The organism is Haloactinospora alba (assembly GCF_006717075.1).
GTDB lineage: Bacteria > Actinomycetota > Actinomycetes > Streptosporangiales > Streptosporangiaceae > Haloactinospora > Haloactinospora alba.
The window spans coordinates 340,684-1,263,429 of the sequence record NZ_VFQC01000001.1; the positions used below are offsets into that span (position 1 = coordinate 340,684).

Annotated in this window: 830 protein-coding genes, 7 tRNA genes, 3 rRNA genes, 6 pseudogenes, 2 CRISPR repeat arrays and 4 riboswitches (2 of these 852 cut by a window edge); of the genes and pseudogenes, 544 read left to right on the top strand and 302 right to left on the bottom strand. The window is 68.5% G+C overall.

Translation table 11 applies throughout. The annotated features are described in order from the left end of the window. The 3 genes in view from FHX37_RS01590 to FHX37_RS01600 are tightly spaced (at most 11 nt apart) and all read right to left on the bottom strand, a layout consistent with a single transcriptional unit that may run on beyond the window. Positions 1–1,017, bottom strand: partial view of a DUF4350 domain-containing protein gene (locus FHX37_RS01590; protein ID WP_246062004.1) — the 5' portion only. Its footprint begins 186 nt before the window's first position; only the first 1,017 of its 1,203 coding nucleotides appear in the window; it begins with the start codon at positions 1,015–1,017; the stop codon falls past the left edge of the window. Then, positions 1,014–1,649 (bottom strand): DUF4129 domain-containing protein, encoded by a 636-nt coding sequence (locus FHX37_RS01595; RefSeq protein WP_211351719.1) that lies wholly within the window; start codon positions 1,647–1,649, stop codon positions 1,014–1,016. Before FHX37_RS01595 ends, FHX37_RS01590 begins: the two co-directional genes overlap by 4 nt. Before the next feature lie 11 nt (positions 1,650–1,660). Beyond that, positions 1,661–2,872: a glycerophosphoryl diester phosphodiesterase membrane domain-containing protein gene (locus FHX37_RS01600; RefSeq protein ID WP_170181476.1), complete on the bottom strand. Its 1,212-nt coding sequence runs from the start codon at positions 2,870–2,872 to the stop codon at positions 1,661–1,663. A gap of 469 nt (positions 2,873–3,341) precedes the next feature. Here FHX37_RS01600 and mtrA point away from each other — a divergent pair, with 469 nt between their 5' ends. From mtrA to FHX37_RS01630, 6 genes are all read left to right on the top strand, one after another. Then, on the top strand, positions 3,342–4,019 hold the full coding sequence (gene mtrA, locus FHX37_RS01605) for an MtrAB system response regulator MtrA (protein WP_141921698.1): 678 nt from the start codon (positions 3,342–3,344) through the stop codon (positions 4,017–4,019). An 18-nt stretch (positions 4,020–4,037) separates the two neighbouring features. Further along, on the top strand, positions 4,038–5,786 hold the full coding sequence (gene mtrB, locus FHX37_RS01610; protein WP_246062011.1) for an MtrAB system histidine kinase MtrB: 1,749 nt from the start codon (positions 4,038–4,040) through the stop codon (positions 5,784–5,786). Further along, positions 5,783–7,624: an LpqB family beta-propeller domain-containing protein gene (locus FHX37_RS01615; protein WP_141921699.1), complete on the top strand. Its 1,842-nt coding sequence runs from the start codon at positions 5,783–5,785 to the stop codon at positions 7,622–7,624. The genes mtrB and FHX37_RS01615 overlap by 4 nt, the downstream gene beginning before the upstream one ends. Before the next feature lie 72 nt (positions 7,625–7,696). Then, a complete protein-coding gene (locus tag FHX37_RS01620; RefSeq protein ID WP_246062013.1) occupies positions 7,697–8,356 on the top strand; it encodes a ComF family protein in 660 nt (219 codons plus the stop codon). A 730-nt stretch (positions 8,357–9,086) separates the two neighbouring features. Beyond that, positions 9,087–9,770, top strand: a complete 684-nt coding sequence (gene hpf, locus FHX37_RS01625) for a ribosome hibernation-promoting factor, HPF/YfiA family (RefSeq protein ID WP_141921701.1) — start codon at positions 9,087–9,089, stop codon at positions 9,768–9,770. 244 nt (positions 9,771–10,014) lie between these two features. Continuing rightward, a complete protein-coding gene (locus tag FHX37_RS01630; protein WP_141921702.1) occupies positions 10,015–10,344 on the top strand; it encodes a YciI family protein in 330 nt (109 codons plus the stop codon). Between the two features lie 121 nt (positions 10,345–10,465). On the opposite strand, the gene FHX37_RS01635 is transcribed toward FHX37_RS01630, so the two are convergent. Then, positions 10,466–10,816 carry a hypothetical protein gene (locus tag FHX37_RS01635; RefSeq protein ID WP_141921703.1) on the bottom strand — a complete coding sequence of 117 codons (351 nt, stop codon included), beginning with the start codon at positions 10,814–10,816 and terminating at the stop codon, positions 10,466–10,468. 215 nt (positions 10,817–11,031) lie between these two features. On the opposite strand from FHX37_RS01635, the gene secA reads away from it, so the two are divergent. Beyond that, complete coding sequence (secA, locus tag FHX37_RS01640) at positions 11,032–13,908, top strand: preprotein translocase subunit SecA (protein ID WP_141921704.1); 2,877 nt, start codon at positions 11,032–11,034, stop codon at positions 13,906–13,908. 108 nt (positions 13,909–14,016) lie between these two features. Here the strand turns inward: secA and FHX37_RS01645 are convergent, their stop codons facing one another. From FHX37_RS01645 to FHX37_RS01655, 3 genes are all read right to left on the bottom strand, one after another. Continuing rightward, the gene (locus tag FHX37_RS01645) at positions 14,017–14,652 is read right to left on the bottom strand and encodes a hypothetical protein (RefSeq protein ID WP_141921705.1); all 636 of its coding nucleotides are present in this window, start codon (positions 14,650–14,652) and stop codon (positions 14,017–14,019) included. Positions 14,653–14,867: 215 nt separating this feature from the next. After that, positions 14,868–16,319, bottom strand: a complete 1,452-nt coding sequence (locus tag FHX37_RS01650) for a PTS transporter subunit EIIC (RefSeq protein WP_246062015.1) — start codon at positions 16,317–16,319, stop codon at positions 14,868–14,870. A gap of 61 nt (positions 16,320–16,380) precedes the next feature. After that, entirely contained in the window at positions 16,381–17,121 is a 741-nt protein-coding gene (locus FHX37_RS01655) for a GntR family transcriptional regulator (protein WP_141921706.1), read from the bottom strand. Positions 17,122–17,304: 183 nt separating this feature from the next. Here FHX37_RS01655 and FHX37_RS01660 point away from each other — a divergent pair, with 183 nt between their 5' ends. The 8 genes and pseudogenes from FHX37_RS01660 (at position 17,305) to FHX37_RS01695 (ending at position 24,059) form a co-directional block, all read left to right on the top strand. Next, a complete protein-coding gene (locus FHX37_RS01660; protein ID WP_141921707.1) occupies positions 17,305–18,348 on the top strand; it encodes an SIS domain-containing protein in 1,044 nt (347 codons plus the stop codon). Positions 18,349–18,420: 72 nt separating this feature from the next. Then, a pseudogene (locus FHX37_RS01665) lies at positions 18,421–18,675 on the top strand (glucose PTS transporter subunit EIIB); the annotation flags it as partial. Between the two features lie 60 nt (positions 18,676–18,735). Next, positions 18,736–19,182 carry a PTS sugar transporter subunit IIA gene (locus tag FHX37_RS01670; RefSeq protein ID WP_141921709.1) on the top strand — a complete coding sequence of 149 codons (447 nt, stop codon included), beginning with the start codon at positions 18,736–18,738 and terminating at the stop codon, positions 19,180–19,182. Further along, positions 19,179–19,856, top strand: coding sequence for an HAD family hydrolase (locus tag FHX37_RS01675; protein WP_141921710.1), 678 nt, complete (start codon positions 19,179–19,181; stop codon positions 19,854–19,856). Before FHX37_RS01670 ends, FHX37_RS01675 begins: the two co-directional genes overlap by 4 nt. A gap of 15 nt (positions 19,857–19,871) precedes the next feature. Further along, positions 19,872–20,129 (top strand): HPr family phosphocarrier protein, encoded by a 258-nt coding sequence (locus FHX37_RS01680; protein ID WP_141921711.1) that lies wholly within the window; start codon positions 19,872–19,874, stop codon positions 20,127–20,129. Between the two features lie 11 nt (positions 20,130–20,140). Next, positions 20,141–21,823 carry a phosphoenolpyruvate--protein phosphotransferase gene (gene ptsP / locus FHX37_RS01685; RefSeq protein ID WP_170181477.1) on the top strand — a complete coding sequence of 561 codons (1,683 nt, stop codon included), beginning with the start codon at positions 20,141–20,143 and terminating at the stop codon, positions 21,821–21,823. 114 nt (positions 21,824–21,937) lie between these two features. Next, entirely contained in the window at positions 21,938–23,596 is a 1,659-nt protein-coding gene (locus FHX37_RS01690; protein WP_141921713.1) for a glycoside hydrolase family 3 protein, read from the top strand. 160 nt (positions 23,597–23,756) lie between these two features. Continuing rightward, a complete protein-coding gene (locus FHX37_RS01695) occupies positions 23,757–24,059 on the top strand; it encodes an antibiotic biosynthesis monooxygenase family protein (RefSeq protein WP_141921714.1) in 303 nt (100 codons plus the stop codon). Between the two features lie 60 nt (positions 24,060–24,119). On the opposite strand, the gene FHX37_RS01700 is transcribed toward FHX37_RS01695, so the two are convergent. Together FHX37_RS01700 and FHX37_RS01705 are read right to left on the bottom strand one after the other, a co-directional pair. After that, on the bottom strand, positions 24,120–24,629 hold the full coding sequence (locus FHX37_RS01700; protein ID WP_141921715.1) for a nucleoside deaminase: 510 nt from the start codon (positions 24,627–24,629) through the stop codon (positions 24,120–24,122). Then, on the bottom strand, positions 24,629–25,765 hold the full coding sequence (locus FHX37_RS01705) for an Mrp/NBP35 family ATP-binding protein (protein WP_141921716.1): 1,137 nt from the start codon (positions 25,763–25,765) through the stop codon (positions 24,629–24,631). Before FHX37_RS01705 ends, FHX37_RS01700 begins: the two co-directional genes overlap by 1 nt. Positions 25,766–25,897: 132 nt before the next feature. Between FHX37_RS01705 and FHX37_RS23395 the strand changes: the two genes are divergently transcribed. The 6 genes from FHX37_RS23395 (at position 25,898) to FHX37_RS01730 (ending at position 30,910) form a co-directional block, all read left to right on the top strand. Then, a complete protein-coding gene (locus FHX37_RS23395; protein ID WP_246062017.1) occupies positions 25,898–26,305 on the top strand; it encodes a sigma-70 family RNA polymerase sigma factor in 408 nt (135 codons plus the stop codon). Positions 26,306–26,323: 18 nt separating this feature from the next. Beyond that, complete coding sequence (locus FHX37_RS23400; RefSeq protein WP_246062019.1) at positions 26,324–26,815, top strand: sigma-70 family RNA polymerase sigma factor family protein; 492 nt, start codon at positions 26,324–26,326, stop codon at positions 26,813–26,815. Positions 26,816–27,014: 199 nt separating this feature from the next. Further along, a complete protein-coding gene (locus FHX37_RS01715; RefSeq protein ID WP_246062025.1) occupies positions 27,015–28,037 on the top strand; it encodes a CPBP family intramembrane glutamic endopeptidase in 1,023 nt (340 codons plus the stop codon). Positions 28,038–28,302: 265 nt separating this feature from the next. Beyond that, entirely contained in the window at positions 28,303–28,962 is a 660-nt protein-coding gene (locus FHX37_RS01720; RefSeq protein ID WP_141921717.1) for a DUF6758 family protein, read from the top strand. 28 nt (positions 28,963–28,990) lie between these two features. Beyond that, the gene (locus FHX37_RS01725) at positions 28,991–29,881 is read left to right on the top strand and encodes a PHP domain-containing protein (RefSeq protein ID WP_141921718.1); all 891 of its coding nucleotides are present in this window, start codon (positions 28,991–28,993) and stop codon (positions 29,879–29,881) included. Between the two features lie 150 nt (positions 29,882–30,031). After that, the gene (locus FHX37_RS01730; protein ID WP_141921719.1) at positions 30,032–30,910 is read left to right on the top strand and encodes an MBL fold metallo-hydrolase; all 879 of its coding nucleotides are present in this window, start codon (positions 30,032–30,034) and stop codon (positions 30,908–30,910) included. Between the two features lie 51 nt (positions 30,911–30,961). On the opposite strand, the gene FHX37_RS01735 is transcribed toward FHX37_RS01730, so the two are convergent. Continuing rightward, positions 30,962–31,846, bottom strand: coding sequence for an alpha/beta fold hydrolase (locus FHX37_RS01735; protein WP_141921720.1), 885 nt, complete (start codon positions 31,844–31,846; stop codon positions 30,962–30,964). A 98-nt stretch (positions 31,847–31,944) separates the two neighbouring features. Continuing rightward, entirely contained in the window at positions 31,945–33,423 is a 1,479-nt protein-coding gene (locus FHX37_RS01740) for a DEAD/DEAH box helicase (RefSeq protein WP_141921721.1), read from the bottom strand. A gap of 707 nt (positions 33,424–34,130) precedes the next feature. Here FHX37_RS01740 and FHX37_RS01745 point away from each other — a divergent pair. From FHX37_RS01745 to FHX37_RS01755, 3 genes are all read left to right on the top strand, one after another. Continuing rightward, positions 34,131–34,856: a ferritin-like fold-containing protein gene (locus tag FHX37_RS01745; protein ID WP_141921722.1), complete on the top strand. Its 726-nt coding sequence runs from the start codon at positions 34,131–34,133 to the stop codon at positions 34,854–34,856. 197 nt (positions 34,857–35,053) lie between these two features. After that, positions 35,054–35,365, top strand: coding sequence for a DUF6401 family natural product biosynthesis protein (locus FHX37_RS01750; RefSeq protein ID WP_141921723.1), 312 nt, complete (start codon positions 35,054–35,056; stop codon positions 35,363–35,365). 273 nt (positions 35,366–35,638) lie between these two features. Next, complete coding sequence (locus FHX37_RS01755; protein ID WP_246062027.1) at positions 35,639–35,848, top strand: hypothetical protein; 210 nt, start codon at positions 35,639–35,641, stop codon at positions 35,846–35,848. An 81-nt stretch (positions 35,849–35,929) separates the two neighbouring features. Here FHX37_RS01755 and FHX37_RS01760 read toward each other — a convergent pair whose 3' ends face one another. The 3 genes from FHX37_RS01760 to FHX37_RS01770 form a co-directional block, all read right to left on the bottom strand. After that, the gene (locus FHX37_RS01760; RefSeq protein WP_141921725.1) at positions 35,930–36,745 is read right to left on the bottom strand and encodes a mechanosensitive ion channel family protein; all 816 of its coding nucleotides are present in this window, start codon (positions 36,743–36,745) and stop codon (positions 35,930–35,932) included. A gap of 213 nt (positions 36,746–36,958) precedes the next feature. Then, a complete protein-coding gene (locus tag FHX37_RS01765; protein ID WP_141921726.1) occupies positions 36,959–37,543 on the bottom strand; it encodes a TetR/AcrR family transcriptional regulator in 585 nt (194 codons plus the stop codon). A gap of 291 nt (positions 37,544–37,834) precedes the next feature. Next, positions 37,835–38,071 carry a hypothetical protein gene (locus FHX37_RS01770; RefSeq protein ID WP_141921727.1) on the bottom strand — a complete coding sequence of 79 codons (237 nt, stop codon included), beginning with the start codon at positions 38,069–38,071 and terminating at the stop codon, positions 37,835–37,837. A 281-nt stretch (positions 38,072–38,352) separates the two neighbouring features. On the opposite strand from FHX37_RS01770, the gene moeZ reads away from it, so the two are divergent. The 5 genes from moeZ to FHX37_RS01795 all read left to right on the top strand — a co-directional run bounded on the left by moeZ (position 38,353) and on the right by FHX37_RS01795 (position 47,246). Continuing rightward, the gene (gene moeZ, locus FHX37_RS01775) at positions 38,353–39,531 is read left to right on the top strand and encodes an adenylyltransferase/sulfurtransferase MoeZ (RefSeq protein WP_141921728.1); all 1,179 of its coding nucleotides are present in this window, start codon (positions 38,353–38,355) and stop codon (positions 39,529–39,531) included. 118 nt (positions 39,532–39,649) lie between these two features. Then, positions 39,650–40,000 (top strand): SPW repeat domain-containing protein, encoded by a 351-nt coding sequence (locus tag FHX37_RS01780; protein ID WP_141921729.1) that lies wholly within the window; start codon positions 39,650–39,652, stop codon positions 39,998–40,000. Positions 40,001–40,043: 43 nt separating this feature from the next. After that, complete coding sequence (locus tag FHX37_RS01785; protein WP_141921730.1) at positions 40,044–40,391, top strand: MGMT family protein; 348 nt, start codon at positions 40,044–40,046, stop codon at positions 40,389–40,391. Between the two features lie 177 nt (positions 40,392–40,568). Further along, the gene (locus FHX37_RS01790) at positions 40,569–43,712 is read left to right on the top strand and encodes an ATP-dependent helicase (RefSeq protein WP_141921731.1); all 3,144 of its coding nucleotides are present in this window, start codon (positions 40,569–40,571) and stop codon (positions 43,710–43,712) included. A 99-nt stretch (positions 43,713–43,811) separates the two neighbouring features. Continuing rightward, positions 43,812–47,246 carry an ATP-dependent helicase gene (locus FHX37_RS01795; protein ID WP_141921732.1) on the top strand — a complete coding sequence of 1,145 codons (3,435 nt, stop codon included), beginning with the start codon at positions 43,812–43,814 and terminating at the stop codon, positions 47,244–47,246. 16 nt (positions 47,247–47,262) lie between these two features. Here FHX37_RS01795 and FHX37_RS01800 read toward each other — a convergent pair whose 3' ends face one another. Next, positions 47,263–47,946, bottom strand: a complete 684-nt coding sequence (locus FHX37_RS01800; protein ID WP_141921733.1) for a hypothetical protein — start codon at positions 47,944–47,946, stop codon at positions 47,263–47,265. A 407-nt stretch (positions 47,947–48,353) separates the two neighbouring features. Between FHX37_RS01800 and FHX37_RS01805 the strand changes: the two genes are divergently transcribed. Then, entirely contained in the window at positions 48,354–49,736 is a 1,383-nt protein-coding gene (locus FHX37_RS01805) for a dipeptidase (protein WP_141921734.1), read from the top strand. Positions 49,737–49,802: 66 nt separating this feature from the next. Further along, positions 49,803–50,777 (top strand): NAD(+) diphosphatase, encoded by a 975-nt coding sequence (nudC, locus tag FHX37_RS01810; RefSeq protein WP_246062033.1) that lies wholly within the window; start codon positions 49,803–49,805, stop codon positions 50,775–50,777. Between the two features lie 4 nt (positions 50,778–50,781). Here the strand turns inward: nudC and FHX37_RS01815 are convergent, their stop codons facing one another. The 3 genes from FHX37_RS01815 to FHX37_RS01825 all read right to left on the bottom strand — a co-directional run bounded on the left by FHX37_RS01815 (position 50,782) and on the right by FHX37_RS01825 (position 52,763). Beyond that, complete coding sequence (locus tag FHX37_RS01815; RefSeq protein ID WP_141921735.1) at positions 50,782–51,279, bottom strand: ANTAR domain-containing protein; 498 nt, start codon at positions 51,277–51,279, stop codon at positions 50,782–50,784. A 40-nt stretch (positions 51,280–51,319) separates the two neighbouring features. Next, positions 51,320–51,577 carry a mycoredoxin gene (locus FHX37_RS01820; protein ID WP_141921736.1) on the bottom strand — a complete coding sequence of 86 codons (258 nt, stop codon included), beginning with the start codon at positions 51,575–51,577 and terminating at the stop codon, positions 51,320–51,322. Positions 51,578–51,950: 373 nt separating this feature from the next. Next, the gene (locus FHX37_RS01825) at positions 51,951–52,763 is read right to left on the bottom strand and encodes a class I SAM-dependent methyltransferase (RefSeq protein WP_141921737.1); all 813 of its coding nucleotides are present in this window, start codon (positions 52,761–52,763) and stop codon (positions 51,951–51,953) included. Between the two features lie 503 nt (positions 52,764–53,266). Between FHX37_RS01825 and FHX37_RS01830 the strand changes: the two genes are divergently transcribed. The 6 genes from FHX37_RS01830 (at position 53,267) to FHX37_RS01850 (ending at position 58,284) form a co-directional block, all read left to right on the top strand. After that, positions 53,267–55,372 (top strand): ATP-dependent DNA helicase UvrD2, encoded by a 2,106-nt coding sequence (locus tag FHX37_RS01830; protein ID WP_141921738.1) that lies wholly within the window; start codon positions 53,267–53,269, stop codon positions 55,370–55,372. Continuing rightward, positions 55,365–56,261 (top strand): acyl-CoA thioesterase II, encoded by an 897-nt coding sequence (tesB, locus tag FHX37_RS01835; RefSeq protein WP_141921739.1) that lies wholly within the window; start codon positions 55,365–55,367, stop codon positions 56,259–56,261. Before FHX37_RS01830 ends, tesB begins: the two co-directional genes overlap by 8 nt. A gap of 194 nt (positions 56,262–56,455) precedes the next feature. Further along, entirely contained in the window at positions 56,456–56,737 is a 282-nt protein-coding gene (locus tag FHX37_RS01840; protein WP_141921740.1) for a hypothetical protein, read from the top strand. Between the two features lie 198 nt (positions 56,738–56,935). Then, entirely contained in the window at positions 56,936–57,220 is a 285-nt protein-coding gene (locus FHX37_RS01845) for a WhiB family transcriptional regulator (RefSeq protein WP_141921741.1), read from the top strand. An 81-nt stretch (positions 57,221–57,301) separates the two neighbouring features. Further along, entirely contained in the window at positions 57,302–57,466 is a 165-nt protein-coding gene (locus FHX37_RS22685; protein ID WP_170181478.1) for a hypothetical protein, read from the top strand. A gap of 224 nt (positions 57,467–57,690) precedes the next feature. Continuing rightward, entirely contained in the window at positions 57,691–58,284 is a 594-nt protein-coding gene (locus FHX37_RS01850; protein ID WP_141921742.1) for a M48 metallopeptidase family protein, read from the top strand. Positions 58,285–59,081: 797 nt separating this feature from the next. Here the strand turns inward: FHX37_RS01850 and FHX37_RS01855 are convergent. Both FHX37_RS01855 and FHX37_RS01860 read right to left on the bottom strand, forming a co-directional pair. Next, positions 59,082–59,636: an NUDIX hydrolase gene (locus FHX37_RS01855; protein WP_141921743.1), complete on the bottom strand. Its 555-nt coding sequence runs from the start codon at positions 59,634–59,636 to the stop codon at positions 59,082–59,084. Beyond that, positions 59,633–61,051, bottom strand: coding sequence for a zinc-dependent metalloprotease (locus FHX37_RS01860; protein WP_141921744.1), 1,419 nt, complete (start codon positions 61,049–61,051; stop codon positions 59,633–59,635). The genes FHX37_RS01855 and FHX37_RS01860 overlap by 4 nt, the downstream gene beginning before the upstream one ends. Before the next feature lie 119 nt (positions 61,052–61,170). On the opposite strand from FHX37_RS01860, the gene FHX37_RS01865 reads away from it, so the two are divergent. The 3 genes from FHX37_RS01865 to FHX37_RS01875 all read left to right on the top strand — a co-directional run bounded on the left by FHX37_RS01865 (position 61,171) and on the right by FHX37_RS01875 (position 63,916). Next, positions 61,171–62,232: an NAD-dependent epimerase/dehydratase family protein gene (locus tag FHX37_RS01865; RefSeq protein WP_141924954.1), complete on the top strand. Its 1,062-nt coding sequence runs from the start codon at positions 61,171–61,173 to the stop codon at positions 62,230–62,232. Positions 62,233–62,320: 88 nt separating this feature from the next. Next, the gene (locus FHX37_RS01870; protein WP_141921745.1) at positions 62,321–62,758 is read left to right on the top strand and encodes a molybdenum cofactor biosynthesis protein MoaE; all 438 of its coding nucleotides are present in this window, start codon (positions 62,321–62,323) and stop codon (positions 62,756–62,758) included. Positions 62,759–62,863: 105 nt separating this feature from the next. Further along, entirely contained in the window at positions 62,864–63,916 is a 1,053-nt protein-coding gene (locus FHX37_RS01875) for a YlbL family protein (RefSeq protein WP_141921746.1), read from the top strand. A gap of 8 nt (positions 63,917–63,924) precedes the next feature. Here FHX37_RS01875 and FHX37_RS01880 read toward each other — a convergent pair whose 3' ends face one another. Beyond that, a complete protein-coding gene (locus FHX37_RS01880) occupies positions 63,925–64,455 on the bottom strand; it encodes a PPA1309 family protein (protein WP_141921747.1) in 531 nt (176 codons plus the stop codon). A gap of 298 nt (positions 64,456–64,753) precedes the next feature. Between FHX37_RS01880 and FHX37_RS01885 the strand changes: the two genes are divergently transcribed. From FHX37_RS01885 to FHX37_RS01895, 3 genes are all read left to right on the top strand, one after another. Beyond that, on the top strand, positions 64,754–67,774 hold the full coding sequence (locus FHX37_RS01885) for a UPF0182 family membrane protein (protein ID WP_141921748.1): 3,021 nt from the start codon (positions 64,754–64,756) through the stop codon (positions 67,772–67,774). A 92-nt stretch (positions 67,775–67,866) separates the two neighbouring features. Then, positions 67,867–67,940 (top strand) — tRNA-Met (locus FHX37_RS01890). Positions 67,941–68,143: 203 nt separating this feature from the next. Further along, a tRNA-Met gene (locus FHX37_RS01895) sits at positions 68,144–68,217 on the top strand. A gap of 52 nt (positions 68,218–68,269) precedes the next feature. Here the strand turns inward: FHX37_RS01895 and hisN are convergent. After that, positions 68,270–69,076 carry a histidinol-phosphatase gene (gene hisN, locus FHX37_RS01900; RefSeq protein WP_141921749.1) on the bottom strand — a complete coding sequence of 269 codons (807 nt, stop codon included), beginning with the start codon at positions 69,074–69,076 and terminating at the stop codon, positions 68,270–68,272. Between the two features lie 90 nt (positions 69,077–69,166). Here hisN and FHX37_RS01905 point away from each other — a divergent pair, with 90 nt between their 5' ends. Next, the gene (locus tag FHX37_RS01905) at positions 69,167–69,760 is read left to right on the top strand and encodes a TetR/AcrR family transcriptional regulator (protein ID WP_141921750.1); all 594 of its coding nucleotides are present in this window, start codon (positions 69,167–69,169) and stop codon (positions 69,758–69,760) included. A gap of 36 nt (positions 69,761–69,796) precedes the next feature. On the opposite strand, the gene rsgA is transcribed toward FHX37_RS01905, so the two are convergent. Further along, positions 69,797–70,786 (bottom strand): ribosome small subunit-dependent GTPase A, encoded by a 990-nt coding sequence (gene rsgA / locus FHX37_RS01910; RefSeq protein WP_141921751.1) that lies wholly within the window; start codon positions 70,784–70,786, stop codon positions 69,797–69,799. Then, a complete protein-coding gene (gene aroA / locus FHX37_RS01915) occupies positions 70,783–72,057 on the bottom strand; it encodes a 3-phosphoshikimate 1-carboxyvinyltransferase (RefSeq protein ID WP_141921752.1) in 1,275 nt (424 codons plus the stop codon). The genes rsgA and aroA overlap by 4 nt, the downstream gene beginning before the upstream one ends. A gap of 83 nt (positions 72,058–72,140) precedes the next feature. Between aroA and FHX37_RS01920 the strand changes: the two genes are divergently transcribed. Next, positions 72,141–72,635, top strand: coding sequence for an OsmC family protein (locus FHX37_RS01920; RefSeq protein ID WP_246062035.1), 495 nt, complete (start codon positions 72,141–72,143; stop codon positions 72,633–72,635). Between the two features lie 29 nt (positions 72,636–72,664). Here the strand turns inward: FHX37_RS01920 and FHX37_RS01925 are convergent, their stop codons facing one another. From FHX37_RS01925 to FHX37_RS01935, 3 genes are all read right to left on the bottom strand, one after another. Beyond that, positions 72,665–73,096 carry a hypothetical protein gene (locus FHX37_RS01925; protein WP_170181479.1) on the bottom strand — a complete coding sequence of 144 codons (432 nt, stop codon included), beginning with the start codon at positions 73,094–73,096 and terminating at the stop codon, positions 72,665–72,667. Beyond that, on the bottom strand, positions 73,089–74,072 hold the full coding sequence (locus FHX37_RS23115) for a DUF2207 domain-containing protein (protein ID WP_141921754.1): 984 nt from the start codon (positions 74,070–74,072) through the stop codon (positions 73,089–73,091). Before FHX37_RS23115 ends, FHX37_RS01925 begins: the two co-directional genes overlap by 8 nt. An 83-nt stretch (positions 74,073–74,155) precedes the next feature. Further along, complete coding sequence (locus FHX37_RS01935; RefSeq protein ID WP_141921755.1) at positions 74,156–74,866, bottom strand: MBL fold metallo-hydrolase; 711 nt, start codon at positions 74,864–74,866, stop codon at positions 74,156–74,158. Positions 74,867–74,987: 121 nt separating this feature from the next. Here FHX37_RS01935 and FHX37_RS01940 point away from each other — a divergent pair, with 121 nt between their 5' ends. Further along, positions 74,988–75,836 (top strand): SOS response-associated peptidase, encoded by an 849-nt coding sequence (locus FHX37_RS01940; RefSeq protein WP_141921756.1) that lies wholly within the window; start codon positions 74,988–74,990, stop codon positions 75,834–75,836. Between the two features lie 229 nt (positions 75,837–76,065). Further along, a complete protein-coding gene (thiC, locus tag FHX37_RS01945) occupies positions 76,066–77,730 on the top strand; it encodes a phosphomethylpyrimidine synthase ThiC (RefSeq protein WP_141921757.1) in 1,665 nt (554 codons plus the stop codon). 49 nt (positions 77,731–77,779) lie between these two features. On the opposite strand, the gene FHX37_RS01950 is transcribed toward thiC, so the two are convergent. After that, positions 77,780–78,646 (bottom strand): methyltransferase domain-containing protein, encoded by an 867-nt coding sequence (locus FHX37_RS01950; RefSeq protein WP_246062036.1) that lies wholly within the window; start codon positions 78,644–78,646, stop codon positions 77,780–77,782. Between the two features lie 377 nt (positions 78,647–79,023). Here FHX37_RS01950 and FHX37_RS01955 point away from each other — a divergent pair, with 377 nt between their 5' ends. The 7 genes from FHX37_RS01955 (at position 79,024) to FHX37_RS01985 (ending at position 85,040) form a co-directional block, all read left to right on the top strand. Continuing rightward, on the top strand, positions 79,024–79,668 hold the full coding sequence (locus FHX37_RS01955) for a sigma-70 family RNA polymerase sigma factor (protein WP_141921758.1): 645 nt from the start codon (positions 79,024–79,026) through the stop codon (positions 79,666–79,668). Further along, a complete protein-coding gene (rsrA, locus tag FHX37_RS01960; RefSeq protein WP_141921759.1) occupies positions 79,665–79,949 on the top strand; it encodes a mycothiol system anti-sigma-R factor in 285 nt (94 codons plus the stop codon). Before FHX37_RS01955 ends, rsrA begins: the two co-directional genes overlap by 4 nt. 761 nt (positions 79,950–80,710) lie before the next feature. Continuing rightward, positions 80,711–82,060 (top strand): HD-GYP domain-containing protein, encoded by a 1,350-nt coding sequence (locus FHX37_RS01965; RefSeq protein WP_141924957.1) that lies wholly within the window; start codon positions 80,711–80,713, stop codon positions 82,058–82,060. Continuing rightward, a complete protein-coding gene (locus FHX37_RS01970) occupies positions 82,032–83,339 on the top strand; it encodes an HD-GYP domain-containing protein (RefSeq protein WP_141921760.1) in 1,308 nt (435 codons plus the stop codon). The genes FHX37_RS01965 and FHX37_RS01970 overlap by 29 nt, the downstream gene beginning before the upstream one ends. An 81-nt stretch (positions 83,340–83,420) precedes the next feature. Beyond that, complete coding sequence (locus FHX37_RS01975; RefSeq protein WP_141921761.1) at positions 83,421–83,633, top strand: biotin/lipoyl-binding carrier protein; 213 nt, start codon at positions 83,421–83,423, stop codon at positions 83,631–83,633. A gap of 20 nt (positions 83,634–83,653) precedes the next feature. Next, positions 83,654–84,034: a thioesterase family protein gene (locus FHX37_RS01980; RefSeq protein WP_141921762.1), complete on the top strand. Its 381-nt coding sequence runs from the start codon at positions 83,654–83,656 to the stop codon at positions 84,032–84,034. Positions 84,035–84,218: 184 nt separating this feature from the next. Next, complete coding sequence (locus tag FHX37_RS01985) at positions 84,219–85,040, top strand: alpha/beta fold hydrolase (RefSeq protein ID WP_141921763.1); 822 nt, start codon at positions 84,219–84,221, stop codon at positions 85,038–85,040. A 122-nt stretch (positions 85,041–85,162) separates the two neighbouring features. Here the strand turns inward: FHX37_RS01985 and FHX37_RS01990 are convergent, their stop codons facing one another. Both FHX37_RS01990 and FHX37_RS01995 read right to left on the bottom strand, forming a co-directional pair. Next, a complete protein-coding gene (locus tag FHX37_RS01990) occupies positions 85,163–86,812 on the bottom strand; it encodes an acetolactate synthase (RefSeq protein ID WP_141921764.1) in 1,650 nt (549 codons plus the stop codon). A gap of 113 nt (positions 86,813–86,925) precedes the next feature. Then, entirely contained in the window at positions 86,926–87,669 is a 744-nt protein-coding gene (locus tag FHX37_RS01995; protein ID WP_141921765.1) for a GntR family transcriptional regulator, read from the bottom strand. A gap of 167 nt (positions 87,670–87,836) precedes the next feature. Between FHX37_RS01995 and FHX37_RS02000 the strand changes: the two genes are divergently transcribed. Further along, complete coding sequence (locus tag FHX37_RS02000; RefSeq protein WP_141921766.1) at positions 87,837–89,387, top strand: sensor histidine kinase; 1,551 nt, start codon at positions 87,837–87,839, stop codon at positions 89,385–89,387. A gap of 198 nt (positions 89,388–89,585) precedes the next feature. Here FHX37_RS02000 and FHX37_RS02005 read toward each other — a convergent pair whose 3' ends face one another. Continuing rightward, on the bottom strand, positions 89,586–89,843 hold the full coding sequence (locus FHX37_RS02005) for a WhiB family transcriptional regulator (RefSeq protein ID WP_141921767.1): 258 nt from the start codon (positions 89,841–89,843) through the stop codon (positions 89,586–89,588). Between the two features lie 459 nt (positions 89,844–90,302). Here FHX37_RS02005 and FHX37_RS02010 point away from each other — a divergent pair, with 459 nt between their 5' ends. Then, entirely contained in the window at positions 90,303–90,710 is a 408-nt protein-coding gene (locus FHX37_RS02010) for a hypothetical protein (protein ID WP_141921768.1), read from the top strand. Positions 90,711–90,747: 37 nt separating this feature from the next. On the opposite strand, the gene FHX37_RS02015 is transcribed toward FHX37_RS02010, so the two are convergent. Next, entirely contained in the window at positions 90,748–91,506 is a 759-nt protein-coding gene (locus FHX37_RS02015) for an RNA polymerase sigma factor SigF (protein WP_211351874.1), read from the bottom strand. A gap of 41 nt (positions 91,507–91,547) precedes the next feature. Then, the gene (locus FHX37_RS02020; RefSeq protein ID WP_141921769.1) at positions 91,548–91,973 is read right to left on the bottom strand and encodes an ATP-binding protein; all 426 of its coding nucleotides are present in this window, start codon (positions 91,971–91,973) and stop codon (positions 91,548–91,550) included. A gap of 738 nt (positions 91,974–92,711) precedes the next feature. Here FHX37_RS02020 and FHX37_RS02025 point away from each other — a divergent pair. Continuing rightward, the gene (locus tag FHX37_RS02025; RefSeq protein WP_141921770.1) at positions 92,712–92,945 is read left to right on the top strand and encodes a hypothetical protein; all 234 of its coding nucleotides are present in this window, start codon (positions 92,712–92,714) and stop codon (positions 92,943–92,945) included. 64 nt (positions 92,946–93,009) lie between these two features. Here FHX37_RS02025 and FHX37_RS02030 read toward each other — a convergent pair whose 3' ends face one another. Genes FHX37_RS02030 through FHX37_RS02045 form a run of 4 tightly spaced genes read right to left on the bottom strand, consistent with a single transcriptional unit; the run spans position 93,010 to position 96,307 of the window. Continuing rightward, the gene (locus FHX37_RS02030; protein WP_141921771.1) at positions 93,010–93,516 is read right to left on the bottom strand and encodes a GNAT family N-acetyltransferase; all 507 of its coding nucleotides are present in this window, start codon (positions 93,514–93,516) and stop codon (positions 93,010–93,012) included. 50 nt (positions 93,517–93,566) lie between these two features. Then, positions 93,567–94,319 carry an amino acid ABC transporter ATP-binding protein gene (locus tag FHX37_RS02035; protein WP_141924959.1) on the bottom strand — a complete coding sequence of 251 codons (753 nt, stop codon included), beginning with the start codon at positions 94,317–94,319 and terminating at the stop codon, positions 93,567–93,569. 59 nt (positions 94,320–94,378) lie between these two features. Beyond that, complete coding sequence (locus FHX37_RS02040; RefSeq protein WP_141921772.1) at positions 94,379–95,338, bottom strand: amino acid ABC transporter permease; 960 nt, start codon at positions 95,336–95,338, stop codon at positions 94,379–94,381. A 12-nt stretch (positions 95,339–95,350) separates the two neighbouring features. Further along, a complete protein-coding gene (locus FHX37_RS02045; protein ID WP_141924960.1) occupies positions 95,351–96,307 on the bottom strand; it encodes an ABC transporter substrate-binding protein in 957 nt (318 codons plus the stop codon). A 330-nt stretch (positions 96,308–96,637) separates the two neighbouring features. Between FHX37_RS02045 and FHX37_RS02050 the strand changes: the two genes are divergently transcribed. Continuing rightward, positions 96,638–97,858, top strand: coding sequence for an NAD(P)-dependent malic enzyme (locus FHX37_RS02050; protein WP_141921773.1), 1,221 nt, complete (start codon positions 96,638–96,640; stop codon positions 97,856–97,858). 106 nt (positions 97,859–97,964) lie between these two features. Continuing rightward, the gene (locus FHX37_RS02055; RefSeq protein WP_141921774.1) at positions 97,965–98,933 is read left to right on the top strand and encodes a zinc-binding dehydrogenase; all 969 of its coding nucleotides are present in this window, start codon (positions 97,965–97,967) and stop codon (positions 98,931–98,933) included. Between the two features lie 75 nt (positions 98,934–99,008). Here FHX37_RS02055 and FHX37_RS02060 read toward each other — a convergent pair whose 3' ends face one another. The 4 genes from FHX37_RS02060 to FHX37_RS02075 all read right to left on the bottom strand — a co-directional run bounded on the left by FHX37_RS02060 (position 99,009) and on the right by FHX37_RS02075 (position 104,944). Continuing rightward, the gene (locus tag FHX37_RS02060; protein WP_141921775.1) at positions 99,009–99,977 is read right to left on the bottom strand and encodes a PadR family transcriptional regulator; all 969 of its coding nucleotides are present in this window, start codon (positions 99,975–99,977) and stop codon (positions 99,009–99,011) included. Positions 99,978–100,038: 61 nt separating this feature from the next. Next, complete coding sequence (locus FHX37_RS02065) at positions 100,039–100,893, bottom strand: DUF4097 family beta strand repeat-containing protein (RefSeq protein ID WP_141921776.1); 855 nt, start codon at positions 100,891–100,893, stop codon at positions 100,039–100,041. A 184-nt stretch (positions 100,894–101,077) separates the two neighbouring features. After that, a complete protein-coding gene (locus FHX37_RS02070; RefSeq protein WP_141921777.1) occupies positions 101,078–101,260 on the bottom strand; it encodes a DUF6104 family protein in 183 nt (60 codons plus the stop codon). A 3-nt stretch (positions 101,261–101,263) separates the two neighbouring features. Next, on the bottom strand, positions 101,264–104,944 hold the full coding sequence (locus FHX37_RS02075; protein WP_141921778.1) for a multifunctional oxoglutarate decarboxylase/oxoglutarate dehydrogenase thiamine pyrophosphate-binding subunit/dihydrolipoyllysine-residue succinyltransferase subunit: 3,681 nt from the start codon (positions 104,942–104,944) through the stop codon (positions 101,264–101,266). A gap of 584 nt (positions 104,945–105,528) precedes the next feature. Between FHX37_RS02075 and FHX37_RS02080 the strand changes: the two genes are divergently transcribed. The 10 genes from FHX37_RS02080 to FHX37_RS02125 all read left to right on the top strand — a co-directional run bounded on the left by FHX37_RS02080 (position 105,529) and on the right by FHX37_RS02125 (position 116,563). Next, positions 105,529–105,918 (top strand): BlaI/MecI/CopY family transcriptional regulator, encoded by a 390-nt coding sequence (locus FHX37_RS02080; protein WP_170181480.1) that lies wholly within the window; start codon positions 105,529–105,531, stop codon positions 105,916–105,918. Between the two features lie 70 nt (positions 105,919–105,988). Then, the gene (locus tag FHX37_RS02085; RefSeq protein WP_281288264.1) at positions 105,989–107,164 is read left to right on the top strand and encodes a pyridoxal phosphate-dependent aminotransferase; all 1,176 of its coding nucleotides are present in this window, start codon (positions 105,989–105,991) and stop codon (positions 107,162–107,164) included. A gap of 40 nt (positions 107,165–107,204) precedes the next feature. Continuing rightward, on the top strand, positions 107,205–107,831 hold the full coding sequence (locus FHX37_RS02090; protein WP_141921780.1) for a class I SAM-dependent methyltransferase: 627 nt from the start codon (positions 107,205–107,207) through the stop codon (positions 107,829–107,831). 121 nt (positions 107,832–107,952) lie between these two features. Next, the gene (locus FHX37_RS02095; RefSeq protein WP_141921781.1) at positions 107,953–109,284 is read left to right on the top strand and encodes a M16 family metallopeptidase; all 1,332 of its coding nucleotides are present in this window, start codon (positions 107,953–107,955) and stop codon (positions 109,282–109,284) included. Positions 109,285–109,339: 55 nt separating this feature from the next. Beyond that, positions 109,340–110,686 carry a M16 family metallopeptidase gene (locus FHX37_RS02100; protein ID WP_141924962.1) on the top strand — a complete coding sequence of 449 codons (1,347 nt, stop codon included), beginning with the start codon at positions 109,340–109,342 and terminating at the stop codon, positions 110,684–110,686. A gap of 226 nt (positions 110,687–110,912) precedes the next feature. Continuing rightward, positions 110,913–112,262 (top strand): serine/threonine-protein kinase, encoded by a 1,350-nt coding sequence (locus tag FHX37_RS02105; RefSeq protein ID WP_211351721.1) that lies wholly within the window; start codon positions 110,913–110,915, stop codon positions 112,260–112,262. Between the two features lie 569 nt (positions 112,263–112,831). Continuing rightward, a complete protein-coding gene (locus FHX37_RS02110) occupies positions 112,832–113,779 on the top strand; it encodes a siderophore ABC transporter substrate-binding protein (RefSeq protein WP_141921782.1) in 948 nt (315 codons plus the stop codon). A gap of 3 nt (positions 113,780–113,782) precedes the next feature. Beyond that, complete coding sequence (locus tag FHX37_RS02115) at positions 113,783–114,814, top strand: ABC transporter permease (RefSeq protein ID WP_141921783.1); 1,032 nt, start codon at positions 113,783–113,785, stop codon at positions 114,812–114,814. Beyond that, entirely contained in the window at positions 114,801–115,811 is a 1,011-nt protein-coding gene (locus FHX37_RS02120; protein ID WP_141921784.1) for an iron chelate uptake ABC transporter family permease subunit, read from the top strand. Before FHX37_RS02115 ends, FHX37_RS02120 begins: the two co-directional genes overlap by 14 nt. Further along, positions 115,808–116,563, top strand: a complete 756-nt coding sequence (locus tag FHX37_RS02125) for an iron ABC transporter ATP-binding protein (protein ID WP_141921785.1) — start codon at positions 115,808–115,810, stop codon at positions 116,561–116,563. Before FHX37_RS02120 ends, FHX37_RS02125 begins: the two co-directional genes overlap by 4 nt. Before the next feature lie 361 nt (positions 116,564–116,924). Here the strand turns inward: FHX37_RS02125 and FHX37_RS02130 are convergent, their stop codons facing one another. The 4 genes from FHX37_RS02130 to FHX37_RS02145 all read right to left on the bottom strand — a co-directional run bounded on the left by FHX37_RS02130 (position 116,925) and on the right by FHX37_RS02145 (position 121,148). Continuing rightward, complete coding sequence (locus FHX37_RS02130) at positions 116,925–117,458, bottom strand: pyridoxamine 5'-phosphate oxidase family protein (protein ID WP_141921786.1); 534 nt, start codon at positions 117,456–117,458, stop codon at positions 116,925–116,927. Between the two features lie 35 nt (positions 117,459–117,493). Further along, positions 117,494–117,847, bottom strand: coding sequence for a hypothetical protein (locus tag FHX37_RS02135; RefSeq protein ID WP_141921787.1), 354 nt, complete (start codon positions 117,845–117,847; stop codon positions 117,494–117,496). A 33-nt stretch (positions 117,848–117,880) separates the two neighbouring features. Next, on the bottom strand, positions 117,881–119,830 hold the full coding sequence (locus FHX37_RS02140) for a methyltransferase domain-containing protein (RefSeq protein WP_141921788.1): 1,950 nt from the start codon (positions 119,828–119,830) through the stop codon (positions 117,881–117,883). Positions 119,831–120,482: 652 nt separating this feature from the next. Continuing rightward, positions 120,483–121,148: a formylglycine-generating enzyme family protein gene (locus FHX37_RS02145; protein ID WP_141921789.1), complete on the bottom strand. Its 666-nt coding sequence runs from the start codon at positions 121,146–121,148 to the stop codon at positions 120,483–120,485. 929 nt (positions 121,149–122,077) lie between these two features. Between FHX37_RS02145 and cas7g the strand changes: the two genes are divergently transcribed. From cas7g to cas3g, 3 genes are read left to right on the top strand one after another with little or no spacing between them, the layout of a single operon-like run. Next, positions 122,078–123,229 (top strand): type I-G CRISPR-associated RAMP protein Csb1/Cas7g, encoded by a 1,152-nt coding sequence (gene cas7g / locus FHX37_RS02150; RefSeq protein ID WP_141921790.1) that lies wholly within the window; start codon positions 122,078–122,080, stop codon positions 123,227–123,229. 4 nt (positions 123,230–123,233) lie between these two features. After that, positions 123,234–124,658: a type I-G CRISPR-associated protein Csb2 gene (gene csb2, locus FHX37_RS02155; RefSeq protein ID WP_141921791.1), complete on the top strand. Its 1,425-nt coding sequence runs from the start codon at positions 123,234–123,236 to the stop codon at positions 124,656–124,658. Beyond that, the gene (gene cas3g, locus FHX37_RS02160) at positions 124,655–128,695 is read left to right on the top strand and encodes a type I-G CRISPR-associated helicase/endonuclease Cas3g (RefSeq protein ID WP_141921792.1); all 4,041 of its coding nucleotides are present in this window, start codon (positions 124,655–124,657) and stop codon (positions 128,693–128,695) included. Before csb2 ends, cas3g begins: the two co-directional genes overlap by 4 nt. Before the next feature lie 180 nt (positions 128,696–128,875). After that, positions 128,876–130,001: a CRISPR direct-repeat array (repeat unit 37 nt; unit sequence GTATCCACGGCCTCTCGAAGGCCGTCACCGTTGAAGG). A 126-nt stretch (positions 130,002–130,127) separates the two neighbouring features. On the opposite strand, the gene FHX37_RS02165 is transcribed toward cas3g, so the two are convergent. Both FHX37_RS02165 and bcp read right to left on the bottom strand, forming a co-directional pair. Continuing rightward, a tRNA-Leu gene (locus tag FHX37_RS02165) sits at positions 130,128–130,201 on the bottom strand. A gap of 113 nt (positions 130,202–130,314) precedes the next feature. Beyond that, positions 130,315–130,797: a thioredoxin-dependent thiol peroxidase gene (gene bcp / locus FHX37_RS02170; RefSeq protein ID WP_141921793.1), complete on the bottom strand. Its 483-nt coding sequence runs from the start codon at positions 130,795–130,797 to the stop codon at positions 130,315–130,317. A gap of 375 nt (positions 130,798–131,172) precedes the next feature. Here bcp and FHX37_RS02175 point away from each other — a divergent pair, with 375 nt between their 5' ends. Both FHX37_RS02175 and FHX37_RS02180 read left to right on the top strand, forming a co-directional pair. Further along, positions 131,173–132,234: a CDP-alcohol phosphatidyltransferase family protein gene (locus FHX37_RS02175; protein WP_141921794.1), complete on the top strand. Its 1,062-nt coding sequence runs from the start codon at positions 131,173–131,175 to the stop codon at positions 132,232–132,234. Positions 132,235–132,423: 189 nt separating this feature from the next. Next, positions 132,424–132,825, top strand: coding sequence for a DUF3618 domain-containing protein (locus tag FHX37_RS02180; protein ID WP_141921795.1), 402 nt, complete (start codon positions 132,424–132,426; stop codon positions 132,823–132,825). A 25-nt stretch (positions 132,826–132,850) separates the two neighbouring features. Here FHX37_RS02180 and FHX37_RS02185 read toward each other — a convergent pair whose 3' ends face one another. From FHX37_RS02185 to FHX37_RS02220, 8 genes are all read right to left on the bottom strand, one after another. After that, positions 132,851–134,062, bottom strand: coding sequence for an alanine racemase (locus FHX37_RS02185; protein ID WP_141921796.1), 1,212 nt, complete (start codon positions 134,060–134,062; stop codon positions 132,851–132,853). An 85-nt stretch (positions 134,063–134,147) separates the two neighbouring features. After that, positions 134,148–134,582, bottom strand: coding sequence for a PIN domain-containing protein (locus tag FHX37_RS02190; protein ID WP_141921797.1), 435 nt, complete (start codon positions 134,580–134,582; stop codon positions 134,148–134,150). Continuing rightward, positions 134,579–134,812 (bottom strand): ribbon-helix-helix domain-containing protein, encoded by a 234-nt coding sequence (locus FHX37_RS02195; RefSeq protein ID WP_246062038.1) that lies wholly within the window; start codon positions 134,810–134,812, stop codon positions 134,579–134,581. The genes FHX37_RS02190 and FHX37_RS02195 overlap by 4 nt, the downstream gene beginning before the upstream one ends. Before the next feature lie 247 nt (positions 134,813–135,059). Beyond that, complete coding sequence (locus FHX37_RS02200) at positions 135,060–136,469, bottom strand: L-serine ammonia-lyase (protein WP_141921799.1); 1,410 nt, start codon at positions 136,467–136,469, stop codon at positions 135,060–135,062. Between the two features lie 128 nt (positions 136,470–136,597). Next, positions 136,598–137,869, bottom strand: a complete 1,272-nt coding sequence (gene glyA / locus FHX37_RS02205; protein ID WP_141921800.1) for a serine hydroxymethyltransferase — start codon at positions 137,867–137,869, stop codon at positions 136,598–136,600. A gap of 4 nt (positions 137,870–137,873) precedes the next feature. Continuing rightward, positions 137,874–138,254 (bottom strand): glycine cleavage system protein GcvH, encoded by a 381-nt coding sequence (gene gcvH / locus FHX37_RS02210; RefSeq protein ID WP_141921801.1) that lies wholly within the window; start codon positions 138,252–138,254, stop codon positions 137,874–137,876. A gap of 190 nt (positions 138,255–138,444) precedes the next feature. Continuing rightward, positions 138,445–139,572, bottom strand: coding sequence for a glycine cleavage system aminomethyltransferase GcvT (gene gcvT / locus FHX37_RS02215; protein ID WP_141921802.1), 1,128 nt, complete (start codon positions 139,570–139,572; stop codon positions 138,445–138,447). 143 nt (positions 139,573–139,715) lie between these two features. Beyond that, a riboswitch (glycine riboswitch) is annotated at positions 139,716–139,815 on the bottom strand. 562 nt (positions 139,816–140,377) lie between these two features. Next, a complete protein-coding gene (locus FHX37_RS02220; RefSeq protein ID WP_141921803.1) occupies positions 140,378–141,433 on the bottom strand; it encodes a 3-deoxy-7-phosphoheptulonate synthase in 1,056 nt (351 codons plus the stop codon). A gap of 179 nt (positions 141,434–141,612) precedes the next feature. Between FHX37_RS02220 and FHX37_RS02225 the strand changes: the two genes are divergently transcribed. Beyond that, a complete protein-coding gene (locus FHX37_RS02225; RefSeq protein ID WP_141921804.1) occupies positions 141,613–142,584 on the top strand; it encodes a tyrosine-type recombinase/integrase in 972 nt (323 codons plus the stop codon). Between the two features lie 73 nt (positions 142,585–142,657). Here the strand turns inward: FHX37_RS02225 and FHX37_RS02230 are convergent, their stop codons facing one another. Together FHX37_RS02230 and FHX37_RS02235 are read right to left on the bottom strand one after the other, a co-directional pair. Next, a complete protein-coding gene (locus FHX37_RS02230; RefSeq protein WP_141921805.1) occupies positions 142,658–143,440 on the bottom strand; it encodes a hypothetical protein in 783 nt (260 codons plus the stop codon). Positions 143,441–143,519: 79 nt separating this feature from the next. After that, positions 143,520–143,978, bottom strand: coding sequence for a helix-turn-helix domain-containing protein (locus FHX37_RS02235; RefSeq protein WP_170181481.1), 459 nt, complete (start codon positions 143,976–143,978; stop codon positions 143,520–143,522). A gap of 141 nt (positions 143,979–144,119) precedes the next feature. Here FHX37_RS02235 and FHX37_RS02240 point away from each other — a divergent pair, with 141 nt between their 5' ends. The 58 genes from FHX37_RS02240 (at position 144,120) to FHX37_RS02515 (ending at position 184,133) form a co-directional block, all read left to right on the top strand. Further along, positions 144,120–144,344 carry a helix-turn-helix domain-containing protein gene (locus FHX37_RS02240; RefSeq protein ID WP_141921807.1) on the top strand — a complete coding sequence of 75 codons (225 nt, stop codon included), beginning with the start codon at positions 144,120–144,122 and terminating at the stop codon, positions 144,342–144,344. A 4-nt stretch (positions 144,345–144,348) separates the two neighbouring features. Then, positions 144,349–145,110 (top strand): phage antirepressor N-terminal domain-containing protein, encoded by a 762-nt coding sequence (locus tag FHX37_RS02245; protein WP_141921808.1) that lies wholly within the window; start codon positions 144,349–144,351, stop codon positions 145,108–145,110. After that, positions 145,110–145,367, top strand: coding sequence for a hypothetical protein (locus FHX37_RS02250; RefSeq protein ID WP_141921809.1), 258 nt, complete (start codon positions 145,110–145,112; stop codon positions 145,365–145,367). Before FHX37_RS02245 ends, FHX37_RS02250 begins: the two co-directional genes overlap by 1 nt. 72 nt (positions 145,368–145,439) lie before the next feature. Beyond that, positions 145,440–145,808, top strand: coding sequence for a hypothetical protein (locus FHX37_RS02255; RefSeq protein ID WP_141921810.1), 369 nt, complete (start codon positions 145,440–145,442; stop codon positions 145,806–145,808). Beyond that, positions 145,805–145,996 carry a hypothetical protein gene (locus tag FHX37_RS02260; protein WP_141921811.1) on the top strand — a complete coding sequence of 64 codons (192 nt, stop codon included), beginning with the start codon at positions 145,805–145,807 and terminating at the stop codon, positions 145,994–145,996. The genes FHX37_RS02255 and FHX37_RS02260 overlap by 4 nt, the downstream gene beginning before the upstream one ends. Continuing rightward, complete coding sequence (locus FHX37_RS02265; protein ID WP_141921812.1) at positions 145,993–146,193, top strand: hypothetical protein; 201 nt, start codon at positions 145,993–145,995, stop codon at positions 146,191–146,193. Before FHX37_RS02260 ends, FHX37_RS02265 begins: the two co-directional genes overlap by 4 nt. Then, a complete protein-coding gene (locus tag FHX37_RS02270; RefSeq protein ID WP_141921813.1) occupies positions 146,190–146,807 on the top strand; it encodes a helix-turn-helix domain-containing protein in 618 nt (205 codons plus the stop codon). The genes FHX37_RS02265 and FHX37_RS02270 overlap by 4 nt, the downstream gene beginning before the upstream one ends. 8 nt (positions 146,808–146,815) lie before the next feature. Further along, complete coding sequence (locus tag FHX37_RS02275) at positions 146,816–147,007, top strand: BldC family transcriptional regulator (RefSeq protein ID WP_141921814.1); 192 nt, start codon at positions 146,816–146,818, stop codon at positions 147,005–147,007. Continuing rightward, positions 147,007–147,447 carry a hypothetical protein gene (locus FHX37_RS02280; protein WP_170181482.1) on the top strand — a complete coding sequence of 147 codons (441 nt, stop codon included), beginning with the start codon at positions 147,007–147,009 and terminating at the stop codon, positions 147,445–147,447. The genes FHX37_RS02275 and FHX37_RS02280 overlap by 1 nt, the downstream gene beginning before the upstream one ends. Positions 147,448–147,635: 188 nt before the next feature. After that, positions 147,636–148,538: a YqaJ viral recombinase family nuclease gene (locus FHX37_RS02285; protein WP_170181483.1), complete on the top strand. Its 903-nt coding sequence runs from the start codon at positions 147,636–147,638 to the stop codon at positions 148,536–148,538. Further along, complete coding sequence (gene bet, locus FHX37_RS02290; RefSeq protein ID WP_141921817.1) at positions 148,535–149,494, top strand: phage recombination protein Bet; 960 nt, start codon at positions 148,535–148,537, stop codon at positions 149,492–149,494. The genes FHX37_RS02285 and bet overlap by 4 nt, the downstream gene beginning before the upstream one ends. After that, complete coding sequence (locus tag FHX37_RS02295; protein WP_141921818.1) at positions 149,491–149,670, top strand: hypothetical protein; 180 nt, start codon at positions 149,491–149,493, stop codon at positions 149,668–149,670. Before bet ends, FHX37_RS02295 begins: the two co-directional genes overlap by 4 nt. A 56-nt stretch (positions 149,671–149,726) precedes the next feature. Then, positions 149,727–150,518 (top strand): hypothetical protein, encoded by a 792-nt coding sequence (locus FHX37_RS23120; RefSeq protein WP_211351722.1) that lies wholly within the window; start codon positions 149,727–149,729, stop codon positions 150,516–150,518. Then, positions 150,515–151,135 carry a hypothetical protein gene (locus FHX37_RS02305; RefSeq protein WP_141921819.1) on the top strand — a complete coding sequence of 207 codons (621 nt, stop codon included), beginning with the start codon at positions 150,515–150,517 and terminating at the stop codon, positions 151,133–151,135. Before FHX37_RS23120 ends, FHX37_RS02305 begins: the two co-directional genes overlap by 4 nt. Before the next feature lie 82 nt (positions 151,136–151,217). After that, entirely contained in the window at positions 151,218–152,186 is a 969-nt protein-coding gene (locus FHX37_RS02310; RefSeq protein ID WP_141921820.1) for a hypothetical protein, read from the top strand. Between the two features lie 2 nt (positions 152,187–152,188). After that, complete coding sequence (locus FHX37_RS02315; protein WP_141921821.1) at positions 152,189–152,647, top strand: hypothetical protein; 459 nt, start codon at positions 152,189–152,191, stop codon at positions 152,645–152,647. A gap of 145 nt (positions 152,648–152,792) precedes the next feature. Next, positions 152,793–153,119, top strand: a complete 327-nt coding sequence (locus FHX37_RS02320) for a hypothetical protein (RefSeq protein WP_141921822.1) — start codon at positions 152,793–152,795, stop codon at positions 153,117–153,119. Continuing rightward, positions 153,116–153,499, top strand: a complete 384-nt coding sequence (locus FHX37_RS02325) for a hypothetical protein (RefSeq protein WP_141921823.1) — start codon at positions 153,116–153,118, stop codon at positions 153,497–153,499. Before FHX37_RS02320 ends, FHX37_RS02325 begins: the two co-directional genes overlap by 4 nt. Next, complete coding sequence (locus tag FHX37_RS02330; protein ID WP_141921824.1) at positions 153,496–153,882, top strand: HNH endonuclease; 387 nt, start codon at positions 153,496–153,498, stop codon at positions 153,880–153,882. The genes FHX37_RS02325 and FHX37_RS02330 overlap by 4 nt, the downstream gene beginning before the upstream one ends. Then, complete coding sequence (locus FHX37_RS02335; protein WP_141921825.1) at positions 153,879–154,598, top strand: hypothetical protein; 720 nt, start codon at positions 153,879–153,881, stop codon at positions 154,596–154,598. The genes FHX37_RS02330 and FHX37_RS02335 overlap by 4 nt, the downstream gene beginning before the upstream one ends. Before the next feature lie 3 nt (positions 154,599–154,601). Beyond that, entirely contained in the window at positions 154,602–154,838 is a 237-nt protein-coding gene (locus FHX37_RS02340) for a hypothetical protein (RefSeq protein WP_141921826.1), read from the top strand. Beyond that, complete coding sequence (locus FHX37_RS02345; protein WP_141921827.1) at positions 154,835–155,110, top strand: hypothetical protein; 276 nt, start codon at positions 154,835–154,837, stop codon at positions 155,108–155,110. Before FHX37_RS02340 ends, FHX37_RS02345 begins: the two co-directional genes overlap by 4 nt. Then, positions 155,107–155,853, top strand: coding sequence for a DUF7341 domain-containing protein (locus FHX37_RS02350; protein ID WP_141921828.1), 747 nt, complete (start codon positions 155,107–155,109; stop codon positions 155,851–155,853). Before FHX37_RS02345 ends, FHX37_RS02350 begins: the two co-directional genes overlap by 4 nt. Before the next feature lie 31 nt (positions 155,854–155,884). After that, complete coding sequence (locus FHX37_RS22695; protein WP_170181484.1) at positions 155,885–156,034, top strand: hypothetical protein; 150 nt, start codon at positions 155,885–155,887, stop codon at positions 156,032–156,034. Continuing rightward, positions 156,031–156,411, top strand: a complete 381-nt coding sequence (locus FHX37_RS02355) for a hypothetical protein (protein WP_141921829.1) — start codon at positions 156,031–156,033, stop codon at positions 156,409–156,411. The genes FHX37_RS22695 and FHX37_RS02355 overlap by 4 nt, the downstream gene beginning before the upstream one ends. Further along, positions 156,408–156,629, top strand: coding sequence for a hypothetical protein (locus FHX37_RS02360; RefSeq protein WP_141921830.1), 222 nt, complete (start codon positions 156,408–156,410; stop codon positions 156,627–156,629). The genes FHX37_RS02355 and FHX37_RS02360 overlap by 4 nt, the downstream gene beginning before the upstream one ends. Before the next feature lie 13 nt (positions 156,630–156,642). Next, a complete protein-coding gene (locus tag FHX37_RS02365) occupies positions 156,643–156,879 on the top strand; it encodes a hypothetical protein (protein ID WP_141921831.1) in 237 nt (78 codons plus the stop codon). After that, positions 156,872–157,219, top strand: a complete 348-nt coding sequence (locus FHX37_RS02370) for a hypothetical protein (protein WP_141921832.1) — start codon at positions 156,872–156,874, stop codon at positions 157,217–157,219. The genes FHX37_RS02365 and FHX37_RS02370 overlap by 8 nt, the downstream gene beginning before the upstream one ends. Next, positions 157,216–157,791, top strand: a complete 576-nt coding sequence (locus tag FHX37_RS02375; protein WP_141921833.1) for a DUF6221 family protein — start codon at positions 157,216–157,218, stop codon at positions 157,789–157,791. The genes FHX37_RS02370 and FHX37_RS02375 overlap by 4 nt, the downstream gene beginning before the upstream one ends. Beyond that, positions 157,788–158,147 carry a hypothetical protein gene (locus tag FHX37_RS02380; protein ID WP_141921834.1) on the top strand — a complete coding sequence of 120 codons (360 nt, stop codon included), beginning with the start codon at positions 157,788–157,790 and terminating at the stop codon, positions 158,145–158,147. The genes FHX37_RS02375 and FHX37_RS02380 overlap by 4 nt, the downstream gene beginning before the upstream one ends. A gap of 147 nt (positions 158,148–158,294) precedes the next feature. Then, positions 158,295–158,364, top strand: a tRNA-OTHER gene (locus FHX37_RS02385). A gap of 103 nt (positions 158,365–158,467) precedes the next feature. Next, positions 158,468–160,045, top strand: a complete 1,578-nt coding sequence (locus FHX37_RS02390; protein WP_141921835.1) for a TROVE domain-containing protein — start codon at positions 158,468–158,470, stop codon at positions 160,043–160,045. 594 nt (positions 160,046–160,639) lie between these two features. Further along, positions 160,640–160,942 carry an HNH endonuclease gene (locus FHX37_RS02395; RefSeq protein WP_141921836.1) on the top strand — a complete coding sequence of 101 codons (303 nt, stop codon included), beginning with the start codon at positions 160,640–160,642 and terminating at the stop codon, positions 160,940–160,942. A gap of 261 nt (positions 160,943–161,203) precedes the next feature. Continuing rightward, the gene (locus FHX37_RS23805; protein ID WP_141924964.1) at positions 161,204–161,809 is read left to right on the top strand and encodes an HNH endonuclease; all 606 of its coding nucleotides are present in this window, start codon (positions 161,204–161,206) and stop codon (positions 161,807–161,809) included. Between the two features lie 8 nt (positions 161,810–161,817). Continuing rightward, complete coding sequence (locus FHX37_RS02405; protein ID WP_141921837.1) at positions 161,818–162,114, top strand: hypothetical protein; 297 nt, start codon at positions 161,818–161,820, stop codon at positions 162,112–162,114. Further along, the gene (locus tag FHX37_RS02410) at positions 162,095–163,558 is read left to right on the top strand and encodes a hypothetical protein (protein ID WP_141921838.1); all 1,464 of its coding nucleotides are present in this window, start codon (positions 162,095–162,097) and stop codon (positions 163,556–163,558) included. The genes FHX37_RS02405 and FHX37_RS02410 overlap by 20 nt, the downstream gene beginning before the upstream one ends. Continuing rightward, positions 163,558–164,979: a phage portal protein gene (locus FHX37_RS02415; protein WP_141921839.1), complete on the top strand. Its 1,422-nt coding sequence runs from the start codon at positions 163,558–163,560 to the stop codon at positions 164,977–164,979. Before FHX37_RS02410 ends, FHX37_RS02415 begins: the two co-directional genes overlap by 1 nt. After that, on the top strand, positions 164,976–165,944 hold the full coding sequence (locus FHX37_RS02420; RefSeq protein ID WP_141921840.1) for an HK97 family phage prohead protease: 969 nt from the start codon (positions 164,976–164,978) through the stop codon (positions 165,942–165,944). The genes FHX37_RS02415 and FHX37_RS02420 overlap by 4 nt, the downstream gene beginning before the upstream one ends. A gap of 59 nt (positions 165,945–166,003) precedes the next feature. Beyond that, positions 166,004–167,461, top strand: a complete 1,458-nt coding sequence (locus tag FHX37_RS02425) for a phage major capsid protein (protein WP_141921841.1) — start codon at positions 166,004–166,006, stop codon at positions 167,459–167,461. After that, a complete protein-coding gene (locus tag FHX37_RS02430) occupies positions 167,439–168,074 on the top strand; it encodes a hypothetical protein (protein WP_141921842.1) in 636 nt (211 codons plus the stop codon). The genes FHX37_RS02425 and FHX37_RS02430 overlap by 23 nt, the downstream gene beginning before the upstream one ends. Beyond that, complete coding sequence (locus FHX37_RS02435; protein WP_141921843.1) at positions 168,071–169,132, top strand: Lsr2 family DNA-binding protein; 1,062 nt, start codon at positions 168,071–168,073, stop codon at positions 169,130–169,132. Before FHX37_RS02430 ends, FHX37_RS02435 begins: the two co-directional genes overlap by 4 nt. A 3-nt stretch (positions 169,133–169,135) precedes the next feature. Then, positions 169,136–169,696, top strand: coding sequence for a head-tail connector protein (locus tag FHX37_RS02440; protein ID WP_141921844.1), 561 nt, complete (start codon positions 169,136–169,138; stop codon positions 169,694–169,696). Positions 169,697–169,712: 16 nt separating this feature from the next. After that, positions 169,713–170,165, top strand: a complete 453-nt coding sequence (locus tag FHX37_RS02445) for a hypothetical protein (protein ID WP_141921845.1) — start codon at positions 169,713–169,715, stop codon at positions 170,163–170,165. A gap of 18 nt (positions 170,166–170,183) precedes the next feature. Next, positions 170,184–170,504: a hypothetical protein gene (locus FHX37_RS02450; RefSeq protein WP_141921846.1), complete on the top strand. Its 321-nt coding sequence runs from the start codon at positions 170,184–170,186 to the stop codon at positions 170,502–170,504. Next, on the top strand, positions 170,504–170,851 hold the full coding sequence (locus tag FHX37_RS02455; protein ID WP_141921847.1) for a hypothetical protein: 348 nt from the start codon (positions 170,504–170,506) through the stop codon (positions 170,849–170,851). Before FHX37_RS02450 ends, FHX37_RS02455 begins: the two co-directional genes overlap by 1 nt. After that, on the top strand, positions 170,844–171,260 hold the full coding sequence (locus tag FHX37_RS02460; protein ID WP_141921848.1) for a hypothetical protein: 417 nt from the start codon (positions 170,844–170,846) through the stop codon (positions 171,258–171,260). The genes FHX37_RS02455 and FHX37_RS02460 overlap by 8 nt, the downstream gene beginning before the upstream one ends. After that, complete coding sequence (locus FHX37_RS02465; protein WP_141921849.1) at positions 171,260–171,790, top strand: hypothetical protein; 531 nt, start codon at positions 171,260–171,262, stop codon at positions 171,788–171,790. Before FHX37_RS02460 ends, FHX37_RS02465 begins: the two co-directional genes overlap by 1 nt. Further along, a complete protein-coding gene (locus FHX37_RS22700; protein ID WP_170181485.1) occupies positions 171,787–171,951 on the top strand; it encodes a hypothetical protein in 165 nt (54 codons plus the stop codon). The genes FHX37_RS02465 and FHX37_RS22700 overlap by 4 nt, the downstream gene beginning before the upstream one ends. 99 nt (positions 171,952–172,050) lie before the next feature. After that, complete coding sequence (locus tag FHX37_RS02470; protein ID WP_141921850.1) at positions 172,051–172,410, top strand: hypothetical protein; 360 nt, start codon at positions 172,051–172,053, stop codon at positions 172,408–172,410. A gap of 32 nt (positions 172,411–172,442) precedes the next feature. After that, positions 172,443–172,787 carry a hypothetical protein gene (locus FHX37_RS02475; protein WP_141921851.1) on the top strand — a complete coding sequence of 115 codons (345 nt, stop codon included), beginning with the start codon at positions 172,443–172,445 and terminating at the stop codon, positions 172,785–172,787. 18 nt (positions 172,788–172,805) lie between these two features. After that, positions 172,806–176,390 carry a phage tail tape measure protein gene (locus FHX37_RS02480; RefSeq protein ID WP_141921852.1) on the top strand — a complete coding sequence of 1,195 codons (3,585 nt, stop codon included), beginning with the start codon at positions 172,806–172,808 and terminating at the stop codon, positions 176,388–176,390. Then, the gene (locus FHX37_RS02485) at positions 176,387–178,390 is read left to right on the top strand and encodes a hypothetical protein (RefSeq protein ID WP_170181486.1); all 2,004 of its coding nucleotides are present in this window, start codon (positions 176,387–176,389) and stop codon (positions 178,388–178,390) included. Before FHX37_RS02480 ends, FHX37_RS02485 begins: the two co-directional genes overlap by 4 nt. After that, positions 178,387–181,680, top strand: a complete 3,294-nt coding sequence (locus FHX37_RS02490) for an alkaline phosphatase D family protein (protein WP_141921854.1) — start codon at positions 178,387–178,389, stop codon at positions 181,678–181,680. Before FHX37_RS02485 ends, FHX37_RS02490 begins: the two co-directional genes overlap by 4 nt. A gap of 19 nt (positions 181,681–181,699) precedes the next feature. Then, the gene (locus FHX37_RS02495; protein ID WP_141921855.1) at positions 181,700–182,239 is read left to right on the top strand and encodes a hypothetical protein; all 540 of its coding nucleotides are present in this window, start codon (positions 181,700–181,702) and stop codon (positions 182,237–182,239) included. Between the two features lie 282 nt (positions 182,240–182,521). Beyond that, positions 182,522–182,755 (top strand): hypothetical protein, encoded by a 234-nt coding sequence (locus FHX37_RS02500; RefSeq protein ID WP_141921856.1) that lies wholly within the window; start codon positions 182,522–182,524, stop codon positions 182,753–182,755. A gap of 8 nt (positions 182,756–182,763) precedes the next feature. Further along, positions 182,764–182,955 (top strand): hypothetical protein, encoded by a 192-nt coding sequence (locus FHX37_RS02505; protein WP_141921857.1) that lies wholly within the window; start codon positions 182,764–182,766, stop codon positions 182,953–182,955. A 71-nt stretch (positions 182,956–183,026) separates the two neighbouring features. Then, positions 183,027–183,314, top strand: coding sequence for a hypothetical protein (locus FHX37_RS02510; RefSeq protein ID WP_141921858.1), 288 nt, complete (start codon positions 183,027–183,029; stop codon positions 183,312–183,314). A gap of 3 nt (positions 183,315–183,317) precedes the next feature. Next, positions 183,318–184,133: a peptidoglycan recognition protein family protein gene (locus tag FHX37_RS02515; protein ID WP_141921859.1), complete on the top strand. Its 816-nt coding sequence runs from the start codon at positions 183,318–183,320 to the stop codon at positions 184,131–184,133. A 59-nt stretch (positions 184,134–184,192) separates the two neighbouring features. On the opposite strand, the gene FHX37_RS02520 is transcribed toward FHX37_RS02515, so the two are convergent. The 5 genes from FHX37_RS02520 to FHX37_RS23410 form a co-directional block, all read right to left on the bottom strand. Beyond that, complete coding sequence (locus FHX37_RS02520; RefSeq protein WP_141921860.1) at positions 184,193–184,375, bottom strand: hypothetical protein; 183 nt, start codon at positions 184,373–184,375, stop codon at positions 184,193–184,195. 182 nt (positions 184,376–184,557) lie between these two features. Continuing rightward, entirely contained in the window at positions 184,558–184,959 is a 402-nt protein-coding gene (locus tag FHX37_RS02525) for a hypothetical protein (RefSeq protein ID WP_141921861.1), read from the bottom strand. Beyond that, positions 184,947–185,159, bottom strand: coding sequence for a hypothetical protein (locus FHX37_RS02530; RefSeq protein WP_141921862.1), 213 nt, complete (start codon positions 185,157–185,159; stop codon positions 184,947–184,949). Before FHX37_RS02530 ends, FHX37_RS02525 begins: the two co-directional genes overlap by 13 nt. Further along, complete coding sequence (locus tag FHX37_RS23405) at positions 185,156–185,374, bottom strand: MerR family transcriptional regulator (protein WP_246062039.1); 219 nt, start codon at positions 185,372–185,374, stop codon at positions 185,156–185,158. Before FHX37_RS23405 ends, FHX37_RS02530 begins: the two co-directional genes overlap by 4 nt. Continuing rightward, positions 185,371–185,829 (bottom strand): hypothetical protein, encoded by a 459-nt coding sequence (locus tag FHX37_RS23410; protein WP_246062040.1) that lies wholly within the window; start codon positions 185,827–185,829, stop codon positions 185,371–185,373. The genes FHX37_RS23405 and FHX37_RS23410 overlap by 4 nt, the downstream gene beginning before the upstream one ends. Before the next feature lie 218 nt (positions 185,830–186,047). On the opposite strand from FHX37_RS23410, the gene FHX37_RS02540 reads away from it, so the two are divergent. From FHX37_RS02540 to FHX37_RS02550, 3 genes are all read left to right on the top strand, one after another. Then, positions 186,048–186,875, top strand: coding sequence for a helix-turn-helix domain-containing protein (locus FHX37_RS02540; protein ID WP_141921864.1), 828 nt, complete (start codon positions 186,048–186,050; stop codon positions 186,873–186,875). A gap of 16 nt (positions 186,876–186,891) precedes the next feature. Next, a complete protein-coding gene (locus FHX37_RS02545; RefSeq protein ID WP_141921865.1) occupies positions 186,892–187,095 on the top strand; it encodes a DUF397 domain-containing protein in 204 nt (67 codons plus the stop codon). 112 nt (positions 187,096–187,207) lie between these two features. Next, a complete protein-coding gene (locus tag FHX37_RS02550; RefSeq protein ID WP_141921866.1) occupies positions 187,208–187,315 on the top strand; it encodes a DUF397 domain-containing protein in 108 nt (35 codons plus the stop codon). A 92-nt stretch (positions 187,316–187,407) separates the two neighbouring features. On the opposite strand, the gene FHX37_RS02555 is transcribed toward FHX37_RS02550, so the two are convergent. Together FHX37_RS02555 and FHX37_RS02560 are read right to left on the bottom strand one after the other, a co-directional pair. Beyond that, a complete protein-coding gene (locus FHX37_RS02555) occupies positions 187,408–188,223 on the bottom strand; it encodes a DUF732 domain-containing protein (RefSeq protein ID WP_141921867.1) in 816 nt (271 codons plus the stop codon). Positions 188,224–188,549: 326 nt separating this feature from the next. Next, positions 188,550–190,265 carry an AMP-binding protein gene (locus FHX37_RS02560; RefSeq protein WP_141921868.1) on the bottom strand — a complete coding sequence of 572 codons (1,716 nt, stop codon included), beginning with the start codon at positions 190,263–190,265 and terminating at the stop codon, positions 188,550–188,552. Positions 190,266–190,530: 265 nt separating this feature from the next. On the opposite strand from FHX37_RS02560, the gene pip reads away from it, so the two are divergent. Then, a complete protein-coding gene (pip, locus tag FHX37_RS02565; RefSeq protein ID WP_141921869.1) occupies positions 190,531–191,499 on the top strand; it encodes a prolyl aminopeptidase in 969 nt (322 codons plus the stop codon). A gap of 87 nt (positions 191,500–191,586) precedes the next feature. Further along, positions 191,587–191,778, top strand: coding sequence for a ferredoxin (locus tag FHX37_RS02570; protein ID WP_141921870.1), 192 nt, complete (start codon positions 191,587–191,589; stop codon positions 191,776–191,778). A gap of 75 nt (positions 191,779–191,853) precedes the next feature. On the opposite strand, the gene FHX37_RS02575 is transcribed toward FHX37_RS02570, so the two are convergent. Both FHX37_RS02575 and FHX37_RS02580 read right to left on the bottom strand, forming a co-directional pair. Then, on the bottom strand, positions 191,854–193,065 hold the full coding sequence (locus FHX37_RS02575; protein WP_141921871.1) for an NAD(P)/FAD-dependent oxidoreductase: 1,212 nt from the start codon (positions 193,063–193,065) through the stop codon (positions 191,854–191,856). A 96-nt stretch (positions 193,066–193,161) separates the two neighbouring features. Next, a complete protein-coding gene (locus tag FHX37_RS02580; protein WP_141921872.1) occupies positions 193,162–194,139 on the bottom strand; it encodes an asparaginase in 978 nt (325 codons plus the stop codon). A 158-nt stretch (positions 194,140–194,297) separates the two neighbouring features. Between FHX37_RS02580 and FHX37_RS02585 the strand changes: the two genes are divergently transcribed. From FHX37_RS02585 to FHX37_RS02615, 7 genes are all read left to right on the top strand, one after another. Then, positions 194,298–195,242 carry a 3'-5' exonuclease gene (locus tag FHX37_RS02585; RefSeq protein WP_141921873.1) on the top strand — a complete coding sequence of 315 codons (945 nt, stop codon included), beginning with the start codon at positions 194,298–194,300 and terminating at the stop codon, positions 195,240–195,242. A 566-nt stretch (positions 195,243–195,808) separates the two neighbouring features. Continuing rightward, entirely contained in the window at positions 195,809–196,981 is a 1,173-nt protein-coding gene (locus tag FHX37_RS02590; protein WP_141924965.1) for a PP2C family protein-serine/threonine phosphatase, read from the top strand. Positions 196,982–196,995: 14 nt separating this feature from the next. Beyond that, complete coding sequence (locus tag FHX37_RS02595) at positions 196,996–198,693, top strand: sensor histidine kinase (protein WP_211351877.1); 1,698 nt, start codon at positions 196,996–196,998, stop codon at positions 198,691–198,693. Positions 198,694–198,766: 73 nt separating this feature from the next. After that, a complete protein-coding gene (locus FHX37_RS02600; protein WP_246062344.1) occupies positions 198,767–199,144 on the top strand; it encodes a response regulator in 378 nt (125 codons plus the stop codon). Between the two features lie 22 nt (positions 199,145–199,166). Continuing rightward, entirely contained in the window at positions 199,167–199,694 is a 528-nt protein-coding gene (locus FHX37_RS02605; protein WP_141921874.1) for a low molecular weight protein-tyrosine-phosphatase, read from the top strand. Between the two features lie 34 nt (positions 199,695–199,728). Then, entirely contained in the window at positions 199,729–200,598 is an 870-nt protein-coding gene (locus tag FHX37_RS02610; RefSeq protein ID WP_141921875.1) for a fructosamine kinase family protein, read from the top strand. A gap of 115 nt (positions 200,599–200,713) precedes the next feature. Continuing rightward, positions 200,714–201,622, top strand: a complete 909-nt coding sequence (locus FHX37_RS02615) for an IS5 family transposase (RefSeq protein WP_141921537.1) — start codon at positions 200,714–200,716, stop codon at positions 201,620–201,622. 33 nt (positions 201,623–201,655) lie between these two features. On the opposite strand, the gene FHX37_RS02620 is transcribed toward FHX37_RS02615, so the two are convergent. Further along, positions 201,656–202,258, bottom strand: coding sequence for a hypothetical protein (locus FHX37_RS02620; RefSeq protein ID WP_246062041.1), 603 nt, complete (start codon positions 202,256–202,258; stop codon positions 201,656–201,658). Continuing rightward, positions 202,255–202,569, bottom strand: a complete 315-nt coding sequence (locus FHX37_RS02625) for an SHOCT domain-containing protein (RefSeq protein ID WP_211351724.1) — start codon at positions 202,567–202,569, stop codon at positions 202,255–202,257. The genes FHX37_RS02620 and FHX37_RS02625 overlap by 4 nt, the downstream gene beginning before the upstream one ends. 132 nt (positions 202,570–202,701) lie before the next feature. On the opposite strand from FHX37_RS02625, the gene FHX37_RS02630 reads away from it, so the two are divergent. Further along, a complete protein-coding gene (locus FHX37_RS02630; protein ID WP_246062042.1) occupies positions 202,702–203,952 on the top strand; it encodes a sensor histidine kinase in 1,251 nt (416 codons plus the stop codon). Beyond that, a complete protein-coding gene (locus FHX37_RS02635; RefSeq protein ID WP_141921876.1) occupies positions 203,949–204,602 on the top strand; it encodes a response regulator in 654 nt (217 codons plus the stop codon). Before FHX37_RS02630 ends, FHX37_RS02635 begins: the two co-directional genes overlap by 4 nt. Before the next feature lie 16 nt (positions 204,603–204,618). Here FHX37_RS02635 and FHX37_RS02640 read toward each other — a convergent pair whose 3' ends face one another. From FHX37_RS02640 to FHX37_RS02650, 3 genes are all read right to left on the bottom strand, one after another. Continuing rightward, on the bottom strand, positions 204,619–205,542 hold the full coding sequence (locus FHX37_RS02640) for a carbohydrate ABC transporter permease (RefSeq protein ID WP_141921877.1): 924 nt from the start codon (positions 205,540–205,542) through the stop codon (positions 204,619–204,621). Beyond that, complete coding sequence (locus tag FHX37_RS02645) at positions 205,539–206,519, bottom strand: carbohydrate ABC transporter permease (protein WP_141921878.1); 981 nt, start codon at positions 206,517–206,519, stop codon at positions 205,539–205,541. The genes FHX37_RS02640 and FHX37_RS02645 overlap by 4 nt, the downstream gene beginning before the upstream one ends. 304 nt (positions 206,520–206,823) lie before the next feature. Beyond that, positions 206,824–208,176, bottom strand: a complete 1,353-nt coding sequence (locus FHX37_RS02650) for an ABC transporter substrate-binding protein (RefSeq protein WP_141921879.1) — start codon at positions 208,174–208,176, stop codon at positions 206,824–206,826. 280 nt (positions 208,177–208,456) lie between these two features. Here FHX37_RS02650 and lon point away from each other — a divergent pair, with 280 nt between their 5' ends. Beyond that, complete coding sequence (gene lon, locus FHX37_RS02655) at positions 208,457–210,886, top strand: endopeptidase La (protein ID WP_141921880.1); 2,430 nt, start codon at positions 208,457–208,459, stop codon at positions 210,884–210,886. A gap of 95 nt (positions 210,887–210,981) precedes the next feature. Further along, positions 210,982–212,052 carry a Gfo/Idh/MocA family oxidoreductase gene (locus FHX37_RS02660; RefSeq protein ID WP_211351725.1) on the top strand — a complete coding sequence of 357 codons (1,071 nt, stop codon included), beginning with the start codon at positions 210,982–210,984 and terminating at the stop codon, positions 212,050–212,052. Here FHX37_RS02660 and FHX37_RS02665 read toward each other — a convergent pair. Beyond that, a complete protein-coding gene (locus FHX37_RS02665) occupies positions 212,042–212,659 on the bottom strand; it encodes a TetR family transcriptional regulator (RefSeq protein ID WP_141921881.1) in 618 nt (205 codons plus the stop codon). The two genes, FHX37_RS02660 and FHX37_RS02665, sit on opposite strands and share 11 nt — an antisense overlap. A gap of 53 nt (positions 212,660–212,712) precedes the next feature. Between FHX37_RS02665 and FHX37_RS02670 the strand changes: the two genes are divergently transcribed. From FHX37_RS02670 to FHX37_RS02690, 5 genes are all read left to right on the top strand, one after another. Beyond that, positions 212,713–213,957 (top strand): MFS transporter, encoded by a 1,245-nt coding sequence (locus FHX37_RS02670; RefSeq protein ID WP_141921882.1) that lies wholly within the window; start codon positions 212,713–212,715, stop codon positions 213,955–213,957. Positions 213,958–214,020: 63 nt separating this feature from the next. Beyond that, positions 214,021–215,229 (top strand): oxygenase MpaB family protein, encoded by a 1,209-nt coding sequence (locus FHX37_RS02675; RefSeq protein WP_141921883.1) that lies wholly within the window; start codon positions 214,021–214,023, stop codon positions 215,227–215,229. A gap of 81 nt (positions 215,230–215,310) precedes the next feature. After that, on the top strand, positions 215,311–216,462 hold the full coding sequence (locus tag FHX37_RS02680; protein WP_141924972.1) for an MFS transporter: 1,152 nt from the start codon (positions 215,311–215,313) through the stop codon (positions 216,460–216,462). A gap of 274 nt (positions 216,463–216,736) precedes the next feature. Beyond that, entirely contained in the window at positions 216,737–218,086 is a 1,350-nt protein-coding gene (locus FHX37_RS02685) for a four-carbon acid sugar kinase family protein (RefSeq protein WP_141921884.1), read from the top strand. 118 nt (positions 218,087–218,204) lie between these two features. After that, on the top strand, positions 218,205–219,329 hold the full coding sequence (locus tag FHX37_RS02690; RefSeq protein ID WP_141921885.1) for an adenosine deaminase: 1,125 nt from the start codon (positions 218,205–218,207) through the stop codon (positions 219,327–219,329). A gap of 28 nt (positions 219,330–219,357) precedes the next feature. Here FHX37_RS02690 and FHX37_RS02695 read toward each other — a convergent pair whose 3' ends face one another. Then, entirely contained in the window at positions 219,358–220,407 is a 1,050-nt protein-coding gene (locus FHX37_RS02695; protein WP_141921886.1) for an NAD-binding protein, read from the bottom strand. A 364-nt stretch (positions 220,408–220,771) separates the two neighbouring features. On the opposite strand from FHX37_RS02695, the gene FHX37_RS02700 reads away from it, so the two are divergent. Next, positions 220,772–222,199: a serine/threonine-protein kinase gene (locus FHX37_RS02700; protein WP_141921887.1), complete on the top strand. Its 1,428-nt coding sequence runs from the start codon at positions 220,772–220,774 to the stop codon at positions 222,197–222,199. Positions 222,200–222,278: 79 nt separating this feature from the next. Here the strand turns inward: FHX37_RS02700 and FHX37_RS02705 are convergent, their stop codons facing one another. The 5 genes from FHX37_RS02705 to FHX37_RS02725 all read right to left on the bottom strand — a co-directional run bounded on the left by FHX37_RS02705 (position 222,279) and on the right by FHX37_RS02725 (position 226,777). Beyond that, complete coding sequence (locus FHX37_RS02705; RefSeq protein ID WP_211351878.1) at positions 222,279–222,812, bottom strand: sugar O-acetyltransferase; 534 nt, start codon at positions 222,810–222,812, stop codon at positions 222,279–222,281. Between the two features lie 250 nt (positions 222,813–223,062). Continuing rightward, on the bottom strand, positions 223,063–223,383 hold the full coding sequence (locus FHX37_RS02710) for a DUF4873 domain-containing protein (protein ID WP_141921889.1): 321 nt from the start codon (positions 223,381–223,383) through the stop codon (positions 223,063–223,065). Further along, positions 223,380–224,894: a flavin-containing monooxygenase gene (locus FHX37_RS02715; RefSeq protein ID WP_141921890.1), complete on the bottom strand. Its 1,515-nt coding sequence runs from the start codon at positions 224,892–224,894 to the stop codon at positions 223,380–223,382. The genes FHX37_RS02710 and FHX37_RS02715 overlap by 4 nt, the downstream gene beginning before the upstream one ends. A gap of 75 nt (positions 224,895–224,969) precedes the next feature. Beyond that, on the bottom strand, positions 224,970–225,893 hold the full coding sequence (locus tag FHX37_RS02720) for an AurF N-oxygenase family protein (protein WP_141921891.1): 924 nt from the start codon (positions 225,891–225,893) through the stop codon (positions 224,970–224,972). Positions 225,894–225,940: 47 nt separating this feature from the next. Further along, positions 225,941–226,777, bottom strand: coding sequence for an SDR family NAD(P)-dependent oxidoreductase (locus FHX37_RS02725; protein WP_141921892.1), 837 nt, complete (start codon positions 226,775–226,777; stop codon positions 225,941–225,943). A 161-nt stretch (positions 226,778–226,938) separates the two neighbouring features. Between FHX37_RS02725 and FHX37_RS02730 the strand changes: the two genes are divergently transcribed. Beyond that, positions 226,939–227,700, top strand: coding sequence for a MerR family transcriptional regulator (locus FHX37_RS02730; protein ID WP_141921893.1), 762 nt, complete (start codon positions 226,939–226,941; stop codon positions 227,698–227,700). Positions 227,701–227,745: 45 nt separating this feature from the next. Here the strand turns inward: FHX37_RS02730 and FHX37_RS02735 are convergent, their stop codons facing one another. Next, positions 227,746–229,602: a GMC oxidoreductase gene (locus FHX37_RS02735; protein ID WP_141921894.1), complete on the bottom strand. Its 1,857-nt coding sequence runs from the start codon at positions 229,600–229,602 to the stop codon at positions 227,746–227,748. A 233-nt stretch (positions 229,603–229,835) separates the two neighbouring features. Here FHX37_RS02735 and FHX37_RS02740 point away from each other — a divergent pair, with 233 nt between their 5' ends. After that, the gene (locus FHX37_RS02740; RefSeq protein ID WP_141921895.1) at positions 229,836–230,453 is read left to right on the top strand and encodes a DUF6230 family protein; all 618 of its coding nucleotides are present in this window, start codon (positions 229,836–229,838) and stop codon (positions 230,451–230,453) included. A 3-nt stretch (positions 230,454–230,456) separates the two neighbouring features. Then, positions 230,457–231,938, top strand: a complete 1,482-nt coding sequence (locus FHX37_RS02745) for a DUF6114 domain-containing protein (protein WP_141921896.1) — start codon at positions 230,457–230,459, stop codon at positions 231,936–231,938. Positions 231,939–232,196: 258 nt separating this feature from the next. On the opposite strand, the gene FHX37_RS02750 is transcribed toward FHX37_RS02745, so the two are convergent. The 6 genes from FHX37_RS02750 to FHX37_RS02775 form a co-directional block, all read right to left on the bottom strand. Beyond that, entirely contained in the window at positions 232,197–232,685 is a 489-nt protein-coding gene (locus FHX37_RS02750; protein WP_211351726.1) for a hypothetical protein, read from the bottom strand. 139 nt (positions 232,686–232,824) lie between these two features. Continuing rightward, positions 232,825–234,693, bottom strand: coding sequence for a thiol reductant ABC exporter subunit CydC (gene cydC / locus FHX37_RS02755; protein WP_394344465.1), 1,869 nt, complete (start codon positions 234,691–234,693; stop codon positions 232,825–232,827). Next, positions 234,690–236,513 (bottom strand): thiol reductant ABC exporter subunit CydD, encoded by a 1,824-nt coding sequence (gene cydD, locus FHX37_RS02760; protein ID WP_141921897.1) that lies wholly within the window; start codon positions 236,511–236,513, stop codon positions 234,690–234,692. The genes cydC and cydD overlap by 4 nt, the downstream gene beginning before the upstream one ends. Next, positions 236,510–237,562 (bottom strand): cytochrome d ubiquinol oxidase subunit II, encoded by a 1,053-nt coding sequence (gene cydB / locus FHX37_RS02765; protein ID WP_141921898.1) that lies wholly within the window; start codon positions 237,560–237,562, stop codon positions 236,510–236,512. The genes cydD and cydB overlap by 4 nt, the downstream gene beginning before the upstream one ends. An 8-nt stretch (positions 237,563–237,570) precedes the next feature. Next, positions 237,571–239,022, bottom strand: coding sequence for a cytochrome ubiquinol oxidase subunit I (locus tag FHX37_RS02770; RefSeq protein WP_141921899.1), 1,452 nt, complete (start codon positions 239,020–239,022; stop codon positions 237,571–237,573). Between the two features lie 294 nt (positions 239,023–239,316). Further along, the gene (locus FHX37_RS02775) at positions 239,317–239,976 is read right to left on the bottom strand and encodes a DUF305 domain-containing protein (RefSeq protein WP_141921900.1); all 660 of its coding nucleotides are present in this window, start codon (positions 239,974–239,976) and stop codon (positions 239,317–239,319) included. A 99-nt stretch (positions 239,977–240,075) separates the two neighbouring features. Between FHX37_RS02775 and FHX37_RS02780 the strand changes: the two genes are divergently transcribed. Next, positions 240,076–240,735, top strand: coding sequence for a DUF3105 domain-containing protein (locus FHX37_RS02780; protein WP_141921901.1), 660 nt, complete (start codon positions 240,076–240,078; stop codon positions 240,733–240,735). Between the two features lie 14 nt (positions 240,736–240,749). On the opposite strand, the gene FHX37_RS02785 is transcribed toward FHX37_RS02780, so the two are convergent. Then, positions 240,750–241,211, bottom strand: coding sequence for a DUF3515 domain-containing protein (locus FHX37_RS02785; RefSeq protein WP_141921902.1), 462 nt, complete (start codon positions 241,209–241,211; stop codon positions 240,750–240,752). A 21-nt stretch (positions 241,212–241,232) separates the two neighbouring features. Further along, positions 241,233–241,466, bottom strand: a complete 234-nt coding sequence (locus FHX37_RS02790) for an Lrp/AsnC family transcriptional regulator (RefSeq protein WP_141921903.1) — start codon at positions 241,464–241,466, stop codon at positions 241,233–241,235. 177 nt (positions 241,467–241,643) lie between these two features. Here FHX37_RS02790 and FHX37_RS02795 point away from each other — a divergent pair, with 177 nt between their 5' ends. Next, positions 241,644–242,603 carry a thiamine-phosphate kinase gene (locus FHX37_RS02795; RefSeq protein ID WP_141921904.1) on the top strand — a complete coding sequence of 320 codons (960 nt, stop codon included), beginning with the start codon at positions 241,644–241,646 and terminating at the stop codon, positions 242,601–242,603. Positions 242,604–242,753: 150 nt separating this feature from the next. After that, positions 242,754–243,383 carry a cellulose binding domain-containing protein gene (locus tag FHX37_RS02800; RefSeq protein WP_141921905.1) on the top strand — a complete coding sequence of 210 codons (630 nt, stop codon included), beginning with the start codon at positions 242,754–242,756 and terminating at the stop codon, positions 243,381–243,383. An 87-nt stretch (positions 243,384–243,470) separates the two neighbouring features. On the opposite strand, the gene rpmB is transcribed toward FHX37_RS02800, so the two are convergent. Then, entirely contained in the window at positions 243,471–243,656 is a 186-nt protein-coding gene (gene rpmB / locus FHX37_RS02805) for a 50S ribosomal protein L28 (protein ID WP_141921906.1), read from the bottom strand. 540 nt (positions 243,657–244,196) lie between these two features. Between rpmB and recG the strand changes: the two genes are divergently transcribed. From recG to smc, 10 genes are all read left to right on the top strand, one after another. Then, positions 244,197–246,431: an ATP-dependent DNA helicase RecG gene (gene recG / locus FHX37_RS02810; protein ID WP_141921907.1), complete on the top strand. Its 2,235-nt coding sequence runs from the start codon at positions 244,197–244,199 to the stop codon at positions 246,429–246,431. Positions 246,432–246,591: 160 nt separating this feature from the next. Further along, complete coding sequence (gene rsmD, locus FHX37_RS02815; RefSeq protein ID WP_141921908.1) at positions 246,592–247,173, top strand: 16S rRNA (guanine(966)-N(2))-methyltransferase RsmD; 582 nt, start codon at positions 246,592–246,594, stop codon at positions 247,171–247,173. A gap of 67 nt (positions 247,174–247,240) precedes the next feature. After that, positions 247,241–247,726 carry a pantetheine-phosphate adenylyltransferase gene (coaD, locus tag FHX37_RS02820; RefSeq protein WP_141921909.1) on the top strand — a complete coding sequence of 162 codons (486 nt, stop codon included), beginning with the start codon at positions 247,241–247,243 and terminating at the stop codon, positions 247,724–247,726. A 184-nt stretch (positions 247,727–247,910) separates the two neighbouring features. Further along, positions 247,911–248,504, top strand: a complete 594-nt coding sequence (locus FHX37_RS02825; RefSeq protein ID WP_141921910.1) for a YceD family protein — start codon at positions 247,911–247,913, stop codon at positions 248,502–248,504. A gap of 368 nt (positions 248,505–248,872) precedes the next feature. After that, a complete protein-coding gene (gene rpmF, locus FHX37_RS02830) occupies positions 248,873–249,049 on the top strand; it encodes a 50S ribosomal protein L32 (RefSeq protein WP_141921911.1) in 177 nt (58 codons plus the stop codon). A gap of 251 nt (positions 249,050–249,300) precedes the next feature. Beyond that, positions 249,301–250,026 (top strand): ribonuclease III, encoded by a 726-nt coding sequence (gene rnc, locus FHX37_RS02835; RefSeq protein ID WP_141921912.1) that lies wholly within the window; start codon positions 249,301–249,303, stop codon positions 250,024–250,026. Between the two features lie 7 nt (positions 250,027–250,033). Continuing rightward, entirely contained in the window at positions 250,034–250,906 is an 873-nt protein-coding gene (gene mutM, locus FHX37_RS02840) for a bifunctional DNA-formamidopyrimidine glycosylase/DNA-(apurinic or apyrimidinic site) lyase (RefSeq protein WP_141921913.1), read from the top strand. A 31-nt stretch (positions 250,907–250,937) separates the two neighbouring features. Further along, complete coding sequence (locus FHX37_RS02845; RefSeq protein WP_170181619.1) at positions 250,938–251,198, top strand: acylphosphatase; 261 nt, start codon at positions 250,938–250,940, stop codon at positions 251,196–251,198. 303 nt (positions 251,199–251,501) lie between these two features. Further along, positions 251,502–251,693 carry a hypothetical protein gene (locus FHX37_RS02850; protein ID WP_141921915.1) on the top strand — a complete coding sequence of 64 codons (192 nt, stop codon included), beginning with the start codon at positions 251,502–251,504 and terminating at the stop codon, positions 251,691–251,693. A 309-nt stretch (positions 251,694–252,002) separates the two neighbouring features. After that, positions 252,003–255,650: a chromosome segregation protein SMC gene (gene smc, locus FHX37_RS02855; RefSeq protein ID WP_141921916.1), complete on the top strand. Its 3,648-nt coding sequence runs from the start codon at positions 252,003–252,005 to the stop codon at positions 255,648–255,650. A gap of 127 nt (positions 255,651–255,777) precedes the next feature. On the opposite strand, the gene FHX37_RS02860 is transcribed toward smc, so the two are convergent. Beyond that, on the bottom strand, positions 255,778–255,966 hold the full coding sequence (locus tag FHX37_RS02860) for a hypothetical protein (protein WP_141921917.1): 189 nt from the start codon (positions 255,964–255,966) through the stop codon (positions 255,778–255,780). Positions 255,967–256,022: 56 nt separating this feature from the next. Next, the gene (locus FHX37_RS02865; RefSeq protein WP_141921918.1) at positions 256,023–256,592 is read right to left on the bottom strand and encodes a hypothetical protein; all 570 of its coding nucleotides are present in this window, start codon (positions 256,590–256,592) and stop codon (positions 256,023–256,025) included. Between the two features lie 192 nt (positions 256,593–256,784). Between FHX37_RS02865 and FHX37_RS02870 the strand changes: the two genes are divergently transcribed. The 6 genes from FHX37_RS02870 to ftsY all read left to right on the top strand — a co-directional run bounded on the left by FHX37_RS02870 (position 256,785) and on the right by ftsY (position 261,836). After that, entirely contained in the window at positions 256,785–257,606 is an 822-nt protein-coding gene (locus tag FHX37_RS02870) for a helix-turn-helix domain-containing protein (protein WP_246062043.1), read from the top strand. A 31-nt stretch (positions 257,607–257,637) separates the two neighbouring features. Further along, positions 257,638–257,808, top strand: coding sequence for a DUF397 domain-containing protein (locus FHX37_RS02875; protein ID WP_342777589.1), 171 nt, complete (start codon positions 257,638–257,640; stop codon positions 257,806–257,808). Positions 257,809–257,891: 83 nt separating this feature from the next. Further along, entirely contained in the window at positions 257,892–258,083 is a 192-nt protein-coding gene (locus FHX37_RS02880; RefSeq protein ID WP_141921921.1) for a DUF397 domain-containing protein, read from the top strand. Between the two features lie 515 nt (positions 258,084–258,598). Then, positions 258,599–259,546, top strand: a complete 948-nt coding sequence (locus FHX37_RS02885) for an ABC transporter substrate-binding protein (protein WP_141921922.1) — start codon at positions 258,599–258,601, stop codon at positions 259,544–259,546. A 3-nt stretch (positions 259,547–259,549) separates the two neighbouring features. After that, positions 259,550–260,578, top strand: coding sequence for a FecCD family ABC transporter permease (locus tag FHX37_RS02890; RefSeq protein ID WP_141921923.1), 1,029 nt, complete (start codon positions 259,550–259,552; stop codon positions 260,576–260,578). Positions 260,579–260,639: 61 nt separating this feature from the next. Then, the gene (ftsY, locus tag FHX37_RS02895) at positions 260,640–261,836 is read left to right on the top strand and encodes a signal recognition particle-docking protein FtsY (protein WP_141921924.1); all 1,197 of its coding nucleotides are present in this window, start codon (positions 260,640–260,642) and stop codon (positions 261,834–261,836) included. 34 nt (positions 261,837–261,870) lie between these two features. On the opposite strand, the gene FHX37_RS02900 is transcribed toward ftsY, so the two are convergent. Both FHX37_RS02900 and FHX37_RS02905 read right to left on the bottom strand, forming a co-directional pair. After that, positions 261,871–262,668, bottom strand: a complete 798-nt coding sequence (locus FHX37_RS02900; protein WP_141921925.1) for an ABC transporter permease subunit — start codon at positions 262,666–262,668, stop codon at positions 261,871–261,873. Next, positions 262,658–263,584 (bottom strand): ABC transporter ATP-binding protein, encoded by a 927-nt coding sequence (locus FHX37_RS02905; RefSeq protein WP_141921926.1) that lies wholly within the window; start codon positions 263,582–263,584, stop codon positions 262,658–262,660. The genes FHX37_RS02900 and FHX37_RS02905 overlap by 11 nt, the downstream gene beginning before the upstream one ends. Before the next feature lie 370 nt (positions 263,585–263,954). Here FHX37_RS02905 and FHX37_RS02910 point away from each other — a divergent pair, with 370 nt between their 5' ends. From FHX37_RS02910 to FHX37_RS24035, 15 genes and pseudogenes are all read left to right on the top strand, one after another. Next, positions 263,955–265,280: an ammonium transporter gene (locus FHX37_RS02910; RefSeq protein ID WP_141921927.1), complete on the top strand. Its 1,326-nt coding sequence runs from the start codon at positions 263,955–263,957 to the stop codon at positions 265,278–265,280. A gap of 506 nt (positions 265,281–265,786) precedes the next feature. Further along, entirely contained in the window at positions 265,787–266,992 is a 1,206-nt protein-coding gene (locus FHX37_RS02915) for a hypothetical protein (RefSeq protein ID WP_141921928.1), read from the top strand. An 86-nt stretch (positions 266,993–267,078) separates the two neighbouring features. After that, complete coding sequence (ffh, locus tag FHX37_RS02920) at positions 267,079–268,674, top strand: signal recognition particle protein (protein WP_141921929.1); 1,596 nt, start codon at positions 267,079–267,081, stop codon at positions 268,672–268,674. 290 nt (positions 268,675–268,964) lie between these two features. Then, entirely contained in the window at positions 268,965–269,435 is a 471-nt protein-coding gene (gene rpsP / locus FHX37_RS02925) for a 30S ribosomal protein S16 (protein WP_141921930.1), read from the top strand. A 1-nt stretch (position 269,436) separates the two neighbouring features. Then, positions 269,437–269,678 (top strand): annotated as a pseudogene (locus FHX37_RS02930) (RNA-binding protein). Between the two features lie 139 nt (positions 269,679–269,817). After that, positions 269,818–270,330, top strand: a complete 513-nt coding sequence (gene rimM / locus FHX37_RS02935; protein WP_141921931.1) for a ribosome maturation factor RimM — start codon at positions 269,818–269,820, stop codon at positions 270,328–270,330. 91 nt (positions 270,331–270,421) lie between these two features. Further along, positions 270,422–271,222: a tRNA (guanosine(37)-N1)-methyltransferase TrmD gene (gene trmD, locus FHX37_RS02940; RefSeq protein WP_141921932.1), complete on the top strand. Its 801-nt coding sequence runs from the start codon at positions 270,422–270,424 to the stop codon at positions 271,220–271,222. A 163-nt stretch (positions 271,223–271,385) separates the two neighbouring features. Further along, a complete protein-coding gene (gene rplS / locus FHX37_RS02945; protein WP_141921933.1) occupies positions 271,386–271,730 on the top strand; it encodes a 50S ribosomal protein L19 in 345 nt (114 codons plus the stop codon). Positions 271,731–271,803: 73 nt separating this feature from the next. Continuing rightward, positions 271,804–272,721, top strand: coding sequence for a signal peptidase I (gene lepB / locus FHX37_RS02950; protein WP_141921934.1), 918 nt, complete (start codon positions 271,804–271,806; stop codon positions 272,719–272,721). Between the two features lie 288 nt (positions 272,722–273,009). Beyond that, positions 273,010–273,342 (top strand): DUF2469 domain-containing protein, encoded by a 333-nt coding sequence (locus FHX37_RS02955; protein WP_141921935.1) that lies wholly within the window; start codon positions 273,010–273,012, stop codon positions 273,340–273,342. Positions 273,343–273,561: 219 nt separating this feature from the next. Beyond that, the gene (locus tag FHX37_RS02960) at positions 273,562–273,942 is read left to right on the top strand and encodes a YraN family protein (RefSeq protein WP_141921936.1); all 381 of its coding nucleotides are present in this window, start codon (positions 273,562–273,564) and stop codon (positions 273,940–273,942) included. Beyond that, complete coding sequence (locus FHX37_RS02965; RefSeq protein ID WP_141921937.1) at positions 273,943–275,469, top strand: YifB family Mg chelatase-like AAA ATPase; 1,527 nt, start codon at positions 273,943–273,945, stop codon at positions 275,467–275,469. It abuts the gene before it with no gap. Beyond that, complete coding sequence (locus tag FHX37_RS02970; RefSeq protein ID WP_342777590.1) at positions 275,466–276,368, top strand: DNA-processing protein DprA; 903 nt, start codon at positions 275,466–275,468, stop codon at positions 276,366–276,368. The genes FHX37_RS02965 and FHX37_RS02970 overlap by 4 nt, the downstream gene beginning before the upstream one ends. A gap of 204 nt (positions 276,369–276,572) precedes the next feature. Continuing rightward, positions 276,573–276,854: an antitoxin of toxin-antitoxin stability system gene (locus FHX37_RS02975; RefSeq protein WP_141921938.1), complete on the top strand. Its 282-nt coding sequence runs from the start codon at positions 276,573–276,575 to the stop codon at positions 276,852–276,854. 6 nt (positions 276,855–276,860) lie between these two features. Then, entirely contained in the window at positions 276,861–277,136 is a 276-nt protein-coding gene (locus tag FHX37_RS24035; RefSeq protein WP_141921939.1) for a type II toxin-antitoxin system RelE family toxin, read from the top strand. A 24-nt stretch (positions 277,137–277,160) separates the two neighbouring features. Here the strand turns inward: FHX37_RS24035 and FHX37_RS02985 are convergent, their stop codons facing one another. Continuing rightward, positions 277,161–277,874 carry a hypothetical protein gene (locus FHX37_RS02985; protein WP_141921940.1) on the bottom strand — a complete coding sequence of 238 codons (714 nt, stop codon included), beginning with the start codon at positions 277,872–277,874 and terminating at the stop codon, positions 277,161–277,163. Between the two features lie 154 nt (positions 277,875–278,028). On the opposite strand from FHX37_RS02985, the gene FHX37_RS02990 reads away from it, so the two are divergent. After that, positions 278,029–278,265: a hypothetical protein gene (locus tag FHX37_RS02990; RefSeq protein WP_141921941.1), complete on the top strand. Its 237-nt coding sequence runs from the start codon at positions 278,029–278,031 to the stop codon at positions 278,263–278,265. Here the strand turns inward: FHX37_RS02990 and FHX37_RS02995 are convergent. Then, a complete protein-coding gene (locus FHX37_RS02995; RefSeq protein WP_141921942.1) occupies positions 278,262–278,501 on the bottom strand; it encodes a GntR family transcriptional regulator in 240 nt (79 codons plus the stop codon). The genes FHX37_RS02990 and FHX37_RS02995 overlap by 4 nt on opposite strands. Before the next feature lie 138 nt (positions 278,502–278,639). Here FHX37_RS02995 and FHX37_RS22705 point away from each other — a divergent pair, with 138 nt between their 5' ends. After that, complete coding sequence (locus tag FHX37_RS22705) at positions 278,640–278,786, top strand: hypothetical protein (RefSeq protein WP_170181487.1); 147 nt, start codon at positions 278,640–278,642, stop codon at positions 278,784–278,786. Further along, positions 278,783–279,046, top strand: coding sequence for a hypothetical protein (locus FHX37_RS03000; RefSeq protein WP_141921943.1), 264 nt, complete (start codon positions 278,783–278,785; stop codon positions 279,044–279,046). Before FHX37_RS22705 ends, FHX37_RS03000 begins: the two co-directional genes overlap by 4 nt. 91 nt (positions 279,047–279,137) lie before the next feature. Here FHX37_RS03000 and FHX37_RS03005 read toward each other — a convergent pair whose 3' ends face one another. Next, positions 279,138–279,359: a hypothetical protein gene (locus FHX37_RS03005; RefSeq protein ID WP_141921944.1), complete on the bottom strand. Its 222-nt coding sequence runs from the start codon at positions 279,357–279,359 to the stop codon at positions 279,138–279,140. Between the two features lie 185 nt (positions 279,360–279,544). Beyond that, positions 279,545–279,910: a hypothetical protein gene (locus FHX37_RS03010; RefSeq protein WP_211351729.1), complete on the bottom strand. Its 366-nt coding sequence runs from the start codon at positions 279,908–279,910 to the stop codon at positions 279,545–279,547. 400 nt (positions 279,911–280,310) lie between these two features. On the opposite strand from FHX37_RS03010, the gene FHX37_RS03015 reads away from it, so the two are divergent. The 3 genes from FHX37_RS03015 to FHX37_RS03025 all read left to right on the top strand — a co-directional run bounded on the left by FHX37_RS03015 (position 280,311) and on the right by FHX37_RS03025 (position 281,887). Further along, a complete protein-coding gene (locus FHX37_RS03015) occupies positions 280,311–280,502 on the top strand; it encodes a helix-turn-helix domain-containing protein (RefSeq protein ID WP_123201213.1) in 192 nt (63 codons plus the stop codon). A gap of 441 nt (positions 280,503–280,943) precedes the next feature. Next, positions 280,944–281,399, top strand: a complete 456-nt coding sequence (locus tag FHX37_RS03020; protein WP_123201212.1) for a Panacea domain-containing protein — start codon at positions 280,944–280,946, stop codon at positions 281,397–281,399. Continuing rightward, positions 281,396–281,887, top strand: coding sequence for a hypothetical protein (locus FHX37_RS03025; protein ID WP_141921945.1), 492 nt, complete (start codon positions 281,396–281,398; stop codon positions 281,885–281,887). The genes FHX37_RS03020 and FHX37_RS03025 overlap by 4 nt, the downstream gene beginning before the upstream one ends. 55 nt (positions 281,888–281,942) lie before the next feature. On the opposite strand, the gene FHX37_RS03030 is transcribed toward FHX37_RS03025, so the two are convergent. After that, positions 281,943–282,221 carry a hypothetical protein gene (locus tag FHX37_RS03030; RefSeq protein WP_123201211.1) on the bottom strand — a complete coding sequence of 93 codons (279 nt, stop codon included), beginning with the start codon at positions 282,219–282,221 and terminating at the stop codon, positions 281,943–281,945. 113 nt (positions 282,222–282,334) lie between these two features. Here FHX37_RS03030 and FHX37_RS22710 point away from each other — a divergent pair, with 113 nt between their 5' ends. Beyond that, positions 282,335–282,505, top strand: coding sequence for a hypothetical protein (locus tag FHX37_RS22710; RefSeq protein ID WP_170181488.1), 171 nt, complete (start codon positions 282,335–282,337; stop codon positions 282,503–282,505). 147 nt (positions 282,506–282,652) lie between these two features. On the opposite strand, the gene FHX37_RS03035 is transcribed toward FHX37_RS22710, so the two are convergent. The 6 genes from FHX37_RS03035 to FHX37_RS03055 all read right to left on the bottom strand — a co-directional run bounded on the left by FHX37_RS03035 (position 282,653) and on the right by FHX37_RS03055 (position 287,018). Beyond that, the gene (locus FHX37_RS03035) at positions 282,653–283,117 is read right to left on the bottom strand and encodes a hypothetical protein (protein ID WP_123201210.1); all 465 of its coding nucleotides are present in this window, start codon (positions 283,115–283,117) and stop codon (positions 282,653–282,655) included. Next, positions 283,098–283,427 (bottom strand): hypothetical protein, encoded by a 330-nt coding sequence (locus tag FHX37_RS03040; RefSeq protein WP_141921946.1) that lies wholly within the window; start codon positions 283,425–283,427, stop codon positions 283,098–283,100. The genes FHX37_RS03035 and FHX37_RS03040 overlap by 20 nt, the downstream gene beginning before the upstream one ends. 181 nt (positions 283,428–283,608) lie before the next feature. Next, positions 283,609–283,899: a helix-turn-helix domain-containing protein gene (locus FHX37_RS03045; RefSeq protein ID WP_123201208.1), complete on the bottom strand. Its 291-nt coding sequence runs from the start codon at positions 283,897–283,899 to the stop codon at positions 283,609–283,611. A 500-nt stretch (positions 283,900–284,399) separates the two neighbouring features. Then, on the bottom strand, positions 284,400–286,532 hold the full coding sequence (locus FHX37_RS03050) for an AAA family ATPase (protein WP_170181489.1): 2,133 nt from the start codon (positions 286,530–286,532) through the stop codon (positions 284,400–284,402). Between the two features lie 115 nt (positions 286,533–286,647). Further along, positions 286,648–286,800, bottom strand: coding sequence for a hypothetical protein (locus FHX37_RS22715; RefSeq protein WP_170181490.1), 153 nt, complete (start codon positions 286,798–286,800; stop codon positions 286,648–286,650). Then, entirely contained in the window at positions 286,797–287,018 is a 222-nt protein-coding gene (locus FHX37_RS03055) for a helix-turn-helix domain-containing protein (RefSeq protein WP_141921947.1), read from the bottom strand. The genes FHX37_RS22715 and FHX37_RS03055 overlap by 4 nt, the downstream gene beginning before the upstream one ends. A gap of 393 nt (positions 287,019–287,411) precedes the next feature. On the opposite strand from FHX37_RS03055, the gene FHX37_RS03060 reads away from it, so the two are divergent. The 8 genes from FHX37_RS03060 to FHX37_RS03095 all read left to right on the top strand — a co-directional run bounded on the left by FHX37_RS03060 (position 287,412) and on the right by FHX37_RS03095 (position 292,872). After that, positions 287,412–288,008, top strand: coding sequence for a hypothetical protein (locus FHX37_RS03060; protein ID WP_141921948.1), 597 nt, complete (start codon positions 287,412–287,414; stop codon positions 288,006–288,008). Between the two features lie 285 nt (positions 288,009–288,293). Next, entirely contained in the window at positions 288,294–288,494 is a 201-nt protein-coding gene (locus FHX37_RS03065) for a helix-turn-helix domain-containing protein (protein ID WP_170181491.1), read from the top strand. Continuing rightward, positions 288,487–288,984 (top strand): NUMOD4 motif-containing HNH endonuclease, encoded by a 498-nt coding sequence (locus tag FHX37_RS23810; RefSeq protein ID WP_141921950.1) that lies wholly within the window; start codon positions 288,487–288,489, stop codon positions 288,982–288,984. Before FHX37_RS03065 ends, FHX37_RS23810 begins: the two co-directional genes overlap by 8 nt. A 294-nt stretch (positions 288,985–289,278) precedes the next feature. Beyond that, complete coding sequence (locus tag FHX37_RS03075) at positions 289,279–289,575, top strand: hypothetical protein (protein ID WP_141921951.1); 297 nt, start codon at positions 289,279–289,281, stop codon at positions 289,573–289,575. Positions 289,576–289,646: 71 nt separating this feature from the next. After that, positions 289,647–290,384, top strand: coding sequence for a hypothetical protein (locus tag FHX37_RS03080; protein WP_141921952.1), 738 nt, complete (start codon positions 289,647–289,649; stop codon positions 290,382–290,384). Between the two features lie 157 nt (positions 290,385–290,541). After that, on the top strand, positions 290,542–290,904 hold the full coding sequence (locus FHX37_RS03085) for a WYL domain-containing protein (protein WP_141921953.1): 363 nt from the start codon (positions 290,542–290,544) through the stop codon (positions 290,902–290,904). 26 nt (positions 290,905–290,930) lie between these two features. Beyond that, a complete protein-coding gene (locus tag FHX37_RS03090) occupies positions 290,931–291,365 on the top strand; it encodes a hypothetical protein (RefSeq protein ID WP_141921954.1) in 435 nt (144 codons plus the stop codon). Between the two features lie 73 nt (positions 291,366–291,438). Continuing rightward, the gene (locus FHX37_RS03095; RefSeq protein WP_141921955.1) at positions 291,439–292,872 is read left to right on the top strand and encodes a recombinase family protein; all 1,434 of its coding nucleotides are present in this window, start codon (positions 291,439–291,441) and stop codon (positions 292,870–292,872) included. 2 nt (positions 292,873–292,874) lie between these two features. Here the strand turns inward: FHX37_RS03095 and FHX37_RS03100 are convergent, their stop codons facing one another. Together FHX37_RS03100 and FHX37_RS03105 are read right to left on the bottom strand one after the other, a co-directional pair. After that, positions 292,875–293,765 carry an IS3 family transposase gene (locus tag FHX37_RS03100; protein WP_141921956.1) on the bottom strand — a complete coding sequence of 297 codons (891 nt, stop codon included), beginning with the start codon at positions 293,763–293,765 and terminating at the stop codon, positions 292,875–292,877. Between the two features lie 5 nt (positions 293,766–293,770). Then, a complete protein-coding gene (locus tag FHX37_RS03105; protein ID WP_141921957.1) occupies positions 293,771–294,058 on the bottom strand; it encodes a transposase in 288 nt (95 codons plus the stop codon). Between the two features lie 32 nt (positions 294,059–294,090). Between FHX37_RS03105 and FHX37_RS03110 the strand changes: the two genes are divergently transcribed. From FHX37_RS03110 to FHX37_RS03125, 4 genes are all read left to right on the top strand, one after another. Further along, on the top strand, positions 294,091–294,645 hold the full coding sequence (locus FHX37_RS03110; RefSeq protein ID WP_170181492.1) for a transposase: 555 nt from the start codon (positions 294,091–294,093) through the stop codon (positions 294,643–294,645). A gap of 67 nt (positions 294,646–294,712) precedes the next feature. Then, positions 294,713–295,039: a hypothetical protein gene (locus FHX37_RS03115; protein WP_170181493.1), complete on the top strand. Its 327-nt coding sequence runs from the start codon at positions 294,713–294,715 to the stop codon at positions 295,037–295,039. Continuing rightward, a complete protein-coding gene (locus tag FHX37_RS03120) occupies positions 295,036–295,410 on the top strand; it encodes a RidA family protein (RefSeq protein ID WP_141921960.1) in 375 nt (124 codons plus the stop codon). The genes FHX37_RS03115 and FHX37_RS03120 overlap by 4 nt, the downstream gene beginning before the upstream one ends. After that, positions 295,398–296,315: a tyrosine recombinase XerC gene (locus FHX37_RS03125; RefSeq protein WP_141921961.1), complete on the top strand. Its 918-nt coding sequence runs from the start codon at positions 295,398–295,400 to the stop codon at positions 296,313–296,315. The genes FHX37_RS03120 and FHX37_RS03125 overlap by 13 nt, the downstream gene beginning before the upstream one ends. A gap of 175 nt (positions 296,316–296,490) precedes the next feature. On the opposite strand, the pseudogene FHX37_RS03130 reads toward FHX37_RS03125, so the two are convergent. Then, a pseudogene (locus FHX37_RS03130) lies at positions 296,491–296,874 on the bottom strand (peptidoglycan DD-metalloendopeptidase family protein); the annotation flags it as partial. A 340-nt stretch (positions 296,875–297,214) separates the two neighbouring features. Here FHX37_RS03130 and rpsB point away from each other — a divergent pair. The 5 genes from rpsB (at position 297,215) to FHX37_RS03155 (ending at position 301,391) form a co-directional block, all read left to right on the top strand. After that, the gene (gene rpsB, locus FHX37_RS03135; protein ID WP_141921963.1) at positions 297,215–298,078 is read left to right on the top strand and encodes a 30S ribosomal protein S2; all 864 of its coding nucleotides are present in this window, start codon (positions 297,215–297,217) and stop codon (positions 298,076–298,078) included. A gap of 87 nt (positions 298,079–298,165) precedes the next feature. Continuing rightward, on the top strand, positions 298,166–299,002 hold the full coding sequence (gene tsf, locus FHX37_RS03140) for a translation elongation factor Ts (protein WP_141921965.1): 837 nt from the start codon (positions 298,166–298,168) through the stop codon (positions 299,000–299,002). 172 nt (positions 299,003–299,174) lie between these two features. After that, on the top strand, positions 299,175–299,900 hold the full coding sequence (gene pyrH, locus FHX37_RS03145) for a UMP kinase (protein WP_141924976.1): 726 nt from the start codon (positions 299,175–299,177) through the stop codon (positions 299,898–299,900). A gap of 52 nt (positions 299,901–299,952) precedes the next feature. Next, entirely contained in the window at positions 299,953–300,510 is a 558-nt protein-coding gene (gene frr, locus FHX37_RS03150; RefSeq protein ID WP_141921967.1) for a ribosome recycling factor, read from the top strand. A gap of 23 nt (positions 300,511–300,533) precedes the next feature. Next, entirely contained in the window at positions 300,534–301,391 is an 858-nt protein-coding gene (locus FHX37_RS03155) for a phosphatidate cytidylyltransferase (RefSeq protein ID WP_211351880.1), read from the top strand. A 12-nt stretch (positions 301,392–301,403) separates the two neighbouring features. Here FHX37_RS03155 and FHX37_RS03160 read toward each other — a convergent pair whose 3' ends face one another. Beyond that, positions 301,404–302,615, bottom strand: a complete 1,212-nt coding sequence (locus tag FHX37_RS03160) for an MFS transporter (RefSeq protein WP_141924977.1) — start codon at positions 302,613–302,615, stop codon at positions 301,404–301,406. 663 nt (positions 302,616–303,278) lie between these two features. Between FHX37_RS03160 and FHX37_RS03165 the strand changes: the two genes are divergently transcribed. The 5 genes from FHX37_RS03165 (at position 303,279) to FHX37_RS22720 (ending at position 310,442) form a co-directional block, all read left to right on the top strand. Then, on the top strand, positions 303,279–303,650 hold the full coding sequence (locus tag FHX37_RS03165; protein ID WP_141921969.1) for a hypothetical protein: 372 nt from the start codon (positions 303,279–303,281) through the stop codon (positions 303,648–303,650). Between the two features lie 215 nt (positions 303,651–303,865). Then, on the top strand, positions 303,866–306,442 hold the full coding sequence (locus FHX37_RS03170; protein WP_141921970.1) for a TPR repeat region-containing protein: 2,577 nt from the start codon (positions 303,866–303,868) through the stop codon (positions 306,440–306,442). Then, positions 306,399–307,679 carry a hypothetical protein gene (locus tag FHX37_RS03175; RefSeq protein WP_141921972.1) on the top strand — a complete coding sequence of 427 codons (1,281 nt, stop codon included), beginning with the start codon at positions 306,399–306,401 and terminating at the stop codon, positions 307,677–307,679. The genes FHX37_RS03170 and FHX37_RS03175 overlap by 44 nt, the downstream gene beginning before the upstream one ends. A 771-nt stretch (positions 307,680–308,450) precedes the next feature. Further along, entirely contained in the window at positions 308,451–309,680 is a 1,230-nt protein-coding gene (locus tag FHX37_RS03180) for an outer membrane protein assembly factor BamB family protein (protein ID WP_141921973.1), read from the top strand. Positions 309,681–310,238: 558 nt separating this feature from the next. After that, a complete protein-coding gene (locus tag FHX37_RS22720; protein ID WP_170181494.1) occupies positions 310,239–310,442 on the top strand; it encodes a hypothetical protein in 204 nt (67 codons plus the stop codon). Positions 310,443–310,493: 51 nt separating this feature from the next. Here FHX37_RS22720 and FHX37_RS03185 read toward each other — a convergent pair whose 3' ends face one another. The 5 genes from FHX37_RS03185 to eccD all read right to left on the bottom strand — a co-directional run bounded on the left by FHX37_RS03185 (position 310,494) and on the right by eccD (position 315,104). Next, positions 310,494–312,410, bottom strand: coding sequence for a serine/threonine protein kinase (locus FHX37_RS03185; protein ID WP_170181495.1), 1,917 nt, complete (start codon positions 312,408–312,410; stop codon positions 310,494–310,496). A 105-nt stretch (positions 312,411–312,515) separates the two neighbouring features. Next, positions 312,516–312,809, bottom strand: coding sequence for a hypothetical protein (locus FHX37_RS03190; protein WP_141924978.1), 294 nt, complete (start codon positions 312,807–312,809; stop codon positions 312,516–312,518). Between the two features lie 69 nt (positions 312,810–312,878). Continuing rightward, positions 312,879–313,181 carry a WXG100 family type VII secretion target gene (locus FHX37_RS03195; protein WP_246062045.1) on the bottom strand — a complete coding sequence of 101 codons (303 nt, stop codon included), beginning with the start codon at positions 313,179–313,181 and terminating at the stop codon, positions 312,879–312,881. 51 nt (positions 313,182–313,232) lie between these two features. After that, on the bottom strand, positions 313,233–313,571 hold the full coding sequence (locus FHX37_RS03200) for a hypothetical protein (RefSeq protein ID WP_141921975.1): 339 nt from the start codon (positions 313,569–313,571) through the stop codon (positions 313,233–313,235). Between the two features lie 195 nt (positions 313,572–313,766). Continuing rightward, positions 313,767–315,104: a type VII secretion integral membrane protein EccD gene (gene eccD, locus FHX37_RS03205; RefSeq protein ID WP_141921977.1), complete on the bottom strand. Its 1,338-nt coding sequence runs from the start codon at positions 315,102–315,104 to the stop codon at positions 313,767–313,769. 285 nt (positions 315,105–315,389) lie between these two features. On the opposite strand from eccD, the gene eccCa reads away from it, so the two are divergent. Further along, entirely contained in the window at positions 315,390–319,292 is a 3,903-nt protein-coding gene (gene eccCa, locus FHX37_RS03215) for a type VII secretion protein EccCa (protein ID WP_246062349.1), read from the top strand. Between the two features lie 62 nt (positions 319,293–319,354). Further along, complete coding sequence (locus FHX37_RS03220; protein ID WP_141921978.1) at positions 319,355–320,446, top strand: hypothetical protein; 1,092 nt, start codon at positions 319,355–319,357, stop codon at positions 320,444–320,446. A 93-nt stretch (positions 320,447–320,539) separates the two neighbouring features. Here the strand turns inward: FHX37_RS03220 and FHX37_RS03225 are convergent, their stop codons facing one another. Together FHX37_RS03225 and FHX37_RS03230 are read right to left on the bottom strand one after the other, a co-directional pair. Beyond that, positions 320,540–320,815 (bottom strand): hypothetical protein, encoded by a 276-nt coding sequence (locus FHX37_RS03225; protein ID WP_141921980.1) that lies wholly within the window; start codon positions 320,813–320,815, stop codon positions 320,540–320,542. A 97-nt stretch (positions 320,816–320,912) separates the two neighbouring features. Beyond that, positions 320,913–321,995 carry a suppressor of fused domain protein gene (locus FHX37_RS03230; RefSeq protein WP_141921981.1) on the bottom strand — a complete coding sequence of 361 codons (1,083 nt, stop codon included), beginning with the start codon at positions 321,993–321,995 and terminating at the stop codon, positions 320,913–320,915. Between the two features lie 192 nt (positions 321,996–322,187). On the opposite strand from FHX37_RS03230, the gene rlmN reads away from it, so the two are divergent. Next, a complete protein-coding gene (rlmN, locus tag FHX37_RS03235) occupies positions 322,188–323,288 on the top strand; it encodes a 23S rRNA (adenine(2503)-C(2))-methyltransferase RlmN (protein ID WP_141921983.1) in 1,101 nt (366 codons plus the stop codon). A 115-nt stretch (positions 323,289–323,403) separates the two neighbouring features. Here the strand turns inward: rlmN and FHX37_RS03240 are convergent, their stop codons facing one another. Together FHX37_RS03240 and FHX37_RS03245 are read right to left on the bottom strand one after the other, a co-directional pair. After that, the gene (locus FHX37_RS03240; RefSeq protein WP_141921984.1) at positions 323,404–323,901 is read right to left on the bottom strand and encodes an Lrp/AsnC family transcriptional regulator; all 498 of its coding nucleotides are present in this window, start codon (positions 323,899–323,901) and stop codon (positions 323,404–323,406) included. Between the two features lie 111 nt (positions 323,902–324,012). Further along, the gene (locus tag FHX37_RS03245) at positions 324,013–325,623 is read right to left on the bottom strand and encodes a PucR family transcriptional regulator (RefSeq protein ID WP_141921985.1); all 1,611 of its coding nucleotides are present in this window, start codon (positions 325,621–325,623) and stop codon (positions 324,013–324,015) included. Between the two features lie 208 nt (positions 325,624–325,831). Here FHX37_RS03245 and FHX37_RS03250 point away from each other — a divergent pair, with 208 nt between their 5' ends. Together FHX37_RS03250 and FHX37_RS03255 are read left to right on the top strand one after the other, a co-directional pair. Next, positions 325,832–327,121 carry an aspartate aminotransferase family protein gene (locus tag FHX37_RS03250; protein WP_141921987.1) on the top strand — a complete coding sequence of 430 codons (1,290 nt, stop codon included), beginning with the start codon at positions 325,832–325,834 and terminating at the stop codon, positions 327,119–327,121. Positions 327,122–327,207: 86 nt separating this feature from the next. Continuing rightward, positions 327,208–328,701 (top strand): CoA-acylating methylmalonate-semialdehyde dehydrogenase, encoded by a 1,494-nt coding sequence (locus FHX37_RS03255; RefSeq protein WP_141921988.1) that lies wholly within the window; start codon positions 327,208–327,210, stop codon positions 328,699–328,701. Positions 328,702–329,534: 833 nt separating this feature from the next. On the opposite strand, the gene FHX37_RS03265 is transcribed toward FHX37_RS03255, so the two are convergent. Continuing rightward, positions 329,535–330,335, bottom strand: coding sequence for a carbon-nitrogen hydrolase family protein (locus FHX37_RS03265; RefSeq protein ID WP_141921989.1), 801 nt, complete (start codon positions 330,333–330,335; stop codon positions 329,535–329,537). A 98-nt stretch (positions 330,336–330,433) separates the two neighbouring features. Then, positions 330,434–331,774 carry a 4-aminobutyrate--2-oxoglutarate transaminase gene (gene gabT / locus FHX37_RS03270; RefSeq protein WP_141921991.1) on the bottom strand — a complete coding sequence of 447 codons (1,341 nt, stop codon included), beginning with the start codon at positions 331,772–331,774 and terminating at the stop codon, positions 330,434–330,436. 121 nt (positions 331,775–331,895) lie between these two features. Between gabT and FHX37_RS03275 the strand changes: the two genes are divergently transcribed. After that, positions 331,896–333,368: a PucR family transcriptional regulator gene (locus FHX37_RS03275; RefSeq protein WP_141921992.1), complete on the top strand. Its 1,473-nt coding sequence runs from the start codon at positions 331,896–331,898 to the stop codon at positions 333,366–333,368. Between the two features lie 10 nt (positions 333,369–333,378). Here the strand turns inward: FHX37_RS03275 and FHX37_RS03280 are convergent, their stop codons facing one another. Beyond that, positions 333,379–333,951 (bottom strand): LURP-one-related/scramblase family protein, encoded by a 573-nt coding sequence (locus tag FHX37_RS03280; RefSeq protein WP_246062046.1) that lies wholly within the window; start codon positions 333,949–333,951, stop codon positions 333,379–333,381. A gap of 176 nt (positions 333,952–334,127) precedes the next feature. Next, complete coding sequence (gene nucS, locus FHX37_RS03285) at positions 334,128–334,805, bottom strand: endonuclease NucS (RefSeq protein ID WP_141921993.1); 678 nt, start codon at positions 334,803–334,805, stop codon at positions 334,128–334,130. 247 nt (positions 334,806–335,052) lie between these two features. On the opposite strand from nucS, the gene FHX37_RS03290 reads away from it, so the two are divergent. Continuing rightward, the gene (locus FHX37_RS03290; RefSeq protein ID WP_141921994.1) at positions 335,053–335,439 is read left to right on the top strand and encodes an SCO5389 family protein; all 387 of its coding nucleotides are present in this window, start codon (positions 335,053–335,055) and stop codon (positions 335,437–335,439) included. Here the strand turns inward: FHX37_RS03290 and FHX37_RS03295 are convergent. Beyond that, a complete protein-coding gene (locus FHX37_RS03295; RefSeq protein WP_141921995.1) occupies positions 335,408–336,496 on the bottom strand; it encodes an LLM class flavin-dependent oxidoreductase in 1,089 nt (362 codons plus the stop codon). The two genes, FHX37_RS03290 and FHX37_RS03295, sit on opposite strands and share 32 nt — an antisense overlap. Before the next feature lie 304 nt (positions 336,497–336,800). Between FHX37_RS03295 and FHX37_RS03300 the strand changes: the two genes are divergently transcribed. From FHX37_RS03300 to FHX37_RS03320, 5 genes are all read left to right on the top strand, one after another. Further along, entirely contained in the window at positions 336,801–338,000 is a 1,200-nt protein-coding gene (locus tag FHX37_RS03300) for a 3-hydroxyacyl-CoA dehydrogenase (protein ID WP_141921997.1), read from the top strand. Positions 338,001–338,094: 94 nt separating this feature from the next. Further along, on the top strand, positions 338,095–338,403 hold the full coding sequence (locus tag FHX37_RS23130; protein ID WP_211351730.1) for an ATP/GTP-binding protein: 309 nt from the start codon (positions 338,095–338,097) through the stop codon (positions 338,401–338,403). 40 nt (positions 338,404–338,443) lie between these two features. Then, on the top strand, positions 338,444–339,175 hold the full coding sequence (locus tag FHX37_RS03310; RefSeq protein WP_141921998.1) for an alpha/beta hydrolase: 732 nt from the start codon (positions 338,444–338,446) through the stop codon (positions 339,173–339,175). 296 nt (positions 339,176–339,471) lie between these two features. After that, positions 339,472–339,849: a DUF485 domain-containing protein gene (locus FHX37_RS03315; protein ID WP_141924984.1), complete on the top strand. Its 378-nt coding sequence runs from the start codon at positions 339,472–339,474 to the stop codon at positions 339,847–339,849. Beyond that, a complete protein-coding gene (locus FHX37_RS03320; RefSeq protein ID WP_141922000.1) occupies positions 339,846–341,534 on the top strand; it encodes a solute symporter family protein in 1,689 nt (562 codons plus the stop codon). The genes FHX37_RS03315 and FHX37_RS03320 overlap by 4 nt, the downstream gene beginning before the upstream one ends. Positions 341,535–341,622: 88 nt before the next feature. Here the strand turns inward: FHX37_RS03320 and FHX37_RS03325 are convergent, their stop codons facing one another. Further along, a complete protein-coding gene (locus tag FHX37_RS03325) occupies positions 341,623–342,984 on the bottom strand; it encodes a DivIVA domain-containing protein (protein ID WP_141922002.1) in 1,362 nt (453 codons plus the stop codon). Positions 342,985–343,416: 432 nt separating this feature from the next. After that, positions 343,417–343,869, bottom strand: coding sequence for a methylmalonyl-CoA epimerase (mce, locus tag FHX37_RS03330; RefSeq protein WP_141922005.1), 453 nt, complete (start codon positions 343,867–343,869; stop codon positions 343,417–343,419). 80 nt (positions 343,870–343,949) lie between these two features. Here mce and FHX37_RS03335 point away from each other — a divergent pair, with 80 nt between their 5' ends. Further along, positions 343,950–345,134 carry an acetyl-CoA C-acetyltransferase gene (locus tag FHX37_RS03335; protein ID WP_141922007.1) on the top strand — a complete coding sequence of 395 codons (1,185 nt, stop codon included), beginning with the start codon at positions 343,950–343,952 and terminating at the stop codon, positions 345,132–345,134. A gap of 32 nt (positions 345,135–345,166) precedes the next feature. On the opposite strand, the gene meaB is transcribed toward FHX37_RS03335, so the two are convergent. Continuing rightward, on the bottom strand, positions 345,167–346,114 hold the full coding sequence (gene meaB / locus FHX37_RS03340; RefSeq protein WP_141922009.1) for a methylmalonyl Co-A mutase-associated GTPase MeaB: 948 nt from the start codon (positions 346,112–346,114) through the stop codon (positions 345,167–345,169). A gap of 266 nt (positions 346,115–346,380) precedes the next feature. After that, positions 346,381–348,318: a glycoside hydrolase family 18 chitinase gene (locus FHX37_RS03345; RefSeq protein ID WP_246062048.1), complete on the bottom strand. Its 1,938-nt coding sequence runs from the start codon at positions 348,316–348,318 to the stop codon at positions 346,381–346,383. Positions 348,319–348,706: 388 nt separating this feature from the next. Here FHX37_RS03345 and FHX37_RS03350 point away from each other — a divergent pair, with 388 nt between their 5' ends. From FHX37_RS03350 to FHX37_RS03405, 13 genes are all read left to right on the top strand, one after another. Then, the gene (locus tag FHX37_RS03350) at positions 348,707–349,240 is read left to right on the top strand and encodes a MarR family transcriptional regulator (protein ID WP_211351731.1); all 534 of its coding nucleotides are present in this window, start codon (positions 348,707–348,709) and stop codon (positions 349,238–349,240) included. Positions 349,241–349,337: 97 nt separating this feature from the next. Then, positions 349,338–351,035 carry an acyl-CoA mutase large subunit family protein gene (locus FHX37_RS03355; protein ID WP_141922013.1) on the top strand — a complete coding sequence of 566 codons (1,698 nt, stop codon included), beginning with the start codon at positions 349,338–349,340 and terminating at the stop codon, positions 351,033–351,035. Between the two features lie 93 nt (positions 351,036–351,128). Continuing rightward, a complete protein-coding gene (locus tag FHX37_RS03360) occupies positions 351,129–352,079 on the top strand; it encodes a tetratricopeptide repeat protein (RefSeq protein WP_141922015.1) in 951 nt (316 codons plus the stop codon). Between the two features lie 137 nt (positions 352,080–352,216). Then, positions 352,217–352,903 (top strand): cytidylate kinase-like family protein, encoded by a 687-nt coding sequence (locus FHX37_RS03365; protein WP_141922017.1) that lies wholly within the window; start codon positions 352,217–352,219, stop codon positions 352,901–352,903. A gap of 348 nt (positions 352,904–353,251) precedes the next feature. Next, positions 353,252–354,652, top strand: coding sequence for an NAD-dependent malic enzyme (locus FHX37_RS03370; RefSeq protein ID WP_141922019.1), 1,401 nt, complete (start codon positions 353,252–353,254; stop codon positions 354,650–354,652). A gap of 62 nt (positions 354,653–354,714) precedes the next feature. Further along, positions 354,715–355,299, top strand: coding sequence for a YqgE/AlgH family protein (locus tag FHX37_RS03375; protein ID WP_141922021.1), 585 nt, complete (start codon positions 354,715–354,717; stop codon positions 355,297–355,299). Positions 355,300–355,352: 53 nt separating this feature from the next. Next, entirely contained in the window at positions 355,353–355,595 is a 243-nt protein-coding gene (locus FHX37_RS03380; RefSeq protein ID WP_141922023.1) for a DUF3039 domain-containing protein, read from the top strand. A gap of 240 nt (positions 355,596–355,835) precedes the next feature. Further along, on the top strand, positions 355,836–356,624 hold the full coding sequence (locus FHX37_RS03385; protein WP_141922025.1) for a class E sortase: 789 nt from the start codon (positions 355,836–355,838) through the stop codon (positions 356,622–356,624). Positions 356,625–356,631: 7 nt separating this feature from the next. Next, positions 356,632–356,799, top strand: coding sequence for a hypothetical protein (locus tag FHX37_RS22725; RefSeq protein ID WP_170181496.1), 168 nt, complete (start codon positions 356,632–356,634; stop codon positions 356,797–356,799). Between the two features lie 594 nt (positions 356,800–357,393). After that, positions 357,394–359,106 carry a DEAD/DEAH box helicase gene (locus FHX37_RS03390; RefSeq protein ID WP_141922028.1) on the top strand — a complete coding sequence of 571 codons (1,713 nt, stop codon included), beginning with the start codon at positions 357,394–357,396 and terminating at the stop codon, positions 359,104–359,106. Between the two features lie 83 nt (positions 359,107–359,189). Continuing rightward, positions 359,190–360,134 (top strand): zinc metalloprotease, encoded by a 945-nt coding sequence (locus tag FHX37_RS03395; RefSeq protein WP_141922030.1) that lies wholly within the window; start codon positions 359,190–359,192, stop codon positions 360,132–360,134. 156 nt (positions 360,135–360,290) lie between these two features. After that, a complete protein-coding gene (locus FHX37_RS03400; RefSeq protein ID WP_141922032.1) occupies positions 360,291–361,301 on the top strand; it encodes a tryptophan--tRNA ligase in 1,011 nt (336 codons plus the stop codon). A 117-nt stretch (positions 361,302–361,418) separates the two neighbouring features. Further along, on the top strand, positions 361,419–362,183 hold the full coding sequence (locus FHX37_RS03405) for an FkbM family methyltransferase (protein ID WP_141922034.1): 765 nt from the start codon (positions 361,419–361,421) through the stop codon (positions 362,181–362,183). A gap of 27 nt (positions 362,184–362,210) precedes the next feature. Here the strand turns inward: FHX37_RS03405 and FHX37_RS03410 are convergent, their stop codons facing one another. Together FHX37_RS03410 and FHX37_RS03415 are read right to left on the bottom strand one after the other, a co-directional pair. Further along, a complete protein-coding gene (locus FHX37_RS03410; RefSeq protein WP_141922036.1) occupies positions 362,211–362,786 on the bottom strand; it encodes an isochorismatase family protein in 576 nt (191 codons plus the stop codon). A gap of 19 nt (positions 362,787–362,805) precedes the next feature. Further along, positions 362,806–364,122 carry a nicotinate phosphoribosyltransferase gene (locus FHX37_RS03415; protein WP_141922038.1) on the bottom strand — a complete coding sequence of 439 codons (1,317 nt, stop codon included), beginning with the start codon at positions 364,120–364,122 and terminating at the stop codon, positions 362,806–362,808. A gap of 610 nt (positions 364,123–364,732) precedes the next feature. On the opposite strand from FHX37_RS03415, the gene clpS reads away from it, so the two are divergent. From clpS to FHX37_RS03450, 7 genes are all read left to right on the top strand, one after another. Next, entirely contained in the window at positions 364,733–365,023 is a 291-nt protein-coding gene (gene clpS, locus FHX37_RS03420; protein WP_141922040.1) for an ATP-dependent Clp protease adapter ClpS, read from the top strand. 217 nt (positions 365,024–365,240) lie between these two features. Further along, positions 365,241–365,786, top strand: coding sequence for a DUF2017 domain-containing protein (locus FHX37_RS03425; RefSeq protein WP_141922042.1), 546 nt, complete (start codon positions 365,241–365,243; stop codon positions 365,784–365,786). A 66-nt stretch (positions 365,787–365,852) separates the two neighbouring features. Next, positions 365,853–366,275, top strand: coding sequence for a Mov34/MPN/PAD-1 family protein (locus FHX37_RS03430; protein ID WP_141922045.1), 423 nt, complete (start codon positions 365,853–365,855; stop codon positions 366,273–366,275). Between the two features lie 156 nt (positions 366,276–366,431). Next, positions 366,432–366,710 carry a MoaD/ThiS family protein gene (locus FHX37_RS03435; protein ID WP_141922047.1) on the top strand — a complete coding sequence of 93 codons (279 nt, stop codon included), beginning with the start codon at positions 366,432–366,434 and terminating at the stop codon, positions 366,708–366,710. 6 nt (positions 366,711–366,716) lie between these two features. Further along, positions 366,717–367,664 (top strand): PLP-dependent cysteine synthase family protein, encoded by a 948-nt coding sequence (locus tag FHX37_RS03440; RefSeq protein WP_141922049.1) that lies wholly within the window; start codon positions 366,717–366,719, stop codon positions 367,662–367,664. A 127-nt stretch (positions 367,665–367,791) separates the two neighbouring features. After that, positions 367,792–368,598, top strand: coding sequence for a thioesterase family protein (locus tag FHX37_RS03445; protein ID WP_246062049.1), 807 nt, complete (start codon positions 367,792–367,794; stop codon positions 368,596–368,598). A gap of 194 nt (positions 368,599–368,792) precedes the next feature. Further along, positions 368,793–369,557 (top strand): MBL fold metallo-hydrolase, encoded by a 765-nt coding sequence (locus tag FHX37_RS03450; RefSeq protein ID WP_141922053.1) that lies wholly within the window; start codon positions 368,793–368,795, stop codon positions 369,555–369,557. A 27-nt stretch (positions 369,558–369,584) separates the two neighbouring features. On the opposite strand, the gene FHX37_RS03455 is transcribed toward FHX37_RS03450, so the two are convergent. Beyond that, the gene (locus FHX37_RS03455) at positions 369,585–370,265 is read right to left on the bottom strand and encodes a hypothetical protein (protein WP_141922055.1); all 681 of its coding nucleotides are present in this window, start codon (positions 370,263–370,265) and stop codon (positions 369,585–369,587) included. Between the two features lie 271 nt (positions 370,266–370,536). Here FHX37_RS03455 and rph point away from each other — a divergent pair, with 271 nt between their 5' ends. Together rph and rdgB are read left to right on the top strand one after the other, a co-directional pair. After that, complete coding sequence (gene rph, locus FHX37_RS03460; protein ID WP_141922058.1) at positions 370,537–371,256, top strand: ribonuclease PH; 720 nt, start codon at positions 370,537–370,539, stop codon at positions 371,254–371,256. Positions 371,257–371,358: 102 nt separating this feature from the next. Further along, on the top strand, positions 371,359–371,982 hold the full coding sequence (rdgB, locus tag FHX37_RS03465; protein WP_141922060.1) for an RdgB/HAM1 family non-canonical purine NTP pyrophosphatase: 624 nt from the start codon (positions 371,359–371,361) through the stop codon (positions 371,980–371,982). Between the two features lie 67 nt (positions 371,983–372,049). Here rdgB and FHX37_RS03470 read toward each other — a convergent pair whose 3' ends face one another. Next, positions 372,050–373,297 (bottom strand): Nramp family divalent metal transporter, encoded by a 1,248-nt coding sequence (locus FHX37_RS03470; protein ID WP_141922062.1) that lies wholly within the window; start codon positions 373,295–373,297, stop codon positions 372,050–372,052. 626 nt (positions 373,298–373,923) lie between these two features. Here FHX37_RS03470 and FHX37_RS03475 point away from each other — a divergent pair. From FHX37_RS03475 to FHX37_RS03490, 4 genes are all read left to right on the top strand, one after another. Continuing rightward, a 16S ribosomal RNA gene (locus FHX37_RS03475) occupies positions 373,924–375,469 on the top strand. Between the two features lie 481 nt (positions 375,470–375,950). After that, positions 375,951–379,031: ribosomal RNA gene (locus FHX37_RS03480) — 23S ribosomal RNA — on the top strand. A gap of 114 nt (positions 379,032–379,145) precedes the next feature. Then, positions 379,146–379,264: ribosomal RNA gene (rrf, locus tag FHX37_RS03485) — 5S ribosomal RNA — on the top strand. The 16S, 23S and 5S rRNA genes sit together here, the layout of an rRNA operon. Before the next feature lie 614 nt (positions 379,265–379,878). Then, entirely contained in the window at positions 379,879–382,989 is a 3,111-nt protein-coding gene (locus FHX37_RS03490) for a transglycosylase domain-containing protein (protein WP_246062050.1), read from the top strand. 51 nt (positions 382,990–383,040) lie between these two features. Here the strand turns inward: FHX37_RS03490 and FHX37_RS03495 are convergent, their stop codons facing one another. The 5 genes from FHX37_RS03495 to nadA form a co-directional block, all read right to left on the bottom strand. Then, positions 383,041–384,120: a glycoside hydrolase family 15 protein gene (locus FHX37_RS03495; RefSeq protein WP_141922066.1), complete on the bottom strand. Its 1,080-nt coding sequence runs from the start codon at positions 384,118–384,120 to the stop codon at positions 383,041–383,043. Then, positions 384,117–384,854, bottom strand: a complete 738-nt coding sequence (locus FHX37_RS03500; RefSeq protein ID WP_141924986.1) for a class I SAM-dependent methyltransferase — start codon at positions 384,852–384,854, stop codon at positions 384,117–384,119. Before FHX37_RS03500 ends, FHX37_RS03495 begins: the two co-directional genes overlap by 4 nt. After that, positions 384,851–386,146, bottom strand: a complete 1,296-nt coding sequence (locus tag FHX37_RS03505) for a glycosyltransferase family 4 protein (protein WP_141922068.1) — start codon at positions 386,144–386,146, stop codon at positions 384,851–384,853. The genes FHX37_RS03500 and FHX37_RS03505 overlap by 4 nt, the downstream gene beginning before the upstream one ends. A gap of 479 nt (positions 386,147–386,625) precedes the next feature. Further along, entirely contained in the window at positions 386,626–387,621 is a 996-nt protein-coding gene (locus tag FHX37_RS03510) for an MBL fold metallo-hydrolase (RefSeq protein ID WP_141922069.1), read from the bottom strand. A gap of 232 nt (positions 387,622–387,853) precedes the next feature. Beyond that, positions 387,854–388,846 carry a quinolinate synthase NadA gene (nadA, locus tag FHX37_RS03515; RefSeq protein WP_141922070.1) on the bottom strand — a complete coding sequence of 331 codons (993 nt, stop codon included), beginning with the start codon at positions 388,844–388,846 and terminating at the stop codon, positions 387,854–387,856. Between the two features lie 391 nt (positions 388,847–389,237). Here nadA and FHX37_RS03520 point away from each other — a divergent pair, with 391 nt between their 5' ends. From FHX37_RS03520 to FHX37_RS03545, 6 genes are all read left to right on the top strand, one after another. Continuing rightward, entirely contained in the window at positions 389,238–389,906 is a 669-nt protein-coding gene (locus tag FHX37_RS03520) for an NUDIX hydrolase (protein WP_246062350.1), read from the top strand. A 242-nt stretch (positions 389,907–390,148) separates the two neighbouring features. Next, positions 390,149–390,790 carry an HAD family hydrolase gene (locus FHX37_RS03525; protein ID WP_246062051.1) on the top strand — a complete coding sequence of 214 codons (642 nt, stop codon included), beginning with the start codon at positions 390,149–390,151 and terminating at the stop codon, positions 390,788–390,790. Between the two features lie 127 nt (positions 390,791–390,917). Next, entirely contained in the window at positions 390,918–392,069 is a 1,152-nt protein-coding gene (locus FHX37_RS03530; RefSeq protein ID WP_141922074.1) for an ABC transporter ATP-binding protein, read from the top strand. Continuing rightward, positions 392,062–392,820: an ABC transporter permease gene (locus FHX37_RS03535; protein ID WP_141922076.1), complete on the top strand. Its 759-nt coding sequence runs from the start codon at positions 392,062–392,064 to the stop codon at positions 392,818–392,820. Before FHX37_RS03530 ends, FHX37_RS03535 begins: the two co-directional genes overlap by 8 nt. After that, positions 392,817–393,524 carry an ABC transporter permease gene (locus FHX37_RS03540; protein WP_141922078.1) on the top strand — a complete coding sequence of 236 codons (708 nt, stop codon included), beginning with the start codon at positions 392,817–392,819 and terminating at the stop codon, positions 393,522–393,524. Before FHX37_RS03535 ends, FHX37_RS03540 begins: the two co-directional genes overlap by 4 nt. A 71-nt stretch (positions 393,525–393,595) precedes the next feature. Further along, entirely contained in the window at positions 393,596–394,495 is a 900-nt protein-coding gene (locus FHX37_RS03545) for an ABC transporter substrate-binding protein (RefSeq protein ID WP_141922080.1), read from the top strand. Between the two features lie 216 nt (positions 394,496–394,711). Here the strand turns inward: FHX37_RS03545 and FHX37_RS03550 are convergent, their stop codons facing one another. Then, positions 394,712–395,206 carry a flavin reductase family protein gene (locus FHX37_RS03550; protein ID WP_141922082.1) on the bottom strand — a complete coding sequence of 165 codons (495 nt, stop codon included), beginning with the start codon at positions 395,204–395,206 and terminating at the stop codon, positions 394,712–394,714. A gap of 232 nt (positions 395,207–395,438) precedes the next feature. Next, the gene (gene sppA, locus FHX37_RS03555; RefSeq protein ID WP_141922084.1) at positions 395,439–397,160 is read right to left on the bottom strand and encodes a signal peptide peptidase SppA; all 1,722 of its coding nucleotides are present in this window, start codon (positions 397,158–397,160) and stop codon (positions 395,439–395,441) included. Between the two features lie 103 nt (positions 397,161–397,263). On the opposite strand from sppA, the gene FHX37_RS03560 reads away from it, so the two are divergent. Next, positions 397,264–398,055 (top strand): hypothetical protein, encoded by a 792-nt coding sequence (locus FHX37_RS03560; RefSeq protein WP_211351733.1) that lies wholly within the window; start codon positions 397,264–397,266, stop codon positions 398,053–398,055. 128 nt (positions 398,056–398,183) lie between these two features. Here the strand turns inward: FHX37_RS03560 and glgB are convergent, their stop codons facing one another. The 4 genes from glgB to FHX37_RS03580 form a co-directional block, all read right to left on the bottom strand. Beyond that, positions 398,184–400,358 carry a 1,4-alpha-glucan branching protein GlgB gene (gene glgB, locus FHX37_RS03565; protein ID WP_141922085.1) on the bottom strand — a complete coding sequence of 725 codons (2,175 nt, stop codon included), beginning with the start codon at positions 400,356–400,358 and terminating at the stop codon, positions 398,184–398,186. Between the two features lie 289 nt (positions 400,359–400,647). After that, positions 400,648–402,021: a maltokinase N-terminal cap-like domain-containing protein gene (locus FHX37_RS03570; RefSeq protein ID WP_141922086.1), complete on the bottom strand. Its 1,374-nt coding sequence runs from the start codon at positions 402,019–402,021 to the stop codon at positions 400,648–400,650. Next, positions 402,018–403,805, bottom strand: a complete 1,788-nt coding sequence (gene treS / locus FHX37_RS03575; protein WP_246062351.1) for a maltose alpha-D-glucosyltransferase — start codon at positions 403,803–403,805, stop codon at positions 402,018–402,020. Before treS ends, FHX37_RS03570 begins: the two co-directional genes overlap by 4 nt. A 128-nt stretch (positions 403,806–403,933) precedes the next feature. Further along, complete coding sequence (locus tag FHX37_RS03580) at positions 403,934–405,916, bottom strand: alpha-1,4-glucan--maltose-1-phosphate maltosyltransferase (RefSeq protein ID WP_141922088.1); 1,983 nt, start codon at positions 405,914–405,916, stop codon at positions 403,934–403,936. Between the two features lie 465 nt (positions 405,917–406,381). Here FHX37_RS03580 and glgP point away from each other — a divergent pair, with 465 nt between their 5' ends. From glgP to FHX37_RS03600, 4 genes are all read left to right on the top strand, one after another. Continuing rightward, positions 406,382–408,982: an alpha-glucan family phosphorylase gene (glgP, locus tag FHX37_RS03585; protein ID WP_141922090.1), complete on the top strand. Its 2,601-nt coding sequence runs from the start codon at positions 406,382–406,384 to the stop codon at positions 408,980–408,982. A gap of 213 nt (positions 408,983–409,195) precedes the next feature. After that, a riboswitch (TPP riboswitch) is annotated at positions 409,196–409,303 on the top strand. Positions 409,304–409,423: 120 nt separating this feature from the next. Further along, positions 409,424–410,029, top strand: a complete 606-nt coding sequence (locus tag FHX37_RS03590) for an ECF transporter S component (protein ID WP_246062052.1) — start codon at positions 409,424–409,426, stop codon at positions 410,027–410,029. After that, complete coding sequence (locus FHX37_RS03595) at positions 410,029–411,570, top strand: ABC transporter ATP-binding protein (RefSeq protein ID WP_141922092.1); 1,542 nt, start codon at positions 410,029–410,031, stop codon at positions 411,568–411,570. Before FHX37_RS03590 ends, FHX37_RS03595 begins: the two co-directional genes overlap by 1 nt. 50 nt (positions 411,571–411,620) lie before the next feature. Next, entirely contained in the window at positions 411,621–412,355 is a 735-nt protein-coding gene (locus FHX37_RS03600; protein ID WP_246062053.1) for an energy-coupling factor transporter transmembrane component T family protein, read from the top strand. An 18-nt stretch (positions 412,356–412,373) separates the two neighbouring features. Here FHX37_RS03600 and FHX37_RS03605 read toward each other — a convergent pair whose 3' ends face one another. Then, the gene (locus FHX37_RS03605) at positions 412,374–412,745 is read right to left on the bottom strand and encodes a DMT family transporter (protein ID WP_141922094.1); all 372 of its coding nucleotides are present in this window, start codon (positions 412,743–412,745) and stop codon (positions 412,374–412,376) included. A 196-nt stretch (positions 412,746–412,941) separates the two neighbouring features. Between FHX37_RS03605 and FHX37_RS03610 the strand changes: the two genes are divergently transcribed. The 8 genes from FHX37_RS03610 to FHX37_RS03645 all read left to right on the top strand — a co-directional run bounded on the left by FHX37_RS03610 (position 412,942) and on the right by FHX37_RS03645 (position 421,293). Further along, positions 412,942–413,271, top strand: coding sequence for a DMT family transporter (locus FHX37_RS03610; RefSeq protein ID WP_141922097.1), 330 nt, complete (start codon positions 412,942–412,944; stop codon positions 413,269–413,271). Continuing rightward, entirely contained in the window at positions 413,261–413,983 is a 723-nt protein-coding gene (locus FHX37_RS03615; protein ID WP_342777591.1) for a TetR/AcrR family transcriptional regulator, read from the top strand. Before FHX37_RS03610 ends, FHX37_RS03615 begins: the two co-directional genes overlap by 11 nt. Positions 413,984–414,105: 122 nt before the next feature. Continuing rightward, on the top strand, positions 414,106–414,894 hold the full coding sequence (locus FHX37_RS03620; RefSeq protein ID WP_141922101.1) for an enoyl-CoA hydratase/isomerase family protein: 789 nt from the start codon (positions 414,106–414,108) through the stop codon (positions 414,892–414,894). Between the two features lie 10 nt (positions 414,895–414,904). Beyond that, positions 414,905–415,450 (top strand): YbaK/EbsC family protein, encoded by a 546-nt coding sequence (locus FHX37_RS03625; RefSeq protein ID WP_141922103.1) that lies wholly within the window; start codon positions 414,905–414,907, stop codon positions 415,448–415,450. 369 nt (positions 415,451–415,819) lie between these two features. After that, positions 415,820–417,874: a protein kinase domain-containing protein gene (locus FHX37_RS03630; RefSeq protein ID WP_141922105.1), complete on the top strand. Its 2,055-nt coding sequence runs from the start codon at positions 415,820–415,822 to the stop codon at positions 417,872–417,874. A gap of 403 nt (positions 417,875–418,277) precedes the next feature. Then, on the top strand, positions 418,278–419,057 hold the full coding sequence (locus tag FHX37_RS03635; RefSeq protein ID WP_211351735.1) for an electron transfer flavoprotein subunit beta/FixA family protein: 780 nt from the start codon (positions 418,278–418,280) through the stop codon (positions 419,055–419,057). 31 nt (positions 419,058–419,088) lie between these two features. Beyond that, positions 419,089–420,033 carry an electron transfer flavoprotein subunit alpha/FixB family protein gene (locus tag FHX37_RS03640; protein WP_141922107.1) on the top strand — a complete coding sequence of 315 codons (945 nt, stop codon included), beginning with the start codon at positions 419,089–419,091 and terminating at the stop codon, positions 420,031–420,033. 96 nt (positions 420,034–420,129) lie between these two features. After that, positions 420,130–421,293, top strand: coding sequence for a cysteine desulfurase family protein (locus FHX37_RS03645; RefSeq protein ID WP_141922109.1), 1,164 nt, complete (start codon positions 420,130–420,132; stop codon positions 421,291–421,293). Between the two features lie 50 nt (positions 421,294–421,343). Here FHX37_RS03645 and FHX37_RS03650 read toward each other — a convergent pair whose 3' ends face one another. After that, positions 421,344–422,522 carry a DUF695 domain-containing protein gene (locus tag FHX37_RS03650; protein ID WP_141922111.1) on the bottom strand — a complete coding sequence of 393 codons (1,179 nt, stop codon included), beginning with the start codon at positions 422,520–422,522 and terminating at the stop codon, positions 421,344–421,346. 383 nt (positions 422,523–422,905) lie between these two features. Between FHX37_RS03650 and mnmA the strand changes: the two genes are divergently transcribed. The 7 genes from mnmA to gatA all read left to right on the top strand — a co-directional run bounded on the left by mnmA (position 422,906) and on the right by gatA (position 432,912). Further along, positions 422,906–424,003 (top strand): tRNA 2-thiouridine(34) synthase MnmA, encoded by a 1,098-nt coding sequence (gene mnmA / locus FHX37_RS03655; protein WP_211351736.1) that lies wholly within the window; start codon positions 422,906–422,908, stop codon positions 424,001–424,003. 107 nt (positions 424,004–424,110) lie between these two features. Further along, positions 424,111–424,662, top strand: coding sequence for a DedA family protein (locus tag FHX37_RS23815; protein ID WP_141922113.1), 552 nt, complete (start codon positions 424,111–424,113; stop codon positions 424,660–424,662). Beyond that, positions 424,655–425,674, top strand: coding sequence for a methionine synthase (locus FHX37_RS03665; protein ID WP_141922115.1), 1,020 nt, complete (start codon positions 424,655–424,657; stop codon positions 425,672–425,674). Before FHX37_RS23815 ends, FHX37_RS03665 begins: the two co-directional genes overlap by 8 nt. 24 nt (positions 425,675–425,698) lie before the next feature. Beyond that, complete coding sequence (ligA, locus tag FHX37_RS03670) at positions 425,699–427,873, top strand: NAD-dependent DNA ligase LigA (protein WP_141922117.1); 2,175 nt, start codon at positions 425,699–425,701, stop codon at positions 427,871–427,873. A gap of 988 nt (positions 427,874–428,861) precedes the next feature. Then, positions 428,862–430,922: a putative bifunctional diguanylate cyclase/phosphodiesterase gene (locus FHX37_RS03675; protein WP_141922120.1), complete on the top strand. Its 2,061-nt coding sequence runs from the start codon at positions 428,862–428,864 to the stop codon at positions 430,920–430,922. A 191-nt stretch (positions 430,923–431,113) separates the two neighbouring features. Then, positions 431,114–431,413 (top strand): Asp-tRNA(Asn)/Glu-tRNA(Gln) amidotransferase subunit GatC, encoded by a 300-nt coding sequence (gene gatC / locus FHX37_RS03680; protein WP_141922123.1) that lies wholly within the window; start codon positions 431,114–431,116, stop codon positions 431,411–431,413. A 20-nt stretch (positions 431,414–431,433) separates the two neighbouring features. Continuing rightward, entirely contained in the window at positions 431,434–432,912 is a 1,479-nt protein-coding gene (gene gatA, locus FHX37_RS03685; protein ID WP_141924993.1) for an Asp-tRNA(Asn)/Glu-tRNA(Gln) amidotransferase subunit GatA, read from the top strand. Positions 432,913–433,018: 106 nt separating this feature from the next. Here gatA and FHX37_RS03690 read toward each other — a convergent pair whose 3' ends face one another. Continuing rightward, complete coding sequence (locus tag FHX37_RS03690; protein ID WP_342777592.1) at positions 433,019–434,161, bottom strand: thioester domain-containing protein; 1,143 nt, start codon at positions 434,159–434,161, stop codon at positions 433,019–433,021. Positions 434,162–434,865: 704 nt separating this feature from the next. Between FHX37_RS03690 and gatB the strand changes: the two genes are divergently transcribed. From gatB to FHX37_RS03730, 8 genes are all read left to right on the top strand, one after another. After that, positions 434,866–436,416, top strand: a complete 1,551-nt coding sequence (gene gatB, locus FHX37_RS03695; protein ID WP_141922127.1) for an Asp-tRNA(Asn)/Glu-tRNA(Gln) amidotransferase subunit GatB — start codon at positions 434,866–434,868, stop codon at positions 436,414–436,416. A 405-nt stretch (positions 436,417–436,821) separates the two neighbouring features. Next, positions 436,822–439,533 carry a putative bifunctional diguanylate cyclase/phosphodiesterase gene (locus tag FHX37_RS03700; protein ID WP_141922129.1) on the top strand — a complete coding sequence of 904 codons (2,712 nt, stop codon included), beginning with the start codon at positions 436,822–436,824 and terminating at the stop codon, positions 439,531–439,533. A 335-nt stretch (positions 439,534–439,868) separates the two neighbouring features. Further along, positions 439,869–441,629, top strand: coding sequence for an acetolactate synthase large subunit (locus FHX37_RS03705; RefSeq protein ID WP_141922131.1), 1,761 nt, complete (start codon positions 439,869–439,871; stop codon positions 441,627–441,629). A 13-nt stretch (positions 441,630–441,642) separates the two neighbouring features. Beyond that, on the top strand, positions 441,643–442,167 hold the full coding sequence (gene ilvN, locus FHX37_RS03710; RefSeq protein WP_141922132.1) for an acetolactate synthase small subunit: 525 nt from the start codon (positions 441,643–441,645) through the stop codon (positions 442,165–442,167). Positions 442,168–442,279: 112 nt separating this feature from the next. Continuing rightward, entirely contained in the window at positions 442,280–443,275 is a 996-nt protein-coding gene (gene ilvC / locus FHX37_RS03715) for a ketol-acid reductoisomerase (protein WP_211351737.1), read from the top strand. A gap of 286 nt (positions 443,276–443,561) precedes the next feature. After that, positions 443,562–445,148, top strand: a complete 1,587-nt coding sequence (serA, locus tag FHX37_RS03720) for a phosphoglycerate dehydrogenase (RefSeq protein WP_141922134.1) — start codon at positions 443,562–443,564, stop codon at positions 445,146–445,148. 435 nt (positions 445,149–445,583) lie between these two features. Then, the gene (locus FHX37_RS03725) at positions 445,584–446,648 is read left to right on the top strand and encodes a 3-isopropylmalate dehydrogenase (RefSeq protein WP_141922136.1); all 1,065 of its coding nucleotides are present in this window, start codon (positions 445,584–445,586) and stop codon (positions 446,646–446,648) included. 232 nt (positions 446,649–446,880) lie between these two features. Continuing rightward, positions 446,881–447,999: a branched-chain amino acid aminotransferase gene (locus FHX37_RS03730; RefSeq protein WP_141922137.1), complete on the top strand. Its 1,119-nt coding sequence runs from the start codon at positions 446,881–446,883 to the stop codon at positions 447,997–447,999. Between the two features lie 155 nt (positions 448,000–448,154). Here FHX37_RS03730 and FHX37_RS03735 read toward each other — a convergent pair whose 3' ends face one another. The 4 genes from FHX37_RS03735 to FHX37_RS03750 all read right to left on the bottom strand — a co-directional run bounded on the left by FHX37_RS03735 (position 448,155) and on the right by FHX37_RS03750 (position 451,388). Then, positions 448,155–449,108: a trypsin-like serine peptidase gene (locus tag FHX37_RS03735; protein ID WP_141922138.1), complete on the bottom strand. Its 954-nt coding sequence runs from the start codon at positions 449,106–449,108 to the stop codon at positions 448,155–448,157. A 37-nt stretch (positions 449,109–449,145) separates the two neighbouring features. Next, the gene (locus FHX37_RS23135) at positions 449,146–449,352 is read right to left on the bottom strand and encodes a hypothetical protein (RefSeq protein WP_141922140.1); all 207 of its coding nucleotides are present in this window, start codon (positions 449,350–449,352) and stop codon (positions 449,146–449,148) included. After that, positions 449,349–449,624 (bottom strand): DUF4184 family protein, encoded by a 276-nt coding sequence (locus FHX37_RS23140; RefSeq protein ID WP_141922142.1) that lies wholly within the window; start codon positions 449,622–449,624, stop codon positions 449,349–449,351. The genes FHX37_RS23135 and FHX37_RS23140 overlap by 4 nt, the downstream gene beginning before the upstream one ends. 159 nt (positions 449,625–449,783) lie before the next feature. Then, on the bottom strand, positions 449,784–451,388 hold the full coding sequence (locus FHX37_RS03750; RefSeq protein ID WP_141922144.1) for a CocE/NonD family hydrolase: 1,605 nt from the start codon (positions 451,386–451,388) through the stop codon (positions 449,784–449,786). Between the two features lie 258 nt (positions 451,389–451,646). Here FHX37_RS03750 and dxr point away from each other — a divergent pair, with 258 nt between their 5' ends. The 6 genes from dxr to FHX37_RS03780 all read left to right on the top strand — a co-directional run bounded on the left by dxr (position 451,647) and on the right by FHX37_RS03780 (position 460,387). Next, on the top strand, positions 451,647–452,840 hold the full coding sequence (gene dxr, locus FHX37_RS03755) for a 1-deoxy-D-xylulose-5-phosphate reductoisomerase (protein ID WP_211351881.1): 1,194 nt from the start codon (positions 451,647–451,649) through the stop codon (positions 452,838–452,840). A 10-nt stretch (positions 452,841–452,850) separates the two neighbouring features. Then, positions 452,851–454,203, top strand: coding sequence for a M50 family metallopeptidase (locus FHX37_RS03760; RefSeq protein WP_141922148.1), 1,353 nt, complete (start codon positions 452,851–452,853; stop codon positions 454,201–454,203). Positions 454,204–454,377: 174 nt separating this feature from the next. Further along, positions 454,378–455,535 carry a flavodoxin-dependent (E)-4-hydroxy-3-methylbut-2-enyl-diphosphate synthase gene (ispG, locus tag FHX37_RS03765; RefSeq protein ID WP_141922150.1) on the top strand — a complete coding sequence of 386 codons (1,158 nt, stop codon included), beginning with the start codon at positions 454,378–454,380 and terminating at the stop codon, positions 455,533–455,535. A 531-nt stretch (positions 455,536–456,066) separates the two neighbouring features. Continuing rightward, on the top strand, positions 456,067–457,578 hold the full coding sequence (locus tag FHX37_RS03770; protein WP_141922151.1) for an amino acid permease: 1,512 nt from the start codon (positions 456,067–456,069) through the stop codon (positions 457,576–457,578). 197 nt (positions 457,579–457,775) lie between these two features. Continuing rightward, positions 457,776–458,651: a carbon-nitrogen hydrolase family protein gene (locus FHX37_RS03775; RefSeq protein ID WP_141922153.1), complete on the top strand. Its 876-nt coding sequence runs from the start codon at positions 457,776–457,778 to the stop codon at positions 458,649–458,651. Beyond that, positions 458,648–460,387 (top strand): flavin monoamine oxidase family protein, encoded by a 1,740-nt coding sequence (locus tag FHX37_RS03780; RefSeq protein ID WP_141922155.1) that lies wholly within the window; start codon positions 458,648–458,650, stop codon positions 460,385–460,387. Before FHX37_RS03775 ends, FHX37_RS03780 begins: the two co-directional genes overlap by 4 nt. A 109-nt stretch (positions 460,388–460,496) precedes the next feature. Here FHX37_RS03780 and FHX37_RS03785 read toward each other — a convergent pair whose 3' ends face one another. The 4 genes from FHX37_RS03785 to FHX37_RS03800 all read right to left on the bottom strand — a co-directional run bounded on the left by FHX37_RS03785 (position 460,497) and on the right by FHX37_RS03800 (position 464,400). Further along, on the bottom strand, positions 460,497–461,615 hold the full coding sequence (locus FHX37_RS03785; protein ID WP_141922156.1) for an acyl-CoA dehydrogenase family protein: 1,119 nt from the start codon (positions 461,613–461,615) through the stop codon (positions 460,497–460,499). Continuing rightward, positions 461,612–462,817 carry an acyl-CoA dehydrogenase family protein gene (locus FHX37_RS03790; RefSeq protein ID WP_141922157.1) on the bottom strand — a complete coding sequence of 402 codons (1,206 nt, stop codon included), beginning with the start codon at positions 462,815–462,817 and terminating at the stop codon, positions 461,612–461,614. The genes FHX37_RS03785 and FHX37_RS03790 overlap by 4 nt, the downstream gene beginning before the upstream one ends. A gap of 40 nt (positions 462,818–462,857) precedes the next feature. Further along, positions 462,858–463,616: a 3-oxoacyl-ACP reductase FabG gene (fabG, locus tag FHX37_RS03795; RefSeq protein ID WP_141922158.1), complete on the bottom strand. Its 759-nt coding sequence runs from the start codon at positions 463,614–463,616 to the stop codon at positions 462,858–462,860. A gap of 487 nt (positions 463,617–464,103) precedes the next feature. Then, positions 464,104–464,400 carry a WhiB family transcriptional regulator gene (locus FHX37_RS03800; RefSeq protein WP_141922159.1) on the bottom strand — a complete coding sequence of 99 codons (297 nt, stop codon included), beginning with the start codon at positions 464,398–464,400 and terminating at the stop codon, positions 464,104–464,106. 871 nt (positions 464,401–465,271) lie between these two features. Between FHX37_RS03800 and FHX37_RS24040 the strand changes: the two genes are divergently transcribed. Beyond that, positions 465,272–465,910 (top strand): ATP-binding protein, encoded by a 639-nt coding sequence (locus tag FHX37_RS24040; protein ID WP_394344509.1) that lies wholly within the window; start codon positions 465,272–465,274, stop codon positions 465,908–465,910. Positions 465,911–466,517: 607 nt separating this feature from the next. Continuing rightward, positions 466,518–467,336, top strand: a complete 819-nt coding sequence (locus FHX37_RS03805; protein ID WP_141924995.1) for a helix-turn-helix domain-containing protein — start codon at positions 466,518–466,520, stop codon at positions 467,334–467,336. Positions 467,337–467,412: 76 nt separating this feature from the next. Here FHX37_RS03805 and FHX37_RS03810 read toward each other — a convergent pair whose 3' ends face one another. The 6 genes from FHX37_RS03810 to FHX37_RS03835 form a co-directional block, all read right to left on the bottom strand. After that, the gene (locus FHX37_RS03810; protein WP_141922160.1) at positions 467,413–467,646 is read right to left on the bottom strand and encodes a DUF397 domain-containing protein; all 234 of its coding nucleotides are present in this window, start codon (positions 467,644–467,646) and stop codon (positions 467,413–467,415) included. A gap of 636 nt (positions 467,647–468,282) precedes the next feature. After that, positions 468,283–469,233 carry a metal ABC transporter substrate-binding protein gene (locus FHX37_RS03815; protein ID WP_141922161.1) on the bottom strand — a complete coding sequence of 317 codons (951 nt, stop codon included), beginning with the start codon at positions 469,231–469,233 and terminating at the stop codon, positions 468,283–468,285. A gap of 122 nt (positions 469,234–469,355) precedes the next feature. Beyond that, positions 469,356–470,024, bottom strand: a complete 669-nt coding sequence (locus FHX37_RS03820) for a potassium channel family protein (protein WP_141922163.1) — start codon at positions 470,022–470,024, stop codon at positions 469,356–469,358. 212 nt (positions 470,025–470,236) lie between these two features. Next, the gene (locus FHX37_RS03825; RefSeq protein WP_141922165.1) at positions 470,237–471,652 is read right to left on the bottom strand and encodes a TrkH family potassium uptake protein; all 1,416 of its coding nucleotides are present in this window, start codon (positions 471,650–471,652) and stop codon (positions 470,237–470,239) included. Positions 471,653–471,799: 147 nt separating this feature from the next. Then, a complete protein-coding gene (gene nhaA / locus FHX37_RS03830) occupies positions 471,800–473,062 on the bottom strand; it encodes a Na+/H+ antiporter NhaA (RefSeq protein WP_141922167.1) in 1,263 nt (420 codons plus the stop codon). A gap of 212 nt (positions 473,063–473,274) precedes the next feature. After that, a complete protein-coding gene (locus FHX37_RS03835) occupies positions 473,275–474,192 on the bottom strand; it encodes a cation diffusion facilitator family transporter (protein WP_141922169.1) in 918 nt (305 codons plus the stop codon). Between the two features lie 122 nt (positions 474,193–474,314). Here FHX37_RS03835 and cmtR point away from each other — a divergent pair, with 122 nt between their 5' ends. The 3 genes from cmtR to FHX37_RS03850 all read left to right on the top strand — a co-directional run bounded on the left by cmtR (position 474,315) and on the right by FHX37_RS03850 (position 478,833). Continuing rightward, the gene (gene cmtR / locus FHX37_RS03840) at positions 474,315–474,662 is read left to right on the top strand and encodes a Cd(II)/Pb(II)-sensing metalloregulatory transcriptional regulator CmtR (RefSeq protein ID WP_281288274.1); all 348 of its coding nucleotides are present in this window, start codon (positions 474,315–474,317) and stop codon (positions 474,660–474,662) included. A gap of 462 nt (positions 474,663–475,124) precedes the next feature. Next, on the top strand, positions 475,125–478,367 hold the full coding sequence (locus tag FHX37_RS03845; RefSeq protein ID WP_141922171.1) for an efflux RND transporter permease subunit: 3,243 nt from the start codon (positions 475,125–475,127) through the stop codon (positions 478,365–478,367). 271 nt (positions 478,368–478,638) lie between these two features. Continuing rightward, positions 478,639–478,833 (top strand): hypothetical protein, encoded by a 195-nt coding sequence (locus FHX37_RS03850; protein WP_141922173.1) that lies wholly within the window; start codon positions 478,639–478,641, stop codon positions 478,831–478,833. Positions 478,834–479,121: 288 nt separating this feature from the next. On the opposite strand, the gene FHX37_RS03855 is transcribed toward FHX37_RS03850, so the two are convergent. Next, entirely contained in the window at positions 479,122–479,685 is a 564-nt protein-coding gene (locus tag FHX37_RS03855) for an ATP-binding protein (protein ID WP_141922175.1), read from the bottom strand. A gap of 635 nt (positions 479,686–480,320) precedes the next feature. Between FHX37_RS03855 and FHX37_RS03860 the strand changes: the two genes are divergently transcribed. The 12 genes from FHX37_RS03860 (at position 480,321) to FHX37_RS03915 (ending at position 499,052) form a co-directional block, all read left to right on the top strand. After that, positions 480,321–482,360, top strand: coding sequence for a PhoX family protein (locus FHX37_RS03860; RefSeq protein WP_141922177.1), 2,040 nt, complete (start codon positions 480,321–480,323; stop codon positions 482,358–482,360). A gap of 110 nt (positions 482,361–482,470) precedes the next feature. After that, positions 482,471–483,547, top strand: coding sequence for an L-glyceraldehyde 3-phosphate reductase (gene mgrA, locus FHX37_RS03865; RefSeq protein WP_141922180.1), 1,077 nt, complete (start codon positions 482,471–482,473; stop codon positions 483,545–483,547). Between the two features lie 404 nt (positions 483,548–483,951). Further along, on the top strand, positions 483,952–484,935 hold the full coding sequence (locus FHX37_RS03870) for an ABC transporter permease (protein ID WP_141922181.1): 984 nt from the start codon (positions 483,952–483,954) through the stop codon (positions 484,933–484,935). A 104-nt stretch (positions 484,936–485,039) separates the two neighbouring features. After that, a complete protein-coding gene (locus FHX37_RS03875) occupies positions 485,040–485,942 on the top strand; it encodes an ABC transporter permease (protein WP_141922182.1) in 903 nt (300 codons plus the stop codon). Between the two features lie 18 nt (positions 485,943–485,960). Beyond that, the gene (locus FHX37_RS03880) at positions 485,961–488,093 is read left to right on the top strand and encodes a dipeptide ABC transporter ATP-binding protein (RefSeq protein ID WP_141922183.1); all 2,133 of its coding nucleotides are present in this window, start codon (positions 485,961–485,963) and stop codon (positions 488,091–488,093) included. Positions 488,094–488,156: 63 nt separating this feature from the next. Further along, positions 488,157–489,875 (top strand): ABC transporter family substrate-binding protein, encoded by a 1,719-nt coding sequence (locus tag FHX37_RS03885; protein ID WP_141922185.1) that lies wholly within the window; start codon positions 488,157–488,159, stop codon positions 489,873–489,875. Between the two features lie 201 nt (positions 489,876–490,076). Beyond that, on the top strand, positions 490,077–491,159 hold the full coding sequence (locus tag FHX37_RS03890; RefSeq protein WP_141922187.1) for a hypothetical protein: 1,083 nt from the start codon (positions 490,077–490,079) through the stop codon (positions 491,157–491,159). 110 nt (positions 491,160–491,269) lie between these two features. After that, complete coding sequence (locus FHX37_RS23145) at positions 491,270–493,039, top strand: serine/threonine-protein kinase (protein WP_246062054.1); 1,770 nt, start codon at positions 491,270–491,272, stop codon at positions 493,037–493,039. 36 nt (positions 493,040–493,075) lie between these two features. Next, positions 493,076–494,680 (top strand): serine/threonine-protein kinase, encoded by a 1,605-nt coding sequence (locus FHX37_RS03900; protein ID WP_141922188.1) that lies wholly within the window; start codon positions 493,076–493,078, stop codon positions 494,678–494,680. Between the two features lie 81 nt (positions 494,681–494,761). Next, positions 494,762–496,576, top strand: a complete 1,815-nt coding sequence (locus FHX37_RS03905; protein ID WP_141922190.1) for an OmpA family protein — start codon at positions 494,762–494,764, stop codon at positions 496,574–496,576. A gap of 434 nt (positions 496,577–497,010) precedes the next feature. Then, positions 497,011–498,585, top strand: coding sequence for a hypothetical protein (locus FHX37_RS03910; RefSeq protein WP_170181497.1), 1,575 nt, complete (start codon positions 497,011–497,013; stop codon positions 498,583–498,585). Between the two features lie 50 nt (positions 498,586–498,635). Continuing rightward, entirely contained in the window at positions 498,636–499,052 is a 417-nt protein-coding gene (locus tag FHX37_RS03915) for a hypothetical protein (protein WP_141922194.1), read from the top strand. 19 nt (positions 499,053–499,071) lie between these two features. On the opposite strand, the gene FHX37_RS03920 is transcribed toward FHX37_RS03915, so the two are convergent. Further along, positions 499,072–499,626, bottom strand: coding sequence for a hypothetical protein (locus FHX37_RS03920; RefSeq protein ID WP_141922195.1), 555 nt, complete (start codon positions 499,624–499,626; stop codon positions 499,072–499,074). A gap of 802 nt (positions 499,627–500,428) precedes the next feature. On the opposite strand from FHX37_RS03920, the gene FHX37_RS03925 reads away from it, so the two are divergent. The 4 genes from FHX37_RS03925 to FHX37_RS03940 are packed head-to-tail and all read left to right on the top strand — an operon-like array spanning position 500,429 to position 503,679. Then, positions 500,429–501,820 (top strand): hypothetical protein, encoded by a 1,392-nt coding sequence (locus FHX37_RS03925; protein WP_141922198.1) that lies wholly within the window; start codon positions 500,429–500,431, stop codon positions 501,818–501,820. Next, positions 501,813–502,466 (top strand): hypothetical protein, encoded by a 654-nt coding sequence (locus tag FHX37_RS03930; protein WP_141922200.1) that lies wholly within the window; start codon positions 501,813–501,815, stop codon positions 502,464–502,466. The genes FHX37_RS03925 and FHX37_RS03930 overlap by 8 nt, the downstream gene beginning before the upstream one ends. 56 nt (positions 502,467–502,522) lie before the next feature. Beyond that, positions 502,523–502,930 (top strand): hypothetical protein, encoded by a 408-nt coding sequence (locus FHX37_RS03935; protein ID WP_141922202.1) that lies wholly within the window; start codon positions 502,523–502,525, stop codon positions 502,928–502,930. Next, on the top strand, positions 502,927–503,679 hold the full coding sequence (locus FHX37_RS03940; protein WP_141922203.1) for a hypothetical protein: 753 nt from the start codon (positions 502,927–502,929) through the stop codon (positions 503,677–503,679). Before FHX37_RS03935 ends, FHX37_RS03940 begins: the two co-directional genes overlap by 4 nt. Positions 503,680–503,834: 155 nt before the next feature. Here FHX37_RS03940 and FHX37_RS03945 read toward each other — a convergent pair whose 3' ends face one another. Together FHX37_RS03945 and FHX37_RS03950 are read right to left on the bottom strand one after the other, a co-directional pair. After that, positions 503,835–504,131, bottom strand: coding sequence for a hypothetical protein (locus FHX37_RS03945; RefSeq protein WP_141922204.1), 297 nt, complete (start codon positions 504,129–504,131; stop codon positions 503,835–503,837). Then, a complete protein-coding gene (locus tag FHX37_RS03950) occupies positions 504,128–504,415 on the bottom strand; it encodes a hypothetical protein (RefSeq protein ID WP_141922205.1) in 288 nt (95 codons plus the stop codon). Before FHX37_RS03950 ends, FHX37_RS03945 begins: the two co-directional genes overlap by 4 nt. Positions 504,416–504,654: 239 nt before the next feature. Between FHX37_RS03950 and FHX37_RS03955 the strand changes: the two genes are divergently transcribed. The 4 genes from FHX37_RS03955 (at position 504,655) to FHX37_RS03970 (ending at position 508,710) form a co-directional block, all read left to right on the top strand. Next, entirely contained in the window at positions 504,655–504,891 is a 237-nt protein-coding gene (locus tag FHX37_RS03955) for a GntR family transcriptional regulator (RefSeq protein ID WP_141922206.1), read from the top strand. Between the two features lie 835 nt (positions 504,892–505,726). Continuing rightward, on the top strand, positions 505,727–506,098 hold the full coding sequence (locus FHX37_RS03960) for a hypothetical protein (RefSeq protein WP_141922207.1): 372 nt from the start codon (positions 505,727–505,729) through the stop codon (positions 506,096–506,098). 79 nt (positions 506,099–506,177) lie between these two features. Further along, positions 506,178–508,223 (top strand): polymorphic toxin-type HINT domain-containing protein, encoded by a 2,046-nt coding sequence (locus tag FHX37_RS03965; protein WP_141922208.1) that lies wholly within the window; start codon positions 506,178–506,180, stop codon positions 508,221–508,223. A gap of 4 nt (positions 508,224–508,227) precedes the next feature. Next, complete coding sequence (locus FHX37_RS03970) at positions 508,228–508,710, top strand: hypothetical protein (RefSeq protein WP_141922209.1); 483 nt, start codon at positions 508,228–508,230, stop codon at positions 508,708–508,710. A gap of 403 nt (positions 508,711–509,113) precedes the next feature. Here the strand turns inward: FHX37_RS03970 and FHX37_RS23430 are convergent, their stop codons facing one another. From FHX37_RS23430 to FHX37_RS04075, 21 genes are all read right to left on the bottom strand, one after another. Next, positions 509,114–510,706, bottom strand: coding sequence for an OmpA family protein (locus FHX37_RS23430; RefSeq protein WP_246062055.1), 1,593 nt, complete (start codon positions 510,704–510,706; stop codon positions 509,114–509,116). 395 nt (positions 510,707–511,101) lie between these two features. Further along, positions 511,102–511,713, bottom strand: a complete 612-nt coding sequence (locus FHX37_RS03980) for an aggregation-promoting factor C-terminal-like domain-containing protein (RefSeq protein WP_141922210.1) — start codon at positions 511,711–511,713, stop codon at positions 511,102–511,104. Between the two features lie 36 nt (positions 511,714–511,749). After that, complete coding sequence (locus FHX37_RS03985; protein WP_246062056.1) at positions 511,750–513,210, bottom strand: OmpA family protein; 1,461 nt, start codon at positions 513,208–513,210, stop codon at positions 511,750–511,752. Positions 513,211–513,310: 100 nt separating this feature from the next. Next, complete coding sequence (locus FHX37_RS03990) at positions 513,311–513,877, bottom strand: hypothetical protein (RefSeq protein ID WP_141922211.1); 567 nt, start codon at positions 513,875–513,877, stop codon at positions 513,311–513,313. Then, positions 513,874–514,932, bottom strand: coding sequence for an OmpA family protein (locus FHX37_RS03995; protein ID WP_246062057.1), 1,059 nt, complete (start codon positions 514,930–514,932; stop codon positions 513,874–513,876). The genes FHX37_RS03990 and FHX37_RS03995 overlap by 4 nt, the downstream gene beginning before the upstream one ends. 31 nt (positions 514,933–514,963) lie before the next feature. Then, positions 514,964–516,058 (bottom strand): pilus assembly protein TadG-related protein, encoded by a 1,095-nt coding sequence (locus FHX37_RS04000; protein WP_141922212.1) that lies wholly within the window; start codon positions 516,056–516,058, stop codon positions 514,964–514,966. A 42-nt stretch (positions 516,059–516,100) separates the two neighbouring features. Then, a complete protein-coding gene (locus tag FHX37_RS04005) occupies positions 516,101–516,334 on the bottom strand; it encodes a hypothetical protein (RefSeq protein WP_141922213.1) in 234 nt (77 codons plus the stop codon). A 206-nt stretch (positions 516,335–516,540) separates the two neighbouring features. Continuing rightward, positions 516,541–517,197, bottom strand: coding sequence for a response regulator (locus FHX37_RS04010; protein ID WP_141922214.1), 657 nt, complete (start codon positions 517,195–517,197; stop codon positions 516,541–516,543). Beyond that, positions 517,194–518,072: a sensor histidine kinase gene (locus FHX37_RS04015; protein ID WP_246062058.1), complete on the bottom strand. Its 879-nt coding sequence runs from the start codon at positions 518,070–518,072 to the stop codon at positions 517,194–517,196. Before FHX37_RS04015 ends, FHX37_RS04010 begins: the two co-directional genes overlap by 4 nt. A 424-nt stretch (positions 518,073–518,496) precedes the next feature. After that, positions 518,497–519,414: a type II secretion system F family protein gene (locus tag FHX37_RS04020; protein WP_141922216.1), complete on the bottom strand. Its 918-nt coding sequence runs from the start codon at positions 519,412–519,414 to the stop codon at positions 518,497–518,499. Positions 519,415–519,438: 24 nt separating this feature from the next. Beyond that, positions 519,439–520,368 carry a type II secretion system F family protein gene (locus FHX37_RS04025; RefSeq protein WP_246062059.1) on the bottom strand — a complete coding sequence of 310 codons (930 nt, stop codon included), beginning with the start codon at positions 520,366–520,368 and terminating at the stop codon, positions 519,439–519,441. A gap of 51 nt (positions 520,369–520,419) precedes the next feature. Then, positions 520,420–521,754: a CpaF family protein gene (locus FHX37_RS04030; RefSeq protein WP_141922217.1), complete on the bottom strand. Its 1,335-nt coding sequence runs from the start codon at positions 521,752–521,754 to the stop codon at positions 520,420–520,422. Positions 521,755–521,820: 66 nt separating this feature from the next. Continuing rightward, the gene (locus FHX37_RS04035; RefSeq protein ID WP_141922218.1) at positions 521,821–522,204 is read right to left on the bottom strand and encodes a TadE/TadG family type IV pilus assembly protein; all 384 of its coding nucleotides are present in this window, start codon (positions 522,202–522,204) and stop codon (positions 521,821–521,823) included. Positions 522,205–522,242: 38 nt separating this feature from the next. Then, on the bottom strand, positions 522,243–523,883 hold the full coding sequence (locus FHX37_RS04040) for an AAA family ATPase (RefSeq protein ID WP_211351739.1): 1,641 nt from the start codon (positions 523,881–523,883) through the stop codon (positions 522,243–522,245). A gap of 35 nt (positions 523,884–523,918) precedes the next feature. Further along, positions 523,919–524,653 (bottom strand): Flp pilus assembly protein CpaB, encoded by a 735-nt coding sequence (gene cpaB, locus FHX37_RS04045; RefSeq protein ID WP_141922220.1) that lies wholly within the window; start codon positions 524,651–524,653, stop codon positions 523,919–523,921. A 48-nt stretch (positions 524,654–524,701) separates the two neighbouring features. After that, on the bottom strand, positions 524,702–526,171 hold the full coding sequence (locus FHX37_RS04050) for a hypothetical protein (RefSeq protein ID WP_141922221.1): 1,470 nt from the start codon (positions 526,169–526,171) through the stop codon (positions 524,702–524,704). Between the two features lie 588 nt (positions 526,172–526,759). Continuing rightward, positions 526,760–526,835, bottom strand: a tRNA-His gene (locus FHX37_RS04055). A gap of 74 nt (positions 526,836–526,909) precedes the next feature. Continuing rightward, on the bottom strand, positions 526,910–527,536 hold the full coding sequence (gene orn, locus FHX37_RS04060; protein WP_141922222.1) for an oligoribonuclease: 627 nt from the start codon (positions 527,534–527,536) through the stop codon (positions 526,910–526,912). Positions 527,537–527,637: 101 nt separating this feature from the next. Then, the gene (locus FHX37_RS22735; RefSeq protein ID WP_170181498.1) at positions 527,638–529,401 is read right to left on the bottom strand and encodes a DUF2510 domain-containing protein; all 1,764 of its coding nucleotides are present in this window, start codon (positions 529,399–529,401) and stop codon (positions 527,638–527,640) included. An 87-nt stretch (positions 529,402–529,488) separates the two neighbouring features. Further along, positions 529,489–530,142, bottom strand: a complete 654-nt coding sequence (locus FHX37_RS04070; protein WP_211351740.1) for a hypothetical protein — start codon at positions 530,140–530,142, stop codon at positions 529,489–529,491. A 376-nt stretch (positions 530,143–530,518) separates the two neighbouring features. Continuing rightward, the gene (locus FHX37_RS04075) at positions 530,519–532,291 is read right to left on the bottom strand and encodes a substrate-binding and VWA domain-containing protein (RefSeq protein ID WP_141922223.1); all 1,773 of its coding nucleotides are present in this window, start codon (positions 532,289–532,291) and stop codon (positions 530,519–530,521) included. A 497-nt stretch (positions 532,292–532,788) separates the two neighbouring features. Here FHX37_RS04075 and FHX37_RS04080 point away from each other — a divergent pair, with 497 nt between their 5' ends. The 3 genes from FHX37_RS04080 (at position 532,789) to FHX37_RS04090 (ending at position 535,915) form a co-directional block, all read left to right on the top strand. After that, a complete protein-coding gene (locus FHX37_RS04080) occupies positions 532,789–533,322 on the top strand; it encodes a hypothetical protein (protein WP_141922224.1) in 534 nt (177 codons plus the stop codon). 129 nt (positions 533,323–533,451) lie between these two features. Beyond that, complete coding sequence (locus FHX37_RS04085; protein WP_141922225.1) at positions 533,452–534,351, top strand: 2-hydroxyacid dehydrogenase; 900 nt, start codon at positions 533,452–533,454, stop codon at positions 534,349–534,351. 376 nt (positions 534,352–534,727) lie between these two features. After that, the gene (locus FHX37_RS04090; protein WP_211351883.1) at positions 534,728–535,915 is read left to right on the top strand and encodes a C40 family peptidase; all 1,188 of its coding nucleotides are present in this window, start codon (positions 534,728–534,730) and stop codon (positions 535,913–535,915) included. Positions 535,916–536,409: 494 nt separating this feature from the next. Here the strand turns inward: FHX37_RS04090 and FHX37_RS04095 are convergent, their stop codons facing one another. Further along, the gene (locus FHX37_RS04095) at positions 536,410–537,135 is read right to left on the bottom strand and encodes an IclR family transcriptional regulator (RefSeq protein WP_211351741.1); all 726 of its coding nucleotides are present in this window, start codon (positions 537,133–537,135) and stop codon (positions 536,410–536,412) included. 446 nt (positions 537,136–537,581) lie between these two features. On the opposite strand from FHX37_RS04095, the gene FHX37_RS04100 reads away from it, so the two are divergent. The 6 genes from FHX37_RS04100 (at position 537,582) to FHX37_RS04125 (ending at position 545,149) form a co-directional block, all read left to right on the top strand. Further along, positions 537,582–538,541 carry an MBL fold metallo-hydrolase gene (locus tag FHX37_RS04100; protein WP_141922226.1) on the top strand — a complete coding sequence of 320 codons (960 nt, stop codon included), beginning with the start codon at positions 537,582–537,584 and terminating at the stop codon, positions 538,539–538,541. Positions 538,542–538,813: 272 nt separating this feature from the next. Beyond that, positions 538,814–540,478: an FAD-dependent monooxygenase gene (locus tag FHX37_RS04105; protein ID WP_246062061.1), complete on the top strand. Its 1,665-nt coding sequence runs from the start codon at positions 538,814–538,816 to the stop codon at positions 540,476–540,478. A gap of 103 nt (positions 540,479–540,581) precedes the next feature. Further along, positions 540,582–541,751 carry a homogentisate 1,2-dioxygenase gene (locus tag FHX37_RS04110; RefSeq protein ID WP_141922228.1) on the top strand — a complete coding sequence of 390 codons (1,170 nt, stop codon included), beginning with the start codon at positions 540,582–540,584 and terminating at the stop codon, positions 541,749–541,751. Continuing rightward, positions 541,751–542,596 carry a hypothetical protein gene (locus FHX37_RS04115; RefSeq protein WP_246062062.1) on the top strand — a complete coding sequence of 282 codons (846 nt, stop codon included), beginning with the start codon at positions 541,751–541,753 and terminating at the stop codon, positions 542,594–542,596. Before FHX37_RS04110 ends, FHX37_RS04115 begins: the two co-directional genes overlap by 1 nt. Positions 542,597–542,690: 94 nt before the next feature. Further along, positions 542,691–543,887 (top strand): fumarylacetoacetase, encoded by a 1,197-nt coding sequence (fahA, locus tag FHX37_RS04120; RefSeq protein WP_141922229.1) that lies wholly within the window; start codon positions 542,691–542,693, stop codon positions 543,885–543,887. 368 nt (positions 543,888–544,255) lie between these two features. Then, a complete protein-coding gene (locus FHX37_RS04125) occupies positions 544,256–545,149 on the top strand; it encodes a glycerophosphodiester phosphodiesterase (protein ID WP_141922230.1) in 894 nt (297 codons plus the stop codon). A gap of 20 nt (positions 545,150–545,169) precedes the next feature. Here the strand turns inward: FHX37_RS04125 and FHX37_RS04130 are convergent, their stop codons facing one another. Together FHX37_RS04130 and FHX37_RS04135 are read right to left on the bottom strand one after the other, a co-directional pair. Next, positions 545,170–546,762 carry a beta-N-acetylhexosaminidase gene (locus FHX37_RS04130; RefSeq protein WP_141922231.1) on the bottom strand — a complete coding sequence of 531 codons (1,593 nt, stop codon included), beginning with the start codon at positions 546,760–546,762 and terminating at the stop codon, positions 545,170–545,172. A 152-nt stretch (positions 546,763–546,914) separates the two neighbouring features. Then, positions 546,915–548,768 (bottom strand): asparagine synthase-related protein, encoded by a 1,854-nt coding sequence (locus FHX37_RS04135; protein ID WP_141922232.1) that lies wholly within the window; start codon positions 548,766–548,768, stop codon positions 546,915–546,917. A 339-nt stretch (positions 548,769–549,107) separates the two neighbouring features. Between FHX37_RS04135 and FHX37_RS04140 the strand changes: the two genes are divergently transcribed. Further along, entirely contained in the window at positions 549,108–549,434 is a 327-nt protein-coding gene (locus FHX37_RS04140; protein ID WP_141922233.1) for a hypothetical protein, read from the top strand. Positions 549,435–549,457: 23 nt separating this feature from the next. On the opposite strand, the gene FHX37_RS04145 is transcribed toward FHX37_RS04140, so the two are convergent. Beyond that, positions 549,458–550,405: a LysR family transcriptional regulator gene (locus tag FHX37_RS04145; protein ID WP_141922234.1), complete on the bottom strand. Its 948-nt coding sequence runs from the start codon at positions 550,403–550,405 to the stop codon at positions 549,458–549,460. Between the two features lie 129 nt (positions 550,406–550,534). Here FHX37_RS04145 and FHX37_RS04150 point away from each other — a divergent pair, with 129 nt between their 5' ends. The 3 genes from FHX37_RS04150 (at position 550,535) to FHX37_RS04160 (ending at position 554,114) form a co-directional block, all read left to right on the top strand. Next, entirely contained in the window at positions 550,535–551,833 is a 1,299-nt protein-coding gene (locus tag FHX37_RS04150; RefSeq protein ID WP_141925003.1) for a pyridoxal phosphate-dependent aminotransferase, read from the top strand. Between the two features lie 234 nt (positions 551,834–552,067). Beyond that, positions 552,068–552,316, top strand: a complete 249-nt coding sequence (locus FHX37_RS04155) for a DUF6457 domain-containing protein (RefSeq protein ID WP_141922235.1) — start codon at positions 552,068–552,070, stop codon at positions 552,314–552,316. Positions 552,317–552,695: 379 nt separating this feature from the next. Continuing rightward, positions 552,696–554,114, top strand: a complete 1,419-nt coding sequence (locus tag FHX37_RS04160) for an alanine/glycine:cation symporter family protein (RefSeq protein WP_141922236.1) — start codon at positions 552,696–552,698, stop codon at positions 554,112–554,114. 73 nt (positions 554,115–554,187) lie between these two features. On the opposite strand, the gene thiD is transcribed toward FHX37_RS04160, so the two are convergent. The 3 genes from thiD to FHX37_RS04175 form a co-directional block, all read right to left on the bottom strand. Beyond that, positions 554,188–555,057, bottom strand: coding sequence for a bifunctional hydroxymethylpyrimidine kinase/phosphomethylpyrimidine kinase (thiD, locus tag FHX37_RS04165; protein ID WP_141922237.1), 870 nt, complete (start codon positions 555,055–555,057; stop codon positions 554,188–554,190). Beyond that, positions 555,046–555,141, bottom strand: a riboswitch (TPP riboswitch). (Overlaps the previous gene by 12 nt.) A 48-nt stretch (positions 555,142–555,189) precedes the next feature. Next, positions 555,190–556,134, bottom strand: a complete 945-nt coding sequence (locus FHX37_RS04170) for a DUF368 domain-containing protein (RefSeq protein ID WP_141922238.1) — start codon at positions 556,132–556,134, stop codon at positions 555,190–555,192. A gap of 208 nt (positions 556,135–556,342) precedes the next feature. Further along, a complete protein-coding gene (locus FHX37_RS04175) occupies positions 556,343–557,977 on the bottom strand; it encodes an AMP-binding protein (RefSeq protein ID WP_141922239.1) in 1,635 nt (544 codons plus the stop codon). Positions 557,978–558,185: 208 nt separating this feature from the next. On the opposite strand from FHX37_RS04175, the gene FHX37_RS04180 reads away from it, so the two are divergent. Continuing rightward, positions 558,186–559,262, top strand: coding sequence for an NAD-dependent epimerase/dehydratase family protein (locus tag FHX37_RS04180; protein WP_141922240.1), 1,077 nt, complete (start codon positions 558,186–558,188; stop codon positions 559,260–559,262). Here the strand turns inward: FHX37_RS04180 and FHX37_RS04185 are convergent. Continuing rightward, positions 559,237–560,355 carry a sensor histidine kinase gene (locus FHX37_RS04185; protein ID WP_141922241.1) on the bottom strand — a complete coding sequence of 373 codons (1,119 nt, stop codon included), beginning with the start codon at positions 560,353–560,355 and terminating at the stop codon, positions 559,237–559,239. The genes FHX37_RS04180 and FHX37_RS04185 overlap by 26 nt on opposite strands. A gap of 3 nt (positions 560,356–560,358) precedes the next feature. Beyond that, complete coding sequence (locus FHX37_RS04190; RefSeq protein WP_141922242.1) at positions 560,359–561,069, bottom strand: response regulator transcription factor; 711 nt, start codon at positions 561,067–561,069, stop codon at positions 560,359–560,361. Between the two features lie 124 nt (positions 561,070–561,193). Here FHX37_RS04190 and FHX37_RS04195 point away from each other — a divergent pair, with 124 nt between their 5' ends. From FHX37_RS04195 to rocD, 5 genes are all read left to right on the top strand, one after another. Further along, positions 561,194–561,985, top strand: coding sequence for a glycosyltransferase family 2 protein (locus tag FHX37_RS04195; protein ID WP_141922243.1), 792 nt, complete (start codon positions 561,194–561,196; stop codon positions 561,983–561,985). Next, the gene (locus tag FHX37_RS04200) at positions 561,982–562,632 is read left to right on the top strand and encodes a TIGR04282 family arsenosugar biosynthesis glycosyltransferase (RefSeq protein WP_141922244.1); all 651 of its coding nucleotides are present in this window, start codon (positions 561,982–561,984) and stop codon (positions 562,630–562,632) included. Before FHX37_RS04195 ends, FHX37_RS04200 begins: the two co-directional genes overlap by 4 nt. After that, positions 562,629–563,303 carry a methyltransferase domain-containing protein gene (locus FHX37_RS04205; protein WP_141922245.1) on the top strand — a complete coding sequence of 225 codons (675 nt, stop codon included), beginning with the start codon at positions 562,629–562,631 and terminating at the stop codon, positions 563,301–563,303. The genes FHX37_RS04200 and FHX37_RS04205 overlap by 4 nt, the downstream gene beginning before the upstream one ends. Positions 563,304–563,417: 114 nt before the next feature. Continuing rightward, entirely contained in the window at positions 563,418–564,842 is a 1,425-nt protein-coding gene (locus tag FHX37_RS04210; protein ID WP_141922246.1) for a hypothetical protein, read from the top strand. Between the two features lie 219 nt (positions 564,843–565,061). Then, positions 565,062–566,330 (top strand): ornithine--oxo-acid transaminase, encoded by a 1,269-nt coding sequence (gene rocD, locus FHX37_RS04215; protein ID WP_141922247.1) that lies wholly within the window; start codon positions 565,062–565,064, stop codon positions 566,328–566,330. Positions 566,331–566,442: 112 nt separating this feature from the next. Here the strand turns inward: rocD and FHX37_RS04220 are convergent, their stop codons facing one another. Together FHX37_RS04220 and FHX37_RS04225 are read right to left on the bottom strand one after the other, a co-directional pair. Continuing rightward, positions 566,443–567,504, bottom strand: coding sequence for an SGNH/GDSL hydrolase family protein (locus FHX37_RS04220; RefSeq protein WP_246062063.1), 1,062 nt, complete (start codon positions 567,502–567,504; stop codon positions 566,443–566,445). A 171-nt stretch (positions 567,505–567,675) separates the two neighbouring features. Continuing rightward, positions 567,676–568,839: an 8-amino-7-oxononanoate synthase gene (locus FHX37_RS04225; protein WP_141922249.1), complete on the bottom strand. Its 1,164-nt coding sequence runs from the start codon at positions 568,837–568,839 to the stop codon at positions 567,676–567,678. A gap of 181 nt (positions 568,840–569,020) precedes the next feature. On the opposite strand from FHX37_RS04225, the gene FHX37_RS04230 reads away from it, so the two are divergent. From FHX37_RS04230 to FHX37_RS04245, 4 genes are all read left to right on the top strand, one after another. Next, complete coding sequence (locus FHX37_RS04230; RefSeq protein WP_141922250.1) at positions 569,021–570,322, top strand: adenosylmethionine--8-amino-7-oxononanoate transaminase; 1,302 nt, start codon at positions 569,021–569,023, stop codon at positions 570,320–570,322. Further along, positions 570,319–571,005, top strand: a complete 687-nt coding sequence (bioD, locus tag FHX37_RS04235) for a dethiobiotin synthase (protein WP_141922251.1) — start codon at positions 570,319–570,321, stop codon at positions 571,003–571,005. The genes FHX37_RS04230 and bioD overlap by 4 nt, the downstream gene beginning before the upstream one ends. A 245-nt stretch (positions 571,006–571,250) precedes the next feature. Further along, positions 571,251–573,224, top strand: coding sequence for an acetoacetate--CoA ligase (locus tag FHX37_RS04240; RefSeq protein WP_141922252.1), 1,974 nt, complete (start codon positions 571,251–571,253; stop codon positions 573,222–573,224). Positions 573,225–573,285: 61 nt separating this feature from the next. Next, on the top strand, positions 573,286–574,509 hold the full coding sequence (locus tag FHX37_RS04245) for a heparan-alpha-glucosaminide N-acetyltransferase domain-containing protein (RefSeq protein WP_246062064.1): 1,224 nt from the start codon (positions 573,286–573,288) through the stop codon (positions 574,507–574,509). 101 nt (positions 574,510–574,610) lie between these two features. Here the strand turns inward: FHX37_RS04245 and FHX37_RS04250 are convergent, their stop codons facing one another. Further along, entirely contained in the window at positions 574,611–575,300 is a 690-nt protein-coding gene (locus FHX37_RS04250) for a TetR/AcrR family transcriptional regulator (RefSeq protein ID WP_170181500.1), read from the bottom strand. Between the two features lie 144 nt (positions 575,301–575,444). Between FHX37_RS04250 and FHX37_RS04255 the strand changes: the two genes are divergently transcribed. The 4 genes from FHX37_RS04255 to FHX37_RS04270 all read left to right on the top strand — a co-directional run bounded on the left by FHX37_RS04255 (position 575,445) and on the right by FHX37_RS04270 (position 580,325). Then, the gene (locus FHX37_RS04255) at positions 575,445–576,053 is read left to right on the top strand and encodes a GNAT family N-acetyltransferase (protein WP_141922254.1); all 609 of its coding nucleotides are present in this window, start codon (positions 575,445–575,447) and stop codon (positions 576,051–576,053) included. A gap of 163 nt (positions 576,054–576,216) precedes the next feature. Then, positions 576,217–578,340, top strand: coding sequence for a catalase (locus FHX37_RS04260; protein ID WP_141922255.1), 2,124 nt, complete (start codon positions 576,217–576,219; stop codon positions 578,338–578,340). Between the two features lie 106 nt (positions 578,341–578,446). Beyond that, on the top strand, positions 578,447–579,307 hold the full coding sequence (locus FHX37_RS04265) for an RpnC/YadD family protein (RefSeq protein WP_141922256.1): 861 nt from the start codon (positions 578,447–578,449) through the stop codon (positions 579,305–579,307). Positions 579,308–579,635: 328 nt separating this feature from the next. Further along, on the top strand, positions 579,636–580,325 hold the full coding sequence (locus tag FHX37_RS04270; RefSeq protein ID WP_141922257.1) for an HAD family hydrolase: 690 nt from the start codon (positions 579,636–579,638) through the stop codon (positions 580,323–580,325). A 26-nt stretch (positions 580,326–580,351) separates the two neighbouring features. On the opposite strand, the gene FHX37_RS04275 is transcribed toward FHX37_RS04270, so the two are convergent. After that, the gene (locus tag FHX37_RS04275; RefSeq protein WP_141922258.1) at positions 580,352–581,044 is read right to left on the bottom strand and encodes a hypothetical protein; all 693 of its coding nucleotides are present in this window, start codon (positions 581,042–581,044) and stop codon (positions 580,352–580,354) included. 180 nt (positions 581,045–581,224) lie between these two features. Here FHX37_RS04275 and deoC point away from each other — a divergent pair, with 180 nt between their 5' ends. The 6 genes from deoC (at position 581,225) to FHX37_RS04305 (ending at position 587,684) form a co-directional block, all read left to right on the top strand. Continuing rightward, positions 581,225–582,175, top strand: a complete 951-nt coding sequence (gene deoC, locus FHX37_RS04280; protein WP_141922259.1) for a deoxyribose-phosphate aldolase — start codon at positions 581,225–581,227, stop codon at positions 582,173–582,175. An 11-nt stretch (positions 582,176–582,186) separates the two neighbouring features. Continuing rightward, complete coding sequence (locus tag FHX37_RS04285; RefSeq protein WP_141922260.1) at positions 582,187–583,626, top strand: aldehyde dehydrogenase family protein; 1,440 nt, start codon at positions 582,187–582,189, stop codon at positions 583,624–583,626. Continuing rightward, the gene (locus FHX37_RS04290; RefSeq protein ID WP_141922261.1) at positions 583,619–584,521 is read left to right on the top strand and encodes an aldehyde dehydrogenase family protein; all 903 of its coding nucleotides are present in this window, start codon (positions 583,619–583,621) and stop codon (positions 584,519–584,521) included. The genes FHX37_RS04285 and FHX37_RS04290 overlap by 8 nt, the downstream gene beginning before the upstream one ends. Before the next feature lie 38 nt (positions 584,522–584,559). Further along, the gene (locus FHX37_RS04295; protein WP_141922262.1) at positions 584,560–585,108 is read left to right on the top strand and encodes a GNAT family N-acetyltransferase; all 549 of its coding nucleotides are present in this window, start codon (positions 584,560–584,562) and stop codon (positions 585,106–585,108) included. A gap of 76 nt (positions 585,109–585,184) precedes the next feature. Continuing rightward, positions 585,185–585,982, top strand: coding sequence for a purine-nucleoside phosphorylase (locus tag FHX37_RS04300; RefSeq protein WP_141922263.1), 798 nt, complete (start codon positions 585,185–585,187; stop codon positions 585,980–585,982). A gap of 49 nt (positions 585,983–586,031) precedes the next feature. Next, complete coding sequence (locus FHX37_RS04305; protein WP_141922264.1) at positions 586,032–587,684, top strand: phospho-sugar mutase; 1,653 nt, start codon at positions 586,032–586,034, stop codon at positions 587,682–587,684. Between the two features lie 11 nt (positions 587,685–587,695). Here FHX37_RS04305 and FHX37_RS04310 read toward each other — a convergent pair whose 3' ends face one another. Beyond that, positions 587,696–588,190 (bottom strand): Lrp/AsnC family transcriptional regulator, encoded by a 495-nt coding sequence (locus FHX37_RS04310; RefSeq protein ID WP_141922265.1) that lies wholly within the window; start codon positions 588,188–588,190, stop codon positions 587,696–587,698. 300 nt (positions 588,191–588,490) lie between these two features. Between FHX37_RS04310 and FHX37_RS04315 the strand changes: the two genes are divergently transcribed. The 10 genes from FHX37_RS04315 (at position 588,491) to FHX37_RS04360 (ending at position 598,958) form a co-directional block, all read left to right on the top strand. Beyond that, entirely contained in the window at positions 588,491–589,528 is a 1,038-nt protein-coding gene (locus FHX37_RS04315; protein ID WP_141922266.1) for a thiamine pyrophosphate-dependent dehydrogenase E1 component subunit alpha, read from the top strand. After that, positions 589,525–590,553, top strand: a complete 1,029-nt coding sequence (locus FHX37_RS04320; RefSeq protein ID WP_141922267.1) for an alpha-ketoacid dehydrogenase subunit beta — start codon at positions 589,525–589,527, stop codon at positions 590,551–590,553. Before FHX37_RS04315 ends, FHX37_RS04320 begins: the two co-directional genes overlap by 4 nt. Then, a complete protein-coding gene (locus FHX37_RS04325) occupies positions 590,550–590,870 on the top strand; it encodes a biotin/lipoyl-containing protein (protein ID WP_141922268.1) in 321 nt (106 codons plus the stop codon). The genes FHX37_RS04320 and FHX37_RS04325 overlap by 4 nt, the downstream gene beginning before the upstream one ends. Positions 590,871–590,899: 29 nt before the next feature. Further along, positions 590,900–591,664 (top strand): alpha/beta fold hydrolase, encoded by a 765-nt coding sequence (locus tag FHX37_RS04330; protein ID WP_141922269.1) that lies wholly within the window; start codon positions 590,900–590,902, stop codon positions 591,662–591,664. Positions 591,665–591,853: 189 nt separating this feature from the next. Continuing rightward, positions 591,854–592,912, top strand: coding sequence for a BMP family lipoprotein (locus FHX37_RS04335; RefSeq protein ID WP_141922270.1), 1,059 nt, complete (start codon positions 591,854–591,856; stop codon positions 592,910–592,912). A 108-nt stretch (positions 592,913–593,020) separates the two neighbouring features. Next, positions 593,021–594,583 carry an ABC transporter ATP-binding protein gene (locus FHX37_RS04340; RefSeq protein ID WP_141922271.1) on the top strand — a complete coding sequence of 521 codons (1,563 nt, stop codon included), beginning with the start codon at positions 593,021–593,023 and terminating at the stop codon, positions 594,581–594,583. Then, positions 594,580–596,010, top strand: a complete 1,431-nt coding sequence (locus FHX37_RS04345) for an ABC transporter permease (RefSeq protein WP_141922272.1) — start codon at positions 594,580–594,582, stop codon at positions 596,008–596,010. The genes FHX37_RS04340 and FHX37_RS04345 overlap by 4 nt, the downstream gene beginning before the upstream one ends. After that, on the top strand, positions 596,007–597,260 hold the full coding sequence (locus FHX37_RS04350) for an ABC transporter permease (protein ID WP_141922273.1): 1,254 nt from the start codon (positions 596,007–596,009) through the stop codon (positions 597,258–597,260). Before FHX37_RS04345 ends, FHX37_RS04350 begins: the two co-directional genes overlap by 4 nt. Next, positions 597,257–597,655, top strand: a complete 399-nt coding sequence (locus FHX37_RS04355) for a cytidine deaminase (RefSeq protein ID WP_141922274.1) — start codon at positions 597,257–597,259, stop codon at positions 597,653–597,655. The genes FHX37_RS04350 and FHX37_RS04355 overlap by 4 nt, the downstream gene beginning before the upstream one ends. Positions 597,656–597,665: 10 nt before the next feature. After that, on the top strand, positions 597,666–598,958 hold the full coding sequence (locus tag FHX37_RS04360; protein WP_141922275.1) for a thymidine phosphorylase: 1,293 nt from the start codon (positions 597,666–597,668) through the stop codon (positions 598,956–598,958). 10 nt (positions 598,959–598,968) lie between these two features. On the opposite strand, the gene FHX37_RS04365 is transcribed toward FHX37_RS04360, so the two are convergent. Then, on the bottom strand, positions 598,969–599,484 hold the full coding sequence (locus FHX37_RS04365) for a hypothetical protein (protein WP_141922276.1): 516 nt from the start codon (positions 599,482–599,484) through the stop codon (positions 598,969–598,971). 82 nt (positions 599,485–599,566) lie between these two features. Next, on the bottom strand, positions 599,567–601,519 hold the full coding sequence (locus FHX37_RS04370; protein WP_141922277.1) for an acyl-CoA dehydrogenase family protein: 1,953 nt from the start codon (positions 601,517–601,519) through the stop codon (positions 599,567–599,569). Positions 601,520–601,607: 88 nt separating this feature from the next. Between FHX37_RS04370 and FHX37_RS04375 the strand changes: the two genes are divergently transcribed. The 6 genes from FHX37_RS04375 (at position 601,608) to dapB (ending at position 607,488) form a co-directional block, all read left to right on the top strand. After that, positions 601,608–602,153, top strand: coding sequence for a GNAT family protein (locus tag FHX37_RS04375; RefSeq protein ID WP_141922278.1), 546 nt, complete (start codon positions 601,608–601,610; stop codon positions 602,151–602,153). 134 nt (positions 602,154–602,287) lie between these two features. Next, complete coding sequence (gene egtA / locus FHX37_RS04380; protein WP_141922279.1) at positions 602,288–603,493, top strand: ergothioneine biosynthesis glutamate--cysteine ligase EgtA; 1,206 nt, start codon at positions 602,288–602,290, stop codon at positions 603,491–603,493. Positions 603,494–603,531: 38 nt separating this feature from the next. Then, on the top strand, positions 603,532–604,836 hold the full coding sequence (gene egtB, locus FHX37_RS04385; RefSeq protein WP_141925005.1) for an ergothioneine biosynthesis protein EgtB: 1,305 nt from the start codon (positions 603,532–603,534) through the stop codon (positions 604,834–604,836). 82 nt (positions 604,837–604,918) lie between these two features. Continuing rightward, complete coding sequence (egtC, locus tag FHX37_RS04390; protein ID WP_141922280.1) at positions 604,919–605,683, top strand: ergothioneine biosynthesis protein EgtC; 765 nt, start codon at positions 604,919–604,921, stop codon at positions 605,681–605,683. After that, positions 605,683–606,645, top strand: a complete 963-nt coding sequence (egtD, locus tag FHX37_RS04395; protein WP_141922281.1) for an L-histidine N(alpha)-methyltransferase — start codon at positions 605,683–605,685, stop codon at positions 606,643–606,645. The genes egtC and egtD overlap by 1 nt, the downstream gene beginning before the upstream one ends. 99 nt (positions 606,646–606,744) lie before the next feature. Further along, positions 606,745–607,488 (top strand): 4-hydroxy-tetrahydrodipicolinate reductase, encoded by a 744-nt coding sequence (gene dapB / locus FHX37_RS04400; protein ID WP_211351742.1) that lies wholly within the window; start codon positions 606,745–606,747, stop codon positions 607,486–607,488. Between the two features lie 113 nt (positions 607,489–607,601). Here the strand turns inward: dapB and FHX37_RS04405 are convergent, their stop codons facing one another. The 7 genes from FHX37_RS04405 to FHX37_RS04435 form a co-directional block, all read right to left on the bottom strand. After that, entirely contained in the window at positions 607,602–608,351 is a 750-nt protein-coding gene (locus FHX37_RS04405) for an MIP/aquaporin family protein (RefSeq protein WP_141922283.1), read from the bottom strand. A 56-nt stretch (positions 608,352–608,407) separates the two neighbouring features. Further along, positions 608,408–609,904, bottom strand: a complete 1,497-nt coding sequence (gene glpK, locus FHX37_RS04410) for a glycerol kinase GlpK (protein WP_141922284.1) — start codon at positions 609,902–609,904, stop codon at positions 608,408–608,410. A 414-nt stretch (positions 609,905–610,318) separates the two neighbouring features. After that, the gene (locus FHX37_RS04415) at positions 610,319–611,089 is read right to left on the bottom strand and encodes an IclR family transcriptional regulator (protein ID WP_141922285.1); all 771 of its coding nucleotides are present in this window, start codon (positions 611,087–611,089) and stop codon (positions 610,319–610,321) included. A gap of 311 nt (positions 611,090–611,400) precedes the next feature. Further along, the gene (locus FHX37_RS04420; protein WP_141922286.1) at positions 611,401–612,021 is read right to left on the bottom strand and encodes an OmpA family protein; all 621 of its coding nucleotides are present in this window, start codon (positions 612,019–612,021) and stop codon (positions 611,401–611,403) included. After that, a complete protein-coding gene (locus tag FHX37_RS04425; protein ID WP_141922287.1) occupies positions 612,005–612,574 on the bottom strand; it encodes a hypothetical protein in 570 nt (189 codons plus the stop codon). Before FHX37_RS04425 ends, FHX37_RS04420 begins: the two co-directional genes overlap by 17 nt. A gap of 122 nt (positions 612,575–612,696) precedes the next feature. Further along, positions 612,697–613,569 (bottom strand): 1,4-dihydroxy-2-naphthoate polyprenyltransferase, encoded by an 873-nt coding sequence (locus FHX37_RS04430; protein ID WP_141922288.1) that lies wholly within the window; start codon positions 613,567–613,569, stop codon positions 612,697–612,699. Between the two features lie 340 nt (positions 613,570–613,909). After that, the gene (locus FHX37_RS04435; RefSeq protein ID WP_394344466.1) at positions 613,910–614,500 is read right to left on the bottom strand and encodes a GNAT family N-acetyltransferase; all 591 of its coding nucleotides are present in this window, start codon (positions 614,498–614,500) and stop codon (positions 613,910–613,912) included. A gap of 160 nt (positions 614,501–614,660) precedes the next feature. Here FHX37_RS04435 and FHX37_RS04440 point away from each other — a divergent pair, with 160 nt between their 5' ends. From FHX37_RS04440 to FHX37_RS04480, 9 genes are all read left to right on the top strand, one after another. Then, complete coding sequence (locus FHX37_RS04440) at positions 614,661–615,041, top strand: phage holin family protein (RefSeq protein WP_246062065.1); 381 nt, start codon at positions 614,661–614,663, stop codon at positions 615,039–615,041. Between the two features lie 339 nt (positions 615,042–615,380). Next, complete coding sequence (gene dapA, locus FHX37_RS04445) at positions 615,381–616,358, top strand: 4-hydroxy-tetrahydrodipicolinate synthase (RefSeq protein ID WP_141922291.1); 978 nt, start codon at positions 615,381–615,383, stop codon at positions 616,356–616,358. A 547-nt stretch (positions 616,359–616,905) separates the two neighbouring features. Then, entirely contained in the window at positions 616,906–618,591 is a 1,686-nt protein-coding gene (locus FHX37_RS04450; protein ID WP_141922292.1) for a ribonuclease J, read from the top strand. A 63-nt stretch (positions 618,592–618,654) separates the two neighbouring features. Then, the gene (locus FHX37_RS04455) at positions 618,655–621,177 is read left to right on the top strand and encodes a DNA translocase FtsK (protein WP_394344467.1); all 2,523 of its coding nucleotides are present in this window, start codon (positions 618,655–618,657) and stop codon (positions 621,175–621,177) included. Between the two features lie 220 nt (positions 621,178–621,397). Further along, entirely contained in the window at positions 621,398–622,525 is a 1,128-nt protein-coding gene (locus tag FHX37_RS04460) for a RodZ domain-containing protein (RefSeq protein ID WP_141922293.1), read from the top strand. Positions 622,526–623,016: 491 nt separating this feature from the next. Further along, positions 623,017–623,613: a CDP-diacylglycerol--glycerol-3-phosphate 3-phosphatidyltransferase gene (gene pgsA / locus FHX37_RS04465; protein ID WP_141922294.1), complete on the top strand. Its 597-nt coding sequence runs from the start codon at positions 623,017–623,019 to the stop codon at positions 623,611–623,613. Continuing rightward, positions 623,610–624,095, top strand: coding sequence for a CinA family protein (locus FHX37_RS04470; protein WP_141922295.1), 486 nt, complete (start codon positions 623,610–623,612; stop codon positions 624,093–624,095). Before pgsA (FHX37_RS04465) ends, FHX37_RS04470 begins: the two co-directional genes overlap by 4 nt. Positions 624,096–624,263: 168 nt before the next feature. Then, complete coding sequence (locus FHX37_RS04475) at positions 624,264–624,623, top strand: helix-turn-helix domain-containing protein (protein ID WP_141922296.1); 360 nt, start codon at positions 624,264–624,266, stop codon at positions 624,621–624,623. A 188-nt stretch (positions 624,624–624,811) separates the two neighbouring features. Then, positions 624,812–625,279: a Dps family protein gene (locus FHX37_RS04480; RefSeq protein ID WP_141922297.1), complete on the top strand. Its 468-nt coding sequence runs from the start codon at positions 624,812–624,814 to the stop codon at positions 625,277–625,279. A gap of 159 nt (positions 625,280–625,438) precedes the next feature. Here the strand turns inward: FHX37_RS04480 and FHX37_RS04485 are convergent, their stop codons facing one another. From FHX37_RS04485 to FHX37_RS04505, 5 genes are all read right to left on the bottom strand, one after another. Next, a complete protein-coding gene (locus FHX37_RS04485; RefSeq protein WP_141922298.1) occupies positions 625,439–625,891 on the bottom strand; it encodes an RrF2 family transcriptional regulator in 453 nt (150 codons plus the stop codon). 120 nt (positions 625,892–626,011) lie between these two features. Continuing rightward, positions 626,012–627,451 carry a glycoside hydrolase family 3 protein gene (locus FHX37_RS04490; protein ID WP_141922299.1) on the bottom strand — a complete coding sequence of 480 codons (1,440 nt, stop codon included), beginning with the start codon at positions 627,449–627,451 and terminating at the stop codon, positions 626,012–626,014. A 110-nt stretch (positions 627,452–627,561) separates the two neighbouring features. Continuing rightward, complete coding sequence (locus FHX37_RS04495) at positions 627,562–628,488, bottom strand: carbohydrate ABC transporter permease (protein WP_141922300.1); 927 nt, start codon at positions 628,486–628,488, stop codon at positions 627,562–627,564. Then, a complete protein-coding gene (locus FHX37_RS04500) occupies positions 628,485–629,492 on the bottom strand; it encodes a carbohydrate ABC transporter permease (RefSeq protein WP_141922301.1) in 1,008 nt (335 codons plus the stop codon). The genes FHX37_RS04495 and FHX37_RS04500 overlap by 4 nt, the downstream gene beginning before the upstream one ends. An 84-nt stretch (positions 629,493–629,576) precedes the next feature. Then, positions 629,577–630,845 (bottom strand): extracellular solute-binding protein, encoded by a 1,269-nt coding sequence (locus tag FHX37_RS04505; RefSeq protein WP_141922302.1) that lies wholly within the window; start codon positions 630,843–630,845, stop codon positions 629,577–629,579. Between the two features lie 263 nt (positions 630,846–631,108). Between FHX37_RS04505 and FHX37_RS04510 the strand changes: the two genes are divergently transcribed. Then, entirely contained in the window at positions 631,109–632,323 is a 1,215-nt protein-coding gene (locus tag FHX37_RS04510; protein WP_141922303.1) for an ROK family transcriptional regulator, read from the top strand. Between the two features lie 55 nt (positions 632,324–632,378). Here FHX37_RS04510 and FHX37_RS04515 read toward each other — a convergent pair whose 3' ends face one another. Together FHX37_RS04515 and FHX37_RS04520 are read right to left on the bottom strand one after the other, a co-directional pair. Beyond that, entirely contained in the window at positions 632,379–633,386 is a 1,008-nt protein-coding gene (locus tag FHX37_RS04515; protein ID WP_394344468.1) for an oxidoreductase, read from the bottom strand. Positions 633,387–633,411: 25 nt separating this feature from the next. Continuing rightward, entirely contained in the window at positions 633,412–634,023 is a 612-nt protein-coding gene (locus FHX37_RS04520; RefSeq protein ID WP_141922304.1) for a GNAT family N-acetyltransferase, read from the bottom strand. A 140-nt stretch (positions 634,024–634,163) separates the two neighbouring features. Here FHX37_RS04520 and FHX37_RS04525 point away from each other — a divergent pair, with 140 nt between their 5' ends. The 4 genes from FHX37_RS04525 to FHX37_RS04540 all read left to right on the top strand — a co-directional run bounded on the left by FHX37_RS04525 (position 634,164) and on the right by FHX37_RS04540 (position 639,568). After that, on the top strand, positions 634,164–637,043 hold the full coding sequence (locus FHX37_RS04525) for a serine/threonine-protein kinase (RefSeq protein ID WP_141922305.1): 2,880 nt from the start codon (positions 634,164–634,166) through the stop codon (positions 637,041–637,043). Between the two features lie 323 nt (positions 637,044–637,366). Then, positions 637,367–637,561 (top strand): DUF3046 domain-containing protein, encoded by a 195-nt coding sequence (locus FHX37_RS04530; protein ID WP_141922306.1) that lies wholly within the window; start codon positions 637,367–637,369, stop codon positions 637,559–637,561. 248 nt (positions 637,562–637,809) lie between these two features. Beyond that, entirely contained in the window at positions 637,810–639,006 is a 1,197-nt protein-coding gene (gene recA / locus FHX37_RS04535; RefSeq protein WP_141925008.1) for a recombinase RecA, read from the top strand. Beyond that, entirely contained in the window at positions 638,999–639,568 is a 570-nt protein-coding gene (locus tag FHX37_RS04540) for a regulatory protein RecX (protein WP_141922307.1), read from the top strand. The genes recA and FHX37_RS04540 overlap by 8 nt, the downstream gene beginning before the upstream one ends. Before the next feature lie 2 nt (positions 639,569–639,570). Here the strand turns inward: FHX37_RS04540 and FHX37_RS04545 are convergent, their stop codons facing one another. Further along, on the bottom strand, positions 639,571–641,613 hold the full coding sequence (locus FHX37_RS04545; protein WP_141922308.1) for a S9 family peptidase: 2,043 nt from the start codon (positions 641,611–641,613) through the stop codon (positions 639,571–639,573). A 308-nt stretch (positions 641,614–641,921) separates the two neighbouring features. On the opposite strand from FHX37_RS04545, the gene FHX37_RS04550 reads away from it, so the two are divergent. The 6 genes from FHX37_RS04550 to speB all read left to right on the top strand — a co-directional run bounded on the left by FHX37_RS04550 (position 641,922) and on the right by speB (position 649,217). Continuing rightward, complete coding sequence (locus tag FHX37_RS04550; RefSeq protein ID WP_211351743.1) at positions 641,922–642,905, top strand: TAXI family TRAP transporter solute-binding subunit; 984 nt, start codon at positions 641,922–641,924, stop codon at positions 642,903–642,905. A 38-nt stretch (positions 642,906–642,943) separates the two neighbouring features. Then, complete coding sequence (locus FHX37_RS04555) at positions 642,944–643,447, top strand: DUF1850 domain-containing protein (RefSeq protein WP_246062067.1); 504 nt, start codon at positions 642,944–642,946, stop codon at positions 643,445–643,447. A 45-nt stretch (positions 643,448–643,492) separates the two neighbouring features. After that, positions 643,493–645,721 carry a TRAP transporter permease gene (locus FHX37_RS04560; protein ID WP_141922309.1) on the top strand — a complete coding sequence of 743 codons (2,229 nt, stop codon included), beginning with the start codon at positions 643,493–643,495 and terminating at the stop codon, positions 645,719–645,721. A gap of 67 nt (positions 645,722–645,788) precedes the next feature. Continuing rightward, on the top strand, positions 645,789–647,282 hold the full coding sequence (gene miaB / locus FHX37_RS04565) for a tRNA (N6-isopentenyl adenosine(37)-C2)-methylthiotransferase MiaB (protein WP_141922310.1): 1,494 nt from the start codon (positions 645,789–645,791) through the stop codon (positions 647,280–647,282). A gap of 139 nt (positions 647,283–647,421) precedes the next feature. After that, complete coding sequence (locus FHX37_RS04570) at positions 647,422–648,102, top strand: class III extradiol dioxygenase subunit B-like domain-containing protein (protein WP_141922311.1); 681 nt, start codon at positions 647,422–647,424, stop codon at positions 648,100–648,102. 113 nt (positions 648,103–648,215) lie between these two features. After that, entirely contained in the window at positions 648,216–649,217 is a 1,002-nt protein-coding gene (gene speB, locus FHX37_RS04575) for an agmatinase (protein ID WP_141922312.1), read from the top strand. Positions 649,218–649,260: 43 nt separating this feature from the next. On the opposite strand, the gene miaA is transcribed toward speB, so the two are convergent. Then, positions 649,261–650,175 (bottom strand): tRNA (adenosine(37)-N6)-dimethylallyltransferase MiaA, encoded by a 915-nt coding sequence (gene miaA, locus FHX37_RS04580; RefSeq protein ID WP_246062068.1) that lies wholly within the window; start codon positions 650,173–650,175, stop codon positions 649,261–649,263. A gap of 39 nt (positions 650,176–650,214) precedes the next feature. Here miaA and dapF point away from each other — a divergent pair, with 39 nt between their 5' ends. Beyond that, complete coding sequence (dapF, locus tag FHX37_RS04585) at positions 650,215–651,027, top strand: diaminopimelate epimerase (RefSeq protein WP_141922313.1); 813 nt, start codon at positions 650,215–650,217, stop codon at positions 651,025–651,027. 177 nt (positions 651,028–651,204) lie between these two features. Here dapF and FHX37_RS04590 read toward each other — a convergent pair whose 3' ends face one another. The 4 genes from FHX37_RS04590 to aceB form a co-directional block, all read right to left on the bottom strand. Then, positions 651,205–652,542, bottom strand: a complete 1,338-nt coding sequence (locus FHX37_RS04590; RefSeq protein ID WP_141922314.1) for a (Fe-S)-binding protein — start codon at positions 652,540–652,542, stop codon at positions 651,205–651,207. Positions 652,543–652,573: 31 nt separating this feature from the next. Then, entirely contained in the window at positions 652,574–653,824 is a 1,251-nt protein-coding gene (locus FHX37_RS04595; protein WP_141922315.1) for an FAD-binding oxidoreductase, read from the bottom strand. A gap of 24 nt (positions 653,825–653,848) precedes the next feature. Next, a complete protein-coding gene (locus FHX37_RS04600; protein ID WP_141922316.1) occupies positions 653,849–655,312 on the bottom strand; it encodes an FAD-linked oxidase C-terminal domain-containing protein in 1,464 nt (487 codons plus the stop codon). Positions 655,313–655,431: 119 nt separating this feature from the next. After that, positions 655,432–657,042 (bottom strand): malate synthase A, encoded by a 1,611-nt coding sequence (gene aceB, locus FHX37_RS04605; RefSeq protein WP_141922317.1) that lies wholly within the window; start codon positions 657,040–657,042, stop codon positions 655,432–655,434. A 300-nt stretch (positions 657,043–657,342) separates the two neighbouring features. Between aceB and hflX the strand changes: the two genes are divergently transcribed. The 5 genes and pseudogenes from hflX to holA all read left to right on the top strand — a co-directional run bounded on the left by hflX (position 657,343) and on the right by holA (position 664,773). Then, positions 657,343–658,752, top strand: coding sequence for a GTPase HflX (gene hflX / locus FHX37_RS04610; RefSeq protein WP_246062069.1), 1,410 nt, complete (start codon positions 657,343–657,345; stop codon positions 658,750–658,752). A gap of 241 nt (positions 658,753–658,993) precedes the next feature. Further along, positions 658,994–660,202, top strand: a complete 1,209-nt coding sequence (locus FHX37_RS04615) for an amidohydrolase family protein (RefSeq protein ID WP_141922319.1) — start codon at positions 658,994–658,996, stop codon at positions 660,200–660,202. Between the two features lie 119 nt (positions 660,203–660,321). Beyond that, positions 660,322–661,389: a ComEA family DNA-binding protein gene (locus tag FHX37_RS23435; protein WP_141922320.1), complete on the top strand. Its 1,068-nt coding sequence runs from the start codon at positions 660,322–660,324 to the stop codon at positions 661,387–661,389. A gap of 32 nt (positions 661,390–661,421) precedes the next feature. Then, the gene (locus FHX37_RS04625) at positions 661,422–663,737 is read left to right on the top strand and encodes a ComEC/Rec2 family competence protein (protein WP_246062070.1); all 2,316 of its coding nucleotides are present in this window, start codon (positions 661,422–661,424) and stop codon (positions 663,735–663,737) included. Between the two features lie 56 nt (positions 663,738–663,793). Then, a pseudogene (gene holA / locus FHX37_RS04630) lies at positions 663,794–664,773 on the top strand (DNA polymerase III subunit delta). A gap of 17 nt (positions 664,774–664,790) precedes the next feature. Here the strand turns inward: holA and FHX37_RS04635 are convergent. From FHX37_RS04635 to FHX37_RS04645, 3 genes are all read right to left on the bottom strand, one after another. Further along, positions 664,791–665,783, bottom strand: a complete 993-nt coding sequence (locus FHX37_RS04635; protein WP_246062071.1) for a phosphotransferase — start codon at positions 665,781–665,783, stop codon at positions 664,791–664,793. Between the two features lie 200 nt (positions 665,784–665,983). Then, positions 665,984–666,256 carry a 30S ribosomal protein S20 gene (gene rpsT, locus FHX37_RS04640; RefSeq protein ID WP_141922324.1) on the bottom strand — a complete coding sequence of 91 codons (273 nt, stop codon included), beginning with the start codon at positions 666,254–666,256 and terminating at the stop codon, positions 665,984–665,986. Positions 666,257–666,474: 218 nt separating this feature from the next. Continuing rightward, entirely contained in the window at positions 666,475–667,470 is a 996-nt protein-coding gene (locus FHX37_RS04645) for a hypothetical protein (RefSeq protein WP_141922325.1), read from the bottom strand. A 175-nt stretch (positions 667,471–667,645) separates the two neighbouring features. On the opposite strand from FHX37_RS04645, the gene lepA reads away from it, so the two are divergent. After that, the gene (lepA, locus tag FHX37_RS04650) at positions 667,646–669,493 is read left to right on the top strand and encodes a translation elongation factor 4 (protein ID WP_141922326.1); all 1,848 of its coding nucleotides are present in this window, start codon (positions 667,646–667,648) and stop codon (positions 669,491–669,493) included. 57 nt (positions 669,494–669,550) lie between these two features. On the opposite strand, the gene FHX37_RS04655 is transcribed toward lepA, so the two are convergent. Further along, the gene (locus FHX37_RS04655; protein ID WP_141922327.1) at positions 669,551–671,173 is read right to left on the bottom strand and encodes a glycoside hydrolase family 13 protein; all 1,623 of its coding nucleotides are present in this window, start codon (positions 671,171–671,173) and stop codon (positions 669,551–669,553) included. Positions 671,174–671,274: 101 nt separating this feature from the next. On the opposite strand from FHX37_RS04655, the gene FHX37_RS04660 reads away from it, so the two are divergent. The 3 genes from FHX37_RS04660 to hemW all read left to right on the top strand — a co-directional run bounded on the left by FHX37_RS04660 (position 671,275) and on the right by hemW (position 674,433). After that, complete coding sequence (locus tag FHX37_RS04660; protein WP_211351744.1) at positions 671,275–672,294, top strand: LacI family DNA-binding transcriptional regulator; 1,020 nt, start codon at positions 671,275–671,277, stop codon at positions 672,292–672,294. A 216-nt stretch (positions 672,295–672,510) separates the two neighbouring features. Further along, entirely contained in the window at positions 672,511–673,164 is a 654-nt protein-coding gene (locus tag FHX37_RS04665) for an MOSC domain-containing protein (protein ID WP_141922328.1), read from the top strand. Positions 673,165–673,200: 36 nt separating this feature from the next. After that, a complete protein-coding gene (hemW, locus tag FHX37_RS04670) occupies positions 673,201–674,433 on the top strand; it encodes a radical SAM family heme chaperone HemW (protein ID WP_141922329.1) in 1,233 nt (410 codons plus the stop codon). A 14-nt stretch (positions 674,434–674,447) separates the two neighbouring features. Here the strand turns inward: hemW and FHX37_RS04675 are convergent, their stop codons facing one another. The 3 genes from FHX37_RS04675 to FHX37_RS04685 all read right to left on the bottom strand — a co-directional run bounded on the left by FHX37_RS04675 (position 674,448) and on the right by FHX37_RS04685 (position 677,129). After that, positions 674,448–675,074, bottom strand: coding sequence for a DUF4870 domain-containing protein (locus FHX37_RS04675; RefSeq protein ID WP_141922330.1), 627 nt, complete (start codon positions 675,072–675,074; stop codon positions 674,448–674,450). Between the two features lie 109 nt (positions 675,075–675,183). After that, positions 675,184–675,843, bottom strand: coding sequence for a DUF4870 domain-containing protein (locus FHX37_RS23440; RefSeq protein ID WP_246062073.1), 660 nt, complete (start codon positions 675,841–675,843; stop codon positions 675,184–675,186). Positions 675,844–676,286: 443 nt separating this feature from the next. Continuing rightward, a complete protein-coding gene (locus FHX37_RS04685; protein ID WP_141922331.1) occupies positions 676,287–677,129 on the bottom strand; it encodes a DUF3097 domain-containing protein in 843 nt (280 codons plus the stop codon). Positions 677,130–677,464: 335 nt separating this feature from the next. Between FHX37_RS04685 and hrcA the strand changes: the two genes are divergently transcribed. The 3 genes from hrcA to FHX37_RS04700 are packed head-to-tail and all read left to right on the top strand — an operon-like array spanning position 677,465 to position 680,411. Then, complete coding sequence (gene hrcA, locus FHX37_RS04690) at positions 677,465–678,478, top strand: heat-inducible transcriptional repressor HrcA (protein WP_141922332.1); 1,014 nt, start codon at positions 677,465–677,467, stop codon at positions 678,476–678,478. Beyond that, complete coding sequence (dnaJ, locus tag FHX37_RS04695) at positions 678,479–679,630, top strand: molecular chaperone DnaJ (RefSeq protein ID WP_141922333.1); 1,152 nt, start codon at positions 678,479–678,481, stop codon at positions 679,628–679,630. 37 nt (positions 679,631–679,667) lie between these two features. Beyond that, positions 679,668–680,411 (top strand): 16S rRNA (uracil(1498)-N(3))-methyltransferase, encoded by a 744-nt coding sequence (locus tag FHX37_RS04700; protein WP_141922334.1) that lies wholly within the window; start codon positions 679,668–679,670, stop codon positions 680,409–680,411. 98 nt (positions 680,412–680,509) lie between these two features. On the opposite strand, the gene FHX37_RS04705 is transcribed toward FHX37_RS04700, so the two are convergent. The 3 genes from FHX37_RS04705 to FHX37_RS04715 form a co-directional block, all read right to left on the bottom strand. Then, positions 680,510–681,208, bottom strand: coding sequence for a hypothetical protein (locus tag FHX37_RS04705; RefSeq protein ID WP_141922335.1), 699 nt, complete (start codon positions 681,206–681,208; stop codon positions 680,510–680,512). A gap of 28 nt (positions 681,209–681,236) precedes the next feature. After that, positions 681,237–681,431: a hypothetical protein gene (locus tag FHX37_RS04710; RefSeq protein WP_141922336.1), complete on the bottom strand. Its 195-nt coding sequence runs from the start codon at positions 681,429–681,431 to the stop codon at positions 681,237–681,239. Between the two features lie 439 nt (positions 681,432–681,870). Beyond that, on the bottom strand, positions 681,871–682,401 hold the full coding sequence (locus FHX37_RS04715) for a SigE family RNA polymerase sigma factor (RefSeq protein WP_141925014.1): 531 nt from the start codon (positions 682,399–682,401) through the stop codon (positions 681,871–681,873). A 477-nt stretch (positions 682,402–682,878) separates the two neighbouring features. On the opposite strand from FHX37_RS04715, the gene FHX37_RS04720 reads away from it, so the two are divergent. From FHX37_RS04720 to era, 6 genes are all read left to right on the top strand, one after another. After that, positions 682,879–683,235, top strand: coding sequence for a histidine triad nucleotide-binding protein (locus tag FHX37_RS04720; protein WP_141922337.1), 357 nt, complete (start codon positions 682,879–682,881; stop codon positions 683,233–683,235). A 145-nt stretch (positions 683,236–683,380) separates the two neighbouring features. Beyond that, a complete protein-coding gene (locus FHX37_RS04725) occupies positions 683,381–684,355 on the top strand; it encodes a PhoH family protein (RefSeq protein WP_141922338.1) in 975 nt (324 codons plus the stop codon). 110 nt (positions 684,356–684,465) lie between these two features. Continuing rightward, on the top strand, positions 684,466–684,954 hold the full coding sequence (ybeY, locus tag FHX37_RS04730; protein ID WP_141922339.1) for an rRNA maturation RNase YbeY: 489 nt from the start codon (positions 684,466–684,468) through the stop codon (positions 684,952–684,954). Further along, entirely contained in the window at positions 684,951–686,315 is a 1,365-nt protein-coding gene (locus FHX37_RS04735) for a hemolysin family protein (protein WP_141922340.1), read from the top strand. The genes ybeY and FHX37_RS04735 overlap by 4 nt, the downstream gene beginning before the upstream one ends. A 43-nt stretch (positions 686,316–686,358) precedes the next feature. Further along, positions 686,359–686,703: a cytidine/deoxycytidylate deaminase family protein gene (locus tag FHX37_RS04740; RefSeq protein WP_141922341.1), complete on the top strand. Its 345-nt coding sequence runs from the start codon at positions 686,359–686,361 to the stop codon at positions 686,701–686,703. 296 nt (positions 686,704–686,999) lie between these two features. Further along, complete coding sequence (gene era, locus FHX37_RS04745) at positions 687,000–687,968, top strand: GTPase Era (RefSeq protein WP_141922342.1); 969 nt, start codon at positions 687,000–687,002, stop codon at positions 687,966–687,968. A gap of 107 nt (positions 687,969–688,075) precedes the next feature. On the opposite strand, the gene FHX37_RS04750 is transcribed toward era, so the two are convergent. After that, positions 688,076–688,810, bottom strand: a complete 735-nt coding sequence (locus FHX37_RS04750; protein WP_141925015.1) for an IclR family transcriptional regulator — start codon at positions 688,808–688,810, stop codon at positions 688,076–688,078. A gap of 339 nt (positions 688,811–689,149) precedes the next feature. Here FHX37_RS04750 and FHX37_RS04755 point away from each other — a divergent pair, with 339 nt between their 5' ends. Together FHX37_RS04755 and allB are read left to right on the top strand one after the other, a co-directional pair. Next, complete coding sequence (locus tag FHX37_RS04755) at positions 689,150–690,448, top strand: DUF6986 family protein (protein ID WP_394344469.1); 1,299 nt, start codon at positions 689,150–689,152, stop codon at positions 690,446–690,448. Positions 690,449–690,888: 440 nt separating this feature from the next. Then, positions 690,889–692,241: an allantoinase AllB gene (gene allB / locus FHX37_RS04760; RefSeq protein ID WP_141922343.1), complete on the top strand. Its 1,353-nt coding sequence runs from the start codon at positions 690,889–690,891 to the stop codon at positions 692,239–692,241. A gap of 119 nt (positions 692,242–692,360) precedes the next feature. Here allB and FHX37_RS04765 read toward each other — a convergent pair whose 3' ends face one another. From FHX37_RS04765 to uraD, 4 genes are all read right to left on the bottom strand, one after another. Next, entirely contained in the window at positions 692,361–693,908 is a 1,548-nt protein-coding gene (locus FHX37_RS04765) for a nucleobase:cation symporter-2 family protein (RefSeq protein ID WP_170181501.1), read from the bottom strand. A gap of 741 nt (positions 693,909–694,649) precedes the next feature. Next, positions 694,650–695,546 (bottom strand): factor-independent urate hydroxylase, encoded by an 897-nt coding sequence (gene pucL / locus FHX37_RS04770; RefSeq protein ID WP_141922344.1) that lies wholly within the window; start codon positions 695,544–695,546, stop codon positions 694,650–694,652. Between the two features lie 141 nt (positions 695,547–695,687). Next, positions 695,688–696,050, bottom strand: coding sequence for a hydroxyisourate hydrolase (gene uraH, locus FHX37_RS04775; protein WP_141922345.1), 363 nt, complete (start codon positions 696,048–696,050; stop codon positions 695,688–695,690). After that, positions 696,047–696,580: a 2-oxo-4-hydroxy-4-carboxy-5-ureidoimidazoline decarboxylase gene (gene uraD, locus FHX37_RS04780; RefSeq protein WP_141922346.1), complete on the bottom strand. Its 534-nt coding sequence runs from the start codon at positions 696,578–696,580 to the stop codon at positions 696,047–696,049. Before uraD ends, uraH begins: the two co-directional genes overlap by 4 nt. Before the next feature lie 370 nt (positions 696,581–696,950). Here uraD and FHX37_RS04785 point away from each other — a divergent pair, with 370 nt between their 5' ends. The 7 genes from FHX37_RS04785 (at position 696,951) to FHX37_RS04815 (ending at position 705,680) form a co-directional block, all read left to right on the top strand. Further along, a complete protein-coding gene (locus FHX37_RS04785) occupies positions 696,951–697,751 on the top strand; it encodes a hydroxypyruvate isomerase family protein (RefSeq protein ID WP_141922347.1) in 801 nt (266 codons plus the stop codon). Positions 697,752–697,813: 62 nt separating this feature from the next. Beyond that, positions 697,814–698,704 carry a 2-hydroxy-3-oxopropionate reductase gene (locus FHX37_RS04790; protein WP_141922348.1) on the top strand — a complete coding sequence of 297 codons (891 nt, stop codon included), beginning with the start codon at positions 697,814–697,816 and terminating at the stop codon, positions 698,702–698,704. 209 nt (positions 698,705–698,913) lie between these two features. Further along, a complete protein-coding gene (gene gcl, locus FHX37_RS04795; protein ID WP_141922349.1) occupies positions 698,914–700,644 on the top strand; it encodes a glyoxylate carboligase in 1,731 nt (576 codons plus the stop codon). A gap of 624 nt (positions 700,645–701,268) precedes the next feature. After that, entirely contained in the window at positions 701,269–702,987 is a 1,719-nt protein-coding gene (leuA, locus tag FHX37_RS04800) for a 2-isopropylmalate synthase (RefSeq protein WP_141922350.1), read from the top strand. A 192-nt stretch (positions 702,988–703,179) separates the two neighbouring features. Further along, a complete protein-coding gene (gene recO / locus FHX37_RS04805) occupies positions 703,180–703,911 on the top strand; it encodes a DNA repair protein RecO (protein WP_141922351.1) in 732 nt (243 codons plus the stop codon). Further along, positions 703,908–704,747, top strand: a complete 840-nt coding sequence (locus FHX37_RS04810) for an isoprenyl transferase (protein ID WP_141922352.1) — start codon at positions 703,908–703,910, stop codon at positions 704,745–704,747. Before recO ends, FHX37_RS04810 begins: the two co-directional genes overlap by 4 nt. 135 nt (positions 704,748–704,882) lie before the next feature. Continuing rightward, positions 704,883–705,680, top strand: a complete 798-nt coding sequence (locus FHX37_RS04815; protein WP_141922353.1) for an SGNH/GDSL hydrolase family protein — start codon at positions 704,883–704,885, stop codon at positions 705,678–705,680. 9 nt (positions 705,681–705,689) lie between these two features. Here the strand turns inward: FHX37_RS04815 and FHX37_RS04820 are convergent, their stop codons facing one another. Genes FHX37_RS04820 through FHX37_RS04835 form a run of 4 tightly spaced genes read right to left on the bottom strand, consistent with a single transcriptional unit; the run spans position 705,690 to position 708,258 of the window. Continuing rightward, positions 705,690–706,073 carry a Fur family transcriptional regulator gene (locus FHX37_RS04820; RefSeq protein ID WP_141922354.1) on the bottom strand — a complete coding sequence of 128 codons (384 nt, stop codon included), beginning with the start codon at positions 706,071–706,073 and terminating at the stop codon, positions 705,690–705,692. Continuing rightward, positions 706,070–706,987: a metal ABC transporter permease gene (locus tag FHX37_RS04825; RefSeq protein WP_141922355.1), complete on the bottom strand. Its 918-nt coding sequence runs from the start codon at positions 706,985–706,987 to the stop codon at positions 706,070–706,072. The genes FHX37_RS04820 and FHX37_RS04825 overlap by 4 nt, the downstream gene beginning before the upstream one ends. Then, positions 706,980–707,852 (bottom strand): metal ABC transporter ATP-binding protein, encoded by an 873-nt coding sequence (locus FHX37_RS04830; protein ID WP_394344470.1) that lies wholly within the window; start codon positions 707,850–707,852, stop codon positions 706,980–706,982. The genes FHX37_RS04825 and FHX37_RS04830 overlap by 8 nt, the downstream gene beginning before the upstream one ends. Positions 707,853–707,883: 31 nt before the next feature. After that, positions 707,884–708,258, bottom strand: coding sequence for a DUF6703 family protein (locus FHX37_RS04835; protein ID WP_141922356.1), 375 nt, complete (start codon positions 708,256–708,258; stop codon positions 707,884–707,886). A gap of 223 nt (positions 708,259–708,481) precedes the next feature. Between FHX37_RS04835 and FHX37_RS04840 the strand changes: the two genes are divergently transcribed. Together FHX37_RS04840 and FHX37_RS04845 are read left to right on the top strand one after the other, a co-directional pair. After that, positions 708,482–712,186 (top strand): bifunctional glycosyltransferase/CDP-glycerol:glycerophosphate glycerophosphotransferase, encoded by a 3,705-nt coding sequence (locus FHX37_RS04840; RefSeq protein WP_141922357.1) that lies wholly within the window; start codon positions 708,482–708,484, stop codon positions 712,184–712,186. A gap of 354 nt (positions 712,187–712,540) precedes the next feature. Further along, complete coding sequence (locus FHX37_RS04845; protein WP_211351890.1) at positions 712,541–713,932, top strand: glycine--tRNA ligase; 1,392 nt, start codon at positions 712,541–712,543, stop codon at positions 713,930–713,932. Positions 713,933–714,329: 397 nt separating this feature from the next. Here the strand turns inward: FHX37_RS04845 and trhA are convergent, their stop codons facing one another. Beyond that, entirely contained in the window at positions 714,330–715,043 is a 714-nt protein-coding gene (trhA, locus tag FHX37_RS04850) for a PAQR family membrane homeostasis protein TrhA (protein WP_141922358.1), read from the bottom strand. A 362-nt stretch (positions 715,044–715,405) separates the two neighbouring features. Between trhA and ppdK the strand changes: the two genes are divergently transcribed. The 3 genes from ppdK to FHX37_RS04865 all read left to right on the top strand — a co-directional run bounded on the left by ppdK (position 715,406) and on the right by FHX37_RS04865 (position 720,562). After that, positions 715,406–718,081: a pyruvate, phosphate dikinase gene (ppdK, locus tag FHX37_RS04855; protein WP_141922359.1), complete on the top strand. Its 2,676-nt coding sequence runs from the start codon at positions 715,406–715,408 to the stop codon at positions 718,079–718,081. A 268-nt stretch (positions 718,082–718,349) separates the two neighbouring features. After that, positions 718,350–719,204, top strand: a complete 855-nt coding sequence (locus tag FHX37_RS23445) for a YdcF family protein (protein ID WP_342777593.1) — start codon at positions 718,350–718,352, stop codon at positions 719,202–719,204. Positions 719,205–719,305: 101 nt separating this feature from the next. Next, on the top strand, positions 719,306–720,562 hold the full coding sequence (locus tag FHX37_RS04865) for a deoxyguanosinetriphosphate triphosphohydrolase (protein ID WP_141925021.1): 1,257 nt from the start codon (positions 719,306–719,308) through the stop codon (positions 720,560–720,562). A gap of 136 nt (positions 720,563–720,698) precedes the next feature. On the opposite strand, the gene FHX37_RS04870 is transcribed toward FHX37_RS04865, so the two are convergent. After that, positions 720,699–721,247, bottom strand: a complete 549-nt coding sequence (locus FHX37_RS04870) for a response regulator transcription factor (RefSeq protein ID WP_170181502.1) — start codon at positions 721,245–721,247, stop codon at positions 720,699–720,701. Positions 721,248–721,704: 457 nt separating this feature from the next. On the opposite strand from FHX37_RS04870, the gene dnaG reads away from it, so the two are divergent. The 3 genes from dnaG (at position 721,705) to FHX37_RS04885 (ending at position 728,188) form a co-directional block, all read left to right on the top strand. Beyond that, positions 721,705–723,576: a DNA primase gene (dnaG, locus tag FHX37_RS04875; protein ID WP_141922361.1), complete on the top strand. Its 1,872-nt coding sequence runs from the start codon at positions 721,705–721,707 to the stop codon at positions 723,574–723,576. Between the two features lie 75 nt (positions 723,577–723,651). After that, positions 723,652–725,103: a glycoside hydrolase family 18 protein gene (locus FHX37_RS04880; RefSeq protein ID WP_141925022.1), complete on the top strand. Its 1,452-nt coding sequence runs from the start codon at positions 723,652–723,654 to the stop codon at positions 725,101–725,103. Between the two features lie 205 nt (positions 725,104–725,308). Next, positions 725,309–728,188: an FAD-binding and (Fe-S)-binding domain-containing protein gene (locus FHX37_RS04885; protein WP_141922362.1), complete on the top strand. Its 2,880-nt coding sequence runs from the start codon at positions 725,309–725,311 to the stop codon at positions 728,186–728,188. A 27-nt stretch (positions 728,189–728,215) separates the two neighbouring features. On the opposite strand, the gene FHX37_RS04890 is transcribed toward FHX37_RS04885, so the two are convergent. Next, positions 728,216–728,704, bottom strand: coding sequence for a hypothetical protein (locus tag FHX37_RS04890; protein ID WP_141922363.1), 489 nt, complete (start codon positions 728,702–728,704; stop codon positions 728,216–728,218). A 6-nt stretch (positions 728,705–728,710) separates the two neighbouring features. Further along, the gene (locus tag FHX37_RS04895) at positions 728,711–729,028 is read right to left on the bottom strand and encodes a hypothetical protein (RefSeq protein ID WP_141922364.1); all 318 of its coding nucleotides are present in this window, start codon (positions 729,026–729,028) and stop codon (positions 728,711–728,713) included. Positions 729,029–729,222: 194 nt separating this feature from the next. Here FHX37_RS04895 and FHX37_RS04900 point away from each other — a divergent pair. Both FHX37_RS04900 and FHX37_RS04905 read left to right on the top strand, forming a co-directional pair. Beyond that, positions 729,223–729,294, top strand: a tRNA-Asn gene (locus FHX37_RS04900). 190 nt (positions 729,295–729,484) lie between these two features. Beyond that, positions 729,485–730,420 (top strand): hypothetical protein, encoded by a 936-nt coding sequence (locus FHX37_RS04905; protein ID WP_141922365.1) that lies wholly within the window; start codon positions 729,485–729,487, stop codon positions 730,418–730,420. A 262-nt stretch (positions 730,421–730,682) separates the two neighbouring features. Here the strand turns inward: FHX37_RS04905 and FHX37_RS04910 are convergent, their stop codons facing one another. The 3 genes from FHX37_RS04910 to FHX37_RS04920 form a co-directional block, all read right to left on the bottom strand. Further along, complete coding sequence (locus FHX37_RS04910; RefSeq protein ID WP_141922366.1) at positions 730,683–731,051, bottom strand: ATP-binding protein; 369 nt, start codon at positions 731,049–731,051, stop codon at positions 730,683–730,685. 86 nt (positions 731,052–731,137) lie between these two features. After that, positions 731,138–731,455 carry a hypothetical protein gene (locus tag FHX37_RS04915; RefSeq protein WP_141922367.1) on the bottom strand — a complete coding sequence of 106 codons (318 nt, stop codon included), beginning with the start codon at positions 731,453–731,455 and terminating at the stop codon, positions 731,138–731,140. Beyond that, the gene (locus tag FHX37_RS04920; protein WP_141922368.1) at positions 731,452–731,775 is read right to left on the bottom strand and encodes a recombinase family protein; all 324 of its coding nucleotides are present in this window, start codon (positions 731,773–731,775) and stop codon (positions 731,452–731,454) included. The genes FHX37_RS04915 and FHX37_RS04920 overlap by 4 nt, the downstream gene beginning before the upstream one ends. 225 nt (positions 731,776–732,000) lie before the next feature. Between FHX37_RS04920 and FHX37_RS04925 the strand changes: the two genes are divergently transcribed. The 3 genes from FHX37_RS04925 to FHX37_RS04935 are packed head-to-tail and all read left to right on the top strand — an operon-like array spanning position 732,001 to position 738,397. Next, positions 732,001–733,167, top strand: coding sequence for a helix-turn-helix transcriptional regulator (locus tag FHX37_RS04925; RefSeq protein ID WP_141922369.1), 1,167 nt, complete (start codon positions 732,001–732,003; stop codon positions 733,165–733,167). Positions 733,168–733,188: 21 nt separating this feature from the next. Continuing rightward, positions 733,189–733,905, top strand: a complete 717-nt coding sequence (locus FHX37_RS04930) for a 5-formyltetrahydrofolate cyclo-ligase (RefSeq protein ID WP_141922370.1) — start codon at positions 733,189–733,191, stop codon at positions 733,903–733,905. Between the two features lie 34 nt (positions 733,906–733,939). Continuing rightward, positions 733,940–738,397 carry an ATP-binding protein gene (locus FHX37_RS04935; RefSeq protein ID WP_141922371.1) on the top strand — a complete coding sequence of 1,486 codons (4,458 nt, stop codon included), beginning with the start codon at positions 733,940–733,942 and terminating at the stop codon, positions 738,395–738,397. A 20-nt stretch (positions 738,398–738,417) separates the two neighbouring features. Here FHX37_RS04935 and FHX37_RS04940 read toward each other — a convergent pair whose 3' ends face one another. From FHX37_RS04940 to FHX37_RS04955, 4 genes are all read right to left on the bottom strand, one after another. Then, on the bottom strand, positions 738,418–738,852 hold the full coding sequence (locus FHX37_RS04940) for a helix-turn-helix domain-containing protein (RefSeq protein ID WP_211351745.1): 435 nt from the start codon (positions 738,850–738,852) through the stop codon (positions 738,418–738,420). Between the two features lie 481 nt (positions 738,853–739,333). Next, positions 739,334–740,191, bottom strand: a complete 858-nt coding sequence (locus FHX37_RS04945) for an ABC transporter ATP-binding protein (RefSeq protein WP_141922372.1) — start codon at positions 740,189–740,191, stop codon at positions 739,334–739,336. Between the two features lie 59 nt (positions 740,192–740,250). Next, positions 740,251–741,351 carry a FecCD family ABC transporter permease gene (locus FHX37_RS04950; RefSeq protein WP_141922373.1) on the bottom strand — a complete coding sequence of 367 codons (1,101 nt, stop codon included), beginning with the start codon at positions 741,349–741,351 and terminating at the stop codon, positions 740,251–740,253. Continuing rightward, positions 741,348–742,406, bottom strand: a complete 1,059-nt coding sequence (locus FHX37_RS04955; RefSeq protein ID WP_246062082.1) for a FecCD family ABC transporter permease — start codon at positions 742,404–742,406, stop codon at positions 741,348–741,350. The genes FHX37_RS04950 and FHX37_RS04955 overlap by 4 nt, the downstream gene beginning before the upstream one ends. A gap of 129 nt (positions 742,407–742,535) precedes the next feature. Here FHX37_RS04955 and FHX37_RS04960 point away from each other — a divergent pair, with 129 nt between their 5' ends. Next, positions 742,536–743,540 (top strand): ABC transporter substrate-binding protein, encoded by a 1,005-nt coding sequence (locus tag FHX37_RS04960; protein WP_141922374.1) that lies wholly within the window; start codon positions 742,536–742,538, stop codon positions 743,538–743,540. A 50-nt stretch (positions 743,541–743,590) separates the two neighbouring features. On the opposite strand, the gene FHX37_RS04965 is transcribed toward FHX37_RS04960, so the two are convergent. The 16 genes and pseudogenes from FHX37_RS04965 to FHX37_RS05040 all read right to left on the bottom strand — a co-directional run bounded on the left by FHX37_RS04965 (position 743,591) and on the right by FHX37_RS05040 (position 758,301). Continuing rightward, positions 743,591–744,397: an SAM-dependent methyltransferase gene (locus FHX37_RS04965; RefSeq protein WP_246062084.1), complete on the bottom strand. Its 807-nt coding sequence runs from the start codon at positions 744,395–744,397 to the stop codon at positions 743,591–743,593. A 644-nt stretch (positions 744,398–745,041) separates the two neighbouring features. Next, positions 745,042–745,575 (bottom strand): hypothetical protein, encoded by a 534-nt coding sequence (locus FHX37_RS04970; RefSeq protein ID WP_141922376.1) that lies wholly within the window; start codon positions 745,573–745,575, stop codon positions 745,042–745,044. Between the two features lie 312 nt (positions 745,576–745,887). Continuing rightward, complete coding sequence (locus tag FHX37_RS04975) at positions 745,888–746,346, bottom strand: thioesterase family protein (RefSeq protein ID WP_141922377.1); 459 nt, start codon at positions 746,344–746,346, stop codon at positions 745,888–745,890. Then, positions 746,343–747,332 (bottom strand): 3-hydroxyacyl-CoA dehydrogenase NAD-binding domain-containing protein, encoded by a 990-nt coding sequence (locus tag FHX37_RS04980; protein ID WP_141922378.1) that lies wholly within the window; start codon positions 747,330–747,332, stop codon positions 746,343–746,345. The genes FHX37_RS04975 and FHX37_RS04980 overlap by 4 nt, the downstream gene beginning before the upstream one ends. 68 nt (positions 747,333–747,400) lie before the next feature. Further along, positions 747,401–748,297 (bottom strand): BKACE family enzyme, encoded by an 897-nt coding sequence (locus FHX37_RS04985; protein WP_141922379.1) that lies wholly within the window; start codon positions 748,295–748,297, stop codon positions 747,401–747,403. Positions 748,298–748,374: 77 nt separating this feature from the next. Beyond that, positions 748,375–749,244: a TetR/AcrR family transcriptional regulator gene (locus FHX37_RS04990; protein WP_141922380.1), complete on the bottom strand. Its 870-nt coding sequence runs from the start codon at positions 749,242–749,244 to the stop codon at positions 748,375–748,377. A 146-nt stretch (positions 749,245–749,390) separates the two neighbouring features. Beyond that, positions 749,391–750,566 carry a 4-hydroxybenzoate 3-monooxygenase gene (locus tag FHX37_RS04995; RefSeq protein WP_141922381.1) on the bottom strand — a complete coding sequence of 392 codons (1,176 nt, stop codon included), beginning with the start codon at positions 750,564–750,566 and terminating at the stop codon, positions 749,391–749,393. A gap of 92 nt (positions 750,567–750,658) precedes the next feature. Continuing rightward, positions 750,659–751,015 (bottom strand): annotated as a pseudogene (locus FHX37_RS05000) (carboxymuconolactone decarboxylase family protein); the annotation flags it as partial. A 45-nt stretch (positions 751,016–751,060) separates the two neighbouring features. After that, positions 751,061–751,855 carry a 3-oxoadipate enol-lactonase gene (gene pcaD / locus FHX37_RS05005; protein WP_141922382.1) on the bottom strand — a complete coding sequence of 265 codons (795 nt, stop codon included), beginning with the start codon at positions 751,853–751,855 and terminating at the stop codon, positions 751,061–751,063. Then, entirely contained in the window at positions 751,852–753,231 is a 1,380-nt protein-coding gene (pcaB, locus tag FHX37_RS05010) for a 3-carboxy-cis,cis-muconate cycloisomerase (RefSeq protein ID WP_211351746.1), read from the bottom strand. The genes pcaD and pcaB overlap by 4 nt, the downstream gene beginning before the upstream one ends. 18 nt (positions 753,232–753,249) lie before the next feature. After that, positions 753,250–753,804: a protocatechuate 3,4-dioxygenase subunit alpha gene (gene pcaG / locus FHX37_RS05015; protein ID WP_141922383.1), complete on the bottom strand. Its 555-nt coding sequence runs from the start codon at positions 753,802–753,804 to the stop codon at positions 753,250–753,252. Beyond that, positions 753,805–754,551 carry a protocatechuate 3,4-dioxygenase subunit beta gene (pcaH, locus tag FHX37_RS05020; RefSeq protein WP_141922384.1) on the bottom strand — a complete coding sequence of 249 codons (747 nt, stop codon included), beginning with the start codon at positions 754,549–754,551 and terminating at the stop codon, positions 753,805–753,807. Positions 754,552–754,561: 10 nt separating this feature from the next. Next, on the bottom strand, positions 754,562–755,737 hold the full coding sequence (locus FHX37_RS05025; protein ID WP_141922385.1) for a thiolase family protein: 1,176 nt from the start codon (positions 755,735–755,737) through the stop codon (positions 754,562–754,564). Between the two features lie 31 nt (positions 755,738–755,768). After that, on the bottom strand, positions 755,769–756,485 hold the full coding sequence (locus tag FHX37_RS05030; protein ID WP_141925026.1) for a CoA-transferase subunit beta: 717 nt from the start codon (positions 756,483–756,485) through the stop codon (positions 755,769–755,771). A gap of 53 nt (positions 756,486–756,538) precedes the next feature. Continuing rightward, positions 756,539–757,366, bottom strand: a complete 828-nt coding sequence (locus FHX37_RS05035; protein WP_141922386.1) for a CoA transferase subunit A — start codon at positions 757,364–757,366, stop codon at positions 756,539–756,541. Positions 757,367–757,473: 107 nt separating this feature from the next. Further along, positions 757,474–758,301 (bottom strand): IclR family transcriptional regulator domain-containing protein, encoded by an 828-nt coding sequence (locus tag FHX37_RS05040; protein WP_141922387.1) that lies wholly within the window; start codon positions 758,299–758,301, stop codon positions 757,474–757,476. A 339-nt stretch (positions 758,302–758,640) separates the two neighbouring features. Between FHX37_RS05040 and FHX37_RS05045 the strand changes: the two genes are divergently transcribed. The 8 genes from FHX37_RS05045 to FHX37_RS05080 all read left to right on the top strand — a co-directional run bounded on the left by FHX37_RS05045 (position 758,641) and on the right by FHX37_RS05080 (position 766,863). Beyond that, complete coding sequence (locus FHX37_RS05045) at positions 758,641–760,098, top strand: aldehyde dehydrogenase family protein (protein WP_246062086.1); 1,458 nt, start codon at positions 758,641–758,643, stop codon at positions 760,096–760,098. A 395-nt stretch (positions 760,099–760,493) separates the two neighbouring features. Further along, the gene (locus FHX37_RS05050; RefSeq protein ID WP_141922389.1) at positions 760,494–761,441 is read left to right on the top strand and encodes an ABC transporter substrate-binding protein; all 948 of its coding nucleotides are present in this window, start codon (positions 760,494–760,496) and stop codon (positions 761,439–761,441) included. Positions 761,442–761,446: 5 nt separating this feature from the next. Beyond that, entirely contained in the window at positions 761,447–762,307 is an 861-nt protein-coding gene (locus tag FHX37_RS05055) for an ABC transporter permease (RefSeq protein WP_141922390.1), read from the top strand. A 104-nt stretch (positions 762,308–762,411) separates the two neighbouring features. Then, positions 762,412–763,158, top strand: a complete 747-nt coding sequence (locus tag FHX37_RS05060; protein ID WP_246062359.1) for an ABC transporter permease — start codon at positions 762,412–762,414, stop codon at positions 763,156–763,158. Positions 763,159–763,216: 58 nt separating this feature from the next. Then, complete coding sequence (locus FHX37_RS05065) at positions 763,217–764,005, top strand: ABC transporter ATP-binding protein (RefSeq protein ID WP_141922391.1); 789 nt, start codon at positions 763,217–763,219, stop codon at positions 764,003–764,005. 8 nt (positions 764,006–764,013) lie between these two features. After that, the gene (locus FHX37_RS05070) at positions 764,014–765,642 is read left to right on the top strand and encodes a thiamine pyrophosphate-dependent enzyme (RefSeq protein WP_141922392.1); all 1,629 of its coding nucleotides are present in this window, start codon (positions 764,014–764,016) and stop codon (positions 765,640–765,642) included. 76 nt (positions 765,643–765,718) lie between these two features. Next, positions 765,719–766,402, top strand: coding sequence for a RibD family protein (locus tag FHX37_RS05075; RefSeq protein ID WP_141922393.1), 684 nt, complete (start codon positions 765,719–765,721; stop codon positions 766,400–766,402). Beyond that, positions 766,399–766,863: a cytidine/deoxycytidylate deaminase family protein gene (locus FHX37_RS05080; protein WP_141922394.1), complete on the top strand. Its 465-nt coding sequence runs from the start codon at positions 766,399–766,401 to the stop codon at positions 766,861–766,863. The genes FHX37_RS05075 and FHX37_RS05080 overlap by 4 nt, the downstream gene beginning before the upstream one ends. Before the next feature lie 239 nt (positions 766,864–767,102). Here FHX37_RS05080 and FHX37_RS05085 read toward each other — a convergent pair whose 3' ends face one another. Together FHX37_RS05085 and FHX37_RS05090 are read right to left on the bottom strand one after the other, a co-directional pair. Beyond that, on the bottom strand, positions 767,103–769,616 hold the full coding sequence (locus FHX37_RS05085) for a DEAD/DEAH box helicase (RefSeq protein WP_394344472.1): 2,514 nt from the start codon (positions 769,614–769,616) through the stop codon (positions 767,103–767,105). A gap of 19 nt (positions 769,617–769,635) precedes the next feature. Next, positions 769,636–770,967 carry a carboxypeptidase regulatory-like domain-containing protein gene (locus FHX37_RS05090; protein WP_141922396.1) on the bottom strand — a complete coding sequence of 444 codons (1,332 nt, stop codon included), beginning with the start codon at positions 770,965–770,967 and terminating at the stop codon, positions 769,636–769,638. Positions 770,968–771,148: 181 nt separating this feature from the next. On the opposite strand from FHX37_RS05090, the gene FHX37_RS05095 reads away from it, so the two are divergent. Continuing rightward, positions 771,149–771,760: a TetR/AcrR family transcriptional regulator gene (locus FHX37_RS05095; RefSeq protein ID WP_141922397.1), complete on the top strand. Its 612-nt coding sequence runs from the start codon at positions 771,149–771,151 to the stop codon at positions 771,758–771,760. A 100-nt stretch (positions 771,761–771,860) separates the two neighbouring features. Here FHX37_RS05095 and FHX37_RS05100 read toward each other — a convergent pair whose 3' ends face one another. Then, positions 771,861–772,850: a malate dehydrogenase gene (locus FHX37_RS05100; RefSeq protein ID WP_141925028.1), complete on the bottom strand. Its 990-nt coding sequence runs from the start codon at positions 772,848–772,850 to the stop codon at positions 771,861–771,863. Between the two features lie 847 nt (positions 772,851–773,697). Here FHX37_RS05100 and FHX37_RS05105 point away from each other — a divergent pair. Then, positions 773,698–774,573 carry a methyltransferase domain-containing protein gene (locus tag FHX37_RS05105; RefSeq protein WP_141922398.1) on the top strand — a complete coding sequence of 292 codons (876 nt, stop codon included), beginning with the start codon at positions 773,698–773,700 and terminating at the stop codon, positions 774,571–774,573. Positions 774,574–774,653: 80 nt separating this feature from the next. Here FHX37_RS05105 and FHX37_RS05110 read toward each other — a convergent pair whose 3' ends face one another. Together FHX37_RS05110 and FHX37_RS24045 are read right to left on the bottom strand one after the other, a co-directional pair. Next, positions 774,654–774,833, bottom strand: a complete 180-nt coding sequence (locus FHX37_RS05110) for a DUF397 domain-containing protein (protein ID WP_394344473.1) — start codon at positions 774,831–774,833, stop codon at positions 774,654–774,656. Continuing rightward, entirely contained in the window at positions 774,830–775,705 is an 876-nt protein-coding gene (locus FHX37_RS24045; protein ID WP_394344510.1) for a helix-turn-helix domain-containing protein, read from the bottom strand. Before FHX37_RS24045 ends, FHX37_RS05110 begins: the two co-directional genes overlap by 4 nt. On the opposite strand from FHX37_RS24045, the gene FHX37_RS23450 reads away from it, so the two are divergent. The 17 genes from FHX37_RS23450 (at position 775,655) to FHX37_RS05200 (ending at position 789,662) form a co-directional block, all read left to right on the top strand. After that, positions 775,655–775,957 carry a hypothetical protein gene (locus tag FHX37_RS23450; RefSeq protein WP_246062087.1) on the top strand — a complete coding sequence of 101 codons (303 nt, stop codon included), beginning with the start codon at positions 775,655–775,657 and terminating at the stop codon, positions 775,955–775,957. The two genes, FHX37_RS24045 and FHX37_RS23450, sit on opposite strands and share 51 nt — an antisense overlap. 393 nt (positions 775,958–776,350) lie before the next feature. Continuing rightward, complete coding sequence (locus tag FHX37_RS05120; RefSeq protein WP_246062090.1) at positions 776,351–777,220, top strand: radical SAM/SPASM domain-containing protein; 870 nt, start codon at positions 776,351–776,353, stop codon at positions 777,218–777,220. Positions 777,221–777,229: 9 nt separating this feature from the next. Further along, complete coding sequence (locus FHX37_RS05125; protein ID WP_141922401.1) at positions 777,230–778,039, top strand: hypothetical protein; 810 nt, start codon at positions 777,230–777,232, stop codon at positions 778,037–778,039. Between the two features lie 102 nt (positions 778,040–778,141). After that, the gene (locus FHX37_RS23820; protein WP_141922402.1) at positions 778,142–779,356 is read left to right on the top strand and encodes a helix-turn-helix domain-containing protein; all 1,215 of its coding nucleotides are present in this window, start codon (positions 778,142–778,144) and stop codon (positions 779,354–779,356) included. 386 nt (positions 779,357–779,742) lie between these two features. Next, positions 779,743–779,991 carry a hypothetical protein gene (locus tag FHX37_RS05140; protein WP_141922403.1) on the top strand — a complete coding sequence of 83 codons (249 nt, stop codon included), beginning with the start codon at positions 779,743–779,745 and terminating at the stop codon, positions 779,989–779,991. Next, a complete protein-coding gene (locus tag FHX37_RS05145; RefSeq protein WP_141922404.1) occupies positions 779,988–780,299 on the top strand; it encodes a hypothetical protein in 312 nt (103 codons plus the stop codon). The genes FHX37_RS05140 and FHX37_RS05145 overlap by 4 nt, the downstream gene beginning before the upstream one ends. Next, positions 780,292–780,471 carry a hypothetical protein gene (locus FHX37_RS05150; RefSeq protein ID WP_141922405.1) on the top strand — a complete coding sequence of 60 codons (180 nt, stop codon included), beginning with the start codon at positions 780,292–780,294 and terminating at the stop codon, positions 780,469–780,471. Before FHX37_RS05145 ends, FHX37_RS05150 begins: the two co-directional genes overlap by 8 nt. Continuing rightward, complete coding sequence (locus FHX37_RS05155; protein ID WP_141922406.1) at positions 780,459–780,686, top strand: helix-turn-helix domain-containing protein; 228 nt, start codon at positions 780,459–780,461, stop codon at positions 780,684–780,686. Before FHX37_RS05150 ends, FHX37_RS05155 begins: the two co-directional genes overlap by 13 nt. A gap of 508 nt (positions 780,687–781,194) precedes the next feature. Continuing rightward, the gene (locus FHX37_RS05160; RefSeq protein WP_170181504.1) at positions 781,195–783,252 is read left to right on the top strand and encodes a tetratricopeptide repeat protein; all 2,058 of its coding nucleotides are present in this window, start codon (positions 781,195–781,197) and stop codon (positions 783,250–783,252) included. Positions 783,253–783,284: 32 nt separating this feature from the next. After that, positions 783,285–784,295 (top strand): thymidylate synthase, encoded by a 1,011-nt coding sequence (locus FHX37_RS05165; protein WP_141922408.1) that lies wholly within the window; start codon positions 783,285–783,287, stop codon positions 784,293–784,295. 32 nt (positions 784,296–784,327) lie between these two features. Next, positions 784,328–784,870, top strand: a complete 543-nt coding sequence (locus FHX37_RS05170) for a nucleoside-diphosphate kinase (protein ID WP_246062094.1) — start codon at positions 784,328–784,330, stop codon at positions 784,868–784,870. Beyond that, positions 784,810–785,859 (top strand): radical SAM family protein, encoded by a 1,050-nt coding sequence (locus tag FHX37_RS05175; RefSeq protein ID WP_246062095.1) that lies wholly within the window; start codon positions 784,810–784,812, stop codon positions 785,857–785,859. The genes FHX37_RS05170 and FHX37_RS05175 overlap by 61 nt, the downstream gene beginning before the upstream one ends. A 239-nt stretch (positions 785,860–786,098) precedes the next feature. Further along, the gene (locus FHX37_RS05180) at positions 786,099–786,737 is read left to right on the top strand and encodes a 3'-5' exonuclease (protein ID WP_141922409.1); all 639 of its coding nucleotides are present in this window, start codon (positions 786,099–786,101) and stop codon (positions 786,735–786,737) included. A gap of 85 nt (positions 786,738–786,822) precedes the next feature. Then, positions 786,823–787,131 (top strand): hypothetical protein, encoded by a 309-nt coding sequence (locus tag FHX37_RS05185; RefSeq protein WP_141922410.1) that lies wholly within the window; start codon positions 786,823–786,825, stop codon positions 787,129–787,131. Then, positions 787,128–787,529, top strand: coding sequence for a hypothetical protein (locus tag FHX37_RS05190; protein WP_141922411.1), 402 nt, complete (start codon positions 787,128–787,130; stop codon positions 787,527–787,529). The genes FHX37_RS05185 and FHX37_RS05190 overlap by 4 nt, the downstream gene beginning before the upstream one ends. Before the next feature lie 563 nt (positions 787,530–788,092). Further along, a CRISPR array of direct repeats spans positions 788,093–788,856; the repeat unit is 29 nt; unit sequence ATGCTCCCCGCGCACGCGGGGATGGACCC. Between the two features lie 102 nt (positions 788,857–788,958). Further along, positions 788,959–789,243, top strand: coding sequence for a hypothetical protein (locus FHX37_RS05195; RefSeq protein WP_141922412.1), 285 nt, complete (start codon positions 788,959–788,961; stop codon positions 789,241–789,243). A 345-nt stretch (positions 789,244–789,588) separates the two neighbouring features. After that, positions 789,589–789,662 (top strand) — tRNA-Ile (locus FHX37_RS05200). A gap of 193 nt (positions 789,663–789,855) precedes the next feature. Here FHX37_RS05200 and FHX37_RS05205 read toward each other — a convergent pair. Both FHX37_RS05205 and FHX37_RS05210 read right to left on the bottom strand, forming a co-directional pair. Continuing rightward, complete coding sequence (locus FHX37_RS05205) at positions 789,856–790,539, bottom strand: response regulator (RefSeq protein WP_141922413.1); 684 nt, start codon at positions 790,537–790,539, stop codon at positions 789,856–789,858. After that, positions 790,536–792,347, bottom strand: coding sequence for an ATP-binding protein (locus tag FHX37_RS05210; RefSeq protein WP_141922414.1), 1,812 nt, complete (start codon positions 792,345–792,347; stop codon positions 790,536–790,538). The genes FHX37_RS05205 and FHX37_RS05210 overlap by 4 nt, the downstream gene beginning before the upstream one ends. A gap of 245 nt (positions 792,348–792,592) precedes the next feature. Here FHX37_RS05210 and FHX37_RS05215 point away from each other — a divergent pair, with 245 nt between their 5' ends. The 5 genes from FHX37_RS05215 to FHX37_RS05235 all read left to right on the top strand — a co-directional run bounded on the left by FHX37_RS05215 (position 792,593) and on the right by FHX37_RS05235 (position 799,590). Then, complete coding sequence (locus tag FHX37_RS05215) at positions 792,593–793,906, top strand: CitMHS family transporter (protein WP_141922415.1); 1,314 nt, start codon at positions 792,593–792,595, stop codon at positions 793,904–793,906. Positions 793,907–794,650: 744 nt separating this feature from the next. Continuing rightward, complete coding sequence (locus tag FHX37_RS05220) at positions 794,651–796,651, top strand: cation:proton antiporter domain-containing protein (protein ID WP_141922416.1); 2,001 nt, start codon at positions 794,651–794,653, stop codon at positions 796,649–796,651. Between the two features lie 126 nt (positions 796,652–796,777). Then, positions 796,778–797,875 carry an LLM class flavin-dependent oxidoreductase gene (locus tag FHX37_RS05225; RefSeq protein WP_141922417.1) on the top strand — a complete coding sequence of 366 codons (1,098 nt, stop codon included), beginning with the start codon at positions 796,778–796,780 and terminating at the stop codon, positions 797,873–797,875. Further along, a complete protein-coding gene (locus FHX37_RS05230) occupies positions 797,872–798,471 on the top strand; it encodes an FMN reductase (RefSeq protein WP_141922418.1) in 600 nt (199 codons plus the stop codon). Before FHX37_RS05225 ends, FHX37_RS05230 begins: the two co-directional genes overlap by 4 nt. 117 nt (positions 798,472–798,588) lie before the next feature. Next, positions 798,589–799,590 (top strand): pirin family protein, encoded by a 1,002-nt coding sequence (locus FHX37_RS05235; RefSeq protein ID WP_141922419.1) that lies wholly within the window; start codon positions 798,589–798,591, stop codon positions 799,588–799,590. A gap of 195 nt (positions 799,591–799,785) precedes the next feature. Here FHX37_RS05235 and FHX37_RS05240 read toward each other — a convergent pair whose 3' ends face one another. Then, positions 799,786–800,865 carry an HAD family hydrolase gene (locus tag FHX37_RS05240; protein ID WP_141922420.1) on the bottom strand — a complete coding sequence of 360 codons (1,080 nt, stop codon included), beginning with the start codon at positions 800,863–800,865 and terminating at the stop codon, positions 799,786–799,788. Positions 800,866–801,079: 214 nt separating this feature from the next. On the opposite strand from FHX37_RS05240, the gene FHX37_RS05245 reads away from it, so the two are divergent. From FHX37_RS05245 to cas2e, 10 genes are all read left to right on the top strand, one after another. Next, positions 801,080–802,045 (top strand): TIGR03557 family F420-dependent LLM class oxidoreductase, encoded by a 966-nt coding sequence (locus tag FHX37_RS05245; protein ID WP_141922421.1) that lies wholly within the window; start codon positions 801,080–801,082, stop codon positions 802,043–802,045. A gap of 930 nt (positions 802,046–802,975) precedes the next feature. Further along, entirely contained in the window at positions 802,976–804,058 is a 1,083-nt protein-coding gene (locus FHX37_RS23960) for a CRISPR-associated endonuclease Cas3'' (RefSeq protein ID WP_342777594.1), read from the top strand. Continuing rightward, entirely contained in the window at positions 804,025–805,908 is a 1,884-nt protein-coding gene (cas3, locus tag FHX37_RS23965) for a CRISPR-associated helicase Cas3' (RefSeq protein WP_342777595.1), read from the top strand. Before FHX37_RS23960 ends, cas3 begins: the two co-directional genes overlap by 34 nt. Then, positions 805,898–807,553 carry a type I-E CRISPR-associated protein Cse1/CasA gene (casA, locus tag FHX37_RS05255; RefSeq protein WP_141922422.1) on the top strand — a complete coding sequence of 552 codons (1,656 nt, stop codon included), beginning with the start codon at positions 805,898–805,900 and terminating at the stop codon, positions 807,551–807,553. The genes cas3 and casA overlap by 11 nt, the downstream gene beginning before the upstream one ends. Further along, positions 807,550–808,221: a type I-E CRISPR-associated protein Cse2/CasB gene (gene casB / locus FHX37_RS05260; RefSeq protein WP_141922423.1), complete on the top strand. Its 672-nt coding sequence runs from the start codon at positions 807,550–807,552 to the stop codon at positions 808,219–808,221. The genes casA and casB overlap by 4 nt, the downstream gene beginning before the upstream one ends. Then, positions 808,218–809,405, top strand: coding sequence for a type I-E CRISPR-associated protein Cas7/Cse4/CasC (gene cas7e, locus FHX37_RS05265; protein WP_141922424.1), 1,188 nt, complete (start codon positions 808,218–808,220; stop codon positions 809,403–809,405). Before casB ends, cas7e begins: the two co-directional genes overlap by 4 nt. After that, positions 809,402–810,106, top strand: coding sequence for a type I-E CRISPR-associated protein Cas5/CasD (gene cas5e / locus FHX37_RS05270; RefSeq protein ID WP_141922425.1), 705 nt, complete (start codon positions 809,402–809,404; stop codon positions 810,104–810,106). The genes cas7e and cas5e overlap by 4 nt, the downstream gene beginning before the upstream one ends. Next, positions 810,106–810,819 (top strand): type I-E CRISPR-associated protein Cas6/Cse3/CasE, encoded by a 714-nt coding sequence (cas6e, locus tag FHX37_RS05275; protein WP_141922426.1) that lies wholly within the window; start codon positions 810,106–810,108, stop codon positions 810,817–810,819. Before cas5e ends, cas6e begins: the two co-directional genes overlap by 1 nt. Further along, positions 810,816–811,787, top strand: a complete 972-nt coding sequence (gene cas1e, locus FHX37_RS05280; protein WP_141922427.1) for a type I-E CRISPR-associated endonuclease Cas1e — start codon at positions 810,816–810,818, stop codon at positions 811,785–811,787. Before cas6e ends, cas1e begins: the two co-directional genes overlap by 4 nt. After that, positions 811,784–812,125, top strand: a complete 342-nt coding sequence (gene cas2e, locus FHX37_RS05285) for a type I-E CRISPR-associated endoribonuclease Cas2e (protein ID WP_141925032.1) — start codon at positions 811,784–811,786, stop codon at positions 812,123–812,125. The genes cas1e and cas2e overlap by 4 nt, the downstream gene beginning before the upstream one ends. A 377-nt stretch (positions 812,126–812,502) precedes the next feature. On the opposite strand, the gene FHX37_RS05290 is transcribed toward cas2e, so the two are convergent. Both FHX37_RS05290 and FHX37_RS05295 read right to left on the bottom strand, forming a co-directional pair. Then, complete coding sequence (locus FHX37_RS05290) at positions 812,503–814,125, bottom strand: amidohydrolase (protein ID WP_394344474.1); 1,623 nt, start codon at positions 814,123–814,125, stop codon at positions 812,503–812,505. A gap of 48 nt (positions 814,126–814,173) precedes the next feature. After that, a complete protein-coding gene (locus FHX37_RS05295) occupies positions 814,174–815,499 on the bottom strand; it encodes an MFS transporter (protein WP_141922428.1) in 1,326 nt (441 codons plus the stop codon). A gap of 207 nt (positions 815,500–815,706) precedes the next feature. Between FHX37_RS05295 and FHX37_RS05300 the strand changes: the two genes are divergently transcribed. Continuing rightward, entirely contained in the window at positions 815,707–817,263 is a 1,557-nt protein-coding gene (locus FHX37_RS05300) for a PucR family transcriptional regulator (RefSeq protein ID WP_141922429.1), read from the top strand. 53 nt (positions 817,264–817,316) lie between these two features. Here FHX37_RS05300 and FHX37_RS05305 read toward each other — a convergent pair whose 3' ends face one another. Continuing rightward, on the bottom strand, positions 817,317–818,681 hold the full coding sequence (locus FHX37_RS05305; RefSeq protein WP_342777596.1) for an NAD(P)/FAD-dependent oxidoreductase: 1,365 nt from the start codon (positions 818,679–818,681) through the stop codon (positions 817,317–817,319). Positions 818,682–818,785: 104 nt separating this feature from the next. Here FHX37_RS05305 and FHX37_RS05310 point away from each other — a divergent pair, with 104 nt between their 5' ends. The 4 genes from FHX37_RS05310 (at position 818,786) to FHX37_RS05325 (ending at position 822,280) form a co-directional block, all read left to right on the top strand. Beyond that, positions 818,786–820,042, top strand: a complete 1,257-nt coding sequence (locus FHX37_RS05310) for a Gfo/Idh/MocA family protein (protein ID WP_141922431.1) — start codon at positions 818,786–818,788, stop codon at positions 820,040–820,042. 91 nt (positions 820,043–820,133) lie between these two features. Then, positions 820,134–820,991 carry a siderophore-interacting protein gene (locus FHX37_RS05315; RefSeq protein ID WP_141922432.1) on the top strand — a complete coding sequence of 286 codons (858 nt, stop codon included), beginning with the start codon at positions 820,134–820,136 and terminating at the stop codon, positions 820,989–820,991. A gap of 109 nt (positions 820,992–821,100) precedes the next feature. After that, positions 821,101–822,060 carry a chymotrypsin family serine protease gene (locus FHX37_RS05320; protein ID WP_141922433.1) on the top strand — a complete coding sequence of 320 codons (960 nt, stop codon included), beginning with the start codon at positions 821,101–821,103 and terminating at the stop codon, positions 822,058–822,060. Next, positions 822,035–822,280, top strand: coding sequence for a hypothetical protein (locus FHX37_RS05325; RefSeq protein WP_141922434.1), 246 nt, complete (start codon positions 822,035–822,037; stop codon positions 822,278–822,280). The genes FHX37_RS05320 and FHX37_RS05325 overlap by 26 nt, the downstream gene beginning before the upstream one ends. Before the next feature lie 75 nt (positions 822,281–822,355). Here FHX37_RS05325 and FHX37_RS05330 read toward each other — a convergent pair whose 3' ends face one another. Together FHX37_RS05330 and FHX37_RS05335 are read right to left on the bottom strand one after the other, a co-directional pair. Further along, on the bottom strand, positions 822,356–823,264 hold the full coding sequence (locus tag FHX37_RS05330; RefSeq protein WP_141922435.1) for a helix-turn-helix domain-containing protein: 909 nt from the start codon (positions 823,262–823,264) through the stop codon (positions 822,356–822,358). A gap of 232 nt (positions 823,265–823,496) precedes the next feature. Beyond that, positions 823,497–823,733, bottom strand: a complete 237-nt coding sequence (locus tag FHX37_RS05335) for a DUF397 domain-containing protein (RefSeq protein WP_141922436.1) — start codon at positions 823,731–823,733, stop codon at positions 823,497–823,499. A 599-nt stretch (positions 823,734–824,332) separates the two neighbouring features. On the opposite strand from FHX37_RS05335, the gene FHX37_RS05340 reads away from it, so the two are divergent. Further along, a complete protein-coding gene (locus FHX37_RS05340) occupies positions 824,333–824,752 on the top strand; it encodes an ATP-binding protein (RefSeq protein ID WP_246062097.1) in 420 nt (139 codons plus the stop codon). Between the two features lie 218 nt (positions 824,753–824,970). Here the strand turns inward: FHX37_RS05340 and FHX37_RS05345 are convergent, their stop codons facing one another. Continuing rightward, positions 824,971–825,717 (bottom strand): glycerophosphodiester phosphodiesterase, encoded by a 747-nt coding sequence (locus tag FHX37_RS05345; protein ID WP_141922438.1) that lies wholly within the window; start codon positions 825,715–825,717, stop codon positions 824,971–824,973. Positions 825,718–825,951: 234 nt separating this feature from the next. On the opposite strand from FHX37_RS05345, the gene FHX37_RS05350 reads away from it, so the two are divergent. The 3 genes from FHX37_RS05350 to FHX37_RS05360 all read left to right on the top strand — a co-directional run bounded on the left by FHX37_RS05350 (position 825,952) and on the right by FHX37_RS05360 (position 827,592). Next, entirely contained in the window at positions 825,952–826,389 is a 438-nt protein-coding gene (locus FHX37_RS05350; protein WP_170181506.1) for an RNA-guided endonuclease InsQ/TnpB family protein, read from the top strand. Then, positions 826,383–826,526 (top strand): hypothetical protein, encoded by a 144-nt coding sequence (locus FHX37_RS05355; protein ID WP_170181507.1) that lies wholly within the window; start codon positions 826,383–826,385, stop codon positions 826,524–826,526. Before FHX37_RS05350 ends, FHX37_RS05355 begins: the two co-directional genes overlap by 7 nt. A gap of 295 nt (positions 826,527–826,821) precedes the next feature. Continuing rightward, entirely contained in the window at positions 826,822–827,592 is a 771-nt protein-coding gene (locus tag FHX37_RS05360; RefSeq protein WP_141922441.1) for a DeoR/GlpR family DNA-binding transcription regulator, read from the top strand. A 51-nt stretch (positions 827,593–827,643) separates the two neighbouring features. On the opposite strand, the gene FHX37_RS05365 is transcribed toward FHX37_RS05360, so the two are convergent. Then, a complete protein-coding gene (locus FHX37_RS05365; RefSeq protein ID WP_141922442.1) occupies positions 827,644–828,054 on the bottom strand; it encodes a VOC family protein in 411 nt (136 codons plus the stop codon). Positions 828,055–828,832: 778 nt separating this feature from the next. On the opposite strand from FHX37_RS05365, the gene FHX37_RS05370 reads away from it, so the two are divergent. From FHX37_RS05370 to FHX37_RS05385, 4 genes are all read left to right on the top strand, one after another. Continuing rightward, complete coding sequence (locus FHX37_RS05370; RefSeq protein ID WP_141922443.1) at positions 828,833–829,510, top strand: PhzF family phenazine biosynthesis protein; 678 nt, start codon at positions 828,833–828,835, stop codon at positions 829,508–829,510. A gap of 233 nt (positions 829,511–829,743) precedes the next feature. Beyond that, positions 829,744–830,349 carry a PadR family transcriptional regulator gene (locus tag FHX37_RS05375; RefSeq protein WP_141922444.1) on the top strand — a complete coding sequence of 202 codons (606 nt, stop codon included), beginning with the start codon at positions 829,744–829,746 and terminating at the stop codon, positions 830,347–830,349. A 249-nt stretch (positions 830,350–830,598) separates the two neighbouring features. Next, entirely contained in the window at positions 830,599–831,564 is a 966-nt protein-coding gene (locus tag FHX37_RS05380) for an ATP-binding cassette domain-containing protein (protein WP_141922445.1), read from the top strand. Positions 831,565–831,595: 31 nt separating this feature from the next. Further along, positions 831,596–832,351: an ABC transporter permease gene (locus FHX37_RS05385; RefSeq protein ID WP_141922446.1), complete on the top strand. Its 756-nt coding sequence runs from the start codon at positions 831,596–831,598 to the stop codon at positions 832,349–832,351. A 19-nt stretch (positions 832,352–832,370) separates the two neighbouring features. On the opposite strand, the gene FHX37_RS05390 is transcribed toward FHX37_RS05385, so the two are convergent. After that, positions 832,371–833,711, bottom strand: coding sequence for an MFS transporter (locus tag FHX37_RS05390; protein ID WP_141922447.1), 1,341 nt, complete (start codon positions 833,709–833,711; stop codon positions 832,371–832,373). A gap of 56 nt (positions 833,712–833,767) precedes the next feature. Beyond that, the gene (locus FHX37_RS05395) at positions 833,768–834,208 is read right to left on the bottom strand and encodes an Lrp/AsnC family transcriptional regulator (RefSeq protein ID WP_141922448.1); all 441 of its coding nucleotides are present in this window, start codon (positions 834,206–834,208) and stop codon (positions 833,768–833,770) included. A gap of 182 nt (positions 834,209–834,390) precedes the next feature. On the opposite strand from FHX37_RS05395, the gene FHX37_RS05400 reads away from it, so the two are divergent. The 3 genes from FHX37_RS05400 to FHX37_RS05410 all read left to right on the top strand — a co-directional run bounded on the left by FHX37_RS05400 (position 834,391) and on the right by FHX37_RS05410 (position 838,026). Next, positions 834,391–835,266 (top strand): tryptophan 2,3-dioxygenase, encoded by an 876-nt coding sequence (locus FHX37_RS05400; RefSeq protein ID WP_141922449.1) that lies wholly within the window; start codon positions 834,391–834,393, stop codon positions 835,264–835,266. Between the two features lie 34 nt (positions 835,267–835,300). Beyond that, positions 835,301–836,539: a kynureninase gene (gene kynU / locus FHX37_RS05405; RefSeq protein WP_141922450.1), complete on the top strand. Its 1,239-nt coding sequence runs from the start codon at positions 835,301–835,303 to the stop codon at positions 836,537–836,539. Between the two features lie 485 nt (positions 836,540–837,024). Continuing rightward, positions 837,025–838,026 carry a hypothetical protein gene (locus FHX37_RS05410; protein WP_141922451.1) on the top strand — a complete coding sequence of 334 codons (1,002 nt, stop codon included), beginning with the start codon at positions 837,025–837,027 and terminating at the stop codon, positions 838,024–838,026. 50 nt (positions 838,027–838,076) lie between these two features. Here FHX37_RS05410 and FHX37_RS05415 read toward each other — a convergent pair whose 3' ends face one another. The 3 genes from FHX37_RS05415 to FHX37_RS05425 are packed head-to-tail and all read right to left on the bottom strand — an operon-like array spanning position 838,077 to position 841,588. Further along, positions 838,077–839,435 (bottom strand): dihydrolipoamide acetyltransferase family protein, encoded by a 1,359-nt coding sequence (locus FHX37_RS05415; RefSeq protein ID WP_141922452.1) that lies wholly within the window; start codon positions 839,433–839,435, stop codon positions 838,077–838,079. Then, on the bottom strand, positions 839,432–840,490 hold the full coding sequence (locus FHX37_RS05420) for an alpha-ketoacid dehydrogenase subunit beta (protein ID WP_141922453.1): 1,059 nt from the start codon (positions 840,488–840,490) through the stop codon (positions 839,432–839,434). The genes FHX37_RS05415 and FHX37_RS05420 overlap by 4 nt, the downstream gene beginning before the upstream one ends. Next, a complete protein-coding gene (locus tag FHX37_RS05425; RefSeq protein ID WP_141922454.1) occupies positions 840,491–841,588 on the bottom strand; it encodes a thiamine pyrophosphate-dependent dehydrogenase E1 component subunit alpha in 1,098 nt (365 codons plus the stop codon). 133 nt (positions 841,589–841,721) lie between these two features. Here FHX37_RS05425 and FHX37_RS05430 point away from each other — a divergent pair, with 133 nt between their 5' ends. After that, positions 841,722–842,171 carry an Lrp/AsnC family transcriptional regulator gene (locus FHX37_RS05430; RefSeq protein WP_141922455.1) on the top strand — a complete coding sequence of 150 codons (450 nt, stop codon included), beginning with the start codon at positions 841,722–841,724 and terminating at the stop codon, positions 842,169–842,171. A gap of 40 nt (positions 842,172–842,211) precedes the next feature. Here the strand turns inward: FHX37_RS05430 and FHX37_RS05435 are convergent, their stop codons facing one another. The 5 genes from FHX37_RS05435 to FHX37_RS05455 all read right to left on the bottom strand — a co-directional run bounded on the left by FHX37_RS05435 (position 842,212) and on the right by FHX37_RS05455 (position 849,465). Continuing rightward, positions 842,212–844,371 (bottom strand): alpha-N-acetylglucosaminidase, encoded by a 2,160-nt coding sequence (locus FHX37_RS05435; RefSeq protein ID WP_141922456.1) that lies wholly within the window; start codon positions 844,369–844,371, stop codon positions 842,212–842,214. Between the two features lie 7 nt (positions 844,372–844,378). Beyond that, positions 844,379–845,287 carry a carbohydrate ABC transporter permease gene (locus FHX37_RS05440; RefSeq protein WP_141922457.1) on the bottom strand — a complete coding sequence of 303 codons (909 nt, stop codon included), beginning with the start codon at positions 845,285–845,287 and terminating at the stop codon, positions 844,379–844,381. Beyond that, entirely contained in the window at positions 845,284–846,252 is a 969-nt protein-coding gene (locus tag FHX37_RS05445; RefSeq protein ID WP_211351747.1) for a carbohydrate ABC transporter permease, read from the bottom strand. Before FHX37_RS05445 ends, FHX37_RS05440 begins: the two co-directional genes overlap by 4 nt. Before the next feature lie 67 nt (positions 846,253–846,319). Beyond that, on the bottom strand, positions 846,320–847,702 hold the full coding sequence (locus FHX37_RS05450; RefSeq protein ID WP_141922459.1) for an ABC transporter substrate-binding protein: 1,383 nt from the start codon (positions 847,700–847,702) through the stop codon (positions 846,320–846,322). A gap of 158 nt (positions 847,703–847,860) precedes the next feature. After that, the gene (locus FHX37_RS05455) at positions 847,861–849,465 is read right to left on the bottom strand and encodes a serine/threonine protein kinase (protein WP_170181508.1); all 1,605 of its coding nucleotides are present in this window, start codon (positions 849,463–849,465) and stop codon (positions 847,861–847,863) included. A 390-nt stretch (positions 849,466–849,855) separates the two neighbouring features. On the opposite strand from FHX37_RS05455, the gene FHX37_RS05460 reads away from it, so the two are divergent. The 3 genes from FHX37_RS05460 to FHX37_RS05470 all read left to right on the top strand — a co-directional run bounded on the left by FHX37_RS05460 (position 849,856) and on the right by FHX37_RS05470 (position 853,777). Beyond that, positions 849,856–851,589 (top strand): ABC-ATPase domain-containing protein, encoded by a 1,734-nt coding sequence (locus FHX37_RS05460; RefSeq protein WP_141922461.1) that lies wholly within the window; start codon positions 849,856–849,858, stop codon positions 851,587–851,589. 146 nt (positions 851,590–851,735) lie between these two features. Next, entirely contained in the window at positions 851,736–852,656 is a 921-nt protein-coding gene (locus FHX37_RS05465) for a proteasome assembly chaperone family protein (protein WP_141922462.1), read from the top strand. Positions 852,657–852,658: 2 nt separating this feature from the next. Further along, complete coding sequence (locus tag FHX37_RS05470; protein ID WP_141922463.1) at positions 852,659–853,777, top strand: quinone-dependent dihydroorotate dehydrogenase; 1,119 nt, start codon at positions 852,659–852,661, stop codon at positions 853,775–853,777. Positions 853,778–854,096: 319 nt separating this feature from the next. Here the strand turns inward: FHX37_RS05470 and FHX37_RS05475 are convergent, their stop codons facing one another. Together FHX37_RS05475 and FHX37_RS05480 are read right to left on the bottom strand one after the other, a co-directional pair. Continuing rightward, positions 854,097–854,705, bottom strand: a complete 609-nt coding sequence (locus FHX37_RS05475; RefSeq protein WP_141922464.1) for a DUF6461 domain-containing protein — start codon at positions 854,703–854,705, stop codon at positions 854,097–854,099. Between the two features lie 301 nt (positions 854,706–855,006). Then, the gene (locus tag FHX37_RS05480; protein ID WP_246062098.1) at positions 855,007–856,485 is read right to left on the bottom strand and encodes a polysaccharide deacetylase family protein; all 1,479 of its coding nucleotides are present in this window, start codon (positions 856,483–856,485) and stop codon (positions 855,007–855,009) included. Positions 856,486–856,872: 387 nt separating this feature from the next. Beyond that, positions 856,873–857,095, top strand: a riboswitch (cobalamin riboswitch). A gap of 169 nt (positions 857,096–857,264) precedes the next feature. On the opposite strand from FHX37_RS05480, the gene metE reads away from it, so the two are divergent. After that, entirely contained in the window at positions 857,265–859,553 is a 2,289-nt protein-coding gene (metE, locus tag FHX37_RS05485; RefSeq protein ID WP_141922465.1) for a 5-methyltetrahydropteroyltriglutamate--homocysteine S-methyltransferase, read from the top strand. A 302-nt stretch (positions 859,554–859,855) separates the two neighbouring features. On the opposite strand, the gene FHX37_RS23155 is transcribed toward metE, so the two are convergent. From FHX37_RS23155 to FHX37_RS05500, 3 genes are all read right to left on the bottom strand, one after another. Beyond that, positions 859,856–860,362, bottom strand: coding sequence for a carbohydrate kinase family protein (locus FHX37_RS23155; RefSeq protein ID WP_211351748.1), 507 nt, complete (start codon positions 860,360–860,362; stop codon positions 859,856–859,858). A 229-nt stretch (positions 860,363–860,591) separates the two neighbouring features. Beyond that, positions 860,592–861,689 (bottom strand): hypothetical protein, encoded by a 1,098-nt coding sequence (locus FHX37_RS05495; RefSeq protein WP_246062099.1) that lies wholly within the window; start codon positions 861,687–861,689, stop codon positions 860,592–860,594. Positions 861,690–862,161: 472 nt separating this feature from the next. After that, positions 862,162–863,190, bottom strand: coding sequence for a coiled-coil domain-containing protein (locus tag FHX37_RS05500; RefSeq protein ID WP_394344475.1), 1,029 nt, complete (start codon positions 863,188–863,190; stop codon positions 862,162–862,164). A 602-nt stretch (positions 863,191–863,792) separates the two neighbouring features. On the opposite strand from FHX37_RS05500, the gene FHX37_RS05505 reads away from it, so the two are divergent. The 8 genes from FHX37_RS05505 (at position 863,793) to FHX37_RS05545 (ending at position 873,264) form a co-directional block, all read left to right on the top strand. Next, positions 863,793–864,755 (top strand): methionine ABC transporter ATP-binding protein, encoded by a 963-nt coding sequence (locus FHX37_RS05505; RefSeq protein WP_141922466.1) that lies wholly within the window; start codon positions 863,793–863,795, stop codon positions 864,753–864,755. Positions 864,756–864,757: 2 nt separating this feature from the next. Continuing rightward, entirely contained in the window at positions 864,758–865,438 is a 681-nt protein-coding gene (locus FHX37_RS05510) for a methionine ABC transporter permease (protein WP_141922467.1), read from the top strand. 97 nt (positions 865,439–865,535) lie between these two features. Further along, positions 865,536–866,381, top strand: a complete 846-nt coding sequence (locus FHX37_RS05515) for a MetQ/NlpA family ABC transporter substrate-binding protein (RefSeq protein ID WP_141922468.1) — start codon at positions 865,536–865,538, stop codon at positions 866,379–866,381. Between the two features lie 737 nt (positions 866,382–867,118). After that, positions 867,119–867,769, top strand: coding sequence for an FAA hydrolase family protein (locus FHX37_RS05525; RefSeq protein WP_246062100.1), 651 nt, complete (start codon positions 867,119–867,121; stop codon positions 867,767–867,769). A 649-nt stretch (positions 867,770–868,418) separates the two neighbouring features. Next, positions 868,419–871,484: a sensor histidine kinase gene (locus FHX37_RS05530; RefSeq protein ID WP_141922471.1), complete on the top strand. Its 3,066-nt coding sequence runs from the start codon at positions 868,419–868,421 to the stop codon at positions 871,482–871,484. A gap of 223 nt (positions 871,485–871,707) precedes the next feature. Then, positions 871,708–872,097: a roadblock/LC7 domain-containing protein gene (locus tag FHX37_RS05535; RefSeq protein ID WP_141922472.1), complete on the top strand. Its 390-nt coding sequence runs from the start codon at positions 871,708–871,710 to the stop codon at positions 872,095–872,097. A gap of 32 nt (positions 872,098–872,129) precedes the next feature. Beyond that, positions 872,130–872,639, top strand: coding sequence for a DUF742 domain-containing protein (locus FHX37_RS05540; RefSeq protein WP_394344476.1), 510 nt, complete (start codon positions 872,130–872,132; stop codon positions 872,637–872,639). Positions 872,640–872,673: 34 nt separating this feature from the next. Then, on the top strand, positions 872,674–873,264 hold the full coding sequence (locus FHX37_RS05545) for a GTP-binding protein (protein WP_141925038.1): 591 nt from the start codon (positions 872,674–872,676) through the stop codon (positions 873,262–873,264). A 42-nt stretch (positions 873,265–873,306) separates the two neighbouring features. Here FHX37_RS05545 and FHX37_RS05550 read toward each other — a convergent pair whose 3' ends face one another. Beyond that, positions 873,307–873,972, bottom strand: coding sequence for a cyclase family protein (locus tag FHX37_RS05550; RefSeq protein WP_246062102.1), 666 nt, complete (start codon positions 873,970–873,972; stop codon positions 873,307–873,309). Between the two features lie 414 nt (positions 873,973–874,386). Between FHX37_RS05550 and FHX37_RS05555 the strand changes: the two genes are divergently transcribed. The 5 genes from FHX37_RS05555 (at position 874,387) to FHX37_RS05575 (ending at position 880,056) form a co-directional block, all read left to right on the top strand. Next, positions 874,387–876,099, top strand: coding sequence for a DUF885 domain-containing protein (locus tag FHX37_RS05555; protein ID WP_246062103.1), 1,713 nt, complete (start codon positions 874,387–874,389; stop codon positions 876,097–876,099). A gap of 264 nt (positions 876,100–876,363) precedes the next feature. Further along, positions 876,364–876,915, top strand: coding sequence for an HIT family protein (locus FHX37_RS05560; RefSeq protein WP_141922474.1), 552 nt, complete (start codon positions 876,364–876,366; stop codon positions 876,913–876,915). 333 nt (positions 876,916–877,248) lie between these two features. Then, positions 877,249–877,881, top strand: coding sequence for a phosphatidylinositol phosphate synthase (gene pgsA, locus FHX37_RS05565; RefSeq protein ID WP_141922475.1), 633 nt, complete (start codon positions 877,249–877,251; stop codon positions 877,879–877,881). Positions 877,882–877,892: 11 nt separating this feature from the next. Then, on the top strand, positions 877,893–878,903 hold the full coding sequence (locus tag FHX37_RS05570; protein WP_141922476.1) for a phosphatidylinositol mannoside acyltransferase: 1,011 nt from the start codon (positions 877,893–877,895) through the stop codon (positions 878,901–878,903). A 4-nt stretch (positions 878,904–878,907) separates the two neighbouring features. Continuing rightward, a complete protein-coding gene (locus tag FHX37_RS05575) occupies positions 878,908–880,056 on the top strand; it encodes a glycosyltransferase family 4 protein (RefSeq protein WP_141922477.1) in 1,149 nt (382 codons plus the stop codon). Between the two features lie 113 nt (positions 880,057–880,169). Here FHX37_RS05575 and FHX37_RS23465 read toward each other — a convergent pair whose 3' ends face one another. Next, a complete protein-coding gene (locus tag FHX37_RS23465) occupies positions 880,170–880,313 on the bottom strand; it encodes a hypothetical protein (protein ID WP_246062105.1) in 144 nt (47 codons plus the stop codon). Between the two features lie 178 nt (positions 880,314–880,491). On the opposite strand from FHX37_RS23465, the gene FHX37_RS05585 reads away from it, so the two are divergent. The 12 genes from FHX37_RS05585 to FHX37_RS05640 all read left to right on the top strand — a co-directional run bounded on the left by FHX37_RS05585 (position 880,492) and on the right by FHX37_RS05640 (position 891,073). Further along, on the top strand, positions 880,492–881,064 hold the full coding sequence (locus tag FHX37_RS05585) for a hypothetical protein (RefSeq protein ID WP_141922479.1): 573 nt from the start codon (positions 880,492–880,494) through the stop codon (positions 881,062–881,064). Positions 881,065–881,253: 189 nt separating this feature from the next. Further along, positions 881,254–882,171 (top strand): pyridoxal 5'-phosphate synthase lyase subunit PdxS, encoded by a 918-nt coding sequence (pdxS, locus tag FHX37_RS05590; protein WP_141925040.1) that lies wholly within the window; start codon positions 881,254–881,256, stop codon positions 882,169–882,171. Between the two features lie 112 nt (positions 882,172–882,283). Beyond that, positions 882,284–882,898, top strand: coding sequence for a pyridoxal 5'-phosphate synthase glutaminase subunit PdxT (pdxT, locus tag FHX37_RS05595; RefSeq protein WP_141922480.1), 615 nt, complete (start codon positions 882,284–882,286; stop codon positions 882,896–882,898). Then, positions 882,895–883,644 carry a YebC/PmpR family DNA-binding transcriptional regulator gene (locus FHX37_RS05600; RefSeq protein WP_141922481.1) on the top strand — a complete coding sequence of 250 codons (750 nt, stop codon included), beginning with the start codon at positions 882,895–882,897 and terminating at the stop codon, positions 883,642–883,644. The genes pdxT and FHX37_RS05600 overlap by 4 nt, the downstream gene beginning before the upstream one ends. Before the next feature lie 148 nt (positions 883,645–883,792). Further along, a complete protein-coding gene (locus tag FHX37_RS05605) occupies positions 883,793–884,239 on the top strand; it encodes a DUF4282 domain-containing protein (protein ID WP_141922482.1) in 447 nt (148 codons plus the stop codon). A gap of 136 nt (positions 884,240–884,375) precedes the next feature. Next, the gene (gene ruvC / locus FHX37_RS05610) at positions 884,376–884,924 is read left to right on the top strand and encodes a crossover junction endodeoxyribonuclease RuvC (protein ID WP_141922483.1); all 549 of its coding nucleotides are present in this window, start codon (positions 884,376–884,378) and stop codon (positions 884,922–884,924) included. Positions 884,925–884,973: 49 nt separating this feature from the next. Continuing rightward, positions 884,974–885,585, top strand: a complete 612-nt coding sequence (gene ruvA, locus FHX37_RS05615; protein WP_141922484.1) for a Holliday junction branch migration protein RuvA — start codon at positions 884,974–884,976, stop codon at positions 885,583–885,585. A gap of 34 nt (positions 885,586–885,619) precedes the next feature. Beyond that, positions 885,620–886,675 carry a Holliday junction branch migration DNA helicase RuvB gene (gene ruvB, locus FHX37_RS05620; RefSeq protein WP_141925041.1) on the top strand — a complete coding sequence of 352 codons (1,056 nt, stop codon included), beginning with the start codon at positions 885,620–885,622 and terminating at the stop codon, positions 886,673–886,675. Positions 886,676–886,881: 206 nt separating this feature from the next. Then, on the top strand, positions 886,882–887,262 hold the full coding sequence (gene yajC, locus FHX37_RS05625; protein WP_141922485.1) for a preprotein translocase subunit YajC: 381 nt from the start codon (positions 886,882–886,884) through the stop codon (positions 887,260–887,262). Positions 887,263–887,556: 294 nt separating this feature from the next. Then, entirely contained in the window at positions 887,557–888,093 is a 537-nt protein-coding gene (locus tag FHX37_RS05630; protein WP_141922486.1) for an adenine phosphoribosyltransferase, read from the top strand. 408 nt (positions 888,094–888,501) lie between these two features. Then, on the top strand, positions 888,502–890,679 hold the full coding sequence (locus FHX37_RS05635; protein ID WP_141925042.1) for a RelA/SpoT family protein: 2,178 nt from the start codon (positions 888,502–888,504) through the stop codon (positions 890,677–890,679). A 55-nt stretch (positions 890,680–890,734) separates the two neighbouring features. Further along, positions 890,735–891,073, top strand: coding sequence for a cupin domain-containing protein (locus tag FHX37_RS05640; protein WP_141922487.1), 339 nt, complete (start codon positions 890,735–890,737; stop codon positions 891,071–891,073). Positions 891,074–891,146: 73 nt separating this feature from the next. Here FHX37_RS05640 and FHX37_RS05645 read toward each other — a convergent pair whose 3' ends face one another. Further along, positions 891,147–892,379: a DUF349 domain-containing protein gene (locus tag FHX37_RS05645; RefSeq protein WP_141922488.1), complete on the bottom strand. Its 1,233-nt coding sequence runs from the start codon at positions 892,377–892,379 to the stop codon at positions 891,147–891,149. A 625-nt stretch (positions 892,380–893,004) separates the two neighbouring features. Here FHX37_RS05645 and FHX37_RS05650 point away from each other — a divergent pair. The 4 genes from FHX37_RS05650 (at position 893,005) to cmoA (ending at position 898,343) form a co-directional block, all read left to right on the top strand. Next, positions 893,005–893,688, top strand: a complete 684-nt coding sequence (locus FHX37_RS05650; RefSeq protein WP_141922489.1) for an MBL fold metallo-hydrolase — start codon at positions 893,005–893,007, stop codon at positions 893,686–893,688. A 350-nt stretch (positions 893,689–894,038) separates the two neighbouring features. Further along, positions 894,039–895,814 carry an aspartate--tRNA ligase gene (gene aspS, locus FHX37_RS05655; RefSeq protein ID WP_141922490.1) on the top strand — a complete coding sequence of 592 codons (1,776 nt, stop codon included), beginning with the start codon at positions 894,039–894,041 and terminating at the stop codon, positions 895,812–895,814. Positions 895,815–895,942: 128 nt separating this feature from the next. Further along, a complete protein-coding gene (locus FHX37_RS05660; protein WP_170181509.1) occupies positions 895,943–897,613 on the top strand; it encodes a ThiF family adenylyltransferase in 1,671 nt (556 codons plus the stop codon). A gap of 1 nt (position 897,614) precedes the next feature. After that, on the top strand, positions 897,615–898,343 hold the full coding sequence (gene cmoA, locus FHX37_RS05665; protein WP_141922492.1) for a carboxy-S-adenosyl-L-methionine synthase CmoA: 729 nt from the start codon (positions 897,615–897,617) through the stop codon (positions 898,341–898,343). A 13-nt stretch (positions 898,344–898,356) separates the two neighbouring features. On the opposite strand, the gene FHX37_RS05670 is transcribed toward cmoA, so the two are convergent. The 3 genes from FHX37_RS05670 to FHX37_RS05680 form a co-directional block, all read right to left on the bottom strand. Further along, entirely contained in the window at positions 898,357–898,536 is a 180-nt protein-coding gene (locus FHX37_RS05670; RefSeq protein ID WP_141922493.1) for a DUF397 domain-containing protein, read from the bottom strand. Further along, a complete protein-coding gene (locus tag FHX37_RS05675; protein ID WP_141922494.1) occupies positions 898,533–899,438 on the bottom strand; it encodes a helix-turn-helix domain-containing protein in 906 nt (301 codons plus the stop codon). Before FHX37_RS05675 ends, FHX37_RS05670 begins: the two co-directional genes overlap by 4 nt. 120 nt (positions 899,439–899,558) lie before the next feature. After that, entirely contained in the window at positions 899,559–899,819 is a 261-nt protein-coding gene (locus tag FHX37_RS05680) for a hypothetical protein (RefSeq protein ID WP_141922495.1), read from the bottom strand. A 446-nt stretch (positions 899,820–900,265) separates the two neighbouring features. Here FHX37_RS05680 and FHX37_RS05685 point away from each other — a divergent pair, with 446 nt between their 5' ends. Beyond that, positions 900,266–902,335: a SpoIIE family protein phosphatase gene (locus FHX37_RS05685; protein WP_141922496.1), complete on the top strand. Its 2,070-nt coding sequence runs from the start codon at positions 900,266–900,268 to the stop codon at positions 902,333–902,335. 117 nt (positions 902,336–902,452) lie between these two features. After that, entirely contained in the window at positions 902,453–903,775 is a 1,323-nt protein-coding gene (locus tag FHX37_RS05690; protein ID WP_141922497.1) for a replication-associated recombination protein A, read from the top strand. Between the two features lie 98 nt (positions 903,776–903,873). Here FHX37_RS05690 and FHX37_RS05695 read toward each other — a convergent pair. Then, a pseudogene (locus tag FHX37_RS05695) lies at positions 903,874–904,089 on the bottom strand (zinc ribbon domain-containing protein); the annotation flags it as partial. Between the two features lie 25 nt (positions 904,090–904,114). Next, positions 904,115–905,698 carry a serine/threonine-protein kinase gene (locus tag FHX37_RS05700; protein WP_141922499.1) on the bottom strand — a complete coding sequence of 528 codons (1,584 nt, stop codon included), beginning with the start codon at positions 905,696–905,698 and terminating at the stop codon, positions 904,115–904,117. A gap of 648 nt (positions 905,699–906,346) precedes the next feature. Between FHX37_RS05700 and FHX37_RS05710 the strand changes: the two genes are divergently transcribed. The 14 genes from FHX37_RS05710 to FHX37_RS05775 all read left to right on the top strand — a co-directional run. Beyond that, positions 906,347–906,736: a DUF948 domain-containing protein gene (locus FHX37_RS05710; RefSeq protein ID WP_141922501.1), complete on the top strand. Its 390-nt coding sequence runs from the start codon at positions 906,347–906,349 to the stop codon at positions 906,734–906,736. Then, a complete protein-coding gene (locus FHX37_RS05715) occupies positions 906,736–907,059 on the top strand; it encodes a hypothetical protein (RefSeq protein ID WP_141922502.1) in 324 nt (107 codons plus the stop codon). Before FHX37_RS05710 ends, FHX37_RS05715 begins: the two co-directional genes overlap by 1 nt. After that, positions 907,059–909,722 (top strand): alanine--tRNA ligase, encoded by a 2,664-nt coding sequence (gene alaS, locus FHX37_RS05720; RefSeq protein WP_141922503.1) that lies wholly within the window; start codon positions 907,059–907,061, stop codon positions 909,720–909,722. The genes FHX37_RS05715 and alaS overlap by 1 nt, the downstream gene beginning before the upstream one ends. Before the next feature lie 90 nt (positions 909,723–909,812). Beyond that, positions 909,813–910,292, top strand: coding sequence for a Holliday junction resolvase RuvX (ruvX, locus tag FHX37_RS05725; RefSeq protein WP_141922504.1), 480 nt, complete (start codon positions 909,813–909,815; stop codon positions 910,290–910,292). Beyond that, positions 910,289–912,145, top strand: a complete 1,857-nt coding sequence (mltG, locus tag FHX37_RS05730) for an endolytic transglycosylase MltG (RefSeq protein ID WP_141922505.1) — start codon at positions 910,289–910,291, stop codon at positions 912,143–912,145. Before ruvX ends, mltG begins: the two co-directional genes overlap by 4 nt. Then, the gene (locus FHX37_RS05735) at positions 912,145–912,984 is read left to right on the top strand and encodes a shikimate dehydrogenase (RefSeq protein ID WP_141922506.1); all 840 of its coding nucleotides are present in this window, start codon (positions 912,145–912,147) and stop codon (positions 912,982–912,984) included. Before mltG ends, FHX37_RS05735 begins: the two co-directional genes overlap by 1 nt. A gap of 426 nt (positions 912,985–913,410) precedes the next feature. Beyond that, positions 913,411–913,965 carry a translation initiation factor IF-3 gene (gene infC, locus FHX37_RS05740; RefSeq protein ID WP_342777627.1) on the top strand — a complete coding sequence of 185 codons (555 nt, stop codon included), beginning with the start codon at positions 913,411–913,413 and terminating at the stop codon, positions 913,963–913,965. A gap of 199 nt (positions 913,966–914,164) precedes the next feature. Next, on the top strand, positions 914,165–914,365 hold the full coding sequence (gene rpmI / locus FHX37_RS05745) for a 50S ribosomal protein L35 (RefSeq protein ID WP_141922508.1): 201 nt from the start codon (positions 914,165–914,167) through the stop codon (positions 914,363–914,365). A gap of 158 nt (positions 914,366–914,523) precedes the next feature. After that, complete coding sequence (rplT, locus tag FHX37_RS05750) at positions 914,524–914,904, top strand: 50S ribosomal protein L20 (RefSeq protein ID WP_141922509.1); 381 nt, start codon at positions 914,524–914,526, stop codon at positions 914,902–914,904. 24 nt (positions 914,905–914,928) lie between these two features. Continuing rightward, on the top strand, positions 914,929–915,753 hold the full coding sequence (locus FHX37_RS05755; RefSeq protein WP_141925043.1) for a TrmH family RNA methyltransferase: 825 nt from the start codon (positions 914,929–914,931) through the stop codon (positions 915,751–915,753). A 197-nt stretch (positions 915,754–915,950) separates the two neighbouring features. Continuing rightward, positions 915,951–917,030, top strand: coding sequence for a sensor histidine kinase (locus FHX37_RS05760; RefSeq protein ID WP_246062110.1), 1,080 nt, complete (start codon positions 915,951–915,953; stop codon positions 917,028–917,030). 113 nt (positions 917,031–917,143) lie between these two features. Beyond that, a complete protein-coding gene (pheS, locus tag FHX37_RS05765; RefSeq protein WP_141922511.1) occupies positions 917,144–918,262 on the top strand; it encodes a phenylalanine--tRNA ligase subunit alpha in 1,119 nt (372 codons plus the stop codon). After that, positions 918,262–920,763 carry a phenylalanine--tRNA ligase subunit beta gene (pheT, locus tag FHX37_RS05770; protein ID WP_141922512.1) on the top strand — a complete coding sequence of 834 codons (2,502 nt, stop codon included), beginning with the start codon at positions 918,262–918,264 and terminating at the stop codon, positions 920,761–920,763. Before pheS ends, pheT begins: the two co-directional genes overlap by 1 nt. A 948-nt stretch (positions 920,764–921,711) precedes the next feature. Then, positions 921,712–922,746, top strand: partial view of an aminotransferase family protein gene (locus FHX37_RS05775; RefSeq protein ID WP_141925044.1) — the 5' portion only. 198 nt of this gene lie beyond the right edge of the window; the window shows 1,035 of its 1,233 coding nt (coding positions 1–1,035); the start codon lies at positions 921,712–921,714; the stop codon falls past the right edge of the window.

Below are 922,746 nucleotides of genomic sequence, written 5' to 3' on the forward strand. Positions count from 1 at the left end.
CCCGAGAGTGGGGAGCACCCGCTCGAGGAAGCCCGTGCGCAGCGCGGCCGCGGCGCGGTCCCGGGCGTGCCGGGAGGCGTACAGTCGGGCCCGCCCCTCCGTGGTCTCCGCGGCCCGCACCACCACGGGGAGCCGTTCGGAGACGAGCGGTCCCAGCCGCCGCCCGCGCCACAGCGCCAGCGCCAGCAGGGTCACGGCGAGCGGAATGAGCGCCATCCGCAGCGACACCGGCAGCATCTGCCACAGCCCCGCGTCCTCCCCGTCCTCGGGAACGTCCGGCAGCAGCCACACGGTGTCCCGGTCACCGATGAGGTTCAGCGCCAGCGCGGCGTTCCCGCCGCGCGCGAGCCGCTCGTTGGTCAGCGGGGCGGGGTTCCCGAGCAGGGTGGTGGTTCCGCCGTTCTCCCGGTCCACACGCAGCAGTCCGTACCCGTCGTCCGCGTCCTCCCCGGGATCGGGGTAGCACCCCGTGGCACCGGTCGTGTCCTCCGCCGGGGTGTACAGGGTTCCGCCGGTGTCCGCACGCCCGGCGGCCTCGGCGGCCGGCGCCTCGCACCCGGGGTCCAGGGACGTCACGTCGGTGACGCCCGCGCGCTCCACCTCCGGGGCGAGTTCCTCCAGCGCCGTTGTCGCCGGCCGGGGCAGCAGCAGGTCCCCGGAGGCCTCGGAGAGCCGTTCCAGGTGCCGGTCGGGGAGTCGCTGCGATCCCGCGACCACCAGTACCGAGTCCGCGTGGGCGGCCTCGCGGGCGTCACCGACGCTACGGGCGACGGTGACGTCGTTCCCGCGCTGCTGCAGGACCTGTACCAGTGCGCGGGAGCCCTGCGCGTTGGGTCCCTCGGGTTCGAGTGGTCCCGTGGGGTACTCCTGCCCGCCCAGGGACAGGACCACGGAGAGCAGCGTGAGTACGCCGAGGAACGCCACGGGGCCACGCGCGCGGCGCCACAACTCGCCGGGAGACCGCGAGGTCGCCGTGGGTGTTTCCGAACCGGGGGAGGGGGCGGGGCTCGTCGTCACTGGCGCTGCCCCGCTTCCTGTAGCGGACGTGTCTCCGGCAACGCTTCGTCCAGCTCCCGCAACGCCTGGTACTCCTCAGCTTCGGCCGGGCGCCGGCCGTAGACCGTGTCGTTGAACATCCGTGCCGCCCGCTCGAACGCGGCCCTGTGTTCCGGGAGCATAGCCGAGGCTTCCGTGGCGAGTTCCGTCGCGGTCCGCCCGGGCCGGGGGGCGAGGACGGCCCGCTCCTCCAGGGAGCGGCTGATGGCCCGCAACCGCTCCCGGATGGCGGCTGTGTGGTCACCCGCCGCGGCGTGGCGTTCGGCCGCCGCGCGGTGGTCGTCCGGGCTGCCCGCGGCCCTGCCGGTGACCACGGCCGCCCGCCGCGCCCGGCGCGCGGGGCGCGCGTAGCCCACCGCCGCCCCGGCCAGGGCGACGAGGAGGAACAACAGCGGGCCGAGAACCCACCAGCCGCCCGGGACAGCCGTACTGGCCTCCGCGAGCACCCGGTTGAGCCACTCCGACACCCGGGTGTACACCAGCTCGATCAGGCCGGGTTCGGCCTGGTCGTAGACGCGCTTGGAGAGTTCCTCCCGGGCGATCTCCCGGCCCTCGTCCCCACTGAGCGCGCCGGTCAGGACGGTGGTGGCCACGGTGTTCCCGGTCACTGGCCGCCCCCGAAGGAATGCCCCGGCTGCGCCGGTTCGGGCAGGTAGATCTCCGGGCCGACGTGGTGACCCGACTGCGCGGCGGTCTGCAGCTTGAGGTCCAATCCCTCCCGGCGGATGCGCAGATCCACGTAGAGCAGCGCGGTAACGCCGATGGTGAACGGGACCACCAGGGTGCTGGCGAGGACCGTCCCCAGGAAGGTCAGGGCTCCGGTGGCGATGGACCGCAGGGTGGCGTCGGGGATGCCGAACTCCGCGACGGCGTTCCCGATGGAGAAGGGCACGGAGAGAACGGAGGAGGCCACCCCGGCGATCAGTGTCGCCAGCAGCAGGATGCCGAAGACCCGCCACCAGCTTCCCACGGTCAGGCGCCACGACCGGACCAGCGAACCAGCCGGCCCCAGGTTCTCCAGGACGGTGACCGGCATCGCCAGCGAGGTCCGCACGTAGATCCACACGTTGAGGGCGATCCAGGCGAGCATGCCGAAGCCCATCGCCGGTACGGCCACCCAGGGGCTCGCCGCATCCGTGATGATCAGCGCGGACGGAGCGGCGATCACCCCGACGAGCAGGAGCGCCGATGCCAGACCCAGCAGGGCGTACAACCCGGCGACACCCAGGACACCCCCCAGCCGGGGGCGCACCGTTTCCCAGGCCTGGCCCATGGTGAGTTTCCGGCCGATCACGGACAACCCCACGACCGCGGCCAGCAACCCGGTGAGGAGGGCCTGGCCGAGCCACTGCAGCACGGGGCCGGCGGCCACGGCGACGATGGTCAGGGCGGAGAACGGGAAGACCGGCAGGCTCTCGTCCCGCTGCTGCTCGAGCTGTTCGGTCCACGAGGAGAGGTCGTTCATCATGGAGCCGTTGGCGACCGCCGAGGGGACGCTGATGACGGCCATGATGATCGCGGTCAACCCCAGCGCGGTCTTCGGGTTGTGCCGGATGTAGCTGAACGCTCCGTTGAGGATGTCGCCGAGGTTGAGCCGGCGCAGTGCCACCACCCCGGGCCGTGGCGGCGGGGGAGAGCCGTGGGGTCCTCCGTACGGGGATGAGGGGCCGTAGGGCCCGGAGGGTGGTTGGGGGGGTGGTGCTCCCCCCGGGGCCGCCCACGGGGAGCCGCCGGATCCGTCAGCCGGCGGAACCGGGCCGCCTCCCGCTCCCTCACCGGGGGGATGCTCCCATCCCTGGCCGTTCTCGTGCGTCATGAGTCCTCCTGAGCGGGTTCCGGTTACCGGCCAGTGGGCACCACCCACGCTATGCCACACAGCCGTTGCCGTCGTCGCTCGGAGGCCGGGCCTGTGGTTCGCTGTTCGGCGGTACGCGCGCTACCCTCTACTCTTTTTGTATGCTTTTGATTGTCTAACGACGGGCTCGTGTGCGTTGAACTGTGTCTTCCGCTCTGGACGGGAAGATGAATAAGCGGCAGGGTTATGGGAACTCGGCCGGGACCGGCGAACGGGCGGGTTGTGGGGCGAGAGAACGCTGGTGTGGCCGCTGAACAGGAGTAACCACGTACTGAGCCCGGCCAGAAGATGGCAAGGTGAGGTGGGAGAGTGGCTCCCACCAGGGGACCCAGGCAGAAGAGACCGCAGTTTTGCCGCTTGAGTGTCCAGAAAGGAGAAGGCGCCGGACTCATTGTCCCGCAGGGTGCGGGGCCAGGCGCCGGAAGCATTGATGAAGGGACGCGTACTGGTCGTCGACGACGACCTCTCTCTCGCCGAGATGTTGGGCATTGTCCTCCGCGGCGAAGGCTTCGAACCCACGTTCGTGCACGACGGGGACAAGGCAATGGAAGCGTTCCGCGAGACCAAGCCTGACCTTGTGCTGCTGGACCTCATGCTGCCCGGGGCGGACGGAATCGACGTGTGCCGGCAGATCCGTGCCGAGTCCGGGGTTCCGGTCGTGATGCTCACGGCGAAGAGCGACACGGTGGACGTGGTGCTCGGGCTGGAGTCGGGAGCCGACGACTACATCGTCAAACCGTTCAAGCCCAAGGAGCTGGTGGCCCGGGTCCGGGTGCGGCTGCGCAGGACCGAGGAGCCGGCCCCCGAGGTGCTGCAGATCGGCGATGTCACCATCGACGTGGCCGGACACGCGGTCACCCGCGACGGTGAGCTGATCAGCCTCACCCCGCTGGAGTTCGACCTGCTGGTGGCGCTGGCACGCAAGCCACGGCAGGTGTTCACGCGGGAGGTGCTGCTGGAGCAGGTGTGGGGCTACCGGCACGCGGCCGACACCCGGCTGGTCAACGTGCACGTCCAGCGGCTGCGCGCGAAGATCGAGAAGGACCCCGAACATCCGGAGATCGTGGTCACCGTGCGCGGCGTCGGGTACAAGGCCGGCACCTCCTGATCGGTTCTGGGGACGTCTGTGGCCAATAGCGACGGCGACGCGCGCGCCGTGCCCCCGAACAGGGACGCGCCCTCCTACCAGGACGGTGATGTCGAACACCGTTCCCGGTGGCAGCGGTTCGGCGGGTTGCTGTTGCGTGGTTACACCACAGCGCAACGTGGTGCGCGGTCCGTGGTGCACAGGGTGCGCCGGCGGTGGCGGCGCTCGTTGCAGCTGCGGGTCGTCAGCAGTACGTTCGCCATATCGACGCTCGTCACCGCGGTACTGGGGTTCTTCCTCATCCAGCAGGTACTGACCGGACTGCTGGAGGCCAAGGAGGACGCCGCGCTCAACGACCACAAGGCGGGCCTCAACACGGCCCTCAGCCGGATGCAGGCCAGCGGCCAGTCGGCGGAGAACCAGCAGGAACTCAGCGGTATCGTCCAGAGCCTCGCGACGCGGCGCGGGGCGGAGGTGATGATCCTGCCGCGGTTCGGCGGCGCGAACGGGTTCATCAGCGGCGACGTCGAGCAGGAGAGCGTCCCGGCGCAGCTGCGCGAGAAGGTGCGCGAGAGCAACCGCACCGGGGACCAGTACTCCCGTTACACCGAGATCATCCGCGGCGAGGAGCGCGAACCGGCGCTCGCGGTCGGGGCGACGCTGTCGCACTCCTACGAGCTGTACTACCTCTTCCCCCTCGAGCACGAGCAACAGATGCTCGACCTCGTGCAGAACACCGTGGTCCTGGTGGGAACCCTGCTGACCCTGCTGCTGGCCGTCATCTCCTACCTGGTCACCCGGCAGGTGGTCAGCCCGGTGCGTTCGGCCGCGGGCTCCGCCGAGAAACTCGCCTCCGGTGAACTGTCCGAACGGATGACGGTCCAGGGGGAGGACGACCTGGCGCGATTAGCCATCTCGTTCAACGACATGGCGGGCAACCTGCAGGAGAAGATCCGCGAGCTGGAGGAGCTGTCCAACGTGCAGCGCCAGTTCGTCTCCGACGTTTCGCACGAGCTCCGCACGCCGCTGTCCACGATCCGGATGGCCGCCGACCTCCTGTACGAGGACCGGGAGGAGCTCGACCCGACGATGGGGCGTTCGGTGGAGCTGCTGCAGAGCCAACTGGAACGTTTCGACGAACTGCTGGGTGACCTGCTGGAGATCAGTCGCCACGACGCCGGGGCGGCCACCCTGTCCACCGAGCCGGTGGACATCCGGGACAGCGTGATGCGCGCCGTGGGCGACTCGGAGCAGATCGCGGAACGGCACGGCATCAAGGTGGTGCAGCGCCTGCCGGCCGAACCCTGCACCGCGGAGTTCGACTCCCGGCGCATCAACCGCATCCTGCGCAACCTGATCGTGAACGCCATCGAACACAGCGAGGGCAAGGACGTCATCGTCACGGCGGCGGGCGACCGGGACGCGGTGGCGGTAGCCGTGCGCGACTTCGGAGTGGGACTCAACGAGGGCGAGGAGCACCTGGTGTTCGACCGTTTCTGGCGCGCCGACCCGGCACGGGACCGCACCACGGGCGGAACCGGGCTGGGCCTGTCCATCGCCAAGGAGGACGCCCAGCTCCACGGTGGCTGGCTGCAGGCGTGGGGCATGCCGGGCAAGGGTTCGCAGTTCCGGTTGTCCCTGCCGCGCGCCTCGGGGGCGGAGCTCCGCGGCTCCCCGCTGCCGCTGGCGCCGCTGGACAGGGGGCTCGGCCGCGGCCGGACCGGGACGACCTCCACCGCCACGGACACGGATTCTTCCCGACCCGCCGGAACGGGGGACAACTCGTGAGTGACCGCCTGGCGGCCGCACCGCTGCGGGCGCTGCTCGCCGCCGTCGCCGTGCTGGGACTGGTATCGGCCTGTGCCAGTGTCCCCACGAACAGTCCGGTCGTGAGCGGCTCGGGCGGTGACGAGGGCGGCGACCCGTACCGGGACTACGTGCGGATGCTGCCCGCGGGGCCGCAGCCCGGCGCGGACACCGAGGGGCTGATCAAGGGCTTCCTCCGGGACATGGCCAGTTTCGAGGACGACCACGAGGCCGCCAAGGAGTACCTGACGCCCAAGACCCGCGCGGAGTGGTCGTCCGACGGCCCCGTCCTGGTCTACGAGGACATGGAGTCGACGTCGCTGGACGCGGAGACGGCGGACGACGGGAACTCCGCGACGGTGCGCCTGCAGGCCCCCCAGGTGGCGACGATCCACCGCAACGGGCAGTACGCGCCCGCGGGTGAGGAGAGCGCGATAGACGTCACCTTCGAGCTCGTCCAGAACGGCGACGGGGAGTGGCGCATCCGGAACCTGCCCGAGAAACTCTTCCTCGACCGTCAGGACGTCGGCCGCGCCTACCGCACCCTCAACCTCTACTACTTCAACCGCTCCCGGGAGAGGCTCGTCCCCGACCCCGTGCTGCTTCCCGCCAGCAGCAAGCGCCTCCCCACACGCCTGGTCGAGATGCTGGTCGCCGGGCCCACTGACTGGTTGGCGCCCGCCGTACGGTCCACGTTCCCCAACGACGCCGAGAGCGATGTGTCGTTCGACTCCGAGTCGGGCACGGTCACACTCGAGCTCGACGGCGGGGTGGACTCCCAGGACCACTTCGAGATGGGAGCGCAGCTCGAGCGGACACTGGGCCAGCTGTCCCAGGTCCAGAACTTCCAACTGCGGGTGGACGGCCAGGAGGTCGAGTACCCCGACGAGGCCAACAGGGACCTGCAGTCCGACGGGGCGTACTGGGAGTCGGTCAGACCGTCGGGGGGTCTCGACGACGCGAGTGCCTACTTCCTCCGGGACGGGCAGCTGTGGTCCCTGTCCGCGGAGGGACAGTACGGCTCCTTCGAGGAGACCCGGCTCCAGGGCGCCCCGGGCGCCGGTGAGGTCGGACTGGACCAGCACGCGGTGTCCCTCGACGAGGGGAGCGTGGCCGGTATCACCGAGGAGGGCGACGAGGTCGTCCTCAGCGGGACCTCGGAGAACAGCCACTACCGCACCGTGCTCTCCGGGGGAGAGTACGACGCTCTGTCGTGGGACGGTTACGGGAACCTGTGGGTCGCCGAACACGCCCCCGCCGACACCGGGGACGAGGACGGTGACGGCGGGGACGACGAGGAGGGCTCCGGCGGGAAGACCGGCACCCGGTTGTGGCTCCTGCGGGAGGGCACCGAGGCGACCGAGGTGGCGACCCCCGACCTGGGGGATAGGCGCATCACCCAGTTCCGCGTCTCCCGGGACGGTGTGCGACTCGCCGCCGTCACCCGGGAGAAGGACGGCCCGGGACGGCTGGAGGTCGCCCGCGTCGTCTACGGCGAGCAGGGGGTGTCCGTGGCGGCCCCCCTCCCCATGGCGCGGGAACTCTCGGAGGTCACCGACCTCGCCTGGCACGACGCGGACCGGATGGCCGTCCTGGGCAAGAAGGAGGACGGTGCGGTCCAGGGGCTGCTGGTGTCCCTGGACGGAAGCACGGGCGCCACGAGCGCGGGTGCGCCCTCCGGCACCAACATGACCAGCGTCGCCGCGGCTCCCAGCCGGCCCCTGCTGGCGGGAACCGAGGACAGCGAGATCCGGATGACGCATGACCGTGTCGGCTGGCAGCGCGTCACGGACGGGGACGACCCCGTCTACCCCGGCTGAGCCGGACCGCTTCGGTCCACAGGGTCCGGGAACGGGCTGGCGCCACCCCGGATGCGCGGGGAGACTGCCCGTGTGCGGTTCGGGGTGGTGGCGGCGCTGGCGGACCTGGTGCTGGGAGAACCCTGCGCCGGATGCGCCGGACCGGGCGGGCCGCTGTGCCCGGGGTGCGCGGAGGCGTTGGAACGCCGGCCGTGGCCGTGCCGCCCCCGCCCGGGGTGCCCACCCGCCTGGGCCGCCGGCCCGTACGCCGGTCGGGAGCGGTCCCTGCTGTTGGCGTTCAAGGAGCACCGTCGCCGCGGCCTGGCCGCACCACTGGGGCGCCGGCTCGCCGCTGCCGTTTCCGCGGGGGGTGGTGTCCGGGATGCCGTTGTGGTACCGGTACCCGCGCGTTCCGGTGCTGCCCGACGGCGGGGATACGACCCGGCCCTGCTCCTCGCCGAGGCGGCGTGTGCCGACCTGCGCTGCCGGACCGGAACCGTTCGGGTGGTGCGGGCGCTGCGCTACCGCCGCCGTCCCGTCGACCAGGCGGGACTGGGGCGCGAACGGCGCAGGGCCAACCTGGCCGGCGCGTTCACGCTGCGGCCGGAGGCTGTTCCGTCGCTGCGCCACCGCAGTGTGGTCGTCGTCGACGACGTGCTCACCACCGGTGCGACGCTGTCCGAGGCCACGCGTGTGTTGCGCCGGATCGAGGCGGCGGAGGTCCGCGCGGCGGTACTGACCGAACGCCGCTGAACCGCGCCGCACGGGCCCCGCCCCCGGCTGGCGAAGTTTTTACCCGCGGGCGGAACGCGCGCCATCCCCCCGCTGCCGGATGTCGGCGGCCTCTCCGGCAGCGGCGAACACGGAGAATATGCGGCCGGGGACCTGACATTCCGGCGCTGTGCGGTTAGCGTTAAGTGGTATGGCACCCGTCCGGGTCCGTGGTTGCGCTGGGTACGGCGCCTCATGGCAGGCTGCGCGTGCCCGGCAAGCCGAGGCCAGCCGCAGGCAAAACGGCCCACGTAAGGCGACTTTTCGTCGACCGATCACGGTGCGGCTTAGAGGTAAGTCCTGCCCCGTGGAGGGATCGGATATCCCTCCTCAGATCCGGGAGAAGGGCAGTAGTCGCGCTCAAGCGCGGCGGGACCCTCAGCAGGCGAATGTGGGGACGAAGACCAGGTCGGCCGGACGGGTGGCATTCCTCCCCACCCCGGCGCGGCGAACACCGCCGATCACTCTCCCCGTGGCCCACGGTCCGCTTTCGCGGTGCCTCATGGCACCCACTGCGGTCGTGCCGGGACGTTCCCTCCGTACGAGCAGGGTGAGTCCCGGCAGTCTCCTGGGTATACGCATCGTCAAACACGGTCACCCCGAGTGGTGACGGAGAGGGGGTATCGGGAAACGTTGCGCGTCCCGCACAGCGGGGGCTGTCAACCAGAGCCGGGCCGCCGTTCCGCGGCGGCTACGCGATAAAGGGGGTCTTGTGGACATCATCGTCAAGGGTCGACGCGCGAACGTCAGCAACAAGTTCCGGCAGCACGCCGAGACCAAGCTGAACAAGCTCTCCAAGTGGGAGAAGAAGGGCATGAGCGTCGATGTGGAGGTGTCCAAAGAACGCAACCCGAAACTCGCCGACCAGCGGGAACGGGTTGAGCTGACCATCCACACCACTGGTCCCGTCATCCGCAGCGAAGCATCCGCGACCGATCGCTACACCGCGCTCGACCTGGCAATGGGCCGTGTCGAATCCCGGCTACGCAAGGCGGTCGACCGGCGGAAAGTGCAGAAAGGCAACCGTGCCCCCGTTTCGGTTGCGACAGCCACGGCAGGCCTCACCAACGAGTCCGGTGGCGGACTCGGACCTGTCGCCGAACCGTCGCAGTCGCATGTTCCCTCACCCGCACCGGCGCACGACGAGTTCGACAGTGCGTCCGTGGACAGCCAGTTCTCCGACGAGTTCGTGGAGATCGAGACCCAGGGTGAAGCCCCGGTGATCGTCCGGGAGAAGTTCCACCACGCCAAACCGATGACCATCGACCAGGCGCTGACGGAGATGGAACTCGTCGGACACGACTTCTACCTGTTCCACGACGAGGACCGGGACGCTCCGAGTGTCGTCTACCGCCGGAAGGGGTTCAACTACGGCGTGATGCGCCTCATGGACTAGGCGCGCCGTACGGACCGCGCACGCCCTCTCGGGAGTGGTGACAGGCGACACGCCTGGGCGAGGCGCCGACAGAGGGGGTCTTCCGGCCCCGGTGCGGAGCGTCCGATCCGCACCGGCGCTCGGGGGACCCCCACGCGCCGCCGCGACGCGCCCGCTGCCCCCGGCCGGCCGCACGGTTCCGGGGCGCGGCCGCCCGTCGCCTCCTGAGGCCCCGCGACATTCGGACAGGAGAGGGAGGCCGCGGATGGCGACGTTCATAGCGATCGGATACGGCGATCGCGTCGGCTACGACAGCACGGACGGGGCGGTCCGGGACGCGGCCCACGCCCACGACGAGCGACTGCGGGAGGCAGGCGTCGTGATGGGCACCGCTGGTGAGCCGGTGCAGGTGCGCAACCACGACGCTGCGGGGGCGCGAACGGACCAGGGACCGTTCATGCGCTCCGATCTCCCGGTCGCGGGATTCGCGATGATCGAGGCAGCCGACATCGAGGAGGCCACGCGACTGGTCTCGGGGACACCGTGCGCGGTGGCGCAGGGTGTGGTTGAGGTCTGGCCGCTGGCCAGGCCCTGACCGGTCCCGGCTCCCGATCCCCTTCCGCACGGGGCTCGGCGGGAGCCGCTGGGGGCGTTGGGAACGCGCGGTGGGAAGAGCCCCGCTTGGGCCGTGGTAGCGCGGCGCGCCGAGAGCGGGGTCACCCGTGGTCGGAGGAGGAGACCTCCTGGTCGTACTGCTTGATGCGGTGCAACGGGGTGCTGTGCGGTTCCTCCGACTCGTGGCGCGGATCGTCCAGGACGACGTCGGTGAAGATGTCGGTGATCACACACAGTACGGCGCCGACGAGCATGAGCCCTCCGCCGACGGCCAGCAGCCACCAGGCGGGTCCCGTCGCCAGCGACACACCCCCTACGGTGAACCCCACGAACAGGAACGCGACCGCCACCCACGAACCGAAGCGGCCACGGTGGCTGTTGGTGGGCGCCCACGCTCCGCCCTCGGCCTGGTACCCCCGGATGAAATAACGGGCTCGAGTTCTGTCGTTCATTGCGGTGTCCCCGTATCCTTCGTTCCCCAGCACGCCTCACCTCGGAGATAACCGCGGGGTGACCTGGTTAAACCGGACAATACGCCCGGGCGCGTGCCAGCGGAGAACGCGTACCGGAGCGCCACGATGACAGGCTCACTTACGATGGAAGGCTGGGGGGCGGAAACGTCCGGCTCTACGGACGCGGGCCACGATCTGCGAGGAGCGCATAGGAAGTGCCAGCCATACTCGACAAGGTCCTCCGCGCAGGCGAAGGCAAGATCCTGCGTACACTGAAGAAATACAAGGACCAAATCAACTCGATCGAGGACGACTTCGTCGAACTCAGTGACTCCGAACTGCGCGAGCTCACCGACGAGTACCGGGAGCGTCACCAGGACGGGGAGTCCCTCGACGACCTGCTGCCCGAAGCATTCGCGACGGTGCGTGAGGCGGCCAAACGAACCCTGGGGCAACGGCATTTCGACGTTCAGCTCATGGGCGGTGCCGCGCTCCACCTCGGAAACATCGCCGAGATGAAGACCGGTGAGGGGAAGACACTCACCTCCGCGCTGGCGGTCTACCTCAACGCGCTCGCCGGCAAGGGCGTGCACGTCGTGACCGTCAACGACTACCTGGCTCGGCGCGACGCGGAGAACATGGGCCGCATCTACCAGTTCCTCGGGCTCGAGGTCGGTGTCATCAGCCCGGAGACGAAGACGGCGGACCGGCGCGCCGCCTACGCGGCCGACGTCATCTACGGGACGAACAACGAGTTCGGCTTCGACTACCTGCGCGACAACATGGCGCTGTCGCTCCAGGACCGGGTCCAGCGCGGCCACGCCTTCGCGATCATCGACGAGGTCGACTCCATCCTCATCGACGAGGCGCGGACCCCCCTCATCATCAGCGGTCCGGCCGAACAGAACTCCCGCTGGTACACGGAGTTCGCGAAGATCGCCCCGCGGCTGCGGCGCGACACGGACTACGAGGTCGACGAGAAGAAGCGCACCGTCGGTATCACCGAGGAGGGCGTCGCCAAGGTCGAGGACTGGCTCGGTATCGAGAACCTGTACGAGTCGGTCAACACCCCGCTGATCAGCTTCCTCAACAACTCCCTCAAGGCGAAGGAACTGTACAGGCGGGACAAGGAGTACATCGTCAACGACGGTGAGGTGCTCATCGTCGACGAGTTCACCGGGCGTGTGCTGCGCGGCCGCCGGTACAACGAGGGGATGCACCAGGCCATCGAGGCCAAGGAGAAGGTGCGGATCAAGGACGAGAACCAGACACTCGCCAAGGTCACCCTGCAGAACTACTTCCGGCTGTACGACAAGCTCTCCGGTATGACCGGTACCGCCGTGACCGAGGCGGCGGAGTTCAACCAGACGTACAGCATCGGCACGGTCGCCATCCCCACCAACGAGCCGATGATCCGCGACGACCAGAAGGACGTCGTCTACAAGAACGAGGACGTCAAGTTCGAGGCGGTCGTGGAGGACATCGCCGAGTGCCACGAGCGGGGGCAGCCCGTACTGGTCGGGACGACCAGCGTCGAGAAGTCCGAGCTGCTGTCCAAGATGCTCAAGCGCCAGGGTGTTCCGCACGAGGTGCTGAACGCGAAGAACCACGCGCGGGAGGCGTCGATCATCGCCAGGGCCGGCCGGCTCGGTTCGGTCACGGTCGCCACCAACATGGCCGGTCGCGGTACCGACATCATGCTCGGCGGCAGCCCCGAGTTCATGGCCGACGAGGAGCTGCACGAGCGCGGGCTGCAGCCGCTGGAGTCCCCCGAGGAGTACGAGGCCGCGTGGCCGGAGGCGCTGGAGCGGGCGAAGAAGGAGGTGGAGAACGAACACGAGCAGGTTGTCGAGGCCGGCGGTCTCTACGTGCTCGGAACCGAACGCCACGAGTCCCGCCGCATCGACAATCAGCTCCGTGGGCGTTCCGGCCGCCAGGGCGACCCGGGGCAGTCGCGGTTCTACCTCTCGCTGCAGGACGACCTGATGCGGTTGTTCAACAGCTCCAAGGTGGAGCTCATCATGGAGCGGCTGAACATCCCCGACGAGCAGCCGATCGAGTCCAAGGTCGTCACCAAGGCGATCCAGTCGGCGCAGAACCAGGTCGAGCAGCAGAACTTCGAGATCCGCAAGAACGTTCTGAAGTACGACGAGGTCCTGAACCGCCAGCGCGAGGTGATCTACGACGAGCGCCGCAAGGTGCTGGAGGGCGACGACCTGCGTGAACAGGTCCAGGGGATGATGGACGACGTCCTGGACGGTTACGTGCGCGCCGCGACGGCCGAGGGCGACGCGGGCGACTGGGACCTGGACCGGCTCTGGAAGGCGTTCGGCCAGGTCTACCCGATCAGTTTCACCGTCGACGAGCTCATCGACGAGAACGGCGGCGAGCTGAGCACGCTGACTCCCGACATCATCTCGCAACGGGTCGTGGAGGACGCCCGGGAGGCCTACGAGCGCCGGGAGGAGGAACTCGGCTCCGAGGCGATGCGGGAGGTGGAGCGCCGCGTCGTCCTGCAGGTCATGGACCGCAAGTGGCGCGAGCACCTCTACGAGATGGACTACCTCCAGGAGGGCATCGGCCTGCGCGCCATGGCGCAGCGCAACCCGCTGATCGAGTACCAGCGGGAGGGCTTCGACATGTTCCAGGAGATGCTGGCGGCCATCAAGGAGGAGTCGGTCGGCTACGTCTTCAACGTCGAGGTGCAGGTCAAGGGGGAGAAGCAGGAGAGTTCGGCGCAGTCGGTCACCCCGGCCAAGGCGGCGGCCGCCGCCGCGGCCAACGGCGGCGCCGTGGCCACCGCCCCCGACCAGGAGGAGGACAGCTCCGCGGAGGAGGGAACCCCCTCCGCGGAGACCGGGGAGGAGGGATCGGAGCCCTCCGCCGAGGGGCAGGACGTCGTCGTCTCCGGCTTCGGCGAGGGCCGACCGGACCGGCTGCAGTACTCCGCCCCGGGTGAGGACGGTACGGTGCAGCAGCGCACCGAGGACGCCGAGGACCCCTACGCCAACGCCTCCCGCAACGAGCCGTGCCCGTGCGGCTCCGGCAAGAAGTTCAAGAAGTGCCACGGCGACCCGAAGGTCCGCGCCTGAGACCCGCCAGCGGCCGGCCCCGCCCGCGGGGCCGGCCGCGCTCGGTGCGGGAAGGGCGACGGCGCGGTTCCGCGGACCGGAACCCGCCGTGTTACCGCTGGTGTCCGCTCACCGGCCGGTGGGCGTCCCACCGTGCTCCGTTCCGCCGACCGTCGCGAGCACACGGTCCGCGAGTTCCGTGACGGGCCTGGCATGGCCCGTGTCGATACGGTCCAGCCCCAGCCGGTCCAGACTGTCGACCACGTGCCGCTGGTACCGCGCCGCGCGTGCCAGGAAGGCGTCGACCAGACGCTGTCGTTCGCTGGTGGCGTCCTCGTAGCGGCTCTCCGCGTGGATACGGGAACGCAGCACGGTGTCGTCGGCGGTGAGCCACACGGCGGCCGTGCGCGGTACCGCGAGTTCGGCGACGCGGGCGGGCAGGACCGCCGAGCCCTCCAGGACCAGGCCGGTGCCAGTGCCGTTCCCGCGGGCGCGGGCGGCGACCAGCTCCGCGACCGTGGGCCACAGGCGTTCGTAGTGGTCGAGTACGGAGGCGACCAGTTCGTCGACCGAGAGCCTTGCGTAGTGGTCGGCGACGTGGGCCGGGACCTCCCGCCCCGGCGTGCTCCAGGGCCGCCCCGGGTGCCGCGCCAGCCCGTCCGTCGACCGGTGGGTGAAACCGAGCCTGTCCGCCATGGTCCGGGCGAGGGTCGACTTCCCGGTGTGTGACGTCCCTCCGAGCAGTATCACCCGTGTCTCCCGCATCCCGGTGAGCCTAACCGCCGCGCGGCCTTCCCGGGAGGGAGCACCCGCGCGGGAAAGCCCGGCTCTGCGGTGGTCACGGGCACGTGCCGGCCACCGGGCCGGGGAACTTCTGTTGCCCGCCGATCCCGTGGCCACCAGGAATTCACAACCGGGCCGCTGTGGTCACCCTGCGGTCACCACAGCGGCCCGTTCATCCCGGGGCGGCGCTACCGCGCTCAGCCGGAGGAGCCCGAGGACGGCGGCTCTGAGGAGTCACCGTCCGAGGGTCGCTCCCCCGAGGAGCCGGAGCCCGTCGAACCGGAGGAGCTCTCCGTGCTGGAGGAGCTCCCGCTCGCGTTGTTCTGGTCCGGGTTGGTCGCCACCGAGGGTTTCTCCTCGACCGGCTCCCGTCCCGGCGTGGGCAGGTTCAGCGCCTTGATCAGGAAGTAGAACACCACGAAGTAGAGCGCGAAGTACACCACTCCCATCAGCAGTACCCAGCCCAGTCCGGTGGTGTTGGACTTGGTCGCGTTCAGCAGCATGTCGATGCCGCCGGCGGAGAACCCGAAGCCCAGGTGGGCGTCCAACGCGTTCAGCACGGCCATCGAGATCCCGGTCAGGATCACGTGCACCACGAACAGCACGGGGGCGATGAAGATGAACGAGTACTCGATGGGCTCGGTGATGCCGGTGACGACGGCGGTGAGGGCGGCGGAGATCATGATGCCGCCGGTGGCCGCGCGCTGGCTGGGGTGGGCCACCCGCCACATCGCCAGCGCCGCCGCGGGCAGGCCGAACATCAGCACCGGGAAGTAACCGGAGAGGAAGCCGCCCGCCGTCGGGTCGCCGGCCAGGTAACGGTTGATCTCGCCGTGGACGACGTTGCCGGTCTCCGGGTCGGAGTAGCTGCCGAACACGAACCACACCACCGAGTTGACGATGTGGTGCAGCCCGAACGGCAGTAGCAGGCGGTTGACCACGCCGTAGACGCCGGCGCCGACCGCGCCGGAGCCCACGATCCACTCACCGAGGTCGGTGATCCAGCCGCCGACGGTGGGCCAGATCAGACCGAAGGCCACCGCGACGAGGATCGAGGCCACGGCCGTGACGATGGGGACGAACCGGCGGCCGCCGAAGAAGCCCAGCCATGTGGGGAGTTTGATCTTGTGGTACCGCTGCCACAGCAGCGCGGCGACGATACCGATGACGATACCGCCGATGACGTCCGTGGGGTTCTTGGCGCCGAGGCTTAACCCTCCCACGTCCTCGTCGGCTATGGTGACGGAGGCACCGACCTCGCCCCCGCGTTCGCTGAACAGGAGCTTGGTTACCTGGTCGAAGATCAGGTAACCCACGACGGCGGCGAGCGCGGTCGACCCGTCGGCGCGTTTGGCGAAGCCGATGGCGACCCCCACCGCGAACAGCAGGGGAAGGTTGTCCAGGATCGCCGTGCCCGCGCCGCCGATCACGTCGGCGACGGGTTGCATCCAGCCCATGCCGGCCCAGGAGGCCATCCCCTCCCCGCCGAGGAGGTCGGGCTGGCCCAGGCGCATGAGCAGGGCGGCTGCTGGCAGGACGGCGATGGGCATCATCAGGCTGCGCCCGATGCGCTGTAGTACCCCGAGGATCGCCGATGACTTTTTCGGTGCGGCGGGGAGGCCGCCGTCTGCGGTTGATGCGGAACTCACCGCTGGTCCTCCCGTGTGTCGTAGACGGATGCGGATGCTGCACGGTTGTGCCGACGACGGGCTATACCTGGCCGGCCCGCCGGGGATCGAGCTGGGAGTGGAGCTGGTAGCGGTCCGCCCGGTAGGTGGACAGTGCCAGTTCGACGCACTTCCCGTTGCTGAAACTGAGTCGCTGCATGGACAGCACCGGGCTGCCGTGGGACAGCCCGAGTAGCTTGGCGTCCGTGGGGTCGCAGATTCCGGCCTCGATGGTCTGCTCGCCGGCGTCCAGCAGCAGGCCGAACTCCTCTTCCAGGATCTGGTAGAGGGAACGGCGGGACAGGGAGTACTGGTCGAGGTCGGGGACGACGGAGACCGGAATGTTCGACCGTTCGATGGCCATGGGCTCGTTGTCCGCGGTGCGGAGCCGCTCGATGTGGTGCACCAGGGACCCTGGTTCGATGCCCATCACCTGGGCGGTGTGGCTGCTGACCGGACCCACCCGGCGGGACAGGTCGCGCGCCCCGGGTTCGTAGCCCCGGGCGCGCATGTCCTCGGTGAAGGACGCCAGGGCCAGGGACATCTCGATCTTCGGCCGGGCGACGAAGGTGCCCTTGCCGGGTACGCGGTACAGCTTTCCCTCGGACACCAGCAGATCGAGAGTCTGCCGCACGGTCATGCGGGACAGCCCGTACCGATCACCGAGCTCCCGTTCGGACGGTATGGGTTCGTCGACGGGAAGCCGTGCTTCGGTGATCCAGTCGAGCAGGAGTTCCCGAAGCTGGGAGTACTTCGGTACGGGGCTTGCCGAGTCTATCGCCATGTGGTGGTGCCTGTTCGTCCATGCGACATTCTGATATGACTGGTATAGGCCGGACTAGACCACAATAGGCTAAAGTGTGTCAATATTTGCACCGGGCACACGGATTAACACGCCGGTATCTCGGCGCTTGCGCTGCTCAGGTCGAACTCTGGGTGGTACCGGGACCGATGGGAAGAAGTTCTGATGGCAACCACAACGAGCGTCATGCGTTCGGAAATCGCGGACCAGTCGGAAGCGCTGCGCGCCACCGTGGACGCGCTGCTCCCGCTGACTCCGGAAATCGCGCGCCTGGCACGAGAGACCCGACAGGTCCTCTTCATCGCCCGCGGCTCCTCCGACAACGCCGCCGTGTACGGGAGCTACCTGCTGCAGGCCCACGCCGGGAGGCTGGCGACACTGGCGTCGCCCTCCATAGCGACCACCTACGGGGCCAAGGTCGACCTTTCCGGTGTACTCGCGGTCGCCATATCCCAGTCCGGCCGCACCGAGGAGATCGTCGACACCATGCGCTGGGCGGCCGACTGCGGCGCGCGTACCGTCGGCGTCACCAACAAGGCCGGATCCCCCCTGACAGAGGCCGCTGACGTGGCGCTGGTCACACAGGCCGGAACCGAGGTGGCGGTACCCGCCACCAAGACCTACACCACCCAGCTGGCCGCGCTGGCCGTGCTCGCCCTCGGGCTGGGGGCGGAACTGGAGCCGGACGAGCTGCGCAGGGTCCCCGAGGCCATCGACGGGGTACTGGCCCAGCCCACCGACCAGCTCGACACGATCGTGGAACGCCTCGTCGGAGTGCACGGCGCGGTGGTATCGGGCCGGGGGATGGCCTTCTCCACCGCCCTGGAGGGGGCGCTGAAGCTCAAGGAGGCCTGCTACCTGCACGCGATGGGCCTGTCCTACGCTGACCTGCTGCACGGTCCGATAGCGGTGGTGGACCGGGATACGCCGGCGCTGATCGTGGCCGCCGAGTCCAGCCCGACCCTGTCCGGAACCGTGGAGCTGGCCCGGCGCGTTACCTCCGCGGGGGCGCCGGCCTACGGGATCGGGGGCGGCGACGCCCTGGCGCAGGCGTGCGACGTGTCCGTGCCCGGACCCGACCTGCCGGAGTGGCTGGCACCGATCGGTCTGATCCTGCCGGCGCAACTCATCACCGAACAGCTCGCGCGGCGGCTCGGCTACAACCCGGACACCCCCCGTGGCCTGGGCAAGGTAACCCAGACATCCTAGGCGTCCCGCGCGCGGGCGCTTAGGCTCTGCTGTGATCCCGAAGGTTTCCACCCGCGGGCGGAAGCGCCCCGTTCGACTCTGGAGGTAGTAATGGCCGACAAAGCCGCCGCCATCGTGTCCGGTCTGGGAGGCGCGGACAACATCGAGGACATCGAGGCCTGCATCACCCGGCTGCGCACCGAGGTCAGCGACGCCGGCAAGGTCGACGAGCCCGCGCTGAAAGCCGCCGGCGCCCACGGGGTGCTCGTCTCCGGCAACGTCGTCCAGGTCGTGGTGGGCCCGGAGGCCGACCAGCTGACCGACGACATCAACGACCTGATCGACTGACACACGTCACCGGGCGCGGGCCGGAGGCGGCCCGCGCCCCCTGCCCGAGGAGGTTTACCCGTGCTGAAAGTGCTCTCGCCCGTCCCGGGCAGGGCCGTAGGACTGTCCGAGGTCCCCGACCCCGTCTTCGCGCAGGGCATGGTGGGGCCGGGGACAGCGGTCCAACCGACGAACGAGCCCCACGAGGCACTCGCGCCCATCACCGGAACGATCGTCAAGCTGCACCCGCACGCCTTCGCCGTGGCCGACGACGAGGGGCGGGGAGTGCTCGCGCACCTCGGCATCGACACGGTCAAGCTGGAGGGCCAGGGGTTCGAGAAACTCGCCACCGAAGGGGAGCGGATCGAGGCGGGGACGCCGCTGGTGCGCTGGAACCCCGCCGACGTGGCGGCGCGCGAACTGTCCCCCATCGTTCCCGTCGTGGCGCTCGACGTGGCCAGCGACGTCATCTCCCGGGCCGTGACCGGGGAAGTAGCGGCCGGCGACGTACTGTTCCAGTGGGCGTGAGATTGCTCGACGACAACCGCCCACGCGCCGCACTGTTCGACCTGGACGGCACCCTGATCAACAGCGAGCCCCGCTCGCTGGCGGTATGGTCCCGACTGCTGGGAAGCTACGGCGTCGACTGTGACGAGACACGACTGCGCCGCCTCATCGGGCGCCGGGGCGCGGACGTGTTCCGCGACGACCCCGACGTCTTCCCTTCGGGGGTTCCCTGGGAAACGCTGGTGGCCGACCTGGAGCGGATACACCGCCAACCGGACCTGCCGCCGGTGCTGCACCTGCCGGAGTCGGTGGACTTCGTCCGGAAGCTGCACGCCGAAGGCGTCCCGCTCGGCCTGGTCACCTCGGCCGGCCGGGACTGGGCACGACTGGCCCTGACCGAGCTGGGAATCGACGAGCTGTTCGCGACGCTGGTCACGGCGGCCGACGTCACGACCGGCAAACCCGACCCGCAGGGCTATGAGGCCGGGGCGCGCGCCCTAGGGTACGCGCCGGAACACGTCGTGGTGTTCGAGGACGCCCCCGCCGGAGTGGCCGCCGGCAAACGCGCCGGCATGCGCGTCGTGGGGATCACGACGACACACGAGCCCGAGACGTTGAGCAGCGCGGACCTCATCGTCGACCAACTGACCGAGGTGGACTGGCCTCGGATCGCTCCGCGAAGCCGACAGACGTAAGGAAGAGGTGGACCAGTGGCGGAACGCTGGGTCAAAGTCGCGTCCGAGGTCGGGCTGCACGCCCGTCCCGCCGCCCAGTTCGTTGAGGCGGCGTCCACGGCCGCGGGCGACGTCACCCTGGCCAAGGGTGACTCCTCGCCCGTATCGGCCAAGAGCATCCTGGCCGTTATGGGGTTGGACGTGCGCAACGGGGACGAGATCGTGATCAGCTCCGACGGCGAGGACGCCGAGACGGTGCTGGACAGGCTGGTCGAGATCGCCAGCACGGCCTGATGGGGGAGACTATGGCTGATGTACTCACCGGGGTAGGGGTCAGCCCCGGAGTCGGCTACGGGCCGGTGCTGCGGTTGGCTCGGTCGGTTCCCCAACCGGACGCCGACGCGCGGCACTCCGGCGACGACACGGCGGAGATCCAACGCGCGGTCCAGGCCATGCAGGACACGGCCGACGACCTCTCCGCGCGCGGGGAGCGCGCCGGCGGTGAGGCGCGGCAGGTGCTGGACGCCCAGGCCCTGATGGCACGCGACCCGGCCCTCTCCGACGACGTGCGGCGGCGCGTCGGCGAGGGCGCAGCCGCGGAACGCGCCGTGTCCGAGGCGATGGCGGTGTACCGGGAGATGCTGGCGGGAGCCGGGGAGTACATGGCTGCCCGGGTCGCCGACCTCGACGACGTGCGCGACCGGGTCCTCGCCCGCCTCATGGGGGTGCCCGTGCCCGGCATCCCCGAGTCGGACACCCCCTTCGTCCTCGTCGCGAACGACCTCGCGCCGGCCGACACCGCGACCCTCGACCCCGAACTGGTCACGGGAATCGTGACCCGGGAGGGTGGCCCCACCAGCCACACCGCGATCCTCGCCCGGTCGCTGGGGCTGCCGGCCGTCGTGGCATGCCCCGGGGTAGAGAGCATCCCCGAGGGCACGCAGCTCCTGGTCGACGGCGCGAACGGTGAGGTCACGAGCGACCCGACCGCTTCCGACGTCGAGACGCTCCGGGCGGCGGCGTCGGCCCGCGCCGCCGCGGTCGCGGAGAGCTCCGGCCCCGGCCGTACCAGGGACGGCCATCCCGTCCCGCTGCTCGCCAACATCGGTGGACCGGCTGACCTCGGCGCCGCCGTGGCCAACGGGGCGGAGGGCGTAGGCCTGTACCGCACGGAGTTCCTGTTCCTGGACCGGGAGCACGCACCGGGCCACCAGGAGCAGGTGGACGCCTACCGGGAGGTGCTGGAGGCGTTCCCCGGCGGCAAGGTCGTCGTGCGCACCCTGGACGCCGGCTCGGACAAGCCGCTGGCGTTCCTGCCCCCGATGGGGGAGGAACCCAACCCGGCCCTGGGGGAACGGGGCATGCGCATGGGGCGCCGTGTCCCGGAGGTCACCGACGCCCAGCTGCGGGCGCTCGCCGAGGCGCAGCAGGGAACGCAGGCGCGGTTGCAGGTCATGGCGCCGATGGTGACCGACGCCGCCGACGCGGAGTGGTTCGCCGACACGGCTGGCCGGGCCGGCATCCACGACGCGGGCGTCATGGTGGAGGTTCCCGCGGCGGCACTGCGCGCCCACCACCTCGCCGAGACCGCCGCGTTCTTCAGCATCGGCACCAACGACCTCACCCAGTACACCTGCGCCGCCGACCGCGAGATCGGTGCGCTCGGCCGGTTCCAGGACCCCTGGCAGACCGCGGTGCTGGACCTGATCGCGGCGACCGCGACGGCGGCGGGGAAAGCCGACCGGTCGTGCGGCGTGTGCGGTGAGGCCGCCGCGGACCCGGTGCTGTCCTGCGTCCTGGTCGGACTGGGAGTGACGAGCCTGTCCATGGGAGCGACAGCGTTGCCGCTGGTACGCGCCGCGCTGGCTCAGGCTACCCTGGAGCAGTGCCGCCGGGCGGGAGCCGCAGCGCTGGCGGAACGCGGTCCGGGGGAGGCCAAACGGGCGGCACGGGAACACCTTCCCGGCCTGGCGGACCTCGGGTTCTGACGGGGTGGCCGCCGGACGAGGGCGGCCATTCCCACCCGCCGGTTCCCGGTCCAACGGGGGTGAACCCCCGCCGCCGGGCGGGAGAACGGTCCCGTCCCACGCGAAGGAGTGCCCATGGCCGCGCGACGCCGGCTCGCCCTGCTGAGTACTGTCCTCCTGCTCGTACCGGTCGGCTGCGCCGACGAGGACGGCCAGGGTCGACAGGAGGGCGGCGGCGACGGCGGAACCTCCTCCCCGGAACGCACCGCCGAACGGGTCATGGCGGACATGGACCGGGACGAGAAGATCGGCCAGCTGTTCGTCCCCACCGTCTCGGGAACGACCCCGGAGGAGAACAGCGACCTGATATCGGAGTACCACCCCGGCGGGCTGATCTACTTCCCCGAGAACCTCACCGACACCGGGCAGATCGCGGAACTGTCCAACGGGCTGCAGGAGCTCGCCGAGGACAGCGGCGCCGGGGTTCCCCTGCTCCTGGGGGTCGACCAGGAACAGGGGACGGTGGCGCGACTGCCGGTCGGAACCCGGTTCCCGGACGCCATGGCGGTGGGAGCCACCCGCTCCACCGACCACGCCGCCGCCCTGGCGGGCACCACGGCGGACGAACTCGCCGCGCTCGGCATCACCATGGACTACGCTCCGGTCGCCGACGTCAACGTGGACCCGGACAACCCCGTCATCGGCATCCGGTCGTTCGGTTCCGACCCGGAACTGGTGGGGCGCATGGCGGCGGCGCAGGCCCGCGCGTTCCAGGAGGGCGGGGTTGCCCCGGTGGTCAAGCACTTCCCCGGACACGGGGACACCGACGTCGACAGTCACACCGGCCTCCCCACCGTGGACGTGTCCCGCGAGACCTGGGAGGAGCGTGACCTCCCGCCGTTCCGACAGGCGGTCGACGCCGGCGCGGACGCCGTCATGACCGCCCACGTGCTCACCCCCGGGCTGGACGGCTCCGGCGAGCCCGCGACACTGTCCCCCGAGCTGGTCAGCGGGGTGCTGCGCGACGAGCTCGGCTACGACGGTGTGGTCACCACGGACGCGCTCAACATGGACGGGGTCCGCCAGACCCACGGGGACGGGGAGATCGCGGTGCGCGCCCTGGAGGCCGGCGCCGACCAGCTGCTGATGCCGCCGGACCTGGAGACCGCCGCCACGGCGGTGCGCGACGCCGTCGAGGAGGGGCGGATCAGCCAGAAGCGGCTGGACACCTCGGTACGCCGCGTTCTCACCCTGAAGGCCGAGCGCGGACTCTACGACGCCGAGCCGGTCGATCCTGAGGCTGCGGAGGAGACGCTCGGCAGCGAGGAGCACCGGGCCGCGGCGCGCGACCTCGCCGAGGACGCCGTCACCCTGCTACGCAACGAGGACGGCACCCTCCCGCTGGAGGAGGGGGACACAGTGCACGTGACCGGACGCGGGGCCGAGGAGATCGGCGCGCGGTTGGCCGAGGCCGGGATCGAACGCGCGGACACCGCGGCCGACGCGGACACCGTCGTGGTGGGAACCGCGGACGCCCGCGACGACACCCAGCAGCGCCGGCGTGTCACCGCAGCGGTGGAGTCGGGAACGCCGGTCGTGGTGGTGGCGCAGGCAACCCCCTACAGTCTCGCCGAGTTCGACGGGGTCGAGGGCTACCTCGCCACCTACTCGGACGTCGGGGTGTCCCGCACGGCCGCGGCACGCGCCCTCACCGGGGAGGTGAACCCCTCCGGGAAGCTCCCCGTCGGCGTTCCCGGTGCCGACGCGGGATACGGGGACGGCCAGGGGCTGTGACGCCTCCGGGAACGCCTCCCAGGAGCGAACCGGGGCGGAGACGGGTCTGATCCCGAGCCTGCGGGTGGGCGAGCGCTGTTTCGTTCCGGGATAGGCTCGGCTGTCGGCGCCCGGTTGTTCCGGGCCCGCCAGACGTCCGTGACCACGCCAGGAGTTCCGCATGATCATCGAGCACGCCGAGATGCTGGTCTCAGCCGGACGGGAGGAGGAGTTCGAGGCGGCTTTCGCGCGGGGGCGGCGGATCCTCGCCCAGGCCCCGGGCTACCGCTGGTCCCGGCTCACCCGGCAGGTGGAGAACCCGGAGTCCTATCTGCTGCTGGTCGGATGGGACACCCTGGAGGACCACACCGAGGGTTTCCGCAACTCCGAGCTGTTCTCCCAGTGGCGTGCCACGGTCGGAGAGTTCTTCGTCTCCCCACCCACCGTTACCCACTACACCGGCCAGCTCGACCCGGTGGACTGAACGGGCCGCCCTGCGCCACCCGCGCAGGGCGGCCGGGGATACGCGGTTCTCCCCGGTTCCTCACCCGGACGCGCCGGACGGGGGAACCCCGATGTCCTCGTCCCACACCTCGGGTTCGGCGGCGACGAACTCCGCCATGAGCCGGCGGCACCGCTCGTCACCCAGCACCACCACCTCGACCCCGTTGGCGGCGAGCCACTCCCGGCCGCCGGAGAACGTGCCCGCCTCGCCGACCACCACACGCGGGATCCCGAACTGCCGCACCAGACCGCTGCAGTACCAGCACGGGGACAACGTCGTCACCATGGTCGTGGTGGCGTAGGAGCGCCGGCGCCCCGCCCGGGAGAAGGCGGCCGTCTCCGCGTGCACCGCCGGGTCGCCGTCCTGCACCCGGCGGTTGCGTCCCCGCCCCAGCACCCGGCCGTGTTCGCCGACCAGTGCCGCACCGATCGGGACACCGCCCTCGGCCCGGCCCGCGCGGGCCTCCTCCAGGGCGACCTCGAGCCACGACCGGTACTCCGCAGGGACGTCCTGCGAACCAGCGGGAGGCGGGCCGGATGCGGCCCCCATCAGCCGGTCGGGGTCAGGCCGAGCTGCACCCCGGACAGGCCGCGCGGTTTCCCGACCAGGCTTTCGGAGACGCCGCGCAGGGTCGTGCTCGCCTCGGCGTCGGGGTCGCTGAGGACCAGGGGTTTGCCCTCGTCGCCGCCCTCGCGCATGCGCACGTCCAGCGGAACCTGGCCCAGTACCGGAACCTGGGCGCCCAGCGAGCGGGTCAGCGCGTCAGCGACCGTCTGGCCGCCGCCCTGGCCGAAGAGGTAGGTGGGTTCGTCGCTGCCGGGCGCGAGGTAGTAGGACATGTTCTCGACGACGCCGGCCACCCGCTGGTGGGTCTGCAGGGCGATGGCGCCGGCGCGCTCCGCGACCTCGGCCGCGGCCTGCTGCGGCGTGGTCACCAGCAGGAGCTCCGCGTTGGGGACGAGCTGCGCCGCGGAGATGGCGATGTCACCGGTCCCGGGCGGAAGGTCCATGAGCAGGACGTCCAGGTCCCCCCAGAAGACGTCGGCCAGGAACTGCTGCAGCGCGCGGTGCAGCATCGGGCCGCGCCACACGACGGGCTGGTTGCCCTTGGTGAACATGCCCACGGAGATGACCTTGATGTCGTGCGCCGTCGGGGGCATGATCATGTCCTCGACCTTGGTCGGGGTGTCCGAGGCGCCCAGCATGCGGGGCACGGAGTGGCCGTAGATGTCGGCGTCGACCACACCGACCTTGTGGCCCTGTTCCGCCATGGACGCGGCGAGGTTCACCGTGACGGAGGACTTGCCGACACCGCCCTTGCCGGAGGCGACCGCGAACACGCGGGTGAGCGAGTTCGGCTTGGCGAAGGGGATCTCCTTCTCCCCCTGGTCGCCGCGGAGCTTCTGCTGCAGCGCCTTGCGCTGCTCGTCGCTCATCACGTCCAGTTCGACCCGGACATCGGTGACACCGTCCACCTTGGACACGGCTGAACTGACGTCCTGCTCGATACGCCCCTTCATCGGGCATCCGGACACGGTGAGGTAGATGCCGACGTTGACGATGCCGCCCTCCGCGATGTCGACACTCTTGACCATGTCGAGATCGGTGATGGGGCGGTGGATTTCGGGGTCCTGGACGGTTGCCAGGGCCGCGTTCACCTGCTCGGTGGTGGGTGTGGAGGACATGTACTCCATGGTATTAAAGGGTGCGCGCGCCAATACACGCCGCGTAGCGGGTGTGTCCGCCTCAGGACGCCATCCACCGGGTCCCGAGGCGGAGCAGTCCCGCCACACGTCCGTTCCCCAGGGAGGAACCGGGTGAGTGTCGAACCGCAGCGCGACGGGACCCGGGTGTTCGAGACCCACCGGCGCCTGCTGTTCAGCGTCTCCTACAACATGCTGGGGACCGTGGAGGACGCCGAGGACTGCGTGCAGGAGGCGTGGATCCGGTGGGCGCGCCAGGACCGCTCCGGTGTCACCCATCCGAAGAGCTACCTGGTGAGAATCGTCACCAACGTCGCGCTGAACACGCTGCGCGCCCAGCGCAACCGCCGCGAGTCCTACGTCGGGCCGTGGCTGCCCGAACCCCTGGTCACCGCCCCGGACGCCGCCGAGCGCGTGGAGCGCGACGAGACGGTCTCCTACGCCGTGCTCGTGCTGCTGGAGAACCTCGCCCCCGTCGAGCGAGCCGTCTTCGTCCTGCGTGAGGTACTCGACCTGCCCTAAGACGAGGTCGCCCGCACGGTGGACCGTACCGAGGCGGGAGCGCGCCAGCTGGCCCACCGGGCCCGGCAGCGGCTCGCCCGCGCCGACGGGCAGCGCGGCGGTGTCAGCGGGGCCGACCCCGCCACCCACGCCCGTCTCACCGAGGCGTTCGCCGCCGCCTACGCGCGCGGGGACGTGGAGACGTTGCGGAGGATCCTGGCGGAGGACGCGGTGACCGTCAACGACGGCGGCGGCAGGGCGTCTGCGGCCCGCAACCCGGTCTACGGCGCGGACCGGAGCGCACGGTTCCTCGCCGGGATCGCGACGCGTTTCCCCGTGGCCCGACTCGAGCGCACCGAGTTCAACGGGGCCCCGGGTGTGCTCGCCATCGGAACGGACGGCGGGGTGCGGTCCGCCGCCGTCGCGCACGTCTCCGGCGGGCGCGTCCGGCGGCTCTACATGGTCCGCACCCCGGACAAGCTCTCCACTCTCCGGGCGCGGGGCGCGGCGGCGGACCCGGGACGGCGCTGAACGGTATCCTCGGCCGCAGAGCATCCGCTGCTCTTTAGGCGGTCGATACACGACCGGATAGTAACCTCGGCGGACTATGGGAAACATGTCGCCACCGTCTGGCTCGCCCTGGCCTTCCGATCCCTGGAGAAGCCGGGAGCCGCAACAGTTTCCTCCTCCGGAGGCCCAGGCGTGGGCCTGGCCGCCGGAGACGGACACGGTGGGTGACTTTTCCGGAACGGTGGCGTGGCCGTCCGAGCGGCGCCCGCCTCCCGCCTCCCGCTCCCGGCTGGCCGCGCCACCGCCGGGAACCCCCTACCACCGCCTGGCGCGCACCCGGCGGTTCCGCTGGTGGGTGCCGCCGCTGGCGGTGGTCTGCCTTCTCGCCCTGGTGCTCCTCACCCAGCTCGTCCTGGGCATCGCCGGCGGGATCATCGCGATATTCAACGGGCACATACCCACGGAGGAGTCCCTCCTCGGCTCGCCGCTGGCCAACCTCGCCTACATGCTGTTCACGTTGGCCACCGTCATACCGCTGGTGCTGTTCACCGTCCGGTTCGTGCAGTGGCGCCCCGTCGGAACCCTGTTCTCCGTGGACGGCAGGGTGCGCTGGCGGTGGTTCGCGGTGTGCGCCCTCGCCGCACTGCCGGCGGTCGGAACCTACCTGGGGCTGCTGTACGCCGCGCACGCCGCCACGGCGCAGAGCTCGCAGTTCCTCGGGACGTTCGTGGGCAGCGGCGCCTTCCTTCCCGCCCTCGCGACGATCGTCGTGCTCGTGCCGTTCCAGGCGTCAGCGGAGGAGATCGGGCTGCGCGGCTTCCTGATGCAGGCGCTCGGGTCCTACGGTGCCCCGCCGGGGGAGCGGTACGGCCACGGGACGTGGGCACGGTTCCTCCGCACACCGGTACTCGGGATAGCCGTCAGCGGAACCGTGTTCACCCTCCTGCACGACTACGTCGGCTGGGGGCTGGTCAGCGTCGGGATCCTCGGCCTCGCCCTGGCGTGGCTCACCTGGTACACGGGGGGCCTGGAGGCCGCGATCGGGCTGCACGTGCTGCACAACCTCGCCGCCTTCACCCTCAGCGCCTACGAGGGAACCCTGGACACGGTGGCCACCGGTGGCGGGTCGTTGCTGGACGCCGTCGGTACGGCCGCGGAGGTGGTGCTCTACGGCGCGGTCGTCGTGTGGCTGGCGCGGCGCGCCGGAATCAGACGTACCGTCCCCGCGGCCGAGGAGGAATGAGGCACCGCCCCGGAAACCCCGCGCTGCGGGAGCGGCACGCATCGAACCGGCCCGGGGCCTGTTCTGCGGACGTTCGTCCTGCTACGCGGCGGCCCGATACCGCCCGGCCGCGTTCTCGCCGGTCGACAGAGGGCCCGCGCTCTGCCTCCCTGACCGGCCGTGCCAGGCGCCGCTCGCCATGAACAGCGCCCATCAGACAGGCCCTCAGGGGCGGCGGAAAATCTCGGTTTCCGCGCAGGTCATACGGGTACCCCTCCCACCAACCATGAAATCCGCACCGTCATGTCCCCGCTGTGGGCGCACCGTGCAGGCGCCCAACCTGTGGTCGAGCGCGTGGCAGTGCCACGTGCACGGGAACGTCGCGCCCCTGCAACGGGCGCGTCCGCCGGACGAGACCTCGCTGGCGCTGGTACTCGACCGGGCCCAGGTCCCGGTGTGGATCCCGTGGCCGCTTCCGGCCGGATGGGTCGTCACCGGATTCGCCGACGCCGGCGACGAGCGGAGCGGGGCACTGGCCGTCACCGTGGCACTGTCCGGACCCGCCCCCACCGGCGGGGTCGGCGAGCTGACGCTGGTGGCCGAGGATCCCGGCATCGGCCTGGGTGCGCGCATGGCGGGTCTCGTGGGGCCCGACCCGGGGGTGGGCTTCGACTCCGGGGGAGTGGACAGCAAACTCCGGTTCGACGGGCACGACATCGCGTTGTGGCGCGTCGGCACGGACAAGGACCGTGCCGTCTACGCCGGGGAGGCGCTGGCGAGCTGGCTGTGGCTGGTGTTCTCCCCCGCTGACGCCGGCATGCTGATGGGGGAGGTCTCCGCGCTGCGCGACCTGCGGGACCGCCAGAACGGCGGTGTCGCACTGGACCCGCCGTTCGGCGCCCCCTCCCCGTTCCTCACCTCCGTGCTGGAACCGCCGCCTTCCTGAGCCGCACGGGAGCTGCCAGACTCGGCCGATGGCTCTCATCGATCTGCACGCGCACAGCAACGTCTCGGACGGGACCGAACCTCCCGCGGCCGTCGTCGGCCGGGCTGCCGCCGCCGGCCTGGACGTGCTCGCCCTCACCGACCACGACACCGTGGCCGGATGGGAGGAGGCCGTCTCCCACCTTCCCCCCGGCCTCACCCTCGTCCCCGGGATGGAACTGTCGTGCGCCTCCCGCGACGCGAGCGTCCACCTGCTGGCCTACCTGTTCGACCCCGAACACCCCGAACTCGCCGCCGAACTGCGGCATGTCCGCGCCGACCGGGTCATCCGGGCCGAGACCATGGTCCGGCGCCTGCGCGAGGAGGGTGTCGACGTGGCATGGCGGCGGGTGCGTGACATCGCGGCCGCCGACGGGCAGCGGGACCGGCCCCCGGAAGAGGAGGGGAACGCGGTGGGGAGGCCGCACGTCGCCCGCGCCATCGTCGAGGCCGGGGCGGCCAGCGACGTCCAGGACGCGTTCGACCGGTGGATCGGGGCCGGGTGTGTGGCCCACGTCGACCGCTACACACTGGACCCGGTGCGCGCGGTCACTCTCGTACGGGCGGCTGGCGGGGTGTGCTCCCTCGCCCATCCGGCACGGGCAGAGAACAGCGACACCGGAGCCGTTCCCGAACCCCTGGTGGAACGCATGGCACACGCCGGACTCGGCGGGATCGAGGCCGACCACCCCTCCCACGACGACGCGGAGACCACCCACTGGCGCGGTGTCGCGCGCCGGCTCGGGTTGGCGATAACGGGCTCCAGCGACGACCATGGTGAGCTGACCGGGCACCGGCTCGGTTCCCGCGTGACAGATCCCGCGGAGTTCGCCCAGCTGACCGGGCCGGCCACCGGAACGCGGCCGGTCACCGGCGGATGAGCGCCCCGCTCGCCTCCCGGCGGTGGGGACGGCGGGCTCGTTAACCGGGGACTTAACACAGCGGTGGCAGCATCGGCAGGGACCGCGTGCCCGAACGACGGTTACGGGCACGCACACGCAGAGTTCGGACGCGAAGCGAAGGGTCGGCACGTGTTCTGGAAACGGAAAGACAAGAGGAAGAGCGACGGTGAGGCCGGAGGCTCGGCGGCCGCGACGGCCGACCCACCGCAGGGGCACACACCGGGCGACTCGGACGACACCCCGGAGGCGGAGGCCGGCGCGGACGACGCCACCGGGGAAACCTCCAAAACCGGCACCGGTGAGGACGCCGACGCGGCCGGCGACACCGACGCGGCGCAGGACCCCCAGGACGCGGAAGCGGGCACGGGCCGGGCCGACAGCGACGGCATCCAGCGGGTCACCACCGACGGAGTGCTCCGCCTGGACAACGTGGAGCACGACACCTCCAGCCACACGTGGATCGTGGAGGCGGACGACGACGGTGTCCTGGTGATCGACCCGGCACACGACTCCCAGGCCATCCTGGACGCGGTGGGAGACCGGGAGATCTACCTCGTGGCATGCACGAACGGGTACAACACCCATATCTCCGCCGCCGTGGAGGTCGCCGAGCGCGACGACGCCCCGATCGCCCTGCACCGCCGGGAGCTGCGGGCGTGGCGCCGCACGCACGGCGCCGAGTACCGGCCCGACCACGAGATCGAGGGCGGGGGGTCGTTCACCGTCGGGGACCTGGAGGTGGACATCCTGCCCGTTCCCGGTACCTCGGCCGGGAGCGTCGCCTACTACGTCCCGGAGCGCGGTGCCGTTTTCAGTGGTGACACCCTCCGGGCCGGGGAGCCGGGAACCGTGGGAGGGGGGTACCTGGACTACACCGGCCAGCTCTCCTCGATCGGCGAGGTCCTGCTGACCCTGCCGCCCGACACCCGGGTGCTGCCGGACAACGGTCCGGAGACGACGGTGGAGGCCGAGACGCGGAACTTCGACGCGTGGGTGTCGCCGGGGTGAGCGTTCCCGCGGTCGCCGCTGCGGCGTCCCGGGGCTCGTGCTCCCGGCGGGTCAGACCTCCCGCTCCGGCGCCTCCGCCCGGTTCCAGAACTCGTTCAGCGCGCCGGCGGTGGTCTCCGGAGCCTCGACGTTGGGGGAGTGGGCCGCGCCGGGGATGACGACGCGGTCGGCACTGAGGCGCTGGGCCATGGTGGCCTGCACCTCCGGGGGCCAGGTCGTGTCGTTCTCGCCGTAGAGCACCAGCTTCGGAATCTCCACAGCGGCCAGTTCGGCGGTGCGGTCCGGGGCGGAGAGGATCTCCGTGCCCATGCCCGCCAGTCCCGCCGGGTCGTTGGCCAGCATCCGGGTGCGCAGGAAGCGGTACACCTCGTCGGGAACACCGCTCTCCCGAGTGGGGCCGTCGAGGTTGCGCTCCCAGAGCTCCGCGAGACGCTCCCGGGTGGGATCCGTGCCCAGCGCGGTCACGAGGTTGCGCGCGTCGGCCGCGCGCTCCCCGTCCACCCGGGCGGGACCGGAGCTCATGGCGGCGTAGGACAGCAGCTTCGCCTGCCCCCCGAGTACGGTCTCCCGCGCGACGAGGCCGCCGAAGGAGTGCCCCAGCAGGTGGAGGGGGCCGTGCTCGAGGGCCTCGGTCAGCGCGGTCACCGCCTCGCCCAGTCCCCGCAGGGTGTAGCCGTCGGCGTGGCCGAACCCGGGCGACTCGTACTGCCCGGGCATGTCGATGGCGACCACTGTGCGGCCGGCGTGGGCCAGCGTCTGCAACACCGCGATGAAGTCCTCCTTGCTGCCGGTGTAGCCCGGCACGAGGAGGGCGGGTTGCAGTTCGCAGCTGCCCACCGTTGGCACCGCCCACAGCGCGGCGACGGTGCCGAGTTCCGTGGGAATGTCCCTACGCCGCACACCGGGCGGCAGTTCCAGAAACCGTGGTGTACTCACGCCGCCTCACGATAGACGATCCGTATCCCTCACCAGGTCGACGCTACCGGGGCGGCGTGCCTCGGCTCAGTGCCGCGGGAGGCCGCGGTGCGGCGGCGTCAGTCCTGGCGCTTGTTGCGCACGTCGACCCCGTTGCGGGTACGGCGCCTCCGCCGGCGCCGGGACGGGGCGGCCTCGGAGTCCCCACTGGTGGACTGGCGCTCCGTTCCCGAGGAGCCGCTCGGTGCGGACTCGGAGCCGGCCGTCTTCTTCCGGGAGGAACGCCGCCGGTTGCGGGAACGTCCCTGGCCGCGCCCGGAGTGCTCCTCCCGGCCGGTTCGGGTCCCGCCTTCGCTCCGCTGGCCTCCGGTCTCCCCGATGTCCTCCACCTCTTCGGCCTCCAGACCGGCCCGGGCGCGCTGCTCCTTGGCGAGCTTGCCCTTGGTTCCGGCCGGGATACCGAGCGCCTCGAAGAAGTGAGCCGAGGTCGAGTAGGTCTCCGGCGGTTCGGAGAGCGGAAGGTCGAGCGCGGTGTTGATCAGCTTCCACCGGGCGATCTCCTCCCAGTCGACGAACGTCACCGCGGTGCCGGAACGCCCCGCCCGGCCGGTGCGGCCGGTGCGGTGGGTGTAGGTTTTCTCGTCCTCGGGGCACTCGTAGTTGATCACGTGGGTGACGTCGTCCACGTCCAGCCCTCGGGCGGCCACGTCGGTGGCGATCAGCACGTCGATCTTGCCGTTGCGGAACGCGCGCAGGGCGCGTTCCCGCTGCCCCTGCCCCAGGTCCCCGTGGACGGCGGCGGCGGCGAAACCGCGCCGTTTCATCTCGGCGGCGACCCTGTCACAGGTGCGTTTGGTCTGGCAGAACACCATGCTCAGCCCCCGGCCCTCAGCCTGCAGGAGGCGAGCGAGCATCTCCTGCCTGTCCATCGGGTGGGTGCGGAAGGCGTGGTGCTCGACGTGGTCGGTGGCGATCTGCTCGTTGCCGTCGTCCTCCCCGGCACGCACGTGGGTGGGCCGGTTGAGGTAGTTGCGGGACAGGGAGACGATCTCGCTCGGCATGGTCGCCGAGAAGAGCATCCCCTGGCGCCGTTCGGGAAGCTTGGTCAGGATGCGCTCGATGTCGGGAAGGAAACCCAGGTCGAGCATCTTGTCGGCCTCGTCCAGGACGATGGCGCTGACGCCGGAGAGGTCGAGGTGGTTCTGCTTCTCGAGGTCGAGCAGGCGTCCGGGGGTGCCCACGACGATGTCGGCACCGCTGTGCAGCCCCTCGATCTGGGGTTCGTAGGACCGTCCGCCGTACACCGTGAGGAGCCGGCTCCCGGTACGCTTCCCCGCCGTCTCGAGGTCGGCCGCCACCTGGATGGCGAGCTCCCGGGCGGGAACGACGACCAGGGCCCGGGGGCGCTTCGGCTCACCCGGTGCGCTCTGCACCCACTGCAGCAGCGGGATGCCGAACGCGAAGGTCTTGCCCGTACCAGTGCGCGCCTGCCCGATGATGTCGGACCCCTTCAACGCGATCGGTAGGGCCAGCGACTGGATGGGGAAGGGTTCGGCGATCCCCTCGGCCTCGAGCGTGTCCGCGATCTCGGAACTCACGCCGAGGTCGCGGAACGTTTCTGTCGTCTCGTTGGTCGTGTCTGTGCCTGTCAGGGTTCATGCCTCCATCTGCGGGCCACAATGGCTCGCGTCGTTTTTCCGGATGCCGCGGAGCAGGACCCCGCTCGGCCGTCTCTCCGGCCGGGAGCGGGCTGCGTCCGGGCGCGGCTCGACGGTCCGGGATGTTACTCCCGGCCCACGGCGCAGCCCCGGGCGCGCATCACGGAGTTGCTCCCACCCGTGTAACGCGCGCACCCGCACCCGCACCCGGCATTCGGTCCCCGCCGGTTACGGGACTCTACGGCGAGCAGGGCGGTCCGCTCGGTTGTCGTCATGCGCGGCGGCGACCACGGGATTCCCGTACCGGAACCGGACCGCGCACCACCACGGTGCAGCAGTCCTGGCCGGCCGTGCCAGGCGAACCGCGCTGCTGCGCGCCGTTCGCCACACCCTCCGACGAGACCGTCGGGAGACGGGAACGTGCTCACGGGCCCTCCGCAGTCCGCGTGTCTGGCATGTACCAGCCGCCGCACGCGATGGCCGGCTCGTGCCGACCACTGGGAGCGAGTGTATCTCCAAGCCTTGCCGCTGGGTATGGCACCTGTGGATACAGGACCGCAGTCTTTCGCTCCCCAACGCTTCAACATGGCACCACACGTTGTCATTCCTGGCTAATCGGACGGCGGGCGCGCGGTACTCTTTCTCCCATGACGAACGGCTCTGTTCCCACCGCTGGATCCGGCCCGGGCGAGCACGCCGAGCGGGGGGTGGTCGACCTGCTCGGGCTGCTGGCCTACGCCGAACTCGTCGCTTTCTTCCGTACGGCCGAGCACGCGGAACTCGCGCCGACGCTCGAGGCGAAGGGAAAGCTCGCGGGGCTGGCAGCGGGTGAGTACGCCAACCACGAGCGGCTGTACACCGGCCTCGTGCAGCGCGGCGCCGACCCGGAGGAGGCCATGCGGCCGTTCGTGGCGCCGCTGGACGCCTGGCACGCGCGCACCGAGCCGCAGGACTGGCTGGAGAGCCTGGTGAAGATCTACGTCGGTCTCGGTATCGCCGGTGACTTCTACCGCAAAGTGGCCGAACTCACGGACGAGGGCACCCGTGAGCTGGCGACGAGCGCGGTGGCCGACACCCAGCGGGCCGAATTCATCGCCCCCCAGGTCCGTGCCGCGGTGGAAGCCGACCCCGCATTGGGCGGGCGGCTCTCACTGTGGGCGCGGCGCCTCGTGGGGGAGGCGTTGAGTCAGGCTCAGAGTGTGGCGGCCAGCCGGATGGACCTGGCGGTACTGCTCGCGGGAGGCGCGCAGGAGGACACCGAACAGCACGGGGACGGTTCCGGCTCCGGCGACCTCGCCACGGTGAGCAGGATGTTCGCTACACTCACGGACGCGCACAACACGCGGCTGGCGGCCATGGGACTGGGCAGCTGACACCGCCCTCGCCCCGCGGTGCGGGGTGAGGCGCTTCCTGGCAGCACCGGGCCCGCCGCTGCTGTGGTGCGGTTTTCCCGCAAGGTGACGTGCCGGACGCGGGGTGTGTTCTCTCCCACATTCGCCCTGTTCCGTTGCGGTGTCCGTATATAGTTTCTCGTGTCCCGCTGTTTTCCGTTCCTTTGAGGTATCCGTCCATGCGCCGTGAGTACTCCGGCGGGGGGTCGTTGTCCCGGCTCTCCCAGGAATTCGGTACATTCGGTCCGCTGAGTGCTCAGCCGGAACCGTGGCTCACAGCCGAGCTGGACCAGCACGCCGCCGCCGTACGCGACTCCATCACGTCCGGGGGAGGGCTGCTGGGCCGCCGCAGCCTCGCGGAGTACCTGCACGGTTTCATCGACGGGTGCCGCGAACGCGGATGGCATACCGGCAACGACGGCTACGACTGGGAGACGCTGCGGTTGTTGGCGATCTGCCGCCTGGCCCGCGATCGTGGGTTCGTCCACTGAACCGGTAGCGCCCCGCCCTCCCGGCCCGTCCGGGCGGTTGCGGGGGCGCGCTTCGTCCACGGTCGGCTACACGGTGTGATAATCCGGTGTCGGGGATGGTATATCGGGAGGCGCGGTTACACACCGCGGCCCTGCGAGCCAGTACCGTCGGACGGTGCGTCAGGCCGGTGCACTGAGTGGTATCCGCTCCGCGACCGACAATGCGGCCGCAAGCGCGCCGCGAGAAAGGAAAAACGTATGGGACGCGGCCGGCACGGGGCCGCGCGTCCGCCGATGAGTGTGCTTATCCGGCAGGACCGCGCCGATTTCGGGATCCTCCTGGGGATCGTCGTGCTCGCCGTGGCGGTCATGGCGCTGACCGGTTGGGCGCACGTGGCCTTCTGGCTGGCCCTCGTCCTCGTGGGCGCGGGGGCGACGTTGATAGTACGTCGGATCATGCGGCTCGCCCGCAGTGAGAGCCAACAGGACGATGACCTGCTGTGACCGGCGTTTTCCGGTGCGGGCGCGCCACACGAGCGGGGCGGGCCTGAGGCCCGCCCCGCAGTGGTCAGAGTACGCTCGTCCTCACTGTTCGGACGCGCGGTTCTGCTCCCCGCCCGACGACGGTTCTCCCATCGGGGAGGTGGAGGCCGAGCGCGCCGCCTGCTGCGGCGGCTGTTCCGCGGTGGGCTGCTGCATCGCGTCCGACCGGCCCGCCTCGTAGCCGCCGGTCTCCCGCAGCCGTCCCGTCTCCTGTTCCGCCATGTCGAGCCAGCTCGCCCAACGCTGCTGCATCGGGCGGACGAGCCCGCCGCCGACACCGACGACGAGAATGCCGCCGACCGTGGCGAGTACGGCGATCAGTACCGGCTGTGTCACCGTGGTTGCCACGCCGATCTGGTTCAGCGCGGCGATGGCCCCCAGCGCCACGATGGCGACCCCGGCGACGTTCGCCAGGAACCGCCCGTAGCTGAGCCCGCTGAGTGCGCCCGAGATCAGGTCGCGTGCGGCTCTGGCGATCATTCCGGCTACCACCACGATGACCAGCGCCACGATCGCGTGCGGGATCCAGGCGATGACGCTGTCGAGCAGCTGGGTAACCGGGTTGTTCGGGCCGAAGGTACTGAAGGCGAGCTGCAGGACGACGAGCAGCCCCGCATAGTAGACGATCTTCCCGCAGAGCTCACTGGCCGTGTACCGGCTGCGCTCGAAGTACTCCCCCACGCCGCTGCGGTTCAAACCGCGATCAAGCCCGACGCGGGAGAGTCCCTTACCCACCATCTTTCCTATGAACTTGGCGATGAGCCAGCCGATGACCAGTATCACCAGGAAAGCTGCGAGTTTGGGAACAAAGGACGCGACAGCACTCCACGCGTCGGTCAGTCCCTGCCCGATATCCATGTCGTTTCACCCCCGATGGCGCCCCGCCGGTACTCGGGATCCGGCCCCCGCTGTACGCCCGGCGAAACCGCGACGGATCGCTTCTCTACCGCGATTACCCGTTATTCGACCAGCCGAATCATCGGAAAGTGGTGAGTTGATTACGTAAAGTGCTTATTGGGGAGAGTATTACCCCCGTTTGGGGAAGGGGCGGGGGTGCGGCCCGAACCGCCGTCAGCTGCGGGCCAGGTCCCAGCCGCTGATCCCCCGCCACGCCAGACGCGCGATGAGCTGTTCGGCCGCCTCCTTGGGGATCGAACCGTAGCTGCTCAGCCAGTAGCGCGCGCTCGTCTCCGCCATGCCGACCATGCCCATGCTCAGCAGGTGCGCCTCGTCGTCGGAGACGCTGGTGTCCTGACGGATGACCTCGCCGATGAGCTCCGCGCAGCGCTGCAGGGTCTGCTCGGTCTTCTCCCGGACGGCGGGAAGGTTGCGCAGGTCGGACTCGAAAACGATCCGGAAAGCCTCGCCCTCACCCGCGACGAAGTCGAAGTAGGCCTGGAAACTGGCGGTGACGCGCTGCCGGTTGTCCTCAGTGCTCTCCAGAGCCTCGCGTTGTTTCTCCACCAGCGTCTCGGAGTGCTCCTCGAGCAGCGCGAGGTACAGTTCCAGCTTCCCCGGGAAATGCTGGTAGAGCACGGGTTTGCTGACACCCGCCCGGTCGGCGATCTCGTCCATCGCCGCCGCGTGGTACCCCTGGGCAACGAAGACCTCCTGCGCCGCGGACAGCAACTGGCGCCGGCGTGCGGAGCGGGGCATTCTGGTTCCGCGTGGACGGGCGTCTGACGAAGCTGTCACACCCACACCCTTTCGAACTCACGGTGGTGCGAACACCACACTCGACGTTGCGTGCTGGACAACGCGCCCCGGCCGTGTGCCGGTGCTGGTGATCCAGCGCATACCCCACCATCCTACGCGGAGGTAGGTTATGTCCCATCGGGACCAAGGGTTGTTCGATGGACGCCTCTCCTACTGCACGTCGCCCCGGCACCGCGCCGGCGGCGTTCTCGTCAGTCGACCGGACTCCGGGGCGAAACCGCGCCGGAGCGGCTAACGGTACTCGTCCTCGTCGATCTCCACCTCCTGGAGCTGTTCCATCGCGTCGGCCTCGGAGACCTCGCGGCTGGCGTCGAGCAGCGCGCCGCGTTTCCAGTCGGGCGTCTCGACGAGATCGGCCTCCTGCTCGGCGTGGTCAGCCTCGGGCGACTCCAACGGCTGCTCCTCGGCGGCGTCGGTGTCACGGTCGGTGTCGGCCTGCGGTTCGTCCCACTGCGGTTCGGATGTCACACGTCCCCCTGCATATGTCGCGGACACTCCTCACGGTACTGCCTCGTATCCACTACCCAGCGTTGGCGTTCCCGCCGGGGCGGCGGAGCCCGCACCCGCCCCGCGGGGACGGGCGGAACCCCGGGTGCCGCCCGTAGCGCAGGGAAAAGCGGTTCCTAGGATGGGAATTCCGACCCCCATCCGGCTGGTTGGGTACGAGTGAAAGCTCGTCGCGCCCCGCTGCGGTTCCCTCCCGGAGAGCACCGGGACGCGACGCCAACGAGGACTGCAGAGGAGCTGCTGTGTCGCTGCCGCCGCTGGTCGAGCCAGCCGACGAGCTGACTGTCGACGAAGTGCGCCGCTACTCGCGTCACCTGATCATCCCCGATGTGGGCATGGACGGACAGAAGCGCCTGAAGAACTCGAAGGTGCTGGTCGTGGGCGCCGGCGGACTCGGCTCGCCGGCGCTGCTGTACCTCGCCGCCGCGGGCGTGGGCACGCTGGGGATCATCGACTTCGACGCTGTGGACGAGTCCAACCTGCAGCGTCAGGTCATCCACGGGCAGAGCGACGTGGACCGGTCCAAGGCGGAGTCCGCCCGTGACTCCATCCGCGAGGTCAACCCCAACGTCGAGGTGGTCCTGCACGAGGAGAACCTCGACTCGGAGAACGCGTTCCGGATCCTGGAACCCTACGACCTCATCATCGACGGTACGGACAACTTCCCCACCCGGTACCTCGTGAACGACGCCGCCGTCCTGCTCGGTAAGCCCTACGTGTGGGGGTCGATCTACCGCTTCGACGGACAGGCGTCCGTGTTCTGGGCCGAACACGGCCCGTGCTACCGCTGCCTGTACCCCGAGCCCCCGCCGCCCGGCATGGTGCCCTCCTGCGCCGAGGGCGGCGTACTGGGCGTGCTGTGCGCGTCGATCGGTTCCATCCAGGTGAACGAGGCCATCAAGGTACTCGCGGGCTTCGGCGACCCGCTGGTCGGCCGGCTGATGATCTACGACGCCCTGGAGATGAACTACCGCACGGTCAAGGTGCGCAAGGACCCCGAGTGCCCGCTGTGCGGAAAGAACCCCACGGTCACCGAGTTGATCGACTACGAGGCGTTCTGCGGCCAGGTGTCCGACGACGCGCAGCAGGCCGCCGCCGACTCCACCATCACCGCTCCGGAGCTCAAGCAGATGATGGACAACGGCGAGGACTTCTACCTCGTCGACGTCCGGGAGAAGCACGAGTACGACATCGTCAACATCCCGGGCTCCGTCCTCATCCCCAAGGGCGAGTTCCTCAGCGGTGAGGCGTTCGGCAAGCTCCCGCAGGACAGGAAGCTGGTACTGCACTGCAAGTCCGGCGGCCGTTCCGCGGAGGCGCTGGCGGCCGCGAAGGAGGCGGGCTTCACCGACGCCCAGCACGTGGGCGGCGGCGTCCTGGCCTGGGCGAACCAGGTGGACACCAGCCTCCCCACCTACTGAGGACCGTCCTCCGGCCGGGAACGCACGCCGCGACCGGGCGCCTGGCCGGAGTAGGTATCCCCGCCGAGCTGGGTAGTACTCCCGACGAGAGGCGAGCCGCGCGTCTGGGAGGTGTGCTATGCGGGGGCACTGGCAGGACTGGGTGGCCGTCGCTGCGGGGACCGCCGCGGTGGTCAGCTGGTCGTGGCACGGCATGGTCGGGCCCGCGATGGCGGCCCTGTTCGTACTCGGCGTCCTCACCGTGTTCAGCGGGTTCCTCTCGGTCACCCACTCCGGGGTGTTCGCCACGGAAGCCGCCATGGTGGGGCTGGGGGTGCTGATGTTCCTCATCCCGTGGCTGCTGGACTTCACGGCCAACCCGGCCGCCGCCTGGACCTCCTGGGTCCTCGGTGCCGCCATCGCCCTCGCGGGCGTGGCGAGGGCCGTGGCCGCGGGCATCCCGACTCCCCACCGCGCGGTTCCGCACTGACCGGGAGTCGGTCGCGCGGGGCGGAGGCCGTTATGCTCGTGCCGTGTCCGAGTCCTCCCCTGGCCGACGGTACGGAGCGCCGCGCGGCGGCGCGCACCTCACCGACTACGCGGAACGGGTGCTGGACGCCGTCGAGCGCATCCCGAGCGGACGGGTCCTGTCCTACGGCGACGTGGCCGAGTACGTGGCCGAGGGCGGGCCGCGTCAGGTCGGCGCGGTGATGTCCGCGTGGGGCGGCGGTGTGTGCTGGTGGCGGGTCATCCGCGCCGACGGCAGCCCTCCGCCCGGCCACGAGACCCGCGCCCTGCGGCACTACGCCGAGGAGGAAACCCCGATGCGCCCCCGCTCGCCCCGGGTGGACATGTCCCGGGCGCGCTGGGACGGGAGTTAGGTGTACTGCCGGGGGCGGGACCCTTTGGCGCCGGTGCGGCGCGCGACGTGAGGCGTGTCCACCGGCGGGGCCGGGAATCTCACGCCGCGGCCACACCCCCGACGTGGCCGCGGCGGTTTTTCCACCGCCGGCGCGCACGGCGGGCAGCGACCCCTCCGTGTCTGATGGACTGGGGACGTGAACGCGACCCCCTATCGCCTGGTGCGGCGTGTCGCCCCGAGAACGCCGCCCGTAGAACTCGACGAGAACCAGCAGCGCGTCGTCTCCCACAAGGGAGGGCCGCTGCTCGTACTGGCAGGTCCCGGTACGGGCAAGACCGCCACGATCGTGGAGGCGGTCGTCGACCGCATCGAGAACCGCGGCGTCGACCCGTCCCGGCTACTCGTGCTCACGTTCAGCCGCAAGGCGGCCCAGGAGCTGCGGGAACGCATCACCGCCCGGTTGCGCCGGACCACCCGTGAGCCGCTGGCGCTCACCTTCCACAGCTACGCCTACGCCCTGATCCGCCGGGAGTTCCAGCGGGGCGGCGATCTCCCGCCCCGGCTGCTGTCCGGGCCGGAGCAGCTCATGGAGATGCGGGAGCTGCTGGCGGGAGAGGCCGCGGACGGTGCGCCGATGTGGCCGCCGCGGCTGCGCCCTGCCCTGCAGACCCGCGGTTTCGCCGAGGAGTTGCGCGACTTCCTGATGCGCGCCCAGGAGCGCGGGATCGGGGCACCCGACCTGGACCGGCTGGGCCGCGACCACCAGCGGGACGACTGGGTGGCCGCCGGCGACTTCCTCGACCGCTACACCGGCCGGTTCGACATCGCGCCCGTTCCGACCTTCAACTACGCCGAGCTGGTGCGGGTGGCGGCCAACCTGCTCAACGACCCGGAGGTGCAGGCGCGCGAACGCGCCGCGCACGAAGTGGTGTTCGTCGACGAGTACCAGGACACCGACCCCGCGCAGGAGGAACTGCTGCACGGGCTCGCGGGGGACGGGCGGGACCTGGTGGTCGTCGGCGACCCCGACCAGTCGATCTACGGGTTCCGGGGTGCCGACGTGCGCGGCATCCTGGAGTTCCCCTGGCGGTTCCGGACACTGGACCGGGACCCCGCGCCCGTGGTCGCGCTGCGCACCTGCCGACGCAGTGGTTCCGCGCTGCTCGCGGCCTCCCGCGGGGTGGCCCAGCGGTTGCCGGCGGCGCCGGCGCCCGGTGCCGGACCGGTCAACTCCCACCGGGACCTCGAACCGGCCCAAGACGGCTCCGCGGCGGGCGACGTACGCGTGCTGCTGGCGGAGAACACCACCCAGGAGGCCGCCACCATCGCCGACACGCTGCGCCGTGCCCACCTGGTGGAGGGCGTGGCCTGGTCACGGATGGCGGTCCTGGTCCGTTCGGCCAAACGCCAGATCCCGGTGCTGCGCCGCGCCCTCTCCGGGGCCGGGGTTCCGGTCGCGGTCGGTGGGGACGAGCTTCCCCTGGCCGCCGAACCGTTGGTCCGCCCCCTGCTGCTGCTCGTCCGGTGCGCGCTGCGGCCGGAGACCCTGGACGAGGACGCCGCGCGGGAACTGCTCACCAGCCAGTTCGGAGACGCCGACACGGTGGGGCTGCGTCGGCTCGGTCGGGCGCTGCGCCGACTGGAGCTCGACGCGGGCGGCCAACGCAGCTCGGCGGTGCTGCTGGCCGAGGCGTTGCGCGACCGGCGGGAGCTGACGATGATCGACCCCGACGTGGCCGCCCCCGCGCAGCGGATCGCCGAGTACCTGCGTGTCGTGCGCGAGCGCGCGGACGACGGCGCCTCGGCCGAGGAGGTCCTGTGGGAGGTGTGGCAGGCGAGCGGGCTGGCCGACCGGTTGCTGCGCGCCAGCCAGGCCGGGGGGCGGCGCGGGGCCGCCGCGGACCGGGACCTGGACGCCGCGGTCGCGCTGTTCGAGAGCGCCGCGCGTTACTGCGACCGGCTCCCGCCGGGAGCTCCGCTGGGTTTCCTGGACGACCTGCAGGCGCAGGAGATCCCCGGCGACAGCCTCGCCGAGCGGGCACCCGAGGGGGAGGCGGTCCGGATTCTGACGGCGCACCGTGCCAAAGGCATGGAGTGGGACCTGACCGTGGTCGCCGGAGTCCAGGAGGGCGACTGGCCCGACCTGCGGCTGCGCGGCTCGTTGCTGGGTGTCGAGCAGCTGGTCGACACGGTGGCCGGGAACAGTGACGAATCCGGCGCCGCGGTGGCGTCCAAGCTCCTGGACGAGGAGCGGCGCCTGTTCTACGTCGCTGTCACCCGGGCGCGGAGAACCCTCGTCGTGACGGCGGTCGGCGGCGCGGACAGCGAGGAACGGCCCTCCCGGTTCCTCGCGGAGCTCGGCGGCACCCAACCGGAACGTGTCAGCACGGGGCGCCGCTGGCTGTCCCTGCCCGCGCTCGTCGCGGACCTGCGTTCCGTGGTGACCGACGGCAACCGTCCCGAACCGCTGCGCCGCGCGGCCGCCGCCCACCTGGCCCGGCTCGCCGACGAGGGGGTGCGCGGTGCGGACCCGGACGAGTGGCACGCCCTCACCACCTTCTCCGACGAGGGGCCCCTCGTGGAGGAGGACGGCACCATCCGGGTGTCCCCCTCCCAGGTGGAACGGTTCTCCACCTGTCAGCTCCGTTGGCTGCTGGAGAACGCCGCCGGTGCCTCCTCGGCCGAGGTCTCCTCGGCGGTGGGGAGCATCGTGCACGCGGTCGCGGTGCTCGTGGCGCACGGTGCGGACATGGACGACATCCGGCGGCGGCTCGACGGGATCTGGCCGCAGCTCGACTTCGGCGGCGTGTGGTTCGCCGGCAAGGAACGGGAACGGGTCGACACCATGGTGGACAAGCTCCTCACCTGGCACGAGGCGGACGAACGGGAACTCCTCGCCACGGAGGAGGGGTTCAGGGTCGACGTCGGCGGTGTCGAGATCACGGGGCGGGTGGACCGGCTGGAGCGGGACGCCCAAGGGCGTGCCGTCATCGTCGACATCAAGACCGGCGGCCAGCACCCGAAGAAGGAGGAACTGGCCCGCCACCCCCAGCTGGGGGTGTACCAACTCGCCGTGCTCGAGTCGGCGTTCTCCCAGCTCGGCCTGTCGCAGCCGGGTGGGGCCTCGCTCGTCCAGCTCGGTGGCGACCTCGTGAAACCCAAGGAGCAGCGCCAGGACGCGCTCGCCGACGACCCCGACCCGGAGTGGTCCCGGAGGCTGGTCACCCACGTCGCCGCGGGCATGTCCGGTGCCAGGTTCCAGGCGGTCCGCAACGCCTACTGCGACTCCTGCGCCGTCCGGTCGAGCTGTCCGGCACACGACGAGGGGAGACGTCCGTAACGGGCCCCTCGGTCGCAGGAGCCACGGGCACCCACACCACCAGGAAGGAGGACGGCGCTTCCTCCCCGCCCAGAGCGGGGTAACCGCGCCAACCATTCGATGACGACGGTCCGGGACGCCGAACCGGGCGAGAGGCCCGGTCACGGAGCTCTCAGTCCGGCTGACCTCGCGCTGCTGCTGGGGCAGCCGGAACCTACGGCCGAACAGGCGGCGGTGGTGTCCGCCCCGCTCGGACCGGCCGTCGTGGTCGCGGGAGCGGGATCGGGCAAGAGCGAGACCATGGCGAGCAGGGTTGTCTGGCTCGTCGCCAACGGGTACGTGCGCCCCGAACACATCCTCGGCCTCACGTTCACCCGCAAGGCCGCCACGGAGCTGGCGGAACGCGTCCGCAACCGGTTGGACCAGCTGCGGGAAACGCAGCAGGTCCCCGCCGGCCTCCTGGACGGCGACCCGGACGTCTCCACCTACAACTCCTACGCCGCCCGGCTCGTCAGCGACCACGCCCTGCGCGAGGCCATCGAACCCGCCACGCGGCTCCTCAGCCCGGGCCAGGCGTGGCAGCTCGCCGAACACGTCGTACGCGGCTACGACGGCCCGATGGACGCGATCACCGTCAAACCCGACACCGTGGTCAGCCGGGTGCTGGATCTCGCGGGGGAGCTCTCCGACCATCTGCGCGAGCCGGACGACGTCCGCGACGTCGGCCACTGGATCGCGGAACGCGTCGAGGCGCTGTCCGTCGACACCCTGACGAAGAAGGAGCAGGAGAAGACCCGCCGGCTGGAGGCGACCCAGCGCAAACGCGAACAGCTGCTGCCGCTCGTGGAGCGCTACAACACCGCCAAAACCAGACGTGAGGTGATGGACTACGGCGACCAGGTGGCGTTGGCGGCCCGGATCGCCACCCGGCACCCCGGGGTCGGTGAGCTCGAACGCAGCCGCTACAGGGTGGTGCTGCTGGACGAGTACCAGGACACCAGCCACGCGCAGCTGCTGCTGCTGCGCGCCCTCTTCGGCGGGGGACACCCGGTGACGGCGGTGGGCGACCCCTGCCAGTCCATCTACGGATGGCGCGGCGCCAGCGCGGGCAACCTCGCCGGGTTCGGCACCGACTTCCCCCAGGCCTCCGGTGATGCCGCGCCGGTACTGCGCCTGGCCACCAGCTTCCGCAACGGCGAACGGATCCTGCACGCCGCCAAACGCGTCTCCGAACCGCTGCGCGGGGCCGCGCCACCCGACTCCGGAACCGCCGCCGGGGCGGAAACCGGCACCAGCGCGGCCGACGTGCCGGTGCTGCAACCCGGGCCGGACCGGCACCAGCGCGGCACGGTGGCCTGCGCGCTGTTCCACACCGAAACCGAGGAGGCGGAGTGGCTCGCGGACACCATCGAGACCGCCCTGGAGCAGCCCGCCCGCCTCGCGCCGGACGGGGCGCCGTGGCCCGGTGGAGGGGAAACGCCCCTGTCCCCCAAGGACGTGGCGGTCCTGTGCCGCAAACGCTCCCAGTTCCCCCTGGTGCGCGAAGCGTTGGAGAAGCGCGGCGTACCCGTTGAGGTCGTGGGGTTGGGCGGCCTGCTCACGGTGCCCGAGGTGCGCGACATCGTGGCGACCCTGCGCGTCCTGCACGACGCGACCGCCGGAAACGAACTCGCCCGGCTGCTGACCGGGCCGCGGTGGCGCATCGGCCCCCGCGACCTCGTCGCGCTCGGCGGCCGGGCGACCGAACTGGCCAGGGAGAGCCGCCGCGACCTCACCGCCGAGGGAGCCACCGGAGAGGAGGACGAGGCCGAGGACCTGCTGCAGCGCACCGTACTCGACCTCACCGCGGAGAGCGGGAGCCTCGTGGACGCGCTGGACGACCCGGGGCCGGCCGAACGGTACTCCGCACTCGGCTACGAGCGGCTCACCGCACTGGCCGCCGAACTCCGCGGGCTGCGCAGGATGGTCAACCAGCCCCTGCCGGACCTCATCACCGAGGTGGAACGCACCCTCAGCCTGGACATCGAGGTGGGGGCCCGCACCGGCCGGGACCCGATGGCGGCCCGCTCCGACCTGGACGCGTTCGTCGACGCCGCGGTGCGTTTCGTCGGAAACAGCGACGACCCCACCCTGGCCACGTTCCTGTCCTACCTGCGCTCCGCCGAGGAGGCGGAGCAGGGACTGGCGCCGGGCGAGCGGGTCGGGGAGAGCGACACCGTCAAACTCATGACGATCCACGGGGCCAAGGGACTGCAGTGGCCGGTCGTCGCGGTTCCGGGCATGGCGGGCGGGCCTTACCCGGTGTTTCCCACCACCCCCCGCGACCTCGGCGGCTGGGTGACCCGGGAGAGCAAGCTCCCGTTCTCGCTGCGGGGCGACTCCGGCGGTCTGCCGAGTCTCGACGACGTCGACCGGGACAGCCTCGAACGGTTCCTCGCGGCCGACAGGCAGCGCCATCTGGCGGAGGAACGGCGGCTGGCCTACGTAGCCGTCACCCGCGCCTCGTTCGCCCTGTTGTGCAGCGGCCACTGGTGGGGCCACGCGGCGGCGAGCAAACGCGGCCCCTCCACCTTCCTGACCGAGGTGCGGGAGGCGTGCGACACCGGTGCCGGGTGGGTCGCCCGGTGGGCCGACCCTCCCGAGGAGGGGGAGCACAACCCGCAGATCACCGAGTCCGAGCCGGTGGCGTGGCCCCAGCACGTCGACGAGTACGAGGAGTCGGCGGCCGAACGCCACCGCCGGACGGTCGAGGGGGCCCAACTCGTCGCCCAGGCGCGGGCGCGGGATGAGGACGGGATTCCCGAGGGGCGGAGATGGCTCGACTCCCTGGAACGCGCCGAGACACCGCCCGCCATGCGGCGCCGGCTGGAGGGGTGGAACCGCGACACGGAGTTGCTGCTAGCCCACCAGAACGCCGAGGCGGACGCCACCGGCAGCATCCCGGTGGAGCTTCCCGCCCACCTTTCGGTGTCCTCCCTGGTGGCGCTGGCGCGTGACCCCGACGGCCTGGCCCGCCGCATCCGCCGCCCCCTACCGCGCCCGCCCGCGCCGCACACCCGTCGCGGCACCGCCTTCCACACGTGGCTCGAGCAGCGGTACGGCCAGCAGAGCCTGCTGGACCCGGCCGAACTGCCCGGTGCCGCCGACGAGTCGGCGGCCGAGGACCCGGACCTGGACGAGCTGCAACGGCGGTTCGAGGAGAGCGAGTGGGCGGGGCTCACCCCGTTGGACGTGGAGGTGCCGTTCGAGACCATCATCGGCGACCGGTTGGTGCGCGGGCGGATGGACGCCGTCTTCCACGACAGCGGGAGCGGACGTTACGACGTGGTGGACTGGAAGACCGGTCGGGCCCCGGCGAACGAGCGGGAGCGCTCGGCCGTGGCGGTGCAGCTGGCCGCCTACCGGAGTGCCTGGGCGGAACTGGCCGGGGTGCCGTTGGAGGACGTCCGCGCCGCCTTCCACTACGTCCGCTCCGGCGAGACGGTCCGCCCCGCCGACCTGCTCGACGCGGACGGACTCGCGGCCCTCCTCGACACGCTGCCGCAGCCGGAATGAACGGTTCCTCACCCGGTTACCGGCCGGCTCCGTCGCCTGCCCGGCCGCCCACGCCGCGCCCCAGCGCCAGGGCGGCGACCGCCGCGGCGGAGACCCAGGCGGTCTGGGCGAGGGGAGTCCCGACGACGGGGGAGGCGGCCAGAACGTTGCCCACGACGGTGACCACCCCTACCGCCCCGGTGACGCGCCTCGGGTGGGTGGCCGCGACCTCGTACAACACGACGGGCAGGACCACCAGAGCTCCGGCCGGCCACGGCCACAGCGCGTCCGGCGGCGTTCCCACCGTGGCCACGGCGAACAGTGCGAGCAGTACCCCGGCGGTGACGATCCGCCAGGCCAGCAGCGGTGTGACCGGCAGCAGCGCCAGCGGTAGCCCCGTGACGAGCCCCAGCGCGGCGGCGAGGTCGGCCGGTAGGATGTGGAACCGGTCGAGCTGGACAGCGGACAGGGCCGCCACTCCGCTGCTCAGTCCGAACAGCGCGATCCAGGCGAGGACGGCCCCCGCGCGGTGCCACCGCCCCGCGGGCCACTGCGGTCCGCCGAACACCCGGGGAACCCCGCCGGGCCTGTCGGGCGGGGCACGCCACAGCGCCTCCAGGAGTCCTATCGACAGCGAGGCCGCGACGCCGCGCCAACCGGCCCGCCCGTCCCTCCGGCCCGGGGTTCCCCCCGTGCCCTGGCTCGGCTCGTCAGTGGCCATAACCCGCCAATGCTCCGTCGACGCTGCACGGCTAGCCTAGGACGCGCGGGCCCGTTGTGGTCGATCTCCCCGGCGCCACGCCGTGTCCGTCCGCGTGGCGCGGCCCGCGGGCCGCGCCGGGGAACGGCGGCCACCGCACACGGTCCCGCCGCGGCGGCGTCGTCCCTCGAGGGGTGTCCGAGCGCAGTACCGTGGCTGTGGCGGCTGCCGCTCCACACGACACGCGACCGAGGCTGCCACCGGCACGGCACACCCCTCTCCCGTGCGGCACACGTCCCGGTCACGGGTACGGGCGCGACCAGTCGCGGACGGACGGCAGAGCCGGCTGCGCCCCCTCGGGACACAGCCGGCGCGGCCGACCCCGGGGTCGGCCGCAGGTAGCGGCACACACGGAAGGACCGGCCAGAATGGAAGCGCGCACCTACATCGCCGAACACCGGGACGAGTTCCTCTCCGCCCTCAAGGAGTGGCTGGCGATCCCGTCCGTGTCGGCCGACCCCGACCGGGAGGGGGACGTGCGCCGGTCGGCGGAGTGGCTCGCCCGGCACCTGTCGGAGACCGGATTCCCCACGGTGGAGACGTGGGAGACCGCCGGGAAGCCGGCGGTCTTCGCCGAGTGGCCCGCCCGGGACCCGAAGGCCCCGGTTGTGCTCGTCTACGGCCATCACGACGTGCAGCCGGTCGAACCCCGCGACGCCTGGAACACCGACCCGTTCGTCCCCGAGGAGCAGGGGCAGCGCCTGGTGGGACGCGGCTCCTCGGACGACAAGGGGCAGGTGCTGTTCCACACGCTCGGGCTGCGCGCCGGGCTCGCTTCCGCTGGTGACACCGCCCCGCCGGTGACCGTCAAGCTCATCGTCGAGGGCGAGGAGGAATCGGGCTCGCCCAACTTCGCCGCGCTGCTGGAACAGAACCGGCAGCGGTTGGGCTGTGACGTGGTGGTCGTCTCGGACACCACCATGTGGTCGGCGGACACCCCGTCGATGTGCGTCGGTATGCGTGGAATGACCGACTGCCGCATCGACGTTTACGGCCCCGAGACCGACCTGCACAGCGGATCGTTCGGCGGGGCGGTGCCCAACCCGGCGAGCGCAATGGCCGACCTGCTCTCCGGCATGCACGACAGCGACGGCCGCGTCGCCGTCCCCGGCTTCTACGACGACGTCGTCGAGATCGATCCGGCCGAACGCGACATGATCGCCCGGCTCCCCTTCGACGAGTCGCGGTGGTTGCGCACCGCGAGCAGCGCCGCACCGGCGGGTGAGGCCGGATACAGCACCCTGGAACGGCTCTGGGTGCGCCCCACGGCGGAGATCAACGGCATGTGGGGCGGACACACGGGTGCCGGCCGGAAAACGATCGTGCCCAGCTCCGCGCACGCCAACGTCAGCTTCCGGCTGGTGCCGAACCAGGAACCGGCACGCGTCCAGGACCGGGTGCGCGAGTACATCCGGGCGAACCTGCCGGCCGGCCTGCGTTCCGACGTGGAGTTCAACGGCCCGGGGGTGCGCCCGTGCGCCTCGGACACCTCCTCGGCTGCCGTGCGGGCCGCGCGGTCGGCGATGAGCCGCGCGTTCGGAACCGAGGTGCTCTACACCCGGGAGGGCGGCAGCGGCCCGGAGGCCGACATCGCCGACATCCTCGGCGCCCCGCTGGTGTTCGTCGCTGTCGGGTTGGACGAGGACGGCATCCACGCCCCCAACGAGAAGGTGGAGATCCCACTGCTGCTCCGTGGTGCGGAAAGCGCCGCCTACCTGTACTGGGAACTCGCCGCGGCACTGCCGGAATGACCCCTGTGCCCCCGCCCTGTTCCAGGAGCGGCCCGAAACGACCACCAACAGGACCCGGAAGGAAAAATGCCCTTATCACACGTGACACCGGCACTGTCGCGCGGCGCCGTCGACATGGCGGGGTACCGTCGTACCGACCAGGAGTGGCTGACGAAGGCGTGGGCGGACCAGAACAGCCGCGTCCTGGTGCTGGAGAGCGGCGACGCCCGTTCCTACGGGTGGGACGCGTTGCGCGCCCGCCAGTCCCGGACCCTGGTCACCACCGGCTCCGACGGTCGCCCCCGCCTGGTGTTCCGTTCACCGGAGGAAGCTCCGGAGGGTGAGCGCTACCTGCTCGGTGTGGACGCGGACGAACGCGCCTACTTCGCGGTGCGCGCCGACGCCGGGAGGTCGCTGGAGGAGCCGCAGGGGACCCGCGCGTCCTCGCTGCGGGACGTGGGGGCGCTACTGGACGACCGGGACGCCGGGCTGCTGACCCATGCGGTCGCCCTGGCCAACTGGCACGCCACCCACCGGTTCTGCCCGGGGTGCGGAAACCCGACCCGGATGACGTCGGCGGGTCACGTGCGGTTCTGCGACACGGAGGGTCTCGAACACTTCCCCCGCATGGATCCGGCGGTGATCATGCTGGTCCACCGGGAAGTGGACGGGGTGGAACAGTGCCTGCTGGGACACAACCCCAAGTGGCCCGGCAGCAGGTACTCGGTCCTGGCCGGTTTCGTGGAGCCGGGTGAGTCCCTCGAGCAGGCCGTGGAGCGGGAGGTCGCCGAGGAGGTCGGCGTAGCCGTGGGGGAACAGGAGTACGTGGCCTCGCAGCCGTGGCCGTTCCCGCGCAGCCTCATGCTGGGCTATCTGGCTCGGGCGGTGGGAGACGCCGAACGTACCGACGGTGAGGAGATCACCGACGTGCGCTGGCTGACCCGTGCTCAGTTGTACCGGGAGGCAGCGGACGGAACGGTCGTGCTGCCCGGGTCCGCCTCGATCGCCCGCAAGCTGATCGAGTACTGGTACGGGGGTGAGCTTCCCGGCGAGTGGGCGTGACCCCTCAGGTCTCGGCCTCCACCGCGGCACCGTTGCCAGCCAACTCCGCCGGAAGCGGGGTGAGCGGGTTCGTGCTGCTGGTGACCACGTCGCGGGCCACATCGGCCACCTTGCGGCCCCGGGAGCGCGCGGCGGAACGCAGCAGGTCGAAAGCCTCGCGCGGTGGGAGCTGGTGCCGCTCCGCCAGGGTGCCGATGGCCTGTTCCACCACCACCCGGCTGTGCAGCGCGTGTTCCAGCTGCGCCACGGTGAGTCGGAGGCGCTCGGTCTCCTCCAGCTCCTCCTCCGCCCGGCCGGGTGCCTTGGTGGCGGTGGTGCGCTGCGGCTGCTCCTCCGCCGCGAGGAGGTCGGCGAGGACCATGGCGTTCATCAGGTCGGGCAGTTCCTCGTCGCCGCCGACCCGCCACCCCGTCGGAGTCCGTTCGATGATGCCGATGGCGGATGTGTCCCTACCGCTGATGGTGCTGTGCGGTGTCACGTTCTCCCCCAATTCCTTGCCCATTGCATGGAAGCCGGCCGCCGCGCGCGGCGGCCGGCCACGGTTACTGCGCTTCGAGCGTCTTCTTCACTTGGGCCAGCGACGGGTTCGTCAGGGCGGTCCCGTCGGCGAACACCACGGTCGGAACGGTCTGGTTCCCGCCGTTGACCCGCATCACGTACTCCGCCGCCTGCGGTTCCTGTTCGATATCGATCTCCTCGACCGTGATGTCCTCGCGGCCGAGCTGGCTCTTCAGTCGTTTGCAGAACCCGCACCAGGGGGTGGTGTACATCGTGATGTGGCTGGTGGCCGGGGTAGCCATCGTGACGTCTCCTTTTCGCCGTACGGGTGTCAACACCGCCCCGTAGTAACGCTGGAAACCAGGTGCAGCTTCCCGGGCCGTGACTGCTGTGCTCGTCACGTTCACGGAGGTTGGAGAGTGGGACGCCTCTCCGGACGCGACAGTTCCTGGTTCCCCGCGCAGGTTGGCACGCGTGCGGCACCTGGTGCGCGGGTATCGGTCGGATTTTCCACCGGACCGGGCCGACCACTGGCCACGGTAGCGGCGGAACGCGGTGGACAACGGCCGTGTGTCCGGATCGGTGCGGTGGTTGGCCGGATCCGGCCAACCGGCACTACGCGACGGTGCGCCCGCTGCCGTGGCCGGTGATCACGCCGACGGGCCGGACACCGCTTCAACCGCGGGTCGCGCGACCCCGCGTATTGAGCATACCGGGTGAGACGGCGGTGAAGTCGGGGTCGTCGAGTTGCGCGAGAGCCCGTTCCACCGTGGCGGCGTCGACACGTCCACTGGTGATGAGGCGGTCCCGCAGCTGTTGCCACGTCAGTTTCCAGAACCGGGAGACCGGGGGCCGGTGGTCGGCCGAGGGAAGGTACGCCTCGGAACCGATGTCGACGAAGCCTCTGGACCGCAGCAGGGAGGGAGTGGAAGACACCCAGCTGATGTCCGTACCGATGTTGGCGTGCAACACTTCCCACATGGCGTTCATGGTTTTTCCGTACGCCGTGTGGGAGAGCTCCTCCGTGGTCAGGTCGATCGAGTCGCCGAGGAGGAGCCAACCACCGGGGGAGACCAGTTCCCCCAGGGTGTCCAGCACCCTGAGTCGGTCGCGGAGGTGCATCAGAACGAAGCGGGCGTGTACCAGGTCGAACCGTTCCATGCCGTGCAGGGCCGTGTCGTCGGACACGTCCGTCTCGACCGCTTCCAGGTTGGAACAGCTGTCCGCGAGGGGAACGAGCATGCTCGCGTCACGGTCGGCGGCGACGATCTCCCCGCGTGGGAACTCCGTGGCGAGCCATGCGGCGATGCTGCCCGGTCCGGCCCCCACGTCCAGACAGCGCGGGTCTTCTCCGAGTCCCAGGGTCCGGATCTGACCGCGGCTGAAACGGTTATAGGTAGCGGCGATGGCTCTGAGCCTGTCCGCCTCGTCACTGTGCGACTGGGTGAAGATCCAGCTTCCGTAGCGTTCGGGTATCTCGCCGTCCATACGGCAACTCCCTCGGCCCGGGCCGCCAACGGAACCGTCCCAACGGCGCGGAACGGGTTCGTTCGGCACGGCGCCATGCGCGCGGCCTCAGTGGCACTTCGTGGGTGGGACGGTACCTGTTCGCTTCGTCCCAGGCCAGAGGCCTCGCGGCCCTTCTTGCGTTACTTCCGGGGCTTGGTGCGTTGCTCCTCCAACGCGGGGTGACACCCTTCCCGCCCGTCCCGGCGGTAACAACGCTGTAACGGGTGAGATCCCGCGCACCGGGCCCCTCCCGCACCGGAACGGGAACGGGCTCGTGACCGCGGGCGCGGTCCGCCGTCGCGGCGCCGCGGGTCCGCGGACCATGTGCTCCACGCCCGTGCCGCTTGGGCTCGGTCCCCGGGTGGTAGTTGAGATACTGGTACGGGTGCGGCCGGAGACGGAGGGCCATGAGCGGGCGGACAGCCCCGCGGGCCGCCGCGGCCGCACCGGAACACGTAGCGGCAGGCAGGGAGAGAGGGCTGATGGATCCAGACCGGGTGCTGGAAGGGCTCGATCCCGAGCAGCTCGAGGCGGCGCGTTCCCTGCGCGGTCCGGTGTGCATCCTCGCCGGCGCGGGGACAGGGAAGACCCGCGCGATCACCCACCGGATCGCGCACGCCGTCGCCAGCGGGGTGGCGGCGGAGCAGCAGATCCTCGCGGTGACGTTCACGACACGCGCGGCGGGGGAGATGCGCGGCCGGCTGCGGTCACTGGGCGCTCCGCGCGTGCAGGCGCGCACGTTCCACTCGGCGGCACGCCGCCAGCTCTGGTACTTCTGGCCCCAGGTCATCGGCGGCCCCACCCCGACCCTGCTCGACAGCAAGGTCCAACCCGTCTCCCGGGCCGCGGCCTCCTGCGGCCTGCAGCTCGACCGTACGGGTCTGCGGGACGTCGCCGGGGAGATCGAGTGGGCCAAGGTCACCCAGGTGCGTCCCACCGACTACGAGAAGGCGGCGGTGAAGGCGGGACGGGAGACACCGCTGGCCATCCACGAGGTCGCCCGCGTCTACGAGGCCTACGAGGAGCTGTGCCGCGAGAACAACCTGCTGGACTTCGAGTCGATGCTGGAGCTGACGGCGGCGATGCTGAACGAGAACTCCGCCGTGGCCGAGCGGGTGCGGGACCAGTACCGCTACTTCGTCGTGGACGAGTTCCAGGACGTCAACCCGCTGCAGAAACTGGTGCTGGACGCCTGGCTGGGGGACCGGGACGACCTCTGCGTCGTCGGTGACCCGGACCAGACCATCTACTCGTTCACGGGAGCCACCCCCTCCTACCTCACCGGCTTCAGCGCCGCCTACCCGCACGCCACGGTGGTGCGGCTGGTGCGCGACTACCGTTCCACCCCCCAGGTGGTACGGGTGGCCAACAGCACCCTGCGTTCGGCCTCCAACGGAGCCGACAGCCGCAGGGAGCTGGTGGCCCAGCGCCCGGACGGTCCGGAGCCCACCTACACCGAGTACGACGACGACCCGGCCGAGGCCACGTCTGTGGCCAGGAAGATCTCCGCGCTGATCGACGCGGGGACCCCCGCACGCGAGATCGCCGTCCTGTTCCGCGCGAACTCGCAGACGGCCACCTACGAGCAGGCGCTGTCCGACGCCGGCATCGCCTACACCGTGCGCGGCGCGACCCGGTTCTTCGACCGCCCCGAGATCAAGCAGGCCATCCACACGCTGCGGGGGGCCCGGCACGGCGCGGCGGACGAACCCCTCGTGAGCACGGTGCGCCACATCCTCACCCCGCTCGGCCTCACCGAGCGCCCCCCGGAAGGGCGCCAGGCGCGGGAACGCTGGGAGTCGCTGGCGGCGCTGGCGCAGCTCGCCGAGGACATGGCGGGCGGGGAATCCGGAGGAGACAGCGGACGGGTCACCATGGAGGACTTCGTCGCGGAGCTGGACGCGCGGGTGGCAACGGAGCACGCTCCGGAACTCGAGGGGGTCACGCTGGCGTCGCTGCACTCCGCCAAGGGTATGGAGTGGGACGCCGTCTTCCTGGCCGGTCTCACCGAGGGGATGCTCCCCATCGTCTACGCCGAGTCCGCGGAGCAGATCGAGGAGGAGCGGCGGCTGTTCTACGTCGGGGTGACCCGGGCGCGGGAGTTCCTGTCCCTCTCCTGGGCGCTTTCCCGCTCGCCCGGTGGGCGGAGGAACCGCAAACCCTCGCGTTTCCTCGACGGGTTGCGGCCCGCATCGCCGTCCCTGGCCCAGGAACGGCAGCGCCGCGGCCAGGGGAAACAGGCCAGGACCGTCTCCTGCCGGATATGCGGGGCCGCGGTGACAGAGGCGGCCGAGCGCAAGGTGGGGCGGTGCCGGGACTGCCCGGCCGATTACGATGAGGAGCTGTTGGAGCGGCTCAAGCAATGGCGCAGCGGTGTCGCCCGGGAACAGAAGGTTCCGGCGTACGTCATCTTCACCGACGCCACTCTGCAGGCGGTGGCCGAACAGGTTCCCGCCAGCTCGTCGGGGCTGGCGCAGATACCGGGTGTCGGTGCCGCGAAGCTGGAACGGTACGGTGCGGCGGTGCTGGACCTGTGTGCGGGGAGCGCGCCAGCGCGCCCGGAGGACGAGGGGGATCCGGATGAGTGACAACCAGGCGGGGAGCAGGGCGGAGGGCGACCGCTCGGGCCAGACGGTGACGGAGCTGCTGCACACGCTCGACCTGGAACAGATCGAGGTGAACATCTTCCGCGGCAGCAGCCCCGACGGGGGGCCGCAACGGGTGTTCGGCGGCCAGGTGGCCGGCCAGGCGCTGGTGGCCGCCGGCCGCACGGTCCCCTCGGACCGGCACGTGCACTCGCTGCACGCCTACTTCATCCGTCCCGGCGATCCCGCGGTTCCGATCGTCTACGAGGTGGACCGGGTGCGGGACGGCCGTTCGTTCACCACCCGGCGGGTCTCGGCGATCCAGCACGGCAAGACGATCTTCACCCTGTCGGCGTCGTTCCATCACACGGAGTCCGGACTGGAGCACCGTGTCGCGATGCCGGAGGTGCCCGCGCCGGAGGAGCTGCCGTCTATCCGGGAGCGGTTGCTCGACTTCCTGGGGAGGGTGCCCAGGTTCGCCAGCTGGCACCCGATCGAGATGCGGCCGGTGGGCCCGCTGTCCTACGAGGTCGAGCGCGACCCCGGCCTGAGTACGACCCGCAACCTGGTGTGGCTGCGGGTCGACGGGGAGCTTCCCGACGACCCGATGCTGCACGTGTGCCTGATGACCTACGCGTCCGACATGACACTGCTGGACACGGTTCTGCTGCGGCACGGCCGTTCGTTCTCCGGGATCTCCATGGCGAGCCTGGACCACGCGATATGGTTCCATCGACCGTTCCGGGTGGACGAGTGGCTGCTGTACGCCCAGGAGACACCGACGGCGAGCGGAGCCCGCGGGATGGCTCGCGGTGACGTGTACACGCGCTCCGGCGAACTGGTGTGCTCCGTGGTCCAGGAGGGGTTGCTGCGGGTCGACGAGGCGACGTAAATCACACTCGCCTGTTCCCGTTCCGCTCTCCCGGCAGCGGTCGCGGAGATGGCCGGATCCGGCCGAATTCCCAGGTAAAAAAATGGTTGCCGTGTGTTCGCGGGGCGGTCTAGTGTGAACAACGTCAACGGCCGCACTGGCTGCGGGACGGGATGTCCCGCGGTGCTGAGAAACGTAGGGAGGTGTCCCGTCCGATGAAGCTCCAGTTGAGCTGGGTCGCCCAGTCGTTCGGCAACGGACTCGTCCGGAGTATGCGGGACACCCTGCGTGGTGGCGCTGTTCCCATGCGTGCACGCCTGGTCGGCGGAGAACTGCCGATGCTGATCAAGGCGCCGCTGTCGGCGAACTATGAGGTCACCTGTGCCCGCATGGAACTCCGTGCGGACAACAGCGATCCAGCCGAAGCCAAACCAGCAGCACAAACCCCGCGCCTGCACGGCGCAGCGGGGGAGTGTCCACGGAACATCCCGGCCTGAACCAACGGCCGGAGGGTTCTCCCGTGGCCGCGACCCCGTATCGGGGCCGCGGCCTTTTTGATTTTCGCTGGCGCCCGTTCCGCTAGGGACGGGAAACGCCGGGAGCCTCATCGCGGGCCACGGCCCCGACACACCGGGACGTGTCGGTGGCCGTTGTCGCCGACCGCGCTGAGAGCGAACGAAGCAGGGAGGACAGTGATGCTTGCCTCGGTCCTGGAAAGCCCGTGGTTAGGGGAGGTCGAGGTCCCCTGCCGCTGGGAGCCGGACCTTTTCTTCGCCGAGGCCCCCGCGGACGTGGAGGCTGCCAAGGCGATCTGCCGTGACTGCCCCGTACGGGAGCAGTGTCTCGCTGACGCGTTGGAGCGGAGCGAACCGTGGGGTGTCTGGGGAGGTGAGCTCCTCGTTTCCGGAGAGATCGTGGCGCAGAAGAGGTCGCGCGGTCGTCCCCGGAAGTATCCACGGCCGGCCGAACAGGCTGCGTAGGCCCTGTCCGCCGGACAGGGCCCGATCCGGGGCCGCCGACCGGCGGCCGCGCTTCTGACCACGGAAAGGAAACAGTGCCGAATGCTGTTGCACGAACTTCTGCGGACCCAGCCCGCCACGACGGAGGAGGAAGAGCGCCAACACCAGTACCACCGGCTGCGTGCCCGGTGGCACCGTGCCCAGGAGCGGGAACTGCGCCGCGAGTGGGGAGCGGCCAGGGAGATGCGGGCGTTGCGATTGTGTTGACCGGGACGTGGACAGTGGGGCGGGACACGGGTCCGCTCCACTTGCGCCGGTCGCCGGTCGTGGCCGGATCCGGCCACGGCGGGTCGGCCGGACGGTACGTCCGGCTGCGCAGGAGGTTCGAGCGACACCGTGCCGCAGGCCAATGAACCGAACATAATGAATATCAGTCAGAAAATAGGACAATTGCCCTATGTTGCTCATCGCGACTGAGCTACTGTGAAGTCGTGTCGTCGAACACGAACGTCGAGGTGCGTCGCAGCTCCCGACGGCGGCGCACTGTTTCCGCCTATCGGGACGGGGACCGGACGGTTGTCCTCGTGCCGGCCGCACTGTCCAGCGCGGAGGAGCAGCGCTGGGTGGAGCGCATGCTGTCGCGGCTCGCCGCGCGCGAGGAACGCCGCAGCCCCGACAGCGCCACGCTGCTCAACCGCGCCCTGGACCTGGCGGAGCGCTACCTCGACGGGCTGGTCCGGCCGGAGAGCGTGCGCTGGGTGGACAACCAGCGCAACCGGTGGGGCTCCTGCACCCCGGAGGACGGTTCCATCCGCCTGTCCCGGCGGCTCGCCGGCATGCCGGAGTGGGTCGTGGACTACGTCCTGTTGCACGAGCTCGTGCACCTCATCATCCCCCACCACGGGGAGGAGTTCTGGGACCTGGTGCGCCGGTACCCGAAGGCCGACCGGGCCCGCGGCTACCTGGAAGGGGTGAGCGCGGCGGCGCGGCTGGGGAACGCCGCCACCGACACGGAACAGACCACCGTCGACGACGACCGCGACACGGTCGGAAAGCGCGAACTCCCCGCCGAGGACGAGGGGTAGGGGCTGTTTGGTGGAACGCCTCCGTGATCCGCTGTTTGATCGGGTGAGAAGTACCGGTGGGCTCCCGGCGCGATCCTCCTGACTCCGTCGGTGCTGTCCCCGGCACGCGACGTCGTCAACCAGAGCCCTGGTCCTTCCCCTCGACGGGGGGGGGGGGGAGTTGCCGACAAGCGCCTTGCCGGCGTCATGGGCGAGGTCGCAGGCGTCTCCCGGCCCCGTGAACAACGACACCTCCACGAAAGCGACGTGACGGTCCGAGACGGCGATCTCGATGTCGCAGCCCGAGGAATCGAAGGGCAGCTGGACGGCCGGGTGCCCCTCGACCTCGGTCCTGCTGGAGAGCTCACCGTTGGAGTCGATAACGACCCACTGCACTGCGGGACTGTCGGCGTCAGGGCCGTCGTTCTCGTCGGCGACGTCCATGACGAACACCTGGGCGTTCTCGTCGTTCTCCCCCGTCCACAACAGCCCTCGCCCGCATCGTCTGTGTCCACATTGCTGGGGCCGCGACTGACAGGCGTCCCGGGCTCGGGTAAACGGGAAAAACGCGGACCGGCCCGGGTGCGGCTGGCCGGATGCGACTGGGCCGGAAATTCTGGGATCCGGGTTCCGAGGACGCCAGTGACGTGGCCGCGGCGTAACCGTCCGTGGCGGGATGCGTTTTCAGGGCCTCCGGGAGTCACCGCCTGCCGTCGAACCGTACGCGCCGCTTATGCGGCTCGGTTCGGTGCCGAGCACGACGGGACCCGGGGACGGAACCCGTCCTGGTAGCGCGGCAGCGGCCGTCGGACGGGGGGTCAGGGGGCGGGCTGGGTGTGGAGCGCCCGTGCCGCGGCGCGCACGAGCGTGTGGCACGCCTCGTCGGACGGTTCCGGAAGGGAGCTCACCGGGAACCAGCCCAGGTCGGTCGACTCCCGTTCGTTCCGGGAGAGCTCCGTGTTCTCCGGAGCGACCGCCGCGTACTGCACGTCCAGGTGCCACGTGCCCCCGCAGCACGGGACCCAGTGCCGGTCGAGCCGCACCGGCCCCGGGAGCGGCCGCAACCCCGTGATGCCCGACTCCTCTCCGGCCTCCCGCAACGCGGTCGCGGCCAGCGAGGTGTCCTCCGGCTCGCAGTGGCCGCCGGTCTGTAACCACTTCCCGATCGTGCGGTGCAGGGTCAGCACCGCGTGCTCCCCGTGGGGGGAGAGGATGGCGGCGCTCGCGGTGAGGTGGCCGGACGTACAGGTGCGCCACACCCCGTCGGGGAAGCGCTCCAGGTGGGCCACGTACTCCCGGCGCAGCTCCTCCTGGGACGCGTCGGGCGCGGCCCAGGAGGCGAGAGCGTCCTGGGCGGCGAGGCGCAGTGTCACGTACCGCCCTCGCCTTCGCCCGTGTCCCGGTCCGATGAGTCGTCACTGTCGGACGGGCCGCCCGACTGCGGGGGCTCCCCGGTGAACTGGGAGATGTCGATCTGCGCCGCTTCGGCGTCCATCTGCCCGTGCACGAACGCACTCGGGTCGTCCAGGTCGGAACCGGAGGGCATCAGGTCGGGGTGCTCCCACACCGCGTCGCGTCCCTCGATACCGCGTGCCTCCTGCAGCGCCGTCCACAACGCGGCGGCGTCGCGCAGGCGGCGCGGGCGCAGTTCCAACCCCACGAGCGTGGCGAACGTGTGCTCGGCGGGGCCGCCCGCGGCGCGGTGGCGGCGGGTCGTCTCCGCCAGGGATGCGGCGTGCGGCAGGCGCTGGTCGACGGCCGAGCTGACCACCACCGACACCCACCCCTCGATCAGGGCGAGCGTGGTCTCCAGGCGCGCCAGCGACGCCTTCTGCTGCGGTGTGTCCTTCGGCTGGAACAGCCCCTGCCCCTCGATGCCGGACAGGGCCTCCTGCAGCGCCTCCGGGTTGGAGATGTCGATCTGGCCGAGCTTCTCCTCCAGGCCGCTCATGTCGAAGGACATGCCACGGGCGTACTCCTCGACCAGGGTGAACAGGTGGGAGCGCAGCCAGGGCGTGTGTCCGAACAGCCGGTGCAGCGCCGCCTCGCGCGCCGCGAGGTACAGCCGCACCTCGTCCGCGGGGATCTCCAACCCCTCGCCGAACTTCTCCACACCGGCCGGCAGGAGGGCCGCCCGCCCCTCGCCCGCGAGCGGGAGGCCGACATCGGTCGTGCCCACGACCTCGCGTGCCAGCTCACCGATCGCCTGGCCGGCCTGCTGGCTGACCATCATGCCGCCCATCTGCTGCACCATGCCCATGATCGGGCCGGCCATGGACTGCATCTCCTCCGGCATGTTCTGGCTCATGGACTCGACGATGCGCGACGTCATCGGGTCGCACAGTCGCGACCAGGTGGACATGGTCCGCTCGATCCACTCCGAGCGGCTCCACGCCTCCATACTGTTCACGCCGGAGGGCAGGCTCGTCGTCTCGTTCAGCCACAGGTCGGCGAGGCGCAGCGCCTCCTGGACCTGGGCGTAGTCGGTGGCGCCGACACTGGAGTCCCCCTGTTGGGAGACCGAGTGGCGGGCGACGTTCGTCGCCACTTCCCAGTTCACTCCGCCGGACGAGCCGCTCGCCGAACCCGAGGAGGGCGACTGGGCGGACATCATGTCGGCGAACTGGCGGAGCATGTGCGCCATCTGTTGCGGGTCGCCGAACGGGAAGCCACCCGGCATGTTCGGGTCACCCCCGCCTGGGCCGCCGGCGCCGGAATCACCCGAGCGCCGACCTGACTCGTCGTCGGGGTCGTTCGGCATACTGAAACCAAAAGGTGGGTCACTCACGTTTCGACCTCAGGCAGGATTAGGTGTGTCTCCACTGTCACGTTAGCTGGGAGCCGCCCGGAGTGAGTACCGAAACCAGTCAGGTTCGCCCACAGCACAGCGCTGACAAGAGCGCTTCGGTGGTCGCGGTGACAGGAGCCGCCTCCGGAGTGGGGCATATACTCCTACAACGTCTGCTCGCCGCCCAGGATTCCGGGCTGATCGGCACGATCGTGGCCATCGACGACCACTGCGGCCCCACCGAGGGTGTGACCTGGCGCGTCGCCGACATCCGCGATCCCGCTCTGGCACCCCGGCTCTCCGACGTGGACGTCCTGGTGCACGCGGCGGACGACCGTTCGTTGGACGCCCCGGCCCGGGAGCGGCGCACCCGCAACGTCCGGGCGGCGCAGACGCTTCTCACCGCGGCCGCAGCGGAACGCGTCTCCCGTGTGATCCTCATCACAAGCACCATGGTATACGGGGCGACCCCCGAGAACCCAGTGCCGTTACCGGAGGACGCGCCGATGGCTCCCGACACGGACGCCGGCGTCATCGGCGACTTCATCGAGATCGAGGACCTGGCCAGTTTCGCGCGCCGTGCCCACCCCGCGCTCTCGGTGACGGTGCTGCGCCCCGCGCCGCTTGTCGGTCCCGAGATCGACACGCTGCTGGCCCGCCACTTCTCCGCCCCTCGGTTGCTCACCGTGAAGGGCTGGGAGCAGGCGTGGCAGTTCTGCCACATCGACGACCTGGCCAGCGCGGTGGAGTTCGTCATCGTCCACGACGTGCACGGCAAGACCGGAACGGTCGCCGTCGGGTGCGAGGGGGCGCTGCGCCAGTCCGACGCCGAGGAGATCGCGGAGCTGCGCAGGTTCGAGCTGCCCGCCAACCTCGCCCTGGGAGCAACGCAGCGGTTGCACCGGGTGGGGCTCGCCCCCGCACCGGCCAGCGAACTGAAGTTCCTGGTGTACCCGTGCGTGGTGGACTGCGTGACCCTGCGCGACGCCGGGTGGCAGCCGGAGTACGACAACGCCGAAGCGCTCGGCGCCCTCCTGGAAGCCCGCGGCAAACAGAGCCGCGGCCGGAACGTGGGCCGCAAGGAGGTCACGATCACCGCCGCCAGCGCGGCGGGAGCGGCCGCGGCGGCGATCGGCACGGCCGCGGCCGTCCGCCGGCTCCGCAAACGCCGCCGGAGCTGAACGACCACCGGCTCCCACCCGGCGCGGCCGCCGCGTACCGGCACGGCCGCCTCCGCGCGGTGGGCACGGCGTTGGTAACGTCAGCTGTGTGGAAACCATCACCCTGGTCGGGCTGCGCGAGAGCCCGCTCTCTGTCGACGAGGTACTGTCCTCCGTAGGCGACCCGGAAGCCGGAGGCACAGCGTTCTTCCTCGGAACGGTCCGGGACCACGACCACGGCCGCGGCGTGCGGAACCTGACCTACGAGGCCCACCCGCGCGCCGAACGTGACATGCGTGGCGTCCTGGAACGCGTCGTGGCCGACTTCGCCGACACCGGTCGGCCGGTGCGGAAGGTGGCGGCGCTCCACCGGGTCGGCCCCCTGGCGATCGGCGACACCGCGGTGGTCGTCGCGGCCGCCGCCGCCCACCGCGAGGAGGCGTTCTCCGCGTGCCGCCGGCTCATCGACGACATCAAGGACGAGGTCCCCATCTGGAAGCACCAGGAGTTCGCCGACGGGGAGACCGAATGGGTCGGTGCCTGCTGACCGCCGGACCCGCCCCGCCCCGCCGGCCCGCCGGCACTGCCGGAACCCGCCGGGAACCCGGGCACCGCAGCGTTCCCGTCCGCGACTCCGTTTAGGGTTTGTGCCATGTTCCGTCGCGCTATGACCCTGATCGTCGCGCTCGCGCTGCTCGCGGGCCTCGCGGTCGGCGGCTACTTCCTGCCCGTGCCCTACATCGTCGCCTCTCCCGGACTGGCGGTGAACACCATCGGCGAGACCGAGGGCGAGGAGCCGGTGATCCAGGTGGACGGGAGGAAGACCTACACCCACGAGGGCGGGTTGAACATGGTCACCGTCCAGTACACCGGCGGCCCCCAGGGCCGGATGGACCTGTTCAACCTCGTGCGGGCCTGGCTGTCCCCCAACGAGTCCGTCCTCCCCGAGGAGGCGGTGTTCCCGCCGGAACGCAGCGTCGAGGAGGTCAGCGAGGAGCAGAGCCTGGAGATGGAGGACTCCCAGACCGCCGCCACGGCCGCCGCCCTCACCGAACTCGGTATCGACTACGAGAACGAGACCGTCATCGCCGACGTGGACGAGGACGCGCCGGCCGCGGGCAAGCTGGAACAGGGCGACACGGTCACCGAGGTCGACGGCGAACCCGCGGGCAGCAACGACGAGGTCGCCGAGGAGGTCGCCGACCGCGACCCCGGGGACGACGTCGAGATCACCGTGGAACGGGACGGCGACACCGAACGGTTCGAGATGCCCACCACCGAGTCCGACGACGGCACCGCCGTCGTCGGCGTCATGGTCGCCAACAACCCGGACTTCCCGTTCGAGGTGGACATCAGTGTCGGCGAGATCGGCGGTCCGAGCGCGGGAATGATGTTCGCGCTGGGGATCATGGACCGGCTCAGCCCCGAGGGGCTCACCGACGGGCAGGCCGTCGCCGGAACCGGAACGATCACCCCCCAGGGCACGGTCGGCGGTGTCAGCGGCGTCGCGCAGAAGATGGTCAGCGCGCAACGCAAGGGGGCGGACTACTTCCTCGTCCCCCAGGAGAGCTGCGACCAGACGTTCGACTCGGCGGCCAGCGACGACCTCAGTGTCGTCCGGGTCAGTGAGCTGTCCGAGGCGGTCAGCGCGCTGGAGACCATCCGTACCGGAGACGGGGAGCTGCCCCGCTGCGAGGCGGACTGACCACCTCCTCAGCCCTCCTCGTCGTCCTCCAGGGTGAGCGACAGCGCCGACGTCAGAGCGGGGACGAGGTCCGAGCCGTTGAGCACCTGGTCCTCGCTGTCGTGGCTGCGCATGCGCAGCGCGGAGTAGGTGCTGCCGTCACGCAGGCTCGCCGCCACCATCCGGATCTCCTCCGCGTCCGGCCGTTCCTGCGCCCACTGGCCCAGGTCCGCGTCCCGCGGCGGGTCGAGGGTCTCGTCGGACCCCTTCACCACCAGCCGCTCCATCACGAGGGCGCAACCGGAGACCTCCGCGGGCCAGGCGATCCGGCCGAGTGCCTCCTCCAGGTTCAGGTCCGACGGCAGCGGCTCCTGCTCCACCGGGGTGAGCTCGGTCGGCTCGACCGGCCCGTCCAGCCCGAGCATCTCGGCGAGAGCGGGTTCGCGTTCCACCAGGTCGGCCGTCGGAACCAGGGCGTAGACCCGCATGGGCTGGTCCCACCCCTGCTCGGCGGCGTGGCGTTCCAGGTCCAGTACAGCTTGGCGAATGTTGAATGACACCCCTCCATGGTGACCGATGCGCCGCGTAGCGGCGTGCGGCGACGACATCCCCACGCGGCCACAGCGCCGGCGACAGCGGGTGCCAAACCGAGCACGCGGGCAGTACGATCGCGGGTGATGCGGGGACGACGCCGAGTCGATGCCGCATTGTCACTGTTTCGGCGCGGAGTTTCGGGAACCTGCCGCAGGCCCAATAAGTTGCCGATGCAAGGACACGCACCTGTCCCGTACCAGTACCCGCAACCACTAACGAGGGGGAGGCGTGAGCTTCCGGTCGCCTGGCGCACCGAGTGCGCGTATGCCTCGACGATCTCGGCTACTCGCGCCGGTCGCGGCGGTCGTGGTCGTCATCATCGCGGGGCTGCTGCTCGCCGCGAACTACTGGACCGACTACAAGTGGTTCAGCTCCATCGGGTACAGCACCGTCTTCCTGACGGAGCTGCGGACCCGAGCACTGCTGTTCTTCGGAGCCGCAGCCCTGATGATGGCCGCGGTCGGCGCCAGTATGTACATCGCGTTCCGCACCCGCCCGGTATCGCGTCCCACGAGCCTGGAACAGCAGGGTCTGGAGCGGTACCGGATGTCGATCGACCCCCGCCGGAAGCTGATCTTCTGGCTGGTCGCCGCCGGACTCGGTGTTCTCACTGGCCTTTCCGCGACCGGCGAATGGAGCACCTACCTCCAGTACGCCAACGGTGCCGAGTTCGGCACCGAGGACCCGCTCTTCAACATCGACATCTCGTTCTTCGCGTTCACCTATCCCTTCCTGCGGGTCATCCTCGGGTACCTCTTCGCCGCGGTGGTCTTCTCCTTCCTCGCGGCACTGGTGGTGCACTACCTGTACGGCGGGGTCCGGCTGCAGACCCAGGGGCAGCGCGCCACCTCCGCGGCCCGGGTGCACCTGTCCGTGCTGCTGGGCGTGTTCGTGCTGCTGAAAGCCGGTGCCTACTGGCTCGACCGCTACGGTCTGGTCTTCTCCGACCGCGGGTACATCTTCGGCGGTGCCTACACCGACGTCACCGCGGTGCTGTACGCGAAGATCATCCTGGCGATCATCGCGCTCGTCTGCGCGCTGCTGTTCTTCGCCAACATCTACTTCAAGAACATCATGGTGCCCATCGTCAGCCTGGGGCTGCTGGTCCTCTCAGCGATCCTGGTCGGCGGGGTCTACCCGGCGGTGGTCCAGCAGTTCACCGTGAGCCCGAACGAGCAGCGGCTGGAACGCCCCTACATCGCCGACAACATCGAGTACACCCGCCAGGCCTACGGCATCGACGACACCGAGGTCGAGTCCTACGACGCGGAGACGGAGCTGAGCGCACAGCAGCTCTCCGAGGAGGCCGAGACCATCCCCAGCGTCCGGCTCGTCGACCCCTCCGTGGTCTCGGAGACGTTCCAGCAGATGCAGCAGGTCCGGGGCTTCTACCAGTTCCCCGACGTCCTGGACGTGGACCGCTACGAGAACGAGGAGGGGGAGAAGGTCGACACGATCGTCTCCGCCCGCGAGCTCGAGGGTCCCCCCGAGGACCAGGACAACTGGCTGACCCGGCACATGGTCTACACGCACGGGTTCGGTGTCGTCGCCGCCGCCGGCAACGAGGTGGACAGCGAGGGCCGGCCGGCGTTCACCGAGTACAACATTCCGCCCACCGGTGAGCTCTCCGACGTGGCCGGCGAGTACGAGCCGCGTATCTACTACGGCCAGGAGGGCGCCGAGTACGTCATCGTCGACGCCGAACCGGAGTACGACTACCCGCTCGGCGGCCAGTCGGAGGACGTGCCCACCACGGACCAGGAGGGCAACCAGGAGGGCGACCCCACCGCGGACGAGGCGCAGGCACCGGCCGACGGTCAGGACGGTGGCCAGGACGGCCAGGACGGCGGTCAGGACGGCCAGGGCAACGACGGTGGCCAGGACGGCGGCGAGGACAGCCAGGGCGGTCCCGGCGACCAGAAGACCAACAACTACGACGGGGACGGCGGGGTCGAACTCTCCAGCTTCTTCGACCGCATCCTGTACGCGATGAAGTACCAGGAAGCCGACATCCTGCTGAACGACGCGATCAACGAGGACTCGCAGATCCTCTACGACCGCGACCCGGCCCAGCGGGTGGAGAAGACCGCCCCGTTCCTCACGGTCGACAGCGAGCCCTACCCGGCGGTGGTGGACGGCGACGTGAAGTGGATCGTCGACGCCTACACGACCACGAACGGCTACCCCTACTCGACCCGCACCGACCTGGCCAACGCGACCGAGGACACGTTCACCCAGGGCACCAACCGGGGTAACGCGCTTCCCGGCAACGAGGCCAACTACATCCGCAACTCGGTGAAGGCCACCGTGGACGCCTACGACGGCTCGGTGACGCTGTACAACTGGGACGAGCAGGACCCGGTGCTGCAGACGTGGTCGGACGCCTTCCCCGGCATCATGACGAAGAAGGACGAGATCAGCGACGAGCTGAAATCGCACCTGCGTTACCCGGACGACCTGGTCAAGGTGCAACGGGAGATGCTGAAGGAGTACCACATCACCGACCCGGACGCCTTCTACGGCGGTCAGGACTTCTGGGAGATCCCGGCGGACCCGACCAACGACGGAAACGATCCGGAGCCGCCGTACCGGCAGACGATCCGCCTGCCGGGGGAGCAGGAGGCGTCGTTCTCGATGACCTCCACGTTCGTCCCGCGCGACCGTAAGAACCTGGCCGCGTTCATGTCGGTGAACAGCGACCCGAACTCCGATGACTACGGCAAACTGAGCATCCTGAACCTGCCGCAGGACTCGGTGACCCTCGGTCCGGGCCAGGTGCAGGACCAGTTCGACGCGGACAGCGAGATCCGGGACGTCCTGTTGCCGCTGCAGCAGAACGAGCAGTCCCAGATGATCAAGGGCAACCTGCTCACCCTGCCGTTCGCCGGCGGGCTGCTGTACGTGGAGCCGCTCTACGTACAGGCGGAGGGTGCCGAGTCCGCCTACCCGCTGTTGCAGCAGGTGATGGTCGGCTTCGGTGAGGAGGTCGCTATCGGCGGCAACCTCCAGGAGGCCCTGAACAACCTCTTCGCCGGTGATGACGGCGAGGGGCCGCTCGATGAAGGGCAGCAGGACGGGGGCGACGCCGACACCGGTGACGGTGGCGGCGGGTCCGGTTCCAGCGACGAGCTGTCCAAGGCCCTCCAGGACGCCGCGGACGCCTACGAGAAGGGGCAGAAGGCGCTGCAGGACGGCGACTTCAGCACCTACGACGAGGCCAACCAGGAGCTGAAGGACGCGCTGGACCGGGCCGAGGAAGCCCGCGACGAGAACGACGAGGAGTAGGAACCCGACCCCGCCCGGCCCGGTTCCCGGGCGGGGCGGGGTTGTTCGATTTGGTGTTGTGGCGGTGGACCGCTAGAGTTGGAGACAGCCGCCGCGGGGTGGAGCAGTTCGGTAGCTCGTTGGGCTCATAACCCAAAGGTCGCAGGTTCGAATCCTGCCCCCGCAACTGGGAGGGCCCCGGTGATTCGTCGCCGGGGCCCTTTTTCGTGTCCGGGCCGTCAGGTCAGCCGCAACGGTGCCGGGCCGAACCGGGCAACGCCACCGGCCCCGGTGCCACCGCTCCCACGGGGGCGGCGGACGCGGCCGCACGGGGCGGGGTTGTTCGATTTGGTGTTGTGGCGGTGGACCGCTAGAGTTGGAGACAGCCGCCGCGGGGTGGAGCAGTTCGGTAGCTCGTTGGGCTCATAACCCAAAGGTCGCAGGTTCGAATCCTGCCCCCGCAACTGGGAGGGCCCCGGTGATTCGTCGCCGGGGCCCTTTTTCGTGTCCGGGCCGTCAGGTCAGCCGCAACGGCGTCGGTCCGCCGTTCAGCCAGGTGAGTGTCTGCTCGTGCAGCAGGCCGTTGGTGCACACCAGGCCACCCCCGTCCGAGAAGTCCCGGCCCCACAGGTCGGTGGCACGGCCCCCGGCCTCCTCCAGCAGGATGGGGAACGGTGCCGCGTCCCACAGCGATAGCTCCGGTTCGGCCGCGATGTCCACCGCGCCCTCCGCGACCATCACGTGCGACCAGAAGTCGCCGTAGGCCCGCGCGCGCCATACCGACCGGGTGAGGTTCACGAACGACTCCAGCCGCCCCTGCTCCTCCCACTCGGAGAGCTCGGAGAACGACAGGGACGCGTCCACAAGCTGGGAGACCCCCGAGACGTAGCACTGGGTCGCCTTGGTGAGGCTCCGGCCCGTCCAGGTGCCGCCGTCGCGGCTCGCCCACCAGCGGCGGGACAGGGCCGGAGCCGACACCAGCCCCACCACCGGCCGGTCGCCCTCCACCAGCGCGATCAGGGTGGCCCACACCGGGACCCCGCGCACGTAGTTCTTGGTGCCGTCGATCGGGTCGAGCACCCACGTTCGCGAGCTGCTGCCCGTCCGGCCGTACTCCTCGCCGACGACGGAGTCACGCGGCCGGGCGCGGGAGAGCACACTGCGCAGCGTCTCCTCCACGGTCCGGTCCGCTTCGGTCACCGGGGTCAGGTCTGGTTTGGTGTCGACCGCCAGGTCGAGGGAGCGGAAACGTTTGAGGGAGATGTCATCGGCCGCGTCAGCGAGGACGTGGGCGAGACGCAGATCATCGTCGAAGGAGGCCATGGCGCGTAACGCTATCCTTTCGGAGCCCGGAACCAGGGGCGGCACCCTGTGGCAGCGGAGCCGTCGACAACCGCGTGTCAGTATGGACGCATGAACCCCACCCGCGCGAACACTCCCAACGCTGCGGCGGAGTCCTCCGGGGTCCGCGAGCGGCTCCTCGACGCCGCCTACACCGAGGTGGTGGCCGGCAGGTGGCCACGCATGCGCATGGCCGACATCGCCGCGGAGGCGGGTGTGTCCCGCCAGACCCTGTACAACGCGTTCGGCACGAAAGAGGGGCTGTTGCAGGCGGTCGTCGTACGTGAGGCCGACGCCTTCCTCGACGGGGTCATGGAACTGCTCACCAACCACGCCGGCGACCCGGTGCAGGCGGTCAGCCAGGCCACCCACTGGACCCTGGCGTCCTCCCGCGAGAACCCGCTGCTGCGCGCCATCATCACGGGGGACGAGAAGCTGCTCCCGGTCCTCACCACGCGGGCGGAACCGCTGCACGTGGCGCTGGGGGAGCGGATAGCGGCCTTCCTGCGCCGGAACTGGCCCGAACTGGGCGAGCGAGCCGACGCGGTGGCCGAGGTGTCACTGCGGTTGACCCTGTCCTACGTCCTTCTGCCCACCGAGGCCGGGCAGGCCGCCGAGCGGGTCCGGTTCGCGGTGCACAGCATGTTCACCGCCGAGGCGGGGTAACCGCCCCGTCGTCCGTGGATGTCAGCCCCCGGGGGCTCAGCCGCCGTCCTCCCCGGTGCGGCTGCCGAGCAGGCGCCGCAGCGAGGACACCCGGTCAGTGGCGAGGCGCCCCGCGGTGACACCGGCGTCCAGCTCGCAGCCGGGCGCCCCGGCGGTGTGCGGGCAACCGTCCGGGCAGATGAGGGCGGCCTCCTCCAGTTCGGGGAAGCCGGCGAGGACGTCGTCCGCGCTGACGTGGGCCAGACCGAAACTGCGCACCCCCGGCGTGTCGATGAGCCACCCGTCGCCGAACGGGAACGCCACCGCCGAGGAGGACGTGTGCCGGCCCTGGCCGGTCACCGGGTTGACGTGCCCCACCGTCCGCCGAGCGTGCGGGACGAGCTGGTTCACCAGCGTGGACTTGCCGACGCCGGAGGAGCCCACCATCACGCTCGTCCTCTCCCGCAGGCGGCTCCGCAGCCCGTCCAGGTCGCCGTCGGCGTGCGTCACCACCGTGTCGAGGTCCAGCCCGGCGTAGGTGCGCAGCAGCTCGTCGGGTGACGCCAGGTCGGATTTCGTCAGGCACAGCAGCACGGACAGCCCGGCGTCGTAGGCCGCGACGAGGCACCGGTCGACGAAACGCGGCTGGGGCGCCGGGTCGGACAGCGAGCACACGATCACGAGCTGGTCGGCGTTGGCGACGATCACGCGCTCCACCGGGTCGGTGTCGTCAGCGGTGCGCCGCAGTACCGAGCCGCGTTCCTGTACCCGCACCACCCGGCCCAGCGTGTCGGGCTGCCCGGAGAGGTCACCCACCAGCGACACCCGGTCGCCGACGACGATGCTGCCCCGGCCGAGTTCGCGCGCTTTCACGGCCACGACCTCGCGGCCCTCCACCAGGCAGGTGTAGCGTCCGCGGTCCACAGCGGTGACGAACCCCTGCTTGGCGTTCTCGTGCTTGGGGCGTACCCGGGTCCGGGGGCGCGAGCCGCCCCGCGCCCGTACCCGGACGTCGTTCTCGTCCAGCTGGCGTCCGCGTCGCGTCACCCTGTCACCTCGTCCCACAGCTCGGGGAATTCCGGAAACGTCTTGGCTGTCGTGGCAATGTTGTCCACCCGGATGCCGGGGACGGCGAGCCCGAGCAACGCGCCCGAGGTCGCCATCCGGTGGTCGTCGTAACTGTGGAACACTCCGCCGTGCAGCGGCCGGGGCCGGATAAGCAGCCCGTCGGAGAGTTCCTCGGCGTGCCCGCCCAGGTTCGTGATCTCGTGTACCAGCGCCGCGAGACGGTCCGTCTCGTGCTGGCGCAGGTGGGCGATACCGGTGAGCCGGGACGGGGTGTCCGCCAACGCTGCGGTCGCCGCGATGGTGGGAGCGAGCTCCCCGACATCGTGCAGGTTGGCGGTGATACCCCGAACCTGCCCGGTGCCGCGTAGTGTCAATCCCTCACCGGACAGGCGGACGTCCGCCCCCATCCGGGTGAACAGCTCCCGCAGGGCGTCCCCCGGTTGGCTCGTGTGCCGCGGCCAGTCCCGGACCGTCATCCGGCCGCCGGTCACCAGCGCCGCCGCGAGGAACGGGGCGGCGTTGGACAGGTCCGGTTCCACGTCGACACCGGTGACGTCGCCGCCGCCGGGGGCGACGCGCCACACGTTCGGACCCGCCGACTCCACCCGGGCGCCGGCGTCGCGCAGCATCCGCACGGTCATGTCCAGGTGCGGCCGGGAGGGAACCGTGTCCCCCGTGTGGCGGACCTCCACCCCGTGAGTGAACCGCGGCCCGCTGAGCAGCAGCGCGGAGATGAACTGCGACGAGCCGGACGCGTCCACCGCCACGGAACCGCCGGGCAGCGCGCCGCCGCCGTGGACCACCAGCGGGAGCGCGCCGCGACCGCCGTCGTCGATGTCGGCACCCAGGGCGCGCAGGGCGGTGAGCAGCTCGCCGACGGGCCGTTCCCGCGCCCGCGCGTCGCCGTCCAGCCGGACGTCGCCGGTCGCCAGTGCCGCCACGGGCGGAAGGAACCGCATCACCGTTCCCGCATTTCCGACGTCGACGACGGCGGGGCCGTGCGGCGCGGCGGGCGTGACCACCCAGTCCGCGCCGCTCTCGGTGATCCCGATACCGAGGCTGCGCAGCGCGCCCGCCATCAGGTCCGTGTCGCGGCTGCGCAGCGGGCGCCGCACGGTGCTGGGATTGGAGGACAGCGCCGCGAGTACGAGGGCGCGGTTCGTCATCGACTTCGACCCGGGCAGGCTGACGGTCGCCTCCACGGGGCCGGACGCGACCGGCGCGGGCCACGTCGGGGCGGTATCGGACATGGTTCCAGGCTAGCGACCGTCGGGGCGGTTCCGGCCAGGTCCGTGTCGGGGCCGCGTGCGAGTCTGGGCGGGACAGAACCGCTGTGACGATTGGGGAAACGGTGGCGGACAAGTCACACAACTACGAGGTGCGCGTGACCTGGACCGGGAACACGGGGTCGGGGACACTGAGCTATCGGGGATTCGACCGCTCGCACGACATCACCTACGAGGGCAGACCGACGTTGCGCGGCTCGGCGGACGTGGCTTTCCGGGGCGACGCCGACCGGTGGAACCCGGAGGGATTCCTGCTGTCCGCCCTCAGCGAGTGCCACATGCTGTCGTACCTGGCGCTGTGCCCGGCCGCCGGGGTGGACGTCGCGGCCTACACGGACACGGCCAGCGGCACCATGGTCACCCACGCCGACGGCGGGGGCGAGTTCACCGGGGTCGTGCTGCGGCCGGTGGTGACGGTCGCCGAGGAGGGCATGGCGGCCACCGCGCAGGAGCTGCACGCCAAAGCCGGTGAGAAGTGCTTCATCGCCCGCTCGGTCAACTTCCCGGTGCGCCACGAACCCACGGTCCACGTGGCCGGGTAGGGCGGCTCCGCGGCACCGGAGATTCGGAGTCAGTCCCCTCCGCCACCGTCACCGTCGCCCGACCCGCCTCCCGGGCCGCTGGGGGGACCGTTGGTGGTGGAGCCGTCCCCGCCGGTGCGGCGGCGGGAGCTGCCGGGATGGCGGTCGGCGTGCCGGCCGTCCCCCCGGACCGAGAGCACGGTGAGGACGAGCACGGCGCTGATCCCCGTCAGGAGCAGGACGAGGCCCGTATCGCCGGAGTCGAACCGGCCGGGCCCGGGGGCGCGACCTTCCGGGGAGGTCTCCGCCGTTCGTTGCTCCCACCCCTCGGGAGAGGGCGGTGGGTCCGAAGCGGCGGCGACGGCGGGCGAGCCCAGGACGGCCACCAGGACGAGGGTCCCGGTGGCGGCGAGAACGCGGAACGGTAGCGGCATGGCGGTTCCAGGGGGCGGGGCCGGTTCGGGGGCGTCGTCGTCAACCACCGCCCCCGCCACCTCCACCACCTCCTCCGGCGCCACCTCCGCCGCCTCCGCTTCCTCCGCCTCCGGTGCCGCCGCCACCTCCGGCGGCACCACCGATGCCTCCCCCGAACCGGCCCCGGGAGCCGCCGCTGCGGCTGTTGACCCCGAGCACCAGGATGAGTATGAAGGCCGCGGGCACGGCGGACACCACGAACAACGGAAACACGATCTCGGGGAGGATCCCGGGATTGCCGGAGGAGCCGTGGGAACTGTCCGTCGCCGCAGCCGGACTCGGCACGGCCACGGACGGGGGAAGGTCCACGTCCACGCTGAACGCCTCGCCCGGCGGAATACGACCGGCGTCGAACGAGGCGGTGGAACCCGATACCCGGGAACCGGAGCAGGATTCCCGGGAACCGGGTGCGCCCGCGTAGCACGTGGCCGAGGCGATGTCGCCGGGCGCGTCGATCCTGGCGCGCGCCGACTCGATCGGGATCTCCCAACCGGACCCCACGATGTCCTGGAACAGCCGGGGCCGTCCCGCCGCGCCCTCGACGACCAGTGACGTGTACTCGTAACGCACCACGAACGTCCTCGTTCCGGTGAGGGGCTCCCCGCCGTCGCCGAACGTGATCCGCCTGTCGGCCGCGTAGTCGTCCACGCTGACCTCGTCCAGCCCGTCCGCGTCGGTGACCTCGACGTTCTCCAGACCGAGGGAGCGGCGCTCCCCGCCGTCGATGCTGCCGCTGTGCGGGATGGTGCGCGTGGCCTCGCCGTCGTTGTCGGGACCGAAGACGTAGGTGAGGGACTCCCGGACGTGGGTCTCACCGTCCCTGTCCACTTCCACCCGGGCGTCGAACCGGGAGATGACGGTGCCGTCACTGTCGGCAGCGGCCGACGGCGCGCCGAGTGCCGTCGCCGCCAACGCCGCCAGAACGGCCGGGACGGCTGTCCGGAGCCGTCGCGCTGTCGGGGGATGCGGGATGGAGGGAGACATGACGGGGAGTGTGCCCGCCCCGCACCGGGCCAACCCGTCCGGGGCGCTTCCGCAACGTGGCCGGAACCGGCCACAGGGGACGGTCAGCCGTCCACCCCCTCTGCCTCCGCCAGGGCCGTGGCGAGCGCCGCCGCGCCGCCGCCCACCGCCGGCTTGCCGTGGCCGAAGCACACGGTGTCCGCGTCGAGCTCGCTGAGGCGGCGCAGCGACCGGACGGCGCGGTCCCGGTCGACGTTGAACACGCCGAGTATGGTCCTCCCCTCGTACTCGGCCACGGCGTCGCCGGTGAAGAGCACACGCGGACCGGGGAGGTGGAGGGCGACGCTGCCGTCGGTGTGTCCCGGGACGGAGACCACCCGCGCCCCGCCGGCGACGTCGAGGACGTCGCCGTCCTCCAGCTCGCGGTCCACCCGAGACGGTGGGGCGGGCGGGAGGGGAGGAGTGTGCACGGCGTCCCAGATCGGGCGTTCCCAGTCGGCGAGTACCGGCGGCGGCAGCTCCTCCGCACCGCGGACCGCGGGAGCGTCGCACCGGTGCGCGCAGACCGGTGCGCCGGTCCACTCCGCGAGTTCGGCCGCGGAACCGGTGTGGTCCTCGTGGGCGTGGGTGAGCACGATACGGCGCACGTCCCGGGGACGGGCTCCCAGATCCCGGACGGCGTCGGCGATGGCGGGGGCGGAACCGGCGGTACCGGTGTCGATGACGGTGACGCCCTCGGAGTCGTGCCAGAGGTAGGCCTGGCCGACGTCGAAGGCGAGCATGCGCAGGTGGTCGCGGACGTGAACGTTCTCCATACCGGGAACGGTAGGCGCGGGGGCCGGCACAGAGGAGCGCGGTACGCGCGTGGTGAATCCGCTCCGGGCGTAACGGTCCGGTGGCTCCCGCGTTGTCACCGGTCGCGGCTAGGCTGTTGCCATGTGCGGACGGTACGCGCAGACGCGCAGTCGGAACCAGCTCCAGCTCGCTTTCGGGTTGCCCGAGACCGTCGAACCGGACGACCGGGACCCCAGTGCCTGGCCGCCGTGGGAGGAACCGCAGCCCGACTACAACATCGCGCCCGGCAGGACCGTTCCCGCGGTACTCGGCCCGCCGCCCGGCGGCACCGGGGAGGGAGGGGCGGGACCGCGGAGCCTGGCCTCCCTGCGGTGGGGACTCGTGCCCTCGTGGGCCAAGGACCGCAACCTCGGCTACAAGATGATCAACGCCCGGAGCGAGACCGTCGCGGAGAAGCCCGCCTACCGTACGGCGTTCGCCCGGCGGCGTTGCCTGCTGCCGGCCGACGCCTACTACGAGTGGCAGCTGGTGCCCTCCGCCCGCTCCGCGGAACCCGGGACCTCACCGAGCACCGACCCCGAGCACAAGCCCCGCAAGGCCCGTTCCGGGAAACGCCCCTACGCCATCGGGTACGCGGACGACTCCCCGCTGGCCCTGGCGGGGCTGTTCGAACGCTGGCGCGACCCGGAGAGGCCGGAGGACGACCCCCACGCGTGGCTGTGGAGTTGCACCGTGGTCACCACCGAGGCCGCGCCGGAGCTGGCCCACATCCACGACCGGATGCCGGTGGTGGTGCCGCCTGACCGGTGGAGCACCTGGCTGGACCCCGCGGCACAGCGCGACAGCCTGTTGGGGGTACTGGAATCGACTCCGGTGGGCGAGCTGCGTACCCGCCAGGTGTCCACCTCCGTGAACAGTGTCCGCAACAACGGTCCCGAGCTGCTGCAGCCCCTCGGCTCCGGCGACGGGGGCGACGGAACGCTGTTTTGAACGGGGTGTGGGGGTGGCCTGGGACCGCCCCGCCCGGTTAAGGTAGCCGCGGTCCTGACGATCCGCCCCACGGGCGGAGCGCACCGCCGCCGGGCGGTGCGCGGACACGACACACAACCAAGCGGGAGCTCGCGCCATGGCGGGCTGAGAGGGCGGCTGTCCCCACGGAGGGACGGGTGCCGCCGACCGCGGAACCTGTTCGGGTAATTCCGACGTAGGGAGGCGTGCCTTGACGGCGCTTGATGACCGTAGTGTCCAATCCACCGTGACCACCGGCCCCATCACGGGCTCGGAGAAGGTGTACCACGACGTCCACGACCCGGATTCCGGGCGGACGCTGCGGGTTCCGCAGCGGCGGGTTGGGCTGAGTAACGGCAGCCACCTTGACCTGTACGACACTTCCGGCCCCTACACCGACACCACGGCGAGTATCGACGTCCACACGGGCATTCCCGCCACACGGGAGGACTGGATCGCCGGACGCGGTCCCGTCGACGGGGCCTCCACCCAGCTGGCCTACGCGAAAGCGGGCGTGACGACGCCGGAGATGCGCTTCATCGCCGCCCGCGAGGGCATGGACCCCGAGTTCGTCCGCTCCGAGGTCGCCATCGGCCGGGCCGTCATCCCGGCCAACCGGTGCCACCCGGAGTCGGAGCCGATGGTGATCGGCAAGAACTTCCTGGTGAAAGTGAACGCCAACATCGGCAACTCCGCCGTGACCTCCTCGGTCCCCGAGGAGATGGAGAAGATGGTGTGGGCCACCCGCTGGGGTGCCGACACCCTCATGGACCTGTCCACCGGAAAACGCATCCACGAGACGCGGGAACGGATCATCCGTAACTCGCCGGTCCCCGTGGGGACCGTGCCGATCTACCAGGCCGTGGAGAAGGTGGACGGGGACCCCGCCAAACTGACCTGGGAGATCTACCGGGACACGGTGATCGAGCAGGCGGAGCAGGGCGTGGACTACATGACCGTCCACGCGGGGGTGCTCCTGCGTTACGTCCCGCTCACGACCGAGCGGGTGACCGGGATCGTCTCGCGCGGCGGGTCGATCATGGCGGCGTGGTGCCTGGCCCACCACGAGGAGAGTTTCCTCTACACCCACTTCGAGGAACTGTGCGAGATCTTCCGGGACTATGACATCACGTTCTCCCTGGGGGACGGGTTGCGCCCGGGGTCCGTCGCCGACGCCAACGACGAGGCGCAGTTCGCCGAGCTGCGCACCCTGGGGGAGCTGACCCACATCGCGCGCTCCCACGGGGTGCAGGTGATGATCGAGGGTCCGGGACACGTCCCGCTGCACAAGATCGCGGAGAACGTGCGCCTGGAGGAGGAGCTCTGCGGGGAGGCCCCGTTCTACACCCTGGGGCCGCTCGCGACCGACATCGCTCCCGGCTACGACCACATCACCTCGGCGATCGGGGCGGCGCAGGTGGCGTGGTCGGGTACGGCGATGCTGTGCTACGTGACACCGAAGGAGCACCTGGGCCTTCCCAACCGGGACGACGTCAAGACCGGGGTCATCACCTACAAGCTCGCGGCCCACTCGGCCGACCTCGCCAAGGGGCACCCGCGGGCCCAGGAGTGGGACGACACGCTGTCCCGCTCGCGTTTCGAGTTCCGGTGGCAGGACCAGTTCCACCTGGCGCTGGACCCCGATACGGCTCAGGCCTACCACGACGAGACACTGCCCGCCGAGGGCGCGAAGACCGCGCACTTCTGCTCCATGTGCGGGCCGAAGTTCTGCTCGATGAAGATCAGCCAGGACGTGCGCAAGTACGCCCACGACAACGGGTTGTCCACCGTGGCGGCCATCGACCAGGGGATGCGGGAGAAGTCCGCTGAGTTCGCCGAGCAGGGCAACCGGGTCTACCTGCCCGTGGCGGAGTAGCCGCCGGTGTTCTGGTCCCGGCCGCGTTCCCGGACGCGGCCGGGACGGGTCACGGCCGCGCCGGCTTGCGGGCGCTGGCGAGCAGGTGCACGCCGACGTAGTCGTCGGACTCGGTGGCTTTCAGCTCCATCTCGACCAGGTCGCCCAACGCGCGCGGGTCGTCGGCGAGCAGGGTGTCCACTGTGGAGGCGGAGAGGACCGTTCGGGGTTTGACCCATTCCGGTTCCAGCCCGGCGCCGGTCAGCAGCTCGGTGAGCTGCTCCGCGGTGAAGCACCGGGTGATGGAGCCGTCCGGCCACGGGACGAGGAGGACGTCCGCGTCGGGCGCGTGGCTGAGCTGGGGCCAGTAGTCCTGTTCGGCCAGGAGCGCCATGCCCAGCACGACGGAGTCCACGCACAGCAGTGTCCGGCCGCCGGGTCGCAGTACCCGCGCGATCTCGCTGAGCGAGGCTTCGGTCGCCAGGTGCTGGGACAGCACCCTGTTGTCGGAGACGACCCCGTCGAAGGTGTCGTCGGCGAGGGCGGAGAGGAACGTGGTGTCGCCCACGACGGAGCGGACCTCTCCGGTGCTCTCCTGGCGGGGGGCGGGGGCGTGGCCGTTGACGAGCGGGAGTGAGCGGCGCGGGGCCATGTCCGCGGAGGGAAGCAGGGTGACCACGTTGTGTCCGGCCGCCGCTGCGCGTGGTGCGCCGCGGAACTCCGGGCTGGAGAGGTCCAACAGGCGACTGGGCCGGTGCGGGAGCCACTGGGAGAGCTGCGCACCGGCGACGGCCCAGTAGAAGCGCCAGTACCCGGACAGCGATTCCATCGTGGCGAAGTGCGCCGCGGGGGAGCGTGCGGGGCGCTGGTCCACGGGAGTCTCGGTGGGCGTCCAGGGCTCGGACTCGTGGCCCGCCCAACTGGCGGACGGTTGCACGTACGCTCCTTTCTCCACGTCTCACACGCGGTACTACCCGTATGCGACAGCAGAACATCCCTTCAGCGGCGAAAAGTCAATGCTCTCGCGGGTGGGAGCGAGGTTCAAGGGCGGTTGTGGAATCAGGCGGGGACCCCGGTTGTTAACACCGGCATCAGTGGCCTGCCCGCGCCCGGACCGGACGCGCGCAGGGGAACGAGCACGCCGCGCGCCGCGGAAAGAGGGGTAGAGACGCATCGATGCCTGCCACCGGTTGCTTGCTTGAGGAACGCCCGGACGCCTCCCCGCCGGGTGTCAGTGTGCAGTCCGCCCGTGCGGGGTCGTATCGTGAGGCTACGGTGGCCCCACGGGAGACCAGCACAAGGAGGCAGGCGGGCTTGGACCAGGGTCAGGAGACACTCGACGAACAGGGAGCCCGGTTCGAACGGGACGTCCTCCCGTACTTGGACCAGCTCTACTCGGCGGCGTTGCGGATGACCCGCAACCCGTCCGACGCCGAGGATCTCGTCCAGGAAACGTTCGCGAAGGCGTTCGGCTCGTTCCACCAGTACAAGCAGGGAACGAACCTCAAGGCGTGGTTGTACCGGATTCTCACCAACACGTTCATCAACTCCTACCGCAAGAAGCAGCGGCAGCCCAAACAGGCGGGCACGGAGGATGTCGAGGACTGGCAGCTCGCGCAGGCGGCCTCCCACTCGTCGTCGGGGTTGAAGTCGGCCGAGGCCGAGGCGCTGGAGCACCTGCCGGACACCGACGTGAAGCGTGCGTTGCAGGACCTCCCGACGGAGTTCCGGATGGCGGTATACCTCGCGGATGTCGAGGGATTCGCCTACAAGGAGGTCGCCGAGATCATGGAGACCCCGATCGGGACGGTGATGTCGCGGCTGCACCGCGGTAGACGTCAGCTCCGTTCGTTGCTGGAGGAGTACGCGGTGGACCGCGGGATCCTTCCGCAGGACGGTGACACGTCTGTGGCACTGGGAGCGTCGAACGATGGGGCGACTCGGAGGGACCAGCAATGAGCTGCGGAGAACCGCACCACACACCGTGTAGCGAGGTTTTGGCCAAGGTCTACAGCTATATCGACGGCGAACTCGAAGAGGAGAACTGCGAGGACATTCGGCAGCACCTCGACGAGTGCGCTCCGTGCCTGGAGGAGTACGGCCTCGAGGAGGCGGTGAAGAACCTGGTGGCGAAGCACTGCGGCTGTGATCCGGTTCCGGAGGGGTTGCGCAGCAAGGTACTGCACCGGTTGGAGGCGGCCCGGGCGGACCGGCAGATCCGGGAGGCGCACGCCGAGTAGGGGGCGGTGCCGGACCCGAGCAGGTCGTACAGAATGGACATAAGGTAACAATAGCGGCGGTCAATGGTTATTGGCCGTCGCTTGGTTTTTGTCACGAAGTGTTCCGTTTTTCTCGTTTATGGGGGAGAGTGCCCGGGTTTTTGGACGTGGGCACTGCGGTCCGGTCCCGGGGTGTGCGACACGCCCGGCGGTGCGTGCTTATCGGTTTCTGATATCCGGTGGGGAAAGTGTGCCCCTGGTTTTGTTGACGCAATAGTAACAATTACTTAGAGTAATTGTCGGTATGTGTCCTGGGGAAAACGGTGTTCGTGTGTGCCGCGTTGCTTGGGGATTTCGTCGTCGGATGCCGTTCCGGTGCGGATACAAAGAGTCGTTGCCGCTGCTACGAGAGAAAATAGTATTTTCTGTCTCCGGTGGGGGATTAACCTTTTTTCCTCGCGTTTGGCGTACGGATTGGGTCGAAGAAAACAGGTGGCTCCAGTTAGCCGTTAAACTAGGTGCCATATCCACCGTATGGGGTAATTCGCGTGTCGTGCCCGGGGGTGTTTAGTGGGCACGGCACCATCACTCGGGAGGGGGTGGAAAACCGTGAGTTTTCTTGTTGTGAATCTGCTCCACCTGGCCATGGCCCTGTCATGGCTCATCTCAGCCGTTGAGGGGTGGTCCTGGTGGTAGGAGCCGAACGGATGAAACCATGACCGTTCATCAGTGAACAGGGCGGGAGGTGCCGGAAATTGTGTGCGCTTCCGTACACGGCGCGGATGTACATCGGCCTCGTCGTACTGGCGGTCGTGACCGCCATCGCCGTCGGGCCCTACACCGGCATCGACCCGGTAACCCTGGCACTGCTCGCGGTGCTCTTCGTCGTCGCGGAGTCGATCAGCACCATGGTGGACAGCGGCAAAGCGGGGATCTCGCCGAGCTCCTCGGCCTCCCTTGCCGCTGTCGTCCTGGTCGGCCCCGTCGGCGCCGCCGTGGCCGGACTCGCCTCGTGCCTGGTGATCCGGCGGCAGAGCGTGGTGAAGCGCCTGTTCAACGGCGCGCAGTTCGCTCTTGCCGGATACGCCGCCGGACACGCGTTCCTTCTGGCGGGGGGCGAGACCGGCGTGCCCGTCCGGGCGGACTTCCCGTGGGTCGTGCTGCCGTTCGCGGCGGCCACGCTGGTGCACACGCTCGCCAACACCGTCCTCGTCGGCGGTCTCATGCTGATCCTGGGTGTGCTCCGCGTCGAGTCCCCCCGCCGCGTCCGCTGGCGACCGTTCGCGAGGCTGGAGCTGTCCTCCCTCGGCTACGGGGCACTCGGCCTGTGCATCGCCACCATCTGGGGAGCCGTCGGCCCGTTCGCGGTCCTGCTGGTCCTGCTCCCGCTGTTCATCGCCCGCTGGACCTTCAACCAGTACATCGCCGAACAGCGCGCGCACGACGCCACGCTCGCGACCCTGTGCCAGGCGGTGGAGACCAAGGACTACTACACCCGCGGCCACTGTGTGCGGGTGTCCGAGGCCGCCAGCATGATCGGACGCGAACTGGGGCTTCCGGCGGAACGCGCCCACACGCTCCGCTACGCGGGCATGCTGCACGACGTCGGCAAGCTCGGGGTGCCGACCAAAGTGCTGCAGAAGCCCGGGAAGCTCACGGAGGAGGAGTTCGCGGCGATCCAGCTGCACCCCATGCGCGGCTACGAGATCGTCCGGGAGATCGGTTTCCTGGACGAGGCTCTCGACGGGATCATGCACCACCACGAGCGGATGGACGGGCGCGGCTACCCGGCGGGCCTGTCCGGGACCGGTATCCCCGAGTTCGCCCGGATCATCGCGGTCGCCGACGCGTTCGACTGCATGACCTCCACCCGCTCCTACCGCAACGCGCGTTCCATCGGCGAGGCCGTCGCCGAGCTCCGGAACTGTTCCGGCACCCAGTTCGATCCCGCTATGGTGAACGCGCTCATCACCGCGGTGGACCGTGACGGTTGGGACCCCCCGGTCGCGGTGGACCCTCCCGACGAGGACATCGCGGAAGTAGCCCAGCAGGACCACGATGATCCCAGCGCCCCGCTGCGGATCACGGGAGGGACCGTAAGCGATGAACGTTCAGGGGACGGCCGCTCCTGAGGCGCGCCGACGCAGGAACACCCTGGGCCGTGTTTCCCCGACGCGGTTGCTGCTGCTGTCGGTGGCTGCGGGAAGCGCGGTGCTCTCCCTGCTGTGGACCCTGCTGACCGGCTTCGTGGAACCGCGGGCCGCGCTGTCGTTCGGCGCGCTCATCGCGGCGGGGGAGCTCGCGCGGATCACCCTGCCGGGGCGCCGCGAGGTGGCTCCCATCGCCTCGGCGGGGGCCCTCGGCTACACCTTCCTGCTGAGTGTCGGCGGTGCGGCCGTCTCCCTACCCGCCTGGCAGGTGATAGCCGTCGTCGCGCTCGGGCTGGCGGTGGGGGAGCTGCCCCACATGTCCGTGGGGCGCATGCCGCTGTGGAACGACCTCGCGCGGCGCCTGCTGCTCGTGCTCATGGTCGCGCTCCCGTTCCGGCTGCTGCTGCACCAGCTGCCCCACGTCGCCGGCAACTGGTGGGTCGTGCTGTGCGTCATGGTCGGTCTGGTGCTGGCGGCGTGGCTGGTCGACTCGGTCGTCGCGGCCACGATCCGGGCGGAGGAGTGGCGGACCCGTCTGGGCGTGGCGCTGGCGGACGAGCTGCGGGCGCAGTTCGCAGTGGGGACGGCGATCGGCGCCATCGGCATCCTGATCGCGTTGGCGAGCGCCGTGGCCGGCCTGTACAGCCTGTTGCTGTTCACCGCCCCGCTTCTGGTGACCCAGGTGGCCTTCCGCAGGTACGCCGACATCCGCCGCACCTACGTGCAGACGGTGCGGTCCCTGTCGCGGGTGACCGAGGTCGGCGGATACGTGGAGACCGGTCACTCGCGGCGGGTGAGCCGGTTGGCGTGGGCCATCGGATGCGAGCTGGCGATGCGGGAGTCGCGGCTTCTGGAGCTCGAGTACGCGGCGCTGATGCACGACATCGGTCAGCTGTCCCTCCGGGAGCCGATATCCAGCGGGGCGACCGTGCTCATCTCCCGGCGGGAGCAGCGCCGCATCGCGGAGCTGGGGGCGGCGATCATCCGGGAGACGGGGGTGCTGGACGGCGTCGCCGAGATCGTCCGGCGCCAGTGCGAACCCTGCGAGGGGGAGGAGGGCGAGAGCGAGGGCCCGCCCCCGTTGGGCAGCCGGATCATCAAGGTGGCCAACGCCTACGACGACCTCGTCGGTGACACGGCCGACCACGACCGGGTCGCCACGGCGGTGCAGCTGTTGCGGGACGACAGCGGGCGCGAGTACGACGCCGATGTGGTCGAGGCGGCGGTTCGGGTGTTGGAACGCTCGGGCGCGGTGCGGTGACCTGGAGATTACCCGTGGGTACTGCCGTATGCTCGGTACTCGAGTGGAAAAGTACGCACCAGGTAAGAAAAGGGGCGCGAGATGGCGGAGATCCGCGCGGAGATGGTCGCCAACGTGTTCCAGGTGACGGCGGCGCCGGGCGAGAGGGTCGACGCCGACGCGACCCTGCTCATTCTGGAGTCCATGAAGATGGAGATCCCGGTACGTACCGAGGAACCGGGCAGCATCGTCAGTATCGACGTGGCCGAGGGTGACGTGGTCCAGGAAGGCGACCTGCTGGCGGTGCTCGAGTAGCGTTCGGCTACGTTGGCCCCATGGCGATCACTGAGGGACTGCGGGCAACGACCGGAATCCGGGTCCACGAGCAGGACACGGCCGAAGCCATGGGCAGCGGGGACGTGCCGGTGCTGGCGACTCCCCGGGTGCTGGCCCTGGCCGAGGCGGCGACGGTCGCCGCCGTCGCCGAGCACCTGGACGAGGAGCGCACCACCGTCGGTACGGACGTGTCCCTCACCCACTCCGCCGCCACGCCGGTCGGCGCCCGCGTGCAGGCCGAGGCGACGCTGCGGAGCGTCGACGGCAAACACCTGTTGTTCGACGTGACCGTGACCCACAACGAGCGCACGGTCGCACAGGGCACGGTGGCGCGGGCGGTGGTGAACCGGCGGCGCTTCCTCGCCGCCGCGACGGAGTGACACCTCGCCGCGCTCCGAACCGGTCGGGCCGCGGGACCGCGGCCGACTGCGGTCCGGTCGGGAACGCCGGGACGCGCGGCCGCTGGGCCACCACCGCACACCCCGTTCCGCCGGGGACGGGCCCCCACCGCAGGCGGTGCGTGGCACCCGCACGTACGAGAACAGCCCGAACGAATTGGTGACCATGGAGATTCGAGCCAACGAGCTGACCTTCGAGGTCGCGGTGTCCGGCCCGGACGACGCCCCCGCGGTGCTGCTGCTGCACGGTTTCCCGCAGTCCCACCGCTGCTGGGACGGAGTCGTCGAGCGGCTCAACGCCGAGGGCTACCGCACCATCGCCCCCGACCAGCGCGGCTACTCCCCGGGCGCGCGCCCGAGCGCGGTCGACGACTACACGGTCTCCAACCTGGTCGGCGACGCCCTCGGCATCCTCGACGCCCTCCACGTGCCGAAGGCCCACGTCGTGGGCCATGACTGGGGCGCGATCGTCGCCTGGAACCTCGCGGTGCGGCATCCCGAACGGGCGCGCAGCCTGACCGCCCTGTCCGTGCCGCACCCGGCCGCCTACGCGTGGGCCCGCGCCAACGATGCCGACCAGCAGCGGCGCTCCGCCTACATCGACCTGTTCCGGCAGGAGGGCAAAGCAGAGGACGTGCTCCTGGCCGACAACGCCGACAGGCTGCGCGGTGTCATGGTGCCGCCGCTGACCGAGCAGCAGGCCGAACCGCACCTCGACCTGCTGCGGGAACGGGAGGCGATGACAGCGGCGCTCAACTGGTACCGGGCGATGGACTCCGGCTACGGCGACCTCGGCCCGTCGACGGTACCGACCACCTACGTGTGGAGCACCGAGGACCTGGCCCTGGGCGCTGCCGGGGCGCAGCGGTGCGAACAGCACGTCACCGGGCCGTACAGGTTCGTGCGGCTCGAGGGCGTCACGCACTGGATCCCCGAACAGGAGCCGGAGACCGTCGCCCGGGAGGTCCTCGGGCGCGCCGCCGGCTGAGACGGCGCCGGCCGGTCCCGGTCCCGCACCGGAACGGCGCAGGGTCCCGGGACCCGCGGCATCCCGGGACCCGGGGACGCGCGGCACGCCGGCGGGCGCGGTCGTGTCCCCGGGGAGCAGTGTCAGACCCCCATGGTCTTGCGGGGGTAGACGTCATCCGGGTCGGTGGCGATGTTGACCAGGTAGGGGACGCCGGAGTCGAACGCCCGGCGCAGTGCGGGAGCGATCTCCGCCGGGCGGGTGACGAGCTCGCCCCCGCCCCCGAGGGTCCGGACGATCTCGTCGTAACGGGTGTGCGGCGCGAGGTCGGCGGCGACGTCGTAGCCGTACAGCATCCGCATGGGGGCCTTCTCCAGTCCCCAGATGCCGTTGTTGCCGCAGACCATGACGACCGGCAGGTTGTGCCGTACCAGTGTGTCCACGTCCATCAGGGAGAAGCCCGCGGCGCCGTCCCCCAGCAGCGTCACCACCTGCGCCGAGGGCCGTGACAGCCGGGCGGCCATGGCGTAGCCCATGCCGGTGCCCAGGCAGCCGAACGGTCCCGGGTCGAGCCAGTTCCCGGGCCGCCGCGGCTCGATGTACTTGCCCGCGTACGAGACGAAGTCGCCGCCGTCGCCGATCACCACCGCGTCGTCGTCCAGCAGGCGGTTGAGTTCCCCGTGGACGCGCGCGGGGTGGATCGGGTCGGCGTCGCTGGCGAGCAGCGCGGCGTCGTCGGCCGTGGCGGCGGTGACGGCCGCACGGAGGTCCGCGCGCCACGCCTCCACGTCCCGTGCGGGTTTGGCCGTGTCACCCAGGCCGCGCAGCACGGCGGACAGGTCGCCGGAGACCGACCCGGCCAGGGTCAGGTGGGTGGCGAGCTGCCCCGGGGAGTCGGCGATGTGGACGACCTTCGCCGGATCGGCGCCGTCGGCGCCTCCGAACAGCCCGTGCCCCAGCCGGAAGTCCAACGGTGTGCCCACGACGATCACCAGGTCGGCCTGGCCGAAGGCGCGGCCGCGCGCGCGTGTGGCGAGCAGGGGGTGCCCGGGGGGCAGCACGCCGCGTCCCTGGCCGTTGGTGATGACGGGGATGCCCAGTTCCTCGGCGGTTTCCCGCGCGGTTGTCTCGGCGCCGTCCATCCACACGTCCGAACCGTAGACCAGCAGGGGGCGCCGAGCCTGCCCGATCAGGTGGGCGATGTGGGAGACGGCCCCGGGGTCGGGGGAGCGGTCGCTCTCGCGGCCGTGGGCCGCGTGGGGATCGGCCTCGGCCTGCTCGTACAGGCGGTCCATGGGCAGGTCGAGGAACACGGGGCCGCGGTGGGCGCTGTTGGCCAGCGCGCACGCCTCGTCCACGGCCGGGCCGATCTCCCCGGTGCGGTGCACGGTCCGGGCCTGTTTGGTGACGGGCGCGAGGATCGGGGGCTGGTCGAGTTCCTGCAGCAGTCCCTGGCCCCACCGGTCGTCGGGGGCCCTGCCACCGAGGAGCAGCAGGGGGGAGCCACTGAAGTTGGCGGTGGCGACCGCGCTGACCGCGTTGGTGACTCCCGGTCCCGCCGTGACGGTGGCCATGCCGGCGCTGCGGGTGAGTTTCCCGATCCCCTCGGCCCCGAACACGGCGGTCTGCTCGTGGCGCACGTCCACCAGCCGAACGGAGGACTCGGCCGCCACGGCGCCGTCGTACAGGGGGAAGATGTGCCCGCCGCTGAGGGTGAACATCGTGTCGACGCCGTGGCGGCGGGCGGCCGCCACGGCGTGTGTCCCGCCGTGTCCGGAGGTTGGAGTGCTCATGGACGTGTGCCCCTTCCTCGGGTAGTGGTGCCCACTAAGTTACCACCCGGTTAAATAAAATGGTGAGGACTGTCACGCAAGCACAAAAGTTCCCACCGGCGGGGCGGTCCGGTTCACTCCTCGCGGGGCGGCCGCAGGTGGGTGACGAACTTGTACCGGTCCCCCCGGTACAGCGAACGCACCCACTCCACCGGGTGCCCGTCCCCGTCGAAGCTGTGCTGGCAGTGCAGCACGAGCGGCAGTCCGACGTCGATCCCCAGCAGCCGCGCCTCGTTCGGGGTGGCCAACACGGTCTCGATCGTCGCTTCGGCCTCGGCGAGACGCACGTCGTAGGCGCTGCTCAGCGCCTCGTACAGGGAGGCGTAACGGTCGAGCTGGCGGCGCAGCCCCGGGAACCGGCGCGCGGCGAGGTGCGCGGTCTCCACCGCCATCGGCTCGCCGTTGGCGAGCCGGAGCCGTTCGATCCGCAGCACACGCCCGCCCGACCGGATCGCCAGCAGCTCGGCGAGGTGCTCGTCGGCGTTGATGTAGCTGACGTCGAGGATGCGTGTCGCCGGGTGCAGGCCGTGCGACTTCATCTCCTGGGTGTAGCTCGTCAGCTGCAGGAGCTGGGCCACCTTGGGTTTGGCGACGAACGTGCCCTTGCCCTGGATGCGCAGCAGCCGACCCTCGATCACCATCTCGGTCAGTGCCTGGCGGACCGTGGTCCGGGAGGTGGAGAACTGGATGGCGAGAGAGCGTTCCGGCGGTACCGGATTCCCCGCGGGCATGGACTCGACCAGCTCCACGAGTAGCTTCTTGACCTGGTAGTACTTCGGGATCTTCGGCCCGCTGTCGGTTGTTCGCTGCGCCGTCACGTCGGTATCCTCCACCGCTTCCCACCCTGTTCGGTGCCGTGCCGCGGAACCATCGGGCATCTGTCCGGCTGTACCCTGGTGGTTCCGCCAGGATCGACCACATTGGTTTGGACCACTGGTTGAGTGTGCTCTTAAAAGTATGCCTGCACGCGTGGGATGATCTGTGAGTGCCTCACCTCAGTGATCTCATCCGACGGTATACGGCTCTGAAGACAGCCGATCTGGAGTGGTTCCACTCCCTGGTGTCCGACTGGCAGCTGCTCGCTGACCTCTCGTTCGCCGACCTGGTGCTGTGGGTCCGGCTGCGGGACGGCAACGGGTGGGTCGCCGTGTCCCAGATGCGTCCCACGACCGGGCCGACGGCCTTCCAGGACGACCTCGTGGAACGGGTCCTGCGCGACGACGTCGCACCGCCCGACCCGGGGGCGGGCCGCACCTCCCTGGTGGGGAAGCGCGCGCTGATCGAACGCGCCTGGGACGAGGGACGGATCTGCCGGGAGGGCGACCCGGACTGGTCCGGCGGGGTCCCGGTGCGCGAGGAGACGATCCCGGTACGCCGGGAGGGCAAGCTGATCGCGGTGATCCAGCGCAGCACCAACCTCAGCTCGGCGCGCACCCCGAGCCGGCTGGAACTGACCTACCTGCAGAGCGCCAGTGACCTGGCGCAGATGATCGCCGAGGGGGAGTTCCCGTTCAGCGACCAGGGGCCGCTGATGGTGCGCTCCCCGCGCGTGGGCGACGGCCTGCTCCGGCTCGACCAGGCGGGCGAGGTGGTCTACGCGAGTCCCAACGCGCTGTCCGCCTACCGCCGTCTGGGCCTGACCGCGGACCTCGTCGGTACCCGGCTGGCGCAGACCACGCTGGAGCTCGCCGCCGCGGGGGAGGCCCACGACGAGTCGCTGACCTGGACGGCGGGAGGGCGCGTTCCCCAGGAAGCGGAGGTGGAGGCCCGCGGCTCCACGGTGCAGCTGCGCTCCATCCCGCTGGTGATCGGCGGTGCGCGCATCGGTGCCCTGGTCATGGTGCGTGACGTCACCGAGCTGCGCCGCCGCGAACGCGAGCTGATGACGAAGAACGCCACCATCCGGGAGATCCATCACCGGGTGAAGAACAACCTGCAGACGGTCGCGGCGCTGCTGCGGCTGCAGTCGCGGCGGCTGGAGATCCCCGAGGGGCGCAGCGCCCTGGACGAGGCGGTGCGCCGGGTCGGGTCGATAGCCATCGTGCACGAGATGCTGTCCCGCACCCCGGACGAGATCGTGGATTTCGACGACATCGCCGACCGGGTGATCGAGATGGCGGCGGAGGTCTCCTCCACCGGGACACAGGTGTCACCGCGCCGTGAGGGCCACTTCGGACTGCTGCCCGCGCTCGTGGCGACACCGCTGTCCATGGTGTTGGCCGAGCTGGTGCAGAACGCGGTCGAGCACGGGCTGGGCTACGGCCCGGGAAGTATCGAGGTGGGTGCGCAGCGGGTGGAGGCGCCGGCAGAGAACCAGCCGGCGTCCCAGCGGCTGCTGGTCGAGGTGACCGACGACGGCGGGGGGTTGCCGCGCGACTTCGACATCGACGACACGACGAGCCTGGGGCTGCAGATCGTGCGGACCCTCATCGCGGGGGAACTGAACGGGCACCTCGAGGTCAGACCGCGTGAGAGCGGCGGTACGAAGGTCGTGATCGAGCTTCCGTTGGAGAACGACGCGCAGTCGCCCACCTGAGAAGGGGAGCGGGGACCCGGTCGCGAGGGCCGGGGCTAGGCTCTGTTTGGTGGACGCTTGTCCCGCTGCGCGGCGCGGCCAGCACCGCTGGCGGCGTTCCCGTCAGTCGGCGGAGGATCCGCTCCGCCTCCTCCCTCGGACTTGCCAACGCGGCGCTGGCCGCGCCGCGCGCGACAAACAGCGTCCACCAAACAGAACCTAGTGCGCGCCGCGCACCATGGGGCGCGTCCTCCGGCGGCGTTTCAGGGAGCGCCGTTCGTCCTCGCTCATGCCGCCCCAGATCCCGCTGTCCTGGCCGCTGTCCAGCGCCCACTGCAGGCAGGCGCTACTGACAGGGCACTGCTGACATACCTTCTTGGCCTCCTCGATCTGGATCAGGGCCGGCCCGGAATCTCCGATGGGGAAAAACAGTTCGGGGTCTTCGTCACGGCAGGCGGCGTGGTAGCGCCAGTCCATGCGTGTCAACTCCTCACAGTGCTGCAATCTGGGATGCGCCACGCACACGCGACGGTGTGGCGTCAGCGCGGGGCACACTCCGTCGTCAGCCCCGGCAGGTATGCGCACCCACTCAACGGGCGAGTTGTGGTGTGCTCCGTGCCCGGCGCGGCCGAGGGCGTCCGCGGCGCACTCGCTGGCCCCAGAAGCATCCGTTTTACTCGCCCGTAACGTACGGCGTCACTTTGAGACTGACAGTCGTAATCGGCCCATGCAAGAGTACGCATCCCTTATCCTGGATAATCGGATGTCGTATGCGTCACATCCGCTTTCACCTGCGAAATCAGAATCATTCCGCCTGAGTATTCGTAATTTCATCGGTACCGGCGAGGGGTTGAACCGTTGCTCGGGTGTGAGGTATCCGCGCCAGTGGCGCTGCGGGGCGGATCGAAGCGTGCGCTTCCCGACGTAGGCTGGAAGGTGTATCCACGTCCAGTTACCGTCACCCTCGCCGCCGCTGTGCAGACACTCGCCGGTGCGGCGGCTGCGGCAGGGGGGCTCTTCACCCTGTACGAGACACTCCTCGGAAACGTCGCGGACACGTCCGTCGCGTTGCCGCTGGTGCTCCTGGCGCTCGTCGCCGCCGCGGTGATCGGTTACGCGGCCTGGGGGCTGTTCCGGCTCCGTGACTGGGCACGCACCCCAGTGCTGCTGACCCAGATCTTCGCTGTGATCATCGCCTACTACATGGGAACGAGCGGTCAGTACGCCGCGGCCGCGGTGTTCGCCCTCGTGGCGGCGGCCGGCATCGCCTCGGTGCTGGCCCCGCCCACGACAGCGGCCCTGTTCCATTCCCCGCGCGGGGAGAACAACGGGAAGGAGGAATAACCCCGGCACGGGTCGTGTGCCGGGGAGTTATCCGGTGTCAGTCCTCCGTGGTGAGCGCCTGGCGCAACTGGGCGAGGGTGCGTGCCAGCAACCGCGAGACGTGCATCTGCGAGATGCCGAGTTCCTGGGCGATCTGTGACTGGGTCATGTTGCCGAAGAAACGCAGCAGCAGGATGCGCTTCTCCCGAGGCGGCAGTCCTTCGAGGAGGGGTTTCAGCGACTCGCGGTACTCCACGCCCTCCAACGAGTCGTCCACGATCCCCAGTGAGTCGGCGACGGCGGGAGCGTCGTCGTCACCGCTGTCCGGTGCGTCCAGCGACACGGTGGAGTAGGCGTTCGCCGACTCCAGACCCTCCAGGACGTCTTCCTCGGTCATTCCCAGATGGTCGGCGAGCTCGTGCACGGTGGGTGCACGCCCCTCGCGTTGGGACAGGTCACTCACGGCCTTGGTCAGGGACAGTTTCAGTTCCTGCAGCCGCCGCGGCACCCGCACCGCCCAGCCCTTGTCGCGGAAGTGCCGCTTGATCTCCCCCACGATGGTGGGGGTGGCGTAGGTGGAGAACTCCACCCCGCGATCCAGGTCGAACCGGTCGATCGACTTGATCAGGCCGATCGTGGCGACCTGGGTCAGGTCGTCGAGCCATTCCCCACGGTTCCGGAAGCGACGCGCGAGGTACTCCACCAGCGGCAGGTGCAGCTCCACGAGCTCGTCGCGGATGCGCTGCCGTTCGGGAGACTCCTCGGGTAGCTCGCCCAGGCGTTCGAACAGTTCCCGTGCGCGGGCCCGGTCGGGCACCGCTTGCTCCGTTTTCGCCGTCAGAGCGGGCCCCCTTTCGCTCACGCTGACTCCGTGGTGTTTCGGCGTTTGTGCAGGATGATGGTGACGCGGTCGTCGGGGCCCGCTCCCGCATCGACCTCACCGGCCAGCGCCGACAGTACGGTCCAAGCGAAAGTGTCACGCGCGGGAAGCCGGCCGTCGTCGGTCAGCACGGACACGGACACACGCATACCGTCCCCGGTGAGTTCGAACTCGGTGTTCAGGTCCGTGCCCGGCAGTGCCTGGGAGAGCAGCATCGCGCACGCCTCGTCCACCCCGATGCGGAGGTCCTCGATCTCGTCGAGGGTGAAGTCGAGCCGGGCTGCCAGACCGGCCGTCGCCGTGCGCAACACGGAAAGGTACGCGCTGTCTGCCGGCATCGTTACGGTGACAGCGTCCCGCACATCCGTTGCTCCCGTTGTTGGTGCGGCGGTTTCTTCGGTCACGTCCCTCCTCCGGGAAGCGAGTTTTCGCTTGAGAGCAATCTACCGTGTTTCCTCTCGGGCCCGGTGCACGGAACCCGCCCCGTGTCTACAGACGTGGCGCTGACCCCGTGTATCCGGTACCGCTATAACCAGCTGCGGCGTTGGAAACTTCCGCCACCGAGCGCAGCCGGTCGGGCAGCGTGTCACTGGCCAGCCGCCCGCGAGTCCACTGGTCCACCTCCCCTGGACGTGGTTGGTAGAGAACAACGGGTTTTCGGTTCGCCACCCACCGCTATGGGTGATCCGTAAAACACCCTAGTAGGTGACGGAGGGATCTGGCTGTGCGCGTCCGGGACAGTTGTGGAACTGGAAGGTTTCCGCAGCAGAACCGCCGCGTCACACACCGCGTGGGAGGAAGCGCCCCCGGTGCGGGGCCTTGGTGTGGTGCGCGCGTGGGCACGCGTGTGAATCCCTGTGAACCGAGGACACACGGGCGGGTGCGGCTCTCGGCCGGGATGCGGCCACACGGGGAGCTCATCGCGTCAAGAAACGATAACGAATCACGTTTTCGCGGTACGGCTGCTCACTCCCCGTTCGTGTGGGGGCGGGTCTAGGGTGACTCCCCGGGTCCGGGGGCGTGGCGCGAGCGCGGCTTCTGCCCCTGTGGCGGACGGGTCCGGATGAGCTGGGACCGTCCGCTGTCCCAGTGGTGGCTGTTCCCGGCTCCGCCGCGCCTGTCCGCGCGCGTGTTCCCCCGCGGTGCCTTCCACGAACCGCGGGGCGGATCCGGACGAGTCCGTTTTCCTGTTGGAACTCGGCCCGGACGGGCGCGTCATCCGCAGGGTCGAGGTCCTCGGCGAGGATGACACCGTCGCCTCCTGGCAGGAGGAGGGGATGAACCCGCCGTTCGATCTCCGCTCCCCGGAGCTTGCCACTGCGGAGGTCGACGAGGCCGTTTTCGCCGCGGCCCGGGAGGGGGCGAGGAAGCCGTAGGGGGCAACCGCGGAGCGTCGCGCCCGCGTCGCCGTGCGCCTCGCCCCTCCCCGGAGGGCGCCACTCACGCCTGGCGGGAGTGGCCGAGGTCGGTCAGTGCCTGGCCGTCCAGGCGGAACACGGTCCACTCGTCCATGGGGACCGCACCCAGCGACTTGTAGAAGTCGATGGAGGGGGTGTTCCAGTCGAGCACCCACCATTCCAGGCGGGTGTAGCCCCGCTCGTTGCAGATCCGGGCCAGCTCGGCGAGCAGGGCCCTGCCGTAGCCGCGGCCGCGCAGCTCCGGGCGCACGTACAGGTCCTCCAGGTAGATGCCGTGCCGTCCGGTCCACGTGGAGAAGTTCAGGAACCACAGCGCGAACCCGGCGGTGACCGGCTCGGCGTCCTGTCCGCCGTCCTCGGGCGTGTGCTCGGCGATGTGGGCGTAGGCCGCCGGATAAGGGCCGAACAGTGCCTCGGCGAAGTCCCGCTGGGTCGCCACGGCCGACTCCGGCTCCTTCTCGTACTCGGCGAGCTCCCGCACCAGCTGGTGGATGGCGGGAACGTCATCGCGGTGAGCGGGTCGGATCATCGGGCCACCTCCTCGCACGCGCGTCCTCCGCCACGAGCCTATAGGCCCGTTCACAGCACCTTGGACAGGAAGGCCCGCGTGCGCTCCTCCCCGGGGTGGTTCAGTACCTCGTGCGGAGGACCCGACTCCACCACGACGCCCTCGTCCATGAACACCACGGAGTCGGCGACCTCCCGGGCGAAGCCGAGCTCGTGGGTGACCACCACCATCGTCATGCCGTCGGCGGCCAGGCCCTTCATGACGTCCAGCACCTCACCCACGAGTTCCGGGTCCAGGGAGCTGGTGGGCTCGTCGAACAGCATCAGCTCGGGGCGCATCGCCAGCGCCCGGGCGATCGCCACCCGCTGCTGCTGGCCGCCGGACAGCTGGCCCGGGTAGGAGCGCGCCTTGTCCGCCAGCCCCACGCGGTCCAGCAGCTCCAGCGCCCGCTGCCGCGCGGCCGCCCTGGACTCCCGCTTCACCTGCACCGGCGCTTCCGTGACGTTGCCCAGCACCGACTTGTGCGGGAACAGGTTGAAGTTCTGGAACACCATGCCGATGCTCTGGCGCTGCCGTGCCACCTGGGAGTCGCGCAGCTCGAACAGTTTCCCTCGTCTGCGCTGGTAGCCCATCAGGTGGCCGTTGGCCCAGAGCTGGCCCGAGTTGATCCTCTCCAGGTGGTTGAAGCAGCGAAGCAGGGTGGACTTGCCCGAACCGGAGGGGCCGACGATGCACACCACCTCGCCCCGGTCCACCTCCAGGTTGATGCCGCGCAGCACCTCCAGCCGGCCGAACCTCTTGTGCACGTTCCGGGCGACCACCATGGGTTCGGTGGCCGGTGCGGACGGTTCCCCGGGGGCGGTGGTCGGTTGGCTCGGTCGGTTCACTGATTCGCCTCGCTGCTGCCCGTCGTGTCGGCCTTCGTCTGGACCTGCCGGTCACCCTTGCTGAACGAGCGTTCCAGGAAGTTCTGCCCCAACATCATGACGCTGACCATGGCCAGGTACCACAGGCAGGCCGCCACCAGCATGGGGAAGAGGTCGAACGTCCGGTTGCCCACCGCCTGGAGCTGGAAGAACAGCTCCGTCGTGAGCGGGATGGCCGACACCAGGGAGGTGTCCTTCAGGATCGCCGTCGCCTCGTTGCCCGTCGGCGGGACGATCACCCGCAGCGCCTGCGGCAGCGTGATGCGCCGCAGCACCTGGCTCTGGCTCATCCCCAGCGCCTGGGCCGCCTCGGTCTGTCCCCTGGGTACGGACAGCAGGCCCGCCCGCACGATCTCCGCCATGTAGGCGCCCTGGGACAGCGCCAGCGCCAGCAGCGCCGCCAGGAACGGGGTGAGCAGGTCGTTCATCGGGACGGAGAAGAACCGCGCCCCCTCCCGGAACCCGAGCAGCGGCATCCAGTAGTTGTCGAACGGGAGCCCGAACTCCACCTGCTTGTAGAGCACCCCGAGGTTCCCGGCGACCACGCACAGCACCAGCCGCGGAACCGCGCGGAAGAACCAGGTGTACAACCACCCCAGGGACACCAGCACCGGGTTGGCCGACAGGCGCATCACCGCCACGGCGATACCGATGACCACTCCCAGGGTCATGGACAGCGCCGCCAGGATGACGGTGGTACGCACCCCGGTCAGCACGGGGGAGCTGAACATGTTCTCCAGCAGGAACGGCCAGTTGAACGCCGGGTTCGTCACCAGCATGTGCACGAACATGGCGGCCAGGACCAGCAGTACGGCCGCGGCCACCCACCGTCCCGGGTGGCGCACCGGGACGGTGGGCAGCTCCTCGGCGGACTCCCGGTCCGGCGGGGGAGAGGTGGAGGCGGGTGCGGTACTCAAACTGTCCTGTACTTACTCGTCGGATTCGCTGTCGACGTCGGGGTTGACCCTGGCCTGGTCCAGCATCCCCTGCTCGTCCAGACCCCAGTTGCTCAGGATCTCCTCGTAGGTGCCGTCGTCCATGATGGCTTGGTACCCGTCGGCGACCGACTGGGCGAGCTCGTCGTCGTCCTTGTTGACGACCGCGCCGTAGGGGTCGGCCTCGTACTGTTCACCCACGGTCTCCAGCTCGCCGTCGGTCTGTTCGACCGCGTACATCGCGACCGGCATGTCCGCCAGCCCCGCGTCGTTCTTGCCCGAGGTGATGGACTGGGTGGCCTGGTCCTGCCCCTTGTACTGGTTGATGTTGATCGCCGGTTCGCCGTCCTCCTCGCACTGTTCGCTGCGGTTCTTGATGTCGGGAACCTGGACGGTGTCCTTCTGCACGGCGATGTTCGCGCCGCAGGCGTCGTCCGGAGTGATGCCCTCCGGGTTGCCCTTCGCCGCGAACCACTGCGTGCCGGCGTTGTAGTAGCTCACCATGTTCACCTGTTCCAACCGCTGGTTGTTGATGGTGAACGAGGAGACGCCGGCGTCGTACTTGCCGGTGTCGACACCCTCGACGATGGTGCCGAACGTGGAGCTCTCCCACTCGGTCTCCAGGTCCAGCTTCGCGGCGACGGCGTCGAACAGCTGTATGTTGAAACCGACGATGGTCTCGCCGTCCTCGGCGAGGAACTCGCCCGGGGCGTAGGTCGTGTCCACCCCGATCTTGATCGTCCCCTTCTCACGCATGTCCTCGGGAACGTTGTCGGCGAGCTCGGAGTCAGCGGAGACCTCCGGCGGTTCCGGCAGGTCGTTGCCGCCGCCCTGGTCACCGTCGCCGCCGTCCCCACTGCCGCCGCAGGCGGCCGTGAGGGTGAGCGCCGCCGCTGAGGCGAGCGCGCCGGCGTATCTGAGGCCCGAAACGCGGGCAGCGGGCGCGGACATGTGCTTCGGCACGGCTACCTCAGCCTCCCTAACTCTGTGGCGGAGCGGACCCTGGGCCGGTGGTGCCTGCGCGGTAGGCCCACCACACCGGCCACGGGCCACGGGTGTCCCTACCCAGCCTGCTGCCCCATCATCTGCCTGCGGTTACCGTTATGAGATAATTAGGTAACGGGTAAACCCCGTGACCACGGCAGCGCCATGCTCGAATAAGAGACGAAGTGGAGGCCGACCCCTGGCACCGGTCACTGTCGACCGGCGACGGGAGGTCCCCCTAGCACCCGAAACAGGTCTCCGCGCGCTGCCCGCGACTGTATGTGGGCCGTTCGCGTCATGGCCGGCGCGGACCGGCACGAGCTCGAGGGGTTTTCAATCGTGACCACTGATTCGTATTCGCAGCTTGACGAGGATCCGGCGTTCGCCCTGCACCGGGGCGGGAAACTCAGCGTCGAGTCCTCTGTGGACGTTACCGACCGCGCGGGACTGTCACTCGCCTACACCCCCGGCGTCGCCCGGGTGTGTGACGCGATCGCCGACAGGCCCGAACTGGTCGACACCTACACCTGGAAGAGCCACGTCGTCGCCGTCGTCACCGACGGCAGCGCCGTGCTGGGGCTGGGCAACATCGGCCCGGAAGCCTCCCTGCCCGTGATGGAGGGCAAGTCGCTGCTGTTCAAGCAGTTCGGCGGTGTCGACTCCGTCCCCGTCGCCCTGTCCGCCGAAGGCGTCGACGACATGGTGGACAGCGTCGCCCGGATGGCGCCCTCGTTCGGCGGTATCAACCTGGAGGACATCTCCGCCCCCCGCTGCTTCGAGATCGAGCGGCGGCTCCAGGAGCAACTGGACATCCCCGTGTTCCACGACGACCAGCACGGCACCGCCATCGTGACCGTGGCGGCGCTGCGCAACGCGGCCCGCCTGACCGGGCGCGGCCTCGGCGACCTGCGCGTGGTCGTCTCCGGCGCCGGAGCCGCCGGCGTCGCCGTCACCAGGATGCTGGTCGAGGGCGGCATCGGCGACATCGCGGTGGCCGACAGCAAGGGCATCATCTACCAGGGCCGGGAGGGACTCAGCCCGGTCAAGGAGGAGATCGCGGCGATCAGTAACAGGGCTGGTCTCACCGGGTCGACCGAGTCCGCCCTGAACGGCGCCGACGTCTTCATCGGCCTCTCCGCCGGGGAGGTCGCCGAGTCCGTGGTGGCGACGATGGCGCCCAACGCCATCATCTGCGCCATGGCCAACCCCGACCCGGAAGTCCACCCCGACGTGGCCCACAAGTACGCGAGTGTGGTGGCGACGGGCCGCAGCGACTTCCCCAACCAGATCAACAACGTGCTGGCGTTCCCCGGTGTGTTCCGCGGGGCGCTGGACGTGCGCGCCACCGAGGTCACCGAGAACATGAAGCTCGCCGCCGCCGAGGCGCTCGCCGATCTGGTCGGCCCCGACCTCGCCGCCGACTACATCATCCCGAGCACCTTCGACGAACGCGTCGCGCCCGCCGTGTCCTCGGCCGTCGCGGAGCAGGCCCGCGCCGACGGCGTGGCCCGGCTGTAACCCGGCCCGGCATCCGGCGGCCGGGGACCCAACCCCCGGCCGCCGGGCGGGCCGAACCGCCGGGCCGACGACCACCAGCGGGCGGGACGCCGCTAGTGTCGGGCCCATGTTCGCTATCACCGCCGCACGTATCGACAAGGACAACCCCACCTCCGGGCTGGAAGCGGGCGAGCACCCCGATCCCCAGCCCCGCGACGGCTGGGCCACCGTCACCGTCCGTGCCGCCTCCCTCAACCACCACGACCTGTTCAGCCTGCGCGGCGTCGGTCTCTCCGAGGACCGCCTCCCGATCGTGCTGGGCTGCGACGCCGCCGGTGTGGACGAGGACGGCCGGGAGGTGATCGTGCACTCCGTCGTCGGTGACGCCGAGACCGGCGGGGGCGACGAGACCCTCGACCCCCGCAGGTCGCTGCTGTCGGAGGTGTACGACGGCACGTTCGCCGAGAAGGTCGCCGTGCCCCGCCGCAACCTGGTTCCCAAACCGGCCGAGCTGTCGTTCGAGGAGGCGGCGTGCCTGCCCACGGCGTGGCTGACCGCCTACCGGATGCTGTTCGAGAAGGCCGGCCTGCAACCCGGATCCACCCTGCTGGTGCAGGGCGCCGGCGGTGGTGTGGCCGGCGCGCTCATCCGGATGGCGAGCACCGTGGGACACCGGGTGTACGCGACCGGACGCAGCGCCGAGAAACGCGCCGCCGCCCTCGAGCTCGGCGCGCACGCCGCGGTGGAACCGGGGGAGCGGCTGCCGGAGAAGGTCGACGTGGTGTTCGACTCCGTCGGCCAGGCGACCTGGGGCCACTCGGTGCGTGCGCTGCGGCCCGGCGGGCGCATCGTCACCTGCGGCGCGACCAGCGGTGACGCGCCCCCGGCGGAGCTGACCCGGGTGTTCTTCCTGCAGCTGTCCGTGGTCGGATCCACCATGGGAAGCCGGGACCAGCTGCAGCGGCTGGCCGAGTTCTGCGCCCGCACCGGTGTGCGCCCCCGCATCGACCGGACCCTGCCGCTGTCGCGTGCGCTGGAGGGCGTCACCGCCATGGAGAAGGGGGAACTGGTCGGCAAGGTGGTCCTCACCGTGTGACCGTGCCGCGGAGGGTGCCGCGACCCGTGGCCGGGACGCCGCTGGCGACGTCCCGGCCACGCCCGTGCGGCGGGGTCAGGCGCCGCGGCCGCCCTCCGGGCCGGTCGTGTCGTCCCGGCCGCTGCCGGGGGAGTCCTCCCGGACGGCGGCGTCCCACGGGTCACCGGAGTCGTGGGACGCCGGAGGCTGGGCGAACGGTCCACGCGCCTCGGTCCCCCGCGTCCCACCGGACGGGTCGCCGTTCGGGGCCCGGCCGGTGTCACCCGCCTCGCCCCCCGCTTCCCGACCGGAACCGGTGTCGCCGCTGTCGCTCTGCTCCGTGCCGCTGGGCGGACCCCAGGAGGAGACGTCCCGCCGGATCACGTCGATGGTGTCGTCCAGCACCCGGCGCAGGTTCTGCGTCGCGGACTCGCTGAACTGTCCGGCCTCCCGGGCGACGTCGCGGACGCGGTCCGAGAAGTCCTGCAGGGTCTGTTCGAGGTCGGGGCGGTTACCGGAGGACTCCCGCCTGGTCCAGCGCCCCCAGGAGCCGAACCCGCCGGCGAACCCGGTCCAGTCCCGGCCCCACCAGGAGCCGCCCCTGCCGGAGCCGCTGCCGGCTCCTTCCCGGTCGGAACCCGCGGCGGCGGTGTCCTCGTCCGCGTCCTCCGCGGAGCGGCGCCCGGAACCCGTGGCGCCCTTGAGTTCCTCCCGCAGGGAGCTGATGGTGTCGCGGACGTCCTCCTTGACCGCGTGGGCGACGTCGCGCACCGAGTCGCTGATCTCGCGTTCCAGGTCCTCCAGGTCGGAGCTGCGGCGGTCCAGCTCCGCGCGTCCCTGGTCGGTGAGACGGTACACCTTGCGCCCGTTCACCTCCTCGTGGGTGACCAGCCCCTCCTCCTCCAGCCGGGCCAGCCGCGGGTAGATCGTTCCCGGTGAGGGGGAGTACACCCCCAGGAAACGGTCCCGGAGCAGGCTGATGATCTCGTAACCGTGGCGCGGGCTCTCGTCCAGGAGCTTCAACAGGTACAGCCGCAGGCGGCCGTGGCCGAAGATCGTACTCATCGGTGTCGCGACGCTGGCCCCCGGGCCGTGGCCGCGGGGAGAACGGCGCCGCTTCCTCCCTTCACTCGCGACCCGTGGGTATGGCGGCCGGCGCGTCGGCGGCGCGGCGTAGCAGGGAAACCGCGCCGGAGACGGTGGTCACGCTGATGTTCGAGGGGTCGATACCGTCGCCGATTTTCCCACTGAGGTTGGTGCGCCCGGGCGGGGAGCTGCGGTCCAGACCGAACGCGGACTGCACGTTGCCGGTGGCCGACCGCAGTTCGACACCGGCCGAGGTGTCGGCGGGAACGCGCAGGGCCACCTCGCCGGACACCGACGCGAGCCGCACCCGGGAGGAGGCGGCGAGGTCGACATCGGCCAGGAACTGCCCCGAGGCGGTCTTCCCGGACATCTCCGCCAGCCTGCCGCCCGCCACCGCGGCCTGGCCGCTCACGCTGTTGAACCGCAGGATGCCGTGCAGGTCCCGGCCGGCGAAGCTGCCGGAGACGGTGTTGGCCTCCACCTCACCGTTGATGTTGTCCAGGGTGATGTCCCCGGATGCGGTGCGTAGGTGGGTCTTGGCGGTCAACCCCGCGGCGACGACCGGCGCCGACAGTGTGGTGACCTCCACGGGGCAGTCGGGCGGTACCCGCACGTTGACCGTGGCGGAGCGGCGCTGCACCCCCTTGTACCCGGACAGCTGCGCCGGGCGCAGCCGCTCCAGGAAACCGCTCCCGGTGAGGTCCTCGTAGGTGATGGTGAGGATGCCGGCCTCGTGGGTGGCGAGGATCGGCTCCCCGGTGATGTCGGAGACCTCGAAGGTCACCGGGTCATCCGTGGGCAGGATGTTGACATGACCGCCGATGATCCGGACGCGCAGCGCGACGATGCCGTCGAGCGTCCGGGTCGCCGGCTGGTCGATGGTCCAACGCGCCATCGCAGTCCCTTCGACACGACCTGCTGACAACAAACACGATATGTCGCGAGCCGCCGGTTTTCAAGATATGTCGTGAGGTTCGTTGGGGTGGCCGGGCGGGGGCGCACACGAAAGGGTGGTGGCGGCCCGCGGCCGCCACCACCCGGAAACGCTCCGGTGGGGAGGGCGCGCCCTCCCCACCGGGTCACTCCTCCTCGTCCTCGTCGTCCAGCCGGGCCAGCCACGTGGCCAACCGGTCGACGGCGGTCTCGAACTCCGGATTGAGGTCGGTGAACACGCGCAGCTGGTCGGCGAGCCAGGACAGCGACACCTGCTCCTCGCCGCGGCGGTTCTCCAGTTCCTCCAGACCGCGGTCCGTGTAGTACATGACCTACTCCGCCGGGGGGAAGACGGTGTTGATGAGCGCCTGCTGCTCGGTCTCGTGCCGCTTGCCCGACCCGGCGGCCGGAGCGGAGCCCGCCGGCCGGGAGACCCGGGTGAACGGCTGGTCCAGCTGCTCGGAGAAGACCAGGGCCACGAACGGCCACGGCCCCTGGTTCGCCGGCTCGTCCTGCACCCACAGCACCTCGCCGGCGTTGGGGTACGCCGCCAGTTGCTGGCGGATCTCCTCGACCGGCAGCGGGTAGAGCCGCTCCACCCGGATGATGGCGGTCTGGGTGTCACCGGTGTTCCGGCGCGCGGTCTCCAGGTCGTAGTACACCTTGCCCGAGCACAGCACCACCCGGCGGACGTCCTTCGGCTCCAGCCCCGCCTCGTCCGGGATGAGCGGCTGGAACGCCCCGGAGGTGAACTCCGACACTGCCGACGTGGCCGTCTTCAGCCGCAGCAGCATCTTCGGCGTGAACACCACCAGCGGGCGGCGGTACGGCGACTTCGCCTGCCACCGCAGCAGGTGGAAGTAGTTCGCCGGCGTCGTCGGTTGGGCGACCGTCATGTTCTCCTGGGCGCACAGCTGGAGGAACCGCTCGATGCGCGCCGAGGAGTGGTCCGGGCCCTGGCCCTCGTAGCCGTGCGGCAGCAGCATGGTGACGTTGGAACGCTGCCCCCACTTCTGCTCACTGGCGCTGATGTACTCGTCGATGACGTTCTGCGCCCCGTTGACGAAGTCGCCGTACTGGGCCTCCCACGCCACCAGGGCGTCCGGGCGCTCCGTGGAGTAGCCGTACTCGAAGCCCAACGCCGCGAACTCGCTCAGCAGCGAGTCGTGCGTGTAGAACTTGGACGTTCCCTGGTCGAACTGTTTCAGCGGGATGTGCACCTCGCCGGTGTTCCGGTCGACGAGGGCCGCGTGGCGCTGTCCGAAGGTGCCGCGGCGGCTGTCCTGGCCGACCAGCCGCACGGGGTGCTCCTCCATGAGCAGCGAACCGAACGCGAGTGTCTCCCCCAGCGGGAAGTCGATCTTGTCGTCCTCGACCATCTGGGGCCGCCGCTGCATCTGGGGCTGCAGCCGCGGGTGGAGAGTGAAGCCCTCGGGCAGGTTGACCTGCGTGTCCACGATCCGCTTCACGGCCTCGCTGGAGATCGCGGTCTCCACCGTGCTGTGGTCGATGCGTTCCTCGTCGAACACCTCCGGCTTGATCACCGCGCCGGGTTCGGCGGGCTTCTTCCCGGCCTCCCGGGTCTCGGTGAAGGCGCGCTCCAGCTGCGTCTGGTAGTCCCGCAGCGCGTTCTCCGCCTCCTCCACGGTGATGTCGCCGCGGCCGATCAGCGCCTCGGTGTAGAGCTTGCGCGTGGAGCGCTTCGCGTCGATCACGTTGTACATCAGCGGCTGCGTGAACTGCGGGTTGTCCGCCTCGTTGTGGCCGCGCCGCCGGTAGCACACCATGTCGACGACGACGTCCTTGTTGAACGCCTGCCGGTAGGCGAAGGCGAGCTGGGCCACCCGCACCACGGCCTCCGGGTCGTCACCGTTCACGTGGAAGATCGGAGCCTGCACCATCCGCGCCACGTCGGTGGCGTAGACGCTCGACCGGCTGTCCGCCGGCGAGGTGGTGAACCCGACCTGGTTGTTCACGATGACGTGCACCGTGCCGCCGGTGCGGTACCCGCGCAGCTGGGACAGGTTCAGGGTCTCGGCGACCACACCCTGGCCGGCGAACGCGGCGTCCCCGTGGATCAGCAGCGGCAGCACGGTGAAACCGTGCGGCCCCTTGTCCAGGATGTCCTGCTTGGCGCGCACGATGCCCTCGGCCACCGGGTTGACCGTCTCCAGGTGGCTGGGGTTGGCGGCCAGGGAGATCGCGATCCTCTCCCCGTTGGCGGTCTCGAAGGTGCCCTCGGTGCCGAGGTGGTACTTGACGTCGCCGGAACCGTGCACGCTGCGCGGGTCCAGGTTGCCCTCGAACTCGCCGAAGATCTGGCCGTAGGACTTGCCGCAGATGTTGGCGAGGACGTTCAGCCGCCCGCGGTGGGCCATCGCCAGCACGACCTCGTCCAGGTTGGACTCGGCGGCCTTGGTGATGACGCCGTCCAGCAGCGGGATCAGGGACTCTCCGCCCTCCAGGGAGAACCGCTTCTGCCCCACGTACTTCGTCTGCAGGAACGTCTCGAAGGCCTCGGCGCTGTTCAGCCGCCGCAGGATGTGCAGCTGCTCCTCACGTCTGGGGCTCTCGTGCTCCCGCTCCACGTGGGCCTGGATCCACTCCCGCTCCTCCGGGCTCTGGATGTGCATGTACTCGATGCCCACGGTGCGGCAGTAGGTGTCGCGCAGTACACCCAGCACGTCCCGCAGCTTCATGACCTGCTTGCCGCCGAAGCCGCCGGTGGGGAACTCCCGCTCCAGGTCCCACAGGGTCAGGCCGTGCTCGAGGACGTCCAGGTCCGGGTGGCGGCGCTGCTTGTACTCCAGCGGGTCGGTCTCGGCCATGAGGTGGCCGCGCACCCGGTAGGCGTGGATCAGCTCCTGGACCCGGCTCGCCTTGTCGAGCTCGTAGTCGTGGTTGACCGAGATGTCCTGTTCCCACCGCACCGGCTCGTACGGGATGCGCAGCGACCGGAAGATCTCGTCGTAGAACCCTTCCTCGCCCAGCAGCAGGTTGTGGATCCTGCGCAGGAACTCCCCGGACTGCGCGCCCTGGATGATGCGGTGGTCGTAGGTGGAGGTCAGCGTCATGACCTTGCTCACCGCGAGCCGGTTCAGGGTCTCGTCCGAGGCTCCCTGGAACTCGGCCGGGTACTCCATCGCGCCGACACCCACGATGGTGCCCTGCCCCGGCATCAGCCGCGGCACCGAGTGCACGGTGCCGATACCGCCCGGGTTGGTCAGGCTGATCGTGGTCCCCTGGAAGTCGGGGACGCCCAGCTTGTTGTTCCGGGCCTTGCGGACCAGCTCCTCGTAGCCGCTCCAGAACTGCTTGAAGTCCATCTGGTCGGCGGTCTTGATGCTGGGCACCACCAGCTGCCGGGAGCCGTCGGGCTTCTCCAGGTCGATGGCCAGGCCGAAGTTCACGTGCTCCGGCTTGGCGATGCCCGGTTTACCGTCGACCTCCACGTAGGAGTAGTTCATCTCCGGCATCGACTGCAGCGCCTTCACCATGGCGTAGCCGATGAGGTGGGTGAAGGAGACCTTCCCGCCCCGGCCGCGCTTCAGGTGGTTGTTGATGACGATGCGGTTGTCGAAGAGCAGCTTCACCGGGACCGCGCGGACACTCGTCGCGGTCGGCAGTGACAGGCTGGCCTCCATGTTGGAGGCGGTCCGGGCGGGCGCGCCGCGCAGCCGCTCCTCGTGGACCTTCAGAGCCTCCTCGGTCTCCTCCTCAGCGGAGGAGGTGGAGCCGTCCGAGCCGGACGCCGGCTGTTTCTGGCTCTCGGACTGCTGGCTCGGTTTCGACTCGCCTTGTGACGTGGCTGTGGACGCGGGTGCGGAGCTAGCCGGGGACTTCCCGGTCGCGCCGTTGGGCTGGGTGGTCGTGCCGGACTTGTAGTCGGCGAAGAAATTCCACCATGCCTTATCAACCGAGTTCGGGTCGTTCAGATACTTTTGGTAAAGCTCCTCGACCAACCACTCATTAGGGCCGAAATCTGTCAAGGGGTGAGACGCCTCAGACGACACGGCGGAGATCGCCCTCTTCCGCAGCTCGCTTGTGAATGGATATTGACGAGATGGTCGCTGCGCGGGGCGGCTCCGGCTGCGACGGCTCTCTGCGGCCGTCCGGACGCACCCCGGCCAGCGCTCTCAATGCACAGGCTACTTGTCCGGGGGCGTCTATGGGGAGTCCGTGCCGCGATCCGACTGGGAGATACCTAACAGTCATTCACACGACGAAGGCCATGTCCGGAAAAAATCCCCTGTGACCTGCGGCGATTCCCTCCCGGATGTGACCGTTTCGCGACGGTGGCGCAACGGGAACGGGAACCGCGCGTGTCCTCGCGGCGTCCCAGTCCACAAGCGGCCGGGTAGGACGGTCGGTCCCGCCCAGCGGAAGCGGGGGCCCGCCGGACGGGACCGAACCCGGCCGCTCCGCCCCCGCCACGGAAACGGCGTCGTGCGCCGACCGAACGGACGGAATCCGCCCCCCGCGCACCCGTGAAACGCACGGCCAGAACCGCCACCAGGCACGGATCTGCGCGGGTGTGCGCATTTTCCAGCCACATCCTGGCACCCCCTCCTAATATGTCCGAACGGAGGTGGGGAGGGTGAAAGAGTTCGGTGAGCTCGAATCCGCGATCATGGACGCGCTCTGGAGGGCGGACAGCCCTCTCACCGTGCGCGAGGTGCGCGACACCATGGTCTACGGACGCAACGTCGCCTACACGACCGTCATGACGGTGACCAACATCCTGCACCACAAAGGGGTGCTGAACCGGGAGAAAGCCGGCCGGGCCTGGCTGTACTGGCCCTGTGAGTCCCGCGAGGAACACAACGCCCGGCTCATGAACGAGATCTTCCACTCCTGCGGCGACCCGGGAACGACCATGCTGCGGTTCGTGGAGAACATCAGCGACGAGGACGTGGTCCAACTCAACCGGGTCCTGCACGAGGTCCGGGCGCGGCGCACGCGCAATCCCCCCGAAGCGTCCCGCTGACGGCGGCACCGCCGCGCGTGACCGGACCCGCCACGCGACAGCGACACGGCGACAGCCTATGCTGCCTGCCGTGGAGGAACCGCTTGTCACCAGGATGCGCAGGTTCGGCGAGACGATCTTCGCCGAGATGAGCCAGCTGGCCGCCGACCACGGCGCCATCAACCTCGGGCAGGGCTTCCCGGACACCGACGGTCCGCGTTCCCTGCTGGACGGCGCCACCCGGCGGATCCAGGAGGGCGTCAACCAGTACCCGCCCGGCCCGGGGCGGAGCGAGCTCCGCGGCGCCGTGGCCGAGGAACGGCAGCGCCTGCACGGGCTCTCCTACGACCCCGACGGGGAGGTCTACGTCACCGTGGGCGCCACCGCCGGGATCGCCTCGGCGGTGCTCGGGCTGGTGGAACCCGGCGACGAGGTCGTGCTGCTCGAACCCATGTACGACTCCTACGCCGGTGCCATCGCACTGGCGGGCGCCACCCGGCGCCCCGTCGCGCTGCGCCCCGACCCCGCCGACGGGAACCGGTTCACGTTCGACCCGGATGAGCTGCGGGCCGCCGTCGGCCCCCGGACCCGGATGGTCATCGTCAACACCCCGCACAACCCCACCGGCACCGTGCTCACCCCGGCGGAGCTCGAGACCATCGCCGACGTGTGCCGCCGCAACGACCTCATCGCCCTCACCGACGAGGTCTACGAACACCTCACCTTCGACGGCGTGGCCCACACCCCGCTGGCCAGTCTCCCCGGCATGCGCGAGCGCACCCTCTCCCTCTCCTCCGCCGGGAAGACGTTCTCCGTCACCGCGTGGAAGACCGGGTGGGCCACCGGGCCGCGTCCCCTCATCCGCGCGATGCAGACCGTCAACCAGTTCCTCACGTTCACCGCGAACGGCGCCCTGCAGCTCGCGGTCGCCGACGCGCTGCGGGAGGAGACCGGGTGGGTGCGACAGCAGCGCGAGGCGCTGGAGAGCAAACGCGACCGGCTGTCCGAGGGGCTGCGCGCCGCCGGTTTCACGGTGCTGCGCCCGCACGGGACCTACTTCCTCATGGCCGACATCCGTCCGCTGGGCTACACGGACGGCATCGAGTTCGCCCGCGAGCTCCCCCGCAGCGCCGGCGTCGCCGCCGTCCCCGCGCAGGTCCTCTACGACAACCCCGACGAGGGGCGCCACCTGGTCCGTTTCGCGTTCTGCAAACGCGACGAGGTCCTGGACGCCGCCGTGGAACGGCTCGCCAACCACACCGGCTGACGGACCCGGCAACGGACCGGACCGGGAAGGAAAAACCCCAATGACCATGCCAGCCGACCTGGAACGCATCGCCGAGGCCGCGAAAGGGTTCATGCCTCCCGAGGAGGGGCGCGTCCTCCACGAGACCGCGCGGGACCACGCGGCGCTCGGCCCGGTACTGGAGATCGGCAGCTACTGCGGGAAGTCCACCGTTTACCTGGGGGCGGCCGCCCGCCGCACCGGCGGCACCGTCGTCACCGTGGACCACCACCGCGGTTCCGAGGAGCACCAGCGCGGCTGGGAGTACCACGACCCCGCCATGGCCGACCCGGAGACGGGCAGGCTCGACACGCTGGGCGAGTTCCGCGCCACCATCGCGGCGGCGGACCTGGAGGAGCACGTGGTGGCCGTGATCGGCCGATCCGCCGACGTCGCCCGGCTGTGGAACACCCCGCTGGGCATGGTGTTCATCGACGGCGGCCACACCGACGAGGCCGCCCGGGCCGACTACGACGGCTGGAGCCCCCACGTCGCACCCGGCGGTGCCCTGGCCATCCACGACGTGTTCCCCGACCCCGCCGACGGCGGGCGCCCGCCCTACACCATCTACCGGCGGGCACTGGACTCGGGAGCGTTCACCGAGACCCGCGCCGTCGGCTCGATGCGCGTCCTGCGACGCCTGCCGTGACGGCCGAGCGCGGCCCGGTACCGATTGCGGTAACCGTACACGTGAGCGCCTCCGACCACATAGGCTCAGACACCGGGAACGGCAACCGTACGACGGCCGAACATGAGGGGTGCATGAAGTGGTGACAACGAAAACGGCCAGCGGGAACGTGCGCCAGTTCACCCTGGACAACGGGCTCCGCCTGGTGACGGCACCGGCGGACACCGGCCAGGTGGCGGCGGTCAACCTCTGGTACGGGGTCGGTTCCCGTTACGAGGTGCCGGGCAGGACCGGGTTCGCCCACCTGTTCGAGCACCTGATGTTCCAGGGCAGCGGGAACGTCGCCAAGGGCGAGCACTTCGACGCGGTCGAACGGCTCGGTGGGGACATCAACGCCTCCACCTCCACCGACCGCACCAACTACTTCGAGACCGTGCCCGAACACGCCCTCGACCTCGCCCTGTGGCTGGAGGCCGACCGGCTGGCGACCCTGCGCCAGGGCGTCACCCAGGAGGTCCTGGACAACCAGCGCGACGTCGTCAAGAACGAGCGCCGGCAACGGTACGACAACGTCCCCTACGGCACCGCCCTGGAACGCATCCTGCGGCTGGGCTACCCCGAGGGCCACCCGTACCACCATCCCACCATCGGCTCCATGGCCGACCTCGACGCCGCCGACCTCGACTACGTCCTGTCGTTCCACGAGCGGCACTACGGGCCGGACAACCTCGTCCTCACCGTCGTCAGCAACCTCGACTCGGACGACGTGCGCAACCGGGTGGAGCGGTACTTCGGTTCCGTCCCCGCGCGCCGGGAGCCCGCACAGGCCCCCGACGCCTCCCTCTCCGGGCCCATCGGCGGGCCGGTCCGCGACAGCGTGACCGAGAACGTCCCCGCCCCGGCCGTGTTCCTCGGCTACCGCATCCCGCCCTACGGCGAGCGCGGGTTCGACATCGCGAACCTGGCGGCCGCGGTGCTGGGCCAGGGCCAGGGAAGCCGCCTCTACCGCCGCCTCGTGGTGGAGCGCGGCCTCGCCACGGACGACGGCGGCGCCGCCGGCGACGTGCTCCCGTTCCGCTACACGCCCAGCCTCCTGCTGATCAACATGATCGCCCGCGAGGGCGTCAGCGGCGACGAGCTGGAGACCGCCATTCTGGAGGAGGTCGCCGGCATGGTCGAGGGCGTCACCGAGGAGGAGCTGGAGCGCGCCCGCGCCGTGCTGGAACGGGACCACCTGCAGTCCCTGTCCCACCCCAGCGGCCTCGCCGACGCCATCGGCAGCTGCACCCAATTGTTCGGCGACCCCGAGCTCGCCTACACCTGGCCCCAGCGCTGGGCCGACATCACCACCGAGGAGGTCGAGGACTGCGCCCGGCGGATGCTGACGCAGCGGAACCTGCTCGTGGTCCGGTTCGACCCGCCCGCCGCCCCGGAGGCCGCCCAGGACGACGGCGCGGAGCACGCCCCCGCCTGACACCGAGTCCCACCCGTACAGACCAGCGCACGCCGGAGAAAGAGCCGCTTTGAGCATCCTCCAAACCCGCCCCGACCTCGGGTCGCCCCAGCCCTACACGTTCCCCAAACCGCGCCGCCTGCGCGTCGGCAACGGCAACGTGGTAGCGATCGACGTTCCCGGACAGCAGTACGCCGCCGTCCGCCTCGTCCAGCCGGCCGGCGGCGCCGCGGAACCCCCGGACCGGATGGGAGTCGCGGCGCTCACCGGCGAGGTGCTGGAGGACGGCATCCACGGCAACAGCTCCCTGGCACCCGCCCTGGAGCGGCACGGCGCCGAGTGGGTATCCCGGGTCACCTGGGACAGCTTCGTCACCGGTGTGGACGCCCCCGTCAACCGAATCTCGGAGGCGACGTCCCTGTTCGCCGAGGCGGTGCGCAGGCCGGCCCTGCTCCGCGACGACGTGCTGCGCCGCCGGGACCAGCTCGTGGAGCAGTTCTGGCTGGAAGCCTCCATGCCCTCCACCCTGGCGACGCGCGCCGTCGGCGGGCAGCTCTTCAGCGGCCGCTACGCCACCCCGCTCAGCGGCGGACCGGTGCGGCTGAACGACGTCACACCGGAGATGGTCGCCGACTTCCACTCCCGCAACATCGCCAACGTCGCCGGGACCCTCGTGGTGGTGGGCGACCTCGCCAACGTCGACCTGGAGAAGCTCGGCACGACCGTGTTCGGCGACGCCGAGTCCGCCCCGGAGGCGTCGGTGACCCCGCCGGAACCGGCCCCCGGCGAGGTGCCGCGGGTGCTGCTGATCGACCGGCCCGACTCGGTGCAGTCGGCCCTGGTGCTGGCGCACCGCGCCCCCTCCCGCTCGGAGGTCGACCTGCCCAAGGCCGACGGGATCAGCGACGTCCTCGGCGGGATGTTCACCTCCCGGCTCAACCTGGAGCTGCGGGAGAACCTGGGCTACACCTACGGCGCCGGATCCCGGTTCGACCTGCGCCGCGACAGCGGGGTGTTCCTGGTCAGCACCCAGGTGGAGCGCGACGCCACCGCCCACTCGATCACCGCCAGCATCGCCGAGACGGAGAAGCTGCAGAGCGGCGGCGTCACCGCGGCGGAGCTGGAGGCCGTACGCGAGTCCAACACCGTGGGGATGCCGGTCACCTACTCCACCGCCCGCAGCCTGGCGAGCGCCCTCGTCGAGATGGTGGTGCACGACCTTCCCGACGACTACGTGGACCGGATGCGCGCCGGGTTCGAACGCATCACCGCCGACGACCTGGGGCAAGCCGCCCGGCAGTACCTGCGTCCGGAGGAGTTCGTGGTGATCGTGGTGGGCGACGCCCAGCACCTGCAACAGCCGCTGCGGGATACCGGTATCGGCCCCGTGACCGTGCGTGAGCCCGATAGTCTCTGGGGCTGAACCTGTTTGAAACCCGTGCTGGTGGCAAAATCAGGGACGGGAGGGGAAAGACCCGCGGCCGGGTCCACGCGACACGCCGCCGGGGCCGCGACCTCCTGAGGTACCGCCGCCGGCACGGGAGCGCCGTAGGACTGATATAACGAGTGATCCGGCCCGAGCGCCGCGACCCCGAATGCAAGAGCCCAGGAGGCCGACGTGGCCCGTGATCTGATCCGCTGAAACTGCTGTGTCCCCCATCGAAAACTCCGAGGCAGAGCGGCCGAGCGCGCCGCCGGACGAGACGCGTACCAGCGCCTCCGGCGGCAGCGGCGGGCACCGTGTGCTCAAGGGCCGCTACGAGCTGCTCGACGAGGTAGCGCGCGGCGGTGTCGGCATCGTGTGGCGCGCCACGGACCTCACCCTCGACCGTGAGGTCGCGGTGAAGGAGCTCCGGCTGCCGCCGGACATGAGCGCGTCGGAACGCGACTCGCTGCTGCGGCGCACGACCCACGAGGCGCGGGTGGCGGCGCGACTGACCCACCCCGGTATCGTCACCGTCCTCGACGTGGTGGACGAGGACGAGCGGCCGTGGATCGTCATGGAGCTCGTCGAGGCCCGCACGCTCGACGAGATCGTGCAGAGCACGGGAACGCTGGCCTACCAGCGGGCCGCCGAGATCGGCCTGCAGCTGATCGACGCGTTGAAGGCCGCCCACAACGAGGGGATCGTGCACCGGGACGTCAAACCGGAGAACGTGATGGTCAGCGAGGGCGGCCGCGTCGTACTGACCGACTTCGGGCTGGCGACCTGGACGGGCGAGTCCGCCCTGACCACCTCCGGCCGGATCATCGGCTCCCCGTCCTACATCCCGCCGGAGCGCGCCAAGGCCGGGCCGGTCGGCGCCGAGTCGGACCTGTGGGCGCTGGGCGCCACCCTGTACAAGGCCATCGAGGGTTACCCGCCCTACGACCGCAAGGGCTACCTCCGCATCCTGCGCGGCGACGAGCTGGAGGAGCCGTCCACGGCGCGCAACGGCGGGCCGCTCGCGCCGGTGCTGGCTGCCCTGCTGCGGGTGCAGCCCGACGACCGCATGTCGGCGGACGACGCGACCAAGCGGATGCGCAGCGTCGCTCTGGCCCCGTGGGCGCGGGAACCCGAACCCGCCGCCGAACAGGAGCCGGAAGCGGACGAGGACGAGGAGCCCGAACGAGCTGAGTCCTCCGTGGACGGCGGCGACGCTGGCGACGCCGGGAGCGCCGGGAGCGCCGGGGACGAGCCCGAGGTGCCTCCGCAGGCGGAGGAGGAGGGCCGCGAGTCGGCCCGGGAGCATTTCCGGCAGGGGGCGTCCGTGCTGCGGACGTCGCTGCAGGAGTCCATGTCGGAGTCGATGTCCTCGCTGCAGGAGCGGCTGCAGCGGCACGGCCACGATTCCATGGGGTCGCTGCTGACGTCGATCCGCGACTCCACGGACACGCTCGGGCTGACCAACTCCGGCAGGCACCGGGACAGGAGCGCGCTGCCCATCGCTGCGATGGTCGCCTGCGGAGTGCTGGGACTGCTGACAGTGGTGCTGTGGGTCCTGATCTCCCGCGGCTGAGCCATCCGGCCCCGGCCATGAGGTGAGGGTACGGTCGCGGCGGCTGCCCTGGCAGTCGCCGTGCGGTCACCATCCAGCCGGGTGCGGGCACGCGTAGTGGTGCGCCCACCAGGGCGTGCGGTGCTCGCCGCGCAGGCGCACCGCCTCGCCCCAGTGCTCGTCGGACCGGGGCAGTACGCCGCGTCGAACCGCGCGGGCGCCCCGCCTCTCGGCGCGTGTGGGATGGCAGCGCCCCTCCGGGGACTGTCCGTCTTCCACCGCTGCGGCGAGGTCGGTACCTCGCTGCGCTATCGCCCGTGTGGAGCGCGGGACCAGCCTCTGACGCTGTGTCCACTGCGTCCATGCGGGTGTTTCCGGACCGCGCGGGCCGTGCGGCGGCCGCGGCCGCCGGCAGTGCCGGTGCGTGCGAACGGTTCCGGTCTTCTTCACGCCGTGCCCTGAACGGTTCAGCGCGGTAACCCGCCCCCGGCCTCCTGCGGAGATAGACCGAAGTGTAGGTTAGACTTGCCTAATTAAGGCAAGCCTTGCCAAAGTGAATGGTGAGGTTCCCCCACACTTCTGGAGTCGTCGTGTTCCCACGCTCTGCTGCCCTGTGCTCACTCCTCTCGGTCTCGGTGCTGGTTCTGGCCGGATGCTCGACCGGCGCCGCGGACGAGGACGCGCCCGATGACGGGGCGACCGTCACGGTGGACGCGGCCAACGGCGAGATCGAGGTCCCCGCGACCCCCGAGACCGTCGTCGTGTTCGACAACTCCCAGCTGGACATCCTGGACGCGCTGGAGGTCGAGGTCGCGGGAATCCCCTCCGCCGACACGGTCCCCGAGTTCTTCGCGGACTACGCCGAGGACGACTCCGTCGCCGACGTCGGTTCGCTGTTCGAGCCCGACTTCGAGGCGGTGTCCGAACTCGACCCGGACCTGATCATCAGCGGCGGACGCAGCTCCGGTGCCACCGAGGAGCTCTCCGAGATCGCCACCACGATCGACATGAGCCTGGGCACCGACACCGTCACCAGCCTCACCGACCGGACCCGGACCTACGGCGAGATCTTCGACCGCTCCGAGAGGGCGAAGGAGCTCACCACCGAGCTCGAGGACCGCGTCGCCGAGGTCGGCGAAGGGGTCGCCGATTCCGGCGACGGCCTCCTGGTCATGTCCAGCTCCGGGGAGATCAGCGCCTACGGGCCCGGGTCGCGGTTCGGCTTCTTCTACGACGACCTCGGCCTGGAACCCTCGATGGGGATCTCCAGTGACGAGAGCAGCCACGGCGAGGTGCTGTCGTTCGAGGCGCTCGCCGACGCCGATCCGGACTGGCTGTACGTGATCGACCGCGACACCGCCATCGGTGAGGAGGGCGCGTCCCCCGCCGAGCAGGTCCTCGACAACGAGCTGGTCAACGGCACCACGGCCGCCGAGGAGGACCAGATCCTCTACCTCGACTCCCAGGAGCTGTACCTCGTCGGCGGTATACAGGCCCACCTCAACGCGCTGGGCCAGGTCGAGGACGCCCTCTCCTGATCCATGGTGGGAACCCCGGTCGAAACCACGAACCCCGCTGGGGACCGGCGTAGCAACCGGGCCCCAGCGGGCGGGGAGCGCCCCGCGCTCGCCCTGACCGCGCTCGCGGTCCTCGCGCTGTCCGTGACCAGCCTGTTCGTCGGCGCCAGCGACATCTCCCCGGATGCCCTGCTCAACTCCTCCGAGGCGCGGAGACTGTTCCTCGTCAGCCGGCTGCCGCGCACCCTCGCCCTGCTGCTGGCCGGCGCCGCTATGAGCGTCGCCGGACTCATCATGCAGATGCTCACCCACAACCGGTTCGTCGAGCCGTCCACGGCCGGGACCACCGAGTCGGCCGCGCTGGGCATTCTGCTGATGACGATCCTCTTCCCCGGAGCTCCGCTGTGGGCCCGGATGAGCGCCGCGTGCCTGGCCGCGCTGCTGGGAACCGCCCTGTTCCTGGGGATCCTGCGACGGGTCGCGTGGACGTCGTCGTTGATCGTCCCGCTCGTCGGCATCATGCTGGGGGCCGTCATCAGCGCGGTCACGACCTGGATCGCGCTGCGCAACGACCTGCTGCAGACGCTGGGCACCTGGCAGTCGGGGGACTTCTCCGGTGTCATGCAGGGACGCTACGAGCAGCTGTGGCTGGTCGGCCTCCTGGCCCTGGTGGCCTACCTGGTCGCCGACCGTCTCACTGTCGCGGGGCTCGGCCGCGACATCGCCGTCAGCATCGGTCTGAACCACCGCGCCGTCATGGCCCTGGGAGTCGGCATCGTGGCCGTGATCAGCGGGGCGGTGGTGACCGTCGTCGGGTCGCTGCCGTTCCTCGGCCTGGTCGTGCCCAACCTGGTCAGCATGACCGTCGGCGACCACGTGCGCCGGGGCGTTCCCTGGGTGTGCCTGTTGGGCGGGGGAGTGCTGGTCCTGTGCGACATCGTCTCCCGGACCATCCGCCCACCGTTCGAGATCCCCGTCGGCAGTGTCCTCGGCGTGGTCGGGGCCGCGGTGTTCCTGACCCTGCTGTTGCGAGGGAGCGCCCATGGACTCCGCTGACCACTCCCCACCCCGTGCCGGGAGCGGGCGGTTGCCACGCCTCCGGTCGATGCCCGCGCCGTTCCGGATCACGGTTCTGGCGACGGTCGCGCTCGTGTGCGTCCTCGCCTACCTGACCTTCGGAGTCTCGGGTGACATCGCCTACGTCGCCAGCCGCCGCTCCACCGTCGTTGCCACGATGGTCCTCGTGGCCTTCGCCGGAGCCGTCTCCACGGTCCTGCTGCACACGGTCACCGACAACCGCATCCTCACCCCCTCCATCATGGGTATGGAGGCGCTGTTCGTCCTGGTACAGACCTGCCTGGTGTTCGCCTTCGGCCTCGCCGGACTGGGCGCGCTGCCGCCGGCCGCCGCGTTCCTCGCCCAGGCCGCGCTCCTCGTGCTGTTCGCCGTCCTGCTGTTCAACCGCCTGTTCACCGGCGGGATCGGCAGCCTGCACCTGACCCTGCTCGTGGGAATCGTGTTCGGGGTGCTGTTCACCAGCCTGTCCCAGCTGATGCAGCGCCTGCTGGACCCCAACGAGTTCACCGCGCTGCAGACCCGGCTCCTCGCCCGCCTGACCCGGGCCGATCCCGAGATCCTCCCCTGGGCCGCGGGGGTGGCGGCCGCGGTCGGCGTGTACGTGTGGCGACGTCACCGGATGCTGGACGTGGTCGCCCTGGGTCGGGACGCGGCCGTGAACCTGGGGGTCGACCACACCCGGGCCGCTCGGATCCTGCTCGTGCTCGTGGCCCTGCTCGTCGCGACCTCCACCGCGCTCGTCGGTCCGCTGACGTTCTTCGGGTTCATGGCGGCGACGCTCGCCTACCAGGTGGCGGGGCGGCACGAGCACCGCTACGTCCTGCCGGTGGCGTTCCTCGTCGGACTGTGCACCCTGGTCGGCGGGCAGTTCGTCCTCGAGTACCTCCTGGGACACGCCGGGACCCTGAGTGTCGTCATCGAGTTCACCGGGGGCTCGCTGTTCCTGTACCTCCTACTGCGAAAGGCCGCGCGTTGATCGAGCTGACCGACCTGACCAAGAGCTACGGGACCGAAACCGTCCTCGACGGTGTCTCGTTGCGCATCGAGCGCGGCGGGGTCACCGCGATCATCGGCCCCAACGGGGCGGGCAAGTCGACCATGCTCACCATCATCGGCCGCCTCCTCGCATCCGACGGCGGCCGGGTGACCGTGGACGAGCTCGACACGGCCACGGCACCGGGCAGGGTCATGGCCAAACGCCTGTCCATACTGCGCCAGGAGAACCGGTTCACGACCCGCCTGACCGTGCGGGACCTGGTGTCCTTCGGGCGTTACCCGCACTCCGGAGGGCGCCTGACCGCCGAGGACCACGCCCGGGTGGAGGCCGCCCTGGGGTTCCTGGACCTGTACGACCTCGCGGACCGTTTCATCGACGAGCTCTCCGGCGGCCAGCGCCAGCGCGCCTACGTCGCCATGGTGCTGTGCCAGGACACCGACTACGTCCTGCTCGACGAACCGCTCAACAACCTCGACATGAAGCACGCCGTGGCGATGATGCGCCAGATCCGCAGCGCCGCCGACACGCTCGGCAAGACGATCGTGCTCGTCATCCACGACATCAACTTCGCCTCGGCCTACGCCGACCGGATCATCGCCATGCGCGCCGGCGCGATCGCCCGCTCCGGGCCTCCGGAGGAGATCATGACCACCGGGGTCCTGCGGGACGTGTTCGACCTGGAGGTCCGCGTGGAACGGATCGGCGGCTCGCTGGTGGGGGTGTACTACTGACCCCGGCGGAGACAGGCCTCAGGGCCGCCTGGCGGGTACGGCCCGAACGGCGGACGAGCACTCCGGCCGGACGGACGGAACTCCTTCCCGTCTGTCTCACCGGTTCTGCCCCGTTCCTTGCCTGTCGGATCCGGGCGGGAGTTGATGACGGCCCTGGCAAGAGGATCTCTCCGATGGTGGGAACAGATTTGCGGACCGTCAGGTGGTCTGCTTTCCGAGCTGGTTCGGAACCTTTCAGACCCCCTATCGGGATGTAACCAACGTTGAGGAGACCGCGAACCGGCCGAGAAGGAGAGGAACGTCCTGCCGGCGGAGGAGCTGTCCAGACACCAGCATGTCCTTGTGACGCCGTGTGCCAGTGCTATACACCCTCGTCCATTGGGTGGGAGGGCCATGCTGATTCCGCAACGGCGAACCGCTGGTCGTATTTGTCCAGTACCCAGCGTTCCAGATCGAAGAGCCACACCTGTTCCACGGTGAGTATGTAGAACCGTCGGCCCCCCGCACCGCTGAACTCGCTCTCCGGAAGCATCCATTGGGTGCGGGTCTTCTCGTCGGGGAAGTTGCGCTCGTAGTAGAGGGCATGAACACCGGGAACAAGCTGGTCCTGTACTTCGGTTGCGGTACCGGTCAGTTGGAGACCGTCCAGACCAGGGGTGGGGCCGTCGAGTCCGGTGCGGAAGATCGCTCCGCTCACCCGCGGGTCGCTTCGCAGGTACCGGGAATGGGCCGCTTCCCATGCCGAATACCAGAGAAGCCGCAGGGGTTGGTACAGAACAACATAGTTGACTGGTGAGGACCATGCACCTTCGGGGCCGGATGTGGCGAGGGTGACGAATTTTCCGTGGTTGAGCAGCGAATGAACCCGTTGTTTTGATGAGTTGTTTTCCAGCATTCTATAAGTACCTTTTCGATGAAGATGCTAACCATCTAGGAGTCCTGGTCGTATCCGATCGAGGGCACTGGGGCGTCGCCGAGTAGCCTGGCATCGCGGATATACCACCATTTTTCCTGTTCACAGCGGCGCGCTTCCCACTCCTTGTCGTTGGACCTCCGTTTGAGTTCGGCCCTGTAGGATCCCCAGCTCGCCTCGTCAGCGAAACTCACGTGGTGTTCGATGGAATGTACGTTCGCTCCGACGGTGCATACGTACCATCGGGTGCAAAGCACCTCTTCGATCCCGTTGTAGAACCAGTCCTGTCGTTCGCGGATCCACTCCCAGAACTCCGTCATATTCGCTCTGGCGTATTCTGTCGGTTCGAATGTGTATACGAGATGGATCATATCTCGTCCTTTCCGCCCCTGGGGCAGTCGTGCTCAGGGAGTGTTCGGGGAAAGCGCGTCCTTCCAGCGGTCGTCCAGCGCATAAGGTCTTCGGGAGAAATGCTCTCGGTATGAACGAACGAATCTGGAATTGTGTGCGGAAACTGTTTCCGGCGTCAGCGGTGAGGGTCCGAATGTCCCGACGACTGCGGCGAGCGGGAACAATGTCGCCCCGCGGCGGACCTTTGTTTCGAGTGCCTCTATCGAGAGGTGGTAGAACCTTGCTCCCGACCGGGCCGCGTGGTCGATGGGTTCGTAGTAACCAGTTACGAAGTAGTCGAACCGGGTGTCCCTGCGACTGTAGTCGGCTCCGAAGTAGCGTGCGTGTAGCCGGTCTGCGAACTGGTAACAGACGGTGACAGCGGTGATCTCGCCCCCATGGCGGCTGACGCAGGCGACGGCGGAACCGAGTACCCCTGACCGGCGTTGGGCCTCAAACGTGTGCAGGACGCGTTCTTCGTGCTCGGCCCGACCGTGTTTGGTTCGTGTGTTCGCGATGAGAGGGGCGATTTCACGCACCAGCGCCGGCGTCATGCGCTCCCACGTGACCTCACCTCCGTTGGACGTGTAGTGGCGCATCTCGGAGCGCTGGCGTCGGCGGTCCTTGGCTGGGAGGCGGCTCTGTACGCCCTGCCACCCTTGGGGATCGATCCATACTCCCGCGTCGGCGCTGTGTAGCACGGCATGGGACTCGGGGTGAGCGTCCGCGAGTTCCTGGGCGTCGGCGAGTGGCATATAGGGGATTACGACACCCTGTTTTCCTGCTTCCCAAGCGGTGGAGCGTGCTGTGTCGGACAGGGCCCGCACCGTCTCTCGGCGGAGCGGTCCGGAGGCCACGAGGAGACTGTTGTACGTGCACCGCCTGACACCACCCCACAGGTATGGTTCCTCCCAGTCACCGGGAAGCCCGCTCATGAGTTCCCGCAAGCAGAAACGCTGGTCGTCCTGCTGGTCGTTGCGCCGTAAGCCACTGTTCCCCCGAACAGTGATGATGGGGGTGGTTTCGTGGGCGCGTTCCACTCCCTTTATCCATGGGAGGGATTGGTAGAAACCGTCCGAGCTGAGGAGCGTGTTCCACTCCTCGTCAGGGATGCTGTCCGAGGAGGGGTGTGTCACTGTCCAGTGGTCAGATGCGGGATCCGCCAGGGACGAGTGCTCTGGCTTCCTCCCGGAGGCGCGGGTGCTCTGGCGTTGTGCCTGTGGCTGGGATCCGCGCTGCCGTGTGCAGTCGATGATGGACGCGTGCGGCACGTTTATGTAGTCGTCCCAGAAACTGGCCGGTATGTCGGCTTCGTGGTGCGGCGCGGTGTGGTGGTGTCGCCACCGAATATCCCCGAAGCCGGATGCGACCAGGGTCTGTTCCAGGCTCTCGGCCGTCCAGTAGTAGGCGGTGAGGGTCTCCGTATAGGGCGGCCATGACAGTTCGACTCGGACCTGGGATCCGTCCGTTCGAGGGTTGGGAGTCAGCATCCGGAGTCCGTATTTCGCGTAGTATTCCGGTCCGCTGTGGTACGCGGGGTTGATGGGAAGGGTGAGGAAGCGGCCTCCTTCCCGGAGCGCGGATCCGGCTTCCTGGCACAGGGCTGCCAACTCGGCCTTCGTGGCCGCGTACGGAAGGACATAGACTCCCAGGACCAGGTCGAAGGCTCCTTCCATGCTCCTGAGGAGCTGGTCGGTGTACTCGATCCCCAGCGGCTCACGCGTCTCCTGTTCTCGGCAGTAGGCGAGCATGCCGGCGGAACGGTCCAAGCCCACGACACGGTCAGCGCCGCACTTCCTCAACCACCGTGAGTAGATTCCCGCACCGCAGCCGAGGTCGAGGATCCTCGCGCCGGTGACGTCGCCGACAAGATGAGCGATGGTCGGTCTCTCCACCCCCTGTCTGAACGGCCAATGCCACATCGCGTCGTACATGTGCGCGTGCTGACTGAACTGGTCATTCACGGTTCCTCCTCGGGCTCGGCCGTGAGTCCCGAAGAACAACAGGAAGGTCCCGGCTTCGTGAAGAAAGGGTTCCTGGTTGTTTCCCCAGGGGAGCTATTTTCAAGAAGCTCCAGATACTCTTTTCGTCCCTCTCTCAGGGAAACATATTTTTTCCTGTTTGGAGTGTTTGTTGTTTCTGGGGGTGCGTATATTTATTTGTGATTACACAGAAGTTTCTGTGGTTGTTTTTCGTGTTGGTGAGTTTAGTCGTGTGTGGCGTGTGTATTGGAGTTTTTCTGTGTGAAAAGAGGTGGTAATAATATTTGGTTTGTTGTTGCAACGTTCAGTTCTTCCATGCAGGTCATGGCTGGTGCGTATCCGTTGCGGCCTCGTATTTTTGCGTGGGGAGGTTCTTCGTGGAGCGCATCGGTGTCGGCGTGAGTCGTTCTTGGGATCGAGGTCCGAATTTACGCCGGAGTATCGGAACATAGACTGGTTTGCGCTCCCCGGCTGCGTGGGGAGTTGGCCAGGTGAATTGCTTCATTCACGCGTGGGGTGAGCGGAGCGTCATTCCGATCGATGGGTGTCTGGAAGCGGGGCGAGTTCCCCATCCGGACAGAACGGTGCTCTTGTGGACTAAGAGGACGAAAACATCGGGTGGGAAACACAAACCTCAGAGGGAGCGGGCGACGCGGAACCCCACATCGTCGATCCGCAGCGTGGGGTGGCTGCGGCGGCGTACCGAGGCCCGGCAGCTCCAGTGCTCGTCGAACCATCCGCCGCCGCGCAGTACCCGATAAGGACCGTAGACCTCGGCGTCGTAGATGTCCCAGCACCATTCCCAGACATTGCCGAGGGTGTCGTACAGGCCCCAGCCGTTGGGCCGCTTTCCGCCCACCCCGTGCGGCCGTTCGTCCGAGTTGGCGCGGTACCACGCGATCTCGTCGAGTTCCCCGTACCGCGGACCTGTCGTCCCGGCCCGGCAGGCGTGCTCCCACTCGGCTTCGCTCGGCAGCCGGTAGCCGTCGGCTGACGCGTCCCACTCGACACTCTCGGTATCAGTATGGAGGCGGTAGGCGCGTCGCCTCCCCTCACGCTGGGAGAGCTGGTTGCAGAACCGGACCGCGTCCCACCACGAGACCTCCCCGACGGGGCACCGGGAGTCGTGCGCGCCCGGCTCTCGTCCCGTTACCTCCCCGTACTGCGCTCGGGTTACCGGATACGCCCCGATTCGGTACGACGCGAGGTCGACCGGCCAACTGCGCCGTGTCCGGCGGTCCGACAGCGTCACTCGTCCCGACGGGACGGTGACCATCCCGCTCTCCCAGTCTGCCTCCATGGCGGGCGAGTCTACGAGGCCCCGAGGGCGGCCGCCCTCGGGGTTTCCGACGTACGCGCGGGGTCTCGGGGTCCCGTTACCGGGCATTCCGCCGTGACCGGCAGCGTTCGGGGACAGCCGGAAACGGATGGTGTGCCGTTGGGGAGTCCCGGATTGGCTATCGACATCCAGGAGTTGTGTGGCTACTCATGAGACAGGGAGCCGCGTTTATCTGGGCGGCTGGCGGTGCCCCGATGCCGTGATGGAGTACGGGATACTGGGTTGCTGTCAGTGGCACTGTGGGTCCTGATCTCCTACGGCTTAGCCACCTGGCCCCGGCCAGTGAGGGAAGGTCTGACCGGGGAGAAGTCCGGTGGAACGGTTCCTACTCATTAGGGGCCTGAGGTGAAGTACCCCCAAGCAGTGAGGATAGAAGGCCGACCGTAGAACATCCCTGATGCTTGGTACTGCTTATTTCGCTGCGATCCTTCAACGTGGACGGTCAGCCTATGGGTAACATACATCGTTCAGTGTCCACTTGAGCCACTATCTTCATTGCAGCGAAATAAGCAGTCCCTCTAGAGTATAGTTTTTGCGATGATGTCATCTTTATGACAGTATCCACGGCCAAGTCGAGCCGACACCCCCCAGAGGTTGGAGCACGAATTGGATGGTGTTGAGCGCTATCTGTGTAGCCGTCAGGAGCCCAATGTCCAGATAAGCGCCAAAGCGTTCTTCTGGCTAGTGGTAGTCCTGCCGGTAGTAGGGTGCGTCATCACCCTGGCCACGTTCCTGATGGCTACCTCAACAGCCTAGACACTGCTAGCTTCTGACGGGCTGCGTACTGTCAGTCCAGTGTCACCGGTAGCTAGTACTGTTCCGCGCGCATGGCACATCCCCTGTGAGACCTCGCAGGGGATGATCGCGACGGATAGAAGGAGCAGCCTCCCGTGCCGGACTTGTCAGAACTCCTGTTCAACGCTGTAGGGCCGGAACGTACCCATGCCGGGGTCACGACGTACACGCGATACGTCCCGCCGGACGACAGCAAGGTGTTCCCGCCCTCGTTCCCCACCGACGGGCGTTCGGAGGAACCGCCGTACCTGTTCGAGAAGCGGCGTGTGGACGGGGAGCCGTGCGACGTGGTGGTGCTGGACCAGGTGCCCAGCCAGGCGAACCGGGTCGAGACCGCCCTGTTGGACGCCCGCGACGCCGGGCGGATCCAGCTTCCGCTGTTCGAACTGACCACCACCGCATCGGACGGCATTCCAGTGCGGTTGACCTCGTTGCAGTTCCCGCACCGTTTCGCCGACGCCTACCTGCGGGACAGCCAGATCGACGGGGTGAAGTTCGACAACACCGAGATCGGCCGGAGGCTTCGGTCCACTACGGCCACCGACGTGCGCCCCCTGTTCGAGTACTCCCCGGAGTCCCTGGTGTTCGGCGGATGGGACTCGCACCGCAAAGGCAGGGGAGTGAAGATCCCGCGGTTCTACTCCGCCACAGTGTTCGGGCTGGAACCCGAGAAGGGGGAGCGGGCGAGCGGGCGCATGGACCCGCTTAACCTCAGCGGCGCGGTCAAACACACCTCTCAGGGAGGTTGGGAGTTCACCCCCACCGGTGAGAAGAAGCAGGGGGAGAGACTCAGCGAACTGGGACACGGCAACATCGCACCCAGCCCGGCCCACGGCGGCGTCGCCATCAGTGAGGCACGGCGCAGCGGGTGGCTGTCACTGTCGGGGTTGGCGAACCTGCGGTTCGGCGACGCCAGCGACGAGGCCGCCCGACTGGCGCGCGCGACCCTGCTGGCGCTGGCTCTCGCCGGGGACCGGTTGGCGTTCGACGCGCCGTCGCTGTGGCTGCGCTCCGGCTGCGACCTGGTGCGCACCCACCAGCAGCTCACCCTCGAGGGCGGTGCCGAGTCCGAACCAATGGACGTGTCGGCCGAGCAGGCCATCGCATGCTTCCACGAACTGCGTGAGCGAACCGCCCGAGCCGGCATCACCATGAGCACCGACACCGTCCCCCTGGCGCCGCAACCGGGCCTCGCCCAGGCCATCGACTACTCACTGACCCGCGCCGAGTACGGCGAGGCGGAGTAGCGCCATGGCACTGGTCATCGAAACCCGACTACTGACCGGACGCTACGAGGCCGCGACCCCGCGCGGAGACCGGGCGGAATGGCCCCCGCACCCCGCGCGGCTGTTCAACGCCCTGGTCGCCGCCGCACGCGGCGACTCCGAACGCGAGGCGCTGCGCTGGCTGGAGCAACAGCCGCCTCCGCAGGTGTGGGCGCCGCCGCTGGAGGAGGAGACCACCGCCGCCGGCTACGTGGTCACAAACAAGACCGCGAGGAAGGGCGGCCACCACTGGCCCGGCCGCACCGCCGTGGAACGCTCCCGCACCACGGGGATGCCGACGGGCGACACCTTCGCCGTGGTGTGGGAGGACGCCGACCCGCCCCAGCGGACGGCGGAAGTGTTGGGCGAACTGGCGTGGAACGTCCCCTACCTGGGGCGGGCCTCCAACCCGGCCGCGCTGCGGGTGCACACCACCCCCACCCCGCGGGACGGGTGGGAGACCTACACTCCCGCCCGCCTGGACACGCCCGGTGCCGCAGAACTGCGCGTGTGCTACCCCGGATACCTGGACGCGCTGGACGCGGCGTTCGCCGAGGGGCGGCGCGCCTGGGAGGAGTCCCGTACCGTGCCCTACGTCCGTCAGGCCGAGGCCACCGACCCCACCGAGACTCCCGCGTCCGCCGGGGGACCGTTCACGACCATGCTGGCGTTCTCCCTGCCGCCCCGCACCGTGCGGCCGGAAGGAACCGAGCTGCTGCGCGTCACCAGCGCCCTGCGTGACACGGTGCTGAGCCTGCTGGGAGACGACGCCGCATCCCAGATCACCGGCCACACCACCCCCGGGCGCGGCCACGTGGCCTACCTCGGGCTGCCGAACGTCGGCCACGAGAAGGCCCAGGGGCACATACTCGGTGCGGGCCTGCTGCTGCCGCGCGACCTGGACCACGACGCCGCGGCCCAACTACGCCGCGCCCTCGCCGATCCGCAGAGGAACATCCAGGTGCGGATGGGAAGAGCCGGCCGTCTCGACCTGACCTACGAACCCTGGCCCTCCCGCCCGTCCCGCCTCACCCCCGCCTACTGGTCGGCCGGACGGGCCGGAACACGCCACTGGACCACAGCTACACCAGTGATGCTGGACCGCTACACCCGCCGAAACAGCGACCTCGCGCACCACGTCGCCCGGTGCCTCACCACAGCGGGCTATCCGGAACCCGCGGGCGTCACCGTCTCCGATTCCCCGCTGCTGGCCGGAGCGCCGCAGCGGCCAGCAGCGGGTACCTTCCCGCCCGACCGGCCGCGCCGCAAACTCCTCCACGCCCGTGTCGCCTTCGCCGAACCGGTGCACGGGCCGGTGGTGGCCGGGTCGCTGCGGTACCTGGGCCTGGGACTGTTCGCCCCCACCGGGCCGCCCACCGCCAACACCACCGACCACGGGGAGGACACGTGACGACACTGGACGCGGAGACGTTCTCCGTCTTCTACACCGCGGTGCACGGCCACGAGCCGCTGCCCTGGCAACAGGATCTGGCCCGGCGGGTGCTCGACGGGCACGGTTGGCCCGACACCATCGACGTCCCCACCGGCCTGGGCAAGACCTCCACGATCGACATCGCCGTGTTCGCCGCGGCCGCGGACGCCCCTGAAGCACGACGCCGCGTGTTCTTCGTCGTGGACCGGCGCCTCGTCGTCGACGACGCCTACGACCACGCCCAACGCCTGGCCGCCGCCCTCAACGACCCCGCATCCCACCCACCGGTGGTGGGTCGGGTCGCCGGGAGGCTGACCCGACCCGGGGACGACGAGCAGAGCCAGAGAGGGCTGGAGGTGGCGCGGATGCGCGGCGGCACCACCTGGTCCTGGCGGTGGGTCGAACGCCCCGACCGGCACGCCGTCGTGGTGGGAACCGTCGACCAGATCGGTTCGCGGCTCCTCATGCGCGGCTACGGGCTCAGCCCCAATCTCGCCCCCATCGACGCCGCCCTGGTGGGGACCGACAGCCTCGTCATCTGCGACGAGGCCCACTTGTCCCGCCCCTTCCTGAGCGCTCTCGGTACCGTCACCGGCCACGCCGGCGGGTCGGGGCGCCTGGACCGCCCGAGGGTGGTGGCGATGTCAGCCACCACCCGCCGGCAGCACGATGCCCGCACCCACACCACCACCGACGCGGACGGGCAGCACCCGGTGGCCGGAGCGCGCCTGCACGCCCCCCGCGGACTCCACCTCGTCCACCCCAAGGTGCCCCCGTCCCGGTCCGGCGCGGCCGTGGTGGACCAGATCGCCGGCTGGGCCCGGGAACTCGCCCCGCCCGACTCCGGGCGGGTGGTACTCAGCGTGTGCAACACCGTCGCCCGCGCCCGCGCCGTGTTCGACGCCCTGGGGCGCGACGGCGTCGCAGAGGAGGACCGGGTGCTGCTCACCGGCCGCAGCCGACCCCTGGACCGCGAGTATGTCCTTGCGGGCAGCGCCCACCGGTTCCTGCTCGACCACCGGGACCACACGTCCAGCGGCCGCCCCTGCCACGTGGTGAGCACCCAGACGGTGGAGGTGGGAGCCAACATCGACGCTGACGCGCTCGTCACCGAGTCCGCGTCGGTGACCGCCCTCACCCAGCGCCTGGGCCGGTTGGGCCGCGCCCCCGAACGCCGCGCCCCGGGCCGGGAGTTTCCCGCGGTGGTGGTCCACGACCCCGCCACCAGCGACGACGACCCCGTCTACGGTCCGGCCCGCAATGCCACCTGGAACCTGCTCACCCGGCAGGCCGAACCGTTGCGCCCCACCGCGAGAACCCGTTGCGACACCGCCGACCTCCCCGCACCGGTCGACGCCTCCCCGGTGCGGCTGCGCGAGCTGCTCGCCCAGCTCAACAAGGACGAGCGGGACACGCTGGTCGGCCCCGACCCCCTGGTGCCGCAACTGTGGGAGAACACCCTGCGCGCCTGGACCAACACGTCCCCGCGGCCCCACCCCGACCCGCCGGTGGCGCCCTACCTGCACGGCCGGGACACCCGCGATCCCGACATCCAGCTCCTCTGGCGCGCCGACATCACCCGCGAGGACCTCACCACCGCCCTCACCGGGCCGGGCGACGGTGAGGAGACCTCTCCCGCTCTCTCCTCGGTCCGCCAGCGCCTGCAGGCACTACCGCCAGCCGCCGAGGAGATGCTGAACCTGCCGGTGGCGGCCGTGACCCGCTGGGCCGAGGCGCAGCAACAGCCCGACCTCGCCGACCTCGAAACCGCATCCGGCACCGCCGACGGAACCGGCGGGGACACTCCGGTGGTGCGTTACCGCGGCCGGGACGACGTCGCCGTCGTCCGCCTCGCCGCGGTGCGTCCCGGTGACGTGGTGGTGCTGCCCAGCAGCTACGGCGGATGCGACGACCACGGCTGGAACCCCGCCAGCCGCACCCCGGTGCTGGACGTAGCCGACCTCGCCGGACGCCGCGGGCGCCCCCAGGTCCGCCTCACCCACCGCCTGCGCACGCTCCTCCCGCCCGAGTCCGAGGAGCCGGACATTCCACAGCCGCACGAGGCTCAGCGGGCACACCGCATCCTTGACGACCTGCTCGCCACCCTCGACGACCAGGACTCCGAGGATGCCGCACCCCCGACACCGGAGGACTTCGCCGCCGCGCTCACCAGCCACGACCCGCCCCGTCCCGAGGGCACCCACCTGGACCGGACCCGGCGCCTGCTGGAGAACCTGGCCCGGCTCACCACGGCCGCCCGCGACCGCCGGTTGCGCGTCTCCCCGGTCCCCGACTCCGAATCCGGGGTGGTGCTGTCCGCGAGCGCTGCCGCTCTCGCCGGCGACGACGACACCTCCTCCAGTTCCACCGCTGACACTCCGGTGGAACTGGACACTCACCAGGACGCGGTCGCCCGGCAGGCCGCCGAGTTCGCCCGCAATATCGGCCTGGACGACGGGGAGACCCACGCCGTGTGGCTGGCCGCCCGCCACCACGACCAGGGGAAACGCGACCCCCGGTTCCAGGCCATGCTGCACGGCCTGCCAGCGCACGCGCTCGGCGGGGCGCCCGTGCTGGCCAAGTCCGGGATGAACCCCGACGACCCGGCCGCGTTCCGCCATGCCCTGGCGCGTTCGGGATACCCGCCCGGCATGCGCCACGAGGCCCTGTCAGCCCGCATCGCCGCAGCCCACCTCGAACGCGGCAACTACGACGTCGACCGCGAGCTGGTGCTGCACCTGGTCGCCTCCCACCACGGCCGCGCCCGGCCCCTGGTCACACCGGTAACGGACCCGGACCCGGCGGCCGTCCCCGATCCGGACGGCGGAACACCGTTCAACACCGGTGAGGTCACCGACTGGCACCAGCCCGCCCGTTTCGAGCGCCTCCAACGGAACTACGGGGTGTGGCGCCTGGCACTGCTGGAGACCGTGGTGCGCATGGCCGACATCTGGTGCTCGGCCGGCCACCCCGTCACCACAGCACAGCACCCGGCCATACCCCGCCTTCCCGGACCCGGAAGCCGGTCCGCGAGCACACCCCGTCACACCGTCGAGCTTCCCGCCCTCGACGGCCGGGACCCGCTGGGTTTCCTCGCCGCCCTGGGCACGGTACGGCTGCTCACCGAACACACCGGTGGCCCCGTCGGCCTGGGGTTCGATCCCCTGCGCGCCACGGCCCATCTGTCCAGTCACCTGCCCGACCTGGATGCGGTGGCCGAAGAGCTGCACACCATCGCCGTGGGTATCGGCACCGACCACCTGCTCCCCGCGGCGCCGCCGGAGTGGCCCCCGCAGCAGTCCTCGGGATCGGGCGGGGACCCGCTCAGGGTGCCCACCCGCCGGGTTCCCGACCTCGTGCGCACCGCCACGGACACGGCCGCCGACGAGGCCCAGCAGCGGACCGTGCGGCGGTGGCTGTCGGTGATCCTCACCGACCTCGCCGAGGACAACCAAGGACGCGCGGCCCTTACTCCGTTCATGGCCCCGGCCGGGCGCCAGACCGCCGCGACCTTCTTCAAGTTCCCCTTGGAGGAGATCCGCGCCGGCAACGAGCGGCTGTACCAGGCCCTGGCCGGGTGGCGCCGCGTCCCCGGCTACACCGGCGAGTACCTCGACCACCGCGCCATCCGCACCGCCGGGGACCTCCCCAGCGGGGAGTCCACACCGGCGGGGGTGCCCGGCGCCACCTGGTTGGCGACCCACGCCCTTCCCCTGTTGGGCCTGACCGGGGACGCGCGCGGGCCCGTGGCAACCCTGTGGTACCGGCTGCGCCGGCAGCGGGTGATGGTGTGGCCGGTGTGGCAGCAGACGCTCGACGAGCCCGCGATACGCGCGCTGTTGGGGCATCCGGGAGTGCGTCCCCGGGCGGATACTGACAGTTCCGGCGAGGTGGTGGTGCGACGCGCGAACATGGCGCCGTTGGGGGTGATGACCGTGGGCGCGGCGCAGCGCCGCCCGGTTCCGGGTGGTAAGTCGGCGGGGCCGTTGGTGCCTGTGTCGGTGCGGGTGGTGTGAGTATGGTGGTGGTCTGTTGTGGATGGTGTGGGAGGTGCGGGTGTGACAGTGCCGCGAACCGGGAGTGGTCATCGGTTCCCGGGGAGGTTCCCAAGCACAATCTGGGGCAAAACGGTCAGAGATGTGGAGTGTAGAGGCTGTCTTTCGGCCCCTTACTTGCGTTTTCCCTGGTCATCTGCCGTATCCACGGCCTCTCGAAGGCCGTCACCGTTGAAGGATCGTGTCAAAATGCATAATGACAAGGCCGACTAGTATCCACGGCCTCTCGAAGGCCGTCACCGTTGAAGGCGGCTGGCACGCACAATGGTCATGCGCCCGGAAGTATCCACGGCCTCTCGAAGGCCGTCACCGTTGAAGGCCGCCGTTGAAGTCGAGCCCGAAGATGAGGGTGTCGTATCCACGGCCTCTCGAAGGCCGTCACCGTTGAAGGCGCTGGAGCCGTTGGCATTGGCGTCCCTTCGTTCTCATCGTGTATCCACGGCCTCTCGAAGGCCGTCACCGTTGAAGGCCGGGGGTCTGCATGAGCTGCATGTAGTCCACGACGTATCCACGGCCTCTCGAAGGCCGTCACCGTTGAAGGGGTGGGGCGCCTGCTCCGTGGTGTCATGGTGTCGCGTATCCACGGCCTCTCGAAGGCCGTCACCGTTGAAGGGAGGTCCACACCGACGACCACACCAACCAGGCCGGTGTATCCACGGCCTCTCGAAGGCCGTCACCGTTGAAGGTCCTCTATGTCGGTGTTACTGGCGTCGTCGCATCGTATCCACGGCCTCTCGAAGGCCGTCACCGTTGAAGGTAGCCCGCGCGCTTAAAGTCGCGGAACAGCGGGAGTATCCACGGCCTCTCGAAGGCCGTCACCGTTGAAGGATCCCGGGGCTGCTGAGCGGGTCGCTGAGCCTCGTATCCACGGCCTCTCGAAGGCCGTCACCGTTGAAGGGGCAAGGACGAAGCGAATCTCGCCCTCATGACGTCCAGTATCCACGGCCTCTCGAAGGCCGTCACCGTTGAAGGGTCGAAGCCAACCGGAATCCTGCAGGATTCCACGGAAGGTATCCACGGCCTCTCGAAGGCCGTCACCGTTGAAGGTACCGCACCACCAACGACCAGCTCGCCGAGGCCGCCGTATCCACGGCCTCTCGAAGGCCGTCACCGTTGAAGGGCCAAGGCTCCGGGCGACGCCGTCGACGACGGCGACGTATCCACGGCCTCTCGAAGGCCGTCACCGTTGAAGGTCGACCACTGTCGGCCGTCCGATCAGCAACAAACGCGGTATCCACGGCCTCTCGAAGGCCGTCACCGTTGAAGGCGCTCGACCTGCGACGCGACACGGACCGGGAACTAGTATCTATGGCTCCTCGCGGGCCGTCTCCGTTGGGAGCTCCGCGCGGCCGTGCCGCGGGCAGTGCTGGCGCGGGGACCGGAAAGGGTCTTGTGGGGCCGGCGGGATTCGAACCCGCACTGTACAGGTCCTAAGCCTGCCGCCTCCTGCCGTTGGGCTACGGCCCCGGGGTCACACCGTCACCGTACCCGCGTGCGCGGGGCCGGTGAGGCTGTTGGGTGTGACAATGACAGTTCGGGCCGGGAACCGCAAATTCCCCGGCCCGGGAGCTGGTGGGCTGTCACAGGCCGAGGTCGCGCTTCACCCGGTCCACGTGGCCGGTGGCCTTCACGTTGTAGAGCGCCTTCTCCACAGTGAGGTCGGCACCGACGACGAAGGTGGAGCGGATGACGCCCTCGACGATCTTGCCGTAGTTGTTCTTCTCGCCGAACGCCCCGTAGGAGCGCATGACCTCCTTGTCGGGGTCGGCGAGCAGCGGGAACGTCAGCCCCTCCTTGTCCCGGAACTGGGCGAGCTTGTCGGTGGTGTCCGGGGAGATGCCCAGGACGGTCAGCCCGGCGTCCTCGAAGTCGCGCAGGTTGTCCCGGAAGTCGCAGGCTTCGGTCGTGCACCCGGGCGTCATGGCCGCGGGGTAGAAGTACAGCACGACGCGCTTCCCGCCGTCCGCGACGACCTTGCTGAGCGTGACGGGGGAGCCGTCGGCGCTGTCCAGCGTGAAGTCGGGGGCGGTGTCGCCGGTGTTCAGACGGGTGGCTTCGCTCACGGGTCTCCTCCACGGGAACGGGTGGAACGCGGTCGGGACCGCCGTTCCAGGTTAGACGGTGCGTAGCGGTGCCGTGTCCCGGGTAGGGCGCCACATCGGGGATGGTGGTTACCGGCCCTCCCGTGTTCGGGCCACCAGCACGCCGGTTGCCGAGTGGTCTTTGCCCAGGTACGAATGGTGACCGTTTTATCCGCTACGTAGGCGTACGGTTTAATGATCACTTATTGTTGGCCGGACTCGTACGCTTGGTGCGATTCCTGCGGGGCGGCGCTTCATGCGTAGACTCATGCGGCACACCCCCCCGGTCGTCGGCGCTGCGGGTCGACACCGCAGGACCGGAGCACATCCGCTTCGCGTTTGGGAGTTGAGACCACGATGTCTGGTTTTACCTTGGAGGAGGTCCGGGAGCGCACGTGTCGGACCCGCGACTCCTGGTGGACGGTGGGAATGGTCGACCCCATCGCCGTCCGCCTGGTGCGGCTGGTGGCGAACCGCACGCGGATCACCCCCAACCAGCTCACCGTGGCGATCCTGTTCCTGGGGCTGGGAGCGGCGGTCTGCTTCGCCCTGGGCACGTGGCCGTTCCTCATCGCCGGTGCCGTGCTGTACTACCTGTGCTTCCTGCTGGACTGCACGGACGGCAAACTGGCCCGGCTCACCGACCAGGAGAGCCTGTTCGGCGCGTGGATGGACTACGTGTTCGACCGGTTCCGGGTACTGGTGTGCGCGATCGCGCTCATGGGCGGCCAGTACGTGCTGACCGACGAGGTCGTGTTCGTGTGGCTGGCCCTGGCGGTGGTGTTCGTGGACATGCTGCGTTACCTCAACGCCCTGCAGGTGTACAAGATGCGCCGGGAGATGCGTTCGCACATCGCCGGGGTGCTGGAACGCGCGCGGGCGACGCTGTCCACGCTGGAACTCCCCGACACCGCCCCCGAGGGGGAGGATCCCCCGATGAGCGACCAGGGGGAGCAGGCGGTGCTGCGCCACGGGATATCGGTCCTGGAACAGATTCTGCGCACCCACACGGAGAAGGAGGAGAGCGGAACCCGCCGCGCCGGCAAGCATCCCGAGGTGGAGCTGCCCAACGTGGACCTGCACCAGGAGTTCCGTTCCCGTTTCCCGTGGTACCAGCGGATCTGGGACGCGCTGCGGGAGCGCCGCGTCCGCACCCACCTGGTGAGCGGGATCGAGTTCCAGATGGCGGTGTTCATCGCGGCGCCGCTGGCGGGAGCGTTGGCGGGCGCCGCCATCGGGTGGATCACTGTCGTCGCCGGCGGTTTGCTGCTCGCGTTCGAGACCGCGATCGTCTATAAACTGTGGTTGTCTACACAGGATTTCTTCCGGGTTGTGGACGGAATCGACGGTGCGTTGAGCTTCACGCGCCCAGCCGAGGACATGGCCGGCGACCCCGCGCGCACCACGGGCACGGCCTAGCCGGGCCCGTACGGGGCCACAACCCCGGCCCTGCCGGGTGGGCGGCCGGGCATCCGACGTTACTGTGAAGTAGCGCACCGACCGCACGTACACCCGTCCGCTGCGACGCGGCGGCGGACACACCCACACCGCCAGGAAGGAGAAGGGCGCCTCCTCCCCGCCGGCGGCGGGGCCGCGCCCGAACACGCGATGGAGGAACGCGACCCCGCCGGGAAACCCCGGAACCCGGACAGTGTGCAGGCGGAGATCGAGCAGGCGCAGCGGCGCCTGGCATGGAGCCTGGACGAGTTGGCCGACCGCGCCAAACCGCGCAACGTCGCCCAGCGGAGTTGGCAGCGGGTGCGCGGCACCGGCGAGTACCTCGTCGATGAGGCGCGCGCTCTGGTGCTGGGGGACGGCACGGTGCGCAGGGAGAGCCACGTCGTCGACCCCCCGGAAGGCAGCATCCGGGTGAAGGGCGAGGACGACGTGGTCTCCACCTACGTCTCCCGCGGCCAGCTCCCCCCGGAGGTGCTCCTGCTGGGCGCCGGTGTGGGCCTGGCGGTGGCGGTCGGCCTGGTGGGCGTCTGGCGGCGCAGGCGCAGCAGCTGACCGCGCGCGTGCCCCGCGCCGCTCCTCAGAGGAACGCGTGCCCCTCCCCCCGGTAGGTGGGGACGCTGCGGACGACGCGGGGCGGTTCGCCGTCCAGGACGTGCAGCTCGGCGAACCGTTCGCAGAGCTCGCCCGCCTTGGCGTGGCGCATCCAGACCCGGTCGCCGACCCGCAACGAGTCGGCGGCCTCCCCCAGCAGCGGCGTCTGCACCTCCCCGGCGCCCTCGGCGGAGCTGTAGTCGAGGCCGGCGGGCAGGTAGGGCTGGGGCAGCCGCTGGCTGTCGGCGGTTCCGGAGGCGAGGTAGCCGCCGCCGAGCGCCGTGGCGACACCGGGAGCGGGCCTGCGCACCACGGGCAGCGCGAACAGGGCGGCGGGCCGGCCGGTGAAACCGGAGTAGTGGTCGAACAGCCGCGGCTGGTACAGGCCCGAGCCCGCGGCGACCTCGGTGACGGCGCGTTCCCGGCTGGTGGTGTGCAGACTGCCCGTCCCGCCGCCGTTGACGAACCGGACGTCGGCGACGTCGCGCACCGCCCGCACGATCGCGGCGCGGCGGCGGGCCAGCTCGTGCCGGGAACGCCGCTGGACCCAGCGCAGCACCCGCCCGTACACCGGGCGTCCCGGCGGCGCGTCGCCGACCCCGGCGATCTGGGCCTCGTAGGCCATGATCCCGTCGAGGTGCAGGCCGGGCCGGCGGGTGATGTCGCGGGCGAGGCGCGCCGCCTGCTGCGGGGTGCGGACGGGGGAGCGGTGCGCGCCCACGCGCAGGCGCGGCCCGGCGGGCTGCCAGCTCGCGTCGATGTCGATGCAGACCTTGACGGGGTGTTCGGGGTCGGGGGCGGCCGCGGTGATCAGGTCGAGGTGGGCGGCGCTGTCCACCATCAGGGTGACGCTGGCCGCCGCGCGGGGGTCGGCCGCCAAGCGCGCGATGGCGCCGGTGTCGGTGGTGGGGTAGGCGACGACGATGTCGTCGCTGACGGGGCCGCTGGGGCCGTCAGCGGCGAGCCAGAGCGCCTCGGGCAGAGTGAACGCCAGAATCCCGCTGTATCCGGGGAAGCGCAGGATGTCGTCCAGGACGTGGCGGCACCGCACGGACTTGCTTGCCACGCGGATGGTGGTCCCGCCGGCGCGGGCGGCCAGGTCGGCCGCGTTCGCGCGTAACGCGGCCGCGTCCACGACGGCGAACGGCGGTTCGAGTTCCCGGGTCGCCGCGTCGTACTGCGCGCGAGTGTCGGTCATCCCGCGAGCATGCCACATTTCGCGAAAGATATTCACATATGGCTGGTGGGAGGGTCGGAGGCCGTGCGGGGACTGTATCGGAGGCCTACCCGTCGTCCGGGAGCAACCGGAAGGATCCGTGCGGAGTGAGGGGACGCAGCGCACGGAAATCGCGCCGGTCCAGCGTCAGTACCGCCGTCGTGCCGTACTCGGCGGCCAGGGCGACGTTCACAGCGTCAGCGAGGTCGAGGCCGAGAGCGGAGTGGCGCTGGCGCACGGCATGGGCCGTGCCCAGCAGCTCGGTGCTGATCTCCGGGATGAGGAATCGCATGCGTCGCGCTTGCGTGAGGATGAACGAGGTGATCCCGTCGCGGGCGGCGGAGCCGAAGCGGGCTTTGGCCATATGGTCGGTCTCCGCGAGTACCAAGGGGGAGATGAGTACTGTTCCGGCTTCATCCAGTACGTTCCGGCATGCTGCGGAGTCGGTGGCGTTGCGGTCCGAAGCGGCGATGATCCCCGACGTGTCAGCGACGACGATCACTGGCCGGTCTTCCCGTCAGCGATCGTGGTGGTGATCTCGTCATCGGAGACCGGCGCGCCGCCACCATCGAAGGTGGGCCAGGAGAGCGGTTCGTCCCAGACCCGGTTCGCCAGGGCCGCCATGTGGATACCCTCGCGGATGATCTCGGCTTCCGGGATACCGCGTCGCCGCGCGGATTCCTTGATGAGAGCCAGGTCCTCGGGGTGGGCGTACACATTCGTTCGCTGCATCGACATGTACTAAGGGTAGCACATGTACCACTGGTGCCCCATGTCACGGCCGCGCAGGCGCGATCGGCCGGCACACGCGCACCCGCCGCGCGACGCGCCCGCGGCGGGTGCGCGGGGAGAGGCCGAGGCGCCGGGCGGTGCCCCGCCGGGTGAGCTGAGCGCTCCGCACCGTTGACCAGGGCCGCGCGGTTGCGCGTGCCGCCCCTGGTCGGCCGCCCGCGACCGAGGCGCGGGTCCGCCGGCGGTCTCAGCACTCGATGACGTTGACGGCCAGCCCCCCGCGGCTCGTCTCCTTGTACTTGTCCATCATGTCCGCGCCGGTGTTGCGCATGGTCCGGATGGCCTTGTCCAGCGACACGAAGTGGCTCCCGTCGCCGCGCATCGCGATGCGGGTGCCGCTGATCGCCTTCACCGACGCCAGCGCGTTGCGTTCGATGCACGGCACCTGCACCAGTCCGCCGATCGGGTCGCACGTCAGGCCGAGGTTGTGCTCCATGGCGATCTCCGCGGCGTTCTCCACCTGTTCCGAGGAGGCGCCCAACGCCTCGGCGAGCCCGCCCGCGGCCATCGACGACGCCGAACCGACCTCGCCCTGGCAGCCCACCTCGGCGCCCGAGATGGAGGCGTTCTGCTTGAACAGGATGCCGATCGCGCCGGCCGTGAGCAGGAAACGCACCACCCCCTCCTCACCGGCGTCGCGGGTGAAGTGCATGTAGTAGTGCAGCACGGCCGGGATGATGCCGGCGGCGCCGTTCGTCGGCGCGGTCACCACGCGCCCGCCCGCCGCGTTCTCCTCGTTGACCGCCAGCGCGTAGAGCGTGATCCAGTCGCTGCCCCGCATGGGGTCGTCCAGCTCGGGCGGGTCCGGTTTGATCAGCCCCTCGCTGTCGCACTGCCCGCCCAGCTGCCGGTACAACCCGGGCGCGCGCCGGGGGACGTTGAGCCCGCCGGGAAGAGTCCCCTCGCTGTTCACCCCGTGCCGCACGCACTCGCGCATGGTCCGCCAGATCTCCAGCAGCTGGCCGCGGACCTCCGAGGCGCTGCGGCCGAACGCCTGCTCGTTGGCGAGCATGATGTCGCTGATCGACATGCCCGTGTCCCGGCACAGCGCCAGCAGCTCGGCGGCGGTACCGAACGGGTGGGGCAGCGGGGTGTCGTCCTCCTTGATCCGGTCGGAGCCGGTGGCCTGCTCGTTCACCACGAAACCGCCGCCCACCGAGTAGTAGGCCGCGGCGAGGAGCTCCTCCCCGTCGGCGTCGTGGGCGAGGAACCGCATCCCGTTGGGGTGGCCGGGCAGCTGCTCCTTGCGCCGGAACTCGATGTCCTCGGCCGGGTCGAAGGCCACCTCGCGCCCGCCGCCCAGCCGCAGCCGGCCGGTGTCGCGCACCGCCGCCAGCAGGTCGGGGACGGCGTCCACGTCGACACCCTCCGGGGTCTCGCCGAGCAGGCCGAGGATGATCGCGGTGTCGCTCCCGTGCCCCTTCCCGGTCAGCGCGAGCGAGCCGTACAGCTGCGCCCGGACACGGGCGGTGCGCTGCTGCAGCCCCTCCTGCGCCAGCCGGGACACGAACGTGCGGGCGGCACGCATCGGACCGACCGTGTGCGAGCTCGACGGGCCGATTCCGATGGAGAAAAGATCGAAGACGCTGATGGCCAATGTCCTGCCCTCCTCGTTGAGCACAGGGAAGTGGATTGTCCTCCAGACAGGTGTAGCCGGATCACGCGCCGCCGGTTTCCCAACAACGCACGACCCGGCTACCTCTGTCGGGTAGGGGAGTGTGGCCCCTACTGGTTCCGGTAGAGCGGATGCTTCGTCGCGAGCGCGTCAACCCGACGCCGCAGCGACTCCGCCTCGTACTCCGGGGTGAGTGCCTGGGCGATGATGTCGGACACCTCGGTGAAGTCCGCGTCGTCGAAGCCCCGGGTGGCCAGCGCCGACGTGCCGATGCGCAGGCCGGAGGTGACCATCGGCGGGCGCGGGTCGTTGGGCACCGCGTTGCGGTTCACCGTGATGCCGATCTCGTGCAGCCGGTCCTCGGCCTCCTGGCCGTTGAGTTGTGAGTTCACCAGGTCCACCAGCACCAGGTGGACGTCGGTGCCGCCGCTGAGCACGTTCACCCCGGCCGCGGCGGTGTCCTCCCGGGTGAGCCGCTCGGCGAGGATCTTCGCGCCGGAGACGGTGCGCCGCTGCCGGTCGGCGAACTCCTCGCCGGCGGCGACCTTCAGCGCGACTGCCTTGCCCGCGATGACGTGCTCCAGCGGGCCGCCCTGCATGCCGGGGAACACCGCCGAGTTGATCTTCTTGGCGTACTCCTCCTTGGCGAGGATGAGCCCGCTGCGGGGGCCGCCGAGGGTCTTGTGCGTGGTGGTGGTGACCACGTCGGCGTACGGCACCGGGTTGGGGTGCACGCCGCCCGCGACCAGACCGGCGAAGTGCGCCATGTCCACCAGGAGCAGCGCGCCCACCCGGTCGGCGATCTCGCGGAACCGCGCGAAGTCGAGCTGGCGCGGGTAGGCGGACCAGCCGGCCACGATCATCTTGGGCTGGTGCTCGGTGGCGAGCTTCTCCACCTCGTCGTAGTCGATCAGCCCGTCCTCGTCCCGGACGTGGTAGGCCACGGGGTTGAGGATCTTACCGGAGTAGTTGATCTTCATCCCGTGGGTGAGGTGCCCGCCGTGCGCCAGGTCCAGCCCGAGGATGGTGTCGCCCGGCTTGAGCAGCGCGAAGTACACGGCCGTGTTGGCCTGGGCGCCCGAGTGCGGCTGGACGTTGGCGTACTCGGCGCCGAACAGTTCCTTCGCCCGGTCGATGGCGAGCTGCTCGACGACGTCGACGTGCTCGCAGCCGCCGTAGTAGCGGCGTCCCGGGTAGCCCTCGGCGTACTTGTTGGTCAGTACGGTCCCCTGGGCTTCCAGGACCGCCTGCGGCGCGAAGTTCTCGGAGGCGATCATCTCCAGGGTTTGGCGCTGCCGACCCAACTCGTCGTCGACGGCGGCGGCGACGTCGGGATCGAGCTGTTCCAGCGACTGATCGAGAAGGTTCTTCTCGGAGGACATCTGATTAACCTTCACCTTCGGTCAGTTGGGTGTACTGCTCCGGAGTGAGCAGGTTGGACGGTTCGTCGGTGAGTTCCACCTTGAACAGCCAGCCTTGGCCATAGGGGTCCGTTCCGATGAGCTCCGGCTCGTCCACAGCGGTGCGGTTCACGTCGACGACCTCACCGTTGACGGGGGAGTAGAGGTCGCTGACCGATTTGGTCGACTCGACCTCGCCGCAGGTGTCGCCCGCCGCGACGGTCGTGTCCACCTCGGGCGGTTCCACGTAGACGATGTCGCCCAGCGCCTCGGCGGCGTAGGCCGTGATGCCGATGGTGGCGACACCGTCGTTGATGGCGACCCATTCGTGCTCGTTCGTGTAGTTCAGCTCAGCGGGAACGCTCAATTCGACTCTCCAGGAGGTTTTCCATTGTCCGGAACGGCCTGGCCGGGGTGCGGACGCCTCGTGCTTCCACTACCACGCGGCCCTGTACCAGGCGCGGGCGCCGCGCTCGACCCGCCCGGTGAGATTCTGCCGGGCGGGCGGCGCTGCCCGCAGCCGTGGCTCGCGCCATGGCCCACGCGGGGCCGGGATCTCAGCGATCCCGCTTGTAGAAGGGCAGGTCGACGACGTCGACCTCCTCCGGGCGCCCCCGCACGTCCACGGCGAACGTGCCTGCCGCGGCCGACAGGCCACCGTCGACGTAGGCCATGGCGATAGGACTTCCCAGCGTAGGCGACGGTGCTCCGCTGGTGACGTTGCCCACCACCTGGCCGTCGCACAGCACGTTCTGGTCTTTGCGCGGCACTCGGCGGCCCCGGCCGACGAGCCCCACCAGGCGGCGCGGACGCTGGCTCTCCGACGCCTCGGCGAGGGCGGCGCGGCCGACGAAGTCACCGGGCTTGTCGAACTTCACCACCCGGCCCTGGCCGGCGGAGAAGGGCGTGATGTCGGCGCTGAGCTCGTTGCCGTACAGCGGCATCCCCGCCTCCAGACGCAGCGTGTCCCGCGCCGACAGGCCGGCGGGGACCAGCCCGTACTGTTCGCCCTCGGAAAGCAGCGCCCGCCACACCTCGGGCGCGGCCGACGCGGGCTTGAGGAAGATCTCGAATCCGTCCTCGCCGGTGTAGCCGGTGCGGGCGAGCAGCACCTCGTGCCCGGCGACGGTGTGCCGGTAGCCGGCGTAGTAGCGGATCTGGTCCAGGTCGGCGTCGGTGAGCGGCGCCAGGATGCGGGCGGCCTCGGGACCCTGCAGGGCCAGCAGGGCGTAGTCCTCGGTCTGGTCGTCCACCCGGGCGTCGAAACCGGTGGAGCGTTGCGTGAGGGCGGCCAGCACGGTGTCCGCGTTGGCGGCGTTGGCGACCACCAGGTAGTCGTCGTCGGCCAGCCGGTACACGATGAGGTCGTCCAGCACCCCGCCGTCCTCGGCGGTGATCATCGTGTAGCGCGCGCGTCCGATCTTGACGGCCGACAGGTGGCCCACCATGGCGTAGTCGAGGAGGTCGGCCGCCTGCGGGCCGGTGATGCGGATCTCTCCCATGTGAGAGAGGTCGAAAAGGGCCGCTTTCTCCCGCACCGCCGTGTGCTCGGCTTTCTCGCTGCTGTACCGCAACGGCATCAGCCAGCCGGCGAAGTCGACCAGTGTCGCACCGAGGTGTTCGTGCGTCTCGCGCAGCGCGGTCTCGCGCGGTTGCGCGTCCGTGCCGCTGTCAGGCGCTGTCATTGTTCTCCCGCGAGGATGGGCGTCGTGTCAGTGCAGGCGTTGCCATCCTCCCCCTCTGTCATCGGTGCCTGAGAGCTTCGCCGCGCCGAGCGGCTTGCACCTTCGGCGAGGGGCCACCCGCGGCCCCTGCTTTCCAGAGTGGTCTCACCCGTACGGTCCGTCGCGCCTGAGAGGTTCTGCGGGGAGGAATTGCTCCTTCGGCGGTCCGCGCTGGCTGCGAGGACACTCTCCCGTGCGGGGTCGTTGACTGGCTTTCAGCCTAGCAGTGCCGTTTCCCTGAGCCCAGAGCGCGGGTGCGGGTCGGCGTTCTGACCAGTGCCTCTCCCGCCGCGCGGGTGGATGTGGAGCGGTGTGCGGGAACTCCGGCGCTCGGCTCGTCACGGCCCGGCCGGCGGGGTGGAGCCCTGGGGGCAGCCCACACCACCCCCAGGGCGAATTCGGCAGCATGCCAACGCGAACACGAGTTCGTAACCGAACTGCCGACACCGGTCATTCTGCCGGACGCCGTCCCGGCGCGCTGGAGAATCCGAAAAAACTCCTCTGACCAGGGGGTTCGTGCTGTCGGTATGGGCGGTGGGATGAGGAGGAGGCGCGGGGAACCGGCCGGTACGGTCCGTGCCGCCGCGCCACCGAACCCGGAACCGGCTCCGCGCTCGGCCGCCGGCCCCCGGGCCAGTGCCACGTTCGGCGTCTCACTCTGGCAAGGCCCTGGCGCGGAGCCGTGCGGGAGGTACTCGCCGTCCCCGGGGAGGCCGCGGCCGGGTGCGGGACGGAAGCGGGCGCCCCCGGGGACGGTGTCGGCGCGTCACGCCTTGCGGCGCTGGCGCACTGCCTCGGCGAGGCCGTTCAGTACCTCCTCGGTCGTCTCCCAGCTCATGCACGAGTCGGTGATGGACTGGCCGTAGGCGAGCTGGTCGGGGGAGGTGAGCTTCTGGGCGCCCTCCTGCAGGAAGCTCTCCAGCATGACGCCGGTGATGCCGTGCTGCCCCGCGGCGACCTGGCGCGCGATGTCCTCGGCCACGCCCGGCTGGCGCGTGTGGTCCTTGCCGCTGTTGGCGTGGCTCGCGTCGATCATCAGCCGCCGCGGCAGTCCGGCGCGTTCCACCGTGTCCAGCGCGGCGTTCACGCTGTCGGCGTCGTAGTTCGGTCCGCCGCGTCCGCCGCGCAGGATCACGTGGCAGTCCGGGTTGCCGGAGGTGTTCACCACCGACCCGGCACCGGCCGGGTCGACGCCGAAGAAGGTGTGCGGGGCGTCCGCGGCGCCGCAGGCGTCCACGGCGGCCTGGACGTCGCCGTCCGTGCCGTTCTTGAACCCGACGGGCATGCTCAGTCCGCTGCTGAGCTGGCGGTGCACCTGGCTCTCGGTGGTGCGCGCGCCGATGGCGCCCCAGGCGACCGCGTCCGCGATGTACTGCGGGGTGATCGGGTCGAGGAACTCCGTCCCGGCCGGGACACCCAGCGAGCTGATGTCCAGCAGGAGCTTGCGCGCCGTGCGCAGCCCCCGGTGCACGTCGTAGCTCTCGTCCAGACCCGGGTCGTTGATGAGCCCCTTCCACCCCAGGGTGGTGCGCGGCTTCTCGAAGTACACCCGCATCACCACGCGCAGTTCCTCCTGCACGGCGGGCGCGAGGCCGGAGAGGCGCTGCGCGTACTCCAGCGCGGCGGCGGTGTCGTGTACCGAGCACGGGCCCGTGATGACGAGCAGCCGGTCGTCGGTCCCGTCCAGGATGTTCTTCACGTCGCCGCGGGCGTCGGCGACGAGCGAGGCTCGCTCCGGTCCCATCGGCAGCTCGGCGAGGAGGTCGCGCGGCGCGATGAGCGGTTGGTAACTGGCGACCCGCGTGTCGTTGGTGTTCGGCATGGTGTAGCTCTCCCTCTCCCGGTTTCCCCACTACGCACACTAGTGCGTCCAGTCGTGTGCGGGATGCAACGTCACTGAGCTGCGGAAATACAGAAAATCCGCGACTGGCCAGAGTCGCACACGGCATCGTGTGCGTACTATTCCGCCGCCGTGCGACTCCGACCGCCCGAGGAGTAGTCATGCCGCGCAAGGCCACTATCGCCGACACGCCCGTCGGCGACCTGTCCCACTCCTGGACGCGTTACCTGCGAGCCGAGAGCAAAAGCGACACGACCATCCGCAACTATCTTCGCACCCTTCGTCAGTTCTCGGCCTACCTGGACGAGAACCGGTCGTCGGCCACGCCGGCTGAGATCGGCGATGAGGAGATCCAGGACTTCCTCATCGCCGTGGCCGATCGCACCAGCAGCAACACTGCTGCGTTCCACTACCGAAACCTCAAGGCGTTGTACAAGTGGCTGACGTCCGGCCGGGAGCAGGCGATCCGCCGGTCGGAGAACCCGATGCTCGACGTCACCCCGCCGAAGACCGTGGATCCCCCACGGCCGGCCTTCTCCGACGAGGAGGTCCAGTCCCTGATCAAGGCGTGCCGCGGCACCAGCTTCGCGGCGCGCCGCGACGAGGCGATCATCCGAACGTTCTGGGGTACGGGCATCCGTCTCGGGGGCATGACCGGTCTGCGCTACGACCCGGACCACCCTCAACTCGACAACGACGACAAGAATGACGTGTTCCTCGACGGCAAGCAGCCATTGTTGCGGCTGAGGTTGAAGGGGGGCCGGGTGCACCTGGTGCCGATCGGAGCGAAGACCGTGATGGCCCTCGACCGGTACCTGCGGGCGCGGGCCACTCACTCTAAGGCTCATGCCTCTGCGTTGTGGATTGGTCAGCAGGGCGGGCTCGCCACTGAGGGTATCCAGCGCATCCTCAAGCGCCGCGCCACCCAGGCGGGGATCACGTCTCGGGTGCATGCCCACAGGTTCCGCCGCACGTTGGCGACCCGGTTGCTGGATGAGGATGTGGACCGGACCTACGTCGCCCAGATCCTCGGGTGGCAGGACCTGCGCCACGTCGCCCTCTACGCTTCGGACACGGAACAGCAGCGGGCGTGGTCCGCGCTACAGCGAGCAGGCATCGACGGCAGAGTGTGACCCAGATGAACGGGTCCACCCGCTGACTGCAGAGTTCAGTCCCGCCGCGGTGTGCGGCGGGGCTTTTTCGTGTTCAGCGGAGGAGTTCGTGAGGGAGGCAGAGATCTACGACCGACTCGGCGTGGTGCGGAGGGACGCACCAACGGCCCTCGTCCTCGTCGGGCTCCTGGTCGTCTTCCTCGTCGCGTTCCGGCGGCCTGTCGCTTTCCTCGGCGCGGTCGTGTTCCCGCTCCCGCTCCGGCTCCTGGCCGTGCTCGGGCTCGCCACCGTCTTCCGCCGCCTGGTCGCCGCCGCCGGTGCCGTCCTCGGGGGCGGGTTGCTCCTCGGCGCGGTCGTGCTCCTCCGGTGCTGCCCGCGGTTCCGTCACGGTGACGTCCTCCGGCGTCGCCCGCGGGGCGGGCTGCTGGCGCGTGTCCCCCTGGTCCGGGTCGGCCGATGGCGTCACCAGCGGAGCCGGAGCGGCGTCCGGCGCCGTATCCCCGGGGGCGGGGAGCAGGGTCACGCCGAGGATGAGCGTGCCCGCTACCGCTGCGGTTCCCGACGTAGCTACGGCATGGTGCCGCACCCCGTCTCGCAACCACGCTCCGGCGACCAGTGCGGGAGCAGCGATGGCCCCGCCGCGATACAGGCTGAGGTGTCCGCGGGTGCGCTCCGGCGATCGTCGGGGATGCGGCACCGTGTCGTGCGCGTCGATGCGCTGATTGACGCGCCGTTCGAGTTCGTCGTCAAGATCTCGCCGTGACGTCGGCGGGGCTGCGCTCTCAAGTCGGACGACCCGTCTGTGTATGCGACACAGCGCGATGATGACGGTACCGGCGAGGCACACCATTGTGCCCGCGAGGATGATGGTGCCCATAGATGACCCCTTACGGTCATCCTGTTACCTGCATTTAGGTCATTTTTAGACCTACCGGTGAGTTGTGTCTCAATCGAGACTATCCGGCTTGCTGGTTGTCATTGCCCCCATTGTTTTTTTTACGTTCCTCGATGATCCTGGACGCGCGATACTCGGCGATGATGTCGAGACGCTTGTCAACGCTCAGGCTCGTGTCCGCCCACACCGAGCGCTCGAACCCATCGTGGAGCGTGGGGCTCTCCTGCTCAGTGGCGTTGTCGAGCTCCAGTCCTCGTAGCACGTCGGCGGCGTCGGCGCGGTCCGCCTCGGCGAGCTGGTCAGGCGAGACTCCGACCGCGTGAGCCATGTGCGCGACGGTTTCCGCATTCCCGCGTGTCGGTAATACGACGCCGGTCCCCCCGCTGGCGACGCCCTTGACGACCTGACGCCAGCGTGTGCCGCTGATGCCTGCGGCCTTGGCCGCCTTGTTCTGAGACAGGCGGTGGCGTCTGCGGGCTGCCTCGATGATCTCGCCTTCGGGGGGCGTTTCGTTGCTCATACTTCCCATCATCTTCGCGAACTTTCGCGAAGTCTAGCGTAGGTGAGCATTCCCTCACTTGCACGGCACATGATCACGCATGTGCGCAGCGTATCGCAGTAGGTTCTTGAATTTCGCAAACGAGTGCGCTAGGTTCGCACCATGAAGAAGCCACTCACTCACGACCCCGAGGCGGTGTACATCGCCCGGAAGCGGGCTGGGATGACCCAATCCCAGATCGCCGATGCGGTTGGGTGCGGGATCAGCCTGATCTGCGAGATCGAAGGCGGCACGCGCAACGCCGGACATGAGCGGCTAGAGCGCATGGCGGCGGCGTTCGGATGCTCGGTCGCTGATCTTCGACGCGACACGGAAGTACGGAAGTGACGCCATGAACTCGGTCGTTCGCATCCCGTTCCACGGCGACGAGATCTGGACTGTCGATGTCCAGGGTCAGCCCCACATCGTTCTCAAGCCCGCCGTCGAAGCCCTGGGGCTCGACTACCCGACGCAGTACACCAAGCTCCGCAGCCGTTCATGGGCAACCGTTGGTCAGAGGCCAATGGTTGCCGAAGACGGCAAGCAGCGGGAGATGACCACCTGCGACGTCCGTACCTTCCTCATGCTCCTCGCCACCATCGATGAGAAGCGAGTCGGCAAGGACGTCGCACCCAAGCTCGTCATGTATCAGGCCGAGGTCGCCGACGCGATCGAGCAGTACTGGACCAAGGGCGGCGCCATCAACCCGCGGGCCACCGATGACCAGCTCGCCGCGATCACCGCCCGCGCCAAGGCCCAAGCCGAAGTTCTGCGGGTTCTCGACGGCATCGTCGACCGGTCGTGGCTGGAAGCCAAGGCCCGCGAGGTTGCCGGGCGCGCCCTGGGCGAGGAGCCCGATCAGGACTCGTCGACGCGCCTGCTGACCGTAGGGGAGTACCTGGACGAGCAAGGCGTCACAGGAACTGCGGCGCGCAAGCTCGCCCCTGCCTTCGGGAAGCAGATCAAGGCCCTGTACGTCCGCCGCCACGGCGAATCCCCCGGCACCTCGCGCCGGTTCGTTGATGGGGCTCAGCGCGATGTCGCGGTGTACACCGAGCAGGATCGCGACCTCTTCGATCAGGTGTGGCACTCGCTCACGGATGGGGGTGCGTGATGGCTGCGAAGGACCCCAAGCGCCGCTCCGAGTCCGCGTCTATCGCCGCCCACTGGAGCTGGGCCGACACCAAGGACCGGACGGCTCGCACCCTGCCCGCCCGCCGAGCCTCGATCCAGCGGTGGGAAGCCGTCGTCGACCCGAACGGCGAGATGGCCCCCGCCGAGCGCGCCCAGGCAGCCGAGTCTGCCCGCCGTGCCCACCTGCGCCAGATGGCCAGGAAGCGGTGGGACAAGGAGCGCAGCCGCCGCGGCTGACTCCGTAAAAGCGCCCCCACCCGGATACCGCCAGGTGGGGGCTGGCCAAAACCCAACACGAAAGGAAAGGCCATGAGCGAGGTTACCGCACACACCCTGCAAGCGCAGGGAGTGCAAGCCCTGCTGCACCTCACGTCCGCCTACCCGGAGCTCCCGATCGGCCACTGGACGGTGCACCATGTCGACCACATCGGTCCCTACGAGCTCGGAGACGTGCCGCTGGTGACGGGCCAGATGGACACCATCGATGAGCTGTACGAGTGGGTCGGTCAGCTCTCCGACTGCGTGGTGTCCGGCCCGCGGCCGTTCGGCAGCAGTGCTGCCGCGGAGCTCATCGTGTCGGGCGTGCGAGTGCGACTCTACGCGCGGCTCGGTAGTGACCAGGGCGAGCCCGAGTCGGTCCGTCGCGCCTACGACGAGCGCGAGGAGGTGGCCCGATGAGGATCACCGACGCACAGACGCCCGCCGAGTGGCTCGAAGCGGCGCACCAGGACCTAGAGGAACTGTCCGCGCGCCGGTTGGAGATCGCCTGCAAGGCGCCATGGCACCGCACCGAGTCCGAGGCCAAGGAAATCGAAACCATCGTCCGGCAGCTTTCGGAGCTCTGGCATTGGGGGGTGGGACGGTGACGACCACCATCCTGTTGATCACCGCCATCGTGTTGCAGCTTGTCGCACTAGCAGCCGCTGGGTGGCTCGTGTGGGAGCTGCGCGCCGCCGACGTTCGGGAAGAGCAGCTTCGCAGGGCACGGCGAAGGAATCGTTCCGATGATGACGCCGAGGCGCTGATGCGCGCTGTCACCTCCCGGGACGGAGGTGGCCAGTGACCTGGGTGGAACACGCCGCCTGCCAGTCAGTCGAGTACTCGCCTCACTGGTGGGACGACGAAACCCCTGAAGATCGCGCCGAAGCGATTCCCGTGTGCTGGAACGAGTGTTCGGTCCGAGAACAGTGCCTGGAGACCGGGCTGCAGCAGCCTGAGCACGGGATCTGGGGCGGCTACACGCGCCGCCAACGGGAGATGATCCTCCGCGGGTGCGAACCGCAGCAGCCCGCCCCGCCCCGGCAGCGGGAGATGACCACCTGCGACGCGTGCGGCAGAACGATCGACCAGGCGCGCCTTCGGGACGCGAAGTGTCACGTCTGCGACGAGAACACTCGCCGCGCGGCGGCTGCGGAACAGCGTCTCCAGCGGTTCCGCGAGCTCGATGAGCTGCACCTCACGAACACCCAGATCGCCCGCGAGCTCGGGGTGCATCCATCGACCGTGTCGAAATACGCGGCCGCCACTCGTGACCCGGACGACCTGACCGACCGGCAGACGCGACGACGGCGGGCTCGCGCTGCGCGAGCTCACGACCTCGCCACCCAAGGGCTTCCGGTCCGGGAGATCGCCGCCGAGCTCGGCATCAGCCCTCAGACCGTCCGCACCTACCTCTAGGAGACCCGATGGCCACCGTTATTAAGACCAGCACCGAGTCCGAGCTGATGACCCCGGCTGAGGTCGCCGCAGCGTTCCGTGTGGACCCCAAGACCGTCAGTCGGTGGGCCAAGGCAGGAAAACTCACCTCGGTCCGGACCTTGGGCGGGCACCGCCGCTACCGCACCGCCGAGGTGCGCGCGCACCTGGGAGGTGAGTGATGCGTTACGCCGTCATCACCACGGACGGGACGCTGGCCCACCGCACCCGGGGCGGCGACGCCGTGGACACGGTCTGGACAGAAGTCGGGCCGGAAGGACCTGACCGGGTGCGGCTGGACGAGGACTACGGCATAGCCGGGTGGGTCAACGACGTAGGGCTGACCCGGCCCGAGACCTACCCGCGCAACGTGGTCGCCTCCTGCGTCCTCGCCGCCCTGGGCGCCGCCGCCCAGCCCTACGCCGGCCCTGTGGTCGTCACCGGGTGGGACCCCAACGGCATGCCCACGGAGATCTGTTCGCTTCCCGAGCCCGACCTCGTGACCCGGTTGCACGGGCGTGTGCACGCCGCCCTGCGGGGCGACCCGGACGCGTCCGACACCGAATGGGGACACGCGCTGCGGACATACGCCGACTGGGTGCGTGAGACATCCACGGACTGACCATCCACCACTTCTAGGAGAGACCAATGAGCTGGACGTCAACGTCACCCGCGGGAGCCAAGGTGGGAGAGGACCGCCTGGGGGGCGGCCCTGAGACCCCGCCTGCGTCCAGCCCCCCGGCCGGGCCAGGCGGCGGAGGGGAAGCTGCCCCTGGCCCGGCCACCCTTGCCACACCGTCGGCGCGGCGCGTGCTCGGACCGGACGCGTCCGAACAGGAATGGCACGCCGCACGTGCCGGACGCCTCGGCGGGTCCGACATGGCCGCCGTCCTCGGCCGGTCCCCCTGGGTGTCCCCGTACCGGCTGTGGCACCTCAAGGCCGGACGCGTCACCGACGGGCCGACCACCGCACCGCAGGCCCGCGGCCACTACCTCGAACCCGGCATCCGCCAGTGGTGGGCCGACAAGAACCCCGAGTACGAGGTCGCTGACGCCGGAACGTTCGTCCACCACGAGCGCGACTACCAGCTCGCCAACCCTGACGGCATCGTCGTGCAGTCCGGCGAACCGGTCGGGATCCTCGAGGTCAAGACCGATGGGCAGGACGACCCCGACACCTGGGGAACGTCCGGCACCGACGAGATCCCGCTGTACTACAGGACCCAGATCATGTGGTACCTCGACGCGCTGGGTCTCACGGTCGCCCACGTCGCCGTGCTCACCCGCAACCTCGAGTTCCGCCACTACACGGTGCGCTACGACCCCGACGACGCGGCGATCCTGCGCTACCGCGCCGAGCTGTTCCTCGACTCGCTGATGTTCAACGAGCCCCCGGACTTCGACGGCGCCAAGAACACCTACGAAACCGTGCGCGAGCTGCACCCGGCCATCGACGGCACCACCGTCGACCTGACCTTCGACGAGGCCGCCGCCTACTGCTCGGCGAAGAACACGCTCAAGGCCGCCGAGGAGCACGAACAGCACCAGCGCTCCATCCTCGCCGATCGCATGGGCGCCGCGAAGAAGGCCCGCTACGGCGAGATCACCATCGCCACCCGGCAGGCCCGCGGCGACGGCTCCCCTTTCGTGGTGGCCAGCCGCAAACTTCCCGACATCCGCACCCGCACCGAGGAAGAGGACACCGTAACATGACCACGACCGAGATCGCCGTGTCCAGCGTCGGCGCGCTGGCACTGGACCCGACCCAGACCGAGTGGACAGAGCCGCAACGCGCCGCGCTCGCCCAGCTGGGCATCGCCGACGCCCCGTCCGGGGACCAGCTGGTGTTCCTCCACCAGGCCCAGCGGACGGGCTTGGACCCGTTCGCCAAGCAGCTCTACATGATCAAGCGCTGGGACAACCAGTCCGGGGGTTACAGGCACACGATCCAGGCTGGGATCGACGGGCTACGAGTGATCGCCGAGCGCACCGGCCGTTACGAGGGCCGCACCCCGATCCAGTGGTGCGGCGAGGACGGGGTCTGGAAGAACGTGTGGCTGGACCCGTCCCGCCCGCCGGTGGCCGCCCGGTGCGCCGTCTACAAGAAGGGGTTCCGCGAGCCGCTGGAGGGAGTGGCGCACTGGGCGGAGTTCGTGCAGAAGAAGAAGGACGGCGATCCCACCCAGATGTGGGCGACCAAGGGGGTCCACATGCTCGGCAAGGTCGCCGAGGCGCTCGCGCTGCGGGCGGCGTTCCCTCAGGACTTGTCCGGGATCTTCACCCCGGAAGAGACAGCGGCTGAGGAAGACACGGCCGCCGCGCCCTCGGGGCCGGGGAAGACGATCGCAGAGTCAGTCGCGGCGGAATACTCCCAGCCCTCCGGGGAACCGATGATCGGCCCTGCCCAGCTGTCCGAGATCGCAAGCCGGATCCGCGACCTCGGCCTGGGCAAGGACGCCGCCCTCGAGCTGTACGCGGAGATCACCGGCCGAGAGGTGCCGGTGACGCGGCTGCTGACGCAGAAGGAAGCGGACGCGGTCCTCGAGGAGTTGGCGCGCCGCGCCGAACCAGCGGAGCCCACCGGCGACCTAGTGGATGCCGAGATCGTCGACGACGCCCCGCCCACCAACGAGGCTGATGACGCACAGCAGGAAGGGGGTGCGTCATGACACGCCCTGTGGGGATCTGCCGCTGGTGCGGAAAACACCTCTACCCCCGGCGTCGTGACGCCCGCCGTGCTGCCCGGGTGCTGCACCCGGGGCACCACATGCGCCCGTACCGGTGCGGTCGGCACTGGCACATCGGTCACATCGCGCTGTGGCGCGTGCGGGGGATGGCGTCATGACAGGTGCCCGCCCGAAAACGATCAGGAAGCGACACCCCGACGACAGGAGAGACCCGATGAGTGAGACCCCCGCCCACAGAGACACCTCACGTAGGCCGGACCTGGAGGCCATCCGGCAGCGCGCCGCGCATTTTGACGGCGACACCGTGATGTACGGCCCGGCCGACCGAGACGCTCTCCTCGCTGAGGTCGATCGGCTGATCAGGCAGCGGGAGGAGGCGCGGGGCGACCGTGACGACGTCCGCCTGGTCGAGGGGGGGAGCGCCCTGGTGGTGCCCGACTCGCCGCAGATGCTGCGGGAGACGCTGTGCGTCGCCGCGGCCCGCATCAGCGATTCCCTCGACGGGCGTCGCGCCGAGCACGTCGTCCGCCTCCAGCGACTGATCGCCGAGTGCGACCGTCACCGGCCCCTCGGCCCGGACGGCAAGCACGGCGATCTCCATACAGCCACGTGCGAATGCGAGGACACCCCGGCCACCTCACACACGCCGGAGCCCAAGCGCCCGGCCGTGGAGGCCATCCGGACCCGCTGCGACGCCGCCCGAGACATGCTCCAGGAAATGCGCCGCGAGCGCGACGCCGCCCGCGCCGAGCGCGATCAATTCCGGGAGCAGCGCGACCAGCTTGCCGCCGAAGCTGAGGACGAGGAGGACGACGACTCCCTCCCCGACGCCACGGGCGTGGATGCCGCCGCCCGGGTGGTGTGCGGGCGCGCCGGGTGCCAGGCGATCCGGCTGGGAACCCCGGCGTGCGATGAGCACCGGGCCACCGCCTGGCAGGCGCTGCTAACAGCGGTGTGCACCGCCGAGCCCGTCGAGGACGACCAGGAAGAGGGCGGTGACCAGTGACCTCCGACAACACGGCCGCCCCTTCGGGGGCGGCCCCCCGCGTGATCGGGCTCGACGCCAGCCTCACCGGCACCGGCATCGCTTCCTCGATCGGCTGGTGCACGATCGTCGGCCGCGCCGGCGTCACCAACCTGCCGCTCGCCGACCGCGACCGCGCCATCGTCAACCTCGCGCGCGGAGTTCTCGACACCGTCGGTACCCCCGACCTGGCCGTAATCGAGGCGCCCGCCTACTCCCGCTCGGGCGGCGGGGCACACGAGAGGTCCGGGCTGTGGTGGCGCGTCGTCCGCCACCTTCTCGCCCAGGGCGTGCCTGTCGCCGAGGTTGCCCCGACCCAGCGGTGCCGCTACGCCACCGGCAAGGGGCAGGCGCTGAAGACTGCTGTCGTCGACGCCGTCGCTCGCCGGTGGCCCCAGTACGTGACCGGCGGAAACGACAACCTCGCCGACGCCGTCGTGCTGTGCGCGATGGGCGCGGACCACCTCGGCTACCCCATCGCTACCGTGCCCGCTACCCACCGGGCCGCCCTGGACAGGATCACCTGGCCCGAGTTCTCCGAGTCGCCCCCCGAATCGCCCCCCGAGTCGCTACCGACGACATCGCGACGGTCGGGGTGACGAGGCGACACCACATAGTCCCCGTGCCGGCCGCGTGACACGACTCCGCGGCCGGCACGGACCACACCAGAGGAGGCGATAGGTGACCTGGTTCAAGGTGGACGACAGCTTCCACAGTCACCCCAAAGCGCTGGCGGCGAGCTTGGCAGCGCTCGGGCTGTGGTCCGTGGCGGGTGCCTGGGCGGGAAACCATCTCACTGATGGCGGCATCCCCGACCACGTGGTCCCACTGTTGTCCCGCGGCCAACCCGAGCTGGCGGATGAGCTGGTCGCAGCGGGGCTGTGGAAGCGGGTCGAGGGGGGATACCAGTTCCACGAGTGGGCCGAACGCAACCCGTCCCGGAGCGATGTGGAGGCCACCCGATCGCAGTCGTCGTCGGGGGCGATCGTCGGTAACCACCGGCGGTGGCATGTCGCTAAGGGGATCGTGAAGTCCGACTGTCCTCTTTGCCAGGAAGAACAGGAACAGGACAGCGATCGGGGTACCGATCGGGGGGCTGACAGTGACCCCGATCGCACCCCGAATCCTCCCGGCCCGTCCCGTCCCGACCCGGCCCGTCCCGACCCGAGTGATGACACCAGGCGCCAGGACCCGTCTGGGGGTGTGGGGGGCGACGCCGACGCTGACGCGTCCGGCCAGACGGACACCACCAAGCCAACGAAGTCGACGAAGAAGAAGACCGACCGCGGTCACCGGTTGCCCGACGACTTCGCAGTCAGCGAGGAGATGGCCGCGTGGGCTCGGGAGAACGCCCCGAGCTGCGGCAGAGCCGATCATGAGGCGTTCTGCGACTACTGGCGATCGGTCCCCGGCCAGCAGGGCCGCAAGCGCGACTGGGTCGCCACCTGGCGCAACTGGATGCGCCGCGAACACGAACGGCGAACATCCCGCACCAGCCACACCCGAGCCCGGAGCTCGACGACCGACGACCGTGCCGCCCAAGCGCTCGAAGCGGGCCGCGAAGCCCAGCGCGAACGCGAATCCCACGAATCCAGCCAGCACGAGATCCAACAGCAGCAGGCACTGGCCGCCCTCACAGGAGGAGGTTGACCATGGACGAAGAACAGGTCGGAGCGATCCTCGCGGTCGCGGCCACCTACGACTCCCGGACCACCGGCCGCAGTGACGTACTCGCCTGGCAGCAAGTCATCGAGGACCTGCCGTTCGAGGAGTGCCGCGACGCGGTGATCCGGTGGTACAGCACCAGCCGGCCGCGGCGGATCCAGCCAGGCGACGTGCGTGACGCCGTCCGCGCCGCTCGCGCGGAACGCCGCAACCACGCGGCGTGGGATGCGGCCCGTCCCCCGGTGGACCCGGATGACGTCGACGCGTACCAGCAATGGCTGCGGGACGGTGCTGCGGCAGCCGCCGACGCACCTCCAGGGGCCAAGGCCCTGGCCGCCCGCCGCAGTGGTGGCCCGCCCGAGCATGTGCGCGCCCAGCTGGACCGGGTGCGTGCCCAGTGCGCGTCGGGGTCCGAGTCGGGGGCGACGCGAGGAGGCACCCGGTGATCCAGCTGACCGACGCCCGGCACATGCTCCCACCACCACCGAACCGTGGCGACCGGTCGCCGTCGTGCGCCACCTGCCACCGCCCCATCCCGGCCGGCCGGGTGCGGCACCGTGCCTGCCTCGACGCACTCCGGAAGGAGAACCGATGACCACCAAGCGCACGCTCCCCTCCCTGCCCAGAGAGATCAACAGCGTGCCGGTCGCCGAATGGACCCGATGGAAACGCGCCGTGGTCATGTCCCACATCGACCCCGGCTGCCCCACCTGCGGCGACTCCGGCCCGTCGTGCATCGCCCTGGGCTACGAGCACTACCGAGGCAATGAGTCCGGGCTGATGTACCGGTGGAACGCGCACCGGTGCCCGGCGTGCGACGAGATCACGATCTACGAGCGCCGCACCGACCCGGACACGCTGCGGCGGTACTCGGCGGAGGTCGCCTACTACCCGCCGCGCCGTGAGGAGGACCGGTGACCGAGTGGCGAGACACCATCGGCGACCTGCGCCGCCAACTCCGCGAACTCCTCGCGGAAGCAGATACCACCGAGCTGCCCACGCCCGACCGGATCAACCCCTCCGACCACCCCATGCCCGGCCCGCAGTGGGAGATCACCGCACCCCACATGTACGGACGCCGCGCCGCCCTGGACCGATGGCTGGTCCGTTCCCTGAGCGACGCCAGTCTCGCTGACGCGGTGTACCTGTCGACTCCCGACGACAGCCACGTGGAGGACGTGCAGGCCCTGCGGGTCGATGAGGCGCGCCGGGTGGCGATGGCGCTGCTGGCGGCGTGCGATCACGCCGATGGCACCCGGGAGGGCGTGGCCTACCTCGCTGACCGGAGGCGGACATGAGCGGCCCCACGAAGGCGACACGAGCGCTCGTGTGGGAGAGGGACGCGGGCCGGTGCGCCCGGTGCGGGCTTCCGATCACCCGCGAGTGGAGCCTGCACCATCGGGTCCCGCGCGGCGCCGGAGGCTCCCGCCGCCCCGAGCTCAACAGTCCGGCGAACTTGGTGCTGCTGTGCGGGTCAGCAACCTCTCCGAAGGGGTGCCATCTGGCTGTGGAGTCTGACCGGCGCGACGCCCAACGCACCGGCTACCTCATCAGCAAGCTGGTCAACCTCGACCCGGCCGAGGTGCCGCTGCTGTACCACGGCGCCTGGTGGGTGCGCCTCGACCACCACGGCGGAACCACCGTCCATGCCCATCCCGCCCCAGGAAGGAACCACCGATGAGTGAGATGCACGACCTGCGACGCCGACTCGAATCCCACCTCGAACGCGGAGGCGGCCTCGATGCAAGCCGTGAGGCATCCCTGGCCGAACAGCACGCCCGCCTGGCCACCGACGTCATCGAACCCGAGATGACGAGGCTGATGGATGAACGCGACGCCGCGCGCAAGCACGCCGCCTCTCACGTGTGCGGCCACACCTCCCCGCGCCCTGGAGACGGCGCCCTGGAGGCAGCGCTCGAAGCGGCCGACGACCACATCCAGGCCCAGCTGGACGGGCGCCCCGAGACTCAGTGCCCCGGGCTGCGCGCCACGGATCACGCGGTGCTGCAGGCCGCCATCCGGCAGGCCGTGAGCACCTACCTCGACTGGTCCGCCGCCGACCCCGACCAGGCCGCCCTGAAGCAGGAGGTGGCACGGCTGCGGGCCGTCAACTCCGAACTGAAGAACGATGCCCAACTCGCCCGCGACAACCAGCACTTCCGCACGGCGGCCATCATCGCCGCGGTCATCTGCGACACCGAGCACGGCAACGGCGAGGTCGACGGGAGCATGCCGCACTTCGACCTCGCTGGTCGCATCCTCGACGAGGTCGGGATCGACGGTCATCTGCAGGATCGCGAACACCAGATCAGCGACCTTGTGGAGCAGATCGCGTCCCTCCAGTACGAGCGTGACGCCGCTCTGACCCGCGCCCGCGAACTCGCGCAGGAGGAATGACCTATGGACATCGCCCTGATCGCCGTTGTGGCAGCGCTGCTGTTCACCCTGGTGACACTGATATCTGCGCTGGTGGGGTACCACTTCCGGGCCACTGCCCGTATCCACCGCCGCCACGCCGCCGAGCTGCGTGAGTTCGCCGACGCGTTCGAGCAGATGAGGCGCGACTACGACGCCATGACCGAACGGTGGCAGGAGATGGCGGCACAGATGCGCCAACGCACCGGAGGCAACTCATGACCAGCTCCCAGTGCATCCACGACGACGCCTGCCCAGTCGAGTCCTCCGGGGTCATCGTCGCCTGGCTGTGCCCCGACTGCGACACCCAGCTCGGCGCCGACTTCGGCAAGGAACTCCAACGACGCCGCGACGACGCCGCCTTCCGCGCCGCATGCACCCACACCGACGTGTACGACGTGACCACCCACGGCGACACCCGAGGCCGCGGCGTCTGTACCCGGTGCGGCCAGGACATGCGTGAAACCCCTGCCGGTGGATGGGAGCCCACGTGACCGATGACAGCACCTACCTCGCCGACCTCGTCACCGAGTTCGTGGACGGGTGGCGCGAACGCGTCGAGTACGGGGTGCGGCTGCAGCTCCACACCCAGGCGTGCCAGGCGCACCGGGCCGCACTCCCCACGGGGGCGGCCCGTCACCACCAGTGCCGGTGTCCCAGCCGGGCGGAGGCCCGCGTCGCGCCGGTGCACCAACCCGGCCTGCTTGCTCAGCTCCGAGCGGTACGGGAACCCGCCCGGGGCGGCGATACCGACGGCGGCCGCACCCAGCCGGGAAGCAAACCACCCGGAAGCCTGGCGGCCGCGGACCTCCTCAACCACATCCGCCAGGACGCGGTCTCCGCGCGGATCCTGTTGCGTGACGCCAACAACCTGGACACCGGGACGCCGCGCCCGCTGGTCGAAGAACTCCGCGGACTCGTCACCCTTGCGAGCACCCTGCCCGATGAGCACCCGGCTGTGACCACCGTGATCACCCAGCAGCGCCGCAACCGCAAACAGGGCCGGGTGCTGCTCGGCTACGACGCGCCCGCTCGCCAGCTGCGTGATGTGGTGTGCCCAGACTGCGGCGGCACCCTCACCGTCCCCTCCGACGCCGACGGCGACGTGCGCTGTGTCGGCCCCGGCGCGGTCGAAGGCCCCGCCGAACAGGGGCGCGCCTGGCCCGTGCGCGTACCCGGATGCGGCAACCTGTGGCGCCGCCACGAATGGATCACTCTCCTTGACCACGCCTCATGACACACCACCCCGAACACGAAAGGATGACCCCATGAGCGAGGACCGCGGCCTGGCCGCGTGGAACGACGATGAGCTACACGGGCTCCACATCCAGAGAGTCGACGCGCAGCGTGCGGCGGCCATCGAGCGCGACGCGATCCGGCACCTATGTCTGACGATGCCGACGGGAGGCGCCCGATGAGGCTGCTCAACACCATGCGGGCGATGATCCGCGACGCAGCCAAGATCCCGCAGCGCATAGCCCTCGGAGTAGCTCTCCAGGCCGGCCACCGCACCCACCACTTGTTCACCGATCCCGCAGACATCGACGACGAGGCCCTGTGCTGGCGCTGCGGTGTCACATGGCCCTGCCACACCCTGGCCTCCCTCGTCGGCCTGATGGATGCCACTGTGCGGCGCAACATCGCCCACGAGGTGATGGACGTCCACACCTGGGGTGATGGACTCGCGCAGCCAGCAGAGCAGTGCCGGGCCTGCCCGCCCGGCACCGCCTGGCCATGCGCCCACTGGGACCGAGCCGCGGACGTCATCAACGAGAACAGGGAGGTCCGGTCATGACCCTCTGGATCAAGATCGACACCGCCGACACCGTCACCCGCAACCGCGCCACCAACGCCCTCGGCGCGATCCTCACCCTCGGCGGCGGCGCACTGGCCGCGTGGCTGTGGACCCTGGGCAGCTGGTGGATCGCCGGAGCCATCCCGTGCATCCTGGTCGCTCTAATCGGAGTGGTTGGGTTCTTCGCCGACCTGCAGAAGAAAGACCGTACCGACTAAGAAAGGCCACCGCATGACCGAACCGTGGAGCGAGACCGACCCCCGGTACACGCTGGCAGAGGCCGAGCGCGAGTTGGCACACCGCAAATGCCGGAACGAGGGCCACGACCTCGAACTCCTTGACCATCGCACTATGGGCGGCGACCACGCGCCCACCGGCGTTCACTGTGACCGGTGCGGTCGACACTGGCACATCAGTCCCGGAAGCGGCGGCATTAACCTCGGAGAGCAGGAAGCTGAACATGACTGAACCGTGGAGTGGGGACGCCCAATACACGTACAAGGGGTCCGTCGCCGTCCGCCTCAGCGACGGTCGCGAAATTGAGGCGGACGGCGATCTTCGGCTTGGATGCGATTCGGACCCGTCCGCCCGTGTGTTCCTTTGGTATTGGGGCGGAGACATCGCTTTCGGCGAGCTGTCGGACGCCCGTCAGGCGTTCAAACAAGACGAGATTGAAATCATCATGCCGGACGGGACGGCACGATCGGCGGTCCCGGTGGCCGTCAACCCCCCGGAACCCGCTGTAGAGATCAGCGGCGCCGGTCCCGCCCCATGGGATACCGGCATCGACGGAGCGGAGGATTCGTGACGATCGTGGAGTTCCTCCGGGCACGGCTACACGAGGACGAGGAGGCAGCGCGAGACGCCGTGACCATCGTAGAGTTCCTGGCCGAGCGCCTCGACGAAGACGAACGGGCGGCGCGTGCCGCAATCGATCCCGAACGACCCGGCACGCACTGGCAGTGGATCGAGCCCTCCGACGACACCCCAGCCGAACCCGAGGACGGGTACCTGCGCGGCGCGTCGCTGCGCACCGTGGAGCGTTTCCCGACCTACCTCACCGAGAACTATCCCGAGCTTTACCAGGATCGTGACGGGCGCCTCCCCGCATTCGTCATCGACACCGCTGACGAACTGAGGTCTGGGGCTGCCGGCCACATCGCCCGCAACGGCCCCGCACGGGTGCTGGCCGAGGTCGAGGCCAAGCGGCGCATCGTCGCCCAGCATGCTCCCGTCCCCGTCAACTTCGGCGATGAGTACACCTGCACTACGTGCGCTCACTCGCCCACTTCGAAGGATCCGCAGCCATGCGGAACCCTCAAGCTCCTCGCTGCGGTCTACGCGGATCATCCCGACTACCGGAAGGAGTGGGCGCCGTGAAGGGCGATCGCCCCATCCCGGACCGCCAGTCCACGCCCCAGGAACCGCCCCCGCCGCTGCGCCGCCCGACCAGGGAGGACTACGCACGGGGCGGCGTCATCCCCGGCGCTGGCGCCACATCCGAGCGGTACATCGCCTTCGATCGCCACGTCAGCCCTGAGCACCGGCGCCGCTTCCTAGAGGAGGAGTTCGCCCGCCAGACGTGCAGCCACGAAGACGCGGCCCCCGTCGAGAGCATCGTCGACGGGGAGCTGCTGGCATGGCTGTGCCCCGACTGCGACACCCAGCTCCCGGCCGACCGGCGGGCATGGGCCGACCCGTACAGGCGCCCGCTCAACCCCGCGCCCAACCATTAGTGGTCAACCCAAAACCCAGCCCCCGCTGCCGCCCCTTTCCTGCTACTGTGCCACCAGCACCTCCCGGTGCGCCGACTCCGGTTACTTCTTGGCTGAATCACACCGGAGCCACCAAGATCTCGGGAGGACACAACTTCAGACGATGCGCCCGGTGCGCAGGAGACGGCTACTTCGCCTTGAAAGCGGGTGGTTGCGGGTTCGAATCCCGTCGCCGGTTCGCCGGTGTAGCTCAATGGCAGAGCGCCTACGTACCGTCCCCGCCTTGATCTCGGGCGCATCACCTGAAGAAGGCTCCTCCCCGCGCGGAAGGAGCTCTCTTTATGGCCAAGTTCAACACCGCCGGCGCCCGCCCCTCGGGACGCGGCCCCATCGCCTCCGAGCAGGCCCCCTCGGGGCGCACGCATGAAGGCGCGCCCGGATACGCCCGCGACACCCGCTCGGAACTGTTCCTGCTCGCGGTGTCCAACATGGTCGGAGAGCAGACCTTCTACGAGGACGCCGACACCCGCGACACCCGGTTCCGCGCGCTCGCCCGTGAGATCGCGGTGTCCGACCCCGAGTGGTTCACCGGCTTCGGCGGTTGGCTGCGCGGCGAAGGCAACATGCGCACCGCCTCCATCGTCGCCGCCCTGGAAGGCGCCAAGGCCCGCACCGACGCCGAGGAGCACGGCCACTCCCGCCAGATGGTGGCCGCGGCCCTGCAGCGCGCCGACGAGCCCGGCGAGGCCCTGGCCTACTGGACCACCCGCTACGGCCGGACCGTCCCCAAGCCCGTCAAGCGCGGCATCGCCGACGCCGTTGGACGCCTGTACAACGAGCGGTCGATGATCAAGTACGACACCACCTCGAAGGGGTTCCGCTTCGGCGACGTCCTCAACCTCGTCCACGCCTCACCCGACGCGGCCAAGCCGTGGCAGGGGCACCTGTTCCAGTACGCGCACGACCGGCGCCACGACCGCGGCACCGTGCCCGATCCGGACACGCTGCCGGTGCTGGCCCGCAACCTCGCGTTCCCTGAGTTCCTGGAGGCTGACCCGACCATCCTCCTCGACCCCGACGAGCTGAAACGCGCCGGACTGACATGGGAAGCGGCGCTGTCGATGGCCGGCGACAAGGTCGACAAGACCAAGCTATGGGAAGCGTTCATCCCATCCATGGGCTACATGGCCCTACTGCGCAACCTCCGCAACTTCGACCAGACCGGAGTCTCCGACGAAGTCGCGCAGCAGGTCGCCGCCCGGCTGGCCGACCCCGAGCAGGTCGCGCGCTCCCGCCAGTTCCCCATGCGGTTCCTCGCGGCCTACCGAAACGCCCCGAGCCTGCGGTGGGGCCACGCCCTGGACAAGGCGCTGCACGCGTCCCTGGGCAATGTCCCCGAGCTGGGAGGCCGCACGTTGGTGCTGGTCGACCGGTCCGGATCCATGCAGTCGCGGCTGTCGGAGCGCTCGGACCTGAACCGCGCCGACGCCGCCGCGATCTTCGGGTCCGCACTCGCGATGCGGTGCCAGAACGCCGACCTGGTCGAGTTCGGCACCCGGTCAGCGCCGGTCACCGTGGCCCGCGGGGACTCGCTGCTGCGCGTCATCGACCGGTTCAACTGGATGGGCGGAACCAACACCGCCGACGCGGTGCGCGCCCACTTCCGCAGCCACGACCGCGTGGTGATCGTGACCGACGAGCAGGCATGGGGCGGGTGGTACGGCAGCGACCCGACCACGCAGGTGCCGGAATCGGTGCCGGTGTACACGTGGAACCTGGCCGGGTACCGGTACGGTCATGGCCCTTCGGGTGAGGGCAACCGGCACACCTTCGGCGGCCTGTCCGACGCCGCGTTCCGCATGATCCCACTGATCGAAGCGGGACAGCGGGCCGCGTGGCCGTGGGAGCAGACGGCATAAGCCGACCGGCGTGCACATCGACTCGCGCCCGCCCTGACCATCAGTGATCATGGGGGCATGAGACCGCGCCTCGTCGACATCCACGCCGCCGCCGCATGGACCGGACGCCCGGTGCGCACCCTCTACCGGTGGCACCACACAGGCCGCATCACCCGATGGGCACGTCGTGGCACCCGCATGTTCGATCTCCGCGAGCTGCCGGAGAAGTCGAGTCCGTACCAACGGGCACCACAAAAGGTTGGCGTACAGACCCGCCTACCTGCTTGACCCTTGTGGCACTCTAGAAACGTACAATCTCATACCTGTACCTGAACGCCCCTGGTCACACCGGGGGCGTTTTCATGCTCCCCGTTTGGCGGGCGGGGACGCGGTCGAGCGCCCCGGGCCTATCTGACGCCTGGGGCGCTCCCGCACACCATCCCGGCCACCACCAACCAGGGACCCGCCGCAACTGGGAACCCGGCGTCACCCACACCGGCCTTCGCTACCCCACACCACAAGCCCACCGCCCACACCCCACCGCAACTCAGCGCGAACTACTACCGCGGCTCAACCACACACAGCAGCGCGCCACCCACGAGCGAGGTGACACCAGTGACCACGCTCAACCACAACTACAGACAAGGACGCTCCGGCAGACCACTCGCACGCGCCAAGGCTCGACTCAAGCGCGAAGGCAGCAACGTCTGCTGGTTGTGCGGACGCAGCATCGACGTGAGCTTGCCGTCGACGTCGCCGATGAGCTGGACGCTCGATCACGCGATTCCACTCAGCGTTCGACCTGACCTCGCGCTCGACCCGAGCAACCACCGCGAGGCACATCGCCGCTGCAACTCCACCCGCGGCAACCGCACCGATGTCACCTGGCCCAAACAGGCCAACAGCCGCAACTGGTAGGCCACCAGGGCCAGGGCAGGCGGGGGCAGAGCACCCACACCCACACCCCACCGCCCATACCCCCTACCCCCACCCCCATACGGGGGGCCATGACCAGCGGAAACACGATTCTGATTGAGCCCGCCGCCCACGTGATCACGCCCCCCCTCAACTTTCAGGACCCCAACTCTGGTCATCCGGCGGCTAGCTACCGTCGGTAGGAAGGCTCCAGTTCTCCCGGACTGGGGCCTTCCGTATATCCGGGAGAAACCAATGCCTCGTATGTTGCCGTGTTCGGTGTGTAGCGCGTTGCGCTACGTCGGAGAAGGATCGCTCGCTGACGAGTCCGTGATCTGCCGTGATTGTCGTCGGAAAGCGCGGGAACGGACGTGCTTATGGTGCGGAGCCTTGTTCGTAGCTTCCCGGCCAGGTCGGGGGTCCTATTGTTCTCGGGCGTGCTGCGGGAAGGCGAAGAACGGAACGACGGTCTCTCCAGCAGTGATTCGCCCCCGGCCATGCGCCGATTGCGGCGCGGAGGTACGTAACTCCGCGAACACCCCGCTGTGTGAAGGGTGCGCGAAGATACGAGAGAGCGCGCGGTGTGTCCGCAAGAATCGGACGCGGCGCGCTCTGCAACGCGGAGCGCAGGCGGAACGTTACACGCTTGAGGAGATCGCTTCCCGCGATAAACGCACCTGCCAGTTGTGCGGCAAGCGCGTCGCCATGGCCAGGAAGTATCCGGATCCGAAGTCGCCAGTCATCGACCACATCATCCCGATCGTCGAAGGCGGCGACGATGTTCGTGCGAACGTCCAGCTCGCTCACTTCGTGTGCAACTCCCGTAAGGGAGCTCACCCTGCGGGGGAACAGCTCGCGCTGATCGGCTAGGAGGCGCTGTGGTCGAGGACAAGATTCGCGCGGAGCTGGAATCTCTCGGCGCTCCACAGCACGAGCCGGGCCTGTGTGCACTGGCGATCACGTTGGCCGCGCGCCTGGATGAGGCCGGCAGCCGGGATTCGTCGGCGCTGTCGCGGGAGCTGCGGGAGACCGTCGCCAAGATCAAGACCTCAGTGCAGAACGCGGAGACGGGGAAGGAGTCACGCCTTGACGATCTCGCCGCCCGCCGCGCTGCTCGGGCATCAGGAACCGCGGATTCTGAGCTCCCCACCTCGGGTGAGCACGGCGGGGGATGACGCGATCGAGGTCGCCACGATGGCTGGCCTCGACCTGGATCCGTGGCAGAAGCTCACGCTACGCGAGGCCCTGGGCGAGCAGGAGGAAACGTTCTACAACGAGCTGCTCGGGCAGCACCAGCGCAAGTGGGCGTCCTTCGAGGTGGGCCAGGTCGTCAGTCGGCAGAACGGCAAAGGTGGGGTTATCGAGGCCCGCGAGCTGGCTGGCCTGTTCGCCTTCGGTGAGCGGGTTCTGATTCACACGGCCCACCAGTTCGACACCTCGGCCGAGGCGTTCACCCGGATCCTGACCCTGATCGAGAACACCCCGGAGTTCGACGCTCAGGTGAAGAAGGTCTCGCATTCCCACGGCAAGGAGGGGATCTTCCTTAAGTCAGGGCAGCGGCTGCTGTTCAAGGCGAGGTCGAAGGGAGGGGGCCGCGGGTTCTCCGGCGATGTCGTCTTCCTGGACGAGGCCATGTTCTTGCCGCCAGAGGTTATGGCCGCTCTCATGCCGACCTTGTCGGCGCGGCCGAACCCACAGATCTGGTACCTCGGGTCGGCCGGAAACAAGGAGAGCATCCAGCTCGGTCGGGTGCGAAACCGTGCCCTGGCCGGTGGTGACCCGTCGCTGTGCTACCTGGAGTGGTCGGCGAACGCGTGCGGGCAGCTCTGCCCCGAAGAGTGCGAGGACCACGACCGGCGCGATGCCCCGGAGACGTGGGCACGGGCGAACCCGGCGTTGGGAATCCGTATCAGCGTGGACTACGTCCGCAACGAGTTCCGCTCGCTCGGCCACGCGGAGTTCGACCAGGAACGCCTCGGTGTAGGTGATTGGCCCTCCGAGGGTGAGGGGTGGCAGGTCATCCCTGAGGACGCGTGGACCGCGCTCGTTGATCCGGGTTCGCAGCCGCGCAACCCGGTGTGCTTCAGCTTGGACGTGAACCCCGAACGCAGCATGGGCGCGATCGGGGTGGCGGGTGTGCGCCCGGATGGGCTGTACCACGTCGAGGTCGTCGACCACCTGCCCGGCGTCACCTGGATGGTGCCCCGCGCCCTGGAGCTGATCGAGAAGTGGAAGCCGGCTGCGGTGGTGGTGGGCAACTTCGGACCGGCCGCCAGCCTTATCCCTGACCTGGAGGCCAAGGACGTGACGGTGATCAAGGCCAGCATGAACGAACGTGCCGCAGCCGCTGGGGGATTCGTCGATGCCTGCGTGCGGCCGTCGTCGGCTCCGGATGGGTGGCGGTCGACAGTGCGTCATCTCGATCAGGGGTCACTGACGGGTGCGGTCTCGTCTGCGACCGCTCACCAGGTCGGCCGGGACGGAGCGTTCGTGTGGGGGCGGGACACGCCGTCGTCAGACATCAGCCCGCTGGTGGCCGCAAGCCAGGCGCTGTGGGGCTACCGCAAGTTCGGGAGGAAAGAGTCCCCGAAACCGTTCGCGCTGGTGGGGAGTAGTTGATGGCCCGGTGGTGGCAGCGGCTCCTCGGCCGCGGCGGCGAACCTGAACACACTGAGCAGCGCGGCACCACGCAGGATTGGGTGGATGCGGTGCTGGCCGCCCAAGAGGCGGGCGTGCTGCAGACGACCATGGGCACCCTCGATGAGGAGCAGGTCGGCTCCACCCTGTCCGGGCTGGTCAAAAGCAACGGTCCGGTGTGGGCGTTGACTCTGGCACGGATGCAGGTGTTCTCCCAGGCGCGGTTCCAATGGACGCGTTTCGAACGCGGGGGAACCGGGGACCTGTTCGGAAGCCCGGAGCTCGGTGTTCTGGAACGGCCCTGGCCCGGCGGTACGACCGCGGACCTGCTGGCGCGGATGGAGCTGGACGTCACCAGCGCGGGTAACGCCTACGTGCGACGGCTGCGGCGCGGCCGCACCTCGCGGCTGGTCAGGCTGCGTCCCGACTGGGTGACGATCATCCTCGGGTCGAACGAGGACCCGGACCATCCCGCCGATGCCGCCGATGTGGAGCTCCTGGGGTATGCCTACATGCCCCGCGGTGACCGCGGCGATCGGATGATCTTCTTGGAGCCGGATGAGGTGGCGCACTACGCCCCCTACCCGGACCCGGATGCGGTGTTCATCGGGATGTCGTGGATCACGCCGGTGATCAAGGACGTGATCGGCGACAACCTGCAGACCGACCACAAGAGGGCCTTCCTGCGCAACGCGGCGACGCCGAACTCGGTGATCAAGTTCGACTCCAGTATCTCGATGGAGCAGGTCAAGGAGTTCAAGGAGCTGTTCGAGGCCGAGCACCAGGGCGCCGCCAACGCCTACAAGACCTTGTTCTTGGGTGGCGGTGCGGACATGACCCCGGTCGGCAAGGACTTCCAGCAGTTGGAGTTCGCGGTCACCCAGGGCAAAGCTGAATCGAGGGTTGCTTCTGCGGCCGGTGTTCCTCCGTCGTGGGTGGGCTTCAGCGAAGGGCTTCAGGGCAGCGCGTTGAACGCGGGCAACTTCACGTCCGCGCGGAGGCGGTTTTCCGACGGCACGTTGCAGCATCTCTGGAGTAACGCCGCCACCAGTCTGGAGACGATCCTCACCCCGCCGGATGACCGTGCGGCGCTGTGGTTCGCCACCCGCGGCATGCCGTTCCTCGCGATGGATGCCCAAGATCAGGCGTCGGTGCAACAGCAAGAAGCGAACACGATCGTGGCGCTGGTCAAAGACGGATTCACGCACGAGTCGGCCGTAGATGCGGTGATCAACCAGGACTGGACACGGCTGGCACCCCACACCGACGAGCAAGGCAGGCCGCTGATGAGTGTCCAACTGCAGCCGCCGATGTCCAGCGACCAGAACGACGACGGCAGCGGCGGCGATCCGGATAACGGAGATGGAGAGCCCGGCCCCGCGCCGGCCGGAGGTGGCACATGAGCCAAACAGTGGAGCGGCGTGCCGAAGTCCCGCCGCGCGACGACGTGCTGCGCCAGGCGCCATTCGCGCTGCGCGCGGCCGACACCCGCGACGACGAGCCGGGCGACGGGTTGACCTTGGATGGGTTCGCCGCCGTATTCAACCGCGAGTCGATCATCGACTCGTGGGAGGGGCGTTTCCGGGAAAAGATCTCCCCGGGGGCGATGAAGAAGAGCTTCCGGGAGAACCCTCCCAGGGTCCAGTTCGACCACGGCCGCCACCCGCTGATCGGCAGTATTCCGATCGCGTCGGTGGAGCGCATCGCTGAGGAGACCGACCCCGACCTCGCCCCGGAGGGCGGGGCGCACGTGGTGGGGCGCCTTCACGACAACTGGCTGATCGAGCCCGTCAGGGACGCGATCGCGGCCGGGGCGGTGGACGGCATGTCGTTCCGCTTCGGCGTCGTCAGGCAGCGGTGGTTCGAGGCCTCCGGTAAGGAGATCCGCGACGAGGAGACGCTGCGCGAGGCGCTCATGCGGACCTGGATGGAGGATCTGCCCGACGACGAGCTGATCCTGCGCGACCTGAAAGAGTTGCGCGTCCCGGAGGTCGGGCCGGTGGTGTGGCCGGCCTATGACGACACCTCGGTCGGGGTGCGCTCGACAACTATCGACCTGGGGCGCTTGGACGACCCCGACACCCGAAGAGAGCTCGCGCGCGCCGTGCTACTGGCCGACGCGATCGAGCAGGAGCCCGAGCAGGAGGAAGAGTCGCCGCACGCCACCGAGCCTCGCGACGAGGATTCGGCCGGCGAGCACGACGAGACCCCTGCCCGCGAGGCTCCACCCCAAGAAGAAAAGGAAGACGACGAGCCGCACGCCACCGCGAGGACCACTCCTCCGGCCGGCACGCACTCGGTCTACATCGGCGGCGCGCCTGGTGCCGACTGGTACCTACCTCCGCCCGATAACAACCGCCTCTACTGAGGCGCTGACCGAACCCGAACCCCGCCGTGAGCGGGGTTTTTGCATGCCAGGAGGCAGTGATGGGAACCCCAATCCCTGACGAGGAACCCCGGTCGATAGAGGACCGTGAGGCGCGGATCGCTGAGATCGACGAGCGCATCGCCGAACTCGACGCCGAGTATTCCGGAACCCGCATGGCGGATGAGGCCCGTGAGGAGTGGAACAGTCTCAACTCAGAGCGGGACAATCATCTGACCACGGTGCAGGAGATGCGGGCGCGGCGTCAGCGGCTGCAGGAGGTCTCGCGGACCCAGCCCAACGCTGGTGAGCGGGCCGATGCCACAGCGCAGGCCCCGTCGTTCGTTAAGAGTCGTGGTGCGGACATCTACGAGATCTCGCGGCTGCGAGCGGATTCCTCCTCTGAGGAGGAGTACCGGGACAAGCTGCACGACAACGCGCGCCGCGCCATCGAGCGGGCGAAATTCCCGCCCGACGCCGGACGGTCCCGAGAGGATGTAGCCGAGCACGTCGAGGATCTGCTCGCGCGCACCGACTCGCGTGACGGGTGGCTGGCCAAGCGCATCCTCACGACCGGTAATCCGGTCTATGACCGGGCGTTCGGTAAAGCGGTCATGCACGGGCCGCACACCTGGACGGCGGAAGAGCAGCGGCAGATGGCCCTGAGTCCGGACTCGGCTGGTGGTTTCGCTGTGCCGTTCCAGTTGGACCCGACTGTGATTCTGACGAGCGATGGTTCGACGTCGCCGCTGCGGCAGATCGCCCGGGTGGAGCAGATCACGTCCAAGACGTGGCAAGGCGTCACCTCGCAGGGGATCACGGTGTCGCGGTCCGGGGAGGGCGCCGAGGCGGACGACGACAGCTTCACGATCTCCCAGCCCGAGGTGACGCCGTCCCGGGTGATCGCGAACGTTCCGTTCTCCGTGGAGGTGGACCAGGACTGGCCGCAGCTCCGCTCGGAGATCAGCCGTCTGCTGATGGACGCCAAGGAACGCGAGGAGGACAGCTCTTTCGTCACCGGCGACGGGTCGGGCAACAACCCGAACGGTGTCGTGGCGACGCTGGCCGCCAGCTCGGAGGTGCTCGACGGCGGCAGCTTCGACGTCGACGACCTCTACTCACTGGAAGAGGCGCTTCCCGTCCGGAGCCGCGGACGGGGACGGTTCTTGGCGAACAAGAGCGTGTACAACGACGTGCGCAGCCTGTCTACCGGCTCCGATGGTGGCGACCTGTGGGTGCGCCTCGGATCGGGCCAGCCGAGTGAACTGCTGGGCTACCCGGCGCACGAGGCATCGGCCATGGCCGGGTCCGGCACCGAGGGCAACAGGTACCTGTTGTTCGGCGACTTCAGCCAGTTCCTGATCGTGGACCGGCTGGGGATGACGGTGGAGCTGCAGCCCCACGTGCTCGGCAGCTCGAACCAGCGGTGGACCGGTCAGAGGGCGGTCGTCGCGATCTGGCGTAACTCCAGCCTGGTGCTGGCGGACAACGCGTTCCGTGTGCTGGTCAACGGCACCTGAGCCGAACCGGGGCGTCGACGGGGCGCCCCGGTGCGCCGTCGTCGGCACCGGCCGGTGCGGCACCGGCTACATGGCCCGACTGCTCACCGCGGCCGGTGTCGACTGCGGGCACGAGCAGTGGTGGACACCGGTGGCTCGCCGGCGCCGCCCGGGCCTGGAGGCCGACAGCTCATGGATGGCGCTGCCCGACATCGAAGCAGGCATCTGGCGCGGTGCGGTGGTGCATGTGGTGCGTCACCCGGTGGACGTTGTGTCCTCGCTGGTAGGGATCGGGTTCTTCGCCGGCCGCGGCCGGCCGGAGTATCTCGCCTTCGCGCTGGAGCACGAGCCCACCCTGGTCGGTCGGCCTGAGATGGAGGCTGCGGTGGAGTGGTGGGTGCGGTGGAACCGCCGGTGCGCGGCCGTCGCCGACATGACCGTGCGTGTGGAGGACCTGCCCGACCGGGCAGATGATCTCGAACCGGCCGTCGGCCGGCTGGGTCACCAGCGTCCCGACGTGCCGCGCGATGTGAACCACCGCAACCGCGCCGCGGTGGACCAGGCCGCGGTGTGGCGCCTGCTTGACGGCCGCGCCGAACCCGTCGGCTACGGCGGGGGTGGCGCGTGCGGGTGAGCTACGCGATCCGTGCCCACCCCGACCGGGCCGACCTCGTCGCCGACCTGCTCGCCCGGCTCGGCCTCGACGAGACCCACGTGGTGTGGGACCGGTGGGGCGACAGCTGGGACACCGGCCGCAGGGCGTGGCAGGCCCACGACCCGGATGCGGACTGGCACCTGGTCATCGAGGACGATGCGATCGTGAGCCGGGACCTACTGCCCGCCGTCGAACAGACCGTGGAGACTCTGCCGGAGCAGTCGGTGCTGTCGCTCTACCTCGGTCGTGAAGGCAGCCGAGGCATCGCCGCCGCAGCCGAGCGCGCCACCACCCGCGGGGCCGCATGGGTGCAAGCGCCCCACCTGGTATGGGGAGTGGCGATCGCCGCCCCGACGGCTTCCATCCCGGCGATGCTCGACTGGTGCGACCGGCTGGAGTGGCCGTCGCGCGTGTACGACACACGTCTGGCCGCCTACTACCAGCACCGCGCCTGGCCCGCCTGGTACCCGGTGCCGTCGTGGGTTGACCACGGTGGGGCGCCCTCTCTGCTGGGGCGGGGCGCGCGCCGCCAGGCGCTGGCCTTCGTCGGCGCGGATGCCTCAGCGCTGGAGGAGCTCGGCCGGGACGGCGGTGTCGTCCGCGCCCGCACGCGAACACGCAAGGAGACCACTGTGTCAGACACCGATCTTGTCATCGCCAAGACCAGCGCTGTGGTGCGCCACCACGGCCGCCGCGCGGTGATCCAGAAGGGGACCACGGTCGCCGAGAAGGGGGCCGACATCGTGCGCGATCACGAACACTTGTGGGAGCCGATCCGGGTGGACTACCCGGCGGAGCAGGGATCACGCGGCCGGCGGGTTGAGGACACCACCGCCGCGCCCGGCCAGGTCCGCGAGGCAGACACCACCGTGGCCGCCGCGCCGAAGGAAGAACCCACCACGGAGGCACCGGCGGAGCCGACCACGAAGCAGGTCCGCCGGTGGGCCAAGGAACAGGGCTACGAGGTGCCCAGCTCCGGCAAGCTCCCCGAGGACCTGGTGGCCGCCTACAAGCGGGCACACGGCGGCGGGTGGTAACCGATGGCCATCGGAGACCCGTACGCCAGCCTGGCGGAGCTGAAGGCGCGGCTGAGCATCGTCGATACCGAGGACGATGACGCGCTCAACGGGGCGCTCGCCGCCGCGAGTAGGGGCGTGAATCAGTTCTGCCAGCGCCAGTTCAACAAGTCGACCACGGCCAGCGACCGCCAGTTCGCGGCGACCACATCGACGCTGCTGCTGGTGGACGACTTCCACACCACCACTGACCTGGTGATCGACGGAGACCCCTACGACTCCGGCACGCACACGCTGGAACCGCTCGGCGGGATTGTCGACGGCGAACCCGGCTGGCCCTACTGGCGCATCCGCGGCGCGGACTTCTCGGGCGTGGTGGAGGTGACCGCCCAGTGGGGGTGGGCTGAGGTGCCCGAGTCGATCACCGAGGCCACGCTGATGACGGCGATCGAGATCTTCAAGATGAAGGACAGTCCCTTCGGTGTCCAGGGCAACGCCGAGATGGGACTGATCCGGATCCGAGAGAACCACCGCGTATCCCAAATACTTGCGCCCTACCGGCGCCGGGCCGTGGCGGTGGCGTGATGACGAGGGGGACCTGATGGCCTCAGTGTCGGCGGTGCGCCAGGTACTGGCGGCTCGGCTGGAGACGATCCAGGGTCTGCGGGTTCGTGAGCACGTATCCGGCGAGATCAGCCCGCCGGCGGCGGCGATCCTGCCCGGCATCGGAACCGAGACCTCGACCGGCCGTCCGGCGATCGAGTACGACAAAAGCTTCGGACGCACCGCGCACAAGTTCAACTTCCTGATCAAGGTGGCCGTTTCCACCTCGCACAACGAGGCCGGCCAGGCGGCGCTGGACTCCTACCTCGCCTCCGAAGGTGAGAACTCGATCAAGGAATCCATCGAACGCCGCATGGACGCCCTGGAGCTCGACGGCGACCACATCGCCGACTACGCGCTCGTGCCGGGGGTGGTCCACTACGGGCTCATCCAGTGGGGCGGAGTCGACTACCTCGGCGCTGACGTGCACGTCGAGGTCCAGGCGCGGTGACTGAACTGAGAGGACATTATGGCTCTGATTACGACACACACCATCAGCACAGACGGTGGTGCGCCGACGTTCGGCGCCGCTGACAACGCGGACACGGCCGAGACGGGCAGCACGAACGTGCTGGTGGTGAAGAACGCTTCCGCCTCGTCGGTGGACGTGACGATCGCGGGGCAGGGGACGCTGGCGTCCGGCGCGGACTACCCGGATCGGGTGTACACGGTGGCGGCGTCCGAGGAGGCGTGGATCCCACTCCTGTCGGTGTATCGCAACGTCGACGGTGAGGCGGAGCTCTCCTACGAGGCGACGGCCGATGTGACACGTGCGGTGGTGAGGCTGTGATGGCCCCGCCCCGTAGGAGGCGCCCGGAGGCTCCGGCTCCGGAACCGGCGCGGTACGGCACCTATGTGGTGGTCGGCCCGCACCCGGTTCTTGGGAAGAAGCGCGGCGAACAGGTGGAGCTGGAGGAGTCCCACGCGGCCCGGTTGATGCGTGCGGGCCATGTGGAGCCCGCCCCACCTCCGGATCCGGATCCGCCGCCGAAACCCAAATCGAAGAAGAAGCCCGCAGAGCCCCGCCAGAGCGCGGGGCTTTCTCATGCCCAGGACCAGACGGTCCCGGATCCCAAGGACGAGTCGTCGGCCGAGCTCCGGCCGCAGCAAGAGGTGAAGGAGGCCGGCGATGGCTAAGCCCATTGTCCTGAAAGACTGCTTTATCGAGGTCGACGGCGTGACGCTGTCCGACAACTCGAACCAGGTCACGGTGAACCGCAGCAAGAACGAGGTGGAAACCACCTCGTTCGGGTCCGGCGGCACCCGGCGCGCCCACGGGCTCGCCGATGACTCGTTCGAGATCCAGTTCATGCAGAGCTTCGAGCTCGCCTCAGTGGATGCGACGCTCTCGGATCTGCAGGAGAACGAGACTGAATTTCCGGTGGTGGTGCGGCCCACGAGCGACCCGGTGGGCTCCTCGAACCCTGAGTACTCCGGAACCTGCATCTTGCTGGAGTACACCCCGTTGGACGCTTCACCGGGTGAGCTGTCCGAGATCTCGGTGACGTTCCCGGCGCAGGGCTCCATCGCGCGGGCCACGTCCTGATGGCGCGTAGTAGCCCGCCTCCTCTTGAGGTGGAGGTGGGCCGCGAGGTCGCCCGGGTCGCCAAGGAGCTGCGGGCTGTCGACAAGAAGCTGCCAACGAAGTTCCGCGCCGAGCTGCGCAAGGCCGGCAAGAGTGGCGCCGACCGGGTGAAGTCCGAAGTCAAAAGCCTGCCCGTGAAAGGCGTCTCCGGCGGCACCTCGGCTCACCCGCACAAGCGGCGCCAGCTCCGCCGGCGGGTGGCCCGCGGTGTACGGGTGCGGGCCAGCACGAAGCAGGGCATGCGGATCGTTACCGCGATGCCCGAGGCCGAGCAGAGTGTGATCCCACGCGGGTTGGATTCGGCGACCCGGCACAGGGGCGGCGGGTGGCGTCACCCGGTGTTCGGTAATCGCGACGTGTGGGTCGACCAGACCGGCGGGTCGTGGTTCTTGGAGCCTTTGGGTGAGATGCAGCCCGACGTACAAGCCAACGTCCGGCGTGTACTCGATGACGCCGCTGAGCAGGTGGCGGCAGCGGGAGGCAGCCAGTGACAGCACCGGTGCCGACCCGCGAGGAGGCCCTGGCGACCGCGGCCCGGCTGCTGCGTGACGCCGAGATGATTCAAGACCGCGGCCTGATGGAGCTCTACACCGAGATGGCCAACGGGTGGTTGTCGCTGGCGTCGGTGCTCCAGGACGCGGAGTCCGCGTAAAGCGTGGCTCGGCCGGGTTCTCGGGTCCCTGGTCGGGCCACTCACTCAGACCCGAGAAGCCCCGGAAGGAAGCCCCGAGATGGCCCGAGGAGAGACCCGATGACCAGCAAGCAGAACGCCACGATCACCAACATCGACTACGACAAGCCACCCGAGGACGCCGCGGAGGCCGCCGAGGCTGAGGCCGAGGACCGGCGCCACGTCCTCCAGGTGCCCACCGGCGACGGCGAGAATCTCGAACTCGTGCTGCCCAAGCGGTGGAAGCGGTTCAAGTTCATGCGCCGCATGAGCTCCGGCGACCTGTGGGGAGCGATCGAGGCGATCGGTTTCGCCGAGGAGCAGCTCGACCGGCTCGAAGAAGCTGACATCAGCGAAGAGGAATTCGAGCAGGCGGTGCGCACCCTCGGTGAGTCGCTGACCGGCAAGTCTGAGGGAAAGTCCTCGAACTCGAAGGACTGATCCCTGACGAGCTGCTCCAGCTCGCCGTGTTGGTGAGCGAGCACTCTGAGGACGTCGAGGCCGACCTCGCGCGCTACTACCCACGCGACGCCGACCAGCTCAACGCGTTCTTCCGCGGCGAGATGAGCATCCGGCGGCTCCACGTCCTCGTCTCCCGACTCCCGCGCGATTCGGCGACCCACGCCGTGCGGGTCGGCGGGCGCGGCCACGCCGACTGGGACGACCACACCGAGCTCATGGCCGGGGTGATCGAGGAGCTGCGCAGGTTCCAACTGCTGTTCCGCCAGGCGAATACCGACCCGAAGAAGAGCCACACGCTGCCGCGGGACATCGACTACGTGCCGCGGCCCTGGAACGACGAAACCACACCTGAATAACGCCGAAGGAGGTGACGCATGGCCTCGGTCACCAGCCTCGGGTTCAACATATTCAGCTCGTGGTCCGGCAAGGGTGTCCGCGACGCCGTCAAGGACGTCTCCGGGTTCTCCGACCGGATGAAGCAGGTCGGGTCGAATGTCCGCGGGGTCGGCGAGACCATGTCGGCCTCGGTCACCGCGCCGCTGGTCGGCATCGGTACGGCAGCGGTGGCAACAGCCGGAGAGTTCGAGAGCGCCATGCAGGGCGTGGCCGCCGTGACCGGCGCCACAGGAGAGGCGTTCTCCGACCTGGAAGAGGAAGCCAAGCAGCTCGGTTCCAGCACCGCATTCAGCGCAACCGAAGCGGCGAATGCGATGGAGTTCCTCGGAATGGCCGGCTGGGACAACACCCAGATCCTCTCCGGCATGGAGGACGTGCTGGACTTGGCGTCCTCGGGTCAACTGGAGCTGGCGGCCGCAGCGGATGTCGCCTCGAACGTCATGTCCGCGTTCGGGATGGAGGCGTCCGAATCCCAGCGTGCAGCTGACGCACTCGCATTCGCATCAGGTAATGCGAATGTGAACGTCGAAGGGCTTGGAATGAGTTTGTCCAAGTCCGCGGGTGCGGCCAGCTCTGCGGGCTGGGAGGTCGAGCAGGCCACGGCTGCGCTGGGCCTGTTCGGTGACGCTGGTATTCGCGCTGAGGAGGCTGGTACTGGTCTTTCTGGGATCCTCGGCGAAATCATGGCGGAGGGCTCTCAAGCCTCGGAGGTGTTTAGCGATTTCGATATTGCGCTGAAGAACTCCGACGGATCGGTACGCAGCCTCTCCGAGATCCTGATTGACGCCAAGGATGCTGGCATTGGTTTCAATGATGCGACCGAGGCGTTCGGTGCCGAGCATGGCAAGAAGTTCGCCACCATGCTCGGCTTGTCCACCGAGCATCTGAAGGATGCAAAGTTTTCCGCTGATGACGCAGCAGATTCCGCAGGCCGTATGGCGGAAACCCGAATGGAGGGGTTCCAGGGCGGCGTCAAGGAGCTGAAGAGCGCCTTCGAGGGTCTGATGATCGCGATCGCCGATTCAGGGTTGCTGTCATGGATCACCTCGGTTGTCGGCAAGGTCACTGAGTGGACCCAGGCTGTATCGAAGGCGCACCCGTGGCTGCTCAAGCTCGGTGTGATCCTCGGCGTGGTGGCCGCAGTGATCGGGCCGCTGCTGATCGTCGTCGGGGCGCTGATCAGCGCGATCGGGGCGATCGGGGCTGTGATGACGCCGGTCGTCGGTGTCGTCGCTGCGGTGGTGGCTGGGATCGCCGCGCTCGGTGCCGCACTCGTCCTGGCGTGGAAGCGGTCAGAGCAGTTCCGCGGCGCCGTCATGGGTGCCTGGGACGGCATCCAGGCCGGCTGGAATGCGCTGTGGGAGGGCGCGCTCAAACCCGGTATCGATGCCCTCGTCGGCATCTGGAAGCAGATGTGGCCCACGATCAAGCAAACCGCGATCGACGCGTGGAACGCGGTCATGGCCAAGTTCAACGAGATCAGGCCGAAATTCCAGAAGATCTTCGATCGGATCGCGACGATCGTCAAGATAGCTGTCGCGATCATCCAATCTGTGTGGGATGACCACGGCGACACCGTGATGTCGGTCATCTCCTTCATTCAGAATGTGTTCGTCGCCCGCCTTAAAGGTGCTTTCCAGATCATCACTGGAATCGTTAAGGGCGCATTCCAGATCATCACCGGCATCTTCTCCGGAGCCCTCGACGTGATCTCCGGGGTGCTGGATATCTTCATCGGTCTGTTTACCGGCGACTGGCGCCGGATGTGGGACGGCGTCCGGCGGATCTTCTCCGGGGTATGGACTGCCGTGACTTCCATCTTCCAGGGCGCCGTCACCATCCTGAAGGGCCTCGTCTCCGGTCTCATCACCGGCATCGTGACGCCATTCAAGTGGCTATGGAACTGGCTGGTCGGAAACTCGCTAATCCCGAACTTGGTCGCCGCGATCAAGATGCACTTCACGATTATGAAGACGATCATCAAGACCATATTCCGGGCGATCCGCGCCATCGCTATATGGGTATGGCGCAACCTCGTCCTACGCGTCGTCAACTTCGTTCTGAACCTACGTGACCGGACTGTTGCGGTATTCGTGGCGCTGAGGAACAGGGCGCGGTCGATCTGGAACACCATCCGCACCTGGCTGACGGACCGTGCCCGTTCACTACGCGATCGGGTCGTTGACGCGCTCACCACGCTGAAAGAAAAATCCGTCGATGCGTTCGAGAAAGCGAAGGACGGCGTAAAGAAAGCCTGGAACAAACTCAAGTCGGTGGCGAAGACCCCGGTTGAGTTCGCGATCGAAACCGTCTACAACCAGGGTCTGCGGAAGCTCTGGAACAAGGTCGCCGAAAAGGTTCCCGGCATCAGCAAGCTGGGCAAGGCCCAGGTCCCGAAGGGCTTCGCTGGTGGTGGTGTGGTCCCCGGCTACCAGTCGGCCAAGCGCGACGATGTGATGACGCCGATGCGATCCGGTGAGGGTGTGTTGGTGCCGGAGGTTGTCAGGGGGCTCGGCCCGGGATTCGTCCACTCGCTCAACGCGGTCGGCAACAGCGGTGGCGTCGGCGCGGTGCGCAAGCTGTCGGAGCAGACCAACCGGGCGGGCCTCGGCCAGGCCCCACGGGACGGCACCGGAACATTCGCCAATCAGGCTGGTTTCGCGCGCGGTGGTGTGGTCGGTGAGTGGATCTCCGACAAGTGGGACGACATCGCGGGCAAGGCCAAGGAGTGGGCCACCAAGCCGTTCAATGCCTTGAGCGACAAGATCAAGGGCAAGTTCGGCACCGGCGACAATTTCGAGGGCATCCCGCACCACGCGTTCAAGCTCATCAAGGAGAAGGCCCTCGACGCGTTCAAGGACGCCGATGATGAGTGGGCGTCCATGGGCGGCGCCGACTCGTGGGTCGGGCTCGCGAGCGCATCAGAGCGGCTGCAGCGTGCCGCGCGGTTCGCCCGCAAGCAGCACGGCGACCCCTACGTGTGGGGCGGTGTCGGACCTAACGGCTACGACTGCAGCGGGTTCATGGCCGCTATTGAGAACAAGATCCGCGGGACTCACCCATACAGCCGCCGTTACACCACGCACAACTTCTCCGGTGGTGGCCCGGCCGGCTGGGAGCGTGGGCTGCGCAGCCCGTTCATGATCGGCAACACGCACTCTGGTGTGGGCCACCAGGCCGGCACGTTGATGGGGGTAAACGTAGAGGCCGCCGGCGGCGGCAAGGGCGTGCGGGTGGGGACGTCCGCGCGTGGTGCCGGAGCTGGCATGTTCACCAGCCGGTGGGGATTCGCCCCGGTCGCTGGTGACAGCACGGCCAGTGGTAAATCCCGCGGTGGTGTGGTGGCCGACCGAGGCGCGACCCTGTCGCCGGGGCTCAACCTGCTCAACAACCGGACCGGGAAGCCCGAGCCGCTGCAGCGTGTCGATCGGGAGCAGGAGCCCGCCGAGGTGCACCTCTACCTGCATGGCGACGACGAGGAGCAGCTGCGTCGGCTGCGTAAGCAGATCCGGATCAAGGGCGGGAACGTGCAGACCGTCCTGGGCAATGGGGGGCGCCGATGATCTCCCTGGTGGGGTCCACCGACGCCGGAGGTTTCGTCACCGAGGCCACCGTGGCCCTGCCCGACGGGGTCGAGGATGGCGACCGGCTGCTGATGCTCGCGAGCGCGAACGATTTCGACGAGATCGTCAGCCTGCCCAGTGGGTGGGCAGTTCTCACCGAAGATGTTATCGGCGCCGACGTCGCCACGTACGTTCTCACCCGCACCGCTGACGGCGAGCCTGCCGACTACACCGTTGAGTGGAGCGGTGAACACTGGCATTTCCTGAACCTGCTCGCGTGGCGCGGTGTGTCGGGGGTCCGGTCGCACGAGGTAGTCAGCAGCGACGCCGCCTCTACCATCGACCTGCCGGTCCTGCAGGCCGAATCCGGTGACGCCCTGGTGGCCTACGGGTTCCACGACGCGGAGACCAGCAAGAGCTGGCCGGGCGCGCTGACCGAGATCACGAACCTACCGCGCGGCATCATCTCCGCGTGGGAGACGCCGGGTGAGGGGCCAACTGAGGCGCACACGCTCACCGCAGGAGTGAGCGGCCACATCGCGGCGACCGCGATACTCCTAGCTGCGGAGGAGGAGCCGGACCCCTCGGTCAGCCTGCCGATCACCCTGCGTGCTCAGCTCCAGATCGCTGCGGGCGAGTGGACCGAGATCACCGACGATGTGCGCGCCGGGGGTGCGGGCGATGTAAAGATTCAGCGTGGCCGGTCAGACGAGGCGAGCACGGCGGACGCGTCCAGCTGTAGGTTTACGCTCGACAACCGGTCCGGGAAGTACTCACCGGACCACCCGGAGAGCCCGCACTACAAGCAGCTCGGCCGTAACACGTCACTGCGGGTGGGGATCGCCTCGACGGACAGCAGTACGATCTACTGGCGATTCGCCGGTGAGATAGCGGAATGGCCGTTGAGGTGGGACGTCTCCGAAGCGGACGTCACGATCCCGATCGAGGCGTCCGGGCCGCTCCGGCGTCTCAATCAGGGCGAACCACCAGCGCGGTCAGCGCTGCGCCGCTACATCCGCTCCCAGGACCCCATCACCTACTGGCCACTCACTGATGGTGAGTCCGCGGTGCTGGCGTCCCCAGACGTGGGAGCCTACGACATGGCTCCGCTCGCGGGGCCGTTTCCCGGCGGCAACATCAACTATGTCCGCATCCGCATGGACTGGCGCGCGGGTGGCCTGGCCCCATGGCTGGAGAACGTTTCCCAGACCACTGGGGACTTCGGGAAGATCACCGGTCGGTCCTCCCGTGATGACGTCAGCAACGAATGGTCGGTGGACCTGGTGCGGTCCGGCGCTGGCGGAGACGACACGCTGGTGATCCACTCCCGTCACTCCGGCGACGGCGAAACCCAGGAGTGGCAGCTCGGATTCGACGCTGGGACTGAGGAGATCACCCTAGGGGTGCGTCTGCTGCCTGAGGACGGGACGCCTCCCTCCCTGACCAGCCTGGCCACCGTCACAGAGCCGCGGTTTTTCCTCGATACCCAGCCGCGGCACGTCCGGGTGCGCGTCACGGACAGCGGCGGTGGTGAGTCCGATTGGGCTATCTACATCGACGGCACTCTGCTCGCCAACGACACCACCTCAGGCCACACAGCCCCTCGGCCAGTTGCGCGGGTTGAGTACCAGTGGGACCTCGACGAGTCCATTGATGCTCACGACCATGCTGCCTTGGGTCATATCACCATCTGGGACGAAGGGGCAGTGCCAGCCCCACCCACAGCGCTGGACATGACCCAGGCGATGAACGGTCACCAGGGGGAGCGCGCCGGAGTCCGTATCCAGCGTGTCCTGTCCGAGGAGGAGACCCCGTTCCGCGCGGTGGGGGATCTGGAGGCCACTCCTCCGATGGGGCCTCAGCAGACTGCCGGCCCGCTGGAGATCATCCGGGAGGCTGAGCTCGTCGACGACGGGGTTATACACGAGGCGCGGGACGAGGTGGCGCTGATCTACCGCACCAACCGCAGCCGCTACAACCAGAAGAGGAGTGACGCGTGAGCGTGGTGTGGACCTGGCATGGGGCGGCGACGCCAACGTCGGTGTGGGTGCGCGCCCGCGTCGAGGGAACCGACAGCTCCGCGGAGTTGTTGGTGTCAGAGCAAGAGGACATGTCTGGTCCCGTCACCTACGGGCCGGTGTCCCCTGACTCGGTGGACATGGTCAGCATCGACGCTACTGGGTTGGACGCGGATACGCGCTACTACTACCGGTGGGTCATCGACGATGTCGAGCAGACCGACTTCGACGGTACGTTCCTCACCGCACCACCGGATGATGGGCGGCCGCACAACTTCATCTTCGCCGTGGCCGGCGACGCGGGGCTGACGGGTAATGGGGATGACTCCTACATCACCTCGGGCGTCAGCAACAACCCGGTATTCGACACCATGCGCAACAGGGCCTTGTCCGAGGGTTGGCTGGGCTTCTGCCACCTCGGTGACTTCTTCTACCGCGACGGCGAGTCCACCGACGCGTCCCACTTCCGCGACACCTATGACGACGTGCTCACCTACAACGGCGCGGAGGGCGCTTCGGCGCGGCAGGGACGGTTCTTCCGCAGCGTGAACATGACGCTCGCCCAAGACGACCACGACCTGATGGACAACAACACCGACAGCACCTCGCCGGGCCGCGACCCTGCGCTGACGGTGTACCGCGAGTCTGCGCCCCACTACCGGCTGCCGGCGGGGGATGGGGCCGAGGGGATCTACCAGTCGTGGCGGTGGGGGCGGGTGCTGTTCGTGCAGTGCGATGTGCGCGCCTATCGCGACCCCAACGCGGACTTCGACGACGACCCCAGTAGTCCGAAGACGATGCTCGGGTCCGGCCAGAAGTCCTGGATGGAACGCGTCCTGCGCAACAGTGACGCGCAGGCGCTGGTGTGGATCGTGCCGAGCCTGTGGCTGAGTGACCAGGGCGATCAGCAGAACATCGGGGTGTCGTACAGCGGCGGGGGATACTCTCACGACTCGTTCCGCCGGTTCCGTCAGGAACGAAAAGAGCTGGTGGAGCTGCTTGGCGATCATGGGTGGCTGAACAGCATGGTCGCGCTGCAGGCAGACAAACACGCGCTGTCCATGTCCACCGGTCCGGCCAACCCGTGGGGCGGGTTTCCGCTGTTCATGTTCGCCAGCATGGACTCCGGGTTCAGCGATACACCCGAAGGGCAGTACGACCTCGGGCAAAGCCCGGGCCGCCAACGGTACGGAACTGTCCGTGTGGAGGACAGTGGCCACACGATCGCGCTGCACGGCACGGGCTACATCAACGATGCTGTGTGGCGGTCCCATACCGCGTATGCCCATGTGGAGCCACGCACCATCGCGCTGGACTATCAGGCTGGCCACGTCAGCCCGCCGCTGGAACCCACCAACGATGACCAGCAGCTCACCAACGACTTCACCGCGTCGCGGCAAGACGGTGGGGAGGTGCGCTACGAGCGCGAGAACGGCCCGGTCAGTGTCCAGGACCCTCCGAACGGAGTCGGCCGCTACACCGGAAGCGAGACATTCAATGTCGCTTCTGATGACCAGCTGCCGTCCCAAGCGGGATGGCATGTGCACAAGGGCACGGTCGATAAGGCGCGGTACCCGTCGGTGACCGTGGACCTGACGGACCGGACCCGGGCAGGGCTGCGGCCCGATGTCGCGCGTCTCGACGTGGGCGACCGGGTCACCATCGACAACCCGCCCAGCTTCTTGCCGCCCGAGCAGATCGACCTGATCGCCGAGGGCTACGAAGAGACGATCAATCTCGACTCGTGGGAGATCACGTACAACGCGTCTCCGGCCGAGAGCACGCAGGTGGCTCAAGTCGGTCCGGATCTGATCCTGAACTCGAACCATAACTTCGAGACCACGATCTACGGGTGGCGGGCAGTGGGCTCCACGGTGACCCGCACGCGCGAGCATGCCTACCGGGGACAGTACGCGGGCCGCATGGAGCCGGACGGCACATCGTCCAACGCCCGGATCCTCACCCGGATGGAGGACTCCCCGCGGGTGTACGCCGGGATCGAGTACGAGTTCAGCGTGTGGGTGCGGTCGGCCGCTGGCTACGACGTGGACATGAGCGTGCAGTGGTTCGACGCCGACGGCACTAGCATCAGCTTCCCCTTCATCTTGCCGAGCACGTCCATTCCGGCCGAGGAGTGGACCCAGCTCACCGCGTCCGCTGTCGCTCCCGAGGACGCACACCGGCTGCAGTGGTATATCAACCAGCGGGACACCCCAGCCTCGACAGATGTGCTGTGGGTGGATCAGGCCATCATCAGCGACGGCGCCGACCCCGGCACGAACGCTCCGAACCGTGCTGACACCACCGGCTCCGAGCTGGCTGTAGGGGTGGGAGCGGACGACACCGAGTTCGTGGTGCACACAGTGCAGAACGAACGCGGCGACCAGGGGGCGCGGTGGATCAACTCCGATGGCCCCACCTTCACGCATCCGCAGCAGATACCGGTCGACTTACGTCTGGCTGGCGAGGTAGTGCGGGTCACCAGGTCCGAGCCAGCCGGGTGGGACCTGTTTCGTGACGCGCGGCCTGCCGACACGTGGGGCACGTCCGAGTCCGGGCACGCCTGGATCGACACCACAGTGGCTGATACCACCATCGGCACCAGCGACTCCTCGCAGTACGGGTTCGTCCAGCTCAACGCGTCGACGGAAACGATCCGAGTGCAGCGTCTCGATCTGGGAACCGACATCGCTGACTGCGAGGTGCTGTGGAGCGTTCGCACCAACCAGGTGTCATCTGGTTCGTCGCAGCTGCCGTCGTTGCTGCTGCGGTACCAAGGGGGAACCGACTACTACCGGTGCCGCGTGCATCTGAACGCTGATGAAACGGTATCGGTGTCGATCACCCGTGGCACCAGCCAGGTCGGTGGGACGGTCGACCTGCCGCTGCTGACCTACGCCGCCAGCGCTGACCTGGACGATCGCATCTGGGTGCGAACCCGCATCATCGGGCACCGCGTGCTGGCCCGCGCCTGGACCATAACCCCGCCCACGGGTGAATCGATCGGACCTGAGCTGGATACCAGCTACCAAGAACCTCCCGAGTGGCACATCGACCGGGAGATTACCGACCCCCTCACCGCGGGCCAGATCGGATTCAGCACGTCGACGTTTAGCGGCTACTCGGGCACGGACCCGTCGATGCGGTACCAGCTCGTGGAGCTGGTCACTCCGCAGCGGATGACGGTGACCCGGTCCATCAACGGGGTCTCGAAAACACACGATGCGGGCACAGAAATCGGGCTTGCCACACCCGCGACCATCGCACTCTAACTAGGAATAGGGGAAAACTATGCCGTGGCCGTGGTTCGCGGGACAGGTAATCACCGCTGACGACCTGAACCGATCCCGCACTCGCCAAGTGGTTCAGGCAGCTAACCAGGAAGTGGAATCCTCCACCACCCTGGTGCCGACCGAGGTCAGTATCCCTGTAGAGGCAGGGGCGACCTACTGGGTGTACACCGTTATCGCCTATTCCGCAGCCAGCACCCAGGTGACAGGCGCCGGCGGGCTTCGGTGGTCCTGGGATGTGCCGACGGGGACGGCGATGCCGCGCGTCACCGCAGCGTATTCCCTGGAGGATCCTGACAACGATGAAGACCTCAACACCGGTGGGAATGTGATTCTTCGGTCCCCGTCTGCGTCCACGGAGATGCGGGCGGAGGGAACGCACGTAGACAACTTCAACTCGGTTCACGAAAATGCGATTCTGCAGGTGGGCGGAGCGAGCGGGACGGCGACGTTGCAGTTCGCCCAGTGGAGTTCCTCCAGCACTCCCACCATTCTGCGTGGAATTCTGCGTACCCGATCGTTCTACACGCGCGTCCAATAGAAACGAGGCACCATGCCCACTCCTGAGGGAGCGACCGAAGTAGAGTACCAGTTCAGCACCCGCGACTATCCTCCATACATCACGAGCTGGACCGTGGTGTTCGAGATAGGTTCCGGAACTTCGGGGGAAGCGATGCACACTATGGCCGAGGTTGCGGCGGACGCCATGGTGAATTGGCTCAGGTCAGAATATCCGGATTCCGACATTGACGCGTCACGGTCCTACACCGGAAGTATCGCAGGCGCGCCATGGCCCGAGTAGCTCAAGCGAGGGAGACGTGCTGTGCCTGATGATCGCGAAACGCGGGATCTGCTAGTTGAGATCCGGACTCGCCTCGACGTCGCGTTGACCAAGCAAGAGGATCACGAGTCCCGTATCCGGGACCTGTACCAGCGCATCGCCACGTGTGTCACTGGTGAGGATCTGCGGATCCAGCGTCGCCAGGTGATCGCGATGGCCACGGTGTGCGTGACGGTGGTGGGCGGCGTCGTCGGCCTGGTGACCGCACTGACCTAAGGAGACTCATGCATCCGTCCACTGAGGCGATTCTCCAGCACTTCGCTTACGACCATCTTCCGCCGCACCTGCAAGAAATATCCGCGCCGTTCGCGCGTCTGGCCCATGACATGGCGGGCCGGCTGGATGGTCCGGAGTTGACCGTGGGGCTGCGCAAGCTTCTGGAGGCGAAGGACTGTATGGTCCGCGCCGCCCTCTGACCTGCCTCATCGCGAGTCTGATTTTTGGAACCCCGCCGTGCGCGGGGCTTTTTTATGCCCAAGGAGGGCTGATGTCTCTCATTACGCAGCTGTATGACCGGGTGCGGTACCTGCTGCGGTATCGCCGTAACCCGGCCGTGTACGTGGCTATCGGGCTGGTGGTGGTGCTCACCGGGTGGCGGCTCGCCAACGGAATGCCGCTGGAGGACATCCTCACTGAGAACTACGTCGAGTCCATGCTGATCCTCGCGGGCGGCGTCATCACCCGGCTGCAGGTCTGGTCGCCTGAATCCGTCGAAGATCTTTTCGCCGCCCAGGACGTGCCTGACGGCCACCTGGCCAGCGACGGGGAGGGCTGAGTCGTGCCGGTGATCGAGTCGGCCGCCACGGTGGGTATCCCTTCTTCGATCGGGTCCTCCGCCCGGCCGAGGAGCGGGATCGTGGTGCACTACGTCGGCGCATCCTCGGTGTCCCGCGGGTCGCACGCGAACTGTCGTGCCCAGGTGCGTGGGTGGCACCGGTACCACCGCGATGGCAATGGGTGGAGTGGCCTGGGCTACCACTTCGCGATCTGTCACCACGGCATCGTGATGACGGGACGCGGCCTGAACCGGCGGGGTGCGCACGCCCCGGGCGCCAACGCGACCCACGTCGGGGTTCTGTTCATGCTCGGCGGGTCCCAGCGGCCTACCGAGGATCAGCTCGCTGGATGGCGCGAGTTCCGGGACTGGCTCTCCGGTAAGGGCGTGGACACCGGGGACGTCACCCCGCACTCCCGGTGGACCAGCACATCCTGCCCCGGCGACCACCTGCGGAGCCGGGTATCCAACAACTGGGGAACCGGCGGATCCGCCGGCGTGGAGGAGGACCCATTGATCGGACTTAGCAAGGGCGACACCGGCGAGGCCGTTAAGGGCTTGCAGGCGCTCATCCAGTACGCCGGCGGCGAGTTGCCCAAGCATGGGGTGGATGGCGACTACGGCGACGAGACCGCGGCAGGGCTGCTGGCGGTGCGCGCCAGCGTCGGGTCGACGGCCAAGCCTGGCTGGGGCGATACCGTGACCGGTTATGCCTACGCGCAGTTGATGCGTGCCGTCGCCCGCGCCGAAGGCGGCGGTGACACCGCGTCGCTGCCCGAGACGGTGTCGGTGTCGGGAGAGCTGCACGTGGGAGGCTGACCGCTCAGCCCGCAGAGAAGCGCCCGCTCACCTGATGGTGGGCGGGCGTTCTTCGTGTGTCAGGGGTCCTGTGCGCGTCGTGCTCTCACCCGCGTCACGAGTTCGAGGTAGCGGTACATACCCAGGCTGGCGATGAGGATGTCGCGCACGTCGGCGCGGTCCTTAGGGGTGAGGCTGTTCCGAAGGGTGTCCATCCACGCCTCGTCCTCGGCGGCCTGGGCGTCGCTGATGTCGTCGTCCATGGGGCCGGTTATACCCATGGGGCCGCCCCCGGGCGCAGTGTGAGAGGGGAAGGGCGCCCGGGGGCGGGTGTGAGCCCCGAGCGCTGGTCCGCCACAACGCTCGGGGGTGGGGTGCGTGCGTTCCCCCGCGCCACGCACGCACCCCGTGCGCGCCTCGGCCGCGACGCGCATTCCGTGATGGTCTACTCGCGGAGTTCGACCGGGATCCAGTCGGTCAGGGTGCGCGGGTTGGCGTGGCGCACCGGGCCGCCCTTGGCAGGCCGCACCAGGACGTCACCCTGAGCCGTGCCGGGCTGGGGTGCGTGGCCGGTAACCACGTACACGGTGAAACTCGCCCCGTGCAGCCGCACCCGCAGCCCCACGGGCCACCGGCACTGCAGGAACGACAGATCCCCACCGGAAAGGCGCTCCACCGTGTCCGGGTGGACGGTGACCGTGTGGGCATCGCCGACCGTGTCGCGGGGTGCGATCCGCAGCATCCCGTCAGGGCGTTGCACGACGACGTCCCACGGGGTGAGACCGTCGGGTTCCCCGGACAGCCGCACCCACATGCCGGGTTCCCACCCGGGCTCTACTCCTCGCACGGGCCACCACCTCCCCCAGCGCTGTGTTGGTGGGAAACCGTTCCCGTGTTCTCGTCGCCGAGCCAGGCAACCACGCGGGCATGCAGTTCCTGCAGGATGTCGCGCAACTGGCCGGGCCACAGGGCGTCGTCGTCCATAGCCTGGGAGAGCTGCTCCACCAGGTCGAGCAGTTCGCGGCGTTCCCGCGGTGTGAGGTTCACGGCTGGTCACCCCCCTCCTCCTGGTGGTTCATGGCGGCCATGAGGTCCTGGACCTGGCCGGGCGTGAACCGGCGGTGCCCGCCCGGGGTGACCAGTGCCGGGTCCAGGCGGCCCTCGCGCACCCAGACGTTGACTGCGGCGGTGGTCACGCCGAACGCCTCGGCCACGTCACCGGGACGCAACAACGGAGAGGACCAGCTCTCGGGGATACTCACCAGGCCACCCCCGCACGGTTCTCTTCGCGTTGGGACTTCCACGCGCGCACCAGCGGGGACAACTCCGCGCGGAGGTCGTCCAACCCGTCGCCGTATGCCGGCGGGGCGGAAGGTTCCGGCGCGGGGACGGCGGCACCGCAGGCGGGGCAGTGCCCCTCTTCCTCCCGCTGTTGGCGCAGGCGCTCGAGCTCGGTCACGTAGGGCCGCACGGGGCTGTGCTCCTCGGGGTCGAGCAGTTCGGGTTCGGGAAGCGGGTGAGTCAGTGGGTCCGGCAGTACTTCCGACGATCGCGGCGGCGGCACGGTGAAGCGGCGGGCTGATTCCCGACGGCGGGGCGCAAGCGGCACCGCGACGCGCGGTTCCAGGCGTTCCTGGCGGTCCCGGTAGCGCGTGGGTGGGAACAGGGCGATAGCCAGCATCAGGAGCAGCGTCCATAGGGACGCGAGGTTGCGCATAGCTCACCTCGGGTGATCAGGCCGCCCGGGATCAGGCGGCGGGAAATGATTGGGCACTGCCATAGTGAATGTTGGTCGCTAAAATCGCAATACCGAAAGATGGATCGGTATGCGCTGTAGAGCATCAACAGCCAACTAGAGAATTGGTAGTTAGCGAAATGTCCGAGAGTGAGAAGTTCGCCGTAGGATCGGGAGACAGCCATACCGAAAGGAGCGACGTGCCCGGCAGCCCCATCGCACGGAGACGACGTCTTTCATCGGAGCTGCGCGTCTTGCGGGAGGACACCGGACGCACGGCACAGGAGGTAACCGATGCGCTCGGGTGGTCACGTGGCAAGCTGACTCACATCGAGCAAAACCAGTGGAAGCGTCCCAACGTCCGTGACGTCGAGGACCTCCTCGACGAGTACAAGATCACCGACGAAACCAAACGTGAGGAACTACTGACTCTGGCCAGCCAAGCCCGACAGCGCGGATGGTGGTCGAGCTTCACCGATGCTCTCGGCACCGGCATGTTCGTCGGCTTGGAGGCTGAAGCTCGTAGCATCCGAACGTTTGAGGCATTGGCTATCCCTGGTCTGCTCCAGACTGAGGACTACGCTCGTGCCGTGATCCGCGGTGGAGGATTCGTCGATGAGGAGGAAATCAGCCGCCGCGTGCAGGCCCGCATGCTGCGCAAGCAAGTACTCGAGGCAAAGAACGCGCCGCTGTTCTGGGCGATCATCGACGAGTCGGCGCTACGTAAGGTCACTCCGGAGCTTAAGGGACAGCTGCAGCACCTGCTCGATGTGCAACGCTCCAGCGTCGGCATCCAAGTACTGCCGGACTCAATCGGCCCGCACGCCGCGATGACCGGGTCGTTCGTGATCCTGGATTTCCCAGAGCCAGACACTCCAGTGGTCTACCTAGACACAGGCTCTGATGAACTGTATCTAGAAAAACCTGCTCACCTGGAGCGATACGAGACCTTGTGGCGGTATAGCCAAGCAGCAGCTCTTTCGGTGGACGAGTCGCGTCGCTTCATCGAAGAGCTGCTCGAGACATAATAGAAGGTTGCTTGTCATGAAACCCAGCATTTCCCGTAACGAAGTGGTCTTCCGGAAGAGCTCTTACAGCAGCTCCCATGGACAGAACTGCGTAGAGGTCGCCGAGCTCTCCGGTGGAGCCGCCGTGCGCGACTCCCAGCACCCCGATCACGGGCACATTCCGTTCTCAATCGCCGAATGGCGCGCGTTTGTTGAAGGCGTGCGCTCCGGCGAGATCTGACGACGCCCGCAACACAAGTACCCCCGGGGATTTCTCCCGGGGGTACGTGCTGCATTTACCCAATGCATTTCCCACATAGATCCTACCCTGTTGTAGCTCGAGGTAGCCAGGCATGGTTACCGCTGTCCGCGACACCCAGAACCGGGACGCCGGGCACCTGTCGTTCTCCGCCACGGAGTGGAAGGCGTTCCTCGACGAGGTCCGTGCCGAGAACCTGTAACCCCTTCGCCCCGTGGTGACCCCCGATCACGGGACGAACGCGTCAGCCCCGGTTCGTCCGGGGGCTGTTGTTCCGGGCCGGCTGGGGGATGTTCACCCCTCATCGCACAACTCCAGTCCGGTGTCGATCAGATCACCGATCCCGACCCGCGGCGTGAAGTCGTCGGGCGCCTCCTCGCCGGCCTCCTCTATCTCGTCGAGTAGCTCCTGGTTCACAGCCCAGATGGGTTCGATGTCCTCCGCGCGGGAATCGGCGACGCCGTTCACGGCGTACTCGGTGTCGTCCACGGTGATCGTGACGCTCTCGACATCGGGGCCGTCGATGATCTCGCACTGAAGCTCGCCCTCGGTCTCGGTGAGCGGCCAGGTGAGATCGTGCTCCTCGAACTCTGCCTCGGTGACGTGGCCGTCGTCGGGCCAGTCACCCTTCCCGGTGTCCTCGGTGCTGGGCTCCTCGCACAGATACGTCTGGGCGTGGCCCACCAGGGGTGAGGCCACCTTCGAGATCGGCGTCTCCTCGTCCTCGCCGTCGTCGGGCTGGAGAGACTGGACGACCTCGGTGGGAGCCATGCCGTCCTCGAGGTCGGAGCAGACGGCGTAGCCGAGCTCCAGGTTGTCCTCGTCGCCGAACCCGTGGATACCCGAGCCCTGCTCCTTGGCGTCTTCGTAGAGGGCGTCGAGGAACGCCTGCTCGTCTTCGGAGATCCCGTCGTCCTCGCTGCTGTCCTCCCCGTCAGGTGCGGCGTGTTCGGGAGGCGGGCCCTCGGGGAGGATGCCGGCGGCTTCCATCAGACCGCCGATCGCCCCAAGGGTGAGGAAGATTCCGATGCCGATGATCCATGCCTTCGCGGCAGGGGACATGGCAGACCACCGCTGCGTGATGGGGCGACCCGGCTGGGGGGATGTCATGGGGGCTCCCGTGGCGTAGGCGTACAGACGCGGCGGAGCGGGCGCCGACACTTCGGATGGTACGCCGCGGGGGTGGGTCCGGGTCAGGTGATTGTGGCGCTGTCACGGAATCGTGAGGAGTAGTGCGGCTGGGACGGGGGATTTTTGGGCCGCACTATTTATCGCACACGGCATCGTGCTATGTTGACGCTCTCGCAGTTCAGAGCGTCAACCTTGCCGTCGCACACGGCAATCCCGCCCCATTACGCACACTAACCCGGCCGTGTCCGGCGGTCGTCCGCGGGCAGTGAGGTACACGGCACTCTCCGGAGGGCGCGGTGTGTGGTTCACTCCTGGATTTCGGGAAAGTCCGACTCCCAGTACTCCCCGTCGCGGCGGGGCTCCTCGGGTGTCCCCTCGCGTTCCTCCTCGTGGGAGCGCAGCTCGACCCGGCGGATCTTGCCGGAGAGCGTCTTGGGGAGCTCGGCGAACTCCAGGCGCCGCACCCGCTGGTACGGGGCCAGGCGCGTGCCGGCGTGGGCCAGGATGGAGCGGGCGAGCTGCGCCGTGGGCTCCGCGCCCGCGGCGACGGTGACGTAGGCCTTGGGGACCGCGAGGCGCAGCGGGTCGGGGGAGGGGACGACGGCGGCCTCGGCGACGGACTCGTGCTCCAGGAGGACACTCTCCAGCTCGAACGGCGAGATCCGGTAGTCGGAGGACTTGAACACGTCGTCGGTGCGCCCGATGTAGTAGACGTAGCCGTCGGCGTCACGGGAGGCGACGTCGCCCGTGTGGTAACGCCGGTCGCGCGTCACCTCGACAGTGCGCTCCTCGCTGTCGCGGTAGCCCGACATCAGCCCGACGGGGGAGTCGTCCAGATCCAGGCAGATCTCGCCCTGTTCCCCCCGCTCGCCGGTGGCGGGGTCCTCCAGCAGCACCGTGTAACCGGGCAGGGGCAGTCCCATGGACCCGGGGCGCACCTCCTGGCCGGGAACGTTGCCGACCTGGATCGTCGTCTCGGTCTGGCCGTAGCCGTCCCGCACCGTGACCCCCCAGGCCTCCCGCACCCGGTCGATGATCTCGGGGTTGAGCGGCTCCCCGGCGGCGACAGCCTCGCGGACGGTGACGTCCCACCGGCCGGGGTCGGCCTGGAGCAGCATCCGCCACACGGTGGGAGGGGCGCACAGCGTGTCCGCGCCGCAGCGCTCCACCCGCTGCAGCAGGGCGGCGGCGTCGAAGCTCTCCTGGTTGACCACCAGAACCGTGGCCTGGGCGTTCCACGGCGCGAAGACGCTGCTGTAGGCGTGCTTCGCCCATCCCGGTGAGGACACGTTGAGGTGCACGTCCCCCGGACGGATGCCGACCCAGTACATGGTGGTGAGGTGCCCCACCGGGTAGGAGAGGTGGGTGTGCTCCACCAGTTTGGGCCGGGACGTGGTACCGGAGGTGAAGTACAGCAGCAGCGGGTCGTCGGAGCGCGTCTCCCCGTCCGGTGCGAAGTCCAGACCGGCGTGCTGGGAGTCCGCGTAGGAGAGCCACCCCGCCACCTGCCCCACCGAGATGCGGGTCCAGTGCCCGGCCACGGCGGAGAAGGAGGGGGTGTCGGCGGCGTTGGCGACGACGTGGGCGATACCGCCGCGGTGTATGCGGTCGGCGATCCCGGACTCGGTCAGCTGCGTCGTGGCGGGCACGATCACCGCCCCCAGCTTCGTCGCGGCCAGCAGGGTCTCCCACAGCTCCACCTGGTTGCCCAGCATCACCAGCACCCGGTCGCCGCGGCGCACCCCCTGGGCGTGCAGCCAGTTGGCGACCTGCCCGGAGCGGTCGGCGAGCTCGCCGTAGGTGACCCGGGTGTCCGTGTCGGTGTCGGCGTCCGTGTCCACGATCCACAGCGCGAGACGCTCCGGGTGCTCGCGCGCCGCCACGTCGAAGTGGTCCAGAGCCCAGTTGAAGTGTCCCGGGCGCGGCCACGCGAACTCGCGGCGGGCCCGGGCGAGGTCGCCCCGGCGCTCCAGCAGGAGGTCCCGGGCCGAACGGAACGTCTCGGTCGCCGAACCGGACATCGTGCACCTCCGCGTCGATGGTGTGTCTGCCGCCGCTCGTGTCCGCCCGCGGATGGCGAAACGCGCGGCCCACCACCCGGCGCGGGGACACCGAACGTGCTGTACCTAGGATTGTGCGTGATGGTGCGGCTTCGCGACAGGAACCGGTCGGCGATCCGCGAAGTCCGAGAGGCAAACCAGTACCGGGCGTCCTGACCGGGCACCCCCGTACGGGACGCGAGCCGGCCACGACCGGCCAGCAGAACAGAGAAGGGCAACCGCTTCCATGCGCACGCTGTACCCGCCCATCGAGCCCTACGACTCCGGCATGCTCGACGTCGGCGACGGGCACCACATCTACTGGGAACTGTGCGGAAACCCCCGCGGCAAACCCGTGGTGTTCCTGCACGGCGGGCCCGGTGGCGGCTGTTCCCCCGCGCACCGCCGGCTGTTCGACCCGCAGCGTTACCGCATCCTCCTGTTCGACCAGCGCAACTGCGGGCGCAGCACGCCCCACGCCAGCGGCATGGACGTCGGGTTGGAGACCAACACCACCTGGCACCTGGTGGCCGACATGGAGCGGCTGCGCGCCATGATCGGCGCGGAGAAGTGGCAGGTGTTCGGCGGTTCGTGGGGAAGCGCGCTGGCGCTCGCCTACGCCCAGCAGCACCCGGAGCGGGTGACCGAGCTGATCCTGCGCGGGATATTCACGCTCCGCAGCGAGGAGGTGCGCTGGTTCTACCAGAGCGGGGCCTCCTACATGTTCCCCGACCTGTGGGAGTCCTACCTCGCACCCATTCCGGAGGAGGAGCGCGACGACCTGATCACCGCCTACTCGCGGCGGCTCAACTCACCGGATCCGCAGGTGCGGCTGGAAGCCGCGCGGGCGTGGAGCGTGTGGGAGGGGTCCACGATCACGCTGCTTCCCGACGAGGAGATCCGCGCCCAGCACGCCGAGGCCGACTACGCCCTGGCGTTCGCCCGGATCGAGAACCACTACTTCGCGCACGGCGGGTTCTTCACCCCGCGCCAGCTCATCGCGAACGCCCCCACTCTGAGTTCCATCCCGGGGGTGATCGTGCAGGGCCGCTACGACGTGTGCACCCCCGCCATGACCGCCTACGAACTCCACCGCGCCTGGCCGGAAGCTGAATTCCATATCGTGGATGACGCGGGGCACGCGTTCTCCGAACCCGGCATCCTTCACCGTCTCATCGAGGCGACCGACGCGTTCGCCGACACCCCGGCCAGATGATCCCCCCGCAACCGCGGGCTGACGCGTGCCAGCCCGCGGGGCTAGGGTCAACGGGCACGTTCCCGAGAGGCGAGAGGAGAGCGTCGTATGCGAGTGAGCGTCGACTTCGACCAGTGCGAGAGCAACGCCGTATGCATGGGGATCGAACCGTCGGTGTTCGAGGTCGGTGACGACGACATGCTCACCGTGCTGCAGGAGGAGCCGACGGAGGACCTGCGGGCCACCGTCACCGAGGCGGCCCGGCTGTGCCCCAGGCAGGCCATCACGGTCGAGGGCTAGATAGCCCGGGGGAGGCGGGGGAACCGCGCTGCGCTGCTGGGGCCCCGCGCGGGAGGGCAGGGGGACAGGCGCCCGTCACTGGTCCTGGGAACCGGCCTCGCGCAGGGCCTCGTCCCAGCTCGTCTCCCGTTCCAGCAGCGGGCGGTAACGCATCGTCCTCGGGGTGGAGCGCAACCCGAGGATCCCCACGAGCCGCCCCGCGCGTCCGAAGAACGCGACGAACTTCCGCTTCTCGACCGACCCGTGCACCACCTCCACGGTGTCGGCGGGAGCGGCCTGCCCCAGCACCTGGATCTTCATCCCGTACTGGTCGGACCAGAAGTAGGGCACCGGCGTGTACTCCCGCTGCGTCCCCTCGCCCGTCAGCAGGTTGCGGGCGGCGACATCCGCCTGCTCCCCGGCGTTGGTCCAGTGCTCCAACCGCATCCGGCCGCCGTAACGCGGGTGCGGCCACTCCGCGAGGTCACCGGCGGCGTACACCCCCGGCACCGAGGTGGCGCACCGGGCGTCGCACACCACCCCGCCGTCGTGCGCGGACAGCCGCACCCCCGACCCGGCCAGCCACGCCGTGTTGGGTTCGGCACCCAGACCCGCGACCACGAGCTGTGCCGGTACGGCGGTGCCGTCGCTCAACCGGACGCGTTCCACGCGCTCCGCGCCGTCGAACGCCTCCACTCCCACGCCCAGCCGCAGGTCCACCCCGTTGTCGCGGTGCAGCTCGGCGAGCACACCGCCCACCCGCGGATCGACCGCCCGGGTGAGGGGAGCGGGAGCGGCGTCCAGCAGGGTCACCTCCAGCCCGACGGCGCGAGCGCTGGCCGCGACCTCCGCGCCGATGAACCCCGCACCGACCACGACCACCCGCTGCACCGAGTCGAACGCCTCCCGCACCGCCTGGGCGTCGGCCAGGTTGCGCAGCACGTGCACCCCGGCCAGCTCCGTGTCCGGCCGGCGCGCCCGGGCGCCGGTGGCCACGATCAGCCCGTCGTAGCCCAGGGTCGTGCCGTCGTCCAGCAGGACGGCCCCCTCTCGGGGGCGCAGTCCCGCCACCCGGGTGTCCAGGCGCGTCTCCAGGTCGAGCGCCGCCACCTCGCTCTCCTCGCGCAGCAGGACGCTCTTCGCCGACCCGCCCCCGGTCAGGACCTCCTTCGACAGGGGAGGCCGGGAGTAGGGCTGGTGGTGCTCGTCACCGACCAGGGTGATCCGGCCGTCGAAGCCGGCGTCGCGCAGCGACTCCGCGGCGTGCAACCCAGCCATACCGGCACCCGCGACCACGATCTCGCGCATCCTGCGGTATCTCCGTCCCGTTCCCGCGAATCGAATGTCCTCCGCGCGCGGGAACGTCCGCGACTCCGGCGGGATTCCCCGCCCCGTTGACGGTCGTCAGGCGCTGCCGGGAGCGATCGGCCGGATGCTGCCCACCGTTCGGCCGCCGCCGTGGATGTCGGTGCTGAGCATGTCGCCGACCGGGGCGGTGTCCACCCCGAGTTCGGCGAGTGTGGACAGTGCCACCATCGTCCGGGCCCGGGTCGTCGCGTCGCCGTCGCTGACCTTCACCGCCACCGTCTCGCCGGTCGCGGTGGCCACCGCGATCACCCCCTCGGCGCCGATCTTGGACACGGTGCCGGGAAGCCGCCGCATCACGGTCGTGTCGTCGCGCTCCTCACCGGCGACGTGGGCGGGAAAGTCCCGCATCGCCCGGACGACCGCGGCCTCGGCGGAGCCTTCCGCGGCGCGCACCATCGTCTGCAGCCCGTGGGCGAGCCCCTCCAGGGACACGGCCAGCTGCGGCGCGCCGCACCCGTCCACGGTGGTGTGGGCGACCCGCTCCCCGCACAGTTCCTCGATGGTGTCGCGGACCAGCCGCTGCAGCGGGTGCTGCGGGTCGAGGTAGCTCCCGGTGTCCCAGCCCTGCTGGACGCAGGCGGACAGCATCGCCGCGTGCTTGCCGGAGCAGTTCATCAGCAGCGGTGTGGGTTCCCCACCCGTGCGCACCAGCTCCTCCCGGGCGGCCGGCCCCAGCGGCCGGTCGGCGGGACACTGCAGGTCCGCGGGCCCGAGCCCAGCGTCGGCGAGGATCGTGCGCACCGTCTCGGTGTGGATGCCCTCGCCGTTGTGGCTGCCCGCGGCGACAGCGATCTGCTCCCCGGAGATCGCGGCTCCGGCGCGCAGCGCCGCCAGCGCCTGGAACGGTTTCGCGGCCGAACGCGGAAGCACGGGGGTGCCGGGGGCGCCGCGGGTGACACCGACCGCCCCCGAGGCGGTGAGGCCCGCGACCGTGCCGTAGTGCACCCCTTCGCGGAAACCGGAACGGACCACCTCAACGAGGGGGGCGTACTGGGGCGGCTCCGTCGCGGGCATGGAACTCCTCACGGGGTCGACATCGTGTGATGGTGGGATGGCTGGGCCGACAATCGAGGATAATCCTCCCAGTCGGTCCCCTTCCCGGCGGTGGGTGGGAACGAACCGGATAGTGTCGGACCTCGGCCCGCAGCGAACACAGACAGGGGACGAGCGACGTGCTGGACCACCACCGTGCGCGGCGGGGGGCGATTCGGCCCGGGGAACTCACCCGGGCCCGCTCCGGTGCTCCCGCCGCGCGCAACCTGGAATACGCCGTGTTCCACCTGGTAGCCACCGAGCAGGGACCCGGCGGCGCGGAACGCGTGTGCGAGATCGCGGTCCTGCGGATGCGCGGCGACGGGACAGTGACGCGGGAGTTCACCACGTTCCTCGACCCCCGTGTGCCGCTCCGGGGACAACGGTTCCACGCCGTCACCGAGGCCGACACCCTCGGCGCTCCGCGAGCTGCCGACACGGTGGCGGAACTCACCCGGATCCTCTCCGGCGCTGTCGTGACGAGCCACGGTCTCGACACCACGCACCGGTTCCTCGACGCCGAGTTCCTCCCCGCCGGGCTGCCGGCCGGCATGCCGGGCCTGTGCACCCTGCGCACACTGCGTGCGCAACTGGACCTGGCGAACCACTCGCTGGCACGCGCCAGTCACACGCTCACCGGACACTGGCCCACCGCCCAGCACACGGCGCTGGGCCAGGCCCGTGCCTGCGCCCAGCTCCTGGCGGAGCTGCTGGACAACGCGCCCGGTGAGTTCCGCTACACCGGTCCCGCTCCGGTGTCACTGGAACCCCGCGCCACCGGAAGAGGCGCTCCGGCGGTGCGGACCAAGACCCGCAACCTCCCCCAGAACCCCCGGGTTCCCGCACACCGGGAAACACCGGCGCGGCCGCTCGCGGCGTGGCCGCACCACTGGCGGAGGCGGGAACTCGACCCGGAACTGTGCTCCGGCGGGTTCACCACCGCCGAACGCGACGCGGCCGTGGCCGAGGCCGAACGCCGCGGCCGCCGCACGGAGGCGACCGCGGCGGCACTGGCGACGACCGGAGCCCTCGCCGCTGTGGGGACGGCCACGGCCGTCGGGAGGCTCCTTCGCCGGTTGCGCTGAGAGGGCCCGTGCGCCGCGACCGCGGGGCCGGAACCCCGGGTGCGGCTGCCGTGGCGGCGCCCGCGCGGGCGGCTCGTCCCGCCTTCGGGACGTGACGGTGTGCTGCGACCGGCGCCGCGATATGCCAGGCTACGCACCAGCCCCGGCGTGCCACCGATGGGCCGAGCGAACTCCACGGGCACACCACGGGCGGTATTGTGGCGTGCGGCGGCATGCCCACGGACGTGCCGGAACCCGCGAGTTCCCCGAGGCAGCGTTGAATGTCTCTCGCGGTTCCTGTCTGGTAGGGAGGCCAGCGCTCCATTACGGTGTGCTGTCACAGGGATGAGGACTTCTCCGAGCGGGGCGGGCGCGGAAACCAGCCGGATCCGCCGTGACCGACAGCCGCGGGGAGGTGGAGAGGAATGCCGAGCGCCGAGGGACTTCAACGGGGACGCTGTGCTGCTCCAAGGAACCGGTCGACGTAGAGGCGATGCGTGGATATTAGGAGAACAGGGCACGACTCCGTGCCCCTGACAGATCCCGACTCCGGGGGTCCGGCCCAGCCCGACCCCGGAAGTGAGGGTATGCCGCAGGAGACGTCCGCCCCTGTCGGATCGGTTGACCTGCTCCTCGTCGAGGACGACGCCCAGGACGCGTTCCTGGTGGAGGAGCTGCTCGCCGAAACGGCACTCAAAGCCCACATCACCTGGGTCAGTACCCTCGCCGAGGCACGCGAGCACCTTTCCGGGTTCGACGGGTGCGTACTGCTGGACATGAACCTTCCCGACGCCAGCGGCATGAGCCTGCTCCGCGAGGTGCTCGGGGCGGCGGAGTCGGCGGCGGTCGTGGTGCTGACCGGTTTCGACGACGAGCACGAGGGCGTCGCCGCCGTGGCCGCCGGTGCCCAGGACTACCTCGTCAAAGGGCAGGTGGACGGCTCGCTGCTGGCACGCAGCCTCCGGTACTCCGTGGAGCGCCAGCGGGCGGACGAGAACGTGCGCCAGCTCCGCGAGGCGGAGATGTACGCCCGGGAGAACATGCGGCTGGAACGCGGCCTGCTCCCGCAGGTGCTGCTTGACAACTCCCCGTTGAGCCACCGTTCGTTCTACCGTCCGGGCCGCAAGCGCGCGGTCGTCGGCGGGGACTTCTTCGACGCCGTGCAGAAGGACGGCACGACGCACGTCATCGTCGGCGACGTGAGCGGGCACGGGCCCGATGAGGCCGCCCTGGGAGTGAGTCTGCGCATCGCCTGGCGCGCCCTGGTGATGGGAGGGGTGGCCGAGGAGGACGTCCTGCCCAAGCTCGAGGAGGTCCTCATGAGCGAGCGCGCCCAGGACGAGATGTACGCGACCCTGTGCCAGGCCAGCCTGGACACGGGAAGCGACCAGGTGCGCATCCGGCTGTTCGGCCACCCGCCCCCACTGCTCATCCAGGACGGCGAGGTCGCCGAGGTTCCGGCCTCCCCGCGCCCGCCCATGGGAGTGTTCCCGGGTGCCGACATCGACGTGGAGGAGTTCGCCCTCCCGCGCGGTGCGACCCTGCTGCTGTACACCGACGGGCTGGTGGACGCCCACGACGGGAACGAGGGCCGGCTGGAGGTTCAGGGGCTGCGCCGCATCCTCGACGGTGTGCTGCGGGGCGGCGTCGCGACCGTCGACGTTCCCGAGAGTCTCGTCGACGAGGCGGAACGGCACAACGGAGGTCCGCTGCAGGACGATGTCGCCATGCTGCTCCTCACCCACGGGGAGCACGCGTGAGCAGTACCGACGACGTGACCGAACCCGAGCGGGAGCAGCGGAGACGGTCGCTGTTCCACTGGAACCCCACCCCCTGGTCGCTGCGCCGCCGGGTCACCGTGCTGCTCGCGGCGGTGGCGGTGGTGCTCATCGCCGCCGTGTCGACCATCACCGTCTCGGCCTTCAACGCCCGGGACTCGCTGGCGCGCCAGGTGGACGAGCTGACCCCGGCGCAGGCCGCCGTGGAACAGACCATGTCGGCCTACCTCAACCAGGACAACGGGATCCGGGGCTACGCCCTCACCTCCGACACCGAGTTCCTCACCCCGTACAACGACGGGGTCCAGGACCTGGAGGAGAGCCGGTCCATCCTGCGGGGGATCGCGGGCAACAACTCCGACATCGACGCCGCCATCGAGGAGCTGCTGGCGGCCGGTGACGCCTGGACCCACGATTTCGCCGAACCCACCCTGGAGAAGGTGCGTTCCGGCGAGGAGGTCAGCGCCGAGGACTACCGGCTCGGCCGGAAACGGTTCGCGGAGCTGCGCCACGCGGCCAGTGAGGCCGACAATCGCATCGGCCAGGAACTGTCCCAGGAGCGGGAGCGACTCACCCAGGCCACCCAGCAGGTCGTCGCGCTGCTGATCCTGGTGGGTGTCGTGGTGGTCGTCCTGTCCGTGTTCCTGTGGGTGATGCTGCAGCACTGGGTGCTGCGGCCGCTGGACGACCTGGGCAACCACCTGCAGCAGGTCTCGGAGGGCTACTACGCCCACCGGATCGAGTTGGAGGGGCCGCCCGAGATCGAACGGGTCGGCAGGGACGTCGACGTCATGCGGGAACGCATCGTCAGGGACCTGCACGAGGTCGGTGCGGCGCGCCGCCAGTTGCAGGAGCAGTCGGAGCTGCTCGAACGCCAGACGGACGAGCTGCGCCGCTCCAACCTGGAACTGGAGCAGTTCGCCTACGTCGCCTCGCACGACCTGCAGGAGCCGTTGCGGAAGGTGGCCAGTTTCTGCCAGCTGCTGCAGCGCCGTTACCGGGGGCAGCTCGACGAGCGCGCCGACTCCTACATCGACTTCGCCGTCGAGGGCGCCAAACGCATGCAGACCCTCATCAACGACCTGTTGGCGTTCTCCCGGGTGGGGCGTACGAAGGAGTTCACGGAGGTAGACCTCGACGCCGCGCTCACCGACGCGCTGAGCAGCCTGGAACCCCGGCTGGAGGACGCCGAGGCCGAGGTCACCCGCGAGGATATGCCGACCGTGGAGGGCGACCGGACCCTGTTGACCCAGGTGTTCTTCAACCTCGTCGGCAACGCGGTGAAGTTCCGCGGTACGGAACCGGCACGGGTGCACGTCAGTGTCGAACGGGACGGTGACGAGTGGGTTTTCTGCTGTTCGGACAACGGCATCGGGATCGACCCGCAGTACGCGGAACGTATCTTCGTGATCTTCCAGCGGCTGCACACCCGGGACAAATACGGTGGCACCGGTATCGGCCTGGCCATGTGCAAGAAGATCGTGGAGTTCCACGGAGGACGGATCTGGCTGGGCGCCACGGAGGAGAACGTGGGTACCCGCATATGCTGGTCGTTGCCCGCCCTCGACAGCGGCGGAACGGACGAGCGCGACACCGCGGCCCAGTCCCCGAAGGAGCCCGCGTCCGAGCCGGAAGCGGACGAGGACACCGCGCACACGGCCGGGCACGCGGACGACGACACCGAGAAGGTCTGAGACATTGACTGAGAACGAGGAGGGGCACCCCATAGAGGTGCTGCTGGTCGAGGACGATCCCGGTGATGTCCTGATGACGAAGGAGGCGTTCGCGGAACACAAGGTCGGCAACCGGCTGCACGTGGCCTCCGACGGGGTCGAGGCGCTGCGGTTCCTCCGCAGGGAGGGAGAGCACGCCGACGCTCCGCAGCCGCACCTCATCCTGCTCGACCTCAACCTGCCCCGCAAGGACGGCCGGGAGGTGCTCGAGGAGGTCAAGAAGGACGACACGCTGTCGCACATCCCCATCGTGGTACTCACCACCTCGGAGGCCGAGGAGGACATCCTGCGCAGCTACCGGTTGCACGCCAACGCCTACGTGGCCAAACCCGTCGACTTCGACCAGTTCATCCAGGTGGTCCAGCAGATCGACGACTTCTTCGTTACCGTGGTGCGGCTCCCCCGAGGTTGAACTGGAATACGGTGGCAGAACGATGAGTGTGCCGGAACCCCGCGATCCCGCCGGGCCCTACCGCGTGTGCCTGGTGTGCCTGGGCAACATCTGCCGTTCCCCGATGGCGGCCCAGGTGCTGTGGTCCCATCTGGAACGCGCCGGACTGGCCGGCGCCGTCGAGGTCGACAGTGCCGGTACGGGTGACTGGCACGTCGGCTCGGACATGGACCCCCGGGCGGCGTCCACCCTGCGGATACACGGGTACTTCACGGACCATGCCGCGCGGCGGTTCGACCCCGCCTGGTTCGCGGAGCGCGACCTCGTGCTGGCGATGGACCGCGACAACTACGACGACCTGCGTAGGCTCGCCTCCAGCGTGGGAGCCGACCCGGACCGGCTGCGGATGTTCCGTTCGTTCGCCACCGACACCGACCCCGCGTCCGAGGTCCCGGATCCGTACTACGGCGGTAAGGACGGCTTCGGCACGGTGCTGACCATGATCGAGAGCGCCGCGGCCGGGCTGGTCGGGGAACTCGCCGCGCGGCTGGGCACACAGCGAGCGGACTGAGCGCGAACCGAGCCGACGTCACGAGGAGGAACGCGTGCGCCCCGTCACCGAGCGTGTCGCCGAACTCACCGGCCGGGAGATCACCCGGCTCGTCCCGCTCGGCGCCAGCCACGAGTGGGAGCTGTACCGTGCCGCGCCCGACACCGGAGAGTCCCTGTTCGTCAAGGCGCTCCCGGAGACGACCCCCGATACGGCGTTCTCGGGCCTGTTCGACACCGAGGCCCGCGGCCTGGCGTGGCTGGGCGCCTCCTCATCCGCGCCGGTGCCCCGAGTCGCCGGATGGGACGCGCACACCCTCGTGATGTCGTGGGTGGAGCAACACCCGCCCACCCCGGCGGCGGCGGAACGGTTCGGCCGGCAGCTGGCGGCGATGCACCTGTCCGGAGCGGACACGTTCGGCGCCGACCGCGACGGCTACATCGGCCCGCTCCCGCTGGACAACACCCCGTGCGACACGTGGCCCGAGTTCTACGCGCGCCGCCGGCTGGAGCCCTACCTCCGCCGGGCCGCGGACAGCGGGGCGCTGACCCCCGCCGACGTGCGCGAGGTCGAACGGGTCATCGACCGGATCGACGGTCTCACCGGCGAACCCGAACCGCCGGCCCGGGTGCACGGCGACCTGTGGAGCGGCAACGTGCTGTGGCAGGACGACGGCGCGGTCGTGATCGACCCCGCGGCGCACGGCGGGCACCGCGAGGTCGACCTCGCCATGCTCGCGCTGTTCGGCCTGCCCCACCTGGACCGGGTGCGCGACGCCTACAACGAGGCCGCCCCGCTCAAGGACGGGTGGCGCTCCCGGATCGCCCTGCACCAGCTGCACCCGCTGCTGGTGCACGTGTGCCTGTTCGGCGCCGCCTACCGGACCACCACCCTGGAGGCGGCGCGGGCGGCGCTGCGCGGCTAGGTCCTGTTTAAGAAGTCCGGCTTGTCCTGCTTCTCCGGCATGTCGGGGCTGCGCATGAGCGAGGTCTCCGGTAGATGGGACAACGACCAAGCAGCCCATCTACACGGAGACCTCGGTGGCCAGGGTATCGATCGGAGGACGCAACGATCTCACCGACAAGCAGTGGCGCGTGCTCGAACCGCTGCTGCCCGCCAGGAGCGGACGCGGAAAGCCGCCCATATGGAGCCGCCGCCAACTGCTGGACGGCATCCGCTGGCGCACCCGCATCGGCGCGCCCTGGCGCGACGTGCCCGAACGCTACGGCCACTGGCAATCGGTCTACCACCTGCTGCGGACCTGGCAGCGCGCCGGGATCTGGACACTGATCGCGGCGAAACTGCGGGCCTGGGCCGATACGGCCGGGCTCATCGACTGGCGGGTCTCGGTCGACTCCACGACGTGCCGGGCCCACCCCCACGCCGCCGGCGCCCGCCGCACCCCCTACGACCAGGTCGAACCGCCCGGGGACGAACCCCGCGACCACGCACTGGGACGCTCGCGCGGCGGGTGGGGCACCAAGCTCCACCTCGCCGGAGAGCAGGGCCGCAAACCCCTGGCGGTGGTGGTGGGCGCCGGCCACCGCGGCGACAGCCCGCAGTTCGCGCGAGTGCTGGAGCGCATCCGCGTGGCCCGCCCGGGGCCAGGGCGCCCGCGCACCCGGCCCGACCGCGTGCTGGCCGACAAGGCCTACTCCTCCCGGAGCAATCGCGCCTACCTACGGCGCAGGAAGATCCCCGCGACCATCGCCGAGCCCGCCGACCAGCGGGCCCACCGCAAAGCCCGGGGGTCGGCGGGCGGCCGGCCGCCCGCTTTCGATGCCCGGGCCTATCGGGACCGCCATGCGGTGGAGTGCGGCGTAGGGCTGCTCAAGCAATTCCGCGCGGTGGCCACGCGCTACGACAAGCTCGCCCTGCGCTACGAGGCCACGGTCCACATCGCCGTGATCGACATCTGGCTACGCGACCTCGCAACAACACCTTCTTAAACACGGCCTAGGTCCTGTTTTGGGCGCTGTTCGTCACGAGCGGCGCCCGCCGAGCGGGGCCCGACGTCGGGACGGTCCGCCCCGCGCGCGGCGCGTACGGCCGAACGGTTTGACCGTGCTCAGCACCGACGTCAACGCCAGTACCGACAGCGCCACCGACAGCGCGACCAGCGTCCGCAGCCGCGCGATGTCGGCAGGCAGGGCGCCGTCCCGCGCCGTCTCCGCCAGGTCCAGCACCTGCGGCCCCAGGGAGAGGTTGCTGCCGAGCACGAGAACGACGGTCAACCCCAGCTTGAGCGCCACCCAGTAGTAACGGAACACCCCCCACGGAGTGCCCACCGCCAGGACCAGGCCGGTACCCAACGAGGCGAGGCTGACCGGCGCCACCAGTGCGGTGACGAGCAGGCCCGCCGCGCTGTAGGCGTCGGCGGCGCGGGCGGGGTCGTCGCGGGCCGTACCGAGGGCGAGCAGCGCCACGAGCGAGGCGTGGAGCCCCAGCCACCCGACCGAGGTGATGACGTGCGCGCTCAGCAGCGCGGAGCGCCACCGCCGGGGCAGCCGGAGCCGCGCCTGACCGGACGCGGGCACCGGCCGGGTGGGCTCCGGTGCGGCCGTGGAACGGACCCGTTCCGTCACGGTCGCCTCCCGGAGGAACCGCCGACGGTCCAGCCCAGGGCCGCGGCGCGTTCCCGGAACTCGTCGGCGTCGATGTCGCCGCGCGCGAAACGCTCGGCCAGAACGCGCCTGGCCGCGCCCTCGGGCGGTTCGGCCGAACCGCCCCGTGCGGCGTCGCCGGAGCGGCGGGCCAGGTACCACACGGCCAGACCGAGCAGCGCGAGGAACAGGAGGAGCAGCAGGGGGCCGGCGAGAAACGCCGCCGGACACGCTTCCCAGGGTGGTGTGTGCCGGATCGTCGCGAGGACTCCGGCGAGTACTGTCGTGTTCATGGTTCCAGCGTCCCGACGGCGCTCGCGCGTGTCGTCGGCCGTGGCGCGTCCTTTCGGCTACGCACCGGCGCGTAGGGCGGATACGCGGTGCGGACGACGTCAGCCGGCGGGGCGCTCGCTACCCTGAACGGCGTGGACACCCCTGTGGAACCCGCGGGACAGGCCGGCCGGTCCCGGTGGAGGCGGAAGCTCGCCCTGGACGCGCCCCTGGGACTGGTGGCGGGTGCGCTCACGCTGCTGGGAGCCCACTGGCACGCCGCCCGGTCGAACGGTTGGGACCCCGGCCCTCCGGGAGCGCAGGGCCCTCCCGGGCCGCCGTGGGGCGCTGCCGGGGACGTCGGGCTCCCGCCGAGCGCCTACGCGTGCGCCGTGGTCATCGTCGGCTGCGTGGCCGTGCGCAGGATCTGGCCACGCGGCGCGTTCGCCGTGGCGGCGCTGGCCATCGCGGTCTTCGTCGGTACCGGTAACGGCTACGGGCCGGTCCTGCTCGGTCCGGCGCTGCTGGTGTTCGCCATGGCGGCGGCGTTCCCACCGCGTAGTTGGGTGCCGTGGACGGCACTGATGCTGCCGCTGGTGGTGGTCCTGGGACTGGATCGTCCCTACCTCGGGCTGGTCGACACGGACACCGCGGCGCGGCTGGTGCTCGTCCTGGCGGTGGTGGCCGTGCCGGCGGCGCTGGGGGTGATCGCGCGTACCTACCGGGAGAACGCCCGGCGGGAGCGCGAACGCGCCCTCGCGGAGTCCGCCCACCAGGAGCGGCTGCGTATCGCGCGGGAGGTGCACGACGTCGTCGGCCACAGCCTCTCGGTGATCAACATGCAGGCGGGGGCGGCACTGCACGTGCTGGGCAGCCGTCCGGACCAGGTCGAGTCCTCGCTGACCGCCATCCGGCAGACGAGCAAGGACGCGTTGGACGAGCTGCGCGGCACGCTCGCGGTGTTCCGCGACCCCCGGGCCGCGCGGGGTGCCAACCGGGAGCCGCTGCCGGGCCTGGCCGACCTCGACGAGCTCGTGGACTCCTCCTCCGGGGCGGGTGGCCGGGTGGCGAGCGTGCGCACGGTCGGCGAACCGGTTACGCTTCCCGCGGCCGTGGACCACGCCGCGTACCGCATCGTCCAGGAGGCGCTGACGAACGTGGTGCGGCACGCCGGCGGTGCCGACGCGGCCGTGCGGATCACCTACCGCCCGCGGGAGGTCGTCGTGGAGGTCACGGACGAGGGGCCGGCCAGGCCCCAGGACGAGCCCGCCGCCGGCGGCGGCACCGCGGGTATGCGGGAACGCGCCGCCGCGGTCGGGGGAAGCCTGTCGGTCGGGCCGCGGTCCGGCGGCGGTTACGCGGTGCGCGCCGTGCTGCCGTTGGACACCCCGTCGGAGCGGCCATGACGGTGCGGGTGGCGGTGGCCGACGACCAGGCCCTCGTCCGCATGGGGTTGAACGTGCTCATCGAGGCCGAGGAGGACCTGGAATCCGCCGGGGAGGCGGCGGACGGCCGGCAAGCGGTGGAACTGGTGCGCGCCCGGCATCCCGACGTCATCCTGATGGACGTGCGGATGCCCGGGATGGACGGCATCGCCGCGCTGCGCGAGATCGCTTCCGACGAGCGGCTGTCCGGGACCCGGGTCGTCGTGCTGACGACGTTCGAACTGGACGAGTACGTTTTCGACGCGCTGCGGGGCGGAGCCTGCGGGTTCCTGATCAAGGACAGCGAACCCGCGGAACTGCTGCGCGCCATCCGGCTGGCAGCCGAGGGCGAGTCGCTGCTGTCCCCGTCGGTGACCCGGCGGGTCATATCCGCCTTCGTGTCGCGGCAGCCGTCCGGGACGCCGCGGCCCGAACTGGGATCGCTCACCGAGCGGGAGCGGGAGGTGCTGGCCCTGGTGGGGGAGGGGCTGTCGAACGAGGAGATCGCCGGCCGCCTCGTGGTCAGCCCGGACACAGCACGCACCCACGTCAGCAGGGCCATGGTGAAACTGCACGCCCGGGACCGCGCGCAGCTGGTCGTGCTGGCCTACCGCGCCGGGCTGGTCGGCTGAGGCCGCGGCGCGGCGCTCACCCCTTCACGCTCCCGGCGAGCAGGCCGCGCACGAAGTAGCGCTGCAGCGCGAAGAACACCAGCAGTGGCACGATCATCGACACGAACGCGCCGGCGGTGAGCCGCTGCCACTCGTCGCCGCGGGTGCCGGCCAGTTCCGCCAGGCGGACGGTGAGCGGCGCCACCTCCACACTGCCGCCGGCGAAGATCAGCGCGACCAGCAGGTCGTTCCACACCCACAGGAACTGGAAGATCGCCAGTGACACCAGGGCGGGCACCGTCAGGGGCAGAACGATCCGCCGGAATATGGCGCCGTGGCCCGCCCCGTCGGCACGGGCGGCCTCGATGAGGGTGCGCGGCAGTTGGGAGACGAAGTTGTGCATGAGGAAGATGCCCAGCGGGAGGCCGAAGATGGTGTGGGCGAGCCACACCGTGGTGAACTGGAACGCTCCGGACAGTTCCCATGCCGGCATGACCTGCACCCCGCCGACGGAGATCCCCTCGGAGAACACCTGCAGCAGCGGTACCAGCGACATCTGGAGCGGGACGATCTGCAGCGCGAATATCCCCACGAAGAGCCAGTCGCGTCCGGGGAAGCGCATCCACGCCAGGCCGTAGGCGCTCAGCGCCGCGATCCCGACCACGAAGACCATGGTGGGGACGGCGATGGTGAAGGAGTTGACGAAGTAGCTGGCGAGCTGCCCGGAGGTGGCGTCGCCGAACAGGACCTCGTCGTAGTTGCGCAGGGTCACCTCCGGCTGGGAGAGGAACGTCCACCAGCCGGAGGTTTTGATGTGCTCCTCGGGACGCAGCGAGGAGATGAGCAGTCCCGCCGTCGGGACGGTCCACAGGACGGCGAGCACGAGTGCCGCCACACTGCCGGCGTGGCCGGACAGGCGCTGTCCGACACGCCGCACGGCCGGTGTCGTCGCGGGGGTCACTGGGCCTCCCTAGTGCGCCGGGTGTTGCGGATCTGGATGAGAACGAGCGGGATGACCAGGACGAACAGGAAGACGGCCAGCGCGGACCCGTGGCCGAGCTCGCTGTAACGGAACGCCTGGTTGTACATCTCGTTCGCGATGACGGAGGTGGAGAACTGGCCCCCGGTCATAGTCCGCACGATGTCGAAGACCTTCAGGGTCTGTACGGAGATCGTGATCAGCACGACCGTGGCCGTCGGCCACACGCTGGGCAGTGTGATGCGCCAGAAGAGCTGCCAGCCATTCACCCCGTCGATCCGGGCGGCCTCGACGATGTCGGCAGGGATGGCCTTGATGGCGGCGGACAGCACCACCATCGCGAACCCGGCCTGGATCCAGATCAGGACGACGATGAGCAGCAGCGTGTTCAGCGGTTCGATGAGCAGCCACTGGCGCGGTTCGCCGCCGGCCCACACGACGAGCTGGTTCAGGATCCCGATCTGGTCGTCCTGGGGCCGCTTGTAGGCGTAGACGAACTTCCAGATGATGCTGGCGCCGACGAACGATATCGCCATCGGCATGAACAGCAGCGACTTGGCGACGGCCTCGAACCGCGAACGGTCCACCAGTACCGCGTAGACCAGGCCGACCGCTGTGGCCAGCACCGGGGCGAGAACCACCCACAGCAGCGTGTTGCGCAGCACCACCAGCGTCTCGGGCTCGGTGAACATCCACACGTAGTTGCCCAGGCCCACCCAGGTGTCGCCGGAGCCGTCCATGAACGACAGCACGGTGGTGCGGGTCGCCGGGTAGACGAGTCCGCCCAACAGCAGGAGGGCGGCCGGACTGAGGAAGCACAGCGCCTGCCACCAGTCGTACCTGGTGCGGGGCCCCTGGTCGACGACGATCAGCAGCAGTCCCACGGCGGCGAGGAACGCCGACACGCCGATCGCCAACCAGAGAAGTTTGGGCAGCTCGGTGAGGATGTCGAAACCCATGGGGTCCTTCCGGTGGGTCCGGGACCGGGCGCCGCCGCGGCGGCGCCCGGGGAGTGCGCCGGGATCTGCCCGACGGGCGCTGCCCGTCCCGAGCGGCGCGGTCAGCGCCGCGCGGTGGGACAACGGCCCGTCGGGCAGGCCTAGGTCCTGTTTTTCGGACGCTTGTCCTGCTGCGCGCCGCCCCAGGACACCGCCCGGCGGTGTTCTCGTCGGTCGACGGAGGGTCCGCTCCGCCTCCCTCCTCGGCCTTGCCGGGCGGCACCGGAGACGCCGCTCGCGACGAACAGCGCCCAAAAAACAGGACCTAGTCGGGCCAGGAGTCCTCCACGTAGGTGAGGGTCTTCTCGGTGTCGTCACCGTTGATCCAGTTGGTCATCCCGCGCCAGAAGGTCCCCGCGCCGACGGCGGCCGGCATGTTGTCCGAGCCGTCCCAGCGCATCACGGTGTCCGGGGAGCGCAGCAGTTCGGCGGAGTAGCGGTCGTTGGGGTTGTCCAGCCCGTCGAGGTCGAGGTCCCGGTGGGCGGAGAACCACGCGCCCTCGGCGGCGCGGCGGTCGGCGTAGTCGACGGTCGCCAGGTACTCCTGGACCGCGACCACCTCGGGCCGGTCGGCGAAGGCGGCGGTGAACTCCCCGCCGCCGAGGACGGGGTTCTCGCCGTCCTCGCCGATGGGCGGGAGGTTGAACGCGAACACCTCGCCGTCCTCGGAGACGTCGGTGTCCTCGGGCCAGTTGGCGGCGTAGAAGGAGCCCTGCATGTGCATCCCGCACTCCTTGTCCAGGACGGGCAGCCCGGCGTCCTGGGAGGAGGTGGTGACGATGCTCTTCACACCGCCGTGCCCGCCGTTGACGTAGTCGCCGTCGCGCAGGATGGTGTCCACCCGTTCGAGCGCGTCGGCGACCTTGGGGTCGTCGAACGGGATCTCGTGGTTGACCCACTGGTCGTAGACCTCGGGGCCGTGCTCGCGCAGCATCACGTTCTCCAGCCAGTCCGTGGCGGGCCAGCCGGTGGCCTCGCCGGACTCGATGCCGGCGCACCACGGGGTGATGCCGTCGTCGACCATCCGGTCGCTGAGGTCGGTCATCTCCGACCAGGTCTGCGGGATCTCGTAGCCGTTGTCGTCGAACACCTCGGGGGAGTACCACACGAGGGACTTGACGTTGGCCCCGAGCGGGGTGCCGTAGAGCTCGCCGTCGGTACGGGCGTAGTCCAGCCAGTCGTCGGTCCAGCCCTCCTCGGCGCGCTGGCGCACCTCGTCCGGCAGCGGGAGCGCCTCTCCGTCCTCGGCGAACCGGGTGAGGAGGCCGGGCTGGGGGAAGAAGGCGATGTCGGGCGCGTTCCCCCCGTCGACCTTGACCTGGATCTGGGCCTCGAACTCGCCACTGCCCTCGTACTGGATGTCGATGTCGGTGCAGTCGGTGAAGTCCTGCCACGCCCGCTGCATCCGCTGGCCCTCCTCGGCGCGGATGGAGGCGTAGATGTCGACGGTTCCGCTGATTCCCTGCCATTCCTGGAAGGGTTCGCATGCGGCCGAGTCGGGGTCGAGACCCTGGCCGCTCTCGCCCGCGAGGTAGCCGCATCCGCTCGCGACGAGGAGCAGCGGGAGGCTGGCGGCCAGGGCCGCGGCGGGGCGTGGTCGGGCGGTGGGCACGGACATGCGCACCTCCTGTCGGGGACCGGGTGCTGGTATAGACCGGAAGCTTCGATGGAAGTCCGTATACGGCCGCGTGTCCACAGGTGTGGTCCAGGCAACATCTAACGGTTGAATTACAACACGTCGCTTCCGGGCGAGGCTGCAGCGCAGCGCGCCGTGGCGCAAACGGGCGACAGGAGAGGAGCGGCGGCGGTTGCCCCGATCGCCCCCAGCGAACGCACGAGGGGGAACAAAACCGGGCTCGTTTTTATTGAGTATGAGTGACTCAACTAGGAGGGTTCCGATGACCGAAGCTCGCTCCAGCGTGACGCTGCCCGTACTCCCTCTCGACGACGACGCCGTCCTCCCCGGGATGGTCGTCCCGGTTGACATGTCCGAGCCCGAGGTCCGCGCGGCGGTCGAGGCAGCGCAGGCGGAAAACGACAGTGAATCCAAGGTTCCCGGAGTCCGGTCGAACACCAGCCAGGGCAAACCGAGGGTGCTGGCCGTCCCCCGCATCGACGGTTCCTACGCCGGCACCGGCGCTGTCGCGATCCTGGAACACACGGGCCGCACACCCGACGGAAGCCAGGCGGCGGTCCTGCGGGCGACGGCCCGCGCCCGCGTCGGCAGCGGTACCGCCGGCCCGGGTACGGCCCTGTGGGTCTCGGCCGATATCCACAACACGGAGGCCCCCGAGGGCGGTTATCCCGGCAAGGTCCACGAGCAGGCGCGCGAACTCAAGTCGCTGTTCACCACCTACCTGCAGAAACGCGGCGCCTGGCAGGTGCTGGACGGTATCCAGCAGCTCGACGACCCAGGGCAACTGGCCGACCGCGGCGGCTACTCCCCCTTCCTGACCGCCTCCCAGAAGCTGGAACTGCTGGAGACCCACGACGTCTCCGAGCGGCTCACCCGCCTCAGCACGTGGATCCGCGACTACCTGACCGAACTGGACGTGGCCGAGAGCATCGAGCAGGACGTCCAGGAGGGCGTGGACAAGCAGCAGCGCGAGTTCCTGCTGCGCCGCCAGATGGACGCGATCCGCAAGGAGCTCAACGAACTCAACGGCACCCCCGGAAGCGAGGAGGACGACTACCGCCAGCGGGTGGACAACGCCGACCTCCCCGACCACGTCCGCGACGCCGCCCTGACCGAGGTGGACAAGCTGGAGCGCGCCGGCGACTCCGCCCCCGAGTCCGGGTGGATCCGCACCTGGCTGGACACCATCCTGGCGATGCCCTGGAACAGCCGCACCGATGACGTGTACGACATCCCGGGAGCCCGCGAGGTCCTGGACGCCGACCACGCCGGACTCACCGACGTCAAGGAACGCATCGTGGAGTACCTCGCGGTGCGCAAACGCCGGGAGGAACAGGGGCTCGGCGTCGTCGGCGGCAGGCGCAGCGGCGCGGTGCTCGCCCTGGTCGGCCCGCCCGGTGTCGGCAAGACCTCGCTGGGGGAGTCGGTGGCGCGCTCCATGGGGCGCGCGTTCACCCGGGTCGCCCTCGGCGGAGTCCGGGACGAGGCCGAGATCCGCGGGCACCGGCGCACCTACGTCGGGGCACTGCCCGGCCGCATAGCCCGGGCCGTCAAGGAGGCCGGGACGATGAACCCGGTGGTGCTGCTGGACGAGGTGGACAAGCTCGGCAGCGACTTCCGCGGGGACCCCACCTCGGCCCTGCTGGAGGTGCTCGACCCGGCGCAGAACCACACCTTCCGCGACCACTACCTGGACGTCGACCTCGACCTGTCCGACGTGGTGTTCCTCGCGACCGCCAACGACCTGGAGTCCGTCCCCGCGCCTCTGCTGGACCGGATGGAACTGGTCGAACTCGACGGTTACACCGAGGACGAGAAGGTCACGATCGCCGTGGACCACCTGCTGCCGCGCCAGCTGGAGAAGGCGGGACTCGCGGGTGAGGACGCCGGGATCTCCGCCGCGGCGCTGCGCCGCATCGCCACGGAGTACACCCGGGAGGCCGGTGTGCGCGGCATGGAGCGCACCGTCGCGCGGGTGCTGCGCAAGATCGCGGCCAGCGCAGCCCTGGGTGAGCAGGAGCTTCCCGTGACCGTCGATGCCGACGACCTCCCCGGCTACATCGGCCGGCCCAAGCACACTCCCGAGTCGGCCGACCGGACGGCGGTTCCCGGGGTGGCCACCGGACTGGCGGTCACCGGTACGGGCGGGGACGTGCTGTTCGTCGAGGCGTCGCTGGCGGACCCGGAGACGGGCGGCAGCGGTCTGACCCTGACCGGCCACCTCGGGGACGTGATGAAGGAGTCCGCCCAGATCGCGCTCTCCTACCTGCAGTCCCACGGTGCGGAACTGGAACTGCCCGTGGGGGACCTGAAGGACCGCGGGGTGCACCTGCACGTCCCCGCCGGCGCCATCCCCAAGGACGGCCCCAGCGCCGGTGTCACCATGGCCGCGGCGCTGGCGTCGCTGCTGTCGGGGCGCCGCGCGCGCTGGGACGTGGGGATGACCGGTGAGGTCTCGCTCACCGGCCGGGTGCTGCCGATCGGCGGTGTGAAGCAGAAACTGCTGGCGGCGCACCGCGCGGGGGCGACCACGGTGCTGATCCCGGCCCGCAACGAGCCCGACCTGGACGACGTGCCGGAGGACATCCGGGACCAGCTCACGGTGCACGCGGTGAGTGACATCCGCCAGGTGCTGGAGCTGGCGCTGGAGCCGGCCGGCACCGCCGAACAGGCGCGGCCGATGGTCGCCTGAGGGGCGCCCCGAAGGTGTCTCGGCCCTGGCCGTGTCGGGTGAGGCTGGCGGGGAAACGGTCGTCGTCGGGAAACAGGCGGTTTAGGGTTGGGCCCATGAGCTCTGCGAGTGCTTCCGGATCGGACCTGCACGTGGCCGTCGTCGGGTACGGCAAGGGTGGCGCGGTGTTCCACGCGCCGCTGATCGACGCCACTCCGGGGATGCGGCTGTCCGCCGTGGTCACCGGAAACCCCCAGCGCCAGGAAGCGGCGCGCGAACGCTACCCGAACGCCGACGTGCTCGCGTCGGCCGACGAGCTGTGGGAGCGCTCCGGGGAGATCGACGTCGCCGTGGTGACCACACCGAACGACACCCACGCCCCGCTGGCACGCTCCGCGCTGAAGTCCGGCATGGCGGTGGTCGTGGACAAACCGTTCGCGGTGTCCGCGGCCGAGGCGCGCGAGCTCGCCGAGGAGGCGGAGCGGTTGGAGCAGGTGCTGACCGTGTACCAGAACCGCCGGTGGGACAGTGACTTCCTCACTGCCTGGAAGCTGGTGGACGAGGGAACGCTGGGCAGGGTCCACCGGTTCGAGTCCCGGTTCGAGCGGTGGCGCCCGGAGAGCAAGGGGACGTGGCGGGAACGCGGAAGCGCGGAGTCGGGAGCGGGGATCCTGTACGACCTGGGTCCGCACCTCATCGACCAGGCCATCAACCTCTTCGGGCCGGTCGCCTCGGTCTACGCCGAACTCGACGCGCGCCGGTCCGGGGTCACCGCCGACGACGACGCCTTCCTCGCCCTCACCCACACCTGCGGGGTGCGTTCCCACCTGTGGATGAGCGCGCTCACCGCCCAGCTCGGACCGCGGCTGCGGATCCTGGGCGACGAGGCCGCGTTCACCGTGGCGGGTTTCGACAGCCAGGAGGAGCGGCTCGACCGGGGCGAACGTCCCGACGCTCCCGACTGGGGGGTCGAGCCCGAGTCCGCGTGGGGACAGGTGGGCCGCGACGGCGCGCTGCGTTCCGTGTCCAGCGAGCACGGTGACTACCCGGCGTTCTACGCCGCCGTGCGGGACGCTGTCGCCTCCGGCGAGCCGGCGCCGGTGGGGCTGCACGAGGTGGTGCACGGCCTCGAGGTGATCGAGGCCGCCCAGCGTAGCGCCAGTACCGCCCAGGTGGTCAGGCCGTAGCCTCCGTGTTGTCGGGTTCCGGCGGTGCGACGCCCCGCACCGCCGCGCGTGCCATGCGCACCACGTGCTCGCGCATCTCGGCGCGGCCCCGCTCGGTGTGGGCGTCCGGCCCCAGCAGCAGCCGGGCGGACTGCGGCATGGCCTGGGACCACGCCGCGAGCCCGAGGAGGGACAGCACGGTCCTCGCGGCGGTGCTGTCCGGTTCGATCCCGAGCGTCCGGGCGACGGCGACGATCTTGTCGGCGTAGTGGTCGGCGCGCTGCTCCTCGTCCGGGGCGGGACCCGTGCCGTAGTACAGCGACTCCCACATCATCAGCCGCAGCATCGTCGGGTTGTTCCGCTGGGCGTCGTACACCCGCCCGACCCACTCCCCGATGTCCTCACCCGGGGTGGGCAGGGATGCGGAGTGTTCGGCCTTCGCCGCGTCGAGCACCGCCTGGAACAGTTTCTCCTTGCTGCCGAAGTGGCCGTAGACCCGTTCCTTGTTCACCCCGGCGCGTTCCGCTATGCGGTCGATGCGGGCTCCGGCGATCCCCGACTCGGCGAACTCCCCGCGGCCGGCCTCCAGTAGCTTGCGCCGCGTCGCCGACGCGTCCCGTGTTGCCATGGCCACAGTATAACCGATTGACACCCAACTAGTTGGTTGGTTTATTTGGTGCCATGACAGAAACACTCCCCACGGCGGCCACGGGTGTGTCGACAGCGGCGCCGACCCGGGGGCGCGGCTATCTCGCGGTGCAACTCCTGCTGCTGTCGGCCGGTGCCCTGGTCGCGACCGGACAGATGTACCTACCTCTGCCGCTATTGCAGCTCATCGCGGATTCCACTGGCGGAACGGTGCAGGCGGCGAGCTGGACGGTCACAGCGTTCGCCGCCGGTTACGCGGTCGGTTTCCTGGTGCTGGGCCCCCTCGGTCCACGGGTCGGCTACCGCGGGATGATCACCCTCGGGCTCGGCGTCACGGCTGCTCTCACCCTCCTGGCGGGAAGCATGCCAACTATCCAGTTGGTTCTGGTGGTGCGAGTGGCGCAGGGGTTCGCGGCCTCGGCCTTCGGCCCGGCCGCCATGGCCTACATCACCCGGCACTTCCCCGCCCACCGCCGCGCGCTCGCGTTCGCCGTGCTGACCAGCTCGTTCCTCGCCTCCGCCGTCCTCGCCCAGGTCGGTGCCCAGGCGCTGGGCGACACCCAGGGGTGGCGCGCCCCCTTCCTCACCTCCGCCCTGGCGACCGCCGTCGTGACCGGACTCACCGGACTCCTGCTGACACGCGACGTCCCCGACCGGTCCACCCGCCCCTCGGCGGCCTACCGCGGGATGCTGGCGGCGGCGACCACCCCGCGGCTCATACCGCTGTTCCTGGTGGCACTGGCCGTGCTGTTCGGTTTCGTCGGCCTGTACGCCGCGATCCAGCTCATCAACCCCCTGGACGTGGCCGCGAACCCGACCGAACTGCTCACCCTGCGCGCCAGCGCCCTGCCCGCCATCGTCCTGGCGCCGGTGCTCATGCAGCCCTTCAGCCGCGTGCCCCCGGGATACCGGCTCGCGCTCAGTGTCACCGCCGCCGCCCTGTTCCTGGTACTGGCCGCGCTGTCGGCGCCCACCGTCGGATCGGTCGCCCTGTTCACCGTGCTGCTGGGGTGCTTCGTGCTCGCCATCGCCCTGGCCGCCCCCTCCGCCCTGCACGTGATCAGTGCCAACGCCGCCCACAACGTGAGCGGTGCCTCCGCGATGTACAGCTTCTGGCTGTTTCTGGGGTCCACCGCCTCGGCGCCCGTCGTGGCGGGCTTCGCCCCGCTCGGTTTCACCGGGGTGAGCGTCGTCTTCGCCGTGGTCATGCTCCTCGGTGCGGGAGCCGCCCTGCTGTCCGCCCGGCGCTCCCCAAACGCGGCCGCCGCAACGGCGTAGGGCCCAGAAACCCGCCGTGTGGCGGGATCGGTAGAGTCCCCGCGACGATCGCTTGGAGGAACAATGCCGACGACCCCCACACCGGCGGCGCCCCGGCGCCGGAAACCCACCATCGACGGTCTCCAGCCCCGCTTCTGCGCCCAGCCGGCGGAGCTGCTCAACCGCGGCCTGCGCACCGGCGACCCCACCGCGGACGCCGCGGTGGCGGAGCTGCGCTCCCACGGAGCAGCGGCGCGGCGGGCGCTGACCACGGGTCTGGAGTCCGGGCTGGCGGCGCTGCACGACCCGCCCCCGGCCATCGCGGAGCTACTGCGGGAGTCGGAAGGGGTAACGGCGGGAGCCGACCCCGAACTGCTGGAGCGGGGGGACACCGCCAGCCTCGGAATCGAACCGTTCTGGAGCCGGATGGCCTTCGCGCTCGGTTCCCTGGTGCACACCTACAGCGCACCCGCCATCGCCCGGGTGCTCGCCGGAACCGGCAAACTCACCAGCACCGACACCGCCGCCCGCCGGCTGGGAGAGACCGGGCTGTGGCGCAACAACGCCATCCTGCCGGGCGGTCTGCTGCGCGGAGCCCCCGGTTACACCGCCACCGTCCAGGTACGACTACTGCACGCCCGTGTCCGCGCCCACGCCCTGGAAGGGGACTGGGACACCGAGGAGTGGGGCGTGCCCATCAACCAGGTGGACACGGTCCGAACCTGGCTGGACTTCACCATCGTCCCGTTCCGGGCGCTGCAGCGGCTGGGTATCGAGATCCCCGCGGAGGAGGAACGCGACCTCTACCGCTACTGGCACACCATCGCGGCCCTGCTGGGACTGTCCCCCGGGTTCTACCGCGACATCACCGACCACACCACGGCGAGCGAGCTCCTGGAACTGGTGGACGCAACCAACGCCGCCCCGGACACCCACGCCCGTACCCTCGTCGAGGCCCTCCTGGGAGCGCTGATCCACAGCCCGCTGGGAGGGGCCATGGCGATGCCCGAGCCGGAGATGCGCAGGCTCCTCGTCGGTCTGACCCGGGTGATGCAGGGCGAGGAGGTGGCCGACGGCCTGGGACTGGAACGCGTGGACGTCGCCCCCTTCCTCCCGCTGCTGGCGATGGGCAACGCCGGCGTCCGCCGCTGGCAGCGTGCCACCCCCGAGACCCGGGAGCGGGCCATGGCCGAGTCCGTCGAGCACCGGCGCGCCGAGTTCGCCAACCTCCCGGACACGGAGTACCAGGCCCACGCGCACACCACGGAACCCCGCGGGAATAGCGTCGGGTGAGTGGGTGACATCGGAGGCCGGGAGCGCCACTGGCGGGGACACAGCGCGGGAAGCAGGGAGTACCGGCGCATCGTCGCCGCGATGACCGCGGCCGGTATCGCGACGTTCGCGCAGCTGTACGCGGTGCAGGCCGTCCTGCCCGGGATGGCGGAGACCTTCTCCGCCTCCTCCTCCCGGGTGGCGCTCAGCGTGTCGTTCGCCACCGGCGGGCTCGCCGCCTGCGTACTCCTCTGGAGCGGTCTCGCCGACCGGGTGGGTCGGGTGCGTGTCATGACCGTTTCCCTGGGGGCCGCCACCCTCCTGGGACTGGCGGCTCCCCTCGCCCCCGGAATGGGAACGCTGCTGGCGCTGCGAGCCGCCCAGGGCGCGGCCCTGGGCGGTGTGCCGGCCGTCGCCATGGCCTACCTCGCCGAGGAGGTCAACCCCAGACACCTGTCCCGCGCCGCCGGCGCCTACATCGCGGGCAACACGGTCGGCGGGATGGCCGGACGCCTGGTCGCCGGGGTCGTCTCCGACGTGGCCGGGTGGCGCTGGGGGATCGGCGCGGACTCCCTCCTGGGGCTGGCCGCCCTCGCCCTCTTCCTCACCGCCGTTCCCCGGCCCCGCGGGTTCCGCCCCACCCGCCGCCGCGGTTCCGGTCCCGGGCTGGCCCGGCGGCTGCGCGACAGTGTCACCGACCCGGGGCTGGTCGCGCTGTACTGCCAGGCCCTGTTCCTCATGGGCGGTTTCGTCACCGTCTACAACTACCTGGGCTTCCGGATGACGGGCGGTGAGTTCGGCCTGTCCCAGACCCTGGTGGCGTTCCTGTTCGTCACCTACCTCGCCGGAACCGTGAGTTCCGCCGCCGTGGGCCGGGTGACCGAACGCACCGGCCGCCACACCGTCCTGCTCGTCTGCGTGGTCATGATGGCCCTCGGCACGCTCGCGCTGCTGGGCGACTCGCTGGCCATCGTCGTTCCGGGGCTGCTGGTGCTGACGTTCTTCTTCTTCGCCGCGCACGCCACCGCCTCCGGCTGGGTCGGCCACCGCGCCCCCGCCAACGCCCGAGCCCAGGCCGGCGCGCTGTACACCCTGTCCTACTATCTCGGATCCAGCGGGTTCGGCTGGCTCGGCGGGGTGTTCTACGACCACGTCGGCTGGGGCGGTGTCGTCGCCTACGTCGTCGCCCTGTGCGCGGCGGCGGCCCTGGCCGGTCTGGCACTGGTGGTGCCGCGCTCCGCGCGGCGGCGCTGACGCTGCGCCCCCGAGCCAGCGAGTCGACTACGTTCCCCGGGCCGGAAGGCGGCACCGGCGTTCGCGGTGGCGCGCCGGACCCTGTGCGGCGGACGCCGCCCGTCGGGAGCGCCACGGTCGAGGGCCAGGGCGGAGCGCGGCTCCTGCGCCGAGCGGACGAGACCCCCGCCGACGCGGTGCTGGAGCGGCGCGCAGCGGGACGAGCGCCCGCTGGACAGGGCCTAGGGTGAGAGGTGACCCCGCCCCCGCCGAACCCCGTGCATAGGAGTCTGGTATGGCTCAGGTTCTCGTTGTCGCTGACGACCTCACCGGCGCCAACGCCACCGGCGCCCGGTTCGCGCGCGCCGGGATGCGGGTGGCCACGGTGACTCCCGAACACGTGACATCGGTGGCGGACGAGTACGACGTCGTGGTGGCCAACCTCGACAGCAGGCACGTCTCCCCGCAACAGGCCGCCGACCTCGTCACCGACGTCATCGAGGCGATATGGCCGGTGGGTCTGGTGGTGAAACGCACCGACACCACCCTGCGCGGCAACGTCGGCGCGGAGGTGGAAGCGGCGTGGCGCGCGGTGCGTGACCGGCTGCCCGCCAACCAGCGGGTGCGCGCGCTGATGGTGCCGGCCTTCCCCAACTCGGGCCGCACCACCGTCGACGGGGTGCAGATGCTGGACGGCACCCCGCTGGAGCGCACCGAGCTGGTCAGCGACCCGTTCTGCCCGATGTCCACCAGTGTGGTGGCCGACATCCTGCGGGAGCAGACGGACCTCGCCGTGCGGCACGTTCCGATCCGGCAGGTCACCCAGACCATGCTCACCGCCGACCTGGTGGCGGGTGAGGAGCCGATCGTCCTGTGCGACGCGCTGGACGAGCGCCACCTCACCGACATAGCCGAGGCCGCCGCCGAAGCCCACCGCACGGACGGAACCGTGTGGGTGGCGGTGGACCCCGGAGCGAGCAGCACCCAGCTGTCCTACGCGTTGCGGCTGCGCGGGCAGGCCGGGGCGCGGGGCCCGATGCTCGCCGTGGCGGGCAGCCTCACCGAGGTGACCCAGCGCCAGATGGACACCCTCGCCCGCAGCGGCCCGGTGAAGTTCGTCGACATCGACGTGGAACGCCTCACCGACCCCCGCGACGACCACGCCCAGGAGGTGGCCCGGGAACTCACCAGCCAGCTCACCTCCGCGGGGTTCCCCGAACTGGTCGTGGCGCGCGCTCTCCCAGTACGGGAGGGCGCCGGGGGAACGCCGTCCCGGCGCGCGCTTCCGGGCCGACTCGCCGAGCTCGTGTGCGAGGTCGTCCAGGACGTGCACGAGGAGGCCGGGGCGCACTCCCTACCCAGTGGCCTCTACCTCACCGGTGGGGACGTCATCTCCAGCGTGCTCGACGAGCTCGGGGTGCACGCCTTCGAGGTCGGTGGTGAGGTGCTTCCGCTAGCGGTGCACGGCCACCTGAGCGGCGGCCCCCTGGACGGAACCCCCACGGTCACGAAGGGCGGACTGGTGGGCGACGACACCGCCGCCTCCGAGTGCGTGGCCAAACTGCGGCGAGCGGCCCAGACCCGGCTGTTGCAGGTGTACTCCGAGGTCTCGGAACACATCATCCCGAACACGTCCGGTAGCTGAGACCCGGCTGTCGACCACTGCGAGCTGACTCACATCCTCCCAGGGCAGCGCACCATGGTGTGCGTGGTCTACACTGCCGGGAAATTTACCCAAGTAGAAGACGATTCCAAGGAGGATGATGACACAACTGGCATACGGAACGCTCCAGCAACTGCCCAAGGTGCTCCTGCACGACAACCTCGAGGGCGGCCTCCGGCCCAGCACCCTCGTGGAACTCGCCGCGGAGCAGGGCTACACGGGCCTTCCCGCCGAGGAGCCCGGCCGGCTGCAGGAGTGGTACGCCCGGGAAGGGGCGCGGCTGCACGAGGCGGAATCCGTGCGCTTCGAACCGGTGCTGGACCTGTTGCAGACCCGGGAGGCACTGACCCGGGTGGCGGCCGAGTGCGCCCAGGACCTCGCCGAGGACGGCGTCGTCTACGCCGAGGTCAAGGTGGCGCCGGAGCTGCACACCCGTCAGGACCTCAACAGGGAGGAGGTCGTGGCCGCGGTCCTGGAGGGACTGCGCGTGGGGGAGGCCAAGTCCCGGCTGTTCGGGCGCACCGTCGACGTGCGGCTGCTGCTCACCGCGATGCGGCAGGCGGCCGACTCGTTGGAGATCGCCGACCTCGCGGTGCGGTACCGGCACCAGGGGGTCGCGGGCTTCGACATCTCCGGGCCCGAGGCGGGGTACCCGCCCACACGCCACATCTCGGCCTGCGAGTACATCAAGCGGGAGAACTTCAACCTCACCCTGCACGCGGGGGAAGGGTTCGGACTCTCCTCGATCTGGGAAGCGATCCAGTGGTGCGGCGCGGAACGGCTCGGCCAGGGCGTGCGCATCATCGACGACATCGCCGTGGCCGAGGACGGCTCGGCCAAACTGGGACAGCTCGCCTCCTTCGTCCGGGACAAGCGGATACCGCTGGAACTGTGCCCCAGTTCCAACGTGAACACCGGCGTCGTGCGCGACCTGTCCGAGCACCCGGTGGAGGTGCTGCGGAAACTGCGGTTCCGCGCCACCATCAACACCGACAACCGGATGCTCGACCGCACCTCGATGACCGAGGAGTTCTCCCGGCTCGCCGACGAGTTCGGTTACGGCCTGGAGGAACTGCGGTGGTTCACGGTGAACGCGATGAAATCCGCTTTCACCAGCCACGACGAGCGTCTCGCGCTGATCAACCACACGATCAAGCCCGGCTACGCCACGGTGCGTTCCGGATACGCCAGCGCGGCGTTCTTCCGCCAGGAAGACGCCTGGTAACCAGCCGCTGCCACCGGGCCGGCCCCGCTCACGAGCGGGCCGCGCTGTCGGTGGACGGCAGCGCGCGGGCCAGCCGCTCCGGTGAGATCCGCTCCTCGCTGACGTAGTAGAGGAGACTGCCCCCGGGGACCGGTGTCCGCCACGGTGGGCTCACCCGCAGCGTCCCGTCGACACGCGCGGCGAGCAGCGTGGCGTCGTGCTCGCGCCCCATGACGGTCTGGTAGTCGCCGAACGCGGCCGAGGGCGCGGAGTCCGGCAGGCGCAGCGCGTACGTGTTCTGCCCGCCGTAGGTCATCAGCTCCGAGTACACCTGGGATATACCCGGCGACTGGAGCTCCTCGGTCACCATGCGCGGGCTGTGCCACTGCAGGCAGCGCACCTCGCCGTTGACGTACTGCAGGCGGGTGGTGTGCTCCAGGTCCCGCAGGGTGGCCACCAGGTGGACGTCCGGGGCGACGTGGTTGACCGTCACCACGACCGCCAGGGTCTCGTGGTCGTCACGCGCGTCCACGAGAACCGTGTGCGCCCGGTGCACGCCTGCGCGCCGCAGCACGTCGCTGTCGGTGAGGTCACCGCGCACGAAGTCGGTGACGCGGTCCGGCATGGGGTGGCTCTCCACCTCGTCCCAGGCCGCGAGGACCACTGCCTGGTTGGTGTCGGCCAGCACCTCGTCGACGATGCGTTCCGTCCGGCCGGGGGTGTAGCCGAGCACCACGGTGTGCTTCCTGTGGTCCACAGTGATCGAGCCGTGCATACGCCGTCCCTTCGCGTTCTCGATGGCGCCCGCAAGCTGGGTGAAGATCGTGGTGAGCGTGGCGATACCGCCGATGATGACGTAGACCCCGACGACGTGGCCCATCGTCGTGGTGGGGTGGAAGTCGCCGTACCCCACGGTGGAGGCGGTCACGATGAACCACCACCAGTAGGTCGCGGGGTCGGTGAACCGGGCGTCCGCCGGTTCGGCGAGGGCCATCAGCGGCCAGCTCGTCACGAACACGGCGACCATCACCATGGCCGGCAGCATCCAGGTGCGCGCCCGGGTCAGGCCGCGCAGCAGGTAGGTCAGGAAAACAGGCACGGGTCGGTCCGTTCACGTACGAGGGGTCTCTCCCACCTCCGCCAGTGTGCCGTATCCCCGCGGGCCGGGCACCGCGCCACCGCGGTCCACGGGTGACGCGGGCGCGGAACCGGCACTCCCGATCACACGCCGCGGACGCGGAAGGGAACCGGAGCCGAGGAATTGTTCCTTTCCTTTGTCCTCTCCACGAGATTCGTGCGGGGACGGAGGCGGGAGGCGCGACGGGGGAGGAAAAACCCGAGGACCGGCCCGTGTTTCGGGCGGGGCGGACAATTCCGGTTTCCGGTACTTCTTCTTCCTGTCGTTTCGTGATTCGTAGTAATCTCGCGCTCGGCATCCCCATCCCCCAGTACGGAAGCACAACATGGCAGAGGAACACACGGGTGGTCGTGTCGTGGCCGGCCGTTACGAGCTGCGTGAGGAACTCGGCCGGGGCGGCATGGGAGTGGTGTGGCTCGCCCACGACCACTCGCTCGCACGCGACGTCGCGATCAAGGAAGTGCTCGTTCCCGACCATGTGACAGGAGAGGAGCGCACGGAGGCGCACTCCCGGATCCGGCGCGAGGCCCAGACCGCCGCGCGCATCGCCCACCCTGCGGTGATCACGGTCCACGACATCCTCGACGTCGACGGTCACCCGTGGATCGTGATGGAGCGCATCGAGGGAGAGTCCCTCCAGGAACGGCTGGACAGCCGAGGCCCCCTGCCCGAGGCCGCCGCCCGCACCATGGCGGAGGCGATCGTGGGCGCGCTGCACGCGGCGCACGAACTCGGGGTGGTCCACCGCGACGTCAAACCCGCCAACATCATGCTGGCCGGGGACGGGCGGGCGATGCTGACCGATTTCGGCATCGCGACCGTTGACGGCGCCACCGCGCTGACACGCACCGGAACCCTGATCGGTTCCCCGGAGTACATGGCGCCGGAACGGCTGGAGCGCGAGGAGGCCCTGGCCGCTTCCGACCTGTGGAGCCTGGGGGCGACCCTGCACGCCGCTGTCGAAGGACGGTCACCCTTCCACCGGGAGACGTTGACCGGAACCATCACCGCTGTCGTGACCCTGCCGGTTCCGCCCCCGGAGCACGCCGGAGGGCTCACCCCGCTGATCACCGGCCTGTTGAACCGCGACATAGAGCGACGCCCCACAGCGGAACAGGCACGGGACCTGCTCAGTGGAACGGAGGGCACCCACCGGCTGAGTCCCTCCAACCCGACCCGTGTCCTCCCGGACGCCACCGGGCCGCCTGCCCCGGACACACCGCCGCGTCGGGAGGGGGGAGTGGTCTCGTCGGACCACCCGCTGCGCGCGACGCCCCACACGCCCTCCGCGCCCCCGCAGCGGCCGTCATCCCGGCCGGTACCGGAACCGAGCCCTCCGTCCCCGCCGTCCCGGGCCCTGGACGCGAGCGGGACGGGGGAGGAGGATCCCCCCGTTCCCCCCTCGATTCACGCCGCACGGGCACTGCTGATGATGTTCGGCGCGCAGGCGCTCATTCTCGGAGTCATCAATCTCGGCGAGGACACGCTCTGGTACCTCGTGCGGATTCCGGTCGCTGTGGTGTGGCTTGTTGAGGGGGCCGTCGCTCTGGCCGTCGGTTTCCGTCTCTCTTTCGGAAGGGGCGGCGTTCTCGCGGCGGCGGTGGTTTTCTCCGTGCTCCGTATTCTGGTCATACTGAGCGACATGTTCCATGGCTACGATCCACGGATATGGATGCTCGTCCTATTCCCGGCCGTGGTTTTCCTCGTCGCGCGGGAGGACGCGCGCGATTTCCTGCTGCACCGCCGGGGATGAACGCGGCGGAGCCCCTTCTCTCCGGGAACGGCGGCTGGTGCTCCCGGGATCGCACACCCGGACCGCGCCGCCGCCGTGGTCAGAGGTAGCGGACCACCCGGGCGGGGTTGCCGACGGCGACGGCGTTGGCGGGAAGGTCACGGGAGACGACGGCGCCGGCGCCGACCACGGTGTTCTCCCCGACGGTGACCCCGGGGCAGACAATGGCGCCCCCGCCCAGCCAGGCATTGTCGCCGATGGCGATCGGGCTGGCGGACTCCCACTTGGCGCGGCGCAGCTCCGGGTCCACCGGGTGGGTGGGGGTCAGCAGCTGCACGTTGGGTCCGAGCTGGGCGTCGGCCCCGATGCCGATGGGGGCCACGTCGAGCAGCACGACGCCGAAGTTCAGGAACGCGTTGTCGCCGATGGTGGTCCGGTAGCCGTAGTCCACCCGCAACGGTGGCCGCACCTCGACGCCGTCACCGACCTTGGCCAGCAATTGCCCCAGCAGCTCGCGCCGGGTGTCCGGGTCGTCGGCGCTGGTGGCGTTGAACCGTTCGGCCGCCAGGGCGGCGTGTGTGGCGTCGGCGATGAGCTCCGGGTCGTCGGCGATGTAGTGCTCGCCCGCCAGCATGCGTTCCTTCTGGCTGGTCAACCGTGCGTCCTCCCGCCGGGCCGGTGATGGTGTGAGGGCAGCATCCTACCGCCGTCCGCATTCCCCGCACCATCCCCGCCGACGCGGGAGCCGGAGCCACGACGACGGCGCGGCTCCGGCGTGACGCGTTCTCCCCGTGCCTTCCGCGCGGTGCGGCGGCCGGGGTTGTAGGGTCGCACCGGGCGGCGGACGGTCCCCTACTGTGCGATCCGCCGCCCGGTGCGAGTCTTCACAGCTCGGGGTCCACCTCGGGCAGGGGGTAGGGGGGCGCTCCGGAGCCGAAGACGGGGTGGCCGCCCCAGACGTTGGCGTCGCCCAGTTTCCCCGATCCCTCATGGCCTTCCGGTGTCCGCACGGTGACCGAGGTGTTCCCGGCCTGGAACGCCTCGGTCACCTCCGAGCTCGGCGACAGCCGGCCCACCCACCGGTAGCCGCCGTTGAGCGGGTCGAAGTGGCCCGCGATGTGGGCGTGCGCGGTGATCTCCGCGCCGTTGGCCACCAGGGTGACGGGGCCGTTGTACTCTTCTTCCTCGTCGTCCATGCCGCTCATGCGGTGACCTCCACTCCGTTGCGGCGAGCGGCGGAGCGGGAGCTGAGGTGGTAGTTCCCCGCGTCGAACTTGCGGTTCTGCAGCGCGAACTCCCAGCTGAAACCGGGCCACAGCGTCACGTTGCGGCCTTCGGAGTTGAGGTACCAGCTGTCGCAGCCGCCCGTGACCCAGACGGTGCCCTTCATCTTGCGCTGCACCCGCCGGGTGTAGGCGTCCTGGGCGTCCTCCCGGGGGGAGAGCCGGTCGACGCCGTTGTGGCAGGCGTAGCGCAGCGCGGCCATGGCGTAGTTGATCTGCGCCTCGATCAGGAACACCTGGGAGGTGTGTCCCGGCCCGGTGTTGGGTCCGGCCAGGAGGAACAGGTTCGGGTAGCCCTTGACGGTGGTGCCGCGGTGGGCCTGCATGTTGTCGCCCCACCGTTCGGACAGGGCGACCCCCTCGGAGTCGTAGATCCGTTGGGCGATCGGCAGGTCGGTCACGTGGAAGCCCGTGCCGAAGATGATCGTGTCGACCTCGCGCTCCGTCCCGTCGGCGGACACGACCGACTTCTCCCGCACCTCGGACACCCCGTCGGTGATGACCGACACGTTGGGCTGGGCCAGGGAGGGGTAGTAGTCGTTGGCGAGCAGGATGCGCTTACAGCCGGGGAGGTAGTTCGGGGTGAGCTTGGCGCGCAGCTCGGGGTCCTTGACGGCCCGCTTCATGTGGGCCTTGGACAGTGCCGCGACCCCCTTCATCAGCTTGGGGCTGTGCACGAACCCGAAGATGTAGTTCTCCCGCATCCAGTAGACGCCCTTCCGGGCGATCTGCTGGGTGACCGGAACGTTGCGGTAGAGCCAGCTCTCCACGGAGCTGATGTTGCGGTCGGTGCGGGGGATCACCCAGGCGGGGGTGCGCTGGAAGAGGTGCAGGTGACCGACCTGGGGCTGGATCTGGGGCACGAACTGGATGGCGGAGGCGCCGGTGCCGACCACGGCCACGTTGCGCCCGTTGAGGTCGTGCTCGTGGTTCCAGTCGGCCGAGTGGAACATGGTTCCCTCGAACTTGTCCAAACCCGGAATATCGGGAATGGAAGGGTCGGCGAGTGCCCCGCAACCGCTCACCAGGAACTGGGCGGTGACGACGCCGTGCGGCGTGTGCAGCCACCAGCGGTTGCCCTCCGGGTCCCAGCGGGCCGCCTCCACGTCGTGGTCGAACTTGACGTGCCGGACGATGTCCTCGTCCTCGGCGACGCGGCGCAGGTAGTCCCAGATCTCGGGCTGTCCGGAGAAACTCCGGCTCCAGTCCGGGTTGGGAGCGAACGACAGCGAGTACAGGTTCGACGGTACGTCGCAGGTCGCTCCGGGGTAGGTGTTGTCACGCCAGGTGCCACCGATGTCGTTGGCACGTTCCAACAGCACCAGGTCTTTCAGCCCGGCCCGCTTCAGTCGGGCCGCCATGCCGATCCCGGCGAACCCGGTGCCGATGATGGCAACCCGGTAGTGCTCGGGATGTGTCGCGCGTTCGGTCACGTTTCCGGTTCCTTCCGATGCCGTCCGGTGGCGTACGCCCGAGGCGGGGCCGGCGCGCGCCGGCCCCGGCGGTGGTCAGGCGGCGGCTCCCCGGCGGCCCAGCAGGCCCGCCCGGCGCCAGAAGAACTTGCCCGGGCCGGAGATCATGCCGGACTTGTTCAGCGTGGAGACGACCTTGCGGGCGGCCCACGTCTTCGTGTCGGTCCACTGGGAGTTGCGGCGCGCCACCCTGCGGGCCTCGCGCGGGTCCAGTCCGACCTTCGCGTACACCTGGGGGTTGATCAGGCGCGTCGCCGAGTAGTACACGACCAGACCGAGCATGAGCCGGCTGTAGCCCTTGACGAGAGGGTTGCGGTCCTGCCAGTCGCGGGCCAGCTCCTCGCGGGCGTAGCGCATGTGCCGCGCCTCCTCCACCACGTGGATGCGGGAGACCGCCCGGGTGAGGGGCTCCAGCGACTCGTCCACCATGATCTCGCGCTGCAGCTGGTCCAGGATCTCCTCCACGAACAGCGCACCGCTGAACGTGAGCGGTCCGTTGGAGATGGCCTTGAAGATCCGGCCGAGGAACTGCGCCGTGCGGTCCAGGTTGTAGAACGGCGCGTCGAGCTTCTCGATCATCTTGGCGAACATGATCGAGTGGCGGCACTCGTCGGCGATCTCGGTGTAGGCGTACTTGACGTGGTTGGAGGTGGGGTCGCGGTCGTAGGCGTGCCGGACCAGCATCTGCATCAGGATCGTCTCGAACCAGATGCCGATGCTGGCGACGCTGGCGATCTCCTGGCGGCTCAGCTCCTTGCGCTGCTCCTCGGTGAGCTGGTCCCACAGGTAGGTGCCGTAGAGGGAGATGCGCTCCGGGTGGATCGCGTACTTGTCCTTGTCGACGGGAGCGTCCCAGTCGATCTCTACCAGCGGGTTGTAGGACGCCTTGGCCGACGAGCGCAGCAGGCGTTTGGCGATGTCTTCCCGGTCGGTGACGGGGGGTTGCGCCTGGACGGTCATTGCGGTCCTCCTTTGACGGGGTGGCGCTGCGGGTAGCGGCGGGTGGTTCAGTTCGTCGCTGGGCGGACACCGTGGCGTTCGTGCAGCCCGCGGGCGATCTCGGAGCCGGCGAGATGCCCGGAGTGCACCACGGCAGCGAGCTGGAGCGAGGCGACGCGATCGACGATCCCCGGCGCGTGCCGGGTGGCCCACAGCGCTGTGGTGCCCAGCGTGGTGGAGGCGACGTCGCGGCGCGGTTTCGCTGCGGCGGCGGCGCGCACGACGGTCATCGTGGTGTCGCGGACGCGTTCCGCTGGTACGAGGCCGTCGAGCGCCACGCCCTGGGAGCGTGAACTGTCGTGGATGGGGGTGTCGACGTATCCGGGGTGGACCGTGGTGACCCCGATGTGCGTGCCGTACTCGGCGCGGAGCGTGTCCGCGTAGGCGGTCAGCGCGCGTTTGGAGACCATGTAGGCGCCGGCGAAGGGGAGCGGTAGTCCGGCGAGGAGGGAGGCGGTGATGATCACCCGGCCGCGTTGCCGCAGCAGCGCCGGCATCGCCGCTGCCGTGACCTGCCAGGTTCCCAGCAGGTTGACTTCCAGCGCGTCGCGGGCGCCGGCGGTCGGTGCGGCACCGATGTCGACGGCGGGGCCGACACCGGCGTAGTGGACCAGCCGGTCCAGTCGGCCGCCGAGGCGGTCAACGGCCTCCGTGACGGCTTCGTTGACCTGTTCCTCATCGGTGATGTCGCAGGCGATGACACCGTCGTCGGGCTTGCGGTCGAGGCCGACCGCGTCGGCACCGAGGTGCCGCAGCACCGCGAGTGTGGCGCTGCCGAACGCGCCGGAGCCGCCGGTGACGATGACCTTGCGGCCGGACAGGTCACCTAGTGCGCCTGGGGTCATGTGATCTCCTCCACAACGGTTGGAGGAATATTACAATGGCCATTGTCACGGTGCAATAGGTTAACGTCGTATCCGTGGGAAATGACCGCCGCGTTTCCGCCACATGCCGGGATCGTGGCGGAAGTGACGCGAGCGCGCGGCGACTTTCCTAGGCTGATCCCATGGCCGAATACCGCATCGACGAACTAGCGCGGCTCGCCGATACCACCGTGCGCAACGTCCGCGTCTACCAGGACCGCGGGCTGCTCTCCCCGCCGAGACGCGAGGGGCGCGTCGGCATCTACACGGAGGCGCACCTCGCCCGGTTGCGACTGATCGGCCAACTACTCCAACGCGGTTACACGTTCGCCAACATCAGCGAGCTGATCACGGTGTGGGAGCAGGGCGGCGACCTCAACGACATCCTCGGCTTCGAGTCGGCCGTGGGGGACCCGTGGTCGGACGAGATCCCCAGCTACATCACGATCGGCGACCTGCGCGAACTGTTCGACGGGGATGTCACCCCCGCCAACATCGACCGCGCCGTCCAACTCGGCCTGCTGGAGCGCGAGGGCGCCCGGTTCCGCGTCCCCAGCCCGCGGCTGCTGCACGCCGGCGCCGAACTCGCCGTGGCCGGCATGTCCGTGAGCACCGTGCTGGACATCGCCGAACGGATGCGGAACCAGGTCGACGCCGTCGCTGGGGACGTGGTGAACACGGTGGCCGAACACATCCTCACGACCTACGCCCCGGACGGGATGCTGAAGGGCGAGGACATGTCCGAGGCCGCCGGCCTCGTCCGGCGCCTCCGACCGCTCGCCCAGACGGCGGTGGACGCGATGCTCGCCCAGGCCATGGCCCGTCACCTCAACGACGTGGTGGGAGAACACTTCGCGGGGATACTGGACCACCTCCAGGAGGAGAAGAACCAGCAGTCCGCGTGACGGCCGGAGCGACCGCCGGCCGTCACGCGGACGGGCCGGGTGCGACTACTCGGCCGGAGCCCTGTCCGGGGTCTCCTCCGGGGCCGCGGACTCATCCGGGACCCCGCCCGGGGCCAGACGCAGTTCGGCGAACGCTCCGGCCGGGACGGCCGGGCTGTGCGGGGCCACCGGCGCTATGCGGCGGTACTCGCCACCCGGCGTCGGTCGGGGGTCGGCCTCGCCCTTGTTCGGCCAGAACGACATGGCCCGCTCGGCCTGGGCCGTGATGGTCAGCGACGGGTTCACCCCGAGGTTGGCCGTGATCGACGAACCGTCCACCACGTGCACTCCCGGGTGTCCGAACAGCCGGTGGTAGGGATCCAGCACCCCCTCGTCCGGGTTCGCGCCGATCGGGCAGCCGCCGATGAAGTGCGCTGTCATCGGGATGTTGAGGACCTCACCCACGGTTCCGCCGGCATGGCCGTCGATCTCCTCCGCCAGCCGGCTCAGGGTCTCCTGGCCCTCCGGGATCCAGGTGGGGTTGGGCTCGCCGTGCCCCTGGCGGGAGGTGAGGCTGCGCCTGCCGAGCAGGTTGCGCTTGGCGTAGGTGGTCAGCGAGTTGTCGAAGGACTGCATGACCAGGCCGATGATGGTGCGTTCCGAGAAGCGCCGCACCGACAGGCTGCGCAGGAACGTGCGCGGCTGGCGCGCCGCCAGCCCCAGGAACCGCAGCCAGCGCGGTACCCGCCCGCCACCGGGGACCTGCATCGTCGCCAGCAGCCCCATGGCGTTGGACCCCTTGCCGTAGCGCACCGGCTCCACGTGGGTGTGCGTGTTGGGGTGGATGGACGAGGTGATCGCCACCCCCTGGGAGAAGTCCTCCGGCGGGTCGACCTCGGAGGTCATGGCGCCGCCGAGCGACTCGGAGTTGGTGCGGGTGAGGGTGCCCAGGCGCGGGGAGATCCGGGGGAGCAGCCCCCGGTCGCGCATGTCGTGCAGCAGGCTCTGTGTGCCGTAGGAACCCGCGGCCACCACCACCTGGCGCGCCGTGAAGGTGCGCGCGTTCCGCCGGCGCCGCTGGGTCCCGGTGGCCAGCGTGTCCACCGCGTAGCCACCGCCCCGCCCGGAGGGAAGCTCGCGTATCCGCTCCACCGAGGTCATCGGGTGGATGTCCGCCCCGTTGCGTTCGGCGAAGTACAGGTAGTTCTCGTTCAACGTGTTCTTGGCGCCGCGCCGGCACCCCGTCATGCACTCCCCGCACTCGACGCAGGCGCGCCGTCTCGGGCCGGCCCCGCCGAAATAGGGGTCGGCGGTCTCCTGGCCGGGAGCGCCCCGCACCTCACCGGTGCCGTCCTGACCGTCGCCGAAGAACACACCCACCGGGGCGAGGTGGAACGAGTCGCCCACCCCCATGTCCGTGGCGACCTTGCGTAGGTGCACGTCCGACGGGGTCATGGTGGGGTTGGTGCGTACCCCCAGCATCCGCCGCGCCTGGTCGTAGTACGGCGCGAGCTCCGCGCGCCAGTCGGTGATGTCGCGCCACTGCGGATCGTTGAAGAAGTCCTCCAGCGGCTCGTACAGGGTGTTGGCGTAGTTCAGCGAACCGCCGCCGACACCGGCGCCGGCCAGGATCAGCACGTCCCGCAGCATGTGGATGCGCTGGATCCCGAACATGCCCAGGGCCGGGGCCCACAGGAAGTTCTTCAGGTCCCACGAGGTCTTCGGGAGCGTCTCCGGCGTGAAACGCCGCCCCGCCTCGAGGACGCCGACCCGGTAGCCCTTCTCGGTCAGCCTGAGGGCGCTGACGGCGCCCCCGAAGCCCGACCCCACGACGAGTACGTCGTAGTCGGGTTCCTCGGCGCCGTCGGAGTCTCGGGAGGGGTGGTGTTGGGGGGTCCGTGCCGTTGTCGTCGCGGTGGCCACGGGTGTGCCTCTCTTCGGTACGCGGGTCCCGAGACCAAGGTGTTACGAGTCGGTGTCATTTATAGTGACTCGTCGCACTTGGAAACGTGACATTAATTATTGTAAGGTCCATCACCTACTGGCCGGTATATGAAAGCTATGTAACACGTGAGGCCAGGCGGCGCGCAAGGCTCGCCGACATCCCCCCGGCGTGGGCACCGGCCGGAACCGGTGCCGTAAAGGAGGAAACATCCATGTCAGACGAGACCACGGCCGAGGCCGCTACCGGCGGCACCGGCTGGAAACGTTTCAGTCTCGCCCTCATCCCCGCTCTGGCGGGTGCGGGCATCCTCGTCGGCCTCACCGCTCAGGGGAGCATCGCGGCCTCGTTCGCAGTATCCGGCGACAACTTCAAGGTGTCCGCTGACGAGCTGGACGGCACCGGATTCGCCCAGTACGGCGACATCGCCACCTCGGCGGACGACACCCAGCACCCGGTCGCCGTCTCCGTCGTCGACGACGCCGAGCTCAGCAACCTCTGCCAGTCGGTCCTGATGGACACCCCCGTCGGCGAGGTCACCCTCCTGGTGAACGCGGGGCAGGGAGACAGTCCCGCCGAGGCGGAGAACATGGTCATCGACGTGGAGCAGCTCTCCGGCGACGCGGAGTTCTCCAACATGGAGATCGGCCGGGACGCGAGCACACTGGAGAACGCCACCGGCAGCACCGGCGAGGTCGGCGGCTTCGGCCAGCAGGCCGATACCGTGAACATCACGGACCTCAAGCAGACCGCCTGGTCAGTGAACGCCGGGACCTTCAAACTGACCGGGCTGAAGCTGAACGTGAAGCCCGGAAACCACGAGTGCTTCTAACCAATGACTAGGAACGGAATCGGAGCACGGCGACGCGCGTCCGCGCGGAGCGGATTCCGGAACTGGCGGAGGACCCGCCCCTTCTGGGGCGGGCTCCTCGTCGCCCTCGGCGGCGTCGTCATCCTGCTCGCTCCGCTCGCCCCGTTGCCACTCATCATCACGCAGGGCATCGCGGGAGTGTCCGGCTACCTCGTCGGCCTGCTGCTCATCGCGATCGGTGTGCTGTCCTGGATACAGCCCCCGCAACGGATGTTCTTCGGGATCGTGGCGATCCTGCTGTCCCTGGCGTCGTTCGTCACCTCCAACTTCGGCGGCTTCGTCCTCGGGATGCTGCTCGGCCTCGTCGGCGGGGCGATGCTGTTCGCCTGGATGCCCAGACGCGAACCGCGGGGCGGCCGCGCCACGGACGGGGACGCCGGTCCGGGCGCCGGGGAGGAGACCCCCGGCACGGAGGAGATCCCCAGCACGGGCCCCGCGGAGGACGAGGGCGCCACGTCCCTCCACCCCGACGATGCGGATACCGCCAACCAGCGGGAGGAGAAACAACAACCGGACAACGATTCCCAGGCCGGCGGGAAGCACTCGGGCGTCGGCGGACTCGCCCACGCGTCGGTGGCGCTTCCACTGGCCCTGACCCTGACCCTGCCCGCCGCGACAGCCCCCACCGACCTGTGGGACGACTGGTTCGGCTCCGGCGACGACGGGTCCTCGGAGTCCACTCCCTCACCCACCCCCTCGGAAAGCGAGTCCGCGGAGCCCGCTCCCGACGACTCGCCCACCGACGGCGGTGACGGGGACACCGACTCCGGGGACGGCTCCGAGGAGGGCGACTCCGACGGTGACTCCGGGGACGGCTCCGAGGACTCCGGCGACGGCGACGGCGAGGGGCCGGACGGCTCGGACGACAGCTCCGAGGAGGACGGCGACGGTGAGGCCAACCCCGAGGAGTGCCAGTTCGAGCGGGGCGAGTCCTCCCAGGCCGAGAGCGAGGAGGAACTCCTCAACGCCCTTGAGGACTGCCAGGCCGCCAAGGAGAATGACGAGTCCCCCGACGTCGAGAGTGAGGAGAGCGAGGACGACCGGTTCATCGCGGGAACCGCGCGGACCGGCCTGAGCGCCGACTCCCTGACCATGAAGGGAGCCACCTTCGACGGTGTGGTGGAGTACCCCACCACCGACGGCCCCAAGCGCTACCTCAAGATGTCCATGGACGAGGCCGACTTCGAGGGGGCGCGGCAGTGGTTCGACCACAGTGACACCACCGCGGCGCTCGACATCCCCGCGATGACCATGTCCGGCGACGTCGAGATGCACGTTACCCGGATGGAGGCCCGCATCCTCGGCATCAAGCTGACCTTCACCCCCGACTTCCCGCCTCCCCTGCTGCTGCCCTACATGACCGTGACCGACCTCGAGGTGGACCAACCGTTGGCCGACGCCAACGCCATCAACATCGACGGGTTGAACGAGCACGCAGCCGTCTAGCGCCACCGCCCGCACGGAAGCGGCCGGCGCACCGCCCCGCCCGCCCGGACACCGGGCGGGCGGGGCACGTTCGTGCGGAGCTCCGTCTCGGGACTGGATCCTGTTTTCGGACGCTGTTCGTCGCGAGCGGCGTCTCCGGTACCGCCCGGCACGGTCGAGAAGGGAGACCGAGCGGGACCCTCCGCCGCCCGGCGGGAACGCCGCCGGACGCTTGTCCTGGGGCGGTGCGCACCAGGACAAGCGTCCGAAAAACAGGCCCTAACCCGCGGACGGTCGGACACCCGCGACCGTGGCCTCGAGGTCGGTCGTGTCGAGCCGGTCCGAGTAGAGCCGCACCGACACCCCCACACCGGGTCGGACCAGCCAGAACGCCTGACGCGCGGACCGGTACCCGGGGTAGGCGCCGTCGTGGAACGAGGCCCGTTCCCACTCCTCGGGATCGCGCTCGTGGTACTCGGCGAGGAAGTCACGCAGCTCATCCACCCCCGACAACCGCTCGCCCCGCAGCACGTTGATCTTGAGGTCGACGCGGTACCCGTCGTCGACCTCGCGCTCCCACACGCGCGAGGAGAAGTCCACCCCGCCCCACACCGTGGCGAAGTCCGACACGTCGTCCCCGGCAGCGGGCGGCACGTGCCCGATGACGAAACCACCCAGCTCCCCCTCCGCGCCGCGTCCCGCGGCGGTCAGGAGCAACGACCCTGCCCCCACCAGGACGGCGACGACGATCCGCGCGAACAGCCCCATGGACACACTCCCTCCGTGGATCGGACGCCCCGCGTGAGCGTCCCTCTCCACGTCAGAATGCGGTGTCCCGGCGGACGCGACCAGCCCGAACCGCATCCCTGTGTACGGCCCGTGCGCGCGGGCGCCGCAGGCCTGGCCGTCATCGCCGCGAGACGCGCTGGTACCAGCCGGGACGCGCGCGGAGCTCGGCGTGCGAACCACGCTGTAGCACCCGTCCCCGCGAGAGCACGTAGATGTCGTCCACCTGGTCCAGGCCGGCCAGGTCATGGGTGACCAACAGTGTCGTGTACCCCCGCGCGGCCGCCAACAGGTCGGACATCACCTCCCCCCGCGTGTCCGGGTCGACGTGGGCGGTGGGCTCGTCCAGCACCAGCACCCGCGGTGCGGCGAGAAGGGCCCGCGCCAGCGCGAGGCGCTGGCGCATACCGCCGCTGAGCCGCGTCCCGTGCGTACCCACCTCGGTGTCCAGCCCGTCGGGCATCGCCGCGACCTCGTCGGCGAGCCGCACCCGGCGCAGCGCCTCGGACAACTGCTCCTCGTCGGCCTCGGGCCGGGCCAGCCGCAGGTTCTCCCGTACGGTGCTGGCGAACACGTGCGGATCGTGCGGGACCCCGGCGATCGCCCGGCGCGCCTCGTCCGGGGGACAATCCGTGAGGTCGGCGCCGTCCAGCTCCACGGTTCCGCCGTCGGGGTCGCGGAACCGCAGCAGCACGTCGGCGAGCGTGCTCTTGCCCGCTCCGCTGGGACCGAGCACCGCCACGGTCCTCCCCGGCGGGACGCTGACGTCCACCCCGTCCAGCGCCCACGGCTCGTGCTGTCCGTAGCGCGCCCGCAGCGAGCTTACGCGCAGCCCCGACCGGGGGTCGCTCTCGGGCAACCGCGGCGGCAGCTCGGCACCGTCCGGCGGGACAGCGACCGGGGGAGGCGCGTCCAGCACCTGGAACAGCCGCCGGGCGCTGGCGCGCACCGCCCCCAGTTTCGCCGCCACGGCCGGGAGCGGCGCCGCGATCTCGAAGGCGGCCACGGCGGTCAACACGAGCACGGCCAGCGAGACGGCACCGAGTTCACCGCCCCGCACCGCCGCGACTCCCAACAGCAGCGTCCCCCACACGGTCAGTCCGGTGACCAGCGTGACCGCGCCGGCTCCCACGCCCAGGAGGGCCGCGTCGTGCCGGGCCGAACGGGTGAGTTCCGCGTCGGCCCGCTCCACACGCTCCACCGCCCGGGGCATGGCCCCGTAGGCCACCAGGTCGGGCGCTCCGTGGAGCGCGTCCACCAGCGCGGTGGAAAGGTCCCCCCGGCCCCGGGCGGCGCGCTGTCCGGGCCCGCGGCCCAGTACCGTCGTGGCGGCGGGAACGGCGACACCGGCCAGCAGCAGTCCCGCCGCGAGCAGCGCACCCCCGGGCGCGAACACGACGGTGCAGAACGCGGTGACGGCGCTTCCGGTGACCAGGGCGGCCACCGGCGGTGTCAGACCCCGCAGCAGCAGGTCCTGGGTGGCGTCCGTGTCGCTCACCAGCCGGGACACGAGGTCCCCGGAGCGCACCGTCCCGGAGGGGGACTCGGGCGGGTTCGGGTCCCGCGTGTCGGTGTCCGGCGCCGCCGGCAGGCTTTCCAGGCGCGCGAGCCGCTCGTAGACGCGCGTCCGCACGTCGGCGAGGGTGCGGAACGCGGCGTCGTGGGTGACGAGCCGTTCCAGGTAGCGCGCCACGCCGCGGGTGATGCCGAGCGCGCGGGTCGCCACGACGGCGACGCTCAGCGCCGTGATCGGCGGGTGCTCGGCGGCTTTGGCGAGCAGCCACGCCGCCACGGCCAGCAGGGCGACGGCCGAGGCCGTGGTGGCGGCGCCGAGCACCGCCCCCAGCGCGAACCGGGGGACCCGCGCGGGTGTCAGGGTGAGCGCGACCATCCGGACCAGTGGGTCACGGCCGCGCCACGCGCGTCCGGTACCCCGCGTGTTCTCCCCGTTCGCGCCGCTCGGGTGGGTGGCCTGCTGTGTGTCGCTCACGGTGCTGCGCTTTCGTGGATGATCCGTCCGTTGTCCAGCCGTGCCGCGCTGTCGGTGGTGTCGGCCCACGCCCGGTCGTGGGAGACGATGATCCCGCTGCGGTCGCGCAGGAGTCGCGCGACCGCGACGCGGACGGCGGCGGCGTTCTCGGGGTCGAGGTGGGCGGTGGGCTCGTCGAGCAGTACGAGCGGGGCGTCCCGCAGGAACGCGCGCGCAAGCGCGATCCGCTGCCGCTGTCCGGAGGACAGACGCGCGCCGCGCTCGCCCAGGCGGGTCTCGTAGCCCTGGGGCAGTTCCCGGACGAACGCGTCGGCCTCGGCCATCCCGGCCGCCTCGCGCACCCGTTCCATCGGGGCGTCCGGAGCGCCCAGGCGGATGTTGCCGGCGACGGTGTCGTCGAAGAGGTACGGGTCCTGGGGGACCCAGGCGATGTGCGCCCGCCACTCCTCGACGGGGACCCGGTCCAGCGCCGTCCACTCCGTGCCGTCCCTCCCGTCCGGGTGGTGGGACGCGGGCCCGCCGCGCACGTGAATCGCACCGGACCCGGGAGTGGTGACCCCCAGCAGCAGCGACAGCAGGGAACTCTTGCCCGCACCGCTGGGGCCTGCCACCAGCAGACTGCGTCCCGGTTCCACGTCGAGGTCCACGTTGTGGAGGACGGGGGAGGAACGTCCGGGGTAGGTGAGACCCACCCCGGACAGCCGCACCCGTACGGGCGCACGGCCCCCTCCCGGGAGCGCGGGGGACCCCCCGTCGGTGACCGGGGCGGCCTCTGCCCGGGCGCCGCTGTCGTCGGGGGCCTCCTCCAATACCCCGAACACCTGCTCGGCGGCGGCCACCCCCTCCATGCTGGCGTGGAACCGGGCTCCGACCTCGCGCAGCGGCAGGTACGCCTCCGGCGCGAGGATCAGCACCAGCAGCGCCGTCTCGTAGTCCAGCTGTCCGTACATCAGGCGGATGCCGATCTCCACCGCGACCAGCGCCACCGCCAGTGTGGACAGCAGCTCCAACACGAACGCCGACAGGAACGCGACCCGCAGCGTCGACATCGTGGTGCGTCGGTGTTCGTCGGTGATCCGGCGGATGATCCCGGCCTGGACCCTGGCGCGGCGGAAGATCGCCAGAGTGGGCAGGCCCTCCACGACGTCGAGGAAGTGCCCGCCCAGCCGGTTGAGCAGCCGCCACTGCCGCTGCGTCCGGTTCTGGGTGTGCATGCCGACCAGCGCCATGAAGATCGGGATCAGCGGCAGCGTCACGGCGATGACCGCCGCCGAGATCCAGTCGGCGCTGGCGACCACGACGAGTACCGCCAGCGGGACGAGGGCGGACAGGACGAGTTGCGGTAGGTACCGGGCGAAGTACTCGTCCAGGGCGTCCAACCCGCGGGTGGCGAGCGTGACCAGCTCGCCGGGGCGGGACGTGTGCCCGTCTCCGGTGTCGTCCGCCCGCCCGGCGAGCCAGACGCGCCCCGTGCCGCGGGTGTGGCCCACCGGGCGGGTGCCGCTCGCGGGAACCCCGGTGACGTGGGAGACCAGCATGCGGCGCAGCTGCGACTTTGCGCTGGCCGCGGACCGCAGCGCCGCAGCCTCGGCGCCGTAGGAGAGCAGCGCGCGGGCGACGGCGACGCCCGCCACGGCGGTGATGGCCCAGGACAGTTCCGAGGTTCCGCTGCCGCGGGTCGCCGCGGCGATGGTGTGGGCGAGCAGCCACGCCTGGGCGAGGATCAGCCCGGTGGCACCGAGGCCGCTGAGCACGGTTACGACAAGGTGCGTGCGGACGGCCCGCGCCGCCCGCAGCAGCCGGGGGTCGAGCGGTTTCACGTCGTCGCGGTGCCTTTCCCGGCCGTGGGGTCGTGGTCGGTGGTGTCCTCGGAGCCGGGATCGACCTGTTGCGGGGTGACGCGTTTGCGGAACACCCAGTAGCTCCAGGCCTGGTAGGCGAGTACCACGGGGAGGAAGACGACGCCGACCCAACTCATGACGGTGAGCGTATAACGTGCCGACGCCGCGTTGTGGACGGTGAGGCTGTGGGCCGGGTCGGTGGTGGACGGCAGCACGTTCGGGAAGAGCGCGCCGAAGAGGGCCACGGACAGGGCCAGAACGGTGACGGCCGTCGCGGTGAAGGACCACCCCTCGCGGCGGCGCATCGCCAGCAGGACGCTGGCGAACAGCGACACGCAGGCCAGCACCACCAGCGGGAGCGTCCACGGTTTCCCGTGGGCGGCCTGGGTCCACAGGAGGAAGGCCGTGGTGGCGGGCAGGGCGACGGCGGCGGAGCGCGTCGCCGCCCTGCGGGCGCGCCCGCGCACGGCGCCTTGGGTCTTGAGGGTGAGGAACACGGCGCCGTGCAGGGTGAACAGGGACAGGGTGGTGACGCCGCCGAGCAGAGCGTAGGGGTTGAGGAGGTCCGCCATCCCGGAGGTGACCGTGTGGTCGGCGTCCATGCCGACCCCGCGCACGATGTTGGCGAAGATGACCCCCCACAACGCGGCGGGGACGGCACTGCCGACGATGATGGCGCGGTCCCACCAGGCGCGCCACCGGTCGGTGTCGCCCTTGCCGCGGTACTCGAAGGCGACCCCGCGGACGATGAGCGCGAGCAGGATGAGCAGCAGGAAGAGGTAGAGGCCGCTGAACAGGGAGGCGTACCAGGCGGGGAAGGCGGCGAACATGGCGCCGCCCGCGGTGATCAGCCACACTTCGTTGCCGTCCCAGACGGGGCCGATCGCGTTGATCATGACCCGGCGGCCGGTGTCGTTCCTGCCGACGGACGGCAGCAGAACACCCACGCCGAAGTCGAACCCTTCCAGGACGAAGTATCCGGTCCACAGGATCGCGATGGCGATGAACCACACGAGCACGAGGTCCATGTCGACTCCTAGTAGACGAAGGCGGGAACGCGGTCGTTGGAGTCCCCGTCGTCTCCGTCGGGTGCTTGGGGGACGAGGTGGGAGGGGCCGGCCTTGACGTAGCGCCACAGCAGCCCCGCTTCGACGACGGCGAGAACGCCGTAGATCGCGGTGAACAGGGTGAGGGACAGCGCCACCTCACCGAGGCTGACGCCGGGGGAGACGCTCTGGGCGGTGAGGAGCTCGCCGCGTACGGTCCAGGGCTGGCGGCCGATCTCGGTCAGCAGCCACCCGAGGATGTTGGCGGTGACCGCTGCGGGAAGCGCGGCCATCGTGGCGTAGTAGAACCACCGGTTGTCGGGCAGGCGTCTCCTGCGGGTCCACCACAGTCCGGCCGCGGACAGCAGCACCCCGGCCAGGCCGAGTCCGATCATCAGGCGGAACGACCAGTACAGCACGAAGACGTTGGGGGTGTAGTCGCCCGGTCCGTAGGCGGCCTCGTAGGACTCCTGCAGGTCGTTGATGCCGTGCACGGTCCCGTCGATCTCGCCGGTGGCGAGGAAGCTCAGGACGTGGGGGAGGTTGAGGTCGATGACGTTGAGCCGTTCGTCGACGTCGCCGACGGCGAACGCGGAGAAGGGCGCGCCGTCCTCGGTCTCCCAGAGCGCCTCGGCCCCGGCGAGTTTCATCGGTTCGTAGGCGGCGGCGAGTTTCGCCTGGTGGTCGCCGGAGTAGACGGCGAGGACGCCGGCGATCAGGGTGACGACCATCCCGGCCCGCAGCGTCGTGCGGAAGAGTTCGTGCTCCCCGCTGGGCGGGGTGACGCCGGGAGTGCCGGTGTCGCCCCTGGTCCGGCTGCGCCACAGCTTGAACCCGCTCACGGCGACGACGAACAGCCCGGCGATGATGAAGGAGGCGGCGAGGACGTGCAGGTAGGTGGACCAGGCCTGGGTGTTGCTGAGCACCGCCCAGATGCTGGTGAGCTGGGCGCGCCCCGTGTCGGGGTCCACGGTGTAGCCGACCGGGTTCCGCATCCACGCGTTGGCCGCCAGGATGAAGTAGGCGGAGAGGTTGGTGCCGACGGCGGCGGCCCAGATGCAGGCCAGGTGGACGCGGCGGGGCAGCTTGTCCCACCCGAAGATCCACAGTCCGATGAAGGTGGACTCCAGGAAGAAGGCGATCAGCGCCTCCATGGCCAGCGGCGCGCCGAAGACGTCGCCGACGAAGCGGGAGTACTCGCTCCAGTTCATCCCGAACTGGAACTCCTGCACGATGCCGGTCACCACGCCCATGGCGAAGTTGATGAGGAAGAGTTTCCCGAAGAACTTCGTGGCCTGGAGGTAGGAGTGTTTTCCGGTCCGGTGCCAGGCGGTCTGCAGGACGGCGACGATCGCCGACAGTCCGATGGTCAGCGGCACGAACAGGAAGTGGTACACCATCGTGATCCCGAACTGCCAGCGGGCGAGATCCAGAGCTTCCATACGTACCTCTTCCGCGCACCCATAGATTGACGGACCGTAGTACGACAGATTGTAGTTCTACAGTTCGTAGTACGTCGATGGGAGGGGAGGTTCCCGAACCTCGGCGGCGGGCGTCCCGCACACGCGGAGCCGGCCGGTGCCGCGCCGCCCTACCGGGCGTTGGAACGAAAGGAAGCTGTCACCAGGGGAAACGTCGGTCGTTGCGCAGAGCCCGGCATCGGTGCGGCGCCGGGACCGCGCCCGGTGATGTAACCGAGGACACGTGCGACGCCACGCGTCCGGCGGACAGGGGCCCTACATGTCCTCCGGGTCGACACCCCGCTCGGACAGCATCTCGCGCATCATCTCGATCTCGGACTGCTGGGTCTCGGCCATCCCGGCGGCGAAGTCCACCACCATGGGCTCCTCGCCCAGCTCCTCGGCCGCCTCGGCCATGTCGACCCCGCCGACATGGTGGTCGATCATCGCCCGCAGGAAGACGATCTCGGCGTCCTCGCCCTCGGCGGTGCGCAGCTTCTCCATCCGCTCCTCGGAGGCCATGCCCGGCATGCCGCCCTCGGCGTCGTGGTCGGGCATCCACGACATGGGCGGTTCCGGGCCGCGCGCGGGCAGGTCCCACTGCACCAGCCAGCCCTGCATCCGCCCGATCTGCTCCTGCTGCGTACGCGCGATGTCCTGGGCGACGGTCCGCAGAGCCGTGTCCTCGCTCTCCTCCAGGACCAGCAGCGACATGTTCACCGCCTGGGCGTGGTGCGTGCTCATGTCCCGCAGGAACCCGGCCTCGGGTGAGTCGTCGTCCGGGTAACCCGGGCTTCCGAGCGCGTAGCCGCCGACGAGCGCCGCCACCACCAGAGCAGCCACAGCGCTCCACAACGGCCAGCCGCGCCGATGTCCCTGGTCACCGTGCTGCTCCCCAGCACTGCTGCTGTCCTCCGCGGTGTGGTCCTTGCGCATGGGGAACCATCCTCACCAAGCCGGGCGTTACTCACGAGAACCCCGAATCGGGGGAACCGCAGTGTCCCACAGCACCCTACTGTTCCGGGAGCGATGCACGTGAGCGAGAGCAAGGCCGCCCGGCGGCGCCGCCAGGCAGCGGAACGAAAGGCCCAACGCCTCCGGCAGGAGCGCAGACGCAGGATCCTCACCATCGCCGGTGCCAGTGGTGCCGCGGTCCTCGTCCTCAGCCTGGTGGGGCTGGGCGTCTACCGGCAGTACGAACGCAGCACGATCGAGGGGCTGCGGACCTTCGACGAGCTCACCAACGACCACGTGACCGAACCGGTCGACTACGACCCCGAACCGCCCGTCGGGGGAGACCACCACGCCGTGTGGCAGAACTGCGGCGTGTACGAGGAACCGGTGTCCGCCCGCAACGCCGTGCACTCGCTGGAGCACGGCGCGGTGTGGCTCACGCACGAGCCCGACCTGCCCGAGAAGCAGCGCGAGGAGCTCGCGTCGCTGTACTCCCAGGGCAGCTACGTCATCGTGAGCCCCTACGACGGGGAGATGCCCGCCCCGATCGTGGCCAGCGCCTGGGGCAAGCAGCTCCGCCTGGACGACGCCACCGACGAGCGGATCAGCGCGTTCCTGCGGGCCTACGAGAGGAGCTCCGACGTGCCCGAACCCGGAGCGGCCTGCTCCAACGCCCTGGACCTGAACCGCGCGGAGCTGGAGGAGGCGGGCGGCATCGACGCCCTCACCGGCGGAATGTGACCTCCGGCCGGGATTCAGACCTCCCCGTCGGGAAGGGCGGGCACGGTGTCGGCGATCACGTCGCCCACCTCCACCAGCCCCCGTGCGGGTGCGCCGTAGGAGGGCGGAACGTCCAGCTCCACGTAGGCCTCGCGCCCCACCGCCGTGAAGAGCGTCGGGCGGTCGCCCGGCTCGGGGAACCACGCGATCCCGTTGACGGTCCGCAGATGGGAGTCCGGGGCCAGCTCGGTGGGGCGCTCCACACCGCACCGCACCGCGACGGGCGGATCCCCCCACGCCGCGACATGGTCCGAGTCCGGGCGCGTGGCGACCCGTTCCTGCCCGACCACGGTGTCGGGCAGACGCTGCACCAGCGTGCGGCACAGCTCGGCCGTCTCCGCGTCCGGCGAGGGTGCCGGAACCTCGGCGGTGTCCGCCGCGCACCCCGCCAGCACGGTAAGGGCCGCCGCTGTGGCGGCCACTGTCCTCAGTCGCATCGGCTTGTCGAAACCACCAGGTCAGATGTTCACGATCGGGCAGGTGAGAGTGCGCGCGATACCGTCCAACCGCTGGATACGCGCCACCACCATGCGGCCCAGGGCGTCCACGTCCTCGGCCTGGGCGCGCACGATCACATCGTAGGGCCCGGTCACGTCCTCCGCCTGCGTCACTCCGTCGATCGCGGCGATGTCGCGGCTGACGTCAGCCGCCCGGCCGACATCGGTCTGAATCAGAATATAGGCCTGCACCATGCGGCCCCTTTCCGGACGAGTATCCTGCCAGTCCTCGGAGCGTGCCGTCCGCAATCGCGGGTTCGGTCCCTGTTCGGTGGACGCGTGCGCGGCGCCGGGCGCGCCGCTCGTGACGAACAGCGTCCGCCGAACAGGGCTAGACCACTTCTCCGAAAGCGTCACCGTACCCTGATAGTTGTGTTGCGCACTATTGGAGAACTGGGCGAACCTGGGCTTATCGGACGCGTGTCGGCCAAGTTCCCACAAACCGCCGACGTAATCATCGGGCCCGGTGACGACGCCGCCGTCACCAGTGCCCCCGACAACCGCGTCGTGTCCAGCACCGACCTCCTCATCGAGGGTCGGCACTTCCGCCGCGACTGGTCGAGCGCGCGTGACGTCGGACACAAGGCGGTCGCGCAGAACTTCGCCGACATCGCCGCGATGGGGGCCAGACCGACCGGGCTGCTCCTGGGGTTCGCCGTCCCCGACGACCTCCCCGTGGCATGGGTGGACGGCTTCGCCGACGGTATCGCCGCTGAGTGCGCCACCGCCGGCGGGGCCGTGGTCGGCGGCGACACCGTCGGCGCCCCCGCCGTGACGGTCGCGATCACCGCCCTGGGCGACCTGGGCGGGGCCGAGGCCGTGCGCCGCTCCGGGGCCCGGCCCGGCGACACGGTGGCGGTCACGGGAAACCTGGGACTGTCCGCGGCGGGATACGCGCTCCTGCGCGCCGGTGCCGACGGCCCCGACGAGGCCCTGGCCGAGCACCGCCGCCCCAGCCCGCCCTACCCCCAGGGGCCGCGCGCGGCCGCGCTGGGCGCGAGCGCCATGATCGACATCAGCGACGGACTCGCGCACGACCTCGGCCACGTTGCCCGGGCGAGCGGGGTGGCGGTCGCACTGGACTCCTCCGCGCTGGTCCCACCCGCCGGACTGCGCTCCGCCGTGGAACGTCTGGCCGAACTCGGAGGGGGCCACCGCGGCGTCCGCGAGTTCATGGTCGCCGGCGGGGAGGACCACGCCCTGGCGGCGACCTTCCCACCCGGAACCGGGCCTCCCGACGGTTGGACCACCGTCGGCGCGGTGCGGGAGGGGCAGGGGGTCACCGTCGACGGCCGGACCCCGCCGCCCACCTCCTGGAACCACTTCGGGTGATCGACGGAGCGGGGGCGATGTGCCAGAGTGCGGTAGTGGGAGAGAACGGGCGCGGCACCCCGGACCCCACCGGACGGTTCTGCCGTTCCTACCGGTGCGTCGGGGCGGCAGTGGCCACGTCCACGTGACGAACGAGGCGGAAGCACAACTATGCGGCGGCGAGACGCGGACCGGCGGGGCCGGCGTGGTGCGCACCGCGCCGAGCCACACGACGCCGGGAAGCTGGCCACGCTCACACGCGTACTGGAGAGCACCGTCCCCCGGAAGGTACGTCCGCCCCACGTGCTGACCGTGCTCGTGCTCTCCGGGGTGACGCTCGCGCTGACACTGTTCGCCTACAGCACCACCCAGATCCACCTGAAGTTCAGCGGGCCGCCGACGGGGCGGGACGCGGCCCCGGACACCGGCAGCCAGCACCTCGAGCCCAGCGCGGGAACGGCGGAACCCTCCGCCCCGCCGGGCGCCGGAACCGCGGGCGTCCGGGTCACCTACCGGACCGTGGACTCCTCGGAGACCGGGTTCACCGGACAGGTCGCGCTCACCAACACGGGAGACGAGCCGGTGGAGGAGTGGCGACTGGCGCTGGGCTTCCCCGACGCCGAGGTCACCTCGGCCTGGAACGCCGACTGGCAGGTGTCGGGAAGCAGCGTCCGGATGCACCCCGCCGAGGACACCGCCGCGATCGCGCCGGGTCAGACGGCCACCATCGGGTTCACCGCGCACGGGCCGGAGCAGGAGCCCTCGAGCTGTTCCCTGAACGGCCGCGCCTGCGGCATCTGAGCGGAGGTCCCGGGGATGCCCCCGGACACGAAAAGGCGCCACGGCCTACGCCGTGGCGCTGACGGAAAACCGACCGCGCGGGTGTGCTCAGTTGCCGACCTTGCCGGCCTTGATGCACGACGTGCACGCGTTCAGGCGTTTGGGTGTGCCACCCACGCGCGTACGCACGGTCTGGATGTTGGGATTCCAGCGGCGGGGGGTGCGGCGGTGCGAGTGAGAGACACTTTTACCGAACCCGGGTCCCTTGCCGCAAACGTCGCAGACGGAAGCCACGGTAACTCCATTCACGCTTTCGGGTCCGTGCACTGGCGCACACGTGCGAGAGCGACCCGAGAGGTCCAAAAATCAGGATGACGCTGCGCGCCGACCGTGCGAGCGTACACGACGATCGGAACCGCTCCCAACCGCACGGGGATCCTCCCCCGCACGAAGCGGTAGTGACGGGTGCGCCCCGGTCCGACACTCCAGCCGGAAGAAGGCCGCACGCCAGCGCCGCTACCAGTGTACCTGCAGTGTTCGACTCCCGGGCCACTACCTCGCACGGCACCGCACACCAGCCGGGCCGGGCCCATTCGAGAGGTGCCCGCCCCCTCGCGCCCTGTCCGGGAACCCGGCGGCCGGCGCTCCCGCAGGCCGGCAGGGGACCCGTTCCGTGCCCGGAGGCGGCCGTGTCGCCGGCGCGGCCGCGCGCCCCGTGACGAGCAGTGCCCCCGGACAGGCCCTAACCTTGCACGTGAGGAGTCCGCCGCGCGCGTACCGGTACCCGTCGGCACGCGCGCGGTGTCCCGGTGGAGAGTGCTGGAAGGAGCCCCGTTGATCACGTGGGACGAACCACTACGGGCCACGCTGGGAGCCAACGCCGCCAAGAAGCTCGCCGCCGAACTGGACCTGCACACCGCGGGCGACCTGTTGCAGCACTATCCCCGGCGTTACGTCACCCGCGGGGAACTGACCGACCTCGCCGCGTTGGACGAGGGCGAGAACGCCACCGTGCAGGCCGAGGTCCGCAGGGCGAACGAGCGCCGCATCAACGGTGGGCAGGGCGGCAAGCCCCGGACCATGCTGGAGGTCGTCGTGACCGACGGCACAGCCCAGCTCACCCTGGCGTTCTTCCACAAGACCGGATGGCACAAGCGCCACCTGGTTCCGGGGTCCCAGGGCATGTTCGCCGGCAGGGTCTCCTCCTTCCGCGGCCGGCGCCAGCTCGCCCACCCCGAGTACGAGATGCTGCCCACGGGGGAGGCCACCGGCGAGGACCGCGCCCGTGAGTTCGCCGGCAGACTGATCCCGGTCTACCCCGCCACCAAGGACCTCTCCTCCATGCGGATCCAACGCTGCGTGGAGGTGCTGCTGGACCAGGTCGGCGAACTCGACGACCCCCTGCCGCGGGAACTGCGCGAGCGCCACCGCCTCCGGGACCTGCGCACGGCGTTGGAGGACGTGCACCGGCCGGCCGACCGGGAGTCCGCCGACGCGGCGCTGCGCAGGCTCAAGTGGGATGAGGCCTTCGTGCTGCAGCTCGCCCTCGCCCAGCGCCACCGGGAGGCCTCCGCCGTCCCGGCGTGTGCCCGACCGCGCGTCACCGGCGCCGCACTCGACGCGTTCGACGCCCGGCTCCCCTTCACCCGGACCGAGGGCCAGGTGGCGGTGGGCGAGACCATCTCGGCCGGGCTCGAGGCCACCCACCCCATGCACCGCCTGCTACAGGGCGACGTGGGAGCCGGGAAGACCCTCGTCGCCCTGCGTGCCATGCTGCAGGTCGTGGACGCGGGCGGCCAGGCCGTCCTGCTCGCCCCCACCGAGGTCCTGGCCCAGCAGCACTACCACTCCATCGTGGCGATGCTCGGCCCCCTCGCCGACGGCGGGCGGCTCGGCGCGGACGAGCACGCCACCCGCGTCACACTGCTGACCGGCTCCGCCGGAGCGGCCGCGCGACGCGAGGCGCTGCTGGAAGCGGCCTCGGGCACGGCGGGAATCGTGGTCGGCACCCACGCCCTCCTGCAGGAGCACGTGTCGTTCGCGGACCTGGGGCTCGTCGTGGTGGACGAACAGCACCGGTTCGGGGTGGAGCAGCGCGACGCGCTGCGGGAGAAGGCGACGCGGGGGCGGCCGCACGTCCTGGTGATGACCGCGACCCCCATCCCGCGCACGGTCGCCATGACCGTGTACGGCGACCTCGACGTGTCCGTGCTCGACCAAATCCCCGCCGGACGCTCCCGGGTGGACACGCACGTGGTCCCGGCGCGGGAGAAACCGCACTTCCTGCACCGTGCCTGGGAGCGGATCACCGAGGAAGCCGCCCGGGGCCACCAGGCGTTCGTGGTCTGCCCCCGGATCGACGGCGACGGGACCGAGGCAGGCTCCGCGCCCGCCGGGGAACAGAACGGAGACAGCCCGCTCCAAGAGGAGGGCGGCGGGAACGAGGCGGAAGCGGGGACGCGCCCGCCGCTGGCGGTGTCCGACGTCGCCGCCGAGCTCTCCGAGGGGCCGCTCGCCGCCGTGCGGGTCGAGGCGTTGCACGGCCGTCTCACCCCGGACGAGAAGGAGTCGGTCATGCGCCGCTTCTCCGCGGGCGAGGTGGACGTGCTCGTGTCGACCACCGTGGTGGAGGTGGGGGTCGACGTGCCGAACGCGACAGTGATGGCGATCATGGACGCCGACCGTTTCGGCGTGTCCCAGCTGCACCAGCTCCGGGGGCGTATCGGACGCGGGAGCCTGCCCGGGCTGTGCCTGCTGGTGACCGAGGCCGAGGAGGACACACCGGCGCGGGACCGGCTGGATGCGGTGGCGGGAACCCGGGACGGGTTCGCGCTGTCGCGGGTCGACCTGGAACAGCGCCGCGAGGGGGACGTGCTCGGCGGTGCCCAGTCGGGGAAGCGGTCCTCGCTGCGGCTGCTCACCCTGCTGCGGGACGCCGACCTCATCGGCGACGCCCGGGAGGAGGCCGCCGCGTTCGTCGCGGCCGATCCCGAGCTGGCCACCCACCCGCGACTGGCCCGCTCCCTGGGGGACTTCCTGGAGCGGGCCGATTACCTGGAGAAGGCCTGAGTCCCCTGCCGGTGGGCGCGTGCGCGGAACCGGGGCGGGGCCGTGACGAACAGCGTCCACCGGACAGGGCCAGCCCACGGCCGCGGCGCGCGGCTGGTCCGGTAGACCTGGTGCTTGGGAACGGACACGGCACCGTAGCCAGAGAGGGGAAACTGCACACATGACCCGCATCATCGCCGGAACCGCGGGGGGACGCCGGCTCGCCGTACCCAACGGGAGGGTGACCCGCCCCACCGGTGACCGGACGCGTGAGGCACTGTTCTCCTCGGTGCTGTCGGACCTGGGAACCCTGTCCGAGGCGCGGGTGCTGGACCTGTACGCGGGGTCGGGGGCGATCGGGCTGGAGGCGCTGTCCCGCGGGGCGTCCCACGCGCTGATGGTGGAGGCCGACCGCCGGGCGGCCGCGACGTTGCGCCGCAACGTCGCGAGCGTGGACCTGCCGGGAGCCCGGGTGGAGGTCGGACGGGTGCTGCGGGTACTGGAGCGGGGGCCGGGAGGCGCCCCCTACGATCTCGTCGTCGCCGACCCGCCCTACGCGCTGCCCGACGCCGAGCTCGGTGAGGTGCTGGCGGCGCTGCGCGACGGAGGGTGGTGCGTGCCGGACGCGCTGCTGGTGGTGGAACGCGCGAGCCGTGGGCCCGACCTGGTGTGGCCCGAGGGCTTCGTCCCGGTGCGGATGCGCCGTTACGGGGAGGCGACCCTTTGGTACGGTCGCACCGCGAGTCTCCCGGACCATGCCTGAACGCCGGGCGGGAACCGCCGGGGCGGGGAACCGTGCCCGAAGGTCGGCCAGAGAGGAGCGGTCCACCGTGCGCCGTGTCGTCTGCCCCGGGTCCTTCGACCCGATCACCAACGGTCACATCGACATCATCGGGCGCGCAGCACGGCAGTACGACGAGGTGATCGCGGCTGTTCTGCTGAACGTCAACAAACGCGGCCTGTTCAGCGTCGAGGAGAAGCTGGACATGCTGGCGGAGTGCACCCGCGACTTCGGGAACGTGCGGCTGGCCAAGTTCGACGGGCTGCTGGTGGACTTCTGCCGGGAGAACGAGGTCAACTCCATCATCCGCAGTCTGCGTTCGGTCAGCGACTTCGACTACGAGATGCAGATCGCCCAGATGAACTACCGGCTCTCCGGTGTGGAGACGATGTTCATGACGGCCAACCCGCAGTACTCGTTCCTGAGCTCCAGCCTGGTGAAGGAGGTCGCCCGGAACGGCGGGGACGTCAGCGGTCTGGTGGCGCCGTACGTGGAGACGCGGCTGCGGGAGAAGTACAAGGAGCAGGGGGACTGACCGTTCCCCGGGACAACGGGTGATTTTGGGGCGGCCCGCATCGGTGGTTACGATGAAGGAACGATTGTGCCTGAATCTCCGCTGCGCCGTGCGGGTGTGACATTCCGCGCTCGGCGGTGCCGGGGAGTACCACCAGCTCGCCGTTCGCCGCCACGGCGGACGGCCGTATTCAACGAAAGCGCGAATTACCCTGTCTCGTCTAGATGCTCGCGCCCCTCTCGTGGTCGACACCAAGTCACTGGGGCGCCAACCAGGTTCGATGCGGACCCTCGAACGCATCGCGCCCGCTCCCGGATCGTTGGCGAACGGGATGGTCCACGTCCCCGAGGGCGCCGACATCGCACTGGAGCTGCGGCTCGAAGCGGTCATGGAGGGGGTCCTCGTCACGGGGACGGGACGCACCAGGTACGAGGGGGAGTGCTCCCGGTGCCTGGATCCGGTCTCCGACGCCATCGAGGTCGATTTCCAGGAGCTCTTCCGGTACCCGGAGGAGGACTCCAAGGGCAGGAGCCCGGCCGCCTCGGAATCGGACGCCGAGGACGAGGAGGACGAGGACTACTACCTTGAGGACGATCTGCTCGACATGGAGCAGGTGCTCAGGGACGCGCTCGTTCTCGCGCTGCCGTTGACCCCGCTGTGCCGGGACGACTGCCCCGGCCTCTGCGTGGAGTGCGGAGTCAAGCTCGCCGAGGCCGAACCCGGCCACAGCCACGGCGACCCTGTCGACCCCCGCTGGGAGCCGTTGCGGAAACTGGGCGGGGACACCGGTGAGCAGTGACGGTTCCCCGCGCGGGTTCACCGTCTGAGGTGACCCGGCGGGTGGGTGACACCACCACGGCGGAGCGACCGGTTCCGCCTGTCGAGTAAGCTGTGGCTGGTCCGTCGTCCGGTCCGGCCCGCGTGCCGCACGGTGCGGACACCAGGACACCGGGCAGTGCGGACCGTGACATCCTCGCCGCCAGTGGCGGGGAGGTGAGACACCGCCTCCGGTGCGGTGCCGTTGGGCAGCGCACGACGGGGAGGTCCCGGCGGGGATTCGCCCCTGTCGGGGGTGATGACCGCACGGTGCCATGAGTACCTCACCCTGAGGGGCGGCCGGGGTTTCCGCCCGTCAGGCGGGAGAGGACGTCAACGAGGAGGAGTAAAGTGGCTGTTCCGAAGCAAAAGAAGTCGCGGAGTAATACCCGCAAGCGCCGGTCCCAGTGGACCGCGTCGCGTCCGAACCTGGTTACCTGCCAGCGTTGCCGTGGCACCAAGCTCTCCCACACGGCTTGCCCCACCTGCGGCACGTACCGGAACCGCCAGGTCGTCAAGCCGGCGTGAGCAGCGGATCGCGGTGGGCTCACGCGGTTGGGCCCGCCGATCCGACCGCGACGCGGGAGACCACACACCGGTACGGGCATATCCCGAGGCCGTGGTGGTCGCCGGCGGGAGGGCGGTTCCCCTCCCCGTGTGCCAACAGCGGCGTCCACCTCGCTCTCGAGCGTCCCTTGACCGGATCTGCCGAGCGCAGCCGTGCGACGACCCGGCGTGCCTGGGGACAGGACGCTGGAGATTTAGGGGTGTGAGCGCGAGTGGCAACGCAACTCAGCGCCGTTGAGGCACACGAGTTCTACCAGGCGATCGGTGTCGAACTGGACGCGCAGGTACTGACTCGCGCGTTGACGCATCGTTCCTACGCTTACGAGAAGGGCGGCCTGCCCACGAACGAGCGCCTGGAATTCCTCGGGGACTCCGTGCTCGGGTTGGTCGTCACGGACACGTTGTTCCGGGAGCATCCCGATCTGCCCGAGGGGCAGCTCGCCAAGCTGCGCGCGGCCGTGGTCAACATGCGCGCGCTCGCCGACGTGTCCCGGGGCCTGGGCATCGGCGGCTACATCAGGCTGGGGCGCGGCGAGGAAGGCACCGGGGGGCGGGACAAGTCCTCCATCCTCGCCGACACGCTGGAGGCGATCATCGGCGCGGTCTATCTGGACCGGGGCCTGGACGTCGCCTCGGACCTGGTGCACCGCCTGTTCGACCCGTTGATCTCCACCGCCTCGGGGCTCGGCGCGGGGTTGGACTGGAAGACGTCGCTGCAGGAGCTGACCGCCTCCGAGGTGCTGGGTGTTCCCGAGTACTTCGTGGAGGAGAGCGGCCCCGACCACCAGAAGACGTTCCGGGCCACGGTCCGTGTGGCCGGGGAGGAGTACGGTCTCGGCGCGGGGAGCAGCAAGAAGGAGGCCGAGCAGCAGGCAGCGGAGTCGGCGTGGAAGGCGATCCGCGCCCGTTCCGCCGGCCGGGGCGAGTCCCGGGAGTGACGCTCGGATGCCTGAACTTCCCGAGGTGGAGGTGGTCCGGCGCGGGCTGGACCAGTGGGTGACCGGTCGCACGATCGGCGCGGTCTCGGTTCTGCACCAGCGTGCCGTCCGGCGGCACGCTGGTGGGCGGAGCGACTTCTCCGCCCGGCTGTCCGACCGCCGGGTCGAGGGTGTGTCCCGGCGGGGTAAGTACCTGTGGCTGGCGCTGGACTCGGGCGAGGCTCTTCTGGCGCACCTGGGTATGAGCGGGCAGCTCCTGGTGCAGCGGCCGCAACAGGCGCCGGAGCGCCACCTGCGGGCGTCACTGCGGCTGGACGGGGACGAGGGGACCGAGGTGCGGTTCGTCGACCAGCGCACGTTCGGTCACCTGCTGGTGGATCCGCTGGTCGCGGACGGCGGCGCGCGGGTGCCGTCGGCAGCCCGCCACATCGCCCGTGACCCGCTCGATCCCGAGTTCGACGAGGACGCCGTGGCGGCGGTACTGGCGCGGCGCCGCAGCGACATCAAACGCGCCCTGCTGGACCAGTCGCTGATAAGCGGCATCGGCAACATCTATGCTGACGAGGCGTTGTGGCGGGTACGACTGCACGGCGGGCAGCACACCGGGTCGCTGCGCCGCTCCGACGTCGCGGAGCTGATGGCCGAGGTCCGGGCGGTCATGCGCGACGCGTTGGCCGCCGGCGGCACCTCGTTCGACGAGCTGTACGTGAACGTCAACGGGGAGAGCGGTTACTTCGAACGGGGACTGAACGTCTACGGGCGGGAGGGGCAACCGTGCGCGCGGTGCGCCGCCCCGGTCCGGCGTTCGGCGTTCATGAACCGCTCCTCGTACCACTGCCCCCGGTGCCAGCCGCTGCCCGCCGGTGTGAAGCCAGCCTGAGGCGAGGGAGGTCCGAGTGAGCGACGCGCGGATGACGGCATGGGTGCGTGGCCGGGTCCAGGGTGTCGGATTCCGTTGGTGGGTGCGTGCGCGCGCTCTGGAGCTGGGCCTGACCGGTGCGGCGACGAACCTGCCGGACGGCAGGGTGGAGGTCGTCGCCGAGGGTGAGCGGGAGCACTGTTCCCGGTTGCTTGAACTGCTGCGTAGCGGGGATACTCCCGGTCAGGTCGCGTCCGTTACCGAGCGTTGGGACGAGTTTCGGGGTGCGTTCTCCGGATTCGTCGAACGGTGAGTATCCTGGAGAGAGGATGCGAGCCGTGTGCTCCGGGTGCCAGCTCGTGTCGCTGCGTCCGTCGAGTGGACGGCGCGGCGGTACCGGTCGGGCCGGGAGGCGCGGATGCGGAGCGCCAGGCGAGACTCGCCTGGCTACTGCGTGATCACTGACAGTAATTGACGGTTGTGACTGGCGACGTCCACAGCGCGGCGTTGGAGGGCGTGCTCCGCTTCTTTCGGCAGGGTGCTGGTGGTTGTTCGGGGCGGTCCCGGGGCCGTGCGCGTCGTCCAGTCTGGTTACTCAACGTGGAGGACCCACATCATGGCGAAGGCTCTGTTTGGCCACGTCGGCGCTTCCGACCCGCAGATGGTCCGGGAGATGCAGCGGTTGCGGGAGCGGGTGCGCGATCTTGAGGAGGAGGTCGGGCGCCTTCAGGCGCGTAACGAGCAACTCAGCGCCGAGGTAGCTGACGTGGCTGTCAGCGCGACGGATCGCGAGCCCGCGCTCGCGTAGTACGCGCCCAACCGTAGCTTTACGGATGTAACGAACAAGGGACGCCGCCCCGCACCGTACTCCGGCGTCCCTGGTGGCGCAGGGGAGAGATCCCGTCCGATTCCGCGAGGGATCCCCCTCTCCCTATTTCCTACTTTCCCGAGGGATTTGGCAAGATTACGCGCGGCATCGGTCCGCGCCACGCTCCCGAAACGGCGAGTCTGTTCACACCGGTGCTGTTCGTTCCCGGAACGGGGCCCGTACCCGGCGCGTTCGTGGCACCCTTGTCCTGCGGAACCGTAAACCGGGAACGGGAACAGGGAGTACGGGGTGTACCTGAAGAACCTCACGTTGCGTGGCTTCAAATCCTTCGCCTCCGCGACGACCCTGCGGTTCGAACCCGGCATCACCACCGTGGTCGGGCCCAACGGTTCCGGGAAGTCCAACGTCGTCGACGCCCTCGCCTGGGTGATGGGCGAGCAGGGCGCGAAATCACTGCGCGGCGGGAAGATGGAGGACGTCATCTTCGCCGGGACGTCCTCCCGCGCCCCGCTCGGCCGTGCCGAGGTGAGTCTCACCATCGACAACACGGACGGCGCCCTGCCCATCGACTACTCCGAAGTGACGATCAAACGCACCATGTTCCGCAACGGCGGATCGGAGTACGCCCTCAACGGTGACACGTGCCGGCTGCTCGACCTGCAGGAGCTGCTCAGCGACTCCGGGATCGGCCGGGAGATGCACGTCATCGTCGGGCAGGGCCAGCTCGACACCGTGCTGCACGCCGGTCCCGAGGAGCGCCGGTCGTTGATCGAGGAAGCCGCCGGCATCCTCAAACACCGCAAGCGCAAGGAGAAGGCGCTGCGGAAGATGGAGGCGATGCAGGGCAACCTGGACCGGGTGAACGACCTCGTCACCGAGGTGCGCCGCCAGCTCAAACCACTGGGCAAACAGGCCGAGCTCGCCCGGCGCGCCGCCACCATCCAGGCCGAGGCCCGCGACGCCCGGCTGCGGTTACTCGCGGACGACATCACCGCGCTGCGCGAGCAGATCACCAACGAGGAGGCCGAGGAGTCCGCCGCCCGCGCCCGCCGCGACACCACGGAGAAAGCCCTCGCCGAGGCCCAGGCCCGGGAGAACGAGCTGGACACGGCGGCCGCGCAGGCAGCACCCCGCCTCGCCCGGGCCCAGGACACCTACCACCGCCTCTCCCAGCTCAAGGAGCGCCTGGACGCGGTCGCCGGCCTGGCGAACGAACGTCACCGCAACCTCAGCGCGCCGGCCGAGGAGGAGCAGCGCGGCCAGGACCCGCAGGAGCTGGAACGCGAGGCCGAGGAAGTCCGCGCCCAGGAGGAGCAGCTCCAGGAGCACCTCGACAGTGCCCAGGAGGGGCTGGACGGCGCCGTGACGGAACGCGGAACGGCCGAGGCCGCGCTGGAGGCGGAGGAGAAACGCGTGGCGGAGGCGGCCCGCCTCGCGGCCGACCGTCGGGAGAACCTCGCCAAGCTCCGCGGTCGGGTCGACGCGCTGCGCAGCCGCCTCGCCGCGAGCGAGGCCGAGGTGGAACGGCTGAACGACGCCGCCGCCGAGGCGCGGGAACGCGCCGAGGAGGCCCGGGCGCAGCGCGAACAGGCCGAGAACGACACGTCCGGGCTGGACGCGGGAGACGCCGACCTCCAGGCGCACCGCGAGGCGGCCGAACGCGACCTCGCCGCGTTGGACACCGAACTGTCCGAGGCGCGCGACGCCGAGCGGGCGGCCGAGCGGGAACGCGCCGCCATCGCGGCCCGGAAGGAAGCCCTGGAGACGGGGCTCAGCCACAAGGACGGTGCGGGCGCGCTGCTGGCGGCCGCCGACCGGTTGCCCGGCGTGCTGGGGTCGCTGGCCTCGCTGGTGGAGGTGGAGACCGGCTGGGAGACGGCCATCGCCGCAGCCCTCGGCCCCGCCTCGGACGCGGTCGTGATGGAGAGCCCCGGCGCGGCCGAGTCCGCCCTCACCCTGCTGAAGACCGACGACGCGGGCCGCTCGGGCATCGTCGTCGCCGAACCCGCGGCGGCGCCGCCGCGCGACTCCTGGCCCACGCCCCCGCACGGGGCGCGCTACGCCGTGGAGGCGCTCACCCCGCCGGAGGACCTCACCCAAGCCGTGACCGCGCTGCTGGACCGGACCGTGCTGGTGGCGGACACGTCCGACGCCCAGCGCGTCATCACCGACCAGCCCCGGCTGCGCGCCGTCACCAGCTCCGGGGACGTGTTCTCGCCGGCCCTGGTGCAGGGCGGGTCCTCGTCCGGAAGCCTGCTGGAGACCCAGGCGGCCGTGGACGAGGCCGCCGAACGGCTGGAACGCGCCCAGGAGGAGTGCGAACGCGCCAGTGCGCGGCTGGCCGACACGCAGCGGCGGAGGACCGAAGCCGCCAACGCCCTGGAGGAGGTCGAAACCCGCAGGCGCACGGCGGACCAGCGCCGGAACGAAGCCAACCAGCGTATCGCCGAGATCGGCGGGCAGGTCAGCGCCGCCGAGGCCGAGGCCGAGCGGAGCGCCCAGGCCGCGGCGAAAGCCTCCTCCGGTCGGCAGAACGACCTGGATACCCTCGCCGAGCTGGAGGAGCGCCTGGCCGCCACCGAGGCGGAACCGGAAGCGGAGGACGAACCCGACACGAGCCACCGCGACGAGCTCGCGGAACGGGCCAGCGCCGCCCGAGCGGCGGAGACCGAGGCGCGGCTGGCCGTGCGCACCGCCGAGGAGCGGGTGCGTTCGCTCGCCGGACGCGCGGAGAAGCTGGAACACGCCGCCGCGGAGGAGCGCCGCGCCAGGGAACGTGCCGAGCGCCAGCGCGAGCGGCGCCGCGGCCAGGCCGAGGTCGCCGAGGCGGTGGCGCGGGCTGCCGACGAGGCGCTGCGTCGTGTCGCGGACTCGCTGTCCGCGGCCGATACCGAACGCGGCCGTGCCGAGGAGGAGCGTTCCGCCCGGGACACCGAGCTGAAAACGGTACGCGCCCGGGTGCGGGAGCTGTCGGTGGAGCTGGAGAAGCTCGCCAACACGGTGCAGGGCAGCGAGGCCGCTCGTGAGCAGCGCAAGATCAGGCTGGAGGAGCTGGAGACGAAGGCGGTCGAGGAGATGGGCGTCGACGTGGCCGCGCTCCTCGCCGAGTACGGCCCGCACGTTCCGGTGCCGGCGGGTGACGGCGCGGAGGGACAGCCGGGCGGGGACGGCAGCGCCGGACAGCAGGGGGACGAACCACCGCGGGACCACACACGGCAGGGAGAGGAGGGCACGGACGCCGACTCCGGGGAACTTCCGCCGGGCACGGTTCCCTACGTCCGGGAGGAGCAGGAGAAGCGCGCCCGCAAGGCCGAACGGGAACTCACCAAACTGGGCAAGGTGAACCCGCTCGCGCTGGAGGAGTACGCCGCCCTGGAGGAGCGCCACTCCTACCTCACCTCGCAGCTGGAGGACCTGAAGCAGACCCGCCGCGACCTGCAGAAGGTCGTGGAGGAGGTGGACAGCCGGGTCCAGGAGGTGTTCTCGGCGGCGTTCGAGGACGTGTCCCGGGAGTTCGCCCACATCTTCAGCCGCCTCTTCCCCGGCGGGGAGGGCAAACTGGTGCCCACCGACCCGGAGGACATGCTCACGACCGGTGTCGACGTGGAGGCGCGCCCGCCGGGAAAGAAGGTGAAGCGCCTCTCCCTGCTGTCGGGCGGGGAGCGCTCCCTCACGGCTGTGGCGTTCCTGGTGGCGATCTTCAAGGCGCGCCCGTCGCCGTTCTACGTCCTCGACGAGGTGGAGGCGGCGCTCGACGACACCAACCTGCAGCGGCTGCTGGTGATCTTCGACGAGCTGCGCACTGTTGCCCAGCTCATCGTGATCACGCACCAGAAGCGCACCATGGAGGTCGCCGACGCGCTGTACGGGGTGACGATGCAGGGCGACGGCATCTCGCACGTCATCAGCCAGAAGCTGGAGCGCAGCCGGACGTAGCCGCCCCGCGGCCGCCGTTCCTGTGCCACCGCGCGGGTCCGGTGCGGCACCAGACCGGTGACCACGTGGAGCCGCGCTGCACCGTGGATCCCCGGTGCAGCGCGGCTCCCGTTGTGTCCGGTCGTGGTCAGTGGGTCGCGTCCGCTGCGTCGTGCGGGCGGACCTCGGTGGCGGCGAGGTAGGTGTTCAGGCGGGTGCGGAGTTCACGGGCGGTCGCGCGGATGCGGCTGGGCCACAGGGAGCCGGTTCGGGTGTCTTGGACGAGCTGGTCGGCGAGGTCGCGGAGTTCGCGGCACTGGTGCGGCGTGAGGTCCATTCCGGGTGTGGTCCTTCCGGGTGTGGTCCTTCCGGGGCGTGGCTGGTGTTCGGCGGTCAGGTGCGCTGGTGGCCGGTGGTGGCAAGGTAGGCGCGTACGTGGGCGGCGAGGTCGGCCATGTCGGGATCGGGATCGGGACGGGCGGAAACATTCGGCCCGGTGGGTCCGGGTGCGGGTGCGCGGGTGACATAGGGGCGGACGCGGTCGGGTGGGTGGAAGGTGGTCAGGGCGTGGTCCATGGCTTCCAGGGTGCTGAAGGCCAGGGCGATGTCGGGATGAGTGGCGTGGTGCGCCTTGTAGGGCAGGAGCGCGTCGTGGGTGGGAGAGATGTTCCAGTGACGGCTGTGGCGTTGGGCGACTTCGCAGAATTCGCCCCAGCGGGGAATGCGTTGTTGTGGAACGAGGCGGGGACGGACACCGCGCGGGATGCTGCGGGGCGTTGGTGGGGGTGGGTCGGGGTGCGGTTCGTCGTCGGTAGCTCGGTTGCGGGTGCGGGCGGCTTCCTCGGCGAGGACGCGTTTGAGGCGGGCGCGCGGGACGTTGCCGGCGTGTTGTCCGTTGGGTGGGGGCGGGGCGACGCCGAGGAGGGCGAGTAGCGGCAGGAGGAGCCACGTGAAGGTCCGCATATGTCACTCCTTGTAGCAACAGGAAGCACGAAGAGCGATGAAGTAAAGCTATGTTCATGATGATTAATTCAACATGAAGCGTCAAGATGAAGTGTTCATAATGAGTTGAATGCCCGGAAATTTTTTGAGACGGAATAGGATCAACACCCAGCCGCCCCCGATACAGAGGCAGACATGAGGCACAGTCCCACCGTGCGCAAGCGCAGGCTCGCTGCTGAACTGCGCCGCCTGCGGGAAACCGTCGGATACACCGTGGACGGCGCCCGTAAAGCTCTCGGCTGGTCATCGGGCCGTCTCAACCATATGGAGGCAGGGCGCTCCCGTCCGGACCCCAGTGCGCTCAGGGACCTCTTGAATACTTACGAGGTCACGGATCCCGCCCGTCGCGAAGCGATACTCGCTTTGGGGCGACAGTCAAAGGAGCGCGGGTGGTGGGACACCTACAGTGACGTGTTGCCCGATTCCTATATCGGCTTCGAAGCAGAGGCGTCGACGATCAGTACCTTCCAACCGATCGTGATCCCTGGTCTGCTGCAGACGGCGGATTACGCGGCGATGAGTGCCCGTGCTGCCCTCGCACGTAGCGACGCCGAGATCAATCGCATCGTTGCCGCACGCATGGAACGCCAGGAGATACTGGCCGGAGAAGACGCGCCGGACCTGCACGCGGTGGTCGCCGAGGAGGCTTTGATCCGGCTGTGTAGTACTGACCAAGGACTCGCGCGTCAGCAGATCAGCTACTTGATCGAGATCGCCGAGTCCCTCAACACGATCACGGTCCAAATACATCCACAGTCGTCGGGTATGCACGCAGCTACGTTCGGCGCCATGGTCATTCTGGACTACAGCGATGAGCGTGACCCCAGTCTTGTCTACATCGAGACGAGGGCTGAAGGGCTCTATCTGGAAGAACCCGCGTATGTGACTGGTTACCGACAAGCTTTCGAACACGTCGCCATGGATGCTCTGTCCCAGGCGGGGTCGATCGACCTGATGAAGAACCTGATTCGCTAGTGAGGTTTCTGTGTGCTTTCCGGATGAGGTGGTGTTTCATAAGTCCACATATAGCGCCAGTGCCAACGAGTGTGTTGAGGTGGCCGAGTGCGCGCGGGGGGCGGCTGTCCGTGATTCCCGGACCTCGACGGAGGGGAGTCTGGTGTTCCCGGTGGGGGAGTGGCAGGCGTTTCTGCGCGGGGCGCGGTCGGGTCTGCTGTGATCCGCACTCCTGCCCTGGTGGCCCGGCGGGGTCCGGCCGGGTTACCAGGGCAGGTATGAGTCCCGTTCGCTAGTGAGGTTTCTATGTGTTCTCCAGACGACTTGGTGTTCCACAAGTCCACATACAGCGCAGGCGCTTCCGAGTGTGTTGAGGTGGCCGAGTTCGCGCGGGGGGCGGCTGTCCGTGATTCCCGGACCTCGACGGAGGGGAGTCTGGTGTTCCCGGTGGGGGAGTGGCAGGCGTTTCTGCGCGGGGCGCGGTCGGGTCTGCTGTGATCCGCACTCCTGCCCTGGTGGCCCGGCGGGGTCCGGCCGGGCCAATGGCCCCGGTGGGAGTCCCACACCACCCGGCCGCGTGTGTTCCGACACTCCCGTTCCCAGCCGTGGTGGACAGTCCCCCGGCGTTTTGGAGCGGGACACTGTCGCGCGTACCGCGTGTTAGCACGCGGCCAGGCGACGGAACAGCAGCGCACCGCCGTCGCCGCCCTTTCCCGTCCGGTGTGGGCCCACCACCGGGAACACGCTCCGAGCACGGCGCGTAAAGTGGACATGTCGCCCTACCGGTCCCATCCCGGCAGGGCACACGGGCACCGCGTGAGCGAAGTCCGGTGGTGGGGGCGTTCCCACGCCCCCGAACCCGGCGCTGTCCCGCAACTGTGACGCCCGCCGCCCCGCGGCGGGACGAGCCAGGTCGCCTCCGCGGATGCCGACGCTCACTGTCCTCGTGGGAAGGACGGTCCGTCCCAGCGGGCTCTGACACTTCCCCCGGATCGCTGTTGCAAAGGAGCCCCGTGCGCAGAGCACTCACGACACCGGCCATAGCCGCTCTGGCGGTTCTTCCCCTCGCGGCGTGCGGCGGGACGGGAACACAGGAGGAGGACTCCGGCGGCGGCAACGCCGGCGGGGAGTTCCCCGTCACCGTCACCGACGCCCGGGGCGAGCTCGACATCGACGAGAGGCCCGAACGCATCGTCTCCCTGTCGCCGACCCTCACCGAGACCCTGTTCGCGGTCGGCGCCGGGGACCAGGTGGTCGCCGCCGACGAGCACTCCAACTATCCCGAGGAGGCACCCGACACCGACCTCTCCGGGTTCACCCCCAACGTGGAGGCGATCACCGAACACGACCCCGACCTCGTCATCCTCGGCCGCGACGCCCAGGACTCCGCCGGACAACTGGAGGACGTGAACATCCCGGTCTTCGTGGCGCCCGCCGCCGAGACCCTCGACGACGCCTACGACCAGGTGCGCACGGTCGGCAAGGCCACCGGCCACGCCGACAAGGCGGACACGGTGGCAAGCGGGATGGAGTCCGACATCGACGACACCATCGCCGAGACCACGGACGCCATCGGCGACACCGACCTGACGTACTACCACGAGCTCGACCAGGAGATGTACTCGGTGACATCCGACACCTTCATCGGCCAGGTCTACAGCGAGTTCGGCCTGGACAACGTCGCCGACGCCGCCGACGACACCGCCGGCGGATACCCGCAGCTGTCCGCGGAGTACGTCGTGGAGCAGAACCCGGACCTGGTCTTCCTGGGGTACAGCGGTGAGGACGCTGTCTCGGAGGTGAAGCAGCGGCCCGCGTTCGACACCGTCACCGCCGTCGGGAACGACGACATCACCCAGCTCGACCCGGACATCTCCTCGCGGTGGGGCCCGCGCGTGACCGAGCTCGCCGACAGCGTCTCCGAGTCCGTCATCGCCGCGGCGGACGCCGAGGAGGAGTAGCCCGTGCGGCGTCCCCGGCTGACCTGGGCATGGCTCGCCGCCGGGCTTGCCGTGCTCGCCGCAGCGCTCGTCCTCGGCGCCACAGCCGGGGCCGCCAGCATCACCCCGGCCGACATCGGCGGTGAGCTGCTCAGCCGTGTGTGGCCCGGCATGGACTCACCACTGGACGAGCGGGAGCGCGCCGTACTGGTGCAGCTGCGGTTGCCCCGCGTCGTCCTCGGCGCTGTCGTCGGAGGGCTGCTGGCGACCGCGGGAGCCAGCTACCAGGGGGTGTTCCGCAACCCGCTGGCCGACCCCTACCTGCTGGGGGCAGCCGGCGGGGCCGGACTGGGCGCCACCCTGGTGATGGTGTTCGGCCAGAGCCTGGACGCGGCACCGCAGGCCGCCATCCCGGCCTCCGCGTTCGTGGGCGCGCTGCTCGGCGTCGCCGCCGCCTACGCCCTCGGTACGACAGCGGGCGGTGGCAGCGCCGCCCTGGTGCTGGCCGGCGTCGCGGTGTCGTCCTTCCTCTCCGCGGCCCAGACGCTGGTGCAACAGTTCCGCCTGGACGACCTGCAGCGCGTCTACACGTGGCTGCTCGGCGGTGTCGGGCACGGCGGCTGGGACGAGGTGCGGATGATCGCCCCGTACGCCGTCGTGAGTGTGCTGTTGCTGCTGGCGTGCGGTTACCTGCTGGACATGCTCGCCCTCGGCGACGAGAAGGCCCACAGCCTCGGGCTGAATCCGGCGGCGGTGCGGATGCTCGTGATCTCGGCCGCGTCCCTGGCGACGGCGGCCGCCGTCGCGGTGAGCGGACTCATCGGGTTCGTCGGCATCATCGTGCCGCACATGGTGCGCCGCCTCGTGGGCACCGGGCACCGGCTGCTGCTGCCGATGTCCCTGCTGGTGGGCGCCGGCTTCATGGTGCTGGTGGACATCGTCGCCCGCACGGCCCTCGCCCCCGCCGAGCTCCCGCTCGGGGTGGTGACGGCGTTCCTCGGCGCGCCGTTCTTCATCGTCATCCTGCGGACCACGCGCCACCGCGGGACCTAACACCGCCCTGCCCACCGGAGTTGCCCATGCGGGCCGCTCCTTCTGCGAAACTGGGCTCGTTATGGACTACACGATATTCGCTGTCGCCACGTTCATCGTCGCGCTGCTGGTGTTCGGCGGTGTCTTCCTCATCCGGCCGCGCCGCTCGGAACCGCCCCAACAACAGCCGCGGCAGGAAGAGCAGGCCACCGCCGACTCCGGCACCGCTGTCGCCGAACCAACCGAAACCGAAAGCGCCGAGGAACCGGCGGAGGGCTCCGGCGCCGTCGCCGAGGCGGAACCGGCAACCCCCGCCACCGCCGAACCGGCCGCGCCCGAGGTGGAGACCCCACCGCCGTCCGCCGGGCGGATGGTGCGGCTGCGCTCCCGCCTCGCCCGCTCGCAGAATGTCCTCGGCCGGGGGCTGCTGAACCTCCTCGCCTCCGACAAACTCGACGACGACACCTGGGAGGAGATCGAGGACACCCTTGTCACCGCCGACGTCGGGGTCGAGTCGGCGACAGCGATCGTGGAGAACCTCCGCACCAAGGTCAAGGTGCTGGGAAGCCGCACCCAGGACGACGTGCGCCAACTGCTGCGGGAGGAGCTGCTCACCCAGATCGACCCGAACGCGGACCGTGCCGTACGGACCCGGGCGGAGACGGACCGGCCCGCCGTCATCATGGTCGTGGGCGTGAACGGCACCGGCAAGACCACCACCGCCGGGAAACTCGCCCGCGTCCTCGTGGGGGACGGCCGCAGCGCCGTGCTGGGCGCGGCCGACACGTTCCGCGCTGCCGCCGTCGACCAGCTGGAGACGTGGGGCAACCGCGTCGGCGCGCCCGTGGTCCGCAAGGACGAGGGCGCCGACCCCGGCAGTGTCGCCTTCGACGCGGTGGCCCGCGCGACCGAGGACGGCGCCGACACCGTCATCATCGACACCGCCGGACGGCTGCACACCAAGACCGGCCTGATGGACGAGCTCGGCAAGGTGAAACGCGTCGTCGAGAAGAAGTCCGACGTCGACGAGGTGCTGCTGGTCCTCGACGCCACCACCGGACAGAACGGGCTGCGTCAGGCCCAGGTGTTCTCCGAGGTCGTCAACATCACCGGCATCGTGCTGACCAAGCTGGACGGCACCGCGAAGGGCGGCATCGTCCTGCAGGTCCAGCGGGAGCTGGGAGTCCCGGTGAAACTCGTGGGCCTGGGCGAGGGCGCCGACGACCTGGCCCCCTTCGATCCGGAGACGTTCGTGGACGCCATCCTCGACGGGGAGTGATCCGGGGCCGTCCGCGCCCTCGAGGCCCGGCCGGTCAGACGAGGACGTCACGGCGGGAGAACGCCGCCAGCGCCAATCCGGCCAGCACCACCGCCACCGCGACCAGGACACCGGTGAAGCCCGCGTCCAGACCGTTGTTCAGCGGGTCGGGGTCCTGGGCGTAGTAGAACGGGGACAGGAAGCGCAGCCACTCCAGTTCCTCCACCTGCAGGGCGAAGGTGTTGCCCAGGTAGCCGACCGCCGCCAGCAGCGCGGCCCCCGCAAGGGCGGCCGCGCGCCGGCCGGTCGCCGCCCCGATCGCCAGCGCCACCGACCCGTAGGCGAGAGCGAGCAGGGTGACAGCCGTGCCCGCCGCGACCACCCGGCCCGCGGCGATGTCGATACCCGTGGGGGGACTCAGCAGCAGGAGCGTCGCGACCAGCCCCGCCCCGAGCACCACGAGGAAGGCCACCAGAGCGGCGAAGCGCTGCAGCACCACCCTGCCCCGGCTGACCGGGTGCGCCAGCAGCAGCTCCAGTCCGCCCTCCTCCTCTTCCCCCGCGATGGCGCGCGTTCCCACCATGATCGCCGCGATCACCATCAGCACGGGGGTGAGTATCCCGAACACGGTGGCGTTGAGGTAGCCCTCCGGGCTGGTCATGTCCGACCACCCCATGGCCTCCATCACTCCCTGCGGCATGGCCTCCATGTAGGCGTCCATCGCCTCGGCGGACTCCTCCATGGCGGGCCAGAACGAGGAGTACAGCGCCGTCACCGCGACGACGGCCACAAACCAGCCCACCAGGGCCCGCAGGTGGTCACGCAGGAACTTCCCGAAGACGTCACGCTGCATCGCGACCCGCCTCCTCCCAGGCACCGTTGTTGTAGTGGGTGAAGAACAGCTCCTCCAGGTCGGGCTCCTCACTGTCCAGGGTGAGCACCGTGTGCCGGGAGGCGGCCTTCACGAGGGCGTCCGGGCTGCCGTCCACCATGCAGCGCAGCGTGTCCCCGTCCACCGTGACGTCGCGGGTGTTGTCGATCGCGGCGAACTCCTCGCGGTCGACCGGGGCGCCGAACCGGATGGTGACCCTGCGCGCGGAGCGTTCCCGCAACGCGTCCATGTCCTCGAGGGCGACCATGCGCCCCGCGCGGATGATGGCGGCGCGGTCGGCCACGTCCTGGACCTCGCTGAGGACGTGGGAGGACATGAAAACAGTGCGGCCCCGGGCGCGCGCCTCGCGCACCATGCCGAGGAACTCCTGCTGGAGGAGCGGGTCCAGGCCGCTGCTCGGCTCGTCCAGGATGAGCAGCTGGGGATCGTGCATGAACGCCTGCACCAGCCCCACCTTCTGCCGGTTGCCCTTGGACAGCCCCCGGATGGGGCGGGACAGGTCGAGGTCGAGCCTCTCGGCCAGTTCCCGGATGCGGGCCTCGTCCACACCCCCGCGCAGCCTGCCCAGGTACACCAGCAGCTCCCGGGCGGGACGTCTGCTTCCCATCGCGAGCTCCCCGGGCAGGTACCCGATGCCGCGCCGGGCACGTACCCCCGCGGTGCGCGGGTCGTGCCCCAGGACGCGCACGTCGCCCGAGTCGCGTCGGATGAGGTCGAGCAGGACGCGGATGGTGGTGGTTTTCCCCGCTCCGTTGGGGCCGAGGAAGCCGAACACCTCACCCGGACGGACCTCCAGGTCGACACCGGAGAGCGCCTGGTGCCGGCCGTACTTCTTGGTGAGTCCTCGGGTGAGGATCGGCGGGGGATCTGTCGCCATACGGAGTTCTCGATTCCGTCTCCGGTTGCCGCCGCGGCGCGGCGGCTTGGTGTGTTTCGGCTACACGGGTCCGCGCGGCGGCGGACAGCTCCAGTTATGCCCGCTCCGGGAAGGAACGCACCACGGGTTTGGCGCGCTGTTAACGCCACACGCCCGGGGTGCTGACGTTGTCTTTACGGCCGCTGGCCGGAGGCGCGCGGAGCGTGTCATCGCGGTGTAACACGGCGGGCCGATTCTTCACACCGGGGCAACACGGTTGGTCGGTCGAGGAAACACCTGCCGAGCACGATGGTGGCGCGGCCGCGGGACAGCCACCGTTCCCGTCGGCCGCCCCTCGCTGCCACACACGACCCCGGACATTGGAGGCGCCATGATCGACAGCGGGACCACCGCCTGGCTACTGGTAAGCGCCGCGCTGGTGATGCTGATGACGCCCGGCCTGGCTTTCTTCTACGGAGGCATGTCCCGGGCCAAGAGCGTGCTGAACATGATGCTGATGAGCTTCGCCAGTATCGCGATCGTCAGCGTCCTCTGGGTGCTCGTGGGGCACTCGCTGACGTACGCGGACGGCGCGGGACCGCTCACCCCCGTCATCGGCGGGCTGGGGGACGCCGGACTGGGCGGCATGGTCGGGGAGGTCGACCCGGAGGGCGGCTACCCCCTGCTCGTGGACGCCGGGTTCCAGATGATGTTCGCCGTCATCACGGTCGCGTTGATCAGCGGCGCCATCGCCGACCGGGCCAAGTTCGGCGCCTGGCTGCTGTTCGTCCCCGTATGGTCCCTGCTGGTCTACTTCCCGGTGGCCCACTGGGTCTGGGGAGGCGGCTGGGTGAGCAGCCTCGACATCGGCGGGACCGAGGTGGTCGACTTCGCCGGCGGCACCGCCGTGCACATCAACGCGGGAGCGGCGGCCCTGGCCCTGACCGTGGTGCTGGGGCGCCGGAAGGGCTTCGGCGCGGAGTCGATGCGGCCGCACAACCTTCCCTTCGTCCTGCTGGGCGTGGCGCTGCTGTGGTTCGGCTGGTTCGGCTTCAACGCGGGTTCGGCCTACGCCGCGGACGAGACCGCCGCGCTGGCACTGGTGAACACCCAGGTCGCGACGGCGGCCGCCACGGGAGCGTGGATGCTGGTGGAGCGGCTGCGCCAGGGGCGCGTCAGCGCTCTGGGCTTCGCCTCCGGCGCGGTGGCCGGGCTGGTGGCGATCACCCCGGCGGCTGCGGACCTCACCCCGCTCGGGGCGACGCTGCTGGGACTCGTCGCCGGGGGAGTGTGCGCCTACACCATCAGTCTGAAGTTCAGGTTCGGTTACGACGACGCGCTGGACGTCGTCGGTATACACCTGGTCGGCGGGATCATCGGGGCGCTGGCGATCGGTTTCCTCGCCGCGCCGGTCGCCGGTGACAGCAGCGGACTCCTCTACGGGGGCGAGTTCCACCTGCTCCTGGTCCAGGGGATCGCTCTCGTCGGGGTGGCCGTGTACTCGTTCGCCGTCACCTACGTCGTGGGCAAAGCCATCGACGCGGTCATGGGCTTCCGGATACCGGAAGCCGTGGAGACGAACGGCCTGGACCACGAGATCCACTCCGAGACCGCCTACGCCTTCGCCGAGCTGGACCACCTGGCCGACGGAGCCGAGGAGCTCTCCGCATCGACGCCTCCGGGTGCGGAGACGGCCGAGCGGGGCGTCCGGTCCTGAACCCGCAACGGGGCGGGTGACCACCAGGGCGGCGCACACTGCGGCCGAGACCCCGGGGCAGTACGGGAATCCCGGACCGCCCCGGGGTCACTACGGGCGCGCGCCCTTCCGGTGTGGCCGAATCCGGCCACACCGGACACTCTTTTGTGATTTCTTGCACATCCCTTGCCGCTGCCTTGGGGGAGCCGTGACGTTTTCCCACCGCAGAAGCACAGCCAGTGCGGTGATGGCGGGGGTGCCCACGCCGCGGACGTGTCGTCCGCTTCCCCGGGCGGTGCGGTTCGACACGCGTGTCCCGTCGTGTTATCGCCAGGATGCGGCGGCGTGTTCGGTACGCTGAGCGCACGGTAGGCAGATTCGCGCTTCCCGCGCGGTCGCCCGGGGCCCGCACTGCCGGAACGCCCCCGAGTCAGAACCCGGAACCCGCGTTGAGTCCTCGCGTCCGGGTGCCGATCAGCGACAGCTCGTACACCCCCGTGTATCACCAGGGCACGGGCCCAGGAGGCATGATGGCGTCGGTTCACTCCCACAGACGCAGACCAGGCAAACCGTTGCGGTTCGCCGTCGTAGCCGTCGCGTTCGCGGCGGGTACCGCCGGATGCTCGATCGACCTGAGCGACTTCCGGCCGGGCGGCGGTGAGGAGGAGGAAGCCTCTCCCTCACCGACACCGGTGGACGCCGGCCCGGTGCTGGACAGCGCGCTGGAGCAGCTCGGCTCGGGTGCCGCCACCGTGTCCCAGGGCCAGGTCGCCGCCTCCGAGGACAGCCCGGTCAACCAGGTGTCGCTGACGGTGACGGACGCCGGAGCGGTATCGGGAACCCTGCAGCAGGGGGAGAACGAGGCCGAGGTGATGGAGGCGGACGGGAAACTGTTCGTCAACGCCCCGGAGGAGTACTGGCTCGACCAGGAGATCGTGAACCCCGACACGGACAAGTACGCCGGGAACTGGGTGCGGGTCACCGGTGACCAGCTCGGCTTCGACCCCGCCTCGGTCCTCACCCCCGAGCAGTTGTCCGCGGCGCTCGGCGAGCTGGCGCCGGACGGGGGCGAGGCGGTCCCGGAGAAGCTCGACGGCGACAACGTTTACCGCATCGACCTCAAGGGCGGCGACGAGAACCGGGTGTGGGTCAGCGAGGAGGAACCGCACCGGTTGCTGCGGCTGGAGGTCGAGGAGCTCGCGCCGGAGGGCGGCGACTCGGGGCCCCGCACCAGACTGGACTTCTCCGAGCCCGAGGAGGAGAAGGTCCGCGAGGCCTACGACACGCTCACCAGCGCCGCCGAGGACTCCCTGGACAGCTCCCGGGACGCCCGCATCGAGGTCAACTGGGACGGGGAACTGGACCTGGACTGCGAGGTCGGCGGCAAGTGCACGGTCAACGGCACTGTGACCGACGCCTCCGGCGACAGCGGTGCCGACGGTTCCGTCGCGGTGCGCATGGACGCCACGGTCAACAACGACGAGCTGGGCGAGAAGACGTGCAAGGACACGGCGTCGCTGGACGCCGGAGGCAACGCCGACGTCTCCTGCACGATCGACTACGACCTGTCTCCCAGCGCCAACCCGCAGGAGTACAGCGTCAGCGGTGACGCGCTGCTCTCCACCCGTGGGATCACGGGGGACGCGCAGGATAAGCTGGTCAACACGATCGAGGACAGTCGCGACGCCACGCTGGAGAAGAGCGACTCCTCCGGTGACTCCGACAAGGGCTAGCGGGTCCCCGACGGCCGGGGCGCATACTGGCCGCTTCGGCGGGTAACCTAGAAAGCCACTCCCGAGACGAAGGACTGGCCACACTCGTGTTCGAGACGCTTTCCGACCGGCTGACAACGGTCTTCACCTCGCTGCGCGGCAAAGGGCGGTTGTCCGAGGAGGACATCAACACCACCGCGCGCGAGATCCGTCTCGCGCTGCTGGAAGCCGACGTAGCTCTCCCCGTCGTCCGCGACTTCATCGCGCACGTCAAGGAGCGCGCCCGCGGCGCGGAGGTATCCAAGGCGCTGAATCCGGCGCAACAGTTCATCAAGATCGTCAACGAGGAGCTCGTCCAGATCCTCGGTGGCGAGAGCCGCGAACTCAGCTTCTCCAAGACGCCGCCCACCGTCATCATGCTCGCGGGGCTGCAGGGGTCCGGGAAGACCACCCTGGCCGGCAAGCTGGGCAAGTGGCTCGCAAGCGAGCGCGACACCCCGCTGCTGGTCGCCGCCGACCTCCAGCGACCCAACGCGGTCACCCAGCTCCAGGTGGTGGGTGAGCGTGCCGAGATCCCGGTCTTCGCTCCGGAACCCGGAAACGGTGTGGGCGACCCGGTCGAGGTCGCACGGGAGTCCGTCGAACAGGCGCGGCGCAACAACCACAACGTCGTCATCATCGACACGGCGGGCCGGCTCGGCGTCGACGAGGAGATGATGCAGCAGGCCGCCGACATCCGGGACGCGGTGCAACCGGACGAGATCCTGTTCGTCGTGGACGCCATGATCGGTCAGGACGCGGTCAACACCGCCCAGTCGTTCCTGGACGGTGTCGGTTACGACGCGGTGGCGCTCACCAAGCTCGACGGGGACGCGCGCGGTGGCGCGGCGCTGTCCATCCGGCACATCACCGGCAAGCCGATCATGTTCGCCTCGACCGGGGAGAAGCTGGAGGACTTCGACGCCTTCCACCCGGACCGGATGGCGTCCCGCATCCTCGACATGGGCGACATGCTCACCCTGATCGAGCAGGCCCAGCGCACGTTCGAGGAGTCGGAAGTCGAGAAGATGGCCAGCACACTGGCCTCCGACGACGACTTCACGCTCGACGACTTCCTCGAGCAGATGTCGATGATCCGCAAGCTCGGACCCATCAACAGCCTGCTCGGAATGATGCCCGGTATGGGGCAGATGCGGGACCAGATCAGCAACGTCGACGACGCTGACCTCGACCGCATCACCGCCGTCATCAGGTCGATGACGCCGGCGGAGCGCCGCAACCCCAAGATCATCAACGGGTCACGCCGACTGCGGATCGCCAACGGCTCGGGAACCCAGGTCAGCGACGTCAACGGGCTGGTGACCCGGTTCTTCGAGGCGCAGAAGATGATGCGGCAGATGAAGAACGGCGGGATGCCCGGCATGCCGGGGATGCCCGGTTCCGGCTCCGGCGCTGGCGGCGGGAAGAAGAAGGCCAAAGCGCAGCAGAAGAAGGCCAAGAAAGGCAAGCAGCGCAGCGGGAACCCGCTCAAGGCCAAGCAGGAGGAGGCCGAGAAGGAGGCCCAGCGCCAGCAGCGCCGGGAGGAGGGCGGCGACCAGCAGTCGCAGCTGCCACCGGGGCTGGGCGGCGGCTCGCAGCTGCCTCCGGGCATGGGCAGCGGGCCGCAGCCGGACCTCTCCGACTTCAAACTGCCGAAGAAGTAGCCGAGGAACCCGTCGGTAGCCCCGTGTGGGAAAGAACGCATCACACGGGGCTTGTTCATATCTGGCACCGGTGAGCCGTCACACAGGGCGTGCGGCGGTTCCCAAGGGGGTGTCCGGCGCGTCGGCGCGGCTGTGCGCCCGCCGTGTCTGGCATAATAGGAGGGCGACTAACGGCGCCCGGGTCGGCCCTCTACTTGCCCGCGCGCCCACGTCCCGCCTGAGCGGCGCGTTACAACCCCACGTTTCGCAACGCAAGGCAATCAGTCTGTAATCGGGAGAAGACCACACCAGTGGCTGTCAAGATCAAACTCAAGCGTATGGGGAAGATCCGTACGCCGCAGTACCGCATCATCGTCGCCGACGCCAAGAACAAGCGGGACGGCCAGGCGATCGAGGAGATCGGCAAGTACCAGCCCACCGAGGAGCCGAGCTTCATCCAGGTCGACTCCGAGCGGGTCCAGAGCTGGCTGTCTGTGGGGGCGCAGCCCACCAAACCGGTGAAGGCGATCCTGCGGCGTACCGGTGACTGGCAGAAGTTCAAGGGACTTCCTGCTCCGCAGACCCCGTTGAAGGTGGCCGAGCCCAAGGACAAGGAAGCCCAGGAAGCACAGTTCCAGGCTGTCCTCAAGGAGCTCGTCCTGCCGGACAACGAGGACAAGGGCAGCGAGGGCAAGACGAAGAAGTCCCAGAAGGCCGAGACGTCGGAGAAGAGCGACGGGCAGGCCGAGGAGAAGGCGGAGAAGTCCGAGGGCGAGGCCTGACGTGCTGGAAGAGGCGCTTGAGCACCTTGTCAAGGGCATCGTCACCAACTCCGACGATGTCCAGGTGCGGGCCCGTCGGCTCCGCAAGGGCAAGGTGCTCGAAGTCCGGGTGCATCCCGAGGACCTCGGCAAGGTGATCGGCCGCAACGGCCGCACCGCCAAGGCACTGCGCACGGCATCGGTTCGCTGGCCGGGGGACGTTATGTCCGCGTCGACCTGTTGGACCTGCACGAAGTGCGCTGACTGCCGTCCGGGGGCCGGTCCCCGCCCGGGACCGCCCCCCGGAAACACCGCCCGCTGCGTGCCGTGAATCCCGCGAGCCCGCCGGAGGCTGCGTGACCCACGCGGGCGGCGTCGCAGCGAACAAACGCGGAGGAGAGCGATGCGTCTCGTCGTCGGCCGGATCGGCCGACCGCACGGTGTCCGTGGTGAGGTCACCATCGACGTGCGGACCGACGACCCCGGTGTGCGCTTCGCAGCCGGCGCCACGCTGCTGACCGACCCGGACAGCGCCGGACCACTCACCGTCACCTCGTCCCGTAACCACGGGGACCGCCTGCTCGTCCGGTTCTCCGGGGTGAAGGACCGCGACGGCGCGGAGGCGCTGCGCGGCACGAACCTGCTCGTGGACTCACAGGACCTCGCACCCACCGGTGACCCGGACCAGTTCCACGACCACGAGCTGCGCGGACTGCGAGTGGAGACCAGCGGGGGAGAGGACGTCGGCGTCGTCAGCGACGTGCTGCACCACGCGCAGGACCTCCTGGTGATCGAGGACGACGCCGGAACACAACGGCTGGTCCCGTTCGTGGCCGCCCTGGTGCCCGAGGTGGACACGGCCAACGGCCGCATGACCATCGACCCGCCGCCGGGTCTGCTCGACCTGGAGAGCTGACCGGGCCGAGCGCCCGCACCCGGGAACGGCCCCGGCCACACCCACCGCTCCGGCCGCGGGAACACCATGTCCGAGACACGCCGGGAGCCCCATGCGTATCGACATCATCACCATCTTTCCCGACTACTTCGCTCCTCTCGACCTCTCCCTGCTGGGGAAGGCACGCGAGTCGGGGATCCTCGACATCCGGCTGCACGACCTGCGCACCTGGACCCACGACCGGCACAACACCGTCGACGACACCCCCTGCGGGGGCGGTCCCGGCATGGTGATGAAGCCCGAGCCGTGGGGGGAGGCCCTGGACGCCGTCACCGGCGACGCGCCAGCGGGGGCGGAGGAGGCCACCCCCCGGCTGATCCTGCCGACCCCCAGCGGTGCCGGCTTCACCCAGAAACACGCGGAGCGACTCTCCGGCGAACCGTGGCTGGTCTTCGCCTGCGGGCGCTACGAGGGTATCGACGCCCGGGTGGCCGAGGAGGCCGCGCGGCACATGCCGGTGGAGGAACTCAGCATCGGTGACTACGTCCTGGCGGGCGGCGAGTCGGCGACCCTCGTCATGGTGGAGACGGTCTCCCGCCTCCTTCCCGGGGTACTCGGCAACACCGCCTCCGCCCAGGAGGACTCCTTCGCCAGCGGGGGTATGGACAGCCTGCTGGAGGGGCCGGTGTACACCCGCCCGACGAGCTGGCGCGGGCACGACGTCCCGCCCGTGCTGCTCTCCGGCGACCACGGGGCGGTGGAACGCTGGCGACGTGACGAATCACTCCGAAAAACGGCGCGCAACCGCCCCGAACTCCTCCGTGCGGCCCCTGAGGGGGAGTTCGGACGGCGTGACCAGGAAGTCCTGGACGAGCTCCGGTTACAGGGCGGTGGAGAATCTATGGCAGACTAGATGAGTTGCCCCTGTATGTGGGGCGCGGCCGTTCGCCGCCCAAGGCAACCACGCCGGCCGCGACGAACTCCACCGGGGGCACAGTTTCGACCCGAGCAGCAGATCCGCCCGCGCGAACCGCATGTCCGTCGCCGCGGCGCGCAATCGATGAGGAACCGCTGAGATGCACACCGCTATTCAGGAGCTCGAGAAGGCCCAGCTTCGCTCCGACATTCCCGACTTCCGCCCGGGCGACACGCTCAACGTCCACGTGCGTGTCACGGAGGGGAACCGCTCCCGGATCCAGGTCTTCAAGGGTGTGGTGATCCGGCGGCAGGGCGGCGGAAACCGTGAGACGTTCACGGTCCGCAAGCTCAGCTACTCCGTTGGTGTGGAGCGCACCTTCCCCGTGCACACCCCCGCGATCGACAAGATCGAGGTCGTCGCCCGCGGCCGGGTGCGCCGTGCCAAGCTGTACTACCTGCGCCACCTGCGCGGGAAGGCCGCCCGCATCCCCGAGCGCCGCTAGAACCCGCGCACGCGCCTACAGTGAGGCGTTTTTCCCGGCGCGATCGGGCGCTCTCGGATAGGCTTCGGTTCCGATGAGCACTGACGAACCGGAGCCCGGGGCGGCTGGGCAGGTTTCCGGCGGCCCGTACCGGCCCGAGGAGAGCACCCCGGCTGAGAACAGTGGCTCCCCCATGCGTGAGCATGAGGGAGCCGCACCTGTATCCGGCGCCGGTCGTCCGGAGGACAGGTCGGCAGGTGGCCAGGCCGAGGCAGGGGAGAGTGTGGGCCCAACGATGAACGCGAAGAAAGAAGCGTCGAACGCGAAGTCCGGTTCCTTCTGGAAGGAACTTCCCGTCCTGGTCGTGATCGCCCTCGTTCTGGCGTTCGTCATCAAGACGTGGGTGGCCCAGGCGTTCTACATCCCCTCGCAGTCCATGGAGAACACCCTGCTCGTCGGGGACCGCGTGCTCGTCAACAAACTCGTGTACCAGGTGCGCGACATCGAACGCGGCGAGGTCGTGGTGTTCAACGGGAGCTCCTCGTGGGACGAGGAGAACACCGTCACCGTCGAGGAACCGAGCAACCCCATCGCCAAGGGCTTCACCTGGGTGGGCCAGCAGTTGGGCGTGCACCCCACCGGTAAGGACTACATCAAACGCGTCGTCGGCCTCCCCGGGGACACCGTGGAATGCTGCGACGCGGAGAACCGGGTGCTGGTGAACGGCGAGCCGCTGACCGAGCCCTACCTGTACCCGGGAAGCCAGAGCACCCACGCCGAGTTCGGACCGGTCGAGGTTCCCGAGGGGCGGCTGTGGGTCATGGGCGACCACCGCGAGATCTCCCAGGACTCCCGGATGCACCAGAACGACCCCGGGGGCGGAGCCATCGCGAAGGAGGACGTCGTCGGGCGCGCGTTCGTCCTCGTCTGGCCGCTGGACCGCATCGACACGCTTCCCGTCCCGGAGACGTTCACCCCTCTCAACGAGGGGGAGGCCTCCGCCGCGCGGTAACCAGCGGCGCCGCGCTGCATCCCCCGGGAAGAGCGGGCGCGACCGTGACCGAGAGCACCGGACGGCGTAGGATCCGGGAAGCGGGGACCGGAACCCCCTCCGGTAGGACGGGTGGCCGGGAAACCCCATCCGTGCGGCGGGGCAGCGGAGTTTCGTTGCCCGTCGCGGACGGTTGACACGTGCAGCATCCTGGTCTCATGGCGAGGGCTGCCGAGTGAACGACAAGAAAAGCCGAAAAAGGGGGCCGGGAGCTACGAGCCTGGCGGGAACGACGAGAGCGAGCGCGAGATGAGTTCTGAAGAGCTGGAGAAGTACGAAGCCGAGATGGAGCTGCAGCTCTACCGCGAGTACCGCGACGTCATCGGCCTGTTCAGCTACGTGGTGGAGACCGAGCGCCGGTTCTACCTCACCAACCAGGTGGACTTGCAATCTCGCAGCACCGACAACGGCGAGATGTACTTCGAGGTCACCATGGAGGACGCCTGGGTGTGGGACATGTACCGCCCGGCCAGGTTCGTGCGCAACGTGCGCGTGGTGACGTTCAAGGACGTCAACGTCGAGGAGATCACCAAGACCGACTTCGACGTTCCCGCTACCGGGAGCCCGGGACCGTCCACCTAGACGTACGCTCCACCTCCGTCGCGCCCGGGTGTCCACTGCCGTCAGCGACGACACCTCACTACGGCGGATCCGCGGCACGGCGGGTACCGGGAAACACGGACCGGTAGTCGGGCTGGCCACCCGCGGCGGGTGGCCAGCCCGACCTCTGTCCACAGCCACCCGGATCCGGATGGCGCCGCGGGGTTATGGCCGCGCATCGTGGAGCGCGGAGGTGACGTCATGGTGGCCAGCCCACAGCACAACACCCGCCGCGGCCGAACCCTCGGACAGCGTGGGGAGCAACTCGCGGCGGCATACCTCGAACGGGTCGGGATGCGCGTCCTCGCGCGCAACTGGCAGTGCCACGCAGGGGAAATCGACATCCTCGCCCGCCACGGCGGGAGACTCGTCGTCGTCGAGGTCAAGACCCGCAGCAGCCTGCGGTTCGGCACCCCGCTCGAGGCGGTGACCCCGGAGAAACGCCGGCGGCTGCGCCACCTGAGCTGGCTGGCCGCGGCCCGGTACGGCGCGGCTGCCGGACGCACCCGGGTCGACGCCGTCTCGGTGCTGACCGGACCGGGCGGGCGGGTCTTCCTCCGGCACCACCGCAGGGTGGCGTAGATGGGGCTGGCGCGTACCTACTGCATGGCCCTGCTCGGTGTGGACGGCCACCCGGTCGAGGTCGAGTCCCACCTGGGCGGCAGCACCCCCGGGCTGACCCTGGTCGGCCTACCGGACACCGCCCTCCGCGAAGCCCGGGACCGGATCCGCGCGGCCGTCCTCAACTCCGGGGAGCACTGGCCCGAGGAACACATCACCGTGAGCCTCTCACCCGCCAGCCTGCCCAAGAGCGGCAGCGGGTTCGACCTCGCGATCGCCGCCGCCGTCCTGGCGGCGAACGGGGCGGTGCCGGTGGCGCGGGTGCACAACGCCGTGTTCGTGGCCGAACTCGGCCTGGACGGCCGCACCCGCGCGGTACACGGGATCCTCCCGTCCGTGCTGGCGGGGATGCGCCACGGTCACACCACGTTCGTCGTGGCGCGCGCCAACGCCGCGGAGGCGGCCCTCGTCCCCGGCGCCACGGTGGTCGCGGTCGACTCGCTCACCGAACTGGTCGCCCGACTGCGCGGCGAACCGGTACCGGAGCACCTCCCCCTCGACGAGCCCGAACCCGCCGAGACCGCACCCTCCCAGTACACTCCCGACCTCGTCGACGTCCTCGGACAACCGATCGCCCGGCGCGCTGTGGAGATCGCCGCGGCTGGCGGGCACCACCTGATGCTGCTCGGCCAGCCGGGAACCGGGAAAAGCCTCCTCGCGGAACGGCTGCCCGGCATCCTTCCCCCGCTCACCCGCTCCGAAGCCCTCGAGGTGACCACCGTCCACTCGGTGGCGGGGACCCTCCCCCAGGGAGGGCCGCTGATCTCCCGGCCGCCGTTCTGGGCACCGCACCACACCGCCACGCGCGCCGCCGTCATCGGCGGTGGCAGCACCCGACTGCGGCCGGGGTGCGTCTCTTTAGCCCATCGCGGCGCCCTCTTCTTGGACGAGGCCCCCGAGTTCGGGCGCAGTGTCCTGGACTCGCTGCGCCAACCGCTGGAACGCGGGGAGGTCCTGGTCTCCCGCGCCGCGTCCACCGTGACGTTCCCCGCCCGCTTCCAACTCGTGCTGGCGGCGAACCCGTGCCCCTGCGGGAAATCCGGAAACGCCTGCACCTGCGGTTCCGTGCAGCGCCGCCGCTACCTCGCCCGGCTCTCCGGCCCCCTGCTCGACCGCGTCGACCTCAAGGTCGAACTGCAGCCGGTGGCCCACGCCGAACTCCTCGCGGACCGCACCCTCGCCGAGTCCTCGGCCACGGTCGCCGAACGGGTCGTCCAGGCGCGCGACCGCTGCGCGCGACGGCTGTCCGCCACCCCGTGGACGACCAACGCCGACGTGCCCGGGGCGGAACTGCGCCGGACGTTCCCCCCTCCCGAGGCCGCCGTCCGGATCCTCACATCCGCGCTGGAGCGCGGCGAGATCAGCGCGCGCGGCGTGGACCGGGCGCTACGCATCTCCTGGACACTGGCGGACCTGGCGGGGCGGGAGCGTCCCAGCAGCGAGGACACCGCCTACGCCTACGCGCTGTGGTCGGGGCAGGCGCAGTGACCGCGCCGGAACCGCAACACGCGGACCCCGACGGTGACGCGGCCGCGCGTGCCTGCCTCACCGCGGTCGCCCCGCCGGGGAGCCCCCTCATGGGCGCACTGCTGGACGAGCACGACGCCCGCGAGGTGTGGGAGGCGCTCCGCTCGGGAAGCGCGCTCCCGCGGCTGTCCGGCAGTTCGGGCGAGGCGCGGCCCGGCCAGCGCGCGGCGCAGTGGAAACGCTGGCAGGACCGCGCCCGGGCCCTCGACGCCGATGCGCTGCTGTCCGACACGGCGGAGCTGGGCGGGCGGGTCGTCGCCCCCGGCAGCCCGGAGTGGCCCACCCAGCTCGACATGCTCGCCGGACACCGCCCCTACGCCCTCTGGGTGCGCGGCGCACACGACCTGCGCAACGCCTGCCTGCGGGCGGTGTCGCTGGTGGGAGCCCGCGCCGCGTCCGGTTACGGGCTGCACGTCGCGGGGGAGCTGGCCCACACCCTGGCGCGGCGCGGCACGGCCACCGTCTCCGGCGGAGCGTACGGGATCGACGCCGCCGCCCACCGGGGCGCGCTGGCCGCGGGAGGGGCAACCGTCGTCGTGCTCGCCTGCGGTCTGGACGTGGGATACCCCAGCGGCCACGAGAACCTGTTCGCCGACGTCGCCGCCAACGGAACCCTTGTCACCGAGTACCCGCTGGGGAGCCGACCCAACCGGGGAGGGTTCCTCGTGCGCAACAGGGTCATCGCCGCACTGAGCCCCGGCACCGTCGTCGTGGAGGCGGGGCTGCGAAGCGGCGCGATGAACACCGCCCGACACGCCCACGAGCTGCACCGGGTGCTGATGGCGGTTCCCAAGCCCGTTCCCGGAGGGTCCGCTCCAGCTCCGGGCGGGGGCGTGCCGTTCACTCTGAACGTCGCGTAACGGAGCGATTACGACGGGGGCGCGGACCGGCGCCGTGCCCCCGTCGCTTGTGCCCTGATGTGTACCGGGCTACCTACGCCGCAACCCGGACTTCCCTGGGCCGCAGGGGGATGACGGTGGGGACCGCCTACAGCGGCCAAGACACTCAGCAACCTATTTGGCCGGGGGGCGGTTGCACCACCGCTTGAGGGGCACCCTGAACGTATGAGTGATGAGCACCGTACCGTCCCCTCTTGGGAGGCACGACAGCACTTCGCCAAGGTGGTTCGACGGGTTGTGGAGCGGGAGGAAGCCGTTTACGTCGCTGACGACGAATACTCAGAGCCGTACGTTGCTATTGTTCCCGTTGCTCTCGTGAGGCACTACGAGAGCCTCCTCGACCAGATGGAAGAACAGCTGTTGGAGGAGCGACTGGTCCGTCTAGAGACCGGTCGTAGCGAGACGCTCTCCGCCGACGAGGCGAAACAAGAACTTGGACTCGTGTAGGCCGCCATGGACGGGTACCGCATCGAGTACGACAGAGCAGCCATCAGGGATCTTGCGGGAATCTCTGAGCAGCGCGTGCGGCAAGCAGTGAGCGACGCCATAGACCGTCTGGCCCGAGAGCCGCGCCCCGATAGGTGTTGCAAAATGCAGGGCCGCAGCAACGCGTGGCGCATCCCTGTCAGAACGGTTGGGGGGCCGTACCGGGTGATCTACACGGTCGATGACGCCGAGCGGCGGGTCGTGATTATGATCGTCGGACACCGCAGGCAAGTGTACCGGTGAGGCCCCGCCAGCTGGCTCGCGCAGCTACGAGGAGCCGTCCCCCCGAGACTTGGGTGGCCCCTGCTCGCCGCCCTGGTCATTGAGGACCACCCGCAGCGGCTTCTTTGGGCTCGGGAGCTTCTCCTCAATCTTTTCGATCGCCTTGCGGACGTAGTGCAAGTTGCCCTCAGGCGCGTCGCGAGTTTCGCGGAAGTCGGCGAGGTCGAGGTCGTAGGTCAGTGGCCCGACCGGGCCGTATGGCCCTTCAGCCTCGATCGTGATCGTGTGGAGCTGCGGGACGTCCTCCTCCACGATCTTACGGCCAATGCCGATAAACCAGACAAGCCTGTGGCCAGGACCGAGCGACTTGATGCCCTCGCGCAGTCGCCGCTGTGCGGCTTCTCCCTTCGCGGAGGAACTGTTGTCACTCGGCAGTGGTGGGTCGATGGTGGCGCGGATGTTGTGCGCGAACGTCGGCCCCGAGTTACCAAGGAGCAGGTTAAACGCCGACCCCTGCGCCTCATCCGCGCGCACGTCCACCCAGACGTAGGGCTGGGCGGCGTCCCTGGCTATCTGGCGCTGAAGTTTGGTTTGCTCATTCGCTGCGTCGGCCGCCCGCTCCTGGTGCCCGGTCTGCTTTCTGACGGCTTTGGCCTGGACTCCGGTGAAGATTGCCGACACGATGGACACGAGGGCGGCGGCCCAAGCGCCCCCTGCGGCGGCAAACGAAGCCAGTACTTCCGATTGCATTTCCCACATGCACCGATGGTCCCAGCCGTCACGGGCACGCGCCCCCGCTTTGCCCCGATTGGTTCGGCGTTCTCCCGACACGCGCCCACCAGGTGCGCTAGGGTCGGTCGACATGACGTCACCTGACAACGAACGACAACAGTGCGCCAGCTTTTGGGGGCTGGTGCCAGACGGCGAGACAACGTGGCGCGTCGAGACCACCGGGTGCGACAGCGAGACCAGCCGCACGTGGGCGCCCGGCCACGATGGCAAGCTCAAAGGCCACTTGATTCGGTGGGGCGTGGCCGGGTGCTGGGTGTTCAAAACCAGTGGCGGCGTGGTCACCGGCCAGGGGGCCGCCCAGTGGGGTCGCCAGCTCGGCTGGCCCGACGTGGCCGAGCGGATCGACCCGCAGGACTAGCTTTCCGCTCCGGCTACGAACCGGCCCTTGCCGCGCCGGGTGACGATGCGGCCCTCGTCTTCGAGGATGGCCAACGCGGCCCGCACGGTGGGCCGTGACACCCCGAACTCCTCGATGAACTCGGCCTCAGGTGGGATACGGCGCCGAGGCGGGTACTCGCCCGACTCGATCCGGGCGCGCAGGATCGCCGCCACCTGATCGCGCAGGAACTCAGGACCGTCCAGGTCTATCGCCATATAACAATAGTCGCTGACCTGCGCTTTCACATGAGGTCACATGAGGTCATGTGTTGTCATGTATAATGGATAGAAAGGCCCCCGCGCCTGCAGCCACAGGCCGGGGGTGTGGCCACCAGCTAATGAGGAGCTGATGACATGAGGCAGTCAATCACAGCGGCGCCCCGCCGTTCCAACCGCGTGCGGCCGTACTACCGGATCTGGGAGCGCCAAAAAGCAACGCAGGACGCTTTGTCGGCGGAGCTGCTGCGGCGCACCCTGGCCGGGTTGGAGGCCCTGCGGTGAGCGGCTGGCAGCGGCACATGGACCTGTTGATAGCCCTCAACAACGCCCTACGCATTCACGGCCGGGACGGGGTCATTGACTCCGGGCTCCGGCGCGTCGGTGACATGCCCATGCTGGTGGTCGGAAACGTTGTAATCGAGGTCAAAGGGCCTGCGTTCGTCGTCACCCGGACCGACGAGTTCGGGGACGCTCTCAGCCGCACCACCCAGGCCGCAGACGACGTTCACGCTGCGGCTAAGCACATCCTCACGACCTCCTGAACCGCCCTCAGCCGCTCGGCGCCAGGTGGCGTCGGGCGGCTCCGAGACCCCACGGACGGCCGAGGAGGGGCCGCATCCCGCCCGTCAGGGTTCAGACCTGGGTGCGGGCGAAGTGGTCGGGGCAGTAGGCCCACAGGTACCCCTTCGCGAACCGGGCGTGGTGGCGCTTGATGACCGTCATCTGGTCAGCGGGCAGGACGACCCCGCACGTGGATACGGTGCACGCACAAGGGTCGGCGGCGCTTCGGTCAGGGAAGGCCTCGCTCAGGACGCGGGGCTCGTCGTACTCGATCAGGTCTCGCTCGTCGGTCACGCCTGCGCTCCTCTCTGGCTGTGTTCGCCCTCAGCATGCTGGAGGGGCAGAGATTCCACCACACCCCTGTGGTCACGGTCACCACGGGCGGGGCTTGGTCTAGATCGGTGCTGCCCGGGGGCGGGTGGCTGGCCGGGGCAGGGCACCCGAGGCGCTCGGAGACCCCACGGGGGCGCGAGGAGGGGCTACGCCGGGCGGGGAAGTACGCGGTTGTCGTCGGTGACTTCGTACAGGTCGATTCGGAGCAGGTGCCGCACGGCAGAGGGAACGCGCTCGGCAGCCTTGACGGCCGAGGTCGGCACGATCAGGGCGTAGCGGATGGTCGGGGACTGGTCCGTCATCCGGCGCAGCAGCTGGCCGTACGCGATGTCAGCGTCTATGCCCCTCTCGGTGGTTCGGCCCTTGGCCTCACCGATCAGCCGCTCGTCACCGCGCACCGCCTCGATGTCGGTCCACTGGTCGGTGGGCGTGGTGGGGGTCCAGCCCTCGGCGATCAGCCAGCGCCGGAACGCGTCCAACACACGGTCCTCGTCGCTTTCATGTCTGCTCATGCCCGACATGATGTCACTCGCCACCGATAAGGGGCGCTGGTGTGGCCGACCTGTGACGGCCCTCTGAGTGGGGTCACGAGCGGATTACGAGGCTGTGTCGGCCTGAACACGCCTTGCTGTCACTTCTCGTTGCGCCGGCCCGAACGACGAGTGATGAGCCCCGTAGGAGCCCGGCGTGTCGTTGCCGTACTGGGGGTACCGGGGGAGGGCGGTAGCTGGGGCACCCCTACCGATTGCGGGAGCGACGCCCGGGTGATGGGGTGGAGTCACCGCAGGAGCACTGAACTCGTAGATCTTGGCTACCCGAAAGGGCAAGTGGGAGTCGGGACGAGGTCGGAGCCGTACCGACCTTCGTTCCGGGAGACCCACCCGTGCACACGCTGAGATTCACCATCGGGCCATGCAGCTCGTTCGCGAGCAGCGCGGCCTGTCCAAGATCCGGCTTGCCAAGACCAGCGGGCTCGACCGCAGGAGCCTGGCCCGCTGGGAGGCTGGCCAGCAGACCCCTGACCTGCGCACCATCGGCCGTCTCGCCGACGCCCTGGGCTGCCACCCCACCGTCCTCATCGAGTGGGCGGAGGACGACCAGTGAGCGACCCCGCCGACCTGCTGGAGTGGTCCACCGACGAGGTGACCCCGCGCGAGCGCCGGGAGGCCGCTGCCGAGCAGGACGCGGCGGATTGAACCCGGCGTGCGGTGGCCTCTCTCTGACATCTGGGGGCGTCTCCGGGCGCCTGGCGGGGGCGGGGCGGGTGTCGGGCCCACCCCACCTCGCCAGGTCAAGGAAAAGCCATCGAGAGCCGCGCCGGTCGCCGGTGGCTCGTGTTGCAGACGGCAACACCATGGGTGCGTTTAGTAGTTTTGCCAATGCCGAGCGTTGCGAAGAGATAGATTTGTCGCACCCCAGGGGTACAGAAATAGATGCGAATCGGACATACGATTGAGTTGGGATCTCTGACGTGCCCACCCCCCCGCGCACGACCCGCAGTCGACAGCAAACTGCACAGCGCGACCGACAGGAAGGGAGACCGCCGTGGCTAGCGCACATGACGTAGCCGCTTACGTCCTGTCCAAGGTCGGCCCCGTGTCCACCATGAAGCTTCAGAAGCTCGTCTACTACTCGCAGGCGTGGTCGCTGGTCTGGGACGAGGACCCCCTGTTCCAGGAGCGCATCGAGGCATGGGCCAACGGTCCTGTCGTACGCGAACTGTTCGCCGAGCACCGCGGCCAGTTCTCCGTTGGGGAGTGGCCGCGTGGTGACGTCGACCACCTGACCCCTGACCAGCGCAAGAGCATCGACGTTGTGGTCGACACCTACGGGAAGCTAACGGGGAAGCAGCTCAGCGAGATGACCCACAACGAAGACCCTTGGAGGAAGGCCCGGGCGGGCCTTCCCGCCCATGTCGGCAGCAACGCTGAGATCCCGCCGGACGCGATGAAGGAGTTCTACAGCTCGCTGCTCGACAGGGACGACGCCGAGACTGTATGAGCAAGGGCGGCAAGAGGCCGAAGCGACTTCCCGCTTCGGTCGTACCCGAGCAGCCGAACCGCGTGCCACGTCGGCTTCCCGCCAGTCACGACGTTGATGGCCAAAGTCCTCTGTGGCGTCTCTCGTTGCTCGACCGTGATCACCAGGGGAGCTGGTCGTGGGGGATCGATGAAGCCACGCTCCTTAAGATCGTCGCCCTCCTCCGCGAGATGGAGTCCCTGACCTGGACGGAAATCTTTAACCAGCAGACCGGGGGCAAGAAGCGTCGCGGTCCTAGAAACAAGCCCATCCCTGTCGAAAATCTGTGCAAGGAAGCCCAGAATCGGCTGCATGAACTGAAGCTGGAAGAGTGGGACGAACTCTTTCGGTTCCGTGAGGGAAACATGGGTCGGCTGTGGGGAGTCCTGACGCCTGAACATCCCCGTGTCTTCTACCCGATCTGGTGGGATGCCGATCACCGGGTGTGCCCAGGGAAGGACCGAGACTAACGAACGCCCTGGCTCTCACCTGGAGGGCCAGGGCGGCGAAGCGTGGAGCATGGTGTCAGCCGCTGATGTCGGGCTCTTCGCCCCAGATGGCGGACCCAGCTACGGGGGCGCTGGCCGTTCCGGCTCCGGCGCTAGGCGCGAAAGACCCCCCGGTGGTTGCTGAGTCGGTTGACCGGTAGACCAGCCGATCACCGTCGATCGTGCCGACGTAGCGGCCGTTGGATCCGAACACCTTTGACCCGCTGATCCGACCGATCGACCGGCCTGACTGGTTGAACACCTCGTTGCCCCGCACGTTCAGCGGCACGCCGTTCTTCGTGTAGAGGTTGGTCATGTCGATCCCCTCCGCGAGTTGGTGACTGCATCTCCCTGGCTACGAACGGTACGCCTCAGCGCTGACAATGTGCCGCTGAGCGGCCAACACGCCGGTCGCTGTAAGGTAGCCGGATGGATGAGCCGAACGTGAACGTGCGCCGCCACGAGAGCAAGCCCGGGTGGTTCGTGGTCGAGATCGAAGGCGAGTGGTTCGCCAGCAGCCTCCATCCCCGAGGGGACAACCTGTATCTAACGCTGGCTCCACGGGGCGGCCCCGACGACGCCCGGGATACCGCTCGCTGAAGCTCCGTTGTGTCTCCGAGGCTCGCGCGGGCTGGCCGGGGCTGAGGGGGGCGGGGCGCCCACGAGAGCTTGACGACGGCCACGCGAGAACCACGGGGTGGGGTGCCGATTCAAGGACAAGTGACAGAAGCTTTGGCATCAGGGGCATCAGGGGCGCGGAAGCTCCCGAGGAGCGAACCTAACGGTCTCCATCCTCCTCCCGCCGCCAGAGTGCTCGGGCCTGTCCCACACCACCTGAATGTAGAACGCTTCAGGCGGAGGGGTTCCATCGCCCTCGTAGGAGACCCGGTACTCAAACTCCACGCCGTGCCCTACGGCCACCTCGTCCTCTTCACCCTGCCGGACGACCCGCTCACCCTTGACCACGACTTTGAGGGCCAACTCGTCACCCGAATTCATGACGCGGCCCCTCCGTGCGCCATCCCTGCGGACCTCTGGGTCCGGCTTGTGCATCCGCTCGGGACTCCACTGGGCGAGCCTGCCGCGCAGCTCTCCGTTCGCAATCTTGGCCAGCGTGGTATCCGAGTTGGCTGACCTCCTGGCCTGCCACCAGGCGAGTCCCGCGAACACGGCAGCGACGACCGCAACCACGTCACCCAGGTCGATGATCACGACGTTCCTCCTCCAGAAACAGCGCGAGGCCGAGCGGTTCCATTTCCCGATAGAAGAACGCCCCCGCCTCGTCGGTGTGGACACGCTCGGGCCATTCGGTGGCCTCGAATCGGGCGTAAAGGTCGACGTCTCCAGACGCGACCACGCGAGGGCGCTCGCCGCTGTACAGAACGACCATGTGGACCCGCTGACAGTCGCAGGCGATGCAGAACGCCAGGTCAGTCCCAGTGTTGGCGGCGGTTTCGAGTGCGGCCGGGTAATGGGCGGTATGGCCCGCGCGGCAGACGACGAGAGAGGAAGGCTGGTCCATGTCGGGACAGTAACAGGCCAGCCGCTCGATATTGGGGGCTTTGTGCACTCCTCCGCAGAGTCGGTGGCGCAGCCTCCTGCCGCCCCGCATACGTCTCGCTGAAGCTCGGTGGGGCCTCCGAGGGGCTCGCGCGCCGTGGCCGGGGCTCAGCCCCGGCCGGACGGCGGCGTGTCGCCCGCGTTTAAGGAAGGGCGCCTTCGGCCTGGGCCACGTGGCGGCGGTGTGGCGGCTCCTCGTGCGACCACGCGATCAGGTCGCGCCAATCGCAGTCCAGCGCGCGCGCCAGCCGCCCGATGCTGCCCAAGCCGGGTTCGCTGTGGCCGTTCAGCCAGTCGGCCACGTGGTGGTCGTGGTGGTGGCCGAGTCTGCGGGCCAGCTTCCGCACCGACACGTCGCGTTCGCGCCGAATCCGGATCAAGGCGCGGCGGTTGAACCTCAAGGTGGGTGGCGGTTCGAGTTGGCGGGTTGTCATGCGGTCGGCTCCTCAACCAGGCTCGGCGTGCACACGGGGCACCCCGTGCCACCGGGGCGGTGGGCGGCTGCTGCTATCAAGGCGGCGTCGTCGTTGATCAAATGGGGGTGCTGGCGCGCTGCCCACTCAAGGTCGTCTTGGGCGCGCGCCCGGCACGCCTTGTCGTCAGCCGCGTTGGGGCTGTCGAAGCCAACGCATGTTTGGCCTAGCCACCACGCGGCAGCAACCGACGTGTGTTGGCCGCCCTGGCGGTGGGGTTGGTGGCTCTTCTTGCCCACGTTGGGCCTCCTGCGTGCTAGTTGAATTTTGGTTACTGGGGCGGGGCGTGCGTAGTTGAGTGGGCCACCTCCCTCCCTCCTCCCGCATTCCTCCAGCCGCCACCGGACGGAGGGACCGAACCACCTCCCTCCCCAAGGGGAGGAGGGAGGTGGTTCCGGTCACCTCCCTACGGCGGCTGGAGGGAGGTCGTAGGGAGGTTGCAGGGAGGTGAGGGAGGTTGGTTAAGAAGAAGGAAGAGAGAGTTGATGTGGCTTGCCGGGCTTGTCGGCTTTGTGCTCGATGATCTTGCCCCGCTCGATGGCCAGCTTCATGACGCGCTCGGCCTTCTTCTTGGTGCTGCTGATCTGCCCCGACAGTTGGCTCTTGGAGCACTCCCCGTGCTGACTGAGGTGGGTTCGCAGTAGCTGGACCGCGCGACCCACTTCCGTCTCTTCGGCTGCCGACTGCCGGTCACCGCCACCTGTGGTGCCCAGGCGCCCTGTGCCCGAGTCGAATGACAGTTCGATCTCGGCCTGGTTGACCTTGCGTCCCTGCGCGCCGAAGTACCGGTTGCCGGTGTCGCCCTTGACCAGCTTCCACAGCACGTCCGGCCAGTCGTCCCAGCGCGTGGCTCCGCGCGAACGCTCGGCGGCTTCCTCCTGGCCCCGGCCGGTGTGGGTGGGCATCCACAGGTCTCGCACCCCGGCGTTGTGCTTGATCACATCCACAGCCTCGGTGAACGCCGCCACGTCCTGGTTGCTGTTCTCGTCCCCACACCCGCTGAACGCTCTGGCCGCAGGGTCGATGATCAACGCCTCGATGTCGCGCTCGGCCAGCCACTGCGTCACCCACTCCTCTACCGGCTCTGACACCAGCGGTAGCTTCTCGCCCCGCAGGTGCAGCAGATGCACTCGGTCAGGGTGCTTGATGTTCTGATCGGCCAACCAGTCCTCGAACTCGTCGTCATCGAGTTCGTAGTTGAACACGGCGATGTTGCCTGAAAGCGGCGTGTTCAACTCGAACCGACCGAACAGCGGTACCTCGTCAGCGAGAGACCTCACCAGATTGCACACCAGCGTGGTCTTTCCGGCCTTGTACTGAGCCGCGACGGTTGTGTTGGCCCCGACCTTGCCGAGCCCCTCGAACCGGTGCGGCACCTTCGGGCGTTCCCTGGCCAAGCGGTCGGCCAGGTTGCCAGCTCGCTCGTCGGCCGGGGGTTTCCAGTCGGCGGCGGCTCGCTCTTTCTGGGCCTCCTCCTGGGTGACCGTGCGCAGAAGTGCCTTGTTCGCCTCGTTGTCGTACTCCCCGGTAGCTTTGTACGCCTCGGTGTCCGCGCGCCACAGCTCGCGCGTTGCCTGGTTGGTGGAAACCTCGGCGCGCTTGGTTGACTCCTCGCGCCACACAAACGTGAGGATCTCGTCGAACTTTTCGGGGTCGTAGTCGTAGCGCGGGTGGTCCGACGCCCCGTCGTAGGCGCACATCGCCGCGTAGTAGTCGGCATACGACCGCGCAGTCGTGTCCCGGGCGTCTCGGGCCTCGTACCCGGCCGTCTTCTTGACCCAGTCGTAAGAGCTGCGGTCGGGGTGGCCAGGGGACAGGTTCAGGCATGCGGCCTTCGAGTCGCACTCGGCCAGACTTTCGGCCAATCGGGTGCTGTCGATCGCCTCAGCGCGCGCGGTGGCCTCCCGCTGCTGTTTGCGGCGCTGTCGCACCTGGTCAAGCGGGTTCCTGCGTGCCACCTCGTGCACCCACTGGGGCAGCGGTTCGTGTTCACCGAGCTTGCCCGACTCGATCCGGTACACGTCGACCGTCTTCGACCCGGGCACCATGACGTAGGCCCCCGCGCCGCGCTTGAAGTCGACGTTGGTGCCCAGCGAGTCGCCGTACTGCTCGGTGTCGACACCGGGCAGCTCGTAGACGTACTGAAGGCCACCCCGACCCGTGCGAATGGTCAGCGTGGGGGTCAGGGGTCCGTGTTCGGCCTCCAGCTCAGCCACGGTCTGGCCGCCGATCTTGCCGTCGGCAACGTCGACGTCGGGCACGCCCAGCCCGTCCAGGCGCCACCCCAAGTTGAGTTTGCCGCTGTCCTGGGCGAACCACCCGATGATGGTGTCGGCCTCAGTGGTGGCGTCGTCCAGGCCGTTGGGGGCGAAGCCCTTGCGGCTGAGCGGATGCTTTCCCGTGCTCTTGCACGCCTCACCGTGGGGACAGCGGCACGTGCCATCGTCGCGCACGCCCCAGCACGGCAACACGGGGTGCCCCAGCTTGGCCAGCTCCAGGGCGTTGGCCAACACGCCCCGCTCGTCGCGCACGGACTCCATGGCCCCGCCCTGGTGGCTGACGACGAGAACGCCGTCGGCTTCAGCCCGAGCCACCCAAGGACTGTCAGTTTGTGCGCTGGTCATAGGGCCTGCTTCACTGGAATCAGAGTTTGGGTTCGGTTGGCTCTGGTGGCCCCCCGCCTGGGGTTGGGCGGGGGGCTGCTGCGTGTCAGTCATCGGCGTCGCCCCCGGTTCGGTCGTCGTCGGCGGGTGCGAACAGCAGGCGCAAGAGCCTTCGATAGGCGGCGTCGCCCATGGGGGCGGCGGTCCAAATGACTTCGGTGGTCTCCTCGTCCGCTGCCGCGTCGGCGGGGGCGGTCACTCGACACCCCCCGCCCAGGTCAGCAGGTCCATGGGGTGGACTTCGAGGGCGATGGCCAGGCGCCCAACGGTGGCCAGTTGGACGGGGCGAACGCCCCGGTCCCACTTGCTCACCTCGACGGAGGTCGAGCGGATCAGTTCGGCCAGCTGGCGTTGGCTCAGGCCGCGTTCACGGCGGATCCGGCGCAAGGCGTCGCTATCAAGGCTTAGGACAGGCATAGGGCGCTCCGGGTGGGCTGCAGGGTTAGTGCAGGCCCCGGCCACGCCCCGCCCCGTCGAAGGGGCGGAGAAGGCTAGAACCTAGCGTGGCCCCCACAAAAGCAGGCCGAGTCCGCGTTGCGCTCTCCGCAAAGCTACTCCCGCCTACACCCTCGTGCACGTGCTCTGACCTGCAAAGATCACCCGGAGTTGCTGGAGCGTGCGCGGGAAGTGGCTATGTGGCGTGGGCCACGGCGCGCGGCTTCGGCGTCGGCTTGTGATCCCGGCCACAGGCGCTAGTTACCCGTCGTAATCGCAACTGCTCAACGGGGGCCTACCGGGGCTACCGGGGGTACCCCTCCTAAACCAAGTTGGGGTATTCGGCGGACCTCGCGAACGTGCCAGTCTGCGGCCATGACCGCACTTGCCGCGCACCTACTGGGGTGGCTGTGGGGCGACCAGTCGGGTTGGGCGCGACTGGTGAGGCCCGCCCCGATCGACCTGTGCCCCGTCGCCCGAACCGCCGAACCGCTGGGGACCTGCCGCTACTACCGCTGGCCCGAGCAGGCCAGCGCCCTGCTGGCTGCGGGGCTGCGCGAGCCTTCAACGCGGTTCGACCCGCAACTGTGCAAGGCCCCGCCCCCGCCCGGGACGGACATGGGGGTGCGCGACCTGCTGCCCGACGACTTCGACTCGATGGTGTCGGGCTGCGACCTGCCCGCCCCCGACACCGAGCCCGAGCACCTGCCCTCGACGGTGGTGTGGGTCGAGGCTGACCAGCTCGACGCCGACCGGTGGCGCCTGGTCGAGGCCCTGGACGCCGTGGTAACAGCCCCCGAGGACGGTTGGCCGATGCAGGTGTGGGCCAGCGCCGGGGCGTGGGCGAACTTTGACACTGCCCCCCTGGGCGGCACCATCGACCGTGCCGACCTGGTTGTTGAGGACCCGCCCCACATGTGGTGGCCAGCCAAGCTGGTGCGCGCCCCCGCTGGGGGCGCGGCTCTCGCTTAAACGCGGGCGAGGTGAGAACGGCGCCCCGGCCCAGCGCACCGGGCGCCCTTTCTCGATTTGAGAAAGACCGCCCGGAGCTTCAGCGAGACACCACGGCGGGGGTTTCATCCGGTGAAACCCCCTGGGGGGCGGTCCGATCCAGACCCCCGGGCCGTATGGGCATACGCCCCCGCATTTCGGGCGGGCGCCGTTGCTGAGAGCGCAAACTATGTCACAGATTGTGGCAAACCGCCCCCGGATGGTTCGGTGGATTCATGGGATCACCGGATGACCTTGGAGGGTCGAATGCGGGTTGATGGAGCCAAGATCCGGGCGCTGCGCACCGCCAACGGCTGGAACCAGCGGGAGCTGGGCGAGCGCGTGGGCGCGCGAGAAGCGCGAGTCGGGTGCTGGGAGCGTGGCCAGGTCGAGCCCAGCCTTACCCACCTGATCAAGGTGGCGCGGGCGCTCGGTGTCACGGCCGAAGGGCTGGTGCGCGATGACTGAAACCGAGACGTGGCGCCCAGTAGTCGGCTACGAGGGACTATACGAGGTCAGCGACCGAGGCAGCGTTCGGTCGCACTCGTCTTGGAAACGGGGCGAGCTGCTGAAGCCGAAATCGAACCGGCGCGGGTACCAGCGGGTCAGCCTGTGGCGCGATGGCCAGAGGCGCTACCGCAAGGTCCACCACCTGGTCCTGCACGCGTTCGTCGGACCGCGCCCCGAGGGCCATCAAGCCGCCCACTGGAATGGCTGTAAGACGGATAACCGCCTTAACAACTTGAGGTGGGCGAGTGCGGCCGACAACGTCGCCGACACGATCCGGTTGGGCCGACACGTCAGCGCCCGCAAGGTCGCTTGCCTCCGGGGCCACGCTTACTCCCCCGATAACACCTACACCGACTCCAGAGGGTGGCGCCAGTGCCGCGAGTGTCAGCGCGACCGCGCCCGCGCCCGCGACCGCAGGCGCCGAGCCCAAGCCGAGGTGGCCGCATGAATCAGCCACCGGGCCGCCTGGGGCGAGCAGTTTTTGGCCTGCGCCTCGTGTGGGCCGTCGGCGTACGTGGCCGCGACCCGTTCGGAGAGACGGAACGGGCGGCGCCGGTTGGCGGCGTTCAACCGGCGCCGCCCGCCCGCAGAGCTACAAGCCCAGTCAACCACGTCCAGCAGGGAGGACACCATGACTAAGCCTCAGGGCGAAGACACTCACCAGAAGACAGTCCGGGGCCGCGTCCAGAACGCGCTTTTGGGCGCCCGGAACGTCGGAGGGCGAGACCGCGCGGAAGCGGTCTTGGCGCATCGCAGCGTCGGCCTCGACGACCAGCTAGCCCACGAGGCGACCGAAGCGGCCCACCAGGTGGCCGACCTGGCCGCTGAAGGCGACTGGCGCGGCGCCACTGACTTGGCGCACCGCACGGCCACCGAGGTGGCCCAGCAGGTCCAGGCGCCCGAGTCCAAGAAGCCCACCAGGGCCGAGGTTGTCGAGCGGGTCAAGGGCCACCGCCGCGCGACTGACAAGCCCGCACCCGAGGTTCGCGTTCCCGCCCACGGCGGCGCCCGGCGTCAGCAGCGCCCCCGGCGCCAGTAGACCAACACGAATCGGCCGGGGGTGCGGCTGGACCCCGTACCCCCGGCCTGAGCAGTCAACGGAGTATCAACGTGACTTACACCGATCAAACCACAGCCACCGGTCGGGTGGCCACGGTGCGCCCGGTGGGCCGATGGTCCGGGCTCGGGCTGTACGTCCTGTGTTGGACGTTCGCGGGGGCGCTGTTCCTGGAGATCGCGAGGGGCTGGCACTGGCTGGCCGAGACGGCCAACTTCGCGCACCCGTGGGTCATGGTGTTCGGTGCCGAAGCTTCGGCGCTGCTGGCCGTGGCCACCGCCGTACACCGATGGGTCGGGGGTCTGAGCTACTGGTTCGCCTGGGTGTGGACGGCTGCGATGTTCGGGGTGGCCGTGTCGGCCCAGGTCGGTTCGCACTACCTGATGGGCGCCCCGACCGGTCGGGCCGAGGTGGTGATCTCAACAGCTGTTCCGGCGCTGCTGGTCGTCCTGTTCTTCGGGTCGGTGCTGCTGGTGCACCGCGTCATGGAGTGGCAGGCGACCTTAGTTGACCCCCGCCTGAACCAGGCTGAGCCCGCCCAGGTCCACCAGGTGGCCCCCGAGCCCGCCGAGGCTGAGCCCGAGCTGGGCCAGTTGGCCCCCGAGCCTGAACCTGAACCGGCCCAGTTGGCCCCCGGTGTGGACTCGACGACGCGCAAAGCTCAGCGCCTGGACCAGGTGCGCGGGCTGCTGGTCCAGCGGCCGGACCTGACCGCCCAGCAGGTGGCCGACGACTTGGGCTGTTCGCTCACGTCCGGCAAGCGCTACCTGCGCGCTGTGCGCTCCGGCTGACCCCCCGCCCAACGCCATTCTTTTAGGCCCCGATTCTGGGTTATCGGAATCGGGGTCGACTTGCATTTAAAGGGAATTGTGGGAGGTTAAATTCCAATGATTTAATTTTATTAGTGGGGGCGCCGCGCCCCCTTTTTTGGTTCAGAAAGGACGCGCGATGCGGATCAACACCAGCACCGGCCGAACCCTGGCCCACCTGGTCGGCGCAGCCGAAGCCACTCGCGCCGTGACGCTGCGCTACGTCAAGGAGAACGGCGAGGTGTCGCGCCGGGCCGTGGAGCTGCACGCCGTCGAGGTCACGGCCGCTGGCGACATCGTGCTCCGGGCGTTCGATAGGCGCTCCGGCGCGACCCGCTCCTTCCGCCTCGACCGTGTGACCCACTTCCGCATTCACCGCGCGCCCCACCTGGCCGACTACCGGGCACCGGTAACCCCCGTTGCCGACCCGGTGGCCACCGACGACAGCGGCGACGCGGTGGCCGTCCAGCCCTGGACAAGCGCCTACACGCTCGCCGCCTAACCCCCCCAACCGAAAGGAAGCCTGCCATGACCGCCGAGACCAAGGCCGCCCCCGCCAAGGCCGAGACCCCCTGCACTTGCTCCAAGTACGCCGACGCCACCACGGGCGAAACGACAGGTTGCACCAAGACCACGCGGCGTGACTTTGCCCCCGGCCACGACGCCAAGTTGAAGGGCTTTCTGATCAAGGCTGGTGCCGCTGGGCACCTGGTCGCGCTGGCCGGGGCGCCCGACGAGCCCGTGCAGGCCAGCGAGGCCGCCAGCCGTTTCGGGTTCGCCCGCCACGTGGCCAGCGGCATCAGCCGCGCCCAAGCCAAGCAGGAGCAGGCCACGGCCGACGCCGACACCGTTCGCGCCAAGGTCGGGCGCTGGGAGCGCACCGGGCGCGTCGAGGGCGACACCTTCACCTACACCGACCGCAGCGGCGCGGAGCGCACCACCACCAAATTCGCGCTGCTCTGAACATCCGCATCAGGTGGCCCGGCCAGGGATGCAGCCCCCGGCCGGGCCTGATCGCTGAGAAGGGACTCCCAGCATGGCCATCCAACCACCGCCCCGCATGCGGGCGGCGACATATGCCCGGGTGTCGACCGAGGAGCAGACCCGGGGCTACGGCATCGAGACACAGATAGAGGGGTGCGCCGAGTACATCGACCGGAAGGGCTGGACCCCGGCTCAGACTTACATTGACGAAGGGGTGTCGGGGTCGCTGACCTCGCGCCCCGCCCTGGACCGGCTGCTGGCCGACGCCGAGGCCGGGCGTATCGACGTGGTCGTGGTGCACAAGTACAACCGCATCGGGCGCGTTGGCCGGGCGTTCTGGCGCTACATCTGGGCACTTCAAGACCTCGAAGTCGGGTTCGTGTCGGCCACGCAGGAGATCGTCGACACCACCACCCCCACCGGTATGGCCCAGCTCCAGATGTACGCCATGTTCGCCGAGATGGACTACAACACCATCCGCGACCAGCTTCAAGACGGGTTGCAAGCCAAGGCCAGGTCCGGCGGGTGGGTAGGCGGGCAACCCCCCTACGGCTGGCGCATCGAAGGGCTTGGCCGCCGGGGCTCGTACCTGGTCGTAGACGAGGCCGAGTCGGCCATCCTACGAACGGCGCACGCCCACCTGGTTGAACGGGGCTTGGACGTCGGCACGACCACCGCCCGGCTCAACGCGATGGGCATGGTCACCCGCTCGGGGCGGCCGTGGTCGGTGGTGAACCTGCGGGCTCGGTTGCTCAGCGAGTCCACAACCGAGGCCCGGGTGGTGTTTCGCAACCCGGCCAGGGCCACCAGCGGCCGGGGCGCCAAGCTCACCAAGGACGGCAAGCCCCAGTTCGGCGAGTCCGTGGTGATCGAGCTGCCGCCGATCTTCGAGCCGGACGAGGTGGCCGAGCTGCGCCAAGCCCTGCGCCCGACCAGGGCGGGCGTTGGCCCCGAGCGGCGGACGTACCCGCTGTCAGGTCGGGTGTTCGGCCAGTGCGGAGCCCACCACGTGGGCGGCAAAGGCGGCAAGTCGGGGCGCGAGGTCGGGCCGGTGTACAAGTGCAAAGGCCGGGTGGCCCACCACCCGGGGGCGGAGCGCTGCGCAGACTCCCAGATCCCGGCCGCCGAGCTGGAACAGCGCGTGTGGGACGAGGTGGTCCGGCTGCTGGGCGACCCCGGCCGCCTCAAAGCTATGGCCGCCGAGTGGGCCGAGTCGGCGGGCGGTTCGGCCACCGACCACGCCGCGCGCATCGCCGACTTGGACCGCCAGATAGCCGAGCGCAACGACGCCGTAACCCGGACCGTGACCGAGTACGCCCGAGCCGGGTTGCCGACCGTGGCGGTTGAGGCGGCCACACGCGCCCTGACCGAGGAGCTTCAGCAACTGGAGGCGATGCGGGCCGAAGCCCAGGCGTGGCAAGCCGAGACCGAGGCCGCGCGCGAGGTGAGGGGCCTTGCTGATTCCGGACAGGGAGTGAGCCGGTGATTTTACGCAGCTAGGCGCTGTTTCTCATGTTCCGCATAGATCTCTGATGGAGTGTTGTATCCCAGTGCGGAATGAAGACGCCTGTGATTATACCAGTGCTCGATGTATCGTGTAATGTCCCGTCGTGCTCGTTCTCGCGTGGGATACACCATCTGGTTCACACGCTCATTCTTCAACACCCCGAAAAATGATTCCGCCATCGCGTTGTCGAAACAAATCCCGGTTCGCCCCACCGACCGTGTCATCCCGACCGAAGCAAGGTAATCACCGAACTCCCGGGACGTGTAATTACTCCCCCGATCCGAATGGAACACCGCCCCCGCACGAACCTTTCCCTTGCCTGTCGCATGAGCGACAGCCCGGATGATCAGCGGAGTCCGGTAGTTGTCATCCATCGCATAACCAACCACTTCTTTCGTGCAGCAATCAATGACGGTGGCCAGATACACCCACCCGCTCCATGTCGGGATATAGGTGATATCCCCGACGAGTTTCACACTGGGCATGGGTGCGGTGAAGTCGCGGCCCACGAGGTCGGGGATCGCACCGGTATCCGCTGGTGTGGTCAGCGAGCTGCGCCGGGGGCGGGGTTGGCAGGGATGCAGCCCCATCTCGCCCATCAACAGACGCACCAGCTCCACTCCCACCGCAACGCCCCAGCGTTGCAGCTGGGCGCGGATCCGCCGGTGGCCGTAGGTGCCGTCGGCGTGGTCTACGGCGGTGCGGATCAGTAGCCGCAACTGTTGGCGGCGCTGAGACGTGGCGGATTCGGGCCGGGACCGCCATTCGTAGTAACCCGACCGGGAGACGTTCACGCATGCACACATGAAATCAACGGGGAAAGCGTACTCCGCGTGTTCATCGAACCGCATCGTCTCGATGAACTCGTATATGTCGCTTACGGACGATCCTTCGCGAAGTACGCGGCCGCTTTTTTCAAAAAAGCGATCTCCATGTCCTTCTCGCGGTTGAGTCGTTCCAGTTCACGCAGCCGGGCCCGCTCGGTCGTATCCAGTGACGGTGCATCGTCGGGAGTTTCTTTCCTGTATTTGCGCACCCAGTTCCGTAGTGTTTCCGAGCTGATCCCGAGCTCGTTGGCAACCCGGTTGATAGAGCGTTGACTCTCGATGACATGTTTCACCGCTTCATCACGGAACTCCGGCGAATATGCGTTTGCCTTGCCCAATGCTTCCCTCGTTTCCTTTCAGAACCATCGTATTGGCACTCTGTCCGGAAAACACGAGGCACCCCAAGGCCGCCGCAGACCTGGAGGCGCTGGCCACCACGGCGCGCGACCGGTTGGCCGACATGCCCCCCGACGGTCGGGCCGAGGTTTTGGAGCTGCTGGACGTGCGGGTGACGGTGGTCGGTCCGGTGCCGCTGCCGCAGGTCGGCAAGCCGTGTTCGCTGGCCAAATGGTTCGTTGACCGCAACCGGCCTGTGCCCGGACCGCTGACCGACCAGCAGTGGGCCGTGGTCGAACCGGTGGTGGCCGAGTGGGAGCGGGCGGCGCGGCGCTGGGTGGCCGACAGCCGAACCGTGGTTGAGGCGATCCTCTACAAGGCGCGCACCGGGGCGCGTTGGCGCGACCTCCCACCGGAGCTGGGCAACTGGAAGGCGGTCCACACCCGTTACAAGAAGTGGGTGGCTGACGGCACGTGGGACGCGATCGGTGCGGCTCTGCCCACGTCGGGGGCGCCGGTCGGGGGGGCGGGCCACGCTGCCGCCGTTGCGCGTCGAAGGTCGGGTGGACCCCCGCGTTCTCGGAGCTGAGACGGACCACCCGGAAACGGGCGTCCCCGGCCCGGTCACCTCCGCCCTGTCGGCGGGGTGCCACCGCTTGCTGCGCGACTGGAACGCGGTGTGCGTCACCGACGCCGCGGACGTCGCCGAACAGGTCACCCCCATCGGTACGGAACCGCGCGACGGCGGGGCCCTCCCGGCCGTCGACGAGCTGGAGCCCGAGGCCCAGCGCGTCCTCGCGGCGGTGCCGCGGCGTCCCCCGGCGGGTACCTCCACGGTCGCGGTCGCGGCCGGTGTGGGGCTGGACGCGGCGCTGCGCCACCTCGGTCTGCTCGCCGCCGGCGGTTTCGTCGAACGCGGTTCCGCCGGCTGGCGACGCAAGCCCTCGAACACGGGAGGGCACGGCGATAGTGTGTCCCCATGAACCCGAGCTACAGTGACGCACTCATCGTCGACGGGCCACTCATCTTCGTCTCGGGCCAGCTTCCGAGCGCTCCCGACGGGAGCCTCGCCGACGGTGACGCGGTGGAGCAGACCCGGCAGGTGTTCCGCAACCTGGACAACGCTCTCGGGGAATACGCCGCCAGCCTCCGTCATCTGGTCAAACTGACCTATTACCTGCGTCACATCGCCGACCTGGAGGACGTGCGCCGGGTGTTCGACGAGTTCCTGCACCACCCGCGTCCCACCAGCACACTCGTCGAGGTGAGCGGGCTGGTCGATTCCCGGTACCTGGTGGAGGTCGACGCTGTGGCGTGCCTGCCGCGCGGGGACATCGCGACATGGGCGACGTGAGCGCGGAAAGCGGCGACGTCGCCGAAGTCCTCACCGAGTTCCACCACGCGCTGGTCCACGACCGGTCCCCGCACACCGTCCGCGCCTACCTGGCGGACGCGCGCGCCCTCTGCGCCCACCTGAACACTCTCGGGCGCCGGCTGGAGGAACTGGACGTGGCCACACTCCGCAGCTGGCTGTCCGGGATGCACGACTCGGGAGCGAGCCGCGCCACCGTGGCGCGGCGGGTCGCTGCGGCCCGCGTCTTCACCGCCTTCCTCACCCGCACCGGCCGGCTCGCCGCCGATCCCGGCCCCATGGTGTCCGCGCCCAGACAGCAGCGTTCGCTGCCCGGCGTGCTGGACGAGGAGAAGACCGCCACCGCCCTGGACAACTCCTCCCCGCCCGGCGACTCGGCCGCCGCCCTGCGGCGCACCGCCGTGGTTGAGGTCCTCTACGCCACCGGGATCCGGGTGGGGGAGCTGTGCGCGCTCGACCTGGACGACATCGACCGGGAACGCCGAACACTGCGGGTCTGGGGCAAGGGCTCGGCGCAGCGGGTCGTTCCCGTCGGCGCGCCGGCGCTGGCGGCGTTGGAACGGTGGCTGCGGGACGGCCGGCCGCAGTGGGCCACCCCCTCGAGCGGACCCGCGGTGTTCCTCGGCGCGCGCGGCGGGAGGCTGGGTACCCGCACGGCCCGACGGGACGTGCACCAGTGCCTCGACCGCGAGGAGGCGCGCAACGGTTCCTCCTCCCCGCACACCTTGCGGCACAGCGCCGCGACGCACCTGCTGAACGGCGGCGCCGACCTCCGCAGCGTCCAGGAGCTCCTCGGGCACGCCTCGCTGCAGAGCACCCAGGTCTACACCCACGTTTCGGTCGAGCGGCTCGCGCACACCTACAACCAGGCCCACCCGCGGGCGTGAGGGCCCGCCCCGCCCGCCGGGGACGTTCCCCGCCCCGCGGCGGGGCGAGGCGCGGCGGGAGCCAGCGGTCGGCCACGGGCAGCAGCCGTATCCCGCCCCGCCCCAGCAGGGAGCGGGGGTCGAGGTAGGTACCGTCGCGCAACACACCCCAGTGCAGGCACGGGCGCGGCCCGCAGTGGTCCCGGTGCGCGGCCAGGGTGCCCACCGGTTCGCCGGCCGCCACGACGTCGCCGCGTTCCACCCCGGCCGCCACCGGCGTGTAGGTGGTGCGCAGCTCCCCGTGGACGACGCTCACCGCGGGCGTGCCGGCGACACGCCCGGCGAAGGCGACCCGCCCCGCCCCGGCGGCGAGCACCTCCTGGCCGACCGTCGCCGCCAGGTCCACGCCCCGGTGGCCGGCGTGCCAGTGCTGCTGGGGCAGGGCGAACTCCCGCAGCACCGGAGCCTCGCCGCGCAGCGGGTACCGCCACCGTTGGGACTCGGCCAGGGCGGGTTCCGGGAACGACCCGAGTGCGGCCATGCACGACGCTGCGAGCAGAGCGAAACACCACAACCTCATGCCACTGATCCTGCGGGGCGGCGGCCGCCGGGACCAGCCCGCACGAGGCGGATGTGGACAACCTCGGGCGGTGCCGGGGCCCCGGAGCGGATCCCGCAGCGCGGGCCCACCGTGCTTGACATCTCACCCTGGTGGTGAGTATGGACCGCGACCGGGTGCTGTGCCGGTTAGAATCGCAGATAGCTCATTGTCGAGCCGATCACTACGCACGCCCACGTGACTCCCCCAGGGGAGGGGCCGTTCCTTCGGTCCGCACCGCACCGGTGCGGCGGAGCGGTCGGGGCGTCAGGAACAACCGAGGCGGAACAGTGTTCCGCCATACCGAGGAGGATCCACAGTCATGGCCACAGTCGTGACGATCCGTCAGCTGCTCGAGAGCGGCGTCCACTTCGGGCACCAGACCCGCCGCTGGAACCCCAAGATGAGGCGCTTCATCTTCACCGAGCGCAACGGCATCTACATCATTGACCTGCAGAAGTCGCTGTCCTACATTGACCGCGCCTACGAGTTCGTGAAGGAGACGGTCGCCCACGGCGGCAGCATCCTCTTCGTCGGAACGAAGAAGCAGGCGCAGGAGGCCATCGACGAGCAGGCCCGCCGTGTCGGCATGCCCTACGTCAATCAGCGCTGGCTGGGCGGCATGCTCACGAACTTCTCCACCGTGCACAAGCGGCTCCAGCGGCTGAAGGAGCTCGAGGAGATCGACTTCGACGACGTCGCGGCCTCCGGCCTGACGAAGAAGGAGCTCCTCGGGCTGCGCCGCGAGAAGGACAAGCTGGAGCGCACCCTGGGCGGTATCCGCGACATGGCCCGCGTGCCCAGCGCGGTGTGGATCGTGGACACCAAGAAGGAGCACATCGCGATCAGCGAGGCTCGCAAGCTCAACATCCCGGTCGTGGCGATCCTGGACACGAACTGCGACCCGGACGAGGTCGAGTACCCCATCCCGGGCAACGACGACGCGATCCGCAGCGTCAGCCTGCTCACCCGGGTCGTCGCCGACGCCGTCGCCGACGGTCTGATGACCCGCTCCGGCGCCTCCACCGGTGAGGCCAAGCCCGCGGAGGAGCCGCTGGCGGAGTGGGAGCGCGAGCTGCTGGAAGGCACGGGCGACACCGAGACCGCGGAGTCCACCGGGGAGACGCCGGCGGAGGACACCACGGCCCCCGCCGCTGCCCCCACCGAGGCCGAAACGGAAGCCTGAGGCCACCTCAGCTTTTGGCACGCGTCCCTTCCCGGGGCGCGTGCCAAAGCCTGTGTGAGCCCGCCCAACCACAGAGGAAACAACGCTATGGCGAACTACACCGCAGCCGACGTCAAGAAACTGCGCGACGCCACCGGCTCCGGCATGATGGACTGCAAGAAGGCGCTGGAGGACTCCGACGGCGACTACGACCAGGCCGTGGAGTTCCTGCGTGTCAAGGGCGCGAAGAACGTCGGCAAGCGTGCCGAGCGCACCGCGGCCAACGGTCTGGTCGCCCTGGAGCAGAAGGACGACCGGTCCGTGGTCATGCTCGAGCTGAACTGCGAGACGGACTTCGTCGCCAAGAACGAGAAGTTCCAGGCCCTGGCCGCCGAACTCGCCTCGTTCATCGCCCGTACCAGCCCGCAGGACGTCCCGAGCCTGCTGGCCTCGGAGTACTCCGACGGCAAGACCGTTCAGGAGGTCGTCGACGAGTACGGCGCCGTCATCGGCGAGAAGACGCAGGTGGGCCGCTTCGTGATCTACGAGGGCGCCTACGTCGCCAGCTACCTGCACAAGACCGACCCGGACCTGCCGCCGTCCATGGGTGTGCTGGTCGAGCTGGACACCGAGGCCCCCGAGATCGGCAAGGACCTCGCCCAGCAGGTCGCCGCGCTCGCCCCGACCTACGTGAGCAAGGACGACGTCCCCGAGGATGTGGTGGAGAACGAGCGCCGCATCGCCGAGGCGACCGCCCGCGAGGAGGGCAAGCCCGAGCAGGCGATGCCCAAGATCATCGAGGGTCGCGTCAACGGCTTCTTCAAGGACGCAACCCTGCTGGGGCAGCCGTTCGTCAAGGACAACAAGACCACCGTGCAGAAGGTGGTCGAGGACGCCGGGGTCACGGTGCGCCGTTTCGCCCGGTTCAAGGTCGGGGAGTCCTGAACCTTTGGCATGATGGGGGTGTCGGGGGTTTTCCCCGACACCCCCAGTGGACAACGGCGGGGCTGCCCGGTCCACGGGTGGGTCCCGCGCTACAGCACCACTCGGGGGAGACAGAAGGAGGCCGAGCGCCGTGCCGGAGAACGACGGCCATACCGACACCAGCGGCCCCGGTATGCATGACGCGGGATGGGGACGCGTCGTACTGAAACTGTCCGGGGAGGCTTTCTCCGGTAGCGAGGACCTGGGGATCGACCCGGGGACCGTGGAGTACGTGGCCGAAGCGGTCGCCTCGGCTGTCGCCGAGGGGATGGAAGTCGCCGTGATCATCGGCGGCGGGAACATGTTCCGCGGCGCGGCGCTGCACAAGGGCGGCATGGAACGCGGGCGCGCCGACTACATGGGCATGCTCGGCACGGTCATCAACTGCCTCGCGCTGCAGGACTTCCTGGAGCGGCTCGGCGTGGAGACCCGCGTGCAGACCTCCATCCACATGAGCCAGGTCGCCGAGGCCTACATCCCCCGCCGCGCCGTGCGCCACCTGGAGAAGGGCCGTGTGGTGATCTTCGGCGCCGGACTGGGCGCCCCGTTCTTCTCCACCGACACCACCGCCGCCCAGCGCGCGCTGGAGATCGGAGCGCGGGCGGTGCTGAAGGGAACCCAGGTGGACGGGGTGTACGACTCCGACCCGCGGAAGAACCCGGACGCGGTCCGGTTCGACCGACTCAACTACAACGACGTCCTCACCCGCGGCCTGAAGGTCATGGACGCCACGGCGGTGAGCCTGTGCATGGACAACGGGATGCCGATCGTGGTCTTCGACCTGATGCAGGAGGGCAACATCGTCCGGGCCATCCGGGGCGAGAAGATCGGCACCATGGTGTGCCCACCCGACAGCTGACCCCGCGCAGACCTCGAACCGACACACCCCAGCGAAACACGGGAGTCCCGAAATGATCGAAGAGAGCCTCCTCGAAGCCGGGGAGAAGATGGAGAAGGCTGTCGGGGTCGCCAAAGAGGACTTCGCCGCGATCCGCACCGGGCGTCCCGGCCCCGCGACCTTCAACAAGATCACGGCCGAGTACTACGGCACCCAGACCCCGATCAACCAGCTCGCGTCGTTCTCGGTCCCCGAACCCCGCATGGTGGTGGTGTCGCCGTTCGACAAGAGCTCCCTGTCGGCCATCGAGCGGGCCATCCGGGACAGTGACCTGGGGGTGAACCCCGCCAACGACGGCAACGTCATCCGCGTCGTCTTCCCGGACCTGACCGAGGAGCGCCGCAAGGAGTACATCAAGGTCGTGCGGAGCAAGGCCGAGGACGGCCGGGTCTCCATCCGCAACATACGCCGGAGTTACAAGGACACACTGGACAAAGCGGTCAAAAGCGGAGAGATTAGTGAGGATGAGGGCCGGCGGGCCCAGGAACAGCTGGACGAGCTCACCCACACCCATGTCGGAGAGATCGACGAGCTGTTGAAGCACAAGGAATCCGAACTGCTCGAGGTCTAGTGACTGTCTCCGACGAGAACCCGGTGGACGACGTGGCCGACGGAGAGGAGAAGCGGTCCGGGAGGAAGATCCGCACCGGGCGGAACCTCCCCCTGGCGATCACCAGCGGGGTGGCGCTCGGCGCGCTCGTCCTGGCCGCGATCTACCCGTTCCCGGCCGCGTTCGTCGCGATCACCTCGGCCGCTGTCCTCATCGGGCTGCGGGAGCTCAACCGCGCCATGGCCGGACAGCGCATGGCGCTCGCCCTGCCGCCGCTGATGGTCGGCGGGGTGGCCATGCAGGCGTGCGCCTACTTCGGCGGTCCGGAATGGCTGGTCGGCGCCACCGCCGTCACCGCCATCCTCGCGCTGTCGTGGCGGTTGCGCGACGGGGCCGAGGGGTACCTGCGGGACGCGGCGGCGAACCTGTTCACCGTGTGCTACCTGCCCTTCCTGCTGGGGACGTGGCTGTTGCTGCTGGCCGCGCCCCAGGACGGGCAGGAGCGGCTGATCGCGTTCATCATCGTGACGATCAGCAGCGACATCGGGGGGTACTTCGCCGGCATCCTCGTGGGGCGGCACAAGATGGCGCCGGTGATCAGTCCGAACAAGACCTGGGAGGGTTTCAGCGGCTCGGTGCTGGCGTGCATGCTCGCCGGGGCGCTCACGGTCGCGCTGATGCTGGACGGCCCGTACTGGGCCGGTGCGGTGCTCGGTGTGGCCGTGGTGCTGGCCGCCACCGCCGGCGACCTGATCGAGTCGCTCACCAAACGCGACCTCGGCGTGAAGGACATGGGCCACTTCATGCCGGGCCACGGCGGCCTGATGGACCGGATCGACTCGCTCCTCGTGGCGGGCCCCGTCGCCTGGGTCGTACTGAGCCTGCTCGTCCCGGCGGGGTAAGGCCCCCGCGGGTCAGGAACCGGGCTCCGCGCGTGCGAGGCCGCGCACACTGCGGCTGGCGGCGGTGACCGCCGTGGCGACCAGCAGCAGTGCGGCCATGCCCGTGAGCGTGGTTCCGGTTCCCACCCGCTCGGCGATCGGGCCGACGGCGATCTCACCCGCCGGCAGGGCGAGGAACGACCCCAGGGCGTCGTAGGAGTAGACGCGGGCCAACCGCCGCTGCGGAATGTTCTGCTGGAGCGACACCTCCCAGGCCACCGAGAACTGCTCCGCCGCGGCCCCGGCGAGGAACATGGCGGGAAACAGCACCAGCGGGACCGGGGAGCCGGCGAGGGCGAGCATCGGCAGTGCCATGAGGGAGATGAGCGCCACCCCGTAGGCCAGGGCGCGGCGCGGCTGCCACCGCGCGGCCAGCACGCCGCCGGCGACCAGGCCGACACTGTTGGTGGCCATGAGCACTCCCCACAGGGTGCGGCCGAAGGTGTCGTCGGCGAGGGCGGGGCCGAGAACCGCCGTCGTGGCGGACCAGGTCGCGTTCACCACCGTGAACTGCCCGACGACCAGCCACACCCAGGTGCGGGAGGAGAACTCCCGCCACCCCTCGACGAGGTCGCGCAGCGGACGGGTGCGAGGCTGACCGGGTTCCCCGCCCGTGGGAATCCTGAGGAAGGCGAAGCACACGCCGGAGATCGCGAACATCGCCCCGTTGATGCCGATGGCCCACCCGGGGCCGACCCAGCCCACGATGAGGCCGCCGGCGGACATGCCGCCGAACATGCCGAGGTGGACGCCGATCCGCAGCAGCGCGTTGGCGCGTTGCAGCAGACCGGCCGGAACCGTCTGGGGAGTGAGCGCCGCGGCCGCCGGCAGGTTCACCGCCGCGGCCGCTCCGTTGGCCAGGCTCAACGCGACCATGAGCGGCAGTGTGGCGAAACCCAGGAGAACACTGGCGGCGAGGGTGGCCTGGGTGGCGGCGGCGAGCGCGCAGCTTCCCTGGAGGACGAGGGGACGCGGCAACCGGTCGGCTACCACACCGCCGAACAGCAGCAGCGTGACGTTCGCCAGGGAACGCGCGCCCACGACCAGGCCGAGGTCGACCACGGAACCCGTAACGTCGAGTACCGCGAAACCGAGCGCGACCGTCGCCACGGAGTTCCCGCCGTAGGTCAGGGTGCGCCCGAGCGCGAGCGCTCGGAAGTTCCGGTGGCGCAACGGCGCCGCCATGCCGGAGCGCGGTGTCACGACCCGAATCCGGGGACGGCGGGAACGGAGAGGTTGGACATGCCCGTCACCCTGGCCGGGCCACCGCCGATGGGCAATGGATTTTTCCGGTACCGAGACCAGAGCAGGGACGCGTGCCGTCACGGGCGAAACGCGGCGCTGGTGGCGGGGGACACGGCCCTGTCGGGCAGAAGCCGCCGGTTGTTCCCTACGCGCCACAATGGCAGTCACAGCCCTTGTGTGGGTGAGGAACGAGAGCCGGTAGCGCGCTGTCTCGCTATCCGCGCCAGCGTTTCCTGTGCAGCCGCAGCGAGCAGCGCCCGTCCCGGTTGGGGAGAAGCAGCGGCACGTGCGGCCCGAGTCCCTGGGCGCAGTGGCCGCACGTGTCATGTGTGACGGACGGGCCGCACAGTCATGAAGCTTCTCCCCAACCGGGGCAGTCCCGTTGCGCGTCCCGGGATTCTCACTGTGGCCGGAACCGGCCACGGACTTCCTGCGACCTCATGGTGGGCAGCCGGTGGGGGCCGGGAAACCCCTCCACACGCGGCCACACGTGGAAACCACCTCGGGCGTAGCGGGTCCGAATCGCCCCTGACCGCCAGGGATGCGTGTGTTCACGGAGTTCGGCACAGTGGCCACGTTCCAACATCGAGTGAGGGGAGCGTGATGACGGACGAGGCGGGAGGGAATCCGGACGAGATCCGCGGAGAGGCGGCGAACGCGGCCGAACTGGCCAATGCGATGACCGGGCTACGGGAAACGTTCACCGACATCATGGACGGCGTCCGCAAGGCCGCCGTGGAGGAGGAGTGCGCTGAGGGGTACAGCAAGTTCAAAGAGAAGTACCTGGATGACATCACCGATGTTGAGAACCATGGCATGGAACTGGCACGCAATCTGGATGCCGGCGGGGCAGAAATCGGTGCTACCGACGACGACACCAGTGATTCCTATGAAAGCCCCTGGCCAGGACTGAGTCGACCTGTCAACGGTCCTTCCGGAACTCCCACTCCGGCCAACGGCCGCACGGTCTACTGACCTCTCCGGAAGTCAGCTTCTATGATTTCTGCGCATCGATCCCTACATAGATTCGGGTCACTCGGCCCGGGTAGGGTTTGAACCTGTTGCTGGGTAGGAGCCACTGATTCCTGAATCATTGCGCCGGGCTGGACATCCCGCCATCAGGCGCAGGAGCCACCACTGCTGACTTCAGGTGCGACAAATTGCATAACCTATTCCATAAGAAAGGGAAAATGCCGAAAGAAACAGAGCGTCTCGCGAACGCTAATTCCAAGGCGCTTTCGGAGTTCGATCTATCATTCTCACCGAAGGACACGGACGCTGATCCCGACGTGCTGCGCGACTGGGCCGAGGACATGAGTAACCTCTCCATGCGCATCCTCGGGCGCTCGGGTGACCTCGGTGGCGATTTCGACAAGACAGCAATCAATTATACGGAGGCGATCCAGTGGAAGGTCAAGGATCAGAGCAGTTACAATCGCTCCCTTTGGGAGGATTCGGCGTATGCGGTCAATTACTGCAAAGGCGAGACAAAATCATTCGCAGAAGAAGTGGAAAACTTCAAAAACGAAAGGGATGATCTAATCGAAGAGTGGATTGAGAGTGTCAAGGCCGCGATAAACAAAAAAGAAGCGGAGGAGAAAGATGGTGATGACCCCGATTATCGAGGAGGGATTGTTACAGGAATTCCTCGCGAGTCTGTCGCGCAATCCCAACTGGAGAAGGATCTGAAAAATCTCCGAGAAAAAGACAAGAAAAATTGGGAAAATTTTATAGACGCAGCCGAGGAACATGGTTCGCGTCTTTCTGAAGGCCCCTCTCCGGAGAACGTCAAGCGTCTCGTCGATGAAGGGCATGTCGCATGGTCAGCGTACAATATTAAAGGAAAAGAAGCTCCTATACCTGTCTCGCCAGACAAGGCTCCCGAGCATGCGAAAGCCCTGGACCCCTATCTCGGAAAGGATGGAAAAGAACCTGACGCGCAGTACTATGCTGCCATCGCCACGCTGCAGGCGATAACTAATAAAGAAAATAAGATTTTAGAACATTCCAAGAATCATAAAAAATCTATTAAATATTTAGAAAAATTCTACTCTCAGCTCGAGGGGCAATCTCCTTCTTTAAAGCTCCCTCATTATCTCGCTGAAGACAAAAACCAAGTTCCTTCTTTGCAAACGTATGCAGATGGAATATTAATTTTGTCCAACGAAGATTATGGAGGAGGAATAGAAAAACTTCCACAAAGTATTCAAAATGTTTCCATGGGACCAATGGCAGTACAAGAAAGAGATGATACATCCAGCTACTTTGAAGGAGAGTGGAAAAATGACATTCCTAGCTTCGGAAATCTTATGAGTGAGTCTACTGAAGCAATTGAGGGTGGAACAGTATTTTCTACCTACACGACCCAAGCAATGGGGAGAGGTCTCGATAATGGAATTATCCCAGGAGGGGAAACAAAAGAAAATGACATAAGAAATATTCTCGATATGTCCCTTCGGAATGAAAATTCGAATAAAAATGTCCTTGAGAGTGGATCATTAGAATCCAATCCTCTATATGACCGTGAGAAAATTCTGTCTGGACTATTCACTCACGAATGGAATGACGACGGAAAAACTGTAGCCGGACTCACCGATTGGATTTCTCGAGATGCTGGTGGGAATGAAGAGGAACAAGAACGTGCAGGACGGGCAGCTTACAATCTTATTGACGCGCTTACTGATGAAAATACTGACCTACCCGAAGAATTAAGGAACACAGGAGTGACAATTGAGGTAGAATCTGAGAAATATGATGATAAGAAAGAAGTATCTGATGCGGCCTTCACTCAGGTGAATGGTGAACTTGGAGGAAGTCTCGCCAAAATATTCTTCTCCCGACTCGAAGATTTTACATTGAATGATGTGGTGGACGAGAAAAAAGGATTCGCAACCGTTAGGGATGTGAATGCAGAAAACCATCCTGATTTCAAAATTGGTGACAAGGCAGTACATGCAGGTACAGAACAAAAAATAGGATTTGTTGAGTTGATTGCTCATAATAAAGATCTCGCCCCCAATATAATGACGAGTGTAGATATGAAAGAACGGGATCTTCTAGATAGTTATCTAAAGGGAGAAGGAGGAGAAGAATATACACCTCAGTCAGCTGCACGTCTCAGGGCGGTAGCAGATGAGGCTTTAATTAATTCTTTCGAAAAAAAGCTAGATAACGAAAATGAAGCGCGAGCTAAAGTTAAAGAACTATCTCTCAATTCTTATAATTCCATTACCGCTGGAGGGGGAGCTGCAGTAGGAATAGCTAATCCGCCGGCTGGTGCTGCTATAGCTGGAATTTCACAGCTACTCAGAGACCCCTTTACTGATTTCACAGAGTATGCAATAAAGGAAGGAGAAAGTGGTGACTACAATAATGCAAAAGAAAAGATAGGAGATAAGTATATAACAGAGGAAGACATAGAAAAATTTACCATGGAGGATAGGACGCAAATGCAAGAACATGTATATATACAGTCCCTTCAATCTTTCCAAGAGCGAGACATATTAACCAAAGAAGATTTGGAAAAAAATAATATCTTAGACAAGGAAGGAAATCTAGAAATATCCCCAGCAGGAACAACTGCAACTTTTGGAGCTATACGATCAGATATAATGGAAAATATTGGAAAAGAAAGTGCGGAAGATCTAGGAAATAGAATAAAAAAGGAAGATGAAAATATGAAATCTGTTATAGATGAATATATATCCCAATACGAAAAACGTTATGATGGAACAGCGCTTAAGAAAAGTGAAGAAAATGAAGACTAAAATAACAATTAAGAAAAAAATGAAGAGGATTATGTTTTACATTTTTTTGGTTCTAGCACTTGTTCTAATTGTGCTAGAGGCATCTCATCATATAAGGATAGGTGATTTAGAGATAGCAAATGAAAGCTTTTACTCCTGGCCAGGAAATAAAAAACAAGCAGAAGAGATAATTCATAAAGCAAAGAAAAAGGGATATGAAATAGAACGGATGGAAGCAGTTTACAGTGGATTTTTGATTGTCACTGACAATGGTGTCGCTCTTTTTAACGCCAAGAACAAAATGGAGCAATGGTCGTACACATTTCCGGAATCCCCTGTGGCGGTAGAGACCACTCCTCTCGACAGAGAGTCGAACGGGGAACAATACATCGTCATCTCTTTTGATACGGAGGGTCTTCTTGGGACAAGGTCGCGGACAGTTGCTCTGGATGCGGAGCACGGAGAGGTTTACAGCGACAACTCCTCGTACGGTTCTGACGAGTCTCCCGAGAAGAGAATAAAACTCACCACCTCTACAAGCATAATTTCCACACCCTCGGACAACCACATAGAGTCGTACTCGTTGGAGAGCAGCGAAAAGACATGGGAGTTTCACACACCTGATGGATGTGACGGAAAATTCACGAAAAAAGAACATCCTGAACGGAAGGTGGCAACGACAGAGGAATCTGTGATCGTAGAATACGCCTGTAAGGATACAGATACAACTAGTATCGTGTCACTGGACTCCGAAGACGGGAGCAAAAAATGGGAGGATTCATGGAAAGGAAATGATCTTCCTTCCCTATGGACAATGGAGGGGTTTTCTATACCGAGCATCGATCCTTGGAACGCGGAAACGGCTATCGCCCGCAACGAGCTGGGAGAGAGATACACGGCGATAACAAAAACAGGGAGTGATTTTTCAATAGGGCCATGGAAGAAAACCCCTTCCTTGGATGATTATATAAAAAAACCGTTAGAAAACCCTGAAACGACTCCGGAAAATGTTGTTATTGGATTCGGAGGAAAGATGACCGACGCAACGACCGCAGCTATAGCGCACGAGCTACTGAGAAAGGATATCATTGATATAGATGACCTCGCAAAGAATGACCTGACAATAAAACGAGAAGGAGAAGACTGGTTTCCCGAAACCAACGCCGGATTAAACGCGACAGGCAAAGGGCCTTGGACGGGAGCTCACACCGGGATCATCAACAATGAGATTATTGATGATAAAATAAGGAAAAAATGAGATTCGCGTGTTTTCGGAGAATCTCTTGGTTGTTTCTATCATGGTGGTATTGTGCATCCCAGTGGGTATAGAGGAAGTCTCGTGTTATCAGTCCGTGGAGCACGAAATACGGGAGAACTACGACGGGAATCTCCCACTACGTGCGGAAAACCTCGCCGAAGTACGCGACATGCTGGACCAACAGTGATATGACAGCGCCATCAACATCATCCCGCCACGAGCGGAACTATGGCGACCACGGACACCAAGGGCATCTCCCTCCACCCCCACTGTCTCTACACTATCTTGGGAGAGTATGTCGCCGTCTCCGCCATCCCTATCGGCCGGTTTCCCGTTGACAGCGAAGACGAGCAGCGCGTCGTAATCGCCAATACCACTAACAACTTCCTCGGAATACGCCTATACACCGTCATCCTCAATCCCAACAACGGAAATATAGAAAGTACTGCTACGACTGAGAAGATCACCTCATCTAAGAACTACAGCGCAACACTGCGTGTTCGCCACTTACACCTGTCCGGAGGACAACAAGAACCACCTCACTTCCCGCGATGCCACCACCGGAACCGAAGAATGGAATTGAGACTCTGGTTTCCGTTCCGGCGAAGCCTTTGCCAAACTCGACACTCGCACCCTCCGATCCCGCCACCCGAATAATCCAGGAAAAGCAAAAAGACGAGAACAAATCAGTCGGTAAGGAGATGACACTGGATGATTTCGAGATTTTTTGTGTTTTTCGAGGGAAGAGTTGCCGGATAGGTGTGTTCTCTGATGCGTAGGTGGATTCTCGCCGGTGGGGCGATCGTGCTGTGTATCGTGGTCGGTGTGGTGCTGCTCGCCGTGGAGGCGCATCTGCGCCAAGTCCCCCGCGAGCACGAGATCGCCGCCGAGCCGGATGATCCGCTGACGGTCGCCAGCTCCGCCCAACTGGACCGCGCCCGCACGAGCCTGGAAGAGGCCGGCAAGGGCCCGGTGGAGGAGATGCTGCCCAGCGTGGGCGGAGCCATCGCGGTCCTGCCGGACGGGGTCGTGGCCCTGGACCCCGAGACCGGGAAACAACGCTGGTCCTATCGCCTGGCCGGCACCGGCATCGCCGCCGGGCTCACCCCGCTGGACACCACCACCCGACACGACCCCCGACAGCGGGTGGTCCTCACCCACGACACCCCGAGCCTGCTGGGCAGCCGCGGCCACACGGTGAGCCTGGACGTCCTCACCGGCGAGGAGACCCACTCCGCCTGGCACACCCCCCAGGACGCCCCCACCACACGGGTGCGCCTGCTGACCCAAGACACCTGGGTCATGCACCGCAACAACCGCACCGTGGAGGCCTTCTCCCTGCAGACCGGCGACTCGGCCTGGCAGTACCAGCCGCCCGCCGGGTGCGAGATCGCCATGCCCACCGGCAAGGACCCCGCCAGCGGGGTGGGCACCCTGCAAAGCCAGGTCGTCGTCGCCTGGCAGTGCCCCCAGGACGAGCGCGCGATGGCCGTGTCCCTGGACGCCGCCACCGGCGAGAAACAATGGGTAGAAGATCAGGTCGCGGGCAACAGGGAGGGCCGCCCCGTGGTGCGCACCATGGACGCCACCGCGCTGGTCGACACCGGCCGCCCGCACGCCGCCCGCGCCATCGCCGACGGCACGGTAGGCCCCTATTACGTGCTACTGGACGAGGAAGGCGCGTTCACCCGGGACCTGTGGCGGGGAGACACCTCCGGGCTGCGTGCCTACGTGCAGGCCCCGGCCTCGGCCCCGCCCAGCTCCTCGGACCGGCCCGACGTCGTCGTGGGCCACTCCGACGAGGTGCGCTACTCCCTGCGCCTGCACATCATCGCCGAACTGCTGGACCAGGGCGTGCTCGCCCCCGAGGACGTTCCCGACTACCTGTGGCAGCAGGACACCGGAGGCGAGGCCCGGCTCGTGGAGAACCGCACCGGAGCCCGCGTCACCCTCGCAGCCATCAAACACGCCCTCACCAGCAACGAGGAACCCAACAGCTAACCCCCGCACCGGGTGTGCCAACCCAACACCACCCTTCCGAGATGAGGGAAGGCGCCCGAGCCGCGAACACCGCACCCACTACACGCCGCCGATGCGCTGAACAGGATCAACATAGTAGACAACGAGCACGCGCGGATATCCGGAACCCGTTGAGTACCGAAAGTTTCGCGTGGAGTCCGAAAGAAACCAACCTTTATTGATAGTCAGGATATCCTAGGGATGGCCGAGTTGTAGCACGAGATATTCAGACTAGAGGAAAGAAAATAGTGAAAAGGCGTGCATGGCATAGATTAAAGTTTTGTGAAAATAGAAATTTGATATATGAATGTGTCTTCATGTTGGATTCGTTCTGCGTGGGCGGTGGCTGGCGCATTGCTCTCGCTATCTGGAGCAATTCTCGTCTGTTGGCTCCTGGCTTCCTCGCCTCCAGGGTATGTTCCGCATGGTTCGTGGGACAGCGATACGGGAGAGATTACGGGAGAAACGCTCGAGTGTGGAGCTCCGATTTCCGGTCCCGCGGAATACGATTTTAAAAGTTGGGATTCGGGAAACGGCATCATGGGGGGAAACCATAATTCGACGAACAACTTCTGCGACGCTCAGTGCACTGAGCGTGTCTCATGGGCGGTCCTGGCGGCGTTGCCGACCGGCGTGATCGCCGTGGTGACGATACTGCGGTGGCCGAGGGAGTTGAGGGAGCTGTTCACCAACGACGATCCGGTGAACAACGCCCCTCGGTGGCGGGGACCGGGAGTGGAGTGAGGCGTTCCGGTAGTTCTCTTCCGTTCCCCGAGAGGAGCACCACCGGACTGTCTATTCTCCCTCGTCGGCATTCCCGGAGTCCGGAGAAGCGGATGGCTCCTCCGCTCCCTCCTCGTCGCCGCTGTTTCCGTTCTCCTCGCCGTCGCCACTGTCCCCACCGCTGTCGGCGTCCTCGCTTTCCTCTTCCTGTTCCTCGCGTTCCTGCTGTGCTTCGGCCCGGGCCGCGGCGCGGTTCGTGCACACCTCGGAAGCCGGGGTGGCGGTTCCGTCGACAGCGATGACAGTGAAGCAGTACTCCGCCCGGCTGTCGGGAGTGTCGGCCTGGGCGGTCTCCACGCCGGCCCCGGTGGTGGTCATCGTGCGGGGCTCCCCGCCTTCCACCGAACCCAGGATGTAGTAACTGGCCGCACCACCGGACTGGTCGGCCCAGTGCAACTGGACACTGTTGCCGTTGTCCGTGATCCAGACGTTGGAGGCTGCAGGAACTTCGCCAGTGGGTGAGGTATCAGGGGAAGGTTCCTTCTCCCGGGACGCGCTTCCGTTCTTCTCCTGGTCCTTCTGCTGCGAGTCACCGCTTTCCGCGTCGGGATCCTCGGACTTCTGCTTGTCGGGGTCCGACTCGGAAGCCTCGGCGCGCATGTCGCCGACATCCGGGTCGAAGCGCACCGTCGCCAGCACACCAGTGGCGCTGGTGAGTACGGTGACGGACACCACCGCCGCCGCGATGTGCAGGTGACGCCGCCACCGCGGCCGTTCCGGTGGGGCGGCGGGGGAGTGCTGCTCTTGTCCACCGGGTGCTGACTGCGGAAGCCGGGGAAGGGAGTCGTCCGCCGTTCCGGACCACCCGTCCAGCAGTAGCCACCAGTCGGGGATCTCCGCGCCCCCGGACGGAACATTCGAGTGGGCGGCCTGCGACTCGGGTGTGCCCTCCTCCGCGGGTGCCGCGGTTTCCTCCGCCGGGGCTTCCTCCCGGCGGGCCGCCGGTGGCGCCGCTGCCGGGGGCTCCTGTTCCCGCGCCTCATTGGCCTGGGCACGTTGCCGCATGCCCTGGCGTGCCTGCATGCGCGCGGTGGAACGGTCGTATGGCTGGGTCGCCTTCCCGTCCAGTGGCGGCTCGGAGACGGACTCCACGGGAGTGGTCGGCTGCTCGGGTGGTTGCGCCAGCCGTGCCTGTTCCAGGTCCGCGGCGAAGTCCGCGGCCCCGGGGTAGCGGTCGGCGGGATTCTTCGCCAGCGCCCGGGCGAGAACGGCGTTGAACGGGGTGGGGACGTCGGCGCGCGGGACCGGCGGGACGGCGGCGGTGAGGACACGCTGCATGTACTCGCGTGGCGGCACCATCGTGCCGTCCCCGCTGGCGTACGGTGTCCGGCCGGCCAGCAGGGTCCACAGGGTGGAGGCGAGCTGGTACACGTCGGAGGACGCCGATCCCGGCTCGCCGCGCAGCACCTCCGGCGGGGCGTGGAGCATGGCCTCGGAACCCTGCAGGATCTGCGGCGGTGGGCTCCCCGGCGCGTCCACCGTCCCGAAGTCGGTCAGCACCGCGGTGGTGCCGGTACGCAGGATGTTCCCGGGCACGACCTCGTTGTGCAGCAGGTGCTGGTTGTGCAGCGCCGCCAGGGCGGAGGCGACCGCCCGGCCCACCGCCGCGGCCTCCCGCAGGCCCCGTCGTCCTTCCCTGCCCAGGATCTGGGCGTAGGAACCGTCCGGACAGAACGGCATGACGATGTAGGGTTCGCCGCCCGCGGTGCGGCCCGCGTCGAGGAGCGGCACCACACCGGGGGCGCCTCCCAGGTCCCGCAGGGCGGCCAGTTCGGTGAAACCGGCGGCGTCGCCCATTACCTTCAGCGCTACCGCCGCGTCGGTGCTGGTGCGAACCGCTCGGTAGATCTGGGCGTTGCGGCCGCGGTAGGCCACAGTCAGGGAATGAATCCCCGCGATTCCGCCGGCCGCGTTCTCCGGACCGGACATGCCCGTCCCCCCGTTGTGACGTGTCGTTGTGTGTGGCATGCGGCTGACGGCGGGCCGGGCCGTCTGGTTTCCCCCGAGCGGAGGAGGGAACGGCCCGGCCCGCCGTCAGCCGCCCATGCCGCCCCGGCCGGGAAGTTGCGGACCCCCGCCCTGCTGGGGGTTCTCGCGCTGCTCGTTGATCTCCTGCTGCTTCTGGAACGCCTCCGCGACCGTGATGGCGCCGCAGATGACCCCGGTGAGGATGAGGCCGGCGATCACGGAGGGCCAGACTCGTTGGCGGCGTCGCCAGTAGCGGCTGGAACCGTACAGCAGCGCGGCACGCAGCTGCCGGCGGCGCAGCGCGTCGGCCTGCAGGACGTACTGCTCAGCGTTGGGGGTGAACTGGAAAGCTTCCGGCATCGCCGGTGCTTCGGGGGTCTGGCTGGCCGGGGTGGTGCTGTCGGTGGATGGTGGCACGGTGGCTGGTGTCTACTCGAAGAGTCCGTTGAGGTGCCTGCTGAGTTTGGAGTAGTTGTTCGCGGCGCCGTCCGTGGCGTCGATGACTTTGGCGAAGGCGGCGTTCACCGCGTTGAACTGGTTGTCGAACTCATTGGCCTTCGCCTTGAATTCCTCGCTTCCGGAACCCTCCCATTTGTTCACGGTGCTTTCCGACTGTTCCTTGATCTGGTTCATGATGGCCTGGAAACGGCCCAGATGGCCGCGCTGCTCCTCGGAGAGCTCCTGCAGCCCGCCGACGTTCCCGTATACCTCGAATCCCGATCCGTTCCCCACTGTGTTCCCTTCCTCGCCGCTGGCTCGTGTCGGGGGCGGTCCTCTCTCCCGCTAACCGTTGACGGGACGGGCGAGACCGCCGGCTTCCTTCCCCGCACCGCCGAAGTCGTCACTGGACTCGCTGTCCACCCAATTGAACTGTTTCTGTCCTTCGTTGAGCTTGATTCCGTTGTTCGAGCACCAGGTCATGAGCTCGTCGAAACGCGCGGTCAGCTCGTTGCGCGCCTCCCGGAACCGTTGCAGGGCGTTTCCCTGCAGCGAGCTGGCGTCCTTGTCCATGTCCTGGATGAGGCTGTTCAGCTGCGCGTACAGTCCCTCGGTCTCGACACCGAGTCCCTCACCGCCCTTGCTCAGGGCGTCGGACTGGGTGAGGCCGGCGTGTTCGGCCATGATCCTCCCTTTCGCGCGGTGGAATTCCGGTACGTATCCGGTCTGCGGTTCTGCAGGGTGAAACCGGCCGTCAGAACCTCTCGGTGGATAATAGGTCAGACCGGAGAATTAGTAACACTAATAATACTGTGATAACGGGTCAAAGAGGACAGTTTCCAGCCGGGGAGCGAAATGTGGCCGAATTCGGCCACCGGTTCAACTCGCCAGTGACTGCACGAGGTCGAACAGGCCCATCGCCCACGCGGTGGCCGCGCACAGGGCGATGACGACCGCGATCTCCACCCCGTTGAGGACGCGGCGCAGCGACGCGCGCGGAACCTCGGCCAGCCGGACCCAGCTCACCACCGCCAACGCGGCTCCGGTGGCCAGCGCGATGGTGGGGAGCCACGGAGCGATCGGCGGGAACATGTCCAGGGAGGCCACAGCGGTGTAACCGAGACCCAGCACCCCCGCCAGGCGCAGCGGAAGGACGTGGCTCACCCGGTCGAACAGGCGGGAGCGCAGCACCAGCAGCAACGACACGAGAGCCGCCATCAGGGCGTCCTGCGGACGGCCGCCGATCCCCACCAGAAGCGCGACGGCCGCCGCGGCGCTGGCGGTACTACCCACGACGAAGCCGAGCAGAAGCCGGTCGCTGCTGGTGAAGTTCTCCTCGAACCGTCGCGTGCCGACCTGACCCGCGTGGCGCACCTCGTAGTCGAGCCCGGACAGTCCCCCCATGGCGAGTGCCGTACGCGGCAGCGCACCGACACCGAGTGCGAGGAGGAGGGCCAGGGACCGCACCCCCTGCGCGGCGTCGACAACCACCCCGACCCCGCACAGCACGCCACCGGCAGCGGTGGTCACCCCGAGGGCGGCGAGGTAGGGCAACCCCAGCTCGTCGACCCACCACCCGATGGTGGCGATGAGCAGCGCACCGGCGCAGGCGAACGCCGCCGGGATCAGCGGGTCGGGTTCGTTGGTCACCACGAGCACGGTGAGCGCCGCCATGGCCGCCCCCCACGCGCAGGCGGCGGCGAACAGCACGTGGGCGACGGCGGTCATGCTGCGGCGGGAGGCGAGTACCATCAGCGCCAGGCAGAACAGTGAACCGCCAGCCGCCACGGCGAGGTTGCCGGGGTGCGGGTGAAGGTAGCTCATGACCCCCAGCACCGCGAGCGGGCCGAGCCCTCCCGCCAGGAGCCCGAAGGCCAGCGTCGTGGCGGAGCCCCAGATGCGGCTGTTCTCGTCGACACGGTCCTCCACCGCCCCCCGCACGTCGTCGACGTGGGACGGGCGCGTGCGCGGGGGCTCCTTGCTCAGCAGCAGGACGGTACCGTCGGCGACTCCGGCCTTCTCCAGCGAGTCCTCGAGGGGGATGGCCGTCCCCTCCGAGGTCGCGAGTGTCCATCCCGCGGCCTGTGTGCCCTCCGCCTCCGGGGAGCACGCCCGGATGATCTGGGGGAGGAGGGAGGCCACGGGAACCGCGTCCGGGAGTGCCAGGTCAGCCCAACGTTGCGGACCAGTGACGGTTACCTGGCAGTATCCACGCACGGCGGTCGTGTCCTTTACCGGGTCGGTTGCAGGGGGCGCCTCCGCCGAAATCCGCAGGTGGCCGACGTCGGCCACCGAATTGGGAGGTTCCGGGGTGTTGCGGGATCATTACTCTAGCAATCGCCTAACTCTGGGTTCCCCAGGCACACGAAAGAGTTCGTCTTGGCGACAACGCTCGTACACCGCCCACCACGCCGCTCCGTTCCCGACCCCGGGGAAGAGCCGCTGGTCATCGCCCCACCGCCGCAGCTGCCGGACAACCCTCCCGCCAGCAGCTCCTCGGCGATGATCATGATGCCGATCATCAGCGGCTCCGGGTCCCTGCTGATGACGATCACCATGGGGAACAGGCCGCTGATGGCCGCGGGCAGCATGATGGTGATGCTCGCCAGCGTCGCGGTCGGGGTTGTGATGTTCGTCTCCCAACGCAACGGACCGCGTAAACGCATCCGGGAGCAGCGGGAACGGTACCTGGACTACCTCGACCAGGTGCGCGAGACCGTGCGGGACGTCGCAGCGAAGCAGCGGCGCGGGAGCGCGTTCCGCCATCCGGCCCCGCGGCTGTTGACCGAGCTGGCGCGCCTCCCGGCCCGGCGCTGGGAACGGCGCACCGCGGACCCGGACTTCCTGATGCTGCGCGCGGGAACCGGGGTGCGCCCCCTCGCCCGGCCGCTGAGCCTGAAGGTGGACACGTCCTCCCCACTGATCGTCTACGACCCGGTCTGCCAGGGATTCGCGGACCAGATCGTGGAACTCTACGCCAACGTCGCCGAGGAGCCCCTCGTCGTCCCCCTGCGCGACCTGGGAGTGGTGTCGATCGTCGGCGACCGGGCGCGCGGACGTGCCCTCGCCCGGTCGCTCGCCGCCCAGATGGTGACGTTCTGCGCGCCCGAGGACGTGCGGATCGGAGCGGTGCGGAACTCCGCGCTGCTTGCCGAGTGGGACTGGCTCAAATGGCTGCCGCACCACGAGTTCGACGGGATCGACAACGGACCGCTGCCGGGACGACTGGTCGCCGGCAGCACCGTGGAGATGGCGGAGCTGCTCGAAGCGGAGATCGAACAGCGCACGGTCGAGTTCCAACGCCGTCGCGGGGGCGGCCCGGGGCCGGGCACGCAGCGGCTCGTACTCGTGGTCGACGGCGAGTACCAGTCCACCCTGTCCGGTCTGACCGCGGAGTCCCCGGTGAGCTCGCTCGCCGAGCTGGGGATCCACGTGGTCGCGCTGGTCGGCCAGCGCTGCGAGGAGCCGGAGTCGGTGGACATGCGGCTCCTGGTGGGCGAGGACGGGACACTGCGCGAGGAAACCGAGGAGGGGGAGGAGCCGACGGACGAGTCCGGGCAGCGGCGTGCCCCACTGCAGGGCCAGGCCGACCAGGTCAGTGTCGCCCACCTGACGACGCTGGCACGGTCCCTGGCACCGCTGCGGCTGTCCGAGGCGGAGGGGTCGGAGGCCCTGCACGCCCAGGTGGAGCTGCCGGAGATCCTCGGGGTGTCCGACGTCGCCCAGCTCGACCCGGCCCGGACCTGGCGGCGCCGCAGCACCGGTGACTTCCTGCGGGTCCCGATCGGTGTGGGGCCGGACGGTGGTCCCGTACTGCTCGACCTGAAGGAGTCGGCGTTCGGCGGTATGGGGCCGCACGGACTCGTGGTGGGCGCCACCGGCTCCGGAAAGTCGGAAATGCTGCGCACGCTGGTCGCGTCGCTCGCGATCGGGCACCCACCGGAGCAGCTCGCCCTGCTGCTCGTGGACTTCAAGGGCGGGGCGACGTTCGCCGACACCGAACCGCTGCCGCACAACGCCGGCCTCATCACGAACCTCGCCGACGACGACACCCTCGTCGCCCGCTTCCGCGAGGCCATGTACGGCGAACTCGTACGCCGCCAGCGCGTCCTCAAGGAGAGCGGGAACCTCCCCAACCTGCACGCCTACGAGGAACTGCGCGCCTCCGGCCGCGAGGACCTGGAACCGCTGCCGCACCTGCTCGTGATCATCGACGAGTTCTCCGAGCTCCTCACCGCGCACCCGGACTTCGCGGAGCTGTTCGTCGCCATCGGCCGGATCGGCCGCTCCATCGGGGTCCACCTGCTGCTGGCCACCCAGCGCCTGGAGTCCGGAAAGATCAAGGGCCTGGAGTCGCACCTGTCCTACCGCATCGGACTGCGGACCTTCTCCGAAGCGGAGAGCCGCGAGGTCATAGGGGTGGGCGACGCCTACCACCTCCCACCCGAGCCCGGGTCGGGCTACCTCAAGGTCGACACCTCCGTCTTCGAACGGTTCAAGGCCGCCATGGTCTCGGCTCCCTACACCCCGCCGGCCGAGGAGAGCACCGGGGACGCCCCCATCGTTCCGCTGACCTCCGGGAACGGGCTGCGGGGGCACGTCGTGGACGCACCGGACGGCGACGACACCCCGGCGCAGTCCGGAGCGGCGGCACCGGAGGGGCACGGAAGCAGCAGCCTGCAGGTGGCGGTGGAGCGGCTGGCCGCCTCCGGAGCGTCCCCGGTACGCCCCGTCTGGCTTCCGCCGCTTCCCCCCGCCCTACCGTTGGACGCGGTGCTCGGCCGTGCCGGGGACCACGCAACGCACGCACCGGACGGCGACGGCCCCGGTGAGCCCGACCCGGCGGAGATGAGAGCGCTCATCGGCCTGACCGACATTCCGCGGGAACAGCGCCAGGAACCCACCACCCTGGACTTCACGAGCGGGGACAGCAACATCATCGTGCTGGGCGGGCCGCAGACCGGAAAGACCACGCTGCTGCGCACGATGATCGCCAGCCTCGCGTGGCGGTACCCGCCGGGGCGGGTCGCGGTCTACTGCCTGGACTTCGGCGGCGGCGGGCTCGTCGCGTTCGAGGAACTGGCACACGTCGCCGGCGTCGCGGGGCGTTCCGACCCGGAACGGGTGCAGCGCGTCCTGTCGGACGTGCGAACCCAGCTGGACGAACGGGAACAGGTCTTCCAACGCGCCGGTCTGGACGCACCCGCCGCCCTGCGCCACGCCCGCGCGCACGGCACGGTTCCCGACAGCGTCGCCGGGGACGTGTTCCTCCTGATCGACGGATGGTCGTCGGTGCGGGAGAGTTACGAGGACGCTGACGACGCGCTGCTGGACGTCGTCTCCCGCGGTCCGTCACTGGGGGTGCACACCGTCGTCACCGGGGCGGCGAGTTCGCAGATCCGCAACAAGCTCCAGGCGCTGTTCGGCGGACGCGTCGAGTTCCGGCTCTCCGACCCGTTCGACTCCGGTATCGGTCGCAAGGCCGCCGAGGAACTGCCCAAGGAGACCCCGGGACGGGCGCTGCTCGCGGACGAGAACACGGCCCACATCGCGCTTCCCCGGCTGGACGGCGGCACCGACGCCGAGGACCTCTCGGGCGGGGTGCGCAACCTTGTCGCCCGGGTGAACCGGCGGTGGCCGGAAACCCCGGTGCAACAGGTGCGTACCCTGCCGGACACGGTGGAGCTGGACGGTCTGCTCGCCGCGCACAGCGGTCCCGGGCTGGTGCTCGGGATGGCCGAGCGCGATCTCGGCCCCGCGGTGATGCTTCCGAACGAGGATCCCCACCTCATGGTGTTCGGCGACCCGCAGACCGGAAAGAGCGCGTTGCTGCGCGGGGTGCTGCGCCAGCTCTCCGCGCGTCCGGCGGAGGAGGTCGGGATCGTGCTGGTGGACTACCGCCGCGCCCACCTGGGGCTGGTGCCCGAGGAGCACCTGCTCGCCTACTGCACCGCACCGGAACAGACCAAGTCCGTGGCGACCGAACTCGCCGGCTCGGTCAGGGAACGTCTGCCCGGTCCCGACGTCACCCCCCGCCAGCTGCGGGAACGCAGTTGGTGGACAGGGTTGGAGCTCTTCGTCGTGGTGGACGACATGGACCTCGTGGCCGGCCGGTCCAACCCCCTCGCCCCGCTGGTGGAGTACCTGGCCCAGGGGAGCGACCTGGGGCTGCACCTGATCGCGGCCCGCCGCACCGGCGGGACCTCCCGGGCGATGTTCGAACCGGTGCTGCAGAGCCTGAACGACATGGGGACCCCAGCCGTACTGTTCTCCGGGGACCGCAGCGAGGGCCGGATCGCCAACGGCGTGGCCTCGCGTCAGCTGCCCCAGGGCCGCGCGCTGCTTGCACGGCGCGGCCACCCGCCGGAACAGCTGCAAGCCGCCTGGAGCGATCCTCCTGAGTGAGGCTCACCAGGATGGTGCCGAAGCGGACCGGGAGACTCCCGTCAGTAGAGAAAGGTCGGGCTATGGGATCCGGAAGCCGGGCGTTGGGTGTCGCCGCGGTACTGGCCTTCGGGCTGGTGTCCGCGTGTGACACGGGCGGCGCCGGTGGAGCAGACGATGGTCCGGGAGAGGAGGGCGCTGGCCCCTCCGGGCTGGTGCTGCTGCACCGTGGCTACGCGGGCGGGGACCCGCGGGAGGAGCAGCGGCTCGTCTTCCACGACCCGGACACCGGGGAGGAGCGAACCGCCGTCGACCTGCCGGACGGCGCGGTCGACCCCATGGCTCCGCGGCTTCCGGTACACCGCCAGTTCTCGGCGGACTGGTCGTACTTCGCGTACTCCACTCCCGACACACCCGCGGTGCGGGTCGCCGCCCTCACTGAGGACGGTTCCGCCTACGAGACGACCGCCGAGCTCGACCCCCCGCAGGGCGAGGAATGGAGCGCCCCCCGCATCCACGGGGACCGGTTGTGGTTCGCCGCCCAGGCCACCCAGCAGTCCTCCGGACCGGACCTACCGGGTGGGAACCAGGCCGGCCGGACCGCCACCGCGATGTCGGTAGAGCTGGAGGACGCCGACGGGCAGCCCCAGGAGGAAGGGGAACTGCCGCTGAACGACGCGGGCCGACCCGACGGGTGGGGCGTGGGACCGGACGAGCAGCTTTCCACCTCCCGGGACGAGCAGACGGTGAACGGCACCTCGGGAACACTGCGTTACCGCCAACGGGGCGACACCGTGCTGGGCGCCACCCTCAGCAGCGGGCAGGACGAGCTGCGGCGGTTGCGCGTCGCTCCGGTGTGGGGCGAGAACACGGTCATCCTCGCTCCCCGTGCGGAATCCGGTGGTCAGTCTTCCGGTTCCGGTGGCGGGGCGCGCGCCGTGACGGTGGACGGTTCCGCGGACTCGTTCGAGGAAACCACCGTGTTCACCCCGGAAGAGGGGAGGGTGCGCCAGTACGCGCCCTCGCCGGAACGCGACCTGCTGCTGGTCCAGGACGACGCCGCGTGGTACGCGGTCGACGTCGACGACCCGGGAGGCGGCTCGGGCGAGAAGCGTTTCGACGCTCCCCGGGACGCCTCCATGGAGGGCTACCCGCTCGTGGCCGGTTGGGCGTGACCGGCACGCTCTCCCGGAGGCGGCCGAGCGCTGCCAGGGGGCGGCGCGTTCCCCGCTGGCGCCACCGCGCCGGGTGGCGCGTCCACCAGCCACTCAGCGGGTCAGCGGCTCGAACAGGGAGAGCAGGTTCTCCCGTTCCAGGAAGAGTTTCACGGTGGCGCCGCCGATGATGATCAGCAGCACGATGGCCTTGACCCGGCGCAGCTCGAACTCGATCCTGCTGGGCTCGACCTGTTCCGGGTTGCGGTAGCGCCACCGTTGCAACAGCCAGGTCAGCCGCGGGTAGACGGACTGGGCGAGCAGGAACAGGCTTCCGACGGTGAGCAGGACGAGCAGCAGGTTGAGCAGGGCGGCGGGGGAGTCGAACACGGCTGACCTCGGCGGGGGAGGGGATCGGGGAACGCTCAGGAAGGACTGTAGCGGGAAGCAGTGCGGCGGAACAGAGTCCCCGGTCCCACAGCGGCGGTCACGGCAGGACCCAGCTTCGGCCTTCCGCGGCGAGCTTGTCGAGCACCGTGGCGGCGTCGTTCTCCTTGGCGAAGAGGCGCTGCGATCGGGTGAGCGGGACGATCCACAGCCAGGTGACCGGGTCGCCGTGGAACGTGAGCCCGAAGGTGGCCGGCGGCGGGTACTGCTCCCCACCGAGCGGGGTGGGGTCGGCCACGAGGAGGACCGCGCTGTACTCGCCCCGCAGCGCGGCGTCTTCCGGATTGTCCAGCCATTTCACACTGTGCCCGGGACCGAACCAGGTCACGGCGCGCCACGGGAAGGTGCCGATCCAGCGGAAGATCCGGGCGGCCAGGTGCGGTTCGCCGGTGGTGGCCAGCGCGAGCTCGACCCGCGCGTAGGGGGAGGGGTCGGCGAGGTACCGCTCCACGGTGGGCATCCGCTGGCCGCACATTCCCACCGTGCTCAGCACCGTGTAGGGGCGCCGTTCCGTGGGCGGGCGTTCCGAGACGCGTAACAGCGGCGGATAGCCGTCCGAGATGTCCCAGTAGTGGCCCGACGGGCCCACGGTCCGGTTGAGGTGGTTGAACACCGCGCGTTGCACGCTGCGCCACGCGTCGGGGGTCGACCGCCAGTGCCAGTACGACCGCGCGTGGAACACCCGGGAACGCAGCTGTTCGGGGGCGGTGTCCAGCGCCCAGGCGTAGGGGGTGTGGCCGACGGCGTCGCGCGCGTAACCGGGCAGCCCCCGGTCGGCTTCCGCCCAGCCGGGGATGACGGCCAGGAGCTCCCCGTCCTCGAGCAGCGCAACCCCGTCGCCTTCCTCGAACCACACGGCGCGTACCCGCGCGGCCTCCACCGGCGGGCGGCCCTGGGGATGTTTGGTGTGGGCGGCGGGCATGAGGGGGGCCTCTCCCTGGTACAGGCTCGCGGGGTCGCCCGTGGCGGGCGCGGGCTCGTGGTTGGCGAGCCACACCGGGACCCGGATCCTTCCCTGGGCGTTGAGGAGGTAGGCTGCGGTGGCGCCGGGGCCGCGTTCGACGATCACGCGGCGGCTGCGGTAGGGGCTGGACTCGTCGAGGAGGATGCTCGCCGCTGCCACTGTCCCTCCCCGGCTGTTCGGCTGTTCTGCTGTTCCGTACGGTGGTACCCACGCGCCGCATAGGATGAACGGCAGTGGCCTTTTCCCTGCGGAACCTGTCCCGGCCGGGACAAGGCCGACTATGTACCCAAAGTACCGTGTATCGCGGACATCGTCTCCGCGTCCGCGGTCATCCGTCCGTGTTGGAACCACATGCCTGCCGAGCTCACTTTCGCCGCCCCGCGCCGGGCCCAGCCGCCCCGGCACCTCGCCGACCTCAGTCCCGACGACCGCCGCGCGGCGGTGACGGAGCTGGGGGAGAAACCCTTCCGTGCCAAGCAGCTGGCCCAGCACTACTTCGGACACCTGGAGTCCGACACGTCGGCGATGACCGACCTGCCGGAGGGCTCCCGGGAACGGCTCGGCGCGGAGCTGCTCCCGGAGCTGCTCACGCCGGTGCGTCATGTCACGTGTGACGAGGGGATGACCCGCAAGACGCTGTGGCGCGCCTTCGACGGGGTCATGTTCGAGTCGGTGCTGATGCGCTACCCCGACCGCGCCACCCTGTGCGTCTCGTCGCAGGCGGGCTGCGGGATGAACTGCCCGTTCTGCGCCACCGGACAGAACGGTCTCACGCGCAACCTCTCCACCGGGGAGATCGTGGACCAGGTCGTCTCCGTCGCGCGGGACCTGGAGCGGGGGGAGGTCTCCGGCGGTCCGGGGCGGATCAGCAACATCGTCTTCATGGGGATGGGCGAGCCGCTGGCCAACTACCGGCGCGTCCTCGACTCCATCCGGCGCATGACCGACCCTGTCCCCGGCGGTATGGGCATCTCGCAGCGGGGGGTCACCGTCTCGACCGTGGGTCTGGTTCCGGCGATCGAGAAGATGATCGCGGAACGCATGCAGGTGCGGTTGGCGATCTCGCTGCACGCTCCCGACGACGAGCTGCGGGACGAGCTCGTGCCCGTCAACAACCGGTGGAAGGTCGCCGAGGCGCTGGACGCGGCCTGGCGCTACGCTGACACGACCGGCCGCCGCGTCTCCATCGAGTACGCCCTCATCCGCGACATCAACGACCAGGCGTGGCGCGCCGACCTCCTCGGCGAGATGCTCGCCGGCCACCTTGCCCACGTCAACCTGATCCCGCTCAACCCCACGCCGGGGTCGAAGTGGACCGCCTCCCGCCCGGAGGACGAGCGCGAGTTCGTGCGCAGGCTGCAGTCCCACGGCGTCCCGGTGACGATCCGCGACACCCGGGGCCAGGAGATCGACGGCGCGTGCGGCCAGCTCGCCGCCAGCGAGAGGGAGTGAGCCCGAGGGGCGGAGCCGCGCCCGGGGCGGCGGTGGGCCGCCCGGCGGTACGGCCGACCGGTGCCGGCCCGTGCGAGACGCCTTCGGGCGGTCCCGGCCGGCGACCGGCGCGACCTCAGTGGGTCCCCCACGCGTAGGTCTGCTTCCGCAGCTTCAGGTACAGGAAACTCTCGGTCTCGGTGACGCTCTCGACCGACCGGAGGCGGCCCAGGATCTCCAGAAGCTGGTCGTCGTCGGCGGCGACCACCTCAGCCAGCAGGTCGAACGAGCCGGCCGTGATCACCAGGTACTCGACACCGGGCAGGTCGGCGATCTCGTCGGCGACCTTGTCGAGTTCGCCGCTGCACCGGATGCCGATCATGGCCTGCCTGCTGAACCCCAGCATCATCGGGTCGGTGACACCGACCACCTGGACCACGCCCGCCTCCAGCAGCCGTTGGACGCGTTGGCGCACGGCGGCCTCGGACAGCCCCACGGCCTTGCCCATGGCGGCATAGGAGCGGCGCCCGTCCTGCTGCAGCTGCTCGATGATGCGCTTGGCGGTCTCGTCGAGGGCGACGTTGGAGGAGGGGTTCCGCCGTACGGCCGGAGCGCTGTCGTCCTGTTCTGTCACATGGTCCTCCGGGATGGTCACGGGCTGCGCGGGTAACAGCGCGTTCTCGGGTCGCTCGTGTCGTGTCCCACACACGACGGAACCAAAAGTACTTTATGGTAGCCCCCGCGTTCAGTACGCCCGGTGATCGCGGACCGAATCCAGGGACAGCAGGGCCACGTGCAGCGAGAGGCAGGTCTCCACCGAGTCCAGGTCGACGCCGAGCACGTGCGAGATCCGCCGCAACCGTTCGTAGAACGCCGGACGCGAGATGTGGGCGGTGGTGGCGGCCAGCGCCTTGTTCCTGCCGGAGGAGAGGTAGCAGCGCAGCATCTCGGTGAGGTCGCTGCCGTGCCGGTCGTCGTAGGCCAGCAACGGCCCCAGCTCGCGTTCGACATAGGTTTGCAGCCGCTCGTCGTCGGAGAAGAGGTGCAGCAGTCCGCGCAGGTGCACGTCGGGTAGCCGGTAGAAGAGCTGGTCTCCGCTCTGGCGCAGCGCCACGTCGCCGACCTGGCGCGCCTCCAGGAAGGAGCGGCGGACCTCGCGGATGTCGTCGGTGCGCGATCCGGCGGCGAGCACGGCCGAGGTGGTCACCCGTTCCCGCAGCCGTTCGGCGAGGCGCCGCAGGTAGGCGTCCTCGTCGCTGTCGTCGGGAAGGGCGAGCAGGATACCCACGCGCACCTCGTCCAGGGAACCGACCAGGGCGGGAACCCGCAGCTCCCGGCACGCGCGGGCCGCCTCCTCCGCGGTGTCGGCCAGCTCCGCCTGGGCCGCCAACCCCGCTCTGCTGTCCCGCAGCCGCAGCACCAGGCCGACGAGGCCGTGCCCGGAGAGCGAGACCCCCACGGCGCGGGCGCGTACCAGCGCCTCCTCCGGGTCGGAGTAGGCGCGGTCGATGATGCCGGTGATGATCGTCCGGTGCGTCTGGCGCTCCAGGCTCTCCTGGTGGCGTTCCAGCAGCCGCACCAGCGCCAGCGTGGTGGCCGCGCGCTCCACCATCATGGTGTGCCGGGAGGTGGGGGAGGTGCCGCAGATCAGGATGAGACGCCCCCAGTCCTGGCCGCGGGCGCCGACCGTGGTCACCACCCAGCCCGAGGCGGGGTCGTGCACGGTTCTGGCGTCGCTTCGCACCGCACGGGAACGGCTCTCCCAGGCGGCCAGGAGCACGCCGGGGTCCTCGCCGTTCAGGTCGCACGCCAGCACCTGGTGGGCCAGGTTCTCCAGTACGACGGGACGGCCGGAGAGCCGGGCGACCTCCCGGAGCACCTGTTCCGGCGGTGCTCCCTCCATCGACAGGCGGGTGAACACCTCGTGCAGCCGCTCCGACTCCCGGACCTCCTCGAGCTGCTCGTTGACGACCCGGCCGTGCACGGCCTCGGTGATCTCCACGAACCGGGCCTCGCGTTCCAGCGCCACCACCGGGATCCCGGCGTCCCCCGCGGCGTCCAGCAGCGCGTGGGGCAGGCCGGAGTGGTACTTGCGTCCCATCTCCACCGCGATGCCGCTGACCCCGACGCCGGAGAGGTCGTCGACGTAGCGCCGCAGCGCCTCCCGGTCGTCGGGCATCGCGATGCCCGTGGTCAGTACGAGCTCACCGCCCCGCAGCAGGTGGGCCAGGTCGGTGACTTCGGCGACGTGGACCCAGCGCACCGCGACGTCCAGGTGGGAGCTGCCCACCACCACCCGCGGGCGGGCGCGTTGGACGACCGGTAGTTCGAGAACGTCGGCGAGTGTGGGTAGCACACGTGCGAGTCTAGAACAGTGTGTCGGAAAAGTCCGAAAACGATTGACACGCTGCTCTCCCCGGTCAACCCGCCGGGGTCGCCCCTGTCCCTGTCCACCGGCGGGTCGTACCAGTGGCAACCCGCCGCGACACTGTGTTAAACCTCGGTCGCCAAAACCGACACCATGCCTGTTGGCGGTGTGGGACACCACACGTGAGACTGAGGTCATGTCGGAACTTCTCGCACGCCACCGCGCTGTCATGCCCTCCTGGCTGTCCCTCTACTACGAGAGCCCGCTCGAACTGTCGAGCGGTGAGGGGCGCCGTCTCACCGACGCCGACGGGAACACCTACCTGGACTTCTTCGGCGGGATCGTCACCAACATCCTCGGCTACGACGTGGCCGAGGTGCGCGAGGCCGTGGAACGCCAACTCTCCAGCGGCATCGTGCACACCTCCACCATGTACCTGCTGCGCGGCCAGGTGGAACTGGCCGAGAAGATCGCCCGCCTGTCCGGAATCCCCGACGCCAAGGTCTTCTTCACCAACTCCGGGACCGAGGCCAACGAGACGGCACTGCTCCTGGCCACGGCGGCCCGCGGGACGGACCAGGTACTGGCGCTGCGCAACAGCTACCACGGCCGTTCCTACGGGACCGTGGCGATCACCGGGAACCGGGGGTGGAAGAACTCGTCACTGTCCCCTCTCAACGTGCACTACCTCCACGGGACCGACCGGGACGCTCCCGCGTTCCGCGCCATGTCCGACAAGGAGTACATCGACGCCTGCGTGGCCGACCTGCGCGACGTGCTCGCCACCGCCACCGCGTCCGACGTCGCGTGCATGATCGCCGAACCCGTGCAGGGGGTCGGGGGGTTCGCCATGCCTCCCGCGGGTCTGCTCGCGGCCTACAAGGAGGTCCTGGACGAGCAGGGCATCCCCCTGATCTCCGACGAGGTGCAGACCGGTTGGGGACGTACCGGGAACAGTTTCTGGGGGATCGGGGACACCACGCCGGACGCCCTCACCTTCGCCAAGGGCCTGGGCAACGGGTTCACGGTGGGCGGTGTCGTCGCGCGCGGCGACCTGATGGACGGGCTTCCCGCGAAGGGGCTGTCCACCTTCGGCGGTAACCCGGTCTCCATGGCGGCGGCCAACGCCACCCTGGACTACATCCTCGACCACGACCTGCAGGCCAACGCGGCACGGCTCGGCGCGATCGTGCTGGAGCGGCTGAACCCCCTCACCGAACTGGACACGGTCTCGGCGGTGCGCGGCACCGGGCTGATGTTCGCCGTGGCGATGGCGGACCCGGCGACCGGAGCCCCCTCGCCCGCGCTGGCCACCGCGGTGCTGGAGGAGACGCGCCGCCGCGGTCTGCTCGTCGGCAAGGGCGGGCTGAACGACAACGTGCTGCGTATGGCCCCGCCGATGACCCTCACCGAGGAGGAGGCCCGTGAGGGGGCGGAGATCCTGACCGACGCGCTCCGCGCCGTGGACGCCGGCACCGGAACCTGAGCGGGCGCGCCCCTCCCCGCCGCCGAACCCCTACCGGCGCCCCGGCACCGAGCCGCGGGGCGCCGCCCCAGGAAGGGACATCTCTCATGGACAAGAACGTCACACACTGGATATCCGGCGCGCCGTTCACCGGGCAGGCACAGCGGCGCGGCGACGTCCACGACCCCGCGACCGGTGAGGTCGCCAGGACGGTGGACTTCGCCACGGAGTCGGAGGTGGACGCGGCCGTCGCGGCCGCGCGCGCCGCCTTCCCCGCCTGGCGGGACACTCCGCTGTCCAAGCGTACCGCTGTCCTGTTCCGGTTCCGGGAGCTCCTGCACGAGCACCGCGAGGAGCTGGCGCGGATCATCAGCGCCGAACACGGCAAGGTCTTCTCGGACGCGCTGGGGGAGGTATCCCGCGGGCTGGAGGTCGTCGAGTTCGCGTGCGGCATCCCGCACCTGCTGAAGGGAGGCTACTCGGAGAACGTCTCCACCAGGGTGGACGCGTACTCCATCCTGCAGCCCCTCGGCGTCGTGGCGGCGGTCTCCCCGTTCAACTTCCCGGCGATGGTGCCGATGTGGATGTTCCCGGTGGCGATCGCCTGCGGGAACACGTTCGTCCTCAAACCCAGTGAGAAGGACCCCTCGACGGCGGTGCGTCTGGCCGAACTGTGGACACAGGCGGGGCTCCCCGACGGGGTGTTCAACGTGGTCCACGGGGACAAGGCCGCTGTGGACGGCATCCTGGAGCACGACGACGTCAAGGCCGTGAGCTTCGTCGGCTCCACACCCATCGCCCGCTACATCTACGAGACCGCCGCGGCCAACGGGAAACGCGTGCAGGCACTGGGCGGAGCCAAGAACCACATGGTGGTGCTGCCCGACGCCGACCTGGACGTGGCGGCGGACGCCGCCGTGTCCGCCGGGTTCGGCTCGGCGGGGGAGCGCTGCATGGCGATCTCGGCGCTGGTGGCGGTGGGACCCATAGCAGACGACCTGCTGGAAAGGATCCGGGCGCGGGTGGCGAAACTGCGTGTCGGACCGGGCGACGACGAACGCAGCGAGATGGGCCCGCTCATCAGCCGCGCGCACCGCGACAGCGTCGCCTCCTACCTGGAGTCCGGTGTGCGGGAGGGCGCCACCCTGGCCATCGATGGCCGGGTCCACCCGGTGCACGGCGGCGGTTCGGACGGGTTCTGGCTGGGCCCCTCCCTGCTGGACAACGTCACCACCGACATGAGCTGCTACACCGACGAGATCTTCGGGCCGGTGCTGAGCATGCTGCGCGTGTCGGACTACGACGAGGCGCTGCGGCTGGTGAACGACAACCCCTACGGGAACGGCACCGCGGTGTTCACCAATGACGGCGGTGCGGCACGCCGGTTCCAGAACGAGGTGGAGGTGGGAATGGTCGGTATCAACGTCCCCATCCCGGTGCCGATGGCCTACTACTCGTTCGGTGGCTGGAAACAGTCGATGTTCGGGGACTCCCACGCGCACGGCACCGAGGGGGTGCACTTCTACACTCGTACGAAGGCGGTGACGGCGCGCTGGCCCGAACCGAACCCGGAACGCAGCGGGGTGAACCTGGGTTTCTGACAGTGCGTGCGCGCGGTACCGTCCGGTCCGTGGCACCGGTCCGGCCCCCGGATCCGGCACGGTTCGGCCGTGCCGTGCACCGTCGGGAGCCGAGTTTTCGACCGGACTTTGCATAAGCCCGGTACGGCGCGGCCACAAGGAGTATTGTGGGTCGCGGCCGGTTCCGCAAGGCTGCGGAGTGCCGGGATACCTGCGACCTTTCCCGGAGGTGCGCTCTTTCCCCTCCTCCCCCCATGGAAGCGAGCGCACCGGGTGCGGCGCTCCGGGTCCGTCTCCCCCTGGGCCCGGAGCGCTCGCATCAGCGTGCGGCGGTCGGCGCTCGGCTCGGCCGCCCCGTCAACGGGACGGCGGCGCCCCGCGGTGCGGTGCCCGAGCCGTGTGGGCGGTGACGGCACCGGCGCACTCCGCGCACCCGTATACCCTGCTTCCGTCGGGAAGGGCGCCCACCGGAACGCGTGGCCGCGGCCACCGCACATGGCACATCGCGCAGGCACCTCCCATACTCTGCTTCGCACTGAGTTCCGCGGGATCGAAGATGTAGGTGTCGGTTGTCTCGGCCTCTGTTGTGCCGGGGTGGCACATCGTGCTCAGACCGCTCAACGTCCGTGCTCCCCCCGTGGTTGAGGACAGTCTGGCGGTTGTTCAGATCATGACCCTTGTGTGAATCGGATACGGTCCGCCGCCGGAACGGGCCGACCGGTTCCTGTCACTGTGAGCATAATAAATATAACTCTGTGTATCTATAGCGCGGCAATACTCCCGGTAAAATCCGTCTCATGAGCAGGGAACACGTGTGAGGTGGAACACGGTACGTAACGGGTCGTATCGTCGGACTACTCGCTGGCGGTGACCCCGAACCTGCGCAGCCGCAGGGCCGGATTCCTCTCCCGAACCTCGCGCAGCCGGTCGGCCGATATCCGGGCGAGCGCTACCCCCGTCTGCTCGCCCAACGCCGCCGTCACGGTCCCCATCGGGTCCACGACCATACTGTTGCCCGCTCCCGTGGGAGCGTTCTGCCCCGCGGCGGCCACGTAGATCGTGTTCTCGATGGCCCGCGCCCGGGTCAGCGTGGTCCAGTGGTCCTCCTTCAGCGGACCGGGAACCCACTGGGCACCCAGCAGCAGCACATCGGCGCCCGCGTCGGCGATCCTGCGGGTGACCTCGGGAAACCTCAGGTCGTAGCACGTCTGCAGGCCGAACGTGACACCCGAGCGCGAGAACGTCCGCGGTTCCTCGATCTCACCCGCCGCTACCACGGTGGACTCGGTAACCCCGAACGCGTCGTACAGGTGCAGCTTCCGGTACCACGCTGTCGTCTCCCCGCTCGGCGCCAGGGCCACCAGGGTGTTGACGAAACGCTCCTCCCCCGGAAGAGCCTCGTTCACGCCGGCGACGAGGTGCACTCCGTACTCGGTCGCGATCCTCCCCAGACCGGACACGAACGCCCCGTCCAACGGTTCGGCGGCCGCGACGAAACGGCTGTCGACCCGCGGAGCGGTGAACATCGTGTACTCGGGCAGGAGCACCACCTCCGCTCCCTGGGCGGCGGCGTCGGCGACCAGCGCCCGTACGGTGGCCAGGTTGCCCTCCTTGTCCTCACCCGGCGCGAACTGGCCGACCGCGACATGCACCATGGTTCCTCCTCGGAGTCCGTTTCCTCCCATGGTCGTGCATACGCGCGCGGCCCGCACCCGGGGCCGGGTGCGGGCCGCGCGTCCGCCCTCGCGCAGCGTCAGAGCTGTTCGAAGGCCTCCTCCAGGATGGACAACCCCTCGTCGAGCAGGTCGTCCCCGATGACCAGCGGCGGGAGTAGTCGTATGACGTTCCCGTAGGTTCCGGCGGTGAGCAGGACCAAGCCCCGCTCGTGGCAGTACCGCAGGACGCGCTTCACCGCGTCCTGGTTGGGGGTGCTGTCCGCGGGGCCGTTGACCAGCTCGAGCGCGACCATCGCACCCCGGCCCCGCACGTCGCCGATGATCCCGTGCCTGTCGGCGAGTGCCCGTAGCCGCGCCAGTACCGTCTCCCCGATCCGGCCGGCGCGCTCCACCAGCCCCTGGGACTCGATGGCCTCCATCGTCGCCAGCGCGGCGGCGCAGGCGGCCGGGTTGCCGCCGTAGGTGCCACCGAGTCCGCCGGCGTGCACCGCGTCCATCAGGTCCGCGCGGCCTGTCACCGCTCCCAGCGGAAGACCGCCCGCGATGCCCTTGGCGGTGGTGATCAGGTCGGGAACGACCCCCTCGTGCTCACAGGCGAACATGTGGCCGGTGCGCGCGAACCCGGTCTGCACCTCGTCGGCGACGAACGCGATGCCGTTGTCGCGGCAGAAGTCCGCCAACTGGGGAAGGAAACCCTCCGCGGGCTCGATGAAGCCGCCCTCGCCCTGGATCGGCTCGATCAGCACCGCGGCCACGTTCTGCGCACCGATCTGGGTGGTGATCTGGTCGATGCACTGCCGGGCGGCTTCCGGACCGCACTCCCGGGAGTCACCGGGCCAGCGGAACGGGTAGGCCATCGGCATCCGGTACACGTCGCCCGCCAGCGGACCGAACCCCTCCTTGTAGGGCATGTTCTTGGCGGTGAGCGCCATCGTGAGGTTGGTGCGGCCGTGGTAGGCGTGGTCGAACACCACGACCGCCGGTCGGCCGGTGGCGTTGCGCGCGATCTTGACGGCGTTCTCCACCGCCTCCGCTCCGGAGTTCAGCAGCAGCGAGCGCTTCTCGTGCCGGCCCGGCGTGAGCCGGTTGAGCTCCTCGCACACCTGAACGTAGGACTCGTAGGGGTTCACCATGAAGCAGGTGTGGGTGAACCTGGCGAGCTGTTCGCTGGCGCGTTCGACGACCTGCGGGGCGGCGTTGCCCACGGAGGTGACGGCGATGCCCGACCCGAAGTCGATCAGCGCGTTGCCGTCCACGTCCTCGACGATCCCGCCGCCCGCCCGGTCCACGTAGACCGGCAGGACACTGCCCACGCCGGGAGCCGTGGCGGCCGCCTTGCGCTCCTGCAGCGCCCGCGACTTCGGCCCGGGGATCTCAGTGACGACCCTGCGGGACTGCGCCACATCGGTGCTAGCCATTGGAAGTCCTCCCTAACCAGTGATCGTGTCCGATCCTACGAGGGGAAACAACGCGGGCCATCGCCATTGTGGCTAAAATCAGGGGTATCTGTTGGACATTCTGGTGATTGGCGGGTGCGGTATGCCGCCCACGCTCGGGTCCGTCCTGCGCATCCCACGGCTCAAACTCCGGTTGCGTACCGGGGAGGAGCATCTCGACCGGCCGGTGCGCTGGGTCGCCGTCAGCGAACTCACCGACCCGACCCCCTACCTCGCGGGGGGCGAACTGCTGCTGACCACCGGAGTGCGCTGGCACGAGACCCGCCAGACAGCGCGGGAGTACGTACGGCGCCTCGCGGGCAACGACATCTCCGGGCTCGGGTTCGGCAGCGGCGTCGCGCACGACGAGGTGCCGCCCTCCCTCGTGGAGGCCGCCCACCAGTGCGGGCTCCCTCTGGTGGAGGTCCCGCAGCGGACCCCCTTCATCGCGGTCGGCAAGGAAGTGTCCCGCCTGCTCGCCAAGGAGGAGTACGAGGGGCTGTCCTGGGCCTTCTCGGCGCAGCGGCACCTCACACGCGCGGCGCTGCGCGGGGCCGAGTCCGTCGTCGACCGCCTCGCCGGGGAACTCGGAACCTGGGCCCTGCTGCTGGGCGCGGACGGTCTGCTGCGGCACGCCGCGCCGGCCGACGCCGCCCGCCACGCCGGGATCGTCGAACCCGACGTGCGCAAACTCCGCGCCTCGCGGCAACGGGCCAGCGCCTCCGCCGCCGTGGGCGGGGAGACGGTGGCCCTGCAACCCCTGGGCGAGGGCGGACGGTTGCAGGGGGTCCTCGCCGTGGGCGCGGCGCACCGGCTCGGCCCCGAGGGGCGGACCCTCGTCAACGCCGCCGTGTCCCTCCTCAGCCTGGAACTGGACCGGGCGGCCGGGCCCGGACACGACCGGCAGCGGCAGGAGGGGCTCCTGTCGGCGCTCCTCAACGGCGCGGTCGATCTGGGCCACTCCGGCGCCGCGCGACTGCGCGAGACCCTGCCGGGCGAGCCGGTGACGCTCGCCGTGGCCGAGGCGGACACGGGGGAGGGGCCACCCATGGCACGCGAGCTGGAGAACTGCCTGCACAGCGAGGAGGAGGGGCGGATCCTCGTGCTCGGCAGCGCCGCCGACGACCCGGCGGGAGCGCTCGTCCGCGCCGTCGGCGGTCCGGTGGGTGCCGCGGAGCCGGGCACCTACGGTGACCTCCCCGTGGCCCGCTCCAGAGCGGAGCGGGCCCTGGCCGAGGCCCGTAACACCGGTCGTGATCTGATGCGTGCCGCCGAACTCCCCGGTGGTTTCCTCGGGATGGTCGACACGGCGGCCGGCACCCGTGTCTCCCGGGAACTGCTCGCGCCGCTGGAGGACCACCGCCTGGCGGAGACCCTGGTCCGGTCGCTGCGGGCCTATCTGGCCGCCGCGGGCCGCTGGGACACGGCCGCGGAGTCCCTGGGGGTGCACCGGCACACGCTGCGTTACCGGATCGCGCGGGTTCGGGAGCTGCTCCCCGGTGACCTGGACGACCCCGACTACCGTGCCGAACTGTGGCTCGCGCTGCGCACCGCCGGGCACCCGCCCCGCCCCTGACCCAGGGGAGCTAACGTCCCTGCAACGCGTCCACCGCGACGGTCATCGCGATGACCATCCGGCGGTCGGCCCGGGGATCGGGGATGTCGATGGTGTACCGGTCCCGCACGCCCCAGCGTTTGTCGATGCTGAAGACGGGCGTCTGGTCCGCGACGAAGTCGAAGTGGTACGGGATGAACTGGGCGGCGTCCACGAACCGGCGCAGCAGTCCCAGCGCCGCGTTGCGTTCCTGCCCCTGGACCGGTCCCATCCCGGCCTGCTCCATGTGCCAGGTGGAGCGCAGCAGCGACTGTTTGAAGTCCTTGCGGAACATCCCGATCGGTGTTCCGGCCGCGTCGTAGACGTCGTAGGTCGCCCCCAGGTCGACGACCTGGCGGGCTTTGAACCCCAGCACCGGCTGCTGTTTGCTGTCGTCGGTGTAGAGGGTGACCTCCTCCTTGAAGGCCATCCGCTTCTGTTGGGCGAAGGCCAGCAGCGCGCCCTCGCTGCCGTCGGGCTCCGCGGCGCGGAATTCGTACTGGTTCACCATGGGGCGGATCCGCTGGCGCATGAGTATGCGCGGCAGCGACTGGAGTTGTTGCACGATCGCTTCTCTCCTCTGTGGGACAGCCGGGCCCTGCACGGTGCGCGGCCCGGGCCGGAGCGCGACCCTGACGGTCCCGTCACCCGGACGCTCCACCGTGCCAGGGACAGACGCGCCGCGGGCGGCTCCGGTTCCAACGGGAGCGGTCACCACCGCCGCGCCGCTGGCCACGGCCCTCAGAACAGCCGCGGGGTGTCGGGTTCGATGCCGCGCAACGCCTCGTAGTCCAGGGTGACGCAGTCGATCCCGCGGTCGGTGGCCAGGACCCGCGCCTGGGGTTTGATCTCCTGTGCGGCGAAGATCCCCCGTACCGGCTTCAGCGCCGGGTCGCGGTTGAGGAGCTCCAGGTAGCGGGTGAGCTGCTCGACCCCGTCGATGTCGCCCCGGCGTTTGAGCTCCACAGCGACGGTGCTGCCGTGTCCGTCCCGGCACAGGATGTCCACCGGGCCGATAGCGGTGGGGTACTCGCGGCGGATGAGCGTGTACCCCTCGCCCAGGGTGCCGATGTGCTCCGCGAGGAGTTCCTGCAGGTGCGCTTCTACTCCGTCCTTCTGCAACCCGGGGTCGGCGCCCAGCTCGTGCGAGCTGTCGTGCCAGACGTCCTGGACGCGCAGGACCAGTTTCTCCCCGGACTTGTCGTGTGTGACGGTCCACACGTCGGTGCCGTCCTCCCCGCTGCTCTCGTGCACGCTGCACGGAGGGTTCATCCAGTTCAGCGGTTTGAACGCGCGCTCCTCGGCATGCACCGACACCGAACCGTCGGCCTTGAACAGGAGGAGGCGGGGGGCCATGGGCAGATGGGCGGTCAGCCGGCCGACGTAGTCGACGCTGCACTGGGCGATAACGAGACGCACAGCCCCCACGTTACCGGTGCTGTGCGGTGTGCTCTCCCGCCGCGGCCCAGTCGGGAGCACGACGCAACCAGCGGGAGGCGGAGAACCGTGTAGCCGTGAGGGTAGCCAAATGTGACCTTGGGGTTCCGTGACGTGGCCGGTGGTTGCGTCTAGCGTCACGACAGGCTGCGAGGAGCGTTCGCGGTGGCTGGCGTCCGGGCCCGCACCGCGCCCCGTAGCCGCGTGTCACCGAATGAAGGGACTGTTGATGTCACTGACGGTTTCCCCAGAGCTCCTCGACAAGGCGCAGCAGGGGCCTGTGGAGAATGCGGAGTTCATCGCCTGCATTCGCGAGTCCCTCCCGTACGCCTGGAGCGTCGTCAGCGGTCTGGCGGAACGTTCCCAGACCAGTGATGCCGACTACGAGGCCAACGAGGTCCCGCCGCCGGGCGAGGCCGAACGGGGCCAGCTGCTGCGTCTCGTCGCCAGCGACGCGATGCGCTCCGCGGTGGAACAGCACTTCGGCATGCGCCTGGCGTTCCAGAACTGCCACAAGGTGGCGCTGTTCAAACCCGGTGCTGACGCCGCCTACCAGGAGTTCGTCCAGCCGCGTTCCCAACTCCTCAACCAGTCGCCGGAGCTCGTCGACTGCTGAGTCCGTCGTCCTCCCCGCGGCGGCTGGTCGGGTCCTCCGGCCGGCCGCCGGCCGCCGCCTCCCGCACGGCCGGGAGGACCTCGGCACCCAACCGGGCGATGTTGGCCCGGACGGCTTCCGGATCACCCGATCCCTCCACGAGCAGGAGAAGCTCGTCGGCGCCCGTGGTGCGGGCCTGTTCGGTGAGCTGACGGCGGCAGTCCGCGGGAGAGCCCACGGCGTGGGTGTCGCAGAGGAACCGGGCGTAGTCGTGCGGGTCACGCTGGGGGCGGGGGCGGTCGTCCACGGGAACGTGTCCGGCCAGTCCCGGACCGAGCCATTCCGGCAGCGCCCGCAGCATCCGGTCCCGTGCCCGTTCGCGCGTGTCCTCCACGTGGGCCAGGGCCGCGACCATGTGTCCGGGCGCCGCCGCGTTCCCGGAGGCCCGCGCGTACACGCCGGCCATCTCCGCCTGCTGCTCCGGCGTCAGGTGCAGACCGAGCAGCACGGGAAGACCATGGCTGGCGGCGAGACGCAGTGTCGGTTCCGAGGTGGCGGCGACGCGGACGTCCGGAACGCCGCGTGGTCCGGGGACGATGTCGACCTCGCGGAACCCGAACCGGGGCCCGTCCGCCCGCAGCGGCCCGCCCTCCAGCGCTCTCAGCAACACGTCCAGCGACTCCGCGAAACCGTGCTCGTAGCGCTCGATACCGGTCTGGAACACCTCCAGGTCCACCCACGGACCTCCCCGGCCGACACCCAACCGGAAACGCCCCTGGGACACGTGGTCGAGGAGGTTCGCCTGTTCCGCCAGCGCGACCGGGTGCTGCGTGCTGAGCACGCTCACCGCCGTCCCCACCCCGATGCGACTGGTGCGCCCCAGCACGAACCCCGCGAGTGTCGTCGCTGACGGGCACAGGCCGTAGGACATGAAGTGGTGCTCGGCGAACCAGACGTCGTCGAATCCGGCCTCCTCGGCAGCCACGGCTGCCGCCACGGACGACTCCAGGACCGAGGCCTGGTCCTGACCGGGGAACTGGGGCGCGAGCAGGAACGCGCCGACACGTTGCAGCGACATGGCGCCATTGTGACGCGGAGCATGGCGCACGCGCCGGAATATGCGGGAAACTCCTCCCGCGGTGGTGACACCGGCCACTTACCTTCCAGTAATCAGGTGTGTGGCAGCGTTTAGGCTGGGCTGAGTAACTCCCTATCGTTGTGCCGCGTGAGTTCACCACCGCCCGCTTCCCGGTCCCGAGCCCGACAGCCTCGCCCGGATCCGGAGGTAGCCGGAACCGTGCCGGTACATCCGCATACGCACGCCGCAGGAACGTGAACCCGCCGGGATCCTCACGTCACGAAGCCCCTCGCTAGGAGATGAGATGGTGCAGGAATTCAACAAAGTCGGAGTCGTCGGGCTCGGAACCATGGGCGCCGGGATCGTGGAGGTGTTCGCCCGGGCCGGGTTCCACGTCACCGGCGTGGAGATCGACACCTCCGCGCTGGAGCGGGGCCAAAACCACGTGCAGACCTCCCTGGAACGGGCGGTGAGCAAGGGCAAGCTCACCGCGGAGGAACAGGGCGCCATCATGGGGCGGATCGCGTTCTCCTCCACCCGGGAGGACCTGGGAGACGCCGACTTCGTCGTTGAGGCCGTGCCCGAGCGCATGGACATCAAGCGGGACGTCTTCACGGACCTGGACTCCATCTGCCCGCCCGGCACCATCCTGGCCACCAACACCTCCTCGCTGTCGGTCACCGAGATCGCCGCGCTGACCAGGCGCCAGGAACAGGTGGTGGGGCTGCACTTCTTCAACCCCGCCCCCGTGATGAAACTGGCGGAGGTCGTCGGCACGGTCAACACCGCTCCGGGAACGCTCGAGGTCGTCACCGAGGTGGCCAAGCGCATCGGGAAGACCCCGGTCACCGTGACCGACCGGGCCGGCTTCGTGGCGAACGCCCTCCTCGTCCCGTACCTGAACCACGCCGCCTCGGTGTACGAACGCGGCATCGCCTCCCGGGAGGAGATCGACACCGCCATCACGAAAGCGGCGGAGTTCCCGATGGGGCCGCTGACCCTGCTGGACATGGTGGGGTTGGACGTGTCCCTCGCGGTGATGGAGGTCCTCTGGGAGGAGTTCCGCCAGCCCCGCTACGTTCCCTCCCCGCTGCTGCGCCGCATGGTCTCCGCGGGTCTGCTCGGGCGTAAGTCCGGGCGCGGCTTCTACGACTACTCCACGGGGAAGAACCCGGCGGAGGAGCAGCCAACGGGCCCGGTGGCCCGCAGCGTGCGGGACAACGACCACGGTTTCGACCTCGCCGACATGCTGCTGGCGCCGCACATCGACGACGCGCTGCGGATGGTCGGCGACGGTTACGCTACGGCTGACGACGTCGACACCGCGATGCGGTTCGGGTGCGGCTACCCCAAGGGTCCGGTCGAGCTGCTGGACGAGCGCGGCGCGAGCGCCGTCGCCAACGTGCTCCGCGGCGTGGCCAACGCCCACTTCGCGCCGTACCAGCCGGCACCGCTGCTCGGGAAACTGCTGTACGACGGCACCGAGACAGTGCGCTCCACCTGAGCGGGCCTCCGCCCGGCCGGTCTTCGCGCGCGGAGACCGGCACGCTGCCCGCCGGCAGCATGCGCGGCGGTGCCGCATGCCCTAACCTGGAGGGGTGAGCCCGCGCCGTAACACACCCCGCCGCCGCGGGGCCCGCCAGGACCAGAGACGTGCCCCCTTTCCCGGCGTCGTCGGGAACCAGCAGCGGGAGAGCGGCAGCGACGGCGACTGGGTGGTGCGGCGCGTCAGCGGCGCCGCCGCGACGAAGACGTACCGCTGCCCCGGCTGCGGCCAGGACATCCGCCCCTCCACGCCCCACGTCGTGGCGTGGCGCGCGGAGGGATCCAGCGACGACCGCAGGCACTGGCACTCCTCGTGCTGGGAGAAGCGCGAGCACCGTGGCGTGCGGTTCCCGCGGCGGTGAGCAGCCGTTCCCCTTCCCGCGACGAGAACCGTGAGGACCCATGCAAATCCGTGCCCGAAGTGTGCTGCCCGCCGACCGCCGCCCCGTGACCCTGCGCAGCGCTGACGGTTTGGAACTCGTCGGTGAACTGGCGCTTCCCGCCGGGACGACTCCCACGGCGACACTGGTCTGCCTGCACCCGCTGCCGACAGCGGACGGCATGATGGACAGCCACGTCCTACGCAAGGCTTCCTTCCGGTTGCCGGCCCTGGCCGACATCGCCGTGCTGCGGTTCAACACCCGCGGAACCACGTCCCGGCACGGCACCAGCCAGGGCGAGTTCGGTGAGGGGGAGGACGAGAAGTACGACGTCGCCGCCGCTCTGGAGTTCACCGAGTTCGAGGGGCTGCCGCACCCGTGGCTGCTGGGGTGGTCGTTCGGTACGGAGCTCGCGCTGAAGTGGGGGTGCGACCCGCAGGTCGAGGGTGCGATCCTGCTGTCGCCGCCCCTGCACCGGGCGAGTGCCTCCGACATGGACACGTGGGCCGACTCCGAGAAGCCGGTGGTGGCCCTGGTCCCCGAGTTCGACGACTACCTCCGCCCGGACGAGGCCCGCGAGCGGTTCGGCCGGATCCCGCAGGCCGAGGTCATCGGGGTGGACAACGCCAAACACCTGTGGGTGGGGGAACCCTACGTGCGGACCGTCCTCAACGAGACGGTTCGACGCGTCGCCCCCAAGGCCTACCCCCTGTCCACAGAGTGGGACGGGCCCGTCGAGAACGACACCGTGTAGGACCGCGGGCCGTCGGCCTCCGCGAAACACCGCCCGGGCGCTGCCCTGGCCCAACGCGATCCGCGACACCATCACCCCACCCGGCACGGCCGGGTGGGGTGATCAATGTGTGACCCGGAAACACTGGTGTGCGATCTGTGTCACTCTTAGTCTCGCTGTGGTGTGGCGCAAGACACAACGCGAAGCGTTCCCGCGAACGTTTCAGAGCAGAGAGGGACTCAGCCATGCACGGATCCTCAGGGTCACCACCGGAGGGTGACCCTACCCAGAACGACCTCGTGGCCCGCTCCGTCGCCATGCACGACGACCCCCGGTTCGTCACGCTCAGGCGGCGGCTGCGGGCGTTCGTCTTTCCGGTAAGCATCGCCTTCTTCTCCTGGTACCTCCTCTACGTGCTGATGTCGGCGTTCGCCCGCGACGTCATGTCCACGGTGGTGTTCGGCAACGTCAACGTCGCGCTGGTGTTCGGACTGCTGCAGTTCGTGACCACCTTCGGCGTGGCCATCCTGTACTCGCGCTACGCCAACCGGCGTCTCGACCCGCTCGCGAACGAGCTGCGCGCGGAACTCGTCAACGAGACGGGGACCGCCTCCCCGCCCCAGGAGGAGACCCCTCCGTCCGCCGAGGGGCCGGACGACACGACCCGAGCTGGGAAGGAAGGGCCAGGCCAATGATCCTCGCCGCAGAGACCGTCTCCACCGGCAGCCGCGTCGCGACGGTGGTCATGTTCCTGCTGCTCGTCGGGGCGACCCTGGCGATCACCGTCTGGGCCAACCGCCGTACGAGGTCGGCCACCGACTTCTACGCCGGAGGGCGCGGTTTCTCCGGGCTGCAGAACGGCATGGCGATCGGAAGCGACTACATGTCGGCCGCGTCCTTCCTCGGCATCGCCGGCATGATCTCCCTGTTCGGCTACGACGGCTTCCTCTACTCGATCGGCTTCCTCGTCGCCTGGTTGGTGGCGCTGCTCCTGGTAGCGGAGCTGCTGCGCAACTCCGGCCGGTTCACCATGGCCGACGTGGTCTCCTACCGGATGCGGCAGCGCCCCGTGCGCACCGCCGCCGCCGTCTCCACCGTCACCGTGTCGGTGTTCTACCTGCTGGCGCAGATGGTCGGCGCCGGCGCTCTCATCGCCCTCCTGCTGGGAATACGCTCCGGTGAGACGTTCCTCGGGATGAGCGCGGACCAGGCCAAGATCGGCGGCATCATCGTCGTCGGGGTCCTCATGATCGTCTACGTCACGCTCGGGGGGATGAAGGGCACCACCTGGGTGCAGATCATCAAGGCGGGCGTGCTCATGTCCGGGGCCGCGTTGCTGTCGGTCCTGGTCCTGGCCCTGTATGGCTTCAACTTCGGTTCGCTGATGAGCGACGCCGCCGAGGCCAGCGGTCACGGGCAGCAGTTCCTGGAACCCGGACTGAACTACGGTGTCGAGGTTCCGGGCGACCCGTGGGCGACGCTGTGGAGCAAACTCGACCTGCTCAGCCTCGGGATCGCCCTGGTGCTGGGAACAGCGGGGCTTCCGCACATCCTCGTCCGCTTCTACACGGTCCCGGACGCGAAGTCCGCCCGTAACTCCGTGAACTGGGCGATCGGTCTGATCGGGGTGTTCTACCTCCTCACCCTGGTGCTGGGGTTCGGTGCGGCCGCCATCGTCGGACGCGACGCCATCCTCGCCCAGAACGAGGCGGGGAACACGGCGGCGCCGCAGCTCGCGCGTTCCGTGGGGGAGAGCATTGGCGGAGGCCCGCTCGGGGCGGTGCTGCTGGCGTTCATCGCGGCGGCGGCGTTCGCGGCGATCCTCTCCACCGTCGCCGGGCTGACCCTGGCGTCCTCCTCCTCGCTCGCGCACGACTTCTACGCGAACGTGGTCCGTCGCGGCAGATCCTCGGAGAAGGAGGAAGTGCGGGTGGCCAGGGTCGCCGCGTTGAGCATCGGCGCCGTGGCGATCGTGCTCGCGATCTTCGCGCAGACGCTCAACGTCGCGTTCCTGGTCGGCCTGGCGTTCGCCGTCGCGGCCTCGGGGAATCTCCCGGCGCTGTTGCTGAACCTGTTCTGGAAGCGGTTCAACACCGCGGGAGCGGTCGCCGGCATCTACGGTGGTCTCCTCGCCGCGGTGGGGCTGGTGATCTTCTCCCCCGTCGTCTCGGGAAAGGTGGACGAGGAGACAGGGGAGAGTCTGTCGCTGTTGCCCGCGGGAGTCGATTTCGCGTGGTTCCCCCTGGAGAACCCCGGTCTGGTCTCCATCCCGTTCGGGTTCCTCTGCGCCATAGTCGGGACCCTGCTGTCCCGGGAGCGGGACGCGGACAAACACGCCGCCCTGGAGGTGCGGTCGCTGACCGGCGCCGGAGCGTACTGACCCGGTCCCACCAATAGACGCGGGCCCGGTCGATCGACCGGGCCCGACGCGTGCCGCGGCTCCCGTCGGCGGAGCCGCGGGTTGTTGACTACTCCTGCCACCAGTCCTCGTCGTCGGCGTCAGCGGCGTTACCGGACCCCGAACCGGAACCCGTGGAGGTGGAGGACGCCGCGGCTGCCGGCTCCGCGGTCTGGGACGCCTTCTCCTCGGTGCCCTTGCCGTCGCTGGACGCCTTCTCCTCGGTCGGCTCGATCGCGGCGGGCTCCTCGGCGGCGGGAGCGGCGGGTTGTCCGCCTCCCATCGGAGCGTCCCCGCTGCCCCCCAGCAGCTGCCGGAGCTGCTGCAGGTGCGACTGGATGCTGTCGCGCTGCCGGATCAGCTCGTCCACCTGCTGCTGGGCGGACGTCATGATCCGGTCCGACTCCGACTTGGCGTCGTTGACGAGGTGTTCGGCCTTGCCCTTGGCCTCGCTCGTGATCTGCTCGGCGCTCTTCTTCGCGTTGTTGACGACCTGCTTGGCGTGCTGCTCAGCTTCGCGCCGGGTCTGCTCGGCCTGGTTGCTGGCCTTCGTGGCCCGCTGCTCGGCCGTGCCTGCCCGCTCCTCGGCCTCGGAGACGAGCTTCTGCGTGGCCGCCTGGGCCGCGGCGAGACGCTCGGCGTCCTGCCGTTCGGCCTCCTCCCGGCGCCCGGCGAGCTGGATCTCGAAGTCGGACTCCTCCTGGGCCCGCTTGGCTTCGCTCTCCTCGAGCATGCGCTGCGCCTGGGCACGCATCTCGTCCGCCTGGCGCTTGGCGGTCTGCAACGTCTCGTCGCGTTCCCGCTTCGCCGACGCACGAGCCTGGGCGCACTCGCGTTCGGTGGTGGTGCGTAGCTTGGCGATCTCGCCCTCGAAGGACGCGCGCTTCTCGGCGATCTCGTGGTCGACAGCCGAGCGCTTCTTCTGCACCTCACGTTCGGTGCTCGAGGTGAGCTCGTCGGCTTCGCGCTGTGCGGTGGTGCGGATCTCCTCCGCCTCACTCTCGGCGGCCGCACGCATCTCGTCGGCTTCGCGTTGCGCGGTGGTGCGTAGTTCGGTGGTCTCGTTCTCGGCGGCCGCACGCATCTCGGCCGCCTCCACCTTGGCCGCCGACTTGATGTCGTTGGCCTCGGCACGTGCGCCTTGGACGAGTTCGGTCGCCTGTTCCTCAGCTAGCCGCAGAAGCTGTTCGATACGGGCACCCAGACCGGAGTAGGTGGGGCGCTCCTGTTCCTCCAGCTGCTGTTTGACCTCAGCGAGCTCGTTCCTGCTCTGCTGGGCCTCCTCCTTCGCCTGCTGGAGCTCGGTGTGCTTCTGTTCGATGTAGTTGGCGACCTGGTGCCGGTCGTAACCGCGCAGCACCACATCGAACTCGGTAGCTTGGTTGCCTTCCTCGAAGAAATTGGTCAGCTGGGCTTCAATATCGGACGACATGTGGCGGAATCCTGAACGGGTAACGAGACGGCTGCATTTCAGATGTGGTTCGTGTCGAATCAGGGCGCGGCCGGACCCGGCACCGACGCGGAGGGCCACCCCGGTCTGCCCCGGTCCTGCGGGTAACTCCTGTGCGGGAGAGTACTCCGCCACGGGCCGGCGTAGGGGAAAGTTGCTCCATTGATACAGAGTCCCGGCCGAACGGACACGAGGCAGCGGAACGCGGTGACCCGACGTCGAGGGGTCTGAGTGCGCGAGGGGCAGGGCTGCCGGAGATACCGGCAGCTCGCTGAGCTTATCAAGCAGAAGCCCGGTGCGAGGAGGGTTTCGTCGGATTCATCCGCTCACGTGTGGAGTTCTCACGCCCTGGACGTGCGCGGATGCCGAAAGTGACGGTTGTATTACGCTTGCCCGCGGCCGGGAATAGGCGGATCAGGCGTCCGGAGCTCCGGCCTGTTCGTCGTCTCCGGCCGCCTGCACGAGCTCGGTGAGGACACCCCCGCAGTCCTTGGGGTGGAGGAACGTGATCGTGGACCCCATGGTTCCCCGGCGCGGCTCGGCGTCCAGTACCCGCACCCCGTTCTCGGCGACGCTGCCCGCCTCCGCGGCGACGTCGGGAGTTCCGAACGCGATGTGGTGCACTCCCTCCCCCTTCCTCGCGAGGAACGCCGCCACCGGGGAGTCCTCCCGGATCGGCTCCAACAGCTGCAGGTAGCTGGCGCCGCCGTCGTCGGTCCCGTTGACGCGCAGCATCGCCTCGCGCACTCCCTGCTCCTCGTTGACCTCCACGTGCGCCACCTCGAACCCGTAGGTGCGCCGGTAGAAATCGATGGTGGAGTCCAGCGAGTGACAGGCGATACCAACATGGTCGATGCGAGTGAGCATGGGACCTCCCGGCCGATGGTGGGCGAGTACGTCTGTATGGTGGCAGACCAGCGGAGTGCAGAAGACCAGGGAGGCCCGTTATGCCCGGATCCGTCATCGTCAGTGGCGCGCGTACCCCGACCGGCCGCCTGTTGGGATCCCTCGCGGGATTCTCCGGGGCGGACCTCGGAGCGGTCGCGATCAGGGCCGCGTTGGAGCGCGCCGGCCTGGGGGGCGAACGCGTCGACTACGTCCTCATGGGCCAGGTGCTCCAGGCGGGCCAGGGCCAGATCCCCTCGCGGCAGGCCGCGGTGGCGGCGGGAGTCCCGATGACCGTCCCCTCGCTCACCATCAACAAGGTGTGCCTGTCCGGGCTGGACGCGATCGCGCTCGCTGACCAGCTGATCACCGCGGGAGAGGTCGAGACGGTCGTCGCCGGTGGTATGGAGTCGATGACCAACGCCCCGCACCTGCTGCCCAACGCGAGACAGGGCTACAAGTACGGTTCGGTCGAGGTGCTCGACACCACCGCCCACGACGGTCTCACCGACGCGTTCGACGGCGACTCGATGGGAGCCTCCACCGAACGGCACAACGCCCGTCTCGGCATCGGACGCGCCGAACAGGACGCCTACGCGGCGCGCTCCCACCAACGCGCGGCCGAAGCCGGCAAGGAGGGGCGCTTCGACGCCGAGATCACCCCGGTGAGCATCCCCCAGCGCAAGGGCGAACCGACCCTCTTCACCGAGGACGAGGGAATCCGTCCGGACACCACGGCCGAGGGGCTGGGCCGGCTCCGTCCCGCGTTCTCCCCCGAGGGCACCATCACCGCCGGCACCTCCTCCCAGATCTCCGACGGGGCCTGCGCCCTCGTCGTGATGAGCCGCGCCAAGGCCGAGGAACTGGGATGCGAGATCCTCGCGGAGGTCGGCGCGCACGGCAACGTGGCAGGTCCGGACAACTCGCTGCAGTCGCAGCCCTCCAACGCCATCAACCACGCGCTGGCGAAGTCGGGCGGCAGCGTCCGGGACCTGGACCTGATCGAGATCAACGAGGCGTTCGCCAGCGTCGCGCTGCAGTCCACCCGGGACCTGGGCGTCTCGGAGGACATCGTCAACGCGGACGGCGGCGCCATCGCGCTGGGCCACCCCATCGGCGCCTCCGGTGCCCGGATCGCGCTGCACCTGATCCACGAGCTGCGCCGCCGCGGGGGAGGACGCGGCGCGGCCGGCCTGTGCGGTGGCGGCGGCCAGGGAGACGCCCTGCTGTTCAGCGTCTCCGGGTAGCGTGCCCGCGCCGGGCGGGCACCGCCCGGCGCTCAGCGTTCCAACGCGTCCAGGAGGGTGTCCGCGGCGGAGTAGGGGTCGCTGGAGCCGCTGGTGACCTCGTCGGCGAGTGTGTCCAGCCCCGCGCCGCTGCGGACATCCGCCAGCCGCTGCCGCAGCGCGCCGAGGGCGATCGCCTCGATCTCCTCGCGCGCCCGCCGGTGCCTGCGGCGTTCGAGCTCCCCCGCGGCGCGCATGTGCTCCTGGTGCGCGTCCACCCGGCCCAGCAGTTCCCCGACACCGTCCCCGCTCTCCGCCACGGTGCTCACGACCGGGGGCTTCCACCGGTCGGCGTCGCCCTCGCCCCGCGCGACCATCTGGCGCAGTTCCCGGACCGTGGCCCGCGCGCCGTCCCGGTCGGCCTTGTTCACCGCGAGGATGTCGGCGATCTCCAGAACCCCCGCCTTGGCCGCCTGCACGGCGTCGCCCATACCCGGCGCGGAGAGCACCACAGTGGTGTCGGCGTGGGCGGCGATGTCCACCTCGGCCTGCCCCACACCCACGGTCTCCACCAGCAGCACATCGAACCCGGCGGCGTCCAGCAGGCGCAGCGCGTGCGGTGTCGCCCACGACAGGCCACCCAGGTGGCCCCGGCTGGCCATCGAGCGGATGAACACCCCGTTGTCGCCGGAGTGCTCCTGCATCCGGACCCGGTCTCCCAACAACGCCCCGCCGGTGAACGGGGAGGAGGGGTCGACCGCGAGCACGGCGACGCTCTCCCCCCGGGAACGCAGCGCTGTGACCAGTGCGTTGCTGGTCGTGGACTTGCCGACACCCGGCGGGCCGGTGAGTCCGACGGTGCGGGCGCTGCCCGTGTGCGGCGCGAGCCCGGACATGATGGCGCGCAGCTCCGGTGCGGCGTTCTCCACGAGGGATATCCCGCGCGCGAGCGCGCGGCGGTCGTGGCGCAGTAGGCGGCTGACGAGTTCCGAAGCGTCCATGTCATCCCTCGGCTGTGCGGAGCCGGCTTGTCTGTTTCCGACCCCGAGTATGGCAGGAGCCGGAGCCGGCGGTGCGGCCCGCCTCGGAACTCCCCGCCTCTCCCCGGCGCGGTCGGTCCGCGCGGGCGCCGGCCGGCGGTTCTCCCGGCCGAGGGGGCGCGGGTGGGCGCAAGAGCGGCCGGTCCCGGCGCCGGACGCTGGGTGCGTACCGTCAGCGTGCCGCGCGCCGGGACCGGCCGGGTTCCCGTGGTCGGGGTACGGGTCCCCTAGTTGAGCGACTGGTCTATGGCGTTCATCAGGCTGCCCTGCGCGTCGTCCCCGTCCAGGGACCACGCCATGATCCCGCCCAGGTCATTGGACTGCGCCCAGTCGACCTTCTGTTCCATGGACTTCTCGTCGTCGTAGGTCCAGAACGTCTCCCCGTCGTAGAGCCAGGCGGTACCGGCCTCGTTGTCGCGGTACAGCTCGTAGCCGGAGAGGTCCTTGACGTTCTTCCAGTCGTCGATGCCGTCCTCGTACGGCCCGGCAGCGGGGCCCTCGGCGTCCTGGAAGAGCCCGTCCCCGTTGGGCCCGGGCTCCACACCGGTCCATCCCCGGCTGTAGAAGGGAACGCCGAGTACGAGGTCGTCGGGGTCGGCGCCCCGCTCGGTCCAGGCCTCGACCGCGATCTCACTGCTGAAGGGCTCGGGCCCCGGGTCGCCGTCCACCAGGCTCAGGTTGGACTGGTGGTTGGTGTTGCCCTGCCAGGCGCCGTGGAAGTCGTAGCCCTGCACCGTCACGAAGTCGAAGTTCGGCATGATCTTCTCGACCTCGTAACCCGCCTCGACCTTCTCCGGATCCGCGGGCATGAACGAGGTCAGCTCGTAGTCCCGGCCGGTCTCCTGCTCCAGTGAGTCGAGCTGGGTGCGGAACTCCTCGACGAGAGCGGTGTAGTTCTCCTTGTCCTCGGGGCGCACGGTGTTGTCCTCGTGTCCCTCGGACGCGGGCCACTCCCAGTCCAGGTCGATCCCGTCGAAGACGCCCTCGGCGGCACCCGGGCCGCCAGCGCCGTCCATCACGGGCAGGTTCCCGCGCAGGAACATGTCCACGCACGAGCTGACGAGTTGCTGTCGGGACTCCTCGGTCAGGGCGGCGTCGGAGAGGTTCTTCGACCAGCTCCATCCGCCGATGGAGAGGTTGACCGTCAGGTGGGGGTGCTTCTCCTTCAGCTCCCGCAGCTGGTTGAAGTTGCCGCGGAGGTCCTGGTCCCAGGTGTCGGCCTCACCGTCGACACTCTCCGCGGCGCTGAACGAACGGCCGTAGTCGGCCCAGGCGTCGCCCTCGCCCGCCTGGTTGGCCTGGAAGCACGTGCCGTCCGCGTTGACGTTGGCGAACGCGTAGTTGATGTGGGTGAGTTTCTCCGCGGTTCCGCTGGTGTCGATGTCCTTGACCAGGTAGTCGCGGTCGTATATGCCCCACTGCGTGAAGTAGCCGACGCGGCGCTGCCCGTCGGACGGTCCGCCGCCGTCGCCCTGCTCGGCGGTGCGCACGGTGACCGGTTCACTGTGGTCGGAGCGGTTCCCGGCGGCGTCGAAGGCGCGCGCGGTGAGGGTGTACTCGGTGTCGGGGGAGAGGCCGGTGACCGTTCCCGCCGGGGAATCGCCGGTGGTGGTGCCGACGACGGACTCGCCGTCGTGGATCTCGTAGCCGGTGACCCCCACGTTGTCGCTGGATCGTGTCCAGGAGAGGTCGATGCTGGTGGCCGAGGTGTCCTCGACGCTGAGACCGCCTGGTGCGGTGGGGGCTTCGCTGTCCTCCCCGCCGGGATCACCGGAGCACGGGGCGCCGTTGACGGTGCAGTCCAGCGGTGCGGTCTCCCCGCTGGAGGAGGAGCCGTTGAAGCCGATCTGGTGCGTCCCGTCGGCGGGAACCTCGGCTCCCCAAGAGGGCGGGGTGATCGTGTAGCTCTGTCCCTCCTGCTCCATCTCGGCGTTCCAGAGGCTGTCGATGCTGGTGCCGTCGGGGAGGGTGACCTCGAGGGTCCAGTCGGACAGCGGGGACTGGGAGGCGTTGTCGATCGTGAGCTGGCCGCTGTAGCCGGTTTCCCAGCTGGAACCTTCGGTGTAGGTGACGGTGACGTCGCCGGCCGCGGTGTCGGCCGCCGCCGGGGTGGGGGAGAGTGCTAGCGGAACGACGGTGAGGGCCGCGGTGGCTGTTGTGGCCACCCACCCTCGTCGGGGGGATGTGTGCACGGTTCTCACATCTCCTACTCACAGTGCAGCAGGATTCGGTGCCGCCCTCCTCCCGGGCTCGGCGGCACCCTTCGGGGGTTGCGGGCGACGCCGCTGTCGCACCGCGTTATCAGTGTGCCCAGGAAGAATTATTTTTAGGAAACTTAACTATTAGTTCTTTTCGGGGTCAATACGTGAATCCCCGCCTTTTTCCCTCGCGCCCTGGTGTGACCTGGATCGCGCCGGGGTGCGGACAGGACGGGTGGAGGTGGCGAACCGTACCGGTGCGCGGAGCGGGCCGGTGGCCGGTTCCGGCCACCGTGACCCCCTTGATCTTTTCGGAATTGAGGACTAAGGGGACAGCGCTGGTTACAGTGGCGGCGTGGGAAACCCGCTGAATTTGTCCTTCGACCCGATCGAACGCGCGCACGACAGCTGGAGCCGTCGGTGGGGCGCGTCGCCGGCCATGGCCGCTGTCACCTCGATCATGCGTGCCCAGCAGATCCTCATCGGACAGCTGGACAACGCGCTCAAGCCCTACGAGCTGACGTTCGCGCGCTACGAGGCGCTGGTACTACTGACGTTCAGCTCCACGGGAGCGCTGCCACTGGGCAAGATCGGCGAGCGGCTGATGGTGCACCCGACCAGCGTCACCAACACCATCGACCGGTTGGAGCACCAGGGGCTGGTGCGGCGCCTGCCCAATCCCGACGACGGGCGCGGCACGCTGGCCCAGATCACCGACTCCGGGAGCGAGGTCGTCGAGGAGGCGACCCGGGACCTGAAGGCGATGGACTTCGGTCTGGACTGCTACACCGAGGACGAGCTGTGGCAGATCCACAGTCTCTTCACCACGCTGCGGGTGAGTTTCGGCGACTTCCCCGAGGGTGGAGAGGCCATGTCCGCTCCCGACTGAGCCGCGCTCCCCGGTGCGGTCCGGCTTCCGGCGGCCGTCGGGCCGCGGGTTCGTGTGACCCTATCCAAATATAGTTGGAAGTCCTACTATCTAGGGTATGGGTGAGGACATCGAGGCGGGACGCGCCCGCTGGCAAGAACGCTACGACGCGGCCCGCAAACGCGACGCCGACTTCAGCACGCTCTCCGGGCAGCAGGTCGAGCCCGTGTACGGCCCCCCGCAGGGCGCCGCCGTCCCCGGTTTCGACCGGATCGGCTGGCCGGGGGAGTTCCCCTACACCCGCGGCCTGTACCCCACCGGTTACCGGGGGCGCCCGTGGACCATGCGGCAGTTCGCCGGTTTCGGCAACGCCGAGCAGACCAACGAGCGCTACAAGATGATCCTCGAGTCCGGCGGGGGAGGACTGTCGGTCGCCTTCGACATGCCCACGCTCATGGGTTACGACTCCGACGACCGGCACGCGCTGGGCGAGGTCGGACACTGCGGTGTCGCTGTCGACTCGACGGCCGACATGGACACCCTCTTCGACGGCATCCCGCTCGGCGAGGTAACCACGTCGATGACCATCAGCGGGCCGGCGATCCCGATCTTCTGCATGTACCTCGCGGCGGCCGAACGCCAGGGCGTGGACATCGGCACGCTGAACGGCACACTCCAGACCGACATCTTCAAGGAGTACATCGCGCAGAAGGAGTGGCTGTACCCGCCGGAACCGCACCTGCGCCTCATCGGTGACCTGATGGAGTACTGCGCGGAGCACATCCCGGCGTTCAAGCCGCTCTCCGTGTCCGGGTACCACATCCGGGAGGCGGGCGCCACGGCGGCGCAGGAACTCGCGTTCACCCTCGCGGACGGTTTCGGGTACGTCGAGCTCGGACTGTCGCGCGGCCTGGACATCGACCAGTTCGCCCCCGGCCTCTCGTTCTTCTTCGACGCCCACATCGACTTCTTCGAGGAGATCGCGAAGTTCCGCGCGGCACGCCGGATCTGGGCCCGCTGGATGCGGGACACCTACGGCGCCGCGAGCGAGAAGTCCCAGTGGCTGCGTTTCCACACCCAGACCGCCGGGGTGTCGCTCACGGCCCAGCAGCCCTACAACAACGTGGTGCGCACGGCGGTGGAGGCACTGTCGGCGGTACTGGGCAGCACGAACTCGCTGCACACCAACGCACTGGACGAGACCCTCGCGCTGCCCACCGAACAGTCGGCCGAGATAGCCCTGCGCACACAGCAGGTGCTGCTGGAGGAGACCGGCGTGGCCAACGTCGCCGACCCGCTCGGCGGCTCCTACTACGTGGAGGCGCTCACCGACCAGCTGGAGAACGAGGCCGAGCGCCTCTTCGAACGCATCCGCCGGATGGGCGGCGGAGAGCAGGCCCACCACGGCATAGGGCCGATGACCTCGGGAATCCTCGCGGGGATCGACAGCGGGTGGTTCAGCTCGGAGATCGCCGAGTCCGCCTTCCAGTACCAGCAGGCCCTGGAGAAGGACGAGAAACGCATCGTCGGTGTGAACCGCCACACCTCCACCGTCTCCGGCGAGCTGGACATCCTGCGGATCAGCCACGAGGTGGAGCGTGAACAGAACCAGGCCCTCACCCACCGCCGCGAGCAACGGGACGGCCCGGCGGTCGAGGCCGCGCTGACGCGGCTGCGCCGGGCCGCCGCCGATCCCGGGAGCGGCAACCTGATCCCGATAGTCCTGGACGCGGCGCGTGCCGAAGCGACCCTCGGCGAGATCTGCCACGCCATGGGGGAGGTCTTCGGTACCTACACCGAGGAGTCGCGCTTCTGAACGCCCTGCGTTCCGGGGCGCGCGGGCGCGGAGTGCCGTCGGGGCCGGCGGCGGCGTTTACCGCGCTCGCGTGGGATACGGCAGGATGGAGGTATGCAGCCTTCGGACTACTCCACGCAGAGCGCGGTCGACCTCTCAGCTCGCAAGGCGGCCTTGGAACGTGAGGCCAAACGGCAGGCCGAGGAGTCGTCCGGTACAGCCAACCCGTACGCTATCGACGTCAACGAGGAGAACTTCCAGCAGGAAGTCCTCGAACGTTCGATGAACACACCCATCGTCCTCGCTGTCCTGCAGCAGCACTCCGAACAGTCCTCCCAGGTGGAGTCCGCGCTGGACCAGCTCGCCGTCGCGGCCGGTGGCCAGTGGGGGCTGGCGAAGATCGACGTGCAGGCCAGCCCGCAGCTCGCGCAGGCGTTGCGGGTGTCCGCGGCGCCGATGGTGGCCATGGTCATCGGGGGCCAGGTCGTCCCCGGCCCCAGCGGTGCCGCCAACCAGGAGCAGCTGCGCGACTGGCTGAGCCAGGTCTTCGACGGCCTGCGGCAGCAGGGGGTCCTTCCCGAGGACTACTCCGGTCTGGGGCAGGAGGAAGCACAGCAGGGCGCCCAGGAGCAGGGCGAGGACCAGCAGCCGCAGGACCCGGTGGAGGCCGAGGCGCAGGAGGCGCTGCAACGTGGCGACTTCGCCGCGGCCGAGGCCGCCTACGCCAAAGCGGTGGAGGCACAGCCGGAGGACGAGAACGCCAAACTGAAGCTCGCACAGGTCCGGCTCGTCTCCCGGGTCCACGACCTGGACGCCGCGGCGGCGCGCCAGGCGGCGGCGGACGACCCCGACGACGTCGAGGCCCAGATCAAGGTCGCCGACATCGACATGTACGGCGGCAAGTTCGAGGACGCCTTCGAACGGCTGATCGGTGCGGTGCGTCGGACGAGCGGTAACGACCGGGACCGGGCGCGCAAGCACCTGCTGACGCTGTTCGAGGTGCTGCCCTCGGGCGACCCGCGGGTCAACCAGGCGCGGCGGTCGCTGACCTCGGCGCTGTTCTGACGGCTGCCGGCCGGGGAGGGAACCCGGTGTCCAGCGCACCGGAGGTCCGCCCCCGCCACCCGGTTGCGGGCTAAGCTGGAGGTCAACGGCTACGGCCGGTCGTACACAAGGCTCCGGGGGCGCCGGGTGGGGGGCCGATGGCATACGTGGTGACGATCTCCGCGACCTACGGGGCGGCGGGAAGCGTGATCGGGCCCGCCCTGGCCGAACGCCTCGGCGTCACGTTCCTCGACCGGGCCATCCCCGCAACCGTGGCCCGGGAGATCGGGTGTTCCCTGCAGGAGGTCCTGGAACACGACGACCGGGCCCCCACCGGTTTCGGACGCCTGCTCGCGAGCGCTGCCCGGCTGCCCACCGTCACGTTGGGCAGCGTTGACGCGACGTTCGTCGGCGCCACGGACGCTGAGGGGAGGTTGCTCTACGACCAGGAGTTCGTCGACCACACGGACCGCGTGCTCCGGCGGTTGTCCGAACAGGGCGGCGTGATCCTGGGCAGGGCGGCGGCCGTCGTGCTCGCCGACCACCACAACGCCCTGCACGTCCGGTTGGACGGCCCCAAGGAGCGCCGGCTGCAGCAGGCCCTGCGGATACACGAGTCCGCGCCCGAGGAGAGCCGTGCCGGCGGCACCGAGGGCCGGGACGCTCCCTCGATGCGGGAACTCGAGGACAACGACCGGGCTCGGGCGGCCTACGTCCGCCGGTTCTACCGGACCGACCCCTCGCGTCCCCAGCTGTACCATCTGGTTCTGGACTCGACCGCGCTCCCGTTCTCCAGCTGTGTGTCGGTCGTCGAGCGGCTGGCGCGCGACCGGGCGGGCGGATGAGAACGCTGGTGGCGGCCGCGGGACTCCGGGCGCCGCTGGCCCGCCGCGGGACCGCCTCCCGCGACGGCGCGGGGCGTGTGTCAATTGTCACGACCCGGGGGTGCCACGTGTGGGCAGCTCCCTCGCCGGTGCTGGGCGGCGCCGCTGCGCGCGGGTGCCTGCCCACACCTGCGGTGCCTGGAGAATCGCACCCTGGATGTTGTGGTCTGACCACATGGGGATTGAATAGTGGGTGATTATGCTTAATGTCCGGTTTGTCGGCCGGGTTTCGCCCGCGGTGATGGGATCCCATGGCACCATGAAGAGTGCGCTCGCGCGTGCCGAAACCGTGAACTTGAGGAGTTTTCCGTGGCCACCCTTCCCAGCGTCTCCTACTCTCTGACGGTCCGTCTGGAGCTTGACGGGCGTGGCAGCGCGGTCGGAAGTCTGACCAATGCCGTCGAGCACGTCGGCGGGCTGATCACGGCTCTCGACGTAGCCTCGTCCGGACACGAGCGGATCCGCATCGACGTCACCTGCGCCGCTCGGGACACCGACCACGCCCAGGCGATCGTGGACGCGCTGGGCGCCCTCGAGGGCGTCGTCGTGCACAAGGTCAGTGACCGCACCTTCCTGCTGCACATCGGCGGCAAGATCGAGATGAAGTCGAAGGTGTCCCTGCGCAACCGGGACGAGCTGTCCATGGCCTACACGCCGGGGGTGGCGCGGGTCTCCCAGGCGATCGCCGCCAACCCGGCGGACGCCCGGCGGCTGACGATCAAGCGCAACAGCGTCGCGGTCGTCACCGACGGATCGGCCGTCCTGGGGCTGGGGAACATCGGCCCGCAGGCCGCCATGCCGGTGATGGAGGGGAAGGCGGCCCTGTTCAAACGCTTCGCCGACATCGACGCCTGGCCGATCGCCCTGGACACGCAGGACATGGACGAGATCGTGGGCACGGTCAAGGCGATCGCGCCCGGTTTCGGCGGCATCAACCTGGAGGACATCTCCGCGCCCCGCTGCTTCGAGGTGGAGGAGCGACTGCGTGAGGTGCTCGACATCCCGGTCTTCCACGACGACCAGCACGGGACCGCGATCGTCGTGCTCGCCGCGCTGCGCAACGCGCTTCGGGTCGTGAAGAAGAACCTCGGCGAGGTCCGTATCGCCATGTCCGGTGCCGGCGCCGCCGGAACCGCCATCCTCAAGCTGCTCATGCACGCCGGAGCCTCGGACGTCATCGTGTGCGACGTCCATGGTGCCGTCTACCAGGGCAGGGGAGACACCGACCCCAACCTCTCCTGGATCGCCGACAACACCAACCCCGCCGGTTACACGGGTGACCTCAAGGGGGCCGTTTCCGGCGCGGACGTGTTCATCGGGGTGTCGGCCCCCAACGTTCTCGGCGGTGAGGACATCGCCGAGATGAACCAGGACCCGGTCATCTTCGCGCTGGCCAACCCCGAACCGGAGGTTGACCCGGAGGTGGCCCACCTGCACGCGTCCGTCGTCGCGACCGGCCGCAGCGACTACCCGAACCAGATCAACAACGTCCTCGTCTTCCCCGGCTTCTTCCGCGGCCTGCTGGACGCCCAGAGCCACCACGTGGACGCCAACATGATGGTGGCGGCCGCTGACGCGCTCGCGGATACTGTCACGGAGGGGGAGCGCGGCCCTCACTACGTCATACCGAGTGTTTTCCACACGGACCTGGCCCAGCAGGTGGCGGCGGCCGTGCGCGAGGTGGCCGTCTCCGGACGGTCGGGGGAGTAGTCCCGGCCGGCCGCACGGATTACCGGGCGGTGCCCGACCTGTTCTCCGGGTAGGGGTGGAGCATGGAGCAGCCGATTCTGACCGGACGCCTGCTGGTGGCGACACCGGTGCTGGACGACCCGAACTTCCGGCGCTCGGTGGTGTTCGTGATCGACGACAACGAGTCCGACGGGACGCTGGGCGTCATCGTGAACCGGCCGCTGGAGGTTCCGGTGAACGAGGTCCTGCAGGGGTGGGGCGGCTACGCTGACGCTCCCGAGGTCATGTTCTCCGGCGGGCCCGTGGGGGCTGGTGCCGGGGTCGCGCTGGGTATGCCCCGCCACGAGGAGACCCCGTTGGGGTGGAGCCCGCTGGAGAGCGCGGAGGCCCGGGACCGGGTCCCCGGGCTGGGAATGGTCGATCTGGACACACCACCGGAGATCCTCGGGGATGCGCTCGACCGGTTCCGGGGGTTCGCCGGTTACACCGGATGGAGCGTGGGACAGCTCAGCGCCGAGATCGAGGAGGGCGCGTGGTACACGCTCCCGGCGACCAGCGACGACGTGTTCAGCAACGAGCCGGGTTCGCTGTGGCCCCGGGTGCTGCGCCGGCAGGGCGGAGATCTCGCCTTGGTATCGACTTTCCCCGACGACCCCACGCTGAACTGACTCCGGCCCACTGTGGATACTCTGGAACGGGAACTAGGAGGTGTGCGGGAGAGATGTCAATGGACGTTCTGAACAAGGTAATTCCGGAAAGCGAAACCGACCCCGATGTCTCGCATGACGACGGCGACCGGGAACGCTTTGCGCATTACGTGCAGAAGGACAAGATCACGGAGAGCGCCGTGACCGGTGATCCGGTGATCGCGTTGTGCGGCAAAGTCTGGGTTCCCAACCGCGACCCGAAGAGGTACCCGGTCTGTCCGGCATGCAAGGAAATCTACGAGGAGATGGTGTCCTGATCCGGTTCCGGCCGGGATTCACGCTCTGAGCGTGCCGTTCCCTTCCATCCCGTCGCCGCACTGTTCGTGACCTGTTCGGCGCGGTACGCTTCCCTCCCGAACGGATCGGCGTAGCTGTCTCGGCGCACGCGGCCGGCGGCGGACCTCACACGAGGGGAGCCGCCGGCGCTCGGCCGTGTGCCGCATCCGCGGCGCAGAGGAAAGCGCACAGGTCAGAAGGCACGGGTAGGGCACGAACACATGGTTTCTGCAACCGAGCGGAATTCCCATCGCGGGGAGCGCACGTCCCGCCGTAGGTCGCAGCGGGGGCGCCGAAGAAAGGCCCCGGACGCGAATCCCCGCCGTTCGGGCAGGGAATTCCTCCGTACCACCGTGCTCGTTCTCGGCGAGACGCTGTTCACCGCGGGTATCGTGATGCTGCTCTTCGCGGCCTACCAGATCTACGGCAAGCAGTACCAGACCGAACAGGAACAGCAGCAACTGTCCGAGGGGCTGGAACAGCAGTGGGAGGAGCAGGGGCCCGACTCCGACCCTCTGCCGGGGGAGGCCAACAGCCGGATGTACATCCCCTCCCTGGACCTGGACTGGGTCGTCGTCAACGGCACCAGCCTGGAGGACATCAAGAACAGCCCCGGGCACTACTCGGACACCGCCGCTCCCGGTGAGGAGGGCAACTACTCCGTCGCCGGCCACCGGCAGGCGGGCATATTCTGGGACCTCGACCAGCTCGGGGAGGGGGACGAGGTCGTCCTCGAGGACCAGGAGAACTTCTACACCTACGACGTCGTCGACACCCGCACGGTTACTCCCGACCAGACCGAGGTGGTCGACCCGGACCCGTTCGACCCGGAGAACAACGACGACCCCGAGCGTTCCCTGCTGACGCTGACCACCTGCGCGCCCAAGCTGAACAACACGCACCGGCTGATCGTGCACGCGGAGCTCTCGGACAGCCGCTCCAAGGACAACGGAATGCCGGACAACATCGCCGACATGGCTCCGGAGAACAGCGACGGCCAGGAGGAGTGAGGTCCTGATGTACGGCTTGATCTGGCGGATCCTTCCCGGCCCCTGGCCGGTGAAGCTCGTCCTGTCCCTCGCCCTGGTGGCGGGTGCGGTGGCGCTGCTGTGGTTCTACGTCTTCCCCTGGGCCGATCCCTACATGCCGTTCAACGACAGCGCTGTGGAGACGACCGCCCCCTGAACCCCGGGAGCGCGGCACGGCGTGCGTGTCGCCACATCCACACGACAGCAGCGTGCGCGCGTGTTCATCCGTCGCCCGGTACAGATACCCTCTTCCGAGGAAGAACGGGGTGCTCCCCGCGCCGGGGCCGTAGCAGGCCATGCCCGACCGGCTCCGTGGTGCGACCGTTCCGGTCCGCTGCTGGGTTCCGGTGCCGGGTTCACGGGAGCACACGTCGGCAGTACTGCCCAGCCAGCTGTGTAAGGGAGGTTCCCGGGTGGGTCCGTTCCGCGCGGAAGGGGCGCTTCGCCGCTCCGAAGCGAGCCGGCGACGCGCGGCGCCTCTCGCGCCGGGGCTGCCGCGTCCGGATGAGATGGTGCCCCTGACCCGGGTCAGGACCCGGTGCGGCACCGTGGGCGGGCGGTGGGGAACAGGCGGGAACGGAGTCCGCCCCGGAACCCGCCCGGCGGTCGAGGCTTCCGGTACCGCCCGCGTGCCGGCCCGCCCCCGCCCTCTCCGACCCCAGCGTGTCGACAGAGCCGCCTATACCGCCCGAAAGGAGGAGGGCGTTCCTTCTCCCGCCTGTCGGCGGGAGTCTCCGCGCCCAGAAAACTGATGCCGCTTCTGCAGACCAGCACTGCGGAGCGCCTCAGTGGGCTGCGCGAATGGCAGCGTGAGGCGTTCGACGAGTACTTCCGGCGGGAACCACGGGACTTCCTGGCCGTCGCCACCCCGGGAGCGGGGAAGACCACGTTCGCGCTGACACTCGCCAGCGAACTCCTCGCCCGGCACACGGTGCGCTCGATCACCATCGTCTGCCCCACCGAACACCTCAAGAAGCAGTGGTCGGAGGCCGCGGCCGAGTTCGGGATCGCCATCGACCCCGACTTCAAGAACGGACAGGGGGCGCTCGGCAGGCAGTACCTCGGAGCCGCCGTCACCTACGCCCAGGTGGCGGCCCACCCGATGCTGCACCGCAACCGCACCGAGTCCCGCCGCACCCTGGTCATCTTCGACGAGATCCACCACGCGGGAGACGCCCTCTCGTGGGGAGAGGCGGTGCGTGAGGCTTTCGAGCCGGCGGCGCGGCGGCTCTCCCTGACCGGCACTCCCTTCCGCACGGACGTGAACCCGATCCCGTTCGTGGACTACGTCCAGGACACGAACGGGGTGCGCCGGTGCTCGTGGGATTACAGTTACGGTTACGCGCCGGCGCTGGGTGACGGGGTGGTGCGTCCCGTCATCTTCATGGCCTACTCCGGGGAGATGCGGTGGCGTACCAAGGCCGGGGACGAGCTCGCCGCCCGGCTGGGGGAACCGCTCACCCAGGACGAGCTTTCCCAGGCCTGGCAGGCCGCCCTCGACCCCAAGGGCGACTGGATCAAGAAGGTCCTGGCGGCGGCCGACCGCCGACTGACCGAAGTGCGCAACTCCACGCCGGACGCGGGCGGGCTGGTGGTCGCCAGTGACCATGAGAACGCCCGCGCCTATGCGCGCATCCTCCGGGAGATCACGGGCTACGGCGCCACGGTCGTGCTCTCCGACGACCCCATGGCCAGCCAGAAGATCAAACAGTTCTCCCAGTCCCGCGACCGGTGGATGGTGGCGGTGCGGATGGTGTCGGAAGGGGTGGACGTGCCCCGGCTCATGGTCGGGGTCTACGCCACCTCGACCAGTACCGCCCTGTTCTTCGCCCAGGTCGTCGGGCGTTTCGTCCGAATGCGCCGGCGGGGGGAGGTCGCCTCGATCTTCCTCCCCTCGGTCCCCACCCTGCTCGAGTACGCCGGGGAGATGGAACGCGAACGCGACCACGCGTTGGACCGGCCGATGCGGGAGGGGGAGCTCGAGCCGGACGACGAGCTCGACGAGGCGAATAAGAAACGCGACACGCCCGACGCCGGTGAGGAGCTTCCGTTCGAGACGATGGAGGCCTCGGCCGAGTTCGACCGTGCCCTGTACGAGGGTTCCGAGTTCGGTGGGGACGCGCCCGACTCCCCGGAGGAGGAGGACTTCCTCGGACTTCCCGGCCTGCTGGAGCCGGAACAGGTGTCACAACTGCTGCGGAAGCGCAAGGCCGACCAGCAGGCCAGCGAGCGCAAGCCGCCCCAGGAACCCCAACAGCCCCCCGACCACCAGGTCCTCGCGGAGCTGCGCAAGGAGCTGAACAGCCTGGTCGGCGCCTGGCACCACCGCACCGGCCGCCCGCACGGCATGATCCACAACGAGCTGCGTCAGACGTGCGGAGGCCCGCCCATCGCGCAGGCCTCCGCGGACGAGATCCGACAGCGGATCGCCAAGATCCGCGCATGGGCGACCGGCAACAGGTGAACCGGACGTCCCGGTTCCGCCGTTCCGTGGGAAGAGCGTGTCACTGTTAACGTTTCCCGCTCATTCGACTACTTTCCGTGTTCATGCTGGATGGTGCTCGGGAACGTGGGGGAAGCGGCATCCGCCGGCGGTACGTCCACGGCCTCGCCGCGCTTCTGGCGCTGCTGGCTCTCACGGCCCCACCAGAGCCCCCCGTGGAGAGCGCGGAGACGCCGTGCGCTCCGGCCGGGCGCAGCGACAGCGCCACCGGTCCGTCCCCGCACGCGGCGGACACCCTCGACCCGCAGCGAGCCGCCGAGTTCGAACGCCGTCTGCGCGCCCGAAGCCTTCCCCAGGGGGCCGGGAACCCTGCGAGCGGGCTGACCGTGGTCCCGGTCGCGGTGCATGTCATCTCCGCCGAGGACGGGTCCGGTGACCTCGACCGCGCCACGGTGGGAGCCCAACTCGAACTGATGAACACGGCGTACAGCGGCGGCCGCGGCGGCGCGGACACGGGGTTCCGGTTCCGGCTGGTGGACGTGACACGCACCCAACGGGAAGCGTGGTTCACCAACCTCACGGCCCGCAGCGAGACGGTCACCGGGGAGCTTCGCACGGGCGGCCCGGAGACGCTCAACCTCTACACCGCGAACCTGGGCGGGGACGTGCTCGGACACGCCACCTTCCCCCAGGAGTACGCCGAGAACGCGACAGCGGACGGGGTCATGGTCGACTACCGCACGATGCCGGGCCAGGGGTGGGAACGGTTCGGGCGCGGGATGACGGCGGTGCACGAGGTCGGGCACTGGATGGGACTGTTCCACACGTTCCAGAACGGCTGCTCCGCTCCCGGCGACTACGTGGACGACACCCCCTACGAGCGCGAACCGGCACGGGGCTGCCCGGCGGAACGCGACACGTGCCCCGACCGGAGGGGGAAGGACCCCGTCACCAACATCATGAACTACAGCGACGACGCGTGCCTCACCCACTTCACTCCCGGCCAGGGGGAACGCATGGCCCAGCACTGGTCCGCGTTCCGTGCCTAGGCCCCGGCTCGTGGGGACGGGCGTCCACCGGACGGGCCCGGCAACCAGCCCGGAAACGCAACCGCCGGTAGGGCGGGGGAACCGGCCCCGGGAGTCGGGGCCCGTCCGGGCCGGAACCGGGCCGGGGCACCCTCCCGCACGGTTAACCTGGAAACCATGGGAGCGACGACCACCTACCTGACCGGTATCCAGACATCGGGTGAACCCCACATCGGCAACTACATCGGCGCGATCAAACCCGCGCTGGCCGCGGCGGGGGCACACGAGACGCTGTACTTCCTCGCCGACTACCACTCGCTCAACTCGGTCAAGGACCCCGCGAAACTGCGGCACGACATCCGGGCGGTCGCTTCCACCTGGCTCGCCTGCGGACTCGACCCGCAGCGCACCATCCTCTACCGGCAGTCGAGCATCCCCGAGGTGTTCGAGCTGTCGGTGATCCTCGCCAACGTCACCCCGAAGGGGCTGATGAACCGCGCCCACGCCTACAAGGCCGCGCGCGACCGGAACGCCGCGGCAGGAGTCGAGGACCTCGACGCCGGGGTCAACATGGGGCTGTTCAACTACCCCATCCTGATGGCGGCCGACATCCTCATCATGGAGACCGACTACGTACCCGTGGGGCGGGACCAGGCACAGCACATCGAGTACGCCGCCGACATCGCCCAGTCCTTCAACCACCTCTACGGGGACACCTACCGTTTCCCGATCCCCGAGGGCGACTTCCCCCAGGGCGACGCGAGCGTCCTGCCCGGAACCGACGGGCAGAAGATGAGCAAGTCCTACGACAACCACATTCCCCTCTTCCTTCCGGAGAACAAGCTCAAGAAGCTGGTCCGGCGCATCCCGACGGACTCCACCCCGGTCGAGGAGCCCAAGGACCCCGACTCCTCGGTCCCGTTCCAGCTCCTCGCCCAGTTCGCGTCGGCGGAGCACACCGCGTCCGTCCGCGCGCGGCTCGAAGCCGGCGGCATGGGATGGGGCGAGCTGAAGAACGAACTGTTCGACACGCTCAACACCGAGTTCGCTCCGATGCGCGCCCGTTACGATGAGCTCATGAGTCCCGACAGCGACCTCGACGCCATCCTCGAGGACGGGGCGCGGCGCGCGCGGGAACGCGCCCGTCGGGTCCTCGCCCAGGTGCGCTCCGCTGTCGGGATGGCCTGAACGGGAACACCGGCCCGTCACCGGAAAACGCCGTCGTGCCCGGCACCAACGGCGATGCGGATCCCTCCGGGGCGGGTGTGCTCCTCGCCGACCCGACCCCGCCTGGAGGCGCGCTGTATGTTCCCTCCCCGTGCTCGTGGCCGAACGGGCGATCCGCGGCTGCGCGCGCTCGCCGCCGCGCTCCGCTGGCTGGCTCCACGCGCGTTCTTCGTCGAGACCGAGGTCCGGGGGATCAGCACCGTGGTGCGGCCGGGGGACGTGTGCCTCGACATCGGCGCCAAACACGGGCTGTACACCTTCACGCTCGCTGACCTGGCCGGCCCCGGGGGAGCCGTGTACGCGGTCGAGCCCCTGCACGATCCGGTACGGGTGTTGCGTTCCGGTGTCCGACTGCTCGGTGCGGGCAACGTCCGGGTGGTCCGGTGCGCCCTCGGGCGCGAGAGCGAGAGCGCGACGATGAGCCTGCCGACGCGCCGCGGCCGTCCGGTGCACGGGCGCGCCTACCTCACGAGCGGCGCGCACGGGCCGGGACCCAACGCGGAGTTCTCCGGGCAACGTCGGGTCACGACCGCCGTCACCACTCTGGACAGTCTGTGCCGGGACCACGGCATCACCCGCGTCGACTTCGTCAAGGCCGATGTCGAGGGCGCCGAGGCGGCGATGCTGGACGGCGGGCAGGAGGTCCTGTCGCGGCACCGGCCCGCCCTCATGCTGGAGATCGAGGAACGGCACCTGGCGAAGTACGGCGACTCGGTCGCGTCGGTCACCGACCGTCTGCGGAACCTGGGCTACCGGATGCGGGTGTGGCACCGGGGGCGGTGGCGTCCGGTGGACAGCGTCACCGCGGCCCACCGGAACTACCTCTTCCTGCCCGAACGGTGAGCATCCGCCCGAGACACGCTCCCGGCCTCAGCCGGCCACGACGGGTTCGCCCTCGAGAGCGACCCCGCCGCCGCCCAGGTCGGTGAGCGCGGAGTCCGTGGTCTCCCGGGAGACCCCCGCTGTCATGCCGAGCAGCACCCGGGTGCCGAACCCGGCCGCGGAGGCGTCCAGCGCGGTGGCGCGCACGCAGTAGTCCGTGGCGATCCCGACCACGTCAACGTCGGTGACGTCCCGGTCCCGCAGCCACTGTTCCAGCTTCTGCCCCTGTTCGTTGGTGCCTTCGAACCCGCTGTACCCCGAGGAGTACTGTCCCTTGCGGAACACCTCCTCCACGTGCGTGGTGTCGAAGTCGGGGTGGAACTCGGCGCCGGTGGTTCCGGCGACACAGTGTCGGGGCCAGCTCACCACGAAGTCCGGCTGCTCGGAGAAGTGCTCTCCGGGGTCGATGTGGTGGTCGCACGTGGCGGCCACGTGCGCGTAGTCCGCACGGTGTTCGGTGAGGAAGCGGGAGACCGCGGCGGCCACCCCGCTGCCTCCCGACACGCCCATACTTCCGCCCTCGCAGAAGTCGTTCTGCACGTCGACGACCAACAGAGCCTTCAATTCGTTCTCCCTCCGCGCGTCAGTTGTGAACGCGCTCCTCGAAGTGGGTGGGAATCGCCGGTTCACCGCGGGACATCTGCTGCGCCGTCACCGGGAGCTCCTCCACGGAGCGGGCGTGGCGCTTGCGAGCGTCGTCCAGCGGCTCCCCGCCCACGATCTCGCCCTCGTGCACCAGGCGCCGCATCAGCGGCCGGGTCAGCGGTGTGGACTCGGGCTCGTGCTCGTGGACGAGTTCGGCGGTGGCGGTTCCGGAGTCGTCCAGGCTCCGGGAGCTCCACTTGCGGCCCCCCTTGCTGGGTTTGCCCACCGAGCGCTTGGCGACGGGCTCGAGCGGGGAGTCGGGTGAGGTGCCCCGGGCGCGGGCGACGAGCTTGTACACCAGCGACGCGGTCGGCGATCCGGAACCGGTGACGAGCGCGGTCCCGACGCCGTACCCGTCGACAGGGGCGATCGCCAGTGCCTGGATGGCGTACTCGTCCAGGTCACCGGTGACCACGATCCGGGTTTCGGTGGCGTCGTTGCGGTCGAGCTGTTGCCGCAGCCGCGAGGTGAGCAGCGCGAGGTCCCCGGAGTCGACCCGTACCCCGCCCAGTTGTGGTCCGGCGAGTTCGATCCCGGAACGTACCGCCCGCTCCACGTCGAAGGTGTCCACCAGTAGCGTGGTTCCGGAACCGAGCGATTCGAGCTGCGCCGCGAACGCGTGCCGCTCGCTGTCGTGCAGGAGCACGAACGAGTGGGCACTGGTTCCCGCCGTGGGGATGCCGTAGCGCCGTCCCGCCTCGAGGTTGGACGTGCTGGCGAAACCGGTGAGGTAGGCGGCGCGGGCGGCAGCGACCGCGGACATCTCGTGGGTGCGGCGCGACCCCATCTCGATCAGTGGCCGCCCCGCGGCGGCGGTCGCCATACGGGAGGCGGCCGCGGCGATCGCGCAGTCGTGGTTGTAGATCGAGAGCGCCACGGTCTCCAGGAGCACGGCTTCCGCGAAGGTCCCCTCCACGACGAGGATGGGGGAGCCGGGGAAGTAGCACTCCCCCTCGCCGTAGCCCCAGATGTCGCCGGAGAACCGGTACTCGGAGAGCCACTGCAGGGTGGAGTCGTCCACGATCGCGGCGTCGGAGAGGTAGTCGAGCGTCGCCGAGTCGAAGCGGAAGTTCGTCAGGGCGTCCAGGAAACGCCCGGTTCCGGCCACGACCCCGTAACGGCGGTTCTCCGGCAGCCGGCGCGCGAACATCTCGAAAACCGTGCGCCGGTGCGCGGCGCCGCTGCGGAGCGCACCCTGCAGCATGGTCAGCTCGTACCGGTCGGTGAGCAGTGCGCTGCTCCAGTCGTCGTTCATACCACCTAAGCTTAGTTTGTGACTATGAGTAACAAAATGGGTGCGTGCTCGTAGGCGAACGCTTGGGCGCGTTGTCCCGGCAGTGGGACAATCTCCCCAACGGGTGCGTTCGACGGAGGACCCGTCCGCGGTGCCCGGAAGGCTCCGCGCACCAACACGTCGTCGGCGGAAGGTGGCAGGATGGCTACCGCTCCCGTGGCCGCGACCGGGCCGTGTGCGGCCACCGCTCCCGTCCGCCCGGGAAAGCGGACGGGAAACCGCAGTGCGGGGCCCCGCGCGGGGGAAACCCGTGGGAGGATTCCCGGCGGTGCATCCGGTGACGGTGCCACGGCCCCTCACGGGCGCGAAGGCGGATACCGTGCCGGGTGGCCCGGTGCTCATACCCGCCCGTGCGCGGTGTGTCCGGGGCACGGCACACCCCCACGGGGGCCGGTCCGCACCAGCGGAGGGCCTGTCGTGCGCCCGTGACGTTCCCGGAGAGTGCGGGGCGCCGCGGCGAAGGGGCTCGCGGTGCCACACGCCGGACACGCGGCCAGGACACGTCGACACCACGAGAAGGGAGGAGGGCACAGGCTCCCGGACGAGTTCGGGAACCACGCCCGACACAACGATGACGACGGAACCGGTCGAACTGGAACGGCCGGAGACCGAGGAGGACGTGCGGCCCGACCTTCCCTGGGTCACGATCGTCTGGAACGACCCCATCAACCTGATGTCGTACGTGACCTACGTCTTCCAGACCGTCTTCGGCTACTCCAAGAGCAAAGCGCACAAGCTCATGCTGGACGTGCACCACAAAGGGCGCGCGGTCGTGTCCAGCGGTTCCCGTGAGGAGATGGAACGCGACGTCTCCACACTGCACGAGTACGGACTGTGGGCCACGCTGCAGCAGGACACGTAGGAGCGAGACGTAACCGGACAGCCTCCGGTGAACGGAGAGGTTCCCCGCGCGCAAGCGTCGCCCCCGTCCGGGGGACGGGGCGCGCCCCGCTTCGTTCCGACCGCATGGGGCCGGACCGTAGGGTAGTGCGCTGCGGTCGCGCTGGGCACGTTGAGACACCACCGGAAAGGAGGCGGGCGTTCCCGCGGACTGCGGGGTTACCACGCCCAACATCCCGATGACCATTGGCTTCCGTTCGCACCAGAGCGGCGTCGCCATCGAGCTCGACGCCGACGAGGCGGCCGTGCTGCGTTCCATGGCGACCCTGATCCTGGACCTGGTGGAACCTCCCGCGGAGAAGGACGAGTTCGCCGAACTCGTCGGAATCGGCGGAAACAGCGAGAAACCCGAGGACCCGGTGCTCGCGCGGCTGTTCCCGGACGCCTACACCGGGGACAACGAGGCCGCCGGGGACTTCCGCCGTTACACCGAGGACGGGCTGCGTCAGAACAAGCGTGGCAACGCCGAGGTCATCCTCGCCGACGTCCCCTCCACGGGTGGGACGGTCACCCTGGACGCGGAACGGGCGCACGCCTGGATGAAGTCACTCAACGACGTCCGACTCGCCCTCGGCACCCGGATAGGTGCCGACGAGGAGACCTACGAGGCCTACCTGAACGGGGAGAAGCAGAGCAACGAGTCGGACGAGGCCGCCATGCACATCTACGACTGGCTCGGAGGGCTCCAGGAGAGCCTGGTACAGGCCCTGCACGGCACGGAGTGACGGGAGGGAGCGAAACAACCTACCCAGTGGGTGGGTAGGGATATTCTCTCGGCTACGCTGAGGGCCATGCTGAGGATTGATCGCTCGATTCACGACAAGATCGTGGCTCACGCGCGCCGCGATCACCCCGACGAAGCGTGTGGCGTCGTCGCCGGGCCGGAGGGGTCCGACCGGCCCGAGCGGTTCATCGAGATGATCAATGCCGAGCGCTCCCCGACCTTCTACCGGTTCGACTCCAAGGAACAACTCAAGGTTTGGCGGGAGATGGACGACCGGGACGAGGAACCGGTGGTCATCTACCATTCGCACACCGCGACCGAGGCCTACCCCTCGCGGACCGACATCTCGTATGCCTCCGAGCCGAACTCGCACTACGTGCTGGTGTCCACCCGCGATCCCGAAACCGTCGAGTTCCGTTCCTACCGCATCGTCGACGGCGAGGTCACCGAGGAGCCCGTGCACATCGACGAGACGCACCACGCCGGTTGACCTCCGGACGGTCCGCCCCGGAATCAACGCCGGACCGCGCCTGTTGAACACCGGCGAACGCCGCAACCTCGCCCGCGGCGGCATCCACTCCGGCCGCCGCGCCGGCGAGGGCCATCCGCACAACGACCCGCACCGACGTCTTACTGGAGAAAGCCCATGGCCACCGAGGTCCGCATTCCCACCATCCTGCGCAACCTGACCGACGGCGCCAAGGCTGTCGAGGGGGAGGGCGCGACGCTCGGCGAGCTCATCACCGACCTCGACAAGCGCCATCCCGGGATCGCCGAGCGTTTGGTAGAGGAGGGGAAGCTGCGCCGCTTCATCAACGTGTACCTCAACGACGAGGACGTTCGGTTCATCGACGGGCTGGAGAGCGCCGTCTCCGACGGCGACACCGTGACGATCCTGCCGGCCGTGGCCGGCGGCACCCGCTGACCCGCCATGCGTTTCGACTCTCTCCTCGACTCGCTGGGACGCACGCCGCTCGTCGGGTTGCCCAACCTGTCGCCCTCTCCGGAGGTCCGGCTGTGGGCGAAACTCGAGGACCGCAACCCGACCGGTTCGATCAAGGACCGCGCCGCGTTCTTCATGATCGACCGGGCGGAGAAGGAGGGCCGGCTCTCTCCCGGCTGCACCATCCTCGAGCCCACCTCCGGTAACACGGGGATCTCTCTGGCGATGGTCGCGAAACTGCGCGGTTACCGGCTGGTCTGCGTCATGCCCGAGAACACCTCGGCCGAGCGCCGGCAGCTGTTGGAGATGTGGGGCGCCGAGATCCACTTCTCCCCTGCCGAGGGCGGATCGAACGAGGCGGTACGCGTCGCCAAGGAGATGGCCGCCGAGCACCCCGACTGGGTCATGCTGTACCAGTACGGCAACGAGGCGAACTCCCGTGCCCACTACGAGACGACCGGGCCGGAGCTGTTGGCGGACCTTCCCGGCATCACGCATTTCGTCGCCGGCCTGGGGACGACCGGCACCCTGATGGGCGTCGGTCGCTACCTGCGCGAGCACCAACCGGGCGTGCGGATCGTGGCGGCCGAGCCGCGTTACGGCGAACTCGTCTACGGACTACGTAACATCGACGAGGGCTTCATACCCGAACTCTACGACGAGTCCGTACTGACAACCCGGTTCTCGATCCCCTCGGAAGCCGCTCTGCAACGTACCCGCGAGCTACTGACGTCGGAAGGCCTGTTCGCCGGTATCTCCACCGGCGGAGCGCTGCACGCGGCGCTCGGAATGGCCCGCAAGGCGGTGAAAGCCGGTGAGCGCGCCGACATAGCGTTCGTCATCGCCGACGGGGGGTGGAAGTACCTCTCCACCGGTGCCTACGAGGGAACGCTCGAGGAAGCCGAGGAGCAACTGGAAGGTCAGCTCTGGGCGTAGGCCCTCGGAACACGGGTGACGAACACCCGTCCCACCACCCGGCGGTTTCCCCGGAACGGCCGTGCGGGCCGGGCGATGGTCCGGCCCGCCGCAACCGGACTGAACGGTGTTCGGTTGAATGGGAGGCATGACGCGTTTCGACTCCGCCACCGCGATCACCGCGGCAGGCCCCGGAAGCTACACCGCCGACCTCGACGCGGGTTACCTCATCGGTGACGCGATGAACGGCGGCTACCTCATGGCGATCATGCAGGCGGCCGCTCTTGCCGAGTCCTCCCACCCGCACGCGGTCTCCTCCGCGTTCCACTTCCTCCGACCCGCGGGTGAGGGCAGGCTCCACGTCGAAGCCACCACCCTCAAAACGGGACGCAGGGTCACAACCCTGCAGGTGGCAGCCGCGCAACACGGTGCTCAACTCGTGGTCGCGACCATTTCCTGCGCCGAGGTCGACGCCGCGGCCGTACCCGACTACCAGGCCCCGTTCCCCTCGATCCCGACGCTCGACCAGTGCTACAGGTACGAGCCGCGGTCGGGGCAGGACTCCGTCCCGGCCTTCTCGGAACGGGTCGACCAGTTCTACACGCCGACCACCTGGGAGCGCCTGCGGGGCCGGGGGGCCGAGCGGGTGCCCGAGCTGGCCGGTTACGTGCAGCCCAGTGAACGCGACGGAGGCGCGACCGAGGACCCGTGCGGGTTCCTCCCCCTCGCCGTGGACGCCCTTCCTCCCGTCGTGGCCGCCCTCGGATCCTGGCGCTGGTCGCCCACCGTGGAGCTGACCTGGCACATGCGGGCCGTCCCCGAACCGGGCCCGCTCATGTTCCTCGCCCGGGCCGAGGTGATCAGCGACGGATGGTTCGACGAGACCGTGGACCTCTGGGACGGGAAAGGCACTCTGGTCGCGCAGAGCCGGCAACTCGCCCGTTCCGGACGCTGACGGTGAGGAGCGCGTGATTGTGGACCCCCGGCGGGCGTTTGCCCATGTGACACACACCGCGTGAGACGCGGACCACATTCCCGACGCGTCGCGCGGTGAGTGGGGTAGACCCGTACTACGGAGTTGATCACCTCCGCGGTATCGTCCTCTGCGCACCTGCCGTGGAGGTCCCTTACGGAAAAGGCAAATGCGACGTGCGACTTACCATCATCGGCTCATCGGGAAGCTTCCCCGGACCCGGTAATCCCGCCTCCTGTTACCTGGTGGAGGCGGGTGGCTTCCGGCTCCTCCTCGACCTGGGGAACGGGGCGCTTGGCGCGCTGCAACACTACACGGACATCTACCGGATCGACGCGGTGTACCTCAGTCACCTGCACACCGACCACTGCGTCGACCTCTGCTCCTACTGGGTGGCGCGCACCTATCCCCCCGGCGGACGCAAGCCCCGTATCCCCGTGTACGGTCCCTCCGGCGTCGCCGACCGGATGGCCGAGATCTACGGTCTGGACCCGGACCCCGGCATGACCGAAACCTTCGAGTTCCGGGAACTCGCCCCCGGCCCGGTACGTATCGGACCCATATCCGCCCGGGTCGACCAGGTCAACCACCCGGTCGAGGCCTTCGGTATCCGGCTGGAGCACGCGGGGTCGACCCTCACCTATACGGGAGACACCGGCTGTTCCGAGGAGCTCCTCCACCTCGCGCGGGACACCGACCTCTTCCTGTGCGAGGCCTCGTTCCACGACCACCGGCAACACCCCAAGGACATGCACCTCACGGGAAGCGAGGCGGGGGAGCACGCGCGCCGGGCCGGAGCGCGCAGGCTCCTGCTCACCCATCTGGTCCCGTGGAACGACGACGCCTGCACCCTCACCGAAGCACGGAGCGCGTTCGCCGGACCCGTCGAGCTGGCCCGCCCGGGAGCGGTGTACGAGCTGGGGAGCCCGGGGGACGGCTGAAGCCCGCCGTCCCGCTCCGCGGGCGGTTCACTCCTGCTGGATCTCCAGGGCCGCGTCGGTGAGGAGCTGCTCCAGCTCCTCATCAGGCGGTTCGCTCGCGTTGGTCACCGCGTCGAGGACAACGCCGCCCGGCAGGTGCAACCGAACACCGTGCGCCTCGTCGAGCCCCTCCTCCTGCAACGGCTGCAGCTCCTCGTCCGGGACGCTCTGCAACAGGCCGTCGAGCTCCTCCACCTCCGAGGTGGTGTACGTCTCCGGGATGTCGGGCATCGACTCTCCCTCCGGAAGGTCCTCCTCCGAGAGGTCCTCGAGGTTCTCGGTGAGCCCGGAGAGGTCCGCGAGACTCACTCCGTCGGTGTAGGAGAGCACCAGGGCGAACCCCGCTGCCGAGTCCGCGAAAACGCAGGTGACGTAGTCTTCCTGCAGATCCTCCTCCGTGAGTGTGGGGTCCCCGGACACGTTCCCCGACACCACGTTCGCGTCCTTGGTCGCGGAGCAGTCCTCCGGCACCCGGAACCCCGACTGCTCGGGGGACTCGGTCGTCGGCTCCGGCGGTTCCGCGCTGGACTCCTCGGTGTCCGGGCTGCTCTCCTCGGACGACGGGGACGCGCTCTCTGTTTCCGAGGGCTCGGAGGACTCCCCGGCGGAGGGGGTCAGCGGTAGGCCACACCCGGCCAGCAGCAGGCAGCACGCTACGGGCGTGCCCATACGGCCGAGCGGGCGGAAAAGTGCCGTGGGGGACGGGGAGGGTTTCGTTCGCTGCATGGTTTCCCTCTGCGGGACGGGGACCCGGGGTCGGGGGCTGGTGAACCAACGCCATCGTACGAATGCCGGGAGACGGCGGAGACGGCGGCTGAGGCTTGTTCCGGGTGCGGGGAGCGGACGTGCTGCGGGGACTCGGAACGGGCCCCTGCCCTGTCGACCGCCTTCCAGGACCGGAAGCGGACCAGACGAGTGCGAACACCGATAGGCTCGAGCTATGGCTCGACCCGACGGACGCGCTCCGAATGAACTGCGACCTGTAACTCTCACCCGGAACTGGCTTCGCCACGCTGAGGGGTCCACCCTGGTGGAATTCGGCGATACCCGCGTACTGTGCGCCGCCACAGTCGAGGACGGTGTCCCACGGTGGCGCCGTGGCACCGGCGAAGGCTGGGTCACCGCCGAGTACGCCATGCTTCCGCGATCGACCGACACGCGCGGTCCTCGGGAGTCGGTGAAAGGCAAGATCGGCGGGCGTACGCACGAGATCTCCCGACTCGTCGGCCGTTCCCTGCGAGCTGTCGTCGACTTCAAGGCGATGGGGGAGTACACCATCACGCTCGACTGCGACGTGCTCCAGGCTGACGGCGGAACCCGGACCGCCGCCATCACGGGTGCTTACGTCGCACTGTCGGACGCCGTGAAATACCTGCGCAAGAAGCACAACCTGAAGAACAATCCGCTCACCAGCTCGGTTTCGGCCATCAGTGTCGGCATGGTGCAGGGGAAAGCGCGGCTCGACCTCAACTACCTGGAGGACTCGGTGGCGCAGACGGACATGAACGTCGTCGTCACCGGAGAGGGGCAGTTCGTCGAGGTCCAGGGAACAGCGGAAGGCGCCCCGTTCGACCGCACCAACCTCGACGAGCTGCTGGATCTCGCTGTCGGTGGTTGCGGCCAGCTCGCCGAGTACCAGAAGAAGGCCCTCGCCGGTTGACCGACCAGGGGATGTGAGCTCGAACGGCAGAAACGAGAGCTTTAGGAAGGAGAACGGTGCTCCTCCCGCGAGTGTCCGGGAGGGCGCACCGGTGCCAACGGGATGACCGCACCCATCACCATCGTCCTGGCGACCCGCAACGCGAACAAGATCCCGGAGATGCAGGCCGTGCTCACCGAGGCCGGTCTCAGCGCCGAGGTGACCGGCCTCGGCGCCTACCCGGAAGCTCCCGAGGTGGCCGAGACGGAACCGGACTTCGGCGGGAACGCCCTCCTGAAGGCCCGGGCTGTCGCTCGCCACACCGGTCTTCCCGCTGTGGCGGACGACTCGGGTCTGCGGGTGGACGCGCTCAACGGTATGCCAGGGGTGCTCTCCGCCCGTTGGTCGGGACGTTTCGGGGACGAAAGCGGGAACAAGGACGCCGCGAACCTCGAACTCGTGTTGGACCAGCTTGCCGACACACCGGAGGAGCGGAGGGGCGCCGAGTTCGTCGCCGCGGCCGCGGTCTCGTTCCCGGACGGTACGGAGGACGTCGTCGAGGGCGTGTTCCGGGGGCGTGTCACGCGCAAGCCCCGGGGCACGAACGGTTTCGGTTACGACCCGGTTTTCGTGCCGGACGGTGACACCCGCACCATGGCGGAGATGAGCGCGGAGGAGAAGAACGCCATCAGTCACCGCGGTATCGCCTTCCGGAAGCTCGCCGAGCGGTTGCGAAACGTACTGTGACGCGGCGGGGTCGTGCGGTTCCGGGCGGGGCATGCGCAGTGGTACCGGTGCGCGTGCCCCGCTGGACCTAGACACTCGTGAGCTGGTTCCAGAGCTCGTGTAGGCACAGCGCGAGGAACAGTGTGCCGGCTACGCCCAGGGCGGTATTGCTCAGCCAGCCGTTGCGCCACTGTCGCGGGACCCGTGAGGAGTTCAGTAGCCAGAGGAGCGTCAGAGCCAGGAACGGCATGAAGAACGCGCCGACCACGCCGTAGATGACTGCCAGCGCGAACGGCCGTTCGAACTGGAGCAGCACCATCGGGGGGATGCTCAGCCAGAGCACGTAGGCGCGGAATTCCCAGCTTCGTTCGCGTTCCGCTACCGGCCGGTTCACTTTGCCCCGGATATGGCCCATGAAGTCGGCGAACATCAGGCTGACGCCGTGCCACACTCCCAGCAGCGACGAGAAGGCCGCGGCGAAGAACCCGACCAGGAACACCGTCGAGATGACCGGACCGAACCGCTGCTCCAGGATCGCCGCGAGGTCCACCAGGCCCTTGTCGTCCTCGGTGAGGACGATACCGCTCGCGTGCAGCAGCTCCGCGCCGACCACCAGCGTCGCCAGGACGAAGATGCCGGTAGTGATGTAAGCGACGCTGTTGTCCAGCCGCATCATCCTGATCCAGGTGGCGTCGCGCCACCCCTTGGCGTTCACCCAGTAGCCGTAGGCGGCCATGGTGATCGTGCCGCCGACCCCACCGACCAGTCCCATGGTGTACATGGCGGAGTCCCGCGGCAGCAGCGGACGCAACCCCTTGACCGTCTGGACCACGTCGGGGCCGATGTAGAGGGCCAGCCCCACGATGGTGACGAACATCAGTCCCACGAGGGCGGTTATCACTTTTTCGAAGACCGCGTACCTGTTGAGCCAGACGAACACGAGACCGGTCAGGGAGCAGATGACCGCCCACCCCTCGAGGGGAAGAACGGGGAACAGTGTGGCCAGTGGCAAAGCTGAGGCCGACATGGCGGTCGCGCCGTACACGAAGCCCCAGATGATGATGTACGGCGCGAAGTACACGTGGGTCCACCGGCCGAGGGTGCTCCAACCGTGGAAGATGGTGCTCTCGCTGGCGAGGTGCCAGCGTCCCGCTGCTTCCGCCAGCGCGATTTTCACCATGGCTCCGACGACAACGGCCCACATGAGCGTGTAGCCGAACTGGTTTCCGGCGACCAGGGTCGCGACGAGGTCCCCGGTACCGACTCCGGTGGCTGCGGCCACGATTCCTGGTCCGAGAAGTTTCCACCGTGCGGTGTGCTGTTCGGTAAGGTCCACGCGTTTCCTCCCGCCCGGGCCGCGACTCTCACGCGCGGGACCAAAGGTTAGGTGGCCTGTTGTGGGCTGCAAGGGGAGCTCGGGAAGTTGTGGCCTGATCGATACGCTTCCTCCCCGTTTCGGTTCGCGTAACGTCCCGTTGTCGGATAACGTGGTCGAGCTGACGGGATGTGTGCCGATGCCATGTCGGTCAACGACACCCGAGGCAGCCGTTCGAAGCACCGTCTTCGAAGCGGTACCATTGAAAGAGGCGACGCGGAAGACCGATGGTCGTCTCGAGCGGAGCGCGGAGAGGTCTCGCAAGTCCGATCCGGTCGGAGTTGAGGAATCAACAAGAAACCGACGGATTTGGGAGTTTGTTCGCGTTCTGTTAATGTGGAGAACACAGAAAAACGTTAAAAACTCCGTTTTCCCGGAAGAGCCCGTTGGGTTTGTGTGGGTTGGACGGTTGTTTCTTGAGAACTCAACAGCGCGTTTGTTTGTCTTGTGCTTCGATAGTTTTGGCCCCTGGCCCACACGTGGTGTGGGCGGGTTTTAGTGAATGGTCATGACCACCCGGTTGGGTGGTTGGCCGGGATCTCGGCCATCTGGGTTTTCCCCTGCACGGTGTGTGGGGGTGTTGGACCTGAATGGAGAGTTTGATCCTGGCTCAGGACGAACGCTGGCGGCGTGCTTAACACATGCAAGTCGAGCGCGCCACCTCGCTTTCGGGTGGGGTGGTGAGCGGCGAACGGGTGAGTAACACGTGAGTAACCTGCCCCTGACTCTGGGATAAGCCGGGGAAACCCGGTCTAATACCGGATATGACCACTGCCCGCATGGGTTGGTGGTGGAAAGGTGTCTTTCTGGTTGGGGATGGGCTCGCGGCCTATCAGCTTGTTGGTGGGGTGAGGGCCTACCAAGGCGATTACGGGTAGCCGGCCTGAGAGGGCGGTCGGCCACACTGGGACTGAGACACGGCCCAGACTCCTACGGGAGGCAGCAGTGGGGAATCTTGCGCAATGGGCGAAAGCCTGACGCAGCGACGCCGCGTGGGGGATGACGGCCTTTGGGTTGTAAACCTCTTTTACCACTGAAGCAGGCCATGCACGTGGTGTGTGGTTGACGGTAGGTGGGGAATAAGGACCGGCTAACTACGTGCCAGCAGCCGCGGTAATACGTAGGGTCCGAGCGTTGTCCGGAATTATTGGGCGTAAAGAGCTCGTAGGCGGCGTGTCGCGTCTGCTGTGAAAGTCCGGGGCTTAACTCCGGTTTGGCAGTGGATACGGGCATGCTTGAGGCAGGTAGGGGAGACTGGAATTCCTGGTGTAGCGGTGAAATGCGCAGATATCAGGAGGAACACCGGTGGCGAAGGCGGGTCTCTGGGCCTGACCTGACGCTGAGGAGCGAAAGCGTGGGTAGCGAACAGGATTAGATACCCTGGTAGTCCATGCTGTAAACGTTGGGCGCTAGGTGTGGGGACTTTCCACGGTTTCCGTGCCGTAGCTAACGCATTAAGCGCCCCGCCTGGGGAGTACGGCCGCAAGGCTAAAACTCAAAGGAATTGACGGGGGCCCGCACAAGCGGCGGAGCATGTTGCTTAATTCGACGCAACGCGAAGAACCTTACCAAGGTTTGACATCGCCGGTAATCCATCAGAGATGGTGGGTCCTTTTGGGGATCGGTGACAGGTGGTGCATGGCTGTCGTCAGCTCGTGTCGTGAGATGTTGGGTTAAGTCCCGCAACGAGCGCAACCCTTGTTCCATGTTGCCAGCACGTGGTGGTGGGGACTCATGGGAGACTGCCGGGGTCAACTCGGAGGAAGGTGGGGACGACGTCAAGTCATCATGCCCCTGATGCCTTGGGCTGCAAACATGCTACAATGGCCGGTACAGTGGGCGTGCGATACCGTGAGGTGGAGCGAATCCCATAAAGCCGGTCTCAGTTCGGATTGGGGTCTGCAACTCGACCCTATGAAGGTGGAGTCGCTAGTAATCGCGGATCAGCAATGCCGCGGTGAATACGTTCCCGGGCCTTGTACACACCGCCCGTCACGTCATGAAAGTCGGCAACACCCGAAACGTGTGGCCCAACCACGGTTGTGGGGGGAGTGCGTGAAGGTGGGGCTGGCGATTGGGACGAAGTCGTAACAAGGTAGCCGTACCGGAAGGTGCGGCTGGATCACCTCCTTTCTAAGGAGCTGGTGCCTGCCCCGGTGTTTTTGTTGTTGTTGTTTGGGGTGGGTGGCTCAGTGTTTTGTGGATCCGGCATGGGTGCTCGTGCTGGTGTTTTCTCTTGTGGGGTTTTCCCTGTGGGGGAGGGCAGCGGCCGGGTGGTGTCGGGAAGCGGGAGCATGGAGACGAACAGGTTCTGCTTGGTGTTGGCTGTGTGCTGGTGCTGGGTGGGACGCGCGCTGTTGGGTGTCTGAGGGAGCAACCGCTGTGTGCGGGGTGCTTCTGGCCACCCCAACGAAGACTGTGCTGGTCTTGGTGGGTGCCGTGGGCCTGTGGTGGCAGGTTGGATGCTGTGGTTTTCCGGCTGGTGTCGGGAAGCTGGGTGTCTGGTTCTGCTGGTGCGGGTGCGGTGTCTGCTGGGTCTGGTTGTGGTTGTGGTTGGGTGTGTGGCTGGGTGTTTGATTTGTGGATAGTGTGCGCGAGCATCGTGTATCTGTGGTGGCCAAGTAGTAGTGGCATACGGTGGATGCCTTGGTACCAGGCGCCGATGAAGGACGTGGGAGACCGCGATAGTCCATGGGGAGTTGTCAACCAAGCGGTGATCCGTGGGTGTCCGAATGGGGGAACCTAGCCCGAGTTGTGTCGGGTTGCCTCTGTCTGAATGTATAGGGCAGTTGGTGGTAACGCGGGGAAGTGAAACATCTCAGTACCCGCAGGAAGAGAAAACAACGGTGATTCCCTTAGTAGTGGTGAGCGAACGGGGATGTGGCTAAACCATGCGCGTGTCAAGGCGGCAGCTGTTGCGTGTGTGGGGTTGTGGGATGTGCCTGTGGGAGTCTGCCGGCTTCCGCTGGGGCCAGTGTGGTGAGTCGAATCCGGTGGGATCCGGAACCAAAGAGGGTGAGAGTCCCGTAGGTGGAGTTGCGCTGGTTGCGGTGGGCATGGTCCCGAGTAGCGCGGAGCCCGTGAAATTCCGTGTGAATCTGGCAGGACCACCTGTCAAGCCTAAATACGTCCTGGTGACCGATAGTGGACGAGTACCGTGAGGGAAAGGTGAAAAGTGCCCCGGTGAGGGGTGGTGAAAGAGGTCTTGAAACCGTGTGCTGTCAAGCCGTCAGAGCTGCCTTGTTGGGGTGGTGATGGCGTGCCTATTGAAGAATGAGCCTGCGAGTTGTGGTGTGTGGCGAGGTTAACCCGTGTGGGGGAGCCGTAGCGAAAGCGAGTTCTAATGGGGCGTGAGTCGCATGCTGCAGACCCGAAGCGGAGTGAGCTACCCATGGCCAGGGTGAAGCGTCGGTAAGACGTCGTGGAGGCCCGCACCCACCAGGGTTGAAAACCTGGGGGATGAGCTGTGGGTAGGGGTGAAAGGCCAATCAAACTCTGTGATAGCTGGTTCTCCCCGAAATGCATTTAGGTGCAGCGTTGCATGGTGCGTGGCGGAGGTAGAGCGACTGGTTGGTCGATGGGCCGTATTGGTTACTGAGATCAGCTAAACTCCGAATGCCGTCACGTGGGAGTGCAGCAGTGAGACTGCGGGGGACAAGCTCCGTGGTCGAGAGGGAAACAGCCCAGATCGCCAGCTAAGGCCCCTAAGCGTGTGCTGAGTGGGAAAGGTTGTGTAGTTGCTGAGACAACCAGGAGGTTGGCTTAGAAGCAGCCATCCTTGAAAGAGTGCGTAATAGCTCACTGGTCAAGTGATTATGCGCCGATAATGTAGCGGGGCTGAAGCACACCGCCGAAGCTGTGGAGCCCCACCGTTGGTGGGGTTGGTAGGGGAGCGTCGCTGCCTGCGGTGAAGTCTTCGGGTGACCGGGGGTGGAGCGGTAGCGAGTGCGAATGCAGGCATGAGTAGCGAGACCAGGGTGAGAAACCCTGGCGCCGAGTGACTCAGGGTTCCTGGGGCAGGTTAATCCGCCCAGGGTGAGTCGGGACCTAAGGCGAGGCCGACAGGCGTAGTCGATGGATAACGGGTTGATATTCCCGTACCCGTGCGTATGCGTCCGGACCGGCATGTGGGTATGCTAACCACCACCATGATGCTGTCGCACCTGCGGGTGTGGTGGTGTTGTGGCGTGGGATCCGACCATGTGTGGGTCAGCGATGGGGTGACGCAGAGGGGGAGCTCTACCGGGCGGTGGTTGTCCCGGGATAAGCGTGTAGCCCGCAGTATAGGCAAATCCGTGCTGCAGTGGGGTGAGGCGTGATGTCGAGCCGGTGTGGCGAAGTGAGTGGCCCCGTGCTGTCGAGAAAAGCCTCTAGTGAGTGTGCGTGCGGCCCGTACCCGAAACCGACGCAGGTGGTCAGGTAGAGAATACCGAGGCGGTCGGGTGAACCATGGTTAAGGAACTCGGCAAATTGTCCCCGTAACTTTGGGAGAAGGGGAGCCCGGTGTGGTGAACACCCGTGCGGTGGGAGCTGCGCTGGGTCGCAGATACCAGGGGGAAGCGACTGTTTATTAAAAACACAGGTCCGTGCGAAGTCGTAAGACGCGGTATACGGACTGACGCCTGCCCGGTGCCGGAACGTTAAGAGGACTGGTGAGCCCTGCGGGGTGAGGCTGGGAATCTAAGCGCCGGTAAACGGCGGTGGTAACTATAACCATCCTAAGGTAGCGAAATTCCTTGTCGGGTAAGTTCCGACCTGCACGAATGGCGTAACGACTTCCCCGCTGTCTCAACCATGGGCCCGGTGAAATTGCACTACGAGTAAAGATGCTCGTTTCGCGCAGCAGGACGGAAAGACCCCGGGACCTTCACTACAGCTTGACATTGGTGTGTGGGATGGTTTGTGTAGGATAGGTGGGAGCCTGGGAAGCTGACACGCCAGTGTTGGTGGAGGCGTTGGTGAAATACCACTCTGATCATGTCGTACACCTCAACCCGCGCCCGTGATCCGGGTGGGGGACCGTGTCTGGTGGGTAGTTTAACTGGGGCGGTTGCCTCCTAAAAGGTAACGGAGGCGCCCAATGGTTCCCTCGGCCTGGTTGGTAATCAGGTGGTGAGTGTAAGTGCACAAGGGAGCTTGACTGCGAGACGGACGTGTCGAGCAGGTGCGAAAGCAGGGACTAGTGATCCGGCACCACCGTGTGGAAGGGGTGTCGCTCAACGGCTAAAAGGTACCCCGGGGATAACAGGCTCATCTTCCCCGAGAGTTCGTATCGACGGGATGGTTTGGCACCTCGATGTCGGCTCGTCGCATCCTGGGGCTGGAGTTGGTCCCAAGGGTTGGGCTGTTCGCCCATTAAAGCGGCACGCGAGCTGGGTTTAGAACGTCGTGAGACAGTTCGGTCCCTATCCGCTGCGCGCGTTGGAGACTTGGCAAGGGCTGTCCCTAGTACGAGAGGACCGGGACGGACGAACCTCTGGTGTGCCAGTTGTTCCGCCAGGAGCATGGCTGGTTGGCTACGTTCGGGAGAGATAACCGCTGAAAGCATCTAAGTGGGAAGCTTGCTTGGAGATGAGGTCTCCCGCCCCTGTGTGGGGGTAAGGCCGCCCAGAGATGATGGGGTTGATAGGCCGGAGGTGGAAGCTCTGTGAGGGGTGGAGCTGACCGGTACTAATGGGCCGAGGGCTTGTCCACCATGGATACATGGTTGTTCGCGCACACTATTTCACGGATTGCTGCTGCCTGTGGGTGGTGGTTGGTCCCTCATGAGTGTCCCCCCACGCGCGCGTGTGCGTGTGTGGGTGTGGGTTACGGCGGTGAGAGCGGAAGGGAAACACCCGGTGCCATTCCGAACCCGGTCGTTAAGCTTTCTTGCGCCGATGGTACTGCCCCTATGGTGCGGGGTGGGAGAGTAGGTCACCGCCGGACATTCGTTGTGGGGTGTGGGTGTGGGGTGGAGACCCGGGTGGGTTTCCCTCACATCCACACCCCACTTTTTATGTACTAATGAACTACATAGCGTGGTTAATTGAGCGTTTTTCGTTTCTATTGTTCAGCAGAATGGAAACATGCCGGACGACGCCGAATGCACCGCCTCATTTCACAGCATGTTGGGAACATCACTCTGTGTTCGTCCTGTCAGGGTAGCTAGCGGCACTGGGCTTTCACCGTGCGCATTCCGGGAAGGGGTTTCCGCCCCTCCGTCCCGCTGACGTCGGGCCGCAGCGTGACGACGATCCCCGGTGAGGGAAACCGACTCCGGTATATCCCTGGTCACCACAGGAGGAGAAACCGCCTTCCGTGCGGCATTCGGGATCGTGTGCAGGTATCGTGTCTCTGAGGGTTCGGCGGTTCCCCCGCAGCGCCGGCCTCGTCCGAGAGTTTGCTGAACGGTTCGGCCCATGCCGGCGCCACGCACATGTGCCGCGCGGTGGGTATCGAGTATTCCAGGGGGCCACCAACTGAGTGAGAGCACCTACGGCGAAGGCGGAACAGAACCACAGCCGGAAACCGATACGCCAGAGACGGCCGAGACATCTTCCATGGACGCCACACCCGGGAACGAGGCACCCAACGACGGCTCCGCAGGGGAGGAAGATGCTGCCAACGATGAGCGGGAATCCGGAACAGCCGCCTTCAAAGACAGCGGAAGCTTTTTCCGGGAGCAGGTCGCCCGGACACTTGCCGAGCAGGGGTACGACTTCCGCAGTGACGGAACATGGGGAGAAAGCGATCCAGAGCGTTCCGGCCCTCTGAAAGAGGAGGAGTCCGAGGAGGACCCCTCCCAACCGCCACAGTCCCAGGACCCCTCGGACACGCCTTCCGAGGACGGGGAGGGGCAACCCGAGCCAGCCCCGCACATTACCCCCGAGCAGGAACCCCCTTCCACTGCCCCGGACGAGGACGCAGCGACAGTTGATGAGGGCGAGAGCGGCACGTCCGAGGACGTTCCTTCCGGCGATGATGGTGCCAGCGAATCCGTCGCGGCGTCCCCCGACGCCCACGAGGCAGCTGGTTCCGGGATCATCTCCGATGACAGCGCCGAAGCGGAACAGTCGGAACATCCCGACCCCGCGGTGACACCACCGGAGCCCGAGGACAGCTCCCACCCGGAAGAAGAGGAAAGCTCTCCAACCGGGGACAGTGACGAAGCCGTCCCGGAGACGGAGGCGGCCGCGGGCGAGAGCGACACACCGCCGGAGCCGACGGAAACGGGCTCCGCGGTGACGACAGCCGCACACGAGGTGGTCGACCCCCAGCCCAACGCGGCGGAACAAGCCAGCCCGGCGGCGGAGCCCAAGCGGCCGGAGTTCGCAGCCTCCGGGGATTCCCCGGAGGCTGCGGAACCGCAAGCCACCCCCACCGAGGAAAACCCCGTCGAAAGCACCACTGCGGCCCCAGCGGTGGCGTCGGATACGAGTAATTCCGCGGCCCCTGCCGGAGGGAAACCTCCCTCCGGAAAAACACCCGGAAAAACGAAGAAACCACTGTGGTGGCGAATCACCCGGGCCGGACTGATCGGTGTCGGCGTGTGCCTGGTCCTGGCGATAGCGGGATTCGGCATAGCCTACGCGACGATCCCTGTTCCGGACGCGACGAAAGAGGTTGCCACGGACCAGGGGTCGACATTCTACTACTCCGATGGCGAAACGAAATTCGCCGAGCGCGGGGTAGACCGTGATCCGGTGGATTACGAGGACATTCCCCCCGAGGTCCAGGAAGCCGTGATCTCAGCCGAGGACCGCGGTTTCTGGGAGGAACCCGGCGTCTCGCTCACAGGAACGCTACGCGCCATCTGGGCCACCGCTACCGGGGAACAGGTCCAGGGCGGTTCCACGATAACGCAGCAAATGGTGCGTAACTACTACGAGGGAGTCAGCAAGGACCGGACGATCGAACGTAAGTTCAAAGAAATCGTCATATCCCTGAAAGTCGACCAGTCCAAGTCGAAGAAATGGGTGATGGAGCAGTACCTCAACACCATTTACTTCGGCAGGAACGCCTACGGTATCCAGGCCGCCTCGCAGGCGTACTTCCACAAGGACATGGAGGACCTGAACTCCTCGGAGGCGGCTTTCCTCGCCTCAGCCATCCAACAACCGTCGCTGTACGGTAACGCCGACAACGACTTCTCCCCGGCGATGAAGGAGCGGTGGGAGAGCGTCCTCACCGGAATGGTGGAACTCGACACCATCACCCAGTCCGAAGCCGACGAGATGGAACGCCCCGAACCGGAGGAGAACCGCCCAGCCGACGGGAACGACCTGAGCGGGTACAAGGGTTACATGCTGCACCAGGCCATGTCGGAACTCGAGGATCTGGGCTATACCGAGGACAACATCAACCGGGGCGGCTACGCGATCACGACGACCTTCGACAAGGACCTGATGGAAGCGGCCACCAGCGCCGTGGAGGACAGTGTCGACATCGACTCCCTTCCCGACGGGGTCAACGTCGGGATGAGCGCGGTGGATCCGGAGACCGGCGAGGTTCGGGCGTTCTACGGTGGCCATGACTACCTGGAGAACCAGTACGACAGTTCGACGCGGGGGAAGGCCCAGGCGGGATCCGGGTTCAAGCCCTACGTGCTGGCGGCGGCGCTGGAAAGCGGGACGTTCACGCTGAACAGCGTTGTCGACGGGTCGGACAACCAGGTGTTCAACGGGGTTCCGCTGGGCAACGCCCACTCCGGCGGAGGCCCGATGACCGTGACACAGGCCACGGCCTCCTCCAACAACAACGCTTACGCGAACATCGCCCAGCAGACCGGTCTGCAGAAAGTCCGGGACATGGCGACCGACATCGGCCTGCCCGAGAGCGCGATCACCGACCAGCAGGCCGCGGTTGCCAGGCTGGCGCTGGGGATCTCCAGCGTCCGTCCGATCGACCAGGCGGGGTCCTACGCGACGTTCGCCAACGATGGAAAGCACGTACAACCCCACGTCGTCAGCGAGATCACCAATCAGGACGGGGAGAACGAACGCGAGGACGTCCCCAGCAACAGGGCGATGTCCTCCGACACCGCGGCTGACGCTACCTACGCGATGCAGCAGGTGGTCAACGGCGGCACCGGAGCCCGCGCCCGGCTTCCCGACGGGCGTCCGGCCGCGGGCAAGACCGGAACCACCGACAACAACGTCGCGGCCTGGTTCAACGGGTACACCCCGCAGCTCGCCGCCTCCGTGGGTGTGTACAACGGGAACAACCAACGGTTCTCCGTGCCCGGATACGGGACAGTGAACGGCGGCAGTCTTCCCGCCGACATCTGGCGCTCCTTCATGGCCGAAGCCATGCAGGGCAAGGAGGTCGAGGAGTTCCCCTCGCCCAGCGACAACCCACCGAGCGACTGGGAGCCCGAAGACTCCGGAGGGGGAAACGAGGGACAGCAGACGCCGGTCGACCCGCAACCCCAGAACCCGGCCTCCCCCGCCCCCGGCGGGCAGACGCCGCAGAACCCCGGGCAGCAGCAGCCCCAGCAACCGGACAACCCCGATAACCCCGAGAACGAGAACCCCGGTCGTCCCGACGATCCGGGAGGAACCGGAGACGGGGGCGGAGAGTCGCAGGATCCCGGCGGGACGGGCGACACCGGATCAGGCGAGGGCGACGACACGGACAGCGGCGACGACACGGGAGGAACGGAACCCCAGTAGGGAGCCGTCCGGTGGGGCGCGTCCGCTGTTGGGGCCGGGCGCGCCCCACCGTCATGTCACGAGAGCGGCACAGCCGCAGAGCTCCGGAGCGACCGGAGACACGTCCCCAGCCGTGTCGGTGAAGATCCGTGCCCCCGCGGTCGCCTCGCATACGGCGTCCGTCGCCAGGATCACGGCCGCGGCCGTCCACGTGCTGCGTTCCACCGGCCAGTTCACCCGGTGCGCGAACTGGTAACCGGTCCAGTAGGCCCCGTCGTCCGGGTCGCGCAGGTGCTGGATGTCGGCGAGGAGGCCGATCGCCCGGGAAGTGTCGCCCATGGCAGCGAGCGCCAGGGCGAGCTCCGCGGTTTCGGCACCGGTTACCCAGGGCTGGTCACTGACGCAGCGGGCGCCCAAACCGGGGAGGACGAACGTGTCCCACTGCGCGTCGAGGCGTTCCCGGGCGGCGTCGCCACGCAGCGCCCCGCCGAGGATCGGGTAGTACCAGTCCATCGAGTAGCGTCCACGGTCGGCGAACACCGACGCGTGCTCCGCGACGAGGTGCCCGAGCTGGGTCGCCGCGAGTTCCCAGTCCGGCTGTGGCCGACCCAGTCGCTCCGCCAGCGCCGTGGCGCAACGCAGAGCCTGGTGGATACTGGCGCAACCGGTGAGGAGCGCGTGGTCGCCGGGAGAACCGTCCGGGTCGCACGCCCACGGGATCTCACCCCGTTCCGTGCGCAGCCGAAGCGCGAATTCCACCCCGCCGCGCACCGTCGGCCACATCGCCTCGGCGAACTCGCTGTCGCCCGTGACGAGGAGGTGGTGCCAGACACCGACCGCCGGGTACGTGGCGTGGTTGGTCTCCCTCGTCGGGTCGACAGTACGGGTGCCGCACAGTTTGGCGGGCCATGAGCCGTCGGAGTGTTGCACGTCGCTCAGCCACCGGTAGGCGCGGCGCGCGGCTTCGTGGTGCCCGGTCGTGGATAGGGCCATGGTGCACTCCACGTGGTCCCACACGTCGAGGTGCCCGCCGGGGAACCACGGAAGCGCCCCGTCCTCCTGCTGCGCGCCGAGAAGGTAGCGCGCGGAACTGAGTACCTGTTCCTCGCTCAGGACGCCCGGTAAACGGGGCAGCTCCTGCTGTGCCGTCATGTGCGGTTCCCTGCGGTCGGGTGGAGCGGTTTGCGCACGTACACGGCGATGCTCTTACCGAGCAGGGGATTGAGCAGCCGTTCGGCGCCTCGGGTGACGGTCGGACCGTTCAGGATGTCCCACACGAGCATCCGGTGGTAGGCCTTGGCCGCCGGATGCTCGTCGTTGTCGGGCCCCACGGCGCACTTGATCCACCAGTAGGGGGTGTGGAGCGCGTGCGCGTGGTGGTGCGGCCCGATCTCGAACCCGGTCGCCTTAAGCTTGGCCTCCAGCTCGACGCGGGTGTAGATGCGGACGTGCCCGCCCTCGACAGTGTGGTAGTCCTCCGAGAGCGCCCAGCACAGACGTTCGGGCAGCCAGCTCGGTACGGTGACAGCGGCGATGCCTCCGGGGCGCAGGACGCGGTAGAGCTCTGCCATGCCCGCGGTGTCGTGCGGCAGGTGTTCGAAGATCTCGGCCGCGATGACGCGGTCGAAGGAACCGTCCTCGAACGGCATGTCCAGGGCGTCGCCGCTGACCGTCTCGGCGCTGGAGCCGCTGGGAGCCTCCCCCTCGGCACGCATGGCGGCGAACATGGTGGCGAGCTCCGCGAGGTCGTCCTCGTTGTGGTCGAAAGCCACGACATCGGCACCGCGGCGGTACACCTCGAACGCGTGCCGCCCGTTGCCGCAGCCGAGATCCAGGACACGATTGCCCGAACCGACGGGGAACCGGGTGAAGTCGACGGTGATCAGTGCTGGCTCCTTGGGGTAGTGGTGCTGTCGGTCGTGGAGCGGTGCGGGCCGTGGATCGTCTCGGTGTACCGGCGCGCCGTGGTTTCCGCCACCGCACGCCAGGTGAAACGTTCCTGTACACGTTGCCACGCGGCCTCGCCCATCCGGGTGCGTCGGGTCTCGTCATCCAGCAGGTCACCGACGGCGGAGGCGAGCTCCTCGGGATCGCCGGGGGGGACCAGGTGCCCCGCGGCGCCGTCCTCACCCACGACCTCGGGTATGGCACCGGCCGCGCTGGCGACGAGCGGGGTGGCGCAGGCCATGGCCTCCACGGCGGGCAGTGAGAAGCCCTCGTAGTAGGAGGGGACGACAGCGACCTGCGCGCTGGCCAGAAGCCGCCCCAGTTCGGTGTCGTCGATCCCGTTGACGAAGGTGACCCGGTCGCCCAGGGCGAGCTCGTCGACGAGCTGCTCGGTGGGGCCACCGCGCTTGGGCTGGCTGACGACCGTCAGGGAGACGTCCCGTTCGGTGGCGAGCTTCGCCGTGGCCCGCAACAGGGTGGCGACGCCCTTCAGAGGACTGTCGGCACTGGCGACGCAGACCAGGTGTCCGGGGATGCGGTCGAGTTCGGCGTGGGGGTGGAAGAACCGGGTGTCCACGCCGAGGGGAACAACGTCCATGGCGGAGCGGTCCACCCCGAACTCGCGGGCGATGTCCGCTGCGGAGGAACGGGAGGGGACGAGAATGGGGTTGACGCGTCGCGCCACTCGTCCCTGCATCCCGACGAAGCTGTACCAGCGGCGTTTGGAGACGCGCTGCCACCCGCGCGCTTCCTCCAGCTCGATGCGCCGGTCCACGGTTATGGGGTGGTGGATCGTCGTGACGAGCGGGACTCCCGCGGCGTGCAGCCGGGACATCCCGTAGCCCAGTGTCTGGTTGTCGTGCACGACGTCGAACTCGTGGCGGCGGTGGTGCAGCTCGCGCAGCGCTCGCAGGGAGAACGTGAGGGGTTCGGGGAACCCGGCCGTCCACATGGTGGCGACCTCGAGCACGTCGATCCAGTCCCGCCACTGGCGTAGCGGAGGCGCGGTGAACGGGGCCGCGTCGTTGTAGAGATCGAGGCTGGGAAGTTTCTCGAGCGTGACACCCTCGTCGAGTTCCGGGTAGGGCTGGCCGGAGAAGACGGTGACCTGGTGTCCGAGGGCAGCGAGTTCCCGGGAGAGATGGCGGACGTAGACGCCCTGGCCGCCGCAGTGGGGCTTGCTGCGGTAGGACAGCAGCGCGACGCGCAGGGGACGGTCTGGGTAGGGCATGTGACTAGTCCAACGGCAACGGGGTCGTAAGGGTGGGGCGCCCGGTCGGCGAGTGGGCAGTGTGGCCCGCCGGCGTGCCGGACCGCTGGGGTGGGGCGGAAACCGGCGATGCGAAGGGCGGTGGTGCCTCGGCCGGCGGAGTCACTGCGTCACCTCGCTTGCTGCTCACTGTGCCCCGCCGCCACCGGCCACCGGGTTGGGGCCTGGTCGGTGGGCACCGTTCGGGACGAACAGCGCCCGTCAGCCAGGGGCTGGGGATAGGGGGGAGGAATGTCCGTTTCGCTTACGCGCATTATGTTACTCGTCAGTTTAATGCGTGGTTCCTCGTCCCCGTTTTCCCGGCTCCAGGATGGTTCGCGGCGTGCCTCTCCCGCTGCGCCTCCCCGTGGGGCCGGAGGGCCGTCCCACTGGCGCGGGACGCACCGGAACGTGGGCGTGTTCCGCGCCAGTCAACGGTACTGGTGCCGGTCCGGTTCCTGTCAGGGGGAGGTCCAGCGCACCACACCGTCGGGTCCGTGCTCCCGCAGGGCGCGTTCCCGGCGTTCCAGGGTGCGCATGTGCGCCGCGGTTTCGGAGGCGGCCATCCGGCGGGCGAACGTGTGCATGTTCTCCCATCCCTTACGCCACGGCAGGTTCACAACGAGCTCCCACAGTGTCGCCGGACTGGGGGAGAGCGCCGCGGACAGCGTCGAGAGGCGCTCCTCGTGGTGGTCGATGATCTCGGTGGTGCGTGCCGCGAGGTCGGTGAACGGCTGTTCGTGCGCGGGCAGGGCCCACGCGTCGACCGTGCTGATCTGCTCCAGTGAGTCGAGGAACGACCCGAGGGGGTCGTGTTCGTCGTCGAACGGGAAGAGGCCGATGTGGGGGGTGATGCGTGGCAGCACATGGTCCCCGAGGAACAGGAACCCGCTGTCCTCCAGGTGCAGGCAGACGTGTCCGGGAGCATGCCCGGGGGTCCAGATGACGCGTAGTTTGGCCCCGGAGATGTCGAGCGTGTCGCCGTGCGAGAGCTCGTGGTCGGGCAGCGGGGGCGGGTCGATGCGGGGTTCCAGCTGCGCGTACTCCGCTATCTCCTCGGAGGAGGCCCCCGCGCGGCGCAGCTGTGCGAGCTCCAGCTCGCTCTGTTCGGCACCGCTGAGCGCGGCGATCCGGCGGACGAGGTCGGCGTCCGCCTGGTGGGCGGCGATCCAGGCTCCCGAGGTGGCGCGGATCCGTTCGGCGAGTCCGGAGTGGTCGGGGTGGAAGTGGGTGAGGATGACCCCGTGGACGTCCTCGACGTTCGACCCGATGCTCTCCAGGCCGGTGGTGAGGGCCTGCCACGATTCCTCGTGGTTCCAGCCCGCGTCGACGAGCACGGGTCCGTGGGGCGTGGCCAGTGCGTAGACGAGCGTGTAGCCGAGGGGGTTGTCCGGTATCGGGACGGGCAGGCTCCATACGCCGTCACCCAGGCGTGCCACGTTCGGTACTTCTCGCATGCGGACCCTTTCGACTAAAAACCGAATCGGGTTCTAGAGTACGTGTCCGTCGGTTCCGCGTGCCGGTCCGGGTTGTCCACGGGGGAGGCCGCGGTGGGTGCCGGTCGGCGCGGGCGGGCGGCCGCACGCGCCGCGGGGCCGCGTGGACGGATGCGCGCGGCCCCGCGGCCAGTGCTGCTGTCCGGTTGTGGCTGGGTGTGGCTGTCCGTGGCGGTTGCCCCGGAGTCCGGGGTCACTCCCCGCCGCGGCCGGGCGTGCCGATCTCCACCATCCGCTCCACGGAACGGCGCGCGCTGGCTGCGGTCCCGGTGTCCACGGTGATTTCGGTGGTGCCGTCCCGGAGCGAGGCCAGCAGTTTCTCCGCGGTGATCATCTTCATGTAGTGGCACTCGGCGCGCGGGTTCACCGCCTCGAACTCTGTGGCCGGGTTGGCGGAGCGGAGCTGGTGCAGCATACCGGTCTCGGTCGCGACCAGGACCTTGTCGGCGGTGGAGCGCTCCGCCGCCGACAGCATGCCCCCGGTGGAGAGCACGTTGACGCGCTCCTCCGGAACGGTGCCCGCACCCACGAGGTACAGCGCGGAGGTCGAGCAGCCGCACTCCGGGTGCACGTACAGCTCGGCTTCGGGTTCGGCCGCTACCCGCTCCCTGAGCTCCTGGCCGTCGATGCCGGCGTGCACGTGGCACTCGCCCATCCAGACGTGGATGTTGTCCCGCCCGGTCACCCGCCGCACGTGGGCGCCGAGGAACTGGTCGGGGAGGAAGAGGATCTCCCGGTCCTCGGGGATGGAGCGGACCACGTCGGCGGCGTTCGACGAGGTGCAGCAGATGTCGGTCTCGGCCTTGACCGCCGCCGTGGTGTTGACGTAGGCGACGACGACGGCACCGGGGTGCTGGTCACGCCACTCGCGCACGTCCTGGGCCGTGATGGTGTCGGCGAGCGAGCACCCGGCGTTGGCGTCCGGGATCAGCACGGTCTTCTCGGGCGCGAGGATCTTGGCGGTCTCCGCCATGAAGTGCACGCCGCAGAAGACGATCGTGCCCGCCTCGACAGTGGCGGCCAGCCGGGACAGTCCCAGTGAGTCCCCGGTGTGGTCGGCGACGTCCTGGATCTCGGGGCGCTGGTAGTTGTGCGCGAGGATGACCGCGTCACGTTCCCGCGCCAGGCGACGGACCTCGCTGGCCCATGTCGCTGTGTCCATGGTCTCCGCCGGAGCGGTGCCCATTGTTACGTCCTTCTTCCCTCGGTTCGCGGGCCGCGGGCCGGAATCGGCCACTGGCCCTGATTGCGGGGGCTAGGTCCTGTTTTCGGACGCGTGTCCTGCTGAGCGCCGCCCCGGTGTGCCGCCCGGCGGCGTTCCCGCCGGTCGACGGAGGGTCCGCTCCGCCTCCCTGGCCGGCCGTGCCGGGCGGCACCGGAGGCGCCGCTCGCGACGAACAGCGCCCAAAAAACAGGACCTAGGCACCCGCCCTAGTTTTTGCCTTATAGACGAAAATTCGATGAAGTCTATCATGGGGGCGATGAGCGGGACAGAGACGGATCAGGACACCAGCGTTCCAGGGGGAACCACCATCGACGCGTTCCGCGGGCAGCCCGATCCGGGACCCGACCCCGAGGTGTTGGCGGCGCACGAGGTACTCGCAGCGGTGCTCCAGGTCCGCTGCGACCACCTGAGCGTCCTGCTGTGGCGACGCGCGCGCCCGCCCTCGGAGGGCGCATGGGTTCTTCCCGGCGGTCGGTTGGGAGCGCGTGAGGGGCTGGACGCCTCGATCCGGCGGCAGCTCGCCCAGAAGGTCGACGTGCGCGACCTCACCCACCTGGAACAGTTGGAGACCCGCGGCGGTCCCGACCGCCACCCCTCCGAGCGGAGACTGGCCACCGCCTACATGGGCCTGGTCCCCGCGGACACCGATCCCGTCGTCCCCGCCGACACCCAGTGGCACCCCGTCTCGGACCTGCCCCCCATGGGGTTCGACCACGCGGCGATCGTGAGCTCCGCACGCAGGCGACTGCGCGCGAAGCTCTCCTACACCAACATCGGGTTCGCGCTCGCTCCCGACGAGTTCACCGTCTCCGAACTGTCGCGCTACTACCGGGCCGCTCTCGGCTACGACGTCGCCGCCACCAACCTGCGCCGCGTGCTTCTGCGCCGCGGCCAGATCGAGGAGACCGGGAAATCCGTCCGTTCCGGACGCTCCGGAGGGCGGCCGGCGGCCCTCTTCCGCTTCCGCTCCCGGAGGCTGGAGGTCACCGACGCCTTCGCCGTCCTGCGTCCCCCCTCCTAAGTGCGTCCCCGGAGGGGTCCTCCAGTGCGGGCGGGAAGCTCCCGAAAGCTACGTAGCCGGGGAAAAGCCGCGGATCACCGCTATGTTAATCTCCCTTCCTCGGGTCTCCCGCCCGAGGCGGGAGACCGGTTCCGCCACTGGGCCGTTCGGCCCCCACCGCGCACACAGCCAGCCGCAGAAAGTAGGGAAAGGGCCCTCCCGCCTCCCAGAGGGGCGAGCCCGAGCAGCAGATGATTCGCAGTGTGGTGTTCGACGTCGGCGAGACCCTGATCGACGAGACACGTATCTTCGCGCGGTGGGCCGACCGTCTCGGCGTCCCGCACCTGACCCTCTTCGGACTCATCGGTGCCGCCCTGGAGCGGGGAGACTCGCTGACCTCGGCGTTCCGCCAGGTCAAACCCGACTTCGACCTGGCGGCGGAGTCCGCGAACTGGCGGCGCGACGAGCCCGGCAGCATGCGGGAGAACTTCGACGCCGGAGACCTGTACCCCGACGTCCGCCCCGCCCTGGCCGCGCTGCGCGACATGGAGCTGCGGGTGGTCATCGCCGGAAACCAGCCCACCCAGGCCGGAGCCGCGCTGCGCGGGATGGGATTGCCGACCGACGGCATCCACGTTTCCGAGGACTGGGGCGTGGCCAAGCCCGACCCGGCGTTCTTCGCGCGTGTCCAGGAGGAGACGGGAACCCGTCCGGACGAGATCCTCTACGTCGGCGACCGGGTCGACAACGACGTCCTTCCCGCCAAGGAAGCGGGGATGGCGGCGGCACTGCTGCGGCGCGGGATGCTGGGGTACCGCCACGCCACCCATCCCGGGGCCGACCGTGCTGACGTGGTGCTGGACGACCTCAGCCAGCTCGTCCCGTGGTGCGCCGGCCGCGGGTGACCACCCACGACGGTGCCGGACCGGTCCCACCGCACGCCCGGCCCCGACCGCTTCGTCCCGCTGAGGAGGGGAAAGTGCGTTCCGACGAGTCGCCCGCGGTTCCGGTAGGAGAGATACGGCTCTTTTCATGATCACCTTCACGGGAGTGAGCAAGCTCTACCCCGACGGGACGACCGCCGTCGACAACCTGGACCTCACCGTCGGGACGGGACGCACCACGGTGCTCGTCGGCCCCTCCGGCTGCGGCAAGACCACCACACTGCGGATGGTCAACCGCATGGTCGAACCCACACACGGGACCGTCGCCATCGACGGCGAGGACGTCCGCAACCGCAACCCGGCCGAACTCCGCAGGTCCATCGGGTACGTCATCCAGCAGGCGGGCCTGTTCCCGCACCGCACCGTCCTGGACAACATCGCCACCGTCCCGCTGCTGCTCAACTGGGGGAAACGCAGGGCACGGGCGCGGGCCCGCGAGCTGATGGACCTGGTGGGGTTGGAGCACTCCCACGCGAAGCGCTACCCCCACCAGCTTTCCGGGGGGCAGCAGCAGCGGGTGGGAGTCGCCCGGGCACTCGCCGCGGACCCGCCCGTCCTGCTGATGGACGAACCGTTCAGCGCGGTCGACCCGGTCGTGCGCGCCAGCCTCCAGGAGGAACTGCTGCGGCTGCAGTCCGAGCTGCACAAGACGATCGTGTTCGTCACCCACGACATCGACGAGGCCGTCACGGTCGGCGACGCCATCGCCGTGTTCCGGCCGGGCGGCGAACTGGCGCAGTTCGACCACCCCCAACGCCTGCTCGCCGAGCCGACGGACGAGTTCGTGGAGGCCTTCGTCGGCTACGACCGGGGAGTGCGGCGGCTGTCGTTCTTCCCCGCCAGCGCGCTGTCCCTCCGGGACGACATCCTCGTCGCGTCCACCGGCACGGTCGCCGACGCCCGTGCCGTCGCGGAGAGGACAGGGGAACCCTGGCTGCTCGTCGTCGACCCGGACCGGAGCCCGCTCGGGTGGGTCGCCGCCGACTCCCTGCGCCGTTCCCCTGCCCAGCAGACGCTGGAAACCGCGGAACTCGTCGGCTACGGCCACATCTTCACCGTGCACACCGACTCGCTGCGTGCCGCGCTGGACGCGTCCGTCCTCTCACCCGCCGGCCGCGCCGTCGGCGTCGACGCGCAGGGGGCCGTCATCGGCGCGGTCTCCCAGGCGGACCTCGGCGCCGCCATCTGGTCCGTGGGAGAGTCGAGTGGCTCCCCAGCCGAAGGGAGCGAACATGGCTGACGAGCAGTTCCTCCGGTGGGAGTGGATCGCGCGGAACCTCGGTGACCCGATCGGCGTCCGGCTGCTGCAGCACCTGCAGCTGTCCTTCCTGTCGATCCTGCTCGGCCTCCTCATCGCCCTTCCCGCGGGAGTCGCGGCCGCCCGCTGGCGCAGGCTGTACCCGCCCCTCCTCACCGGGGTGAACGTTCTGTACGCGATACCGTCGATCGCGCTGTTCATCCTGCTGCTGCCCTACACGGGGCTGAGCCCTGCGACGGCGATCATCCCGCTGGCGTTGTACACGTTGGCGATCCTGGTTCCCAACGTCGCCGACGGACTGAACCAGGTGCCCTCCCATGTTCGCCAGGCTGCCGTCGCCATGGGGTTCGGGCCGCTGCGGCGCCTGCTGCGGGTGGAACTCCCGATCGCCGTTCCCGTCGTGATCGCCGGCCTGCGGGTGGCGGCGGTGGCCACCATCAGCATGGTCAGTGTGGCCGGGCTCGTCGGGCTGGGCGGGCTGGGCCAGCTGGTCCTCAGCGCGGGGTTCCAGCGCCAGTTCCCCACCCCGGTCGTGGTGGGGATCGCTCTGTCGGTTGCGTTGGCGCTCCTCGTGGACGGGGCGCTCGTCCTGCTGCAGCGGGCGCTCACCCCCTGGAAACGCGGCCGCGGCCCGGCACGTGCCTCCCGGACGTCCCGACCGTTCCGGCGGTCCGGACGCGGGCTGTCGAAACGGGCGCCGGCCGAGGCACCCGAACCGGAGGGGGCCGGATGACCGGTACTGTCCTGGCGACCGAACTGGCCGGATCGTTGGGGGTCGTGGACTGGTTCTCCCGTACCGAGCAGTGGACAGGCGCGGACGGCATACCAGTGCGGTTCCTGGAACACGTCCGCTACTCCGGTATCGCGCTGGCGCTGTCGGCGGCACTCGCGGTCCCGTTGGGACTGCTCACCGGACACACCGGACGCGGGGGCTTCCTGGCGATCAGCCTGGCCAACGTCGCACGCGCCCTGCCGACCATCGGGGTGCTCATGCTCGTCGTGCTCGCCACCGGTATCGGAGTCACCCCGGTCATGGTCGCGCTGGTGGCGCTGGCCGTCCCTCCCATCCTCGTGAACACCTACGAGGGCGTGCGCGGGGTGGACCCGCAGTTCAACGACGCCGCCCGCGGCATGGGGATGCGGGGTTGGCAGGTGCTGCTGCGCGTCGAGCTCCCGATCGCGCTGCCCCTGATCCTGCTCGGCCTGCGCACGGCCGCGATCCAGGTGGTGGCCACCGCCACCGTCGCCGCCTACGTCGGCGTCGGCGGTCTGGGACGGTTCATCGTGGACGGCCAGGCGCGGCAGCAGATTGCGATGGTGCTGGGAGGGGCGCTGCTCGTGGTCCTGCTGGCGCTGTTGGTGACACTCGTTTTCGCGCTGCTCGGCCGGTTGGCGGTCGCGCCGGCGCTGCGCGGCCGCGCCACGGCGGTGCGGTGAGGGCACCGACGGACCGACCCGACAGCGTGGACACAGGTATCCCGCCGACCCCGAGAAAGAAGAGGTTCACGATGCGCACACCACTCCGGCTCGCGGCGGCCAGTGCCCCGTTGGTACTGGCACTGAACGCCTGCGGGGGAACCGACCCGTTCGCCGGGGACAACGAGGGCGACGGCGGAGCCGTGGTCGTCGGCTCCGCCGACTTCCCGGAAAGCACCCTGCTCGCCGAGATCTACGCCGAGGCGTTGCGGGCCGAGGGCGTGACCGTGGAGACACAGCTCGACATCGGCAGCCGTGAGGTGTACTTCGACCAGGTCGCGGAGGGCAACCTCTCCGTGTTTCCCGAGTACAACGGGGGGATCCTGAACCAGATCGACCCCGACGCCGAACCGGGGAACACGCAGGAGACCAACAAAGCGGTCCGCGAGGCGCTCCCCGACGGGCTGGAGATCCTGGAGTCCTCCTCCGCCCAGAGCAAGGACTCCGTGACGGTGACCAGCGAGACCGCCGAGGAGAAGGGGCTGGAGAGCATCACCGACCTGGAGGGCGAAGCCCAGGACATGGTGTTCGGCGGCCCACCCGAGTTCGAGGAGCGGCCGCAGGGCATTCCCGGCCTCAAGGACACCTACGGCCTGGAGTTCAGCGAGTTCCGCTCGCTGGACGCCACCCTGGTGCCCCAGGCGCTCGCGGACGGCGACGTCCAGGCGGCGAACCTGTTCACCACGGACCCGGAGATCCGGGCCAACGACCTCGTGCCGCTGGATGACCCCGAGAACCTGTTCGGGTCGCAGAACGTGACCCCGCTGGTCAACAGCGAGGAGGTGGACGACACGACGCGCGAGACCCTCAACGCCGTGTCCGCCGAGCTGGACACCGACACCCTGATCGAACTCAACGAACGCATCCGCATGGACCGCGAGGACCCGGACGCGGTCGCCGCCGACTGGCTGGAGTCCCAGGACCTGGCTTAGGTGTACTGACGATGGAGGTTGGTGACACCCGCCCTCGGGTGATGCATGCGAAAAGGGCCTCCGGTATCGGTGTGGATGTCTGACGTCGACACTGATACGAGGAGGCCCTCGATGCCCCACATTACCCATGCCAACGCCATCCTCACTCCCACCGGCCGCCAAGCGCTGGCCCACCCGCCTCCCGCGTCACCAACCTCACGGGACGGAACAGGAACCTCAACCCAGTGAGCGGTACTTTCCGCCGTAGCGGATGAGGGGGGAGGCGTCCACCGTGAGGCCGCCCACGTGGGGAAGGTTCTCCACGGACGCCAGGTAGACGACGTGGTCCCCGGCCTCGATCCGGCGCGTCACGGTGCACTCCAGGGCCGCGATCGCCGTGTCCAGGACCAGCGCCCCGGAGTGCTCCCCCCTGCTGTGGGGCTCGTTGGCGAGCAGCAGGCGGGCGCTGGGCCGGCCCTCGGCGGCGAACCTCCCGGCGATCGCCCGGTGCCGCGCGTCGAGCACGTTCACGGCGAACCGTTCCTGGAAGTCGATCACGTCGCAGAGGTAGCTGCTCTGGATCACACTGACCATGACGATGGGCGGTTCCGCCGATATCGACGTGAAAGCGCTCACCGTGCTGCCGATATCGTCTCGGTCGTCCTGGACGGTCACGACCGAGACCCCGGTGGCCAACTGCGCCATCGTCTCCGTGAACTCTGCGGGATTCATCGATTGGTCGGCGCGCGGAACCCCACCCGCGGGCGGGGAGGCGCCTCTCTCCTTTCTCGCGGGGTGGTCCGGACCGTGTCCGACGGTCCGGCCGTGCACGGCCACCGGTACCCGGCGGCACACCAGCGCCCCAGGGCCTGTTTTCGGATGCTTGTCCTGCTGCGCGTCGCCCCAGCACCGCCCGGTGGCACTGGAGACACCGCTCGCGACCAACAGTGTCCAAAAACAGGTCCTAGCTGACCTCCCATGACCCGGGCAGTACCAGCGGCCCGGCGTCCGGAAGCCCCAACCGGGCGGCCACCTGCGCCAGCGGGCCCCACGCGTCCAACCGCAGCTGGGCGGCCGCGGTACGCTCCTCGCTCGACTCGGGCGGAACCAACCGTTCCAGCGGGTTCACCTGGGGGAAGCGACGCAACGGTGTGCCGGGGGGAAGGTCGGCCATCCGGCGGGCCGCCCGCACCGCTGTGGCGATACCACCGAGTTCGTCGACCAGGCCGCCGGCGTGCGCGTCCTGTCCGGTCCACACACGTCCGCGCGCCAGCTCATCCACCCGCTGCCGGGTCATCCCGCGCGCCTCGGCCACCTTCGCGGTGAAGTCGTCGTAGATGCTGTCCAGTGTCGCGTTCATCCGTTCCCACTCGGACTCCGTGAAGCCCCGGTCCGTGTGGAACATGCCCGCGTGCTTCCCGCCGTCCACGGAGTCGGTGGCCACACCGAGCTTGTCCATCAACCCGGACAGCACCGCCTTGCCCGCGTACACGCCGATCGATCCGGTCAACGTACCGGGGTGAGCCACGATGCTGTCGGCCCCCAGAGCGACGTAGTACCCGCCGGAAGCGGCGAAGTCCCCCATCGCGGCGACGACGGGAGTGCCCGACTCGCGGGTGAGCCGGATCTCGCGGCGGATCACGTCCGAGGCCACGGCCGATCCGCCCCTGCTGTCCACCCGGAACACCACGGCGCGGACGTTCGGGTCCCGCCGCGCCGCGCGGAACGCCGCGGCGACGGTGTCCGCTCCCATGTAACTGGCCCCGCCCACCGGCGCCCGGTGGCTGCGTCCGCTGACGATGACCCCGTTTGCGGAGATCGCGGCGACGTAGTTTCCGGGGCGTACCTGCGGTACCTGGACCGCGCCGGCGCTGTGCTGGTAGCGGGAGACGTACTGCAGGTGGGGAGTGTCTCCCGTCCCGCCCCGCGCCGGGCCGAACCGGTCGAACAGTTCGGCGTAGACCTCGTCCCGGTAGCCGAGGCGGTCCACGAGCCCGGCCGCGTGGGCCTCCTCTGCGAGGAGGGGACCGCTGCCGACGAGCTCGTCGACCCGGCTGGTGGTCATGCCGCGTCCCTCGGCGATACCCGCGGTGACCTGCTCGGTGAGGGAGGAGACCAGGCGGCTCACCGTCTCGCGGTGCGGTTCGGTGAATCCCCGCTGCGTCACCGTGTTGACGGCGGTCTTGTACTCGTGTCGCGCCCCGACCTCGTACTCCACGCCGAGCTTGTCCGCCGCGTCCGCGACGAAGGTGCTGCTGAAGCTGAGGCCGGTGAGCCCGAGTGAGCCCGTGGGCTGCAGGACGATCTCGTCGAAGGCCGTGGCGAGGTAGTAGGGGAGCGTTCCGGGCCCAACGTCACCGAAGGACTCGCTCCAGGCGACGGCGGTCTTGCCGGCGGCGCGGAACGCCCGTACCGTCTCCCGCAGCTCCTGCACCTTGGCGAAACCCAGCGGTTTCCCGTCTATCTTGGCGACTAGGGCGCGGACCCGGTCGTCGCGCGCGCCGCGACGTATCCCGGTGACGATGTCCGCCAACTGCGGGTGCCGTTTGGCCATGAGCTGCCCGACCGGATCGGTCGGCGTCTCGTCGGTGATCCCTTCGGTGAGGTCGAGTTCGAGTACGAGCGGCCCAAAGCGCCGCCGACGAACGTGGGAGACGGGTTCCAGGAGCTTCGCGACATCCACCATGTCCACACACTAGCGGTCCGGGCGCGACGCTCAATGGCGCGCGTGGCCCGCTCCTGCGGTTATCGTCGGTGAGGTCGATCGTGGATTCGAGAGAAGGAATCACATGTCTGGCACCCCCGGTGGGAGATGGTTGCGTGTACCCGGTCGTGTGACAGCGGCCGCGGCGGCGCTGGCTCTGGCCGCGTCGGGATGCGGCGGCGGCTCCGGCGCGTCCGACGCCGAGCCCACCCTCGACCCGGAGGCGCGTTACAGTGACGCGGTCTCGGCCGCGGACCCGCCGCTCCCCGAGGACTTCACCGGCGCCGACGTCGCCGGCGTCAGCGTCAACGTTCCCGCGGAGTGGAGCGTGGACAAGTCCAACGGTCGGATGTGTGTCCGTCCGCCGGACAGGGACACCTGCGGGTACGGAGCGATCCAGGTTCTGCCGAAGGCGGCCGAACGGGACTCCGAGTCATGGCCGAAGAAGGAGAGCCGGTTCAACGACGCGGACGGGTGGGCCGCCGCCCCGGACACCTGTCGGAGCCTGAACACCTGGAAGAGCGGCGACACCGGGATCGACAGCGCCGAACTCGAGCCCCTGGAGGGCGACGGCACGGTCGAGCACGCCGACGGGTTGAGGTCGCACCACAGGGTGTGGCACGTGACCTGCCAGAACGGTGACACCTTCGACGTCAAGCTCTGGTTCCTGCCCGAGTCGGACGTGGCCGTTTACGCCTGGTCGGTGGACGCGCAGTACGCGGGGGTCTACGACAAGGTGGCCGAGTCCATGGACGTCACCGAGTACAAGAACAACCTCGAGGAGGAAGAGGACGACGGCGACGGCGACAACGGTGACGGGGGAGACGGCGACGGCGACGGTGACGGCGGGAACGGTGGCGACGGCGACGACGGCTGATCCGCCTTTCCGCGCTCTGCCCCGGCACCGCCACAGCGGGCCCGGACGGGCGACCCGGCGCGGCCGGACAGGGCCCGACCGCGCCGGGGACTCTCGCGGGTACCCGCTGTGGAGCACTGACCGCGCCGTTACTCGGGAGCCAGCCACACCGTCGCCAACGGCGGGAACGTCACGGTGGCTGACGCGGGCTGCCCGTGGTCCGGAACCGCGGCGGCGTGTACCCGCCCTTCCGCGCCGGTGGTGACGCCGCTACCGGCGTAGGCCGCGGTGTCGGTGTTGAGGACCTCCCGCCACGCTCCGACGTGCGGGAGCCCCACCCGCCGCTCGGTGTGGACGGCGGGCGAGAAGTTCACCAGGCAGGCCAGGACCGAACCGTCGTCCCCGTGCCGCAGGAACGACAACGTGTTGCCGCTGGCGTCGCCCCCGTCGATCCAGGTGAACCCCTCCGGCTCGTTGTCGCGCGACCACAGGGCGGGAGTCGCGAGATAGACCCGGTTGAGCTGCGCGACGAGGTCCCGGAGCCCGGCGTGGTGCGCGTACTCCAGCAGCCACCACTGGACACCCGCCTCGTGCGACCACTCGTCACCGTGGCCGAACTCGCTTCCCATGAACAGCAGCTGCTTGCCCGGGTGAGCCCACATGTAGCCCAGCAGCGACCGCAGCCCGGCGAAGCGCTGCCACTCGTCCCCGGGCATCTTCTCCACCAGTGACCCCTTGCCGTGCACCACCTCGTCGTGCGACAGCGGCAGGAGGTAGTTCTCGCTGTAGGCGTAGACCATGGAGAACGTGGCCTCGTTGTGGTGGTACTGCCGATGGACCGGTTCCCGGCGGAGGTAGGTCAGCGTGTCGTGCATCCACCCCATGTTCCACTTGAAACCGAACCCCAGGCCGCCGGCGTCCGTGCTGCGGGTCACCCCCGGCCAGGCGGTGGACTCCTCCGCGATCATGGTGATGCCGGGATTGCGGCGGTAGGCGGCGGAGGTGAGCTCGCGCAGGAACGCGAGCGCGTCCAGGTTCTCCCGGCCGCCCTCCGCGTTGGGGGCCCAGTCGCCGGACTCCCGCGAGTAGTCGAGGTACAGCATCGACGCCACCGCGTCCACCCGCAGGCCGTCGATGTGGAACTCCTCCAGCCAGAACAGCGCGTTGGCGACCAGGAAGTTGCGCACCTCGGTGCGGCCGTAGTCGAAGATCAGCGTTCCCCAGTCCGGGTGCTGCCCACGGCGCGGGTCAGGATGCTCGTAGGTGGGGGAACCGTCGAACCGTGCCAGGGCCCAACCGTCGGCGGGGAAGTGCGCCGGGACCCAGTCGAGCAGTACCCCGATCCCGGCCTGGTGCAGTTCGTCCACCAGGAACCGGAAGTCGTCGGGAGAGCCGAAGCGGGAGGTGGGGGCGTAGTACGAGGTGATCTGGTACCCCCACGACCCCCCGAAGGGGTGTTCCGCCACCGGAAGCAGCTCGACATGGGTGAAACCCATCGCGGACACGTACTCCACGAGCTCGCTCGCGAGCTCCCGGTAGGACAGCCCCGGACGCCACGATCCCAGGTGGACCTCGTACACGCTCACCGGCAGGTGGCTCCACTCGCGGATCTTGCGTTCGGACAGCCAGGCGTCGTCGCGCCACTCGTAGCTCGAGGTGAACACCACGGAGGCGGTCTCCGGCGGGTGCTGGGCCGCGAACGCGAGCGGGTCGGCCTTGTCCCGCCACTCCCCGTCCGCGCCCAGCACCTGGTACTTGTACAGGGCTCCGTCCCCGACACCGGGAACGAACAGCTCCCACACACCGGAGGAGCCGAGGGAACGCATCGCGTGGGCGGTGCCGTCCCAGTGGTTGAAGTCGCCGACGACCCGTACTCCCCGGGCGCTGGGAGCCCACACCGTGAACGACGTTCCGGTGACGGTCCCCATGGCGGAGGGAAGAGCGCGGGTGTGAGCACCCAGGGCGCGCCACAGCTCCTCGTGCCTCCCCTCGGAGATGAGGTGGAGGTCGAGCTCTCCCAGCGTGGGTAGGTGACGGTAGGCGTCGTCGGTGACGACCTCCTCGCCCTCGGGGTGGTACCGCGCCGCGATCCGGTAGTCGGACGGCCCGCCGTCCGGCAGGGAGGCGGCGAACACACCACGGTGGACGTGCTCCAGCTCGACGCGCCGGCCGTCCTCCAGCAGCGCGTGTACCGACCACGCCAGCGGGCGCAGCGTGCGCAGGACCAGCCCCGCGGGGCCGGGGTGCGCGCCGAGCAGGCTGTGCGGGTCATGGTGCTGACCGTCGACGAGTCGGTCGATGTCGGCGTGCGATATGGCGTGCATGGATCTCCTGGCGGATTGTGAAGGGCACCGGCGGGGAGCCGGCGCCCGCGGTTCGGGAAGAGCCGGGAACCGGTGCGGATCCCCGGAACCGGCCGGAGACGGCTTCGCCCCCGCCCCTGGCACCGGCCTCGCGGAGGTGAGCGTGGCCGGGAAAGGCGGAGTACCGCCGCGTGCGGTCGGGGGAGGGAACCGCTCCGGCTCGGTTCGGGACCTGGTTGTGACGGGCGCGGGCCCCACCGCGCGGCGTTACCAGTGCCGCTCGTGACACGCAGCGCCCATCGGACAGGCCCTAACCGGCGAGTGCTGCGATCGAGTCGAGCGGGATACGCAACCATGACGGCCTGTTGTGGGCTTCGTACATCACCTCGTATACGGCCTTGTCGTATTCGAACGCCCGCAGCACGGTCTCGTGCTTGTGCGGGTCGGCTCCACCGGCGAACGCGTAACCGGCGCAGAACGCCTCCCGGTTGCGGCGGGCCCAAGCCCGTGCCAGGGAGGCGAGTTCCTCCTCCGCGGTGTGTCCGATGAGCTGGTGCCGGGCCGCGTAGTCGAAAGAGCGCAGCATGCCGGCCACGTCACGCAACGGGCTGGACAGTCGCTGCCGTTCCCCGACGGGGACGGCGGGTTCACCCTCGAAGTCGAGCAGGACCCACCCCGTGTCGGTACGTACCACCTGCCCGAGGTGGTAGTCGCCGTGTACGCGCTGCACCGGAAGCGGGGAGTCCACCTCGGCCAGTGCGTCGAAGGCCGCGCGCAGCGTCCCGGCGTACGGTTCCAGGCTGGGTACCTCCTCGGTGGCGCGGTGCAGTCGGCTGATCATCGCCGTGGACAGGTCCCGCAGCGCCTGGGGGGTGAGGACGTCGGTGGGTAGTTTGCTGGCGAGGTCGAGGTGGACGGAAGCTGTGGCGCTGCCCAACCGCTGGGCTTCCCAGGAGAAGTCGCCGCCGGCGCTCTCGGGGGCGCTGTGGCCGCCCTCGTACAGGTCGCGGACACTGGTCCCGGCAAGGACCCACCCGTCGGTCGCGCTGCGCAGGTACTCCTGCAACATCGCGAGAGTGGTGCCCACCGTCCGTCCCTGGTCGGTCAGGTCGGCCTCGATCCAGCCGTGCGGGCGTGCCACGAACGGCGACTCGGCCAGGGTCGTGGTGAGTTCCAGGTCGGGGTTGCGTCCGGGCCACAGCCGGCGGAAAGTCTTCAGCACGTAGTCCTCGCCGTACACGAGGGAGGTGTTGGACTGTTCCCCCGTGAGGACCAGGCTGCGCAAGCCGGTGCGCACCGGCGTCTCGGAGAGTCTGCGAAACCGCACGGGGCCGGTGCCGTCGTCGTCAGCGATCCGGTCCAGCAACCGCCCGGTCAGTTCCGGGTCGTGCGCGGCGTCGTACACCGTCCGTGTCTCGCCGGACTCGGGAAGGCGGCACTCGCCGATGGCCGCGTGGGACAGTTCGCTGCGCAGCCGTCCTGGTGGGCACGATCCGAGCAGTACCTGGTACCGGGCGAAGGAGCCGTCCTGGGCGACATCGACGACGAGGAGGCGCAACCCCTGCTCTCCGGTGATGAGCGGGTGCTGCGCCTCGACCGCCACGTGGTCGATCGGTGCTCCCTTCCCGCCGAACCAGCGCTGCTTCGGGATCCAACCGGCCAGAAGCGTTTCCAGTTGGGTCATGTCGCGGTTCCATTCGCGGTCGTGGTGGGTGTCTGTCCGGGAGTGGCGGAAAGGGATCCGACGGGTGTGGTCTGGTTGGCGAACGCGGGGCCGCGGACACTCGCGCTGCGGTCGTGGCTCGTGGGACCGTCCCCCTCTTCCACAGGCGGCAGCTGGAACCAGTAGAAACCGTGCCCGGGAAGAGTGAGCAGGTACGGAAGTTCCCCGATGGCGGGAAAGCGGACCCCGCCCACGCACTCGACCGGGGTGACGCCGGTGAACCTGCGCAGGTCGAGTTCCACCGGTTGCGGGAACCGGGACAGGTTGTTCACGCACAGCATCCGGTCGTCGCCGTACTCACGGATGAAGGCCAGGACGCTGGGGTTGCTCGCGCGTAGTTCGGTGAAGTCGCCGGTGCCGAACACGGGGTGCCGCTTGCGGATGTGGATCATCTTGCGCGTCCAGTTCAGCAGCGACCCCGGGTTGTTCTGCTGCGCTTCGACGTTGAGCGCCTGGTAACCGTGGATCGGGTCCATGATGATCGGTAGGTACAACCGTGCCGGATCGCAGCGGGAGAAGCCCGCGTTGCGGTCGCAGGTCCACTGCATCGGGGTGCGGACCGCGTCCCGGTCCCCCAGCCAGATGTTGTCGCCCATCCCGATCTCGTCGCCGTAGTAGAGCACGGGAGACCCGGGGAGGGAGAGCAGGAGCGCGGTGAACAGCTCGAGCTGGTTCTTGTCGTTGTCCAGCAGTGGGGCGAGCCGGCGCCGGATGCCGACGTTCGCGCGCATCCGCGGGTCCTTGGCGTACTCCGCGTACATGTAGTCGCGTTCGTCGTCGGTCACCATCTCCAGCGTCAGCTCGTCGTGGTTGCGCAGGAATATCGCCCACTGGCAGCTGTCGGGGATGCGTGGCGTCTGCGCCAGGATCTCGGAGATGGGGTAGCGCTGCTCCCGCCGGACGGCCATGAACATGCGGGGCATCAGCGGGAAGTGGAAGTTCATGTGGCACTCGTCGCCGCCGGACTCGAAGTCGCCGAAGTAGTCGACAACGTCGGAGGGCCACTGGTTGGCTTCACTCAGCAGCACCCGGTCCGGGTAGAGGCGGTCGACCTCGGAGCGGATGCGTTTCAGGAACTCGTGGGTCTCCTTGAGGTTCTCGCAGCTCGTGCCTTCCCGCTCGTACAGGTACGGCACCGCGTCCAGCCGGAAGCCGTCGATTCCGAGATCCAGCCAGAACCGCAGAACCTCCAGGATCGCTTCCTGGACGGCGGGGTTCTCGAAGTTGAGGTCGGGCTGGTGCGAGAAGAACCGGTGCCAGTAGTACTGGCCGCGCTGCTCGTCGTAGGTCCAGTTGGACTGCTCCGTGTCGACGAATATGACGCGGGCGTCGGTGTAGCGTTCGGTGGTGTCGGACCACACGTAGAAGTCGCCGTAGGGGCCGTCGGGATCGGAGCGGGACGCGAGGAACCACGGGTGCTGGTCGCTGGTGTGGTTCATGACGAGGTCGGCGATGATACGCAGCCCCCGCTTGTGGGCCTGCTCGACCAGTTCCGCGAAGTCGCCGAGGTGCCCGAACTCGGGCAGGACCTTCATGTAGTCGGAGATGTCGTACCCGCCGTCCCGCAGTGGCGACTCGTACAGCGGAAGCAGCCAGATGCAGTCGACCCCGAGCCACGTCAGGTAGTCGAGCTTCTCCATGAGACCGCGGAGGTCACCGGTGCCGTCGCCGTTGGAGTCGTAGAAACCCCGGACCAGGACCTCGTAGAAGACGGCGTACTTGTACCAGTAGGGGTCGCGGGGCATCTCGTGGGTGGCGGGGTCGGACGCCGCTGGCTCGGGTGTCGGGTCGGGCGCCGGCTCGAGTGTTGTCAACGAGAATTACTCCACCAGTTCGTTGTTGCGTTCTTTCCTCCGAAGGGCCGGATTTCCGGTCAGGACGGCTGTCCTGTGGGAACGGCCGTGAATATGTGTGCAGTTTGGATATGCGGGTCGAGGTGGACATAGTTCGCCTCGCCCCAGGTGTATGTGTCGCCGGACAGGTGGTCGGTGACGAGCATTGTGCTGTCTGCGGCCACTCCCAGGTCGGGAAGGGAGAGTCGTACTGTCGCCTCGTGGCTGTGGTGCGGGTCGAGGTTGACGACGACCAGAACGGTGTCGGCGTTGTTCGCTCCGCCGGAATTTCCCAACCGTTTGGAATAACAGATGATGTCCGGATTGTCGGTGTCATGGAACCGCAGGTTCCGCAGTTCCTGGAGCGCCGGATGGTTGCGCCGGAGATAGTTTAGTGTGCGGATCAGCGGGGTGATGGTCATTTCCGCTGCTTCGGCCGCGTCCCAGTCACGTGGTTTGTACTGGTACTTCTCCGAGTCCAGGTATTCCTCGCTTCCGGGAGACGCGGGCGTGTTCTCGCAGAGTTCGTATCCCGAGTAGATTCCCCAGGTCGGCGCCATCGTGGCCGCGAGGATCGCGCGCACCTCGAAGGCGGGCCTGCCGCCGTTCCGCAGGTAGCCGCTGAGGATGTCGGGTGTGTTGGTGAAGAGGTTGGGGCGCAGGTAGGACGCTGACGCCGAGCTGAGCTCGCCCAGGTAGTCCTCCAGCTCCTCCTTCGTGTTGCGCCAGGTGAAGTAGGTGTAGGACTGGTGGAAACCGGCCCGGGCCAGGGTGCGCACCATGGCGGGCCGGGTGAACGCCTCGGCCAGGAACAGCACGTCCGGGTCGGAGTGTGCGACGTCGCCGAGCAGCCTCTCCCAGAACGCGACGGGTTTGGTGTGCGGGTTGTCCACCCGGAAGATGCGCACCCCGTGCGCCATCCAGTGCCGCACGATCCGCAGAACCTCGGCGTAGAGCCCCTCCGGGTCGTTGTCGAAGTTCAGGGGGTAGACGTCCTGGTACTTCTTCGGAGGGTTCTCCGCGTGCGCGATCGAGCCGTCCGGACGGACCGCGAACCATTCCGGGTGCTGGCTCACCCAGGGGTGGTCGAGGGAGCACTGCAACGCGAGGTCGAGAGCGACCTCCATACCGTGCTCGCGGGCCTCGGCGACGAACCGGTCGAAGTCCTCGAGGCTCCCGAGATCGGGGTGTACCGCGTCGTGGCCACCCTCCTGCGAGCCGATGGCCCATACCGAACCGGGATCGCCGGGCCCGGCCCGCAGCGCGTTGTTCCTGCCCTTGCGGAACGACGTTCCCACGGGGTGGATCGGCGGCAGGTAGACGACGTCGAACCCCATGTCGGCGATGGCGGGAAGCCGCTTGGCCGCGCTCGCCAGGGTTCCGGAACGGTGCGTGCTCTCGGGGCCCTCGACCACCGCTCCCTCCGAGCGTGGGAAGAACTCGTACCAGGATCCGAAGAGCGCGCGTCTGCGGTGCACGACGACGGGGTGGTGCCTGGAGCGGGTGACGTGGTCGCGCGGGGGGTCGGTGGCGAGTTCCGCTGCGGTCCCGGGGTCGGTGGCGACGGCGAGGCGCTCGATGGCCGGACGCGTGGGGTCGCGCATCACGGCGGCGACCCGGTGCAGAGCGGGACGGCGCGGGACGTGCCTGCTCGCCCGCTCGAACAGTCGGGCCCCCTCCTCGAGCATCAGCTCGGTGTCCTGGCCGCGCGGAATCTTGATCTCCGCGTTGCGCCGCCAGCTGGCCAGCGGGTCGATCCACGCCTCCACGGCGAAGGTCCACCGCCCCTCGGCGGGAAGGGCGACCTCGGCGCTGTAGCGGTCACTGCCCGGAACGGACTCGCGCATGGTCACCGCCTGGAAGCGGTGCCCCTGCGGGTCGTGGAGGAGAGCCCTGACACCGAGAACGCCGTCCCCGGTACAGGGAACGGTCGCGCTGACGGGGAAGGTCTCGCCCGCAGCCGCCTTCGCCGTGCCGTAGTCCAGAACGGGAGCGACATCAAGGATGGGAATGCGTCCGATCACAATGCACCACGCATGTCGGTTGTGTTTCGTTGGAAAGGTGGGGAATGCGGACGTTTCCTCGCGTCCGCGTGCGAACACACGGGCCCTGGGGTGTTCCGGAGACCGGGTTTCCGTGCTCGTTTCCATCGTCGGATCACAGCGTCCCGTGAGGGTCGGGCGCTCCGGGCGTGCCGCTGTGATAGTGGTCACATTATCCAGGGTTTTTGGTCACGCCCGGTTTAAATTTTCTCCGGAGGTGTTGAGCCGGAGGATGAGTGTAAAGATTATGTGATTTTCCCTTTTTCTGTGATGACAGGTTTGTGGTGGTTATGTCCAAATATATGGAAGATAAAATGCATGAATTCCGCGGTGGTTGGGACGGAAACCGGGCGCGGTGGAACGCTGCCGGGTGTCCGGTACTCTCGTTCCGGCGGAGAAGGTGATTCGAGTGGCGAGACGATGCGCGTTTGGCTAATCTCGCGGTGTGTGAAAGCAATCCACAGATTCACCGTTCGCCCTGACATTCCCGATGAACTCTGCGAGTTGGAACGGCTCGCCGGAAACCTCCGATGGGCCTGGCACACGCCGGCCCGAGACGTGTTCGAACTGATGGACCCCCGGCTGTGGGCCGATGTCGGGCACGATCCGGTGCGTGCACTCGCCGAGGTCAGTGGCGGGCGACTGGCCGAGCTCCGCGCTGACACCGAGTTCCGGGAGCGGTTGCGCGAAGCGAGCGCCGACCTCGAGGCTTACCTGACCGAACCGCGGTGGTACCAGAGCCTGGACACCGATACCCCGGAAGAGGCGCCGCCAGCGGCGGTAGCGTACTTCTCCGCCGAATACGGGATCACCGCCACCCTGCCGCAGTACTCGGGCGGACTGGGAATCCTGGCCGGAGACCACCTGAAGAGCGCCAGCGACCTCGGAGTTCCCCTGATCGGGGTCGGGCTCCTGTACCGGTGCGGCTACGCCGCCCAGAGCCTCTCCCCGGAGGGGTGGCAGCAGGAGGAGTACCCCGAGATCGACCCGGCCGTGCTGCCCATGACGCGACTGCTGGACGGCGACGAACCGGTACGCGTCCGGATCGGGTCCCCGGACGGGAACACCGTGACGGCCGGTGTATGGGTGCTGCGCGTGGGACGCGTTCCGCTGCTGCTGCTGGACACCTACGCCGAGGAGAACACCCCCGAGGCGCGTGAGGTGACCGACCGCCTCTACGGCGGGGACGCCGAGCACCGGCTTCGGCAGGAGCTACTGCTGGGTGTGGGCGGGATGCGCGCCGTGCGCGCCTACTGCGGGATCACCGGCCACCCCGAGCCCGACGTCTTCCACATGAACGAGGGACACGCTGGTTTCCTCGGGGTGGAACGCATCCGGGAGTACTGCGAGAGCGCGGGACTCACCTTCGACGAGGCGGTCGAGGCCGCACGCGCGGGCACCGTCTTCACGACCCACACGCCGGTCGCCGCCGGGATCGACCGCTTTCCCCGGCAGCTCGTGGAACGCTACTTCACCGCGGGCACACCGGCGGTCCGCGGCCTGCCGGCCGGGCAGGTACTCCGGCTCGGCGCCGAGGACCACGCCGGGGGCGACCCCGCCGTGTTCAACATGGCTCTCATGGGGATGCGCCTCGCGCAGCGCGTGAACGGTGTGAGCCGGTTGCACGGCGAGGTGAGCAGGGAGATGTTCCAGGGACTGTGGCCCGGCTTCAACGTCGCCGACGTCCCGATCACGTCCGTCACCAACGGGGTGCACGCCCGTAGCTGGGTGGCTCCGGAAGCCCAGCGGCTCGCCCAGCGCACCGTTCCCGACCCCGACGAGTTCACCCGCACCGAAGGGTGGCGGAAAGTGAGCTCCGCCAGTGACGCCGAGCTGTGGGAGATGCGCCGCGAGCTGCGTTCGCGTCTCGTCGCCGAGGCACGCGTCCGACTGGCGGAGTCCCAGCGTCACCGGGGAGTCGGTCCGACCGGCGGGGCCGATCCCCGGAACGCGCTCGACCCGGACATCCTCACCCTCGGGTTCGCGCGCCGCGTCCCGTCCTACAAACGGCTCACCCTCATGCTGCGTGACCCGCAGCGCCTCAAGGCGATCCTGACCCATCCGCGGTACCCGGTGCAGCTCGTCATAGCCGGCAAGGCCCACCCGAACGACGAGGACGGCAAACGGCTCATCCAGGAGATCGTCCGGTTCGCTGACGACCCCGAGGTGTCCCACCGGATCGTCTTCCTCCCGGGATACGACATGGACCTCGCCCGTTCGCTCGTGCAGGGCTGCGACGTCTGGCTGAACAACCCGCTGCGCCCGTTGGAGGCGTGCGGGACGTCGGGGATGAAGTCCGCGCTGAACGGGGGGCTCAACCTGTCGGTACGGGACGGGTGGTGGGAGGAACTGTTCGACGGTTCCAACGGCTGGGAGATCCCCACCGCCGAGGACGCGGCCGATCCCGACCAGCGGGACGCCAGGGAGGCCGAGGCGCTGTACGAACTGGTCGAACGGCAGGTGGCGCCGCTGTTCTACGAACGGGACGGGGACGGGTTGCCGCGCCGCTGGCTGGCGATGGTCAAGAACACGCTCGTGTCCCTCGGCCCGCGGGTCCTGGCCAGCCGTATGGTGCGCGACTACGTGACCCGTATCTACCAGGGGGCGGCCGAGTCCAGCCGCTGCTTGGCGGGATCCGACGGGAAGGGGGCCCGCGAGCTGGCCGCGTGGAAGCAGCGCGTGCGTCAGGCGTGGCCCAAGGTGCGTATCGAACGCGTGGAGCTTCTCCCCGAGAGTGCCGGGGCCGGAAGCGACGGGGGAGCGACGGTTCGGGCGACGGTGGACCTCGGTGAGCTCACCCCCCGGGAGGTCGCGCTCGATGTCGCGTCCGCTCCCGGGACCGGACGCGCCGACGCCGCATCCGGTCCGCTCGGGGGCGTGCTGAACGCGGTGGACGGTTCGGCGTCCCGTGCCCGCGTCCACTACACCGGAGTGGTCCCGTGGCCGGAGGCGGAGCTGGCCTCCTGCACGGTGCGGGCGCGTCCCGCGCACCCGCTCCTGTCCGGGCCCGCCGAGATGGGGTTGGAAACCGCCCGAGTCTGCGGGTGAGACCGGGGACGGGCGGCGTTCCGGAGCCGGGACCTGTTCGGTGGAGGCGTGCGCGTCGCCCGGTACCACCTGGCGGCGTTCCCGTCGGCCGACAGAGGGTCCCGCTCCGGACTCCCCCCGTCCCGCCAGCGCCCGACGGGCCGGGGGACTACGTGTGCGGGTCGGGGGGGGGGTGCCTTGACCCGGTCGCCCCCGAAGCACGCATAATAGAGACGGAACCGACAGGGGAGCGCTACGGCGCTGAGAGTGCGGAACGAACCCGCAGACCCTTAGCCACCTGACCTGGGTAATACCAGCGAAGGAAGTCGAGGACGAACGGCCGGGTGCGGTCGGTGCGCTTCCGGACGGCGCCGACCACGGGAACACGCCCGCACCACCCCGGCCGGCACTCTTTGGCCGGGCCCTCTCGTGTCGCGACGTGAAGACGCGAAGGGACACCTGTTGACCTCCACCCCGCCCGAACAGCCGACGTTCGACACCCCTCCCCGCGCCACCTGGCGCACCGTGGACCTCGTGGTGGCAGCCGTCGTGGGAGCCGCCGTCGGAGTGGTCTTCTGGTTCTGGGGAATGCTCTGGGCGGCCACCCAACCGCTGTTCGTCTTCTTCCCCCCGGCGCAGGCGGTCCTCTACGGCATCTGGCTGCTGCCCGGAGTCCTGGGGGGACTCATCATCCGGAAACCCGGGGCGGCGGTGCTGACCTCCACGGCCGCGGCCTTCGTCTCCATGGTTCTGGGCACCCAGTGGGGGGTGATGGTCATCCTGTCCGGCGTGCTGCAGGGGCTTTTCCCGGAAGCCGTCTTCGCGGCGCTCCGCTACCGCAGGTGGGGCACGGTCGCCGCCGTGGCGGCAGCCGTCGCCGCCGCTCTCGCCCCAGCCGTCATGGACAATCTCCGCTACTACCCCACCTGGCCGTTGACGTTCCAACTCGCCTTCGCCGGGATCGTCCTCCTCAGCTCCGCGGTGATAGCCGGCCTCGGCGGGCGCCTGCTGACCACGGCCCTGGCCAGGTCCGGCGCCCTCACCGCTTTCCCCTCCGGACGCGAGTGATGGGACACACGGGCGCCCGGGTCGAGCTCTCGAACTGGGGATGGAGGTACGCGGGACGCAACCGGTGGACGCTGTACGGCGTCGACCTCCGGATCGAACCAGGGGAGCGGGTGCTGCTTCTGGGAGCGTCCGGCTCGGGCAAGAGCACCCTGCTGCACGCCATGGCCGGACTCACCGGGCCGGACCGGGCCATAACCGGCGAACAGCGCGGAACACTGCGCGTCGACGGCAAACCCGCCGACGCGACACGCGGCACCACCGGCCTGGTAGGCCAGGACCCCGAGACGCAGCTCGTCATGGCGCGGTGCGGCGACGACGTGGCGTTCGGCCTGGAGAACCTGGAGACGGAGCCCGCGCGGATCTGGCCCCGGGTGCGTTCCACCCTGCGCGACATCGCCTTCGACCACGAGCTGGACCATCCCACCGCCGTGCTCTCCGGCGGGGAGAAACAGCGCCTCGCGGCCGCCGGGGTGCTCGCCATGAGCCCGCGGCTGCTACTGCTCGACGAACCCACCGCCAACCTGGACCACGACGGGGCCCGCCGTATGCGGGAACTGCTGGACACGCTGCTGGCGACCACCGAGGCGACCATGGTGCTCGTGGAACACCGCGTCTCCGACGTCCTCGAGCGTGTGCACCGTGTCGTGGTGGTGGAACCGGGCGGGGGAGTGCTGGCGGACGGTCCCCCCGAGGTGGTGTTCGACCGCCACGGTGACCGGTTGGCCGAGCACGGCGCCTGGGTGCCCGGGCGGGATCCCGAACCGCTCCTGACACCGGAACCCGGTGGGGAGGCCGTACTCGAGGCGACCGGATGCCGCGCCCGTACGCCGGCCGGGCTCGGACCCCACGCGGCCCGGCCACGCAGGGTGCTGGACGGCGCGGACGCGACCGTCAGCGCCGGGACGGCGACCGCCGTCACAGGGGAGAACGGTTCGGGGAAGTCGACCCTGTTGAGCCTCCTGGCCGGGCTGTCCCCGCCCGAGGCGGGAGCGGTCCGGCCGCGTGGCCCCCTGGCGCGGGTCAGCAGGCGCCCGCTGTCGCGGTGGCCGGCGCGACAGCTCGCCCGCCACGTCGGAACGGTGTTCCAGCACGCGGAGGACCAGTTCGTCACCGGGCGCGTCCACGACGAGCTGCGGTTCGCGCCCCGACGCGCCGGGTTGTCCGGGCGGGAAGCCGACCGTTGGGCGGCCGAGCTGCTGGAACGGTTGTGGCTGGCCCCACTGGCCGACGCCCACCCCTTCACCCTCTCCGGCGGGGAGAAACGGCGGCTGTCCGTGGCGACAGCGCTGAGCGCCGGCCCCGCCCACGCGCCGGACGTGCTGTTGCTGGACGAGCCCACGTTCGGCCAGGACACGCGCACGTGGCGCGAGCTGGTCGAGCTGCTCGACCGGTTGCGGGGGCAGGGACGGGCGATCGTCGTGGCCACCCACGACGAACTGCTGTTGTGCCGTTTCGCCGGTACCGAACTGCGTGTGCGCGACGGCGGGGTCACCGCGCTGGAGGCGCCGTCCCGCCCCGGGAGAGGGGACGGAGAGTGGTGAGAGCTTCCGTCTCCGGTTTCCGGAGCGGGCCGGAGGGGAGATCCGCGCCCGTGCGTCCACCGGCTGGGCGCCCCTGGCTGGCGCGCCTCAACCCGCTCGCCAAGTTCGCCGCCGCGTTCCTGGTGACGGCCGGGCTCATCCCGGTACTGGACCCGGTGACCGCCGGGGTCGTACTCGTCGCCGCGGCGGCTCTGCTGCCGGTGAGTGGTCTGGGGGTACGCGCCCTGGTCACGCTCGGGGGCTCCCTGTTCCTCATGAGTGTCTCCATCGGAACGATCAACCTGGTGTTCGGCGACGAGGGTGCCCTGCCGGCGCTGGGTACGGCCGTGCGGCTGCTGGCCATCGCGCTGCCCAGTGTGCTGGCCGGCATGACCAGTGACCCCACCGAGGTCGCCGACGCCCTGGTGCAGAAACTGCGTCTGCCCGAACGCCCCGCTCTGGGAGTGCTGGCCGCGCTGCGGCTGGTTCCCCTCCTGGCGGGACAGTGGCGCACCCTGGGACTCGCGCGCCGTGCCCGCGGGGTCGAGTCGGGCGGCAACCCGATCGCCGCCGTCGGGATCTTTGCCGGCAAGGCCTTCGCGCTGCTGGTACGGGCGATCCGCACCGGTACGCACCTCGCCGCGGCCATGGAGGCGCGCGCCTTCGGCTCCGGTGGGCGCAGCCACGCTCGAACGAGCCGCTGGACAGCGGCCGACACGTGCCTCCTCGTGGGAACCGCGGCCGTGCTGTTCCTGGCGCACGGTCTGTCCATGTACCTGGGCACCTGGCGGCTGCTGTTCGGTTGACGGCCGGGGCGGAGCGGCCTACTGCGTCGGGGCGCTGCTGTCCTCGGCGGTCCCCACGGCTCCGTCGGCGGGGCCGTTTCCCGCTTCGAGGGCGAGAACGCCGCTCATGGTGAGGACGAGCCCGAACCCCTGGAGCCATGTGAACCGGTCCTCGAGGAGGACGACCCCGATCAGGGCGACGGCTGCCACCCCGAGGGCGGCCCAGATGCCGTAGGCGACGCCGATGCCCATGCCGCGCCTCAGCACCAGGGACAGCAGGTAGTAGGCGCCGAGAACGCCGACGAGGGCGACGAGGGTCGGCAGGAGTGCGGTGAATCCGTGGGAGAAGCGGGTGGCGACGGCTCCGACCACCTCGGAGAGGACCGCCGCGATCAGATAAACCCAGGTCATTTCTGGTTCCTCCTTGTCGTGGTGTGCCCACCGGCCGTATGGACACACGCCACACTAGATATAGTTGTACGAAAGTTCAATTAGTTTGCCGGGGGCGATGGCACCCGGAGTTCATGGCAACCACATGATATTGAACATTCGTTCAACCTTATGTCAGGCTCGTCCTGCGGACACAGCTGCAAGAAGGAGGATGAGTATGACTCTCGCGTACGTGTTTCTCGTCGGCGCCGTCCTCGCCGAGACCATCGGGGCGGTCGCCACCCGGTTCTCCCACGGGTTCACCCGTGTCCTACCGACCACGGTGACCGTGCTCAGCGTCCTTGGTGCCTACTACCTGCTGTCCCTGGCGCTGCGCGCGGGTCTGGAAATCGGCGTCGCCTACGCGATCTGGGCGGCGAGCGGGGTGGTCACGGTGGCCCTGCTCGGTGCGCTGCTCTTCGGGGACCGCCTCTCCAAAACCCAGGTGGGGGGTATGGCGCTGGCTGTCGGCGGTGTTCTCGCCCTGCAGCTCGGCGGTGCGCACTGAGACGGACGGCGACGCTCCGGCGGCCCCGAACCGGTTGCTCGCTTCCGGCACCGCCGTCCGCGCTGCGGTAGCCTCTGCGGTGCGCACCGCGCTCGTGCCGTCGCGCGGGAAGGGCATCTCCGTTGGGGCGACCGGATGGGGGCACATCGTGAACCAGGCCGCCGGGGAGTGGAGCGATGGTCGGCGTGCCCGGGGAGAACGCAAACGGCAGGCCATCATCGCGGCGACCCTCCGGGTGCTGGAGCGGGACGGGACCGCGGGGGTGACCCATCGCGCCGTCGCGCGGGAGGCGAACGTTCCGGCCAGCTCCGCCGTCTACTACTTCGCGACGCTGGACGACCTGCTCGTCGCCGCGCTCACCGAGGCCACCGACTCCTACATACGGCAGCTGCGCGAGACCAGTGAGCGTGCGGCGGACGAGATCGAGGGGTTGGCCCAGCTCATCGTCGAGGCATGCGGGCCGAACCGTCCCCGTGCGCTGGCCGAGCGCGAACTCACGCTGTTGGCCGCCCGCCGTCCCGCCCTGCGGCCTGCCGCGCAGCGGTGGCGGGACACGGTCGCCGAGGTGGCCCGGAAACGGACGGACGACCCCCTCAGCGTGCAGGGAGTGGTGGCGGCCGCTGACGGGCTGTGCGCCCGCGTTCTGCTGGGAGACGAACTCACGGTGGCCGAGGTCAGCGAAGTCCTGTACAACGCCCTGCGTCCGCGGTGATTCCGCCGGGTACCTGACACGGTTCCGCCCGGGGCGCCGACCTCCCGCCGGGGCGGTGCGCGGAGGGCGGGGATCGTGGTAGGGAACAACAGCCGCAGTGTCCCGAAACGAAAGGTGCCGACATGGGCGAGTTCGTACGTGTGGAGACCGACCCCGACCACCCGAGCGTGGCGGTGATCCGGTTGGACCGGCCCAAGATGAACGCGCTGAACGCGCGGATGCAGCGCGAGATCGGTGCGGCGGCCGCGCAGGTGAGCGAGGACGACTCGGTTCGTTCCGTGATCCTCTACGGCGGGGAACGCGTCTTCGCCGCGGGGGCCGACGTGCACGAGATGGCGGAGATGAGCTACGCCGAGATGCTCACGCACTCCCGCAGACTCCAGGAGTCCTTCAACGCGGTCGCGGCGATACCCAAACCGGTCATCGCCGCTGTCACCGGCTACGCACTCGGCGGCGGCTGCGAACTGGCCCTGTGCGCGGACTTCCGGATCGCTGTGGAGGACGCCGTGTTCGGCCAGCCCGAGATCCAGCTGGGCATCATCCCGGGAGCCGGGGGGACGCAGCGCCTGCCGCGGCTGGTGGGTCCGGCCAAGGCCAAGAACATGATCTTCACCGGGCAGCACGTCACGGGCAACGAAGGGGCGAAGATAGGACTCGTCGACGAGACGGTCGGCGCCGGGGAGGCCTACTCCCGGGCCCTCGAGGCGGCGAGCCGTTACAGCGACGCCCCGGCCGTGGCACTGGGTGCCGCCAAACAGGCGGTCGATGACGGCCTGGAAAGCGACCTCGCGACGGGACTGGAGACGGAACGCCTGCACTTCTCCGGACTGTTCGCCACCGAGGACCAGAAGACCGGCATGCGCAGCTTCGTCGAGGAGGGCCCGGGGAAGGCGCGTTTCACCGGGCGCTGAGGAGGAACGGATGTGGTACCTGCGCACCGAACCGGCCCGGCTGCGGACCGACCTCCTGGCGCCGCCCGTCGCGGAGGAACTCGCCGCCTGGCAGCCCTCCGCCGGTGCGGCGGAGCCTCGCGTCGCCGGGATCGACCCGGCGCTCGCGGACACGGAGAACTGCAGCGCCGCCTACGGTGTGCCGCTGGAGGCCTCGGCGAACTGTGTGGTGGTTTCCGCCAGACGGGGCGGCCGTACGTGGCTGGCGGGGTGCGTGGTGCTGGCGACGACACGGGTCGACGTGAACAGGGTGGTGCGCGGTCAGCTCGGCGCGCGGAAGGCGTCGTTCGCGGACCAGGCGGAGGCGGTCGCGGCCACCGGAATGGAGTACGGCGGTATCACTCCCGTCGGACTCCCGTCGGAGTGGCCGTTGCTGGTCGACACCCGGGTTCCGGAACAACCCTGGGTCGTCGTCGGGAGCGGCACCAGGTCGGCCAAGCTGGTGCTGCCGGGCGCGGCACTGGCCGAGCTTCCCCGGGTCCGGGTCGTGGCCGGGGTGGGCACGCCACAACAGTGACAAAGCCGGGGCGGGGCCGACGAGCCCGGTCCGCCGTCCCGCGGGTGTCCCGGCCGCTCGGGTCCGGGCACCCCGGGACGAATTCCGGGTTCCCCGCGGCGGGAGCCCGGAACGGGAGGCGGATGTTATCCGTCATAATCGAGTGAGTGTTGGATGGCCGCGCCACAGGCGCTGGCGGTTTCGGCCCCGGAAACCGGCGCGGCCTCCCTTCGTCCTGGCCGGGGGCTCCCGGCGTGTAGTGAATGCAGCTTGTGGTTACCGAGTGTGGCGGTCGGCCCCGTGCGGCCGTTGTCCCGCCACCGGATCCGCGCGTCCGTGGCCGTTAGGCTAGACAGGAGGGCGTGCGGCGTTTGAGGGGATGAGTTCGCTATGACAGTGCCCTCCTCGGCAGGTTCCCCCGATGGCGAGGAGCTGCCGGAACGCGTCGGGCGGTACCTGATCCGCCGGCGTATCGGGCAAGGCGGCATGGGCGTGGTGTACCAGGCCGAGGATCCCCACCATGACCGGCCGGTCGCGATCAAGGTCCTCAAGTCCGAGGTCGCGGGGGACGAGGTGGCGCGGGCGCGGCTCGCCCGCGAGGTCGAGACGATGCGCCGCGTGCACAGCCACAACGTCGCCGAGGTGATCGACGCGGATACGCAGGCCGAGCTTCCGTGGGTGGTCACCGAGTACGTGCCGGGTCCCACCCTGGACTCCACGGTCACCGACCACGGCCCGTTGCGGGGGCGGGCGCTCACGCGCTTCGTCTCCGGCCTCGCCCGGGCCATTCGGGACATCCACGCTGTCGACGTCATCCACCGTGACCTCAAACCGGGCAACGTCATCATCTCCAACGGCGAGCCCATCGTCATCGACTTCGGGATCGCGCACGCGGTCGACGGAGCGAAGCTGACCCAGACGGGCACGTTCGTCGGGACACCGAGCTACCTCTCCCCGGAGGTGATCGAGGGTACCGACCTCGGCCCCGCGACGGACGTGCACGCGTGGGGAGCGACGGTGGCGTTCGCCGCCACGGGGAACGCGCCCTACGGCGCGGGCTCGTTCGAGGTCATCTTCTTCCGCATCCTCAACGGCGAGATCTCCCTGGACGGGATGCCGGACGGCCTGCAGCCGCTGGTGCGGGCCGCGGTCTCGCGGGATATGGGAGACCGGCCGAACGCCGACCGGCTCGTGGCCGAGACCGAACGGCTCAACCTCGACCTTCCGCTGCCGGAGGAGCTGTCCGACTACCGGCAGACGGGGGTGACCGGAAAGCACACCATCCACGGAGCGACGCCCGGCTCCTCCTCGGAGGGGTCCGGCGCCGGCGCGGCCGCGCCGGCCGCCGCGGGGGCGGCCGCTGGTGCGGAGACGGCCGAGGCCGCTGACCGTTCCGGGGCCTCCGCCGGTGGCACCGGGCAGGAGGAGGACGCCGGGACCACCATGGTGGCGGGGTCCGGCGGCCTCGACCAGACGACGCGGGTCGCCGGTGCGGGGGAGGCGTCCGACCCCGGTGGCGGCGAGGCCGAGCGCACAATGGTGGCGGGCTCCGGTGGTGCGGACCAGACGATGCGGGTTCCCGCGGACGACCCGCAGTCCACGGGGCTGTTGGGCGGCGCCGGGGACGAGCGCCACGCCCCCGGCTTCGGTAACGACCCCGCGGAACCCCGTGGCCACTACTACGACTCCACGCTGCGTCCCGAGGACTTCCGCGACGTCCTTCCCCCGGTCGACGAGCAGGGGTCCAGCCGCTCCGCGCGGCAGGACCCGGACGACTCCCAGGAACAGGGCTCAGGGCTGTTCGGGATGTTCCGCCGCTCCAGCGGGGACCGGATCAGTGACTACTTCGGTAACTCCGAGGGCGGGGCCTACGCCTACGACGAACCGCGCCAGCTCCCGTGGCTGCTCCTCCTCCCCGCGCTGGGGATACTGGCCGGGATATCCCTGCTCCTGCCGACGATAGGGCTGGTCATCGGGCTGGTACTCGCGAGCTTCCTCGGGGCGCTGGACACGGTGAAGAGCGAGCACGCCCGACGTGTCCAGGCGCGGGGGCCGCGCAGTTCGGACACCATGGTCGTGGTGCTGAGCATGCCGTGGGCGGTTCTGCGCACGCTGGGGCGAGCGTTGCTGTTCGGGCTGGGCTACCTGGCGGTCGGCATCGTGATCGGTCTGATCTTCGGCCTCGTCCTGGGGGACAACTCGGCCAACTACGTCGGTTCCTACGCGCTCTTCCTGGTGGTGGTGCTCAGCTTCGTGGGTCCCAACGGCGCCGGTGCCCGCCGCCAGGCGCTCCAGCTGACCGAGCGGATCGGAATCCGCAACGTCTACGTGTACTGGGGGGTCATCGTCGCCGTCGTGCTGCTGGCGATGCTGATCCTCTCGTGGGGATTCGGAGGGTTCGCGCCGCGGTGGGACCCGATGTCGGGCCCCTCCGACTGGTTCTAGTCCCGTCCGGCGGACGCTGCCCGCGGCGAGCGGTGTGTCCGGTGCCGCGCTGGCACGGCCGAGGGGGAGTTGGGACCCTCCGCCGACCGACGGGCAACGCGGCCAGGGCGGCACCGGGACGCCGCCCAGTGGGGCAAGCGTCCGCCGGACGGGGTCCAGCAGCGGCGTCGCTCCCGCGGATGGTTCTTTCGGCCAGTGGCAGGGGTAACATTTGCCCCAGAGCTACTAATCAGTAACATCAAGAGTGCGAGCACTACGATCAGGCGGGATGGCGTGACGTGAACGCCAACCCAGTGCCGAACCGCAGTGAGACGTTTGGCACCCTGAGGGCCACGGACGCGCCGCGCGTCCGCACCGTCCGAGCGGGCGATGTATGGGAGTGCAGGGAGGTCGGCCACCGGCCATGAATATTGTCGTATTGGTCAAGCAGGTCCCGGACACGGCGACCGAGCGGAAACTCGCACCGGAGGACAACACGCTGGACCGCGCGGCGTCCGACGGAGTCATCAACGAACTCGACGAGTACGCCATCGAGGAGGCGCTGCTCCTCAAGGAGAAGCACGGCGGAGAGGTCACCGTCCTGACCATGGGACCGGACCAGGCCACGGAATCGATCCGCAAGGCCCTGTCCATGGGTGCGGACAAGGCCGTGCACGTCAACGACGAGGCGCTGCACGGTTCCGACGCCCTGCAGACGGCCTACGCGCTGTCCCAGGCCCTGGGAACCCTCGAGTTCGACATCGTGGTGCTGGGCTCGGAGTCCACCGACGCGCGTACCGGCCTCGTGGGGGCCGCCCTGGCCGAGTACCTCGAGCTTCCGCAGCTCACTCTGGCCGGCAAGGTCGAGGTGGACGGTTCCTCCGTGACGGTGCAGCGCCAGACGGACTACGGCTACGACGTCGTCGAGGCCAAGCTGCCGGCCGTGGTCTCCGTCGTGGAGAAGATCAACGAGCCGCGGTACCCGTCCTTCAAGCTCATCATGCAGGCGAAGAAGAAGCCGGTGGAGAAGCTGACGGTTTCCGACGCCGGGATCGAGCAGGACAAGGTCGGACTCGCGAACGCCGCGACCGAGACCGTGGACTTCGCGCCGGCTCCGCCGCGACCCGCGGGCACTGTCGTCAAGGACGAGGGCGACGGCGGCACGAAGGCCGCCGAGTTCCTCGCCGAGAAGAAGTTCGTTTAGGTCCGGCGGAGACGAAAGAGGGAATCGAGAAATGGCTGAGGTCCTCGTCCTCGTCGACCACGTCGACGGGGAGGTAAAGAAGGTCACCAACGAGCTGCTCACCGCCGCGCGACGCGTCGGTGAACCCGCGGCCGTGTGGGTCGGCGCCGGCGCCGACGCCGCCGCACCGAAACTCGCCGAGTTCGGCGCGGAGAAGGTGTACACGGCCAGCTCCGAACTCAACGACTACGTCGTCGCCCCCAAGGCGGAGCTCCTCGCCAAGCTGGCCGGGGAGAACTCTGCGGCTGCGGTTCTGGTGTCCGCCACCCCCGAGAACAAGGAGGTGGCCGCGCGTACCGCGGTCAAGCTGGGATCGGGCGCCCTGACCGACGTGGTGGACGTGACCCCCGAGCTGGTGACCGAGCACAGCATCTTCGGTGGCGCCACCGTCACCCACGCCAAGGTGCGCACCGGTGCCCCGGTGGTCGCCCTGCGCCCCAACTCCGTGACCGCCGAGGCCTCCCAGGGGGCCGGGGCCCAGGAGGAGGTCTCCGTGGACCTCCCCGAGTCCGCGACCTCGGCGAAGGTCGTGGAACGGGTCAAGCAGGAGCGCGGCGCACGCCCCGAACTCACCGAGGCCGCGATCGTCGTCTCCGGTGGCCGGGGCGTCGGTTCCGAGGACTTCTCCGTGGTGGAGTCCCTCGCGGACTCGCTCGGTGCCGCCGTGGGCGCGTCCCGTGCCGCTGTGGACTCCGGCTGGTACCCCAACGAGTTCCAGGTCGGCCAGACCGGGAAGACGATCAGCCCGAACCTGTACATCGCGCTGGGCATCTCCGGAGCGATCCAGCACCGGGCGGGTATGCAGACCTCGAAGAACATCGTCGCGGTCAACAAGGACCCGGAGGCTCCCATCCACGAGATCAGCGACTTCAGCGTGGTGGGGGACCTGCACAAGGTGGCGCCGCAACTGACCGACGAGGTCAACAAGCGCAAGTGAGCTGCCTGCTGGCCGGGGGAGTGGGACATCCGACCCGTTCCCCCGACCGCCCTGCGGGACAGCGGGCACGCGCCCGGCCGTATCCTGGGCAGTGCCATGGTGTATCTGGATCACGCCGCCACAACAGCCGTCCGCCCCGAGGCCGTCGCCGACATGACCGAGGAGTTCGGTCAGCTCGGCAACGCCTCCTCACTGCACGGGGCCGGCCGCCGGGCGCGCCGGGTGGTCGAGGAGGCCCGCGAGGACATCGCCGGGGCCTTCGGCGTCACTCCCTACGAGGTGGTGTTCACCGGTGGGGGGACGGAGGCGAACAACCTCGCGGTCAAAGGGCTGTTCTGGGCGCGTAACCGTGCTTCCCCCGAGCGCCGGCGCATCCTGGTGAGCGCGGTGGAGCACCACGCCGTGCTCGATCCGGCGCGTTGGATGGCCGACGCGCAGGGGGCGGTCTACGAGGAGCTCCCGGTCGACGAGTACGGCCGGGTCCCGCCGCGGGAGCTGCGTGCCGCGATCGAGAGGAACCCCGCCGACGTCGCCCTGGTATCGGTCATGTGGGCGAACAACGAGGTGGGAACGCTCCAGCCCGTGCACGCGTTGGCGGAGATCGCCCGGGAGTACGGCATCCCGTTGCACACGGACGCCGTGCAGGCGGTCGGTACGCAGCCGATCGATATGGGCTCCGTGTCCGCGCTCACGGTGTCCGGCCACAAGATCGGCGGTCCGATGGGGGCGGGCGCGCTCCTGCTCGCGCGCGGGGTGGACCCCGTCCCGGTCCTGCACGGTGGCGGACAGGAGCGGGAGGTGCGCTCCGGAACGGTCATGACACCACTGCTGCGCGGAATGGCCACCTCGGTCCGGATGGCTGTCGAGGAGCGGGAGCCGCACGCGGCCCACCTCGCCAAACTCCGGGACGAACTGGTCACGGCGGTGCGGGACGCTGTCCCCGAGGCCGTGGTGAACGGTCACCCCACCGAGCGCCTCCCTGGCAACGCTCACGTCTCGTTCCCCGGTTGCGAGGGGGACGCCCTGCTCATGCTGCTCGACGCTCGCGGCATCCAGTGCTCGACGGGCTCGGCCTGCTCCTCCGGCGTGGCACAGGCGAGCCACGTGCTGCTCGCCATGGGCGCCGCGGAGGAGACAGCGCGCAGTTCCCTGCGTTTCTCACTGGGGCGGGACTCCTCCAGTGCCGACGTCTCCGCCCTGTACTCGGCCCTCGGCCCCGCGGTCGAACGTGCTCGCCGCGCCCGGGAGAAGCGCCACTGAGCACCGCCGGCCGTGGCACACCGGGCGCGGGGAGGGTGCGGACGGGCGGGTCAGGACCCCAGCTGGCGCCGGAACATGGTACGTAGCTGGTTGATGGACTGCCATTCCGGGTCGAGCCGGCTCTGTACCGTGGAGCGGCCTTCGGACCACTCACGCACGGCCGCTTCCACCTCGGGGAGAACGCCCGACTCCGGATCGAGGTAGTAGTGCAGCTGCCGGTGCCCTCCCACCGTCTGCTGGGCGAGGAGAGCTCCGTTGTCGCCCAGGATGCCGTCGACACGCGTGACGAACTCGTCCAGCGCGGACGCGGAGGGCTCCACCGGGCGTTTGTCGTTGTCGCTGTGGGCGTAACCGAGTGACACCTGGACGTAAAGCGTGAAAGCGGGAAAGTCGCGCCGGTGCAGCGGGTGGCGGAGGGAGAACTCGACGATCCCCCGCAACGGGACGCGCATCTGCAGCGTGGGCCAGCTGTTCGCGTTCCCGCCGCCGGAGAGCTGACGCACCACGGCAGGCAGCGAGGTCGGGGGCAGCGGGTCCAGCGGCCGTTCCGCCAGGGGCTCCACTCCGGCTATCCAGCGCACGTAGTCGTCCTCGCCCAGCGCGAGCATCACCACGTGCTCGGCCAGACTGGTTTGGGTCTCCTCGGGAAGGAACATGTTGTCCGGGTGGTACACCCCGGCGTCGATCGTGCCCTGCCGCTGGTCCACCCGGAGGGACAGGGCGGCGTGTGACAGGTCGAACGTGTGGTCGTCCCAGGTGATCGAGCTGGTGAGCTGCTCGTGGTCCGCCGGGTAGGCGGGGTGGAACTGCCACTCCGCGTCCTTGGGGGCGGAACGCAGCCACCGCTCGGTGAGGATGCGCGCCGAGTCGTCCGGCCCACCACTGAGGGTCAGCGCGTAGGAAGCCGTACTTCCCAGCAGCGCCAACGGATCGTCCATGTCGGACATCCGCGCCATGAGTTCCTCGGGATCCTCGTCCCCCATGGTGCCGAGGTCACCGGGTCCGCTGTCCGCGGAGCGGGAAACGGCGGAGACCTCCCATGTCAGTTCGGGATGGATCCGCTGTACCCGTTCGGTGACACGGGCGGCGGTCTCCTCGGGAACCGGTTCGCCCGCGTCGACCGACGCGGCCAACGTGCCACGGACGTCGTCCCAGTGTGCCCAGAACTCGTCCACGGCTGCGACGGATCCGGTCTCGTCAGCGGAGCGGCGACGGCGAAACAGAGCCATACCCCTAATTTTCGCAGAGCCGCGCGGTGAGCGCGCCACATGAGCGCTCGGCAGCGGGCCCGGTTCCCGAACCGAGCACAGCGCGACGGCGCATAGGCTTGCGGGACTATAGACTGAGAGTGGCTTGGGGTAGGGGCGTCCGTGCTGCGGACAGCGCTCGGTCCGTGCTCGCGCCAGCTCCGGCCGCCGTCGCACCGACCGCCTGAGCGGACACTGTTCGTCACGGCGGCGCGGGAGCCTCGCGTGGCAGGACGAGTGCCCGCCGTAGGAGCCCTCTACCCGTCTGTCCGTTCCGGGACGGGCAGCGACCTCGACACCACGCAGAAGGAAGGAGAACGGGCGTTTTCCCGCCGAGGGGCTGGAAACCGTCCTGGGGACCTCTGATGACGTTGCGCGTACTCGCCGCCATGTCCGGCGGTGTCGACTCCGCAGTTGCTGCTGCCCGCGCGGTTGAGGCGGGCCACGACGTGACCGGTGTCCACTTGGCGCTGTCCAAGAACCCCCAGTCGTACCGCAGTGGAGCACGGGGGTGCTGCACTGTCGAGGACTCCCGCGACGCGCGCCGGGCCGCCGACGTGATCGGTATCCCCTTCTACGTTTGGGACATGGCTGAGGAGTTCGAACGCGAGGTCGTGCAGGACTTCGTCGAGGAGTACTCCGCCGGCCGCACACCCAACCCGTGCATGCGTTGCAACGAGAAGATCAAGTTCGCCGCTGTCCTGGACCGCGCCGTGGCGCTCGGCTTCGACGCGGTGTGCACCGGCCATCACGCGCGGCTGGTCGGCGGCAGGCTGCGGCGCAGTCCGGACGAGGCCAAGGACCAGTCCTACGTGCTGGGTGTGCTCACGCGGGAGCAGCTTGACCACGCCATGTTCCCGCTCGGGGACTGCACCAAGGACGAGGTGCGGGCGGAGGCCGACCGGCGCGGCCTGGCGGTGGCCGAGAAACCGGACAGCCACGACATCTGCTTCATCGCGGACGGGGACACGTCCGGGTTCCTCAACCAGCGGCTGGGTTCCGAACCGGGGCCGATCAAGGACGAGTCGGGCGAGGTGCTGGGTACCCACGACGGTGCGCACACGTTCACCGTGGGCCAGCGCAAGGGGCTGAACCTGGGCGGCTCGGTGAACCGGCGCTACGTGCTGTCCATCGAACCGGTGGAGAACACGGTGACAGTGGGTCCGCGGGAGTCGCTGCGGGTGGACGAGATCGTGGGGAGCTCGCCGGTGTGGAGCGGCTGCGATCCGCTCACCGAACCCTTCTCCTGCACGGTGCAGCTGCGTGCGCACGGCGAGGTGTACTCGTGCCGGGCATGGCAGCGTTCCGGTGAGCTCGTGGTCCGGTTGGCCGAGCCCGCGACCGGTATCGCGACGGGGCAGGCGGCCGTGCTCTACGACGGCGATGTGGTGCTGGGGTCGGCGACGATCTCGGAGACGTCCTTCGTCGGCGAGGGGGAGGAGCAGCCGGTCCCGTCGGTCTGAGCCGTGCTCCGGTGTGTGGTTTCCCGGAAGGTCCGGAATCCCTGTCGCCTGACTTAGGTTAGGCATACCATAGACATGTTCCAGGTTGGTCGGGACCGGAGGGCACGATGGACTACGGCTTTTTGGAGGGGGAACCCTTCTGGACCGTGTACCTCGTCCTGGGCGTGATCGCCCTGCTGCGGACCCAGACCATCTACTGGCTCGGACGCTTCCTGGGCAAAGGAGTGCGCCGTTCCCGACTGGCCATCCGCCTCGGGGAGCGGTTGGACCGCGCGCAGCGCATGATCGACCGGTTCGGCCCACCCGCGGTCACCCTCTCCTACCTCACCGTGGGGATCCAGTCCGCGATCCACCTCACCGCGGGGGCGATGCGCATGTCCTTCCCGCGCTACCTCGCGGCCGCTCTCCCGGGAAGTGCCCTGTGGGCGGCGGTGTACAGCCTCGGCGGCATGGCCGCCCTGACGCTGTGGTGGCGGGCTTTCCTCCGCTCCCCGCTGGTGGCCGTCACGGCGGCCACGCTCCTCCTCCTCCTGGCCATCGTCCTGCTGGTGGTGTGGCGCCGCCGTTCGGGCGCCGGACCGCGCACGGCCAACGACACCGGGGTCCACACTCCCGAACTCACCGGCTCGCAGTGCCGTAACCTTGGTCAGTGTGAGTGAGCTGCATCAGTACCCCTGGCCCGAGGCGAGTTCCACCGGTGTCGGTTCCTTCCCGGGAACGGACGCGGGTGAGGCGCTGCGCACCGTTCTGGGTGAGCTGCCCGACCTCGCGCACCTCCCGGAACTGCCCGAGCGCGGGACCGGGGCGGACTCCACCGGTCGCAGCGCGGCGCTACTCGCCGACCTCCCCGTGGAGACGGGACCGTTCGCGTGGCGGGTGACGCAGCGACCGGGCCGGGACGCCCGACGTGCCGCGAGTTTCCTCTCCTACGATCTCGAGGCGCTCGAAACGCACGGACACGACTACCAGGGTCTGCTGAAGATCCAGGTCCTCGGTCCGTGGAGCCTCGCGGCCCGCCTCGAGTTACGCGGCGGGGAGAAACTGCTGTCCGACCCGGGAGCGGTCCGGGACCTGTGCGAGTCGCAGCGCGAGGGAGTGCGGGAGCACATAGCCGACGTGCGAGCACGCGTCCCCGGTGCCGGACTCCTCGTGCAGATGGACGAGCCCCTCCTGCCGGACGTGCTGCTCGGCGCGGTCCCGTCAGCCAGTGGTTACCGCACCCTGCCCGCGGTCGACCGCGTCACCGTCGAGGAGCGGCTTCGTGCTCTCTACGCCGCCATCTCCGAGTCGGGGGCCGTCCCGGGCGCGCACTGCTGCCGGGCGGATCCGCCCGTCGACCTGCTGCGCCGCAGTGGCGCACGCGCGCTGAGCCTGAACGCGCGGGCGCTACCGACCGGGGCCGAGGACGCCGTCGGCACCGCCGTGGAGGACGGCGTCGGTCTTCTTCTCGGCACGGTGGCGAGTACGGACACCGATCTGTCCGACCCCGCCGTTAACGTTGCCCCCGTGCGCGAACTGTGGAACCGGATCGGTTTCGCGCCGGAACTGTTGTCGGTGGCAGTAGCGGTGACTCCGGTGTGCGGGCTGGCCGGCGTTCCTGTCGACCATGCCCGCGCGGTGCTGGAGGCCTGCGGCACAGCGGCCCGCGTGCTGCGCGACGACCCCTGTTAGGACTGACGAAAGGAAACCGGACTGGTGAGCGTGGACGATCCGGCGACCGGTGAGCAGGTCCCGTCCGAGGTGCGTCGGCGCCATGCCGAGCTGTGCCAGGAGATCGACGACCACAGCTACCGGTACTACATGGCTGCCCCCGTCATCTCGGACGCCGAGTACGACGAGCTCATGGCCGAGCTGCAGGGGATCGAGAACCGGTACCCCAGCCTGGTCAGCCAGGACTCACCGACGCAGAAGGTCGGCGCTCCGATCAGTGTCGACTTCGCCGCGGTGGAGCACCTGGAGCGGATGCAGAGCCTGGACAACGCGTTCAACACCGAGGAGCTGCTTTCCTGGACCCAGCGGGCGCAGAACGAGATCGCCATCGACGCCTACCTGTGTGAGCTCAAGATCGACGGCCTGGCCGTCGACCTCGTGTACGAGGAGGGGCGGCTCATCCGCGCCGCCACGCGCGGCGACGGACGCGTCGGGGAGGACATCACCCCCAACATCCGCACCATCGCAGCGGTACCCCTGTACCTGGACCAGAGCCAGCGCCGCGCTCCCGAGGTTCTGGAGGTGCGCGGTGAGGTCTTCCTCCCCTGGGGAGACTTCCACGACCTCAACACCAGGCTTGCCGACGAGGGAAAGACACCGTTCGCCAACCCCCGCAACGCGGCCGCGGGCTCGCTGCGGCAGAAGGACCCCCGGGTGACCGCGACCCGGCCCCTGTCGATGCTCGTCCACGGGGTGGGAGTGCACCAGGGAGCGAGCTTCGAACGCCAGTCGCACGCCTACGCCGCCCTGCGGGACTGGGGGCTGCCCGTGAGCGACCGGTACCGCGTGGTGGAGACGCTGGAGGGGGTGCGGTCCTACGTCGAGTACTACGCCGCGCACCGCCACGACCCGGAGTACGAGATCGACGGGATCGTGATCAAGGTCGACGACATCGCCGTGCAGCGCCGGCTCGGGTCCACCAGCCGGGCGCCGCGGTGGGCGATCGCCTACAAGTATCCGCCGGAGGAGGTGACGACCAAGCTCACGGACATCCGGGTCAACGTCGGTCGCACCGGCAGGGTCACGCCCTACGGCGTCATGGAGCCGGTGCGGGTGGCCGGTTCCGAGGTTGAGTTCGCCACGCTGCACAACGCCCAGGAGGTCGAGCGCAAGGGAGTCCTCATCGGGGACACGGTCGTGCTGCGCAAGGCGGGGGACGTCATCCCCGAGATCCTGGGGCCGGTGACGGACCTGCGCGACGGGTCGGAACGCGCCTTCACGATGCCGCGCACCTGTCCGGAGTGCGGGACACCGCTGGGGCGGGAGAAGGAGGCCGATGTCGACCTCCGCTGTCCCAACAGCCGTTCGTGCCCGGGACAGGTCCGCGAGCGGCTGTTCCACATCGCCGGGCGCAAGGCGCTGGACATCGAGGAGCTGGGCTATGTCGCGGTGACAGCGCTCACCCAGCCGCTGGCCCCCGCGACCCCGCCGCTGCGGGACGAGGGCGGACTGTTCGACCTGACGGTCGACCAGTTGCTGCCCATCGAGACCTACGTCCTCGACCCGGACACCACGGAACCCAAGATCGATCCGGCCACGGGCGAGCCGAAGGTCCTCACGTTCTTCGCCAACCAGCGGGGCGAGCCGAAGAAGAACGTGGAGAAACTCTTCCTGCAGCTGGAGCAGGCGAAACAGCGCCCGCTGTGGCGGGTGCTGGTAGCCCTGTCGATCCGGCACGTGGGACCGCGTGCGGCCGAGGACCTGGCCCGGCACTTCCGTTCCATCGACGCGATCGCCTCGGCGAGCGAGGAGGAACTGTCGTCGGTCGACGGTGTGGGGCCGGCGATCGCGAGTTCCATCGTCGACTGGTTCAGCGTCGACTGGCACCGCGAGATCGTGGAGCGGTGGCGCGCCGCGGGTGTCCGCATGGCGGAGGAGGGCTTCGACAGCGGCCCCCGGACGCTGGAGGGAGTCACCGTGGTCGTCACCGGTTCGCTCGCCGAGTACAGCCGGGACGAGGCCAAGGAGGCCATCGCCGAGCTGGGAGGGAAAGTGACCGGTTCGGTGTCGAAGAAGACCGGCTTCCTCGTGGCAGGTGACAACCCCGGATCGAAATACGACAAGGCGGCGCAGTTGGGCGTTCCGATCCTGGACGAGGGGGGGTTCCGTGTGCTGCTGGAGCAGGGGCCGGATGTGGCCAGCCAATACGGGTTGACTTAGCACGGAAAGTGACCGCGGTGCACGAGGGGCGCGGACATGGCGGTGTAACCGTCCGTCAACCGCGCAGGGCAGCGGTGCCGGGTTCCGCGCGGCGCCGCCAGCGCCGGTGACAGTCCGCGAGCGGAACGGTTCCGCCGCTGTGGTGCCGTGCTTCACCTAAAGTCCCTACGTGGCGACATGTGGTGATGAAAGGACGTACGCTGGATTCCGCACCCGGCACACGCCCGGGTGCGTTACGACAGGTACCGGCGGGTGGTGGCGGGCGGCATCGTCCGGTCCGGCCGTGACAGCGTGCGACACTCCGTGAGTGACGGCGCGGGCCGCTCCCCGGGAGGGACCCCCGCCACCAGCACCAGCCACCACCGACGAAGGAGGTGACCCGGTGGTTATGTCCCGTACAGGACAGCCGACCCACGTCAGGGTGCTTCCTCAGCACCGGACTCCGGAGCGTGCGGCTGTTCCCCCCGGGAAGCGTGTCGCCGCACCCCGCCCCTGTCGGGCATCGTCCGGCCCGTTCCTACCGGAGGCGACGGAGGGGGCGTCGCCAGGGACGTGCCCACCCCCACCGCGGCAGGCGGGAAGCTCCGTTGCGAACTAACCACGTCCGGAACGTCCACTGTCCGGGAGTCCGCCCCGGTTCGCGCCGCGTCTCCCGCCCGCTCGCGAGCCCGAACCAGACGACCTCCCCGCGGTCGTCGGCGCGTCGGGCCGCATCCGGAGACCAGCCACGGGCCGAGCCACGTACGACGCACTACCGGGCCGCAGGCGGCCGCGCGCGAACGTTGGCGAAATGCCCTACGTCGTCACCGTTCGGATCGGTCCGCCTACCACCGGTAGTTTCCCTGTCCGCGCCCCCGGCGCGTCGCGGCACACCGGCCACCCCCGGCCACCCGCCGCGGCGCGTGAGCGGACACGCCTACACCGGGCGAAAGGAGGAGGGCGTCCGTCCGTCCGCTGCACAGCGACGGTACCCGCGCCCGAAAACGCGATGAAGGACCCCAATAACACCCGGGACATCGGCCCCAGGGTCGGAACGCCGTTATGGTGCTACTTCTCCGCCGTAACGGCGCTCGGCGGCGTACTGCTGGGGCTCTCCCTGTTCTGGCTCGGTGCCGACAGGTTGCAGAGTCTCGCCTTCCAGCCGCTGATCTGGGTCGTGTTGTGCATGGTGGTCGTCGGTGAGCTGCGGCCGATCACCACGCCGAGCATGCCGAACGACAACGGCGCCCCCACCTCGCTGCCGTTCGCCTTCGCGCTGCTCATCTTCTACGGGCTGCCCGTGGTGGGCCTGGTCCAGGCTGTCGCCACCGTGGTGGCGGGGGGTGTGCGTGGCCACGCGCCGCACCGCACCGCCTTCAACCTCGCCCAGTACATCGTGAGTTTCGGCGCCGCCGAAGCCGTACTGTGGCTGCTCGTCCCCGAGGCCCCGGCGGTTTCCTGGACCCCGGAGGGCGCGCAGCTGCTTGTCGTGGCACTGGCCGCCGCGGCGTACTTCGTGGTCAACCTGATGCTGGTGGAGTGCGCGGTGGCGATGCACGAGCGTTCCACGCTGAGCGCCATGCTGGCCAAGGACATCGGACAGCGGCTGTTCGTGAACGGTGTCCTGCTCAGCCTGGCGCCGCTCGTCGTCATCGCGATGGTCCACTCCGTCTGGTTGGTCCCGCTGTTCGCGTTCCCCCTCGTCGCCCTGTACAGCAGCGCCACCCTGTCCGTACGGCGGGAGTACCAGGCCAACCACGACGAACTCACCGGCCTGGCCAACCGCAAGCTGCTCACCATGCGCACCCGGCAGGCACTCGAGGACGCAGCGCACGACGACAGGCGTGTGGGGCTGCTGCTGTTGGACCTGGACCGGTTCAAGGAGGTCAACGACACGCTGGGCCATCCCACGGGGGACCGGCTGCTGCAGGTCGCCGCCCACCGTCTGACACACAGCGTGCGTCCGGGAGACGTGGTGGCCCGCCTCGGCGGTGACGAGTTCGCGGTGCTCCTGCCGCGGGTCCGGGACGCCGAGTCCGCGCGTGAGGTCGCCGCGCGGCTGCGTGTGGCACTGGCGGAACCGATCCACCTCGACGGTATGGAGTTCGACCTGGAGGCGAGTGTGGGTATCGCGCTCCACCCCGACCACGCCCCCGACTTCGAGCTGCTCATGCGGCGTGTGGACGTCGCCATGTACGTCGCCAAGGAGCAGCGCACCGGTGTCGAACTGTACGCGCCGCACAAGGACCGCAGCTCCACGGTCCGGATGGGACTCTTCGGTGAGCTGCGCCGCGCCCTCGCCGACAGGGAACTGGAGATGTTCTACCAGCCCGTGGTGAGTACGGACGGTCACCGTGTGGTGGGAACGGAGGCCCTGGTCCGCTGGCGCCACCCGCGGTTCGGCCTCCTGTCCCCCGAGGAGTTCGTTCCGCTCGTGGAACAGTCCTCCCTCATGCGCGACTTCACCCGCGAGGTGTTGGACCTCACGCTGTCGCAGGTCAGTCACTGGCGTTCCCAGGGGGTTCGGACACCGGTGGCCGTCAACCTGAGCGCGCGGGAACTGTTCGACCCCGGACTGCCGGAGATCGTGGAATCCGCGCTGCGCAGGAACAGCGTCCCCGCCTCCGCGCTCTGGCTGGAGGTCAGCGAACACGTCCTCGTGTCCGACGCCGAGGTCGTGTCCCCGACCGTGCACGCTCTGGCGGACCTCGGGATCGGAATCGCCCTGGACGACTTCGGGACCGGTTACTTCACACTGGCGCGGCTGGGCGGTCTGCCCGTGTCGGAGGTCAAGCTCGACTCCTCCTTCGTGCGCCGCATCGCCGACGAGCCGGACGGCCGGGTCATCGTGGGGTCAGCGGTGGGACTGATCCAGAGACTGGGGATGCGCGCGGTCGCCGAAGGCGTGGAGGACGACCGGGTCGCCGAGGCGATGCGCGAACTGGGGTGCGACGCGGCCCAGGGGCGGCTCTTCGTTCCCCCCGTGGAACCGGCGGATGCCACCAGGTGGCTCCTGGAGCACAACGAACGCGTCGGGGTTCCCGTGGACGGGAGCACCCACCCGGCCTGAGACCGTGCGGCGCCGTCGGGACGCCCCGGACCCGGCGGCGCGGAACACCCGGCGCGCGCCGTTCCGCGCCGCGTACCGTCCGCGGGGCCGCGGTGCCGGAACACGCGGACTGGGCGCGGCTCCCCCGCAGCGGCAATAGGATTGAGCTGTCATTATCTTTCGCTGGTAACCGAAGGAACGGTTTTTCATTCATGACCGCCATCACCCGCGATGAGGTCGCGCACCTCGCCCGGTTGTCGCGGCTGGCGCTGCCCGAGCACGAGTTGGACCAGCTCGCCTCCCAGCTCGACGTGATCATCTCCTCCGTGGCCAAGGTCCAGGAAGCCGCCACGGACGATGTTCCACCGAGCTCGCACGCACTGCCGCTGACCAACGTGTACCGAGCCGACGAGGCCCGCCCGGGGCTCACTCCCGACCAGGCACTGTCGGGCGCCCCCGCGGTGGAGGACCAACGGTTCCGTGTCCCGCAGATCCTGGGGGAGGAGGAGTAGTGAGCACCGATCCGACCAGGATGAGCGCGCACGAGCTCGGCGCCGCCATCCGTTCCGGAGAGCTCTCCTCGGCCGCGGTCACCGAGGCCCATCTGGACCGGATCGCCGAGGTGGACGGGAACGTCAACGCGTTCCTGCACGTGGACCGCGACGCGGCGATGGAGCAGGCCCGCGCCGTGGACACGCGGCTGGCGGCCGGCGAGGACCTCGGTCCTCTGGCCGGCGTCCCGATCGCGCACAAGGACCTCTTCACCACCACGGACATGCCGACCACGGCCGCGTCGCGCATCCTCGAGGGATGGCAGCCCCCCTACGACGCGACGGTGAGCCAGCGGTTGCGGGACGCCGGACTGGTCATCCTCGGCAAGACCAACATGGACGAGTTCGCCATGGGTTCCTCCACCGAGAACTCGGCCTACGGCGTCAGCCGTAACCCGTGGGACCTGTCCCGCGTGCCGGGCGGGTCCTCCGGGGGGTCCTCAGCGGCCGTCTCCGCGTTCGAGGCCCCCCTGGCCACCGGCACCGACACGGGCGGGTCGATCCGCCAGCCGGCTGCCGTCTGCGGCCTCGTCGGAGCCAAACCGACCTACGGCGGGTCCTCGCGCTACGGGGTGATCGCTTTCGCGTCCTCCCTGGACACGCCGGGACCGTTCGGACGCACCGTGCTGGACACCGCACTGCTGCACGAGGCGTTCTCCGGGCACGACCCGCGCGACTCCACCTCCATCGACGCGCCGGTGCCGCCGGTGGTGGACGCCGCCACCCGCGCCGACGTGGCGGGCATGCGCATCGGCGTGGTGACCGAGCTCGACGGTGAGGGCTACCAGCCCGGGGTGATGCAGCGTTTCCGGGAGTCGGTGGCGCTGCTCGAGAGCCTGGGGGCCACGGTCGTCAACGTCTCCTGCCCCAGTTTCGAAACCGCCCTCTCCGCCTACTACCTGATCGCTCCCAGCGAGTGCTCCTCCAACCTGGCCCGGTTCGACGCGATGCGTTACGGGCTGCGGGTCGCCGACGACGGCGACCACGGCACGGAGGACGTCATGTCGCTGACCCGGGCGGAGGGCTTCGGCCCCGAGGTCAAGCGCAGGATCATGCTGGGAACGTACGCGCTCTCCAGCGGTTACTACGACGCCTACTACGGTTCGGCCCAGCAGGTGCGCACCCTCATCAAACGGGACTTCGAGGCCGCCTTCGGCGACGTCGACGTGCTCGTGTCGCCCACGACCCCCACCACGGCCTTCCCGCTGGGGGAGCGCGCCGAGGACCCGATGGCGATGTACCTCGCCGACCTGTGCACGATCCCCACCAACCTCGCCGGCAACGCCGCGCTGTCGGTGCCGTGCGGGCTGGCGCCCGAGGACGGCCTGCCGGTGGGGCTGCAGGTGATGGCCCCGGCGCTGGCCGACGACCGTACCTACCGGGTCGGTGCCGCCGTCGAGGCCGCCCTGGGTCAGAACAACGGCGGAGCGCTGCTGACCCGCGACGCCGTGGCGGTGTAGGGAGAGGCACCGCCGGAACCGGCCGGACAGCAAAAACGAGCGCCCGCCGCCTCCGTGGAGGCGGCGGGCGCTTCTGGTCAGCCGGGGCGGACCCTGGCCTACCGGTTTACTCCTCTGCCATGTTGCTGCGGCGCTTACGGCTGAGGTAGATCGCGGCACCGCCGGCGCCGACCGCGGCCACCGCGGCCGCCACGAGGCCGCCGAGCGCCGTACCGGTGACGGGAAGCCCCTCGTCATCCTGCTCCGGTTTCTCCGGGGCGGGCTTCTCCTGGGTCTGGGTCGGCGTGGGGCTGGGACTCTCGGTGTCCTCGGGAGGCGGTGTCTCCTCCGGCGGTTTGGTGGTGGGCGACTCCGTCGGGGAGGGGCTCTCCGCGGACTCCTTCCAGCTGGCCGTGGCCTGGGCGGTCACCGTGCTCTCGTCGGTGTCGGCGGTGATCAGCGTCTGGGTGGGGTCCTCCCCCTCGACGCCCTGGAACAGCCGACCGCGGGGGACCTCGGCGGAGACGGAGGTGGAGACGGTGGCTTCGCCCTTGTCGGCGTCCTGCGGGACCGAGAAGCCGAACTGGTCGCCGTCCGCGGCCTCGGAGAGGGCATCGCCGCTGTCCGGGTCGACCAGCTCGACCCCCTCCGGAGCGTCCACGTCCAGCGAGACCGACTCGGCACTGGTGCTGAGGGTGAACTCGCCGACCACCTCGCCGGCGGTGCCCTCCGCGGACTCCGGCTCGATGCTCACCGAGGCCTCCGGCTCCTTCACCTCCTCGGCGTTGTCCACCAGGTAGTCGTAGAGGGCCGTGACCTTCTCGCCGTTCTTCTCGTCGAGGCCGAGGTCGTTGCTGAAGTGCCAGATCGCCGCCTGGGTGCCGGCGATGGCCTGTTTCTGGTTCAGCCCCTCGACACCGCTCTTCTCCGCCAGTTCGCCGACCTCGGCGGAGGGGTAGGAGTTCTGCAGGATCCAGTGGACCTTGGCCGGATCGGCGAAGTCACCCTTACCGGGGTAGTCCGACCACTCGTCCTCCTCGTAGTCGGCCCCGCCGCGGATGTCGGTCTCGAAGTCGATGCAGTAGGTCCGCAGCATCGGGCCGTCCTTCAGGTCCAGCTGGAACAGGCTGGTACCCGCCGTGTCACCGCCCATGTGCACGTCCACGCCGTTGGCCTCGTTACCGACGTACGTGCCTTCGGCGCCGTCGGCGGCAGCGGGGGTGGCCGCGAAACCGAACGCGAGGAGAGCGGCGGTCGTGGCGGCCGCCACCGAGGCGGATTTTCGCGCACGGTTTCGGGGATAGGGGGGGAATGTCATATTGGTCAAATCCAGTCCCGGGGGGAGAGGTACGAAATCGGATGCGTGCTGCTTGTTCCCGGCTGCGGGAAGCAGCCAATGGCCGTAGTCCGACGGGTGCGCGTGTGGTACCGGAGCACCGGACACCCGGCGCGGTATCGGCCGCGCGGGAAGCGGCGCTTCTTCTCTTCGTCGCTGAGTGACGACAGCCGGTGTCGCGTAGCGGGACCGCGTGCCGGCGAATCGTTGGTTCCCGCGCGCTCCGATACTAACGACCCGATTCCGGACTTCCAACACGGTTCGACAAAAAGACGCGGATATATTCCCCGCGGTTTTGTGCCGCGAGAGTGGCCTCCGCTTCTCATCTGCGAGGAATCGCGTAACCGGCGGTGCTCTCCTCGGGGACCGGGAACGGTGCGCCGCTGGTGGGGGCGGTTCCGGTCGCCCGAAGGCCGCGGTTGTGGCCGTTCCCCCGGCCACGGTGCGATGGTGCTGGATGGTTCCGGTTGCCGGAATCCCGGCGGACGTCACCGTCAGCCCTGCGGGATCGGTAGGCTACGTGGACAGGCGGGAGGTGTCCCTCCAGCAGGAACGGCCTGCCGGGAAAGGCCGGCGGGGCACGCCGCGGCGGAGCGCGCGGCGGGGAAACGAAGAACACGGAAACGGATTGTGCGGCGATGGTTGGCGCGGTAGCGAACGGCCCCACCTCGAGCGGCGAGCCGGCCCACGTGGCCTATGACGACGCCGTGGGCAGGTACGAACCGGTGCTCGGTCTGGAGACCCACATCGAGCTGGGTACCGAGTCGAAGATGTTCTGCTCCTGTGCCACCCAGTTCGGCGCGACCCCCAATACCCAGGTGTGCCCGGTGTGTCTGGCCCTTCCGGGGGCGCTTCCCGTGGTCAACGAGACAGCGGTGGAGAGCGCGATCCGGCTCGGTCTGGCGCTGAACTGCTCGGTCGCCCCCTGGAGCAGGTTCGCCCGGAAGAACTACTTCTATCCGGACATGCCGAAGAACTACCAGATCTCCCAGTACGACGAGCCGATCTGCACCGACGGCTACCTCGACGTCACGGTGGACTCCCCCGAGGAGGGGCCCCAGGTCTTCCGTATCGGGATCGAACGGGTGCACATGGAGGAGGACACCGGCAAGACCGCGCATGTCGGCGGTGCGACAGGGCGGATCCACGGTGCGGACTACTCCATCGTCGACTACAACCGCGCGGGTATTCCGCTGCTGGAGATCGTGACCAAACCGATCGAGGGCGCGGGGGACATGGCTCCCCTGATCGCCCGGGCGTACGTGCGGGAGCTGCGCGACCTCGCCCGGTCACTGGGGATCTCCGACGTGCGTATGGAGGAAGGCTCGCTGCGCTGCGACGTCAACGTCTCGCTGACGCCGCGCGGCGCGGAAGCGTGGGGGAACCGCACCGAGACCAAGAACGTCAACTCGCTGCGCTCGGTCGACCGCGCCGTCCGGTTCGAGATCGAGCGCCAGGCGGGTGTGCTCGACGCCGGCTCCCGAGTGGTGCAGGAGACCCGCCACTTCCAGGAGAACAGCGGGAGCACCGTCGCGGGCCGCAGCAAGGAGGAGGCCCAGGACTACCGGTACTTCCCCGACCCCGACCTGGTTCCGATCGCGCCGGACTCCGAGTGGATCGAGAAGCTGCGCGCCAGCCTGCCGGAGCTCCCGGCCGCGAAACGGGCCCGGGTCAAGGCCGAATGGGGCCTCTCCGACGAGGAACTGCGCGACCTCGACAACGCTGAGGCGATCGACCTGGTGTCCGCGACGGTGGACGCCGGTGCCTCGCCGGACGACGCCCGCAAGTGGTGGCTCAACGAGCTCTCGCGGCACGCCACCGAGAACGAGGTCGCGCTTGACGCGCTGGAGATCACCCCGGCGCAGGTGGCGCGGGTCGTCGCCCTCATCGCCGAGGGAACCCTGACCAACAAGCTGGCGCGACAGGTCGTCGCGGGTGTCCTGAACGGCGAGGGGGACCCGGACACGGTCGTGGAGACGCGCGGCCTGCAGGTGGTCAGCGACGATTCCGCTCTGGGCGCTGCCGTGGACCAGGCCATCGCCGACAACCCGGACGCCGCGGAGAAGATCCGCGGCGGGAAGGTCGCCGCGGCCGGTGCGCTCGTCGGTGCCGTGATGAAGGCGACCCAGGGGCAGGCGGACGCCGGGCGCGCCCGGGAGCTGATCCTGGAGAAACTCGGGGTTTCCTGAGCACGGGAGAGAAAGCACACATCGTAGCCGGTCGTGATTGTTTTGTCGCTGGGTCTCTGTCCCTTCTCTATCTGGGCGTGACCTTGGCCGAGTACCGTTGTTGTGCGAGAAACCAACGCACGAGAACGAGTCGACGCGAACTGTGCCGTTGCTCGGGGAGGCGTCCGGCACCCGCTCCCGGCCATGGAGGGGAACGCATCCCGGCGCCGTGCTCGGAACGGACCGGAGCCGTTGTCTCCGGACATGGTTTCGTGGGCACGCCAGCACCCGAGTTCACGCCGGAAGGAGGCGGGCGCCCGCTCCCGTAGCGCTGATGCCGGGGAGGGGCCCAACAATCATGATCACGGTCGTAGCGCCGAGACGCACCGGTTCCCTTTCCTCGACCGCGTTCCACGGAGCGCTGCGATGAGGCTGGACTCGCGGGTGTGGCTCGGCGGCATCCTCGTTCTCACCGTGGCCTACGCGTCGGGAACTCTGGTGGCGGTCGGCGGAATGTCGCTGACGACCTGGCTCGGTAACTGGCCGACCGCTGTCGTTTCCGGCGTGGCGGGGGCGTCGTTGCTGTACGCCGCCCGCCGACGCGCGGTGCGCGTCGGGGAGGCCGGCCCCGACCAGGAGGAGACCCCCGGTGTGGATCCGGTGTCCGCGCTGCGTTTCCTCGGGTTCGCCGCGCTGGCGTGGTGCGCCGGTGCGTTCGTCTACGCCGTCACCGGTCTGCTCAGTGTCAACACCGCGCTGTCCCTGAGCTTCGGTGACCTGTTCGCGCTGTTCGCGCTGCCGCTGTTCGTGATCGGTTTCATCCGTTTCGCTCCCCTACCGCAGGGGGCGCGTCCGGTTCTGCGGCACGTCACGGACAGCTACGTGTGCGCAGCCGCGCTCTTCTCCGTGGTGTGGCTGCTGCTGTTCGCCCCTCTCTACCAGGAGCTCGGAGAGGGGACCGGATTCCTGGCACTGGCCCTGGTGTACCCGGTCGCCGACATCGCCGTCCTGTGCCTGCTCGCGCCGCTGGTGTTCATGTCACCGCACAACACGCGGCGCGCGGTCCTGCTGGCGATCGGAGCGTTCGTCATCATCTGCGGGGCCGATCTCATCGGAGCCGTGAGCCGTCTGACCGGTGTCGCGCTCGCCGGGGGGATCGAGTACCCGGTACGGTTCCTCGGTTTCGCGTTGCTGGGCAGCCTGCCGTGGTTGATCCGCGACACCGCGGCCGCGGCGCCGCGGCGTATCACCGGGCGCGGGCTGTACCGGTTCGCCCCGGAGATCGCCGCGGCGGCGGCCCTGTCCGTCGCGGCGGTGGTGCTGACCGTGGCGGGCCTCCGGCTGGACGACGTGGCTCCGGCCCTGCCGCTGGCGGCCGGTTCGTCGGTGCTCGTCCTGCTCGTGCGGGTCAGCGGCCTCCTGGAGGAGAACTCCACGCTGACGCGGATGGTGCTCACCCGGGAGCGGCACTTCCACGAGCTCGCGCGCAACAGCGGTGACGTCAACCTCATCCTCGGTTACGACGCCACGGTGCACTATGTCAGCCCGGGTGCGGCCGAGGCGTTCGGGTACCAGCAGGACGACATTCTCGGCCACCCCATCACGACGGTCATCCACCCCGAGGACATGCCGCGGGTGACCGCTGCGGTGTCGACCTTCCGCCGGGGCGGCTCCTCGAGCGTCTACCTGCGGGTCCGGGTGCGCGCGGGCGACGGCACCTGGCGCCACACGGAGTCCACGGCGTCCCCGTACGAACAGCCGGGACTCCCGGAGCGGCTGCTGGTGACGACCCGCGACATCAGCGCCCAGGTGGCGCTGGAGGACCAGATCAACCACCTGACGTTCCACGACGGGATCACGGGGCTGCCCAACCGGGCCTACCTGGAGGAGCGCACCCGCGAGGTGCTCTCCGGGCGGGAGCGCGGACAGGGGCCTCCCGGCGAGATCGCCGCCATCTTCCTGGACCTCGACGGGTTCACCGCCGTCAACGACTCCTCGGGGCACACCTTCGGCGACTACCTGCTCGCCCAGGCGGCGCGGCGGTTGCGGGTGACCGTCGGGGTCGGCGCCACGCTCGCGCGGTGGGGCGGTGACGAGTTCGCCGTCCTGATCGAGGAGGGCCGCCAGGCCCAGCAGGTGGTGGACCTCGCGGAACGGTTGGGCCGGATCATCAGCGCCGAACCGTTCCACATCGCCGACCGGGAGGTGCTGCTGACCGCCAGCTCCGGGGTGGCGTTCGCCGAGCGGATGACGGACAGCGGTGAACTGCTGCGCAACGCCGACATGGCGATGGTGCGTGCCAAGGAGCGCGGTGGTGGCGGCCGGCTGGAGATCTACGCGGCCGAGATGCACGCCACGGTGGTCGGGCGGTTGGAGCTGCAGACCGAGCTGCGTCAGGCACTGGCGGACGGCGCGTTCCTACTGGAGTACCAGCCCGTGGTGGATCTGGAGAATTCCCAGGTGACAGCGGTCGAGGCGCTGGTGCGTTGGCGGCGCGGCGAGGAGCTGGAACCGCCGGAGACCTTCATCGGTCCGGCGGAGGAGTCGGGTCTGATCGTGCCGCTGGGGGAGTGGATCCTGCGGGAGGCCTGCGCCAAGGTCGCCTTCTGGCGGGCCTCGGACTGGGACATCGACCTGTCCGTGAACCTGTCCGTCAAGCAGATCCTCTCCACGGGGTTCGTCGAGACGGTGTCGGGGGTGCTCGCCGAAACCGGGCTACCCGCGGAGGTGCTCACCCTGGAAGTCGACGAGGAGGTACTCCTGGAGAACCCGGGCGAGTCCGTGGAGCGGCTGGCCGAACTGCGGCGGCTCGGGATCCGGTTGGCCATCGACGACTTCGGTATGGGCTACGCGTCGTTGGCGCACCTGCGGGAGCTGCGGGTGGACGCGATCAAGATCGACCCCTCGTTCATCCGGGACCTGGGAACGGACGGAACCGTCACCCTGCTCACGCACACGATCATCCGGCTCGGCCAGGATCTCGGCATGCGCATCATCGCCGAGGGCATCGAACGCCCGGAGCAGCTCGAACAACTGCGTTCGATGGGGTGCGGCCACGGGCAGGGCTTCCTCGTGGCGCGCCCGATGGTGGCCGAGGGGGTGGAGGCGCTCCTCGGCGGCTCCAGCATCCCGTTGTAGAACAGCACGACACCCGGTGGGTCCCCCGCGGGGTTCCCGTCCCGCGTTCGGATACGAAGCGTCCCGCCGCGGGTGCGCAGTGTCTCCGGTCCAGTCGGATGGTGAACCGGGATGTCTCATATGGTGAGACAAAATGGCGTTTCAGTTGACGGTTCGCTCTGCTGTCCGCCATTGTTAAAAGCGTGCAAAGCAACTCTCTCATTCTCGTACCTGGTCGGCGCGCGGCGAGCTGACCACGGTACTCATTTCGCGCGCCCCTCAACCGCACGGTGCGGTGAGGGGTTTTTTGCTGTCAGGCACACCTCGATTACGAGCCTTGGGTTAAGGACGTATTAATGACTGAGCAAATGACCGGAGCCCAGTCGCTGGTCAAGTCGCTGGAGTACGCCGGCGCCGACACGGTTTTCGGAATCCCCGGCGGGGCCATCCTCCCCGCCTACGATCCGCTTTTCGACTCCGGCAGCGTGCGCCACGTACTCATGCGGCACGAGCAGGGCGCCGGTCATGCGGCTGAGGGCTACGCCTACTCGACCGGTCGCCCCGGCGTCTGCATAGCCACGAGCGGTCCGGGAGCCACCAACCTGGTCACCCCCATCGCGGACGCCCACATGGACTCGGTGCCGATGGTGGTGATCACCGGCCAGCAGGCGACCCCGCTCATCGGCACGGACGCGTTCCAGGAAGCCGACATCTGCGGCATCACGATGCCCGTGACCAAGCACAACTATCTGGTCACCGAGGCCGCGGACATTCCGAGCACCATCGCCGAGGCGTTCCACATCGCCTCCACCGGCCGCCCCGGGCCCGTTCTGGTGGACATCGCCAAGGACGCGCTGCAGGCGCAGACGACGTTCTCCTGGCCGCAGCGCCTGGACCTGCCCGGGTACCGGCCGGTGACGAAGCCGCACGGCAAACAGGTCCGTGAGGCCGCCCGGCTGATCGCCGAAGCCCGCCGGCCGGTGATCTACGCGGGAGGCGGGGTGCTGCGTTCGGGAGCCTCCCAGGAGCTGCGGGTGCTCGCCGAACTCACCGGCCTGCCCGTGGTCACGACCCTGATGGCGCGGGGCGTCTTCCCGGACAGCCATCCCCAGCACCTGGGTATGCCGGGCATGCACGGGACGGTTGCCGCGGTGGGCTCCCTGCAGAAGGCCGACCTCGTCGTCGCTCTCGGTGCCCGGTTCGACGACCGGGTCACCGGCAGGCTGGACAGCTTCGCTCCCGACGCCAAGGTCGTCCACGCCGACATCGACCCCGCCGAGATCTCCAAGAACCGGCACGCCGACATCCCGATCGTGGGGGACTGCCGCGAGGTCCTCGCCGACCTGGTGGTCGCCGTCCGCAACGACCAGTCCAACGGGCGCCACGGCGACTACGCCGCATGGTGGGCCCAGCTCGACCGGTTGCGCGAGGTCTACCCGCTGGGCTACGAGGAGCCCGGCGAGGACCAGGTCGCGCCCCAGCACGTCATCAAACGGCTGGGAGAGATCGCGGGCTCCGACGCCGTCTACGTGGCCGGCGTCGGCCAGCACCAGATGTGGGCCTCGCAGTTCATCGGCTACGAACACCCCGGCACGTTCGTGAACTCCGGTGGTCTGGGCAGCATGGGCTTCTCCGTGCCCGCCGCGCTGGGCGTCAAGGCGGGCTCTCCCGACAGGGCCGTGTGGGCGGTGGACGGCGACGGGTGCTTCCAGATGACCAACCAGGAGCTGGCGACCTGCGCCGTGGAGAACATCCCGATCAAGGTCGCGGTCATCAACAACGGCAACCTCGGCATGGTCCGCCAGTGGCAGACCCTCTACTACGACGGGCGTTACTCGAACACGGACCTGCAGACCGCCCCGCAGGACGAGAAGGTCCGGGTCCCCGACTTCGTGCGGCTCGCGGAGGCCCACGGCTGTGTGGGGCTGCGGTGCGAACGCGCCGAGGACATCGACGCCACGATCGAGAAGGCCATGGCGATCGACGACGCTCCCGTCGTGGTGGACTTCTCGGTCAGTCACGACGCGATGGTGTGGCCGATGGTCGGCCCAGGGATCAGCAACGACAACATCCAGTACGCGCGCGACATGGCGCCCGAATGGGACAGTGAGGACTAGAAGGGCGACGACCATGAGCCAGCACACGCTTTCCGTCCTCGTGGAGGACACGCCGGGTATCCTCACCAGGGCATCGGCGTTGTTCTCCCGGCGCGGATTCAATATCGACTCCCTCAGTGTCAGCACCACGGAATACGAGGGCGTCTCCCGGATGACGATCGTGGTCAACTGCGACCGCCACCCCTTGGAGCAGGTGACCAAACAGCTCAACAAGCTGGTGAACGTCATCAAGATCGTTGAGATGGACAACGACGCCTCGGTGCGCAGGGAGCTCCTGCTCGCCAAGGTGAAGGCCGAGGCGAGTAACCGCGCGGCCGTGGTCCAGACGGCCGAGCTGTTCCGGGCCAACGTCGTCGACGTCAACCCGGAGGTGGTCGTCCTCGAAGCGACCGGAACGCCGGAGAAGCTCGACGCGTTGATCCGGAACCTGGAACCGTTCGGGATCAAGGAGCTCGTCAAGTCCGGACTGGTCGCCGTGGGACGCGGTCCGCGGTCGATCGCCGACCGCTCACTGCGGCCCGTCGAACGGACCGCCTGAGGCCGCGGCGCGGGCAGGAGAGCAGCCACACGACCGCGCACCACACGACACGACTCGCCGGCCCGGAAGGCCGGGCCGGCCCGACACACTCACGAGCAAGGAGTAGGCCGACGTGGCAGCAGAGATGTACTACGACGACTCAGCCGACCTGAGTGTCATCCAGGGGCGGACCGTCGCCGTGATCGGTTACGGAAGCCAGGGGCACGCGCACGCTCTTTCCCTGCGGGACTCGGGCGTGGACGTGCGGATCGGGCTCGCCGAGGGTTCCAAGAGCCGCGCGACGGCCGAGGAGCTCGGGCTGCGTGTCGTCACTCCGGCCCAGGCGGCCCAGGAGGCCGACCTGATCCAGATACTGGTTCCGGACCACATCCACCGTGACCTGTACACCGCCGAGATCGAGCCCCACCTCAAGCCGGGGGACGCCCTCTTCTTCGGCCACGGGTTCAGCATCCGCTACGGCCTGGTCACACCGCCGGCCGACGTCGACGTCGCCATGGTGGCCCCGAAGGGCCCCGGCCACCTGGTCCGCCGCCAGTTCGAGGAGGGGCGCGGGGTCCCGGTACTCGTCGCGGTGGAGCAGGACGCCTCCGGAAACGGCTGGGACCTCGCGATGTCCTACGCCAAGGGCATCGGCGGCACCCGTGCCGGAGCGCTGAAGACCACCTTCACCGAGGAGACCGAAACCGACCTGTTCGGGGAGCAGGCCGTCCTGTGCGGTGGCCTCTCCGAACTCATCAAGGCCGGGTTCAGCACCCTCACCGAGGCCGGCTACCAGCCGGAGGTCGCCTACTTCGAGTGCCTGCACGAGGTCAAGCTCATCGTTGACCTCATGTACGAGGGCGGCATCTCCAAGATGAACTGGTCCGTGTCCGACAACGCCGAGTACGGCGGTTACACGCGGGGGCCGCGGGTCATCACCGACGAGGTGCGCGACCGCATGCGCCAGATCCTCTCCGAGGTGCAGGACGGCAGCTACGCGCGCGAGCTCGTCGAGGAGTTCGACGCCGGCCGGCCCAACTTCCTCAAACGCCGCGAGGCGGAGCAGGAGGAACCGATCGAGAAGGTGGGCGCGGAGCTCCGCCCCCTGATGAGCTGGCTGCAGGGCTGAGTCGTTCCTCCCGTCCGGGCGGTGGGTGCCCACCGCCCGGACGGGCACTCCCTGCCCGGGACCGGCTACTCCGGTCCGGGCGCACCACACCGCTCACCGTTCCTTGCGATATCCGCTCTCACCAGGGAATTCGTGTCGCTCCGTCCGGAAAACCGGCCCCCTTGGCCCTAGGGCTTCCCCCTGGAGCAGTAGACTTTTATTGGCCCTGCGGCCCGCCTTGCAAGGTACGGAGATGCCGACGCCGCAACCGGTGCGGCCACATCGCAACCTACATAAGGAACAAGCTGTGTCCAAGCCCTCCGTTCTCGTAGCGGAAGAACTCTCGCCCGCCGGAATCGCACTGTTGGAGGAGGACTTCGACGTCCACCGCGCCGACGGTGCCGACCGCTCGCAGTTGCTGCCCGCCCTCGCGGACGTCGACGCCGTGGTCGTGCGTAGCGCGACCACCATCGACGCCGAGGCGCTGGACGCCGCCCCCAACCTGAAGGTGGTGGCCCGCGCCGGAGTGGGACTGGATAACGTCGACGTCGACGCCGCGACCAAGGCCGGTGTGCTGGTGGTCAACGCCCCCACGTCGAACATCATCAGCGCCGCTGAACAGGCGGTCAACCTGATGCTGGCCACCTCCCGCAACACGGCTCCGGCGCACAACGCCCTGGTCAACGGGGAGTGGAAACGCTCCAAGTACACCGGGGTCGAGCTGTACGACAAGACCGTGGGGATCGTCGGTCTGGGGCGTATCGGCGCGCTCGTCGCGCAGCGACTCTCGGCGTTCGGTACGAAACTCATCGCCTACGACCCGTTCGTGCAACCGGTTCGCGCCGCCCAGATGGGCGTGGAGCTGGTGAGCCTGGACGAGGTGATGGAGCGCAGCGACTTCATCACCGTCCACTTGCCGAAGAACAAGGACACGATCGGCCTGATCAGTGACGACGCCTTCAGCAAGGCCAAACCGAACCTGCGTATCATCAACGCCGCGCGCGGGGGGATCCTGGACGAGGACGCCCTGTACCGCGCGTTGAAGGAGGGGAAGGTCGCGGGCGCCGGTATCGACGTCTGGACCAACGAGCCCTGCACCGACAGTCCGCTGTTCGAGTTCGAGAGCGTCGTGGTCGCCCCGCACCTGGGTGCCAGCACCGAGGAGGCCCAGGAGAAGGCCGGAACGCAGGTGGCACGGTCGGTGAAACTCGCCCTGTCCGGTGAGTTCGTGCCCGACGCCGTCAACGTGCAGGGCGGCGCGGTCGCCGAGGAGGTCAAACCGGCACTGCCGCTCACCGAGAAGCTCGGCCGGATCTTCACCTCGCTCGCGGGGGGTGCCGCCAGCAAGATCGACATCGAGGTGCGCGGCGAACTCGCGGCCCACGACGTCAAGGTGATGGAGCTGGCCGCCCTCAAGGGTGTCTTCGGTGGCGTCGTCGAGGAGGCGGTGACCTTCGTCAACGCCCCGCTGCTGGCCAAGGAGCTGGGAGTCGAGGTCAGTCTGGTCACCAGCGACGACAACAGTGACTGGCGCAACCTCGTCTGCGTCAGGGGCATCCTGTCGGACGGCCGGAAGGTGTCGGTCTCGGGCACGCTCTCCGGCCCGCGGAACATCGAGAAACTCGTCGAGCTCAACGGCTACACCATGGAGATCTCGCTGAGCGAGCACATGGTGTTCTTCGCCTACAACGACCGGCCCGGCATCGTCGGCAAGGTCGGCGCCGTCCTCGGCGAGACCGGTGTGAACATCGCGGGCATGCAGGTGAGCCGGGACACGGAAGGCGGGAAGGCGCTCATCACGCTCACCGTGGACTCCGCTATCCCGGACAACACGCTGAACCAGATCTCGACAGAGATCAGCGCGGCGACGACGCGCCAGGTACAGCTGTACTGAGTCCCGCCGCTGTGACGTGAACACGGGGCCGCCGACCGGCGGCCCCGTACGTTCACGGGGGTGCCCAGTAGCACGATAGTTGGACATCCGATATCCTCTTCCCTCAGGGAATAAAGACGGGCGCACGAGCTGAGCGCGGTGCCACAGCCCCGCGCAGCCGAACTCCGCCGGAACCCGGCGCGAGCGACAGCCTTCCCGCAACGGCGATCCCCGGGGAACCAGCGCGCCCAGAAACATCCGCCCCACGCGCCCCGTGCGAGGATCGCCATGTATGACACCACTCCCGCTCCCGCCGGTAACGACGACGACACGACCCAGGCCGTGCAGGTCGCCCTGGACCGCCGCGACAACGGCGGGCCCTCCGGCCGGTGAGGCTCACGCACCTCACCACCGTTAACTCGTTCCCACCCTCGTGAAGTGGAGGATCGGCTTTCTATGCCCACTCGCAGCGTCCCGTTGGCGGTGGTTCCCGGTGACGGGATCGGCCCCGAGGTTGTCACCGAAGGGGTGAAGGTCCTGTCGGCCGCGGCCGCGCGGCACGACGTCACCCTGGAGACCACCGAGTACGACCTGGGAGCCGGCCGGTGGCACGCCACCGGCGAGACGCTCCCGGACACCGTGGCGGAGGAGCTCCGTGGCCACGAGGCCATCCTGCTCGGCGCGGTGGGGGACCCGTCAGTGCCGAGCGGGGTCCTGGAACGCGGGCTGCTGCTGCGGTTGCGCTTCGACTTCGCGCACTACGTCAACCTGCGGCCGGTCAAGCTGTATCCGGGGGTGCACACACCGCTGGCCGACGCCGCGCCCGACGACATCGACATGCTCGTGGTCCGGGAGGGTACCGAGGGGCCCTACGCCGGTATGGGCGGAGTGCTGCGGAAGGACACCCCGGGGGAGATCGCCACGCAGGACAGCGTCAACACCCGGTTCGGCGTGGAACGCGTGGTGCGCTACGCCTTCGCGAAGGCGCAGGCGCGCCCGGCCCGGCGTCTCACCCTGGTGCACAAGGACAACGTCCTCACCTACGCCGGGGAGCTGTGGCAGCGTGTGGTACGCGAGGTCGGCGCGCAGTACCCGGACGTGGCCGTGGACTACTGCCACGTCGACGCGGCGACCATGTTCTTCGTCTCCCAGCCGGAGCGTTTCGACGTCGTCGTCACCGACAACCTGTTCGGCGACATCATCACCGACCTCGGCGCCGCCATCGCGGGCGGGATCGGGTTGGCCGCCAGCGGCAACATCAACCCGCAGCGCGAGTTCCCCAGCATGTTCGAACCGGTGCACGGTTCCGCCCCGGACATCGCGGGCCAAGGGGTGGCCGACCCGACCGCGACGGTCCTCTCCGGCGCGGCCATGCTCGAACACCTCGGTTTGGAGGCCGCGGCGCGCCAGGTGGAGGCTGCGGTGGCCGAGGACCTGCGTGCCCGCGCCGAGTCCGGAAGCCAACGCTCCACCGAACGCGTCGGTGACGATCTCGCCAAGCGAGTAGTCGAGCAGGGCTGAGGAAACCGCCTCGGCCCTGCTCCCGTACAGGCGCGCCGAGGCGCAGCGACGACCACGGCCGCCTGTCCCACGCAGGCGCACCCGTGGTCGTCGGCCCCGCCCGTGGCCGCGGTTCCGTGTTCGTTCCCCGCTGCTTGGTGCGGCTATGGCTCCGGGTGCGTCGTTTCCGCCACACTAGGATTCAGGGTCGGCAGTGCGGCCGGCCTGACGTACCCGAGAGGACCTCTTACCCATGAACAGCAGCACCACCAAAAGCGGGTTGACGTTCGACATCCAGCCCTCGGACCAGCGGAGGACCCCGCAGGAACGAGCGGCCCTACTGGACAATCCCGGGTTCGGCAATGTGTTCACCGATCACATGGTCACCATCCGTTACACGGAGGGCAAAGGCTGGTACGACGCGAGGGTGGAGCCCTACGCCCCGTTGTCGTTCGACCCGGCCTCGGCGAACCTGCACTACGCCCAGGAGATCTTCGAAGGGCTGAAAGCGTACCGCCACCCGGACGGCACGATCGCCTGTTTCCGGCCGGAGGCCAACGCCGCGCGTATGAACCGCAGCGCACGGCGCATGGCCATGCCCGAACTCGACGAGGAACTCTTCACCGGAGCGATCGAGGCACTGCTCGGCCAGGACGCGGACTGGGTGCCCTCCCAGGAGGACAGCAGCCTCTACCTGCGTCCGTTCATGTTCGCCACGGACGTGGGGCTGGGGGTCAACCACCCCTCCCGGAGCTACATGTTCGTGCTGATCGCCTCCCCGTCGGGACCGTACTTCTCGGGGGGAATCAAACCCGTCTCGGTGTGGCTCAGTGAGGATTACACGCGTGCCGCTCCCGGAGGGACCGGGGAGGCCAAGTTCGCCGGGAACTACGCCGCAAGCTTCGTCGCCCAGGCCCAGGCCCTGGAACAGGGGTGCGACCAGGTCGTCTGGCTCGACGGGGTGGAACACCGCTGGGTCGAGGAGATGGGCGGCATGAACCTGTTCTTCGTGTTCGGTTCCGGGGACGGCGCGCGGCTGCGCACCCCGGCACTGACCGGGACACTGCTGCCCGGCGTCACCAGGGACTCACTGCTCACGCTCGCGCCGGAGTTCGGGATCCCCGTGGAGGAGGGGCGGATCTCCACCGACGAGTGGCGCTCCGCGGCGGAAAGCGGCGAACTGACCGAGGTGTTCGCGTGTGGAACCGCCGCAGTGATCACCCCGGTGGGGTACGTGAAGAGCTCCCATGGCGAGTTCCGAATCGGTGACGGGACCCCCGGACCGGTCACGATGCGGCTGCGGGAGGAACTGGTCGGTATCCAGTACGGCAGCCGACCGGACACGCACGGCTGGATCCGCGACATGGTGTGACCGCGGTGTCGGCCCGGTGGCGGGTGGACCGGGTCTTCCCGCCACCGGCACCGCCACGGAACGTTCCCCGGACGGACCGGAGCGGAGCCATCCGCACATCCCCGCGCGCCGCGGCGCGGCACGGGAGCGAGCGCGGGGCCGGTTCCGCGCTCCGCCTAGAGCGCCTGAGCCTCGCGGTAGAGCCGGCGTACCTCATCCCCGAGGAACGGGCCGTACTGGGTCGTGGGGTCGCTCGCGTACTTGAAACTGATGACCGAGGTGACGGTCCCGGTACCGGTTTCCGGGTCGAACCCGGACAGCCACGGGCCACCACTGGACCCCTGGGTCATCTCGCAGTCCATACCGCTGGCGGTGGTGCCGTCCTGGTCCGGGCGGGTGTCGCCGGCGCAGTAGTGCAGGTAACGACCGGAGTACCCATCCGTGGCCGGGTAGCCGAACGCGTACGTCGGGTCCCCCGGGCGCTGGCCGAAGGCGATCCGCTGCGCGCCCACCTCGTCCTGTACGTGGTTCCCGTCGTCGGTCCCGACGACGGCCAGACCGACGTCGAAGCTGTCGTCCTCCTGCTGGGACCACTGCCGAGGGACGAGCTTCTCCCGCGCCGAGTACCGGCCGTGCGGGCTGCTCCCGTCCTCGTAGCCGGGAACGAAGGTCCAGTTCTCGGCCCAGGCCCCGGTGCCGTCCTTCAGGCAGTGCCCCGCGGTGAGGACCGTGTCCCGGTTGTCGGCCCGCACGACCGAGCCGGAGCAGGTGAAGTCCCGACCGTCCATCGTCAGGTACACCTTCCCGGTCGTCTTCGTTACCTTTCCGCCGCGGTCCCAGCGTTCACCGGTGCTGTCGTCGCTCGCGGCGCTCTGCGGCGAGCGCTCGCCGCCGCTCCCGGAGGGGGAGTCCAGGACGCGCCCGAGCGGTGTGGCCGCCTCCATGCGTTCGGGACTCCAGTAGTCTGTCGCTCCCGCGCGCTGCTGGGCGGTGGAGGAGTCACGGGTGATGCCGCTGTCCTGGGTGCCGACGTCCGGACTCCGGGAGGTCGCCTCGGCCGGGACGCCGGAGAGGAGGAGCGCGCCGCACGCGAGCGGGGCCAGGAGTTTTCTGGTGGCAGACGGTGTCATGACACCCGAGCATGCCACACATAGTGTGATTATTTGGCTACTTACGGTTCGGGTGTCGTGTTGTCGCACCGGGACGTCGTCCGCACCGCCGCAGGTGCGAGCCCGCCGAGTAGCAGACGAGCGCGACGCCCGCGCCCCGGGTGGCTCCCGGGGAGAAGCAGCGCACCAGATCGTATCCGCTGACGGCGCCCGGGGAGGCGGCAGGCGCCGCCACCGCGAGGGCGACCACCGTCAGGAGGATCATCCCCCACCGGTCTTCCGGGGAGGCGGGGGAGTGGGGAACACGGTCGCGCGCGTGTGGTGGGAGAAGCGCGGAGAGCGGTGCCCGGAGGGCGAGTCGGAACACAGCAACGCACCGGCGCCGGAGGCGACGTCGCCCCCGAGCCTCCGCGGGCCGTGCGTGGTGGCAGCGAGGGACGCGGTGTGGAGGTAGTAGGGGAGGCCGGGCGCGACCGCTCCCGCCAGGAGCGCGCCCAGCGGCAGCACCGCTGCGGGGTGGCTCGCGGTGAACGGCATGTCCCCCGGGACGGAACCACCGGGCCGTGACGTCGCCCACCGGCACGGTCGCGGGGAAGCGGCCGTGCCGGTGGGCCCCGACGGGAGATGGTTCGGCTGGGACCGGGAAACGCCGTGGTCCGGTGGGGCGGTGCGCTGTGCCCCCGCACCACCGGGAGGTCAGGCCGTGGGTACCGTCAGCACGGACGGTTCGCCCTCCGGCGAGGAGAACTCCAACTGTTCGCCCCTCGCGCTCTCGTCGGTGTAGCGCGCGTCCGCGGTGTCGATGACCAGGGCCAACCGGTGTCCTTCCGGGAGGTCCCACACCACCGGTTCCAGGTCCAGGTCCAGGGTTACGGGCTCACCCGGGGAGGCGTCCCGCACGGTGTGCGGCTTGTGGGTGATCAGTGCCCCGTTCCCGTGGGAGTCGATGGCGTACAGGTAGGTGTACAGGGACTGGTTCCGGGCGGTCGGCGTCACCGTGACCCGGGCGCTGGGAGTGCCGCTGACGCGCATCCCCTCCGGGTAGGCGTCACTGGTCCACACGCCGGCGCGGTCCCGGTTGACGAACGGGAGGGAGACGCCGGTGGGGATGTCGGCGAACTGCCGCAGAGCTCCGTCCAGCAGCACCGTCCCGCTGTCGGCCAGGGTTCCCCGGCCGGTGCGGATGTCGTAGCCCCAGCCGGGTGCCGCTTCCGGTTGCAGGCCGCCGGTGGACTGCCACTGTTCCCAGCTGCGCTCGGGTTCGCTCAGGTGCAGTTCCTCCCGCTGGTCCGCGACCGACTCCCAGTCGGGATAGCCGGTCCAGCCGCCGTCCCCGTTGCTGGGTTTCAGCCGCACCGGGTCCTCGGAGCCGACGCCGTTGTCCACTCCGCGCAGGTGGTGGTCGAACCATCGGGTGAGTTCGTCCCACGTCTCGTTGGGAAGTCCGACGGCGCCGCCGGCCTCGGAGGTGGCGTGGTCACCGGCGGAGAGCATGAGCCGTTTGGGTACGTCCAGCCGCGTGTAGAAGTCCGACATCTGGGAGGGCGGGAAGAGGCCGTCGTTGTAGGCGTTGGCGATCATGACCGCGGTGCCGTTGTCGTTGACCTGGTCGATCTTGGTGGCCACCGACCGTTCCTGGGCGAGTTCCAGGGCGGGATCGATGTTGCCCTTGCGGTACTCCTCCTCGATGTGCTGCAGGTCGTCCCCGGGGCGCCCGGTGGCTTTCGCCGCCGTGAGCAGGAGCTCGACGGCCTGGAAACTGATCGTGTCACCGGGGTAGAGGGAAGCGCCCAGGTCGGTCCAGCCGCTCATCGCGCTGACGGCCTTGACCCGGTCGTCCTCGGCGGCGGTGAGCATGCTGATCCCGGCTCCGTAGGAGATTCCCGCCATGCCGATCCGGTCCGGGTCGGCGTCGGTGTTCTCCAGCCCCCAGTCGATGACGCTGCTCGCGTCGGCGATGTCCTCCGGGCCGGCCACCTCGATCTCACCGCCGGAGTCCCAGAAGCCGCGTGAGGTGTAACTGATGACCTGGTATCCCGACTCCCTGGCGAGTTTCTTCGCGGCTCCCACGTACTCCACGTTGGACATGCTCCACGAGGACGGCATGACCAGGAGCGGGCGGGGCCCCTCGTGGCCGGTCGGGGTGATGACCATGGCTTTGAGGTCCGTCCCCTGGGAGCCGGGGACGGTGGTGTACTCGACGGTGCTGCCGGTGGCGGCAGCGGCGCTGTGGGGGGTGAGGACGCTGGTGGTGAGGATCGCGGTCGTGGTCAGAGCAACCAGTGCTCGCAGTCGTCGCATTGTTAACCTCGGGGGTCGCACGGCCGGGTGCCGTGACCGGTCGGGGGATCGGTAGCGGGTGGCGGCAACCACCCCCTACTGTGAGGTAACTTACGTTCCGGTAAAAGTAAGGCACCGTGCGGAGCCTGTAAAGGGGGCAGCGGCCCGTGACCGCCCGCGGGAACGGCACTCGTCGGTGAGCTGGTGCGTAACAATGGAGGCGTGGCTATCGCAGAACAGTTCGTCCGGGACACCTCGCCAGATTCCCGCCGCGATGTGGTGATCCTGGGATCGACCGGGTCGATCGGTACCCAGGCCATCGATGTCGCCCTCGCCAACCCCGAACGTTTCCGGGTCGTCGGGATCGCCGCCGGTGGCGGTCGTCCCGAACTGCTCGCCGAGCAGGCCGGAAAACTCGGTGTGCGAGCTGTGGCCGTGGCCGATCCCACCGCGGTGGACGGTGTCACCCGCCACCTGCGCGAGCGCGACAGTTCCGCCACGGTGCTCTCCGGAGCCCAGGGCGTCTCCGAACTGGCCACGTGGCCGTGCGACGTGGTGCTCAACGGCATCACCGGCGCGCTCGGACTGGAGTCCACGTTGGCCGCCCTGCGAGCGGGGCGGATGCTGGCCCTGGCGAACAAGGAGTCGCTCATCATCGGCGGTCCGCTGGTGCGCGAGGCCGCTGGTCCCGGACAGATCGTTCCGGTGGACTCCGAACACTTCGCGCTCGCGCAGTGCCTGCCGCGCCCCGACTCCGCCGCGCTCACCAGCCTCGCGCAGGGGCAGGTAGCGGCACCGTTGGAAGAGGTGCGCAAGCTCGTCATCACCGCCAGCGGCGGCCCGTTCCGCGGAAGGTCGCGCTCCGAGCTCGCGGCGGTCACACCCGCCGAGGCGCTCGACCACCCCACGTGGAACATGGGGCCGGTCATCACCGTGAACTGCGCGACCCTCGTGAACAAGGGGTTGGAGGTCATCGAGGCGCACCTCCTCTTCGACATCCCCTTCGACCGGATCGAGGTCGTGGTGCACCCGCAGTCGATGGTCCACTCCATGGTGGAGTTCACGGACGGTTCCACCCTGGCACAGGCGAGCCCTCCCGACATGCGGCTGCCGATCTCCTACGGCATCGGCTGGCCGCACCGGGTCGAGGCCGCGGCTCCGGGAATCGACTGGACCACCGCACAGAACTGGACGTTCCATCCCCTGGACGCGGAGGCGTTTCCCGCGGTGCAGCTGGCCTGCGAGGTCGGTGCCGCCGGGGGGACCGCACCAGCGGTGTACAACGCGGCCAACGAGGAGGCCGTCGGGGCGTTCCTCGACAACAGGCTGGCATTCCCCGCGATTGTGGACACAGTGGCGCAGGTAGTCTCAGAACAGCAATCAACGGGTACCGGTATCCGACTGGCCGACGTCTACGCGGCGGACGACTGGGCGCGGAGCCGCGCCCGGGAACTGATATCGCGGAGCGGATGAGGGGATATCCATGGTCGCGTTTCTGACCACGCTCGGCATCGTGCTCCTGTTCCTGGGGCTGCTTTTCTCCATCGCCTGGCACGAGCTCGGGCACCTGGCCACGGCCAAGATGTTCGGCATTCGCTGCACCCAGTACATGGTCGGTTTCGGGAAAACCCTGTGGTCGAGGACGAAGGGCGACACCGAGTACGGCGTCAAACTGGTGCCGTTGGGTGGTTTCGTCCGTATGGTCGGAATGATCCCGCCGAGTCGGAAGCAGGACACGTCGGCCAAGCCGATGTCGCGCTGGCGCGCCATGGTGGAGGACGCCCGCGAAGCCAACAACGTCGAACTCGAGGAGGGCGACGAGGACCGCCAGTTCTACCAGCGCGCCCCCTGGAAACGGATCATCGTGATGGTGGCGGGCCCCGCGATGAACCTCGTTCTCGCGGTCGTCCTGTTCGCGCTCGTCCTCATGGGCTTCGGCGTACTGCAGCCCACCACCACGGTCCAGTCCGTGTCCGACTGCGTTGTTCCCACCACCGCCGAGGACACCAGCTGTTCCGAGGACGACCCGCCGGCGCCGGCGGCGGAGGCGGGGATGCGCCCCGGCGACGAGATCGTTTCGGTGGGAGGGGCCGCGACCCCCACCTGGGAACGCGCCAACCAGGAGATCAAAGGCTCCACCGGACCCACCGAGATCGAGGTGCGCCGGGACGGGGAGACCCGCACGCTGACCGCCGACCTCATCGAGAACACGGTGGTCAAACGGGACGACGCCGGGGACCCGGTGTACAAGACCGACGCGGACGGCGAACCGCGCACCGACGAGCGGGGCTACCGGGTGCCGGAGACCGAGAAGGCGGGGTTCCTCGGCATCGCGTTCGACCAGGAGCGCCAGCAGCTGGGAGCGGGAGAGACCGCGGCCCACATGGGCGACACGATCGTCGGGGCCGGGGAGGCGCTCGTCGCCCTGCCCTCCAAGGTCGACGACGTGTTCCGCGCGGCGTTCATGGGCGAGGAGCGCGGGATCGACTCGCCCGTCGGAATCGTGGGAGCCTCCCGCATCGGCGGTGAGGTACTCTCCCAGCCGATCCCGCTGATGGAGCGCGTGGTCCTGATGGCCAACCTGCTGGCCGGGATCAACCTGTTCCTGTTCATCGTGAACATGGTGCCGATCCTGCCGCTGGACGGCGGCCACGTCCTCGGAGCCCTGTGGGAGTCGGTGCGCAAGCGCCTGGCCCGCCTGTTCCGGCGACCCGACCCCGGACCGTTCGACGTCGCCCAGCTCATGCCCGTCGCCTACATCGTGGTGGCGTGCTTCCTGGTGTTCAGCGTGATCCTGGCGATCGCCGACATCGTCAATCCGGTACGTATCATGTAACCAGCGGCGGGGCTGTCCCGGCTCCGCAACCGATAGGCTGGTTCCCGCCCGCGGAATGCCGGGAGCCTCCCGCGCGTTCCCAGAGCGGGAAACTCCTGCCCACGGCCCTCCCGTACTTTTCGAATTCGAGCGACGCCGCCGGCGTGTCCCCGGCGGCCGACGAGGTGAGAACGCGTGTCCGTCGATCTTGGAATGCCCGTTGCCCGCCCGCGCCCTCTCGCATCCCGGCGCCAGTCGCGGCAGATCATGGTCGGGAATGTTCCCGTCGGCGGGGATGCCCCGGTGTCGGTGCAGTCGATGACGACCGCGGTGACGGCCGACATCAACGCCACCCTGCAACAGATCGCCGAGCTGACAGCCAGCGGATGCCAGATCGTACGTGTCGCTGTTCCCAGCGCCGACGACGCCGAAGCGCTTCCGATCATCGCCAAGAAGTCCCAGATCCCGGTGATCGCCGACATCCACTTCAACCCGAAGTACGTGTTCGCCGCCATCGACGCGGGATGCGCCGGCGTGCGGGTGAACCCGGGGAACATCAAGAAGTTCGACGACAAGGTTGGAGAGATCGCCAAGGCCGCCGGGGACGCCGGCGTGCCGATCCGGATCGGTGTCAACGCGGGCTCGCTGGACAAGCGTCTGCTGGAGAAGTACGGCCAGGCCACCCCCGAGGCGCTGGCGGAGTCGGCGCTGTGGGAGTGCTCCCTGTTCGAGGAGCACGGGTTCCGGGACCTCAAGATCTCGGTGAAGCACAACGACCCGGTGGTGATGATCAACGCCTACCGCAGCCTCGCCGAGCAGTGCGACTACCCGTTGCATCTCGGCGTCACCGAGGCGGGCCCCGCCTTCCAGGGAACGATCAAGTCCTCGGTGGCGTTCGGCGCGCTGCTGGCCGAGGGGATCGGTGACACGATCCGGGTGTCGCTGTCGGCACCCCCGGCCGAGGAGGTCAAGGTCGGCAACCAGATCCTGGAGTCCCTGGGGATGCGGGAGAAAGGGCTGGAGATCGTCTCCTGCCCGAGCTGCGGCCGCGCCCAGGTGGACGTGTACACCCTGGCCGACGAGGTCACCGCGGGACTGGAGGGGATGGACGTGCCGCTCCGGGTGGCCGTGATGGGGTGTGTCGTCAACGGCCCGGGCGAGGCGCGCGACGCCGATCTCGGTGTGGCCTCGGGCAATGGCAAGGGCCAGATCTTCGTCAAGGGGGAGGTCATCAAGACCGTCCCCGAGGAGGAGATCGTGTCGACCCTCGTCAATGAGGCACAGCGTCTTGCCGAGGAGATGAAGGACAACGGCACCGAGTCGGGCGAGCCCGACGTTTCCGTGGGAGCCTGACCCGGCTCCCGCCCGGGGTGTTCGGGGCGCCCGCTACGGGTCCGGGCGTCCCCTGCTTGGTGTGACGGAACGGGCCGCGCGCCCGGGAGGCTGCGTTCCCGTCCCTGACCCGCCGCGCGGGACGCGGAGGAACCGACCCCACCACAACGGCGGCAGGGCCGCCAGTGGCCAGTGCGGCCGGTCGTAGTGCCGTATCCCGTCGTGGGCTGCGCGCGGCCGCGGCGTGACCAGCGCGGCCGCGGAACCGGTGGCGGCGGTTCCCGAGATGCGGCGACGGTTTCTCCGCTACCGGTTTCACTGAGCGGCGCGGACCATAACGTGCATGTGATCTTCTGCACAACTATGCAGACTCTGTTGCGCGGATACGCAACATTCGTGGCTTCTGCGCAGATAAACGCAACAGAAACTGGTTATGTTAGCCACGTAACACCGATAGCGTTGTGCATTGGCGCAGAGCTCTCATAAGGGGAGCTATAGGGCTTTCTCGGACAAATGCCGCGCCATCCTGTCGCGCTATCGCATCCAAGGAGTATGGAGTTGGTCGAGGACCACCAGACCGCGGAGGCGCCCCCGGCTTCCTCAGGGAGCGGAGCCGGGGCCTCCGGGCGCCCCCCTCTCACGACGCGACTCACCCGCCGCAAGCCGGTGGAACGGGTCGTCGACGAGACCGGCCAGGGAGACGACGGCAGGCTGCACCGGTCGATGGGGATGTGGCAGCTCACCGCCATCAGTATCGGTGCCACTCTGGGAACCGGCATCTTCGTGGTACTCGGCGAGGCCGTCCCGGACGCCGGACCGGCGGTCGTGCTGTCCTTCGTCATCGCCGGTGTCACCGCCCTGTTCTCCGCGTTGGCCTACGCGGAGCTGGCGGGGATGATCCCGGCCTCGGGCTCGGCCTACTCCTATTCCTACGCCACCATGGGAGAGCTGCTGGCCTGGGTGTGCGGCTGGTGCCTGATGCTGACCTACGGCGTCTCCGTGGCCGCGGTGGCCGTGGGGTGGAGTGACTACATCGACAAACTCCTCGTCCTCACCACCGGCCTGTCCCTTCCCGCGGAACTCGCCGGACCGCTCGGGGAGGGCGGGATCGTGAACCTTCCCGCCGCCGCCGTGGTTCTGCTGGCGATGGTCGCGCTCCTCGGCGGGGTCCGGGAGAGCGCCTGGGCCAACCTCGTCATGGTCGTGATCAAGATCGGTGTCCTCGCGCTGTTCGTCGGGATCGGGGTGACCGCCGTACAGGACCAGAACTTCGCCCCGTTCCTCCCGCTGGGTATGGGCGGGGTCAGCGCCGCCGGCGCCACCCTCTTCTTCTCCTACATCGGGTTCGACGCGGCCTCCACGGCCGGGGAGGAGGCGAAACGGCCGCAACGCGACCTCCCCAGGGCGATCATGCTGTCGATGGTCATCGTGACAGCGCTCTACTGCCTGGTCGCCGTCGTCGCCGTGGGCGTGCTCCCCTGGGACCGGTTCGAGGGAACCGACGCCTCGCTGGCGACCATCCTCACCATGGTGACGGGAACGCCGGTCTGGTCCCTGGTGTTCACGCTCGGCGCGCTCATCGCGATCGCCAGTGTGGTGCTGGTCGTGCTGTACGGACAGACCCGCATCCTGTTCGCGATGTCGCGCGACGGCCTGGTGCCGCGTGTCTTCTCCACCGTCGACGCCAAGGGCACCCCCCGCGCGAACACGGTCATCGTCACCGCGTTCATCGCCTTTCTCGCCGCTCTGGTCCCGCTGGGCCACCTCGCCGACGCCACCAGCATCGGCACCCTGTTCGCCTTCGGGATGGTCAACGTGGCCGTCCTGGTGCTGCGACGGATCCGGCCGGAACTGCAACGCGGTTTCCGGGTGCCGCTGTCGCCGCTCGTGCCGCTTTTGGGGGTGGCCTCGTGCGCGTACCTGATGCTGAGCATGGGGATCTCCACCTGGGTCGCCTTCGGCTCCTGGCTGGTTCTCGGCCTGGTGGTCTACTTCGGCTACAGCATGCGCCGTTCGCGTCTGGAACCGGGCAACAGCACGCACACCGCGGCCCTGCGCGAGTGACCCGTACCTCCCCTCCCTCCTGTGCGGGCGGGGCCGCGGTTCCTCGGCGACCACCCCGCACAGGAGGGCAACAGATACCGCGTTCGGCGCCGAATAACGCAATGAACGGCATGGATATCCGCAAAAATCCCGACCATTGTTGCGTCTACAGTGGTGTGTGAAGGCCAAACACACGGATGTGGCGCTGGGAGACGGGAATGGCAGCGGATCAGCACGGGGACAGCGGGGAAGGGGCGGCACTCCGGATCGCCCTGGACCAGTCCGCGGGACCCAGCCGGGACCCCGACGGGGCACTCGGGAGCCTGGAGCGCTCCGCCGCTGCGGCCGCGGAACGCGGCGCGCACCTGCTGGTGACACCGGAGATGTCGCTCACCGGCTACAACATCGGGGAGGCCAGCTCCGCGTTCGCGGAACCCGCCGACGGCCCGCTGGCCGGAAGCGTCGCGCGGATCGCCGCCCGACAGGGAATCGCGATCCTCCACGGTTACCCCGAACGCGAGGGGCAGGCCGTCCACAACACGGCCCAGCTCACCGACGCCGCCGGAAACACCCGCGCCGGTTACCGCAAAACCCACCTGTTCGGCCCGGCCGACCGCGGCGTTTTCACCCCCGGCGACGCCGGCCTCGTCCAGACAGAGCTCAACGGCCTACGTCTGGGCATCCTCATCTGCTACGACGTGGAGTTCCCGGAGATGGTGCGCAGGCACGCGCTCGCCGGAACCGACCTCCTGCTGGTCCCCACCGCCCTCATGCACCCGCACACCGCCGTCGCCACCTCCGTGGTTCCGGTACGCGCCCTCGAGAACCAGATCCATGTCGCCTACGTCAACCGCTGCGACACCGAGGGGGAACTCGACTACTGCGGACTGAGCTGTCTGGTCGACCCGTGGGGGGAGGAACTCCTCCGGGCCGGCAGCGGTCCGGAACTGCTGCTCGGAGAGGTGGACCGGCGCACGATCACCGCAGCGCGCCGCAGCGTTTCCTACCTGGCCGACCGCCGCCCCGAGCTCTACACACCACTGGCTTACCGGGAAGCCGCGCCCGGCACGACGACAGGAGACACATCCCGATGACATCCGCAATGCCCACCGCCGTTCCCACCGGGGCACAAGCCCAGCGGCCGCTGACCATGTGCGGCCCGGACTTCCCGTTCGCCTACGACGACTACCTGTCCCATCCGGCCGGCCTCGGGGAGGTCCCCCCCGAGTACCACGGCACCGAGGTGGCGGTGATCGGAGGCGGCCTCTCCGGGATCGTCACCGCCTACGAACTGATGAAGATGGGGCTCAGGCCGGTCATCTACGAGGCGGGGGAGATCGGCGGACGCATGCGGACGTCGCGCGACCCCAGCTGGCCCGAGGGCGTCACCGCCGAGATGGGCGCCATGCGTTTCCCCACCTCGTCCACGTCACTGTTCCACTACATCTCCAAAACGGGCCTGGAGACCACGCCCTTCCCCAACCCGCTGGCGCCGGACACCCCCAGCACCGTCGTCGACCTCAAGGGCGAGTCGAGCTACGCCCACACCCCGGAGGAACTTCCGGAGGTGTACCAGCAGGTGGCCCGGGCATGGGACCGGACGCTGGAGGAGGGAGCGCGTCAGTCCGAGATGCAGCAGGCCATCCGTGAGCGTGACACCGCCCGGATGAAGGAGATCTGGAACGAGCTCATCCCCAGGCTGGACGACCAGACGTTCTACGGGTTCCTGTGCAACTCCCCGGCGTTCTCGTCGTTCCGCCACCGGGAGATCTTCGGCCAGGTCGGGTTCGGTACCGGCGGCTGGGACACGGACTTCCCCAACTCCATCCTGGAGGTCCTGCGCATCACCTACACCGGTGCTGACGACGACCACCTCAGCATCGTCGGCGGCTGCCAGCAACTCCCGCAGCGGTTGTGGCGGCACGCGCCCGACAAGCTCGTGTACTGGCCCCAGGGGACGACCCTGGCGGACCTGCACGGGGGGACACCGCGCCCCGCCGTCACCCGACTGGCACGCACCGCCCCGGATACCCGGGAGGAAAACGCGGGACACACCGCGAGTGCCCCGAACAACATCACCGTGACCGACTCCGCGGGCGCGATCCGCACCTACCGTGCCGCGGTGTTCACCGGACAGAGCTGGATGCTGCTCAGCAAGATCGCCTGTGACGAGAACCTACTGCCGATGCGGCACTGGAACGCGGTCGAGCGCACCCACTACATGGAGTCCTCGAAACTCTTCGTGCCGGTCGACCGCCCCTTCTGGCGCGACACCGACCCCGCCACCGGCCGCGACACCATGAGCATGACGCTCACTGACCGGATGACGCGGGCCACCTACCTGCTGGACGAGAACAAGGCGTCGGGCCCCGCCACCATCTGCCTGTCCTACACCTGGTGCGACGACTCGCTGAAGTGGCTCCCGCTGCCGGTGAACGAGCGCATGAACGTCATGCTCGACTCACTGGGGCAGATCTATCCCGGGGTGGACATCCGCTCGCACATCGTCGGCGACCCCGTCACCGTCTCCTGGGAGGCCGAGCCCTACTTCCTCGGAGCGTTCAAGGCCAATCTCCCCGGCCACTACCGGTACCAGCGGCGGCTGTTCACACACTTCAAGCAGGACCGGCTGGAGGAGCAGTACCGCGGTCTCTTCCTCGCCGGCGACGACATCTCCTGGACCGCCGGCTGGGCCGAGGGCGCGGTGCAGACCGCCCTGAACGCGGTCTGGGGCGTCATGAACCACTTCGGCGGGGCGAGCGACCCGGCCAATCCCGGACCGGGCGACCGGTTCGACGAGCTCGCGCCGCTGGAGCTCCCCGAGGACTGACCGGCGTTCCGTGGCCGGGGAGCCGGCCTCGCGCTCCCCGGCCACGGGTTCGGGCCCTGCCCCGGTGGACGCGCCGCCCGTGACGGACAGCGCCCCCGGGACATCACACCTAGGACGGTATGTCAGCCAGCCGGGAGAGCACCCGGCGGTGCCGGTCGGGAGTTCCCAGGGCGATCGCGTCGCTCTTGGCCCGCTTCAGGTACAGGTGGAGGGGATGCTCCCAGGTGAACCCGATCCCTCCGTGCAGCTGCACCGCCTCCTCGGTGGCCCGGACAGCCACGTCGGAGACGAACGACTGGGCCAGGGAAGCGTTCAGCTCCACCTCCGAGCTCTCCGCCGCCACGGCGTCCGCCGCGTTGCGGACCACCGCCCGGGCCTGGGAAACCCCCACCCACAGGTCGGCGAGACGGTGTTTGAGCGCCTGGAACGAGCCGACGGGCCGTCCGAACTGCGTGCGGGTCCCCACGTAGTCGACCGTGGTCTCCAGCGCCCATTCGGCGATCCCGAGCTGTTCCGCGGACAGCAGGGCGCAACCGTTCACCAGGGCGGCGCGCAGAGCGGTGTCCGCCCGTTGCCCGGATGCCACCAGCCGGCCCGAGGCCCCGGAAACGTCGACGTCCGTGAGGGGACGCGTCATGTCCAGGCTCACGACAGCCGACCGCCGTGTCTCGGCGGCGTCGACCAGGCAGAGCGCCGGCCCCTCGGGGCCGCTCGCGGGAACGAGCAGCCGGTCCGCGGCGATCGCGTCGGCAACCCCTTCCACCGTTCCGGACAGTGTCCCGTCGGCCGCCGCCCGCACCGAGGTGGGGAACGGCGCGTCGGGAGCCGTAGCCAGCCCGACAGCCAACGCCGCGACGGACCCTCCTGTCGCCAGCGCCTCGAGGAGGGCGGCCTCGTCCCGGCCGAGGGACATCAGGGCGGAGGTCACCATGACGGCACTGCCCAGATACGGTACGGGGGCCAGGCCGCGTCCGAGTTCCTCGGCGACGACGGCCGCCTCCCGGAACGTCGCCCCGGAACCGCCGAGTTCCTCGTCGAGGGGCAGCCCGGTCGTTCCGAGACCGGCGAGTTCCTGCCACAGCGCGGAGTCGACGACGGCCGCACCCCCCTCGTCCACACGGCCCAGGACGGCGGAGACCGGGCTCTTGTCGGCCAGCAGCGCACGAACGCTCGACCGCAGTTCCTCCTCGACGTCGGTGTAGAGGAGATCCGGTGTTGTCTCGCTCATCGGGGGAGGTCCTTCCATGCGAGATCCTTGTCCGTCCTCGGCTCGGCGGGAAGCCCCAGGACGCGTTCGGCGATGATGTTGCGCAACACCTCCGAGGTTCCGCCCTCGATCGAGTTGCCCTTGCTGCGCAGGTAGTGGAATCCGGCGTCGCGTTCGGTGAACTCGATGCCCTCCGGTCGGCGGAACGTCCAGTCCGTGTAGGTCAGCCCCTCCTGGCCCAGCATCTCCAGCTCCACGCCGGAGATCTCCTGGTTGAGCTCCGCGAAGGCAAGCTTCGCCGCCGAGCCCTCCGGTCCGGGTTGCCCCGCCGCGAGCTGTTGCCGCAACCGTTCCTTGGTGAGCCGGGCCGCCTCGGCCCGGACCCAGAGCCGGAGGAGCTCGTCGTGCGTACCCGGTGTGCGCAGGTCCGGGCGTGAGCGCCACGTGTCCGTGACCGTGCCGATCAGACCGCCCTCGCGTGGCTCGGGCTGTCCGCCGATGGAGACGCGTTCGTTCATCAGGGTGGTCTGGGCTACCCGCCATCCCTCACCGACGGAGCCGAGCCGTTGCGTGTCCGGGATCCGGACGTCGTTGAGGTAGACCTCGTTGAACTCCGCCTCGCCGGTGAGCTGCCGCAACGGCCGTACTTCCACCCCGGGGGCCCGCATGTCGCAGATGAAGTAGGTCAGCCCCTGGTGTTTCGGAACGTCCGGATCGGTACGGGCGAGGAGGATGGCCCAGTCGGCGTGGTGGGCGAGTGACGTCCACACCTTCTGCCCGTTGAGTACCCAGGAGTCCCCCTCCTGAACGGCGCGGGTTCCCAGGGCAGCGAGGTCGGAACCCGCACCGGGCTCGCTGAACAGCTGGCACCAGAGCTCCGCTCCGGTGTACAGCGGTCTGAGGTAACGCTGGCGTTGTTCGGGGGTGCCGAACGCGAGGATTGTGGGAGCCGCCATTCCCAGGCCGATAACCAGCCGCTCCCGGCCGGTGGGCGTGAAGCCGAACCGTGCGAACTCCGCGTCGACGGTCTCTTGCAGGGAACGCGGCGCTCCCAGGCCACCCTCACCGGGAGGGAAGTGCACCCAGGCCAGACCGGCGTCGAAACGCGCGGCGAGGAAATCCTCCTGTTTCGTGGTTGCGGGGTCGTAGCGGGAGACGAACTCGGCTACCCGTTCCCGGAGCGCGGGCGCGTCGAGAGGGGCGTCCGTGGGGACCGATGACATGGGACCTCCGTTGCGGCGCTGTGGATGGGGACGGTCGGGCTCAGTCGAGCGGGCCCCCGGCGACGTAGATGACCTGGCCGGAGACGAATCCGGATTCCTCACTGGTGAGGAAGGACGCGGTGGCGGCGATGTCCTCGGGGCGCCCCGGACGGCCGACCGGTACCCGGTCGGCCGCGGCTTTCTTGAAGTCATCGAACTCCATGCCGAGCCGTTCCGCGGTGGCCTTGGTCATGTCGGTCTCGATGAACCCGGGAGCGATCGCGTTGGCCGTGACGCCGAACTTGCCGAGTTCGATGGAGAGCGTCTTGGTGAAGCCCTGCATCCCGGCCTTCGCGGCGGAGTAGTTGACCTGGCCGCGGCTGCCCTGGGCCGAGCTGCTGGACAGGTTGACGATGCGGCCCCAGCCGGCGGAGGTCATGTGCGCCTGGGCGGCCCGACTCATCAGGAACGCGCCGCGCAGGTGGACCCCCAGGACCGTGTCCCAGTCCTCCTCGGACATCTTGAACAGCAGGTTGTCCCGGATGACTCCGGCGTTGTTCACCAGGATGGTGGGTGGGCCGAGTCGTTCGGCCACCCGCGCGACGGCGTCGGATGCCTGCTGGGCGTCACTGACGTCCGCTCCGACGGCGGTGGCTGTGCCGCCCTCGGCGGTGATCGTTTCCACCGTGTCCGTTCCGTCGCTCTCGTGCAGGTCGACAACACCGACGGAGTGTCCGTCGGCGGCCAGACGGCGGGCGGTGGCCGCGCCGATCCCGCGGGCAGCTCCGGTCACGATCGCAACACGGGGGGTCTCTGGCATCGCTACCTCCTTGGGGTGGTCTGGGTCCTGGTCGACGGGGCCGTCCGTGACGAACAGTCCCTTATCAGCCAGGGCCTGGGGCACGCTGCTGCGATCCTACCTCTTCCATACCGACCAGGTGGTATGTGGTGGCCGCGCGTGGGCTCCCCGGTGTCCAGACCGAGAGTGCGGTGGCCGGGTGGCCGCCATCCGTGCGGACCTCGTTGGTGGAGCTGCCCGTCGCGGACGGCGCATCCGGTGCCGCGTTGGCAGCGCCGGGGAAGGAGGCGGAGCGGCCCTCCGTCGAGAGGACGAGAACGTCGCCGGGCGGTGCTGGGGTGCCGCGCACGCGTCCGTCAACCAGGGCCCAAGAGGCCCCCGGCCGGCTGACGCGCGGGGCGCGCCAGTACCGGCATCGGGAGGCGCTACGGATTCAAGGGTGGAAAACAGGGGGTGCTACCGGAACACTTCCGTGAGGTACGGAGCCCCGGAGCGAAGATGGCTGTGACTAGACGTTCCCGTCGTGATCCGCGCGTTCGTACTCCTTGCGTGCGCGGTCGAGCAGGTCCCACCACGAGCTCACGTCGGGGCGCTTGCGCAGCAGCGCTCGGCGCTCCCGTTCGGTCATCCCTCCCCAGACTCCGTACTCGATACGGTTGTCCAGTGCTTCGGCCAGGCACTCGGTGCGTACCGGGCAACCGCGACAGATGAGTTTCGCGCGGTTCTGTGCGGCGCCCTGGACGAACAATACGTCCGGGTCGATTTCTCGACATTTCGCGTGGCTGGCCATATCCGAAGTCCACATGTTGCCCACTCCCAAGCTCAGCATGTGTGTTTCTGTCGTTGTCATCAACGGGCGCGGTCGTTGATGGGAGCGGGAGGAAAGCACAGCGCTGCCTGATTGGGCGCGCGGCCTTACCCTCAGTTCGGCCGTCGCCAAGGATCGAGCTTTTCGGCGTGCGGTGCCCCTCCTCACCGCTGACAACGAACCTACGGATTCGTGCGTGTGATTAACAGGCCCCGATAAGCGCATTTCTGATATAGCACAAGTGAGCCATAGCTATTCCGTGAAGCGGTAACACAATCCCGTGCACGGGACGCGGCGCTTGGCTCCCATCGCTTGTTGCGCAGAGTTTTTCCTGATGGCCGGTGGGTAGTGAGCTCGGGTCGGGGGTTGTGGCTCCATGGCGCATCCGCGCCTGGTGCGGTCTGTCGCGTGACGCAGGGGACCGAAGCGGAGCGGCTGGTGGCCGTGTTCCGGTCCGGATGGTTCGGTCATGCGGTCGTGGTGGGTCGTGGCGGTGGGACCCTGTGTTGCGGAGGGTGGGGCAGGTGTTGTGACGGGTCCGAGGGTGCGTGGGTTCCTCGTGGCGACAGTCGGGCTGATTGCTTTATTTGCAATGACAGTTATTGCATGTTTTGTCGGAAATCAGGGTTTCCGGGTCCGCTGTGCGCAGCCGGAAGGGCCGGACCTCCTGGTGGGAAGCCCCTCTGTCGTTTCCGGAGCGTGTCGGAAAAACATGAGGTATGTAGCAGGATAAGAACTTTGTCCGATCTCTCTGCGGAAAGGAGCCGACGAACTCCGCGATTCCACTGATCTGTCGGCCGATCGTGGCCTAGGATGTGTGCATAGGGATAATGCACGTGCATTCGGTCCTTGCATGCATGGTTTCTCTATGGTGCCGGCCCTGCCTGGCCCGGCATCGCCAAGCGATCGAGAAGATGTCAAGGGGATCGCGGTGACCGGATACATCTCCCAGGGATCGATACGCGAACAGGTTCGGGGACGCCGGTTGGTGACCGGCTCCGGACGTTCTCCAACCGAGGGCCCCCACTGGGCCTGGTGGTTGCCCGTGCTGCGGGAGAGCCGACCGGGGGAGCCCACCCTGCCCGCGCGGTGGGCGGACGGGGTGCTCGCCTGGCGGTTGGAGCGCGACCCCGGCGCACCGGCACGCGCGCGTGAGCAATCCGCTGCGGCTGTCCGGGAATGGAACCTGTTCAGCATCCGCTCGGACATGGAACTGGTCGTGTCCGAACTGGTGACGAACGCTTTGCGTCACGGCGCCCCTATGGAGGGCGGAGGTGCTCCGTTCGCTGTCGGTGTGGGTGACACGATACACATAAGTCTCATGCGCTGCGAAAACGAAGTGGTTTGCGCTGTCGGTGACGGAAACGACCGGTTGCCGGTGACCCGGAAACCCGATTTCTTGCGGGAGACGGGGCGGGGACTGAATCTCGTCGCGAGCTTTTCCCGCCGGTGGGGAACACTTCCCATACCCACCGGCGGAAAGTACGTCTGGGCTTTGTTGACGTGACTGTCCTGCCGGCGCACCGTCCTGATCCGAGAGGAGTACGCCGTACGTTTCCGGTCGGACGGAACGGACCTGCGGTTTGTCACGTGTGTGTCCTACTCTGGGTACGGCAGTAGCGGGCTGGTGGATGCCGCGGAGGGAGAACCTTCCGGGTCGGCATCTCGGGCTGGTACCGACCGGAGGTGCGGTTCAGCCACCGGGACGGACCTTCGGAGCGTCACCGGTGTCGCGGGAGAATGTGCCACGCTGGTTGCTGGCGCCTGCCCGGATACGGTCCGTGGAAGCCGGGAGGAACCGACAACGGACGGTCCTCGCCGGTTGGTTACCATTCGCCGGGTCGCGTCCGACCGTTGATCGGAAAGACTGCCGAGTACGCCGGAATGGCAGGACGCGAAAAGTCGCACCTGGAAGCGGACAGGTGCGGGGCGGTATGGTTCCGGTCCCGCACGTCCGGAAGAATGGTGAAACGATAGTGTGACCGCGCAGAGAGCAGTATTTCGCTGGAATTGTTCCATCCTTACCGAGTACGGACCGCCTATCGACGACTGGGGAGGCAGCGGCTGTGGACAGTGCTCGTCTGAAGAAGGGGAGCGGACCCACGGTGCGCCGGATGCTCCTCGGCTCCGAACTACGTAAGTACCGCGACGCGAGAGGAGTGAGCCGCGCGGACGCCGGTCACCATATTCGGGGATCGGAGTCGAAGATCAGCCGGATGGAGCTGGGTCGGGTCGGGTTCAAACGGCGGGACGTCGAGGACCTGTTGAGGTTCTACGGTGTCACCGACGCGTCACTGATCAACACGATGGGCAAGATCGCCGAGGACACCAACAAGCCGGGATGGTGGCAGGAGTACGGCGAGGCCCTGCCCAACTGGTTCCAGGTGTACGTGGGGCTGGAGGAAGCGGCGACCCGGATTCGGGTGTACGAGGCGCAGTTCGTCCCGGGCCTCCTGCAGACCGAGTGCTACGCCAGGAACGTCATCAAGGGTGGGTCCGTTCCTCCCGACCCCAAGGCCGAGGACCGGCTGAAGGTCCGGTTGCGCCGGCAGCAGCACCTCGAGGACAGCGGGGTGAAGTTCTGGGCGATCCTGGACGAGGCCGCGGTGCGCCGGCCGATCGGTGGCAAGGAGTGCATGCAGGAGCAGCTGGAACGGCTGATCGAACTCTGCGACCGCCAGAACATCACGCTGCAGATCGTTCCCTTCACGGCGGGAGCGCACGCCGCGGAGGCGGGGTCGTTCACGATCCTGCGTTATCCGGAGTTCAAACTCTCCGACATCATTTACCTGGAACAGCTCACCGGTTCGTTGTGTCTGGACAAACGCAGCGATATCGACGCATACACGATGGCGATGGAGCGGCTCAGCGTGATAGCGCGGCCGCCAGCGGAGACCAAGGGGATCCTCAGGGAGATGATCGAGGACCTTTGACGACTCTCCGGGGGAGGAGCTCCAGCGTCGTTGTGGGATGAGGTGGAGCTCCTCCCTGCAGGAGGACGGTGCTGGCTCAGCCCAGCAGGTTGTCGAAGTCACCGTCCTTGGCGCCGTGGATGAGCGCGTTCACCTCGTCCTGGGTGTAGACCAGGGCGGGTCCCGTGGGGAAGCGGGAATTGCGCATGGCGATCGAACCGTCGGACAGCCGTGCCATCTCGACACAGGCCCCCTGCGAGTTACTGCGCCTGCTCTTCTGCCAGACGGGTTCGGAGAGTTCGGTGGCGGAGATGCCGTTGTAGGGGGTCATCACACACTCCTTCGCTCGGATGTCGCGTACGGATGCATAGGCTTATGCACGTGCATCAGCACCGTACTCGGAAAATGATAACGCACATGCAGTGGCCATAGGCAGGGGAGATTTTTTCCGTGGCCCCAGGTCCGAACGAACAACTACGGAGTGGCAGTTTTGCCATTTTGGGGCATTTTTGTCCATTCCGATCATTTATCTAATATGTCCGGAGTGGGAAATTCGCCACCTCCGGAACGGGGCGGCACACGTGTGGTGGGGCCCGTGCGGGCGGGGTGTGAGCGTGCCGGGTTCCCGGAGGCGGGCAGGAGCCGGGGGTGACGGCGTCGCGCGACTGCCGGGCGGAGAGGTCCGGAAACCCGGAGGCGGGACCGGAGCGACGGTCGGGGCTCCACCGCGGAATGCGGCGAGGCGGAACGCGTGGCCAGGGGAGGATTCGCCCCACGGCTACCGGCGGAGGGAGAGGCCCCGGCGGCTCTCGCGGGATCGGTCGTCAGCGGCCCGGACAACCGCGGCGGAGCTGCTCCCGGTGGCACAGCGGCCTCGATCCGCACCGCCGGGAGGCCGGCGAACGACACGACGCGCCCGCCGCCGAACCGTTGGTGCGACCCTCGGTCAGCGGCGGGCGCCGGGAACTCACGAACAGCGCAGCGCCGATTCCAACGTCTCCAGGTTGGCGCGCATCACGGAGGGATAGTCATCACCGGGGGAGTCCTCGGTGATACCGCCGAGCGGGTCCAGTACCTCGGTTGTGGTCCCGGTCTCCTCGGCGATGGTCTCGGCGGCCTTCGGACTGGACAGCGTCTCGGTGAAGATCGTCGTCACGTCGTGTTCCTCGATCAGCTCGGAGACCTCGGCCATGCGCGCGGGAGAGGGCTCCGACTCGGCGTCGATGCCGCTGACACCGACCTGGTCCAGGTCGTAACGGTCCGCGAGGTAGGAGAACGCCGTGTGGTTGGTGACCATCGAACGGCTCTCACACTGGTCGAGCCCCTCCTCGTACTCGGTGTCGATCGCTTCCAGCTCGTCGGTGACCGCCGCGGCACGGTCCTGGTAGCCGTCCGAGCCTTCCGGGTCGACCTCGGCCATCCGGTCGGCCAGCCCCTCGGCCGCCTGGGACATCAGCGTGGGGTCGAGCCACATGTGCGGGTCGGTCTCCCCGTGGTCGTGCTCCTCCCCGTGCCCGTCCCCGTCCTCGTGCCCCTCGTCGTGTCCCGCCTCGGGGTCGGCGGGACGAAGGTCGACCAGCTCGGCGGTGTCGAGTGCGCGCTCGCCGCTCTCCTGCTGGACGGCGTCGTCGACTGCGGGCTGCAGGCCGCTGATGTAGAAGGTGAGGTCGGCCTCGCTGATCTGTCCGAGCTGTTTCGGGCTCAGCTCCAGGTGGTGCGGTTCGGCTCCGGGATCGGTGAGCTGGACGACCTCGGTCCGGTCGCCGCCGACCTCCTCGGCCAGCCACTCCAGCGGGTAGACGCCGGTGACCACCGTGGGGGTGTCGCCGGACCCGTCCTCCTGGGTTCCGCATCCGGCCACGAGGAGAAGGCCGGCCGCGCAACCCGCGGCTGCCTTCGTGTATGTCCCTGATCGCATGGATACATCATGCGGAAAATGAAAATGGTTGTCAATTCAATGTGACCTGTCTCCATTGTCATGAGGAGTCGGACAGGTGGCGGGGCGGACGGGGACCGGCGCGTACGAGCGAGGGCGACCGGTCAGTTGATCTCGGCGAACTTCTCCACATCGTTGGTCTTGCCCGCCACGACGATGACATCGCCCTTCTGCGGGACGGTCTCGGCGGTGGCGTATGTGAACTGGTCACCGTGCCGTTTGATGCACACCACCGTGATCCCGTGACGGGAGCGCACCCCTGTGTCCCCGAGCTTGCGTCCCAGCATCTCGCGCGGCGCCCGGGTCTTGCCCAGCGCGAAGTTCTCCTCGATCTCCACATAGTCCAGCATCCGTCCGGATACCAGGTGCGCCACCCGCTCTCCCATGTCGTGTTCGGGCAGCACCACCTGGTGCGCACCGATCTGCTGCAGGATGCGGCCGTGCCTGCGGCTGATGGCCTTGGCCCAGATGTGGGGGACCTCCATGTCCACCAGTAGGGACGTGGCCAGGATGCTCTCCTCCAGCTGGGTCCCGATCGACACGACCGCCCGGCTGAACTCGTGCGCGCCGACCTGGCGAAGGGCCTCGTCATCGGTCGCGTCGGCGACCACGGTATGGGTGAGGGAGTCGGCGTAGGCCTGGACCAGCCGGGAGTTGGAGTCCATCCCCAGCACCTCCCACCCGTGCGCCATGAGCTCGAGAGCGAGGGAACTGCCGAAACGTCCCATTCCGATGACCAGCACCCGTTTGTCCGTGGGTTTGCTCCGCTGCATCGGTTGTCCTTTCTTGTTCTGCACGGTCTGGTACTAACCGTGTCACTGGCTGTGTTCTTCCCGGCCCACCGCGCCGGGCGGGCCGTGCGGGTAACGGGAGAGGGGTCCGGCTCCCGGCTGGCGGGACCCGGTCGAGGGGACCCGTGCCCCGCCGCGCGCGAGGGCTGGGGAAGCCACGCCAAGATGGGGAGGACGTCGGGGTCCCACGCCGGTTACCCGATGATCGGCCTGGACTCGGCCAGGTCGAACCGTCGGGTCCGTTCGCGCAGCGCCAGGGCGGCCGCGAAGGTGATGGGACCGATACGCCCGGCGACCATGAGAAGCACGAGCAGTAACTGTGCTCCCGGCGGAAGGTCCGGGGTGATCCCCGTGGAGAGGCCGACGACGCCGGAGGCGGAAACGACCTCGAACAGCACGCGGGTGAGGTCGAAGGTCGTGGTGATGAGCAGTACGACGGTGGAGACGACGACCACCGTCATCGACAGGAACGTCAGACTCAGCGCCTGGCGGATGGCGGCGGAGGAGAGGCGGCGTTCGAACACGTGCACGTAGGAGTTCCCGCGTATCTCCGCCCACACGACGAGGAAGATCACGGCGAGGGTCGCCACCTTGATCCCACCGGCGGCTCCCGCGCTCCCTCCGCCGACGAACATCAGCATGATGGTGACCAGCAGCGTCGCGTCGCGCATCGCGCCGACGTCGGCGACGTTGAACCCGCCGCTCCGCGGCATCACCCCGTGGAACATGCCGTCCACGATCTTCGACGTCGTGTCCAGCGGGCCGAGTGTCTGGGGGTTGGACCATTCCATCCCCGTGACGATCACGATCCCCGCGGCGAAGAGCAGCGCCGAGGTGACAAGAGTGAGCTTCGTGTGCAGGCTCCAACCCTGTGGCGTACGGAAATGGCGGCTGAGTTCCAGCAGCACGGGGAATCCGATACCGCCCAGGACCGTCGCCACCGCGACGGGCAGCAGGATGAGGGGGTCCCCGGAGAAGCGGGTGAGGCTGTCGTCGTAGAGGGAGAGCCCCGCGTTGTTGAAGGCCGAGACCGAGTGGAACACGCCACTGTGCAGGGCGCCGGAGAGGGAGGCGCCGTGCCCCAACCACAGCCGCGGTATCAGGATGAGCGCTATCGCGGCTTCGCAGACCGCGCTGGCGAGGACGATCCGGCCCAGCATGCCCCGGACGTTGCCCACGTGGAAGCTGCGGGTCTCCGCCTGCGCGCCGAGCTGCATGCGCAGCCCGAAGCGCCGGATCACGACGGCGCCCAGCACGGAGGCGACCGTCATGATGCCGATCCCGCCGACCTGGATCAGTACCAGGACCACCGCCTCCCCGAAACCGGACAGGTCCCCGCCGATACCGACCACGGTCAGTCCGCACACCGCGAGCGAGGTGGTGGCGGTGAACAGCGCCTGGACGAAGGTCAGACCCTCGCCGCCGGTGTGGGCGGCCGGCAGCAGCAGTAGTCCGGTACCGATGAGGTCGACAGCGACGAACAGTCCGACGAACATCCGGGCGGGAGCCACCCAGGTGCTCTGTGGAGCCGCCCGGACGGGTGGCTGTCTCCGGCGCCAGCGGCGAATGAGTCCGACCTTGCGGCGGAACGCTGGCGGTAGCAGTCGCATGGCAGCCCTGCCATCTCGTCTCGGCGGCGAACGGTGCTGGATGGAGGCGGAGTACCGAGCGGGGCAACGGCTGGCGGAAGCGGGGCGTTCCCCGGGGCCCTCTCACGCCGCTGCCCCGGAAGTCTGCCGGGTGGTGCCCCGGGGCGGTCAGTCGGTTTCGGCGTGTCCCTGGTCCGTCGTACGGGGGGTGAGAAAACCGCGTCTACGATAGCGCGCGTTGCGTATCGACAGGACGCAGGTCGCCAGCACGGTGGCGATGAGCGACGCGGCGAGCACGCCGGCTTTCGCGTCCTCGAGCATGGTGGGGTGTCCGGTGAAGGACAGCTCCGTGATCAGCAGGGACACCGTGAATCCGATGCCTGCCAGCAGCGCCATCCCGGTGATGTCGAACCAGCTCAGCGAGGGGTTGAGCTCGGCGGCGGTGAGCTTGGTGGTGACCCACGCCCCACCGAGGATGCCGAGGAGCTTCCCGGTGACGAGACCGAGGATGATTCCCACAGCGGTGGGGTCGCTGATGATCGTGTTGATGCCGGGGAAGACGACACCGGCGGACATCAGGGCGAACACCGGCAGTACCAGACTGGAGGACCACGGGTGGATCCGGTGGTCGGCGAGCTCGCTGGGAGAGGTCTCCTCTCCGTCCCTGGTCGTGGTCCGCATGAGCATACCCATGGCGACCCCGGCGATCGTGGCGTGTATGCCGCTGGTGTGTACCAACATCCAGATGGCGCAGGCCAGCGGAACGTAGACGACCCAGTTCGGTACCGCGGAGCGGTTGAGCGCCGCCGCGAGCCCGTTTCCCCGCTGCAGGTAGGCGAAGACCGCGAGGAGGGCGGCCGCGCCCAGTAGCGGGGTGAGCGAGACGTGGTCGGTGTAGAAGACCGCGATGACGATGATCGCGCCGAGGTCGTCGACGATCGCCAGAGTGAGCAGGAAGGTGCGCAGCGCCGGCGGCAGGTGGCGTCCGACCACGGCGAGGATGGCCACCGCGAAGGCGATGTCGGTGGCCATGGGGATCCCCCACCCCTGCAGCGCGGTCGCGCCGCGGTCGATGTTGATCCCGGCGTAGATCAGTGCCGGGACGACCATGCCGCACAGGGCCGCGACGATCGGGAGGATGGCGCGTCGCGGGCTGCGGAGCTCCCCGTGGACGAACTCCTGTTTGAGCTCGTTCCCGACGATGAAGAAGAAGACCGCCAGCAGACCGTCGGCCGCCCAGTCCTCCACGGAGAGGTCGAGGTGAAGCGCACCGGGGCCGAACCGGGCGGTACGGATCGCCTCGTAGGTGTCGTGCCAGGCCGAGTTGGCCCACACGAGAGCGAGGGCGGCACCCCCGATCAGGAGGAACCCGCTCACCGCGTCCTCGCGCAGTAACTCCGCGATTGCGCGTGGGCCACCCCGCTTGGTCATGCTGTTCCCCCCGGACAAGGTTCTCGTGCCGATCAATCACCGGACAGACTCACCGGCACGCCACACGTGCCGGTCATCAGGGCACGCATCACCGTCTCGCGAATACCGGGTGGGCTCAATGCCAGCACTCTGGGTGATTTGTCTATATTATCCCAATTTTATGCGGCGAGGCGGGAACGGTAGCCGTGGCACTGCTGGAAACACGTCCACGATCAGTGGTGCTGCGCCCCCTCGTGCTCGTAGTGGCCCGCTGGTTCCAACTGCAGTGTGGAGTGTTCCACGTCGAAATGCCCGGAGAGACACGCGTGCAGCTCGTCGAGCATCCGTCCGGTGTCCGCGAGGCGCTCCTCCTCCACCACGACGTGGGCGCTCATGACCGGAAGGCCGGACGTGATCGTCCACGCGTGCAGGTCATGCACGTCGAGGACCCCGGGCTGGCGCAGGATGTGGGTACGGACCTCACCAAGGTCGACCCCGCGCGGCACGGCCTCGAGCAGCACGTGGACCGCCTCGCGCAACAGGCTCCACGCCCGGGGGAGGATGAACGCGGCGATGGCGAGCGAGATGAGGGAGTCCGCACGCTGCCAGTCGGTGATCCAGATGACGAGCCCTCCGACGATGACGCCTGCCGATGCGAGCGCGTCCCCCAGCACCTCGAGGTAGGCGCCCCGGACGTTGAGGCTCTCCCGTTGCCCCGACCGAAGGAGGAACATCGCGGCGAGGTTGACCACCAACCCGAAGGCGGCGACCAGCACCATTCCCGCACCGGCCACCGGCCGGGGGTCGTATATCCGCTCGATGGCCTCGACCGTGACGAACGCGCACAACCCGAAGAGCACGAGGGCGTTCACTGCCGCGGCGAGGACCTCGGCCCGTTGCAGGCCGAACGTGCGTTTGGCGTCCGGAGGGCGTGTCGCCATCCACACCGCGCCCAGCGCCAGTCCGACCCCCAGCGAGTCGGTGAGGGTGTGGCCGGCATCGGCGAACAGCGCCAGGCTCCCCGTCGTGAGGGCACCGACGACCTGGACGGCGGCGACGCCGAGCATCATCACGAGCACCGCGACCAGCCTCCCGCGGTTCGCGGCTCCGGCCGTCATCGAGGCGTGGTCATGGCCGTGTCCTGTGCCCATACCTCCTCCTCACTGGAAGCGCTGATCCGGTCTCTCCGTCGGTGCCGGGCGCTGTTCGGACGCAACAGTTCAGCCACTGCTGTTTATACAGTCTAAGCTGTCTATACAGCAAATACTGTAAAATGATTATCGTGATGACATCGGAACAACGCCTGGCCGCGATCCAACGCCTCGGCCGCGCCCTGGCCGACCCCACACGCTGCCGGCTCCTGCTCGCCCTCCTCGACGGGCCCGGCTACCCGGCCAGGCTCGCCGAACAGCTCGGTCTCACCCGGCAGAACGTCTCCAATCACCTCGCGTGCCTGCGCGAGTGCGGTCTCGTCACCACGACCGCCCGCGGGCGGCAGGTGAGCTACGAACTCGTCGACGCCTCCCTCACCCACGCTCTGGAGGACATGCTGCACGTGGTCTGGGGTGTGGCCGAGGAACACGTGCCACCGGGGGACACGACCCCGGTGGGCGTCGACTAGGACCTGTTCGGTGGGCGCCTGTCCCACGGCGCGGCGCCCCGGCACCGCCGTGCCGTGTTCGGCCTCCTCAGTCGTGCCGGCGCGGCTCTGGCCGCGCCGCTCGTGACAGACGTCGCCCGCCGTGCGGGCGCGGTCCGCCGCGGCGCCGCGGCCCGACCCAACGGTTCCCCGTGACGGGCCTGAGGCGCCCCTGAGATTCCTCACCCCCACCCCCGAGAAACACCTGATCCGGGGAGTGCGGCGGATCTTTGTTCTATATCCGGACATATCCTGGCGGCTGCGTGCCCGCGACATCCGTGCGTCCCGTCCCGCACGACCAACGCGCCGCACCGCCCAGGAGCGCGGTGCCGTACATCCTTGCTGAGGAGAACTGACATCCATGTCCACCCCCACATACCCCCGTACCAGCGACCCGCCCGGGACTGAACCGGACCGGAAGGCACAACGCATGAGGGGGGACTCGTGAAACAGTTAGCCAGGCTCTCCCTCGGTAACCGGGCCCTGATCCTGCTTCTCACGATCGCGGCCCTCGTGTTCGGGGTGCTCGCCACCACATCGACGAAGCGGGAGCTGATGCCCTCCCTCGAGCTTCCGATGGTGATGGTCAACGCCGAGTACCGGGGCGCCGATCCCGAGGTGGTCGAGGACGAGGTCGCCGAACCGCTGGAACAGGCCGTCAAGGGTGTCTCCGGCGTCAACAGCTACACGTCCACCTCGAGCAACGGTTCCGCCCAGGTCGTCGCCGAGTTCGACTACGACGACAGCACCGAGGACGTGGTCCGGGAGGTTCAGCAGGCCGTCGACCAGGCCAGCCCCCTCCTGCCGGATGACGTCGACCCGGCCGTGCAGTCGTTCGGGTCGGACGACATGCCCGTGGTCATGCTCGCGGCCGGAGCCGGCGGGGAGAACGGTGACGAGCAGGAACTCGCCGAACCACTGGAAGAACAGGTGGTCCCGGAGCTGGAGTCGATCGACGGGGTGCGCGCCGCCACTGTGACCGGGGTGCGCGAGTCCACCGTGACCATCACCACCGACGAGGACGAGCTCGCCGACGCGAACCTCACCTCCGACGACCTCACCTCCGCGCTGGAAGCCAGCGGCATGCTGACGCCGGGCGGCGACATCACCGAGGACGGTAAGACCCTCACCGTCACCACCGGCGGGAAGCTGGAGTCGGTCGCCGACGTCGAGGACATCCAGCTGATCCCCGCGGGCGGCCAGGGTGGCCAGGGCGCTGGCCGGGCCCCCGAGGCCGGGACGGACGGTTCCGCGGGACAGCCGGAACCGGTCCAGCTGAAGGAGGTCGCCGACGTCGAGCTCACCACCGACGACGCGACCAGCATCACCCGCACCGACGGCAAACCCAGCCTCGGCGTCATGATCACCAAGACGCCCGAGGGCAACACGGTGGAGATCTCCGAGGCGGTCCAGTCCCAGCTCTCCGACCTCGAACCGCTGCTGGGCACGGACGCTGACATCAGCGTCGTGTGGGACCAGGCGCCGTTCATCAACGAGTCCATCACGGCGATGGGCGAGGAGGGCATCCTCGGGCTGGCCTTCGCCATCATCGTCATCCTGGTGTTCCTGCTGTCCGTGCGCTCCACCCTGGTAACAGCGGTATCCATACCCGTGTCGCTCCTTGTGGCGATGCTCGGGGTGCAGGTGTTCGACTACTCGCTGAACATCCTCACCCTCGGCGCGCTCACGGTGGCCATCGGTCGTGTGGTGGACGACTCCATCGTGGTGCTGGAGAACGTCAAGCGCCACATGAGCTACGGCGAGGAGAAGTTCGAGGCCGTTTACACGGGGGTGCGCGAGGTCGCCACGGCCATCACCTCGGCCACTCTGACCACCATCGCCGTGTTCCTGCCGATCGCGTTCGTCAGCGGTCAGGTCGGGGAACTGTTCGCTCCGTTCTCCGTGACCGTCAGCCTCGCGCTCGCCGCCTCGCTGCTGGTCTCCCTCACCATCATCCCGGTGCTGGCCTACTGGTTCATGAAGCCCCGCGCGGTCCCGCCCGAGGACATCGAACGCGAACGCGCCGAGCAGAACCAGCGTGAGCTGCGCACCCCGCTACAGCGGATGTACCTTCCGGTGATCCGCTGGACCACCCGGCACCGGGTCGTCACCCTGGTGGCCTCGCTCGCCATCCTCGTGGGAACCGGTCTGCTCGCCCCGCAGCTCAAGACCGACTTCCTCGGGGAGCAGGGGCAGAACACCTACTCCGCCACCCAGGAACTGGAGCCGGGAACGTCCCTCGCCGCCGCCAGCGACGAGGCGGCCAAGGTGGAGGACGCACTGGAGGACCTGGACTGGGTGGAGTCGTACCAGTCCTCCGTCAGCGCCGGCGGTGGCGGAGGCCAGATGGCCGCCATGACGGGCGGCGGCGCCGGAAGCACCCAGTACACCATCACCGCTGACCCCGACGGCGACCAGGAGAAGTACAAGGAGGAACTCCGCGATGTGCTCTCCGGCGTGGACACCGAGTCCGAGGTGAAGCTCCAGGACGCCGCCGCTTCCGGCGGTTCCGCCCTGGAGGTGGAGGTCAAGGCCGAGGACGCGGAGACGCTGGAGGAGGCCGCCTCCGACGTCGAGGAGGTCGTGCGCGACATCCCCGGCGCGGACGACGTGGAGAACAGTGTCGCGGTCGCCCAACCCGGCATAGACGTGGACGTCGACACCGAGGCGGCCGCCGAGGAAGGGCTGACCGAGGGCCAGATCGGCCAGGCCGTCTCCACGGCCTTCCAGGGAAGCAACGTCGGAACCGCCACGATCGACCAGACCCAACGGGACATGGTCGTACGCACCGACGAGGCGCCCGACAACATCGACGCGCTGAGGGGCCTGGAGATCGACACCCCCACCGGGGAAACGGTCGAACTGTCCGAGGTCGCCGACGTCGCGGAGGTGGAGCGCCCGCCGGAGCTGCACCGCGCCGACGGGGTGCGCAGCGCCACCGTCTCCGCCCAGCCCACGGCGGACGACCTCGGGAGGGTCAGCACCGAACTGAACCAGGAACTGAACAACATCGACCTGCCCGACGGGGCGACCGCCTCCCTCGGCGGGGTCAGCTCCGAGCAGAGCGAGGCGTTCCTGCAGCTCGGTGTCGCCATGCTGGCCGCGGTGGCGATCGTCTACCTGATCATGGTGGCGACGTTCAAGAGCCTGATGCAGCCGCTCATCCTGCTGGTGTCGATCCCGTTCGCCGCGACCGGGTCCCTCGGTCTGCTGCTGGCCACCGGCGTTCCGCTGGGCCTGCCGGCGCTGATCGGTCTGCTGATGCTGATCGGCATCGTCGTCACCAACGCGATCGTCCTCATCGACCTGATCAACCAGTACCGTGCCGACGGCGCGGACCTGGACACAGCGGTCGTCGACGGTTCGCGGCACCGGCTGCGCCCGATCCTCATGACGGCCCTGGCGACGATCGGCGCCCTCACGCCGATGGCACTGGGAATCACGGGTGGTGGAGCGTTCATCTCCCAACCGCTGGCGATCGTCGTCATCGGCGGGTTGATCACGTCCACGCTGCTGACCCTGATCCTGGTTCCGGTGCTCTACCGGATGGCGGAGGGCCGTAAGGAGCGCAGGGCCCAGCGTAGGGAGGCCAAGCGTCAGGCCAAGCTGGACGCGGCGCGGGCCAACAGCGAGGACGGTGGTTCCGCCGACCACGACAGCGGGGAAGCCCTGACCGGTCAGAACTGATCAGGACTGGTCAGAACCGACGGACGCGGGTGGAGCGACGGCCCTCGACGGTCCGCTGCTCCCGTGGTGGGGGCGTTCGGGTCCGAACGCCCCCACCACGGCCGTTGGAAGCCGGTTCCGCTCGGATGATTTGTTATTTCCTCTGAAGACGGGCAAGCTGCCCGTGACCACCACCGCTGTGCCGCGGGCGCGGGGTAAGGTCCCGCGGCGGGCCGGTGTGGGAGCAAGCCGTTCTAGCCCGCTGGGCCGGGCCTTTCACGAGGAGAAACCCATGAGCAGCAAGAACGACGATCTCGACGCCCTCGTACGCGCGGAGCTCGGCGACGAGCCGTCGCAGGAGGCCAAGGACTACGCGCGGGAGCTGTACGAGAAGTACCGGCTGCCGGCGACCGCTCCCGTGGAGCCGGAGGCGGCCGCCGACGACAGCGGTTCCGCCGAGAGCAGCGGTTCCGAGAGCGACACATAGTGCACGCGGCCGCCGGCGGACCCACCGCACGGCCAGTGACACGACCGGTGGGGCCTCCCCGGAGCGGGAGGCCTCCAGCCACCCGGGTCGCGCGCACTTACCACGTGGGGATGCCGGCCCGTTCCGGGGTTCGCCGGTGCTCTAGTCCCTGTTCGGTGGACGCGTGCGCGTCGCTCCAGCACCGCCTGGCGGCGTTCCCGCCAGTCGACGGAGGGCTCCGGTCCTCGGTTCTCGCCGGCGCGGCGCCGGCAGCGCCGCTCGTGGCGGACAGCGCCCACCGAACAGGGACTAGAGCTCTCCCGGGAGCGCGGCCTCGTCCTCCCAGACGAGTTCGAACCAGACGAGTCTTCCCATGCCGTCATGGCGCTTCTGCACACCCCACGTCGCCGCGAGGGCCTCCACCAGGTCGAGACCGCGTCCGTTCTCACTCACGTCGTAGGGATCGTGGTGCTGGGCGCGCGGCTGGTCCAGACTCCCCAGGTCCCGCACCTCGACACGACTCCAGTTCGGTGCCTGGTAGACAGTTACCTCGAACTTGCCTCCGGCGGCCCCGGAGTCGCTGTGGGTGATCGCGTTGGTCGCGAGCTCGCTGATGAGCAGCGTGGCGGTCTGGCACTGTGGCGAGTCGGACAGCACCCGTTCGACGAACCGGCGGGCGTGTTTGATCTGGCTGGCCATCCCCGGGAACCGGCGCCGCTCGGGAGGCCCTGGTGCGCCGCCCGGCAGGGTGGGGTGTCCGCCTCCGGCGTCGGCTGAGGACTGGTCCGGGTGGTAGGCGTGGTCCTCCGGGGCGGGGGCAGTGGTCCAGGTGTGCTCGCGGTCCTGCGAATGTGCCGCGGAGCTGTGGAACATGTACTGTTCACTCCCCAGTGGGTGGGTCTGCGCCACCACGGCTTCCCGTCGTGGCGTACGTGTCGGCGCGGTCGCTGCCCGAGGCGTCCGATGCCGTTGCGTGGGGTCACGGCGCAAGGGGGCGGCGGAAGACCGCTCGTGGGGCAGTGCGTGTCGGTTTGCGCGTTGGCGAGGTTCGCGATACTCGGGAGTGTATCCACGGACAGAATAGGCGGGTTCACCTCCCGTGAGCCAGGCGGGGGGCCGGAACTGCTCGGTCGCGCGACGCTTTGTTACTCTCTGTTCTTGTTCGGTCACATGTGATCGGTGTCCGGGTAGTGGAACGGTCCCGCCCTGTTCGGCGGACGCTGTCCGCCCCCAGCGGCGCGGTACCGGAACGAGGCGCGGCGGGGCGGGTATCCGTCGAACAGGGCCCTAGGCACAGTCGGCGATCCGTGGGTAACTGGGGGCGGGAGGTGATGCTGTGCCTGATGCTTTTGCGGCCATTTACCACGGTTTCACCTTCCCGAGCGGTGTTTCCGTCATGGTGACGATCGTGCCGCCTGTCGGACGGGGCCGGCCGGGAGCCGACGAGCTCGTTCCGGTCGGCCCTTCCTCGGCCGGATGGCACTCCCCGCAAGTGTTTAGGAGGATCCGTGTCCGAATCCGCGCCCCGTCGCCGCCTGCTTCCCCTGCTCGGACATAACGGTGGCAGGTCCCGGGCGACGTGCCGTTTCCGCTGCGGTGACGCGTGCTTTCACGACGCCCCCAACACCAGTGACAACCCCTACTTCGGCGACGTCCTCGCTGCCGCGTTGTCGCGCCGCAGTGTGCTGCGTGCCGGAGCGCTCGGAGCGGGAGCGTCCGCCGTCGGCCTGGCGGGGTTCGCCCCGGCCGCGGCCGACCCCACCAACGGGAAGGGCAACCCCCGGCTGCGTTTCGACAGCGTCAGCCCCAACACGGCGGACGCGGTGACGGTCCCGCAGGACTACGACCACAACATCGTGATCCGGTGGGGTGACCCCGTACTGCCGGACGCGCCCGACTTCGACTTCGAGAACCAGACCCCGGAGGCGCAGCAGAAACAGTTCGGCTACAACTGCGACTACGTCGCCTTCCACGAACTCGACGCGGACCGCGGACTGCTCTGGGTGAACCACGAGTACACCAACGAGTCCCTGATGTTCGCCGGCTACACGGACGGCAACGACGCCGGGGTGGAGCAGATCAGGGTCTCCATGGCCGCGCACGGCGGTTCGCTGCTCGAGGTGGAGCGCGTTCCGGACACCGGCGGATGGCGGCCGGCCGGGGGAAGCCGCTGGTTCAACCGCCGCGTCACCGCCACCACCCCGATCGAGGTGTCCGGCCCCGCCAGCGGGGACGAGCTGCTGCGCACGGAGGACGACCCCGAGGGCACCACCGTGCGGGGGATGCTGAACAACTGTTCCGGCGGTATGACCCCCTGGGGCACCATCCTCACGGGGGAGGAGAACTTCCACCAGTACTTCGTTGGTGGGGAGGGCGCCCCCGAGGAGGCGAAGGAGGCACTCCGGCGCTACGGAATCCCCGTGACGGGGGACACGCGCGAGGGGAACCGGCGCTTCGACCGAGCGGAGGAGCGTTTCGACCTCTCCCGCCATCCCAGGGAGGCCAACCGTTTCGGGTACGTCGTCGAGATCGACCCGCTCAACCCCTACGCTCCGCCGCGCAAACGCACCATGCTGGGCAGGTTCAAGCACGAGGCGGCCAACCCCCGCATCACCGAGGACGGCCGGGTCGCCGTGTACATGGGTGACGACGAACGCTTCGAGTACATGTACAAGTTCGTGAGCGACAAGCGCTACAAGCGGGGCGCGCACTGGCACAACGCCACGCTCCTCGACTCGGGCACGCTCTACGTCGCCCGCCTGAGCGGCAACAGCCCCGAGGAGGAGATCGACGGTTCCGGGGAGCTCCCCGAGGACGGCGGGTTCGACGGTTCGGGGACCTGGGTGCCGCTGTGCGACGCCACGCGCAGTTTCGTGGACGGTTTCACCGTCGCCGAGGTCCTGGTGCACACCCGCATGGCGGCCGACACCGTCAACGCGACCAAGATGGACCGGCCCGAGGACTTCGAGCCCAACCCCGTCACCGGCAAGGTCTACTGCGCGCTGACCAAGAACTCGGCCCGCTCCCCGGAGCAGGCCGACGAGCCCAACCCGCGCGCGCAGAACAAGTACGGCCACATCCTGGAGATCAGCGAGCGCGGGAACGACGCCGGCGCCGAGGAGTTCGGCTGGAGCCTACCCATCGTCTGCGGCGACCCCGAGGACGCGAGCAGTTACTTCGCCGGTTACGACAAGTCCAGGGTGATGCCGGTCGCAACGCCGGACAACCTCGCCTTCGACGAGCACGGCAACCTGTGGATCTCCACCGACGGCCAGCCCTCGTCGCTGGGGATCAACGACGGCCTGCACGCGGTCCCGATGCACGGGAAGTACCGGGGCGCCCTCAAGTCGTTCGCGACGGTCCCCCTCGGTGCCGAGTGCTGCGGACCGTTCATCACACCGGACCAGAAGACCGTGTTCATCGCGCCGCAACACCCAGGGGAGGGGGGAAGCGTCGAGGAACCGGAGAGTACGTGGCCCGACGGTGACTTCCCGCGCCCCTCCGTCGTGTCGATCTGGCACACCAAGGGCAAGGATGTGGGGTCCTGAGCGCGTCGCGGAAGGCGCGACAGGCACCGGAACCGGGCAGCGCGGAGAGGCGGCGCACCGCTGCGGGAGAGGTCTCTCCGCGCTGCCCGTGCCGTGGGATGATGTGTCCCATGGTGCGCGAAGCTGACGTTCCCCGGATCGATGTTCCCAGCGCGGGTGTTCACCACGCCGACCCGCAGCGTTACGACGGCCGGATGCCCTACCGGCGCAGCGGACGCAGCGGATTGGACCTTCCCGCCGTCTCGTTGGGACTGTGGCAGAATTTCGGCGACGACCGTTCTCTCGCCACCCAACGGGCGGTGCTGCGCCGGGCCTTCGACTTGGGAATCACCCATATGGACCTGGCGAACAACTACGGTCCCCCGCCCGGCGCCGCGGAACTCAATTTCGGACGGATCCTGCGCGAGGATTTCCGTCCGTACCGGGACGAGCTGGTTATATCCACCAAAGCGGGGTATCCGATGTGGCCCGGCCCCTACGGCAGCGGGGGGTCGCGGAAGTACCTGCTCGCCAGCCTGGACCAGTCACTGGCGCGCATGGGGCTGGACTACGTCGACATCTTCTACAGCCACCGGGCCGACCCCAGCACACCGCTGGAGGAGACGATGGCGGCGCTGGACACCGCGGTGCGGTCCGGCAGGGCGCTGTACGCGGGGATATCCTCCTACTCGGCGGAACGCACTGCGCGGGCGGCGTCGATCATGCGCGAGCTCGGGACCCCGCTTCTCATCCACCAGCCGTCCTACTCGATGGTCAACCGGTGGATCGAGGACCAGAACCTGCTGGGAACCCTGGACGACCAGGGAATGGGGTGTATCGCGTTCTCCCCGCTGGCCCAGGGTTTGCTGACCGACAAGTACCTCGGCGGCATCCCCCCGAATTCCCGGGCGCGGGTCGGAAAGGCGTTCTCCACGGACTGGCTGAGCGGGGAGAACCTGGACCGGGTGCGCGCGCTGGACGGTATCGCCCGCGGACGCGGCCAGACGCTGGCGCAACTGGCCCTGACGTGGGCCATGCGGGACGAACGGGTGACCTCGGTCCTCATCGGGGCGAGCAGCGTGGAGCAGCTCGAGGACAGCGTCGCGGCGGTGCACGGCCCCGCCCTTTCCGAGGACGAACTCGCCGATATCGACCGCCACGCCGAGGATCTCGGGGTCAACATCTGGCGCCGTTCCAGCGAAAGCTGACAGTGCCGTCGCCCTGCCCGGGGTGTTCCGGGCAGGGGCGGATATCCCTCCGGTGGGAAAAGTCCTCCGGTTCTCAGGAAAGACCCCTTATTTTCTCAGAACAGCCAGAAATCATGTGCGTATTGTGTACGACTGATTCCTCTCCAGAAAATCCGGCTCGTTGTGTTTTCTTGATGTGCCGGTGATTGTCTGGTGTCCCTCAGTACATCAGAATCGATGCAGCCGGGCGCCGACCGTGGTCCCGGTCACAATAGCTTCGGTTGTCGTCGGGAGCGGATCCTCACCGGTGGCGCGGGATGCATATCCCACGGACGCATGGGTGCGTGGTGCCGCTCGCCTCGGCGCTTCCGCGGATGCACCGTTGGTTCGGTTAACGCCGCCTAGGCGTCAGGTGGGAGGCTCGATTGGGAAAGTTCCTGGTCAGGAGATTGCTGAATTACGCCATCCTGATCTTCTTAGCGTCGAGCTTCGCCTATCTACTGGCCGCCACGGCTCTGGAACCGCGGGCCTATTTCGAGCAGAAGCAGCCCACCCCCAGCGAGGAGGCGATCCAGCAGCAGCTCACCGCGCTCAACCTCAGCAGCGAAACCCCCCTCGCGGAGCGCTACTACACCTGGGCGAGCGGGGTGTTCGCCGGTGACTTCGGCCAGACCATCAAAGGGGAGAGCGTCAACGAGGCCGTCGCCCGCAAGGCCGGAGTGACCATCCGCCTGATCGTGGCCGGCACCCTCATCGGCTGCACCGTCGGCATCGCCATCGGCGCCTACGCGGCGGTGAAGCAGTACCGGAAGTTCGACAAGGCCTCCACCTGGGTGGCGTTCACCGTCCTGGCGATTCCCACCGTGGTGATCGCCGTGACCCTCCAGACGACGGCGGTGTGGATCAACGACGCCGTGGGATGGCAGATGCTCGAATACGGCGGGGAGTACACCGCCGGTCTGGACGCCGGCTTCTGGGGGAGCCTGGCCGACCGCCTGCAGCACGCTATCCTTCCCACCCTGACGCTGGCGCTGACCCTGTTCGCCGCGTTCAGCCGCTACCAACGCAACATGATGCTGGACGTGCTCGGGTCGGACTTCGTGCGCACCGCGATGGCCAAGGGGCTCACCCGCAGGGCGGCCCTGCTGAAACACGCGCTGCGCACCGCGATGATCCCCACCATCACCTACTTCACCTTCACCTTCGGGGTGCTCCTGGCGGGAGCGACGTTCACCGAGAAGGTCTTCGGTTGGCACGGCATGGGCGCCTGGGTGGTGGACTCCATCGTGGACAACGACGTGCACGCGGTCGCCGCGGTCACCTGCTTCATGGCGGTGTGCGTCATGGCCGCCTCGTTCCTGTCCGACATCCTCTACGCGTGGCTGGACCCCCGGGTCCGGGTGGGGTGACCCATGCCGCTCCCCGTTCGCTTCCCGTCCGGAAGACCGGCCAGTAGCGGCAGGCGGCGCGTCGCCGCGGCCCGACACCCACTCGCGACCGTTGGAGAAGACCTATGAGCGTGTCCGCCGACCGCACGCCAGACGCCGGGGCCGACGAAACCCGCGTACCCGGCCGGTGGTCCGGTGTGTTCCACGAGATGCTGCGCACCCCCCGGGTCCTGATCGGGGCGGGAGTCATCGCCGTTCTCGCGCTGCTCGCCTGGGTGGGGCCGCTCGTCAGCCCGTGGGAGTTCACCGAGCGCGACATCATGGAGAAGTTCAGCCCGCCCTCGGCCGAGCACTGGTTCGGGACGAACAGCATCGGCCGGGACCTCTTCACCGTCACCATGGTGGGGCTGCAGAAGTCGCTTGTCATCGGCCTGCTGGTCGCCGTCCTCTCCACCTTCATCGCCGCCGTCGTGGGCGCGTTCGCCGGATACTTCCTCGGTGTCCCGGACAAGGTCCTGATGTGGCTCACCGACCTGATGCTGGTGCTGCCGAACTTCCTGGTCCTGGCGATCCTGTCGCCGACGCTGAGCGGCAAGGGGTGGCTCGTGTTCGTGCTGCTCCTGGCGATCTTCATGTGGATGGTCACCGCGAAGATGGTGCGCGGCATGACGATGTCGCTGAAGGAACGCGAGTACGTGCTGGCCGCGCGCTACATGGGCGTCTCCCACCCCCGGATCATCTTCCGGCACATCCTGCCCAACATGTCGTCGCTGCTGATCGTGGACGCGACCATCAACGTCAGCTCGGCGATCATCCTGGAAACAGCCCTGTCGTACTTCGGATTCGGTGTGCAACCGCCCGACGTGTCCCTCGGCACGCTCATCGCCGACGGGTCGAAACAGGCGGTGGCGTTCCCGTGGACCTTCGCCTTCTGCACCGGTCTGCTCGTCATCCTGGTGCTGGCGGTCAACCTGATCGGGGACGGCCTGCGCGACGCGCTCGACCCGCAGACCAAAGGCCGCTCCTAGAAGGATCGAGGACACTCAATGAACGACGTTACGACCGAGACGGCCCCCTCGGCGGAGCCCGCGCACACCGCCGACGGCCCCGTGCTGGAGGTCAGCGACCTGCGGGTGACGTTCCCGGGCGGCGGGAAGAACCCGGATGTTCCCGCGGTGCGCGGGGTCAGCTACAACGTCCACCGCGGCGAGGTGCTGGGGATCGTCGGCGAGTCCGGTTCCGGGAAGTCCGTCTCCTCGATGGCGGCCATGGGTCTGCTTCCCGACTACGCCGAGATCAGCGGTTCGATCAGACTCCACGGTACGGAACTCCTCCACCTGGACGACCACAGCATGTCCCGGCGGCGCGGGAACACCATCTCCATGGTGTTCCAGGACCCGCTGTCCGGTCTCACCCCCGTCTACACCGTCGGGGACCAGGTGGCCGAGGCGCTGCGGGTGCACCACCCGGACATGAGCCGCCAGCACGCCGCCGCCCGCGCGGTGGAGCTCCTCGACCTGGTCGGCATCCCCGACCCGCAGCAGCGCTACCGGGCCTTCCCGCACGAGTTCTCCGGCGGGATGCGCCAGCGCGTGATGATCGCCATCGCCATCGCCAACGACCCCGAGGTGATCATCTGCGACGAGCCCACCACGGCGCTCGACGTCACCATCCAGGCCCAGATCCTGGACGTGCTCAAGACCGCGCAGCGGGAGACCGGCGCCGCGATCGTGATGATCACCCACGACCTCGGGGTGGTCGCCGGGTTCGTGGACCGGGTGCAGGTGATGTACGCCGGTCGGCTGGTGGAGGCCGGCCCCGTCGAGGACATCTACTACCGCAGCCGGATGCCCTACACCATGGGGCTGCTCGGCTCGGTTCCGCGCCTGGACACCGACGACAACACCCTCATCCCCATCGAGGGCAACCCGCCCTCCATGACCGACCTCCCGCCGGGATGCCCGTTCGCGCCGCGCTGCCCCATCGCCGCCGAGGCCTGCGACCGGGCCGAGCCCGAGCTGGTGGGGGTGGGTCCGTCGGGACACCAGGCCGCCTGCGTACGCGCGGAGGAGATCGAGCGCAACGGGTGGACGGCACACGAGGTGTACCCCGTACCCGAGGTCCGTACGGACAGCCCGGACAGCCGCCTCCCGCGCGAACAGCGCGAGACCGTGCTGGAACTCGACGGTCTGGTCAAGCACCATGCGCTGATGAAGGGCGCCGTGTTCCGGCGCCGGGTCGGTACGGTCTACGCCGTGGACGGTGTCACCCTCGACGTCCGGTCGGGGGAGACCCTCGGGCTGGTGGGTGAGTCCGGCTGCGGGAAGTCCAGCACCCTCCTGGAGATCCTCAGGCTGGAGAAACCGCAGGCGGGCAGGGTGGTCGTGCTCGGGAAGGAGGCCGGCAGGGTCAGCGCCCAGGAGCGGTTCGCCATCCGCCGGGACGTGCAGGTGGTCTTCCAGGACCCCATATCCTCCCTCGACCCGCGCATGCCCGTCTTCGACGTCGTCGCCGAACCGCTGCGCACCCACGGTTACGCCGCTGACCGCGTCCGTTCCCGCGTCATGGAACTGCTGCGCCTCGTGGGGCTGGACGCGGAACAAGCCGCCCGTTACCCCCAGGAGTTCTCCGGCGGGCAGCGCCAGCGCATCGGCATCGCCCGGGCCCTGGCGCTGGAACCGAAACTGCTGATCCTGGACGAGCCGGTGTCCGCGCTGGACGTGTCCATCCAGGCGGGGGTGATCAACCTGCTGGAGGACCTGAAGACCCGGCTGGGCCTGTCCTACCTGTTCGTCGCGCACGACCTCTCGGTCGTGCGGCACATCGCGGACCGGGTGGCCGTGATGTACCTCGGCAGGATCGTCGAGGCGGGGGAGGTGTCCGCCATCTACCAGAACCCGGCACACCCCTACACCCAGGCGCTGCTGTCGGCCGTCCCGGTGCCCGACCCCGCCAGGGAACGGCAGCGGGAACACATCGTGCTGAGCGGGGACCTCCCCAACCCCGCCTCCCCGCCCTCGGGGTGCAGCTTCCGTACCCGGTGCCAGAAGTTCGCTGTCCTCGATGAGTCCGAGCGCGAACTCTGCCGTACCACGGAACCCGAGGTGGTGCCGCTGTCCGGTGGCAGCACCGACCACGGAGCCGCCTGCCACTACGCGGCGGCGTCGCCAGTCCTGTGACCTCCCGGGCGCGACCGCGTCCCGGATCCCCCGACGAGACAGGAAACAGTGAGGAGACGCCCAATGAGAACCCCACGCGCGGTGCGACTCACCGCCCCGCTCCTGGCCCTGGCGCTGGCCGCCTCGGCGTGCGGTGGCGGTGACGACGACGGCGGCAGCGAGAAGAGCCTGGACGACATCGCCGCCAAGGACATCAACGCCACCGACCGCGAGAACATCGAGGACGGCGGCACGTTCAACTGGGGACTGAACGAGTACCCCACCCAGTACAACATGTTCCACCCGGACGGGAACCTCGCCAACGTCCACGAGATCGCCGCCTCCGTCATGCCGGTGATGATGGACTTCGACGAGTCGGGCGAGGCCAGCCCCGACCCGGACTACGTCGAGTCCGCCGAGCTCAGCGACGACGGTCTCACCCTCACCCTGCAACTGAACCCGGACGCCGAGTGGTCCAACGGCGAACCCATCACCTGGGAGGACTACGAAGCCCAGGCCATGACGGTGGGCAAGCACCGCGACGACGCCGACGAGTTCAAAGTCGGTGACAGCACCGGCTACGATCTCATCGAGTCGGTCGAGGAAGGCTCCGACGAGTACGAGGCCGTGCTGGAATTCGAGTCGCCCTACGCCGAGTGGCCCGGCCTCTTCGACCCGCTGTACCCCAAGGAGTACATGACGGACCCGGAGAAGTTCAACGAGGGCTACAAGAAGGACTTCCCGGTCACCGCCGGGCCGTTCGGCGACGTCGAGTTCGACGACACCGCCGAGAACGTCACCGTGAACAAGAACGGGGACTGGTGGGGCGACCCGGCCAAGCTGGACGAGATCATCTTCCACGGCTACGAGAACGACGCTCTGGCCAAGGTCTTCGACAACGGGGAGATCGACGGGTTCCACCTGGTCACCGACGCCAGCGCCTACGAGCGCCTGAAGGACAAGGACGGGGCGCGGATCACGGAGGCGGTCGACAACTCGTTCCGGATGCTGTCCCTCAACGGCGGTGAGGGCACAACCCTGGAGAACCCCGAGCTGCGCAACGCACTGATCCACGGCATCGACCGTTCCGAGCTGGCCGGTGCCTCCCTGGATGCCATCGACTGGCCGAGCGACCCCACGGCGAACCGGATGCTGCGCTCCAGCCAGACCGGCTACCAGGACAACAGCGAGGGCTACGGGGAGTACGACCCCGACAAGGCCAACGAGATGCTGGACGAGGCCGGCTGGACCCGCGAGGACGAGGACAGCGTCCGCACCAACGAGGACGGCGACAAGCTCGCGATCGACTGGGTCGTCGTCTCCGGCCTGCAGGCCGCCCAGGACGAGGCCGAGATCGCCAAGACCCAGCTCGACAAGGTCGGCATCAAGGTCAACATCGAGAGCGTGCCCAACAACGGCTACTTCGACGACTACATCCGGCCCGGCAAGTACGACATCGCGACCTACTCCCTCGTGAGCACCAACCCCTATGCCGGGGACTCCGCGGAGAACTTCACCGGACCGCACGGTGAGGACGACAACGGGGACCCGGTCTGGGGCAACAACCTCGCCTTCACCAGCACAGACGAGATCAACACGAAGTTCGAGGAGCTGGCCGAGGAAACCGACCCCGAGAAGTACGCCGAGATCGCCAACGAGATCGACCGCGCGCTGTGGGAGCACGGCATGGCGGCCCCGCTCTTCCAGCGCCCCGGCAACTACGCGGTGGACGCCGAGCTCGCCAACTGGGGCGGGTTCGGTCTCGCCTCCACCCACTACGAGGACATCGGCTGGGAGAAGTAGCCCGGAAACAACCGGCCCGTCCGCGTGACAGCATGACCGCGTGCCCGCCTCCCCGCCGGGAGCGCGGGCACGCGCGCGTTCCCGGCGGGGGCGCGCTCCCAGGCCCTTGGCGGGACCGGCAGCGTGCCCCCGCCGGCCCGACTACGTAAACTGCTCCTCCACAGGCTGTAATTCGACTGTCGACGCGAGGAAAACCACGCAGTGTCTCTCCCCCCGTCTCCCGATCCCCACCCGGACGACGACGTCACCGGGGAAGCGCCGCACCGCGGCAGCGGCGACCCGGCCCCCGGCGAAACGCCCGGAGCCCCCGCCGCCACGGAGCCCCCCGGTGCGCACCCCCTCCCGGAAGCGAGCGCGGAACTGAGCGCGGACGCGCTCATCCACCGGGAGAAGCCCGCTCCCAAACGGGGGTGGCGGCGGGCACTGTTCACCATGAGCCGGGGCTACCTCAACCCGGGCGAGTCCAGGATCGAACTCCGCCGCCAGGAACTGGAGGCCACCGTCCGGCGGGCGACCCTCCCCGACGCGCCCCAGGCGATCACCGTGCTCGGCACCCAGGAGGGGGCGGGCGCGACCACCACGGCGCTGGCCCTCGGCGCGGCACTGACGAAGCAACGCGGTGACCGCGGCATCGTTCTCGACGCCGACGCGCAACACCCCCCGCTCAGCGACCGGATGCCGCCCCAGGCGCCGCCGCAGAGCGGACTCGGTGAACTGCTGCACAACCCCGGGGAAGTGACGCGCTACTCCGACTTCGCCGCCTACACGGCCCAGGCCACGACCGGGTTGGACCTCCTCTCCTCCCACGCCGGGGAACTCGACACCGCGGTACTCAGCGCCGCCGACTTCCAGCTGGTCGCCGAGGTCGCGGAACGTTTCTACTCCCTGCACCTCGTCGACGCCGGAAGCGACGTCATGCAGCCCGCCGTGCCCGCGATCCTCGCCCGGAGCGACCAGCTGGTCCTCGCCACGCCCCCCTCGCGGGACGGAGCCGTCAGCGCCGCGAACGTGCTGGACGAGGTCGGCGACCTCGGGTACACGCACCTGGCCGAAACCTCCCTGGTCACGCTCACCCGGGCGCCGGCCGGAACCGGGGAGTCCTCCGAACTGGACGACATCCAGGAACAGCTCACCCGCCGGTGCCGCAACGCCCTGCGCATACCCAACGACCCCCATCTGGAGGCACACGGTGCCGTCGACCCCGACCGGATGCGGCTGTCGTCCGTGATCGGCTACCTGGAACTGGCCGTGGACGTCCTCACCGCGCTCCCGCGCCGCGGCTGACGCCGGACACGGAGAGGTCCCCGGACAACCCCGGAACGGAACCACAGACGGGGAAACGGCGTCCCAACGAGACGAACCCCGAAACATTCCCCACCCCCCGGGACACGCGTGTGAGTACAACAGCCGACGGACCCGACGGGTTCCCCACCCCGGGAGTGGCGCCGCGCAGCGACAACGACCCCCGGTACGTGGGGGACTTCCGCGTCGTCGGGAGGCTCGGCGCTGGCGGGATGGGCGTCGTGTACGCCGCGGTGGACAACGACGGCACTCCGGTAGCGGTCAAGGTCGTCCACCAGGAGTACGCCGTGGACGCGGAGTTCCGCTCCCGGTTCAGCCGTGAGGTGAACCTGCTCCGCCGTGTGGCCGGCACCTGCGTCCCCGGCCTCGTCGCGGCGGACACCGAGGCGCGGCGTCCCTGGCTCACGACGGAGTACGTACCAGGGCCGACCCTGAACAGGAACGTTCGGGAGTACGGCCCGCTGGCGGGCGACACGCTCCTCGGCCTGGCAGCGGGAGTGGCGGAGGCGCTGCAGGCGGTGCACGCGGCCGGCATCGTCCACCGCGACCTCAAACCCGGCAACGTGGTCCTGTCCCCGTCCGGGCCCAAGGTGCTGGACTTCGGGATCGCGCGCGCCGCCGAGGAGAGCGCCATCACCCGCACCAGCGGACTGATGGGTACACCCGGCTGGCTCGCTCCCGAACAGTACGACGGGGCCGACCCCGACCCCCGGTCGGACGTGTTCGCTTGGGGCGGGCTGGTCGCCTTCGCCGCCACCGGCCGCCGCCCCTTCGGGAGCGGCTCCCCCGAGGCCGTGGCGTTCCGCACCGTGCGGGAAGCCCCCGACCTGGACGGGCTACCGGAGCAGCTCCGGCCGGTCGTCTCCGCGGCGCTGTCCAAGAACCCGGCCGCACGCCCCAGCGCGGGAGAGGCCCTGTCGGCTGTCACGCAGGTGTGGACCGGGGTTCCCGAGACCGCACCGGCGGAAGCCACCCGGACGCTGCCGAGCCTGTTGGACGCGCGGTGGTCCGGCGGCCGACCGGAACCGTCGACCGCCGCGTGGGAGAGTCTCGCCCCGCCCCGGCGCACACGCCGAGGCACCACGCGCCTGCTCGCTTGGGGCGCGGCGGGCCTCGCCCTGGTCGTGGCAACCGGCGCCGCGATCACCGCCGTCACCACGGACGCGGGACCGTTCGGTGGCGGTACCAACGGCGGCGGCGGAGGCGGCGGCAGTCCCACCGCTTCCGGGGGCGGCGGCTCGGAACCGGACCAGCCCGGCCCGCGGGAGCTGGAACACGGCGGAGCCAACCTCCGCGGCGGGGACCCGGAGGAGGACCTCGGGATCGGTGCCGTGCGCACCGAGAACACGGCTCCGGACACCCTGGAGCTCGCCACCTCCGAGGCCCTGGGGCAGGGCGACGCGGTCAGCGGGCAATGGGAACCCCGGTTGCGGATGGTCTTCTCCGCGGCGCGGCGCGAGGGCTCCGACATCGTCTTCGACGGGACCGCCGAGTACCTGCGGGACAAGGGCAGCTACACTCTGCACACCAGGGACTTCGTCGTGACGGAGTTCCGCCGCACCAGCGAGGACATACAGCACCTCGACGATCCGGAGTGGAAGAACTTCTACAACTCCGCGGAGGAGGAGGTGCTGGCCACGCTGGACGCGGACACCCCCACCGCGGACTTCACCCTCACCGTCACCGGCGTTCCCGAGGAGAACCCGCAGGGCGACGTACGCTACCTGCACTACATCACCCCCGAGAGGCTGTGGGGCTACGACGTCACCGAGGAGGACCGCACCCTCGGGGACGTGTGCTACACGGAGGGCCCCGACTGGCACGACCTCCCGATGGGACCCGACGGCACCGCATGTGGATAGGTCCCCCGCTCCCACCCCCTGGAGGAACCGCGCACGATGCCGAACAGCGCCACATCCCCCCGTTTCGCCGCGTTGTCGGACGGCGACCCCCGCAGCGTCGGCCCCTTCAAGCTGCTCGGACGGATCGCCGCCGGCGGTATGGGAACGGTGTTCGCCGGCAGGAGCGCCGACGGAGGAACCGTCGCGGTGAAAGCGGCCCGTGAGGAACTCGCCTCCCAACCGGAGCCCCGCGCGCGCTTCGCCCGCGAGGCGGACCTGGCGAGCCGGGTGCGCAGCCCCTGCGTCCCGGTGCTGCGCGACTCCGACACCGCGGCGGCCGTGCCGTGGCTGGCCACGGACTACGTTCCCGGACCAACCCTGCAGCAGTACGTTCGCACCCGCGGGCCGCTGCGGGGCGAGCACCTCCTCGCGCTCGCGGCGGGCCTCGCCCACGCCCTCAGCGCCGTTCACGCGCACGAGGCCGTCCACCGGGACCTGAAGCCCGGCAACGTGCTGCTGGCACCGCACGGCCCGGTGATGGTGGATTTCGGCATCGCGCGGGAGGTCGGGGACAGTGACCTCACCAGGACCGGAGACGTCGTCGGCACGTCCGGATGGATGAGCCCGGAGCAGTACGGCGGCAGGGAACTGACGGAGAGATCCGACGTGTTCTCCTGGGGAGCACTGGTCGCCTACGCCGCTACCGGCCGGGAACCGTTCGGCACGGGGCCCGCGAACGTGCTGGCCTACCGCGTACTGCACACCGCCCCCGACCTTGCCGGCCTCCCGGACGAGATAACGCCGGTGGTGACGGCGGCCCTGTCCCCCGAGCCGTCCCAGCGTCCCACCGCGGAACAGGCGCTGCGCGCGGTGTACGGCCTGTGGGACGCCTCCGCCGATCCCCGCGACCTCACAGCGGCCGTGAGCGCGATGCTCGCCACCATCTGGACCGGCATGGAGGCAGGCGTCCCCGAACCCGCGCGCCGGCGCCGCTGGCCGCTGGCCGCGGGCGCGAGCGCCGGCGTCCTGGTCCTCCTCGCGGCCACCGCGACTGTCGCCGACGTGACGGGTGCGGCCCCCTGGCCCTCGGTGGTGACGGCGGGAGGCAACGGGGGCGGCCCGGACGACCGGAACAACGGGGGCAACGGCGGTGACGGCGGGAACGGGGAGACCTCGCCGGGAAGTGACGGCGGGCTTCCCGAGGAGGCTGTCGCCTCCGCAGAGAACGGCGCCCACAGCGCCGAGGTGGAGATCGACGAGTACGACGGCGCCCACTTCACACTCAGCTACAGTGACCAGTTCTCCACCACCTACGCGGTCTTCACCTGGGTCCAGGAAGGACCGGAGGAAGGGGCCACGTTGAGTGGGCAGCTGGGGTACAGCGGCATGCCCAACACCGTCACCATGAACCAGGACGCCTTCTACGTCACCGACGGCACGCAGCAGTGGGAGCCGGCCGAGGAGTTCGAGTACGACGCCGAGGCGAAGGAATCGGAGACAATGGAGGAGTTCGGGTTCCACGTGCCCGGTGCTCCGAAACAGGGTCTGCTCGTCTACCGTGACCCGGACCCGGTGCAGGAGGAGAAACCGATTCCCAGCGTGGCCGCGTGCTACGACCTTGAGGGGAGCACGTTCTCCACGGACTACGAGGAATGCGTGTGACCCAGCGCCCCCGCCGTTCGACCAGCGGAACAACCGTGACCGGACCCTGCCGCAACCCGCTTCCTGAGGGAGCCGCCCCAGATGCGTAGCCTGTTCACCCTCCGAACGTTCGCCCTTGTCAGTACCGCCGTCCTGCTGGCGTCCGGCTGCGGCCCCGACGGTGAGAACGGCGGGGACGAGGAGGAGCCCCAGCCTGCGACCGAGGCACCGGACGGCCCGTACCTCCGGGAGGGGGTGTTCGGGGACGGTGTGTCGTTCCGCGCGGCCCTGGAGGTCGACACCGTCGAGCGGCGTGCGGACCGCACGGTGCTGGAGTACACCGTGACGCCGCTGCAGGAGGGCGAGCACTCCGCGCGCGGCGCGTTCGAGAAGGGGATACGGCTGCTCGACCCGCTCGGCCAGCGGCTGTACGAGCGGCTCCCGGACAGCAACTACGACGCCGGGTCCGGAGAGGAAGAGAACGCGGAGGACTCCGAGGACGGTTCCGAGGACGGCGACGGGGAACCCGAGGACGGCTCGGAGGACGGCGAGGCCCCCGAGGAGACGGAGGACGCGGGCGACGGGGCCGAGGCGCCGCCGCGCCACCTCGGGAGCGAACTGCCGGACACGGTCGTGGGAGGCGCCGAGTACCGGTTGGAAGCGCACTTCCCGCCGCTGCCCGACGACACGGGCCGACTCACTGTCCTCACTCCGGGAACGACCGGGGAGTTCACCGGTGTGCCCGTCACCGACGCTCCCGAGGAGGACGAGGAGAACGGGGGAGAGAACTCCGGGGAGGACACGGACTCCGGGGAGGATGCGGACGAGGACGGGTCCGACGACTCCGGCGACGGGGAGGTGGCCGCGGGGGACACGGTGCAACCGCCCGTAACGGCCGGACCGCTGCCGGGCGAACCGGGAACGTACGCCACGGACCTGTACGCCATCTCCGAGGACGGTGCGCTCGAGTACGACACGTCCGCCGGCCGGCAGCGCATCACGGTCAGCGCCGACGAACTGTTCACCGGGGACGATGAGGAACTCGCCGAGGGTACGGCGGCGACACTCGACACCCTCGCCCAACAGGTGGACGGCCGCGCCGGCACCGACGGTCCGACCGTGAGCGTCACCGTGCACACTGGCGGCGACAGGGACAGTGACCGGGCGCAGGAACTCTCCCAACAACGTGCCCAGGCGGTGCGCGACTACCTCAACGACGAGCTCGGCGACGACTACCAGTACGAGGCGCAGGGCGGTGGGAGCGAGGAACCGCTCGTCGCCGGGGACGACGCGCAGGAGAACAAGGCGCAACGGCGCAACAGCCGGGTGGAGGTCTCCTACCCGCGTCCCTCCGCGGAGGAGGACACGCAGGACGCGGCGGACGAGGACTCCGAGGGGGAAACCGGCGGGGAGCCGGAAAAAACGGAAACCCCGTCGGTGGAGCCGCAGGACGGTGGCGAGCCCGCGACGTACCGTGCGGAGGACGGGGACGCTGTCGCCAGCGAGACCGCCACGATAGGGGGACACGAGTACACGCTGCGGGTGCTGCCGTTCTACCGCGACGGTGCCTACCTCGTCGCCAACTTCCGCGTCACCAGCAAGTCCCCGGACGAGATCGACGAGGACACGGACGCGTTCACCGGGACGGACTACCCGGGGGCCGAGTTCGGGAGCTTCAGCGCGCGCGACCCCGAGAGCGGGGAGACCTACCGCGGTGTCCGGGTGGGGCAACAGCGCGCCGTGGGGGAGGAGACCACGGGGCACGACTACCTCGGCCCTGTTTCCTATCCGTACGTGACCAGGGAGAACAGCACGAACCGCGCGTGGGTGTACCTGTCTGCCCCAGCCGAGGACGTCTCCTCGCTGACGTTGGACGCCGGCGGGTTCGGCGAGTTCGAGGACGTCCCGGTGAGGTAACCGCCGGATCGGATGAAAGCGGAGAAACCGGGAACCGCATGCCGCTACTGTCCGTCGCATCAACCAGGCGACAGGAAGCGTTGAAAACCCCGAGGAGCCGCAGTGGGAACCTCATCCGGCGCGAACCACGAGACGAGGGTATCCGTCAGCGCTAGGAAACCGGAGCGGAGCGGACCCTCGGGATAACAGCCGATCCGGCTGCTTTTGAGCCGGACACGGGCTGTTGTTTTCGGGCGCCGGAACGGAGCGAATCTCTTTTCCCTGCGGTATTTGATCCACCCCTGTTCATAGAGGGAACTCTCCCATTCCCGTTCCTGCGGCGTCGGCTCGCGACTCCGGCTGTTCCGTGTCCTTTCGGGAACGGCTTCGCTCCTGTCCTTGAAGGAGATCCACGGTGTGTTGACGAGGGGATCCTTGTCGACTCAACCGGCACGTTGGAATTACCCCCCATAGAAGTGGTCATCATGCGTTTTGGGCAGCGTCGGAGCGATGACACCGGCGGTCAGCTCGTTGAATGGTCGGTTCTCTCTGTTCTCGCGGCTGCTGTTCTCGTGTCGCTCACACTGGTTCTCGCTCCGGCCTCGTTCACGGAGCCGCTCGAATCGGCCGTGTGCCAGCTGTTCTCCGCTGATGAGGACGAGAGCGACTGCGGTGGTGGAAACAGTGCGGACAGCGATGACTCCGGGAAGCCCCCTCCGGAGAACGTGCTCTGCGCGAACCAGATGCTCATACGCACCGAGTCGATCAACGGCGCCTTCCGTAACGTGCGTGTGGAGCAGGGTGGGCAGGACTTCGTCACCTACCAGACGCAACCGGCGACGGGAGAGAAGAAAGCCGTGTACAGCACGCGCAGCATGACCTCGGTGGGATTGGACGTGTCGAACGCGCAGAAACTCAAACAAATGCAGTCCAACAAACCCCAGTGGGACGCTTTCGTCCAGGGAGGTATCAGCGGACAGTACAACTACGAGTACGAGGGCAAGGACGCGTGGGACAAGGCGAGCGATACCCGGGAGACGAAGCGGGGGTCGGGTTTCAAGCGCTGGTCCGCGGCCACCGGCGGAATAGTCACTCCCGCCGTGGACAGTGCGATAACAAATGTGTCCCATGGGCTCGAATGGGCGTGGTCCAAGGTCACCGGTGGCGACACCGAGAAGGTGAACGCGAAGTACGAGCGTCTGACCCCTGACTCGGTCACGCTCGATATCAACGCCAAAGCCGCCGTTGATATGAGCTACTCGGCGGATCTCGGTAGCAGCTCCGGTTCCGGGCCGCCGCCGGGAACCGAGAGCGGGGAGAAGAAACCGGGCGCCAGCGCCCTCCTGGAAGGACACCTGGAGGCGACCCACCGGAACTCGGTGAAGATCGACGACGAGTTCAACCGGACCCACGAGATGTGGTTCCGGGTCGACGGCGACATGAAGGCGAAGGCGGGTTTCGACTTCGGGGACCTCCTGCCGGCGGAGGCGCAGGCGGGGGTGTCCGCCGGGGGCGGTGGAAGGATCGTGCAGCGCACGAAGTTCGACTCGGAGGGGAACCCGCAGCGGATGGATTTCGAGGTCCGTTATGAGGGGGGCTTCGGTCAGGTGCTGAGTGGGAACCCCGCCGCTCCGGACATGGACAACAAGAGTCTGGAGTACAGCGAGAAGGGGAGGAAACGTGCGCAGCACACCTACAGCCTCGACCTGACCAAGGACGAGAACCTCGAGGCTTACAACAAGCTCTTCGATACGAGTACCGGTTTCGCGGCGCTACCCGCGGCGAAGCACTGGACCGACAAGTCGGAGCTGGCGGACGACGCGATCGACTTTTCCGAGAAAGTGGCGGAGAACGGGCACCAGACGTACTCGACCTACGACCTGGAAAGCGAGGAGGGAGTGGATACCTCCCTGAAGAAGGCCGGAACCGGATTCGGTGTCAACAGCAGCAACACCGAGTCGGACCTCACGGGGTTCTACTACCGGGACAACGCGGCGGATGACCCCCAGTGGCAGGAGTACGAGTGCTGATCAGCCCCGCGGCACCGTTGTCCATGCTCTACGCGGAAGTGTGAACCACAGTGAGATACATAGGAATCCTGGTCGGAGTTCCCGTCACCATTGTCCTGCTCGGTGTCATCAACATCGCCAAGATCGGGATCATGTCCGGCAGCGGCATCGACGTCACCCAGGTCGAGGGGGACTTCTGGTGGACCCTGCTATTCAGCGCTGTCAACGCGCTCGCCCCGATAACGGGAGGGCTCATCGCCGGAACCATGGCCCGGCACACGCGCGAGCGGTCATGGATCGTGGGATCGGGCGCCGTGGTGGGCGCGGCCACGGCGGTCATCATGGTCGTGCTCGGCGCGGTGTCGAACTCCGGTGAGAACCAGCAGGTGGCGGGTGCCGGCGACCTGCTGCCGGTTCTGGTCTGGCCGCTGGAGGGAGCATTCGGGGGGCTGCTCGTCTGGCTCGCCACGAGCGGAAGAAGGAAGTGAGCCCCCGGGCCACTCCCGGTCACTCGGGCGTGACCCGAACCGTCTTCTCCAGTTCCTGGAAGGTTCCGTCCTCGACCATCTCCGTCACCGCGCCGATGCGGACCGCGAGGACCGTCCCGTCCTCGCTTTTGATGCCGAAATCCGAGATGTGGTACCTGTCGAACTCCGGCAGGCGGAACTCGTGCTCGTAGTCGATCCGGTACACCTCCTCGGCTCCCGGTAGGGAGGTGGTGGAAGAGTCCTCGACCGACACCTGCTCGTCGGCGGGAAACTCCTCACCTATGTAGTTCGCCGCCTCTTCCGCGGTGAGCTGCTCGAGCTCGGCCCCCTGGTAGTCGGATATCTCGGCCGCCGCGACATCCGGCTCGGAACTGTGGGGACCGATGTACCGTGTCCATCCCTCGACGACTTCCCGGTCCTCCTCCCAGCCTTGGGGAGCGGCGTAACTGAGGGATCCGGAGTCCACCGCGGTGAAATCGTCGGGAGTCTTCGCGCTTCCCGGTTTCTCGTCCTGCTCTCCCGGTCCTGAATCATTTCCGGAGCATGCACTGAGAGCGAGGGTGAGGGTGCACACGGCCGCCACCGCTCTCGTGGAAAAACGAAGCGAAAGAAGAGGCAAAACGGTAACTCCCTACGGAATTGGATCTGGGTAAACAGTACAAGCCCGTAGAAAAAGAATCAATTTCCGTCGGTCTTTCTCCGTGGTGGAGGCCGCGCGACCGCCACGGGCGCGCCCGGGAGCGTGTCAGTCGGCTGGGCGGAAACCGGCACGGCCCATCGGGCACGACGCCCCGCTCCCTCGGTGTATGGAGGGGAAGCCCCGCGTCTCGGGGGATGCGGCGGCCGCCTCCCATCCGTGTCCGGTGGGAAACCGGAGTCAGAGCACTGTTCGGGCAGGACAGCGCGCTGGGCCCCGAACCTCGCGCGCGGGCCCAGCGAACCAGCTGCACGGAACGTGGCCACGCGGTAACGACTGGGCCCGTGCGGCAGGACGGGGGCCGCCCCCGCGCGGGTGCCGGTTCCCGAACCCCCGCCACCCTTCGCCGGTGTTCGGGATGGCCGCCGTGTTGGGGCTTTCGGAACCCCGCCCCTCTGTGAGCGGGGCGGTGGAGAAGCCGCTCCGTCCCCGTTCTTCTGTTGCCGTGTCCCATCGCCCGAGAACCTGACAGTTCTGTAAGAACGAAACATATTCAACAGAAATTTTGGGCCTATGGTCCCAGCGAGAATTGGGGGCGCACGGCTCTACTTTTTCCATGGGCGGCTGTCTAGCATCGAACCACTGGTGCACCTGCGACAGAAAAATGGAATTCCCCCATGGAAAACGGTCTTCTATGTTCCCCCACGCGCGCTACCGGGGCGATAGCGGTGGCCATGTTGTGGAATGGTCCGCCCTCATCGTCCTCGCTTCCGTTGTTCTCGCCACGTTGACGTTCATGCTGTCCCCTTCGGTCATCAAGGAACCGGTGGGGCGGGCGTTGTGCCAGATGTTCTCGGTCGGCGGTGACGAGTCCGAGTGCGACCCCGAGTTCCGCTCCGACGAGTACTACGAGCCCGAACGCTGCATGGTCAGCCGGGAAGGTGACGGAAGCACCCACACGGCGAGCGTCGTTCTGGACGGTACGAGCGGGACATCCTTCGTACGCGAGGAGTTCAACGACGACAGCGTGCGCTTCACCGCGATAGACCAGTCAGCGCTGGGCGGCGGTGTCGGCATCGGCGTCGACGCTGGAGGAGGCCCGGTCCAGTTGGAGGCCGAAGCCGGCGCGGACGCGGAGTACAGTAACCCCCAGTCGGCTTCGTGGGATTTCGACAGCACCGCGGAAGCGGACAAGTTCGAGGAACGGATACGGGAGAAAGCCAAAGAGGACGTGTCCAAGTTCGACTTCGACAATTTCGAGTCCTGGGCCGACGGCGGCGACCTTCCCGAACCCGACTCCGTCCGTTCCGAGCACCAGGTGGACATCGGCGCCCACGGCGACGCCGGCCTGAGCATAGGGAACTCGGGCCGCGGCCAGAACAACTCCGGGAACAACAACGGATCGAACGACTCCGGGAACGGCCAGGATTCCGGAAACTCGGATAACTCGGGCGGCGACGACAACTCCGGTTCCTCCGGGCAGCAGGACGGGGAAACGGGGGACTGGCAGGTGAACTTCGACCCGGGAGTTGACGCTGCTGTCGGCATCAGCGGGAGTATGGCCACCGAAACGCACGCTGACGGCAGCGAGTCGAGTATCTACAACCTCGGCGGCGAGGCCTCCGTGGGGGCTGACTGGGCGGTTGACGAGGTCACCGCTAGCAAGGGGCGCCAGGGGGCGATGAAGGTGACCCGGGACGAGGACGGAAACATCACCGACATCACCATCACCCAGACCACGAAGAGCGGGACCGGTGACACCGAGATCATCACCACCCAGCTGCCGATCGAGGGGGAGGAGCAGCGGCAGATCGCCGAGGAGTGGCTGGGGGCGGCACCTGGCGGCAAGGCGCTACCGATCACATGGGACGATATGGCTCCCGACGAGCTCCCGGAGGGCGCCGACCCGTTCCAGGAGCTCCTCTTCAACGAGGGCAACAGCAGCAAAGCCACCTACGACCAGAGCGTCACCCAGGAAGAGATCGGGCTGCAGGTGAAGCTCGGCGTCTCCCTCGGGTACACGTACACGAGCCACAGCGAGGACACAGAGATCAAGGACGCCGAGTACCTGGGGTCCCCCAGCGAGGGCGAACGCGAGTACATCTCCTACGACGATTGCGTTGGTGAGTGATATGCGCCCCCCTGCGGCCGCGCGGACGAACAGCACAGCCACAACCAGGAGAACCCCCTGGTTCGCCGTCCTCCCCCTCGGGATCCTCCTCACCGGTTGCGGACTGTTCGGCGGCGACGACGAAGCCGGGAAGGACGGGAACGCGGCCGAGGAGTCGGACTCCGCGGACTCCGCCGATGTCCCCCAGGGCTACCAGGAGATCGACGCTGACGCTGTGAACTTCGCCGTTCCCGAGGACTGGGAACCCTCCTCGGAGGGGCAGGAGGAACTGGAACACTCCCACGAGAAGCTCGACGACGGGGGCTCCACCGTCGCGATCGCCGGGATTATCCCGGTCGAGGGCGTGGGTTCCGAGTCGGAGGCGACGGAGATCACGTCCGACCTCGCGGGTGAGGTCCCCATCGGAAACACCGTCCGGGACATGGACACCGGCCAGGACGCGGAGGTCCCGGGAGCGCGCAGCGCCGCACGCAACGACTACGAGATCGAACTCCCACCGGACGGTTACGCCGATTTCCAGTACGTCACCGACATCGCGCTGATCACCGAGAAGGACGAGGGGATGGCCTTCCGGCTGGTTGTTCTCGACGACGCTGTCGACGAGTCCCGGCAGAAGGAGATCCTCGGCAGCGTCCGCGTCGCCTGACCGGTCGTGGCGCCACTCGGCAGGAACCCGTGGGAGGAAACGAAGCAGGAGGCGGTATGGCTGTCACCCGCGCGTGTGTCGCGGCGCTGGCACTGTGGATGCTCGGCGCGGTCGCGGGGCGCCGCATCATGATCAACCTCGCGAGCCTGGAGACACTGCAGTCCATGTGGGGGACGCTCTCCTGGGTGATGCCGACGAAGTTCCTCCTGCTCCTGGCCGTCGCTCTGGTGGCGTCCCTGCTGCACGGCCGCCAGTGGGACCCGTTCGCCCGCCGGCACCTGCTGGCCGTCCTCACGGTTCCGGTCTTCGTCCTGCTGCAGGACACCGTTTTTCTCATCGCCAGCGACGGGCCCAACTACCTGTTCTGGACGATGCGTGAGCTCGCCACCGTGGCCGGGGCTCTCACCGGGTGGGCCCTGGGAGCGGTCATCAACCGTGGTGTACGGGAGCGTTGCGCGACATGACAGTGAGAACGGCGGGCGCCGTGGCCACGGTTGCCCTTCTGGTGCTGACCGGATGTGTGGAGTCCGACGACGGGGCCGACGACAACGCGGCGGAAACCCCCGGACCGAGCGGTACGGACGGGGAGACGCCATACGGTGGGCCCACGCCCCTGGGGGAGGGCGAGCAACCCGACCTCGACATCGGCGGTGTGGTCACCGAAGCCGCCGCGAACGACACGGTCGAACTCGCCACCCGGGGCGCGGGAACGGAGGACGCGATGGACGCCACCGAGTGGGAGACGCGTTTCCGGATCACGTTCGACGGGGCGCAGCGTGAGGGCACCGGTGTGACGTTCACCGGCCAGGCGGAGTACCTGGGAGACACGGGCGGATACCTGCTGCACTCGCACGACATCCGGGTGCTCGTCCCGACGGAGGGCGGTGACGGCCGCGGAGAGGACGGCGAAAGCCCCGAGGAGGGCTACGAGACCTTCACCGCGGCGGAACCCGCACAGCTCGCCACCCTGACACCCGAGAACCCCGACGAGGAATTCTCGGTGACGATCGCCGACGTTCCCCCGGAACCGGAGGGGCGGCGCAACGACGACGGGACGGTCGGCCGGTTCGTGAAATACCGAACCCCGCCCGAGCTGTGGGGCCACACGGTCGAGGCGCCGCCCGACTTCACCCCGGGCCGGCTCTGCTACTTCGAGGGCGAGGAATGGCACGACATCCCGCTGTTCGACTACACCGACTACCCGTGCGGGTGAAGGACCGGTATCGCCGCCCCGACCGGACAACCCGAGTCCCGGAAAAGACCGGGCTCGAACAGTCTCCCGGTTCGGGCCGGCTCGGACCGTGACGAAGGGCTCCGCGCGCCGGAATGTCGGGGGAGCGGAGCCCTGGCGGGGGAGAGAGCTGGTTGTCAGTGCTGCCACGGTGTGGGCGGGGCCCCACCATCGCGCAGCCACCGGTCGAGTTCGGTGAAGGCCGCGTCGGCGGGGTCGACGCGGCGGGAACGCAGCAGCTCGGACAGGTGGTCGTAGAGCAGGTCCGCGTAGTCCGCCTGTGTCACCACCTCCCGGGGCCAGTGGCCGCCGGTGGCGTCCCGGTGGTGGCCCGGGTGCCCGGTCGTGAGCACACAGGCGAGCCGAAAGCTCTCACTTCCCGGGCGGCGTTCGCGACACTGGTACTTCTCACTGGGGACAGCTTCCAGGCTCATGCGGCCACCCCCTCGCGTCGCGTGTGCCGGGCGATGTCGTGCAGAACGGCGACGCCCAACCGGTCACGGTCCACGCGATCCGCTCGGTCGCGTTCCTGATGCCATGCGCGCTGTCTCTCCAGCGCCCGGTAGTAGGGCCGCACCATCGCGACCTCCAGGTGCAGCGCTTCGGGGTCTTCCCCGGGCGGGAGCACGCTTTGGCGTGGGGTGCGTTCCTGTGCGTGTGCGGCATGGGACGTGCGGGCGGTGCGGGAAGGGACGGGAACGTCACGGTCGGCGGTCATAGGACGCGCGTGCACCCCACGCGCAGGCCGGATGAGGCGCGAAACCAGACAGACCAGGGCTATTAGAATGTGCATGTCTCTGATTCCTGTTCAATCAGGGGCCATGTCCCCGGACCGGTGCCAGCGGTCGCGGGGACTTCGTTGTGCGAGTCAAGTCCTAACCATACATCTGCCTTGTCTGGGTCGTCTACCACGTTTGCCATATGCTGCGCGTCTGCTTGGTGGCTAACGTCCCACTTATGACAGTCGACCACTTCGATCCGATGCCGCTGTACCAGCAGGTCGCACGGGCTATCCGTGACCAGATCAAGGCAGGGGAACTCAATCCGCGCGATGCGATCCCCTCGGAGTCGGAGTTGGTGGCTCACCATGGGGTTGCGCGCGAAACCGCGCGGCGTGCGGTAGCGCTGCTACGCGAAGAGGGATGGGTGGTGACGCTGCCCCAACGCGGGACGTTCGTAGCAGACCTGGGGTAAGCGGCGCCGCACCCCGAGCTTTCGGCAGGGAGTCGCGACAATGTGCGGCGGTACAGGTCCAAGCACAGGCGTTCCACACCTGTGCTGGTTGTACATCACTGCGGGATACGGCGGCGCTTTTGGGAGAGAAGAACCACTCCCACCCAACGACAAGGTCCTGACAGGGAAGAAACCGCCAGCAGCGCAAAGACCGTCATGCTATGGCAGAGAGTGTCCGCTGGTTCTCCCACAGCGTCTTCGTTCGTTTCCTTAACCTGGCCCCGATCACTCCTTTCTCACCACACGCCCGGCAATGAGAATGCCGCCAGGGCATGGACAGCCGTCGGATACGCATACGGGTTCGTTGTGGCCGGGTTCGGCCACGGCGCCCCCTGCCGTTTTCGGCGTGTGGTGGTTTCGTTACCCTTGCCGGGTCGGTGCTGCAGCGCCAATGTATGGTTTCCCTGCGCACGAGAGAGTTCGCTGGTCATGCCCGGTTCTCTGCGGCCGGTTCGGGTTTGTTGTGCGCCACTGGTCTGGGGCTTTTCGTCATGCGAACACCGGGTCCTCTTCCGGGGAGGCCCGCCGGGATGCGGTGTCGTGACGGGTGATAGGACCGGGGTGGAAAACGCGAACACCGCGGTTTTCGTAGTGCGAAAAAATGTGCCGGGCTTATTTGCGTCCTTTCCTGTCCAGGGAGTGACGCGGCGGCGGGGAAGTGTTCTCCGGCAGGACAGGTGCACTGTTGCTGTGCCGATAGTGGTGTCGGTGGTGCGGAATAGCCTGACCGTGCTCGGCACCGTTTTTGTCGCGGTGTGTCGCTGTGATGAGTGAACGTGGAGAAAGTAGGAATCTGATGTCTCAGCGTGTGCCCACCGCGTTGCGCCTGGCGCGGGTGTTGTTCTTCGTCACCGCGGCTCTGGGGGTGATGGCCTACTACACGCTGTTGAGTTTGCAGGCGCCCTACCCAGGCCTGGTGGCGGGATTCTGGGTCTATATGGGACACACGCTGGTGTCCCTGACATTCGCGTTGCTCATTTCCCAACCCAAACCCTGGATGCTGTGGGGAATCAGCGCCTACACCGGGCTGGCCATCGTAGTGAGCCTGTTCTCCCTACTCGGAGGCAGCGCGCGGGCCATTCCCCAGCTGGTCATTCCCGCGATCATCCTGTACTGCGTCCTGAGGCCGGAGTCCCGGCAGTATCTGGCGCGTCGCACAGCGAGTTGAGCACACCACCGCCGTACCTGCCGCGGTGACTGTTCTCCTTTCTTTGCCCGCCCCCTTTTTTCTTCGTGTGGTGCCCCCCGTGTTACGTACACTCCACGATCCCGAACGCGGTGCCCAGTTCATCGAGTACGCGGCCGTGCTCGTTCTGGTCGCCTCCATCGCCAGCCTCCTGCTGAGCAGCAGTCTGCTGACGCGTATCAGCGATCTCGTCGGTGGTGCGGTCTCCTCGATCACCCAGGCGGGAACTGCCGACGAGGGCCAGCACGACGCGCCAGAGGAGGACGGCTCCTCGTCCTCCGGCTCGCAGGCCTCGTCCGGCGACGGCGGATCCTCCTCACCGGCGTCGGGGACACCGCAGGATGACGGGAACACTCCCGACCTCGAGGACTCGGGGCCTTTCGAGGTGGCGACAACGCCTGACGGAAACCCCTACACCCTGGAGGACGCCGCCCGGGACGGTCAGGTGAGCCAGGAGGAGTTCCTCAACACTCCCCAAGGGGTGGTTTTTGCCCACATGGCAGCCACTCCCAAGGCCCCCGATGTGGAGAGGAAGCCCCGCAGACCCCCTCCTATTCCGGATATCAAGGACATGCCGGGCCTCTGGTGGGAGAACACCAAGAGCGGCATGGGTGCCCTGAAGAACCGGGCAGGTGAGGATCTGGAGGCTGGCTGGCAACTCGCGACTGACCCGGCCGGAACCATGCGGGAGTCCGGGAAATCAATAGCCGACGATGTCCAGAAGAACATCATCGACGCTACGCGGGGAGATGTCGCGAAGGTCCTGCACGGCGATCTCGGAGAGAAGATCGACGGGCATTTCAGCGCCAGCGCGAAGATCAACAAACACCTGTTCTGGGACGCTCCCTACAGCCCGGGGGGCATGCTCATCGACCACAAGGCCCGGGAGAAGTTCAAAAACGGTGATCCGGTAGCTGCCGCCCAGCGCACGAGCTACAACTACGCCTCCTTGTTCCTGTCAGGCGGGTCGAAAGGGTTCCTGAAGATCGCCGGGAAAGGGGGAAAGACCCCCGAGGGATCCGGAAACACACCAGACACCTCCGATCCCGAGGGTTACCAGCGAGCAGAAGGCGACACGAACAACGACACGGACACGGGCAAGGAGGACCAGCGCGAGGACAACAACGACAGCGACGAGTCGGGGGCGAGTTGTTCCAGTAACAGTTTCCTGCCTGCCACGCCGGTGGTGTTGGCTGACGGTTCCCGGGTGGACATCAGTGAGGTCGAGGCGGGTGATGCGGTGTGGGCGTTTGATCCCCGCACTGGTGAGGAGGGTCCGCGTCGGGTCACGGACACGATCTCCTCGGCCGGGGACAAGCAGCTGGTCGATGTCGCGGTCCAGGACGGGGACGGCGGCAGCCAGACGCTGACGGCGACCCAGGAGCATCCGTTCTGGGCGCCTCGGGCCGGTGAGTGGGTTGAGGCGGGCGAGCTGCGGGTGGGTACGTGGTTGCGTACCTCCAGCGGCACCTGGGTGCAGGTGCAGGCGCTCAACCACCGCACCGCCAGCGACCAGCCGGTCCACAACCTCACTGTCGAGGGCCTGCACACCTACTATGTGGGCGCGGGAAACCAAGACGTCCTCGTACACAATGAAAATAATTGCTATTCTGCAAACAAAAATGGGACAAAAAATGTAAGAGAAAAAAAGAATATAGGAAAAGGAAAAAACACTGCGATTGTCGATTACGACATAGATGGAATGGGAGAAGGGCAAAAGATCGGCGTCAGTGGAAAGAAAAATTCTCCTGATGGAACTTCACCAGTGCCTAATGACAGCGAAAGAGAGTTCTCTGCCAGATCTGAGGATGGGGGGCACAGCGCTCCTTGGGACTCAGAAGTTAAGGCACTAGAAGACTTAAGCCAAGATTTGTCAAGCGACGCAAAAGGAAAATTAGAAATATATACAGAAAGGCCTCCATGTTCTTCTTGCAGGAGTGTTATATCTCAATTTGAGGAAAAATATCCGAATGTTGACTTGCATGTTTCCTGGGGGAAGAAAAATAGAACATATAAAGATACCTCGAAGGGATATATCGACCCTGATGTAGAAGAATATGACAATAGGGATTGGTATAAAGATGACATTCCAGATTATTTGAGGTGACAATATGACAGAAGAAAATATTGATTTTCTGATAGAAAAAATGAAATCGATGAGTTTGATTTATCATCCATCGAACAAGCATTTGGATTATTCGACGGATGATATAAATAATCTGCCTTTCAGGAAAGGTGAAATACATCCTCCTTATTCTTATATTTATTTTCTAAAATCAAGAATGGAGTTTTCTGGACCGGTCGATTTTCCTATAGATATTTCCTATTTGGCGTGTATAAATTCTTCGGAAACTGCACATGAGCTAACTTTTGAATGTGATTTCAGTGTTCGTGAAAAATTCTTTTTTTCTGAACATCAAGGATATATAGTATGGTTCTTCAAAGAAGATGGCGCAGTTTATAGGTTTGGTGAAGATACAGAGAGAGAGGAAAAATTGTACTCCTCTTTTGAGGAGTTTCTAGAATTTATGATGCTTTTTGCTTTGAGTGCGAGAAGTAAGCGGCTCGCAGAACGGGAAAGAAAAAACTTTTGATATTTCTCGATCTGATTTGTAGTCCAGGGTAAAACCGTGTAGCGTCGCACTGTCCAAGGCCAAGAAAGATCGACCCTCAACAACTACTCAGTTAGGCGGTTCTGCCCGGTCTTCAGGTGGGAGGAACACACGTCGGATCGCGTCATGGCAGACGCCTGGTAGTTCCCAAGGCAGGAGAAGCGGTTCGTGCACCAAAGCGATCGGGCATGTTGAAGTACGCTGAGCGGATCGCAGCGCTCAGTGGGTATCTGGTTCCCTTGGACGTTCTTGGAGATCAGTCAGTGGAATGTCGGGGAAGATGTAGCAGGTACAGGTATCGCCACCCGTATGTGGTCAGGTGCTTCACCACCCTCACCCGACTTGCATTGGCTGTGGGAGTGGCCCTCATAGAAGAAGAACGTCGCTACTCGACGGTGAGGTTCTCCATCACGGGGAAGAGCCCTGCCTTGATGTTCACCACGGACACGTCCTCCGGAAGGAAGATGAAGTTGTAGAACTCCTTGCTGGCCCCGACATCGATACTGCTGATCGAGTTGGTCTGGCTGCAGGGACAGTTCCTCGTTCCCTTATCCGGACCCAGTACGTAGGCGGTGCGGTAACGACGGTCGGTCACGGGATCGACAATCTTCACACCATCCACGGGCATTCCCCATGTTTCGGAGAACTTCTCGGATCTCAGGGCTCCCCACGGGCTCTTGTCCTTCTCACTGTTGTTGGTGATCGTGTAGGTGAGTAGAGCGCCGTTACTGTTGACGCGGTGCAAACCGGTCATTTGAAGATCGTAGTCGACCTGGTCGTCAATGACTTCCTGCGCCAGATGGCTGGAGGCTTCCGTAGCGGGACGTCCCGCGGGCTGTTCCCCACCAGAACTGTTGTCGCTCGATCCTCCCGCGGTGGAGGAATCGTCGGGCCGCTCCTTCGGGGCCGTGCCTTCCTCGTCCTTCGGGATGATCACAGAGACGCGCCGGTTGCGTTCCCTGGCCTTCTCACTCGTCCCGTCATAGAGCGGTTCGCGAGACCCGAACCCTTCGGTCTCGTAGGAGACGTCCCGGTCGACGAGCTCCTCCAGCTCATCCCGGACCGATTCCGCCCGCTCCTCCGACAGCGGTTCGTTGATCTCGTCGCTGCCCGTGTCATCCGTGTGGCCCTCGATACGGACCTGGGAAACGCTGGACTCCTCGACCTGCTTGGCGCTGCGCTCCAGAACCTCGGATGCCTCGCTGGTGATCTCCGACTTGTTCACATCGAACAACACGTCCGTAGACAAGTTGATGTTCGTGGTTTCGGAGTCTTCAACCACCTCGTCGCTCCCGTCCTCGGAGGCGCTGGAGGCGACCATCTCCCACGCCTGGGGTTTGGCTTGGGAAGCGTCATCCGGATGGGGGAGACCCAGGCTGTCGAGGTCGGGTTTCTCCTCGCTGATGGGAACACTGACGAAAGGCGACGTGGAGGAGGTGATCACGGAAACCTCCGACACATCGGACGGAGGCGCCGACATGACGGCGGCGAACGTCTTGCTGTCACCAGCACCGATCCGCTGGGCGAGGGAGTCTTCGGTTTCGGTGCACAGACATCTGCCTTCGGGCCGCCGGTAAGGCATCTGCAGAGCTTGGTTGGCCTCGTCGATCCACCCGATCCCGGAGAACGCCTCCGTCACGAAGTCCCCTCCGCCCTTGAAGCCCCAGTCGAGATCGCCCCAGACGGAAATGTTCTCCGAACTCGTGTTCGTCACCTCGAACGCCGCCACCAGGTGCTCTTCACCGAGGCGGTACAGGGAAAGCTCCGTTTCCGAGCTTTGCGGATGCTCGGTCAGCGGCTGGTTGGTGATGCTGGAGGCGGGTTTCTCCCGTCCGTCCGAGGAGCCGTCCGCGTCTTTCCCCTCTTCCTGGTCGGAACCCGAGTCAGAGGAGAAGGTTGCGCATCCGGTGGTTCCGGTGACAAGCGCCACGGTAAGTGCCAGCAGCGGAAAACCACTGGTTTCGGCGAGTTTTCGCATGTGGGGGTATTACCTCGTGTCAGGATCGGTGGTTCCGTATGCTCCAGCGGTCGTTTTCCGGAATGAACCGCAGTGGCCACATAGGAACATACCGCTTCCGTACTGGGCGGTGTGTTCCGGTCTGGGAAAGCGGACCGCCGCCGTTGGGCACAGGATCAACCGCTGTTTGACCGCCAACCGAACCTCCCTGGTTGTTGTCTTCGAATAAGGAGAGTTCAAGGGCGGCACACGGGAACCCGCTGGCCGTACATAGGCGTGGTGCGGAAACACAACGAGGATCCCGGTGTGAGAACCGGGAGTCAGTGGCGTGTATGGAGGTTTGCGGTCAGCTCGGCTCTTCTCCAGGAAAGGGCGAGTCGGTATCTGGTCAGGGGCAACAGCTCACTTGCCTGTGTTCAGTACCAGTGGGTACTGGCGTTGCTCGGACCTCCGGAGGGATTCTGCCAGAACTCCCACGCTTTACAGGGGGTCCCGTAGTTGGGGCGTTCGGCGATGTAGTCCAACCCCCACTGGATCTGAGTCGCAGGGTTCTTGTAGTAGTCGGGAGGCGGATTGTGGCCGGCGCTGGGAAGGAGCTGGGGGATTCCGGCAGCCTGGGAGCTGGGGTTGATGGCAGTGTGGTCCCAACCGCTCTCCCGCTGCCACAGGTTGTCGAGGCACTTCCACTGTTTGCCCGTCCAGCCCCGTTCGGCGGCCATCTCCTTCCCGAGCTTCCTGTTCTCCTCGTTCTTGACACTGCCCTCGGGGACATCACCGAAGGTGACGGGCCGCCGCTGGGGCGGATCCGTGTCTTCTACCTCCACCCAGGACTTGCTGTCGCATTCGGGGCCTTCGACGAGGCAGATGGCTTTCCGGACGCCGTCGTGGAGGACATTGCCCGGCTGGAGGGCGGCGATCGTTCCGATCAGAACCGAAACGAAGACCAGCGCCGTCGCGGTTTCGATGAGTGGGGCGCCTCGGTCGGACTTCGGCCGCCTGCGTCTCGGGATAAAGCGGCGGATGTTCACCGGTCTACTCCTTCGGTCGGGGGGATTATCCGTGGTTCAGGAGACGGGAACGTTCTTCACGGGTTCGAACCCTGGGATGTCTACGGTGACTTTTGACGTCTCGTCCTCGGTCCAGTAGGAGCTCCAGACCGTGCGGGACTCGCCGGCGGCGATGTCGGCAGCGTCCCCGTTGCCTTTCGGGGCGAGGCAGTCCTCGTTCGACTTGGTCAGTGTTTTGTACTTGGTGTTGGTCTTCTCATCGATGAGTTGGATCCCGTCGAGCCGGGAATCCGAGGCCTGACCGCAGTTGAAAATACCCGACTTCAGGAAGTGGTAGATCGGATCGGCTTCCTCATTGCCGTTGTTAGTGATGGTGTAGGTCAGGGAGGTGAGTCCGCCACTAGATGAACGCTGGACTGCGTTGACCGCGACCTCGAGGTTCTCGGTGTCCTCGTCTTGGTCATCGGGTCCGGCTTCGCCCAGAATCGTGTCATCGTCGGCGGGGTCAGAAGAGTCGTTGGAGCCGTTTTCGCTCTCCTGCTCGTCGTTCGATTGGTCAGCGGAGTAGGAGACAGTGGTGCGGCGGTTCTTCGCGCGTCCTTCCTCGCTGCTGTTGTCCGCCACCGGGTCGTCGGAACCGTGGCCCTGGGTGTCGTAATTGATGTCGTCCCGGTCGATCAATTCGGTGAGGCGTTCGGCCACCGCTTTGGCGCGTTCCTTAGACAGTGGATCGTTGATGGAGTCACTGCCGGTGTCGTCCGTATAACCATCGATTTCGACCTTCTCAACTCCGGAGTTGTCGATCTCTTCGGCTGTGTCCTCGAGGATCTCGTTCGCTTCGCTGGTGAGTTCGGATTCGTCGACCTCGAACAGGACATCCGAGGAGAGGGCGACGTTTATCTCATCGCCGCTCTCGTTACGGGTGGTGCCGGTTTCCTCGTTCTCCTGTTTGCTGTGGAGAGAACGGATGATGGGTTCATCCGGATCGTCCGGAAGCTTTTTCGGCGGGTCACTGTCCCCGTCTGTGATCGGGACGTCGTGGATGGGTGCGGTGATTGGGGTAGCTACGGAGACTGTGTCGAGTTCCTTGGGAGGTTCTGGATAACCAGCCCACAGGTCACGGGTTTCCCCCGGTTTGAGCTTGGTGAGGTCAACGTCCTCGTAGAAATCCGAACAGTAGCAGGGTTTGTCCCCGTATTCCTCTTCTTTTTCGGAGCGGATCGGATAGTATGCTTCTTTTGCGTTGACGTCGATCAACGAGAAACCCGAAACGTTTTCGCTGTCCGGGAATGCCTCCCTGAGAGAGTGGTAAATATTAATCTCTTCGTCTGAGTTGTTCGTAATCTGGAACTTGAGGATAGCAGTATCCTCATCCGTTCGTTCCAAGCTCTTGATCTTGAGCTGCGTATCCCCGGGGAGATACACAGCCTCGGTGCTTATTGGAAGAGTAGCATCTTCTTTTTCTTTATTTTTTTCTTTTTCGTCTTTGGATTCACTGCTTCCTTCTGTGAACTGCAAACCACATGCATTTGCCGAAATGAGAACAGCGCAAATCATAGACGCTGACACGATGAGTTTATGATTTATTTTAAACATATATGCAAAATATTAGAATGACCTAACTTATTGGAACATCTTTTATAGGATCGAACCCAGGGACCTCCACAGTAACAGTGGAGACGTCGTCCGGAACCCAGTAGGAGCTCCAAATCGGTACTGACTCTCCCGCTGGTATTTCATCAGGAATGTCATTAGCTCCAGTCCCTCTTGGGCAGAGACAATCGTCTTCGGAATCCATTATTGTTAAGTATTTCGTCTCACCGTTCACAAGAGTCGGGGCATTCAACCTCATATCCCTGGCGTGTCCATATTTATATGTATCTGCATTTCTCAGAATTCCCCTCATACTTTCTGATTCGGACTTTCCTTTATTTTCTATCGTGTATGCAAGCGATGTTAACCCACCACTAGGAGAGCGATCCAACGAATTTATTTCCAAATAAAGATCTTTTATCTTATCGCTATCCTCATGGTTACCGGATGGCTGAGCCGATCCCAGTACATCTTCTTCTTTAGTGTCCGAAACCGCGCTGTTCGATGCTGTCATACCGAAAAACAATAAAGCTGTTGTTGTGAATATAAAAGATTTTTTTGCTTTGTTCATTTTTGTCATTCCCTTGCTCATTTCTCGAAGGTCACTGTCGTTCGACGATTCTTTTCTCTTCCTTCTTCTGTATTATTATCGGCTACGGGATTAGAGGAACCATGACCTTCAGAATCGAATTCAATCCCAGGCCTAGTAACAAGTTTTTCTAGTTTCTCTTCTACGGACTCTGCACGATCTTTTGAAAGAGGATCGTTAATCGAATCATTACCAGTGTTGTCTGTATATCCATCAATCTTTACTTCTTCAGCATTCGACTCATCAATCTCCTTAGCTACTTGTTTCAGATTATCGTCGGCCTTGCTGGTGAGTTTGGACTCCTCTACATCAAAAAGTACATCAGAGGAAAGCCTGACGCTTACCTCTTCACCAGTTTCGTCCCTAGAATTTCCAGTTTCTTCATTTTCTTCTATTCCTCTAAGGTCAAGTATTCTCGAATTTTCCAAATTTTTGTTTTTTGGAAATTCTTCAGGTATTTCTCCATCCTTTTTTATTGGTATTTCGTGTAGCGGGGGAGTTATGGGAGTTCCTACCGATACTTGATCTCTTTCTTGCGGAGGAGAAGGAAATGCAGCCCAAAAATCCCATGTCTCCCCGGCAGGGATTCTTCGATCTCCGTGTTCTTCTTCAAAGTTCGAGCAGTAACAGTCTTCATTTCCTTTTTGCCAAGGCAAATACTGCTTTCTTTCTTTGGTATCAATCAAAGATACCCCGGTGACGACTTCTGTTCCTTGCCCTTCCTTTTTTGCAAAGACAGAATAAATATCCATTTCCTCGTTTGACTTATTTGTCAATTCAAAATTTAGTATTGTCGTTTTCTTGTCTATTCGATGAAGGTTTGTTATGTCAAGCTGTGCATGCTGAGTAAGGTATGTATGGTCTGTTCCAGCTATAGAATCATCAGATTTTTTGTTTTTACTGTTCTCTTCTTTTTTATTTTTCCCTTCTTTTTCTTCTTGGTTGTTATCGGCGAAGCAACCAGAAATTAATAAAGGGACTAAAGCAATAGAAGTAGCCAACTTTATTTTTGATGAACAAAACGATCTATTTTTGGCATGTTTGATTTTGGTTCTCACCAAATTTATCCTTTGCCCTGAAAGCGTTCAACTATTTCTTTATTGACAAGTGGACATGATCATAATGATTGTTTGTGTTTCCGCCACGATCCTCCTGTTTGCGCCACCCTTCGCTGGCACGGTCCGGATTCCAGATATGTTGTTCCCAGATTACGTATTTGACGTTTAGTTCATCCGCATTCTTCTTAATCCATTCAGCAGTCGCATCTCCGAGTGCTTTTTGCTCTCCAGTGGACTTGCTGCCATTCATATTTGTCATATAGTCGCAGGCGCGTCCTTTGGGGTGTTCACCCCCGCCAGGGACACCTCCATTGTCGCGGTAACATCCGAGCCCGATGTCCATGTACTCGGGGAACTTCTTGAGCACGGCCTTGTGAGCTTCGCACATCTTGGGAGTCACCTTGCCGATCCCGGGGCCGGGAGCATCACAGTCTCCCATGGGGCCGCTCGGAGCATCTCCGATGTTGGCAGGAGAATCGTCGTAGAGGTATTCTCCTTCCTGGTCCACGAGCTGGACGCTGATGACCGAGCGGGCGTCCCGTTCGTTATGTATAACTTTACCGTCGCACTGAACCTTGCTGATATTATCCCAACCGGGAGCTATGGAGCAGTTAGTGGGACCCTCAACCCGAGCGATCGCGTCGGCTTCTCCGGAAAAGGTGTCGATCTCCTCTTCTTCTTCGTTCCCTTGACACGGAGTGTCTTTCCAATCCCGGCTGCGGTCTTCTTCCAGTTCACGCTGGCATTGCGCACCACGAACCGTTACCCGTACGTGGTTGCCAGTGAACCCGAAAGCGTTGTCGCTGGCACGGACATCAGTGACAACTCCTTTGTTCTCCCTGGCATATTCTTCTGCCGCTGATTCGCCGGTTCCCTTGTTCCAATGAGGGGAGTGGGAGAGGCCACCGTTTGCCAGGATTTCGGCCATACGGTCCTGCATATCGCCGACTGCTGCTAGCGCAGCAGCATCCGCAGCGGTCTGTGCCTGGGAACGCAAGTCATTGGCATTGCCTAAACGAATGAACAGTACCATGATCGCTAGGAGCGAAAACGCCAAACCGAGGAGGAGGAACAGGCTCGCCTGCCCCTCCTCCTCGGTGCGTCTCCGTGGAGATCGGATATTCATGACATATTATCCCTCTCTCCTCGAGACTTTTGAAATCCTGCTTTAATTTCCAGGCTCGATCTCAAGAAGGTCGCTTAGTGCATCATCGACATAGCTGTCAATGTCCCCCATAAGACCAGTTCCAAGGATTGTGGCGATTATAGCGCCTGCGAGAACAACAAGTGCAGCATATTCGACGATGCCAGCACCTTCATCTTTAAGACGGCTGCGCAGCTGCTGGCGACGCTTAGCAATGAAAACCTGTGCACGGAGGTAGACCGGAAGTAGAGTGTTCATTGTTATGATCTCCTGATTCTATCTTTCAAGCCACCCTCAGCGTTAGCGCCTGGATGGCCTCATCGACAATCACTAATCTAGGGGAAAGGAAGCTGAGACCATAGGGCCCCAAGACCCAAGCACAGCTAGTGAAGGCCCTAAATTCTTCAAGTGAGGCAAGGAGAGCAGTTAACCACCCTTATGACCTGGTTTTTCGCATGGAAGAGCTAATCGTGCGTTCCGTTCCAGCGGGCGATGGCGGCGGCCCGGGAGGACACATCGAGTTTGGAGAAGATGCGGTTGACGTGGTTCTTCACGGTCTTCTCCGCTAGGAAGAGCTGCCCACCGATCTGCGGGTTGGAGAGTCCTTTGCTGATGAGCTTCATGATCTCGACCTCGCGTTCGCTCAGTCCCAAATAACCTGGGGGATGCTCCGCAGGAGCAGGTGCGGAGGAAGGTTCGCGTACCGCGTTGACCAGAGCGCCGACCGCGGAGGGGGAGAGGGGGTTCCGGTCGCCCGCGATGACGTTGTGAACAGCGGTATCCAGCTCCTCAGCGGTGAACGCACCGTGCACCAGGTAACCGGAGGCGCCACGACGCAGTGTGGTCTGGATCGTCTCTGGGTCCTCAGTGTGGGTCAGCATCATGACTGGCGCGATCGGAACGAGATGTTCCACAGCTGTCATCCCGTCCACAACCGGCATACGAACGTCGAGCAGGGCAATGTCCGGCTGTATTCGTTGCGCCTGGTCGATTGCCTCACGGCCGTCCCCAGCCTCCCCGATCACCTCGATTGTCCCGGATGCCTCCAGCAATGCCAGCAGTCCGGCGCGGACGACGGGGTTGTCGTCGACGACGAGGGCGCGTGTTCGGTTCTGTGTCATGCGGTCTCCACAGTGTCAGCGTTAGAGGTGGCAGAAGTCGTGATGGAGGCGGCCATGGGCATCCGAAGTGTGGTGCTGGTTCCTTCGCCCGGTGTGCTCTCGATACGGAGGGAACCGCCAGCGTGCTGGGCACGTTCCCACATGCCGAGAAGACCGTAGTGGCCGGTGGGTTCGGGGAGGTCTCGAATAGAATGTGAAGTGGAATCCCAGGTGAACGGTCCGAACCCGACACCGCTGTCAGCGATATGCAAAACCGCATAGCCATCCTCCCCGGCCCGTAATGCCACGTCGATAGAGCCCGCACCCGCATGTCGGTCAATGTTGGCTAGAGCCTCGTTCAGGATGGCCAGGGTCTCCTGCTTGGCGACCACCAACAGACGAACCTGCGTATCAGTTGGGGAGGGGACCGATATATTCGCTGGTACGCCAGTCTCCTCGGACCAGCAACGGACGATTTCCGACACTTCGGTCGCCAAGTCGTCTTCAGAACGATTGGTTCGCAAGTCGGAGATAAGATCGCGTGCCTCATCCGCTGCGGTCTGTGCGGCTTTGGCGATCCGGGCTGCCTCGTTGTCCGCACGATCGGGGTCGCGCCGTACCCACAGCGGTAGTGCCTGGGCAGCCATGGCGGTGCCGCGCAGGGTCTTCGCGACCGAGTCGTGCATATCCCGGGCAAGCCGCGCACGTTCCTCAGCCGCAGCCGTGTCCCGTTCCGCCTGTTGCCGGGCTTCTTGTTCAGCGGCGAGGTCGGAGAAGATCGTGCGTAGTCGCGACCCCATATACCCAGCTATGGGATAGAGAGCAGGCTGAACGAATAAGACCTGGAAAGTCAGAAGAGGTGCGATGGAACCGTTCAATCCCGCGTAGGAGAGCATAGCGGCGTAGTAGCATATTATCTGGAATGTGGATATTACTGTCAGGCCGCGCCATTGGAAAAGTACGCCAGAGATGCCTGTGGTAAGTACAGTAGCCATAAAGAATGGTCCGGACGGACCATCAACCGCTAGGACGCTGGAGGCGACAAATGCGTCTCCTCCTATAAGGAACGGAAATCGGAATAGATAAGGGGTTAGCCGGTCCCAATACCGGTTGGCCAGCCAGGTAAGTAACGCGAAAGCGCATGCCACGAGTATGACTCCACTGCTCACGCGCTCTTGGGGGAGAAAAAGCAGTGCGATTGCAGTAAGAAGGAGACGCAATTGCAGCAATAAACGCACGCTGGAACTCAGTCGTGCCTGCGCAGCGGAAGTGGACATGGCTATCGCTTTCTGGCCTCCCTTTAAATATTAAGCATAAGTTTTATAGATTTCCGAGGCTGCTAAAATCAACGTCCATTCCAAAGAACATGGCGCCGCAGATGAGAATAATCAGACCAGGGAGCAGGGTCGCAGCTGTAACTCCGGTTACTCGGGGATTGAGCTTCTGTGCCTTGCGTCGCATGTATTGTGCGTCATCTCGGCGCATGTCATCCCCGATCTCACTTAGTGCCTGGGCTAGCGGCGCCCCCAGTTCCTCGGCTTGCTGAATAGCAGTGACGAACTTTCCGAGTGATTCGTTCTTGTTTCTTTCAGCCAGGGATCGAAACGCCTGGCGCCGACTGGTCCCCAAATCCATTTGCCGAAGGGCGACGCGAAACTCCTCGGAAAGAACGCTAGGCATAGAGTCTGTGACTCGTTCCAGTGCTTGCCTGAATGATAGTCCTGCTCCTACCGTAACGGCCAGAACGTCAAGAAAATCGGGAAGCTTTTCTTGTATCTCGTCTTGTCGTTTGCGAGCTCGGGAGTACAGATCCAACTCTGTCATAAAAACAAAAAGAAAGGTTATTATTGACCAAAGAAAGCTTCCTCCGGCAAACAGGACAAGAGAGGTTGATCCGAAGAGGATTATGTCTCCGACTTTTCGTTGGACATAGAGTTCTACCGTTAGTCCGTTGGGGTTTCCAGCTGCTTCCAGTCTGCGGCGTATCGCTTTTTGTTGCTCATCGCTGAGGGCATTGAGGGCCCTGTTGCGAAAAGGTCTCCCCAGGGCGCTCGTTATCCGGTATAGGATAAACGTCTGGTCTTCTTCGTTTTTCTTTTTCGATTTGATCTCGTCGTCTGCCGCGACTCGCTTCTCGGCGGTATACATGTGTACCGCCCATACCGCGAGGATCCACAACAGTCCTGCGGATGCACTGAGTAGCAGGATCATCATGGGGGAGAGACTGATCGTTGGCATGGGGGTCACCGTTCCCGGCAAGGCCTAGTAATTGATCTTCGTGATACGCAGGACAATGGAGATACCCAGAATCATGAGTCCGCAGGAGACCGCGAGTGTTACCTGTCCCCCGAGACTCTCGGTCATGGTGCGGATGACGCCCGGCTGGATCATGTTGACCAGGAACAGCGAGCCCACGCTCATGAAACCCAGTGCCCATGCGGTCGCGGTGGTCTCGCTCAGTACGGTCTTCACCTCGCGTCGGGTCTCCTTGCGGCTCTCCAACGTCTCGGAGATGTGGCGCAGGGCCGTGACCAGGGCACCGCCGGAACGGGACGCCACCAGCAGGGTGGAGATCAGAACACCGATCTCGCGGGAGGGCATCCGGTCGCGGAGTTCCCGTGCCGACGAGTCGAACGACTGGCCGACCTTCATGGACTCCGCCATCCGTTTGAGTTCTCCCCCGGCGGGTTCACTGAGCTCGTCGGCTGCCATGTCCACGGCGGTGGGCAGGGCCAACCCCGCCTGGGTCGCGTTGGACAGCACCCGGGCAAGCTCCGGCAGCTGCTGGGTGAACTCTTCCTTGCGGCGCTCCTCCTGGCGCTTCAGGTAGGCGAAGAAGAGGAACCCGACCCCCACGGCCGCGGCGATACCGAAGACGGGCGCGAGGAAGTTCCACACGAACACGATCGCCGCAATCCCGGCACCGACCATCAGAACAACGAACGTCGATACCCGGACCTTCACACCCGAGCGGACGATACGTAGGTAGATCTTGTGCCCGAGCTCGGTGCGGCGCAGGCGGTTGTCGAGCCGTTCCATCGGGTGGTTGGCGCGGGACTCGACGTCGAGCATGGCACTGCGGGCGCGCAGCGCACGGTTCTGTTCCCTGCCGGCGAGCAGGTCGAACAGCGCCCAGATCCCCACCACGCAGGTGAGGACCGTGGCGCCAATGATGATCAGTGGGTAGTTCACCGAAAACTCCGCGGAGGACTGGGGGAGAGGGGAAACCGGAAGGGTCGGACGTCAGTCCACCCCCCGCGTTCTGGAGAGGTCGCCCTCCTCGGCCACGCCGAACGCCTGCGGGATGCTTTCACCGTTGGTGATCAACCGCTGGGCGACGTGCCGGGGCAGGGGGTAATGGTGGAACTCCCCGCGTACGACGCGGTCCGGACCGAGCGGTTCCTTGACGAACTCCATGAGGGTCTGCATCCGGAAGTCGTTGCGGCGGTTGGACGCGACGACGGCGATCTCACCGACCCGGCGGGAACCGTCGGCGGCCCGGTCCAGGTGGACGATGACCTCGATGGCGTTGTTGATCTGGTCGCGGATCGCCTCGAACGGGATCTTGACCTCGCTCATGGAGGCCAGGGTCTGCAGCCGGTAGATGGCGTCGTCGGCCGAGTTGGCGTGCACCGTCACGAGGGAACCGTCGTGGCCGGTGTTCATCGCCTGCAGCATGTCCATGGTCTCGCCGCCCCGGACCTCACCGACGATGATCCGGTCGGGACGCATCCGCAGCGAGTTGCGCACCAGGTCGCGGATACTGACCTGGCCCGTGCCCTCGATGTTGGGCGGGCGGGACTCCAACCGGATCACGTGCTCCTGCTGGAGCTGGAGCTCCGCGGAGTCCTCGATGGTGACGATGCGTTCGAAACCGGGGACGAAACCGGAGAGCGCGTTCAGGAACGTGGTTTTGCCGGTGCCGGTGCCGCCGTCCACCACGATGTTGAAACGGGCGCGCACCATGGCGGCCAGCAGCACGCCCGTGGCCTCGTCCAGACTGCCTTTCCCCACGAGCTCGTCGATGGTGAACGGTTTGGGGAACCGGCGGATGGTCAGGATCGGCCCGGACAGAGACAGCGGAGGGATGATGACGTTGACACGTTCCCCGGTGGGAAGACGGGCGTCGACCATGGGGCTAGACTCGTCCACCCGCCGGTTGACCTGGGAGACGATCCGGTCGATCGTCTGGTGGAGCTGCTCCTCGCTGGCGAACGTGGTGTCGATGCGCTCCACCTTGCCCCGGCGCTCGATGTAGATGCTGTCGGGGCCGTTGACCATGATCTCGGTGACGCTCTCGTCGTTGAGGAGCGGCTCGAGGACCCCCAGACCCAGGGCCTCGTCCACCACCCGCCGGATGATGGCGCTGCGCTCCCGGTCGGAGAGCACCGGCCCTTCGCGGGAGAGGATATGGCCCACGACCTTCTCCAACCGGATCCGGCGCTGGGCCAGGGTGAGCATGGCGAGGTCGTCGAGGTTGATCTCCTCGAGCAACCGCTGCCGCCAGTGCTGGATGCTGCCGCGTTCCGAGGTCTGTTCGACCAGGCGGTCCTCAGCGAGGCGGTCCTTGAGTCCCATACTGTCCTTTGCTCGGTGCGGGTGCCAGACGGTTCACGGAGTGGGGGGGCAGGCGGGTACCTGACCTCAGACGGTCGGCATCTCCACGCGGCGGTTGAGTTCGATGGTGAGCGGAGCGTTCTTCCACATCAAGGGGGTGTTGACGGAGACCTCCGTGTACACCCCGCCGTTGCCGTCCCTGCCGGAGTGGATGACGGCGTCGTCCAGCCAGCCCGGCAGGGACTGGCGCGCGGTGGCACTGGCATGCTCGAACCCGCCCTCCCCGGCGACCCGGGCTCCGGCGCGCGCGGCGGACTCGATCCGTTCGATCGCGGTGAACGTGAAGAACGCCTCCATCACGAGAACGACGACCAGGAGCACGATCGGCAGGTAGGCGGCGAACTCGACCATCTGCGCCCCGCGGTCGCCGCGTCGGCGGGACGAGGGCCGAAGGGAGCGTAAGTGTGGCATCCGGGGTTACCTCCGTGGCGGTGGGGGCGGCGCGGAGATCAGCGATGTCCCTCCGGGACGATCCGGGTTTCCGCACCGATCTCCCAGGGGGTGTCGAAACCGGGAAGAACCGAGGGGGTGGCGATGCTGACCTGGACGAAGGAACCGTCGTTGTCGTCGCGGTCCTTGGGGTGGGAGATGTCCAGGGAGAAGCGTTCGCTCTTGCTCCACGGTTCGGCGATCCGTTTCCTGGCCTCGTAGGCGGCCTTCTCCTCGTTGTCGGGGGTGACCGCGGCCTGGCGCGCGCCTTCGGCGGCCGCGTGGCTGGCGTACATCGACGTGAGCCCGACGAGGACGACCTGCCACACCAGGAGCGCGAAGAAGATGAACAGCGGCACCAGCGCGGCCAGCTCCACCAGGGCGACGCCGCTGTCGTCGCCCTCGTCCTTCCTCTTTCCACCGAGGAGCTTCCTCGCGCTCTTTCCGCTGCGGGAGGCGGGTTTCATCTCCTCGTCGCGGAACTGGTCGCGTTCGGGCTCCTGCGAGTGGAGGATCCCCGCCTCGTCGGAGAGCTGCCGCAGGGACTTCCGGAAGGCCTCGTCCGTCACCCGCAGGGGATCCCCGGTGTTGGTCGCTTCCTCCAGGGCGCGGAAGTTGGCGGGAAGCGCGGTTTTCAGCATCGGGGTGCCGAGCAGTTTGCGGACGAAGTCCGGCTGGATCTCGTTCTTCCGGCTCTGACGCGTCAACAGGCTGGTGACGTCGTCCTTCTTGCGTATCTGCAGCCGGTCCCACATGGCGACGAGCCGCTGCCCGCCGCGGATGGCGGGAAGGTCGGGGGAGACCACGACGAGGGAGGTGTCGGCGAGCTCGACCGCCATGGCCCCGGCCTCGGTCATCGATGCCCCGCAGTCGACGATGACGACCTCGTAGCGGGAACGCAGCGCCCCCAGGATCTGGCGGGCCGCCCGCCCGGTGACGTCCTCGCCGCGTTCGCCCTCGCTGGGGGCCAGCAGTACGTGGATCCCGTCGGGGTGGACGAACAGCGTGTCGGACAGCATCGCCGCGCTGATGTCGTCGGCGGCCTCCACCAGGTCGACGATGCTGCGGCGGTGGTTCAGGTCCAGGTAGCTGGGAACGTCGCCGGTCTGCAGGTCGAGGTCGACCAGGCAGACGACACGGCCCGCCTTGGCGGCGGTCAGCGCCATCTGGATGGCTGTCGTGGTGGTTCCCACCCCGCCCTTGCTGCCGGACAGCGCGACGATCGAGCCGCGGCTGCCCGAGACCGGAACGTCGAGGGAGGCCGCTTCCAGGTGGCGGCGCAGCGTGCGCGACCACTCCGCCGCCGTGCTGATGCGGCTGCTCAGTTCCTCGAGCGTGGCGTTGGTGCCCAGGACACCCCGCGCCCCGGCCTCCATGGCCTGGTTGAAGGTGTCCGCCTGCACCTCGTCCACGAGCAGGATGACAGCGAGCTGCGGATGGTTGCGGGACAGCTCCCGGATGAGCTCCAGTACCGGCAACGGTCCGAGCTGTTCGTGGATCAGGACCACGTCCAGGTTGCTGATCTTGGGGACCGTGTCGAGGATCTCGCGGGACGACTGGTGCACACTCACCAGCTGGCTGTCGGCGAGTTCCTCGAATCCGGCGCTGAGTGACGCCTCCAGTTCGGCGCTGGGGACGCCGAGCATTACCTGATAGGCCATCAGTCGTTCCCATCCTGGGGGTTGCTCATCGTGTTCTACTCCTGCCCGTCGTCACTGGAGCCGAGGTCGGAGAGGCTGTCGCTGCAGACCTCCGACGTTCCGGGCTTGCCGCCGCCCTCCGAGCTGATCAGGGCCAGGCGCAGACTGTTGGAGAAGCTCTCCACGTAGTTCAGCTCCAGGGTCTCCTCGGGGGAGAGGCGGAACGTCACGGGGAGCTGGTTCGCCTGCTGGGCTTCCTCGTCATCCCCGGTGCGCGCCGCGCCGGACTCGATCACCTCGACCTCGGTCAGCGCCCGCACCACGCAGGGCTGGTCGTCCTCCTGCTGGGGGTCGACCGCGCCGTAGACGTCCACCTTGGAACCGGGCCGGAGCTTGCCGGCCACCCCGGCCTCGGCGTCCACCATGACCGCGACCTCCCGCTCACCGGACTTCAGGTCGGGCGCGGAGGTGACCATGCTGGTCTGCAGGAGCGTGCCCTCGTCCAGCGCCGCCGCGGCGACGGGAGCCTGGTTGGAGCCCAGGTCGAGGTCGGAGAGCTGTTTCACGAACGAGTCCTGGAAGAACTTCGCCGGGACCTCGGTCTCCTTGAACATGCTCTCGTCGAGCGGTTCGTCAGCGGGAACGTCCGTGTTCAGCTGCAGCACGGTACGGTAGCTGCCCATCTCGGCCTGCAGCGATCCGATGTAGCTGACCATGGTGAACGTGATCGCGAGAGCGCCGATCCCGGCCACGATCATCAGCAGGATGCCGCGCCGCTGTCGGGGGTTCATGGGAGCTCCTTCTACATCCGGGCGGTTAGGGGGTTGGCTCGGGTCCGGCTACTGCTGTGGCGGAGAGCCGGCCGATCGCGTGTGTTGGTCGGTGGCGTCCGGGTCCTGGTCGTGGTGGGGGTGCGCGGAGCCGGCCCGCTGCTCGGTCTCCGACTGCCGCTGTTGTGTCTGGGACGGTGGCCCCTGCTGCTCGGTTCCCGCGCGGTTGTTCGGCTGGGCCGGGCGCTGGTACTGCACCGTGGAATTCGGGTCGTGGCCGGAGGGAGGCTGCGCGGGCTGCTGCGGACCCGACTGCCGAACCTGCGGGGGTTGTTGCGGCGCCTGCCCCGGGTGGGGAGGCTGGTTCCCCGGGACGTGCTGCGCCTGCTCGTCCGGGAAAGCCGGGGGGTGGGCGTGGTTCCCCTGCCCCTGTCCCTGCGTCCGGGGATCCTGTGTCTGCGCGGGAGTGGAGCGTTGCACCGGTTGCTGCGCCCCGGAGGGCGTGTCCCGCGCGGCTGGCTCGGCTGCCGGGGAGGCGGTTCCGGCACCCTGCGCCTGGTCGGTGTTCTGCTGCGAGTACTGGTCGAGGGCGGTGCGGGCCGGGCCGCTCGTACGGTCGTGCTGCGGGTTCGTGTTCGACGGCGGGGGGACCTCGTCGGCCTTGGAGTACACCGGGGGCTGACCCACGGGAGCGTGGTTCGCCGCCTTGCAGAACGGGCAGCTCAGTGTGACGACCGGTTCGTTGCACCAGTCGCAGGAGCGCGGGCGAACAGCGTGCAGCGGTTGTGTGAGCGCGCTCTGGTGCGCACTGAACGCGGCGAACTCGATGAACTTCCCCGACCCCCAGTACTGCGCACTGAGCGGTTGTTCCGACACCGTGCGCACCTCGGAGGGCAGTGCCGCGAGGAACTCCTGGTCGAAGGTGGACCTGTCGTTCCTCTCACTGGAGGCCACCAGCATCTGCACCGGTTTCATGGGGTGGAACGGGATGTTCGGAGCGGGATTGTGTTTCCGCACACGCCCCACCCGCTTCACCGGCGTGCTGAAAGCGAGGAAGACGGACTGCGGTACGTAGGACCCCACGTGTTGTTTGAGTGATATGGGGATGTTGTCCAGGTTGCTGACGTTCCCCAGCCATCCGCCGGCCAGAATGTGGTTCGGCAGTTCCTCGACCAGTGCCGCTACGAGACCGGAGGGCAGGTAGGGGGACAGGTAGGCGAGCTGGTCGGCCATGAGCGACAGCGCGAGCGGGGGAACGTCGACCGGAACCGCGGCGATGTGGTCCGTCTGCAGCGAGGCCCGGGCGAACTTGATGGCACGCTCGGGGCGCTCCCGGCGCCAGCGCGGGTAGAGAGCTACGACCTTGCGGTCGTATCCCAGGTAGTGGGAAGCGTAATCCAGGAAGTCGCTGGATTGGGCGCCGAGGTCCTCACCTTCCAGTGAGAACCGTTGGGCCTGGGCGTCGCCAAGATGCCCGGTGGAGGGGATATCGCCGAGCAGCGCGACAACGCTTAGGGACCTGGACTGGGCATTGGACACGTGACAAGCTCCCCGACCAGAGATGCATGTTGGCGAAGCGTGATATGCGGGAAAGGCGCGGCGCGGAGAACCGCGAACTTGATTCGGGCATATCGTAACGGGTCGCTACTGCCGGATGCGATGTACACCCATGTCATTGTGCAGTATTCGGCGCGGCGGGGCGACGCTCGGTTATGGGAAAGGCACGCTGTTGCGCAGGTGTCGGGTGCAAATATAACACAGAGTAATCCAGTGGCCGATCCCGGACACAAGGTTACAATTATATTTCTTTCCCTTGTATTTCTCTGTTCATTTTGGTATCAGAGTTCCTCCTGTTGTCTCGGGTTCGGCCGCATTCCCGCCAATATGGAGGGATTCTGGTCCGAGGTGAGATCCCGGAACAGGGGCGGTGGGCGGGCTCCCGCACCGCCCGCCCAGCCGCGGCGACCCGGACCCGGCCGATACCCGTGCGTCGGAGGGGTGCCGCCGCGGGGCGCCCGGAGCCGGTCCGCTCCCAGCGCCGATCCCAATGCCGTGCACCCTCCGGCGGTGTTTGGCGCACGAAAAAGGCCCGGTCACGGATGACCGGGCCTTTCGGCTGTCTCGCTCTGGGGTGAGTGAGGGGATTCGAACCCCCGACTTCTTGGACCACAACCAAGTGCTCTGCCGACTGAGCTACACCCACCATGGCAGGCAGGGAAAATCCCGTCGCCTGCGCACTTCTACGATTCTAACGCACTCGCGAGGGTGCTGGGACCACTACTGCGTTTCACCCTGTTCGGACGGGGAGCCGCCCCCGGCGATGTCGGCGGCGATGGAGCGTGCTGTCGCACTGTCCGGGCCGGGCTGTGCGACGAAGGCGGCGGCGCGGTAGTAGCGCAGCTCCCGGATGCTGTCGGTGATGTCCGCCAGGGCCCGATGGCCGCCGTTCTTGTCCGGTGCGGCGAAGTAGAGGCGGGGATACCAGCGGCGGAGTAGCTCCTTGATGCTGGAGACGTCCACCATGCGGTAGTGCAGGTGCTCGTGGACACGCGGCATGTCCCGGGTGAGGAACAACCGGTCGGTGGCGATGGAGTTCCCACACAGCGGTACTTTGTTCGGCTCCGGAACGTAGCGTTTGATGTGCTCGAGGACGAGGTCCTCCGCTTCCTCCAGCGATATACCGCTGTCGAGCGCGTCGAGCAGACCGGATGTGGTGTGCATCTCCGTGACGAACTCACCCATCTGGTCCAGGGCCGCCTGCGGCGGCTTGATGACCACGTCGATCCCCTCATCCAACTGGTTGAGCTCGCCGTCCGTGATCAGGCACGCCACCTCGATCAGCGCGTCGTTCTCGAGGTCGAGCCCCGTCATCTCACAGTCGATCCACACCAGGCAATCATTCATGAGGAACAGCTTAAGGTGTCTCGTCCACCGGGATGTCATTCACCGGAACACGAGGGGTCCCCGGCGGACTGCCGGGGACCCCTCAGCGGCTGTTGCCGCACTCAGCCGACGTCGACGGCGAAGATCTCCCACATGACGTCGTAGGTGCCGGAGAACTGCAGGTAAGCCCCGACACCGACAACGACGACGGTCAGCAGGAGCAGGACGAGGAAGCACCCGAGGCAACCGCGCCCCTTCTTCTTCTCCTGCTGGTGGGGCTGTTGGGGAGGGTGAGCCCCGTCGGGCGGCCCCCACCCCGGTCCGCCCATGGGCGGCTGCCCCTGCGGCGGGCCCGGCTGCTGCCCGCCGGGTCCCGCGGCCATGTGGGGCGGTTGCCCGGCGGTGGGCGGAGCCCCCGGAGGGTAGCCGCCGGGAGGCTGCACCCCGGGCGGATGCTGACCGGGAGGCGGGCCGGGCGGCTGACCGTGCGGACCGGGAGGTTGGGGAGGTTGTCCCTGCTGCCCTTCCGGTGGGAACGGCGGAGGCGGCCCCTGCGGAGCATGCTGCGGGTAGCCGGGGGGCGGCGGTGGTGGTGCGTTGGCTCCGCTCGGCCGTTGTTCCGGAGGCGGCGGGTACCCCGGAGGCGGTCCCTGGGGGGCAGCGCCGGGCGGAGGCCCGGCGGGTGGGGGAGGAGGAGCCTGTTGGCCGCCGGAAGGAGGACCCTGCGAGTGTCCGGGAGCCCCGGGTTGCTGCGGATACCCGTGCTGCGGTCCGGACGCGGGCGAGCCGCCGAAACCGGGCTGCGCTCCGGAAGGCCCCTGCGGAGGCATCGGCGGTTGTTGACCGAAACCGCTGGCTGCCTCACCGGGGGGTTGGGCGCCCGAGGGCATTCCCGGGGCGTTGCCGTGGTACGGGTCGGGGTGCGGGACAGCCGCCTCGGAGGATGAGCCGGACTCGCTGCTGGCGGGGGTGTGCGGGGAGTCCGCCGGGGGCGCGCCCGCCGCGGGGCCGCTGTCTCCCGCTCCCGGTTCGGAGCCGCTTGGCTGCGGCTGCTGCGCCGCTTCGGCAGCGCGCCGCTGGCGTTCCTCCTCTTCCTGCTGGGCCCGCTTCTGGGCCTCCTCCTCTTTCTTCTTCTGCTGTTCCTGCTGCCGCTGTTTGCGTTCCTCGGCGATCTCCGAGATCCCCTCCCGGAGGTTGCCGAGGAACTTGTTGAACTTGGACCCCTGCTCGTCATCGTCGGAGCCGTCCTCGGCGGGGTGGGAAGCAACCGAGGTGTGCTGCGGGTCGCCGGGGTCGAACACGGCCGTGCTGGGCGCGTCCTGGTCGCTGCCGCCGAGAACGTCCGCGGTGGGCTCGTCGTTGGCCTGGAACGGGTCCTCTTCCTGGGGGGCGCTCCGGTTGGCGTCGGCTTCCTCGCCCAGGGCGGCCGTACGTTCCGGAGCCGCCGGCGACTCCGACGGTTGGGGGGTTTGGCCGGGGTCGATGCGCATGGTGCTGGGGGCGTCGTCGGCCTGTTGGGGGGTTTGGCCGGGGTCGATGCGCATGGTGCTGGGGGCGTCGTCGGCCTGTTGGGGGGTTTGGCCGGGGTCGATGCGCATGGTGCTCGGCGCGTCGTCACCCTGTTGGGCAGAGCCGACGTCGGGCGACGTCCTCTCCGTGTCCTCCGCGTCGTCAGCGCGCGCGGACATGCTGCTCAGGTCGGCTGTCGCCGAGGTGTCCTCCTCCTGCTGCGGCTGCTGCGGCTGCTGCGGCTGTTGCGCGGCCTGCGAGCGCAGCTCGGAGAGCGAACGGACGTGCCCCGTCCATTCGTTGCCGTTCCACCATCGGATCTGGTCGCTGTCGCCCCGAGGGTCCGCGTACCAGCCTGGCTCGATCGATCCACCCATGGCGGACAGACTAAAGGCTTTACGCTCTTCCGGCGACCAGAGATCGTGCTGGCCGAATGCCGGTTCTCACCCGCCGTCGGCGGGCGTTCACGGTCCGGCCAGTTCGTGTTCGGCCTTGGTCCCCGGATCCGCGTCTGTGGCTTCCACCGGGTCGGGGGAGGGGCGTTTCCCCTCACGTGGCCGGGGGGCGAGCCAGTTCAGGAGCCGTTCGGTGGAGATCGCCCCCGGTCCGCTGGGTCGTGCGTTGGGGACCTGGGAGTGGCCGAAGTGGCCTCCGCGTGCCCACAACCGTTCCGCCTGGGGATCGCGGTGGGGCAACGGGCGGGCGGAGGGGGAACCGGTGGGCCAGTGGCGGGGAACCTCCCACGAGTCCAACCAGGTGAGGATGGAGCCGAGCCCGTGGAGCGGTTGGTTGGTGAAGGGGGAGGTCGCATAGCCGATGACGCGGATGATGACGCAGACGCGCCCCTCGGTGGCGCGGTCGACGGCACCGGTGTCGAGCTGTCCGAGCGCGGCTGCCGTGACCGGCATCGGTTGGACGATCTCGCCGGTTACCGGGTTCCAGACGAGGTGGGAACTGTGGCCGCGACTGGTGAGCTGGTGAGCCGCGTTCCGGGCGGAGGACAGGGTGGGGTCCGTTTCCGTTGTCAGCCACACGACGCGTGGCGCTCCACCGAGGAACATGCCTTGGGGGGAGGTGTCCTCGACCCGTGTGGCATCCGGCATCCATGCGTTGGGCATATGGTCCCACCCTTCGAACACCAGTTGTTCGGGTTCTTTTACGGGGAGAATGCCCGGTCTGTTCAGAACTAATACCCCCAGGGCGCGTCTGAGATATCTAACGGGGGCGAGCGAATGTACTAACGGCGGCGGTTGGCCTCCGGAACGGAAAACACCGAAAACTTTCCCGTTTTCCGGATGCGTATTTCCGATGCTCGGAATCTGGTTGAACCGGAGTGTGCGCGAGGGATCAGGAGTGAGGGCGGTGCGCTGGCCAGGGAATTCCTGGCCGGACCCCTAGCGGGGAACGGGTTCCTGGGGTGGGGGGACCGGCTTCCGGGATCCGCCGGTGGGCAGGGGCGGACCCCAGGGGCCGGGCAGTGTGCGCTTGGTCCGGTTACTCCGGGTCCTCCCCGTCACCGGGCGGGCTGAGGCGCTGCGCGAACGCCTCCAGGAAGATGTCGCCGATCTCTGCGGGATCCTCCGTCGTGTAGGCAGCGCCACCCGTCACCTCGGATATCCGCTCCAGCGGTTCGGGGTCGATATCGGGTCCGAAAGCGATGGTGAAGATCGGGATGGGTTGTTCCGGATCCGATTCCTTCTTCAGGGTTTCCACGAGTTTGTCCAGCTCGATGCTGTCCTCGTCGTCGTTGTTGCCGTCGGTGAACATCAGAATCGAATTGACCCGGTCGCTCTGGTAGGAGCGTGCCATCTGCCGGTACGCGGCGAGGTAGGTGTCGTACAGTCCCGTGTCCCCGTCCGGCACGGGTTCGAGGTTGCGCCATTCGGCGGCCATCGCCTCCTTGTACGTGGCTCCCCCCTCGGCGTCGCCGCTGAGGTCGGCCACCGGGAGGAGCTCCTCGTAGTCGAGGTCGTTGTTGATCTTGACGGAGAACCTCCAGAGCCCCAGTTCCGAACCGGGCGGGAGCATGTCGAGCCCCTCGATGGCGGTCTTGCGCGTGACCTCCATGCGGTTCATGTCCGTCCCGGGGACCGGCTCCAGCATGGAGCCGGACACGTCGACGATGGTCAGCATCCGGCTGTCCAGCTTGAACTGGTTCCACGCCGACGTCAGGTCCTGCACCTTCTGCGCTGAGGGGGCTGGTACGTCCTCTGGGGGATCCTCCTGGAAACCGAACTCCTCGGTGAGGGCGTCGGTGTCGGCCTCACCCTCGGCCGAGCGGAACCCCTTGCTGGTGAGGGTGTTCTGCGCCGGTTCCTTGGTGAGTGTCTCGCGGAAACGTTCGGCGGCCTGGGCCAGGGCGGTGCTGGTGTCCCGTACGACGTAGGGGTAGTCCAGTGTGTAGGTTCCCCCCTCGGGATAGCGCACGTGGGCCGGGGAGTCGCTGTTCTCCGTGTTGTAGCGCCACGCCGCCTGCTCCGAGAGGGCCATCAGCGGTGGGGTGCCGTCGGAGTACTCGCTCAGCGCCGTGAAGGCGGTGCTCTTGTCCGGGGCGGCGCCCTGTTGCAGGGACTGGATGGCGGCGACGAACTGCGGACTCTCCTCCGCGGCCTGTGCCCCGATAGCGTCGGCTATCAGCGCGAACGTCGCCATACCCGAGGAGTTGCGTGTCGGCTCCATCAGCCGCATGTTCGCGTCCGCGTTGTTTCCCGGGGCTTCGGTGGGGACGAGTTCCTTCCAGGAGGACGGGGCGGCGTCGTCGGTGGTGCCTTCCGGCTGGGCCAGGACCAGGGGAGAGGTCGCGACCGATGTCCCGGTGTCGGTGAAGGTGGTGTTCTCGGCCTCGTTCTCCACGATGGTGGTCCACAGTGAGGAGTCCGGCACCCACACGTCGGATTCGGCGTCATCGGTGCTGGGTCCGGTGCCCGTGATGCCGTAGGCCACGTTGGCCGGGTCCACCCCGCGTACGTCGGCGGTGACACACCGGTCGTCCACGTTGTGCTGGGCTTCGTTGAACCGGGTGGCGATCTCGTCCATCGCCGGAACGAGGTCCGGGCTCACGGCGACGTCGAGCGCGAGGTCCTGACCGGAACACCCGCCCCAGTTGTTCAGTACGTACCAGCCAGTGACCCCGAGGCCGAGCAGGATCGCGGCAGCGCCGGCCAGCGCGGCGACGGCGCCGCCTCCCCGGCGTCGTCGCCGCCCGCGGGGCGGGCCGGTCGCCGGCGAGCGGTCGTCGGGGGAGCTGTCTCTGCTGTTACGTCTCACGGTGGTCCTCACAGGTCTGCGCTACCTCGTAGGTGTGACCCGGAACGGTACTGAAAACCAGCAGGGGAACGCGTGAGAGGGGCAGGCTTAATGCCGTGTTTGTTCTTTTTTCGTGCGCAAAAACGAGAAAGATGCGATCGAATCGTGACGAAGGAGGCGTCCCGGTAACGCTGTGGTGTGATTGCGCACATTCGGTGAGCGGCTGTTGCGGGATGTTTCCTGGTGGCGCTCGGATGGGTGGTGTTTCATGGCGGGGAGACGCAGGGGAGCGCAGCATTAGTTACTTTTCGGTAACTTTTGGTGGTTCGCCAGGTCGCGGTGTGGGGCTCGTCTCCTGTCAGGTGTCCCGCCCACGGCATCACGTGTACCATTCGAAGCCGGCTTACGTCGGTACCGCATGGTGTGCCCCCTGCGCCCTGAAATGCGGTATTACGGAGCGCGGTGCCCGAATTCCCCGCCCGCCTCCGTGCAATCGTTGTCTCCCTAGAGATGCAGCAATGTTCACGTTGAACCTCACCCGTAACGTTGCGGGCTCCCGGGGTACTGCTGTTCTGGGAGCGTTGTGCGCGCTTGGAGCGGTCGGCTACGCCTTCCTGGTAGGCGGGTCCCTTCTCACGGCCCCTCCCGAGGCCTCCGGCGCTGAGGAGCTCACGGCGGCGAGCGCGTCCGACCCCACTCCCGAGGACGCCCCCACCGGCCAACTGCGGATCCAGGTCAGTGACCAGCGGGTGGCCTACGTACAGAACCTCTCCTGTACCGGCGACACCGAGAACGACCCCGACGCCTGCGCCGAACTCGCCGAGCTCACGGAGCACGCCCAGGAGTCCTCGACGGGAACGCAGAGCCTGTTCGAGAAGGCCGCGGAGAGCGCCACGTGCACCCAGAACGAGTACGGCCCGCAGGAAGCGTTCATCACCGGCACCTGGGAAGGTGAGGAGGTCGACACGAAGGTCTCCCGGGACGACTCCTGCGAGGAGGCGCGGTGGCAGCGGCTGCGTCCGATCACCGACCGTTCCGAACGCCTCAGCTGACCTCCCCGCGCGCAGCGGAACGCGGCCGGTGGAACAGCCGCGGCCCCTGCCGGCGCCCGCGGGGGAGAACCGGTTCCCGCAGCTGGGCAGCGGCGTCCCGGGCAAACAGTCACGGCGAGGAGGAACACCATGCGGCAGCGAGTGCTCGTCCCCTGGGAGCACAACCTCACGAACCTCCCGGAGGGGGTGGAGGGCAGCCTCTACTCCGGAACCGGGGAGCCCACGGTCGACCTTGACGACGTCGGCTTCTACGTCGTGCCGTACGGGCGCACCCAGCGGACCGACCTCATGGAGCGCATGCCGAACCTCCGCGCCGTCCAGTTGCTCACGGCCGGATACGAGCACGCGCTCCCCCGGCTGCCGGAGGGAGTGACGCTGTGCAACGGGCGGGGACTGCACGACGCCAGCACCGCCGAGCACGCGCTCTCCCTCATCCTCGCCGCCCAGCGCGACCTCCCCCACTGGGCGGGCCACCAGGCGGAGCGGCGCTGGGAACCCCACTACACGCGTTCCCTGGCGGACTCGCGGGTGCTGATCCTCGGCTACGGCAGTATCGGCGCCGCGCTGGACGAGCGGCTGAGGCCCAACGAGTGCGGCATCACCCGCGTGGCCCGTACCGCCCGTCCCGAGGAGGGGGTGCACGGGATCGGGGAGCTGCACCAGCTGCTGCCGGAATCCGACATCGTCGTGGTGCTGACGCCGCACACGTCCGACACCACGGGGCTGCTCGGCGCGCGGGAACTGGCGCTGCTGCCGGACGGGGCCCTGGTGGTGAACGTTTCCCGCGGGCCGGTGCTGGACACGACCGCACTGCTGAACGAGAAGGGGCGGCTGCGCGCGGCGCTGGACGTGACCGATCCGGAACCGTTGCCCTCCGACCATCCGCTGTGGGAGGCGCCCGGCGTGTTCGTCACCCCTCATGTCGCCGGCGGCTCGGACACCTTCTATCCGCGCGCCCGCGCGTTCGTCGACACCCAGCTGCGGCGTTGGGCGAACAACGAACCGCTGGCGAACGTCGTCGCGGGCTGAGGTCCTGTTTTCGGACGCTTGTCCTGCTGCGCGCCGCCCCGGCACACCGCCCGGCGGCGTTCTCGTCGGTCGGCGGAGGGTCCGCTCCGCCTCCCTGACCGGCCGTGCCGGACGGCACCGGAGACGCCGCTCGTGGCGAACAGCGCCGGTCGCACGGAGCCCGGCGGTGCCTCACGACTGGTTGCGCCACCGTGCGTTGTCGCCCCCGACGCGGGTAGTGCCTCACGGGGAAAGTGGAGCGGTGCTGCGGTGCCCGGACAGCCTGATCCCCGCTGTGCCAGGACATCGTTCACTCTCCGGTGGTTGCAATTCACCCGTGTGGCACGCATGCTTATACCCGACATTCCACAGGGCCGCAGAAAGCGAGGTTGTGGCGGTGCGGCACCGGCTGAGAACGTGCGCTGGATCGACGGCGGCATTCGCTATGGCGTTCACGGCGCTTGGCACCCCCGCGTGGGCACAGCCCGAACCGGAGGTGCCCGAGCGGCCCCCGGTGGGGGAGGAGAACAGTTCTCCCGCCGCCCCGTCCGACACCTCGCCGAGCGGGGACGGGGAAACGGAATCCCCGGAGGTCGCCGCCTCCGAGGCGAAGGACTCCGGAACCGAGGTGGCGCCGTTCGACGAGGCGCGCTCCCGGGAGTACTTCGCCGTACTGCCGGACACCGTCTCCCCCGACACGGCGGACGAGGTGCGCGAGCTCCCCGGCGTGGAGTCCATGACGAGGGTGGACGCGGCACGGGTGGAGGTCGAGGGCGAACAGACCTCGATGCTGGGAGTCGACCCGTCCCGGTTCCGCAACTACGCGCCCAGGCCCTCGGCGACCTCGGACGAGGTCTGGCAGGGCATCGCCGACGGCGGGGTGGCGCTCTCCGACGAGGCGGGAAAACAGCGCGAGCTGGACGTCGGTAGCGAGGTCAGTATCGCCGGAGGGAACGGTACGGACACCAGGGAGGTGTGGACGCACGCGACCTCCGGAGTGGCCGGGATCGACGCCCTGGTCTCCCGGGACACCGCCGACGACCTCGGTTTCCCGGAGGGGAACGGTCTGGTGCTCTCCGCGCCCGACGCGGACCTGTGGGAACTGTACGAGCAGTTGGGCGACACGCTGGGTGAGGACGCCTCGCTGCAACTGTTGGCCGACGACCCCGACCCGCGTCCGGAGGGCACTGGTGGCGAACCGGTCACCGACTCCGCGGTGGAGGGGATGGTATCCGCCGCGCAGTCCCAACGCGGTGTTCCCTACGTCTGGGGCGGAGAGACCCCCGGCGAGGGGTTCGACTGCTCCGGGCTGGTGCAGTGGGCGTTCGCCCAGGCGGGAGTGTCGGTTCCCCGCGTGACCCACGACCAGTGGTACGCGGGGGAGAGGATCGAGTACGCCGACGCCCAGCGGGGCGACCTGATCTTCTGGCGCACCGACCCCACCGCGCCGGACTACATATCGCACGTGGCGATCTACCTGGGTGACGGGAAGATGCTCGAGGCACCGCAGACGGGGCTCGATGTCCGGGTCACCGACGTGCGGATGGAGAGCATGGCCGGCGTGGTCCGGGTGCACACCGGGTAACGGGAGCCAGCTGCCCCGTGGCGTGTCCGGGGCTCCGCGCCGTCGAAGCGACTTCTGCCCGCCGCCCGGCGAAGCGGGACGGCCAGTAGAGCGGCATCCCGCCACTGGTGCGGGCGGCAGGAAGTCCCTGATCCGTTCCTGGAAGGACCGGCTCGCCCCGCGCTCGCGCGCGGCGACGCCGGGGTGGGACGCGCGGCGCAGGCCGCCCGGAGCGCGGACAGGGAGAAAAAAAGAGGCCGCGCCGCGCCGGCACGGCCCCTTTGCTCCTGACCTTCACGGCCAGCCGGGAGGGGAGGGCTGGCACTCGGCAGGAGGGGGACAGGGCGTATCGCTGAAGGAGGGGAGGCAGCGACACCGGCCCTGCATATGGCTATTCGATTATCGAACAGCGCCTCGGAAATCGAACACGGCTGCTGTCTGCCCCTAGGGAAACAGTGTGTGGCCGATTTTGCAAGGGCGCCTCGTCAACCACCGACGCGGAAGCGCGCCCTATTCTAGGGGAGGTCGGCGGTGACCTCCGCGGCGGCCGCGCGAACGCGCTCCCCCAGGTCCTGCCGGTTCGTCCCCCCGTCGTCCGTACCCTCCAGGTAGATGACCGCGATCGCGGCAACCCCTGTGGAGGTGGCGACGGGAGCCGCCACCGACGACATGCCGGGAAGTACCTCGCTGCGGGAGTAGGCCCATCCGCGCGCCCGCACCTCGCCGACCTCGGGGCGCTCGCTGTCGTTGGGAGGGAAGGCGGCCAGGACCGCCAACCCCGGCGCTCCCCGGTCCAGGGGGTGGCGCATCCCCGGAGCGTAGGTCACGTGCGCCACGGACTGCCGCGGCTCCACCGTGGCGAGGGTGACGGCCTCCTCCCCGCTGGGGATCACGAGGAAAGCCGTCATCCCGGTGTTCTCGGCAAGCGAGGACAGGGTGGGCAGGGCCGCGGACTGCAGGCCGTGCGAGACTCCGCGCGCCAGCATGGGGAGCCCCACTCCCAGTTCGTAGGCGCCGTCGGTGGTGCGGCTGAGCAGCCGGTGGTCCTCCAGCGTCCGCACGATCCGGTAGACGATCGAGCGGTGGACGTTCAGGCTCCGGGCCAGCTCGGCGACACTCATCGGCCGGCCGGCCGCCCGTAGCGCCTCCAGCGCCTGGATACCGCGTTCCAGGGTCTGGGAACGGGTGCCGGGGGATTCGGCGCGTGTGTCTCCGGCGGTTGTGCCGAGGCTATGCGTCAACGCGGATTCCTGTTCTCCCGATGGTCGTGTCGCATCTCCGGCGCGGCCGGCCGTGCGGGGGCTGTCGTCCCGTGCGCTTCCCCGCCGTGTTCAGTAAACGAATCGAGTGGTCAATAGTCGCACACTGCCGGGGGCGGCGCGAGGCCGCAAGGAGCGCGGACGTCCGTCCGGTGGTTTCGTTTCCACCGCGTGGCTCGCCGGGAGGGAGCCTCCCGCGGTGCCGGACTCTTCGGATGCGGCGTCCGGAGGGTGCGGATGGCGCCGCCGTGCTGGGAAAGGTCGTGGATGGGACGGTTCCGCGCGCTGCGATGGGAACTCTCCGTGTTCGGGTGTACACGTGTCGGGAGAGCATGTTGGCCGTCATCCCCTTGTCAGTGATCTGGGACACGTTTACGATGATCTAAATTCGAACAATTTATTCGATAATCGATTAGGGGCGTTGAGGAATGGCGAAACCGTTCGCGAGCTCCGCCGACCTGGACGAGAAACAGCAGAGCCTGGAGATTCTCGCTGACGGCGTGTACGCGTTGACGGCCGAGGGCGACCCCAACGTCGGAGCGATCGAGGGCGAGGACTTCCTCGTCTGCTTCGAGGCGTTGGCGACCCCCGCCGCGGCGCGCAAGTGGCTCTCCAGACTGCGGGAGTACACGGACAAACCCGTTCGCTACCTGGTGCTGTCGCACTACCACGCCGTCCGTGTCCTGGGAGCGAGCGCGTTCGACGCCGACATCATCCTCACCCACGAGAGGACACGCGACCTCATCGCGGAACGGGGCGAAGCCGACTGGGCGAGCGAGTACGGCCGGATGCCCCGACTGTTCGACCAGCCCGAGTCCATCCCGGGGCTGACGTGGCCCACCGCCACGTTCAGCGACCGGTTCACCATCGACCTGGGAGGCCAACGCGGCGAACTCGTGCTGCAGTACTGCGGGCGCGGCCACACCGAGGGCGACATCGTCGCGTGGCTGCCCCGGCAGGGAATCCTGTTCGCCGGGGACCTCGTGGAGGCCCAAGCCGCGTTGTACACCGGGGACGCGTTCCACCACGAGTGGGCCACCAGCACCCTGGACCGCCTCGCGGGCTTCGGCGCCCGCGCACTCGTGGGAGGGCGGGGAGACGTCGCCCGGGGCGAGGACGCGTGCGCCGCGGCCATCAGCCAGACCCGCGGTTTCCTGGACACCATGCGGGAGGAGGTCGGCGCTGTGTACCACCGTGGCGGCAGCCTCCCCGAAGCCTTCGCGGCGGCACACGCGGCCCTGGAACCGCGGTTCGGGCAGTGGCCGATCTTCGAGCATTGCCTCCCGTTCGATGTCGCGCGACTCTGGGAAGAGTACGACGGCGTCGAACGGCCGACGATCTGGACGGCCCAGCGCGACCGGGAGGTGTGGGAACAGCTACAGAGCTGACCCGGTTCCTCGCCCCGACCAAGCGCGTTGTTCCGGGGCGGGTACCGACGGCAGGAAACGCGAGAAGCCCCCGCGCCGGTTGGCGGACCGGACGCGGGGGCGGCGCCTCCGGGCACGCGCGGTCCGTGGGCACGGCGGATGGTTCTGATTACCGTGCGTCACGGTCCGTGGCGGTGCCTCGGCGGCGTGGAACTCCGACGCTTGATCAAACGGGAGTAACCATGTCGTCCATTATCCCCTCTCCGAGCGAGCCTGGTGACCCACCTTGGCCCATGGCGAACGGCCAGAGGGCCAACACACCGGTCCTGGTGGCGGGTGCCGGACCCGTGGGTCTGAGCGCGGCGCTCGCCCTGGCGCGCTGCGGCGTGCCGACGCTCGTCCTGGAAGCCGGGCCCGAGCGCGACGCCGACTACTTCGCCAGCACCGGTTCGAAAGCCATCTGCTTCCAGCGCGACGTGCTGGACATCTTCGACCGTTTCGGCGCGGCCGACCGCCTCGTGGCGGAAGGCACCACGTGGACAACGGCGCGCACCTACTATCGCCAGCACGAGGTGCGCACGGTGACGTTCTCCGACGACTCCGACGGCAGCACCGCCAGCCTCCCGCCGTGGATCAACATCTCCCAGGCGCGTGTGGAACAGGAACTGCTCCGGCGGGCCGACGCCGAACCGCTCATCGCCGTGCGCTACGAGCACGAACTCACGGGGGCGAGCCAGGACCGGGAAGGCGTCACGGCACACGTGCGCGGATCCGGTGGTCATACCCTCTCGCTGCGCGGCTCGCACCTCGTGGGCGCCGACGGCCCGCGCAGCACGGTACGCGGGCTCCTCGGTGTGGAGTTCCCGGGAGAGTCGTTCGCCGACCGGTTCCTGATCTGCGACATCCGGGCCGACCTCCCCTTCCCCAACGAGCGGCGGTTCTTCTTCGACCCGGAGTGGAACCCGGGGCGCCAGGTACTCGTCCACCAGTGCCCGGACTCCGTGTGGCGGATCGACTGGCAGGTGCCGGACGGCTACGACCTGCAGGAGGAACGCGACAGCGGCGCCCTGGACCGGCGGATCCGCAGGATCGTCGGGGAACGGCCCTACGAGGTCGTGTGGTCCTCGGTCTACCGGTTCCACGAACGGTGCGCCGAGCGGTTCGCCGTCGGCCGCGTCCTCCTCGCGGGTGACGCCGCCCACCTGTACGCCCCGTTCGGCGCCCGCGGGCTGAACAGCGGGGTGCAGGACGCGGAGAACCTCGGCTGGAAGATCGCCCTGGCACGCGACGCCGGAAGCGCCGGGAACGCCGAGCTCCTGCTCGACAGCTACCACACGGAGCGGTGGGCGGCCGCCCAGGAGAACCTGCGCGTCACCGGCGAGACCATGCGGTTCCTCGTCCCCCACAGTGACGCGGACGCGCGCCGGCGCCGGGAGACCCTCCAACGCGCCGTCACTGACAGCGGTGCGCGCTCGGAGATCGACTCCGGGAAACTCGCGGAGCCCTACTGGTACCCCGAGTCGCCGCTGACGACACCGGCCCCCGCTTCGGAGCTGGTTCCCGAGGAGCCGGGGAGCTACCGCCCCCCTGTGCCCGGGGTGATCTGTCCGGACGGTCCCTGCCGGGTGGCGGACCGCCCCGGCGCCACCCGCCTCCGCCAACTCTTCGGTTCCGGGTTCACGGTGCTCACCGCCACCTCCTCCCAGGCACGCGCCGTGGCGGAGGCGGTCGCCGAACTGCCCGTGCCCGTGGCGACCCACGCCCTGTCCGACATCGACACCACCGGGGAGCTGGCGTGGAGCCTGCAGAACGACGGGGAGACCGTGCACGTCGTCCGGCCGGACGCCCACCTGTGCGCGGTGCTCCCGGCCCACGCCACCACCGCTGTCGCAGGCGCGCTCCGGCGCGCCTGCGGCGACGAGGCCCCGGCGCGGACGGGGACCCGGGTGCGGGCGTGAACGACACACCGCCGCACCAGCACACGGACCACCGCTTCCGTACCGCGACGCGTACCCGCCCCACCCCGGCGCTGCGGCGCCCGGACGAGGAAAGGAAGAACCGATGCCGTACTACCGCGCGGTCGGAGAGATCCCGCGCAAACGCCACACGGTGTTCCGCCGACCCGACGGAGGGATCTACGCCGAGGAGCTCATGGGGGAGGAGGGGTTCAGCTCCGACTCCTCCCTGCTGTACCACCGCTACCTACCGAGTGCCATAGTGAAGACCGAACCCGCCGACGACGCCGTCGCCGCCGCGGGAACGACGGAGAACTCCCCGCTGGCGCCGCGGCACTTCCGCACCCGGGATCTGGCCTCGGGCGGGGACCTGGTCGCCGGGCGCCAGCTGCTGGCGGGAAACGACGACGTGTGGCTGAGCCTGGCGGCCGTCAACCAGCCCAGCGAGCTGTACCGCAACTCCGTCGGGGACGAGACGGTCTACCTGCAGTCCGGTTCGGCGCGGTTCGAGTCCACCTACGGGGCGCTCGAGGCCGGGGAGGGCGACTACGTCACCGTTCCCACCGGGACGATCCACCGCTGGGTCCCCCACGGCGACGTCACGGCGCTGGTCATCGAGGCGTCCGGGCACATCCGTCCACCGCGGAGGTACCTCTCCGCCTACGGCCAGTTCCTGGAGCACGCCCCCTACTGCGAACGGGACCTGCGGGCGCCCACACAGCCCTGGACGGTGGAGGGGCCGGAGGCGGAGGCGGCCACGCCGGTACTGGTACGCACCCGGGGCGGCCTCACCCGGATGACGTTCGCGCACCACCCCTTCGACGTGGTCGGTTGGGACGGCTGCCTGTACCCCTACGCCTTCAACATCGCCGACTTCGAACCGATCGTGAAGCGCACGCACGCCCCACCGCCGGTACACCAGACGTTCGAGGGCCCCAACTTCGTCATATGCTCCTTCTGCCCGCGCCCGCTGGACTTCCATCCCGACGCGGTCCCGATCCCGTACAACCACCACAACGTCGACAGCGACGAGTTCATGTACTACGTCGACGGCGACTACGCCGCACGCAAGGGGTCCGGTATCGGTATCGGCTCCGTCTCGCTGCATCCGGCCGGCTTCACCCACGGGCCGCAACCCGGTGCGGTGGAGGACGCCCTGGGGGCCCAGCAGACGAGCGAGACAGCGGTCATGATCGACACGTTCCGGCCGCTGAGGCTCGGCGACGCCGGGCGCGCGTGTGAGGACGCCAGCTACGCCTGGACATGGGCACGCTGATGACGGCAACACGGGAAGCGCAACGTGTGATGCTGCGCGGGCTCGTCGACGACGCGGGACTGTTCCCGCCCACGGAGCTGCGCATGGTCCCGGCGGTGGAACGGCACCGCTCCGACCGGATCGTCGCCCACCCGATGCTCACCCACCGGTTCCTGTGCCCGGTCAGCAGGTGGGAGGAGCTACGCGGCAGGCTCGGGGACGGCGACCACATCGACGTGGGACTCATCCTCGACACCGAGGCGGGGCTGTCCGGGGAGCTCCCCCCGACTGACCCCCGAATCGGGGTCAGCCACTACGAACTCCGCGTCCGACCGGGCGACCTCTCCAACGTCGCTGACTTCCACCGCAGCGGAGCGCGGGGGGAGGCGCCGCGCTCCGTCTACTTCGAGCCGGAACGCGGCCCCGACTGGTTGGATGCGGTGCGCTCCCTCGCGGGAGTCCGCCCGTTGGGGGCGAAGGTGCGGTGCGGCGGGGTGCACGAGTCCGCCTTCCCGACGGTGGAGGAGCTCGCGGACTTCGTCCTCACCTGTGTCCGCAACGGCGTGCCGTTCAAGGCCACGGCCGGGCTGCACCACGCGGTCCGTCGCACCGACCCGACAACCGGGTTCATCCACCACGGCTACCTGAACCTGCTGCTGGCAGCGGCCATCGCCGTGGACGCCGGCGGGGAGGACGACGTCCGCACCGTACTGTCCCTGACCGACGAGCAGCGGCTCGTCCGCGCCTTCTCCGAGGTCACCCCGCAGGTCGCCGACCACTGTCGGCGGCTGTTCGTCTCCTACGGGTCGTGCAGTACCCGCGACCCCGTCGCGGACGCGCAGCGCCTCGGTCTGGAAACGGAGTAGCCGGCTGCCGCGGGCCGCCACGACCGCCGCGTGCCGTGGCGGCCCGCGGCCGAGGCGCCGACCATGAAACGAACCGTGTAACCAAGGGAGGAACGTGACCACAACATGGGTCCCCGGAGCCGACGACTCCGGCTACGGTGCGGACAACCTGCCCTACGGGGTCTTCCGCCGGCCCGGCGCCGAACCGCGGGTCGGCGTGCGCGTGGGGGACTACGTGCTCGACCTGGCAGCGCTCCTGGGGGAACCGGAGTTCCACGAGGCCACGCTGAACCCCTTCATGGCCCGTGGCGCCGCCGCGTGGCGGGCGACCCGGGCCAAGATCAGCGGAACGCTCACCCACGCGGATGGCCGCGCCCGCGCGGAGCCGCACCTGATCCCCCTGGCGGAGGTGGAGATGCTTCCGCCGTTCGCCGTGGCCGACTACGTGGACTTCTACTGCTCCCTGGAACACGCCTCCAACGTCGGTCGGATCTTCCGCCCGGACGAGGAGCCGCTCAAACCCAACTGGCGCCACCTCCCGGTGGGCTACCACGGGCGTTCCGGGACCGTCGTCCCCTCGGGAACCGGCATCGTGCGTCCGCGGGGGCAGGTGAAACCACCGGACGCGGACGCCCCGGTGTTCTCCGCCAGCAACCGGCTGGACATCGAAGCCGAGCTGGGGTTCGTCGTGGGAACGCCGAGCCCGTTGGGGGAGCCGGTCTCCCCGGCGAGCTTCTCCGAGCACGTGTTCGGCGTGGTGCTCGTGAACGACTGGAGCGCGCGCGACGTGCAGGCGTGGGAGTACGTCCCGCTCGGCCCCTTCCTGGGGAAGTCGTTCGCGACCTCCGTCTCGCCGTGGGTGGTGCCGCTGGACGCGCTGGGCGCGGCCCGGTTCCCCGGCCGGGAGCAGGACCCCGAACCGCTGCCGCACCTGCGCCGCAGGGCCGACTGGGGACTGGACCTGCGCCTCGACGTGCGGTTGAACGGGGAGACCGTGGCACGTCCTCCCTACGACCGGATGTACTGGACCCCCGACCAGATGCTCGCCCATCTCACGAGCAACGGTTCCTCGCTTCGTACGGGTGACCTCTACGCCTCCGGAACCATCTCGGGCTCCGGCCCCGCGGAGCAGGGATCGCTGCTCGAGCTGACGTGGGGCGGCTCCGAACCGTTGACGCTGGCGGACGGGTCCACGCGTACGTTCCTGCACGACGGCGACACGGTCGCCATAATAGCCGAGGCCGACGGGATGGGAGGCGGCGGGATCGCCCTCGGTGAGGTCACCGGAACGGTACTGCCCGCTCCCCGTTGAGAGGGCGGGCGCCGCGGGCGGGCCGGGGCACCGTCGCGCGTCCTTCGGGACGGGTGCCCCGGCCCGCGTCCTCACCGTCCGCGGATGCCGGTGCGAACGCGCGGTCAGCGCCGTGGCGGGGCTCCCCCTACGGTCCCACTGTGTTACCCGTTGTCCCTGTATGAACACATACTGCTTTTCCGTGGTGGGGTGCGACCGCGTCCGGGACGCGAACGGACGGTTACGTCCCGGCGTCCGGGAACGCGGAACGCCGGGACGTGGGAGTTCCCGGCTGGTGCATCCTCCACTCGCCCCGCGGCAACCCGGCGGTAACCGCGACCGCCGAGTCTGCCGGAGGCAGTGAAACGTGTCCCGACCGAGGGAGTGCCATGTTCCGACGGTTCGGAGCTGTAGTGGCCGTGGTGGCCGGCCTCGCCGTGGGCGGTACGGGAACCGCCGCCGGCGCGGTGGCCCAGAACGGCCCGCCCGACGCCCCTGTCACCGACATCGCGCACCGGGGAGCCTCCGCCTACGCCCCCGAGAACACGCTCGCCGCCGTGGACGCGGCGGCCCAGCACGACGCCACCACCGTGGAGGTCGACGTGCAGCGCAGTAAGGACGGCGAGCTCGTCCTCATGCACGACACCACGCTGGAACGCACCACCGACGCCGAGGAGGTCTTCCCCGGCGAGGACTCCTACGAGGTCGACCGGTTCACCCTGGAGGAGCTCAGGGAGCTGGACGCCGGCTCCTGGTTCGGCCCCCGGTTCGCGGGAGAGCCGGTTCCCACCCTGCAGGAGGCGCTGGACCGGCTCCGCGCGCACGATCTCAACCTCCTGCTGGAGATCAAATCGCCCGGCCGCCACCCCGGGATCGAGTCCGACATCGCTCGCGAGTTCACCCGCAACCCGGAGTGGCTGGCCCCCACACGTCCCGGCGGGCACCAGCGCCTCGTGATCCAGAGCTTTGAATGGGACTCCGTACGCAGCTCACACGACAGGCTCCCGATGGTCCCCCACGGCCTTCTCGGAACCGTGCCGGAGGCGGAGCTCGACGAGTACGCGCAGTGGGCCGACATGGTCAACCCGAACCACGAGTCCGTGGACGCCGACTACGTCGACTCCGTGCACGACGCGGGGATGGGGATGTTCGTCTACACCGTCAACGACGCCGCGGACATGCGTTCCGCCCTCGACAAGGGGGTCGACGGCCTGATCTCCGACTACCCGGACGTCGCCCGGGAGGTCATCGCCGAGGAGACGGGCGCCCGACCGCGCCCCTGAACGGCCGGGCGCGACCGCGCTCACCCGAGTGCCGGACGCTGCTGCCAGGGGTGGGGGCCGGCCAACGGCCGGTACTCCACCCCGGCGGCGTCCAGGCGGGCGAGGTGCCGCTCCAACCGGGGCAGGAACTCCGCGTAGGCACGCTCACCCGCCGACCACACGACCTCGGAGAACGCCGACAGCCGCGGGAAGGTCATGTAGTCGACCGAGCGCGGGGTGTCCATGTGCTCGGTCCACACGTTGACCTGGGCGCCACGCACGCGCTCCCCGCCGGCGGAGGCGAGCTCCGGCGGGATCGGTTCCGCGGTGTACACGTCGGCGAGGGTCAGGACGGGGCCGACCGACACGGGCTCTTCGGGGGAGTCGGACTGGCGGTAGTCCAGGTAGTTCGTGCCCGTCGGGCACATCACCACGTCGTGGCCCGCCCGGGCCGCCGCTATCCCGCCCTGGGTCCCGCGCCAGGACGCCACGGTGGCGCCTTCCGGCAGTCCTCCCTCCAGGATCTCGTCCCACCCCAGCAGGCGGCGACCGTGCTCGGCGAAGTACTCGGCGAACTGGCGGATGAACCAGCTCTGCAGCTCGTCCTCGTCAGCGAGCCCCTCCTCGCGGATCCTCTGCTGCGCCGTCGCGCTGGCCCGCCACTGCCGTTTGGGGCACTCGTCCCCGCCGACGCAGATGTAGGTGCTGGGGAACAGCTCCATGACCTCGTCGAAGACGGCGCGGTAGAACTCCAGGGTGGTGTCGGAGACGTTGAGCACCCTGTCGATGATGCCCCACTCGCAACCGACCTCGACGGGGTCGCCCTCCCCGAGGTACGGGTAGGCGGCGATCGCGGCCTGTGAGTGCCCGGGGACGTCGATCTCCGGTACCACGGTGATGTGCCGGGCCGCGGCGTAGGACACGATCTCGCGGATGTCCTCCTGGGTGTAGTAGCCACCGTGCGGCCGACCGTCGAACGCGGGAGGGCGGGTGGGTCCCACCTGGCTCTCGCGCCGCCAGGCCCCCACCTCGGTGAGCTTCGGGTAGCGCTTGATCTCCACACGCCAGCCCTGGTCGTCGGTGAGGTGCAGGTGCAGCACGTTGAGTTTGTGCATGGCCAGCAGGTCGATGAATCGCAGCACCTCGTGTTTGGGCATGAAGTGCCGTGCGACGTCGAGCATGCACCCGCGCCAGCCGAAACGCGGCTGGTCGGTGATCCGGGTGCTCGGAAGTTCCCACGTGGTGCTGTGCGAGGGGGCGCTCCGGTGGACGTCGTAGGGCAGTAGCTGGAGGAGCGTCTGGGCGCCGTAGAACACGCCGGCGGCGTCGCTCGCGGTGACGGTCACGCCGTCGGGGCCGCTGACCAGTTGGTAGCCCTCCGGCGCCACGCCGCTCTCGTGGTCGAGGCGCAGCAGGATCGATGCCGTGTCCGGTCCGTCGTCGTCACTGGGAGGGGGGAACGGGAAACCGGTGGCCGCGCCCAGGCGGGTGCGAAGCCACGCGGCGACGTGCTCCGCTCCCGGGGAGGCACCGATCCGGGTGGCGGCGCTCAGGACGCAGCTCCGTTGCGGATCGGTCGACAGCTCACCGGGTCGGGGGACGAGCGACTGCTCTGGGGCGGATGCTGCGGGCATGGGGCTTTCCAATCCGGTCTAGACCAGCTGTGGGGCCATCGTGCCACGCGGAGGCGGAAAAAGGTATGGGTGAGCCCTCGAACGGGGACGGGAAACACGCCCGGAAAGTCCGCCGTGTCCGTGCGCTCGGGCGGTCCGGCGCCTTCCGGGGCTCAGCGGATGGGTACCCGGACCGGGTCGGGCCGCGGATCGGTGGCCGGAGCCGTGACACTGGCGGGAAGCCACTCGTCGGAGAGCAGCAGGGCGATGGTGTAGAGGTTCCATATCTGGTTGGGCCGGGTGGGCGGGTCCTCGGTGAGGATCCGTTCGGCCTCGGAGCGATCCATGAGTCGGAACAGTTCCGGAGTGTCCAGAACGCGTTCGCGCATCGGAGCGACGTACTCCGGGCCCAGCTTGCGCCGCCAGTCGAAACCGCCGACCGTAGTGCGGGCGCGCAGCGCCGGCCGCGAACGCCGGGCGATGCGGTGCAGCGGGTTGTACACCCGTCTGTGGTCGAAACGCCAGGGGCGGTCGGCGACCGGCATCCGCGCCAGCGGCGGGGCGAGCTGTGCTATGAGCTCGTGCACCACACCCTCCGACCAGCGCCACGTGGGAGACAGCGACATCGCCTCCCACCGCACCCGGTGGTCCAGGAACGGGTGGTACATGCAGTAGCCGATGAGCGTGGCGGTACGCGACCCGGGAAGCCAGCGGCCGCTGCGGAACTTGAGGAACAGGCGGTCCAGACCGAGCGGGAAGTCCGGTTCGCACATCGCGTGGAACTGCTGGAACAGCTCGTGCGCCCGCGCGTTGGCCTCCGGGGTCATCAGTGCCGACTGGGCGAGGGTGATCGTGCGCAACCGTTTGAGCAGGGAGTCGCGTCTGAGGTCCCGCTGGTCGTTGAGCCAACCGCCGCGCAGCGCCTCGCCGCCCGATCCGGAGAGCCGCGCCTCCAACAGGAAGGAGGGAGGCGAGATCACCTGTTCGAACGCGGAGTTCATCCCCTCCGTCATCCTGATCAGGCGGAGCGTGCGCGGGAAGGGGTGCTCGACCAGGACCGAGTCAGAGCCGTCCCGCTGCGGCTCGGTCACACGGTGGTCCTCGACCCCCAGCTCGGCGCAGATGCGGCGGGCCAGCACGACGTCCGGATGGTCGGCGAATCCCCGTGTGGTGGCGCGGAACGGGATACCTGCCGCGTGCAGCGTCGCGGCCACGAGCCGGCTGTCCCTGCCACCGGTCAACGAAAGGGAGATGCCCTCGGAGTGTTCGCGTACCGGATCCACCGATGCGAGGAGGGCGTCGGCCAGCCGCTCCACCTGCCTCCTGCGCTGCCGTGGTGTGACGGGCGCCGGGGCGGGCTGGGGGAGCTCCCGGCGGAGCACTGCGGCGTGTCCGTCGCGGATCCGCAGGGTGGCCAGCTCGGGGAGGGTGCTCAGCCCTGCGAACGGGGTGTCGTCACTCATGTAGTACCCCTGCCGGACGAGCATGTGCATCGGGGCGATGTCGTACTCGGGGGTGGGGGGAAGGGGGGCTCCCTCCCCCTCCTCCGCTGCCCTGGCGGTGAGGTGGGTGAGAACCGCCCGGTTCCCGACGACGTGCAGTCCGGCGCGTTGGCAGTGGTACACGGGGTCGGTGCGCGTGATCGAGGTAACGGCGTCGATCCCTCCGGGTACGGCGCGGAACACTCCGAAGGAGCCGGCCGTCGCGTCGACGGTCGCCCCCAGGTCGGTAGCGGTGCAAAGCCGTTGGAGGTCGCGGGCGTCGGCCAGGTAGCCGGGGTAGCCGAGCGCACCGGAGTCCCCGCCGTGGCCGACAGGAACCAGGGGGTCGGGCAGCCACGAGTGGTCGGGTTCGTTGGTCCAGGCCAGCAGGGCGACGTTGTCGTTCGGCGCTGACCACGTCGTGTGGCGCAGGGAGCCCTCCGGGACGGGAAGCACGAGATCCGCCAACCGGCGAGCGCTCTCGAGCGTGTGCGGGGGGATCGGTGCCCGCGGGTCTGCCGTCGCGAGAGCGAGATAGAAGCGCATCCGGATGCTCCTCGGTCATCGGCGCGGGAGTTGCCGTCGCCGTCCGGCGGTTTTCTCCCCAGGAGACTCCGGAACACCGCCGCGGCGCTACCGTACGGGCCGGCGTTCACCGGGTTGTCGCCGTATTTTCAGCTTCCGCACAGGAGGACGGGCCGGGGCGCGGCCGTTACGGGCCGACGACGGGAGGATGCCGAGGCGGCGCGTGCCTGCGGCGCGGTGGCGCTGGTGGGGGCGCTGACCGGGGGCGGCTCCGGACAGGGTTGTCCAGAATCTGGTATTTTCCGGAATTTTTATGTTGGGTGCCAGTGATAACCGGCATGTTCGGGTTATCCGGTACATGTGTGGTTCGTTAGTCCTGACCGTGCGCGCGACGCCGAATACGCCAGCGGCGTCGCTGCCGAGCTTCGCCGCAAGGAGCGGGAAGCTCAGCGGCATGATGCCGAGATGCGCCGTCACGAGAACGACCACCACGCGATCGACCAGCGGGTGCGCCAGCTGGAGGAGGAACTGGCAGCACTGCGCCAGCGCCGCCTCGAGGTGTACGCGTTGTGGTGGAACAAGCGCGAGGACCGGGACCGGACCCGCCATCTCGCCCGCCGGCTGCGGCGCCGGCTGCGGCGTGCGCAGCGCCGCTGCGGTTTCGTCGGAGGACAGGCGGAAGCGTGAGTGGTCGGGCCCGCCCGGCCGCTTCACACTCCGGTGTCCTCGTCCAACGCGGAGTCGAGGGTGGCTCGGATACCCGCCGCCGCGGTTTCCAGGGCCCGTAACGTCGCGTCGATGGCGGGGCGCCGCACGCTGGTGGCGCGGACGAGAGCGTAAACGTCGCGCGCCGGAGCGCTGGCCGGAAGCCGACGGAACGCCAGCCCCTCCCGTGCGGCCGCCAGCGCCAGCTCGGGGACCGCGGCGATACCGGTACCGCTGGCGACCAGACTGAGGATCGTACCGAACCCTTCGAACTCCCAGGCGGTGGCGGGCGAGCCCCCCACCTCGGCGAGGAGCCGGTTGGTCCCGTGCCGGGACGGCTCCCCGTGGGGAGTCGCGAGCCACACCTCGTCCAACAGGTGGGACAGCTCCACCGGGCGCCGGGGGTCGGCCAGCGGGTGCTCCGCCGGAACCGCGAGCACCATGGGATCGTGCAGCAGACGGATGCTGCGGAGCTTACCGGCGGAGGTGCCCGGATCGCCTCCGGTCCAGTCGTCGACGAGAGCGATGTCGGCCTCCGCCGCGCTCACCGGACGCGCCCCGTTGCTCTCCATGGTCTGGCGTAGCACGAGCTGCATCTCCGGATGCTGGCGCAGCCGGTGCGCGAGCTCGGGAGCGAACGCCACGGCGGCTGTCGGGAACGCCGTGACCGTGACGCGTCCGGAGGGTGTGTCGGAGCGTTCCGCCAGCACGGACTCCGCGGCTTCGACCATCGCCAGGATCTGTTCGGCGTGCTCGGCGAGCAGCCGCCCCCCGTCGGTGAGCTCGGCGGTTCTGGCGGTGCGGTCCAGTAACGGCGCCCCTGCCTCACGCTCCAGGGCGGACAACTGCTGGGAGACCGCGGACGGGGTGTAACCGAGCGTCTGGGCGGTGGCCGCGATCGTCCCGCGGTCCGCGAACTCCTTGAGTATCTGGAGGCGCCACAAGTCGAGCATAACTTTATCTTACTCTAAGCATCGAAAAGATTCGCTTGTACTGATGGAAAGTGCGGGGCAGGGTGGCAACGAGGGGTGGCACAGCCACCCCGTTCGTCCTGACACCGAGTTGTGCGAGTTGATCTCTCCATGCCTGTCTCCCTGTCCGCCACCCTCGCCGTCAACGAAGCGATCGCTCAGCGGCGGCGCTCGGGCCTGCCCGTCCTCCCACTGGGGTTCGGCGAGGCGGGGCTTCCCGTGCACCCCGTGTTGCGGGAGGCCCTGTCGCGGGGGGCCGGCATGAACACCTACGGTCCGGTGGCGGGAACGTGGGAGCTGCGCGAGGCGGCAGCGGGGTACTGGGAGCGCAGGGGCATCCCGGCCGACCCGGCCCTGACACTCGCCGGCCCCGGAAGCAAACCCCTGCTGTACGGCATGCTGTTGGCCCTCGGCGGGGACGCCGCGATCGCCGCCCCGAGCTGGGTCAGCTACGCGGCCCAGACGTGTCTGGCCGGGCAGCGGCCCCTGCCGGTACCCGCCGCGCCGGAGCACGGGGGAGTGCCGCAACCCGACCTCCTCGCCGCGGCCGTGACCGACGCCCGCAACCGGGGGAGGGAGGTGCGCAGCGTCATCGTGACCGTCCCGGACAACCCCACCGGTACCCTCGCCGGTCCCGAGACCCTTCGCCTCTTGGCCGAGACGGCCCGCGAGCTCGACCTGGTCATCGTCTCCGACGAGATCTACCGCGATCTCGTCTACGACCCGCGGGCCGAGGTGCACAGTCCCGCGGAGTTCGCCCCGGAACGTACGGTGGTCTCCACCGGAGTGAGCAAGAACCTGGCACTGGGAGGGTGGCGGCTGGGAACCGTCCGGCTGCCCGACAGTGACACGGGACGCAGGCTGTGGAGGGGCCTTCTCGGGGTGGCGAGCGAGATCTGGTCCAGTCCCGCGGCACCGGTCCAACAGGCCGCTGCCTACGCCTACACCGAGCCGGAGGAGATCACGGAGCACATCGCGCGCAGTCGCAGGCTGCACGGCATCGTCGCGGAGGCGGTCACCGAGCGGTTCCGGTCGGCCGGGGCGCGTGTGGCCCAGCCGCAGGCGGGTTTCTACCTCTACCCCGACTTCGCGGGTATGCGCTCCCACCTCACCGCCGAGTTGGGGGTTGGCACCGGGTCCGAACTCACGAGCCACCTGCTGGAACAGTACGGGATGGGGGTGCTGCCGGCCCAGGAGTTCGGGGAGGACCCCCACGCGTTGCGGATGCGGGTGGCGACGAGCCAGCTCTACGGCGAAACGGAGGAGCAGCGCTACGCGGCCCTCCACGCCGAGACCCCGACGGAGTTGCCCTGGGTCCGGGCGCATCTGGACCGGTTGGAGGAGGTCCTGGGAGAGGTGACCCGGCTGTGGCGGGAGGACCGCGGTATGGCGGATGCCCAGGCGGGCTGAGCCGGGCCGGGCGGCGGCGCGCACCGTGGGAAACCCGTTGCGGGCCGGAAGGATGCCAGACTGGTCGTGTCGCAGTGCGCCGCTGCGGCGTATGCACCATCATCGCTGCGCGTGGAGCCGCGTCGTGTTTCCCGGCAGCGTTCTGGTCCCAACGTGTCGCAGAGACGCCTGTACCACCGGAAAGGAGGCGGGTGCGGGCTCCGCAACCGTGGGGCGGTCGCGCCCGGCGTAGTGATGACCTTGCTCGAATGGGCGCAGGAGGCCTGCGCCGAACTGGAGATTTCGACGGAAGTCGAGTTCGACGGGGCCGATGTCGACCGCGTGCTCGACCTGGCGCGGGACGCGGCGCACTCGGTGGCCCGTCCCGCCGCACCACTCACCACGTACCTGCTCGGCATCGCCGTCGGTCGGGGAGCCGATCCGGCTGAGGCCGCGGCGGCGCTCAGCGCCCTCGCTCTCGAACAGTCCTCTGGGGAGGGGTAGGCCCTGTTTGGTGGACGCCCGTCCTACCGCGCGACGCTCCGGTGCCGTGCCGGCGACGTTCCCGTCGGTCGGCGGAGGGATCCGCTCCGCCTGTGTCCCCGGCCGTGCCGTCACGGCACCGGACGCGCCGTTCGCGGCGAACAGCGTCCACCGGACAGGAGCCAGTTATCGCTGGTCACGTATGCATCATGTGTTCCAGACGAAACTCGCATGTGGAAGAAAAGTGATGTAAGCGTGACAAGTCGGTGCAAATCTGGCTGTGCGCTATCCCTGGTTTACAGCTACGGTGCGCGCAGCCGCCATCGGGCCGGAGCCGCTACGAGCGGGCACCGGAACAGCGGCACCATCCCCTGCATCCGATCGATAGGGAGCCCGGTTCATGGAACAACTCCAGGACATGCTGGATCTGATATCCGAGATCGTTTGGGGACCGTTCGTCCTCATCCCACTGCTGCTGCTGACCGGGTTGTTCCTCACCATCCGGCTGCGGCTGCTGCAGTTCCACAAGCTGTTCCACGCTCTGTGGCTCGCCCTGATCCGGCGTAAGGAGCCGGAAGGCACCGAAGGCGACATCTCGCACTACCAGGCGCTGAGCACCGCGCTCGCCGCCACGGTGGGCGTGGGCAACATCGCCGGTGCCGGACTCGCGATCGGCCTCGGCGGGCCCGGTGCGCTGTTCTGGATGTGGGTGACCGGTCTGGTCGGTATGGCCACCAAGTACAGCGAGGCACTGCTGGGTGTGAAGTACCGGCGCAAGGACAGCGTCGGCCAGCAGAGCGGCGGGCCGATGTTCTACCTCCGCAACGGTCTGCCCGGCGGACTCGGCATGGTGCTGGGCGGGCTCTTCGCCCTGTTCGGTGCCATCGCCGCGTTCGGTATCGGCAACGGGACCCAGGCGAACACCGTGTCCCAACAGCTGGAGAGCGTCTGGAACGTGCCGACGTGGCTGGTCGGGATCGTGCTCGTGGTCTTGGCCGGCGCGGTGATCATCGGCGGGATCAAGAGCATCGGCCGGGTCGCCTCGGCCATCGTCCCGATCATGGTCCTGCTGTACATCGTCATCGCCCTGACCGTGCTGCTGGTGCACGTCGGCGACATTCCCGCCGCGCTGGCACTGGTCGTCACCGACGCGTTCACCGGAACGGCGGCCACCGGCGGGTTCGCGGGTGCGACCGTGCTCGCCGTGATGCAGTGGGGTGTCGCCCGCGGTATCTTCTCCAACGAGTCGGGCCTGGGCACCGGCGCGATCGCCGCGGCTGCGGCGAAGACGGACCAGCCCGTGCGCCAGGCGATGGTCTCCATGACCCAGACCTTCATCGACACCATCGTGGTGGTGACCATGACCTGCCTGGTCATCATCGTCACCGGCGTGTGGAAGGTGGAGGAAGCCGCGGACGGCTCGCTGCTGACCTCGCAGGCGCTGAACGAGGGGCTGTCCACGATCTCCCCCGCCCTGGGGTCGATGGGGGCTTACGCCATCGCCATCGCGGTCGTGGTGTTCGCCTTCACCACCATCCTCGGCTGGTCGTACTACGGCGAGCGGTGCATCGACTTCCTCGCCGGGCACAAGGGTGTCCTGGTGTACCGGGTCGTGTTCGTGGCGGTCATCTACGTGGGCGCCACCGTGTCCCTGGAGCTCATCTGGATCTTCAGCGACATCGCCAACGGGCTGATGGCACTGCCCAACCTGCTCGGTCTGCTACTGCTGTCCCCCGTGGTGGTCGCGGAGTCGAAGAGGTACTTCGCCAACCCCAACTGGCGCGACCCCGACGCGTCCGTTCCCGACGTGCGGGAGTGAGCCGCGCGCCTACCTCCGGTCCGGGTGCGGGAGAGGCCTCTCGCACCCGGACCCCGTCCGACGGGGTTGTTCGTTACGAACGGTGCCCGCCGTCCCGGGACGGTTCTCCCCACCAGGAGAAGAAATGGTGCAACGGTCCGCGACCGTTGCCGACCTCCAACGTGTCGGCCTGTTCCAGGGCCGCGGTGAGGTACGTCTTCGCTTCGGAGACCGCCGTCGGGAAGTCCCCGCGTTGCGGTCGCAGCGCCGCGACCGCCGAGGAGAGGGTGCAGCCGGTGCCGTGCGTGTTGCGGGTCGCGACCCGGCGGGCCGAGAACACCTCGGGCTCGGAGGCCGCGGTCACCAGCACGTCCACGCTGCGGGCCTCCGCCTGGCCGGAGTCGGCCACGCCGTCTCCGGAGGCGAGGTGCCCCCCCTTGAGCAGGACGCGGGACGCGCCCATCGCGCGGAGGCGCTCCGCCTGCTCCGCCATACCGTCGATGTCGCGCGCCTCCCCGGAACCGAGCAGATCAGCCGCCTCGGGCAGGTTCGGGGTCAGCAGGTCGGCGCGTGGCAGCAGCTCGGTGCGCAGCGCCTCGGTGGCGGAGTCCGCCAGTAGCCGGTCACCGCTCTTCGCGACCATCACCGGGTCCAGCACCACGTTTCCCAGCCCGTAGCGGTCGATCGCGGAGGCAACCACTCCCACGATCTCGGCACTGGCCAGCATCCCGATCTTGACGGCGTCCACCCGGACGTCGGAGAGGAGGGTGTCGAGCTGCTCGCCGACGAAACGCGCGGGCACCTCGTGCACCCCGGTGACACCGGTGGTGGACTGGGCCGTGAGCGCCGTCAGCACGCTCATGCCGTACCCGCCGAGAGCGGAGAACGTCTTCAGGTCCGCCTGGACACCGGCACCGCCGCTCGGATCGCTTCCCGCGACCGACAGGATGTTGTAACTACGCAATGGCGTTCCTTCGCTAGTTCGAGCTAGATCAGGTTCGACGGGTGTGCTCTCAGCCGGCCGGAACCGGCACCCCGCGCCGTCGATGCATCCGGTTGTGTGTGCTCCTGGTTCTGAGCGCCCGCCAAACGGGCACTAGACGCGCCCGGCCCCCTCGGGAGCGCCGCTGTCGTCCGCCGCGGCGCCGTCGTCTCCTCCGGCCCTGCGAGCGATCAGCAGCACCGCGGCCACGGTGACGAAGCCCACCACCATGAGTGCCACCGTGACCGCAACGTCCCCGGCGGGGGCGTGCAGCGCGCGGTCCTCATCCTGCCAGGGCCACAGCGCGCGCAGCGACCCGGCCAGGATCCCGGTCATCACCACCAGCGTGACGCGGTGCTGGTGCTCCAGCAGCCACTGGAGCAGTTTCACGAAGAAGGCCAGGCCGAAGACCGCCCCGACCGCGAACACCCCCAGGTAACCGAAGTCACGCGCGCTGACGGCGTCCATGGTCGCCGTGTACAACCCGAAGGTCAGCAGGAGGAACGATCCGGACATGCCGGGCAGGACCAGTGCGCAGATCGCCACCGCTGCGGCTCCGAACACGATCACCGGGTTCGGAGTGACCTCCGAGGGCGGAAGGCCGGTCAGTACGAACGCCCCGGCCGCCACGGCCAGCGCGAGCAGGTAGTGCCCCGCGGACCACGCCCTGCCGGAACCGGAGTAGGGGACCCACAGCGACGCGAGGACGAGACCGAAGAAGAGCGCGTACGAACGCTGCTGGTGCTCCTCGACCAGCGGAGCGAGGAAGGTGGCCCCCAGGAGGGCCGCCGCGAGCATACCGACCAGTACCGCCAGCACCAGCCCCCACTCGGCTCTGCGGAACTCGGCACTGGCGCGGCTGCCGCCGCGTCCTTGCGGCAGGTCCGTCGCGGCCAGCTTGACACCGCTGAGCACGTGTCCGGCCGAGGTGATGAGCCGCTCGTAGATGCCGACGATCAGGGCGATCGTGCCGCCGCTGACCCCCGGTACGACCTCACTGGTGCCGATGAGCGCGCCACGTAGCACGTTGAGCAGGGGGGATCCGATTGAGTTGGCCATGGTTCGTTTCGTTTCCGGGGAACAGACGGAGAGACAGGACGGCGCCCCATCCGGGTTCACGGCCCCGAGGATGGCGTGTCCGTGAGTGTAGGGTACGTGCTCGGCCCGCGGGGCTGGGCGTTCGCGCGTTCGGCCGGGCGGTGGCACGTCAGCGGCGCTCCGGCCAAAGACGCCGCCCAGCGGTTCCGCGCGGGGCGCGGAGTTCTCGTTACCCGGCGCCGCCCACCACGCTGGCCGCCCAACGGTAGTCCTGTTTGCCCACCGCTGTCCGCTGTACGTGCGCCACGACATGGAACGCCCGGGGAACCTTGAAGCCGGCGAGCTGCCGGCGGCAGTGCCGGCGCAGCTCGTCAGGGGCGGGGGAGGCGCCGGCTGAGGGGGATATGACGGCGGCGACGCGTTGCCCGAGGCTCTCGTCGGGAGCGGCGACCACGATGGCGTCCCCGACCTCCGGGTGCGCGGTGAGCACCGACTCCACCTCCTCGGGATAGACCTTCTCGCCACCGGTGTTGATGACCGCCGAACCGCGCCCCAGCAACACGATCGTGCCGTCCTCGGAGACCATGCCGAGGTCGCCCGACATCACCCAGCGCCGTCCTTCCCCGTCGACGGGGAAGGTGCGGGCGCTGGCCTCCGGGTCGTTGTAGTAGCCGGCGGGGATACGGCCGCTGCGCGCGATCCGTCCGACCTGCTGCGATCCGGGAGGCAACGGACGCATCCCGTCGTCCAGCACGGCGACGCTCGCTCCCATGGTGAAGCTGCGGGTGCCACCCTCGGTCTCGGCGGCGCCGCACACGCCGGTCTCCGAACCGCCGTAGCTGTCCGTGAGGGTGATCCCCGGACGCCATCGGAACCACAGCTCGCGCACGGCGGGCGTGAGCGGGGTGCCGCCCGAGGTCACGGTGTCCAGGGAGGGGCAGAGCCGGGGCTGTGTGAGGAGCTGCTGGGCCAGGGGCCGGGCCATCGCGTCCCCGACGAGCTGCACTATGTGCGCGCTCTCCCGGTCCGCGAGGGCGACGACCTCCGCCGGGTCGAACGTCCGCGCGGTGTTCAGCACGACGGTCTTCCCGTTGAAGAGCATGCTCAGGGCGTTCCACTGCCCGGCCGCGTGCATCAGCGGCCCCAGCACCAGCATCCGCCGGGGGCGGCACTGGCGTGCGCGTTCCCCCAGCTCCCCCGGGTGGCGGGCACGGGCCTCCCCCGGGCGGCGGCGTTCGAGGGCGGCGTGGAAGATGTCCGCCTGGCGCCACACCACCCCCTTGGGCATGCCGGTGGTGCCGCCGGTGTAGATGAGGTACCGCGCCTCGGCATCCGCCCCGCCCGGGCACGCGGGAACGTCCGGCTCGTCCGCTGCCGAGGCCATGGCGGTCTCGTAGTCGACGCCGGGCGTGGGGTCGTGGTCGGTGCCGTCGTCCAGCAGGACCACGTGCCGCAGTCGGGGAAGCTCCGCGCGGATCGTCTCGACCGGCGCGGCGAGTGACCGTTCGACGACCAGGGCCGCGGCGTCGGCGTCGTCCAGGAGGTACCGGAGCTCGCCGGCGACATAGCGGTAGTTCACGTTGATCGGTACCGCTCCGGCCCGCAGGGCCCCGAATGCCGCCTCCAGCCACTCGCCCCGGTTGAAGGACAGGATCGCGACGTGTTCACCGGGGGCGATGCCGTACCGGAGGAGGTGGCGCGCGAAACGCGTCGCGCGTTCGTTGAGCACGGCATAGGTCATCCGCCGCGGGCCCGCGATGACGGCCAGGCGGTCGGGAACAGCCGCGGTGACCGCATCCAGCAGCCCCGCGAGGGTGATCTCGTTATGGGTGGTGTCGCGCGAGCGGAACTGTTCTTCGGTCATGTTTTCCCCGGATCCCGGTCTACCCCTACATGACGGTGACGACCGACCTTTCCGGTATGGGGAGCATCACAGCTGGTCGGGCCGGTCCGAGGCGGGGGCGGATGCGGGGCGAGATGGAGGGGAACCGCCGCGGCCGGAACTTACGAAACGGTGACGACGCGTACCGGCCCGTGGGGAAGGCCGGGGACGAGCCCGTAGGCTCGCCCCCATGCGGATACTTGTCACCGGAGGTGCGGGGTTCATCGGTTCGCACATCGTCGCCGCCCTGGTGGAGCGGTCGCACGAACCGGTCGTGCTGGACGCGCTGCTGGAGTCGGCGCACACGGCACCGCCGTCCCTGCCGGCGGAGGCCGAATGGGTCCGCGCGGACGTCACCGACCGCGCGGCCGTCCGCAGTGCCCTGCGTGGCGTGGACGCCGTGTGCCACCAGGCCGCCATGGTGGGCATGGGGACCGGGTTCGGCGACGCGCCGGCCTACGTCAACTGCAACAACGGCGGAACGGCCGAGCTGCTCGCCGCGATGGCCGAGGCCGGGGTGCGTGACCTCGTCCTCGCCGGATCCATGGTGGTCTACGGGGAGGGGCGTTACACGTGCGCCACACACGCGGCGGTACACCCCGCCCCACGGTCGGAGAGCGACCTCGCGGCGGGCAGGTTCGACCCGACCTGCCCGCACTGCGGCGACGAGCTCCGCCCCGGCCTGGTGGACGAGCAGGCACCGCCCGACCCCCGCAACGTCTACGCGGTGACGAAGCTCGCCCAGGAGCACCTGTCAGCAGTGTGGGCCCGGGAGACCGGCGGCAGGGCGGTCTCCCTCCGGTACCACAACGTGTACGGCCCCGGGATGCCCAGCAACACTCCCTACGCCGGGGTGGCCTCCTTCTTCCGTTCCGCCCTGGGGCGGGGGGAGGCCCCGCGGGTGTTCGAGGACGGCAGGCAGCGCCGGGACTTCGTGCACGTGCGTGACGTCGCGGAGGCGAACGTGGCGGCGCTGCACGCGCTTCCCGGGCGGGAGCCGGGCCACCTCCGCGCGTTCAACACCGGCAGCGGCGAGCCGCACACGGTCGGCGACATGGCACGGCAGCTGGCCGACTCCCACGGCGGCCCCCACCCCCGGTTCACGGGGGAGTACCGGCTCGGCGACGTGCGGCACATCACCGCCTCCTCGCAGCGGATCCGGGACGAACTCGGTTGGCGGGCCAGAGTCGGGTTCGCCGAGGGGATGGCCGAGTTCGCCCGCGCGGAGCAGCGGCCGGCCGCTAGCCCCGCGCGGTCGGAAGCGTGACGTCGAAGCTGCAACCACCGGTGACGTTGCGCACCTCGGCCCGGCCCTCGTGGGCCTCGACGATCCCGCGGACGATGGCCAGCCCCAGGCCGGCTCCCGAGGGCGGGGTGCGGGCGCCGTTGCCACGCCAACCGGTGGTGAAGACCCGCGGCAGGTCGTGTTCCGGTATGCCCCCGCAGCTGTCGGTGACCGACAGCACGGCCGTCTCCCCGTCGGTACCGCGCTGCGCGGCTATCGCCACCGTGCCGTCGGCGGGGGTGCTGCGGATGGCGTTGAGCAGGAGGTTGCCCAGCACCCGGGTCATCTCCTTCCCGTCGACCTCGACCGGTATCCCCTCCACCCTGTCGGTGACCAGGTGGATACCGTGTTCCCGGGCCAGCGGACCGGCGGCTGCCAGGGCGTCGCCGAACAGTTCGTCGGTCGACGTCCGAGCGGGGGACAGGGACAGCGTCCCCGCGTGGATCCGGGACAGTTCGAACAGGTCGCCCACCATGGAGTTGAGCCGGTCCACCTCGGTGCGGATCCGCTGCAGGTAGCGCTGCGGCTCGGGAGCCATCCCGTCCTCCAGGGCCTCCGACATGGCACGCAGCCCCGCCAGCGGCGTCCGCAGGTCATGGGAGATCCAGGCGACCAGCTCGCGGCGGGATTCCTCCAGAGCCTGTTCCCGCTCGCGGGACTCGCGGAGTTTCGCGCTGGTGGCCGCCAGCTCCTCGCTGAGCCTCTGCAGCTCCGCGGTCGCCGGTGTCTCGGGAGCCGCGAAACTGCCGCCCTCCCCGAAGGAGCGAGCGGCCCGGGTGAGCGCGTCGCTGCGGGCGACCACCCACCGGCCCAGAAGCAGCGCCGTCGCCAGGGAGACGATGGCGGCCATGGCGCAGACGGTGGTGACGACCGTCAGGTCGTGCGGTGACAGGAACATCGCCCGCGCGACCGCGAGTGTCCCGGCCAGCATGGACAGGACGGTGACCCCCGCGACGACCGTGAGCGACACGGCGACCGACCGGTGGCGCAGCACCCTGAGGACCACCGCACCGAGCAGCCCGGCCGCGGCCGCGCCGAGAAAGGCGAACAGTGCTATCAGGGGAAGCTCACGCACGGTTCACTCCCCAGCGGCGGTGTCGCACCGGTACCCCACGCCCCAGACGGTCGTGATCAGGCGGGGGTGTGCGGGATCGTCCTCGACCTTGCCGCGCAGCCGGCGCACGTGCACGGTGACAGTGGAGAGGTCACCGAACTCCCACCCCCACACCTCCCGCATGAGGTACTCGCGGCTGAACGCCTGGCCGGGGTTGCGCAGCAGGTACGCCAGGAGGTCGAACTCGCGCAGTGTCAGGGAGAGCTCCTGCCCGTTCTTGGTCGCGCGCCTGCCCACCGGGTCGAGGACGATACCGGCGGCTTTCAGCAGCGGGCCGGTGTTGTTGCGCGCGCTGCTGCGGCGGAGGACGGACTCCACCCGGAGGACCAGCTCGCGAGGACTGAACGGTTTCGTGACGTAGTCGTCCGCACCGACCTCCAACCCGAGGATCCGGTCGTCCTCTTCACCCCGGGCGGTGAGCATCACCACCGGTACGGGGCCTCTCCCGCGCAGGAGCCGGCACACCTCCAGCCCGTCCATGCCGGGAAGCATGAGGTCGAGAACGACCATGTCCGGCCAGTGGGCCTCGGCGCGTTCCAGCGCGGTGTTCCCGTCAGCGGCACGGTCGACGGTGTATCCCGCGCTGTCCAGATAACCGGTGACGATCTCCGCGACGGTGGGGTCGTCGTCCACCACGAGCACGCGGTCGGACAGCGGCGCCTGCGAGGTTTGCATACGGCGATTCTGACACCGGCGGCGGACACGGACACCCGCCCCGGCTCCCCGTTCGGGCCGATGTCCGTATTTCGTAAGGCGCTGATCCCCGAGATCCCGGTATCGGTTCTGTAACGTGGCCGACGTGACCGACGCACCCCATGATGACGAGAACCCGGACACGGCAACGGTCGACGTGGTTCTTCCGTGCCTCGACGAGGCGCGTGCTCTTCCCTGGGTCCTGGAACGCGTACCCGCAGGCTGGCGGGCGATCGTCGTCGACAACGGCTCCACCGACGGTTCTCCCGACATCGCCCGCCGGAACGGGGCGAGGGTCGTGCACGAGCCGCGGCGCGGTTTCGGAGCCGCCTGCCACGCGGGTCTGACGGCCGCTGACGCCGACATCGTGTGCTTCTGCGACTGCGACGCCTCGCTCGACCCTGGCGAGCTCCCACGGCTCGTGCGACTCGTCCGGACGGGAGCGGCGCACCTGGTGCTGGGACGGAGGAGACCGCGGCAACGCGGCGCCTGGCCGTTGCGCGCGCGGTTGGGCAACCTCACCCTCACCCGTATGCTGCGGCGCCGCACCGGCGTGGCGCTGCACGACCTGGGGCCGATGCGGGCCGCCCGCCGGGAAGCGCTGCTCTCCCTGGACCTCTCCGACCGGCGCAGCGGTTACCCCCTCCAGATGGTGGTGCGGGCCGCGAACGCCGGATGGAGCGTGACCGAGCGGGACGTCCCCTACCTGCCGCGCTCGGGAGCGTCGAAAGTGACCGGTACCTGGCGCGGCGTGTGGCATGCGGTGTGCGACATGCGCCGCGTGCTGCGCCGGGAGGCACCACTCGGACGCTCGACGGGGCCGAACTCCGCAACCGGGCGAAACACCGACACCGACCGCGCGTCCCGTCCCCCGACCCCGGGAAAGGAGGGCCGGTGACCACACCCGAGGGGCCCGTGACCCTGCTCATCATCGCCAAGGAACCCGTGCCGGGGTACGCGAAGACCCGCCTGACTCCCGAGTACACGCCGGGGGAGGCGGCCCTGCTCGCGCGGGAAGCGCTGTCCGACACCCTGGACGCCGTCCTCGCCAGTCCAGCCAAGCGTCGTGTCCTCGTGCTCGACGGAGCCACGGGCGACTGGTTGCCGCCGGGTATCGAGGTGGCTCCCCAGAGCTCCGGCGGGCTCGACGAACGGATCGCGGCGGCCTTCGCGCAGTGCCGCGGCCCGACCCTCCTCCTCGGTATGGACACGCCGCAGGTGACTCCCCACCTGCTCGCGCCCGCCCTGGCAGTGGACGCCTGGGGCGACCGGGACGCCTGGTTCGGCCCGGCTCTGGACGGCGGTTTCTGGACGATCGGCCTCGCCGACCCGGACCCGGAGCTCGTCCGCGGGGTCCCGATGTCGGTCCCGCACACCGGGGAGGTGCAGCGCGAACGGCTCGCAGCGGCGGGGCTCACGGTGCGCGACCTCCCTACACTGCGCGACCTCGACACGGCAGCGGACGTCGCGCACGTCGCCTCCGCCGCTCCCGGGACCCGGTTCGCCGCCGCCGTGGCGCGTCTCAACGGTGCCGCGACCGGATGAGCGCCACCGAATCGACACGTGAACGCGGCGCCGGTTCCTGGCGAGCCGACCCCTACACCGACGCGTTGCGTACCGGACACGGCCCGTTGTTCCTCCGCCGCAGGGACGGGTGGATGCTGCCACTGGAGGTGGAGCGCTGGTGCGCCGGCGCCGACACGTCAGACATGTCCGTGTTGCGGCGGTGCGAGGGTTCCGTTCTCGACCTCGGGTGCGGCCCCGGTCGGATGGTGGCCGCGCTGTCCGCGCTGGGGTGTCCGACACTCGGTGTCGACGTGAGCCCGGCAGCGGTGTCCCGCTCCGTCCACGCCGGAGGTCCGGCCGTGTGCGGGTCGGTCTTCGACCCCGTCCCCGGGGAGGGGGACTGGGGAACGGCCCTGCTCCTCGACGGCAACATCGGTATCGGCGGGGACGTGCGCGCCCTGCTGCGGCGCGTGGGGGAACTCGTCGCCCCGGAGGGGCTGCTGCTGGCCGAGGCGGCCCCGGTGGACGTGGACGAACGGGTCCACGTACGGGTCGACGACGGGTGCGGTGGCTCGGGCCCCGACGAGTTCCCGTGGGCCCGGGCGGGAGTGGCGGCGCTGCTCTCCTACGGCCAGGACGCGGGCTGGGCCCTGGTGGAGCGGTGGACGGCTCCGGGGCGCGCGTTCGTCGCGTTGCGCCGCGCACCGTGAGCATCCGGGTGCCGCCGACTCCCGGAACGGGCGCCGGCGGCGGGAATCTGACGGTCCGGTGACATCGCGCCCGTGCCGGTGGGGACGCGGCCCTGTCCGCCGTAGCGTGGCCACGTGAGCTACTTCCGTACCACCGAAACGGGTTCCCCCGACCCCGCCGCTCCCGGACCGCGCCACCGGTGGGACGTGGTGACGGCCGTCGCGGGGGCGCTCTTCGTCCTCACCGTCGCGGCCATCGGGTGGGTCCTGGAATACGAGGACGGCGAGATGAGCGGGGACCTCCACGTGGACTTCCCGCCCCTGCACGCCGACTGGCTGCCGCACGTCGGGCCGGGAAGCCCGGCAGCGTGCACCGTCGCCGTGCTGACGGTGGTCTACGGGCCCCGCGTGGCCGACCGGACACCGTGGCGCGGTCTGCTTCCCCTGACGTGGCTGGCGGCGATGGCCTGGACCTGGTCGCTGGCACTCGTCGACGGTTGGCGCCGGGGAGTGGCGGAGCAGCTCACCAACAAGTACGAGTACCTGCACGAGATGGACCGGTTCGCCGACGTCGGAACCGCACTGCGCGGTTTCACCCAGCACATCCTGAAAGCGGCGCCCGACAACTGGGCCGTGCACGTGGCCGGGCACCCGCCGGGGGCGGTACTGACGTTCGTCGCGCTGGACCGTGTCGGACTGGGAGGCGGAACGTGGGCGGCCGTCTGGTGCATCACCGCCGGAAGCTCCGCAGCGGTCGCCGTACTCCTGGCGGTGCGTGCCCTCAGCGGGGAGTCCGTCGCGCGCCGGGCCGCACCGTTCGTCGCGCTGGCCCCCGCCGCCGTGTGGGTCGGTGTGTCGGCGGACGGCTACTTCGCCGCCGTGGCGGCGTGGGGCGTGACCCTGCTCGCGCTCGCGGCGACCCGCACCGTCCGCTACCCCACCGCCGCAGCCCTGGCCTCCGGTCTGCTCCTGGGGCTCGTGGTGTACCTCTCCTACGGCCTCACCCTCATGGCGATCCCTGCGGTGGCGGTGCTGCTCATCACGCGCGCCTGGCGCCCACTGCCGCCTGTCCTGGTCGGCGCGCTCACCGTCGCCGCGGTGTTCACACTGGCTGGTTTCTACTGGTGGGAGGCCTACGTCCTGCTGGTGGAACGCTACTACGAGGGGGTGGGCGGCGTGCGCCCGTTCAGCTACTGGGTGTGGGGCAACCTCGCCAACGTCGTCATCAGCGGCGGTCTGGCCGCCCTGGCGGGAACGCGCCGGGCGGCGGTAGGGACGGTGGCCGCGGGACGGCGATGGTGGAGCCGGGAGAACCCCGCCGCCTCCGCCAGCGGTTCCACCGACGGTCTGGTGCTGCTGGTCCTGGCCGTCGTGCTCGCGATCGCCGTCGCTGACCTCTCCGGGATGAGCAAGGCGGAGACCGCCCGCATCTGGCTGCCCTTCACCGTGTGGCTGCTGCCCGCAGCGGCGCTGCTTCCCGCGGTCGCGCACCGTTACTGGCTGTCGGGCCAGGCCGCCCTCGCCCTGGCGATCAACCACCTTCTCCTCACCAGCTGGTGACGCCGCCACCGGCCAGGAACCCGGAGCCGGGGAGGTCCCGTCCGCAGCGGCAACGGCGCGCGTGGACCGTACCGGGACACGGTTACGGAAAGCAGCCACCCTTGTACCGGGGCCGTGGCGTCTGCTCCACTTCTGGAGGCTGCTCCCCGGGTGCACGACGGCACCCGGGCGGGTATCCACTGATCGGAAAACGATCAACGGTGATCGGAGGCCAACTGGATGAGCGAGACCCGCGGTCTGGGCCAACGCGGTACTGGTGGCGACCCCACCACTCCCGCCGTGTCTACTGCCGACCACATCAACCTCGCAGACCTGCACTCGGCACACAACTACGCCCCACTCCCCGTCGTCCTCGCCGAAGGCGAGGGTGCCTGGGTCACCGACGTCGAGGGGAAGACCTACCTCGACTGTCTGGCCGGATACTCCGCGCTGAACTTCGGGCACCGCAACCCCGAGCTCGTGGCGGCGGCGCACCACCAGCTCGACCGTCTCACCCTGACGAGCCGCGCCTTCCACAACGACCAGTTCGCACCGTTCGTGGCGGGACTCGCCGGACTGACCGGAAAAGAACGGGTCCTGCCGATGAACAGCGGTGCCGAAGCCGTCGAGACCGCGATCAAGGTCGCCCGGCGATGGGCCTACGACACCAAGGGGATCCCGGACAGCCACGCGACGATCCTCGTCGCCTCCGGTAATTTCCACGGTCGTACCACCTCGATCATCTCCTTCTCCCAGGACCCGGACGCCTACGGCGGTTACGGTCCGTTCACGCCGGGCTTCCGCGTCGTCGAGTTCGGGAGCGCCGAGGCGATCGAAGAGGCGATCGACGAGACGACGGCCGCGGTCCTGGTGGAGCCGGTGCAGGGAGAGGCCGGCGTCCTCGTCCCACCGCCGCACTACCTTCCCCGCGTGCGCGAGATCTGCGACCGGGAACGGGTACTGCTCATCGCGGACGAGGTACAGTCCGGACTCGGCCGCACCGGAACCGTCCTGGCCTGCGAGCACAGCGGCGTCGTCCCGGACGCCTACGTGCTCGGGAAAGCCCTGGGAGGGGGAGTCCTCCCGGTGTCGGCCGTCGCCGCCGACGAGGACGTGCTCGGAGTGATCCACCCCGGCCAGCACGGCAGCACCTTCGGCGGCAACCCCCTCGCCTGCGCCGTGGGACGCACCGTCGTGCGGATGCTGCGCGAGGGACCCTACCTGTCCAACGCGCGGCGGCTCGGCGAGGTGCTGCGCACCCGGCTCAAGGAACTCGAACGCGAGGGTGTGCTCTCCTGGCGCTGCGTCGGACTGTGGGCGGGCATCGACATCGACCCGAACATCGCCACCGGCCGCGAGCTGTGCCGTCGCCTGGCCCAGCGGGGAGTCCTGGCCAAGGACACCCACGGTTCCACGGTCCGGTTGTCGCCGCCGCTGGTCACCACCGAGGAGGACGTGCACTGGGCGATGGACCAGGTGGCGGCGGTTCTCGCCGAACTGCGCGGCTGACCGCGCGGACCCTCCGCGCCGGAGCGTGCCGAACCCTGTTCGATGGACGCTGTCCGTGACGGGCGGTACGGCCGGTGCCGCGCGGTAGGACCCGCGTCCACCGGGCGGGCCATCAGTCCATCTCCGCGGCCAGCACCTCCGGCTCCGCGTCGTCGACGGTCTCGCGCGCGGCGTACACGTCGCGTTCGGGACCGTCGACGATCTGCTCGTTCACCCGCTCCCCGAACGCCTCCTGCCCGGCGGCGTTCGGGTGGAAGGTGCTGCGGTTGATGTCCACCCCGTTGGTGAGGTCGCGCAGCATCACCCCGTTGAGCCACGCGTCGTCGGAGTCGACCTCGTGGCCGTCGAAGGTCGCGTACTGCCCGACGAACTCCACACTGCCGACCTGGTCCCGGTCGGCGATCCGCTCGTCGGCTTCCCGGACGATCTCCCTCGTCTGCCGGTTGAACCGTTCCACGCTCCGGTTCAGCCACTCCTGGTCCTCCACCGTCAGCGTGTAGTACCGGTTCTCGGGCTGTTCCGGGAACATGCGCGGGTAGCCGACCACGAGGAGGCGCGCGTTCGGAGCCCGGTCGCGGACCTCGGCGACCAGCTCCTCGAGGGTGGACCGGAACGTCTCCATCCGGTCGTCGATCTCGTCCTGCTGGTCGGTGCAGGCCTCGGTCTCCGTCAGCGGCATCCGCAGCATGCACGTCTCCAGGACCGGAGTGAAACCGAGGTCGTTGCCCCCGATCCCGAGCGTGACGAGCGACGTGTGTTCACCTATCCGGTTGAGCTGGGAATCCGGGGAGTCCGCGTTGTCGAGCATCTCGGCTCCCCGCTGCGCGCTGCAGGCGTGGAACCCCAGGGACCCGGCGAAGTCGTACGATCCCACGACATGGTGCGGGTAGGCGTTGCCCGAACGCCAGCACCGGCCGGGCTCGCCCGTGCCCGACTCGTAGTCGCCGGCGCCGTGGCCCGAGGAGTAGGAGTCGCCCAGCGCGACGTAGTTCCCCCACGTGGCGGCCTCGACGGGAGAGAGCCGCAGTCTCTGCCCGTCACCCTCGGGCAGCTCGCCGGGAAGGCCGAAACGCTCCGGGCACCCCACGCCGACGGTGCCGCACCACAGGCGCGCCACGCCCTCGCGGGTGGCGGGAACGGCAGCGACCACGGCAACGACGAGCACAAGGGACACGGCAGCGATCCGCCAGAGGAGCGGCCGTCTCACTTCTCCCGGTCCGCGCACTTCCCCGATCCGCCTCCCACATTCCGGATCTCCTCGATACCGGGACGGTATGTCCCCGCTCAGGAGAATACCCGCAGGAGCCCGTCCACCGGTGGGGAGGACCGTACGGCGGGAGAGGGGTCACTCGCCCGGCTGCGGGCGTGACGCGGCTATGACGTCCGCACCGTGCCGCACCTCCGCCGCACCGAGGTCGGCCCGTGCCGTCAACCGCAGCCGGGAGACCCCGTCCGGAACGGACGGCGGGCGGAAACAACCGACCCGCACACCGGACTCGCGGCAGCGCTCCGCCCACTGCACCGCCGCCTCCGGCGACGGCGCGCGCAGGGAAACCACGGCTGCCTGCGGTGCGCCCGCGTCCTGGCCACGCGCCTCAAGCTCCGAAGCGAGCGCGTCGGCGGACGCGCGGACCCGTTGCGCCAGCCGGGGCTGTTCCCGCAGCAGCCGCAGCGCCGCGAGCGCGGCCCCGACTGCGGGGGGAGCCAGCCCCGTGTCGAAGATGAAGGAGCGGGACGTCTCCACGAGGTGACTGATGACCTGACGCGGTCCGAGCACCGCGCCCCCCTGGGAACCGAGCGCCTTGGACAGTGTGACGGTCGTGAGGACATCCCCGGCGCCGCGCAGGCCCGCGTCTCCCAGCGCGCCCTCGCCCGCCGTCCCCAGCGTGCCCAGTCCGTGCGCGTCGTCGAGCAGTAACGCGGAACCGTTGTCCCGGCACACCCGGGCCAGTCCCGCCACGTCAGCGCGGTCCCCGTCCACCGAGAACACCGTGTCACTGAGCAGGAAACGCCGTGGTTCCGCCGCGTCGGCCAACGCGGAGCCGGCGGAGGCGCAGTCCCGGTGCTCGAACAATGACACGCGCGCTCCCGCCGCCTTGGCCAGCCGGGAGGCGTCGATCAGCGAGGCGTGGTTGTTCCGGTCGCACACCAGGTGAGTGCCGTGGTCGCCCGCGAGCGCCGTGACGGCCCCCATGTTGGCGGCATAGCCGGAGGAGAACACCAGGGCGTCCTCGGAACCGTAGAACGCGGCGAGCTCCTCCTCCAACTGCCGGTGCAGCGTCGTGTCCCCGGTCACCAGCCGCGACCCGGTCGACCCCGCTCCCCACTTCCGTGCCGCCTCGGCGGCTGCCCGGGTGACGCTGGGGTGGCGCGCCAACCCCAGGTAGTCGTTGCCCGCGAGGTCCAGCATCGCGGAATCGTGACCACGGGGGCGCAACCGACGGCTGCGACCCTCCCTCGCGCGTTGCCGGGCGCTGTCCTCCAGCCACCCGAACGGTCCCGTTCCCATCCGGCCTCCCGAATCCGGCGACACCACGTGCCGCGGTGTCGCCGCACGGCTGTTTCCCACCTCACCAGTGCCGCACACGGGAGGGTTGGCGTCATCGGAGCGATCCCACAAATATCCGCGCCGGTTTCCTGGCGGGCGCAGCACGCCGTGCCCGGACGGGGAACTGACACGATGAGCGGCCATGAGCCCACGGGTAAGCGAGATCGACCAGGAACATGTCTGGCACCCCTACGCGAGCGTCCCCGCCGCTGAGACCCCCCACGTCGTCCGGGAAGCCAGCGGGACACGGCTGCGGCTGGAAACCTCCGACGGGGTCCGCCACGACGCCGTCGACGCCATGTCCTCCTGGTGGTCGGCGATCCACGGGTACCGCCACCCGGTACTCGACGAGGCCGCCCGCAACCAGCTCGACAGGTTCAGCCACGTCATGTTCGGCGGGCTCACCCACGAACCCGCCGCGCGGCTGGCCGAGTCCCTCGTGGCCGTCACACCCGACCCGCTGCAGCGCGTCTTCTTCGCCGACTCCGGGTCGGTGTCGGTGGAGGTGGCACTCAAGATGTGCCTGCAGTACTGGCGTTCGCGGGGGTATCCGGAGAAACGACGGATCCTGACCTGGCGGGGCGGGTACCACGGGGACACGTTCCACGCCATGACCGTGTGCGATCCCGAGGGCGGGATGCACGCGCTCTGGGACGGAACCCTGCCGCGGCAGGTGTTCGCCGACGCGCCACCCGCCGACCACGGGTCCGTGCCCGACCCCGGCTACGTCTCCCACCTGACGGAGCTCATCCGGGAACACGCCGACGAACTCGCCGCGGTCATCGTCGAGCCCGTCGTGCAGGGTGCCGGGGGGATGCGCTTCCACCACCCCGAGTACCTGCGGGCGCTGCGCGCGGCCACCGAACGGCACGGTCTGCTGTTGGTCTTCGACGAGATCGCCACCGGTTTCGGCCGCACCGGTGAGATGTTCGCCGCCGAGCACGCCGGGGTGGCGCCGGACGTCATGTGCGTGGGCAAGGCACTCACGGGCGGCTACATCAGCCTCGCCGCCACCCTGTGTACCGCCGAGGTCGCCGACGGCATCGCCAGTGGCGACGTTCCGGTCCTGGCCCACGGGCCCACCTTCATGGGCAATCCGTTGGCCTGTGCTGTCGCCGAGGCCTCGCTCGGCCTGCTGGAGAGCGGCGAGTGGCGCACGAGCGTCTCCCGCATCGAGGACGGGCTGCGTGCCGGGCTGGAACCGGCGCGTGGTATTCCCGGGGTGCGTGATGTGCGCACGCTCGGTGCTATCGGCGTCGTCCAGCTCGACCGGAATGTCGACATGCGCGCGGCCACCATGGCGGCACTGGAGGAGGGCGTGTGGCTGCGACCGTTCGGTGAGCTGATTTATGCTATGCCGCCTTATGTCTGCGACAGCGCCGACGTCGCCCGCATCACCGACGGCATGGTGGCGGCGGCGCGCGCTTCCCTGGGGGAACGGTGAGTGCTTTCGTCGTCACAGGAACCGGAACCGGTGTCGGTAAGACGGTCGCCGCCGCCGCGGTCGCCGCGGTGGCGATCTCCCGCGGCGTGCGGGTGGCCGTGGTCAAACCGGCCCAGACCGGGGTCGGCCCCGACGAACCCGGCGACATGGCCGAGGTGGTCCGTCTCGTTCCGGACGTGAGTACCCGCGAGCTCGCCCGCTATCCGGAACCGCTGGCTCCCGCCACGGCCGCGCGCCGTGCCGGACGTGCCGGCGTGGGCATGGACGAGATCGCCGCGACGGTCGCCGAACTGAGACAGGAACACGACCTTGTGCTGGTCGAGGGGGCTGGCGGGTTGCTGGTCCGGTTGAACGACACCGCAACGGTCGCCGACATCGCGGTACCGCTGGGGTTGCCCCTCCTGGTGACCGCCCGTGCGGGGCTGGGAACGCTGAACGAGACCGCGCTCACCACGGAGGCGCTGCGTAGCCGCGGACTGACCTGCGCGGGTCTCGTCGTGGGAGCGTGGCCGCGCGAACCCGGGCTCGCCGAGTGGTGCAACCTCTCCGAGCTGCCGGAGGTCGCGGGCGCGCCCCTGCTGGGTGTGCTTCCGGAGGGAATAGCCGGGCACAGTCCCCGGGAGTTCGCCACTGTCTCCCGCGCGGCGCTCGACGCCGGCTGGGACCTCGCCTTCGGGGCCTGAGCCCGGCAGCGGAGCCGCGCGTTCCGGGACGGCCCACCGCCGCCGAGAGGGCCGGACCGCGCCGCACGCCGGGGCTGGGCCCGCGATCGTCGCGTGCGGGACGGGCGCGAGAGTTCGGGGAGCCCACCCCGGCATGCGTGATCAGGGGTTCCTGGTGTTGGATGAGGGGCGTCGTGCCGCAGCTGGTTGACGGTTGCCCACGACTCCCGCAACCCTCCGGCGTGGAGTGGAAGGAGACGCTACACATGTCCCAACGGTCACAGCCACCAGTCCTCTGGGAACCCGGCCGGGAACGGATCGAAGGCGCGAACATCACGGCCTTCACCCGGTGGGCGCAACGGAACCGCGGCCTTGGGGCCGACGACTACGCGTCCCTGTGGCGCTGGTCCGTGACGGACCTGGAAGGCTTCTGGTCAGCTGTCTGGGAGTACTTCGACGTCCAGGCCGACACCCCCTACGACCGGGTGCTGCCCGACAGCACCATGCCCGGGACCGCGTGGTTCCCCGGAGCCGAGCTCAACTACGCCAGGCACATCTTCCGCGACCGGGACGACGACTCCGTGGCGATCCGGCACGCCTCCGAACTGCGGGTGCTGGGCGAATGGACCTGGGGAGAGCTGAAGCAACGGACCGCCGCGATCGCGGCGGGGCTGCGCCGCCTCGGCGTGGGGCGCGGCGACCGCGTCGTTGCCTACCTGCCGAACATCGCCGAGTGCCTGGCGGCGTTCTACGCCTGTGCCTCCATCGGCGCGGTGTGGTCCTCGTGCTCGCCGGACTTCGGGGTGCGCAGCGTGGTGGACCGGTTCGCCCAGATCGAACCCAAGGTTCTGCTCACCGTGGACGGCTACCGTTACAACGGCAAGGACTTCGACCGCCGGGAGACCATCGCGGCACTGCGGGAGCAGCTGCCCACCGTGGAGCACACGGTCGTTCTCCCGTACCTGCGCGACACCCCCGTGGACGGGACCCTGCCGTGGGAGGAGCTGGAGTCGGAGGAGGCCGGGGCCGAGCTGCGTTTCGAACCGGTGCCGTTCGACCACCCGCTGTGGGTGCTGTACTCCTCCGGCACGACCGGTCTGCCGAAGGCGATCGTGCACGGACATGGCGGCATCCTGCTGGAACAGCTGAAGAACCTGCACCTGCACCTGGACGCCCGCCCCGGCGACCGGGTCTTCTGGTTCACCACCACCGGCTGGATGATGTGGAACTTCCTGGCCAGTGTGCTTCTCACGCGGTCCTCCATCGTGCTGTACGACGGAAGCCCCGCCTACCCCGACCTCGGCGGGCTGTGGGACCTGGCGGAACGTGCCGGTGTCACGATCTTCGGTACCAGCGCGAGCTACCTGTCCACCTGCATGAAGGCCGGGATCCACCCCACCGAGGGGCGCGACCTCTCCGCGCTGCACGCTATCGGCTCCACCGGGTCCCCGCTGACTCCGGAAGCGTTCGAGTGGTGCTACCAGGAGTTCGGCGACCAGCTGTGGCTGTTCTCGACCAGCGGCGGAACCGACCTGTGCAGCTGCCTGGTGGGCGGAGTACCGACCCTTCCGGTGTACGAGGGGGAGCTGCAGGCGCGCTCCCTGGGCATGGCCGTGGCCGCGTGGGACCCGGACGGGCGGGAGCTCACCGGTGAGGTGGGGGAGCTGGTGGTGACCCAGCCGGCGCCCTCCATGCCGATCTACTTCTGGGGGGACCCCGACGGCGAGCGGCTGCACGACAGCTATTTCTCGACGTATCCGGGCGTCTGGCGCCACGGTGACTGGATCGAGATCACCGAGCGGGGAACGGCGGCCATCTACGGCCGCTCGGACTCCACGATCAACCGTGGCGGTATCCGGATGGGGACCAGCGAGATCTACCGTGCGGTCCTCGCCCTCGAGGAGGTCGTCGACGCCCTCGTGGTGGACGTCCCCCAAGCCGACGGTGGTTCGGCGATCGAACTGTTCGTGGTACTGGACGAGGGGGAGACGCTGGACGACGACCTCATCCGGAGTCTGGCACGGCGCATCCGTGAGGACTGCTCTCCCCGCCACGTGCCGGACACGGTGCGTTCCGTCGCCGAGGTGCCCCGCACCCTGTCCGGAAAGATCGTGGAGGTCCCGGTGAAGCGGATCCTCGCCGGGGAGCCCGCGGACCGGGTGGCGAGCCGGGACTCGCTCGCGAACCCCCAGGCGCTGGACCGGTTCAGCGAACTCGCCGAGGAGCGGAAAGCCGAGTAACGCACCCAGAGGAACGCCGCAGCACGGGACATACCGGCACAGGACGCTTTAGGCTGGCCGCGTGTCCCACCAGCTACCCGATGCGGCGACGGAAGAAGCGGCGGTGCCGCGGCCGGAACGTCTGGCGGGCGTGGACGTCGCCCGGGCCCTCGCCGTGCTCGGGATGTTCGCGGTCCACCTCGGTGTGGGAAGCGTCGGCCTGTTGGGCGGGGACGCGGCGGAGACGTTCCACAGCGCCGTGCGCGGGAACTCCGCGGGGCTTTTCGCGTTCCTCGCCGGGCTGTCCCTGGCCCTGATGACCGGGCGGACCGTACCGGTGTCCGGTCCCCGACTGCACCGCCAGCGGGTGCGTGTCGTGACACGCGCACTCGTCCTGGCGTTGCTCGGTGGTGTGCTGGACGTGCTGGGAGCACCGGTCGCGGTCATCCTCACCTACTACGGCGGGTTCTTCCTCCTGGCGGCCCCGCTGCTGCGGTTGCGCGCCGGACTCCTGACGGTGCTCGCGGCCGTGGTGGCCGTCGCCGGACCCCAGGTGTCGTTCGTCGTCCGGGACGCGCTGGGGGAGAGCGAGCCCTACCGCTCCTCGTCGTTCAACGGCGTGGGGGACCTGCTGGTCACGGGCTACTACCCGGCGTGCACCTTCATGGCGTTCGTGCTCGCCGGTATGGCCGTGGGCCGTCTCGACCTGCGCTCCCGCCGCGTCCGGGCGGGGATGGCCGCGGCCGGAGCGGGACTCGCCGCGCTCGGCTACGGCCTGTCCTGGCTGCTGCTGTACCCCGGGGGCGGCGCGGACCGGTTGCTCGACCAGGAGGTGTCCCAGCAGCACGCGACGCGCCTCTCCGAGGTCGATCCCGCGCTGCTGGGCCCGATGCGGGAATGGCTGGGCGACCGCATGGCGGACCTGCACGGGCAGGTCCCCACGGACTCGGCGTGGTGGCTGGTGGTGGCGTCCCCGCACAGCGGGACCAGTTTCGAGATCGCCGCCGTGGTGGGGACCTCACTCGTGGTCCTGGCGGTGTGCCTTCTGCTGGCGGACGCCGCGGGCCCGCTGCTGTACCCCCTGGCGGCGGTGGGCGCGATGGCGCTGACCGTGTACGCGTCCCATATCGTGGTGATGGCCTGGCAGGACATGTCGTCCCAGGACACGGCGCCGTGGCGTCTGGAGGCGTTCCTCGCCGGCGCGCTCGTGCTGGCGACGGGATGGCGGCTGGCTGTCGGGCGGGGGCCGCTGGAGTGGATGGTCGCACGACTGGCGGACGTGGGAGAGCGGCTGGGCTCCGGTTGACGGCCGCTGCCACCCGGCGGTGCCCCTTCGGTGCCGTCCCCGAGGTGTTCGACGGCGCGGGAGCGTCGCCGCGTGGCACGGCTTCGCGCCAGCGGGAGGCGTCACGCGTCGCGGCCGCGGTGGTGAGCGGCGGTGTGCCAGGTGGTGAGGGCGGGAACCAGTGTGTCCGCGGTGTGTTCCACCAGGGAGACGAGCTCGTCCGGCCCGTTTCGGTCCTGGCGGCTGTGCAGGTCGAACGCGACGTGCACAGCCGACCCGAACGCCGAGGCCACGAGGCGGGGGCGGGGGTCGGTGCGCGGGTCCGTCCCGGTCCGCTCGGCGATGATCCGGGCGAGGAGCTCCATGTGTTCGTTCCCCCGGCGCAGCCTGGCCGCGAGTAGCTGCGGCGACCGGTCGTAGAGGGGGACGGTCCGGAGCAGCTCGGAGAGGACGGGTTCCCCCACAGCGGCGGCGGAGGCGGTGAAGGCCCGGCGCAGTGCGAGGAGCGGGGGCTCGTCGGCGGGCCGCTCGCGGAGCTCGTCGCGGAAGGCACTGTCGACACCGTCCTGGACGGACAGCAGGACATCCTCCTTGCAGGGGAAGTACCGGAAGAGCGTCCGCTGGGAGACACCCGCCTCCTCGGCGATCTCCGCCGTCGTGGTGGCGTCGAACCCCCGCTCGCGGGTGAGGCGCACCGCGGCCTCGACGAGGGCCTCGCGCGTGCGGGTCTTCTTGCGTTCGCGCAGCCCTGGACGTCCGGCGCGTCCGGTGGCGGCGGCGCGGTCGCCTTCCACCGCGTGTGCTCGTTCCATCCGTGGCCACCTGTGGGTCTTCCTGCTACGGGAACTCACTGCGGAGGATACCGTTACCCAGAATTCCGTCAGCGATCGACGATTGTCAGTAGCTGACATAAACTGTGCCGGGTTTGGCCCGAAAGCGGTGGGAGGAGAGGACCAGTGGTGGAGAACCCTGTCCGGCAACCGGAACAGGCGGACGTCCCCAGCGCCGTGCGCACCCTGCGCCGCGCGTTCGCCGACTATCCCTTCACCCGGCACACCATCGACGCCGACGACCACGAGCGGCGGCTGGAACGGTTCCACGAACTGTTCCTCACCCGGATCGGGATGGAACACGGCAGTGTCCGGGTCGCCGGCCCTGTGGGGGACGTCCGCGCGGTAGCCGTGTGGACGACACCGCGGACCGACGCCGGCCACGTCTTCACCGAACTGGCCCCGAGGTTCGCGGAACTCGCCGGAAACCGGGCACAGTGCTACGAGGAGGCCGAGGCGGCCATGGCCCCCCACCGGCCGACCGCCCCGGCTTGGTTCCTCGGCGCGGTCGGGGTCGACCCCGGACACCAGGGGCGCGGCCTGGGAGGCGCGGTGGTCCGCCCCGGGATCACCGCCGCCGAACAGGAGGGGGCGGTGGCGTTCCTGGAGACCTCGGAGGAACGCAACGTCGGCTTCTACCAGCGCCTCGGGTTCACCGTGGAGGCCGAGTTTCCGCTTCCGCACGACGGTCCGTGGACCTGGTCCATGCTGCGCCGCCCCTACCGGGCGCTTTAGCGCGAGCGCGTTCCACCCGCCGGACGGATCCTGGTCCGAAACGGTGGTTTGTGGGAGGGCGTTCGTGGTCAGTGGCTGTGCGGGAAAGCGAGAGCACCCGGGGCCGGACGGGGGTGGGGTGTGCCGCTCCGTCCGGCCCGGAAACCGCGCAGGGGGATGAGACATGTCCGAGGCTCGCCGTGACGGTGTGACGGATGGAGACGACAAGGACCGGCAGCTCGACTCGGCACGGACCGACTCCAACACCGCGCTGACCACCAACACCGGTGTCCCGGTAGAGGACACCGACAACTCCCTGAGGGCGGGGGAGCGGGGGCCGACCCTGCTGGAGGACTTCCACCTCCGGGAGAAGATCACCCACTTCGACCACGAGCGCATTCCCGAGCGCGTGGTTCACGCGCGCGGTGCCGGAGCCTACGGTTACTTCCAGGTCTACGAGTCGCTGAGCCACTACACGCGAGCGGACTTCCTGAGCGACCCCGCCCTGGTCACCCCGGTGTTCGTCCGGTTCTCCACGGTCCAGGGCTCCCGCGGGTCGGCGGACACGGTGCGGGACGTGCGCGGTTTCGCCACCAAGTTCTACACCCGCGAGGGAAACTACGACCTGGTCGGCAACAACATGCCGGTCTTCTTCATCCAGGACGGCATCAAGTTCCCGGACTTCGTGCACGCCGTGAAACCCGAGCCGCACAACGAGATGCCCCAGGGCGCCACCGCCCACGACACGCTCTGGGACTTCGTCGGGCTGCAGCCCGAGACCATGCACATGATGATGTGGGCGATGTCCGACCGTGCCCTGCCGCGCAGCTTCCGGATGATGCAGGGGTTCGGCGTGCACACCTTCCGCCTGGTCAACCAGCGCGGGGAGGGGACACTGGTCAAGTTCCACTGGCGCCCGACGCTGGGAACGCACTCCCTGGTCTGGGACGAGAGCCAGAAGATCGCGGGCAAGGACCCCGACTTCCACCGCCGTGACCTGTGGGAGGCCATAGAACGCGGGCAGTACCCCGAGTACGAGCTGGGAATGCAGCTCGTACCGGAGCGCTCCGAGCACGATTTCGACTTCGACCTGCTCGACCCCACCAAGATCATCCCGGAGGAGGAGATCCCGGTGACCCCGGTGGGGAGGATGGTGCTCAACCGCAATCCGGAGAACTTCTTCGCGGAGACGGAACAGGTGGCGTTCCACACCGCGCACGTGGTGCCCGGGATCGACTTCACCAACGATCCGCTGCTCCAGGCCCGCAACTTCTCCTACCTGGACACGCAGCTCATCCGGCTGGGAGGTCCCAACTTCCAGCAGCTGCCGGTGAACCGGCCGGTGGCACCGGTGAGCAACAACCAGCGCGACGGGTTCTCCCAGCACCACGTGCACCGGGGACAGGCCAACTACTTCCCCAACTCCCTGGGCGGGGGCTGCCCCTATCTCGCCAACGTCGATGACGGGGCCTACCAGCACTACCAGGAGCGTGTGGACGGGGCGAAGATCCGCAAACGCAGCGACAGCTTCGCGGACCACTACTCGCAGGCCACCCTCTTCTACAACAGCCTGTCCGAGTGGGAGCGCCAGCACGTGCTGGCGGCTTTCCGGTTCGAACTGGGAAAGTGCGAACACATGCACGTCCGGCAGCGGGTGGTGGAGCGGCTGAACAACGTCGACCACGACCTCGCTGTGCAGGTGGCGACGGGGATCGGGGCGGACCCGCCGAGTGAGGAGGCGGTGGGCAACCACGGCCGTTCCTCGCCGGCCCTGAGCCAGGCGAACACGGTGCGCGACACCGTGTACTCCCGGCAGATCGCGCTGCTGGCGGCCGACGGCGTCGACGCGAACGACGTACGCCGGTTCCGGGAGGTCATGGCCGAGCGTGGTGCCGTCGTCGAGGTGCTGGCCGCCCGGGACGGGGAGGTCCGTTCCGCGGACGGTGCCAGTGTGCAGGTGGACCGGCAGAACACCACCGTGTCCTCGGTGCTGTACGACGCCGTGGCGGTACCGGGCGGCCCGGACTGCGCCACCGCGTTGCAGGGCGACGGCACCGCCGCTTTCTTCATCACCGAGGCGTTCAAACACGCGAAGCCGATCGTGGCGATGAACGACGGCGTGGACGTCCTCGCCAACGTTCCGCTTCCACGCCTGCGGCTGGCCGCGCCGGACACGGACGAGGTGGTCCAGGACCAGGGGGTGGTCACCCACCGCGGTGCCGACGCGCAGGGCCTGTACCGGACCTTCGCCGATGTCCTGGCAGGACACAGGGCCTGGGAGCGCGCGGTGGCAGCGGTTCCGGCCTGAGGCACCCCGACGGCCCGCCGGGGTGCGGACGCTCCTCCCGCGGCGGGCCGCCCCGGATTTCCGTGATCGCGAGCGAGCGGGCGGGCGCCTACGGTAGCTTGCCGCCGTGCCCAATGCTCCCCACGAGATCCGCAACCAGCTGTTCCAGCGCGCTTCCCACCTGGCGCCCACCATACTGGCTACTGTCTTCGGGATGCCCGTACCTTCCCACACCGAGGTGCGGCTGGAATCCGGCGACCTCACGACCTGTGATCCCACCGAGCGCCGCGCCGACACGGTCGTCACTCTGCGCGATGACGAGGGGGCGCCGCTACTGGCCGTTATCGTGGAGGTCCAGACCTGCCGCGACGACGAGAAGCGTTACACCTGGCTGGCCTACTACGCCACTCTGGCCGAACGGTTGCGCTGCGAGGTCGTGCTCATGGCAGTATGCCCCAGCCGTTCCATCGCGAAGTGGTCCGCGAAGCCCCAAGACTTCGGTCAGCCGGGGCACCGCTTCGCCCCTCTCGTGCTCGGCCCCGAGCAGCTCCCACCTGTCACTGACAGTGATGATGTGGGGCGTATGCCGGAACTGGCGGTACTGTCCACCCTCGCCCATCCCGAGGAACGGTGGATCGACGTGCTGTGCACGGGCCTGGACGCTATCGACCCTGATCAGGCACGGCTTTACACTGGATATGTCCTCGCACTGCTTCCCGAAGCAGCCCGGAAATACCTGGAGGCCACTGTGGCGACCGAGACCTTCCCCTACATGAGCGAGTTCACCCAGAGCTACGTCGACATGGGAAAAGCCGAAGGTGAGGCCAAAGGTGAGGCCAACGCCGTAGTGGTGTTCCTCGAGGCTCGGGGAATCACGGTCCCGACCTGGGCGCAGGAACGTATCCGCGCGTGCACGAACATGGAGCAGCTCGACACGTGGACCCGGCGTGCTGCCACGGTCACGTCCGTGGAGGAGCTGTTCGACTGAGAGCGCCAAACACGGCGCGGGGACAGCGGCGGGACACGTCGGCGCCGGTTCCGTGCGCCTTCCCCGGAACCGCTGGCTCCGCGGCTGCCACCTCCAGGCCACCGAGCGGGTCCCGGGCCGGATCCGCTGCCTCCGGTTCGGAGGACGCGCGCCTCGTGGCGGGGCGAACGCGAACCGCGGGCCGCTCTCGTGCGACACATGCCACACCCCGCTGTTCCCAGCGCATTATTCGTTGGTGCGATCCCCTCCCGGCCCAGTACCGTCGCCATGGGTCACAACAGTCGGACGACACGGGTCGAACCGGACAGACGGTACTGGGAAGGCGAGCATGCCGGGTTACAACCTCATCTTCGACGCCGACGACACGCTCTGGGAGAACAACGTCTTCTTCGAGCGCGCCATCGAAGGGTTCCTCGACTACGTGGACCACCCCACCCGAACGCGGGAGGAACTGCGTGCGCTGCTGGACGACGTCGAACGCGCCAACTCCGCGGTGCACGGTTACGGCGCGCGCTCCTTCGAGCGCAGCCTGATCGACTGCCTCGAGCGGGTCCGCCCCCAGGTTCCCGTCGGGGACACGGACCGCGCCGAGCTGCGGCGGCTGTGCTCCCCGCTGTTCGAGTTCGAGGTCGAGCTGCTGGACGGGGTCGCCGAGACGTTGGAGGAACTGGGGCGCCGGCACCGTCTCTTCCTGCTCACGAAGGGCCACGCCGAGGACCAGCAGCGCAAGATCGACACGTCCGGCCTCGCACCGCTGTTCACCGCGACCCGGGTCGTCCCGGAGAAGGATCCGGACGCCTACCGGAAGTTCGGCACGGACCACGGGTTGGACCCCGTGGACACGTGGATGATCGGAAACTCCCCGAAATCCGATGTCTGGCCCGCGCTGGAGGCCGGGATGGGGGCCGTCCTCGTCCCGCACCCGATGACCTGGAGCCTGGAACACGCCGACGTTCCCCAGGAACACGACCGGTTCCGCACCCTCGCGCCGCTCGGGAAGCTGACCCGGTTCTTCTGAACAGCGACCCTCGGAAAGGGGGCCTGTCAACGCTCCTGTTGGGTGATGTGGGAGGCTGTCCGGTCCTGATGCTCCAGAGCCTCGCTCGTGGTGCGCGTCCGTGTCCGCATCAGCCTGCGGGCATCGTCGGCCGCGGCCCGCACGTGCTCGGGAGCGGCGGCACCCTCGCTCTCCGGTTGCGCCTCGGGCTGGCCGATTCCCTCCGGCAGCCCGGCGCGTCCGACGATCCGCATCTGCGCCGTCTCCTGGGACACGGAAGGGCGGATGTCGCCACTGGGGGTCTTCCAGTTGCGAAGCCGGTGCTGCAGCCATTCGATCCCCTGGTAGCCCTCCCCGCGGGGCCAGGGGGCACCGTCGGGGCGGTGGCTGAGCGCGTGCAGCAGGTCGGCGATCGACCAGCCGGCGGAGAAGAACCGGGCGGCCTCGTCCCGCAGCGCGGCGAAGTCCACACCCCGCAGGGAGGCGTCGCGCCTCCGGAGAAGCTCGCACGCCTGGTGCACGTCACTGCGCGTGTGCACCGGCATGGAGAGCGGGTCCGGTTCGGGTTGGCTCAGCAGGTTCTCGTCCACGTTCACGATGATGGTGTCGGCGCTCCCGTCACCGCGGCGGTTCTCCCAGATACTGACCCGGTCGCGCGGCCATCCCTGCGACTCCACCAGCGCGGACGCGAGACGGCGCAGGTCCATGCCGTCGTTGGAGGTGATCCGGAACTCCGCCACAGCTCTTCCTTTCCGATGTGTCGCGAGCGGCCACGCAACGCGACGGCCTGTCGCCGGCAGGCGACGCCGGGGGAGACGCGGCGTCCCCGACGCGTGTACCGCGCCCCGGGGGCGGCGCTAGAGTGGCGATGATCCGCGTCGCCCCGCCGACGTTGGAACCGACGTGTTCGAGGTGGTCCCGTGACCGATACCGTATCCGCGAGCAGCGCGGCAGCACCCGTGAGCAACGCCTCGTGGCGAGCGTACTTGCACGGACTGCCCGGGGTGGACGAGGCGGGGCTCCGCGCGCGCAGCGCCGACCTCGCGACGCGTTCGATAAAGACCACGGCCAAGAGCCGGATGATCGACCTCGCGATCCGTATGGTGGACCTGACCACCCTCGAGGGGAGCGACACGGCCGGCAAGGTCCGCGCGATGTCGGCCAAGGCCGCCCGCCCCGATCCCGCCTCCCCGGACGTTCCCAGCGTCGGGGCGGTGTGCGTCTATCCCGACCTGGTGGGGACGGCCGTGTCCGCGCTCGCCGGTACCGGGGTGCGGGTGGCCTCGGTGGCGACCGCCTTCCCCTCCGGCCGGGCCGAGCGGGAGGTCAAGCTCGCTGACGCCCGTACGGCGGTAGCCGCGGGCGCCGACGAGGTCGACATGGTCATCGACCGGGGAGCGTTCCTCGCCGGTGACTACCGCGCCGTGTACGAGGAGATCGCCGCCGTGCGGGAGGTCTGCGCAGCGGCGAGCCTGAAGGTGATCCTGGAGACCGGCGAACTCGCCACCTTCGACAACGTGCGCCGTGCCGCGTGGTTGGCCATGCACGCCGGGGCCGACTTCATCAAGACGTCGACGGGCAAGGTGTCCCCGGCGGCCACACTGCCGACCACCCTCGTCATGCTGGAGGCCGTCCGGGACCACGCCGCGACCGCCGGGAGGCGCGTCGGTGTGAAACCGGCGGGCGGCATCCGCACCACGAAGGACGCGTTCCGCAACCTCGTTCTGGTCAACGAGGTCGCCGGATCCGCCTGGCTCGGTCCGGAGCGTTTCCGCCTCGGCGCCTCCAGCCTGCTCAACGACCTGTTGATGCAGCGCACCAGGGTGGCGACGGGGCATTACCCCGGCCCCGACTACTACACGCTGGACTGAGAGGCCGAGCAGTGGAAGAGCAGCTCATCGAGTACGCACCGGCGCCGGAGTCCCGCGCGGCCGTGACCCTGCGGGACTCCTACGAGCCGTTCATCGACGGGGAGTTCGCCCCTGTCGCGGAGGGCGGATACCTCACGTCCGTGAATCCGGCCGACGAGGAGCGACTGGCCCGGGTCGGCATCGCGGGGAAGGCCGAGATCGACCGCGCGGTCGCGGCGGCCCGGCGCGCCTTCACCACCGTGTGGCGACCGATGCCGGGGGCGGAGCGCGGAAAGTACCTGTTCCGGATCGCCCGCATCCTCCAGGAGCGCTCACGGGAGCTGGCGGTGTTGGAGACCCTGGACAACGGGAAACCGATCCGGGAGTCCCGCGACGTCGACGTCCCGCTGGCCGCGGCGCACTTCTTCTACCACGCCGGGTGGGCGGACAAGCTCGCCTACGCCGGCCTCGGACCCGACCCGCGTCCGCTCGGGGTGGCGGCACAGGTCATACCGTGGAACTTCCCGCTGCTGATGCTGGCCTGGAAGGTCGCCCCCGCTCTGGCCACCGGGAACACGGTGGTTCTCAAACCGGCGGAGACGACCCCGCTGAGCGCGCTGCTGTTCGCGGAGATCTGCCGGGAGGCGGAACTGCCGGAAGGCGTCGTCAACGTCGTCACCGGCGCGGGTGACGTGGGAAGCGCCCTGGTGAACCATCCCGACGTCGACAAGGTGGCCTTTACCGGATCGAGCGAGGTGGGGCGGGAGATCGCCCGCAACGTGGCGGGGACGGACAAACGCCTCAGTCTGGAGCTCGGCGGCAAGGGCGCCAACATCGTCTACGACGACGCCGCCGTGGACCAGGCGGTCGAGGGGATCGTGTCCGGGATCTTCTTCAACCAGGGGCACGTGTGCTGCGCGGGGTCGCGGCTACTGGTGCAGGAGTCCGTCGCGGACGAGGTGCTGGCCCGTCTCAAGGCGCGCATGGCAACGCTGCGGCTGGGCGACCCGCTGGACAAGAACACCGACATCGGCGCGGTCAACTCCGCCTCCCAGCTCGAGCGGGTGCGGGACCTGGCGGACACGGGGGACCGGGAGGGCGCCGAGCGCTGGTCGCCGCCGTGCTCCCTCCCGGAACAGGGGTACTGGTTCCCCCCGACAGTGTTCACCGGTGTGAGCCAGGCGCACCGGATCGCGCGCGAGGAGATCTTCGGTCCGGTGCTGTCGGTGCTGACGTTCCGTACGCCGGAGGAAGCGGTGGCGAAGGCGAACAACACCCCCTACGGGCTCTCCGCGGGAGTCTGGACGGAGAAGGGGTCCCGGATGCTGTGGACGACCGAGAACCTGCGCGCCGGCGTGGTGTGGTCCAACACCTTCAACAAACTCGACCCCGCCAGCCCTTTCGGCGGTTACAAGGAGTCCGGGTACGGCCGAGAGGGCGGACGGCACGGACTGGAGGCCTACCTTGGCTGACACGCGACAGAAACGCCGCGGCTCGGAGGAGGACAGCGCGCCGCGGCTGGCGGTCCGCAAAACCTACAAGCTCTACGTCGGCGGGTCGTTCCCGCGTTCCGAATCGGGCAGGTCGTATCCCGTGGCATCCCCGGAAGGCGAGCATCTCGGCAACGCGTCCCTGGCGTCCCGGAAGGACGCGCGCGATGCGGTCTCCGCCGCGCGTGCCGCGTTCGGCGGGTGGTCCGCGCGCAGCGCCCACAACCGCGGCCAGATCCTCTACCGGGTGGCGGAGATGCTGGAGTCCCGCCGGAAGCAGTTCGTCGCCGAACTGGAGGCGGCGGACGGGGAGAACCGTGCCGACCCGCGGCGGGCGGTGGAGGCCGCCATCGACCGCTGGGTGTACTACGCCGGCTGGACCGACAAGTTCGCGCACGTCCTCGGTGGTGCCAACCAGGTTTCCGGGTCCTACGCCAGCCGGTCCACTCCCGAACCCACCGGGGTGGTCGCGGTACTGGCCCCCCAGGACTCCCCCCTGCTGGGGTTGGTGTCGGTGCTCGCGCCCGTGGTCGCCACCGGTAACACGGCTGTCGTCGTGGCGAGCGAGACCGCGCCCCTGCCCGCCGTGACGCTGGGGGAGGTGCTGGCCAACTCCGACCTGCCGGGAGGTGTCGCCAACATCCTCACCGGACGCACCGCGGACCTGGCCGGGCACCTCGCGGCGCACGCCGACGTGAACGCGCTCGACCTGGCCGGGGCCGGAGACGCCGCGGCGGAACTGGAGGCGACCGCTGCCGGGACCCTGAAACGGGTGCTGCGGCCCGAGCGGGAACCGGAATGGTTCGCCGACCCGGGCATCGCCCGCTTGGCGTCCTTCCTGGAGACCAAGACGGTCTGGCACCCGATCGGTACATAGCCGCGCGCGTGGTGGAAGGTACGGGAGGTGCACAGCGGATGATCGCGGAACACGCCGTGCCCACGTCCGTGGAGTTGTTGCGGCTCGACGCGGATTCTCCCCGCACCGCGGAGGTGCGACGGAAGGTGGTGGGCCTGCGGCTGGCACCGGGCCAGCAGCGTTTCTCGGGTGAGGCCGCGCACACTCTGCCGCGCGCCGACACCGACCCGAACCGCGTCCCGTTCGCCGTCCTGTACCGGCAGACCCCCGTGGGGTTCGGCATCATCGACCAGCGGGGCATCCTCGACGAGATCACCGCTGCTCCCGCCGAGGCGGTGCTGCTACGCGCGTTCTACCTCGACCCGGAATGGCAGGGACGCGGGATCGGGCGGACAGCGTGCCTGGCTCTCGACCCGCTGGTGCGTTCCGTGCGTCCGGAGGCGAACGAGGTGGTACTGACGGTGAACGAGGCCAACCCGGCGGCCGTGCGCGCCTACCGGTCCGGCGGGTTCACGGCGACGGGAGAGCGGTACCTCGGCGGGGACGCCGGTCCCCAGCTCGTGATGCGGCGTCCCGTTCCCTACGAGGGCGGTGCGGGCGACGGGTGACGACGGCGTGGCACCGTGGCCCCGCGGCTCACGGCGTCGCACGCACCGACGGACACGGATCGAGGAAGGAACCCACGTGAGGACGAACGCCCATCAGCAGGCCCGGGACGCGGCCGAGGAGATCCGTTCCCGCACCGGTGTCGACTCCTACGACACCGCCGTGGTTCTGGGATCGGGGTGGAGCCCGGCGGCGGACGCGCTGGGAAGCGCCGGTACGGAGGTACCCACCAGTGACATCCCCGGGTTCCTGCAGCCGACGGTTACCGGGCACGCCGGAAGTATCCGCTCGATCCGCTCCGGGGAGCGGAACCTGCTGGTGCTGCTCGGGCGCACGCACCTCTACGAGGGGCACGGGACCGACGCGGTGGTGCACGGGGTGCGCACCGCGGCGGCGGCCGGAGCCGGAACCGTCGTCCTCACCAACGCCGCCGGCGCGCTGAACAGCGACTACCGGGTGGGGAGCCCGGTGCTCATCGCCGACCACATCAACCTCACCGCACGCAGCCCCCTCACGGGAGCGGAGTTCGTGGACCTCACCGACGCGTACTCCACGGCGCTGCGGGAACTCGCCAGGAAAGCCGACCCCTCCCTCTCCGAGGGCGTTTACGCGGCCATGCCCGGACCGCACTTCGAAACCCCGGCCGAGATCCGGATGCTGCGCGCGTTGGGCGCGGACCTGGTGGGGATGTCAACCGCCCTGGAAGCGATCGCCGCCCGGGAGCAGGGGGCGGCGGTGCTGGGTATGTCCCTGGTGACCAACGTCGCCGCCGGGCTGTCCGGACAGCCGCTCGACCACAACGAGGTACTGGCGACCGGAAGGGACGCGGCCGGGGACGTGGGCGACGTTCTGGCCGCCATTGTCGACAGACTGTAGTTCCCCCGGGGGAGCTGTGGACAGCGCAGTGAGTGAAGGAGTGGCGGCGATGGCCGGTTCCTGCCGGCAGCGGGCGCGGGAGTGGATGGCTCACGACCCCGATCCCGATACGCGGGAGGAGGTGCGTGCCCTCCTCGCCGCCGGGGATGACGCCGCGTTGGCCGACCGGTTCGGTTCGGGGCTGGAGTTCGGAACGGCCGGATTGCGCGGGGCTCTCGGGGCGGGGCCGAACCGGATGAACCGGGTGACGGTCATGCGCGCCGCCGCGGGTGTGGCCCGTTGGCTGGGGGCGGGGGCGCTCGTGGTGGTCGGCTACGACGCCCGGCACCGTTCCGCGCGGTTCGCCCGGGACAGCGCGGAGGTCCTGGCCGGAGCGGGGTGCCGGGTGCTGCTGCTGCCGGAGCCGCTGCCCACCCCCGTCCTCGCCCACACGGTGCGCGCGCGGTCGGCCGACGCCGGGATCATGGTCACCGCGAGCCACAACCCGCCCCGGGACAACGGGTACAAGGTGTACGCCGGAGGGTCGGGACCGGCGGCGGGAGCCCAGATCGTCCCTCCCGCCGACAGCGAGATCGCCGCGGGCATGCGCGAGGCGCCCCCGGTGGACGAGCTGCCCCGGTCGGAGGAGTGGCGGGTCCTGGGTGAGGACGCCGTCGCGGACTACGTGGCGGCGGTCGCGGACCTGCCGCTGGGGGAGGACCGCGGGATCGACGTGACCTACACGCCGCTGCACGGCGTCGGCGCCTCCACACTGGCGGCGGTGTTCCGGCGCGCCGGTTTCCCACCGCCGCGGATGGTTCCCGAACAGGCCGAGCCCGACCCCGACTTCCCGACGACGGCCTTCCCGAACCCGGAGGAGCCGGGCGTGTTGGACCTCGCCCTGGCGGCGGGGGAGCGGAACGGTAGCGACCTTGTCCTCGCCAACGATCCGGACGCCGACCGGCTCGCTGTGGCTGTCCCCGGTTACGGGCTGCTGACCGGGGACGAGGTGGGCGGACTGCTGGGTGAGTACGTTCTGGAGCGGACGTCGGGCGCCGACCGGGTCGTGGCCAGCACCATCGTCTCGGCTGGCACGCTCGCGGCGATCGCGGAGGCGCACGGGCTGCGTTGGGAGGAGACGCTGACCGGGTTCAAGTGGCTGGCGCGTGCCGGCGGGCCGGGCGAGCGCAACGTGTTCAGCTACGAGGAGGCCCTGGGGTACTGCGTCGGGGGCGACGCGGGGCGTCCGGTGGCGGACAAGGACGGCATCAGCGCGGCCCTGCTCGTCGCGGCGCTGGCCGCGCGGGCCAAACGCGGGGGCGGGACCCTGCTGGACCTGGTGCGGGAGCAGGAGCGCCGTTACGGCCTGCACCGGACCAGGCAGGTGTCGCTACGCGTCGCGGACACCACACGCCTCGCCGCGACCATGCGCGGCCTGCGCAGCGACCCGCCCACCGCGTTGGGCAGCTGGGACGTGGCCCACGTGGAGGACTTCGCCATGGGCGTCGGCGACCTACCCGGCACCGACGCGCTGCGTTTCGGGCTGGACGGTCCCGCCTGTGCCCGGGTGACGCTGCGTCCCTCGGGCACGGAACCCAAGCTCAAGGCCTACGTGGAGGTGGCCCTGCCGCCGGAGGAGAGCGGGGAGGAGGGCCGTTCCCGCGCGTCGGGTTACGTGTCCGAGCTGGCAGGGGCCGTGGAGGAGCTCTTCCCCGAGGCGTGACTCTCGTCCGTTCAGCTCTCGTGTTCGGGGGGATGCACGACCGGCCGGTGGACCACCTCGTCGATGACGGTGAGGGTCTGGGTGGAGGTCACACCGGGCAGTGCCTGCAACCGGGTCAGGATCAGGTCGCGGAGCTGGTTGGTGTCGGCCACGCGGACCAGCAGCACGATGTCCGCCGAACCCACGACGTACCAGCAGTACTCCACCTCGGGGTAGGAGGAGAGGACCTCCCGGTTGGCGCGCCAGTCCGGCTGGCTGCCGGAGACCAGCACCAGCGCGGTGACCCCGATCCCCCGCTTGGCGTGGTCGGTGATGACCGAGTAACCGCGGATGACCCCGTCATCTGTGAGGCGCTTGATGCGGTTGTAGGCGGTGGCACGTGAGACGTTCGCGCGTGCCGCCACCTCCGTGATGCCGGTACGGGCGTCTTCCGCGAGCGCGCCGATGATCGTTTCGTCCGTGGCATCCGGACGGCGCTGCGGTTCGCGTTGCGCACCGTTGGACATGGGAGAGCTCCAAGCTGTGAGGCGACCAGCTACCAAGTACCAGCAAAACAGCGGATCCGTCTACGTGAATACGTCCGTGACGGCACAAGCGGCGAGGTCGGGCCGGCCGTCTCCGCCCCGTCGCGCCCGGAGGCGCCATTGGGGCGGACGGAGCACCCTAGTGTTAGACAGAATCGGACATATGGCCCTGTGAACTCCACAACTGTATCGATCTGTGGCGTATATCTGGCGTAACTGTCGACTGCGTGCGCACAATCAACGCGAGGACACAACGGCCAACCGTTCCGAGGAGCCTCCGACATGCCTACGCACGAGCCCTCAGGTCCGCCTCCCCCGGTGGACGCGGGCACCCTCCCCGCCGACGTGGCGCGCTCGCTCTACCGGGACATGCTCACCGCCCGCCACCTGGACGGTGAGGCGATAGCACTGCAGCGCCAGGGCGTGTTCCCCGCCTACGTGTCACTGCGCGGGCAGGAAGCGGCCCAGGTCGCGAGCGCGGCCGCCCTCGACGGGGACAACGACTTCGCCTTTCCGACGTACCGGGAGATGGGAGCCGCCGTCTCCCTGGGCGTGGACATGGTCGGCTACCTCGCCAGCCACCGCGCGTTGTGGCACGGCGGGCTGTACAACCCGCGGGCGTCCGGGTTCGCCCCCATCAACGCGGTCGTGGGCGGCCCCGTACCGCACGCCGTGGGCTGGGCATTGGGGGAGCAGCTCCGCGGCGGAAGCGGCTGCGCCCTCTCCTACTTCGGTGACGGCGCCAGCTCCGAGGGCGACATCCACGAGGCGATGAACATGGCCGGTGTCCTCGCGTGCCCCGTGGTGTTCTTCTGCCAGAACAACCGGTGGGCGCTGTCCGTGCCCGTCGAGAACCAGGTGGCGGGCGGCTCCGTTGCCGGACGCGCCTCCGGCTACGGCATCGCCGGGGAGACGGTCGACGGCAACGACGCAGCGCAGGTCTACCACGCCACCCGCGCGGCGCTGCACCGGGCCCGGAACGGCGGGGGCCCGACAGTGATAGAGGCGCTCACCTACCGCCTGGAACCGCACTCCACCTCCGATGACACCTCCCGGTACCGGGAGGTGGCCGAGGAACGCTCCTGGGAGGAGCACGACCCGATCCCGCGGATGCGGGACGGGCTCCTCGCCGCCGGGCACCTCGATGACACGACCGCGGCGCGGACCGAGGACGAGGCGCGCGAGCGTGCGGCACGGGCCCGCGACGGAGTGGCCGCCGCGGCGCCCCCCGACGGAAGGGACCTGTTCACCCACGTCTACCGCGAACCGACCGAGGAGCTCGGACGGCAGCAGCGCATCTGGCAGGAGGAGGTGGCATGACCGAACTGGCCGTCAACGACCGGCAGGCCGCGAACGACGCGTCCGCGGACCGTCTCTCCATGCAGCAGGCGCTCAACCGGGCGCTGCGCACGGTCCTGACCGACGACCCCGACACACTGGTGTTCGGGGAGGATGTGGGACGACTCGGTGGGGTGTTCAGGGTCACCGACGGTCTGCAGCGGGAGTTCGGTGCGCGGCGCGTGTTCGACACCCCGCTCGCGGAGTCGGGCATCGTCGGGCTCGCGGTGGGACTGGCGATGAACGGCTGGCGCCCGGTGCCGGAACTCCAGTTCGACGGGTTCGCCTATCCGGCGGTCGACCAGATCGTCAACCAGATGGCGCGGATGCACTACCGCTCCCGGGGGGCGTTCCGCATGCCCATCACGCTGCGAGTGCCCAGCTTCGGCGGTATCCAGGCCCCCGAACACCACGGGGAGAGTCTGGAAGCGCTGTTCGCCCACCTCCCCGGGGTGAAGGTCGTCGCGCCCTCGGACCCGCAGGACGCCTACGGCCTGCTCCTGCGTGCGGTGCGCGACGACGACCCGGTGATCTACATGGAACCGAAAGCCCGCTACTGGGAACGGCACCCGGTGGAACCGGTAGCGGACACCGCGCCGGCGGGAACGAGCCGCGTCGTACGCGCCGGGCGGCACGCCACTCTCGTGACGTGGGGATCGATGGTCCACCGCTGCCGCAGGGCCGCCGAGCTGGCGGCCGAGGACGGGGTGGACGTGGAGGTACTGGACCTGCGGTGGCTCAAACCGATCGACGCCCAGGGGGTCGCCGCGGCGGTGCGCCGTACCCGTCGTGCGGTGGTGGTCCACGAGGCGCCGCTCACCGCCGGACTGGGTGCGGAGGTCTCGGCACTCATCACGGAGCGGGCGTTCTCCGAGCTCGCCGCTCCCGTGGAACGCGTGACCGGATTCGACGTGCCGTACCCGGCCGGTCCGCTGGAACAGCAGTACCTGCCCACGGTCGACCGCATCCTGCTCGCCCTACAACGCACCCTGGAGGGCCAGTCGTGAACGCACACACCTTCACCCTGCCGGACCTCGGCGAGGGACTCATCGAAGCCACCGTGTTGGAGTGGCTGGTGCAACCCGGTGACCGGGTCGAACGCAACCAGCCCCTCGTGGAGGTGGAAACCACCAAGTCCGCCGTGGAGATCCCCTCCCCGCGGGCCGGTGCGATAGACCGTCTGCACGCCGCTGCCGGAGAGGTCCTCGCTGTCGGGGACCCCCTGGTGACGTTCACGGCCGAACAGGAGGCCGGCGTCGTCGGCACGGTCCCGACCGAGGAGGAACCCCAGCGCCGGGTGCGGCTGAGCCCACCCTCCGAGTGAGAACCGGCGCCGTAGGGAAAGGAACACGGATGGGGACGACTCCACAGGACGGCATCCCCCTGCACTGCGGTTCGGCGTCGCCCGCGCCGGACAGCCCGGCCCGGACGACGCCGGCCCTCCTCCTGCACGGGTTCGGTTCCGACCATGAGATGAACTGGAAACGCACCGGTTGGTTCCGGGCTCTGACGGAGCGGGGAATACCGGTGCTCGCGCCGGACCTGCGAGGGCACGGCGCCAGCCCGAAACCGTACGAGGCGGCGGCCTACCCGCCCAGCGCGTTCACCGCTGACTTGCTGCGACTGCTGGACGAGCGGGGGGTCGAGCGAGTGGACCTGGTCGGTTACTCGATGGGCTCCCGGTTGGCCTGGGACCTCGCGTTGCGGCACCCGGAACGGGTGCGGCGCGCGGTACTCGCCGGCTTCGGTCCGCGGGACGCGTTCGCCGGAACCGACCTGGACCACCTGGACACCGACGAGAGTCCGTTCGGTGCGCTCTACCGCGCCTCGGCCGCGCTCCCCGGAAACGACCCTCGAGCACTCGCCGCCTGTGCCCGGGGGCAGGCGGCACGGCCGTTCACGAGCCACCCCGTTCCGCAGGGGGTGCCGCTGCTGTTCACCGCCGGCGAGCACGACGAGGTCGCGGCGGGGATGGAGGACCTGGCGCGCGACTGCGGCGCGGTGGAGGCGCTACGGATCCCCGGCAGGGAGCACCGCAGCGCCGTCTCGGCCCGTGCGTTCAAGCACAGCGTCCTGGAGTTCTGCACCCGGGAGGAAACACCGCAGACCGCCGGCTAACCGGGTGCCTCGTGAAAGTCGGGGATGTCGCGTTCACGTACCGGAGGGTGAGCGGTAACGTCCGTTTCGCTTGGCTCTCGCCTTCATAACGACCGTTGTGCACACATTGGTGAGATTGCTCGCACCGGCTAGTGTCCGGTTTCGGAACCCGAAACCGGTTCGGGAGTTGCGGGGTGAAGGGGGAGCGCAGTGGAACGGACACTCACCACGCGCCTCGCCGCGGTCGCGGCGGCGGGCTTTCTGGGCGTGAGCGCGACGGCCTGTGACAGCGGAGAGGGCGGCGACGGCGGGAACAACGACCAGTCCGAGGCCTCCGACCTCAAGGTGGGGCTCGCCTACGACGTCGGGGGCCGGGGGGACAAGTCGTTCAACGACTCCGCCTACCGCGGCCTGCAGAAGGTCGAGGAGGAGCTGGGGGTCGAGGAGGTCAACGACCTCGAACCCAGTGAGGGGGAGTCGGACTCGGACAAGGTGGACCGGCTCTCGCTCATGGCCGAGCAGGGATACGACATCGTGTTCGGCATCGGCTTCGCCTACGCCGAGCCGATGAAGGAGGTCGCGCCGGAGTACCCCGACGTCAACTTCGCCATCGTCGACGAGGAGGTCGAGGGCATCGACAACCTCACGAGCCTGGTGTTCGCGGACGAGGAGGCGGCGTTCCTCGCGGGCGCGGCGGCGGCGTACAAGTCCGAGGAGGACCACATCGGCTTCGTCGGAGGTGTGGAAACCCCGCTGATCAAGAAGTTCGAGGCCGGTTACACGGCGGGAGCCGAGCACGTCACGCCGGATATCGAGGTCGAGACCTCCTACATCTCCCAACCCCCCGACATGTCGGGTTTCCAGGACCCGGCTCTGGGGCGTTCCACGGCCAAGGGCCAGCTGGACAAGGGCGCGGACGTCCTCTACCACGGTGCCGGGGCGGCAGGCACCGGCGTGCTGGAGGCGGTCGTGAACGCGGACGCCAAGTTCGTCGGTACGGACAGCGACCAGTACGAGAACGCCTCCGAGGAGCAGAAGCCGCACGTGGTCACCTCCGCGCTGAAGGGCGTGGACACCGCCGTGTTCGAGTTCGCCTCCTCGGTCGCCGAGGGGGCGGCCCAGTCCGGTGTCCAACGGTTCGACCTCGCCGACGGCGGGGTGGACTACGCGACCTCCAACACGGAGGAGATCGCCGACATCGAGGACGACCTCGACGAGCTCAAACAGCAGATCGCCGACGGTGAGATCGAGGTTCCGACCAAACCGTGAACCCGGTGCCGCGCTGTCGCGGGCAACCGTGGGACATCCCGCCGAGGAGGCGGTGCGGCGGCAGCGCGGTTCGGGCGGCACCGGTCCAGCCAGTTGAGGACACGCCACATGACAGACCCAGCTTCCCCCGGCGGGCCCGACCCTCCCGTTGTCGAGCTGCGCGGCATAACGAAACGGTTCCCCGGCGTGGTGGCCAACCACGACATCGACATAGCGGTCACACGCGGCACGGTGCACGCCATCGTCGGGGAGAACGGAGCGGGAAAGTCCACCCTGATGAAGACCCTCTACGGGATGCACCGCCCGGACGAGGGGGAGATCCTGCTCGACGGCGCCGAGGCCACGCTGCACTCACCCGCTGCGGCGATCAACCACGGTATCGGTATGGTGCACCAGCACTTCATGCTCGCCGACAACCTCACCGTGCTGGAGAACGTGGTTCTGGGCGCCGAACACGTGCACGGGATCGGGGCGAAAGCACGTGAGCGCGTGCGTGCGCTCTCCGAGACCTACGGGCTGGGTGTGCGGCCGGACCGGTTGGCCGAGGGGCTCGGGGTCGGCGACCGCCAGCGGGTGGAGATCCTCAAGGTTCTCTACCGCGGCGCCCGCATCGTGATCCTGGACGAGCCGACCGCTGTCCTCGTCCCCCACGAGGTGGACGCGCTCTTCGACAACCTGCGGGAACTCAAACGCGAGGGCCTCACCGTCATATTCATCTCGCACAAGCTGGACGAGGTGCTCGACGTCGCCGACACCGTCACGGTGATCCGCCGCGGCACCACCGTGGACACCCGAGACCCGGCGGCGACCTCGGCACGGGAGCTGGCGACGCTCATGGTGGGCGGGGAACTCCCCGTTCCGGAACTGCGGGAGGACACCACGGCCGGGGAGACGGTGCTGGAGATCTCCGGGCTGCGCGTGACGGACGCCGGCGGCCGTCCCGTCGTGGACGGGGTCGACCTCGACGTGCGGCGCGGCGAGATCGTCGGGATCGCCGGGGTCGAGGGCAACGGCCAGTCCGAACTGGTCGAGGCCATCATGGGGATGCGCGCGCCGGAGGGCGGTAGCGTGCGCCTCGGCGGGACCGACATCACCGGCTGGCACACCCGAAGCATCCGGGAGTCCGGTGTCGGATACGTCCCCGAGGACCGTCAGCGGCACGGGCTGTTGCTGGAGGCACCTCTCTGGGAGAACCGCGTCCTGGGACACCAGACGGAACCCCCCAACGCCAACGGCTTCCTGATCGACAGGGCGGGCGCGCGTGCGACCACGCGCACGGTGGTGGACTCCTACGACGTGCGAACTCCCGACATCGACGTGCTCGCCGACGCGCTCAGCGGAGGCAACCAGCAGAAACTGGTCATCGGCCGGGAGATGAGCCACGACCCCACGGCGCTGCTCGCCGCGCACCCCACGCGCGGCGTGGACGTGGGAGCGCAGGCCGCGATTTGGGAACACCTGCGCGACGCCCGGGCGCGGGGACTGGCGGTACTGCTGATCTCCGCCGACCTGGACGAGCTGATCGGCATGTCCGACACGTTGCACGTGATCCTGCGGGGACGACTGGTCACCGAGGCCGACCCCGCGACCGTTACCCCCGAAGAACTGGGTTCAGCCATGACCGGTGCCGCACAGGGCCCGCCCACCGGTGAGAGCGGAGGGCAGTCATGACACGGGTGCGGATGGCCGGCCCGGTGGGAACCCTGGTACTCGCCCTGCTGGGCGCCTGCGCCGCGGCCGTGCTCGACCTCGGGCTGCTCGCGCCGGCCGCTCTGGCCCTCAGCGTCGCGGCCGTCGCCGCCACGACGCCGTTCACCACGACGGAGGGTACGGCGCGGGACGCCGACCCGCCGCCGTTCCGGATCATGGCCGCGGTGCTGGCCGGCCTCACCGGCGTCGTCGTCGGCCTCCTCACCGCCACGGTGGCCGACCTCGGGCTCATAGAACCGGTCAGCTACGCCCTCGGTGCTTTCGTCGGCTGCGGGGCGGCACCGCTCATGTACCGCAGGACCGCAACGTCGCTGGCGCTGTCCCTGGCGGCCGTCGCTCTCGCAGTGGTGCTGGCGCTGGCCGTCACCTCGGTCGTGCTGCTCATCACGGGGATCGACCCCCTGTTCGCCTACACCGAGATGCTGGACTACGGCTCCAGTCCGGACAGTGTCGTACAGATCGTCAACAACGGCACCACGCTGTACCTGTCGGCGGTGGCGGTGGCCATCGGCTTCAAGATGAAGCTGTTCAACATCGGCGTGGACGGCCAGTATCGGCTCGCGGCGCTGCTGGCCGCCGCCGTCGGCGGCGCCTGGGCGCTCCCCCCGGTACTGCACCAGTTCGTGATCGTGGCCGTGGCGGTCGCCGTCGGCGGTTTCTGGGCGGGCATCGCCGGATACCTCAAGGTGGCCCGCGGGGTCTCCGAGGTCATCTCCACGATCATGCTGAACTCGATCGCCACCGCGGTGACCGCTTACCTACTGAGCACCGATCGCCTCGCCGTGGAGATCGGCACGAACAACGTCGGGACGCCGGAGATCCCGGATTCTGGGTGGGTGCCTGGCATCCCCGCCGGTTTCCTCGGCGCCGACGGGGAGATCTTCGGCCTGGTGCTTCTGGCGGCAGCCGTGGGCGCGGGCTACTGGACGGTGCTCAACCGCACCCGGTTCGGGTTCGACCTGCGGGCCACCGGCCAGTCGCCCGAGGCCGCACGCGCCAGCGGTGTCAACGTGAACCGGATGGTCCTCACGTCCATGGTGCTGTCCGGAATGGTGGCCGGGCTCGTCGGTATGCCCCAACTCCTCGGGGAGTCGCACTACTACGCGCTGGACTTCCCCACCGGTCTCGGCTTCACGGGGATCGCCATCGCGCTGTTGGGGCGCAACCACCCGGTGGGAATCGCTGCCGCTGCGGCGTTCTGGGTCTTTCTGGACCGTTCTGCCCAGATTCTGGATTTCCAGGGCATCCCCAAGGAGATGGCAGTGGTCACCCAGGCCACGATGGTGCTCACCGTGGTGGTGGTCTACGAGGTCGTGCACCGGTGGGGCCGCCGTTACGAACAGCAGCAAGTCGGCGCGGAACTCGGCCGTGCGGAGGTCACACCATGAGCCAGGCAACGACGGTGGGAGCTCCGCAGCAGGAGGACAACCGCGCACGTCACCGGTGGCGGGTGCTGAGCCTCGTCGCCGCCGGTTTCGTCGCTCTGTCGGCGGTACGGATCGTCACCGGGCAGCACACCATCACCAGCCCCGGAACCATCCAGGCGATGCTGGCGTTCGCCGTACCCATCGGCCTCGCCGGCCTCGGCGGACTGTGGGCGGAACGCTCTGGTGTCATCAACATCGGCCTGGAAGGCATGATGGTGTTCGGCACCTGGTTCGGTGCCTTCGCCGCGTGGACGTCCGGAAACCCGTGGGTGGGCCTGGCCGCCGGGATCCTGGGCGGAATGCTCGGTGGTCTGATCCACGCCGTGGCCACCGTGGGGTTCGGTGTGGACCACATCGTGTCCGGCGTCGCGATCAACATCCTCTCCGTGGGCGCGATGCGCTACCTGTCGGTGCTGTACTTCGTGGAGGCCCCGGGTGGCGGAGCGGGCCAGTCCCCGCAACTGCCGGAGTTCCCCACCGTCGGCGCGCCGTTCGTCGCCGGGGCGCTGGGCGGTCTGGCGGAGCGCAACTGGTTCCTCCTGTCCGACGCGGCCGGTGTCGTCATCGGGCTCACCACCGGCATGTCGGCGATCACCCTGGTAGCACTCCTCCTGCTTCCGGTGACGTACTACCTGCTGTGGCACAGCAGGTTCGGGCTGCGGTTGCGTTCGGCGGGAGAGAACCCGGACGCGGCCGAGTCACTGGGCGTCAACGTCTACGCCTACAAGTACGTCGCGCTGCTGACCTCCGGCGGGCTGGCCGGAATGGGCGGGGTGTTCCTCGCCATGGTGGCCTCCTCGGTGTACCAGGAAGGCCAGACCGGCGGACGGGGCTACATCGGGCTGGCCGCGATGATATTCGGTAACTGGCGCCCCGGAGGGCTGGCCATGGGAGCCGGCCTGTTCGGGTTCACCGACGCGCTGCAGGTCCGCGGCCAGGGTGGCGCGGTCCACGCCCTCCTCCTGCTGCTGGCCGTGGTACTGGTCGCGGTCGCGGCCCGGCAGTGGTCGCGGGGCAACCGCACCGCGGCCGTGGTCTCGCTCGCGGTGGCGGGCGCGCTGACGGTGGTGTACACCGTCACCGACACCGTGCCGGAGGAGCTGGTGATAGCCAGTCCCTACATCACGACCCTGCTGGTGCTGTCACTGGCCTCCCAACGACTGCGGCCGCCCGCCGCGATCGGACGCGCCTGGCGCCGGAGGGCGTCGTGAGCGCGGCACGGGTGGACTGGAACGCCCTGCGTAGGGCGGCAGCCGCGGCCATGGGCAGCGCCTACGCCCCCTACTCCGGCTTTCCGGTCGGGGCGGCGGCGTTGACAGAGGACGGGCGCACGGTGCGCGGATGCAACGTGGAGAACGCGTCGTACGGCCTGTCGCTGTGCGCCGAATGCGGGCTGGTCTCGGAACTGCACGCGACCGGCGGCGGAACGCTCACCGCTCTCACCTGCCACGACCGTTCCGGAACACGCGTACTGCCGTGCGGCCGCTGTCGCCAGCTGCTGCACGAGCACGGCGGTCCCGGAATGCTGGTGGACACCCCGCAGGGGCCGCTTCCCCTGTCCGACCTGCTGCCGGCCGCGTTCGGCCCGACCGATCTCACGCGCTAGAGGTACGAGCATGGATCCGATCGACATCATCACCACCAAGCGCGACGGCGGCGAACTGTCCCCGGAGCAGATCGACTGGATCATCGGCGCCTACGCGAACGGCGACGACACGACGCCCCGGGTGGCCGACGAGCAGATGGCCGCGTTGGCCATGGCCATCCTGTGGCGCGGTATGACGCGTGCGGAACTCAGCGGGTGGACCGCGGCGATGCTGCGCTCCGGGAAGCGACTGGACTTCACCGGTCTGGAGCGCCCCACCGTCGACAAGCACTCCACCGGCGGGGTGGGGGACGCGATCACCGTCGCGCTGACCCCGACAGTGGTCGCGTGCGGCGCTGCGGTACCGCAGCTCTCCGGCCGCGGTCTGGGGCACACCGGGGGAACACTGGACAAACTCGAGTCGGTTCCCGGCTGGCGGAGCGACCTCTCCCCAACGGAGATGCGCCGTGTGCTGGAGGACGTCGGAGGTGTGGTCTGCGCTCCCGGTCCGGAGCTCGCACCGGCGGACCGCCGCCTCTACGCGCTGCGGGACGCCACGGCAACGGTGGATTCCCTGCCGCTGATCGCGAGCTCCGTCATGTCCAAGAAACTCGCGGAGGGAACGGGGGCTCTCGTACTCGACGTCAAGGTGGGATCCGGCGCGTTCATGCCGGACACGGGCAGCGCACGGGAACTCGCCCAGACCATGGTCGACCTCGGCGCCGACCACGGTGTGCCGACGAGAGCGCTGCTGACCGCGATGGACACGCCGTTGGGGTACCGGGTCGGTAACGCCCTGGAGGTCGCCGAGGCGGTGGAGGTCCTCGCGGGAGGTGGCCCCGCCGACATGGTGGAGCTCACCGTCACCCTGGGCAGGGAGATGCTGGCCGCGGCGGGGATGGACGGCCCCGCAGCCAGGGACCCGGCCGCGGCGTTGGCGGACGGGAGCGCGATGGACACCTGGCGCCGGATGGTACGAGCCCAGGGCGGCGACCCGATGGCCCCCCTCCCCGAAGCGAGGGAGACCACCCGGATCCTCGTCCCGGAGTCGGGTGAGCTGACCCGACTGGACGCGCGCGCCGTCGGAGAGGCGGCCCGCAGGTTGGGCGCCGGACGCAGCACGAAGGAGGACTCCGTGTCCCCGGGCGCGGGGATCACGCTGCACGCCAAGCCCGGTGACGATGTGCGGGCGGGGAGCCCGCTCGCCACCCTGCACGCCGACGATCCCGCACGGTTCGGTCCGGCCTCCGAGGCCCTCGCCGGTGCCTACGAGGTCGGCGGGAAGCGGAGAACGTTCCCCCTGGTCGTCGGGAAGCTCGGCTGAGGAGGAGTCCTCAGTTACCGGTTCCCGGGCCGAACGGGGCCGGTGGGGGAACCGACACGTAGGCCGCTGCGGACCCGATGAGGAAGAGCACCCCGACGAGGACGCACGCCGCGGCGACCCACTGGGCCCAGGGGCGGCTGGCCGGTCCGTTCATCCCCAGGCTGACCGCACCGAGAAGCACACCGAGCACGACGGTGACACCGTCGCCCAGGATCACCGAACTGACGACCGAGCTCTGACTCTGGGCCGTCACGCTCGCGAGCATCTCAGCGAGCCGGGTGCCCACCAGCCCGGCCCCGGTCGCCAGAAGCGCGGCCACGCTGAACGACTCCGCGCTGAGTATCCCACCCGCCGGGGGCGCCGCCCCGAAACCGGCGGAGTGTTCCGTGGTTTCCTCCTCGTCCTCGACGGGTTCGGTCGTCCCGTCCGTGTTGTCCCCTTCCGTGTGGGGAGCGGCCATCTCGGGCCTGCCGGAGGGGTCCGCCCCGGCGGCTCCGTTGTCCTCGTTGTTCGTACCGGTGTTCATGGGTGCACAACGTACCCGCTGTGCGGGTTCCGGCCGCCCGCGTACGCGCCGGTGGCCCGAACCGTTTCCGGATCCCTACGGGTCACCCCTCGCGGGAGTGCTGGCGCTGTCGCTCCGCGCCCAGGGCGATGGGGGCGGCGAGCCACTCGTCGGGCAACCCGAACCCGGCCGTGAGGGAGACGGCGTGCGGACGCAGCTCGCGGCAGAGCTCGTTGACCGACTGGGTCACGGCCTTGGCACGGGGCGGTGCCAGACGCTCGTGTTCCAGGAACCAGGCGCGGTCCGACTCCACGGCGGACAGCGCGTACAGGTCGCACACCCGTTCCAGCACGGCGGCGGTGTCGGGGTCGGAGCAGCGGTCGATGGCAGCGAGGAACGCCTCCAGCGCGATGCGTTCGATATGCGCCCGGCCGGCGTGCACGAGGTGATCCTGCGCGCCGTTGACGACGTCGAACGCCTCCGGCCCGGAGGAGTCGGCCCGGCGCAGCCGGCGGGCCAACCCCTCCACGATGTGTCTCTCCCGGTCCTCCAGCAGCCTGAGCTGCCATCCCCGATCGTGGAGGTCCTCTCCCTCGTCGCGCCGTGGTGACGCGCTGACGAGCCGTTCGATCAGTGACCGTGCCGCGGTGCGTTCGATGAGGGCCCCCACGAACCGGCCTGTCACGAACCTCGCCATCGCCAGGGGGTCGAGGTCGCCGAACGCGTCCCGGTAGTGCGTGAGCAGCGCCCGGGCGGTGAGCTGGAGCAGGACCGTGTTGTCGCCCTCGAACGTCGTGAACACGTCCGTGTCCGCCCGGAGTTCCGTGAGCCGGTTCTCCGCCAGGTAGCCGGCACCGCCGCACGCCTCGCGGCACGTCTGGATGGTCTCACTGGCGTGCCACGTGGCCATTGCCTTGATCCCGGCCGCCCGCGCTTCCAGTTCCCGCTGGCCGTGCTCGTCCAACGGCCTCTCACCCACCGCGCTGTCGTGCAGGGTGGTGACGAGTTCCTCCTGGGCGAAGTGTAGCGCGTAGGTGCGGGCGAGTGCGGGAAGGAGGCGGCGCTGGTGGGAGAGGTAGTCCAGTAGCACGACCTCCTCACCGGTGTCGGGCCGGGGGAACTGGCGGCGGGTGTCGCCGTAGCGCACCGCGATGTCCAGCGCGGCCTTGCTGGCGCTTCCGGCGCCGCCGGCGACACTGATCCGCCCCCGCACCAGGGTGCCCAGCATGGTGAAGAACCGCCGGTTCGGGTTCGTTATGGGGCTGGTGTAACTCCCGTCGGGTGCGACGTCACCGTAGCGGTTGAGCAGCGCCGTCCTGGGAACCCGGACACGGTCGAACCACAGGCGTCCGTTGTCCACCCCGTTCAGCCCGCCCTTGGGGCCGCAGTCCTCGATCCGTACGCCGGGCTGCGGCCGGTCCTCCGAGTCCCGGATCGGGACCAGAATCGCATGCACACCGTGGGACTGCCCGCACGACGACAGCTGGGCGAAGACCACGGCCATCCGGCCGTCCCGGGCGGCGTTGCCGATGTAGTCCTTGCGGGCCGCCTCGTCCGGAGTGTGGACGACGAACTCCTCGGTGTCCGTGTCGTAGTCGGCCGTGGTGCGGATCCGCTGCACGTCGGAACCGTGGCCGGTCTCGGTCATGGCGAAGCAGCCCAGAAGCTCCAGGGACATCAGAGGCGGCAGGTACTCGGCATGGTGCCGCTGGGTACCCAGCGCGTGGACGGCGCCGCCGAACAACCCCCACTGGACTCCCACCTTGACCATGAGGGAGAGGTCGCACACCAGCATCTCGAAGGCCACGATCGCGGCGCCCGCGTCGCCGCTTCCCCCGTGCTCCCGAGGGAAACCGTGCCCGGGAACGCTGGTGGTGGCCAGTTCCCGCAGTTGCCGCAGCACGCGTTGCCGGTGGGCGTCCGTCCCGATACCGGCCACCGGGACGAACGGTTCCCCGCGCAGGAACCCCCGCAGCTCGTCACGTACCCCCGCCCACCGTCCGTCCACGAGCTCACGCAGCGCCGCGCCGTCCAACCGGTGCTCAGAGACAGTCATAGCGACCCCCCATCTCACGTCATGCCTGTCGTAGCACGCGTTGACGAAAACAAGGGAGGTTACACGCGATGTGGGAAGAACTCTTCCCATGGACACCACATACGCGAACGAAGAGCAACAGAACGGTGAGCGAGGAACCGGCGCGAACAACACAGCTCGGACCGACGTCCGGGAGGCGTCCCCCCAGGACATCGACGCCATAGTGGAACTGGGAGGCCAGCGTCGGGAGCGGTACCAGCGCCACGCGGCCCGCCCGTGGTCCCCCGTGGCGGACGCGAGGAACCGGCACCGCACCCGCCTGGAGGAGCTGGTGGACGACCCGCGCTCCGTGGCACTGGTGGCCGTCCGGGACGGGAAGCTGCGCGGGTACCTGTGCTGCACGCTCGTCACACCCCCGGACCTGTACGAGCCGGGCGGTCCGGTCGGGCGTGTGGAGGACTTCGCCGTGTCCGGTTCCCGGGAGTGGACACTCTCGGCGCAGGCGCTGTTCGCGGCGGTTCGGCGACGGCTGCGCGAGTCCGGGGCGGTGAGCGTGCTCGTGACGACGGACGGGTGCGACTCCGCGGAGCGGGCGTTCCTCTGGCGGATGGGGATGTCGCTGGAGTCCGAGCAGTACCGGATGAGTGTCGAGTGACCAACATCACGCCGGCGAGTGCCCCGGGTGTGCCGGGAGCGCCGGGCCCCTTCCCACTGGGGACCCGTCGCGGAGGTTCTCGACCACGGGAACGTGGGCACGTTTAGTGAGTGCGTCCGATCAAGGAGTGACCCGTGGCCTATTTGACCGAAGCCGACGTGCAGGACTACGTCAACGGGATCTGTTTCAAGACCGGCCCTCCCGGGAAAGTCGGTGCCGAACTCGAGTGGCTCGTTACCGACCCCGAACAACCGCGCTCCCCTGTCCCTCTCGACCAGCTCGTTCCCCTCATCGAGCAGGCCGGCGCCCCGCCGTCGGGAAGCACCGTCAGCTACGAACCCGGCGGCCAGCTCGAGGTCAGCTCACCTCCGTTACCGGGCCCGGCCTGGGCGCACACCGCCCTCAACACCGACCTCGCACATATCCAGAAACACCTGCGCGACGCGGGACTGTGCCTCGACGGCTACGGGCTGGACCCGCACCGTTCGCTCTCGCGCCAGCTCACCCTTCCCCGCTACGCGGCCATGGAGCGTTACTTCGACGCCGCGGGAACGGCCAGCGGACGCACCATGATGTGCAGTACCGCCTCCATCCAGGTGTGCCTGGACATCGGGGCCGACCCGGCCGACGCCGCGCACCGCTGGAGCCTGGTCCACCGACTCGGCCCCATGCTCGTGGCCGCCTTCGCGAACTCCCCCCTGTGGCGCGGCCGCCCCACCGGATGGCGTTCCACCCGGTGGACGGTGTGGGCCGCCCTCGACTCGTCACGCACCCGTCCCGTCCCCAGCACCGACCCGGTCGCCTCGTGGACGCGCTACGTCCTGGAAGCGCAGCTCATGACGATCCGGGAGGAGAACGGGCCAGGGATCACCTCCCCCGGTATGACGTTCAGCGAATGGCTGTCCTGCGGCCGCCCCAGAAGGCCGGAACCCGACGACCTCGTGCACCACATGAGCACCCTGTTTCCCCCGGTGCGGCCGCGCGGTTGGCTGGAACTGCGCATGATCGACTCCCTGCCGGAACACTGGTGGCCGGTTCCGGTCGCGGTGACGGCGGCGCTCCTCGACGACCCGAGGGCGGCCCTGGCCGCGACCGAGGCGACCGAACGGGTGCCCGGCTGCACCTCGCCGGGAACGTGGCTCACCGCCGCTCGCAGCGCCCTGACGGACCCCGATCTCGCCGCGTGCGCCCGGTCCTGCTTCGCCGCTGCCAGTGAGGCCCTTTCCCGTATGGGAGCGGCCGACCTCGCCACCCTTGTCGACGCCTACCGAGAACGCTTCGTCGAACGCGGACGGTGTCCGGCCGACGACCTCCTGGACGCGGAAGGAGCATTCGCTTGAGTAGCCACCCTCCCACGCACTCCGACACCGCAGACCGGATGCGGGAACGCATCGCCACGGAACTCGACCGCGGCCGCCGACGCAGCCAGGGACTCACCGTCGACGCGCTCGATGAGGAGGAGCTCACCGCCCAGCACTCCCCGCTCATGTCGCCGCTGGTCTGGGACCTCGCCCACGTCGGCAACTACGAGGAGCAGTGGCTCGTCCGCGCCGCGGCCGGCCAGGAAGCCCTGCGGCCCGACATCGACATCCTCTACGACGCGTTCGAGAATCCGCGCGCCGACCGGGTCTCCCTGCCGCTGCTGTCCCCGCGCGAGGCCCAGGACTACAACGCGCGTGTCCGCTCCCGTGTGCTGGACGCGTTGGAGAGAGCCCCGATGGAGGGCGGGTCCCCGCTGTTGGGCAGCGGGTTCGTCTACCACATGGTGATCCAGCACGAGCACCAGCACGACGAGACGATGCTGGCCACCCACCAGCTACGGAGCGGTGACCCGGTGCTCGCCGGAGCGGCCGACCCGGCTCCGGTGGTCAGGACCGAGCCGCCCCGCGGCGAGGTCCTCGTCGAGGCGGGGCCGTTCACCATGGGAACCAGCGACGACCCCTGGGCCTACGACAACGAGCGCCCCGCACACACCGTGGACCTGCCCGCGTTCTGGATCGACGCCAGCGCCGTCACCAACGCCGCCTACCTGGAGTTCATGTCCGACGGTGGCTACGACGATCCGCGCTGGTGGACCGAGGAGGGGTGGAACTGGCGTCTGAGCTCCGGGAAACAGGCACCGGCGTTCTGGAGCCGTACGGGCGACCGGTGGTTCCGGCGCCGGTTCGGCCTGCTGGAGCCCGTCCCCGCGCACGAACCGGTGCAGCACGTCTCCTTCCACGAGGCCCAGGCCTACGCCTGCTGGGCCGGGAAGCGCCTGCCCACCGAAGCGGAGTGGGAGAAGGCCGTCCGGCACGACCCCGCTACGGGGGCCGCGCAGCGCTTCCCGTGGGGGTGGGAGGAACCCGGCGAGCGCCACGCGAACCTCGGCCAGCGGACACTGCGCCCCGCCCCGGCCGGCGCGTTCCCCGCGGGGGTCTCTCCCCGCGGCGTGTGGCAGTCCCTGGGCGACGTCTGGGAGTGGACCTCGACCGCATTCGCCGGCTACCCCGGATTCCGGGCCTTCCCCTACCCCGAGTACTCCGAGGTGTTCTTCAACGGTCAGTACCGGGTCCTACGCGGAGGTTCCTGGGCGACCCACCCGACCTCGGTGCGGGCGACGTTCCGCAACTGGGACTTCCCCAGCAGGCGGCAGGTATTCGCCGGCTTCCGCTGCGCGCGCGACGCCGGGGAGGCGGAATGAGCGAAGCGACCGACCACGGGCACGCCGCGCCCCGCCGCCGGGCCCTCGCACCACGTTCCCGAGCGGGGGTGAGGTAAGCCTGATGTGCCGACACATGGCCTACACCGGACCGGACGCCACTCTGGCCGACCTTCTCCACAACCATCCCAACTCGCTGTACGCCCAGTCGTACGCGCCCCGTGAGCAGCGGCACGGAACTGTCAACGCGGACGGGTTCGGCGTGGGCTGGTACGCCCCGGACCACGCCGAACCGTTGCGTTACCGCCGCGCGATGCCGATCTGGGCGGACTCCTCGTTCCACGACGCCGCCCGGTCGATCCGCTCGTCCTGTGCGGTGGCGGCGGTACGCGACGCCACCCCCGGATTCGGGACGGACGAGTCGTGCGCGCAACCCTTCCGCGGCGATACCTGGCTGTTCAGCCACAACGGCGCGGTCAAGGACGACGAGGCGCTGCTCGCCCGGTTCGCCGGCCAGCATCCCACCGGAGCGCTGGACGCGCGTACCCCGGTCGACTCCGCGCCGCTGTTCGCCCGGGCGCTCTGCCTGTGGCGGGAGGGCACCGGTCTGGGCGACGCTCTGGCAGCAGTGGTACGCGACGCCCTCTCCTGCTCACCCGGCCGCTACAACCTGCTCGCCTCCGACGGGAGGTACCTGGCCGGGACCGCCGCCGGCGACACGCTCTACGTCCGGCGCTATCCGGACGCGGCGGGGGGAGGCGTGTGCCTCGCCTCCGAACCCCTGGACAGCGGCCCCGAATGGTGGCCGGTACCCGACAACTCCCTGGTGACAGCCGACCGCTGGGAGGTCACTGTCACCCCCATCGACACGCTGGACGGGACGACGTGATGTTCTGGACCGACCGCCATCTCACACCCGACGACCTCACCAAGACCCTGCGGCGCGACGTGGCCGAGGGACTCGCGGCCGTTCCCAAGACGCTTCCGCCCAAGTGGTTCTACGACCAGCGGGGCAGCGCCCTGTTCGACCGGATCACCCGCCTGCCCGAGTACTACCCCACCCGCGCCGAACACGCCGCTCTGCACAACCACGCGGGGGAGATCGTCCGCGCCGCCGGTGCCGACACCCTCGTGGAGCTGGGCTCCGGATCGGGGGAGAAAACCCGTCTGCTGCTGGAGGCCCTGCGCGCGCGTGCAAGCCTGAACGGTTTCGTCCCGGTCGACGTCAGCGGTGAGTTCCTGGAGGAGGCCGCCACCCGCATCGCCGCGGAGTACCCCGACATGCGGGTCCACGTAGCCGTCGCCGACTTCGAACGCCACGCGCACCTGCTGCCCACGCGCGGGCGGCGGCTGGTGGCGATGCTCGGATCCACCATCGGCAACCAGACACCGGAAGGGCGCCGCGCGCTTCTCGCCGACCTGCACGGCACGATGGCCCCAGGGGAGACGCTGCTGCTGGGTCTGGACCTGGTGAAGAGCCGGGAGCGGCTCCTGGCGGCCTACGACGACTCCCGAGGTGTGACCGCCGAGTTCAACCGCAACGTCCTGCACGTCGTCAACCGCGGACTGGACGCTGACTTTGAACCGGACGCGTTCGACCACGTCGCCTGCTGGAACGAGGAGTCCGAATGGGTCGAGATGCGCCTGCGCGCACGAGAGCGCCAGCGTGTCCACCTCACCGCCCTCGACCTCACGGTGGACTTCGCGTCCGGTGAGGACGTACGCACCGAGATCTCGGCGAAGTTCCGCAGGGACAGGGTCTCCTCCGAGCTCGCCCGGGCCGGGTTCACGGTGCGCGGTTGGTGGACCGACCCCGGTGAGGACTTCGCCCTGGTTCTCGCCGAAGTGTGAACAGCCGGGACCGGAGGTGGCGGCGCGGGCGGAACACGGTCGTTCGCGCCGCCGCGCACCGGTAACCGGGACGGTTCCGGCTCCGGTACGGTGACACGCGTGATCAAGGTAGGAGTGTTCGGCGCCAACGGGCGCATGGGATCGGAAGTGGTCAGGGCGGTCACGCAGGCCGCCGACACGGAACTGGTTGCTGCGGTTGACGAGGCGAGCCAGCGCGAGAGCGCGGGTGGGGCCGACGTTGTCGTGGACTTCACCCATCCGGACGCGGTGATGGACAACCTGCGCTGGCTGGTCGCCAACGGTATCCACGTCGTGGTGGGCACGAGCGGGTTCGACGAGGCCCGCCTGTCCGAGGTGCGCGACCTACTGGCGCACCACCCCGGGGTCCGGGTGCTCGTCGCCCCCAACTTCGGTATCGCAGCCGTGCTGATGATGCACTTCGCGGAGAAGGCGGCGCCGTTCTTCGACTCGGCGGAGATCGTGGAACTGCACCATCCGAACAAGGTCGACGCGCCCAGCGGAACGGCGCAACGCACCGCCGAGCTGGTGTCGCGCGCACGGGAGCAGGCGGGCGCTGACGCGATGCCGGACGCGACGACCTCCGAGGCTCCGGGCGCACGGGGCGCTGACGTGGCCGGGGTTCCGGTCCACGCGCTGCGCATGGCCGGGTCGATCGCCCACCAGGAGGTCCTGTTCGGCACGCACGGGGAGACGCTGAAGATCCGGCACGACTCGATGTCGCGGGAGTCGTTCATGCCGGGGGTGCTGCTGGGGGTCCGCCAGGTCGCCGACCTTCCCCAGCAGCTCACCGTCGGCCTGGAGCCGTTGCTCGGGCTGGAGTGAGAGCGGGAATCACTGGTGTGGCCCGCGTCCCGCGTGCCGGGGCTTCGCGGGACGCGTGGGGAGGTCCCGCATCCGCTGCCGGGGCGGGCCCTCCCCACGGTGGGACGAGGTGTTCACTCGTAGAAGCCGAGCAGTACGAACGTCTGCCCCCCGAGCACCCCTCCGACGATGGGGGCCACGATCGGAACCAGGGCGTAGGACCAGTCGGAACCGCCCTTCCCGGCGATGGGCAGGAGCGCGTGTGCTATACGCGGACCGAGGTCGCGGGCCGGGTTGATCGCGTAACCGGTGGGGCCACCGAGGGAGAGGCCGATGGCCGTCACGAGCAGCCCGATGAGCAGCGGCGCGAGGCCGGTTCCGAACAGGTCGGCGAGGTCGCCGTTGCTCTGGCCGATGGGGTTCATGTTCGCGTTGATGCCGAGGATCCCGAACACCAGCATGAACGTGCCGATGACCTCGGTGGCGAAGTTGGCCGGGATGTTGCGGATAGCGGGGACGGTGGAGAAGACACCCAGCTTGGTCTCGGTGTCCTCGGTCTCCTTCCAGTGGGGCAGGTAGGTGACCCACACCAGGGCGGCGCCGAAGGCGCCGCCAGCGACCTGGGCGGCGACGTAACCCGGCACCATGGACCAGGGCAGCTCCCCGATGGAAGCCATGCCGAACGTGACGGCGGGGTTGATGTGGGCGCCGCTGAACTGTCCGACGGCGTAGACCGCCATTCCCACGGCCAGTCCCCAGCCGAGGGTTATGACGATCCATCCGCCGCCGTTGGCCTTGGATTTGGCGAGTGTGACACCGGCGACGACGCCGCAGCCAAGTAGGGTAAGGATCGCCGTACCGACGAATTCGGCGATGTATTCCATGCGAAGCCTCCGCTGAGCGGGTCGGATCTGGGTGGGGCCACCGTGGTGGGTGGGGTTCAGACGTCCTCGTGCTCGAGCCAGCCGAGCGAGCGGTTGACCGCCTTGCGCCAGTTGCGGTACTCGCGGTCCCGAACCTCGTCCGGCATCTGCGGTGACCACTCGGCCGCCTTGTGCCACTTGGCCCGAAGACTTTCCAGGTCGGGCCAGTACCCCACGGCCAGTCCGGCGGCGTAGGCGGCACCTAGGCACGTCGTCTCGGCGACCATCGGACGGACCACGTCCACGTCCAGTACGTCGGCGAGGATCTGCATCAACAGGTTGTCCGCGGTCATGCCGCCGTCGACGCGCAGGTCGGACATGTCAGCTCCCGAGTCCTGACGCATGGCGTCCACGACCTCGCGGGTCTGCCAGGCGCTGGCTTCCAGCACGGCCCGTGCGATGTGGGCCTTGGTCACGTAGCCGGTGAGCCCCGTCATGATCCCGCGGGCGTCGCTGCGCCAGTGCGGGGCGAAGAGTCCGGAGAAGGCGGGGACGATGTAGCAGCCGCCGTTGTCGTCCACCGTGCGGGCCAGGGTCTCGATCTCGGCGGCGCTGGAGATGATGCCGAGGTTGTCGCGGATCCACTGGACCAGGGATCCGGTGACGGCGATGGAGCCTTCCAGCGCGTACACGGCCGGTTGGTCGCCGATCTTGTAACCCAGTGTGGTCAGGAGCCCGTTCGACGACATGACCGGTTCCGTGCCGGTGTTGAGCACGAGGAAGGTGCCGGTGCCGTACGTGCCCTTGACGTCTCCGGGGGAGAAGCAGGTCTGGCCGAACAGCGCGGCGTGCTGGTCCCCGAGGGCGGAGGCGACCGGTACGCCGGCGAGGAAGCCGGTGGCCTCCCCGTACACCTCGGCGGAGGAGGTGATCTCGGGGAGGATCACCCCCGGTATCCCCATGGCCGCGAGGATGTCGCTGTCCCAGTCCAGCGAGTGCAGGTTCATCAGCATCGTGCGGCTGGCGTTGGTCACGTCGGTGACGTGCCGGCCGGTGAGCTTCCAGATGATCCAGGTCTCCATGGTGCCGAACAGGACCTCGCCGCGCTCGGCGCGTTCCTGCAGGCCGGGAACCTCGTTGAGGAGCCAGCGCAGTTTGGGTCCGGAGAAGTAGGTGGCGAGGGGGAGCCCGCAGCGTTCCCGGAACCGCTCCTGGCCGACCACCCCCGCGAGTTCCTGGATGAGGGAGTCGGTGCGGGTGTCCTGCCAGACGATCGCGTTGTGTACCGGTTCTCCGGTCTCCCGGTCCCACACCACCGTGGTCTCGCGCTGGTTCGTGATACCCACGGCGGCGATCTGGTCGCGCGAGAGGGAACCGTTGTCCAGGGCCTCGGTGATGACGGTCTGGACGTTCTCCCAGATCTCCGAAGCGTCGTGTTCCACCCATCCGGGTTGCGGGAAGATCTGGCGGTGCTCCCGTTGGCCCACCGAGACGATCCGGCCGTCACCGTCGAAGACGATGCACCTGCTCGAGGTCGTTCCCTGGTCGATCGCTGCTATGTACTGTGCGCTCATCACTGTGTCGGGCGTACGAGCCCCGCACGCGGCGGGGGAGGGGACACCCTTCTCCTTTCTGGCGGTGTGGAGATGGTTGCCTGCGCATCGGCACAGGAGTGCGGCTGCGCGGCTGGCACCGGCCGCGGGCGGGGTGCCGGGAGGTGCGGGGTAGGCGGCGCACCGAACGGTGGCGGGTCCGTGAGCGGTTCCAGACCGGAACCGGACCCCGGATCACCTCCCTTCGTCGTGGTCGCGCCGTTGGCGGGAACCGTCCGCGTCGCACTGCCCTGGTGTCACCACAAGCTACGAACTATGCGATATCGCATGCTGTGCGACAATGTAGTACAAACAGAACGCAGTGTGAGACAGGTCTCGAGCTTATGTCAAGCTTAGGGGGAGGGCCGGAGGCCGGGAAGGTGTGTTACCGGTACCTCACCAGGGGTGTGCCCCCAGCTCCCGGGAGATGGAACGCGCCGCGTCGCGTACGTAGGAGATCTGCTCCCTGCGCAGGCCCTCGTCGTCGCACAGCCGCTCGATCGCCCCGGACAGCCCGATCGCGCCCACCGCGGTTCCCCGCCGGTCACGGATCGGGGCGGCGAGTGCCACCTCGCCGTCGATGAGCTCCTCCTTCTCCGAGGCCCATCCGTGGCTGCGGACCGCCTCCAGCTCGTGCTGCAGCTCCTCGGGTGAGGTGAGGGTGTTTCGGGTGTAGCCGACCAGCTCGGTCCCCGGTTCCGGCTCGTCGGGACAGGCCAACGGGTCGAAAGCCAGCAGCGCCTTGCCCAGGGCGCTCGCGTGCAGCGGCAGCAGCGATCCCACCTCGAGCGTCTGACTGCTGTCGTCCGGGCGGAACACATGGTGGACCACCAGTACCTGCCCCTCGTGCAGGATGCCGATCCGTACGCTCTCCCCGCTGCGCCCCGCGAGCGAGTCGGCCCAGTTCAGCGCGCGGGTGCGGAGCTCGTTGCCGTCCAGGTACCGGGTGCCCAACCGCAGCACCCCACCACCGAGGCGGTACTGGCCCGTTTCCGCGTCCTGCTCGACGAAGCCCACATGCTGCAGGGTGCGCAGGATGCCCAGCGTCGTTCCCTTGGGGAGCTCCAACGTCCGGGCGATCTCGGTGAGGCTCAGTCCGCGGACGCCGCCGGCGAGCAACCGCAGGATGGCGGCGGCGCGTTCGACGGACTGGATTCTGCCAGGCATGGGGGGCTGCCACTCCTAAGTACGACAATGTCACACATCGATCCTACTGGAACGTGTGACCTGCACTACTGGGCGTTCCGCGAGAGCTCTCGGCATCGGTGCCGGGACGACATCGTATCCCTGCCCTGGGGCAGCCCGCTGGGTACGTCCCCTGGAGTGCCTCATGGTCCCGTGTGAACCGGGGGTTCCACCGAGCGCGATGGCTGCCCGAACGCCCGCGGCGCGGGACCGGGTGCCGCCCGCGCACCGCGGGCGGGGGTGCTTCCCGGCCGACAGCGGTCAGCGCTCCGGTCGCACCCCCCGCCGGCGCGTCATCGCGGGATGCGGATCTCGACTCGCCGGTTCTTCTCCCGGCCCTCGGGGTTGTCCTCGCCGTCGACCTCGTTGGGCGCCACCGGGTCGGCGGAACCGTGGCCCGTGACGTCGAAGGTGATGTCGCTGCCCTCGGTGCGCGAGCTGAGTTCCTCCTCGACCGCTTCCGCGCGTTCCTCGGACAGTTCCTGGTTGCGTTCCGCGCTTCCCTTGGCGTCGGTGTAACCGTCGATCTCCACGGTCGTGCCCTCGGCGCTGTCGTCCAGTACCCGGGCGGCTTCCTCCAGCGCGCCGTCGGCCTCGTCGGTGATGTCCGCCTCGTCGAACTCGAACAGGACGTCAGCCGCCAGGGTGACGGTCCGCTCCTCGGAGTTCTCCGCGTCGGTGACCGAGCCGTCCTCGTTCCGGGTGGCCACCGTGAGGTCCTGCACGGGGGGAGAGAGCTTCTGTACGGGAGTGTTCAGGTCGTGGATGGGAGCGGTGTCCACCGCGGCTGGTCCGGGAGCGTCGGGCTCGGTCTCCGTTCCGCCCTGGGCATGAGCCGAGGTTGGTACGGCCAGCACCGATCCCGCGATGACCCAGCACACCAGGCGGACACCAGGGCTAGCTGAGCTCGACATTGTTGAACGTTCCAGCGTTGGGGATCCGCACGTCCATCGTCTCCACACCATCCGGGGGAGTGCCGAACGTGGCGCTGTAGAGAACCGAGTCCCCCGGGGCGAACTTCTCCGAGGTGTTGTAGGTCGAGCAGACGCACTTGCCGTCGTCGTCCTCGGCGACCAGGTGGACCTTGCCGTTCGCCGAGTCGACGAGCGTGACGTCGGAGACCTCCCCGCCACCGTCCGGTCCGTTCCCGAGCCAGGTGTGGAAGAGGTCGCTCGCGTCGTCGCCGGTGTTGGTGATGGAGAACGTCAGCTCCACGGTCTCCGCACCGCGGACAAGGTCGTGCACGGCGATGTGCAGGTCGGTGCCGAGCGTCTGGACGTCCTGGCTCGCCAGGGTATCCCGGGCGTCCTCCTCGCCCGGCTCCACCTTCCCGGCGTTGGCCGGGTCCGCGGAATCGCCATCGCGGCTGTCGCCGTCCTCGCCGCCGAACATGCCGCACCCGGCCAGCAGTAGTGAGCAGGCCGCGAGCGCGAGGGGATACGTTACGCGTTGCTGGGGGGTAACCATAACCGTAAGGTTACGTGCCGGCCGGGACGGTGCGACGCCGAACCCCGGAACACGCACTGGCCGGTTCCGGCCACCGTCCCCGTGCGGCGGAACGCCGCTCGCGGTGCCCGCCAACCCAGGGCCTACCCCAGGGCCAGCCCCACCGTGAGCAGGAGGCCGAAAGCGAGCTGGAGCTTCCCGGTCTCGGCGAGTCCCAGGATCAGCTCCTCACCCGACTGTCCACCGGCGACCCGGCGCACCGGAGCAAGCGCCAACGGGAGCGCGAGCAGGACGAGCCCGACCCAGGGAGTCACCGCCACGACGGTGAGACTGACGACGAACGCGCCCGTCAGCACCGAGACGTACAACCGTCGCGTGGCACGGTCCCCGAGCCGTACCGCCAGCGTGCGCTTGCCGGCCGTCGCGTCGGTGGGGCGGTCCCGTAGATTGTTGATCACCAGGACCGACACGGACAGCAGGCCGGTCGGCACTGCCGCCACCCAGCCGTGCCACGGGACGTAACCCGCCTGCACGAAGATCGTCCCGGCGACCGCCACGAGTCCGAAGAACACGAACACCGCGAGCTCACCGAAACCGCGGTACCCGTACGGCACCGAGCCCCCGGTGTAGAACCAGGCCGCCACGATCGCGGCCGCCCCCACGAGCAGCAGCCACCACGCCGAGGTCACCGCCAGGACCAGCCCCGCCAGTGCGGCAACAGCGAAACACGTCCAGGCGGCGAGGAGAACCCGCCGCGGCACGGCCAGCCCCGTCCCCGTCAACCGGGTGGGGCCCACCCGCTCCTCGGCGTCGGTTCCCCGGATGCCGTCGCTGTAGTCGTTGGCGTAGTTGACCCCGACCTGCAGGGCGAGCGCGACAGCCATCGCGAGCAGGGCCTTCCACCACACCACCGCGCCGACGCCGACGACGGTGCCGGTGCCCACCGCGACCGGAACGATGGAGTTCGGCAACGTGCGGGGACGCGCCCCCGCGATCCACTGGCTGGCCGTGGCCACGCGTTCGCCTTTCTTCTCGCCGTTCCCGCAGGACTCTCCGGAGCGGGGGAGACCACCGCAGGTAGCCGAGTGCGACGCTGCCCCGGAGGACGGAACCGCTCCCGGAACCGGCCGTGACCCCGACCGTCGCTCCGGAACTTCCCGTGCCCGCATGCGACACCGGTGCCTCGCCCACGGCACCGCCGGCTCCCGCACGACAGCGCGGAGCAGCGGACCGTGCGCCCCGGAAACGCTGCGGACCTCCTGTGATTCTAGTCAGCGGCCGCCGCGTACGTGCGCCGTACCACCCGCCCCGGCGGCCCCGCGCCGCGCTGCGACACGACCGGGCGCCCGGTGGCGTTCAGTGGCCGCCGAGCGCCACGTGCAACCGGACCATCGGCACCGGACGGCCCATGTCCAACTCACGCCGCGCACCGTCCGGGGCCCAGCCGGTGTTCTGGAGGAACCCCAGCAGCGGGTTGGGCTCCTCGAGGACCCACGCGTGGGCGGTGTGGAACCCGTCGTCGGCCATGTGGTCGACCGCGGCGTTGAGAAGCCGGCTGCCGTGGCCGGCACGGGCGTGGTCGGGGTGGGTGTGCAGCGCGTAGACCTCGGCGTCGGTCCCCGGCCACAGGTCGGTGTCCTCGGCGGGACCGCACGCGGCGAAGCCCGCCACCGTACGGGTGGGAGCGCCTTGTTCGGAGGGTGGGGGCTCCGCGCTGGTGGCCACCAGCAGGTGGTGCCACGAGGTCGGAGGACTATGCAGCGAGGACCGCCACTGTTCCCGGAACCGCTCGGCAGCCTCCGTTCCGGAGAGCTCCTCGAGCACGTCGGCGGGCATGTGGGGGGCGTACATCGCCTGCCACGCCGCGACCTGGATGGCCACGACAGCGTCGACGTCCTCGTCACGGGCGGCACGAACGAATCCCTGACTGGGCACGGGCGCTCTCATCCGAAATGGTGGGCACGGTTGTTGTCACGCATCGTCCCAGTACGCGCGCGCTTGGCCAAACGGCGGAAGCCGCCCGGTACCGGGGAACCGCTCCCGACGCGCCTCGCGTTGGAGGGCGGCTGCGTTCATGCACCTGCCGGCTCGTGCCACCATCGGAGTCGTGAGCATCATCATCCGAATCCTGGTGAACGCAGTCGCCCTCTGGGCGGCGGTATATCTCATCGACGGCATCAACGTCGGCGCGGCGACCACCGCGGAGAAGGTGGTCGTCTACCTGATCGTTGGTGCGATCTTCGGCCTCGTCAACGCGGTCATCAAACCGATCGTCAAGACCGTCGGCTGTGCCTTCTACGTCCTCACTCTGGGACTGATAGCGCTGGTGGTGAACGCGCTGTTGCTCATGCTCACGGCATGGGTGGCCAGTGCGCTCGACCTCCCCTTCGCTATCGACGGGTTCTGGCCCGCCTTCTGGGGAGCGATCGTCGTGGCGGTCGTGAGCTGGTTGCTGGGCCTGGTCCTTCCGGAGGGAGACGAGTCCTGACCCGCCACCGATCCTCGTCCGGCAGTGGAACCCCGTCGGGTAGCTGGCGTGTGCGGTTGCGCGGTTACCCGACGGGATGCGGTGCGTCCCGAATGCCCAAGAAATCCTCCCGCGTCCGGAGCGGTTGGCGTCGCACGGATTCGCAACACGGTACGTTTGCCCTGTAACTTCACTCTTCCGTAGGGGGAGCTGTTCCGTTCTCCCGTTTCCGGGAGCGAGCGATACCTCACACATCGGCGGGGTACACGTCGGATAAGCCGAGCACGAGGTCATGGAGAGGAGGAAGGGCACACAGGGGATTCCCGCCGATGCTTTCCGGCGCCCCTTGCCTGCTACGTCATGGTTGGCAGCACTACATCGAACGCGCCCTTCGGCCGGATGTTGACCGCGATGGTGACGCCCATGGACGAGAACGGGGACGTTGACTACGACGGCGCCGCTCGGCTCGCCACGTACCTGGTCGATGAGCAGCGCAACGACGGCCTGATCGTCAGCGGAACCACGGGCGAGTCCCCCACGACCAGCGACGCGGAGAAGGACCAGCTGCTGCGCACCGTGCTGGACGCCGTCGGTGACCGTGCGACGGTCATCGCGGGGGTGGGAACCAACGACACCCGGCACAGCACCGAGCTCGCCAGGGCGGCCGAACGCGCCGGCGCGCACGCCCTTCTCGCCGTGACCCCCTACTACAGCAAGCCTCCGCAGGAAGGCCTGCTCCGACACTTCACCATGATCGCCGACGCGACCGAGCTGCCGATCATGCTCTACGACATCCCGGGGCGTACCGGGGTGCCGATCGCGTCGGAAACGCTGGTGCGGCTTGCCGAGCACCCGCGCATCATCGCCAACAAGGACGCCAAGGACGACCTCGGTGCCAGCTCCTGGGTGATGGAGCGCACCGACCTCGCCTACTACTGCGGTACGGACATGCTGAACCTGCCGCTGCTGTCCGTGGGAGCCGCCGGCTTCGTCAGCGTTGTCGGACACATCGTCGGCGGGGACCTGCACGACATGATCGACGCTTACGAGGCGGGCGACGTGGCCCGCGCACTGGCGATCCACCGCCGTCTCACCCCGGTCTACACCGGGATCTTCCGCACGCAGGGCGTGATCACGGTCAAGGCCGTGCTCAACATGTTCGGTCTTCCGGGCGGGGTCGTCCGGACCCCCCTCGCCGACGCCTCGGGCGAGCTGCAGGCCCTGCTCCGCGAGGACCTGGCGGCTGCCGGGGTCAAGGGGCCGATAGGGCTCGCGCCGCACCAGGCGGTTCCAGCCAGCGCGGTTGGGGTCGAGCGGCTGACAGAGGGATCCGCGTAGCAGAGTTCCGGGGAGGAGACCGAACGATGCCGAGCGCGGACGCGGCCGGCGCCAACGCCGCTGTCCCCGTGGTGGGGGACAGCGGATGGCCACGGTCCGCACGGCGGCGCGGTCGACACTTCCCGCCGGGTGTGTGGCGAACCGGGGCGCGAGGTGGAGCCTCCCTCCCCCCGGTGACAGGAGGCCGGGAACGAGCGGCCAGCGGACCGGAGGAACGGAGTACACGGCGCCCCACCGTGGGGACGCGACCGTGGTGCCGTACCAGGGCGGCACCGGGTGGGGGCGGACGGAACGCCGCCCTGAGGGCTCCGGTTCCCCGACCCGCCGCGGTGCGAGCGGTACGCTGGCCACAGGCGTTGTCGAACCCCGAACGCGCGTTGCAGCTGCACCCCGTACCGACGGGTGCGCTCCGCGCGGCCGGCCCGGGCGATGGCCACTGCCACCTTCGCCTGCCCCGCAGAGTAGACGGACATGTCCACACAAGGCGAAAGGAGGAGGGCGTTTCTCCTGCCGCCTGACAGTGGCGGGAACCACGCCCGAACACCAGATGAGTCACCCGCATCCTGAGCTTGGGCCTCCGCCGCCACTCGCCGAGGGGGCGCTGCGCGTCACCGCCCTCGGCGGCCTCGGCGAGATCGGCCGGAACATGACGGTGATGGAGTACAACGGGAAGCTGCTGATCGTCGACTGCGGCGTGCTGTTTCCCGAGGAGGAGCAGCCCGGGGTCGACCTGATCCTCCCCGACTTCGAGCCGATCCGGAACCGGCTCGACGACGTCGAGGCCCTCGTCCTCACCCACGGTCACGAGGACCATATCGGCGCTGTCCCGTTCCTCCTGCGCGAGCGGGAGGACATTCCCATCGTCGGGTCGCGGCTGACCCTGGCCCTGGTGAACGCGAAGCTGGGCGAGCACCGCATAACACCGGAAACGGTCCAGGTCGCGGAAGGGCAGCGGCGGCAGTTAGGCGAGTTCGACCTGGAATTCCTCCCCGTGAACCACTCCATCCCGGACGCCCTGGCGATCGCCATGCGCACGCCCGCGGGGAACCTGCTGCACACCGGTGACTTCAAGATGGACCAGTTGCCGCTGGACAGCCGACTCACGGACCTCGGCGGTTTCGCCCGTTTCGGCGACGAGGGGGTGGACCTCCTGCTCGCTGACTCCACCAACGCCGAGGTCCCCGGCTTCGTCACCAGTGAGCGGGACATCACCCCGGTCATCGACGAGGTGTTCGACCAGGCGGACCAGCGCATCATCGTCGCGTGCTTCGCCTCCCACATCCACCGTGTGCAACAGGTCCTGGACGCCGCCAAGGCCCACGGCCGCAAGGTGGCGTTCGTGGGGCGCTCCATGGTGCGGAACATGAACATCGCACGCGACCTGGGATACCTCCACGTTCCCAACGACCTGCTGGTGGACGTGAAACAGCTCGACGAGCTCGCCCCCCAGCAGGCGGTACTCATATCCACCGGTTCCCAGGGCGAACCCATGTCGGCACTGACACGCATGGCCAACCGGGACCACCAGATCCACATCGAGTCGGGGGACACCGTCCTACTGGCGTCCTCGCTCATCCCGGGCAACGAGAACTCGGTGAACCGGGTCATCAACGGCCTGACCCGGTGGGGAGCCAAGGTCGTGCACAAGGGCAACGCTCTCGTGCACGTGTCGGGGCACGCGCCCGCCGGTGAGCTGCTGTACGTCCACAACATGGTCCGGCCGCGCAACTTCATGCCGGTGCACGGCGAATGGCGGCACATGCGTGCCCACGCGCAGCTGGCCCGCCTGGCGGGGGTCCCGGAGTCGGGGATCTGCATCGCGGAGGACGGTGTCGCCGTCGACCTCCAGGACGGGCGCGCCCGGATCGCCGGAGCCGTTCCCGCCGGCTACGTCTACGTGGACGGGACCTCGGTCGGCGACGTCACCGAGTCGGCGCTGAAGGACCGGCGGATCCTCGGTGAGGAGGGGTTCATCTCCATCGTCGTCGCGGTGGACTCCACCTCCGGAAAGATCCTCGGCGAGCCGGAGGTGCACACTCGCGGCTCGGGGATCGACGTCGACGCCTACGACGAGGTGCTCCCGCAGATCCAGGAGTCGTTGCAGCGTGCCGCTGCCGAGGGCATCACCGACCCCACGCAGCTGCGCCAGCTCGTGCGTCGGGTGATCGGCCGCTGGGTGAACGATACGTACCGGCGCCGCCCCATGATCGTGCCGGTCATCGTGGAGGTGTGAGAGCGGCGGAACGCGTGCCGCGCCCGGGCGACACGCCCGGCGCGGGGCTGAAGCCCGTCACCCATGGCGAGTATCCTTCCCGCCATGGCCACCCGCACCCCCAAATCCTCCCAACGCTCCGGCAGCGGTGCGTCGCAACGGAGCGGGACGGCCAAGAAGAAGGCGTCCGCACGCCGATCGGGCTCGTCCGCGCAACGCAACCGCAGGTCACGTCAGACAACGGCATCGGAAGGCCCCATAGCTCTCGGCTTCGTCTGGTTGGGCCAGGGACTGCTACTGGTGTGGAAGCTGCTGGCCCACACCGCCGGCGGCCTCACCCGCACCGCGGGGCGGAGCGCGCGTGACCTCGACCCGGACCTGCGTCGGGACGGTTCGGGGCTCGTCCTGCTCGCCCTGGGGCTGCTTATCGCCGCGGCAGTGTGGTGGGACACCGACGGGCCGCTTCCGGAAGCCACCCGTACCGTCGTGGTGGGGGCCTTCGGCGCGTTCTCCCCCGTGCTCCCGTTGTTGTTCCTGCCGTTCGCCTGGCGGCTGATGCGTACGCCGGGCAACGGCGACACCGACGTCGGCCGGTTGTCGATCGGCTTCTCCGCGACGCTTGTGGGGCTTCTGGGGCTGATCCACATCGGCCACGGCATCCCGTGGCCCTCCGAGGGTCAGGAGGCGATGCGGCGCGCCGGAGGTCTGATCGGGTTCGCCGCCTCCGGCCCGTTGAGCGCGCTCATCACCTCGTGGGTGACCGGTGTGCTGCTGTGCATGTTGTTGCTGTTCGGGCTGCTGGTGGTCACCGCCACCCCGATCCATCGCATCCCGGAACGCCTCCAGGCCCTGTTCGGCAGTCTGATGCAGCGGGACAGCGGCCCCAGCGCCGGGATGGGCATCCTCGGCGGGGAAGAGCCGGAGCAGGAGGCCCCCGCCAAGTCCAAACCCAAGCGCAAACCGAAGACGGAGTCGGCGGACAGCACCACCTCCTCCGAGACGGTGGCGGGAAGTACCGAACGCCCCTACGACACCCCCGTCATCACGGGCGAGTCCCCGCCGTCCCCCACACCGCCCCCGGAACCGACGCCCCCTCCCGAGAGCGCCGAACAGCTGTCCATCCCCGCCCGTACCGTCGACGGCGACTACGAGCTGCCGACACCCAGCATGCTCAAACCCGGTTCGCCCCCCAAGGAGCGGACCAAGGCCAACGATTCCGTGGTCGAGGCGATCAACAGGGTGCTGGAGCAGTTCAACATCCACGCCGAGGTCACCGACTTCGCCCGCGGCCCGACCGTCACCCGCTACGAGGTCGAACTGGGGCCGGCCGTGAAGGTGGAGAAGGTCACCGCTCTCTCCAAGAACATCGCGCTCGCCGTGAAGAGCGCGGAGGTGCGGATCCAGTCTCCCGTGCCCGGCAAGTCGGCCATCGGGATCGAGATCCCCAACACGGACAAGGACATCGTCAGTCTCGGCGACATCATGCGTTCCCCCGCGGCGACCGCTGACGACCATCCGATGGTGACCGGCCTGGGTAAGGACGTCGAGGGCGCCAACGTGGTGGCCAATCTCGCCAAGATGCCGCACATCCTGGTGGCGGGAGCCACGGGGGCCGGCAAGTCCACCTGCATCAACGGCCTCATCACGTCGATCATGATGCGGGCGACCCCGGACGAGGTCCGGCTCATCCTCGTTGACCCCAAGCGGGTGGAACTGACCATGTACGAGGGCATCCCCCACCTGATCACGCCGATCATCACCAGCCCCAAGAAGGCGGCGGACGCCCTGCAGTGGGTCGTCAGTGAGATGGACCGCCGCTACGACGACCTCGCCGCCTCCGGGTACCGGCATATCGACGACTTCAACGCGGCGGTACGCAGCGGTGAGCTCACCGCTCCACCGGGAAGCGAGCGGGAGTACGAGGCCTATCCGTACCTGCTGGTGATCGTGGACGAGCTCGCCGACCTCATGATGGTCGCGCCACGGGACGTCGAGGACGCGGTCGTACGGATCACCCAGCTCGCACGCGCGGCGGGGATCCACCTGGTGCTGGCGACCCAGCGCCCCAGCGTCGACGTTGTCACGGGCCTGATCAAGGCCAATGTCCCCTCGCGGCTCGCCTTCGCCACGTCGAGCCTCTCCGACAGCCGCGTCATCCTCGACCAGCAGGGAGCGGAGAAGCTCGTGGGGAAGGGCGACGCGCTGTTCCTGCCGATGGGGGCGGGCAAACCCATCCGGTTGCAGAACGCGTGGGTCACGGAGAAGGAGATCCGGGCGATCGCGGAGCACTGCAAGAAGCAGGCCGAACCCGCCTACCGGGAGGACGTCGGCGCCGCCGAGGCCAAGAAGAAGGAGATCGACGAGGAGGTCGGCGATGACCTCGAACTGCTGGCCCAGGCGATCGAGCTCGTGGTCACGACCCAGTTCGGCTCCACCTCCATGCTGCAGCGCAAACTCCGGGTCGGGTTCGCCAAAGCGGGCCGGCTGATGGACCTCATGGAGAGCCGGGAGGTCGTCGGCCCGAGTGAGGGGTCGAAGGCGCGTGACGTGCTGGTTACGCCCGAGGGCCTACCGGACGCGTTGGCGCAGCTCCGCGGTGAACAGTAGCCGGGTGGTGCGGGTCACACGAATCGCCGTCTCCGTGGTTACTCCAGGGGCCTGCGTTTCGTTCCGCCGCTGTTGACCGAGTTTTAACCGATTAATTTGGTGTGTCACCTTACCGATACGAACAGTGGGCAACCACAGTAGGAGGGGAGGAACGAGCGTACGCAGCAGGACGCACGGGTGTGCGTCGCCGGCGTGCCCGGTGTACCGGGAAGGAGCGGGCATGACGACGATCGGCCAGACACTGACCGCCATCCGGGAGCGGGCAGGGTACACGCTTGCCGGACTGAGCGCCCGCACATGTATTCGGGAGAGCGTCCTCCAGGCGATGGAGCGCGACAAGTTCGTCTTCTGCGGTGGTGACTTCTACGCCAAGGGACACATCAAGTCGGTGTGCAAGGAGCTGAACGTCGATCCCCAGCCGCTTCTCGAGCACTTCGACCGGGAGTACGCGAGCCGGGCTCTCGGGACGATGCTCCCGGCGGAACCGGTCATGGCCGGTACACGGAGGGCGCGGTCGGGTAGGGACGTAAGCTCCGATGATCCCCCCGCGACCGAGGGAGTCTCGAAACAGAGCGGGACGGAGCGGGGTGAACCGGCCGTCTCCTCCGCCCCACCTGAGGACGCGGTGCCGGCCCCCGCGGACACTCAGGAGTCCCAGGATCCCCAGGAGTCCCAGGAGTCCCAGGATCCCCAGGACTCCCAGGAGGGCGCCACCGAGGCGGACCAGGAACCCCAGGCAGCCCAGGAACCCCAGGCGGAGCGGGAGAGCGCCGACAGCGCTACCGAGGCGGCTGTCCCGCCCCAGCAGCGACGCGGTGTGACCTCGCCGCGTCGGCGGGTCTGGCCGTTCTTCGTCACCGTGGCCCTGGTCGCCGCCGCGGCCGTGTCAGCGTTGCAGGCCTGGCCCGAGGGAGGGAACGCCGAGGAGGGGAAGGTGCCGCGCACCGCACCGGTGAAGGAGAAGGAGGAACGTGGGCGTCCGGCCGCTACCGGTGCGGACAGCAGTCCCGTCCGTAGCGTCACGGACAGGGTGATGCAGCGCGGTGGTCTCCTCCCACGGGAGACGGTGCGGGAGCCGGACGGGGTCACTGTGGAACTCCGCGCCGAGGAGGACAGCACGGTGGAGGTCACCGGGGGGAACGGGAGAACCCTGTACTCGGGCGACCTGGAAGAGGGGGAGAGCCGGGAGTGGACGGGCTCCGAGGAGATCCGGCTCCGGTTGGACGATCCCGACGCGCTGCGGATGCGGGTGGACGGCGAGGAAAAGGATCTCGGTGACAGTGACGAGGGAACACAGCGGCTCACCGTCGGTACGGAGGGGATCGAGGGCAGCGACTCGGGGAACTGAGGAGCGGCCCCGCGACCCGCGCGCGGCCCTGGCTCCCCCGGAGGACCGGGGTCGGCACCGGTGGCGGGAGGCGTGGGAACCGGCCTCGGCCCGGTCGGACGGGCGGCAACGGCCCGCACCCTGCTTGGTACAAACTAAGGTGGTATATGTGGGAGATTGCCGCTCTCGTGTTCTCGCCTAGCCGTGGAAGATATGTCATCGCGCCGTACTGTCTCGTCTGTTCTCCGCCCGAGTACGGGTGAGAGGTCCGCCACGCCTGTTGCGGCGGTGCCCGGGCGCCGGAACTCTCGGACGTCCGGGGGGATGCGGACTCCCGTCGCCGCGCCGCGGAGACCAGCATTGCCGGTGCCACGCGCGTCTGCCGCGCCCCACGTGCGGTACGGAAGCTCCCCGCTGTTCTCCCCCTTGGAGGAGGACGGCGCGTGTGCCGGTGCCTCGGGCCGAGCGGCGGCCGTCTCCCGGGTAACAGCCATCCGACAGTGGGATCCGCGATGAGCGCGCAAGGTTCCGCACCCGTGCCCACACCACAGCACAGTTCGGTTTTCAACATCGCCAACGTGTTGACCGTCGGTCGACTCGTCATGGTGCCGCTGTTCGTCGTCCTCATGCTGTTCGACCATCCCGCGTGGCGGTTCGCCGCGTTCGCGGTGTTCGTTCTGGCCGCGGTCACGGACAGGATCGACGGGGAGCTGGCCCGACGGCGGAACCTCGTCACCAACTTCGGCAAAGTGGCCGATCCGATCGCCGACAAGGCGTTGACGGGTGCGGCCCTTGTCGTGCTCTCCTTCCTCGGGGAGCTGTGGTGGTGGGTGACAGCCGTCATCCTGCTCCGGGAGTGGGGTATCACCGCCCTGCGTTTCGCCGTGCTGCGCTACGGGGTGATTCCCGCGAGCCGGGGCGGGAAGCTGAAGACGGTGCTGCAGGTCGTCGCTATCAGCGTCTACCTCTTTCCGCTCCCCGAACCGCTGCACTTCGCGGGCCACGCGCTCATGGCGGTGGCGGTCGGGGTCACGGTGTGGACCGGCGGTGACTACGTTGTCCAGGCCGTGCGGATGCTGCGGCGTTCCGGTACCGGACGGGACGCATGAGCGAAGCCGCCCTGGATGCCTACCGCGCCCTCGAGGCGAGCCGGAGTACCGTCGCCACAGCGGAGTCGTTGACCGGCGGCATGGTCGGCGCCGCCATCACCGGAGTCCCGGGAGCCTCGGCCGTGTACCTGGGCGGGGTGGTCGCCTACGCCACGGACGCCAAGCTTGCGCTGCTGGGAGTGTCCGAGCGGGTGCTGCGGGACCACGGCGCGGTCCACCCCGACGTCGCCCGGCAGATGGCCCGTGGGGCCAGGGACGGGATGTCGGCCACGTTTGGTCTTGCCGTTACCGGGGTAGCAGGGCCCGAACCTCAGGACGGGCAGCCGGTCGGTACCGTCTTCGCCGCGGTGGCCGGTCCTGCGGGAGACGTGCAGCTTGCGGAGCTGCACCTGCGCGGGGAACGCTCCGAAATCCGAGAAGCCACTGTTGACCAGGCTCTTCGCCTGCTCAGTAGTGTCGTTGGCGCGGGGGCGTCCGGATAGCGGGAGTCAGGCGCGGGACCGTTTCCCTCTCGGACGAGGACATGGAACAAATCGGTCCCATGTTCGCGTTACCCCTCCAGCGAACAGTGGCAGGGAGGGCGCGACGATCAGAGCCTCGGCAGGTACGGTGTTGAATATGTTGGTCGCTACCGGTGGGAGGGAGCGCGAATGATGGTCCTGCTTCGTCACCTGCTCGGTGACGTGCTACGGCAGCTTCGGCAGCGGCAGGGCCGCACCCTCCGTGAGGTGTCGGCTGAGGCGCGGGTCTCGCTGGGTTATCTGTCGGAGGTTGAGCGGGGGCAGAAGGAAGCCTCGTCCGAGTTGCTTTCCTCGATTTGCACTGCCTTGGAAATCCCCATTTCTCAGGTTCTGCGCGAGGTCGCGGACCAGTTCGCTCTCGCCGAGCTGCAAGAGGCTGCTCTGCTCAACAGGTCGGTCCCGTCCGAATCCGTTGCAGAGTCCGAGCGGATCGGTGTCGATTCGGTGCCTGATCGTGTGCCAGACGTCGTCGATATGGTGGGTGTGTAACCTCTCCTCCCACACAGCTGAACGCACCGTCGGACACCGCCCCGGTGGCCGATAGGGAGACTGCGGGTCGGGGCTCTCTCGCCGTGACAGAGACGAGAACCCCGACCTGGTGCGTTTCGTGGTTTGGGCATGCCGCCCCTCGGGCAGTGCGGTCGGGTAACGGCGAAACCGCGCGAGGGGAGCGAGTGATGCCGAAGATCCACGGGCCGCTGGACGACAACGCCCGCAAGATCACGGGGGAGAGGCTGCAGAGCGCTCTCGTCGACCTGATCGACCTGTCGCTTGTCGCCAAACAGGCGCACTGGAACGTGATCGGATCCAACTTCCGCTCTGTGCACCTGCAGCTCGACCAGCTCGTTTCGGCAGTCCGGGACCACATGGACACGTTGGCGGAACGGGCCGTAACCATAGGAACGACACCGGACGGCCGCTCGACGACGGTCGCCTCGGAGACGCGGATCCCGCAACCGGACCCCGGATATCTCCGGGACGACAAGGTGATCGCGACCATCACCGACGCGCTGAGCGGGGTGGTGGAGCGGTTCCGGGGGCACACCCAGGCGACGGCGGAGCCTGACCCCGTGACCCAGGACCTGCTGATCTCCGCCGCACAGGATCTGGAACAGCAGCACTGGATGTTCGAGGCCATGCGCTGACCGTTCGGGAGCGGGACAGTACCGGGAAGAGCGCCGACGTCCGTGACGTCGGCGCTCCGTTCGGTGCGGGCTCTGAGGTCAGACCCTTAGGCTCCCTTTCCCGCGCGCGGCGCACCCACCGCAGCGCGGCAGAGCGAGCTCCATCGAACCGAACAGAGCCTACGTCGCCCACGTCTCGGGGTTCTCGATGAGGGCGTCGACAGCGCTGGGGAAGCTGTTCGTGGCGACGTGTTCCAACGTCACGCTCTCCAGGATGGAGCGCTCGCTGGCGCGCAGCGCGATCCACACCTGCTGCAGACTCCGGGCCGCGCCCTCGTAGTCCACGTGCTCCGGCCGTTCCCCGCGCACGTTGGCCAACGGCCCGTCGACGGCACGGATGACGTCGGCCAGCGAGATGTCGGCGGCCGGCCGGGCCAGCCAGTAGCCGCCGACCGGGCCCCGCTGGCTGCGTACCAGGCCGGAACGGCGCAGCTGTGTGAGGATGTTCTCCAAGAACTTCCCAGGTATGACCTGGGAGCGAGCGAGCTGCTCGGCCGTCACGGGGCCGCCGCTGGCGGCTGCGAGTTCGGCTGCGGCACGCAACGCGTAATCGACCCGGGCAGAAAGGCGCATAGTGCGATTATGCCGTGGACGGCCGGGAGGGCGCGTCAACGGGGTTGCGGGTGTGGTCGTTCCGTCGTTCGGTGCTGGATACCTTCACAGCTCTCAGGATAGTGAAGAACACGGAATTCCTCAGGAGAGAGCGCTCGTCAGCAGCTCCGCGGCGCTCTGCGCGTTCACCCACGCTGCCCCGTACGTGCTGATGCGGGCGCGGGAGTCGGGACGCCACACGGGAAGTCCCATCTCCACGGCGACCGTGTCGGGCCGCTGTCGGCACAGTCCCGTGACGAACGTCCGGGTCGCGGGATGGCGGTGGGCGTCCCGCACCACCACGACGAGGCCGCGACCGTTGGCCCGGCCGAGGATCTCCTCCGGAGTGGTCCTCTCCGCGTCCACGTACTCTGTTCCGGGGAACCACGGGGACAGCCCCCAGGGGACGTCGCCCGCCGCGACCAGCGGAGGGGTGTCCACCTGGACGATGAGAGGGTCGTCCAGGTGGGGCAGCTCCCCGTCGATGCGCGCCGCCCGCCGCGCCCCGTTGAGACCGACCGCCTCCACCTCGAGGGACGCCGGTTTCTCCCGGGTCCAGGAACGAAGCTGCGTGGTGCGCTCGGCGGCCTCCTCCAACCGCTCGCCGTCCAGCTCGCCGGAACGGACCGCGTCGGTGATCGCGGAGCGGATCCCGGCGACCTGGTCGCCGTAGACGAACCGTCCCAGGCACAGCAGGTCGCACCCTGCCCCCAGCGCGCGTACCGCCGCCTGCGCGATCCCTATGTCGCCGCTGACCCCGTGCATGTCCAATGCGTCGCTCACCACCGCGCCGTCGAACCCGAGCTCCCGGCGCAACAGTTCGGTCACCAGCTCCGGAGCGAGGGTGGCCGGGCTGGACAGCCCCAGAGCGGGAAGTGTGATGTGCGCCGTGAGGATGGCGCGGACCCCGGCGTCGATGGCGGCGCGGAAGGGGACGAGTTCCCGCTGCAGTAGGAGGTCGCGGTCGGCCTCGACGGTGGGGAGAGTGGTGTGGGAGTCCTGCCGGGTCGCCCCGTGGCCGGGGAAGTGTTTCGCGCATCCGGCGACTCCGCTCTCCTGCAGTCCGGTGACCGCGGCACGGGTGTGTCTGGCCACCAGTTCGGCGTCCGCACCGAAGGCCCGCGTGCCGATGGTGGGGTTGTCTGCGACCGTGTTGACGTCCACGGTCGGAGCGAGGTTGAGGGTGAAACCGAGACCGCGCAGCTCCGCGCCGAGCGAGCGGTGCACCGTCCGGGTGAGTTCGGGGTCGTCGACCGTGCCGAGCGCCGCGTTGCCCGGATAGTTGCTGCCCGCCTGCTGCCCGATGCGGGTGACGTCGCCGCCCTCCTCGTCCAGAGCGACCAGGGGAGCGTCCGCCGCCTCCGCGAGTTGGGCGTTCAGCTCCGTCACCTGGGAAAGGCTCGAGATGTTGTTGTGGAAAAGGCAGACGCCAGCGAGGCCGTTCGCCAACCCCTCGCGCAGCCAGCGGGGGGCGTGGTCCGACTCGAAGGGCACCAGCAGGGTCGCGTTGGCGAGACGTTCCAGTGTGGGATCCGTGGACATAGTGAGCTCCGTTCGGCGACATGTGCGGGCACGGGATGAGCACAGGAAGAGGCGCCGCCCGTTCGGGGAGGGGAGAGGGGAGTCACGGACGGCGCCTGCGGCGGGCTGGTTCAGCCCTTGACCGCGCCCATGGTGAGGCCGTTGACCATGCGGCGCTGGACGAAGAGGAAGAAGATCATGACCGGGACCGTGAGCAGTGTGGAGGCGGCCATGATCCCGCCCCAGTCGGTGCCGCCGAAGCGGCTGGAGTAGTAGGACAGGGTCAGCGGCAGGGTGTAGTACTCGGTGCTGCGTCCCAGGAACGTCAGCGCGACGATGAACTCGTTCCACGCCGTGATGAAGGCGAAGATACTGGCGGCCGCCAGACCGGGCGCGACGAGCGGCATCAGGATGCGCCAGAAGATGGTCCAGTTGCTGGCGCCGTCGATCGCGGCGGACTCTTCCAGCTCTTTCGGGACGGCCGCGACGAAACCGCGCAGCATCATGGTGGTGATCGGTACGGCCACCGCGGCGTAGACGATGAGAATGCCGCTGAGGTTGCCGAGCAGCTGGAGCCCGGTGGTGTCCTGGAACTGGCGGATGTTGATGAAGATGGAGATGATCATCGCCTCCATCGGCACCATCTGGATCACCATCAGCAGGATGATGAACGCCGTGCGCAGCCGGAACCGGAACCGTGCCACGGCTATGGCCGCCAGTAACGACAGCACGGCGGCGATCGCCACCGACCCCAGGGTCACGATGAGGCTGTTGACCATGAACCGCCAGAAGCTGACGCCGGGGATGATCTGGCCGTTCAGCACCCGGTCGAAGTTCTCCAGGGTGGGGGCCATGGGAACGAGGGTCGGGTCGAGGGACACGATCTCCGACTGTGGTTTGAACGCGGTCGCCAGCATCCAGTACACGGGGAACACGGAGAACACCAGTACCGCGAGTCCGGCCGCGTACAGGCCGACGGCTCGTGCGGCCTTGGCGGGGTTGGGTGCGCGCCGGCCGGTCTGGGCACGTGGCGCGCGTCGTTCGGCCGTGCTGGTCATCTCGTCTCCCCCTGGCGGATCATGATTCGCAGGTAGTACGCGGTGATACCGAGGATCATCACGGTCATGACCACCGCGATCGCCGATCCCATGCCGTAGTTGGGCGGGCTGGCGGAGAAGCCCTGCTGGTAGATGTAGTACGAGAGCAGGTAGACGGACTCGTTCTGGAAGCCGCCGGCGAGGATGTAGAGCTGCGTGAACACGCGCAGGTCCCAGATGATCTGCAGGATGAGCAGAAGGGCGAACAGGGGGCGCAGCATCGGGAACGTCACGGCCCAGAAGGAGCGCCACGCGCCGGCGCCGTCCACCCGGGCCGCCTCGTAGAGCTCACCGGGGATGCTCTTCAGGCCGGCGAGAACCGACAGGGCGATGAAGGGGAAGGCCTGCCAGACGATGATCAGCACCAGGACACTGAACAGCGGGAGCGGGTCCAGGAACCACTGGTACTCGAGCCAGCCGGAACCCACGAGCCAGTCGGGCAGCGCCGCCAACATGTGGTTGACGAGGCCGCTGCGGTCCTCGAAGAGCCACTTGTAGATCATCGAGGCGCTGATGACGGGAGTGGCCCACGCCAGCATCATGCCGATACCGACGACGGTGGAGAACCAGTTCGGCAGTCTGTTCAGCAGGAGGCCCACCAACGTGCCCAGGACCATGGTGAGAACAACCATGGCGCCGCACACGAGCACGGTGTTCCGCAGGATGGTCCAGAACTGGGGGTCGGAGAGGAGGTCCGTGTAGTGCTGGACCCCCACCCACTCCGCCGGCGGGCTGTTGGGAAGCAGGTGGCGGGTGGAGTACTCGTAGAACGAGTTCCACACCATCTGCACGATCGGCCAGAACAGTACACCGGTCAGCAACACCAGTGCGGGCGCGATCAACAGGTACGGCGGGCTTAACCAGCGGTTCCAGCGGTTGCCTTGGGGACCCCCGCGGGGGGTGGTGCGCGTCTCCGCCGTTTCGGACTCCTCGGCCGGACGCACCGTTTCGGGTGTCTGTGCCATGGGCAGGGCTTCCCGTGTCGTTCGTGGAGGAGGGCGACCGGAGGAGAGGTGCCGCCTCCGGCCGCCCTCGTCTGGGAGCGGGTGCTACTCGACCTGCTCGTTGAGAGTGCTGGTCAGTTCCTCGTTGGCCTCCTGCAGGACCTCGTCGGGGTCCTCGCCCTTGGCGATGTCGAGCATGGCACCGGGAAGGATCTTCTTGTCCTGGTCAGCGGCGTTCCAGTTGGGTGTGGCGGGGAAGAACTTGGTGTTCTTCATCGCTTCGGCCGCCGCTGCGGTGGCCGGCTCCTGCTGGTACTTCTCGTCGTCGAGCATCTCGGGGTAGGCGGGGAAGAACTCCGCCACGTCGGCGTATCCGGGGCCGCCCTCCTTGTCACCGAGGAGCGTCAGCAGTTCGAACGCCCTCTCCGGGTGCTCGGTGGCGGAGAAGACCCCCAGGGCGGAGCCTCCGGCGAACACCGGAGCGGGATCGCCGTCGGGGCCCGGGATCGGTGTCGCGCTGATGTTCTCGAGGAGTTCGGGGTCGTCGACCTTCTCCTCCATCTGGGTCATCGCCCAGGGCCCGTCGATGTACATGCCGAGCTGTCCGGCGGCCATGTCATCGAGCGCGGTCAGCTCGTTCTCTCCGACGTAGGCTTTCGGGGAGACCTCCTCCTCGGTGGTCAGGCCGGAGTAGAAGTCGATGGCCTCACGGGTTTCGGAGGAGGTCAGCTGCCCCTGCCACTCTCCGTCCTCCTGGGTGGCGATCTCACCGCCGTTGCTCCAGACGAAGCTGGCGATGCCGTTGGTGAAGTCGGTCGGGGCGGCGAACCCGGGTGTGTCCTTCTCGCTCTCGATCTCGCCGGCCGTGTCGACGAGTTCCTCCCAGCTCTGCGGCGGCTCGATGCCCAGGTCGGTGAACCAGTCCGCCCGGTAGTAGAGGACCCGCACCCCGGAGTACCAGGGGATGCCGTACTGGGTTCCCTCGTACTTCCCGTAGTCGACCGCCTCCTGGTCCATGTCGTCCAACGCGTCCCAGTCCCCGGCGTGCTCGTCGAGCTCGAGCAGGGCGCCCTGCGCGGCCCAGTTGCCCACCTGGTCGTTGCCCACCTCGAGGACGTCGGGAGCGTCTCCGCCCCCCATGGCGGTGTTGAGGGACTCCTGGGCGTCCTCCCAGGGGATGAACTCCACGTCGAGGGTGGTTTCGGGGTAGTCCTCCTGGTACCTCTCCTCGATCCCGTCGAAGTACTCGACACGCTCATCGGTGGAATCGCCCATGACCCACACGGTGAGGCTGTCCGCCGTGTCCTCGCTGCTGCTGCAGGCGGAGGCGAACAGCAGCAGGACCGAGGCGGCCGCGACACTCGGCAATCTCATGCGGTCTCTCCCTTCATGCGTCACCACGCATGCGACGTTGCGTCGGAAAAGACGCCCCCCGGAACATCTCTGGCTCGGCGACGAACGCACGACGCGGGCTTCGTCAGTTGTGCGGGATGTGCTGGGATAGCACTTGTGCTGTCTAACCGCTCTCCCCGGCGTGACGGACCGCCGTGCTAGCGGTGCCCGGGTACGCCGGTGCGGATTGCCCGCTAAACTAACAAGAAACTTTCCTAATAAATAGAGACGGCGGTGTCACAGTTATGTCTCGACGCCCAGGGACCCCGCGTCTACTGCGGCAACTCAACGACCGGTCGGCTCTTGAGCTGCTGCTCTCGTCCGGACCGCTAACGCGAACCCAGCTCGGCCAGGAGACCGGCCTGTCCAAGGTGACCGCCTCGCAACTGCTCGGCCGGCTGGAGGAACGCGGTCTCGTGCACGTTGTCGGAAGTCAGGCGGGCAGCAGGGGACCCAACGCGGCGCTGTACGCGGTGGTTCCCACGAGCGCCTACGTGGCCGCCCTGGACGTGAGCGCCACCGAGGTGACGGCCGCCATCGCCGACATCACCGGCCGCACCGTCGGGGAGGTCACCGTGGATCCCACAACCTCCGCCGACCCCGTCGCGGTGGTGCGTACCACCGTCCGGAGGCTCGTGGAGAGCGCGGAGGTGCCGATCGACCGGTTGATGGCATGCGTCATCGGAACTCCCGGTGTCGTGGACCCCCGTTCCGGTGACATCAGTTTCTCCTTCGACCTGCACTCCTGGCACGCCGGAGTGCTCGAGGCGCTCCGCTCCGAACTCCGCCGCTCGGTGCAGATCGAGAACGACGTCAACCTCGCCGCCCTCGCCGAACACGCCGAGGGCGCGGCTGAGGACGCCTCCGACTTCGCGCTCATGTGGCTGGGAAGCGGGGGAGGCGTCGGGATGGCGATCATGCTCGGCGACCGTATCCACCCCGGCAACTCCGGCGGGGCGGGCGAGATCGGTTACCTTCCCGTGCCGGGCGCCCCGCTTCCCGACGATGTCGGCCTCCCCGGCGGGTACCAGTCGCTGCACACCGCCTACGGCAAGCCCTCCCTCACCCACGGGTTCCAGGCCCTCGTCGGAGCGCAGGAGATCGTCTGCCTCGGCGCGACACACGGTTTCCCCGCCGAGCGGGCCGCCGACGTGATCGCCGCCGCGAACACTGGAGGCGCGCAGGGCGAGGCGTTCCTGGAGGAACTGGCCCGCCGCATCGCTCGGGGCGTAGCCTCCGTGTGCGTGGTGCTCGACCCGGGACTGGTCGTCCTCGGGGGAGACGTGGCCCAGACCGGGGGAACGGAACTGGCGCGCCGGGTCGCTGACGCCGCCGCCCGTATCGGGCCCAACGCGCCCGAGGTCGGCATCGGGCGCGTGGATGGGAATCCCGTGCTGCGCGGTGCCCTGCTCTGGGCACTCGAACAGGCGCGCGAGGAGGTGTTCGCGTCCGTGGAGTGAGATCCGCTGTCCGCGGGAGGAGAGGAACCGTCCTCCCCGCCGCGGGACGGGAGACTCACTCCCAGGCGTAGGTCACGCCCGTCTGCTCCTCGGAGAGCTCCCACAGTCGCTTCGCCGCCTGCCGGTCGCGCGCCGCGGAAGCGCGCGGGCACCGTCGGGGGGCACCACGCAGTCCGAACAGGCCGGTGGGGCCGATGTAGGAGTCCCCCGGGATCCGGGGGTCGAGAGCCGCCCGCAGGGTGGCCAGCGCCCCCATCTCCTCGCTCTGCCCCAGTGTTCCGGCCGCGCGGGAGAGGAACGCGCCCAGCCTCTCGCGCCCCTGTAGCGCGGGTCCCACCGCGGCGAGGTTCGTACCCGCCATCCCGGGGTGGGCGGCCACGGAACGCAACGAGGCCCCCGAGCGGTTCGCCGCGCGCTGCAACTCCCCGCTGAAGAGCAGGTTGGCCAGTTTCGACTGGCTGTAGGACGTCCACCTGCCGTACCGGCGCCTGCCGTGCGGATCGCCGAAGTTCATCCGGCCGAACTGGTGCAGGCCGCTGCTGACCGTGACAACCCGGGGGTCCGGTGCGGTGAGCAGCGACGGCAGTACCAGCCCGGTGAGTGCGAAATGGCCCAGATGGTTGGTGCCGAACTGCATCTCGAAACCGTCCGCCGTGGTGCGGTACGGCAGGGCCATGACCCCGGCGTTGTTGACCAGCAGGTCAACACGTTCACCGCGAAGCGACTCGGCGGCTTCCCGCACCGAAGCGAGGTCGGCGAGGTCGAGCCGCAGCAGTTCGACGCGCGCTCGGGGAACCTCCGAACGCAACCGTTGCAGCGCGCGTTCCCCCCTGCCGTGGTCCCGGCAGGCGAGCACGGTCCTGGCACCCAACCGGGCGAGCTCACGGGCGGCGACGAAACCGATACCGCTGTTGGCGCCCGTCACCACGGCCGTACGGCCGCTCTGGTCGAAAGCGTCGGACAGCTGCCAGGAAGGGGAACGCAACGTACGGACCTCCGGTCGCGGGTGATCGGCCCCGCCGGACGGAACGCGCAGCGAACCGGGGCGGGTGACCTTACCCACGAAACCGTACTAATGCTCGATGTCATTATCCAGTCGGAGGGGGTGACACGTTCCCGGCTCCGGAGGCGTCGACCAACCGCCTGCACATCGCGATCCGCGGGGCCACGGCGATCCCCGCCCGCTCCTCCTCCCGCCAGCGGGCGTGCAGCTCGGCACCCCACGCCAGGGAAGGGAGCTCAGCGAACCCCCGGCGCGTGTAGAACGGGGCGTTGAACCGCACGTCGCGGAACGTCGTCAACGTCACCCACGACAGGCCGCGCTCCCTCGCCCGGTCGCACACCGCCCGCAGCAGCGCCGTGCCCAACCCGGCGCCGCCCCGGTCCGGGCGCACCGCCAACTCCTCCAGGTAGGCGGCGCGGCGGTCTCCCCCCGACCACTCCGGCGCGAGGGCGGCCCCCAACGTCGACACCGCGGCGTAGCCGACAGCGGGACGCCCCACCACCAGGACCCACGCGGCACCGCGCAGGACGTGTCGGGGATCGCCGTCCGGAAGGTCCAGGCCGGCCGAGGCGAACAGCGTGGCGGCAGCGCGCCCCGCAGCGACCAGGTCAGGCACGTCGTCGTTCTCCATCGGGCGGACGCGGGGTGCGCTCCCCGCGCCGGTCGCCGGATCGGATCCGGAGGCAAAGGACGGCATGCCTCCTGATCCTCGGTGAGCATGCTGATCCCCGTCCACCGAATTTCCGTGCGGGGAACCGCAAGCGCGGTGTCTCCGCGCCCCCGCCCGTGGGAAAATACCGTCGCGCAACCGGAGACCCCCACCCAGGAGACCCCGCGATGGTGACAGGTGCTGACCACTCCCGGCTGGCTCCGCTCACCGCCGACGACCCCCAGCGGCTCGGTGCCTTCCGGCTCATCGGTCGGCTCGGCGCGGGTGGTATGGGCATCGTCTACGCCGGCCGGGACGCCGCCGACTATCCGGCGGCGGTCAAGATGATCCACCCCCACTACGCCGCGGACGCCGGCTACCGGGAGCGGTTCAACCGGGAGGTCCACCTGGCGCAGCGGGTCCAGGGACGCTGTATAGCCCCCCTGCTCGCGGCCGACACGGAGGCCGAGCTCCCCTGGCTCGCCGTCGCCTACGTCTCCGGCCCCACCCTGCACTCCTACATGGCGGCGAACGCGCCGCTGCGCGGCGGCGACCTCACCGGTTTCGCCGCGGGTCTGGCCGAGGCCCTGGCGGCCATCCACCGCGAGGGCATCGTGCACCGTGACCTCAAGCCCGAGAACGTCATCCTCGCCTCCGACGGGCCGAAAGTCCTGGACTTCGGGATCGCCCAGGCCCTCGACGACGTGTCGATGACCCACACTGACGCCGTGGTGGGCACCCCCGGATGGATCAGCCCGGAACGCTACGACGGCGAGCGCGCCGGCTTCGCCTCGGACGTGTTCTGCTGGGGCGGGCTGGTCGCCTACGCCGCCAGCGGACGCGCGCCCTACGGCGCCGGGCCGGTCGACGTACTGCGCTACCGCACCGTCAACGAGGAACCGGACAGCGCCGCTGCGGAACTCCCCACCGCGTTGCGCGGTGTCGTCCAGCGAGCCCTCAGCCGCTCACCCGCGGACCGTCCGACGGCGGCGGAGGCACTCACCGCCATCACGGGCGAACCCGCCAGCGACCACCCAGCGGGCGAGAGCGGGCACGAGCACCTCACGCGTGCCGCCACGCGCCTCCTCGACGCCGGATGGTCCGTGACCTCCGCCAGCACCGCCCTTCCCCACCAGCCGCTGCGTGCCACGACCGCGCAACGCCCCATCACGTTCGCGGGAAACAGCGTGCACACTCCCGCCGAACTCGCCGAACTGTTCCGTACCCATACCCAGCGCGCGGAGAACTGGCTGTGCGACAACGGTGCGGGCAAGCTGCGCGCCTGGCTGGACGACATCGGAGACACCGCCTTCGACCGGGACTACCTGTCCGGGATAGCTGGCAGGGAGGCGGCGGCGGTCGCCATAACCGCCTTCCTCGCCGCCCAGCTTCAGGACTCCCCGCCCACCTACCGCGGACACGACGCCAGCGTCAGCGGGCTGCGTGCCCTCGCGGAGGGCGGTCCGGCCGAGCACCAGGTACTCGCCGAGATCGTCATCAACGAGGTCTCGCTGATCACCGCCGCCCACCGCTGCGAGCACGCGGAGTGCGACACGCGCTGTGTGCGGTTGGAACGTGTCGGGCACCGAGCCCGTGGTGTCATCGACGGCGCGCTGCTGACCGCGGGGGAACTCGGGTTCCGGTTGGACCCGACGGAACGCGATCGGGCCGTGGCTCTGGCGGTCGTACTCATCGACGAACCGGCACGGGGGCGCCCGGCGCGTTCGGCGCTGCGCGCATGGCCCGCGCTCGCCCTGCCGTGGTGGCGCGCGCTGCTCACTGAGGCGCTCACCGCCGATCCCGGCAGCCTCGAGGGGCTACGCGCACTGGTCGCGGTCCAGCTGCTCGCCCCCGCCGCGCGTGCCGCGGCCGGTCCCCAGTGGCGCCGCCTCCTCAGACCCGGCACGTGGTTCGGACCGGGGGCGCCCCGCGTGTTCGTCCTGGCGCTGTTGCTGTGGTGCGTCTGCGGCTACGCGTTGGGAACGGTTCTCCGCCTCGCCGCTCCCGGCACCTTCCCCGCCCATCCGCAGGCCCCCGATAACTCCCCCGTCGCGACCGGTCTCGTCTACCAGACCGAAATGTGGCCGGCGTACCTGCTGATGGCCCTGGGAACGGCGCTCGCCCCCGTCCGCCTGCGACCGGCCGCCGTCGTGTACGGCACCTTTGTGACCGTGCCGCTCAGTCTGGTGCCGCCGTACCTGTCCCGTCCGCCGCTACTCGTGCCCGCCATGGTCCGTGACCCGCTGGTGAGCACCCTCACCGCGATGGGCCAGGGCGCCCTCGTCTGGACCGTGCTGGCGCTCCCCGCCGGGTTCGCGCTCTTCCTCTGGCTGATCATCTCCACACTGAGCGCCCGCGTTCCGTGGAGCCCCGCCCGGCCGCTCCTGGCGGAGCACCGTCCGTGGGTGCGTGCTGCCGCCGCTGGTGCGGGCTTGGGGGCAACCATCTGGACCCCGGTGTGGGCACTGGTGCTGTTGCTCGGCGGCGCGGAGGGAGAGCTCGCCGGCACCGGACAGACGAGCGTGGCCCAGGCGGAGGCGGCTCTCACCCTCCTGCTGCTGGCCTCCCTGCTCATGGGAACCGCCGCCTATGCCCTGTGGCGGTTCACCGGTGCCCACCTGCTCTGGATCTCCGCTGTCTGCGGTGTGTTCCTGATGGAGGTCTTCGCCGGCCACGACCTCGACATGCCCGTCCCGGGAGTGGGGGCGTTGACGTTGTGGCTGGTGAGGCAGGAACCCGATGCCGCGGGATGGGGTGCGCTACTGTTCCTGTTGCCCGGAGCGTTCGTCCTCGGCGCGTGGCTGAGCGAACGGTTGCGTTACCGGAAGTCCGCACCCGCCCCCGCAGCGGTCCCACACGGTTACTACGCGCCACAGCCGTACTGGGGCCAGGCCACGCCGTACCCCGGCCACGGCGGACAACAGTACGGCCACACCCCGCCGCCGCCCGGTGCCGCGGCCCCGCCGGCGCCCCCCACACGGGCGGGAGCGCCGACACAGGCCCCACCGAGTGGGCAGGCGCCGACCCGGGTGGACCCCGGGGAGGGGGACACGTCGGTCCAGGGGTGAGAAGGCCGCGCCGTGTCCCACGTGTTCGGGAGCGCGGTAGAGCGTTGATACTGGGGAGGGCGCGTCGGGTGCCCGAGCGCGTCCGTCCGGCCAGGAGCGCTTCTTCGGGACTCCGGTCAGGGAACCCCGCGGACGCTCGTACCGCGGGCGGGCGGGAGTCCACACCGGCACGTTCCGGCCCCGCCACCGCTTCCGGCGCGGTCGGGGAGGCCGGCCCCGTGGTCGCCTGCCACGTCGTGCGGACGGCCACATCCACACCACGAGAAAGGAGAACGACGCGCTCTCCCTTCCACCCGACGGGTGGGGTCCGCGTCGACCGTTCCATGAGACTCTCCCAGTTCTGGCAGCGCATGCACGAGCAGTTCGGTGAGACCTACGCCGAGAGCCTCGCCCGCGACCATGTGTTCGAGGAACTCGGGTCGCGCACGGTCCAGCAGGCACTCGCGGAGGGAGTGAGCGTCAAGGAGGTGTGGCGGGCGGTGTGCGACACCTTCGACCTGCCGCCGACACTCCGGTGAGACGTTTCGTACTGTCTCGCCTCCGTTCGGGACCCGGCAGTCGAACAGAAGTTCGGGTATGCTGGTAGTGCGCTCGGGATGCTGGTGCGCGCCGGGGACGTCCGACGCGCGTGGCTTCCGGTCCGACCGTGTGCCGGGAGAGGGCGTCCGTCTTGTCCCCAGGCGGCGGTCCGCGTCGCGAAATGTCGCCACCACCGCGTAGCGTCATCTCCGGAATGAAGAAGACACCGTCCCAACAGGGGTTCCCCGTGGCTGCTGCTGATCAAGAGAAGGCTCTAGAAACCGCGCTCGCCCAGATCGAGCGACAGTTCGGCAAGGGCTCTGTCATGCGCCTCGGTGATGACGACCGTCCTCCGGTGGAGTCCATCCCCACAGGCTCGATCTCGCTGGACGTCGCCCTGGGGATCGGCGGTATCCCGCGGGGAAGGGTCGTGGAGGTGTTCGGCCCCGAGTCCTCGGGCAAGACGAGCGTCGCGCTGCACGCCGTCGCCAACGCCCAGAAGCAGGGAGGGATCGCCGCTTTCGTCGACGCGGAGCACGCCCTCGACCCGGACTACGCGAAGAAGATCGGTGTCAACACCGACGACCTGTTGCTGGCCCAACCCGACACCGGTGAGCAGGCACTGGAGATCGCCGACATGCTGATCAGGTCGGGTGCCGTGTCCATCCTCGTCGTCGACTCCGTCGCGGCACTGGTTCCGCGCGCGGAGATCGAGGGCGAGATGGGGGACAGCCACGTGGGACTGCAGGCCCGCCTGATGTCCCAGGCACTGCGCAAGATCGCGGGCGTGCTCAGCCAGACCGGGACGACCGCGATCTTCATCAACCAGCTTCGGGAGAAGGTCGGTGTCATGTTCGGGAGCCCGGAGACCACGACCGGTGGCCGGGCACTGAAGTTCTACTCCTCCGTCCGCCTGGACGTGCGCAGGATCGAGACCCTGAAGGACGGCCAGGAGTCCGTCGGTAACCGGACCCGGGTGAAGGTCGTGAAGAACAAGATAGCCCCGCCGTTCAAACAGGCGGAGTTCGACATCCTCTACGGGATCGGGATCTCCCGGGAGGGCGGGCTGATCGACCTCGGCGTGGAACAGGGGATCGTGCGCAAGTCGGGGGCCTGGTACACCTACGAAGGAACCCAGTTGGGCCAGGGCAAGGAGAACGCGCGGAACTTCCTGGGCCAGAACGCCGACATGGCCAACGAGATCGAGAAGAAGATCAGGGAGAAACTGGGCGTGCGTTCCCCCGGCGACAACAGCTCCGGCGCCAGCGGCGCTGCGGGGGAGAGCAAGGAGACCGAGGACTCCGGCAAGGACACCGGTACCGGCGGCAAGGGGACCGGCGCGGGGAAGGAAACCAGCGCCAAGAGCGGTAGTACCGGTTCGGGCGCGGCCGCGACAAAGCGCACCACCAAGGGGAAAGCGACCTCCTCCTCCGCTGATGAGTGACGGGCGGCCAACCCAGGACACGTCCGTTCCGGAGGCCCGAGCCCACGAGTCCGAGAGCCCGGAGGGCAGAGCACGCGCTCTCTGCCTGCGGCTTCTCGCCACAGCCCCCCGGACCCGGGCGCAGCTGGAACGCGCACTGCGGCGCCACGGGACCGACGAGAGTGTCATCGACACGGTCCTGGAGCGTTTCGATGCCGCAGGGGTGGTTGACGACGCCGCGTTCGCCGACGCGTGGGTCGAGTCCCGCCACACCGGTCGCGGGCTGGGACGCGCGGCGCTCACGGCCGAACTACGGGAACGCGGCGTTGACGAGGAGACGATCCAACAGGCCGTCGAGGACCTCGACCCGGACCAGGAGGAGGCGACCGCGCGGGAGCTGGTGCGGCGCAAGCTCCGTTCCACCCGCGGGAAAGCGGTCAGTGTTCGCCTGCGCCGCACCATGGGGATGCTGGAACGCAAGGGGTACCCGGCCGGACTGTCCTACCGTTTGGCCCGGGAGGAACTGGAAGCCGAGGGCGCGGACGTCGATCTTCCCGAGCCCGACACCACCGCGTTCGAGTAGGGCTACTCCTTCTCCTCCGTTGCTTCCTCTGCTTCCTCTGTCTCCTCGGTGTCCTGCGGTTCGGAGCCGGTCCCACGGCCGCCTCCGGATACCAGTTCGATCTCCGGGACTCCCGCCGGGGCGAAACCGAAGATCCTGCCGTAGAAAGCGAGCTCGGCCTCCAGTGCGCGCTGCTGCGACTCCGCCGCGCGGAACCCGTGCCCCTCGCCCTCGAATTCGAGGTGAGCGTGGCTCAGCCCTTGTTCGGTGAGCGCGGCGGCGAACTCGGCGGCCTGCGGCGGTGGAACAACCGGGTCTTGGGTGCCCTGCAGCAGTAGTACCGGTGCCTGGATGTTGTCGGCCTGGTTGATCGGGGACCGCTCGCGGTAGGTGGCCTCGTAGCCGGGGAGCGGGCCGATGAGCGAGTCGAGGAACCGCGACTCGAAGTCGTGGGTTTCCTCGGACAGCCGCACCAGGTCGGTGACGCCGAACACGGAGACCCCGCAGGCGAACGTGTCCCGGGTGAGGGCGCTCAGCGTGGTGAACCCTCCGGCGCTCGCGCCGCGGATCGCCAACCGCTGCGGGTCAGCGGTCCCGTCATCCACCAGGGACTGGACCACGGAGACGGCGTCCTCGACATCGATCACGCCCCACTGGCGCTGCAGCCTTTCGCGGTACGTGCGGCCGTAGCCGGTGGAACCGCTGTAGTTGACGTCCACGATGCCGAGGCCGCGGCTGGTGAAGTACGCCTTGGCGAGGTCCAGCTCGGTGCCGGAGCAGCCGACGGGGCCACCGTGCACCCACACGATGTAGGGAGCGGGGCCGGTGCCGGTCGCCGCGGGGTTGGTGGGCGGGTAGACGTTGGCGTGTACCGCTCCGCCGTAACGCCCGTTGACCGAGACAGTGCGCGGTTCCGGCACGTAGTTGCTGTCGGGCAGGTCGTCCTGCGAGCGCCGGAGGGTCTGGGTGTGCCCGGTGTCGGGGTCGAGCTGCACGAGCCGTTGTGGCGTGTCGGCGGCGGCCGCCACCCCCACCACCGTGTTCCGGTCGCTGGCCAGCGCCTGCCAGCTCGTCAACGGGGTGCTCACCGCCTCCAGCTCGGCACTCTTCGGGTCGTACACGCCGACGGAGAGGTCCGCGTGGCCGTACAGGGTGACCACACGGCCGTCGTCGAGGAGCTGATAGGGCTGCATCCCGAGGGTGAACCCTCCGCAGAACTCCTTCTCCGCGGGGTAGAGCGCGAAAGCCGGCCCCGTGAGGCCGATCTGGTAGAGGTTCCACCAGCCCGGCCAGTCGGAGAGGAAGAGCAGCGACGACTCGTCCTGCCACATGGGGGCGAGCACGGATTCGCCCACGCCGCCCTTGAGGGTGTAGACGCCGGTGACACCGCTCTCCGAGAGGGTGCCCGCCCGCAGCTCGGTTCCGTCCCACGGCATCCGGGGGTGGTTCCACGAGATCCAGGCGAGGTGCTGACCGTCCGGGGAGGGGGTCGGAGAGGCGAAGAAGTCCGCGTCGGTGACCAGTTCGCGGACCGCCTCCGGCGTGTCGGCGGCTCCGGAGAGCGGTACGGAGACGATGGCGCGGCTCGGCCCGTCCTCGGATCCGTGCTGCTCCCGGACACAGATGACATGTCCGCCGTCATTGGTGAGCGTCATGTCGGCGTACCGCAGCGCAGCGTCCGCGGACGGTTCGGGGGTGAGCGGCTTGGGGGTGTCCCCGCCCTCCGCCAGGAAGTACAGGCGCTGGTCGTCGAGGTTGGCGAAGACGATTCCCGGCCGGGAGCCCTCCCCGCCCTCCTGGCGCGGAACCGGGACGTAGGAGCGCCCACCGTACTCGTGCACGCGCGTGCGAGCGTTCCACGGAGCGGCGAGTAACTCGGTGACGCTGCCGTCGGAGTCCCTGCGCATGATGGTGTTGCGTCCGTCCTCCTCCGGACGGGACTCCTCCCACCAGATCCTCTCCCCGACGACACTGGGGAAGCCCAGCCGTCGTTCACCTCTGGTGACATCATTCGCTGCGATCGGCGATGGCCAGGCGCCATAGGAGGCCGTCACACGGTCTGTCATGGTCAAACTTTACAAATGCGGGGGCAATGAAACGACATTTCGACCTTAGTGGTCCGAGGGCTGTGGAACGACGCGCGGCAGCGTCCCTCTACTGGGCTGCGACCGGCCCGACCCGCTGGTGCGACCGGCCCGCAGCGGCCTGTTCCGCCCGGATGCATCGTTCCGTAGTTGTGATCGGGGGACGGGTCGGCAGTGTAGCGGTTGGCTGCGTATAGTCCCGCCAAAAACGCGACGCGTTCTACGCGGTTCCTTCGACCCTTCGGTACACCGCCGAAGAGCAGTGAGACACCGAGGAGGATGCTCACCGTATGAGAACCGGAAACACGACCATGCGCGCGCCGGGCGCGCTCGCCCTGGCGGCAGTGGGAGTGCTCGTACTCGCCGGCTGCGGCGCCGGCGGCAACAACATGACGCTGGCTACGGGCTCGACCGGCGGTACCTACTACCCCCTGGGCGGTGAGATCGCCCAGCTGTGGTCGGACAACATCGACGACGTGAACGTGAGCACGCAGGCCACCGGAGCCTCGGTGGAGAACCTGCGCCTGTTGGACAACGGCGAGAACGAGCTCATCCTGGCAATCAACGGGGTGGCGGCGAACGCGGCCAACGGGGAGTCGGACTTCGCTGACGAGCCGCTTGCCAACCCGGACGACGTGACCCTCCTCGGCAACGTGTACCCCGAGGTGCTGCAAATCGTCGCCACCGAGGACTCCGGCATCGAGTCAGTCGCGGACCTGAAGGGCAAGCGGGTGGACATGGGGCCGCCGGGAAGCGGTACCGAGGTCGCCGCACGGCAGCTCCTGGAGTCCCAGGGATGGGACCCGGAAAGCGACGTCGAGGCGTTCAACAGCACCTTCGAGGAAGCGACCACGAAGCTCAGCGACGGTCAGGTCGACGCCGCGGTCGCGATCCTCGCTGTTCCGGCGGCCAGCATCGAACAGGTCGCCACCGGCGGAACCGACATCACCATGGTCGAGATCGCCGGGGAGGAAGCGGACCAGCTCATGGAGGACAACCCCAGTTACTCCACGATGGAGATACCGGAGGGCACCTACCAGGGGCAGGACCAACCGGTCCAGACGCTGACGAACTGGGCGTCGCTGTACTCCACGAGCGACCTCGACGAGGAGGTCGCCCACGACCTCGTGCAGGAGATGTACGAGGGGGCGGACGACATCGGCCATGACGTCGGTGACCAGCTGGACGCGGAGACCGCCACCGAGAGCCGGGGGCCGACCGACCTGCACCCGGGTGCCGAGCGCTACTACGAGGAAGCGGGCGTTCTGGACTGAGGGTGTCCGGAATCCGGCGGTGCTCCCCGAGACAACGGGTGCACCGCCGCACAACCTGCGCGGTCCTCGCGCTGGTGGCCGCGTTCCTCGGAGCCAGCGGCGACGCCGGAACCCACGGGGCGCGTTTCGTGGTCGTGGAGGCCGCGACGGGAGCCGTCGCGTTGTCCCGCCCGGTGGACGACGGGCAGCAGGTACGCCTGGAACACACCCACTCGGTGACGAAACGTCCCGTGACCACGGTGTTCTCGCTCGACAGCACGGCCGGGCTCGCGATGCGGGAGATGAGGTTCGACACCTTCGGGGCCAACCTGCCGGTCGGGCCGGAGCGTATCGGGGAGGAGACGACGACGTTCCTGCGCGGGGAGGACGAGTACCGGGTCCTCCACCACGACCGTCCCCTCGGGGCAGTGCGGCTCATGGTGGGCGGGCCGGAGGTGGACCACACAGTGACCCTTCCCGGCGGCGAACGGGTGCGGCTGCTTGAGCTCGTCGCTTCGGGAACGTCGGTCACACTGGCGGTGCAGGCTCCCACGCCCCGGTGAGGAAACCGCCGCGGTTCGGAGCCGACGACGACAAGGAAAGGTGCCATGGCCACAGAGCCGACATCCCCCTCGGCCGTGGACAGCGCCGGGCGCGTGGTGACGGGAGCAGGGGACGCGGAACCGCAACGCTCCCGAACCGCCGAACCCGCCGGGACCCGGCAGCTGCGTGTCGGTTGGCGCTGGGTGGTGTTCACCGTCGCTCTGTTCCTCAGCCTGTTCCATCTCTACACCGGCTACACCGGAACACTGCCCGACCTGCAGCAACGTGCCCCGCACCTCGCTCTGGGGCTGGTACTGGTCTTCCTGCTGTACCCGGCCCGGCCACGGGAGACCACCCGACAGCGGTGGTTCGGCTGGGGACTGACCGCCGCGGGCGCGGCACTGCTCGCCTACCTCGCGGCGACGGGCGTCGCCGAGTGGTACGTCCTCGCCCCGTCCCTGGGGGTGCTGGTGGTCGTGCAGGCCGTCCGGTACCTGCCGTGGAGTCTGCTGGGTGTCCCGGCCGGCGATCTCGTCCTGTCGCTGCTGGGGCTGCTCTGCGGGGCCTACATGTTCTTCTCCCACGAGGAGATCCTCGAGACGGCGGGGCTCATCGCGCCGGACAGCGTCGCGGTGGCGACCGTCGGCATCCTGCTCGTCCTGGTGGCGACCCAGCGCGTCCTGGGAACCGCCCTGGTCGTACTCGCCGGTGCGATGCTCGCCTACGCCTACTTCGGCCCCTTCCTCCCGGGCTTCCTGTTCCACAGTGGTTACACCCTCGACCGGATCATCTCCACCGTGTTCCTGGGAACCGAGGGGGTGTTCGGTACACCGATCGGGATATCGGCGACGTTCATCTTCCTCTTCCTGATCTTCGCCGCGATGCTGCAACGCACCGGAATGGAGCGGTTCTTCACCGACCTGGCTCTGGGAAGCACCGGATGGGCGACGGGCGGGACCGCCAAGGTCGGCGTCGTCACCAGCGCTTTCACCGGCACGATCACCGGGAGTTCGGTGGCCAACACCGTCAGCAACGGCGCGTTCACGATCCCCATGATGAAACGCTCGGGGTACCGGTCGGAGTACGCGGGAGCGGTGGAAGCGGCCTCCTCCACGGGAGGCCAGCTCGCGCCGCCCATCATGGGAGCGGCGGCCTTCATCATGATCGAGTTCACCGGGCTCGCCTACATCCAGATCATCGTGGCCGCTGCCGTGCCCGCCGTGCTGTTCTTCGCCGCGCAGTTCGTGGTGATCCACTTCGACTCGAAACGGCTGGGGATCCGCGGCATCCCCCGGCGGGAACTGCCCGACCTGCGGCACCTCCTCGCCAGCAAGGGCTACCTCCTCCTCCCGATCGTCGGGATCTTCACGCTGCTGTCCGTGGGGTACTCACCCATATTCGCGGCGATGGGCGCCATCGCCCTCACCGTCGGAGTCAACGCCCTCGCGCAGGTGGTCACGGCGGCGCTCCGCCGCTGGCACGGGATGGACGACAAACTGACCCCGTGGTCCCTGCTGGAGGGACTGGTCGACGCGGCCCGCATCGCGCTGCCGATCATCATCGCCTGCGCCACCGCCGGCATGATCGCCGGTGTCATCACGCTCACGGGGCTCGGGCTCAAACTCAGCAACGGTCTGGTCACCCTCGGGCAGGGGATGCTGCTGCCCACGATGGTGCTGTCGATGCTGGCCTGCCTCATCCTGGGGATCGGGCTTCCCACCACGGCCAACTACGTGATCACCGCCACGCTGGCCGCGCCGGCCATCATCACGATCCTGCAGCAGGACGCCTCCGAGCCGACAACGGCGATGCTGCTCATGGCGCATCTCTTCGTGTACTACTTCGGTGTCATGGCGGACATCACGCCGCCCGTCTGCCTCGCCGCCTACGCGGCGTCCGGGGTGTCCGGCGGCAATCCGATCCGGACAGGGGTGCAGTCGGTCCGGATCGCCGTGTCCGGGTTCGTCGTCCCGTTCATGTTCGTCCTCTCCCCCGAACTGCTGCTGCAGGGGGTGACGTGGGCGAGCGGCACCCTGGCCGTCGGCACCGGCCTGCTGGGCGCGAGCCTCGTCGGTGTCGCGGTGGTCGGTTACGTCAACGCGCCGATCAGCTGGATACTGCGGATCCCCGTGGCCGGGGCGGGGCTGGCCCTCCTGCACGGTGACTGGCGCGCCGACCTGGTCGGAGGCGCCGTGGCGGCGCTGGTACTCGCCCGGCACTGGTGGACGAGCCGCAGCACCGGCGGAGGCTCCGTGTCCACCCGAGTCGGCGCGGCCGACGGCGCGAGGGGGTGAGCCTCCCCGTCACCGCCCCCGGCACACGCGGCCCTGGAGGCACCCGCGCGCCGTTAGCCTGGAGACTATGGGTGAACAGCGCGGCTCCAAAACCTACGAGGTTCGCACATACGGCTGCCAGATGAACGTGCACGACTCCGAGCGGCTGTCCGGCCTGCTGGAGGACGCGGGGTACGAACGCGCGGCCGGCGACGGCCCCGCTGACGTCGTCGTTTTCAACACGTGCGCTGTCCGCGAGAACGCGGACAACCGACTCTACGGCAACCTCGGACACCTGCGTCCGACCAAGGACGCGAACCCGGGGATGCAGATCGCCGTCGGGGGGTGCCTGGCCCAGAAGGACCGCGGCGAGATAGCACGGCGCGCGCCGTGGGTGGACGTCGTGTTCGGAACGCACAACATCGGGTCGTTGCCGACGCTGTTGGAGCGCGCGCGTGTGCAGCGCGAGGCCCAGGTCGAGATCGAGGAGTCCCTCCAGTCCTTCCCCTCGACGATGCCCGCCCGGCGGGAGTCCGCTTACGCGGCATGGGTGTCGATCTCGGTCGGCTGCAACAACACCTGCACCTTCTGTATCGTTCCCCAGCTCCGCGGGAAGGAGAAGGACCGCCGCCCCGGTGACATCCTCGCCGAGACGCGCACCATGGTCGACGAGGGCGCGGTCGAGGTGACGCTGCTGGGGCAGAACGTCAACGCCTACGGTGCGGAGTTCGGGGACCGCCAGGCGTTCTCGAAACTGCTGCGTTCCTGCGGGGAGATCGACGGGCTGGAACGCGTCCGGTTCACCTCGCCCCACCCGCGGGACTTCACCGACGACGTCATCGACGCCATGGCCGAGACCCCCAACGTCATGCCGCAGCTGCACATGCCGCTGCAGTCCGGCTCCAGCCGGATACTGAAGTCGATGCGCCGCTCCTACCGCCAGGAGCGTTTCCTCGACATCGTGCGCAAGGTCCGCGAGGCGATGCCCCACGCGGCGATCACCACCGACATCATCGTGGGCTTCCCCGGAGAGACCGAGGAGGACTTCCAGGAGACGCTGAACGTGGTGCGTGAGGCGCGGTTCGCCTCGGCGTTCACGTTCCAGTACTCCAAACGGCCGGGTACCCCGGCGGCCGAGATGGAGGGCCAGCTCCCCAAGGAGGTGGTCCAGGAACGCTACGAGCGCCTCGTCGCGCTGCAGGAGTCCATCTCCGCCGAGGAGAACAGCAAGCTCGTCGGCCGTGAGCTGGAGGTGCTCGTGAGCGAGGGCGAGGGGCGCAAGAACAACGTGCGACGTCGTCTCTCCGGACGCGCACCCGACAACAGGCTGGTCCACTTCGCCGTCGACGAGGACACCACCATCCGTCCCGGCGACATGGTCACCGTCGGGGTGACCCACGGGGCGCCGCACCACCTGATCGCGGACTCCGGCGTGCGCTCGGTACGCCGCACCCCCTCCGGTGACGTGTGGGCGGCCCGCAACGGCCGGGAGCCGCAGCAACCCGGCGTCATGCTGGGAATGCCCACCGTCGGGGCGCCCCGGGAGGAGCCGGCCGCGGCGGGCGGTTGCTGCAACACCTGAGCGCAACACCACGCTGCGTGCGCAGCCGTGGTGGAACACCGGCCCTGCTGGCGGAGGCTCTCCGTCAGGCGCGGCGCTGCCCCGACGGAGGTACCGTCCCTGGTGAACCAGCGACGGTACCGGCCGGTATCCTCGTCGTGTGTTGGTCGCAGCCGCCGTATGCCCGTACCCGCCGTTACTCCTTCCGGAGGTCGCTCAGGGAGCCGCGGGGGAGGCCTCCCAGCTGCGCCGCGCCTGCGACCGGGCCGTGAGCTCGCTGCTCACCACGGCCCCCGACACGCTCGTGGCGCTGGGGCCCGGACAACGCAGCCAGTGGCACGCGGCGGATACGGGAGGCAGCCTCGCCGACTACGGCGTCTCCCTCCAGGTCGGACCGCCGCCACCGGTCCTGCCGCTGTCACTCACTGTGGCCCGCTGGCTCTGCGAGCGCGCCTCGGCCGCACCCGCGCGTTACCTGGAGATCGCCGCGGACGAACCGCCCGAGGAGTGCCTGTCCCGCGGTGCGGAACTCGCGTCCGCCGCGCCCCGGGTCGCGGCGCTGGTCATGGGGGACGGCAGCGCCCGCCGCACGGAGAACGCCCCCGGCCCCTTCGACGAGCGGGCCGCCGCGTTCGACACCATGGTCGCGCGCTCCCTGGACGCAGCGGACACGGAGACGCTGGCGGGATTGGAGCCGGAGCTCTCGGCGGAGCTGATGGCCGGGGGAAGGCCCGCCTGGCAAACGCTGGCCGGCGCGGCACGCGGAGCGGGGCTGCACGGACAACTGCTCGCGCACGAGGCCCCCTACGGCGTGGGCTATTTCGCCGCCCTGTGGAGCTGAGCCGCCGCTGCGGCGACGCCGGGAACACGGCACGGCGGGAGAGGGATTCCCCGCCCGTTCCCCTTGGCCGTAGGATTCGGAACTCCTGTTCCGTTCCCGGCAGAGGAGTGACCGTGGCGCGTTACGGACCCATGTTCGGCCCCGACATCACGTTCCTGGGTATCGACCGGTGCGATATGAGCGATCCGGCAAGCCTGCGGGGGGCGGAGATCGTCGTCCTCGGCGCTCCGTTCGACGGTGGTACGTCCCACCGTCCCGGTACCCGGTTCGGCCCCAGCGCGATGCGCGGGACCGACTACAAGCCCCACGACGGCACACGCCCCCACCTGGCGTTGCGCACCGACGCGCTCCGCGACGTCGACGTGCGGGACGCGGGCGACGTGGAGTGCTTCTCCGGCGACATAGAGACCAGCATCCGGCGTGTCGAGGACGCGGTCCACACCGTCACCGCGGCCGGCGCCGTCCCGGTCGTCCTGGGCGGCGACCACACCATCGCCCTGCCGGACGTCACCGGGGTCGCCCGCCACTACGGGTTCGGCCGCGTATCGGTCCTCCACTTCGACGCGCACGCCGACACCGGCGACATCGCGTTCGGCGCGCTGCACGGCCACGGGCAGCCGATGCGGCGCCTCATCGAGTCCGGTGCGGTACGCGGTGACCGTTTCGTCCAGCTGGGCCTGCGTGGGTACTGGCCGGAACCGGAAACCCTGGGCTGGATGGCACGGCAGGAAATGCGCTGTTACGAGATGAGTGAGATCCTCGACCGCGGCCTGAACACGTGCGTCCGTGAAGCGTCCGCACTCGCGATGGACGACTGCGACGCCGTGTTCCTCTCGATTGACGTCGACGTTGTCGACCCCGGGATGGCACCGGGCACCGGAACGCCCGAGCCCGGCGGCATGACGTCCCGCGAGCTGCTGGACACCGTACGCCGGGTGTGTGTGGAGCTGCCGGTGGCCGGTGTGGACGTCGTCGAGGTCGCCCCGCCCTACGACCACGCGGACATCACAGCACTGCTGGGCAACCGGGTGGTTCTGGAAGCCCTGTCCGGGATCGCCGCCAGGAGGCAGGGAGGAACCTGGCAACCCGCCCGCCCTCTGCTGGACGGGCGGTGAGAGCAGGGGAGAGGCCGGTCTCACCGAACCCGCCTGACCCGCGTCAGCCGGCGGCGATCGCCAACGCTCGTTCGGTCAGGTCGGGAGCGTCGTAGGGGAGCCAGTGGATGCGCGGGTCGCGGCGGAACCACGACTCCTGGCGGCGGGCGAAGCGGCGGGTGGCACGCACCGTCTCCTCCCGGGCCGTCTCCTCGCCGTACTCGCCCGAGAGGAAGGACAGCACCTGCCGGTAGCCCAGTGCCCGGGAGGCCGTGCGTCCCTCCCGCAGCCCCCGCTCCTCCAACTCACGCACCTCGGCGACGAGCCCCGAGGCCCACATCCGGTGCACCCGCCGTTCGAGACGCTCGTCCAGCTCGGGCCGGGGGACGGACAGGCCGATCTGCAGGCACGGGTAGTAGGCCACGTGCTCGGGCATGGTGGCGGTGAAGGAGCGCCCGGTGAGCTCGACCACCTCCAGCGCTCGCACGATCCGCCGGCCGTTGCTGGGCAGGATCGAGCGGGCCGCTTCCGGGTCGCGCTCCGCGAGCCGGGCGTGCAACTGTTCCGGCCCCACGGTCGCCAGCGTGTCCTCCAGCGAGGCGCGGAGCTGGGGGTCGGTCCCGGGAAACTCCAGATGGTCCAGCGCCGCGCGGATGTACAGCCCCGACCCGCCCGTGAGGATGGGGACGCGGTTCCGGGAGCGCACCTCGTCGATCCGCTCGCGCGCCATCCGCTGGTAGCGGGAGGCGTCGGCGGCCTCGGTCACATCCCACACGTCCAGCAGGTGGTGCGGGACCCCCCGGCGCTCCGTGACGGGGAGTTTCGCGGTGCCGATGTCCATCCCGCGGTAGAGCTGCATGGAGTCGGCGTTGACGACCTCACCGGGAGGGTCGAGGCGCAGGGCCAGTTCTACGGCGAGATCGGACTTTCCGGATGCTGTCGGACCCACGACGGCGATCACATTGTTCGAACTGCTCACGGGTCCCAGTCTGGCAGTGCTGGGATCTAGGATGTGCCCATGCGATTCGCCAAGGGACACGGGACCGAGAACGACTTCGTGATCCTGCCCGACCCGGACGGGGAGCTGGATCTCACCCCGGCCGCCGTCACAGCGCTGTGTGACCGCAGGTCCGGGATCGGCGGCGACGGGGTGCTGCGGGTCATCCGAACGAGCGTGCTGGACGAGGAACTCCCGGAGGGTGTCGGTTCCCACACCTGCCCGTGGTTCATGGACTACCGCAACGCCGACGGCAGTCTCGCGGAGATGTGCGGCAACGGTATCCGCGTCTTCGCCCGGTACCTGCGCGACTCGGGACTCGCCACGGAGCGTTTCCTGCGCATCGGCACCCGGGCCGGCGCGCGGGAGGTGACACTCGAGGAGCACGGCGACGTCACCGTGGACATGGGGCCGGTCGAGGTGGACGGTCCCGGGAGCGCCGTGCTGGACGGGAGTTCCCTGAACGGTCGGGTGGTGTCGGTGGGCAACCCCCACCTGGCGTGTGAGGTGCGTGGCGGGGTCGACCGGATCGACCTGGGCGAACCGCCGCGGCTGGACCCCGCCCAGTTCCCCGCGGGCGGCAACGTGGAGGTGTTCAGCCAGCTCGAGCCGGGGGTGCTGGAGATGCGGGTGTACGAGCGCGGGTCGGGGGAGACCCGTTCGTGCGGGACCGGCATCGTGGCCGCCGCCGCGGCGGCGACGCCCCGCGGCGAGGGGGCCACCTGGCGGGTTCGGGTACCGGGCGGGGAGTGCGTGGTGTTTCTGGACGCCGACGGAGCCCGGCTGCGTGGCCCGGCGGAGATCGTGGCCGAGGGCGACACCGCCCTGGTCTGAGGCCGCTCCGTCCCAGGACCTGTTCGGTGGACGCTTGTCCTGCTACGCGGTGCTCCCCGTACCGCCTGGCCGCGTTCTCGCCGGTCGGCAGAGGGGCCGCTCTGCCTCCCTCCCCGGCGTCGTCCGGCGGCGCTGGCCGCGCCGCTCGCCACGAACAGCATCCACCAGAACAGGGCCCTAGTCGGCGGTTGTCGTCGGTGTTCCCGGAACCAGGGCCGACGACGCCAGGCCGCGGATGGAGGCGTCCAGAACCTGGGTGGTGTGGGCGACCGAGATCGAACCGCCCGCGCGCTTCACGGCCGAGGCGATCTGCAGCGAGCATCCGGGGTTCCCAGCCACGAGCAGTCCGGCGCCGGTGGCGCGGGCATCCTCGCTCTTGCGGTCGCCGAGCTGCGCCGCCGTGTCCGGTTGCAGCAGGTTGTACACGCCGGCCGAACCGCAGCAGATCTCCGGGTTGGGCAGTTCGGCCACCTCCAGTTCCGGTACGGAGCGCAGGAGCTGGCGCGGCTGGTCGGCCACCCCCTGCCCGTGCGCGAGATGGCAGGCGTCGTGGTACGCCGCTGTCACCGGTAACGGGTGGCGCTCGGCCCGCGGCCCGAGGTCCGCCAGGTACTCGGAGAAGTCCACGGTGGCGGCGCCGAGCGCCTCGGCGCGTCGCGCCCACGTGTCGTCCCCCTCCTGCCTCAGTACGCGGCCGTAGTGCTTCATCGTCGCGCCGCAGCCGGCGGAGTTCACCACGACGGCGTCGACCCCGGCGCGTTCGAACGTCTCGACGGTGGCGCGCGCGAAATCGGCGGCCTCCCGCGGGCGTCCCGCATGCGCCGACAGCGCACCGCAACAGCCCTGGTCGCGGGGAACCACCACGTCGCACCCCTCGCTCGCCAGCACCCGGGCGGTCGCCGTGTTGACCTGGGGGAAGAACGACCCCTGTACGCAACCGGTGAGCATCCCCACCACGGCTCTGCGCCGGCCGCGAGCGGGGACACGTTCGGGCAGGGCGGGAACGCGGCTCGGCAGTGGCGGGGCGATGCGTTCCATCGTGGCCACCGAGGGGGAGAGGCGTTCCAGCAGGCCCGATCGGCGCACCAGCTGCTGCAGACCACTGCTCTGGTACGCCCGCATGGGGCCGCGCAGGAGGTCCAGTCGTTTCCGGTGCGGGAACAGCGCGAAGATGAGGGCACGCAGCAGGCGTTCCGCGGCCTTTCTGGTGTGCTCCTCCTCGACGCGGGCGCGGGTGGTCTCGATCAGCGCGTCGTAGGCGACACCGGAGGGGCACGAGCTCACGCACGCCAGACAGCCCAGACAGTTGTCGAAGGCCTGGACGGCGGCCTCGTTCAGTACGTCGCCCTGCTCGATCTGCCCCATCAGGTGGATGCGGCCGCGCGGTGAGTCCACCTCCTCGCCCCACAGCGCGTAGGTGGGGCACGTCGGCAGGCAGAAGCCGCAGTGCACACAGTCGCTCAGCAGGTCGTTGAAGGCCCGTTCGTCCGGTGAGGGCGGGGTCGGGTGGTTCACCTGGTCCTCCCAGTCGGTCGTGGCGTGCGCATCAGATACCGCCCGCGAAGCGCCCGGGTGCGAGTGTGTGGCACGGGTCGAGGCGGTCCTTGACCGCGCGCATCAGTTCCAACCCCGAGACATCCCCCCAGAGGTCCACTCCGTGCTCCAGCAGTTCCGGGGAGGCGCGCAGGACCGTGAGAGCCCCGTCGGGAAGGGAATCCCGGGCGCGGGAGAGAACCGACGCGGCGGTGGCGGGATCGGCCGTGCCGGGCAGGGCCGCGTACAACACGCCGGCTCCGGCCGAACCGCGAACGCCGACGTCCAGTCCGGCGTCGCGTCCGGCGTCGCGGAGGGCGGCCGCCGCTGCCGGTGCCTCGGACAACGGGACAGTGGTTTTCAGCACGGTGTCCTTCGGGGAGCCGGGAAGGCGTCCCCACCATTCCGGGAGTTCGTCGGTGACAGTGGAGCCGTCCATCAACCCGGCTATGTCCGCTGCCCGGCTGTCGATTCCTCCGCTGCTTCCCTCCACCAGCACGTGCAGGCCCGGCGGGGCCCCCGCGGGCCAGTCCAGCTCGACGGCGGCGGGAACGGCTTGGCAAGCGCGGATGTCGGCGAGCAGGGAGCGCAGGTGAGCGGGGGCGACCCGTTCCGCCGTGATGAGACGGGAGGCGGGGGGAAGCGGGTGGAGACGGAACGTCACCGAGGTGAGCAGACCGAGGGTCCCCAGCGCGCCGGTGTGCAGTTTGCCCAGGTCGTAGCCGGCCACGTTCTTCACCACCGTGCCCCCCGAGGAGGTGAGGACCCCGTCGGATCGGACCGTGGTCATGCCGATGATGAGGTCGCGTACGGGGCCGTGCAGCATCCGGCGGGGCCCTGACACCCCGGCCGCGACCAGTCCGCCCACGGTGGAGTCGGGGATCGCGGTGTCCACGGTGAGCCGCTGGCCGGCACGGGCCAGTTCCTCCTGCAGCTCGGCCACCGGTGTTCCCGCCCCCGCCTGGACGATGAGGTCGCCGGAGGCGTGGGAGATCCCGGTGAGGGCGGTGGTGTCGACGATGAGGTCACACCGGCGCGGCGGGTACCCCCAGTCGATCTTGCTGGCGTTGCCTCGGGCGACCACGGAGAGGTCGTGCCGCTGGGCCGTGGCGAGGAGCGACGCCGCCGCCTCGGCGTCCGGCGGGGTGCAGACGTGGCTCGCTGCGGCGGTTCCCGCGGTGTCGGTGGCTCCAGCCGGCCGGACCCGGACCCCGTCCGCTTCCAGTTCGGCTGTGATCCTCTCGGTGCGGGGGCGCGTCTCCATCGGCCGCCACGGTCCCTTCCGTCGTCAGAACAGTTCCGCCGATCCGTCGGACACCAGGGGGTGCTCGGTTTTCCGTACCCCCGGACGCTCGCCGCACAACCGGGGAGTGGGCAGGAGTTTCTCCGGGTTGGCGATGCCCGCCGGATCGAACGCGGCGCGGAAGCGCTCCATGGTCCGCACATCCGCAGGGGAGAACATACGCGGCATCTGGCACGCCTTGTCCACGCCGACACCGTGTTCGCCCGTGATGGACCCTCCGTGCTCGATGCACAGGTCCAGAATGGCCCCGGAGACCTCGGCGGCCCGCTCGGTCGCGCCGGGCTCGGAGTCGTCGAACAGGACCAAGGGGTGCAGGTTGCCGTCGCCGGCGTGGAACACGTTGGCGACCCGCACTCCCGACTCCGCCGACAGTTCCCCGATCCGGCGCAGCACCTCCGGCAGCGCGGTCCGCGGAACGACCCCGTCCTGCACGATGTAGGCGGGGCTGATACGGCCCATGGCCGCGAACGCCGACTTGCGCCCCTTCCAGATGCGCGCGCGTTCCTCCGGGTCGCTGGCGGTACGTGTCTCGAAGGCGCCGGCGGAACGGCACAGCGCCACGACCTCGGCGAACTGGGCCTCCACCTCCGGGGTGGGACCGTCGAGCTCCACGATCAGGACCGCTTCCGCGCCCGGAGGGTAACCGCAGGAGACGGCGGTCTCGGCGGCCTCGATCGACAGGGCGTCCATCATCTCGACGGCGGAGGGGAGAACCCCGGCGGAGATGATCGCCGACACGGCTTCCCCGCCGGCATCCATCGAGGTGAACGCGGCCAGTACCGTGCTCACCTGCTGTGGGGTGCGTTCCAGCCGCACGGTCACCTCGGTGGCGATACCGAGGGTCCCCTCCGAGCCGACGAACGCGCCGAGCAGGTCGTAGCCCGGCGCCTCCACCGCCTTACCGCCCAGGCTGACCAGTTCCCCCTGGGGCGTGGCGAAGCGTACGCCCCGGACGTGGTTCACGGTGAAGCCGTACTTCAGGCAGTGGGCGCCGCCGGAGTTCTCCGCGACGTTGCCGCCGACCGAACACACCTGCTGGCTGGAAGGGTCGGGCGCGTAGTAGTAGCCGTACGGTGCTGCAGCCCTGGTGATGTCGAGGTTGGCCACGCCCGGTTCCACGACGGCGCACTCGTTCTCGATGTCGATCTCGCGGATGCGCCGCATGCGCGACGTGACGATGAGAACGCCGTCGCTGTTGGGCAGCGCGCCGGCGGAAAGACCGGTCCCGGCCCCCCGGGGAACGAAGGGAACACCGTGCTCGGCACAGACCCGCACCGTCTCGACGAGTTGCTCCGGCGTGTCGGGAAGCACGACCACACCGGGCTGGGCCGCGTGGTACGCCAGCCCGTCGCTCTCGTAGGTGCGCCGACGGGTGCTGTCCGTGATCACGCCCTCGTCCCCGCAGATCGCGCGCAGCCGCGGGGTCAACGTGTCGACAGGATTCGGCATCGCGAGTCCGGCCCTTCCGCTCCGTCACACCGGCGGCCGGCAGGACCGCGCCTGGTGGCGCCACCGCGCACCGTTCCGTTGGCCGGACACGGTCCTGCCGGGAGTTGGTGCCTCCGACGTTACGGCATCCGCTCGTAGGCGGGAAGGGTCAGGAAGTCGGCGTACTCGTCGGCCAGCGCGACCTCGGTGAACAGTTCGGTGGCGCGCTGGTACAGGGCGGTGTCGAAGCTCTCCCCGACCGCCTCGCGGATCTTGGCGAGCTCCTCGTCGACGATGCGCTGGACGAGTTCCCGGGTGACCCGGGGGCCGTCGTCCAGGGTGACGTCGTTGTGCAGCCACTGCCAGATCTGGGAGCGGGAGATCTCCGCGGTCGCCGCGTCCTCCATCAGGTTGAAGATGGCGACGGCGCCGTTCCCGCCGAGCCAGGACGCCAGGTACTGCAGACCGACGCTGACGTTGTTGCGCAGGCCGGCCTCCGTGATGCCGCCCTGTGCGGTGTTGACCGAGAGCAGGTCCCCCTGCTTGATCGTTCCGGCGACGTCCTCGCGCGTCTTGTCGATCTGGTTGGGACGGTCGCCGAGGACACGGTCGAAGATCTCGCGTGCCACGGGGACGAGGTCCGGGTGGGCGACCCAGGAACCGTCGAAACCGTCGGTGGACTCGCGTGTCTTGTCCTCGCGGACCTTGGCGAAGGCGCGTTCGTTGACCTCGGCGTCCCGGCGGCTCGGGATGAACGCGGCCATGCCGCCGATGGCGTGCGCTCCCCGGCGGTGACAGGTACTGACGAGGAGTTCGGTGTAGGCGCGCATGAACGGTGCGGTCATCGTGACCGCGTTACGTTCCGGGAGCATGAACTGCCGGCCGCGGGTGCGGTGTGTCTTGATGACGCTGAAGAGGTAGTCCCAACGTCCGGCGTTGAGGCCGGCCGAGTGCTCGCGCAGTTCGTAGAGGATCTCCTCCATCTCGAACGCGGCGGGGATGGTCTCGATCAGCACGGTGGCCCGGATCGTGCCGCGCTCGATACCGAGCTTCTCCTGTGCGGTCACGAAGATGTCGTTCCACAGCCGCGCCTCGAGGTGGCTCTCCATCTTGGGCAGGTAGAAGTAGGGGCCTTTGCCCTTGTCGAGCTGGCGCTGGGCGCAGTGGAAGAAGTAGAGGGCGAAGTCGACGAGTCCCCCGGAGACACGTTGGCCGTTGACCAGGATGTGCTTCTCGTCCAGGTGCCAGCCGCGCGGTCGGACGACGATGGTGGCCAGCTCGGAGTCGTCGTTGAGCGCGTAGCTCTTGCCCTGGGGAGTGGTGAAGTCGAGCGTGCGGTCCAGCGCGTCCCGCAGGTTGAGCTGGCCCTCGACCATGTTCTCCCACAGGGGGGCGTTGGAGTCCTCGAAGTCGGCCAGCCACACCTTGGCCCCCGAGTTGAGCGCGTTGACCGTCATCTTCCGGTCGGTCGGCCCGGTGATCTCGACGCGACGGTCGGTGATCCCGGGAGCGGGGGGAGCGACGGTCCAGTTCGGGTCCTCGCGGATGTCGCGGGTCTCCGGAAGGAAGTCCAGGTCCGCGCCGGCGGATATCCGTTCCTGGCGACGTGTGCGCGCGGTCAGGAGCTCCTGGCGCCGCCCCTCGAACATGTGGTGGAGGTCGGCGATGAACTCGACCGCGTCGTTGGTGAGGATCTCCTCGTACCGCTCGTGTAGGGGGCCGGTGATCTCGACCCTGTCAGTGGCGCCCATGTAAAACCTTCCACAACACGAAAATAGGTTTTGGTATGTGGAATCCGACGCTACTCTTCCGTGCCGGTCGTGGTCAACGTTGCACGACTCTCATGTACTGTATAATTTTCTTTTCAAAAAAAGAAACGCTAAGTTTCTGGAAAAATTTGGCTCATTTTTGACTGTCTCGCGCAGCTTGTGCGGATGTGGCCGTGGTGTGGGACACGCTCGGCGGGAAAACGGGGTGTGGCGTACGGGTTGACATGCCATGATCCGCGGGAACAACCCACAGCAGCACGGTGTTGCCCTTACCGGAGGGATATGACTACTACTGACAACCGCGGTTTCGTGGCAACCGGACAGGGTGACCTGGACCTTGCCGAGCGCCAGGCACTGCGCCGCGTTCCTGGGCTCTCCACCGAGCTCACCGACGTCACCGAGGTCGAGGTCCGCTCCCTGCGCCTGGAACGTGTGGTGCTCATCGGAGTATGGACCACGGGTACCCAACTCGAAGCCGACAACTCTCTCGCGGAACTCAAGCAGCTCGCCGAGACGGCGGGTGCGACCGTGCTCGACGGGTTGACGCAACGCCGTTCGAAACCGGACCCAGCGATGTACGTGGGCCGGGGCAAGGTTTCGGAGCTGGGTGACATCGTCAACAGCACGGGGGCCGACACCGTGGTCTGCGACGGGGAGCTCACCCCCGGACAGCTGCGCCAGCTCGAAGAGAGCATCAACGTCAAGGTCATCGACCGGACCGCGCTCATCCTGGACATCTTCGCCCAACACGCCCGGAGCCGGGAGGGCAAGGCCCAGGTGGAACTGGCCCAACTCACGTACCTGCTCCCGCGGCTGCGCGGGTGGGGCGACAAGCTGTCCCGGCAGGCCGGCGGGCGTGCCGGTGGTGGTAACGGCGGCGTGGGACTGCGTGGCCCCGGTGAGCGCAAGATCGAGTCCGACCGGCGCCGGATCAACGCGCGCATGGACAAACTGCGGCGACAACTCGCCCAGATGTCCACGGCCCGGGACGTGAAGCGCGACCAGCGACGTGCCCGCCGGGTTCCTGCCGTGGCCATCACCGGATACACGAACGCCGGCAAGTCCAGTCTGCTGCACAGTCTGACGGGGGCCGGGGTGCTCGTGGAGGACGAGCTGTTCGCCACGCTGGACCCGACGGTGCGCCAGGCACACACCCCGGACGGTCGGCTGTTCACGTTCAGCGACACCGTCGGTTTCGTCCGGCACCTGCCGCACCAGCTCATCGAGGCCTTCCGATCGACCCTGGAAGAGGTCGCCCGGGCTGACCTCATCCTGCACGTCGTCGACGCCTCGCACCCCGAACCCGAGCAGCAGATTTCGGCGGTGCGCGAGGTGTTCCGGGACATCGACGCCCAGGACATCCCGGAAGTGGTCGTGCTGAACAAGACCGACGCGGCGGACCCCATCGCGCTCAAACAGCTGCGGACGCGGGAACCCAACGCTGTTGAGGTATCGGCGCACACCGGGAGCGGGATAACCGACCTCGTGTCGGCCACCGCTGACGCACTGCCCCGGCTCGACCGGGAGGTGGAGGTGCTCCTTCCCTACCGGCGCGGCGATCTGCTCTCCCGCATGCATGAGGAAGGGACGGTCCTGACCGAGGAACACACCAGTGAGGGCACGGCCGTGCACGCGCGTGTGCCCGAACTGTTGGCTGGGAAGCTGGACGAGTTCACCGCCTCCGTCTGTTAGCTGCGGCACGACGGGGAACCAGAGCCCCGGGCCGTGCGGTGTACATCCTCTCGTCGGATGGATTACGGTTTTAACGCATTGGCATGAGAGCGTGAGCTGCCGGGGCTCTGGATGCACTGTTCGCTCCCCGTCGTGCCATCCCAGCCGAGAACGAGGTCGCCTATGCCCGCCTATCGCCACAGGTTCGCCGCCGCAGTACCCAGTTGGCGTCTCTGATGCTTCCAGGTGGGCCGGTGAGACGATGACCGTACGGTTGCTGACGAACATCGGACGGTTGTGGACGGGCACTGACCTCCTGAGCAACGCGGCCATGCTGGTCAAGAACGACCGCATCGCCTGGGTGGGGCCAGCGGCGGAGCTTCCCCAGTACCTTCCCGGGGTCATCGAGGACATCGTCGATGTCGACGAGGTCGACAACCTCGGCGGTGGTCTGGTGACCCCCGGCTTGGTGGACGCGCACTGCCATCCGGTGTACGCGGGGAACCGGTACGCCGAGGTGGCGATGCGGGCCGGTGGGGCCACCCACGCCGAGATCGCCAGCGCGGGAGGCGGTGTCGCCTCCACGGTGACCGTCACCCGGGGAACGGACCCCTGGACCCTGTGCAACGCGGTACGGGAACGGCTCCGGCACTGGGTGCTCTCCGGATGTACCACGGTCGAGGCCAAGACCGGATACCACCTGACCCGGGACGGGGAACTCGCCGACATCCGACTGCTGCGCTCACTCGAGCAGGAACCCGGTATGCCGCGGCTGCACGCGACGTTCTTCGCCGCGCACGCCATCCCACCCGAGTACTTCGGGCGCCCCCATGACTACGTCGAAGCAGTGGGCACATGGCTCGGTGACGCCGCTCAGGCCGGGGCGGACGGCGTTGACGTCCTCTGCGACCACCAGCAGTTCAGCGCCAAGGACGCGCAGTGGCTGCTGGCCGCCGGTCGCGCGGCAGGGTTGCAGACACACATGCACGCCTGTGCCAAGCCCCGGCACGGTGCGGTGCGGATGGCCTCCGAGGCGCAGTGTTCGTCGGTGACCCCGATGGACGAGACGGACGAGGAGGACGTGCTCGCCCTGTCGAAGACGGGAACACCGGTGGTGGCCTGCCCGCTCGCCGCACTGCAGGAACGGAACAGCCCACCGATCCGGGCCCTGCTCGACCACGGCGTGCCGGTCGGGATCGGAACCGACCACAACCCCGGGCAGTCGGGGTCGATGTCGCTGCCGTTGGCGATAACGGTCGCCGTGGCGATGTTCAACATGAGCGTCCTGGAAGCGTTGCGCGCCGCGACCGTCGGCGGTGCGCACGCCTTGGGCATGACCGACCGCGGCATGCTCGCCCCGGGCAGCTACGCGGACATAGTCCAGTGGGACGCCGACCACGAGGGGGCGTTCGCCTGGGCCTACGGGCTCAACACGCTACGTGTCTGGCGCGGCGGCGAAACAATCCGCTGAGAGCCTCATGGGTGCTGAACCCTGCCGGCCCGCCCGGGCCGGGGACGCGCGGAGGCGGATCTCCACAGCCGACGGTTTCGGGGTGTCCCGAGAGACACCGGCTTTCTAACGTTGGCTCCATGTCGCTCCTGCACAGGAACGCGGAGGCCGCTGACGCCACAGCGCTGCAGCGGCTGTACTCGCTTGTTCCGGACGGTGCCGAGGCGCCGCACACGGGCGCCGCAACGGAATCGGACCCGCCGGCGCAACAGGACCCCACCCTGACGCACGACGTGCCCATACCCCCGCCTCCCTACGTCCGCACCGGCGACAGCGACAGCGGCCGCCCCGTGTCCGAGCCTGACGTTGCCGTCGTGTCCCGCCCCTGCGAGAGCGCGGAACCGACGTCCGCCACGAGCGTCGCCGAGACCCCGCCGGAGGCGGGAACCGGCCGGCCGGGTGCAGAACCCCCACCTCCCGGCTATCTCGACGTCAGCGACCTTCCCCACGGTCGCGCCCGGCTGCGGGAACTCGCCGAGCGGTTCCTCCCCGGCAGCGGTGAACGCCCCGGACTGACCAGAAGCGGTCTGTACGTCCTCCTCGGCGTGTGCGCCGTAGCCATGGTCGTCACCGCGTGGTTCACCCTCCGCGCGCATCCGGATCCGGAGCCCGTGGACGGGGGCCGCAACACCGGGAAACCGTCTCCCGCACCGGATACGGGACTGTCGCCCCACACGGGCTCACAGCGGGAGTCCCCCGAACCCACCGGGGACCTCGTCGTGCACGTGGGCGGGGATGTCGACGAACCCGGCGTGTACACCCTGCCCACCGGGTCGAGAGTCGCCGACGCGGTCGACGCTGCCGGTGGCCCCGTGGCCGGAGCGGACAGCGGCACGCTGAACCTGGCACGCCCGCTCGTGGACGGTGAACAGATCCTGCTCGGCGCCACACCCGCCCCCGCACCTGAGGCCCCCGGGCCGGCAGTGGGCGGCAAGGACGGCACCGCCCCGCTCGACCTCAACACCGCGACAGCGCAGCAACTCCAGGAACTTCCCGGTGTGGGGCCCGTACTCGCGGAACGCATCGTCGGCCATCGTGAGGAGAACGGCGGGTTCACCAGCGTGGAACAGCTGCACGAGGTCAGTGGCATAGGCGAGGCGCGGTTCTCTGACATAAGCGAACTGGTCCGGGTGAGTGGGACGGGTTGACCGCGCTGGGTACGGACGGTCCCGTCACGGCCGTGCCGTCAGACCTCCGTCTGGTGCTGCCGTCCGTGGGAACATGGCTGTGTAGCGCTTTCGTGCTCGGGGCGGGGACGCGAACGGCGGTGGCCACCGCCGTGTCCCTCCTCGCTCTTTCCCTGGCGGTGCCGCTCCTGGCATGGGGACTGCGTCGGCGCCACCACGGGACACGGTGGGTACTGCCCGCACTGGCCGTGACAGTGTGCGCGGCCGCCGGTGCTCTGGCCACGGGAGGACGCCTGGCCGGGGTCGACTCCAGTCCTGTTCCGGAACTGGCCGAACAGGAGGCGGACGTCGGCCTCCGCGTCGAGGTCACACGCGACCCGCGCCCCCGCGCCGAACCCAACATCCCCGGGCGTGACGAGTACGTCGTCCAAGCCCGGACCGAATGGGTGGAGGTCGACGGTGAACGCGTGCGTTCCCGGGTCCCCGTCGTGCTGCTGGCTCCGGGAGAGGATTGGAGCGAGCTGTTGCCCGGCCACCCCGTCCGGTTACGCGGCACGATCGTTCCCGCTGAGGAGGGATTGGTCGCCGGTCTGGTCCTGGTGCGCGGACCGCCCGCCGGAGTGGGGGAGCCCAACTGGCCACAGACGTGGGCGGGTGAGGTGCGTTCGCGGTTACGCGAAGCGGCGGCTACGCTCCCCGAACCCGCGGACGGCCTTCTTCCCGCTGTTGTCGTGGGGGACGTCGCCGAACTGGGGGAGGGGACGGAGGCGAACTTTCGCGCCACCGGCATGACCCATCTCCTCACTGTTTCGGGAGCCAACCTCGCGGTGCTTACCGGCGCCGTGCTCGCACTGGGGCGTTGGTTCCGCTGGCCGCCGTGGCTCGTGGCCGGTGCGGGGTCGGGGATGATCGCCGTGTTCGTTCTGGTGGCCCGTGCCGAACCCAGCGTTCTGCGTTCCGCCGTCATGGGAGGAATCGCGCTGCTGGCGCTGGCGTTGGGCCGCCAGCGGGCGGGGATCGCCTCACTGGCGGCCGCGGTGCTGGGCCTGGTGCTGTTCGACCCGGCTCTTTCCCGCTCCTACGGGTTCGCGTTGTCAGTGCTGGCGACGGGCGGAATCATGGTGCTCGCTCCACGATGGCGCGACCGGTGGTCAGCCCGGATACCCCGCTGGTTGGCCGAGGCCGTCGCCGTCGCTCTCGCCGCGCACGTCGCTTGTGCGCCGGTTCTGGTTCTGCTGTCGGCCGAGTTCAGTTGGGTCGCCGTACCCGCCAACGTGCTGACCGGGCCGTTCATGCCGGTCGCCACGGTCGGAGGGTTCGTCGTCGCCGGTGTGGCACTGCTGTGGCCGGCCGCCGCCGCGTTCGTGGCCTGGGTCCCCGGAAGCGTCGTCCTGTGGACGGGCGTTGTCGCCGCGGTGGGAGCCCGCGTTCCGCGCGGAGCTCTTCCCTGGCGGGACGACCCGCTCGGTGCCCTCGGGCTGGGAACGGTGCTTCTCGTTCTCCTCTACGCGGGCGGGCGTTTCCGGAGAGTGCTGGCAGCGCTGCTCGCCGCCGTGGGCGTCACCGCAGTGGTGACCGTGTGGATCGTCCCACCCTGGCCACCCGCCGGTTGGGCGGTCGTGGCCTGCGACGTCGGACAGGGGGACGCGCTCGTGCTCCACGTCGCCGAGGACCGGGCGGTCGTGGTCGACACCGGACCGGCCCCGCTCGCGGTCGACCGCTGCCTCACCGACCTGGGAGTACGCGACGTGCCCCTGCTGGTGCTGAGCCACGGGGACGCGGACCACACCGGCGGAATCACGGGCGTGCTCTCCGGACGCAGGGTCGGTTCCGTCCTTGCTCCCCGGCTGCCCTCCGGTTCGGAAGCAGTGCGGACTCTGGACGGCGCGGGCGTTTCGTGGCGGACCGCCGCCAGCGGGCAGCGTTGGCGGGTCGGGCCGTGGGAGCTGGAGGTGCTGTGGCCGCCTCCCGGAACCGACGGACAGGACAACGAGGCCAGCGTCGTCCTGCTCGCGCGCGGGGAACACGGCCCGGACGCGGGTCCGGTCAGCGTTCTGCTCACCGGTGACATCGAACGCGAGCAGCAGCGTGTCCTCCTGGGAACCCGGGAGATCCGGGAGGTGGACGTGCTGAAGACCCCCCACCACGGGGCCGGGGGCCAGGAGCCGAAGTTCCTCGCAGCGGCCCGACCGCGGGTCACACTCACCTCTGCCGGGAAGGACAACCCCTACGGCCATCCGGCCCCCGCGACGTGGAGGCTGCTGGGGGCGTTGACCAAAGCCAACTACCGGACGGACGAACACGGTGACATCGCGGTCGTCCCGCAGGCCGACGGTATGGCTGTGACATGGCGGGGTCGGCAGCGGTGAGAGGCGCGGACCGTGCCCGCGTGGTGGACTGGTCCCGGACCCCGGCGGTGGATGGCATGCTGCTGGTATGGGTTCCAGCTCCGTATCTCAGCTAACCGTCGTCGTCGGTGACGAGGAGCTCCTGGTCGACCGGGCGGTCGCCGAAACCGTGGCTGGCGCGCGTGCCGCGGATCCCCAGGTGGAGGTGCACGACCTGATGCCCTCGCAGGTGACAGCGGGCACTCTGGCTGAGGTCACGTCCCCCTCGTTGTTCAGCGACCGCCGTGTCGTGGTCCTACGCTCGGTACACGAACTCACGAAGGACATCGCCTCGGAGGTCACCCACCACGTGCACAACCCGGCCGACGACGTGATGCTGGTACTGACACACGCCGGAGGGGCGAAAGGCAAGGCGCTGCTGGACGCGGCGAGTAAGGCGGGGGCGAAACGGCTGAACTGCGCCAAACTCACGAAGAACACGGAGCGCGTGAAGTTCATCAGGGACGAGTTCTCCCAACAGGGGCGCCAGATCACGGCTGACGCGGCCCAGGCGCTGTTGGACGCGGTCGGCACCGATCTGCGGGAGCTCGCCGCCGCATGTACACAACTCGTCGCCGACACCGACGGCCGGGTGGACGAGAACACCGTGGCCCAGTACCACACCGGAAAGGCGGAGGCCTCCGGTTTCACCGTGGCCGACCGCGCCGTGGAGGGGCGGCTTCCCGAAGCGCTCGAACAGTTGCGCTGGTCACTGGCCGTGGGAACCGCACCGGTGCTGATCAACAGCGCGCTCGGCGGGGCGGTACGGGGGATCGCGGTCGTCGCCCAACCCCCGCCCGGTGTCGCCGATGCCGAACTCGCGAAACGCGCCAAGGTTCCGCCGTGGAAGATCAAGACGCTGCGCCAGCAGGCGCGGGGCTGGACCCCGGACGGACTGGCCCGTGCGCTACGGGTCGTCGCCGAGACCGACGCGTTGATCAAGGGGGCGGGACGCGACCCCAACTACGCCCTGGAACGCGCCGTACTCGAGATCGCTTCCGCTCGCGGCCGGAACTGAGACGTGCGCTCCCCGCCTCAGAGCGGACCGTCGTCCATACCGGCAGCGGTCCGTAACCAGTAGGCGATGTTGTGGTTCTGCGTCTCGGCCGTCTGAGGGAGGAGTTCGGGGAAAGCCCGGCTCCAGGCGACCGCCCGGGCGACGGCGCCCAGACGCAGGGCGGGCGCAACGAGGCGGCGCAGCTCGTGGACCGGCGCGGTGGCGGTCCACGGCTCCAGGTACGCGTCCCGGAGGCGCTCGAGGGCACGAGTGTCGTTTCCGACCTCTCCGCGGAGGAAACGCAGGGGAACCAGCAGGCTTCCCAACGGGTGGGCGACAGCGGCGTCCCCCCAGTCGAAGAACCGGTACCCGCCCTCCGTGAGGAACACGTTTCCCACGTGCAGGTCGGTGTGATCGAGCGAGCAGGGGAGGGGCCCCTCCCGCAGCGTCGCGCTGTCGGCGGCGATCCGGGACCGTCGCTGTTCCAGTTCCTTGTGGTCGTTTCCCAGGGCGCGGGCGACTCCCGGAGCGGTGAGGAAGGAACCCACATGCCGGTCGACGTTCCCGGGACGCAGGTCAGGGACGTCGAGAGCGACCAGGTCGCGAACACGGCCGCTGGAGCTCAGGCACCGTTGCAGCTCGGCGTAGGAGGCGAGCATTCCCTCCCACACCGGTGTGTCGTCCAACGACACCATCTGGTCGCGCAGCGCCGTCCCGCCCTCGGGAAGCAGGGTCCAGCCGCGCTTGGCGTCGACCCCCCACGGGGAAAGGACGCGCCCCGGCACCCAGGAGCGCAGAGCACCGACGAGCGCGGCCTCGAACTCGGATCCGGGAGCGTTGGCCTTGAACCACACCGGGCCGGCCGTGGAGGCGAACCGTGCCGTGCTCGACCAGGGGCGGACACGCACCCGCGGCGGCTGCGGCAGGAGCCGCACACCACGCTCGGCCAGGCGCTCCTCAACCCAGGACGTCACCTCGTCGCGCTGGACGGGGTCCTCCCACAGCGCGAGGCGAAAGTCACGGTACTCCACAGGGTCAGCGTAACCGTTTCCGGTACGGACACGCCGCTTCCGGGCACCCGCCACCCAGAGCCGGGAAACCGGCGCACGGCTGGGCCGGAACGCAGACAGCGCCCCGCCCGATCCACTCGTGGTGGAAGGGGCGGGGCGCTGTCCCACGGCTCGCGGCCGCCGTTACCGACCGATCGTCCGCAGCGATGGTGGAGAACACCTCACTTGGTGCTCTGCAGCTTCTCCAGACGCTTGGCGATGCCGCTCTTCCGGTTGGCCGCCTGGTTCTTGTGGATAACGCCCTTGCTAACGGCCTTGTCAAGCTGGCGCGCAGCGGAACGCTGCAGAGCGGTGGCGCGTTCGACATCCCCGGCATCGGCGGCCCGGCGGAACTTGCGGATCGCCGTCTTCAGCGACGACTTCACCGCCTTGTTCCGCATGTGACGCTCTTTGTTCTGCCGATCGCGCTTAATCTGCTGCTTGATGTTGGGCATGCGGAAACGTGCTCCAGATAACTATTCGATCACCGCCCCGACGGCCCGGGTGCCCGTTCCGCGTGCAGCCGATACGCGGACAGGCCCTGTGCTCGTCGGCGCGCACATGTATGAGACCAAGGGCTCAAACCGAACGTGGAACGTTCGAGACACGGACTTCCATTATGCCTCGAGCCGGACAGTGGTTGGTCCCACCCGCCTGGCCGTTCCGCCACGCCTCAGGGATCCACCCACGTGTCGACGAAGGTTTCCCAGTCCTCGTCACCGGTGTCATCGAGCACGTAGAGCGCCAGGCCGACGTCGTCGCGTTCGCCGTAGCTGCTCATGCCGACACGGACAGCCTCCGCGGCCGTGCCCACGTTCTCGGCGGCGGAGGCATCCCCCCACCGCTCCTCGCTGTAGGAGGGGGCACCGAAACGCAGTGCGGTGTCACCCTCCTCCAACGTCTCCAGCGACTCCTCGACCTGGCGCACCATGAACCCCCCGTAGAGCTGGGAGGTCGGCATCCCGGTCCCGTGCCCGGGTAGGACGACCGTGTCGGCGTGCTCGGACACCCGCTTCACGTAGCCGGTGGACCAGAACCGCTCCGAGCGGGAGAGCGCGAAAGCGGGGAGGCGGATGCCGGTGAGCAGCTCCACGTGCTGTGCCTGCACCGAGAGGGTGGCGTCGTCGCCGATCTCGCGGCGTACCCGTTCGACGGTGTCGGGAAGGCTGGGGTCGTTGGTGGTGACCGGCCGTACCGCGAGATGCACGCCGTCGAACCCGGTGTCGTGTACCTCGGCGGCGGAACGGGCGACCGCGGCACGTTGCTGCGGGGTGAAACGGTCCTCGGTCATGGACGAGCTGTCCGCGGTGCGGCTCACCCAGCCCAGGACATCCACGTCCGGAATCTCCTGCTCGGTCCATGCCAGAAACTCCTCCGCCCGCGCGTAGTTCCCCGGCGGAAGCTCCCCCTCGGGGGTGAGCTCCCCCACGTGGACGTAGAGTTCGCCGATCTCCCCCTCGCGGATCCGCGGCAGGAGGTCGGCGAAGTCGTCACGGCTGCGCTCGCCCGACACCCAGGCGCCACTGAGCCACGCCGCGTTGTTTCCCTGGGACACGGCCCATGGCTCTGTCTCTCCCAGGAACTGGGTCCACAGCAGTACTCCCGCTCCCGCCGCTACGATGACGAGAGCTGCGAATCCCGCGAGGATGCGCTTCAGCAGCCATTTCACCAGTGTCCCCTGTCCGTTCGAGTGTCACATAGCCTGATGTGGCACGTCCCATTCTCTCCACTGCCGCAACGTGGGCGAGGAGAGCATGGGATCATGGGAGACGACCGTTGTGGTCGTTGCACCACACGGGACCGCAGCGACCCTAGCCCGCCGAGTGTTATGTGAACGGAGCACGGTGCCACAGCCAAACGCGACCGATCCCGCGCTGATTCGCAACTTCTGCATCATCGCGCACATCGATCATGGCAAGTCGACACTGGCCGACCGGATGCTCCAGTTGACTGGCGTGGTCGAGAACCGGCGCATGCGTGAGCAGTACCTGGACCGGATGGATATCGAGCGCGAGCGCGGTATCACCATCAAGTCGCAGGCGGTCCGGTTGCCGTTCACCGCCCTTGACGACCAGACGTACTACCTCAACCTGATCGACACACCCGGTCACGTCGATTTCAGCTACGAGGTGTCCCGCTCGCTCGCCGCGTGTGAGGGCGCCATCCTGTTGGTGGACGCTGCCCAGGGGATCGAGGCGCAGACGCTGGCCAACCTCTACCTGGCGTTGGAGCACGACCTCGCGATCATCCCCGTGCTGAACAAGATCGACCTCCCCGCCGCGCAACCGGAGAAGTACGCTGCCGAGCTGGCCGGGATCATCGGCTGCGACCCCTCGGACGTGCTGCGGGTGAGCGCGAAGACCGGGGACGGCATCGAGGAGGTCCTCAACGAGATCGTGCGGACCGTCCCGCCGCCGGTGGGAGCGGCCGACGCTCCGGCACGGGCGATGATCTTCGACTCGGTCTACGACACCTACCGGGGGGTCATCACCTACATCCGGGTGGTGGACGGCAGGATCGGAAGCCGGGAACGTATCAAGATGATGTCGAGCGGCGCCGCCCACGAGACGCTGGAAGTGGGCATCATCTCACCGGAGCCCACCCGGGTGGACGGCCTCGGGGTCGGAGAGGTCGGCTACATCATCACCGGGGTGAAGAACGTCCGCCAGTCGCGGGTGGGCGACACCATCACCACGGCCAGCAACGGCGCCGACGAGATGCTGCCGGGGTACCAGGACCCCAAACCCATGGTGTTCTCCGGTCTCTACCCGATCGACGGCAGCGACTACCCGGTGCTGCGCGACGCGCTGGAGAAACTCCAGCTCAACGATGCGGCGCTGACGTTCGAGGCGGAGAACTCGGGGGCACTGGGCTTCGGTTTCCGGTGCGGTTTCCTCGGGTTGCTGCACCTGGAGATCACCAGGGCGCGTCTGGAGCGGGAGTACGGACTCGACCTGATATCCACCGCTCCCAACGTGGTCTACCAGGTGTTCATGGAGGACGGTACCGAGGTCACCGTCACCAACCCCAGTGAGTTCCCCGAGGGCAAAGTCGGAGAGATACACGAGCCCGTCATCAAGGCGACCCTGTTGACGCCGGCGGACTTCGTGGGTCCCATCATGGAGCTGTGCCAGGGGCGGCGGGGCACCCTGGACGGCATGGACTACCTCTCCGAGGACCGGGTGGAGATGCGCTACACCCTGCCACTCGCCGAGATCGTGTTCGACTTCTACGACCAGCTGAAGTCCAAGACCAAGGGGTATGCGTCCCTGGACTACGAGTCCTCCGGGGAACAGATCTCCAGCCTGGTCAAGGTGGACATCCTGTTGCAGGGGGAGATCGTGGACGCGTTCTCCGCGATCGTGCACAAGGACAAGGCCTACTCCTACGGCGCGGAGATGGCCAAGAAACTGCGTGAACTCATCCCGCGTCAGCAGTTCGAGGTCCCGGTCCAGGCCGCCATCGGCTCCAAGATCATCGCCCGGGAGACCATCCGCGCCATGCGCAAGGACGTCCTGTCCAAGTGTTACGGCGGCGACATCACCCGTAAGCGCAAGCTGCTGGAACGCCAGAAGGAAGGCAAGAAGAAGATGAAGACCGTGGGGCGGGTCGACATCCCCCAGGAGGCCTTCATCTCGGCGCTGTCCACCGACGAGGGCAGCGAACAGGAGAAGGACTCCAAGAAGAAGTGAGGTGCCCGGTCCCCGCGCCGTGACGGGGACCGGAACCGTGCGGGCCGCTCGTGCGAGCTAGCTCCGCAGCCAGACCGCGGTGTCCGGGGGAAGGGTGACCGTTCCCTCCCCGGTGGTGATCCCGGCGCTGGAGAGCACGACGTCCCCGCGGGATTCCAGCTCGACCGGAGCTGCGGAGAGGTTGACGGCGCACCGGAAACCGGGCGCGCGCTGGAAATCCAACACTCCCGCCGGGGACGCCGTCCAGGTCAGCTCACCGGCACCGAGCGCGGGGAGCCTGCGGCGCGTGTGCAGCGCGCTGGTGTACAGCGAGAGCGTCGAGGCGGGATCGTCCCGCTGCGCTGCCCGGCTGAGTTCCGCCCACTCGCCGGGTACGGGAAGCCACGGCCGCGCGCCGTCCGGACTGAAACCGAACGGGGGAGACGTCCCCTCCCACGGGATCGGGACGCGGCACCCGTCGCGACCCTGCTGGGAACCGCCGGAACGGTGCCAGGTGGGGTCCTGCCGGCTCTCGTCGGGAAGGTCGGTGACCTCGGGAAGCCCCAGTTCCTCCCCCTGGTACAGATAGGTCGATCCCGGTAGGGCCAGCGTCAGGAGGATCGCCGCCCGCGCCCGGCGCAGTCCCGTCGTGCCACCGCCGAAACGGGTGACGTGCCGGGTCACGTCGTGGTTGGAGAGAACCCAGGTGGTCGTGGCGCCCACCTCACCGTTGGCCTCCAACGAGGCGTCGATGACACGGCGCAGCGCCGTCGCGTCCCACGGCGCGGTCAGGTACTCGAAGTTGAACGCCTGGTGGAGCTCGTCCGGGCGGAGGTAGCGGGCGACCCGACGGGCGTCGTTCACCCACGCCTCGGCCACCAGGGCGCGCTGTCCGGGGTAGGAGGCGACGAGTGAGCGCCAGTGCCGGTAGATGTCGTGCACACCGTCCTGGTCGAAGTAGGGGAGCGCGGTCTCGCTGTCGAGCAGGTCGGCCTGCTGGTCCGGTGCGATGTCGGGAAGGGCGGGGTCCTTGACCAGGCCGTGGGCGACGTCGATCCGGAAACCGTCCACACCGCGGTCCAGCCAGAACCGCAGCACATCGTCGAACTCCTGCCGGACCTCGGGATTGGACCAGTCGAGGTCGGGCTGTTGGGAGTCGAACAGGTGCAGGTACCACTCGTCAGGGGTCCCGTCGGACCGCCGCAGCCGGGTCCAGGCGGGGCCACCGAAGATCGAGCGCCAGTTGTTCGGGGGATGTTCACCGTGGGGGCCGGTACCGGGACGGAAGATGTAGCGGGCGCGCTCGGGGCTTCCCGGCTCGGCGTCGACCGCCGCCCGGAACCAGGGGTGGGAGGAGGAGGTGTGGTTGGGGACGATGTCGACGATGACCCGAAGGCCGAGGTCATGGGCTGACGCCAGGAGGGCGTCGGCGTCGGCGAGGGTGCCGAAGCGGGGGTCCACGTCCCGGTAGTCGGCGACGTCGTAGCCGCCGTCGGCCAGTGGGGACACGTAGAACGGGGTCAGCCAGATGGCGTCCACGCCGAGGGAGGCGAGCTCGGGGAGGCGCTGACGGACGCCGCGAAGATCCCCCTCACCGTCACCGTTGGCATCGGCGAAGCTGCGGACGTAGATCTGGTAGATGACGGCGTCGCGCCACCACCCCTGCTGCGGTGCGGTTGCTGCTGCGGTTGGTAACGACATGAACGTCCTCCTGCGACCTCACGGGCGCTATGAAATTTCTTGCGCAAGATTACCCATAATTTGCAACAACTGTGTCGAAGGAAGTGGAATAGGGTACTCCCATGGGTCCACGACTGGCCGATCTCGCACAGCACGCGGGTGTGAGCGAAGCGACGGTTTCCCGGGTGCTCAACGACAAGCCCGGTGTGGGGATGGAAACGCGCAAAGCCGTGTTGACCGCCCTGGACATGCTTGGCTACGAGCGCCCCGCACGGTTACGCAAACGTTCCGCCGGACTCGTCGGAATGGTCGTTCCCGAACTGGAGAACCCCGTCTTCCCGATGTTCGCCCAAGCCGCCGAGAGCGCGTTGGCACGGCACGGTTATACCCCCGTGCTCTGCACCCAGACCCCCGGCGGTGTCGTCGAGGACGAGTACGTCGAGCTGCTGCTGGAACGCAACGTATCCGGGATCATCTTCGTATCCGGGCTCCACGCCGACACGAACGCCGACCACGACCGCTATCGGAGACTGGCGGCGCAGGGACTGCCGATCGTCCTGGTCAACGGCTACAGCGACGATGTTCCGGCGGTGTTCATATCGTGCGACGACCGGCAGGCGGGAGAACTGGCGGTCAACCACCTCGCCGCACTGGGCCATACCCGCATCGGTTTCACAAGCGGCCCGGAGCGTTACGTACCGGTACGCCGCAAGCTCGCCGGATACCACGCGGCCATGGAACGCAACGGCCTGTCCGACACGGACATGGTGGAACTGTCCCTGTTCGGGGTAGAGGGCGGACAGGCGGCGACCGCCCGGCTACTGGAGCGGGGCGCCACCGCGATGGTGTGCGGATCCGACATGATGGCGCTGGGTGCGATCCGTGCCGCACGCCAGCGCGGGATGTCCGTTCCGGAGGACTTCTCGGCGGTTGGCTATGACGACTCCCAGCTCGTGGCGTTCACGGACCCGCCGCTGACCACTGTCCGCCAACCGGTGCAGTCGATGGCGCTGGCGGCCGTCAGCGCGCTGTGTGACGGGATCGACGGCCACGCCACCAACAGCGCCCGCGCGGAGTACCTCTTCGACCCGGAACTGGTGGTGCGCGGTTCCACCGGAGCGGTCCCGGAGGAGGCCGCCTAGAGCCTGTTCCCAGACGCTGTTCGCCGCGAGCGGCGTCTCCGGTGCCGCCCGGCACGGCCGGTCAGGGAGGCGGAGCGGACCCTCCGCCGCCCGGCGGGAACGCCGCCGGGCGGGGTGCCGGGGCGGCGCGCAGCAGGACAAGCGTCCGAAAACAGGACTAGCCGGGACGGAAGAATTCGTTTCCCGCCCGGGACTGCGGCACCGTACCCTTGCGCCATGGCTCCACCAAGCGTCGTGCGGTCGGTGAACGTTGGCCGGGTGGCCGAGGCGGCCTGGGCGGGACGGCTGAAACGCACCGCTATCGACAAGACCCCCGTGACAGGCCGCGTCGGTGTGTATGAGGAGGGAGTCGCGGGTGACTCCCAGGCCGACCTCGAGCACCACGGCGGACGGGACCAGGCGGTCTACGCCTATCCCCGCGAGGGGCTCGACCGGTGGGAGGAGCGGCTCGGTCGCAGGCTCGGGGACGGTGCCTTCGGAGAGAACCTCACCACAGCCGGCCTCGACGTCAACGCTGCTCTGATCGGTGAGCGGTGGCGCGTCGGCACCGTTCTGCTGGAGGCCACACTCCCTCGGACACCGTGCGGTGTCTTCCAGGCATGGCTGGCGGAAGCGGGATGGACCAAACGGTTCACCGAGGAGGGACGGACGGGTGTCTACCTGCGGGTGCTCGAGGAGGGGAGCCTCGCCGCCGGGGACGGGGTCACCGTGGTACACCGTCCCGCGCACGGGATAACCGTGATGGCGGCCTTCCGCGCCTACTACGAGCGCGACCTCGACCTGCTGCGCCGCGTGCTGCGGATCCCCGGCCGCTCGCCCTCCTGGGAACGCACGGCCGCCCAGCTGGAGAGACAGCTCTCGAACGGCTGACCGAGGCGGTGGCCAGCATGGACCACACTGAGAAGTATGCCCAACGTTGCCATGGACGGCGATCCCGTACCCGAAGACGGTGCCCTGCCCGAACGCTCGCTCGCCGGGGTCGGGGAACGACCGTTCGGCGTGTACGTGCACGTCCCCTTCTGCGTCACCCGGTGCGGTTACTGCGACTTCAACACCTACACCGCGGAGGAGCTGCGTTCCGCGGACGGGAGTGCGACCGCCTCGCGTGAGACGTACGCCGACCTCGCCGCCGCCGAGATCCGCTTCGCGCGCGAGGTACTCGGGAAGGCCGAGATCCCGGTAAGTACGGTGTTCGTCGGCGGCGGCACCCCAACGCTGCTGCCCGCGGCCGACCTCGGCCGGATTGTGGCCACGGTCGACGCCGAGTTCGGGCTGCGGGACGACGCGGAGGTCACCACGGAGGCGAACCCGGAGACCGTCACCCCCGAGTACCTGTCCCGGCTGCGGGAATCCGGTTTCAACCGGGTCTCGTTCGGTATGCAGAGCTCCCAACCCCACGTTCTGGAGGTGCTGGACCGCACCCACACTCCGGGGCGCCCGCAGACCTGTGTCGGATGGGCGCGCGACGCGGGGTTCGAGCACGTCAATCTGGACCTGATCTACGGGACTCCCGGGGAGAGTGACGAGGACTGGCGGCAGTCCCTGCGCGCGGCACTCGCCGCCGGCCCCGACCACGTCTCCGCCTACTCCCTCATCATCGAGGAGGGGACCCGGTTGGCGGCGCGCGTGCGGCGCGGCGAGATCTCGCCCACTGACGAGGACACACTGGCCGACCGCTACCTCACGGCCGACTCACTTCTCACCGAGCACGGCCTGCAGCCCTACGAGGTGTCCAACTGGGCGCACGGCACCTCGGGGCGGAGCAGGCACAACCGGCTGTACTGGACCGGAGGGGACTGGTGGGGTGTGGGGCCGGGTGCGCACAGCCACGTGGGAGGAACCCGGTGGTGGAACGTGAAGCATCCCGCGGCCTACGCCTCCCGGCTCGCCGGCAACCGTAGCCCCGGCCAGGCACGGGAGGTCCTCAGCGAGGAGGAGCAGCGCTTCGAGCGGATCCTGTTGGAACTGCGCATCGCCGAAGGCTGCCCCCTGGACCTGCTGGAGAGCGCCGGGCGAGCGGCGGCGGCCCGTGCGGTCGACGACGGGTTGTTGGACCCGCAGGCGCACGCGCGGGGCCGTGCCGTGCTCACCCGGCAGGGACGGCTACTGGCGGACGCCGTTGTTCGTGAACTGACCTGACGGGCTTCCCACACTCAGCTCAGCATCGGGATGGCGATCGGGTACTTGTACCACTCGCCCTTGTTCGCCGCCATCGCGGCGAGGATCGCGAAAACGAGGTGGACGATCATGACGATCGGGAGCAGCACGAGGCCGATGAGGACGATCGACAGCAACCCGGAGACGAAGTAGCCGATCAGGACGGTGGCGCTGAAGTTGAACGCCTGGGCCGCCTGGTGCTTGATGTACTGTGACTCGTCCTTCTTCACCAGGTAGAGCACCAGCGGAACGAGCAGGGAGAACAGCAGGCCGCCGAGGTGCGCGAGCAGTGCCATCGTGCGATCGTCCGAGGAGGGCATCCCACCGGGCTGCTGCTGGTACTGGTATTGGCCGGGCTGCTGGTACTGCATCGGGTACTGCCCGGGCTGCTGATACTGGCCGGGATACTGTCCGGGCTGCTGCTGGTACTGCCCCGGCTGTCCCTGCTGCGGATAGGGCTGTTGCGGGCCCGAGGGTGGGGGAGCCGGCCAACCACCCTGGCTGGGCTGCGGTCCGGAACCGTAACCGGGATCCCCTCCCGGTGGCGGAGCGTAACCGCCCGGGTACTGGTTCTGGTCGCCATGCCCCCCGTATGGCGAGTTCGGGGGGTTCGGGTAACCCATGTGTTTCCTCCTTCAACCGTGGCGCTGGAGCACAGCACCGGACTGTGGTCCACCGTGCCGACATCGCCGGCACGGCTGATCCGCCCCGACCGCACTGGGCGGCGGGGAGCTATCTCACCATTCGGATCGCCACCGGGTAGCGGTACCACTTCCCCCTGTTGGCGCTGACAGCAGCGAGAACCCCGAACAGGATGGACAGCACCCAGAACACCGCGATGAGTACGGAGCCGATCCAGGAGATGTCCGGAAAGTACATTCCGAGCCAGAGGTAGACGACCGTGGAGAGGACGTAGGGGATGAGTAGCGTGAGCTGGAAGTTGAGCGCTTCGCTCGCGTGGCTCCGGATGAAGCCCGACTGGTTCTTCCGGGCCGCGTACACGACGAGCGCCGGCAACCATCCCAGGCACGCCAGGATCACACCGGAGAGGTGAGCGAGCATGGCCCAGGTGGGGTCCTCGGCGGTTCCCGCCTGTTGGGGCGCGGGAGCCCCGCCGCTGGGTTGCCCGTAGCCCTGTGGTGGCTGTGGTGGGTAACCGTACTGCTCGCCTCCCGGATAGTTGGGAGCGGGCTGTTGTCCGTAGCCCTGCGGCGGCTGTTGCGGGTACTGCCCGCCGCTGGGTTGCCCGTAGCCCTGTGGCGATTGTGGCGGGTAGGCGCCCCCCCGGGTGGTTGGGGGCGGGTTGTTGGTAGCCCTGCGGAGGCTGTTGCGGGGAAGGGCCCTGCCCCGGCTGCCCCCCGGACCCCGACCGCGTGTGGTCCGGATATCCACCGGGCTGTTGCGGGCCGGGAGCGGGATGTCCGTTGGCGGGCGGTTCCTGTGGCGGCGGTTGGTTCGGTGGGGTCTCACTCATCAGCGTTTCGGGGCGTGAGGCCGAGCTGCGCACGGCGGGGAGGGAACGCCCTTCTCCTTTCTGGCAGTGTGGACGAAGTCGTCCGGACTGTCGACGGTACAAGCGGTGACCGTGGGCAGAGCACGTACCGGTGGACGAGGGGAGAACACTTTCGGCTCGGGGATCGCGCCGGCTGGAACGGCTCCACCGGTCCCTCCCTTCCCGGCGGCTCACAACGGTTACGACCGACGTGTGCGGCTGACCAGGCCACCGGCGGTCCCTCCGGTCCCCGCACGAGGACCCACGGTGCCAGCGCCGCGTGACCATGCCGGAACCGTCGGGTGAATCATGGCACGGACCAGTGCCCTTCTCGCAGCTGAGACTACTGCTCCCCCTCCGCTGGGAGATCGGTGACGAAATCAATCAGTTCTTCGACGCGCCCCAGAAGCTCAGGTTCCACATCCGCGAAGGATCGTACCGAGGCGAGAATACGCCGCCACGCCGTCGGGGGGTCCGTGTCCCAACCCAGGGCGTTGAGTACCCCCTCTTTCCACGGAACTCCACGCGGTACCTCGGGCCACGCGCTGATTCCCAGTGAGGACGGCTTCACCGCCTGCCAGACGTCGACGAAGGGGTGGCCCGTGACCAGGACATGCTCGGAACGGGTCTGCTCGGCGATCGCGCTTTCCTTCGACCCGGGAACGAGGTGGTCCACAAGAACACCAAGCCGCCGTTGCGGAGACGGAGCGAACTCGTCGATCACCGCGGGAAGGTGGTCGATCCCTTCCAGATACTCCACGACCACGCCCTCGACCCGCAGGTCGTGTCCCCAGACCCTCTCCACCAGCTCGGCGTCGTGCACACCCTCCACGTAGATCCGGCTCTCCCTGGCAACGCGGGCTCGGGCGCTCGGAACAGCGAGTGACCCCGAGGCGCTGCGTGCGGGACCAGTGGCCTCCGGGGCGGGGTGGACCACCGTGACCGGGCGGCCGTCCATCAGGAAGGCCGCGGGGGCCAGGTCGAACACCCGCTGTCTACCGTGCCGGTCCTCCACGGTGACAGTGTTCTTGTCCCAGCCGACAATGGCACCGCAGAACCGTTCGTCGGCTGTCTCGACGACCAGCCCCTGCTCGGCGGGGATCTCGGGAACACTCCCCCTGCGGGGGCGCCGCCATTCCCCCGCCAGAACGTCGCTGCCATAGTTCTTTCCCGGATTCGTGCGCACAGCCGCGGATTCTACTGAACACAGCCGTTGTCGGCGGGCGATGAATGAGAAGAGACACGTGTGTCCCGCTGGTAGGCGGGGTTCCTCCCGCCCGCGTGTCAGCGGGGTTGCGGCCGTGCCCGTCGTATGGCAATGGCACCCGGGCGGGAACGGGAACGGACAGTGGGAAAGACCGGACACGGGCCCGTACTGACGGGTGTTCCCGCGGCAACCGGGAACGCCGCGGGGTCCGCTGTCCTGCCCCGAGGGCCGGGAGAGCCGCCCTGGGCAGCGTCGGCTTTGCACAGCAACATAGAATTAGCACTTGAGACGATAGAGTGCCAGGAGGTGAGCGCGTGCTCGACGACCGCAAACTCGCGGTTCTGCGTGCCATCGTCGAGGACTACGTGGCTACGAACGAGCCAGTAGGCTCGAAGGCACTCGCCGACCGGTACAGCCTCGGGGTTTCCTCGGCGACGATACGTAACGAGATGGTCGCTCTCGAGGAAGAGGGATATATCGCCCAACCGCATACCAGTGCGGGACGGATCCCGACAGACAAGGGGTACCGTCTGTTCGTGGATCGCCTGTCCACGGTGAAACCGTTGTCCGTGGCGGAGCGGCGTGCGATCGAGTCGTTCCTGAGCGGAACCGTCGACCTGGACGAGATCGTTGGGCGTACCGTGCGGTTGCTCGCCCAGCTCACCCAGCAGGTCGCGATCGTTCAGTACCCTTCCCTGACCCGGTCGGCGGTGCAGCACGTAGAGCTCGTCCCGCTCGGGAACCAGCGGGTGATGATGGTGCTCATCACCGACACTGGTCGGGTGGAGCAGCGGGTGGTCGACGGAGCCGAGCAGGTCTCGGAAGAGGCCGTGGAGAACCTGGGCCACGTATTGAACCGGGCCCTGGCGGGTAGATGGTTAGAGGACGTTCCGTCAGCTGTGACTGAGCTTCCCTCGCAGATGCCCCCAGACGACCGGCCGATGACCGCATCAGTGCTGTCCGAGTTGCTGGAGAGCGTCGTGGAGAAACGCGACGAGAAGGTGGTGCTCGGAGGAACGTCCAATCTCGCAGGGATGGACTTTTCAGCTAGCCTGCGGGAGGTACTGGAGGCGCTGGAAGAAAACGTGGTCCTCATCCGTTTGCTCGGTGAGGCAGGTGATCCGTCCATGCTAACGGTACGCATCGGCGCGGAGAACTCCCACGAAGGGCTGAGGTCCACTTCGATCGTTTCCGCAGGATACGGGGCTGGGGACCAGTCGCTTGCCAAGCTCGGCGTGGTCGGCCCTACCCGGATGGACTACCCCGGAACGATGGGAGCAGTACGCGCTGTGGCTCGGTATGTCGGTTCGATTTTGGCGGGGCAGTAAGTGGCCAGAGATTATTACGAGATCCTCGGTGTGCGTCGGGACGCGACCCAGGATGAGATCAAGAAGGCGTACCGGCGCCTTGCCCGTGAGTTGCATCCGGATGTCAATCCCGACGACTCGGAAACACAGGACCGCTTCAAAGAAGTAACCCAGGCTTACGAAGTTCTCTCCGACGAGAACAAGCGTCGGATGTTCGACATGGGCGCCGACCCGTTCGCTCCCTCCGGGGGCGGAGGCGGCGGCTCGGCCGGCGGCTTCGGCGCGTCGGGCTTCCCCTTCGACGACATCATGAACGCCTTCTTCGGTGGACAGGCGGGCGGAGGCCGCGGCCCCCGCGAGCGCAGCCGCCGTGGACGCAGCATCAAGGTGCGTGTCGAACTCGACCTTGCGGAGACGGCGTTCGGTGTCACGAAGGACGTGACGTTCCCCACGGCGATCCTGTGCGACACCTGTCAGGGTGAGGGCGCGGCCAAGGGAAGTAAGCGCCACACGTGTGACATGTGCCAGGGACGTGGCGAGGTGTCCCAGGTGGCTCGGTCCTTCCTTGGCCAGGTCATGACCACACGTCCCTGTCCACAGTGCTCCGGGCAGGGAAGCATCATCACCAACCCCTGCGGCGACTGCGCCGGTGAGGGTCGCGTCCAGGAAAAAGTCACCCGTAAGGTGCAGATTCCCGCGGGTGTCGAGGACGGAACCCAGATCCAGCTCGCCGGTGAGGGTGAGGTGGGCCCCAACGGGGGGCCGCGCGGCGACATCTTCCTGGAGATCGTGCAGCGTCCCCACTCGACCTTCGAACGTCACGGGGACGACCTGCACTGCACCGTGACCGTCCCGATGACAGCGGCGGCGCTGGGCGCCTCGCTCACGATCGACACGCTGGACGGGACCGAGGAGATCGACCTGCGTCCCGGCACCAGCTCCGGGCGGGTGATCACGCTCCCGGACCGCGGAACCCGGCACCTTGACGGTGGGGGACGTGGTGACCTCAAGATCCAGGTCGAGGTCGAAACACCCGCCAAGCTGGATGAGGAGCAGGAGTCGTTGCTGCGCAAGCTCGCCGAGCTGCGGGGCGAGGACCACCCGCCCGGCAAGTTCAGTCCCGGACACGGGAACTTCTTCTCCAAACTGCGCGGCGCGTTCAGTTCCCGGTAGTCGGGATGCGGTACGTGGCGAAACAAGAGGGGAACGCGTGACACCTCCGGTCTTCGTTACTGGCGCCGGGGAGCTCGACACCGAACGGGTGGTGCTCTCCGGCGCGGAGGGGCGACACGCTGCGACGGTACGTCGCCTCTCCGCCGGAGACGTGGTGCAGCTCACTGACGGTGCGGGTACGCGCGCTCGTTGCATGGTGACCGAGGTGGGCAAGGACACCCTGGTCTGCGCGGTCGAGGAGCGGGCGACCGACCCGGTGCCGTGTCCCTGGCTGACCGTGGTGCAGGCTCTGCCCAAGGGAGACAGGGGAGAGTTGGCCGTCGAGAGCATGACCGAGGTCGGTGTGGACACGATCGTCCCATGGTCGGCCGAACGGTGCGTGACCCGATGGAAGCCCGAGCGTGTCCCCAAAGCGTTGGGCAAGTGGCGGGCCACGGCGAGGGAAGCCGCCAAACAGGCGCGTCGCAGCCGCATACCCGAGGTGACCGAACCGGCGACCACGGACGGGGTAGCTTCCCTGATCAGCGCTTCCGGCCTCGGAATCGTCCTGCACGAGGAATCCGGTCACCGGTTGTCCGAGCTGGTGGTGCCCGGGGACAGTGCCGAGTCCGGTGGGATCGTGCTCGTGGTCGGCCCCGAGGGAGGGTTCACCGACACTGAGCTGCGGACCTTCGACACTGCCGGAGCGGTGCGGTCACTACTGGGCCCCACGGTGCTGCGTACCTCCACGGCCGGGGTGGCGGCGCTCTCCGTCCTCCAGACACGCTGCGAGCGCTGGTAACCCTCGCCGCCGCGCTGCCGTGTCCCGCGCTACGGAAACCCCCAGGCCGCACGTCCGCCCGTCGGCGGGAGAGGCGCACCGGACACCGGACGCGTCCGCTATTCCGGTGGTTGCTGGGTCGTGTCCTTCTGGGACGTGCCGCTGTCCTCCTCCGGCTCGGACGTGGGACTCGTACTCGTTTCTCCCCCATCGTCGGGCTCGTCGTCGCCGCTCTCGTCCCCCTGCGGCGCGTCGGGGCTCTCCCCGCTGGGCTGTTGGGGAGGCTCGCACTCGGATGTCCGCTCGCCTGGGGTTCCGCCATGCTCGGGAGTGCTCGCGGTCGTCGGACCGTCGGTTTCCGGCGGGACGGTGGCGCAGCGGGAGCTCACCTCCCGCTCGTCGTCGCCGCTGTCTTCCCGCGCCGGGGGAGGAGACGGCTGTTCGGGCGGGGGCCCGTCCTGTTGTTGATGCTCCTCGCGTTTGCTCTCCTCCCGGACCGTGGTCTCGCTGTTCGCGTGACCGAGAGTGTCCGTGGGGGGAGTGGGGCGATGGTGCGCTGACGGAGTGAAGGATCCCGGGAGTATCTGGTCACGTACCTGCGGGGTGCCGACGAGAACCGATCCCGCGATGGCCACCGTTGCCCCCACAGCGAGCAGCGGACGGAGCCAGGGAAGCCGTATCCAGAACGCGAGCCGGTTGCGCTCGGTCCGGGTACGAATCTTCTCCAACGCATCAGCAGAAGGGGACACGGAGTCGGCTTCTGCGCGCAGGGCCGCGCGGAGACGCTCTTCGAAGTCGTCGTTGGAAGGATCGGTCATCGAATGATTGGCGCGGGATCCCCCACCGTCAGACGGGGGAGGAAGCGCCGTCCTCCTTCCTGGTGTAGGTGTGGCCGTCCGCCCGCTGCAGTAGACGGACGTGATGCCGGGTGCCGTGCCCGGTTCCGTTGCTGGCGGTGCGGGTTCCGCTGTCCGTGACACACGCGGCGACCCGGTCGGTACGGGTACCCGCTCTCTCCCGCGGGGGCACGACCGTTCGCACCGGGTTCCCGCTGTGGAACCCAACGGCCGGGGCGGGATGGTGCTCCCGAGGCTTCCTCCGGTCCCGGGAGGTGGCGCTGTGGGGTCCGGGGGGACCTCCGGCGGCCTCTCCGCGCGCGCATTCCGGATCGTGTGCCCTCACCGGGAGGGTGTACCTTGCCGCACCCCCGGCCTCGGGGAGGAGCGCCTGCCGTGTGCGGCGGGGCGCGGCGGGACCGGGGCCCGGAACGTGGCGCCGGCCACGCACGGCCCGGTGGGGCTGCTGGCCCGGGTGGAACGTGGCCACCGGGTCACCTCCCTTCGTAGTGGTGGCTAGTGCTGGTAGCGGCGGTCCTGGTCCCGTCGGGGGAGGCTTCCGTCCTCCGACGGGGGAACACGTTACTGGTTGTCGTCTGTCGTGGGGGGTGGTCGGTTCCAGGGCGGGGAGGAACGGAAACGTGCTACGTGGGTTGGTCCAGGGCCGAGCGGAGCGCCGCGATGCCGCGTGCCGAGTGGCTTTTGACCGCGCCACGGCTGATTCCCAAGGTGTCGGCGATCTGTGCTTCGGAGAGATCACCGTAGTAACGCAGCACGATCACCTCCCGCTGGCGGGAGGGAAGACTCCGCAGTGCCTCGATCACTGCGGTCCGTTCCAGCTGTCCCATAGCTCCCTGCTCGGCGCTGGGAACGTCGGGAACAGCCTTGGGGGTGTGCTTCTCTGCGACGGCCCGGTGCCGTAGTACCGAACGCGCGCGGTTAACCACGGACTGGCGCAGGTAGGAAAGAGCTTTGTTGGGGTCCCTCAGCCTGCGCCATGCTTTGTGCATGGCAACGAACGCATCCTGGACTACTTCCTCGGCGGTCGCGTAGTCCCGGACGAGTAGTGTCGCCAGTCGCACCAGCGGCCGGTAGTGCTCGCTGTAGAGCTGCGTCACGGCCTGATCGGCGTCCCACTCCACCGTTACTGTCGCTGCGGATGCTCCCGCGACCATGGTTTCAGTCACGCTGGTTTGACGCCTGCCCTTGTCGTGGGGTTTACGAAAGGGCATATCAGTTCTTTTCGTTCGACTACCGGGTTTCTAATTCTGGTATCCGGGGAGCTGGACGGTTCACCCTGCCAGGGCGGCCCTGGCGCTGGGGTACGAGGCAGCAACTTTAACAATGTGCGCAGGAACAGTCATGTCCGCTGGACCGGCCGGGGTATCCAGCGGGAATGGGAACGGCCGGACGGCTCCACGGATCCGTTTCCCCGGCCTCCTATGCGGCCGTAGCGTGTCGCTCGGGCCGTTCCGGGCCGGTTACTTTCCGTGGGGAATCCGAGCGAGGGATAGCACACCGGGAAAGCGGAACGTGGTGTTTCGTGCTCTGTCACGTCCGCTCGGCAGGCAAGCCCGTCCGGGACAGGGTTCTCTCGTGCGGCATCATGGGAAACGGGAGAACGGACAGTACAGGAAGGAAAGAGGGAACCGGTGGACAGCAGCGACTCCGAATGCCTGTTCTGCAAGATCGTGGCGGGAGAGGTGCCCGCCGTGATCGTCCGGGAGGGTAAGCGGACCCTGGCTTTCCGTGACATCAACCCTCAGGCGCCGACACATGTGCTGGTGATACCGCGCGACCACTACCCGGACGCTGTTACCGCGGCGCGCGAGGAGTCCGGGATCGTTGACGAGATGGTGGCCGAGGCGCACGAGGCCGCCGTGGCTGACGGCATAACCGAAAGCGGCTACCGGCTGGTGTTCAACACGGGGGCCGGTGTCGGACAGACCGTGTTCCACGTGCACGCTCATCTGCTGGGCGGGCGCGGTATGGAGTGGCCACCCGGGTAACCGGGAACATTGGTAGAATTCAGGTAGCGTCCGCCGTGAATCCTGTGGCCGCGGTGATGACACCGTTCCGGCGGGGCGGCGCTGGACAGTCCCCACATCCCCAACCGAACGGAAGGCAGGGGCGAGAGGGCCGTAAGGCCATATCATGGTCGAGTCAACGGAGGAAAACACCCAGGCGAAGATCGTCGTGCCGGAAGAACACACGATGGTGAGCCTGCTCGGGTCAGGGGATGAGCTGCTCAGGACTGTTGAGCGCTCGTTCGACAGCGATATACACGTCCGCGGCAACGAGATCACGGTCAGCGGTACCCCCGAGGAGACGCGGCTGGTGGTGCGGCTGATCGAGGAGCTTCTGGAGCTCGTCAAGAACGGCACCCAGATCACGCCCGATGCCATCAACCGCACGCTGGGGATGTTGCGGTCCAGCACCGTCGAGGAACGTCCGGCCGACGTGTTCACCGCGGACATCCTCTCGGCGCGCGGACGCACGATCCGCCCCAAAACCCTGAACCAGAAGCACTACACGGACGTCATCGACCAGAACACCGTCGTTTTCGGTATCGGGCCGGCCGGGACCGGAAAGACGTACCTGGCGATGGCCAAGGCGGTCAAGGCCCTGCAGAACAAGGAAGTCAACCGGATCATCCTGACGCGGCCGGCTGTCGAAGCCGGGGAACGGCTGGGGTACCTGCCCGGGTCGCTGTACGAGAAGATCGACCCGTACCTGCGTCCCCTCACCGACGCGCTGCACGACATGCTCGAACCCGAGTCCATCACCAAGCTCATGTCGTCCGGGACGATCGAGGTGGCTCCGCTGGCCTACATGCGCGGCCGTACGCTCAATGACTCGTTCATCATCCTCGACGAGGCGCAGAACACGTCGGCGGAACAGATGAAGATGTTCCTGACGCGGCTCGGGTTCGGTTCCAAGATCGTGGTCACCGGCGACGTCACGCAGATCGACCTCCCCGGTGGTCAGGTCAGCGGTCTGCGTACGATCGAGCACATCCTCTCGGGAATCGACGACATCGGATTCTGCCGACTGACCAGTTCGGACGTGGTACGGCACAAACTGGTGAGCGCGATCGTGGACGCCTACGGTCGCTACGACAACGGGTAGAACAGCTGTAGGCGGGGCCGTCCGGGACAGGCTGATGGCGTACGGAACGCCAGGCACGTGTGTTGGCGGGACGGCCGGAGAGATGACACAGACGAAAGTGCGTTGGGCCTATGAGTATTGACGTCGCGAACGAGTCGGACGTCCCTACGGACGAGACGGGGCTGGCGCAGCTGGCCCGCCATGTGCTCGACGCTATGCGGATCCATCCACTCGCCGAGCTCTCCATCGTCCTCGTCTCCGAGGACCCGATGGCCGAGCTGCACGTGCGCTGGATGGACGAGTCCGGTCCCACCGACGTGATGGCGTTTCCCATGGATGAGCTGCGCCCCGGGAGCGGGGAGCGTTCCGCCGACCCGGGCGTGCTCGGTGACGTGATCATCTGTCCACGGGTGGCCGAGCGCCAGGCCGCGAAAGCGGGCCACAGCACTCGCGAGGAGATCGAGATGCTGTGCACGCACGGCATACTGCACCTGTTGGGCTACGACCACGCCGAGCCGGAGGAACACAAGGAGATGTTCGGGCTGCAGAACGAGCTGCTCGCGGAATGGCGTTCCTCTTCCTCGGAACCGTCGGAGACAGGAGAAGACTCCCCACGATGACCCCGGGTTATACGAGCCCGAATCTCGCGGCTGGAGCGGCGAGCGCGGCGGAACCCGCGGCTGCGTTCGTGGCGGTGGCGTTACTGGCAGTGTTCGCGGCGTTCTTCGTGAGCGCGGAAGTGGCGGTCACCCGGTCCGCCGCGATGGGGATCGGCCAGCTCTCCCGCCAGGACCGTGCGGCCCGGAGACTGGAAGAGATCGTCGCCGACCCCACACGCCACCTCAACCTGCTGTTGCTGTTGCGCGTGGGGTGCGAGGTCCTGGCCGCGCTGTCGATGGCCTTCGGGTTCGTCCTGTTGCTGGGGCCGAACTGGATGGCCTTCGTCGTCTCCGCGGTGTTCCTGCTCGTCATCGACTATGTGCTCATCGGGGTCACACCCCGGATCCTGGGTCGCCAGTTCTCCACCGTTATCGCGCTTGCCAGCGCGAACCTCCTCACCCCGGTGCAGGTGGTGCTCACCCCGGTTGTCGAGGTCCTGGTCAGGCTCGGCAGGGGCCTTACTCCCCGTGGGAAGGGGGACCGTGGCGGGCCGTTCAGCAGTGAGGACGAACTGCGGCGCCAGGTGGACCTGGCTGAGCGCGGTCACGTCATCGACGCTGAAGAGCGCCAGATGATCCATTCGGTGTTCAAACTCGACGACACCTCGGTCCGCGAGGTCATGGTCCCGCGGACCGACATCGTGTTCACTACGAGGACCTCGTCTCTGGACGACACGCTGTCCGCGGCGCTGCGCAGCGGATACTCCCGGATCCCGGTGACGGGTGAGGACGAGGACGACGTCGTGGGCATCGTCTACCTCAAGGACGTCGTGTCCTGGCTGCGGGAGCAGTGGGACCCGGAAGCCGGAGCGTATCCGGGGGCGCTGACAGCGGACGACGTCATGCGTGAGGCTTCCTACGTCCCGGACGCAAAGCCCATCGACGAGCTGCTGCGGGACATGCAGCGCAAGCGGACCCACCTGGCCGTGGTGATCGACGAGTACGGTGGGACCGCCGGTCTGGTGACGATCGAGGACATCGTGGAAGAGATCGTCGGTGAGATCACTGACGAGTACGACGACGAGGTTCCGCCGACCCAGTGGCTGGGTCCCGAACGGGCGCGCGTCACCGCACGGCTGCCACTCGGGGAACTGGCCGAGCTGTTCGGCGTGCAACTGGATGTTCCCGACGTGGAGACCGTCGGTGGTCTGCTCGCCTACGCGTTGGGGCGTGTCCCGAACACGGGTTCGGAAGCCGTATACGCTGGTTTACGACTGGTCGCCGAGGATCCAGCCCGTCGGCCCAACCGGACCACCACGATTCTGGTAGAGCGGACACCGCAGGCTGAGGGGGAACAGAACGCGGATTCCGCCGGCGCCTGAGACCAGACCGAGCTACGACACTGATTTCGAGGAGAACATACCTGTGACCGATGCGCGTGACCTTGGTTCGGAGGACGAGAAGCTCATCGCCCTCGCCCGCGCCTCCCGGGTGCGTACCGGCGCCCACGAAGGAGCAGCGGTACGCGACGAGACCGGACGTACCTATGCCGCCACCAGCGTCAGCCTGCCGTCGTTGCACCTGTCCGCCCTGCAGGCGGCGATCGCTGCCGCTGTGTCCAGTGAGGCCAGGTCGCTTGAGGCTGCTGCGGTGGTCACCGAGGAGAGGGAGCTGGACGAGGACGACTTCGCGGTGAGCGAGGACCTCAAGACGGCAACGGTGGTGCTGGCTGCTCCGGACGGCACTCCCACGAGTGTCACCCGGTCGTAGCACAGGCGCACGGCTGGGCGTGGGATCACCCGTGTGTCCGGGATGACGGCGAGACCCCGTAGTGGCGCCGAGGAACCATGGTCGTGGTCTGCGGCTCCGGGACCGGGAGAGCTGTCCGAGGAGGCACTGACCGGGCGGGGAAACCCGCCGGAGAACAGCACGACCCCGTGACTCCCGGGCTGTCGACCCCTACGGGGCTCGACCGGGTCCGGAGAGGCTGGTGGGTTGCGGGAGAACCGCAGAAAGGAGGGGGCATCCGTTTCCGGTTTCCTTCCGGGACCGGAAGCCCGACACCAATGAACGATCTTGACCTTGAAAAATTGCGGACCCCGTTGGCGATGCCCGCACATCCGGAGGGGTTCCGCAGCGGTTTCGCCTGTTTTGTCGGCCGTCCCAACGTCGGCAAGTCGACTCTGATGAACGCGCTGGTCGGGCAGAAGGTGGCGATTACCAGCCAGCGTCCGCAGACGACGAGACGGACCGTCCGCGGCATCGTGCACCGTCCCGACGCGCAGTTGATCGTTGTGGACACACCGGGTCTGCACAAGCCGCGCACACTGCTCGGCGAACGGCTGGACAGCCTGGTGCGCTCCACACTGGTCGAGGTCGACGTGATCGGTTTCTGCGTCCCGGCCGGCGAGCCCATCGGACGCGGTGACACCTACATCGCCGGTGAACTCGCGGCCCAGACCAACACACCGGTCGTGGCACTGGTGACCAAGACCGATGCGGCGAGCGAGGAGCAGGTGGCCGAGCAGCTGCTCGCGGTCGAACGACTGGGGGAGTGGTCGGATATCGTGCCGGTCTCGGCGGAGACGGGGCAACGGCTCGACGTCGCTACCGACGTGCTGTGCGGACACCTGCCGGAAGGGCCACCGCTCTACCCGGAGCAGGACCGTACCGACGAGCCCGAGGAGATCCTGGTCGGCGAGCTCGTCCGCGAGGCGGCCCTGGAGGGGGTTCGGGACGAGCTGCCGCACTCCATCGCTGTCGTGGTCGATGAGATGGAGTCACGGGACACCGCGGCGGACGAGCCGGAGATGATCGACATCTACGCCTCGTTGTACGTGGAACGGCCGAGCCAGAAAGCCATCGTGATCGGGGGCAAGGGGTCCCGCCTGCGGGACGTCGGAGCTCGCGCCCGCCAGCACATAGAGGCGTTGCTCGGCTGCCGCGTCTTCCTGGACCTGCGGGTCCGGGTAGCCAAGGACTGGCAGCGCGACCCGAAGAAGCTTCGCAAACTCGGCCTCGACCAGCAGACGTGACCGCGCGATCCCGGCCTTGCGGCCGGAACCGGGAGGCGGCAGCGGGAGGGGAGTGCCGGGAAACGGGCCGTACGGACTCCGCAACACCGGCACCGGGCGCTGCCTCCTCAGGTCTGGTGGTTGAAGTCGCTGGCGAGCGTACGCGCGGTCCGCTGGACGATCGGTGCCGCCTTTTCGACGAAGTCCCAGCTCACCCGGGACTCGGGGCCGGAGACCGAGACCGCCATCTTGGCCGGGCCGCCCTGTACACCGACCGAGACGCAACGCACCCCCACCTCCTGCTCGCCGTCGTCGATGGCGTATCCCTGTTCACGGATGTGGCCCATCTCGGCGGCGAAGTCCTCGGGAGAGGTGATGGTCCTCTCGGTGGCGGCCGGCATCCCGGTACGCCGGATCGTCGCCAGGGCCTCCTCCTCCGGTAGCTGGGCCAGGAGGGCTTTTCCGACCCCGGCGGAATGGGGAAGTACGCGCCGGCCGACCTCGGTGAACATCCGCATGGCGTGCGGTGAGGGGACTTGGGCGACGTAGACGACCTTGTCGCCGTCCAGCATCGCCAGGTTGGCGGTCTCACCCAGTTCCTCCACCAGGTGCGCCAGGTGCGGGCGCGCCCACGTTCCCAGCATTCGGGAAGCGCTCTCCCCCAGTCCGATGAGGCGCGGCCCCAGTGCGTACCGCCGGGAGGGAAGCTGGCGGACGTAACCGTTGCCGACGAGGCTGCGGATGATCCGGTGGATCGTGGGCAGCGGTAGATGGGAGGAGTCCGCGAGTTCGCTCAGGGAAATCTCGCCACCCGCGTCGGCCATGATCTCCAGTAGCAGGAAAGCACGGTCCAGTGACTGCACACCGCCGGTGCGGGTGCGGGCTTCGGGATCCGTCGTGAGGTCGTCGGTGTCGGATGTCGTTTGTGGCGTTGGCGCTGTCAACGGTTCCTAGCTCCCATCAACGTGACCGTACCCAGCCCCTCTGGCTGCGTGTTCGGGACGGCGGTCACTTTCTTCGGGTCCTCATTCTGCGATACGGAAGCTTGGTCCGGCACCCCTGTGATGTAGCGCTTATGGTACGTGGCCCCAACGGCCACTCTTGTTGTTCCGAATCGTAGAAGTTATTATCCACTATATAAAAGTTGTTGGCCGTTTTGTTGTGAAACACCGGATCGGAAGTACACGGAAGGGGCGTCATCAGTGAGTGCGCAGGACTCTGCAGGCAACAGCGCCGATGCGGCCGGAATCGGCCTCGCCGGATTGAACGAGGCCCTTGATACGCGACTCGCTGACGCCGACGCACGACTGCTGGAACAGTTCCCTGGGGAACGCGGGAAGCGTCAGCCGATCCACACTGTCTATGTTCCCGCTGACCGGATCCGTCCCGGTATCGCGACCGAGTGGGGCAAACAGGCGGACCAGGCCCTGCGGGAGCACGCCCCGGACGCGGGGACGCTGGCCGCTGCCACCGGGATGAGTGCGGAGATGGTCGCCGAGTGCCTGCCGCGGGTGCAGGAGAAACTGCGCACCGAGCCGATCGAGGACCTGCGGATCGACCTGGAGGACGGCTACGGCACCCGACCCGACTCGGAGGAGGACCGGCACCTCACCGAAGCGGCCACCGCACTGTGCGCCGACCTGCGAAGCGCGGTGGCCCCTCCGTTCTTCGGTATCCGGATGAAGGGGATGGAGGCTGCGGGACGACACCGCGGGACACGCAGCCTGACCATGTTCCTGAACACCCTGTTGGAGGAACTGGGCGCTCTTCCCGAGGGCTTCGTCTTCACCCTCCCCAAGATCACCTCGGTCGACCAGGTGGAGGCGACGGTCTGGTTGGCGGAGCAGCTGGAGAAACGGTTGTCCCTGCCGAGCGGGAGCCTCCGGTTCGAGCTGCAGATCGAGACCCCGCAGTCCGTCATCGCTCCCGACGGCACCGCGACCGTCGCCCGGATGGTGCACGCCGGACAGGGGCGGGTAACCGCCCTGCACTACGGAACGTACGACTACAGCGCGGCGTGCGGAGTGACGGCAGGGTTCCAGAGCATGGCCCATCCGGTCGCCGACCACGCCAAGGCCGTCATGCAGGTCGCGGTCGCCGGGACCGGAGTGTGGCTGTCCGACGGCTCCACCAACGTGCTGCCGGTCGGGACCACCGAGGACGTGCACGAGGCATGGCACCTGCACTCCGGGCTCGTCCGCAGGTCCCTGGAACGCGCGTACTACCAGGGATGGGACATGCACCCCCACCACCTGCCCACCAGGTACCTGGCGACCTACGCGTTCTACCGGGAGGCGTTCCCCTCGGCAGCGGAACGGTTGGCCGCCTACCTCACCGCCGACTCGGGCGGTGTCCTCGACGAGCCGGCGACCGCTCAGGCCCTGGCCTCCACCCTTGTCCGTGGCCTGCGCTGCGGCGCGCTCTCCGAGAGCGAGGTCAGTGACGCCACCGGAGCCGGATCCGAGGTGCTGGTCGGTTTCGCCAACCGGCGGGTGGGCTAGGGCCTGTTCGGCGAACGCCTGTCCTCCCGTGCCTGGCTCCGGTGCCGCGCCGGAGGCGGTTCCCTCAGTCGTCCGGGAGCCGCTCCGCCGTGTTCCCCGGCAGCCCCGGCGGGGTACCGGAGCCGCGGCTCGTGACGAACAGCGCCTCTCGAACGGGTCCGGGCGCTGTGGCTCGTGGCCAGTAGGGATACTGGTCGACGGCGGTACCCGTTGCCGACGTGACGGGAGACCCAGCCCTCCCGCGGAGTACGGCGGTACCGCTGGTTCCCGGAAGAGGTCCGGAAGGGGCCCGCTGGTCCCGGAACGGCCACACCAGCTGACCGTTCCGGGACTCTCCGGTGGGATCGTTGCCGCGCGCCCGCGGCAAGGCTGCCTCGGCCGGGGGCGCAGGACCCACGGCGCCCCACCGAAACTTCATCAACCATGCGAGATGTGGAGATATGCCAGATTACGACTACGACCTTGTGATCCGTGCGCGCCGGACGGTGACTCCACAGGGGGAGATCCCGGCCACGGTGGGAGTACGCGACGGGAAGATCGTGGCGGTGGAGAGCTACGACAGTCCGGTGCGTTCCGCTGAGACGGTGGAACTGGCGGACGACGAGGCACTGCTTCCCGGCCTTGTCGACAGCCACGTCCACGTCAACGAGCCGGGACGGACCGGCTGGGAAGGGTTCGCGACGGCCACCCGCGCGGCTGCGGCCGGAGGGTTCACGACGATCGTGGACATGCCGTTGAACAGCATCCCCCCGACCACGACCGTGGAGGCGTTGGAGACCAAACGTGAGGTCGCCCGCCAGCAGGCCACCGTCGACATCGGGTTCTGGGGAGGAGCGGTCCCGGAGAACACCGACGCGGGTGACACGAGTGAACTCCGCGCGCTACACGAGCAGGGGGTGTACGGGTTCAAATCCTTCCTGTCCCCCTCGGGCGTGGAGGAGTTCGGCCATCTCACCGCTGAGCAGTTCCGCACCGCCGTCACCGCGATCGGGGAGTTCGGCGGGCAGATCATCGTGCACGCCGAGGACGCGAACGTACTGAGCGCGGCACCGTCGGCCCAAGGGCCGGACTACGCCGGCTACCTCGCCTCCCGGCCGGACGAGGCCGAACACGCGGCGATCGAGCTCGTCATCGAGACCGCGCGCGCCACCGGTACCCGCTCGCACATCCTGCACCTGTCGACGGCCACGGCACTGCCCGCGATCAGGCGGGCCAGGGAGGACGGTGTGCCGTTGACGGTGGAGACCTGCCCGCACTACCTGACGCTTGCCGCCGAGGAGGTCCCGTCGGGCGCGACCCAGTTCAAGTGCTGCCCGCCGATCCGTGGCGCCGCCAACCGGGACGCCCTCTGGCAGGCGCTCGCCGACGGTCTCATCGACTGCGTCGTCAGCGACCACTCGCCGAGCACACCCGACCTGAAACACCTGGAAACCGGTGACTTCGGAACCGCCTGGGGCGGGGTATCCGGGCTGCAGGTGGCGTTCTCGGCGGTGTGGACCGAGGCGGCGCAACGTGGTTACGGCCTCGCCGACGTCGCCTACTGGATGGGGCAGCGTCCGGCCGAGGTCGCGGGGGTGGACGGAAAGGGGCGTATCGCTCCCGGTAACGACGCTGATTTCGCCGTCGTCGCCCCGGATGCGGGGACCAGGATCGACGCGCGGACGCTGCAGCACAGGCACTCCCTCAGCGCCTACGACGGAACCGAGGTGCGCGGAGTGGTGCGTCAGACCTGGCTGCGTGGCGCGCGGATCGACTTTGACGACCCGAGGGGGCGGCTGCTGAGCCGAGCCTGACGCGGTTACTCCGGTCACTCCCGAGACGCACGGGAGGACTGCACAGCGATAGAAGCGGTCCCGGGCGACGTTCGCCCGGGACCGCGGTGTGGAGCGTCAGGTGTCGGATGCCGCCCCGGTCAGTCCGGGTCCCGGTCCAAACGGGCTCCGGCGTCCCCCGTGGCGGTGGAACCGTTGGGGGAGACGGCAGCCGCGTCCGTCTGCGCTGCCGGGGGTTGTGTCTCCTCCTCGTCCCCATCCTGGGGGTAGGCCTGGTCCAGGGTGGGAGCGGCGGAGAAGACCGTTGGATCGTCCTCGTACTGTCCACCACCGATGACGTTGAAGACGAGGTTGAGCAGGATGGCCACGAACGCCGCGCCGACGATGCCCGACTCCAGGATCGTGCTGAGCCAGGAGGGGAGGCCTTCGTAGAACTCGGGCACCGCTATCGGGATGATGCCGAAGCCCAGTGACGTGGCGACGAGGATGAGGTTGAGGTTGTCGTCGAAGTCGACCTTGCCCAGCGTGCGGATCCCGCTGGCTGCGACCGTCCCGAACAGGACGAGCCCCGCGCCGCCCAGTACCGGGTTGGGGATCGTGGCGACGATCCGGCCCAGGATGGGGAACAGCCCCAGGATGATCAGCATGCCCGCGCCGACGGCGACGACGAAGCGGCTCTTCACCTTGGTGAGCGCGATCAGCCCGATGTTCTGGGCGAAGGAGCTTCCCGGCGTGCCGTTGAGGAGCGGAGCGAGGACGGACGCGCTGACGTCGGCCCGCAACCCGGCGGAGATCCGCCGCGCGTCCACCTTGGCGCCGACGATCTCGCCCACCGCGATGATGTGCGAGGCGCCCTCGGTCAGCACCACCAGCATGATCACGCACATGGTCAGGATCGCCGCCGTGTCGAACTCCGGGAGACCGAAGTGCAGGGGGGAACCCAGCGAGAACACGGGCCCCCCGGTGACCTCACTGAAGTCGGCCTTCCCGAACGGGATCGCGATGAGGGTGCCCGCGACCATGCCCAGAAGGATGGACAGCCGGCTGAGGAGCCCGGGAAGGACCCGGGAGAACAACAGGACGAGTGCCAGCGTGGCGCCGGCCAGAGCCAGGTTCGACAGTGACGGGTGGTGTCCCGGTGACTCGTCGATGATCCAGTCGGCGGCGACCGGCATCAGGGACAACCCGATGATGGTGATGATGCTTCCGGTGACCACCGGTGGGAAGAAGCGAACGAGTTGGCCGAAGAAAGGGGTCAGACACAGCGCGAACAGGCCACCGACGAGGGAGGCACCGAACACGACGGGCATCCCCAGGTCGGGGTCGGCGGCGATCGTTGTCATGGCGCTGACGGGAACGAAGGAGGCGCCGACGACGATGGGAAGTTGCGCGCCCGTGCCCCATGGGCCGAGGGTCTGCAGCAGGGTGGCTATGCCCGCGACGAGCAGTGCCCCGCTGACAAGGATGCCGAGGTCCGCGGCACCGAGGTCAGCGGCGCCGCCGATCACCAGCGCGGGAGCGACCGCTCCGGCGTACATGGTGAGGATGTGCTGCAACCCGTAGATCGTCAGCAGCTTCGCCGGTAGCTTCTCGTCCTCGGGGCGTTCGTCAGTCTGCCCATCGGAATGGGTACCAGTAGCGGCGTTTGTTGTGGCCGAGCCGTCCTTCACGGATTTGCGGAATCTCATGGCCAGTTTCCAGCCTCTTGCGGTCGTGGCTCGTTGGTGTGGCGGTCGAGAGACGCACGCCAGCGGGCCGGTCTTATCTGGGGATAGTGGTGGACTGTCCCACTCGATTGAGCGGCCACCCAGGCTTGGGATATGCGGTTGTGGTTCCGGCACGGGGTGTTGGGACCCGTGCCCTCCGTCTCCGAGAGTGTCGCCTCGGGGCGGATGGTCGCGCGGGGTCTCCGGTACGGTCGGCTCCGGTCGTCAGGCCGCCACGGAGACGAAACGAGCGGTCGCTTGTTTTCCGGTGGAGTGGTGGATTCCTCTCCTTTTCACGGGGTGCTGCGGCTGTGTCGGGGACTCTGTGCAGACGGGCGGGCGGTGCGCCCGTACCGGGAGGCTTCCTCCGGCCGCGCGGCCGGGTCAGTTGTCCTCCCGGGGGTCTGGGGCAGCTGTGCGGGGAACGGGAACGCGGTGCCGCACTGTCGGAGGGGTCCCGACGGCTCCGCAGCCGGGGGAGCGCCACGGCAACGGAGCATGCCGGGAGCCCCCCAACCGGAGGGGCGCGTCACGGTTGCTCGTTGCCATGGCGGAGTGTCAGCCCTTTCGACGTGGTGTTCCGCGGTCCGGCTACCGGTTCTGTTACAGCGGGGAGCTTGTCTGTGGCTCTGGTGGCGGGGAGTGGCGGCCGCCACCAGGGTGCGGCGGGCCCACGGCAACAGGAGGGAAGGGGATGCCGAAGGCCCGCCCGCGGCTCCGGTGTTACACGAACTTGGGAACCGTGTCCCAGGCACGGCCGGCCTCCGGAGCGTCGTCGCGTTCCACCGTGGCCTCGATCAGGCCGTAGGGGCGGTCCGCGGCGAAGAACACCTCGTTGGGGTTGTCCAGGCCGAAGGGGGAGAGGTCCACCAGGAAGTGGTGGTTGTTGGGCATGGAGAACTTGATCTCGGCGATCTCCGGGTGCGCTTCCAGCACAGCCTGGCCCATGGCGTACAGCGTCTGCTGGAGGGCGTAGCTGTGGGTGTTGGCGAACTGTTCGAGCATGATCGCCTTCACCGACTCGTAGGTCTTGTCCCAGTCGATGTCGTGGCTGGTGTAACGCCAGCGCGCCGAGACGTCAGTGGCGAGAATCCGGTCGGTGACCTCGGGAAGCGTGGTGTACCTCGTCTTCGGGTACCCGTGGAACTCCGAGCCGGTGGACTTCAGCACGGTCAGCCCGGTGAAGCCGGACACGACCCATTCCTCGCCGTGTTCCTTGGTGACGACGGTGGTGCGGGTCTCGCCCCCGCGCCGGACGAACGAATGGTCGTGCGGGCCGTCCTGCGTCGGGATGCGGTCCCAGGAGTACTCCTCCACTTCCTGGCGCGCTCCGTTGACGTGCTCGAAACCGCTGACGAAGTGCCGTGCGAGCAGAAGGGCGAAATCCTCGATCGCGCCGACGCCCCCGTTCTCCTTCGCGAGGGCGTAGACCGTGTTCTTCTGGGTGTCGGTAGGGATGCAGGGGCTGTTGTCACCAGCGCTGTGCACGGGTTCGAAGTCGCCCCGGAGCTGGGAGCTGACGTTGACGTCCTTGATCTGGTGGACGTCGGTCTCCCGGTTGATCCGGACCAGCCGCACCTCGGCCTTGCCGTACTGGTTGTCTCCGAGTCGGATACCCACGTCGGGTCAACTCCTTTGGTGTGGAACTACAACGGTGTAATGGAGTTCGCGCGCCCGTTTCGTCGGTACGCGCCCAGGTGCGCCCGAGGGAGGACCGCTGTCGCGGAAGGACCTATCACGCACTCGCATTGGGTGCCAGGGTCAGCTGCCCCGGTAAGTGGAGAACGCGAATGGGCTCAACAGGAGCGGGATGTGGTAGTGCGCGTCCTCGTCGGTGAGGTGGAAGGCGATGGTGGCCTCGGGGTAGAAGCCCTGTTGGCCGGTGCGGTCGAAGTAGTGCGCCGTGTCGAAGACGACCCGGTACGTGTCGGCGCTGAGCTGTTCCGGTCCGAAGTCGGGAACGCGGCCGTCCTCGTTGGTGCTGCTTTGCGCGACCGTTTCCCAGGAGGCGTGTCCGGGAGTGGCCTCGGCGCCGCCTGCTGCGCGCCGTTCCAACCGTACGGGTACTCCCGTGGCCGGACGGCCGAGGGCAGTGTCGAGGACGTGTGTCGTCACGTGGCTCATGTGTTGTCCAAGACCTTTCCAACGCGCAGTAGCGCGATCTTGCGGAGTTCGTCGGCGACTACCCGCGACTCGGTGGCTGGGTCGTTGTCCAGTCGGCTCTGGAGGTCCGCCAGGAGCTCCTCGCTGGACCGTCCGCTGGCGCACACCAGATAGATCTGTCCGAAGCGCTTCTCGTACTCCACTTGCCCTTCGTGGAAGGCTGACTGGACGTCAGTGGCGCCCTCGGCGAAGCCGGACTGTTCTCCGCGCGACCACTGGGACTCGGTGCTGTTGCCGGAGGCCCGGTCACCGATGCGGGGGTGACGGGCGAGGGCGGAGGCCACTTCGTCGTCGGTGATACTGCGCGCGTGTGCGTCAACCGCGTCGAGCAGCGCGGTGCGGTCGCTGAACGGCCGCTCGTTGAGCAGTGCCTCCACCCAACGGTCGATGTTGAGGCACTGCGCGAATTCCGTGCGGAAGTCCGCGGTGGCCAGTGCGTTGACCCGCGCTACTCCGGGATCGGTAACCGCGGCGGCGGTGCTGTCGGGCATGGGTCCTCTCCAAAACGGTCCCGAGCTCCGAATGGTGGCTGGTGCGGAATGTTTCCGCGGAGATTCCCGGAGCGTCGATCAGATTTCGTACTGCAGAAACCTGCTTCTACATCTCGGACTGTAGCCCCGGTCACAGTGCTGTTGTCAACTCCCCTCGCCGGAGAAACTTTTCCGTTTGGGTCATTTTGCGATGATTGTCCGTTTCGCGCGTGGGCGGGGGTGTGTCCGGCGGGGGTGTGAGTCGCACGCCTGGTTAGGGGGATGTGGCGTCGGGAGCTTGACAAGGTCGGCGTCGGGGCGCACACTCAAATTATTCCTTAAAGCGAAAACCATATTCCGTATTACGAAAACTATCGAAGGGTGGCGAGACATGAGTCACTCGCTGCGCTACACGGTGAACTGCTCCCTGCTGTTCACCGAACTGCCTGTCAACGAGCGTCCGGCCGCGGCCCGCAAGGCCGGGTTCGACGCGGTCGAGTTCTGGTGGCCGTTCGAGAGTGCCGTTCCGGCCGAGGGCGATGTGGACGCGTTCGTCCGCGCCATCGACCAGGCGGGTGTGGAGCTGACCGGGCTGAACTTCTTCGCCGGCGCCATGCCCGGACCCGACCGCGGCGTTCTCTCCCAGCCGGCCCGTGCCCAGGAGTTCCGCGACAACATCGACGTGGTGGCGGCGATCGCGGAGCGCACCGGAACCACGGCCTTCAACGCGCTCTACGGCCTGCGGGAAGAGGGGGTCGACCCCAAGACCCAGGACCGCACGGCGCTGGACAACGTCGTCGCCGCGGCCAAGGGGGTCGCCAGCGTCGGTGGGACCGTGCTGATCGAGCCGGTAAGCGGTGCCGAGAACTACCCCCTGAAGACGGCCGCCGACACGTTGGCGTTCGTCGCCGAGGCCAAGGCCGCGGGCGCCCCCAACGTGGCGTTCCTCGCGGACTTCTTCCACCTCGCGGTCAACGGGGACGACGTCGCCGCGGTGGTGCGCGACCACGCCGCCGAGTTCGGCCACATCCAGATCGCCGACGTTCCCGGACGCGGCGAGCCGGGAAGCGGCGAACTGCCGATCCAGGAGCTGCTGGCCGCCTCCCAGGCCGGGGGGTACAACGGCCCCGTCGGCCTGGAGTACAAGCCCACCGTCGCCAGCGCCGACAGTTTCGGCTGGCTCGACCGCTGAACTCCCAGCCGCCCCCCCCGGACGGGAACTGAACTCTCACGCCACGGAAAGGGAAAGACACCATGTCCCAGGCGCGCAACATCGCCTTCGTCGGTCTCGGCATCATGGGGCTGCCGATGGCGACCAACCTGGTCAAGGCGGGGTACAACGTCTCCGGTTACAACCGGACCCCCGCCAAAGCCCAAAAACTCGCCGAGCAGGGGGGTAAGGCCGCGGGCAGCATCGCCGAGGCGGTGTCGGAGGCCGACGTCGTCATCACGATGGTTCCCGACTCCCCGGACGTCGAGTCCGTCCTCCTCGGGCAGGACGGCGTGTTCGCCAACGTGAAGTCGCAAGCGTTGGTCGTCGACATGAGCACGATCCGCCCCGACGTCGCCCGCACGGTCGCGGACGAGGGAGCGAAGCGGGGACTGCGAGTGCTCGACGCCCCCGTCAGCGGCGGCGAGGCCGGCGCGATCGAGGGCAAGCTCTCCATCATGGTCGGTGGCGACAGCGCGGCCTTCGAGGAGGCCAAACCGATCTTTGACGTTGTGGGAAGCACCCCGGTACTGGTCGGCCCCTCGGGCGCCGGGCAGACCGTGAAGGCCGCGAACCAGCTCATCGTGGCCGGCAACCTCCAGCTCGTGGCCGAAGCGCTGGTGTTCCTCGAAGCGCATGGTGTGGACACCGAGTCCGGGCTCGAGGTACTCAACGGCGGGCTGGCCGGAAGCACCGTCATGGGGCGCAAGGGCGCCGCCATGCGGGAACGCAACTTCCAGCCCGGCTTCCGCATCGAGCTGCACGACAAGGACCTCAAGATCGTGACCCAGGCAGCGAGGGAAGCCGGAGTGACGATCCCGGCCGGGGCCCAGGTGGCGCAGTTCGTCAGCGCGCTGAAGGCCCAGGGCCACGGGGGGCTGGACCATTCCGCCCTGCTGCGGCTCGTGGATCAGCTCTCCACAGAGGAGAAGTAGCGCCGGGCCGGCCTCGGCCCGGCCAACGAGCCATCGGCGGAAGCTGGATTCCTACCGCCGATGAGAACGGGCTCCGCCGGCGGGACCGGCGCCACGGCCTCGCGTCTTACGTGTGCTCCGCGCGAGGGAACGTGAGCCTGGGTGTTGGCCGCACCCGAATTCCCGCCGGCGGGCCCGCAACCCCCTAGCACTGGAAGGGTTTAATCGGAATGGTACAGACTCCCGCGATGAACGCGGTCGTCGAGGTCCTCAAATCGGAGGGTGTCGACACGGCCTTCGGGTGCCCCGGAGCCGCTGTTCTCCCGCTGTACAAGGGGATGGAACAGGTCGGCGGCATCGAGCACCTCACGGTGCGGCACGAAGAGGGCGCCACGCACATGGCCGATGGCTGGGCGCGTACGACCGGCAAGGTCGGAGTGGCGATCGGAACCTCCGGTCCGGCCGGAACCAACATGATCACCGGTCTCTACACCGCGATGGCCGATTCGATCCCGATCGTGTGCATCACCGGCCAGGCGGTCTCCACCAAGCTGCACCAGGAAGCGTTCCAGGCGGTGGACATCGTCGACATCGCCAGGCCGGTCACCAAGTGGGCGGTGCAGCTCAAGGAGGCCGCGCAGGCTCCCTGGATCTTCCGGGAGGCGTTCCGCGTCGCCCAGGAGGGGCGTCCCGGTCCGGTCCTGATCGACCTTCCCTTCGACGTGGCCACCCAGACGATCGAGTACGACCCCGGCATCGACGCCCCGTTGAAGGTCAACACCGTCGAACCGCACCAGCCGCGGGTCGAACGGGCCCTGGACATGCTCCTCGCCGCGGAGAAGCCACTGCTCCTCGCCGGCGGGGGCGTCATCATCTCCGAGGCATCCGAGGAGCTCAATGAGCTCGCCGAGTACCTGAACATTCCGGTCCAGGCCACCCTCATGGGCAAGGGGGTCATGGACGAGGACCACGACCTCTACTCCGGTATGACCGGGATCCAGACCTCCCAGCGATACGGGAACGCCTCGTTCCTGGAGTCCGACACGGTGTTGGCGGTGGGGGCTCGGTTCGGCGACCGGCACACCGGTAGCAACCTCGACGTGTACCGCGGGCAGCGCCGGTTCATCCACGTCGACATCGAACCGACCCAGATCGGCAAGGTCTTCGAACCCGACCTGGGAGTGGTGTCGGACGCCAAACTGTTCCTGCGTAGTCTGCTGGACCTGGCGAAGCGGCGCGGTGAGAAGCGGGAACGGGGCGCCTGGGTGGCCCGGGTCAACGAGCTCAAGAACTCGCTGGAGCGTCGGGAGGACTTCGACGAGAGCCCGATCAAGGCGCCGCGGGTCTACAAGGAGATCAACGAGGCGTTCGGTCCGGAGAGCGATGCCTACTTCGTCACCGCCATCGGCCTGTACCAGATCTGGGGCGGACAGCACCACAAAGCGTTCAAGCCCCGGCACTACCAGGTCTGCGGCCAGGCCGGCCCGCTCGGGTGGGAGATCCCGGCCGCCATCGGGGTGAAGAAGGCGCTCAAGAACAGCGAACCGAACGCCGAGGTCGTCGGTGTCGTCGGGGACTACAGCTTCCAGTACACCGTGGAGGAGCTCGCGGTCGCCGCGCAGTACGACGTCCCGTTCGTGCTGATCATGATCAACAACGAGTACCTGGGCCTGATTCGGCAGGCCGAGATCCCGTTCGACATGAACTACCAGGTGGACATCCACTACGACGAGTTCGGGTCGGACAACGTCAAGATCATGGAGGCCTACGGGTGCTCCGGGCGCCGCGTGTACCAGCCGGAGGAGATCCGTGACTCCCTGGAGTGGGCGCGTAAGGAGGCACGCCGTACCTCACGCCCTGTTCTGGTGGAGATCATGATCGAACGCGAAGCCAACACTCCCCACGGTCCCAACATCGACGCGGTCAAGGAGTTCGAGTCGCTGCCGGAAACCGCGGGCTGAGCTCGTATTCCTCCGCAGCGCACGCTTCCGGAACCGACCTAGGGGGCGATCCCACCGCACAGAAATCTCCCGGCCCTGTCGGACGGGCGCTGTCCACCCGACAGGGCTGAGACCACCCGGCGCTCGCGCCGCCACCACGTGGTCGCGCACCGCCGGGGACCTCACCCAGGACGCCAGGCGAGCGGCGGTAACGCAGCGCTTTCGGTCCCCATGACGCGCGCGCCGCGGCACTGGCCACGGGGAGGACCCCGGCGGGCGCCGGGTTGACCGGCACCGTGTGTGGACTGCACTCCCGGCGCACGATGCCGGCCGGCCCCTGAACAGGGGCGGGGGCGTCTCGGTGGCCATCTTGGCCGGGGCACCGCGGCGCCCCCTTTTCTTCTTTCCCGCTCCGCGCTCCGGCGGGAAGCGCCGCCCCGATCCGCGGCCGATCCCGAATCCGGGGAACCCGGTGCGCGACGTCGCACCGGATGGTGTTAAAGTTGGTGGCACTATGCTGCGCGAGCTGCTCCTCCTTAGTAGCCGCGGCGGGGCTCGGTAAACGGTCGGCCCCCCGCCGCGGAGCTTTCGCGTGTCCTCGTCGGCCACAAGATCGCGAGCAGTTCTTTTCGAGGAGTCGGTGTCATGACACCCGAGCAGCAGCCCAGCGGTATGCCCCACACCCGCTACCGCCCCTTCCCGGCAGTCGATCTGCCCGACCGCACCTGGCCGTCGGCGACCATCACGCAGGCACCGCGCTGGTTGTCCACGGACCTGCGCGACGGGAACCAGGCGCTGATCGAACCGATGGGCCCCGAGCGCAAGCGGGAGATGTTCGACCTGCTGGTGCGTATGGGCTACAAGGAGATCGAGGTCGGGTTCCCCGCCGCCAGCCAGACCGACTTCGACTTCGTGCGGAGCCTGATCAACGAGGATCGTATCCCCGCTGACGTGCACATATCGGTGTTGACGCAGGCGCGGGAGGACCTGATCGAGCGCACGGTCCAGAGCCTGGTGGGCGCCCGCCGCTGTACCGTGCACCTGTACAACGCCACGGCTCCCGAGTTCCGCCGTGTGGTCTTCGGGGTCGACCGGGAGCAGTGCAAGGCCATCGCCGTGGACGGGACCCGGCACGCGCGACGGTTCATCGAGACCTACCTGGGTGATTCCGAGTACGTCGGTTACGAGTACTCCCCCGAGATCTTCATCGACACCGAGCTGGACTTCGCGCTCGAGGTGTGCGAGGAGGTCATGGATGTCTGGCAGCCCGGTCCCGGACGCGAGATCATCCTGAACCTCCCCGCCACCGTCGAGCGCTCCACCCCGAACGTGCACGCCGACCAGATGGAGTGGATGAGCCGCAACCTGAGCCGGCGGGAGTACGTCTGCCTGTCCGCCCACCCCCACAACGACCGCGGCACCAGTGTCGCGGCCGCCGAACTGGCGGTCATGGCCGGCGCGGACCGGGTGGAGGGGTGCCTGTTCGGAACCGGGGAACGTACCGGCAACGTCGACCTGGTGACCCTGGGAATGAACCTCTTCAGCCAGGGCGTCGACCCCAAGATCGACTTCTCCGACATCGACGAGGTCCGGCGCGTTGTCGAGCACTGCACCCAGCTCCCGGTGGGACCGCGCCACCCCTATGGGGGAGACCTCGTCTACACGGCCTTCTCCGGTTCGCACCAGGATGCCATCAAGAAGGGGCTGGAAGCGCGGGAGCGGGACGCCGAGGCCGCTGGGGTGCGCTCCGAGGAGTACTCCTGGCAGGTGCCGTACCTGCCGATCGACCCCACGGACGTGGGCCGCAACTACGAGGCCGTGATCCGGGTCAACAGTCAGTCCGGTAAGGGCGGCGTCTCCTACATCCTGTACCGGGACCACGCGTTGGACCTGCCGCGCCGGCTGCAGATCGACTTCTCCCACAAGATCCAGGAGTACACGGACAGCGAGGGGGGAGAGTTCACCGGCGAGCGGTTGTGGGAGATCTTCTCCTCGACCTACCTGGACGACAGCGGCCCGTTGGCTGTGCTCGCCCACCGCTCCCAGACCCCGGAGGAGGGCGGCTACCGCATCAGCGCCGACGTCCGGGTGCACGGTGAGGTCCGCGAGATCACCGGTACGGGACAGGGGCCGCTCTCGGCGTTCTGCGAGGCGCTGACCGACGTGGACATCAAGGTCCGGGTGGTCGACTACGTCGAGCACTCTCTCAGTGAGGGCACCGACGCGCGCGCCGCCGCCTACGTCGAGGCCGACATCGACGGTGAGACCGTGTGGGGCGTGGGGATGAACCACAACATCACGACCGCTTCCCTGCAGGCTGTGTGCAGTGCGGTGAACCAGGCCCACCGGGACGGCGTCCAGTAACGCTGCCCGGCGCTGGTCGGGGCGCGGCAGCCCGGTAGTGCGGGACCCGCGCCCCGACCTCCCGGGACACCCGGGCCGCGTTCCGTGTTCCCCAGCGCCGACGCTGGGGGTGTCGTACCGCACCACGCCCCGGGTCCGGCCGGGTCGGACCGGCGGTGGGTTCCGCGCCCCCGTATCCGCGACAATGGGAATGTGAGTCTTTACCGCGACGAGGGAGTCGTCCTCCGCACCCAGAAGCTGGGAGAAGCCGACCGGATCGTGACGTTGCTGACCCGGCGCAACGGTTTGGTGCGTGCGGTGGGAAAAGGGGTGCGCAGGACGAAGTCCCGCTTCGGCGCCCGGTTGGAGCCGTTCAGTCACGTGGACGCCCAGCTCTACACGGGCCGCACCCTGGATGTCATAACCCAGACCGAGACGGTTCGGTCCTACGGCGAACCCATCGTCGCGGACTACGCGCGTTACACCGCCGCGACAGCGATGCTGGAGACGGCGCAGAAGATCCTTGTTGTGGAGAAGGACCCCGCCCTGCGTCAGTTCCTGTTACTGATCGGGGCGCTGCGGACGTTGGGGGAGAACAGTCACGACTCCCGGATGGTGCTGGACGCCTACCTGTTGCGTTCGCTCGCGGTCGCCGGTTACGCGCCGGCGTTGCACGAGTGCGCCAGTTGCGGGGCCCGGGCGGAACAGCACGCGTTCGCCGTCCAGACAGGGGGTATGGTCTGCTCGGTCTGTCGGCCCTCCGCGGTGACGTACCCGGCGCCGGAGACGGTCCGGCTGATGTCGGCGCTGCTCAGCGGGGACTGGCCGGAGGCCGACGCCAGCGCGGAACGCCACCGTGACGAGTGCAGCGGGATCGTCGCCGCGTACCTACAGTGGCACCTGGAAAACGGAATCCGATCATTGCGCCTTGTGGAGCGTTCGTGAGCCTGTTCAACCCGTCGTCCTCCTCGCGAAGCGAGTACCGGCCCCCCGAGCGGCACCCCAGCGGTGTGCGACCCCCGAAACTCCCTCCGGAACTGGTTCCGCGCCATGTCGCTCTCGTCATGGACGGCAACGGCCGGTGGGCCAAGGAACGGGGTCAGCCGCGCACCGAGGGGCACAAAGCCGGTGAGGGAGCGCTCTTCGACGTCGTCCAGGGTGCGTTGGAGCTGGGGATCAGCAACCTCTCCGCCTACGCCTTCTCCACGGAGAACTGGAAGCGTTCCCCCGAGGAGGTGCGGTTCCTCATGGGGTTCAACCGGGACGTGATCCGGCGGCGTCGCGACGAGCTCAATGCCATGGGGGTGCGAGTCCGCTGGGCGGGCCGTCCCGGGCGGCTCTGGAAGAGTGTCATCTCCGAGCTCGAGGAAGCGGAGGAGATGACGGCGGGAAACACGGCCCTGACCCTGCAGTTCTGTGTCAACTACGGCGGGCGTGCCGAGATCACCCAGGCTGCGGCGTCGTTGGCGCGCCGGGCGGCCGAGGGAACGATCAACCCCAACAAGATCACCGAAGAGGCGCTCGCGGCGCAATTGGATGAGCCGGATATTCCCGATGTGGATCTTTTCGTGCGTTCTTCCGGTGAGCAGCGCTTCTCCAACTTCCTCCTGTGGCAGTCGGCCTATGCCGAGTTCGTCTTTCTGGACACGCTCTGGCCCGATTTCGACCGCAGACACCTGTGGCACGCGTGCGAGATCTTCGCCAGCCGGGACCGGAGGTACGGAGGAGCGGCGCCGAACCCGGTGGAGCCCGAGCCCTCCGGGGGAACGGCGGAAGGGTGAAACGCGGGGGCGGCTCCGGGCGGCGGCCGCCGGCCGCCGGCCCCACGACGACTGCCGTGAATCGGGTAACAAAATGCCGCCAATCCCCGTACCTACTGTCGCGTAACCAGGGGTCGGCGGTGCATCATCGAAAAAATGAGCGGCTTTGACATCCGTCAGGACACACTTTCCTACGTCGCCGTCGGCGACAGTTTCACCGAGGGGCTGGACGACCCCTACCCGGACAGCGGCACCACTGCCCGTGGGCACTACCGCGGCTGGGCTGACCGGCTCGCCCACCACCTCACCGACCACGTGTCCGAGGTGCGCTACGCGAACCTCGCGGTGCGCGGCAAGCTCATCCGGCAGATCGTCGCCGACCAGGTCCCGCAGGCGGTGGAGCTACGTCCCGACCTGGTCAGTATCTGCGCGGGGGGAAACGACATCATCCGCCCCGGCACGGACCCGGACACGGTCGCCCGCCTGTTCGCCGACGCCGTCCGCCGCCTGCGCGCCACCGGGGCGACCGTCCTGATATACACCGGGGTCGACACCGGCTTCCAGCCGGTGATGCGCCGCCTGCGTGGGAAGATCGCCACCTACAACATGCACGTACGGGGGATCGCCGACACCTACGAGTGCCCCGTGGTCGACCTGTGGAACATGGACGTCCTCCGCGACCACCGTGCCTGGAGCTGGGACCGGCTGCACCTGTCCGCGGAGGGGCACCGCCGGCTGGCACTGCGTACGTGCGAGGTACTGGGTGTGCCGGTGCAGGACGACTGGAACGCGCCCTGGCCGGAGGAGGAGCCGAAACCCTGGCGAAGTGCCCGGCAGGAGGACCTGTACTGGGCCAGGGAGTTCCTGGTGCCCTGGATCGGGCGCAGGCTCACGGGGCGTTCCTCCGGGGACGGCCTGGGACCCAAACGCCCCGAGCTGGAACGGCTGCGGTGACCACCGGCGTCAGTTGTCCCCGGCGACGCACTCCGCGCAGGTGCCGAACACCTCGAGCGTGTGGGTCACGTCGCTGAACCCGTGCTGGGCCCCGACGTTGGCCGCCCACGCCTCAACCGTCGGCCCCTCGACCTCGATCGCTGTGCTGCACTTCCGGCACACCAGGTGGTGGTGGTGCGCCTCGGTCGCGCACGCCCGGTACACGGCCTCGCCGTCATCGGTGCGTAGCACATCGATCTCGCCTGAGTCACTGAGGGCCTGCAACGCCCGGTAGACCGTCGTCAGCCCGATCTTGGACCCGGCGCCGCGCAGGTCGGCGTACAGGTCCTGGGCACTGCGGAAGCCCGTACTGTCGTTCAGCGCCCTGCGTACAGTGTCGCGTCGTGTGCTCACGTCGATACCTTCCCCCGGTCGGTCTGGGGCTCCGTACCGACCGTAACGTCCGTGCCGCGGTGCCGGCTGGCGTGTGGCCGCCTGGTGCGTCCGCGCACCAGATAGCCCGCGAGAACCGCCACACCGAACACGGCGATTGCCAGCAGTACGATGGCGCCACCGGGCGCGACATCGGTGCCGAACGCCACGCCGGTGTAGTAGGCGCCGGCGAGGCCCCCCACGGCCGAGAGCATCCCGATCGCCACCGCCACGGCCATGGTAGCCCGAAAGCTGCGGCTGAGTTGTTGGGCCGCGGCCACCGGAACGACCATCAGCGCGCTCACCAGCAGCACTCCGACCACGCGCATGGCGATGACCACGGTCAGTGCCGCGGTGACCGCGATGACGACGCTCAGCAGCCGGACCGGGAGCCCGTGCGCGCGTGCGACGTCCTCGTCCTGGCAGAGGACGAACAGTTCACGTCCGAAGTAACCGACGACGGCGAGCACGACCAGGGCGAGCCCGGAGATGACGTACACATCCTGTTGGCTGACGCTGCTCACCGAACCGAACAGGTACGCGGTCAGGGTGGCGCTTCCCTGCCCGGGCGCGATCCCGATGAGCAGCACGCCACCGGCGATACCGCCGTAGAACAGCAGCGCCAGCGCTATGTCCCCGCTCGTTCGTGCCCGCGCCCGGACCACCTCGATCAGTACCGCCCCCACAGCGGAGACGAGCAGTGCGGTGAGGACCGGTGAGGTTCCCGTCAGGAACCCCAGCGCGACGCCGGTCAGCGCGACGTGTCCGATACCGTCCCCCAACAGCGCGAGCCTGCGCTGCACGAGGAAGGTCCCGATCATGGGAGCGGCCAGCCCCACGAGGAGCGCCGCGGCGAAAGCGCGTTGCATGAAGTCGTACTGGAGCAGCTCAATCATGCGGGGGAACCTCGATGTTCGGCAGGGCCGCTGAGGCGGGCGGCTCGTCGGCGTGCGGATGCACGTGGTCGTGCTCGGCGGGGATTCCGGACCCCTCGCCCGGAACCGCGGCGGAGCGGGGGACGAGGCACTCGTCACCGGCGGCCGGCGGCGGGCCGTCCCGTGTTATGACCCCGCCGGACAGGGTGATGCTGCGTTGGATGAGAGGGTGCAACGGTCCGAGTTCGTGCAGTACGAGGACGACCGTCGCCCCCCGCTCGTTGAGGCGGGAGACGGTGCCGGCGAGCGCGTGTTGGCTCTCCGCGTCCACCCCGGCCATGGGTTCGTCCATCACGAAGGTGTCCGGTCTTCCGGCGAGTGTCCGTGCGATGAGGACACGCTGCTGTTGCCCTCCCGAGAGCTCGTGTACCGAGTCGCCGGCGCGTTCGGACAGCCCCACCGCGGCCAGTGCCTCCTCGATGGCGGCACGGTCCGTCCGGGAAGCGCGGCGCAGCCTCCTGCGGTGCGCCACCTGTCCGGAGGCGACGATCTCGCGGACCGTGGCGGGAACACCTCCCCCGGCGCTCAGCCGCTGGGGGACGTAGCCGATGCGCCCCCAGTCACGGAACCGTTCGAGTGGAACACCGTGTATGTCGATCGTGCCCTCGGTGAGCGGGGTGAGACCGAGCATCGCGCGCATGAGAGTGGTTTTCCCGGACCCGTTGGGTCCCAGGATCGCCAGGGTCTCCCCGGCGGGGATGTCGAAGGTGGCGCCGTGCAGCACGGGTGTGCGGTCGTAGGCGACCACGGCACCGGAGACGTGGAAAGCGGCTACGTCGGAACCGTGCCGCTGTTCGCCTGTGCTGCGGATGGAATCGGTGGACACGATACGAGTATTGCGAAAATGAAAACTGTTGTCAAAATAGTCCGCTTTGGAGTATCCCCAGACTGAGCAGGATGAGGATGACGGCCACCCGCATGGCGCGGTCCCTGGAGCGCAGGTTCGGCCAGGCGAGGAAAGCCAGCCACCCGAAGAACCCTCCGAGGGCGGCGAGTAGCACGGCACCGACCACCCCCGCCGCCAGTAGGCCTACGATGAAGACAACCGCCATCGTGACGGGGAGCGTCCAGCGTGGCGCGTTGTGCAACACCAGCAGGGGAACCGCACTGCGGCGCTCCACAGTATGACGTAGTGGTCCCGCGTGGGGAGTGTAGAACGTGTCACCCTCCGGGAGGGGGCGTTGTCGGGGGGCGGGACGGTTCCGGCGCTTTCGGTCGCGGTCGGGTGGCACGCATCTCCTCCGGCCTGCTGTCGTGTGGCATTGCCGACACGGGAAGCCTAGTACCGCGCGCGGACCACGGGGGTCGGCTCCTGATCTGGGGTTTTCTCTCGGTCAAAGAGTATTTTATGTATTACTTATTGTAATATTAGGCGGAAAGGGCCTCCGCGTCATGTATGGGAATCTGGTTCCCTGGCCGCTTCTCCGAGGAAGAGAACCGAGAGAGTAGTTTTCCGTGCCGGAACTTAGCGTCATCGTCGTATTCGACGTCACCGAACCCCACCTGTCCCCGTGCCTGGCCTCACTCACCGGGCAGACCGCAGCATCCGACGGCGATCTCGAGGTCGTCCTCGCTCCCGTGCGGCACAGTCCGGCTCCCGAGGGGGAACACGGAACCGTGGTCCGCGCGGTGGACGGCGAGGACGGGACAGAGCTCGCGGACGCCGAGGTGCCCGGCGGGGATGAGGAGGCCGGAACCGGTACCGCGCCCGTGGAGGAGGCGGATCCGGCCGAGGGGGAGGAACCTGCCGAGTCCGGGGAGAGCGAGGCCGCCGACACCCTGCGTGAGGAGGGGGCGGCGGCCGCCCGCGCCTTTGCGGCCAACCCGCCCCGGGGCATTGAGGCCACGATGGTGGGACACAGCTCCGCTGGGCGCGCGGAGGCCCGTAGGATCGGTGCCGAAGCCGCGAGCGGCGAGTACCTGATGTTCCTGGACGGGGCGGACCGGCTCACCAGCTATGCGCTCGCCTACCTCCTGGAGACTCTGAAGGCCTCCGGGGCGGACGTGGCCACGGGCAACGTCTACCGGTTCAACGAGCTCGGCACGCGCCCCTCCCGGGCGCACCAGAAACCCTGCGGCAGACAGCGTACGTGCACGAACGTGCGCTCCGTTCCCTCGCTGCTCGGCGACCGGCTGTACGGCAACAAACTGTGGCGGCGTTCCTTCTGGGAGAACCTGCCACGCACCGACGTCGCCGACCCCGACACCGATCTCGCCGTTGTCCGTGCGCTCTTCGCCGCCACGGCGGTGGACGTGCTTCCAGCACCGGTCCATCTGTGCCGGGACAGGGAGAGGACCGACGACTACCGTGACGTCGCGACCCTGACCCGGCGCATCGCGGCTGTCGCCGAGCTGTCGTCGGCTCTTCCGGAAAGCGACAGGAACGTGTGGGACCACCGTGCGCTCTGCCACGACGTGTGCTCCGTGCTCCTGCGGATGGACGACGCCGACCAGCAGGCCCGGGAGCGGTTCTACGAACTGGTCGGCAACCAGTATCTGGGGAGGGTCGACCGCCACGTGCTGGACAGGCTCTCACCGTTGCACAGGCTGAACTACTACCTGGTGCGGCAGCGTCAGGATGCGCGGCTGTTGGAACTGCTCACCTTCCAGAAGAGCGTGGAGCTCAAGAAAGCCCCCCTCGTCCGTCGGGGCGTGCACTACTACATCAAGTACCCCTTTTTCGAGGACAAGGATTCCGGAATCCCGCGGGAGGTGTACCGGGTCGGCCCCGACCTGAAGGTGCGGCAGAAGACGGAGAACGTGGAATGGCGGGGCGGACAGCTCGTCGTCAGCGGACGGGTGGGCATCGCGCACCTGCGCGCGCGGCGCCGCTGGCAGCAACAGCTCGTGGCTTTCGCCGTCAATCCCGCGACAGGGCGGCGCGTTTCCGTCCCCGTCCGGATGCGACGCGCGGCGGAGTACCGGTTGGCGGACCGCCCGGACGCCGCCCGCCATGACTACGGGGGTTTCGAGGTCACCGTGAACCCGGAGAAACTCCGGGTGTCAGGCAGCTGGCAGGCCGCTGAGTGGCAGCTCGAGCTGGTCGTGATCAACCGGGGGATCGTACGCCGCCGGACCATTGCCAACCCTGTGTCAGGACAGCCGCAACGTCCTCCGTACCAGCGGATAGCGGGAGACGTGTGGATACGTCCCACCTGGAACCAGGACGGGAAACTGAGTATCGACGTCGACCCCCTTCGCGCGCGGGTGATCGAGTGCCGCCGCGAGAACCGCGACGGCGGAGCCGGGTTGCGGATCGCCGGGGAGCTCGTCGCGCCACCGGCCGCGCACGCACGGGAGCTGCGGCTTACCCGGCTTCCGGGTACCGCTGTGCTGCACTACCCGTTGCGGTGCACCGGGGGACGCTTCGAGGCCAGCGTTCCCGTCTCCGAGGTGGTGGAACGGGCGGTGGCCGAAGGGGAGGGGCAGCTGAGCCAGGAACAGTGGCGAGTCGAGCTGGTGACGCACGAGGGGAACACGGTCCCGCTGATCCTGCCGGACGCGCTGGAGACCGCGGTGTATCCCGCCGATGGCAACCAACAGGAGGTCGCCGTCCAGCGCACCAGCACCGGCCACCTGCAGCTGCGTGCCGGCTGGGCCCATCCGGTGCTCCACGAGGCTCGCTGGTCCGGCGATGAACTGGAACTGGTCGGAAGTTACACGGCCGCCTCCGAGCTCGAGCTGGTGTTCGCCGCGCGGGGGCGCGAGGAGGAGCACCTCCTTACGCTGCACCGGGACGGTGGGACGTTCCGGGCCCGTTTCTCCCCCTCCCGGATCCCCACACTCTCCGGGACGCTCCCGTTGTCCGCAGGCAGCTACCAGCTGTGGGCGCGCGTGCGGGCAGCGGACGGGAACACCAGCGGCGTCCGGGTCGAGATCTCTCCGGACTCGGTGCGGGAGCTGCCGGTGTCGTTGGAGAAACCGGAACGTTCCTACACGTTCGCGGACGCGGGATTCGACACCCCGATCCTCAGGGTCGGGAGCGACCTGTTTCCGGAGGAGCGCGGTTCGTTCGCGCAACGGCAGCTGCGGGAGAACGTGTATCCCGTGTTGCGGACGCAGGAGCTGCGCGAGGAGGTCTTCTTCGACAGTTTCACCGGAAGGCAGTTCTCCGACAGTCCGCACAGCATCTACACGGCCCTGCGGTCGCGGGGTGGGAGCTGGGCCGACTACCCGATGTCCTGGCTGGTCTCCGACGGTCAGGTGTCCCTGCCCGACGACGTCCGGCAGGTGCGCTACCACGGGCGGGAGTTCTACGAGTCCCTGGCCCGCTCACGGTACATCGTCACCAACTCCCGCCAGCCCGCGTGGTTCGACCGGCGCAGTGACCAGGTGGTGGTCCAGACCTGGCACGGTTCGATGCTCAAGCGGATCGGCTTCGACATCGAGAACATCCGTGGAAAGTCGCGCGACTACCACGAGAAGCTGTCATGGGAGACGCAGCAGTGGGACTACCTCGTTTCCCCCAGCCCGTGGGCGACACCGATCCTGCGCCGGGCGTTCCGCTTCGACGGGGAGATACTGGAGACGGGCTACCCGCGCAACGACATCTTCTTCTCCCCCGACCGGGACGCGATAGCCGAACGCACCCGTCAGCGTCTCGGCCTGCCACCGGACAAGAAGGTGGTGCTGTACGCGCCGACATGGCGGGACGACAAGTACTACACCAGGGGCAAACACAAGCTCGACCTGCACCTGGACCTGTACCGGATGTACGAGAAGCTGGGCGAGGACCACGTGCTGCTCGTCCGCCGGCACCCTCGGGTGGTGGACAGCGTTCCGACCGTCGGTACGAACTTCGTCTACGACGTGTCGCTGTACCCGGAGATCATGGAGCTATTCCTGGTCACCGACGTGCTGGTCACCGACTACTCGTCGATGATGTTCGACTTCGCCAACACCGGTCGGCCCATGCTCTTCTTCACCTACGACATCGAGAGTTACCGGGACAGCCTTCGCGGTTTCTACTTCGACTTCGAGGAGACCGCCCCCGGGCCGCTCCTGAAGAGGTCGGACGACGTGATAGACGCCCTGCTGAACATCGGTGAGGTGTCGGACCGGTACGGCTCCGCCTACAGGAGGTTCACCGACCAGTTCTGCCCACTGGATGACGGGAACGCGGCCGCACGTGTCGTGGACCGGGTGTTCGGCCGTGGCTAGGCTCCGTTCGGCGGACGACGCGCAGTAGGACGAACGTCCAGCAAACAGAGTCCGGGCCCGGCGCCGCTGTGCCGTTGTTCCCGAAGGGGCCGGTCGAACGGGGCGCGTGCGGGCGACGGTCAACGGCACGGGCCGGTGGTGGGTCGTTCGGCAGCGTCGGTGGCGCACCACCGCATGGGGTGGCGGGCCTCCGGGGGCAGAGTCGCACGCGCCACCCATCCGTTTTCCCGTTAGTGCATGTCAGTGGCTGCGGGTCCTCTAAGCTGGATTGTTATCGATAGCTATCGATTACCGATTCCGAGTATCGCGTTGAGCGATCCACCGACCGCCAGCCGGATGGAGAGTCTGAAGAATATGGCCGCCAAGTCAGAGGCTATGGACACCCTGGTCAATCTCGCCAAGCACCGGGGGTTGGTCTATCCGTCGAGTGAGATCTACGGGGGTCTGCGCGCCTCTTGGGACTACGGGCCACTGGGCGTGGAACTGAAAGCGAACATCAAGCGCCAATGGTGGCGTGCCATGGTGCAGGAGCGCGAGGACGTGGTCGGCCTTGACTCCAGCGTGATCCTGGCCCGCGAGGTGTGGGACGCCTCCGGCCACACCAGCGCGTTCGTGGACCCCCTCACTGAGTGCCAGTCCTGTCACAAACGGTTCCGCCCGGACCACCTCCTCGAGGCCTACGAGGAGAAACACGGCAAACAGCCCGAGGGAGGGCTGGACGATCTCGCCTGCCCCAACTGCGGGGCCAAGAAGTCGTTCACCACCCCGCGGATGTTCAACGCGATGCTGCGCACGTACCTCGGAGCGGTTCAGGACGATGAGTCCGGACTGGCCTTCCTCCGTCCGGAGACGGCCCAGGGGATCTTCATCAACTACCGCAACGTTGAGCAGAGCGCCCGCAAGAAGATCCCGTTCGGTATCGGCCAGATCGGCAAGTCGTTCCGTAACGAGATCACGCCGGGCAACTTCATCTTCCGGACCCGGGAGTTCGAACAGATGGAGATGGAGTTCTTCGTCCGGCCGGGAGACGACGAGGACTGGCACCAGTACTGGATCGACTCCCGCATGCAGTGGTACCTCGACCTCGGTCTGGCCAAGGAGAACCTGCGGCTGTACGAGCACCCGCAGGAGAAGCTCTCGCACTACGCGAAGCGCACCGTCGACATCGAGTACCGGTTCGGGTTCAGCGGGAGCGAGTGGGGCGAGCTGGAGGGCATCGCGAACCGCACGGACTTCGACCTGCGTACCCACTCCGAGTCGTCCGGAACCGACCTGTCGGTGTTCGACCAGCAGCGCAACGAGCGTTACATCCCCTACGTCATCGAACCCGCGGCCGGTGTCGACCGTACGATGCTGACCTTCATGCTGGACGCCTATCGGGAGGACGAGGCTCCCAACGCCAAGGGCAAGATGGACAAGCGTTCCGTCATGGGGCTCGATCCCCGCCTCTCCCCGGTGAAGGTCGCTGTGCTTCCACTGTCGCGTAACACCGACCTCTCCCCGAAGGCACGGGACCTCGCGGCCCGCCTGCGGAAGCGGTGGAACGTGGAGTTCGACGACGCGGGGGCGATCGGGCGCCGCTACCGTCGCCAGGACGAGATCGGAACGCCGTTCTGCGTCACTGTCGACTTCGACACCCTGGAGGACAACGCGGTCACCGTGCGCGAACGGGACACCATGTCCCAGGAGCGGGTCTCCCTCGACCGGGTGGAGATGTACCTGGTGGAGCGGCTTCCCGGCTGTTAGGACGTTCCGGATCGGACGGGAGGCGACCGGACCCGGGGGGATGTGGTCTCCGGCCGCCTCACCGGACTCCCGCGGGCACTGCACGCCCGGGGAGTCCGTCCCTCAACCTACCGACTGTGCCTCCGGGCGCCAGGGGTTTTGCCGGTATAGTCCGACCGTGTAAGTGAATCGTGATGCCGTGTCCGGAAGCCGGGACCGTGAGGCACCGTACGTCCCGGGCCGGGTCCTGTTCGGGGAGACTGTTCGTGACGAGCGGTGCGTCCGGTGCCGCGCTGGGCAGGGCCGGGGGTCGGGGCGGAGCGGATCTTCCGTCGGCGTCGGGACGCGCAGCGGCGCCGGAGCCACCCCTGCGTGCCCGGCACCGGTGCGGACCTGCTGGGCGCAGCTGCCAGCGCACCTAGTTCGCGGTGTACACCACGAAGGAGACCGCGATGTAGTGGCAGACGTACGCCGCGATCGTGAGGGAATGGAAGATTTCGTGGAACCCGAACCAGCGCGGTGCGGGGTTGGGCCGACGTAGCCCGTAGACGACGGCGCCTGCGCTGTACAGCAGCCCGCCAGCCGCGACCAGGATCCAGGTGGCCGGATGCGTCCCGCTGACGAGCTGGGGGACGAACAACACCGCGACCCAGCCGAGGGCGAGGTAGAGGGCGGTGGACAACCACCGCGGTGCGTTCAGCCACAGTATCTTGAACGCCACTCCCAGAACGGCCGCTGTCCAGATGAGGGCCATCATGGCCGGACGCAGGGTGCCGTCCAGGATGAGCAGCACGAACGGCGTGTAGGTTCCGGCGATGATGAGGTAGATGTTGGCGTGGTCCATGCGTCGGAGCACGGCCATGCCCCGCTTGGACCAGCGTCCCACGTGGTAGGTGGCCGAGGTGCTGAACAGCAGTACGGAGCTGACCGCGTATACCGCGCTGGCGATCCGGGCGGGCGCTGACGGAGCGAGCGTGACGAGGACGATGCCGGCTGCCAGGGCGAGGGGAGCGGTGCCCAGGTGCAGCCACCCGCGCAGGCGGGGTTTCACGGCATGGAGCAGACCGGTGGTCCTTCCTGCTGGTGCGTGCTGCGCGGCGGTGCGTGTCTCACCGGAGTGCTGAACAGACACGTGATCTTCTCCATCAGTTCGGCGCTGGGAGGCCGGTGGGTGTGTTGCTGGGGGCGAGTGCCACTGTACCTACGGAGCCGTAGGTTACTGGTTGGTTAACGTGTGGTGCTCAGCACACCATTGTTCCGGGTGCGCAGGGAAACCGCGAGCCGGGAGTGGTGGTGGGGGGTGCTGCCTCGTTCGTCCGCCCATGGTGTGCGACGTGCGTCACCGTGCATTTGCTATGAACCATTGGTCTATACCTGTATTGGATTTGTGAGCTGGGGAAACAGTGATATTTGGGTGCGGTGAGCGTGATTTTTCGGCGAGCGGGGTACAGTCGCGGCAATTCCAGGTCGAGTGGTCGTGAAAAGGAGCTTCCCGTGCCCACCTACGTGTACGAGTTCGCTGAGGGCAACAAGGACCTCAAAGCCCTCCTCGGGGGGAAGGGCGCCAACCTCGCAGAGATGACCAACCTCGGGCTTCCCGTACCGCCGGGGTTCACCATCACCACCGACGCCTGCCGTTACTACCTCGAGCGCGGGCAGCTACCGGAGGGGCTGGACCGGGAGACCGCCGACAAGCTCAGCGCCCTGGAGAGCCGGATGGGCAAGCGCCTCGGCCAACCCGACGACCCGCTGCTGGTCAGCGTGCGTTCGGGTGCCCCCTTCTCCATGCCGGGGATGATGGAGACGGTTCTCAACATCGGCCTCAACGACGAGTCGGTCCACGGGCTGGCGGCCCAGTCCGCGGACGAGCGGTTCGCCTGGGACTCCTACCGTCGGCTGATCCAGATGTTCGGCAAGACGGTCCAGGGCATCGACGGGGACCTGTTCGAGAACGCCCTGGAAAGCGTCAAACACGACAGGGGGATCACGAGCGACGTCGAGCTGGACGCCGCCGACTGTAAGCGGTTGGTGCAGCTGTTCAAGGACATCGTCGCGCAACAGACCGGAGGGGGGTTCCCCACGGACCCGCGGGAGCAGATGGACCTCGCGGTCAAAGCCGTCTTCGAGTCCTGGAACGCCCCCCGAGCCGCCCTCTACCGGAGGCAGGAGCGCATCCCCGCCGAGGCGGGTACGGCGGTCAACGTATGCTCCATGGTCTTCGGCAACCTCGGGATGGACTCTGGCACCGGGGTCGCCTTCACCCGTGACCCGGCGACCGGACAGCAGGGCGTTTACGGTGACTACCTCCCCAACGCGCAGGGGGAGGACGTCGTCGCGGGCATACGCAACACCGTGCCGTTGAGCGACCTGGAGAAACTCGACAAGTCGAGCTATGACGAACTCATGTCCATCATGGCGACGCTGGAGAACCACTACCGTGACCTGTGCGACATCGAGTTCACCATCGAGCGCGGGAAGCTGTGGATGCTGCAGACCCGCGTCGGGAAGCGGACCGCAGCGGCGGCGTTCCACATAGCCGACCAGCTCGTCGACCAGGGCATGATCACACTGGACGAGGCCGTGACCCGGGTGAACGGTGACCAGCTCGCCCAGCTCATGTTCCCGCGTTTCGACGAGTCGGCCGAACGGCAGCGGATCGGCAGCGGAATGAACGCCTCTCCCGGCGCGGCGGTGGGAGCCGCGGTCTTCGACTCCGCCACCGCCATAGCACGCGCCCAGGGCGGCGAGGACGTCATCCTGTGCCGTCGCGAGACCAACCCGGACGATCTCGAGGGGATGCTGTCCGCCCGTGGCATCCTCACGAGTAGGGGAGGCAAGACCTCGCACGCCGCGGTGGTCGCCCGGGGCATGGGCACCACCTGTGTGTGCGGCGCCGAGGAGCTCCAGATCGACGTCGCGAACCGTACACTGACCTCCCCCGACGGCCGGGTCATCACCGAAGGCGACGTGATCTCCATCGACGGGAGTAGCGGCGAGGTGTTCCTCGGCGCCGTCCCCGTGGTCTCCTCGCCCGTGGTGCGCTACTTCGAGGGAGAGGTGCACCCGGACGCCGAGGACGCCGACGACCTCGTCCGGGCGGTACACCGGATCATGAGCTACGCCGACTCCGCGCGTTCGCTCGCGACCCGGGCGAACGCGGACACCGCCGAGGACGCCGCTCGCGCGCGGCGTATGGGAGCGCAGGGCATCGGGCTGTGCCGCACCGAGCACATGTTCCTCGGCGACCGGCGCCAGCTGGTGGAGCGACTCATCCTCGCCGAAACGCAGGAGGAGCAGGAAGCCGCCCTCGCTTCGCTGCTGCCCCTACAGCGCACGGACTTCGTCGACATTTTCGAGGCCATGGACGGCCTTCCGGTGACGGTGCGACTTCTCGACCCCCCGTTGCACGAGTTCCTGCCGGACATCACCGACCTTTCGGTGCGTGTCGCGGTAGCCGACGCCACCGGTGCCGACGCGCAACACGACCGGCGTCTGCTGGAAGCGGTACAACGGTTGCACGAGCAGAACCCCATGCTGGGCCTGCGCGGGGTGCGCCTGGGACTGGTGGTGCCAGGCCTGTTCACCATGCAGGTACGTGCGATCGCCCAGGCCACCGCGGAGTGTGTACGCGCCGGCGGCGACCCCCGGCCCGAGATCATGATTCCGCTCGTCGGCGCCGTGCAGGAACTGGAGATCGTGCGGGAGGAAGCGGAACGGGTACTGCGTGAGGTCGGCGACGAGTACGGTGTGACGCTCGAGACTCCCGTGGGAACGATGATCGAGCTTCCCCGTGCCGCGATGACGGCCGAGCAGATCGCTCCGAGCGCTGACTTCTTCTCGTTCGGTACCAACGACCTCACCCAGACCGCGTGGGGGTTCTCCCGCGACGACGTTGAGGCGTCGTTCTTCTCCGCCTACCTGGAGAAGGGTGTCTTCGGGGTGTCGCCGTTCGAGTCGCTGGACGTCTCCGGCGTGGGCCGACTCATCACGACAGCAGCGGATGAGGGCCGCGCGGCGCGCCCCGACCTGAAACTCGGGGTCTGCGGCGAACACGGTGGTGACCCGGCCTCGGTGCACTTCTTCCACAAGGCCGGTCTGGACTATGTCTCCTGCTCGCCGTTCCGTGTCCCGGTGGCCCGACTGGAGGCGGGCAGAGCCGCTGCGAGCTGAGCGGGACCACGGACGCGTTCCGTCCGTCGTCGGCCGGCGCCCCCGTGCCGTGCCGCGGAACCGTGGCCAACGACGGACGGATAACGGGCGGGAACCGCTGCCGGTACGATTCCGTCTAGGAGAACAGGCGCCAGGGTCTGTTGCCGGGCGTGTCAACCATTGGTTCTGGGGGTGAGCGGTGCGGATAACGGGGGGCGCACGCGGTGAGGGTTCGCAGGGCGAACCTCCGTCCCGCCCATCCCCAGATTCGCAGAGCACACGCGCTTTTGTGCGTCACACGGACGATTCGGAGGCCATCGGGCCGGAAACGCCGGTGGACGGTGCGGAGTCGACCCTGCGATTCGCCCGTGCCGGTGCGGAGGAGCGTTCCGGTGGTGGCGTTCTGGAGGACGGGGAGGCCGCTCCGACCGACAGCGACCCGCAGCCGCCGGAAACCCTCCCCCCGTCCGGTGGCGGGGAAACCGAGCCCCCCGAACGCCGCCCGGTTACCGCTCCTCCGCGCCGGAAACGTTGGGGACGCCGGATCGTGGCTGTGGTGTTCCTGGGTGTGATGCTCATCCCCGTACTGACGTGGGGGTGGGTCTGGTACACGGCACGTCAGGACGCGCGCCCGGTCTCGGACGCCATCGTTGTCCTGGGGGCGAGCCAGTACAACGGCGACCCCTCTCCGGTGTTCGAGGCCCGGTTGCAGCACGCCGCCGATCTCTACCGTGACGGTGTCGCCGACACCGTCATCACCGTCGGGGGAAACCAGCCCGGGGACAACTACACCGAGGGCGGAAGCGGCCGCAAATGGCTCCGGGAGCGCGGGATCCCCGCCGAGGACCTCATCGGGATCGGTGAGGGAAGCAACACGTTGCGCAGTATCGATGCGGTCTCGCAGGTGTTCAGCGAACAGGGGTGGACGAGTGCCGTTCTCGTCACCGACCCCTGGCACAGTCTGCGCACGCGAACCATGGCCCGGGACGCGGGAATCGAGGCGGCGGCCTCTCCCGTCCGTTCCGGACCGGCAGTGGAAGAGCGGGAAACCCAGCTGTGGTACATCACCCGGGAGACCGCCTCGATCTGGTACTACTGGCTGTTCGGTGACAGCAGCGATGTCGACGTCAGCATGCCCACCTGAGGTCCGCGGTCCGCGGGTGGGGCGGTTCCGCACCGGGCAACGGCCGCAGCACGCGTACCGCGCGGAGTTTGGTGTTCCTACCCGGAGTGTGGGAGGTGGAGGTGTCGGCCGCAGCGGGGTCCGCTTCGTCGCAGGAGGCGGGGTACGGGGACCATGACCGGCAGCGCTGGGTCGAGGAACCGGTGAAGGAGTCTCCCAGGAGCCCCTTCGAACGGGATCGTGCGCGTGTGCTGCACAGCTCCGCCCTGCGGCGTCTGGCCGCGAAGACGCAGGTGGTGCGGTCGGGAAGCAGTGACTTCCCTCGCACCCGCCTGACCCACTCGCTGGAGTGCGCACAGATCGGCCGCGAGCTCGGGCACGCTCTGGGCTGTGCCCCTGACGCCGTGGAAACGGCCTGCCTGGCGCACGACCTCGGTCACCCGCCGTTCGGGCACAACGGTGAGGCCGCGTTGGACGCGGCCGCAGCGGCGTGCGGAGGGTTCGAGGGTAACGCGCAGAGCCTGCGACTACTGACCCGGCTCGAGGGCAAGGTCCTCGACAGCGAGGGAAAGAGTGCGGGACTGAACCTGACGCGCGCCTCCCTGGACGCCACGCTCAAGTACCCCTGGCAGCGTGACCCCGCGGCGGTGGGGGGAAAGTTCAACTGCTACGACGACGACGTGGGGGTTTTCTCCTGGATCCGGGACGGTGCTCCCGACGGCCATACCTGTTTCGAAGCCGACGTTATGGACTGGGCCGACGATGTGGCCTACTCGGTCCACGACCTGGAGGACGGACTCTACGCCGGCCTGATCAGGTTGGACGCGTTGCGTAGCCGTACCGAGCGCGCCGAGGTCTGCGCCATAGCCGCGCGCGACTACGTCGACGCGGGCTCCGCGGAGTTGGAGGAGGTGTTCGCGGACCTCGTGGCGGAGCCGTTCTGGCCCCGCCGTTTCGACGGGGACATGCGTTCCCTGGCGGAGATGAAGAACCTCACCAGTGAGCTGATCGGCCGTTTCTGCCGTGGTGCCAGTCACGCCACTCGCACCGTTTTCGGAACGGGACCGCTGACACGGTACAACGCGCGTCTCGTCGTCCCCCGTCGTCTGCTCGTGGAGTGCGCGCTGCTGAAATCGCTCACCGCGCACTACGTCATGGCGCGTTCGGACACGCGCGGTCACCAGGCGCGGGAGCGCGAACTGGTAACCGAGCTGGTGGAAGCGGTCTACCTGGGGGTGCCGGGGACGCTGGACGCGGTGTTCCGTCCCGGGGCCGCGGACGCGGCTGATGAAGCCGCGGTCCTGCGTACGGTCGTGGACCAGGTGGCGTCCCTGACCGATACCTCTGCCGAGCTCTGGCACGCTCGCCTCGTCGGGTGACCGTTGTTCCCGGGTGGGGGTCTTCCCGGGAGTGTGCGGTACGCAGGGCATGGAAAGCTCTTGGTGGGGCTCGAGGTACGGGTGGTGACAGCACGTGCGGCCGAACGGGGTGTGGCGGGCGGGCTGGATCGGCATTCTAGACAAACCCGGCAATTTGTATCCGGTAGTACCAGGAAATGATCTCGGAGCGTTTCGTCAGGTCGAGTTTGGCGAGGATGTTGCGGATGTGGTTCTTCGCCGTGTGCTCGCTGATGACGAGCCGTTTCGAGATCTCCTTCGTCGTGTGGCCGTCGACGAGGAGGACGATCACCTGCATCTCCCTGGTGGTGAGGTCGTGGCCGCTGGGGACCTCCAGGGAGTGCATCGGGTTGGTGTTGCAGAGACGCAGGTAGGCGTCGACCAGGTGGGATATCAGGTGGTGCGGGACGAACTTCTCTCCCGCGGCCAGATTGAGTACACCGGTGGCGAGGTCCTCCTGGTCTCCGTCGCAGTATCCGGAAGCGCCGGCGTGCAGGGCTTCGAGCATCCTGGAGGTGCCTCCCCCCACGTCGAGGCAGAAGACCGGGCTGCGTGACTGGGCACTGCGCGAGCACATCCAGATGAGCGCCCCGTCGCATTCGGGTCCGACCACAATCACGCTCGGGGCGGGGGAGGGGAGTTCGTCGGGGGTGGCGAAAATCCCCACGGACCTGAAGCCAGTGATATTGAGGTGGGAAAGGACTCCATATGCCGCATATGTCTGGTTCGATATTAGCGCGACTGTGTGCATGGTTTGGAATGTACAACAGGTCGCAGTTGGGCGTAGCGTTACCGCTCAGTTCATTAGAAGTATTGATGAAAAGGGCAAATGTGCAGGGGAAGTTCAAACGCCCTTGCCCTCCTGCGCAGAGGACCACGACGACTCGCCGTGTCCGGTGCGGCCGCCGACTCTCCCAGCATGCCGGGTCGCTACGGTGAGGCGGCATCGGAAGCCTCCCGCGGGGGCCCGGCCGCCAACGACCATCCCCGAGGCAACCGGCGACGTCGGAGCGCCGGCATCCGGGACGACTCCCGATCACCGACGTGTGTTTCCCGCGGGACCCCTGTCCGGCTCTCCCCGCGCTCGTACCAGACGGTTCCCGGGCGAACTACCCTGAGGTGTCATGGCCGGGCGGATCAGAGACGAAGACGTGGCGCTCGTGCGCGAACGCTCGCCCATCGCTGACGTGGTGGGCGAGTACCTGCAGCTCCGCAACGCCGGGGGCGGCTCGCTGAAGGGGCTGTGTCCCTTCCACGACGAGAAGTCCCCCTCGTTCAACGTCACCCCCGACCGAGGGCTCTTCCACTGCTTCGGCTGTCACGAGGGCGGCGACGTCATCTCCTTCGTGCAGAAGATGGAGCACCTCAGCTTCGCCGAGACCGTGGAGTCCCTCGCCCAGCGTGCGGGCATACGGGTCCGCTACGAAGGAGGAGGGTCCGCTCCGCGCAACGACCAGGGGAAGCGCCAACGGCTCCTGGAGGCGAACAGGGCAGCGGCGCGGTTCTACGCCGAGTGCCTGCTGGCACCCGAGGGCCGCCCGGGGCGCCGCTTCCTCAGCGAACGCGGTTTCACCCGCAACGACGCGGAGTACTTCGGTGTGGGGCTGGCGCCCCCGGGATGGGAGGCACTGACCACCCACCTGCGCCGCAACGGTTTCAGCGACCAGGAGATCATCGAGGCCGGGTTGGCGGGCCAGGGCAGGCGGGGTCCCTACGACAAGTTCCGCAACCGGCTGGTGTGGCCGGTCCGTGAGATCACGGGCGAGGTCGTCGGGTTCGGCGCGCGTAAGCTCGACCCGGACGAGGAGGGGCCGAAGTACCTCAACACCCCGGAGACCGCCGTGTTCCGGAAGGGCCACCTGCTCTACGGGCTCGACCTGGCCAAACGCGCCATCTCGCGGGACCGTCAGGCTGTCATCGTGGAGGGCTACACCGACGTCATGGCCTGCCACCTGGCCGGCGTGCCCACGGCGGTCGCCACCTGCGGCACCTCGTTCGGGTCGGAACACCTCAAGGTACTGCGCCGGATGCTCCTCGGACGCTCCAACCAGGGCGGAGAGGTGGTTTTCACGTTCGACGGTGACTCCGCCGGCAAGAACGCCGCGGTGCGTGCCTTCGCGGAGGAGCACGGTTTCGAGTCCGAGACGTTCGTCGCGGTCCAGCCCGACGGCCTGGACCCCTGCGACCTGCGCCTCCGGCACGGCGACCGGGCGGTCGCCGATCTGGTCAGCACTCGGAAGCCCCTCTACGAGTTCATGATCCGAGCGGTGATCGAACAGTACGACCTTGACACTCCCGAAGGCCGGATGGCCGGACTGGACGCGGCGGCGGAGATCGTCGCCAGTATCCGCAACGAAGGGGTGCGCAAACTGTACGGGGTGAACCTCGACCACTGGCTGGGGATCATGGACGAGGCATTCGTGCAGCGGCGTGTCGCCCAACACATGCGGGGCGGGGCCTCCGGGCAGCACGGGGCGCGCCCCTCCCAGCAGGGCGGCGCCGCCGATCCGGCTCCCTACGACCTCCGGGACCCCGCGTTGCAGCGGGAGCGGCAGGCACTGAAGATCGCCGTGCAGCACCCGGGGCTGGCGACCGAGTTCGACCAACTGGAGCAGGACGCGTTCACCGTTCCCCAGCATCGGGCGATCCACGAACTCATCCGGTCGCGGGGCGGGGTGGCCGCGGCGCAGGACCCCGGAACGTGGATCGGGGCGTTGCGGGAGTCGGCACCCAACGAGGTCCAGCAGGCGTTCGTCACCCAGCTCGCGGTCGAGCCGGTGGAAGTCGACGGCGACCTCGAGGAGAGTGACGCCCGCGAGATCCTCGGGACGATTCGGGTCCACGCCGTCAACCGCAGGATGGCGGAGCTGAAGTCGAAACTGAGCCGGCTCGACCCGACGGAGTCCCCCGAGGAGCACCAGCGCGTCTTCACCGAGCTCATGACGGCCGAGCAGCAGAAGCGAGCGATGCGCGACCGGATATCCGGAACGGCGTGACCCCTGGCGGGCCGTTCCCCGCGGAAGCCCGTGTCGCTTCCCCCGACCTGCACGAGGTTGCTACTTTTTGTGATGATGTCATCACGGAAGTGGCGGCTGGCTCCATCCCGCCGGGAGCGGTGGGCGGGTACCCCACTCGGGTGGACCACAGCAACGGTCCTGGGAGCGCTGTTCTTCAGCGCGTTCACCGTCGTCAGCGACACGAGCGGGGAGAGCGTCTCCGGCGGGGAACGCGTCGGCTACTTCGCGGACTGGAACACGGCCAACCGCGACTACACGATCGCGGACATCGCCGAGAACGGAGCGGCGGACCAGCTCACCCACCTCATGTGGGCGTTCGGCGACGTCAGTTCCGAGGGCAAGTGCCACATTCCCCAGGGCTCCAACCAGGCGTGGGAGATCTACCAGCGCCGCTACTCGGCGGAGGAGAGCGTCGACGGGCAGGCGGACGACTACCGACAGGAGCTCGCGGGAAGCCTGGGGCAGCTGCGTAAGCTCAAAAGCGAACACCCCGCCCTGCGCGCCAGTATCAGCCTGGGCGGATGGAACTGGTCCACCTACTTCTCCCGTGCCGCCCGTACCGAGGAGTCACGCAGGGAGTTCGTGTCCTCGTGTATCGACCTGTGGCTGCGCGGGAACCTCCCCGTGCGCGGTGGGGAGCCGCAGGGAGGAGAGGGCGCGGCCGCCGGCGTTTTCGACGGGATCGACCTTGACTGGGAGTGGCCGGGGGGCCGGGGACACGAGGACAACATCGAGCACGAGGAGGACAAACGCAACTTCACCCTGCTCGTGCGGGAGTTCCGGCGCCAGCTCGACGAGCTGGGCTCCGAGACTGGTGAGGAGTACGCGCTGACCGCCTCGGTGGCCAGTGGTGAGGAGACCATCGCGGACAGCTACGAGGCGGACGCGTTCGACGAGCTGGACTTCGCCACCGTCCAGGGCTACGACTTCAGCGGACCGTGGAGCGAGGTCACCAACCACCACTCCCAGCTCTACGCGCCCGACAACGCCCCGAACTCCGCCAGCGCGAAACGGGCGGTGCAACAGTACCTCGACCTGGGAGTGCCCCCGGAGAAACTCGTACTGGGGTTCCCCGGGTTCGGCCGCGGCTGGTCGGGAGTACGCGCTGACGGCCCCGCGCGTTTCGTTCGGGCGACCGGCGCCGCCGACGGCGGCTACGGCGGTTCCACGGAATCCTACGCCGCGCTGGAGAAGCGGGAGGGGAGGCGCTTCATGGACCCGGTGAACGGCGCCTACTGGCTGATCGACGGCGACGAGTGGTGGAGCTACGACACCCCCGAGGTCGTGGCGATGAAGGGCGAGTACGTGCGTGAGAACGGCCTGGGCGGCCTCATGCTGTGGAACCTGGACATGGACGCGAACGGTGAGCTCACTGCGGCCATGGAGGAGGCGCTGGAAGGGCAGCGGCCCGAGCCGAGCCCGAGTGTCGATACGCGGAAGCCGTCGGGTCCGTCTCCGGAGCGGGAGGGGGAGCAGACCCCGGACGGCTCCCCGGAACCCGGGTAGGCGCACGACAGGGGCCGTCGACCGTTCCGGGGCCGACGTCCGCGGCGTTCGACCGCGCCGAAGGGCGGTGCCGTTCTGTCGGGACGCTGCGCCCGTGGGGATGGGGCGGCTCCCGCAGTGCCCCACGCCCCGTCTCCCCGTGGGGAAATCCCCAACGGGTAGTGGCACGGTTGTCACCACATGCGCCTCGCGTCAGGGTGGGAGCATGGTCGAGCCGAACACCGCCCCGGACGCGTCTCCCACCGCCACTCAGGAATTCCGTGACGAGCTGCGCGCGGAGGTGTCCGGAACGGTCGCGTTCGACCGGGGAACCCGGGCCCTGTACACCGCCGACGCCTCCAACTACCGGCATGTTCCCCTCGGCGTCGTCGTCCCGCGCACCCTCGACGACGTCGTCGCTGCCGTGGCGGCGTGCCACACCCACGGGATCCCGCTCACCCCCCGCGGGGGCGGAACGAGTATCGCGGGCAACGCCATCGGCACCGGTCTGGTCATCGACACCTCCCGCCACCTCACCGCCATCGAGGACATCGACCCGGCCACGCGCACAGCGCGGGTGCAACCGGGAGTCGTCCTAGACGACCTGCGGGCCGCGGCAGGAGCGCACGGCCTGACGTTCGGTCCTGACCCCTCGACCCACAACAGGTGCACCCTCGGCGGGATGATCGGAAACAACGCGTGCGGGTCGCACTCGGTCGCCCACGGCACCACCGCCGCCAACGTCGAGTCGCTGGACGTGCTGCTGCCCGACGGCACCCGAATGACCGTGGGCGCCACCCCGGAGCGGGAGTGGGAGCGGTTGGCGAACCTGCCCACCAGGACGGGGCAGGTGTACTCCGCGCTACGCGCACTCACCAACGCCCACATGGCGGACCTGCGCACGGGGATGCCACAGCTGCAGCGCCGTGTGTCCGGATACGCCCTCGACCACCTCCTCCCGGAGAACGGCGGCCACGTCGCCCGCGCGCTCACCGGAACCGAGGGAAGCTGTGTGACCCTGCTGAACGCGACCGTGCGGTTGACCGACGCACCCACCAGCCGTGCGCTGGTGGTGCTGGGATACCCCGACGCCCCGACGGCGGCCGACGCGGTCCCCGACCTGCTGCGGCACCGTCCGCACACCATCGAGGGAATCGACCACCAGCTCGTCGCCAACGTGGGCGGCTCCACACGTGCGAGCGCCGCCCTGCCGCGGGGAAGCTCGTGGCTGCTGGTGGAAGTGGCGGGCGAGGACCCCAGGCACGCGGCCGAGACGGGCCGTGCCGTGCTGAACGGCCTGAGCGGGGCGGCACGGCCGCTGGACGCGGCCGTGGTCACCGATCCGGCGCAGACCCGGGCCCTGTGGCGAATCCGTGAGGAAGGGGCGGGAATCGCGACACGAGCCCCGGACGGCTCCGAAGCGTGGCCGGGGTGGGAGGACGCGGCGGTGCCGCCGGACCGTCTGGGTTCCTACCTGCGCGGCTTCGACCAGCTGATGGAACGCTATGGTCGCACGGGCGTGGTGTACGGCCACTTCGGGGAGGGGTGCCTGCACGCCCGCATCGACTTCGATCTGGCCAGCTCGCGCGGGCAGCGCGACTTCCGCTCCTTCATGGAGGAGGCCACCGACCTCACCGTGGCGCACGGCGGTTCCATGTCCGGAGAGCACGGTGACGGCCAGGCCCGCTCGGAGCTCCTGCCGCGGATGTACGGCCAGCGCCTCCGGGAGGCGTTCTCCGCCTTCAAGGCCGTGTGGGACCCGGAAGGCCGGATGAACCCCGGAGTCATCGTCGACCCGAAACCGCTCGACGCCGACCTGCGTGTCGCCGCGCCCGCCCACAGCCCGGCCACCCTGTTCGCCTACGCCGAGGACCAGGGGGACTTCGCGCGCGCTACGCGTCGCTGTGTGGGGGTCGGCAAGTGCCGACGGGACGACGGCCCCGGGGTGATGTGTCCCAGCTACATGGTGACCCGTCAGGAGAAGGACTCCACACGCGGCCGGGCACGCATGCTGTTCGAGATGCTCAACGGTGACGTGATCACCGACGGGTGGAGGTCCGAGGAGGTCCGGGACAGTCTCGACCTGTGCCTCTCCTGCAAGGGGTGCCGCAGCGACTGTCCCGTCAACGTCGACATGGCCGCCTACAAGGCCGAGTTCCTGCACCATCACTACCAGGGACGGCTACGGCCGGCCTCCCACTACTCGATGGGTTGGCTTCCCCTGTGGGCACGGTTGGCGGCACTGGCTCCCCACGAGGTGAACCGGGCCAGCGCCGTTCCCGGTGCCGCGGGGCTGCTGAAGCGGTTCGCGGGGATCGCCCGGCAGCGCCAGCTCCCGCGGTTCGCCCGCACCACCTTCACCCGCTGGTTCCGTCGGCACAGCGCACCCTCCGGAGGCCGGCAGCCCGTCGTGGTGTGGCCGGACACGTTCGGCAACTACCTGGAACCCCGGGTGCTGGCGGCGACGGTACGGGTACTGGAGGACGCGGGATTCGCGGCTGTGCTCCCCGGCGGTCCGGTGTGCTGCGGTCTCACCTGGGTGTCGACGGGCCAGCTCACCGTCGCACGCGCGGTGATGCGCCGCTCTCTGGAAACCCTCGCCCCCCACCTCGCGGCGGGAACCCCCATAGTGGGAGCGGAACCGAGCTGCACGGCAACACTCCGCAGCGATCTGCCGGAGCTGGTGCCGGGGGAGCGCAGCACCCGGGCCGCGGGGTCGGTGTACACCCTCGCGGAGTTCCTCGCCGCCCATGCCCCGGACTGGCAACCGCCGCGTCTCGGGGTGTCGGCCCTCAGCCAGGTGCACTGCCACCAGCACGCTGTCGTCGGTTTCGACGCCGACCGGGAACTGATGCGCCGCGCCGGCATCGACGGCGAGGTCCTCGACTCCGGATGCTGCGGACTCGCCGGGAACTTCGGTTTCGAGGAGGGGCACTACGACGTCTCCACGGCGGTCGGTGAGCGGGTCCTGCTCCCCAGAGTGCGCGAGACGAGCCCGGAGACCCTGGTGCTGGCGGACGGGTTCAGTTGCCGCACCCAGATCGACCAGGAGACGGGCCGCTCGGCCTCGCACCTCGCCGAAGTCCTGGCGCGGGAGCTGAGGTGAGGAGCTCCGGAACGGGGAAACGGGAGGTCAGATCCCCAGCTGCTCGCGCAGCTGCGACAACGCCCAGGAGACCCGCTCCTCGACGTGGGGGTCCCGCGGGTCGACACCCTCGTCGAGATGGACACGCCAGGTGATGTCCGAGCCGCCGGGCGGCCTGCGCGCCACGAGCCGGAAACCACGGCCGTCCGTCCCGTCGGTGAGGCTGACGTACCGGCTCACCACGATGGTGGCGGTGATCCGCTCGTGGGCCGCCTCGGCCAACCGACCCGGACGGGGAACCCACAGTGTCAGGTCGCCGGAGCCCTCCTCGGTGAAGGTGAACCCCTCATCGGACCAGCGGGCGCGGTCGATGTGTTCCCACGGCACAGCGCGCCCCTCCGGCAGGTGCAGGGCGCGCGTCGTCGCGACGAGGGTGCCGCCCTCCGCCTCGGCGTGTGCGAGGATCCGTTCCCCCGGCGCCAGCCGCAGCCGGGACCGGACGTCGCGGGGCAGGCGCGCACGGCGGAGCAGTCGCATGAGCGGTTACCTGCCGCCGTTGTCGGGCCGTGTGCCCCCGGTCCCGTTGCGTGTGCCGTTGAGCTCGGCGCTCTCCTCCTCGGTCGGGCGGGCGAGGAAGTCCGTGACCGAGCTCACGGGAAGTTTCTCGCCCGCCTTGGAGCGGGCGGTCCTTCCGGCCGCTGTGGCCTGGGTGCGTACGGTTTCGGCCGTTCTCCGCACGGACGGGTTGTCGGCGACGCGCCGCGCCGTGCGGGCGAGCTGTTCGTAGCGCTCCCTGCCCGCCTTCGTCCCCAGCACGTAGCCGACGGCGAGGCCGGTGAGGAATGTGATCCGGTAACGCATGGACACCTCGCGACGTCGTTGGTGATCGTGGTTCCAACGCTACCGCGTGTGGCGCTGGTGGCGGAGCGCGGAGCGGTTCCGTGTCGGTCGCGGGTCCGCGGCGACGAAACCATGTCACAACCACCCCCGCGAATGCGCTAAGCTGTTGGTGGTTGCCGAGGGAACACACCCGGAAGGCAGCCGCACCAGCGCGATCCCGCGTAGCTCAAGGGCAGAGCAGTCGGCTGTTAACCGACAGGCTACTGGTTCGAATCCAGTCGCGGGAGCTTCTGAAGCCAGGCCCACGGGGCCTGGCTTTTCTCGTTTCGACGACGGACTGCAGGTGAGCGATCCCGTCTGCACCGTTGAGGATGGGGCCCAGGTTCGCCGCTGCCGGGGTTCGGTCATCGCGCACTCGACGCTCTGGGGGGAATGCTGTTGACTGCCGAGGATTCCCGTAACCAGGAAGGGCCTTGAGTGCGGTTCCGGTTGAAGGGCGACGAGTACCGGATCGACCGTGCCGAAGTCGAGGCACGGATGGAGGGGCGTACCCCCGAACCGCTCCATGAGCACTGGGTGGAGGTGAACGGATGTCGCTGGCCGCCGAAGCAGGTACTGCATGAAGTGCTTCATGTGAGTCGTGCCGACTTCACCACGCACACCGCACTCCGCCACCTCGATCGGCTCGGCTTCGCCACTTCCGTTAGCGCTGTTGCAGCAGAGGACGCCTTTGCCGCCCCGGCCGAGGCGTTGCGGACACTGATCGCCTTCACCGGTTCCGGGACTCTTACGCAGGACATCGCACGCCTGGAGGGCCGACTCCAGGGGGTGGACCGGAATACTGCCGAGGATGTCGGTTTGGCCTCTGCCCTGAGTGAGGACTTGCTCCAGGCCGCATTGTTGATCCGGCAGCATGCCGGACGTATCAGCGACATCATCCACGCCGCCACCATCACCCAGGTTCTTCCGCTCATCCTAGACGAAGCCGAGCGGGTCACAGTGCGGCCTTCGCTGGGAGCGGGCAACGATCCCAGCCGCACGTTCGACGTGGAGACCGACCACCGGGTCGCCGAGTTCAAGGTCGCCGTGTGGAAGGGCCGGGATGCGATGCGCAAGCGGGGTGTGTTCCAGGATCTGGTGCACTTGGCGCTGGATGAAACCGACCGCCGGGCTCAGCTCTACGTCGTCGGTCAGCAGCCTATTCACTTCCTGCGCAGCAGCACGACCTCCGCGGACTGGGGGCTCAGCCGGGCGTCCCCGCACCTCCGTCAGAAGTTCGATGAGCGCTTCGGCAGTCGGCAGGTCCGAGTCTGCGACTTCGCCAACGGCCCCGCCGCCAATGTCGAGCTGATCGATCTCGGAGACCTACTACCGGTGTTTCGAGAGCGCGCGACTGACGGAACCGAGGTATAGCACTGGCGGCCTGGAGCGTCGATGGCCGTGCTTCTTTCGTACGGAGCGCATCGTTGGTGCCCGTGCGTGCACTACAGATGCTGCAAGCCCCCGATCACCCGGCGCAGGTGCGCTTCGCCGATGGTTGCTGTGGGTCGGGCCACTGGCCAGGGAGTGTCCTCGCCCTATGGGCGCGGCGTGCGCCGTAGGAATTCGGTGGGAGCAGTAGGCGTCCCCGCTGCTTTCCCTCGCCCGTGATCCGGCGGATCGCCGTCGGGGGCGATCAGAGACCAGACCGTCTTGCCACCGCCAGAGGAAGGGATCGTGCCCAGTCCTGGCTTGGTGCGTCCACCAGCAGCAGGCCGCGGCCGTGTTTTGCGTCGTCTTCTGGCGCGGTGAGAGTGGGTTGGCCGTTCTGGCCGTCCCACACATCGATGAGCAATACCTCGCGCCTCAGGGTGAGGGTCAGCCGGATCAGGTGGTAGCGGGTGGCGTCGGCCAGCGACGTGTTCGCCGTGATCCCAGTGGCGCCGATGGCGTTGTTCACCAGTTCGGAGACGATCAGCTCGGCGTTGTCGGCGGCCTCACGCTGCGGCAGATGCTCCAGGGTTCTGCGGGTGAACTCCCGGGCTATGGGCACCGCCGTAGGCATCGCGATCAAGGGAAGGCCGAGGGCCAGCACCGGTTCGCTCGCTCCGTGCTGGATGGATGGCGCTGGAAGCGGAGAACCCCGAGCCATCACGACCGCCCTCCCGCGTGGGGAAGCCGGGCCGGCCGATTTGGTCTCGCGTGCTGATGGCGCGTGCTGAGATACGCCCGCACCAGCCGGACGGCGTCGTCGATGCGGGCATGGGCGAGGGTGATGGCACGGCGAGTTTCGCCGTCATCATCGAGGTGCTCGATCCGGTAGCGCTGCGCGGTGGCGGAGATGCTGACGCAGTCGGCGTGCAGGAAGACGAGCGTGAGGCCGTCATGGTCGGTCGCCACCTGCACACCCGCCTCGTAGAGGTGGCGGCGGAGGCGCTCGAGTGCGGCGGGGGCGGTGGTCTGGTTCATCGGTGCTGCCCCTGCACCACCCAGATACGGGCTCCGGTCTCGTGCTCGATGTGCTGGCGCATGGCGTCTTGCAGCCCCGGCAGTCGGGCGAAGTGCCACAGCGAGGGCACCAGGACATCTCTGACGCGGTGGCGCTTGAGTGCCTCCAGCAGCGTGTGAAACGCCGACTCCGAACACGTGGTGCCTTCGGCGAACACTTCCCCGAGACAGAATCCCTCACGAGTGGCGTATTCGGTCAACTCATGCTTTATGCGGAGCAATTCGTCATTCGTGGCATGATCGTTTGCCACGCGCATATAGCCGTACATTGTGGGCTGCACGTTCGGGACTCCTCCAGGTCAAGGGCCAACCGGTTCAGCGGCGGTGCCCGGCGTGCGCCGGTGGACCGGCCTGGTGGCCAGAAAAGCGGGTTGACCTGGAAAAACCCAGAGCACAAGGGGTGCAGGGCTGAGGCAAAAATGGCGCAGAGGTGGCCCTGGACTGGGCATATACGCCCTGGCCTGACTAAGGTGGGACCGCCCCTATTACCCCTGGAGGAAATAGCCATGGCGGCCAGGCGCGTAGGGCTGTCTCAGCATCGCAAATCGGCGGGCTACAGCCAAGAGAAGCTGGCCGAACTCCTCGGCGTCGAGCGTTCCACGGTAGTGCGCTGGGAGAGGGCTGAAACCGACCCCCAGCCATGGATTCGCCCCAAGCTCGCCCGCGCCCTGAAAGTCACGCCCGAAGAGCTGCGGACACTCCTCGATGACGTGACCGTCCCTCAGGCCCAGCCCGGCGAACGCATGCAATATGTGCTGGAACACCCCTCGCAGGTCGATCTCGTGGCCGTGGCCTCGCTGCACGAGCACATCCGCCAAGTTGACGAGCAGTACCACACGGTGCCCTCCACCGCGCTGCTCAGCTCCGCCGGCCAGCTCCACGGTCAGGTGAGGTTCCTGTGCGAGAACGCCGCCAACCCGCGCGTCCGCAAAGCCCTGCTTGAGGTCGAAGCCGAGTCGGCCACCATCATGAGCCAGCTCGTCTGGGACGTCAGCCAGCGCCGCGACCACGCCGCACCGCTCGCCTACCTGGACGAGGCCATCGAGGCAGCCCGCCAGGCCCGCGATGCGAGCACCGAAGCGTATGCAACCCTGCGCAAGAGCTACCTCGCCCTCTACGGCGACAAATCCCCCGAGCACGGCACCATCCTCGCTGCCAGCGCCGCCGAGATCGCCACCCCCGTCAGCCCGGCACTGACCGGGCTCTCCCTGCTGCACGTCGCCGAAGGTCGCGCCATGCTGGGCGACCACGCCGCCTGCGAACAGGCACTCGCCAAGGCCGAAGCCCAGTTCGACCGCCCCAGCGCCCATGATGTGGCCGCGGAGTACTACACCCGCACCGAGTTCCACCGCCTCGCCGGATCCTGCTATCTCTTCCTCGGCCGCCCCGAACGCGCCGAACCCCTCCTGCGCACCACCTCCCATGCCCTCGCCGAGCAGAAGAAGAGCCAGGCCATCGCCTACGGCAACCTCACCCTCGCCCTCATCCGGCAGCACAAGCTCGACGAAGCCGCGACCACCATGCACCGCACCATCGACGCCGTCGAGCTGACGCGGGGCGGTGGCGGGCTTAACCTGGCATTCACCGCAGGGCAGGAGCTCCGCCCCTGGCGCCACGAGCCGTGGGTCCACGACGTCCAGGACCGGCTCCTCGCCCTGATGGCAGCCATCTAGCAGCAACGACAGTAGGCGCGCATGACCACCCTCGACCAGGCAAAAGCCGCAGTGCGCGACCGCGTATGGCGCCATCTCCTCACCCAAGGCGTCGTTCCCGACGACTCCTACGGCACCATCCCCGGCTTCCACGGCGCCGAGGCGACGGCTGAACGCCTGGCCGAACTGGAGGTCTGGAAGGACGCCCGCACCATCAAGGCCAACCCCGACTGGGCGCAACTCCCCGTCCGCACCCGGGCGCTCCAGGACGGCAAGCTCCTCTACATGGCCGTCCCGCGCATGGCCAGCCTTAAACCCTTCTACTTGCTCGACCCCGACACGCTGGGTCTGCCGCCCGAAGAAGCCGCCCAAAGCCGAGAAGCTGCACAGGTCGCCGACAACGTTGGTGTCGAGGCGATGCAGCCCATCGATGTCGTGGTCTGCGGCAGCGTGGCCGTCAACCGCTCCGGAGCCCGCATCGGCAAGGGGGCCGGCTACTCCGACCTTGAGGTAGCACTCCTCATTGAGGCCGGACTCGTCACCGAGGAGACGACCATCGTGGCGCCGGTACACCAGCTCCAGGTGATTGACGAAGAGATCCCCGAGACGGAGCACGACTTCAGCGTCGACCTCATCGTCACGCCGGACGAGGTGATCCAGTGCGAGCAACGTCGACGCCCGAGCGGGATCGTGTGGGAGAACTTGACGGCGGAGAAGGTGGGGGAGATTCCGGTATTGAAGAAAATATATGAATATTAGCTCTCGTTAGCTATAATTAATACATGCTGATTTCTTGCCGCAGGAGAGTTTGACCGTGGGTGCTCGAAGTGGTGGCGAAGCCGACAAACTTGGAAATCATTACGAAGGTGCCTGGACTGTCATGCATCTTCTTGAAGTCCTTGCTGGACGGGCTGAGTCTCTAACCGTTGAACCGCTCGGCGATGTGGGTGATGGGGTGGAGTTCATTCTGCGTCGCCATAATTCAGTTGAAGCGCACCAGGTAAAGAGGAAGCATGGAATCTCCGGCGAGTGGAAGCTCGGGGACTTGCGGGCCAAGGGCGTGTTGGAAGCTGCTCGAAATCACGTGGAAGCGGGAAGGGAGTTTCATTTTGTTTCAACCATTCCTGCTGTTAGTCTTGATCGGCTGGCTGAGCGCGCTCGCCACTCTCCGGATGTAAACACATTCATTGACACATTGTCCACGGATAAACTGGAGAAAGATTTCAACTACCTTAGTTCGAAGTCTGTGTATGGCTCGTCAAAAGTGGCATGGGATGTTCTACGCGGAATCTGGGTTGATACGACCAGTGAGAGGAATGTGCGGAACTTTAACTCTGCATATTGCGGCCTACTTCTGTCGGGTGCGCCAGCTCCTGCTGCTTCAGTGTCGCTGGGTGATCTGATAGTCGAAAATCTTGCTACTGTCCTTGATTATGATGCAATAGTCGAGCTCCTGTCCGACTACGAGCTTTCTCTTTCAGGAATCCTCGGTTCCCTTCCGCTGTCAAGGCTGATCAAAGAAAGGCTGGTTAGCTGGAAGGCGAACATTGAGCGCGACCAAATATCCCCTCCAATTTATCGAGCTGAGACTGATCAGATCGCCACCCACATAATCAATGAGCGAAGGTCTGTTTTCATTGTGGGGGCAGGTGGGATCGGCAAGAGTACCGTCCTGCACGATGTCGTGGAAAAAACTGAAGCAGACGAATGGGTAGTCCTACCGTTTCGGGTGGATCGCGAAGAGCCCTTCTCATCAACGTATGAGCTGGGTCAGAGGTCCGGTTTGAGTACCTCACCAGTATCAGCATTGGCGGCAGTAGCGAGAGAGCGTCCATGCTTGTTGGTCATCGATCAGCTTGACGCGGTGAGCAAGATCTCGGGTCGGATGCCCCGTATGTTTGATGTGGTTGATGATCTGGTCCGTGAAGCTGCTGCTTTCCCGAACATGAGGGTGTTGCTGGCTTGTCGTAGGTTCGATTTTGACAATGATGACCGCATTCGATCCCTGGTTAAAATCCATGATATGGCTCGAGTGGAAATTGCGGGGCTTACAGAAGAGCAGGTCGTAGGGTCGGTGGCTTCATTTGGTATCAATGCGAGCTTGCTCAGTAAGCAACAAGTAGCACTACTTAGTACCCCCTTCAATCTTAAGCTGTTGACCATAATTTCTGACAACGGAAGCTTGCCTTCTTTTGTAAGCGCGAAAGATCTTCTCGACTCCTATTGGGATACAAAAAGGCGAGACTGTCAAAGTGGCCGATCCTCGACGGTTCATTTTAGTAAGGTTATTCGCACCCTTGTTGATGAGATGAGTCAGAGGCAGCGCCTGGTAGCTTCTACAGCGGTTCTAGACGATGAGGATCTTATCCCCGACGCGGGAATAATGGCATCCGAGCATGTCCTAGTTCGCGAAGGGCAGGAAATTTCATTCTTTCATGAGTCCTTCTTTGACTATGCATTCGCACGTCAATGGGAGCGTAGGCAGCAGACTCTAGCTGAGTATCTAGCCCAGGACGAACAAGAGCTTTTTCGAAGGACTCAGGTCCGTCAGGTTCTCGTGTACCTACGCGAAGCCGACCAGCAGCGTTTTATAAGGGAGGTCGATAGTCTTCTTTCATCGCATCGAGTCCGCTTCCATATCCAGCATGTCACTATGGCGGTCCTTCGCGACTTGAAGGATCCCGTACCCGCTGAGTGGCGAATGGTTGAGCGACTACTTGACCAAGATTTGTCGTTCTCGGATCAACTTCGGTGGACCCTTCGTACACTGCCTTGGTTCGGTCTTCTCGACTCTGAAGGTGTGCTAGAGGAATGGCTCAGATCTGGAGTTCCTGATATCCAGCGGCGAGCAGTAGAAATCATGCTGGGAGGTGCAAAGGATAGCCCTGACCGTGTGGCGCAGCTTCTATCCCCGTATGCGGGTCTAGCGCCCGAATACGGTCTCTGGCTTCAGCATGTCATTCGCTTCATTAATGTTCATGAGAGTCGCAGCTTCTTTGAGCTCGTTGTTAATGCTGTTCGCAGGGGCGAATACAGCAACTATGAAAATGGGCTCTTCCTATTCGTCCGCGACCTGGCGGATAATGAGCCCGAATGGGCTATCGATCTTCTCGTTGCGTATTTGAGCGCTCGCCCTGGAGCGCTCGCCCTAGATGACTCTGGTCAAATGGAATCACTGTCGTCACGCGACCATGGGCTGATTGAGATGATAGAAACGGCGGCAACCAAGAGCCCTGCTTACTTCGTCGAGTCCCTGCTGCCGTACCTTCTGAAAATCATGGAGATAACAGAGTACGAAAACGACCGTGGGGTTTTCATAGATCGCCAGTTTGGATTCTACCGTATGGAAGGTCGACATCACTCCGTAGGGAGCGCTCTGTTTGCCAGCACCATGAATGCTCTACGTTCTTTCGTCGCTCAAGATGCAGAAGCTGCGCGTTCGGCGATAAATCAGCTAGCTAGCGATCGTCACGACACTGCACAGCGGTTGCTCTATATGGCGCTTGGTCATAGTGAAACATATGCGGAATACGCGGCAAGGCTCCTTCTTGATAGGGATAACGGCTTTTACGCTACGAGGGATGAGTGGGCAGTCCAAGAACTCATCAAAGGAATTCAACAATATATCTCAAATGACATTTTCTCAAGGTTGGAGTCCGCAGTTCTAGAACTTCACCCTTCTTGGGAAGGAATGCCTCCTGGTAGGTATGCCAACATCCTTCTTTCCGCGATGGATGAAAGTAGGCTATCGGAAGCCGGCAGGCGGAAGCTCGGGGAGTTCAGGCGTCGCTTTGGGACAGTTCCCACTGTTAGACCTCCCGAGTCGTTCGGAGGCTACATCAGCTCACCGATTCCGGCCGAATCTGCTAGACGTATGAATGATGATCAGTGGCTTGGGGCTATGGAGCGCTATGACTCTGACAGGGAAGATTGGACAAGCTTTACTGGTGGCGCTCATGAGCTTGCGGGTGTATTGGAGGAGTTGGTTAAAGCAGACCCTGAACGTTTCGCTCGCTTGTCGAGCCGCCTGTCACGAGGCTATGATCCATCCTACGCATGTGCAATCTTGCGGGGTATTGGATCGAGCAAAGTTTCGATAGACCCAACCCTTGCGTTTGAAGCTATGAGAAATATAAATTCGCTTGGAGGTGAAGAGATTGGCCGCTGGCTAGGGTGGCCTCTCCGTGTGTACATAAAGGAAGAGATGCCCGATGATGTCATTGAGATTTTTGTAAACCGCACGCTCCATGGCTCAGATGTGAGCACTGGGCCGGAGGAACTACCCGACGACGACCTTGACCAAAGTTTGACGACGAGAGCAATGAATTCGGCTCGTGGTCACGCAATTGAGACATTGGGGCGGATTGTCGCCGCTGATATCGACGGTCAGCGTACGCAAGTTGTAGCACCAGTCCTATCTCAGCTCGCCAGCGATCCCTCTGTTGTCGTGCGAACTTCTGTGGCTCTCCTCATTAGTTCTTGCCTTCGTCACGCGCAAGATGAAGCTATTGCAGCATTTCGTCTGTTGATTCAATCTGATGATCGCATGTTTGCTGCGCGCTACGTATTTCGTCTTATTATGCGGGTTGGCTATCATGAAAGCTCAGTCATTGTTCCAGTGATCCAGAAGATGATTGCTTCTCCTTACGCTGAGGTTCGAGAGTGCGGCGGCAAGTTGGCCGCCTGGGCTACGGCCGAGTTGGGTCTAGAGGACCTACTCATAGAAGTACGGCAGAGCCAGGATGTATCAGCTCGCAAAGGTGCCGCTGCTGCGTGTGGAGATATGCTCCCGTACGCAAGCGATAGCTCAATGATCGGAGAAGCACTCAGGGAGTTCTTCGAAGATTCTGAGGAGGAGGTTAGAAATGGAGCTTCTAATGTGGCCGCAGCTTTGCGTGAAAAGTCACTGCGACCGTTTAGAAGTGAGCTGGAAGCTCTCATAGAATCTCCTGCTTTCAAAGTCGCAGTGACACAGCTTCTGATCACACTGGATCATGCTCCTGATCGTGTCGATGGCTTGATTCTTAAATGCGCTCGAAGGTTCGTGGATGTCAGTGGCAGGGATGTTTCCGACATTTCAACTCATGTGGCTGCCGACGCCCGGAATGTTGGTGAACTTCTGATGCGGGCCTATTCTCAGGTGCGAGATAGTCGAGTTGTTAGAAGTGAAATACTGGATTTGATTGATGAACTTCTCTTGTTTGGGGCGTTCGATCTCAATAGGTTGGTTGACGCATTTGAACGCCAATAGCAAACGACCTGTTGGAAGGTTCACCTCTCATGCCGATCCCGCATCCGCACCCCTCGCTCCAACAGCCTCAGCCGCACCGTGTCCGGGCTGACCTCCATCCGCCGGCCGATCCGTGCCAGCGACCACCCCAGTACATACAGCCGCGCCGCCTCGTCGATCTGGTCGGGGGAGAGGCCGGTGCGGCGCATCTGCGCGCCGTGGCGCTTGAGGATCTTGCTCACCGTCTGTCGGGCGATGCCGAAGCGCCGGCCCAGCTCGTAGACCGTGGCTCCTGCTTCGTAGGCGGCGACGATCTCCCGCGCCTGGTCGCTCTTGATCTGCTTGGCGCGGGCGGAGAGGCTTGTGCGCTCGCGCGGAGCGACCGGTGCCGAGGCATCAGGGAGCTTGCCCAGCAGCGCCTCCAGTGCCTTGCGCTGCCGGGCCGGGTTCGAGACAGGAGTTGCCAGGGGAGCCAACAAGCCGGGCCTCGTGCCCGGCTTTTTTGATATCCGGGGTGGTGTCGTCCGGGATACACCGGTAGCTGTGTCCGGGTGGTGAGTGGCGGACCGGCGTCAGGACGGCGTCCCGTGCTGTCGGGGTCCGCTGGCATGTGCGGGCACGGCTGCGTCCGTGACCGGGGATTCAGGGCAGAGCGCCCCGGCGGGGACCGACGCCCGAGGGGTTCCGGTGCCTGGCGTTTCCACGGGCCGTGGCCGCGCGGACCGGGGACGAGGAGCGGTGGCAACCGTGTGAAACCAGGAGGGCATCCTCCAGACGATCGTGCCGTCGTTCCTGGCGAAACCACGGGACGAGTGTTGTGATCGGGGAGCTGACGTCGTCACGCGCCCGGACGACGCCCATCACCCGAACATGCCGGAGGCGGCCGCCTTCGTCCGGGCTCTCCGGGCGCGGACGGGGAACCCGGCGCTTTCGAGGCCCCGACCAGGGCCAGGCGGGTCAGGAGGCCGCGGGAGGCGCCACGGCCCCGGTCCGGTCGCGCGCTCCGATGGGGACGACGAGCGGTGTGTGCGCGACCGGGTCCGCGATGACTGTGGACTCCAGTTCGAACACCTCGGAGATCAGCCCCGGCGTGAGCACATCGCTGGGGGGTCCGGAGTCGACCACACGCCCGTCGCGCATGGCCACCAGCCGGTGGGCGTACCGGGCCGCGAGGTTCAGGTCGTGCAGCACCATCGCGACGGTCCTGCCGTGCTCGTTGTTGAGTTCCCGTACCAGGTCCAGCACCTCCATCTGGTGGGCCAGGTCGAGGAAGGTCGTGGGCTCGTCCAGCAGCAACAGGTCGGTTCCCTGCGCGAGCGCCATGGACAACCAGGCCCGCTGGCGCTGCCCGCCGGAAAGCTGCTCCAGCGCGCGTTCCGCGTAGGGCAGCATCCCGGTGAGTTCCAAGGCCTCGGACACCGCCGTGTGGTCGGTGGAGGACCACTGGCGGTACCAGCGCTGGTGGGGGTGGCGGCCACGCGCCACCAGGTCGGCCACGGTGAGTCCGGGCGGGGACTGGGGGGACTGGGGAAGCACCGCTATGGTCGTGGCGACCTCGCGGGGCGGCTGCGCGGAGATGGGGGAGCCGTCCAGCAGCACCTGGCCCGCGCCCGGACGGAGCAGCCTGCCGAGGGCGCGCAGCAGGGTGGACTTGCCGCAGCCGTTGGGGCCGATGATGGCGGTCACCTCGTGGTCGGCGACGGCGAAGTCCAGATCCGAGGCGATGACGTTGTCCCCGTATGCCAGGGTGACGCTGTCGGCGTGGAGTCGTGCGGAGGGAGCACCGCCGGAGCCGTCCCCGCGGCTCTGTGTCACGGACGCCGTGGTGGTGCGGTTGTGGCGCACAGTACCTCCAGGGTGTGCGGGGTCGGCCGTCACAGGCGGGCCTCCCGGTGACGGCGGATGATCAGGTACATGAGGTAGGGAGCCCCCAACACGGAGGTGACGACCCCCACCGGAAGCTGGGTGGGGGCGAACAGCCCCGCCGCTACCTGGTCCGCGACGAGGGTCAGCGCGGCCCCGGTCAGGGCTGACGTGACGAGCGGCGGGTGGGAGGACCTGCACAGCCGCAGCGCCATCTGCGGCGAGGCCAGGGCGACGAAGGTGATCGGGCCGGTCGCCGCGGTCGCCACGCACACGAGCAACGCGGAGATCAGCAACAGGACCAGCCGTGAGGTGTTCACCCGTACACCGAGCCCCCGCGCCGTGTCGTCGCCCAACCCGAGAGCGCCGATGACACGGGCGGTGATCAGGGCCGTCGGCAGCAGGACGAGCAGGGAGAGCGCGGCGGGCACCGCCCGGTCCCAGTCCGCGGCGTGCAGACTGCCGGTGAGCCAGGTCTGGGCGCGAGCCGCGTCCTGGATGTTGGTGAGGCTCAACCCCCAGTACACGAGGTTGGCGCAGAACAGTGACGTGGCGATTCCGACCAGCAGCAGCCGCGTGCTCTCCACACCTGACTGCCAGGCGAGACCGAACACCACGACGGCGGCGCCCAGGCCACCGACCAGTGCTCCCGCCGGCACCCCGACCTCGGAGACGAGACCACCGACCTGGCCGGCGCTGCCGCCGAGCACGATGACAGCGACAGCCCCCACTGCCGCCCCCCAGGTGATGCCGAGTGTGTCGGGGCTCGCCAGCGGGTTGCGGGTGATCCCCTGCATGATGGCGCCGGCGAGGCCGAGCGCCGCTCCCACCAGTAGCCCGGTGAGCGCACGCGGCATCCGAAGTTCGAAGAGGACGAACTCCGATCCGGAGTCTCCGCCGCCGACAAGCGTGCGCAGCACCGTGTCCACACCCATGGGGTAGTCGTCGAAGGCGAGCAGGGCCCGGACGAAGGCCGCGGCGAGCACCACGAGCAGGGTCGCCGCCACCAGGAGCGGACGCGGTTGCCAGGTCCAGGAGAATGGGCCGATCCGCAGGGCGCGGCGGTTGAGGCCGGTGCTGGGCGGGGACGGCCGGGGTGGGGAGGTGGTCATAGCGATATCAGCTTCTGTCGCCGGATCAGCATGATGAAGAACGGTGCGCCGAGCACCGCGAGAATGATTCCTACCTCGATCTCGCCGCTGCTCGTCACGAGCCGGCCGGCGATGTCGGCGAGCAGGATGACGACCGCGCCGATGAACGCCGCGTACACGGTAAGCCACCGGTGGTCCGGACCCGTCACGGCGCGGGCGATGTGCGGGGTCATCAGTCCGATGAAACCGATCGGTCCGGCAGCCGCGACCGCGCCGCCGGTGAGAAGCGCGACGGCGAGGACACCGGTAGCGCGGATCAGTCTGATGCGCTGGCCCAGCGCCGTCGCGACATCGTCGCCGAGGGCCAGGGTGTTCATGCTGCGTGTCAGGGCGGCGGCCAGGACCAGTCCGATGAGGAGGAACGGCAGAACCTGCCAGATCACGTCGGCCGGCCGCGCGGCCAGGGAACCGATCCGCCAGAACCGGTAGACCTCCAGGCTCTGCTTGTCCAACAGCACGATGGCTGAGGTGAGCCCGTACATCAGCGCTGTCATCGCCGCCCCCGCCAGTACCAGGGTCACCGGTGTGGGGCCGCGCGTTCCGCCCGATGCCAGGGCGAACACCGCCATGCTGACGAGTAGTGATCCGGCTATGGCCAGCCACACGTACTGGCTGACGCTGGCGAGGCCGGCGAGGTAGATGCTGGCCACCACAGCGCAGGCGGCACCGTGGGTGATGCCGAGAAGGCCGGGGTCGGCGATGGGGTTGCGGGTGAGGCTCTGGATGAGTACGCCCGCGACGGCGAGGGCGGTGCCGACAAGTATTCCCAGGAGGGTCCGGGGCAGGCGCAGCGACTGGACGATGGTGCTGGCCTCACTGGTGTCCGTGGAGAACAACGCACCGAGGACCTCTCCCGGCGGAAGCATCCGTGATCCCAGCGAGACGCTCGCCAGGGCGGTCAGCGCCAGCAGGGCGATCGCGGGGAGGAGCAGGACGGCCTGCCGGCGTCGGGGCGGCAGCTCGGCTGGAGCGGGATGCCGGACGCGTTCTCGCTCGGCGAGCACGGAGTCGCTCACGCCTGACCCTTCCCCTCGTTCGCAGGGCCTCGGGGTGGTTCCCGGGGCCGCCTGTGTCCTGACAACGACCAACCTGTCAGTATTAGGCTAGACAAACCTAACGTACATTGCGACAGGAAAGGGACCCCCATGCCTACTGCCAGCCCCGCGCGTTCCTCCACCAGGGCGCTGCTTTCCGTGTCGGCGGCGGCCGCGGTCGCGTTCGCCACCGCCTGCGGTACCGACGGCGGCAGCGGGGACGACTCCGGCGGCGGGGAGGCCGCCGGATTCCCGCTAACAGTCGAACACGCCATGGGCGAGACGAGCGTCGACTCCGAACCCTCCACGATCGTCGCTCTGGACCAGAGCTACGTCGACGCCGCTGTCGCCTTGGAGACGGAGGTCATCGGGCGCACCGAGTACTACACCCCGGACGGGGAGATGCCCGGTTACCTGGGTGATCCCGGAGAGGAGTACGCCGGCGACGCCGAGGAGCTCGGTTCGCTGGAGTCGCCCGACCTCGCACGGATCGCCGAACTGGAGCCGGACCTGATCGTGTCCGCGAAGGCCCGGCACGCCGACATCTACGACCAGCTGAGCGAGATCGCGCCGACGGTGTTCTCCGAGACGACGGGCGCCACGTGGAAGGAGAACATCGAGCTGCTGGGGGAGGCGCTCGGGAAGAAGGACACGGCCCAGCAGAAGATCGAGGACTACGAGACGCGCGCTGCGGAGGTCGGCGACGCGATCGCGGAGGAGAACGGCGGTGAGGCTCCCACCATGACGCTGGCCCGGTTCGCCGGCGAGCCCACGGTCCGGCTGTACTCCTCAGCCTCGTTCCCCGGCATGGTGCAGGCCGACACCGGTATTCCGCGCCCCGAGGACGCGCCGGACACCGAGGACGGGATCTCGGTCGACCTGAGCCAGGAGGAGATCCTGGACCTGGACGCCGACCACATCTTCGTCTCCCAGTACGACGCGGGAACGGGTGAGGTCGAGGACCAGGCGGAGGAGTTCCGGTCCAACCCGCTCTGGGACCAGCTCGAGGGAACCAAGCACAAGGTGGATGACGTGCGGTGGGTCTCCTCGGTCAGCCTGCAGGGCGCCAACGCGATTCTGGATGACCTTGAGGAAACGTTCGACGTGCAGGGGTGACGGTACGTTGCCACCGGTTCGGTTCCCGGGCCGGTGGCAACCGACCGTTTTCACGGTTTCTGGGCGAGGCCGCCGAAGATGAAGTGCCGACTGTGCTGCTGCATCACGCATTCCCCGCTCAGCCGGGAGGACGCGGGCAGCGGGTGCCAGTCGTCCACCGGAACCAGCCCCGGCTCCCGGAGGTTCCAGTCACCGAAGTAGGCGAGGATCTCGTCGTGGTCGCGCCAGATGCCCGTGCCGAGTTTCTCGAGGAACGCCGCCTGCAGGTGGTCGGCCTGCGCGGCCCACTGCGGGAACCGTTCCTCTTCCGGACGCAGGAAGTGGCTGATGGCCAGGTAACTGCCGGAAGGAAGTTCGTCCCGCAGCTCACGGGTGATTCGTTGCGGCTCCTCCTCGTCACTGAGGTGGTGCAGAATGCCGCCCAGTATCAGTCCGATCGGCTGGGTGAAATCCAGGATCTCCTCGTCCCTGCACATGGCGAGTAGTTCCTGGGGAGCGGTGAGGTCAGCTTTGACGACGGTCGTGGTGCGCTCCTCGGTGAGAAGCGCGTGGCCGTGCGCCAACACGATGGGGTCGTGGTCCACGTACACCACACGGGCGTCGTCCATCGCCTCCCGCGCGATCTCGTGCACGTTTCCGTCCGTGGGGAGGCCGGAACCGATGTCCAGGAACTGTCGGATTCCGGAACCGGAGAGGTAGCGGACGGCGCGCTGCACGAAAGCGCGGTTTCCGAACGCGAGGTCCGTGACGATCGGTACGACGCTCTCGGCGTACTCCGCCATGTCCCGATCGACCTCGAAATGGTCCTTACCGCCGAGATAGTACGAATAGACCCGCGCGATGCTCGGTTTCGACATATCGGGCGGTTCCGGTACGGACGATTTGTAGTTTTCGCCCGTTTTCTTCAGGAATTTCGGGGTGTCAAGGCGATCCATTGCCGTACCTCTTCTGGGGGGAAGCCGGATCGTACGCTGGAAAGTCTATTCTTCCCGCCAGGGGCAGGGCAGCCTTTTGCCGGAAATCAGTGAGGTGGCCTCGTGCGTCCCGAAGGTGGAGAGGAGCTGGTGCAGGTCATGCGCTCCGGGAGCGGACCGGGGCCGTGTAGTGTGCGCGTGTTCCCGGCAGAAGCGCCGTGACCAGCACAGCCGTCGATCCCACGAACACGGCCACCGGGTGGGGTTGGTGAGGGTCACCAGCGTGCCCAGGTTGGACACCGTCCAGAGCAGGTAACCGCCCGCCGTGAACAGAACCCCCAGAACACGCTCCGACTCCTCCACTTGGCCAACGTGGCCGGTGCCGGGACCACGAGGGCGGCACGGCGAGAAGCACCACGAACAGGTGGAAGATCAACAGGGCGGGGAGGGCCAGAAACCAGTCGATTGGCTCGTGGACACCCCGGAGAAGAGAAGTACCAGGAACACACGCAACCACGCGATGGTGGAGGGGCGGAGGCGGGACACGGATTCTCCACGGGTGGGAGGGCACTCTCAGGAGCTGCGGATCAACGGTTCGGCAGTTCGACGGTGTAGGCGTACACCACGGCCGCGTCCTCAGCGTCGGGCTCCCCACCGGGGTCGGCGAGCCCCTCCTCCGGGAGGACGACCAGGGCCTCGCGGTCCACGCGCCCGTCGGAGGGGTGCGCGCCGGTGCACTCGACGATCATCTCGATGTCCTCGACGTCCTCCCGCACCGAGAACAGCTCGTACTCCTCGTCGGTGGGGCCGCCCCCGCCCCGGTAGGTACCGAGGTTGTCCGCGGTGCAGAACACCTCGGCACCACCACGCGTGGTCGCGAAGCGAAGCTCGTAGTAGGGGCGCTCTCCCTCGAGACGCGTCCCCTCGATCTCCGGGTTCTCAGCGTCGGAGGGGAGGGTCAGGCCGCTCTGCGTCTCGAAACCTTCCCGGAACTCTTCCGGAGGATCCGTCATGGTCTCCGCCGGTTCCGGTGACTCCTCCCCGACGGGAGCGTCACCAGGGGAACAGGAGGCCAGCACGCCCATGGCTGCCACGAGCGCGGGAATTCGGAAGCGAGGCACGCTGTCCACCCTTGCACAGCGCGCAGGCCGGTGTCGCCGCGGGGCCGAGGGTATCGGGCCGTACCACACCGGTGCGGTTCGGCGGGGAGGGCGAGGCTTCCGCCGGCTGTTCGACAGCGGCTTTCGCGCCGTGTGCCCCTATCGGGTGGGTACGAGTGCGGCTCGGACGGTACTGCCGGTCTCGTGGGGCTGGCGGTGGTGTGGTTCAGGGTGCGCCAGCCTTCGGGTTACCCAGCCGCCACTCCACGCTCAGGACACACGGGATCCCCGGTAGGGGCGGGTGGACTCGGGACCCCCACCCGCCCTCACCGGTCAGCCGATCGAGCGGCCCGCGTACTCCGGGAGCTCCGCGACCATGGCGGACAGCCGTTCCGCCGTCGCGGTGTCGAACCCGACGGCCGCGCCCTGCGCCTGGTCCACGTGCAGTGCCATCAGCTCCTCGGTAGCGGCCAACGTCCCACCGCGCCACATCTCGTGGCACAACCGGAGCTTCTTGGACCCGACATCCAGCACGCGCGTGACCACCTCGACCTCGGTCCCGCACGCGACCTCGTTCAGGTAGCGCACGTGTCCCTCGACCGTGTACAGCGAGCACCCGGTGCGTTGCCGGTAGGCGGTGTCCAGACCGACCCGTTCCATCAGGGCGTCCGTCGCGTAGCCGAAGATCAGGACATAGTAGGCCTCGCTGAGGTGCCCGTTGTAGTCGATCCACTCCTCGCGGACGCGCTGTCGCAACGTGACGTTGTCCTCCGCCGCGGCTCCGCCCGTCACTGCTGACTCCCGGACCGGGCGGCCTCCTGCGCGTCCACCTCGGACAGCGCCCGCATCACGGCGATGAGCCGCCGGTCGCGCTGCTCGATCAGCTCGGCGTTGGAACGTTCCCCGGCGACCTCCTGGGTCCCCGCCACCATGGCGTCCCGCAGCCCCTCGGTGAGTTCGGGGGACTCCAGCCGTGTCCAGGGCGCCTGCAGGGAGGGGCCGAAGTGGTCGAGCATGTGGGCCATGCCTCCCTCGCCTCCGGCGAGGTGGAACGTGAGGCACGGGCCGAAGAACGCCCACCGCAGCCCCGGGCCGGCGGTCATGGCCAGGTCGATCTGCTCCGGCGTCGCCTCCCCCTTGTCGACCATGTGCAGGGCCTCGCGCCAGGCCGCTTCCTGGATCCGGTTGGCGATGAAACCGGGAAGCTCACGGTCCATCGTGATGACGGACTTGCCGGCGATCCGGTAGAACTCGGAAGCCCACTGCACAGCCCATTCCTTGGTGGCGTCCCCGCCGACGACCTCCACCAGCGGCACCAGGTAGGGGGGATTGAACGGGTGGCCCACCACCAGGCGTTCCGGTGCCTCGGCCCGGGTCTGCATCTCGGTCATGGAGTAACCGGACGTGGAGGAGCTGATGACCACGTGCGGGGCCGCGGCCGCGTCGATCTCGGCGAGGAGGGACTGTTTCAGCTCCAGGCGCTCCGGTGCGCTCTCCTGGACGAAGTCGGCCTCCGCGACGGCCTCGGCCAGGGTCGGCGCGACGGTCAGGTTCGTGATGGCGGCGCCCGGTGCCAGCCCGAGCTGTTCGAGGGCGGGCCAAGCCGCCCGCACCAGTTCGCGCAGGCGCTGTTCCGCCTCGGGGCTGGGGTCCCAGGCCACCACCCGGTAGCCCTGGGCGAGGAAGTGCGCCACCCAGCCCCCGCCGATGACCCCCGCGCCCACGCAGGCGACTGTGTCCACGTCGTCGGGGGATGCTGTCGTGCTGTTCTCGGTCAATGTCGGTCCTCGGTCGGATGCGGTCGTTACCCCGGCCCGTGCCGGGGCCGGGGAGGGGTGCACGGCGGTCAGGCGCTGCGCAGGTTCAGCTTCTTGCGGGCCTCGTCCGGTGTGGCCACGCGGGCGCCGAGAGCCTCGATGATGGTCACGGCTTTCTCCACGAGCTGCCCGTTGGTGCCCTTGACCCCGCGGCTCAGGTAGAGGTTGTCCTCCAGACCGACGCGGGCGTGCCCACCGAGCAGGATCGACTGGGCGACCCAGGGCATCTCCATCCTCCCGATGGCGAAGCTCGCCCACTGGGCGCCCGCGGGAAGCAGCCGCACCATCGACTGCAGCACGCCGGGGTCCGCGGGAGCGCCGTAGGGGATGCCCGTGCACAGCTGGAACATGCTGGGGTCGTCGATGAGCCCCTCGGCGTGCATCTGTTTGGCGAACCAGAGCTGACCGGTGTCGAAGATCTCCAGCTCCGGCCGAACCCCCAGCTCCTGTATGCGCTTCGCCCCGGCGCGGAGCATGTCGGGGGTGGAGATGTAGACCGAGCTGCCGTCCCCGAAGTTCACGCTTCCGCAGTCGAGTGTGCAGATGTCGGGCAGGAGTTCCTCCACGTGCGGGAGGCGCTCCAGACCGTTGACGAGGTCGGTCCCCTCGTCCGGCCGCGTCGGGTCGTCCTGGCCGATGACGAGGTCGCCCCCCATACCGGCGGTCAGGTTGATGACGACGTCGATCCCGGTTTCCTTGATCCGCTCGACAACCTCGCGGTACAGGGCGTTGTCGCGGGAGGGAGCGCCGGTCTCCGGGTCGCGGACGTGGATGTGGACCGCGCTCGCCCCCGCCTCGGCGGCCTCCACCGCCGAGGCGGCGATCTCCTCGGGAGTGACCGGGACATGTTCGCTCTTGCCCACGGTGTCGCCGGCGCCGGTCAGCGCCGCGGTCAGGATGACATCGGTGTTCATGGTCTCGTTCACAGGAATGATCCCCCTTGTGTCCGGTCAGTGGGTGAGGGTGCGCCGGAAGCCGGCGTGGAGGGCAGCGGGCGCACCCCTCACGTGCGCTCGATCTGGGTGGCGAGGAAGTCGCGCAGGATCTCGCGCATCCCTTCCACGGTTCGTCCGGGGCGGCCCGTCATGACCTGGATGCCGAGGCCGTCGATGAGGGCGGTGAGCCGTACCGTCATCTGTTCGGCGTCCAGGTCGCGGAACACACCCTCGGCCGCGCCCTCGCGCAGTGTCTGCGCGATGGTGTCGTGCCACCGTTGGTAGGAAGCGGAGTGCAGATCGCGCAGGTGCGGGTCGAGCGCCGACTCGTTCCACACCTGCATCCACACGGACCACTCCCTGCGCAGGTGGCCCGCGTTGGGAAGCTGTAGTTCGATCAGCCGGAGCAGCCGTTCGCGCGTGTCGGTGATCTCGTGCAGTACCGCGACCTGGCGGTCGAAGGCCTGCTTCACCGAGGTGCGCAGCGTCTCGTCGAGGAGGTCGCGCAGGGTGGGGAAGTGGTAGTGGATTGTCGCGCTCGACGTGCCGCACGCGCGGGCGATGTCGGAGGTGCGCACCGAGTGGTATCCGCGCTCGGCGATCAGGTGCCAGGCGGCCTCGCTGATCTGGCGCCTCCGGTCGTGGTCGGGCGCCGCCCGCTGGTCGGCCTCCGACGTCCGGCTGGCTGCGGTTCTGGGCGGGTGCGCGGCGACGGTCGTGGCGCCATCGTCGCCGTTGAGGAGCCAGTTGACGGTGACATTGCCGAGGTCAGCGATGTGGATCAGCTCTTCGGCAGTGAACCGGCGGGTTCCGGTCAACGACTTGGACAGCTTGGAAGGCTCGAGGCCGAGGGCGGCCGCGAACTCGCGCTGGGGCCGACCGGACCGCCGGATGACGTCACGGGCGCGTCGCCGCAGCCCTTCCAGTTGATCGCTCACGGCTGGCGACCGTAGCAGGGTATAGCGATAATCGCAATAAAACGACTAGTTGGGGTGGCGGTATATCCCGCATTATAGGAGATCAGTAGCGTATTGCGATCATGCTGGTTGTTCGTTCAGTTGGTGTGGTGTGTGGAACGACGGACTCACACCCGCGGCAGCCCGGTGTAGTTCTCGGCGAGCTGCGTGGCCGCGGCAGGAGAGGAGACGATGTGGTCCAGGTGCGACAGGTGCAACCGGCGGTCGAAGTCGCTGCCCTCCGGGGCGGGATGCAGCAGCGAGGTCATCCAGTAGGAGAAGTGCTCCGCCCGCCACACCCGGCGCAGCGCCGTCGCTGAATACCCTTCCAGCCCGGACGTGTCACCGTCGGTGTGGGCGCTCGTGAACGCGTCGGCGAGCAGGAGGGCGTCGTGCATCGCCAGGTTGAGACCTTTCGCTCCGGTCGGCGGAACGATGTGGGCGGCATCACCCGCGAGGAAGAGGCGGCCGTGCTGCATGGGTTCGGTGACGACGCTGCGCATGGGCGTGAGGCTTTTGTCCGTCACCGGGCCGCGGCGCAGCGCCCAGTCGTCGTCGCGCAGCGCGAAGCGCGTGTCCAGCTCGTCCCAGACGCGCTCGTCGGGCCAGTCACCCAGATCGGTGTCGGAGGGAACCTGCAGGTACAACCGGCTCACTGATTCGGAACGCATACTGTGCAGCGCGAACCCGCGCGGATGGTGGGCGTAGACCAGCTCGTCGCACGATGGGGCGACGTCTGCCAGGATCCCCAACCACGCGAACGGATAGCCCTTGTCGAAACAGCGCATCGAATCGGTGGGCAGGGCGGACCGGCCCACCCCGTGGAAACCGTCGCACGCGGCCACGTAGTCGCACTCCAGCACCTCCTCGGAACCATCAGCGACAAAACGCACCCGTGGGCTCTCCGTGTCGATCCCCTCGACATCGGTGGCCTCGGCGTCGAACAGCACACGGCCGCCGTCGGCGATTCTGCGTGCGATCAGGTCCGTTACGATCTCGGTCTGCGCGTATATCACCACGTTGCGCCCGGTGAGCGCGGGAAAGTCGATCCGGTGGCCGCGCCCGTCGAACCGAAGCTCGATCCCCTCGTGCACGAACCCGTCACGGTCCATACGCTCACCGACGCCGGAGGCGCGCAGCGCCTCGGCGACACTGTGCTCCACGACCCCTGCCCGTTGGCGACTCTCGCAGTAGGAACGGTCGCGGCGTTCCAACACGACCGAATCGATGCCGCGGCGGTGCAGCAGGTGGGAGAGGAACAGCCCGGCGGGTCCGGCGCCGATGATGCCGACTGTGGTTCGCATGGGGTCTCCAGGGAGAGGGTGCGTTGTTGGGTGCCGGGGAGCAGGAGGAACGTGGGCCAGAGGTCCTCGTCCAGGACCCGCTGGGCGATGCCGAACGCCTTGTTAGCTGCGGGAACGCCGCAGTAGACCGCGGCCTGCAGGAAGACCTCGCGGATCTCCTCGGCAGTGAGCCCGTTGTGGACCGCCGCCCGCACGTGCATCGCCAGCTCGTCCCAGTGGCCCTGGGCGACGAGGGCGGTCAGCACCATGCAACTGCGTGTGGTGCGGTCCAGAGCGGGACGTGCCCACACCTCCCCCCAGGCGTAGCGTGTGATGAAGTCCTGGAACGGAGCAGTGAACGCCGTCGTGTTCGCCTCTGCGGCGTCGACGTGAGCATCTCCCAGCACCTCCCGTCGTACCGCTGTTCCGGAAGCGCGCCGTGCGTTGTCCTGCGCGGGATCCGCGTCCATGGTTCTCCTCCCAGCCCTTCGTATCGTCAGTGCACAGAACCCGGTCTACGTCGTGTGCGGGGTTCCGCCGGAGGGCAGCCGCAGGTGGTCGAGGAGCAGCTCGTTCACCGTGCCGGCCTGCTCCCAGTTGGCCAGGTGGGCCGCGCCATCGACGATCCGGAGTCGCGAGTCCCTGATCCCGGCCGCGATACTCTCGGCGTGTCCGGGAGGAGCCGCTTCGTCCTCGGCCCCTGCGATGACCAGCGTCGGAGCTGTGATCCGGGACAGCTGTCCGCGAAGGTCCATATCCGCTATGGCCGCACAGCAGCTCGCATACCCCTGCGGGGAGGTGTCCGCGACCGTCGCGCGCATCCGTTCGACGACCTCGGGGGAACGCCTCGCGAAGCCGGGGGTGAACCAGCGCTCCACCACAGCGTCGGCGACCGCCCCGACCCCGTGCTCTCGTACGGTCGCGGCACGCCGCGACCATCCTTCCGGATCGCCGTACCAGGCGGAGGTGCACAACAGTGCCAACCTGCCGATCCGCTCGGGCGCGTTGGCGGCCACCCACATTCCTGCCATCCCGCCGATGGAGAGTCCTACCAGGTGGGCGCGGTCCGCGCCGAGCCGGTCCAGCAACCGCAGTGCGTCCCCTCCGATGTCGGCGATGCTGGATGGGCCCTCCGGGACGGGGGAGGAGCCGTGTCCACGCAGGTCGTAGCGGACGACACGGAAGCCGGCACCTGTCAGTGCCGGCAGCTGGTGCTGCCACATTTCCGCCGTACTGCCGAGCGAACCCGCCAACAGTACGACCGGACCGTCCTCCGGCCCCTCGACGGAGTAGTGAACGTCGACGCTCACCCTGTCCTCCTCGTTTCGGTGCTGCGGTGTGTCGGATGCCGTACCTCCGCGCCACCGGACGCGTGGTGCTTCTCGACAGCCCGGTCGATGAACTCACCGGCGCTGCCCAGGTAGGAGGTCGGATCCAGCAGAGCCGAGACCTCCTCCCTGCTGCGGCGGCCTTCCAGGCGCTCGGTGAGCACGTCGGTGAGGTCGCGTCCCTGGTCGGAGGCCTCAGCGCAGGCGGACCGCACCAGCTCGTGCGCGGGAAGACGACCGAGCTCTCCCACCAGGTCAGTGGTGACCCGTTCGGCGAGGGGAAACCCGTCGAGCATGTTGGCACGCATCCGTTCCGGATCCACATTGAGCCGTTCCAGTGATGTGCCCAGCCACGCGGCAGCCGAGCCCGTGGTCCGCAACAGGCGGGTGAGGGGCAGCCACTCGGCCTGCCACTGCCCGGCCGCACGCTGGTGCTGTTGGATCTGGACCCCCAGGAGCGATCCGGCCAGATCCGGGGCCTGCTCCGCACAGGCGACGGCGGACACCGCTGCCACCGGATTGCGCTTGTGCGGCAGGGTGGAGGACCCGCCACGGTCCCGGCCGCCGTGCTCGCGTACTTCACCGACCTCGGTCTGAGCCAGCAGCACGATGTCGCCGGCGGTCTTGCCCACGGCCCCGCTCACCTGCGCCAGTGCACCGGCGAGTTCGGCGACCCGACCGCGTGCTGTGTGCCAGGGGAGCCGTGGTTCGGCCAGGCCGAGTTCGGACGCGAACGCGGTGGTGACCCGTGGCCCGACCTGTCCCAGCGAGGCGAGGGTGCCCGCGGCGCCGCCGAGCTGGGCCGCAGCCCGTTGGTCGAGGAACTCCGCCAACCGGTTCGTGGCGTCGGCGAGCTGGTCCAACCAGCCGGCAGCGGCCAGTCCGAACGTGGTTGGCAGTGCCTGCTGCAGCAGGGTGCGGCCGGCCATGACCGTGTCGCGGTGGTCGACGGCCAGCGTAGCGAGCGACTCGCACGCCTCGTCAGCGACGGCCCGGATCACGGTTCCCGCGCGTCGGGCCACCAGCATCGCGGCGGTGTCCATGATGTCCTGGCTGGTGGCGCCGAGATGGACGTGACGTCCCGCTGCCTCCCCGACGGAGCGGGTGATCTGGCCGACCAGGGGAACCACGGGGTTCCCGGAGTCCGCAGCGGAGCGGCTGACCTCCGCGGTGTCGATGTTCTCCGGGACGCACGAGTGCGTGATCTCCTCGGCGTGCTCCGGGGGGATCGTCCCCAGGCGGGCGTGGGCGCGGGCGAGGGCTGCTTCGGCGTCGAGTAGTGCCCGTAGCCAAGCGTCGTCGTCCGTGGCGGTACCGATGTCGCCGCGGGCGAAGATGCCTGCGAACAGCTCCGTCACGGTTCCTCCATTCCCGCGTCAGATGTCGAAAAATACGGTTTCGTGTTCTCCCTGCAGGCGGATGTCGAACCGGTAGCCGTCCTCGGCAGTACCGGCGACGAGGGTGGCACGGGCTGCAGGGTCGGTGATGCGGGTGAGTACGGGGTCGGCCGCGTTGGCCTCGGGCTCGTCCGGGAAGTAGAGGCGGGTGACGACCCGGTTCAGCATTCCCCGGGCGAACACGGAGACGTCGATGTGCGGTGCCTGTGGACCCGCTGGCCCGGGAACCCGTCCCGGCTTGCGGGTGAACACGCCGAACTCGCCGGAGCCGCCGGTGGGGCAGCGTCCGAATCCCCGGAACCGGGGAGTAGCGCTCCCCTCGGGAGTGTAGGCGTGGGCGAACCCGCCGTCCGGGTCGGCTTGCCACGTCTCGATGAGCCCGTCACTGACCGGACGTTCCGCCCCGTCGGTGAGCACACCCCGGATCCAGAACCCGCCGGGCGCTGCCGCCGGAACGGCGTAGGCCCCGTCCGGCCAGGTGAGACCAATGTGTAAATAGGGTCCCACGGTCTGCGAAGGGGTGGTTCCCGACATTCAGTCCCCTCCCTCCACTGGCTCGAACACGGTGGCTTCCCTGCCGCGCAGCACGATGTCCCACCGGTAGGCCAGCGCCCACTGCTCTTCGGTGTTGGCGTAGTCGAAGCTGGCGACCAGGCGTTGTCGGGCCCTCTCGTCCGGGATGGAGTTCCACATCGGGTCCTGGAAGAACAGCGGGTCCTCCGGGAAGTACATCTGGGTCACCAGCCGCTGGGCGAAGGCCCGGCCGAACAGGGAGAAGTGGATGTGCGCGGGCCGCCACGCGTTCGTGTGGTTGCCCCACGGGTACGCGCCGGGCCGGATGGTGGTGAAGCGGTACCTGCCCGAGCCGTCGGTGAGGGTGCGGCCGACACCGGTGAAGTTGGGGTCCAGCGGACTGGGCCAGTTGTCGTTCGCGTGCCGGTAGCGTCCACCAGCGTTGGCCTGCCAGATCTCGATCAGGGTGTTGGGGACCGGCTGGCCACCGCTGTCGCGTACCTGCCCGTGTACGATGATGCGTTGCCCCTGGGGCTCGCCGGCATGCTGGCGGGTGAGGTCGTTGTCGAGCTCACCGAGGGTGTCCTGTCCCAACAGCGGCGCGGTGACCTCGGTAAGCATGTGCGGGAGTAGCTCCAGGGGACGTTTGGGGTGACGCAGCGCCGTGCTCCGGTACCCCGGATAGTCCATCGGCGGGTGGACGTCATGGTCCCGGATGTAGCCGGTCGGGTCGGCGGTTCCTCCCGTGTATGCCCCGGTCGGTGACATGAGTGTCCTTTCACGCGTGCAACACGGCTGCGAGTCCCTGCCCGACACCGATGCAGATGGCGGCCAGTCCCCAGCCACCGCCACGCCGGTGTAGCTCGTGCGCCAGCGACCCGAGGACGCGCGCGCCGGAGGCGCCCAGCGGATGGCCGATGGCGATGGCTCCGCCGTTGGGATTGACGATCTCGGGGTCCAGCCGCGGCCACAGCCGCAGACAGGCCAGCGACTGCGCGGCGAACGCCTCGTTGAGCTCCACCGCTGCCAGATCCTCCCAATCGATGCCGGCGCGGTGGAGAGCGGTCTCGGCCGCCTCCACCGGTCCGATGCCGAACCGGTGCGGCTCCACCGCCGTGACCCCGCGACTGACGATGCGTGCCAGTGGGTCGCTTCCGGTGCGCTCTGCGGCCGTTGCGTCGCCGATGAGCATGGCGGCCGCCCCGTCGTTCATCGGGGAGGCGTTGCCGGCGGTTATCGTGCCGTCCGGGCGAAAGACCGGCGTGAGAGCGCCGAGCTTCTCCAGGGAGGTCTGGCGGAGGCTCTCGTCCCGGGTGAGTTCGGCACCGGGAACCGGAACCGTCTCCTCGTCGAAGACCCCCCTGTCCCACGCGGCCGCGGCGTTCTCCTGGCTGCGCAGCGCGAACTCGTCCTGCTCCGCGCGGCCGATGCCGTGGGCGTCAGCGACCTGTTCCGTGCTCTCCCCCAGGGATACGGTCCATTCCTCGGGCATACGCGGGTTGACCATGCGCCACCCGAGCGTGGTGGAGTGCAGTGTCTCGTGGCCGCTGGGGAAACCGGTTCCGGGTTTGCGCAGTACCCAGGGGGCACGGCTCATGGACTCCACCCCGCCCGCGAGGACGAGGGAGGCGTCGCCGACGGCTACAGCCCGGTTGGCGGCGATGGCGGCCTCCAGTCCGGAGCCGCACAGCCGGTTGGTCGTCGCTCCGGGGACCGAGGTGGGCAGGCCCGCCAGCAGGCTCGCCATGCGCGCGACGTTGCGGTTGTCCTCTCCTGCCCCGTTGGCGTCCCCGAAGTAGACGTCGGCGATGGTGGAGGGGTCGAGCCGGGGGTTGCGCTCCAGTAGGCCGCGCACCGTGTGCGCGGCGAGGTCGTCGGGGCGGACGTGGGCCAGGGCGCCGCCGTACTTGCCGAAGGGGGTGCGTACCGCGTCGAGGATGAACGCTTCGGTCATGGGACCTCCATGGGGATGGGTGCGGAGCTGCCTACCCGGTGAGGGAACGCAGGACCGTCAGCTCTTCCGGGGTGGGGACAGGGGTGGTGGCCGGTTGGGGGAGGGTCGCCAGGTCCCAGCCGGTGGCATCCCGGGCCTGCTCCGTCGTGGCGCCGGGGTGCACGCTGACCAGGGTGAGCTCGCGCGTCTCCGGGTCGGGCTCAAGAATGCCCATGTCGGTGATGACCCGGCTCGGGCCGGCTCCGTGCAGCCCGAGCCGTTGCCGGCTCTCCGGGCCGCCGCCGTGCCCCACGGAGGTGATGAAATCGACCGTTTCCACGAAGGTACGGGGATTCTGCCGCGCGATTACGACAACCTCGCGGCAGGAGGCCGCGATCTCGGGCGCTCCTCCGGCTCCGGGGAGTCGGACGCTGGGGGCGTCGTAGTCGCCGATGACGGTGGTGTTGATGTTGGCGTACTTGTCGATCTGGGCGGCACCCAGGAAACCGACGTCGATCCGGCCGGGTTGGAGCCAGTAGTTGAAGATCTCTGGCACCGAGACGACGGTGTCGGCGGTGTCGGCGAGCACGCCGTCCCCGATGGACAGTGGAAGTGTGCTGGGTGCCGTGCCCAACGTCCCCGACTCGTAGATCATCCACAGGTCGGGGGCGTGGGTGCGACGAGCGAGGTTGGCCGCGGTGCTCGGCAGGCCGATTCCCACGAAGCACGCCGTACCCGACGTGAGGCAGCGCGCCGCCGCGACGGACATGATCTCGTCAGCGGTGTATCTGGGAGTCTCATCGCTGATGTGTGGCGTTGCGGTCACCGTCTCCCCTCACCTTCCTCGGCGCTCCGCGCCCCGCTGTGTACGTTCTCCGCCAACCACCGGGTGAACTCCTGCCGGTCTCGGCTGATGGCGTCCCACTGCTGGTAGGCCGCGTTGTCCCGGATGTAGTAGCCATGGGCGTAGGAGGGGCGGGCGCCGTAGGGTACGGCGCACACGGCGGCGAAGAGCCGGCCGGGTAGCAGTACCTGCCCCGGCACGGGGTCGAGTTCGTCAACGATCTCTTCCACAGTGGCGATCGCGCGGTGTGCTGCCAGCACCGCTTCCTTCTGCACCCCTGTGATGCCCCAGAGCTGCACGTTTCCGGCACGGTCGGCGCGCTGGGCGTGCACGATGGTGACATCCGGGTTGAGAGCGGGGACGGCGGTCAGCTCCTCACCGGTGAACGGGCAGGTGACAGTGGCGATACCGGGGTGGCGTAGATCGGTGCCGGTGTATCCGCGCAGTACGGCGAACGGCAGTCCCGAGGCGCCGGCCGCGTAGCGGTTGGCCATTCCGGCGTGGCTGTGTTCCTCGACCTCCAGGGGGGCCGGCCAACCGTTGCCGACAGCGTCACGGAACCGGTGGAGGGAGCCCACCCCCGGGTTGCCGCCCCAGGAGAACACGAGCTTCCTCGCGCACCCGGCGCCGATCATCCGGTCGTAGACGATGTCCGGGGTCATCCGGACCAGGGTGAGCTCGCGTCTTCCCTGCCGGATGATCTCGTGGCCTGCCTCCACCGGAATCAGGTGGGTGAAACCCTCCAGAGCGACCGTGTCGCCGTCGTGGACAAGCTCGCTGATGCCCTCGTCCAGCGGCACAGGCATGGCCCCTCCCAGGCTTGTTCGTATAACGCATGTTTGTTCATAACGCGAACACAGACGCTAGTACTGTGGACGGGAGCGGTCAAGACCACTCGAGGGGTGCGGAGGGATCACAGGGCTTTCCTCCCTCTGCCGGGCTCACGTGTCGCGACCTCCCAGTCAGCCTCGATGCGGGCGGTTGTGGCGGTGAGGGTCGGCAGCAGGTCGCGCCGGATGTCGGCCACCGACGCCCGGCTCGCGTGGGCCGAGACGTTCGCGGCGGCGATGACCGTGCCGTCGCGGTCCCGGATGGGGGCAGCCACCGAGCGCAGCCCCTCCTCGAGCTCCTGGTCCACGATCGCCCACCCCTGACTGCGGACGCGTTCGATCTCTGTGCGCAGCCGGGCCACGGTGGAGAGGGTGAACGGGGTGAGACGGTCCAGCTCGACGCGTTGCAGGTAGGCCTCGAGCTCCGCTTCCGGTTTGCCGGCCAGCAGGACTCGTCCCATGGAGGTCGCGTAAGCGGGGAACCGCGTCCCGACGTTGATCGCGACCTGCATGATCCGGGATGTGGGGACGCGGGCCACGTAGACCACGTCGTCGCCGTCCAGTACCGAGACCGAGGAGGACTCCCTCACCTCGGCGACGAGCCGTTCCAGGTGGGGCTGGGCGACCTCGGGCAGCCCCGCTGCGGACAGGTAGGCATAGCCCAGCTCCAGAACGCGTGGTGTGAGGGAGAACGCGCGTCCGTCGCTGCGGAGGTAACCCAGGTCGACCAGGGTGAGCAGGAACCTCCGTGCCGATGCTCGCGTGAGCCCTGTCTCCCGTGCGACGTCGCTCAGGGTGAGCGAGGGGGCCTGCTCGGTGAAAGTCCGGATGACGGCGAGTCCACGTTCCAGCGACTGGACGAAGTGCTCGCCGCGGGCGTGTGCTTCGGGGTCGGTAGATTCGGTGCTCATTCGTGCTCGCCTTCGGATCAGCCGTTTACCAGGGAATCGGACCCGCACGGCGTGGCCCGTCTTCTTACGGGAGATGTTCCCATACCGCACACAAAGCCGAGGATTGAACTGTGTGCCCGCACCAGAGGGTGAGGGGCAACGATGGCGCCTCCGCAGAGGGTTGACCTGGATCACACTTCTGGGTAAGTTCGCAATCTGAACTTAAGTGCGTAAAGCGAACGGATGGTATGCCCGGCTGGACGCACAACCCCATCCAGCTCCGGGCGGAGGGGGCTGTCGGCATTCGGCCGTCGCAGCCTCGGAAACACCGGGTCAACAACCGGCTGGAAGGAGTGCGTTGTGAGCCTTTTTGCGACCGACAGCTGGGAGGGTGCGGTCTTCACCGGGCAGTGGACACCCGCTGCCGGAGGTAGCGCACCGGTGACCTCCCCGGTGACCGGAGCTACCCTCGCCCGCATCGGAGTAGCCAGCGCGGAGGACGCCGAAGCGGCCGCCGACCGGGCAGCTGTCGCACAGCGGGAGTGGGAGGGAGCAACGTTCCAGGAACGCGCGGCGGTCCTGCGCCGTGCCGGTGCCCTCCTGGAGGAGCACGCCGGGGAAGTCCAGGGGTGGCTGCGCCGGGAGGCCGGTTCCGGGGCCGGGAAGGCAGCTTTCGAAACCACTGTGGCTGCCAGCGAGGCCTACGAGGCAGCCGCGCTCGCGTCCCAACCGGCCGGGGAGGTGCTGCGTAGCGCCAAGCCGCGTATGAGTTTCGCCAGGCGCGTTCCCGTGGGTGTCGTCGGGGTCGTCGCACCGTTCAATTTCCCTCTCGTTCTCGGGATTCGGTCAGTCGCCCCCGCCCTGGCGCTGGGGAACGCCGTGGTGCTGAAACCCGACCAGCGGACCGCGATCAGTGGCGGCGCGGTCCTCGCCGACGTCTTCCGCCGTGCCGGGCTTCCGGAAGGAGTGCTCCAGGTGCTGCCCGGCGGGGCAGCGGCGGGGCAGGCCCTGGTCTCCCATCCGCGGGTCCCGGTGATCTCGTTCACCGGTTCCACCGCTGCCGGGCGCAGTGTCGGTGAGGAGGCAGCGCGCCATCTGAAGCGGGCGCATCTGGAACTCGGCGGGAACTCCGCACTGCTCGTGCTGGAGGATGCCGATGTCGAACGGGCGGCTTCGGCGGGTGCGTGGGGTTCGTTCCTGCACCAGGGGCAGATCTGCATGACGACCGGCCGGCACCTGGTCCACGAACGGGTGGCCGAGGAGTACGTCTCCCGTCTCGCGAGTAAGGCCGAGTCCCTCGAGGTGGGCGATCCCGATGCCGGCTCCGCCCTCGGGCCGATCATCGACGCTGGGCAGCGCGACAAGGTGCACCAGATGGTCACCGACAGCGTGCACGCGGGGGCCGAGCTCCGGGCGGGCGGCACCTACGAGGGGCTGTTCTACCGGCCCACCGTGCTCGACCGGGTGTCCACGGACACTCCCGCGTACGGCGACGAGGTGTTCGGCCCGGTGGCGCCGGTGATCCAGTTCTCCTCCACCGAGGAGGCGGTCTCCCTCGCTCGGGACACCTCATACGGCCTCTCCCTGGGGGTGCTGACCTCCAACCCGATGCGTGGGATGGAGGTAGCGGACCAGGTTCCCAGCGGCATCGTGCACATCAACGACCAGACCGTGGACGACGAGGCGGTGGCGCCGTTCGGCGGCGTGGGCCTCTCCGGTACGGGGAGTCGCTTCGGCGGATCCCAGGCCAACATCGAGGCCTTCACCGAGACCCAGTGGGTGACCATGCGCTCTGGAACACCCGCTTATCCGTTCTAGCCGCCAGAGCCCCGATGGCTCCGGCGAGCGAGAGCCCTCCGTGGGGCGGTCCGAGCGCTGCCGACGTGGGCGCGAGCCAGAGCCGGGTCGCGGTAGGCGTGCCAAAAGCCAGACGAGTGGGGGCCGAAGGAACCACCAACCACAGTGGTGGAGAAACACCGGTTATCTGTGACTCCGCTGGACGGCTGCCCGTGATTACGAATTCGCATTGACCGACGGGGAAGATCCTGTGCTGGATTGACGGAAATAAGGCAGCATTCTACTTTCGTCAAGAGGACATATGTTCGCAAAGCGCACGATATGTGCGTTATGTGGTGAGATCCCGGGCATCCAGTGCAGCGCGCCCCGGTGTACGTCCCACCTCAACCTCCGTTTCGTTACGAAGGAAGATCCCTATGCTCCGCAGAACCCTCGCGATGACCTCAGTTCTGGCACTGGCCGCTACCTCGGCGTGCAGCGGTGACGAGTCCGGCGGGGACGACCTCACCTCCATCACTGTCGGTGCCATTCCCATCGTTGACGTTGCCCCCCTCCATCTCGCCAAGGAGCAGGGATTCTTCGAGGACCATGGCCTCAAGGTAGAGATCAAGAACACCTCCGGAGGCGCTGAGGCCATCCCCGGCGTCAACAGCGGATCCTTCGACTTTGCCTTCGGCAACATCACGAGCCTCATCATCGCCCGTGAGAAGGGGCTCCCCCTGAAGGTCGTCAGTAACGGCGTGACCAGCACGGGCAAGGAGGGGGCCGATTTCGGCGGTGTCGTCGTCCCGGAGGACAGCAGCATCTCCAGCGCCCGGGATCTCGCCGGAGCGAAAATCGCGGTGAACAACTTGGAGAACATCGGTGACACCACCGTGCGCAACTCCATCCGCGAGGACGGCGGGGACCCCTCCAACGTCGAATTCGTCGAGATGCCGTTCCCGGACATGCCCGCAGCGCTGGAACAAGGGGAACTGGACGCTGCCTGGGTGGTGGAGCCCTTCCGCACCACAGCCCTGGACGACGGGACAGAGGAAGTAGCGTCCAACTTCGTCGACGCGGACCCGTCGCTGTCCATCGCCTCCTACTTCACCCGGGAGGAGCTCATCGACGACAACCCCGAGCTGATCGAGTCCTTCACCGCCGCGATGCACGAGTCGCTGAGCTACGCCGACAGCCGTCCGGAGGAGGTGCGCCGCATCCTCACCACCTACACCGACATGGACGAGACGCTGATCGAGGAGATCCAGCTTCCGGCGTTCCCCACCGAAGGTGACCGCGACTCCGCGCAGCGGATCGGGGAGCTGATGGTCAAGGACGGCCTCATCGACTCCAAACCCGACACGGACGAACTCTTCCTATGAACACGATGACTGGGACCTCCACCGGGCCAGTCCCCACAACCGACCGCAGCAAGTCCGCCGCGCGGCCGCCGGCGGGCGGCCGACGGCGGCGCCTCCCCAACGAGAGCGCTCTGCTAGGGAGCGTCGGCGTCGCCGGGTTCCTGGCGGTGTGCGAGATCGTTCCGCGTCTGGGGCTCTTTCCAGAGAAGTACCTGCCCCCCGTCTCGCGCATCCTCGCCGAGCTCGGGCAACGGCTGCTCTTGACCTCCTTCTGGAACGCGGTCGCCGACACCATCATCGCGTGGGCGCTGGGACTGGCGATCGCCTTCTTCGCTGCTGTACTCCTCGGGTTCGTTATCGGGTCGGTGCCGGTGCTGCGCGCGTTCACCGCCTCCACCGTGGAGTTCCTGAGGCCCATACCCTCCGTGGCACTGATACCGCTGGCGATCCTGGTGTACGGCGTCGACATCGGTTCGACCCTGCTCCTCGTGGTATACGCGGCGTTCTGGCAGATCTACATCCAGGTCCTGTACGGCGTTGCCGATGTGGATCCGGTGGCAGAGCAAACGGCCCGCTCCTACGGGTTGGGCTACTGGTCGCGACTGCGCCATGTCGTCTGGCCCTCCTCCCTGCCCTATGTCTTCACCGGGCTGCGGTTGGGTGCGGCAGTCGCCCTCATCCTGACGATCACCGCACAGCTCACCATCGGCTCCCCCGGGCTGGGGCAACAGATCCAGGTGGCCCAGAGCAGCGGCGCCCTCACCGCGGTCTACGCCCTCGTCATCGCCACGGGCGCGCTCGGCGTACTCGTGAACATCGCCGTCCGAAGCCTGGAACGCCGCGTCCTGCGGTGGCACACCTCGGTCCGAGGGGAGGTCGCCTCGTGACATCCGTCAGTACTCCTGGTGGCGCGCGGACAGAGAACGGTGCCACCTCCCGCACCAGGCGCACTGCCCGACTCGTCCGGGGCGCGGGAGCGCAAGCGGTCCGGATACTGCTGTTGCCGGTGCTGTTGGTTCTGCTGTGGTGGGGATACACGGCAACGGGGAGTAGCTACTACATGCCGACCCCCGGGGTGATCGCGGGGGCGTTCGCCGAGACGTGGCTCTCCGATCAGTTCTTCGTCCACGCCCTTCCCAGCATCGGCCGGCTGCTCGCAGGGTTCGCCCTGGCGGCGGTGGCGGGCGTCATCGCCGGTGTGGCGCTGGGACTGTCCCCGCGGGCACGCGCCACGGCCGAACCCGTATTGGAGTTCTGCCGCGCGATACCACCACCCGTGCTGGTGCCCCTGCTGATGCTGCTGATCGGGGTGAACCTCCAGATGAAGCTGGCGGTCATCGTCGCTGGAAGCGTGTGGCCGATCCTGCTCAACACGATCGAGGGGGTACGCGCCGTCGACCCTGTGCTGGTCGACACCTGCCGGTGCTACCGCATCCGCGGCTGGCGGTGGCTCACCACACTGGTGCTGCGCTCCGCCAGCCCCCAGATGATGGCTGGCCTGCGCCAGGCACTGTCGATCGCGATCATCCTGATGGTCATCAGCGAGATGTTCGCCAGCTCCAGCGGCCTGGGATTCCGCATCGTACTGGCGCAGCGCCAGTTCGCGATCCCCGAGATGTGGTCCGGCATCCTGTTGCTCGGGCTGCTCGGATTCGCCCTCTCGGTGGTGTTCGGCCGTGTGGAGCGCAGCGTCCTCCACTGGTACGAGGGTGCCCGCGCCGCCAGTAGGGGTACGTGAGGACCCGCCACACCTTCCTGTCCCGGCCCCTGCCCGGCCAGCGAGTTACGGAGAACCCATGCTTGACGTCACCGGAGTGCACAAGGTCTACAGCGGTGGTGACCGCGAGGTCGAAGCCGTGCGCGACCTGACGTTCACCCTGCCCGAGGGGGAACTGGCATGTCTTGTCGGCCCCTCGGGATGCGGAAAGACGACCCTGCTGAAGTGCATAGCCGGCCTCATGCCACCCACCTCGGGCCAGGTGACCCTGGCCCAACGTCCGGTCGCCGCGCCCCCGCCGGACATGGCGGTGGTCTTCCAGGAGTACGGGCGCAGCCTGTTCCCCTGGCTGACCGTGCGCGGCAACATCGAACTCCCCCTCAAGAAGAAGAAACTAACCCGGCAGCGCCGCGAGTCCCTGGTGGCCGAGGCCCTGGACGCGGTGGGGCTCTCCAGCTCCGGCCCGTCCTACCCGTGGCAGCTCTCCGGCGGTATGCAACAGCGTGTGGCCCTGGCCCGAGCCATCGCCTACGAACCGCGTGTGTTGCTCATGGACGAACCCTTCGCCGCTGTGGACGCCCAGACCCGGGCTGACCTCGAGGACCTCATCCGGACATTGTGGCAACGGTTCTCCATGACGGTGCTGTTCGTCACGCACGACATCGACGAGGCGGTGTACCTCGGTCAGCGCGTCCTCGTGCTGTCCTCCGCCCCCACCGTCATCCAGGACGACATCGCCGTCGACCTGCCGGAGGAGCGCGACCAGCTCACCACCCGCGCGTCATCCCGTTTCACCGAGCTGCGCACCCGGGTGTACGAGGAGATCCAAACGGCCAAACGCGGGGCAGCGGCCACCTCAGGGAAGTAGGAGCCCTCATGTCAGACCAGTACGGTTCCCCGGAACCGCGCACCATCCGGGACGCGACCGTGGACGTCCTGCGCGGCCTCGGGCTGACGACGGTGTTCGCCAACCCGGGCTCGACCGAGGTCCCCTTCCTCACCGACCTGCCGACGGATCTGCGGTTCGTGCTGGCACTGCACGAAGGCTCGGTCGTGGGAATGGCGACCGGCTGGGCGGTGGCCCGGGACAGGCCGGCTCTGGTGCAGCTGCACACCACGGCTGGGCTGGGGAACGCCGTCGGCGCTCTGGCCACCGCGCGTGTGAACCGGGCACCGCTGGTGGTCCTGGTGGGGCAGCAGGACCGGCGCCACCTCGACCTGGAGCCGTTCCTCACCGGAAGGCTGCGTGACCTCGCCGGCAGCTACCCGGTACGGGTGGAAGAGCCGGTCACAGCACAGGAGGTCCCCGCCGCCGTCGCGCGCGCCCACCACACGGCCGCCGACGCGCGGGGCCCCGCCCTGGTCATCGTGCCGATGGACGACTGGTCCGAACCCTGCGACGAAGAGCGTGTCCACGCCGCCGCCGGAACCGTCGTCCGCGCACAGGAAGCCGACAGTTCCCGGCTCGCCGGTGTCGCCGGTCTGCTGGACACCGCCGAGAACCCGGCACTGGTCGCGGGAGCGGGTACCGACACGGAGGAGGGGTGGGCGGCGCTGACCGCCCTGGCCGAGCATCTCGGAGCCCGCGTGTTCCAGGAGAGCTTCGGCGCACGCGCGGGCTTCCCGCAGGACCACCCGCTGTACGCGGGGGTGCTGCCCGCTGACCGTCCCGGACTGCGCGACGCCTTCGCCGACCACGACGTGGTGCTCGCCGCCGGCGCTCCCGTGTTCCGGCAGTATCCCTACACCTCCGGTCCGCTCGTGCCGGCGGGGACACGGGTCGCGCTGCTCACCGACGACCCGGAGGAGGCCTACCGTAGTCCGGTCGAAACGGCGGTCGTCGCTCCCGTCGCATCAGCCGTGCGCGGTATCCTCGAGCGGACGGCGCGGCGGACGGGGCCTCCCCGGACGCGCGGAGGGGAGAGCTCCCCCGCCCCGCCCGGCGAGAACGAGCCGCTGTCGCCGTCCCACGTGCTGGCGGCGTTGGCTCAGCGTGCCTCTCCCGAAACCGTCTTCGTCGAGGAGACCCCGTCGAGCCGGCCCGAGATGCACCGGCTCATACCTGCCCGACGCCCTCTGGGATTCGTATCCGCAGCAATGGGCGGACTCGGGTTCGCGTTGCCCGCAGCCACCGGCATACGCATGGCGGACCCCGAACGGCCGGTGATCGCCGTTGTCGGGGACGGTTCGTCCATGTACGCGGTACAAGCCCTGTGGAGCGCGGCCCGGTACTCCGCGGGGGTGCTGTTCGTCGTCCTGTCCAACGGCGGGTACGCGGTCATGGACCGGCTGGCGGAACAGCAGGGGGGAACCCCATCCTGGCCCTCGTTCCCGGACGTGTCCGTAGCCGGTGTGGCACGGGAACTGGGCTGTCCGGCACACTGCGTCGACACCTACGCCGGCCTCGTCACCGAGCTCGACGAGGCCGTTCCGCACCTGGAGCAGCGCCAGCAACCACTGGTACTGAGCGTAACTGTCGACGCGCAGGGCGTTTTCCGGCCGTGAACCCACGTGCGCAGCGACGCACCCACGACCTTGCCCCGGACACCATGCCGACTCCGAAGGTCCTAACCTTGTCCCCATGGACCGGCCACACACCATCGTCAGCTGCGCGATGTCCGCCGACGGGTACATCGACGACACCGGATCCGCGCCGTTACGGCTGTCCAACGACGCCGACGCCGAGGAGGTCGACCAGCTGCGTGCCGACTGCGACGCCATCCTCGTCGGCGCCCAGACGGTGCGACGGGACGACCCCCGGTTGTTGGTGCGCTCGGAAGAACGCCGCCGTCGCCGGATCGAACAAGACAAACCGGAGAACCCCGTCAAGGTCGCCCTGAGCCAGAGCGGGAAACTCGACCCGCAGGCGCGGTTCTTCACCGCCGGGAACGCGGGGAAACTCCTCTACACGGCGAGCGGACGCTCCGCGGCGGCGCGTCGTTTCGCCGGAGCGGAGAGAACCATCGTGGTGGACGGAGGCGACCCCATCGACCCCCGGGGTGTCCTCGCCGACCTGGCACGCCGCGGAGTCGGCCGGCTGCTGGTCGAGGGAGGCAGCCATATCCACACACTGTTCCTCACCGCCGGGCTCGCGGACGAGCTGCGGTTGGCCGTCGCCCCGTTCTTCGTCGGGGACCCCGCCGCCCCCCGCTTCGTCGGGTCCGGAACCTTCCCCCACACGCCGACGGCCCCGATGCGGCTCGTCGAGACCCGGGTGTTGGGGGACGTGGCAGTGCTGCGCTACATCACGGGAGGGGAAGAATGAGCAGCGACGGGGCTCCCGCACGGGAGGCCGACCTCTACTGGCTACGCGCCGCCATCGACCTCTCCCGTTCCTGCCCGCCCGCGCACACCGCGTTCTCGGTCGGTGCGCTCCTGGTCGACGCGGAGGGGAATGTGCTCAGCGACGGTTACTCCCGCCAGGACGATCCCAGCGACCACGCCGAGGAGGCCGCCCTGCGTCAGATCGACGCTACCGACCCGCGGCTCTCCTCGGCCACGATCTACAGCTCCCTGGAACCGTGTGGCCAGCGCGCCTCACGGCCGCGTACATGTACCGAGCTGATCCTGGACACCCCAGTTCCCCGCGTCGTTTTCGCCTGGCGGGAACCGGCCGTGTTCGTGACGGGAACGGGCGCCCAGCGGCTGCGCGCAGCGGGACGCACCGTCGTGGAGTGTCCGGAACTCGCCCCGTTGGTACGCGACGTCAACGCACACGTGTTGTGACGAAGCCGCCGTGCCCGACGGGCCCGGAGGGGCGGCGGAGTCCGCTCGTGACGGACACCGTCCACCGAACAGGACTGAGGTCCTGTTTTTCTGACGCTTGTCCTGCTGCGCGTCGTCCCAGGGCACCGCCCGGCGGCGTTCTCGTCGGTCGGCGGAGGGTCCGCTCCGCCTTCCTTCTTGGCCTTGCCGGGCGGCACCGGAGACGCCGCTCGCGACGAACAGCGTCCAAAAAACAGGACCTAGAGCTGACCGACGTCCACGACGCGAACCACGGCGTCCCCGGCCTCGTCCGATGCGGCCAGGTCAACCTCGGCGCTGATCCCCCAGTCGCGGTCGCCCTCCGGGTCGTCGAAGACCTGGCGGACCTCCCACCGGTCGGACCCCTCCTGGACGGAGAGCATGGCCGGCCCCCGGGCGTTCGGACCGATGCCGAGCTCGTCGTACTCGGCGTAGTACTCGGACAGCGCCTCCTCCCACGCCGCGGCGTTCCACCCGTCTTCCCCGTCGAGTTCGCCGAGCTCGCGGTAGCGTCCCAGCGCGGCGAGCTCGACCCGGCGGAACATCGCGTTGCGGACCAGCACCCGGAAAGCGCGCGGGTTCGCGGTGACCGGCTTGGGGCGCTCCTCGGCCTCGGCCTCCGCTCCGGTGGCGGTCTCCTCCGCCGTGGGGTTGGTGAGCTTCTCCCACTCGTCCAGCAGGCTGGAGTCCACCTGCCGGACGAGCTCCCCCATCCACTCGATGAGCTCGCGCAGCTCCTCGGTCTTGTAGTCCTCCGGGACGGTCTGGCTGACCGCCTTGTAGGCGTTGGCGATGTAGCGCAGGATCAGCCCCTCCGAGCGCGCCAGCTGGTAGTAGCCGACGTACTGGGTGAACGTCATCGCCCGTTCGTACATGTCGCGCGCCACCGACTTCGGACGCAGCGGATGGTCCCCCACCCACGGATGGCCGCGCCGGTAGACCTCGTAGGCGTGTTCGAGCAGCTCCTCCAGCGGCTTGGGGTAGTCCACCTCCTCCAGCCGCTCCATGCGCTCCTCGTACTCGATCCCCTCGTCCTTCATCCGCTGCACGGCCTCACCGCGGGCCTTGTTCAGCTGCGCCCCCAGGATCTGGCGCGGGTCGTCCAACGTGGACTCCACCACGGTGAGGACGTCCAGGGCGTAGGTGGGGGAGGCGGCGTCGAGCACTTCCAGCGCCGCCAACGCGAACGTCGACAACGGCTGGTTGAGTGCGAAGTCGGGCTGCAGGTCGACGGTGAGCCGCGCGGTCCTGCCCGCATCGTCGGGCTCGTCCAGCTGTTCGACGATGCCGCCGTCCAGCAGCGACCGGTAGATCTCGATGGCTTCGTGGATGTGCTGGCGCTGGGTCGGGCGGTCGTCGTGGTTGTCGGTCAGTAGGTGACGCATCGCGGCGAAACAGTCCCCGGGGCGGGCGATGACGCTCAGCAGCATCGCGTTGCTCACCTTGAACCGGGACCTGAGCGGTTCGGGCTGGGCGGCGATGAGCTTGTCGAACGTGGCGTTGTCCCACCCGACGAACCCGTCCGGGGCCTTCTTCCGCACCACCTTGCGCCGCTTCTTGGGGTCGTCGCCCGCCTTGGCCAGCGCCTTCTCGTTCTCGATGACGTGTTCGGGGGCCTGGACGACCACGTTGCCCACCGTGTCGAAACCGGCACGGCCGGCCCGGCCCGCGATCTGGTGGAACTCGCGTGCGCTGAGCCTGCGTACCCGGCTCCCGTCGTACTTGCTCAACCCGGTGAACAGCACGGTGCGGATGGGAACGTTGACACCGACACCGAGAGTGTCCGTGCCGCAGATGACCTTGAGCAGACCGGCTTGGGCGAGCCGTTCCACCAACCGCCGGTACTTGGGCAGCATCCCGGCGTGGTGCACTCCGATGCCGTGTCGCACGTAACGGGAGAGGTTGCGCCCGAACTTCGTGGTGAACCGGAACCCGCCGATCTCCTCGGCGATCGCGTCCTTCTCCGCCCGGGTGCACATGTTGATGCTGGTGAGCGACTGGGCGCGTTCCACGGCCTGGGCCTGGGTGAAGTGCACGATGTACACGGGCGCTTCCCGCTCACCGAGCAGCTCCTCCAGGGTCTCGTGCAGCGGGGTGCTGCGGTAGGAGTAGTACAGCGGAACCGGGCGTTCGGCCGAGCTGACCACGGCCGTCCTGCGGCCGGTGCGCCGCGTCAGGTCCTCCTCGAAGCGGGTGACGTCGCCCAACGTCGCCGACATCAGCAGGAACTGCGCCTGGGGGACCTCCAGCAGCGGCACCTGCCAGGCCCATCCCCGCTCCGGGTCACCGTAGAAGTGGAACTCGTCCATGACCACGGTGCCGATGTCGGCGCTGGTGCCGTCCCGCAGCGCGATGTTGGCCAGTACCTCGGCAGTGCAGCACACGATGGGCGCATCGGCGTTGACACTGGCATCGCCGGTCATCATGCCGACGTTCTCGGTTCCGAACAGGTTGCACAGTTCGAAGAACTTCTCCGAGACGAGGGCCTTGATCGGTGCGGTGTAGAACGCGCACTCGTCCCTTCCCAACGCCGCGAACAGCGCACCGGCCGCCACCAGGCTCTTCCCGGAACCGGTGGGGGTGCTGAGGATGACGTTGGAGCCCGTCACGATCTCGATGAGGGCTTCTTCCTGGTGCGGGTAGAGAGTGAGCCCCTGCTCCCCGGCCCAGGTCTCGAATGCCGCGTAGACGGTGTCGGGTTCTGGTTCGGCCGGAAGCTGATCTATGAGAAGCACGTTTCCTATGGTGCCCGCTTCAGAGCACCTCCTGGTCCATACCGCTGCGGGACCTGCTGTCGGACCACGGTTCCGCCGCCGCGTGCGCGGGTGTGTGGGATTCGTCGTGTTCGCGGTGCAGCGTGATGTCGACGTGTGCCAGGTCCTGTGTGTCCAGCGCGGCCCGGGCGAGCCGCGGTGCGTGTTCGGGGGCGGTCACGAGCAGGGCCAACCGTTCGCTGGGGAGGTCGGACGCGCTGTAGACACCGTTGCCGTCGGTCTCGTGGGTGGCGATCCGGGTTCCGGCGCTGTCGGTGAGCGTGACGGTGGCTCCCGCCACCGGCGTGCCGTGGGCGTCGGCGACGCGCCCGACGAGCGAGGGGACACTCTGTTCCCCGGCCTGCGCCTCGCGCCGTTCGGCCCGTTTGGTGCGGATCGTGTCCACGAGGACGAGTGCGACGCCGAACACGGTCCAGGAGCTGAGCACGGTCAGGGGCCAGGCGAGCTTGACCCCGTCGAAGTACAGGATGTTACGGATCGCCTCGATTCCCTGGCCCATGGGGAGGAACGGGTGGAGGGCCTGGAAGAAGCGGGGGACCATCTCCACCGGGATGGCTCCGCCGCTGGAGGGCAGGCTCAGCAGGACGAACAGCCCCAGAGCCACACCGGGGAAGGCGCGTTTCGTGAAGGGCATCAGTCCCAGGCACGGCCAGATGACCGACTGGGTGATCAGGAACGCGAGGGGCAGCACCCAGGGGTCGCTGGGGATGACGTCCATGCTCGTGCTGATGGCGTAGCACAGCACCGATGTCACGAGCCCGAAGGCGGAGGCCGCCAGGCACTTGATCCACCTGGCGAGGTGGGGAGCCTGCGCGGAGAGCATCATCACCGCGATGTAGCCGGTGAGGTTCCAGGGAAGAACCATGTAGAACAGGCTGGTTCCCAACCCGTCCCCGGGAGCGCTCGGTGCGACGTCGGTGGTGGTGAGCTCGGCTCCGTCCTGCTGCGCGATGGGGGCGAAGGTCTCCTGCACCGTCATGGCCAGGGAGCGGCCCAGTGAGCTCGAGAAGTAGAGCTCGTGGTCTCCGGGGGCGTAGGCGGCGACCACGTCGCGGTCCAGAACCGCCTGCCGCGCTTCCTTCGCGTCGTCGGCGGGGCTGACGTCGAAACTGTCCGGGGCCTTGTCCTCCAGAGCCATGGAGACCGCGGCCGCTGGCTGCTCTCCCACCACCGCGACCGGCATGTCGGTCGGCTCGGGGGAGTGGAACGGCAGCAGGTAGCACAGCATGAACCCGACGGCGAAGAACAGCGGGAACCACAGTCCCAACCCCAGGGACTTCGCTACCGATGTCGGGGCATGCGTGTCGGACAAGAGGCACCTCGCGTGAGTGGGGCGTCGTTCGGCGTTACGGGGGGACACGTACAGTGTAGAAAAATTTTGCAGAACTGCAAAACTGCATTAATGTAAAAATCGTGTTAGCTGGAGGGAACGCGTAACGCCGAACCGCCGTTAACCTCGGTAGGGAACACACAGTGGTGGGCGTGGAGTGACGATGACAACGGTGGACGACGACGGCTGCGGTCTGCGTGAACGCAAGAAACGCATGACACGTTCCGCCCTGCGCGAGGCGGCGGTGCGGCTGTTCGGCGAACACGGTCCCGAGGCCGTCACGGTGGAGGACATATGCGCCGCGGCCGGAGTGTCACCGCGGACCTTCTTCAACTACTTCGCGTCCAAGGAGGAGACCGTCCTCCCGTTCACCGCTGACACGCACGACCGCCTGGTGCAGGAGCTCCGCCAGCGGCCGGCGGGAGAGGAGCCGCTTCCGGCGCTCCACGCCGTGCTGCGCGCCGCCGTCTCCCGCGCGATGCTCAGCGAGACCTGGCAGGAGGAGGCCCGGCTGCTACGCGTCCATCCCCAACTGCTGCACCGGGGGATCGCAGCGAGCAGGTCCACGCAGGGTGCCCTGGCGACCGGCGTAGCCGAACGAACCGGCCGCGAGACGAGTGACCCCTACGTGTGGTTGGTGGCCGCGGTCGCCACGACGGCGATGCGCGTGGCGGTCGACGTGTGGCAGGAGGGAACGGAGGAGTCCGACCCTCTCGCCGCGCTGGACCAGGCCTTCCAGTGGCTGGAACAGGGGCTGGCACCGCCGCGCTCCTGAACCGAACGGGAAGGGGGATCGGAACACGCCTTCCCAGGCCCCGGGAAAACGGGACACGCCCCGGAACGGGACGCGCCCCACACGAACGCCCGCGGCGGTGTCACACCAGCCCGAGCTTGGCGACCGCCTCACGCTCCTCACTGAGCTCCCGAACCGAGGCGTCGATCCGCTCGCGGGAGAACTCGTCGATCTCCAGCCCCTGGACGATCTCCCAGCGGCCACCACGGGAGACGGCTGGGAAGGAGCTGATCAGCCCCTCCGGGACACCGTAGGAACCGTCGGAGGGAACACCGGCCGAGACCCAGTCCCCCTCCGGCGTCCCGTTGACCCAGTCGTAGACGTGGTCGATTGCCGCGTTGGCCGCCGACGCGGCGGAGGAGGCGCCGCGCGCCTCGATGATGGCCGCACCGCGCTTGGCCACCGTCGGGATGAAGTCGTTCTCCAACCACGCCTGGTCGTCCACCGCCTTGGCCCCGGTGGTGCCATTGACCTCGGCGTGGAAGATGTCGGGGTACTGCGACGCCGAGTGGTTGCCCCACACCGTCAGCTTCCTGATGTCGTTGACCGACACGTTGAGTTTCTTCGCGAGCTGCGCGAGCGCCCGGTTGTGGTCCAGCCGCATCATGGCCGTGAACCGCTCGGCCGGCACGTCGGGCGCGTGGGCCTGGGCGATCAGCGCGTTGGTGTTGGCCGGGTTGCCGACCACCAGCACCCGGACATCGTCAGCGGCGCCGGCGTTGATGGCCTCACCCTGCGGCTTGAAGATACCGCCGTTGGCCTCCAACAGGTCGGCGCGTTCCATCCCCTGGGAGCGGGGACGGGCCCCCACGAGCAGGGCGATGTTGGTCCCCGAGAACGCCTCGCTCGCGTTGTCGAAGATGTCGATGCTGCGCAGCAGCGGGAACGCGCAGTCCTCGAGCTCCATCGCCGTACCTTCGGCGGCGTGTACGGCCTGCGGGATCTCCAGCAGCCGCAGCCGCACCGGCGTGTCCGACCCCAGGAGCTGCCCGGAGGCGATCCGGAAAAGCAGCGCGTATCCGATCTGGCCGGCCGCGCCGGTGACCGTGACGGTAACGGGTTGTTGGGCCATGAGCTGTTCGTCCTTCTTATGGCAACGGGTATGGGGCACGAACCTTCCCTCCGGAGGGCCGGGTGCACGCCGACCCTTCCGGGAGATGCCACGCGGGCGCGTACTGCGCGGCATGTTCGCTGGTTCCACCCTAATCCTCGCCCGTATCCAGCCCGCGCGGCGGTTCCGCCACTGGGTTTCCATGCACGCGGAACGCCGCGGTGCGGTAGTTCTCGGGTCAGGGCAGGGGACTCATAATCCCGGTACTTTCAATTCCCGTGCTACCCGACGGTGTCCAGCGGTGACGGGACGATGGCACCAACCGCCGTGCTACTGGCCCCCTGCTCTCAAGACCATCCCTTCACCAGCGACATTCACGTTCCGTCGTTCCCATGCCGGAGCGCTCTCGACACAACAGTGCCCTTCGGACGAACTGGGGGCGTTAGTACTCTTCGTTGCATCCGCAAGACGGCCGAGTCTTGCAACAGACCAAGCACCATGCGTTCTTCGGTGCCTCCGGCGCTTGGGGCGGCTCCGAGGGAAGAGGGTCCACCGTCGGCGCCAACAGTTGCCACGGGATCACTGGGCGGGGCGTCGGGATCTCCTCGTCGAAACCGCTCACACCTACCCCTCACCAGGGGGCATTCCCTACAGGGTAGATGGCGGTTCCCGTTCCGTGGCCGCTTCCGGCCACGGGGAGTTGCCTGTTCCGCGCGTGGGGGTAGGGACGTGGACGGAGGTTCCCCCGAGGTGTGGAGGATGAAGAGGTGGGCAGGCACGGCCAGCGGGCCGCGTGTGGCGTGTGCAGCGGTAAGGGCGGTTGGACAGAATCTGATGACGGTAACCAGCGCTGGGTACAGTGCTGGGGATGCAGCGGGACGGGCCAGCAGTGACCGGTACGGAGGCGCTCGCGTCCGTACCTCGGGAACCGTTCATCCCATCACGGATCTATGTGCCGAGCGAGGACACGGGGTGGTTGGTTCCCCTGCACCGTGAGGACGATCCCGAGCGATGGCGACAGCAGGTCTACGCCAACCGGCCTGTCGTCACGGCTGTCGCCCCCGATCCTCGCGCGCCTACGCGCATCCTTGATCCCACGACCGGTCGGGGCTACGTGTCCACCTCCTCCAGCAGTGACCCGCGCATCATGTCCCGCATGATCGACGCTGCGGACCTGGTGCCGGGCATGCGGGTGCTGGAGATCGGAACCGGGACTGGATACAACGCCGCGCTGCTCGCTTACCTGCTCGGTGCGGAGAACGTCGTCAGTGTGGAGGTTGATGTGAGCGTTGCCGAGTACGCTCGTTCTTCCCTTGCTGCGGCGGGTTATCCAGTGCGGGTCGTGGCTGGCGACGGAACGGAGGGCTACCCGCCGGGGGCGCCCTATGACCGTGTTATCGCGACCGCTTCCGTGGCCGCCCTGCCGTATGCGTGGATAGAGCAGACCAGACCGGGCGGATGCATCGTCGCGCCGTGGGCGGCCACGTTCCACCCGGATGGCCCGCTGGGCCTGTTCACGGTCGGAGGGGATGGCGGAGCTGAGGGACGGTTCAGCGATCCGGCCCCGTTCATGCCGATGCGTGGTTCCCGGATACCTCCGGGCACCCACGTTCAGGAATGGTGGGAGAGCATGGACGAGCCCGAACCTGCACGGTTCGGTCTCACCGTCACCCCTGAAGGACACCAGCGGCTCTGGCTCGACGAACCACGGCGGATGGTGGACCCTACGCCCATGCCGGAGTAGCTCCGGCACAACAACAGCCCCCGGACGAACCGGGGGCTGACGCGTTCGTCCCGCGATCGGAGGCGCCACGGGGGCGAAGGTTACAGCCGGTCAGCACGCACCTCGTCGAGGAACGCCTTCCACTCCGACGCGGAGAACGACAGGTGGCCGTCCTGCCGATTCTGGGTGTCGCGGACGTCCACGCTCGTCTCAGCAGAGCGGAACTCCACACACTGGCCGCCCGTGTCGCTGTACGTCGATTTCCGCCATTCGGACATCATCGCAGCTCTCCTAGCATGTTGCGCGACTGGTGGGAGGGGAGTGCAACGGCATACGCTTGCCTGGTCACCTCGTCCAGTCGCGCCCAGTCGGTTGACTCGTCCAGGAGGAAATTACCGGATACGTGGTCCGTTGTGCCTGCTCTCCCTCCGTCAGAGAGACGTAGGAGCACCAGCGGGGACGTAATCCCGACGAGTAGCGCATCCTCTGGCACGAGGCACAGGGTCACACGGCCAGTGTCCATGATCTTGCACAAGTGGTTCGCCTGTGCTTTCCGTATGGGCTCCGGGACCCGCGTGAATGCGGCCATCGGGACAACGGCACTGACGATAGGGTCTCTTCCCTGCTGTAGCTTTTCGTACCGTCCACCGCGTACTTGTGCCAGCCGTCGGATTTCCTCAGGCTTTTCCAGCGGTTGCCCGTACCGGAACACCATTTCGGCGTACTCCTGGCACTGCAACATCCCCGGCACAAGAACCGGCGAAAAGCATTCGATTGAGACAGCTTCTGCCATGAGCTTCGCAGCGTCTTGCATCCATGGCGGCAGGGACGACCCCGATGTCTGGGATGTCCATAACCGCAACAATGCGCCCTGAGCAGCAAGAATGCCATCTATCTTCACGACGTCTTCCCGCTTCGGAGTAGTCTCCTCTCGCTCCCATCGGGAAAGCGTGCTTGCTGTGGTCCCTAGCTCGCCTGCCAGGTCTCGTAACGTCAAACCTGCGACATCGCGCAACTGTTTGAGACGTTCTGCAAATCGGGGGGGCGACCATGTGACGATGCTAGCTGTTTTGTTGCAACTGTTCAGCAGAACCTTTGTGACATGGCCACAACCGGCGACGCTGGGTTCATGAACGCAGTTACCGCCGACCACGAGTCCATGGTTCGGTTCCCGGAAAGGGAAGCCGACCGTGTGGAGTCGGAAGCTCCGGTTGGGTGGCGGGTCGTGTGGCTTCCCCGCCACGGGATGTACCTCGCATACACGGAAGCAGAAGCGGGAACCGGCGCCGGCCCGTGTGTGGCAGAGGCGGAACCGGACCGTGTCATCTCCTCCATCCGAGCCCTCGGAGAACTCCGCGATGGCGTCCGGAAGTGGGTCGCTCACTGCTGGAGGGCCGAGCTGTGACCGTCACCCTGCCGAGCTACAACCCTCGCCACCCCTACCCCGAGTGGCGAGACGAGTTCGGCCCACGCGGATACGTGATCTCCCGAACGTATGGGGAATCCGGGGAGGTCATCGTCCACGCCGTGTTCTGTGTCCCCTTCCCAGTTGGGTGCGCGCGTCAGCACGGGTTTACAGAACACGTAGCGGCCCCACCAGAGCGGTTCCGGCGAACCCTGCTCGCTCAAGTTGAGGAATTCGAGCGCCACGCCGCCAGGTGCGCTGAGTGCGGCCGAGCCCGCGAGAACGCCGCGCTCCATGTGGCGCTGCAGTAACCAGGCCGTGCGCCAACGGGGGCCGTCCGGCCCCGGGGCCGCGTCGCGGTCCCGGTTACCACAACGAGAGAAACGAGGAATCGTGACTGCTACCCCCCTCGAAGCAACCACCCTGGACACTCTGTGGCTGGATCTAACCCGGAAGTGCCAGCTCGCATGTAGCCACTGCTACAACGACTCCGGCCCTACGGGCAGCCACGGAACGATGACGCGCAACGACTGGTTCCGCGTGATCTACGACGCGGCAGTGCTCCGCGTCCGCCGAATCCAGCTCATCGGCGGGGAGCCGACCACACACCCCGATTTCGCGGACCTCGTGGACCACGCGCTGAACCAGTGGCTGAACGTGGAGGTTTTCAGCAACCTCGTCCACGTCTCCCCCGCACACTGGGAACTGTTCCAACGTTCCGGGATCTCGTTGGCGACGTCGTACTACTCCGACGACGCCAACGAACACAACGCCGTGACCGGACGCCGGAGCCATGGGCGCACGCGCGCGAACATCGCGAAGGCAATCAAGCTGGGTATCCCGATCCGCGTCGGCATCATCGCGACGAGCGACGAACAGCGTGTGGACGAAGCGTGGCGGGACCTGGAGTCGTTGGGCGTGACGCGAATCCACGTCGACCACGTCCGACCGTTCGGGCGTGGCGGAAACGGGCAGGAACCCGACGTGTCCCGCTTGTGTGGTCAGTGTGGGAAAGGGGCCGCGTCCATCAGTCCGACAGGGGACGTCTCTCCATGCGTGTTCTCCACGTGGATGAGCGTCGGGAGCGTACAAGCCGACCCGTTGGCCGCTATCCTTCGTGGAACTGCGATGAACGAGGCTAACGTAGCGATCCGGGCCGAAGCTGCTTCAGCCCCCTGCTCCCCGCAAGCTGGCTCGGACTGCGACCCGAATGTGCAATGCAGTCCGGGTGTAGGCGGAAGTGAATGCGACCCGAGGTTTTAAGGACCACCGATGAATGACGCTCTTCCCGGACCCGAGTTTTGGGACCTGATCGAACCGCACACGGGAACGGTGACCCATGTCCAGCCAACCGCACGCGGGTTCAGCACGGACCTCACGGCCGTTGTCGAGTGCGAACGCGGGCCGGTCTTCGTCAAGGCGGTACCGAACCGTCCTGGAGGCCGTCGGGATTCTCTGGTCCGGGAAGGGCTCATCAACCCGCACGTGACGCCACTGTCCCCTCCCGTCGTCTGGCAGGCAGAGAATGACGACTGGGTGGCCCTCGGGTTCGAGGTCATCGACGGGCGATCCTCGAACTTCAGACCAGGCTCTGCGGATCTGCCCACGATCGCGGACCTCACGAACCGCATCGGAAACCTGCCGCTGCCCGACGTAGCGCGCGACTGGGCAGAGACCCGATGGGATCGGTTCGTGGCCGACGATTCGGAAGTCGCACTGCTTCGTGGTGACACGCTGCTCTATACCGATATCAACCCATCGAATTTCGTCATCGGGGACGACTCCGCGTGGGTCGTTGATTGGGCGTGGCCCACACGCGGAGCCGGACTGATCGATCCGGCGACCCTTGTCGTTCAGCTCATCGCGGCGAAGCACGATCCGGCCGACGCGGAGTCGTGGGCGGAAGGCTGCGACGCGTGGGTGAAGGCGGACCCTTCCGCCGTGGACGTGTTCGTCCGGGCCACGGTACGGATGTACCGGGCGCACGCGGAGCGGTTCCCTGACCAGCCGTGGCGCAAGGCCATGGTTGACGCTGTCGAGTCGTGGGCCGAACACCGAGGTGTGACCGTGCCCGCTGCATGACGCGGCCGACCCGGTGTCACGAACCGGTAGCGGCCCTGACACAGAAAAAGCCCCGCCCTATGCTGGCAGCGAGCAACCAGCCAGCAAGGACGGGATTTTCTCATGAATGAGGGTATTACACCACGCGGACAGATACGAGGGCTGCGGCGCCAACACCAGTGGAGCCAGGAAGACCTCGCAGAAGCAGCAGCCCGCTCCGTCACTACCATTAAGAAGGCTGAGTCCGGCGGGCACGTCAGAACCGACGTCCTGCACGACATCGCCGCCGCGCTCGGTGTCACCACCAGCGACCTCTACACCAACACCGCCATCGCCCCCCAGCTGGGTGCTGAACCCGACCACCACGCCCTGGCCCGGCTGCGTGCGGTCGCGTCCCCACCGATCGGGTTGGACGGCTCCCCCATCGTCGAGCCCACCGACGACGACGCCACACCCGGCGACATCGTCGCCGACGTGAAGCGCGCGGAAACCTACTACCGCGCGGATCGCTACGACGATGTCGCCGACATGCTGCCCAGGATCATCGCCCAAGCCCACCGGGCCGTCGGAGAACACGACACTGACGAGGCGTATCGGGCGCGCGCGAAAGCGCTGCAGATGGCCGGGCGTTATCTCACCCAGGTGCGTCAGCTCGCTGATGCCCTGACGGCGTTGCGGGCGAGCATCCAGGACGCCGCCCACGCGGGGGACCGGACGCTGGCCGCGATGGCCATCAACGGGCAAGGGTGGGCTCTCACCCGGCAGGGGCGGATGGACGAGTGCGAACAGCTGTGCGTGGCGACTGCGGATGAGGTGGAGCCGCGCATGTCCACCGCCACCGGTGACGAGTTGGCCGCGTGGGGAAGCCTGCTGTTCCGGGGTGCGGCGGCAGCGGTGCGCAACAACCGGGCGGAGCGCGCCGACGAAATGATGCAGATGGCCTCTGCCGCGGCTTCCGCGCTGGGCCACGAGCATGAGTCGTGGGCGACGTTCGGGCCGCTGACGGTGGCCCATAAGCAGGCTGAGTTCGCCTTGATCAAGGACCAGCCTGACCGCACGCTGCAGCAGGCTGAACGTCTTCCCGACCGGCGCGTGGTCGGCGATGTCACCTCCATCAACTGGGAGCGTCACCGTTTGGACGTGGCCCATGCGTTGGTGAAGACCCGCGATGCCGAGCAGGCCACGAACGTGATGTCCTCGATGCTGCGGCGCTCTCCCGAGTGGTTGCGCCGCCAGTCGGAGGCGTACAACATCGTGACCGACATTCTTCAGACTCGACCGAAACGCCCCACTAAGGAAATGGTGAAGCTCGCCTCCCATCTCGGGGTGGTCGCCTGAAGATAGCCGCGAACGCGGCTGATTCTCGCGGAGCGCGGGCAAACGTTCGCGCTCCGCTTCTGTGTGCCCGCTTTTACGGCTCGTAGCGTCATACTCACCTACCCACACGTGAGGTGAAGAATGACGCGACCCCGAGCTGATGAACGTGCCGACATGGCCGGGCACCCCCCGGCCGATGACGAATTGCTGGCCAATATCGTCCAGCAATACCCGGAATGGGAAATCACCCGGAACAGCAGCGGTCTAGTCGCAAACCATCGCCACGAGGAACGCGACGTGCGGCGTGAGCGCGCTGGGATACGCACCACGGTGCACGCGCCCGACGAGAACCAGCTGGAACGGGACCTCTTCGTTCAGCGGGCGCTGCGTGGTGATGGAGCCCAGCTATGACCACCACCCAGAACCAGGACACCTTGGAGCGACTGCGGGAGGACTACCCCGGTTGGCGGATCTGGAGATCCCGTCGGGGAACCCGCCCGGCCGGCTGGGTCGCCACCAGCCTCACCCCGCAGGACGGGCGCGCTCCCACGCTGCACGCGGATACAGCCGAAGAGTTGGAACTCCAGCTGAAGAACCCGCCCATGGGGATCGGGCTGGACATCCCCGGCCAGCTGGAGTGGAGCGGAGGCCGGTGAGTAACACCGGAATCCAAGCCGCGCTGGCGCTGTCCACGCCAGTCTCGCGCCTTCGCCCCTACGGGCCGGAGCCTCCTGCGCCGTGTCCGGACCTGGATGGGCTCCGGGAGGTCGCGGTGGCCCACAGCAGCCTGTGGGACGTGCGGCCGAGCGGTGACGCGAAGGTGCCGTACCAGGCCCGCCACCGGGTGCGTCCCGGCATCGAGGTCCAGTGCAGCGACCTGGAAATGCTCGACGAGATCCTGCGGACAGTGGTGCCACCGAACCGGGTGCGCTCCTACATCCAGGCAGGAGGTAGCCGTGCCTGAGGCCGCCACCTCCTGCCTGGAGGAGCTGTCCCGCCGCAGCGGGCAGACCGTCCCGCCATACGGGGACGGGCTCGACGACGTCCGCGCGGCACTGTCCCCGCTCATACGCCAGTTGGCGGCCCAGCGGCCTGAGCTGGCCCAGGACCAGGAAGTAGTCCAGTGGAAAACCTAGACGTAAAAAACCCGGACGCGCGGCTGTGGCGCGTCTCCGAGGTTGCGGCGGAATGCGGTGTGCATATCAGCACCGTGTACTACTGGGTGCGCACTGGCACCCTCACCCCGGCGCCCACCCCGAGCGGGGGCGCCATGCGGTTCACCTCCGACACGGTCGCTGCTTTGCTGTTCGCCCGAGAGGACAGGGGAGGGAAGAGTGGCAGCGACGCGTGACCCCGCCCCGTCGGTCCTCCGGTGCTGGGTACGGTTCCCCGGCGAGCCCGACGGAACCCGCCCGTGGGAGATCATGGCAGCGCTGAGTGAGGGGCGATGGCGGATCATGCCCTACGGGGGCATGCCCCACGACCAGGTGACCGCCCATCCCAGCGAGCTCGAGGAGATCAGGGGCGGGGACCTGTCGTGTCTTCGCTATCGCTACCCCCTGGGCACCCCGTGCCGGAGGCCGGAACACTCCTGGACGGTGTGGGCCGTACTCGACCGCGCTCGCAATCGGGGGGGTGAGTCCGTGTGCGGTGGAGCCCGGACCAGGACGTCGAGCAATACCAGGTCACTGCGGCGCTTCAACGCGAGATCGGCTACCAGTGGCTGGTCATGTGGGGACCGAGCTCACGATGCTACTGGGCGTTTCCCATGGGCACATCGACGATTCGAGTGCTGTGGAATCCCGATCCGGACCAGCTCGTCGAAGCGATCCATGCTTCTGGGACAAGGAGAGCAAGCCGTGCAGAACACAACCACTGACAGCAATGGGGTGGTTGTCCAAGTTCGCGATGTCCACGGAGACCTCCACATCGCGTCCTCACCCAATGGGCATGGATCACGAACGCCCCGCCAGGTTCCCCCGCTCCCGCCGCATTTCGTCGACCGCCAAGAGGTCCTGGGCACCATCACCCAGCTGACCCACCGTGCCCACAGCAAGGGCCAGCCGGCACTCGTGGTACTCAGCGGCATCGGCGGCATCGGTAAGACCGCCCTGGCGACCACAGCCGCCCACGCACTCAGCGAACACCATCCGGATGGTCAGGTGTTCCTGCGGGGCGGTGGAACTTCCGCTCCGGTCGAGCCCGGAACCCTGCTGGGTCGGGGCCTGACCGCCCTCGGGCATGCCCCCACCGACCTGCCGCGCGACACCGAGGCCCGTATCGGGATGTGGCGCAGCGCGACAGCGCAACAGCGGTTGCTGGTGCTCCTCGATGACGCCGCCACCGCGGAGCAGGTCCGTTGCCTCCTGCCCGGAAGCGGGGGCCACACGGTGCTGGCCACCGCCCGCTCCCGGCTCAGCCCGATGGCGCGGGACGGTGCGGCGTTCATCGACCTTCACCCCTTGGAGGACAGCGCCGCCCACAGTCTGATTGCCCGCCTGGCCGACCACGCGGGTGAAGGTGATCCCGCGGCGGTGTCGCGGGTGGCCGGTGCCTGCCACCGCGTGCCGCTGGCCCTGGTGGTGACCGCCAGCACCGCTACTCGCACTCGCGCCAGCCTGGCCGAGGTCGCCGACCGTCTGACCGCACTCCCCACGTTCGCCCTGGAGGCTTCCGTGACCGAGGCGCTTACTACCGCCTATCGCACCTTGTCCGGCCAGGCCCGGGGACTGTATCGAGCCCTAGCGTGTCACCCGCCCTACCCGTGGGACGCCCCGGCCGCCGCCGCCCTCACCGGCCTTCCCCTCGAAGATGCTCAACAGGCGTTGGGCGAACTCGTCGAGACCAACCTCCTGGACCAGCCCCATCTCGGGTGGTATGCGATGCACGACGTGGTCCGCTCCCACGCCTCGTCCCTGGTGGGCGCGGAGGCTGCCACGGCGCGAGAGCGCCTGCGGCTCCACTACCTCACCACCGCCATCGCCTACGACCGGCGCATCAACCCCTATCGGTGGCGCATCCTGCCTGCGGCCCTGGTGGACCAGGCTCCCGAGGTCGAAGCCACGGCAACGACCGCCCTGACGTGGTTCCACGACCGCGCCGGCACCATTGGCGAGCTGATCGACGAGGCCCACACGGCCGGTCACCACGCCACGGCGGTGTATCTATGTGAGGCCCTGTGGGGTTACTACACGCACCATAAACCCCTGGACACCTGGCAGGCCACCCACACCGCCGGGCTCGCGGCCGCGCGGGCCACCGGCGATGCGGTGCTGCAGGCCCGCATGCTCCAGGCTTTGGGGACCTGGGCTATGAACAGCGGGGACGCCGACACGGCGCACCGTAACTACACCCAGGCCCGCGAGCTCTGGGTCCAGGCCGAACACATCCTGGGACAAGCTTCCGTGACAGAGGCGCTGGGAACCGTCAACCTCACTACCGGCAACCCCCACCAAGCCCAGCAGTGCTATCGGGAGGCGCTGTCGCTGCATGAGCACCTGGAGCAGCCGCGCGGGGTCGCGCTGGCCCGTCGGTACCTGGGCCAAGCCGCCCGGGAACTGCACGATTACGGCCGCGCACTGGAGCTGCTGTCCATGGCCCTGGAGTGGTTCGCCGACAACGACGACTCCTACATGGTGGTGCGCTGCCGCCTGCAACTGGCCACCACTCACCTGTATCGCGGCGACCTCGATGAGGCCCACACCACGGCCCGCAGCGCTCTGGAGCTGGCGACGGATCTCGACGCGCGTTACGAAGTGGCCAGCTGCCACGCGCTGCTGGCCGACGTTGCCCAGGCCCTGACCCTCAACCATCTCCACGCCGCCCACACCATCGCCCACGCCACTGGCGCCCACGAATGGTCCGAGGCGCTGGCAAAGCAAAAGAGAGAAGTTCAGGATACCAGAAGAAATATTTAATTTACATCCCTCTTTGTTTCGGACTGGTTTTTATGCTCCCCCCGGAATATTCTTCTTTCCAAGAAGCCTATGTTTCAGTGCTTCGTAAGGCACTCGAAGACCACGAGTGCAGAGTTTCGCCGCGTGGAAACACGAGTCGCGAAATCACTGACACCTCGCTTCGGATCAGCAACCCGCGCGCTCGCTTGGCGTTCCTGGAAGAACGACCGGTCAATGTCGTCTTCAACCTCGCCGAAGTGCTGTGGTACCTCGCTGGCCGCGATGACCTGAACATGATCGCCTATTACGCCCCGCGCCTGAGCAACTTCTCCCGCGATGGCCAGCACCTGACCGGCACCGCCTACGGGCCGAAGCTCTTCGGTCAAGCCCGCGATGGCTCCTCACAGTGGTCACGGGTCCGTGATCTGCTGCTCACGGACCCTGACACCAAACGAGCGACGGTAACCTTCTTCCGCCCCGAGGAACTGACCGACCAGGCCAACCCGGATGTGTCGTGCACGGTCAGCGCCCAGTTCCTGCTGCGCGACGGACAATTACACCTGAGCGTGTTCATGCGCGGAAACGACGCCTACGTGGGCATGGTCTCCGACGTCTTCGCGTTCACCTTCATCCAGGAATTCGCTGCCGCCCAGCTCGGTGTCCAGCTTGGCCACTACACCCACCACGTCGTGTCGATGCATGTCAACGATCGGGATGCTGACCACGTCCAGCGCATCATCAAGGCGAACAGCAACCGAGATGCTGACACCGTGTCGTTTCCACCGGCCGCGATGCCCAGCGATGCCTCGTGGGAGGACATCACCACCGTCCTTCAGCACGAAGCCGGGCTGCGGACCAACGAACTCGCCCACTGCCCCAGCAGCGTCGCCGCCCTCGATCTCGCCCCGTACTGGCAGAACATCATCCTGCTGTTCGAGATCTACCGGCAGATCCAACACACCACTGGAACGGTGTCTCCGCAGGTCCTGAACGCGTTGGACCCCGGGCACCGCTGGTTGGTCGAACGACGCTGGCCCGCGCGCATGCCGGGAGGGACCCAATGATCGCGCTCGCGGATGGATGGGACCGATGGAGCGTGATCTTGTGCAAGCCGGACGCGGTGCGTCGGCAGCTGGCCGGCACGATCCTTGCCCGCATCGGAGAAGAGATCGACATCATCACCCAGCGCGAAGTGCGGGTGAGCGAAACGCAGATCTTCACCCACTACGCCGACATGATCGCGCTGGACGACCAGTTCCCCTTCGACGTCGCCGCTGAGCTTCGACGTAACTACGTCGGCTCGCGCGTCGTGGTCGCCCTCGGCCACGGCAACCACGATGGCGTTCCCCGTCGCGTTCGGGAACTGCTGGGCCACTATGACCCCTCCCGTGCTGCCGCCGATTCCATCCGAGGGCGGTTCGGGGCCGACAGCCTCACGCATGCCCGAGCCGAAGGGAGGTTCCTCGACAACCTCATCCACACCAGCGACGACCCGGAAGGTGTTGAACGCGAGTTTCGCGTGTGGTTCGGACCCGCCTACCTGCACCTTCTCGCCTCCCAGAATGAGCAGGAGTCACGATGGCAGAGCCCGTCTTCCTCTCCGCAGATATCCCGGTCGGCCCCTCCTCCCTGCGCCTGATGCCGGAGGAGCACCGGGCCGGGCTTGACCCCTACATGGCCCAGATCATCACCAACCGCAAATCCGGACTGTCGCTGAACCACATCATCGGATGCCCCCTGGACTGCGGATATTGTGTCCGCCACTTCTGGGGCAACTTCGAGCAGAAGGTTCCGCAGCTGCTGATCTCAACGTCCGAAGCCGTCGAGATGCTGCTCGGTCACGAGGCGTTTCGCCCCCACTCCACCCCGATCCAGCTTTTCAACAAGGCCACCGACCCGATGCTGCCCGGCGTCAAACCCCACACCTTCGCGGTCCTTCAGGAACTCGACCGTCGCGGGATGACCAACCTCGTCCTCATCATCACACGCTTCCACGTCACCGCCGAGGACATGGCCGAGTTGGAGGCGCTGCAGCATGTGCGGGTGACGCTGCTGTTCACTTACTCCGGAATCTCCGAGGACCGTATAGAACCCATCGCTAAGTCCAGTACCACTGTCCGCTCCATCCAGACCGCGGCCGCCCACAGTGAGCGAACCAAGGTCATCCTGTACTGGAGACCCATCGTGCCCGGGTGGAACGACGACCCGGAGACTATGGCCAGTGTTCTCAACCTCGCTGATAGCGCACAGGTGGACGCCGTCGTCTTCACCGGCTACTACCACCAAGAGGAAAATGCCGAGTGGCTGCGAGGCTTAGGAGTGGAAGTTCCCTACGGGGAGAACTACCAGCGCCGCAAGGTCCTTCCGGCAGAGCTGGATACCAGGGTCGTCCAGGCATGGAAAGACTCCGGCATCTCTCCGTTCCACTGTTCCGTAAGACCTCGTGTGGTGTCACCTACGCCCACGAGGTACCCGACTACAACGGCCACTGGGGTGTTCCCGAACTCTGCGACATCTGCCCCGCCAAACAGCGACAGCTCTGTTCCGACGATCACCGCTCCCCGAGCGAACAAGAATTCCGCGACGTCCTGGCCGATCTGGGCTATGACACCGAGACACCGTTCCTGATCGAAGAAGGCCACGTCCTCACCCACGCCCTCGGGGAGCAGCGCCGCTACGCGATCCAGCACACGCTTCGTCACCAGATCTGGGAAGTCGACCATCCCCATGTTCATGCGGCGCACGGGCGGGCTCTGCAAGGGTACGAGCTGAGCGACGAGGAACAGCGCCAGCTCACCGAGGCCCGTGACCGCTTGGCCACGCACGCCCGCTACGACGACGACTGATCACTGCACCGGGAGACCACCATGTCCGAGACCCCATGGACCGAGACGTCCTTCGTTGCCCTGGATCTTGAGGGTACTGGAGCCCAGGATCGCGAGGACGAAGAGATTCTGGAGGTAGCGACGGTTCCGTTGGCCGGTGGTCTCCCGGATATGCAAGATGCCTACGAGACTCTGGTCCGGCCGAGCCGGCCGGTGCCCCGACGTCCGTGGATCTCACCGGGGCTGACCGACGCCGCTCTGCGGGATGCGCCTCCGCCAGCGTCGGTCGGCCCCGAACTCGCCCGACGGCTCGACGGCCGGTACCTGCTCGGGCACAACGTCGGCGTGGACTGGCGCCTGCTCCACAGGCACTACCCCGGCATCGAGATACGCGGGCTCGTCGACACCCTCAAACTCGCCAAGCGCGGCAAGACTAAAACCCGGTCACTAGCCGCACTCATCGATCACTATGCCCTGACCAACCACGTGGCCGAACTGGTCCCCGATGGCCGCCCGCACCGCGCACTATGGGACACCGTTGCCGCTGCAGTGCTTCTCCCCGCACTGGTCGAGGAGCACTGGCCCCAACCGCCATCCCTCGCCGAACTCCTCGCCGTTGCCGCACACCAGGGCACCGAGCAGCACGGAAGAGGCACCGATGAACAACAGACCTTGCTGTGAGCAGCCGGTCCGGCCAGTGGCGGTCCTGACACGAACCCCCGACAACAGCAGCCCAAGAGCTGCCCGAGCACCAACGAATTCCACTATGAGACTCGAACCTGTACCCACCGACACACGTCAACGCCGGGCACGCTGTCCGGACGCTCCCCATCTCGCCTGTGCCCTCACGAGCGGACACCCGGGCCACCACCAGGACGCGGCAGGATCGCCCTGGCCTCCCAAAGCGATAGCGCACACGGACTACGCGGACATGCTCTATGACCACCTGTCCGACCTGTTGCGGGAGCGCGGTCTCGGCGACGGTGCCGACACGGCCTTCACCGAACTCGACCGGTGGCTGCGCAACGGTGGAACCAGGCCCAGCCCGTGGCGCACGAACGGGGGTGAGGCGTGAAACGAATAGACACCGTGTGGGAACCCGGCATGTGGGTGCGGCTGCCCGGGGAGCCCGACGGCACCACCCGTGGGACGTCGTCACACAGCAGGCTGACGGGATGCTGCGACTGGCACCCTGCGGACAGGGTCGGCGATGCCCACACAGTCACCGTCCATCCCGACGCGATGGAGCGGCTGTCCCGCGGGGATCTGTCGTACCTGCAATGCCGGTGGCCTGTGGGGTTGCGGGTGTGGCTGCACGGGGCGAGTTCTACCGTGCACGTGGTCACCGGCCACGCACCACAGCCCGGCACGGATCGGGGTGACGTCCTCGTACGGCCCGTCAGAGGTGGGCCGGTGCGGTATGTCAACCCACGCACCCTGACCGACTTCATCCCCGTCGAACTCCAGGAATAGAACCATCACGGAACGCGCGCCTTTTCTCGACCGGGCGCGCAGGTGGGGTGTGCGTGGCGGCGCACACTCCCTTGCCCGGGTGCTGTCACTATCTCCCAGCACCCGGGCGTCCCACTCCGTCTCCCGGGCGTCCGTCCTCTTCATCGTGTGTCCGGGAGCGGCCGGATTTCCGTGTTCCCATAGGGACGTGCGCACAGCGGTGGAACGGTATGGTCAGATCCTGACCGTACGCACCGGAACACTGGCCATGTGGAATCACAAAAGAATAACGCCACGCATTGTCGCAGGTGAAAAAGGGTGAGCCCCACGCATGTGGGAGGTAGGGGCCGGCCGAGGTTGTCTGTGAGCTGTGCTGGCAGCGGGTGCTCACACGGGATCGCGCGTGATCGCGTCCGGCAGGGCGTGCGTCGTGAGGACGGATGTGGTCTCCTGGCCTCGTCGTGGTGATGGAGGTCGTGCCACCTGGCAGTGATCCGTTTTTGAGGGATGTGCGTGCTATGTCCAAATATCCAGAAGTTGCACACACGGGCATGCGCGCGACCTAGAAGACCAGGTCAGAGAGGATGCTCCCCGCGCACGCGGGGATGGACCCGACACGGAGAATTTAGACGCCAGGCAAGCGAAATGCTCCCCGCGCACGCGGGGATGGACCCTATGAGTGGCCTAGACACAGAGGTAGTCCGTTATGCTCCCCGCGCACGCGGGGATGGACCCCAGCGGCAGCCCGACTATTGCCAGTTCCGACAATGCTCCCCGCGCACGCGGGGATGGACCCCACGAATGCCCCTCTTGCATCACCCACGTAGTCATGCTCCCCGCGCACGCGGGGATGGACCCTCGAGTACTTTGCGGTCCGAGGGTCCGGCCTGGATGCTCCCCGCGCACGCGGGGATGGACCCTGGAAGCAGGCCCTGGCCCAGCAGGAGAGTCTATGCTCCCCGCGCACGCGGGGATGGACCCGTCATCCCCCTACACGACCACGACAGCACGCAGATGCTCCCCGCGCACGCGGGGATGGACCCGGTCGCCCGGCACCTGCGCAGGGCCGCGACAGATGCTCCCCGCGCACGCGGGGATGGACCCTTGATGCCCTGCGGGACAAGATCGGAGGCCGGATGCTCCCCGCGCACGCGGGGATGGACCCGCGCTCCGGTGGCACGTGAACCCGGCGGTGCGATGCTCCCCGCGCACGCGGGGATGGACCCGTGGAAGCCGACAATGCCCCCAGGGCGCACACATGCTCCCCGCGCACGCGGGGATGGACCCAGCTTCCGGTCGGACGAAAGCAGCTCGGCTCCATGCTCCCCGCGCACGCGGGGATGGACCCTTGCTGCCCGGTGGGATCTCTCCCCGGGAGATGTGAGCCCCACGCACGTGGGAATAGGTCGCCCCGAACTCGGGGCGGCCCTCTCATCTACCGTGAGGACATATGACCTACCCCAACCTCCACTATTTCCCGCGCCGCTCCGGATGGGCGGTCACGTCGTTCGTGCTGGGCATTCTCGGAGTGGTCACGACATTCCCGTTGTTCGGACTGGTCACCTTGTTGCCCGCCGGAGCCGCGCTGACCGGTGCCTACGCGCTACGGGTGACTCACACCCACCAGCTACGCGGCAGAGTTCTCGCCCTGTGGGGGTTCTGGCTCGGAGTCGTGTTTTTCCTGATCAACGTCGGGCTGCTGATGCTTGGCATAGTGGGGATGCGTATGGAGTAGGAGTATCTCCCGTGCGTGGACGAAGGTGAGGAGATCCCGCCTGGGGGAGCCGTCGATGGCGAGGCGCGGATGGTGCTCCCACGAACCCTGATGGGGGCTCAGCACGAAGAGCCGGGTGTCGACACTTGGCAGGGTGGCGCGTCGGCCATGGTCGACCTGGAATTGGAAGATTTCTCGATCGTCCCTCGGTACTTGCTGATGGTCTCGGGGCTGCGGTTCCGGGCGGAGGGCATAGCGGTCCTTTCGCGTTTCGGTTCGTGGCCCAATCCTCCGCTGTGCGACCGCCGCGCAACTCAGGTAAAATCCCCTGCAGTGGCGTCACTCCTGGTCACTAGGGGTATCCATGGGGCGGTAGCTCAGCAGGTCAGAGCAAGGGACTCATAATCCCTGCGTCGCGGGTTCGAGCCCCGCCCGCCCCACCCGCACCACTTCGGAGGAAGCGCCTTCGGCTTGGAGGAACGGGTCGACGGTGCTCGGTTGCGTCGTGCGAGCTGCCGCGGCCGGAACGGCTGCGTCCGGTGGGTTGCGCCGAATGCGCGCCGACACCCGGAGAAACCCGCGGACCCGTGGCAGTCTCGTTTCCCAGCCGCCTGGCGGGCCTCGGCGCCGGGATCATTCCGCCCAGTGGTAACGGTGTTCGGGTCGACCGGCCGAACCGTAGCGCATGTGCAACGTCGCCCGCCCCTCGCCGCACAGGTGCTCCAGATAGCGCCGAGCAGTGACCCGGGCTGTCCCGGTGCGCTTTGCGACATCGGCTGCGGACAGGTCGCTTTCGGCCTGGCGCAGTGTGTCGGCGACAAGTCGGGCCGTCGCCTGGCTCATTCCTTTGGGGAGCTCGTTTCGCGACGCGGGGCGCAGCAGGCCGAACAGGTCGTCGACGTCGCGCTGGGTCGCCTCATCGATGCGGGTGAGCTTGCTGCGCGCGCTCCGGTAACGCTCCAGCTGGTCACGCAGCGACCCCAGCGGGAAAGGCTTGAGAAGGTAGTGCACGACGCCGCTGCGCATGGCGGCGCGGACATTGTCCACATCCCGAAGCGCGGTGATCACCAGGACATCGACGCGCTCCTCCTCGGGGCGCTCGGGGCCCCGCAGTTCCTGAAGCACCGTGATACCGGAGAGGTCGGGCAGGAACAGGTCCAGCAGGACAAGGTCCGGCCGGTGCTCGGCGACCGCATCCAGGCTGTCCCGGCCGGTGGCGGCGATACCGGCCACCCGGAATCCGGGGATGGAGGACACGAGATCGCTGTGGTTCCGTGCCACCCGGGCGTCGTCGTCAACGATGAGAACCGATATCACGCTTCTCCTCCCTCCCGCGTGTCCTCGGGGGATCCGAGCGCGTCCGTCCTGTCTTCCGGCGGAGCCGCGGCTAATGGTACGTAGGCGGTGAAGGCGGTCTCGCCGTCGGTGTCGACGGTGATCCACCCGCCGCGACGGGCACAGGCGTGGCGGACGAGCGCCAACCCCATCCCCCGGTGGCTTCGGTCGTCGCCACCGGCGGTGGAGGCGGCCTTGGTACTGGTGCCGGCGGCGAAGAGGCCGTCGGCCACCGCATCGGCGATCCCCGGCCCGGAATCGCTCACGCGAACCTCGAGCAGGGGCGGTGTCTGCGGACCCTCGTGGGCGAGCAGGAGCAGCTCCACCCACCCGCCTGCTCCCGCCGCCTCCAGAGCATTGTCCAGGAGGTTGCCCACCACCAGCAGCACTTCCTCGCGTACGTCGGTTCCCAGTTCGGCCGGGATGCGGGTGACCGGCGCCAGATCCAGGCGTAGCCCCTGTTCGGAGGCTTGAGCGGATTTGGCCATCACCAACGCCGCCAGGGCGACGTCGTTGATGCGGCCCGTGATCTCACTTCCCGCCCGGTCGTGGGACGGGGACAGTTCGGTGAGATAGGAACGCGCCTGTTCCACCGAGCCCAGGTCCAGCATTCCCGCCACCGTGTGGATGCGGTTGGTGAACTCGTGGCTCTGCGCTCTCAGCCCCCGCGTTACGGTGCGGGCACCGTCGAGTTCGTCGGACAACCGCATCAACTCGGTATGGTCACGCATGGTGACAACAGCACGCCCGTCCCCGGTGTCCCGGCGGTTGCACACCAGGATGCGTGAGCCGACCATGGCCATCTGGTCGTTTCCGCTGCGCGCCCCGCTGAGGATGTCGTGGATGCCGGACTCCAGCCCCAGCGTCGCCAGGGAACGCCCCACACAGTGCGCATCCAGCCCGAGCATGTCGCGGGCGGGCTGGTTGGCTAACTCCACCTCTCCCTCGGCGGTCACGGCGAGCACGCCCTCGCGGATGGCGTGCAGCAGCGCTTCGCGGTGCTCCAGTAGTTGGGTGATCTCGCGCGGCTCGAGCCCGTGGGTCTTAGCGCGCACCCGGCGGGATATCACCCACGCCCCGAGCGCTCCGCCCACCAGCACCACCACAGCGGCGCCCGCGGCTACGCTGGCCGCCCGCACAGCGGCCCCCTCGATCTCGGAGACCGCTATCCCCACGGAGACGACCCCGATGACGTCACCGTCCTCGGAGGTGCCGCTGCGGACGGGAACCTTCGCGCGCAGGGTCCAGCCCGCGGGACCGAACTGGGTCCCGGTCCACACCTGCCCCTCGGAGGCGGGGCTGGGGTCGTTGGCGGCCCGGCGGCCGATCTCGTCGGGATCGGGGTGCGAGTAGCGTATCCCGGCTGTGTCCATGACGACCACATAGCGGGCATCGGAGGCCGCCCGGAGGCGTTCGGCCAGCGGCGCGACCCGGGGTTCGGGATCCTCAGCGGAGGCCAGCGCCTGCTGGATCGCCGGCACGGTAGCCACGGAGCGGGCGACGGCCAGCGCCCGCCGTTCGTACTGGCGCTCCAGTTCCCAGTAGTTGTGGACCGTCCACACGCTCGCGGTGACCACCACCGCGAGCGTGAGCAGCACGACATTGGCGATGAACAGTTGGCCGGTCAGCGACGGCCTCAGAAGCCTGCTGACGGACGCTTGTCCCGCTGCGCCTCGCTCCCGCACCGCGCCGGCGGCGTTCTCGTCCGTCGGAAGAGGATCCGCTCCGCTGTCCTCCCCGGCCCTGCCGGTGCGGCGCTGGCCGCGCCGCCCGCGACGAACGGCGTCCATCAACAGGGCCCCGGCCCTCGGAGGTGCAATGGCATGCTCGCGCTCCCCCAGAGTCGTCGCTGGCTACGTTCTGTTCCGACAACGCAAGGTAGTGCACGCCGCGACCAATATGACCACTAAAGCCTCAACACACACAAAACAATCCCAAGGGTGGACGCAAGGGCACCATGTGACGCAGGTCGCACGGTTTCGGAATTCTCGGGCCGCGCCGACCCCCTCATCTGACCGCGTCCGGGAAAGTGGACATGCTCAGCGTCACAGCATTCATCATCCTCGTGTCGATCGCGGGACTACTGATCATGGGGCGAATCACGCCAGTCGTGGGGATGACCGTGATCCCGCTGCTCGGCGCGCTGATCGCCGGCTTCAGTATCAGCGACATCACCGGCTTCTACGAAGCGGGAATCGACTCGGTCATCGACGTCGCCCTCATGCTGGTCTTCGCGATCCTGTTCTTCGGGGTCATGAACGACATCGGCCTCTTCACACCATTGATCAACCTGATGGTCCGGGTGACGCGCGGCAGCGTCGTGGCCGTGGCCGTGGGCACGTTCCTCGTTGCGGCCGTGTGCCATTTGGACGGTTCCGGAGCATCCACCTTCCTCATCTGCATCCCGGCCCTGCTGCCGCTGTACCGGCGGCTGGGTATGAGCCCCTACCTGCTGATGCTCCTCCTCTCGGTGAGCACCGGAATCCTGAACATGCTGCCGTGGGGCGGCCCCGTGGGCCGCGCGGCAGCGGTCATCGAGATGTCCCCCACGGCAATGTGGCACCAGCTCATCCCCGTTCAGGGCATCGCTCTGGTGATGGGCGCGGCCATGGCAGCGCTGCTCGGGCTGCGGGAGAAGAAGCGCATCGCCCAACGGGCGGCTGTCCCCGCCGGCGCCTCCGAGACCGACGAGGCCGCGGACGAGGAGAGCCAAGAGGCCGCGCCAGCCCCCGGACTCAGCCGGCTACTGTTCAACTTCGCCCTGGTCGTCGCCGTCCTGACCGTGCTCCTCCTCGGGTTCCTCCCCGAGGCCTATGTCTTCATGATCGCCCTGTCGATCGCTCTGGTCGCCAACTATCCCAAAGTCGCCGACCAGACCGCCCGCATCCGCGCCCACGGCGGAGCGGCCCTGGGAACGGGAGCGATCATCTTCGCCGCCGGCTCCTTCCTGGGCATCATGCAGGAATCGCAAATGCTGGACGCGCTGGCCACCGACGTGATCGGTTTCCTGCCCGACGCGGTGCTGCCCTACCTGCACCTGATCATGGGCGTGGTGGGTGCTCCGCTGGAACTGCTGCTGAGCACCGACGCCCACTACTTCGCGCTGCTACCGGTCGTGGACGGCGTGGTGAGCCAGTTCGGCGTCGACTCTTCCAGCATCGCCTTCGCGTTGATCATCGGAAACATCATCGGCACCTACATCAGCCCGTTCAACGCCTCGGTATGGCTGGCGGTCGGGCTGGCCGGCGTGGACTTCGGCAAGCACATCCGCTACTCGTTCCTGTGGATCTGGGGGTTCAGCATCGCGCTGCTGGCAGCTTCCATGGCCATCGGGGTGGTGGGCTTCTGAACCGCCCCCGAGCGGCGCAGCTGCCCTCCCGCAGCCGGTGACGGAACCCGCGGACCTCCACACCGGCGCTGTCCGACGAAGCAGGGCCAGGCTGTCGGGGCGGGTGCCTCACGCGATGCGCTGACGAAACCGGTGGCGTGGTCGCGGTGGAGACGACGACGGCGAACGCACCCGCCTCCGGTCCCGGAGCGTCGGCACTGATGCGGTGGTCCCGCCCTCGGGGACACGGGAGTGTCGATGCGACTGGCGGTCTCGGCCACCAGCGTGGTGTCGGCTCCCCCGGATGCGGGGCCGCGGCCGAGGCCGCCAGCAGAAGCGGGTGGTGGGAACGGCGTCGTCCCCGGCCCCACCGCGGCGACGGAATCGGTAGACGCTACCGACACCGGTCGTGTTCCGGCACTCGCGGTGGCAACAGCAGCGGCATGCCCAGGGGAGTGATGCCAACCTCGCCCGGTTGGTTGAGAGGGTGGACGGCGTCCTTGGAGAGTCACGCCGTGACGGTGAACGAGAACGCCGGAACCCCACGTAGGATCACCCCAGCGGCGACGGGTCTCCCCGTGGCGGTACGACAGCTCGGAACGCGTCTTCCGAACGGTGGCGGTCCGTGTCATCCAGCGTGTTCGGGCACGACCACGAGGAAGTGCTCTCGCCGCACGAGGCCGACCGCCGCGACCGTCGGGGACGGGGAACCACCCGTCCGGGGCAGCTCGAGCGCCGTCGTGCGAGTGGGGAAGGGTGTCGGTAATGCTGCTGGCTGCGGGGGAGAGCCCGTCGTATCTCGGGCCGGTCGTCGCGCTGCTGGTCGCCGCGGGGGTGATCGGCTACCTCAGCGTCCGGGTGCGGGTCGTGCCGATCGTGGGGTTCCTGCTGGCCGGGGTGCTCATCGGCCCGCACCAGCTGGGCCTGGTCTCCGAAACCAGCACGGTGACCGCAGCCGCGGACATCGGTGTCATACTGCTGCTCTTCACCATCGGTGTGGAGTTCTCACTGGCCCGGCTCGCCTCGATCAAGAAACTGGTTCTCCTCGGCGGCGGGGTCCAGGTGCTGCTCACCACCGCGCTCACCGCCGCTCTGGTGGCCGCGTCCGGGGCGGACTGGCGCACCGCTGTGTTCACGGGGTTCCTGGTGGCCCTGTCGTCGACGGCGATCGTGCTCAAGGTGCTCTCGGCGTCGGGACGCACCACCCAGCCGGTGGGGCAGTCCTCGGTGGGAGCACTGGTTTTTCAGGACCTTGCCGTGGTGCTGATGGTCCTCGTGGTTCCCCTCCTCGGCACCGGATCGGCCGGTGGTGGCGGACCGTGGGAGCTGTTGCGCGCGCTGGGGACCGCCACTGTCGTGCTCGCCGTCGTGCTGGTGGTCGCTCGCAGGGTCATGCCGCCAGTATTGGAACGCGTCGCCCGCACCTGTTCACCCGAGGTGTTCCTGCTGACCGTCGTCGCGATCGGTCTGGGAACGGCCTACGTCACCTCGCTGGCAGGGGTCAGTGTCGCGCTGGGTGCCTTCCTGGCGGGGCTGGTGGTCAGCGAGTCCCGGCACAGCGCTCACGCCCTCGGCGAGATCCTTCCGCTGCAGATCGTCTTCAGCGCGGTCTTCTTCGTCTCCATCGGTATGCTGCTCGACCTCCGGGAGCTGGGCCGGTTGTGGTGGCTTGTCCTGCTGCTCGCACTGGCTGTGGTCGTGGTCAAGGTCGTCGGCTCGCTGGCGGCGCTGACCGTGGTACGGATCGGCGCGCCGGCCGCGGTGTCCGGTTCCCTGCTGCTGGCACAGATCGGGGAGTTCTCGTTCGTGCTGCAACGATCCGGCGACGAGGCCGGGTTGACCCCCGCTGGTCTGGGTGCCGACGGGGAACAGGTGCTCATCGCGGTCACGGTGGTGCTGATGGTCGCCACCCCCGCTCTGGCCGCGGCCGGCGACCGGATCAGCCGCTGGCTGCTGGCCCGCCGCCCTGCCGGAACCGAGCGCGGGTCGCGGCAGGGAGCAGGAGAGGAAACCGGCGACCGGACGGGCGGTGTGCTCATCTCCGGATGGGGGCCGGTCGCTGACGGGCTGGCCCGAACACTGGCGAGCCGCGGAGTGCCGGTCAGTGTGACCACGCTCAGCCCCGACCACGCGGCCGAGGTACAGGCCCAGGGGCACACCGTGGTCCGCGGCGACCCGGCCAGGGAGAACGTGCTGACCGAGGCGGGTCTGCACACGGCCCGCCTGGTGGTGGTCTGCGAGAACGACACCGAGGAGTGCGCCCGCATCGCGACCGTGGTCCGCCAGCTCGCGCCGGCGGTGCCGAGCGTGCTGCGCCCGCGCGACGAGGCCGACGCGACGACGCTGGCCGCTACCGGAGCCGACCACGTCATCGACACGCCCCGAGCCGTCACCCGGCCGCTCACCAGTGTGGTGCTGCGACGTCTGGACATGGCCGAACCGGACGGTCCCTATCCCGCCCCCAGCGTCGTCGTCGACTTCGTCCCGCAGACTGGCACGGAGTGCCCGCACGTTACCGACATCCAGCCGGTGCTACCCACCAGCACCGGATGTGTCGCGTGCCTGCGCGCGGGCCGCGACGACTGGGTGCACCTTCGCGTGTGCCTGCGCTGCGGACACGTCGGCTGCTGCGACTCCTCACCGGGGCGGCACGCCTCAGGGCACGCCGACGCCGCCGCCCACCCGGTCGCGGCCTCGGCGGAACCCGGGGAAACCTGGGCGTGGTGCTTCCTCGACCACACCCGGATCCCGCGCAAGGAAGCCTGATCCCGCACCCTCACACGGGGCGTGGGAGCGCGGGGGCGTCGAACCACCAGTACGCGCGGGAATAGGACGCCCTCCGCCGTGGTTCCGCCCGGAAGTTGAATTTTGAAATAACTGGTGGAGGCCGGCATGCAGTTCGGAGTTTTCACTGTCGGGGACGTCACCCCGGACCCGACGACGGGGCGGGAGCCGACCGAGCACGAGCGGATCACGTCGATGATGGCGATCGCCCGCAAGGCGGAGGAGGTCGGGCTGGACGTGTTCGCCACGGGGGAGCACCACAACCCGCCGTTCGTCCCGTCCTCGCCGACGACGATGCTCGGTTACGTGGCGGCACAGACCGAGCGGTTGATCCTGTCGACCTCGACGACACTGATCACGACGAACGATCCCGTCAAGATCGCCGAGGACTACGCGATGCTGCAGCACCTGTCCGGCGGACGGGTGGACCTGATGATGGGACGCGGGAACCAGGGGCCGGTGTACCCGTGGTTCGGCCAGGACATCCGCCAGGGCATCCCACTGGCACTCGAGAACTACCACCTGCTGCACCGGCTGTGGCGGGAGGACGTCGTGGACTGGGAGGGCAAGTTCCGCACCCCGCTGCAGGGCTTCACCTCCACACCACGCCCGCTGGAGGGCGTGCCACCGTTCGTGTGGCACGGTTCGATCCGCAGCCCGGAGATCGCCGAGCAGGCCGCTTACTACGGCGACGGGTTCTTCCACAACCACATCTTCTGGCCCAAGCAGCACACCCAGCGGATGGTGCAGCTGTACCGCAGGCGCTTCGAACACTACGGGCACGGCAGCGCTGACCAGGCCATCGTCGGTCTGGGCGGCCAGGTGTTCATGCGGAGGAACTCGCAGGACGCCGTCGCCGAGTTCCGGCCCTACTTCGACAACGCACCGGTCTACGGCGGCGGACCCTCCCTGGAGGACTTCATGGAACAGACACCGCTGACCGTCGGTTCACCCCAACAGGTGATCGACCGCACGCTGTCCTTCCGCGACTACGTCGGCGACTACCAGCGCCAACTGTTCCTCATCGACCATGCCGGCCTGCCCCTGAAGACCGTCCTGGAACAGCTCGACATCCTCGGCGAGGAGGTCGTCCCCGTGCTGCGCCGGGAGTTCGACGCCCGCAAACCCGCCCACGTACCCGAGGCACCCACCCACGCGTCGCTGCGCGCGGCGAGGGAACAGACGACGGAGGTAACCACGACATGACCCGCGTCCTGGCAGTCTCGGCCGGACTCTCGCAGCCTTCCAGCACCCGGCTGCTGGCCGACCGCCTGGCCACGGCCACCCGCACGGAGCTGGGAACCGACGCCGAGGTCGAGGTCGTGGAGCTGCGCGAGTACGCCCACGACATCACCGACCACATGCTGAGCGGATTCCCGAACGACCGCCTGCGGCCGGTGCTCGAACAGGTCGACGCGGCCGACGGCCTGATCCTGGCGACACCGACGTTCACCGCTTCCTACAGCGGCCTGTTCAAGTCCTTCATGGACATCGTGGACCCCGAGTCGCTGCAGGGGAAACCGGCACTGCTCGCCGCCACCGGCGGAACCGAGCGGCACTCGCTGGTGCTCGAGCACGCCCTGCGCCCGCTGCTGGCGTACCTGCGTGCCGTGGTGGTACCGACAGCGGTGTACGCGGCCAGCTCCGACTGGGGGAACGACTCCTACCTCAACGAGCGCGTCACCCGCGCCGCGGGTGAGCTCGCCGCCGAGGTGAGGCAGCGGCCGGCGCAGTCCCGCCCGGACCCGTTCACCGACCCGGTGCCTTTCGAGGAGCTGTTCAACGGCACCACGGCGCGGTGACCACCACCGGCCCGGAACAACGCGACAGGCTTGGGAGGGACCGGGGAACAGCGACGAACAGGTCGGCGCCGGAACCGCGCCGACCACACCCCACCGACGCCGTATCGGAGCAGTCCCATGAGTAACGTCGAGGACCATCCCGCCGAGCAGACGGTGTGTTCGGCGGACGCAGGGGTGCGCAGCGAACCCGGGTGCGAGCTGTTGCGTCCTCGCGAGGTGCCCCTGGGCGGGGCGCGGGCGATGCGGGTGCGCCGGACATTGCCCAACCGGGACCGGCGGATGGTGGGAGCGTGGTGTTTCGCCGACTCCTACGGCCCCAGCGACATCACCGGCCAGGCCGGGATGCAGGTACCACCGCACCCGCACACCGGTCTGCAAACGGTGAGTTGGCTGCTCGAGGGCGAGGTCCTGCACCAGGACAGCCTCGGCAGCCGACGGATGGTCCACCCGGGCGAACTGCCACTGATGACCGCCGGCTCCGGGATCGCGCACTCCGAGCAGTCCCCACCGGACCACGCGGCCACGCTTTACGGCGCGCAACTGTGGACAGCACTGCCCGAGCACACCCGCGCGGTAGCGCCCGGCTTCGAGTTCCACGCCGACCTGCCCCGCCACGAGAGCCCGCAGGGCACGATCACAGTGATCATGGGCGAGCTGGACGGCGCGGCCTCACCGGCCACCACCCACACACCCCTGGTCGGCGCGGCTTTCTCACTCGCACCGGACGCGGACATGACGGCGCCACTGGAACCGGACTTCGAGCACGCGGTGCTCGCGCTCTCGCAGGGCGTCACCGTGGAGGACGTCGCGGTGCCCGCGGGAGCGATGCTGTACCTCGGGCGCGGCCGGTCCCGGGTGTCGCTGTCGGCCGGAACCCGGGCGCAAGCGCTGCTGCTCGGCGGTGAACCGTTCGAGGAGGACCTGGTCATGTGGTGGAACTTCGTCGGACGCAGCCACGAGGACATCGTCGAGGCACGCGAGACCTGGGAACGCGAGCACGACACCGACACGCGGGGACGACGCTTCGGTCCCGTGACTGGATACGACGGGCCGGCCCTGCCCGCGCCCGCGCTGCCCAACACCCGGCTCAGAGCCCGGGGCCGCTACCGCCCCCGCTGACGGTGCGGCCACCGTCCGGCCGCGTGCGAGCAGCCAACGTCGGCGGGCCGGGCCGGGAACGTCCGCCCCGCTCGCCGGGTCGGCGGCCCGGGTCCTGTCTCCGAACCGGTCCCGGCACGCGGCCACACCCCGACCGGGGCGGAGACGTGTGCCGGGACCGGGTGCTGCTCCAAAACAACCGGGAAACGGCGGGGCTCAGTCGGCGACGCCGAGTTCCTCCGGAGTGGCGAAGAGCCAGCCCTCGTCGGCCTTCGGGGGCTGGTTCAGTTCCTTCTGCCGCTGGGCACGACTGTCGGCCTCCTCGCGGATGCCGGCGGTGTAGTCCGCGTCGCGGTCGACGAACAGCCGCAGGCCGCCGTGCTGCGCGTCGGCGTAGAACAGCATGTGCTCGTCGGTGTAGTCGGAGTCACCGGCGGCCAGGACGGGCCGTTGCACCGGGTCGATCCGCTCCTGGATGGCGCCCGCCTTGCCGGACTGCCACGTCGCCGGGGTGGACAGCGACGAGGTGAACTCGAACGCGTCGGTGACCTCGGTGCCGTCCTCCCGCAGGTCGGTGCCCGTGCCCAACTCACCGGTCTCCGGGTTCTCCAACAGGGTCTGTACCCCGATGACCTGCGACTCGGGAACGTCCAGGCCGTACTGGGGGTCGGAGACGACCATGCTCGCCAGCTCCTGGTGGGCGGCGGTGACCACGTAGACGCTGATGCCGTGCTCACGCAGGGTCGTGATGAGCTCCCGCTGGGCGGGGTAGATCTCCGGCGGCTTCACGGTCGTGTCGACCAGTTCACCGCCCTCCCACTCGTTGGTGGGGATGGGCTCCTCGCGCTCCATCAGCTCGTCGACGTAGTCCTTCGCCTCACCGAGGGAGAGCCCGGAGAACACCTGGGCGGCCCAAGCGTAGCAGGTCGGGGTGCCGGCCTCGCACAACCGGTTGTAGTAGGCCGACAGGCTCTCGCCCTCCTCGAAGTCGACGAGTTTCAGGGCGGGGTCGATGTTCTCCCGGGTGAGTACCCCCTTCATCTCCAGGAAGGGGATGAGGGACTCCTCGAGGTCGTTCTTCCAGATGGTGTTGTCGGCGTCGAACGTCGCGTACTCGCCCTTGTCGCTGAACCTGGTGATCATCCGTTCGAGCTGGTGCCCCTGGTCGCCGGGCCACTGCTCCAGTGAGGCCCGGTCGGGGTCGGCCGCGGCGCTGGAGGCGGCCGACAGCGTCCCGACCAGGGCACTGCAGGCGATCCCGGCGGCGAGGACGCGCCGGCGTGGAACGAAGCGCATGCGTATGGCTCCCGACTCATGGTCGACAATGGGTCGGCACCATTTGTGTCGTTTTTACTCTTTTTGTCAATTTATGTCGTATATGTACACCAAATAGGTAACTTTTCGGTAGCGATGTGTGGTTGTCGAGCGGGGTGCGGCGGTGACACCACCGAATAATCACCGCTCGTCCGGATAGTGGCGCGCCCAGCCGTGCGAGAGGGGAGCGTTCCGGATGAGGATCGGCTACAAACTGTTCGCGGAGGGCTACGCGCCCGGGGAGATGGTCCGTCAGGCGCTGCGAGCGGAGGAAGCCGGATTCGACTTCGTCGAGATCAGCGACCACTTCCACCCGTGGCTGCACAACCACGGCCACTCCGGGTTCGCCTGGTCCATCCTGGCCGCGATCGCGGCACGCACCGAACGGGTCGAACTGGCAACCGGGGTCACCTGCCCGTTCCTGCGCTACCACCCCGCCATCATCGCCCAGGCGGCGGCAACCACGGCGCTACTGTCCGACGACCGGTTCACCCTCGGCATCGGCTCGGGGGAACGCCTCAGCGAGCACGTCGTCGGACTCGGGTGGCCCGCCGTACACCACCGCCACGAGATGCTCCGCGAATCGCTGCACATCATCCGGCTGCTGTGGTCGGGCGGCTACCACTCCTTCGACGGTGACCACCTGGCGCTGGAGGACGCCCGGGTGTTCGACCTTCCACACACCCCGCCCCGGATCGCCGTGGCGGCCGGAGGCCCCGAAGCCGCCCGCATCGCCGCCGACCACGGCGACGCCCTCTTCGCCACCGAGCCCAGGCCGGAACTGGTCCGCTCCTATGCCGAGGCCGGAGGCGCCGGACCCGCCTACGCCGAGGTCCCGCTGGCCTGGGCCGCGGACGAGGCCAGCGCACTGCGCTCGGCACGGCAGATGTTCCGTTTCGGCGTGACCGGCTGGAAGGTGATGTCCGAACTGCCCAACCCGGTGAACTTCGAGGCGGCGACCGCGTTCGTCACCGAGGACGACATCGCCGGGACGTTCGGCTACGGACCCGACGCCGAACGCCACCTGGCCGTGGCGCGCAACTTCGCCCGGGCCGGGTTCGACCATCTGGCGCTGGTCAACGCCGGACCCGACCCGGACGGTTTCCTCGACTTCTTCACCCACGAACTGGCCGAACCGCTTCGGGAGCTGTCCACCGGCTGACCACCCCTTCCTCCCTCGCCGATGCCGTGATCCCGCGTGCCAGTCCGGGACGGGATGTGGCCCAATCCGGTCCCAGAGGTGCTGACCGAGCGGGGGAACTCCTCGTCCCGTGCGGTCAGCGGGCCGAGTCCGCTCCCGGAAGGCACCGGATCCCCCGCATGGCAGCACAGGCTGGGGCGGGTGGTTCGGCGGGACGCCCGCTACCAGCCGGGCCACGAGCTCCGGTGCCGTCGAAGCCGCCGATCCCGGCTCGTTCTATGCGTTGTCTGGCCGTATCGCGATGTCGGTGCGGTTCGAACAGTTGGGGCCGATCGCCCCTTACCCGTGGGCTGACGAGGCGATGCCAAGTGGGGAAAGTCCCGCTGTGGGGTGTGACTCCGATGCCTGATGGGATGAGTGGTCACTTTTCAACCGAAGAGTATGCGTAGCGTATGAGAGGTGTGGTCTCCTGGCCCTGTCGCGGCGGCTGGTTGGTTTCATGCGTCGCATCGTTCCCCGGTAGTTCGTTTTTGGGGTTTCGCGTTTTATGTCCAAATTTCTACAAGTTGCACACACGGATGCGCACGTGGAATAGAAGGCCAGGTCAAAGAGGACGCTCCCCGCGCACGCGGGGATGGACCCACGTGCCACCGGAGAGCGTTGTACAGCCGACGATGCTCCCCGCGCACGCGGGGATGGACCCCGATGTCGCGTACTTCGAATGGTCGATTCCCCATGCTCCCCGCGCACGCGGGGATGGACCCTGGCGACGCGATACCCACACCGATCCGTGACAATGCTCCCCGCGCACGCGGGGATGGGCCTATGTCTCGCCCACGCGGGGCGAGGAACGTTCGGGGCAGGTGCGCGGTCTTCTTGTTGGCCGGATCCGGCCAACAAGAAGACCGGAAACCGACTGCAAGACTCTCCTGTCTCTTATTGAATCGTGGCATGACCTCTTCCGGAGGATCTTTCCTCTCTACGGACGACCTTTCTGACGCGGCACGCCAGGTTTGGGCGAAACACAACCAGGACGACAAAGCATGGCTTCCGCTGCGGCGGCACATGGCAGATAGCGCGGCGGTAGCGGGAAGGTTGTGGGACACCTGGTTGCCGTCTCAGGTCCGTGAGCTGATCTCGACAGCTCTCCCCGGCGGTGCCGCCGACGCGCGCAAGCTCGCCGTGTGGATCTCCGCTGTCCATGACTGCGGGAAAGCTACCCCCGCCTTCGCGTGCCAAGTGGACGGACTGGCGGACAAGATGCGCAGGGAAGGTCTGACCATGCCTACCGGGAGGCAGCTTGGCGAGGACCGCAAACTGGCACCGCACGGGTTAGCGGGACACGTACTGCTGCGGGACTGGCTGGTCGAACGCCATGGTTGGCGAGTACCGGACACGCACCAGCTCACAGCAATCGTCGGTGGTCACCACGGAGTTCCTCCGTCCAACAGTGCTATCAAGGACCTGGCCGACCACCCCGAACTGTTGCGTGCGCGCGGCAGCGAAACGGTGTGGAGCCAGGTGCAGAACGAACTGCTCGACTGGACGGCGAACGAGTGCGAAGTTCTGGATCGGCTTCCCCAATGGGCGAAAGTAAAGCTTCCCCAGCCGGCTCAAGTACTGCTCTCCGCACTGGTCATCGTCAGTGACTGGATCGCCTCCTCACGCGACTACTTTCCTTATACCGCCGACGCTTCGCCCACTGACCCGGACCGACTCGATAACGCGTGGGCGGCGTTGAAACTACCTCGACCCTGGCAGCCGGTTCTCCCGCAAGAATCCGTCCCTGACCTGTTCGCGTCCCGGTTCGACCTTCCCTCTGACGCCACCGTTCGTCCGGTGCAGGAAGAGACCGTACGCGCCGCCCGGGAGATGCGCGCTCCCGGAATGGTCATAGTCGAGGCACCTATGGGGGAGGGAAAACCGAGGCCGCTCTCGCGGCGGTCGAGGTCCTCGCCGCACGCACCGGCGCGGGCGGGTGTTTCGTCGCGTTACCGACCATGGCTACCGGAAACGCGATGTTCCGGCGGCTGACCGCGTGGTTGAAACGGTTGCCGGACCAGAGACCCGGCCGTGTGGGACACACCGTCGCACTCGCCCACGCGAAGTCCGGTCTCAACGACGACTACACGAGACTCGCCCGCGAACCCACGTACCCCAACGCCGACATAGCTCGGGATGACCCTGCTGGTCGGGATGATCCCGCTGGGAAGAAAGACAAGGGACACCGGCGCGCATCCGCCGAGCTGGTCGCGCACCACTGGCTGCGCGGACGGAAGAAAGCCATGCTGTCGTCGTTCGCGGTCGGCACGATAGATCAGCTTCTTTTCGCCGGGTTGAAAACCCGACACCTCGCGCTGCGTCATCTCGCGCTCGCCGGGAAAGTCGTGGTGATCGACGAGGCACACGCCTACGACACCTACATGTCCACCTATCTGGACCGGGTGTTGTCCTGGCTCAGCGCCTACGGAGTCCCTGTCGTGGTATTGTCCGCCACCCTTCCCGCGCACCGGCGCCGGGAACTGGCAGCCGCATACACCGGCAAGGAAGGTCCCGACCTCACCGCAGTGCAAACAGCTCGGGACTATCCGCTTATCACGACGGTGGGCCCGGAACAGCGACCCCGGATTTACGCCCCCACTGCCTCCGGACGTCGTACCGATGTCGAACTGGAACCGCTCAATGACGATTACGCCACTCTCGCGCAGCGGCTTCTGAACGAACTGCGGGACGGCGGCTGTGCCGCAGTAGTACGCAATACTGTGGCTCGCGCGCACGAAACGGCACGTCACTTGCGGAATCACTTCGCGGGCACCGGACTCTCGGTAGAGGTCGCCCATGCCCGGTTTCTGGATCTGGACCGTTCCGAGAACGACGAGCAGCTGCTCAGGAGTTTCGGACCACCGGACAAGAACGCTGAATCGGGAAGAGAACGCGCCGTTCCCGGACGCGTCGTGGTCGCTACTCAGGTAGTGGAACAGTCCCTGGACCTCGACTTCGACCTAATGGTCACCGACCTCGCCCCTGTTGACCTGATGCTCCAGCGCATGGGGCGGCTCCACCGACATGAGCGAGGTGAGGGGCAGTGCGAGCGCCCCCGCCCACTGCGTACCGCCCGGTGCCTCGTCACCGGTGCCGATTGGAACAGCAGTCCTCCAGAGCCGGTTCGCGGTTCACGCACCATCTACCGGCCCTACCCGCTGCTGCGGGCCGTGGCGGCACTGGAACCCCACTTGTTCGGAGCTGGTCGTGAGGGAACCGTCCGCCTGCCCGACGACATCAGTGTCCTCGTCCAACAGGCCTACGGGGAGGAGGGAATCGGCCCCGAGGAATGGCGCGCCGCGCTGGAGGAGACACACGCCGGACACGTCCGCGAGCAGGCGGCGCAGGAGATGAAAGCCGACACGTTCCGGATCGCCGCTCCCGGAAAGAACGGGCGCGGTCTCGTGGGGTGGGTGGACGCTGGTGTGGGCGACGCGGATGACAGCACCACCGGACGAGCACAGGTCCGCGACAGCGAGGACAGCCTCGAGGTGCTTGTGGTGCAGCGTCGGACTGACGGTGTCCTGACCACTGTGCCCTGGCTGTCCGGTTCGCTGGGTGGCCGGGAGCTTCCGACGGACGCTGTTCCCGCCCCCTACCTCGCCAGGAGCGTCGCGCGTTCCGCGCTGCGGCTCCCGTTCCCGTTCACTGTCTCAACCTGTCTCGACCAGGCCGTATCCGAACTCGAGGAGAACTACTTCCCCGCCTGGCAGGCCAAAGAGTGCCACTGGCTGGCGGGAGAGCTGATCATGATCCTGGACGAGAACTGTCACACCCGCCTGGCAGGCTACGGACTCACCTACTCCCGAAACGACGGTCTCGAGATTCACTATGCCGAATGACCCTCCCACCTCCTTTGACCTTGTTGAACACCCCTGGATTCCGGTCCAGAAAGCGGACGGGACCGAGACGGAGCTGTCCCTGTACCGGGTCTTCCAGCAGGCGCACACGCTCCAGCGGGTGGTAGGCGACCTTCCCACCCAAGAGTTCGTTCTTGTCCGTTTGCTGCTCGCGGTCCTGCACGACGCTGTCGACGGTCCGGCTGACCCCGAAGAATGGCAGGAACTGTGGGAGGGGGGAATACCGCTGGACCAGGTCGGAACCTATCTCGCAAAACATCGTGAACGTTTCGACCTGCTGCACCCCGAAACCCCGTTCTTCCAGGTAGCTGACCTGCACACCGCGAAAGGCGATGTTTCCCCGCTGGAACGAATCGTCGCCGACGTTCCCAACGGAGCACCGTTCTTCACGATGCGGGAAGGTGGGATAGATCGGCTCACTTTCGCCGAGGCCGCACGCTGGGTGGTACACGCGCACGCCTACGACCCCTCCGGAATCAAATCCGGGGCAGTGGGCGATCCCCGGGTGAAGAACGGAAAAGGATACCCCCAAGGGGTCGGCTGGGCGGGAAACCTCGGTGGAGTATTCGTGGAGGGGAGGAACCTGCGCGAGACCCTGCTGCTGAACCTCATCGCCACCGACACGGACCATCTGCGGGCCGACGAGATGGACCGGCCCGCCTGGCGGTTCGATCCGCCCGGTGCAGCCCCACTCGGCGGAAGAGAGCAGGTGCTGCGGCCCTACGGAGTGCGTGACCTCTACACGTGGCAGACGCGGCGGCTGCGTCTGCGCTGCGACGCCGACGGTGCCTACGGGGTGGTGTTGGCCTACGGGGACCCGTTGTCCCCGCACAACGCCCATGACCGAGAGCCGATGACCGGATGGCGGCGCAGCCAGACACAAGAGAAGAAGCTCCGCGAACCACTGGTGTACATGCCCCAGGAGCACAACCCTGCGCGCAGTGCTTGGCGCGGTCTCGCCTCCCTGATCACTGGTCGTAAGCGCGGCTCTAATCAGCACCAGGATGCGGCCGGAAGCCTGCGGCCACGTGTACTCGACTGGGTCGCCCGGTTGGCCAATGAGGGGTACCTCGACGACAGGTACCTCATCCGCTCACGGGTCGTGGGCGCCGTTTACGGCACTCAGCAGTCCGTCATCGACGAGGTGGTCGACGACCGGGTCACGATGAAAGTAGTGCTGTTGCACGAGAGCGCTCCCAATCTCGCCGCAACCGCCAAGGAGGCGGTTGCGGACGCGGACAGTGCCGTTGCCGCGTTGGGTCAGCTCGCCGCCGACCTGGCCCGGGCAGCGGGTATCGATGCCACCACTCAGCAGGACACGACCCGCGACCGGGGGTTCGGCATCCTCGACGGTCCGTTCCGCGAGTGGCTTGCCTCCCTGGCCCCGGACACGGATCCGGACGAGCGGCGTGCGGTCTGGCAGGACACCGTGCGCCGTCTCGTCCGTTCCGAAGGCGCCGGTCTGATCGAACGCTCCGGAGAGGCCGCCTGGAATGGCCGGATCGTGGATACCAAGAACGGCCAATTATGGCTCAGCGCTGCCTACGCCGAACGGCGATTCCACCGCACCCTGGCCGCGGAACTTTCCAGGACCACGCAAAGCGACACGACCGAGGTGACCGTATGAGACACGAAGGCGTAGGCGAAGGTGAACGCCCGGAACTCGGAGTGGTGGGAAAGGGTGTGCACGCGCGCGTCAGTAAGCTGCAGCGCGGATACTGCGCCGACAATCCCACAGAAGTAGCGGAACTGGCGCGGCTCCGCAACGGCGCGGGCAAGCTTCCCGAGAACACCCCTTGGTTGTGGGGGGAAACCTACGCCCCCGAAGAGCATGCAGACTCTTCCTGGTCCCTGGAACGGGAGGCACAGGCGGAGAAAGCCGTACATATCTCCCTGACGCTCTACGCGCTGCACCAGCAGTCATGGAGTACGAAACACATGCACCAGGGGCCGGTGTGGCGGGCGGGACGCCGCCGGGACCGCGTACTCGGATGGGCGATGCGTGAGCTCATGCCCGACGGCGAGATCGACGAACCGCTGCGGCGGCGCTTCATCCACGCCAGCACCGCCACCACGGTCACCTCCCTCGCGCACCGACTGCGTGCACTCGTGCAGCTTCTACGCCGGGAGGGCGTCCCCCTCGACTACGGAAAACTCGCCGACGACCTGATGACCGCCCAACGGCCCGGCGGGCTGCGTACTGTCCGTCGCGCCTGGGGACGTGGATTCGTCTCCTACCGCCCCGCCGAACAACCCGACAGTTCCGATGACGACCCGGACAAGGACAATCCGTGACGCGAACCATTCTCGATGTGCACATACTCCAAACGGTGCCGCCGAACAACATCAACAGAGACGACACCGGAAGCCCCAAAACCGCCTATTACGGTGGGGCGCTGCGCTCCCGTGTTTCCAGCCAAGCCTGGAAACGCGCCACTCGCTCCGACTTCACCCGCCTGCTCCATCCAGCCGAGTTGGGAACCCGCACCAAACGCGTCGCCGAGTTCCTGACGGAGCACATCGAGGAGCTCGATTCCTCCATCGAGCGGAACGAAGCTTGGAAACTGGCCGCCGAGACGATCAAAGCGGCCACCGGTTCCAAGGTGGAGCCACCCAAACGGTCCGGTAAAGAGGAGAAAGAAGAGGGGGACGAGGTAGCTCCGCAGTCCTCCTACCTGATGTTCCTCAGCGCCCGGCAGCGCGAGGCGCTCGCTCAGCTCGCGGTGGAAGGCCGCGACGACATCACGGGCTTCTTCAAGGACAAGGAGAACAAGAACAGGGCCAGACGCGCCGCCGACACCAACCATTCGGTGGACATTGCGCTGTTCGGTCGGATGGTAGCCGACGGTGCTGACATCAACGTCGACGCGGCGGCCCAGGTCGCCCACGCCATCAGCGTGCACGCGGCCGAGAACGACGCCGACTACTACACCGCCGTCGACGATCACCAGCGGGACGAGGAATCCGGTGCGGGCATGATCGGCACGATCGAGTTCAACTCCGCCACCCTGTACCGGTATGCCGCTCTCGATGTGGACCAGCTCCGGCGCAACCTCGGTGAGGGCCTACGCGAGGGGGAGGACACCACCGAACCGGTGCGCCGCGCCGTGCGAGCGTTCCTGCACGGGTTCGTGGAATCCATGCCTACCGGAAAAATCAATACTTTCGGTAATCACACTCTTCCGGAAGCAGTGATAGTCAAGCTCCGGGACGCTCGCCCCGTCAACTTCGTCAGCGCGTTTGAGGAACCCGTGCCGGAGGAGGGTGGCGGGTACCTGCGCCAGGCGTGCCAGCGGCTCGCCACCCACATCCCGGAAATCGAACGGAACTACGGGATGGAGGAGGAAACGCGGACATGGGTGTTGCGGATCGGTGGGAGCACCGCGGCTCTTGACGGGCTCGGAACCACCGTCACGATGAACGAGCTAGCGGAAGAAGCCAGCGCAGAAGCGGCCGGGAACTGGACGGAAACCAATTGAGTGTTCTCGTGTTGCTGCTGGCAGGGCCTCTCCAGTCGTGGGGCTCCTCGGCCCGCTTCGCGCGACGAACCACAGGGCAGGCCCCCAGCAAAAGCGGAGTTCTCGGGCTGCTGGCTGCCGCGCAGGGCCGTGACCGCACCGCTGACCCATCCGATCTTGCTCAGCTGCGCTTCGGGGTGCGTGTTGACCAACGCGGTACCCGAATCCGCGACTACCAGACCGCTCACCGCCCCGACACGGGGGAAGCAATGCCGGTATCCGAACGGTTCTACCTCGCTGACGCCGTATTCGTCGCTGGAGCGGAAGGCGACGACGATCTTATCGGCGAGCTCGACCGCGCACTCCGGGAGCCGGCATACCTGCCCTACCTGGGACGGCGGTCCTGCCCGCCGTCGCGTCCCGTTGCCCTCGGGCTACGAAGGGAAACAACCCTCGAGGCCGTACTTCGTCGGGAGGAGTGGCACGCCGCCGAGTGGTACCAACGCCGGCACCGGAACGAACCCGAGGTGACGCTCGACTGCTTCCTGGACGCGGCAGAGGGCGACCGGGAGGTTGACAGCGTGCGGGACCTGCCACTCAGCTTCGACCCTTCACACCGCCGTTACGCCCTACGCGGTGTGACGAGGCGCGGAGTCGCGGTACCCAACCCCAAAGCTGATCCCCCTGACCACGACCCCATGTCCGCTTTGGAAGGCGACTGATGTACCTCACCCGTTTCCGCCTCAACACCGCACGGATGGGGGCGCGCAAACTGCTCTCCTCCCCACAGCGCATGCACGCGGCGGTTCTCGCGGGATTCCCGGAGCTTACCTCCGCCAGTTCCGGTGAGGGGCGTGTTCTGTGGCGCGTCGATCGCGGCGCCAAAGCCAAAGCGTTCCTTTACGTGGTCAGCCAGGAACGGCCGGACTACACCCATTTGGTGGAGCAGGCCGGATGGCCCACGTTGGAAGGCGGATGGGAAACCAGCGATTACACACCGTTCCTGGAGAAGTTGACCGCTGGTGATGTGTGGGCGTTCCGGCTGACCGCCAACCCCGTGCACAAGGTACGCACCTGTGATGGCCAGGAGGACACCAAAACGACACCGCACATCACGCAGCACCACCAAGCGGAATGGCTGCTGCAGCGTCAGGAGAAGGCCGGATTCCGGGTGGTGCGTAAGGCAGCCGGGGACCCGCACCCGGACGGGGAGGGCGAGCGTGAACTGTTGGTGCACGACCAACGTCGGCTCGAATTCCGTAAGAAGCGGGGCGACAAGAGTTCGGTCAGCCTGAGTGCTGTGACCTTCGATGGCCGTCTCGAGGTCACCGACCCTGAAACGTTGCGTCGGACACTCATCCACGGACTCGGGCGTGCCAAAGCTTACGGCTGTGGGCTGATGACCCTGGCACCCTCGGAAAGCTGGTCGCGATGAACGTGAGCCGACGCGGAGCAGTGTCCCCCCGAGAACTCACCCGGGTAGCGGACCGGCTCTCCTTCCTGTATCTGGAACGCTGCACAGTCCATCGGGACGCCAACGCGATCACGGCGGAGGATGCCGACGGGATCAGGCACATTCCCTCGGCGACTATCGGTGTGCTCCTGTTGGGGCCGGGAACCCGTGTCACACACCAGGCTATGAGTGTCCTTGGTGAGAGCGGGGCGGGAGTCGTGTGGGTGGGAGAGTACGGAGTGCGGTGTTACGCCGGCGGCCGTTCCCTGACCAGGTCCTCGGCGTTGGTTGAGGCACAGGCCAAGGCATGGGCGAACCGTAGGACGCGTCTGGAGGTTGCCCGTGCGATGTACGGGATCCGGTTCCCGGATGAGGAACCGGCCCGTTACACCCGGCGGGAAATTCTTGGTCAGGAGGGTGACCGGGTCAAGGCCTGCTACCGGAACGAGTCAGCGCGTACGGGTGTCCCCTGGTACGGCCGTAACTATATTCCGGGTGATTACAGTTCCGGCGATCCGCCCAACCAGGGAGTGACAGCGGCGGCTCAGTGCCTGTACGGGATAGCGCACGCTGTTGTCGCCGCACTCGGATGCTCACCGGGATTGGGTTTCGTCCATTCCGGGCACGAGATGTCTTTCGTCATGGACATAGCCGATCTGTACAAGACGGAAGTTGGCATACCAGCGGCTTTCGATGTTGCTGCGGAAGGGCCTGAGGATATCGGGGTCCGGACCCGGAGGCTCGTCCGGGACCGAGTGAACGAGCTCGGCCTGCTTGACCGGTGTGTCAGTGACATTAAGCGACTGCTTCTTCCGGAGGGAACGGGTGACTCCATGGATGGCTCCGTAGATCAGGTCAACTTGCACTCCGACCGCGGTCCCGAACTGGAATCGGGCCTGAACTACGGCTCGGGTGAGGAGCCCGATGGGTATTGGGAAGTGATCTGGTGACCGTCATCGTCCTTACCCACTGTCCAGAGGGTTTGCGGGGGTTCCTCACTCGTTGGCTTCTGGAGATCTCCCCGGGTGTGTTCATCGGCGGCCCCTCGGCTCGGATCAGGGAGGCTCTGTGGTCGGAGGTGTGCTGCTACGCGGGCCAGGGACGTGCTCTATTGGCGCACAGCGCTGACAATGAACAGGGGTACGCCTTCGAAACGTTTGAGCACAAGTGGGAGCCCATCGACCACGAGGGAGTGACGCTTATCCACCGCCCGCATCAGCGCTCGAAAGCGGACAGGCGGAAGGGGTGGAGTAAGACGGCGAAACGCCGTCGTTTCGGTAAGAGCTGATCGAGGAACGTGTGTCCTTTATGTGTAGTTTTTGGTTTATGTCCAAATTTCTAGAAGTTGCATACACAGCCCTACAGGCGCGATGAAACTCCAGGTCAACGAGGATGCTCCCCGCGCACGCGGGGATGGACCCGGGTGTTGGTTCCGGAACGTTCTGGGACTGCTGATGCTCCCCGCGCACGCGGGGATGGACCACCAGCATGTCGAATGGCGCGTTGTGAAGAACATGCTCCCCGCGCACGCGGGGATGGACCCGAATTCCATCAGCTGATCCGGAGTCCCGTAGGATGCTCCCCGCGCACGCGGGGATGGGGCTGGTAACCGGGCCCGGCTCGGTGGTGTCCGGGCGCGGGGTGAACGCGCCCGGACAAACGGGGTCAGGAGTAGGCGACCTGGCCGTCGAGAACGGTGAACAGGGCGCCCGCCCGGTTGAGCCCCTTAGGCGGAAGGGTCTCGATGTCGTGGTCCAACACCACCACGTCGGCGAGCTTGCCCGGAGTGAGCGACCCCAACCGGTCCTCCAGCCCCAGCGTGTGGGCGGCGTCGCGGGTGTGGGCACGCAGCGCCTCGTGCAACGTCACCGCCTGTTCGGCGCCGATGTCCTCGCCCTCCCGGGTGCGGCGGCACACCGCGTTGCGGACCGTCTCCATCGGGCGCAGGCTGGACACGAACGAGTCGCTGGACAGGACCGGACGCAGTCCCAGGTCCAGCTCCTCCCGCATCGGCTGCAACCGGTGCGCACGGTTGCCGAGCCTGCGCAGGAAGTCCCCGCCGCTGTCGTGCAGGAAGTTCGGCTGGTTCACCGGGATCACGCCCAGGTCGCCGAACCGTTTGGTCTGCTCCGGGGTGGGGTAGCCGCAGTGTTCGATCCGTGGCCGGGCGTCGCTGTCCCCGGCCGCCACCGCGGCCGCGATCGCTTCCAGGGAGTGCTCCATCGCCGCGTCGCCCTGGGTGTGGATGCCGACCTGCCATCCTTCCGCGGCGGCCCGTTCCACCAGCTCACGGAGTTTCTCCGGCGGCCAGTACAGGCTTCCGGGGAACTCGCCGTTCTCCCCGTAGGGTTCGGAGAACCGGGCGGTCCCGCCCAGCAGTGACCCGTCACAGTAGAACTTCATCGCACCCAGTCGTAGCCACTCGTCCCCGAAGGGGCCGGAGAGGCCGAGTGCGGTCAGCTCGTCCAACTGGTGGGACAGCGGCATCCCGACGGTGCGCAGCGGCAGGGTGCCGGAACGGTAGGCGGCCTGGTAGGTACGCAGTTCGCGTTTGGACACCTGGGGGTCGCACACGGTGGTGAGACCGGACGACAGGTACGGCTGTCGGGCGTCGGCCAACCAGCCCAGCAGGTGCTCCGCCGGCAGGTCCGTGTGGAAGTTCGGGCCGTGGCACCCCACGTCCACCGCCAGCGGCAGCAGCAGCTCCATCGCGGAGTCCACCACCATGCCGGTCAGCCGCCCGCCGGCGTCGCGCAGGAACGCGCCGCCGGCGGGGTCGGTGACGTCCTCGGTGATCCCCCGCCAGCGCAGCGCGGCACTGTTGGCCGCGGCCTGGTGCCCGGAAACGTGGTACACGATGACCGGGTGCTGGGTGGTGGCCTCGTCCAGCAGCTGGCGCGAGGGCCTGCCTTCCGGGTACTTGGCGTCGTCCATCCCGAACGCCCGGATCCACTGCCCGGCCGGCGTACGTTCCGCCTCCCGGGCGAGGGCTGCCACCAACCCGGCCACACTGGTCACCGCCGGGTAGCTGGCGTCCACCGCTGCCAGGGACTCCGCCGTGGACAACAGGTGGTTGTGTACGTCGATGAAACCGGGGAGGGCCGTGCGCCCGCCCGCGTCGATCTCGGTGGCGCCGGGACCCGCCGCGGCCCGTGCCAGTGTCTCGTCGCCGACCGCGCGTATCCGGCCGTGGACCGCCGCGAGCGCGCTGGCACGCGGAGTCGTGTCATCCATGGTCAGAACCTTGGCGTTGTGGATGAGAAGCGCGGGTTCGTTCGGGGAGCGCACGGTCGGGATCCTTTCGGTGTCGGGAACAGGGGTTCCGCGGCGGAACGGTCAGGCCACCGTCTCGGAAGTGTCGGCGGTCTCGGACAGCACCGGTTCGTCCGTGTGGCGCGGTGCCTTGAGCAGGCAGCCGATGCTCAGCGCCGCCATCGCGACGAGAAGCCCGGCGACCGGGTAGATGCTGTCGGTGGCGGCGAGCAGACCGGTGCAGGTGATGGGGGCGAGCCCGCCGAAGATCGAGCCGGCGATCTGGTATGTCAGCGAGACGCTGGTGTAGCGCGCCTGCGGGGGGAACATCGCGGCGAGGATGGTGGCCATCGGTCCGTACGTGGCCGCCATGGCCAGTCGCATGATCGACAGCGCCAGGAAGATCGCTGCGGTTCCGGCGCTCATGGCGAGGAACATCGGGGTGGCGAGCGCGGCGACACCCACCAGGCCGACGACCACCACGCGGCGCGCTCCGACCCGGTCGCCCAGCCAGGACACGCCCAGGGTGGAGACGAGCTCGACGAACGCCGCGACCGTGAGAGCGTTCAGGACGACCGCTTCGCTGGCTCCGACCTCGGTCGTCGCGTAGGCCTGTACGAACGTGGTGACAACGTAGTATCCGCCGACGGCGATCGGCAGCGTTCCCAGGCCGAGCAGCAGCGCCTTCCAGGAGGAGCGCACCGCCTGCTTCAGCGGAAGGGCCTGCTTGCCGGGCTGGCTGTCCTCCTGCACGGCGTTGAAGACGGGGGACTCCTCGACCTTGAGCCGTACGAACAGTCCGACCAGCACCAGTACCGCCGAGGCGAGGAACGGGAGCCGCCACCCCCACGTGTGCAGGATGTCGTTGCCCAGCATCTCCACCAGGCTGAACGCTCCCGTCGCCAGCAGCGCACCCGCGGGGTTGCCCAGCTGGGCGAACGAACCGAAGAAGGTCCTGCTGCGTTCGGGGGCGTGCTCCACCGCCATCAGGACGGCGCCGCCCCACTCGCCACCCACGGCGATGCCCTGTACGAACCGCAGGAGGACCAGGAGAAGGGGAGCCACGAACCCGACCTGCTGGTAGGTGGGCAGCACCCCCACGGCGAACGTGGCCACGCCCATCATCAGGAGGGTTGTCACCAGGGCGGATTTACGTCCCAGCCGGTCACCGAAGTGGCCGAAGACGATCCCGCCCAGGGGGCGGGCGAAGAACCCGACGGCGAACGTCGCGAACGACGCCATGAGTCCCACGAGCGGGTCGGTGCTCTTCGGGAAGAAGAGTTCGCTGAACACCAGGGCAGCTGCGGTGGCGTACACGTAGAAGTCGAACCACTCGATCGTGGTTCCGACGAACGCGGCGATCGCCGCGCGCGCCGGATGGCTGGAGGGATCTGCGGTGTGGTTTGCCAAGGTTGCTCCGTGTGTCCTGTCGCGCCTGAGGTCGGTTCCGACCCCGAACGGTGCGGCGGTGCCGGGTCTGACCTGCGATTCGTCATATGGCGGTGTGACAATAGACACCAGCGCAACCAGCGGGAAAGGACGAATACGACAATGTGGAGTGTTATTACTGTGCGTACCGCACAACGCTTGTTGTAGGCGAGACAGGTTGGGGGAGTGGTGCCACTCACTGTTGGCGATCTCGCGCGCCAACCCGGGCTGCAGATCCGGGTCGTGGCCGGCGGTGCCGGACTGGAGAACGAGGTGCGCTGGGCGCACGTAGCCGAACTGTCCGATCCCGTCCCCTGGCTGCGCGGTGGCGAACTCGTACTGACGGTCGGCCTCGGGGTGGGATCCAGCGCCGAGGAGCAGCGGGAGTACGTGCGTCGGCTCGTGGCCGCCGGATGCTGCGGGCTGGGGTTCGCCCTGGACACCTGGATCAGCCACATTCCTCCGGTGGTGCAGGAGACCGCCGAGGCTCACGGGTTCCCCCTGCTGTACGTGGAGGGTGAGACGCCGTTCGTCGCTCTGGTCGAGGCGGTAGCCGAGCACTACGCTCGCGAGCGGTTGCACGAGCAGCAGCGCGTGCTCAGCGCACAGGACGCGATGGCCCGTGCGGCGCTGCGGGTCGGATCCGCCGGGGTGCTCCGGGAACTGGCCACCGCCACGGACAGCGACGCCGTCCTGCTCGACGCGGGGGGGATGGTGCGTGAGACCGCATCCGGAGGGGAACGGGAATGGCACGCCACCGTCCGCGCGGCTGTCGCGCCGAGCAGCCCCCGGCCACGGGGGATGACGCTCCTGGAGGACGGCGAGGCGACCGTGCTGCTGCAGAGCCTGGGCGTGAGCGGGACCGCGCTGGGATGGTTGGCACTGCGTAGCCTCCCACCCCTGTCAGCGCACACCAGGATGCTCGCCAACCACGCCTCCTCCCTGCTCGCGGTGGGGCTCCAGGGGGACCGTACGGCTCGCCGGGAACGGCACCACGAACGGGAACGCCCCCTCGCGCTCCTCCTGGACGGGAACTCCGCGACCCGCCTGGAACCGGATGCGACGCGTCTGATTCCGCTACCCGCCCCTCCGGTCGAGGTGGTGTTCTACCCGGTCTCGCACCCGGAGGAGACGCGGGACAGCGCCGCGGACACGCTCCAGGACGTTCTGGGGGACACCCGGGCGGCCGACCGGGTGGCGATGTGCGCTCTTCCCGACGGCCTCGTCGTTGTCCTTCCCGGTTCCGGAAACGCGCGGCCGCGGTTCGGGGAACGGCTGCTCACCGCACTGTCCGCGACCCCCTCCGCCCCCTCGTCGGCCGGTGCCTGCGACGCCCACGGCGCACGGGAGCTCCGCAACGCGGTCCAGCGGGCTCGTAGAGCCGCGGCCCACGAGCGGGGGTACCACCACGTCGCCGACACCGAAGCGTGGCCGCTGTTGCTGCGTGCCCTCGACCCGGAGTCCGCGGCGGAGTTCCGGACCGTGGTCCTGGGCCGGTTGCGCGAACACGACGAGCGCAACGGCACCAACCTCGTCACCTCGTTGCGCTGCCTGCTGGAGCACGACGGCAACATCGAGGGTGCGGCGCGCGTCCTGGGAGTGCACCGCAACACACTACGGGCGCGGCTGCACACGGCGGAACGGATCTCCGGCCGCTCGTTCAGCGGTCAACACCGCATGGAACTCTGGCTGGCCCTCCTGCTGGACCAGAGTGCCGAGCCGGAGAGCCCCATCGAGTCCTCGTGATCCCGTGGGGGAGCGCCGCCGGGAAACGAACGAGTCGCTCCGTGCCGTCCGGGTCACTGTTCACCGGGAACCCGGGCTCGCCCCGGGGCGCCGGCGGTGGTTCCGGAACCGAACCGCGCGGGCCGGAAACCGGCCAGCTCCGCGGCTGGTGTCCCCGCCAACACCTCCCCGGCCACCATGGGCGCGAGTGCCGGCGCCAGGGTCACGCCGCTGTGGGTCACCACGGTGTACAGCCGCTGGTGGTCGTCGACGAAACCGCACACGGTCAGACCGTCGGCGGGAAGGGCGCGCTGACCCACCCGTACGTCGGTGACACGGGTGTGCTCCCCGCCGGTGAGAACAGCGGCGAGGCGCTCCCGGAACTCCGCGGCGATGGCGGAATCGGGTCCCCCACCGGCGATGCCCCGGTCGGCGTCCGGGTCGAGGTCCAGCCCTTGGAGGACGAGACGTCCGCCGCCGTCCGGCCGGACGTTCAGTCGCGAGGTGGTCAGTACCCGCTGTAGACGTACCGGGGCCGGCTCCGTGTAGGCCAGATACCCGCCCGTGGCCGAACCGGGCTCTCGCGGGTCGGCCACGGGAAGGTGAACGTCCGCCGTGGCCAGGAGTTCCCCGGTCCACCGGCCCGCAGCGCTGATGACGGTGTCGGCCTCCACGGTCGTGCCGTCGTCGAGGGTCGCGGTGGCACCGCCGCTGTGGGTGGCCAGCTGTGTGACCCGGGCGGGACAGAGCACGCGGACCCCTCCCGCCCGAGCGTCGGTGAGCAGCCGCCCGAGGTACTCCCCCACACGGACGTGACCCTCCTCCGGGAAGAAGGCGAGGGAACGCGCGGATTCGGGGATGCGGAGTCCCGGCTCCAGGGACCGGGCCTGTTCGGGGTCGAGCCACTCCGCCGGACACCCCCGCTCGCGCAGTCTCGCCACCGAGTTCGCGAGGACGCGCTCGTGCTCGGCGTTGTCGGCCCACTCCAGGTTGCCCGTCGGAAAGAACCAGCGCGGGCCCCGGGGGTGCGCGGCGTCCATGGCGTGGTGGGCGCGCACCCCTGCCGCGTTCAGTTCGTGGTAGCTCAGTGGGTCCTTGGCGTGCGAGTTGACCCAGGCGAACGAGGTACTGCTGGTGCCCGCACCCGGACGGGACGCTTCCAGGACCGTCACCTCGTTCCCGGTACCGGCGAGTTGGTGGGCGATGGCCAGGCCGATCACCCCGCCTCCGACAATGACGACGCGCAATGGCGGCCCTCCCTGGTTGGTCGTCCGGTTTTGAGCAGGTGACGGACGCGTGGTCACGTTCCCGTCCGTCGGAACGCCGCGGCGGTGGGCCCACGAGCGAGGCGGGTTCGGGCCGGGGCGGGGCGCTTTCGGGTGCCACCCGTTCGCACGCCGGCTCCCGTGCCACGCGGCGGGCCTTGATCTCCCGCGCATTGTCCCGCACCCTGGCACCGGAACCGGCAGTCGCTGCCCGCCCTGGCACCCGAAAGCGGGACGGGACCGGCTGTTCGGGAGCGCGACGCGAGGAGGCGAGGCCGGTGCCGCCGGTGCGTGTCATGATCGTGGGGGCTGGATCACGCGGCAGCAGCTACGCGGAATGGATCCGCCACCATCCCGAAACGGCCGAGATCGTGGCCGTGGCGGAGCCCCGCCCCCAGTACCGGGAACCTCTCGCCGAGGCGAACGACGTTCCCCCGCAGGCCCGGTTCGGCGACTGGCGTGACGCGGTGGCGCACCCGCGCCTGGCTGATGTGGCGCTCGTCTGCACACTGGACGACGCGCACCTGGAACCAGCGGTCGCGTTGGCGGAACGCGGCTACCACCTGCTGGTGGAGAAACCGCTCGCGCAGACCCCTGAGGAGTGCACGCGGATCGTGTCCGCGGCGCAGCGCAACGGGGTACTTCTCGGCGTGTGCCACGTGCTGCGCTACACCGCCTACACCCGCGTCATGAAAGAGATCGTGGACTCCGGCGGGATCGGGGAGATCGCCAGCGCCGACCACCTGGAACCGGTGGGATTCTGGCACCACGCCCACTCCTACGTGCGCGGCAACTGGCGCCGCGAGGACCACAGTGCTCCGATGCTGCTGACCAAGTCCTGCCACGACCTGGACTGGTTGCGCTACGTGCTCGGCCGCGAGGCGGTGTCGGTGTCCTCCTTCGGCAACCGCAAACACTTCCGGCCCGAGGCCGCACCTTCCGGAGCCGCGTCCCGCTGTCTGGACTGCGCGGTCGAACCCGACTGTCCCTACTCCGCCCCGCGCATCTACGGGAGTTTCCTCGACGAGGGGCACACCGGCTGGCCGCTGGACGTGCTGACGCCGCACCCCAGCCGGGAGACGGTCACTCGGGCCCTGCGTGAGGGCCCCTACGGTCGCTGCGTCTACCATTGCGACAACGACGTGGTCGACCACCAGGTGGTCGCCCTGGAATTCGCCGGCGGGGCGTCGGCGACCTTCACCATGACCGCGTTCAACCGGGCGCGTCCGCGTCAGACGTCGATCTTCGGCACGCGCGGTGAGCTGTTCTGCGATGGTGACACGATCACGCACTACGACTTCCTCAGCGGTGCCAGCAGGACCATCGAGGTCGAACCGACCGACGACGGGCGAGGCGGGTCCGGCCATGGTGGGGGCGACGGCGGGCTGCTGGCCTCGTTCCTTTCCGCGGCCGCTGCTGGCGACCCCGAGATGGTGGTGACCAGTGGGGAGGACGCGTTGCGTTCGCACATGCTGGTGTTCACCGCGGAGCGGGCACGCCGCGAGGGCAGGGTTCTCCCGGTGGAGACCGGGTGACGAACGGGGCATTCCCTGAGGTCGGCGCAGACATTGTCCCAAGTAAAAGTCTAGGTTAGCCTAACCTGGATTTCCCGTAGGAAGGTGGTCGATGTCTACACAACCGGCGTCCAGAAAACGGACTCTCAACCGGGGGCGTGTGCGGCGCGTGGAACACCTCAGTCCGCACATGGTCCGTCTCGTTCTCGGCGGTGACGGACTCTCCGCGTTCGAGGCCGGTGAGTACACCGACCACTACATCAAGCTCCTGTTCCCCCAGCCGGGGGTGGCCTACCCGGAACCGTTCGACATGGACGCCGTCCGCCGGGACATGCCGCGTGCGCAGTGGCCCGCCACCCGCACGTACACGGTGCGTTTCTGGGACCCCCAGGCACGGGAGCTCACCATTGACGTTGTCTACCACGGGGACATGGGGCTGGCTGGACCGTGGGCGGCCGCTGCCCAGCCGGGGGACGAGATCTATTTCCTCGGTCCCGGTGGCGCCTACGCTCCCGACCCCGCCGCCGACTGGCACCTGCTCGCCGGGGACGAGAGCGCCCTTCCGGCCATAGCCGCCTCAGCGGAGCGTCTGCCGTCGGGAACCCCCGCCCATGTGGTTGTCGAGGTCTCGGGGCCCGCCGAGGAACAGGAGATCCCCGCTCCGGCATCCGCCACCGTCCAATGGGTTCACCGGGAGAACCGGAGGGTGGGGGAAGCCCTGGTGGAAACGGTGCGTTCCCTCGCCCTTCCCGAGGGCAGGGGGCAGGCGTTCGTGCACGGGGAAGCGGGAGCGGTCAAGGACCTCCGGCGTTTCCTGCGGTTCGAGCGGGACATGTCCCGGGACCAACTGTCGGCGTCGGGTTACTGGAAACTCGGTAACGACGAGGACGGGTGGCAAGCCGCGAAAACGGAGTGGAACCGCGAGGTCGAGAGGGAGGAAGAAGGCCTGGCGGCGTCCCCCACCCACTGAACCCCCTGGAACGGGGGCGGTCAGACGTGAGGAACGGCCTTCTAGACGGTGCGGGCGCCGGTTACCATGTGAAGTGGTTCGGCTACCATTCCCCCTCCGAGGAGGCGCCATGTACCTCGACTCCTGCCGCGACCTCAAGTACTCCCTCCGGGAACGCACCGAGTCCCTGACCGCCGGAACCGGACTGTGGTGGCTGGGACTGGGCATCAGCCGGGACGCTTCCGGCGGTTACCGACTGGCGGTGCGTGTCACCGACACCCGCCAGGTACCGGAACTGCTGCGGCGTCTCGCCGCCGAGGCCCACGACGAGCTGGACGCCTTCTCCACCGGTGAGGTCCGCGCTCTCGGGGGGTTCACCCCGGAGGAGCTGCAGGAGCGCCACCGTCCCCTCGTCCCCGGATGCTCGGTCGGACACACGAACGTCACGGCGGGAACCCTCGGCGGCTTCGTCCGGGTCGACGGGACCGTGCACGCGCTGTCCAACAGCCACGTTCTCGCTGATTCCGGTGCGGCCGATACCGGCGACACCGTCGTACAGCCCGGACCCGCGGATGACGGGACCGCTCCCGCCGACACCGTCGGCACACTCACGGACACGGCCCCGTTGCACACGGACCAGACCAACACCGTTGACGCAGCCGTCGCCCGTATCCGGGAGGGCACCGGCTACGACCCGGCCGCCTATCCCGGGGGAAGGATCACCGAAACCACGGACGATCCCTCGTCGCATGTCGCGAAACTGGGGCGCACCACCGGCCACACGCGGGGCCGTATCACCGCCTTCGAGGTGGATGGCCTACGCGTGGCGTTCCCCGTCGGGGAATTGGAGTTCGACAACCAGATCGAAATCACCGGAGAAACCGGGGGGTTCAGTGAGGGCGGCGATTCCGGTTCGCTGATCTGGGACGAGGAGGCGCGTGCCGCGTTGGGGCTCCTGTTCGCGGGTAGCCAGTCCGGAGGACCGAACGGCAGCGGGTTGACCTATGCCAACCCGATCCGGGAGGTGCTGGAGGCACTCGCCGCTGAACTGGTGGGATACGGGGATGAGCACGCTGGAGCACGCCCGTGAGGCCAAACGGCTCGTACGCGAACGGTTCGGTGCCGATCCCCGGGTGGTGGGGGTCGGCATCACCAGGGACACAGCGGCCGGTTACACCGTCGAGGTGCGGCTGGCGAGCAGACTGGACGTGACACCGCCCGGTCAGGTGCGCTCCGAGATCGGTGGCGACACGGCTGAGGTTCCGGTGAGCTGGAGGGTCACGGGACCGGTCCGGCCGAGTGAGGCGTAAGGACCTCCCACCGGGTTGCACGGTGAACCGAGGGGAAGCCGCGGGTAGCCACCCCTGCGGGACAGGGCGTAGGGCTCACTCCATGTCGTCGCGGATCTGCTTCAGGTAGCGGATGGTTTCCGAAGCTGGGAGCGCCTCGAGGCACAACCGGTCCATGACCACCATGTAATGGTCCGTCTCGTCGGGTTTGTCGAAGTAGACGGCGCTGGTGAGCTGTTCCAGGTAGACCACGTCCGGCAGGTCCGCCCCGTTGAACCGCAGGATGCTGAACGGTCCGCCGGCAGCAGCATGCCCGCCCCTGTCGAAGGGGATGATCTGCAGGGTGACGTTCGACATCGCGGCCATCTCGAGGAGGTGCTCGATCTGCCCCCGCATGACGTCCGGACCGCCGAGGGGCCGCCGGAGCGCGGCCTCGTCCACAACCGCCCACACCTTGGGCGCGTTCGGACCGGTGAGACGCTGTTGCCGGGCCATGCGCAGCCGGACGCGGCGGTCGACCTCGACATCGGGGCTGCTGCCGTGGGCGAGCGTGACGACAGCGCGGGCGTAGTCCTCGCTTTGCAGCAGTCCTGGCACGAACTGCAGTTCGTAGGTCCGGATGATCGAGGCGGCCTCCTCCAGACCGACGTAGACCTCGAACCAGTTCGGCAGGACATCGCTGTACTTGTGCCACCAGCCCGGGGAGTTGGCCTGCCGGGCGAGGTTGAGGAGGGACTCGCGCTCCTCCGGGGAGGTCACCCCGTAGAGGGTGAGAAGGTCAGCGACGTCACGCTCCTTGAAACTGACCTGGCCCAGTTCCAGACGGCTGATCTTGGCGTGTGAGGCCCGGATCTCGTACCCAGCGCTCTCGCGCGTGATGCCCTTCTCGGTGCGCAGCCGACGCAGCTGGGTTCCCAGCAGAATGCGCAGTACGGTGGGTCCACCGCGAGAGTACTCAACGACACTGGCGGGTGCTGTGTTCTCGCCTACCCGAGCTAAATCCATACGTTCCCCTCAGATCTCCTGGCGATAGCGCCAGTCAATCAGATGTAAAGAGAACCCGTCGATTGTTCGTGTTGACCGACAGCGACTGGCCTGTAGTCCGGGGTCAATCTACCCATTATGGCCACTACGCGCGAGTAGTCCAGGGTATGCGGCGAGAGACGACGCGGGAAATTCGGCTGGAACGTGGCCTGACGCGCGCAAACGGTTGCCAGGCCACGGCAACTCTGGGAACTCAGCTGACCAGGTAGTCGAAATCGCCCTGTTTCGCACCCTGCACGAAAGCCGTGACCTCGGCCGGTGTATAGACCAGCGCGGGGCCGTTCGGATCCCGCGAGTTGCGCATAGCTATCTCACCATGTGGCAGCTGCGCCACCTCGACACAGTTCCCGTTGGGGTTACTCAGCGTGCTCTTGTGCCACACCGCTCCCGGGATCTCGCTGGCCGGGACGCCGTTCTCGTAGCGCTGCATCGGGTTCCCCTTCCAAACATCAAATGCACGTGCATCAGTGTTTACATCGGTGTTTGCATCCGTCCTTGCACACGTAATGTAGAGCACCGGAACTGATTCACGCCAAATAGCGTTCGGTCGAGAGCGGGGGAACCGGACGGGCGCGTGTATCGGCAGACCCAGGAACTCGCAGCGAAAACGCAGGTCAGGGAATTGCTTGTCTGGCTAGTTCGAGTGTTGCCCGACGGGCGGGGCCGAGGGGCTCGGCTCGGGCGCCCTGCTTGCGGAGGGAAAATGACGCTCCGGCGAGTTTTTGGCTTAGTTTCTATAACGAAACATTTCCGCAGTGTGCGGTTGCGGGGGAAACTGTGGAGTACAGTATGCACATGCATACGTGCTTGCACATGTAAGGAACAATAAGGAAAGGTGTACGTAGCCCGATACCGCGCGCATAGCCCAACAGTGCAAGGAACGCGATGACCGCGCACTCTGCTTACTCCAGAGCCGGAGACCTGTTCGCGCAGATGAGGGGGGAACAGGTCTCCCATGACGTTGAGGACGATGGCATGTTGTGTGGGTGGCGTGGACTCTCGCGTGCCCCACTCCCGGTGGGGGAGTACGTGATCGACTCGGCCATGGCTATCCGCGGTTTGGACTTCCAGCCGGCGTCCGTGGGCGCCGCACGCACATTCACGGAGACAGTGCTGCGTGAGTGGGGTGTGGGGGAGAACTGGGAGAACGCCCGGCTCCTCGTCTCCGAACTCGTCACCAACGCGTGCACGCACGCCCGGCCCCGACGGTCGGGGACCCTCTCCGAGTGGTCCATCCAGGTGGGGCTCGTACACCGCGGTTCACACGTGAGCCTCCTCGTGTTCGACCCCAGCTATCGCGAACCGGCGCTACGTGCTCCCGACCGGTTCGTCGAGGGCGGGTGTGGACTCCGTCTGATCGAGTTCTTCAGCTCTGACTGGGGCTGGGACATTCTCGACGGCCAGGGCAAGGTGGTCTGGGCGGACATCACCATGTCTGGCCGGTCGTGAGCGGACGCCGCTGGTCGTAACCGGCGGCGTCCGCGTTCATCTTCCACCGTTGTCTCTCCCGGAGAACAGTGTGGTTTCCCCTCCGAAACGGTAGTCCGGGTGCTCCGGCGGCCGTGTGCGAACGGGAAAGCGGTCCGACAAAGCGGTCCGCTCCCCAGACGTGGAGCGGACCGTCGCCGAACCCGTTACTGGTTTTCCTGGGAGGAACCGGAATGACCCTACCCGGTGACAGCGGATCCGGGCGTGGCGTTCCCCTCGTGGTAGTTGTGCTGGAGCTGCTCATCCCCGGAAAGTTTCACGAGGTCGGATGGGTAATCGGTCATGATCGCGTCGATTCCCATTCCCATTAACCGCGCCATCTCCGGAAACTCGTTCACGGTCCATGCCGATACCGCGTACCCGTTGCGGTGGGCCTCGGTCACGATCTCGCGCGTGACGAGACTGTGGTGAGAGTTGTAGAACCGGGGTCTGAGGTCCTCCCAGAGTTCGGCCGGGGGGAGGGTCGGCTGGTCCCACGTCAGCGCGAGCTGTGCACCAGGATGCTGGGTGCGCAGGGAGCGCATCGTCTCGACCGGTCCGGTGTACAGTGCATAGCCGGAAAGCCCGTGCTCGTTGAGGACCGTCTCCGCTGCCAGAGCGGTGTCCACGGAGCGCACCTCCAGCATGAGCGGTACGGGGCGTGGACGGCTCGTATCGGACAGGACCTCCATGAGTGTGGGAACACGCTGTTCCGTCTCAGCGTTCATTGCTGCCAGTTCGGCCAGGGTGAGCTCGGAAACCGGTTGGGGTGGGCCGTGTGATGGACCTACGGTCTCCTCCCGGAGAGCGATCACATGCCGGTCCGCTGTGAGCTTGAGGTCGATGGTGACCATCCCCGCGCCTTCTGCCATCGCTGAACGGATGGCGGGGAGGGTGTTCTCCCGATACCGGATGGTGTCACCACGATGGGCGATCGCCAGCGTCATGAGGATATCTCCGCGACGGTGTCGACGATGATGCTTCCGGGGGGTACGCGCACAAGCGTGCCAAAAACTGCGGCACGTCGCGCGAAAGTCCGGAAAACCCGCTTCTGGGAACGAGGCCGGTGCGGGGTTGGGAACTGTTCCTTGTTGTGTGGGGAACAGATCACTGCGTGCTAATTTCACAACTCTCGGTGACAGTTCGGGTGTCCGGGGCTGTCCGCGCGGGAGTGCCGCCACGTGGCGGTGACCGCCGCCGGCGAGGCGATTCCCAACCCCACACACCTGGACCGGGCCCGGCAGGGGTGCGCCGACTCCAGCGCCACGCGTGCCGCCGGACGAGCCCGGACCGGCGCACGGGCCAGCGGCCCTCGCGCCGGTGGCGGCGCAGCCAGGACCGTTGTCGCCCGGCTGCACGCCCGGGTGGCCAACGCCTGTCGGGATGGGCTGCACCAGATCACGAGTCGCTTGGTGGCCGCCTACGACACCCTGGTGGTGGAGGATCTCAACGTCGTCGGGATGGTGACCAACCCCAGACTCGCCCGCCATGTGTCCGATGTCGGCATGGGTGAGCTGCGCCGCCAGCTGGAGTACAAGGCCTCCTGGCACCAGCGCCGGCTGGCGGTGGCCAACCGGTGGTTTCCCCCTCGAAGGTGTATTCCGCGTGCGGCGTGGTGAAAGCCGAACTGCGCTCGTCCACGCGGATCTTTTCCTGTGATGCCTGCGGTCTGCGCCTGGACCGCGTCCTCAACGCCGCCCGCAACCTCGCCGCCCTCGTGGCCGAGGTCACGGGAAGCACGTCCACGGAGAGCTGAGCCGGGACGCTGAACACGCCCGCTGAAAACCCGTGTACGACCGCCGCACCCGAGGGTGTCTTGGGTAGCGGGTACCGCGCCACGGGAAGACCCCGCCCCAGGGCGGCGGGGTCAACGCTGCGCTGCAAGGTGACAGCTCAGGAACACTGTCACACGTTTCCTGAACGGTGCGAGTGGTGTCACCCCGCCCGGGGCGGTGCCGGAGGGGCCAGGGCTGGGAAACTCTGGGGTAGGAGAAGCGTTTCCCGTGGCAGCGGAGACGCATGTCAGCGACGACAGACGATGAAGGCGGAAGATGATCCCCGACCAGCGCCGCGAGCATATCCTCAAGCTGCTGCAGGAGCGGCACGTCCTGAGCATCAACGAACTCACGTCCATGTTGTCCGTCTCACACATGACGGTGCGGCGGGACATCCAGGCGTTGGAGAACGACGGCAGGGTGTTGTCGGTCACGGGCGGGGTGCGTCTGGCCGCGAGGCTGAAGAGCGAACCGTCGTACCTGGCCAAGGCTCAGCTTGAGGTGCCGGCCAAGCGTGCTATCTCCAAGGCGGCCTCCGAGCTGGTGCGGGAGAACTTCACCATCTTCCTCGACGCGGGAACCACGGCTCTGCAGATGGTTCCGATGCTCACGGAAAAGGTGGGGCTGACTGTCGTGACCAACGATTTCAACGTGGTCGGACACCTCATGGAGTACCCGGGCATCGAGCTGATCCACACCGGGGGAGTGGTGTCCCATGCTGACCACTCCTCCGTGGGGCAGTTCACCGCGGACTTCCTGCGCAGGGTCAACGTCGACCTCGCGTTCATCGCCAGCAGCTCCTGGGACGTCGAACGCGGTTCGACCACCCCTTCCGAGCAGAAGGTGGTGGCCAAGCAGCAACTGTTGCGGATCGCCTCCAAGAGCGTGCTCACGGTGGACAGCACGAAGTACGGGAAGTTCGGTACCTTCCGGGTGGCGAACCTGGAGGAGTTCGACCTCATCATCACCGACGACCGCCTCTCGCAGTCAGCGGCGGAGGCCATACAGTCCCGTGACATCCAACTGCGGACCGTCTCTCCCGAGTAGGCGACTCTCCCCGGGACCGTCCACGCCGTAGCCGTCCGGCTGCGGCCCTCCTCAGTCCTCGCCGGTGTCCGGCTCCGCCGGGCAGAAAAGCTCGAGCTGGATCCCGTCGGGGTCGTTGAAGCTGAGCATGGAGCCGTAGTCGGAGTGGACGATGGGAGAGGGATCGATGTCCAACTCCGTCAGGTGCTCCTCCCAACTCTCCAACTCACCCAGACAACTGACCTGGAAGGACACGTGGTCCACACCGGCACGCCGGTGGTCGAACTTGGCTTTGAACTGGTCCTTGTGTTGGGTGACGCCGAGAACGATGCCGCACGGGTGGCGGCACTCGGTGTGCAGCCACTGCTTGCCGTCGCGTGTCTTGAACTCGGAGAAGCCCAGGACGGAACGGTAGAACTCCAGGCTGGCATCACGGTCGCGCACCGAGAGCGTAATGTGCGCGACACCGGTTACACGGGGCACGGTTACCTCTTTCCGGCGGCGCTGCGACCGAACTTTGCGTGGCGGAAACAGCGTAAGCACGCTGCCCGACTCTATTCCTCTCGACCGGCTGCGCAAACAGCTATTAACGGATGGTTAACGCGGGCTCCCGGCCCGAGCGCGGGAACGTCACCGAGACACGCCGAAGTCGGGGGTCAGAGCCGTGCTGCGGTAGCCCTCTGCCGCAGTGCTTTTGACCCCTGCGGCTCGGGCGCCAGAGGAACCGCTCCCGGCCCGTCGCTCCGCAGCGCGGTCTTTGTCCCGGACACACCGGTGGACCCGTGGCAGGGGCCGCTACCCCCGTGAGGGCTGGTCCGTTGCGAGGGGATGGGCGCGTTCTCCCCGTCCGCCCTCGGACCGGGTGGGTTGCCCACGTGGCGTTCAGTACCCTCGTGCGGTTCCGCACATGCCGCAGGCGGTGTGGTCCTTGGGATTGTTGATCCCACAGCGCGAGCAGACCCAGTTGACAGCTGCTTTCCACATGGCGTGTTCTCCTCGACGTCCCAGTGCCCGTCCAGTACGGCTGACGGTTACGGCACCGTCTCCTAAAGGGACAGCCCTCCAGGATTCGCCCAGGGGCGCCCTGGCCTTTCGGGGGGGGGGTGCCGGTACCGCCGGGAGGGGGATGGCGGCACTGCGGTGACTGACCGGTACACCGAGCACTCTAGTAACACGTTTCGTACCCGGAGAACGGGAAGACCTTTTACGGGGGAAACCGAGCGACAGGCAGGTTGCGGCGGTTCTGGAAGAATCGGCTCCCATGCATGACACATCCGCCTTGCGCGTCGTGACTGTTTTTCTCGGCCCAGGGGACACGGGTGGCAACCTGTTGGGCGTTCTGACGGAGGCCTCGGGGCTGGACCAGCGCCGTCGTCAGACGATCGCCGCTGATCTGGGGTACGCGGAGACCGTGTTCCTGGAGGACGCCGCCTCGGGTGCGCTGCGTATCCATACCCCGGAGGAGGAGCTCCCGCTGGCAGGTCATCCTCTCGTCGGTACCTCCTGGCTGCTGGGCGACCGGTGCCCCAGCGAGCTCAACCCGCCAGCGGGCCCCGTTCCCACCTGGAACGAGGGGGCAATCACCTGGATCCGTGCCGATCCCGCCTCGGCTCCTAGCTACGACATCCGGCAGTTGCCCACCCCGGACGACGTCGACGCTGTCGCGGACGGTGTCTCCGAGTCGAAACTGCACGTGTGGGCCTGGGAGGACGAGGAAGCGGGGCAGGTCCGGGCCCGCGTGTTCCCTGTCGTGGGCGGAACCAGGGAGGACGAGGCCACGGGATCCGCCGCCCTGCGGCTGGGTGCGCTGCTCGGGCGCCCGTTGGCGGTCCGGCAGGGAACCGGGTCCAGGATCGACCTCCGCCCCGGCCCCGACGGCCTCGTCGACGTGGGCGGGCGATGCGCCCTGGTGGAGACCCGCGACCACCCGTTGTCGTGAGGCCGACCGTCACGGGGCAGGCCGGACGGTTCGGCCCGACCACGGCCCCGGCACGGTGCGGGAACCGCCTGGCCGCCCCCGTGGTGGAACCTCACCGTTTCGCCTCCGCGTGCCACGCACAGGCCCCGGTGTTGCCTAAAAGGGCGTGATGCCCGGCGCCCCGTGCCGGTTCGTTCCGGGTCCACACGCCTAGGATCGTTGTCAAGGGCATCGGAGGTGGAAGGTGGAAGGTCATGACGGCGACGCGGTTGCTCGTACTGGGTGCGATGCGTGCCTTCGAGCAGGCGCACGGTTACCAGGTGCGTCGGGAACTGCTCGGTTGGGGAGTCCAACACTGGGCCAACGTCAAGCCCGGTTCCGTGTACCACGCCCTGCGCCAGCTCGCGAAAGCCGGAATGGTGCACAGTGCCGGGGTGGAGGGCAGCAACGAGGGGCCGGAGCGCGTGCTGTATGAGTTCACCGAGCAGGGGGAGGAGGAGTTCTTCCGTCTCTTGCGCACGGCCCTGTCGGACGGGGATGCCAAGCCCGAGTTCTTCAGTGCCGGGATCACGTTCATGCCCACGCTGGACCGCAGGACCGTCGTGTCCCTGCTCCGGTTTCGTCTCGCCCGGCTCGAGACCTCCCACGCGGAACTGGTCGAGTGGACGGAGGGCGAGGGGATCGCTGGAAAGCCCGCCCACATCTGGGAACTCTTCCAGTGGTGGAGATACGACATGCAGGCCGACTGCGACTTCACCCGGGACATGCTCCGGCGCGTTGAGGGGGGAGCCTACGAGCTGGCCGACGACGTGGCCGTCCCGTTCGGGAAGGGGCCGGGTTCCGGCGGCGGAGGGCCGTAGGTCCTGTTTTTCGGACGCTTGTCCTGCTGCGCGCCGCCCCGGCACGCCGCCCGGCGGCGTTCTCGTCGGTCGGCGGAGGGTCCGCTCCGCCTCCCTGGCCGGCCGTGCCGGGCGGCACCGGAGACGCCGCTCGCGGCGAACAGCGTCCAAAAACAGGACCTAACGGGCGAGTCCCTCGGTAAAAAATTTTGACTAGTTGGGTCAGGGAGGCTTAGTTTGACGCTAGTCAAATTTGTTTACGGAGGAACTGTGATCCACACGCGGGAACTCACACGGAACTTTCGGGCCAACGGTGAAACCGTCCCAGCGGTGCGCGGTGTCGACATCGATGTCGACGCGGGAGAGCTCGTCTCCTTCCTCGGACCGAACGGGGCGGGAAAGAGCACCACCATCCGCATGCTCACCACACTGTTACTGCCGACCTCGGGAAGGGCGCTCGTCGCCGGACACGACGTCGTCACCGAGCCGCGTGCCGTGCGGCGCGGTATCGGCTACGTGGGACAGGGGAACAGCGCGGGAGAGGACCAGCGCGTCGGTGAGGAGCTCGTCACCCAGGGGCGCTGTTACGGGATGTCGGCCTCCGAGGCCCGCAGCCGGGCCGGGGACCTGCTGGACATGCTGGAACTCAGCAGTGTCGCGAAGCGCAACGTGACGAAGCTGTCCGGGGGACAGCGCCGACGCCTCGACATCGCCATGGGGCTCATCCACCGTCCCGCCCTGCTCTTCCTGGACGAGCCCTCCACCGGGCTGGACCCGCACAGCAGAGCCAACCTGTGGGAGCACATCCAGCGGCTACGCCGGGATGAGGGCACGACGATCGTCCTCACCACGCACTACCTGGACGAGGCGGACGCCGTATCCCAGCGGCTCCTGGTGGTCGACCACGGCACCGTGATCGCCGACGGGAGCCCGGACGAGCTCAAGGAGAGGGTGGACGGCGACCAGATCTCCCTCACCACCGGCACACCCGACGCCGCACAGCACGCGGCCAAGGTGGCCGGCGGTATGCCGGGAACGCGCCGTGCCGAGGTGGACAGCCACGACGAGACGACGGTGCGGCTACGGGTCGACCGCGGTGACAAGGCCCTACCGGAGTTGCTGCGCACGCTCGACACCGCGGGAATCGAACCGGGGACCATCCAGGTCCACCGCCCGACGCTGGACGACGTCTTCCTCTCCCTCACCGGCCGCAGCCTGCGCGAGAACGCCGCGTAGGTGACCACCCCCGAACCCAGGAGACTTCTCGATGCGTATCCTCCACGACACGTGGCTCATCTTCGTGCGCCAGATGCGTCCCACCCTGCGCAACCCCGTGGCCGTGTTCGTGTTCGGCATGCTCCAACCGGTGCTGTACCTGGCGCTGTTCGGTCCGCTGCTCTCCGGCATGCCGGGAGCGCTGGGATCGGACTCCTGGCAGTGGTTCGTTCCGGGGTTGCTGGCCATGCTCGGCTTGTTCGGCACCGCGTTCGCCGGGTTCGGGCTGCTGCCCGAACTGCGGTCCGGTTCGCACGAGCGGCTGTTGACGACCCCGGTCAGCCGGGTGGCGCTACTGTTGGGACGTGTTCTGCGCGACATCACGGTGCTGCTGGTGCAGGCCGTGATCGTGATCGCGGCCGCCGTCCCGTTCGGCTTCGACCCCTCGTTCCCCGGGGCGGTTCTCGGACTGCTGCTGCTCGCCCTCCTCGGCGTCGGGCTGGGGATCTTCTCCTACTTGGCAGCGATGGTGGCCCGGGAGGAGTACATCTTCGCGGGCATACTGCAGACCGTGAGCCTGCCACTGATCCTGCTGTCGGGAATCCTGCTGCCGATGGATCTCGCACCGGACTGGCTCTACGCGGTGTCCCGGGCGAACCCGATCGTTTACGTCGTGGAGGCGGAACGCGCGCTGTTCGCCGGGGATCTCTCCGCCCCCTCGGTGGCCTACGGCGGAATGGTGGCCGTCGCGGTCACCGCGGTCGCCCTGGTGTTCGGAAGCCGGAGGATGCGCCGTATCAACACGTGACCCGGGTCCGGGAGAGAGGTCAGCCCCGCCGCAGCAGGTTGGCCGCCGCCACACCCACGGAGAGGACCGTCATGATGACGGCCATGGTGTGTAGCCCACCGTCCGTGACTCCGGTGCCGAAAGCGACACCGATCGCCGCCGAGGCGGTGATCGAACCGAGGAAACGGAACGTCTGGAACAGTCCGGACGCGGTGCCGATGTGGTCGGCGGGTGCCGCGCGGTACATGAGGGACTGCAACCCCAGGTTGTTGAACGCGTTCGGCAGCCCGAGCAGCGCCGCGAGTGTGACCACTGCCCACACCGGCGTTGACGTGTCCGTGAGCAGGAGTGTGGTGGAGCCGGCGAGGAGGAGCAGGCTTCCGCTCGTGAGTACGACCCGCTCTCCCCTGGTCTGCAACAGTCGCGTGACCAGGGGCATCACCAGGACACTGATGCCGGCGAGCGGAAGCACGATCATTCCGGCCAGACCCGCGTCCTTCCCTCGCGCTCCCTGCAGCCACTGCGGCAGCCCGATGAAGCCCATGTAGAACACGACGCTGACGCCGGTGTTCTGCGCGAACACTCCCACCAGCCGCCGGTTGCCACCGATCGCGGCGAGGTCGATGAACGGCGTGGTGGCGCGCCGTTCGCGCAGGAGGAAGGCGGCCCCGGAGAGCAGGGTGAGCGGGAGAAACAACCAGCGCGGTTGTTGGGAGAGCGAGAGGAGGAACCCCACCAGCGAGCCCAGCGCCAGTACGAAGGCGGCGATCCCGGGAAGGTCGAGTTCGGCGAGCAGGCTGCTCCGTGAGGACGGCGGACGTGCGGGGACGGCTGGTAGGAGGGAGAACGCCAGCACGATACCGAGCAACGTGACCGGGATGTTGACCAGCCAGATCGCCTGCCATCCCCAGGTGGACACCAGCAGTCCGCCCAGGACCGGGCCGAACGCCGCGCTGCTGGAGTTGGCGGTGGCCACGGCCGCCATCGCCGCCTGTGGGGGGCCACCGGCGAGCGTGGCGCGGAACACCGCCATCGCCGCTGGGAAAGCGACCGACGTTCCCACGGCGAGTAGTACGCGGGCGGCCACCAGGAACCATATGTTGGGGGCCAGCGGCGCGGCCGCGGAGGTCACACAGACGAGCAGTAGCCCGGCTACGAACACCCGGCGGGCTCCGAAGCGGTCGGCGAGGCGCCCCATGAGCGGCAGGCAGACGGTGGCGGCGAGGTAGAAACCGGAGATGAGCCAGGTGGCGGTGGCGAGGCCGGTGCCGTAGTGCCGTTCGATGGGCACGAGCGCCAGCGCGATCATCGACGAGTTCAACGCGTTGAGCAGCGTCCCCGGAACGACACCGGCGACGAGCCGGCGCGGCGTGCTCTCCATCGCGATGGTCCCTCAACTCGCGGCTCCGGTTGCCCAGCGGCAGGACCGGGTCGTGATCACTCGGGTCGGCTGACCTCGCGCCACCATACGGGACTGGAGAGCACCATGGTGCTCGAGGGGCGGCCGTGCTCGGAGAGGCGGTCGATGACGTCCTCGAAGTGCGGCATGGAACGGACCGCGACGAAAAGCACGCAACACGCGTCTCCCGTGACACGGTGCAGCTGGAGGATCTCCGGGCGGGACATGGTCTCCGCGTCGCGGAGCAGACACCGTGGCCCGAAGCACTCCATCCGGACCAGGGCGGTCACGGGCAGGCCCGCGGCGGCCGGGTCGACGTGCGCGTGGTAACCGGTGAGCACCCCGCTGTCGTGCATGCGGCGTACCCGTTCGGTGACGGCGGGGGCGGACAGGTTCACCCGGCGCGAGAGCTCGTTGAACGAGAGCCGGGCGTCGGCCTGTAGCTCGGCGAGGATCTGCCAATCGACACTGTCCAGCATGGTTTCCAATTGTAACCCTTACTTCTGTATTTCCTTGTGGAAGGAAGGAGAAAATCGGAAACCGGTTGTTCTGCGTCATTCATTTCGCGGGTGATGTGTCGCATGCTGACAACAGGCCGGTACCGGGGCGCAACCGTGCCGGTTGTGACGGCGTTCGCCCAGGCGGGAAAGAGGTGCCATCGATGGTTGCCACGTCGCAGGAGCCGTGGCGTTCTCCCACGGATACCGGCCAGTCCGGTCGAGGAGACGGGGATCCCTCGCTCGCCGCCGGTCAGGCCGTCGGCTACATGCGCTACGGCGGGATCGACACGCTGCTCACCCTGCAGCGGCCGTTGAGCAGCGAACCGGAGGAGTACTCCTTCCTCGTCACGACCCAGGTGATGGAACTGCTGTTCGCTCTGGTGCGGCAGCGCTGGGAACGGGCGCGGGATGAGCTGGAGGCGGACAGTGTCACCCGGGCCTGCGCCGAGCTGCGCCGCGCGCACCACGCCCAGGACGTGCTCGTCCAGTCGTGGCAGCTTCTGGAGACGCTGACACCCACCGAGTTCGCGCGGTTCCGGGAGGAACTGGGGGCGGCCTCCGGGTTCCACTCCCCGAACTATCGCCACCTGGAGTTCCTCCTGGGCAACAAGTCCGCCGCCATGGTGCGGCCCTACGACGGGATGCCGGAGATCAGCGCCCCGCTGGAACAGGCCCTGATACAACCGGGCCTCTACGACGCCGCCCTGCGGCTGTTGCGCCGCGCTGGCCTACCGGTCCCTGCCGAACGGGCCGAACGGGACTGGAGCCAGCCCTACACTCCCCACACCGAGGTGGAGCGTGCCTGGGCGGAGGTGTACGCCGACGACCGGCCGGAGAACGAGCTTTTCACGTTGGCGGAGACACTGGTGGACACTGCCGAGCGGGTCACCCGGTGGCGGCACCGGCACCTGATGGCGGTCAAACGTTCGTTGGGAGCCAAGCCGGGGACGGGCGGCTCGGCCGGTCTGGAATGGCTGGCCAGAAACGCCCAGCAGGACGTGTTCCCGGAACTGTGGTCGCTGCGCGGCAACATCTGAGACATTCGGGTTCTGCGTAACGGAAGGGAATGCGGTGACGAGGAACACTCCCACGCGCGAGGAGTGCGCACGGCTGGACGCCCGGGACCCGCTCGCCCGGTTCCGTTCCGAGTTCGTACTTCCCGAGGGAACCATCTACCTCGACGGCAACTCCCTGGGTGCCCTGCCCGCAGCCACGCCGGAGCGGGTGGCGGCACTGGTGGAGCAGGAGTGGGGGCAGCACCTCGTACGGAGCTGGAACGACGCGGGGTGGTGGGAGAAACCCCGGGACCTGGGGGCGAAGGTGGCACCGCTCATCGGTGCTGCCGCGCACGAGGTGGTCGTGGGGGACGGGACCTCGGCGAACCTGTTCAAGGTGCTCGTCGCCGCGCTGCGGTTGAACCCCCGACGTCGTGTCGTGGTGGGTGAGTCGGGCAACTTCCCCACCGACCTGTACATCACCCAGGGCGTGACGGAGCTGATGGGGGTCTCCGAACGCCGGTACGACCCGCGACGACAGAGCCTGCGTGAGGCGCTGGCCCCCGGGGACGCGGCAGTGGTGCTCCTCAGCCACGTCGACTACCACACGGGGGAGCTGCGCGACATGGCGGAGATCACCCGCATGGCGCACGAGAGCGGGGCGCTGGTGGTCTGGGACCTGTGCCACAGCGTAGGAGCTCTCCCGGTCCACCTGTCGGAGTGCGGCGTCGACTTCGCTGTCGGCTGTACGTACAAGTACCTCAACGGTGGCCCGGGAGCGCCGGCTTTCACGTACGCGGCGGAACGGCACCACGACACGGCACGCCAGCCGCTCTCCGGGTGGCACGGTCACGCGCGCCCGTTCGACTTCGCCGGCGAGTACCAGCCCGCCGAGGGCGCCACCCGTTTTCTCAGCGGTTCGCAACCGCTCGTGGCCGACGCCGCGCTCGAGGCCAGTCTGGACATGTGGCTCCGCGCCGACCTGGGCGAGGTGCGTGCGAAGAGCCTCGCCATGACCGAGCTGTTCATCGAACTCACCGCTGCGGCGGGGTTCGGGGTGGTGACCCCGCTGCCAGCGGCTCGACGCGGCAGCCAGGTCTCGCTGTCCCATCCCGATGGCTACCCCGTCATGCAGGCGCTGATCGAGCGCGGTGTGATCGGGGACTTCCGTGCTCCGGACGTGCTGCGTTTCGGTTTCACTCCGCTTTACGTGGGCTACGTGGACGTTTTCGACGCGGCGGCCTGCCTACGGGACGTGGTGGAGACCGGTGTGTGGCGCGCTCCGCGCTTCTCCCGCCGCTCACAGGTGACCTGAGGCCGGCGTCCGTGACCCCACGGTGAGACTCGGATCACACCCGGGTGTGGCAGAGCTCCCAGTTGCTGCTGTTTTGCCTTTCGATTCCCCTATGTGCCGGAAGTTTGGCATGCGCATAAAGAGGGAACCCCGCGGCAATTCATATTTTTACCCGATCTCCTTGCTTGTTTTACTTTTTCATGGGTTAGAGTCTTTCGTGATCGGTTCGTGATCTGGAGTTGACGATCGGATCACCACCGATGCCGGGCCCCGGACGTGCCACACGTCCGGGAAAGAGACCCCCATCCACAGCGGGCGGGCACACTTCCCGTGCCCAGGGCCATCCTCTCCATCGATGGCGGACACGCCCGTGCGTCTGCCGCCCCAGTCGCGGTAAACCCCAGGCATAAGACGGTTTTTACCCGCCCGAACGGCGGGTTCAGGACACCTGTGCCTCTTGTGCTGCCGGTCTCGCTCGGCCCCGTTCCCCGACCTGGTTTTGATTCATGAGTTCTGACAATCCTGTACAGACCGGCGAAGTAAAAGCTTCCTATTTCTGGGACGACGGATCCGGAATCAACGGAGACACTGGTGCTCCCGCGTCCGGAGAGCCGATGCAGAAGGGGCTCTTCGCCAGCCCGAGCTGGCCCCTCGGAACCGAGGGCTACGTCGAGTACAACGGAAAGAAGGCCGACTTCTTCATCGGAGACCGCGGCCCGGGGCATCCGGCTGAGGGCTGCGATGTCCTGCTCGACCTGGACGGCAAGACGTTCGCCGAGCTGACCGACTCCTCGTGGAACTCCGACAGCCTCACCGTCAGCGGCGGCCAGGGCCACCTCGAGGACCTCAGTTACACCATCACCAAGTGGGGAGACGGCCACGGCGACGAGGGTGCCCCGCACCCCATGGGCTCCCCCAACGAGAAGTGCGACGGCGCTGTGTCGCAGCTCCCGGAGGAAGAGGAAGCGGCCGACGGGAAGGACAAGGAGCAGCAGAAGTCCGACCCGCAGCCGCAGGACAACGAGCAGCAAAAGGCCGAGCAGGGCCAGCAGGAGGAGCAAGCCCAGCCCGAGGAGGATCAGCAGGAAGCCGAGGGCCAGCCACAGGAGCAGCAGGAGGCTGACGGGCAACCGGAAGACGAGTCCTCCGATGGCAGCAGTACCCAGGCCGAAACCGCAGCAAACGACATGTCGGGCATATCTTTGGTGGGGAACGATCTCCCCCTCGCGTCCGGCGCTCTGCTGCTGGCGCTCCTTCCCGCCCTCCTCGTGGCGTTCATCTTCGCCAAGCGTCCCAGTGCCGTGTTCAGCGCGGCCGGCGGGAACAACAGCGGCCGTCACCGCCTCGCCTCACTACGCACCATCGAGGGCTGGCGTCGGCTGCCGTCCACCCTGGCGACCGAGGGGCGCCGTTACGCGCAGTCGGTCCGGGAGTCGGACGGGGTGCGCCGTGCCCAGGAACGCGCGGCCCAGACCTGGCAACGTGTCACCTCCGGGTTGCGCAAGTAATCCGACGGATCACGTGTACCTGCCCTGAACCCGCAGGGGCCCGTGCCGGCTCAGACGTCGTCCAGCAGCACCGCCGGCCGTTCCACGCAGTCGGCGACGAAACGGAGGAAGCCGCCTGCCTGGCCACCGTCACAGACCCGATGGTCGAACGCCAGGGTCAGCTCGGTGACCGGACGAACCTCGAGCTGGTCACCGCACACCCACGGCCGGTTGACGATCCGGCCCATACCGAGGATGGCGGCTTCCGGATGGTTGATGACCGCAGCGGAACCGTCGACACCGAAAACCCCGTAGTTGTTCACGGTGAAGGTGCCGCCGCTCAGCTCGGCGGGTGCCAGGGAGCCCGAACGCGCGGCTTCCGTCCGCTGCCGCAACTCGGCGGAGAGCTCCCGTAGGCTCCTGTGCTGCGCGCCGTGGAGGACGGGCACGAGAAGTCCCCGGGAAGTCTGGGCGGCAAAACCCAGGTTGACACCGGAGAACCGCACGACCTCCTCACGCGCGGCGTCGAACCGGGAGTTGAGCTCCGGGAAGCGCCGCAGCCCGAGCAGGCAGAACTTCGCCAGAAGGCCGAGCACGCTCACCGGCCGTTGGGGGTCGGAGGCGTTCAGAGCGGAACGGGCGTCCAGCATGCCGGTGGCGTCAGCGTCCACCCACACCGTCGCCTCGGGAATCTCCCGGCGGGAGCGGGCGACCCGTTCGGCCATGGCGCGGTGTGCCGGGCCCAACGGGACGCGTTGGGCCTCCGCGGCGTGTGCGGCCGTGTCGGAAGCGGAGGCTTGCTGCCGGGACGCGAGGGTGCCGATGGCTTCCTCGACATCCCGCCGCAGCACCATGCCGCCCGTTCCACTCCCCGACAGCTCCGTGACGTCGATCCCGTACTCGCGCGCCCGACGCCGGACCAGCGGTGACACCACCGGGACACGTCCCGTCCCTCGCTCGTGGGAGGCGGACGCCGCCCCGGACGCCATTGTCCGGGACGTGTCCGCCCCAGCGGCGCGCCGCCGTGTGCGGGCGCCCGTCTTCACTCCGGAACCCACCAGGACGGCACCGGAAACCGTGTCACCCGCGCTGTCGTAGCGCCCGCCACCGTTCGGGGCCTCTGCCGCCGGCTCCCCGGCCCCCTCGAACCGAGTCCGGTCCGTCGGAGTGGAGCCGTCGACGGTGGAGCTGTCGACACTGAGCAGTGTTGCCCCGACCCCGATGGTTTCACCGGCAGCGGCGTGCAGGGCGGACACACGCCCCGAGAACGGTACGGGGACCTCGACCGTGGTCTTCGCGGTCTCCACCTCGGCCACCGGCTGGTCCACTGCCACCGTGTCCCCGACCGCGACCAGCCATCGCAGTAGTTCGGCCTCGGTCAATCCCTCGCCGAGATCGGGGAGAGCGAACTGTTCGACGGACGCGTTCATGCGCGTGCCTCCGGCCGGCTGGGGTGCTGTGCGGTTGCGTCGGGGCGCTCGGGTGGGGGCGACTGCGCCGGAACCCAGGTGGACTCCCACTGCAGCCGGTCGATGGCATCCAGGATCCGGTCCACGTGCGGCAGGTGGTGCTCCTCGAGGGCCGGCGGGGGGTACGGGATGTCGAAGCCGCCGACACGTAGCACCGGGGCTTCCAGGTAGTGGAAACACGCCTCGGTCACCCGGGAGGCCACCTCCGCGCCGTAACCGCCGAAAGTGGAGGCTTCGTGCACCACGAGCGCCCGCCCCGTCCGGCGCACCGAGGCGGCGACGGTCGTGTCGTCGAACGGGGACAGGCTGCGGAGGTCGATCACCTCGACGCTCCGCCCCGTCTCGTTCGCGGCCTCGGCCGTCTCCAGGGCGGTGGCCACCATCGGCCCGTAGGCGAGCAGGGTGACGTCCTCGCCCGCGCGCCGCACCACCGCCTGTTCCATGGGTTCGGTGCGCAGGGGGGTCTCCACCTCCGCCGTGTTCCAGTACCGGCGTTTGGGCTCCAGGAAGATCACCGGGTCGGGAGCCTCGACCGCTTCCCGCAACATCGAGTAACCGTCAGCGGGGGTGGCGGGAGTGACCACCCGCAGACCAGGAGTGTGCGCGTAGTAGGCCTCGGAGGAGTCCGCGTGGTGCTCGACCGCGCCGATCCCCCCGCCGTAGGGGATCCGGATCACGAGGGGAAGCTCCACACTTCCCCGGGTGCGGTTACGCATCTTGGAGACGTGCGAGACGATCTGTTCGAATGCGGGATACGCGAAAGCGTCGAACTGCATCTCCACCACCGGGCGCTGGCCGTACATGGCCATGCCGACAGCCGTCCCGACGATGCCGGCCTCGGCGATGGGGGAGTCGAAGCACCGTTCGGAACCGAACTCCGACGCCAGGCCGTCCGTGACCCGGAACACTCCGCCGAGCCGGCCGACGTCCTCGCCGTACACCAGGACGTCGGGGTCGTGGGCCAGTGCGTCCCGCAGCGCCTGATTGAGAGCCCGTGCCAGGCTGATCTCTCCCATTCAGCCCTCCTGGATCTCGCCGAGTAGTTCCTGGCGTTGCCGCGCCAGCAGAGCGGGAGCGGAGCCGTAGACGTGGGAGAACAGCTCGCTGGGAGTCGGACGCCCGTCCGTTGCGACCCTCTCCCGCACCCGGGAGGCCACCTGTTCGGCCTGGGCCTCGATGCGTTCCATCTCTCCGTCGTCCAGCAGGCCCTCGGCGCGTAACAGCGTCTCGAGCCGTTGCACCGGGTCGCGCTCCGCCCACTGTCTGGCCTCGTCCTCGTCGCGGTAGCGCCGGGGATCGTCGGAGTTGGTGTGCGGCCCGCGACGGTAGGTCCGGGCCTCGATGATCGTCGGCCCGGCGCCGGAACGGCCCTCCGCCAGTGCGTGGGAGACCACAGCGTGGACGGCCGCGGCGTCGTTCCCGTCCACGTGGTAGCCGCGCATCCCGTAGCCGAGCGCCTTGTGCGCCAGGGTGGGGGCGGCCGACTGTTCCCGGACCGGGACGCTGATCGCCCAGTGGTTGTTCTGGATCAGGAACACGACCGGCGTGTTCCAGACCGCGGCGAAGTTGTAGGCCTCGTGGGCGTCGCCTTCACTGGTGGCGCCGTCTCCCATCAGGACCAGAGCGGCGGCGTTCTCTCCGCGCCGCCGTGCCGCGTAGGTGAGCCCCACAGCGTGTGAGGCGTTGGTGGCCAGCGGGGTGCACTGCGGAGCGCAACGGTGGGTCTCGGCGTCGTAACCACTGTGCCAGTCACCACGGAGCAGGGTGAGTACCTCGACCGGGTCCACACCACGGGAGACGAGGGACACACAGTCGCGGTAGGTGGGGAAGAGCCAGTCGCGCTGCGCCAGAGCCAGCGTTCCGCCGACCTGGCACGCCTCCTGGCCGCGGGAGGAGGGGTACACCGCGAGTCGCCCCTGCCGGGCGAGGGTGCTGGCCTGGTTGTCGAAGCGCTGTCCGATGACCATCGCCCGCAACAGCGCGACCAGGGTGCTGTGGTCGGGGGAGTCGAAGGCTGGTCCGGAGACGCGGCTCCCGTCCGGGGCCACCAACCGCAACGGTTCCAACGAGGGGAGTGGAGGAACCGGTGCGGGCTGCTCATCTGTGCGCTTCATGTCTTGAATATGAGCTACATCACCGCATAGTGTCCATATCTCATGCGTGAAACCAGACATCTGGCTTCTGTTCTGGCTTCTGTCGACAATTCGTCTACTTTGTCCATGATTTGGACACTATGAGGTGAGACACATGTCCGCCGACATCGACAGCATCGACCGGACCATCATCGACCTGTTGCGCAACGACGGGCGCATGTCCGTCCGAGCGCTCGCGGAACAGGCGCACATCTCGCGAGCGAACGCCTACGCCCGCCTGGGGCGGTTGCGCAACAGCGGGGTCATCACCGGATTCAGCGCCACCGTCGATCCCGAGAAGTGCGGGAGAGGGCTGGCGGCGTACGTCTCGGTACGTATCGACCAGCACTCGTGGGAGAAGTTCCGGGACTACCTGCGGGACATTCCCGAGGTGGACCACGCGGCTCTGGTCTCGGGTGACGTGGACCTGCTCCTGCTCGTGCGCGTCGCCGACGCCGAGGCGCTCCGGATCTTCGTCCTGGAGCGTCTGCAGCGCATACCGGAGGTCCGCAGCACGCAGACCATGTTCATCCTCGACGAGCCCTGCAGCGGGGAGTGGGGATGAACGCGTAACCGGTCAGCCCCCGGAAGCGGACCTCTCCCGCTCACTCACACATGTCGGCGTAGCGCGCGAACAGCCGCCGCGAGGTCGCCACCGTCGCTGGGCGGGACAGCGGCGAGTACCGCTCCCGCGAGGAGCACCAGCGCTCCTCCCACTCACCGAGAGCGCGGTCGAACCCCTCCGCGTCGGGCGTCCCGCCCCTGGCCAGAGCATGACCGAGGAACGTCGTCCACAACCGCCACCGCGGAAGGTAGTAGCCCCCCACCAACCCTGACCAGTGGCGCCCCGCGTAGTCCTGCAACCGGCTCTCCCGGGGTCCCCACACGGTGACGATCCTGCGGGCGTTCCACTCGTGGACGTTGCGCTCCTCCTCGGTGCGGCCCCACGCACGGGCGGCGTCGAGCCACGGGTCCAGCGCGTACTCCTCCCGTGTGGTCAACAGCGTCTCAAGGTCGTTGACCAGTTCCAGGAACTCCGCGAAGTGGGCTCTCGCCGCCTGGCCGTCGCGCGCCCGGAAAGTGGCGACGGCGCGGCGGTGGATCTCCCTCCCGGCTCTCGCGAGGACCTGTTGGCCCACGTCAACCAGATCCCGCCCGTAAGCGCTGCCGGGCGCGTCCGCCTCCGCCGGGGCTGCCTCCAGTAGCAGTCGCCACGCCCGGGCGAGAGCGGCGGGGTTCCACGCCGGCGCACCGGAATCGGGACGTAGCGGGGCGGCAACGTCGAGCCCAGCTTCCACCGTCGGCCGGGACGCGACGACCGACACCGGGGGGCCGCTCGTGTGCCAGACGGAGTAGACGGTGTCCAGTAGCAGCCGCCACGCCCGCTCCACCCTCTCGTCGCGTCGTCCGTAACGGCGTGCCGCGTACTCGCCGACCCACCGCCGGACATCGGCGGACCGCTCGCGCCACACCTCGTCGGCCCAGTGGGCATAGACGACCGGGTCCGTTCCCGAGGCCTCCATGGCGAGCCCCGCACCGTGCACGTCGCCGCGCCCCGGGTGCTGTCGGGCGTCGTCGAGTTCGGAAGCGACGCGGGGGAGCTTGCCGTGCATCCCCGGCCTGCCGCCGAAGTTGTGCACCATACACCACACCCACGGTTTGCCGTGGAAAGCCGCGGTCTCCCGCCACAACGGGCGCTGCTCCCCCCACAGGTCCAACACGAGCATGTGCCGGTCGGGAACCGCCCCGAGGAAACACCGCACCCGCTCGGGCCGCCAGAAGTCGTCGCGGTAGGCGAACGGCCATCCCTGCATCACCCACACCGCCTGCGGATCGGCCGCCACCATCGGTTCGTGCACGGCTCGGGCCACTCGGGCCAGTTCGCGCGGCTCACCGGACGAGGGCGTCATCTCGATGAACGGGTCGGCCGCGTACCAGTGGTCCGTGCCGAACCGACTCACCTGCTCGGTGAGGAACATGCCGCCGATCCGTTGGAACTGCGGATCGCGCGGGTCGAGCATCCGGGTGGTGAAATCGAACCACCGCATCCGCTCCCCCCGGTCCAACCGCGCCGGAACGTGGCCCGCGAACGCCTGCAGCACCGGAGTCATCCCCAACTCCCGCTCGCGTTCCACGATGCGTCTCCCCAGCTCCGCACGCGCGTCGATCCAGGACTGGGGCAACGGCCCGCCCCACCCCTCGGTGCATCCCATCCAGGTGAACGGCAGGTAGGCCGACCCGCCGAGGAACACGCGGGTCTCCGCGTCCTCCATCCCCAACCGTCGGCACACCTGCTGCCACACCGCTTCCTGGCCGGTCACGGCCAGAGGCATGGTGACGCCGTGCAGCGCCATGCGGTCGATCTCCCGCTCCCACTCCGGCCACCCCCAGAACGCCATGCTGTAACTGAACGTGCAGAAGTTGAAACAGTAGCGGTGCCGGAACGGCGTCACCCTACGGCAACGCCCCACGCCGGGAAGCCGTGCCGGCAGCGCGACCGTGTGCGTGTCCCAGGAGACATCGCTCTCGCACACGCGGGTGAGGTACCAGCGCAGCGCCGAGGCCTGGGCGACGGGGGACGAACCGCGCAGCACCACACCACTCCGCGTGCTCTCCACCTCGAAGACGTCGCGGCCGTCCTGGGCGGGGATGGTGACGGGGGTGAAATCGGCGCACCGCTCACCCAGCACCCGGCGCAGCAACCCGTGCGCACCGGACCCCTCGTGTGGGGCTGCGGTACGCGAGTCTCGTGGGACCGGAACCATCCGACACCTACTCCTTCGTCGCCCCCGCGGACAGGCCTTCGGTGAAAACCCGCTGCGCGAGCAGGAACACCAGGACGATCGGTACCGTCATGACGACCGAGGCCGCGAGGAGCACCGTCGGCGCGACATCCTGGTTGTCCAACAGCGCGATCCCGATCGACACGGTCCAGCTCTCCTGGATCTCCAGCAGGAACAACAGGGCGAACAGGAACTCGTTCCAGGCGACGATGAAGACGTACAGCGCCGTCGCGGCCAGCGCCGGCACAGCCAGCGGAAGCACGATGTGCCACACCGTGCGCAGCCCCCCGCAGCCGTCGATGGCGGCGGCCTCCTCTATTCCCTCCGGGAGGGCGGCGAAGAAGTTCCGCAGCATGAACAGGGCAGCCGGGACCGTCTGCGCCAGATAGATCACCACGAGAGCCGGAAGCGAGCCACGCAGTCCCATGCCGGTGAAGATGACGAACAGCGGAATCGCGATCACCACCGCCGGGAAGAGGTAGACCGACAGGAAGAGCACGCTCAGGGCGCGCCTTCCCAGGAAGTCGAACCGGCTCACGGCGTAGGCACCGAGTACCGAGAACACCAGAGCGCAGACCACCGTCCCCGACCCGACGAGCAGGCTGTTCAGCAGGAACCCGCCGATGCCGTAACCGCCTTCGTCAGCCGGAGCGAGGGCCCGCTGGTAACTCCCGAGGGTGAGTTCGGTGGCCCGCGGCAGGATCCGGAGCGGGTTGGCCAGCAGCGATTCCAGGGGGCGCATGGACAGCGCGACCAGGTACACCAACGGCAACCCGGACGCCAGCAGCAGCGCTGCCCGCACCAACCAGGCCGCGCTGCCGAACACCAGGTCCTCAACCCGTTCCCGGTCCCAACGCCGGGTGGCGGCCGTGGCCCGGTGGCGTCGTGTTCCGCTCATGCCCGCCTCCCGCTCCGCGGTTCGGTGCGCCAGATGTAGCCAACCAGCAGGACGCCCATGGCGGCGGCCATGACCAGTCCGAGAGCCGAGGCCCCTCCCAGGTCACTGCGCGCGGTCAGATACTCGTACACCTGCACACTCAGTACCTGTGTTCCTCCGGCCCCGCCTGTCAGCAGGTATATGTCGGTGAAGTTCTGGAAGATGAAAATGGCACGCAGCATCAGCAGCAAGCTGATCACCCCCGCCAGCTGCGGCAGCACGACATGTCGGAACACCTGGCTGGGAGCGGCCCCGTCGATACGTGCCGCCTCCACGAGCTCGCCGTTGACGGCCTGTAACCGCGCCAGCAGGAACAGGAAGGAGAACGCGAACGAACGCCAGACCTCGAACGCGATGACGGTGAGAAGGGCGACCGGCACGGGAACAGTGACCCCGAGTACGCTGGGATGCGCCATGCGCTGACTCAGGAACAGGACCGGTTCCTCCCACCCGAGCCAACGCTGTCCGGCGGCGTTGACGAAACCGAACTGCGGGTCCAACGCTGTCTGCCACACCAGGGCCGCGGCCACGACGGGGACGGCGAACGGCACCAGCACGAGGCTGCGCAGCAGCGCCCTGCCGGGGAACGCGCGTCGCAGCGCGAGTGCGGCGACGAGCCCGACGGCAACCGATCCGACCGTGCCGAAGAACGTGTAGCAGACGGTGACCACCGCGCTCTCCCAGAAGTTCGCGGAGGACAGTACCCGGGTCACGTTGTCCACGGTGTAGTCGGCGTTGAACAGGTGGGTGTCGGGAAGGTCGATCAGACGGACGTCCGTCAGCGCGAGGAACAGGGTCCAGAAGAACGGCACGACGACGACCAGGGCCACGACGAGAAAGGTGGGGGAGACCAGGGCCAGCGCGAAACGTGACATCCGTTGGGAGTAGCTGCTCGAACGCAACAGCCGGGTGAGCTCCGATGCCACTGGGCCGCCCCTTTCGTGCCGTTCCCGGCCGGGATCCACGCGGTGCGGGCCCGGCCGGTCGGCCGGGTCAGTCGACATTGAGCTGTTCCGCCCGTTGCTGGACCTGCCGCGTGGCCTCCTCCGGAGTCAGCGTCCCCTCCCGCACCTGCTGCAGCGCCCGGGGAACCACGAACTCGCCGTACAGCGCCCGCACCAGCTCACCCTGCCCGCCGGTGATCCCCCACCGTCGGAAACTCGTGGCGCCCTCCCGGACCGCCGTCACCTCCCCGTCGCTGAGCAGCTCTCCCACGGTGCGGGAACGGTCCACGTCGCCCACCTCAGCCCTGGTCCACTCTTCGACGTACCTTCCCGCGCTGCCCCGGGAGTCCGGACGCATGGGGAACTGCCCCTCCGGAGCGACGGAGAGGAGATCCCCGTAACTGTCGGAAAGCATCGACCTCACCAGCTGTTTCGCCTCGGCCACGTCGCCGTGCGGGGTGATGCCGAAGTTCAGTGTCTGTCCGAACTGGACGGGGGACCCGTCCGGACCGCTCACCCGCTGCACGAACCCGGTGTTCTCCGCCAGCCACCCCGGGTCGTCCTCACACGGATCACAGGAGGGAGAGATCTCGGTGGAGAGGTTGTTCATCTCGTCGAGCAGGTGGGGGGACCACACCATCATCGCGGCGCGTCCCGACAGGTAGGTCGCCCGCGTCGACAGCTCGTCCTGCTGCCCTCCAGCGGAGTACTCGGTCATCCAGGTGGTGTAGCGCTCCACGGCGTGGACGCACTCGGGGGTGTCGAACGCGACCTCCCCGTCGCTGTCGAGCAGTTCACACCCGTTCGCCAGCGCCAGGTGCTCGAAGGTCTGCTGCGTGTAGGGAGTGCTGGTCGACGTTCCCGCGAGGATGCCCGCCGTGTCACCGCTGTCCAGGACACGGGCCGCCTCGGTGATGGCGGAGTAGGTCGTCGGCGGTCGCAGGCCGGCCCGCTCGAAGAGGTCCGTGCGGTAGAAGATCACCTGCCCCCACCCGTCGCTGGGGACCGCGACCGGCTGGCCACCGGAACTCACCAGGTCCAGCGACGTCGGGTTGAACGTGGCCGGGTCCAGGGAGGCGACGACGGATGCGGCGGCATCGGCGTCGAGTATGCCGTTGCTCGCCCACGCCTGGGTCAGGTCCACCGTGTGCAGGAGCACGTCGGGGAGCTCCCCGGCCGCGGCCGCGTTCGTGACGGCTGTGGGCATGTCGGCGGGGTCGATGGCGACCAGCTCCGTTTCGACACCGGTCCTGTCGGTGTAGGAGGAGAGCACGGACTCCATCCGTTCGACCTCGTTCGGCAGCACGAGAACGGTCCAGATGGTCACCGTTCCGTCCTTGTTCCCACCGCCCGCGCCGGGAAAGCACCCTCCCATGGCCGCGAGAACGGCTGCGGCGGCGAGAACCGCAGCGATCCGCCGGGCCACGAGCATGGGCTACCTCCGCCGGCAGCAGCGGGTGCTGATCAGCGTCAGTTCTACGGGGGGTGTGCACGAACGTCAACAGGACTCGCACCGTTCGTGTCGTGCGGACGGCCCGCGCCGGTAGTCCGTTCACCTCGGGTCGGGCTGTCTCTGCCCGGGGCTCTTCCCTACTGCCGGTCGAACCAGAAGAAGTGCTCCTGGAAGTTCCCCTCCTCACCCCAGAGCATGACAACCAGCCGTCCACCGTCGATCCAGAAGCCCCCTCCCTTATGCGGGGTGCAGGAGCTCGTGGTGTCGACGGAACCGTCGTAACCACTCTTGTTGTTCGTGCGGAACAGTGTGAAGTTCCAGGTGCACGGCCCGTTGTCGGTGAGAACGGAGGCCTTCCTCTCACCCTCGGCGATACTCACCTTGTAGCCGTGCCGCTGTCCGTCGGGAAACGTGCCCTGGCTCACCCACGTCCCGGCGAACTCCGAGGAGAAGGTGACGTCGTCGTTCTTCTCCTCGGCTTCCTCGGGCGCTGGTGGCTCGTCCTCGCCGTCCTCCTGCTCCTTTTGCTCCTGGCGCTCCTCCTTGGCCTCCGTCTCGGCCTCCGCCTGGGTGCCGGCCTCCGCCCCGTCGCTGGGGTCGTCCTCGCCCGTTTTCTGCTCCTCCGGTTGGGTGGGAGAGGCGGTTCCCCCGTCATCGGGGCTTTCCCGGCCAGCGGAACCGGAGGGGGAGGACGCGGGGGAGCCAGCCTGGGACGTGTCCTCGGAGGAACCGAAGAACGGTACTCCCGTGTCGGCCAGCGCCACGTATCCGCTCGTACCCACGGCGGCCAGGAGCGCCAGCGCGGAGCCGAGCACCGCCGCCCGCCTGCCGGACCTCTTCCCGGAACGCCGCGAGCGAACGGTGGTGGGGCCGCTGTCGGCGGGAACGTCGGATGACGCTCCGTCGGCCGGAGGGGGAACACGGCCTCCGCCGTCGTCGCGACCGAGAAGCCGCATCAGCAGGTCGGCGGAGGAGGGGCGCTGGCTGGCTTCCTTGGCCAGGCACGTCTCGACCAGACTGGCCCACGGTTCCTCGAGTTGGGCCAGGTCGGGGGTGGTGGTCATGACCTGGTGTATGACAGCAGGTACCGAGTCACCGGTGAACGGGGCGCGTCCCGTGGCGGCGAACACCATCACCGCTCCCCACGCGTAGATGTCGGTGGCCGGCCCGACCTCACCCCCCGCGATCTGCTCCGGGGCCATGTAGCCAGGGGTGCCCACCACGGACTGGGTCTGGGCCGTGGTGACATCGGTGGCTTTGGCCACGCCGAAGTCGATCACTCGTGGGCCCTCGGCTGCCATGAGTACGTTCGCCGGCTTCACGTCGCGGTGTACGATCCCGGCCTCGTGCACGGCTACCAGGGCGGTCATCGTGGCCACGGCGAGACGGTGCAGCTCCGCTCCGGAACGCGGCCCGTGTTGTTCGACCTGCTCCTTCAGCGACGGGCCGTCGACGTACTCGCTGACGATGTAGGGCTGCTCGGACACGAAGTCGGCGTCGAGCACCTGGGCGGTGCAGAAGGAGGCGACGCGCCGCGCGGCGGCGGCCTCGCGCTGGAAACGCTGCCGTAGTCCGGGATCGGCCGCCCAGTCCGGGTCGAGGACCTTTACTGCGACAGCCTGGCCGTTGGGTGCGGCGCCGAGATAGACGACACCCTGGCCCCCTTTGCCCAGCCGGCCGGTTATCCGGTAACCGCCGATGCTGTGTGGATCCCCTGGCAGCAGTGGCCGGCCTTCCGGCATCAGTAACTCCCATCTCATCCGCCTGCCGTATGCCACCCCAGCAGCCCGGGCGCGAGGAACACTCCCAGGGCGCGGAACGAATGTAGTTCTCTGCTCCGCCCGACAGATCCCAGCTGGTCTGACCTGGGACGCTGACCTGCCGCAAACGGTTTCCGGAACCGTGCATAGTTATCGGATCGATGCCGAACAGGGCGGGTGCGCGGGCCCCGCCCCGATCGGTTGTGGGACCGCCCACGGAGACGCGGAACACACGGGAGCAACGGAACAACGCGGGGTGGGCGGAACACGGTGACGCTCCCACGGTCCTGCGCGACGAGCACAGGGATGTTGAACGCATAGCATCCGGCAGCAGGGGACCAGTAACCAAGCTGTCAGAGGAGGAACGTGTCCATGTCCGGACGGTACGGCGGGCAACGCCGCAACGGGGGGCGCCCGGATCAGAAGGCAGGGCCCGAGATCCGTGGCAGGCGTGACGCCGCCCGGCTCTCGGAGGAGATCCGCAAGATGGCGGGCGCCTCCTACGGCCGCTACAAATCCCTGACGGGAGACTGGGAGTTCGAGGACTTCACGCTGACGATCGACCGGGTCCAGTCCGACCCGTTCGCCCCGCCGTCCCGAATCTCGGTGCGGATCCCGGCCGACGTCGCCGACATGCCCGACCACGCCTGGCACTCTCCCGTACGTCGCCGCGCCACGGCTGACTACCTGGTCCGGCAGGCCTACCGGAACCTCAAAGGCGCCAGCCTGCGCATCGACGCCGGCGGCCAGGAGGTCATCGAGCGGGCGTCCGGACGGATCCACGACGGGGACGTGCTGCTGCGCCTCGGCATCGAGCTTCCCGGCCACGGGCGTAAGATCGACGCCCGCTCGGCCGAGCGTGAGCTGTGCGAACGGCTCCCCGACATGGTGGACGCCCTCAGGTGGGACGCGTTGGACGCCGCGGAGGCGACCGCCTTCGCCGACACCGTCGAGGACACGGCCGCGCTGCGCGACCAGCTCCCGGCGCTGGGCCTCGTGGCGTTCGCCGCTGACGGCGCTGTGCTACCGCGCCGCAGCGGCGTCAGCGATCTCCCGATGGAGGGCGCGGCGGTACCGTTCGAGTCGCCGGAAAGCCTGCGGGTCAGCGTGAAACTGCCGCACCGCGGCACCGTGTCCGGCCTCGGTATCCCCGAGGGCATCACACTCGTCGTCGGAGGCGGCTTCCACGGCAAGTCCACGCTGCTGCACGCGCTGGAACGCGGCGTGTACGACCACGTTCCCGGCGACGGGCGGGAACTGGTGGTGACCCGGTCCGACGCGTTCAAGATCCGTGCGGAGGAAGGACGCGGAGTGGAGCGCAACGACGTCAGCGCGTTCGTGCGCAACCTGCCCACAGGCTCGGACACCGCCGACTTCTCCACGGAGAACGCCTCCGGCTCCACCTCCCAGGCCGCCAACATCGCCGAAGCGCTGGAGGCCGGATCACACACCCTGCTCGTCGACGAGGACACGACGGCCACCAATCTGATGGTCCGGGACGAGCGCATGCAGGCCCTGGTGCACGGTGACCGGGAACCGCTCACACCGTTCGTGGACCTGGTGCGTCCGCTGCACCGGGAGCACGGGGTCTCGACGATCCTCGTCATGGGGGCGAGCGGCGACTACTTCGACGTTGCCGACAACGTCATCATGCTTGACGAGTACCGGCCTTACGACGTCGTGGACCGTGCCAGGGAACTCGCCTCCCACCGTGAGGACGCCGAGTTCACCGCCCCGGCCCACCGCGTCGTCGACCCCCGTTCGGTCAGTGCCACATCACGCGGGAAGACCAAACTGAAACGCCGCGACATGGACGTGCTGACCTTCGGGGAGAACGACGTCGACGTGCGGGGACTGGCACAGCTGGTGGACCCGGGGCAGATCGTGGGGGCCGGGCTGGCGCTACGTGTCCTGGCCGAGGAGAAGCTGCTCGACGGGGAGCGGACACTGGCCCAGGCGCTGGACGTCCTCGAGCAGCGGTTGGACGAGGGCGGCGTGACGGCGCTGGGCCGGGGGTTCTCCGGTGACTACGCGATGCCGCGGCGGTTCGAGATCGCGGCTATCCTCAACCGGCTGCGGAGCCTGCGCGTGCGCCGGCTGGTGTGACCTCTCCGGGAGTGGGAGGACGGCACGGGTTGACGGGCGCCGTTCCTCCCATCACCTATCCTGGGGCCGGACCTGCCGGTGGGCGTAGCCGCGCCTCGCGCCGCGCATGGCCGCTTTCCCCTGGCACAGATAGGAGACGCTTCCTGGTGCGTGACCCCGCTGAGCTGTACGAGCTGAACTCCGACGTCGATGCCGCCGGCTTGGTCATGCTGGTCGTCCTCGACGGGTTCGTGGATGCCGGATCCGCGGGCCGCCAGGCGGCCGACACACTGTTCGACCACTCCACCGCGGAAGAGGTGGCGACGTTCGACGTCGACCGGTTGGTGGACTACCGTTCACGTCGGCCGACCATGACGTTCGTGGAGAACACCTGGACCGAGTACAGCGCTCCCACACTCGGGCTGTACCTGTTGCGGGACGCGGAGGAGACGCCGTTCCTGGTGCTGTACGGCATGGAACCGGACCGGGAGTGGGAAGCGTTCGTCGCCGCGGTGCGCGAACTGATCGAACGCCTCTCGGTGAGCCTCACTATCGGGGTGCACGGCATACCGATGGCTGTCCCGCACACGCGTCCGGCCACAGCCACCGCGCACGCGACACGTTCCGAACTCATCTCCGGGCACGTGTCGTGGATCGGTCGGGTACGTGTTCCCGGCAGCGCCGCCTCGCTGCTGGAGTACCGGCTCGGGGAGGCGGGACACGACTTCATCGGTTACGCCGTCCACGTTCCCAGCTACCTCTCCCAAGCGGAGTATCCGCGCGCGGCGATCACCGGCCTGGAGTACGTGGCGGACACCACGGGGCTGGTGCTCCCCACCGAGGCGTTGGAGGAGGCCGCGCGCAACACCGACACGGAGATCGAGGAGCAGGTTGCCGCCTCCGAGGAAGTGCAGCGGGTGGTGAGCAACCTGGAACAGCAGTACGACGATTACATGTCGGCGCGCGAGGCCACCGAGGACAGCGGTGCGCTGCTCTCCGGCGACGAGTCCGCACTTCCGTCCGCGGAGGAACTCGGCGCGGAGCTGGAACGCTACCTCGCCGACCGCGAGGGCAACGGAGAGGGATAGTCGTGCTCTACCGGTTGCTCTTCCACACAGTGCTGCGCCGCATCGACGCTGAGACGGCGCACCGGTGGAGCTTCGACGCGCTGCGCGCGGCGGTGCGTGTCCCGGGAGTCGGACGAGCGCTCCGGCGCGTGTCCGAGCCAGGGGATCAGGAACTGGCCGTGACGGCGTTCGGCCGGGAGTTCCCGGGGCCGCTGGGCATCGCCGCCGGATTCGACAAGAACGCCGACGGGGTCGAGGCGCTCACCGCACTCGGGTTCGGTTACGTGGAGGTCGGCACGGTCACCGCCCAGCCGCAACCAGGAAACCCGCGGCCGAGGTTGTTCCGCCTGACAGCCGATCGGGCCATCGTCAACCGGATGGGATTCAACAACCGTGGTTCCGCCGAGGCGGCACGGCGCCTTCGCCGCCTCCGCCGACGCGGGTGTTCCCCCGTCACCGGTGCGAACATCGGGAAGACCAAGGTGGTTCCGGACAGCGAATCGGTCGCGGACTACGTCGCCAGCGCGCGGCATCTCGCCCCCACCGCCGACTACCTGGTAGTGAACGTCAGTTCCCCCAACACACCGGGGTTGCGCGACCTCCAGGCGGTTGACCGCCTGCGTCCCCTCCTCGCTGGGGTGCGGGAAGCGCTGGGCGAGGGGTCCCATCCGCGGACACCACTGTTGGTCAAGATCGCTCCCGACCTCACGGACGAGGCGGTGGACGCCGTGGCGGACCTCGCCATGGAGCTGGGGCTGGACGGCATCATCGCGACCAACACGACCACCACGCGTTCGGGGCTGGCCAGCGCTCCCGCCGTGGTGGAGGCCGCCGGCGCCGGCGGCTTGTCCGGTGCGCCCCTGAAACGACGCTCGCTGCACGTGCTCCGCCGCCTGCGGGCTCGCGTGGGAACACGGCTGGTGCTCATCGCGGCGGGCGGGATAGAGACACCACAGGACGCGTGGGAACGCATCCGGGCGGGAGCGACCCTCCTCCAGGGGTACACGGGCCTGATCTACTACGGTCCCTTCTGGCCGCGCCGGATACACCGGGGGCTGGTGGAACTGGCCCGCTCCGCCGGTTACGGTTCCGTGGCGGAGGCGGTCGGTACCGGCGTCGCCGCCGATCCGGACGGCGGTTAGGTCCTGTTTTTCGGACGCTTGTCCTGCTGCGCGCCGCCCCGGCACACCGCCCGGCGGCGTTCCCGCCGGTCGGCGGAGGGTCCGCTCCGCCTCCCTGACCGGCCGTGCCGGGCGGCATTGGAGACGCCGCTCGCGACGAACAGCGTCCAAAACAGGACCTAGCGGGAGACAAGCGCGCGTGGCCGCCCGACCTGGAACCGCGGCCCACCCGGCCGCGGACCCGGTGCCCCGGTCGGCTCTTGACGGGCCGTGCGGTTAGGCAGGCCCCAGCCGCGCGGGTGCGGAGAGTTTCCCTCTCCGGCGGAGGAGCCTGCCGCCACTAGCCAGTCGCCAGCGGTACCGCCGTGTCGAGCTCGGCACCCAACAGTGGGCCGTTCAGGTCGCCAGGGCCGATCCGCCTACCGGTCACCCGTTCGGCCAGGGCCAACGCGGCCGCTCCCGGATCGGCGGAGTCATCACTTCCGTCCAACCCGAGCGCCCGCATGTCCTCGCCGAGCGCCTCGGGACGGGTTCCCCTGCGGCAGGTGGGGGACTGCGCGTCAAAGAACGTCTGTAGCACGCTGTCGATAACCCAACGGAACTCGTACCGGTGTCCCATGATGACCCGCACCGAGACCAGCTCGGTCTCGGCCGAGAGAGCCCGGTAGCACTCCGGGCGGGTGGCACGGCAGCCTGTCGGTTCCACGATCACCGCCCATCCGTTCGTCAGGAACGCGTGAGCGGTCAGCGGTGGGGGATCCTCGGCGCACAGCCCGGCTTCCAGGGCCTCGGCTATGGGGAGGCAACGGAGGTTTCGCTCAGCCACACCGAGTCGGCCGAGAGCTTCGGTTTTGTTCAGTCCGCGGACGTAAGAGATGCAGAAGGCTTCTGCCAAGTCCGGCTGAGTTTCCCGCAACCACGTGTAGTCACGGGCGCACGCAACGGCCATGGGGTGGTCCCTTTCCTCTACCTCGAGCCGGAGGGTGCTCTTCCTGCCGGGGACGTGTGGCCCCTCTCACCGCGTTCCCGAAAATACGGGGAATAACCCGGTCGCTTGATGCCGGGCAGAACCCGCGCCATGCCCGCCACACCCCCGACGAGAGGGCGACACGATCGGACACGAGGCCGGTCTTTCCGGGTATCCACGCCGGTTCCCGAAACTGCGCCGAGGGAGTCCCAGCGGTCCATGGTACGCCCGTGGCGAGTGGTTCGCGCCCGCCCTTCGTTCCGGTTCCGGCCGGATGGGCGTGTCACTCCTCCCCGTCCTCGTCCGGGTGGCCGTTGTAGTAGGACTCGCCGGGTTCGGTCTCCCCGAGGAGCTGCGAGATCGTCACCATGGTGTAACCCTGTTCCTCCAACCGCTCCAGGATGTCGGGCACCGCGTCGATCGTGGTCCCGTGGATGTCGTGCATGAGCACGATCGAACCGGGCTTCGCGTTCTTCAGCGCCTCTTTGCGGACCTTCCCGGCATTGCGGTTCTTCCAGTCGTTGGTGTCGACACTCCAGATGATCTCTGCGAGTCCCTCGCTACGGGACACCTGCGCTACCTTGTCGTTGGTGGCGCCGTAGGGCGGTCGCATGAGGTCCAGGGTGTAGCCGGTCTCACGGCGTACCAGGGCGTTGACGGTGGTGAGTTCCTCGCGGACCTCGGACTTGTCCAGCGTGGTGAGGTCGGAGTGGGTCACCGTGTGGTTGGCGAGTTCGTGGCCTTCCGCGTATTCGCGCCGCACGGTCTCCGGATGCTCGCGTGCCGGCTGGCCCGTGAGGAAGAACGTGGCCTTCGCGTTGTACTCGGCGAGCGCGTCGAGCAGCTCCGGGGTTCGCGCGCCGGGGCCGTCGTCGAACGTCAGTGCTATGCACTTCGCGGCGGCGGAGGAACAGTCGACGGAGTCGTCGCGTTCGGGAAGCCTTCCGGGGACACTCCCGTCGGCGGTGTCGTCCTTGGGAGGAGTGGCGGAGTCCTCGACGGCGGAACCGGGGCTGGGGTTCGTGGCCGCGGACTGTGCGCGTTCCCCGAGGTCCGATAGCAGGGAGGTGACGTCCTCCTTGGGGATGGTCGCGTTCACACGCCCCGCACCGGCTGGTGCGATCTGCCCCTGGTCGAACTCCACGACAAGGTCACCGTCCGGGTTGAACCCCATCGAGTCGTAGAGGTGCAGGATGGGGTGGAGCGTGGAGGCGTCGACTTGTTCCTCGTTCAGGGAGTCCTTCACGAGACTGTCGAGCTCGGCGAGGTCCTCCTGGTTCCCCACGAGCTCGGTGGAGTAGGCGGTGTGCCCGCTCGTGGCGTCGTACCAGTAGGTGGTGTAGCTGGTGCGCTCCCCGTCGGAATCCTTCTCCTCCTGCACGAGCCGGACCGCGACGACGTCCTCGGTCGCGACGCTGATGTCCCAGTCGATGGTGAGACTCTCGGCGTCGGCGGAGGCCGAGGTGAAATCGGAGACTTTCTGGCTTGTGGCGTCGTCGAGGCGTTGGGTCAACGGGTCGGCGTTGGGGATCTCCGGGTAGGAAACGTCGATCTGCGGGCCCTCATCCGAGGTCTCCTCCCGTTCGTCCAGGCCGGTTACCTCCGACGGGTCCACGCTCGTGAGCTGGTCGGGTTCCCCATTGGGTTTCTCCGGTTCCTCGCCGGGGCCGCTCGTCCCCCTGTCGTCCGGCGAGCACGAACCGATACTCAGGAGAAGGAGGACACTGGCGGCTGCTGCGGTGTACTTCAGGGACGACGACACGGGCCTTGTGAAACGCCGCGGCGTGACGAGGCCGCGAAGCGACGCGCGGAGATCGGCGAACTCGTTTCTCACGGGCAGACGTCTTTCACATCGATGGAGCGGCCATGTCCGGTGTGCAACCCCTCGCACCCTGGGCCGGGTCCAGTGGGGCAGCCAGAGCTCATAACGGCTTCCCAGACGAGCCTAAAACGTCGAAACGCGGAGGGGAGAACGCGACCCGTAATACCACGGGCAACATTCGTTCTCGAATGCGCAAAATCCTGCAGGAGGGCGCACTGTCCCGCGGGGAGGCGCTGCCCGGGAACTCCGCACCGCCAGCGGGTCGGGTGGGACACCTCTCCCCCCGGGGAGGGCGGGGCCGCCGCGCCCGAATCCTCCGGTGTGGTCTATAGTGGCGAACGCGGTTGGTACACACGCGGCTACGCCCGCGCGTGTCGTAAGAGGGAACCCGGTGGGAGTCCGGGACTGCCCCGCAGCGGTGAACGGGAACGAACGTCACCACAAGCACTGGACACAGTGTGTCTGGGAAGCGGTGACCAGTAGGAGGGTGCGGCAGAAGCGCCGCGCGACGCCCGTGAGTCCGAATACCTGCCACCGCCCGTGGGCGCTCCCGCGCCCGCGGTGGTCCACGTCCCGAGGGAGGACGGCGGGCTCAGGCGGCGTGTTCGCCGTGTGTTCCTCGCTGGTTCTCCCCGAGTTCGTGGGCCCTGAGGCTGTTTTCGACGAGGGAGAGAAGAAGCCATGGAACGTGACGATACGCGCCGCGGTGGTGATACACGATGACGACCACTGTGCACGGATACCCCAGAATCGGGCCGAACCGCGAACTCAAGCGGGCCAGTGAGTCCTACTGGGCCGGAGAGATACCTGCGGCGGAGCTCGACACGGTCGCTTCCAACCTACGACGTGGTGTCTGGGAGACCCTCCGTGACGCTGGTGTGCGCGAGATCCCGTCGAACACGTTCTCCTACTACGACCACGTTCTCGACACCGCCCTGCTCTTCGGGTTGGTCCCCGAGCGCTTCGCCACGGTGGCCGACGGCGCCGACGGGCTCGACGCCGAGCTGCGGCGGTACTTCACCATGGCCAGGGGAGCGGAGGACGTTGCGCCCCTGGAGATGACGAAGTGGTTCGACACCAACTACCACTACCTGGTCCCGGAGCTCTCTCCGCGGACACGGCCGCGCCTGGACAGCACCAAACCGATGGCGGAGTACACCCAGGCGCGGGAACTGGGTATCGAGACCCGGCCCGTCGTACTCGGTCCGCTCACGCTATTGCTGTTGGCGAAACCGGCATCGGAGGCTCCCGAGGGGTGGCGTCCCGTCCAGCTCTTGGCGGACCTGCTTCCCTGCTACGCCGAACTGTTCCGCCAACTGGCCGCCTCGGGGGTGCAACAGGTCCAGCTCGACGAGCCGATACTCGCCACTGACGAGGGACAGGCGGAGCTGGCCGCGTTGGAACGTGCCTACACCGAACTCGGTGAGGTGACCGAACGGCCGGAGATCCTCGTATCCACCTATTTCGGATCGATCGGCCCGGACGCGTTGCGGATCCTCAAGCACAGCCGTGTGGAACGTATCGGTCTGGACCTGGTCACCGCGCCGGAGGGGGTCGACGACCTCGCCCAAGTGTCCGGGATCGGAGACAAGACCCTGGTTGCCGGCGTGGTCGACGGCCGCAACGTGTGGCGCACCGACATCGCCCGGACGATGTCCACGCTGGGCTCCCTCCTGGGGCTTGTCGGCGACGTCACCGTGAGCACCTCCTGCTCCCTGCTGCACGTACCCATCGACGTGGACGCCGAGACGGGGCTGCCCGCGGAGCTGCGGGAGCGACTGGCGTTCGCACGGCAGAAGCTCGACGAGGTGGTTCTGCTCGGCCGGGCACTGTCGGCGGGTGACGAGGAGATCGCAGCAGAGCTGGAACGCGCGCGTGCCGTCACCGACGCGGGGACACCGTCCTCGTTCACCAACCGGCACGTGCGGGAACGGTTGGAGGCGCTGGGCGAGACCGCCACGCGCGGCGGCCAGCGCCGGCGGGAGGAGAACACCACGTCCCCACTCCCGCCGCTGCCAACTACGACGATCGGTTCCTTCCCCCAGACCACGGACGTGCGCAAGGCACGCGCGGACTACCGTGCCGGGCGCATCGACCAGAGCGAGTACGAGCTACGGATGCGCTCCGAGATCGACCGCGTCATCGCCCTACAGGAGGACATCGGGCTTGACGTCCTGGTGCACGGCGAACCCGAGCGCAACGACATGGTGCAGTACTTCGCCGAGCGTATGGACGGGTTCGTCACCACGCAGCACGGCTGGGTGCAGTCCTACGGCTCGCGGTGCGTCCGGCCACCGATCCTCTACGGGGACGTTTCCCGTAGCGGCCCCATGACCGTGGACTGGATCACCTACGCACAGTCGCGTACCCGCAAACCGGTCAAGGGGATGCTCACCGGCCCGGTGACGATGCTCGCGTGGTCCTTCGTCCGGGACGACCAGCCGCTGGGTGAAACCGCGCGCCAGGTGGCGTTGGCCCTGCGGGACGAGGTCTCTGACCTGGAACAGGCCGGAATCCGGCACGTCCAGGTGGACGAGGCCGCCCTGCGCGAGCTCCTGCCGTTGCGTGCCGAGTTCCGCGACGCCTACCTCGACTGGGCGGTGGGAGCGTTCCGGCTGGCGACGTCAGGGGCGGCGGCCAGTACCTGGATTCACACGCACATGTGCTACTCGGAGTTCGGCAAGATCGTCGGGGCGATCGAGGAGCTCGACGCCGACGTCACCAGTGTCGAGGCCGCCCGTTCCCACATGGAACTGGTGGAGGACATCGCCGCCGCGGGCTACGGTCGCGGAATCGGGCCGGGCGTCTATGACATCCACTCGCCGCGGGCTCCCGGCGTGGAGGAGATCGAGACAGCGCTACGCAGCGCGCTGCGAGCGGTTCCACCGGAACGGCTGTGGGCCAATCCCGACTGCGGACTGAAGACCCGGGACTACCCCGAGATCGAACCCGCACTGCGCAACATGGTGGAAGCCGTGCGGCGGGTCCGTGACGGGCTGGGAAGCTAAGTAACGGGGCGGGACGGTCTCCGTCCCGCCCCACCCGCAGCGGCTGTGTCCGTGGGGCCGGTCCGCAACCGCGTCCGCCCTGGGTCCCACGGACCCGGGTCTGCGCCCTCCCGGGCGCAGACCCGGGCGGAGAGGGCGTTGGCGCGGTCCAGGCACGTGGCGAGGGCCGTCTCCCCGAGCCCTCGCAGCACGGACCGGTTCTCCCCCCCCCCGAGCGCGCCGAACCGGTCCAGGGTCTCCAGAAGTCCAGCGGAGAAGGAATCCCCGGCCCCTACGCATCGACGCGCGCGGGCGGGGGCGGGTCACGACACCGTCAACGGTGTGCCACCGCCCCGCAGCGCGACCGCTTCCTCCCGCCCCCGGATGAGGAACACCAGGTACGGGCCGAGTCCGGCCCACCGGCGAGCGCTCTCGAGAACGGGTCGACCGGGATAGAGCCACCGCAGGTCACCGGCGCTGACCTTGATCAGGCCGACGAGGGCGAGCTGCCGTTCGACCCGGGCCACCTCACGTTCCCGCCCGCCAGCGAGCGAGGGACGGATGTTGGGGTCGGTGCCGACGGGGGCCTCACCGCGTCGTCCGGCCAGCCATTCCTCCAGTACTTCCGCTCCTGGGGAGAGCGCCGTTGCCAAGGAACCGGCGTGCAGTGCGGAGACGTCCGGGGACAGCGGGGCGGGAAGCTCGTCGGCGTCCCACTGCCAGTCCGCTGTTCCCCGAGCACGGAAGGTACGCTCCGCTCGACCGTCCCCGTCCAGCTCTGTGATGGCCAGTACTGGGCTGCGGCGCCGCGACCAGGTCGCGGTCGTCAACACCGCGTGCGGCCGGATAGGCGTGCAGCGACCAGCCGAACCGGTCGTTGCTGAGGCGCGCCAACAGCGGTACCGGGACGCCGCAACGGGCCAGAGCGACCGAAACGTTGGCCGGAGCCCCGTCGGGGCCCCACCGGTACGTTCCGTTCCTGGCGCTGACCAGGCCGACCAGCGCCTCGCCGACAACGGTCAGCACGCACCGCGCCCCCGTTTCCGCACTGGTGCCGGGTCAGCCCCCGAGGTGGGAGAGGGCCTCCTTGCCAGTGTCGTCCATGATGCCTTTGACGTCGGAGAACTCCAGCGGTGCCGGGGCGTCCTCGCCCGCTTCGAGAGGGGGCATGACGTCGTACTCGAGCTGGATGTTGACATTGCCCTTACGGATCATCAGGTACGCGACCGAGGAGTTGCCGCTGCCCAGGTTCTCCTCGGTGAAGACGAGTTTGGCCTCGTCCCCCAGCTCGAGGTCCTGTTCCTTCTCCACGCTGCGTTCTCCGACACTGGGGTTCTCGTCGGTGGCGTAGTCGACGTTGGACTTGAAGTCGTCCTTGGCCCCCTCGATGGAGTCCGAGCCGCCGTAGGGGGTGCCGTAACGGGCGCTGAGGTTGCCGTACCCGTCGGTGTCGTCCGTCTGCCAGGTGCACGTACTGCTGTTCTCGGAGATGTTCTTGCTGCCGTCGCTGAGGCTGTACTCCTCGAGGGTGGACTCGGTCAGGGCGCCGCAGGGTTTCTCGGGCAGCGCGTAGGGGGGTTCGCCGTCGGCGCCCGAGTCACTGTCCCCGCCCTCGTCCTGGTCCTTGTTCTCGCTGTCCTTGCTGTCGTCGCTGCCGCCGCCGTCCTGTTCCTGCTCCTCGCCCTGGGAGTCGTCGGCTGCCGGCGGGCCGCTCGTACCGCCCCGGAGCAGCATCACCACGACGGCCACCACCAGGACGAGGATGATGGCGCCGCCGCCGATGACGATCCACAACCCTGCGCTGCTCTTCTTCTGCGGGGGTTGTCCCGGTGGCCCGGGCGGGGGCGGGGGAGCACCGGGGCCGTAGGGCGGTTGGCCCCCCTGCTGCATCTGCTGTTCGGGAGGCGGAGGATACCCCGGACCGCCGGAGCCCGGCGGGGCGGCGCCGTACGGTTGCTGGTACCCGGGATGGCCGCCGGCAGGATCACCGTAGGGAGGCTGCTGGTAGGGGCCACTGGGATACTGCTGGCCGGGGGCGGGTCCGCCCTGTTCGTAACCGGGTTGCCCATAGGGCCCCCCGTAGGGGGGCTGCCCCCCGGAGTTCCCCTCGCCATCCGGGAACTGCGGTGGCTGTGTGTAGGGACCGTTGTCGCTCATGACTCCCCTCGCGCCAGCGTACGTTCGTAAACATCAGTGAGACGCGCATCGGCGCGTTCCTGGTTCCACCCGAAGGGCTTCGCACCCGGGCAACTGGACATGGCCGGATGCGAGAGCCGTAGGTGCGCAGCCGCAAACGCCCCAATCACCCGTCAGGCTGTCCGTCGCGTTACCGGAACGAGCGCGGTGGCGCTGGGGCCAAGCGTCCGAATCCTAATCTCTCACGACGTGTCCGGTGGTAGCAGGGCCACTGTCGATGAGGAATCGTCACTCTCGCGAGCACAGAACGCCGGACCCGGGGTTCCGGTAGCCGTGGAATGTTCTCGGTACTGCGGAGGGACTCTACGAGTACATCCGCGTCGGACGGTCTCGTCCCGCCCCCAGGAACGCTCCGTATCGTTGTTCGATCGCAACCCTCGCGCGGGGTGGTGCCGTCGGCCGCCAGTAGTGCCGCCTCCCGCTGGGGACGCCGTCAGAACATCGAGATGTGCACGTGGTCGAAGTGGTTCTCGGTGATGCTGCCCCGGTCGGACATGTCGCGCCATCCCTCGTCGCCGCGTCGGATGTCCCAGATCTTCTGCCGGTAGATGATGTACATGATCCCCAGCCGTTCAGCGTTCTCCTGGGCCCACTCGGCGATCTCGTACCCGTGGTCGATCTGTTCCTGGGACGGCATCCGGCCGTTGTCGTCCACCATGAAGTCGCACGCCCGCCCCTTGGGGTGCTCCCCCACGACGTATCCACCGTCGGGCCGGTAGCAGCCCACACCGCCGTGCTCCTCGTTCTCCCCGAACTTCTCGATGATGATCTCCCTCATCTGCCGAGTGCGGGGGGTGAGGTTGTCGGGCGGTTCCATCTCCTGCTCGGGATAGTCGGCGATCAGCCCTTGGACCTCCTCGCGCTGTTCCTCCAGCTCGTCCAGGTCGTCCTCGGCCTGCTGGACCTTCTCGTCCGCGTTCTCCTGCGCCTTCTCGTTCCGCGAGACGGCCTGCTGCAACTGTTCGATCTTGTCCTGGTTGGAACTGGACAGGTGCCCGATCAGTGAGGCGCGGTCGATGGTCTCCTGGGGCGAGTTGTCGACGAACAGGACCATGGCGGGGTCGATACCGCCGTTGGTGTAGCTCGCGACGGCCAGTTGCTCCACCTGCTCGCGGGCTTCCTCGACCTTCTCCCGTGTCTGGTCGGCACGTTCCTTCGCGTCCTCGGCGTCCTGGAGGACGTCCTCCATGTCCCGGAGCTCGCCGTTGTACTCGTCGCTCAGCCGATCGGAGCGTTCCCTGAGGGAGTCCAGGCTCTCCGTGGGTTCCTGCGGTGCGACGGGCCCTCCGGGAACAGCGCTGGCCGGCACGGGAAGGAGCGCACCGAGCAGAGCCGCGGTCGTCACTGCCGCGGCAGCGCCCCGGTGGCCGTGTCGGGTGCGGGAACCGGGGCGTGGGCAGGGAGGATCGGGTGCCCAGAAATCGGCGAAGTCGTCCGCTCCGGTTGATCGGCAGGGCTCCACGTGGATTCGCTCCTCGGGGTTGTCGGGGTCGCACTGCGGTATGCAACACCGCCCGTTCGGGGCGGGCCGGCTTCGATCGCGACGCGGGGTCCGGACCGGGAACCGCCCGATGAGGAGGGGCGGCATGTGGGGTCGGGTCCGTCCTCGGGCCTCTGCGTTCGAGGCCCCGTCGATTCTAGCTCGCGTCCCGGAGGGGAGTTCGGCACCCGCGTGTGGCCCTGTGTATTCCACGGGTCACCGGGGCCGGATCGACAGAACGGAATGTGGCGGAAATTACCCCCAAATAGTACAAATTTGAGCAATTGTGTCGTGCTGTGCGTGGTTACGTAGGAGTGTGGATGTGAGTGAACGTGGAGAGCCGACCCGAAGCGCCGTGGTCTGTGGCGCGTGCCGGCGGTGTTGCGCCTGGCACTGGTCGGCCGGCGGCTGTTGTCGGATGAGCCGCTGACGAACGCGTTCCCCCGCCGGCGCCTGTAACGAGCGCCGCCCCCGTCCTTCGACCGCGACCGCACGCGCCCACCGGCTGTGGGCCGACGCGGGTCGTGAGTGCGCGCCCGGTACCGGGCAACGGACGAATCTCCGACCCAACCGACGAGGAAACAGTGATAGATGCCGCGGGCCTACGCAAGGTCTACCGCTCGGACGGTCGCGACGTGGTCGCACTCGACCGGGTGGACCTACGCGTCCAGGAAGGCGAAATCTACGGTGTCGTGGGACAGAGCGGAGCAGGGAAGAGCACCCTGCTGCGATGCGTGAATCTCCTGGAACGACCGACCGAAGGAACCGTGCACGTTGACGGTGCCGAACTCACCGCGATGAGCGGCGCCCGACTGCGCGGCGCCCGGCGCGGGATCGGCATGGTGCACCAGCACTTCGCCCTGCTGTCCTCGCGCACCGTGGCCGGAAACGTCGCCTTCCCGCTGGAAGTCGCGGGTGTCACCCGCGCGCAGCGCAAACGCCGTGTCGGGGAACTACTGGAACTGGTGGGGCTCGACGACAAGGCCAAGATGCATCCCGCCCAGCTCTCCGGTGGGCAGAAACAGCGCGTCGGGATCGCCCGCGCTCTCGCCTCCCGCCCCAGGGTTCTGCTGAGCGACGAGGCGACCTCCGCACTGGACCCGGAGACCACGCGCTCCATCCTGGAGCTGCTGCGGGAGCTCAACCAACAGCTCGATCTCACCATCCTGCTGATCACCCACGAGATGGAGGTGATCAAGCAGATCTGTGACTCGGCCGCCCTGATGGACTCCGGAAGGTTCGCCGAATCCGGCCGCGTCCTTGACCTGCTCGAGACCCCCGGGTCCCGGCTGGCGCGTTCGTTGTTCCCCCTTCCCAGCACCGAGGAGGGCGACGGTGTGGCGATCACCTGCACCCGTGACTCGGACGCGCCGCTGATGTCCGAGCTGACCCGCCGGTTCGACGTGGACGTCAACGTTCTCGGCGGCGCGGTGGAGAACATAGCGGGACGTTCCGTCGGTCGGCTCAACGTGCGCATCCAGGGCGACAAGCGGCAGGAAGCGCTGGGCTATCTCAGCGAGCACGGAGTGCTGGTGGAGGAAGCGTGACAATGACCTGGCCGACACAGCTCGCCGAACGCTGGCCGGAGATGTGGCCGGAACTGTGGCTGGGCACCCTGGACACGGTGTACATGGTGCTGTGGGCAGCCGTCATGGGGGTCGTGTTCGGTCTCCCCATCGGGGTGCTGTTGGTAACCACGGAGCGGGGCGGACTCACCGCTGCCCCGGTGCTGCGGACGGTCCTCGGCGCGATCGTGAACATCGGGCGGTCGCTGCCGTTCATCGTGCTGATGGTGGCCGTCCTCTCCCTGACACGGCTCATCACGGGAACCACACTCGGACCCACCGCGGCGATCGTCCCGCTGAGCATCGGCGCCATACCCTTCTTCGCCCGGCTCGTCGAGACCTCCCTCCGGGAGGTCGACCGGGAGGTTGTCGAAGCCGCGCACGCCATGGGGACCGGAAAGCTTGCCATCGTCGGCAAGGTACTCCTGCCCGAAGCGCTCCCCGGACTGATCGCCGGGCTGGTGATGACCGTGGTCACCCTCGTGTCCTACTCGGCCATGGCCGGAGCGATCGGTGGGGGAGGCCTGGGCGACATCGCCATCCGTGAGGGCTACCAGGGATTCGACGACTACTACCTGTGGGCGACCGTGATCTGCCTGGTCGCCATCGTGCAGCTCGCGCAAACGATCGGTGACCTGTTGGTCAGGCGCCTCACCCACCGCTGAACCGGAACACAACGACGTGTCCCTCCAACCCGGCCGCCTTCGCCCCCTCGACGGGCCGGCTCTGGCGGTCCAAGACGACGAACGAAGGGAAAGACACGTGCGCACAATATGGGCCATAGCTGGTGCCGCTGGTCTCGTCGTGAGCCTCGTGGCCTGCGGAAGTCCCAGCGAGCAGGCGTCCTCGGACGGTTCCGCCGACGGTGACAGCACGACCGTCACCGTCGGGGCGACTCCCGTTCCACAAGCCCAGATCCTCGAGTTCGTCCGGGACGAACTCGCTGCCGACGCCGGCCTGGACCTCGAGATCGTGGAGTTCACCGACTACAACCAACCCAACACCGCTCTGACCGAGGGGGAACTGGACGCCAACTACTTCCAGCACAAGCCCTTCCTCGAGGAGTACCTCGACGGCAATCCCGAGGCTGACCTCAGCTACGTCGGGAACGTGCACCTGGAGGCGTTCGGACTCTATTCCGAAGAGCTGGAGAAGGTTTCCGGCCTGGAGGAGGGCGACAAGGTCGCGGTGCCCAACGACGGTTCCAACATGGGCCGGGCGCTGAAACTCCTCGAGGACCAGGACCTCATCACCCTGGAGGACGGTGCCGGGGATACCGCATCGAAGAAGGACATCGCCGAGAATCCGCGTGACCTGCAGATCACTCCGGTGGAGGCGGCGCAGCTCCCTCGGTCCCTCCCCGACGTCGACGCCGCCGTCATCAACGGGAACTTCGCCCTGGAGGCGAGCATCCCCGCGGAGGCGAACACGCTTGCCCAGGAGAACACCGAGGACAATCCCTACGCCAACGGGCTGGTCGTTCCCGCCTCTGACACCGATGCCCCGGCTGTCACCGAACTCAACGAGCTCCTCCACAGCGACGAGGTCAAGGACTACATGCAGGAGCAGTGGGACGGAGTCGTGATTCCGTTGGGTGGCGAGAACTAGAGCCTGTCCGGTGGACGCTTGTCCTGCTGCGCGGCGGCCCAGCGCCGCCCGCCACGAACAGCATCCACCGAACACGCCCAGGCGGTTCCCGCCGGTCGCGGTCGCGCGTTTCCCGAGGCCGCGTCCGGGAGGGAAGGAAACCCTTGTGGGGTCGGCTGGCCGGATCAGCCCGCCGGCCCCGCACCCGCTCGGATGGGCCCTGTGTCTGGACTCCCGTTCTTCAGCTATGCGAGGTTGCGTACGCTTTGTGGCGGCGGAAAGGTCATCCCGCAGGAGGAGTGTGTTCTTTGGCCCACGCTGAGCCGTGTTTCCGCTGCTGGGGGAGACGGCCGTCCCCGGCAGTCCCGACGCCGTGGTAGCCGCGAGGGACCGGAGTATGCCAATGGAACCGGAGCGTGACCGGTGCCTTCTCACCGAGTGTGAGCCGTGCCAGAATCCGGGTGAGCCCTGTCGGTTCTGTTCCGGGACAGGGTGGTGGCGTCCGGAGAGCCCACGTAGGGATGAGAACGGCGTGATCAGTTGGGTGCGGGTGGAGGAACCCTGCCGCATGTGCGCCAGTACCGGAAACGAGCACAACCCCGTTCGGCCGCTGTTCTGACCGCTGCACAGCAGGAGGCGGCGCGACCGGGAATCACCGAGCTCGGGCTAGGGTGAGTTGGAGGCGGACGTCTCCGTGTCACCGTCGTTGGGAGGGCTGCGGTATGCGTTGGGTCACCTATCTGTCGCCGAGTGGCGGTATGGAGCGGCCAGGCGTCATCGATGACGGGTGTGTGTTCGGCTATCCGGGGGAGCAGGGCTTCTCCGAGCTGTTGGACGGGGACCGGCACACGCTTGCCGACGCCTACCAGCGTGCTCTCGCGTCGCCGGTGGAGATCATCGTCGAGTTCGAGACCCGACTGTGCGCCCCGATCGTTCCCTCCGTCCCCGTTCCGGCCCGTGTGGGAACCGAGTGGGTGAACATCGAACCCGCGATGGTGCGCGGTACCGACGAGGGTGCTGCTCTCCCCTCGGGGGCTGATGCTCTCTCCGCAGCGATCGGTGTGGCGGCCGTGTTCGGTGGGACTGAGGACGGGAAGGAACACGTCGGTTACACGTTGGCGTGCCTCTGGCGTACCCCGGAAGCAGAGTGCGGCGGTCTGAGTGTCGGGCCGGCGGTGGTCACCCCCGAGGAGCTCGACCGTTCCTCCCTGACCGTCACGGCGTCCGTGGAGGACAAACCGTTGGCGACCGCCAGCGTTGACGACGAGCTCCTGTGGACCGATGGGAGGCGTTCGTCTCTCGTGGCGGTACTGCCCGCCCAAACCCGTCTGCTCACTCCCGGTGAGGAGCTCTTCCTGGACGGCGGACCGTTGGGCGAGTTCGAGGTGCGTATCGGATCCGCCGTCTGAGCAACGGTTCCGGCTCTCGGAGACGCTGGCAGCCCGGACGGCCGCGGGTCGGGAGGGACGGGCACGACGCCCGTTGCCCCTCGGGAGCGGCGCTGCAAGAGGACGGTCCAGCATCCGAAAGCGTGTCAAGGATGTGTTGGAAAAGTTATGGACGTGCACCGGGGCGCACGGCGGGCGGGACGCACCGCGTTCCGACTCGATCCGCTGTCCAGCAGCGGAATCGTCCGCCCCGGAGGTGGGGAACAGCGACGAGGACCGTGGGTCACCCTCTCGGAGAGCACGGTGTGGCTTGGTACGCTGTCCACCTTGGATGCACTATTTCGGGTTTATGGTGCATGACGCCTTCCCCCGAACTGAGGCGAGTTCCGATACGGAAGAGTCCATTTCGAGGCTTTCCCGGATGACGCAGGTCCCTTCGGCAGTGGCGGCCACCACGCGGCGCGTACACCGGAGTTCCGGACGGGACCGTCCACGGGGGATCCACGTCCGTCATCCGAAGCGGTGACACGAAAGGGTGCGAGGGTCCGTGTCGACACGAGCGACAGATGGTGGGAGTGACGCCTCCCGCCCGCAGCCTCCGGCCGACGAGACGGAGGGCAGCGGTGGGAGAAAGCGGTTCGAACGCTGGCGGAGACTGCGCAATTGGCGTGTGCGGTCCCGCCTCATAGCGCTCATCGTCATCCCCACCGCTGTGGCCGTCGTCCTCGGCGGGATGCGGATCGGCGAGAACATTCTCAACACGATCGCTAACGACCGGGTCGAGAAGATGGCCTCGCTGGGCCAGTCGGTCGTCGCGCTCTCCAACGAGCTGGGCAAGGAGCGCATGCTCAGCGCTGCTTACATCGCTGACGATCCTGACCCCGAGGAGCGTTCCACCGAACGCCTGGAACGGCTGCGGGAACAGGTCAAAGCCAGTAAGCAGGCCCGGCAGCAGGTGCGAAGCGACATCGACGAGCTGGACGGCGCCGACAGCTCGGCTGCCGAGGAGCAGATCCAGAGCATGACGAGCCACCTCGACGAGATCGAGAGTGTGCGCAGTGATGTCGAGGGGACCGACACCACCGTCCTGCCCACGGTCACCAGCTACCGGAAGACGATCGAATCCCTCACCAGGTTCAACCAGACCATCGCGGAGTCCACGGAGAACACGGAGCTGCGCGAGAGCGTTCAGTCCATGACCGCCCTGAACGAGGTCCGGGAGCAGCTCTCCTACGAAGCGGCGCTGATGCTGCACACGCTGATGCGTGACTCCATGTCGGGCGGTGTCGAGGAAGCCCTGCGGCAGAGCCGGTCCCGCTATGACAACGCCAAGCAGGACTTCATCGACAAAGCCACGGACCAGCAGCGGCAGTCCTACGACCAGAGCTTCAGCGGCCCGGACGCGAACCAGGTGATGAACACGTGGGTGCGGGTCATGATGCGGGCCGACAACGACGAGGAACTGACCGGTTCCGCGGGCGACGTTGACGCCTCCTCCTACCGGGAGGCCGCGAACAGCTCGCTGGACAAGCTCCAGGACGTCGAGGGGGAGATCACCGGGGTCGTCGAGGGCAAGGCGGCCTCATTGAAGTCCGAGGCGATCAATCGGGCGCTGATGGACTCGCTGCTGGTGCTGGCGATGATCATCGCCGTCTTCATCAGCACGACAGCCGTGGTCCGCTCGCTGGTCCGGCCGTTGCGTACCCTGCGGGAGGGCGCGCTCCGGATCGCCCAGGAGGACCTTCCCGACTCCATCACCCGTATGCAGGGGATGAGTTCGGCCCCCGGGGAGGTCGATGTCGCCCCTATCGACGTCGGCTCCCGGGACGAGATCAGCGAGGTCGCCCACTCGTTCGACGAGGTCCACCGTGTGGCACTGCGTCTCGCCTCGGACGAAGCGGTGCTGCGCAGCAACGTCAACGCGATGTTCGTCAACCTCTCCCGGCGGAGCCAAACGCTGGTGGAGCGGCAACTGCGACTGATCGACGGGCTGGAGCAGAGCGAGCAGGACGCCGACCGGTTGTCCGACCTCTTCCAACTGGACCACCTGGCGACGCGCATGCGCCGGAACAACGAGAACCTTCTGGTGCTCTCCGGCCAGGACAACACCCGCAAGTGGGCCCAACCCGTCCCGCTGGTCGACGTGCTGCGCGGTGCGATCTCCGAGGTCGAGCAGTACGACCGGGTGAACGTCCGGGCACCCTCGCACATATCCGTACTGGGCCGCCCCGTCAACGACGTGATTCACCTCATCGCCGAGCTCGTGGAGAACGCGACCTCGTTCTCGTCGCACGAGTCCCAGGTCGGGGTCTCCGCCAGGACACTCGACAACGGCAGTGTCCAGGTCGAGGTGGCGGACGACGGGATCGGGATGCCGGCGGACGAACTCGAGGCCACGAACGAGCGCCTCGCGGAGCCACCCGTCATCGATGTGGCCGTTTCCCGGCGCATGGGGCTGTTCGTGGTCAGCCGCCTGGCTGCCCGGCACGGCATCGAGGTGCAGTTGCAGGAGTCCCACAACGGCGGTATCACGGCCGTGGCCGTCCTCCCGCCGGACCTGCTGATCACCCCGGTCGAGCTGGACGCGCAGCAGGATGGAGCCTCCTCGCCTCCCGAACTGGACGCTGGGTCCGCCTTCCCCGACACGTACGCGGAAGCGACCGCGGCCTTCGCGGCCAACCCCGCCCCCGCCGAGTCCGGCGACGACCGTCAGCCCCCGTCGACCGGGAGCGTCCCGTCAGCGCCCTCGGACCTGCCCAAGCGCCGCCCCGGCGCGGAGCGCGCCGAGGAGCACCCGCCCGGCGGGGAGGACCTGTGGAGGCCCGCCAACCGGGACTCCCGGCCGGCGCAACCGCCGGAGCACGCCGATTCCGCCGGACAGCAACCGCCTGCGGCGGAGCCGGGACCGGAGGAGAGGCCCTCCCCCTCCCCGTTCGACACTGACACGCATCACGAGGGGCCTCTGGCGGGGCCGTCAGAGGCCTCCTCCGCAGAACCGCCAGCAGCCCCGCAGCAGCCAACGGAATCCGCTGTGTCCGAGAGCGAGGAGGGGAGCGAGCGTCCTGCTGGGTTCGCCAGCGGCCCTCCGCTGTCGGGAGAGCAGACCGACCCCTCGGCTCTCGGTGGTTGGCAGCACAACGAGCACTCCCCGCGTGAGGGTTACGGATCCACCGCCTACCTTTCCCGCCGTTACGGGAGCCCCGGACAGGACACGGTCGTCCCGCCGTCGCCGGAGCAGGACGGGGAGACCCTGCCGATCTTCGAGTCCATCGAGTCGAACTGGTTCCGCCGACGCACCGGTGGACCCTCCGTGGCAGGACCGGACACCGGCCCTCAGCCGCAGGTCAACAGGGGCCGGGGCTCCAGCGCCAGCGAGCCGCCCCGTCCGGAGCCTACGGATTCCGTCGACGACGGGGGAGCCGTCTCGCAGCCGAACGCGTCAGAAGGGGAGGAAGGGCAGGAAACCTCCAACGAGACATGGCGGTCAGCGTCGGACCAGGGATGGCAGGCGGCTCAGTCCGTTTCCGACCCTGTGGCCGGAGGTTTGACGACCTCGGGCTTGCCAAAACGCGTACCTAAAGCAAACCTAGTTCCTGGCACGGCTCCACAGCAGGAAGGGGCGGACGAAGGGCCGGCCCGTTCAGCGAAACGGGTACGGGATCGTTTCGCCGGTTTCCAGAAGGGGCTCCGTGAGGGACGTAACCAGACCGACGACCAGTCGTCCGAGGAGAGATAGTGTCCAGCGCGAACGGTGTTGCGGACGGACGCCGATTGGAACCGGGTAGAGTCCGTGCGTCAGATTGGCGGGGTGGTCCGATACCGCGGGCCAGCTATGAACTAGCATCATCCGCAATTCTCGGACACGAAAACCACATGAAGTCACGACTGAAGAAGACATGGTCGGCAGTCGCTCCCCGCGCGGTCGGCCAGCGCGAAGCTTGGGACGGACAGGAGAGCAAATGAGTCAATCCGTGAACGAGCTCAACTGGCTAGTCACCGACTTCGCGAATCGCGTACCGGATGTCGCGCACGCCATCGTCGTTTCATCGGACGGTTTGCCGCTCGCTGCCTCGGAGGGTTTCCCCGCTGACCGGGCGGACCAGCTTGCGGCGATCGCGTCCGGCCTGTCCAGCCTGACACAGGGCGCTGCCCGGGTCTTCGAGGGCGGGTCGGTCGCGCAGACCGTTGTCGAGATGGAACGTGGGTTGTTGCTCATCATGGCCATCGGTGACGGGTCGTGCCTGACAGTGCTCGCCGCTGCGGAGTGCGACCTCGGCCTGGTGGCTTACGAGATGACCCTGCTCGTCGAACGGGCCGGGCGTGCGTTGATCCCGGCGGCGCGCACCTGAGTAATCCACTGATCCACCACCAACAGGAGGACGTGGTGGCACCCCACAGTAGAGAGGACGGGAGCGCCTCGTGGTTCGGGCAGCAGCCCGGCGGCGCCTCCAGAGCGCCGGCCGAGCGTCCGGACGGCGGAGATGTTCCACGGCCGAAACAGCAACCAGACGATCAGCAACCCACCCCGGCGGGTGACCCCCCGTCGAATGCCCCCAGTTCGTTGGTACGGCCTTATGCTGTGACCCGCGGCCGGACCAAACCGAAGTCCCAGCTACCGCTGGAGGCGCTGATCTCCGCGACAGCGGCGGCGCGCGACGAGCTGGGAACCCTGACCCCTGAGTGTCAGGCGATCAGGGACCTGTGTGGAGAGTGGCGTTCCGTGGCAGAGATATCCGCGCTGCTGCGGATCCCGCTCGGTGTCGCGCGGGTACTCGTGGCGGACATGTCGGAACAGGGCCTGGTGCAGATCCGATCGTCGCTCGGCTCCGACGAAAGCCGGCCCAATGTCAACCTGCTTGAAAGGGTGCTCAGTGGACTTCGCAAGCTCTAGCCCGGCCGACGAGGGCGGTGCTGCGGCGAACGCGATGACATCGGTCAAGATCGTCGTCGCTGGAGGCTTCGGTGTCGGAAAGACGACGTTCGTCGGCTCCGTTTCCGAGATCGTACCGCTGACCACCGAAGCGGTCATGACAAGCGCCAGTGTGGGCGTTGACGATCTCGCCAAGACACCGGACAAGCAGTCCACCACTGTGGCGATGGACTTCGGCCGTGTCTCGCTGGACTCGGACCTGATCCTGTACCTGTTCGGTACCCCGGGGCAGCACAGGTTCTGGTTCATGTGGGACGACCTGGTCAAGGGCGCTATCGGTGCTGTGGTGCTTGTCGACACGAGGCGCCTCGCCGACTGCTTCCCCGCCATCGACTACTTCGAGGAAGCGCGCCTGCCCTTCGTGGTGGCGGTCAACGGGTTCGACGGCTACTATCCGCACGCTCCGGAGGAGGTGCGCGACGCCCTCACCCTCAGCCCCGACATCCCCATTGTCCAGGTCGATGCGCGCGGCAAGGACTCCACCAAGTCGACCCTGATCAGACTGGTGGAACACGCCATCACGGTGGGTGACGCCAACAGTTCCGGCCAGCCGACATCCACGGGCGGTCAGACCTCGTGGCGTTAGGGGCGCGGCTTACGCCCCTAACGCCAACGGTCCCGGCCAGGGTCAGGAGGTGCGGTGCGCCACCGCTCGCACCGGTGCGCCGTCCCCGCTGGACAACCGGATCGGGAACGCGCTGATCCACGGGTTCGGGAAGTCGACCCGATCCAGCCCGCGCAGGTTCTCGATGATGGTCCCTCCCGCTCCCAGGAGGGTATGGTGCGCTGCCCAGTCTCCGGCAGGGTGGGGGCCGTAGGGCGTCTCGTCCGGACTCAGCGTATCGACACCGACCGTACGCACCCCGGAGTCGACGAGGAGCTGCGCCGCATCACCCGTCAGGTAGGGATGGTGGAAGTAGCGTTCGGTGCGGTAGTGGGTGTCCCAGCCGGTACGCACCAGAACTATGGTTCCCGGTGCGAACCCGTCCCGCCAGGGGGCGAGGTCGTCCCGGGTGATAGGGGAACGGTCCTCCCGGCCGGTGACGTCGACCACGATCCCCGGCCCGGTGAACAGCTCCAGCGGAAGGTCGTCCAGACGGGTGCCGTCCGTCCGGAAGTGGTAGGGCGCGTCAACGTGGGTCCCGCTGTGGGAGGTCAGGCACACGTCGGTACTGTTGACGCCGTCCTCGGCGATGTTCTTCGCCGAGTGGAGTGAGGGCGCCGACTCCCCGGGATAGGCCTGGGTGTCCGCGCTTATGGGGTGGCTCAGGTCGATGACGCCGGTTGCGCCCACGATGTCTCCAATCCGTCTGCGGATCCGTGAGGTGGTTCCGGTCCGTGTGGTGAGACACGGTACTCTCCGCCCCGCGGGCGGTTCCCGTGCCCGGCCGCGTACGCGCCATGACCGTACTGCCGACGGGAGGGGAAACAGCGACGGGTCGCCCACCGCGGGCGAGGGCCGTTCGGCTGTAGCGGCCGAAAGCCCGAGGTGCCAGTATCGCCTCACGCGGGAAGGACGACCCCGTGGCTGTGTTCCACCCGGGAGAGCGGATTCCCGTTCCGGCATGCTCCCCCGTCCGCGTGTTCGCCACGAATCCGTCCGACCCACCGTCCCCGTGCGTTTCCGTCTCCTCCGCCGCGGCGACGGCTGACGCCCGCACCGTCCGAAAGGAGGAAGCGCGTCCACGGCATCGCGCTAGATCCAACGATGAATGCGAATCCTGGGGACAACCAGCCCGAAGAGCAGCCCGATCCGGGTACCAACGCCATGACCGACCGTTTCCGCGAGGTCGGAACACGGATCCTGGACGCGCTGCTTGCCACTGATCCCGAATGGGCGAGCGAGCTTGGCGACTCCCGGTTCTTCGGTCGCTTGGCAGACCACTCCCCACAGGGGGAATCCCACCGGATGGCGGTGCTGAGCGACGCGCTCGGTGCGTTGGACGCGATCGACGACACACTGCTTCCCGTAGCGGACCAGGTGGACCTGGAAACACTGCGTGGCAAGGTCAGCGGCGACATGTGGCGCCACACCGAACTGCGGCAGCATACCTGGGACCCTATGGTCCATCTGCCGGGAGGAGCCCTCTACACGCTGCTCACCACACAGGTGTGGCCGGTTGGTGAGCGTCTGGGGGCGTTGGCGGACTGCTGCCGCCTGGTGCCGCAGCATCTCGCGACGGCCCGCGGTGTGCTGGACGACGGTCCCGGCATGCCGCGTGCGCATATCGAGTCGGCCCTCACCCAGGCGCGCGGGACAGTGGCCATGCTGGGCCGGGACGTCGACGCGCTGTTGGAGGAGGAGCCCAGCCTTCGTTCTGAGGTGGTCCCGGCGCGTGACGAGGCGCGTGCCGCGTTGGAGGAGCACATCGCGTGGTTGGATTCCGAGTCCCGTACGGCGGTCGCCAGTCCGCGGCTGGGAGAGCGCCGCTACGCCGCGCAGCTCTGGTATACCCTGGACACTGAGATCTCCCCGGAGGTGCTGCTCACCCGGGCGCAGAGCGATCTGATCGCCGCTGAGGAGGAGATCGCCGACGTGGCGGCCTCCTATGACGGTAGGGCACCCTACGCCGGGCAGGTGCGTGAGGTACTGAGGCGGGTCAGCACCGCGAACGCCTCCGCTCCGGAGACGATCCGCCCCCTGTGCGAGGAGGCGCTCGGGCACGTGACGGACCGGCTGCGTGACACGGACCTCGTCTCCGTGCCGGAACGCCCGTTGCAGGTGATCGACATGCCCGAGGCCAGGCGTGGGGTGGCCGTCGCCTACTGCGACCCGCCCGGGGCACTCGCGCCGGACACGGGGGCTCCCACCCTGCTCGCCGTGGCCCCGCCCATGGCAGGTGGCGGCTCCTCCCAGGGGTCCTTCTACCGCGAGTACAACGCGGTGATGCTACGTAACCTGATGGCTCACGAGGCGCTGCCCGGACACGCGCTACAGATGGCGCACATGGCTGCCACCTCGGGACTGAGCCGGATACGGCGCGCGTTGCAGAACGAAACGTTCGTCGAGGGGTGGGCTGTCTACGCCGAGGAACTGCTGGCGAGCCGCGAGTGGGAGGGAGCCGCTTCCGGCGACGACCGGGCGCTGCGTCTGTTCCAGCTCAAAAGCAGGATCAGGGTGATCATCAACGCCATCCTCGATGTCCGTATCCACGCTTACGGAATGACCGAGGAGGAAGCGATGGCGCTGATGACGGAACGCGGCCACCAGGAAGAGGAGGAGGCGGCCGGGAAGTGGCACCGCGCCCAGTTGGGCAGTGCCCAGCTGTCCACCTACTACGTGGGATACCGGGAGGTCAGCGACCTGGCGCGCGATCTGGGGAACGTGCGTACCACGGCGCGTCCGCGTGAGATCCACGACAGTCTGCTGGCCCACGGCGCACCTCCGCCGCGCCACCTGCGGAGCCTGCTCCGTGTGTAACGGGAACCAGGCCACCGCGCCGCTGCCGCTGGCCGCTCCCGTTCCGTCGTTCCTCCAGGGGAGGCGGACTCCGCCCCGGCGGCCGGTGCGGACGGGGGAGGCCCCTGTCATCGGGCCGGTGCCGGGGAGCCGGGAAGCCGTGGCGCACGGGGGAGCCGCTGGTGCCCCCGGACGGCGCCGCGCGTCACACGCGTCGCGCTGCTCTCCTATGCTGGTTCCGGGTAGATCCGGCGGTGCATGGAGTAGGACGAGGTGAACTGGTCGATGAGCAGTACGCAGCCAGATCCCGAAGGCGGGGCCGACGAGGCTGACGGGTTCCAGCGTCTGTGGACCCCGCACCGCATGGCCTACATCAAGGGGGAGAACAAACCGAGCGGATCAGCGCCCGACGACGGTTGCCCCTTCTGCCGCGCCCCAGGCATGCCCGACGACGAGGGGCTCGTGGTGGCGCGGGGGAAGCTCGCGTTCGCGGTTCTCAACCTCTATCCATACAACAGCGGGCACCTGCTGATCTGTCCCTACCGGCACGTCTCGGACTACACCGAGCTGGACGAGGCCGAGACCGCCGAGGTCGCGACCCTGACCCAGGACGGTATTACGGCGGTGCGGAACTCCGCCGCTCCGCAGGGGTTCAACGTGGGGATGAACCTGGGGAACGTCGCCGGTGCCGGTATCGCTGCCCACCTGCACCAGCACATCGTCCCCCGCTGGGGTGGCGACACCAATTTCATGCCGGTCGTGGGCAGGACCAAGGTTCTGCCGGAGCTGTTGGGCCAGACAAGGGAAACCCTGGCCGAGCACTGGCCGCGTCGCTGAGTACGGCTGCCCGGTCCCACCCGTGTGACGGAACCGTGCCAAGGACACGGGTGGCGCGGCGGGGAGCGCCGTCGCTCGACGGGGCTACTGCGGTACCTGTTTCCGCTGTACTGGTTTCCTCCTTCGGCGGCACGTAGCGGTGCGAGCTGTGCGCGCGGACACCGGCCGGTCCCGCCGTCGCACCGGTTCCGGAGCGGACGGTTCCTCCCGGAACCGGTGCGACGCACGCATGAGAGCGCCTACCGCGTGCCGGCCGACCACCGGGGCATACTGAGACGCGGCGGGGTGCCTCCTTCGCCGCCCGGCCTGTTGGACATACGATCTTGGGGAGTCATGCTGAGATTCCTGCGTCCCTACCTCGCCCGGATGCTTCTTCCCGTGGGCCGGGGCCTGGCCCGGGTCGGCGTCACTCCCACGGCCGTCACCCTCACGGGCGCCGTTGGCGTCACGGTGAGTTCCCTGGCCTTCTACCCGCAGGGCAAGCTCTACATCGGGTCGGTCGTGGTAACCGCGTTCGTGCTGTGCGACATGCTGGACGGGGCCGTGGCCCGCGTGTCGAACGGTACGAGCAAGTGGGGAGCGTTCCTCGACTCCACCCTGGACCGGGTCTCCGACGCGGCGATCCTGGCTGGGCTCCTGCTGTGGTTCACGGGAGAGGGCGCGGACCCGATGCTGGCCGGCCTCACCCTGTTCTGCATGGTCTCCGGTTTCGGGGTCTCCTATGTCAAGGCCAGGGCCGAGGGATTGGGCGTCAACTGTGACGTGGGGGTCGCGGGACGTTCGGAGCGCCTCGTTCTCGTTCTTGTGGCCGCCGGGATCGGCGGGCTGGATGTACCGTATGTTCTGCCGGTTGGTCTGTGGCTGCTCGCCGTCCTCAGCGGTGTGACAGTGGTGCAGCGCCTGCTGGAAACGTACAACCGGCTCACCCACCCGAATCAGCATGCGGGGAACGCCGGAACGCACTGAGAGTGGGACCCATGGGAGAACGCGCGACAACAGTGGCGTATTCGCTGGGGTGGATGCTGATCCGACGCGTGCCCGAACGTGTCGGGCGGCGTGTCTTCGAGGTCATGGCCGACCGTTCCTGGCGCGGTCGCGGCAGGCGTGTGCGCCAGCTGGAGGCGAACCTCCGCCGCGTGTCGGGGCCCGACATCACGCAGGCCCAACTCCGGGCCCTGTCACGTGCCGCCATGCGTTCCTACCTGCGTTATTTCTACGAGATGTTCCGGCTGCCGGTGATGGACTGGAAGACCCTGTCCGCGCGTACCAGCCACAGCGGCGTGGAGAAGGTGGAACGCCATGCCCGCGCCGGTGGCCGGGGTGCCGTCGTCGCGCTGCCGCACATGGGTAACTGGGACCATGCCGGGGCATGGATCACGATGCGCGGCACACCGTTGACGACGGTCGCCGAACGACTCGAGCCGGAGAGCCTGTTCGACCGCTTCGTGCGCTTCCGCGCTGCTTTGGGGATGGAGGTTCTCCCCCTCACCGGTGGGGAGGGGAACAACACGGAACTACTCGCCCGGCGGCTTCGGAACGGGGGGTTGGTCTGCCTTCTGGCCGACCGCGACCTCACGTCGAATGGTGTCGACGTCACGTTCTTCGGAGAGAACGCGCGTATGCCGGCCGGTCCGGCTTCCCTGGCCGAGCGCACCGGTGCCGCCCTGCTGCCCGTGACACTGTGGTACGAGGGGGAACAGTGTTGTATCCGGATACACGACGAGGTCCCGGTTCCGGGACACGGTGACCGGAGGGACAACGTGCGTGCCATGACCCAGGAGGTGGCACGCGTCTTCGAACACGCGATCGCCGAACATCCACAGGACTGGCACATGCTGCAGCGTGTTTTCACCGCGGACCTGGAGGAGCCCGGCACTACGGGGGCGGCCTCCCGAGTTCCGGAGAGCGACGGCCCCGATTCCGTTCCGCCCCGCGACGGGGACGCCACTCTCCCGGAGACCGGCCGTGAGACCGGCCGGAGGGGGTGAGCCGATGCGTATCGGTCTCGTGTGCCCCTACACCTGGGATGTGCCCGGCGGTGTCCAACAACACGTCAACGACCTCGCCGTGACCCTCCTGGAGCTGGGGCACGAGGTGTCGGTGCTGGCGCCGTGCGACTCGGAGCAGGAGCTCCCCGATCATGTCGTCTCCGCCGGCGGGGCTGTTCCGGTCCCGTACAACGGCTCGGTCGCGCGGTTGGCGTTCGGTTTTCGTGCCGCGGGACGCGTCAGGAGGTGGATCCGGGACGGCGCGTTCGACCTGTTGCACGTGCACGAGCCGGCCGCGCCCAGCCTCTCCCTGCTCGCGTGCTGGGTGGCCGAAGGGCCGATCGTTGCGACGTTCCATACCGCCAACCCCCGTTCCCGTGCCATGACGGTGTCGGCTGCCGCGCTGCACACCGCCCTGGAGAAGATCAACGGCCGTATCGCCGTCTCCGAGGCGGCTCGCAAGACTCTGGTGGAACACCTGGGGGGTGACGCGGTCCTCATCCCGAACGGGGTGGACATGCGCCGTTTCGCCTCGGCCGAACCACTGGAGGGGTGGCCGGGGGAGGGCGGGGCGATCGGCTTCCTCGGCAGACTCGACGAGCCGCGCAAGGGGCTCGGTGTGCTGCTGGATGCGTTCGCGCGGCTCGGGCCGCAGCGCCCGGGGCTGCGTCTGCTCCTGGCCGGCCCCGGCGACAGTGGTGAGGTGGAGGCGAAGGTCCCCGATGAGCTGCGGGACCGTGTGGTTCTTCTGGGTCAGGTGAGTGACGCTGACAAAGTGCGCGCCTACCACTCGGTGAGTGTCTTCTGCGCTCCCAACCTGGGCGGGGAGAGTTTCGGGATCGTGCTGGCCGAGGCCATGTCCGCTGGAGCCCCGCTCCTGGCGAGCGATATCGCTGCTTTCCGGAAGGTGCTACGCGGCGGTGCCGCGGGGGAGCTTTTCGCCACGGGCGATCCGGACGCGTTGGCGAACGGTGCCGCGACGCTGTTGGACAGTCCCGACCGTAGGGCGGAGCTGTCCGAAGCCGCGCGGAGCGCGGTGCGTGCCTACGACTGGCGCAGTGTCGCCGCGGAGATCGTGCGCGTCTACGAGACCGTCCTTCCGTTGGGACCTGCGGAAGGACGGGTGACAACAGGCCGTAGGGAAAGCGTTTGACTTTTTCCTTTCCCTAAGGGGAGGGGATTCCGCCCCTTGCGGGGTGGGTTTCCCGCTTCCTAGCCGGTTGCGGAGGGGAGGGCCCGTGCCGTCTGGCACCAGCTCCACAGGCGTCACCCGCGTACTCGCGGGCTGCGACGCGACCAGCGGCACGGGTTGTTCCCGGCCGCGGCGGCGGCCTTGTCGGAGGTCTTCTCGCCGCGCTGGTGGTAGGCCTCGTGGCGCTGGTCGAGGGGCCTGTTCTGCGCCAGGCGCACGCGGCCGAACGTGCGGTCCGGTTGGGCCGCCTGATCGGGGCCGGCCGGGTGGGACCGGCACGTGTACGCCGTCCGCGCACCCCCTATTGTGCAGGGGCCAGAGATATGGGGAAGCCACGTTCCGGATTCCTCCCAGGCCTGAAAATCGGGACATCCTCCGGAAGGACCTGGTGAAACGGTGCTCGACTGGATCTCTGCTGCTGCGGTCGCGGTGGCGGCGGTGGCAGCGCTGTCGTTCTACGTCTCCTGGCGTGCGACCCGATTGGACCGGTTACACACGCGGGTGGAGACCGCCTACGCCGCCCTGGACGCCGCACTGGTGCGTCGGAGCGCTGTCGTGCTCGAGCTCGCCTCGACCCCTGGACTCCTCGAACCCGCCTCCGCCGTCCTGCTCGCGGACGCCGCGGTCCGTTCCCGCCGTTCCCACGCGTGCGGTGGAGGGGAACGGGAGCTCGCCGAGAGCAGTCTTTCCCGGACGCTGCGCGCGGTGGTGGGAGAACCCGGTTTCCGTGCGGAGGTGGCGTCCGGCGGTTACTCCCGTGGGGGAGCGGACGGTGAGCTGCTGGCCGAGGTCGAGGCGGCCGCCAAACGCGTCCACCTCGCCCGCCGCTTCTACAACGACGCTGTCGCGAGTACCCGCGCGGCTCGGATGAGCAGGTTGGTGCGTGCGCTCCGGCTCGCCGGCAGCGCCCCCCTGCCGGAGTTCTTCGAAGCCGATGATGAACCGCCTTCGTTCGACACTATGGCGTAGATCTCCCGGCAGCTTGGACGGTGAGGACAATCCCGGAACGGGGGAAGGTGGTATGTCCAGAAGGAGAAGGTCCTGACCGTTTATCATGGGAAGGGGCGCGCACGGTCAACTGCCGTGCGGCGCTGCACGATCCATCCTCCGCGTAACGAGGTGAACCTCGTGTCCGCTCAGAATTGGGAGTCCGCCACTGTGGCCAACGCCAACACTGATGAGAACGTAACCGACAGCACGGTCGGTACCACCCGCGTTAAACGGGGCATGGCAGAACAGCTCAAGAACGGCGTGATCATGGATGTGGTCACCCCCGAGCAGGCCAAGATCGCCGAGGACGCCGGTGCCGTCGCGGTTATGGCGCTGGAGCGGGTGCCCGCCGACATCCGTGCGGACGGCGGGGTCGCCCGCATGTCCGATCCGGACATGATCGACGGCATCATCGAGGCCGTGTCGATTCCGGTCATGGCCAAGGCCAGGATCGGCCACTTCGTCGAGGCCCAGGTGCTGCAGTCCCTCGGTATCGACTTCGTCGACGAGTCCGAGGTCCTCACCCCGGCGGACGAGGCGCATCACGTGGACAAATGGGGGTTCACCGTCCCGTTCGTCTGCGGTGCCACCAACCTCGGCGAGGCGTTGCGCCGTATCGCCGAGGGAGCGGCCATGATCCGTTCCAAGGGCGAGGCAGGAACCGGGAACGTCGTTGAGGCGACGCGGCACATGCGGGCCATCCGAGCGGAGATCCACCGCCTGGGAACACTGGACGGCGCTGAGTTGTTCGGGGCGGCGAAGGAGCTGGCAGCACCCTACGAGGTCGTCCGGGAGGTGGCGCGGCTCGGGAAACTCCCCGTCCCGCTGTTCTCGGCCGGAGGCGTCGCCACTCCCGCCGACGCCGCGCTGATGCGGCAGCTGGGCGCGGAGAGCGTGTTCGTGGGGTCGGGGATCTTCAAGTCCAACGATCCGGGCAAGCGCGCCGACGCGATCGTGCAGGCCACGTTGCACTACAACGATGCCGAGGTCATCGCGAAGGTGTCCCGCGGTTTGGGGGGTGCCATGGTTGGCATCAACGTCGACAACCTGGACGAGAGCCAGCGCTACTCCGAACGTGGGTGGTGAGGGGAAGGCGGAACCCCGCCGGCCCGGACCACGCCTTCGGAACGACGGAGCGCAGTGGTCCGGGCGGATGCCGCTCCTCTCCCGTCGCACGGAAACCGAGTGAGGTCGTTTGTTGTCCACCCACCCCGTCATAGGTGTGTTGGCTCTGCAGGGTGACACCGCAGAGCACGTACGTGTACTGGAGGATCTCGGGGTTACCGGAACGGAGGTGCGCCGCCGTGCCGACCTCGACGCGATCGACGGTCTGATCCTCCCCGGAGGCGAGTCGACGACGATGTCCAAACTCGCCGCGCGGTACGAACTACTGGAACCGCTGCGGAAACACATCGGTGGTGGCATGCCTGTCTACGGGACGTGTGCGGGCATGATCCTGTTGGCCGACCGGCTCTTGGATGAAGCCGAAGGGCAGCAGAGCATCGGCGGCATCGACATGACCGTGCGGCGGAACGCCTTCGGCCGCCAAACCGAGTCGTTCGAGGCCCCTGTCGCGATCGATGGGATCGGCGAGGAGCCGCTGGAGGCGATTTTCATCCGCGCCCCCTGGGTGGAGTCCGTCGCGGACGGGGTCACCGTCCTCGGTTCGGTCACGCGGGGAGGCCACGCCGGTAGGATCGTCGCCGTACGGCAGGGGCCACTGCTGGCTACGTCGTTCCATCCCGAACTCACGGGGGATACGCGTGTCCACAGGCTTTTCGTCGACATGGTGAAAGGACAGGCATACTCATGAGCGGCCACTCAAAGTGGGCTACCACGAAGCACAAGAAAGCCGCCATCGACGCCAAGCGAGGCAAGCTCTTCGCCAAGATGGTCAAGAACATCGAGGTGGCCGCGCGTACTGGCGGTGGCGATCCGGAGGGCAACCCGACGTTGCTCGACGCGATCCAGAAGGCGAAGAAGAACTCCGTCCCGCTGGACAACATCGAACGAGCCCGGAAACGCGGTTCCGGTGAGGAAGCAGGCGGCGCCGACTGGCAGAACATCATGTTGGAGGGCTACGCCCCGGGGGGAGTCGCCCTGCTCATCGAGTGTCTGACCGACAATCGCAACCGTGCCACCTCCGACGTGCGTATGGCCGTCACGCGTAACGGGGGGTCCATGGGTGACCCGGGCTCGGTCTCCTATCTCTTCAGCCGCAAAGGGGTCGTGATCGTCCCGAAAAGCGAAACGACCGAGGACGAGCTCACCATGGCGGTACTGGACGCCGGCGCTGAGGACGTCAACGATCTGGGGGAGTCCTTCGAGGTCGTCTCCGAAGCCACCGACCTGGTGCCGGTCCGTAGCGCGCTGCAGGAGGCCGGGATCGAGTACGACTCGGCCGAGACCTCCTTCCTACCCAGCGTTGAGGTTCCTCTGGACGAGGAGAACGCAAGGAAGGTCATGCGGGTCATCGACGCGCTCGAGGACTCCGACGACGTGCAGAACGTTTACAGCAACGCTGACATCCCCGACGAGGTGCTCGAGAAGGCCAGCTGACCACCGGCGGAGCTCGGAGGTGGAGACCGCGGCTTTCCGCCGCGTGGTGGATGTTCGGTCGGAAAGAGGGTCGATATGGTGAACTCTGCCGGAGCGGCACGTGCTGTTCTGGCAGATGTTCCCTCGTCGATTCTGAGAAAGGCCTAGCATGACCCCCCCGAGCGACAACCCTCACGAGTACGGGCAACAGTACGGCTGGTCGCAACAGCCGGGTGGCTCGTCGCACCAGGACGGACCGGGGGCACCGCCGCCGCAGCCACCGGGCCCGGGCAGGCCCCAGTCCACGGACTGGGCCGGAGGGCTCAGCGGTCTCTTCGACTTCGACTTTTCCGAGTTCATCACCGCGAAGGTCATCAGGATCCTCTACATCCTCGGGATGGTCCTCATCGGGCTCCTGGCGCTGGGCAACCTCGTCTCCTCGATAACGATGATGGCCACCGGCATGTCCGTGTTCAACGGAGTGCTCTGGTTCCTGCTCACCCCGGTGATCGCCGTGGTCGCCACGGTCCTGTTGCGTGTGGGGCTGGAGCTGCTGATCGTGGTGTTCCGGATCAGTGACGACATCTCCGCTCTTCGTCGGCGGAACGGCGTGTGAGCGTCCGCTCCCCGCACCGGCTCCGACCGCGGGGAAACAGCCGGTTGTCGTGTGCCGGATGGCCACCACCCTCCACCGGCACGGTAGGGTATACGAACGGACGTTCGAGTGTGGGCCGGGAAGAGGGACGCCGAGGATGCGGGTTCTGGGAATCGATCCGGGACTTACCCGGTGTGGCCTCGGTGTCGTCGACGGCGCTCTCGGCCGGAGGCTGTCGTTCGTGACGGCCGGTGCCGTGCGTACCAGCTCGGACTGGGAACTGTCCGAACGGCTGCTCGGCATCGAGCGCGGCGTGCAGTCATGGCTCGACGAGTACTGTCCCGACGCTGTCGCCGTCGAGCGCGTGTTCGCGCAGCACAACGTCAGCACGGTGATGGGAACGGCCCAGGCGAGTGCCGTGGCCATCACGTGTGCCGCTCGTGGCGGGCTTCCCGTGGCCTCGTACACGCCCAGTGAGGTCAAGGCGGCGGTAACGGGCAGCGGGAGGGCGGAGAAGCAGCAGGTCCAGGCCATGGTGGCGCGACTGCTCGCGCTCGAGGCAGCGCCCAAGCCCGCTGACGCGGCTGACGCGGCGGCGTTGGCGATGTGCCACATTTGGCGCGGTGGGGCCCAGGACCGGATCGCCCGCGCCCAGCAGGAGTTCCACCGCAAAGCGGGGACAGCACGACGCGCTCGCGGCGTGTGAGTGCGTGTCGGTCCCTGGACCCGGGACCACAGCCGGAGGGAGGTTTCTCGTGATCGCGTCCCTGAGCGGGCGTGTCGCCACTCGCGGAGCCGAGACGGCGGTGCTCGAAGTGGGAGGTGTCGGCCTGACCGTACAGTGCACCCCCACGACCCTCGCTGGTCTGCGCGTGGGTGAGACGGCAACGGTGGCCACCTCACTGGTCGTGCGGGAGGACTCCCTCACCCTGTTCGGGTTCGCTGACGGGGACGAACGGGACGTGTTCGAGCAGGTGCAGGCGGTGGGAGGCGTTGGTCCTCGCCTCGCTCTGGCCATGCTGGCCGTTCACCCGCCGGACGCGCTGCGTCGCGCGGTCGCTGCTGAGGACACGGCGGCCCTCACCCGGGTGCCCGGGATCGGTAAGAAAGGCGCGCAGCGGATCGTTCTGGAACTGCGGGAGAAGTTGGCCCCGCCGGAGGACGAAGGCACGACCGCCACAGAGCAGCAGGCCATTCCCGCCACGGCGGCCTGGCGGCCACAGGTCGTCTCCGGCCTGGTGAACCTGGGATGGTCCAACCGGGACGCCGAGGCCGCGGCCGATGCTGTCGCGTCCGAGGCCGAGGATCCGCAGGCCGATGTCGCGTCCCTGCTGCGCAGCGCGCTGCGCAAACTGAGCCGCGTGTAGCGGACCGGCAGGAAAGGAGTCGATGACCCCCGCCATGGCCGAACAACGTGATGTGGTCTCCCCCGACGCCGAGGTGGACGAGCACGCTGTCGAGAGCGCGCTACGGCCCAAACGGTTGGACGACTTCGTCGGCCAGGGCCGGGTGCGGGAGCAGCTGTCCCTGGTGCTGCACAGCGCACAACAACGCAGCAGTGTTCCCGACCACATCCTCATGTCCGGCGGCCCCGGGTTGGGGAAGACGACGATCGCCATGATCGTGGCGGCGGAACTGGGAGCGCCGTTGCGGATCACCTCCGGCCCGGCCATCGAGCGCTCCGGGGACCTCGCTGCCGTGCTGTCCACCCTCCAGGAGGGCGAGGTGCTGTTCCTGGACGAGATCCACCGTATGGCGCGGCCGGCGGAGGAGATGCTGTACGTGGCCATGGAGGATCTCCGGGTCGACGTCGTCGTGGGGAAGGGACCCGGAGCAACCGCGGTTCCGATCGACATAGCACCGTTCACGCTGGTCGGAGCGACGACCAGAGCGGGTTTGCTGCCGGCGCCGTTGCGCGACCGGTTCGGGTTCGTGGCGCACATGGACTTCTACCGTTCCGACGAGCTGGAGCTCATCCTGCGCCGTTCCGCGGAGATGCTCGCCGTCGAGCTGGATCGGGACGCCGCGGCGGAGATCGCCGGACGGTCCCGGGGGACGCCGCGGATCGCCAACCGCCTGTTGCGGCGGGTGCGTGACTACGCCGAGGTGCGTGGGGACGGCAGGTTGACCGTGTCGACGGCGCGTTCCGCCCTGGCCTTGTACGAGGTGGACGAACAGGGCCTGGACCGGCTGGACCGGGAGGTGCTGGACGCTCTGCTGCGTCGCTTCCGCGGCGGTCCGGTCGGGCTGTCGACGCTGGCGGTGTCGGTGGGGGAGGAACCGGAGACCGTCGAGGTGGTGGCCGAACCGTTCCTGGTGCGTTCCGGTTACGTGGCGCGTACGCCGCGGGGTCGGGTCGCCACCCCCGAAGCGTGGTCGCACATGGGAGTCACACCGCCGTCGGACGCCGCTTTCGGCGCGGCCGCTCTCGTGGAGCAGGACCAGGAAGAGACGTGAGAGCACCAACGGCGCGGGGCCGGCCGTCCACTATCGTGGGGAAACGGACGGGGCGCGGTGTGTCCGGGAGACGGGTGGTGTGTTTCCTCGGGAACACGAGCCCGGCTTCGCTCGTTGCCCCGTAGTGTGCTCCCACAGCCCGCGTTGCGGCAGCAGAGCTGTAGATCCGTGGCGGGTACGGACCCGAACGATAGGAAGGACGCCCCGTGCAGGGCCATTACATTCTCCTCGCCGACGCCGCCGACGCAGGTGGCGAGAGCATTCTCCAGATGATCTGGCCGATCGCGCTCATCATCCTGGTCTTCTGGCTGCTCTTCTGGCGCCCGCAGCAGAAGCGCCGCCAGCAGGAACAGAAGATGCAGTCCACACTGCAGCCGGGTGCGGAAGTGCTCACCAAGGCGGGATTCTACGGAACCGTGGTGGAGGTGCGGGACAACGAGGTGGAGCTCGAGATCTCGCCCGGTGCACGGATCAGGATGATGAAAGCCGGAATCGGTGAAGTGATCACTCCGAACGACGGCATATCCGACGACACCCCGGTGGAGGACCGGCCGGACTTCCCCGGTGACGACCGCCCCTCCTCGTAGCGGCCCGGGGCGTCCGTGGGAAACGCCCCCCACGTGTCCGGTGTCTCCTGCCTTTCGCCCTGGACGGAGGAGAACCGGTTTCTGTCGTCGGGCCACAGCGGGAGTCCGGCAGCTGTAGCGCACGTCGCGTCCGATGCTCTCAGCCGCTGGGTGTTGTCGGCATAACGGCCCAGCATGACCGTACCGATTCTGTCCGGAACGTAACCGGTACGGTCGTGCTGGGCCGTTATGTCTGTCCCGTCGGTTTCTCACGAGGGGCGGGCCAAGCGACAACGAAGGCGAGAGAACCGGATCATGCCTGTGAACGTGGCCGACACCATCACGTCGGGTACGCGCGATATCCCCGATTACCCCCAGCCGGGTGTGATGTTCAAGGACATCACCCCGCTTCTGGCCGACCCCCGAGCGTTTCGCGCGGTCGTCGACGCCCTTGTCGCCCGGTACCGGGACGCGGGTGTCACCATCGACACTGTGGTGGGGCTGGAAGCGCGCGGGTTCATCCTCGCGGCCCCGGTCGCCATCGGGCTCGGAGCCGGCTTCGTTCCGATCCGCAAAGCTGGGAAACTTCCTGCGAAGACGCACAGTGAGACGTATGATCTGGAGTACGGGACAGCGACGGTTGAGATGCATACGGATGCCATCGCGTCCGGAAGCCGCGTCCTGATTGTCGACGATGTCCTGGCCACGGGTGGCACCGCGCAGGCCGCGGTGGAACTGGTCCGCAGAGCGGGTGGTAGTGTCGTGGAATTCTCGGTTCCGTTGGAACTCGGTTTCCTCCGGGGTCGGGAGAAACTGACGGACGTGGACGTGTGCGCGCTCGCCGTGGCGTGAATGGCACCCTCCCACGCCGTCAGCCCCTGTCCGTCCGCGCGGCCGGGTCGGCTGTGGGAACGAGCGGCGGGCATAACACAGCCGCAGCCACGCGTTGGCACGGGTGAGCCCAGTGCTCACCGATGTAACGTCGACCTGGCCGGGGTACGGATGGCGACACCATGGGCCCGGTACGGGGAGTCGCGGGAGGAGTAGCTCATGCCAGGCGAAACTGTTTCAACCGAGACGGTGGCCGGGCGCTCCGAGCCGCCCGCCAACGATGACACGTACGACACCGCGTCGCTCCCGCACAGCACGCGGGGAGAGGGGGAGGATGCCGATCCTGCCTCCAGCACACCGTCGGGTTCACCGTCGACTGTGCGCGTGCGCCGCAGACTCGCACGGCTCGGAGCCCAGCGGGGGGTGACCATGAACCCGGTTCTCGAACCACTGATCAAGACCGTGCGGGCGACCCACCCGAAGGTCGACGTGCGTCTCATCGAACGCGCCTACGAGGTCGCCGCGTACCGGCACCAGGAGCAGACGCGCAAGAGCGGCGACCCCTACATCACCCACCCTCTGGCCGTCGCCACGATCCTCGCCGAGCTCGGCATGCAGGAGGCCACGCTGGCCGCTGCCCTGCTGCACGACACGGTCGAGGACACCAACTACACGCTGGAGCAGCTGCGCTCCGAGTTCGGTGACGAGATCGCCGAGCTCGTGGACGGTGTGACCAAGCTGGACAAGGTCAAGTACGGGGAGGCGACCCAGGCCGAAACCGTACGCAAGATGGTCGTCGCCATGTCGCGCGACATCAAGGTGCTGGTCATAAAGCTGTGCGACCGACTGCACAACATGCGGACCCTGCGCTACCTCCCCCAGGAGAAACGCGAGAAGAAAGCGCGGGAGACCCTGGAGATCTTCGCTCCCCTGGCACACCGCCTGGGCATGAACACCATCAAATGGGAGCTGGAGGACCTGGCCTTCGCCACGATCTACCCCAAGCGCTTCGACGAGATCGCGCGGCTGGTGGCGGAACGCGCCCCGCGCCGCGACGTCTACCTCCAGGACGTTATCGAGGCGGTCTCCGGGGACCTGCGAGAGGCGAAGATCAAGGCCACGGTGCGGGGGCGCCCCAAGCACTACTACTCCATCTACCAGAAGATGATCGCCCGGGACTGCAGCTTCGACGAGATCTACGACCTCGTCGCGGTCCGGGTGCTGGTCGACAGCGTCCGGGACTGTTACGCGGCCCTGGGTACCATCCACGCGCGGTGGAACCCTGTTCCCGGCCGGTTCAAGGACTACATCGCCATGCCGAAGTTCAACATGTACCAGTCGTTGCACACGACGGTCATCGGACCTTCCGGCAACCCGGTGGAGCTGCAGATCCGGACGCGGGCGATGCACCGCCGGGCCGAGTACGGCATCGCCGCGCACTGGAAGTACAAGGAAGAGCGCGGCAACGGGGGAGAGGACGGCGGTAAGAAGGGCGCCGGGGACATGGCCTGGCTGCGCCAGCTCATCGACTGGCAGCAGGAGACCAAGGACCCGGGGGAGTTCCTCGAGTCGTTGCGTTTCGACCTCTCGGTGCAGGAGGTGTTCGTCTTCACCCCGCAGGGGGACGTGATATCCCTGCCGCAGGGCGCCACCACCGTGGACTTCGCCTACGCCGTGCACACCGAGGTCGGCCACCGGACGGTGGGAGCCCGCGTCAACGGTCGGCTGGTCGCGCTGGAGAGCGAGCTGCACAACGGCGAGACCGTGGAGATCCTCACCGCGAAAACCTCCGACGCGGGGCCCAGCCGTGACTGGTTGAACTTCGTCAAGAGCGCGCGGGCCCGGAACAAGATCCGGCAGTGGTTCACCAAGGAACGCCGCGAGCAGGCGATCGACCGCGGCAAGGAAGCCATCGCCAAGGTGATGCGCAAACAGGAACTTCCGATAAAGCGGATGTTCAGTGGTGAAGCGCTTCTCGCCCTTGCCCGCGACCTGCGCTACAGCGACGTGGACTCGCTCTACGCGGCGGTGGGCGAGGGAAACATCGGCGCGCAGAACGTCGTACAGAAGCTTGTGGACTCCCTGGGAGGCATCGCCGGGGCGGAGGAGGACATCGCCGAGTCCTCAGCGCCCATGCACGCCCGCTCGCGGCAGCGCTCGGCGGCTGACCCGGGGGTCACCGTGGAGGGGAACTCCGACGTGTGGGTGCGGCTCTCCCGGTGCTGCACCCCTGTTCCCGGGGACGACATCGTCGGGTTCGTGACGCGGGGGAACGGTGTCTCCGTGCACCGGCGCGACTGTGTGAACACCCGGACCCTGGACTCGTCGCGAATGGTGCAGGTGGAGTGGCAGCCCACGGAAGACTCCATGTTCCTGGTCGCCCTCCAGGTGGAAGCACTGGACCGTTCCCGGCTGCTCTCCGACATCACCCGGGTCCTGTCCGACCAGCACGTCAATATTCTCTCCGCCACCGTGCACACCGGCAGGGACCGGGTGGCGCTGAGCCAGTTCACCTTTGAGATGGCTGATCCCACACACCTCGGTCACGTCCTCAAGGCCGTCCGCCGGGTCGACGGTGTCTACGACGTCTATCGCATGAAGAACTGAGGCCCTACGGCGTTTCAGGGGTGCACCTTCCCCTCCCCAGGCCCAGACTGCCCCCATGAGGAAATTCTCGTTGGAGGCGCTGGCTCGCAAGCACGGGGAGGCGGCGGCGTCGGCCCCGGCCGGCCGTAGCTCGGAGACGTTCTACGGCGGACACGAGCGCGTACTGCGCCAGACCCTGATCGCGCTGTCCGCCGGGCACTCGATGGTGAACCATCTCAGCCCGGCGGAGGCGACGCTGCTGGTCATACGGGGAAGGGTGCGAATGACCGCGGGAGGGCACTCATGGGAGGGGCGCTACTCCGACGTGCTCATCATCCCCGAAACCGAGCACGAGATCGAAGCGGTCGACGACGCCACGGTTGTCCTCACCGTCGCCATGCCACCTGCCCAGTAGCTCCCGGCCGGGGGCCGCACACGTTCCATGGCGACAGGTCCGGGCGCGGCAGTGGGAACGGGGCCGTACCCTGTCAGCTCATCTCGGACAGAGCGCGTTCGGCCTCGTCCAACCAGGACCGCTGGGTGGCGATGGTCTCCTCGATCTCACTGACCTTACTGCCGTCGCCGTTCTCCCGGGCGGTGTGCAGTCTGCTCTCCAGCTGCGCTATCGAGTCGCGCAGTTGGGAGACGGTCGCCTCGGCGCGGGCCCGGGCCTCCGGATTGGTGCGTTGCCACTCGTGGTCCTCGGCCTTGCGGACACTGTCCTCGAGCTTGCGGAAGGCTCCCTCGATCTTGTCGCGTGAGTTACGCGGAACCGGCCCGATCTCCTCCCAGGCCTCCTGGAAGCTGCGCAGCCGGGCGCGCGCCTCGCGCGGGTCCGTTATGGCGGGCAGTTCCTCGCGTGCCTGCGTGAGGAGCTTCTCCTTGGCCTCGGCGTTCTCCCGCAGCTCGGCGTCGCGTTCCGCGAACGCCGCATTGCGCGCCTGGAAAAACTGGTCCTGGGCAGCCTTGAAGCGGGACCACAGCTGCTCCTCGCTGGAACGGTCGGCGCGGCCGCTGGCTTTCCACTGCTGCATGAGGTCGCGGTACCGGCCCGACGTGGGGCCCCAGTCGGTGGAGTCCGCCAGCGACTCGGCTTCGACGACGATGCGTTCCTTCTCCTGGCGAACCTGTTCCCGCTGTTGGTCCAGGTTGGCGAAGTAGGCTTTCCGACGCTTGGAGAAAGTGTTGCGCGCCGCCGACATGCGCTTCCACAGTGCCTGCTCGGTGGAGCGGTCGGTCCGCGGGGCCGCCTTCCACTCGTCGACGAGCTGGCGCATCCGCTCGCCCCCGGACTTCCAGTGCGTGGTCTCCTCGGCGACGCGTTCCGCCTCGGCCGCGATCCGTTCCTTGACCCCGCGGGCCTCCTCGCGGGCACGTTCCTGTTCCTGCTTCTGCTCGACACGGCGCTGCTCGATCCGTTCGGCGAGCTCGTCCAGCCGCCGGGTGAGAGCGTCCAGATCGCCCACTGCGGAGGCTTCGCGTACGTTCCCGCGGAGCTTCTCCACACTGGCCAACGCCGACGAGGCAGCCAGGTCGGTCGTGGACAACCGCTTTTCCAACAGGTCAATCTCGGTCACCAACGCGTCGTACTTGCGGCGGAAGAACGCGAGTGCCTCCTCGGGGGCGCCGGCTTGCCATGACCCGACGACCCGTTCGCCCTCGCTCGTGCGGACGTAGACCGTGCCGTCGTCGTCTACGCGGCCCCAGGGGTCCGTGGTCACCGTGTCCTCCAGATGTAACGAGCCTGACGCTCACGTCGGGTTCCGGCCGTCATGACAGTTTTTTCGGTCAGATACGAGAACTGCCGTGACTCTGTACGATATCCGTGCCCACCACTGGTTTGTCGCGTGTGGGTACCCGATACCGGGGTCGTTGCCGCGTCCGCACCGCACGATGCCGGGCGCTGTGGAACCGGACGGGTTGGGTTCCCGTACCTCTGCCCACTGCCTGCATCAGCGTACGGCTGGTGCGACGGGGACCAATATGGCACTGTCACGCCGTTTGGCAAAGACAGTGAGGGCTCTGGTTAACGAATATTGACCGCTGGTTCCGGGGCCGCGCCTGCGTGTTGGCAGGGCTCGGTTTTTCCAGGGCGGAGGCACGGCGTTACGCACCGGCGCCCGGTGCTCTTCCGCCGGATCCTGTCCCGGGTCGGGATGGTGGGAGCCGCGGACACGGTGTGTTCCCGGAGGGGCGCACCGTTCGTGGAAGGCCGGCTTTCCGGTCGCTGATCGCTTCCTGCCTCGGTAAGCTCGTAGCGGGATGCCGGAGGGCGCTAACCGCACGTCGGCGTCCCTGGCCACACCGCCTACCGTGCCACCACCAATCGGGAATCGAGGTCAGTGCTTGCTGGTTGACGCTTACCCCGCCGGGCCGCTCGCAGCGAACTGCTACGTGGTGGCGCCTGCCGCAGGTGCCGAGTGCGTCGTCATCGACCCGGGGCAGGACGCCAGCCGGGGGTTGGCGGAGCTGCTCACCCGGCACGACCTCACTCCGGCGGCAGTGCTGCTCACCCACGGCCACTTCGACCACGTCATGTCGGCGGCACACACGTGTGCGGCTTACAGCGTTCCCGTGTGCGTCCATCCCGAGGACCGGGAGCTGCTCACCGATCCCGCGAAGGGACTCGACCCGGCGCTGGCGGGCCAGCTTTCCGCTCTGCTGGGAGACGTGGACATGCGCGAACCCGCCGATGTGACAGAGATCGCTGACGGGGACGCGCTCCCCTACGCGGGACTGGAGATCACCGTCGCCCATGCCCCCGGGCACACGCCCGGCTCGGTGGCCTATGCCGTCTCCGCGGAGACGGAGCGGACCCCGGCGCTGTTCACCGGTGACCTGTTGTTCGCGGGTGGTATCGGCAGGACCGACTTCCCCGGTGGGGACCATGCCGCCATCCTGCGGAGCCTGCGCGACACCTGCCTCTCCCGCCCGGATGACACGGTCGTCCACCCTGGACACGGTCCGCAGAGCACCGTCGGTCGGGAACGCGCCACCAATCCGTTCCTGCAGGAGATCGCTGCTTCCTGAGCCCGGGTAGGGACTCTTGGCCTCACAGCATGCCGCAGCATAGGTTTGGGCATGTTCCTGTAACTCTCGGGTAGAGAGAGGCGGTAGTTATGCGGCGTATCAAGATGAGCCGGGTTCGGAAGACCAAAGGCAGCACGACGGTCGTAGCAAACTAAGCCTCTTGGGATGCTGGGGCGTATCGCGATACGCCCCAGCATCCCAAGACCGGTGGTTCCAGGTAGGGCCGAGTGCTGCCCGGCGACAGGGTATGATCGCACCAGCGTGGAGAGCGCCGCGTGCGAACACCCTGCTTCGGTCAGGCTCTCCAGGCTCTCAGCCAATCGCCTAGTCAGAGTAATACCTGGTACCTCATGCATCGCTATCGGACTCATACCTGTGGTCAGCTCACGAGGGAGCACGTTGGAGCGGAAGTGCGCCTCTCCGGGTGGGTGCACAACCGCCGGGATCTCGGGGGCCTTCTGTTCATCGACCTTCGGGATAACCATGGATTGGTCCAACTGCTGGCCCGTCCTGAGTCGCCGGTGTTCGATGAGCTTTCCCGGCTTCCCAAGGAGACGGTAATCCGGGTGGACGGTGTTGTCCGTTCCCGTAGTGCGGAGAACATCAACCCGGACCTCGGGACCGGAGAGATCGAGGTCGAGACACATGAGGTAGAAGTACTCGGGACGTCTCTGGAACTTCCGTTCCCGGTATTCCCGGAGGACTCCTCCTCGGAAGAGCGGCGTCTCACCTACCGTTTTCTTGATCTGCGGCGCGAGCGTATGCATGCCAATGTGCTCCTCCGCTCACAGGTGATCGCTTCGATCAGGCGCAAGATGAACGACCTCGGCTTCAACGAGTTCCAGACACCGATCCTCACCAGCTCCAGTCCCGAGGGAGCACGGGACTTCCTCGTGCCATCGCGGTTGCATCCGGGAGAGTTCTTCGCTTTGCCGCAGGCGCCTCAACAGTTCAAGCAGATGCTGATGGTGGCGGGATTCGATCGGTACTTCCAGATCGCTCCGTGTTTCCGTGATGAGGACAGCCGCGCGGACCGTTCTCCCGGAGAGTTTTACCAGCTCGATGTCGAGATGAGTTTCGTCGAGCAGGACGAGGTCTTCGACGTCATCGAGAGGCTGATGACTGAGATTTTCCATGAATTCGCACCGGAATCCGCGGTCACGTCACCGTTCCCGCGGATTCCTTACCGTGACGCGATAACATGGTACGGAACCGATAAGCCGGATCTTCGTGTCCCGCTGAAGATGACGGACGTAACCAATATCTTCTCCGAAACGGATTTTCAGGCGTTCGCGGGAAAGTATGTCAAAGCAATATCGGTTCCGGGGATCGCAGGGAACCCGCGTTCATTCTTTGACGGTATTGCCGATGCAGCGGTTGATCTTGGCGCCAAGGGCTTGGCATGGATCAAGGTGGACCACGAGCGTCAGCTCAGTGGACCGATCGCCAAGTTCGTCGGCGAGGTGGCAGAGGACCTTCTTCACGAGACAGGAAGTGAAGAGGGCAGCGGGTTGTTCTTCTGCGCCAGTGAGGACATTGACGAGATCAACCGTATAATGGACCCGCTTCGGGTGGAGATCGGGCGCCGCTCGGACATGTTCGAGGAAGGCGCCTTCCGGTTCTGCTGGATAGTCGATTTCCCGATGTACGAGATGACAGAATCAGGGGACATAGAGTTCAGTCACAACCCGTTCTCCATGCCACAGGGCGGAATGAGGGCTCTGGAGAACGAGCACCCTCTTGATATCCTCGCCTGGCAGTATGACATCGTATGCAACGGTGTCGAGCTGTCTTCCGGAGCCATACGGAACCACAGTCCCGAGATAATGTACAAGGCGTTCGAGATCGCTGGTTACACCAGTGAAGAGGTCGAAGCACGTTTCGGTGGGATGCTTCGTGCTCTTAAATTCGGGGCGCCTCCTCACGGTGGGATCGCTCCCGGGGTTGACCGGATCGTGATGCTTCTTACCGGCGAGCCCAATATTCGGGAAACGATCGCCTTCCCCCTGAACCAGAACGCACAAGACCTTGTCATGGGGGCTCCTTCCCCCGTGTCAGACCGTCAACTCTCTGATGTGCACATCCGTGTTGCACTCCCCGACTCAAAAGGCAAGAGAGGCCGATGAGACTTTGGCTGCCCCCGTACCTGTCATTGCGTAAAATCGGAGATGACCTGAGGGTTGGAACCCTGCCACCGCTCGCATGGCATTTTCCGGAGCCCCCGGATTTCTTATTGGGATTATTGCAGCAGTGTGTGGAACCGATTGAACGCGAAGAGCTGGTACGGAAGGCAGCCGAAGAATCCGGTTGGGAATGGAGCGAGGCCAGGACGCTGATTGAGGATCTTGAGGAAGCCCGGGTCCTCCTTCCAGAACTCAGCCGTGATGGAAGATACGATCGTCACGGTCTCTTCTACCAGCTCATGGGAGCTGGCAGCGACGCACAAGACACCCTCGCATCCGCTACTGTCGGACTCATCGGGATGGGCGGAATAGGAACCCATCTTGCCACGCACCTGGCAGCAGCCGGTGTGGGAGGACTTGTCATCACGGACGGGGACAGAGTCGAGCATTCTAACCTTACACGACAGACACTTTTCCGTGAGTCCGATATCGGAGAGAGCAAAGTTGACGTCGCTGCCGATAGATTAAAATGCTTGCGTTCGGACATCGAAATTACGAAAATAAAGAGGAATTTCGATGATGTCAGTTTGGCAGAACAGGTTGCTGGTAAGTCGGATCTTATCCTTCTGTCAGCCGACAGGCCGAACGATGTGCATTTCTGGGCGCACCAGGCGTGTACAAAGGTGGGTATACCTTTTAGCGCCTCCGGATACATCGAGGGGCATGGAAGCGTAGGTCCCCTGCTTTACCCTCCGCAGACCCCGTGCTTCTCCTGTATCCGGGAAAACGCTGAGTCGCTGCCAGCAGAGGAGAACAGTGGTTCCATGCTGGATCGAGGCAACGAACTAAATCCAACATGGCAAGCCCCTAGCTTTGGTCCACTGAATTCTCTTGTTGCTTCTATGCAAGCGAATGATGCTCTTCGGTGGCTGGTCGGGCTCCCCACGGCAACTTTTGGTCGGAGAATGCTCATTGACTCTCGCTCGTACGAGGTCACATGGGAAGACTTCTTGTCCGAACCCTCTTCCTGCAATATTTGCGGAAGTTCAGCGAAGAGTGGCACATGGTCCGGGATAGCTGACCAGTACAGCGAAGAACGCAATGATCACTCCTTTAACTCCATCCTGCTCGATGGTTTAGTTCCCGGTCTGTTCGATACCCAGCATCTGGGCCATGTTGCCGATATAGGAGCTGGAACCGGTCGTTTGACGGAACTACTGGTGGAGAAAAGCACACAGGTAGATGCCTATGAGCCGTCAGAAGAGATGTTCGGTATCCTGCTCGATAGGATGCGTTCCAAAAATAATCTGAGGCTGGTGGAGGGAGGTATATCCTCTGTTTCGGGCGTCCGCGACCATTACGATGCGCTCTGCTGCTTAAACGTTCTTGATCACGTCAGCGATCTCGATCTTAGTATTTCCATTTTGGAGGGTTCCCTTCGCCCGGGTGGAAGGCTTGTGCTCTCTGTTCCCCATCCGGTAAAGGATCGGACGGGATGGAAGAAAAGCTTCGGCCCCGGTGGTTGGAATTATCATGGATACCTGCTCGATGATTACTTCGAAGAAGGTTTGTGCAAAAAGGATCGGGAAGACAGGAACGGAGACGTAAGGCTCCGCGGTGTTACGAGCCATCACAGGACGGTATCTCGATACCTGCAGGCGGTGTTAAGATGCGGTATGTCAATAAAGGATGTCATAGAGCCGGAGCCGGATATTGCACATAGGGAAAACAACCCGGTCTTGTATGATAAATCCAGCAGGGTGCCTTACTTCTTGGTGATTGTCGCGGATTCGGGAAACTAGTATGCGCGACGAGGTGTTCTCCGGAGTTTCGAATCCCAAGCCTTTTTCTTTTGATGAGCATATCGTCGATTTCTTCGATGATATGCTGGGTCGGAGTATCCCCTATTACTCTGAGGTCCAGCGTATGGCTGTTGAGTTGACGCAACATATTCTCAACGGGAACGGGGGGACAGTATACGACATCGGATGTTCCACTGGAAATACGCTTCTAAGACTGAAGGGGAGCATTCCTTCTGAGCAGAATGTCAACTTAGTAGGAATAGATCCCTCACGGGCGATGTGCGAAAAATTTGCAAAAAAGTTGTCCGATGCGGGAAGCCCCGGTCGTATAAGAATTCTTGAGTGCGGCGCTGAGGATATTGATAGCTTTCCGGATGCGCGTGTTGTCTTGATGCTCTTTACGCTGCAGTTCCTGGATTTACCGCACCGGGACTGTGTCCTGCAAAAGGTGTACAACAGCCTTGCGGACGAGGGAGGCGTGGTCATTGGAGAGAAGATACATGCCGATGATCCCGAAATGGATGCTATCTATACTGGGTTTTACCAGGCGTACAAGATGAGGAACGGGTACTCCCAAGAAGAGATAGAGAACAAGAAGAAGGCGCTGGAGAACGTTCTGGCCCCTCGTCGCAACTCGGAGAACAGGAGGTCCCTGGAATCCGTCGGTTTCCGTAGGGTGGACGAGGTTTTCAGGTGGTACAATTTTTCGGTTTTCCTTGCGCTCAAATAAATTGAGTGGATTTTTATTCGAAGTCGAACTCCCCGTTTTTCGCTCCTAGGATAAAAGAGTTCCATTCTTCTCTGGAGTATATGTGTGCAGGTTTTTCCGGTTCCTTGCTGTCGGTCACATGTATCTCCTCTCCGATTTTTTCTACCTCGACGCAGGCTCCTTGTTGTGCGCTGAAACTGGATTTGAATTTCATTCATACTCCTTTATGTAATCTCGCATGAGAGAAGACGACTCGTTTGTGCTAAGAGCGAATCCAAGAAGTTGCTCGAACCCTTGTGAACACGTGTCCACCTCGGCGGTGTTCTCCAGGAAAAGCTCTCCAGCCACGGTCTCCACATAAACGACACGAGTGTCTTCGCAGTCGATCAGTGTAAAGCTCCCTGCAGCTCCTGGTGTGCTTCCAGCCTGATAGGGAACTATTTGGATGGTAGTACGGGCTTGTTCTGACAGCCTCAGCAGGTGCTTGATCTGATCCCGCATCACCGTGTTATCTCCGACAACGCGCCGTAGCGCGCCCTCATCCATAAGCGCGATGATCCGAGGGCGTTCTGTTTGGCTCAGTATCTCCTGTCGTGCGGTGCGGAGTTCCAAGCGACGTTCCACCTCCTCGGAGTCGATCTCCTGAGGGCCGTGAGCCAGCACTTGGCGCGTGTATTCAGGCGTCTGGAACAGGCCAGGGATGATGACCTCATATGTTCGGATCGTCGTTGCGTACGACTCCAGGTCGATCAGGGCTGCGTACTCCGGACGCAGGAGGTCCCGATAGGGATGCCACCAGTTGGGAGACTCAGCTAGGCGATAAAGGGTCATGACCTCATCGCGTTCCTGGGCCGGAACCTCATACATGTCGAAGAGGGCCGGCATCAGTGACCGTTGCGGAGGGCGCTCTCCCCTCTCGTAACGGGCGAGACTGGACTGGCTCCAGCCGAACGCCGCGGCAACCTCGGTTTGGTTGAGGTTCGCTCGTCTGCGCAGTTCAGCAAGCTTTCTTCCCAGTCGGCGGCGACGAATTCCGACATAAGGCATATTTTTCCCGATCTTATCATATCGGTCTGTCATATTCCCGATCTTGTTCATATCCTTGTGATCGTTCATATGAAAGACTACAGTGAGTGGGTAGTTCCTACGCAAGGAGTGAAAGACATGGGTTCTGCTTACGTTCTTCGTGCTGTCGCTACCTCCTGCCGACGTCGGGAAGCGCCGGATATGCACACGCTAGCTGTGCGTACTCTTGAGCCGGGTGGCCAGCAACCGGAAGCCGATGATCTCTACCGCTGGATGCTTGAGGTGTTGTCCGGCGGTTACGAGTTCGGTCTCTATATAGCGGAGCACGCCGTCCTCGACAGCGAGGGTGAGAGTGGTGGTTGTTTCCGGGAGGAGCTGTTGCTTTGGAACGGCCGAGGAGAACTCCTCCGCGAGACGCGCGAGCTGTGTGGTAGCTGACTGGGTTCCTTTTCCCCTGTCGTCGCAGGTCACTCATGAGAGGGAACCTGGGAACCGGCAGAAGTTGAGCTTGGTCTCTCCTCCGAGGGGAGAGCGCCCACGCGCCGGCGTTGGAAGAAGTTGTGAGCCGGTGCTGTGCTGCCTCGACCAACTTCTGCCTGCTCCGCTGGCCCAGCCAAGCGTTTGGGAATCTCCGTCTGGTGCGAAACTGTCCGCGATGTGTGGGTACTGGTGGTACGAGAGGGGTAATGGGTTCCTCCGCTCGCAGATGACGGGGCGGGCCCGGTCCGCGTCCGTGTGTTCGGAGGCCCGTGCCCGTGGCGGAAACCTCGTCCTCCGGGATGACGCAAGGAACCGTACGCACGGTTTCCGGCGGATACAACGCTGGCGAACCACCTGCACAGAAGCGCCCTGTTACTAGACTGAGGCGAATCGGATGTTCGCGGGAAGGCCGCGGCCGGCGGAGTGGAGCATCCGGCATGCGACACAGGGACGATCTAGATCCGAACGGCATACCCGAACCGAGCGGCGGCACGTCGGAAGCACGACCGGTCGGTGGACCCGTCCGGCGCGACACGGACAGCCACGCCGCCGCCGCGTTCCGGTACGCGCGCGCTGCCATGCTCGTAGCCGACCACACCGGCCGCGTCGTCGTGGCCAACCACGCTTTCCAGCGGTTGACCGGAAGCGGCCGGGAGGCCACCGGACGTTTCTGGCCTGATCTGCTGAGCGAGGACGACGTCCAGCGGGGCTGGGATCTGCACCGTGACGCAGTGCGCTGCGGAACCAGCACGAAGAGCAGCCTGGGAGTGGACAGCCCGCACCTCGGTACGCTCCGACTGGTCACCGAGGCCTGGATCCTACCGGAGCCTCTACCGGAGCCGGAACGTCCGGACAGCCGGGAAGTGGCACTGCTGTTCTACCAGGCGGCGCCGGAGGACCGCCTGCTGCGCACTACCGCCGAGTTGCGCACGGAGAACTCCGACACAGCGCTGTGGAGCATGGACCTGCGTGACGGCAGTCTCAGCGAACCCTTCGGGCGCTCCGCCCTGGGGCAGGCGCTCGCCGGGGACGCCCGCACCCTGGAGGAGTTCCTGAACCGGGTGCACAGTGAGGACATCGCCCGGGTGCGGGACGCGATCGAGGCGTCCCGCGAGGGCAGGGACTACGAACAGCAGTTCCGGATGTTCGACACCGTCGGTGACGAACGCTGGTTGCGGGCCCGCGCGCGCTATCTGGCAGGGGACCCCCCTCGCCTCGTCGGGTTCATCGACGATGTCACCGACCGGGTCCAGCTCGTCCGTCGCCTCGCGGACCGGCGCAGGATCGAAGCGGCGCAGGGCCGCCAGGTCACGGACCTAGCGGCCAAGCTCGTCTCCGCCACGACGATGGACGAAGTCACCGGTCTGCTCAGTGACGAGTTCGTCCCCATCTTCGGCGGCGCCGCGGCGAGTGTGCTGCTGGTGCGAGAGGGAGCGCTCCGTGTGGCCCCCTCGACCGTGGAACACAGCGGCATACTCGCGGTGATGGAGGGGCGGGACGCCACCGACACCTCCCATCCCATGGGGGCTGTGGTCCAGGACCGCCAGCCGCGGTTCTTCGAGAACCGCGCCGAGATGCTGGAACGCTTCCCCGGCGTTGCCGAGCTGCTGCGTCACACCACCGCCCAGTCCTGGGCCACCGTGCCGATCTTTGGCGACCGCCGTGTGGCGTTGGGGGTCTGGCAGGTCGCGTGGTCGGAGCCGCACCATGCCACACCGGACGAACGCGCCCTCATGCTGACTCTCGCCGGTCTCGCGGGGCAGGCTTTGCAGCGTGTCAGTCGCCAGCAGGCCGAGTTGGAACTGGCGGACGCAATACAGCGCCGTATGCTGCCGCCCCAGATTCCGGGGTTCGACGACCTCGACATAGCCACTCGTTACCTGCCAGCCCAGGCGGGGTGGCGGGTGTGCGGAGATTTCTACGACGTCATCCACCTGCCGCAACGCCGTGTCGGTCTTCTGGTCGGGGACGTGCAGGGGCACGGTGTGGAGGCGGCTGCGGCGATGGGCCAGATACGGGTGGCGTTCCGCGCCTACGCCACCACCCAGGTCGACCCGGGGGGAGTCCTGGCCGAGACGAACAGGTTGCTGACCGAGACCGGGGAGATCGTGTTCGCCACCTGCGGATACCTGGTTCTCGACCTCGACAGCGGCGAGATGCAGGCCGCCTGGGCGGGACAGCCTCCCGCGGTCCTGGCGACACCCGACGCGTTCGGTCTCTGGGAGCCGGAAACCGGCCCTCCCGTGGGTGTGGACTCCGAGAGCAAGTATCCGGTTACCACCCGCCACCTGTCACCGCAGGAGACACTGCTCCTGTGCTCCGACGGGTTGGTGGAGAGTTCCGAGCTCACCATCGACACCGGGCTCGAACGCGTCGGCCAGGAGCTACGGCAACGCGCCCGGGACGTGGAGGGGGCGGTGAGCGCGCTCGCCGCCGCGCCGCCGGCGGGACGCAACGACGACCTCGTCATCCTCGCCGTTCGCATGCGTGACGGGTCCGCGCGGTAACACCCGCCCGACCCTCCCCGGGGGAGGCCGGCGGCCCACCCGCCGGCGGACCAACCGTGTCCAGGCCCCGGAACTCGTCAACACAGTGGGAAACTCAGAGCGCGTAGGCTGGGGAACGTGTCCGAAACACTGTTCGACGACGCTGGCGCGGAGGCGCAGCGTTCCCAGGAACCGTTACCGGTACGGATGCGGCCGCGTACTCTCGACGAGGTCGCGGGGCAGGGGCACCTGCTGGGTGCCGGGAGTCCCCTGCGGCGTCTGGTGGAGGACGACGCCCCGATGTCGCTGTTCCTGTGGGGTCCGCCCGGTACGGGCAAGACCACCCTGGCGAGCGTCGTCAGCCAGGTCACCCAACGGAAGTTCGTTGAGCTGTCCGCCGTCAGCGCCGGTGTGAAGGACGTCCGTTCCGTCATCGACGAGGCGCGGCGCCAACTGGGCATGCGCGGCACCCGGACCCTGCTCTTCGTCGACGAGGTGCACCGCTTCAGCAAAACCCAGCAGGACGCGCTGCTGCCCGCCGTGGAGAACCGCTGGGTGAGCTTCATCGGGGCGACCACGGAGAACCCGTTCTTCTCCGTGGTGAGCCCGCTCCTCTCCCGCTCACTACTGCTCACCCTGGAGTCCCTCACGGATGACGACGTCCGCGCGGTGCTGCGTCAGGCGCTCGCGGACGAGCGCGGACTCAACGGCGCCTACCGCCTCAGTACGGACGCGGAGTCACACGTGGTGCGTCTGGCCGGCGGTGACGCCCGGCGAGCGTTGACCTACCTGGAGGCGGCGGCGCTCGTCTCCGGGGAGAACGCTGAGGTGTCGGTCGAGGACGTCGAACGCGCGGTGGACCGGCACGCGGTGCACTACGACCGTTCGGGGGACCAGCACTACGACGTCGTCAGCGCATTCATCAAGAGTATGCGCGGAAGCGATCCGGACGCCGCTCTGCACTATCTCGCCCGGATGATCGAAGCCGGGGAGGACCCGCGTTTCATCGCGCGGCGGATCGTGGTGCACGCCAGCGAGGACGTCGGGATGGCCGATCCGACCGCCCTGCAGGTGGCGATGTCCGCGGCCCAGGCGGTCGAGCTGGTCGGTTTGCCCGAAGCGCGGATCAACCTGGCCCAGGCTGTTATCCATATCGCACTCGCCCCCAAGTCGAACGCGGTCATCGGCGCGATCGACTCCGCCCTCAGCGACGTGCGCAACGGTCGCGTCGGTGCGGTTCCCGCGCACCTGCGGGACAGCCACTACCGGGGCGCCAGCGACCTCGGCCACGGAGCGGGCTACAAGTACGCCCACGACTATCCCGGAGGCGTCGCGGCGCAGCAGTACGCCCCGGACGTGGTGGCGGGCCAGGAGTACTACCAGCCGACGACGCACGGGGCGGAGCGCCGCTACTCCGAGGTTCTGCAACGGATCAGGGGAGTCCTGCGCGACGGGGACTGACGTGTCCCTTCCCGCCTGAGGGCGGGAGACTCCCTCCCTGGTGCCCGGGTGCGGGCCGCCTTGAGCCGGGTTCCTGGTTCATCGGGTCCCGCCCGCCGCTAGGCGGCGGGTCTTACGGTCCCTCCGCAGGCGTTGTGCTTGTCCGCCCGTCCGGCGGCCGGGACGATCCGGGAGGCGCTGACGTCCCGATCGTGGGTGGCACCGCACCCGGAGCAGGTCCGGGCGCGCACGTTGAGGGGGTCGGGGCCGTCGATCATCCAGCGCACACGGCAGCTCTGGGAGGACGGTAGGAACCGGTCGACCTTGGCGAAGGTGTGCCCGTACTGCGGGAGCGCCGTTCTACTCCAACGGCTGTTGGAACAGTTCCGTCACCCGGACGATCTCCTGTGGGCCCTCCTTGTCCTGCTGCTCGTCCGCGAACTCCACCTCGGCGATCACGACCTGGCCCCAGCCCAGATAGTCGATGAAGTCCTGACCGGTGACCTCGTAGGTGCCCCGGCCGTCCTCGATATGCCCCGGACCCGGTTTGCAGAACTGGGCGCAGAGAACCTCGGCGTCCTCGGCGATGACGGCCGTGTCCGGTTCCCCGGTGTCCTCTGCGGTCCACTGGGCGCTCCAGTCGCGCGGGTTGAGGTTTCCCTGGGCAGGAGCGGGCGCCTGCGTCTCGGTGTGCTCCACGCGCGTATAGGCCCACGGGCCCTCGACCGGGTTCTCCTGTTTCGTGGGGTCGAACCGTACGGTGGTCGTCCCCGGCGAGTCCTTCGGGGAGGAAGGGGAGGACGGGGAGGGGGAGTCGGTGGGGGAGGATCCCCCCAACGGGTCGTTTCCCTGTATGGCATTGATCCCCGCCCAGGCGCCCCCGCCGACCAGTGTGAGCGCCAGCACGATCGCGCCCGCCACGAACGGAACACGCGCGGGGCGCCGCTGTTTCGGCCGGTTGTGCAACTGTACGACGCGCGGTAGCCGTGCCGGATCCACAACGCCCTGCCACTCCCGGGACAGCAGCCGGGTGACAGCGGTTCCCCGGACAGCGGACCCGGACGTTTCCTCCTCCGCTCCGTCCTCCGGTCCCGTGTTGCGTTCCCAGGCGGCGATGGCGGAACCGATCAGTTCCCGGACCGAGGGGCGTTCCTCGGGAGCCGTGGCGAGCGCCCGGCGAACGAGGGGGAGCAGATCCTCGGGCACACCGTCCAGGTCCGGACCACCGCTCACCATCTGTTGGGCCATCTCGTCGGGTTCGCCCATCCCGAACGGAAGCCGTCCCGTGGCGGCGAACGCGACGACGGCTCCCCAACCGAACACGTCCGCTGCCGGAGAGGGGCCCTCACCCGCGTGGCGCTGGGGACTCATCCAGGTGGCGGAGTGCTGCAGGACGGCCTCGTCCCCGGGAAGAGCGCAGTCGAGGATCCGCGGCCCACTGGTACTGAGCAGGATGTTGCTGGGCTTGAGGTCGCCGTGCGCAACACCGCGGGCGTGTAGGGAGGCGAGCCCCTCGGCGACCCCGGCGGCCAGCGCCATGACCCGGCCGGGGGACATGGCTCCGCGCCGCCGGACGTACTGGGCGAGCGCTATCCCGGGAACGTAGGTCATGCACAACCAGGGCGGCTCACCCGCGGGAGCGGCGTCGAAGGCGATCGGGGGAACGTAGCAGCGGCTGTCCACGGTGGAGAGCGCGTTGAGCCGCTGGTTCAGCAGGGCGCTGTCGTTGCCGTCCTCGAGTTGGGGGGAACGCAGGGTTTTCACCACGACGAGGGAGTCGTCGCTGGCCGCGGGATTGACAGCTGCATACACCGTTCCCGTGCGCCCCGCCCCGAGCCGGCCGATCAGCAGGTAGGGGCCGACCCTGTAGGGGTCGTCGTCAGCGAGATGCTGCAGGTGCGGTGGTACCAGAACAGAGATCTCACGTTGGGAACGTCGGATCATGCGGCTCCTGCCTGAGATGTCTTACCACGGGAGCGAACTGGTCTGCGGGATGTGGGCTCTGTTCGGTGGTCGCGTGCGCGACGCCCCGGCAGTACTGCCTGGCGGCGTTCTCGTCCTCTCGCCGGAGGATCCGCTCTCCCCCCTCCTCGGCCGTGCCAGCGCGGCGCTGGCTGCGCCGCCCGTGTGACGAACAGCGTCCACCAAACAGGGCCCAAGCGTAGCCAACCACGGATCTGTGGGTGATTTTCGGCTATGTGAGGGCTGTTCGTCGACACGTGTTCCGCGGTACGGACGGACTTTCCGGTCGGGATCCGGCGGCGCGGACTCGCCTCACGCAGGGCCGCAGGACCGGCTCCGGCGGGGACGGGCCAACGGGGCGGGAACCCACGGTCCGGTATGAGCCGAACGGGAGGAACGCCCGCCCCAAGCAGGAGAGGACGCCGGGAAACGGCGTGTCAGCGCACCAGCGAGGCACACGCGCGTGTGACGCGATAGGCTCGTTCCCATTCGGATCCTCACCGCTGTGCTTCGGCCGTGACCGGAAACAGGTCGGCGTGGTCCGGGAGCGCGCGCTCCCGTTGAGCAAGAGACCGCCCCAGGAAGTTCCGGTGTGAGGATCGAACGCCCCCGAACACCAACGGAGTCCGCATGCTGACCGCAGGAGAGGTAGCGGCGCTGCTCGCCGCTGTGGTCTGGACGGTCCTGGTCGCTTTCCTTTGCGTGGCGCTGGTCAAGCTCATCCGCCTGCTGTCGGAGACCACCAAGGTCGTCTCCGAACTGGGCGAGCGAGCTCGGCCGTTGTTGGAGGACGCCGCTGCCACGGTCGAACGGACGGGAACCTCCCTGGACCGTGTCGAGGAGATCACTTCCAACGTCGCCACCACAACCGAGGACGTCTCGACGATGACCGCTCTGACCCGTTCGGTCGTCACCGGTCCGCTGGTGAAGGTGGCGTCGTTGTCCTACGGAGTGCGTCGGGTTCTCGGACAACGCCGCGCACTGGCCCTGATACGCAACCGCCGCAAGAGGGGGCGCTGATGCTGGGACGAATGTTCTACCTCGTCGCGGGAGCGGCCCTGGGCGGGTATGTTGTGCACAAGCTCAACCGCACGGCTCGGGTGTGGAGCCCGGCGGGCATCGCCGGCCGCGTTGAGGACCACGTTGCTGAGTACCGCGCCGCCCTCCGCGAGTTCAACGAGGACATCCAGGACGCCATGGAACACCGCGAGGCGGAACTGCATCGCCGTTATTCCGGTGGTGGGACAGCGCCGGAGAGTTCCGAGCTTCCCACGGGCCGTGCGGTCAACGTAATCGGATCACACGGCGTAGCTAACGCCCATGAGGAGAAGGACGGCCGCTGATGAAGACGGCAGAAATCGCTCGCCGCTTCCTCGCTTTTTTCGAGAACAACGGACACACCGTGGTCCCCTCCGCCAGTCTGGTCGCCGAGGATCCCACGCTGCTGCTGGTGAACGCCGGGATGGTCCCGTTCAAGCCCTATTTCCTGGGGGAGCGTACGGCACCTTACGACCGGGCCGCCACCGCGCAGAAGTGTGTCCGCACCGTCGACATCGACGAGGTGGGCAAGACCGCGCGGCACGCTTCGTTCTTCCAGATGCTGGGCAACTTCTCCTTCGGCGACTACTTCAAGGAGCGGGCGATACCGCTGGCGTGGCAGCTGGTGACGGACCCGGTCGAGGAAGGCGGGTTCGGGTTCGACCCGGAGAAGCTCTGGGTCACGGTCTACACCGAGGACGGTGAGGCCGAAGCGATCTGGCGGGACCAGGTCGGTGTCCCCCCGGAACGGATCCAGCGCCGTGGCATGGCGGACAACTTCTGGTCGATGGGGGTCGCGGGGCCGTGCGGTCCCGACTCGGAGATCTACTACGACCGCGGTCCCGAGTACGGGCGTGAGGGCGGCCCCGACGCCGACGAGGACCGCTATATCGAACTGTGGAACCTCGTGTTCATGCAGTGGGAGCGTGGCCCCAAAGGCGACACCGACATCCTGGGCGACCTGCCGCGCAAGAACATCGACACCGGTATGGGGCTGGAACGCATGGCAGCCATCCTGCAGGGTGTCGACAACATCTACGAGACCGACACGTTGGGTGCCATCCTGCACCGGGCGGCGGAGCTCACCGGGACAGCCTACGGGGACGCTGAGGAGACGGACGTCAGTCTGCGCGTCGTCGCCGACCACGTACGCACCGCCACCATGCTGGTCTCCGACGGGGTGAAACCCGGCAACGAGAAACGCGGCTACGTACTGCGTCGTATCCTGCGCCGCACGGTCCGCAACCTGCGTCTGCTGTCCGGTGACGACTCGTTCTACCTGCACGAGCTCACCCGGACCGCCATCAACGCGATGGGCGAGATCTACTCCGAGCTGGAAACCAACGCCGAGATGATCCACAGCGTGATCGACGCTGAGGAGAAGAACTTCGCCGACACCCTGCGTTCGGGAACCTCCCTGTTCCAACGCGCCGCCGAGCGTACTCGGGCAGCTGGCAGCACGGTGTTCTCCGGCGCGGACGCTTTCCAGCTGCACGACACCTACGGTTTCCCCATCGACCTGACACTGGAGATGGCCCGGGAACAGGGACTCAGCGTCGACGAGGACACGTTCCAGTCGTTGATGCAGCGCCAGCGGGACGCTGCCAAACGTGACGCCGAGGCGAAGAAGCTCGGTAACGCTGACCCGGGGGTCTACTCCAAACTGTTGGAAGGTGCCGGCACCACCGAGTTCCTGGGCTACACCGACCATGAGAGCGAATCCCGGGTGCTGGGGCTGCTCGTGGAGGGCCAGTCGGTACCGGCCGCCCGTGAGGGCCAGCAGGTGGAGCTGGTGCTGAACCGCACACCCTTCTACGCGGAGAGCGGCGGCCAGCTCGCCGACAAGGGGACGATCGCTGTGGACGGTCGCGGCGTGGTCGACGTTGAGGACGTGCAGAGACCGGTCGCCGACCTGTCCGTGCACCGGGGAACGGTGCGTTCCGGAGAGGTCGCGCTGGACGACCGGGTGCACGCCGCCATCGATTCGCAACGGCGGGAGGCGGTGTCGCGGTCGCACTCGGCCACGCACCTGATCCACTCGGCACTACGCAACGCGCTCGGTCCCTCGGCGGGACAGGCCGGTTCGGAGAACCAACCGGGCAAGCTGCGGTTCGACTTCACCGCGAACAAGGCCCTGGGGACCACCGAACTCGCCGAGGTCGAGGACGAGGTCAACACCGTCCTGTCCGGAGACGTCCAGGTGCGCGACTTCACGACCTCCCTGGACGAGGCGCTCTCCATGGGAGCGCTGGCGATGTTCGGCGAGAAGTACGGCGACCAGGTTCGTGTGGTGGAGATGAGCGACTATTCCCGGGAGCTGTGCGGTGGGACGCACGTCGGCGCCACCGGTCAGCTCGGGGTGGTCAAGCTGCTGGGGGAGTCCTCGGTGGGGTCCGGGGTGCGCCGTGTGGAAGCGGCGGTCGGAATCGACGCCTTCCGCCGTCTCTCCAAGGAGTCGCTCCTGGTGGGCCAACTCTCCGAACAGCTCAAAACACCGCGGGAAGAGCTCCCGGAACGTATCGACGCGATGGTCGCGCGGTTGCGGAACGCCGAGAAGGAGGTGGAGAGGCTCCGCGCCGAGCAGGTTCTGCAGGCGGCGGGTCAGCTGGCACACAGCGCACGTGAGTGCGGGCCGGCACGGCTGGTCACCCACCGCGCGCAGGACGGGACGACCGCGGATGACCTGCGTAAGCTCGCCCTCGACGTGCGGGGCCGGCTCGGTACGGACCAACCTGTGGTGATCTGCGTTACCGCGGTGGCCAACGGGCGGCCACTCGTCGTGGTGGCCGTGAACAAGGCAGCCCAGGAACACGCTCTGAAAGCCGGGGAACTGGTCGGTATCGCAGCCCGTGCGCTCGGCGGCGGCGGTGGTGGCAAACCCGATGTCGCGCAAGGGGGCGGCAGCGACCCCGAGGCCGTCGACACCGCCATGCGTGCTGTGGAGCGGCATGTCGCCGACACCCAGTGAGTAGTTGCCCGCTTCCCAGACCAGGAGAAGGACCACGACGTTGACGCGCGATTCCGCATACCCTGCCCCCTATCCAGGGGAGCGCGTTCATTGAGGCACGGCGTACGTCTTGCGGTGGATCCCGGTAAGGCCCGGATCGGAGTGGCCGCCAGTGATCCGGACGGCATGCTGGCCACTCCCGTGGAAACCATCCGGTGCGGTGACGGAGACCTGCAGCGGATCGCGGAGCTGGTTCTCGAGTACCGGGCCCGCGAGGTCATCGTCGGTTATCCCGCTTCGCTCTCTGGAACGGAGGGGCCGGCCGCCAGGGAGATCCGGGCGTTCGCGACCGGGCTCGCCAGGAAGCTCGCCCCGGTACCGGTACGGCTGGTCGACGAGCGGTTGACCACGGTGACGGCCGAGGAGCAGCTCCGTTCCAGCGCCGGGCACGGCAAACGGGGCGCACGCGGCGGTAGGGAACGCCGTTCGGTGGTCGACCAGGCCGCTGCGACGGTTCTTCTGCAGAACGCGTTGGACACCGAGAGCAGAACCGGTCACCCCCCGGGAGAAGCCGTTGGGGAGGGCGCATGAACGGCAACGATCCGTACGATCCTTCCTCCGGGAGAGGGAGAGCCGAGCGCGACTACGACCCGTTGACCGACCCGTGGTGGGGGGCCTCCGCTCTCGCCGGGGAGGACGCCTCCGTCCCCCCGCAGGATCCGTCACCGGGTGCCGACGACGTGTCCCAGCGGGCCTTCCGATCCGAGGATCCCATGCCGCCGGCACAGGGAGGTCGGGTAGGGGAGAGCGCCGGCTCCGGGGAGGGCGCGGAGCAGCGGCCGCGGGGTCGGCGACGCCGATCGGAACCACCACAGGCCGAGGGCCCGGCCGCGGGCGGCCCCGCCCGCTCGGAGGACGTCGCCCGCGAACGCCCGCGTGGTCGCCGTCGCCGCACGGAGCCGGACCAGTCCGCTGACACCTCCGGTCGGCAGGGAACCGGATCCCTCCCGGCGGACGGGACCCCGGACACGGACGGATCCTTCCCGGGGGAGGCCGACGGCGAGGGACCGGCGGGCCTGGAAGAGGTTTCCTTCTCCCGGAGGCTGGACTTCGACGCGGTGCCCGTGCGCCGCAAGCGTTCCCGGCCCGCAGACGACGCCCCGGACGTTCCCGGGGAGGATGCGGATCCGGTCGACACGGAGGCTCCGCGACGCCGACGGCGGCGTCGCGGAACTGCCGGGGGCGCCGAGAGCGCCGTACCTGCGGGGGAGGACCGCGAGGAGGAGCACGACCAAGAGGAGCGCTCCTCCCGGCAACGTTCCACAGCTGGCAGGCGCCGCAGTGAGCGTGGGCGTGGCGGCCGTGGGCGATCAACCCGCCGAGCGGCGGAACCACGGAAGCGTCGGCGCCCGCGGTTGCGCTGGCTCGCGGTGGGAGCGGTTCTGGTGGTGCTTCTCGCCGGGGGCGGTTACGTCCTGGTGCGTGACCACGTCTTTCCCTCCGACTACGAGGGCAAGGGCACGGGAAGTGTCGAGGTCACGATTCCTGAGGGGGCCAGCGGCGCCGAGATAGGCCGGCTCCTGGCGGAGCAGAACGTCGTCGCCAGCGCGAACGCGTTCACCGGCGCCCTGTCCGACAGTGACGCCGAGGCGTTGCGACCGGGCGCTTACGAGATGCGGAAACAGATGAGCGCCGAGGCCGCCATCGCCCTACTCCTCGATCCGGAGTCGCGGATGGGCGCTCAGGTGACGTTGCAGGAAGGGTGGCGCGCGAGCCGGATCCTCGACGAGCTCGCTGACAGTACCGCCCTGTCACGCGACGAGCTGCAGGAAGCCTATGAGGACCCGCAGAGTCTGGGACTCCCCGACTACGCTGAGCGTGGCCCGGAGGGGTACCTCTTCCCGGAGACGTACGCGGTTTCCCCCAATGACGACGCCACGGATGTCCTCAGCACCATGGTGGAGCAGTACAGGAGCGTGGCTGAGGAGACCGAGCTGGAGGAGCTGGCGGACGAGCGCGGTCTCAGCCCGAACGAGCTCATGTCGGTGGCTGCGGTGGTGCAGACCGAGGCGGGGTCCACGGAGGACATGCCCAAAATCGCACGTGTCATCTACAACCGGCTGGACGAGGACATGGAGCTGGGGATGGACAGCACGTGCTTCTACGTCATCGAGGAGTACGGAATCGCGCTGAACGACGAGCAGCGGACCGCCTGTACGGAGGCCGACAGCGATTACGCCACGTACGGACGCACGGGGCTGCCCGCCGGTCCTATCAACAGTCCCGGGAAGGAGGCCATCCTGGCCTCGCTGAACCCCGCCGAGGGCGACTGGCTCTACTTCGTCGCGACCGATCCGGAGAACGGGGTCACCGAGTTCGCCGAGACCCGTTCCGAATTCCGGGACCTGAAAGCGGAATTCGAGGCCAACCGGGAGGACCAGTGATGCGGGCCGCCGTCCTGGGATCCCCTGTGGAGCACTCCCTCTCCCCCGTGCTGCACAGGGCCGCCTACACGGAACTCGGGCTGTCGCGAGAGTGGAGCTACGAGCGGATCGAGTGCGCGGAGACCGAACTGGCCGGGTTCGTGCGGGAGTGCGACCACACGTGGGCGGGCCTGTCGCTGACCATGCCGCTCAAACGTGTGGCCCTGGAACTCGCCGAGGAGGTTCACGAACCCGCCTCGTACGTGGGCGGGGCCAATACCCTCGTGTTCGAGGGGGGACGGTGCCACGCGTACAACACCGACGTGGCCGGAATCGTGGCCGCGCTGCGGGAGGCGGGAATCCAGCGGGTGCGGTCGGCCACCGTGCTCGGTGGGGGTGCCACCGCCGCTTCCGCTGTCGCTGCGCTTGCCGGGCTCGGGGCCACCGACACCGGCGCGTTGACCCTCCTGGCGCGGGACCCGAACCGTGCGCGGGGGGCGGTGCAGGCAGCGGAACGTATGTCCCTGCACGTGGACGTCGCCCCGCTGGCCGACATCACGGGATACCTGGACGTTGACCTCGTGGTGTCCACACTCCCTTCGGGTGCTGCTGATCCGTACGCGCCAGTGGTAGCCGCGAGTGGGGCGAACCTGTTCGACGTCGTCTACAGTCCGTGGCCCACGGGGATGGCCGCTGCGGCCGAGGAGGCGGGCCGGAGGGTGGTCGGTGGGTTCGGCATGCTGCTCCACCAGGCCGTCGCCCAGGTGGAGCTCATGACCGGAGCCGGAAACGTGCCGCTGGAGGCGATGCGACGTGCGGGCCTGGCGGAGCTCCAGCGGCGCTCGGCCGCTGGAGCGTGACCGCTCCCCCGGAGGCCGGACACCCGCGGAGGAACATCGCGGAATGACGCAGCGCCCCGGATCGTTGTATTTTCCGGGTGTCGCACGGCCCCCTCCGAGGTGGAGCCTGCCAGCGCAACTCCTGGTAGAATGAGAAATTGACTTGAACCAGTGCGATTGCGCACTGGCCGCGTAAGCGGAGGTAGATCCTCCCACCCGCCGAGCACGGGCTCGTGCGGGTTCCGGCGGACGAGACGAGTGCCACCCTCGGTGGTACTCCAGTGGGGACAGGAGTCTCTGCTGCCGAGTTCGCCAGTGGATCGGATCGCCCCGCTTGCAGCCCGCTGGCGGGGTTTTCGCTTTTCGGCCTGACCGGGGCCGGGTGACCCCCCGACAGGAGTAGCAACGACAACGTTAGGGAGGGGTCCCATCAGCGCCGAGCCCCGTATCAATGACCGCATCAGGGTGGCCGAAGTCCGGTTGGTTGGCCCTAATGGGGAGCAGGTCGGTATTGTTCCGGTGCAGGACGCGCTGCGTCTTGCAGAGGAGGCCGACCTCGATCTCGTCGAGGTCGCACCGACCGCGCGTCCGCCGGTCGCCAAGCTGATGGACTACGGAAAGTACAAGTACGAGTCCGCGGTCAAAGCGCGTGAGTCGCGCAAGAAGCAGTCGAACACGATCATCAAGGAGATCAAGCTCCGTCCGAAGATCGACCCGAACGACTACGAGACCAAGAAGGGTCATGTCGCTCGGTTCCTCGAGGGCGGGGACAAGGTCAAGGTGACGATCATGTTCCGGGGCCGGGAACAGTCCCGACCCGAACTGGGGCATCGCCTATTGCGCAGGCTGGCCGACGATGTGCAGGAACTCGGGCAGATCGAGTCCCAGCCCAAGCAGGACGGTCGCAATATGGTCATGGTGCTCGGTCCGCACAAGCGGCGTCCGGAGCAGAAGAGCGAGGCGCGCGCCGGTGGCGGGAAGGGCAGCCGCCGGGAGCAGTAGCCGCGGGGCCTCCGGAGGCTCGCTCGGAGCCGGGAGACCTGGGCTGCGAGGTGCTCCGGTCATCGATCTATCGTGGGTTTACCGTGGCTGCGCGGGATCCGGAGAGCACACGGTGATCGCGCAGCCCGCGCGCAATGGCAGTGAAAGGCGCGCTGGTTATCGCAACAGCGCGCGGGATGAGTAGGAGACGACGGCGAGAATGGCGAAGAACAAGCCGAAGAGCAAGACTCACAGTGGAGCGAAGAAGCGTTTCCGCCTTACCGGCTCCGGCAAGATCATGCGCCGCCGTGCCAACAAGAACCACCTGCTCGAGCACAAGTCGTCCAAGCGTACCCGTCGCCTGAGCCGCGACGTCGAGATGGCCAATGCCGACGCCAGGAACATGAAGAAGCTGCTGTAAACGGCGGTTCGCTGCGCCGGAGCCCGCGGGCGCTGGTTTCCCGACGGTTCGGCACAGCGACAGGAATTCGGGTTTTCGCACCGGCCTACCGGTGTCGAACACCGAGCCAGGCTACCGGTAGCGCGACAGTCGCTACCGGCAATCTATGAGGAGGCACAGTGGCACGCGTGAAGCGCGCTCTCAATGCCAAAAAGAAGCGCCGGGTAGTTCTCGATCGCGCCAGTGGTTACCGCGGCCAACGGTCGCGCCTGTACCGCAAGGCGAAGGAGCAAGTGCTCCACTCGATGAACTATTCCTACCGCGACCGTAGGGATCGTAAAGGCCAGTTCCGCAAGTTGTGGATCCAACGCATCAACGCGGCGTCCCGCGCCAACGGACTGACCTACAACCGGCTCATGCAGGGGCTGAAGGCTGCGGACATCGAGGTCGACCGCCGGATGCTGGCCGAGCTCGCGGTGAACGACGAGGCCGCGTTCGCCTCCCTCGTCGAGACCGCCAAGCAGGCGCTCCCCGCACCGTCCTCCCAGACAGCGGCCTGATCAGGTTCGATAGTACGAGACGTGATGGCGAGCCACGAGTTCACAAGCGTACGGTCACCTCGTATCAAACGGGCTCGTCGGCTCGCCAAGCGGGCCTTCCGGGAACAGGAGCGGCGTTTCCTGGCCGAAGGCCCGCAGGCCCTCCGTGAAGCTCTGGCAGTCCGCGACTGTGTGCACGAGCTTTTCGTGACCGCCGACGCGGCCCAGCGCAACATCGAGCTGGTCGACGCGGCACGTTCGGCCGACGTTCCCGTGTACCCCGTCAGCGTCGAGGTGATGGGGGAACTCGCCCAGACCGTCACCCCCCAGGGAATGGTCGCCGTCTGCGAGTTCGTCGACGTGCCGCTGGAACGCGTCTCCCGCGTCCGGCTGGCGGCGGTGTTCTCGCACATCCGCGACCCGGGAAACGCCGGGACGGTGCTGCGCACCGCCGACGCCGCCGGGGCCGACGTCGTCGTCTTCGCCGACACCTCCGTCGACCCGTACAACGGGAAGTGCGTCCGGGCCTCGGCGGGGAGCCTGTTCCATTCTCCCGTCGTCGTCGGTGTCTCGGCCTCCGCCGCCATCGAACAGTTGAGAGGGGAGGGCGCCCGTGTCCTTGCCGCTGAGGTCGGTGGAACCCGGGACCTGCACACCGCCGCGGACAGTGGGGAACTCGACCGGAACGTGGCGTGGGTCTTCGGGAACGAGGCGTGGGGGCTTCCCCCCGACACAGCCGCTCTCACCGATGAGGCGGTCAACGTTCCCATATACGGGGCAGCGGAGAGTCTCAACCTGGCTACTGCCGCCGCGGTGTGCCTGTATACGACCGCTCGGCAACAGCGCGGGCAGGCCACTCCGCCTTCCTGAAGCGGCCGGCCCCGAGCCGTGGGAGCTCGGGCAGTTGACCGGTTTCCGGGCGTTGTCGGTACGGTCCTGCGCGGGCCACCGTTCTGACAGGAGTCAGAGCACTCTGGTGGACATGCCCGGCCGGACGGGCATGTCGGCCCGGTAGGGGAAACGGCGTCACAATTCGATTAGCCGCGTGCAGGCGTGGGGAGGCGGTCGTGTCTGGCGACCAGTGGGCCGGCGGCTCCGGTCCGTACACCGGTGCGGCGGTGCTCTCCGCTGACGAGCTTCCCGACGGTGTCGTGGTCGCCGACGGCCACGGGAGGGTCGTCACGTTCAACGTCATGGCGCACCGGCTCCTGCGCACGTCCCCCTCCGCCGCTCTGGGGCGCGACTTCCGCGAGGTACTCCCGTTGCGGGACGCCGAGGGGCGCGACTGGTGGGAATGCACCGACCCGTACAACGGCCTGCGTACCCGCAGCAGGCAGCCGGAACGGCTCCTGTTCCTCGCGGACGGGCGCAGGGTTCTCGCAACCGCCCGTTACGTCCGGGACGTTCCTCTGGGTGAACTGACCCGGCTCGTGGTCACCCTGCGGGACGCGGCACCACGGGAGCGCCACGAGCAGAGCCGCAGCGACCTGGTGCTGACGGTGGCCCACGAACTCCGCTCCCCGCTGACCAGCGTCAAGGGGTTCACCGCGACGCTGCTCTCCAAGTGGGAACGGCTGACCGACCGGCAGAAGACCTTCATGCTCGAGACGGTCAACGCTGACGCCGAGCGTGTCACACGGCTCATCTCGGATCTGCTGGGGGCCTCCCGGATCGAGGCGGGGAGCGTGGAGCTGCGCAGACGGGTCGTCGACCTGCCGGAACAGGCGCGCAAAGTACTCGCCGGTCGGGTCGCCGCCGGAGAGCCCGAGGACCGTTTCCGGTTGGACGTACGTGGTTCGCTTCCCCAGATGTGGCTGGACGGGGACAAGATCGAGCAGATCATGGGCAACCTGGTGGAAAACGCTCTCCGGCACGGCGCTGGTACTGTCTCAGTTGTGATTGAGCCGCACGAGGGAGGAGCAGCGGTGTCGGTGCGCGATGAGGGCAGAGGGGTCGCTCCCGAAGCCGTGATGCGCGTTTTCCGGCAGTTTTGGCGCGGTGGCCGTCGTGGCGGCACTGGCTTGGGGCTGTTCATCGTTAAGGGCCTGATCGAGGCCCATGGCGGCGCGATCACGATCAACCGCGCCCCCAACGGCGGCGCGGAGTTCCGATTTACCGTGCCCGCCGGCGCTCCCGAGCTCGCCTGAACGCTTGGGAGACTGCCGCGGCGGGCGGTTCCCACTTCCTTGTCGGCCTGTGCCCGGCGCGTAGCGGCGGGCCGTGATGGCGCCCCGTACGCGGGGCGGCGAGGCGATCAACCATGTCTGCACCCAATAATTCCTACGATCCCGTTGAGGTGGCTTCCCTGCAGCCGGAGGAAGTCGCTCGGATGCGTGACGAGGCACTCTCCGCCATCTCTGCGGCAACCTCCCTGGAGGAACTGAAAGAAGTCCGTACTGCCCATGCGGGCGACCGTTCCCCGCTGGCACTGGCGAACCGGGAGATCGGGTCCCTTCCGCCGTCCGCTCGCGCTGACGCCGGGAAACGGGTGGGCGGAGCCCGACGTGAGGTGTCCGAGGCACTCAACCGTCGGCAGACCGAGCTCGAGGAGGAACGCGACGCCCGGGTCCTGGTCGAGGAGGCCGTGGACGTAACGCTCCCCTGGGACCGGGTACAGCGCGGAGCCCGGCACCCGGTTACCACGATCTCCGAGCGGATGACCGACATCTTCGTCGGAATGGGCTTCGAGATGGCCGAAGGGCCGGAGGTCGAAGCCGAGTGGTTCAACTTCGACGCGTTGAACTTCCTCCCGGACCACCCGGCCCGAACCATGCAGGACACGTTCTTCGTCGAGGCCCCGTCCGGCGGGGACTCCGGTATGGTGCTGCGCACGCACACCTCCCCCGTTCAGATACGGGCTCTGCTCGAGCGCACACCGCCGGTCTACGTCGTGGCACCCGGAACGACCTTCCGCACGGACGAGCTGGACGCCACTCACACCCCGGTTTTCCACCAGCTCGAGGGTCTGGTGGTGGACGAGAAGGTCACGTTGGCGCACCTACGCGGCGCCATCGACGCCTTCGTGCACGGAATGTTCGGTTCCGGGTTGCGCACCCGGTTCCGTCCCTCGTTCTTCCCGTTCACCGAGCCCTCGGGTGAGATGGACATGGAGTGCTTCGTGTGCCACGGATCCTCGGTGGGAGCGACGGATTCGCACTGCCGTACGTGCGGCTCGGAGGGCTGGATCGAGATCGGCGGTTGCGGGATCGTCAACCCGCGTGTTCTCACCGCGGCGGGTGTCGACACGGAGCGCTACACCGGTTGGGCGTTCGGACTGGGTGTCGAGCGGGCGTTGATGTTCGCGCACGGTGTGGAGGATATGCACGACATGGTGGAAGGCGACGTCCGGTTCACCTCGGCCTTCGGGATGGAGATCTGATGCGTGTCCCTGTTTCTTGGCTTCGCGACTATGTGGACCTGCCGGAGCGCGTGACGGCCAGGGACCTCGCCACGCAGCTGATCGCGGCGGGCCTCGAGGTGGAAACCGTCGACGAGGTCGGTTCCGGTGTCAGCGGCCCGGTCGTGCTCGGTGAGGTCAGTGGGGTCGAGGAGCTCACCGGCTTCAAGAAGCCGATCCGGTACTGCCAGGTGGACGTCGGTACGGCGAACGGCACCGGCGAGCAGCAGAACATCGTCTGCGGCGCCAGTAACTTCGCCGTGGGGGACCGGGTGGTGGTGGCGCTTCCCGGTTCCGTGCTGCCCGGTGGGTTCGAGATCAACGCGCGCACCACCTACGGCAAGGTCTCGGAAGGGATGATCTGTTCCCCCACGGAGTTGGGGATGTGGGAGGAGCACACGGGGATCCTGGTGCTTCCCGCCGACACGGGAGCGCCCGGTGACGACGCCCTGGAACGGCTCGGGGTCCGCGACGACGTCCTGGACATCGCCGTCACCCCCGACCGGGGATACGCCCTGTCGATCCGGGGAGTGGCCCGGGAAGCGGCCACGATCTACGACGCAACCTTCCGCGACCCGGCGGACGTGCACGTCACCGGCGCTCCGGAGGGTGGTTACCCGGCGACAGTGGCCGACGCCGCCATCTGCTCGCGTTACGTGCTCCGCGGGGCCAGTGGGCTCGATCCGGAAGCCCCGACCCCGCTGTGGATGAAACTACGGCTGGCCAGGAGCGGAGTGCGGCCGATCTCCCTGCCGGTGGACGTGACCAACTACGTCATGATGGAACTCGGCCAGCCGCTGCACGCCTGGGACCGCGCCAAGCTGCGGGGGCCGATAGAGGTCCGGCGGGCCCGCAGCGGAGAGCAGCTGGAAACCCTCGACCACGTCAAGCGGGCCCTGGATCCGGACGACATCGTCATCACGGACGAGTCAGGTCCGATCAACATCGCCGGTGTCATGGGTGGGATCGGCACGGAGATCGGCCTGTCCTCCAGCGACGTGGTGGTCGAAGCGGCGCACTTCGCCCCGACCCACATCGCCCGGGCGTCCCGGCGCCACCAGCTCTCCTCGGAGTCCTCCCGTAGGTTCGAGCGCGACGTCGACTCAGCGGTACAGACGGCCGCTGCGACCCGTGCGGTCGGGCTGCTGGCGGAACTGGGCGGAGCGGCCGTCGACCCGGGATACACCGACATCGACCTCACCGAGCCCCGTGAGCCCATCGTCATCTCCGGGGATCTTCCCGACCGGATCGCGGGGGTGGAGTATCCGCCCCATACCGCGCTGCGCCGGCTGCGCGAGGTCGGATGCAGGGTCGTGGAGGACGACGCGGGGGGAACGCTGCGGGTGACACCGCCCACGTGGCGCCCGGATCTCGTCGACCCCAACGACCTGGCGGAGGAGGTGATCCGCTACGAGGGCTACGAGAACATTCCCTCCGTCCCGCCCCGTGCTCCCGCCGGGCAGGGGCTGACATCGGGACAGCGGCTGCGGCGCGCGCTCGGGCGCGGTCTCGCCGGGGCGGGATTCACCGAGGTCCTCAACTACCCGTTCGTGGGGGAGCGCGACCTCGACGGGCTGCAGCTGGAGGACGACGACGAGCGTCGTCGGGCGCTGCGGCTGGCCAATCCGCTGAACGAGGACGAGGCGCTTCTGCGCACCACACTCGTCCCCGGCCTGTTGAAGGCTCTGGCGCGCAACGTCGGGCGTGGTTTCTCCTCGGTCGCCCTCTTCGAGACGGGGCTCGTCTACCGCCCCGACCCCGATGCCCCGGAGAAAGCGCCGATCCTGCGGGTCGACCGCGGGCCCACCGCGGAGGAGCTCGCCGAGGTGCGTGCCGCGTTGCCGGACCAACCGCACCGCGTCGCTGCTGTCCTGACCGGGGACCGTGAGGCGTCCGGCTGGTGGGGAACGGGGCGCCCCGCTACCTGGGCCGACGCTGTCGAAGCAGCACGGGAGGTGGCCCGTATCGCCGGCGCCGAGCTGACAGTGGAGAACGGGCAGTACGCTCCCTGGCATCCCGGGCGCTGCGCTGCCCTGTACGTGGACGGTGGCGACGGAAGGACACTGGTGGGTCACGCGGGTGAACTGCATCCCCGCGCCGTGCACGCCTACGGTCTTCCCGCGCGTACCGCGGCGATGGAGGTGGACCTTGGTGGGATCGAGGCCGCGCGCGTGGCGGTCCGGGCCCCGACCATATCCACGTTCCCCGTCGCCACTCAGGATGTGGCCCTCATCGTGGACGAGTCCGTCCCGGCGGGTGACGTCGAACAAGCCCTGCGCGAGGGGGCCGGCGACCTGCTGGAGGGAATACGGGTGTTCGACGTCTACACCGGGGACCAGGTCGGCGCGGGCTACAAGTCGTTGGCGTTCAGCCTGCGGTTCCGCGCCGCTGACCGGACCCTGACGGCGGCGGAGGCCACCGCCGCGCGGGACGCTGCCGTCGTGCGGGCGGCGGAGCGTACCGGAGCGACGCGACGCGGCTGAGGGCGCCGCGCTCTCCCACGGCTCCGTCCACCCCACGCCGGTGGGCGGAGTCGACGTGTGCGTGCCCGGGGCCCGTTTCTGTTATCCCGGCGGCCCGTGGGAAAGGGAAACCCTCCCGGACCCCGGCGAGTGTCCGTGGTGTTGTGCCGGGGATCCGGGGAGAAAAGGTACGTAAAATTTCTGGCGCATGCGAAAAAGCAGGGACATCTGTCTCATTTGTCTCTTGAACCTGGAACGGCGTGCGCCTTAGCCTGCGGGAACCTGCCGCGAACCGGTTGTCCGGCTCTCGCGGAAATCCGTTCCGTTGGACGTTTCCTTTTCTTCGTGTTGTGGTGCGTGGTTCCGGCTCTGGGATACCGCCGTGTCACGGGAGCCTCCCTCGGGGCTGCCGGCCGGGGCCCGCAGTGACCGGTGCGGGTCACCACGCCGGGAGCGAGGGGGTGGCTGTGTTGCACACGGGGCAGTGGAGTCACCGGACCGTGCGTGGTCGGCGGTCCGGTCCGTCCCGGCGTCCGCTTCCACGGAGCCTCCACCGCACGTGGCGCGGGGACCTCGCCGAGAGCGGAGCGAGACGGAAGGCGATCCCACCAGGGAACCCGGCGCGCGACGAGTGCGGAGCGGGGCTCTCGACGTCCCATCCGGACCCGGAACCGCCGCTCCCATCCGTCATCGCCCACCCCCGCCGTGTGCTGACCGTGGATCGTACCCGCCGGGAGGGGCACGTCCCCGGCCGCGGCCCGGCACCCACGGACTCCCCGGCTGTGTCGTTCGTCCGTTGCGGCGCACGGACGGCTACTCCGCACGACCAGGAAGGAGGACGGGGCGTTCTCCTTCGCCCCAGGGCGGGGGCTGCGCCCCGAACACCGGATGACCGAAACAGTGGTGTCGCGTGCGAACACGCGGATGGAGCAGTCTCACCCCAGCAGCTTCTGGCACACGTTCTGCGACATGAACGCCGTGTCCCAGAAGCCCAAGTTCGTGGTCTCCCGGGCGGAGGGTGTGTGGCTGTGGGACGAGCACGGTGACCGGTACCTGGACGGTACCGCGAGCCTGTGGTACTGCCATGTCGGACACGGCCGCTCCGAGATCGCTGACGCGGTCCACCAACAGCTCACCACGCTCGACGCCTACGCCGTCTACGGTGATTTCGCCAACACTCCCGCGTTGCGACTGAGCGAGCGGTTGGCTTCCCACGCCCCGATGGATAACCCGCGCACCATTCTGACGTGCGGCGGAGGAGAGGCCATCGAGACCGCCGCGAAGCTTGCTCGGAAATACTGGTCAGTTTCCGGGAAACCGGAAAAGACGCACGTGATTAGCCGTGCGGGGGGATATCACGGGCTGCACGGGTTCGGTACCAGTATTATCGGAATGGAGCGTTTCCGCAGCGGTTACGGGGAGATCGTCGCGGACACATCCGTGGTTCCCTACGATTCCGTTCGTGCGTTGGAAGACGAGATTCTTCGCGTCGGTCCGGAAAGGACCGCGGCGTTCTTCGCTGAACCGGTGATCGGTTCGGGCGGGGTGTACGCTCCCCCGGAGGGGTACTTCGCCGCCGTGGCCGAGCTGTGCCGACGTTACGGTGTGCTGTTCGTGGTGGACAGCGTGATCTGCGGTTTCGGGCGGTTGGGAGACTGGTTCGGAATCGAGCGCTTCGGGGTGCGGCCGGACATGATCGTGTTCGCGAAGGGGGTTTCCAGTGGTTACCTTCCCCTCGGTGGGGTGATCACCAGCGGGGAGGTGGCGGAGCCCTTCTGGGAACGGTCCGGAAACCCCTTTATCCACGGCACGACGTACGCGGGCCACCCCTCATGCTCCGCCGCCGCTCTGGCGAACCTGGACATTCTGGAACGTGAGGACCTGTTCGGTGCTGCTGAGGAGGTCGAGTCCCAGCTTGATGCCGCGGTGCGCATGCTCGCCGAGCACCCCCTGGTGCGTGAGGTGCGCTCCGGGACCGGCGCCATGGCGGCGGTCGAACTGACC

Bases quoted from the DNA above. Each gene is read 5' to 3' on its own strand.
- FHX37_RS01600 (WP_170181476.1), bottom strand. From the start codon at position 2,872: ATGACGCACGAGAACGGCCAGGGATGGGAGCATCCCCCCGGTGAGGGA.
- mtrA (WP_141921698.1), top strand. From the start codon at position 3,342: ATGAAGGGACGCGTACTGGTCGTCGACGACGACCTCTCTCTCGCCGAG.
- FHX37_RS01630 (WP_141921702.1), top strand. From the start codon at position 10,015: ATGGCGACGTTCATAGCGATCGGATACGGCGATCGCGTCGGCTACGAC.
- FHX37_RS01635 (WP_141921703.1), bottom strand. From the start codon at position 10,816: ATGAACGACAGAACTCGAGCCCGTTATTTCATCCGGGGGTACCAGGCC.
- FHX37_RS01645 (WP_141921705.1), bottom strand. From the start codon at position 14,652: ATGCGGGAGACACGGGTGATACTGCTCGGAGGGACGTCACACACCGGG.
- FHX37_RS01655 (WP_141921706.1), bottom strand. From the start codon at position 17,121: ATGGCGATAGACTCGGCAAGCCCCGTACCGAAGTACTCCCAGCTTCGG.
- FHX37_RS01660 (WP_141921707.1), top strand. From the start codon at position 17,305: ATGGCAACCACAACGAGCGTCATGCGTTCGGAAATCGCGGACCAGTCG.
- ptsP (WP_170181477.1), top strand. From the start codon at position 20,141: ATGGCTGATGTACTCACCGGGGTAGGGGTCAGCCCCGGAGTCGGCTAC.
- FHX37_RS01690 (WP_141921713.1), top strand. From the start codon at position 21,938: ATGGCCGCGCGACGCCGGCTCGCCCTGCTGAGTACTGTCCTCCTGCTC.
- FHX37_RS01695 (WP_141921714.1), top strand. From the start codon at position 23,757: ATGATCATCGAGCACGCCGAGATGCTGGTCTCAGCCGGACGGGAGGAG.
- FHX37_RS01700 (WP_141921715.1), bottom strand. From the start codon at position 24,629: ATGGGGGCCGCATCCGGCCCGCCTCCCGCTGGTTCGCAGGACGTCCCT.
- FHX37_RS01705 (WP_141921716.1), bottom strand. From the start codon at position 25,765: ATGTCCTCCACACCCACCACCGAGCAGGTGAACGCGGCCCTGGCAACC.
- FHX37_RS01720 (WP_141921717.1), top strand. From the start codon at position 28,303: ATGAAATCCGCACCGTCATGTCCCCGCTGTGGGCGCACCGTGCAGGCG.
- FHX37_RS01725 (WP_141921718.1), top strand. From the start codon at position 28,991: ATGGCTCTCATCGATCTGCACGCGCACAGCAACGTCTCGGACGGGACC.
- FHX37_RS01745 (WP_141921722.1), top strand. From the start codon at position 34,131: ATGACGAACGGCTCTGTTCCCACCGCTGGATCCGGCCCGGGCGAGCAC.
- FHX37_RS01750 (WP_141921723.1), top strand. From the start codon at position 35,054: ATGCGCCGTGAGTACTCCGGCGGGGGGTCGTTGTCCCGGCTCTCCCAG.
- FHX37_RS01755 (WP_246062027.1), top strand. From the start codon at position 35,639: ATGAGTGTGCTTATCCGGCAGGACCGCGCCGATTTCGGGATCCTCCTG.
- FHX37_RS01760 (WP_141921725.1), bottom strand. From the start codon at position 36,745: ATGGATATCGGGCAGGGACTGACCGACGCGTGGAGTGCTGTCGCGTCC.
- FHX37_RS01765 (WP_141921726.1), bottom strand. From the start codon at position 37,543: ATGCCCCGCTCCGCACGCCGGCGCCAGTTGCTGTCCGCGGCGCAGGAG.
- FHX37_RS01780 (WP_141921729.1), top strand. From the start codon at position 39,650: ATGCGGGGGCACTGGCAGGACTGGGTGGCCGTCGCTGCGGGGACCGCC.
- FHX37_RS01795 (WP_141921732.1), top strand. From the start codon at position 43,812: ATGACGACGGTCCGGGACGCCGAACCGGGCGAGAGGCCCGGTCACGGA.
- FHX37_RS01800 (WP_141921733.1), bottom strand. From the start codon at position 47,946: ATGGCCACTGACGAGCCGAGCCAGGGCACGGGGGGAACCCCGGGCCGG.
- FHX37_RS01805 (WP_141921734.1), top strand. From the start codon at position 48,354: ATGGAAGCGCGCACCTACATCGCCGAACACCGGGACGAGTTCCTCTCC.
- nudC (WP_246062033.1), top strand. From the start codon at position 49,803: ATGCCCTTATCACACGTGACACCGGCACTGTCGCGCGGCGCCGTCGAC.
- FHX37_RS01815 (WP_141921735.1), bottom strand. From the start codon at position 51,279: ATGGGCAAGGAATTGGGGGAGAACGTGACACCGCACAGCACCATCAGC.
- FHX37_RS01820 (WP_141921736.1), bottom strand. From the start codon at position 51,577: ATGGCTACCCCGGCCACCAGCCACATCACGATGTACACCACCCCCTGG.
- FHX37_RS01825 (WP_141921737.1), bottom strand. From the start codon at position 52,763: ATGGACGGCGAGATACCCGAACGCTACGGAAGCTGGATCTTCACCCAG.
- FHX37_RS01830 (WP_141921738.1), top strand. From the start codon at position 53,267: ATGGATCCAGACCGGGTGCTGGAAGGGCTCGATCCCGAGCAGCTCGAG.
- tesB (WP_141921739.1), top strand. From the start codon at position 55,365: ATGAGTGACAACCAGGCGGGGAGCAGGGCGGAGGGCGACCGCTCGGGC.
- FHX37_RS01840 (WP_141921740.1), top strand. From the start codon at position 56,456: ATGAAGCTCCAGTTGAGCTGGGTCGCCCAGTCGTTCGGCAACGGACTC.
- FHX37_RS01845 (WP_141921741.1), top strand. From the start codon at position 56,936: ATGCTTGCCTCGGTCCTGGAAAGCCCGTGGTTAGGGGAGGTCGAGGTC.
- FHX37_RS22685 (WP_170181478.1), top strand. From the start codon at position 57,302: ATGCTGTTGCACGAACTTCTGCGGACCCAGCCCGCCACGACGGAGGAG.
- FHX37_RS01875 (WP_141921746.1), top strand. From the start codon at position 62,864: ATGTTCCGTCGCGCTATGACCCTGATCGTCGCGCTCGCGCTGCTCGCG.
- FHX37_RS01885 (WP_141921748.1), top strand. From the start codon at position 64,754: ATGCCTCGACGATCTCGGCTACTCGCGCCGGTCGCGGCGGTCGTGGTC.
- hisN (WP_141921749.1), bottom strand. From the start codon at position 69,076: ATGGCCTCCTTCGACGATGATCTGCGTCTCGCCCACGTCCTCGCTGAC.
- FHX37_RS01905 (WP_141921750.1), top strand. From the start codon at position 69,167: ATGAACCCCACCCGCGCGAACACTCCCAACGCTGCGGCGGAGTCCTCC.
- aroA (WP_141921752.1), bottom strand. From the start codon at position 72,057: ATGTCCGATACCGCCCCGACGTGGCCCGCGCCGGTCGCGTCCGGCCCC.
- FHX37_RS23115 (WP_141921754.1), bottom strand. From the start codon at position 74,072: ATGTCTCCCTCCATCCCGCATCCCCCGACAGCGCGACGGCTCCGGACA.
- FHX37_RS01935 (WP_141921755.1), bottom strand. From the start codon at position 74,866: ATGGAGAACGTTCACGTCCGCGACCACCTGCGCATGCTCGCCTTCGAC.
- FHX37_RS01940 (WP_141921756.1), top strand. From the start codon at position 74,988: ATGTGCGGACGGTACGCGCAGACGCGCAGTCGGAACCAGCTCCAGCTC.
- rsrA (WP_141921759.1), top strand. From the start codon at position 79,665: ATGAGCTGCGGAGAACCGCACCACACACCGTGTAGCGAGGTTTTGGCC.
- FHX37_RS01965 (WP_141924957.1), top strand. From the start codon at position 80,711: ATGTACATCGGCCTCGTCGTACTGGCGGTCGTGACCGCCATCGCCGTC.
- FHX37_RS01970 (WP_141921760.1), top strand. From the start codon at position 82,032: ATGAACGTTCAGGGGACGGCCGCTCCTGAGGCGCGCCGACGCAGGAAC.
- FHX37_RS01975 (WP_141921761.1), top strand. From the start codon at position 83,421: ATGGCGGAGATCCGCGCGGAGATGGTCGCCAACGTGTTCCAGGTGACG.
- FHX37_RS01980 (WP_141921762.1), top strand. From the start codon at position 83,654: ATGGCGATCACTGAGGGACTGCGGGCAACGACCGGAATCCGGGTCCAC.
- FHX37_RS01985 (WP_141921763.1), top strand. From the start codon at position 84,219: ATGGAGATTCGAGCCAACGAGCTGACCTTCGAGGTCGCGGTGTCCGGC.
- FHX37_RS01990 (WP_141921764.1), bottom strand. From the start codon at position 86,812: ATGAGCACTCCAACCTCCGGACACGGCGGGACACACGCCGTGGCGGCC.
- FHX37_RS02005 (WP_141921767.1), bottom strand. From the start codon at position 89,843: ATGGACTGGCGCTACCACGCCGCCTGCCGTGACGAAGACCCCGAACTG.
- FHX37_RS02030 (WP_141921771.1), bottom strand. From the start codon at position 93,516: ATGATCCGACCCGCTCACCGCGATGACGTTCCCGCCATCCACCAGCTG.
- FHX37_RS02035 (WP_141924959.1), bottom strand. From the start codon at position 94,319: ATGGTGGTCGCCCGGAACGTGCACAAGAGGTTCGGCCGGCTGGAGGTG.
- FHX37_RS02045 (WP_141924960.1), bottom strand. From the start codon at position 96,307: ATGTCCGCGCCCGCTGCCCGCGTTTCGGGCCTCAGATACGCCGGCGCG.
- FHX37_RS02050 (WP_141921773.1), top strand. From the start codon at position 96,638: ATGGCCGGCGCGGACCGGCACGAGCTCGAGGGGTTTTCAATCGTGACC.
- FHX37_RS02055 (WP_141921774.1), top strand. From the start codon at position 97,965: ATGTTCGCTATCACCGCCGCACGTATCGACAAGGACAACCCCACCTCC.
- FHX37_RS02060 (WP_141921775.1), bottom strand. From the start codon at position 99,977: ATGAGTACGATCTTCGGCCACGGCCGCCTGCGGCTGTACCTGTTGAAG.
- FHX37_RS02065 (WP_141921776.1), bottom strand. From the start codon at position 100,893: ATGGCGCGTTGGACCATCGACCAGCCGGCGACCCGGACGCTCGACGGC.
- FHX37_RS02070 (WP_141921777.1), bottom strand. From the start codon at position 101,260: ATGTACTACACGGACCGCGGTCTGGAGGAACTGGAGAACCGCCGCGGC.
- FHX37_RS02090 (WP_141921780.1), top strand. From the start codon at position 107,205: ATGACCATGCCAGCCGACCTGGAACGCATCGCCGAGGCCGCGAAAGGG.
- FHX37_RS02115 (WP_141921783.1), top strand. From the start codon at position 113,783: ATGGTGGGAACCCCGGTCGAAACCACGAACCCCGCTGGGGACCGGCGT.
- FHX37_RS02120 (WP_141921784.1), top strand. From the start codon at position 114,801: ATGGACTCCGCTGACCACTCCCCACCCCGTGCCGGGAGCGGGCGGTTG.
- FHX37_RS02130 (WP_141921786.1), bottom strand. From the start codon at position 117,458: ATGCTGGAAAACAACTCATCAAAACAACGGGTTCATTCGCTGCTCAAC.
- FHX37_RS02135 (WP_141921787.1), bottom strand. From the start codon at position 117,847: ATGATCCATCTCGTATACACATTCGAACCGACAGAATACGCCAGAGCG.
- FHX37_RS02145 (WP_141921789.1), bottom strand. From the start codon at position 121,148: ATGGAGGCAGACTGGGAGAGCGGGATGGTCACCGTCCCGTCGGGACGA.
- csb2 (WP_141921791.1), top strand. From the start codon at position 123,234: ATGGCACTGGTCATCGAAACCCGACTACTGACCGGACGCTACGAGGCC.
- FHX37_RS02175 (WP_141921794.1), top strand. From the start codon at position 131,173: ATGTCTGGTTTTACCTTGGAGGAGGTCCGGGAGCGCACGTGTCGGACC.
- FHX37_RS02180 (WP_141921795.1), top strand. From the start codon at position 132,424: ATGGAGGAACGCGACCCCGCCGGGAAACCCCGGAACCCGGACAGTGTG.
- FHX37_RS02185 (WP_141921796.1), bottom strand. From the start codon at position 134,062: ATGACCGACACTCGCGCGCAGTACGACGCGGCGACCCGGGAACTCGAA.
- FHX37_RS02195 (WP_246062038.1), bottom strand. From the start codon at position 134,812: ATGCAGCGAACGAATGTGTACGCCCACCCCGAGGACCTGGCTCTCATC.
- glyA (WP_141921800.1), bottom strand. From the start codon at position 137,869: ATGTCCTCCGAGAAGAACCTTCTCGATCAGTCGCTGGAACAGCTCGAT.
- gcvT (WP_141921802.1), bottom strand. From the start codon at position 139,572: ATGACAGCGCCTGACAGCGGCACGGACGCGCAACCGCGCGAGACCGCG.
- FHX37_RS02220 (WP_141921803.1), bottom strand. From the start codon at position 141,433: ATGCCGAACACCAACGACACGCGGGTCGCCAGTTACCAACCGCTCATC.
- FHX37_RS02225 (WP_141921804.1), top strand. From the start codon at position 141,613: ATGCCGCGCAAGGCCACTATCGCCGACACGCCCGTCGGCGACCTGTCC.
- FHX37_RS02230 (WP_141921805.1), bottom strand. From the start codon at position 143,440: ATGGGCACCATCATCCTCGCGGGCACAATGGTGTGCCTCGCCGGTACC.
- FHX37_RS02235 (WP_170181481.1), bottom strand. From the start codon at position 143,978: ATGAGCAACGAAACGCCCCCCGAAGGCGAGATCATCGAGGCAGCCCGC.
- FHX37_RS02240 (WP_141921807.1), top strand. From the start codon at position 144,120: ATGAAGAAGCCACTCACTCACGACCCCGAGGCGGTGTACATCGCCCGG.
- FHX37_RS02245 (WP_141921808.1), top strand. From the start codon at position 144,349: ATGAACTCGGTCGTTCGCATCCCGTTCCACGGCGACGAGATCTGGACT.
- FHX37_RS02250 (WP_141921809.1), top strand. From the start codon at position 145,110: ATGGCTGCGAAGGACCCCAAGCGCCGCTCCGAGTCCGCGTCTATCGCC.
- FHX37_RS02255 (WP_141921810.1), top strand. From the start codon at position 145,440: ATGAGCGAGGTTACCGCACACACCCTGCAAGCGCAGGGAGTGCAAGCC.
- FHX37_RS02260 (WP_141921811.1), top strand. From the start codon at position 145,805: ATGAGGATCACCGACGCACAGACGCCCGCCGAGTGGCTCGAAGCGGCG.
- FHX37_RS02275 (WP_141921814.1), top strand. From the start codon at position 146,816: ATGGCCACCGTTATTAAGACCAGCACCGAGTCCGAGCTGATGACCCCG.
- FHX37_RS02280 (WP_170181482.1), top strand. From the start codon at position 147,007: ATGCGTTACGCCGTCATCACCACGGACGGGACGCTGGCCCACCGCACC.
- bet (WP_141921817.1), top strand. From the start codon at position 148,535: ATGACCACGACCGAGATCGCCGTGTCCAGCGTCGGCGCGCTGGCACTG.
- FHX37_RS02295 (WP_141921818.1), top strand. From the start codon at position 149,491: ATGACACGCCCTGTGGGGATCTGCCGCTGGTGCGGAAAACACCTCTAC.
- FHX37_RS23120 (WP_211351722.1), top strand. From the start codon at position 149,727: ATGAGTGAGACCCCCGCCCACAGAGACACCTCACGTAGGCCGGACCTG.
- FHX37_RS02315 (WP_141921821.1), top strand. From the start codon at position 152,189: ATGGACGAAGAACAGGTCGGAGCGATCCTCGCGGTCGCGGCCACCTAC.
- FHX37_RS02320 (WP_141921822.1), top strand. From the start codon at position 152,793: ATGACCACCAAGCGCACGCTCCCCTCCCTGCCCAGAGAGATCAACAGC.
- FHX37_RS02330 (WP_141921824.1), top strand. From the start codon at position 153,496: ATGAGCGGCCCCACGAAGGCGACACGAGCGCTCGTGTGGGAGAGGGAC.
- FHX37_RS02335 (WP_141921825.1), top strand. From the start codon at position 153,879: ATGAGTGAGATGCACGACCTGCGACGCCGACTCGAATCCCACCTCGAA.
- FHX37_RS02340 (WP_141921826.1), top strand. From the start codon at position 154,602: ATGGACATCGCCCTGATCGCCGTTGTGGCAGCGCTGCTGTTCACCCTG.
- FHX37_RS02345 (WP_141921827.1), top strand. From the start codon at position 154,835: ATGACCAGCTCCCAGTGCATCCACGACGACGCCTGCCCAGTCGAGTCC.
- FHX37_RS22695 (WP_170181484.1), top strand. From the start codon at position 155,885: ATGAGCGAGGACCGCGGCCTGGCCGCGTGGAACGACGATGAGCTACAC.
- FHX37_RS02355 (WP_141921829.1), top strand. From the start codon at position 156,031: ATGAGGCTGCTCAACACCATGCGGGCGATGATCCGCGACGCAGCCAAG.
- FHX37_RS02360 (WP_141921830.1), top strand. From the start codon at position 156,408: ATGACCCTCTGGATCAAGATCGACACCGCCGACACCGTCACCCGCAAC.
- FHX37_RS02365 (WP_141921831.1), top strand. From the start codon at position 156,643: ATGACCGAACCGTGGAGCGAGACCGACCCCCGGTACACGCTGGCAGAG.
- FHX37_RS02370 (WP_141921832.1), top strand. From the start codon at position 156,872: ATGACTGAACCGTGGAGTGGGGACGCCCAATACACGTACAAGGGGTCC.
- FHX37_RS02390 (WP_141921835.1), top strand. From the start codon at position 158,468: ATGGCCAAGTTCAACACCGCCGGCGCCCGCCCCTCGGGACGCGGCCCC.
- FHX37_RS23805 (WP_141924964.1), top strand. From the start codon at position 161,204: ATGTTGCCGTGTTCGGTGTGTAGCGCGTTGCGCTACGTCGGAGAAGGA.
- FHX37_RS02415 (WP_141921839.1), top strand. From the start codon at position 163,558: ATGGCCCGGTGGTGGCAGCGGCTCCTCGGCCGCGGCGGCGAACCTGAA.
- FHX37_RS02420 (WP_141921840.1), top strand. From the start codon at position 164,976: ATGAGCCAAACAGTGGAGCGGCGTGCCGAAGTCCCGCCGCGCGACGAC.
- FHX37_RS02425 (WP_141921841.1), top strand. From the start codon at position 166,004: ATGGGAACCCCAATCCCTGACGAGGAACCCCGGTCGATAGAGGACCGT.
- FHX37_RS02440 (WP_141921844.1), top strand. From the start codon at position 169,136: ATGGCCATCGGAGACCCGTACGCCAGCCTGGCGGAGCTGAAGGCGCGG.
- FHX37_RS02445 (WP_141921845.1), top strand. From the start codon at position 169,713: ATGGCCTCAGTGTCGGCGGTGCGCCAGGTACTGGCGGCTCGGCTGGAG.
- FHX37_RS02450 (WP_141921846.1), top strand. From the start codon at position 170,184: ATGGCTCTGATTACGACACACACCATCAGCACAGACGGTGGTGCGCCG.
- FHX37_RS02455 (WP_141921847.1), top strand. From the start codon at position 170,504: ATGGCCCCGCCCCGTAGGAGGCGCCCGGAGGCTCCGGCTCCGGAACCG.
- FHX37_RS02460 (WP_141921848.1), top strand. From the start codon at position 170,844: ATGGCTAAGCCCATTGTCCTGAAAGACTGCTTTATCGAGGTCGACGGC.
- FHX37_RS02465 (WP_141921849.1), top strand. From the start codon at position 171,260: ATGGCGCGTAGTAGCCCGCCTCCTCTTGAGGTGGAGGTGGGCCGCGAG.
- FHX37_RS02470 (WP_141921850.1), top strand. From the start codon at position 172,051: ATGACCAGCAAGCAGAACGCCACGATCACCAACATCGACTACGACAAG.
- FHX37_RS02480 (WP_141921852.1), top strand. From the start codon at position 172,806: ATGGCCTCGGTCACCAGCCTCGGGTTCAACATATTCAGCTCGTGGTCC.
- FHX37_RS02485 (WP_170181486.1), top strand. From the start codon at position 176,387: ATGATCTCCCTGGTGGGGTCCACCGACGCCGGAGGTTTCGTCACCGAG.
- FHX37_RS02495 (WP_141921855.1), top strand. From the start codon at position 181,700: ATGCCGTGGCCGTGGTTCGCGGGACAGGTAATCACCGCTGACGACCTG.
- FHX37_RS02505 (WP_141921857.1), top strand. From the start codon at position 182,764: ATGCATCCGTCCACTGAGGCGATTCTCCAGCACTTCGCTTACGACCAT.
- FHX37_RS02510 (WP_141921858.1), top strand. From the start codon at position 183,027: ATGTCTCTCATTACGCAGCTGTATGACCGGGTGCGGTACCTGCTGCGG.
- FHX37_RS02520 (WP_141921860.1), bottom strand. From the start codon at position 184,375: ATGGACGACGACATCAGCGACGCCCAGGCCGCCGAGGACGAGGCGTGG.
- FHX37_RS23410 (WP_246062040.1), bottom strand. From the start codon at position 185,829: ATGCGCAACCTCGCGTCCCTATGGACGCTGCTCCTGATGCTGGCTATC.
- FHX37_RS02545 (WP_141921865.1), top strand. From the start codon at position 186,892: ATGAAACCCAGCATTTCCCGTAACGAAGTGGTCTTCCGGAAGAGCTCT.
- FHX37_RS02550 (WP_141921866.1), top strand. From the start codon at position 187,208: ATGGTTACCGCTGTCCGCGACACCCAGAACCGGGACGCCGGGCACCTG.
- FHX37_RS02555 (WP_141921867.1), bottom strand. From the start codon at position 188,223: ATGACATCCCCCCAGCCGGGTCGCCCCATCACGCAGCGGTGGTCTGCC.
- FHX37_RS02560 (WP_141921868.1), bottom strand. From the start codon at position 190,265: ATGTCCGGTTCGGCGACCGAGACGTTCCGTTCGGCCCGGGACCTCCTG.
- pip (WP_141921869.1), top strand. From the start codon at position 190,531: ATGCGCACGCTGTACCCGCCCATCGAGCCCTACGACTCCGGCATGCTC.
- FHX37_RS02570 (WP_141921870.1), top strand. From the start codon at position 191,587: ATGCGAGTGAGCGTCGACTTCGACCAGTGCGAGAGCAACGCCGTATGC.
- FHX37_RS02575 (WP_141921871.1), bottom strand. From the start codon at position 193,065: ATGCGCGAGATCGTGGTCGCGGGTGCCGGTATGGCTGGGTTGCACGCC.
- FHX37_RS02580 (WP_141921872.1), bottom strand. From the start codon at position 194,139: ATGCCCGCGACGGAGCCGCCCCAGTACGCCCCCCTCGTTGAGGTGGTC.
- FHX37_RS02590 (WP_141924965.1), top strand. From the start codon at position 195,809: ATGCCGCAGGAGACGTCCGCCCCTGTCGGATCGGTTGACCTGCTCCTC.
- FHX37_RS02600 (WP_246062344.1), top strand. From the start codon at position 198,767: ATGACGAAGGAGGCGTTCGCGGAACACAAGGTCGGCAACCGGCTGCAC.
- FHX37_RS02605 (WP_141921874.1), top strand. From the start codon at position 199,167: ATGAGTGTGCCGGAACCCCGCGATCCCGCCGGGCCCTACCGCGTGTGC.
- FHX37_RS02625 (WP_211351724.1), bottom strand. From the start codon at position 202,569: ATGAACACGACAGTACTCGCCGGAGTCCTCGCGACGATCCGGCACACA.
- FHX37_RS02635 (WP_141921876.1), top strand. From the start codon at position 203,949: ATGACGGTGCGGGTGGCGGTGGCCGACGACCAGGCCCTCGTCCGCATG.
- FHX37_RS02645 (WP_141921878.1), bottom strand. From the start codon at position 206,519: ATGGGTTTCGACATCCTCACCGAGCTGCCCAAACTTCTCTGGTTGGCG.
- FHX37_RS02650 (WP_141921879.1), bottom strand. From the start codon at position 208,176: ATGTCCGTGCCCACCGCCCGACCACGCCCCGCCGCGGCCCTGGCCGCC.
- lon (WP_141921880.1), top strand. From the start codon at position 208,457: ATGACCGAAGCTCGCTCCAGCGTGACGCTGCCCGTACTCCCTCTCGAC.
- FHX37_RS02660 (WP_211351725.1), top strand. From the start codon at position 210,982: ATGAGCTCTGCGAGTGCTTCCGGATCGGACCTGCACGTGGCCGTCGTC.
- FHX37_RS02665 (WP_141921881.1), bottom strand. From the start codon at position 212,659: ATGGCAACACGGGACGCGTCGGCGACGCGGCGCAAGCTACTGGAGGCC.
- FHX37_RS02670 (WP_141921882.1), top strand. From the start codon at position 212,713: ATGACAGAAACACTCCCCACGGCGGCCACGGGTGTGTCGACAGCGGCG.
- FHX37_RS02675 (WP_141921883.1), top strand. From the start codon at position 214,021: ATGCCGACGACCCCCACACCGGCGGCGCCCCGGCGCCGGAAACCCACC.
- FHX37_RS02680 (WP_141924972.1), top strand. From the start codon at position 215,311: ATGACCGCGGCCGGTATCGCGACGTTCGCGCAGCTGTACGCGGTGCAG.
- FHX37_RS02685 (WP_141921884.1), top strand. From the start codon at position 216,737: ATGGCTCAGGTTCTCGTTGTCGCTGACGACCTCACCGGCGCCAACGCC.
- FHX37_RS02690 (WP_141921885.1), top strand. From the start codon at position 218,205: ATGACACAACTGGCATACGGAACGCTCCAGCAACTGCCCAAGGTGCTC.
- FHX37_RS02700 (WP_141921887.1), top strand. From the start codon at position 220,772: ATGGCAGAGGAACACACGGGTGGTCGTGTCGTGGCCGGCCGTTACGAG.
- FHX37_RS02705 (WP_211351878.1), bottom strand. From the start codon at position 222,812: ATGCTGGCGGGCGAGCACTACATCGCCGACGACCCGGAGCTCATCGCC.
- FHX37_RS02710 (WP_141921889.1), bottom strand. From the start codon at position 223,383: ATGAGCGGCATGGACGACGAGGAAGAAGAGTACAACGGCCCCGTCACC.
- FHX37_RS02720 (WP_141921891.1), bottom strand. From the start codon at position 225,893: ATGACCGTCCAGGCGCAACCCCCCGTCACCGACCGGGAAGACATCGCC.
- FHX37_RS02725 (WP_141921892.1), bottom strand. From the start codon at position 226,777: ATGACCCCAGGCGCACTAGGTGACCTGTCCGGCCGCAAGGTCATCGTC.
- FHX37_RS02730 (WP_141921893.1), top strand. From the start codon at position 226,939: ATGGCCGAATACCGCATCGACGAACTAGCGCGGCTCGCCGATACCACC.
- FHX37_RS02740 (WP_141921895.1), top strand. From the start codon at position 229,836: ATGTCAGACGAGACCACGGCCGAGGCCGCTACCGGCGGCACCGGCTGG.
- FHX37_RS02745 (WP_141921896.1), top strand. From the start codon at position 230,457: ATGACTAGGAACGGAATCGGAGCACGGCGACGCGCGTCCGCGCGGAGC.
- FHX37_RS02750 (WP_211351726.1), bottom strand. From the start codon at position 232,685: ATGGGGCTGTTCGCGCGGATCGTCGTCGCCGTCCTGGTGGGGGCAGGG.
- cydB (WP_141921898.1), bottom strand. From the start codon at position 237,562: ATGGACCTCGTGCTCGTGTGGTTCATCGCCATCGCGATCCTGTGGACC.
- FHX37_RS02770 (WP_141921899.1), bottom strand. From the start codon at position 239,022: ATGGAAGCTCTGGATCTCGCCCGCTGGCAGTTCGGGATCACGATGGTG.
- FHX37_RS02775 (WP_141921900.1), bottom strand. From the start codon at position 239,976: ATGCGCAAGGACCACACCGCGGAGGACAGCAGCAGTGCTGGGGAGCAG.
- FHX37_RS02785 (WP_141921902.1), bottom strand. From the start codon at position 241,211: ATGCGACTGAGGACAGTGGCCGCCACAGCGGCGGCCCTTACCGTGCTG.
- FHX37_RS02790 (WP_141921903.1), bottom strand. From the start codon at position 241,466: ATGGTGCAGGCCTATATTCTGATTCAGACCGATGTCGGCCGGGCGGCT.
- FHX37_RS02800 (WP_141921905.1), top strand. From the start codon at position 242,754: ATGCGGCGGCGAGACGCGGACCGGCGGGGCCGGCGTGGTGCGCACCGC.
- rsmD (WP_141921908.1), top strand. From the start codon at position 246,592: ATGACCCGCATCATCGCCGGAACCGCGGGGGGACGCCGGCTCGCCGTA.
- mutM (WP_141921913.1), top strand. From the start codon at position 250,034: ATGCCTGAACTTCCCGAGGTGGAGGTGGTCCGGCGCGGGCTGGACCAG.
- FHX37_RS02845 (WP_170181619.1), top strand. From the start codon at position 250,938: ATGACGGCATGGGTGCGTGGCCGGGTCCAGGGTGTCGGATTCCGTTGG.
- FHX37_RS02850 (WP_141921915.1), top strand. From the start codon at position 251,502: ATGGCGAAGGCTCTGTTTGGCCACGTCGGCGCTTCCGACCCGCAGATG.
- FHX37_RS02860 (WP_141921917.1), bottom strand. From the start codon at position 255,966: ATGGACCTCACGCCGCACCAGTGCCGCGAACTCCGCGACCTCGCCGAC.
- FHX37_RS02865 (WP_141921918.1), bottom strand. From the start codon at position 256,592: ATGCGGACCTTCACGTGGCTCCTCCTGCCGCTACTCGCCCTCCTCGGC.
- FHX37_RS02880 (WP_141921921.1), top strand. From the start codon at position 257,892: ATGTGTTCTCCAGACGACTTGGTGTTCCACAAGTCCACATACAGCGCA.
- ftsY (WP_141921924.1), top strand. From the start codon at position 260,640: ATGGACTACACGATATTCGCTGTCGCCACGTTCATCGTCGCGCTGCTG.
- FHX37_RS02900 (WP_141921925.1), bottom strand. From the start codon at position 262,668: ATGCAGCGTGACGTCTTCGGGAAGTTCCTGCGTGACCACCTGCGGGCC.
- FHX37_RS02905 (WP_141921926.1), bottom strand. From the start codon at position 263,584: ATGGCGACAGATCCCCCGCCGATCCTCACCCGAGGACTCACCAAGAAG.
- FHX37_RS02910 (WP_141921927.1), top strand. From the start codon at position 263,955: ATGATCGACAGCGGGACCACCGCCTGGCTACTGGTAAGCGCCGCGCTG.
- FHX37_RS02915 (WP_141921928.1), top strand. From the start codon at position 265,787: ATGATGGCGTCGGTTCACTCCCACAGACGCAGACCAGGCAAACCGTTG.
- rimM (WP_141921931.1), top strand. From the start codon at position 269,818: ATGCGTCTCGTCGTCGGCCGGATCGGCCGACCGCACGGTGTCCGTGGT.
- trmD (WP_141921932.1), top strand. From the start codon at position 270,422: ATGCGTATCGACATCATCACCATCTTTCCCGACTACTTCGCTCCTCTC.
- rplS (WP_141921933.1), top strand. From the start codon at position 271,386: ATGCACACCGCTATTCAGGAGCTCGAGAAGGCCCAGCTTCGCTCCGAC.
- lepB (WP_141921934.1), top strand. From the start codon at position 271,804: ATGAGCACTGACGAACCGGAGCCCGGGGCGGCTGGGCAGGTTTCCGGC.
- FHX37_RS02955 (WP_141921935.1), top strand. From the start codon at position 273,010: ATGAGTTCTGAAGAGCTGGAGAAGTACGAAGCCGAGATGGAGCTGCAG.
- FHX37_RS02960 (WP_141921936.1), top strand. From the start codon at position 273,562: ATGGTGGCCAGCCCACAGCACAACACCCGCCGCGGCCGAACCCTCGGA.
- FHX37_RS02965 (WP_141921937.1), top strand. From the start codon at position 273,943: ATGGGGCTGGCGCGTACCTACTGCATGGCCCTGCTCGGTGTGGACGGC.
- FHX37_RS02975 (WP_141921938.1), top strand. From the start codon at position 276,573: ATGAGTGATGAGCACCGTACCGTCCCCTCTTGGGAGGCACGACAGCAC.
- FHX37_RS24035 (WP_141921939.1), top strand. From the start codon at position 276,861: ATGGACGGGTACCGCATCGAGTACGACAGAGCAGCCATCAGGGATCTT.
- FHX37_RS02985 (WP_141921940.1), bottom strand. From the start codon at position 277,874: ATGTGGGAAATGCAATCGGAAGTACTGGCTTCGTTTGCCGCCGCAGGG.
- FHX37_RS02995 (WP_141921942.1), bottom strand. From the start codon at position 278,501: ATGGCGATAGACCTGGACGGTCCTGAGTTCCTGCGCGATCAGGTGGCG.
- FHX37_RS22705 (WP_170181487.1), top strand. From the start codon at position 278,640: ATGAGGCAGTCAATCACAGCGGCGCCCCGCCGTTCCAACCGCGTGCGG.
- FHX37_RS03010 (WP_211351729.1), bottom strand. From the start codon at position 279,910: ATGAGCAGACATGAAAGCGACGAGGACCGTGTGTTGGACGCGTTCCGG.
- FHX37_RS03015 (WP_123201213.1), top strand. From the start codon at position 280,311: ATGCAGCTCGTTCGCGAGCAGCGCGGCCTGTCCAAGATCCGGCTTGCC.
- FHX37_RS03025 (WP_141921945.1), top strand. From the start codon at position 281,396: ATGAGCAAGGGCGGCAAGAGGCCGAAGCGACTTCCCGCTTCGGTCGTA.
- FHX37_RS03030 (WP_123201211.1), bottom strand. From the start codon at position 282,221: ATGACCAACCTCTACACGAAGAACGGCGTGCCGCTGAACGTGCGGGGC.
- FHX37_RS22710 (WP_170181488.1), top strand. From the start codon at position 282,335: ATGGATGAGCCGAACGTGAACGTGCGCCGCCACGAGAGCAAGCCCGGG.
- FHX37_RS03040 (WP_141921946.1), bottom strand. From the start codon at position 283,427: ATGGACCAGCCTTCCTCTCTCGTCGTCTGCCGCGCGGGCCATACCGCC.
- FHX37_RS03045 (WP_123201208.1), bottom strand. From the start codon at position 283,899: ATGACAACCCGCCAACTCGAACCGCCACCCACCTTGAGGTTCAACCGC.
- FHX37_RS03055 (WP_141921947.1), bottom strand. From the start codon at position 287,018: ATGCCTGTCCTAAGCCTTGATAGCGACGCCTTGCGCCGGATCCGCCGT.
- FHX37_RS03060 (WP_141921948.1), top strand. From the start codon at position 287,412: ATGACCGCACTTGCCGCGCACCTACTGGGGTGGCTGTGGGGCGACCAG.
- FHX37_RS03065 (WP_170181491.1), top strand. From the start codon at position 288,294: ATGCGGGTTGATGGAGCCAAGATCCGGGCGCTGCGCACCGCCAACGGC.
- FHX37_RS23810 (WP_141921950.1), top strand. From the start codon at position 288,487: ATGACTGAAACCGAGACGTGGCGCCCAGTAGTCGGCTACGAGGGACTA.
- FHX37_RS03085 (WP_141921953.1), top strand. From the start codon at position 290,542: ATGCGGATCAACACCAGCACCGGCCGAACCCTGGCCCACCTGGTCGGC.
- FHX37_RS03090 (WP_141921954.1), top strand. From the start codon at position 290,931: ATGACCGCCGAGACCAAGGCCGCCCCCGCCAAGGCCGAGACCCCCTGC.
- FHX37_RS03095 (WP_141921955.1), top strand. From the start codon at position 291,439: ATGGCCATCCAACCACCGCCCCGCATGCGGGCGGCGACATATGCCCGG.
- FHX37_RS03120 (WP_141921960.1), top strand. From the start codon at position 295,036: ATGAACCCGAGCTACAGTGACGCACTCATCGTCGACGGGCCACTCATC.
- FHX37_RS03125 (WP_141921961.1), top strand. From the start codon at position 295,398: ATGGGCGACGTGAGCGCGGAAAGCGGCGACGTCGCCGAAGTCCTCACC.
- rpsB (WP_141921963.1), top strand. From the start codon at position 297,215: ATGGCCACAGTCGTGACGATCCGTCAGCTGCTCGAGAGCGGCGTCCAC.
- tsf (WP_141921965.1), top strand. From the start codon at position 298,166: ATGGCGAACTACACCGCAGCCGACGTCAAGAAACTGCGCGACGCCACC.
- pyrH (WP_141924976.1), top strand. From the start codon at position 299,175: ATGCATGACGCGGGATGGGGACGCGTCGTACTGAAACTGTCCGGGGAG.
- frr (WP_141921967.1), top strand. From the start codon at position 299,953: ATGATCGAAGAGAGCCTCCTCGAAGCCGGGGAGAAGATGGAGAAGGCT.
- FHX37_RS03160 (WP_141924977.1), bottom strand. From the start codon at position 302,615: ATGGCGGCGCCGTTGCGCCACCGGAACTTCCGAGCGCTCGCGCTCGGG.
- FHX37_RS03165 (WP_141921969.1), top strand. From the start codon at position 303,279: ATGACGGACGAGGCGGGAGGGAATCCGGACGAGATCCGCGGAGAGGCG.
- FHX37_RS03170 (WP_141921970.1), top strand. From the start codon at position 303,866: ATGCCGAAAGAAACAGAGCGTCTCGCGAACGCTAATTCCAAGGCGCTT.
- FHX37_RS03175 (WP_141921972.1), top strand. From the start codon at position 306,399: ATGATGGAACAGCGCTTAAGAAAAGTGAAGAAAATGAAGACTAAAATA.
- FHX37_RS03180 (WP_141921973.1), top strand. From the start codon at position 308,451: ATGCGTAGGTGGATTCTCGCCGGTGGGGCGATCGTGCTGTGTATCGTG.
- FHX37_RS22720 (WP_170181494.1), top strand. From the start codon at position 310,239: ATGGGGGGAAACCATAATTCGACGAACAACTTCTGCGACGCTCAGTGC.
- FHX37_RS03185 (WP_170181495.1), bottom strand. From the start codon at position 312,410: ATGTCCGGTCCGGAGAACGCGGCCGGCGGAATCGCGGGGATTCATTCC.
- FHX37_RS03190 (WP_141924978.1), bottom strand. From the start codon at position 312,809: ATGCCGGAAGCTTTCCAGTTCACCCCCAACGCTGAGCAGTACGTCCTG.
- FHX37_RS03200 (WP_141921975.1), bottom strand. From the start codon at position 313,571: ATGGCCGAACACGCCGGCCTCACCCAGTCCGACGCCCTGAGCAAGGGC.
- eccCa (WP_246062349.1), top strand. From the start codon at position 315,390: ATGATCATGATGCCGATCATCAGCGGCTCCGGGTCCCTGCTGATGACG.
- FHX37_RS03220 (WP_141921978.1), top strand. From the start codon at position 319,355: ATGGGATCCGGAAGCCGGGCGTTGGGTGTCGCCGCGGTACTGGCCTTC.
- rlmN (WP_141921983.1), top strand. From the start codon at position 322,188: ATGCCTGCCGAGCTCACTTTCGCCGCCCCGCGCCGGGCCCAGCCGCCC.
- FHX37_RS03250 (WP_141921987.1), top strand. From the start codon at position 325,832: ATGTCGGAACTTCTCGCACGCCACCGCGCTGTCATGCCCTCCTGGCTG.
- FHX37_RS03255 (WP_141921988.1), top strand. From the start codon at position 327,208: ATGGACAAGAACGTCACACACTGGATATCCGGCGCGCCGTTCACCGGG.
- FHX37_RS03265 (WP_141921989.1), bottom strand. From the start codon at position 330,335: ATGGTGCATGTCGCGGTCGGCCAGTTCGCGCCGGGTGAGGACAAGGAG.
- gabT (WP_141921991.1), bottom strand. From the start codon at position 331,774: ATGGCTAGCACCGATGTGGCGCAGTCCCGCAGGGTCGTCACTGAGATC.
- FHX37_RS03275 (WP_141921992.1), top strand. From the start codon at position 331,896: ATGCCGCCCACGCTCGGGTCCGTCCTGCGCATCCCACGGCTCAAACTC.
- FHX37_RS03290 (WP_141921994.1), top strand. From the start codon at position 335,053: ATGTCACTGACGGTTTCCCCAGAGCTCCTCGACAAGGCGCAGCAGGGG.
- FHX37_RS03295 (WP_141921995.1), bottom strand. From the start codon at position 336,496: ATGTCGCTGCAACGTGTCGGCGCGTTCCTGCTCGCGCCCCAGTTCCCC.
- FHX37_RS03300 (WP_141921997.1), top strand. From the start codon at position 336,801: ATGGTGCAGGAATTCAACAAAGTCGGAGTCGTCGGGCTCGGAACCATG.
- FHX37_RS03310 (WP_141921998.1), top strand. From the start codon at position 338,444: ATGCAAATCCGTGCCCGAAGTGTGCTGCCCGCCGACCGCCGCCCCGTG.
- FHX37_RS03315 (WP_141924984.1), top strand. From the start codon at position 339,472: ATGCACGACGACCCCCGGTTCGTCACGCTCAGGCGGCGGCTGCGGGCG.
- FHX37_RS03320 (WP_141922000.1), top strand. From the start codon at position 339,846: ATGATCCTCGCCGCAGAGACCGTCTCCACCGGCAGCCGCGTCGCGACG.
- FHX37_RS03325 (WP_141922002.1), bottom strand. From the start codon at position 342,984: ATGTCGTCCGATATTGAAGCCCAGCTGACCAATTTCTTCGAGGAAGGC.
- mce (WP_141922005.1), bottom strand. From the start codon at position 343,869: ATGCTCACTCGCATCGACCATGTTGGTATCGCCTGTCACTCGCTGGAC.
- FHX37_RS03335 (WP_141922007.1), top strand. From the start codon at position 343,950: ATGCCCGGATCCGTCATCGTCAGTGGCGCGCGTACCCCGACCGGCCGC.
- meaB (WP_141922009.1), bottom strand. From the start codon at position 346,114: ATGGACGCTTCGGAACTCGTCAGCCGCCTACTGCGCCACGACCGCCGC.
- FHX37_RS03355 (WP_141922013.1), top strand. From the start codon at position 349,338: ATGGGTGAGGACATCGAGGCGGGACGCGCCCGCTGGCAAGAACGCTAC.
- FHX37_RS03360 (WP_141922015.1), top strand. From the start codon at position 351,129: ATGCAGCCTTCGGACTACTCCACGCAGAGCGCGGTCGACCTCTCAGCT.
- FHX37_RS03365 (WP_141922017.1), top strand. From the start codon at position 352,217: ATGGCATACGTGGTGACGATCTCCGCGACCTACGGGGCGGCGGGAAGC.
- FHX37_RS03375 (WP_141922021.1), top strand. From the start codon at position 354,715: ATGGAGCAGCCGATTCTGACCGGACGCCTGCTGGTGGCGACACCGGTG.
- FHX37_RS03380 (WP_141922023.1), top strand. From the start codon at position 355,353: ATGTCAATGGACGTTCTGAACAAGGTAATTCCGGAAAGCGAAACCGAC.
- FHX37_RS03385 (WP_141922025.1), top strand. From the start codon at position 355,836: ATGGTTTCTGCAACCGAGCGGAATTCCCATCGCGGGGAGCGCACGTCC.
- FHX37_RS22725 (WP_170181496.1), top strand. From the start codon at position 356,632: ATGTACGGCTTGATCTGGCGGATCCTTCCCGGCCCCTGGCCGGTGAAG.
- FHX37_RS03390 (WP_141922028.1), top strand. From the start codon at position 357,394: ATGCCGCTTCTGCAGACCAGCACTGCGGAGCGCCTCAGTGGGCTGCGC.
- FHX37_RS03395 (WP_141922030.1), top strand. From the start codon at position 359,190: ATGCTGGATGGTGCTCGGGAACGTGGGGGAAGCGGCATCCGCCGGCGG.
- FHX37_RS03400 (WP_141922032.1), top strand. From the start codon at position 360,291: ATGGGAGCGACGACCACCTACCTGACCGGTATCCAGACATCGGGTGAA.
- FHX37_RS03405 (WP_141922034.1), top strand. From the start codon at position 361,419: ATGTTCCCTCCCCGTGCTCGTGGCCGAACGGGCGATCCGCGGCTGCGC.
- FHX37_RS03415 (WP_141922038.1), bottom strand. From the start codon at position 364,122: ATGAACGACGACTGGAGCAGCGCACTGCTCACCGACCGGTACGAGCTG.
- clpS (WP_141922040.1), top strand. From the start codon at position 364,733: ATGACGACGGAACCGGTCGAACTGGAACGGCCGGAGACCGAGGAGGAC.
- FHX37_RS03425 (WP_141922042.1), top strand. From the start codon at position 365,241: ATGACCATTGGCTTCCGTTCGCACCAGAGCGGCGTCGCCATCGAGCTC.
- FHX37_RS03430 (WP_141922045.1), top strand. From the start codon at position 365,853: ATGCTGAGGATTGATCGCTCGATTCACGACAAGATCGTGGCTCACGCG.
- FHX37_RS03435 (WP_141922047.1), top strand. From the start codon at position 366,432: ATGGCCACCGAGGTCCGCATTCCCACCATCCTGCGCAACCTGACCGAC.
- FHX37_RS03440 (WP_141922049.1), top strand. From the start codon at position 366,717: ATGCGTTTCGACTCTCTCCTCGACTCGCTGGGACGCACGCCGCTCGTC.
- FHX37_RS03445 (WP_246062049.1), top strand. From the start codon at position 367,792: ATGACGCGTTTCGACTCCGCCACCGCGATCACCGCGGCAGGCCCCGGA.
- FHX37_RS03455 (WP_141922055.1), bottom strand. From the start codon at position 370,265: ATGGGCACGCCCGTAGCGTGCTGCCTGCTGCTGGCCGGGTGTGGCCTA.
- rph (WP_141922058.1), top strand. From the start codon at position 370,537: ATGGCTCGACCCGACGGACGCGCTCCGAATGAACTGCGACCTGTAACT.
- rdgB (WP_141922060.1), top strand. From the start codon at position 371,359: ATGACCGCACCCATCACCATCGTCCTGGCGACCCGCAACGCGAACAAG.
- FHX37_RS03490 (WP_246062050.1), top strand. From the start codon at position 379,879: ATGGACGCCACACCCGGGAACGAGGCACCCAACGACGGCTCCGCAGGG.
- FHX37_RS03495 (WP_141922066.1), bottom strand. From the start codon at position 384,120: ATGACGGCACAGCAGGAGCTGCCCCGTTTACCGGGCGTCCTGAGCGAG.
- FHX37_RS03505 (WP_141922068.1), bottom strand. From the start codon at position 386,146: ATGCCCTACCCAGACCGTCCCCTGCGCGTCGCGCTGCTGTCCTACCGC.
- FHX37_RS03510 (WP_141922069.1), bottom strand. From the start codon at position 387,621: ATGCGAGAAGTACCGAACGTGGCACGCCTGGGTGACGGCGTATGGAGC.
- nadA (WP_141922070.1), bottom strand. From the start codon at position 388,846: ATGGGCACCGCTCCGGCGGAGACCATGGACACAGCGACATGGGCCAGC.
- FHX37_RS03530 (WP_141922074.1), top strand. From the start codon at position 390,918: ATGATCACCTTCACGGGAGTGAGCAAGCTCTACCCCGACGGGACGACC.
- FHX37_RS03535 (WP_141922076.1), top strand. From the start codon at position 392,062: ATGGCTGACGAGCAGTTCCTCCGGTGGGAGTGGATCGCGCGGAACCTC.
- FHX37_RS03540 (WP_141922078.1), top strand. From the start codon at position 392,817: ATGACCGGTACTGTCCTGGCGACCGAACTGGCCGGATCGTTGGGGGTC.
- FHX37_RS03545 (WP_141922080.1), top strand. From the start codon at position 393,596: ATGCGCACACCACTCCGGCTCGCGGCGGCCAGTGCCCCGTTGGTACTG.
- FHX37_RS03550 (WP_141922082.1), bottom strand. From the start codon at position 395,206: ATGAATCCCGCAGAGTTCACGGAGACGATGGCGCAGTTGGCCACCGGG.
- sppA (WP_141922084.1), bottom strand. From the start codon at position 397,160: ATGGTGGATGTCGCGAAGCTCCTGGAACCCGTCTCCCACGTTCGTCGG.
- FHX37_RS03560 (WP_211351733.1), top strand. From the start codon at position 397,264: ATGTCTGGCACCCCCGGTGGGAGATGGTTGCGTGTACCCGGTCGTGTG.
- glgB (WP_141922085.1), bottom strand. From the start codon at position 400,358: ATGCACGCCATATCGCACGCCGACATCGACCGACTCGTCGACGGTCAG.
- FHX37_RS03570 (WP_141922086.1), bottom strand. From the start codon at position 402,021: ATGACCCAACTGGAAACGCTTCTGGCCGGTTGGATCCCGAAGCAGCGC.
- treS (WP_246062351.1), bottom strand. From the start codon at position 403,805: ATGCCCCGCGACCCCTACTGGTACAAGTACGCCGTCTTCTACGAGGTC.
- FHX37_RS03595 (WP_141922092.1), top strand. From the start codon at position 410,029: ATGGGACACACGGGCGCCCGGGTCGAGCTCTCGAACTGGGGATGGAGG.
- FHX37_RS03605 (WP_141922094.1), bottom strand. From the start codon at position 412,745: ATGACCTGGGTTTATCTGATCGCGGCGGTCCTCTCCGAGGTGGTCGGA.
- FHX37_RS03610 (WP_141922097.1), top strand. From the start codon at position 412,942: ATGACTCTCGCGTACGTGTTTCTCGTCGGCGCCGTCCTCGCCGAGACC.
- FHX37_RS03620 (WP_141922101.1), top strand. From the start codon at position 414,106: ATGGGCGAGTTCGTACGTGTGGAGACCGACCCCGACCACCCGAGCGTG.
- FHX37_RS03625 (WP_141922103.1), top strand. From the start codon at position 414,905: ATGTGGTACCTGCGCACCGAACCGGCCCGGCTGCGGACCGACCTCCTG.
- FHX37_RS03630 (WP_141922105.1), top strand. From the start codon at position 415,820: ATGACAGTGCCCTCCTCGGCAGGTTCCCCCGATGGCGAGGAGCTGCCG.
- FHX37_RS03635 (WP_211351735.1), top strand. From the start codon at position 418,278: ATGAATATTGTCGTATTGGTCAAGCAGGTCCCGGACACGGCGACCGAG.
- FHX37_RS03640 (WP_141922107.1), top strand. From the start codon at position 419,089: ATGGCTGAGGTCCTCGTCCTCGTCGACCACGTCGACGGGGAGGTAAAG.
- FHX37_RS03645 (WP_141922109.1), top strand. From the start codon at position 420,130: ATGGTGTATCTGGATCACGCCGCCACAACAGCCGTCCGCCCCGAGGCC.
- FHX37_RS03650 (WP_141922111.1), bottom strand. From the start codon at position 422,522: ATGGCTCTGTTTCGCCGTCGCCGCTCCGCTGACGAGACCGGATCCGTC.
- mnmA (WP_211351736.1), top strand. From the start codon at position 422,906: ATGACGTTGCGCGTACTCGCCGCCATGTCCGGCGGTGTCGACTCCGCA.
- FHX37_RS23815 (WP_141922113.1), top strand. From the start codon at position 424,111: ATGGACTACGGCTTTTTGGAGGGGGAACCCTTCTGGACCGTGTACCTC.
- FHX37_RS03675 (WP_141922120.1), top strand. From the start codon at position 428,862: ATGAAGGACCCCAATAACACCCGGGACATCGGCCCCAGGGTCGGAACG.
- gatC (WP_141922123.1), top strand. From the start codon at position 431,114: ATGACCGCCATCACCCGCGATGAGGTCGCGCACCTCGCCCGGTTGTCG.
- gatA (WP_141924993.1), top strand. From the start codon at position 431,434: ATGAGCGCGCACGAGCTCGGCGCCGCCATCCGTTCCGGAGAGCTCTCC.
- gatB (WP_141922127.1), top strand. From the start codon at position 434,866: ATGGTTGGCGCGGTAGCGAACGGCCCCACCTCGAGCGGCGAGCCGGCC.
- FHX37_RS03700 (WP_141922129.1), top strand. From the start codon at position 436,822: ATGAGGCTGGACTCGCGGGTGTGGCTCGGCGGCATCCTCGTTCTCACC.
- FHX37_RS03705 (WP_141922131.1), top strand. From the start codon at position 439,869: ATGACTGAGCAAATGACCGGAGCCCAGTCGCTGGTCAAGTCGCTGGAG.
- ilvN (WP_141922132.1), top strand. From the start codon at position 441,643: ATGAGCCAGCACACGCTTTCCGTCCTCGTGGAGGACACGCCGGGTATC.
- FHX37_RS03725 (WP_141922136.1), top strand. From the start codon at position 445,584: ATGCCCACTCGCAGCGTCCCGTTGGCGGTGGTTCCCGGTGACGGGATC.
- FHX37_RS03730 (WP_141922137.1), top strand. From the start codon at position 446,881: ATGAACAGCAGCACCACCAAAAGCGGGTTGACGTTCGACATCCAGCCC.
- FHX37_RS03735 (WP_141922138.1), bottom strand. From the start codon at position 449,108: ATGACACCGTCTGCCACCAGAAAACTCCTGGCCCCGCTCGCGTGCGGC.
- FHX37_RS23135 (WP_141922140.1), bottom strand. From the start codon at position 449,352: ATGATCCTCCTGACGGTGGTCGCCCTCGCGGTGGCGGCGCCTGCCGCC.
- FHX37_RS23140 (WP_141922142.1), bottom strand. From the start codon at position 449,624: ATGCCGTTCACCGCGAGCCACCCCGCAGCGGTGCTGCCGCTGGGCGCG.
- FHX37_RS03750 (WP_141922144.1), bottom strand. From the start codon at position 451,388: ATGCGACGACTGCGAGCACTGGTTGCTCTGACCACGACCGCGATCCTC.
- FHX37_RS03760 (WP_141922148.1), top strand. From the start codon at position 452,851: ATGGTCGCGTTTCTGACCACGCTCGGCATCGTGCTCCTGTTCCTGGGG.
- FHX37_RS03770 (WP_141922151.1), top strand. From the start codon at position 456,067: ATGGAGTTGGTCGAGGACCACCAGACCGCGGAGGCGCCCCCGGCTTCC.
- FHX37_RS03775 (WP_141922153.1), top strand. From the start codon at position 457,776: ATGGCAGCGGATCAGCACGGGGACAGCGGGGAAGGGGCGGCACTCCGG.
- FHX37_RS03780 (WP_141922155.1), top strand. From the start codon at position 458,648: ATGACATCCGCAATGCCCACCGCCGTTCCCACCGGGGCACAAGCCCAG.
- FHX37_RS03785 (WP_141922156.1), bottom strand. From the start codon at position 461,615: ATGAGCGAGACAACACCGGATCTCCTCTACACCGACGTCGAGGAGGAA.
- FHX37_RS03790 (WP_141922157.1), bottom strand. From the start codon at position 462,817: ATGTCATCGGTCCCCACGGACGCCCCTCTCGACGCGCCCGCGCTCCGG.
- fabG (WP_141922158.1), bottom strand. From the start codon at position 463,616: ATGCCAGAGACCCCCCGTGTTGCGATCGTGACCGGAGCTGCCCGCGGG.
- FHX37_RS03800 (WP_141922159.1), bottom strand. From the start codon at position 464,400: ATGTGGACTTCGGATATGGCCAGCCACGCGAAATGTCGAGAAATCGAC.
- FHX37_RS24040 (WP_394344509.1), top strand. From the start codon at position 465,272: ATGGTGCCGGCCCTGCCTGGCCCGGCATCGCCAAGCGATCGAGAAGAT.
- FHX37_RS03805 (WP_141924995.1), top strand. From the start codon at position 466,518: ATGCTCCTCGGCTCCGAACTACGTAAGTACCGCGACGCGAGAGGAGTG.
- FHX37_RS03810 (WP_141922160.1), bottom strand. From the start codon at position 467,646: ATGACCCCCTACAACGGCATCTCCGCCACCGAACTCTCCGAACCCGTC.
- FHX37_RS03815 (WP_141922161.1), bottom strand. From the start codon at position 469,233: ATGCGATCAGGGACATACACGAAGGCAGCCGCGGGTTGCGCGGCCGGC.
- FHX37_RS03820 (WP_141922163.1), bottom strand. From the start codon at position 470,024: ATGCAGCGGAGCAAACCCACGGACAAACGGGTGCTGGTCATCGGAATG.
- FHX37_RS03825 (WP_141922165.1), bottom strand. From the start codon at position 471,652: ATGCGACTGCTACCGCCAGCGTTCCGCCGCAAGGTCGGACTCATTCGC.
- nhaA (WP_141922167.1), bottom strand. From the start codon at position 473,062: ATGACCAAGCGGGGTGGCCCACGCGCAATCGCGGAGTTACTGCGCGAG.
- FHX37_RS03835 (WP_141922169.1), bottom strand. From the start codon at position 474,192: ATGGGCACAGGACACGGCCATGACCACGCCTCGATGACGGCCGGAGCC.
- cmtR (WP_281288274.1), top strand. From the start codon at position 474,315: ATGATTATCGTGATGACATCGGAACAACGCCTGGCCGCGATCCAACGC.
- FHX37_RS03850 (WP_141922173.1), top strand. From the start codon at position 478,639: ATGAGCAGCAAGAACGACGATCTCGACGCCCTCGTACGCGCGGAGCTC.
- FHX37_RS03855 (WP_141922175.1), bottom strand. From the start codon at position 479,685: ATGTTCCACAGCTCCGCGGCACATTCGCAGGACCGCGAGCACACCTGG.
- mgrA (WP_141922180.1), top strand. From the start codon at position 482,471: ATGGTGCGCGAAGCTGACGTTCCCCGGATCGATGTTCCCAGCGCGGGT.
- FHX37_RS03875 (WP_141922182.1), top strand. From the start codon at position 485,040: ATGAGCGTGTCCGCCGACCGCACGCCAGACGCCGGGGCCGACGAAACC.
- FHX37_RS03880 (WP_141922183.1), top strand. From the start codon at position 485,961: ATGAACGACGTTACGACCGAGACGGCCCCCTCGGCGGAGCCCGCGCAC.
- FHX37_RS03885 (WP_141922185.1), top strand. From the start codon at position 488,157: ATGAGAACCCCACGCGCGGTGCGACTCACCGCCCCGCTCCTGGCCCTG.
- FHX37_RS03900 (WP_141922188.1), top strand. From the start codon at position 493,076: ATGCCGAACAGCGCCACATCCCCCCGTTTCGCCGCGTTGTCGGACGGC.
- FHX37_RS03905 (WP_141922190.1), top strand. From the start codon at position 494,762: ATGCGTAGCCTGTTCACCCTCCGAACGTTCGCCCTTGTCAGTACCGCC.
- FHX37_RS03935 (WP_141922202.1), top strand. From the start codon at position 502,523: ATGGCTGTCACCCGCGCGTGTGTCGCGGCGCTGGCACTGTGGATGCTC.
- FHX37_RS03940 (WP_141922203.1), top strand. From the start codon at position 502,927: ATGACAGTGAGAACGGCGGGCGCCGTGGCCACGGTTGCCCTTCTGGTG.
- FHX37_RS03945 (WP_141922204.1), bottom strand. From the start codon at position 504,131: ATGAGCCTGGAAGCTGTCCCCAGTGAGAAGTACCAGTGTCGCGAACGC.
- FHX37_RS03950 (WP_141922205.1), bottom strand. From the start codon at position 504,415: ATGACCGCCGACCGTGACGTTCCCGTCCCTTCCCGCACCGCCCGCACG.
- FHX37_RS03955 (WP_141922206.1), top strand. From the start codon at position 504,655: ATGACAGTCGACCACTTCGATCCGATGCCGCTGTACCAGCAGGTCGCA.
- FHX37_RS03960 (WP_141922207.1), top strand. From the start codon at position 505,727: ATGTCTCAGCGTGTGCCCACCGCGTTGCGCCTGGCGCGGGTGTTGTTC.
- FHX37_RS03970 (WP_141922209.1), top strand. From the start codon at position 508,228: ATGACAGAAGAAAATATTGATTTTCTGATAGAAAAAATGAAATCGATG.
- FHX37_RS23430 (WP_246062055.1), bottom strand. From the start codon at position 510,706: ATGCGAAAACTCGCCGAAACCAGTGGTTTTCCGCTGCTGGCACTTACC.
- FHX37_RS03990 (WP_141922211.1), bottom strand. From the start codon at position 513,877: ATGAGCAAGGGAATGACAAAAATGAACAAAGCAAAAAAATCTTTTATA.
- FHX37_RS04000 (WP_141922212.1), bottom strand. From the start codon at position 516,058: ATGAATATCCGATCTCCACGGAGACGCACCGAGGAGGAGGGGCAGGCG.
- FHX37_RS04005 (WP_141922213.1), bottom strand. From the start codon at position 516,334: ATGAACACTCTACTTCCGGTCTACCTCCGTGCACAGGTTTTCATTGCT.
- FHX37_RS04010 (WP_141922214.1), bottom strand. From the start codon at position 517,197: ATGACACAGAACCGAACACGCGCCCTCGTCGTCGACGACAACCCCGTC.
- FHX37_RS04015 (WP_246062058.1), bottom strand. From the start codon at position 518,072: ATGCTCTCCTACGCGGGATTGAACGGTTCCATCGCACCTCTTCTGACT.
- FHX37_RS04020 (WP_141922216.1), bottom strand. From the start codon at position 519,414: ATGCCAACGATCAGTCTCTCCCCCATGATGATCCTGCTACTCAGTGCA.
- FHX37_RS04030 (WP_141922217.1), bottom strand. From the start codon at position 521,754: ATGGGACTCAAGGACCGCCTCGCTGAGGACCGCCTGGTCGAACAGACC.
- FHX37_RS04035 (WP_141922218.1), bottom strand. From the start codon at position 522,204: ATGCCACACTTACGCTCCCTTCGGCCCTCGTCCCGCCGACGCGGCGAC.
- FHX37_RS04040 (WP_211351739.1), bottom strand. From the start codon at position 523,883: ATGGCCTATCAGGTAATGCTCGGCGTCCCCAGCGCCGAACTGGAGGCG.
- cpaB (WP_141922220.1), bottom strand. From the start codon at position 524,653: ATGAACCCCCGACAGCGGCGCGGCATCCTGCTGATGATCGTGGCCGGG.
- orn (WP_141922222.1), bottom strand. From the start codon at position 527,536: ATGAATGATTGCCTGGTGTGGATCGACTGTGAGATGACGGGGCTCGAC.
- FHX37_RS22735 (WP_170181498.1), bottom strand. From the start codon at position 529,401: ATGGGTGGATCGATCGAGCCAGGCTGGTACGCGGACCCTCGGGGCGAC.
- FHX37_RS04070 (WP_211351740.1), bottom strand. From the start codon at position 530,142: ATGCCCAACGCATGGATGCCGGATGCCACACGGGTCGAGGACACCTCC.
- FHX37_RS04080 (WP_141922224.1), top strand. From the start codon at position 532,789: ATGTTCACGTTGAACCTCACCCGTAACGTTGCGGGCTCCCGGGGTACT.
- FHX37_RS04085 (WP_141922225.1), top strand. From the start codon at position 533,452: ATGCGGCAGCGAGTGCTCGTCCCCTGGGAGCACAACCTCACGAACCTC.
- FHX37_RS04100 (WP_141922226.1), top strand. From the start codon at position 537,582: ATGGCGAAACCGTTCGCGAGCTCCGCCGACCTGGACGAGAAACAGCAG.
- FHX37_RS04105 (WP_246062061.1), top strand. From the start codon at position 538,814: ATGGCGAACGGCCAGAGGGCCAACACACCGGTCCTGGTGGCGGGTGCC.
- FHX37_RS04110 (WP_141922228.1), top strand. From the start codon at position 540,582: ATGCCGTACTACCGCGCGGTCGGAGAGATCCCGCGCAAACGCCACACG.
- FHX37_RS04115 (WP_246062062.1), top strand. From the start codon at position 541,751: ATGACGGCAACACGGGAAGCGCAACGTGTGATGCTGCGCGGGCTCGTC.
- FHX37_RS04125 (WP_141922230.1), top strand. From the start codon at position 544,256: ATGTTCCGACGGTTCGGAGCTGTAGTGGCCGTGGTGGCCGGCCTCGCC.
- FHX37_RS04130 (WP_141922231.1), bottom strand. From the start codon at position 546,762: ATGCCCGCAGCATCCGCCCCAGAGCAGTCGCTCGTCCCCCGACCCGGT.
- FHX37_RS04135 (WP_141922232.1), bottom strand. From the start codon at position 548,768: ATGCGCTTCTATCTCGCTCTCGCGACGGCAGACCCGCGGGCACCGATC.
- FHX37_RS04145 (WP_141922234.1), bottom strand. From the start codon at position 550,405: ATGCTCGACTTGTGGCGCCTCCAGATACTCAAGGAGTTCGCGGACCGC.
- FHX37_RS04150 (WP_141925003.1), top strand. From the start codon at position 550,535: ATGCCTGTCTCCCTGTCCGCCACCCTCGCCGTCAACGAAGCGATCGCT.
- FHX37_RS04155 (WP_141922235.1), top strand. From the start codon at position 552,068: ATGACCTTGCTCGAATGGGCGCAGGAGGCCTGCGCCGAACTGGAGATT.
- FHX37_RS04160 (WP_141922236.1), top strand. From the start codon at position 552,696: ATGGAACAACTCCAGGACATGCTGGATCTGATATCCGAGATCGTTTGG.
- FHX37_RS04170 (WP_141922238.1), bottom strand. From the start codon at position 556,134: ATGGCCAACTCAATCGGATCCCCCCTGCTCAACGTGCTACGTGGCGCG.
- FHX37_RS04175 (WP_141922239.1), bottom strand. From the start codon at position 557,977: ATGACCGAAGAACAGTTCCGCTCGCGCGACACCACCCATAACGAGATC.
- FHX37_RS04180 (WP_141922240.1), top strand. From the start codon at position 558,186: ATGCGGATACTTGTCACCGGAGGTGCGGGGTTCATCGGTTCGCACATC.
- FHX37_RS04190 (WP_141922242.1), bottom strand. From the start codon at position 561,069: ATGCAAACCTCGCAGGCGCCGCTGTCCGACCGCGTGCTCGTGGTGGAC.
- FHX37_RS04205 (WP_141922245.1), top strand. From the start codon at position 562,629: ATGAGCGCCACCGAATCGACACGTGAACGCGGCGCCGGTTCCTGGCGA.
- rocD (WP_141922247.1), top strand. From the start codon at position 565,062: ATGAGCGAGACCCGCGGTCTGGGCCAACGCGGTACTGGTGGCGACCCC.
- FHX37_RS04225 (WP_141922249.1), bottom strand. From the start codon at position 568,839: ATGGGAACGGGACCGTTCGGGTGGCTGGAGGACAGCGCCCGGCAACGC.
- FHX37_RS04230 (WP_141922250.1), top strand. From the start codon at position 569,021: ATGAGCCCACGGGTAAGCGAGATCGACCAGGAACATGTCTGGCACCCC.
- FHX37_RS04240 (WP_141922252.1), top strand. From the start codon at position 571,251: ATGTCCCAACGGTCACAGCCACCAGTCCTCTGGGAACCCGGCCGGGAA.
- FHX37_RS04250 (WP_170181500.1), bottom strand. From the start codon at position 575,300: ATGGAACGAGCACACGCGGTGGAAGGCGACCGCGCCGCCGCCACCGGA.
- FHX37_RS04260 (WP_141922255.1), top strand. From the start codon at position 576,217: ATGTCCGAGGCTCGCCGTGACGGTGTGACGGATGGAGACGACAAGGAC.
- FHX37_RS04270 (WP_141922257.1), top strand. From the start codon at position 579,636: ATGCCGGGTTACAACCTCATCTTCGACGCCGACGACACGCTCTGGGAG.
- FHX37_RS04295 (WP_141922262.1), top strand. From the start codon at position 584,560: ATGATCGCGGAACACGCCGTGCCCACGTCCGTGGAGTTGTTGCGGCTC.
- FHX37_RS04305 (WP_141922264.1), top strand. From the start codon at position 586,032: ATGGCCGGTTCCTGCCGGCAGCGGGCGCGGGAGTGGATGGCTCACGAC.
- FHX37_RS04310 (WP_141922265.1), bottom strand. From the start codon at position 588,190: ATGTCCAACGGTGCGCAACGCGAACCGCAGCGCCGTCCGGATGCCACG.
- FHX37_RS04315 (WP_141922266.1), top strand. From the start codon at position 588,491: ATGCCTACGCACGAGCCCTCAGGTCCGCCTCCCCCGGTGGACGCGGGC.
- FHX37_RS04320 (WP_141922267.1), top strand. From the start codon at position 589,525: ATGACCGAACTGGCCGTCAACGACCGGCAGGCCGCGAACGACGCGTCC.
- FHX37_RS04330 (WP_141922269.1), top strand. From the start codon at position 590,900: ATGGGGACGACTCCACAGGACGGCATCCCCCTGCACTGCGGTTCGGCG.
- FHX37_RS04340 (WP_141922271.1), top strand. From the start codon at position 593,021: ATGACAGACCCAGCTTCCCCCGGCGGGCCCGACCCTCCCGTTGTCGAG.
- FHX37_RS04345 (WP_141922272.1), top strand. From the start codon at position 594,580: ATGACACGGGTGCGGATGGCCGGCCCGGTGGGAACCCTGGTACTCGCC.
- FHX37_RS04350 (WP_141922273.1), top strand. From the start codon at position 596,007: ATGAGCCAGGCAACGACGGTGGGAGCTCCGCAGCAGGAGGACAACCGC.
- FHX37_RS04360 (WP_141922275.1), top strand. From the start codon at position 597,666: ATGGATCCGATCGACATCATCACCACCAAGCGCGACGGCGGCGAACTG.
- FHX37_RS04365 (WP_141922276.1), bottom strand. From the start codon at position 599,484: ATGAACACCGGTACGAACAACGAGGACAACGGAGCCGCCGGGGCGGAC.
- FHX37_RS04370 (WP_141922277.1), bottom strand. From the start codon at position 601,519: ATGACTGTCTCTGAGCACCGGTTGGACGGCGCGGCGCTGCGTGAGCTC.
- FHX37_RS04375 (WP_141922278.1), top strand. From the start codon at position 601,608: ATGGACACCACATACGCGAACGAAGAGCAACAGAACGGTGAGCGAGGA.
- egtB (WP_141925005.1), top strand. From the start codon at position 603,532: ATGCGGGAACGCATCGCCACGGAACTCGACCGCGGCCGCCGACGCAGC.
- egtC (WP_141922280.1), top strand. From the start codon at position 604,919: ATGTGCCGACACATGGCCTACACCGGACCGGACGCCACTCTGGCCGAC.
- egtD (WP_141922281.1), top strand. From the start codon at position 605,683: ATGTTCTGGACCGACCGCCATCTCACACCCGACGACCTCACCAAGACC.
- FHX37_RS04405 (WP_141922283.1), bottom strand. From the start codon at position 608,351: ATGGAATACATCGCCGAATTCGTCGGTACGGCGATCCTTACCCTACTT.
- glpK (WP_141922284.1), bottom strand. From the start codon at position 609,904: ATGAGCGCACAGTACATAGCAGCGATCGACCAGGGAACGACCTCGAGC.
- FHX37_RS04415 (WP_141922285.1), bottom strand. From the start codon at position 611,089: ATGCCTGGCAGAATCCAGTCCGTCGAACGCGCCGCCGCCATCCTGCGG.
- FHX37_RS04420 (WP_141922286.1), bottom strand. From the start codon at position 612,021: ATGTCGAGCTCAGCTAGCCCTGGTGTCCGCCTGGTGTGCTGGGTCATC.
- FHX37_RS04425 (WP_141922287.1), bottom strand. From the start codon at position 612,574: ATGGTTACCCCCCAGCAACGCGTAACGTATCCCCTCGCGCTCGCGGCC.
- FHX37_RS04435 (WP_394344466.1), bottom strand. From the start codon at position 614,500: ATGAGAGCGCCCGTGCCCAGTCAGGGATTCGTTCGTGCCGCCCGTGAC.
- dapA (WP_141922291.1), top strand. From the start codon at position 615,381: ATGGTTGGCAGCACTACATCGAACGCGCCCTTCGGCCGGATGTTGACC.
- FHX37_RS04450 (WP_141922292.1), top strand. From the start codon at position 616,906: ATGAGTCACCCGCATCCTGAGCTTGGGCCTCCGCCGCCACTCGCCGAG.
- FHX37_RS04455 (WP_394344467.1), top strand. From the start codon at position 618,655: ATGGCGAGTATCCTTCCCGCCATGGCCACCCGCACCCCCAAATCCTCC.
- FHX37_RS04460 (WP_141922293.1), top strand. From the start codon at position 621,398: ATGACGACGATCGGCCAGACACTGACCGCCATCCGGGAGCGGGCAGGG.
- pgsA (WP_141922294.1), top strand. From the start codon at position 623,017: ATGAGCGCGCAAGGTTCCGCACCCGTGCCCACACCACAGCACAGTTCG.
- FHX37_RS04470 (WP_141922295.1), top strand. From the start codon at position 623,610: ATGAGCGAAGCCGCCCTGGATGCCTACCGCGCCCTCGAGGCGAGCCGG.
- FHX37_RS04475 (WP_141922296.1), top strand. From the start codon at position 624,264: ATGATGGTCCTGCTTCGTCACCTGCTCGGTGACGTGCTACGGCAGCTT.
- FHX37_RS04480 (WP_141922297.1), top strand. From the start codon at position 624,812: ATGCCGAAGATCCACGGGCCGCTGGACGACAACGCCCGCAAGATCACG.
- FHX37_RS04485 (WP_141922298.1), bottom strand. From the start codon at position 625,891: ATGCGCCTTTCTGCCCGGGTCGATTACGCGTTGCGTGCCGCAGCCGAA.
- FHX37_RS04490 (WP_141922299.1), bottom strand. From the start codon at position 627,451: ATGTCCACGGATCCCACACTGGAACGTCTCGCCAACGCGACCCTGCTG.
- FHX37_RS04495 (WP_141922300.1), bottom strand. From the start codon at position 628,488: ATGACCAGCACGGCCGAACGACGCGCGCCACGTGCCCAGACCGGCCGG.
- FHX37_RS04500 (WP_141922301.1), bottom strand. From the start codon at position 629,492: ATGGCACAGACACCCGAAACGGTGCGTCCGGCCGAGGAGTCCGAAACG.
- FHX37_RS04505 (WP_141922302.1), bottom strand. From the start codon at position 630,845: ATGAGATTGCCGAGTGTCGCGGCCGCCTCGGTCCTGCTGCTGTTCGCC.
- FHX37_RS04510 (WP_141922303.1), top strand. From the start codon at position 631,109: ATGTCTCGACGCCCAGGGACCCCGCGTCTACTGCGGCAACTCAACGAC.
- FHX37_RS04520 (WP_141922304.1), bottom strand. From the start codon at position 634,023: ATGCCGTCCTTTGCCTCCGGATCCGATCCGGCGACCGGCGCGGGGAGC.
- FHX37_RS04525 (WP_141922305.1), top strand. From the start codon at position 634,164: ATGGTGACAGGTGCTGACCACTCCCGGCTGGCTCCGCTCACCGCCGAC.
- FHX37_RS04530 (WP_141922306.1), top strand. From the start codon at position 637,367: ATGAGACTCTCCCAGTTCTGGCAGCGCATGCACGAGCAGTTCGGTGAG.
- FHX37_RS04540 (WP_141922307.1), top strand. From the start codon at position 638,999: ATGAGTGACGGGCGGCCAACCCAGGACACGTCCGTTCCGGAGGCCCGA.
- FHX37_RS04545 (WP_141922308.1), bottom strand. From the start codon at position 641,613: ATGACAGACCGTGTGACGGCCTCCTATGGCGCCTGGCCATCGCCGATC.
- FHX37_RS04550 (WP_211351743.1), top strand. From the start codon at position 641,922: ATGAGAACCGGAAACACGACCATGCGCGCGCCGGGCGCGCTCGCCCTG.
- FHX37_RS04560 (WP_141922309.1), top strand. From the start codon at position 643,493: ATGGCCACAGAGCCGACATCCCCCTCGGCCGTGGACAGCGCCGGGCGC.
- miaB (WP_141922310.1), top strand. From the start codon at position 645,789: ATGGGTGAACAGCGCGGCTCCAAAACCTACGAGGTTCGCACATACGGC.
- dapF (WP_141922313.1), top strand. From the start codon at position 650,215: ATGCGATTCGCCAAGGGACACGGGACCGAGAACGACTTCGTGATCCTG.
- FHX37_RS04595 (WP_141922315.1), bottom strand. From the start codon at position 653,824: ATGGAGACGCGCCCCCGCACCGAGAGGATCACAGCCGAACTGGAAGCG.
- FHX37_RS04600 (WP_141922316.1), bottom strand. From the start codon at position 655,312: ATGCCGAATCCTGTCGACACGTTGACCCCGCGGCTGCGCGCGATCTGC.
- aceB (WP_141922317.1), bottom strand. From the start codon at position 657,042: ATGGGCGCCACTGACAGGGTCGAGATCACCGGCCCCCTACACGAGCGG.
- hflX (WP_246062069.1), top strand. From the start codon at position 657,343: ATGACTACTACTGACAACCGCGGTTTCGTGGCAACCGGACAGGGTGAC.
- FHX37_RS04615 (WP_141922319.1), top strand. From the start codon at position 658,994: ATGACCGTACGGTTGCTGACGAACATCGGACGGTTGTGGACGGGCACT.
- FHX37_RS23435 (WP_141922320.1), top strand. From the start codon at position 660,322: ATGTCGCTCCTGCACAGGAACGCGGAGGCCGCTGACGCCACAGCGCTG.
- rpsT (WP_141922324.1), bottom strand. From the start codon at position 666,256: ATGCCCAACATCAAGCAGCAGATTAAGCGCGATCGGCAGAACAAAGAG.
- FHX37_RS04655 (WP_141922327.1), bottom strand. From the start codon at position 671,173: ATGTCGTTACCAACCGCAGCAGCAACCGCACCGCAGCAGGGGTGGTGG.
- FHX37_RS04660 (WP_211351744.1), top strand. From the start codon at position 671,275: ATGGGTCCACGACTGGCCGATCTCGCACAGCACGCGGGTGTGAGCGAA.
- FHX37_RS04665 (WP_141922328.1), top strand. From the start codon at position 672,511: ATGGCTCCACCAAGCGTCGTGCGGTCGGTGAACGTTGGCCGGGTGGCC.
- hemW (WP_141922329.1), top strand. From the start codon at position 673,201: ATGCCCAACGTTGCCATGGACGGCGATCCCGTACCCGAAGACGGTGCC.
- FHX37_RS04675 (WP_141922330.1), bottom strand. From the start codon at position 675,074: ATGGGTTACCCGAACCCCCCGAACTCGCCATACGGGGGGCATGGCGAC.
- FHX37_RS04705 (WP_141922335.1), bottom strand. From the start codon at position 681,208: ATGACCGATCCTTCCAACGACGACTTCGAAGAGCGTCTCCGCGCGGCC.
- FHX37_RS04715 (WP_141925014.1), bottom strand. From the start codon at position 682,401: ATGGTCGCGGGAGCATCCGCAGCGACAGTAACGGTGGAGTGGGACGCC.
- FHX37_RS04725 (WP_141922338.1), top strand. From the start codon at position 683,381: ATGGTCGAGTCAACGGAGGAAAACACCCAGGCGAAGATCGTCGTGCCG.
- ybeY (WP_141922339.1), top strand. From the start codon at position 684,466: ATGAGTATTGACGTCGCGAACGAGTCGGACGTCCCTACGGACGAGACG.
- FHX37_RS04735 (WP_141922340.1), top strand. From the start codon at position 684,951: ATGACCCCGGGTTATACGAGCCCGAATCTCGCGGCTGGAGCGGCGAGC.
- era (WP_141922342.1), top strand. From the start codon at position 687,000: ATGAACGATCTTGACCTTGAAAAATTGCGGACCCCGTTGGCGATGCCC.
- allB (WP_141922343.1), top strand. From the start codon at position 690,889: ATGCCAGATTACGACTACGACCTTGTGATCCGTGCGCGCCGGACGGTG.
- FHX37_RS04765 (WP_170181501.1), bottom strand. From the start codon at position 693,908: ATGAGATTCCGCAAATCCGTGAAGGACGGCTCGGCCACAACAAACGCC.
- uraH (WP_141922345.1), bottom strand. From the start codon at position 696,050: ATGAGCCACGTGACGACACACGTCCTCGACACTGCCCTCGGCCGTCCG.
- uraD (WP_141922346.1), bottom strand. From the start codon at position 696,580: ATGCCCGACAGCACCGCCGCCGCGGTTACCGATCCCGGAGTAGCGCGG.
- FHX37_RS04785 (WP_141922347.1), top strand. From the start codon at position 696,951: ATGAGTCACTCGCTGCGCTACACGGTGAACTGCTCCCTGCTGTTCACC.
- FHX37_RS04790 (WP_141922348.1), top strand. From the start codon at position 697,814: ATGTCCCAGGCGCGCAACATCGCCTTCGTCGGTCTCGGCATCATGGGG.
- gcl (WP_141922349.1), top strand. From the start codon at position 698,914: ATGGTACAGACTCCCGCGATGAACGCGGTCGTCGAGGTCCTCAAATCG.
- leuA (WP_141922350.1), top strand. From the start codon at position 701,269: ATGACACCCGAGCAGCAGCCCAGCGGTATGCCCCACACCCGCTACCGC.
- FHX37_RS04815 (WP_141922353.1), top strand. From the start codon at position 704,883: ATGAGCGGCTTTGACATCCGTCAGGACACACTTTCCTACGTCGCCGTC.
- FHX37_RS04825 (WP_141922355.1), bottom strand. From the start codon at position 706,987: ATGATTGAGCTGCTCCAGTACGACTTCATGCAACGCGCTTTCGCCGCG.
- FHX37_RS04845 (WP_211351890.1), top strand. From the start codon at position 712,541: ATGGCCGCCAAGTCAGAGGCTATGGACACCCTGGTCAATCTCGCCAAG.
- dnaG (WP_141922361.1), top strand. From the start codon at position 721,705: ATGGCCGGGCGGATCAGAGACGAAGACGTGGCGCTCGTGCGCGAACGC.
- FHX37_RS04880 (WP_141925022.1), top strand. From the start codon at position 723,652: ATGTCATCACGGAAGTGGCGGCTGGCTCCATCCCGCCGGGAGCGGTGG.
- FHX37_RS04885 (WP_141922362.1), top strand. From the start codon at position 725,309: ATGGTCGAGCCGAACACCGCCCCGGACGCGTCTCCCACCGCCACTCAG.
- FHX37_RS04890 (WP_141922363.1), bottom strand. From the start codon at position 728,704: ATGCGACTGCTCCGCCGTGCGCGCCTGCCCCGCGACGTCCGGTCCCGG.
- FHX37_RS04895 (WP_141922364.1), bottom strand. From the start codon at position 729,028: ATGCGTTACCGGATCACATTCCTCACCGGCCTCGCCGTCGGCTACGTG.
- FHX37_RS04910 (WP_141922366.1), bottom strand. From the start codon at position 731,051: ATGCCTACGGCGGTGCCCATAGCCCGGGAGTTCACCCGCAGAACCCTG.
- FHX37_RS04915 (WP_141922367.1), bottom strand. From the start codon at position 731,455: ATGAACCAGACCACCGCCCCCGCCGCACTCGAGCGCCTCCGCCGCCAC.
- FHX37_RS04925 (WP_141922369.1), top strand. From the start codon at position 732,001: ATGGCGGCCAGGCGCGTAGGGCTGTCTCAGCATCGCAAATCGGCGGGC.
- FHX37_RS04930 (WP_141922370.1), top strand. From the start codon at position 733,189: ATGACCACCCTCGACCAGGCAAAAGCCGCAGTGCGCGACCGCGTATGG.
- FHX37_RS04950 (WP_141922373.1), bottom strand. From the start codon at position 741,351: ATGACCACCTCCCCACCCCGGCCGTCCCCGCCCAGCACCGGCCTCAAC.
- FHX37_RS04960 (WP_141922374.1), top strand. From the start codon at position 742,536: ATGCCTACTGCCAGCCCCGCGCGTTCCTCCACCAGGGCGCTGCTTTCC.
- FHX37_RS04965 (WP_246062084.1), bottom strand. From the start codon at position 744,397: ATGTCGAAACCGAGCATCGCGCGGGTCTATTCGTACTATCTCGGCGGT.
- FHX37_RS04995 (WP_141922381.1), bottom strand. From the start codon at position 750,566: ATGCGAACCACAGTCGGCATCATCGGCGCCGGACCCGCCGGGCTGTTC.
- pcaG (WP_141922383.1), bottom strand. From the start codon at position 753,804: ATGTCGGGAACCACCCCTTCGCAGACCGTGGGACCCTATTTACACATT.
- pcaH (WP_141922384.1), bottom strand. From the start codon at position 754,551: ATGTCACCGACCGGGGCATACACGGGAGGAACCGCCGACCCGACCGGC.
- FHX37_RS05025 (WP_141922385.1), bottom strand. From the start codon at position 755,737: ATGACCGAAGCGTTCATCCTCGACGCGGTACGCACCCCCTTCGGCAAG.
- FHX37_RS05030 (WP_141925026.1), bottom strand. From the start codon at position 756,485: ATGTCCGTCGCGGCGGCGCGCTGCCTCACGTCGGGTACGGCGTGCTTC.
- FHX37_RS05035 (WP_141922386.1), bottom strand. From the start codon at position 757,366: ATGCCTGTGCCGCTGGACGAGGGCATCAGCGAGCTTGTCCACGACGGC.
- FHX37_RS05040 (WP_141922387.1), bottom strand. From the start codon at position 758,301: ATGAGCACCGAATCTACCGACCCCGAAGCACACGCCCGCGGCGAGCAC.
- FHX37_RS05050 (WP_141922389.1), top strand. From the start codon at position 760,494: ATGCTCCGCAGAACCCTCGCGATGACCTCAGTTCTGGCACTGGCCGCT.
- FHX37_RS05055 (WP_141922390.1), top strand. From the start codon at position 761,447: ATGACTGGGACCTCCACCGGGCCAGTCCCCACAACCGACCGCAGCAAG.
- FHX37_RS05065 (WP_141922391.1), top strand. From the start codon at position 763,217: ATGCTTGACGTCACCGGAGTGCACAAGGTCTACAGCGGTGGTGACCGC.
- FHX37_RS05070 (WP_141922392.1), top strand. From the start codon at position 764,014: ATGTCAGACCAGTACGGTTCCCCGGAACCGCGCACCATCCGGGACGCG.
- FHX37_RS05075 (WP_141922393.1), top strand. From the start codon at position 765,719: ATGGACCGGCCACACACCATCGTCAGCTGCGCGATGTCCGCCGACGGG.
- FHX37_RS05080 (WP_141922394.1), top strand. From the start codon at position 766,399: ATGAGCAGCGACGGGGCTCCCGCACGGGAGGCCGACCTCTACTGGCTA.
- FHX37_RS05095 (WP_141922397.1), top strand. From the start codon at position 771,149: ATGACAACGGTGGACGACGACGGCTGCGGTCTGCGTGAACGCAAGAAA.
- FHX37_RS05100 (WP_141925028.1), bottom strand. From the start codon at position 772,850: ATGGCCCAACAACCCGTTACCGTCACGGTCACCGGCGCGGCCGGCCAG.
- FHX37_RS05105 (WP_141922398.1), top strand. From the start codon at position 773,698: ATGCAGCGGGACGGGCCAGCAGTGACCGGTACGGAGGCGCTCGCGTCC.
- FHX37_RS05110 (WP_394344473.1), bottom strand. From the start codon at position 774,833: ATGATGTCCGAATGGCGGAAATCGACGTACAGCGACACGGGCGGCCAG.
- FHX37_RS23450 (WP_246062087.1), top strand. From the start codon at position 775,655: ATGGCCACAACCGGCGACGCTGGGTTCATGAACGCAGTTACCGCCGAC.
- FHX37_RS05125 (WP_141922401.1), top strand. From the start codon at position 777,230: ATGAATGACGCTCTTCCCGGACCCGAGTTTTGGGACCTGATCGAACCG.
- FHX37_RS23820 (WP_141922402.1), top strand. From the start codon at position 778,142: ATGAATGAGGGTATTACACCACGCGGACAGATACGAGGGCTGCGGCGC.
- FHX37_RS05140 (WP_141922403.1), top strand. From the start codon at position 779,743: ATGACCACCACCCAGAACCAGGACACCTTGGAGCGACTGCGGGAGGAC.
- FHX37_RS05165 (WP_141922408.1), top strand. From the start codon at position 783,285: ATGCTCCCCCCGGAATATTCTTCTTTCCAAGAAGCCTATGTTTCAGTG.
- FHX37_RS05175 (WP_246062095.1), top strand. From the start codon at position 784,810: ATGGCAGAGCCCGTCTTCCTCTCCGCAGATATCCCGGTCGGCCCCTCC.
- FHX37_RS05180 (WP_141922409.1), top strand. From the start codon at position 786,099: ATGTCCGAGACCCCATGGACCGAGACGTCCTTCGTTGCCCTGGATCTT.
- FHX37_RS05185 (WP_141922410.1), top strand. From the start codon at position 786,823: ATGAGACTCGAACCTGTACCCACCGACACACGTCAACGCCGGGCACGC.
- FHX37_RS05195 (WP_141922412.1), top strand. From the start codon at position 788,959: ATGACCTACCCCAACCTCCACTATTTCCCGCGCCGCTCCGGATGGGCG.
- FHX37_RS05210 (WP_141922414.1), bottom strand. From the start codon at position 792,347: ATGGACGCCGTTCGTCGCGGGCGGCGCGGCCAGCGCCGCACCGGCAGG.
- FHX37_RS05215 (WP_141922415.1), top strand. From the start codon at position 792,593: ATGCTCAGCGTCACAGCATTCATCATCCTCGTGTCGATCGCGGGACTA.
- FHX37_RS05220 (WP_141922416.1), top strand. From the start codon at position 794,651: ATGCTGCTGGCTGCGGGGGAGAGCCCGTCGTATCTCGGGCCGGTCGTC.
- FHX37_RS05225 (WP_141922417.1), top strand. From the start codon at position 796,778: ATGCAGTTCGGAGTTTTCACTGTCGGGGACGTCACCCCGGACCCGACG.
- FHX37_RS05230 (WP_141922418.1), top strand. From the start codon at position 797,872: ATGACCCGCGTCCTGGCAGTCTCGGCCGGACTCTCGCAGCCTTCCAGC.
- FHX37_RS05235 (WP_141922419.1), top strand. From the start codon at position 798,589: ATGAGTAACGTCGAGGACCATCCCGCCGAGCAGACGGTGTGTTCGGCG.
- FHX37_RS05240 (WP_141922420.1), bottom strand. From the start codon at position 800,865: ATGCGCTTCGTTCCACGCCGGCGCGTCCTCGCCGCCGGGATCGCCTGC.
- FHX37_RS05245 (WP_141922421.1), top strand. From the start codon at position 801,080: ATGAGGATCGGCTACAAACTGTTCGCGGAGGGCTACGCGCCCGGGGAG.
- FHX37_RS23960 (WP_342777594.1), top strand. From the start codon at position 802,976: ATGACCTCTTCCGGAGGATCTTTCCTCTCTACGGACGACCTTTCTGAC.
- cas3 (WP_342777595.1), top strand. From the start codon at position 804,025: ATGGCTACCGGAAACGCGATGTTCCGGCGGCTGACCGCGTGGTTGAAA.
- casA (WP_141922422.1), top strand. From the start codon at position 805,898: ATGCCGAATGACCCTCCCACCTCCTTTGACCTTGTTGAACACCCCTGG.
- casB (WP_141922423.1), top strand. From the start codon at position 807,550: ATGAGACACGAAGGCGTAGGCGAAGGTGAACGCCCGGAACTCGGAGTG.
- cas6e (WP_141922426.1), top strand. From the start codon at position 810,106: ATGTACCTCACCCGTTTCCGCCTCAACACCGCACGGATGGGGGCGCGC.
- cas1e (WP_141922427.1), top strand. From the start codon at position 810,816: ATGAACGTGAGCCGACGCGGAGCAGTGTCCCCCCGAGAACTCACCCGG.
- FHX37_RS05305 (WP_342777596.1), bottom strand. From the start codon at position 818,681: ATGCGCGGGAGATCAAGGCCCGCCGCGTGGCACGGGAGCCGGCGTGCG.
- FHX37_RS05315 (WP_141922432.1), top strand. From the start codon at position 820,134: ATGTCTACACAACCGGCGTCCAGAAAACGGACTCTCAACCGGGGGCGT.
- FHX37_RS05320 (WP_141922433.1), top strand. From the start codon at position 821,101: ATGTACCTCGACTCCTGCCGCGACCTCAAGTACTCCCTCCGGGAACGC.
- FHX37_RS05325 (WP_141922434.1), top strand. From the start codon at position 822,035: ATGAGCACGCTGGAGCACGCCCGTGAGGCCAAACGGCTCGTACGCGAA.
- FHX37_RS05330 (WP_141922435.1), bottom strand. From the start codon at position 823,264: ATGGATTTAGCTCGGGTAGGCGAGAACACAGCACCCGCCAGTGTCGTT.
- FHX37_RS05335 (WP_141922436.1), bottom strand. From the start codon at position 823,733: ATGCAGCGCTACGAGAACGGCGTCCCGGCCAGCGAGATCCCGGGAGCG.
- FHX37_RS05345 (WP_141922438.1), bottom strand. From the start codon at position 825,717: ATGACGCTGGCGATCGCCCATCGTGGTGACACCATCCGGTATCGGGAG.
- FHX37_RS05360 (WP_141922441.1), top strand. From the start codon at position 826,822: ATGATCCCCGACCAGCGCCGCGAGCATATCCTCAAGCTGCTGCAGGAG.
- FHX37_RS05370 (WP_141922443.1), top strand. From the start codon at position 828,833: ATGCATGACACATCCGCCTTGCGCGTCGTGACTGTTTTTCTCGGCCCA.
- FHX37_RS05375 (WP_141922444.1), top strand. From the start codon at position 829,744: ATGACGGCGACGCGGTTGCTCGTACTGGGTGCGATGCGTGCCTTCGAG.
- FHX37_RS05385 (WP_141922446.1), top strand. From the start codon at position 831,596: ATGCGTATCCTCCACGACACGTGGCTCATCTTCGTGCGCCAGATGCGT.
- FHX37_RS05390 (WP_141922447.1), bottom strand. From the start codon at position 833,711: ATGGAGAGCACGCCGCGCCGGCTCGTCGCCGGTGTCGTTCCGGGGACG.
- FHX37_RS05395 (WP_141922448.1), bottom strand. From the start codon at position 834,208: ATGCTGGACAGTGTCGATTGGCAGATCCTCGCCGAGCTACAGGCCGAC.
- FHX37_RS05400 (WP_141922449.1), top strand. From the start codon at position 834,391: ATGGTTGCCACGTCGCAGGAGCCGTGGCGTTCTCCCACGGATACCGGC.
- FHX37_RS05410 (WP_141922451.1), top strand. From the start codon at position 837,025: ATGAGTTCTGACAATCCTGTACAGACCGGCGAAGTAAAAGCTTCCTAT.
- FHX37_RS05415 (WP_141922452.1), bottom strand. From the start codon at position 839,435: ATGAACGCGTCCGTCGAACAGTTCGCTCTCCCCGATCTCGGCGAGGGA.
- FHX37_RS05420 (WP_141922453.1), bottom strand. From the start codon at position 840,490: ATGGGAGAGATCAGCCTGGCACGGGCTCTCAATCAGGCGCTGCGGGAC.
- FHX37_RS05425 (WP_141922454.1), bottom strand. From the start codon at position 841,588: ATGAAGCGCACAGATGAGCAGCCCGCACCGGTTCCTCCACTCCCCTCG.
- FHX37_RS05430 (WP_141922455.1), top strand. From the start codon at position 841,722: ATGTCCGCCGACATCGACAGCATCGACCGGACCATCATCGACCTGTTG.
- FHX37_RS05435 (WP_141922456.1), bottom strand. From the start codon at position 844,371: ATGGTTCCGGTCCCACGAGACTCGCGTACCGCAGCCCCACACGAGGGG.
- FHX37_RS05440 (WP_141922457.1), bottom strand. From the start codon at position 845,287: ATGAGCGGAACACGACGCCACCGGGCCACGGCCGCCACCCGGCGTTGG.
- FHX37_RS05450 (WP_141922459.1), bottom strand. From the start codon at position 847,702: ATGCTCGTGGCCCGGCGGATCGCTGCGGTTCTCGCCGCCGCAGCCGTT.
- FHX37_RS05455 (WP_170181508.1), bottom strand. From the start codon at position 849,465: ATGCCGGAAGGCCGGCCACTGCTGCCAGGGGATCCACACAGCATCGGC.
- FHX37_RS05460 (WP_141922461.1), top strand. From the start codon at position 849,856: ATGTCCGGACGGTACGGCGGGCAACGCCGCAACGGGGGGCGCCCGGAT.
- FHX37_RS05475 (WP_141922464.1), bottom strand. From the start codon at position 854,705: ATGGCCGTTGCGTGCGCCCGTGACTACACGTGGTTGCGGGAAACTCAG.
- metE (WP_141922465.1), top strand. From the start codon at position 857,265: ATGACGACCACTGTGCACGGATACCCCAGAATCGGGCCGAACCGCGAA.
- FHX37_RS05495 (WP_246062099.1), bottom strand. From the start codon at position 861,689: ATGAGCGACAACGGTCCCTACACACAGCCACCGCAGTTCCCGGATGGC.
- FHX37_RS05510 (WP_141922467.1), top strand. From the start codon at position 864,758: ATGACCTGGCCGACACAGCTCGCCGAACGCTGGCCGGAGATGTGGCCG.
- FHX37_RS05525 (WP_246062100.1), top strand. From the start codon at position 867,119: ATGGAGCGGCCAGGCGTCATCGATGACGGGTGTGTGTTCGGCTATCCG.
- FHX37_RS05535 (WP_141922472.1), top strand. From the start codon at position 871,708: ATGAGTCAATCCGTGAACGAGCTCAACTGGCTAGTCACCGACTTCGCG.
- FHX37_RS05545 (WP_141925038.1), top strand. From the start codon at position 872,674: ATGACATCGGTCAAGATCGTCGTCGCTGGAGGCTTCGGTGTCGGAAAG.
- FHX37_RS05555 (WP_246062103.1), top strand. From the start codon at position 874,387: ATGAATGCGAATCCTGGGGACAACCAGCCCGAAGAGCAGCCCGATCCG.
- FHX37_RS05560 (WP_141922474.1), top strand. From the start codon at position 876,364: ATGAGCAGTACGCAGCCAGATCCCGAAGGCGGGGCCGACGAGGCTGAC.
- pgsA (WP_141922475.1), top strand. From the start codon at position 877,249: ATGCTGAGATTCCTGCGTCCCTACCTCGCCCGGATGCTTCTTCCCGTG.
- FHX37_RS05570 (WP_141922476.1), top strand. From the start codon at position 877,893: ATGGGAGAACGCGCGACAACAGTGGCGTATTCGCTGGGGTGGATGCTG.
- FHX37_RS05575 (WP_141922477.1), top strand. From the start codon at position 878,908: ATGCGTATCGGTCTCGTGTGCCCCTACACCTGGGATGTGCCCGGCGGT.
- FHX37_RS05600 (WP_141922481.1), top strand. From the start codon at position 882,895: ATGAGCGGCCACTCAAAGTGGGCTACCACGAAGCACAAGAAAGCCGCC.
- FHX37_RS05605 (WP_141922482.1), top strand. From the start codon at position 883,793: ATGACCCCCCCGAGCGACAACCCTCACGAGTACGGGCAACAGTACGGC.
- ruvC (WP_141922483.1), top strand. From the start codon at position 884,376: ATGCGGGTTCTGGGAATCGATCCGGGACTTACCCGGTGTGGCCTCGGT.
- ruvB (WP_141925041.1), top strand. From the start codon at position 885,620: ATGGCCGAACAACGTGATGTGGTCTCCCCCGACGCCGAGGTGGACGAG.
- FHX37_RS05630 (WP_141922486.1), top strand. From the start codon at position 887,557: ATGCCTGTGAACGTGGCCGACACCATCACGTCGGGTACGCGCGATATC.
- FHX37_RS05635 (WP_141925042.1), top strand. From the start codon at position 888,502: ATGAACCCGGTTCTCGAACCACTGATCAAGACCGTGCGGGCGACCCAC.
- FHX37_RS05640 (WP_141922487.1), top strand. From the start codon at position 890,735: ATGAGGAAATTCTCGTTGGAGGCGCTGGCTCGCAAGCACGGGGAGGCG.
- aspS (WP_141922490.1), top strand. From the start codon at position 894,039: ATGCATCGCTATCGGACTCATACCTGTGGTCAGCTCACGAGGGAGCAC.
- cmoA (WP_141922492.1), top strand. From the start codon at position 897,615: ATGCGCGACGAGGTGTTCTCCGGAGTTTCGAATCCCAAGCCTTTTTCT.
- FHX37_RS05670 (WP_141922493.1), bottom strand. From the start codon at position 898,536: ATGAAATTCAAATCCAGTTTCAGCGCACAACAAGGAGCCTGCGTCGAG.
- FHX37_RS05675 (WP_141922494.1), bottom strand. From the start codon at position 899,438: ATGAACGATCACAAGGATATGAACAAGATCGGGAATATGACAGACCGA.
- FHX37_RS05685 (WP_141922496.1), top strand. From the start codon at position 900,266: ATGCGACACAGGGACGATCTAGATCCGAACGGCATACCCGAACCGAGC.
- FHX37_RS05700 (WP_141922499.1), bottom strand. From the start codon at position 905,698: ATGATCCGACGTTCCCAACGTGAGATCTCTGTTCTGGTACCACCGCAC.
- FHX37_RS05710 (WP_141922501.1), top strand. From the start codon at position 906,347: ATGCTGACCGCAGGAGAGGTAGCGGCGCTGCTCGCCGCTGTGGTCTGG.
- FHX37_RS05715 (WP_141922502.1), top strand. From the start codon at position 906,736: ATGCTGGGACGAATGTTCTACCTCGTCGCGGGAGCGGCCCTGGGCGGG.
- alaS (WP_141922503.1), top strand. From the start codon at position 907,059: ATGAAGACGGCAGAAATCGCTCGCCGCTTCCTCGCTTTTTTCGAGAAC.
- mltG (WP_141922505.1), top strand. From the start codon at position 910,289: ATGAACGGCAACGATCCGTACGATCCTTCCTCCGGGAGAGGGAGAGCC.
- FHX37_RS05735 (WP_141922506.1), top strand. From the start codon at position 912,145: ATGCGGGCCGCCGTCCTGGGATCCCCTGTGGAGCACTCCCTCTCCCCC.
- rpmI (WP_141922508.1), top strand. From the start codon at position 914,165: ATGGCGAAGAACAAGCCGAAGAGCAAGACTCACAGTGGAGCGAAGAAG.
- FHX37_RS05755 (WP_141925043.1), top strand. From the start codon at position 914,929: ATGGCGAGCCACGAGTTCACAAGCGTACGGTCACCTCGTATCAAACGG.
- pheS (WP_141922511.1), top strand. From the start codon at position 917,144: ATGTCTGCACCCAATAATTCCTACGATCCCGTTGAGGTGGCTTCCCTG.
- pheT (WP_141922512.1), top strand. From the start codon at position 918,262: ATGCGTGTCCCTGTTTCTTGGCTTCGCGACTATGTGGACCTGCCGGAG.